The 922,746-nt window shown below is 39.7% G+C and carries 788 protein-coding genes, 16 tRNA genes, 1 other RNA gene and 4 pseudogenes (2 of these 809 running past the window's edge); 391 read left to right on the top strand and 418 right to left on the bottom strand.

The window, feature by feature from the left end:
- The 4 genes in view from ATE92_RS09195 to ATE92_RS09180 are tightly spaced (each overlapping or abutting the next) and all read right to left on the bottom strand, a layout consistent with a single transcriptional unit that may run on beyond the window.
- On the bottom strand, positions 1-627 hold the 5' portion of the coding sequence (locus ATE92_RS09195) for a competence/damage-inducible protein A (protein WP_100803422.1). It extends 621 nt beyond the left edge of the window; the window shows 627 of its 1,248 coding nt (coding positions 1-627); it begins with the start codon at positions 625-627; its stop codon lies off the left edge, out of view.
- A complete protein-coding gene (locus tag ATE92_RS09190) occupies positions 627-968 on the bottom strand; it encodes an Hpt domain-containing protein (RefSeq protein ID WP_100803421.1) in 342 nt (113 codons plus the stop codon). Before ATE92_RS09190 ends, ATE92_RS09195 begins: the two co-directional genes overlap by 1 nt.
- Complete coding sequence (locus ATE92_RS09185) at positions 969-1,580, bottom strand: fumarylacetoacetate hydrolase family protein (RefSeq protein ID WP_100803420.1); 612 nt, start codon at positions 1,578-1,580, stop codon at positions 969-971.
- Positions 1,580-2,356: a 3'-5' exonuclease gene (locus ATE92_RS09180; protein WP_100803419.1), complete on the bottom strand. Its 777-nt coding sequence runs from the start codon at positions 2,354-2,356 to the stop codon at positions 1,580-1,582. Before ATE92_RS09180 ends, ATE92_RS09185 begins: the two co-directional genes overlap by 1 nt.
- A gap of 160 nt (positions 2,357-2,516) precedes the next feature.
- Between ATE92_RS09180 and ATE92_RS09175 the strand changes: the two genes are divergently transcribed.
- On the top strand, positions 2,517-3,134 hold the full coding sequence (locus ATE92_RS09175) for a hypothetical protein (protein ID WP_100803418.1): 618 nt from the start codon (positions 2,517-2,519) through the stop codon (positions 3,132-3,134).
- On the opposite strand, the gene ATE92_RS09170 is transcribed toward ATE92_RS09175, so the two are convergent.
- The 4 genes from ATE92_RS09170 to ATE92_RS09155 form a co-directional block, all read right to left on the bottom strand.
- A complete protein-coding gene (locus ATE92_RS09170) occupies positions 3,131-4,447 on the bottom strand; it encodes a dihydrolipoamide acetyltransferase family protein (RefSeq protein ID WP_100803417.1) in 1,317 nt (438 codons plus the stop codon). The two genes, ATE92_RS09175 and ATE92_RS09170, sit on opposite strands and share 4 nt — an antisense overlap.
- A gap of 77 nt (positions 4,448-4,524) precedes the next feature.
- The gene (locus ATE92_RS09165) at positions 4,525-5,640 is read right to left on the bottom strand and encodes a glycosyltransferase family 2 protein (RefSeq protein ID WP_100803416.1); all 1,116 of its coding nucleotides are present in this window, start codon (positions 5,638-5,640) and stop codon (positions 4,525-4,527) included.
- A 3-nt stretch (positions 5,641-5,643) separates the two neighbouring features.
- Complete coding sequence (recR, locus tag ATE92_RS09160) at positions 5,644-6,264, bottom strand: recombination mediator RecR (RefSeq protein ID WP_100803415.1); 621 nt, start codon at positions 6,262-6,264, stop codon at positions 5,644-5,646.
- An 83-nt stretch (positions 6,265-6,347) separates the two neighbouring features.
- Entirely contained in the window at positions 6,348-8,834 is a 2,487-nt protein-coding gene (locus ATE92_RS09155) for a T9SS type A sorting domain-containing protein (protein WP_100803414.1), read from the bottom strand.
- A gap of 123 nt (positions 8,835-8,957) precedes the next feature.
- Between ATE92_RS09155 and ATE92_RS09150 the strand changes: the two genes are divergently transcribed.
- A complete protein-coding gene (locus tag ATE92_RS09150) occupies positions 8,958-10,403 on the top strand; it encodes a sodium:solute symporter (RefSeq protein WP_100803413.1) in 1,446 nt (481 codons plus the stop codon).
- On the opposite strand, the gene ATE92_RS09145 is transcribed toward ATE92_RS09150, so the two are convergent.
- Positions 10,374-10,733 (bottom strand): CoA-binding protein, encoded by a 360-nt coding sequence (locus ATE92_RS09145; RefSeq protein WP_100803412.1) that lies wholly within the window; start codon positions 10,731-10,733, stop codon positions 10,374-10,376. The two genes, ATE92_RS09150 and ATE92_RS09145, sit on opposite strands and share 30 nt — an antisense overlap.
- A gap of 385 nt (positions 10,734-11,118) precedes the next feature.
- On the opposite strand from ATE92_RS09145, the gene ATE92_RS09140 reads away from it, so the two are divergent.
- Entirely contained in the window at positions 11,119-13,557 is a 2,439-nt protein-coding gene (locus ATE92_RS09140; RefSeq protein ID WP_100803411.1) for a TonB-dependent receptor domain-containing protein, read from the top strand.
- Positions 13,558-13,757: 200 nt separating this feature from the next.
- Here ATE92_RS09140 and ATE92_RS09135 read toward each other — a convergent pair whose 3' ends face one another.
- Complete coding sequence (locus ATE92_RS09135) at positions 13,758-14,765, bottom strand: 3-oxoacyl-ACP synthase III family protein (RefSeq protein WP_100803410.1); 1,008 nt, start codon at positions 14,763-14,765, stop codon at positions 13,758-13,760.
- A 340-nt stretch (positions 14,766-15,105) separates the two neighbouring features.
- On the opposite strand from ATE92_RS09135, the gene htpG reads away from it, so the two are divergent.
- From htpG to ATE92_RS09115, 4 genes are all read left to right on the top strand, one after another.
- Entirely contained in the window at positions 15,106-16,992 is a 1,887-nt protein-coding gene (htpG, locus tag ATE92_RS09130) for a molecular chaperone HtpG (RefSeq protein ID WP_100803409.1), read from the top strand.
- A gap of 283 nt (positions 16,993-17,275) precedes the next feature.
- Positions 17,276-21,292, top strand: coding sequence for a proprotein convertase P-domain-containing protein (locus ATE92_RS09125; RefSeq protein WP_100803408.1), 4,017 nt, complete (start codon positions 17,276-17,278; stop codon positions 21,290-21,292).
- A 99-nt stretch (positions 21,293-21,391) separates the two neighbouring features.
- Entirely contained in the window at positions 21,392-21,742 is a 351-nt protein-coding gene (locus tag ATE92_RS09120; RefSeq protein ID WP_100803407.1) for a MauE/DoxX family redox-associated membrane protein, read from the top strand.
- Between the two features lies 1 nt (position 21,743).
- Positions 21,744-22,355 (top strand): alpha-ketoglutarate-dependent dioxygenase AlkB, encoded by a 612-nt coding sequence (locus ATE92_RS09115; protein WP_100803406.1) that lies wholly within the window; start codon positions 21,744-21,746, stop codon positions 22,353-22,355.
- Positions 22,356-22,398: 43 nt separating this feature from the next.
- On the opposite strand, the gene ATE92_RS09110 is transcribed toward ATE92_RS09115, so the two are convergent.
- On the bottom strand, positions 22,399-23,178 hold the full coding sequence (locus ATE92_RS09110) for a S1/P1 nuclease (RefSeq protein WP_100803405.1): 780 nt from the start codon (positions 23,176-23,178) through the stop codon (positions 22,399-22,401).
- Between the two features lie 79 nt (positions 23,179-23,257).
- Between ATE92_RS09110 and ATE92_RS09105 the strand changes: the two genes are divergently transcribed.
- Genes ATE92_RS09105 through ATE92_RS09095 form a run of 3 tightly spaced genes read left to right on the top strand, consistent with a single transcriptional unit; the run spans position 23,258 to position 26,324 of the window.
- Complete coding sequence (locus ATE92_RS09105) at positions 23,258-24,187, top strand: alpha/beta hydrolase (protein ID WP_100804403.1); 930 nt, start codon at positions 23,258-23,260, stop codon at positions 24,185-24,187.
- A gap of 42 nt (positions 24,188-24,229) precedes the next feature.
- Positions 24,230-25,567, top strand: a complete 1,338-nt coding sequence (locus ATE92_RS09100) for a DUF819 domain-containing protein (RefSeq protein WP_100803404.1) — start codon at positions 24,230-24,232, stop codon at positions 25,565-25,567.
- Between the two features lie 49 nt (positions 25,568-25,616).
- Entirely contained in the window at positions 25,617-26,324 is a 708-nt protein-coding gene (locus ATE92_RS09095; protein WP_100803403.1) for a DUF4369 domain-containing protein, read from the top strand.
- A 1-nt stretch (position 26,325) separates the two neighbouring features.
- Here the strand turns inward: ATE92_RS09095 and ATE92_RS09090 are convergent, their stop codons facing one another.
- The 12 genes from ATE92_RS09090 to ATE92_RS09035 all read right to left on the bottom strand — a co-directional run bounded on the left by ATE92_RS09090 (position 26,326) and on the right by ATE92_RS09035 (position 60,072).
- Positions 26,326-26,592 carry a hypothetical protein gene (locus ATE92_RS09090; RefSeq protein ID WP_100803402.1) on the bottom strand — a complete coding sequence of 89 codons (267 nt, stop codon included), beginning with the start codon at positions 26,590-26,592 and terminating at the stop codon, positions 26,326-26,328.
- Positions 26,593-26,630: 38 nt separating this feature from the next.
- On the bottom strand, positions 26,631-27,608 hold the full coding sequence (locus ATE92_RS09085; protein ID WP_100803401.1) for a type I phosphomannose isomerase catalytic subunit: 978 nt from the start codon (positions 27,606-27,608) through the stop codon (positions 26,631-26,633).
- On the bottom strand, positions 27,598-28,008 hold the full coding sequence (locus ATE92_RS09080) for a 6-carboxytetrahydropterin synthase (RefSeq protein WP_100803400.1): 411 nt from the start codon (positions 28,006-28,008) through the stop codon (positions 27,598-27,600). The genes ATE92_RS09085 and ATE92_RS09080 overlap by 11 nt, the downstream gene beginning before the upstream one ends.
- On the bottom strand, positions 28,005-28,523 hold the full coding sequence (gene idi / locus ATE92_RS09075; RefSeq protein WP_100803399.1) for an isopentenyl-diphosphate Delta-isomerase: 519 nt from the start codon (positions 28,521-28,523) through the stop codon (positions 28,005-28,007). The genes ATE92_RS09080 and idi overlap by 4 nt, the downstream gene beginning before the upstream one ends.
- A gap of 108 nt (positions 28,524-28,631) precedes the next feature.
- On the bottom strand, positions 28,632-30,539 hold the full coding sequence (locus ATE92_RS09070) for an OmpA family protein (protein ID WP_100803396.1): 1,908 nt from the start codon (positions 30,537-30,539) through the stop codon (positions 28,632-28,634).
- A gap of 14 nt (positions 30,540-30,553) precedes the next feature.
- Entirely contained in the window at positions 30,554-31,507 is a 954-nt protein-coding gene (locus ATE92_RS09065) for a type IX secretion system membrane protein PorP/SprF (protein ID WP_100803395.1), read from the bottom strand.
- Between the two features lie 55 nt (positions 31,508-31,562).
- Positions 31,563-43,268, bottom strand: coding sequence for an Ig-like domain-containing protein (locus tag ATE92_RS09060; protein WP_100803398.1), 11,706 nt, complete (start codon positions 43,266-43,268; stop codon positions 31,563-31,565).
- A 5-nt stretch (positions 43,269-43,273) separates the two neighbouring features.
- Entirely contained in the window at positions 43,274-43,588 is a 315-nt protein-coding gene (locus ATE92_RS09055) for a hypothetical protein (protein WP_100803397.1), read from the bottom strand.
- A 462-nt stretch (positions 43,589-44,050) separates the two neighbouring features.
- On the bottom strand, positions 44,051-45,958 hold the full coding sequence (locus ATE92_RS09050; protein WP_100803396.1) for an OmpA family protein: 1,908 nt from the start codon (positions 45,956-45,958) through the stop codon (positions 44,051-44,053).
- A 14-nt stretch (positions 45,959-45,972) separates the two neighbouring features.
- Positions 45,973-46,926, bottom strand: a complete 954-nt coding sequence (locus tag ATE92_RS09045; protein ID WP_100803395.1) for a type IX secretion system membrane protein PorP/SprF — start codon at positions 46,924-46,926, stop codon at positions 45,973-45,975.
- 55 nt (positions 46,927-46,981) lie between these two features.
- Positions 46,982-59,494, bottom strand: coding sequence for a gliding motility-associated C-terminal domain-containing protein (locus tag ATE92_RS09040; RefSeq protein WP_100803394.1), 12,513 nt, complete (start codon positions 59,492-59,494; stop codon positions 46,982-46,984).
- Positions 59,495-59,553: 59 nt separating this feature from the next.
- A complete protein-coding gene (locus ATE92_RS09035) occupies positions 59,554-60,072 on the bottom strand; it encodes a hypothetical protein (RefSeq protein WP_157809601.1) in 519 nt (172 codons plus the stop codon).
- 340 nt (positions 60,073-60,412) lie between these two features.
- On the opposite strand from ATE92_RS09035, the gene ATE92_RS09030 reads away from it, so the two are divergent.
- Positions 60,413-62,011 (top strand): peptide chain release factor 3, encoded by a 1,599-nt coding sequence (locus tag ATE92_RS09030; protein ID WP_100803392.1) that lies wholly within the window; start codon positions 60,413-60,415, stop codon positions 62,009-62,011.
- A 14-nt stretch (positions 62,012-62,025) separates the two neighbouring features.
- On the opposite strand, the gene ATE92_RS09025 is transcribed toward ATE92_RS09030, so the two are convergent.
- On the bottom strand, positions 62,026-62,730 hold the full coding sequence (locus ATE92_RS09025; protein WP_100803391.1) for a hypothetical protein: 705 nt from the start codon (positions 62,728-62,730) through the stop codon (positions 62,026-62,028).
- 43 nt (positions 62,731-62,773) lie between these two features.
- Positions 62,774-63,919, bottom strand: coding sequence for an Ig-like domain-containing protein (locus ATE92_RS09020; RefSeq protein ID WP_157809600.1), 1,146 nt, complete (start codon positions 63,917-63,919; stop codon positions 62,774-62,776).
- A gap of 444 nt (positions 63,920-64,363) precedes the next feature.
- Between ATE92_RS09020 and ATE92_RS09015 the strand changes: the two genes are divergently transcribed.
- Positions 64,364-64,951, top strand: coding sequence for a hypothetical protein (locus ATE92_RS09015; protein WP_100803389.1), 588 nt, complete (start codon positions 64,364-64,366; stop codon positions 64,949-64,951).
- Positions 64,952-65,005: 54 nt separating this feature from the next.
- Here the strand turns inward: ATE92_RS09015 and ATE92_RS09010 are convergent, their stop codons facing one another.
- The 27 genes from ATE92_RS09010 to ATE92_RS08880 all read right to left on the bottom strand — a co-directional run bounded on the left by ATE92_RS09010 (position 65,006) and on the right by ATE92_RS08880 (position 90,464).
- A complete protein-coding gene (locus ATE92_RS09010; protein WP_100803388.1) occupies positions 65,006-65,332 on the bottom strand; it encodes a DUF3467 domain-containing protein in 327 nt (108 codons plus the stop codon).
- A gap of 183 nt (positions 65,333-65,515) precedes the next feature.
- Positions 65,516-69,814 (bottom strand): DNA-directed RNA polymerase subunit beta', encoded by a 4,299-nt coding sequence (gene rpoC / locus ATE92_RS09005; RefSeq protein ID WP_100803387.1) that lies wholly within the window; start codon positions 69,812-69,814, stop codon positions 65,516-65,518.
- A 102-nt stretch (positions 69,815-69,916) separates the two neighbouring features.
- Positions 69,917-73,729, bottom strand: a complete 3,813-nt coding sequence (gene rpoB / locus ATE92_RS09000; protein WP_100803386.1) for a DNA-directed RNA polymerase subunit beta — start codon at positions 73,727-73,729, stop codon at positions 69,917-69,919.
- 135 nt (positions 73,730-73,864) lie between these two features.
- Positions 73,865-74,242 carry a 50S ribosomal protein L7/L12 gene (rplL, locus tag ATE92_RS08995; protein WP_100803385.1) on the bottom strand — a complete coding sequence of 126 codons (378 nt, stop codon included), beginning with the start codon at positions 74,240-74,242 and terminating at the stop codon, positions 73,865-73,867.
- 58 nt (positions 74,243-74,300) lie between these two features.
- The gene (gene rplJ / locus ATE92_RS08990; RefSeq protein ID WP_100803384.1) at positions 74,301-74,822 is read right to left on the bottom strand and encodes a 50S ribosomal protein L10; all 522 of its coding nucleotides are present in this window, start codon (positions 74,820-74,822) and stop codon (positions 74,301-74,303) included.
- A gap of 12 nt (positions 74,823-74,834) precedes the next feature.
- The gene (gene rplA / locus ATE92_RS08985) at positions 74,835-75,530 is read right to left on the bottom strand and encodes a 50S ribosomal protein L1 (protein WP_100803383.1); all 696 of its coding nucleotides are present in this window, start codon (positions 75,528-75,530) and stop codon (positions 74,835-74,837) included.
- A gap of 21 nt (positions 75,531-75,551) precedes the next feature.
- Positions 75,552-75,989 carry a 50S ribosomal protein L11 gene (gene rplK, locus ATE92_RS08980; RefSeq protein ID WP_100803382.1) on the bottom strand — a complete coding sequence of 146 codons (438 nt, stop codon included), beginning with the start codon at positions 75,987-75,989 and terminating at the stop codon, positions 75,552-75,554.
- Positions 75,990-76,060: 71 nt separating this feature from the next.
- Positions 76,061-76,615 carry a transcription termination/antitermination protein NusG gene (gene nusG, locus ATE92_RS08975; protein ID WP_100803381.1) on the bottom strand — a complete coding sequence of 185 codons (555 nt, stop codon included), beginning with the start codon at positions 76,613-76,615 and terminating at the stop codon, positions 76,061-76,063.
- Positions 76,616-76,620: 5 nt separating this feature from the next.
- Positions 76,621-76,809, bottom strand: a complete 189-nt coding sequence (gene secE / locus ATE92_RS08970; RefSeq protein WP_100803380.1) for a preprotein translocase subunit SecE — start codon at positions 76,807-76,809, stop codon at positions 76,621-76,623.
- A 208-nt stretch (positions 76,810-77,017) separates the two neighbouring features.
- Positions 77,018-77,090, bottom strand: a tRNA-Trp gene (locus tag ATE92_RS08965).
- Between the two features lie 136 nt (positions 77,091-77,226).
- Positions 77,227-78,414 (bottom strand): elongation factor Tu, encoded by a 1,188-nt coding sequence (tuf, locus tag ATE92_RS08960; RefSeq protein ID WP_100803379.1) that lies wholly within the window; start codon positions 78,412-78,414, stop codon positions 77,227-77,229.
- 54 nt (positions 78,415-78,468) lie between these two features.
- A tRNA-Thr gene (locus tag ATE92_RS08955) sits at positions 78,469-78,540 on the bottom strand.
- Between the two features lie 72 nt (positions 78,541-78,612).
- Positions 78,613-78,685 (bottom strand) — tRNA-Gly (locus ATE92_RS08950).
- Between the two features lie 254 nt (positions 78,686-78,939).
- A tRNA-Tyr gene (locus ATE92_RS08945) sits at positions 78,940-79,021 on the bottom strand.
- Positions 79,022-79,202: 181 nt separating this feature from the next.
- A tRNA-Thr gene (locus ATE92_RS08940) sits at positions 79,203-79,276 on the bottom strand.
- A gap of 111 nt (positions 79,277-79,387) precedes the next feature.
- Entirely contained in the window at positions 79,388-79,690 is a 303-nt protein-coding gene (gene hpf / locus ATE92_RS08935; protein ID WP_100803378.1) for a ribosome hibernation-promoting factor, HPF/YfiA family, read from the bottom strand.
- A gap of 23 nt (positions 79,691-79,713) precedes the next feature.
- Positions 79,714-80,604: a tyrosine-type recombinase/integrase gene (locus ATE92_RS08930; RefSeq protein WP_100803377.1), complete on the bottom strand. Its 891-nt coding sequence runs from the start codon at positions 80,602-80,604 to the stop codon at positions 79,714-79,716.
- A gap of 112 nt (positions 80,605-80,716) precedes the next feature.
- The gene (gene rpsU / locus ATE92_RS08925; RefSeq protein WP_100803376.1) at positions 80,717-80,911 is read right to left on the bottom strand and encodes a 30S ribosomal protein S21; all 195 of its coding nucleotides are present in this window, start codon (positions 80,909-80,911) and stop codon (positions 80,717-80,719) included.
- A 115-nt stretch (positions 80,912-81,026) separates the two neighbouring features.
- Positions 81,027-82,445: a carboxypeptidase-like regulatory domain-containing protein gene (locus tag ATE92_RS08920; protein ID WP_100803375.1), complete on the bottom strand. Its 1,419-nt coding sequence runs from the start codon at positions 82,443-82,445 to the stop codon at positions 81,027-81,029.
- A 68-nt stretch (positions 82,446-82,513) separates the two neighbouring features.
- The gene (locus ATE92_RS08915; RefSeq protein WP_100804402.1) at positions 82,514-83,680 is read right to left on the bottom strand and encodes an acyl-CoA dehydrogenase family protein; all 1,167 of its coding nucleotides are present in this window, start codon (positions 83,678-83,680) and stop codon (positions 82,514-82,516) included.
- A gap of 42 nt (positions 83,681-83,722) precedes the next feature.
- On the bottom strand, positions 83,723-84,598 hold the full coding sequence (locus tag ATE92_RS08910) for a helix-hairpin-helix domain-containing protein (protein ID WP_100803374.1): 876 nt from the start codon (positions 84,596-84,598) through the stop codon (positions 83,723-83,725).
- A gap of 38 nt (positions 84,599-84,636) precedes the next feature.
- Positions 84,637-86,337: a sodium:alanine symporter family protein gene (locus tag ATE92_RS08905; RefSeq protein ID WP_100803373.1), complete on the bottom strand. Its 1,701-nt coding sequence runs from the start codon at positions 86,335-86,337 to the stop codon at positions 84,637-84,639.
- A 98-nt stretch (positions 86,338-86,435) separates the two neighbouring features.
- Positions 86,436-87,446: a TrkA family potassium uptake protein gene (locus tag ATE92_RS08900; protein ID WP_100803372.1), complete on the bottom strand. Its 1,011-nt coding sequence runs from the start codon at positions 87,444-87,446 to the stop codon at positions 86,436-86,438.
- Positions 87,443-87,673: a PspC family transcriptional regulator gene (locus ATE92_RS08895; protein ID WP_100803371.1), complete on the bottom strand. Its 231-nt coding sequence runs from the start codon at positions 87,671-87,673 to the stop codon at positions 87,443-87,445. The genes ATE92_RS08900 and ATE92_RS08895 overlap by 4 nt, the downstream gene beginning before the upstream one ends.
- 41 nt (positions 87,674-87,714) lie before the next feature.
- Entirely contained in the window at positions 87,715-88,989 is a 1,275-nt protein-coding gene (locus tag ATE92_RS08890) for a DUF2851 family protein (protein ID WP_100803370.1), read from the bottom strand.
- Between the two features lie 50 nt (positions 88,990-89,039).
- Positions 89,040-89,417 carry a DUF202 domain-containing protein gene (locus ATE92_RS08885; RefSeq protein WP_100803369.1) on the bottom strand — a complete coding sequence of 126 codons (378 nt, stop codon included), beginning with the start codon at positions 89,415-89,417 and terminating at the stop codon, positions 89,040-89,042.
- Between the two features lie 66 nt (positions 89,418-89,483).
- Positions 89,484-90,464: a PLP-dependent cysteine synthase family protein gene (locus ATE92_RS08880; RefSeq protein WP_100803368.1), complete on the bottom strand. Its 981-nt coding sequence runs from the start codon at positions 90,462-90,464 to the stop codon at positions 89,484-89,486.
- A gap of 36 nt (positions 90,465-90,500) precedes the next feature.
- Between ATE92_RS08880 and ATE92_RS14030 the strand changes: the two genes are divergently transcribed.
- Positions 90,501-90,665: a hypothetical protein gene (locus ATE92_RS14030; protein ID WP_157809599.1), complete on the top strand. Its 165-nt coding sequence runs from the start codon at positions 90,501-90,503 to the stop codon at positions 90,663-90,665.
- Between the two features lie 58 nt (positions 90,666-90,723).
- Here the strand turns inward: ATE92_RS14030 and ATE92_RS08875 are convergent, their stop codons facing one another.
- Positions 90,724-91,959: an ABC transporter permease gene (locus ATE92_RS08875; RefSeq protein ID WP_100803367.1), complete on the bottom strand. Its 1,236-nt coding sequence runs from the start codon at positions 91,957-91,959 to the stop codon at positions 90,724-90,726.
- 139 nt (positions 91,960-92,098) lie between these two features.
- On the opposite strand from ATE92_RS08875, the gene ATE92_RS08870 reads away from it, so the two are divergent.
- Positions 92,099-93,352 carry an exo-beta-N-acetylmuramidase NamZ domain-containing protein gene (locus tag ATE92_RS08870; protein ID WP_369819735.1) on the top strand — a complete coding sequence of 418 codons (1,254 nt, stop codon included), beginning with the start codon at positions 92,099-92,101 and terminating at the stop codon, positions 93,350-93,352.
- A 1-nt stretch (position 93,353) separates the two neighbouring features.
- Here ATE92_RS08870 and ATE92_RS08865 read toward each other — a convergent pair whose 3' ends face one another.
- Complete coding sequence (locus tag ATE92_RS08865) at positions 93,354-93,848, bottom strand: YkgJ family cysteine cluster protein (RefSeq protein WP_100803366.1); 495 nt, start codon at positions 93,846-93,848, stop codon at positions 93,354-93,356.
- Between the two features lie 121 nt (positions 93,849-93,969).
- Between ATE92_RS08865 and ATE92_RS08860 the strand changes: the two genes are divergently transcribed.
- Entirely contained in the window at positions 93,970-94,674 is a 705-nt protein-coding gene (locus tag ATE92_RS08860; RefSeq protein WP_100803365.1) for a bifunctional 2-polyprenyl-6-hydroxyphenol methylase/3-demethylubiquinol 3-O-methyltransferase UbiG, read from the top strand.
- Here the strand turns inward: ATE92_RS08860 and ATE92_RS08855 are convergent.
- Entirely contained in the window at positions 94,661-95,194 is a 534-nt protein-coding gene (locus ATE92_RS08855) for a DUF2059 domain-containing protein (protein WP_232729141.1), read from the bottom strand. The genes ATE92_RS08860 and ATE92_RS08855 overlap by 14 nt on opposite strands.
- A 76-nt stretch (positions 95,195-95,270) precedes the next feature.
- Between ATE92_RS08855 and ATE92_RS08850 the strand changes: the two genes are divergently transcribed.
- Positions 95,271-96,029, top strand: a complete 759-nt coding sequence (locus ATE92_RS08850; protein WP_232729140.1) for a membrane metalloprotease — start codon at positions 95,271-95,273, stop codon at positions 96,027-96,029.
- A gap of 142 nt (positions 96,030-96,171) precedes the next feature.
- Here ATE92_RS08850 and ATE92_RS08845 read toward each other — a convergent pair whose 3' ends face one another.
- From ATE92_RS08845 to ATE92_RS08835, 3 genes are all read right to left on the bottom strand, one after another.
- Entirely contained in the window at positions 96,172-97,806 is a 1,635-nt protein-coding gene (locus ATE92_RS08845; protein ID WP_100803362.1) for an amidohydrolase, read from the bottom strand.
- Between the two features lie 78 nt (positions 97,807-97,884).
- Positions 97,885-99,618: a TonB-dependent receptor gene (locus tag ATE92_RS08840; protein ID WP_100804400.1), complete on the bottom strand. Its 1,734-nt coding sequence runs from the start codon at positions 99,616-99,618 to the stop codon at positions 97,885-97,887.
- A 31-nt stretch (positions 99,619-99,649) separates the two neighbouring features.
- Entirely contained in the window at positions 99,650-102,670 is a 3,021-nt protein-coding gene (locus ATE92_RS08835) for a tetratricopeptide repeat protein (RefSeq protein WP_100803361.1), read from the bottom strand.
- A 285-nt stretch (positions 102,671-102,955) separates the two neighbouring features.
- On the opposite strand from ATE92_RS08835, the gene ATE92_RS08830 reads away from it, so the two are divergent.
- The 4 genes from ATE92_RS08830 to ATE92_RS08815 are packed head-to-tail and all read left to right on the top strand — an operon-like array spanning position 102,956 to position 106,694.
- The gene (locus ATE92_RS08830; protein WP_157809598.1) at positions 102,956-103,420 is read left to right on the top strand and encodes a tail fiber protein; all 465 of its coding nucleotides are present in this window, start codon (positions 102,956-102,958) and stop codon (positions 103,418-103,420) included.
- 34 nt (positions 103,421-103,454) lie between these two features.
- Positions 103,455-104,138 (top strand): cell division ATP-binding protein FtsE, encoded by a 684-nt coding sequence (locus tag ATE92_RS08825; protein ID WP_100803359.1) that lies wholly within the window; start codon positions 103,455-103,457, stop codon positions 104,136-104,138.
- A gap of 8 nt (positions 104,139-104,146) precedes the next feature.
- A complete protein-coding gene (locus tag ATE92_RS08820; RefSeq protein WP_100803358.1) occupies positions 104,147-105,121 on the top strand; it encodes a glycosyltransferase family 2 protein in 975 nt (324 codons plus the stop codon).
- Complete coding sequence (locus ATE92_RS08815; protein WP_157809597.1) at positions 105,108-106,694, top strand: hypothetical protein; 1,587 nt, start codon at positions 105,108-105,110, stop codon at positions 106,692-106,694. The genes ATE92_RS08820 and ATE92_RS08815 overlap by 14 nt, the downstream gene beginning before the upstream one ends.
- Here the strand turns inward: ATE92_RS08815 and ATE92_RS08810 are convergent, their stop codons facing one another.
- Complete coding sequence (locus ATE92_RS08810) at positions 106,695-108,290, bottom strand: S8/S53 family peptidase (protein WP_157809596.1); 1,596 nt, start codon at positions 108,288-108,290, stop codon at positions 106,695-106,697. It abuts the gene before it with no gap.
- A gap of 127 nt (positions 108,291-108,417) precedes the next feature.
- On the opposite strand from ATE92_RS08810, the gene ATE92_RS08805 reads away from it, so the two are divergent.
- Genes ATE92_RS08805 through ATE92_RS08795 form a run of 3 tightly spaced genes read left to right on the top strand, consistent with a single transcriptional unit; the run spans position 108,418 to position 111,003 of the window.
- On the top strand, positions 108,418-109,149 hold the full coding sequence (locus tag ATE92_RS08805) for a methyltransferase domain-containing protein (protein WP_100803355.1): 732 nt from the start codon (positions 108,418-108,420) through the stop codon (positions 109,147-109,149).
- A gap of 23 nt (positions 109,150-109,172) precedes the next feature.
- Positions 109,173-110,063: a glycosyltransferase gene (locus tag ATE92_RS08800; protein ID WP_157809595.1), complete on the top strand. Its 891-nt coding sequence runs from the start codon at positions 109,173-109,175 to the stop codon at positions 110,061-110,063.
- Positions 110,056-111,003 carry a glycosyltransferase family A protein gene (locus tag ATE92_RS08795; RefSeq protein ID WP_100803353.1) on the top strand — a complete coding sequence of 316 codons (948 nt, stop codon included), beginning with the start codon at positions 110,056-110,058 and terminating at the stop codon, positions 111,001-111,003. Before ATE92_RS08800 ends, ATE92_RS08795 begins: the two co-directional genes overlap by 8 nt.
- Here ATE92_RS08795 and ATE92_RS08790 read toward each other — a convergent pair.
- Both ATE92_RS08790 and ATE92_RS08785 read right to left on the bottom strand, forming a co-directional pair.
- Positions 110,974-111,405, bottom strand: coding sequence for an FdtA/QdtA family cupin domain-containing protein (locus ATE92_RS08790; protein WP_100803352.1), 432 nt, complete (start codon positions 111,403-111,405; stop codon positions 110,974-110,976). The two genes, ATE92_RS08795 and ATE92_RS08790, sit on opposite strands and share 30 nt — an antisense overlap.
- Complete coding sequence (locus tag ATE92_RS08785) at positions 111,392-112,498, bottom strand: glycosyltransferase (RefSeq protein WP_100803351.1); 1,107 nt, start codon at positions 112,496-112,498, stop codon at positions 111,392-111,394. The genes ATE92_RS08790 and ATE92_RS08785 overlap by 14 nt, the downstream gene beginning before the upstream one ends.
- A 36-nt stretch (positions 112,499-112,534) precedes the next feature.
- Here ATE92_RS08785 and ATE92_RS08780 point away from each other — a divergent pair, with 36 nt between their 5' ends.
- Complete coding sequence (locus tag ATE92_RS08780; protein WP_100803350.1) at positions 112,535-113,677, top strand: glycosyltransferase; 1,143 nt, start codon at positions 112,535-112,537, stop codon at positions 113,675-113,677.
- Here ATE92_RS08780 and ATE92_RS08775 read toward each other — a convergent pair.
- The 11 genes from ATE92_RS08775 to typA all read right to left on the bottom strand — a co-directional run bounded on the left by ATE92_RS08775 (position 113,670) and on the right by typA (position 127,318).
- Entirely contained in the window at positions 113,670-114,506 is an 837-nt protein-coding gene (locus ATE92_RS08775) for a phytanoyl-CoA dioxygenase family protein (RefSeq protein WP_100803349.1), read from the bottom strand. The two genes, ATE92_RS08780 and ATE92_RS08775, sit on opposite strands and share 8 nt — an antisense overlap.
- A 31-nt stretch (positions 114,507-114,537) precedes the next feature.
- Positions 114,538-115,836, bottom strand: a complete 1,299-nt coding sequence (locus tag ATE92_RS08770; protein WP_100803348.1) for an O-antigen translocase — start codon at positions 115,834-115,836, stop codon at positions 114,538-114,540.
- Entirely contained in the window at positions 115,837-116,937 is a 1,101-nt protein-coding gene (locus tag ATE92_RS08765) for a DegT/DnrJ/EryC1/StrS aminotransferase family protein (protein ID WP_100803347.1), read from the bottom strand.
- Entirely contained in the window at positions 116,934-117,806 is an 873-nt protein-coding gene (locus ATE92_RS08760) for a GNAT family N-acetyltransferase (protein WP_232729139.1), read from the bottom strand. The genes ATE92_RS08765 and ATE92_RS08760 overlap by 4 nt, the downstream gene beginning before the upstream one ends.
- Before the next feature lie 102 nt (positions 117,807-117,908).
- Entirely contained in the window at positions 117,909-119,381 is a 1,473-nt protein-coding gene (locus tag ATE92_RS08755; RefSeq protein WP_100803345.1) for a sulfatase-like hydrolase/transferase, read from the bottom strand.
- 17 nt (positions 119,382-119,398) lie between these two features.
- The gene (locus tag ATE92_RS08750) at positions 119,399-120,874 is read right to left on the bottom strand and encodes a sulfatase-like hydrolase/transferase (RefSeq protein ID WP_100803344.1); all 1,476 of its coding nucleotides are present in this window, start codon (positions 120,872-120,874) and stop codon (positions 119,399-119,401) included.
- 13 nt (positions 120,875-120,887) lie between these two features.
- Positions 120,888-122,402: a sulfatase-like hydrolase/transferase gene (locus tag ATE92_RS08745; RefSeq protein WP_157809594.1), complete on the bottom strand. Its 1,515-nt coding sequence runs from the start codon at positions 122,400-122,402 to the stop codon at positions 120,888-120,890.
- The gene (locus ATE92_RS08740) at positions 122,359-123,855 is read right to left on the bottom strand and encodes a hypothetical protein (RefSeq protein ID WP_100803342.1); all 1,497 of its coding nucleotides are present in this window, start codon (positions 123,853-123,855) and stop codon (positions 122,359-122,361) included. Before ATE92_RS08740 ends, ATE92_RS08745 begins: the two co-directional genes overlap by 44 nt.
- Position 123,856: 1 nt before the next feature.
- Positions 123,857-125,242, bottom strand: a complete 1,386-nt coding sequence (locus ATE92_RS08735) for a nodulation protein NoeA (RefSeq protein ID WP_100803341.1) — start codon at positions 125,240-125,242, stop codon at positions 123,857-123,859.
- Positions 125,226-125,432 (bottom strand): hypothetical protein, encoded by a 207-nt coding sequence (locus ATE92_RS08730; RefSeq protein WP_100803340.1) that lies wholly within the window; start codon positions 125,430-125,432, stop codon positions 125,226-125,228. Before ATE92_RS08730 ends, ATE92_RS08735 begins: the two co-directional genes overlap by 17 nt.
- Positions 125,433-125,524: 92 nt before the next feature.
- Positions 125,525-127,318: a translational GTPase TypA gene (typA, locus tag ATE92_RS08725; protein ID WP_100803339.1), complete on the bottom strand. Its 1,794-nt coding sequence runs from the start codon at positions 127,316-127,318 to the stop codon at positions 125,525-125,527.
- Between the two features lie 324 nt (positions 127,319-127,642).
- On the opposite strand from typA, the gene ATE92_RS08720 reads away from it, so the two are divergent.
- Entirely contained in the window at positions 127,643-129,040 is a 1,398-nt protein-coding gene (locus ATE92_RS08720; protein ID WP_100803338.1) for a T9SS type A sorting domain-containing protein, read from the top strand.
- Positions 129,041-129,138: 98 nt separating this feature from the next.
- Entirely contained in the window at positions 129,139-129,957 is an 819-nt protein-coding gene (gene kdsA / locus ATE92_RS08715) for a 3-deoxy-8-phosphooctulonate synthase (protein WP_100803337.1), read from the top strand.
- On the opposite strand, the gene ATE92_RS08710 is transcribed toward kdsA, so the two are convergent.
- A complete protein-coding gene (locus tag ATE92_RS08710; protein WP_100804399.1) occupies positions 129,948-130,310 on the bottom strand; it encodes a DUF1801 domain-containing protein in 363 nt (120 codons plus the stop codon). The genes kdsA and ATE92_RS08710 overlap by 10 nt on opposite strands.
- 704 nt (positions 130,311-131,014) lie before the next feature.
- On the opposite strand from ATE92_RS08710, the gene ATE92_RS08705 reads away from it, so the two are divergent.
- The 6 genes from ATE92_RS08705 (at position 131,015) to ATE92_RS08680 (ending at position 138,423) form a co-directional block, all read left to right on the top strand.
- The gene (locus ATE92_RS08705; RefSeq protein ID WP_100803336.1) at positions 131,015-133,285 is read left to right on the top strand and encodes an FG-GAP-like repeat-containing protein; all 2,271 of its coding nucleotides are present in this window, start codon (positions 131,015-131,017) and stop codon (positions 133,283-133,285) included.
- Between the two features lie 82 nt (positions 133,286-133,367).
- The gene (locus ATE92_RS08700; protein ID WP_100803335.1) at positions 133,368-133,979 is read left to right on the top strand and encodes a hypothetical protein; all 612 of its coding nucleotides are present in this window, start codon (positions 133,368-133,370) and stop codon (positions 133,977-133,979) included.
- A complete protein-coding gene (locus ATE92_RS08695) occupies positions 133,980-134,273 on the top strand; it encodes a transcriptional regulator (protein ID WP_100803334.1) in 294 nt (97 codons plus the stop codon).
- 53 nt (positions 134,274-134,326) lie between these two features.
- Entirely contained in the window at positions 134,327-135,676 is a 1,350-nt protein-coding gene (creD, locus tag ATE92_RS08690) for a cell envelope integrity protein CreD (RefSeq protein WP_100803333.1), read from the top strand.
- 10 nt (positions 135,677-135,686) lie between these two features.
- A complete protein-coding gene (locus ATE92_RS08685) occupies positions 135,687-136,073 on the top strand; it encodes a DUF2809 domain-containing protein (RefSeq protein ID WP_100803332.1) in 387 nt (128 codons plus the stop codon).
- Between the two features lie 85 nt (positions 136,074-136,158).
- Complete coding sequence (locus ATE92_RS08680; RefSeq protein ID WP_100803331.1) at positions 136,159-138,423, top strand: ATP-binding protein; 2,265 nt, start codon at positions 136,159-136,161, stop codon at positions 138,421-138,423.
- A 435-nt stretch (positions 138,424-138,858) separates the two neighbouring features.
- Here the strand turns inward: ATE92_RS08680 and ATE92_RS08675 are convergent, their stop codons facing one another.
- Together ATE92_RS08675 and ATE92_RS08670 are read right to left on the bottom strand one after the other, a co-directional pair.
- A complete protein-coding gene (locus ATE92_RS08675; RefSeq protein WP_100803330.1) occupies positions 138,859-139,461 on the bottom strand; it encodes a hypothetical protein in 603 nt (200 codons plus the stop codon).
- Positions 139,462-139,619: 158 nt separating this feature from the next.
- Positions 139,620-140,825, bottom strand: a complete 1,206-nt coding sequence (locus tag ATE92_RS08670) for an NAD(P)-dependent oxidoreductase (RefSeq protein WP_100804398.1) — start codon at positions 140,823-140,825, stop codon at positions 139,620-139,622.
- Positions 140,826-141,173: 348 nt separating this feature from the next.
- Here ATE92_RS08670 and ssrA point away from each other — a divergent pair.
- Positions 141,174-141,574, top strand: a transfer-messenger RNA (tmRNA) gene (gene ssrA, locus ATE92_RS08665).
- Positions 141,575-141,745: 171 nt separating this feature from the next.
- Positions 141,746-142,066 carry a hypothetical protein gene (locus ATE92_RS14025; RefSeq protein WP_157809593.1) on the top strand — a complete coding sequence of 107 codons (321 nt, stop codon included), beginning with the start codon at positions 141,746-141,748 and terminating at the stop codon, positions 142,064-142,066.
- A gap of 81 nt (positions 142,067-142,147) precedes the next feature.
- Here the strand turns inward: ATE92_RS14025 and ATE92_RS08655 are convergent, their stop codons facing one another.
- Both ATE92_RS08655 and ATE92_RS14020 read right to left on the bottom strand, forming a co-directional pair.
- Complete coding sequence (locus ATE92_RS08655; protein WP_100803328.1) at positions 142,148-143,149, bottom strand: hypothetical protein; 1,002 nt, start codon at positions 143,147-143,149, stop codon at positions 142,148-142,150.
- A gap of 179 nt (positions 143,150-143,328) precedes the next feature.
- Positions 143,329-143,499: a hypothetical protein gene (locus ATE92_RS14020; protein ID WP_157809592.1), complete on the bottom strand. Its 171-nt coding sequence runs from the start codon at positions 143,497-143,499 to the stop codon at positions 143,329-143,331.
- A 155-nt stretch (positions 143,500-143,654) separates the two neighbouring features.
- Between ATE92_RS14020 and ATE92_RS08650 the strand changes: the two genes are divergently transcribed.
- Positions 143,655-143,957: a helix-turn-helix domain-containing protein gene (locus tag ATE92_RS08650; RefSeq protein ID WP_100803327.1), complete on the top strand. Its 303-nt coding sequence runs from the start codon at positions 143,655-143,657 to the stop codon at positions 143,955-143,957.
- Positions 143,954-145,405, top strand: a complete 1,452-nt coding sequence (locus ATE92_RS08645; protein ID WP_100803326.1) for a hypothetical protein — start codon at positions 143,954-143,956, stop codon at positions 145,403-145,405. The genes ATE92_RS08650 and ATE92_RS08645 overlap by 4 nt, the downstream gene beginning before the upstream one ends.
- A 69-nt stretch (positions 145,406-145,474) precedes the next feature.
- Here the strand turns inward: ATE92_RS08645 and ATE92_RS08640 are convergent, their stop codons facing one another.
- From ATE92_RS08640 to ATE92_RS08575, 13 genes are all read right to left on the bottom strand, one after another.
- Positions 145,475-146,074, bottom strand: a complete 600-nt coding sequence (locus tag ATE92_RS08640; protein ID WP_100803325.1) for a hypothetical protein — start codon at positions 146,072-146,074, stop codon at positions 145,475-145,477.
- A 56-nt stretch (positions 146,075-146,130) separates the two neighbouring features.
- A complete protein-coding gene (locus ATE92_RS08635; RefSeq protein WP_100803324.1) occupies positions 146,131-146,400 on the bottom strand; it encodes a hypothetical protein in 270 nt (89 codons plus the stop codon).
- Entirely contained in the window at positions 146,397-146,726 is a 330-nt protein-coding gene (locus ATE92_RS08630; protein WP_100803323.1) for a hypothetical protein, read from the bottom strand. The genes ATE92_RS08635 and ATE92_RS08630 overlap by 4 nt, the downstream gene beginning before the upstream one ends.
- 19 nt (positions 146,727-146,745) lie before the next feature.
- Positions 146,746-146,982, bottom strand: a complete 237-nt coding sequence (locus ATE92_RS08625; RefSeq protein WP_100803322.1) for a hypothetical protein — start codon at positions 146,980-146,982, stop codon at positions 146,746-146,748.
- Between the two features lie 25 nt (positions 146,983-147,007).
- The gene (locus ATE92_RS08620) at positions 147,008-147,703 is read right to left on the bottom strand and encodes a hypothetical protein (protein WP_100803321.1); all 696 of its coding nucleotides are present in this window, start codon (positions 147,701-147,703) and stop codon (positions 147,008-147,010) included.
- 4 nt (positions 147,704-147,707) lie between these two features.
- Complete coding sequence (locus ATE92_RS08615) at positions 147,708-148,007, bottom strand: helix-turn-helix domain-containing protein (protein WP_100803320.1); 300 nt, start codon at positions 148,005-148,007, stop codon at positions 147,708-147,710.
- Positions 148,008-148,358: 351 nt separating this feature from the next.
- Positions 148,359-149,618: a tyrosine-type recombinase/integrase gene (locus ATE92_RS08605; protein ID WP_100803318.1), complete on the bottom strand. Its 1,260-nt coding sequence runs from the start codon at positions 149,616-149,618 to the stop codon at positions 148,359-148,361.
- A gap of 573 nt (positions 149,619-150,191) precedes the next feature.
- The gene (locus tag ATE92_RS08600) at positions 150,192-150,371 is read right to left on the bottom strand and encodes a hypothetical protein (protein WP_100803317.1); all 180 of its coding nucleotides are present in this window, start codon (positions 150,369-150,371) and stop codon (positions 150,192-150,194) included.
- Between the two features lie 11 nt (positions 150,372-150,382).
- Complete coding sequence (locus ATE92_RS08595) at positions 150,383-150,766, bottom strand: hypothetical protein (RefSeq protein ID WP_100803316.1); 384 nt, start codon at positions 150,764-150,766, stop codon at positions 150,383-150,385.
- 122 nt (positions 150,767-150,888) lie between these two features.
- A complete protein-coding gene (locus ATE92_RS08590) occupies positions 150,889-151,329 on the bottom strand; it encodes a rhodanese-like domain-containing protein (RefSeq protein ID WP_100803315.1) in 441 nt (146 codons plus the stop codon).
- Positions 151,330-151,338: 9 nt separating this feature from the next.
- Complete coding sequence (locus ATE92_RS08585; protein ID WP_100803314.1) at positions 151,339-151,647, bottom strand: rhodanese-like domain-containing protein; 309 nt, start codon at positions 151,645-151,647, stop codon at positions 151,339-151,341.
- 108 nt (positions 151,648-151,755) lie between these two features.
- A complete protein-coding gene (locus ATE92_RS08580) occupies positions 151,756-152,385 on the bottom strand; it encodes a thioredoxin family protein (RefSeq protein ID WP_100803313.1) in 630 nt (209 codons plus the stop codon).
- Positions 152,386-152,395: 10 nt separating this feature from the next.
- Positions 152,396-152,941, bottom strand: a complete 546-nt coding sequence (locus ATE92_RS08575) for a TlpA disulfide reductase family protein (protein ID WP_100803312.1) — start codon at positions 152,939-152,941, stop codon at positions 152,396-152,398.
- 154 nt (positions 152,942-153,095) lie between these two features.
- Between ATE92_RS08575 and ATE92_RS08570 the strand changes: the two genes are divergently transcribed.
- The 11 genes and pseudogenes from ATE92_RS08570 to ATE92_RS08530 all read left to right on the top strand — a co-directional run bounded on the left by ATE92_RS08570 (position 153,096) and on the right by ATE92_RS08530 (position 161,153).
- Positions 153,096-153,560, top strand: coding sequence for a MarR family winged helix-turn-helix transcriptional regulator (locus ATE92_RS08570; RefSeq protein WP_100803311.1), 465 nt, complete (start codon positions 153,096-153,098; stop codon positions 153,558-153,560).
- Between the two features lie 31 nt (positions 153,561-153,591).
- Entirely contained in the window at positions 153,592-154,161 is a 570-nt protein-coding gene (locus ATE92_RS08565; RefSeq protein ID WP_100803310.1) for a YceI family protein, read from the top strand.
- A gap of 173 nt (positions 154,162-154,334) precedes the next feature.
- Entirely contained in the window at positions 154,335-155,732 is a 1,398-nt protein-coding gene (locus tag ATE92_RS08560) for an anthranilate synthase component I family protein (protein ID WP_100803309.1), read from the top strand.
- A gap of 1 nt (position 155,733) precedes the next feature.
- Complete coding sequence (locus ATE92_RS08555) at positions 155,734-156,300, top strand: aminodeoxychorismate/anthranilate synthase component II (RefSeq protein WP_100803308.1); 567 nt, start codon at positions 155,734-155,736, stop codon at positions 156,298-156,300.
- The gene (trpD, locus tag ATE92_RS08550) at positions 156,301-157,299 is read left to right on the top strand and encodes an anthranilate phosphoribosyltransferase (protein WP_100803307.1); all 999 of its coding nucleotides are present in this window, start codon (positions 156,301-156,303) and stop codon (positions 157,297-157,299) included.
- On the top strand, positions 157,296-158,078 hold the full coding sequence (trpC, locus tag ATE92_RS08545) for an indole-3-glycerol phosphate synthase TrpC (protein WP_100803306.1): 783 nt from the start codon (positions 157,296-157,298) through the stop codon (positions 158,076-158,078). Before trpD ends, trpC begins: the two co-directional genes overlap by 4 nt.
- A pseudogene (locus ATE92_RS14265) lies at positions 158,075-158,683 on the top strand (phosphoribosylanthranilate isomerase); the annotation flags it as partial. The gene trpC and the pseudogene ATE92_RS14265, both read left to right, overlap by 4 nt.
- 42 nt (positions 158,684-158,725) lie before the next feature.
- Positions 158,726-159,913, top strand: a complete 1,188-nt coding sequence (trpB, locus tag ATE92_RS08540) for a tryptophan synthase subunit beta (protein WP_369819734.1) — start codon at positions 158,726-158,728, stop codon at positions 159,911-159,913.
- 138 nt (positions 159,914-160,051) lie between these two features.
- Positions 160,052-160,813, top strand: coding sequence for a tryptophan synthase subunit alpha (gene trpA / locus ATE92_RS08535; RefSeq protein ID WP_100803304.1), 762 nt, complete (start codon positions 160,052-160,054; stop codon positions 160,811-160,813).
- Positions 160,814-160,896: 83 nt separating this feature from the next.
- On the top strand, positions 160,897-161,025 hold the full coding sequence (locus tag ATE92_RS14220; RefSeq protein WP_255396941.1) for a hypothetical protein: 129 nt from the start codon (positions 160,897-160,899) through the stop codon (positions 161,023-161,025).
- Positions 161,025-161,153 carry a 30S ribosomal protein THX gene (locus ATE92_RS08530; RefSeq protein WP_100803303.1) on the top strand — a complete coding sequence of 43 codons (129 nt, stop codon included), beginning with the start codon at positions 161,025-161,027 and terminating at the stop codon, positions 161,151-161,153. Before ATE92_RS14220 ends, ATE92_RS08530 begins: the two co-directional genes overlap by 1 nt.
- An 85-nt stretch (positions 161,154-161,238) precedes the next feature.
- Here ATE92_RS08530 and ATE92_RS08525 read toward each other — a convergent pair whose 3' ends face one another.
- The 3 genes from ATE92_RS08525 to ATE92_RS08515 form a co-directional block, all read right to left on the bottom strand.
- Positions 161,239-165,135, bottom strand: a complete 3,897-nt coding sequence (locus tag ATE92_RS08525) for a proprotein convertase P-domain-containing protein (protein ID WP_100803302.1) — start codon at positions 165,133-165,135, stop codon at positions 161,239-161,241.
- Between the two features lie 221 nt (positions 165,136-165,356).
- Entirely contained in the window at positions 165,357-169,532 is a 4,176-nt protein-coding gene (locus tag ATE92_RS08520; protein WP_198515610.1) for a proprotein convertase P-domain-containing protein, read from the bottom strand.
- Positions 169,533-169,885: 353 nt separating this feature from the next.
- Positions 169,886-174,169 (bottom strand): proprotein convertase P-domain-containing protein, encoded by a 4,284-nt coding sequence (locus tag ATE92_RS08515; protein WP_100803300.1) that lies wholly within the window; start codon positions 174,167-174,169, stop codon positions 169,886-169,888.
- 174 nt (positions 174,170-174,343) lie between these two features.
- Here ATE92_RS08515 and ATE92_RS08510 point away from each other — a divergent pair, with 174 nt between their 5' ends.
- Positions 174,344-177,634, top strand: a complete 3,291-nt coding sequence (locus ATE92_RS08510; RefSeq protein WP_198515609.1) for a VCBS repeat-containing protein — start codon at positions 174,344-174,346, stop codon at positions 177,632-177,634.
- A 5-nt stretch (positions 177,635-177,639) separates the two neighbouring features.
- Here the strand turns inward: ATE92_RS08510 and ATE92_RS08505 are convergent, their stop codons facing one another.
- From ATE92_RS08505 to ATE92_RS08490, 4 genes are all read right to left on the bottom strand, one after another.
- A complete protein-coding gene (locus ATE92_RS08505; RefSeq protein ID WP_100803298.1) occupies positions 177,640-178,299 on the bottom strand; it encodes a uracil-DNA glycosylase family protein in 660 nt (219 codons plus the stop codon).
- Positions 178,299-179,057: a peroxide stress protein YaaA gene (gene yaaA / locus ATE92_RS08500; RefSeq protein ID WP_100803297.1), complete on the bottom strand. Its 759-nt coding sequence runs from the start codon at positions 179,055-179,057 to the stop codon at positions 178,299-178,301. Before yaaA ends, ATE92_RS08505 begins: the two co-directional genes overlap by 1 nt.
- A gap of 87 nt (positions 179,058-179,144) precedes the next feature.
- Positions 179,145-180,191, bottom strand: a complete 1,047-nt coding sequence (locus ATE92_RS08495) for an RluA family pseudouridine synthase (RefSeq protein ID WP_100803296.1) — start codon at positions 180,189-180,191, stop codon at positions 179,145-179,147.
- Complete coding sequence (locus ATE92_RS08490) at positions 180,178-180,819, bottom strand: PASTA domain-containing protein (protein WP_100803295.1); 642 nt, start codon at positions 180,817-180,819, stop codon at positions 180,178-180,180. Before ATE92_RS08490 ends, ATE92_RS08495 begins: the two co-directional genes overlap by 14 nt.
- Positions 180,820-180,916: 97 nt before the next feature.
- On the opposite strand from ATE92_RS08490, the gene ATE92_RS08485 reads away from it, so the two are divergent.
- Positions 180,917-181,900, top strand: coding sequence for a D-alanine--D-alanine ligase (locus ATE92_RS08485; protein WP_100803294.1), 984 nt, complete (start codon positions 180,917-180,919; stop codon positions 181,898-181,900).
- A gap of 99 nt (positions 181,901-181,999) precedes the next feature.
- Positions 182,000-182,461, top strand: coding sequence for a pantetheine-phosphate adenylyltransferase (coaD, locus tag ATE92_RS08480; RefSeq protein WP_100803293.1), 462 nt, complete (start codon positions 182,000-182,002; stop codon positions 182,459-182,461).
- A gap of 77 nt (positions 182,462-182,538) precedes the next feature.
- Here the strand turns inward: coaD and rpsT are convergent, their stop codons facing one another.
- From rpsT to proS, 3 genes are all read right to left on the bottom strand, one after another.
- Positions 182,539-182,790: a 30S ribosomal protein S20 gene (gene rpsT, locus ATE92_RS08475; RefSeq protein WP_100803292.1), complete on the bottom strand. Its 252-nt coding sequence runs from the start codon at positions 182,788-182,790 to the stop codon at positions 182,539-182,541.
- 27 nt (positions 182,791-182,817) lie between these two features.
- Positions 182,818-182,889: transfer RNA gene (locus tag ATE92_RS08470), tRNA-Glu, on the bottom strand.
- A 78-nt stretch (positions 182,890-182,967) separates the two neighbouring features.
- A complete protein-coding gene (gene proS, locus ATE92_RS08465; protein ID WP_100803291.1) occupies positions 182,968-184,443 on the bottom strand; it encodes a proline--tRNA ligase in 1,476 nt (491 codons plus the stop codon).
- Positions 184,444-184,544: 101 nt separating this feature from the next.
- Here proS and ATE92_RS08460 point away from each other — a divergent pair, with 101 nt between their 5' ends.
- Together ATE92_RS08460 and ATE92_RS08455 are read left to right on the top strand one after the other, a co-directional pair.
- Positions 184,545-185,540 carry a hypothetical protein gene (locus ATE92_RS08460; RefSeq protein WP_100803290.1) on the top strand — a complete coding sequence of 332 codons (996 nt, stop codon included), beginning with the start codon at positions 184,545-184,547 and terminating at the stop codon, positions 185,538-185,540.
- A 30-nt stretch (positions 185,541-185,570) separates the two neighbouring features.
- Positions 185,571-187,091 carry an OmpP1/FadL family transporter gene (locus ATE92_RS08455; RefSeq protein ID WP_100803289.1) on the top strand — a complete coding sequence of 507 codons (1,521 nt, stop codon included), beginning with the start codon at positions 185,571-185,573 and terminating at the stop codon, positions 187,089-187,091.
- 75 nt (positions 187,092-187,166) lie between these two features.
- Here the strand turns inward: ATE92_RS08455 and ATE92_RS08450 are convergent, their stop codons facing one another.
- Together ATE92_RS08450 and ATE92_RS08445 are read right to left on the bottom strand one after the other, a co-directional pair.
- Complete coding sequence (locus ATE92_RS08450) at positions 187,167-192,941, bottom strand: T9SS type B sorting domain-containing protein (RefSeq protein WP_100803288.1); 5,775 nt, start codon at positions 192,939-192,941, stop codon at positions 187,167-187,169.
- A 134-nt stretch (positions 192,942-193,075) separates the two neighbouring features.
- On the bottom strand, positions 193,076-199,228 hold the full coding sequence (locus ATE92_RS08445; RefSeq protein WP_100803287.1) for a T9SS type B sorting domain-containing protein: 6,153 nt from the start codon (positions 199,226-199,228) through the stop codon (positions 193,076-193,078).
- 149 nt (positions 199,229-199,377) lie between these two features.
- Between ATE92_RS08445 and folE the strand changes: the two genes are divergently transcribed.
- The 5 genes from folE (at position 199,378) to ATE92_RS08420 (ending at position 203,345) form a co-directional block, all read left to right on the top strand.
- Entirely contained in the window at positions 199,378-200,055 is a 678-nt protein-coding gene (folE, locus tag ATE92_RS08440) for a GTP cyclohydrolase I FolE (protein WP_100803286.1), read from the top strand.
- A 175-nt stretch (positions 200,056-200,230) separates the two neighbouring features.
- Positions 200,231-201,715 carry a cysteine--tRNA ligase gene (gene cysS / locus ATE92_RS08435; protein WP_100803285.1) on the top strand — a complete coding sequence of 495 codons (1,485 nt, stop codon included), beginning with the start codon at positions 200,231-200,233 and terminating at the stop codon, positions 201,713-201,715.
- A gap of 9 nt (positions 201,716-201,724) precedes the next feature.
- A complete protein-coding gene (yidD, locus tag ATE92_RS08430) occupies positions 201,725-201,967 on the top strand; it encodes a membrane protein insertion efficiency factor YidD (RefSeq protein ID WP_100803284.1) in 243 nt (80 codons plus the stop codon).
- Between the two features lie 60 nt (positions 201,968-202,027).
- Positions 202,028-202,873 carry a prolipoprotein diacylglyceryl transferase gene (lgt, locus tag ATE92_RS08425; RefSeq protein ID WP_100803283.1) on the top strand — a complete coding sequence of 282 codons (846 nt, stop codon included), beginning with the start codon at positions 202,028-202,030 and terminating at the stop codon, positions 202,871-202,873.
- Positions 202,854-203,345, top strand: coding sequence for a DUF192 domain-containing protein (locus ATE92_RS08420; protein ID WP_100803282.1), 492 nt, complete (start codon positions 202,854-202,856; stop codon positions 203,343-203,345). Before lgt ends, ATE92_RS08420 begins: the two co-directional genes overlap by 20 nt.
- A 71-nt stretch (positions 203,346-203,416) precedes the next feature.
- Here ATE92_RS08420 and secDF read toward each other — a convergent pair whose 3' ends face one another.
- The 4 genes from secDF to gyrB form a co-directional block, all read right to left on the bottom strand.
- On the bottom strand, positions 203,417-206,431 hold the full coding sequence (secDF, locus tag ATE92_RS08415) for a protein translocase subunit SecDF (protein WP_100803281.1): 3,015 nt from the start codon (positions 206,429-206,431) through the stop codon (positions 203,417-203,419).
- 137 nt (positions 206,432-206,568) lie between these two features.
- Positions 206,569-207,495, bottom strand: a complete 927-nt coding sequence (gene mdh / locus ATE92_RS08410; protein WP_100803280.1) for a malate dehydrogenase — start codon at positions 207,493-207,495, stop codon at positions 206,569-206,571.
- A gap of 155 nt (positions 207,496-207,650) precedes the next feature.
- Complete coding sequence (locus ATE92_RS08405; RefSeq protein ID WP_100803279.1) at positions 207,651-208,673, bottom strand: DUF6588 family protein; 1,023 nt, start codon at positions 208,671-208,673, stop codon at positions 207,651-207,653.
- Positions 208,674-208,750: 77 nt separating this feature from the next.
- On the bottom strand, positions 208,751-210,691 hold the full coding sequence (gene gyrB, locus ATE92_RS08400) for a DNA topoisomerase (ATP-hydrolyzing) subunit B (RefSeq protein ID WP_100803278.1): 1,941 nt from the start codon (positions 210,689-210,691) through the stop codon (positions 208,751-208,753).
- 268 nt (positions 210,692-210,959) lie between these two features.
- Here gyrB and ATE92_RS08395 point away from each other — a divergent pair, with 268 nt between their 5' ends.
- Positions 210,960-211,505 carry a DUF2911 domain-containing protein gene (locus ATE92_RS08395; RefSeq protein ID WP_100803277.1) on the top strand — a complete coding sequence of 182 codons (546 nt, stop codon included), beginning with the start codon at positions 210,960-210,962 and terminating at the stop codon, positions 211,503-211,505.
- A gap of 48 nt (positions 211,506-211,553) precedes the next feature.
- Here the strand turns inward: ATE92_RS08395 and ATE92_RS08390 are convergent, their stop codons facing one another.
- Positions 211,554-212,183, bottom strand: a complete 630-nt coding sequence (locus ATE92_RS08390) for a 7-carboxy-7-deazaguanine synthase QueE (protein WP_100803276.1) — start codon at positions 212,181-212,183, stop codon at positions 211,554-211,556.
- 122 nt (positions 212,184-212,305) lie between these two features.
- On the opposite strand from ATE92_RS08390, the gene ATE92_RS08385 reads away from it, so the two are divergent.
- The 6 genes from ATE92_RS08385 to ATE92_RS08360 all read left to right on the top strand — a co-directional run bounded on the left by ATE92_RS08385 (position 212,306) and on the right by ATE92_RS08360 (position 216,237).
- Positions 212,306-213,838 (top strand): helicase HerA-like domain-containing protein, encoded by a 1,533-nt coding sequence (locus ATE92_RS08385; protein ID WP_100803275.1) that lies wholly within the window; start codon positions 212,306-212,308, stop codon positions 213,836-213,838.
- A gap of 56 nt (positions 213,839-213,894) precedes the next feature.
- Positions 213,895-214,455 (top strand): hypothetical protein, encoded by a 561-nt coding sequence (locus tag ATE92_RS08380; RefSeq protein ID WP_100803274.1) that lies wholly within the window; start codon positions 213,895-213,897, stop codon positions 214,453-214,455.
- 104 nt (positions 214,456-214,559) lie between these two features.
- A complete protein-coding gene (locus ATE92_RS08375; RefSeq protein WP_100803273.1) occupies positions 214,560-214,757 on the top strand; it encodes a hypothetical protein in 198 nt (65 codons plus the stop codon).
- Positions 214,758-214,790: 33 nt separating this feature from the next.
- Entirely contained in the window at positions 214,791-215,030 is a 240-nt protein-coding gene (locus ATE92_RS08370; protein ID WP_100803272.1) for a Rho termination factor N-terminal domain-containing protein, read from the top strand.
- Between the two features lie 53 nt (positions 215,031-215,083).
- The gene (locus ATE92_RS08365; RefSeq protein ID WP_100803271.1) at positions 215,084-215,797 is read left to right on the top strand and encodes a hypothetical protein; all 714 of its coding nucleotides are present in this window, start codon (positions 215,084-215,086) and stop codon (positions 215,795-215,797) included.
- A 20-nt stretch (positions 215,798-215,817) separates the two neighbouring features.
- Positions 215,818-216,237: a VOC family protein gene (locus ATE92_RS08360; RefSeq protein WP_100803270.1), complete on the top strand. Its 420-nt coding sequence runs from the start codon at positions 215,818-215,820 to the stop codon at positions 216,235-216,237.
- Positions 216,238-216,265: 28 nt separating this feature from the next.
- On the opposite strand, the gene ATE92_RS08355 is transcribed toward ATE92_RS08360, so the two are convergent.
- Positions 216,266-216,502 carry a hypothetical protein gene (locus ATE92_RS08355; protein WP_100803269.1) on the bottom strand — a complete coding sequence of 79 codons (237 nt, stop codon included), beginning with the start codon at positions 216,500-216,502 and terminating at the stop codon, positions 216,266-216,268.
- Positions 216,503-216,657: 155 nt separating this feature from the next.
- On the opposite strand from ATE92_RS08355, the gene ATE92_RS08350 reads away from it, so the two are divergent.
- Positions 216,658-217,680, top strand: a complete 1,023-nt coding sequence (locus ATE92_RS08350) for an AI-2E family transporter (protein ID WP_100803268.1) — start codon at positions 216,658-216,660, stop codon at positions 217,678-217,680.
- On the opposite strand, the gene ATE92_RS08345 is transcribed toward ATE92_RS08350, so the two are convergent.
- A complete protein-coding gene (locus ATE92_RS08345) occupies positions 217,677-218,555 on the bottom strand; it encodes a bifunctional 5,10-methylenetetrahydrofolate dehydrogenase/5,10-methenyltetrahydrofolate cyclohydrolase (RefSeq protein ID WP_100803267.1) in 879 nt (292 codons plus the stop codon). The two genes, ATE92_RS08350 and ATE92_RS08345, sit on opposite strands and share 4 nt — an antisense overlap.
- Before the next feature lie 30 nt (positions 218,556-218,585).
- Positions 218,586-219,914 carry a signal recognition particle protein gene (gene ffh, locus ATE92_RS08340; RefSeq protein ID WP_100804397.1) on the bottom strand — a complete coding sequence of 443 codons (1,329 nt, stop codon included), beginning with the start codon at positions 219,912-219,914 and terminating at the stop codon, positions 218,586-218,588.
- Between the two features lie 217 nt (positions 219,915-220,131).
- On the opposite strand from ffh, the gene ATE92_RS08335 reads away from it, so the two are divergent.
- The 6 genes and pseudogenes from ATE92_RS08335 to ATE92_RS08310 all read left to right on the top strand — a co-directional run bounded on the left by ATE92_RS08335 (position 220,132) and on the right by ATE92_RS08310 (position 226,491).
- Positions 220,132-220,485 (top strand): hypothetical protein, encoded by a 354-nt coding sequence (locus ATE92_RS08335; RefSeq protein ID WP_100803266.1) that lies wholly within the window; start codon positions 220,132-220,134, stop codon positions 220,483-220,485.
- Positions 220,482-221,801: a hypothetical protein gene (locus ATE92_RS08330; protein WP_100803265.1), complete on the top strand. Its 1,320-nt coding sequence runs from the start codon at positions 220,482-220,484 to the stop codon at positions 221,799-221,801. Before ATE92_RS08335 ends, ATE92_RS08330 begins: the two co-directional genes overlap by 4 nt.
- A gap of 147 nt (positions 221,802-221,948) precedes the next feature.
- Complete coding sequence (locus ATE92_RS08325) at positions 221,949-223,169, top strand: hypothetical protein (RefSeq protein ID WP_100803264.1); 1,221 nt, start codon at positions 221,949-221,951, stop codon at positions 223,167-223,169.
- An 18-nt stretch (positions 223,170-223,187) separates the two neighbouring features.
- A pseudogene (locus ATE92_RS14080) lies at positions 223,188-224,102 on the top strand (PLP-dependent cysteine synthase family protein).
- Positions 224,103-224,188: 86 nt separating this feature from the next.
- Complete coding sequence (locus ATE92_RS08315) at positions 224,189-225,367, top strand: MFS transporter (protein WP_100803263.1); 1,179 nt, start codon at positions 224,189-224,191, stop codon at positions 225,365-225,367.
- Positions 225,368-225,720: 353 nt separating this feature from the next.
- Positions 225,721-226,491: a hypothetical protein gene (locus ATE92_RS08310; protein WP_100803262.1), complete on the top strand. Its 771-nt coding sequence runs from the start codon at positions 225,721-225,723 to the stop codon at positions 226,489-226,491.
- 5 nt (positions 226,492-226,496) lie between these two features.
- Here ATE92_RS08310 and ATE92_RS08305 read toward each other — a convergent pair whose 3' ends face one another.
- The gene (locus ATE92_RS08305; RefSeq protein ID WP_100803261.1) at positions 226,497-227,777 is read right to left on the bottom strand and encodes a DEAD/DEAH box helicase; all 1,281 of its coding nucleotides are present in this window, start codon (positions 227,775-227,777) and stop codon (positions 226,497-226,499) included.
- Between the two features lie 267 nt (positions 227,778-228,044).
- On the opposite strand from ATE92_RS08305, the gene ATE92_RS08300 reads away from it, so the two are divergent.
- The 4 genes from ATE92_RS08300 (at position 228,045) to ATE92_RS08285 (ending at position 231,391) form a co-directional block, all read left to right on the top strand.
- On the top strand, positions 228,045-228,587 hold the full coding sequence (locus tag ATE92_RS08300; protein ID WP_100803260.1) for a nuclear transport factor 2 family protein: 543 nt from the start codon (positions 228,045-228,047) through the stop codon (positions 228,585-228,587).
- 221 nt (positions 228,588-228,808) lie between these two features.
- Complete coding sequence (locus tag ATE92_RS08295) at positions 228,809-229,435, top strand: carbonic anhydrase (protein WP_100803259.1); 627 nt, start codon at positions 228,809-228,811, stop codon at positions 229,433-229,435.
- 62 nt (positions 229,436-229,497) lie between these two features.
- On the top strand, positions 229,498-230,979 hold the full coding sequence (locus ATE92_RS08290) for a M28 family peptidase (protein ID WP_100803258.1): 1,482 nt from the start codon (positions 229,498-229,500) through the stop codon (positions 230,977-230,979).
- A 1-nt stretch (position 230,980) separates the two neighbouring features.
- Positions 230,981-231,391, top strand: coding sequence for a hypothetical protein (locus tag ATE92_RS08285; RefSeq protein ID WP_157809591.1), 411 nt, complete (start codon positions 230,981-230,983; stop codon positions 231,389-231,391).
- A gap of 12 nt (positions 231,392-231,403) precedes the next feature.
- Here ATE92_RS08285 and ATE92_RS08280 read toward each other — a convergent pair whose 3' ends face one another.
- From ATE92_RS08280 to ATE92_RS08270, 3 genes are all read right to left on the bottom strand, one after another.
- Positions 231,404-231,856: a GNAT family N-acetyltransferase gene (locus ATE92_RS08280; RefSeq protein WP_100803256.1), complete on the bottom strand. Its 453-nt coding sequence runs from the start codon at positions 231,854-231,856 to the stop codon at positions 231,404-231,406.
- Between the two features lie 130 nt (positions 231,857-231,986).
- Positions 231,987-233,762, bottom strand: a complete 1,776-nt coding sequence (locus tag ATE92_RS08275) for a hypothetical protein (protein ID WP_157809590.1) — start codon at positions 233,760-233,762, stop codon at positions 231,987-231,989.
- A gap of 317 nt (positions 233,763-234,079) precedes the next feature.
- On the bottom strand, positions 234,080-234,571 hold the full coding sequence (locus ATE92_RS08270) for a hypothetical protein (RefSeq protein WP_232729137.1): 492 nt from the start codon (positions 234,569-234,571) through the stop codon (positions 234,080-234,082).
- Positions 234,572-234,686: 115 nt separating this feature from the next.
- Between ATE92_RS08270 and ATE92_RS08265 the strand changes: the two genes are divergently transcribed.
- From ATE92_RS08265 to ATE92_RS08240, 6 genes are all read left to right on the top strand, one after another.
- The gene (locus ATE92_RS08265) at positions 234,687-235,196 is read left to right on the top strand and encodes an RNA polymerase sigma factor (RefSeq protein WP_100803253.1); all 510 of its coding nucleotides are present in this window, start codon (positions 234,687-234,689) and stop codon (positions 235,194-235,196) included.
- A 63-nt stretch (positions 235,197-235,259) separates the two neighbouring features.
- A complete protein-coding gene (locus ATE92_RS08260; RefSeq protein WP_100803252.1) occupies positions 235,260-236,168 on the top strand; it encodes a FecR family protein in 909 nt (302 codons plus the stop codon).
- A gap of 64 nt (positions 236,169-236,232) precedes the next feature.
- On the top strand, positions 236,233-238,710 hold the full coding sequence (locus ATE92_RS08255; protein ID WP_198515607.1) for a TonB-dependent receptor domain-containing protein: 2,478 nt from the start codon (positions 236,233-236,235) through the stop codon (positions 238,708-238,710).
- Between the two features lie 289 nt (positions 238,711-238,999).
- Positions 239,000-239,647, top strand: coding sequence for a sensor histidine kinase (locus tag ATE92_RS08250; RefSeq protein ID WP_157809589.1), 648 nt, complete (start codon positions 239,000-239,002; stop codon positions 239,645-239,647).
- Positions 239,644-240,285 carry a response regulator transcription factor gene (locus tag ATE92_RS08245; RefSeq protein ID WP_100803249.1) on the top strand — a complete coding sequence of 214 codons (642 nt, stop codon included), beginning with the start codon at positions 239,644-239,646 and terminating at the stop codon, positions 240,283-240,285. Before ATE92_RS08250 ends, ATE92_RS08245 begins: the two co-directional genes overlap by 4 nt.
- A gap of 12 nt (positions 240,286-240,297) precedes the next feature.
- The gene (locus ATE92_RS08240; RefSeq protein WP_100803248.1) at positions 240,298-240,978 is read left to right on the top strand and encodes a hypothetical protein; all 681 of its coding nucleotides are present in this window, start codon (positions 240,298-240,300) and stop codon (positions 240,976-240,978) included.
- Here the strand turns inward: ATE92_RS08240 and argS are convergent, their stop codons facing one another.
- Positions 240,979-242,769: an arginine--tRNA ligase gene (gene argS, locus ATE92_RS08235; protein WP_100803247.1), complete on the bottom strand. Its 1,791-nt coding sequence runs from the start codon at positions 242,767-242,769 to the stop codon at positions 240,979-240,981.
- A 181-nt stretch (positions 242,770-242,950) separates the two neighbouring features.
- On the opposite strand from argS, the gene ATE92_RS08230 reads away from it, so the two are divergent.
- Positions 242,951-243,586: a MarC family protein gene (locus ATE92_RS08230; protein WP_100803246.1), complete on the top strand. Its 636-nt coding sequence runs from the start codon at positions 242,951-242,953 to the stop codon at positions 243,584-243,586.
- Here ATE92_RS08230 and ATE92_RS08225 read toward each other — a convergent pair.
- Genes ATE92_RS08225 through ctlX form a run of 3 tightly spaced genes read right to left on the bottom strand, consistent with a single transcriptional unit; the run spans position 243,572 to position 245,271 of the window.
- A complete protein-coding gene (locus ATE92_RS08225; protein ID WP_100803245.1) occupies positions 243,572-244,105 on the bottom strand; it encodes a GNAT family N-acetyltransferase in 534 nt (177 codons plus the stop codon). The genes ATE92_RS08230 and ATE92_RS08225 overlap by 15 nt on opposite strands.
- Before the next feature lie 15 nt (positions 244,106-244,120).
- Positions 244,121-244,330 carry a hypothetical protein gene (locus tag ATE92_RS08220; protein WP_100803244.1) on the bottom strand — a complete coding sequence of 70 codons (210 nt, stop codon included), beginning with the start codon at positions 244,328-244,330 and terminating at the stop codon, positions 244,121-244,123.
- Between the two features lie 35 nt (positions 244,331-244,365).
- Complete coding sequence (ctlX, locus tag ATE92_RS08215) at positions 244,366-245,271, bottom strand: citrulline utilization hydrolase CtlX (protein ID WP_100803243.1); 906 nt, start codon at positions 245,269-245,271, stop codon at positions 244,366-244,368.
- A gap of 258 nt (positions 245,272-245,529) precedes the next feature.
- Here ctlX and ATE92_RS08210 point away from each other — a divergent pair, with 258 nt between their 5' ends.
- The 4 genes from ATE92_RS08210 to ATE92_RS08195 are packed head-to-tail and all read left to right on the top strand — an operon-like array spanning position 245,530 to position 248,456.
- Positions 245,530-245,970 carry a thioredoxin family protein gene (locus ATE92_RS08210; RefSeq protein WP_100803242.1) on the top strand — a complete coding sequence of 147 codons (441 nt, stop codon included), beginning with the start codon at positions 245,530-245,532 and terminating at the stop codon, positions 245,968-245,970.
- Positions 245,971-245,973: 3 nt separating this feature from the next.
- On the top strand, positions 245,974-246,987 hold the full coding sequence (locus ATE92_RS08205; RefSeq protein ID WP_369819733.1) for an FAD:protein FMN transferase: 1,014 nt from the start codon (positions 245,974-245,976) through the stop codon (positions 246,985-246,987).
- A gap of 5 nt (positions 246,988-246,992) precedes the next feature.
- The gene (locus tag ATE92_RS08200) at positions 246,993-247,202 is read left to right on the top strand and encodes a DUF4266 domain-containing protein (protein ID WP_100804395.1); all 210 of its coding nucleotides are present in this window, start codon (positions 246,993-246,995) and stop codon (positions 247,200-247,202) included.
- A 9-nt stretch (positions 247,203-247,211) separates the two neighbouring features.
- Positions 247,212-248,456: a DUF3570 domain-containing protein gene (locus tag ATE92_RS08195; protein ID WP_100803241.1), complete on the top strand. Its 1,245-nt coding sequence runs from the start codon at positions 247,212-247,214 to the stop codon at positions 248,454-248,456.
- Between the two features lie 54 nt (positions 248,457-248,510).
- On the opposite strand, the gene ATE92_RS08190 is transcribed toward ATE92_RS08195, so the two are convergent.
- The 36 genes from ATE92_RS08190 to rpsL all read right to left on the bottom strand — a co-directional run bounded on the left by ATE92_RS08190 (position 248,511) and on the right by rpsL (position 270,774).
- Positions 248,511-249,425, bottom strand: coding sequence for a dimethylarginine dimethylaminohydrolase family protein (locus ATE92_RS08190; RefSeq protein ID WP_100803240.1), 915 nt, complete (start codon positions 249,423-249,425; stop codon positions 248,511-248,513).
- Positions 249,426-249,490: 65 nt separating this feature from the next.
- The gene (locus ATE92_RS08185; protein WP_100803239.1) at positions 249,491-250,777 is read right to left on the bottom strand and encodes a citrate synthase; all 1,287 of its coding nucleotides are present in this window, start codon (positions 250,775-250,777) and stop codon (positions 249,491-249,493) included.
- A 192-nt stretch (positions 250,778-250,969) separates the two neighbouring features.
- Positions 250,970-252,256 carry a phosphopyruvate hydratase gene (gene eno, locus ATE92_RS08180; RefSeq protein WP_100803238.1) on the bottom strand — a complete coding sequence of 429 codons (1,287 nt, stop codon included), beginning with the start codon at positions 252,254-252,256 and terminating at the stop codon, positions 250,970-250,972.
- Positions 252,253-253,374 carry a glutamine-hydrolyzing carbamoyl-phosphate synthase small subunit gene (gene carA / locus ATE92_RS08175; protein WP_100803237.1) on the bottom strand — a complete coding sequence of 374 codons (1,122 nt, stop codon included), beginning with the start codon at positions 253,372-253,374 and terminating at the stop codon, positions 252,253-252,255. The genes eno and carA overlap by 4 nt, the downstream gene beginning before the upstream one ends.
- Before the next feature lie 139 nt (positions 253,375-253,513).
- On the bottom strand, positions 253,514-254,005 hold the full coding sequence (gene rplQ, locus ATE92_RS08170; RefSeq protein WP_100803236.1) for a 50S ribosomal protein L17: 492 nt from the start codon (positions 254,003-254,005) through the stop codon (positions 253,514-253,516).
- A gap of 140 nt (positions 254,006-254,145) precedes the next feature.
- The gene (locus tag ATE92_RS08165; protein WP_100803235.1) at positions 254,146-255,138 is read right to left on the bottom strand and encodes a DNA-directed RNA polymerase subunit alpha; all 993 of its coding nucleotides are present in this window, start codon (positions 255,136-255,138) and stop codon (positions 254,146-254,148) included.
- Positions 255,139-255,159: 21 nt separating this feature from the next.
- Positions 255,160-255,765 (bottom strand): 30S ribosomal protein S4, encoded by a 606-nt coding sequence (gene rpsD / locus ATE92_RS08160; RefSeq protein WP_100803234.1) that lies wholly within the window; start codon positions 255,763-255,765, stop codon positions 255,160-255,162.
- 156 nt (positions 255,766-255,921) lie between these two features.
- Entirely contained in the window at positions 255,922-256,314 is a 393-nt protein-coding gene (gene rpsK, locus ATE92_RS08155; RefSeq protein WP_100803233.1) for a 30S ribosomal protein S11, read from the bottom strand.
- An 11-nt stretch (positions 256,315-256,325) separates the two neighbouring features.
- Entirely contained in the window at positions 256,326-256,700 is a 375-nt protein-coding gene (gene rpsM, locus ATE92_RS08150; RefSeq protein ID WP_100803232.1) for a 30S ribosomal protein S13, read from the bottom strand.
- Positions 256,701-256,703: 3 nt separating this feature from the next.
- Positions 256,704-256,820, bottom strand: a complete 117-nt coding sequence (ykgO, locus tag ATE92_RS08145) for a type B 50S ribosomal protein L36 (RefSeq protein WP_100803231.1) — start codon at positions 256,818-256,820, stop codon at positions 256,704-256,706.
- A gap of 3 nt (positions 256,821-256,823) precedes the next feature.
- On the bottom strand, positions 256,824-257,039 hold the full coding sequence (gene infA / locus ATE92_RS08140; RefSeq protein ID WP_100803230.1) for a translation initiation factor IF-1: 216 nt from the start codon (positions 257,037-257,039) through the stop codon (positions 256,824-256,826).
- 1 nt (position 257,040) lies between these two features.
- Positions 257,041-258,384 carry a preprotein translocase subunit SecY gene (gene secY, locus ATE92_RS08135; RefSeq protein WP_100803229.1) on the bottom strand — a complete coding sequence of 448 codons (1,344 nt, stop codon included), beginning with the start codon at positions 258,382-258,384 and terminating at the stop codon, positions 257,041-257,043.
- Between the two features lie 13 nt (positions 258,385-258,397).
- Entirely contained in the window at positions 258,398-258,850 is a 453-nt protein-coding gene (rplO, locus tag ATE92_RS08130; RefSeq protein WP_100803228.1) for a 50S ribosomal protein L15, read from the bottom strand.
- A 10-nt stretch (positions 258,851-258,860) separates the two neighbouring features.
- Positions 258,861-259,040: a 50S ribosomal protein L30 gene (gene rpmD, locus ATE92_RS08125; protein ID WP_100803227.1), complete on the bottom strand. Its 180-nt coding sequence runs from the start codon at positions 259,038-259,040 to the stop codon at positions 258,861-258,863.
- A gap of 13 nt (positions 259,041-259,053) precedes the next feature.
- On the bottom strand, positions 259,054-259,578 hold the full coding sequence (rpsE, locus tag ATE92_RS08120) for a 30S ribosomal protein S5 (RefSeq protein WP_100803226.1): 525 nt from the start codon (positions 259,576-259,578) through the stop codon (positions 259,054-259,056).
- 5 nt (positions 259,579-259,583) lie between these two features.
- A complete protein-coding gene (rplR, locus tag ATE92_RS08115; RefSeq protein ID WP_100803225.1) occupies positions 259,584-259,940 on the bottom strand; it encodes a 50S ribosomal protein L18 in 357 nt (118 codons plus the stop codon).
- An 11-nt stretch (positions 259,941-259,951) separates the two neighbouring features.
- Positions 259,952-260,494 (bottom strand): 50S ribosomal protein L6, encoded by a 543-nt coding sequence (gene rplF, locus ATE92_RS08110; protein WP_100803224.1) that lies wholly within the window; start codon positions 260,492-260,494, stop codon positions 259,952-259,954.
- 17 nt (positions 260,495-260,511) lie between these two features.
- A complete protein-coding gene (gene rpsH / locus ATE92_RS08105; RefSeq protein WP_100803223.1) occupies positions 260,512-260,913 on the bottom strand; it encodes a 30S ribosomal protein S8 in 402 nt (133 codons plus the stop codon).
- A 60-nt stretch (positions 260,914-260,973) separates the two neighbouring features.
- Entirely contained in the window at positions 260,974-261,243 is a 270-nt protein-coding gene (gene rpsN, locus ATE92_RS08100) for a 30S ribosomal protein S14 (RefSeq protein ID WP_100803222.1), read from the bottom strand.
- A 1-nt stretch (position 261,244) separates the two neighbouring features.
- Entirely contained in the window at positions 261,245-261,796 is a 552-nt protein-coding gene (rplE, locus tag ATE92_RS08095; protein WP_100803221.1) for a 50S ribosomal protein L5, read from the bottom strand.
- Positions 261,797-261,798: 2 nt separating this feature from the next.
- On the bottom strand, positions 261,799-262,113 hold the full coding sequence (gene rplX, locus ATE92_RS08090) for a 50S ribosomal protein L24 (RefSeq protein WP_100803220.1): 315 nt from the start codon (positions 262,111-262,113) through the stop codon (positions 261,799-261,801).
- Positions 262,114-262,125: 12 nt separating this feature from the next.
- A complete protein-coding gene (gene rplN, locus ATE92_RS08085) occupies positions 262,126-262,494 on the bottom strand; it encodes a 50S ribosomal protein L14 (RefSeq protein ID WP_034259303.1) in 369 nt (122 codons plus the stop codon).
- A gap of 2 nt (positions 262,495-262,496) precedes the next feature.
- A complete protein-coding gene (gene rpsQ / locus ATE92_RS08080; protein ID WP_093139309.1) occupies positions 262,497-262,757 on the bottom strand; it encodes a 30S ribosomal protein S17 in 261 nt (86 codons plus the stop codon).
- A 17-nt stretch (positions 262,758-262,774) separates the two neighbouring features.
- Positions 262,775-262,966: a 50S ribosomal protein L29 gene (gene rpmC, locus ATE92_RS08075; RefSeq protein WP_100803219.1), complete on the bottom strand. Its 192-nt coding sequence runs from the start codon at positions 262,964-262,966 to the stop codon at positions 262,775-262,777.
- Between the two features lie 11 nt (positions 262,967-262,977).
- Positions 262,978-263,397, bottom strand: coding sequence for a 50S ribosomal protein L16 (gene rplP / locus ATE92_RS08070; RefSeq protein WP_100803218.1), 420 nt, complete (start codon positions 263,395-263,397; stop codon positions 262,978-262,980).
- 18 nt (positions 263,398-263,415) lie between these two features.
- Entirely contained in the window at positions 263,416-264,141 is a 726-nt protein-coding gene (gene rpsC / locus ATE92_RS08065) for a 30S ribosomal protein S3 (protein ID WP_100803217.1), read from the bottom strand.
- A 3-nt stretch (positions 264,142-264,144) separates the two neighbouring features.
- The gene (rplV, locus tag ATE92_RS08060) at positions 264,145-264,555 is read right to left on the bottom strand and encodes a 50S ribosomal protein L22 (RefSeq protein ID WP_100803216.1); all 411 of its coding nucleotides are present in this window, start codon (positions 264,553-264,555) and stop codon (positions 264,145-264,147) included.
- Between the two features lie 6 nt (positions 264,556-264,561).
- Positions 264,562-264,840 (bottom strand): 30S ribosomal protein S19, encoded by a 279-nt coding sequence (gene rpsS / locus ATE92_RS08055; protein WP_100803215.1) that lies wholly within the window; start codon positions 264,838-264,840, stop codon positions 264,562-264,564.
- A 3-nt stretch (positions 264,841-264,843) separates the two neighbouring features.
- Complete coding sequence (gene rplB, locus ATE92_RS08050; protein ID WP_100803214.1) at positions 264,844-265,668, bottom strand: 50S ribosomal protein L2; 825 nt, start codon at positions 265,666-265,668, stop codon at positions 264,844-264,846.
- A gap of 26 nt (positions 265,669-265,694) precedes the next feature.
- Positions 265,695-265,985, bottom strand: coding sequence for a 50S ribosomal protein L23 (gene rplW, locus ATE92_RS08045; protein WP_100803213.1), 291 nt, complete (start codon positions 265,983-265,985; stop codon positions 265,695-265,697).
- A 7-nt stretch (positions 265,986-265,992) separates the two neighbouring features.
- Positions 265,993-266,622: a 50S ribosomal protein L4 gene (gene rplD / locus ATE92_RS08040; RefSeq protein ID WP_100803212.1), complete on the bottom strand. Its 630-nt coding sequence runs from the start codon at positions 266,620-266,622 to the stop codon at positions 265,993-265,995.
- A complete protein-coding gene (gene rplC, locus ATE92_RS08035; protein WP_100803211.1) occupies positions 266,622-267,233 on the bottom strand; it encodes a 50S ribosomal protein L3 in 612 nt (203 codons plus the stop codon). Before rplC ends, rplD begins: the two co-directional genes overlap by 1 nt.
- Before the next feature lie 213 nt (positions 267,234-267,446).
- Entirely contained in the window at positions 267,447-267,752 is a 306-nt protein-coding gene (gene rpsJ / locus ATE92_RS08030) for a 30S ribosomal protein S10 (RefSeq protein WP_010181931.1), read from the bottom strand.
- Positions 267,753-267,762: 10 nt separating this feature from the next.
- Positions 267,763-269,895: an elongation factor G gene (fusA, locus tag ATE92_RS08025; RefSeq protein ID WP_100803210.1), complete on the bottom strand. Its 2,133-nt coding sequence runs from the start codon at positions 269,893-269,895 to the stop codon at positions 267,763-267,765.
- Positions 269,896-269,898: 3 nt separating this feature from the next.
- The gene (gene rpsG, locus ATE92_RS08020; protein ID WP_100803209.1) at positions 269,899-270,375 is read right to left on the bottom strand and encodes a 30S ribosomal protein S7; all 477 of its coding nucleotides are present in this window, start codon (positions 270,373-270,375) and stop codon (positions 269,899-269,901) included.
- Positions 270,376-270,399: 24 nt separating this feature from the next.
- On the bottom strand, positions 270,400-270,774 hold the full coding sequence (gene rpsL, locus ATE92_RS08015) for a 30S ribosomal protein S12 (RefSeq protein ID WP_010230128.1): 375 nt from the start codon (positions 270,772-270,774) through the stop codon (positions 270,400-270,402).
- Positions 270,775-270,958: 184 nt separating this feature from the next.
- Between rpsL and ATE92_RS08010 the strand changes: the two genes are divergently transcribed.
- The 9 genes from ATE92_RS08010 (at position 270,959) to rlmB (ending at position 285,664) form a co-directional block, all read left to right on the top strand.
- Positions 270,959-272,656, top strand: coding sequence for a POTRA domain-containing protein (locus ATE92_RS08010; protein ID WP_100803208.1), 1,698 nt, complete (start codon positions 270,959-270,961; stop codon positions 272,654-272,656).
- Positions 272,657-272,775: 119 nt separating this feature from the next.
- Positions 272,776-275,871 carry a SusC/RagA family TonB-linked outer membrane protein gene (locus ATE92_RS08005; RefSeq protein WP_100803207.1) on the top strand — a complete coding sequence of 1,032 codons (3,096 nt, stop codon included), beginning with the start codon at positions 272,776-272,778 and terminating at the stop codon, positions 275,869-275,871.
- 16 nt (positions 275,872-275,887) lie between these two features.
- Entirely contained in the window at positions 275,888-277,315 is a 1,428-nt protein-coding gene (locus ATE92_RS08000) for a RagB/SusD family nutrient uptake outer membrane protein (protein ID WP_100803206.1), read from the top strand.
- Positions 277,316-277,333: 18 nt separating this feature from the next.
- Positions 277,334-277,762 carry a hypothetical protein gene (locus ATE92_RS07995; RefSeq protein ID WP_100803205.1) on the top strand — a complete coding sequence of 143 codons (429 nt, stop codon included), beginning with the start codon at positions 277,334-277,336 and terminating at the stop codon, positions 277,760-277,762.
- Positions 277,763-278,003: 241 nt separating this feature from the next.
- Positions 278,004-281,267, top strand: coding sequence for a SusC/RagA family TonB-linked outer membrane protein (locus ATE92_RS07990; RefSeq protein ID WP_100803204.1), 3,264 nt, complete (start codon positions 278,004-278,006; stop codon positions 281,265-281,267).
- A gap of 16 nt (positions 281,268-281,283) precedes the next feature.
- Entirely contained in the window at positions 281,284-282,954 is a 1,671-nt protein-coding gene (locus ATE92_RS07985) for a SusD/RagB family nutrient-binding outer membrane lipoprotein (protein WP_198515606.1), read from the top strand.
- A gap of 68 nt (positions 282,955-283,022) precedes the next feature.
- Complete coding sequence (locus tag ATE92_RS07980) at positions 283,023-283,568, top strand: hypothetical protein (RefSeq protein ID WP_157809588.1); 546 nt, start codon at positions 283,023-283,025, stop codon at positions 283,566-283,568.
- Between the two features lie 300 nt (positions 283,569-283,868).
- Positions 283,869-284,819: a T9SS type A sorting domain-containing protein gene (locus ATE92_RS07975; RefSeq protein WP_100803201.1), complete on the top strand. Its 951-nt coding sequence runs from the start codon at positions 283,869-283,871 to the stop codon at positions 284,817-284,819.
- Positions 284,820-284,923: 104 nt separating this feature from the next.
- Complete coding sequence (gene rlmB / locus ATE92_RS07970) at positions 284,924-285,664, top strand: 23S rRNA (guanosine(2251)-2'-O)-methyltransferase RlmB (protein WP_100803200.1); 741 nt, start codon at positions 284,924-284,926, stop codon at positions 285,662-285,664.
- Here rlmB and ATE92_RS07965 read toward each other — a convergent pair.
- Positions 285,659-286,414 carry a rhomboid family intramembrane serine protease gene (locus tag ATE92_RS07965; protein WP_100803199.1) on the bottom strand — a complete coding sequence of 252 codons (756 nt, stop codon included), beginning with the start codon at positions 286,412-286,414 and terminating at the stop codon, positions 285,659-285,661. The genes rlmB and ATE92_RS07965 overlap by 6 nt on opposite strands.
- A 91-nt stretch (positions 286,415-286,505) precedes the next feature.
- On the opposite strand from ATE92_RS07965, the gene ATE92_RS07960 reads away from it, so the two are divergent.
- Positions 286,506-287,783 carry a replication-associated recombination protein A gene (locus ATE92_RS07960; protein WP_100803198.1) on the top strand — a complete coding sequence of 426 codons (1,278 nt, stop codon included), beginning with the start codon at positions 286,506-286,508 and terminating at the stop codon, positions 287,781-287,783.
- Here ATE92_RS07960 and ATE92_RS07955 read toward each other — a convergent pair.
- Genes ATE92_RS07955 through radC form a run of 6 tightly spaced genes read right to left on the bottom strand, consistent with a single transcriptional unit; the run spans position 287,780 to position 293,303 of the window.
- Positions 287,780-288,610 carry a hypothetical protein gene (locus ATE92_RS07955; protein WP_100803197.1) on the bottom strand — a complete coding sequence of 277 codons (831 nt, stop codon included), beginning with the start codon at positions 288,608-288,610 and terminating at the stop codon, positions 287,780-287,782. The genes ATE92_RS07960 and ATE92_RS07955 overlap by 4 nt on opposite strands.
- Complete coding sequence (locus tag ATE92_RS07950; protein WP_100803196.1) at positions 288,607-290,022, bottom strand: DUF5723 family protein; 1,416 nt, start codon at positions 290,020-290,022, stop codon at positions 288,607-288,609. Before ATE92_RS07950 ends, ATE92_RS07955 begins: the two co-directional genes overlap by 4 nt.
- Before the next feature lie 4 nt (positions 290,023-290,026).
- Positions 290,027-290,572: a hypothetical protein gene (locus ATE92_RS07945; protein ID WP_100803195.1), complete on the bottom strand. Its 546-nt coding sequence runs from the start codon at positions 290,570-290,572 to the stop codon at positions 290,027-290,029.
- 51 nt (positions 290,573-290,623) lie between these two features.
- Positions 290,624-291,313, bottom strand: coding sequence for a YjjG family noncanonical pyrimidine nucleotidase (locus tag ATE92_RS07940; protein ID WP_100803194.1), 690 nt, complete (start codon positions 291,311-291,313; stop codon positions 290,624-290,626).
- Positions 291,306-292,598 carry a polysaccharide deacetylase family protein gene (locus tag ATE92_RS07935; protein ID WP_100803193.1) on the bottom strand — a complete coding sequence of 431 codons (1,293 nt, stop codon included), beginning with the start codon at positions 292,596-292,598 and terminating at the stop codon, positions 291,306-291,308. Before ATE92_RS07935 ends, ATE92_RS07940 begins: the two co-directional genes overlap by 8 nt.
- 6 nt (positions 292,599-292,604) lie before the next feature.
- Positions 292,605-293,303 carry a DNA repair protein RadC gene (radC, locus tag ATE92_RS07930; protein WP_100803192.1) on the bottom strand — a complete coding sequence of 233 codons (699 nt, stop codon included), beginning with the start codon at positions 293,301-293,303 and terminating at the stop codon, positions 292,605-292,607.
- 126 nt (positions 293,304-293,429) lie between these two features.
- Here radC and ATE92_RS07925 point away from each other — a divergent pair, with 126 nt between their 5' ends.
- Positions 293,430-293,873: a DUF1569 domain-containing protein gene (locus tag ATE92_RS07925; RefSeq protein WP_100803191.1), complete on the top strand. Its 444-nt coding sequence runs from the start codon at positions 293,430-293,432 to the stop codon at positions 293,871-293,873.
- A gap of 109 nt (positions 293,874-293,982) precedes the next feature.
- Positions 293,983-294,582, top strand: coding sequence for an FMN-binding negative transcriptional regulator (locus tag ATE92_RS07920; protein WP_100803190.1), 600 nt, complete (start codon positions 293,983-293,985; stop codon positions 294,580-294,582).
- A gap of 1 nt (position 294,583) precedes the next feature.
- Here ATE92_RS07920 and murC read toward each other — a convergent pair whose 3' ends face one another.
- The 6 genes and pseudogenes from murC to ATE92_RS07890 all read right to left on the bottom strand — a co-directional run.
- A complete protein-coding gene (murC, locus tag ATE92_RS07915; protein ID WP_100803189.1) occupies positions 294,584-295,939 on the bottom strand; it encodes a UDP-N-acetylmuramate--L-alanine ligase in 1,356 nt (451 codons plus the stop codon).
- Between the two features lie 171 nt (positions 295,940-296,110).
- A complete protein-coding gene (locus tag ATE92_RS07910) occupies positions 296,111-297,067 on the bottom strand; it encodes a lipopolysaccharide assembly protein LapB (RefSeq protein WP_100803188.1) in 957 nt (318 codons plus the stop codon).
- A 33-nt stretch (positions 297,068-297,100) separates the two neighbouring features.
- Positions 297,101-297,625 (bottom strand): DUF4136 domain-containing protein, encoded by a 525-nt coding sequence (locus ATE92_RS07905; RefSeq protein ID WP_100803187.1) that lies wholly within the window; start codon positions 297,623-297,625, stop codon positions 297,101-297,103.
- A 129-nt stretch (positions 297,626-297,754) separates the two neighbouring features.
- Positions 297,755-299,134 carry a T9SS type A sorting domain-containing protein gene (locus ATE92_RS07900; RefSeq protein WP_100803186.1) on the bottom strand — a complete coding sequence of 460 codons (1,380 nt, stop codon included), beginning with the start codon at positions 299,132-299,134 and terminating at the stop codon, positions 297,755-297,757.
- Positions 299,135-299,515: 381 nt separating this feature from the next.
- Entirely contained in the window at positions 299,516-300,529 is a 1,014-nt protein-coding gene (gene obgE, locus ATE92_RS07895) for a GTPase ObgE (RefSeq protein ID WP_100803185.1), read from the bottom strand.
- An 87-nt stretch (positions 300,530-300,616) separates the two neighbouring features.
- A pseudogene (locus ATE92_RS07890) lies at positions 300,617-301,189 on the bottom strand (adenylate kinase); the annotation flags it as partial.
- Positions 301,190-301,284: 95 nt separating this feature from the next.
- On the opposite strand from ATE92_RS07890, the gene ATE92_RS07885 reads away from it, so the two are divergent.
- The 6 genes from ATE92_RS07885 to ATE92_RS07860 all read left to right on the top strand — a co-directional run bounded on the left by ATE92_RS07885 (position 301,285) and on the right by ATE92_RS07860 (position 306,276).
- Positions 301,285-302,442, top strand: a complete 1,158-nt coding sequence (locus ATE92_RS07885) for a 5-(carboxyamino)imidazole ribonucleotide synthase (protein WP_100803183.1) — start codon at positions 301,285-301,287, stop codon at positions 302,440-302,442.
- 6 nt (positions 302,443-302,448) lie between these two features.
- A complete protein-coding gene (gene purE, locus ATE92_RS07880; RefSeq protein ID WP_100803182.1) occupies positions 302,449-302,934 on the top strand; it encodes a 5-(carboxyamino)imidazole ribonucleotide mutase in 486 nt (161 codons plus the stop codon).
- 52 nt (positions 302,935-302,986) lie between these two features.
- On the top strand, positions 302,987-303,340 hold the full coding sequence (locus ATE92_RS07875; RefSeq protein ID WP_100803181.1) for a GIY-YIG nuclease family protein: 354 nt from the start codon (positions 302,987-302,989) through the stop codon (positions 303,338-303,340).
- 33 nt (positions 303,341-303,373) lie between these two features.
- Positions 303,374-305,392 carry a M3 family metallopeptidase gene (locus ATE92_RS07870; protein ID WP_100803180.1) on the top strand — a complete coding sequence of 673 codons (2,019 nt, stop codon included), beginning with the start codon at positions 303,374-303,376 and terminating at the stop codon, positions 305,390-305,392.
- A gap of 89 nt (positions 305,393-305,481) precedes the next feature.
- Positions 305,482-306,033, top strand: a complete 552-nt coding sequence (locus ATE92_RS07865; RefSeq protein WP_100803179.1) for a sigma-70 family RNA polymerase sigma factor — start codon at positions 305,482-305,484, stop codon at positions 306,031-306,033.
- Positions 306,034-306,276, top strand: coding sequence for a hypothetical protein (locus ATE92_RS07860; protein WP_100803178.1), 243 nt, complete (start codon positions 306,034-306,036; stop codon positions 306,274-306,276).
- On the opposite strand, the gene ATE92_RS07855 is transcribed toward ATE92_RS07860, so the two are convergent.
- Positions 306,253-307,077, bottom strand: a complete 825-nt coding sequence (locus ATE92_RS07855; RefSeq protein WP_100803177.1) for a hypothetical protein — start codon at positions 307,075-307,077, stop codon at positions 306,253-306,255. The genes ATE92_RS07860 and ATE92_RS07855 overlap by 24 nt on opposite strands.
- 150 nt (positions 307,078-307,227) lie before the next feature.
- On the opposite strand from ATE92_RS07855, the gene gcvP reads away from it, so the two are divergent.
- From gcvP to ATE92_RS07815, 8 genes are all read left to right on the top strand, one after another.
- Positions 307,228-310,077: an aminomethyl-transferring glycine dehydrogenase gene (gcvP, locus tag ATE92_RS07850; protein WP_100803176.1), complete on the top strand. Its 2,850-nt coding sequence runs from the start codon at positions 307,228-307,230 to the stop codon at positions 310,075-310,077.
- A 171-nt stretch (positions 310,078-310,248) separates the two neighbouring features.
- A complete protein-coding gene (locus ATE92_RS07845) occupies positions 310,249-311,307 on the top strand; it encodes a 3-oxoacyl-ACP synthase III family protein (RefSeq protein ID WP_100803175.1) in 1,059 nt (352 codons plus the stop codon).
- Between the two features lie 3 nt (positions 311,308-311,310).
- Complete coding sequence (locus ATE92_RS07840; protein WP_100803174.1) at positions 311,311-311,832, top strand: methyltransferase; 522 nt, start codon at positions 311,311-311,313, stop codon at positions 311,830-311,832.
- Positions 311,833-312,690 (top strand): glycosyltransferase family 2 protein, encoded by an 858-nt coding sequence (locus ATE92_RS07835; protein WP_100803173.1) that lies wholly within the window; start codon positions 311,833-311,835, stop codon positions 312,688-312,690. It abuts the gene before it with no gap.
- A gap of 59 nt (positions 312,691-312,749) precedes the next feature.
- Complete coding sequence (locus tag ATE92_RS07830; protein WP_100803172.1) at positions 312,750-313,838, top strand: alkaline phosphatase; 1,089 nt, start codon at positions 312,750-312,752, stop codon at positions 313,836-313,838.
- Between the two features lie 73 nt (positions 313,839-313,911).
- Positions 313,912-314,649 carry an ABC transporter permease gene (locus ATE92_RS07825; protein ID WP_100803171.1) on the top strand — a complete coding sequence of 246 codons (738 nt, stop codon included), beginning with the start codon at positions 313,912-313,914 and terminating at the stop codon, positions 314,647-314,649.
- Positions 314,649-315,413: an ABC transporter ATP-binding protein gene (locus ATE92_RS07820; RefSeq protein ID WP_100803170.1), complete on the top strand. Its 765-nt coding sequence runs from the start codon at positions 314,649-314,651 to the stop codon at positions 315,411-315,413. The genes ATE92_RS07825 and ATE92_RS07820 overlap by 1 nt, the downstream gene beginning before the upstream one ends.
- Positions 315,414-315,483: 70 nt before the next feature.
- Positions 315,484-317,097, top strand: a complete 1,614-nt coding sequence (locus ATE92_RS07815; RefSeq protein ID WP_100803169.1) for an FG-GAP-like repeat-containing protein — start codon at positions 315,484-315,486, stop codon at positions 317,095-317,097.
- Between the two features lie 47 nt (positions 317,098-317,144).
- Here the strand turns inward: ATE92_RS07815 and ATE92_RS07810 are convergent, their stop codons facing one another.
- From ATE92_RS07810 to porU, 9 genes are all read right to left on the bottom strand, one after another.
- A complete protein-coding gene (locus ATE92_RS07810; RefSeq protein ID WP_100803168.1) occupies positions 317,145-318,557 on the bottom strand; it encodes a DUF389 domain-containing protein in 1,413 nt (470 codons plus the stop codon).
- Positions 318,558-318,605: 48 nt separating this feature from the next.
- A complete protein-coding gene (locus ATE92_RS07805; RefSeq protein ID WP_100803167.1) occupies positions 318,606-319,685 on the bottom strand; it encodes a mannose-1-phosphate guanylyltransferase in 1,080 nt (359 codons plus the stop codon).
- A gap of 4 nt (positions 319,686-319,689) precedes the next feature.
- On the bottom strand, positions 319,690-320,286 hold the full coding sequence (locus tag ATE92_RS07800) for a SprT-like domain-containing protein (RefSeq protein ID WP_100803166.1): 597 nt from the start codon (positions 320,284-320,286) through the stop codon (positions 319,690-319,692).
- 2 nt (positions 320,287-320,288) lie between these two features.
- Complete coding sequence (locus ATE92_RS07795; RefSeq protein WP_100803165.1) at positions 320,289-320,969, bottom strand: SDR family oxidoreductase; 681 nt, start codon at positions 320,967-320,969, stop codon at positions 320,289-320,291.
- 73 nt (positions 320,970-321,042) lie between these two features.
- Entirely contained in the window at positions 321,043-322,692 is a 1,650-nt protein-coding gene (locus ATE92_RS07790) for a pyruvate dehydrogenase complex dihydrolipoamide acetyltransferase (protein ID WP_100803164.1), read from the bottom strand.
- 2 nt (positions 322,693-322,694) lie between these two features.
- Positions 322,695-323,693 carry a pyruvate dehydrogenase (acetyl-transferring) E1 component subunit alpha gene (pdhA, locus tag ATE92_RS07785; RefSeq protein WP_100803163.1) on the bottom strand — a complete coding sequence of 333 codons (999 nt, stop codon included), beginning with the start codon at positions 323,691-323,693 and terminating at the stop codon, positions 322,695-322,697.
- 103 nt (positions 323,694-323,796) lie between these two features.
- Positions 323,797-324,279, bottom strand: coding sequence for a cytidine deaminase (cdd, locus tag ATE92_RS07780; RefSeq protein ID WP_100803162.1), 483 nt, complete (start codon positions 324,277-324,279; stop codon positions 323,797-323,799).
- 4 nt (positions 324,280-324,283) lie between these two features.
- On the bottom strand, positions 324,284-325,450 hold the full coding sequence (gene porV / locus ATE92_RS07775; protein ID WP_100803161.1) for a type IX secretion system outer membrane channel protein PorV: 1,167 nt from the start codon (positions 325,448-325,450) through the stop codon (positions 324,284-324,286).
- Between the two features lie 34 nt (positions 325,451-325,484).
- A complete protein-coding gene (gene porU / locus ATE92_RS07770) occupies positions 325,485-329,384 on the bottom strand; it encodes a type IX secretion system sortase PorU (protein WP_232729134.1) in 3,900 nt (1,299 codons plus the stop codon).
- 212 nt (positions 329,385-329,596) lie between these two features.
- Here porU and gldJ point away from each other — a divergent pair, with 212 nt between their 5' ends.
- On the top strand, positions 329,597-331,276 hold the full coding sequence (gldJ, locus tag ATE92_RS07765; RefSeq protein WP_100803159.1) for a gliding motility lipoprotein GldJ: 1,680 nt from the start codon (positions 329,597-329,599) through the stop codon (positions 331,274-331,276).
- 74 nt (positions 331,277-331,350) lie between these two features.
- Positions 331,351-332,631 (top strand): UDP-N-acetylmuramoyl-tripeptide--D-alanyl-D-alanine ligase, encoded by a 1,281-nt coding sequence (gene murF, locus ATE92_RS07760; RefSeq protein ID WP_100803158.1) that lies wholly within the window; start codon positions 331,351-331,353, stop codon positions 332,629-332,631.
- A 283-nt stretch (positions 332,632-332,914) separates the two neighbouring features.
- Here murF and ATE92_RS07755 read toward each other — a convergent pair.
- The 10 genes from ATE92_RS07755 to ATE92_RS07710 form a co-directional block, all read right to left on the bottom strand.
- Positions 332,915-332,989: transfer RNA gene (locus tag ATE92_RS07755), tRNA-Val, on the bottom strand.
- Between the two features lie 385 nt (positions 332,990-333,374).
- A tRNA-Val gene (locus tag ATE92_RS07750) sits at positions 333,375-333,449 on the bottom strand.
- 66 nt (positions 333,450-333,515) lie between these two features.
- A complete protein-coding gene (locus tag ATE92_RS07745; protein ID WP_100803157.1) occupies positions 333,516-334,733 on the bottom strand; it encodes a folylpolyglutamate synthase/dihydrofolate synthase family protein in 1,218 nt (405 codons plus the stop codon).
- A gap of 18 nt (positions 334,734-334,751) precedes the next feature.
- Positions 334,752-337,247, bottom strand: a complete 2,496-nt coding sequence (locus ATE92_RS07740; RefSeq protein WP_100803156.1) for a T9SS type A sorting domain-containing protein — start codon at positions 337,245-337,247, stop codon at positions 334,752-334,754.
- Between the two features lie 61 nt (positions 337,248-337,308).
- Positions 337,309-338,130: an energy transducer TonB gene (locus ATE92_RS07735; protein ID WP_100803155.1), complete on the bottom strand. Its 822-nt coding sequence runs from the start codon at positions 338,128-338,130 to the stop codon at positions 337,309-337,311.
- Positions 338,131-338,298: 168 nt separating this feature from the next.
- On the bottom strand, positions 338,299-338,691 hold the full coding sequence (locus ATE92_RS07730; RefSeq protein WP_100803154.1) for a biopolymer transporter ExbD: 393 nt from the start codon (positions 338,689-338,691) through the stop codon (positions 338,299-338,301).
- On the bottom strand, positions 338,691-339,392 hold the full coding sequence (locus ATE92_RS07725; RefSeq protein ID WP_100803153.1) for a MotA/TolQ/ExbB proton channel family protein: 702 nt from the start codon (positions 339,390-339,392) through the stop codon (positions 338,691-338,693). The genes ATE92_RS07730 and ATE92_RS07725 overlap by 1 nt, the downstream gene beginning before the upstream one ends.
- A gap of 48 nt (positions 339,393-339,440) precedes the next feature.
- A complete protein-coding gene (nhaD, locus tag ATE92_RS07720; protein WP_100803152.1) occupies positions 339,441-340,820 on the bottom strand; it encodes a sodium:proton antiporter NhaD in 1,380 nt (459 codons plus the stop codon).
- Positions 340,821-340,848: 28 nt separating this feature from the next.
- Positions 340,849-342,075: a Glu/Leu/Phe/Val dehydrogenase dimerization domain-containing protein gene (locus ATE92_RS07715; protein WP_100804394.1), complete on the bottom strand. Its 1,227-nt coding sequence runs from the start codon at positions 342,073-342,075 to the stop codon at positions 340,849-340,851.
- 96 nt (positions 342,076-342,171) lie between these two features.
- On the bottom strand, positions 342,172-343,236 hold the full coding sequence (locus tag ATE92_RS07710; RefSeq protein WP_100803151.1) for an anhydro-N-acetylmuramic acid kinase: 1,065 nt from the start codon (positions 343,234-343,236) through the stop codon (positions 342,172-342,174).
- Between the two features lie 213 nt (positions 343,237-343,449).
- Between ATE92_RS07710 and ATE92_RS07705 the strand changes: the two genes are divergently transcribed.
- Complete coding sequence (locus tag ATE92_RS07705) at positions 343,450-344,592, top strand: acyl-CoA dehydrogenase family protein (protein ID WP_100803150.1); 1,143 nt, start codon at positions 343,450-343,452, stop codon at positions 344,590-344,592.
- A gap of 88 nt (positions 344,593-344,680) precedes the next feature.
- On the opposite strand, the gene ATE92_RS07700 is transcribed toward ATE92_RS07705, so the two are convergent.
- Genes ATE92_RS07700 through ATE92_RS07680 form a run of 5 tightly spaced genes read right to left on the bottom strand, consistent with a single transcriptional unit; the run spans position 344,681 to position 348,844 of the window.
- Positions 344,681-345,079 (bottom strand): hypothetical protein, encoded by a 399-nt coding sequence (locus ATE92_RS07700; RefSeq protein ID WP_100803149.1) that lies wholly within the window; start codon positions 345,077-345,079, stop codon positions 344,681-344,683.
- Positions 345,063-345,827, bottom strand: a complete 765-nt coding sequence (locus tag ATE92_RS07695) for a methyltransferase domain-containing protein (protein ID WP_100803148.1) — start codon at positions 345,825-345,827, stop codon at positions 345,063-345,065. The genes ATE92_RS07700 and ATE92_RS07695 overlap by 17 nt, the downstream gene beginning before the upstream one ends.
- On the bottom strand, positions 345,815-346,555 hold the full coding sequence (locus ATE92_RS07690; RefSeq protein WP_100803147.1) for a DUF2071 domain-containing protein: 741 nt from the start codon (positions 346,553-346,555) through the stop codon (positions 345,815-345,817). Before ATE92_RS07690 ends, ATE92_RS07695 begins: the two co-directional genes overlap by 13 nt.
- Before the next feature lie 6 nt (positions 346,556-346,561).
- The gene (locus tag ATE92_RS07685; protein WP_100803146.1) at positions 346,562-346,942 is read right to left on the bottom strand and encodes a DoxX-like family protein; all 381 of its coding nucleotides are present in this window, start codon (positions 346,940-346,942) and stop codon (positions 346,562-346,564) included.
- A 15-nt stretch (positions 346,943-346,957) separates the two neighbouring features.
- Positions 346,958-348,844: a putative porin gene (locus ATE92_RS07680; protein ID WP_100803145.1), complete on the bottom strand. Its 1,887-nt coding sequence runs from the start codon at positions 348,842-348,844 to the stop codon at positions 346,958-346,960.
- A gap of 190 nt (positions 348,845-349,034) precedes the next feature.
- On the opposite strand from ATE92_RS07680, the gene ATE92_RS07675 reads away from it, so the two are divergent.
- Positions 349,035-349,634 carry a ribonuclease HII gene (locus tag ATE92_RS07675; protein WP_100803144.1) on the top strand — a complete coding sequence of 200 codons (600 nt, stop codon included), beginning with the start codon at positions 349,035-349,037 and terminating at the stop codon, positions 349,632-349,634.
- Positions 349,635-349,708: 74 nt separating this feature from the next.
- Positions 349,709-352,177 (top strand): hypothetical protein, encoded by a 2,469-nt coding sequence (locus ATE92_RS07670; protein ID WP_100803143.1) that lies wholly within the window; start codon positions 349,709-349,711, stop codon positions 352,175-352,177.
- Positions 352,178-352,311: 134 nt separating this feature from the next.
- Here ATE92_RS07670 and lipB read toward each other — a convergent pair whose 3' ends face one another.
- From lipB to ATE92_RS07655, 3 genes are read right to left on the bottom strand one after another with little or no spacing between them, the layout of a single operon-like run.
- A complete protein-coding gene (gene lipB / locus ATE92_RS07665) occupies positions 352,312-353,034 on the bottom strand; it encodes a lipoyl(octanoyl) transferase LipB (protein WP_100803142.1) in 723 nt (240 codons plus the stop codon).
- A 3-nt stretch (positions 353,035-353,037) separates the two neighbouring features.
- Positions 353,038-353,775: a hypothetical protein gene (locus ATE92_RS07660; RefSeq protein ID WP_100803141.1), complete on the bottom strand. Its 738-nt coding sequence runs from the start codon at positions 353,773-353,775 to the stop codon at positions 353,038-353,040.
- 2 nt (positions 353,776-353,777) lie between these two features.
- On the bottom strand, positions 353,778-353,936 hold the full coding sequence (locus ATE92_RS07655; protein ID WP_100803140.1) for a YqaE/Pmp3 family membrane protein: 159 nt from the start codon (positions 353,934-353,936) through the stop codon (positions 353,778-353,780).
- Between the two features lie 103 nt (positions 353,937-354,039).
- On the opposite strand from ATE92_RS07655, the gene ATE92_RS07650 reads away from it, so the two are divergent.
- The 5 genes from ATE92_RS07650 to ATE92_RS07630 all read left to right on the top strand — a co-directional run bounded on the left by ATE92_RS07650 (position 354,040) and on the right by ATE92_RS07630 (position 359,812).
- Positions 354,040-355,107 (top strand): LuxR C-terminal-related transcriptional regulator, encoded by a 1,068-nt coding sequence (locus ATE92_RS07650; RefSeq protein ID WP_100803139.1) that lies wholly within the window; start codon positions 354,040-354,042, stop codon positions 355,105-355,107.
- Between the two features lie 96 nt (positions 355,108-355,203).
- The gene (locus tag ATE92_RS07645; protein ID WP_100803138.1) at positions 355,204-356,100 is read left to right on the top strand and encodes a thioredoxin domain-containing protein; all 897 of its coding nucleotides are present in this window, start codon (positions 355,204-355,206) and stop codon (positions 356,098-356,100) included.
- Positions 356,101-356,172: 72 nt separating this feature from the next.
- Positions 356,173-357,864, top strand: a complete 1,692-nt coding sequence (lysS, locus tag ATE92_RS07640) for a lysine--tRNA ligase (protein ID WP_100803137.1) — start codon at positions 356,173-356,175, stop codon at positions 357,862-357,864.
- 167 nt (positions 357,865-358,031) lie between these two features.
- On the top strand, positions 358,032-358,481 hold the full coding sequence (locus ATE92_RS07635) for a MarR family winged helix-turn-helix transcriptional regulator (RefSeq protein WP_157809587.1): 450 nt from the start codon (positions 358,032-358,034) through the stop codon (positions 358,479-358,481).
- Entirely contained in the window at positions 358,478-359,812 is a 1,335-nt protein-coding gene (locus tag ATE92_RS07630; protein WP_100803135.1) for a S41 family peptidase, read from the top strand. Before ATE92_RS07635 ends, ATE92_RS07630 begins: the two co-directional genes overlap by 4 nt.
- An 87-nt stretch (positions 359,813-359,899) precedes the next feature.
- On the opposite strand, the gene ATE92_RS07625 is transcribed toward ATE92_RS07630, so the two are convergent.
- Positions 359,900-361,204, bottom strand: a complete 1,305-nt coding sequence (locus tag ATE92_RS07625; RefSeq protein ID WP_100803134.1) for a hypothetical protein — start codon at positions 361,202-361,204, stop codon at positions 359,900-359,902.
- Between the two features lie 180 nt (positions 361,205-361,384).
- Between ATE92_RS07625 and ATE92_RS07620 the strand changes: the two genes are divergently transcribed.
- The 3 genes from ATE92_RS07620 to ATE92_RS07610 all read left to right on the top strand — a co-directional run bounded on the left by ATE92_RS07620 (position 361,385) and on the right by ATE92_RS07610 (position 363,644).
- A complete protein-coding gene (locus tag ATE92_RS07620) occupies positions 361,385-362,647 on the top strand; it encodes a hypothetical protein (RefSeq protein ID WP_100803133.1) in 1,263 nt (420 codons plus the stop codon).
- A 125-nt stretch (positions 362,648-362,772) separates the two neighbouring features.
- Complete coding sequence (locus tag ATE92_RS07615) at positions 362,773-363,210, top strand: hypothetical protein (protein WP_157809586.1); 438 nt, start codon at positions 362,773-362,775, stop codon at positions 363,208-363,210.
- An 83-nt stretch (positions 363,211-363,293) separates the two neighbouring features.
- The gene (locus ATE92_RS07610; protein ID WP_100803131.1) at positions 363,294-363,644 is read left to right on the top strand and encodes a hypothetical protein; all 351 of its coding nucleotides are present in this window, start codon (positions 363,294-363,296) and stop codon (positions 363,642-363,644) included.
- Between the two features lie 47 nt (positions 363,645-363,691).
- On the opposite strand, the gene hemL is transcribed toward ATE92_RS07610, so the two are convergent.
- Genes hemL through ATE92_RS07595 form a run of 3 tightly spaced genes read right to left on the bottom strand, consistent with a single transcriptional unit; the run spans position 363,692 to position 366,774 of the window.
- Complete coding sequence (gene hemL, locus ATE92_RS07605; RefSeq protein WP_100803130.1) at positions 363,692-364,978, bottom strand: glutamate-1-semialdehyde 2,1-aminomutase; 1,287 nt, start codon at positions 364,976-364,978, stop codon at positions 363,692-363,694.
- A 7-nt stretch (positions 364,979-364,985) separates the two neighbouring features.
- Positions 364,986-365,834, bottom strand: a complete 849-nt coding sequence (locus ATE92_RS07600) for a glucosaminidase domain-containing protein (protein WP_100803129.1) — start codon at positions 365,832-365,834, stop codon at positions 364,986-364,988.
- Position 365,835: 1 nt separating this feature from the next.
- A complete protein-coding gene (locus ATE92_RS07595) occupies positions 365,836-366,774 on the bottom strand; it encodes a 1-aminocyclopropane-1-carboxylate deaminase/D-cysteine desulfhydrase (RefSeq protein WP_100803128.1) in 939 nt (312 codons plus the stop codon).
- 268 nt (positions 366,775-367,042) lie between these two features.
- On the opposite strand from ATE92_RS07595, the gene ATE92_RS07590 reads away from it, so the two are divergent.
- From ATE92_RS07590 to ATE92_RS07545, 10 genes are all read left to right on the top strand, one after another.
- Positions 367,043-369,178, top strand: coding sequence for a hypothetical protein (locus tag ATE92_RS07590; protein WP_100803127.1), 2,136 nt, complete (start codon positions 367,043-367,045; stop codon positions 369,176-369,178).
- 198 nt (positions 369,179-369,376) lie between these two features.
- Positions 369,377-370,210, top strand: a complete 834-nt coding sequence (locus tag ATE92_RS07585; RefSeq protein WP_157809585.1) for a hypothetical protein — start codon at positions 369,377-369,379, stop codon at positions 370,208-370,210.
- A gap of 15 nt (positions 370,211-370,225) precedes the next feature.
- Positions 370,226-371,080, top strand: a complete 855-nt coding sequence (locus tag ATE92_RS07580; RefSeq protein WP_157809584.1) for a hypothetical protein — start codon at positions 370,226-370,228, stop codon at positions 371,078-371,080.
- Between the two features lie 27 nt (positions 371,081-371,107).
- A complete protein-coding gene (locus tag ATE92_RS07575; RefSeq protein ID WP_100803124.1) occupies positions 371,108-371,995 on the top strand; it encodes a hypothetical protein in 888 nt (295 codons plus the stop codon).
- 28 nt (positions 371,996-372,023) lie between these two features.
- Positions 372,024-375,242, top strand: coding sequence for a choice-of-anchor B family protein (locus ATE92_RS07570; protein ID WP_100803123.1), 3,219 nt, complete (start codon positions 372,024-372,026; stop codon positions 375,240-375,242).
- Positions 375,243-375,455: 213 nt separating this feature from the next.
- Positions 375,456-376,361 (top strand): hypothetical protein, encoded by a 906-nt coding sequence (locus ATE92_RS07565; protein WP_100803122.1) that lies wholly within the window; start codon positions 375,456-375,458, stop codon positions 376,359-376,361.
- A gap of 10 nt (positions 376,362-376,371) precedes the next feature.
- On the top strand, positions 376,372-376,713 hold the full coding sequence (locus tag ATE92_RS07560) for a hypothetical protein (protein ID WP_100803121.1): 342 nt from the start codon (positions 376,372-376,374) through the stop codon (positions 376,711-376,713).
- A 222-nt stretch (positions 376,714-376,935) separates the two neighbouring features.
- The gene (locus ATE92_RS07555; RefSeq protein WP_157809583.1) at positions 376,936-378,387 is read left to right on the top strand and encodes a hypothetical protein; all 1,452 of its coding nucleotides are present in this window, start codon (positions 376,936-376,938) and stop codon (positions 378,385-378,387) included.
- Between the two features lie 256 nt (positions 378,388-378,643).
- A complete protein-coding gene (locus tag ATE92_RS07550) occupies positions 378,644-379,222 on the top strand; it encodes a hypothetical protein (protein WP_157809582.1) in 579 nt (192 codons plus the stop codon).
- A gap of 9 nt (positions 379,223-379,231) precedes the next feature.
- Positions 379,232-379,597, top strand: a complete 366-nt coding sequence (locus ATE92_RS07545) for a hypothetical protein (protein WP_100803118.1) — start codon at positions 379,232-379,234, stop codon at positions 379,595-379,597.
- On the opposite strand, the gene ATE92_RS07540 is transcribed toward ATE92_RS07545, so the two are convergent.
- A complete protein-coding gene (locus tag ATE92_RS07540) occupies positions 379,598-379,924 on the bottom strand; it encodes a hypothetical protein (RefSeq protein WP_100803117.1) in 327 nt (108 codons plus the stop codon).
- Between the two features lie 307 nt (positions 379,925-380,231).
- On the opposite strand from ATE92_RS07540, the gene ATE92_RS14075 reads away from it, so the two are divergent.
- From ATE92_RS14075 to ATE92_RS07525, 3 genes are all read left to right on the top strand, one after another.
- The gene (locus ATE92_RS14075) at positions 380,232-380,405 is read left to right on the top strand and encodes a DUF5522 domain-containing protein (RefSeq protein ID WP_198515605.1); all 174 of its coding nucleotides are present in this window, start codon (positions 380,232-380,234) and stop codon (positions 380,403-380,405) included.
- Positions 380,406-380,491: 86 nt separating this feature from the next.
- A complete protein-coding gene (locus ATE92_RS07530) occupies positions 380,492-382,507 on the top strand; it encodes a urocanate hydratase (protein WP_100803115.1) in 2,016 nt (671 codons plus the stop codon).
- A gap of 1 nt (position 382,508) precedes the next feature.
- The gene (locus ATE92_RS07525) at positions 382,509-383,045 is read left to right on the top strand and encodes a DUF4136 domain-containing protein (protein ID WP_100804393.1); all 537 of its coding nucleotides are present in this window, start codon (positions 382,509-382,511) and stop codon (positions 383,043-383,045) included.
- A gap of 67 nt (positions 383,046-383,112) precedes the next feature.
- Here ATE92_RS07525 and ATE92_RS07520 read toward each other — a convergent pair whose 3' ends face one another.
- From ATE92_RS07520 to ATE92_RS07435, 18 genes are all read right to left on the bottom strand, one after another.
- The gene (locus tag ATE92_RS07520) at positions 383,113-385,170 is read right to left on the bottom strand and encodes a thiamine pyrophosphate-dependent enzyme (protein WP_100803114.1); all 2,058 of its coding nucleotides are present in this window, start codon (positions 385,168-385,170) and stop codon (positions 383,113-383,115) included.
- A gap of 1 nt (position 385,171) precedes the next feature.
- Positions 385,172-386,446: a dihydrolipoamide acetyltransferase family protein gene (locus ATE92_RS07515; protein WP_232729133.1), complete on the bottom strand. Its 1,275-nt coding sequence runs from the start codon at positions 386,444-386,446 to the stop codon at positions 385,172-385,174.
- 67 nt (positions 386,447-386,513) lie between these two features.
- Positions 386,514-387,119, bottom strand: a complete 606-nt coding sequence (locus ATE92_RS07510) for a transferase hexapeptide repeat family protein (RefSeq protein WP_100803112.1) — start codon at positions 387,117-387,119, stop codon at positions 386,514-386,516.
- Between the two features lie 81 nt (positions 387,120-387,200).
- Complete coding sequence (locus ATE92_RS07505) at positions 387,201-387,953, bottom strand: enoyl-CoA hydratase/isomerase family protein (protein ID WP_100803111.1); 753 nt, start codon at positions 387,951-387,953, stop codon at positions 387,201-387,203.
- 96 nt (positions 387,954-388,049) lie between these two features.
- A complete protein-coding gene (gene paaZ / locus ATE92_RS07500; protein WP_100803110.1) occupies positions 388,050-390,560 on the bottom strand; it encodes a phenylacetic acid degradation bifunctional protein PaaZ in 2,511 nt (836 codons plus the stop codon).
- A 96-nt stretch (positions 390,561-390,656) separates the two neighbouring features.
- The gene (locus tag ATE92_RS07495) at positions 390,657-391,259 is read right to left on the bottom strand and encodes a short chain dehydrogenase (protein WP_100803109.1); all 603 of its coding nucleotides are present in this window, start codon (positions 391,257-391,259) and stop codon (positions 390,657-390,659) included.
- 2 nt (positions 391,260-391,261) lie between these two features.
- Complete coding sequence (locus ATE92_RS07490) at positions 391,262-392,473, bottom strand: acetyl-CoA C-acyltransferase (protein WP_100803108.1); 1,212 nt, start codon at positions 392,471-392,473, stop codon at positions 391,262-391,264.
- A gap of 88 nt (positions 392,474-392,561) precedes the next feature.
- Positions 392,562-392,969 carry a PaaI family thioesterase gene (locus tag ATE92_RS07485; RefSeq protein WP_100803107.1) on the bottom strand — a complete coding sequence of 136 codons (408 nt, stop codon included), beginning with the start codon at positions 392,967-392,969 and terminating at the stop codon, positions 392,562-392,564.
- 58 nt (positions 392,970-393,027) lie between these two features.
- Positions 393,028-394,206: a 3-hydroxyacyl-CoA dehydrogenase NAD-binding domain-containing protein gene (locus tag ATE92_RS07480; RefSeq protein ID WP_100803106.1), complete on the bottom strand. Its 1,179-nt coding sequence runs from the start codon at positions 394,204-394,206 to the stop codon at positions 393,028-393,030.
- Positions 394,207-394,286: 80 nt separating this feature from the next.
- Complete coding sequence (locus ATE92_RS07475) at positions 394,287-395,066, bottom strand: enoyl-CoA hydratase-related protein (RefSeq protein WP_100803105.1); 780 nt, start codon at positions 395,064-395,066, stop codon at positions 394,287-394,289.
- Between the two features lie 6 nt (positions 395,067-395,072).
- Positions 395,073-395,438, bottom strand: coding sequence for a VOC family protein (locus ATE92_RS07470; protein ID WP_232729132.1), 366 nt, complete (start codon positions 395,436-395,438; stop codon positions 395,073-395,075).
- Positions 395,435-395,938 (bottom strand): 1,2-phenylacetyl-CoA epoxidase subunit PaaD, encoded by a 504-nt coding sequence (paaD, locus tag ATE92_RS07465; RefSeq protein WP_100803104.1) that lies wholly within the window; start codon positions 395,936-395,938, stop codon positions 395,435-395,437. Before paaD ends, ATE92_RS07470 begins: the two co-directional genes overlap by 4 nt.
- Positions 395,939-396,688 carry a 1,2-phenylacetyl-CoA epoxidase subunit PaaC gene (paaC, locus tag ATE92_RS07460; RefSeq protein ID WP_100803103.1) on the bottom strand — a complete coding sequence of 250 codons (750 nt, stop codon included), beginning with the start codon at positions 396,686-396,688 and terminating at the stop codon, positions 395,939-395,941.
- Positions 396,689-396,736: 48 nt separating this feature from the next.
- A complete protein-coding gene (locus ATE92_RS07455) occupies positions 396,737-397,081 on the bottom strand; it encodes a four helix bundle protein (RefSeq protein WP_100803102.1) in 345 nt (114 codons plus the stop codon).
- Between the two features lie 32 nt (positions 397,082-397,113).
- Positions 397,114-397,398, bottom strand: coding sequence for a 1,2-phenylacetyl-CoA epoxidase subunit PaaB (gene paaB / locus ATE92_RS07450; RefSeq protein WP_100803101.1), 285 nt, complete (start codon positions 397,396-397,398; stop codon positions 397,114-397,116).
- An 11-nt stretch (positions 397,399-397,409) separates the two neighbouring features.
- Positions 397,410-398,390: a 1,2-phenylacetyl-CoA epoxidase subunit PaaA gene (gene paaA, locus ATE92_RS07445; RefSeq protein WP_198515603.1), complete on the bottom strand. Its 981-nt coding sequence runs from the start codon at positions 398,388-398,390 to the stop codon at positions 397,410-397,412.
- Between the two features lie 40 nt (positions 398,391-398,430).
- Complete coding sequence (locus tag ATE92_RS07440; RefSeq protein WP_100803099.1) at positions 398,431-399,504, bottom strand: 2Fe-2S iron-sulfur cluster-binding protein; 1,074 nt, start codon at positions 399,502-399,504, stop codon at positions 398,431-398,433.
- 50 nt (positions 399,505-399,554) lie between these two features.
- Positions 399,555-400,133 (bottom strand): TetR/AcrR family transcriptional regulator, encoded by a 579-nt coding sequence (locus ATE92_RS07435; RefSeq protein WP_100803098.1) that lies wholly within the window; start codon positions 400,131-400,133, stop codon positions 399,555-399,557.
- A 147-nt stretch (positions 400,134-400,280) separates the two neighbouring features.
- Here ATE92_RS07435 and ATE92_RS07430 point away from each other — a divergent pair, with 147 nt between their 5' ends.
- On the top strand, positions 400,281-402,062 hold the full coding sequence (locus tag ATE92_RS07430; RefSeq protein WP_100803097.1) for an aromatic amino acid hydroxylase: 1,782 nt from the start codon (positions 400,281-400,283) through the stop codon (positions 402,060-402,062).
- A 2-nt stretch (positions 402,063-402,064) separates the two neighbouring features.
- Entirely contained in the window at positions 402,065-402,370 is a 306-nt protein-coding gene (locus ATE92_RS07425; RefSeq protein ID WP_100803096.1) for a rhodanese-like domain-containing protein, read from the top strand.
- A 40-nt stretch (positions 402,371-402,410) separates the two neighbouring features.
- On the opposite strand, the gene ATE92_RS07420 is transcribed toward ATE92_RS07425, so the two are convergent.
- The 4 genes from ATE92_RS07420 to ATE92_RS07405 all read right to left on the bottom strand — a co-directional run bounded on the left by ATE92_RS07420 (position 402,411) and on the right by ATE92_RS07405 (position 407,694).
- A complete protein-coding gene (locus ATE92_RS07420) occupies positions 402,411-403,022 on the bottom strand; it encodes a DUF4230 domain-containing protein (RefSeq protein ID WP_100803095.1) in 612 nt (203 codons plus the stop codon).
- A gap of 30 nt (positions 403,023-403,052) precedes the next feature.
- Positions 403,053-405,791: a carboxypeptidase regulatory-like domain-containing protein gene (locus ATE92_RS07415; RefSeq protein ID WP_100803094.1), complete on the bottom strand. Its 2,739-nt coding sequence runs from the start codon at positions 405,789-405,791 to the stop codon at positions 403,053-403,055.
- An 85-nt stretch (positions 405,792-405,876) separates the two neighbouring features.
- Positions 405,877-406,764 (bottom strand): GLPGLI family protein, encoded by an 888-nt coding sequence (locus tag ATE92_RS07410; RefSeq protein ID WP_100803093.1) that lies wholly within the window; start codon positions 406,762-406,764, stop codon positions 405,877-405,879.
- A gap of 102 nt (positions 406,765-406,866) precedes the next feature.
- A complete protein-coding gene (locus ATE92_RS07405) occupies positions 406,867-407,694 on the bottom strand; it encodes a GLPGLI family protein (RefSeq protein ID WP_100803092.1) in 828 nt (275 codons plus the stop codon).
- Between the two features lie 121 nt (positions 407,695-407,815).
- On the opposite strand from ATE92_RS07405, the gene ATE92_RS07400 reads away from it, so the two are divergent.
- From ATE92_RS07400 to ppk1, 5 genes are read left to right on the top strand one after another with little or no spacing between them, the layout of a single operon-like run.
- Positions 407,816-409,303, top strand: a complete 1,488-nt coding sequence (locus tag ATE92_RS07400; protein ID WP_100803091.1) for a sensor histidine kinase KdpD — start codon at positions 407,816-407,818, stop codon at positions 409,301-409,303.
- A complete protein-coding gene (locus ATE92_RS07395) occupies positions 409,296-409,979 on the top strand; it encodes a response regulator transcription factor (protein ID WP_100803090.1) in 684 nt (227 codons plus the stop codon). Before ATE92_RS07400 ends, ATE92_RS07395 begins: the two co-directional genes overlap by 8 nt.
- Positions 409,980-410,018: 39 nt before the next feature.
- A complete protein-coding gene (locus tag ATE92_RS07390) occupies positions 410,019-410,795 on the top strand; it encodes a hypothetical protein (RefSeq protein ID WP_100803089.1) in 777 nt (258 codons plus the stop codon).
- Positions 410,796-410,800: 5 nt separating this feature from the next.
- Positions 410,801-411,421, top strand: coding sequence for a deoxynucleoside kinase (locus tag ATE92_RS07385; RefSeq protein ID WP_100803088.1), 621 nt, complete (start codon positions 410,801-410,803; stop codon positions 411,419-411,421).
- 51 nt (positions 411,422-411,472) lie between these two features.
- A complete protein-coding gene (gene ppk1, locus ATE92_RS07380) occupies positions 411,473-413,506 on the top strand; it encodes a polyphosphate kinase 1 (protein ID WP_100803087.1) in 2,034 nt (677 codons plus the stop codon).
- Here the strand turns inward: ppk1 and ATE92_RS07375 are convergent.
- From ATE92_RS07375 to ATE92_RS07345, 7 genes are all read right to left on the bottom strand, one after another.
- Complete coding sequence (locus ATE92_RS07375) at positions 413,496-414,500, bottom strand: App1 family protein (RefSeq protein ID WP_100803086.1); 1,005 nt, start codon at positions 414,498-414,500, stop codon at positions 413,496-413,498. The two genes, ppk1 and ATE92_RS07375, sit on opposite strands and share 11 nt — an antisense overlap.
- A 1-nt stretch (position 414,501) precedes the next feature.
- Complete coding sequence (locus tag ATE92_RS07370; RefSeq protein ID WP_100803085.1) at positions 414,502-415,764, bottom strand: MgtC/SapB family protein; 1,263 nt, start codon at positions 415,762-415,764, stop codon at positions 414,502-414,504.
- 85 nt (positions 415,765-415,849) lie between these two features.
- Positions 415,850-418,351: a sodium-translocating pyrophosphatase gene (locus tag ATE92_RS07365; protein ID WP_100803084.1), complete on the bottom strand. Its 2,502-nt coding sequence runs from the start codon at positions 418,349-418,351 to the stop codon at positions 415,850-415,852.
- Positions 418,352-418,461: 110 nt separating this feature from the next.
- Positions 418,462-418,989 (bottom strand): inorganic diphosphatase, encoded by a 528-nt coding sequence (locus tag ATE92_RS07360; RefSeq protein ID WP_100803083.1) that lies wholly within the window; start codon positions 418,987-418,989, stop codon positions 418,462-418,464.
- Between the two features lie 134 nt (positions 418,990-419,123).
- Positions 419,124-419,936 carry a M23 family metallopeptidase gene (locus ATE92_RS14215; RefSeq protein WP_100803082.1) on the bottom strand — a complete coding sequence of 271 codons (813 nt, stop codon included), beginning with the start codon at positions 419,934-419,936 and terminating at the stop codon, positions 419,124-419,126.
- Between the two features lie 74 nt (positions 419,937-420,010).
- Positions 420,011-422,500 carry a DUF5686 and carboxypeptidase-like regulatory domain-containing protein gene (locus tag ATE92_RS07350; protein ID WP_100803081.1) on the bottom strand — a complete coding sequence of 830 codons (2,490 nt, stop codon included), beginning with the start codon at positions 422,498-422,500 and terminating at the stop codon, positions 420,011-420,013.
- 60 nt (positions 422,501-422,560) lie between these two features.
- Positions 422,561-423,541, bottom strand: coding sequence for a pyruvate dehydrogenase complex E1 component subunit beta (locus ATE92_RS07345; RefSeq protein WP_100803080.1), 981 nt, complete (start codon positions 423,539-423,541; stop codon positions 422,561-422,563).
- Between the two features lie 267 nt (positions 423,542-423,808).
- Here ATE92_RS07345 and ATE92_RS07340 point away from each other — a divergent pair, with 267 nt between their 5' ends.
- From ATE92_RS07340 to ATE92_RS07300, 9 genes are all read left to right on the top strand, one after another.
- On the top strand, positions 423,809-424,549 hold the full coding sequence (locus tag ATE92_RS07340; protein ID WP_100803079.1) for an electron transfer flavoprotein subunit beta/FixA family protein: 741 nt from the start codon (positions 423,809-423,811) through the stop codon (positions 424,547-424,549).
- An 87-nt stretch (positions 424,550-424,636) separates the two neighbouring features.
- A complete protein-coding gene (locus ATE92_RS07335; protein WP_100803078.1) occupies positions 424,637-425,605 on the top strand; it encodes an electron transfer flavoprotein subunit alpha/FixB family protein in 969 nt (322 codons plus the stop codon).
- A gap of 84 nt (positions 425,606-425,689) precedes the next feature.
- Complete coding sequence (locus tag ATE92_RS07330) at positions 425,690-426,322, top strand: bifunctional nuclease family protein (protein WP_100803077.1); 633 nt, start codon at positions 425,690-425,692, stop codon at positions 426,320-426,322.
- A gap of 3 nt (positions 426,323-426,325) precedes the next feature.
- Entirely contained in the window at positions 426,326-428,095 is a 1,770-nt protein-coding gene (locus ATE92_RS07325) for a NupC/NupG family nucleoside CNT transporter (protein WP_100803076.1), read from the top strand.
- An 80-nt stretch (positions 428,096-428,175) separates the two neighbouring features.
- Positions 428,176-429,000 carry a thymidylate synthase gene (locus ATE92_RS07320; protein WP_100803075.1) on the top strand — a complete coding sequence of 275 codons (825 nt, stop codon included), beginning with the start codon at positions 428,176-428,178 and terminating at the stop codon, positions 428,998-429,000.
- Between the two features lie 33 nt (positions 429,001-429,033).
- The gene (locus tag ATE92_RS07315; protein ID WP_100803074.1) at positions 429,034-429,468 is read left to right on the top strand and encodes an energy transducer TonB; all 435 of its coding nucleotides are present in this window, start codon (positions 429,034-429,036) and stop codon (positions 429,466-429,468) included.
- 183 nt (positions 429,469-429,651) lie between these two features.
- Positions 429,652-430,815 carry an ergothioneine biosynthesis protein EgtB gene (egtB, locus tag ATE92_RS07310; RefSeq protein ID WP_100803073.1) on the top strand — a complete coding sequence of 388 codons (1,164 nt, stop codon included), beginning with the start codon at positions 429,652-429,654 and terminating at the stop codon, positions 430,813-430,815.
- A gap of 16 nt (positions 430,816-430,831) precedes the next feature.
- Positions 430,832-431,809, top strand: a complete 978-nt coding sequence (locus ATE92_RS07305) for an L-histidine N(alpha)-methyltransferase (protein ID WP_100803072.1) — start codon at positions 430,832-430,834, stop codon at positions 431,807-431,809.
- 24 nt (positions 431,810-431,833) lie between these two features.
- A complete protein-coding gene (locus tag ATE92_RS07300; protein WP_232729131.1) occupies positions 431,834-432,349 on the top strand; it encodes a DUF3124 domain-containing protein in 516 nt (171 codons plus the stop codon).
- Between the two features lie 4 nt (positions 432,350-432,353).
- Here the strand turns inward: ATE92_RS07300 and ATE92_RS07295 are convergent, their stop codons facing one another.
- The gene (locus ATE92_RS07295; RefSeq protein WP_100803070.1) at positions 432,354-433,430 is read right to left on the bottom strand and encodes an aminotransferase class V-fold PLP-dependent enzyme; all 1,077 of its coding nucleotides are present in this window, start codon (positions 433,428-433,430) and stop codon (positions 432,354-432,356) included.
- A 62-nt stretch (positions 433,431-433,492) separates the two neighbouring features.
- On the opposite strand from ATE92_RS07295, the gene ATE92_RS07290 reads away from it, so the two are divergent.
- From ATE92_RS07290 to fabD, 4 genes are read left to right on the top strand one after another with little or no spacing between them, the layout of a single operon-like run.
- Positions 433,493-433,957 (top strand): 2TM domain-containing protein, encoded by a 465-nt coding sequence (locus tag ATE92_RS07290; RefSeq protein ID WP_100803069.1) that lies wholly within the window; start codon positions 433,493-433,495, stop codon positions 433,955-433,957.
- The gene (locus ATE92_RS07285) at positions 433,954-434,436 is read left to right on the top strand and encodes a dihydrofolate reductase (protein ID WP_100803068.1); all 483 of its coding nucleotides are present in this window, start codon (positions 433,954-433,956) and stop codon (positions 434,434-434,436) included. The genes ATE92_RS07290 and ATE92_RS07285 overlap by 4 nt, the downstream gene beginning before the upstream one ends.
- Before the next feature lie 5 nt (positions 434,437-434,441).
- Complete coding sequence (locus ATE92_RS07280) at positions 434,442-435,287, top strand: fructosamine kinase family protein (protein WP_100803067.1); 846 nt, start codon at positions 434,442-434,444, stop codon at positions 435,285-435,287.
- A 36-nt stretch (positions 435,288-435,323) separates the two neighbouring features.
- On the top strand, positions 435,324-436,205 hold the full coding sequence (fabD, locus tag ATE92_RS07275; protein ID WP_100803066.1) for an ACP S-malonyltransferase: 882 nt from the start codon (positions 435,324-435,326) through the stop codon (positions 436,203-436,205).
- Here the strand turns inward: fabD and ATE92_RS07270 are convergent.
- The 4 genes from ATE92_RS07270 to ATE92_RS07255 form a co-directional block, all read right to left on the bottom strand.
- Positions 436,202-436,393, bottom strand: coding sequence for a hypothetical protein (locus tag ATE92_RS07270; RefSeq protein WP_100804391.1), 192 nt, complete (start codon positions 436,391-436,393; stop codon positions 436,202-436,204). The two genes, fabD and ATE92_RS07270, sit on opposite strands and share 4 nt — an antisense overlap.
- An 84-nt stretch (positions 436,394-436,477) precedes the next feature.
- Positions 436,478-437,752, bottom strand: a complete 1,275-nt coding sequence (locus ATE92_RS07265) for an amidohydrolase family protein (RefSeq protein ID WP_100804390.1) — start codon at positions 437,750-437,752, stop codon at positions 436,478-436,480.
- Positions 437,749-438,777, bottom strand: coding sequence for a UDP-glucose 4-epimerase GalE (gene galE / locus ATE92_RS07260; protein ID WP_100803065.1), 1,029 nt, complete (start codon positions 438,775-438,777; stop codon positions 437,749-437,751). The genes ATE92_RS07265 and galE overlap by 4 nt, the downstream gene beginning before the upstream one ends.
- Positions 438,777-439,934 carry a DegT/DnrJ/EryC1/StrS aminotransferase family protein gene (locus ATE92_RS07255; protein WP_100803064.1) on the bottom strand — a complete coding sequence of 386 codons (1,158 nt, stop codon included), beginning with the start codon at positions 439,932-439,934 and terminating at the stop codon, positions 438,777-438,779. Before ATE92_RS07255 ends, galE begins: the two co-directional genes overlap by 1 nt.
- Positions 439,935-440,046: 112 nt before the next feature.
- Between ATE92_RS07255 and ATE92_RS07250 the strand changes: the two genes are divergently transcribed.
- The 4 genes from ATE92_RS07250 (at position 440,047) to ATE92_RS07235 (ending at position 442,124) form a co-directional block, all read left to right on the top strand.
- Positions 440,047-441,300, top strand: coding sequence for a 3-deoxy-D-manno-octulosonic acid transferase (locus tag ATE92_RS07250; protein WP_100803063.1), 1,254 nt, complete (start codon positions 440,047-440,049; stop codon positions 441,298-441,300).
- 103 nt (positions 441,301-441,403) lie between these two features.
- On the top strand, positions 441,404-441,622 hold the full coding sequence (locus tag ATE92_RS07245) for a hypothetical protein (protein WP_100803062.1): 219 nt from the start codon (positions 441,404-441,406) through the stop codon (positions 441,620-441,622).
- A gap of 17 nt (positions 441,623-441,639) precedes the next feature.
- A complete protein-coding gene (locus ATE92_RS07240; RefSeq protein WP_100803061.1) occupies positions 441,640-441,840 on the top strand; it encodes a hypothetical protein in 201 nt (66 codons plus the stop codon).
- Between the two features lie 35 nt (positions 441,841-441,875).
- Positions 441,876-442,124: a hypothetical protein gene (locus tag ATE92_RS07235; protein ID WP_100803060.1), complete on the top strand. Its 249-nt coding sequence runs from the start codon at positions 441,876-441,878 to the stop codon at positions 442,122-442,124.
- A 52-nt stretch (positions 442,125-442,176) separates the two neighbouring features.
- Here the strand turns inward: ATE92_RS07235 and ATE92_RS07230 are convergent, their stop codons facing one another.
- Entirely contained in the window at positions 442,177-442,947 is a 771-nt protein-coding gene (locus ATE92_RS07230) for a LexA family transcriptional regulator (RefSeq protein ID WP_100803059.1), read from the bottom strand.
- 173 nt (positions 442,948-443,120) lie between these two features.
- On the opposite strand from ATE92_RS07230, the gene ATE92_RS07225 reads away from it, so the two are divergent.
- From ATE92_RS07225 to ATE92_RS14015, 5 genes are all read left to right on the top strand, one after another.
- On the top strand, positions 443,121-443,372 hold the full coding sequence (locus ATE92_RS07225; RefSeq protein WP_100803058.1) for a hypothetical protein: 252 nt from the start codon (positions 443,121-443,123) through the stop codon (positions 443,370-443,372).
- Positions 443,373-443,506: 134 nt separating this feature from the next.
- A complete protein-coding gene (locus ATE92_RS07220) occupies positions 443,507-443,944 on the top strand; it encodes a hypothetical protein (protein WP_100803057.1) in 438 nt (145 codons plus the stop codon).
- 140 nt (positions 443,945-444,084) lie between these two features.
- The gene (locus tag ATE92_RS14210) at positions 444,085-444,207 is read left to right on the top strand and encodes a hypothetical protein (protein ID WP_255396934.1); all 123 of its coding nucleotides are present in this window, start codon (positions 444,085-444,087) and stop codon (positions 444,205-444,207) included.
- A 22-nt stretch (positions 444,208-444,229) separates the two neighbouring features.
- Positions 444,230-444,676 carry a hypothetical protein gene (locus ATE92_RS07215; protein ID WP_100803056.1) on the top strand — a complete coding sequence of 149 codons (447 nt, stop codon included), beginning with the start codon at positions 444,230-444,232 and terminating at the stop codon, positions 444,674-444,676.
- A gap of 171 nt (positions 444,677-444,847) precedes the next feature.
- The gene (locus tag ATE92_RS14015; RefSeq protein WP_157809580.1) at positions 444,848-445,291 is read left to right on the top strand and encodes a hypothetical protein; all 444 of its coding nucleotides are present in this window, start codon (positions 444,848-444,850) and stop codon (positions 445,289-445,291) included.
- Here the strand turns inward: ATE92_RS14015 and ATE92_RS07205 are convergent.
- The 3 genes from ATE92_RS07205 to mutS all read right to left on the bottom strand — a co-directional run bounded on the left by ATE92_RS07205 (position 445,273) and on the right by mutS (position 448,225).
- Positions 445,273-445,358 (bottom strand) — tRNA-Leu (locus ATE92_RS07205). The genes ATE92_RS14015 and ATE92_RS07205 overlap by 19 nt on opposite strands.
- Positions 445,359-445,406: 48 nt before the next feature.
- Positions 445,407-445,479: transfer RNA gene (locus ATE92_RS07200), tRNA-Gly, on the bottom strand.
- A 103-nt stretch (positions 445,480-445,582) separates the two neighbouring features.
- Positions 445,583-448,225 carry a DNA mismatch repair protein MutS gene (gene mutS / locus ATE92_RS07195; RefSeq protein ID WP_100803054.1) on the bottom strand — a complete coding sequence of 881 codons (2,643 nt, stop codon included), beginning with the start codon at positions 448,223-448,225 and terminating at the stop codon, positions 445,583-445,585.
- A 160-nt stretch (positions 448,226-448,385) separates the two neighbouring features.
- On the opposite strand from mutS, the gene ATE92_RS07190 reads away from it, so the two are divergent.
- On the top strand, positions 448,386-448,922 hold the full coding sequence (locus ATE92_RS07190; protein WP_100803053.1) for an RNA methyltransferase: 537 nt from the start codon (positions 448,386-448,388) through the stop codon (positions 448,920-448,922).
- A 20-nt stretch (positions 448,923-448,942) separates the two neighbouring features.
- Here ATE92_RS07190 and folK read toward each other — a convergent pair whose 3' ends face one another.
- The gene (folK, locus tag ATE92_RS07185) at positions 448,943-450,061 is read right to left on the bottom strand and encodes a 2-amino-4-hydroxy-6-hydroxymethyldihydropteridine diphosphokinase (protein ID WP_369819698.1); all 1,119 of its coding nucleotides are present in this window, start codon (positions 450,059-450,061) and stop codon (positions 448,943-448,945) included.
- 119 nt (positions 450,062-450,180) lie between these two features.
- Between folK and ATE92_RS07180 the strand changes: the two genes are divergently transcribed.
- A complete protein-coding gene (locus ATE92_RS07180) occupies positions 450,181-450,879 on the top strand; it encodes a queuosine precursor transporter (protein ID WP_100804389.1) in 699 nt (232 codons plus the stop codon).
- A gap of 14 nt (positions 450,880-450,893) precedes the next feature.
- A complete protein-coding gene (locus ATE92_RS07175; RefSeq protein ID WP_100803051.1) occupies positions 450,894-453,515 on the top strand; it encodes an AsmA-like C-terminal region-containing protein in 2,622 nt (873 codons plus the stop codon).
- Between the two features lie 334 nt (positions 453,516-453,849).
- Here ATE92_RS07175 and ATE92_RS07170 read toward each other — a convergent pair whose 3' ends face one another.
- A complete protein-coding gene (locus ATE92_RS07170; protein WP_100803050.1) occupies positions 453,850-454,644 on the bottom strand; it encodes a DUF2797 domain-containing protein in 795 nt (264 codons plus the stop codon).
- Between the two features lie 42 nt (positions 454,645-454,686).
- On the opposite strand from ATE92_RS07170, the gene ATE92_RS07165 reads away from it, so the two are divergent.
- Positions 454,687-456,201 (top strand): GH3 auxin-responsive promoter family protein, encoded by a 1,515-nt coding sequence (locus tag ATE92_RS07165; protein ID WP_100803049.1) that lies wholly within the window; start codon positions 454,687-454,689, stop codon positions 456,199-456,201.
- Positions 456,202-456,326: 125 nt separating this feature from the next.
- Positions 456,327-456,530 carry a hypothetical protein gene (locus ATE92_RS14010; protein ID WP_157809579.1) on the top strand — a complete coding sequence of 68 codons (204 nt, stop codon included), beginning with the start codon at positions 456,327-456,329 and terminating at the stop codon, positions 456,528-456,530.
- Positions 456,531-456,605: 75 nt separating this feature from the next.
- Here the strand turns inward: ATE92_RS14010 and clpX are convergent, their stop codons facing one another.
- The 8 genes from clpX to ATE92_RS07125 form a co-directional block, all read right to left on the bottom strand.
- Positions 456,606-457,838, bottom strand: coding sequence for an ATP-dependent Clp protease ATP-binding subunit ClpX (gene clpX / locus ATE92_RS07160; RefSeq protein ID WP_100803048.1), 1,233 nt, complete (start codon positions 457,836-457,838; stop codon positions 456,606-456,608).
- Positions 457,839-457,868: 30 nt separating this feature from the next.
- Positions 457,869-458,543 (bottom strand): ATP-dependent Clp endopeptidase proteolytic subunit ClpP, encoded by a 675-nt coding sequence (gene clpP / locus ATE92_RS07155; protein ID WP_100803047.1) that lies wholly within the window; start codon positions 458,541-458,543, stop codon positions 457,869-457,871.
- Between the two features lie 83 nt (positions 458,544-458,626).
- Positions 458,627-459,946: a trigger factor gene (tig, locus tag ATE92_RS07150; RefSeq protein WP_100804388.1), complete on the bottom strand. Its 1,320-nt coding sequence runs from the start codon at positions 459,944-459,946 to the stop codon at positions 458,627-458,629.
- A 114-nt stretch (positions 459,947-460,060) separates the two neighbouring features.
- The gene (locus tag ATE92_RS07145) at positions 460,061-460,402 is read right to left on the bottom strand and encodes a phage holin family protein (protein WP_100804387.1); all 342 of its coding nucleotides are present in this window, start codon (positions 460,400-460,402) and stop codon (positions 460,061-460,063) included.
- Between the two features lie 75 nt (positions 460,403-460,477).
- Positions 460,478-461,986 (bottom strand): G-D-S-L family lipolytic protein, encoded by a 1,509-nt coding sequence (locus tag ATE92_RS07140; protein ID WP_100803046.1) that lies wholly within the window; start codon positions 461,984-461,986, stop codon positions 460,478-460,480.
- Between the two features lie 19 nt (positions 461,987-462,005).
- Positions 462,006-463,256 carry an OmpP1/FadL family transporter gene (locus tag ATE92_RS07135; protein WP_100803045.1) on the bottom strand — a complete coding sequence of 417 codons (1,251 nt, stop codon included), beginning with the start codon at positions 463,254-463,256 and terminating at the stop codon, positions 462,006-462,008.
- Positions 463,257-463,367: 111 nt separating this feature from the next.
- Positions 463,368-464,129, bottom strand: coding sequence for an alpha/beta fold hydrolase (locus ATE92_RS07130; protein ID WP_198515602.1), 762 nt, complete (start codon positions 464,127-464,129; stop codon positions 463,368-463,370).
- A complete protein-coding gene (locus ATE92_RS07125) occupies positions 464,130-464,843 on the bottom strand; it encodes a pyridoxine 5'-phosphate synthase (protein ID WP_100803044.1) in 714 nt (237 codons plus the stop codon).
- Between the two features lie 84 nt (positions 464,844-464,927).
- On the opposite strand from ATE92_RS07125, the gene ATE92_RS07120 reads away from it, so the two are divergent.
- From ATE92_RS07120 to murI, 8 genes are all read left to right on the top strand, one after another.
- A complete protein-coding gene (locus ATE92_RS07120) occupies positions 464,928-465,584 on the top strand; it encodes a CBS domain-containing protein (protein WP_100803043.1) in 657 nt (218 codons plus the stop codon).
- A gap of 4 nt (positions 465,585-465,588) precedes the next feature.
- Positions 465,589-466,473, top strand: a complete 885-nt coding sequence (locus tag ATE92_RS07115; RefSeq protein ID WP_100803042.1) for an NAD kinase — start codon at positions 465,589-465,591, stop codon at positions 466,471-466,473.
- 99 nt (positions 466,474-466,572) lie between these two features.
- Positions 466,573-467,265, top strand: coding sequence for a DUF6089 family protein (locus ATE92_RS07110; protein WP_100803041.1), 693 nt, complete (start codon positions 466,573-466,575; stop codon positions 467,263-467,265).
- Between the two features lie 92 nt (positions 467,266-467,357).
- The gene (locus ATE92_RS07105; protein ID WP_100803040.1) at positions 467,358-468,101 is read left to right on the top strand and encodes an isoprenyl transferase; all 744 of its coding nucleotides are present in this window, start codon (positions 467,358-467,360) and stop codon (positions 468,099-468,101) included.
- Between the two features lie 7 nt (positions 468,102-468,108).
- Positions 468,109-470,676: an outer membrane protein assembly factor BamA gene (gene bamA, locus ATE92_RS07100; RefSeq protein ID WP_232729130.1), complete on the top strand. Its 2,568-nt coding sequence runs from the start codon at positions 468,109-468,111 to the stop codon at positions 470,674-470,676.
- Between the two features lie 38 nt (positions 470,677-470,714).
- On the top strand, positions 470,715-471,566 hold the full coding sequence (locus tag ATE92_RS07095) for an OmpH family outer membrane protein (protein WP_100804385.1): 852 nt from the start codon (positions 470,715-470,717) through the stop codon (positions 471,564-471,566).
- Between the two features lie 55 nt (positions 471,567-471,621).
- Positions 471,622-472,131: an OmpH family outer membrane protein gene (locus tag ATE92_RS07090; protein WP_100803038.1), complete on the top strand. Its 510-nt coding sequence runs from the start codon at positions 471,622-471,624 to the stop codon at positions 472,129-472,131.
- A 66-nt stretch (positions 472,132-472,197) separates the two neighbouring features.
- Positions 472,198-472,989 carry a glutamate racemase gene (gene murI, locus ATE92_RS07085; RefSeq protein WP_100803037.1) on the top strand — a complete coding sequence of 264 codons (792 nt, stop codon included), beginning with the start codon at positions 472,198-472,200 and terminating at the stop codon, positions 472,987-472,989.
- A 3-nt stretch (positions 472,990-472,992) separates the two neighbouring features.
- Here the strand turns inward: murI and ATE92_RS07080 are convergent, their stop codons facing one another.
- The 3 genes from ATE92_RS07080 to ATE92_RS07070 are packed head-to-tail and all read right to left on the bottom strand — an operon-like array spanning position 472,993 to position 476,446.
- A complete protein-coding gene (locus ATE92_RS07080; protein WP_100803036.1) occupies positions 472,993-473,505 on the bottom strand; it encodes a gamma carbonic anhydrase family protein in 513 nt (170 codons plus the stop codon).
- 16 nt (positions 473,506-473,521) lie between these two features.
- Positions 473,522-474,253, bottom strand: coding sequence for a LytTR family DNA-binding domain-containing protein (locus ATE92_RS07075; protein ID WP_100803035.1), 732 nt, complete (start codon positions 474,251-474,253; stop codon positions 473,522-473,524).
- Positions 474,254-476,446: a histidine kinase gene (locus tag ATE92_RS07070; protein WP_100803034.1), complete on the bottom strand. Its 2,193-nt coding sequence runs from the start codon at positions 476,444-476,446 to the stop codon at positions 474,254-474,256. It abuts the gene before it with no gap.
- A 209-nt stretch (positions 476,447-476,655) separates the two neighbouring features.
- Between ATE92_RS07070 and ATE92_RS07065 the strand changes: the two genes are divergently transcribed.
- A complete protein-coding gene (locus ATE92_RS07065; RefSeq protein ID WP_232729129.1) occupies positions 476,656-477,813 on the top strand; it encodes a VWA domain-containing protein in 1,158 nt (385 codons plus the stop codon).
- 45 nt (positions 477,814-477,858) lie between these two features.
- On the opposite strand, the gene ATE92_RS07060 is transcribed toward ATE92_RS07065, so the two are convergent.
- On the bottom strand, positions 477,859-478,857 hold the full coding sequence (locus ATE92_RS07060) for a type IX secretion system membrane protein PorP/SprF (protein ID WP_100803033.1): 999 nt from the start codon (positions 478,855-478,857) through the stop codon (positions 477,859-477,861).
- Positions 478,858-478,866: 9 nt separating this feature from the next.
- Positions 478,867-484,278 (bottom strand): T9SS type B sorting domain-containing protein, encoded by a 5,412-nt coding sequence (locus ATE92_RS07055; RefSeq protein WP_100803032.1) that lies wholly within the window; start codon positions 484,276-484,278, stop codon positions 478,867-478,869.
- A gap of 75 nt (positions 484,279-484,353) precedes the next feature.
- Between ATE92_RS07055 and ATE92_RS07050 the strand changes: the two genes are divergently transcribed.
- The 7 genes from ATE92_RS07050 to ATE92_RS07020 all read left to right on the top strand — a co-directional run bounded on the left by ATE92_RS07050 (position 484,354) and on the right by ATE92_RS07020 (position 491,021).
- Positions 484,354-485,268: a NifU family protein gene (locus ATE92_RS07050; protein ID WP_100803031.1), complete on the top strand. Its 915-nt coding sequence runs from the start codon at positions 484,354-484,356 to the stop codon at positions 485,266-485,268.
- A gap of 91 nt (positions 485,269-485,359) precedes the next feature.
- Positions 485,360-485,560 carry a dodecin family protein gene (locus tag ATE92_RS07045; protein WP_100803030.1) on the top strand — a complete coding sequence of 67 codons (201 nt, stop codon included), beginning with the start codon at positions 485,360-485,362 and terminating at the stop codon, positions 485,558-485,560.
- Positions 485,561-485,628: 68 nt separating this feature from the next.
- Positions 485,629-487,746, top strand: coding sequence for a thioredoxin domain-containing protein (locus ATE92_RS07040; RefSeq protein WP_369819697.1), 2,118 nt, complete (start codon positions 485,629-485,631; stop codon positions 487,744-487,746).
- Between the two features lie 8 nt (positions 487,747-487,754).
- Complete coding sequence (locus tag ATE92_RS07035; protein ID WP_100803028.1) at positions 487,755-488,603, top strand: mechanosensitive ion channel family protein; 849 nt, start codon at positions 487,755-487,757, stop codon at positions 488,601-488,603.
- A 46-nt stretch (positions 488,604-488,649) separates the two neighbouring features.
- Positions 488,650-489,354: a hypothetical protein gene (locus ATE92_RS07030; RefSeq protein ID WP_100803027.1), complete on the top strand. Its 705-nt coding sequence runs from the start codon at positions 488,650-488,652 to the stop codon at positions 489,352-489,354.
- An 84-nt stretch (positions 489,355-489,438) separates the two neighbouring features.
- Positions 489,439-490,158, top strand: coding sequence for a hypothetical protein (locus ATE92_RS07025; protein WP_100803026.1), 720 nt, complete (start codon positions 489,439-489,441; stop codon positions 490,156-490,158).
- A 161-nt stretch (positions 490,159-490,319) separates the two neighbouring features.
- Positions 490,320-491,021: a hypothetical protein gene (locus ATE92_RS07020; protein WP_100803025.1), complete on the top strand. Its 702-nt coding sequence runs from the start codon at positions 490,320-490,322 to the stop codon at positions 491,019-491,021.
- Here ATE92_RS07020 and tsaB read toward each other — a convergent pair.
- The 11 genes from tsaB to cyoE form a co-directional block, all read right to left on the bottom strand.
- Complete coding sequence (gene tsaB / locus ATE92_RS07015) at positions 491,018-491,674, bottom strand: tRNA (adenosine(37)-N6)-threonylcarbamoyltransferase complex dimerization subunit type 1 TsaB (protein WP_100803024.1); 657 nt, start codon at positions 491,672-491,674, stop codon at positions 491,018-491,020. The two genes, ATE92_RS07020 and tsaB, sit on opposite strands and share 4 nt — an antisense overlap.
- A 2-nt stretch (positions 491,675-491,676) precedes the next feature.
- Entirely contained in the window at positions 491,677-492,963 is a 1,287-nt protein-coding gene (locus ATE92_RS07010; RefSeq protein WP_100803023.1) for an efflux RND transporter periplasmic adaptor subunit, read from the bottom strand.
- A 2-nt stretch (positions 492,964-492,965) separates the two neighbouring features.
- Positions 492,966-494,291, bottom strand: coding sequence for a TolC family protein (locus ATE92_RS07005; RefSeq protein WP_100803022.1), 1,326 nt, complete (start codon positions 494,289-494,291; stop codon positions 492,966-492,968).
- A 92-nt stretch (positions 494,292-494,383) separates the two neighbouring features.
- On the bottom strand, positions 494,384-494,605 hold the full coding sequence (locus tag ATE92_RS07000; RefSeq protein WP_100803021.1) for a hypothetical protein: 222 nt from the start codon (positions 494,603-494,605) through the stop codon (positions 494,384-494,386).
- A 6-nt stretch (positions 494,606-494,611) separates the two neighbouring features.
- The gene (locus tag ATE92_RS06995) at positions 494,612-495,145 is read right to left on the bottom strand and encodes a DUF420 domain-containing protein (protein WP_100803020.1); all 534 of its coding nucleotides are present in this window, start codon (positions 495,143-495,145) and stop codon (positions 494,612-494,614) included.
- 2 nt (positions 495,146-495,147) lie between these two features.
- Complete coding sequence (locus ATE92_RS06990; RefSeq protein ID WP_100803019.1) at positions 495,148-495,768, bottom strand: SCO family protein; 621 nt, start codon at positions 495,766-495,768, stop codon at positions 495,148-495,150.
- 10 nt (positions 495,769-495,778) lie between these two features.
- Positions 495,779-496,423, bottom strand: coding sequence for a hypothetical protein (locus ATE92_RS06985; protein ID WP_100803018.1), 645 nt, complete (start codon positions 496,421-496,423; stop codon positions 495,779-495,781).
- Positions 496,424-496,560: 137 nt separating this feature from the next.
- Positions 496,561-496,944, bottom strand: a complete 384-nt coding sequence (locus ATE92_RS06980; RefSeq protein ID WP_100803017.1) for a cytochrome C oxidase subunit IV family protein — start codon at positions 496,942-496,944, stop codon at positions 496,561-496,563.
- Positions 496,945-496,963: 19 nt separating this feature from the next.
- Positions 496,964-497,944, bottom strand: a complete 981-nt coding sequence (locus tag ATE92_RS06975) for a cytochrome c oxidase subunit 3 (protein WP_100803016.1) — start codon at positions 497,942-497,944, stop codon at positions 496,964-496,966.
- Between the two features lie 134 nt (positions 497,945-498,078).
- A complete protein-coding gene (locus ATE92_RS06970) occupies positions 498,079-498,660 on the bottom strand; it encodes a cytochrome c oxidase subunit 3 (protein WP_100803015.1) in 582 nt (193 codons plus the stop codon).
- The gene (gene cyoE / locus ATE92_RS06965) at positions 498,660-499,553 is read right to left on the bottom strand and encodes a heme o synthase (RefSeq protein WP_100803014.1); all 894 of its coding nucleotides are present in this window, start codon (positions 499,551-499,553) and stop codon (positions 498,660-498,662) included. The genes ATE92_RS06970 and cyoE overlap by 1 nt, the downstream gene beginning before the upstream one ends.
- Positions 499,554-499,712: 159 nt before the next feature.
- Here cyoE and ATE92_RS06960 point away from each other — a divergent pair, with 159 nt between their 5' ends.
- A complete protein-coding gene (locus ATE92_RS06960; RefSeq protein WP_100803013.1) occupies positions 499,713-500,699 on the top strand; it encodes an MBL fold metallo-hydrolase in 987 nt (328 codons plus the stop codon).
- 9 nt (positions 500,700-500,708) lie between these two features.
- Here ATE92_RS06960 and ATE92_RS06955 read toward each other — a convergent pair whose 3' ends face one another.
- From ATE92_RS06955 to ATE92_RS06865, 19 genes are all read right to left on the bottom strand, one after another.
- A complete protein-coding gene (locus ATE92_RS06955; protein ID WP_100803012.1) occupies positions 500,709-502,814 on the bottom strand; it encodes an energy transducer TonB in 2,106 nt (701 codons plus the stop codon).
- A 105-nt stretch (positions 502,815-502,919) separates the two neighbouring features.
- Complete coding sequence (locus ATE92_RS06950; RefSeq protein ID WP_100803011.1) at positions 502,920-503,729, bottom strand: energy transducer TonB; 810 nt, start codon at positions 503,727-503,729, stop codon at positions 502,920-502,922.
- Between the two features lie 106 nt (positions 503,730-503,835).
- Positions 503,836-504,552, bottom strand: coding sequence for an energy transducer TonB (locus ATE92_RS06945; protein WP_100803010.1), 717 nt, complete (start codon positions 504,550-504,552; stop codon positions 503,836-503,838).
- Positions 504,553-504,619: 67 nt separating this feature from the next.
- A complete protein-coding gene (locus ATE92_RS06940; protein WP_100803009.1) occupies positions 504,620-505,018 on the bottom strand; it encodes a VanZ family protein in 399 nt (132 codons plus the stop codon).
- Entirely contained in the window at positions 504,984-505,364 is a 381-nt protein-coding gene (gene gcvH, locus ATE92_RS06935; protein ID WP_100803008.1) for a glycine cleavage system protein GcvH, read from the bottom strand. The genes ATE92_RS06940 and gcvH overlap by 35 nt, the downstream gene beginning before the upstream one ends.
- A gap of 28 nt (positions 505,365-505,392) precedes the next feature.
- Positions 505,393-512,649, bottom strand: coding sequence for a cell surface protein SprA (sprA, locus tag ATE92_RS06930; RefSeq protein WP_369819696.1), 7,257 nt, complete (start codon positions 512,647-512,649; stop codon positions 505,393-505,395).
- Between the two features lie 3 nt (positions 512,650-512,652).
- Complete coding sequence (gene ruvA, locus ATE92_RS06925) at positions 512,653-513,234, bottom strand: Holliday junction branch migration protein RuvA (RefSeq protein WP_100803007.1); 582 nt, start codon at positions 513,232-513,234, stop codon at positions 512,653-512,655.
- Positions 513,235-513,311: 77 nt separating this feature from the next.
- Positions 513,312-515,612 (bottom strand): NADP-dependent malic enzyme, encoded by a 2,301-nt coding sequence (locus ATE92_RS06920; protein WP_100803006.1) that lies wholly within the window; start codon positions 515,610-515,612, stop codon positions 513,312-513,314.
- 61 nt (positions 515,613-515,673) lie between these two features.
- A complete protein-coding gene (queG, locus tag ATE92_RS06915; RefSeq protein ID WP_100803005.1) occupies positions 515,674-516,597 on the bottom strand; it encodes a tRNA epoxyqueuosine(34) reductase QueG in 924 nt (307 codons plus the stop codon).
- A 180-nt stretch (positions 516,598-516,777) separates the two neighbouring features.
- Entirely contained in the window at positions 516,778-517,800 is a 1,023-nt protein-coding gene (gene ruvB, locus ATE92_RS06910) for a Holliday junction branch migration DNA helicase RuvB (RefSeq protein WP_100803004.1), read from the bottom strand.
- Positions 517,801-518,009: 209 nt separating this feature from the next.
- Entirely contained in the window at positions 518,010-519,407 is a 1,398-nt protein-coding gene (locus ATE92_RS06905; RefSeq protein WP_100803003.1) for an MATE family efflux transporter, read from the bottom strand.
- 84 nt (positions 519,408-519,491) lie between these two features.
- The gene (locus ATE92_RS06900; protein ID WP_100803002.1) at positions 519,492-521,318 is read right to left on the bottom strand and encodes a cbb3-type cytochrome c oxidase subunit I; all 1,827 of its coding nucleotides are present in this window, start codon (positions 521,316-521,318) and stop codon (positions 519,492-519,494) included.
- Between the two features lie 19 nt (positions 521,319-521,337).
- Positions 521,338-522,399 carry a cytochrome c oxidase subunit II gene (locus ATE92_RS06895; RefSeq protein WP_100803001.1) on the bottom strand — a complete coding sequence of 354 codons (1,062 nt, stop codon included), beginning with the start codon at positions 522,397-522,399 and terminating at the stop codon, positions 521,338-521,340.
- Positions 522,400-522,423: 24 nt separating this feature from the next.
- Entirely contained in the window at positions 522,424-523,773 is a 1,350-nt protein-coding gene (locus ATE92_RS06890; protein WP_100803000.1) for a quinol:cytochrome C oxidoreductase, read from the bottom strand.
- A gap of 29 nt (positions 523,774-523,802) precedes the next feature.
- Positions 523,803-524,462: a cytochrome c gene (locus tag ATE92_RS06885; RefSeq protein WP_100802999.1), complete on the bottom strand. Its 660-nt coding sequence runs from the start codon at positions 524,460-524,462 to the stop codon at positions 523,803-523,805.
- Position 524,463: 1 nt separating this feature from the next.
- Positions 524,464-525,000, bottom strand: a complete 537-nt coding sequence (locus ATE92_RS06880) for a DUF3341 domain-containing protein (protein ID WP_100802998.1) — start codon at positions 524,998-525,000, stop codon at positions 524,464-524,466.
- A 4-nt stretch (positions 525,001-525,004) separates the two neighbouring features.
- The gene (gene nrfD, locus ATE92_RS06875; protein ID WP_100802997.1) at positions 525,005-526,723 is read right to left on the bottom strand and encodes an NrfD/PsrC family molybdoenzyme membrane anchor subunit; all 1,719 of its coding nucleotides are present in this window, start codon (positions 526,721-526,723) and stop codon (positions 525,005-525,007) included.
- A 27-nt stretch (positions 526,724-526,750) separates the two neighbouring features.
- A complete protein-coding gene (locus tag ATE92_RS06870; protein ID WP_100802996.1) occupies positions 526,751-529,816 on the bottom strand; it encodes a TAT-variant-translocated molybdopterin oxidoreductase in 3,066 nt (1,021 codons plus the stop codon).
- 162 nt (positions 529,817-529,978) lie between these two features.
- On the bottom strand, positions 529,979-531,307 hold the full coding sequence (locus ATE92_RS06865; protein ID WP_100802995.1) for a c-type cytochrome: 1,329 nt from the start codon (positions 531,305-531,307) through the stop codon (positions 529,979-529,981).
- A 224-nt stretch (positions 531,308-531,531) separates the two neighbouring features.
- Between ATE92_RS06865 and ATE92_RS06860 the strand changes: the two genes are divergently transcribed.
- Positions 531,532-531,927 carry an SPOR domain-containing protein gene (locus ATE92_RS06860; RefSeq protein WP_100802994.1) on the top strand — a complete coding sequence of 132 codons (396 nt, stop codon included), beginning with the start codon at positions 531,532-531,534 and terminating at the stop codon, positions 531,925-531,927.
- Positions 531,928-532,002: 75 nt separating this feature from the next.
- Here the strand turns inward: ATE92_RS06860 and infB are convergent, their stop codons facing one another.
- From infB to rimP, 3 genes are read right to left on the bottom strand one after another with little or no spacing between them, the layout of a single operon-like run.
- Positions 532,003-534,762, bottom strand: coding sequence for a translation initiation factor IF-2 (infB, locus tag ATE92_RS06855; RefSeq protein ID WP_100802993.1), 2,760 nt, complete (start codon positions 534,760-534,762; stop codon positions 532,003-532,005).
- A 58-nt stretch (positions 534,763-534,820) separates the two neighbouring features.
- Positions 534,821-536,053 (bottom strand): transcription termination factor NusA, encoded by a 1,233-nt coding sequence (gene nusA / locus ATE92_RS06850; protein WP_100802992.1) that lies wholly within the window; start codon positions 536,051-536,053, stop codon positions 534,821-534,823.
- Positions 536,054-536,061: 8 nt separating this feature from the next.
- A complete protein-coding gene (rimP, locus tag ATE92_RS06845) occupies positions 536,062-536,529 on the bottom strand; it encodes a ribosome assembly cofactor RimP (protein WP_100802991.1) in 468 nt (155 codons plus the stop codon).
- A gap of 158 nt (positions 536,530-536,687) precedes the next feature.
- Here rimP and ATE92_RS06840 point away from each other — a divergent pair, with 158 nt between their 5' ends.
- Positions 536,688-537,512 carry a universal stress protein gene (locus tag ATE92_RS06840; protein WP_100802990.1) on the top strand — a complete coding sequence of 275 codons (825 nt, stop codon included), beginning with the start codon at positions 536,688-536,690 and terminating at the stop codon, positions 537,510-537,512.
- Positions 537,509-538,108 (top strand): hypothetical protein, encoded by a 600-nt coding sequence (locus tag ATE92_RS06835; protein ID WP_100802989.1) that lies wholly within the window; start codon positions 537,509-537,511, stop codon positions 538,106-538,108. The genes ATE92_RS06840 and ATE92_RS06835 overlap by 4 nt, the downstream gene beginning before the upstream one ends.
- 13 nt (positions 538,109-538,121) lie before the next feature.
- On the opposite strand, the gene ATE92_RS06830 is transcribed toward ATE92_RS06835, so the two are convergent.
- The 18 genes from ATE92_RS06830 to hutH form a co-directional block, all read right to left on the bottom strand.
- On the bottom strand, positions 538,122-539,417 hold the full coding sequence (locus tag ATE92_RS06830) for a phenylacetate--CoA ligase family protein (protein WP_100802988.1): 1,296 nt from the start codon (positions 539,415-539,417) through the stop codon (positions 538,122-538,124).
- Positions 539,414-541,090, bottom strand: coding sequence for a C45 family peptidase (locus tag ATE92_RS06825; RefSeq protein ID WP_100802987.1), 1,677 nt, complete (start codon positions 541,088-541,090; stop codon positions 539,414-539,416). The genes ATE92_RS06830 and ATE92_RS06825 overlap by 4 nt, the downstream gene beginning before the upstream one ends.
- Positions 541,083-541,967, bottom strand: coding sequence for a cupin-like domain-containing protein (locus ATE92_RS06820; RefSeq protein ID WP_100802986.1), 885 nt, complete (start codon positions 541,965-541,967; stop codon positions 541,083-541,085). The genes ATE92_RS06825 and ATE92_RS06820 overlap by 8 nt, the downstream gene beginning before the upstream one ends.
- A complete protein-coding gene (locus tag ATE92_RS06815; protein WP_100802985.1) occupies positions 541,954-544,404 on the bottom strand; it encodes an MMPL family transporter in 2,451 nt (816 codons plus the stop codon). Before ATE92_RS06815 ends, ATE92_RS06820 begins: the two co-directional genes overlap by 14 nt.
- Positions 544,397-545,599 carry a DUF2062 domain-containing protein gene (locus tag ATE92_RS06810; protein ID WP_100802984.1) on the bottom strand — a complete coding sequence of 401 codons (1,203 nt, stop codon included), beginning with the start codon at positions 545,597-545,599 and terminating at the stop codon, positions 544,397-544,399. Before ATE92_RS06810 ends, ATE92_RS06815 begins: the two co-directional genes overlap by 8 nt.
- Positions 545,600-545,621: 22 nt before the next feature.
- Positions 545,622-545,993, bottom strand: coding sequence for a 3-hydroxyacyl-ACP dehydratase (locus ATE92_RS06805; protein ID WP_100802983.1), 372 nt, complete (start codon positions 545,991-545,993; stop codon positions 545,622-545,624).
- Between the two features lie 33 nt (positions 545,994-546,026).
- Entirely contained in the window at positions 546,027-546,662 is a 636-nt protein-coding gene (locus tag ATE92_RS06800) for an outer membrane lipoprotein carrier protein LolA (RefSeq protein WP_100802982.1), read from the bottom strand.
- Positions 546,646-547,272, bottom strand: coding sequence for a polysaccharide deacetylase family protein (locus tag ATE92_RS06795; protein ID WP_157809578.1), 627 nt, complete (start codon positions 547,270-547,272; stop codon positions 546,646-546,648). The genes ATE92_RS06800 and ATE92_RS06795 overlap by 17 nt, the downstream gene beginning before the upstream one ends.
- A gap of 140 nt (positions 547,273-547,412) precedes the next feature.
- Positions 547,413-548,438 (bottom strand): beta-ketoacyl synthase chain length factor, encoded by a 1,026-nt coding sequence (locus ATE92_RS06790; RefSeq protein WP_100802980.1) that lies wholly within the window; start codon positions 548,436-548,438, stop codon positions 547,413-547,415.
- Positions 548,435-549,631 (bottom strand): beta-ketoacyl-[acyl-carrier-protein] synthase family protein, encoded by a 1,197-nt coding sequence (locus ATE92_RS06785; protein ID WP_198515639.1) that lies wholly within the window; start codon positions 549,629-549,631, stop codon positions 548,435-548,437. The genes ATE92_RS06790 and ATE92_RS06785 overlap by 4 nt, the downstream gene beginning before the upstream one ends.
- A gap of 4 nt (positions 549,632-549,635) precedes the next feature.
- Positions 549,636-549,893 carry a phosphopantetheine-binding protein gene (locus tag ATE92_RS06780; protein WP_100802979.1) on the bottom strand — a complete coding sequence of 86 codons (258 nt, stop codon included), beginning with the start codon at positions 549,891-549,893 and terminating at the stop codon, positions 549,636-549,638.
- Positions 549,893-550,516, bottom strand: a complete 624-nt coding sequence (locus ATE92_RS06775; protein WP_100802978.1) for a 3-oxoacyl-ACP synthase — start codon at positions 550,514-550,516, stop codon at positions 549,893-549,895. The genes ATE92_RS06780 and ATE92_RS06775 overlap by 1 nt, the downstream gene beginning before the upstream one ends.
- Positions 550,513-551,580: a methyltransferase gene (locus ATE92_RS06770; RefSeq protein ID WP_100802977.1), complete on the bottom strand. Its 1,068-nt coding sequence runs from the start codon at positions 551,578-551,580 to the stop codon at positions 550,513-550,515. Before ATE92_RS06770 ends, ATE92_RS06775 begins: the two co-directional genes overlap by 4 nt.
- Positions 551,581-551,604: 24 nt before the next feature.
- Positions 551,605-552,753 (bottom strand): beta-ketoacyl synthase, encoded by a 1,149-nt coding sequence (locus tag ATE92_RS06765; protein WP_100802976.1) that lies wholly within the window; start codon positions 552,751-552,753, stop codon positions 551,605-551,607.
- A 4-nt stretch (positions 552,754-552,757) separates the two neighbouring features.
- On the bottom strand, positions 552,758-553,216 hold the full coding sequence (locus ATE92_RS06760; RefSeq protein ID WP_232729128.1) for a hypothetical protein: 459 nt from the start codon (positions 553,214-553,216) through the stop codon (positions 552,758-552,760).
- Positions 553,213-554,094 (bottom strand): lipid A biosynthesis acyltransferase, encoded by an 882-nt coding sequence (locus ATE92_RS06755; RefSeq protein WP_100802975.1) that lies wholly within the window; start codon positions 554,092-554,094, stop codon positions 553,213-553,215. The genes ATE92_RS06760 and ATE92_RS06755 overlap by 4 nt, the downstream gene beginning before the upstream one ends.
- 98 nt (positions 554,095-554,192) lie before the next feature.
- On the bottom strand, positions 554,193-554,933 hold the full coding sequence (gene fabG / locus ATE92_RS06750; protein WP_100802974.1) for a 3-oxoacyl-ACP reductase FabG: 741 nt from the start codon (positions 554,931-554,933) through the stop codon (positions 554,193-554,195).
- A gap of 3 nt (positions 554,934-554,936) precedes the next feature.
- Positions 554,937-556,463, bottom strand: a complete 1,527-nt coding sequence (gene hutH, locus ATE92_RS06745) for a histidine ammonia-lyase (protein ID WP_100802973.1) — start codon at positions 556,461-556,463, stop codon at positions 554,937-554,939.
- Between the two features lie 108 nt (positions 556,464-556,571).
- Between hutH and ATE92_RS06740 the strand changes: the two genes are divergently transcribed.
- Positions 556,572-557,825 carry an NAD(P)/FAD-dependent oxidoreductase gene (locus ATE92_RS06740; protein WP_100802972.1) on the top strand — a complete coding sequence of 418 codons (1,254 nt, stop codon included), beginning with the start codon at positions 556,572-556,574 and terminating at the stop codon, positions 557,823-557,825.
- Positions 557,826-558,007: 182 nt separating this feature from the next.
- Here the strand turns inward: ATE92_RS06740 and ATE92_RS06735 are convergent.
- Positions 558,008-558,080: transfer RNA gene (locus ATE92_RS06735), tRNA-Gln, on the bottom strand.
- A 217-nt stretch (positions 558,081-558,297) separates the two neighbouring features.
- On the opposite strand from ATE92_RS06735, the gene ATE92_RS06730 reads away from it, so the two are divergent.
- Positions 558,298-561,591 (top strand): DUF2723 domain-containing protein, encoded by a 3,294-nt coding sequence (locus tag ATE92_RS06730; protein WP_100802971.1) that lies wholly within the window; start codon positions 558,298-558,300, stop codon positions 561,589-561,591.
- A 4-nt stretch (positions 561,592-561,595) separates the two neighbouring features.
- Positions 561,596-562,240, top strand: coding sequence for a polysaccharide deacetylase family protein (locus ATE92_RS06725; protein ID WP_100802970.1), 645 nt, complete (start codon positions 561,596-561,598; stop codon positions 562,238-562,240).
- Positions 562,241-562,242: 2 nt separating this feature from the next.
- Here the strand turns inward: ATE92_RS06725 and ATE92_RS06720 are convergent, their stop codons facing one another.
- The 3 genes from ATE92_RS06720 to ATE92_RS06710 form a co-directional block, all read right to left on the bottom strand.
- Entirely contained in the window at positions 562,243-563,700 is a 1,458-nt protein-coding gene (locus tag ATE92_RS06720) for a hypothetical protein (protein ID WP_232729127.1), read from the bottom strand.
- 183 nt (positions 563,701-563,883) lie between these two features.
- Positions 563,884-564,180 carry a co-chaperone YbbN gene (locus ATE92_RS06715; RefSeq protein WP_100802969.1) on the bottom strand — a complete coding sequence of 99 codons (297 nt, stop codon included), beginning with the start codon at positions 564,178-564,180 and terminating at the stop codon, positions 563,884-563,886.
- Between the two features lie 54 nt (positions 564,181-564,234).
- On the bottom strand, positions 564,235-565,464 hold the full coding sequence (locus ATE92_RS06710) for a metallophosphoesterase (protein ID WP_100802968.1): 1,230 nt from the start codon (positions 565,462-565,464) through the stop codon (positions 564,235-564,237).
- A gap of 106 nt (positions 565,465-565,570) precedes the next feature.
- On the opposite strand from ATE92_RS06710, the gene ATE92_RS06705 reads away from it, so the two are divergent.
- From ATE92_RS06705 to ATE92_RS06680, 6 genes are all read left to right on the top strand, one after another.
- Complete coding sequence (locus ATE92_RS06705; protein WP_100802967.1) at positions 565,571-568,501, top strand: GH92 family glycosyl hydrolase; 2,931 nt, start codon at positions 565,571-565,573, stop codon at positions 568,499-568,501.
- A gap of 58 nt (positions 568,502-568,559) precedes the next feature.
- Entirely contained in the window at positions 568,560-569,567 is a 1,008-nt protein-coding gene (locus tag ATE92_RS06700) for a N(4)-(beta-N-acetylglucosaminyl)-L-asparaginase (protein WP_100802966.1), read from the top strand.
- A gap of 9 nt (positions 569,568-569,576) precedes the next feature.
- Positions 569,577-570,902, top strand: coding sequence for a sugar MFS transporter (locus ATE92_RS06695; RefSeq protein WP_100802965.1), 1,326 nt, complete (start codon positions 569,577-569,579; stop codon positions 570,900-570,902).
- Between the two features lie 334 nt (positions 570,903-571,236).
- Positions 571,237-572,685, top strand: a complete 1,449-nt coding sequence (locus tag ATE92_RS06690; RefSeq protein ID WP_100802964.1) for a hypothetical protein — start codon at positions 571,237-571,239, stop codon at positions 572,683-572,685.
- Between the two features lie 56 nt (positions 572,686-572,741).
- Positions 572,742-573,116: a hypothetical protein gene (locus ATE92_RS06685; protein WP_100802963.1), complete on the top strand. Its 375-nt coding sequence runs from the start codon at positions 572,742-572,744 to the stop codon at positions 573,114-573,116.
- Positions 573,117-573,188: 72 nt separating this feature from the next.
- Positions 573,189-573,575: a hypothetical protein gene (locus ATE92_RS06680; protein ID WP_100802962.1), complete on the top strand. Its 387-nt coding sequence runs from the start codon at positions 573,189-573,191 to the stop codon at positions 573,573-573,575.
- A 53-nt stretch (positions 573,576-573,628) separates the two neighbouring features.
- Here the strand turns inward: ATE92_RS06680 and cphA are convergent, their stop codons facing one another.
- Complete coding sequence (gene cphA, locus ATE92_RS06675; protein ID WP_100802961.1) at positions 573,629-576,271, bottom strand: cyanophycin synthetase; 2,643 nt, start codon at positions 576,269-576,271, stop codon at positions 573,629-573,631.
- Between the two features lie 94 nt (positions 576,272-576,365).
- On the opposite strand from cphA, the gene ATE92_RS06670 reads away from it, so the two are divergent.
- Positions 576,366-577,238 (top strand): cyanophycinase, encoded by an 873-nt coding sequence (locus tag ATE92_RS06670; RefSeq protein WP_100802960.1) that lies wholly within the window; start codon positions 576,366-576,368, stop codon positions 577,236-577,238.
- Here the strand turns inward: ATE92_RS06670 and ATE92_RS06665 are convergent.
- Positions 577,226-578,158 carry an isoaspartyl peptidase/L-asparaginase family protein gene (locus ATE92_RS06665; RefSeq protein ID WP_100802959.1) on the bottom strand — a complete coding sequence of 311 codons (933 nt, stop codon included), beginning with the start codon at positions 578,156-578,158 and terminating at the stop codon, positions 577,226-577,228. The two genes, ATE92_RS06670 and ATE92_RS06665, sit on opposite strands and share 13 nt — an antisense overlap.
- Positions 578,159-578,257: 99 nt before the next feature.
- Here ATE92_RS06665 and polA point away from each other — a divergent pair, with 99 nt between their 5' ends.
- Positions 578,258-581,116: a DNA polymerase I gene (polA, locus tag ATE92_RS06660; RefSeq protein ID WP_100802958.1), complete on the top strand. Its 2,859-nt coding sequence runs from the start codon at positions 578,258-578,260 to the stop codon at positions 581,114-581,116.
- Between the two features lie 82 nt (positions 581,117-581,198).
- Here polA and ATE92_RS06655 read toward each other — a convergent pair whose 3' ends face one another.
- Positions 581,199-583,847, bottom strand: coding sequence for a DUF5916 domain-containing protein (locus tag ATE92_RS06655; RefSeq protein WP_100802957.1), 2,649 nt, complete (start codon positions 583,845-583,847; stop codon positions 581,199-581,201).
- Between the two features lie 140 nt (positions 583,848-583,987).
- Between ATE92_RS06655 and ATE92_RS06650 the strand changes: the two genes are divergently transcribed.
- The 13 genes from ATE92_RS06650 (at position 583,988) to ATE92_RS06590 (ending at position 600,741) form a co-directional block, all read left to right on the top strand.
- Complete coding sequence (locus tag ATE92_RS06650) at positions 583,988-585,046, top strand: hypothetical protein (RefSeq protein ID WP_100802956.1); 1,059 nt, start codon at positions 583,988-583,990, stop codon at positions 585,044-585,046.
- A gap of 107 nt (positions 585,047-585,153) precedes the next feature.
- Positions 585,154-588,606 (top strand): pyruvate carboxylase, encoded by a 3,453-nt coding sequence (locus tag ATE92_RS06645; protein ID WP_100802955.1) that lies wholly within the window; start codon positions 585,154-585,156, stop codon positions 588,604-588,606.
- Between the two features lie 230 nt (positions 588,607-588,836).
- Complete coding sequence (rplM, locus tag ATE92_RS06640) at positions 588,837-589,292, top strand: 50S ribosomal protein L13 (protein ID WP_100804379.1); 456 nt, start codon at positions 588,837-588,839, stop codon at positions 589,290-589,292.
- On the top strand, positions 589,292-589,678 hold the full coding sequence (gene rpsI, locus ATE92_RS06635; RefSeq protein ID WP_100802954.1) for a 30S ribosomal protein S9: 387 nt from the start codon (positions 589,292-589,294) through the stop codon (positions 589,676-589,678). Before rplM ends, rpsI begins: the two co-directional genes overlap by 1 nt.
- 173 nt (positions 589,679-589,851) lie before the next feature.
- On the top strand, positions 589,852-590,634 hold the full coding sequence (gene rpsB / locus ATE92_RS06630; protein WP_100802953.1) for a 30S ribosomal protein S2: 783 nt from the start codon (positions 589,852-589,854) through the stop codon (positions 590,632-590,634).
- A gap of 103 nt (positions 590,635-590,737) precedes the next feature.
- Positions 590,738-591,703 carry a translation elongation factor Ts gene (gene tsf, locus ATE92_RS06625; RefSeq protein ID WP_100804378.1) on the top strand — a complete coding sequence of 322 codons (966 nt, stop codon included), beginning with the start codon at positions 590,738-590,740 and terminating at the stop codon, positions 591,701-591,703.
- A gap of 110 nt (positions 591,704-591,813) precedes the next feature.
- On the top strand, positions 591,814-592,521 hold the full coding sequence (pyrH, locus tag ATE92_RS06620; RefSeq protein WP_100802952.1) for a UMP kinase: 708 nt from the start codon (positions 591,814-591,816) through the stop codon (positions 592,519-592,521).
- Positions 592,522-592,594: 73 nt separating this feature from the next.
- On the top strand, positions 592,595-593,149 hold the full coding sequence (gene frr / locus ATE92_RS06615; RefSeq protein ID WP_100802951.1) for a ribosome recycling factor: 555 nt from the start codon (positions 592,595-592,597) through the stop codon (positions 593,147-593,149).
- Between the two features lie 85 nt (positions 593,150-593,234).
- A complete protein-coding gene (locus ATE92_RS06610; RefSeq protein ID WP_100802950.1) occupies positions 593,235-594,500 on the top strand; it encodes a DUF5686 family protein in 1,266 nt (421 codons plus the stop codon).
- Between the two features lie 64 nt (positions 594,501-594,564).
- A complete protein-coding gene (locus ATE92_RS06605; RefSeq protein WP_100802949.1) occupies positions 594,565-596,970 on the top strand; it encodes an RND family transporter in 2,406 nt (801 codons plus the stop codon).
- A 112-nt stretch (positions 596,971-597,082) separates the two neighbouring features.
- Positions 597,083-598,525, top strand: a complete 1,443-nt coding sequence (asnS, locus tag ATE92_RS06600; RefSeq protein ID WP_100802948.1) for an asparagine--tRNA ligase — start codon at positions 597,083-597,085, stop codon at positions 598,523-598,525.
- Positions 598,526-598,669: 144 nt separating this feature from the next.
- Positions 598,670-600,136: an RNA polymerase factor sigma-54 gene (gene rpoN, locus ATE92_RS06595; protein ID WP_100802947.1), complete on the top strand. Its 1,467-nt coding sequence runs from the start codon at positions 598,670-598,672 to the stop codon at positions 600,134-600,136.
- Positions 600,136-600,741, top strand: a complete 606-nt coding sequence (locus tag ATE92_RS06590; protein WP_100802946.1) for a hypothetical protein — start codon at positions 600,136-600,138, stop codon at positions 600,739-600,741. The genes rpoN and ATE92_RS06590 overlap by 1 nt, the downstream gene beginning before the upstream one ends.
- Here ATE92_RS06590 and ATE92_RS06585 read toward each other — a convergent pair.
- The 8 genes from ATE92_RS06585 to ATE92_RS06550 form a co-directional block, all read right to left on the bottom strand.
- Entirely contained in the window at positions 600,736-601,437 is a 702-nt protein-coding gene (locus ATE92_RS06585) for a porin family protein (RefSeq protein ID WP_100802945.1), read from the bottom strand. The genes ATE92_RS06590 and ATE92_RS06585 overlap by 6 nt on opposite strands.
- A 90-nt stretch (positions 601,438-601,527) precedes the next feature.
- Positions 601,528-602,001 carry a biopolymer transporter ExbD gene (locus ATE92_RS06580; protein ID WP_100802944.1) on the bottom strand — a complete coding sequence of 158 codons (474 nt, stop codon included), beginning with the start codon at positions 601,999-602,001 and terminating at the stop codon, positions 601,528-601,530.
- A gap of 12 nt (positions 602,002-602,013) precedes the next feature.
- Positions 602,014-602,640 carry a biopolymer transporter ExbD gene (locus ATE92_RS06575; RefSeq protein ID WP_100802943.1) on the bottom strand — a complete coding sequence of 209 codons (627 nt, stop codon included), beginning with the start codon at positions 602,638-602,640 and terminating at the stop codon, positions 602,014-602,016.
- Positions 602,640-603,071 carry a hypothetical protein gene (locus tag ATE92_RS06570; RefSeq protein WP_100802942.1) on the bottom strand — a complete coding sequence of 144 codons (432 nt, stop codon included), beginning with the start codon at positions 603,069-603,071 and terminating at the stop codon, positions 602,640-602,642. Before ATE92_RS06570 ends, ATE92_RS06575 begins: the two co-directional genes overlap by 1 nt.
- An 18-nt stretch (positions 603,072-603,089) precedes the next feature.
- Positions 603,090-603,887, bottom strand: a complete 798-nt coding sequence (locus tag ATE92_RS06565; RefSeq protein WP_100802941.1) for a MotA/TolQ/ExbB proton channel family protein — start codon at positions 603,885-603,887, stop codon at positions 603,090-603,092.
- An 811-nt stretch (positions 603,888-604,698) separates the two neighbouring features.
- Positions 604,699-604,786, bottom strand: a tRNA-Ser gene (locus ATE92_RS06560).
- A gap of 80 nt (positions 604,787-604,866) precedes the next feature.
- Positions 604,867-605,895 carry an asparaginase gene (locus tag ATE92_RS06555; RefSeq protein ID WP_100802940.1) on the bottom strand — a complete coding sequence of 343 codons (1,029 nt, stop codon included), beginning with the start codon at positions 605,893-605,895 and terminating at the stop codon, positions 604,867-604,869.
- Positions 605,896-605,905: 10 nt separating this feature from the next.
- Positions 605,906-606,670 carry a TatD family hydrolase gene (locus ATE92_RS06550; RefSeq protein WP_100802939.1) on the bottom strand — a complete coding sequence of 255 codons (765 nt, stop codon included), beginning with the start codon at positions 606,668-606,670 and terminating at the stop codon, positions 605,906-605,908.
- Between the two features lie 97 nt (positions 606,671-606,767).
- On the opposite strand from ATE92_RS06550, the gene ATE92_RS14150 reads away from it, so the two are divergent.
- From ATE92_RS14150 to ATE92_RS06535, 3 genes are all read left to right on the top strand, one after another.
- Positions 606,768-607,154, top strand: a complete 387-nt coding sequence (locus tag ATE92_RS14150; RefSeq protein ID WP_232729126.1) for a retropepsin-like aspartic protease — start codon at positions 606,768-606,770, stop codon at positions 607,152-607,154.
- 73 nt (positions 607,155-607,227) lie between these two features.
- Complete coding sequence (locus ATE92_RS06540; protein ID WP_100802938.1) at positions 607,228-609,240, top strand: sensor histidine kinase; 2,013 nt, start codon at positions 607,228-607,230, stop codon at positions 609,238-609,240.
- Positions 609,240-609,875, top strand: coding sequence for a response regulator transcription factor (locus ATE92_RS06535; RefSeq protein WP_100802937.1), 636 nt, complete (start codon positions 609,240-609,242; stop codon positions 609,873-609,875). The genes ATE92_RS06540 and ATE92_RS06535 overlap by 1 nt, the downstream gene beginning before the upstream one ends.
- A 305-nt stretch (positions 609,876-610,180) precedes the next feature.
- On the opposite strand, the gene odhB is transcribed toward ATE92_RS06535, so the two are convergent.
- Positions 610,181-611,413, bottom strand: coding sequence for a 2-oxoglutarate dehydrogenase complex dihydrolipoyllysine-residue succinyltransferase (gene odhB / locus ATE92_RS06530; protein WP_100802936.1), 1,233 nt, complete (start codon positions 611,411-611,413; stop codon positions 610,181-610,183).
- 35 nt (positions 611,414-611,448) lie between these two features.
- The gene (locus ATE92_RS06525; RefSeq protein ID WP_100802935.1) at positions 611,449-614,199 is read right to left on the bottom strand and encodes a 2-oxoglutarate dehydrogenase E1 component; all 2,751 of its coding nucleotides are present in this window, start codon (positions 614,197-614,199) and stop codon (positions 611,449-611,451) included.
- Between the two features lie 115 nt (positions 614,200-614,314).
- Between ATE92_RS06525 and ATE92_RS06520 the strand changes: the two genes are divergently transcribed.
- Positions 614,315-614,845 (top strand): alpha-ketoglutarate decarboxylase, encoded by a 531-nt coding sequence (locus tag ATE92_RS06520; RefSeq protein WP_232729125.1) that lies wholly within the window; start codon positions 614,315-614,317, stop codon positions 614,843-614,845.
- Here the strand turns inward: ATE92_RS06520 and ATE92_RS06515 are convergent.
- Positions 614,842-615,816: a polyprenyl synthetase family protein gene (locus tag ATE92_RS06515; RefSeq protein WP_100802933.1), complete on the bottom strand. Its 975-nt coding sequence runs from the start codon at positions 615,814-615,816 to the stop codon at positions 614,842-614,844. The genes ATE92_RS06520 and ATE92_RS06515 overlap by 4 nt on opposite strands.
- Positions 615,817-615,979: 163 nt before the next feature.
- Between ATE92_RS06515 and ATE92_RS06510 the strand changes: the two genes are divergently transcribed.
- The 4 genes from ATE92_RS06510 to ATE92_RS06495 are packed head-to-tail and all read left to right on the top strand — an operon-like array spanning position 615,980 to position 622,811.
- The gene (locus tag ATE92_RS06510) at positions 615,980-616,588 is read left to right on the top strand and encodes a TetR/AcrR family transcriptional regulator (RefSeq protein WP_100802932.1); all 609 of its coding nucleotides are present in this window, start codon (positions 615,980-615,982) and stop codon (positions 616,586-616,588) included.
- Positions 616,585-617,943: a TolC family protein gene (locus ATE92_RS06505; RefSeq protein ID WP_100802931.1), complete on the top strand. Its 1,359-nt coding sequence runs from the start codon at positions 616,585-616,587 to the stop codon at positions 617,941-617,943. Before ATE92_RS06510 ends, ATE92_RS06505 begins: the two co-directional genes overlap by 4 nt.
- Before the next feature lie 22 nt (positions 617,944-617,965).
- Entirely contained in the window at positions 617,966-619,132 is a 1,167-nt protein-coding gene (locus ATE92_RS06500) for an efflux RND transporter periplasmic adaptor subunit (RefSeq protein WP_100802930.1), read from the top strand.
- A 10-nt stretch (positions 619,133-619,142) separates the two neighbouring features.
- Positions 619,143-622,811: an efflux RND transporter permease subunit gene (locus ATE92_RS06495; RefSeq protein WP_100802929.1), complete on the top strand. Its 3,669-nt coding sequence runs from the start codon at positions 619,143-619,145 to the stop codon at positions 622,809-622,811.
- A 54-nt stretch (positions 622,812-622,865) separates the two neighbouring features.
- Here ATE92_RS06495 and ATE92_RS06490 read toward each other — a convergent pair whose 3' ends face one another.
- Together ATE92_RS06490 and ATE92_RS06485 are read right to left on the bottom strand one after the other, a co-directional pair.
- The gene (locus ATE92_RS06490; protein ID WP_232729124.1) at positions 622,866-624,035 is read right to left on the bottom strand and encodes a RagB/SusD family nutrient uptake outer membrane protein; all 1,170 of its coding nucleotides are present in this window, start codon (positions 624,033-624,035) and stop codon (positions 622,866-622,868) included.
- 170 nt (positions 624,036-624,205) lie between these two features.
- Positions 624,206-627,184 carry a SusC/RagA family TonB-linked outer membrane protein gene (locus ATE92_RS06485; RefSeq protein ID WP_100802927.1) on the bottom strand — a complete coding sequence of 993 codons (2,979 nt, stop codon included), beginning with the start codon at positions 627,182-627,184 and terminating at the stop codon, positions 624,206-624,208.
- A 203-nt stretch (positions 627,185-627,387) separates the two neighbouring features.
- Here ATE92_RS06485 and aspS point away from each other — a divergent pair, with 203 nt between their 5' ends.
- The 4 genes and pseudogenes from aspS to ATE92_RS06465 all read left to right on the top strand — a co-directional run bounded on the left by aspS (position 627,388) and on the right by ATE92_RS06465 (position 631,522).
- Entirely contained in the window at positions 627,388-629,142 is a 1,755-nt protein-coding gene (gene aspS, locus ATE92_RS06480; protein WP_100802926.1) for an aspartate--tRNA ligase, read from the top strand.
- Positions 629,143-629,185: 43 nt separating this feature from the next.
- Positions 629,186-630,981: pseudogene (locus ATE92_RS06475) on the top strand (chloride channel protein).
- A gap of 3 nt (positions 630,982-630,984) precedes the next feature.
- Complete coding sequence (locus tag ATE92_RS06470) at positions 630,985-631,230, top strand: hypothetical protein (RefSeq protein ID WP_100802925.1); 246 nt, start codon at positions 630,985-630,987, stop codon at positions 631,228-631,230.
- Between the two features lie 94 nt (positions 631,231-631,324).
- Positions 631,325-631,522 carry a cold-shock protein gene (locus ATE92_RS06465; RefSeq protein ID WP_045078898.1) on the top strand — a complete coding sequence of 66 codons (198 nt, stop codon included), beginning with the start codon at positions 631,325-631,327 and terminating at the stop codon, positions 631,520-631,522.
- A 59-nt stretch (positions 631,523-631,581) separates the two neighbouring features.
- Here ATE92_RS06465 and ATE92_RS06460 read toward each other — a convergent pair whose 3' ends face one another.
- On the bottom strand, positions 631,582-632,037 hold the full coding sequence (locus ATE92_RS06460; protein ID WP_100802924.1) for a nucleoside deaminase: 456 nt from the start codon (positions 632,035-632,037) through the stop codon (positions 631,582-631,584).
- 38 nt (positions 632,038-632,075) lie between these two features.
- Between ATE92_RS06460 and dxs the strand changes: the two genes are divergently transcribed.
- Positions 632,076-633,848: a 1-deoxy-D-xylulose-5-phosphate synthase gene (gene dxs / locus ATE92_RS06455; protein ID WP_100802923.1), complete on the top strand. Its 1,773-nt coding sequence runs from the start codon at positions 632,076-632,078 to the stop codon at positions 633,846-633,848.
- 55 nt (positions 633,849-633,903) lie between these two features.
- On the opposite strand, the gene ATE92_RS06450 is transcribed toward dxs, so the two are convergent.
- Both ATE92_RS06450 and dgt read right to left on the bottom strand, forming a co-directional pair.
- Complete coding sequence (locus tag ATE92_RS06450) at positions 633,904-636,492, bottom strand: T9SS-dependent M36 family metallopeptidase (RefSeq protein ID WP_100802922.1); 2,589 nt, start codon at positions 636,490-636,492, stop codon at positions 633,904-633,906.
- A gap of 147 nt (positions 636,493-636,639) precedes the next feature.
- Positions 636,640-637,977, bottom strand: a complete 1,338-nt coding sequence (gene dgt / locus ATE92_RS06445) for a dGTP triphosphohydrolase (protein WP_100804376.1) — start codon at positions 637,975-637,977, stop codon at positions 636,640-636,642.
- Between the two features lie 171 nt (positions 637,978-638,148).
- Between dgt and ATE92_RS06440 the strand changes: the two genes are divergently transcribed.
- On the top strand, positions 638,149-640,932 hold the full coding sequence (locus ATE92_RS06440; RefSeq protein ID WP_100802921.1) for a TonB-dependent receptor: 2,784 nt from the start codon (positions 638,149-638,151) through the stop codon (positions 640,930-640,932).
- 32 nt (positions 640,933-640,964) lie between these two features.
- Positions 640,965-642,164 (top strand): multidrug transporter, encoded by a 1,200-nt coding sequence (locus ATE92_RS06435; protein WP_100802920.1) that lies wholly within the window; start codon positions 640,965-640,967, stop codon positions 642,162-642,164.
- 121 nt (positions 642,165-642,285) lie between these two features.
- Here ATE92_RS06435 and ATE92_RS06430 read toward each other — a convergent pair whose 3' ends face one another.
- The 3 genes from ATE92_RS06430 to ATE92_RS06420 all read right to left on the bottom strand — a co-directional run bounded on the left by ATE92_RS06430 (position 642,286) and on the right by ATE92_RS06420 (position 645,200).
- On the bottom strand, positions 642,286-642,936 hold the full coding sequence (locus ATE92_RS06430; RefSeq protein WP_100802919.1) for a carbonic anhydrase family protein: 651 nt from the start codon (positions 642,934-642,936) through the stop codon (positions 642,286-642,288).
- A 42-nt stretch (positions 642,937-642,978) separates the two neighbouring features.
- The gene (locus tag ATE92_RS06425; RefSeq protein WP_100802918.1) at positions 642,979-644,820 is read right to left on the bottom strand and encodes a SulP family inorganic anion transporter; all 1,842 of its coding nucleotides are present in this window, start codon (positions 644,818-644,820) and stop codon (positions 642,979-642,981) included.
- Positions 644,821-644,897: 77 nt separating this feature from the next.
- A complete protein-coding gene (locus ATE92_RS06420; protein WP_100802917.1) occupies positions 644,898-645,200 on the bottom strand; it encodes a hypothetical protein in 303 nt (100 codons plus the stop codon).
- Positions 645,201-645,386: 186 nt separating this feature from the next.
- Between ATE92_RS06420 and ATE92_RS06415 the strand changes: the two genes are divergently transcribed.
- The 8 genes from ATE92_RS06415 to ATE92_RS06380 all read left to right on the top strand — a co-directional run bounded on the left by ATE92_RS06415 (position 645,387) and on the right by ATE92_RS06380 (position 654,229).
- Positions 645,387-646,586 (top strand): porin, encoded by a 1,200-nt coding sequence (locus ATE92_RS06415; RefSeq protein WP_100802916.1) that lies wholly within the window; start codon positions 645,387-645,389, stop codon positions 646,584-646,586.
- Positions 646,587-646,808: 222 nt separating this feature from the next.
- Positions 646,809-647,765, top strand: a complete 957-nt coding sequence (locus ATE92_RS06410) for a PstS family phosphate ABC transporter substrate-binding protein (protein ID WP_100802915.1) — start codon at positions 646,809-646,811, stop codon at positions 647,763-647,765.
- Between the two features lie 74 nt (positions 647,766-647,839).
- Positions 647,840-648,718 carry a phosphate ABC transporter permease subunit PstC gene (pstC, locus tag ATE92_RS06405; protein ID WP_100802914.1) on the top strand — a complete coding sequence of 293 codons (879 nt, stop codon included), beginning with the start codon at positions 647,840-647,842 and terminating at the stop codon, positions 648,716-648,718.
- The gene (gene pstA / locus ATE92_RS06400; RefSeq protein ID WP_100802913.1) at positions 648,711-649,565 is read left to right on the top strand and encodes a phosphate ABC transporter permease PstA; all 855 of its coding nucleotides are present in this window, start codon (positions 648,711-648,713) and stop codon (positions 649,563-649,565) included. Before pstC ends, pstA begins: the two co-directional genes overlap by 8 nt.
- A gap of 26 nt (positions 649,566-649,591) precedes the next feature.
- A complete protein-coding gene (pstB, locus tag ATE92_RS06395; protein WP_198515638.1) occupies positions 649,592-650,383 on the top strand; it encodes a phosphate ABC transporter ATP-binding protein PstB in 792 nt (263 codons plus the stop codon).
- 15 nt (positions 650,384-650,398) lie between these two features.
- Positions 650,399-651,064, top strand: coding sequence for a phosphate signaling complex protein PhoU (phoU, locus tag ATE92_RS06390; protein WP_232729123.1), 666 nt, complete (start codon positions 650,399-650,401; stop codon positions 651,062-651,064).
- Positions 651,065-651,192: 128 nt separating this feature from the next.
- A complete protein-coding gene (locus ATE92_RS06385) occupies positions 651,193-653,433 on the top strand; it encodes an inorganic phosphate transporter (RefSeq protein WP_100802912.1) in 2,241 nt (746 codons plus the stop codon).
- Positions 653,434-653,533: 100 nt separating this feature from the next.
- Positions 653,534-654,229 (top strand): DUF6503 family protein, encoded by a 696-nt coding sequence (locus tag ATE92_RS06380; protein WP_100802911.1) that lies wholly within the window; start codon positions 653,534-653,536, stop codon positions 654,227-654,229.
- A gap of 47 nt (positions 654,230-654,276) precedes the next feature.
- Here ATE92_RS06380 and ATE92_RS06375 read toward each other — a convergent pair whose 3' ends face one another.
- From ATE92_RS06375 to ATE92_RS06355, 5 genes are all read right to left on the bottom strand, one after another.
- Positions 654,277-656,703, bottom strand: a complete 2,427-nt coding sequence (locus ATE92_RS06375) for a ribonucleoside-diphosphate reductase subunit alpha (protein WP_100802910.1) — start codon at positions 656,701-656,703, stop codon at positions 654,277-654,279.
- A gap of 124 nt (positions 656,704-656,827) precedes the next feature.
- On the bottom strand, positions 656,828-657,805 hold the full coding sequence (locus ATE92_RS06370) for a ribonucleotide-diphosphate reductase subunit beta (RefSeq protein WP_100802909.1): 978 nt from the start codon (positions 657,803-657,805) through the stop codon (positions 656,828-656,830).
- 436 nt (positions 657,806-658,241) lie between these two features.
- On the bottom strand, positions 658,242-659,978 hold the full coding sequence (locus ATE92_RS06365; protein ID WP_100802908.1) for a T9SS type A sorting domain-containing protein: 1,737 nt from the start codon (positions 659,976-659,978) through the stop codon (positions 658,242-658,244).
- Between the two features lie 388 nt (positions 659,979-660,366).
- The gene (locus ATE92_RS06360; protein ID WP_100802907.1) at positions 660,367-660,966 is read right to left on the bottom strand and encodes a hypothetical protein; all 600 of its coding nucleotides are present in this window, start codon (positions 660,964-660,966) and stop codon (positions 660,367-660,369) included.
- A 201-nt stretch (positions 660,967-661,167) separates the two neighbouring features.
- The gene (locus ATE92_RS06355) at positions 661,168-661,731 is read right to left on the bottom strand and encodes a DUF3109 family protein (protein WP_100802906.1); all 564 of its coding nucleotides are present in this window, start codon (positions 661,729-661,731) and stop codon (positions 661,168-661,170) included.
- Between the two features lie 121 nt (positions 661,732-661,852).
- Between ATE92_RS06355 and ATE92_RS06350 the strand changes: the two genes are divergently transcribed.
- Positions 661,853-662,437, top strand: a complete 585-nt coding sequence (locus ATE92_RS06350) for a MarC family protein (RefSeq protein WP_100802905.1) — start codon at positions 661,853-661,855, stop codon at positions 662,435-662,437.
- A gap of 6 nt (positions 662,438-662,443) precedes the next feature.
- Positions 662,444-662,641, top strand: a complete 198-nt coding sequence (locus ATE92_RS06345; protein ID WP_100802904.1) for a hypothetical protein — start codon at positions 662,444-662,446, stop codon at positions 662,639-662,641.
- Positions 662,642-662,652: 11 nt separating this feature from the next.
- Here ATE92_RS06345 and ATE92_RS06340 read toward each other — a convergent pair whose 3' ends face one another.
- From ATE92_RS06340 to ATE92_RS06330, 3 genes are all read right to left on the bottom strand, one after another.
- A complete protein-coding gene (locus ATE92_RS06340) occupies positions 662,653-664,251 on the bottom strand; it encodes a S41 family peptidase (protein WP_100802903.1) in 1,599 nt (532 codons plus the stop codon).
- Between the two features lie 5 nt (positions 664,252-664,256).
- The gene (locus tag ATE92_RS06335) at positions 664,257-664,685 is read right to left on the bottom strand and encodes a dCMP deaminase family protein (protein WP_100802902.1); all 429 of its coding nucleotides are present in this window, start codon (positions 664,683-664,685) and stop codon (positions 664,257-664,259) included.
- An 85-nt stretch (positions 664,686-664,770) separates the two neighbouring features.
- The gene (locus ATE92_RS06330) at positions 664,771-665,349 is read right to left on the bottom strand and encodes a HupE/UreJ family protein (protein ID WP_100802901.1); all 579 of its coding nucleotides are present in this window, start codon (positions 665,347-665,349) and stop codon (positions 664,771-664,773) included.
- Positions 665,350-665,434: 85 nt separating this feature from the next.
- Here ATE92_RS06330 and ATE92_RS06325 point away from each other — a divergent pair, with 85 nt between their 5' ends.
- From ATE92_RS06325 to ATE92_RS06295, 7 genes are all read left to right on the top strand, one after another.
- On the top strand, positions 665,435-666,136 hold the full coding sequence (locus tag ATE92_RS06325; protein ID WP_157809576.1) for a T9SS type A sorting domain-containing protein: 702 nt from the start codon (positions 665,435-665,437) through the stop codon (positions 666,134-666,136).
- A gap of 208 nt (positions 666,137-666,344) precedes the next feature.
- A complete protein-coding gene (locus tag ATE92_RS06320) occupies positions 666,345-666,794 on the top strand; it encodes an SRPBCC family protein (RefSeq protein WP_100802899.1) in 450 nt (149 codons plus the stop codon).
- Between the two features lie 98 nt (positions 666,795-666,892).
- Complete coding sequence (locus ATE92_RS06315) at positions 666,893-667,489, top strand: TetR/AcrR family transcriptional regulator (protein ID WP_100802898.1); 597 nt, start codon at positions 666,893-666,895, stop codon at positions 667,487-667,489.
- A 102-nt stretch (positions 667,490-667,591) separates the two neighbouring features.
- A complete protein-coding gene (locus tag ATE92_RS06310) occupies positions 667,592-668,077 on the top strand; it encodes a PaaI family thioesterase (RefSeq protein ID WP_100804373.1) in 486 nt (161 codons plus the stop codon).
- Positions 668,078-668,093: 16 nt separating this feature from the next.
- Entirely contained in the window at positions 668,094-668,558 is a 465-nt protein-coding gene (locus ATE92_RS06305) for a RidA family protein (RefSeq protein WP_100802897.1), read from the top strand.
- A 29-nt stretch (positions 668,559-668,587) separates the two neighbouring features.
- Positions 668,588-669,220 (top strand): hypothetical protein, encoded by a 633-nt coding sequence (locus ATE92_RS06300; RefSeq protein WP_100802896.1) that lies wholly within the window; start codon positions 668,588-668,590, stop codon positions 669,218-669,220.
- A 218-nt stretch (positions 669,221-669,438) separates the two neighbouring features.
- Complete coding sequence (locus tag ATE92_RS06295; protein ID WP_100802895.1) at positions 669,439-670,008, top strand: cysteine hydrolase family protein; 570 nt, start codon at positions 669,439-669,441, stop codon at positions 670,006-670,008.
- A 127-nt stretch (positions 670,009-670,135) separates the two neighbouring features.
- Here the strand turns inward: ATE92_RS06295 and ATE92_RS06290 are convergent, their stop codons facing one another.
- On the bottom strand, positions 670,136-670,300 hold the full coding sequence (locus ATE92_RS06290; RefSeq protein ID WP_157809575.1) for a hypothetical protein: 165 nt from the start codon (positions 670,298-670,300) through the stop codon (positions 670,136-670,138).
- Between the two features lie 430 nt (positions 670,301-670,730).
- A tRNA-Leu gene (locus ATE92_RS06285) sits at positions 670,731-670,812 on the bottom strand.
- 119 nt (positions 670,813-670,931) lie between these two features.
- Here ATE92_RS06285 and ATE92_RS06280 point away from each other — a divergent pair.
- From ATE92_RS06280 to ATE92_RS06245, 8 genes are all read left to right on the top strand, one after another.
- Positions 670,932-671,873 (top strand): ribose-phosphate pyrophosphokinase, encoded by a 942-nt coding sequence (locus ATE92_RS06280; protein WP_100802893.1) that lies wholly within the window; start codon positions 670,932-670,934, stop codon positions 671,871-671,873.
- Between the two features lie 259 nt (positions 671,874-672,132).
- Positions 672,133-672,786, top strand: coding sequence for a 50S ribosomal protein L25/general stress protein Ctc (locus ATE92_RS06275; RefSeq protein ID WP_100802892.1), 654 nt, complete (start codon positions 672,133-672,135; stop codon positions 672,784-672,786).
- An 83-nt stretch (positions 672,787-672,869) separates the two neighbouring features.
- Positions 672,870-673,502, top strand: a complete 633-nt coding sequence (gene pth, locus ATE92_RS06270; RefSeq protein WP_100802891.1) for an aminoacyl-tRNA hydrolase — start codon at positions 672,870-672,872, stop codon at positions 673,500-673,502.
- Position 673,503: 1 nt separating this feature from the next.
- The gene (locus tag ATE92_RS06265; RefSeq protein WP_100802890.1) at positions 673,504-674,436 is read left to right on the top strand and encodes a bifunctional riboflavin kinase/FAD synthetase; all 933 of its coding nucleotides are present in this window, start codon (positions 673,504-673,506) and stop codon (positions 674,434-674,436) included.
- Positions 674,429-675,766: an HTTM domain-containing protein gene (locus ATE92_RS06260; RefSeq protein ID WP_100802889.1), complete on the top strand. Its 1,338-nt coding sequence runs from the start codon at positions 674,429-674,431 to the stop codon at positions 675,764-675,766. Before ATE92_RS06265 ends, ATE92_RS06260 begins: the two co-directional genes overlap by 8 nt.
- Positions 675,767-675,883: 117 nt before the next feature.
- Positions 675,884-677,155 carry a serine--tRNA ligase gene (serS, locus tag ATE92_RS06255; protein ID WP_100802888.1) on the top strand — a complete coding sequence of 424 codons (1,272 nt, stop codon included), beginning with the start codon at positions 675,884-675,886 and terminating at the stop codon, positions 677,153-677,155.
- A 66-nt stretch (positions 677,156-677,221) separates the two neighbouring features.
- Positions 677,222-679,009 (top strand): tetratricopeptide repeat protein, encoded by a 1,788-nt coding sequence (locus ATE92_RS06250; protein ID WP_100802887.1) that lies wholly within the window; start codon positions 677,222-677,224, stop codon positions 679,007-679,009.
- 26 nt (positions 679,010-679,035) lie between these two features.
- Positions 679,036-679,344 (top strand): DUF4286 family protein, encoded by a 309-nt coding sequence (locus tag ATE92_RS06245; protein ID WP_100802886.1) that lies wholly within the window; start codon positions 679,036-679,038, stop codon positions 679,342-679,344.
- 13 nt (positions 679,345-679,357) lie between these two features.
- Here ATE92_RS06245 and ATE92_RS06240 read toward each other — a convergent pair whose 3' ends face one another.
- Entirely contained in the window at positions 679,358-679,864 is a 507-nt protein-coding gene (locus tag ATE92_RS06240) for a CAP domain-containing protein (RefSeq protein ID WP_100802885.1), read from the bottom strand.
- 232 nt (positions 679,865-680,096) lie between these two features.
- On the opposite strand from ATE92_RS06240, the gene rsmA reads away from it, so the two are divergent.
- The 31 genes from rsmA to ATE92_RS06090 all read left to right on the top strand — a co-directional run bounded on the left by rsmA (position 680,097) and on the right by ATE92_RS06090 (position 714,845).
- Entirely contained in the window at positions 680,097-680,966 is an 870-nt protein-coding gene (rsmA, locus tag ATE92_RS06235) for a 16S rRNA (adenine(1518)-N(6)/adenine(1519)-N(6))-dimethyltransferase RsmA (RefSeq protein ID WP_369819695.1), read from the top strand.
- The gene (mgtE, locus tag ATE92_RS06230) at positions 680,944-682,296 is read left to right on the top strand and encodes a magnesium transporter (RefSeq protein ID WP_100802884.1); all 1,353 of its coding nucleotides are present in this window, start codon (positions 680,944-680,946) and stop codon (positions 682,294-682,296) included. Before rsmA ends, mgtE begins: the two co-directional genes overlap by 23 nt.
- Positions 682,293-682,688 carry a thioesterase family protein gene (locus ATE92_RS06225; protein ID WP_100802883.1) on the top strand — a complete coding sequence of 132 codons (396 nt, stop codon included), beginning with the start codon at positions 682,293-682,295 and terminating at the stop codon, positions 682,686-682,688. Before mgtE ends, ATE92_RS06225 begins: the two co-directional genes overlap by 4 nt.
- Before the next feature lie 12 nt (positions 682,689-682,700).
- Positions 682,701-683,066 carry a cupin domain-containing protein gene (locus ATE92_RS06220; protein ID WP_100802882.1) on the top strand — a complete coding sequence of 122 codons (366 nt, stop codon included), beginning with the start codon at positions 682,701-682,703 and terminating at the stop codon, positions 683,064-683,066.
- A gap of 3 nt (positions 683,067-683,069) precedes the next feature.
- Positions 683,070-684,017: a 2-hydroxyacid dehydrogenase gene (locus ATE92_RS06215; RefSeq protein ID WP_100802881.1), complete on the top strand. Its 948-nt coding sequence runs from the start codon at positions 683,070-683,072 to the stop codon at positions 684,015-684,017.
- Between the two features lie 10 nt (positions 684,018-684,027).
- Positions 684,028-684,414: a VOC family protein gene (locus ATE92_RS06210; RefSeq protein WP_100802880.1), complete on the top strand. Its 387-nt coding sequence runs from the start codon at positions 684,028-684,030 to the stop codon at positions 684,412-684,414.
- A gap of 96 nt (positions 684,415-684,510) precedes the next feature.
- Positions 684,511-684,912, top strand: a complete 402-nt coding sequence (locus tag ATE92_RS06205; RefSeq protein WP_100802879.1) for a TM2 domain-containing protein — start codon at positions 684,511-684,513, stop codon at positions 684,910-684,912.
- 84 nt (positions 684,913-684,996) lie between these two features.
- Positions 684,997-685,320 carry a helix-turn-helix transcriptional regulator gene (locus ATE92_RS06200; protein WP_100802878.1) on the top strand — a complete coding sequence of 108 codons (324 nt, stop codon included), beginning with the start codon at positions 684,997-684,999 and terminating at the stop codon, positions 685,318-685,320.
- Positions 685,321-685,337: 17 nt separating this feature from the next.
- Entirely contained in the window at positions 685,338-685,829 is a 492-nt protein-coding gene (locus tag ATE92_RS06195) for a DUF6428 family protein (protein ID WP_100804371.1), read from the top strand.
- 43 nt (positions 685,830-685,872) lie between these two features.
- Positions 685,873-686,775, top strand: a complete 903-nt coding sequence (locus tag ATE92_RS14260) for a GNAT family N-acetyltransferase (RefSeq protein ID WP_100802877.1) — start codon at positions 685,873-685,875, stop codon at positions 686,773-686,775.
- 337 nt (positions 686,776-687,112) lie between these two features.
- Positions 687,113-687,448, top strand: a complete 336-nt coding sequence (locus ATE92_RS06185) for a hypothetical protein (RefSeq protein WP_100802876.1) — start codon at positions 687,113-687,115, stop codon at positions 687,446-687,448.
- 87 nt (positions 687,449-687,535) lie between these two features.
- Positions 687,536-688,675, top strand: a complete 1,140-nt coding sequence (locus ATE92_RS06180; protein WP_100802875.1) for an FIST signal transduction protein — start codon at positions 687,536-687,538, stop codon at positions 688,673-688,675.
- 2 nt (positions 688,676-688,677) lie between these two features.
- Positions 688,678-689,820, top strand: a complete 1,143-nt coding sequence (locus tag ATE92_RS06175) for an FIST signal transduction protein (RefSeq protein WP_157809574.1) — start codon at positions 688,678-688,680, stop codon at positions 689,818-689,820.
- 18 nt (positions 689,821-689,838) lie between these two features.
- A complete protein-coding gene (locus ATE92_RS06170; RefSeq protein ID WP_100802873.1) occupies positions 689,839-690,141 on the top strand; it encodes an EthD family reductase in 303 nt (100 codons plus the stop codon).
- Between the two features lie 24 nt (positions 690,142-690,165).
- On the top strand, positions 690,166-691,305 hold the full coding sequence (locus ATE92_RS06165; protein ID WP_100802872.1) for an FIST signal transduction protein: 1,140 nt from the start codon (positions 690,166-690,168) through the stop codon (positions 691,303-691,305).
- 24 nt (positions 691,306-691,329) lie between these two features.
- The gene (locus ATE92_RS06160; protein WP_100802871.1) at positions 691,330-692,364 is read left to right on the top strand and encodes a sensor histidine kinase; all 1,035 of its coding nucleotides are present in this window, start codon (positions 691,330-691,332) and stop codon (positions 692,362-692,364) included.
- Positions 692,361-696,116 (top strand): two-component regulator propeller domain-containing protein, encoded by a 3,756-nt coding sequence (locus tag ATE92_RS06155; protein WP_100802870.1) that lies wholly within the window; start codon positions 692,361-692,363, stop codon positions 696,114-696,116. The genes ATE92_RS06160 and ATE92_RS06155 overlap by 4 nt, the downstream gene beginning before the upstream one ends.
- Positions 696,113-703,072, top strand: a complete 6,960-nt coding sequence (locus tag ATE92_RS06150) for an ATP-binding protein (RefSeq protein ID WP_100802869.1) — start codon at positions 696,113-696,115, stop codon at positions 703,070-703,072. The genes ATE92_RS06155 and ATE92_RS06150 overlap by 4 nt, the downstream gene beginning before the upstream one ends.
- Positions 703,073-703,079: 7 nt before the next feature.
- A complete protein-coding gene (locus ATE92_RS06145; protein WP_100802868.1) occupies positions 703,080-703,454 on the top strand; it encodes a response regulator in 375 nt (124 codons plus the stop codon).
- Complete coding sequence (locus ATE92_RS06140) at positions 703,454-704,494, top strand: adenylate/guanylate cyclase domain-containing response regulator (protein ID WP_198515600.1); 1,041 nt, start codon at positions 703,454-703,456, stop codon at positions 704,492-704,494. Before ATE92_RS06145 ends, ATE92_RS06140 begins: the two co-directional genes overlap by 1 nt.
- Positions 704,495-704,519: 25 nt before the next feature.
- Positions 704,520-705,104 carry a Pycsar system effector family protein gene (locus tag ATE92_RS06135; protein WP_100802866.1) on the top strand — a complete coding sequence of 195 codons (585 nt, stop codon included), beginning with the start codon at positions 704,520-704,522 and terminating at the stop codon, positions 705,102-705,104.
- A gap of 2 nt (positions 705,105-705,106) precedes the next feature.
- Entirely contained in the window at positions 705,107-705,277 is a 171-nt protein-coding gene (locus tag ATE92_RS14005; protein WP_157809573.1) for a hypothetical protein, read from the top strand.
- The gene (locus tag ATE92_RS14070; RefSeq protein ID WP_198515599.1) at positions 705,274-706,161 is read left to right on the top strand and encodes a nuclear transport factor 2 family protein; all 888 of its coding nucleotides are present in this window, start codon (positions 705,274-705,276) and stop codon (positions 706,159-706,161) included. The genes ATE92_RS14005 and ATE92_RS14070 overlap by 4 nt, the downstream gene beginning before the upstream one ends.
- A 110-nt stretch (positions 706,162-706,271) precedes the next feature.
- Positions 706,272-707,312, top strand: coding sequence for a hypothetical protein (locus tag ATE92_RS06125; RefSeq protein ID WP_100802865.1), 1,041 nt, complete (start codon positions 706,272-706,274; stop codon positions 707,310-707,312).
- A gap of 95 nt (positions 707,313-707,407) precedes the next feature.
- A complete protein-coding gene (locus ATE92_RS06120) occupies positions 707,408-708,730 on the top strand; it encodes an MBOAT family protein (RefSeq protein WP_232729122.1) in 1,323 nt (440 codons plus the stop codon).
- A 108-nt stretch (positions 708,731-708,838) separates the two neighbouring features.
- The gene (locus ATE92_RS06115) at positions 708,839-710,353 is read left to right on the top strand and encodes a lipopolysaccharide assembly protein LapB (RefSeq protein WP_100802863.1); all 1,515 of its coding nucleotides are present in this window, start codon (positions 708,839-708,841) and stop codon (positions 710,351-710,353) included.
- A gap of 38 nt (positions 710,354-710,391) precedes the next feature.
- Complete coding sequence (locus tag ATE92_RS06110; RefSeq protein ID WP_100802862.1) at positions 710,392-711,441, top strand: proline iminopeptidase-family hydrolase; 1,050 nt, start codon at positions 710,392-710,394, stop codon at positions 711,439-711,441.
- Between the two features lie 4 nt (positions 711,442-711,445).
- On the top strand, positions 711,446-711,817 hold the full coding sequence (locus ATE92_RS06105) for a cupin domain-containing protein (RefSeq protein ID WP_157809572.1): 372 nt from the start codon (positions 711,446-711,448) through the stop codon (positions 711,815-711,817).
- A 31-nt stretch (positions 711,818-711,848) separates the two neighbouring features.
- Positions 711,849-712,232: a DoxX family protein gene (locus tag ATE92_RS06100; RefSeq protein WP_100802861.1), complete on the top strand. Its 384-nt coding sequence runs from the start codon at positions 711,849-711,851 to the stop codon at positions 712,230-712,232.
- A 121-nt stretch (positions 712,233-712,353) separates the two neighbouring features.
- Complete coding sequence (locus ATE92_RS06095) at positions 712,354-713,844, top strand: S10 family peptidase (RefSeq protein ID WP_100804369.1); 1,491 nt, start codon at positions 712,354-712,356, stop codon at positions 713,842-713,844.
- A gap of 32 nt (positions 713,845-713,876) precedes the next feature.
- Positions 713,877-714,845, top strand: coding sequence for a YitT family protein (locus ATE92_RS06090; RefSeq protein ID WP_100802860.1), 969 nt, complete (start codon positions 713,877-713,879; stop codon positions 714,843-714,845).
- A gap of 8 nt (positions 714,846-714,853) precedes the next feature.
- Here ATE92_RS06090 and ATE92_RS06085 read toward each other — a convergent pair whose 3' ends face one another.
- The 5 genes from ATE92_RS06085 to ATE92_RS06065 form a co-directional block, all read right to left on the bottom strand.
- Positions 714,854-716,029 carry an AraC family transcriptional regulator gene (locus ATE92_RS06085; RefSeq protein WP_100802859.1) on the bottom strand — a complete coding sequence of 392 codons (1,176 nt, stop codon included), beginning with the start codon at positions 716,027-716,029 and terminating at the stop codon, positions 714,854-714,856.
- A gap of 57 nt (positions 716,030-716,086) precedes the next feature.
- Positions 716,087-717,784, bottom strand: coding sequence for a T9SS type A sorting domain-containing protein (locus ATE92_RS06080; RefSeq protein WP_100802858.1), 1,698 nt, complete (start codon positions 717,782-717,784; stop codon positions 716,087-716,089).
- A gap of 179 nt (positions 717,785-717,963) precedes the next feature.
- The gene (locus tag ATE92_RS06075; RefSeq protein WP_100802857.1) at positions 717,964-719,781 is read right to left on the bottom strand and encodes a lysophospholipid acyltransferase family protein; all 1,818 of its coding nucleotides are present in this window, start codon (positions 719,779-719,781) and stop codon (positions 717,964-717,966) included.
- A 50-nt stretch (positions 719,782-719,831) separates the two neighbouring features.
- Positions 719,832-721,088, bottom strand: a complete 1,257-nt coding sequence (locus ATE92_RS06070; protein ID WP_100802856.1) for an aspartate kinase — start codon at positions 721,086-721,088, stop codon at positions 719,832-719,834.
- A gap of 67 nt (positions 721,089-721,155) precedes the next feature.
- Positions 721,156-721,635, bottom strand: coding sequence for a GNAT family N-acetyltransferase (locus tag ATE92_RS06065; RefSeq protein WP_100802855.1), 480 nt, complete (start codon positions 721,633-721,635; stop codon positions 721,156-721,158).
- Positions 721,636-721,722: 87 nt separating this feature from the next.
- Between ATE92_RS06065 and fbp the strand changes: the two genes are divergently transcribed.
- A complete protein-coding gene (gene fbp / locus ATE92_RS06060; RefSeq protein WP_100802854.1) occupies positions 721,723-722,727 on the top strand; it encodes a class 1 fructose-bisphosphatase in 1,005 nt (334 codons plus the stop codon).
- A 29-nt stretch (positions 722,728-722,756) separates the two neighbouring features.
- On the opposite strand, the gene ATE92_RS06055 is transcribed toward fbp, so the two are convergent.
- On the bottom strand, positions 722,757-723,182 hold the full coding sequence (locus ATE92_RS06055; protein ID WP_100802853.1) for a TerB family tellurite resistance protein: 426 nt from the start codon (positions 723,180-723,182) through the stop codon (positions 722,757-722,759).
- 126 nt (positions 723,183-723,308) lie between these two features.
- On the opposite strand from ATE92_RS06055, the gene ATE92_RS06050 reads away from it, so the two are divergent.
- From ATE92_RS06050 to ATE92_RS06040, 3 genes are all read left to right on the top strand, one after another.
- On the top strand, positions 723,309-724,457 hold the full coding sequence (locus ATE92_RS06050) for an aminotransferase class V-fold PLP-dependent enzyme (protein ID WP_100802852.1): 1,149 nt from the start codon (positions 723,309-723,311) through the stop codon (positions 724,455-724,457).
- Between the two features lie 25 nt (positions 724,458-724,482).
- The gene (gene mfd, locus ATE92_RS06045) at positions 724,483-727,818 is read left to right on the top strand and encodes a transcription-repair coupling factor (RefSeq protein WP_100802851.1); all 3,336 of its coding nucleotides are present in this window, start codon (positions 724,483-724,485) and stop codon (positions 727,816-727,818) included.
- A 123-nt stretch (positions 727,819-727,941) separates the two neighbouring features.
- Entirely contained in the window at positions 727,942-728,784 is an 843-nt protein-coding gene (locus ATE92_RS06040; protein ID WP_100802850.1) for a helix-turn-helix domain-containing protein, read from the top strand.
- Here the strand turns inward: ATE92_RS06040 and ATE92_RS06035 are convergent.
- On the bottom strand, positions 728,781-729,140 hold the full coding sequence (locus tag ATE92_RS06035) for a YraN family protein (protein WP_100802849.1): 360 nt from the start codon (positions 729,138-729,140) through the stop codon (positions 728,781-728,783). The genes ATE92_RS06040 and ATE92_RS06035 overlap by 4 nt on opposite strands.
- 21 nt (positions 729,141-729,161) lie before the next feature.
- A complete protein-coding gene (locus tag ATE92_RS06030) occupies positions 729,162-730,094 on the bottom strand; it encodes an LD-carboxypeptidase (RefSeq protein WP_100802848.1) in 933 nt (310 codons plus the stop codon).
- Between the two features lie 95 nt (positions 730,095-730,189).
- On the opposite strand from ATE92_RS06030, the gene metG reads away from it, so the two are divergent.
- The 4 genes from metG (at position 730,190) to ATE92_RS06010 (ending at position 734,097) form a co-directional block, all read left to right on the top strand.
- A complete protein-coding gene (gene metG / locus ATE92_RS06025; protein WP_100802847.1) occupies positions 730,190-732,259 on the top strand; it encodes a methionine--tRNA ligase in 2,070 nt (689 codons plus the stop codon).
- A 242-nt stretch (positions 732,260-732,501) separates the two neighbouring features.
- A complete protein-coding gene (locus ATE92_RS06020; protein ID WP_100804368.1) occupies positions 732,502-733,074 on the top strand; it encodes a DUF4255 domain-containing protein in 573 nt (190 codons plus the stop codon).
- Between the two features lie 103 nt (positions 733,075-733,177).
- Complete coding sequence (locus ATE92_RS06015) at positions 733,178-733,642, top strand: phage tail protein (RefSeq protein ID WP_100802846.1); 465 nt, start codon at positions 733,178-733,180, stop codon at positions 733,640-733,642.
- Complete coding sequence (locus tag ATE92_RS06010; RefSeq protein WP_100802845.1) at positions 733,642-734,097, top strand: phage tail protein; 456 nt, start codon at positions 733,642-733,644, stop codon at positions 734,095-734,097. The genes ATE92_RS06015 and ATE92_RS06010 overlap by 1 nt, the downstream gene beginning before the upstream one ends.
- A gap of 97 nt (positions 734,098-734,194) precedes the next feature.
- On the opposite strand, the gene ATE92_RS06005 is transcribed toward ATE92_RS06010, so the two are convergent.
- Positions 734,195-734,530 (bottom strand): single-stranded DNA-binding protein, encoded by a 336-nt coding sequence (locus ATE92_RS06005; protein ID WP_100802844.1) that lies wholly within the window; start codon positions 734,528-734,530, stop codon positions 734,195-734,197.
- A 445-nt stretch (positions 734,531-734,975) separates the two neighbouring features.
- On the opposite strand from ATE92_RS06005, the gene ATE92_RS05995 reads away from it, so the two are divergent.
- On the top strand, positions 734,976-735,578 hold the full coding sequence (locus tag ATE92_RS05995) for a GNAT family N-acetyltransferase (RefSeq protein ID WP_100802842.1): 603 nt from the start codon (positions 734,976-734,978) through the stop codon (positions 735,576-735,578).
- 98 nt (positions 735,579-735,676) lie between these two features.
- Entirely contained in the window at positions 735,677-737,584 is a 1,908-nt protein-coding gene (gene acs / locus ATE92_RS05990; protein WP_100804367.1) for an acetate--CoA ligase, read from the top strand.
- Between the two features lie 6 nt (positions 737,585-737,590).
- Here acs and ATE92_RS05985 read toward each other — a convergent pair whose 3' ends face one another.
- From ATE92_RS05985 to gdhA, 5 genes are all read right to left on the bottom strand, one after another.
- Entirely contained in the window at positions 737,591-738,562 is a 972-nt protein-coding gene (locus ATE92_RS05985; RefSeq protein ID WP_100802841.1) for a class I SAM-dependent methyltransferase, read from the bottom strand.
- An 82-nt stretch (positions 738,563-738,644) separates the two neighbouring features.
- A complete protein-coding gene (locus ATE92_RS05980; protein WP_100802840.1) occupies positions 738,645-741,053 on the bottom strand; it encodes a TonB-dependent receptor in 2,409 nt (802 codons plus the stop codon).
- 4 nt (positions 741,054-741,057) lie between these two features.
- A complete protein-coding gene (recO, locus tag ATE92_RS05975) occupies positions 741,058-741,774 on the bottom strand; it encodes a DNA repair protein RecO (RefSeq protein ID WP_100802839.1) in 717 nt (238 codons plus the stop codon).
- Positions 741,774-744,077, bottom strand: a complete 2,304-nt coding sequence (locus ATE92_RS05970; protein WP_100802838.1) for a two-component regulator propeller domain-containing protein — start codon at positions 744,075-744,077, stop codon at positions 741,774-741,776. Before ATE92_RS05970 ends, recO begins: the two co-directional genes overlap by 1 nt.
- A 159-nt stretch (positions 744,078-744,236) precedes the next feature.
- A complete protein-coding gene (gene gdhA / locus ATE92_RS05965; RefSeq protein ID WP_100802837.1) occupies positions 744,237-745,580 on the bottom strand; it encodes an NADP-specific glutamate dehydrogenase in 1,344 nt (447 codons plus the stop codon).
- Between the two features lie 248 nt (positions 745,581-745,828).
- On the opposite strand from gdhA, the gene ATE92_RS05960 reads away from it, so the two are divergent.
- A complete protein-coding gene (locus tag ATE92_RS05960) occupies positions 745,829-746,629 on the top strand; it encodes a glutamate dehydrogenase (protein WP_100802836.1) in 801 nt (266 codons plus the stop codon).
- 72 nt (positions 746,630-746,701) lie between these two features.
- Here the strand turns inward: ATE92_RS05960 and ATE92_RS05955 are convergent, their stop codons facing one another.
- On the bottom strand, positions 746,702-747,841 hold the full coding sequence (locus tag ATE92_RS05955) for a cystathionine gamma-synthase (protein WP_100802835.1): 1,140 nt from the start codon (positions 747,839-747,841) through the stop codon (positions 746,702-746,704).
- A 70-nt stretch (positions 747,842-747,911) separates the two neighbouring features.
- On the opposite strand from ATE92_RS05955, the gene ATE92_RS05950 reads away from it, so the two are divergent.
- The 3 genes from ATE92_RS05950 to ATE92_RS05940 are packed head-to-tail and all read left to right on the top strand — an operon-like array spanning position 747,912 to position 749,915.
- Entirely contained in the window at positions 747,912-748,673 is a 762-nt protein-coding gene (locus ATE92_RS05950) for a DUF3298 and DUF4163 domain-containing protein (RefSeq protein ID WP_100802834.1), read from the top strand.
- A 1-nt stretch (position 748,674) separates the two neighbouring features.
- Positions 748,675-749,034: an arsenate reductase family protein gene (locus ATE92_RS05945; RefSeq protein WP_100802833.1), complete on the top strand. Its 360-nt coding sequence runs from the start codon at positions 748,675-748,677 to the stop codon at positions 749,032-749,034.
- Positions 749,031-749,915, top strand: coding sequence for a DMT family transporter (locus ATE92_RS05940; RefSeq protein ID WP_100802832.1), 885 nt, complete (start codon positions 749,031-749,033; stop codon positions 749,913-749,915). The genes ATE92_RS05945 and ATE92_RS05940 overlap by 4 nt, the downstream gene beginning before the upstream one ends.
- A 47-nt stretch (positions 749,916-749,962) precedes the next feature.
- Here the strand turns inward: ATE92_RS05940 and ATE92_RS05935 are convergent, their stop codons facing one another.
- Positions 749,963-750,436: a thioesterase family protein gene (locus tag ATE92_RS05935; protein WP_100802831.1), complete on the bottom strand. Its 474-nt coding sequence runs from the start codon at positions 750,434-750,436 to the stop codon at positions 749,963-749,965.
- An 86-nt stretch (positions 750,437-750,522) separates the two neighbouring features.
- Between ATE92_RS05935 and ATE92_RS05930 the strand changes: the two genes are divergently transcribed.
- Genes ATE92_RS05930 through nadD form a run of 5 tightly spaced genes read left to right on the top strand, consistent with a single transcriptional unit; the run spans position 750,523 to position 753,914 of the window.
- Positions 750,523-751,479 (top strand): YheT family hydrolase, encoded by a 957-nt coding sequence (locus ATE92_RS05930; protein WP_100802830.1) that lies wholly within the window; start codon positions 750,523-750,525, stop codon positions 751,477-751,479.
- On the top strand, positions 751,472-751,825 hold the full coding sequence (locus tag ATE92_RS05925) for an SdpI family protein (protein ID WP_100802829.1): 354 nt from the start codon (positions 751,472-751,474) through the stop codon (positions 751,823-751,825). Before ATE92_RS05930 ends, ATE92_RS05925 begins: the two co-directional genes overlap by 8 nt.
- A 45-nt stretch (positions 751,826-751,870) precedes the next feature.
- The gene (locus tag ATE92_RS05920) at positions 751,871-752,728 is read left to right on the top strand and encodes a YicC/YloC family endoribonuclease (RefSeq protein WP_100802828.1); all 858 of its coding nucleotides are present in this window, start codon (positions 751,871-751,873) and stop codon (positions 752,726-752,728) included.
- Entirely contained in the window at positions 752,728-753,321 is a 594-nt protein-coding gene (gene gmk / locus ATE92_RS05915) for a guanylate kinase (protein ID WP_100802827.1), read from the top strand. Before ATE92_RS05920 ends, gmk begins: the two co-directional genes overlap by 1 nt.
- Before the next feature lie 2 nt (positions 753,322-753,323).
- Positions 753,324-753,914: a nicotinate (nicotinamide) nucleotide adenylyltransferase gene (gene nadD, locus ATE92_RS05910; protein ID WP_100802826.1), complete on the top strand. Its 591-nt coding sequence runs from the start codon at positions 753,324-753,326 to the stop codon at positions 753,912-753,914.
- A 71-nt stretch (positions 753,915-753,985) separates the two neighbouring features.
- Here nadD and ATE92_RS05905 read toward each other — a convergent pair whose 3' ends face one another.
- Entirely contained in the window at positions 753,986-754,903 is a 918-nt protein-coding gene (locus tag ATE92_RS05905; protein ID WP_100802825.1) for a nicotinic acid mononucleotide adenyltransferase, read from the bottom strand.
- A gap of 241 nt (positions 754,904-755,144) precedes the next feature.
- Between ATE92_RS05905 and ATE92_RS05900 the strand changes: the two genes are divergently transcribed.
- Both ATE92_RS05900 and ATE92_RS05895 read left to right on the top strand, forming a co-directional pair.
- Positions 755,145-756,149, top strand: coding sequence for an NAD(P)H-dependent glycerol-3-phosphate dehydrogenase (locus ATE92_RS05900; RefSeq protein WP_100802824.1), 1,005 nt, complete (start codon positions 755,145-755,147; stop codon positions 756,147-756,149).
- A 149-nt stretch (positions 756,150-756,298) separates the two neighbouring features.
- A complete protein-coding gene (locus ATE92_RS05895; protein WP_100802823.1) occupies positions 756,299-762,577 on the top strand; it encodes a M36 family metallopeptidase in 6,279 nt (2,092 codons plus the stop codon).
- A gap of 68 nt (positions 762,578-762,645) precedes the next feature.
- Here ATE92_RS05895 and ATE92_RS05890 read toward each other — a convergent pair whose 3' ends face one another.
- From ATE92_RS05890 to ATE92_RS05880, 3 genes are read right to left on the bottom strand one after another with little or no spacing between them, the layout of a single operon-like run.
- The gene (locus tag ATE92_RS05890; RefSeq protein ID WP_100802822.1) at positions 762,646-763,041 is read right to left on the bottom strand and encodes a hypothetical protein; all 396 of its coding nucleotides are present in this window, start codon (positions 763,039-763,041) and stop codon (positions 762,646-762,648) included.
- A gap of 5 nt (positions 763,042-763,046) precedes the next feature.
- Positions 763,047-764,066 (bottom strand): phenylalanine--tRNA ligase subunit alpha, encoded by a 1,020-nt coding sequence (pheS, locus tag ATE92_RS05885; protein ID WP_100802821.1) that lies wholly within the window; start codon positions 764,064-764,066, stop codon positions 763,047-763,049.
- 38 nt (positions 764,067-764,104) lie between these two features.
- Positions 764,105-764,461 carry a hypothetical protein gene (locus ATE92_RS05880; protein WP_100802820.1) on the bottom strand — a complete coding sequence of 119 codons (357 nt, stop codon included), beginning with the start codon at positions 764,459-764,461 and terminating at the stop codon, positions 764,105-764,107.
- Positions 764,462-764,575: 114 nt separating this feature from the next.
- On the opposite strand from ATE92_RS05880, the gene ATE92_RS05875 reads away from it, so the two are divergent.
- Positions 764,576-765,109, top strand: a complete 534-nt coding sequence (locus tag ATE92_RS05875) for a CvpA family protein (RefSeq protein WP_100802819.1) — start codon at positions 764,576-764,578, stop codon at positions 765,107-765,109.
- A 1-nt stretch (position 765,110) separates the two neighbouring features.
- Here ATE92_RS05875 and ATE92_RS05870 read toward each other — a convergent pair whose 3' ends face one another.
- The 9 genes from ATE92_RS05870 to ATE92_RS05830 all read right to left on the bottom strand — a co-directional run bounded on the left by ATE92_RS05870 (position 765,111) and on the right by ATE92_RS05830 (position 775,147).
- Complete coding sequence (locus tag ATE92_RS05870) at positions 765,111-765,860, bottom strand: SH3 domain-containing protein (RefSeq protein WP_100802818.1); 750 nt, start codon at positions 765,858-765,860, stop codon at positions 765,111-765,113.
- 18 nt (positions 765,861-765,878) lie between these two features.
- The gene (locus tag ATE92_RS05865) at positions 765,879-767,654 is read right to left on the bottom strand and encodes a BatD family protein (RefSeq protein WP_100802817.1); all 1,776 of its coding nucleotides are present in this window, start codon (positions 767,652-767,654) and stop codon (positions 765,879-765,881) included.
- A 2-nt stretch (positions 767,655-767,656) separates the two neighbouring features.
- On the bottom strand, positions 767,657-768,553 hold the full coding sequence (locus tag ATE92_RS05860; protein WP_232729121.1) for a tetratricopeptide repeat protein: 897 nt from the start codon (positions 768,551-768,553) through the stop codon (positions 767,657-767,659).
- A complete protein-coding gene (locus tag ATE92_RS05855; protein ID WP_100802816.1) occupies positions 768,537-769,577 on the bottom strand; it encodes a VWA domain-containing protein in 1,041 nt (346 codons plus the stop codon). The genes ATE92_RS05860 and ATE92_RS05855 overlap by 17 nt, the downstream gene beginning before the upstream one ends.
- Positions 769,578-769,596: 19 nt before the next feature.
- Positions 769,597-770,601, bottom strand: a complete 1,005-nt coding sequence (locus ATE92_RS05850) for a VWA domain-containing protein (protein ID WP_100802815.1) — start codon at positions 770,599-770,601, stop codon at positions 769,597-769,599.
- Positions 770,601-772,271 carry a BatD family protein gene (locus tag ATE92_RS05845; protein ID WP_157809571.1) on the bottom strand — a complete coding sequence of 557 codons (1,671 nt, stop codon included), beginning with the start codon at positions 772,269-772,271 and terminating at the stop codon, positions 770,601-770,603. Before ATE92_RS05845 ends, ATE92_RS05850 begins: the two co-directional genes overlap by 1 nt.
- 6 nt (positions 772,272-772,277) lie before the next feature.
- Complete coding sequence (locus ATE92_RS05840) at positions 772,278-773,141, bottom strand: DUF58 domain-containing protein (protein ID WP_100802813.1); 864 nt, start codon at positions 773,139-773,141, stop codon at positions 772,278-772,280.
- A 71-nt stretch (positions 773,142-773,212) separates the two neighbouring features.
- Positions 773,213-774,217, bottom strand: a complete 1,005-nt coding sequence (locus tag ATE92_RS05835; RefSeq protein ID WP_100802812.1) for a MoxR family ATPase — start codon at positions 774,215-774,217, stop codon at positions 773,213-773,215.
- A gap of 147 nt (positions 774,218-774,364) precedes the next feature.
- Positions 774,365-775,147 carry a DUF4382 domain-containing protein gene (locus ATE92_RS05830; RefSeq protein ID WP_232729120.1) on the bottom strand — a complete coding sequence of 261 codons (783 nt, stop codon included), beginning with the start codon at positions 775,145-775,147 and terminating at the stop codon, positions 774,365-774,367.
- Between the two features lie 147 nt (positions 775,148-775,294).
- On the opposite strand from ATE92_RS05830, the gene ATE92_RS05825 reads away from it, so the two are divergent.
- Together ATE92_RS05825 and ATE92_RS05820 are read left to right on the top strand one after the other, a co-directional pair.
- Positions 775,295-776,050 (top strand): SDR family NAD(P)-dependent oxidoreductase, encoded by a 756-nt coding sequence (locus ATE92_RS05825; RefSeq protein WP_100802811.1) that lies wholly within the window; start codon positions 775,295-775,297, stop codon positions 776,048-776,050.
- Between the two features lie 80 nt (positions 776,051-776,130).
- The gene (locus tag ATE92_RS05820; protein WP_100802810.1) at positions 776,131-777,267 is read left to right on the top strand and encodes an ATP-binding protein; all 1,137 of its coding nucleotides are present in this window, start codon (positions 776,131-776,133) and stop codon (positions 777,265-777,267) included.
- Position 777,268: 1 nt separating this feature from the next.
- Here ATE92_RS05820 and ATE92_RS05815 read toward each other — a convergent pair whose 3' ends face one another.
- The gene (locus ATE92_RS05815; RefSeq protein WP_100802809.1) at positions 777,269-778,198 is read right to left on the bottom strand and encodes a T9SS type A sorting domain-containing protein; all 930 of its coding nucleotides are present in this window, start codon (positions 778,196-778,198) and stop codon (positions 777,269-777,271) included.
- A gap of 233 nt (positions 778,199-778,431) precedes the next feature.
- On the opposite strand from ATE92_RS05815, the gene ATE92_RS05810 reads away from it, so the two are divergent.
- The 3 genes from ATE92_RS05810 to ATE92_RS05800 all read left to right on the top strand — a co-directional run bounded on the left by ATE92_RS05810 (position 778,432) and on the right by ATE92_RS05800 (position 781,494).
- Entirely contained in the window at positions 778,432-779,571 is a 1,140-nt protein-coding gene (locus ATE92_RS05810; RefSeq protein WP_100802808.1) for an SPFH domain-containing protein, read from the top strand.
- A gap of 97 nt (positions 779,572-779,668) precedes the next feature.
- A complete protein-coding gene (locus ATE92_RS05805) occupies positions 779,669-780,769 on the top strand; it encodes a DNA helicase PriA (RefSeq protein ID WP_100802807.1) in 1,101 nt (366 codons plus the stop codon).
- Entirely contained in the window at positions 780,769-781,494 is a 726-nt protein-coding gene (locus ATE92_RS05800; protein WP_100802806.1) for a metallophosphoesterase family protein, read from the top strand. Before ATE92_RS05805 ends, ATE92_RS05800 begins: the two co-directional genes overlap by 1 nt.
- On the opposite strand, the gene ATE92_RS05795 is transcribed toward ATE92_RS05800, so the two are convergent.
- The 4 genes from ATE92_RS05795 to ATE92_RS05780 all read right to left on the bottom strand — a co-directional run bounded on the left by ATE92_RS05795 (position 781,491) and on the right by ATE92_RS05780 (position 784,790).
- Complete coding sequence (locus ATE92_RS05795) at positions 781,491-781,865, bottom strand: hypothetical protein (protein WP_100802805.1); 375 nt, start codon at positions 781,863-781,865, stop codon at positions 781,491-781,493. The two genes, ATE92_RS05800 and ATE92_RS05795, sit on opposite strands and share 4 nt — an antisense overlap.
- Before the next feature lie 151 nt (positions 781,866-782,016).
- The gene (locus ATE92_RS05790; RefSeq protein WP_100802804.1) at positions 782,017-783,570 is read right to left on the bottom strand and encodes an aldehyde dehydrogenase family protein; all 1,554 of its coding nucleotides are present in this window, start codon (positions 783,568-783,570) and stop codon (positions 782,017-782,019) included.
- A 113-nt stretch (positions 783,571-783,683) separates the two neighbouring features.
- A complete protein-coding gene (locus tag ATE92_RS05785; RefSeq protein ID WP_100802803.1) occupies positions 783,684-784,223 on the bottom strand; it encodes a 3-hydroxyanthranilate 3,4-dioxygenase in 540 nt (179 codons plus the stop codon).
- A gap of 63 nt (positions 784,224-784,286) precedes the next feature.
- The gene (locus ATE92_RS05780) at positions 784,287-784,790 is read right to left on the bottom strand and encodes a CAP domain-containing protein (protein WP_100802802.1); all 504 of its coding nucleotides are present in this window, start codon (positions 784,788-784,790) and stop codon (positions 784,287-784,289) included.
- 205 nt (positions 784,791-784,995) lie between these two features.
- On the opposite strand from ATE92_RS05780, the gene ATE92_RS05775 reads away from it, so the two are divergent.
- From ATE92_RS05775 to ATE92_RS05745, 7 genes are all read left to right on the top strand, one after another.
- Positions 784,996-786,072 carry an isoaspartyl peptidase/L-asparaginase family protein gene (locus ATE92_RS05775; protein WP_100804364.1) on the top strand — a complete coding sequence of 359 codons (1,077 nt, stop codon included), beginning with the start codon at positions 784,996-784,998 and terminating at the stop codon, positions 786,070-786,072.
- A 2-nt stretch (positions 786,073-786,074) separates the two neighbouring features.
- On the top strand, positions 786,075-786,380 hold the full coding sequence (locus ATE92_RS05770; RefSeq protein WP_100802801.1) for an antibiotic biosynthesis monooxygenase: 306 nt from the start codon (positions 786,075-786,077) through the stop codon (positions 786,378-786,380).
- 252 nt (positions 786,381-786,632) lie between these two features.
- Complete coding sequence (locus tag ATE92_RS05765) at positions 786,633-792,236, top strand: MG2 domain-containing protein (RefSeq protein ID WP_100802800.1); 5,604 nt, start codon at positions 786,633-786,635, stop codon at positions 792,234-792,236.
- Positions 792,237-792,405: 169 nt separating this feature from the next.
- Complete coding sequence (pbpC, locus tag ATE92_RS05760; protein WP_232729119.1) at positions 792,406-794,712, top strand: penicillin-binding protein 1C; 2,307 nt, start codon at positions 792,406-792,408, stop codon at positions 794,710-794,712.
- A 50-nt stretch (positions 794,713-794,762) separates the two neighbouring features.
- A complete protein-coding gene (locus ATE92_RS05755; protein ID WP_100802798.1) occupies positions 794,763-797,291 on the top strand; it encodes a glycoside hydrolase family 2 protein in 2,529 nt (842 codons plus the stop codon).
- Positions 797,248-799,569 (top strand): beta-N-acetylhexosaminidase, encoded by a 2,322-nt coding sequence (locus tag ATE92_RS05750; protein ID WP_100802797.1) that lies wholly within the window; start codon positions 797,248-797,250, stop codon positions 799,567-799,569. Before ATE92_RS05755 ends, ATE92_RS05750 begins: the two co-directional genes overlap by 44 nt.
- Entirely contained in the window at positions 799,569-800,294 is a 726-nt protein-coding gene (locus ATE92_RS05745) for a copper homeostasis protein CutC (RefSeq protein ID WP_100802796.1), read from the top strand. Before ATE92_RS05750 ends, ATE92_RS05745 begins: the two co-directional genes overlap by 1 nt.
- Here ATE92_RS05745 and ATE92_RS05740 read toward each other — a convergent pair.
- The 3 genes from ATE92_RS05740 to ATE92_RS05730 are packed head-to-tail and all read right to left on the bottom strand — an operon-like array spanning position 800,286 to position 801,924.
- On the bottom strand, positions 800,286-800,807 hold the full coding sequence (locus ATE92_RS05740; RefSeq protein ID WP_369819694.1) for a YciI family protein: 522 nt from the start codon (positions 800,805-800,807) through the stop codon (positions 800,286-800,288). The two genes, ATE92_RS05745 and ATE92_RS05740, sit on opposite strands and share 9 nt — an antisense overlap.
- A complete protein-coding gene (locus tag ATE92_RS05735; protein ID WP_100802794.1) occupies positions 800,804-801,277 on the bottom strand; it encodes a CYTH domain-containing protein in 474 nt (157 codons plus the stop codon). Before ATE92_RS05735 ends, ATE92_RS05740 begins: the two co-directional genes overlap by 4 nt.
- Positions 801,274-801,924, bottom strand: coding sequence for an NAD(P)H-binding protein (locus ATE92_RS05730; RefSeq protein ID WP_100802793.1), 651 nt, complete (start codon positions 801,922-801,924; stop codon positions 801,274-801,276). The genes ATE92_RS05735 and ATE92_RS05730 overlap by 4 nt, the downstream gene beginning before the upstream one ends.
- 157 nt (positions 801,925-802,081) lie before the next feature.
- Between ATE92_RS05730 and dinB the strand changes: the two genes are divergently transcribed.
- Together dinB and ATE92_RS05720 are read left to right on the top strand one after the other, a co-directional pair.
- The gene (dinB, locus tag ATE92_RS05725) at positions 802,082-803,188 is read left to right on the top strand and encodes a DNA polymerase IV (protein WP_100802792.1); all 1,107 of its coding nucleotides are present in this window, start codon (positions 802,082-802,084) and stop codon (positions 803,186-803,188) included.
- Positions 803,189-803,306: 118 nt separating this feature from the next.
- Positions 803,307-804,074, top strand: coding sequence for an SH3 domain-containing protein (locus ATE92_RS05720; protein ID WP_100802791.1), 768 nt, complete (start codon positions 803,307-803,309; stop codon positions 804,072-804,074).
- A 1-nt stretch (position 804,075) separates the two neighbouring features.
- On the opposite strand, the gene pyk is transcribed toward ATE92_RS05720, so the two are convergent.
- From pyk to ATE92_RS05695, 5 genes are read right to left on the bottom strand one after another with little or no spacing between them, the layout of a single operon-like run.
- Positions 804,076-805,506 (bottom strand): pyruvate kinase, encoded by a 1,431-nt coding sequence (gene pyk / locus ATE92_RS05715; protein ID WP_100802790.1) that lies wholly within the window; start codon positions 805,504-805,506, stop codon positions 804,076-804,078.
- Entirely contained in the window at positions 805,506-805,994 is a 489-nt protein-coding gene (locus ATE92_RS05710; protein WP_157809570.1) for an IPExxxVDY family protein, read from the bottom strand. Before ATE92_RS05710 ends, pyk begins: the two co-directional genes overlap by 1 nt.
- Positions 805,995-806,044: 50 nt before the next feature.
- Positions 806,045-806,788 (bottom strand): ribonuclease III, encoded by a 744-nt coding sequence (gene rnc / locus ATE92_RS05705; protein ID WP_100804363.1) that lies wholly within the window; start codon positions 806,786-806,788, stop codon positions 806,045-806,047.
- 7 nt (positions 806,789-806,795) lie between these two features.
- The gene (fabF, locus tag ATE92_RS05700) at positions 806,796-808,049 is read right to left on the bottom strand and encodes a beta-ketoacyl-ACP synthase II (RefSeq protein WP_100802788.1); all 1,254 of its coding nucleotides are present in this window, start codon (positions 808,047-808,049) and stop codon (positions 806,796-806,798) included.
- Positions 808,050-808,060: 11 nt separating this feature from the next.
- The gene (locus ATE92_RS05695; protein WP_034259990.1) at positions 808,061-808,294 is read right to left on the bottom strand and encodes an acyl carrier protein; all 234 of its coding nucleotides are present in this window, start codon (positions 808,292-808,294) and stop codon (positions 808,061-808,063) included.
- 344 nt (positions 808,295-808,638) lie between these two features.
- On the opposite strand from ATE92_RS05695, the gene purN reads away from it, so the two are divergent.
- Positions 808,639-809,241: a phosphoribosylglycinamide formyltransferase gene (gene purN / locus ATE92_RS05690; protein WP_100802787.1), complete on the top strand. Its 603-nt coding sequence runs from the start codon at positions 808,639-808,641 to the stop codon at positions 809,239-809,241.
- Between the two features lie 2 nt (positions 809,242-809,243).
- A complete protein-coding gene (locus tag ATE92_RS05685) occupies positions 809,244-809,882 on the top strand; it encodes a viroplasmin family protein (protein ID WP_100802786.1) in 639 nt (212 codons plus the stop codon).
- Positions 809,883-809,896: 14 nt separating this feature from the next.
- Here ATE92_RS05685 and ATE92_RS05680 read toward each other — a convergent pair whose 3' ends face one another.
- Positions 809,897-812,167, bottom strand: a complete 2,271-nt coding sequence (locus tag ATE92_RS05680; RefSeq protein WP_100802785.1) for a hypothetical protein — start codon at positions 812,165-812,167, stop codon at positions 809,897-809,899.
- A gap of 294 nt (positions 812,168-812,461) precedes the next feature.
- Between ATE92_RS05680 and ATE92_RS05675 the strand changes: the two genes are divergently transcribed.
- On the top strand, positions 812,462-813,385 hold the full coding sequence (locus ATE92_RS05675; RefSeq protein WP_100802784.1) for a PfkB family carbohydrate kinase: 924 nt from the start codon (positions 812,462-812,464) through the stop codon (positions 813,383-813,385).
- Positions 813,386-813,446: 61 nt separating this feature from the next.
- On the top strand, positions 813,447-815,345 hold the full coding sequence (locus ATE92_RS05670) for a hypothetical protein (RefSeq protein WP_100802783.1): 1,899 nt from the start codon (positions 813,447-813,449) through the stop codon (positions 815,343-815,345).
- A gap of 2,017 nt (positions 815,346-817,362) precedes the next feature.
- Here the strand turns inward: ATE92_RS05670 and ATE92_RS05660 are convergent.
- A complete protein-coding gene (locus ATE92_RS05660) occupies positions 817,363-817,971 on the bottom strand; it encodes a superoxide dismutase (RefSeq protein WP_100802781.1) in 609 nt (202 codons plus the stop codon).
- A gap of 165 nt (positions 817,972-818,136) precedes the next feature.
- Between ATE92_RS05660 and ATE92_RS05655 the strand changes: the two genes are divergently transcribed.
- From ATE92_RS05655 to ATE92_RS05635, 5 genes are all read left to right on the top strand, one after another.
- Positions 818,137-821,295 carry an exodeoxyribonuclease V subunit beta gene (locus tag ATE92_RS05655; RefSeq protein WP_100802780.1) on the top strand — a complete coding sequence of 1,053 codons (3,159 nt, stop codon included), beginning with the start codon at positions 818,137-818,139 and terminating at the stop codon, positions 821,293-821,295.
- Between the two features lie 28 nt (positions 821,296-821,323).
- Positions 821,324-822,523, top strand: a complete 1,200-nt coding sequence (kbl, locus tag ATE92_RS05650) for a glycine C-acetyltransferase (RefSeq protein ID WP_100802779.1) — start codon at positions 821,324-821,326, stop codon at positions 822,521-822,523.
- A gap of 122 nt (positions 822,524-822,645) precedes the next feature.
- Positions 822,646-824,034, top strand: a complete 1,389-nt coding sequence (locus ATE92_RS05645; protein WP_100802778.1) for an OmpA family protein — start codon at positions 822,646-822,648, stop codon at positions 824,032-824,034.
- Between the two features lie 64 nt (positions 824,035-824,098).
- On the top strand, positions 824,099-826,828 hold the full coding sequence (locus tag ATE92_RS05640) for a PD-(D/E)XK nuclease family protein (RefSeq protein WP_100802777.1): 2,730 nt from the start codon (positions 824,099-824,101) through the stop codon (positions 826,826-826,828).
- A gap of 1 nt (position 826,829) precedes the next feature.
- A complete protein-coding gene (locus ATE92_RS05635; protein WP_100802776.1) occupies positions 826,830-827,654 on the top strand; it encodes a S9 family peptidase in 825 nt (274 codons plus the stop codon).
- A gap of 199 nt (positions 827,655-827,853) precedes the next feature.
- Here the strand turns inward: ATE92_RS05635 and ATE92_RS05630 are convergent.
- A tRNA-Ala gene (locus tag ATE92_RS05630) sits at positions 827,854-827,927 on the bottom strand.
- 33 nt (positions 827,928-827,960) lie between these two features.
- Positions 827,961-828,755 (bottom strand): universal stress protein, encoded by a 795-nt coding sequence (locus tag ATE92_RS05625; protein ID WP_100802775.1) that lies wholly within the window; start codon positions 828,753-828,755, stop codon positions 827,961-827,963.
- A gap of 74 nt (positions 828,756-828,829) precedes the next feature.
- On the opposite strand from ATE92_RS05625, the gene ATE92_RS05620 reads away from it, so the two are divergent.
- The gene (locus tag ATE92_RS05620) at positions 828,830-829,339 is read left to right on the top strand and encodes a GNAT family N-acetyltransferase (RefSeq protein WP_100802774.1); all 510 of its coding nucleotides are present in this window, start codon (positions 828,830-828,832) and stop codon (positions 829,337-829,339) included.
- A 77-nt stretch (positions 829,340-829,416) separates the two neighbouring features.
- On the top strand, positions 829,417-830,751 hold the full coding sequence (locus tag ATE92_RS05615; protein ID WP_100802773.1) for an MATE family efflux transporter: 1,335 nt from the start codon (positions 829,417-829,419) through the stop codon (positions 830,749-830,751).
- A gap of 122 nt (positions 830,752-830,873) precedes the next feature.
- Here the strand turns inward: ATE92_RS05615 and ATE92_RS05610 are convergent, their stop codons facing one another.
- On the bottom strand, positions 830,874-831,515 hold the full coding sequence (locus ATE92_RS05610; protein WP_100802772.1) for a 2OG-Fe(II) oxygenase: 642 nt from the start codon (positions 831,513-831,515) through the stop codon (positions 830,874-830,876).
- A gap of 99 nt (positions 831,516-831,614) precedes the next feature.
- Here ATE92_RS05610 and ATE92_RS05605 point away from each other — a divergent pair, with 99 nt between their 5' ends.
- Both ATE92_RS05605 and ATE92_RS05600 read left to right on the top strand, forming a co-directional pair.
- On the top strand, positions 831,615-832,064 hold the full coding sequence (locus ATE92_RS05605; RefSeq protein ID WP_100802771.1) for a 6-carboxytetrahydropterin synthase: 450 nt from the start codon (positions 831,615-831,617) through the stop codon (positions 832,062-832,064).
- Between the two features lie 52 nt (positions 832,065-832,116).
- Complete coding sequence (locus ATE92_RS05600; protein ID WP_100802770.1) at positions 832,117-832,875, top strand: UDP-2,3-diacylglucosamine diphosphatase; 759 nt, start codon at positions 832,117-832,119, stop codon at positions 832,873-832,875.
- On the opposite strand, the gene recJ is transcribed toward ATE92_RS05600, so the two are convergent.
- A complete protein-coding gene (gene recJ, locus ATE92_RS05595) occupies positions 832,865-834,556 on the bottom strand; it encodes a single-stranded-DNA-specific exonuclease RecJ (RefSeq protein WP_100802769.1) in 1,692 nt (563 codons plus the stop codon). The two genes, ATE92_RS05600 and recJ, sit on opposite strands and share 11 nt — an antisense overlap.
- Positions 834,557-834,627: 71 nt before the next feature.
- Here recJ and ATE92_RS05590 point away from each other — a divergent pair, with 71 nt between their 5' ends.
- Entirely contained in the window at positions 834,628-836,244 is a 1,617-nt protein-coding gene (locus ATE92_RS05590) for a T9SS type A sorting domain-containing protein (RefSeq protein WP_100802768.1), read from the top strand.
- A gap of 79 nt (positions 836,245-836,323) precedes the next feature.
- Entirely contained in the window at positions 836,324-836,914 is a 591-nt protein-coding gene (locus tag ATE92_RS05585; protein WP_100802767.1) for a carboxymuconolactone decarboxylase family protein, read from the top strand.
- A gap of 344 nt (positions 836,915-837,258) precedes the next feature.
- Here the strand turns inward: ATE92_RS05585 and rsmI are convergent, their stop codons facing one another.
- Both rsmI and ATE92_RS05570 read right to left on the bottom strand, forming a co-directional pair.
- Positions 837,259-837,930 carry a 16S rRNA (cytidine(1402)-2'-O)-methyltransferase gene (gene rsmI / locus ATE92_RS05575; protein ID WP_100802766.1) on the bottom strand — a complete coding sequence of 224 codons (672 nt, stop codon included), beginning with the start codon at positions 837,928-837,930 and terminating at the stop codon, positions 837,259-837,261.
- Positions 837,931-837,934: 4 nt separating this feature from the next.
- Positions 837,935-838,690: a hypothetical protein gene (locus ATE92_RS05570; RefSeq protein ID WP_100802765.1), complete on the bottom strand. Its 756-nt coding sequence runs from the start codon at positions 838,688-838,690 to the stop codon at positions 837,935-837,937.
- 190 nt (positions 838,691-838,880) lie between these two features.
- Here ATE92_RS05570 and ATE92_RS05565 point away from each other — a divergent pair, with 190 nt between their 5' ends.
- The 9 genes from ATE92_RS05565 to ATE92_RS05525 all read left to right on the top strand — a co-directional run bounded on the left by ATE92_RS05565 (position 838,881) and on the right by ATE92_RS05525 (position 847,252).
- Complete coding sequence (locus ATE92_RS05565; RefSeq protein WP_100802764.1) at positions 838,881-839,519, top strand: thymidine kinase; 639 nt, start codon at positions 838,881-838,883, stop codon at positions 839,517-839,519.
- A 2-nt stretch (positions 839,520-839,521) separates the two neighbouring features.
- Entirely contained in the window at positions 839,522-840,631 is a 1,110-nt protein-coding gene (alr, locus tag ATE92_RS05560) for an alanine racemase (protein ID WP_100802763.1), read from the top strand.
- Between the two features lie 81 nt (positions 840,632-840,712).
- Entirely contained in the window at positions 840,713-841,123 is a 411-nt protein-coding gene (gene mscL / locus ATE92_RS05555) for a large conductance mechanosensitive channel protein MscL (protein WP_100802762.1), read from the top strand.
- 136 nt (positions 841,124-841,259) lie between these two features.
- Positions 841,260-842,249: an aspartate-semialdehyde dehydrogenase gene (locus ATE92_RS05550; protein WP_100802761.1), complete on the top strand. Its 990-nt coding sequence runs from the start codon at positions 841,260-841,262 to the stop codon at positions 842,247-842,249.
- 105 nt (positions 842,250-842,354) lie between these two features.
- A complete protein-coding gene (locus ATE92_RS05545) occupies positions 842,355-842,732 on the top strand; it encodes a DoxX family membrane protein (protein ID WP_100802760.1) in 378 nt (125 codons plus the stop codon).
- A 96-nt stretch (positions 842,733-842,828) separates the two neighbouring features.
- Positions 842,829-844,991, top strand: coding sequence for a prolyl oligopeptidase family protein (locus ATE92_RS05540; protein ID WP_100802759.1), 2,163 nt, complete (start codon positions 842,829-842,831; stop codon positions 844,989-844,991).
- 81 nt (positions 844,992-845,072) lie between these two features.
- Positions 845,073-846,014 carry an ABC transporter ATP-binding protein gene (locus ATE92_RS05535; protein ID WP_100802758.1) on the top strand — a complete coding sequence of 314 codons (942 nt, stop codon included), beginning with the start codon at positions 845,073-845,075 and terminating at the stop codon, positions 846,012-846,014.
- Positions 846,011-846,535 carry a hypothetical protein gene (locus tag ATE92_RS05530; protein ID WP_100802757.1) on the top strand — a complete coding sequence of 175 codons (525 nt, stop codon included), beginning with the start codon at positions 846,011-846,013 and terminating at the stop codon, positions 846,533-846,535. The genes ATE92_RS05535 and ATE92_RS05530 overlap by 4 nt, the downstream gene beginning before the upstream one ends.
- Positions 846,536-846,544: 9 nt before the next feature.
- Positions 846,545-847,252: a YqjF family protein gene (locus ATE92_RS05525; RefSeq protein ID WP_100802756.1), complete on the top strand. Its 708-nt coding sequence runs from the start codon at positions 846,545-846,547 to the stop codon at positions 847,250-847,252.
- 34 nt (positions 847,253-847,286) lie between these two features.
- Here the strand turns inward: ATE92_RS05525 and ATE92_RS05520 are convergent, their stop codons facing one another.
- From ATE92_RS05520 to pdxA, 9 genes are all read right to left on the bottom strand, one after another.
- Positions 847,287-847,745, bottom strand: coding sequence for a 3-oxoacyl-ACP synthase (locus ATE92_RS05520; RefSeq protein ID WP_100802755.1), 459 nt, complete (start codon positions 847,743-847,745; stop codon positions 847,287-847,289).
- Entirely contained in the window at positions 847,742-848,428 is a 687-nt protein-coding gene (gene mtgA, locus ATE92_RS05515) for a monofunctional biosynthetic peptidoglycan transglycosylase (RefSeq protein WP_100802754.1), read from the bottom strand. The genes ATE92_RS05520 and mtgA overlap by 4 nt, the downstream gene beginning before the upstream one ends.
- Positions 848,425-849,555, bottom strand: coding sequence for an FAD-binding oxidoreductase (locus tag ATE92_RS05510; protein WP_100802753.1), 1,131 nt, complete (start codon positions 849,553-849,555; stop codon positions 848,425-848,427). The genes mtgA and ATE92_RS05510 overlap by 4 nt, the downstream gene beginning before the upstream one ends.
- Before the next feature lie 98 nt (positions 849,556-849,653).
- Positions 849,654-851,006 carry an acetyl-CoA carboxylase biotin carboxylase subunit gene (accC, locus tag ATE92_RS05505; protein ID WP_100802752.1) on the bottom strand — a complete coding sequence of 451 codons (1,353 nt, stop codon included), beginning with the start codon at positions 851,004-851,006 and terminating at the stop codon, positions 849,654-849,656.
- 76 nt (positions 851,007-851,082) lie between these two features.
- Positions 851,083-851,568: an acetyl-CoA carboxylase biotin carboxyl carrier protein gene (gene accB / locus ATE92_RS05500; RefSeq protein WP_100802751.1), complete on the bottom strand. Its 486-nt coding sequence runs from the start codon at positions 851,566-851,568 to the stop codon at positions 851,083-851,085.
- 34 nt (positions 851,569-851,602) lie between these two features.
- Entirely contained in the window at positions 851,603-852,598 is a 996-nt protein-coding gene (locus ATE92_RS05495; RefSeq protein ID WP_100802750.1) for a beta-ketoacyl-ACP synthase III, read from the bottom strand.
- Between the two features lie 169 nt (positions 852,599-852,767).
- Entirely contained in the window at positions 852,768-852,965 is a 198-nt protein-coding gene (rpmF, locus tag ATE92_RS05490; protein WP_100802749.1) for a 50S ribosomal protein L32, read from the bottom strand.
- A gap of 9 nt (positions 852,966-852,974) precedes the next feature.
- Positions 852,975-853,520 carry a DUF177 domain-containing protein gene (locus ATE92_RS05485; RefSeq protein WP_100802748.1) on the bottom strand — a complete coding sequence of 182 codons (546 nt, stop codon included), beginning with the start codon at positions 853,518-853,520 and terminating at the stop codon, positions 852,975-852,977.
- A gap of 79 nt (positions 853,521-853,599) precedes the next feature.
- Positions 853,600-854,664 carry a 4-hydroxythreonine-4-phosphate dehydrogenase PdxA gene (pdxA, locus tag ATE92_RS05480; RefSeq protein ID WP_100802747.1) on the bottom strand — a complete coding sequence of 355 codons (1,065 nt, stop codon included), beginning with the start codon at positions 854,662-854,664 and terminating at the stop codon, positions 853,600-853,602.
- Positions 854,665-854,724: 60 nt separating this feature from the next.
- Here pdxA and ATE92_RS05475 point away from each other — a divergent pair, with 60 nt between their 5' ends.
- A complete protein-coding gene (locus ATE92_RS05475; RefSeq protein ID WP_100802746.1) occupies positions 854,725-855,312 on the top strand; it encodes a riboflavin synthase in 588 nt (195 codons plus the stop codon).
- A gap of 557 nt (positions 855,313-855,869) precedes the next feature.
- Here the strand turns inward: ATE92_RS05475 and ATE92_RS05470 are convergent.
- Both ATE92_RS05470 and mce read right to left on the bottom strand, forming a co-directional pair.
- Positions 855,870-855,943 (bottom strand) — tRNA-Ile (locus ATE92_RS05470).
- Positions 855,944-856,011: 68 nt separating this feature from the next.
- On the bottom strand, positions 856,012-856,422 hold the full coding sequence (mce, locus tag ATE92_RS05465) for a methylmalonyl-CoA epimerase (RefSeq protein WP_100802745.1): 411 nt from the start codon (positions 856,420-856,422) through the stop codon (positions 856,012-856,014).
- Between the two features lie 64 nt (positions 856,423-856,486).
- Here mce and rbfA point away from each other — a divergent pair, with 64 nt between their 5' ends.
- Entirely contained in the window at positions 856,487-856,879 is a 393-nt protein-coding gene (gene rbfA / locus ATE92_RS05460) for a 30S ribosome-binding factor RbfA (protein WP_100804362.1), read from the top strand.
- Position 856,880: 1 nt separating this feature from the next.
- Positions 856,881-858,086 (top strand): ABC transporter permease, encoded by a 1,206-nt coding sequence (locus ATE92_RS05455; protein ID WP_100802744.1) that lies wholly within the window; start codon positions 856,881-856,883, stop codon positions 858,084-858,086.
- On the opposite strand, the gene dusB is transcribed toward ATE92_RS05455, so the two are convergent.
- Complete coding sequence (gene dusB, locus ATE92_RS05450) at positions 858,083-859,075, bottom strand: tRNA dihydrouridine synthase DusB (protein ID WP_100802743.1); 993 nt, start codon at positions 859,073-859,075, stop codon at positions 858,083-858,085. The genes ATE92_RS05455 and dusB overlap by 4 nt on opposite strands.
- A 53-nt stretch (positions 859,076-859,128) precedes the next feature.
- Entirely contained in the window at positions 859,129-861,549 is a 2,421-nt protein-coding gene (locus ATE92_RS05445; protein ID WP_100802742.1) for a TonB-dependent receptor domain-containing protein, read from the bottom strand.
- A 222-nt stretch (positions 861,550-861,771) separates the two neighbouring features.
- Between ATE92_RS05445 and lepA the strand changes: the two genes are divergently transcribed.
- From lepA to ATE92_RS05430, 3 genes are all read left to right on the top strand, one after another.
- The gene (lepA, locus tag ATE92_RS05440) at positions 861,772-863,568 is read left to right on the top strand and encodes a translation elongation factor 4 (RefSeq protein WP_100802741.1); all 1,797 of its coding nucleotides are present in this window, start codon (positions 861,772-861,774) and stop codon (positions 863,566-863,568) included.
- 71 nt (positions 863,569-863,639) lie between these two features.
- Positions 863,640-865,184 carry a LytTR family transcriptional regulator DNA-binding domain-containing protein gene (locus ATE92_RS05435; RefSeq protein ID WP_100802740.1) on the top strand — a complete coding sequence of 515 codons (1,545 nt, stop codon included), beginning with the start codon at positions 863,640-863,642 and terminating at the stop codon, positions 865,182-865,184.
- A 102-nt stretch (positions 865,185-865,286) separates the two neighbouring features.
- Positions 865,287-866,969: a hypothetical protein gene (locus ATE92_RS05430; protein WP_100802739.1), complete on the top strand. Its 1,683-nt coding sequence runs from the start codon at positions 865,287-865,289 to the stop codon at positions 866,967-866,969.
- A gap of 76 nt (positions 866,970-867,045) precedes the next feature.
- Here the strand turns inward: ATE92_RS05430 and ATE92_RS05425 are convergent, their stop codons facing one another.
- A complete protein-coding gene (locus ATE92_RS05425; protein ID WP_100802738.1) occupies positions 867,046-867,279 on the bottom strand; it encodes a hypothetical protein in 234 nt (77 codons plus the stop codon).
- A 35-nt stretch (positions 867,280-867,314) separates the two neighbouring features.
- A complete protein-coding gene (locus ATE92_RS05420) occupies positions 867,315-869,186 on the bottom strand; it encodes a sodium:proton antiporter (RefSeq protein ID WP_100802737.1) in 1,872 nt (623 codons plus the stop codon).
- A gap of 135 nt (positions 869,187-869,321) precedes the next feature.
- Between ATE92_RS05420 and ATE92_RS05415 the strand changes: the two genes are divergently transcribed.
- The 7 genes from ATE92_RS05415 (at position 869,322) to ATE92_RS05385 (ending at position 877,137) form a co-directional block, all read left to right on the top strand.
- The gene (locus ATE92_RS05415) at positions 869,322-870,182 is read left to right on the top strand and encodes an MBL fold metallo-hydrolase (RefSeq protein ID WP_100802736.1); all 861 of its coding nucleotides are present in this window, start codon (positions 869,322-869,324) and stop codon (positions 870,180-870,182) included.
- 10 nt (positions 870,183-870,192) lie between these two features.
- Positions 870,193-871,863: a S8 family peptidase gene (locus ATE92_RS05410; protein WP_100804361.1), complete on the top strand. Its 1,671-nt coding sequence runs from the start codon at positions 870,193-870,195 to the stop codon at positions 871,861-871,863.
- On the top strand, positions 871,863-873,698 hold the full coding sequence (locus ATE92_RS05405; protein WP_100802735.1) for a M1 family metallopeptidase: 1,836 nt from the start codon (positions 871,863-871,865) through the stop codon (positions 873,696-873,698). The genes ATE92_RS05410 and ATE92_RS05405 overlap by 1 nt, the downstream gene beginning before the upstream one ends.
- Before the next feature lie 74 nt (positions 873,699-873,772).
- Positions 873,773-874,138: a ribonuclease P protein component gene (gene rnpA / locus ATE92_RS05400; protein WP_100802734.1), complete on the top strand. Its 366-nt coding sequence runs from the start codon at positions 873,773-873,775 to the stop codon at positions 874,136-874,138.
- Positions 874,125-874,955, top strand: a complete 831-nt coding sequence (locus tag ATE92_RS05395; RefSeq protein ID WP_100802733.1) for a DUF4349 domain-containing protein — start codon at positions 874,125-874,127, stop codon at positions 874,953-874,955. Before rnpA ends, ATE92_RS05395 begins: the two co-directional genes overlap by 14 nt.
- A gap of 3 nt (positions 874,956-874,958) precedes the next feature.
- Positions 874,959-876,581, top strand: coding sequence for a S41 family peptidase (locus ATE92_RS05390; protein ID WP_100802732.1), 1,623 nt, complete (start codon positions 874,959-874,961; stop codon positions 876,579-876,581).
- Positions 876,582-876,765: 184 nt separating this feature from the next.
- On the top strand, positions 876,766-877,137 hold the full coding sequence (locus tag ATE92_RS05385; RefSeq protein ID WP_100802731.1) for a hypothetical protein: 372 nt from the start codon (positions 876,766-876,768) through the stop codon (positions 877,135-877,137).
- On the opposite strand, the gene ATE92_RS05380 is transcribed toward ATE92_RS05385, so the two are convergent.
- From ATE92_RS05380 to ATE92_RS05365, 4 genes are all read right to left on the bottom strand, one after another.
- Positions 877,127-877,567, bottom strand: coding sequence for a GNAT family N-acetyltransferase (locus tag ATE92_RS05380; protein ID WP_100802730.1), 441 nt, complete (start codon positions 877,565-877,567; stop codon positions 877,127-877,129). The two genes, ATE92_RS05385 and ATE92_RS05380, sit on opposite strands and share 11 nt — an antisense overlap.
- Position 877,568: 1 nt before the next feature.
- Positions 877,569-878,480, bottom strand: a complete 912-nt coding sequence (locus ATE92_RS05375; RefSeq protein WP_100802729.1) for a cation diffusion facilitator family transporter — start codon at positions 878,478-878,480, stop codon at positions 877,569-877,571.
- Between the two features lie 9 nt (positions 878,481-878,489).
- A complete protein-coding gene (gene rpiB, locus ATE92_RS05370) occupies positions 878,490-878,921 on the bottom strand; it encodes a ribose 5-phosphate isomerase B (protein ID WP_100802728.1) in 432 nt (143 codons plus the stop codon).
- A 488-nt stretch (positions 878,922-879,409) separates the two neighbouring features.
- Positions 879,410-879,649 (bottom strand): putative signal transducing protein, encoded by a 240-nt coding sequence (locus ATE92_RS05365; protein WP_100802727.1) that lies wholly within the window; start codon positions 879,647-879,649, stop codon positions 879,410-879,412.
- Positions 879,650-879,748: 99 nt separating this feature from the next.
- Here ATE92_RS05365 and rnr point away from each other — a divergent pair, with 99 nt between their 5' ends.
- Together rnr and ATE92_RS05355 are read left to right on the top strand one after the other, a co-directional pair.
- A complete protein-coding gene (gene rnr, locus ATE92_RS05360; protein ID WP_100802726.1) occupies positions 879,749-881,968 on the top strand; it encodes a ribonuclease R in 2,220 nt (739 codons plus the stop codon).
- Positions 881,969-881,992: 24 nt separating this feature from the next.
- The gene (locus ATE92_RS05355) at positions 881,993-882,697 is read left to right on the top strand and encodes a LysE family translocator (protein WP_100802725.1); all 705 of its coding nucleotides are present in this window, start codon (positions 881,993-881,995) and stop codon (positions 882,695-882,697) included.
- 37 nt (positions 882,698-882,734) lie between these two features.
- Here ATE92_RS05355 and ATE92_RS05350 read toward each other — a convergent pair.
- Together ATE92_RS05350 and folB are read right to left on the bottom strand one after the other, a co-directional pair.
- Positions 882,735-882,805, bottom strand: a tRNA-Cys gene (locus ATE92_RS05350).
- 53 nt (positions 882,806-882,858) lie between these two features.
- Complete coding sequence (gene folB, locus ATE92_RS05345) at positions 882,859-883,218, bottom strand: dihydroneopterin aldolase (protein WP_100802724.1); 360 nt, start codon at positions 883,216-883,218, stop codon at positions 882,859-882,861.
- 86 nt (positions 883,219-883,304) lie between these two features.
- On the opposite strand from folB, the gene ATE92_RS05340 reads away from it, so the two are divergent.
- From ATE92_RS05340 to ATE92_RS05325, 4 genes are all read left to right on the top strand, one after another.
- Positions 883,305-884,981 (top strand): glutamine--tRNA ligase/YqeY domain fusion protein, encoded by a 1,677-nt coding sequence (locus ATE92_RS05340; protein WP_100802723.1) that lies wholly within the window; start codon positions 883,305-883,307, stop codon positions 884,979-884,981.
- A gap of 213 nt (positions 884,982-885,194) precedes the next feature.
- A complete protein-coding gene (locus tag ATE92_RS05335; protein WP_100802722.1) occupies positions 885,195-885,572 on the top strand; it encodes a YtxH domain-containing protein in 378 nt (125 codons plus the stop codon).
- 1 nt (position 885,573) lies between these two features.
- Entirely contained in the window at positions 885,574-885,993 is a 420-nt protein-coding gene (locus ATE92_RS05330; protein ID WP_100802721.1) for a phage holin family protein, read from the top strand.
- The gene (locus ATE92_RS05325; protein WP_100802720.1) at positions 885,990-886,229 is read left to right on the top strand and encodes a DUF6327 family protein; all 240 of its coding nucleotides are present in this window, start codon (positions 885,990-885,992) and stop codon (positions 886,227-886,229) included. The genes ATE92_RS05330 and ATE92_RS05325 overlap by 4 nt, the downstream gene beginning before the upstream one ends.
- A gap of 37 nt (positions 886,230-886,266) precedes the next feature.
- Here the strand turns inward: ATE92_RS05325 and ATE92_RS05320 are convergent, their stop codons facing one another.
- Positions 886,267-887,259, bottom strand: coding sequence for an SPFH domain-containing protein (locus ATE92_RS05320; RefSeq protein ID WP_100802719.1), 993 nt, complete (start codon positions 887,257-887,259; stop codon positions 886,267-886,269).
- Positions 887,260-887,349: 90 nt separating this feature from the next.
- On the opposite strand from ATE92_RS05320, the gene ATE92_RS05315 reads away from it, so the two are divergent.
- Positions 887,350-888,021 carry an outer membrane beta-barrel protein gene (locus ATE92_RS05315; RefSeq protein WP_100802718.1) on the top strand — a complete coding sequence of 224 codons (672 nt, stop codon included), beginning with the start codon at positions 887,350-887,352 and terminating at the stop codon, positions 888,019-888,021.
- Here ATE92_RS05315 and gltX read toward each other — a convergent pair.
- The gene (gene gltX / locus ATE92_RS05310; protein ID WP_100802717.1) at positions 888,018-889,529 is read right to left on the bottom strand and encodes a glutamate--tRNA ligase; all 1,512 of its coding nucleotides are present in this window, start codon (positions 889,527-889,529) and stop codon (positions 888,018-888,020) included. The two genes, ATE92_RS05315 and gltX, sit on opposite strands and share 4 nt — an antisense overlap.
- Positions 889,530-889,602: 73 nt before the next feature.
- A complete protein-coding gene (locus ATE92_RS14000) occupies positions 889,603-889,773 on the bottom strand; it encodes a hypothetical protein (RefSeq protein ID WP_157809569.1) in 171 nt (56 codons plus the stop codon).
- Positions 889,774-889,851: 78 nt separating this feature from the next.
- On the opposite strand from ATE92_RS14000, the gene ATE92_RS13995 reads away from it, so the two are divergent.
- The 4 genes from ATE92_RS13995 (at position 889,852) to ATE92_RS05285 (ending at position 896,547) form a co-directional block, all read left to right on the top strand.
- Complete coding sequence (locus tag ATE92_RS13995) at positions 889,852-893,271, top strand: DUF4175 family protein (RefSeq protein WP_157809568.1); 3,420 nt, start codon at positions 889,852-889,854, stop codon at positions 893,269-893,271.
- A complete protein-coding gene (gene ybeY / locus ATE92_RS05295) occupies positions 893,264-893,680 on the top strand; it encodes an rRNA maturation RNase YbeY (RefSeq protein WP_100802715.1) in 417 nt (138 codons plus the stop codon). The genes ATE92_RS13995 and ybeY overlap by 8 nt, the downstream gene beginning before the upstream one ends.
- 110 nt (positions 893,681-893,790) lie before the next feature.
- Positions 893,791-895,662: a tRNA uridine-5-carboxymethylaminomethyl(34) synthesis enzyme MnmG gene (gene mnmG, locus ATE92_RS05290; protein ID WP_100802714.1), complete on the top strand. Its 1,872-nt coding sequence runs from the start codon at positions 893,791-893,793 to the stop codon at positions 895,660-895,662.
- A gap of 63 nt (positions 895,663-895,725) precedes the next feature.
- On the top strand, positions 895,726-896,547 hold the full coding sequence (locus ATE92_RS05285) for a class I SAM-dependent methyltransferase (protein WP_232729118.1): 822 nt from the start codon (positions 895,726-895,728) through the stop codon (positions 896,545-896,547).
- 144 nt (positions 896,548-896,691) lie between these two features.
- On the opposite strand, the gene ATE92_RS05280 is transcribed toward ATE92_RS05285, so the two are convergent.
- Positions 896,692-897,846 (bottom strand): hypothetical protein, encoded by a 1,155-nt coding sequence (locus ATE92_RS05280; RefSeq protein WP_100802713.1) that lies wholly within the window; start codon positions 897,844-897,846, stop codon positions 896,692-896,694.
- Positions 897,847-897,918: 72 nt separating this feature from the next.
- Between ATE92_RS05280 and pgk the strand changes: the two genes are divergently transcribed.
- The 3 genes from pgk to ATE92_RS05265 all read left to right on the top strand — a co-directional run bounded on the left by pgk (position 897,919) and on the right by ATE92_RS05265 (position 901,761).
- Positions 897,919-899,106 (top strand): phosphoglycerate kinase, encoded by a 1,188-nt coding sequence (gene pgk / locus ATE92_RS05275; RefSeq protein WP_100802712.1) that lies wholly within the window; start codon positions 897,919-897,921, stop codon positions 899,104-899,106.
- Between the two features lie 105 nt (positions 899,107-899,211).
- A complete protein-coding gene (locus ATE92_RS05270) occupies positions 899,212-900,765 on the top strand; it encodes a LysM peptidoglycan-binding domain-containing protein (protein ID WP_100802711.1) in 1,554 nt (517 codons plus the stop codon).
- 21 nt (positions 900,766-900,786) lie between these two features.
- Positions 900,787-901,761 carry a DUF4837 family protein gene (locus tag ATE92_RS05265; protein ID WP_100802710.1) on the top strand — a complete coding sequence of 325 codons (975 nt, stop codon included), beginning with the start codon at positions 900,787-900,789 and terminating at the stop codon, positions 901,759-901,761.
- Between the two features lie 75 nt (positions 901,762-901,836).
- On the opposite strand, the gene ATE92_RS05260 is transcribed toward ATE92_RS05265, so the two are convergent.
- The gene (locus ATE92_RS05260; RefSeq protein ID WP_100802709.1) at positions 901,837-902,025 is read right to left on the bottom strand and encodes a twin-arginine translocase TatA/TatE family subunit; all 189 of its coding nucleotides are present in this window, start codon (positions 902,023-902,025) and stop codon (positions 901,837-901,839) included.
- A gap of 117 nt (positions 902,026-902,142) precedes the next feature.
- On the opposite strand from ATE92_RS05260, the gene ATE92_RS05255 reads away from it, so the two are divergent.
- The 13 genes from ATE92_RS05255 to ATE92_RS05195 are packed head-to-tail and all read left to right on the top strand — an operon-like array spanning position 902,143 to position 916,538.
- Complete coding sequence (locus tag ATE92_RS05255) at positions 902,143-903,009, top strand: M23 family metallopeptidase (RefSeq protein WP_100802708.1); 867 nt, start codon at positions 902,143-902,145, stop codon at positions 903,007-903,009.
- Positions 903,010-903,015: 6 nt separating this feature from the next.
- Positions 903,016-904,518, top strand: a complete 1,503-nt coding sequence (locus ATE92_RS05250; protein WP_100802707.1) for a GH3 auxin-responsive promoter family protein — start codon at positions 903,016-903,018, stop codon at positions 904,516-904,518.
- A gap of 17 nt (positions 904,519-904,535) precedes the next feature.
- Complete coding sequence (locus tag ATE92_RS05245) at positions 904,536-906,200, top strand: hypothetical protein (protein ID WP_100802706.1); 1,665 nt, start codon at positions 904,536-904,538, stop codon at positions 906,198-906,200.
- Positions 906,201-906,205: 5 nt separating this feature from the next.
- Positions 906,206-907,186 (top strand): hypothetical protein, encoded by a 981-nt coding sequence (locus tag ATE92_RS05240; RefSeq protein WP_100802705.1) that lies wholly within the window; start codon positions 906,206-906,208, stop codon positions 907,184-907,186.
- A 29-nt stretch (positions 907,187-907,215) separates the two neighbouring features.
- Positions 907,216-908,232 carry a dTDP-glucose 4,6-dehydratase gene (rfbB, locus tag ATE92_RS05235; protein ID WP_100802704.1) on the top strand — a complete coding sequence of 339 codons (1,017 nt, stop codon included), beginning with the start codon at positions 907,216-907,218 and terminating at the stop codon, positions 908,230-908,232.
- Positions 908,229-909,086 carry a glucose-1-phosphate thymidylyltransferase RfbA gene (gene rfbA, locus ATE92_RS05230; RefSeq protein WP_100802703.1) on the top strand — a complete coding sequence of 286 codons (858 nt, stop codon included), beginning with the start codon at positions 908,229-908,231 and terminating at the stop codon, positions 909,084-909,086. Before rfbB ends, rfbA begins: the two co-directional genes overlap by 4 nt.
- 3 nt (positions 909,087-909,089) lie before the next feature.
- Complete coding sequence (rfbC, locus tag ATE92_RS05225; RefSeq protein ID WP_100802702.1) at positions 909,090-909,635, top strand: dTDP-4-dehydrorhamnose 3,5-epimerase; 546 nt, start codon at positions 909,090-909,092, stop codon at positions 909,633-909,635.
- Entirely contained in the window at positions 909,632-910,483 is an 852-nt protein-coding gene (rfbD, locus tag ATE92_RS05220; protein WP_100802701.1) for a dTDP-4-dehydrorhamnose reductase, read from the top strand. The genes rfbC and rfbD overlap by 4 nt, the downstream gene beginning before the upstream one ends.
- 10 nt (positions 910,484-910,493) lie before the next feature.
- Positions 910,494-911,627 carry a non-hydrolyzing UDP-N-acetylglucosamine 2-epimerase gene (gene wecB / locus ATE92_RS05215; protein ID WP_100802700.1) on the top strand — a complete coding sequence of 378 codons (1,134 nt, stop codon included), beginning with the start codon at positions 910,494-910,496 and terminating at the stop codon, positions 911,625-911,627.
- On the top strand, positions 911,620-912,828 hold the full coding sequence (gene wecC / locus ATE92_RS05210) for a UDP-N-acetyl-D-mannosamine dehydrogenase (protein WP_100802699.1): 1,209 nt from the start codon (positions 911,620-911,622) through the stop codon (positions 912,826-912,828). Before wecB ends, wecC begins: the two co-directional genes overlap by 8 nt.
- 50 nt (positions 912,829-912,878) lie before the next feature.
- Positions 912,879-914,060, top strand: coding sequence for a hypothetical protein (locus ATE92_RS05205; protein ID WP_100802698.1), 1,182 nt, complete (start codon positions 912,879-912,881; stop codon positions 914,058-914,060).
- Positions 914,061-914,099: 39 nt separating this feature from the next.
- Positions 914,100-915,272 carry a hypothetical protein gene (locus tag ATE92_RS05200; protein ID WP_100802697.1) on the top strand — a complete coding sequence of 391 codons (1,173 nt, stop codon included), beginning with the start codon at positions 914,100-914,102 and terminating at the stop codon, positions 915,270-915,272.
- A gap of 3 nt (positions 915,273-915,275) precedes the next feature.
- Complete coding sequence (locus tag ATE92_RS05195) at positions 915,276-916,538, top strand: DUF6369 family protein (RefSeq protein ID WP_100802696.1); 1,263 nt, start codon at positions 915,276-915,278, stop codon at positions 916,536-916,538.
- Here the strand turns inward: ATE92_RS05195 and ATE92_RS05190 are convergent.
- Positions 916,460-917,737, bottom strand: a complete 1,278-nt coding sequence (locus ATE92_RS05190; RefSeq protein ID WP_100802695.1) for an O-antigen ligase — start codon at positions 917,735-917,737, stop codon at positions 916,460-916,462. The genes ATE92_RS05195 and ATE92_RS05190 overlap by 79 nt on opposite strands.
- A 38-nt stretch (positions 917,738-917,775) precedes the next feature.
- Here ATE92_RS05190 and ATE92_RS05185 point away from each other — a divergent pair, with 38 nt between their 5' ends.
- From ATE92_RS05185 to ATE92_RS05170, 4 genes are all read left to right on the top strand, one after another.
- Positions 917,776-919,566, top strand: coding sequence for a heparinase II/III family protein (locus tag ATE92_RS05185; RefSeq protein ID WP_100802694.1), 1,791 nt, complete (start codon positions 917,776-917,778; stop codon positions 919,564-919,566).
- A 9-nt stretch (positions 919,567-919,575) separates the two neighbouring features.
- Positions 919,576-920,787, top strand: coding sequence for a glycosyltransferase family 4 protein (locus ATE92_RS05180; RefSeq protein ID WP_157809565.1), 1,212 nt, complete (start codon positions 919,576-919,578; stop codon positions 920,785-920,787).
- A gap of 235 nt (positions 920,788-921,022) precedes the next feature.
- Positions 921,023-921,772, top strand: coding sequence for a WecB/TagA/CpsF family glycosyltransferase (locus ATE92_RS05175; protein ID WP_232729117.1), 750 nt, complete (start codon positions 921,023-921,025; stop codon positions 921,770-921,772).
- A gap of 124 nt (positions 921,773-921,896) precedes the next feature.
- Positions 921,897-922,746, top strand: partial view of an O-antigen ligase family protein gene (locus ATE92_RS05170; RefSeq protein WP_100802691.1) — the 5' portion only. Its footprint extends 374 nt past the window's final position; 850 of the gene's 1,224 nt are visible here — the first part of the coding sequence; it begins with the start codon at positions 921,897-921,899; the stop codon falls past the right edge of the window.

The raw sequence follows: 922,746 nt of genomic DNA, 5'->3' as shown, positions 1-922,746 counted from the left end.
TCTAATTTCTTTTGGAAGGCTGTTTTCCCAATCTTCAATTCGGTCTGCGATGGCGCTTTCACCTAAACCATAGGTTAGCAAGGTTTTGTGATAGATAAATGGTCGGTCGTATCTCTTAACTACTCGAGGCAATACTTCATTTAGCATGAGGTATTTCATCTCATAGGGTACTCCCGGCATAGACACAAATACCACATTATCCTCCTCAATCCACATGCCCGGTGCAGTACCGTGGGTATTGTTGAGCACTGTTGCTTTGGAAGGAACTTTTGCCTGCAATAAATTTGATGGCAGGGGTTTTCTGTTGAAGTATTTTGAAAAAAGACGATTCACATTGTCGAGAACTTCAGCGCTTTCTACAAGCGTATCGTCGAAAAACTCACAAAGGGTTTCCTTGGTAATATCGTCTTTGGTAGGACCCAAACCTCCTGTAATCAATACTAAATTTACTCGTTGCTTGGCGTCTTTTAATGCCTGAAGAATGTGTTCTTTATCGTCCTGAATGGAAGTAATTTGGTAGACCTGAACCCCAATTTTATTCAACTCCTTGGCAATAAAAGCAGAATTGGTATCTACAATCTGACCAATAAGAATTTCGTCACCTATGGTGATTATTTCGGCAAGCATTATAAATTGAAATCTTCTTTGAGCTCTACAAGCACTTTCTTTACAGAGGAAACAACTTTCTCGAGGTTCTCGGAAACCGTCATTTTATTTTTTGAAGTTCTTGTCCAAGCTTCTATAGCGGTAATATCCTTCCCAACTTCGATGCCAAACATTTCGAGATTAGGCTTCATTTTATGAGCAAATTGATAGGCTAATTCCTTGTTATCATTGTCGATTGCATCCTCCATGGCCTGTAAATCTGGTGGAATTTCCTCTAAAAAGGTTTTTGCAACGATGGCCATAAAATCCTGGTCTCCACCTGCTACCTCACTTAAACTTTCTTTTGAATAATGTCTTGTCATCTATTTAACTTTTATGGAAAAGTTTTCCTTTCCTTCTATATAACCCGTCAAGGTATCGTTTGGATTCACTTTTGAAACACCTGAAGGAGTGCCTGTAAAGATAATATCCCCAATCTTTATGGTGAAATATTTTGAAATATATTCGATTAAAGCATCAATTTTCCATAGCATCAATCCGGTATTTCCTTTTTGAACCTCTTCTCCGTTTTTTTTTAGCGAAAAATTGATATCATTCACATCCTGAAACGTTTTTTTTGATACAAAGTTTCCTACCACTGCTGCCCCATCAAATGCCTTCGCTTTTTCCCAAGGTAAGCCTTTTTCCTTTAGACTTGCTTGCAGGTCTCGCGCCGTAAAATCGATTCCCAGCCCTATCTCATCATAGTATTTGTGTGCAAACTTTCTATCAATATGTTTTCCAATTTTAGTAATCTTTACTAGAATTTCAACTTCATGATGTACATCATCAGAGAAATCGGGGATAAAAAAGGGTTGCTTTTTGAGTAAAATGGCGGTATCCGGTTTTAAGAAAAGAATAGGATGCTCCGGACGTTCGTTGTCCAGTTCTGCAATATGTGCCCCATAATTTCTACCTACGCAGATAATTTTCATTACTCTAATTTATTGTTTAATTTCTGAAGTTTGATTCTTGTCAACACTTTTTTAGTGTACAACGGGAAATCGGCATTAAGCAACCACCCAAAATAACCCGGTTCTTTCTCCATGATATCGGACACCGTTGCTCCTCTGTGTTTTCCAAAGCTGAAAATTTCATCTCCTTCTTTATTATATCCAATATAGCCTGCAAAGTCGGCAAAGTCCTTATGCGAACTAAAGGTGGCTAATGCAGCAACATCGTTTTCTAAATCGGGGTATCGGTCCAACTGTGCCTTAAGCACCTCATAGGTCGCGTTGGTATCGGCTTCTGCACTATGTGCATCTTCGAGTGTTTTATCACAGTAAAATTTATATGCGGCTTCGAGAGTGCGCTTTTCTTTTTTGTGAAAAATGGTTTGCACATCGACCGAAAGAGCTTTTTTCAAATCGAAATCTATTTCGGCTCTCAATAATTCTTCGGCCAGCAATGGAATGTCGAATCTATTGGAATTAAACCCACCCAGGTCACTATCCTTCAATAAGGCGTATACTTTTGGGGCTATTTCACGAAAAGGAGGTTCGTTGGCAACCATTTCATCGGTAATCCCATGAATGGCACTTACAACAGGTGGAATAGGCATTTCGGGGTTTACACGCCAGGTATAACTTTCTTTATTTCCGTTAGGATAGACTTTAAGAACAGATATCTCTACAATTCGGTCGGTGGCTACGTTAACTCCGGTGGTTTCCAGATCGAAAAAGCAGATAGGTTTTTTTAGGTGTAACTCCATGTATTCATTTTATAAGGCAAAGGTACTAATTCATCTGTTTATAATCGTTATTTTTAGCGGTGAAGCCTGCTTGTTTTGACAAGGCTTTTATCCCTATACGAGTAATTTTAAAAAGCAGCTATTTTTTTAAAAGGGCAATGCATACCTTTGTTAGAAACCTATGAAAACTACAATTACATTACTTTTTTTCTCACTGCTTTTTTCTTTTTCAGGAATTTGTCAGGGTTTACAGGTACTCATTTCCGAAGAAAAACAAGGAAAACGTATTGTGCTAATGGCCGAAAACAAAACGAAAGACACCCTCAATGTTTTTTTTATGGTAAATGCTGAAGGTTATCGGAAAAGCGCTTCAAAACCTGTAATTAAAAACCTGCCTCCCTTGTCTAAAACTCCAATGCTCACACTGGTTGAATTAAATGGTGTAGCCTCTCAATACACCTACGATCTTATTATTAATAAGGAAGAGCGCAATCTTAATTTTACCTATGAAAAACAGGCAGTGGATATTGAAAAATTAATTGAAGGGAAACTGGTGCTGTTTGCAACAAGCAAATGTGAAAAATGCGATGCGTTAGCGTCACGATTAAAGGACGATCGAATACAACATCGGGTTTTGGATGTTACCGAAGATGCCATTTTGTACAATCAGTTTATGCGGCTCATTGAGCGCCAACTTACCGAGCAAACAAAAATTCGTTTTCCGGTAATCTGGAATAAAAATCATGTAATTTTCGGTTACGATGATTTGGAAACTATCTTGTTTGAGTTAGTAAACTAAATTTCCCTGTTACTGTCCCAGGCCTCCAGATAATCGGCGACGCGCTTTACAAATTGTCCGCCCAAAGCCCCGTTTACCACACGGTGATCGTAACTGTGTGACAGGAACATTTTATAGCGAATACCAATAAAATCTCCTTCGGGAGTTTCAATAACAGCAGGGACTTTTCGAATGGCTCCCAGTGCTAATATTGCTACTTGCGGCTGATTGATGATTGGGGTTCCCATAATACTTCCAAAAGTACCTACATTGGTTACAGTATAGGTTCCGCCCTGAATTTCGTCGGGTTTTAACTGGTTGTTCCGGGCGCGATTGGCAAGGTCGTTCACCGCCTTACTCATTCCCACCAAATTCAGTTGGTCTGCATTTCTTATTACCGGAACTATCAGATTGCCGTCTGCGAGTGCAGCCGCCATTCCTAAATTGATGTTTTTACGTTTTATAATTCGGTCGCCATCCACCGAAATATTGACCATTGGAAAGTCTTTCAACGCCTTAGCCACCGCCTCCATAAAAATAGGAGTAAACGTTAGCGCTTCCCCTTCTCGCTTGGCAAAGGCATCTTTTACCTTATTACGCCAGTTCCAAATTTTGGTCACATCGGCTTCGATAAAAGATTGTACGTGGGCAGAGGTCTGAACACTTTCCACCATGTGATGTGCAATGAGTTTCCCCATACGGGTCATCTCTATAATTTCGTCCCCTCCGTTTACTGAAACCGGGGTGGCCGATTTTGCTACAGGAGCAGTGGTTTTTACACTTTCTGCAGATTGCGGTGTGGTAGTGCCCTTGGCAGAACGATTTTCAAGATAGGCCATCATATCGTTCTTCGTCACTCTGCCGTCTTTCCCTGTTCCAGAAATAGCATCTAAATCGGATTGGGATATCCCTTCGGCAGCGGCGATATTTTTTACTAGTGGAGAATAGAATCTGTCACCGGTGCTTGCAACAGCAGTTTTCGTTACTTCTTTGGCAGTTTCAATTTGTTTTTCAACTTCAGCTACAGCGGGGCTAGAAGTTGTTTCAGTTTTTGCTTCGGCTTTGGGTGCTGAGGCAACAACCGCTCCATTGGCTTCTGTTTCAATGATGGCAATGGTTTGACCAACCTGCACTACATCGTCCGTATTGAATAATTTTTCAACCAAAACCCCATCCACTTCACTTGGAACCTCACTATCCACCTTATCGGTAGCGATTTCCAGTACTGCTTCATCTGCTTCAATGGTGTCTCCTACTTCTTTAAGCCAGTTAGTTACCGTTGCTTCGGCAACACTTTCGCCCATTTTTGGTAGTTTCAATTCAAATTTTGCCATAATATCCTTGTTGCAAGTAGTTTTGTTTCAACCGTGCAAAATTAGTTAAAATTCAACTATTTCTTGTTTCAATTTTCTTAAAAAACAAGCACACTGCCTTTTTCATCACTTTGATCGCTTCCTACTATAAAGTTAGCCTTGGGAGGATGAATGCGAAACTGATTGTTGTTGCCTTTAAATCGTTTCATTATTGAAAATATCTGAGAGTACTGCATGTATTCGGCATCAAAAATAAGCATGGCGTTTGCGAAATTTTCTTCCTGAAAGATAGCCTTGGAAGAGGATTTTAACGGAATATCCAGCGTTTCTGAAAGTGCTCTCAATAAGTTTAGATTTTCGGTAAACACATAGGCGCGATCCGGTTGCTTGCCTCTGTATTTTCTTCTTTTGGATTTTTTGAAGGCCTTGATGATAAAAACTCCCGTATTTACTGAAATATCGAATAAAGGATTGGTTTTAAAGTGTTTTTTATAGAAGATGCGCATGGCGCCGTAAAATCGGTCGTAATAAGTGCCGTCTTTATGGGTGCTTTCGCCTTTGTAATGTAGGATTTCGGCAGTTCCCAAATAATGATTCCGGTATCCGGCCTGAGTTATTTTATACGAAAAATCGATATCCTCTCCGTACATAAAATAATCTTCATCGAAGCCACCAACTTTGTTGTAGAGACTTCGGGGCAACATCATAAATGCTCCTGCCAGCACATCGGCACTTCCTGAAGCATCCATGGAAAGATGTTTGGCGTAGTAACTTCCACCCAAACCTATAAGTTTTAGCAAGGATGCTTTTGGTGTAGGAATGTTACGCTTACTTTCGGGTAGAAAATTCCCTGTTCCATCCATTAGATACACGCCCAGAGCTCCTAAATTTTCAGTTTCTTCGATATAGTGAAAGCATTTAATAAAGGTATCTTCGGCCACAGCGGTGTCCGGGTTTAAGATACAGACGAATTCACCCTGTGCGATCGCCACTGCCTGATTGTTTGCTTTACTGAAGCCTACATTTTCTTTGTTTTCAATAAGTGTTACGTGAGGAAACAGCTTTTTTACCATGCTACAGCTATCATCCGAAGAATTATTATCAATAATAATAATCTCAGCTTCGAAGGTTGTTATAGCGCGTTGAACACTTCGAATGCATTGCTCTAAAAAATAGCGAACGTTGTAATTGAGGATGATTACGGATAGCTTCAAATTCTATGAGCTTTTTAGTGAAGTTTCAAACGGAATCCTGTTTAAAATACTACGTCCGAGCGTAACCTCATCGGCGTATTCCAATTCGTCTCCCACGGCGATTCCCCGGGCAATGGTTGTGGTTAAAATATTATAGGGTTCAATTTGTTTAAAGATGAAAAAGTTGGTAGTGTCGCCTTCCATGGTTGAACTTAATGCAAAAATGAGTTCTTCCACTTCGCCCGACTTTACTTTTTCCACCAAGGTGGTAATATTTAACTCCCCAGGACCTATACCATCCATAGGAGAAATTTTTCCTCCCAACACATGATAATGACCTCTATACTGACTCGTATTTTCTATGGCCATCACGTCCCGAATATCTTCTACTACACACACCAGCTTCTCGTTGCGATTGCCGTTTGAACAAATTTCACACAGTTGGGTGTCACTAATATTATGACACTTTGCACAAAAATTTATTTCAGTACGCATTTGTTGCAAACTTTGGGATAAACGCCGGGTTTGATCTTCAGGTTGTTTTAACATGTGAAGCACCAGACGCAATGCCGTACGCTTCCCAATGCCGGGAAGTTGAGACATTTCGTTTACAGCATTTTCGAGTAATTTTGAAGAAAATTCCATAAGCAAATATAGCGAGCAATATAAAAAAAATGCTTCAGAAATCAGGTCATTTCCGAAGCATTCTCAACCTGTACAATTATTTGTTATTCTTTGATAAATTTTTTGGTTATGGTTCCTTTTTCAGAATTGATTCTCACAAAATAGGTTCCGCCCTGTAAACCGGAAACATTGATTTCATGTTGATTAACTACAGAAACATCGGCTTGATAGATTAGCAGTTTTCCTGTGATATCGAACACTCTGAAATCGGCTTCCACAGCATATGGAAAACGAAGTGTTATTTCATTTGCAGCCGGATTGGGAAATAATGACACATTTTCCTTACTTAAGAAAGCGTCGGTTGCCAAAATGCCATCCTCAAGTGGAGATACCCAAACACCTCGTCCATAGCTTGCTGCGTACAATAAATTTGTGTTGTTATTTATCTCGAGTTCGTTAATAATAACGTTCGGTAAATTATTGCTGTAAGGTTGCCAATCTGTGAATGTATTGTCAATATACATAATACCATAATCCATCCCTAAATACAATCCATCATTCCCATTATCATCCCAGGCAAGAGCCAGGGCTTCAAAATTTGGAAGGTTCTTCTTGTAATCCTGCCATGTATCACCACCATCGGAAGACACAAACACCATATTGGCACTAGTCGTTGCTACTGCCACTAAACTCGGGTTTGTTGGATGAATGGCAATCGAATTAATAGCACCTCCGGGACTGGCGGTTTGCACCCAATTGGTAGTACCTCCGTCTGTTGTTCTAAAGAAAGTACCGCCATTTGCTACATACATAATCTGATTGTTGGAAGGTGCAATTTTTAAATGCTCAATATTATTTCCAAAACTTTGTGATATTGCTGTCCAGCTAGCTCCTTTGTTAATTGATTTGTAAACAATATTATAGCCAAGATAAATTGTATTGGTAACTGAAGGATCCTGCTCAAAGGGTGTTACCCAGTTTCCTGAACCATTTCCGGGTTCGGGAAGATCGGTAATAGAAATTCCACCGTTATCGGTTCGGTACATTCTACCACTTTGAATTGTACCATACATGGTATTTACGTTATCCTTATCTACGAAACCTTCCATCCCATCGGCTCCCAGCCAGTCTCTCCATCCCTGGGCTAATGAATAAAAGGAAGATCCATTGTCTTGAGACCCCCCCGTAATAACTACATCGGGAGTTTGTGATACTCCAATCTTATAAAACTGACGAATTCCTATTCCATCTGTAAGATCTGTATAATAATTGGCTGTTAGGTTACCTGTATCGGTAGCTTTAAAAATTCCTCCGTCAGTACCTACAAAAAGTGTGGATCCTACAAACTCCATAATATCCACATCGGCATGACAATATCCAATATTTGCAGCAGCTGCATCTCCCGGAATCCAATCGGCCGTACATGTAAAGGAAACTCCGGCATTCATCGATCTCCAAGTAAGGATCCCCGCAATATGCACTTCGTTAACATTTGAAGGGTTCACGGTAATATCCATATCTCTTGGTGCCTGTCCGTTAGTATCCTGGGCTGTTGTGCTATATCCAAAATAGTTGTTTCCGGCATGATTTAGCTCTGTAAATGTGGCACCACTGTTTGTGGAAGAATAAAAACCATCAAATATCCCACTGGCGGCTTGTACAACGTACACCACCGAATTATCATCGGGAGAAACGCCTATCATTTTAGGGCCTCCTCTAAAACCGGCAATTGTTGAAAAGGTAGCACCTCCGTCGGTCGATTTGTGAAAACCATTTCCAGAAGCATACACCACAGAAAGATCACCCGGTTTAAATTCAACATCATATCCTCTGGTATCTGCCACAGGTTGAGTCCAGTTTACACCACCATCGGTAGATCTAAATATACCGGCATTCTGACTGGTAGCAAACATAATATTACTATTTACAGGGTTAATAAGAATCTTATTTACTAAAGAAACACCTAAATTTGCCAATTGATTCCAAGTAGCCCCCGAGTCTGTCGATTTATATATCAATCCACCTTGAGACCCAAAGAAATAGGTGCTCGAATTTTGGGGGTCTATGGCCACCGAATACACATACATATTCGAGAACTGATCACAAAGAGGTGTCCAATTGGCACCTCCATCGGTCGTTCTCCAAACTCCTCCGGTATTAGCACCTATAATTATATGATCATTATTTGTGGCATCCACCGCAATTCCGGTAACACGGCCAACTCCCGGATTCCAACTGGTTGTTGCATTCCAGCTGGTAGGACCTAATTCCGTCCAATTGTCATTAAGGACCTGTCGCGTTTGTGATGTCTCATTTAAGTAGGCATTATATTGCTGTAATATTTCCAATTTCTCAGTGACTGGAGTAAGATATCCGTCTTCATTTACCAATCGGAGGGCATTGTATTCCCATCGCTTAAACTGTTTGTAACCCGAGCCTCTTCCTTTGTCTTTATCGGCAAAATAGGCTTCGGCATTGTCAATAATCTCCTGCACTGTATACGTCTCTGCTTCAATCATTTCAAGATATTCTTGTGATTGTGAACTTGTTACATACAGCAGAAAAACAAAAAATAATAATGAATATTTCATAGCATAAATATTTGGTTAGTAATGAGTTACTGTTCTGCTCACCCCAAAAGTATTAAAAAATAAAATTGCCGCGTCATAAACTTTGTATTTTTACACGAAATCCAATTGTAAGTCTGAACATTTATGCAACCATTACATATCATATTATTAATTGCCGGTTATTTCGGAATTTTATTGTTTGTATCCTTTTTAACCAATAAAGGTGGCAGCAACGCCGATTTTTTTAAGGCAGGCAAACAATCTCCCTGGTATTTAGTTGCTTTCGGGATGATAGGTGCCTCTTTAAGCGGTGTCACATTTATTTCGGTTCCGGGGTGGGTGGAAGCTTCCAAGTTCAGTTATTTTCAGGTTGTACTGGGTTATACCGTGGGTTATGCGGTTATTGGGACCGTTTTACTTCCACTCTACTACCGCTTAAACCTCACCTCAATCTACACCTATTTGGAAGGCCGATTTGGAGTCTATTCCTATAAAACCGGAGCCTCCTTTTTTTTACTATCCCGAATAGTGGGCGCCAGTTTCAGATTGTATCTCGTGGCTATTGTATTGCAAGAACTGGTGTTCAACGCTATGAATATTCCTTTCTGGGTTACGGTTACAATTACCATTCTATTAATATGGCTTTATACCTTTAAAAGTGGTATTAAAACCATCGTTTGGACCGATACGCTACAAACCCTATTTATGCTCATTGCACTAGGTGTTGCTATTCATTATATCTCTGAAGATTTAGGCCTTAGCGGTGGTGCAATTTTCAACTTTATTGCAGATAGCGATCTTTCCCAAGTGTTCTTTTTCGATGACTGGAAAAGCGGCGATCATTTTGTGAAACAGTTTTTAAGTGGTGCATTTATCGCAATTGTAATGACGGGGCTTGATCAAGACATGATGCAAAAGAATCTAACATGTCGCAATTTGAAAGATGCGCAAAAAAATATGTTTTGGTTTACGATTGTCTTAACCATTGTAAATTTTGTTTTTCTGGCCCTTGGATTGTTACTTACTGTTTATGCACAACAGAACGGAATTGACGCGCAACGGGATACGCTATTTCCAACTATTGCAACGCAGTCGGGAATGGGGATTGGTATTGCTGTTTTCTTTATTCTAGGATTGATTGCTGCTGCCTATTCGAGTGCAGATAGTGCTTTAACCGCCCTTACTACTTCATTTAGTATAGATATTTTGGATATTGAAAAAAAATACGACGAACAAAAACAAGTGCGTATTAGAAAGCTAATTCATATCCTTATTTCTATTTTACTAATCCTCGTAATTATTACCTTCAAATATGTAATTGCCGATGCTTCGGTTATTGCCAAGGTATTTACTTTTGCCGGCTACACCTATGGACCCTTATTGGGATTGTACGCCTATGGGATGCTCACAAAATGGAAAGTTCTGGACAAGTACGTACCCTTGGTTGCCATTGCCACACCCTTTGTAGGAGGAGCGATAAGCTATTTTAGCAGTTTGTGGTTTGGGTTCGAATTTGGCTTCTTTATTCTAATATTAAATGGCGCCTTGACGTTTTTTGGGTTAATACTGATTCGTACCCAAAAGCACTAGCGTACACGCCACTTCATAGGAAATAGCATGCGCCTTCAGCAACGCGTACAAATCGGGATTCTCGGTGCCGGGATTAAAAATAACACGTTTAGGTTTCAGGGATAAGATATAGTCGTAGTAGGCTTCTTGCCTCTTTTTATTGAGATATAAGGTAATGGTATGGATGTTTTTAAAAGGTTTTTTTTCGGAAGTGATTTTAACTCCGTTTAGTTCGCCTTCCTGTAATCCAATTGCCTCCACCTCATGCCCGGCTCGCACCAAACGATGTATGGCAAGATTGGAATACCGCGCCGGATTTAAACTTGCTCCTAAAACAAGGGTCGTCTTCATTGTAACTTTTCTTGAAAAATACAATCTACCAGTAGGAAGATTTCACAAAACTTCGTTAAAAAAAGTGAAGCCTGTAACATTTTTATTTTATGCCCGTCTATTGTATAGAAATATTTCTGACTTTACTGTGAAAATTTTACGTTGATGGTTAGTGTTAATAATAGCAGTAAAGATGCAAGCCCGAGGTTCTAGACTTCGGGTTTGTTTTTTTTGTTAAAATTGAAAAATCCTGTAACAAGATTTTATCTTACGCGTCTTATGGTAAATGTCTAATTTTTTATTTGACGTAATCATCAATTAGGTTATACAAGGTAACAAGTTATACATAACATCAATCAATTTACGAACTCCCGTTGCTAACCGGGACTAACTCAATCAACAAACAATGAAACAGTTATTTTTACTAATCACGCTACTCGCAGGTATTTCATCCTTCGGGTTTACAGATCCAACCACCGAAAAACTGGGGAAAATTACAGGGACTGTCATTGACAAGAACTTACAACAACCCATACCCTATGTTACAATTGCAGTTAAAACACTAGAAGGAGCAATTATAACAGGTGGTGTCACCGACGATAGCGGAAATTTTTCAATCGATGAAATTCCGGAGGGCAAAAGCAAAGTCTCTATTCAGTTTATTGGATATATTACGTACGAAACCGATATCGAAATTACACGTGGTAATCGCACCATCGAAATGGGGCAAATTTTGCTACAGGAAGATATTGCTGCTCTGGACGAGGTTACCGTTGTTGCAGAGCGCTCTACCATAGAACAAAGACTGGACAGAAAAGTCATTAATGTAGGGAAGGATTTAACCACTGCAGGACCTACCGCATCGGACATTATGAACAATCTTCCTTCGGTAAGTGTCGACCAGCAAACAGGTGATATTTCTATGCGGGGCAATGAAAACGTACGTGTAATGGTCGATGGGAAACTATCTAATGTGCCTGTTGCGCAATTACTAAAGCAAATTCCTTCCACTTCAATTAAACAAATCGAATTAATTACAAACCCTTCGGCCAAATACAACCCGGAAGGTATGAGTGGAATTATCAATATCATTCTGCACAAAAATGTAAATGTAGGGTTCAACGGAAACGCAAGTGTTGGACTCACCTATGAAGAGAATGCCAAATTCAATGGTTCACTCGATATGAATTACCGCAACGGTAAATTCAACCTTTATGCCAACTACGGGAATAATATTTCAAAGGGGAGAAATCATGGTCATATATTTCGACCCGATGATAATAGTGAGCAGTTTTTTGAATTTCTGGACAGTGGAAAATCCAATCTTTTGAAAACCGGTCTCGATTTTTACTTAAACGACAAAAACACACTTTCGTTTTTTACGAACCAGAATTTTTTTGAAGGTAATACCACAGGTTCCACAGACATATTGTATTATGACAATCCGTCATTAGACCAATTACAAGGCTTTTTAAGTGAAAATGACAACCGATCGTCTCAATACAATTTCGATTACAAACTCGATTTTGCAAAAGAGGGTCATAATATAGAGCTGGAAGCCGATTACAATACGTTTACAAATGATGAATTTTCCGATTTCCGATTTACAGGGGCTTCACTTATACGCGATTATTCAGACTTTGTGGATACGGACCGCGATCGCATTACGGTAAATATCGATTATATTAACCCTCTAACGGAGACGTCAAAACTTGAACTGGGAGCAGAAGCCCTAATTTTTGACACAAATATATTGTACCAATCTAATGGAGAAACTTTTAATAACGATGGAATTCTTGTAGACACTCCGGACACAAAATTCGACTATAAAAGAGATATCTATTCTGCATATGCTACCTATGGAAAAAACTATGAAAAGTGGTCTTATCAAATTGGGGCCCGTGTTGAAAGTGTAGAGGAAAAGGCCGATACCAATGCTGTAAGTTCGTTTAAAAACGATTACATACAAGTATATCCTTCGGCGTACATAACGTATACTCCTACCGAAAAGAATCAATATCAGGTAAGTTACAGCCGTCGAGTGGACAGACCCGGGTTAGAGCAAGTAAATCCGATAAGAGAATGGAGCACACCCCTAATTTCTTCCTTCGGAAATACAAAATTGCAACCGCAGTTCACCAATTCGGTGGAAGCAAACTATACCCGAAATATGGAAGGCGGAAGCATAACCGCCGGCGTCTTTTACAGAGCCATTGAAGACGAGATAAACCGAGCTGTCTTTATAGACAGAACCGATTTGAATAAGGTGATTCTTACCTACGATAACTTCGACTCAACTTCTGCATATGGGGTTGAATTGTCCAGCAACTATCGCCCAACCAAATGGTGGAGCTTTAATGCCAGTTTCGATTTGTACAACCGCACCCAAACAGGTATTGCCGAGCGACTTACAACAACTGAAAATCCAACTGTTGAAGATATTGTTGTGAGCAAATATGAAGTAGATAATATTGCCTATAATTTTAGAATGTTCAACAATTTTAAAGTGACCAAAGATTTATCCCTTTCTGCATTTGGCTTCTACAGAGGAAAATCCAGAACCTTACAGTTTACTGTGGAGCCTATGTATTTTGTAAATCTGGGAGCTCGTTACAGTTTGTGGGAAGGAAGAGGTACTTTTAGTATCAACTACAACGATATTTTCGATACGATGAAATTTGCCTTTGATGGGGAACTGCCGTATGCTCAAACGGGTGAATTTAATTGGGAAAGCCACACGGTTTACGTTGGACTATCCTATCGTTTTGGCGGCGGAAAATACCGGGCTAAGTCGCGAAAAGATCGTGATGACAGAGAAAAAGACGGCAGCGGAGGAATTTTTTAAGCAGGTACTTTAAATGTTAAATAACGTTAAAATTTATATTAGAGTGCAACGTTTGCCCCTGTTTGTTAGTCTATACAATAATACCTAATGTAATATTTGTAATTTATTTGAATTAGCCGTTCTAAAAAATTAACCCTATTAGGTATCAACAAGCCTCCTTAATTTTAGGAGGCTTTTTATTTTTCCTCTACTTAAATATACTACCAGTTTATAATGACACTTCCCCAGGTAAAGCCACTTCCAAAAGCAGCCAACACCACAGTATCGCCGTCCTTAATTTTTCCTTTTTCCCATGCTTCAGTTAAAGCAATCGGGATAGAGGCTGCGGTGGTATTTCCGTATTTCTCAATGTTGTTAAACACCTTGTCATCGGGTAATTTAAATTTGCGCTGAATGAATTGCGAAATCCTCAAATTTGCCTGATGGGGTATTAACATATCAATATCTTCCACCGAAAGATTATTTGCCTTCAACCCTTCTTTTATTACTTCAGAAAACCGCACCACCGCATGTTTAAATACAAAGGTCCCATTCATATATGGGTAGTACGGAATGTCTTCTTGTGGATTCTTTTCGATAATCTCCGGTACCCAATAATTGGTGCTGGGTCCTTGTAAGGACAATTCATCCTTATGTTTTCCTTCACTGTGCAAATGTGTGGATAAAATACCACCTTTTCCGGTTTCGTTTCTGGAAAGAACCGCCGCTCCTGCTCCATCGCCAAAAATTACCGACACACCTCTTCCCCGGGTTGTAAAATCGAGGCCGCCGCTGTGATTTTCACTCCCAATTACCAAAACATGTTTGTACATCCCGGTCTTAATAAATTGGTCGGCCACAGAGACTGCGTATACGAAACCACTACATTGGTTACGAACATCCAGAGCCGGGATTGTTCGCATTCCCATCATCTCCTGAACCTGTACACCTCCTCCGGGAAAATACATATCCGGACTCAGTGTAGCAAAAACAATCATATCGATATCTTTCGGGGATAGTCCTGCTCTTTCCAAAGCAACTTTGGAAGCTTTTACAGCCATAATAGAAGTAGAATTGCCGTCCCCTTTTTTAATATGCCTGCGCTCTTTTATTCCGGTACGTTCCTGAATCCAGGCATCATTGGTATCCATTAATTTTGAAAGGGCATCGTTGGTCACAACATTTTCGGGAACATAGGCTCCCAAACCTGTAATTCTTGAAGTATACATTACAATTTATTTTTCTATCGGGAAAGATAGCCATTCATTTGGAATGACCGAAATATTTAAAATACTTCTGTGCTATCAAAACAGTAAGGGCACGTTTCCGCACCCTTACCTTAACAACCTAACCAATAAAATAATAGTGAAAACTCTACTCTTTCATAGCAATCCTATTATCCCACAAGTTGTTCATTAAAAGTACCCTTTTGTTTAACAATAAACTGTTAATTATAAACAAAACTTTGTTAAAATTTAAATCTAGTGACAAGGTGGCAGTTAGCAAGGGTATGGTATTCTATTTGACTATAATCACTTCAGAAATAAAAATAATTAAACATACTATACAATGAGTAAAGGAAGTATTAATGTAGCGGTAGAGAATATTTTTCCGCTTATTAAAAAGTTTTTATACAGCGATCACGAAATATTTTTACGTGAATTAATTTCAAATGCGACCGATGCGACCCTAAAACTGAAGCACCTTACCAATATTGGGGAAGCCAAGGTTGAATATGGCAATCCGCAGATCGAGGTTAAAATTGACAAGGATAAAAAACAGCTTCACATTATCGACCAGGGAATTGGGATGACGCAGGAAGAGGTTGAAAAATACATCAATGAAATCGCTTTTTCGGGGGCCGAAGAGTTTTTGGAAAAATACAAAGACAAAAACGCCGACGATGCCGGAATTATTGGGCATTTCGGACTTGGATTTTATTCTGCGTTTATGGTAGCCAAGCAGGTGGAAATTATCACCAAGAGCTACAAAGACGAACCGGCAGTTCATTGGACCTGTGATGGTTCTCCGGAATATACGTTGAAGAAGTCTAAAAAGATCAAAAGAGGTACCGAAATTATACTTCACATTGCAGACGATTCCACCGAGTTTCTGAAAGAATCCCGAATTAAGGAACTGTTGGTGAAGTATAACAAGTTTATGCCTATCCCTATTAAATTCGGAACCAAAACCGAAACCTTACCGAAGCCTGAAGGAGCCAAAGAAGAAGACAAAGCACCAACTAAGGAAGTAGACAATATCATCAACAATCCGAGTCCTGCCTGGACAAAACAGCCGGCCGATTTGGAAGAGAAGGATTACAAAAGCTTCTATCGCGAATTGTATCCCATGCAGTTTGAAGAACCTCTATTTAATATTCATCTTAACGTAGATTATCCGTTCAATTTAACCGGGATTTTATACTTCCCGAAAATGACGAACGATATGAGCATTCAGAAGGATAAGATTCAACTGTATCAAAATCAGGTGTTCGTAACCGACAATGTAGAAGGCATAGTTCCCGAATTTTTAACCATGTTACGCGGGGTAATCGACAGTCCGGATATTCCTTTGAACGTTTCCCGAAGTTATTTACAGGCAGATGGAGCCGTTAAAAAGATTTCAAGTTATATCACTCGAAAAGTTGCTGATAAACTGAAAAGTTTGTTCAATAATGACAGAGAAGATTTTGAGGCTAAATGGAATGACATTAAAATTGTGATTGAGTACGGGATGCTTACGGAAGATAAATTCTTCGAAAAGGCACAGGATTTTGCCTTGTATCCAACGGTAGATCAAAAGCACTTCACGCTGGAGGAGTTGAAGGAAAAGATAAAAGATACTCAAACCGATAAGGATGACAACCTGGTGGTATTGTACGCCTCGAATAAAGAAGCGCAACACGCTTACATTGAAGCTGCCAAAGAAAAAGGGTACGAAGTGTTATTATTGGACTCTCCAATTATTTCACATTTGCTTCAAAAATTGGAGTCTTCGAACGAAAAGATGTCGTTTGTGCGTGTAGACAGCGATCATGCAGACAACCTAATTAAAAAGGAAGATGAGGCGATTTCAAAACTTTCAGAAGAAGAAAAAGAAAGCCTTCAAACATTTTTAACCGAAATAATTCCTTCGGAAAAGTTTTCGGTACAGTTGGAAGCAATGGACAGTAAGGCCAATCCGTTTATCATCACCGAACCCGAATTCATGCGCCGTATGAAAGAAATGCAGCAAACCGGTGGCGGAATGTTTGGAATGGGTAAAATGCCCGAAATGTACAATTTGGTTGTCAATACCAATCATGAATTGGTTTCGGAAATTCTACACACCAAAACACAGAAGAAAAAAGAACGCTTGGTGAATCAGGCATTAGATCTTGCCAAATTGAGCAAAAACCTATTAAAAGGTGAAGAGATGACGGCCTTTATCAAACGGAGTTACGAGATGATAAAATAGATTCAGAATTAGGTGTTAAATTCACAAATCGCTGCTAAGAAATTAGCAGCGATTTTTTTTGTATTATATATTACAGCTAGTATTATTTATCTATTACCTTCCGTATATTTTTTTTAATCGTCTTGTATTTTTGCAGATTAACGTTAAAATATACCACTCATAAGGCTTTAATTATTTGTCTGAAAAATAGTTATTTGAAACCAAATATTTTTGAAAAAGGTATACTGAAATAAACTACCTTCACGTGATTTTTACAAACTATTTAATCTAATTTAAAGAATCTATGAAAAAAATTACTCTGTTACTTTTTGCAGTTTTTGCTCTCTGTTCTACATGGCAAACACATGCACAACATGAAACACTAGCAACGGCTTCGAGGTCTGGTGTTTTTTCTAATCCAACAATGGGGCAGTCCCGGGCATTAGATGCCACTATTTATGATACTACCCATGCGTCAAATCAGGGAGTAGAGATTACTACTGCTACTGGTGGCGTTAATCACTCTATGGGAGATGCCATTGTACTTGCGAGCACGGAAAGACAATTGACCAGCATAACGTTGGATCTTTTTAATTTAGCGTCTGCTGCTAACTACAATTTAACTGTTCGTATTTATACGGCTTGTCCATCTAATGGTCTTGCAGGTTCTGCCTGTGGAACAGGACCGGGTGTATTAGTTCCGGGTTCAACACAAACGGTAAATATAACTCCTGGCACACTTGGATTTTTGTATACAAGAACTATCAACTTTCCAACGCCGGTCAATCTTACCAGCGAAGTAGACAATACAATTACTGTAATGTTGACTGCAAGTAGAACGGATGTTTTTTGGGTATTAGGTGAGACGCCGGTTGTAGGTGCAATGCCTGCAGGTGAAGTTGGTAATGGATTTGTCACAAGATGTGGAAGTGCCACCAATAACAATGGATGTTCCAGAAATTTTGGTATCGCCAATAACTTTGCAATGACTTTGGTTGCTTCAGGGCCTCCACCTAACGATTTATGTGCCAATGCCATTTCAATTACAAGTGGTGTGTATCCGGGCTATACTTCTTTTGGAACTATAGATGGTCCTGCTGTTACCTGTGGAACAAGTTCAGGAACCAGTCCTGATGTATGGTATACCTTTACTGATATCTCAGGAACAGGTATGAATGTTGGGCTTACTACTTGTTCGCCCAATACGAACTATGACACTAAAATTTCGGTATTTACCGGAACTTGTGGTGCGCTTGTGTGTGTTGATGGAAATGACGATGATCCGGGGTGTGCGACGGGTGGTGGTTTACAGAGTACTGTGAATTTTGTATCCGATGGTTCTTCTACCTATTATGTACTTGTTCATGGATTTGGTGGACAAACAGGACTATTCGATCTTACTGCAACAGGCATCATTATTGGAGCTCCTCCTATGATTGTTTGTCCGGCTGATATTTCAACAGATACCGATCCGGGTGTTTGTAATGCAGTAGTTAACTTCACAAACGCTATCGCTATAGATCCCGAAGATGGTCCGATTCCAACTACACAAACCGGTGGTCTTCCTAGCGGAAGTATGTTCCCAACAGGAGTTTCTATTGTTGAGTTCTCTGCTACCGATAGTGATGGTAATACTTCTACTTGTTCGTTTACCATTACGGTAATCGATATGGAGGCTCCTGTAGCTGCTTGTCAGGATATCACTGTTGAATTAGATCCTGTAACCGGTTCTGTAACAATTACTCCTGCCGATATTGACAATGGTTCTACAGACAACTGTGGCATTGTTACCTATAGCTTAGATATAGATACTTTTACTTGTGGAAATGAGGGTCCAAATACTGTAAACCTTACAGTGACCGATGCTGAAGGAAATTCTTCTTCATGTTCTGCAACTGTAACTGTTGAAGATAATACTGCTCCGGTAGTTGTTTGTATCGGAGAGCCTGCTACTATAGTTGGTACTGCATCCGCTAATCCTGCCTTAGCAATCCCGGATAACGACCCTGCCGGTATATCTACTACTTTAAATGTAACCGATGATTTTACCATCTCAGATTTAAACGTAGATCTTAATATTTCTCATACATGGGTAGGTGACGTTATTGTAACAATTCAGTCTCCTGGGGGAACTTCTGTAACAATTCTTGATCAACCGGGTGTTCCTGCTTCTACTTTTGGATGTAGCGGAGATAATATCGTAGCTTCTTTAGATGATGAAGCCGGCAGTCCTGTTGAAGATGAGTGTGGTGCAGGTGTGCCAACTATCAGTGGGTCGTTTACTCCTAATAACCCGCTTTCTGCCTTTGACGGTGAAAGTACATTGGGTGTTTGGACGCTAACCGTTTCCGATAATGCCGGTGGTGATACCGGAACTATCAATTCGTGGGGTATTACTTACGAGTACCAAGCAGCTTCTTCGGCTTATGAAGCGGTTCTTGATGCAAATGGCACCGTTACCTTCCCTGCAAGCAACCTATTGATGAGTGTGGATGAAGTATGTGGTTACGTAGTAACTGTTGGTGGTCCTGCAACTACTGTTCCTGTAACAGAATGTGGGAACGCACCCGAATCGATTCCAGCCGGGGCCCCGGGAACAACTTCCGGTCCTATGAACCCGTCTATCGCTACAGTAAGTGAAGCTGGCATCGTTGGCACAGATTATACCTTAGATAGAATTGAAGTAAACCTAATTCATACCTGGGCTTCCGATATCCAAATGACCCTAGAAGCTCCTTCAGGAGCTACAATAAATGTAATGACTGGTCGTGGTGGTAGTAGCGGATTGGATGTTGCCGCAACCCTTGTGTTTACAGATGCGTCTTCAAACGATGTAACCCTTTGGACCAGTAATGCCAACGGACCTCTTGCCGATTATCAGGCTGAAGGTGGATTGTTTAATACCGTGTTTGCAGGAGAATCTGTTGCCGGTGACTGGACACTCCTTATCAATGATAATGCAGGTGGAGATACAGGAACAATGAACAGCTATTGCATTACGTTCAGTCCTATAATAGATACTAATGTAACTTTCGATTGCTCACAATTAGGTGAAAATCAAGTAGAAGTATTTGTAACCGATAACAGTGGAAACTCTACCAGTTGTATTGCAACTGTAAATGTAACCGATGTAACTTCACCAATTTTAGTATGTTGGGATGTCACTATCGAATTAGGTCCTGATGGAACTGCTGAGGTAGATCCTGCCGACCTGTTGGCTGTTACCGAAGGCGTATATGACATCATGGTAATAGGAAGTGATAACTCTTCGGGTACCGAAGGCTTTACCGACTTTACCGTTCCTGTTACAGAGGCAGCAAATATTACCTTTGATTGGGATTACACCTTGAACGATGCTCCCGGCTTTGATAGCTTCGGATACTTGTTAAATGGTGTGTATACCATGCTTACCGATCCGGGATTAGGTAACCAGAGTGGTTCTGCTGCAGTAGCAGTGGCTCCTGGAGATGTATTTGGATTCCGTTCACAGACCGATGATAATATCTTCGGAAACAATGAAACGGTAATTTCTAACTTCGTTCCAGGATTTACAGGACAGTTTGATCCTGCTAACTGGACACTTACCCTTACCAATTCAGACGGAGATGCCTTCTTTGTGGAAGTAATTCCACCGGGACCACTCTCTTATGATGCTTGTGGTATTACTGTCTTGGCCGTAGATGTAACCGAGGTTACTTGTGCCGATATAGGAACACCGGTTACAGCGACTGTATTTGCAAGTGATGCCAGTGGTAACATTGCTTCTTGTCAATCTATCATTACAGTAGTAGATCTGTTAGCACCGGAATTAGTATGTCCTGCAGACCAAACGGTAGATCCGGGAGCAGGTAACTTGTTCTATGAAGTACCGGATTACTTTGGAACGGGAGAAGCTTCGGCTACCGACAACTGTACCGATCCTGTGGTGATTTTATCACAAAGTCCTCCGGCAGGTACCTTGTTACCCGACGGAGTATATCCTGTGACTATCACGGCAGAGGATGAGTATGGAAATGAATCTACTTGTGTCTTTACCTTGACTGTAGAAACCATACTTGGAGTTGACGATAACAACTTAGATGTTGCTATTGTTATGTATCCTAACCCTGCACAGAGTCAGGTAACTATTGCAAATAACTCTACGATCGCTCTTGACAAAGCTGCGATTTACGATATCAATGGAAAATTAGTAATGACTATCGACTTGCAAACCATGCAGGGAGAGAAGGTTATTGATATTTCAAGATTGGCATCGGGAGTATATATGGTTCAAATATCAAGTGATCAGGCTAGTGTTGTAAAACGACTCATAAAAGAGTAAGCCTTTGCAGATAGTTAACCAACCAAAACCAAAAACCCCCTTCATTCGTGAAGGGGGTTTTATTTTAAAAGAGTATTTTTGATTACTTAAAAATAACCTATGTTACCATGGCATCAATATCTTTTGGGAGCTCTCTTAGTAGTTGCCGGATTTAATCATTTCAGAGTTCCGAAAGTATATGAGCGCATTATGCCTTCGTATATTCCGGCGCACAGCACTATGGTTTTACTAAGCGGCATCGCTGAAATGGTACTCGGGCTTATGCTACTGAATCAAAAAACACAAACTTTTGCGGCCTGGGGCATTATAACAATGCTGCTTGTATTTTTAACAGTGCATTTTTATATGCTTCAAAATGAAAAAGCCTCATTGAAACTGCCTAAATGGATCTTAGTTTTGAGGGTCCCTTTACAGTTTGTTCTTATATATTGGGTCTATCAATACGTTTAAAATGAATTTGTTTGCTTCGGAAAAGGATTCGGAATCCATTCGATTAAATCTGATTGATGCAGATGTCACCTACTATCCGAACTTTTTTTCAGAAGAAATTGCTTCAGAATTCTTTGAAATGCTACTTTCAGAAACCAAATGGCAACAGGACAGCATTCAACTTTTCGGAAAAATTCACAAACAACCCAGATTGACAGCACTCTATGGCGTTGAAGGAAAATCCTATTCCTATAGCGGAATTACTATGTTTCCGCAGCCATTTACAAAAACCTTACTTACACTTAAAAATAAGGTTGAAACTGTGACTTCAGAAAAATTTACAACAGTGTTACTCAATCTTTATCGCGATGGAAGTGACAGCAATGGTTGGCATAGTGATGATGAAGCTGAATTGGGGAAACATCCGGTGATAGTATCTCTCAGTTTTGGAGAGGAGAGATTTTTTCATTTCAGGCAGAAAAGCAACAAAAAGAACAGCTTTAAAATACTTCTGGAGCACGGAAGCCTATTGGTAATGAAAGGCAGTACCCAAGAAAACTGGCAACATCAACTCCCTAAATCCAAAAAAATTACCAAACCCCGTATCAATCTCACATTTAGATCGATAATCTAAGTTTGAATTTGAATACAATTATAGAATCATCGGTTTTCGGAAACTACTTAAAAATATCGTTTAATAAAACGGCCAGACGTATTCCTCCTTTTTGAAGCTGCGACCTAACCACATCCACATAATCATACATATACAAATATCCCAGATTGTCTCCGCTTATGGTGGTTTTATAGATTTGTTCACACAGTCCCCTACTTTCATACATCCAGTCTTTCACAGAGCCGTTTTGAATGTTTTGTAGTTCGTTCTTAGAAAGTTTTTTGCTATTTTTTGCCAACTCTGTATACGACATCTGGTAGCTTTCGATAATCTTTTCGTCCCAAACAGAATGTAAATTGGTGCCTTCATCGAACCACTGCACTTGAAATCTATTCCCTCCTCTGTCTTCAGCCATACCAACATGCAGAGGTTGATGTAAATCACCCAAAAAATGCACCAACAACTTAAGATGAAAAGCTTTCTTCTCTTTAGTGGCATTATCGTCTTTTAAAACTTCCATACATTTTTGAATTGCCATATAAAGATCTCCTTTATCGCTTTTCGGATGTATATCGTAATTGCTATCGAAAGGAAAATTTACATAGTGCCATGGTGCATATTCGCGATAGTTATCGTCACTCTTAATCTCGTCGGCAAAAGTAGAAACCAACGCAAGTGATTGTCCGTCCAATAATTTTTCTATTTCTCGCTTAGCCTTTTTACTAAGGTATTTCTGAGCAATTGCTCCCGTAGCGCGATGTCCTGTTTTACCCCAATCTGCTGGTAAACCATAGGAAAGTGAGCTAACTAATAAAAAAAAGAAAGAAAAAATAAGAGTTTTCATGCGTATTGCAAATTTTAACAAAGATAACCCGTTATACAATTTAATAGTACTTTTAGTGTTCAAAAAACAAATCTCACAGATGAAAAAGATTCTCATAGTCGTTTTTCTGCTTTGCTTCGGAATAGGTTACGCACAGGTAGAGAAATTAAAAGGCGAAGACATAAGCATTCCGCCTTTGGTAGAAGGTGTATTACTAGTGTCTAATGTTTCCGAAAAAACACCCTTGGTAATAATCATTGGAGGATCCGGGCCAGTGGATAGAGACGGAAATCAGATGATGGCAAAAAATAACTCCCTGCGTTTTTTGGCCGAAGGATTGTATGATAAAGGGATTTCAACTTTCAGATATGACAAACGCCTTGTAAAAATCATGAAAATGGGTAAAATGGAGGAAAGCAAAATTCGTTTTGACCATTTTATAGACGATGCAATTTCAATCCTTGACTATTTTAAGAAGGATAGTCGTTTTTCAAAAATTTATATTGCAGGGCACAGCCAGGGTTCTCTGGTAGGCATGATTGCCGCTCAGAACAGGGCCGATGGGTTTATTTCAATTGCCGGTGCCGGACAGGAGATTGACGACGTGATTGTAGATCAATTGGAAAAACAAGCTCCGGGTTTAAAAGATAACGCCCGCCAGGCTTTCGACGATTTACGGGTTAACGGAACAGCCAAGAATTACAGTCCGGGTTTGGCATCCATCTTCAGACCTGCCATTCAGCCTTTTATTTTCAATTGGATGCAATACAATCCGGCCGTTGAAATTGCCAAACTTGAAATTCCGGTGCTAATTATTAATGGTGACCAGGATCTTCAGGTACAGGTTTCGGAAGCCGAATTACTTCAAACCGCAAAGCCCGACGCAGCATATGTGATTATTAAAAACATGAATCATATTTTTAAAGAAATACATGGAGACGATCTGGACAACGAAAAATCCTATAACGAATACAACCGCCCTATAGTTCCCGAACTAATTGAAACAATAAGTTCATTTATAATAAAATAGATTTCCACAATAAATTGTATTTTGCAGGCAAAACCATCAAAAATGCAGGATACTACAGCTGAAATACTACAAGACACAACTCCGCTATTTACAAACGACACCATTGTTTTTGGTGTCTTGATGGTTGCCATCGGAATTATTTTCTATACCTCTTCGAAAGAAACGGGTTTTTGGGATAAATTTTACAAAATAGTTCCGGCGCTGTTTATGGCCTATTTTATTCCTGCGCTTTTTACCACCTTCGGAATTATTTCCCCTGAATGGATTTCTGTATCAGATTCCGGTGAAGTTGTCGAGCACAGCTCGAACCTCTATTATATGTCAAGCCGGTATTTATTACCTGCCGCCTTGGTTTTGATGACGTTAAGTATCGATTTGAAGGCTGTTTACAACCTTGGCCCCAAAGCCCTTATCATGTTTCTAACGGGAACAGCCGGGATTATTTTAGGAGGGCCAATTGCCGTATTGATTATTGGAACTATTTCACCTGAAACAGTGGGTGGAGCCGGTGCAGATGCAGTGTGGCGAGGACTCTCAACCCTTGCAGGAAGTTGGATTGGAGGCGGAGCGAACCAGACGGCCATGTTGGAAATTTATGGTTATAATCAGGCCTTATACGGTGGAATGGTTTTCGTAGATATTGTGGTGGCAAATATTTGGATGGCTATTATACTTATTGGAATTGGTAAAGCCGCAAAGATTGACAAATGGCTAAAAGCAGATACTTCTGCCATTGAAAGCTTAAAGGAAAAGGTATCCTCCTATGCCAAAGAAGTTGACAGAAACCCTACGCTAACCGATTTGATGATTCTTGCTGCCATCGCCTTTGGAACCGTTGGTTTTGCGCATCTTGGCGCCAATTATCTCAGCGAGTTCTTTACCGAAATTGTTTCCGGAATACCCAAAGGAATCACACGAAATATTTTTACATTTCTGGATTCCAGTTTCTTTTGGATGATAACAATAACCACCATCATAGGTGTGATTTTATCTTTTACGAAGGCAAAGAGTTACGAAGGTGCCGGCGCCAGTAAGTTCGGCAGTGTATTTATCTATATTCTGGTAGCAAGTATAGGGATGAAAATGGATCTTACTATGATATTCGATAATTTCGGACTTATTTTTATAGGAATTGTTTGGATGATTATACACGCTGCCTTACTAATAATAGTGGCCAAATTAATTCGGGCGCCCTACTTCTTTTTAGCAGTAGGAAGTCAGGCAAATGTAGGAGGTGCAGCCTCTGCCCCTATCGTAGCATCGGCTTTTCATCCGTCATTGGCTACAGTAGGTGTGTTATTAGCGGTATTCGGATATGCTATTGGAACCGTAGGCGCAATTTTATGTACGGTATTAATGCAATTAGCGGCTACCTCATAGGATTTCTTCCAAAAATCACGCATATTTGCAGCCTTAAAATACATCCCGAATGAAATCCCTTTTTACAAGTATCTGTCTATTATTTTTGTTGCTAGGTTGTGCAAAAACGCAACATGAGATGCAGCTTTCAGGAAATATAAAAGGCTTGAAAAAAGGAGTAGTACTACTTCAAAAAGTAGTGGATACAAATTTTGTTACGGTCGATTCGGTTACTATCAATGGAGATTCAAATTTTTCTTTTTCGGATGCTGTTGAAAGTCCGGAGATTTACTTTTTACAACTAAAGATTGAAAACGAGTCCCTTAAAGACAAGAACCTTTCTTTTTTTGCCGAACCGGGAGAAATAACGATCAACACTTCCCTTGAAAATTTTGCAACTGCCGCTGTGGTTTCAGGTTCTAAGAATCAGGAAAAACTTTCAGAATACAAAAAACTAATTCAGCGATATAGCGACAAGAATCTGGACTTAATTGAAGAAGAAATTTCAGCCATACAGCAACAAAACGATTCTTTACTGCAAGCAATTCAGCAAAAACGCAAGAATACTATAAGAGGTAAGTATCTGGCGACCGTAAACTTTGCCATAAATAATAAAGAGTACGAGCTGGCGCCTTATCTTATGCTTAGTGAAGTGTACGATGCAAACATTAAGTATTTGGATACAGTCTATAAATCACTTACTCCAAAAATAAAAGACTCTAAATACGGTAAAGCATTAGAGTCTTATATTGTTGAGCGAAAAAATGAAGGGAACTAGTTTATAGCGCGTTGATTTTGTCAATTAGCTTTCTCCCTCTGTCTTCCAGTTCTTTATTTATTGCTTTGTAGTGTTGCTTTTTGTTTTCTACTTTTTTGTCGTTCATTTTTGCGATCAACTCATCGAAAGTTAAAATAGCATCGTCAATAATTGCCTCGGCTTTTTTGTTGTCTTTTTCAGGATTAGTAAGCTCCCAGATATAAACAGCTTCAATAATATCACCTAGAACGTAATTAATGTCTCTTTTTAGTATGCGTACACTTGCCATAATTATAATTTTTGGCAAAAATACTACTTAACAGTGTATTACGGTATATAAACTTCTAAAAATGTTGCTCCTTTAGTTTCAATGGTAATTTCTTGGATACAGGCAGGAATTAAAATGGATTCGCCTCTTTTTACGATTTCTGAAGCGTTTGATGTGGTAAACAACGCATCGCCGGCCACACACATATAAACCACAAACGAATCGATTGCGCGAAGATTTCTTTGAAAACTATGTGTTAGCAATAGCTTATTGGTTTCAAAATAAGGAATGCTTTTAAGCAATACAGCCGAATTTTTTTTGTCTGAATACGTTATTTTTGAAGTGGTATCTTTAAAATTGATGGCTTTCAAAGCCAAATCGGTATGCAATTCTCTGAAAGAGCCATCTGTATCGGGGCGGTCCCAATCGTAGATACGATACGTAATATCTGAAGTTTGCTGAATTTCAGCCAATAATACACCGGCTCCAATGGCGTGTACAGTTCCGGGAGCTATAAAAAAAGCATCGCCTTCATGTACATTTTCTGAATGGAGAATTTCCGGTAATTTTTTTTCTGAAAGAAATTGAAGATAGGTCGATTCGTCCATAGACCGATTGAAGCCTAAGATGAGTCTTGCCTCTTTTTCAGCCTGCATTACATACCACATTTCGGTCTTTCCGAAGCCCTTGTGCCGTTTTTTTGCCAAAGCATCATCGGGATGCAATTGTACCGAAAGATCTTCCCTAGCGTCAATAAATTTAAATAGTAAGGGAAATGTGGTTCCGAAAGTGCTAAAAACCTTCTTCCCTACCAGCTCAGCCTCGTGCTTTTCTAAAAGAGTGTTTAACGACATATCTTTCAGCGCACCGTTAGCGACAACAGAGATATTCTCGGGTACTCCGGAAAGCTCCCAACTTTCCCCAATATTTCCTTCACCTTCTTTCTGAAATAAATGTGAGAGTTTTTGTCCTCCCCAAACTTTTTCTTTTAATATGGGTTGAAATTTTAATGGATATAAATTGTCATTATTCACCATTATACACTACAAAATTACGGGGTGTTTCATAGAGTTTTACAGAGATTCCATAGCTGGAGTCCATTCGTTTTCTAAGTCTGTTCCATATTTCGATGGCAATATTTTCTACGGTAGGATTTACCTTCTGAAATGCCGCGACTTCCAGATTTAAATTTTTATGATCGAAAGGATCTTCTACTTCTTCTTTAATAATTTCTTTCAGAATTTTCAAGTCTATTAAAAAGCCGGTATCCGGATTAATCTCACCACTCACCCCTACTTCCAACTCGTAGTTATGTCCATGGTATTTTGGATTACTGCATTTTCCAAAGACCTCGAGATTTTTTTCGTCACTCCATCCTTCTTTGAACAAGCGATGGGCTGCATTAAAATGTGCTTTACGGTAGATAGTTAAACTCATACGGCCAGATGTTGGTAAAACTTATCGAATATTATCTTAAACCATTCGGTGTATAGGTGCGGATTTAAAATAATGTCTTCTTTTACTTTTTCGAGGTGCATCCATTTCCAGGCTGCTACTTCTTCTTTATTGATTATCGGGTCCGCATTGTACTCCCCCACCAAAATATGATCAAACTCGTGCTCGGTTAATCCATTGTCAAAGGGAGCTTTATAAATAAAGGACATGGTTTCCCTCAATGGTGTCGAAAAGCCCATTTCTTCCTGTAATCGCCTTTTCCCTGCTACCAACGACGTCTCACCATCTCTCTGATGACTGCAGCAAGTGTTTGTCCAAAGACCCGGCGAATGATATTTATTGAGTGCGCGTTGTTGTAGCATCAACTCGTTTTCATTATTAAATACAAATACCGAAAAGGCACGATGTAGCAATGCTTTTTCGTGTGCTTCCATTTTGGGCATAAGCCCGATCTTCTCATCCCGTTCATTTACAAGAATTACCTTCTCTTCAGTCATAGCAAAAAGCAGTTTTCCTCAAAAGTACGAAATAGCAGTATCTAATAAAAAACAAAAAGCGTTCAATGTAAGAATGAACGCTTTTAAAGGTTGAAAAAATTGGTTAGTCTAATTCTGTATGATAAACATCGAACGACGGTTTAACTGATGTTCCTCTTCGGTACATTCCACGCCATCGTCACACTTGTTGGTCAATTTATATTCGCCATAACCCTTTGCAGTTAGCCTGCTCTTGGCAATGCCCTTGTCTACCAACCATTGTAAGGTGGATTGTGCTCGTTTGTCAGACAACGACTCGTTGTACTTGTCGTTACCGCGTGAGTCGGTATGCGACTCGATATGGATGATAAGCTCAGGATACTGTCGCATAGCGGCCAATATCTTAGCCAATTCAATGGCCGCATCGGGACGAATGTTATAACGATCGAAATCAAAATAGATAGGCTGTAATTTCAGTCGACATCCCAAATCGTTTGGCGGACATGGGTCTACCAGTTTCAACGGAATGGGTATCTCCACCGTGCCACTCTTATCGGGTGTCTGTAAGACCTTCTCATAGGGTGCATACTGAGTCTTGCTACCTCTCACTGAATACTGCTTCTCACAGTCGGCATTAAAGCTATAGGAAGCCGTCTCTCCCACTATTTGGCTGTCTACTATCTTGTTGTTACTATCCAATAGTAATACCTCTGCTCCCGGCAGTAATTCCTTACTGTCCTGGTCGAATACCGTTCCGGTAATCACAATCTCACATTTTTCTTGTACAAGGTAAATCTCATCGTCGATACTGCCCTTGGCGCCTTCTCGGTTGGAAGACATATAACCCATGCGTTTCTCTTCTTTGATAATAAAGCCAAAGTCATCCTGACTGCTATTGGCAGGCTCGCCTAAGTTGGTAATCTTCCCGGGTCTGCCCTGAGGGTTCAACGGGGTACTGAAAATATCGTAACCTCCTAATCCCCCTCTACCATCACTGGAGAAATACAAATTGTTCTTCTCACTGATAAAAGGAAACGACTCTCTGGCTTCGGTATTGATCGATGTTCCCAGGTTAACAGGCTCTCCATAGCTATCATTATCTAAAATATCAACATACCATAAATCACTCATGCCAATGGTACCCGGCATGTCTGATGAAAAATACAAACGCTTCTCATCCAAACTAAGAGCAGGGTGTGCCACAGAGTATTCCTTAGAGTTAAAGGGTAGCTCTACAACATTGGTCCAATAGTTATCACCACTCTTGGTGGCTTTATACAGCTTTAATCGAATGGTCTTGTTCTTATCCTTGCCCTTCTTGCCGTCTATATAATTGTTACGTGTAAAATAAATGGTGTTCCCGTCCTTGGTAAAGGTAGGGGTCGATTCGTGATACGGAGTATTGACATCTCCACTCAATGAACTCGCATTGGAGAGTTTCCCCTCACCGTCCATATCGGCCTCATACAAATCTAAAAAAGGCTGCTCGTTCCACTGAGCGATCTTGCTGCCCTCCGAAGTATTAGAGGAAGAGGCATACACCAGCTTGTCCATATAATAGGCAGGTCCAAAATCGGAATACGCCGTATTGACAGAGACCTTCTCCAACACTACCTCGTATTCCAAAAAGTCCGTAGCCGTAGCGCGTACAATCCCCGGATCACCGCCCTTGGAAATATACATATCCATATATTCCTTGGACTTATCGGCATTGCCCAAACTCTTCTGACTCTGAGCAGCACGGTAATAATAGTTAACCTCGGTTTCCTGTGGAAACTCCGAAATTAACCTGGAATACCATTTGGCAGCATTGTCGTAGTCGCTGTTCCAATAATAGGTATCTCCTAAGTTCTTATAGATCTGGGCAGAGGTATAACCGTCCTCTACTACTTTGAGATAAATATCCCGAGCATCTATATATGCATACTTGTCAAATTCCTTGTTTGCCTTTTCAACTTGCTTTTTCTGAGAAAAAGAGACACTAGTACCTAACAGTACTAGTGCTAAAAGAAATACTTTTTGTAAAAATGTCTTCATGCCCCAAATGTTTTTTAAAAGAATCGTGGTGTTAACACACGTTCCGGTTTCTTGAATAAATCAAAGCGTAACATAATCTCATAAGAACCATCACTATAGGATTCTATGTCGGTAGTCTGATAGTCGTAGCCAAAGCCAATAAAAATCTCATCGGTAGCCTGAAAGCCAACCAAAGCACTCATGGCAGCACTCCATCTGTAGGCAGCTCCCAAGGTCACCTTCTCATACAAAAGAAAGTTGGCAGAAACATCCCACTGTAAGGGAGATCCACTTACAGCCTTTACCAAGGTTGCAGGCTTAAACTTTAAATTCTCACTCACATCAAAGACATAACCCGCTATTAAAAAATAATGCAAACGCTCTGCTGCTGTCACTGATCCATTAAAACCACCATTTTGAATATCCTCCAAGGTAGACTTGTCAAAATGCTTGGTGGTTAAAAAGTTGGGTACCGATAATCCGGCATAAAACTTCTCCGTATTGTAATACACTCCCGCTCCTATCTGAGGCTGAAGCTTATTGTCGATATTGTTCTCGAAAACATCACCCTGATCGGCGATATTAAGCTTGGTGAAATCAACATCCAAAATATCCAACCCCGCCTTCAATCCAAAGGAAACCTTACCCTCATCCGAGGTGTTGATACTATAGGAATAATCAATATTCACATTCGACTCAATCGAAGGACCAATTTCATCCCGTACAATAGACAGACCCAAGCCCATGTTGTCTAAACTCCCGATGGGAGAATTTACCGTGAAGGTACCCGTCTTAGGAGCCCCCTCAAAACCAACCCACTGGGTACGGTACAACAATCCAAAACTTAAAGCCTCCCGAGAACCCGCATACGCAGGGTTAACAACCTGAGTATTGTACATATACTGGGTGTACTGAGGATCCTGCTGAGCATTACTCGAAAAAATACCGAGTAAAATCAAAACTATGAGTGTAAAATAACTGTGTTTCATCGTTACATATTTTATAACCCCGGGAAGTTACCCCTCCCGGGAGTTTTTTGATTTGCTATCTATTTATATATAAGTATCCTGAATAATTAGTCTCACCCGGATTATCACCAGGGTTACCACCAGGGAAGGTCAAAATATAGAAGTACGTACCCGTTGGCAACTCCTTAGACTCTTTAACGGTAGATCTACCACTGGAAACACCTCTAAAGACATTACCATTTACTCCGTAACCATCGGTCTCCCATACAAGTACTCCCCAACGATTGAAGATCTTAACATTGTTGATAGGATAATCCTCTATTCCGTCTATCTGGAAGTAATCATTCAAGCCATCACCATCTGGGGTAACACCATTGAAAATCTCAAAATTAGCAGGTAATACATTCGGTATTACCGTAACTGTAGGATCATCAGGCTCACCATCGCCATCTGGATCAACATTGGTCAAATCATTTGGATCATCGGAGGTATCACTTACCTCGTCGCCGCCTATAGTCTCTCCCGTTCCAATGGCCTGGTTAATTACCTCACCCGCTGCAATATCAGCCTCTGTAATGGCATAGGTAGCAGTAAAGGTACTGTCATCAACCTCACCCGGATCCAATTGTGCAATAGGTCCACCTTCCAGCACAATACCCGGTAACTCATCACTCAGGGTGATGTTATACAAGGTAACATTACCTGTGTTGGTAACCGAAAAGAAATAACTAATGGTCTCTCCCGGTTGTGGGATCTGATCGCCATTGTCGTCGTTGAAAACTCCGGACTTAGTAACAGACATAGATGGATCCTGACATAGAACTGTAATTGTTTGATCATCTTCAAAATTACTATTATCATCAGATAGATCTGTAACAACACTATTGTCTGGCGCTGTCCCTGAAGCAGTAGCCTGGTTGGTCACCTGACCTGCATCCACGTCGGCTTGTGTTACTATGTACACAGCTGAGAATGTTTCAGTATCGGATGCTCCGGCAGCTAACGAAACTGGACCTCCAACTACACTCACCAACGGATCGGTAACTGTAACGTTTGTCAATGCAACATTTCCAAGGTTAGTAACCACAAAGTCATAGACAATTGTTTCACCTAAATCTACACAACCATTTCCGTTTTCATCACCCGGTATGCCTACTTTTATAAGAGCAATCACAGGTTCCTGACAAAGATCTGTTTGTGTTGGATCGTCTTCAAATTCACTGTTATTATCGGACAAGTCTGAAACTTGAGCACCTAATAAGGTGAATCCGGTGGCTATTGCCTGATTTTCAACAAAGCCATTATTTATATCAGCTTGTGTGATTAAATATGTTGCTGTAAACGATGTTCCATCAGATGTTAAAGGAGCTAACGTAATAGGTCCTCCCTGTACATTTACTAATGGATCTGAAATCGTGATATTTGTCAAGGTTACATTTCCGAGATTATAAACCGTAAACGTATAGGTTATAGTCTCTTTTGGATCTGCACACTTGTCTCCATCTTCATCGTTGAATGTTCCAACTTTAACAAGACCAATAAACGGAGACTGACATAAATCAACTACTGTAGGATCGTCTTCGAGAATACTATCGTCATCTGAAAGATCACTAACAGTGGTTCCTCCCGGAGTAGTACCTTCGGCAGTTGCCTGATTTATAACTTCCCCGGCATCAACATCGGCCTGTGTAATCACATAGCTCGCAGTAAATGACACGCCATCTGTAGCGCCTACCGGTAGTGTAATTGGACCCCCAACTACAGCAACCAATGGATCGGTCACTATTACATTGTTAAGTGTAATATTTCCAGTATTTACTACTGTAAACGTGTATTCAATAATATCACCCGGTACCGGACAACCTCCACCACTTGGGTTAGGCGGCAATCCTCCTTCTTTGATTAGCGCAATACTTGCGTTTTGACAAAGTTCTGTCACCGTTGGATCATCTTCAAATACATTATCATCATCGGAAAGATCGGTTACAACTGTTGTATCCGGTGCAGTTCCTTCGGCAGTTGCCTGATTTGTTACATTTCCGGCATCGATATCTGCTTGTGTAATAGTATATGTAGCGGTATAAATCCAAGTTTCAGTAACATCCAACTCATTGTCATTGTCGGTATCTCCTGAATCAGGACCTGGAATTGGTCCACCCAATAGTGGATCGTCTACCACAATATTTGAAAGACTCACGTTGCCTTCATTTTCTACCGTGAAAGTATAGCTAATTGTTTCATCCACATTGGAACATCCATCCTGATCTTCATCATTGAAGATTCCGGTTTTGATAATTGCGATTACCGGTTCCTGGCATAGTGATATCACTGTAGGATCATCTTCCAATACACTATTGTCATCAGATAAATCACTAACAACAGTTGTGTCCGGAGCTGTTCCTTCGGCAGTAGCCTGGTTGATTACCTCACCGGCATCGATATCATCTTGTGTGATGGCATACGTTGCAGTGTAAATCCATGTTTCAGTTACATCCAGTTCACCATCATTATCGGTATCTCCACTATCCGGACCGGCAATTGGGCCACCTAATAGAGGATCGGTAACTACTATTGAAGCTAAACTTACGTTTCCTTCATTAGTTACTGTGAATGTATAGTTTATAGATTCACCCGGATCTGCACATTCATCACCATTATCATCTACAAATATTCCTGTCTTGACAATTGCGATTGCCGGACTTTGACACAGGGTAGTTACTGTAGGATCGTCTTCCAATACACTTGTATCATCAGATAAATCACTTACCACAGTAGTATCCGGTGCAGTACCTTCGGCCGTAGCCTGGTTAGTTACCTGACCCGCATCGATATCATCTTGAGTAATTATATAGCTTCCTGTGTAAATCCACGTTTCAGTTACATCTAATTCACCATCGTTGTCAGTATCTCCTGAATCAGGACCTGCAATAGGACCTCCTAACAATGGATCGGTGACAACTATTGAAGCTAAACTTACGTTTCCTTCATTGGTTACAGTAAATGTATAATCAATAGATTCACCCGGATCGGCACATTGGTCACCGTTACCGTCTACAAATAGACCTGTCTTCACAATTGCAATTACAGGGTTTTGACACAGGGTAATAACTGTTGTATCATCGGTAGTAGTTGTGGTTCCGGATAGATCACTAACGGTTGTACCGTCTTCATCTGTACCTTCGGCTGTTGCCTGATTTATAACTTCACCTGCATCAATATCAATTTGTGTAATAGCATATGAAGCAGTGTAAATCCACGTTTCAGTTATATCTAACCATCCGTCATTATTTGCATCTCCCGAATCTGGACCCGGAATAATACCTCCTAACAGAGGATCGGTAACTGTTACAGAACCTAATGGTACATTTCCGGTATTTGTTACAGTAAATGTATAATCTATAGATTCACCCGGATCGGCACATTGATCGCCATTGCCATCTACAAATATTCCAGATTTTACAATCGCAATTGCGGGTGCAGGAGTTTCTTCAATAAGAATGTATACAGTTGCTTGATCTGTCGCTACAGGTGCTCCGTTATCAAAGATTGCATACACAAATTGATCTGTGCCCGTAAAGCCGGCATTAGGAGTGTAGGTAAAGGTACCATCGGCATTGATACTCAAGGTTCCGTTACTTGGTCCACTCACCGGAGTGAGCGCTGTATCTACCATTTGAGTATCACCTTCAGGATCATTATCGTTATCCAATACATTTCCGTTGATAGGTTGATTAACCTCACTGTAGTAAGAATCATCGTTTGCAACGGTTATGTTATTATTATCCACGATAATATAAATGGTCACCGTGGCCGTATCACAAAGAGCCGGAGTTCCATTATCACAGATAGTATATTCGAAGGTATCTTCTCCTACAAATCCCGGGTTTGGTGTATAAGTGTAGGTTCCGTCAGGATTCACTACAACAGTTCCATTTACAGGGTTTGTATTTGCTGTAACCGTAATTGGGTCACCATCTAAGTCGTAATCATTAACGATTACATTTCCACTTACAGGAGTATCTACTTCCGTTACATTTGTATCGTTGTTTGCGATTGGAGGATCATTTCCAATTACAGGATCGTCAACAATTTCGATTGTAACCGTGGCAGTATCACATGCAATTGGGTTTCCACCGTCACAGATTTGATATTCAAATGAATCTTCACCCACATAATCCAATCCAGGAGTATAGGTATACGTTCCATCAGGGTTGAATACCAACGCACCGTTTGAAGGACCGCTTACCAATGTGAATACCTCGGTACCAGCAGGACCATCTAAATTATCGTCGTTTGTTCCAACATCACCACTCACAGGTAGATTCACGAAAGTATCATTGATATCGTCAATTGCTAAAATAGTATTACCAGGATCTCCAACAGTTAAGTATACAGTAGCTTGATCGGTCGCAACAGGTGCTCCATTATCAAAGATTGCATACACAAACTGATCTGTGCCCGTAAAGCCGGCATTCGGAGTATAGGTAAAAGTACCATCGGCATTGATGGTCAAAGTACCATTACTTGGTCCACTCACAGGAGTGAGCGTAGTATCTACCATTTGAGTATCGCCTTCCGGATCGTTATCGTTATCCAATACGTTTCCACTAATTGGCATATCGATAAAGCCGTTATAGGCATCATCATTGGCAACAGTAATGTTTCCATTATTTGGTATTACCTGAATGGTTACTGTAGCCGTATCACAAAGTGGTGGTGGAATTGGTGCTCCATCATCACAGATAGTATATTCAAAAGTATCTTCTCCTACAAAACCTGGGTTCGGAGTATAGGTATAGCTTCCATCAGGATTTACTACAACAGTTCCATTTACAGGGTTTGTATTTCCGGTTACTGTAATTGGGTCACCATCAGGATCGAAGTCGTTCACCATCACATTACCACTTACAGGAGTATCTACCTCTGTAGTATTGGTATCGGCATTAGCTACCGGCGGTTCATTGTCCGGACTGCCTATTGGCAATACTTCAATATAAACCGTAGCAGTATCACATGCTATTGGGTTTCCACCGTCACAGATCTGATACTCAAAAGTATCTTCACCTGTAAAGTCTAATCCCGGAGTATAGGTATAGGTTCCGTCAGGATTGAATACCAACGCGCCGTTTGAAGGACCACTTACCAGAGTGAATACTTCAGTGCCCGCAGGACCGTCAGCATTCTCATCGTTGGTAGCCACACTTCCACTTACAGGAAGGTTCATATAGGTGTCGTTGATATCGTCAATTGCCAGAATCTTGTTACCTATAATTCCAACCAAGATTGTAACTGTAGCAGAATCGGTTGCGACAGGAGTACCATCATCAAAGATTGAGTATACAAAACTATCGGGTCCAAAATATCCAGGGTTTGGCGTATATGTAAAGGTACCATCGGCATTTAATACAACTGTGCCATTACTTGGTCCGTTAGCCGGACTAATAGCAATGTCTACAGTTTGATTGTCACCTTCAGGATCTGTATCGTTGTCCAATACATTTCCATTTATAACTATACCAACTGTGGTATAATAAGAGTCATCAACCGCAGTCGTAATATTGTCTGTAGTATCTAACACCTGAATCGTAACCGTTGCAGTATCGCAAAGCGCAGGAGTTCCGTTATCACAAATTGTGTATTGGAATATATCTTGGCCAACAAATCCGGGGTTCGGAGTATAGGTATAGCTTCCGTCAGGATTTACTACCACACTACCATTGGCAGGGTTTGTATTTGCTGTTACAACAATTGGGTCACCATCGGGATCGTAATCGTTCGGCAATACATTTCCATCTACAGGTACATCTACCTGAGTGGTGTTTGTATCGGCATTTGCAACCGGAGGATCATTGTCTGAAGTATCTATAGGCTCCACTTCAATATAAACTACCGCACTATCACAAGCTTGAGGGCTTCCGTCGTCACAAATAGTATATTCGAAGCTATCTTCCCCAATATAATCAAGTGGAGGAGTATAGGTATAAGCACCTGTAACAGGGTCAATATTCACAATTACTCCCTGTACTGTAGTTACCGTCGTTGTAGTAACTGTTTGGGTATCCCCTTCCAAATCGAAATCGTTGGTAAGCACATTTCCACTTACAGGAATATTTACAAACGTATCATTGATATCGTCGACCGCAACTGTTGTGTTTACAAACGCACTTACTAATATGGTTACAGTAGCAGAATCGGTTGCCACAGGAGTACCATCGTCAAAGATTGAGTACACAAAACTGTCTGGTCCAAAATATCCAGGATCAGGTGTATACGTAAAGGTACCATCGGCATTTAATACCACTGTACCATTACTTGGCCCATTTGAAGGACTGATAGCAATATCTACAGTTTGATTGTCACCTTCAGGATCTGTATCGTTATCCAATACATTTGCGCTTATAGGTGTATTTCTTTGCGTAAAGTATGAATCATCAACCGCAGTTGTAATATTGTCTGTAGTATCCAAAATTTGGATTGTTACCGTTGCAGTATCACAAAGTGGCGGTGTCCCGTTATCACAAATTGTATATTGGAATGTATCCTGACCCACATAATTCGGATTAGGCGTATATGTATAACTTCCATCAGGATTTATTACTACGCTACCATTGGCAGGGTTTGTATTTGCTGTTACTACAATTGGATCTCCGTCCGGATCGTAATCGTTCGGCAATACATTTCCATCTACCGGTACATTTACCTGAGTTGTATTTGTATCGGCATTTGCAACCGGTGGATCATTGTCTGAGGAATCTGTTGGTTCAACTTCAATATAAACCACTGCGCTATCACAAGCTTGTGGGTTTCCGTCGTCACAAATAGTATATTCAAAAGTATCCTCGCCAATATAGTCAACTGGTGGTGTATAAGTATAAGCTCCCGTAACAGGATCGATATTCACAATTACCCCTTGAACTGTAGTTACAGTTGTAGTAGTTACTGTTTGAGTATCGCCTTCCAAATCGAAGTCGTTTGTAAGAACGTTTCCATCTACAGGGATATTTACGAATGTGTCGTTGATATCATCAACTGCCACTGTACAATTTTTCAGAATTGTAACCTGAACTGAAGCATCACATCCGTTTGCGTCGACAACTACAATACTGTGAATTCCTTGCGACAGATTTGTAAAAGTTCCTGAAGCTTGTGGTGCGCCACCATCTAAAGCATATAGATAAGGAGGTGTTCCTCCTGCGGCTTCAACTGTCACGGAGCTAGGTGCACTACATAATATATCGGTTTGAGAAATAATGTTTAGCGATAATTCTGCTGAAGGCTGCATTACTGTAGCACTATCGGTTTTGGTACAACCATTGGCATCGGTAATTAGGACTGAATACGTTCCGGCCACTAAGTTGAATAAGTCTTCGGTTGTTTCACCACCCGGACTCCATAGGAAGGAATAAGGCGGAGTTCCTCCTGTTACTGTAAGATCTAAGGATCCCGTATTCTCTCCGAAACACGCTACATTCGTAACCGCAATTCCCGAGCTTAATGCTCCCGGTTGATTAACGGTCGTTGTAGAAGAAGCTGTACAAAGCGTTGATTGATCGGTTACTGTAACAGTATATGCTCCTGCTGTTAATCCTGTAATTGTCTGAGTAGTCTGACCACCCGGACTCCATGAATAACTAAATGGTCCTAAACCACCTGTTACTCCAACTGTCGCTGTACCATTATTACCACCATTACATGAAACCGGTGTTGAAGAAGCATTGGCTGCCAAATCTCTACATGATCCAGGGTTTACAATGGTTGAAGCAGTAGCTGTACAACCATTAGCGTCGGTTACAGTTACAGTATATGTTCCGGCACTAAGTCCGGTAATTGTTTGTGTTGTTTGCCCTCCGGGACTCCATACATATGTATACGGTGGTGTCCCTCCTGTTGGATTAGCGGTAGCCGTTCCGTCACCGGTTGTTGGTCCGGTTTCATCGGTCGAGGTAGCTGTCACGTTCAAAGCATTAGAAGGCTGTGTAATTGTTACACTTTGTTGTACCGGTTGACACAAGGTACCGTCTATAGTTACACTTACAGTATACACACCTGCGCCTAATCCTGAAACAGTACTAGAGGTAACACCGGCATCAACTTGTACGGGCACTGTATTCCATGTAAAGGTAAAAGTAGCACCGGGATTTAACACAGAGCTTGCACTAACTGTAGCACTTCCGGTCATATCTCCTGTACAAAGTACGTGAGTAACATTGTCCACATTAATAGTAGCATCGCAGTTTGGAACACAATCTATTACAACTCCTTGCTGAAGCGTACAACCATTGGCATCGGTTACCACAACAGTGTGTGTTCCGGCTGCTAAGTTAATTGCAGTTTGTGTAGTCTGACTTCCGGCACTAGCACTCCACTGATAGGTATAAGGACCTACGCCTCCCGAAGGATTCGCCGTCGCTTGTCCGTTGAGACAACCTCCAGTTGCCGTCGCATTGATTTTAGTAATTTGTATGCTCAATGGTTCCGGCTGTGTAAGCGTAACACTTATAGAATCTGAATTTCCAAGAGTGTCTGTTACGCCAATTGTATATACTCCTGCCGGTAAATTATTAAAGGTAGGAGACGCTTGAGGTGTTCCACCGTTAAGGCTGTACATATAAGGAGGTACGCCTCCTGTAGCCATTACGGTAATAGAACCTGTACTTGCGCCATTACACAATATATTTGTTTTAGACTCCAGAACTAATTCTAATTCTTCGTAACAATCACCATCTACATTAACACCACTTGCAATAACCCAAGACTGACCATTTACAGTTTGTCCGTTTTGATTATTTCGGGTATCCACGGTGATTACAACCTGCGTTGCTGCACCCGGAACTGCATTCAGCGTAAGCGTAGGTATGGCTAGACAGCAAGTACCTCCCGGTAGTGATGCATCAGGTCCATATATGAATACTTGATCGGAAACACCACCCGATTCAGCTTTTAACAACAGATATCTTCCATCAGCTGTTAATTCGGAAATCGGAGCTTCAATAGTTAAATTTCTTGGTCCTGTAAATGCAGGAATGTCAATAGTGATGGTTTGAACATCATTAACCCCGCTTCTACTTGTAAATACACCTGAGCTAGAAGATGCATCCGGCACATTTCTGAAGGCATACACCACCAGAGATTGCAATTGGCATTTACTAGAATTATTGGTATACGTAATTGTGCTTGTATTTCCGGTAAATAGTCCTCTATACACCCAAATATTTGAACTGGTACCAACCGGTACTGATCTATAGAGTGTTTGACTATTGTTTGAAGAATCTGTAAACGTAATACTCTGACCAGGATTTGATCCTTTGTATACAATTTCAACTACGTATTGGTATACGTTGGCCGGGTTAGGTATTGAAGCAACTGTAGTTAAATTACAATTTGCGTTATATCCGTATTCATCGACCACCTTATCGTCACCACACTCAAAGTTCCATCCATCGGGCGTGTCTACTCCATCGACGAAATCATTTCCGCAGGTAGACATTAAATTAATTACACGCGTAATTAAATTATCGTTAGCACCGTCAACATCCGAAATTGATTCGTATCCGGGAAGATCGTTCTCACGAATTTCATAGGTAACATCTACCAATGCTTCAGGAATTGCCGCAACAGCTTTATAGCTACCATTTGCTCCGGTAGTTACGGTTTGAGAGCTTCCGTCTGAACCGGTGACATCTATTTCAACCCCCACTAAAGGATCACCACCTTGGTCGGTCACTTTTCCGCAGATAACAGGATAGGTAATTAAAACCGAATTGGGATCGTTGTAATTCGCATTATCCATATCTAATGAATAATATCGATCATCATTGCCGTCAATCTTCCCTATCTTATAACGTAAGGATGATTTGTTTTCGAAATAATTACTATAGGTCCATCTTGGATCCAGAGAAACATCACCACCAGGAGCGGTTTCTGTATTTCTGGCTTCACCTCTTACATAGGTTGCTCCTCTCGAAATATCGATTTTTGGATTCGAAGCTAAGAAGTAAGCATCAGGCAGACTAATTTCTGCATATTCACGTGTACTGTTTCCATCACCATCAATATCTAAAGGTGTTCCGAAGAATGAGATGACAACTTCATCTCCGTAGTTTCCACCTCCGGTTACAAAGGTGACACTAAACTCAACACTTTGATCATTCCCATTTGTGCTATTGATTCTGGGTTGAAAAGCCTCGTTAAGTCCTGTTCCTGTAACATCGATATCTAATAATGAAGCTCCATTGTTAAAGGCTTCAATTTTTACCAGCGCATCTAGCACATTGCCATGTGGATTACCAGGGAATACATTTGAGAATCTGTAAACTGCTCCTACCTGAAGGTTGGATCCGGCAATTTTCACGGGGTTTACAAAATTCGAATTATTATAAAACGGCGCACAACCGCATTCTCTAGCAATTGGCGTATTTACAATACTAATTTTATAATCTTCAACTTCCCCATCAGGGGCCTCACTATAACTAGCCGCAAGATTGTGTTGAGATGAATATCTGAATCGCGCATAGGTAACACCCATTGCTGCACTACTGGGTACATTTATGTTTAAATTAATGTTATTGCCAGACGGTGCTATATTGTTTGCCACTTTTTCGTTGCTGTCGAAATCACCATCACCATTCCAATCTATCCAGGCACTTAAAACACCGTTACCATTTGTCTTAACAGTTAACGTATATGCAGAACCTGCATTAAGTTGCTTATTGTCGAGTAAGTCACCATTTAATTTCACACCGTCTTCATCGTCTATACCGGTAGCATCATCTCCAAAGCCTCCGTTTACAGTAGTAAAAGGATCTTCAGAATCCGGCGCTACAGTCCCCAGGTAAATAGTAATAGGGTCCGATTGTAATACCGGTAATTGGTGCGCTGCCCAACCGTAAGAGTTAGGAATATCTCCTCCATCATCTCTCACACCTACGTTGCCCATAATTCCTTCAACGTCTGAACTACCACCTAATTTAGCTACTGCGGTTAAGTCACCATTCGATAAATTTACTTCGTAAATACGTCTGTCTCCTCCTGTTAAATTATCTCCTTCGTCTTCAATATATAATTTTCCATCGGCGGCAAAACCAATTCCTTCGCCATCAATTTCGAACTCTGTGCTAAACGCAAAGGTTGTATTACCGTTGGTAACGTTTATAAAATAAAAATCTACTTCATCATCATTTTGAACATAAAAGTCCCCATTTACAGGATTCCATGCAATTCCGTCAGCCTTATTAATGGCTCCCGATAATGTTTTTGGATAACCCGCATAAGACGCCCAATTATTATTTGGGTTATAGGCATACAACTTTGTACCACCAGTGCCATCACCGCTTGGATCAACAATAACGAACATCACTTCAGCTCCCGTGACATTATTCAAGTAAAATTCTACACCCTGAACAACGCCGGTAAACATATTGTCCACCTTTAATGTCGAATTCCCATTCGCAGGGTTCACTTCATATAAATCGTGATCGTTCGCAAATGCATACACCCTTCTGTTACTTGCTCTAAATCCGGAGCCTTCTCCATTAAAGGTTCTATCCGTAGATTGGATAGCCGGAGTTGGCAATGGGTCAGAGGTAGGGTCTGGCGCCACAGAAAAAAGATCATTCCCATTATCGGGTAATGCATACAAAAAAGGCAAACCTCTATTTGTATTTGGAACTATTGTTGGCAATGGATCCTGTCCATAAACTAACATCGAAGAGAATATAAATGTAAGAATACTTACATATTTAAAAAATCTCTTATGCAGGATAGAATAAGTAATGTTTTGCATACGTTCTAAATTTTATTATTTTTTTGACGGAAATCGTGCCCCATTTCTATAATTAAGGAGAATGCAGGAAAATAAATATTCTGCATCGGTGCGGCATTTTCTTTGAAAATGTATGATGCTTCTTTGGCAGGAAGAGGCCCGCAAGCAGGTATTTCCTCGTAACACTCCAGATCAACATCCAATAAAGGATATTTCATATAATTATCGTTAGCACTCTTTGGAGAAAATCCATAAACTAATACGAGTGAAAAGAAAAACGCAAAAACACCGAAGGTGGTTATTATTTTCTGATACGAATAAAGTGAGGTAATATTTCGCATATAACTTAATTTTTAATTATTCAATTAAAAAAATAAACCTAGTGCGCAGTAAACGCATTAGTTCGTTATACGATAGAAATAAGTGGGTAGGTCACTTAAGATTTATGTAGGGCATGAAAAGCAGAAACAGCTTCTCAATATCAAATATACGTAGGAAAAAATGTTAAAGTCTTACAAAAAGTCAACTATTAGTTGAAGCGTAAAATATTCTCGTTGAACAACACAATATTGAAGTTATTAACTATTTTTTTTGTAGGAAATACAACTACGTGTTTATACGTATACTAGCGTCACAATTAGGCTAATAGCAAGGATATTTGTAAGAATGGTTTTTTAAATGTTAAAAAAACTGAATCGACGACAATTTAAGTTCATGACTGAAAAAAAACAAAATAAACAAAAAAAACAAAAAGCGTTCAATGTAAGAATGAACGCTTTTAAAGGTTGAAAAAATTGGTTAGTCTAATTCTGTATGATAAACATCGAACGACGGTTTAACTGATGTTCCTCTTCGGTACATTCCACGCCATCGTCACACTTGTTGGTCAATTTATATTCGCCATAACCCTTTGCAGTTAGCCTGCTCTTGGCAATGCCCTTGTCTACCAACCATTGTAAGGTGGATTGTGCTCGTTTGTCAGACAACGACTCGTTGTACTTGTCGTTACCGCGTGAGTCGGTATGCGACTCGATATGGATGATAAGCTCAGGATACTGTCGCATAGCGGCCAATATCTTAGCCAATTCAATGGCCGCATCGGGACGAATGTTATAACGATCGAAATCAAAATAGATAGGCTGTAATTTCAGTCGACATCCCAAATCGTTTGGCGGACATGGGTCTACCAGTTTCAACGGAATGGGTATCTCCACCGTGCCACTCTTATCGGGTGTCTGTAAGACCTTCTCATAGGGTGCATACTGAGTCTTGCTACCTCTCACTGAATACTGCTTCTCACAGTCGGCATTAAAGCTATAGGAAGCCGTCTCTCCCACTATTTGGCTGTCTACTATCTTGTTGTTACTATCCAATAGTAATACCTCTGCTCCCGGCAGTAATTCCTTACTGTCCTGGTCGAATACCGTTCCGGTAATCACAATCTCACATTTTTCTTGTACAAGGTAAATCTCATCGTCGATACTGCCCTTGGCGCCTTCTCGGTTGGAAGACATATAACCCATGCGTTTCTCTTCTTTGATAATAAAGCCAAAGTCATCCTGACTGCTATTGGCAGGCTCGCCTAAGTTGGTAATCTTCCCGGGTCTGCCCTGAGGGTTCAACGGGGTACTGAAAATATCGTAACCTCCTAATCCCCCTCTACCATCACTGGAGAAATACAAATTGTTCTTCTCACTGATAAAAGGAAACGACTCTCTGGCTTCGGTATTGATCGATGTTCCCAGGTTAACAGGCTCTCCATAGCTATCATTATCTAAAATATCAACATACCATAAATCACTCATGCCAATGGTACCCGGCATGTCTGATGAAAAATACAAACGCTTCTCATCCAAACTAAGAGCAGGGTGTGCCACAGAGTATTCCTTAGAGTTAAAGGGTAGCTCTACAACATTGGTCCAATAGTTATCACCACTCTTGGTGGCTTTATACAGCTTTAATCGAATGGTCTTGTTCTTATCCTTGCCCTTCTTGCCGTCTATATAATTGTTACGTGTAAAATAAATGGTGTTCCCGTCCTTGGTAAAGGTAGGGGTCGATTCGTGATACGGAGTATTGACATCTCCACTCAATGAACTCGCATTGGAGAGTTTCCCCTCACCGTCCATATCGGCCTCATACAAATCTAAAAAAGGCTGCTCGTTCCACTGAGCGATCTTGCTGCCCTCCGAAGTATTAGAGGAAGAGGCATACACCAGCTTGTCCATATAATAGGCAGGTCCAAAATCGGAATACGCCGTATTGACAGAGACCTTCTCCAACACTACCTCGTATTCCAAAAAGTCCGTAGCCGTAGCGCGTACAATCCCCGGATCACCGCCCTTGGAAATATACATATCCATATATTCCTTGGACTTATCGGCATTGCCCAAACTCTTCTGACTCTGAGCAGCACGGTAATAATAGTTAACCTCGGTTTCCTGTGGAAACTCCGAAATTAACCTGGAATACCATTTGGCAGCATTGTCGTAGTCGCTGTTCCAATAATAGGTATCTCCTAAGTTCTTATAGATCTGGGCAGAGGTATAACCGTCCTCTACTACTTTGAGATAAATATCCCGAGCATCTATATATGCATACTTGTCAAATTCCTTGTTTGCCTTTTCAACTTGCTTTTTCTGAGAAAAAGAGACACTAGTACCTAACAGTACTAGTGCTAAAAGAAATACTTTTTGTAAAAATGTCTTCATGCCCCAAATGTTTTTTAAAAGAATCGTGGTGTTAACACACGTTCCGGTTTCTTGAATAAATCAAAGCGTAACATAATCTCATAAGAACCATCACTATAGGATTCTATGTCGGTAGTCTGATAGTCGTAGCCAAAGCCAATAAAAATCTCATCGGTAGCCTGAAAGCCAACCAAAGCACTCATGGCAGCACTCCATCTGTAGGCAGCTCCCAAGGTCACCTTCTCATACAAAAGAAAGTTGGCAGAAACATCCCACTGTAAGGGAGATCCACTTACAGCCTTTACCAAGGTTGCAGGCTTAAACTTTAAATTCTCACTCACATCAAAGACATAACCCGCTATTAAAAAATAATGCAAACGCTCTGCTGCTGTCACTGATCCATTAAAACCACCATTTTGAATATCCTCCAAGGTAGACTTGTCAAAATGCTTGGTGGTTAAAAAGTTGGGTACCGATAATCCGGCATAAAACTTCTCCGTATTGTAATACACTCCCGCTCCTATCTGAGGCTGAAGCTTATTGTCGATATTGTTCTCGAAAACATCACCCTGATCGGCGATATTAAGCTTGGTGAAATCAACATCCAAAATATCCAACCCCGCCTTCAATCCAAAGGAAACCTTACCCTCATCCGAGGTGTTGATACTATAGGAATAATCAATATTCACATTCGACTCAATCGAAGGACCAATTTCATCCCGTACAATAGACAGACCCAAGCCCATGTTGTCTAAACTCCCGATGGGAGAATTTACCGTGAAGGTACCCGTCTTAGGAGCCCCCTCAAAACCAACCCACTGGGTACGGTACAACAATCCAAAACTTAAAGCCTCCCGAGAACCCGCATACGCAGGGTTAACAACCTGAGTATTGTACATATACTGGGTGTACTGAGGATCCTGCTGAGCATTACTCGAAAAAATACCGAGTAAAATCAAAACTATGAGTGTAAAATAACTGTGTTTCATCGTTACATATTTTATAACCCCGGGAGGTTGCCCCTCCCGGGAGTTTTTTGATTTGCTATCTATTTATATATAAGTATCCTGAATAATTAGTCTCACCCGGATTATCACCAGGGTTACCACCAGGGAAGGTCAAAATATAGAAGTACGTACCCGTTGGCAACTCCTTAGACTCTCTAACGGTAGATCTACCACTGGAAACACCTCTAAAGACATTACCATTTACTCCGTAACCATCGGTCTCCCATACAAGTACTCCCCAACGATTGAAGATCTTAACATTGTTGATAGGATAATCCTCTATTCCATCTATCTGGAAGTAATCATTCAAGCCATCACCATCTGGGGTAACACCATTGAAAATCTCAAAATTAGCAGGTAATACATTCGGTATTACCGTAACTGTAGGATCATCAGGCTCACCATCGCCATCTGGATCAACATTGGTCAAATCATTTGGATCATCGGAGGTATCACTTACCTCGTCGCCGCCTATAGTCTCTCCCGTTCCAATGGCCTGGTTGATTACCTCGCCTGCGGCAATATCAGCCTCTGTAATGGCATAGGTAGCAGTGAACGTGCTGTCGTCAACCTCACCCGGATCCAATTGTGCAATAGGACCACCTTCCAGTACAATACCCGGTAACTCATCACTCAGGGTGATGTTATACAAGGTAACATTACCTGTGTTGGTAACCGAAAAGAAATAACTAATGGTCTCTCCCGGTTGTGGTATTTGATCACCATTGTCGTCGTTGAAAACTCCTGACTTAGTAACAGACATTGATGGATCTTGACACAAGTCTGTAATCGTAGGACTATCACCATTAACGCTATTTGGATCTGATAAATCTGTTACAGTGACACCATCGGCAGTACCTGAAGCAGTGGCCTGGTTGGTAACATTTCCATTGTCAATATCTGACTGGCTAATGATATAGGTGCCGGAATAAATCCAAGCTTCGGTTTCTCCTAATTCACCGTTGTTATCGGTATCACCACTATCAGGTCCGGCAATTGGCCCTCCTAGTAATGGATCATCAACTATGATATTAGTCAAACTAACATTTCCTTCGTTTGTCACAGTGAATGTATAGTCAATTGATTCGCCTTCATCCGCACAACCATTTCCGTTTTCGTCATTAAATACTCCAACTTTAATAATTGCAATTACAGGCTCCTGACAAAGATCTGTTTCGGTAGGATCGTCTTCAAATTCACTATCATTATCAGATAGGTCACTTACGGTACTTTGATCCGGTGCTGTACCTGTCGCGGTAGCCTGATTAATCACTTGTCCTGCGTCTATATCGACCTGAGTAATGGCATAACTTGCAGTGTAAATCCACGTTTCAGTTACATCCAATTCTCCGTCATTGTCGGTATCTCCTGAATCAGGACCGGCTATTGGGCCTCCTAATAATGGATCATCCACCACTATATTTGATAGGCTTACGTTTCCGAGGTTAGTTACTGTGAAAGTATAATCGATCATTTCACCTACATCGGCACACTTATCGCCATCTTCATCTATAAATAATCCTGTTTTTATAATAGCAATCACAGGTTCCTGACAAATGTCTGTTACCGTTGGATCGTCTTCAAGAATACTATTGTCATCTGAAAGATCTGAAACTGTCACTCCTAAAGGACTAGCACCTTTTGCCACTGCCTGATTTACAACTTCTCCATTATCAATATCAATCTGAGTGATAGCATAACTTCCCGTGTAAATCCAAGTTTCAGTTACATCCAATTCTCCATCGTTATCTGTATCTCCTGAATCAGGACCCGGTAATTGACCACCTAATAGTGGGTCATTCACTTCGATGCTGGATAAGCTTACATTGCCTTCATTAGTTACTGTAAACGTGTAGTCTATTAATTCCCCTACATCTGCACACTTATCACCGTCTACATCTACAAATAATCCGGTTTTAATAATCGCAATAGCTGGATTCTGACATAGTGTTGTAGTAGTTTCATCATCCGTAGTGGTAGTAGAACCTGAAAGATCACTTACCTGAGACTGATCCGGTGCAATACCTGTAACAGTCGCCTGGTTGATTACCTCTCCATTGTCGATGTCATCCTGAGTGATGGCATAACTTCCTGTGTAAATCCACACCTCGGTTACATCCAATTCTCCGTCATTGTCGGTATCTCCTGAATCGGGACCGGCAACTACGCCACCTAATAATGGATCGGTTACTACAATATTCGATAGACTCACATTACCTTCATTGGTTACTGTGAATGTATAGTTAATCAATTCTCCCGGATCGGAACAATCGCCACCATCGTCATAACTCGCCTCTTTTACAATTGCAATAATTGGTTCCTGACATAGTGTTGTAGTAGTTTCATCATCCGTAGTGGTAGTAGATCCTGAAAGATCACTTACCTGAGACTGATCCGGTGCAATACCTGTAACAGTCGCCTGGTTGATTACCTCTCCATTGTCGATGTCATCCTGAGTGATGGCATAACTTCCTGTGTAAATCCACACCTCAGTTACATCCAATTCTCCGTCATTGTCGGTATCTCCTGAATCGGGACCGGCAACTACGCCACCTAATAATGGATCGGTTACTACAATATTCGATAAACTCACATTACCTTCATTGGTCACTGTGAATGTATAGTTAATCAATTCTCCCGGATCGGAACAATCGCCACCGTCGTCATAGCTCGCCTCTTTTACAATTGCAATAATTGGTTCCTGACATAGTGTTGTAGTGGTTTCATCATCCGTAGTGGTAGTAGATCCTGAAAGATCACTTACCTGAGACTGATCCGGTGCAATACCTGTAACAGTAGCCTGGTTGATTACCTCTCCATTGTCGATGTCATCCTGAGTGATGGCATAACTTCCTGTGTAAATCCACACCTCGGTTACATCCAATTCTCCGTCATTGTCGGTATCTCCTGAATCGGGACCGGCAACTACGCCACCTAATAATGGATCGGTTACTACAATATTCGATAAACTCACATTACCTTCATTGGTCACTGTGAATGTATAGTTAATCAATTCTCCCGGATCGGAACAATCGCCACCGTCGTCATAGCTCGCCTCTTTTACAATTGCAATAATTGGTTCCTGACATAGTGTTGTAGTAGTTTCATCATCCGTAGTGGTAGTAGAACCTGAAAGATCACTTACCTGAGACTGATCCGGTGCAATACCTGTAACAGTCGCCTGGTTGATTACCTCTCCATTGTCGATGTCATCCTGAGTGATGGCATAACTTCCTGTGTAAATCCACACCTCGGTTACATCCAATTCTCCGTCATTGTCGGTATCTCCTGAATCGGGACCGGCAACTACGCCACCTAATAATGGATCGGTTACTACAATATTCGATAGACTCACATTACCTTCATTGGTTACTGTGAATGTATAGTTAATCAATTCTCCCGGATCGGAACAATCGCCACCATCGTCATAACTCGCCTCTTTTACAATTGCAATAATTGGTTCCTGACATAGTGTTGTAGTAGTTTCATCATCCGTAGTGGTAGTAGATCCTGAAAGATCACTTACCTGAGACTGATCCGGTGCAATACCTGTAACAGTCGCCTGGTTGATTACCTCTCCATTGTCGATGTCATCCTGAGTGATGGCATAACTTCCTGTGTAAATCCACACCTCAGTTACATCCAATTCTCCGTCATTGTCGGTATCTCCTGAATCGGGACCGGCAACTACGCCACCTAATAATGGATCGGTTACTACAATATTCGATAAACTCACATTACCTTCATTGGTCACTGTGAATGTATAGTTAATCAATTCTCCCGGATCGGAACAATCGCCACCGTCGTCATAGCTCGCCTCTTTTACAATTGCAATAATTGGTTCCTGACATAGTGTTGTAGTGGTTTCATCATCCGTAGTGGTAGTAGATCCTGAAAGATCACTTACCTGAGACTGATCCGGTGCAATACCTGTAACAGTCGCCTGGTTGATTACCTCTCCATTGTCGATGTCATCCTGAGTGATGGCATAACTTCCTGTGTAAATCCACACCTCGGTTACATCCAATTCTCCGTCATTGTCGGTATCTCCTGAATCGGGACCGGCAACTACGCCACCTAATAATGGATCGGTTACTACAATATTCGATAAACTCACATTACCTTCATTGGTCACTGTGAATGTATAGTTAATCAATTCTCCCGGATCGGAACAATCGCCACCGTCGTCATAGCTCGCCTCTTTTACAATTGCAATAATTGGTTCCTGACATAGTGTTGTAGTGGTTTCATCATCCGTAGTGGTAGTAGATCCTGAAAGATCACTTACCTGAGACTGATCCGGTGCAATACCTGTAACAGTAGCCTGGTTGATTACCTCTCCATTGTCGATGTCATCCTGAGTGATGGCATAACTTCCTGTGTAAATCCACACCTCGGTTACATCCAATTCTCCGTCATTGTCGGTATCTCCTGAATCGGGACCGGCAACTACGCCACCTAATAATGGATCGGTTACTACAATATTCGATAAACTCACATTACCTTCATTGGTTACTGTGAATGTATAGTTAATCAATTCTCCCGGATCGGAACAATCGCCACCATCGTCATAACTCGCCTCTTTTACAATTGCAATAATTGGTTCCTGACATAGTGTTGTAGTGGTTTCATCATCCGTAGCGGTAGTAGATCCTGAAAGATCACTTACCTGAGACTGATCCGGTGCAATACCTGTAACAGTCGCCTGGTTGATTACCTCTCCATTGTCGATGTCATCCTGAGTGATGGCATAACTTCCTGTGTAAATCCACACCTCGGTTACATCCAATTCTCCGTCATTGTCGGTATCTCCTGAATCGGGACCGGCAACTACGCCACCTAATAATGGATCGGTTACTACAATATTCGATAGACTCACATTACCTTCATTGGTTACTGTGAATGTATAGTTAATCAATTCTCCAGGATCGGAACAATCGCCACCATCGTCATAACTCGCCTCTTTTACAATTGCAATAATTGGTTCCTGACATAGTGTTGTAGTGGTTTCATCATCCGTAGTGGTAGTAGATCCTGAAAGATCACTTACCTGAGACTGATCCGGTGCAATACCTGTAACAGTAGCCTGGTTGATTACCTCTCCATTGTCAATGTCATCCTGAGTGATGGCATAACTTCCTGTGTAAATCCACACCTCAGTTACATCCAATTCTCCGTCGTTGTCGGTATCTCCTGAATCGGGACCAGCAACTACGCCACCTAATAATGGATCGGTTACTACAATATTTGATAGACTCACATTACCTTCATTGGTCACTGTGAATGTATAGTTAATCAATTCTCCAGGATCAGAACAATCGCCTCCGTCGTCATAACTCGCCTCTTTTACAATTGCAATTGCAGGGTTCTGACATATTATTATTACCGTAGGATCATCGGTTGTTACCGTGCTTCCAGAAATATCACTCACCGGAGTGTTCGCAGGGTTCATTGCCGTACCGTTAACGGTAGCTTGATTTGTAATACTACCTAAATCTATATCATCCTGAGTAACAGTGTATACCGCATTATATGTCCATATTTCATTTAAATCTAAAACTTGATCATTATCGGCATCTCCTCCAATAAAAGTTATCGCAGATAATCCAGGTAACGGATCGGTTACAACCACATTATCAATCGATAGATTGCCCTCGTTGGTCACTGTGAAAGTATATGATATATCTTGTCCAACACTTAAATCTATACAATTATTACCACCTGTTGGCGTCTGATTATGTGTCTTAACTATTGCGATGTCCGGAGTTTGACAAATTACAATCACCGTTGCATCGTCCGTAGTGGTAGTAGATCCTGATAGATCACTCACCGGAGTGTTCGCAGGATTCATTGCCAGTCCATTGACTGTCGCCTGATTGGTTATCTGACCTGCATCAACATCATCCTGTGTTACCACATAAGTAGCTGTATAGGTCCAAACCTCTGTTAAGCCTAAGATTCCGTCGGCTCCAGTATCACCCGTTGGACCGGCAATAACAGATAGTCCAACCAGTGGATCTGTTACAACCACATTGTCAATGGATAGGTTTCCTTCGTTGGTTACTGTAAAGGTATAAGTCACAGTATCACCCTCTGATAAGTCAACACAGTTGTTTTGACCGGGTATTTGATCGTTTGTTTTTACAATAGCGATGTCCGGAGTTTGACAAATTACAATCACCGTTGCATCGTCCGTAGTGGTAGTAGATCCTGATAGATCACTCACCGGAGTGTCCGCAGGATTCATTGCCAGTCCATTGACTGTCGCCTGATTGGTTATCTGACCTGCATCAACATCATCCTGTGTTACCACATAAGTAGCGGTATAGGTCCAAACCTCTGTTAAGCCTAAGATGCCGTCGGCTCCTGTATCACCCGTTGGACCGGCAATAACAGATAGTCCAACCAGCGGATCTGTTACAACCACATTGTCAATGGATAGGTTTCCTTCGTTGGTTACTGTAAAGGTATAGGTCACAGTATCACCCTCTGACAAGTCAACACAGTTGTTTTGACCGGGTATTTGATCGTTTGTTTTTACAATAGCGATGTCCGGAGTTTGACAAATTACAATCACCGTCGCATCGTCCGTAGTGGTAGTAGATCCTGATAGATCACTCACCGGAGTGTCCGCAGGGTTCATTGCCAGTCCATTGACTGTCGCCTGATTGGTTATCTGACCTGCATCAACATCATCCTGAGTTACCACATAAGTTGCAGTATAAGTCCAAACCTCTGTTAAGCCTAAGATTCCGTCGGCTCCTGTATCACCCGTTGGACCGGCAATAACAGATAGTCCAACCAGTGGATCTGTTACAACCACATTGTCAATGGATAGATTTCCTTCGTTGGTTACTGTAAAGGTATAAGTAACAGTATCACCCTCTGACAAATCAACACAGTTGTTTTGACCGGGTATTTGATCGTTTGTTTTTACAATAGCGATGTCCGGAGTTTGACAAATTACAATCACCGTTGCATCGTCCGTAGTGGTAGTAGATCCTGATAGATCACTCACCGGAGTGTTCGCAGGGTTCATTGCCAGTCCATTGACTGTCGCCTGATTGGTTATCTGACCTGCATCAACATCATCCTGTGTTACCACATAAGTTGCAGTATAGGTCCAAACCTCTGTTAAGCCTAAGATGCCGTCGGCTCCTGTATCACCCGTTGGACCGGCAATAACAGATAGTCCAACCAGTGGATCTGTTACAACCACATTGTCAATGGATAGGTTTCCTTCGTTGGTTACTGTAAAGGTATAGGTCACAGTATCACCCTCTGACAAGTCAACACAGTTGTTTTGACCGGGTATTTGATCGTTTGTTTTTACAATAGCGATGTCCGGAGTTTGACAAATTACAATCACCGTTGCATCGTCCGTAGTGGTAGTAGATCCTGATAGATCACTCACCGGAGTGTTCGCAGGGTTCATTGCCAGTCCATTGACTGTCGCCTGATTGGTTATCTGACCTGCATCAACATCATCCTGTGTTACCACATAAGTAGCGGTATAGGTCCAAACCTCTGTTAAGCCTAAGATGCCGTCGGCTCCTGTATCACCCGTTGGACCGGCAATAACAGATAGTCCAACCAGCGGATCTGTTACAACCACATTGTCAATGGATAGGTTTCCTTCGTTGGTTACTGTAAAGGTATAGGTCACAGTATCACCCTCTGACAAGTCAACACAGTTGTTTTGACCGGGTATTTGATCGTTTGTTTTTACAATAGCGATGTCCGGAGTTTGACAAATTACAATCACCGTCGCATCGTCCGTAGTGGTAGTAGATCCTGATAGATCACTCACCGGAGTGTCCGCAGGGTTCATTGCCAGTCCATTGACTGTCGCCTGATTGGTTATCTGACCTGCATCAACATCATCCTGTGTTACCACATAAGTAGCTGTATAGGTCCAAACCTCTGTTAAGCCTAAGATTCCGTCGGCTCCAGTATCACCCGTTGGACCGGCAATAACAGATAGTCCAACCAGCGGATCTGTTACAACCACATTGTCAATGGATAGGTTTCCTTCGTTGGTTACTGTAAAGGTATAGGTCACAGTATCACCCTCTGACAAGTCAACACAGTTGTTTTGACCGGGTATTTGATCGTTTGTTTTTACAATAGCGATGTCCGGAGTTTGACAAATTACAATCACCGTCGCATCGTCCGTAGTGGTAGTAGATCCTGATAGATCACTCACCGGAGTGTCCGCAGGGTTCATTGCCAGTCCATTGACTGTCGCCTGATTGGTTATCTGACCTGCATCAACATCATCCTGAGTTACCACATAAGTTGCAGTATAAGTCCAAACCTCTGTTAAGCCTAAGATTCCGTCGGCTCCTGTATCACCCGTTGGACCGGCAATAACAGATAGTCCAACCAGTGGATCTGTTACAACCACATTGTCAATGGATAGGTTTCCTTCGTTGGTTACTGTAAAGGTATAGGTCACAGTATCACCCTCTGACAAATCAACACAGTTGTTTTGACCGGGTATTTGATCGTTTGTTTTTACAATAGCGATGTCCGGAGTTTGACAAATTACAATCACCGTCGCATCGTCCGTAGTGGTAGTAGATCCTGATAGATCACTCACCGGAGTGTCCGCAGGGTTCATTGCCAGTCCATTGACTGTCGCCTGATTGGTTATCTGACCTGCATCAACATCATCCTGTGTTACCACATAAGTAGCGGTATAAGTCCAAACCTCTGTTAAGCCTAAGATGCCGTCGGCTCCTGTATCACCCGTTGGACCGGCAATAACAGATAGTCCAACCAGTGGATCTGTTACAACCACATTGTCAATGGATAGGTTTCCTTCGTTGGTTACTGTAAAAGTATAGGTCACAGTATCACCCTCTGACAAATCAACACAGTTGTTTTGACCGGGTATTTGATCGTTTGTTTTTACAATAGCGATGTCCGGAGTTTGACAAATTACAATCACCGTTGCATCGTCCGTAGTGGTAGTAGATCCTGATAGATCACTCACCGGAGTGTTCGCAGGGTTCATTGCCAGTCCATTGACTGTCGCCTGATTGGTTATCTGACCTGCATCAACATCATCCTGTGTTACCACATAAGTAGCGGTATAAGTCCAAACCTCTGTTAAGCCTAAGATGCCGTCGGCTCCTGTATCACCCGTTGGACCGGCAATAACAGATAGTCCAACCAGTGGATCTGTTACAACCACATTGTCAATGGATAGGTTTCCTTCGTTGGTTACTGTAAAGGTATAGGTCACAGTATCACCCTCTGACAAATCAACACAGTTGTTTTGACCGGGTATTTGATCGTTTGTTTTTACAATAGCGATGTCCGGAGTTTGACAAATTACAATCACCGTCGCATCGTCCGTAGTGGTAGTAGATCCTGATAGATCACTCACCGGAGTGTCCGCAGGGTTCATTGCCAGTCCATTGACTGTCGCCTGATTGGTTATCTGACCTGCATCAACATCATCTTGAGTTACCACATAAGTTGCAGTATAAGTCCAAACCTCTGTTAAGCCTAAGATGCCGTCGGCTCCTGTATCACCCGTTGGACCGGCAATAACAGATAGTCCAACCAGTGGATCTGTTACAACCACATTGTCAATGGATAGGTTTCCTTCGTTGGTTACTGTAAAAGTATAGGTCACAGTATCACCCTCTGACAAATCAACACAGTTGTTTTGACCGGGTATTTGATCGTTTGTTTTTACAATAGCGATGTCCGGAGTTTGACAAATTACAATCACCGTCGCATCGTCCGTAGTGGTAGTAGATCCTGATAGATCACTCACCGGAGTGTCCGCAGGGTTCATTGCCAGTCCATTGACTGTCGCCTGATTGGTTATCTGACCTGCATCAACATCATCTTGAGTTACCACATAAGTAGCGGTATAAGTCCAAACCTCTGTTAAGCCTAAGATGCCGTCGGCTCCTGTATCACCCGTTGGACCGGCAATAACAGATAGTCCAACCAGTGGATCTGTTACAACCACATTGTCAATGGATAGGTTTCCTTCGTTGGTTACTGTAAAAGTATAGGTCACAGTATCACCCTCTGACAAATCAACACAGTTGTTTTGACCGGGTATTTGATCGTTTGTTTTTACAATGGCGATGTCCGGAGTTTGACAAATTAATACGGTAACTTGATTACTAGGATCATTTACCGGACCTAAAGCTGTTGTACCATTTACCTCGGAAGTGTTTACAACCGAACCATTATCAATATCCAATTGAGTAACTGAATAATTTGCGGCATAATTCCATACTTCACCAACATTCAGCACTCCATTATTGTTAGTATCACCACTAGCAGGGCCTGCAATAACACCACCCAAAATTGGATCTGTTACTACAACATTTGAAATATCAACATCACCTTCATTGGTTACGACGAATGTGTAACTTATGATATCATTTTCAGTAAAATTGATACAATTACCTGTAGCACTCGTACTTGCTTTCGTTATGGAAATTTCAGCATTTTGACATAAAATCACGGTTTCAGAATCTTCGTCATGAACATTATAAGAGGAAGAAGAACCTGTTACAGTCCCGTCCACATCGGCAGTATTTACTACCTGACCGGTTATAATATCAGATTGCTGTACTATATAAGATGCATTGTAAGTCCAAACTTCATTAAGGTCTAATGCATTATTATTATTGGTATCTCCACTTGCCGGACCGGGAATAGGATTTACCGGATCGATTAATGGGTCATTTACTTCCACATTGGTAATTGCAACGTTTCCAATGTTAGTAACGGTAAATGTATAATTTATGGGTTGTCCCGGAGCAATTGGGTTACAATTTGCAGGGTCGTTAGGACTCGCAGTTTTTTCAATATTAATTGCACAATTATACAGAGTTAATGATACCGGAGTTCTAGATAAACTTGAACATCCACTGGTATTATCAACTGTTTCAGCCCAATATGTAATACTACCTATAGTGTTTAAGGTAGGAGAAACAACATTCCCGCCATTTGCCATATCATACCAGACAACACTTTGGTTTGGCAAAACAGTAGCGACAGCAGTTAATGTTTGAATTGGTGTAGCCGCACAAGCCGTTTGATTTCCGCCACTCACCGGTGCATTAGGTGGTAAATAAATTTGAATATCAGAATCTACAGTCACCGGAGGTAGATTACAATTATTATTATAAGTACCATTATAGGTTAGTTCGGCTCTGAAGTCTCCTTGAAACGGATTAGCTCCCGTATACGTAAAAGCTCCTGAGAGATCTCCTATAGTATTCCCTGAAACAGTACCAACAGAAGTGTTATTAAGGAAGAATTCCCAAACAAATCCTACTGAGAAAGGTGTACAGTCTCCCGGATTAAATGAAGCCGAATAATTTATAGTCTTTGTACAATCTACCTGATCTATAACTGGGTCTGAAATAATCGGACACGGCACACAAATCTGTGGGTTAGGAAATGGTAGTACTTGCGGATTACAGGAAGCATTAATGAATGACATTTGACTCGATCCGGAATTTTGTATTCCACAACCTTGCATTCCAACCGCTGCAATACGATATGTAAGTGTTCGTGTCTCATTAGAAACATCGCCTAGATCCCAGGTAATGGTATTAGTACCGCTATTGTATGATGCATTTACAGGGTCGCTAAGCGTACCGGATACCATTTGGAATCCAGTTCCTAATGCATCTGTTACAATGGCGTCCTTTGCTGCCAGTGCTAATTGTCCTAGAATAGTATTATAAATTCCGGTTAAATCGGCCGCTGCTTCGGTTGTGAAAAGGCCCCCGTTCTGAATTTGATCCAGTGTATAAGTTGCAGCTGCTTGAGCATTTCCGGAGATATCTCCAAAAAGTCCAACCGAGAATATTTTTTGATTATATATTACTGAAGGATTTCCTATGGGGGTAGTTTGTGCTCCTTGCCCTTCACTAATAGCATCATCCATACATGCAGAATTCCCAGCCGGGAATGGTGGCGAAGGGGTTCCGCTACAAGTACTTCCGTTTAATCTTCTGTTAGTAACACCATCGGTTAAAAGCAAAATACTTCTACCTGTAGCGCAATTAAAAACTCCATTGGCTGTCATCTCATTGTCGGCAACATCCATGGCACTTGCAATGTTTGTTCCACCGGAAGCTACCAGACTATTGATTTCAGCTATAATTGCAGCTTGAAATGTTGAGTTTCGCAAACCAATTTCAAGTGTTCCTGAAGTGGAATAAGAGACAATCCCCACTCTATTATTTCCTGTAGGGTTGTTCGCCGGTGCGAATATATTATTGACGAAAGAGACCGCCGCGTTTTTCGCGTGCATAATAGGATCTCCTCCCATACTTCCGGACCGGTCAATTACAAGAATCACATCCTGTGCTAGTGGAGGTGGATTCCCGGTAACCGTCAAGGAAATATCGAATTGATTACAAACATTACTTGCTACCGCAGTCTTGTTTAGTGTTATAGTCTGGGCAAAAAGCGGTGCAGTGTTAAATACAAAAAAAGCAAGTAGTAAAAAAACTGCTTTTATGTAATTATTAATTTTGGAAGGTAGTTGCTTTTTCATAAAATGAGTTTTTAGGTTGAAACCTAGTAAGTCTTATCCTTTTGGACCAAGTCCTAATATTAGTTTTCAGATGGATCCCTGCTCAACACCTTTAAAAGAGATGAAAGAGTCCCTTCGGAGCATTTGCTGTTTTTTGCTTTTAATTCGATGACACCCCACTTATTTATTGGAGTCCCTTCCGGAATTGATACAATTGCGTGAAATGAAACTGTCGAATGTGGAGGTACGCTTATACTGTTCACTACAGAACCATTATAGGAAATGGTTGTATTTAAGTTATTGTTAGCACTTAACCGTGAAGGAGCTTTACCCTCATAGGTAAAAGTCTTCGCCGAATTGACGTACTCCATTGTATATGTTTGTGTAGTCGCTGAATTATTAGTAAGCTCCATTTGAAATTTAGCAGGCTGACTCACTATGGCCGATTGTAAATCTCTATCGTGAGAGACAACCATTTTTGAGTTACAGTTTTGGGCAAAACTTTGCAAGGAGAACATACAAACTAAAAAAGTCATGAGGACCGATGTGAAAAATAGTTTTGACATACCTCGAGAGGAAACAGATTTGGAAACTTTCATATCTATATTTTTTATGTGTATCAATGTAAAAAACGAATGCCCCAACAGCACTGATTTTGTGTATTTCATATCAAATATACGTAGGAAAAAATGTTAAAGTCTTACAAAAATTCAACTATTAGTCCAACTGTAATAAAAAATCGCTGAACTACGTTAAATTTTGCTTTTTATCTAGGTTTTTTGTAGGAAAAGTATATACGTGTTTCTACGTATATGCCTTATTAACAAGGCTTTTACGTTATTTTTTTTGTAAGAATAAATTTAATTTCAACTGTCAATAATTGGGCTTTGATACCCTAAAAACAACCCGTATCTTTGCGTAAAATTATTACAATAATAGATGCAATTGAAACGCGAAATTGACCGCCGAAGAACCTTCGGAATTATCTCTCATCCCGATGCCGGAAAAACCACTTTAACCGAAAAATTATTGCTTTTTGGAGGTGCAATTCAGGAAGCTGGTGCCGTAAAAAGTAATAAAATTAAAAAGGGTGCTACCAGTGATTTTATGGAAATTGAAAGACAAAGAGGTATCTCTGTCGCTACTTCCGTGCTGGCCTTTGAATATGAAGGAATTAAGATAAACATACTCGATACACCGGGACACAAGGACTTTGCTGAAGATACCTTCCGTACACTAACGGCCGTGGATAGTGTTATAGTTGTTATTGATGTAGCAAAGGGGGTTGAAGAGCAAACCGAAAAACTAGTGGAAGTTTGTCGTATGCGGAATATACCCATGATCGTGTTTATTAATAAATTGGATAGAGAAGGTAAAGATGCTTTTGAATTGTTGGATGAAATTGAACAAAAATTGAATCTTCGGGTGACGCCTTTAAGTTTTCCTATAGGAATGGGATACGATTTTAAAGGAATCTACAATATTTGGGAGAAAAATGTAAATCTGTTTAGTGGTGATAGCCGCAAGAATATTGAGGAAACTATTGAAATTGCAGATGTAAATCATCCCGATCTCGAAAAAATTATAAGTCACAAAGCTTCAGAAATCCTTCGGGAGGAGCTGGAATTGGTGTATGAAGTTTATCCCGACTTTAATCGCGACGAATACCTCGAAGGAACGTTACAGCCGGTCTTTTTTGGATCGGCATTGAATAATTTCGGGGTACGGGAGTTATTGGATTGCTTTGTTGAAATCGCCCCTAAACCGCGTCCTAAAGCCAGTGATACCCGCCTGGTAAAACCTGAAGAAAAAGAATTTTCAGGATTTGTATTTAAAATTCATGCAAATATGGATCCCAAGCATCGCGACCGCTTGGCATTTGTAAAAATTGTTTCGGGGACATTCGAAAGAAATACTCCCTACCTCCATGTTCGGCATAACAAAAAACTAAAATTTTCCAGTCCTAATGCCTTCTTTGCTGAAAAAAAACAAATTGTAGATATTTCCTATCCCGGTGACATAGTAGGTTTACACGATACCGGGAACTTTAAAATTGGTGATACTTTAACCGAAGGCGAAGAAATGCACTACAAAGGGGTTCCTAGTTTTTCGCCGGAACACTTTAAATATATCAACAATGCCGATCCTATGAAGAGTAAACAGCTGGAAAAAGGAATTGACCAGTTAATGGACGAAGGGGTAGCACAATTATTTACGCTGGAGCTTAACGGAAGAAAGGTAATTGGAACTGTGGGAGCACTCCAATTTGAAGTAATTCAGTACCGTCTTGAGCATGAATACGGCGCTACCTGTCGCTACGAAAACCTAAACGTGCATAAAGCCTGTTGGGTGGAAGCCATGAATCCAAAGAGTGAGGAATTTGCCGATTTTAAACGAGTCAAGGCAAAATTTTTAGCCGTCGATAAGCGAGGACAATTAGTGTTCTTTGCTGACTCGGCTTTTACACTACAAATGACACAATCTAAATATCCGAATGTAAAATTGCATTTTGTGAGTGAATTCGAAAAGATAAAATAGAACCCTATAAGTCTTTATAGATATATCGCTTCAATATCTAGCCTGTCGAGATCTCCGAAGGTTGCTCTAAAAGCCGCATCAGGGGTTAAATCACCTCCAAATACAGCACCATTAAGGTGTACACTGTAAGTTCCGGGTGCCAATGAAATCGTGGTTGAACGCGAGTTGTATACATATCCTGTTGCCGTATCACAATTAGAATTCGAATAAACCGAGCTGGTCATACCGTAAGCCTTTGATGTATTGGCTGTTGTTCCATTCCCTATATAGAAATAATTGTGCGCTATTTTGGCTCTTCCATCGGCTATGTTGGTGGCACCATCATAGCTTTTAAAATCTACAGATATATAGTAAGTTATAACAACCAATGCCCTTTGTGTTAGTGTAAAACTCTTTGTATACAATTCGGTCGAATTTAATCCGGAACTTGCAGTTGTTTGAATTACAACCGGTGTGGCTACGTTAGATTCTGAAGAAATTTCACCGGATACATTTCCCAATGTCAGATTTCCGGCTGCATCGACCATAACATTATATTGTGATGCTCCTCCCAGGTTTTTATTGTTGTTCTCGCTGTTTAAACCCTCTATACGTATGGTGCTTTCATTTCCGGATACATGTAATGTTTCCTGAGGATTTGTTGTACCAATCCCTACTTGCGCACTAACCGCAAACGCTGTAAAAAGTAAAAGTGTGATAAGTGTAGTTATATTTTTCATAATCGGATATTTAGTATAATTAATATCTTATTCGTATTCTAAATTAATTTTGCAATAGTGGGCCATCAGCATTTCCTGATGAGCAACTACAGTACTCATCAGACCATGGTATATATGATATGGTTGCGGTTGATGTATCGCAGGTAGTAGTATTTGGAAACGGTAAACACACTTGATATTCAAAAACAACATCTCCTAAAAAACCTAATTCGGGTGTATAAGAGTAGCTGCCATTTGCGTTGAATGTAAAAGATTGACCCGCTGGTGTTGGCCCGGAAACCAAAGAAAATGTTGAACCCGCTGGAATATTATTTGTTACCAGAGTCCCTTGAAACTCGGTATCCAGACATGCTTTTTCTAGTATTGGTGTTGCGTATTTTTGAATTATAAATGCCTTTCCATCTCCGTGATCGGCTGTAGAAGCGACCAATTCAAATCTTGTGATTATAGAACCTGTTGGAGCCAGATCATCCAATTTAAATATAGCGATTCCTATGGTTCCGTTATTCTCTAAAACTCTACCCGAATTCCAATAGTCTACTCCTGCAGGGGGTGCATTAAATAAGGGCCCCCATTGAGTAGTATTCGGTCTAACAAAAGTATCGCCTAAGAACTGTTCCGGACCTCCCCCAACAGGCCTTCCATACACCGAAATATAGTAGCAGTTATTTGCATTTCTTTCAGTAATCGCGATCAATCCACCGGCGTTTGAAGGAATTCCCGGTGAATAATAAAGGGATTGAACTTGTGCATCGGTCGTTGCTATTGCACCAAAATTGCCGCAAATATTGCGTCCATTAGAGTCGGAAAGAAAATAATGATTTAAATTTTTCGCGCGAAAAGCAGTAATCGCATCGTTGTTCCAATTGGCATTATTGCTACTATTATTTACGATAGTTCCATTCCTGATTATTCTATTCGCATTATGGCCGTTAGGTCCTACTCTGGTCATAGCATAGGTTGTGGGAGCTGCAAATGCCTGATAAACAATTCCGTCAATTGTGATAGAATTTATAGTAGCCGGTAAATTCGGATTTGGCTGAATATCCGACCATTGAAAGGTAACCCCGGTTTGAACTGAAGGCTTCTGAGTTTGCGCAAAACTCATCTGGATGAAGATCGAGAAAATGAAAATCGAAAACTTCAAAAAAGATGTTTTACACTGAAGTGCAGGAACAGTATTTTTCATAAGTAGGTTTTTGCATTTCTTCACAAGAATTAATTCTAAAAAATTAACGGGGGCACTTGTGATTTGAACCAAAGGTAATTGAGTTGTTGGTTTTTCCTACACGGTTATCTGTTTTTTCGTTATAATCTAATTTTTAATCGTTTAAGTGCACATTTAAATGTTACTACAGCGTTAAAATATTACAATTCAAAGGCTTTTATTTGCGCTTAGTCTTTAATATTACACTACTATTTATCCTTTTTGTAGGAATGTTATAGATGAACAATTATGTTAAAGTTTAATTTTATGCTGCATTTCATCGATATTTCTATTCATCTCAACTAATTTATACATAGATTCCTGTTCTACAGGCCAATACCATCATTTAATAGTGATATTTATTCCTACATTTACCGCGTTCGAAAGAACATATTAATAATAAAGTGAATCCCCAATTTACTACTTATGAAAAAATTATTAGCCCCCGCTTTCATGCTCTTAAGCATTATTGGATTTGGACAGGTTGGAATAGGAACAACAAATCCCCAAGAAACGCTACACATCAATGGCACACTTCGGGTAACAAATACATCTGCGCCTACAGTTACATCTACTAAAATCAGCGGATTTGATTCCAATGGAACGCTTCGGGAAGTATCGCTTGGTTCCCGTTTAGTTTTAACAAATAATGTCCTAGAAACCAAGTCCGGTGTTGATTACAGCTTCGGCGCAGTCACCTTTTCAGTAAAGACTAATCACAATACCGATTTATTAATAGGTGAAGGAGAGGCAAACGAAGGTAAATCGATCATTAGAATCTTTAATACATCGGGCGAAACGGTATTAACAGGCATAAAGGCCGGCTATGACGGACAAAGTATCTGGCTTTATCCTCAAGATGATAAAATAGATCTTAAAACCAACGATTCAGGTTCGTTAGCCATGAATCGCTTTGAGGAAAATAATAACAATAAAGGGAAAGTTTACACAATGATTCAAATTGTATATGATGGTGCCCGCCAAAAGTGGATTATTATGCAAAGTTATAACTAAGCCCCTTTTTAAAGTTTTATAATTAAAAAAGCCTTGCAATTTGCAAGGCTTTTTTTATGCTTCTCCGGTTGGCCCAAAGTTTATGGGAATGGGAGGCTGTTGGTAATCTTTAATTTCACCATGGGCATTCTCAAATCGTTTTACATTATCTCCTAACGCCTTTAAAAATCGCTTGGCATGTTGCGGGGTCAATATAATTCTCGACTTTACCTTACTCTTTGGTACACCGGGCATGATGGTAACATAGTCGATTACAAATTCGGATACAGAATGATTTATAATAGCGAGGTTGCTATAGATCCCTTGCGCTACAGTTTCATCCAATTCTATATTAATCTGCCCCTGTTGAGGCTGCTGTTTTGGTTTTTTTACATCTGCCATTGTAAACGTGTTTACACTTCCGCTAAGGCGGAAGACTTGTTAATACTAATCAATTTAAAAAAAGAATCCCGTTATGTCACGGGATTCTTTTCTTTTATAATTTCAAAGATCCGGCCTTTCGGCAGGATAGTTCGCTGCAACCATTTTTTAAACCTGAAAAGGTTTTAAATCATGGTGCGCTCACTAATTATAGTTAACTTCTTGCTTCTCGCGAGTCATTTGCTCCAACTCTTCTTTAGAACCAACAATGATGGTGTCGTAACGACGCATTCCGGTTCCTGCTGGGATTCTATGACCTACAATTACATTTTCCTTCAGTCCTTCTAAGTCGTCCACCTTACCGCTTACTGCTGCTTCGTTCAATACTTTAGTAGTTTCCTGGAAGGAAGCTGCCGAGATAAACGACTTGGTTTGCAACGAAGCTCTGGTAATTCCTTGTAATATAGGCGTCGCTGTTGCCGTTTCGGCATCACGCGCTTCTATTAAGGCTTTGTCGGCTCTTTTCAGAATTGAATTCTCATCACGCAACTCACGCGGAGTGATGATTTGTCCTTCTTTTATATTCTCTGAATCTCCGGCACTGGTGACCACTTTCATTCCGAAGATTTTATCGTTTTCTTCAATAAAATCATCTTTATGTGCCAGTTGGTTCTCAAGGAAGGTTGTATCTCCGGAATCAACAATCTGTACTTTACGCATCATTTGACGAACAACAACCTCAAAATGCTTGTCGTTAATCTTCACCCCTTGCAGACGATATACTTCCTGAACTTCGTTCACCAAGTATTGTTGTACCGCAGATGGGCCTTTAATTCGTAAAATATCTTCGGGAGTGATAGAACCATCAGACAATGGCATACCTGCTCTCACGTAATCGTTTTCCTGAACAAGAATCTGGTTACTCAACTTCACCAAATACTTCTTGATTTCACCCAGCTTAGACTCGATAATAATCTCACGGTTACCACGCTTAATTTTTCCGAAGGAAACAACACCGTCAATCTCACTTACTACAGCAGGATTGGATGGGTTACGTGCTTCAAATAATTCGGTAACTCGTGGAAGACCTCCGGTAATATCACCGGCTTTAGCCGACTTACGAGGAATCTTCACTAAAATCTTACCAATCTTAATCTTATCGCCATCATCCACCATTAAGTGAGCTCCTACCGGTAGGTTGTACGAACGAATTACTTCATCCTTCTTCCCTAAAATTTGTAAGGTAGGTATCTTCTTCTTGTCTCTTGATTCTGAAATTACTTTTTCCTGGAATCCGGTTTGTTCATCGATTTCAACCTGATAGGTAATACCTTGTTCGATATTTTCGTACTTAATCTTACCTGCAAATTCTGAAATAATAACCCCGTTATATGGATCCCATGCACAAACTACATCACCTCTTTTAAGTGATTGTCCGTCTTTTACATTGATAGTAGATCCGTAAGGTATATTACTGGTACTCAAAACAATTCCGGTTTTCTTATCTACCAGTTTTATTTCTGAAGTACGTGAAATCACAATATCTACCGATTTTCCATCGGAATCTTCACCTTTTACGGTTTTCAATTCTTCGATTTCGGCAACTCCGTCAAATTTAACGGTCAATTTATTTTCTTCCGAAATGTTACCCGCAATACCTCCCACGTGGAATGTACGCAATGTTAACTGAGTTCCCGGCTCTCCAATAGACTGTGCGGCAACTACACCTACAGCTTCACCTCTTTGTACCATTTTATTGGTCGCAAGGTTTCTTCCGTAGCATTGTGCACAAATTCCTTTTTTAGCCTCACAAGTTAATGCAGAACGAACTTCCATACTCTCCACCGGAGAATTTTCGATAGCAGTTGCGACCGCTTCAGAAACATGATCTCCAGTAGCAACAAGCAATTCCTTGGTCAACGGATTGTACACATCATTTAAGGCGGTACGACCCACAATTCGGTCACGAAGTGATTCTACAACCTCTTCGTTTTTCTTTAATGCTGAAACTTCGATACCTCGTAAAGTACCACAGTCTTCAATATTAATAATTACATCCTGTGAAACATCCACCAAACGACGTGTTAGATATCCTGCATCCGCTGTTTTCAAAGCGGTATCGGCAAGACCCTTACGCGCACCATGCGTAGAAATAAAGTATTCCAAAATTGAAAGTCCTTCCTTAAAGTTAGAAAGAATAGGGTTTTCAATAATTTCACCTCCACCCGAGTTCGATTTCTTAGGTTTGGCCATCAATCCACGCATTCCGGTTAACTGTCGAATCTGTTCTTTAGATCCACGAGCTCCGGAGTCAAGCATCATATATACAGAGTTGAAACCTTGTTGGTCTTCGCGAATACGCTTCATAGACAATTCAGTCAACTCGGCATTGGTAGCCGTCCAAATATCAATCACCTGATTGTAACGTTCGTTATTGGTGATTAATCCCATGTTGTAGTTTGCGATAATTCCTTCTACCTGAGTATTTGCATCATCGATCATACTTTGCTTTTCGGCAGGAATAATAATATCTCCCAAACTGAAAGACAATCCTCCTTCGAAGGCAAACTTATATCCTAAGCCTTTAATTTCATCCAAGAAAGCTGCTGTAGTTGGTACGCTGGTCACTTCTAAAATACCACCAATAATATCACGAAGTGATTTCTTGGTCAATACTTCGTTAATATAACCTGCTGCTTCCGGAACCTGCTCGTTAAAAATCACTCTACCTAAAGTAGTAGTGATAATTTGTTTAACAAGCTCCCCATTTTCATTAAAGTCTTTTGTTCTAATCTTTATTTCGGCATTCAATTCTACCTGTTTTTCATTGTATGCAATGATTGCTTCTTCGGCCGAATAAAATGTCAATCCTTCTCCTTTTACCTTATGCTCGGGAGTAGATTTACGAAGTTTGGTCATATAATACAGACCCAATACCATATCTTGAGAAGGTACTGCCACCGGCGAACCGTTTGCAGGGTTTAAGATATTGTGAGAGGCGAGCATTAATAACTGTGATTCCAAAATAGCTTCAGGACCTAACGGAAGGTGAACCGCCATTTGATCTCCATCGAAATCGGCATTAAATGCAGTACACACCAATGGGTGTAACTGAATCGCTTTCCCTTCAATTAATTTAGGCTGAAATGCTTGTATACCCAAACGGTGCAAGGTAGGAGCACGGTTTAATAGTACCGGATGTCCTTTCAATACATTTTCCAGGATGTCCCATACAACGGGTTCTTTTTTATCTATAATCTTCTTGGCCGACTTCACCGTTTTTACAATCCCTCTTTCAATCAGTTTTCTGATTACGAAAGGCTTGTACAATTCGGCAGCCATATCCTTCGGAAGACCACATTCAAATAATTTTAATTCAGGTCCCACAACAATTACCGAACGCGCCGAATAATCCACACGCTTTCCTAATAAGTTCTGACGGAAACGCCCTTGCTTACCTTTCAGGGAATCTGAAAGAGATTTCAACGGACGGTTACTATCAGTTTTTACTGCTGAAGACTTACGCGTATTATCGAACAATGAATCTACCGATTCCTGAAGCATACGTTTTTCGTTACGTAAAATCACTTCCGGAGCCTTAATTTCCATCAATCGCTTTAAACGATTGTTACGGATAATCACACGACGGTATAAATCGTTAAGATCTGAAGTTGCAAAACGACCACCATCCAATGGCACCAACGGACGTAATTCCGGCGGAATAACGGGAATCACCTTCATAATCATCCAAGCCGCTTTGTTTTCACGGTTCTTGTTGGCATCACGAAGTGCTTCTACAACTTGTAGTCGCTTTAATGCTTCCGTTTTACGTTGCTTAGAGGTTTCGTTATTTGCCTTATGACGCAAATTGTACGACAAGGTGTTAAGATCGATTCGGTTTAACAAATCAATTAGACACTCTGCACCCATCTTAGCGATGAATTTATTAGGGTCGTTTTCTTCTAAGTATAAATTTTCCTGCGGAAGGGTATCTAAAATGGTAAGATATTCTTCTTCAGTAAGGAAATCCATTTTCTTTACAGGCTCTCCATCTTCATATTTTGCAATACCCGGTTGGATAACAACATATCTCTCGTAATAGATAATCATATCCAGCTTCTTGGAAGGTAACCCAAGAAGGTATCCAATCTTGTTAGGCAAACTACGGAAGTACCAGATATGTGCCACAGGAACCACCAAATTGATGTGTCCCACACGGTCACGACGTACTTTCTTCTCGGTTACCTCAACACCACAACGGTCACAAACAATACCCTTGTAGCGAATTCTCTTATATTTACCACAGGCACATTCGTAATCCTTTACAGGACCAAAAATACGCTCACAGAAAAGTCCGTCACGCTCCGGCTTGTGCGTACGGTAATTTATCGTTTCAGGCTTTAACACCTCTCCACGTGATTCCGCTAAAATGGATTCGGGAGAAGCTAAACCAATAGAAATCTTATCGAATTTCTGTACTGTGTTTTCTTTATTTCTTGCCATAATGCTGTGTACTATGCTTTGTTTTTGTATTTGTTTTTGGAGTGTTTTTTCACTCCGGTTGAAGTTGAAGAAGTGCCCCTCCTAAAAAGGAGAGGCATTCTGCTATTCTTCTAATCTGATATCCAATCCAAGACCTTTCAATTCGTGCATTAACACGTTGAAAGATTCTGGAAGACCCGGTTCCGGCATGGTTTCACCCTTCACGATCGCCTCATAGGTTTTCGCTCTACCGATAACATCATCAGATTTTACCGTCAATATTTCACGTAGTGTACTCGACGCTCCGTAGGCTTCCAAAGCCCAAACCTCCATCTCACCAAAACGCTGACCTCCAAATTGAGCTTTACCACCCAATGGCTGTTGTGTAATTAATGAGTAAGGTCCTATAGAACGTGCGTGCATCTTATCGTCTACCATGTGACCCAGTTTCAACATATAAATCACCCCAACAGTTGCAGGCTGATCGAAACGTTGTCCTGTTCCACCGTCGTATAAATAAGTATGTCCGAATCTTGGAATTCCGGCCTCGTCAGTAATTTCATTGATTTGATCTAAAGTAGCTCCATCAAAGATTGGTGTTGCATACTTTCTACCTAATTTCTGACCTGCCCAACCTAAAACGGTTTCGTAGATCTGTCCAATGTTCATACGAGAAGGTACCCCAAGTGGGTTCAATACGATATCTACAGGAGTTCCGTCTTCCAGGAACGGCATGTCTTCTTCACGTACAATACGTGCAACAATACCTTTGTTTCCGTGACGTCCCGCCATCTTATCCCCTACTTTCAGTTTACGCTTTTTAGCGATATATACTTTGGCAAGTTTCAAAATTCCGGAAGGAAGTTCATCTCCAACAGAGATGGTAAACTTCTCACGACGTAAGTTTCCTTGAAGATCGTTTTCCTTAATTCTATAGTTGTGCATTAAATCGGCTACCAACACGTTGGTCTCATCATCGGTCGTCCAAACACCTCCTACCAAATGCGTATAGTCATCCACAGCATTCAGCATTTTCAAGGTGTACTTTTTACCTTTCGGGAAAACAACTTCTCCAAGGTCATTCATGACCCCTTGCGCTGTTTTTCCACCAACTATGTTGAAAAGCTTTTCAACCAACACATCTTTCAACGCATCAAATTTCGCGTAGTATTCGGCTTCCAAGGCAGTAATATCCTCTTTGTCCTTCGCTCGTTTGCGTTTATCTTTTATAGCTCGTGCAAATAACTTCTTGTCGATAACCACTCCGCGTAATGATGGAGAAGCTTTTAAAGAAGCATCTTTTACATCACCAGCTTTGTCACCAAAGATGGCACGCAGTAATTTCTCTTCAGGAGTTGGATCACTTTCTCCTTTAGGAGTAATTTTTCCAATTAATATGTCTCCCGGCTTCACTTCGGCACCAATACGAATCATTCCATGCTCGTCAAGGTCTTTTGTAGCCTCTTCGGAAACGTTTGGAATGTCATTGGTCAATTCTTCGTTACCCAATTTGGTGTCACGAACTTCCAATGAATACTCATCGATGTGGATAGAAGTAAAGATATCTTCACGAACTACTTTTTCAGAAATTACGATTGCATCCTCAAAGTTATACCCTTTCCAAGGCATAAAGGCTACTTTCATGTTTCTTCCCAAGGCCAATTCCCCTTTTTCGGTGGCATAACCCTGGCAAAGCACTTGTCCTTTCTGAACTCTGTCACCTTTTCTTACGATTGGCTTCAGGTTGATAGAGGTACTTTGGTTTGTCTTTCTGAATTTTACTAAGTTGTAGGTTTTCGAATCTCCATCAAAACTCACCATACGTTCTGTATCGGTACGGTCGTATTTGATGGTGATCATATTTGCATCTACATATTCTACCACTCCATCACCTTCAGCATTAATCAATACTCGTGAATCTGAAGCAACCTGACGTTCCAGTCCGGTTCCAACAATTGGAGAATCTGCAATTAATAAAGGTACCGCCTGACGCATCATGTTAGATCCCATCAAGGCACGGTTTGCATCATCGTGTTCCAGGAACGGAATCAAAGAAGCCGAAATTGACGAAATCTGGTTGGGTGCAACGTCTGTATAGTGAACCGTTTTCGGATCCACTAACGGGAAGTCACCTTCCATACGGGCAATAACCTTATCTGTATCTATTGTACCATCTTCCGTAATTGGAATGTTGGCCTGTGCAATTAGTTTTTCTTCTTCTTCTTCTGCCGAAAGGTAAATTGGTTCTGTTTTAAGATCTATTTTCCCATCTGTAACTTTGCGGTACGGCGTTTCAATAAATCCTAAGTTGTTCACTTTCGCGTATACCGATAGTGAAGAAATCAAACCAATGTTTGGTCCTTCTGGTGTTTCGATAGGACATAATCTTCCGTAGTGGGTATAGTGAACGTCACGAACCTCAAAACCTGCTCTTTCACGTGAGAGACCTCCCGGTCCTAGAGCTGAAAGACGACGCTTGTGCGTAATCTCCGCCAAAGGATTGGTTTGATCCATAAACTGAGAAAGCTGATTGGTTCCAAAGAAAGAGTTAATCACCGAAGACAATGTCTTGGCATTAATCAAATCGATTGGTGTAAATACTTCGTTATCACGAACATTCATCCTTTCACGGATGGTACGCGCCATACGAGCTAAACCTACACCAAACTGAGAAGACAGTTGCTCACCTACTGTACGAACACGACGGTTCGACAAGTGATCAATATCATCAATCTCTGCTTTAGAGTTAATCAACTCGATTAAGTATTTTACAATGGTAATGATATCTTCTTTGGTAAGAACTTGCTTGTCCATTGGGATATCAAGACCCAGTTTTTTGTTCATACGATAACGACCTACCTCACCAAGATTATAACGTTGGTCACTAAAGAACAACTTATTGATGATTCCGCGAGCGGTTTCTTCATCGGGTGGTTCGGCGTTACGTAATTGTCTGTATATGTGTTCTACCGCTTCTTTTTCGGAGTTGGTAGGATCTTTTTGTAAGGTGTTATGGATAATCGCATAGTCTGCCATGTGATTATCTTCCTTGTGCAACAAAATTGCTTTTGAACCCGAATCCAGAATCTCTTCGATATGTTCTTTTTCAAGAATCGTATCACGATCTAGTACTATTTCGTTTCGTTCAATAGAAACAACCTCGCCTGTATCTTCATCTACGAAATCTTCGTGCCATGTCTTTAAAACACGAGCAGCCAGTTTACGGCCCAGGTATTTTTTAAGACCGGTTTTTGAAGCTTTTACTTCTTCGGCCAGGTCGAAAATTTCAAGGATATCCTTATCTCTTTCGAATCCAATAGCACGGAAAAGTGTAGTTACAGGTAATTTTTTCTTTCTATCGATATAGGCGTACATAACGCTGTTGATATCGGTAGCAAATTCGATCCAGGATCCTTTAAAAGGGATAACTCTGGCCGAATACAATTTTGTTCCATTTGCGTGGAACGATTGTCCAAAGAAAACCCCCGGGGAACGGTGTAACTGTGATACAACAACTCTTTCTGCGCCGTTGATACAAAAAGTACCACTAGGCGTCATATAAGGGATGGTTCCCAAATACACATCTTGCACGATGGTTTCAAAATCTTCGTGCTCTTCGTCTGTACAATATAATTTTAAACGTGCTTTTAGGGGAACGCTGTAGGTTAACCCACGCTCAATACATTCCTGAATGGAATATCGCGGAGGGTCTACAAAGTAATCTAAAAACTCTAAAACAAATTGGTTGCGGGTGTCGGTAATTGGGAAATTCTCCATGAAGGTTTTATAAAGACCTTCGTTACCTCTTTCTTCTGATTTGGTTTCCAGTTGGAAAAAATCCTGAAAGGATTTAATCTGGATGTCCAAAAAGTCCGGATAATCCGGCTTATTTTTAACAGAGGAAAAATTCAATCTTTCAGTTTGCGTTGCTGACATCTATGGACGGAATTTTAATTAAAAAAATGTGAGGTGCGTATACTGGAAATAATTAACCTCTATATACGCAAAATGGTTTAGGTCTTTCCGCTCGATACGGAAGACCTAAACCTTAAGGTTTGGAACGTTGGGAGCTTACTTAAGCTCAACCTCTGCTCCAGCTTCTTCTAGCTGAGCTTTTAAGGCTTCAGCTTCGTCTTTAGACACACCTTCTTTCATTGGTGAAGGAGCGTTATCTACTAAATCTTTAGCTTCTTTAAGACCAAGACCGGTAAGTTCTTTTACAAGTTTTACAACTGCCAATTTAGATGCACCGGCTGCTTTAAGAATTACGTCGAATTCAGACTTTTCTTCAGCGGCTTCTCCACCAGCAGCAGCACCACCAGCGGCAACAGCTACAGCTGCAGCAGCAGGCTCGATACCGTACTCATCTTTTAATATAGTTGCTAATTCGTTAACTTCTTTTACTGTTAAGTTAACTAATTTTTCTGCGAAATCTTTTAAATCTGCCATTTTCTATCGTTTTAATAATTTTGAATTTATATTATAATTTTTATTAGTGCTTAATTTATTAACCTTCTCTTTCAGACAAGGTTTTTACAATACCTGCGATGGTTCCACCTCCAGATTTTAATGCTGAAATAACATTTTTAGCAGGAGACTGAAGTAATCCAATAATATCTCCAATAAGCTCTTCTTTCGACTTGATGTTCACCAAATTATCTAATTGGTCATCTCCTACATAAATCGCTTCTTCTATAAATGCTCCTTTTAGTAAAGGTCTATCAGATTTTTTTCTGAATTCTTTAATAACTTTCGCCGGTGCATTACCTGTTTCAGAAAACATAATAGAAGTATTTCCAGTAAGGATTCCGGTTAATTCACCGAATTCTTTATCGGAAGCTATCATTGCTTTCGAAAGTAATGTGTTCTTAACAACTTCTAGTTTTACCCCTGCCTTAAAACAAGCACGACGTAAATTTGAAGTGTTTCCTGCATCCAATCCTGAAATATCTGCTAAATAGATAATAGGATTTTCAGACAACTGCGCAGTTAAATTTTCAATTACTTGTGATTTTTCTTCTCTTGTCATAATCTCTAAATTTTACTGTTCAGTAAACCTTTTGGTGTCAATCTGCACACTAGGACTCATGGTACTAGACATATAGATACTTTTAATATACACACCTTTAGCTGCCTGAGGCTTCAGTTTCACTAGGGTTGTTAATAATTCTTTTGCGTTTCCTGCAATTTTTTCGGCATCGAAAGATGCTTTTCCAATTGCTGCGTGTACAATACCGGTCTTATCCACTTTAAAATCGATTTTACCAGCTTTTACATCAGAAACAGCCTTAGCAACGTCCATTGTTACAGTACCAGTCTTTGGGTTTGGCATAAGACCACGAGGTCCTAATACACGTCCTAATGGACCTAATTTACCCATCACACTTGGCATTGTTACAATTACGTCAACATCTGTCCAACCTCCTTTAATTTTATCGAGGTACTCGTCTAATCCAACATAATCTGCTCCGGCTTCTTTAGCCTCAGCCTCCTTATCGGGAGTTACTAAAGCCAATACCTTTACATCTTTACCTGTACCATGTGGTAAGGTTACTACACCTCTAACCATTTGGTTTGCTTTCCTTGGGTCTACGTTAAGACGAACCGCAAGGTCTACAGAGGCATCGAAATTTACATTGGAAATTTCCTTTATTAAAGCGGAAGCTTCAGCTACAGTATAGGTTCTAGCCTCTACTTTAGCGTTCGTTTCTTTTTGCTTTTTTGTTAATCTTGCCATTTTATAGATTCTTTTTCTTGATTAAAAAGGTGCAGCACCTTTTATTTTCACTCCCATTGATCTCGCAGTACCTGCTACCATTTTCATGGCAGACTCAATGGTAAATGCATTTAAATCGGGCATTTTGTCTTCTGCGATCGTTTTTACCTGATCCCAAGAGATAGTAGCTACCTTATTAATGTGTGGCTCGCCAGAACCTTTTTTTGCTTTGGCGGCTTCAAGAATCTGTACTGCAGCAGGTGGGGTCTTAATAACAAAGTCGAAAGACTTGTCTTTATACACCGTAATCTGTACTGGAAGTACTTTTCCTTGTTTGTCCTGAGTTCTAGCATTAAATTGCTTACAGAACTCCATAATGTTCACACCGGCAGCACCTAAAGCTGGTCCAACTGGTGGCGACGGGTTAGCGGCACCTCCACGAACTTGCAACTTTACTACTTTACCTACTTCTTTTGCCATTTTCTAATTTTTAATGTGGTTTTTTCTATAGTGGAAGCCAAAGAAATTACCTATTATATAGCGTGTAACAATTAAACTTTTTCAACTTGCATATAGCTTAATTCTAATGGAGTTTTTCTTCCGAAAATTTTCACCATTACCTCAAGCTTACGCTTTTCTTCATTTATTTTTTCGACCGTGCCGTTAAATCCGTTAAACGGACCATCGATTACTTTTACCGTTTCTCCAATTACGAATGGGATGTTTACGTTATCATCTTTTACAGATAACTCATCTACCTTTCCTAACATTCTATTCACCTCAGCCTGACGCAACGGTACAGGGTCTCCGCCTTTGGTTTCACCCAAAAAGCCTATTACCCCGTTAATTGATTTTATAATGTGTGGAATTTCACCCGCCAAACTCGCTTGGATCATAATATATCCCGGAAAGTAAACACGTTCTTTATGAACTTTCTTCCCATTGCGAATTTGAATCACTTTTTCGGTTGGAACCAGGACCTGATCAATGTAATCTTCTAAACTCAATCGTTTGATTTCAGTTTCGATATACGACTTGATCTTGTTTTCCTGCCCACTAACCGAACGGACTACGTACCACTTTTTTGTACTTTTTGTTTCAGTCATTCTATTTACGACTTGATCCATTCAAAATATAAGCTTATCAACTTGCTAAATACGGTATCCACACCCCATACCGCCAAAGCAAGTAGTAAGGAGAATACTGCCACAATAACCGTAAGACGTTGGGCTTCTGCCCAAGGAGTCCATGTTACATGGTTTTTTAGTTCGCTATAAGATTCTTTAATATAATCTACCATTTCTATTAGGTATTAATGCTTTATTTTGCACACTTCGACTACGCTCAGTGTAAACTTGTTGCGAGACTTCCTTCGACTTCCCGCCAGAATGAATCTGTCGGGCTGGCGCTCAGGATAAACCCCGCCTGAACTGTCGGGAAGGTTCTCGTCCTCATGGCTTTTGTTTTTTCAGAAGCACTTTGCTTCAAACAAAACTTTTCATTCTTTGCACGGGTTGCGAGACTCGAACTCACGACACCTGGTTTTGGAGACCAGTGCTCTACCAACTGAGCTAAACCCGTTTACTTTTCCGGATCACCCACAAAACCTATGCTATTCGCTCAGCCCTGCCTGCCGGCAGGCAGGTAAACCCCGTTATAAAAGTCAAGGCGTTCCGAAAAATCGGAACACCTTTACCTTTTTATTAATTGACTTTGTTTAGTCTAAAATTTCAGTTACCTGACCGGCTCCTACTGTTCTACCACCCTCACGGATTGCAAAACGAAGACCCACATTCATTGCGATCTTTTGGATCAATTCAACGTGGATTGTCAAGTTATCACCAGGCATTACCATTTCAACTCCATCAGGAAGACTAATGTTTCCTGTTACGTCGGTTGTACGAACGTAGAACTGCGGACGGTAGTTATTGTGAAATGGAGTGTGACGTCCACCTTCTTCTTTTTTCAAAACGTACACCTCAGCTTTAAACTTAGCGTGTGGAGTTACAGATCCCGGCTTAACAATTACCATACCTCTAGAGATTTGAGTTTTCTCAATACCTCTTAAAAGGATACCTGCGTTATCTCCTGCCTCACCTCTATCAAGGATCTGACGGAACATTTCGATACCGGTAATAGTTGAAGTTAATTTCTCAGCTCCCATTCCAATAATCTCTACAGGATCTCCGGTGTTAGCAACACCAGTCTCAATACGACCTGTTGCTACTGTACCACGTCCAGTAATAGAGAATACATCTTCGATAGGCATCAAGAAAGGCTTGTCGATTTCACGCAAAGGCTCTTCGATCCAAGTATCTACAGCTTCCATTAATTGTAATACTGTATCAACCCATTTTTGCTCACCGTTTAATGCACCAAGTGCAGAACCAGCGATTACAGGACCATTATCACCATCATATTCGTAGAATGAAAGAAGGTCTCTGATTTCCATCTCAACCAATTCCAAAAGCTCCTCATCATCAACCATATCCACTTTGTTCATGAATACAACAATACGAGGAATACCTACCTGGCGTCCAAGAAGGATGTGCTCACGTGTTTGTGGCATAGGACCATCTGTAGCAGCAACCACAAGGATAGCTCCGTCCATCTGTGCAGCACCGGTAACCATGTTCTTTACGTAATCCGCGTGACCTGGACAGTCAACGTGTGCGTAGTGACGATTAGCTGTTTGGTACTCTACGTGTGAAGAGTTAATTGTAATACCTCTTTCTTTTTCTTCAGGAGCGTTGTCAATTTGATCAAAAGATCTTGCTTCTGAATAACCAGCATCTGCCATTACTTTAGTAATCGCAGCAGTTAAAGTTGTTTTCCCGTGATCTACGTGCCCAATTGTACCTACATTTAAGTGAGGTTTAGCCCGATCGTATGTTGCTTTTGCCATTTTGTATTAATTTAATCTTAGTTATATAAAAGTGTTCAATTTTGTACTGTGTTGAGCCAATGATGAGATTTGAACTCATGACCTCTTCCTTACCAAGGAAACGCTCTACCCCTGAGCTACACCGGCGTTTCATTTACGATTGCCGATATTGAGATTTACGATTTGAAAGTCGTACATCGTAGCTCGTAAATTTTTTAGAGCGGGAGACCGGGTTCGAACCGGCGACATTCAGCTTGGAAGGCTGACGCTCTACCAACTGAGCTACTCCCGCTTATCTTTCTGAATAAATCAGAATAGTATTTCAATATTTCAAAGCGAATTACCTCATTAATAGGATAATTCTATTCAGTATTTCTTTCAGGATTACTCACTGTCGTTCGTGATCCTTTCAAGGTAACTTTGCTCAGTGTTTCTTTCAGGATTACTCACTGTCGTTCGTGATCCTTTCAAGGTAACCCTGAACAAACATTTTTTACATAGCCTTTCAAAAGCGAGCTTTTGACGTCCGCTTCTTTAAAATTTATGTGGGGAGAGCAGGATTCGAACCTGCGAAGACGTAGTCAGCAGATTTACAGTCTGCCCTCGTTGGCCGCTTGAGTATCTCCCCTTAACCATTGTTTTTACAAAGAACTTCTCTTTTTCAAAGAGCCGATGGAGGGACTCCCTTCGACTTCCCGCCAGAATGACTCTGTCGGGCTGGCGCTCAGGATAAACTTCTCGTCCCTTTTCAATTAAACAATAACCAATGTTATCATACAATCTTCCTAAGCAATTTCTCTTTTTCAAAGAGCCGATGGAGGGACTCGAACCCACGACCTGCTGATTACAAATCAGCTGCTCTAGCCAGCTGAGCTACATCGGCCTTTTTGGCTTTTTCAGCTAAAAAAATCAGCATAAAAAAGTCCGCTATTTCTAACGGACTGCAAATGTATATAAATTATTTTTTCTAAAAAACTTTTTTTGAAAAATTATCTCAGAAATGAGCTCTTTGTTTTTGTTTGCGTTTTTTAAGCTGTCTTTCCAGAGATTGAACACATTCATCGGTTCCTATTTCGAAGGTTCTAGCCTCCTTTTTCACCATCAATTCGTCTCCCGGAATACTCACCAAAATTTCAACTACTTTATTCTGCTTTTCACTTGTCTTTTGAACTTTCAAAAACACATCGGCAAATACAATTTTATCATAAAACTGCTCCAGTTTATTTAATCTTCTTTCAATGAAACCAATCAATTTATCATCGGCCGCAAAATTCGGGGTTTGCACATTTACTTTCATACGCATTAGATTTACGGTTAAAATTATTTCGTGTTACGTGGATGCGAGTTTTTATAAACCTGTTTTAATTGCGCTATACTATTATGAGTATAGACTTGAGTGGAGGCTAAACTCGAATGCCCCAGCAGTTCCTTAACTGCGTTTAAATCTGCTCCCTCATTTAAAAGGTGAGTCGCAAAAGAATGTCGTAGTATATGCGGACTCTTTTTCACTTTTTCTGAGGCTTTACTAAAATAGGAATTAATAATTCGGTAAACAAGGTTTTCGTATATTTTAATTCCTTTGGCTGAAAGGAATAAATAAGGTGTATCCACTATAATTTTCAACTCATTTCGAAGCTTTAAATAAACTTCAATTGTTTTTACGACCGAAGGTAGTAAAGGGAGAATGCGCTCCTTGTTTCGTTTTCCCAAAACCTTGATGGTATTCTGACTTAAGGAAACATCATTTAACTTCAAATTTACCAACTCGGCGCGACGTATTCCTGTAGAATAAAACAATTCGACTATCAGTTTATTTCGCACTCCTTTAAAATCTTCTGCCTCTTCAAACAAATCCAGCACATTTTCTATTTCTTTTTCTGAAAAAGGCACTTGTAACTTCGTGCTTGTTTTTAATGCCTTGTGCTTCGCCAACGGATTGACTTCAATCTGTTTGGTCTTCAGCAAAAATTTGTAATAGGTTTTTAATGAAGAAATTTTCCGATTAATACTTCGGTTTGTGATTCCCGAATCGACCAGGGAAACTATCCAACTTCTAATCACCGAATAATTAATCTCCTTAATCGATTTGTAATCGTACCCCGCAACAGCAAATTCTAAAAAATTTTCCAAATCTCTCTTATATGCGGTAACAGTGTGTACCGAATAATTTTTTTCTAAAGAAAGATAATCTATGAACTCCTTAAAAAGCATGCAGTAGGCTAAAGGTTAAAAGTTAAAGGTACAAATTTGCGCTAGTTGAACCCATAAAAAAATCCGTTAGAAAAATTTCCAACGGATTTTTATGTTTGAAAGGAACAGAATACTAGATTTCTTCTGCGTCTCTTAGTCCTTGAATATATTGTGCTTTTTGAATTTGCGCTCTGCGTTCTACTGAAGGCTTGCTGAAAGCTTGTCGCTTACGTAACTGGCGCATTGTTCCTGTACGGTCAAATTTACGCTTAAATCTCTTTAGCGCTCTGTCGATATTTTCTCCGTCTTTTACTGGTATTATTAACATAGGGTCATCACCTCCTCTCTTTAGGACGGCAAAGATAATAAGATTTTAGATTTTAGATGTAAGATTTGGAATTTTTTTTAATTGAAAATCGTAAATCGCAATTCGTAAATCCGTTTTACTGTTTAAACAAAGAAGCTCGCTGGCTTAAATCGTGAATTAGTTTCTCTTCCTCTTCACTTTCCAATAACACATTGTACTTTTTCCAGAACTCTTTGTTATAAGGTCTCACCAAGAAAATATCTTCAGACCAGTCCTTTTTTAGTTCCAGATCTATCAGCTCCTGATCGCGGATAATTTCGGTAAACAAAATTTCCTGAACGGTATAATAAAATTGTTGCTCTCTGTCTGAACGAAGTTCACTCTCCTCCTTTTTGTCTTTGTCTGAAGACCTGTCCCCTACATTCACTAACTTGGGAGTTTCGTAATAGAAATAGTTGGGATACATCTTACCGTCGTATTCTATGTAGGTTATGATAAGTTTGTGATTTACCTGAGTATCGAACAATGACTTACTTCTGCTTTTTTGGGCAGGGGAAGCCGCCACCAGCTCATACTCAATTTTCTTAAAAGCGTAATTGTCCCAATAAATATAGAGCCAGCCGTTTGCGTTGTAGCCGTCGTTATAAATGTTTTTAGTGTTAAGACCTATATAATCCTTTCCCTTTGTGATTTTTATCTTATAGAGTTTTCTGCCATCGTCAACGAGTACGGTGTCCAATTCAAATTGGTGTTTCTCCAGTATGTTTTCTCCAAATAGTGCGTTCTTCATATTAGAATTCCGCACCAAATTTAATCTGCCCATAAAAAGATTGTCCAGACCATTTACCCTACCGTCATTCCATTTTATCGCTTCGATTAGAGCATCCTTTTTTACCGTGTTCCTACTTAGATCTCTGGGTTTTATATTTTTACTTTTTAAGTATGCAGAGAACGCAAACAAACTATCTACATCCCGCAAATCGTAACTCTTTCTTGTCTCATCGATATTGAGTTTAAGATTATCTTCTGCTCCCGAAGCAAAACTGGAATCGTATAATGTGAGGGCACTTTCAATAAGCCATTTGTATTCTTTTTTGTTGCGCTCTTTATGTCGTAAAAACCCCTTTTGAAGATAGGGTTGTTCGGGTAAATTTTGTGGTAATTTTTTTAATGCCTTCAGTACAATCTCATTCCCTGTCGTAGGTCTGGGGTCTGAAATAAGGACTACTTCATCTAACGATGCAATATCCTCTTCCAAAAATATTTCCCCTGATGTGTCAAAATCTGATATCGCGGTTACAAAACTTTTATATCCAATAGATGATATAACCAACGTATCCTTCACTCGTTCGTCCGGAATTAACAAAACAAATTTACCGTCTACATTGCTAACAGTACCCACAGTAGTATTTTTAATATAGATACTGGCACTTTCAATGGGCTCATACGTAGCGAAATCGGTAATCTTACCCTTTAACTCTGTTTGAGCAACAGCATTTAAACAACTCAATCCAATAAGTAAACCGAAAAAATATTTTAAAAAAGAATGCTTCATCTATTGTAGTTATATAATGATCGCACACTTCTTATTTGGAAGTTGCGCTTCAGACTTAATGTATCACTCTAGGTAGCCTTTTTATACTTCTTACCGTCAATCACCATCTTCGCAATAATCTCTCGTAATATCTCTGAAGTACCTCCACCTATAGGCCCTAATCTGCTATCACGCAATAATCGCGCCAACGGGTAGTCTTCCATATAACCATAACCGCCCAATAACTGAAGGCAGTCGTACATCACCTCGTCGGCAACCTTGGTCGAAATTAATTTAGACATGGAAGCCTCCTTAACTACATATTCACCATCATTTAATCGCTTGGCGGTAACATAATTGAAGGTTTTACACACTTCTACCTCACTGCTCAACTGCGCAACTCTGTGTCGTAATGCCTGAAATTTTGAGATACTTTTCCCAAAGGCCATTCTGTCTTTCATATATTGAATGGTATAATCGAGTGCGAATTCACTTCGGGCATGGGCATTGATTCCCATAATAAGTCGTTCCAACGCAAAATGCTGCATGATGTATGGAAAACCCTGATTCTCTTCTCCCATCAAATTTCCGGCTGGAATCACAACATTGTCAAATGCAATTTCGCCGGTATCACTGGCCCGCCATCCTAATTTGTCAAGCTTTGTTGAAGAAATACCCGGAGTTTCTCGGTCTATTACAAAAATACTGATTCCTTTATTCCCCAGTTCGGGTGCTGTTTTTGCAGCAACAATTAGATAGTCGCTGTATACACCATTCGTAATAAAGGTCTTTGACCCATTAATTACATAGGTATCTCCTTTCTTTACAGCTGTACTGCGCATCCCTGATACATCACTTCCGCCAAAGGGTTCGGTAACACAAAGACATCCAATTTTTTCACCGTTGATGCTCGGCGTTAGATATTTTTGTTTCTGCTCTTGATTTCCTTCCTTGTTTAAATGCGTCATGGCTAAATACGCATGCGCCCACATAGCCGCAGCAAAACCACCGGAGTTTACTTTTTGTAATTCTTCCAAAAATATCACGGTGTAAAACAAATCGAGTTGCATCCCGCCATAGGCTTCAGGGTAGTTGATTCCGAAGTAGCCCATCTCTCCAAATTTTTTCCAGATAAATCGTTCTATATGACCGGTTTTCTCCCACTTTTCAATATGTGGAACGACCTCTTTCTGCAAAAAATCCTGAAAGCTTTTTCTGAAAAAATCGTGCTCTTCTGTAAAATACATGCTGCTCATAAACATTTATGGAATTAGGGATATTACGAATGAAGTAATTTTTTACTTAATGGACAAATATAATTGAATTAACTCTAATTTATAAGCAGACATTCCTTCAATTTCCCTTAACTCTGAAAAGTTGTTGATGGTTTCACGAAGCGTTCTATATTCCCAGATCTGTTTAGCCAACTCAAAAGAGACTCCCGGGATGGTCGCAATATCTGAAGCCGTTGCCGTATTAAGATCCATCTTCTCAATAGCCTTTGGAGTTTTTACTGTAAATTGTTGTAAACATCGTTGCACTACCGTTCCATTCAGCCCCCAAACTCCGTATAACTGAATATCACTTGTAAATCCGTTTAATGTAGATCGAAAAGCCACAATTCGTTTGCTCAACGTTTCCCCTATCCCCGGGACTTCCTGAAGCTGGGCTTCGGTGGCGAGATTTAGATCGATTTTTTGTGCATAGGATTTTTCTAAAGTATATTTTTTATATGAATTACTTGGCACTCTGGAATTGGTTACCCAATCGGGGAATTTAAAATAGGGTTTAATGGCATTCAGCAAAGAATCGGAAACCTGTGTGACTCGTTTAAAATCGGCAGCCGAATTTATCCATTGGTCCATATCTCTAAATAGCTTCAATCTGTCAAATTCTTCGGGAGACATTCCCAATGTATAGGCCTTGTAGTCTGATATAAAGTTAGGGTTGAAAGAGTATTGTTTTGGCTTCCGGGAAGCAATTTCCGCTGTGCGCAACGAATCGATTTGTTTTTGCACGGCTTGAATTTCGGGAGATGAAATATCCAGTAATTCATCTTCAGAAAAAGGAATGAAAAAATACACTCCCAAGAGCACCAAGATTACCAGCGTTAAAAGCAAAATCCCACCTTGTTGTTGTTTGTTAAACACAAGATGGGATTTAAAATTTTTCATAACTCTCCGTTTAGCCCGGGGAGTTCTTTTGCTGTTTTTTAATTATCGGTAATTGCTTCTCGTTTCAGTTTGATAGCATCCAGATACCTCTTAAGTTGTTTTTTAACTACAGGGAATAAGAAGAACAATCCAACCATGTTAGGGAAGATCATTGCAAAAATCATCGCATCGGAGAAATCCCAAATCGATCTCATATTTGCAGCTGCTCCAATCACAACAAACAATAAAAATAATAGCTTATAGACTAAATCGGCTCTTTTACCCCTTCCGAAGAGATATTTCCATGATTGGAGGCCGTAGTACGACCAGGAAATCATTGTCGACACCGCAAATAAGAATACTGCTACTGTTAAAAATATATTGGAATAGGGTATAAACTCGGCGAAAGCAACAGAGGTAATCCCGGCTCCTTCATAAGACACTCCATCTATAATAGCCACTCCTTGTCCGGTAATATCTCCATATTCAAAAAAGCCTCCGAAGTTAAAAATTATAATTACTAGCGCTGTCATGGTACAAATAACAACAGTATCTATAAAAGGCTCCAATAGAGCAACCAAACCTTCGCTTGCAGAATATTTTGTACGTACCGCAGAGTGAGCAATAGAAGCCGATCCTGCTCCTGCTTCGTTTGAGAAAGCTGCACGTTTAAATCCTACTAACAATACTCCAATAATACCACCCACGCCAATTGCTTTAGGGTTAAAGGCTTCAGTAAAAATAAGGTTAATGGCATCATCAATCAGTCCAAAATTGCTGAAAATAATATACAAACACGCCACTACGTACAAAATTGCCATAAAGGGAACTACCTTTTCGGTTACGGAGGCGATACGCTTGATACCGCCAATAATAATAATACCTACCAAAATAGCAATGACTACTCCAATCCAAAAACCGGCTGCTGCACTTTCTAGGTTAAATAATTCCTTCAAAACGATGGTTGCCTGATTGGATTGTGCTGCATTTCCACCTCCAAAAGAGCCTCCAATACAAAAGATCGCAAATAAAACTGCAGTAATCTTTCCTAAAGTGGCAAATCCTTTTTCCTTCAGACCTTTACTTAGGTAATACATGGGGCCTCCATAAACAGTACCATCGGGTCCAACATCTCTATATTGTACCCCTAAGGTACATTCCACAAATTTTGTTGACATACCTAAAAGACCACAAACAATCATCCAAAAAGTTGCACCCGGTCCTCCCAGGGCAATGGCCAGCGCAACACCGGCGATGTTACCATTTCCTACAGTACCTGAAACAGCAGTTGCCAAGGCTTGAAAGTGACTCACCTCCCCGGCAGAGCTTTCATCCCTAATAGTATCTCGTATGTCGCCATCTATGGCTAATTCGTCCGAAAGGGACTCGACATGTTCGGTAATATCATCTACTTTGTTCAGATCTATACCCTGAGAGATGCCTCCTTCTCCGTAGAGAATTTTAGCACCGTGAGCTTCGATGTCTTCATATTTTCCACGAACCGTCTGAATTGCCCGCCAGAAATATCTAAAATTGGGAAACCCAAAATATATTGTAAAAAACAAGGCACTAACCACCAATAATATTAGTACAAAAGGTGTCCCTCCATACACTTCAAAGAATATAACATTGGAAAAGAAATTGGAAACAGGCGCAAAAGCCTGATTTATTTGTTCATCAATTCCAACTTCTTCTGCTTCTTGAGCAAATGTTAAAAGAGGACTTAATGTAGAAAACAACAGGAGAAGATATTTCTTCATAATTGAGGGTTTAGTGAAACGATTTTTTTTCAGCTAAGCAAGATGCTAAAAAAAACTAGCGAATTCAAATTTTTGAGCTCCTATTTGTTAACGAAAGCTTAAACATTATAGAATTGCTTTAATCGGTCAATCTGATTTGGACGCCCAATGAGTATTAATTTCGAATTCTTTTTAACGACCATCGACGGTTCTGGATTTACAATATACTCTCCTCCCGGTGATTTATACCCAATTATGGAACAACCTGTTTTGTTTCGAACGTCCAGTTGGATAATGGATTGTTCCTCCCCATTGGGACACATTTTCTCGAACGAGATTTGCTCCACATTCATGCTATCCTGCGCTCCTGAAACCGATAAATTATCCAGAAATTCAACCAAATCAGGAATTACTACCAGAGATGCCATGTGGTCGCCTCCTATTCTATCGGGCATAATCACATTGTCTGCACCTGCAAGTTTTAATTTTTTATAACTGGTTTCTTCGGTGGCGCGGCTTATTATTTTTAAATCCCTTTTTATTTGTCTTGCCGAAAGCACAATAAAGAGGTTATCTGCATCGCTTGGTAAGGCGCAAATTAAACTGGAGGCCCTCTCAATACCTGCCTGTTCTAAAACTTCGTCTTCATTGGCATTACCATTAATAAACAGCATTTTTTCATCCGAATACCGTTCCACTACCTCCTCATTTTTTTCAATAATAACAAAGGGCTTTTGGTAGTTTAATAATTTATGAGCGGCTTGTTTACCATTTCTTCCATAACCACATATTATTATATGATTTTGTAAAGCATCTATTTTCTTTTGCACACGTTTAATTTTTAAAGCTTTAAGGTTACTTCTACTTAATATATATTCTGAAATTACCGATATGGCGTATCCAACAATAAAGATACTCGAAAGAATAAAAACAGAAGTCGCCAATTTTTCCATTGGACTTAACGGCCTTACTTCACCATATCCAACTGTAGTGATCGTAATAATCGTCATGTACAAGGCATCAATCCATGTATAACCGGACATGAATTTATATCCACTTACCCCTGCCAAAAAAACAATGATAAGCAGAAACAACGCCCATAAAATTTTAGATTGGAATATTTTATTCATAAGTCAAAAACTGAAGTTCGCTTGGTAAACACCAGGTCTTTTAACTTCAGCAAAAAAGCAAGTGTTAAATAGATGGCAAATCCCACTCCCATTGTGGCAAAAGACACATAAATAAAAAACAATCGTACACTTTTGGCGCGCATTCCCAAACGGTCTGCCAACCGGGAGCTCACATAAAAACCCCGCTTTTCCAGATAGTGTCTTATTTTGTAGATTAATTGAAGCATTGGTGCAAATTAACATTTTTAACCGAATATTATAAATATAACTAAGATCCCTTTAAAATACTGTTCCCCACTGCACACTCTAAACAACGTTTCACATTGCAGTAGTTATTTTTGAGCTGAAGTAGTGCCTGACTTTGCATCGCATTTCCGGATGTAAAACCCAAAGTGCTAAATTTTGAGATTATCGAGTTTTTTTCTGAAGCAATTTCGGATGCCAGTTGCAGTATTGCTTCACAATTATTTTTGCCGAGATAGTTCGCATAGCAAAATTGAAAGGGAATAATGGTGTTAATTACTATCAAATCGATACAACTTTTGGTAAGAACCTTACTGTTTTTTTTTGAAGTCACTCCGAAATTATAATGGGTATCCCAATATGAGGAAGCCGAAATATTGAAAATGGTATAAATAGCGCTCAAATTGTTTGCTGAAATAATTTCTGAAAACAGCTTGCGCCTACTACCATACAGCATAGCCAATTGCGATAACCGAAGCGTAGGAAAATTAGAAGGACGAAGTCTGAAGAATTTGGGAGCGATCACACCCTCATTCGACACCTTGAATTTGTTTTTGAGAAACCTGTATTTTCTCTGAAGCTCACTCGAATATTCATCAGCACAATCTCCCTCCAGCAATCCGGCCTGTCCCAAAAGTAATGCTTCCAGCTCAACCGATTTTGAAGCTACTTTTTGAATAATTGAAAAATCGATGGAGCCTGCCAAACTTAAAAAAGCTTCGCCGTTTACTGAAAGTCCGAAGTTTTTACACAACATCCTGAAGAGCAAAGCCTCCCAATGATTGTGGAGTGATTTCAATTGTGTTTGTATTATTTGAGCCTTCAGCTCTAAACGTTCCACATACAAGCGTTCCAACCAGTTTTGGAGTAAAAAAGTGTCTACTTTCGGGAATTCATTTTCACAATTAATCCATCTCAACTCTTTCGAAAACAGTTTATGATAGGCTGTAAGCGTGCTTTTCTCTACACAATTTTTTAGCTGAAGTGTGGGAATAACGGTGTTGTTTTGTCTAAACACCTCAGCGTCGTGCTCCCAAACCACATGTAGAATCACCGAATCGTATGCAGGATCGCTTTCATGACTGTGCTGATACCAATGGGAAGCGTTGATATGAATTTCAACATTACCATTCCACAACACATCACCAATTGCAATCTGCGCATTAAAAAAATCGGGGCCGGAATTCAAATTGTGCATTCCGGGCTTTAAAACTTTAATAGTTTCACCATGAACAGTGCTTAACTCCCGGGTGTCAAATTTTTGAAACTTCCATACGTAGTGCAGGAAATCTTCTTTCATAACTAAAAAATTAACGGGGAGTTCGTAGGATTAAAAGATTCTTACGCGACTTAATCGGGTTTGGGCGGCTTCCCTTTTTGCGGGGTGTCCGTTTCCGGTTCAACCGATTCGGAAATAGTATCGGAAAACAATATCCGGTTCCATTTGTACAACCTTCTATTCAGTAAGATAAAGCGAAAAATACCAACGGCCAGAAACAAAACACATACTACCAAGGCAACATATCCCAACCAATGAATATTTTGAAAGTCGTTGAGCTGCAAAAGCGCCAATCCACCAAGTAATAGATACAAGGAGGCCCTAATATACGCCAATAAGGTGCGTTCGTTGGCCAATTTGGTCCGCTCCAAAGCCAAAATTTCGTTTGTATTTACGGGAACCGGCTTGGTTCTGAAAAATCTGAAAAGTTGTTTGACGTTGCGTTTCATTTACCTATAAAAATAAAAAATCCTGCTTAGAAAAGCAGGATTTATGTGTATTATATTTTGAGTTCCTTATTCCAGATACCCCATTTTTTTCATCCAGTCGTTGTTAAACATTTTCCCGACATATCTGCTTCCATGATCATGAAATAATACTACCACTACATCGTCTTTGGTAAAATGTTCTTTTAACTGAAGCAGTCCTTTCATCGCCGCGCCTGCCGAATTCCCTAAAAACATCCCTTCTTCCTTAGCTAGCTTTTGAGTGTAAATCGCCGCATCCTTATCGGTTACTTTTGTAAAACCGTCTATAATACTGAAATCTACGTTTTTTGGCAGAATGTCTTCTCCAATCCCTTCGGTGACGTAGGGATAGATTTCCTTTTCATCGAAAATTCCTGTTTCGTGGTATTTTTTAAAGACACTGCCGTAGGTATCGATGCCCCATATTTTTATATTGGGATTCTGTTCCTTTAAGTATTTTCCAACACCACTCACAGTTCCGCCGGTTCCTACTCCTACTACAAAGTGCGTAACCTTCCCGTCGGTTTGTTTCCAGATTTCGGGACCGGTACTTTCGTAATGTGCTTTGGCGTTGCTGGGATTGTCATACTGATTCACATACCAGCTGTTGGGAGTTTCTTCGGCAAGACGTTTGGAGGTAGAATAGTACGAGCGCGGATCGGTTGGTTCTACATCGGTTGGGCAAATAACAACTTCGCTTCCTACAGCACGCAGAATATCCATTTTCTCCTTGCTTTGTTTGTCGCTAATTACGCAAACCATCTTGTAGCCTTTCACAATCGCTGCCAGGGCCAATCCCATACCGGTATTTCCACTGGTGCCTTCAATAATAGTTCCTCCCGGTTTTAGGCGTCCGTCGGCTTCGGCATCTTCGATCATTTTAACCGCCATACGGTCTTTGGTTGAATTTCCGGGGTTAAAAGTCTCGTATTTGGCAAGGACCAAAGCAGGAATTTCTTCGGCGAGTTTGTTGATTTTCACCAAGGGTGTATTCCCGATAGTACCTAATATATTTTCTGCGTATTCCATTTGTAATTTTTAGCGCTGCAAAGGTAGGATTTAGGCTTGTATGCTGCAAGGATTTTTGCGTTAGGGATTGAGGCATTGTTGGAGCTCTCCCGAAGTATTGAGGGAAGCGACTGCCGAAAGCGCGACCGGGGGTTGCGAATGGGTGACTTCGACTTCCTTTCCGGTGTCGCTTCGGCTACGCTCAGCGACCTAATAAAATAATAACTTGGTGGTTGAGCGGAGCTGAAATCACTTTTCAGCAACCCGAGGGAACGCCCTTTTAATCGAAGCGAATGGCTTTGACCGGGGAAATTTTGGCGATGATGTACGATGGAATCAGGAGCATTAGTAAACACAGGAGAAACGTGCCCAGATTTAAGGCGAGAATGTAGCCTATATTGAGATATACCGGGGCTTCTGTGACATAGTAAGTATCCGGATCCAGCGGAAAGAGCTTAAATTGTTGTTGGGCGACCAGTAAACCGATTCCGATAAGATTTCCCCAGAATAGGCCCACGCCAATAAGATACATGGCATTGTAAATAAATACTTTCCGAACGCTCCAATCGCTACTTCCCAGTGCTTTTAAAATCCCAATCATTTGCGTACGCTCCAAAATTAGCACCAGCAAGGCGGTAATCATGTTGATGCCTGCGACCAAAATCATGATGCCAATGATGAGCGCGATATTGAAATCGAACAAGTCCAACCATTCAAAAATAGATCCGTATTTATCACGAATGGTAAGTGTATCCAAGGTGCTGAAGGTTTCGTTATACACAGCATTCCCAATAGGCACCAGCTCGTCAAAATCGGATACAAACAATTCGAAGGCCCCAATTTGGTCTTCTTCCCAATTGTTAAGACGTTGAATATGCCGAATATCGGCAATGAGAAATTGCTCATCGAACTGCTGAAAGCCGCTGTTATAAATTCCTGAAATCGTAAAACCACGGCTTCGCGGAGCTTTCGTACTATCATCGTTTAAAAAGAAGGTAATAATTTTATCGCCTAAGGCGAGTTGCAGTCGGTTGGCGAGAAAGGAAGAAATTAGAATGTTGGAGTTAAGATCTTCGGTATAATCGGGCAAGGTCCCTTCTACCAAAAAATCATTAAAATAGGTCCAGTCGTAGTCGGTGCCTACTCCTTTTACGACCACGCCTTCAAAATCGGTTTCGGTGCGAATTACACCCCCTTTGGAAGCAGTTATCTGTACGTGTTTTATCCCCTCTACATTTTTAAATTCCGGGTAAAAATCCTGATTTTTTGAAATGGGAATCTGCGAATCGTCGGACGCATTGGTGTCGAAATTGGTAATAATGATGTCGCCGTTAAAGGCCGAAACTTTTTCCCGTATCTTTTTCTGAAGCCCAATGCCCGTAGCTATTGAGATAAGCATCATAATAATACCCAACGCGATGGCAGTAATGGCAATTTTTATAATTGGTGCCGAAATACTACTTTTATAATCCTTGGACGCAATGATGCGACGGGCGATGAAAAATTCGAAATTCACGGGTTATAATATGCGATTATCTTTTGTCAAAAATACATTTTTCTTAGTGAAACTGGAGTTTAAAAAACTGAAAGGTTCAGTGAATTTAAAACCCTTGGTTCAACTAACCCCGTTTACTTACGGCGGCTCTACCGGCAAGGTGGTTTTTATAAGAATAATTGCGGTTTTATTTTTTATCGCACCTTGTTTTTCGTGTGGAAGTCAGAATAAAGAAAGTAACAATTATGCTTCGGGTGACATTGTGATAAAGGATACGGTTGCACTTGACAAAGCAGCTATTTCTGAAGAAATTGCACTAGGTGCTTATCAGCCCGATCTCTATCTTCCTTTACTGAAGGGTAAAAAAGTAGGAATTGTCGCCAACCCTACTTCTATGCTCATTAAAAAAGACAAGCGACTTCATTTGGTTGATTTCCTGGTTGTTGAAGGAATTTCGATACAAAAAGTTTTCGCTCCTGAACACGGATTTCGGGGAACGGCCGATGCGGGTGAATTTGTAAAGGACGGAGTAGATACCAAAACCGGGTTGCCAATTATTTCACTCTACGGAAGCAATAAAAAACTTCCAGTTTCTCAACTTGAAGGGATTGAAGTAATGGTGTTCGATATTCAGGATGTGGGCGTCCGTTTTTACACCTATATTTCGACCTTACACTATGTGATGGAGGCCTGTGCGAAGGCTGAAATTCCGCTGATAATCTTGGACAGACCCAATCCCAACGGACACTATATAGACGGCCCCATGATGGAACCCGAGCACACAAGCTTTTTAGGAATGCATCCCGTTCCCTTAGTACATGGGATGACCATTGGGGAATACGCACAAATGATTAACGGGCAGGGCTGGCTAGCCAATAAAATGCAATGTGAACTTAGGGTGATAAAAATGTTGCATTACAACCATCAGACACCATATTCCCTACCCGTTCGGCCTTCACCCAATCTTCCCAACGATGTGTCGATAAATTTGTATCCCAGTCTCGGACTTCTGGAAGGAACCAATCTCAACGCCGGTCGCGGTACCGAAATGCAGTTTCAAATTTTGGGATCACCCTATCTACCGAAGGAAAAATACCCCTATTCGTATGTTCCGGAGCCTAATTTCGGCTCAAAAAGCCCAAAATTCAATGGTGAAACCTGCAACGGAATCGACTTGAGAGAAACCCCAAGGATGAGTAGAATTGACCTCACCTGGATTATCGATGCTTATAACAATTACAAAAAGAAAGAAGACTTTTTCAACACCAAAAATTTTACCACACACGCCGGAACAGCGGTATTGCAGCAACAAATAGAGCAAGGGTTTACTTTTCGGGACATCAGGAAAACCTGGCTTAAAGATTTAAAAGCCTACGATGCCATGCGAGAAAAATATTTGTTATACGAGCGTTAGTCTAAAGCGGTAACCGCTTCTTCATTTCTTCCACAATATTAAAAGCGGCCGGGCAAATTGCCACATTTTTTAAGGTAAGGTTGGAAATTTGCTGAAATTTCTTTCTATCGGTATGTGGAAACTCTCTGCAGGCCTTGGGACGCACCTCGTAGATGCTGCAATAATTATCGGCTCCCAAAAAGGTACAGGGAACCGATTGCAATACATAGTCGTTATCCTCGTCAACTCGTAAATAGGTTTCAATAAATTGTTGTGGTTTTTGCCTGAAATGCTTCGAAATACGTTCTATGTCTTTGTCGGTGAACAATGGACCGGTCGTTTTACAACAGTTGGCACAGCTAAGGCAGTCGGTACGTTGAAACTCTGCTTCATGCAATTCGACCATAAGTGTGTCTAACTGCTTGGGCGGTTTTTTCTTTAGCTTCGCGAAGAACTTTTTGTTCTCGTTATGCGTATCTTTAGCGCGTTGCGGCAGCTGTTTCAGGATGTTTTCCATGGATCAAAATTAATCAAAAGGAATTATCAATCAATACTAAAAGTATACAAACTCACTAATTCGCTAATTCGTTGATTGTTGATTTGTTGAGTCGTTGCTTTGTTTGAAACATATTATTATAATGAAAGATATTTTAGGTAGTGCCTTATTAGACTATTATCAAGGAAACAATGCCGAGGATATAATCACTGAAACCAATATCAGTGAAGAAGACGTGTTGCCCTTATCGTATTTTTTTCGGGGTTTTGCTGAAATGCCTGCGTTGGAACAGAAAGCGTTGGAGCTTAGCTTCGGAAAGGTACTCGATGTAGGTTGTGGTGCAGGAAGTCATTCGCTATATCTTCAGAAAAAGGGTCTGGAGGTATCGTCCATCGATATTTCTGAAGGGGCTGTGGAAGTGTGTAAGCTTCGGGGTGTGAAAAATGTAAAAAAGCAAGCGCTTCTGGAAGTAAAAAACCAAACTTTCGACACCATACTAGTATTGATGAACGGAACGGGCATCTTTCAGAATCTGGAAAACGTTTCGAAATACCTTCAGCATTTAAAGTCGTTATTAGCCGTAAACGGACAGATTTTAATCGATTCGAGCGATTTGCAGTATATGTACGATGAAGGCGAAGACGGCGGAATCTGGATTCCCGGCGATAGCTACTACGGCGAACTGGAATTTAGTATGAAATACAAGGGAGAAAGCAGTGAAGTTTTTGAGTGGTTGTATTTGGATGAGCGAATTTTTGAAGAGGCTTGTCTCTCCAACAGTTTAAATTTTGAAATCGTAGCCCGGGGAGAAAATTTCGATTATCTCGCCAGACTTACTGTTGTGTAGTAAATCCTGCCTTTACCAATAGGCTCATTTTAGCAGCAAAGAGATCTCTGCTCCAATGCTCCGAAATATCGGCTATATCTATAGCTAAAGCCTCTTGTTTTTCTTCTATTTTCTTAGCTATATCGCTTTCAAAAAAAGCAGCTATAGCTTCGCTCTCGTCCGAAGAAAGGGGTGCATCCTTTGAAAGCATTTTTTGAGCTGCTTCGGTGTTGTAAAAAGTTGTCATTTTTGAAATATCTTCTCGCGTAAAATGTTTTCTGTATGCAAATGACAGAAAGGCAATGGCCTCTTCCACACTTTTTTCTTTATCACTTTGCATATCGATCCAAAATGCATCAGGGACGGAGGCCGAATTGAATTGTTTCTTTAAGATAGTAAATATACCGTCATACGCTTCTCTGTATTGATCTGTAGTTCCATTGGATTTGAGATATGTTATAACTTCTTCCTGAAAGGCATCAACTTGGGCCGAAGTTGAAAAACAAAACACTAAAAAAAGCGTTAAAAACAAGAATCTCATTTTCATAATGTTCGATTATAGGTTATGTTTGCTAAAAATACATAATAATAAAATGAAGTGCCCCTATATAAAATCATTGATTATACTACTCGCGATTGTAACGATTGCCGCTTGTAAAAAAGATGATGGAGATAATCCAACGACCGATCCTAAGGCAGAAAACAGAAAAGCATTGGGAACCTCGGCTGAGGATATTTTATCGGAAGATATCTATACGAAACTTACCGTAGAAATAGTATATTCAGGAGGATTTAGACCCACCGACGCCACTATTGTCGGGCTTCAAAACTTTTTAAACCAACGAGTTAATAAGCCGGAAGGAATTAGTATAAATGAAACTTTTATTGATGCTCCCGCAGGAGCGCCCTTTACCATTGAAGAAATTCGCGCCATCGAAGAAGAACACAGGACAATTTACACTGTGGATAATTCAATTGCTATATACATCTTTTTCGCCAATGGCTCTAACGCCGGGGATACCAGCACCACAGTGACTTTGGGCTCTGCCTATCGCAATACCTCCATCGTAGTTTATGAAAAAACTATTAGAGATTTGGCGAATAATAGTGCCAATATTGATCTTACCGAGCTTGAATTAAGCACATTAACACATGAGTTTGGGCATATTTTTGGCTTGGTGAATATTCAAAGTGACGATATTCATACAAGTCATGAAGACACCGCGCATTTAAAACATTGCATGGTAGAAGACTGTTTAATGTATTTTGAAAGCACAAACGGCTTATTATTGGTAGAATTGCTGGAAAACAGAAGACCGGTACCCGGTTTTGATCCATTGTGTATTGCCGATCTACAGGCTAAGGGAGGAAAGTAGGTGAAGGCTATAAGCTGTAAGCAAAAATAAAAAATTCACAACTCACTTTTCACCCTGCACGCTTCACCGTTCACTGCTCACTCTTCACTGGTTGGAATTTGGAATTTAAATAACCAATTCCCTTTTCGCTATTGCCTTTTCACTATTCACTCTTCCCCTCAAACACCTTTTTTCCATTAATAAAGGTTGCGCTTACCTTCAGCTTTGGAATGCTATCTAACGGCATCGTCATAATATCTTGTTCTAAAACCGTGAAATCGGCAAATTTTCCAACTTCAATACTTCCTTTTTCATTTTCTTCAAAATTTGAATAGGCGGCCCAGATGGTCATTCCCTTTAAGGCTTCCTCACGGGTTAGTCCCTCCTCCATACGATAACCATCTTCCGGAAATTGTTGTAAATCCTTTCGGGCTACAGCCGCATAAAAAGTATACATGGGGTTTACCTTTTCAACAGGGAAATCGGTCCCTAATGCTACCATTCCCGATTTCTGAAGGAGTGTTTTAAATGAATACGCCCCTTTAATTCTGTCCGGTCCTACCCTATCTTCGGCCCAGTACATATCGCTGGTAGCATGTGTGGGCTGAATGGAAGGCAGTATTTTTTCTGAAAAATAATCGAAATCGGATGGGGTAACGATCTGCGCATGCTCCACTTTCCAGCGCGGGTCTTTTACATCTTTCAGCACATTGGAATACACTCTTAACACTGAAACATTCGCAGAATCTCCAATGGCATGCGTATTCATTTGGTAGCCGGCAGCGGCAATGGCCCTGGCCAATGAATCCAACTGTGCTTCTGTGGTAATCATGAGTCCGAATTGCCCGGGTTGATCACTGTATTCCTGTCGCATAGCTGCTCCACGTGAACCCAGTGCCCCGTCACTCCATATTTTTACTGAGCGTACATTCAAGCGATCCGTTTTAACGATTCCTTTTTCCAAATAGTAATCTAAATCACCGGATCGCACTCCCACCATGGCATATATTCGAAGTGATAATTCATTTTTTTCGTACAGTTCCTGCATGATCTCAATAGTCTCCCTCGACGTACCTGCTTCATCTATGGTTGTTAGACCTAATTCTAAACAGACTTTTTCTGCATCTTTTAAAGCAGTTACAATGGTTTCCCTATCTATTTTTGGATACGACAGTCTAACTCCGTTCATGGCTGTATCCACTAATAATCCGGTAGGTTGTCCATCTTTTAAAATTACCTCACCTCCGGCAACTTTTGTTTGTGCAGTAATTCCCGCCAATTCCAAGGCTTTGGAGTTCACAATCATTGCATGACCATCGATTCTTGTTAGAGCGACCGGAGTTTCCGGAAATAATGAATCCAATTCCTTTTTTGTGGGAAACTCTTTTACATCCCAATCGTTTTGATCCCAACCCCGACCCATGATAAAGGAAGCATTTTTTTTCTTCTGGAATTCTACAACGCGTTCCAAAACTTCATCGTAGCTTTCGGTATCCACCAAATCTACATTTTGAAGCGCCAAACCTAAATTTAACAAATGGGCATGCGCATCTATAAGTCCCGGGACAATCGTCATTCCTTTGGCATCGTACACACTAGTGAAACTGTATTTTAATTCCAGTTCGGGTTTAATACCAACTTCCAGTATCTTGCCGTCCTTTACTACAAAGGCCTTAGCTGTGCCAAATGCTTCATCGACCAAATAGACATTGGCGTTTTTTACTAATAAGTCGGCAGGAATTTTATCGGGAGCACAGGAAAAAAGGATGCATGCGAAAAGAAAAAATAGATATTTCATTTGGATGGGTTTTCAGTAAAAATAGAAAAAGCATCCCAGACTACGGAATGCTTTTCAGAAATAAAATATTTTGAAATTTTACCAGTCGAACTTATAGGTTGCACCCAACAAACCTTGAATTCCCTGTACCGGATAATTGTACGATTTTTGATAATTATCACTCAATAAGTTGCTTCCCTTGGCAAAAATTGAGAGTCGGTCGTTCACCCGATAGCCCACATGCACATTTACATCTGCGTAGCCGTCCAGTGTAACTTCGGTTGGGAAAGGATCTATATCCGGACTATACGCCACCACCTGATCCATACGCTCGCCTACGTAAAAGAGTGAGACTCCGCCGTACAATTCTTCGGTAATATTAAAGTTTGAAAAGACAGTAGCTTTAAAATCGGGTAAATTCCAGGCATGCGCCTGATCGGTTGTATTGTATGAAAAATACTCCCCGTTAATTCCCAGAGAAAAGACTTCGGAAACTTCCACTTTCAATTCGCCGAAAAAGGAAAGGGTGTTGATGTCGTCATACACTATCTTAAATGAGTTTCCGTATTGATAACTTTCGGAAGGAGATACATCGTTTAAGGGATTAATTTGAAACAAGGCCCTGTTTTCGGCTTTGCCATACGAACCGCGAACATTGTATCCCACCGAATTGGACAGTTTTCCTTTTAATCCACCAAAAGCATTGTACAAATTATTGGTAGGCATAATTTGAAGCGTTGGCGAAACATAGGGATTCTCTTCTTTAAAATCGTAATACGAATTTTGTTCCACCCCGCCTTCAGCACCACCATAAACAATCAATAGTTCGTCTACCAAGCGATACGAGGCATTAATTCGGGGGAAAATGGAGAAGTTGGTTTCCGAATTTTCAGAATCCAAACTTACATAACCGGCAACACCCAACGATAGAGTTAAATCGTTATTGACATAGACCAGCGAAGGCGCCAGGCCCACATTTAAAAAACTGTAGTCGATAGGAATTTCGGCAAAATAATTACGCTCGAAACTTCCCGAAAGATAATCTACATCACCGTCTATCTTCAATGTAAACTCGGTTAGCGGAAAAGAAAACTCCGGTAGTGCTGTAAAATTGAATTCGGATGAGCCATAAGCATCGCTCAAAAATCGGACATTTGCCGCAATTCCTTCAAAAAACGAATCGTCCAACTGCATACTTCCGCCCAGATTTCCACTGAAATAAGTTTGCTGTACGTCTAAACTTTCATTCAATAAAATTAATTCTTCCTCGGCAAATTCGGGCAATCCGTACCAATTGAACAATTGGTGTTTTATCCCTGCGTCTATGCTATACGAAGCATCGCGTTGGCGGGAAGTGTAATTTCCATCCAGACTGGTATCGTAGTATTTGTTTTCCAGTAAGACACCTTCAATATCTCCTTGAGACGAATTATGTCTGAAGAAAAATCCGGCGTTGTCGGTTCTACTAATTTCAAAATTGCTGTACAACTCGGCTAAAATACTGGTGTAATTTCCGAAGCCCAACGTTGCGTAATTGTCGTACAATTTCATGGGCTTTGCCTTTTCTACAGTAGCCGCTTTTCCTTTGGCGGGCGTAAAAGTAGAAGCCACCGGAACCGAGAAAATACTGTAGTTCACTTGCTGCTTTTGTGTCGTGAGCGAGTCGTTTAACACAGGGGTTTCCTTCACCTTAAAGGCATCCGAAATAGTGGGCGTATAAGGTTTTACAATGTTTACAACTTCTGTTCCCAGATCGTCTTCCTGCGCTGTTACTGCGGCAGAAACAAATACTAAAAATAGTGTGGTAAGTGAGGCTAGGCGTTTCTTTGACATATGAATAGGTATGTTTTTTATTGAAAAGGGGTTAATTGCCATCGGTTTCAACCGAAGCATTTGTTTTCGATTCGGCCGATTTGATAACGGCTAGTTCGGCTTTGGCTTCGTCCACTACATCCTGATATTCGGAAAAATTTTTAATTACGCTTTCCAAAATATAAGTCGCTTGATAGGCATCTTTCAGAGCGTAAAAATTCTTAGCCATAAGCACGAGACCTTTGGCACCATAGTATTTATAACCGCTGTAATCCTTTGCCAGTTTCTGAATGGAAGCATTGGACGCTTCGTGATTGCCTTCCTTGTTTTTAAAGTAGGCTTCATAAAATAAGGCTTCCGCAGCTAATTGTCCTGTTGCGATCTTCGAAACCTCTGCATAGGCTGTTTTTGCCTTGCTTTCATTTCCGGTTTTAATGGCAGATCTGGCGATGATTATTTGTGCATCACTCTTAATGCTGTTATCGATTTTTGAATTCTGAAGTACTTTTTCGGCATAGCTAACAGCTTCGGCATATTGTTTTAGCTCGTAACTTGCTTTCATACTATTGGTTTGTGCAAAGATGATATTCTGAGGGAAATCGGCTTCGGTCTCGAGACGTTTCAAATATTGTAAGGCATTGGTGTAGTCTTTCTTTGCCAGATACAATTCGGAAATACGTGCCAGGGCCTGTTCGGTAAATTCACTTCGCTCCTTCCCTACCACAAAGGCATAATGCGGGATGGCTTTATCGGATGCATTTTCGGCAAACAGCAACTGCCCCAAGTAAAAATGTGCTTTTAGTGCGTGTTGCCCGTTGGGGAATTGCTTCAAATAATCTTCAAAACGGGTCATTGCTACTTTGGGTTTGTTCTCTAAATAAGGCTGCTCGGCCGCCAAATAGGTAGCATCGTCTACTTCGGCATCTTCAATTTCAACAAAATCCAGGGTTTTTACCCAATTGGCATATTCGTCCACACGGCCCTGATCGATATAAATAATCTTTGCTGAGGCTACTGCTTGCAACGCCTCCGGTGTAGAAGGAAATTCTTTTGCCACTCGCTTAAAAAGGGTGAGCGCCTCGTTGCTTTTTCCTGTATTATCGAAAATTAGTGCTTTCTTCAAGAGGGTTCTGGAAACATAACTGCTTGTGGGAATATCCCGAATTAACTTATCATAGGTTGCTATGGCCTCATTGGTTTTGTTCTGCGCAACGTAGGTATTTCCCAATTCGTACAAGGCATCGTCGCGATACACCGACTTGGGGTATTTATTCCCGAATTCCTTTAATCCCTCTATTTTGTTATCTGTTTTGTCTACAAAACCATAGCTGATCGCTTTCTGAAACGCGGCATAATCGGCATCGGAAGTACCCAAGTCGATAGCCTTGTTGTAGTTATCCATCGCCGGCCAGTACTGACTGCTTACAAAATAGCTGTCTCCCAATCGCAGATAGGCATCCTTTTTTCGGGCTCCATCGGCAGAAGAAGATTCTACATAAATTTTAAAGTTGTCGATTGCTTCCGAAAAGTTTTTAAGTTTGAAGTGATTGTAGGCAATATTGTATCGGCTGTTCTTTAATTCGGTTGATCCCGCCGAACCCGGTAGCTGCAAAAACTGTTTGTAACCAATAAGCGCTTCGTCAAAATTGTTCAACTGATAATCACTTTCGGCCTTCCAATAGGTAGCACGTGCAGTATATGAAGGTTCTCTTGGTTCTTTTAATGATCTATTGAAAAACTCGATAGCTTCCTTGTAATTCCCTTCGTTATAGACTTCGATACCTCTAAAAAATGCCACTTTTTGATAGGCAAGTTTGTTTTCGAACGATTTATTGTTTTCCAGCAAATCCAAGGCTGCCTTGTAATTTTTGGAAGTGATATACGAATCGATTAACAAATCCTTTAAAGCTTCGTTGTTTTTATTGTTGGGATAGGTTTCAATAAATGAAAGAATAACCTGTGGTGTACTCTTATAACTGTTTCCAATTTCGTAGCTCAGCTTGGCATAGTTCAACCAGGCATCTTCCTGTATTTCGGCCGAAAAATCCATTTCGGAAGCATTTTTAAATGCATTGAGCGCCTGTTGTTTTTGGTTGAGCTTTAAGTAACTTTCAGCAAGGTGATAGTATGCGTTTTGCGCTACCGAGTTGCGTCCGTCGATAATTTTATTGAATTCCCCTATCGCATTTTGATAATCCCCTTGTTTGTAATAGGCGTATCCTAACTGATAGTAATCTGTATTGTTCCATTTGCCGCGTTTCCCTTTGTATTCCTTGAGATACGGAATGGCTTCTTCATATTTTTCAAGATTGAAATAACTCTCACCAATAATTTTTGAAAGCTCACTTTTCTCGACCGGATTGGATTGTTCGTATTGCTCCTTCCCCATATCGATGGCCTTCTGAAAATTCCCCAGTTTAAAATTCATATCGGCCTGGTAGTAGGAAAGACCTTCGGCATAGCGCTCTTCGTCTTTTACCTCTTCAAAAAGTTCATTCGCCTCCTGATAGTCGTCACCTTCATAAGCGATAAACCCCAGATAATATTTTGCCTGTGACCCATATTTTTCGGAAGTATTCACTCTATTGAAATACTTTTTGGCCTCGTTGTAACGCTTACTTTTAAAATAGGCGTAGCCGTTGTTAAAATTGAAACGATCGCGCTCACTGCGGGGAACACTTTCTTCGTCCACCTTGTCGTACCATTTACGGGCAAAGGAATACTTGCCGTTTTCGAAATAATAATTAGCCACATTGATATAGGCGTCGTTGCGTTTGATGCTGGTGGGGTAATCGGTTACAAACTCTTCCATCAGGGCATCGGCATCTTGTTGATTTAAACGTACGGCGCAATTGGCGATGTAGTAGGCACAATCCCCTTGTATCGTTTCATCTTTCGAGGTTTGCTTCACCTTTGCGAACAAACTTTGTGAAGCGAGAAACTGACTGTTATTGTACAATTCGAGCGCTTTGTTATAATCGACCAGCTCGTTGGTAAACACAGCGGTTTGCTGTGAAAAAGTAGTGAATGAAATAAGTAGGAAAAGAGAAAAGATTATGAGGTTCTTTTGCATTTTTTTATCGTTTTTTTTTCGAGTATAAAGATATGGCTTCAGTTAGAGGGCGTTTGTAACATAGCTGAAGTTTTTCACAGTTATATCAACAATAATACCACTACAGGTAACCAATTGACGTATAAAACATTAAAGCTTCAGTCGATGTGCTTTAGCCGATCAACTTTCATAATAACGCAACAATTGAACTATAATTATGTTTTGTTGAAGCAGTTTTGGTCATTAAGTATGCTTCAAAAAAATACTGTACTTTTAAAGCACCACGATTTATTAACAAGAGAGAATATGAAAAAATTAGCACTTTTAGCCTTTATTTTGCTTACAACTTCAGTAATAGCCCAACGAAGCCCATTTAAAAACCTTTCAGAAAAAAACGGAAAAATTGGGATTGGGACCGAACAGCCGGATGAAATGCTCACCGTAAAAGGGAAAATTCACACGCAGGAAGTATTGGTAGACCTCAACGGGGCAGTCGCACCCGATTATGTCTTTGAAACTTATTTTAAAGGTATTTCGGAATTAAAACCGGATTACACTATGCCTAGTTTGGAAGAAGTCGCGGCATTTATTGAAGAGAACCATCACTTGCCCGGGGTTCCTTCAGCAAGCCAATTTGAACAAGAAGGATTTTTACTCAAGGAAATGAATTTACTGCTCCTTCAGAAAATAGAAGAATTGACATTGTACGCTATCGAACAGCAAAAAGAAATCAACGACTTAAAAGAAAAACTGTCAGTTCTGGAAAACTAACTTTATTTAGATATTTTTGTTAAAAAATTATTTGATGTCTCAACCTGTATTATTCCTAAAGGACGCTTCCATTTTTCAAGGGGAGAATCTTATTCTTTCCGATGTTACTGTTACAGTAGAAAAAGGAGAATTTGTGTATTTAATTGGTAAAACCGGAACCGGAAAAAGTAGTTTTATGAAAACGCTATATGGAGATCTGCCCCTTCAGAAAGGAACGGGAGAAATAGTGGGTTACGACCTTCCTACATTGAAAGAAAAAGACATTCCCTTTTTGCGGAGAAAGCTGGGGGTGGTATTTCAGGATTTTAAATTATTGAACGAGCGTACCGTCCATGACAACCTCCTATTTGTGTTAACCGCTACAGGGTGGAAGGACAAAATAGCCATGGAGAATAAAATTAACGCCGTTTTGGACAAGGTTGGGATGAAAACCAAAAGTTTTAAGTATCCGTATCAACTTTCGGGAGGCGAACAACAGCGTGTAGCCATAGCAAGAGCACTTCTCAACGATCCCGAATTAATTTTAGCAGATGAGCCTACCGGAAATCTGGATCCGCAAACAAGTGTAGAGGTGATGGAAGTGCTACAGGAAATCAACAAGAACGGAAATACCATTCTTATGGCAACACACGATTATGCCTTACTTTTAAAATATCCTTCAAAAACTTTGAAATGTGATGAGAGTCAGATTTTTGAAGTGGTACAGAAAACGGTGTAGTTTAAAAAATGATGGAAACAACTCACAATAAATCGCAAATTGATATTTCGGTCATTATCCCTATTTTTAATGAAGAAGGTATCATAGCAGAGCTTTACCAAAGATTGCGTAAAAGTGTGATGAACGTTTCAGAAAATTACGAATTCATTTTCGTAAACGATGGAAGTCGCGATGGTTCCTTAATACAACTTATGAAAATCGCCGAGTCTGATCCTAAAACCTATTATATAAATTTTAGTAGAAACTTCGGCCATCAAATTGCTGTGACTGCCGGGTTAGATTTTTGTAATGGAGACGCTGTGGTGATTATCGATGGAGATCTACAAGATCCCCCAGAACTTATTCCTCAATTATACGATGAATACAAGCAAGGCTTTGAGGTAGTATATGCACAACGTCGAAAAAGAAAGGGAGAAACCTTTTTTAAAAAGATAACAGCAAAATTATTCTATCGTATTTTAAAAAGAATAACGTCCATTAATATTCCTTTAGATACAGGGGATTTCCGGCTTATAGATAAAAAGGTCGTATCCTACCTCAATAAAATGCCGGAGCAGAATAAGTTTCTAAGAGGACAGATTGCCTGGCTGGGATTTAATCAAACTTATGTTCAATATGATAGAGATAGTAGAAAGGAAGGAAAGACGGGTTATACATTAGGAAAAATGCTAAAGTTCGCTCTTGACGGCATCACCGGATTTTCAGATAAACCCTTGCTTTTTGTAAGTAGATTGGGAATATTCATATCCTTTATAGCCTTTATAGTTTTAATGTATGCCATTTACGCCCACTACTTTTTAGGAACAACTATTACCGGTTGGACTTCTCTAATGGTAAGTTTTTTATTTATAGGCGGAATCCAATTAATATCGGTAGGTGTTATTGGTGAATATATTAGTAGAATTAATAAGAATATTTTAAACAGACCTCTTTATATAATCGAGAAGACAAACCTAAAAACTAAGAAAAATGCTGAAAAGTAAAATCAGCGCTGCAATCGTTTTTCAATTTCTATTCTTTTTTATTTGTGCTTTTTACATAGTTTTTTATATGCCCTATGGGTTTGAGGATACAGATACAGGGTATATATTCGGAACCTCGTGGAGTATTTATAATGGAGAAATTCCACATCGGGATTTTATCTATACACGACCGGCCGTCCCTGCCTTTTTTCATACAATATTTCTCTTTATTTCTGAAACCTACGGCTATATCATAGACCGCAGTTTCTTCTATATTCAAATTTTTATATACTCCTATTTGGGCTCAAAGATTTTATGTAACACTTTTTCAATCACTTCAAAAGAAACATTGTATTTTATTGCTATTCTGGGAGCAGTTATCTCTATTCACAATTATCCCCCAATGGCCTGGAATACTGTCGACGGCGTTTTTTTCTGCACAATAGGACTCTATTTACTACTTCACGAAAAAAGTCGACTGCTGTATTTATTTTTGGGCGCTATTTTTATAGTTCTTGGAATGTTCTCAAAACAATCGTTTTACTTTATGCCGCTTTTTATTTGTTTGTATTTCCTTTTACGTAAAGATTATTTCAGATTAAAGTATTTTGCGTTTTTTGGCTTAATTGGGGGATTGATGTATGTTGGGATTAAATATTTAAACGGTTCTCTTGAACCATTTTTAAATCAAACTTTTCAACGAACACCCACTTCGGCATTGGTAGATGCAGGTATAAAATCGTATTATCTGGCGCTGAAGTTTAATATCATTTACGTTACTCTCTTGCTTATAGGGATATGGGTAGCATCCAAATACCTTGGAAAGAAGTATACCTATCTTATACTTAATGTGGGCGTAGTAGTTTTAATTAGTTTTTTATTTATTCGTCATAGTGGAAACTGGAGTACAATAGAGCATCTATTTCAATTATTACTTATAGTTGCGAGTGCATATTCGTTGTATATGCTTCGGAAGGACAAGCGGTTTTTAGTCTTAATTCTGCTGATAACATTGAGCTGGAGTGCCTCTATTAGCAATGGCTACCGAACTCCGATTCATTTTTCATTACCCCTTATTTTTGCTTTGTATATATTTTTCTTTTCTGAAGTTCCAAAACAAATATCCTTCTTGTTTTCAAGTATTATTTTGACTTTGTACCTCGTCACTTTTTACTTAGGATATCAAACTATTTACCGAGACTCTAACAGAGACAAACTTATCTATGAAATGGGCGATGTTTTCCCTCAACTTACTTTTATAAAAAGTGATCACGATACTTTTGAAAAATATAAAGAATTAAAGAAGTTGGCTGCAAAGTATCCTGTTTTTACTGCCATTCCATCGGTCACACATGCCCATTATCTTACAAAAACTATCAATCCCATTGGCATTGATTGGCCTTTGGATGTAGAAATTAATAACCAGTCGAAATCTCTTGTTGATCAATTAGCCGATAAAAACGCATATGTCTTCCTTGAGAAGAAAGAATATTCCCAGTATGAATTGGACAGTTATGAGATTAAGAGCATCATAGAGAAAGATTGGGTGTTGGTCGAAAAGGGAACTCAATTTGATGTATATAGAGCAAGATAGCTAGTCGTTTTGTCTCAATCTCAATTCACACTCTTTATCAATAGTATTGTCTACTTTTAAACGAATTTTTCCGTTAGCACTCGGCTTTAAAACAGTATTTGCACCAAGTACAATCGCATTCTTGGCAACCAAATCCAAAGTGGCATCTTTTGTAAACTCCATATTCTGAATGTGCACCTGTTTCGAGTAAGCCGTTAGCTTAAAATCCCATCTCGAAAACATTTGATTTTCAATTGAAGCAATTTCGTCCTCCGTATGTAATTGATAAAGTAATTCTATGGTATTGCCGGCATTGAGTAACCCGGCTCCATAGGTTCCTTCATATGGCTTATTAGCTTTGATATGATCTATATTCACAGCTGAAATTTTCAGTATACTTTCCACTTCATCCAAAGGCAAACACGGATACAATGAAAACATAAGACCTATTGTCCCCGTCACAAAGGGAGTCGCCCCCGAAGTCGTCGAATAGGGGTGATATTCCAAAGTTCCGTCCAGAATAAATTTTGAAAACATAAATTGACCTGTAGAAGGTGCTAAAATGTCAATTTCAGAATTGAGAGTTGAAGTCCCTGCAGCCCATATATGAGGTTCACTAAGTGTATCATTGTTCTTAAACCCTAATGTTCTGCCAACATATCCTCTAACATTCTCGGCATAATAGTTCCCGTTTTTTTCAATCTTGATGTTATCCATCACATTTTCGTGTCTAAACGTTCCAACTCCAACCGATATCACATGCTTATATGAGGCCGGATAATAAAGCAGCTCTCCTTTTGTTTCACCCCAACTCTTGTTGCCTCCTGCTGCTACTATTAAAGTTCCATTTGAGAACATTTCATCTACTGCAGCCTGAGCGGTTTCGTAATATTGCTTCCCAATCCAGCTACAATTAACCACTTTTGCACCCGCCCGCGAAAGCTCCATTATCATTGCAAGATTTCTAAAATCTCCATAATTGGTGGAATAGATACTACAGTCGTAACAGACACCCGGAATTCCGTAACCATTATCTCCCTGTGCTGCTGCATTGGCTGCGATACTATATCCATGACCCCCTGCCAATGAAGATTTATTAAACACCTTTGTTTTATCCTTAAAGTCGGTGTTCGTAGTATCTACACTTCCGTCGGAAATACCAATAATCACATCGGGAGAACCCGTGGTATAAAACCAGGCTTTTGGCATATCTATATCGTCCAAATAAGACAGATCTGCCTGCAATCCTGTATTTCCACCAATAGTACTAGTGAGGCCATAATCGTTTGGTTCAAATATTTTTTTATCTTCCTCCGAAATGTGCTCACCAAAAACAAATACATGCGAAGCGTTGCGTAAAAGGTCTTCCATCATTTCCTTCTTATTGGCTATTACAAAGAAGGTCTTCTTTAAATTTGGAAGCTTGGCATTTCGAAAGGTCTTTTTAAATTCCGAGATCTCATATTTATTTAAAACCGCGCGTAGACTCCTATCATTTCCACGATAGACCAACTTGTTATTTACTTCTGTAAAATTGGGAATGAATAAAGTATCTTTCGCTCTAAGATAAAACCAAGCGTCTTCTTGTGCCAACAACGGCATCATCCCTATCAACATACCAATACAAATTAGACAACAACGAAGCATATTTATTTTAAGTTATAAGGGCACCTCCCATTATTTTTCTAAGGTACTTATTTTTTAAAAACTATACCAGTTATCCATTATATCGTAATTTAGCGGCATGTATAAAACGGTTAAAAAAACTGCCTTAGCTTTGGTACCTAAGGGCTTTTTAATAAAGAATGAATTGTTTTTCAGGGCGCTTTTTGCGCTACGCTACAAGGGAAAGAATCACAAGTGCCCAATTTGTGACCACTCCTTAAAGAAATTCATTCCTCTGGATGACGGAGATATTTTATGCCCTTTCTGCGGAAGCAGAGCCAGAACCCGCCGACTTTTTTCTCTACTGAAAGAACACGATTTATTACACGGATCTGTTTTGCATTTCTCTCCTTCCCGAAGCTTATATCGTATACTAAGCAAGGACAATTCTATCAATTATGTGAGCACCGATTTCGAAGATGAATTTATTGCGCAATACCATTACGACATTACAAAAATAGACCGTCCCGATAATCATTTTGATGTAATAATTTGTTATCATATCCTGGAACATATAGAGGAAGACCAAAAAGCGATGCAGGAGTTGTTTCGTGTTTTAAAACCCGGTGGATCTTGTTTAATACAAACCCCTTTTAAGGAAGGCAACGATATTTACGAAGATGCATCTATCACTACAGAAGAAAATCGGCTGAAGGCCTTCGGACAAGAAGACCATGTAAGAATCTATTCGATTGCGGGATTGACAGAGAGGTTGAAAAAAAGTGGATTTACTCAGGGTGATGCAAAAACATTTGAAGATGATGTTCATGCGGGATTTCAAGCCGAAACAATTTTGTTCCTTAAAAAATAATGTACCTTCGGGATTCGATAAAGATGCTTTCCATACTCATTCCTACATATAATCACAATGTGTATCAACTGGTTGAAACCCTTCAAAAAGAATTAGGGCAAAAGGCCATTGATTGTGAAATTATAGTCATGGACGATGGTTCTACCATTCCGCTTCCCCACAACGATAAGATTATTGCCTTTCCTAATGTGTCATTCAAAAAGCTGCCAAAAAATATAGGTCGAAGCGCCATTAGAGGGCAATTGGCTTCAGCAGCCAAATTTGAAAATCTGCTGTTCTTAGACGCGGATGTACTCCCTGTTTCAGAAACTTTTCTGGCAAATTATCTCGCTGCAATAGTAAAAAACGATTTCGATGTTATTTTTGGCGGAGTTGCTTATCAAAATGATGCTCCTTCTGAAAAAGAACGCTTGCGATGGAAATACGGGAAAGAAAGGGAAGTGCAAACCGTATCTGAACGCGAAAAACATCCCTACTTTATTATTACCCAAAATCTATTAATTAAAAAGGAGTGTTTTGAAAGCGTCAATAAAGCCTTAGAAAATTTTTACGGAGACGACCTGGTGATTTCACAAGCCCTTAAACGTAAAAAAAGTAAGGTACTTCATATAGATAATCCTGTGTATCATTTAGGTTTGGAATCTTCTGAAAACTATCTGAAAAAAGCGCTTAGCGCAATAAGTTCAATTGTTTCACTTGAAAAAAGCGGGTTGCTGGATGCAGACTTTACCAAATTACAGCAAAGTTATGTTCTACTCAAAAACTGGAAAATGACAACACTTTTCAGTAAACTAATTTCACCATTCAAGAAAAAAATGGAGCGTAATTTTGTTTCGGCCAACCCCAATCTTTTATGGTTTGATTTGTATCGCCTCAATTATTATATTGAATTAAAATCGGAATCGCATGCCTGAATTTTCAATCGTCATACCACTCTACAATAAAGAACGGGACATCGTAAAAACGCTCAACAGTGTCTTTTTACAAACGATAACCGATTTTGAGATCGTGATTGTCAACGACGGCTCGACCGATGATAGCGAAGCAATGGTAAAAACGGTAGAGGACAGTCGCATCTTACTATTCAGCAAGGAAAATGAAGGAGTAGCACGTACCCGAAATTACGGCGTATCAAAGGCAACCTCAGCGCATATTGTTTTTCTGGATGCCGATGATTACTGGCATCCTAATCATCTGGAGAATTTAAAGAACCTTATCGAAAAATTTCCGGAACACAAATGGTATGCAACTGCCTACGAAAAAAAGCACAATCATAAGTTGATTACTTCTATGCTTTCCCCGGTAATGCAACAACCTAAAGGCTGGCTGGGTAGTATCGACAACTATTTTGAGAATAGTTTGATGGACGCACTTGCGTGGACGTCTGCAGTCTGCTTTAAAAAACCTTTTTTTGAAGCATTGGGCGGGTTTGACGCTTCTATCACACATGGCGCCGGAGAAGATACCGATTTGTGGATTCGGGCTGCACTGAAAGCTCCATTGGCTTTTTCGAATACCATCACAGCAAGGCATAATCTGGACGGTAGCAATCGTATTTCGAATACGCCAACCCTTACCCGAAATTACATGAACACCGAAACGTATGTGGCAGCGGCGAAAAAAGATCCTTTCCTAAAAAAATATCTGGATAGGAACAGCTATTCGTTCGCCATTCAGCATAAGATGGCAAATGACATTCCTTCATTTAAAAATTATTTGGAAAACATCGATGTAAACAATCTTACTACCAGACAGCGATTTTTACTGAAGCAACCCCGCTCCGTTTTGAAATTATTGGTAAAAGGCAAGGATTTTGCTGAAAAATTAGGGGTTAGACTTACGGCTTTTAAATAATTTAAATTCTTCGTAGTCTCTAATGTAGTCTTCTTCCTTGTACACATCACTCACCAAGGAAAGACACACCGCACCTGCCGAAAAGTTTTCCAGCTCTCTCCATATTCCGCAAGGAATTAACAAGCCTTTGAAAGGACGATTTAACGTTATTACTCTTCGATTTTTTCCGTCGTCCAAAACCACATCAAAACTTCCGCTCAACGGAATTAAGAATTGTTGTAACTCGATATGTGCATGTCCGCCGCGAGTGGAATCACTGGGCACGTCGTATAAATAATACACCCGTTTTATGTCGAAAGGGATTAGGTCTTTTTCAATTACCGAAAGATTTCCCTTCCCTCTTGGGTGGACAATTTTGGGGATATCCCGTAAGTGTATGTCTTCTAATTTATCGTAGTTCATTGTGTATTAATTGACTCCATTGCTTTGCTATTTCCTCCATGGAAAACTGCTGAACTGACGCCTTGGCGTTGGCTTGGCAATGTTTTTGAAACTGGGTGTCGAAACACATTTTTTGAAGTGCTTCAGCAAATAAAGGTATGCTTCTTTTTGAAATTAGCAAGCCGTTTTCCTGGTGTTTTACAATTTCTGAAGGCCCCGAAACAATGTCTAATGACACAACCGGTGTCCCTAACGAAAGGGATTCGACCAAAATCATGGGAAAACCTTCATATTTGCTGGTTAATGTGACACACTCGGCATTAGCGATGTGTTGAAATGGACTTTCAGTAAAAGGGAGAAATAGAATAAAATCACTTCCGGCTTGTTGTGAAGCGAATTCCTGTAGGTTTTCCTTGTCCTTTCCGTCACCCAAAATCACCAAATACACCTTTTGCTCCCAAATCCGGGAAGCAGAAAAAGACTGTATCAAAAATGTAAAATCTTTTATTTTGTCTTCAATTCGGCCATAGGCGAGAATGTACTTTTTATCTTTTAATTCAGATGGTTTTTCTGAAACCATCTCACTCCAATTTGGATCGTAGGCATTGCGAATGGTCCTGGTTTTTTGTATCCCGTTCTTCACAAGAAGTTCGGTTTCAATATATTTAGAAACCGCAACGTTCATGATATTCTTATTGTAAATTTTCACCAACTTTTTGGTGTTATTGGCAAAGTATTGATCTTTTTTTGAACTGTGTACCACGTAAATTCGGTTAAAACCCTTGTACAAATACCTGTCGTAAAAAACATCTCGTGTCACGTTGTTTTTAGGACAGTGATCGATAATCACATCGAACTTTTGAGCCACAAGGTATTTTCTAAACTTTCTGAAACGCGACAATTGCTTGAGCGCATTATCATGAGTATTTTTTAATGCTCCCAGATTTACTAAAGTGCCGGCATACGGATAATCCACCTCATTATTTAGAATAATAATATGGACTTCAAATCCTTCCGCAACGAGCATTTGCGACAGCATGGCGCACGAGCGTTCTGCCCCTCCTTTTCCGAGAGAAATACTAACAATACAAATTTTTTTATGCTTATTTTGCAAGTGACTTTGTATTTACGTTGAAGTTAAACAAACTGCATGAAAATCCTTTTAATAGGCGAATATAATTCTTCTCACTATACTTTAAAAGAAGGTTTAACTTCTTTGGGTCACGATGTGACCGTCATCGGATTTGGTGACGGTTTTAAAAAGCGAAGGGTGGACGTTAATTTTACAATGAAATACACCACGGGAATCGGTCTTTTTGTAAAACGAACACTTTTTAAACTCTTCAAAACAGATCTTACTTCACTCTCTGTGCGGAAACAATTTTTTGCACAGCAACATCTGTTTAAAAACAATGACATCGTCCAATTGATAAACGAAAATTCCTTCGGAACCGTGCCTTCGGTCGAAAAAGAGTTATTGTCGTTCGTGTTTCAACATAACAAGAATGTGTTTTTATTGTCTTGTGGTACCGATCATACCAGCGTGAAATATGCCATGGAGGGGAAATTTCGATACTCCATCGTGACTCCCTATCTTCAGGAGAAAGGAAACGAAATGAGCTTCCTTCATGTTACACAATACCTCACCAAGCCCTATATTGAATTGCACGACTATATCTTTCGGCATATAAAAGGAGTGCTTGCATCCGATCTCGATTACCATTTACCGCTACTAAACCATGAAAAATATTTGGGGATGGTTCCTAATCCTGTCAATCTGAAAAAGTTTGTTTATATCACACCGGAGATAGAAGATAAAATTATCATCTTCCACGGTATTAATAAAAACAATTATTACAAAAAAGGCAACGATTTGTTTGAAGCAGCTTTGAAAATTATAACCGCAAAGTTTAAAGATAAGATAGAGGTTATTACTGTTAGCAATATTCCTTATGACGAATACATTAGGCTGTTCGACAGAGCACATATCTTATTAGATCAGGTGTACGCCTACGATCAAGGCTTTAACGCATTGGAAGCCATGGCAAAGGGGAAAGTGGTCTTTACGGGCGCTGAACAGGAATGGTTGGAATATTACAACCTCGAGGAGGATACAGTCGCCATCAACGCTTTACCCGACCCCGTTTTAATGGCTGAAAAGTTGGAATGGCTCATTTTACATCCTGAAAAGATCGTGGAAATTTCAAAAAATGCACGAAAGTTTATCGAAGAACGTCACGACCATCTTGCATCTGCAAAGGACTATTTTGAAAAATGGCAAAGCGTTATGTAGTTTTTATCTTCGGAAAACGCAGTTCGATTGAAACCCGGGTAGCAGTACTTCTATTTACGGCAGCTCCATGAATTAAAAACGGAGAAAACAACAGCGCCTCCCCTTGCTTTGGATTTGGCCGAATCATTTCTAAATTGCCGGCCTTGGTTTTAAGCACACAGGGAACATAATAGGTGTTGCCGTTAATGGTGGCACCCTTGCTTTCGGTGCGCAGAATTTCGTTTTCGGGAATTAAATGGCTTCCCGGTAATACAGGAAGCGAAGTATTTTCATTACAACCTTCAATGGGAATCCAAACATTCACTACATCTTCCCAATAGCTCAAATACCCATCGCGATGCGGCGGATTGATATCCAAAGAACTCGGACGGTTTATACGAATTTGAATATGAGATTTTTGCAGTTCTTCCACCCACGATGTAAGCGGATATCCTAAGATTTTTCCGAAGCGTTCGGCCAAGGTGTCAATATTAAAATCGAAGTCTTCGTTAGTCAGGTTTCGGGTAATATCGATTACTTTTAGATGAAGCGCATCACTAGTAACTACCTTGTGATAGTCACCAAGTGTAAATGTTTCTTTGTTATAGGCAATCCCATTCACGTCGAACGCCTTTTCAATATTGGCCTGAATGGATTGCCTGAACGCTTCAAATTCGGTTGCATCAAAGGCAGAAACCACCCCATAGCCCAAATCCCTCCACGGGGTTTTAGAAATTACGCTGTCTTCGGGTTTATAGAGCATTCCTTCGGTACCCCAAAAGAACTCTCCTTCGACATTAAATTCGTACGGGACTCCATCCAACGATAATTGACAAATTTCAGCAGACATATAGGCGCAAATTTACGATACTAATTTTCAATTATAAGTTCCTGGCGGCTTTCTTTTCGTTCTTTTTGAAATAGCGCCACACCAAAAATAACACTACTAAGAAGTAGATGATATAACGTACAAAATGAGCGATTACAACGCCTTCCACGCCATAGATTTCGGTATAATAATAGGAGAGGCCGTAAAATAAGGCCAATGAAAGAATTTCAGAAAAAATAAAATTCCGCACCATCTTCTTAGCTAAAAACTGATGTGCCAAGACCAGAGACCCCAGACGCACAAAATCGCCTAACAACTGCCATTTAAACAAGGGCTCCATACTGTCAAATCCAGGAAAAACAACATCTATCACCACATTTCGCAAGACATAAATCAGGATCATTCCAACAGCGAACAGCGGCAACAAGGTTTTATAAATAGACAGTACTTCAACTTTAAAATCGTTGCGAGTGTAAATTGTAGCAAATTTTGGAATGACATACAATGTAAAAATTGCTCCCGAGAAGACCATATAGTTTTGAGAGAGTGTATTCATGGCAGTCCAGATTCCGGAATCGGCTTCGGTAATCTTACTGGTAATCATATTCCGAATATCAATTTCAACATAACCCAACAAGATTGTGGACACAAAAGACATAATCGCAAAGGCCATCAATTCCTTTGCCATTGGAATTTTAAAGGAAAGTTTCGAAAATTGAACATATTCCCTAAGCACCTTGATAAAGATGAAAAGAAGTACTACAAACTGAATTGCCGGGGTAATGGCAATCGCAATAAGTGCACCGTCTATATTATGTTGGTACAATAAAACTACGGTAACAACAGCACTTAGCAAATAGGCTATCAGCTCGATGGAAGCAAACTTTTTGTATCGTGAAAGTCCGTTTACCACCCCGTTGAAAATCCGCTGAATCCCTATAAGCGGAACCATCAGGGCGAGGATTTTTATAACATAGGCATACTCTGTTGTTTTGAATAAGTAATCACTTATATAATCGGCGCCAAAAAAGAGAATAATTCCCGATGAAACAGATCCAATGGCGACAAAAACAAAGGCTGTAGAAAACAGCTTTTGTAATTGTGTCTCGTCATTCTTGAATTCCGATACATATTTTACCACTCCATTAAAAGTTCCAAGAGAAGTGAGAGAGGTAAGGATTTGTGTTAGACTGCGAAGTTGTCCTGTTTTGGCATATCCGGCTTCACCGAGCAATTCGGCCATGATACGCTGAATAAACAGACCTATTACCAGACGCACCCCTATAACCACTGCATTGAGAGAGGTCATTTTAAGTAACAAATTTCCGCGTATAAAGTCTGGTATCTTCAATTAATACGAATTTAAAGCTGAAATTACAGTACTTACCTCTTCTTCGGTAAGCAACGGACTCATAGGAATGCTCAACACTTCGCGATGTATTTTTTCGGCAACGGGAAACGATAAATGAGAAAATTCCTGCAAAGCCTCTTGTTTATGCGGTGGAATAGGATAATGGATTAAGCTCCCTATTCCTTGTGCTTCAAGATGCGCCTTAAGCGTTTCCCGTTCCTCAACCCTAATTACAAACAAATGAAAAACATGGTCATCGCCTCCTGTCCATACCGGAAGCTTGATCTTTTCATTGTATATTTCTGAAAGGTATCGTTTAGCGATATTACGCCGAAGTGTATTATCTGAATCCAGGGAAGGAATTTTACAACATAAAAATGTTGCCTGAAGTTCGTCCAGTCTCGAGTTGAAACCAAGAAATTCATTTACATATTTTGAAGAAGTCCCGTAATTCCCCAATTTCCGTATTACCGAAGCCAAAGCATCGTCGTTTGTAGTTACAGCACCTCCATCTCCCAAGGCCCCTAGATTTTTAGTTGGATAAAAGCTAAATCCTGCTGCATTCCCTATATTTCCCGCTTTTCTACCATCCGCATTAATAGCTCCATGTGCTTGAGCCGAATCTTCAATTACCAGTAAACTGTGTTTTTTTGCAATTTCAATGATTGCCTCCATGGGTGCCAGTTGTCCGTATAAATGTACAGGCATGATTGCCCTGGTGGTTTTCGAAATTGCTTTTTCTATACTTTCAATATCAAAATTATAGGTTTCAGCTTCGGCTTCTACCAAAACGGGTAGTAAACCTGCCTGTTTAATGGCCAAAATGGTAGCGATAAACGTATTGGATGCTACCAGAACAGAATCACCTTCCTTTACTTTTCCGAGTATTTTATAACCTTCCAATATAAGTCTAAGTGCATCCAACCCATTCCCAACTCCAATGCAGTGTTTGACACCGCAATAGGCTGCAAATTGATTTTCGAAAGTCGTTACCTGACTTCCTAAAATATAATATCCGCTGTTGAGAAATTGCTGAAAACGCTCCTTGAATTGCGATTCAAAACGTTGATTGATTTTACGTAGATCTAAAAATGGTATCATATAAAAACAGCTTCAAGTTTTGAATAATTTAATGTTTTAATCTCGTAGAATTGCTGTGCAATACTTCGCGCCCCAAAACATTCCTTCCAGTATAAAAGTCCGTCATTGATGTTTTTTCCCTGGTTGACATTGGAAATACCAAAGTCGAAATATTTCTTTTGCTTATATCTTTCGGTAATAAGAAAATGGAAAAGATAGTCTAAACTTCCCAATTGCTGTTTTTCGGCATTCGCCGAAATATACTGTACATGCGCAACGGTTTCGGTTTCAAAAATAGTCGCTCCCGCCACGATGGCACCTTCTTTAAAAACATTAAACTGCGTAATATTTTTTGGAAATTTTGCCGCAAGTTGTTCTATTTCGGCAAGGGAATGCACAGGTAATGCATTATGGCGATCTTGTAAGTTGGGAGTGAGTATTTCGTTCCAAAAAGTTTCAAAGTGACTCCCTTCTTTGATGGAAAGATTGTTTTTCTCTGCCTTTTTAACACCTTCGAGTCGGTTGGATTGAATTTTTAAAGGCGTATGTAAGTCGATTGTACTTGAAAGATCTGTCCTGAAACAATCGGCTTCAGTTAAAAAAAGCAAGTAATCTATCTCGTCTGCCGGATGTTTATGGTAAATTTTAGGAATTGTTTTAAGCTGCAGTGTTGCAATGCCTTCAGCATTCAGAAAGCAAAGTAATTCCTTAAAAATTGAAAGTACTTCCTTGAACTTTACCTTTTTTGAAAGTATCAGTCCGCCGTAAGAAAGGCCCTGGTGTGAATAAACCACAGTTTCCTTCCTGTTTGCAGGAAGAAGCGCCACCAGAGTTTTACCATTAAATAGCATGAGAGAATAGTCCTCAAATAGATCGCTATGGTATTCCATAAAATTGCGATGAAATAGGAAGGTGGCATTCTTGGCCGAAGCGATAAAACGATTCCATTCGGCGAAGTAAGACGGATTATATTTTACAATTTCAAAAATAACCTAGTGTTTTTTAAATGTTATGTTCCCCTCACCATCTATATACTGATATACACCCTTTGGAGCGCCTTCTTTAATAATCAAAAAGCTACTGTCGCTCTGAAGCTTATTGAGATAGGTTGCGTCATCCGAAAGATACGATATCAAAATCCGAAATATGTTTACGGATGTTTTTAATTTTTCATCATAATCGGGGGCATTCCCTTCCGGCCAATGGACAGACAAAATTGAACTAAAAATTGAATAAATTAAATCTCTGTCCTGTGTTTTTATTTCAGTTTCTTGCGCATAATCCATACCCACATACCCACCGTGATCTGCCATAATTAAAATTAGAGCATGAGGATCCTTATCTTTAATTAAACTTACCAGCTTCTTTATCGTTTCGTTAGACCTGCCGAGGCTTGCCAGCCACTCCTCTTTTTCTCCTTCTTTACCCAGTGAATTCTTTTTTTGGTTCGAAATATGACCCGGATTAAAAAATTCGACAAAAAAGAACTTTGGTGTTTCCGGATTTAAGTCGATTGAGGCACTCAAAGGCGTGAAAATATCTTCCTTTTGATCAAAACCCGTGTTGATATAGGCAATATCGGCATAGTCAAAATTACTCATATCGAATCCCATTTTAGGTCTGTTAACCAATAAGTAGGGCTTTTCACTAATAAAGTGTGTTTTATACCCATTATTTTTAAACGCACTCAATACACTATTTTCTGATATAATAACGTCACGTGCATTGATGGCTTCGCTAAAATTAGAACCATTATTGTAATGATGGTGTTTCATCATAAAGGTTGCGCTGTTGGAAGACAGTGTGGAGGCATAGTTATTTCTGAAATCGGGATAGTTTTTAAAACCATTTGCTACTAAGAAACTTTCCATTTCGGAAGTATTGATATTGTAATATCCCTTTCTTAATTCCGAAAAATTGACATATCCATCGGGTTGAAGAAAATACACATTGGGCTTGGTTTTAAAGACAGCTGTTTCAATATTATCCGGCTGTTTTAACCACGCTTTGGAATAGGTAAGCTGTGAAATTACAGTTGGCATCAAAGTTAATAGTCCAACCGCGGCCAATAGCAACTGAATAATAATCCACTTTTTAAAATGCTTGTGTAAATAGAAGGCAGCTATAGCTGAGATTATTAAAATACCCAATGCAATCTTCTTTTGGAGTCCAGCGTACAAACAAATTTTTAGTAAAAAAAGAAAGACAAAAAGATTTAAAAAGGGTAATACGTATTTCTGCCATTTTGCAAAAGTCTTAATTTTTGAAATCCGATCAATAGTTACAAAACTCGCAATAGGAATAAGTAAGAAAAACAGCGTGAAGTATCCCAAATGACCCCAGGAATCTACCAGTGTATAATTATTTGTGTAATAAAAAAGTACAGGGTACAATCCCGCAGCAACTCCCGCTAGAATTGGATGGGTGCCGGGACTTTGTAAAAATTTTTGTAACCAATGCTTCATGGTAAAATCTTTCGTAATTACTTCTTGTTTTCTTCTATCACATCAAAGACGACTTTATAATCTTCGGTAATGCATTCGTAATAATTTGCACTCCAACCATCGTATTTTGGTCTGAAGCTTTTATCGGGTTCCAGATTATTCAACAAGCTTTTATCATCACTCAAATACGAAAAAATATTTCTAAACAAATTTACATTCGATTTAAACGATAAGGAATCCGGAACTTCATTATTTGGCCACTTTATGGATAACAAGCTGCTAAATACCGAAATAGTTTCGGTCTCTGTAAGCTCTTTGTTTTCAATTTCCTTAACATAACTCAATCCTACAGAGCCACCGTGGTCTGCAACGATTATAATCATGGCATTATTGTCGTATTTAGAAATCACATCTATTAAATCTATAACCCAGGTATTCGCAGTTTCCAAACGCTCTAAATACGCCAGTCGCTCGCCTTCCACCCCCAAGCTATAAGATTTACTATACGCAATATGACTTGGTATTGTCTTTTCTATAAAATAAAAATTATTAGTAGACGAGGCATCCTGTATCACGGCATTGAGGTCTGGGATGATATCGGCTTCGGCAATGGGACCCGTATCGTAGAGTTTTACGTCCTTCTGATCTATATTGCAATAATCAAAGAGGGTGTTCTTCCTATTAATTATAAAATAAGAATTGTCGGTTATTAGGTAGGTTTTATAATTATTTCTCTTCAAAATTTTAAGCACATTGTTGTAATCCCCTACAATCACTTCCTGCGCTCCAAAAGTCTTTAAATTTCCTTTAAACGTATTTTGGAGATAATGATGTTTCATGGCAAACATCGAAGAGTTGGAAGTTACGGTCGAATTATAATTACTTCGGAAGCCTTCGTAATTCACAAAATTATTTTGTCTCAGCCAGATTTCAAAGCCGGTATCCAAATGGTTATAGGGTGGTTTTCGCAATTCTGAAAAATTGGTATATCCATCGGGTTGAATTACGTAAATATTAGGCGTTTTTACAAAATTCACTTCGGCAAGTGAATTGTCTATTTGGGTCCAGGATGTTGAATAATTTGCCATAAACCAAAGCCGTGGAAGCAAACTAATACTACTTAGGAGTGCCAATAATAGCTGAAGCACTATAATTTTCACGAGATGTTTGTACAATAAAAAACTTAGGAGCGCAGCCAGAAAAATAGTTAATACCAACACTTTTTTATTCGATAAAAACACAAGCAGACTAATCAACCCTGCAAATACTGCAAAATTTATTGCGGCCAGACGGTATTTTTCGAAGCGTCGTAAGAATGAAATTTTAAAAACCAGTGGGGAAATACAAATAAGAATAAGGGGTAAGACAAAAGAAATAGAAAATAAGAAAAGGAATTGCACCCACGAATCGGCCATATCGAAATTACTATTGTAATAGTGCAGAAACGGATACAACCCTGCGGCCAAGGCAACAAGCCACGAGAATCGTTTCGTTTTCGCAAGTCTTTCGAGCATAGAGTTTTTCAAGTTAGTGTTTTTTAAACGTTACAGTTCCATCCTCATCAATCACTTTGTAAATTCCTTTTGGCGCACCCTCTTCAATAAGCGTATAGCTTCCTTCGTCCTGGAGATGCTTCAGATATTTTTCGTTTTCACTCATATAAGAAAACAAAATTCGGAAGACATTAACAGACGAATTAAATTTTGTATCGAAAACAGGTGCCTCGTTATTAGGCCATTTAATGGATAACTGTGTACTAAAAGCCGAATAGAGCAAATCTCTATCCATTGTTTTTTTTCTAATATCCAACATATTGTCATAGCCGGCATAACCGCCATGATCGGCCATTATCATGATTAATCCTTCAGGATCATTTTCTTGAATTAGATTAATAACATTTTTTATTCTTTCGTTAGCAATCTTAAGTTTTTCTTTATACATCTCGAACTCCCTTTCCTTTCCTGTGGTTTTCTGCTCATCAGATTCTACATGGCCCGGTTTAAAGATTTCAATAAAGAAAAACTTAGATGTTACGGTGTCTTCATTGAGAAATTTTCTTACAGGTTTTACAATGTCCTCTTCTCGTTTAAATCCATCAGTAATAAAAGCTATGTCCTTATAATCGAAATTACAGGCATCGTATCCCATTTCAGGGAAATTGTTTAGGAGGTAGGAAATTTCTGCAATATAATGTGTCTTATAATTATTGTTCTTAAAAATGTCTAGAACAGCATTTTTAGAGATAATTACTTCTCGAGCATTGGCAATTTCCGAAAAATTAAATCCGTTATTGTAATAGTGATGCATCATGGAAAAGGTGGCGCTATTAGAAACAAGTGTGGAAGTATAGTTACTTCGAATATCGCGATATAGTTTGAATCCCTTTTCTTTTAAGAATGAATCGTAGTCATCATTATCAATCTTATAATAGCCCGTATTCATTTCTGAAATATTTAAGTAGCCGTCGGGTTGAATGTAATACACATTAGGCCTTTTTTTAAATACCACCTGTTCTATATCGTCGGGTAATAACATCCATTCGCTGGAATAGGAAAGCTGAGTATTAATTGTTGGAATTAACCAGAACAAGCCAACAAATGCCAGTATGAGTTGAAGCGCAACAAGCTTACGAAAAAATTGATATAAGAAAATACTAAATAAAATTGCAAGGCCAAGAATCAACAATGTAAACAACCACTGTAAGGTTGTGTAGAGACAAAGCTGTATAAAAAGAAAGAATGTAAAAATATTTAAAAAAGGTAGCACATGTTTATGCCATTTTATTAGTTTAGGAATTTTAAATAACCAATCAAAAAACACAAAGACAACAATAGGAACTACAAGAAACAATGCTATAAAGAAACCTAAATGCTTCCAGGAATTGATAAGTGAATAGTTGTTGGTATAGTAAAAAATAACAGGATACAATCCTGCCCCCAAGGCAGTGATAATTGCCAAAAATCGAGGCGATTTAGGTTTTGTTGTTCTTACTATATCCTTACTTTCCATTGTATTTTTCAAATTGGATTTCACTGTTCGCATCTATATATTGATAAACACCTTTAGGTGCCCCATTTGTAATTGGAATATAACTGCCATCTTCCTGCAAATTATTTAATAGAGAGGTATTTTGACTCAAATAACTAATTAAAATCCGGAATAAATTTACCGAACTTTTTAAATATTCATCGGCTAAAGGAACTTCTTTTCCCTGCCAGTAGATCGCAAGATTGCTGCTGAAAATAGAATTAATTAAATTGATATCATCCGTTTTTTGATAGGCCTCGTGCATATACTCCATCCCTACAAACCCTCCATGATCTGCCAAAACAATGATTAATGCTTTGGGATCGTGCTTTTTAATATTTGAAATAATTACCTCTTGCTGCATATTCGATTCGTGCATTCTTTCGATCCATTTGTCACGTTCTGCTTCAATCCCTTCCGACTTTTGCTTCGTAACAGCAATATGTCCGGGGGAGAATAATTCAATAAAAAAGAATTTAGGACGCTGTATCGAATCATTTAGATATTCTTCCAGAAAAGGCAGGATGTCCTTTTTTTCTGAAATACCTGTTGTAATATATTCTACCTCGTTTTGCAAATAGTTACTGAAATCGTATCCCAAAACAGGCCTGTTTACCAATAAATAAGGCCTTTCTGCAAGATAATAGGTACTGTAGTCATTATTCTGAAGTATGCTCAATACCGGATTTGAAGCAACAATTACCTCTCGTGCATTCAAGGATTCTGTAAAATTAAAGCTTCGGTGGTAGTAATGATGCTTCATTGCAAACAGCGAACTGTTCGAAGTTAAGGTGGAAGCATAATTACTTCTGAAACCCGGATACAAAGTAAATTTTTCCTGCACCAGAAAAGATTCCAAAGTATTGTCTTCCAATTTGTAATATCCCTTTTTCAGTTCCGAAAAATTGGTGTACCCATCGGGTTGTATCAAATAAATATTAGGTTTTTCAACAAGGACAACTGCTTCAATAGCATCGGGTTGTTCCATCCAGCGGGAAGATTCGGATACTTGTGAGATTACCTTAGGAACCAAATAGAAAAATGCCACAACGGCTAGGAGTAACTGAATTATTATAATCCTTTTATAATATTTGCTGAACAACAATGCCAAAACAACTGCTACGAAAGCGACTAATAACGTTATTCCGTTTTTAAATTCACCAATAAATGCAAGCTTCAGAAAAAACAGAAAAAAGAAAAAGTTCAAGCAAGTAAGCACCTTAGTCTGCCATTTTTTAAGCGCCGAAGTGGCAAAAATTCGGGAGGCGGCGAAAAAAGAAATAGCCGGTACGAGTAAAAATATAAGTGTAAAATAACCTACATGCGACCAGGAATTGACCAGCTCAAAGTTATTTGAAAAGTAAAAAAGATACGGATACAAGCCTGCGCCAACGGCTGCTAAAATAGGGTACGGTCTTGTATTATTCAGAAAGTTTGTAAAAGAATGGCGCCATTTGGATACGACCATTTTACATAGCTTTAAACAAATAGAGGATGCGTTTTGTTCCGGCCACGGCCTCTTTTTTCACAAGCTGGAAGTGCTTTTTATATCCTGCCTCAAATTGAGTTTCATTATAAAAATCGAAATGATTTATAAACTCGCGTTTACGCACCAACAACGATTCCGCCCAGGAATCTTCCCTAGTTGGAAATTCAATAATTAAATGCTTCGAAAATTTTGCAAAGAACTCGGCCGACTTCTCAAAGGGAATGTTCCCCGATAGAGTGATGTGGTGTATCAACGCCAAGGCCATGGTCACATCGGGTGCATATTCCTGGAGGCGTTCAATAAGCGAATTACGCTCCGTATTGTTAAAGCCAATTCCCGGTGCGGGTTGTAAGACATCGCACACAAACGGCAACATATTGGTCTCCTTGTTCTGCTGAATTTGTTTGTAGTTGAAATCTACCGCATTGCTGTCTATATCGGTCACAATTACGTGAGATACTTTGTCCAATACCGTTCTTGCGAAGGTTCCGTCATTCCCGCCAACATCTATTAACGTCTTTGGCTCAAGCGGTTGTACCCAGCTCTTTATAAGCTCCTTTTTGGCTTCAAAAGCCGCATTTTCGTAATTGGTTTTTGTGTAATAATCACCCCATTCGGAGGCTTCCTTGATTTCCAGTTTCTTGATAAAATCGAACAGATTTTCAAGAATATTACTTTGGGCCTTTTTTGAAAGTTTTGCAACCTTGGTTTCGGCTTTATAATCTTCGCTGTGCTTACTTTCCATCTTCGCCAACAGGTGAATATTGGTGTACAATGTAGAACTTAGTTTCGATTTCCCCGGCAGCATGGAAGCAATCAACTTTACAGGAATCCCGTCAATGTGGGTCTGTAGCATTTTAAAAACTTCGGTGCCATGGTATTTTGCCAGGACCAACGGTCCAAAAAAGTGTGTAATAAACTGTTTGTAAGCTCTCCATGGTGTTCCTTCTTCATAAAAATCGAAAGAAAGGGTGTCGATAAAAATAGGTTTCCCTTTGTGAAACGTCACGTTATATGCCGAAGCATCCTTCAGAATAAAACCTTTAGACAAGGCGAATTTTTGAATTTTTAAGGTGTGTAAGGCTGCGTGTTTGAACTGGTCGAAACTCCACTCATACGGATTGGTGATAAACGGAATTTTTTCGGGAGTGATTACAATTTTATCTTCGGCAACTGAGGTTTCTTCATGAGAAATAAGCAACTCATTAGCGATTAATGCCTTGAAAAAACCGCTTTCTTTCAGTTTGTTATACTGCGGAAAATAGATGGGATTTATCACCCTTCTCAGGGTATCTCCATCGTGAAACATATAGCCCGAAGGGTCTCTAAATGAAGCTTGGTGTGTCGAATTATTTTTTCTCGTCATGGATGTCGGTATCTTGCTCATCAATATCTATTGAATCGTAAGTATCATCTTCCTTTTTCAGCAAGCCGAAAAAAGCTTTCACCTTATACATCGCATTTTTTGAAAATAAAATTACCCCTGCTGCCACTGCAACAATGGCCTGCACAATCATAGCTCCTAATCCCGGGTCGAAATACAAAAAATAATTCATACCTATCTTTTATTAAATTGATGATTTCATTACAAAACAGTTACAAATAAACTAAAAAACCAAGAGTTTATTGGAACAATCACCAAGAATATTTACAGTTTATTCCGCTTTCTGTCTACTTCTTTTAGGTATACTTTACGCAGACGTAAATGGTTGGGTGTTACCTCAACATACTCGTCCTTCTGAATGTATTCCAGAGCCTCTTCCAACGAAAACTTGATCGCAGGAATAATTCGTGCCTTATCATCTGCTCCCGAAGAACGTACGTTCGACAATTTCTTGGTTTTGGTAATGTTTACGGTCATATCATCCTGACGTGTATTTTCACCAATAACCTGTCCTTCGTAAATAGCCTCGTTAGGATTCACGAAGAAACGTCCGCGATCCTGTAATTTATCGATAGAATAAGGAATGGCCGCTCCGTTTTCCATAGATACCAAACTTCCGTTTTGACGTTCCGGAATTCCACCCTTTAGCGGTTGATATTCTAAGAAACGATGCGTCATTATAGCTTCCCCGGCAGTTGCGGTAAGCAATTGATTTCGCAATCCAATAATTCCACGAGACGGAATATTGAATTTACAAATCATACGGTCACCTTTGGCTTCCATACTCAACATCTCCCCTTTTCGCAACGTCACCATATCGATGGCTCTTCCACTTACGGTTTCCGGCAAATCGATGGTCATTTCTTCAACCGGCTCACATTTAACCCCGTCAATAACTTTTATAATTACCTGCGGCTGACCAATTTGCAATTCGTATCCTTCACGACGCATGGTTTCAATCAATACTGACAAATGCAGTACGCCACGGCCAAAAACCATAAATTTATCGGCACTGTCTGTAGATTCCATACGCAAGGCAAGGTTCTTTTCCAACTCACGCTCCAATCGCTCTCTAATATGGCGAGAAGTAACAAACTTCCCATCCTTCCCGAAGAATGGAGAATCGTTGATGGTAAACAACATACTCATGGTAGGCTCATCGATGGCGATGGTTTTTAACGCTTCAGGGTTTTCAAGATCGGCAACGGTATCACCAATATCGAATCCTTCCAAACCAACCAACGCACAGATATCTCCCGCACGCACTTCAGTAACCTTTAAACGTCCAAGACCTTCGAAGGTATGTAATTCCTTTATTTTAGATTTTACCTTGCTGCCATCGCGTTTTACAAGCATTATCTGCATATTTTCCTTTAAAACACCACGCTGTAAACGTCCAATTGCAATACGTCCGGTAAACGACGAATAATCCAATGAAGTTATCAACATTTGTACAGTTCCTTCCGAAACTTTAGGTGAGGGAACGTGTTCCAATACCATATCCAACAAAGGCTCGATAGTATCGGTCTCATCTTTCCAATCATCACTCATCCAATTGTGTTTTGCCGAACCGTAAACGGTTGGGAAATCCAATTGCCACTCCTCTGCTCCCAATTCGTACATCAAATCGAAAACAGCCTCGTGCACCTCATCCGGAGTACAATTTTCCTTATCAACTTTATTAATCACCACGCAAGGTTTTAAACCTAAGTCGATCGCCTTCTGCAATACAAAACGAGTTTGTGGCATGGGACCTTCAAAGGCATCTACCAATAATAAAACGCCGTCGGCCATGTTCAATACACGCTCAACTTCACCACCAAAATCGGCGTGACCGGGCGTATCAATGATGTTAATCTTAGTGTTTTTATATACTACCGAAACGTTTTTCGATGTAATGGTAATACCACGTTCGCGCTCCAAATCGTTGTTATCCAGGATAAGATCCCCTGTATGTTCATTTTCGCGGAACAGGCTGCAGTGGTGCATAATTTTATCTACCAATGTAGTTTTTCCGTGATCTACGTGCGCAATAATTGCAATGTTCTTGATATTCATAAGATGCTTCTTTCTTTGGGCAAAACAGTTTCAGTATCAGCATTTTACAGCTGTTTAAACAACCCTTCCTGTTCGCGGGTGCAAAAGTAGTGTTTCTCAGCCGATTAAAGCATAACAAAGCGTTAATTATTTTTTGGGCGTTCCCGCTCTAGGCGGGACAGGCTATCCGCTGTATCCCCAAGTTCTTGGGGGATGCCGCTACTATCCTTAACGCAGTCCGTTCTTGTCAAATTTTACAAAAAAAAGATGCCCTCCCGATGATAGAATGCATAATATTCAAAAAAATGCTATCTTTAACTAACTCCCCTTTAAAAAGATATAGCTATGAAGCTAAAATTACTTCTGGTAGCCAATCTGCTTTGTATTGGAGTTACAATCGCTCAATTTGGACCGCAACAGATTATATCGTCTACAACAGGAAGAGCATATATCGCGTTACCATTTGATATTGACAATGATGGGATTCCCGATGTTTTAAAAACGGGTATTGATGAACCTCGATTATATTGGCACAAAAATCTTGATGGTGAAGGGAATTTTGGCCCCGAAATCCTTATATCGAATGCAACTGCCTATTTTTATTCTATTGATTTTGTCGATTTAGACAGCGATGGCGATAAAGACCTTATTTATTTAAGGAACAACCCTCGAAATGTTGCTTGGCTGGAGAATCTTGATGGCGTAGGCAATTTTGCCCCTGAACAAATAATTTTAGAAACAATCGGAAATCATATCCAAGGGGTAACACCGACCGATATTGACAACGATGGAGACCTTGACCTTTTAGCTACGATTTCAGACACTTTCTCAGTTTGGCTTGTATGGCATGAAAATGTGGATGGTAATACTACTTATGGCGAGGCCCAAATACTAATAGAAAATTTCTTTATTACATCTATAGCTTTGCCGAATATGGTGGATATCGATAATGATGGTCTTTTAGATATGTTAACAGCCTATGAACTTGGTAACGGTCCGGGTAAATTGGTTTGGTATAGAAATCTAGGTGACGGCATGTTCGATTCAGACCAAGAAATTCATCAATTCCTTGTACCGGCTTCCGATTGGATAAGTGTTGGAGGCATTCAATATATCGACATAAATACCGACGGAAAAAAAGATATAGCGGTATCCACTCACCATGATGACTTTGGTAATTTCTATTTTTGGTTTGAAAATATAGATAACCTGGGAAGCTTTGGAGATCGACAGGATCTCTATATAAATGGCAGGTTTGTTGATATTGATAACGATGGAGATAATGACATCCTAGTGGGAGAATATGATTCTGATAGAATATATTGGGTAGAAAATATGGATAGCTTGGGTACATTTGGAAATGAAAGAACCATAACTACAGAAATAGATCATCTAAGGTCTATAAGTATTGCCGATTTTAATGGAGATGGTCTTATTGATGTTGTTTCGGCGTCTATATCTGACGATAAAATAGCCTGGTACGAAAATACCGGTATTCTTGGACTCTCAGAAAACACCCAAAATATATTTGTTGTGTATCCCAATCCTACCAAAGAAGAAATTACATTATTACCTTTCGACCAAATTGCAACTATCGAGCTTTCAAATGATCTTGGACAACGAATGGAAGTACATTTTGAAAACAATACAATCGACCTTTCAAGTTTAGCTTCGGGATTGTATTTATTGAAAATAACAGGAACAGCCGGTGATTCTGAAACCCATAAAATAGTCAAGCAATAAGCTAAGTATTGCAATCTTTCAGCTAAAATATTATCCGCTTTAATTTCGGGAGGTACTTCGTGCTTTTCATTATCTTTGCCTTTCTAAAATACCGCACAATGAACATCGATCTTATTCCGAAGATAAAACATACTAACTCCAACAATTTTTTCTTACTCGCCGGACCTTGTGCTATCGAAGGTGAAGAAATGGCGCTGGTAATAGCCGAGAAAATTGTGGCCATCACCAACCGACTCCAGATTCCATTTGTATTTAAAGGAAGTTTTAAAAAGGCAAATCGCAGCCGAATTGATAGTTTTACAGGGATTGGAGACGAAAAAGCCTTAAAAATTCTCAGAAAAGTTTCTGAAACTTTCGATGTGCCAACCGTAACCGATATTCACGAAGTAGATGACGCAGCCATCGCAGCAGAATATGTAGATGTATTACAAATTCCTGCCTTTTTGGTACGACAAACCGATCTTGTGGTTGCCGCGGCAAAAACCGGCAAAGTAGTCAACCTTAAAAAAGGACAGTTTATGAGTCCCGAAAGCATGCAACACGCTGTAAAAAAAGTAACAGATTCGGGTAATGATCAAGCACTAATTACCGATCGGGGTACCATGTTTGGTTATCAGGATATGATCGTGGATTTCAGAGGAATTCCTACCATGAAACAGTATGCTCCCGTAGTGTTGGATGTGACACACAGTCTGCAACAACCCAATCAGTCGATTGGTGTAACCGGAGGTCGCCCGGATATGATAAGCACCATTGCCCGTGCCGGAATAGCAACAGGAGTTGACGGCCTTTTTATTGAAACGCATTTCGACCCGGCACATGCAAAAAGCGACGGTGCCAATATGCTGGATCTACATCATTTGGAAAAACTACTTACCGACTTGGTGGCGATTCGCAAAACCATCAATCATTTGTAATAATTTTTATCTTTTACCGAATAGGCTTCCTTGAGAAGATCTACTAAAATTTTCTGATTGATATCTTCCAGAGTTTTATAACGGAGTGATTTCAAATGCTTGCGACCCCCTAAGACCAAATGATTGGGGTGCTTAACAAGATGTGTCCCATGCCAAAAGACCAAATCTACGTAGCCGCGGGCACAATTGAGATAACAAAAAGGGAGTTTTCCCCCTATATAATAGAAGGGAAGTTTCCATTTATATAACAATACCGCATTGGGAATGGTGGTTTGGATGGTTACCTGAAGATGTAGTAACATAGAGCGAAACGGCTCAACTTGCGATACTATATATTGTTCGGCAGGTTTCATAAAGGCAAATTTACTTTTAAAATAAAAAGCCCTGTCAAAATTTTGACAGGGCTTTTTCAATTAAATAAACTTGGCTAGTTTCAAATAATATGTCTTGTAATGAAAAAAGGACGGCTCAATTAGAGCTGTCCTTTTTAAATCGCTTTTTTTAACTCCCCAATTAATTAAGCTATACAAAGATGAGGCTTACGCAGGCTCCAAACAAGAGGCATAACCCCTTTTTTAAACAGGGTTTTTCCTGTTTTTCAGAAAACTTATGATGAAAAAAAGTTGCTCAGGACGAGCAACTTTTTATATAATCGTTTTATTAACTCCCCAATTAATTTATAACGATTAGTTACGTTGTCTTATGGCTAGAAATAAATCATCTCTGTAAGACATTCAAATATCCGAATAAAGTTATATGTAATGCAAGGGGGTTTTTCCTGTTTCTCCTCTAGGGTTTTTCCTATTGTGAAGCGTATTTAATTAATTATCAATGCTATTCGTCACAAAATAAAGAAGGTTACCTTTTAACGAGCAACCTCCTATTATTTGCTATTTATTAACTCCTCAATTAATTAAGCTTTACAAAGATGCAACCCTTGTTCAGAAATTATATGGGGGAAATGACTGTATTTGAGAAAGGAAAATCATTGTTTCTTCTTTTTGAATTTTTGAATAATAGTTCTACATTGCCCTATTGCAGGTTTTAACTTTTGTCAATGGTACTCAATTATAAATACTTAGCTATTCTTCTTTTTATTTGGGCATGTAAAGACTCCCCCAAAGAGGTTTCGGGTATAGAAATTACGCCAAAACAAAAGGATTTCAGAAGATCAACCGACCAAATGATAGATAGTATTCAAACTATTATATCCTTAGTTAATTTCAGAAATCATCCCTATGAGAGTGCCGAAAAATTAAAACTCATCGAGCAAGCGGTCACTGCTGCTTCAGCCAACAATCAATTATCGATTCCGCTGTATATAGATTACGGAAAAACATTACTCAATGCCGGAAAGTCTCAGGAAGCCATAGATGTTTTTGAAACACTTCTGGAAAAGTTGCCCGAGAACAAGGTAATTACAAAGAACACTAAGGGACTGCACGAAGCATTAGCTATAAGCTATATGCGCCTGGCAGAGCAAATTAATTGTCGGGACAATCATTCGGCCGAATCCTGCCTTTTTCCTATAAAAGGAAAAGGAATTCACACCAATAAACGAGGTTCGCAAAAAGCTATTGAAATTTATAAAGAAATACTCAAGGTGTTTCCCGATGATCTTCAAAGCAGATGGTTGCTCAACCTTGCCTATATGACATTGGACGAATATCCTCAACAAGTTCCGAAAGCCTATTTAATCCCTCCTTCGGCATTCAAACCCGAATATAACTTGGCAGTATTCCAAAACATCGCGATGAATGTGGGGCTGGATGTAAACGGACTGGCTGGGGGTGTGATTGTGGACGATTTCAATAACGATGATTATATAGATATTATCGTTTCTTCTTGGGGTCTCTTCGGAAATGTTCTTTATTTTGAAAACAATGGTGATGGGTCTTTTACTAACAAAACTGAAGCTTCAGGCCTTTCCGGACTTACCGGTGGACTGAATTTAATTCAGGCAGATTATAACAATGACGGCCATTTAGACTTCTTTATTTGTCGGGGTGCATGGAGCGGATTTAATTGGATGGGGCAATTACCCAATTCGTTACTTAAAAACAATGGTGACGGCACTTTCACCGATGTAACCATAACCTCAGGATTGTATGCAAAAAGACCCACTCAGTCTGCAGTATGGCTAGATTTTAACAACGATGGTTGGCTGGATCTGTACGTTGGAAATGAAACGCATTCGACAAAAGAATTAAATCCAGCACAGTTCTTTCTGAATACAAAAGACGGGGCATTTAAAGATGTTGCGCCCCGGCTTGGATTGAACTTTACAGAATACATAAAAGGAGTGAATAGTGGAGATATCAATAACGACGGATTGCCGGATATTTATATCTCCATTTTAAATGGTCCCAATAAATTACTGCTCAACAAAGGGGGAAGAAATATCGAGGATTGGAAATTCGAAAACATTGCGCCAACCGCCGGTGTCTCTGAACCTATTGAAAGTTTTCCCACCTGGTTCTTTGATTTCGACAACGATGGTTGGGAAGATATCTTTGTTACCTGTTTTGACAGCTATTCCCTATCGCAGCAAGCTGCCGAAACAGCGGCCGATTATTTAGGTCAAAAGAAGATGGCCGATCTTCCAAGACTCTATAGAAATACAGGATCAAATCGATTTGAAAATGTGACAAAAAAACAGCATTTAGATCGTATTTTACCTGCCATGGGTTGTAATTACGGCGATTTGGATAACGACGGATTTTTGGATTTCTATTTGGGCACGGGTGCTCCCGATTATCGGGCTATAGTTCCCAACAGAATGTTTCGTAATAATGCCGGGATAGCATTTCAGGATGTCACCTATGCCGGAAATTTCGGGCATATTCAAAAAGGACACGGCATAGGCTTTGCCGATTTAGACAATGATGGCGATCAGGATATTTATGCGGTAATGGGCGGCTCGGTCTCGGGGGATGTCTTCCAGAATGCATTGTATGAAAATCCGGGAACGTCGAACCAATGGATTACTGTTCAGTTGCAAGGAACCGCTTCGAATAGATCTGCAATAGGGGCTCGAATTAAAATCACTTTGGAAAATCACGATGGATCCACCCGAACAATTTATAATACCGTGAGTTCCGGTGGAAGCTTTGGAGCCAATAGCTTACAAGCGGAAATTGGGCTGGGGAATTGTAAAGCCATCAAAAGCATCGCAGTAAACTGGCCCGATGGTAAGGCGACATATACAGATTACGGTTCTTCAGCTACAGGTGTTACAATTAAGATTATCGAAGGGAACGAAAACCTCATCGAGGTGTCCAGAAAGTCTTTTGAGTTTCCGAAGCAACACACTTCCATGGCCCATTAATTATATTTAATGAAAAATTAACAACTTTCTGCTTTGTTATTGAAAAAGAATAGTGTTACTTTGTTTTTCAAAGTACTTTATTATGAGTGAGCAAGATTATTTAAAGGATATCAGCGAGATTAAGAATTTAATGAATCGATCCTCGCGATTTATTTCGTTAAGCGGTTTGTCGGGAATTCTGGCAGGAGTCTACGCACTAATAGGCGGAGCAGTTGCCTACTGGTTGGTGGCAAACTCGGGAAGGGAATACTTAATTTTGGACGGCTATATTTTCAGGTTAATATTACTGGACCTTTTTTTAATTGCTTTCTTCAGTGTAATTACCGCAATATTTCTAACCACCCGAAAAGCAAAAAAGAGCGGTGTAAAAGTATGGGACGCTTCTTCACGGCGCTTAATTATTAATTTTTTAATTCCCTTGGTCGCCGGCGGGCTATACATTCTTATTATTTTGAATCAGCAAAAATACGGGCAAACCGCAGCGCTGATGCTCATTTTCTACGGACTGGCTTTGGTAAATGCCGCAAAGTACAGTATTGGACATATTCGGTATTTAGGCTATATAGAAATAGCGCTAGGCTTGGTGTGTGCAATTTTACCGGGTTATGGCTTTTGGCTTTGGATTTTAGGTTTTGGAGTGATGCATGTGATATATGGAAGTGTAATGTATCTTCAGGAAAAAAAGCAAAAATAAGTGGGAATTATAGACAACATAAATAAGCTATTTGATCATCGCATACGCCTGGGGATTATGTCTATTTTGGTTGTAAACGAAGAAGCCGATTTCAACAGGTTGAAAGAATTGCTGGAGGTAACCGACGGCAATCTTGCAAGTCATATTAAGGCGCTGGAACAGGCGAAGTACATTTTGGTTCAAAAACAATTTATAGGCCGTAAACCCAACACCAGTTACTCGGCTACAGCGTTGGGCAAAGCCGAATTCGGCAAACACATTAGTGCCCTGGAAAAACTCCTAAAAAAGGAATAACGCTATTTTTTTATTAATTAACTTTGAAATACAAAGTACTTTAAAATTATATTATGGAACAAAAAAGAAGCAAATTTGGAAACTGGATGCGCAACTCTATTACTGCGCGTATGCTCATTGTGGGATTTTTATTATTGGTTTTATTAATTCCGCTGGAATTTGTGAAATCCTTGATAAGTGAGCGAGCCTACAGGCAGGAAGAGGTGGTGCGAGAAATTAATGGGAAATGGGGAAATGAGGTGTTGTTCTCCGGACCCATTCTCAAAATACCCTATAAAACCTACAAGGAAGAGACTATTTTTATTGAAAAAACAAAAACCTACGAAAAAAAGACCGAGGTCATAATTAGAAATGCCTACCTCCTGCCCGACACTCTCGGCATAACTTCCACGGTCGAATCGAAGCCTTTAAAACGCGGAATTTACCAGTCTGTGGTGTATACAGCAGATAATAGTGTAGCAGGAAATTTTCCCGCCATAGATTTCTCGGAAAAAGACATTGCCGATGATGACATTCTTTGGGACAAAATAACGGTGCAGGTACGTACTTCAAATTTGAAGGGAATTAGAAACAGCCTCATAGTGCAGTTGGGCAATGAAAGTCTATCCATGACCCCGAAATACGATCAGGAATACCTAAATACAATTGAAAGTGAGCACATAACAGCTATCACTCCGGAAAATAAAAATCCCCTCCCCTTTTCCTTCAATTTAAAAATAAACGGGAGTGAGAGTATCAAGTTTATTCCTGTTGGTAAAGAAACCAAAGTGACTATGACTTCAAATTGGCATTCGCCCAGTTTTGATGGCAAATACCTGCCGGTGGATGAGAACCGTGAAATTACCAAAGATGGTTTTAGAGCCTCCTGGGAGGTTTTTCAGATAAACAGACAGTTTGAGCAGCAGTTCTTTGGAAGTTTGCCCAATCTGTCCGAGTTCGGGTTTGGAACCAAACTAATCATCCCCGTTGATGAATATCAAAAAAGTGAACGTTCCACCAAATACGGCTTTATGGTTATTGGCTTAACCTTGCTTGTTTTTCTGTTAATACAATTGGTGAGCAAAATTCACATTCATCCTTTTCAATATGTGATGATTGGTTTGGCGTTGGTGATGTTTTACACCTTATTACTGTCAATTTCAGAACACAGTACCTTTCTGAAAGCCTATGCCATTGCGGGAGCTTCGGTTTTAGGGCTGATTACTATTTACTCCCGTGCTATTTTAAAAGGATTTAAATTTCCTCTCTTGGTGTGTACCTCCTTAGCTTCTTTGTACGGATTTATTTATGTAATCATTCAGTTGGAGAATTATGCGCTGTTGGTAGGTAGTATTGGATTGTTTGTTATTTTGGCTCTGGTTATGTTTGCTTCCAGAAAAATAGACTGGGGTAACGAATCTTAAGTAAGATAGGATGTGGGTATTCAGAAAAAAATATGCTGTAATTACAATCATTTTATTACTGGTTGAAATAGCAATTGCTCTGTTTCATTTTCATCCCATAGTGAGAGGGTTTTTGGGAGATGTATTAGTAGTTATCCTATTGTATACATTCCTGAGAACCTTCTTATTAATTTCTCCTGTAAAAATTGCCTTAGGCGCGCTACTCTTTGCTTTTACAATTGAATTTGTGCAAATTTTAAATCCGGTCGAGTTTTTTGAAATTCACTCAAAAATTCTTCAAACTGTGATTGGATCAAGTTTCGATCCCTGGGACTTAGTGGCCTATAGTATAGGCTTTGTATTTATACTTTTATTGGAAAAAATTAGGTGTGATGTCAATAAGGCTAAGAGTAACTAAATATTTCATTTTTAGTATTTTGCTACGTATCAATTCAAGTTTCTTAATTTTTCTATATATTTAAGCTCCCAAAATTCATAGCTGATTGAGACTACTTATACTTTTTGTACTTGCAATAGTCCTATTTCCGAGTATTTCCTACACTCAGGTTTCAGCCGGAACTGAATCCGATTCGACTAAATTGGCCCAGAGGGCCTTAAAAGTTAAAAGAGTTGATTCCCTAAGAAAATTCACACGAAATCAGTTTTATAGAAACAATTACGATCTGGCGATTGAAGTTGGAGAAGAAACCTTAAAACTAGCGAGAGAAATAAACGATTATAAAACTATTTTTTCCATTTCCAGTATAATGGGAAATGCATTTCTCAAAATTGAAGATACTACACAAGCCAAACGAATTTTTACCGAAGCCCTGGTTGAAGCCGAGCAAATACAAGCAAATAGGATAGTTTCAAAAGACGCGTTAGAAGAAGATAGATACAACGATGACAGAAGTATTATAACAGCTCTAATCGATTTAGGAAATTACTACGCCCTTCAGGAAAAAGCAGAACCCGCCATTAAATTGTACAATGAGGCAATCCCCCTTGCTGAAAAACTACATGACACCTCTCACCTGTTTATTCTCAACTTTAATATTGCAGAGCTTAATCTCGATCAGGAAAATATAAAAACGGCCGAGTATTACGTCATGCAAACCAACAATTACATTAGTAATTCTACTGTCGATGCATATAGAGCGGTCGCGAAGTTGAATGTGGGAAAACTACACTATCTGAAAAAAGAACCGGGATTAGCAATAAAAAATCTGCGCGAAAGTATCGAACTCGCCGAAAAATCGGGATTTACAGATCCTTTAATTGAAGGCTACGACTTTTACGCCAAAGCAGAAGCGTTGAATGGTAATTATAGCGCTGCTTATGCACTCATTCAAAAGGCAGATGAATACAGAGCTGAAAAATACAAAACTGATAAAATTGAAGCTATTGAGACCGTTACGGCAAAATTTAAACTCAATCAATTCCAGCAAGAACTAAAAGCTCAAGCACTACAAAATGAAGTAAATACGCAAACCACTAAACGAGAAACTACTATATTATGGGTTAAAATTGCATCCGGCATTCTCTTAATTTTCTCATTGTTTTTATTCGGCTCGTATCGCAAAAGAAAAAAATTACTTATTGATCTAATTCATAAGAATAAACAATACTTAGAGGCGAAAGAAAAAAGTGAAGAGTTATCTAAGGCTAAAACCGTTTTGTTTTCTAACATAACTCACGAGCTAAGAACACCTATGTATGGAATTATCGGGATTTCAAACATTCTTATAAAAGACAAAAAAATAAAGAGTCATGACGAAGATTTGAAATCGTTGAAATTCTCTGCAAATTACCTTTTCTCACTTATTAATAATGTACTCCAACTCACTCAAATTGAGAATACAAAAAAAGAAGAGTTGGAAAAAACAAAGTTTAATCTTGAGAATCTAATTAACAATGTTGTTGAATCCTCGAAGTTTCTCAATGAGGAACATCCTAATAATTATAAAATAATAATTGATAAAAAAATTCCTAAATACCTTTTTGGAGATGAAGTAAATCTCACTCAAGTTTTAATCAACATTGTTGGGAACGCATCAAAATTTACAAATGATGGAACTATAACCATTCAGGTGGATCGTGGAGCCGATAAAGGCAATGAGATTTGCCTTCAATTTTTAGTGAAAGACACTGGAATAGGAATTTCCAAGGAGAAGCAAGAAAACATCTTCGATGAATTTGCACAAACAACCGGTTCAGGAAATCAATATCAGGGCGCAAGACTGGGTCTCCCCATTGTAAAAAAGATACTGGAGCTGCATGGGTCTGAGATTGATCTTAAAAGTGAAGAAGGTAAGGGAACCGAAATCCGATTCGATTTGTATTACACTCCCGGCAGTAAGGCTGAAGCCCAAGTACAAAATACTGTCACGAATGCATTGCCTCTCAAAGGAACTCATATTCTGGTGGTAGACGATAACAAAATTAATCAGTTGGTTACCCAAAAATATATCGAGACCTATGGAGCGACTGCTAAGGTAGCCGGCAGCGGAGCGGATGCAATCCGAATGACCAAAAGTGAAGAATTTGATCTTATCCTGATGGATATTAATATGCCCGAAATGAACGGGTTTGAAGCTACCGAAAGAATTAGAACCTTTAATACAGACATTCCGATTATAGCCCTCACAGCAGTAGAATTGGAAAAAGTAGTGGGGGAACACTCGTTCAACTTAATGAACGACCTTATTATCAAGCCCTATAAGAATGAGGTTTTTATAGAAACACTTCTCAAACATATTTCAAAATAACTACTTAATTACGTTGGGTGAATTAAATTAAGGCTATAGTCTACATGATTGCTTCAACAATTCAGCATAGCATCGCTCCGGTCGTTTCTTGGCACATAAGCCTATCGCTTAAAAGAGCTGAATGGGCACAAGGGAATCATTCCTTAAATGTTTAGCAGCCTTCGCCAATAGCTATTTGTAAGTTGATCTGAACGCACAAATAAAGCTCCTTACAGACCCTTCGTGAAGCTGAAAGACTACTTCACTTAGCGTTCATAGTATAACATGATTACAGCTTACAACAGTATTGTTTAACCAAGACTTTGGATAGGTTGAGGATTAATTTATGGACAGTACAACAGTTACTATATAAAAAATGCTCTGCAGTTTTACACTACAGAGCATTTTACAATTCATTGTTCGGCAAGCAGTTTTACACGCTACTTACTTCAGCTATTAATGATCCATTATAATCCACTTAGATCGGGTAGCGTCGTACATTAATCTAACCATGTTATAACGTTCTATCACCATACTACTACCATTGGATTCGATTCTATTTCCGAAGAGAGACAATATACTGTTAGGAAGTATAGTAAGATCACCAGTGACTGGATATAACCATATTTGTTGACCATCTACTCCACCTATAATACCTGTAATAATCATATTACCTAGTATGCTTCTCATTCTTATTACCGATTTGTCTTCATTGGGTTCACCCGGAAGTATAATAAGGTTGACATCACTTAAAATTGGAATGTTAAATGGACTAACATCACCAATTTTCAGAATCTTATCGTTGGCTTTAATTTTATTGGCTTCCAGAATTAAATTGTCACCAATTTGTACATCAACGAAATTTCCTAAATCATCTACACCAATAATTTTAGTAGCGATTACTGTAACTTCTTCCGAAGATGTAGTGCTTACACCTCTAACTCGAATAGAACCATTAACGTCGAGGGTTGTGGTTGGGTTGGTAGTATTAATACCAACTTGACTGAATGTAGAAAATCCTACGCATAGGAGTAACATAAGGGGGGCTAAGTTTCTCATGAGGCTTTAATTAATAGAACAATTTTAGACTTTAATCCATTATCTACCAAATATTTGTAAGAAAAATCAACAATTTTTCGATGAAATGCAATAAAAATCCTACAAAAGAATTAAACTTTTGTAAAGTGTTCTAAATTTCAGCCCATTAACTACTTAAATCACTGACTTACATAATCCTGTAAATAGGCAAACCTTGGGGTAAGATTTCCTTCAGAAGTCGTCATTTGGGCACGTTGCAGAATACCCATGGCATCATTATTAAAAAATGAAGGAATTACATGCTCTAAAAACATATCGCCAAAACCTTCACTGGCATCTTTTGGCAATTCGCAAGGCAAATTATCCACCGCCATTACAGTGATGGCATCGGGTTTATTAAAACTGGTCTCAGATTCAGTTTTCGGGTCGTAGCCGTAAAAGGGATCGGCAATAGTTGAAGCTCGCAATGTACTGGCCACAGGACCATCTACATCGCATGAAATATCGGCGACCAAATTGATATTAAAGTTAGGCTGCTTTGCGTCATTCCTTGTAAAGAGATAGGGTGCACCATTCCCGTAGAAATGACCGGCAATAAACATATTGCTTTTTTCTGCATATTTCATAAAGTCACTTTCATACTCTGAAGGATCGTCATAAAATTCAAATTTGTCCCCTTCCTTCCCATCCTTGCGTTTGGTATATTCCATAACGTCAATGAGACAATAGACAGGTTCTGAAAATGTTAGTGACAAATAGTCGGTATCCTGCACTTCGCGTATTTTTAAATGATCCAGAATCTCCCTAGCGCCATTCGCTACCTTTCCGGTGCCGGAAAGTATGATTCGCAGATTGTCCGGAAGTGTAATTTTATCCAGTTGTTCTTTTACAGCTTCCAAATCGGCCAATGTCTCTACTTTTGGCAATAGGAATAATCCATCTCTTAGTCCCAAAGCCCGAAATGCATTGTAGGCACCTACCAAGCCGGCGTACCGACCAAAGCCAATAAGTCTGTGTTTGTCTTGAGTAACAATGGTTTCGTGATCAAAAAGTTCAATCCTCTTTTCGAGAACTGCTTGTAGTAACTTCTTGTTATAAGGTTGTTTTTTGATGGTATGGCTGAAAAAAAAGTATTTTTTATTCGGAATAAGTGCATCGATGGGAACTTCTTTTACCCCCAGCATTACATCGGCCTCCGAAATATCCTCCTTAACTTCAAATCCGGCCTTACGATAGGCATCATCGGGAAATATACGCACGTTTGAAGCTTCCACGATAATTTTGGCATCGGGGAATTGTTGTATGACTTCCTGACACTTTTCGGGTGAAAAAACGACACGCCGGTCGGGTGGATTTTTACGTTCTTTTATAATTGCGAAGGTGATAGCCATTTGGAATGCTTTTTGTAGTATTGTTAAGGCGGCTAAGATAGTTATTTCTACTATCTTTGAGGTCTGCTTTTATAGATGAATACAGGTAAATAATTACAAATTCTCCTCACCCTTTTAGGGGGAGGTGCCCGAAGGGCCGAGGGGGTTATTTTGACATAAAACACCTTTTATTACAATTAAAGCAAATGCGTTAGGGATAGCAGTGAAAATCCTGCAAAGCAGATTGAAACGAATAGCCCGACCCTCCGAATCCGCCTTAGGCGAAGAAGGAGGGAACGCCCACTTCACGATACATCCCGAAGGCTTTCGGGACACTCGAAGTGACTGATCTTTGAAAATAATGGGGCCGACTGGTTTTGACAGCGGGTCTAATGGTATTGTAAGCATGTCGAGCGCTGGGATACAGCTCGTAAATCTCATATTTCACACTTTTTAAACGGCGAGAATAACTACGCCCTAGCTGCATAATCCGAATTACAGTAGGATAATGCCTCGTCCCACAAGGTGGGAAAGCAGGAAGTCACTCAAACACCTTGGTTTACGGTTTTTGATTTAGTGACTTCGTAAAAGTAAACCTAGCTTGTGCAGGGCTTTGATGCACTTGCGAAACCCAAATTGAAGCTAAGGGGTGCGTTGGTAGTTTTCGACCGGCAAGCCCACGAAAATCTAAATGAAAACTAAACATGTAGAAAGTAGTATCATTGCTTGTTTGGACGAGGGTTCGACTCCCTCCGGCTCCACTATATAGCCCTGTGTTGTTAATAAACACGGGGCTTTTTATAATTGGTTGACAATACCGTTGACAAAATGCTTAAAATTTATTATTATCAATATCTTTATTTTGCATCTTGAATATTAGATTAAGGATATAAAAGGAGCGAATAAAGACAGTAATGGTAAATAATTGACATATTATGTTCGCATACAAACCAAATTTACAATATAAGCTATTAGTAAATATACTTAAACCCAAAGTAAAAAATGACACTATTAATAAAGTCAAGACCCCATTTCTCAATATAGATATTGCTTTACCATATAGATTTGATGCTAAGAATATTTTAAAAGAATTAGTCTCTTTTTTTTGCTTTTTAGATTTAATTATTGTGGATTTTAACGTAAGTAATATAGTAAGAATTGTAAGAATAAAACCTGAAACAGTGATGCCGATTCCCGCTATATCGTTTGATTCACAATTAAAATCAAGTTTTATAAAATCATTTTCATTTAAATAATAAATTACCCAAACAATAATAGAGACCATAACAACATCATAGACAAGTGGTTTCTTATAATAACGGTCTAATAGGCTTCTCTTAGTCTTTGTCATTAACGTTCATCTTTTCAGCCTTATACAGCATATATTGTTCATTTGCTAAATCAAATAATTTCTCGGTATCTAACTGCCCTTTTTTTCCTTTTTTATATGGACACTTTACATATAAAGTTACTTTTCCTCTTACTAAGCTAAAATCATTGTCATTACCTTCTGAATCCTCATATTCAAGATAAAAATCTTCTATATCTTCCATAACTTTAGTGTCATTAATAACTGCTTGTAGAATCTTTTTTGATGTACTTAGCATCTTGTAATTCTTTTCAGTAATTAATTTTTTTCCTCCGGTTTCTCGAAATGACAAGTCAACTTTCACCGACTTTGGGTCCACAGTGTTTGCCAGTGCTTGCATATTAGAAATAAATGAATCCTGAGTATTTCTAAAAAGAGCAGGTAGGCTTTCCGGTCGAGCTTTAAAACGAAATTTGAATACGTTTTCCATTGAATTTATAACTTGTTCAACAGACTTTTCCATATGTACTTGCGCTTTACAGGCTTTAGAAATATGAAGAAATTTTCTCGATGAAAGTGTCCTAAAATAATATTCAATGTCTGAAATTTTAGGTCCAAGATTATTGTATTCGCAGATGACTGTAGGGTTATTATGTTTTTCTAAATCAACATAAAAGTTGGTAGTTTCAACCAACTCTTTATCCTTTAAGTCAATATCCGAAGAAATAGTCATTTTTTCTCTATCCAAAAACGCAGGAACCTTATCTCTCAATAAATTTATTCTACATTTATACATCCTATCTGAATGTGAATATGTCGCTCTCGACACAAATAACCTTCTTGATTCGGCTTTATCCCTATTCTCGTGACGGTCAATGATTATATATCGTCTATTTTCTGTTCTTGTGTCATTTATTTTTTTTACACAAGACTTGAATATTCCAAAGCTTCCCATTTTTCCAGTTTGCTCTTTGTATGGTTGAAAAATTAACTCAAAAGCATGAAAATTAACATCTAAAAAATCCGCCATAAATTTAGTATAGGTTTATTCTAAAATTTCATCTTAAATATTACTAAATGTATAATTGTAATATGAAGTGAAAATCGATTCGGTAAATTTAAATTATCGGGGAGAGGTTAAATATATCCAAATTTAAATAAAAACGTTCACATAAAAAGACTGTCGGTTGAATTTAATTAAACTAATACTTAATTTAAGGGAAAGTCCGGTAAATCACTACCCATTTCCTGAAATGCTAATTGTGCTGACAAAGCTATATTGATTGCTTCATACATTTTACAACCTTCAGTTTCTTCCATCAGGATATTGTAAAATGCTCCTAATTCTAATTGTCCCGTTGTTATTGTTTGTATTTTCATAATATTTAATTTAATTATTATAGTATTACTTAATTATTACTTCGCAAATATAAATATAACTATAATTAAATGCGAGTAAAACTATAATTTTTTTAGCATTTATTTAGTGTTAGTATAATTATTGTATCTTTAACGCATAACTATAAAGTAAAAGAATGGAGATTTTACGATTGAAGGACATCTTAAAAAGCAAAGGGATAACTGGCAAGGATTTAGCCGAAAAGGTTGATGTCACACCTGCAAGTATCTCGAATATTGTACAAGGAAACAGCTTTCCAAAGCCTGAACTACTTCTGAAAATATCAGATGTGTTAGACGTGGATGTGAGAGAACTATTTTTTCCCACAAAAGATTTCACCCCACTAAATGGATTTATTGAAATTAATAATGAAGTACATAGAGTGAAATCCCTTGATGATTTAAAAAGAATAATTAACATTATTTCACCAACTAAATGACACCCAAAGAACAAGACGCCTTTTTCAAATCTGACAAATCAGATTGGTATTCTGAAACGGACGATGGAGTCAGAATTTGGAATCAGAATATAGTCAAACATTTTTGGGATATGATTTTGATTCATAAAATTAATAATAACGATTTTAACTTTAATGGATTTGTTTTTCCAACCTTTTCTCGAAGTGAAGAAAACAAGTTGCTTCAAGGTGATAGTCATTATGAAAGGATATTTGGGGCTAATGGATTGGCAATAAAAGAAAAGGTTAATTTTAAGAACTGTCGTTTTCTTGGAAATGCATTCTTTTTAGGCAATTTCTTACCAGCTCAACACTTAAAAGTTCACGACATACATTATCTACAAGACCTCATTTTTGATGGCTGTATATTTGAAAATGAATTCAGGTTATCCGCTGTCAAAATTATGGGTAATCTAAGCTTTAATAATTGTGGCTTTTTGGCTGAATTCTCGTCAATGGTTTCTGTTGTAGTGCAAAAAACAAACTATTCTGAATGTACTTTTCATAACAAGTTTGATTATTTTGCCAATACTCATAAAGGAACGACTGATTTCAGTTCAAATATTTTCATTGGAGATGCTACGTTTGCCAAATGCTTTTATGAAGAAAATTACAATTTAAGTGGAAAGGGGTTCACCTCGACCTCTACTTTTTTTGAAAATACTTATATGAAACGAAGTGTTTTCGCTGCATTAACTTTCGAGGACAAAATTAGAATAAGTGATGAGAACTTCAAAAATTGCTTATTTCAAGGGGTTTACTTTCGAGCAAAGCATAATATACTTGAAGGAATTAAGACTGGTGAAGATGGACTTTTCATATTTCAAGATATTATATTCCCTGTGACTACTGTTTTCAGACAATGTGATTGTAGGAATATAAAATTCACAGACTCTGATATTGTAGATGTAAAATTCTCATCTTGTCAATGGAAAAAGACAGATAGGTTGATTTTAAAGGATGAACCTAAAAACCAAGAAACTAATATTTCACAGATTGAGAGCCTAGAAGAATTGTATCGACAGCTAAAAAAGAATTTTGATAATCATAAAAACTGGGAACTTTCAGGAATGGCATATATAAGTGAAATGGAAATGAGGAAAATTGGACTTTGGAAAGAACGGAAGTTGTTTCAATGGTTTATCTATTGGTTTTATGGCTTCTTTGGCGGTTATACACAAGACATTCGGAAGCCAATGTTGAGTTTGGCGGTTTTGTTTTTGGGTTGCTCAATCGCATATTTCTTCATCGATTTTGACATAATCAACGCAATGGAAAGAGGTGTTGAAGGTTCGCTTCCATACCTAGAAATTAAAGAAGATGAGCCTTTTCCAGATTATTGGCTTTTACTCAAAAATGTTCAATTCATTTTAAGCAGTATTTTTCTTTCGTTCTTCGTACTAGCGTTAAGAAAAATATTTAAGCAATAGTGACAAAGAAAAGAGCCGCAACAATCAAGTGCAGCCCCTTTCACCCTAAACTAATTGAAACACTATAATTTAACCGGTAATGCGATTAATCACTTCGTAGTCAGGAACGAAGTCATTTAATCCTCTTGGCTGTGTGATGATTTGAATTGCTCTTTCAAGACCCGGTTTATCTAATTTGCTGATGATATTCGTATTCAGTGCTTCATTCACGCAAGCTGCTAGTCTTTCAGCCAATCTGTAAACTTCATTTTGCCTTTCAGTCTTGGTAAATAAGCAGCTATCTTTTTCAATCAGTTGTCTGCCTTGTTCAGATACTTGAACTATCCCCTGTTTGATTTCATAAGTGTTATAGTCATAAACTCCCGTGCATTGCGCAAAGACATTTTTAGCAGGTATGAGGTTAATCCCTTGTGCCTCGATATTAAATTCGTCTGAAGCATTCTTGAATTGAAATCCAGTTCTTAAATGGGTCATTATTTCATCGAATCCATTGTCAAGAATCTCGATTTTTTCATCGTCGGTCAGTTGTTTGTTCAAAAGCGTTTCGGCTGCTTTTAAGGCACTGTTCCATTGCTTTGCAAGGGATTCAGCATTTTTGATAGTTGATACAATACGGTCTTCGTATTTGTGCATTAAAATTGGCGTGAATTCTGTTTTTTGTTTTTGCATCTTGTTTTTTTTTAATTGTTGAATTGATTCTTGTTGTCAGTTGTTTAGGTTTTTTTTTAGTTTAGGTCTTTGGGTGGTGGTATTAGTCTTATTGGTGGACATAAGCCCGAAAGGTCAACATCTTTAATAAGTTCGTTCCAGTCAGATAATTTCATCCTGTCAGTGTCGTAAAATCTAGCGTGTGGAGCGACTTCTTTGATATAATCAATAAAAGCCTTATTCCAAATCCTTACTTCTGTTCCATCATCGAACCAAATCCTTGCAGCCGGGGGTTGAGGTATACTGTCAATTAGTTCAAGCATTTCTAATTCTTCCTGTTCTGTCATAGTGTTGTAGATTTTTTACGGAGTTGAATAATTCGTTTTTTCCTTTCTTCAGGTGAAAGGGAAATTAAGTCTTCAAGGCTTGTCACGTTCTCAACTTCAGTCCGGTTCAGTTTCGGGATTACAAAATCTGAAAGCTTTGAAATAATATCAAATGCTTTTGCAGGGTCACTTTCGGCAACCTGTTCAAGCCAGTCACCCATCTTGTCAATGTTGTCTTCAATTAGCTTGTTAAATGCATCCCTGATTAATGGCGTTGCCTTGTTCGGTGTGCCTTTCCTACTCGATTTTTGTCCGGCTTTTGATGCCGATTCTTTTGTAAATGCCATAGTGTTAGATTATGTTAGTTTAACGTGTGACTTTTCCGTCCTTAGAAACCATTCGGCATACAGTACCGTTTATGATTTGCAGTTCCGTACCTTCAGATGTTGTGTATTTGCCTGTGTGATTCTTAATTCCATTGATTAGAACTTCATTTCCTATCCTTATGGGTTCACCTAAGACCTTTTCAGGGAATTCCAAGCTATTACCCGTGCATTTCATTTTGAGTGTCCTCAGTAGCTTTCTTTTTGATTTAGTTTTCATTGGTTTTGGGTTTAAATTTGTGGTTTTAGTCATATTTTTTCATTTTATTCCTGATTGCTTCACTATTGCCTATGGTTGACTTTCTATTCTTGGTATTTCCAAAATGGTTGTTCATTTTTATTAGCCAATTTGAAGCAGCAGAATTCCATTTTTCCATTTTGTTTTTACCAACCATCCAACCATTCGATTCATAATAATTCACGAATTTTTCAGATTCAATTTTTGCCAAGCTTGGCTGAATCTTTTTATTAATCATAAATTCATATACTTCTACTTGTGTAGGTGTGGAAAAACGAATGTTTTTAACCCTCTCTTTTGTTTTTGGTTTATTGTTATTAGTTATTTGTTTATCTATACTATCATTGCTTTCATCTTGCTTTGCCTCGTGCGTTATGATTGCTTTGTCAAGTGCTTTGTCACTTCCTTTGTCATTTTTTGATAGGGCAATGATATTGGCTGAATATTGATTTTTACTTCTTTCAATCATTCTAACAAATCCCCATTCAACAATTTCATTTAATGTTCTGATGTATGTGTTGTATGATTTAATACCTGCGGCTTCCATTACCATTGCAGACGGGAACCCGAATTTTTTCTTCCATCCCAATCTATTAGAGAGTTCAACGGCAAAGAAGAAAACAGCTGTGTGGTTTGGTTTTATCTTTTCAGGGTTCTCGAAACAGAAGTCGAACCAAGACCTTGAAAGTTCATATCCATTCATACAACTATCTTTTGTATTTCAATGATTTGACATCGGAAAGTGAGTTTTGAAAGTCTTCTTCTTCAATAAAAATGCGTCTGCCTATCTTCTTGGCTTTTAAGCGTCCTGAAATTATCCAGTTTCTGATAGTTTGTTCACAAACCGGGCTTGCTTTCGCCAGTTCCTGTATTGAAAAACATTTTGGTGTTTCGCTATGCTTTTTTAATTCAGACAACTTTACATCAATCATTTGTCCAATTGACTGCAATAGTTCTTCAGAAGTAATTCCTTGAATCAAAACTGAATTTCCTGTATCACTAAACATTTGTAGTACGTTTAGCTTCTTGAAGGGCTTTAAGATTTAAAACATCTTCTCGATTGAAGTAATACTTACAAAACGGGGTAGAAGCAGGGATTAGTTTTTTGGTAAGTTGTAGTCTTTCTACATTGGTTCGTGTGCATTTCAAAATTGTGGCAGCTTCTTTTGCTGTTACTAAGTTTTGCATTTTTGAATAAGTTATTTTAGAAATTGCTCGCCTTGAATTAATCGAAGGACTTTTGAAGATGCAACACTGATTAAGATTTACTTGTAATCGTGTGGAAAGAAATGTAAGTAAAATTCAATTACTTATTCAATGAAAAAAAAGATTGTTAATACTTTTATTAGAAATTCAGTCTAATCTATCTTTCTAATCAAAGGAATGCCGATGTTAAAGACCTCGTCTACAGCTTCTTTCTTTTCTTCATCTTCGACCTGATAGTATTGATTTAGTGTCTTAATGTCTTTTTGACCTGTAATCTTCATTATCAATTTGTCGCTTTTTCCTTCTCTTTTCATCATAGTGATAAAAGTTCTGCGGGCAGTATGACTCGAAGTGCGCTCATAGAAAGGCATAGTTTCTCTTATCACTTCTTTTCCTCTTGTAGAAGCCTTCTCAACATTTTGAACATAACCGGCTGCCTTGAAAACCTCTTTGATATATTTATTATGTTTCTGTAAAGATATAATTGGAAGTGAGAAATCATACTTACGAAGTAGATACATCGCTATATCGTTGATGGGAATAGTCCGTTGTTCTTTCTCGGAACCCTTTTCTTCCTTTAAGTGAAGTGTATTTTCTATTATGCTATTCCTCGTTATTAACTTGAGTTCTCCAAACCTCATTCCAGTGACACAAGCAAATACAAAAACATCTCTGATGTGTTCCAGTCGACTCGATTCAAACTGTAGTTGCATTATTGCTTCAATATCATTCTTCTTCAGGGCTATTTGATTAGTAATTACCCTTTCCTTTTTCTTGAACTCTTTGAAGTCTTCATTATAGGTGAATCCATTTTTCAATGACCAATGCATAAAAGTTTTTAAAAGTCCAATGTTTCGTGAATAGGTATTGTTTATATGTCCTTTGAAGTTCATACAATAGTCCGTAAACTCTGAATAAAACTTGCCTGTGATGGCACTGAATGTTAGCTTGTAGTTTCTGTCCTTTTCAAAATCAATAAGGATATTCTTGATATTAGTATATCTTTTTACTGTCGAAGCTGTCCATTCCTGATTCATTATTTTATCAGCCATAAAATCATCGTATGCTTCAAAAAATATGTTCTTTCCGGTTGGAGCCTTCTTGAATACCTCATCAAATGCCTTTTTCAGTATCTGTGATGTGAAGTCCTCACGCATTTCGATACAACGTCCTCGAATTGCCTTGAAGCAGTCTTCGTAGCGATTCAATTGTGTTATTATAACACTTGATTCCACTGCCTTGTTTTTACCTCTTAGTTTTGGGCTTTTATGTGATTGCTCCCAATGCAATGGGCGTATATTTTCACCAGTGGAATAAACAAACTTTTTGCCTTCCTTTTTGAAATAACAGGAAAACAAAATGAGGGTTTCGGTTTTACTTTTTGGGTGCTTTAAATAGAAGGTTGAAGTCATAATTGAATGTTAGTTGACAATGCGGTTGACAATTAGTTTTATACTTATTGGTATTTTCTTGTAGAAACAAAGCTATACGGATTACCGAGGTAGCCAAGTTTTACTAGGTTTTTATGTCAACAAATTATAATACGTATCAAAAGATTCAATACCCTCCGGCTCCACGATCACTCACAACTGCGTTGTGGATGAAAACATAAAAAACCCAACAGGTTTACTTGATTGGGTTTTGTTGTTTTTATACACCAATTTTTTAAAAATTGGCAGTTGTATTTGCAGTACTGAAGCCACTAGGGATCACCAAAGGTAATCTTTCCGGCTCCACGATCACTCACAACTGCGTTGTGGATGAAAACATAAAAAACCCAACAGGTTTACTTGATTGGGTTTTGTTGCTTTTATACACCAATTTTTTAAAAATTGGCAGTTGTATTTGCAGTACTGAAGCCACCAGGGAGCACCCTAGGTTACCCCTCCGGGAGTCGAAGGCCAGCGTGATAAGTACCGCCAAAAAAAAACCTGCAAATCGCAGGTTCCTCATTATCTTTTATATTCTTTAAACATTTACAATATTTAAACTTTTAGCTCGCGTTTTTCCGGCAACAATCCCGAAAGTAACGAAAGACCAATAATTCCGTAGAATACCAAAACCACAGGTTTAGACAAGGGATCTAATAAGTAATGTACTGCCAAAACAGACAAAGCTGTCGCCAATAATACAATCCTGAGGGCATAAAAAATTAACTGTTGCATTATAAATAGATTTAGGCACTCTTAGCATTAGTAACAGGTTCTTCGCCGGCTACATGGTTGTAATGAAATAACATGGAGGTATAAAAACGTGTTTCACTTACTCCTCTTTCCAAACAGCCCTTTAAAGTATCTTCCAGGTTTGTATAAGATATTTTAACAGTCACCACATCGTTCATTCCATATAAATTACCGGCAGTCTGCTTTGTTGTGTTCGAAGTCCATAATGAAATGGTTTGAGTGTCGTAATCAATTTGCACATCGGCTGCGTTGAAAAAAAATTTCAACAATGCCTTCTGAAAACTGTAATAATCCGAATTTGCGTCGGGTCGGGAAGCGCAGCTTTTACTTATCAGCTTGCGCATTTCTTCGTGTAATATTTGATCTTTAATTTTCATGACAATCTCATTTTGTATTAAAGATACGTACAGATTGTCAATCCGGTTTTATTAAAAACTCAGTTTGGCTTCAATTTAACTACATGCAAATCAATGTGTTAAAATTTTTAAGAAGTGAATGGCTATTTTACTACCGGTAAGCCGGCAGCTTGCCATGCGGTGATACCGCCTTGAAGATCATAAACTTGTGTGAACCCCAAATCAACTAATAGTTTGGATGCTCTGGCACTACGGCCTCCACTTTTGCAATACACATAGACGGGCCTTTCTTTCACTAGCGATACTGCATTTTTCTGAAAGTCTTCGTCGGTGATACTATAATTTGTGGCGAAACTTAAATGACCATCATTATACTCTTCAACGGTTCGAACATCCACCAATTGAGACAAGGAATCCAGTCCAATCTTCGCTTCAAATTCTTGAGGAGATAGTATTTTTAATATCACTTGCGATTCTGAAGCAACAGAAGCTTCAGAGGCGATTTCGGAAGTGTCTTTTTCGGTTGTTTCTTTACAGCCTTGAAAGGTGACCAAAAGTATAAGGATATAGGTGATTTTTTTCATTGGCAGCAATTAAACGGTGCGTTCGCCTTCCCATTCCGAAAAGCCCCCTAGTAGATTGAAGGTGTTTTTATATCCCAAAGAATTGAGAATAGCACAGGCTTGAGCGCTTCTACCTCCTGAACGGCAGTAGACATAGTAATTTTTTGAAGTATCCATTTGTTGTGCTTTTTCCATAAAAGCACCGGCATTGTAAATGTCTAAGTGCTTCATATTGGGAATGTGTCCTTCGTTTACTTCCTCTTCGGTGCGTACATCCAGAATTACTGCGTTATCGTCGTTGGAAAGTTGCTCTCTCCATTGGGATTGTGATAAGTCCATTTTAAAATTTTTTGGTAAAAATATGAATTTGCTTCGTTGTTTCTTATAAAAGACCGAAAACACTTTAAAAATGCTTCCGGTCTTTATCGAATACGTACGCTGATGATTTTATTGTTTGACTGAACACCCAATTGCCTTGGTTTCTTTTACCGACACTTCTTTTCCTGCCATTAACTCGCCGATGGCATTTGCCAGAAAACGATCTTTAACAGCATCCGCACTTCTTACATTATCGTCTATGGCTCCAATATATTTTACGATATTCTTGCCTTTTTCTTTTTGCAATAAATAGACATGCGGTGTCTTGGTGGCTCCATATTTTGCATATACAGACTGACTTTCATCGTACAAATACGGAAATGTAAAACCTTTGGCTTTTGCTTTTTGCTGCATTAACTCGAAGGTGTCGTCCGGCTGTACATCCGGATTGTTTGGATTAATTGCAATTACAGGATACCCTTTCGGTTTGAATTCTTTATCTAAGGCGATAATTCTATCTTCACTGGCAACAGCATACGGGCAGGTATTGCAGGTAAAAATAATTATATACCCCTTGGCATCTTTATAGTCTGAAAGTGATACCGTTTTCCCGTCAACATTTTTTAAGGAAAAGTCGGTTGCTTCATCCCCTATTCCGTAACCTTTGATTACATCAGAAGCGGGTGTATTAAAACTACTGAAAATTGCTACTCCTATAAGGGCGAAAAATAATACTATACTAATGGATTTTGTTTTCATAATTATATTTTTATAAAACGTTTTTTAGTTCTTTTTCTAGTTCTTCATACGTAAATGAGCGCTCAAAGAAATGTCTGGTGGCGCTATTGTAAATTAATGTTGCAGGAATCGATCCTTCCCAAGTGGAAGAAACCTTCGGAATCCATGTATTGGCATCTGTATCATCCAATAATACAACCTGTGACTTGATATTGTTTTTCTCAATAAATGGAATCACCTGAGTTTCCAGTTTATCAGGAAAATCAAGACTCACAAAAACAACTTTTACTTTGTCTTTTGCATAATCACTATTTAATTTTTCGAAATACGGCATTTCTTTAATACAGGGCTTACACCAGGTTGCCCAAAAATTTACCACATAGGTAGTGTCATTATCTTTTGAAAGTAAAGGCTGTAACTCATTAAAACTATACATTGGAATCTTCCCTTGCTGTTTTGCAGTTTCCTTTGTGTTGTTTGCGTCAGAAGTCACAGTTTCGGTTGCTGTAGTATCGGAATTGTTATTTCCGCAGAAGGTAAGAAGGCAACACGTTACAATTCCTAAAATATATTTCATTTTCTAAAAATATTCAAATAAATGATATTCGGAAAGTATTTAACACTTCATTGATAGTTAAAAAGGCAGTATTAAAACTGGTCTGAATTAAAATTATGTTAAAAGTGAAAATAGAGAACGTATAATTAGTACATTTGTACATACAATTATTGTAATGACAACTAAAACGATAGACGATACAATTAAGTCCATTCATAAAATGGCAATTAGCACTAAAACAGTGGTAAATCTCATGTATACCTCGCGTATTATTGAAGAAGTAATCACCGGAATGCTAAAGCCGTTTGACTTAACCATGCAACAATACAATGTATTGCGCATTTTAAGGGGTCAAAAAGGAAACCCCGCTAACCTTTCGACCATTCAGGAACGAATGATCGATAGAAGCAGTAATACCACACGTTTGGTAGATAAGCTCATACAAAAAGGTTGGGTGAAGAGACAAGTTTGCGAAAATAACCGCCGTAAAGTTGAAATATTTATTACTTCAGAAGGCTTAGATATTCTGAAAGTATTAGACCCTGTTACCGAACAAAATAATAAACAGATGTTACGAAATCTTTCCGAAGACCAACTGGAAACATTGAATCATCTTTTAGATACATTAAGAACAACATAATTAATATTATCAATTTAAATTAATAACAAAAATGAAAAAAGCAGTAAAATCATTAGTAATAATAGCAGCAGTAGTCGTAAGTACCCCAACGGTGTCCAACGCACAAAGCACTAAAAAAGACGTAAAAGAAAGTTCCATCACGTGGAAAGGAAAGAAAATTCTTGGTTCACATACCGGAACAATCGACCTTAAAGAAGGCCATCTTGAAATGGACGGAACAAAACTAACGGGAGGGATATTTGTGGTAAACATGACTACTATTGTGGATACAGATCTTGAAGGTAGTTCAAAAACCAAGCTGGAAAACCATTTACGCAGTGCCGACTTTTTTGATGTAGAAAATCATCCCACTTCTACCCTTACAATTAAAAATGCCACACTAAATGGCAATACCTATGAAGTGAATGCAGATTTAACCATTAAGGGAATCACCAAACCCGTTGTTTTCGATCTCGAAATGGGAGCCAGTGGCGCCAGAGCAAGTGTAAAAGTGGATCGCACCAAATACGACATCCGATTTGGATCCGGAAATTTTGCGGATAGTTTGGCGGACAATACGATCTCGAATAATTTTGAATTAGATGTCATTCTAAAATTTTAAGCTCTTTCACTTGCTGTTTTAAATATCATTTCTATATTTGAAACGAATTATGAATACAATCAAAATAAATACATGGTGGTGGAATAACTTACGTCAAACGTCGTGAGCTAAAGCACTATAGTATTTAACCAAATACAAAGGCTTGTCAATCACGACAAGCCTTTTTTTATTTTATGAAATACACACTTACAACTTACTCTAAAAAATTATTAGCCGATACGCTTACACCCGTTTCCGTATACCTTCGGTTACGCGATAAATTCCCAAACAGCCTCCTTCTGGAAAGCAGCGATTATCACGCCAACGACAATAGTTTCAGTTACATATGCTGCAACCCCATTGCTTCCATTTCTATAGAAAATGAAATCATTACTCAAAATTTTCCGGATGGGACGACTACCCATATCGAAATTACGCCAACAATAGATGTTTCTTCAATTATCGAACAATTTGCCTCATCTTTTATTTCAGAAAAAAATTCATTTAAATTTATTAATAACGGGCTCTTTGGCTATATGGCCTACGATGCAGTGCGCTACTTTGAAAATATCAACATTGCAAAAAAACCAAATAACTTAGGCTTGCCCGATATATATTATGCAGTCTACCAAAATATCATAGCCATCAATCATTTTAACAATGAAGCCTATATTTTTGCGCATTGTTATACTTCCGAAAATAATATTCCGCAAATTGAACAAATCTTAAAATCTAAGAAGTATTCCGAATATCCCTTCCGTAGAAACAGTACCCGCACTACAAATTTGGAAGATGACGATTTTAAAAAATTAGTGCGTACCTGCAAAGAGCATTGTAAGCGTGGTGATGTATTTCAAATTGTACCAAGCAAGCGATTTTCACAAGGATTTACGGGAGACGAATTTAATGTGTATCGCTCATTGCGAAGCATCAATCCATCCCCCTATTTGTTTTATTTCGACTACGGAAAATTCAAAATATTTGGCAGCTCTCCCGAAGCACAACTGGTGGTTAAGGGAGATCTTGCCGAAATTCATCCTATCGCCGGCACTTTTAAACGTACCGGTAACGACGAACAGGATGCTGCTTTGGCAAAGGAACTTTCGGCCGATGAAAAAGAAAACAGTGAACATGTGATGCTGGTGGATCTGGCGCGAAACGATTTAAGTCGACATGGAAAAAATGTCACTGTAGAAACCTACCGTGAAGTTCAATTTTTTTCGCATGTAATTCACCTGGTAAGCAAGGTAACTGCCAAAAAAAATCCTAAAACGCCTACCATGCAAATAGTGGCCGACACCTTCCCTGCAGGAACCTTAAGCGGTGCTCCAAAACACAATGCCATGCAATTGCTGGAAAAATACGAAAACAGAAGTCGGGAATTTTATGGCGGAGCTATTGGTTTTATGGATTTTACCGGGAATTTTAATCATGCAATCATCATTCGTTCCTTTGTAAGCAAAGATCATCAGTTGCATTACCAGGCCGGTGCCGGGATCGTGTCGGGCAGCGATGAAACAAAAGAATTGGAAGAGGTTTATAATAAATTAGGTGCCTTAACAAAGGCGCTGGAACTCGCAGAACAATTATAGTATGAAAATAGTAGTGATTGATAATTACGACAGTTTTGTGTACAATCTGGTACACTACCTTGAAGAGCTGGACTGTGAGGTTACCGTGCTTCGAAACGACAGGTTTTCTTTAGAGGAATTAGCCGCATACGATAAAATTTTACTATCCCCGGGTCCGGGAATCCCCGATGAAGCAGGATTGCTTAAAAAGGTAATTGAGCAATACGCAGCTTCTAAAAGCATATTGGGGGTGTGTTTGGGGCAACAGGCCATTGGTGAAGTTTTTGGCGGAAGTCTTGAAAACCTTAGTGAGGTATTTCACGGTGTGGCTACAAAAGCAACCATCCTGGTAAACGACGAGCCTCTTTTTAAAGACTTGGAAAATGAAATTGAAATAGGTCGCTATCATTCATGGGTGGTTTCCCGAACTAATTTTCCCGATGTTTTGGAAATCACTTCGGTGGATGCTAACGGACAAATTATGTCGCTTCGACATACGATATACGATGTCCGCGGGGTACAATTTCACCCCGAAAGTGTACTTACGCCAAAAGGGAAACAAATTATAAAAAACTGGATCGAAAGCTAAATGAAACATATTTTAAACAGACTCATTAATCAGGAGCAACTTTCAAAAGAAGAGGCACGACATGTACTTGTTGCTATTTCTGAAGGTAAATACAATCAGAGTCAGATTGCCGCCTTTCTTACTGTCTATATGATGCGCAGTGTTTCTTTGGAGGAATTGGCCGGATTTAGAGATGCCATGCTGGATTTGTGTGTCGCAGTCGATGTAAGGGACTACAATACCATCGATTTATGTGGAACGGGAGGCGATGGTAAAAATACGTTCAATATTTCTACCTTAGCTTCCTTTGTAACCGCCGGAGCAGGTGTGCAAGTTACCAAACACGGTAATTACGGCGTATCTTCAGTAAGTGGTAGTAGTAATGTGATGGAATCCCTCGGAATAAAATTCAGCAACGACAAAGACTTTTTAAAGCGTTGTCTGGACGAAGCCGGAATCTGTGTTTTACATGCTCCTCTATTCCATCCTGCCATGAAAAATGTAGCACCCATACGGCTTGAGTTGGGAGTAAAAACCTTTTTCAACATGCTGGGACCTATGGTGAATCCCGCTTTTCCTAAAAATCAATTGGTAGGTGTGTTCGATCTCGAATTGGCAAGAATGTACGGCTATCTATATCAAAATAGCGAGAAAAATTACGCCGTCGTACACGCTATGGACGGATATGACGAGATTTCTTTGACAGGCGCTGCCAAAGTAATTTCAAAAGCTTCAGAAACAATAGTACATCCCAAGGATTTTGGTGTATCTCAAATTAATCAATCGGAAATTTACGGTGGGGAAACTGTAAAAGATTCCGCAGCCATATTTATGAATATCCTGGAAGGAAAGGGTGCCGAAGCACAAAACAATGTGGTCTGTGCCAATGCCGGCCTGGCAATTTCGGTGGCAACAGGATGTAGTATAACTAACGGTTTCGAAAAAGCCTCGCAATCACTCATGTCCGGTGAGGCACTTCAATCATTGCAAAAATTGCAGCAATTAAGTCAAAACATATGACAATCCTCGACAAAATAATAGCTTACAAACACAAGGAAGTTGCGGCAAGAAAAAAGGCCTTTCCTATCGCAACTTTGGAGCATTCTACACTATTTCGCAGAGAGACAACTTCACTGGCCGAAGCGATAAAGAATTCATCCACAGGCATCATTGCCGAACATAAAAGACGTTCTCCCAGCAAATCGGTTATCAACGAGCATGTTTTTATAGACGAAGTTGCAAAAGGATACGAAGACGCGGGTGTTTGCGGCATTTCGGTGTTAACAGATACCAACTTTTTTGGAGGCTCCTTGGACGATTTTCTGGTTGCTCGTTCAGTTGTGAAGTTACCTTTATTGCGGAAAGAATTTATAATCGATCCCTACCAAATTTACGAAGCCAAAGCCTACGGGGCCGACGCTATTCTATTGATCGCTGCTGTGTTAGATCCTCATCAACTAAATACATTTTCCACATTGGCAAAAAATCTCCAACTCGATGTTTTATTGGAAGTTCACAATGTAGAAGAGCTCGAAAAATCCATTTTACCTACTGTAGATATGATAGGTGTTAATAACCGAAATCTAAAAACGTTCGAAGTCTCTTTGGAAAGAAGTAAAGAACTTTCGACGCTCATTCCGTCAAATTTTGTAAAAATTTCTGAATCCGGTATCAGTGCTCCCGAAGCAATCCACGCTCTAAGACAACACGGGTACCAGGGTTTTCTTATGGGTGAAAATTTTATGAAGCATGCCAATCCGGAGCAAAGCGCGGGAGAATTTATCAAATCATTACAATGAGATCTTTACAACTGAAAATATGCGGAATGAAATACAACACAGCCGAAGTTGCCCAACTTCGGCCCGATTATCTCGGTTTTATATTTTACGATAAAAGTCCGCGTAATTTTAGCGAGGCCTCTATTGAAGTCCCTTCCGGAATAAAAAAAGTAGGTGTTTTTGTAAACGCTTCGGTGGAAACAATTTCAAAAAAAATAACATCTCATTCGCTGGATGTACTTCAGCTTCACGGTGATGAATCAGCTGAGTTCTGCAAAAAATTGAAACAGATGTTTGAAATGAATGATTTTTCGGTTGCAATCTGGAAGGTATTCGGAATTAAAGATTCTTTTAATTTCAATCAATTAAAACCCTATGAAACTGTCGTCGATGCCTATCTTTTCGATACCGAAGGCAAGGAAAAAGGAGGCAACGGAATTGTATTCAACTGGGAAATACTAAAGGACTATCCTTCTAAAAAACCCTTTATCCTTAGCGGAGGAATTAGTTTGGAAGAAATCGAAGCTGTAAAAACCTTATATAAAACAAAGCTTCCGTTATTTGCGATCGATGTAAACAGTAAATTCGAAACCGCTCCGGGGAAAAAAGATATCCCCAAACTTAAAAAGCTACTAAAACTCCTAGATTTAAATAACGTTAAAGGAACCATGAATAAATACAACGTAGACGAAAAAGGATATTATGGCGAATTCGGTGGTGCGTACATTCCCGAAATGCTCTATCCCAATGTAGAAGAGTTGCGCCAAAACTATCTTTCTGTAATGCACGAACCTTCCTTTCAAAAGGAATTTGATGCCTTGTTGAAAGAATACGTAGGTAGACCCACTCCGCTCTACTTTGCCAAACGATTTTCAGAAAAATACAACACCAAAGTTTATCTTAAAAGAGAAGACCTGTGCCATACCGGAGCTCATAAGGTGAACAATACCATAGGACAAATCCTAATGGCAAAACGTCTAAACAAAACCAGGATTATTGCCGAAACCGGTGCCGGACAACACGGGGTAGCGACGGCTACAGTTTGCGCACTTATGGGACTGGAATGTATTGTGTATATGGGCGAAATAGATATTAAACGCCAGGCACCCAATGTGGCACGTATGAAGATGTTGGGTGCAACCGTAATTCCTGCGGTTAGCGGCAGTAAAACATTAAAAGACGCTACTAATGAAGCTATTAGAGACTGGATTAACAATCCTATCAACACCCACTATATTATTGGAAGTGTCGTAGGCCCCCATCCCTATCCCGATATGGTGGCCAGATTTCAATCTGTTATTTCCAAAGAAATTAAACAACAGCTCATTGAAAAAGAAGGGAATTCCAATCCCAACTACGTAGTGGCCTGTGTGGGTGGCGGCAGTAATGCTGCAGGCGCGTTTTACGAATATCTGGACATTCCCGAGGTGAAACTTATAGCCGTTGAAGCAGCCGGGAAAGGAATACATAGTGGCGAAAGTGCCGCGACCTCTGTTTTGGGAAAGATGGGAATTATACATGGGAGTAAGACCTTGTTGATGCAAACTCCCGACGGACAAATAACCGAGCCCTATTCCATTTCGGCGGGGTTGGATTATCCGGGTGTAGGGCCCATGCACGCACATTTATATACCAGTGGCAGAGGTGAATTTATCTCGGTAACAGATAATGATGCTATGCAGGCGGGGCTCGAACTTTGTAAACTGGAGGGTATCATTCCTGCCATCGAAAGTAGTCATGCACTGGCCATTTTCGAAACCAAAAAGTTTAAACCGGACGACATTGTCGTAGTAAACCTAAGCGGTCGGGGTGATAAAGACCTGAATACATATATAGATTATTTTAATTTAAAATAGGGCGCTCCCCCGTCCTCGACGGGGGCCGGGCTTTCGGTACTACGCGATAGTTTACCTCAATCCCTCGCCCGAACGCTCGCCTGAACATTTTCGGGCAGGTGCTGTTCGTTACGGGCGGGCCTAACGCAACCACAAATCATGAAAAGAATACAAGAGAAGCTTTCAGAAAACAAAAAACTACTGTCCATCTATTTTACAGCGGGCTATCCTGCATTGACCGATACGGTTGCAATCCTTCAGGAATTGGAAAATTGTGGTGTCGATATGGTTGAAATAGGATTACCTTTTAGCGATCCACTTGCAGACGGCCCAACGATTCAGGCCTCTTCAACAAAAGCTCTGAAAAATGGAATGACTACCCAATTACTCTTTGAACAACTCAAAGACATCCGAAAAACGGTTAGTGTACCATTAATCATCATGGGCTACTTCAATCCTGTATTGCAATACGGAGTGGACGCTTTTTGTGAAAAATGCAATGAAATTGGGATAGACGGTTTAATTCTTCCGGATTTACCCTTAGCTGATTATAAGGAACACTACCAAGCTGTGTTCGAAAAATACGATCTCAGTATTATTTTCCTAATTACGCCTCAAACTTCCGAAGCTAGAATCAGGGAAATCGACAAAGCTTCAAATACCTTTATATATATGGTGAGCAGTGCAAGTACCACGGGAGCCAAACAAGGCTTTCAACCCGAGCAAACTGCGTATTTTAAACGTATCGCCTCTTATAAGCTTATAAATCCACAAATTGTTGGCTTTGGTATTGGAAACGCCGAAACGTATACAGCAGCAACCCAATTTACCAGAGGCGCTATTATAGGCAGCGCATTTATAAAGATGCTCACTGAAGCCGGTGTTACGGGAATTTCAAAATTTGTTAACAGTATTCGCTAGGTTTAACCAAGGTTTAGCATGTTCTTAATACTTTTTATGATTTAGGATAGGTACATTGTCCTAAACAATTAAAAGATATTATCATGGAACGAAAATTTGAAAGAAAGACCGAACAGAAAAACCCCACCAATCCAACGGGAAATATAAATCAGAAGACCAATAAATTCGATATCAACGAAAAAACCATTAAAAAACAACAGAACAAAAAATAATGGGAAAGGGAGATAAAAAAACCAAAAGAGGAAAAATTGTCTTGGGTACTTTTGGTAAACTTCGCCCGAGAAGAGGAAAATTTAAGATTAGACCTAATGCCTTAAAAGGAAAACAGGCTAACGAATAGAACACCAAATAGTTTATAATTAAAAACCCCCTTCACAATCGTGAAGGGGGTTTTTGGTTTTGGTTGGTTAACTATCTGTAAAGGCTTACTCTTTTATGAGTCGTTTTACAACACTAGCCTGATCACTTGATATTTGAACCATATATACTCCCGATGCCAATCTCGAAATATCAATAACCTTCTCTCCCTGCATGGTTTGCAAGTCGATAGTCATTACTAATTTTCCATTGATATCGTAAATCGCAGCTTTGTCAAGAGCGATCGTAGAGTTATTTGCAATAGTTACCTGACTCTGTGCAGGGTTAGGATACATAACAATAGCAACATCTAAGTTGTTATCGTCAACTCCAAGTATGGTTTCTACAGTCAAGGTAAAGACACAAGTAGATTCATTTCCATACTCATCCTCTGCCGTGATAGTCACAGGATATACTCCGTCGGGTAACAAGGTACCTGCCGGAGGACTTTGTGATAAAATCACCACAGGATCGGTACAGTTGTCGGTAGCCGAAGCTTCTCCCGTTCCAAAGTAATCCGGTACTTCATAGAACAAGTTACCTGCTCCCGGATCTACCGTTTGGTCTGCAGGACATACTAATTCCGGTGCTAACAGATCTACTACTGTAATGATCGATTGACAAGAGGCAATGTTACCACTGGCATCACTTGCAAATACAGTCGCTGTAACAGGAGTTCCTATATCGGCACAAGTAACCTCGGTTACATCTACTGCCAATACCGTAATACCACAAGCATCATAAGAGAGTGGTCCCGGTGGAATTAACTCCACAAAGAAAGCATCTCCATCTGAATTGGTAAGGGTAAGTATCCAGTTGGCTTGCGCAAACTGTCCTTCAAATCCCGGAAGGAAGTTAGAAATTACCGTTTCAGTGTTTCCGAAGATATTATCATCGGTCTGTGAACGGAATCCAAATACATCTCCCGGAGCTACTGCTACGGCACCTGTACCACTCTGATTTCCTTGTCCCGGATCGGTAAGTTGGGTATACACACCATTCAACAAGTATCCGAAGCCGTCAAAGCCAGGATCTGGGTCGTTAGAAGTGTAATCCCAATCAAAAGATACATTAGCTGCCTCGGTAATTGGAACGGTAAAGTCTGTGAATCCTTCGATACCCGATTGATTATCACTTCCTATTACCATAACTCCATACAATCCTTCAGTTTCAGCCAACAAGTCGGCAGGATCTACCTCAGCAGTTCCATCAGGACCTAATTCGATAGTGACATCCCAACATACTAAAATTGGTGAAGTTACATCGGTTACATTTACAGTTGCAGTACAGAAGGCAGTGTTACCACTGTCATCGGTTACCATTACTTCAACCATATTCTCACCTAGGTGTGAACAATCGAAGTCGATAGTAGTACTTGCAGCCTCTCCAACAGAATAGTGAAGCTCACCGTTAAAGACACGAGGGTTAAATATAGGTGTAGTAAACGGAACATTCGAAGCCGATCCTAACGCAAGAGACATGTCTGCATTAGAGAAGTTTTGGTTTGTACCATCACCATTTGTATAATAATGTCCGTGAGTTCCGTCAAGTGCTAAAGCCATAGCATATGTTGTATTCGCATTTAATACAACAGGAGCAGCTAGAACCATATTAGTAGGATTATTTACACCTGCACCAGTTCCTGAAGCTGTAGCAACAGGAGCGCCCCAAGGCGCTGGATTTCCTTCATTTCCAACATAAGTACCAACAAAGGCATAAATATCCATCGTAACAGCACCTGGGTCGGCGGTGTTTATATCAATCTCTTCAAGATTGAGATCTTCCGGACCAACTGTCACGTCGAAATAAATAGCACCCCCTGGGGAACCATTATTATTCGTAGCAAATAAAGAAGCCAACGATCCGTTCATAGGCGGTACTCCTACGGTAGTTACTGTATAACCACAAGCTTCATCAACTGTAAGAATTAAATCGGCCATGTTTACGGTAACGTTACCGTTAGCATCTAAAACAGCCTCGTATGGCGGAGACACAATTGGATCGAAATCATAGATTAAACTCCAACTATTAATCGTTCCCGTATCTCCACCAGCGGTGTCCTCAACACTCAAGATCCAAGTACCTGCAGTATCTTCACCGTCGAAAGCAGATAGCGCATTCGATGGAATATAATCAGCTAATGGGAATGCATCCGGACTACCACCATTACAAACCAATGGATTTGAAGACTCATCATCATAAGTGTCTATAATATTATCACCTGAACATCCATCACTACCTCCATCAAAAATCAAGACTTGTGTTCCTGCAGGTGACTCCAAGGTAATTTGAAGATCGCCAACCCATGTGTGGGAAATATCCAAAGCGACATTAAGGTCGGTGATAGTAAAGCTATCGCCAACAACAATAGACGTAGAAACGGTTGTATTATCAAGAATAGCTGTTCCCGGAGAATCACTCACAGTATTTGGTCCAACTACCTGCTCTCCAATACAAACAATCACAGGAGCTGTGTTATCTTCAACCGTAACGGTTGCAGAACATGAAGAAGAATTTCCTTCAGCATCGGTAACTGTAAGGTTTACAGTGTTTGCACCTGTATCACTACAATCAAATGTATCTACATCCAAGCTATAGGTAACAATGCCGCAGTTGTCTGTAGAACCGTTATCAATATCACCGGGTGCAATTGTTACTGTACCTGTTACAGGATCAACTTCAACTGTGATATCCTGACAAACGGCTACGGGAGCCTCCATATCGGTTACTGTAATGGTAAACGAACAAGTAGAGGTATTGCCATCACTATCGGTGGCAGAGAACTCAACGGTGGAAACTCCTGTTGGGAACATACTTCCACTAGGTAATCCCGATGTTTGTGTTGTTGGAATGGGTCCGTCTTCCGGATCCAAAGCAATAGCATCAGAGAAGTTAACTACTGCATTACACTGACCGGGGTCTGTATCAACTGAAATATCACCGGGACAAACAATCACAGGTGGATCACCTAAGTTTGGATTAAAAGTGATACAGTAACTGTTTAATTGTCCAAAATCACCTCCTGCATCATCATTAATTTCTATTGTCCAATTTCCGGTAATAGATTGACCTGCAAATACAGTATTTAGATTGACACCGGGGCCGTCTCCGGCAGCAACAGGGAAGGTATTTCCACCACCCTCAGCACGGTAATTTGCCAAAGGAGCGCCACCATCCCAGCCAGTCACATTGTTTGCAGAGTTATCTCTAAAGACAAGATCTGCAGCTGTATCGAGTCCCGAAAGACTTCCATTATCGGTAGTTAAAGCTACTCGAGTTCCGGCAGGAGAAACAAGAACGATCTCAAGATCATCTGCCCATGTATGATTTATATTAAGGGTAACATTGTCTAATGTATATTCTCCAGGGTTGGATCCAATAACACCAGCGTCTGCCACAACAGCAACAGATGGAGTCATAAGTCCGGAAGAACTACCCGGTGCACCAGCAGGAATTGGCTCGGGTGCATTACCACATTCGGTGATTGGTGGTGGCGGTGGTGCTACGCTGGAGACAGTAACCTTAAAGAATGCTGTCTCTTGTGCGAGTGCATCACTTGCTCCAACATGGACGCCCGCAAAAACGGTATCGATGTTAAGTGTAAGATCAGCCACGTCGCCTGGCTCAAAAGCAGTACCTGTGTTCATAAAGTTGGCTACAAAAACCGCATTAAACTCTGTGATACCAAGGTAGTATTCACCATCGGCGAGAGCGATTGAGATTTCGCTCCACAAGTTCAACGCCGAACCATCATCGTCGGCAGCCAGAAGTGTTCCAGCAGCATCCCAAAGACCCAACTCAGTGTCAGTATTACCTGCTGAGGGTGCGGTATTGAAGGAGTTATCGGTATTAAAGACATAAGTACCCGAAGGACCAATGACTCCAAGATCAATGAACGATGCGGGTTGTGCAAACGCTAAACCGCACGTCATCATCATAATAAAAAATAACGTAATTTTTCTCATAAATTGATAATTTAAATTAATCTGATTTGTTAAAACTATGTGAAGATACTACAATATTTATTTTCTTAAAATTATTTTTCAATGTATTTGTACTCAATTATATCGTCTTTAAAATTTTTCTAATTTACCGCTGCTACCGGAAGTATTTTATTATAATTAAAAACCCCCTTCACGAATGTGAAGGGGGTTTTGGTTTTGGTTGGTTAACTATCTGTAAAGGCTTACTCTTTTATGAGTCGTTTTACAACACTAGCCTGATCACTTGATATTTGAACCATATATACTCCCGATGCCAATCTTGAAATATCAATAACCTTCTCTCCTTGCATGGTTTGCAAGTCGATAGTCATTACTAATTTTCCATTGATATCGTAAATCGCAGCTTTGTCAAGAGCGATCGTAGAGTTATTTGCAATAGTCACTTGACTCTGTGCAGGGTTTGGATACATAACAATAGCAACATCTAAGTTGTTATCGTCAACTCCAAGTATGGTTTCTACAGTCAAAGTAAAGACACAAGTAGATTCATTTCCATACTCATCCTCTGCCGTGATAGTCACAGGATATACTCCGTCGGGTAACAAGGTACCTGCCGGAGGACTTTGTGATAAAATCACCACAGGATCGGTACAGTTGTCGGTAGCCGAAGCTTCTCCCGTTCCAAAGTAATCCGGTACTTCATAGAACAAGTTACCTGCTCCCGGATCTACAGTTTGGTCTGCAGGACATACTAATTCCGGTGCCAACAGATCTACTACTGTAATGATCGATTGACAAGAAGCAATGTTACCACTGGCATCACTTGCAAATACAGTCGCTGTAACCGGTGTTCCTATATCGGCACAAGTAACCTCGGTTACATCTACGGCCAAGACAGTAATACCACAAGCATCATAAGAGAGTGGTCCCGGTGGAATTACTTCCACAAAGAAGGCATCTCCGTCTGAATTGGTAAGGGTAAGTGTCCAGTTAGCAGGATCAAACTGTCCTGTAAATCCTGGAACGAAGTTAGAAATTACCGTTTCATTGTTTCCGAAGATATTATCATCGGTCTGTGAACGGAATCCAAATACATCTCCAGGAGCCACTGCTACTGCAGCAGAACCACTCTGGTTACCTAATCCCGGATCGGTAAGCATGGTATACACACCATTTAACAAGTATCCGAAGCTATCAAAGCCGGGAGCATCGTTCAAGGTGTAATCCCAATCAAAGGTAATATTTGCTGCCTCTGAAACAGGAACGGTAAAGTCGGTAAAGCCTTCGGTACCCGAAGAGTTATCACTTCCTATTACCATGATGTCATATACGCCTTCGGTAACAGCCAACAAGTCGGCAGGATCTACCTCAGCAGTTCCATCAGGACCTAATTCGATAGTGACATCCCAACATACTAAAATTGGTGAAGTTACATCGGTTACATTTACAGTTGCAGTACAGAAGGCAGTGTTACCACTGTCATCGGTTACCATTACTTCAACCATATTCTCACCTAGGTGTGAACAATCGAAGTCGATAGTAGTACTTGCAGCCTCTCCAACAGAATAGTGAATCTCACCATTGAAAATACGTGGTGTAAACGGTGAGCCGTCAAATGGAGCATTCGAAGCCGATCCTAACGAAAGCGCAAGGTCTGCATTAGAATAACTGGTTTGACCGGGAGAAGGATCTGATCCTGTTCCTGAATAGTCATGTCCGTGTGAAGCGTCCATCACCAATGCCATACCATAGGTGGTACCGGAAGCCATTACAATAGGAGTATCAAGGTTTGCACTAGATGCAACATTGAGTCCGTTGGCAGTTCCAGTACCTGTAGCTGAAAGCGTCCAAGCACCCGGATTACCTGTATTTCCAACGTAGGTACCTACCAAGGTATATACTTGTACGCTAAAAGCACCAAATTCTGCAGTGTTTAGGTCAATATCAGTAACGTTGATATCTTCCGGTCCAACTGTTACATCAAAGTAAACAGCACCTCCAAAAGAACCTCCGTTGTTGGCATCGTATAGTGTAGCTAAGGAACCACTCGCAGGTGGAACACCTACGGTAGTTACTGTATAACCACAAGCTTCATCAACTGTAAGAATTAAATCGGCCATGTTTACGGTAACCATACCATTGGCATCTAAAACAGCCTCGTATGGCGGAGACACAATTGGATCGAAATCATAGATTAAACTCCAACTATTAATCGTTCCCGTATCTCCACCAGCGGTGTCCTCAACACTCAAGATCCAAGTACCTGCAGTATCTTCACCGTCGAAAGCAGATAGCGCATTCGATGGAATATAATCAGCCAATGGGAATGCATCCGGACTACCACCATTACAAACCAATGGATTTGAAGACTCATCATCATAAGTGTCTATAATATTATCACCTGAACATCCATCACTACCTCCATCAAAAATCAAGACTTGTGTTCCTGCAGGTGACTCCAAGGTAATTTGAAGATCGCCAACCCATGTGTGGGAAATATCCAAAGCGACATTAAGGTCGGTGATAGTAAAGCTATCGCCAACAACAATAGACGTAGAAACGGTTGTATTATCAAGAATAGCTGTTCCCGGAGAATCACTCACAGTATTTGGTCCAACTACCTGCTCTCCAATACAAACAATCACAGGAGCTGTGTTATCTTCAACCGTAACGGTTGCAGAACATGAAGAAGAATTTCCTTCAGCATCGGTAACTGTAAGGTTTACAGTGTTTGCACCTGTATCACTACAATCAAATGTATCTACATCCAAGCTATAGGTAACAATGCCGCAGTTGTCTGTAGAACCGTTATCAATATCACCGGGTGCAATTGTTACTGTACCTGTTACAGGATCAACTTCAACTGTGATATCCTGACAAACGGCTACGGGAGCCTCCATATCGGTTACTGTAATGGTAAACGAACAAGTAGAGGTATTGCCATCACTATCGGTGGCAGAGAACTCAACGGTGGAAACTCCTGTTGGGAACATACTTCCACTAGGTAATCCCGATGTTTGTGTTGTTGGAATGGGTCCGTCTTCCGGATCCAAAGCAATAGCATCAGAGAAGTTAACTACTGCATTACACTGACCGGGGTCTGTATCAACTGAAATATCACCGGGACAAACAATCACAGGTGGATCACCTAAGTTTGGATTAAAAGTGATACAGTAACTGTTTAATTGTCCAAAATCACCTCCTGCATCATCATTAATTTCTATTGTCCAATTTCCGGTAATAGATTGACCTGCAAATACAGTATTTAGATTGACACCGGGGCCGTCTCCGGCAGCAACAGGGAAGGTATTTCCACCACCCTCAGCACGGTAATTTGCCAAAGGAGCGCCACCATCCCAGCCAGTCACATTGTTTGCAGAGTTATCTCTAAAGACAAGATCTGCAGCTGTATCGAGTCCCGAAAGACTTCCATTATCGGTAGTTAAAGCTACTCGAGTTCCGGCAGGAGAAACAAGAACGATCTCAAGATCATCTGCCCATGTATGATTTATATTAAGGGTAACATTGTCTAATGTATATTCTCCAGGGTTGGATCCAATAACACCAGCGTCTGCCACAACAGCAACAGATGGAGTCATAAGTCCGGAAGAACTACCCGGTGCACCAGCAGGAATTGGCTCGGGTGCATTACCACATTCGGTGATAGGAGAAGGAGCTGCACTTTCGAAAGTAGCACTATAACCGGCATCTAAGCCCGGAAAACCAACAACATCAAATCGTGTTGGTGGCGTAATTCCACAATTCGGAGCGTCTATCCACGTATGTGTACCGGTGGCCGGATTCCCATCACAAGAAGCCGGAGTGTGTACTATTCTTCCAGTGGCTACAAGTATTTCAACCCACATGGTAGCACATGAAGCATCAATAGTAGGGGGTGTAGTAAAGGCTAAACTTACGCAACTTCCATCATTTGCTGCGTTCACAGGAAATGTTTCAGAATGAAAAGGCGCTGCACTTCCGGAGTATGGTGGAGGATTAGCACCCGGAGGTCCACAGAATAGGTTTACAGTAACATTTCCCGGTCCTGTACTCTGTGTATCCTGAACATATTCAATAGAGAGCACGTTCACCATGCCGGTCACACCAGACACGTCTATACCTTGAATAATGCTATTCGGACCTGCACTACAGGCCAACGCAGACCCGGATCCCGGTGTAGTACAGGGATCACACCATGGTCCATCAATACTAAACGGTGCCATTCTGGTTCCGTTAATTTCCCCAATTACAGGGGTAATAAAAGTTTTTGTGACTTTGCTACCCTTTTTGGAAGCACTGCTTACCGTTTTGGAGGCACTACGATCGGTTGGCGTCGCAGTAGTGCTTAAAGTTTGTCCGACCGCAATGGGAATGGACAACAAGAGACATAAAAATGTCAATAAAGTAAATTTTCTCATAATATTAATTTGTTTATAGTTAGTATTTACAAACCTAAAGTTAAAGAAAAGTCGAATAGGATGATTCATAAATTAGATTAAAGTGTTGTAATTCAGTTAAACTGCACAGCACATTTCAAATAATACGTGTTACTACGTACGAAAAAGCTTAAAAATGGCCAAGTTGTGATTTTGGTTTAAAGGAACTTTCTATTCATACAAAGCTTATAATAAATTATCGGCCCGGTTCACAACTTTTGAATGCCTGAAATTAATTGGACCTTCTCAACAATGAGTGAAAAATTAACTAAAACAAAAACCCCTTCACGTCGTGAAGGGGTTTTAAATTTGGTTGGTTAACTATCTGTAAAGGCTTACTCTTTTATGAGTCGTTTTACAACACTAGCCTGATCACTTGATATTTGAACCATATATACTCCCGATGCCAATCTTGAAATATCAATAACCTTCTCTCCCTGCATGGTTTGCAAGTCGATAGTCATTACTAATTTTCCATTGATATCGTAAATCGCAGCTTTGTCAAGAGCGATCGTAGAGTTATTTGCAATAGTTACCTGACTCTGTGCAGGGTTAGGATACATAACAATAGCAACATCTAAGTTGTTATCGTCAACTCCAAGTATGGTTTCTACAGTCAAGGTAAAGACACAAGTAGATTCATTTCCATACTCATCCTCTGCCGTGATAGTCACAGGATATACTCCGTCGGGTAACAAGGTACCTGCCGGAGGACTTTGTGATAAAATCACCACAGGATCGGTACAGTTGTCGGTAGCCGAAGCTTCTCCCGTTCCAAAGTAATCCGGTACTTCATAGAACAAGTTACCTGCTCCCGGATCTACCGTTTGGTCTGCAGGACATACTAATTCCGGTGCTAACAGATCTACTACTGTAATGATAGATTGACAAGAAGCAATGTTACCACTGGCATCACTTGCAAATACAGTCGCTGTAACCGGTGTTCCTATATCGGCACAAGTAACCTCGGTTACATCTACGGCCAATACCGTAATACCACAAGCATCATAAGAGAGTGGTCCCGGTGGAATTACTTCCACAAAGAAGGCATCTCCGTCTGAATTGGTAAGGGTAAGTGTCCAGTTAGCAGGATCAAACTGTCCTGTAAATCCTGGAACGAAGTTAGAAATTACCGTTTCATTGTTTCCGAAGATATTATCATCGGTCTGTGAACGGAATCCAAATACATCTCCAGGAGCCACTGCTACTGCAGCAGAACCACTCTGGTTACCTAATCCCGGATCGGTAAGCATGGTATACACACCATTTAACAAGTATCCGAAGCTATCAAAGCCGGGAGCATCGTTCAAGGTGTAATCCCAATCAAAGGTAATATTTGCTGCCTCTGTAACAGGAACGGTAAAGTCGGTAAAGCCTTCGGTACCCGAAGAGTTATCACTTCCTATTACCATGATGTCATATACGCCTTCGGTAACAGCCAACAGGTCGGCAGGATCTACCTCTGCAGTTCCATCAGGACCTAATTCGATAGTGACATCCCAACATACTAAAATTGGTGAAGTTTCATCGATTACGTTAACGGTTGCAATACAACTTGTAAAGTTACCACCGTCATCGGTTACAAATACTTCTACTTGATTTTCCCCTAATTGTGAGCAATCAAAAGATACGGTAGTATCTATAATTGCGCTAAAGGTGATGCAGTAGCTATTCATCATCCCTGTGTCACCACCTGCATCATCATTGATAAGGAGTGTCCAATCACCGGTGATAGATTCTCCGGCAAAGACAGTATTAAACAATCCACCTTCCGCTTGATAATCGGCCAAAGGTCCGTTGGCATTACTAGTCCAAAGGGTTACATCGTTTGAAGACGCATCTGTAAAGACTAGCGTCGCAGCAACATCCAAGCCGCTACTTCCACCTCGGTCGAACATCACATCGAGTGTAGTTCCCGCGGGTGATTGCAGGGTCATTTCGATATCGGAAGCCCAGGTATGAATTAAGTTCACCTCAATTCTATCAAGGGTATAATCGGTTCCAATAACACCGGCATCGGCCACAGTGGCAATCGATGGGTTCATAGGACCAGACGTTGTGCCAGGAGCACCTGCTGGAATTGCTTCCGGTGCGTTACCGCATTCGGTCACATCCATTGAAGTAGCAGGACCACCTACAGTAGCTGTCCATCCACAAGCCTCATTAACGCTCGCTAAAAGATCACTAGCTTGAATGGTCGCCATTCCATTGGCATCCAAGATTACATCATATGCTGAAACCGGAAGAGAGTATTCTAATAAATAATTATCAACTCCTGCACCCCATGCCCAGTCATCTTCATCATCATATCTAAATCGTACTTGGAAAGCCGAATTAGCATATGGCATCGCATCTATAACTCCTGAAGAGGTAGGAGGGGTATCTACATCAACAAATAATATTTGTTGCCAAGCAGCACCATCCCACACTTCGACGTATAATTCGCCTGATGTTACAAAGACCTGCATCGAATAATCGAACGATAAATTAGCTGAAACAGCACCCGTTAAATCAGTTACAGGTGAATACAATTCAACAGTATTATTTGTTTCACCACTACCTGCCGCGTCATCATCAAAAATAGCAGCATTGCTCGTGAAATCGGCTCCACCAGGCATCAACGGAGAACCAAAGGTCCAATCAAATCCACCACTAACAATCACGGTGGACCATCCAGGGGGTAAACCTGCACCTTCGAAATCTTCCGAAACCACTAAATCACCAGGCTCTCCTACACAGAGGATTACCGGAGCTGTATTATCTTCAACTGTTACAGTAGCGGCGCAAGAAGAAGAATTTCCTTCAGCATCGGTAACGGTAAGGTTTACAGTATTTGCACCTGTATCGGCACAAGTAAACGTATCTACATCCAGACTATAGGTAACAATTCCACAGTTGTCTGTAGAACCACCATCAACATCGGCTGGAACAATCGTTACAGAACCTGTAACCGGATCGAGCTCAACTGTTATGTCCTGACAAACAGCTACGGGAGCCTCCATGTCTATTACCGTAATGGTAAACGAACAGGTAGAGGTATTACCATCGCTATCGGTGGCAGAGAACTCAACAGTAGAAACTCCTACCGGGAACATACTTCCACTAGGTAAGCCCGATGTTTGTGTTGTTGGAATAGGTCCGTCTTCCGGATCCAAAGCAATAGCATCAGAGAAGTTAACTACTGCATTACACTGACCCGGATCGGTATCAGTTGAAATATCAGCAGGACACACAATCAACGGTGGATCGCCTAAGTTTGGATTAAAAGTGATACAGTAACTGTTTAATTGTCCAAAATCACCTCCTGCATCATCATTAATTTCTATTGTCCAATTTCCGGTAATAGATTGACCTGCAAATACAGTATTTAGATTGACACCGGGGCCGTCTCCGGCAGCAACAGGGAAGGTATTTCCACCACCCTCAGCACGGTAATTTGCCAAAGGAGCGCCACCATCCCAGCCAGTCACATTGTTTGCAGAGTTATCTCTAAAGACAAGATCTGCAGCTGTATCGAGTCCCGAAAGACTTCCATTATCGGTAGTTAAAGCTACTCGAGTTCCGGCAGGAGAAACAAGAACGATCTCAAGATCATCTGCCCATGTATGATTTATATTAAGGGTAACATTGTCTAATGTATATTCTCCAGGGTTGGATCCAATAACACCAGCGTCTGCCACAACAGCAACAGATGGAGTCATAAGTCCGGAAGAACTACCCGGTGCACCAGCAGGAATTGGCTCGGGTGCATTACCACATTCGGCAATGGGCCCAGGAGCGGAAGTAGGACATGGCGTCAAATCTGCTACCTCAGCAGGGCTAAGCGCTCTGTTATAGACCCTAAACTCGTCCATAGCAGCTCCCGGTGCTAAACCGGTGCTTCCACTATACCCACCAACCTTAAAGGCCGATCCCGAAATGTTTACAGCGCCTTGTGCTACAGTATTGACCAATACTCCATCCAGATAGGCTCTTATTTCGGAAGCAGCACTATCGTACACAAAAACGCTAGTAGTCCCTGCTACCGCAGCACCACCATTCAAGGGCACGTCGGTTACCGGGCCTCTTAACCACCAGTTGCCTGCACCGGCAACTCCATTTGTAAAACATCTAAAACTAGATGCCGCAGGGTCACCAAAAATATAATACAGTGTACTTGAAGGCGCAATATCCTTTGTCTTGAACGCTATTGTCCAAGAACCCGCACCTAAATTGGAATTCCATCCGGTAGCAACAAAATTTGTTGTTGATGAGCTACCCGTTCCTTGCAATGAACCAACATCACAAATGGCGGGAACTCCTTGAGAGAGGGAACCATTAATAGTAGCTGTAGCCGTTCCTGCCGGAGGGGCTGTAGCCATATTCGTTACCGAAGCACCTGCTTCGTCAAATTTGTAATACAGCAATTCCGGTATCGCGGCAGGGGCCTGAATAGCCGGAGTTGTAGCCGGTGTTCTTGAAACAAACATCGCTGCATTTCTAGCAGTTTGTTTTACTTCAAGTGTTTCGATTTCATCAACCGAAAGGGAACCATTTGAATTAGTCTTCTGTGCCTGTACTGTTGTAAAACCCAACAGCAACAAGAGACTTAAAAAGGTTAAAAGAGTAAATTTTTTCATAAATTAAAAATTTAAATGTGGTTATAAAGTGAATAGTTCTTCAATATACCAATAAATTTTTTTTAAAAAAAGGCAGAAACTATTTAATCCTTGAGAGACCGTATTTTAATAAAGTTTCGATAATATTCAATGAATTGATTTTATATATTTGTTCAACACATTAAAATGAATAGCATGCAACTAAAATTCCTTCCTTTTGTTATTCTCATAAGCTTGTTTTCATGTTCAGAGAATCCTTCAGAAAGAAAACAAAAAACAGGATTCACCAATGGTGAGACAACTCAGTTTACAAAAATATCCTCCGAAATTTCACATATTACATTTCAAAATACCGTACAGGATAATACCGAATACAATTTTCTGAACTACCCCTATATGTATTCGGGAGCCGGTGTGGCAGTTGGAGATATCGACAACGATGGCTTCGATGATATTTTCCTTGTTTCCAATTTCGGTGCAAATAAATTGTACAAAAACAATGGAGATTTTACGTTTCAAGACATTTCTCATTTGTCCAATACAGAAGATAGTCAAGGGTTCTCAACCGGAGTAACCATGCTCGACATTAACAACGATGGCTGGCTGGACATTTATATTTCGAAAGCAGGATCTGTGAGTGATGACAATGCAAGACGAAATAAACTTTTTATTAATAAACAGAATGGCACTTTTGTAGAAGAAGCTGCCAAATGGGGATTGGACGATTCGGGATTTACTACCCAGGTATATCCTATCGATTATGACAAGGATGGAGATCTGGATTTATATGTTGTAAACTATAGATACGATTTTAAAAATAATACAAGAATAAGTGGCGAAATTCAGCGAAACATAGAAGAGGTTACCAGTGATCAACTCTATAGAAACGACGGCACTACTTTTACAAAGGTAACCGGACAGGCGGGGTTGAATAATAAAGCCTGGGGACTTGCAGCAGCGGTAGGTGATTTTAACAACGACGGCTGGGACGACATCTATGTTTCCAACGACTATTTGGAACCCGATACCATGTATATCAATCAGAAAGATGGCACCTTCCAAAACCAAATTAACTCCCGTATAAAGCACATCTCATTTAACAGTATGGGAAGTGATTATGCCGATTTGAATAATGATCTTTTTCCCGATCTCATCACCTTAGATATGCTTGCCGAAAATTACGCTCGTGGTAAGGAAAATATGGCCTCGATGAGCACTTCAAACTTTATGACACTAGTGTCTATTGGGTACCACCACGCCTATATGGCCAATATGCTGCATTACAATATGGGGAACGGGTATTTCAAAGAAACTGCCCAATTTAGCGGGATTGTAAAAACCGACTGGAGTTGGGCACCCCTTATTGCCGACTACAACAACGACGGGCTCAAAGACGTGTTTATTTCGAACGGAATCGCCAAAGATTACACCAACAGAGACTTTATTAACTCAATCCGGGAGTTTAACGCCCAAGGGAAAACGTTTACGCTGGAAGAAGTGTTAGCCATGCTCCCCTCCGAAAAACTGGATAATTATATGTACCAAAATAACGGAGATCTCACCTTTACAAAGGCTACTGAAGACTGGGGGTTAAAGGACCCGAATTTCTCTAACGGTGCTGCTTACGCCGATTTAGACAATGACGGTGATTTAGACCTTATAGTGAATAATATTAATGATGAGATTGGTTTGTACCGCAACAATGCCAACGCGAATTTTGCACAAATAAGTTTGAAGGGTTCCGAAAAAAATATCCTTGGAATAGGCGCAAAAGTATATATAAAGACCGGTTCAACAACGCAATTACAGGAACAGCAACTCACCCGGGGTTACGAATCTTCCGTGAGTCCGAAGCTTACTTTTGGTCTTGGAGCTTATGATGAGATAGACGAAATTATGGTGCTATGGCCGGACGGCAAAGTTTCAAAAATCAGCAATCCGAAGGCCAATAAGCTTATTGCCATCGAGTACGCTTCGGCCAAGAATGACAACATTGCACTCGGCAGCATCACTTCCATGAAACAAACCATAAACCCTAGTCAATTAGGGATTGATTATGTTCACAAAGAAAACGATTTTAACGATTATTCGCTTCAGTTATTAATTCCGCAAAAGCAATCTACAAAGGGCACCGGAATTGTAAAAGCCGATGTAAATAAAGACGGTCTGGACGACTTTTTTGTGGGTAATGCCGCAGGAGCTCCGGCTGCCTTGTATGTGCAAAATTCGAACGGTGCTTTTACCAAGACCAATGAAGCGCTATGGCAGGCTGAAGCAAAATACGAAGATGCCAATGCCTTATTTTTCGATGCCGATGGCGATGGCGATCAGGATTTGTACGTAGTTAGTGCAGGATATGAACTTTCTGCCACCAGTCCCTTGTTGCAAGATAGATTGTATGTAAATGATGGCGCAGGAACTTTCAGTAAATCCAATGCCTTGCCAAAAATGCTTACTTCAGGAAAAAGCGTCGCAGCAGGAGATTTTGACGGAGACGGCGATTTGGATCTATTTGTGGGCGGGAATGTAATTCCCGGGAAATATCCGGTTTCACCCCGCTCCTATTTGCTGAAAAACGAGAATGGAAGTTTTATAGATGTAACGACTGCGAATGGAGTTTTGGCGGAAATAGGAATGGTTTCTGATGCACTATTTACAGACTACGACAACGACAAGGATTTGGATCTGTTGGTAGTTGGGGAGTGGATGGCACCTGTGATTTTTACTAATACGAACGGAAGTTTTCAAAAATTGGAAGCCATTTCGGGGTTTGAACAAAAAGAAGGTTGGTGGTTTAGTGGTATCGCAGGAGATTTTGACGGTGATGGCGATCAGGATTATGTATTGGGCAACATTGGAAAAAACAATAAATTTCAACCCAAAGAAGACAAACCTATTTATATCTACGGAAAGGATTTCGATAATAACGGAACTTTCGACGTCGCACTTAGTAAGATTAATAACGGAAAACTGGTTCCGGTGCGAGGCAAAGAATGCAGCAGCGAACAAAATCCGTTTTTACTGGATAAAATTCAAACATACAAAGAGTTTGCAAGTTTAGAAATGAAGGATATTTATGGGGAAGATCAGCTTCAAAATGCCTATCAATGCACTGCTTATGCCTTCGAAAGTATGTATGCCGAAAATTTGGGGAACGGAAAATTTAAACTTACCAAACTACCCAATGATGCACAAACGGGTCCTACCCTTTCTTTTGTGACCGGAGATTTTAACCGGGACGGAAATTTAGATATCATGGGAATTGGCGCAATTTACGATGCCGAGGTGGAAACCATACGCTACGATGCTAATTTTGGTTATGTATTACTGGGAGATGGAAAAAACGGGTTTACCTATTCTAAATCACATGATCCTTTTATAAACAGTGATGCCAAGGATATTACACAAATTAACATTAAAGGGAAGCCACATTATTTCGTAGTGAGTAATAACGCTCCGTTGGAGATTTTTACCTTTTCACCTTAATATATTTAAAAATACGGTGCATACTGGGCTATTCTGAAATCGATAGTGGTTTTATCGGGAAACTGCTCTTTCATTTTTCGGTAGGCCGGAAGACTTCCAACGGCTCTGTTTGCAGCCCCTGAAGGAGCAGTTAAGGATACAGTTTTTATTTTTCTGACACTATTCGGAAGCAAAAATTCGTGAACTCGAGGCACATCATTAGACACTAATTCCAGATTCGTTTTATATGTTTTTAAATGTCTTCGGAAGAAATATTCGGGGCCATTTTTACTGTTTCCACCTGTAAATAATAAGGTATCTATTTTAGGGTATTGCTGAAGCATTTTTACAACATCACGCAGGTCTATATCTTGCATCCCCAAATCGCTGGCATCTACTTTTTCCCGCTTGGCCGAAGCTACTATGTCACAAATTCCAATGCCTCTTTGGGTTAAAAACTCTTTCCGTTGCGCAATAGCCCCAGGAGTAGTTTCAAAATCTAAATTAAGATTGAAAATTGAATTCAGAATAGGCCAAAGCTGTCCGTCCCTGCTTCCGTAGCAAAAATGCACGTCACCTTCTTTTAAATCTCCGGTGGTGAATCTTGGTGGCGGTAACGTACCAACAATAAGCTTTGTGGCCGTTTTAGGGATAAAGGGTGGGTATGGGTGAATATGATGAAACACTATCTTGTAAAGACTAATTCGGTTTGTGTAGACATTGCCTCACTAAAACCATAGCCTTCGTAATTAAATCCTTTAATATCTTCCTCACTTTTGGCATTTGTATCGATTAAATAACGAGTCATATAACCGCGAGCCAGTTTTGCAAAGGTCATAATGGTTTTGTACTCCCCATTTTTGAAATCTTTAAAGACCGGTGTAATAACCGGTACTTTTAAGGCTTTGGTATCGATGGCTTTAAAATATTCGTTACTGGCCAGATTTACAAATAGTTCGTTGTCTTTCAACTCCTCATTCAATGTCTGTGTAATTTTATTCTTCCAGAAGTCGTACAAGTTTTTATTTTTCCCAATGGTAATTCGGGTACCCATTTCCAGGCGATACGGCTGAATTAGATCCAAAGGTTTTAAAATTCCATAGAGCCCCGAAATAATTCGAAGGTTATTTTGTAAAATTTCAATCTTTTCCTTCGGAAGGGAATACACATCCAGTGCGCGATACACGTCCCCGCTAAAAGCGTACACCCCAGGTCGTGCATTGGAAGTTGTAAAAGGCAATTCCCACTCCTGATTCCGCTCGTAGTTGAGTTCGCCCAAATTTGAAGAAATACTCATGAGCTTGGAAAGGCTTCTGGCCGATTTCTTTTTCAGCAATTTATTCAATCGTTCGGCTTCCTCTAAAAACAGCGCTTCAGAAAATTTTGCAGTGGGTAATTTTGAATCGAAATCCAATGATTTCGCAGGCGAAAGTACAATCTTCATAACAGGAACTTTTTCTCAAATTTACTAAGAATTGACGAAACAAGCACGCTATAAAATTGGGAGTAGTTATTGCTAAATAAACAGAATTTATTCCTCGATACTATGCCTGGCGTAGTTGCGCCATTTTTCCAAACACTGTTCCATATCTTCAGGAATGGGCATCTCAAAACGATGCATTTTTCCGGTTACAGGATGCTCAAAACCAAGTGTTCGGGCATGTAGAGCCTGTCTGGGTAAAAGTTTAAAGCAATTATCCACAAACTGCTTGTATTTACTGAAACTTGTTCCTTTTAAAATCTTTTCACCCCCATAGCGCTCATCGTTGAACAAGGTATGCCCTTTATGTTTCAAATGTACTCGTATCTGATGCGTTCTACCGGTTTCAAGTCTACAAGAGACTAAAGTAACATATCCAAACCGCTCCAATACCTTGTAATGTGTTACAGCCGGTTTTCCCTTTTCGTCGGCATCGTCTCCTTCAAAAACGGTGTTTTGCAAACGGTTTTTGGGATGTCTACCTATATGACCTTCTATGGTTCCGGTATCTTCTTCCATATTTCCCCAAACCAGGGCAACGTATTCTCTTTCGGTAGATTTATTGAAAAACTGTTTCGAAAGATGTGTCATTGCTTCTTCGGTTTTGGCAATCACTAAAAGTCCGCTGGTGTCTTTGTCGATACGATGCACCAAACCGGGTCGGTTGCTACTGTTATTGGGCAGATTTTCAAAATGGAATGTCAACGCATTGATAAGCGTTCCGCTGTAGTTTCCGTGCCCCGGATGCACTACCATTCCGGCAGGTTTATTGACTACTAGCACTTCATCGTCTTCGTAAACAATATCAATGGGAATATCTTCGGGGACTAATAAAAATTCGTAGGGAGGATGTTCAAATAGTACAGTAACGGTGTCATTGCCTTTTACTTTGTGGCTCGATTTTACAGCTACATCGTTTACGTAAATATTTCCGTCTTTGGCTGCTTTTTGAATTTTGTTTCGCGTAGCGTTCTCTACCCTGTTCATAAGGTATTTGTCTACCCGCAATGGTTGTTGGCCTTTGTCGGCTACAAATCGGAAATGTTCGTACAAGTCGTCATTACCGGTCTCATCAATGTCTTCGTTAATTTTCTCCATCGTCGTCTATTTCAGGTAATGCATTTTCATCTTCCAGGGACCCTTCGCCATCGCCTTCTTCTGTACCTTGTCTCAGACTTCCTGAACCATCTCCCAAAATAAGATCAATCACCGAAGTAATTTGAAGGTTGTCACCGGGTTCCAGTTTTTCGCCATTATGTCGTAATTCCAGTACCTCGTCCTTGGCGATGTAGGGGCGGTAACTAACTTTACCAATTTCAAAACCCATAGCCAATAAGGTAGGTTCGGCCTGTCTTCGGGTTCTTCCTACGACTTCGGGAACAATCACCTTTCTATAACCGGAAGGGTTAAGGTATAAATAGATTTTTCGGTCTTCTTTTACAAATTTTCCTGCCTTCGGAATTTGTTCAATCACCGAATACTTTGGGAAATCGGGATTGTAATTTGCCGAATCCAATATTTCAAAACGCAAATCGTTTTCATCTAAAAGGTCCTCAACATCATCTAACGACATTTTTGCCAAATTAGGCACTTCAATTTTTTGATTGTGATTGGTGGTACTTCGCAGCCACCATAAAACTAGAAAGGAAAATATTATTAAGGCCAATATTGCGTAGAGCAACTGCTTTAAAAAAGCCTTGGTAAATAAAAATTTGAAAAATGTCATACGTTGCTAGTTAAGAGGCAAAAATATAAAACCTAAAGTTAGTATCTTTCTATGGATTAGTGATATTTTTGTTAAACGTTGTAAATACTACTTTGTTATGCCTAAAAAAATTGTTGCTGTTGCCATGGGTGGCTATGCGAGCGAGTTTGAAATCTCTTTGTTAAGTGGTGCAGTGGTGTGTGAATCATTGGATACTTCAAAATATGAGGTGTATGCCATTCATATTTTAAAGACCGGGTGGCATTATGTTGCGACCGATGGCACTAAACATGAAGTTAATAAAGCCGATTTCAGTTTCTCCAATGGTCGTGAAACCCTTGTCCCCGATGTTATTTTTAATACCATCCACGGAACTCCGGGAGAGGATGGCTACTTACAAGCCTATTGGAAGCTTTTATCGATTCCGCAGACAAGCAGCGATTTTTATCAGGCAGCATTGAGCTTCAACAAAAGGGATTGTTTGTCGGTGTTGCAACACTTCGGAATAAAATGTGCCAATTCGTATTATGTAAATAAAGGCGGAGAAATTCACCTGGAAGAAATTGTAAAGAAGGTAGGATTACCCTGTTTTGTAAAGCCCAACAGATCGGGTTCCAGTTTTGGTGTGAGCAAGGTTCACGACATGGAAGATTTATTGCCCGCTATTGAAATGGCTTTTACCGAAGACAGTGAAATAATTATAGAAACCGCATTGATAGGCACCGAAGTTTCGGTAGGAGTGTATAAAAATGGGGCTGAAGCCGTAGTGTTACCGGTTACTGAAATTGTTTCGGAAAACGACTTTTTCGATTATGAAGCAAAATACTTAGGGAAATCACAGGAAATTACCCCGGCGCGTATTTCAGAAAAAGAAACCGAATTAGTGCAGGCGGAGGCAAAAAGAATCTATGGCTTACTCAATATGGCCGGTATCACCCGAAGCGAATTTATTATTCAGGAAGGAGAACCCTTTTTTCTTGAAATTAATACCAATCCGGGTTTGTCTAAAGAAAGTATTATCCCAAAGCAAGCTCGGGAAGCAGGTATGACCCTAACACAGTTTTTTGGAATTTTAGTTGATAACGCCTTAACAAAAAACTAACTATCTTTAACCTATGAAATGCCCATCAACCAGTTACAAGTTGGATGAAATAAATAAAACAGGCATTGCATCTTTGTGGTTACCAAATATTTTTTATAGATGAAACGTGCAGTTTTTCCCGGTTCCTTCGACCCCATCACCTTGGGGCACGTAGATATTGTTAAAAGAGCATTGCCGTTGTTCGATGAAATTATTATCGCCATTGGTGTAAATGCAGACAAGAAGTATCTTTTTTCGTTGGAGGAGCGGTTACAATTTATTGAAACCACTTTTGCTTCCGAAAAATCCATCAAAGTAAAAACTTATACAGGACTCACCGCTGTTTTTTGTGAGACAGAAAAAGCACAATTTATACTTCGCGGGCTCCGCAATACAACCGATTTTAATTATGAGCAGGCCATTGCTCAAACAAATTTTGAAATGACAGGTATTGAAACCGTTTTCCTGGTTAGCACTCCGGGCGTATCTAACATTTCTTCCACAATAGTTCGGGACGTACTTAGAAACAAAGGAAATGCTTCGAGTCTTGTTCCGAAAGCAGTAATCACTTCCAAAAAATAGTATTCTTTTAAATGTAGGGCACAAAAAAACTCCTTCAGAAAACTAAAGGAGTTATTATATTGTAAAGATAAAGTCTCTTATAACGCAGCTACGTGCTTCGCCATATTCGATTTTAAGTTAGCTGCTTTATTATCGTGGATAATATTCTTCTTCGCTAACTTGTCGATCATAGAAACAACCTCCGGGAATAACTTTTCAGCTTCCTTCTTATCGGTAAGTTCTTTGAACTTCTTCATAACATTACGCGCCGTTTTATGCTGATAACGGTTACGTAAACGCTTTACGTCGTTGCTTCTAATTCTCTTTAATGCTGACTTATGATTCGCCATTTTGCTATTTTTAATTCTTATCTTTTGTAGTCCGTAGGGGAATCGAACCCCTGTTACCAGGATGAAAACCTGGCGTCCTAACCCCTAGACGAACGGACCATTGGTTTTTTAATGCGGATGCAAAAATACAACTATTTTTTAATGCCGCAAATCCTTATAAACATTTTTGCAAAAAAATTAATACGCCTTCGCAAAAAGTACTTTTCGAGCAGAAGGTTTCCCTGTAACCATACAGCTTCCTGCGACATTGTCCGTATCCAAAGGAATACATCGTATTGTAGCTTTGGTTTGATTTTTTATTTGTTCTTCAGTTTCAGCGGTTCCATCCCAATGTGCCAGTATAAATCCACCTTTTATTTCCAAAACCTCTTTAAATTCGGCGTAAGTCGATACCGAGCTAGTATGTGCTGCCCTATGATCGGTTGCTTTTTTGTACAAATTCTTCTGAATTTCATCCATCAAATCTGAAATATAAGCTACCACTTTGGAGTTTTCAATCAGTTCTTTAGTCAAAGTATCACGTCGTGCCACTTCCACTGTACCGTTTTCAACATCTTTAGGACCAATGGCAATTCGTACCGGAACCCCTTTTAATTCGTATTCGTTAAATTTCCAACCCGGTTTTTGAGTATCTCTGTTATCGAATTTTACCCGCAGCCCCTTGGCTCTAAGTTCTTTCATCAAACCATTGGCAACTTCACTCACCATTTCAAACTGTTCATCATTGCGGTAAATTGGCACAATAACCACCTGATCGGGCGCCAAATTTGGAGGCAATACCAAACCATTATCATCACTGTGGGTCATTACCAACGCCCCCATCAATCTGGTAGATACACCCCAAGAAGTAGCCCAGACATATTCCTGATTCCCTTCCTTGGTGGCAAATTTTACATCGAAAGCCTTCGCGAAATTCTGACCCAGAAAATGAGATGTTCCTGCCTGCAAAGCTTTTCCGTCCTGCATTAACGCTTCAATGCAATAGGTTTCCAAAGCTCCGGCAAAACGTTCGCTTTCAGTTTTTGTTCCTTTTATTACGGGAATTGCCATATAATTTTCGGCAAATTCGGCATAGATATTCATCATCTGCTCTGCTTCTTCAATCGCTTCGGCTTCGGTAGCATGAGCGGTATGCCCCTCCTGCCATAAAAATTCGGCAGTACGCAAAAATAAACGAGTACGCATTTCCCAGCGCACCACATTGGCCCACTGATTAATTAACAAGGGTAAATCGCGATACGACTGAATCCATTTTCTATAGGTGTCCCAGATAATTGTTTCAGAAGTAGGCCTAACAATCAATTCTTCTTCCAGTTTTGCATCCGGATCTACTTCAATACCACTTCCATCCTCTGCGTTTCTAAGTCGGTAGTGCGTAACCACTGCACATTCTTTTGCAAATCCATCCACATGACTCGCCTCTTTACTAAAGTACGATTTAGGGATAAATAGCGGAAAATAAGCATTTTGATGCCCCGTTTCTTTAAACATTCGGTCCAATTCGGCTTGCATTCGCTCCCAAATCGCAAAACCATAAGGTTTAATAACCATACAACCTCTAACACCAGAATTTTCAGCAAGATCTGCTTTGATAACCAGCTCGTTATACCATTTTGAGTAATCCTCGGTTCGTGTCGTTAAATTCTTCGCCATATAAGGTAGTTTGGCACAAATATTGTGTTTTTGTTAAATGTTTGTTAGTTCTCGGCAAAACTAACTATTTTTATAATGTCCAACAATTAAAATACAATGTTATGCAAACCCAACAACTCAATATAAAAAAATGGATTCCTCTTGTTTTTACAGGGATTATAGCTCTTTTGCTTAGTTCGTGTGGTACGCATAATAATGGATATTCAAATACAGACGGAATTTATACTTCTGAAACGGAAACAGAAACCGCTACTTCAGAGGATAGCAATGAAAAAGCAAATTATTACAAACAGTATTTTAAATCTAAGGACAAAGCTTATGAAGACTTGCCCGAAGAAGATTTGATTTTCACCGATATTGAGGCCTATACCACAACCGAAAGCTTAGATGAAGACGGATATGTTGTGGTTGAAGATACCGAAGATGGTTACGGTGCATGGGGAAATAACACCGATGATATTACCATTAACGTATATAATTACGGTGGATACGGACATGGCTACTATAATTCCTTTTGGTACGGAGGATATTGGGGCTCTCCTTATTACTGGCATAGTCCCTACTGGAGTGTTGGTTACTCATGGGGTTATCCATACTACGGTTACTATGGCTGGGGATATCCTTACTATTATTACGGTGGGCACCATGGTTATTACAATAATCATTATTACGGCTATTCAGGCTATAATAACGTAGCCTACAATCGTGGTAGACGAAATTTAGATTATGCATCGGGCAGAACTACTTCCAGAAGCAGATCTGATGTAAACAGCGGTCGAAATTCGTATTCCAGTTCGGAATTATCAAGACGCTCAAGCACAAACGGGATACGCAGAACTACAACTGCGAGAAGAAGTTCAACGCTGTCTAATAATCGCTCAAATTCGAGTAGTACGCTTCAAAATAATAACCGTAGGAGCTCAACCACTATAAGAAACAATAGCGTGCGTCCAACTACAAATACACGGCCAAATACATCCGGGTCTTCTTCTACAATTAGAAACTCCGGATCTTCTATGAGAAGTTCAGGAAACACCTCGCGGTCTTCCGGATCGAGTAGCAGAAGCGGTGGTGGTAGACGAGGTGGCGGACTTTAATAATTCAATTTAATTTATTTACTTTTTGATATGAAAAGAATTACATTCTTACTCATAATGGTCTGCTTTATGGCTGTTGTGAATGCTCAAGACATAACTGACGGTCTCAGGTACTCAATGGACGACACCAATGGAACCGCTCGATTTAACGCGTTAAGTGGTGCTTTTGGAGCTTTGGGAGGGGATTTCTCCGCCATTGCGATCAATCCGGCAGGAAGTGCTGTGTTCTTAACAAATGGCGCTACGGTTTCACTTGGGCTGCATGACCGAGAAAATAATGCTTCCTACTTTAATTCTTCTGCAAAAAGCTTTGATACCGACGTAACTCTAAATCAGGCCGGTATTGTCTTTGTTTTTAATAACGCGACCGAAGACTCGTCATGGAAGAAATTTACCCTCGGACTCAATTTTAACAATGACAAAAATTATGACGATGAATTGTTTATCGCGGGGACGGGAAATACATCTATTGGAGAGTTTTTCCTAGCAAATGCACAAGGAATACCCCTGGAATTACTACAATTACAGGGTGGTGAAACCATATCAGACTTATATGCTTATTTAGGAGAGACTCAGGGTTCAGCCGCTCAAAATGCGTTTTTAGGATATCAGGGATATATTTTTGATCCAATGGATCCAAACGACACTCAGAATACTCAGTATATGTCGAACATTACCGACGGAAGCTTCAATCAAGAATATATCGCACTACAAAGAGGGTTTAGAGGAAAATACACATTGAATTTTGCTGCACAATATACAGAGGATTTTTACTTCGGAATTAATTTGAATTCACATAGTATTGATTTTGATAAGAGCACATATTTATACGAAAGCAATTCCAATGCGGGAAGTTTAGTAAGACAAGTTGGTTTTGAAAATAACTTATCTGTTTTGGGTGCAGGATTTTCGGCTCAATTTGGAGGAATTATGAAGGTTGCGGATAATTTGAGATTCGGACTTACCTACGACACTCCTACCTGGTATGTTATTTCTGAAGAAACCACCCAATATTTAGAAACTGTGCGTGTTGAGGATGGAAGTTCAATTTCGGAAATTATAGATCCTCGTATTATCAATGTATATGAAGACTACAATTTAAGAACCCCGGGTAAGATAGCTGCGAGCGCCGCCTATATTTTTGAAAAACAAGGCTTGCTAAGTTTTGATTATTCATACAAGGATTATTCACAAATTCAATTCAGACCGAGCAACGATCCTTTCTTTGTGATTGAAAACTTAAATATCAATAATGCTTTGAAAGGTGCGTCAAGCTACAAAATAGGTGGAGAATATCGGATAAATGAATTAAGTCTTAGAGGTGGATTTCGCTTTGAGGAAAGCCCTTATAAAAACGGGACAACTGTAGGCGACTTGCAGGGTTTTTCAGCAGGTCTTGGTTACAATTTTGGTAATTATACGTTTGATCTATCCTATGCGAGAGCTGAACAAAGCAGAGAGCGACAATTATATAAGGTTGGGCTAACAGATACTGCCTCCATTAACACTATTACCAGTAATTTCATTTTCACTTTAGGGTTTAACCTTTAACTGTTGAAAGTATATTATAATAAAAAAAGCCTCTCAACTTTTGAGAGGCTTTTTGTTTTACATTATGTTGTCAGACTATCTTTTTAACGTAAAGTGTCCTTTAAATTCTTTTTGCATGTCGTCCTCGGTATATTCTACTCTAAACCAGTAGTCACTCGAGGGTAACGGGTTCCCATTGTAGGTTCCATCCCATCCCGGACCAAGGGGACTGAGTTGTTTGAGTAACTTTCCAAACCTGTCAAATATATAAATTTTTGCCGTAGGGTCACCATTGCCAATACCAATGATATTCCACGTGTCGTGATACCCATCAAAATTAGGAGTGATAAGACGCGGGTAATCGATAATACTCACCTCTACAATCACACTACCACAACCATTTACATCCTTGATCGTTACCGTATGTATACCGGCCGTAACGCCCGTAAATATCGGATCGTCCTGGAAAGGACCATCGTCCAACTGGAACACATAGGTGCCTAGTCCCTCGGCCATCGCCTCAATGACATGACTCGAAGCAAAAGCGCCACTTATCACCTCGGCGCCATAGACCAGCGGGGGAGAAGACTCTATCACCGTAGTGCTAAACTCCTGACTACATCCATTGGCATTCTCCGTGATGGTAACCGTATAGCCGCCACTCTGCAAGGCTACAAGCGATGGACCTACCTCTCCCAACAACACCGAACCGTTAAGAGTCCAGGCAAAGGTATATAAGGTAGGATCCAGACCCGTATCGATGGTAGGAGGTGAAGCAGAACCCTCTTCCTCCGCAATTGGATTGCCATCTGCGTCCAAACACAAACGATACGTCTCATCCAGAACAACAGTAGGCAACTGCTCTACCTTCAAGATGGCAGAGACCGTAGCATAACACTGGGTATCTGCATTGGTAACACGTGCGTAGATAATCTGTGGATTTACAATGTTGGTATACAAAGTTGGTAGCGCCGTAGCTACATCTCCCGCCTCGGCCAATTCCATAGTCTCATAAAAAGTAACATCATAGGGTTGACCTGCTAATATCTCTAAGGCCAGAACACTCAAATCAAACTCGGTAAAGCCATCATTGGGAGCCACCTCGTCACAAAGTACATAAGGACCCGCAGGAGGGAACGCCTCTGCCCCCTCCAACACCTGAAGGTGGAAGGTCAAACTGTACTCCCCACTGCCCACAGGGTCTTCGCTACTTGCAATATAACAGCCCGTTTGCGTATTTAAAATCCCTACATAGATCTCTTGCCCCGGAGGACTCACACTACCGTCACTCTCATAACTGGTGGTGGCTCCTATGGGATTCAACCCCGCCGTAGCATCACCCGGTGTCTCATAGAAACTAACCTGATGGATCAGCGGATCCTGACCGTTTAATATCTCATCTATCTTCTGGGTTAAATCAAAAATAGCAATCCCATCACTGTTAATCTCACACACGATCATGTCTTCAATACTCGCACTGATGTCTGCAAAACCATTGACAATTAACTCCAACTCCACAATCTCAAAACACTCATAGACCGTAGCCAGGTTCGTAACCCGTACATAGATAATCTGTGGATTGCTCGTATTGGGATACGCACCCACATGAATAGGGTCCGATATATCCTCAGAAATCGCATTGACATTGTCAAAGGCATCCTGATAATTCTCAAAATAGGTAATGTCTAAGGCAGGGTTTCCCGTTATCTGTCCCTCTCTCTGGGTTAAATCGAACACCTCTATCTCATCGCCCGGATTATTGTCATCACACAACGCTATAGGATCGGGGGTGTTGACAACAGGATTGTTCAACACGCGAAGCTCAAAGTTGATACTCGTGTTAACACACTGGCTGTTGGTATCAAATACTCTGGCGAAAATCGTCTGTGGATTGCTGATATTGGTATAACTGCTCGAGGGGATAATCCGGTTCTCATCGGCATCGGCGTCGGCCTGACTCACGTAATAGTACACCTCTACTCCTAACACTATACCGATGATCTCCTCATCTTTGAGCGTAAGGTCAAATTCCGTAAAACCATCGTTGGGAAGACCCACATCATCACATACGGTAAAATCTTCAGCCTGGCTAACCAGTGGACCGGCCACTACCTGCAGCTCAAACTCCCTGACCGTATAACAGCCCGTAGCCGTATCGAATACTCGTATAAAAATACTCTGTGGATTACTCACATTGGTATACATCTGGGGAGAACCAATGGCATTGGTGCCCGTATCGGCATCTCCTTGACTCAGATGATAGGTCAATACATAATTTGCAGGAGGTGGAAAGCCTCCAAAGATAACTGCCTCCTGAAGGGTTAAATCAAACTCTCCCACACCATCCCCGTCGTCATCACATACCAACAAAGGCGGTAGGGTAACAGGTACCACAGGGGAAGACAACACAATCAAATCCAACTCCACAACACGGAAACAACCCGTATTGCTCGGTGGGGGATTCGATGGACTGTATTCTGCACGTGCGTAAATGGTCTGCTGATTGGCAACTATATTAAAATAAGGACTTATAAGTGCAGAAGCACCCGTCTGAGCATCCGTCGGGTTCTCATGGTAGGTAACACTCACAAAAGGTTCGCCACCGATAATCTCCGCTGTCTTTAGGGTTAAATCAAACGAGGAAAAACCATCGTTGTCATCGTCACAAACCTCCAAAGGAGTAGGACTCACAGGAGAGGGTACCGGGTTCACTACCAAATCCAGCGTATACCCCTGACTCACAATACAGCCCGTATTGCCATCGCGTACTCGAATGTACACCGTCTGTGGCTGAGGCACCGTATTGACATAAGGACTCACCAAAGCATTATCCCCCGTATCGGCGTCTGCCTGAGTGGCATGGAAGGTAACTACCAAAGTGCTATTGCCTGCTGTGATCTCCCCTATCTTACTGTTTAAATTAAAGGCCTCCATCTCATCGCCCGGATTGTTCACATCACAAAGCTCCAAAGGAGTGGGAGATACAACCGCAGGAGGTAGACTCACAATAAGTTCTACCGTGGTCTGACTCTGACAGCCATTGACAATATCTTCCACAACAATATAAATGGTCTGGGGATTGGTCACATTGGGATAGACCGTGGGGTTAGCAATGGCAACAGCCAATCCCGGATCATCGTAATAGGTCGTGGTGTAATCTGAAGGATCCAAGCCGGCATAAAGCTCAGGCTCTACCAAGGTCAAATTAAAAATAGCCAAACCATCCCCATTGGTATCACAAATAACCAAAGGCGAAGGATCACTTATCTGAGGACTCTCCTCTACAATTAATTCCAAAGTCGTTAGATTGTAACAACCCGTAGCCAAATCAACCAAACGAACATATACAATCTGATTGAAAGGATCCACATTATTATAAGGACTCAACAAGGCATTCACTCCATTTTGTGAGTCGGCAAAGGTGCGGTGGTAACTCACCACCAAACTCCCCGAAGGGTTCCCTCCTACTACATCCTCATCGGCATCACTTAGGGTGAACACACCAAAACCATCATTGTCTACATCGCAGTACACCAAAGGATCGGGCATAAAGATCTCGGGAGCCTCCACAACAATTAAATCCATGGCAAAGGTGCCATAACAGCCCGTATTATTATCCTCAACGCGTACATAAATCGTCTCGGGATTGGTCACATTCGTATAGGGAATAGCCAATGGCATACTCGCCGTATCGGCGTCTCCTTGCGTGGCATAATAACTTACACTCAAATTAAAATTACCACCCGTGATCACATCGTTTTGTGAATTCAAATCAAACTGGGTTACTCCATCGGCTACCGAATCATCACACTGGAAAAACTCAGGAACCTCCGTATAGGAAGGAACCATACCCAATACCAAATTAAAACTGCCCACAGTAAAACACGCCGCATTATTCTCGGCCCGTACCCAAATTACAGCATTGCCGCTGGGATACACATCAGGGGTGCCAATAGGTGCATTGCCCGCAGTAGCATCCGCCTGAGAAATATGATAGGTCAATGTAACATTGACCAAAATATTCAAGATCTCATCCTCCTTCGAAGTTAAATCGAAAACCTCAATCCCATCCCCATCATTGTCGCAAATAAAATAATCGGTAATAGGTGCAGTAATGGCAGGAGAATCGTTCACATATAAATCTAAGGGAACAATATCGAAACATCCAAAATTAGACTCCTCCAAACGTGCAAATACTCTTTGGAAACCCTGTAAGGTATTGGTAAAGGCAGTAGGAGTGGCAATAGGGAAAATATTAGCCTGAGCCGCCGATAAACTCAAAAAGTAGGTCACAAAAGTATCGGGCTGACCATCCTGTATCTGAGCGTCGCGAAGGGTTAGATCAAACTCCCCGAAACCGTCGTTGGGTAATTCGTCGCAAATCAATAAATCATCGGGAACAACGGCGATGGGAGGTGGATTAAAATGAACGTCTATCTCATCTGAAACAAAACAAATTCCTTTAAAAGCTTCAACATAGTAAGTACCATCTTGGGTAACCGGTAAAATAGGATCTGTTGCTCCGGGAAGTATAATACCATCTTTAAACCATTGATACACAAAATCGGGATCTCCAACATCAGCATTTAAAAATACTGTATCCCCTATACAGCTTTCAATATCGGGTCCAAGGTTGAGCCCTTCAAGATTTAAATCGACAACTAACTCGTCTTCGTTATTTATTTCATTTATTTCAGAAACAACACCAACCCCGGTACCATCATCATCTACTACAGCTTTTAAAGTAAAAATAGTGGGCGTCGATCCCGGAGGAAGGAATAATGTAATTACACCGCTCTCCGATCCGTCAATTGGCAATTCGACAGTGGTTTGTGATTGCCCAATTAGCACATTATCTGCATAAAAGGCGATAGGAGTATTAGTAGGAAGGGGAGCCGTACTATTTACATTATAAACAGTGTACTCAATATCTAAGTTGTTATTTGCGCATAATACTCCAATGTTGTCTATTGAAATAGTCGCATCGGGGATTTCAGAATTCACACTCGTCATAATATTATTAACCATCACAAAATCCTGAGAAGAAGTAAGATTGATGGTTATACTCGTATCTCCCGGTTGTATAATATTTTCGAGGTCAAAAAAATCCAAATCCATATTGTACAATACATTTGAATCTGTATAACTATTGGTTCCATTAAATGCATTATCACCCGGATTAAGAGGGGGATTGTCTATAAGAATCCCATTAATTAATAAAGTCTCATTATTGGCGATGGCTGCATCACCTTCCCACGCTAAAAAGCCTATTTTAGAAAAATCATCGGAGCCCACTTCAATATTGGTCAGGATAATTTCCAAGGAAGGATTTCCTCCGGATATATATTCAAGTCCGTCAAAAAGACTAATTTGATTTAATAATAATGCCGGGTCCTCGTATATAACATAGATAGCCCACCCCGCAAAATCGGTTCCCCCGTTACAAGCACCTGTGGCAGGTAAATCAATATTTAAATCTGCAAAGGTGTACGTGCCATTGCCATTCGCTGCTATAATACTGGAAACATCTGCATAGGCCGCAAAATAATTTATCCCTGTTGAAGCCGTTAAACTAAATGTTCTGGACGCTGTTACCGGAATTCCATTAAGTGAAACATCCAAATCACCACCATTTGCTGTGGGCCAAGGTCCCGACCAATACAAATGAGCCGATAAAAAAGTTTCGGTAGGCCCTAAATTCAAATCGGCAGCACTACTTGGTTGAAGAAAACAAGGGTTTGGGCTGGCATTTAAAGTGTTTCCAAAGGCAGTAAAATCGTACCTTCCGTTAAACTGCTGAAATATATCAATAGGCTGAGAAAAAGAAATTATGGGGATAAACAAGATTAAAATTAGTAGAATTTTTTTCACGTTTAATGTTTTTAAGGTTGGTCAATATTTTTTAAAGTTAATACTTTTTATTAGTACTATTTCAATATAAAAATAATCTACAAAAAAGCCTCTCAACTTTTGAGAGGCTTTTTGTTTTACATTATGTTGTCAGACTATCTTTTTAACGTAAAGTGTCCTTTAAATTCTTTTTGCATGTCGTCCTCGGTATATTCTACTCTAAACCAGTAGTCACTCGAGGGTAACGGGTTCCCATTGTAGGTTCCATCCCATCCCGGACCAAGGGGACTGAGTTGTTTGAGTAACTTTCCAAACCTGTCAAATATATAAATTTTTGCCGTAGGGTCACCATTGCCAATACCAATGATATTCCACGTGTCGTGATACCCATCAAAATTAGGAGTGATAAGACGCGGGTAATCGATAATACTCACCTCTACAATCACACTACCACAACCATTTACATCCTTGATCGTTACCGTATGTATACCGGCCGTAACGCCCGTAAATATCGGATCGTCCTGGAAAGGACCATCGTCCAACTGGAACACATAGGTGCCTAGTCCCTCGGCCATCGCCTCAATGACATGACTCGAAGCAAAGGCGCCACTTATCACCTCGGCGTCATAGACCAGCGGAGGAGAAGACTCTATCACCGTAGTGCTAAACTCCTGACTACATCCATTGGCATTCTCCGTGATGGTAACCGTATAGCCGCCACTCTGCAAGGCTACAAGCGATGGACCTACCTCTCCCAACAACACCGAACCGTTAAGAGTCCAGGCAAAGGTATATAAGGTAGGATCCAGACCCGTATCGATGGTAGGAGGTGAAGCAGAACCCTCTTCCTCCGCAATTGGATTGCCATCTGCGTCCAAACACAAACGATACGTCTCATCCAGAACAACAGTAGGCAACTGCTCTACCTTCAAGATGGCAGAGACCGTAGCATAACACTGGGTATCTGCATTGGTAACACGTGCGTAGATAATCTGTGGATTTACAATGTTGGTATACAAAGTTGGTAGCGCCGTAGCTACATCTCCCGCCTCGGCCAATTCCATAGTCTCATAAAAAGTAACATCATAGGGTTGGCCTGCTAATATCTCTAAGGCCAGAACACTCAAATCAAACTCGGTAAAGCCATCATTGGGAGCCACCTCGTCACAAAGTACATAAGGACCCGCAGGAGGGAACGCCTCTGCCCCCTCCAACACCTGAAGGTGGAAGGTCAAACTGTACTCCCCACTGCCCACAGGGTCTTCGCTACTTGCAATATAACAGCCCGTTTGCGTATTTAAAATCCCTACATAGATCTCTTGCCCCGGAGGACTCACACTACCGTCACTCTCATAACTGGTGGTGGCTCCTATGGGATTCAACCCCGCCGTAGCATCACCCGGTGTCTCATAGAAACTAACCTGATGGATCAGCGGATCCTGACCGTTTAATATCTCATCTATCTTCTGGGTTAAATCAAAAATAGCAATCCCATCACTGTTAATCTCACACACGATCATGTCTTCAATACTCGCACTGATGTCTGCAAAACCATTGACAATTAACTCCAACTCCACAATCTCAAAACACTCATAGACCGTAGCCAGGTTCGTAACCCGTACATAGATAATCTGTGGATTGCTCGTATTGGGATACGCACCCACATGAATAGGGTCCGATATATCCTCAGAAATCGCATTGACATTGTCAAAGGCATCCTGATAATTCTCAAAATAGGTAATGTCTAAGGCAGGGTTCCCCGTTATCTGTCCCTCTCTCTGGGTTAAATCGAACACCTCTATCTCATCGCCCGGATCATTGTCATCACACAACGCTATAGGATCGGGGGTGTTGACAACAGGATTGTTCAACACGCGAAGCTCAAAGTTGATACTCGTGTTAACACACTGGCTGTTGGTATCAAATACTCTGGCGAAAATCGTCTGTGGATTGCTGATATTGGTATAACTGCTCGAGGGGATAATCCGATTCTCATCGGCATCGGCGTCGGCCTGACTCACGTAATAGTACACCTCTACTCCTAACACTATACCGATGATCTCCTCATCTTTGAGCGTAAGGTCAAATTCCGTAAAACCATCGTTGGGAAGACCCACATCATCACATACGGTAAAATCTTCAGCCTGGCTAACCAGTGGACCGGCCACTACCTGCAGCTCAAACTCCCTGACCGTATAACAGCCCGTAGCCGTATCGAATACTCGTATAAAAATACTCTGTGGATTACTCACATTGGTATACATCTGGGGAGAACCAATGGCATTGGTGCCCGTATCGGCATCTCCTTGACTCAGATGATAGGTCAATACATAATTTGCAGGAGGTGGAAAGCCTCCAAAGATAACTGTCTCCTGAAGGGTTAAATCAAACTCTCCCACACCATCCCCATCGTCATCACATACCACCAAAGGCGGTAGGGTAACAGGTACCACAGGGGAAGACAACACAATCAAATCCAACTCCACAACACGGAAACAACCCGTATTGCTCGGTGGGGGATTCGATGGACTGTATTCTGCACGTGCGTAAATGGTCTGCTGATTGGCAACTATATTAAAATAAGGACTTATAAGTGCAGAAGCACCCGTCTGAGCATCCGTCGGGTTCTCATGGTAGGTAACACTCACAAAAGGTTCGCCACCGATAATCTCCGCTGTCTTTAGGGTTAAATCAAACGAGGAAAAACCATCGTTGTCATCGTCACAAACCTCCAAAGGAGTAGGACTTACAGGAGAGGGTACCGGGTTCACTACCAAATCCAGCGTATACCCCTGACTCACAATACAGCCCGTATTGCCATCGCGTACTCGAATGTACACCGTCTGTGGCTGAGGCACCGTATTGACATAAGGACTCACCAAAGCATTATCCCCCGTATCGGCGTCTGCCTGAGTGGCATGGAAGGTAACTACCAAAGTGCTATTGCCTGCTGTGATCTCCCCTATCTTACTGTTTAAATTAAAGGCCTCCATCTCATCGCCCGGATTGTTCACATCACAAAGCTCCAAAGGAGTGGGAGATACAACCGCAGGAGGTAGACTCACAATAAGTTCTACCGTGGTCTGACTCTGACAGCCATTGACAATATCTTCCACAACAATATAAATGGTCTGGGGATTGGTCACATTGGGATAGACCGTGGGGTTAGCAATGGCAACAGCCAATCCCGGATCATCGTAATAGGTCGTGGTGTAATCTGAAGGATCCAAGCCGGCATAAAGCTCAGGCTCTACCAAGGTCAAATTAAAAATAGCCAAACCATCCCCATTGGTATCACAAATAACCAAAGGCGAAGGATCACTTATCTGAGGACTCTCCTCTACAATTAATTCCAAAGTCGTTAGATTGTAACAACCCGTAGCCAAATCAACCAAACGAACATATACAATCTGATTGAAAGGATCCACATTATTATAAGGACTCAACAAGGCATTCACTCCATTTTGTGAGTCGGCAAAGGTGCGGTGGTAACTCACCACCAAACTCCCCGAAGGGTTCCCTCCTACTACATCCTCATCGGCATCACTTAGGGTGAACACACCAAAACCATCATTGTCTACATCGCAGTACACCAAAGGATCGGGCATAAAGATCTCGGGAGCCTCCACAACAATTAAATCCATGGCAAAGGTGCCATAACAGCCCGTATTATTATCCTCAACGCGTACATAAATCGTCTCGGGATTGGTCACATTCGTATAGGGAATAGCCAATGGCATACTCGCCGTATCGGCGTCTCCTTGCGTGGCATAATAACTTACACTCAAATTAAAATTACCACCCGTGATCACATCGTTTTGTGAATTCAAATCAAACTGGGTTATTCCATCGGCTACCGAATCATCACACTGGAAAAACTCAGGAACCTCCGTATAGGAAGGAACCATACCCAATACCAAATTAAAACTGCCCACAGTAAAACACGCCGCACTATTCTCGGCCCGTACCCAAATTACAGCATTGCCGCTGGGATACACATCAGGGGTGCCAATAGGTGCATTGCCCGCAGTAGCATCCGCCTGAGAAATATGATAGGTCAATGTAACATTGACCAAAATATTCAAGATCTCATCCTCCTTCGAAGTTAAATCGAAAACCTCAATCCCATCCCCATCATTGTCGCAAATAAAATAATCGGTAATAGGTGCAGTAATGGCAGGAGAATCGTTCACATATAAATCTAAGGGAACAATGTTAAAGCAACTAGAGCTATTAATATGCTCAACACGGGCATACACTCTTTGAAAACCTTGAGAAGTATTTGTATAGGCTGTTGGTGTAGCAATTGGAAAAACATCGGCCTGAGCATTTGCCAGCGTTGTAAAATACGTAACAACTGCGTCAGGATTTCCTCCGGTAATTTCAGCATCCTTACTTGTTAAATCAAATTCAGCAAAGCCATCGTTAGGTAACGCGTCACAAACTTCCAAAGGAGTAGGTGGCGTAGCAGAAGGAGCTACGTAGATAGTAACCAAAAAGTTATCGGTGGCATAGCAGGTGGGGGTGCTATTATTTTCTACACGCACATAAATTGTTTCGGAAGGAGCGGTTGCGGTATAAGGGTTCGGATATGCAGCTGTATTTGCATCGGCATCGGCCTGTGTAGGGTGATACGAAACTGAATAATCTGAAGGTGACTGTCCGTTAAGGGCTTCCGGATTCTTAAGAGCAATCAAATCTAAAGTAACAAATCCATCAGAATCCTGATCACATAAGACCATATCGGTCATAGGACCTGCCGTTGCCGGCAGGAATTCGATGGTAAAAGATTCGGTATCGTGACAGAATTCAGACAAGTCCTCTATTCGCACAAATATGGTCTCAATTGTTCCGGTAATGGGATAAGCAGCCGGCGTTCCTATAGGCGCCACATCATTATCTGCATCTGCCTGGCTGTTATGATAGGTAATATTGAAATCGGCCGGATTTTGCCCGCCCAAAACCAAAGCATCATTTACCGTTAAATCGAAAATTCCTGTGTTGGTACCATCATCGCACTGAAACAAATCCATCGGTTGATTTGCCACAGGTTGCGTATGAAAAGTAATCTCAATGGAATCCCCAATTATACAAGTAGGATCCGCGGTATCGAAAGTTTCCACTGAGTAGGTTCCCGAGTTAGGCGCATTAACAACAAAAGTTGAATTACCTACCGTGGAAGGACCTTGAGAAATTCCATTAATAAACCATTCATACGAAATATTCGGTAATCCCGGATCTGCATCAAGTACAATGGGACTAGCACTACATGTTTCTATGTCGGGACCTAAGTTTATAGTATATGGAGCCACTCTGGTTACTAAAACATCGTCGGTTAAAGTTACAACTTCACCGTTACAGATATTTGTCCAAGTCACTCGAGCAGTAAAGACTTCGGAGGCACCGGTAGGACAAACGTTTATAGTAGGGGTTGTCCCTATTACCGTTCCAGTAGAATCCAACCATTCGAAAACGTATGTTGGTATTCCAACGGGGTTAAAACTCCAGGCTTCGTTATTTGTAGTCCAAGGAGAATCGGACGTATTTCTTCCAGGAGGTACGTATGCTGTAGTTCCGGCATCGTTTTGAATCCCTAAGGTGGCATTCCCACCATTCCAAGTAGGGCAAGATGGTTTGTCCTGAATATAAATCTCTATTACATTGGAAAATTCATAAAATACAGCCATATGGGTGGCTAAGAGTGAATTACATGATGATGAAAACATGGGAACTCTGTAATAGGAAACCACTAAAACCCGATTCGGATAGACGCCAAGTACTTCATATCCAATTTCTTCACTATTGGAAACCGATGGGTCAATATCGTGGCCGGGAGTAAAAACATTTGCTTCGGCCAAGGCTTCCTGTGTATTATTAGGTAAATTCTGAGAAAAACTCCATGCATTCGAACCCGGACCGGTATCGCCGGGATTTACATCAAATCGAAGCACTCCATTTGACCCGACCTGAAACTGAGTTTCCAAATTGCCGAAAAAACAAAAATCGAAAGGCAGGTTTGCTACATTAGACCAAGCATCATCTATATTCGGATTTAACTGATTTGCCAGTCCATTAAAAGAAAATGGGGGAGTATACGGTACAGAATTCACGACATAGGTTTGACCTGATGTATCGAATGTTTCCAAAAAGGTAGCTGTAATGTCCGCACATCCGCCACTGGCACAGTCTGCCAACACATCTGGCCCAGCGTCAACAAACAGGGAACCCGGACCTTGAGAAAACATATAAGCAGGTGAAAATAGCAGTAAAAGTAAAGTAAATAGGTTTATGGGGAATTTCTTTTTCATTGTTCAATAAGTATATTTTGCGAAAATTAAGAAAATTTTATGAAATTGTTCACTTTCAGTTCTTAAAATAGTGACATTTTACCCTTTCATTGCAAATCCCGAATGCTTATCTTTGCAACCTGTATTTTGAAATACGCAATTATTATTTTATGGATTTAGAAAAACAGCTAAAAGCTATCGAAGCGCAGGGTGACAATCACATAGGCTCTTCAACCAATACACCGCTTCGTTCGGATGCTTTTGAGCTAAGCGATATCGAGAAAATTGCGCTTATAAAAAAGGATGTTCAGAACATTATGAATACTCTGGGACTAGACCTTACAGACGATAGTTTGAAAGGTACACCCACACGAGTAGCTAAAATGTTTGTGCAGGAAATATTTGGCGGTTTGCATCCGGATCGAAAACCCAAAGCTTCCACCTTCGAAAACAAGTACAAATACGGTGAGATGTTGGTTGAAAAAAACATCACGCTCTATTCAACTTGTGAGCACCATTTATTGCCTATAGTTGGGAAGGCGCACATTGCTTATATTTCCAGCGGAACCGTGGTAGGGCTTTCAAAAATGAATCGCGTTGTGGACTATTTCGCAAAAAGACCACAAGTTCAGGAACGACTTACCATGCAAATTGTGGAGGAACTTCAGCGAGTTTTAGGAACTGAAGATGTCGCTTGTGTAATCGATGCCAAACACCTGTGTGTGAATTCACGTGGAATTAGAGATATTGACAGCAGTACCGTTACCAGCGAATTTGGAGGAAAATTTAAAGACCTTCAAACGCGAAGAGAATTTTTAGATTATATAAATTTAGACACCGAATTTTAACAGAAGTTGTAACTTGTATTCATAATGCGAATCGGAGAAAATACATTTCAGAAAAGAAATTTACTGAACATTACCTGGAATCATTTCACCTAATGCACTTGATGATTGCTTTCAGAAAAAATATAAACTAAATTAAATAAACGGTCATCGGTCTTCCGTCTACCACCATTACAGAATGAAACGATACAAAAAGCAACACCTTTCCCTATATAATTCCCTTTCAAAGACCAAAGAAGCATTCCAACCCATTCACGAAGGTGCCGTAGGGATGTATGTGTGCGGTCCCACTGTGTATAGCAATGTACACATGGGGAATTGTCGTACGTTTTTGTCCTTCGATTTGGTGTTTCGATATTTGTTGCATCTTGGTTATAAAGTACGTTATGTACGCAATATTACCGACGCAGGTCATTTGGAAAACGACGGTGAAAGCGGCGACGATCCCATCTTGAAAAAAGCGCGTATCGAAAAATTGGAACCTATGGAAGTGGTTCAAAAATATACGGTCGATTTCCATACCATCATGGCCAAATTCAATGCCTTACCGCCAAGTATTGAACCTACGGCGACGGGGCATATTATTGAACAGATTCAGATTGTTGAAAAAATTATTGCTGAAGGCTACGCCTACGAAAAAAACGGGTCGGTGTATTTTGATGTACTAAAATTTAATGAAGACCACGCCTACGGTAAATTAAGTGGAAGACAACTGGAAGACATGATTGCAAACACTCGTGAACTGGCAGCTCAATCTGAAAAAAAGAATCCCCAAGATTTTGCGCTCTGGAAAAAAGCCGAACCTCAACACATAATGAGATGGCCTTCTCCCTGGAGCGATGGTTTCCCGGGCTGGCATCTGGAGTGTACTGCCATGAGTACAAAATATTTGGGAAATCAATTCGATATTCACGGTGGCGGAATGGATTTAAAATTTCCTCACCACGAATGTGAAATTGCCCAAGCCGAAGCTGCAACCAAAATATCGCCTGTAAACTATTGGATGCATACTAATATGCTAACCCTGAATGGCAAGAAAATGGCAAAATCTACCGGAAACAATATTTTACCGACGGAATTGTTTACAGGTGAAAATGAGGTGCTTAGCAAAGCTTTTTCTCCCACGGTAGCCAAATTTTTTATGTTTCAGGCACACTACCGAAGCATTTTGGATTTTTCTAACGATGCTTTGGTTGCTTCCGAAAAAGGTTTTAACCGACTTATGGATGCTTTTCACGGCATTGCATCGCTTTCGGTTAGTGCGTCAAGCAGTTTTGATGTTGCGCAATGGCGTCAGTCTTGTTATGATGCTATGAATGATGATTTTAACAGTCCCATCCTAATTGCACAACTATTTGAAGGCGCTAAGTTTATCAACTCGGTAAAAGATGGAAGCGCAACAATTTCAGAAAAAGACAAGGAATTATTAAACACTACAATGTCCGATTTTATCTTCGATGTATTGGGCTTGGAAGACAGTGCTTCGGAAGGAACCGCAGACGGAAACAAATTGACCGGCGCAGTAGCACTTTTAATCGAATTAAGAAACCAGGCTCGTGCCAACAAAGACTTCGCTACCAGCGATCGAATTCGCGATCAATTATTAGAGGTTGGCATTCAGTTAAACGACGGGAAAGACGGTACTTCCTTTTCGGTAAATTAAAAGTAGAAATTGAAAAAAATACTCACATACCCGTTTATTTTTCTGGTGCGTGTGTATCAAAAAATTATTTCTCCCATATTTCCTTCAACCTGTAGATATCAGCCCACTTGTTCACACTATACGGTTGAAGCCTTACAGAAACACGGATTATTCCACGGGGGATGGTTAGCTATAAAACGAATTGGGAGTTGTAATCCATGGGGAGGTAGCGGCTACGATCCGGTGCCCTCTTCAGAAAAAGAAAACCCTTAATTCATTTCTATATCCCATGCCGTTTTTGTTATCTTTATCGAGCACTTTTAAAAAGACAGTATGCATTATTTAAGTTTTGTTTGGAATCCTAATGAGGGAATTGACCTCGGCTTTTTTATGGTTCGATATTACAGTTTGATGTTTGTAATCGCCTTTACTTTGGGGTGGTTTATTATGAAGCGCATTTACAAAAACGAAGCTGTTTCGTTGGAAAAGTTGGATAGTCTTTTTATTTATATGGTTGTTGCAACACTTATAGGTGCTCGCTTGGGACACGTGATATTCTACGAACCCGAAATATTTGCGGAAGACCCGCTTTCGGTGTTTTTACCTTTTAAAACGGTGCCTGAGTTTGAATTTACCGGCTTTAGAGGTTTGGCAAGTCATGGAGCTGCCATCGCTATCATCATTGCTATGTTTTTGTATAGTAAAAAAGTCTTGCGAAAACCTGTGCTTTGGATTCTCGATAGGATTGTAATTGCAGTGGCCAGTGGGGCCATCTTTGTACGAATTGGAAATTTTATTAATTCTGAAATAATTGGAAAAGCAACCGGAAGCGATTTCGGCGTAGTATTTCAACAACTTGGAGAAGATTTTCCAAGACATCCCGCGCAATTATACGAGGCTTGCGGTTATATTATTGTCTTTCTACTACTTTGGTATATCTATTGGAAAACCAACAAACGTAATTTTCTGGGGTATATCTTCGGAGTATTTTTAGTGCTCCTTTGGACGGTACGATTTTTGGTAGAATTTGTAAAAGAAAGTCAGGGCGGATTCGAAAGCGCTTTGGGACAAACACTTTCTACAGGACAATGGCTAAGTATTCCGTTTATTCTTATCGGAATTTATTTAATGATTCGGTCTTCAAAAAAACAATATACAAATGAAGCAAATTTGGATTAGCGTTGCATTGGTTGGCGCACTATTTCTTGTGAACGGATGCAAGGAAAAAACGGAAACAAAAGTACTTACTAAAGAAGTGGCATTTACTAAAGAAGGTGAGTTACAATTGCTGAAGGCCAAAAACGATTCGGTGGTGGCGCGTTTGGATATTGAAATAGCCGATGATGACTACCAAACCGAAACAGGACTAATGTATCGTAAGTCGATGCCTGCACACCAAGGAATGCTTTTTGTATTTAATGATGAAAGAGTGCGTGCGTTTTATATGAAAAATACCGAATTTCCTTTAGACATACTTTTTATTAATAGCAATAAAGAGATTGTAACCCTTGTTAAAAATGCAAAAGCCTTTGACCAAACTTCGCTGCCTTCAGATGCTCCTTCAACCTATGTGCTGGAAGTAAATGCCGGACTAAGCGATAAGTGGGGTCTGGAAAAAGGAGATAAAATTCTCTGGAACAGAAGTAAATAAAAAAACGGTTATAGAAACAAAAAACCCTTCGCGAAACGAAGGGTTTTTTTATTACTATTCAGATTTAATACTTAGGCTTTGATACCCTTGTTATCTATTTCTACTTCTTTTTTAGTTGAAAGGTCAATCCCTTTCTTTTTCACAGTATCGAACATTACGGGTGTTGCGATAAACAACGAGGAGTAGGTACCTACTACAATACCCACAATAATTGCGAATAACAGTCCTCTAATAGATTCGGCTCCAATAAAGAACATACACAGCAATACAATCAATGTGGTCAACGAGGTGTTTAACGTACGACTTAACGTGCTGTTTAATGCCGCATTAATCACTCGTTTCATTTTCCAGGTAGTATGCTCGTTAAAGTATTCACGAATACGGTCGAATACAACCACGGTATCGTTTAACGAATATCCGATAACTGTTAAGATTGCCGCAATAAAAGATTGGTCAATCTCCATACTGAACGGCATGATTCTATACGTTAATGAGAAAATCCCGAGTACAATTAATACATCGTGGAATACGGCAGCTACTGCTCCCAAACTAAATTGCCATTTTCTAAATCGCAATAAGATATACAAGAATACTACAATAAGAGAGCCTAGTACTGCCCAGAAAGATGACTTCTTGATATCATCGGCAATGGTTGGACTTACTTTATAGTACTCCATTCTACCCACTGTTTTACCTTCGTCATCGGCCGTAAACGACTCGTAAGTCATATCGGCAGGAAGGTGTGACTTAAGTCCGGTGAATAACATTTTCTCAATTTCTTCATCCACTTCCGAACCACTATCATCTACCTTATACTTGGTTGTAATTTTTAACTGATTGTCACCACCATAGGTTTTTGCTTCGGCACTTCCGTACACAGCAATTAATTCATCCTGTATCTTCACGGCATCTACATCCTGTGCAAAACGAACTGTGTAAGTACGTCCTCCCACAAAATCAACACCTTGGTTAAGACCTACGGTAAATAGAGACCCTAAACTTATTAAAATCATAATTCCGGAAATCACATAAGCAATTTTACGCTTTCCAAGGAAATCGATATTTACATTTTTAAACAGGTTCTTTGTAACCGGTGTTGAACAGCTTAGTGGTTTACCGTTCTTGGTATAGGAATCGATAAACAAACGGGTGATAAAGATTGCTGTAAATAAGGAGGTAAGAATACCTATTAATAAAGTTGTTGCAAAACCTTGAATAGGACCTGTTCCGAAAACTAATAAAATTAAACCGGTAAGACCCGTTGTAATGTTAGCATCCAAAATGGAGGACAATGCATTGTTGAAACCATCTTTAATAGCATCTTTCTGGGCCTTCCCTTTGGCAAGTTCTTCACGAATACGCTCGAAGATAAGTACATTCGCATCTACAGACATACCAATGGTTAAGATAATACCCGCGATACCCGGTAATGTGAGTACGGCTCCAAGTCCTGCAAGTATTCCAAAAATAAACAAGATGTTTACTGCCAGGGCAACATCTGCGAATATACCTGCTTTTCCGTAGTAACCAATCATCCAAAGCAGTACAAACGCCAAAGCTAAAGCAAAGGAGATAATTCCGCTGTTAATAGCTTCCTGACCTAAAGTTGGTCCAACAACTTCACCTTGTATAATCTCTGCAGAAGCAGGTAATTTTCCTGCACGTAATACGTTTGCTAAATCCTGACCCTCGGTAATGCTGAAGTCTCCGGTAATAGAGCTACGACCTCCTGAAATAGGGCCACTTGTAACTCCGGGAGCAGAATATACGATGTCATCAAGTACAATTGCAATCTGACTTCCGGCAGAAAATGCTTTGCCGGTCATTTCTTCCCAGATTTTAGCACCACGCCCGTTCATTTGCATGTCTACTGCTACTCTTCCTACCTGATCGTAGGATTGTTGTGCATCTACAACTACGGCTCCTCCAAGTGGAGGCAATCCGTCACGACCAACCTTTAGGGCATATAACGAAGCTACATCCAGTGAAACAACTTCATTAAACTCAGGTTTTCCCCAAACAAATCTTGTAGTACGTTGGTCTGCCGGTAAAAGTGCTTTTACCTGTGGTAAACGCAAATATTCGTTTATTACCGAAATATCTTTTACAGCAAAAGTTCCCAGAATTGGAGATCCCTGAAACCCGGGAGATACCATTCTGGCCTGAATAGGATTATTTTTAAGTGCATCGCCTTCTGTCTCTTCAACTTCGTCACCTTTAAGTAATTCGGAAACAGTTGCGTCTTCGGTGGCAGTTGAATCCTGAACTTCTTCTTCGGGGGTTTCGGCAGCTGCCAAGTCTTTTACTTTTTGTTCGGCTTGAAGCAAGAAACCGGCCATTTCTTCACTTTTATATACTTCCCAGAATTCTAACTGAGCTGTACTCTGCAATAAGTTCTTTGTACGTTCAATGTCTTTTGCACCGGGTAATTCCACCAAAATACGGGCCGAATTCCCCAAACGCTGAATGTTGGGTTGTGTTACCCCAAATTTGTCGATACGCTTTCTCAATACTTCAAAAGCCGAAGTAATGGCTTCGTCGATCTTCTTCTCCAAAACAACCATCACCTCCTTATTGGACATGTCGGCAGTAATCTGGTCTTCCAGATTTTTATTGAAGAAAATATTTTGTGACGCTAATTTATTGTCCCCCGGAAGGGCTTCGAATGCTATTGAAAAGGACTCTAAATAGGTGTCCTGACTGTCTTTCTGAAGCACTTCTGCATCTTTCAACGCCTGGTTGAACGCAGCATCTTTAGAATTGTTTGCCAATCCCTTCAAGATGTCTTTTACAGAAATTTGAAGGATCACATTAATTCCACCTTTTAGATCCAAACCTTTGTTTAGCTCTTTTTCTTTGGCCGTTTTATAATCAATTCCTAAAAAAACAGGCTCTGTCCCTAAAGAGTCTAAATACTGAAGTTCTGCAATGTCTCTTTCTTCAGATTGCTCTGCAGGAAATTTAGTATTCGCATACGCTTTTGCATCATCTTCAACCTTGTTTGCGATATAGGTGAAGGATAGCTGGTACAAACTAACCAATCCAAATAATACCGCAAATACTGTAATAAGTCCTTTATTTTGCATTCTATTGGGTGTTTATATAGTTTTAAAAACGTGCAAATATAGGTTTTCAAAAAAGAAATGACAATAATTTTCTTTTTAATTCTTACATAAAAAAAGGCCGCATGATGCGACCTTCGTTTTAGTAGATAATGTTGATTTTACAATTCCAGCAAATCGTTGGTATTTCTAACACCTTCAGCACTTTCTTGCATATGTGTTTTTTCGGCTTCGTTTAACTCCAGTTGCACAATTTTTTCAATTCCGTTTTTACCAATAATAACCGGTACTCCAATACAGATATCGTTTAAATTGTATTCACCTTCCAACAGGGTTGAACACGGAAACATTTTTTTCTGATCACAAGCAATTGCCTGTACCATAGCCGAAACTGCCGCTCCGGGAGCATACCATGCCGAAGTTCCCAATAATTTTGTCAAGGTAGCGCCTCCTACTTTGGTGTCTTCTTTTACCTGCTCCAATCTTGCTTCTGAAATAAAAGCTGTAACAGGCACGCTGTTTCTGGTAGCCATACGCGTTAAAGGCACCATTCCGGTATCACTGTGTCCTCCAATTACCATTCCGTCAACATCGCTAATGGGTGCATCCAATGCCTCAGCCAAACGATACTTAAATCGGGCGCTATCCAGGGCTCCACCCATACCTATGATTTGGTTTTTTGCAAGTCCGGTGGTTTTATGCGCCAAATAGGTCATGGTATCCATGGGATTACTCACTATGATTAAAATTGTCTCAGGAGAGTGTTTAACCAGGTTTTCAGTTACAGTTTTTACAATTCCGGCGTTGATTCCAATTAGTTCCTCACGAGTCATGCCCGGTTTCCTTGGAATACCACTGGTCACAACACAGATATCGCTGTTGGCAGTTTTAGAATAATCGTTTGTAGATCCCGATATTTTTGTGTCAAATCCGTTTAATGAAGCAGTTTGCATCAAATCCATAGCTTTCCCTTCGGCGTAGCCTTCTTTAATGTCTAATAATACAACTTCGCTTGCAAAATTTTTAATGGCAATGTATTCGGCACAACTTGCGCCTACTGCTCCTGCTCCAACAACTGTTACTTTCATTTAGGTTATTTTTTATTGTTATCGATTGTTTTTATTGTCACTGAATTCTTTTCAGAAAAAGCCATTATTGATTCTAATGACACTGCTAATTTGGCTTTGTGATTAGCAGTTGCAAAAATACTAATATCTCTCGTAAAACGAAGCGGTTGCATAAATTAAATTCCGAAATGGATTCCTGCCGAAATGTTACTGTATTCGGCAATGTTATAATCGGCGTGTACACCAAAGAAACCTAATTGTAGCTTAGCTCCCAATGTCGCTCTCACACCCGAAATCTTATTCTCCACCGAAAAGGGGTCGGTAAATTCATTGGTAGTTTCAAAAAAAGGAATACCTCCTCGTACTCGGTACGTCCCCAAGACGTCGAAATCTGATGTTCCTGAAACGAAACCAATACCTCCATATACATTAAATACCGGAAGTTTTGTGGATGCCTGCACTTGAAACAGCCAACTGTTTTGTGTGACATCGAATTGTTGTCTTTCGCCTTCAATAATGGCGTCATCGGTGAAATCGTAATTTGCGCTTAGGTTGGTATATGCAATAAAACCCGAAATCGCTACCGGAAAAACGTCCTCTGCCGGAAGCCATTGTGTAAATTCGTGCTGCAGTCCCAAGCCAATCAAACCGGTTTTAACATCTTCCCGGTCAATCTTCGGAAAGTAACGAACTTTTATTTCGGTGGCTTTAAATATACCCAGCCGTGCCTGTAAAAAAGCCGTTGGCAACACATTTACATCTACCGAAGCCAATCCTTGTGGCAATAAGAACTCAACCTCTTCGGTAAAGACACCTGTTTCGTCTTTAACTATAGCATACACTACGATATCGGGATTGTTTTCACCAAAGGCTGTTGCAACATCTTTTGACGTACTTCCATCTCTGAAATACAGATTGTTGTAATCTGAAGTGTTCAAGGTAAAACTTTTTTTGTCGTCCTTTATCAAAGTCGCATTCGCAATTAGTGAGATTTCAAATTTCAAAGGCTTTTTGACTTCGGCAGATTGAATCCAGCTATTAGAGGTATTGTACATCATGCCTTCCGCTGCGGGTGAAATATAACCCGCGGTAAAACGCTGTGCATCTTCAATCCCCGCAGCAAGTAAATCTTCAAGGTTTTCCTGAGCTGTCAAAGGAAATACCGCCAACAACAATGTAATTACTATTATACTTTTCATAACATTTTATTTTTTATTTAAAATAAAAAAACCTGCGAGGATTGTCGCAGGTCTTTTAAAAACTTTAACGTATTTATCTAGGCATCAATATTGGCATAGACAGCGTTTTTTTCAATAAATTCTCGTCGTGGCGGTACTTCGTCGCCCATTAGCATAGAAAAGATTCTATCGGCTTCGGTCCCGTTGTCGATGGTTACTTGTCTCAGCGTTCTGAATTCGGGATTCATGGTGGTATCCCATAATTGTTCTGCGTTCATTTCTCCAAGACCTTTGTAACGTTGAATGTTTGCACTGCCGCCAAACTTCTCATTCAACATATCGCGTTCCTTATCGCTCCAGGCATACTCTTTTTTCGCACCCTTCTTCACCAAATACAAAGGAGGAGTAGCGATATATACATAACCGCCTTCCACCAATTCCTTCATATATCGGAAGAAAAAGGTTAAAATTAAAGTCGAAATGTGGCTTCCGTCTACATCGGCATCACACATAATCACTACTTTGTGATAGCGTAATTTATCTAAGTTTAATGCTTTAGTATCCTCTTCGGTTCCAATTGTGACCCCTAAAGCGGTGTATATATTTCTGATTTCTTCGTTTTCGAACACCTTGTGCTGCATGGCCTTTTCAACATTCAAAATCTTTCCACGCAAAGGTAAAATCGCCTGAAAATTACGGTCACGGCCTTGCTTGGCTGTTCCTCCCGCCGAATCTCCCTCTACGAGGAATACTTCGCATTTTGCAGGATCCTGTTCGGAACAATCGGAAAGTTTTCCTGGCAGTCCTCCCCCGCTCATCACGGTTTTTCGTTGCACCATTTCACGTGCCTTACGCGCTGCGTGACGTGCGGTAGCAGCCAAAATCACTTTTTGAACGATGGTTCGTGCGTCGTTTGGATTTTCCTCCAAATAATTTTCGAGCATTTCAGAAACCGCCTGACTCACGGCAGCGGTAACTTCACGATTACCCAATTTGGTTTTGGTTTGCCCTTCAAACTGAGGTTCGGCTACTTTTACTGAAATAATAGCTGTTAATCCTTCTCGAAAGTCATCTCCGGCTATTTCAAATTTTAATTTGTCAAGCATGCCCGAAGCATCGGCGTATTTTTTCAAAGTACGAGTCAAACCTGCACGAAAACCGCTTAAATGCGTTCCTCCTTCGTGAGTATTGATGTTATTTACGTAGCTGTGTAAATTCTCGTTGTACGATGTATTATAAACCATAGCAACCTCAACAGGAATATCATTCTTTTCGCCTTCCATGGAGATCACATCGGCAATAAGTGGCTCGCGGTTTCCGTCCAGAAAACGAATAAATTCTTTTAAACCTTCATCACTGTGAAAGGTTTCAGTTACAATTTCACCATTGTCATCGGGATGACGCTTATCGGTCAAGTGAATGGTAATTCCTTTATTTAAATAAGAAAGTTCCCGTAATCTGCTTGCCAGAGTATCGTAATTATAGTCTAAAGATTGTTGAAATATCTGGCTGTCCGGCTTAAAAGTAACTATGGTACCGCGTTCGGTGGTTTCACCTACAGGTTTTACCGGATACATTGTCTTTCCGCGTTCGTATTCCTGTTCGTAGATTTTTCCGTCGCGATATACTGTTGCTTTTAAATTTTCGGAAAGTGCATTTACTACCGAAACTCCAACTCCGTGTAATCCTCCTGAAACTTTATAAGAATCTTTGTCGAATTTACCCCCGGCACCAATCTTGGTCATAACGACCTCCAATGCCGAAACGCCTTCTTTTTTATGTATGTCGACCGGAATTCCCCGACCGTTATCTTTTACCGTAACTGAGTTGTCTTCATTGATCCACACATCGATGGTATCACAATGACCGCCCATCGCCTCATCGATGGAATTATCCACTACTTCATACACCAAATGGTGCAACCCACGCACCCCAACATCTCCAATATACATGGAAGGTCGCATACGCACATGCTCCATTCCTTCTAATGCCTGAATACTATCGGCTCCGTAACTGCCTTTTTTCTGTTCTTCGCTCATATAAAATTAGGTTGTTTTTCGCTGTTTTTTGATAACGAACAAATATAACAAAACCCCTACTAAAATATAGGGATTCGGCGATTTATAAGCGGTAAGTTATTAACAATTTTTGTGAAAAAAATCCCTTTAAAAAAGTTTCAAAAATTAAATCGGGAAACCAGCGTTAGTATTGGGTACTATGCACGACCAATTTACCGTTATTATTACATTAAAATAATAGAAAATATAACTTACAAGCCTTATATTTATCCTTCAAAAAAAAGATTTTATGAAAACTATCCTTACAAGCATTGTTTTGACAATTGCTTTTATTTTTTCTCCTGAAACAACAACTGCTCAATCCTTTCCAAAAATGGATGCCAGCCCTATGGATTTGGTAATTGCCAGAGCAGACAGAAACGCACCCCCTATAGCGCGCGTTATTTATAGCAGACCTTCCAAAAAAAATCGCGTGGTTTTTGGAGAATTGGTGCCCTACGGAGAAGTATGGCGAACCGGTGCAAACGAAGCGACAGAACTCACTATTTACGTACCCTTGAAATTAGGCACAACCAGACTTGAACCGGGAAATTATACGCTGTATACTATACCGGGAGAAAAAACCTGGACAGTTATTATAAGTAGCGACACTAACGTTTGGGGCGCGTACAGCTATAAAAAAGAAAAAGATGTAGTGAGAATTACTGTTCCTGCCAAAGATGCAGCAGCAACCACCGAATCGCTTTCTATGGTGTTTCGGCCTGATAGTACGGGACCCACTTTAATGATTGGTTGGGACAATACCTATATTGAAATTCCATTTAAAACGCTATAACTCCTTTTGAAATTAAACTAAAAAGCCTGCGAATCGCAGGCTTTTTTTTTATGGAATATTTAAATATTTATGTGTCTGTAAAGATACCTTCCATTTTGGATTTTGCATTACATAATCTACAATCAGGGGTATTACTTTTTCGCGTTTGCTCCACTCCGGCTGCAGATACAAGATGCAGTCATCATTAACCTTGGCAGCCTGTTCTTCGGCGAATCGGAAATCATCGTTATTGTAAACTATTACTTTAAGCTCGTTCGCCACCTTGTAAATTTCGGGGGTAGGTAGTTTTATTTTTTTCGGTGACAAACAAATCCAATCCCAAATTCCGGTAAGTTTATATGCTCCGGAAGTTTCTATATGAATCTGCATTCCTTTCGTCTTAAACTTCGTGGTAAGCGGTTCCATATTCCATGTTAAGGGTTCTCCACCGGTTACAACTACCGTATTAGAATATGCCGAAGCATTTTCAACAATGGCATCGGTATGTGTTGGAGGATGTAAATCTGCATTCCAGCTTTCTTTGACATCACACCAATGACAGCCAACATCGCAACCACCGATACGCACAAAATAAGCCGCTGTACCCTTGTGATACCCTTCCCCCTGAATGGTATAAAACTCCTCCATTAACGGAAGCATTTCACCTGTATTTACTAAGTCCTGAATTTCCACTTGCATAGTTTGCAAAAATACTGCTTTTTAACGTGGTGATAAAACCAATTCTTTCGGAATTCACTTTTTTAGCGATTAATATTTTAGTGACACCTTTACAATTGCTATTTTTATCGAAAATTTAGACGATGGCAGACAAGCAGGCTTTTTTTGATTATATCAATGAAGGAAATACCTTCAAAGGGGATTCCATAACACTGGGTGCAGCAATGCTCGATGGTGAAACCATTACAAATGCCCTGGTGAGAATTCCGTTAAAAACCTTAAACCGCCATGGTCTTATTGCTGGTGCAACCGGTACCGGAAAGACAAAAACGCTTCAAATATTGGCCGAGAATCTTTCCGAACAGGGAATTCCTGTACTGTTGATGGATATGAAAGGGGATTTAAGCGGAATAGCGCAACCCAGTCCCGGACATATAAAGATTGACGAACGTCATGCCAAAATCGGGATTCCGTTTGAAGCCAAAAAATTTCCCGTTGAAATTCTGTCACTTTCTGAACAAAATGGAGTACGCATGCGCGCGACCGTGAGCGAATTCGGCCCGGTGTTGCTTTCCCGCATCATGGATTTAAGCGAAGCCCAATCGGGTATTGTATCTGTGATTTTTAAGTACTGTGATGATAACAAATTACCGCTATTAGACTTGAAGGATTTCAAAAAAATGCTTCAGTATGCAACCGATGAAGGCAAGGATGAATTGGCCAAGGATTACGGCCGAATTTCGTCCGCTTCAACCGGCGCAATTCTTCGGAAAGTAGTAGAACTGGAACAACAGGGTGGCGATTTATTTTTCGGCGAAAAATCCTTCGATACAGACGATCTTTTACGAATTGATGAAAATGGGATGGGCTATATCAATATCCTGCGACTTACAGACATTCAGGATCGCCCTAAGTTGTTTTCAACCTTTATGCTATCGCTTTTGGCTGAAATTTATGCAACCTTCCCGGAACAAGGTGATAGTGGCCGGCCCGAATTGGTAATTTTTATTGACGAAGCGCATCTAATTTTTAACGAAGCCAGTAAAGCGTTACTCAACCAAATTGAAAGTATAGTAAAACTAATACGCTCTAAAGGCGTAGGCTTGTATTTTGTAACACAAAATCCAACCGATGTTCCGGACGCAGTATTGAGTCAGTTGGGACTGAAAGTGCAGCACGCATTAAGAGCGTTTACTGCCAAGGACCGAAAGGCTATTAAACTTACAGCCGAAAATTATCCTATTTCGGAATATTACAAAACCGACGAAGTACTAACTTCTTTAGGAATTGGGGAAGCTTTGGTTTCGGCCTTAAATGAAAAGGGGATTCCCACTCCCTTGGCTGCGACCATGCTTCGTGCGCCTATGAGCCGAATGGATATTTTGGAAGACAGCGAATTAAAAGATTTGACTTCTTCATCAAAATTGGTTAAAAAATATGATGAAACCATAGACCGTGAAAGTGCTTATGAACTTTTAAATAAAAAAATTGAAATAGCCGATAAGGAAGAGGCAAAAGAAAAGGCAAAACAAGAAAGAGAAGCTGCCAGCCGTTCCTCGTCGAGAACATCTTCTTCAAGAAGTTCCCGCACCCGCCAAAGTACCCTGGTAAAAACATTGACCAGTCCAACAGTAATTCGCAGTGTATTGGGAATACTTGGCAAAATGATGCGTTAAAACAAAGCATTTCAATAAAAAATTAAAATAAATAATAAAAAAATAAACAAACCTTTATGAAAAAGACCCTATTCTTTGGTGTGATTGCAGTACTTCTTTTTGTTCAATGTGGTAAAGACAACGATCCGTTTTTAATTAAGCAAGGCGCCATTGGTAACTTGACAAAGGAAATTAGAATGAAACAAATTGATTCTATCTTTGCCCAAGATTCAATTGTAAAATTAAATCCAATCGCAGATGCCCTGGGCACTCAGGGGGAGGTTGAAATTTATGAGAAAGGTGGCAACAAGTTGTTATTGCTTTCCCCCGATAACGAAAGTGATCCGGAGTCGGTTATTACCAACATTCAAATTTTTGACGATCGTTATAAAACCGAAAAGGGACTGTCTAAGAGCAGTAACTTTAAGTTTGTGAAGGACAATTACACCCTTGCAGGTGTAGAAACTACCATCAATGCTGTGGTTATATTTTTAGAAAACAGCGACATTTTTATTACCATAGATAAAAAGCAGCTTCCCGAAAATCTTCGTTACGATCCAACCATTAGCATTGAGGCCAGTCAAATACCCGATGATGCAACTTTTAAGTATTTTATGGCAGGTTGGGATAAGGACTAGAAATAATAATTTTTTCTCAAAATTTCCACAAGGTTCTGTTAATTATGGAACTGCGTTAGACATATTAGATTAACTTTAAATCTTAACTATAAAACCATCAAGCTATGATTAAGATTTTAGGATTTATTTTGACAATAGGAGGAGGAATTTCCTTGGTAATGGGTGTATTAGGCGCCTTCGGTAGTTTTGATTCAGGAATGAGTCCGTGGGCCCTTATTATTTTAGGTGTTGTATTCTTTTTTGCGGGAATCGGCCTTCTCAAGTATCGTAAAGATACCGATCAAATTGAAGCGGAAAAATAGAAACCACTTTAGTTTGTTTTAAAACTTAGCATTATGCCGGATCCGAGAATTAAAAACGAAGACCAATACGAGGCGTTACGCGACAAGGGTTACAGTAAACAAAAGGCTGCAAGAATTGCTAATACGCCTGATGCAGGTAAAAAAGGAGGGAAAGCCAAGCCATATGAGGAATGGACAAAGTCCGACCTATACCATCAAGCGAAAAGAGTAGGCATTAGCGGTCGATCAACAATGAATAAGAAAGAACTAATAAAGGCATTACGTAACAATTAGGGTATCTTAATGTGGCTATCTTTTCCTAGATATTATTTTTATATCTTTCCTATATGAAAAAAATATCCTGTGTTATCGCGTTTCTATTTATTCTTATTTCCTGTAATAATCAGACTAAAGAAAATACTTCCACCGAAGAAGGCAATATAGATTTGGTTGCGTCGAAAGACTGCACCAGAGAAACAACCTTCGGGGATTTAGATATTTGTTTTCCTAAAATTGAAGGTCAAACCGAATGTTATTTGCATGCTAACGTGAATGCTCGTGTGAATCAATTTAACGATCCTGAGAATACCATTCTTGGTTATTATCTAAACAATTCGGTTTACGAAAAAGTTGAGAATTTGGAAGGAATATCGTACGACGATTATTATCAGATATACGCTCCCAATCTTGCCAAAAATTATACCATGTCTGTTGCCGAAATGAACCAGATTATGACCATGATGACAAGTGGGTTTTTAGATAAAACGATGGAGGATGTAAATAAAAGCAACTCTTTTTCGGGGAAAAATCTTTCGATTCAACAACCGATGTTAATCGAAAAATACCCTCTAAATGCAAATTCTTCCACTATGATTGTCCTTATGCGTATCACCAATGACACTGAAGATAAGGTAATGGCATTTTCGATGAATGCTGTGTTGGTTAAAAAGCGAATTGTTTTTGTTGCCTATTACCTTAACTTCGACGGAGAACAGTCCCTTACGAAGCTAAAGAGCAATACAGCGAATTTTGTTGCTAAGTTTATGGAAGCAAACAATTAGTTTTCAAAATAAAATAAATAATGACAAGTCTTTCTCCATTCCACCTGGCCATCCCTGTAACCAATTTACAAGTGTGTAGAACCTTTTACAGAGAAACCTTGGGTTGTAGCGAAGGACGGAGTAGCGACCACTGGGTCGATTTCAATTTTTTCGGACATCAATTGGTATTGCATTATAAAGAAAAAACTTCGGAAGAAGCAATAAACCCTGTGGACGGTAAAGACGTACCCATCCCACATTTTGGAGTGGTACTGGATATGAAGACATTCGAATCCCTTTCAGAAAGACTGAACGAAAAAGGTGTCACTTTTATAATTGAACCGTATATTAGATTTAAAGGGTTGCCCGGAGAACAGGCAACCCTATTTTTTAAAGATCCTTCCGGAAATGCCTTAGAATTTAAAGCTTTTAAGAATTTAGATCAATTGTTTGCAATCTAAATAGGGATCTCAGTGAAATGTGCTTCTTCTAGCAATCGGGATTTGAAGGGTCATTGCATGGATCACACTCCCCAATCGCATCACCATGTGCCAAATGCGCAGGAATTGCATTAACACTCACGACAATGGTGTGTACATTTGCAGGATTTCCCGGAGGAATATGGCAAATTGCAACTTTATCACCTGCGGCTGTCACATTTTCACTTAAACTAAACGATAGACATACCATGAGGAATATGCCTAGAATTAAAGATAACTTTTTCATAATAAAAGGATTAAAATGGTTAATTATAATCTAAATATACTATGATTCTATGAAATATTGAAAGAGAATACCTACAATTTGATTAACAGTAAAATTCTTCGCTGAAAAACAGTATATTTAATTCGTTCAATAAATTTTAAGTCCAAATCTCGCCTATGAAACCAATAAGTTCTCAAGTAGTTCGTCAGATACTCGTTCTTCTTCTAATAGTAATCATGGGCGGACTTATTTTTAGGGAGATGCTTCCCTACCTCTCCGGAGTTCTGGGGGCAATCACCATTTACGTTTTAATGCGACGATGGATGGTGAAGCTTCTTGCAAGAGGCTGGAATCCAGGTTTGGCTGCGGGTTTTCTAATGTTTATCTCTTTTGTGGGAATTTTTCTTCCCGTTGCCGGGATTATAGTTATGCTTACCAATAAAATTGGAAATGCAGTTAATAATTCAGAAAAAGTAGTCGACGCATTTAAAGCACAAATAGGACCGTGGGAAGAAAAATTGGGATATGATTTGAGTTCACAGATAGACGTTCCTGCGGTTTCTTCATGGCTTTCAGATAATTTACAAAATGTAGCCGGCGGCACCTTTGATATGGTAATAGCAGTCGGAATCATGTATTTTATGCTTTACTATATGTTTACGAGTGAACGCATGGTTCGAAAATCTTTGTCGGAAGTGATGCCTTTCAGCAAAAAGAATTCAAAAATTATTGGCAATGAAATTCGGGCGATGGTTCGATCGAACGCACTTGGTATTCCACTAGTTGCTGTTGCACAGGGAATTATTGCTCTTATAGGATTTTTAATATTTGGGATTGAAGATCCCTTCTTTTGGTTTGTGATTGTAACTATCGGCTCCATGATTCCTTTTGTGGGTACCCTGCTAGGGATCCTGCCTGTTTTTATATTAACATTATCCTCGGGAGACTCAATTCAGGCGTGGGGAATCTTGATCTATGGGGTTGTTGTAGTAGGGTCAACCGATAATATCATCCGTCTCTTTGTCTTAAAAAAGCTGGACAATGTGCATCCTTTAATAACACTTATTGGAGTAATTGTAGGGGTCCCGTTATTCGGATTTATTGGTCTTATTTTTGGCCCTTTACTAATTAGCTTGTTTTTGGTGGTGCTGCGTATTTACCAAAATGAATACGGAACTGAAACTACTACTAAGGGTTAACCCTTGCGCTGTTCTCTAGCCAATAAAGTGTTCTTTAATAACATGGCAATGGTCATTGGTCCAACTCCACCCGGAACCGGCGTGATATAAGAAGCTTTTTTACTTACATTCTCAAAATCTACATCGCCGGTAATTATATAACCCTTAGGATTTGTATCGTCGGCGACTCTTGTAATTCCCACATCGATGATAACGACATCATCTTTTACCATTTCAGCTTTTAGAAAATTAGGAACACCCAGCGCAGAAATAATAATATCGGCCTGAGATGTAATTTGAGTAATATTTTTAGTATTGCTATGGGTTAGGGTTACCGTGCTATTGCCCGGCCATCCTTTTCTGCTCATTAAAATACTCATGGGACGTCCCACAATATGACTTCGTCCAATTACAACGGTATGCTTTCCTTTGGTATCTACCTTATAGCGTTCCAGCAATTCTAATATTCCGAAGGGTGTTGCCGGAATAAAAGTTGTCATATCCAGTGCCATCCTTCCGAAGTTTTCGGGATGAAAACCATCTACATCTTTACTGGGGTCGACTGCCATCAATACTTTCTGTGTATTAATTTGCGGAGGTAACGGCAACTGAATGATAAACCCGTCGATATCGTCGTTCTCGTTAAGTTCTTTTATTTTATGTAACAACTCTAGTTCGCTTGTAGTATGGGGCAAACGCACCATGGTAGATTCAAATCCCACACGTTCACACGATCGCACTTTGCTTCCAACGTATGTTAAGCTGGCACCATCATCTCCTACTATTACCGCAGCAAGATGAGGCACTTTTTCGCCATTGTCCTTCATCTTTTGAACCTCAGCTGCTATTTCGTTTTTAATGTCGTTGGAAACTTTTTTCCCGTCTAGAATTGTCATAAAGTGCTTGGTTATTTTAACAATGAAAATTTATTTCATTTTCCCCATCATCTGCATCATTTTACGACCTCCGCCGCCTTGCATCATCTTCATCATTTTACTCATCTGGTCAAATTGTTTCATCAATTGATTCACCTGTGTTACTGAAGTACCACTACCGTTCGCAATTCGCTTTTTCCGACTCCCGTTGATTAATGCAGGTGTGCTTCTTTCGGCCGGGGTCATAGAATGAATAATAGCTTCAATGTGCTTAAAGGCGTCGTCATCAATATCTACATCTTTAAGCGCTTTTCCTGCACCGGGAATCATTCCCACCAAATCCTTCATACTTCCCATCTTTTTTACCTGCTGAATTTGCTTGATAAAATCGTCGAAGCCGAATTGGTTTTTTGCTATTTTTTTCTGAAGCTTTCGCGCTTCTTCCTCATCAAACTGCTCTTGTGCTCTTTCAACAAGTGACACCACATCCCCCATTCCAAGAATACGGTCGGCCATACGAGCCGGATGGAACACATCGATAGCGTCCATTTTTTCACCGGTACCAATAAACTTGATAGGTTTGTCTACCACACTTTTAATGGAAATGGCTGCTCCTCCACGGGTGTCACCATCCAATTTGGTTAAAACAACTCCTTCAAAATTCAATCGATCGTTAAATGCTTTTGCCGTATTCACAGCGTCCTGCCCGGTCATGGCATCGACAACAAACAAAGTTTCCTGCGGATTGATGGCCTTGTGTACATTGGCAATTTCGGTCATCATTTGTTCGTCTACCGCAAGACGACCTGCCGTATCCACAATCACCACATTATGGCCGTTCTTTTTGGCATGCGCAATTGCATTTTGAGCAATTTCCACAGGATTCATATTCCCTTCCTCACTGTAGACCTCCACACCAACTTGATCTCCTACTACATGCAACTGATTGATCGCCGCCGGACGATACACATCACAGGCGACCAACAATGGTTTTTTAGATTTCTTGGTTTTAAGGAAATTAGCCAACTTCCCCGAAAAGGTAGTTTTACCACTTCCCTGCAGTCCGGACATTAAAATAATAGAAGGGGAAGCACTTAGATTGATACCGGCAGTTTCTCCGCCCATCAATTGGGTTAATTCATCTTTAACCAGTTTTACCATCAACTGTCCCGGTTGAAGCGTGGTAAGTACGTTTTGTCCCAATGCCTTTTCCTTTACCGTATTGGTAAATTCCTTGGCAATTTTAAAGTTAACATCGGCATCCAATAGTGCACGTCGTACTTCCTTTAAAGTTTCGGCAACGTTAACTTCGGTTATACTTCCATGCCCTTTAAGAACATGTAATGCTTTATCCAGTTTATCACTTAAATTATCGAACATAGTCTTGACTTTCTTTATTTCAGAACTCCAACCCGTTAGGAACGGATAGCGAGGGTGCAAAGATACTAATTGAAGAGGGAGTTACAAAGAGCCAACTTGGGAAAGATTCACATGCTATGTAAACTTTTTTATATAACTTAGTGTCACATTTTTCTCCCCCCGAAGCAATTATTCCCTATGGTTGCGTATAAGTAGTTACTAATTTAAAACCTTTACCATGCGTAAAACATATCGCTATAGAGATTTATCTTTTCCCGTTTCAGACGCTACTGAAGTTAATTTTACAGTCGAATTTATCTCGGATGTCAATTTGGGAAAAACCAAAATATTTCAACCTCATCTGGGAAACCCCGTTATCGAAAATTCGGGAACCAAATTTATTGGAACCGGTGCGCAACTAAGAGGTAGAATTACGGTCGTGATGACAGAGGTTGTTAATCTGGGTCCTAACGAAGATGAAATTCGCATTGCGTATAAATTAAATGACAAACTATTAGTAGAACACCACAACCCTAAATCGGAAGAGGAAAACCCCACTATTATTCTATTTATAAAATTTCCTGAAGCATGAAGCAGCTACTACTATTGTTTTTTATTGCCCTACCCTTTTTGACCGGGGCCCAGGAGAAATTGAATCCGTTAAAAGCTCCTACCTCCCCTGCATCAAGCATACTGGGACTGGAACCCAAAGTAATTTTGCAGCCTAAATCCTATCAGGCATTAGAAACGGCCTTGTACTCCAACTTCCTGAACAGCAACTACGACGCTGTAATTCCAACCGACTTCGCATTGGAATTTACACCCTATTGGACAAAAAACCACGGCCTTTCCTTGTCTGAATATCTATATCCTGAATCCTTTGCAGATCAATTAGTGCGGAATTCATCTTTTTCTATCGCATCCACCCAAAATTTTGTTTTGGAAGACAGTACGAACAGCAACGGACTTGCATTTGGATATCGCACCACTTTTTATATGCCAAACAAGAAAGACAAAGAGATCACCAAAAATAAGATTGAGGCTATTTTGCAGGATTTCGACTTGAAACTGGATATAAATCTTGCTGCTGAAGTGATGGTAAACTCAGGAGAAGTGACTTCTAAAGAAGAATTTATCGCAAAGATGAAAGATACTATCTCTGCCACTGTAAAACGCTATGGAAAATACAACACACAAGAAGAATACGATGCGATTGTGGAAGCAATTCAAGTTAAAATGACAGCATTACCCACTTTAGACATAAACGAGCCCGACTCTTTTCTGGACACTTTTAAAAATATAATTGACGAGCAGGTAAAAACCTTTGTTCCTATCGCAGCATTTAAGGAGTATTTAAAAGACCGGCAAGGGCTTACTATCGATGTGGCCTTCGCCACTTTGTTGAACTTTCCAACCAACTCTTTCGAATTTTCATATCTCCCAAAAACTTCAGTCTGGGTTACACCCTCCTATCGATTTTCGGACAAAATGGATTTTTTAAAGGTGCTCGGGGTTTTACGTTACGAATGGTATCTGGACGATTATTACAGAAGATATTTTCCGGGGACAGTTACGTTTCAGAATAATTTCGATTACGGGGCTTCGGTGGTATCGGACTTTAAACGATTTTCAATCCAATTTGAATTGGTAGGTCGTAGCAAGAATGCCACAATTCCGGCGGGATTCGATATTGAAGGAAACGAGCTTTTCAGAAAGGAAAAAGACAGCGATGTGCAATATATGGGAACGTTCACCTATAATCTTACTGAAGAAATAGTACTAAGCTACACGCTGGGAAGTAGGTTTGAAACTATTTTAAACCCTTCGGAAACATTGGTCTCCTTATTGTCGTTAAATTTCGGATTTGGAAGTCCGACGACCGCGGACCTAGATCTTACAAAGAAGTAAGCTCTTGATTAAATTTTTACAAAATTACTTGATTTACAGGTAATTATAACCGCAACAAGGACTTGCTGAATAAAATATTTTCAAAAATGGTTACCTTTAAGAATCAAGAAAACCTAACCAAAAAATAATGCTTTTCGTCCCATTACTATGAAAACTGGAATCTACATCGCCGGTCTCGGACAATCGTTCAACAAAGAAACCATCGAAAAATATGCACAAAGATTGCTCAATGAGATTCGATTTAAAACCACCGGTGTTGATTATGATCTTGCCATTGAGAAAATAAACTACACAAAAGATCGGGAAAGTACGGTTGTTACCCTTTTCGAAAAAGGGGCGGAAAATAGAATATTATACAAGCTATACGACTTTAAATACCACGAAATACTTACCGAAAAGTTCAACAACTACTCACTTATCATGCGCAATTTTTGGTTGTTGCTTTTGGTGATTCGTAAGTTCCCTTTTATTCTGAAAAGATTATTCTTCCCGAAAAATTACAGTCGCCCATTTCAAACGCTGTATCTCTTCATGATATTTCTGCTTATTGCCATCACTGTTATCCTTATGCTGCCGGCAACCTTAGGAGTTATCATGACATTTTTTGATGCCGATGTGGTTTCAAATTTTATTAGTAATGTCAAGGATTTCTTCGGAATTTCCAGTGATATTCCGGGGCTTTCCAAATCGTTTTTTAAAGGCGCATCTGCCGTTATTGTTTCGGCTACGGCAGTGTTACTTTTAATTGTTCCAAATGCCAATGTATTAATTGCCAATCTCGCCACCGAATTTGTTTGTGCCAACGATTATCTGGAACACGGTATTCAGAAGCAATTGCTGAAAGGGAATCTGGAATTACTGGTAGAATACGTTACCGAACACGAACCGGATTGTAAAATTCATTTTCACACCTATAGCTTCGGAAGTATTATTGCACTCGATTTTTTACATCCTTTTGGAGGCCGTGTTACACGAAATGTCGAACACTATTGCGAAGCCTTGATTACTATCGGTACACCCTTCAGTTTTATCAACACCTACTACCCCGATTTTTATAAAAACCGAAATATCGATTTCGGAAATAAACTGTGTTGGCTCAATGTCTATTCGGTTACGGATGCCTTGGCGACAAATTTCAGAAAAGATAACAACATTGGGGAAGCCCAATTTGGTCTCACACAAACAACAACAAAACCTGTAAATATCAACTACGAAGTTACAGCCATAAATAAAAAAGGAATCATTAATTTTATCATGTTGTACAGTATCAAAGCCCATGGAATGTATTGGGACCCAAAAGTAGAAGGGCAGAGTTGTCTGGGGCTTGTATGCGATGAGATGGAACGCAACAAACTAATTGAAATTTAATTCAATAATAAAAATAGCATCTACCCTATTGGAAATACTCCCCTTATCCGATTAAACCGAATCTCTGAACCCGGCTGTGCCACCATTTTTGTAAAATACGAAGGTGGCAATCCCACAGGAAGTATGAAAGATCGCATGGCATTATCTATGATTGAAGGTGCCGAAAAAAGAGGTGAATTGCAGTCCGGAGGAACAGTAATTGAGTATACCGGGGGAAGCACCGGAAGTTCATTGGCGATGGTTTGCGCTACCAAAGGATACAAAGTACATTTTGTCTCGTCTGATGCCTTTTCGGAAGAAAAACTGCAAACCATGAGAGCTTTTGGAGCGAAATTGGAATAAATTCCCAGTGAAAACGGTAAAATAGCGGTGGCGCTTATTAATAGTTTGGTTGTACGAGCCCGGGAGTTGAGTTCGATGCCCAATAGTTTTTGGATCAATCAATTTAATAATGTGGATAACAGAAATGCCTACCACAAAATGGCACGGGAAGTTTTAAAGACATTGGATGGCAAAGTTGATGAATTTATCATGGGCGTAGGTACAGGAGGTTGTTTTTCGGGAAATTCGGAAATCTTTAAAAAAGAAGTCCCCAACATTCGATGTATTGCTATTGAACCCTATCACGTTCGCGCGCTTTCAGGAGGAGATATTTCGGGAACGCATCGTTTGGAAGGAATAGGTTCGGGGTTCGTACCGTCAATTTGCCGCCTGGATCTGGCCGATGAAATAATCGCTGTAAAAGATGAGGATGCCTACGCAATGGCCCGAAAGGTGGCAAAGGAAGAATGTATTTTCGGTGGTACCACGTCGGGTGCCAACGTGTGGGCTGCCTTACAACGAGCCAGAATACTTGGGGAAGGAAAAAATATTGTCACCGTTGTGTGCGACTCGGGATTAAAATATCTGCAAGGAGATTTATATCGTTCTTAATAGTACCTAAATCCTTTCCTTTTCCTTAACAGTTAAGTCGATCCCTTTCAGTACTTTTAAGTACATTTTAATTGTGCCTTAGCCCTGTGAAATACATTACGCGAACAGTTTGGATTCTCTCTGTGGTGAGCCTTTTTACCGATATGGCCAGTGAAATGCTGTATCCAATCCTACCTATTTATTTGAAATCCATTGGCTTCTCGGTTGTTTTAATTGGTGTTTTGGAAGGAGTCGCCGAAGCAACTGCCGGATTGAGCAAGGGGTATTTTGGGAAACGATCCGACCTTTCGGGAAAACGGGTTCCCTTTGTACAACTGGGTTATGCCTTTAGCGCTCTATCAAAACCCATGATGGCACTTTTTATCTTTCCTATCTGGATCTTTTTCGCACGAACTTTAGACCGGATTGGAAAAGGGATTCGCACCGGAGCTCGTGACGCCTTGCTTTCGGACGAAGCAACTTCAGCGACCAAGGGTAAAATCTTTGGTTTTCATCGTTCTATGGATACCATGGGAGCTGTACTGGGCCCGGCTTTGGCTTTGTTGTATCTGTATTTTTACCCTGAAGATTACACTACCCTTTTCTTTATAGCATTCGCGCCGGGATTGTTGGCTATTTTGGCAACCTTTTTACTGAAAGACAAAAAAACTAAGGTTGTAACACAAAAGAAACCTCAACACTTCTTTTCTTTTTTGAATTACTGGAAGGAAAGTCCGAAGGCCTACCGAAAACTTGTCATTGGCTTGTTACTTTTTACCCTTTTTAACAGCTCCGATGTGTTTTTATTACTGAAGGCCAAGGAAGCTGGACTAGATGACACTATGGTGGTAGGAGTTTATATTTTCTACAATTTAATTTATGCACTATTCGCGTTTCCTGTTGGAATTCTAGCCGATAAGGTAGGACTGAAAACAATTTTTATCTTAGGATTGATTTTATTCGCAATTGTCTATTTCGGGATGTCGATGAGTACAAATTTGTATATTTTCTTCGGGTTATTTTTTCTGTATGGAGTGTATGCTGCCGCAACCGAAGGTATTTCAAAAGCCTGGATTTCGAACATTTCAGAACGAAAAGATACTGCGACTGCTATTGGAACCTATTCGGGTTTACAAAGTATTTGTACCATGATTGCCAGTACTCTTACCGGATTTATTTGGTTTCAGTTTGGTGCTACTGTTGCATTTGTTACAATTGGAGTTGTAACATTACTTGTGATTGTTTATATGTTGACTGTACCAAAGCCTAAGATTCAGGCAGTATGAGTTCGAATCTCGGTTAGTCTCCGTTTAATTATCCGGCATCTATCTGACTTAGAAAACAGTAGCATTCATTTTAATAGCCCGGGTCGTTCTGTGACCGACTTAAATTATCCTAAAAACTATTGGCCTCCTTTATAATAATAAAAAGTTTATGTATCTTTAAGAGGAAGTTTACCTTACAAATTCAGAAATTTCTTTGGCAGTATAACCTCTAAAGAAGGCACGGGTTGCTCCGGCATTGTAAATGACAGATCGTCAACCAAGTTGTATGGCGAATTAAAAGTGACTTTGGGTTTCGCATATTACATGGTTTCTGTGAAATCCACTTTATGAAACTAACATAAAATCCTTACACTATGAAATTCAAAAGCATCCCCTTCCTAATTTCCATATTACTTATAAGTCCGTTTTTTTTAATAGCACAAGCCGATGCCGATTCACAGGCCTATTGGGTCCATGAGGATCCCGTATATCCCGCCAAAGTAGCCGACTATGAAGGCTATTGTACGACTTTGGCCGACAATTGTACAAAATACAATGTAAAAGAAGCAAAATGGGTTGCCGTATCGACAGACGATTTACGATACTTTCATCTTTCACCAATCGTTAACATGGCCGATTTGGATAAAAGTCGGTTTTCACTGCTTCGCGATAAAATGGGAGAATCGGAATTTAATGAGTTATTCGACAATTTCGATAATTGTTACGATACACACTTCGACTATATTATCCATTTAGATAATAACTTATCCTATATGCCGAAGGACGTTCGATCTACGCAAGTAGGAATGGAATTCCGAAAATTGGAATTTTGGTATGTGACGCCTCAAAATTTTCCAAAAGTTTTGGCGTTGGCAAAAGAGTTCAAAGATTTATACGCCGAAAAGAACTCCAAAGAATATTATCAACTTTTCCGAAGTGGTTTTGGAGCCGTTGGACAATTTATATTAGTTTCTATCCCTGCCAGAAATCCCGAAGATTATGAGCGTGTTCGTAAAGAAAATAAGGAATTATTAGGGGAAGCCAGAACACCGGTGTACGAACAACTGCTAAAACTAATTACTCGAGTCGAAACTCTTAACGGTTATATTCGCGCCGACTTATCCTACGACCCGGAAAAACAATAAAATTATTAGCGTCTGGAACGCCTTTTAAACCCACCACTGTTTGTGTTGGGTTTTTTTGTGTTGGATTTATTGCCGCTCCTATTACTATTTTGCCTGCCACGTTGGTTTTGAGCCTTGTTTTCAGCTTTTTTATCCAACACCTCCGAGAGGGTTTCAGTAGGTTCGAAACCTGGAATGATTTCACTCTGAAGTTTTTCTCCCAACAATTTTTCAATTCCGAGTACGTATTCATTTTCGTCCACACTTACAATGGAAATTGCTTCGCCGCTTGCCCCCGCTCTTCCCGTACGTCCTATTCTATGCACATAGTCTTCAGGAATATTGGGTAATTCATAATTAATCACGTGTGGGAGAAGTGGAATGTCCAAGCCTCTGGCAGCAATGTCGGTCGCTACTAAAACACTTACTTTTCCGCTTTTAAATCCGGAAAGTGCTTTGGTGCGAGCACCCTGACTTTTATTGCCATGAATTGCAGCCGATTTGATATTTGCTTTCTCTAATTTCTGACTCAGTCTATTCGCTCCGTGCTTGGTTCGGGTAAAGATGAGTACCTGTTGCCAGTTCCCTTCCGAAATAAGTTTAATCACCAAATCGGTTTTCTTTGCCTTATCGGTTCTATACACAATCTGATCTACCTTTTCGGCTGTTGTATTTAAAGGTGATGCTTCAACCATGGAAGGATGGTTCAAAAATGTACCTGCCAATTGTTTAATTTCCTTTGAAAACGTAGCTGAGAAAAGTAAATTTTGCCTCTTTGATGGCATCAAAGCCAATATTTTTTTAATATCTCTTAAAAACCCCATGTCCAACATCCTGTCTGCCTCATCCAATACCAGAATTTCTACATTCGACAATGAAACAGCTTTTTGATTTTGTAAATCGAGAAGCCTTCCGGGTGTAGCTACCAAAATATCAACTCCCTGCCGAAGCGTACGTATTTGAGGATTGGCATTTACACCGCCAAAAATAACGGTGGAACGCAATGAGGTAAATTCACCGTATTCTACAAATTCCTCATGCACCTGAGCGGCCAATTCGCGAGTTGGGGTTAACACCAATGTTCTCACAGGACGTTGTCTTAGTGGTTGTGCACCATTTAGAATCTGTAGGATAGGAAGTGCAAAGCCTGCTGTTTTTCCGCTTCCGGTTTGTGCAGAGGCTAGAATATCTTTTCGTTCTAAAACGAGGGGAATTGCTTTTTGCTGAATAGGCGTAGGAGAAGTATATCCTTTTTTGCTGATTGCTTTCAGCAAGGCTTCAGAAAGCCCTAAAGATTTAAATGACATAGAGTGTAATTACAAATAATGATAGATTAGGGGGTATCATTTTTAATGATGTCCAAAGGTACACTTAATTATCTTCATGGAGCTTTTTCCGAAAGCCACTGTGTCTGTAAGAAAAAATTTACAGTACCCCAGATGCATATCTGTAATAATAAATATGTACCTTTAAATTGTTATTTTTCAATACTATATGATAAGTAGTGTCACATATCACTGCATATTATTACACCAAGCAAATTTTAATTTGAATACTAACCAATATAAACTAATATGAAAACAACAAGAATTTTTGGATTACTGGTGATTGCAATTGTAATATTAGCATCTTGTCAGGAGCAAAAGATGCGCTACACACAAGCATCACCCGAAATTGACACTTTTAAAGCAGCCATAGCCGATTACGAAAGTAGTAACTGGGAAGGCTATATGAGCCATTATGCCGACACAGCCAAGATTTATCACAACACCAAAGACAAGCCCCTATCGGCTAAAGAATCGGCCGACTTATTTAAAGAGCAGGAAGGTGATTTCGCTTCCCGTGGATTTATAAAGGATGAGGGAGATATGGAAATGGTAGTCACTGACGACGGTGAAACTTGGGTAAATTTTTGGGGAGAATGGCAAGGGACACTGGCCGCAAATAACAAGGTTATTGACATCCCGGTGCATTTGACAGCTCAATTTATAGATGGTAAAATTGTAAAAGAATACGGGTATTGGGATGGCTCACAAATCATGGCGTCCATGATGGAAATCGCAGCAGCTGCAAAAATGACCGACTCCACTAGTGCAGGAGAAACTATGAATCAATAAAATAGTAAAGTAGATTCTTTTAGAATCTGTTTTAAACCCCTTGTTACCTGCAACAAGGGGTTTTATGTTTTAAATTAGTAATCAAAAAGGATACTCCGGCTCGATATATTTTATGACCAATCCAGTGTAATTTTATTCATTGTATGTTGTATTTGCCACACAAAAGAATAAAGAAACTTTCCCTATCTTTAAAACCAAATTGCAATCACTTCGTGTAAAAGATGGACATCAACATAATATTTAAAAACAACGAGACCTGGGTTTCAGAAAAATTAGGTCTTGATCCCGATTATTTTAAAAAACTGGCTGAAGGACAAAAGCCCGAGGTACTTTATATTGGGTGTAGCGACAGTCGTGTAACCGCCGAAGAAATGATGGGCGCAACGCCGGGTGACGCTTTTGTACATAGAAACATAGCAAATTTGGTATCCAATCTCGACCTCAGCGCCATGTCTGTGATTAACTATGCCGTAGTCTATCTGGAGGTGAACCATATTATTGTGTGTGGTCATTATGGTTGTGGCGGTGTAAAAGCTGCAATGCAGTCTAAAGATCTTGGAATTCTAAATCCGTGGTTGCGAAATATAAGAGACGTATATAGAATTCATAGAAATGAATTAAATGCAATCCCAGATGAAGAGGTCCGTTATAAAAGACTCGTCGAACTAAATGTTCAGGAACAATGCGTGAATGTGATAAAAACTTCCGACGTGCAGCTGGCTTATCGCAAGCGAGGACTTACGGTTCACGGCTGGGTATTCGACGTTCAAACCGGGAAACTAATAGACCTCAAAATTGATTACGACACAATTTTAAAAGGAATACGGGAAATTTACCATTTGGATTAATTTTTCTGAGTGTTCTTTAAGAATAAAATTAACTAACTACGAATCTCAAAACTCACCCAAACATGCGTTTATCACTTTTTTTTGCCTTTCTTTTTATAAGTTTCACTTCGCTTTTTTCGCAAACCGATCAAGAAAAAGTTGAAGCTACCGTTAGCAAAAGTGCTATTGAAGGACATATCTATTTTTTGGCAGATGACCTTTTAAAGGGTCGGGAGACCGGAACCGCTGAAAATAAAATAGCAGCTTCTTATTTGGCAAATACCCTTCGCAGTTACGGAGTACAGCCTATTTCTAAAACAGGTAGCTTTATTCAGGAAGTACCGTTGCAAAAAACGAGTCCGCCCAATAAATTTTTATTAAAAATTGATGGAAACGAATATAAAAAGAAGGTAGTTCTGGAAGCTTCCAAAATGAAGTATTCGGGGAATGCAGTCTATTTAGGCTACGGAATGGAAGCAGATTACAAAGGAAAGGATGTTACCGAGAAGATGATTATTGTAAAAGCCGGAAGCGACAAAGCAAGAGATGCCCGTGCTGCCTTCGGTTTGCGTGAGACAAAAATGGAACTGGCAAAAAACGCCGGTGCATTGGGAATTATTGAATTTATTGATGCAGAAGATAACATCTGGGGTTTTATTGAACACAATTTTATGAGTGATCGCCTCGAATTAGCTTCAAGTACTAAAGAAAACAAAAAAGCCAAAGACTTTGTGTATCTGTGGCTCCAGGACAAAGGATTGAGCTTTGTTAGCGGTATAAGTGACAAAAAATCGGCTACAGTAACTGTGGATATAAGTGATAAAACTACTGAAAATATAACCTCTCAGAACGTAGTAGGCATGATCGAAGGCACCGACGCAACCCTTAAGAACGAATTTATAATTTACTCGGCACATTATGACCATGTGGGCATAGGAACTCCCGATGAAAATGGTGACACAATCTACAATGGAGCTCGCGACAACGCCGTGGGAACTACAACTGTGTTAAGCATGGCCGCAAACTTGGCAAAATATCCTACCAAACGTTCTGCGCTGTTTATATTGTTTACAGGAGAAGAGAAAGGTTTGTTAGGAAGTGAATACTACGTAAACAATCCCTTATTACCACTGGATAAAATGGTCTATTGTTTTAACAGTGACAACGCCGGTTATAACGATACTTCACTTGCGACAATTATTGGTCTTAACCGAACTACTGCAGCTGAGAACATAAAAAAAGCAGCTACGGCCTTCGGATTAAAAGCTACCGATGATCCCGCTCCGGAGCAAGGACTTTTTGACCGAAGTGACAATGTGCATTTTGCTGCCAAAGGAATTCCGGCACCAACTTTCAGTTTAGGATTTACAGCGTTCAACGGCACGGTTACCGAATACTATCACAGACCGGGAGATGAGGCAAATACATTGGATTATAACTATTTGCTGAAATTTTTTCAGTCTTACGTACTGGCCGGAAGATTAATCGCCAACGATCCCGTTACACCCTTTTGGACGGGTGGAGATTCGTATGAAGCGGCAGGGAAAAAATTATACAATCGATAAATTGAAGCGCATACAAGTATATTGTCTATTGCTCGTGGTGCTGTTTACGGTATCACATTGCACAACTACTATGGATAGCACATTGTACTATTACACGGACCAAAACAATAACGTTTATAAAATCTCTGTTTCTGAAGTAAAATACGACCCTATTTCCCCCGAAGAGAGTTCTTCCGGTGTTTATAGCGGTGGTGAAAAAGCCATTGTTCCTATTTCTGAAAAAACATTTAAAGAAATTGCTCTTTTGGCGGAAGCGCTACAAACGGATACGATTTCTCATATAAAACACAGAGAGATGAGAACCTCAATTTTACTCACCGAAAAAGGCGGAAAAGATACTTCCCGGGCAATTTTAAGACCTTCAGAAAAACGAACGGCGCTGGAGAATTTGTTACGTGACTTGGTAGAGTAAATTTAAGCCTTTTCAGCCTAAAACCTTTTCGAAACACACGCTGTTTTCAACTCCGGCATACTGACCGTAATTCGGAATGATGGAATACCCGTTTTTAAGGTATAACGCAATTGCTTCAGGTTGTTTTTTCCCGGTCTCTAGCACACATCTTTTATAGGATAACTCTGCAGCCCATTGTTCCAATTCTTGCAAAATTTTGGTTGCAATTCCTTGGCCACGACTTTCAGGGGCTGTATACATTCGCTTTACTTCCATGGCAGCACCCTCAAAAGGTTTGATAGCGCCGCATGCAATGGGAATTTCATTTTCATACAGCACTACGGCTTGATTTAAGTGATCGATCTTATTAAACTGATGGTAGAAGTCGTGTTCGTCACCGTCCCTTTCGGCCAAATCGGCATCCAAAAATTGCACAAGGGTGATAAAGTCTTTATTTTTTGAATTGGTTCGTATTATTTGCATCATTTCAGGATGAATAGAGAGTTACAAGATTTTCACCTTAAAAATAAAACAAAAACCGACTGAAACAATATCAGCCGGTTTTTTGGGACAAAATTAATTGAGGAGTTCACTAATTTTTCTTTTTCATTTACATTTAGTTCTTCTTAAAGGTTAAGGTATCCTCAATATTTCCACCGCTATCTCGTGTTACAAAAGTGACCGAAGTTTCAGAAAACTGCAGTACTTTATAGTCGGCATCATCTGCACCGTTTAAAGGACTGTCCATATCAAATTCGAAATTAAGACTATCTCCTACGAGGGTGACGATCCAAATTCCATAAACAGATTCAGACCCATTCGACGCCAAAACCGTTTCATTGGCATAAAACCGAAAATCAAATCCGTTATAATCGGCTGTTTCATTATCACCATTGTCTAAAAAGGTGTCTACATACCAGGTTCCGACTTGCATAATATCCCGAAGTTCCTGTGGATCGGGAGTTTCGCCGCCGCCACCGCCACAATCGTATGGATTCCTTCCGAAGCTAAGTAAATCTGTACCCCCACCACTACTTGAATCTTCCAAACGGATTATATCTAAAGTGGCTTCAATTACACTCCAGTCATCGTTTAAATCGCCTAAGGGGGATCCGCTACCTCCGTTGTCAAAATTTAAAACAAGTTCCAGTCCATTGCTGTTTTCCACAGCCCAGAATCCCGTAATAGTCGATGTCTCTGTAGTTGCTGTAGCAGTACCATTAAGGAAATAGGTAAATTCGTAGGCCACATAATCACAGGTTTCGTCTGTGCCATTATCATTGTAAAGATTTACATACCAGATTCCGGTAGTAAGGATTTCAATTAAATTGTTAACTTCTTCATTATTTCCTCCTGTACTTGGAGTACGATTGAAGCTGAGATAATCGACGCTACCATCGCCACTACTAATTTTTCGGAGTCTGATAATTTCGGAGGTGCCTTCAATAATTTCCCAGTTAAAGTCCATTTTATTAAAAGGAGTGGTAGTTCCGAAGTCAAGGTCCAAATACGGTAAAACATTGTTTGTCACATTCCATGAGCCGTCAATAATAGTTGTCCCATTGGAGGCCTGGGCCGAATTATTACCGGCAAAGGTAAATGCGTATCCGCCAAAACTGCTTGTTTCCTCATAGTTATCGAAATAGTAAGAAACATACCAATTCCCACTGGTTAAATTTTCGATAAACTGAATGTCGTAATTAGGGTCGATTTCGTAGCAATCTGCCGAACTGATAATCTCTTGTAATTCCGGATTGTTATTTGCTGTAAAGGTTTCCCCATGAATCACTGCAGAAACGGGATAATCAATACTTATAAAGTCATCAACATCAAGGTTGTTTAGGAACTGATATAATTCAATATCGTTAGACAAGCTTTCTGTTCCAGTTTGCTGCTGATTTGAATTATAGACAAAAAATCTTACAGGGTAATTAAAATCTACGCAGCTGATTCCTTCATAACCACTCGCTTCACATATTGTAATAAACGCATCTAATTCGGATTGATTATTTACCGTCTGTTGAGAATAGTCTTTTAGTTGGATGTCGATGGGAAAGACAATCTCAATAGTATCTTCATCTCCCGGAAACTGATCGAAAATAGCCTGAACAGTTGCAAAATCATCTTCATTTGAAACAACTACTTCTTGCCCGTTAACAATGACTGTAACCGGAAGTACCACTGTGCCGCAGGCGTGGTTATCTATAATATCATCGTAGTCACAGTCGTTTTGGGTACTCAACAAAATAAAATTAGTAAGCACCGAATTGGCTGTGATGGTTTCTTCGGGATTTTCATCGATTAGAATCTGTTCTTCCTTCTGACAAGAAACAAAGAGCATGCTAATTATAAGCATTGCCGTAAGAAGAATCTTAGTGTAAATTTTCATCATTCAAAATTATTTGGGGTAATCTATAGCTACAACAAGCTATTTATAAATTACCCTACCCGAAATTTACTGTTTTTAAATAAATTTTGATTTCATGATTCAATATTATAAAAATAAAGCCATTCTCCTTAGGTATTACTCATTAAAAATGCCATTCGATACATCGAATGGCATTTCAAGGGTTATAATTAATTGGGGACTTAACCTTCACCCGCACAGCTAACACTTATTTTTTAAAAAAAGGCATTCAATATAGATCTCTTCCAAAGCAATTTATCTTCGAATCCTTATCATTGAATGCCTAGGTGCTATCTCTGTTTTTAATTCTTTTCGAACGTTAAGTAATCGGTACCACCATTGCCGCCACTTACATCAATCAATTCAATTTTAGAATCACTAACAGAGATAATATCCCAATCATCGCTCAGATCCTCAAATTTAGGAGGTGCCGAAAAGAAGATATTAAAATCGTCATCGTCATCACTACTGCTTCCATCATCATCACTGGAGTTATTGCTACTATCGGTAACAGACCACGTACCGGTAACCGTAGTGCTTCCATTAACCGCAACTAAGGTTCCGTCTTCATTAAAGCTGAAACTATAGCCACTAAAGTTACCGGTTTCTACATGGTCTGAGTCATAAAAGTAGGTGATCTTCCAGGTGCCACTCTCTGCAACATTTGCAGTCTGCGCAGCGCTTGTACTATTGTTGGGCTGATTGGAATCATCGGAAGGACTACAAGCTACTACTGTAGTCACTAAGGAAATCACCACCATTAGACTTAAAATTTGCTTTTTCAAAGTTTTCATAAGTTGTTTTTAGTTTTAATTAGATTTCTTTGTTACTGAAACAAGCAAATAAAAAATTACCCTACTTTGCACTGTAATATCTTTTTAAATATCTTTGGAAAAGTCCGCTTATAGCATGAAGGAATCCACCAATGTTTGTAATGAAAGTATTTTCAACAAGGTCTACACAGACTTTGGAAAACCGGTGTGGCGTTTTATTTATTTTAAATGCGGAGACAAGGATCAGGCAGACGATTTGGTACAGGAGGCATTTATAAAATTGTGGCAAAATTGTGCCAAGGTTCCTTTAGAAAAGGCAAAATCTTTTTTATACACCGTCGCAAACAATACATTTTTAAATGAAGTGGCTCATAAAAAAGTGGTGCTAAAGCACGCCCGTCTGCAGCCTCATAAAGTAAATGATCAATCCCCTGAATTCTTACTGGAAGAAAAACAGTACCTGAAGAAATTGGAAAATGCATTGGCAAATTTAGGTGAAGCCCAACGAACCGCTTTTCTCCTAAACCGAATTGAAGGAAAAAAATATAGAGAAATTGCAGAGATTTTAGGAATTTCGGTAAAAGCAGTTGAAAAACGTATGAGTCAAGCCCTGGCATCATTGCGTCTGGAAATAGAAAACATATAATTAGAATTAGGTAGGGTAAAATACAATATACTTGTTTCAGCTATAACAATGAAGTAGCATATCATGGATTTAAACTACATATTACATAAATACTTAAACGGTGAAGCGACCAAAGATGAAATTGAAAAATTAAAGACCTCTCCGGAATATGCCTCATATATAAAGATATCTGAAGCAACTTCCGGTTTTGAGGCACCATCTTTCAATGCTGAAACCAATTTTGAAGCTATTTTGTCTAAGCAATCTGCTGTAAGACAAGTTCGGCGTTTGCATCCTGTAAAAACCGTTCTTCAAATTGCAGCTGTTCTCGCTGTAATTTGTGTTGGCTATTTGTATGTAAGCACATTGGATACTTCTGTCACAACACAAATTGCCGAAAAAGAAACTTTTTCACTCCCCGACAACTCGGAAGTAATCTTAAATTCCAATTCTGAAATTAGCTACAATAAAAAGTCCTGGGAAAAAGAGAGAACCCTTTCTCTCACCGGGGAAGCATACTTTAGAGTCACCCAAGGAAGTACTTTCAGTGTAAACACACCACAGGGTGTTGTTACCGTTATAGGAACTCAGTTTAATGTGTTTTCCAGAGATTCTGTTTTCAATATTAATTGTTACGAAGGTTTGGTAAGTGTTGCTTATAAGGATACTATCATTAAATTACCCGCAGGGCATAAACTAAAAATTGAAAAAGGAACGTTAGTATCTAATACACAAAGCGATACGCCAACTCCACAATGGATTGGTAATGAAAGTCATTTTGAAAATACCAAATTAAAAACAGTTTTAGACGAATTACAAAGACAGTATCCGGTGACGATTCTAACACAAAATGTAGATGTAAACAGACGTTTTACAGGAGGTTTTACACATAGCAATCTCGACCTAGCGTTGCAGGCGGTGTGTGATCCTTTGGGGCTAGCTTTTACAATTACAGAGGGGGAAGTGAAAATTTATGCAAAAACCACCAAGTAGTTTTTACTATGTTTTGATTCTTGTAACTTTTCTATTTTGTTATCACGAAACTCGTGCTCAAAATATGAATGAAAAAGTTGCGCTCCAAACCATTGTAGTGGCTCTAGAGACAAAATACAATGTAAGTGTTTCGTATGCAACGACCACTGTCTCGGGCATCTCTTTACTGCCACCACCGGAAGAATTCAGTTTAGACGAAATATTGGCGTACCTAACAAATAACACTCCTTTACTCTTTACCATAATTGATGAACGGTATATTACCGTAACGATTAAAACAGACAACTCTATTCGCTGCGGAAAGATTTACGATGCAGAAACCGGGAGTCTTTTGGCAGGTGCTACAATTCAATCTGAAGATGGAAAGTACGCCACTATCACCAATACTTCAGGTGAATTTTATATTCCGAATACTTCCGAAAGTAACGAACTTACAATTAGTCACATTGGATACGAAACCATCCAAATTTACCTACATGAGCTCTCCGAAAGTTGCGCTTCCATTTTATTAATCCCTGCGGTTACTCAATTGAATTTTGTGACCCTGAACACCTTGTTTACAAAGGGAATCGATAAGGAGCTGGACGGTTCGTATACGATAAATACCACTAACTTCGGCCTATTACCCGGACAGGTGGAAGACGACGTGCTTCAAATAGCACAGGCACTTCCGGGCGTGGAAAGTGTGAATGAAACCATCTCTAACATCAACATTCGTGGGGGGACACATGATGAAAATTTAATACTGTGGGACAATATTAAAATATACCAAAGCGGACATTTTTTCGGACTTATATCTGCCTTTAATCCGGATCTCACTAAAAAAGTTACTGTTCATAAAAATGGGACTCCTGCACGATACGGAGAAGGCGTATCGGGAGTGATTGCCATGTATTCAAAAAACAGTGTTACAACCGATTTTAAAGCAGGGGTTGGATTAAATCTTATCAATGCCAACGCATTTGTAGACCTTCCGGTTTCAAAAAATGCTTCGGTACAGGTTTCTACCAGACATTCTATTAATTGGTTGTTGGAATCTCCGGTTTATAAAAATTTTTCGGAACGAATTTTTCAGGATACAGAAATAACAAACCGGGAAAATCCGCAAAATGCAACTACGATTTCTGCCGATGAAAAGTTTAGCTTTTATGATATAAGCACCAAATTGTTGTGGGATATTTCAGAAAAAGACCAAATTAGACTTAACTTTTTAACCGTTCATAACAAATTAGATTTCACTGAAAACCAATTAACCACTGCAAGTTCTGAAACCAGTGAATTGGCTCAGGAGAGTATCGTAGGGGGAATTTCCTGGGAACGCAAATGGAGCAATAAATTGCAAACTAGTGCTCTTATCTATGGGTCGTATTACTTACTGGATGCCATCAACAAGACTATTTTTACCGCGCAGGAACAACAACAACAAAATGAAGTTCTGGACACCGGAGTAAAGTTAAACGGTACATATCAATTCTCCGAAAAATATGCTGTAGAAGGAGGCTATCATTTTTCAGAAAAAGGTATTGCCAATTCGCAGGACGTAAACTTACCTCGTTTTAGAAGTTATATAAAAAATGTACTACAGTCGCACGTAACATTCGGAAACCTTGCCTATACTCCTAATGGCGATGAAACCATTATAAACGGAGGTGTACGGGTAAATTATTTTGATAAATTTGCTGAGGTAATTGTGGAACCGAGATTGAGTTTACATCAAAAAATTGGCGGTGGTTTTGCCATTGAAGCCCTGGGCGAGTTTAAAAACCAGGCCGTCACCCAACGAATTGATTTTGAAAGTGATTTCCTTGGAATTGAGAAAAGACGCTGGGTTTTGGCAAACGATTCGACCATTCCCATAATAAAAAGTAAACAAGCCTCTCTGGGAATATTATATAAAAAAAGTAACTGGCTCGTAAATATCGAAGGATTTTATAAAAACGTTGCCGGAATAACAACAGCAAATCAGGCGTTTCAAAATCAATTTCAATTTACAAGAGCCAGCGGCGATTATACCGCCAGGGGAATTGAATTTACTGCAAACAAGAAGCTGAAGTCCTTCAGTGCTTGGCTTACCTATCTTTATATGAAAAATGATTACAAATTTGAAACACTTTCTCCTCCCGAATTTCCAAATAATATAGACATAAGACATTCCTTGACTGCCGCAGGGACTTATACTTACAATAAATTGAAAGTGGCAATCGGATTTAATTTTCACAGTGGAAAGCCCAATACCTTTCCGGTGGCAGGAGAAGAGATTATTGTTGAAAATGGGGAGGAAATCATTCAATTTACCAATCCGAATGAGCAACGGCTTCCTAATTATTACAGAACCGATATGTCGGCCGAATACCTTTGGGACATTTCAGATAGTGTAGACGTAAAAATTAATCTGGCCGTCCTTAATATTTTCGATTACAGAAACACACTAAATATTCACTACGCCTTAGATCTCGACGAGAATGGCAACATACGAGTAAATCAAGTAAAGGAAGTATCCTTAGGTATTACACCCAATTTTTCGTTACAAATACTCTTCTAAAAGTTACTTTTCAGTTTCCTACGGAAAACATATATTTTAACACCCTCCCGGAACTCTTTGATAACGAGATAATTAGCTTGATGTAGTTTAGCATCATATTAATTCTTAAACCTCGTATCATGAAAAATCTCTCAACAACAATTCTTGTACTTAGTTGTGCCTTAGTTTCCATTGGAGCATTAGCCTAACCCGGACAGAATCCTGACGGCCAAAAATGGATTGATGTATTAAACGTCGACTGGGGCGTCGCCAAAAAAATGAAGCCCTTCAGAAACAAAAAATTACCGATTTGCAACAAAAAAACAAATTGTTGGCACTTAGCAGCATGATTGAAGGGCAGGAAGCCGAGCGTCTACGTATTGCAAAAGACCTGCACGACAGTCTTGGCGGGTTGTTGAGCACTGTAAAAGCGCATTTTAGTACCATCCGGAAAGACGTGCCGCAATTGGAGCAACTCAGTCTATCGGAAAAGACGAACGGTTTAATTGACGAAGCTTGTTTGGAAGTTAGAAGAATTTCTCATAACATGATGCCTCATTCGCTAAGTATTTCGGGGCTAATAGGCGCTGTAGAAGATTTGGGAGAACATTTAAATGAAGAAGATTATGCAGTAACGGTCGAAATAAAAAGCATACCCGATACCTTGGAAAAGACAAGATCTGTTATGATTTATCGCCTTTTACAGGAAATCATATCAAACATTCGAAAACACGCCAATGCCAAAAACATTCTTATCCAGCTAATTGGACATAACAATACCATACACTTGCTGGTAGAAGATGACGGCAACGGCTTCGATTTTCAAGAGGCGACCAACAACGGTGGCCTTGGCCTTAAGAGCATTAACAGCAGAGTTCAATTTTTGGACGGAACCATTGCCTGGGATACCCATCCGGGAAGAGGAACCTCAATAAACTTAAATATACCTATGATATGATACGAGTATTTATAATTGACGATCATAAGATGGTAATTGGAGGGATGCAATTATTGCTGAAAGATGCACCCGACATTAGTGTGGCAGGGACAGCATTGAGTGGCGAAGAAGGCATCGAAGCCCTTTCAAGAACCGAGGCGGATGTCGTTCTTTTAGACATTAACATGCCGGGAATTAACGGAATAGACACCTGTAAGCAACTGCTGGAAACCCACCCCAACCTTAAAATAATTGCCATCTCCATGCATAAGGAAAGTAGTCTTATAAGGTTGATGTTAAGTAATGGAGCAAAGGGATATGTTCTTAAAAATGCAGGGCAAGACGAGGTGATCGACGCTATTAAAACGGTTCACAACGGGCAGATGTATTTAGACGAAACCGTTAATACTATTGTAGTAAACAGCGTTGCCAGCGGAAACCGTCAAAAAACAGAAAGCCCTTTCCCCACGCTTTCAAAAAGAGAAAAGGAAATTTTATTACTTATTCTGGACGAGCGAACCACTCAGGAAATTGCCGAAAAACTTTTTATAAGCTTTGGCACTGTGGAAACCCATAGGAGAAATATGCTTATTAAAACCGGAGCCAGAAACACTGCCGGACTCGTACGAATTTCTTTGGAATACGAATTACACAAATAAAACGATACCATCATGAAAACAGTAAGCTTTATTATTATCGCACTGCTATTCCTAAGCTGCGCTTCCGAAACCGAACAAAAAAGTATGGACACCGTAGCTGAGCTTTACGGAGCTAAAACTTCCTATTCGAAAGGAATAAGCACCGCGGTTGGGCAAGAAACTATTAAAAAATTTACCATTAAAGTTTCCGATAGTAAAATGCTGGATACTATTGCACCCGCCGCTTCATCGGGAAATATTGCCTTGATGGTGTATGAAGGACTTACCCCTAAAGAAAAAGAAACCTACTCCGGAATTGATGTGGAATTAGTACACACAACAAAGGATACAGCGGCGTTTTACTATCCCAAAGCAGTGCTTCAGAATGTAAGTAAGAAATCGGCTAATTTTAAAATCTTTTCTGAAAGTATTCTCGACAACAAATACGATCGATTAGAAACAATTAAAAACGTTAACGACATCCTTGATCCTATTCGCAATTTAGTAAAAATAGTGATTGATCAATTGGAACTAAAACTGGGCGATTTAGAGAGTTATAAGCCTTTTGGGATAGCCGAAGAAAGAGATGATATAGGCTCCATGTACCAATATCAAGGCTATTTTATTTTTGAAAAGGGCGCCATTCCGTACATCATAAACATCGATGTTTCGGAGGGGAAAGATGAAATTATTGGATATCGTATTTATAATTAATTACATCCGTTCCGGGACACGAATTCCCAATAAAGCAAAGGCTGTTTCAATTACTTCTCCGGTTGCTTTCGACAACCGAATTCTGAATATTTTTTCGGCGTCTGTATCGGCGCCAAAGATGGAAATATTCTGAAAAAATGAATTGTACAACTTTACCAGTTCATAGGTGTAGTTGGCAATAAGCGCCGGACTGTATTGCTCTGCTGCCAGCTGAATAGTTTCCGGAAACTGTTGCAATTGCTTCAATACTTCCTTTTCTTTCTGCTGAAGCGCAATGGTAGTATCCAAATTGGTTGCGAACGCGTTCAATTGTTCATCTTCCTTTGCTTTTCGCAATATAGATTGAATTCGCGCGTAAGTATACTGAATAAAAGGCCCTGTATTCCCTTGAAAGTCTACACTCTCTTCGGGGTTAAAAAGAATTCGTTTCTTAGGATCTACTTTTAGGATATAGTATTTTAAAGCCCCCAGGCCGATGGTGTGATACAATGTTTCCTTTTCGGTTTCCGAAAAATTGTCAATTTTACCTAATTCTTCACTAATCTCACCTGCGGTTCGCGTCATATCGGCAATAAGATCATCGGCATCAACCACAGTTCCTTCTCTACTCTTCATCTTTCCGGAAGGTAAATCCACCATCCCATAACTCAAATGGTACAAATGCTGTGCCCAGGAATAGCCTAGTTTTTTTAGAATTAAGAACAGTACCTTAAAATGATAATCCTGTTCGTTTCCCACCGTGTAAATCATTCCGGTCACATCGGGGTGATCCTTTACCCGCTGGATTGCCGTACCTATGTCCTGAGTCATATAAACCGCAGTACCGTCACTTCGCAAAACAATTTTTTCATCAAGCCCTTCATCGGTTAGGTCGCACCATACAGAGCCATCTTCCTTACGGGTGAATACGTTTTTCTGAAGTCCGATTTCAACAACTTCCTTTCCTAACAGATACGTATTACTTTCGTAATAATAACTGTCGAAATCAACTCCAATAGCCTCATAGGTTTTTTCGAAACCTTTGTACACCCAGCCATTCATCGTACTCCAAAGTGCAACTGTATCGGGTTCGCCCGCTTCCCATTTCCGAAGCATTTCTTGTGCCTCTACTAATAAAGGAGCTTCAGCTTTTGCAGTTTCTTCGCTTTTACCTTGAGCTATTAATTCGGCAATTTCCTTTTTGTATTCCTTATCGAATTTTACGTAGTAGTTTCCAACCAGCTTATCACCTTTCAATCCGGTAGTTTCGGGTGTTGCACCATTGCCAAATTTTTGCCATGCGAGCATGCTTTTACAAATATGTATCCCCCGGTCGTTGATAATCTGAGTTTTGTACACCTTTCTACCGGCTGCTTTTAAAATTTCGGCAACGCTGTAACCTAACAAAACATTCCGAATGTGGCCTAAATGCAAAGGTTTGTTGGTGTTTGGAGAAGCGTATTCAACCATCATGGCATTGTCGCCTTGAGGTACTTTTCCGTAGTTCGAAAAATCGGGAATACTATTAAAGAACTGCAAATAATACGCATCGCTAAGCACCAAATTTAAAAAGCCTTTTACGACATTAAACTTTGTAACAGCTTCTACATTGTCTACCAAAAAAGCGCCTATGGCTTCACCAATTTGTACAGGATTCCCCTTAATAACGCGAAGCATCGGAAAAACCACTACAGTAATGTCGCCTTCAAAATCTTTACGTGTTGCTTGAAATTCGACCGTTTCCAATGAAGCATCAAACAATTGGGCCGCTGCTTTTATAATTTCCTTTTCTAGAGTTTCCTGCAAATTCATGGTAGTAATTTATAAAAAAGAAACACCTAGTTCAAAACTTTGGTGTTCGGGCGCAAAGATACAAGAATTTTTAGGGATGTCTATTTCATTATACACGAATCACGAACAGATAGGATAACCGAAATTTAATGCTTTCATAAACTGAAAATAGTCGTTTCAATCGTTCTTTGACGCAAAAACTATGGACATTTTTTTATATGTATTTGCGGCCTTGTTTTCGGTAATTAATCCGCTGGGAACCGTGCCTGTTTTTGTGGGCTTAACCAATGATGAAACTTCCACAGAGCGCAGTAAAACCTCGCTTCTAACCAGTGTAAATGTGTTAGTGATACTGCTGATTTCTTTTTTCGCTGGCACCTATTTATTGCAATTCTTCGGGATTAGTTTGAATGCATTGCGAATTGCAGGAGGTATGATTATTGTGACGTCGGGATTCGCTTTGTTAACGGGTACATTTTCAAAACATAAAGGAATGAAAAACAAAAGAGTACGAAAGGATCTGGACAATCGTGAAAAGTTTTCACTTACACCACTCTCCATCCCTATGCTTGCGGGTCCGGGTTCCATTTCATTGCTTATAACCTTTCAGCAGCAATACGAAAATACCAAAGACATTCTTCTGGTAGTTCTGGCTGTTTTTACGGTAGCACTCACTACTTTTTTAATTCTGAAAAGCGCTCACCTTATTAGTCGGTTTTTAGGTGCTTCAGGCATCAATGCAATCTCCCGCATTGTTGGATTTATAGTAATTGCGATTGGAATAGAATACATTACTACTGCAGTAGTTTCGGTACTTGGAAATTTAAGCCTCGGGTAATTTAAACTGCATCAAATAATCAAACTGAAGATCTGTGCCCAACCAAAACTCGTGATTTGAAAAGATATGATAACCGTGTCGTTCATAAAAAGCGATGGCGCGTTCGTTCTTTTCCCACACCCCCAGCCAAATAACATCTACTTTTTTAGAAATCGCAAATTGTGTTGTAAAGTGAAGAAGATGTTCTCCAATTTTCAATCCCTGAAATCCTTCAACAACGTAAATTCGTTGAATCTCCAGCGCATTTTTAAATGGAGTTTCTGTTTGGGCCTTACCCAGATTTAATTTGAGATAACCTACTAATTTACCTTTGTATTCGGCAAAGAAAAAGAAGGATTCTGGATTTTTGTACTCTTCCTTCGTTTTGCGTAAAGTAAAAGCCTGCTCCAAATACAGCTCCATGTCGGAAGCTTTATTTAAATGTGCAAAGGCCGTAATATAAGTACTTCTGGATAAACTAAGTAAGGTGCTAATCTCATCATTACGAACTTCTCGAACGATTACATTTTCAGACAACATAATGAGTTTAGTCTTTTAGGCCTTCCTATTTTTAACAAAGACAGCTGCAAGTAATGCCAACACCCCTAAACCAATCATTCCCAAGGTTTGATTATTCAAGCCGTCCTTAGCACTTACCTCAATAGGTCCAATGTCTACAACTTCCTGTGGCACAAATGCATTGTACAATCCCAGAGCGATAAGTACAATTCCTACAACGAGTAAAATAGTTTTTAAAATTTTCATAGAGCGGTTATTTACACAATTAAAGATACTCAAATTTATTCCTTCGGAAGAAAAACTTCTGCCATCATACAACGGGCACTACCTCCCCCACAGGTTTCGATTGTTTCCAAATCGCTGTGCAAAATTTCACAATGTTTTTGAATGGCATCTATTTGTTGGGAAGTGAGGCTGTTATAAGCGGCAGTGCTCATTACCATGTATTTTGAAGCCCCTCCACCTTTTACCTGAAGCATATTTCCGGCAAAATGATGCATTTGAGCTTCGGTAATGGTAATAATTTCCTTACCGTCTTCCTGCAAATGGTGCACTACGTTCTGCTTTTCAGATTTATCATCAATGGTATCCAGACAAATTACCGCGAAATTTTCGGCAAGAGCCATCATCACATTGGTATGGTAAATGGGCATTCTCACGCCATCTACATTCTGATTAGCGGTAAAAATAACAGGGAAATAATCGAAATCTTCACAGAATTCAATCAACAGTTCTTCATCTGCGCGCGGTGATAATGCGCAATAGGCTTTCTTATGGACGCGATCCAACAACAAGCTGCCGGTTCCTTCCAGGAATATACTTTCCTCTTCGGCACTGGTATAGTCCATATAGCCTTGTATCACAAATCCTTCGCTTTCCAAGCGATCCATCACTTCTTCGCGTCGCTCTCTCCTTCGGTTTTCAGCAAACATTGGGTACAATCCTACAATGCCGCTTTCGTGAAAACTCACCCAGTTATTGGGAAAAATAGAATCGGGCGTATCCATTTTCAAATCGTCATGTTCCACTATCACTTGTACCCCAACAGCCCTTAATTTAGCCACAAACGCATCAAACTCTGCTTGCGCTTTGGTATTAATCTCACTATTTTTAAGGTCGATATTTTCCTGAAAATAGTTGTTCACCGCGGTCTCTTCATTCATACGAAAAGCAACCGGACGAATCATTAAAATGGTATTTGTTATTTGCTGCAACAAAGGGTTGGATTTTAGACTACAAATTTAAGTGTTTTTCTTTTTGACTTACTCATTAAATTGCCGGTAACTTCACAATATCTTGATAATAGATCACTGCACTTTAAGAATGTTCTGTGCTATAATCAAAATTCTGTTTTCCAAAAAAGGCTATAGATAAATAAAACCGTATTTTTAAGGTAGGGTTTCTGGCGAGTATATTGTTATAAAGTTATCCATAAGACCGTGATTATGAAAAAACTACTTATCATTTTTACTATTCTCATCGCCGGCACACTCCCAACATATGCCCAGGAATGGGTAACAGACATCACAGTTGCGAAGCAACAAGCTTCGGAAAATAATTATCCTATTGTTCTAGTGTTTCAGGGAAGTGACTGGTGCGCCCCTTGTATAAAATTAGATCGGGAAATTTGGAGTACGCCCGAATTTAAAGAGTATGCCAAAAATCATTTTGTGATGCTGCAGGCTGATTTTCCGAAGAAAAAGAAAAACGTTCTCCCTGAAGCACTTCAGCAAAAAAATAATTCCCTGGCCCAAAAATACAATCCGCAAGGCATATTCCCATTTGTGGTAGTCCTTGATAAAAACGGTAAAAAATTAGGCGAAACCGGTTATATAAAAACATCTCCCAAAGATTATATCAAGAATTTAGTATCCTTTACCAAATAAGCCATTTTGAAGCAATTAATAGTTAGTCTTCTTTTTATTTCATTTTCGGTAAGCTCTTTGGCAAAAGGAGGACCCGAAAACTATTTTCGGGTGCTTACGCTTATGGGCAGCCGATTTGAAATTACGGTGGTGGCGCAAGACTCGGTCGAAGCCAATACCTATATAGACATGGCCATAGCCGAAATAACCCGAATTGAAAAACTCATCTCCTCCTGGGACGCCAATTCAGAAACTTCAGAAATTAATAGAAATGCAGGTGTCCGGGCTGTGAAAGTAGACGAGGAATTGTATACTCTTATAGGTCGCTGTCTGGAGCTATCAAGGCTTACTGAAGGTGCTTTTGACATCAGTTTTGCCTCCATGGACAAAATATGGAGGTTCGACGGGTCGATGACTCAAATGCCTTCGGAAAACGAAATCGCAGCTTCCATTGTCAAGGTGGGTTATAAAAACATTGAGCTGGATCCCGAAAACTTTACCGTTTTTTTAAAGCTTTCGGGGATGAAAATCGGTTTTGGTGCCATTGGCAAAGGATATGCTGCCGATAAGGCCAAAAATTTATTAGAGGAAAATGGAGTTTCGGGAGGTATCATTAACGCCGCCGGAGATATGACCACCTGGGGAAAGCAATTCAACGGAAAAGATTGGCAGGTTGCAATTACTAACCCCATGGATAAAAGTAAAGCCTATGGCTTATTACCCGTTTCCGAGGGGGCGGTGGTAACATCAGGGAATTATGAAAAATATGTTACATTCAATGGAGTTCGCTATACACATATTATAGATCCCCGTACCGGTTATCCTGCTACAGGCATTATTAGCGCCACCGTTTTTGCGCCGAAAGCCGAGCTGGCCGATGCCCTGGCAACGGCAATATTTGTGATGGGCATCGACACCGGATTGGATTTTGTCAATCAGATTCCAAAAATTGAATGTATCTTAATAGATGCAACCGGGAAAATATTTACATCAAAAAACATTGTATTAGAAACTAAATCTACGTCCGAACAGAAATGACAACCATGAAAAAAATGCTCTTGCTCTGCCTAGTTTCATCATTTTTTACCTCCTGTGTGGTTATAAAGGAATATGAAAAAGTAACAATTAACGACCCGGACATGGCATTAAGCGATGAAAGTAGTAAGCGATTTGAAAACTATGCCCATGCATACCGCGAAGCAGCCTCGGGAGCCAATGGAGGCAAAACCGGAGGGGGTTGCGGCTGTAACTAACCAAAAAATATGAGAGAATTTATATCAGTTTTAATCGTACTATTCGCGGCTACAGTATTTGCACAAGACTCGACGCAAACCTATAAAAAACGTGTTCTCGAACGTCCCGAGATCGATTTTTTAACGAGTTATTATTCTCAGGAGGGAGACAATGCTGCTGTTTCAGGCGGAATTGGCTCTGAAGCATTGACCGATTTTACACCTACTATTGTTGTGGCCATTCCTTTAAACGACGATGATGTGTTGACTATCGACGCGGGTATTTCGGCATATACATCGGCTTCTTCCAGTAATGTGGATCCCTTTGACGGACCGGGAGAACCCGATCCGTTTGTGGCATCATCGGGAGCTTCAGGTACCGACATTTATTTTAATGCTTCTGCAAATTACAGTCATAGTAGTGATGACCGAAATAATATCTGGTCTGCGAAAGCCTCATTTGCCTACGAATTTGATTACACATCGGTAGGATTTGGCGGAAGCTATTCTAAATTATTTAATGAAAAGAATACCGAAATAAGTATCAACGCAAATGTGTATCTGGATAGTTGGAGTCTTATTTATCCTATAGAACTGCGACCTATTGAAGATTCAGGCTTAGAGCCATTACCCACAAAAAATAGAAATTCCTATGCTGTGGGTCTAAACATTTCTCAAATTCTTTCAAAAAAATTGCAAGGCTCCATGTCGATAGAATTGGTGCAACAAGAAGGTTTGTTGTCAACCCCGTTTCAACGTATTTATTTTAGCGATAAACCCGATTTCTTTGTGGGGAATAACTTCCAGATAGCCGATGATGTGGAAAGATTGCCCGATATGCGTTTTAAAACTGCACTGGGCGGGCGATTAAATTACTATATCAACGAAATTTTTGTGGTGCGTACTTCGTATCGTTACTATTTTGACGATTGGGGAATCAATTCTCACACGGCCAGTATCGAAGTCCCTATAAAACTTGGGGATAAATTTACGTTGTATCCCTCGTATCGTTATTACAATCAAACTGCAGCAGATTACTTTTTTAAGAATAACGAAGCGCTTTCAACAGACGAATTTTATACGTCAGATTACGATTTATCTGAATTTTCTGCAAATCAGTACGGCTTTGGAATAACCTACACCGATATATTTACGAAGTTTAAATTATGGCGACTGGGACTAAAAAGTGTTGATGTAAAATTCGATCAGTACAAAAGAGATTCGGGTTTAAAATTCTGGCTACTATCGGGTGGATTGAAGTTTGTGATGGAATAACCATTTATAGCCCTTTCTATCCCGTAATTCAATAATAGAAGCCAACTACATCGATCAATCCCTAATCAAAGGCATGGTGGTACAGCGTAATAATCCTTCCTGTTTGGAAATTTCGGCATAGGGCACTTCTTCTACGGTGAATCCTTGCGAACGAAGCCAGGTATTTAATCTGGTAAAATTCTTTTCTGAAATCACTACATCCGGAGCAATAGAGAAGATATTGCTGTTCATCTCATACATTTCATCTTTGGTAATATGAAAACAGTTCTCTTTTCCGAAGAAATTCAGCAACCATTCGTATTCTTCTTCCACCAAAAATCCCTCTTTATGAATAATTGCCTTTCCCAATCCTAAAGGTTGAAAACAACAATCCAAATGCAGGGCATTATCACGGGCTACAGTATTTGATTTACGCAAGTTGAACGATTTCACTTTTTTATGCGGAAATAGCTTCTGAAGGTGTATTACAGCCTTCACGTTGGTACGTGCCGTGATAAAATCCGGATAATCTTCACCGTAATATGTTCCAACAAAAATATAATCTCCCCAAGGCATTACATCGCCACCTTCAATATGTGCATCCTCCGGAAACTCAATAATTTTTGACGGATCCATTTGTGAAATTACATGCTCTATGGCTTCAATTTCCAGGGACCGATCTTCCAGAATATTGGCGATAATAAATTTATCTTCTATGACAAAAGCGATATCTCGGGAAAAAATCTGATTGTAATCTTTTATAGTTTTTGGACGAAATACTTTCACATCGTACTTCCTGAAAACAGCCGCAACAGCTTCCATCTCCACGACCATATCCTCATCTTTCGGGTAGGTTCCTGCTTTAATATGTTCGGCCGACTTAGGGTCGTAAGCATCCTCTAATTTTGGGACAGGGCCATTGCTGTCGGCTCTACCTAGAACGACTGCTCGCAACCTGGAAATTTCATCTTTTATATTCAACTGAATCATATAGCAAATATAAAAAAGCATCCCAATATTGTCAGGATGCTTTTAATATTGTTAAAAATAAGACTTTATCTTTTATTTACCGGCTTAAAATCACGTAGTGTTTCACCAATATAAATTTGCCTTGGTCGGCCAATGGGTTCCTTGCGTAGACGCATTTCTCTCCATTGCGCGATCCATCCGGGTAATCTTCCCAATGCAAACATAGGAGTAAACATTTCGACGGGTATACCCAGTGAACGGTATATAATTCCTGAATAAAAATCTACGTTAGGGTATAATTTTCGGTCTACAAAATAACTGTCTTCCAAAGCTTCCTTTTCGAGACCTTTGGCAATACTCAATACCTCATCTTCAATCCCTAAATCCTCCAGTACGCTATCTGCCGATTTTTTAATAATCTTGGCACGAGGATCAAAATTTTTATACACTCTGTGTCCAAAGCCCATCAAACGAAACGGATCGTTCTTGTCTTTGGCTTTAGCCATAAACTTTTTAGAATCACCACCATCTTCTTTAATAGCTTCGAGCATTTCAATTACAGCTTGGTTGGCACCTCCATGGAGTGGTCCCCAAAGAGCAGCAATTCCCGCAGAGATAGAAACAAAAAGTCCGGCATGTGAAGATCCAACCATTCGCACAGTTGATGTAGAACAGTTTTGTTCGTGATCTGCATGCAAAATTAATAACTTGTCCAATGCATCTACAACTACCTTTTTGGGATTGTAGTCACTGCTAGGCTTCTTAAACATCATTTTAAGGAAATTTTCCACATAACCTAAGGAATCATCTCCATAATCTAAAGGAAGTCCCACTCTTTTTCTGTATGCCCAGGCAGTTAGGACCGGAAACTTTGCCATAATTTTTACAATGGCATTGTACATTTCCTCTTCGCTATCTACATTCACCGAAGAAGGATTAAACGCCACCAAAGCCGAAGTCAATGAAGACAGTACACCCATTGGATGCGCCGATTTTGGAAAGCCGTCAAGTATTTTCTTCACATCCTCATCTACATGAGACTGTGCTTTTATATCTGTATGAAATTTTGTGAGTTGTTCTTTGGTGGGTAATTCCCCAAAAATAAGTAAGTAAGCTACCTCAAGGAAATCTGCCTTTTCGGCCAATTCTTCTATCGCATATCCTCTGTATCGTAAAATGCCCTCTTCCCCATTCAAAAACGTGATAGCACTTTCGCAGGAGCCGGTATTTTTATAACCCGGATCGATTGTGGTAACTCCACCTGTATCACTTCGAAGGTTCTTAATATCAATGGCTACTTCATTCTCGGTACCTTCAACTACAGGAAATTCATATTTTTTACCATCGATTTCGAGGATCGCTGTTTTTGACATATATATAATTTGGTTTTTTGTTTTTAAAAGTACCCGACAGCTATCGGGACGGAACTGCTAATTTACAAAATCTTAGACGATTTATTATCGATTGCTAACGCTTGTTAGGTTAAAAAATCCTTAAATCGGCATTATTTCAGCTCCAAACTACAAACTCTGTAATCTGAAGCTCTTATTCAGAATAGTTTTTTGTTAAATTTTAAATGCCTTTCGTTGCGGATAATAGGCAACCTCGCCTAGTTGTTCTTCAATTCGAAGCAACTGATTGTATTTTGCCATTCGGTCACTACGAGAGGCCGAACCTGTTTTTATTTGCCCACAATTTAATGCGACTGCAAGATCTGCTATGGTATTGTCTTCTGTTTCACCACTGCGATGTGACATTACAGAAGTATAGCCTGCATTGTGTGCCATGTTTACTGCTGCAATTGTTTCGGTCAAGGTACCTATCTGGTTTACCTTGATTAAAATTGAATTTGCTATTTTTTCAGAAATACCTCTTGAAAGTCGTTTTACATTCGTCACAAACAAATCGTCTCCTACAAGTTGCACCTTATCTCCAACTTTTTCGGTTAAATATTTCCAACCTTCCCAATCGTTTTCATCCATCCCATCTTCAATAGAAATAATAGGATATTTACTGCACAATTCGGCCAAATAGTCCGCCTGTTCTTTCGAAGTACGTACTTTTCCCGAATCCCCTTCAAACACTTTATAATCGTATTTTCCTTCCTTATAAAATTCGGCTGCCGCACAATCCAGAGCGATCATAACATCATCGCCCAGCTTATAACCGGCTTTCTCTGTCGCCGTTTTAATGGTATCCAAAGCATCTTCGGTACCTTTGAGGGTTGGTGCAAAACCACCTTCATCGCCCACAGCAGTGCTTAAACCACGGTCGTGTAATACCTTTTTAAGATTGTGAAAAATCTCACTCCCCATTTGCATAGCATGCGTAAAATTTTTCGCCTTTACAGGCATTACCATGAATTCCTGAAAAGCAATAGGCGCATCACTGTGAGAACCACCATTGATGATATTCATCATGGGAACCGGCAGTGTTTTTGCACTCACTCCACCCACATAGCGATATAACGGCATCCCTAACTCGTTGGCCGCTGCCTTTGCTGCAGCCAAAGAAACACCTAAAATGGCGTTAGCACCTAATTTCGATTTATTCGCAGTCCCGTCCAAATCGATCATAATCTGATCGATTAACTCCTGTTCAAATACTGAAACTCCCAGGAGTGTTCCCGCTATTTTACCATTTACTTTTTCAACGGCCTTCAAAACTCCTTTTCCCATATAGGCATCCCCTCCGTCCCGCATTTCAACGGCCTCATGTTCTCCTGTCGAAGCACCTGAAGGTACCGCTGCGCGGCCCAAAAACCCGTTTTCGGTAATAACATCGACCTCGATAGTTGGATTTCCTCTGGAATCAAAAATTTGTCGGGCGTGAATGTCTATGATAATGCTCATGCAGTTTGTAGTTTGTGTTTTTTAATGTTTGCTAAGAAGTCATCGAAAAGATACGATGCATCATGTGGTCCCGGACTTGCTTCCGGATGGTATTGTACCGAAAAGACAGGTTTGTCTTTTATTCTAATCCCTGCTGCTGTATGATCATTTAAATGCACATGTGTAATTTCGATATCGGGATGTGCTTCGGCTTCCTCTCTACTAATAGCAAATCCGTGGTTTTGAGAGGTAATTTCACCTTTTCCGGTTAGCAAATTCATGATAGGATGATTAATTCCTCTATGCCCGTGATGCATTTTATAGGTTGAAATCCCATTGGCCAAGGCAATTATCTGATGCCCTAAGCATATTCCAAACAAAGGAGTTCCGGAAGCAATAATTTTCTTTGTGGCTTCAATTGCATCGTTCAAAGGTTGTGGGTCGCCCGGTCCGTTGGACAAAAAGTAGCCATCGGGTTGAAAGGCTTCCATCTCTTCGAAACTAGCATTGTAGGGAAATACTTTTACATAACAATCTCTGTTTGCGAGGTTGCGTAGAATGTTCTTTTTAATTCCGATGTCTAAGGCTGAAATTTTGTAGGTGGCGTTTTCCTTACCGAAGAAATACGGCTCTTTGGTTGAGACCTTGCTTGCCAATTCCAGACCTTCCATATTGGGGACTTCTGCTAATTGCTTTTTTAGACCTTCGATATTATCCACTTCGGTAGTTATAACGGCATTCATAGCTCCGTTATCACGAATATAGTTTACCAGGGCACGTGTATCTACATCACTAATTGCCAATAATTTGTTGCGATTCATAAAAGATTCCAGCGCTTCGTCTGCTGCCGGTCTCGAATAATGATAGCTGAAATTTCTACAAATTAAACCGGAGATCTTAATTCCTTCCGATTCGATTTCTTCGGCATTGGCACCATAGTTACCGATGTGCGCATTGGTAGTGACCATTAATTGTCCGAAATAAGACGGATCGGTAAAAATTTCCTGATACCCGGTCATTCCGGTGTTAAAACAAACTTCTCCAAAGGCAGAGCCTTCCTTGCCTCCTACTGCTTTTCCGTAGAAAATGGTTCCGTCTGCGAGTAAAATGAGTGCTTTTTTTCTATTCTGATACTTCATACTGCTGAAATGTTTTGCAAAAATACTTTAAATGATGGAAGTGTACAATTAAGGTTTTAGAACTTTTAAACAATTCACTCATAAAAAAAGGGATAAACATTGAATGCTTATCCCTTTATCTTTATAAATGATGTTTCATCTATTCTTCTTCTTTCTTAGCTTCAGTTGCTTTTGCTTTCGCTGCCGGAGCTGCTGCTGCCGATTTTGCTGCTCCTCCACGACGACTACGACGTGTAGTTTTCGTTTTAGTAGCCTTACCTGCGTTGTACAATTCGTTATAGTCAACCAATTCGATCATCGCCATATCGGCGTTATCTCCCAATCGATTCCCCAATTTAATAATTCGGGTATATCCTCCCGGACGATCACCAACCTTTACAGCAACGTCTCTGAATAATTCGGTTACTGCTTCTTTTTGACGCAGTCTCGCCATTACGATACGACGATTGTGCGTAGTATCTTCCTTAGACTTTGTGATCATTGGCTCCACAAATTGCTTTAACGCTTTCGCTTTAGCGACAGTAGTATTGATTCTTTTATGTTCAATTAGGGAACATGCCATATTGGCCAACATCGACTTTCTATGCGCAGTTTTTCTTCCTAAGTGATTTGTCTTTTTTCCGTGTCTCATGACATTTAGTTTTCATCATCTTGCATCTAGATCCATTCTTTGGAGAGCAAACTATGATGGGTTAAAATTATTTTTAGAGTTAGGATTGCTGATGTACAATATTATAATTTTAAAATCGTACATCGTAAATCGTAAATCGTTTAGTCTTTATCTAATTTATATTTTGAAAGATCCATTCCAAAGTTCAGTCCCTTCACATTTACCAATTCTTCTAGTTCGGTAAGTGATTTTTTTCCGAAGTTTCTGAATTTCATCAGATCGTTCTTATTGTAGGATACTAAATCTCCCAAGGTATCTACTTCGGCAGCTTTTAAACAGTTTAGTGCACGAACCGAAAGATCCATATCTACCAACTTGGTTTTAAGCAACTGACGCATATGCAATGATTCCTCATCGTAAGTTTCGGTTTGAGCAATCTCATCGGCTTCCAATGTGATACGCTCATCACTAAACAACATAAAGTGGTGAATCAAGGTTTTTGCAGCTTCAGTTAAAGCATCCTTAGGATGAATAGAACCGTCTGTTACAATTTCGAAAACCAATTTTTCGTAATCGGTTTTTTGCTCTACACGAAAATTTTCAATGCTGTACTTAACATTTTTAATTGGCGTATAGATAGAATCTGTAAAGATAGTACCCAATGGTGCATTTGCCTTTTTATTCTCTTCAGCAGGAACGTAACCTCTTCCTTTTTCGATAGAAATCTCGAAGTTAAGGTTTACTTTAGATTCCATATTACAGATTACCAAATCCGGATTCAATACTTGAAATCCTGAAATGAACTTCTGAAAATCTCCAGCTGTTACCTGGTCTGCTCCATTTACCGAAATCGTTACCGTTTCGTTGTCAATTTCATCGATCTGTCTTTTGAAACGCACTTGTTTCAAATTAAGAATAATTTCTGTAACGTCTTCAACAACACCTGCGATGGTTGAAAACTCGTGGTCAACACCTTCGATACGTACCGAAGTTATTGCGAATCCTTCTAATGAAGAAAGTAATACTCGTCTTAATGCGTTACCAACCGTTAATCCATAACCAGGCTCCAAAGGACGAAATTCGAATTTCCCTTCAAAATCTGTGGAATTAATCATGATAACTTTATCAGGCTTCTGAAAACTAAATACTGCCATAGTGTGACTCGTGTGTTTTGATTATTTTGAATATAATTCGACGATGAACTGCTCGTTGATGTTTTCAGGAATCTGAAGACGTGCCGGTATAGAAACATAAGTTCCTTCCATTTTCTCACCGTTCCAGGTTATCCATTCGTAAACACTACTTGCGTTCCCTAACGAATTTTGAATAGCTTCAAGAGATTTTGACTTCTCTCTAACTGCAATAACATCACCTGCTTTTAATTGATAAGAAGGGATGTTTACTTTTTCACCATTTACGGTGATATGTCTGTGAGAGACTAATTGTCTAGCGGCCTGACGACTGGGAGCAATTCCCATACGATACACCACATTGTCCAATCTGGACTCACATAATTGTAACAATACAGCACCGGTAATCCCCGGAGCAGCAGTTGCTTTTTTAAACATGTTTCTAAACTGACGCTCTAAGATACCGTAGGTATACTTTGCCTTTTGCTTTTCAGCCAATTGGATTGCGTACTCAGATTTCTTCCCACGACGACGGTTGTTACCGTGTTGTCCCGGAGGGTAATTTCTCTTTTCGAAGGATTTGTCTTCTCCGAAGATAGCTTCGCCAAACTTACGAGCTATTTTAGTTTTTGGACCAGTATATCTTGCCATTTTAAATTGATTTTGAAGGGTAAACTAAATTAAGGTCTTACGTTAATCCTCTAGTTCACATTCATCCTTCAGATTGATATTTATTTTAAATTTTGATTATCAAAGCAAGACTCAAGATTGAAAAATCTAAAATCGTACTTCGTAAATCGTACTTCGTTATACTCTTCTTCTTTTTGGAGGTCTACATCCGTTGTGCGGCATTGGAGTTACATCGATGATTTCAGTAACTTCAATTCCTGCGTTGTGAATAGAACGGATAGCAGATTCTCTACCATTACCCGGGCCTTTCACATACACCTTTACTTTACGCAAACCTGCAGCATGTGCCACACCTGATGCATCTTCTGCAGCCAACTGAGCAGCATAAGGAGTGTTTTTCTTAGATCCTCTGAAGCCCATTTTACCGGCAGATGACCAAGAGATAACGTCTCCGTTCTTGTTGGTTAACGAAATGATGATGTTGTTAAAGGAAGCTGTTACGTGTGCTTCACCAACAGACTCAACATTAACCTTGCGTTTCTTTGTACTTTTTGAGCTAGTCTTTGCCATATCTCTAGGTATTATTTAGTTGCTTTCTTCTTGTTAGCAACTGTTTTACGTTTTCCTTTTCTAGTTCTCGAGTTATTCTTAGTGCGTTGTCCTCTTAACGGAAGACCGGCTCTGTGACGAATACCTCTGTAACAACCAATATCCATTAAACGTTTAATGCTTAATTGGATTTCACTACGTAATTCACCTTCGATTTTGAAAGACCCAACAGCCTCACGAATGGCCCCGATTTCATCATCGTTCCACTCGCTTACTTTTTTGTCTTCACTAACTCCGGCTTTGTTCAATATATCTTGCGCTCGGCTTTTACCAATTCCGAAGATATACGTTAACGCGATTACACCCCTTTTTTGCTTTGGGATATCTACACCTGCGATTCTTGCCATAATTTATCCTTGTCTTTGTTTGAACCTAGGGTTCTTTTTATTAATTACATATAATGTACCCTTTCTGCGAACAATCTTGCAGTCGGCACTTCTTTTCTTAACGGATGCTCTAATTTTCATCTCTTAGTATCTATAAGTTATTCGAGCCTTCGATAAATCGTACGGGCTCATTTCCAATTTTACTTTGTCTCCGGGTAACAATTTTATATAGTGCATACGCATCTTTCCCGAAATGTGTGCAGTCACAATATGACCATTTTCAAGTTCCACACGAAACATTGCATTAGACAATGCTTCTATAATGGTTCCATCTTGTTCTATTGCGGTTTGCTTTGCCATATTATGCTACTGCTTTTCTATTTTTACCACTCTTCATTAATCCATCGTAATGACGGTTTAACAAATACGAGTTAACTTGTTGCATTGTATCGATAGCCACACCCACCATAATTAAAAGTGAGGTACCTCCGTAGAACAATGCCCATCCTTGCTGAATTCCCATCAATTTCACAACAAATGCAGGAAATATGGCAATAAGAGCTAAGAAAATCGATCCGGGCAGCGTAATTTGAGACATAATTCTATCTAACAACTCGGCTGTATCTGTTCCCGGTTTAATCCCCGGAATAAATCCTCCGCTTCGTTTTAAATCATCTGCCATTTTATTGGTAGGCACCGTGATTGCAGTATAGAAATATGTAAATACAATAATCAATGCTGCAAAAACTACATTGTACCACAATCCAAATATATCGCTAAACGCAGCCTGTATAGACTGAGCCGTTTCACTTTCTGAAAGACTTGCTACAGCAGAAGGAACAAACATAATTGCCTGAGCAAAGATGATTGGCATTACCCCTGAAGCGTTTAACTTCAAAGGAATAAATTGTCTTGCTCCAAAGATGTTCTTTTCATATCCGCCACTTGCAGTTCTCCGTGCATATTGCACCGGTATTTTTCGTACCGCCATTACCAGCATTACAGAAGCCAGAATGATGATAAACCAGATTACTAATTCGATAAGGATCATGATTAAACCTCCATTAGATTCCAGAACTCTGGAAGCAAATTCCTGAGCAAATGACAACGGCAAGGTTGCAATAATACCTACCATAATTAAGATAGAGATACCATTTCCAATTCCTTTATCGGTAATTTTCTCACCCAACCACATTGCGAATACACAACCGGTTACCAAGATGATTGTCGATGATACAAAGAACATGGTGTCTTTTCCAAGGATAAATGCTTCGGCCGGAACCCCTAAGGCTTCTAAACCGAACAAGTAACTTGGAGCCTGTACCAAACAGATACCTATTGTTAACCAACGAGTAATTTGATTGATCTTTTTTCTTCCGCTTTCTCCTTCTTTCTGTAACTTCTGAAGATAAGGCACCGCAATTTGCATTAATTGTACTACAATAGAAGCAGAGATATAAGGCATAATACCCAACGCAAAAACAGAGGCATTTGCAAACGCCCCTCCTGTAAATGCATTTAATAATCCTCCAATTCCACCGGCATCAAAATTACCGGCAAATTCGGAAAGCTTTGAAGCATCAATACCCGGTAATACTACCTGTGCACCAAAACGATACACCAATAATAGTCCTAAGGTAACCATGATGCGATTTCGCAGCTCCTCTATTTTGAAAACGTTTTTTATAGTATCAATAAATTTCATTGGTGTTCTTGGATTACAATGTTACTACTTCACCACCGGCCGCTTCAATCGCTTTTTGAGCTGAGGCAGTAAACTTGTGTGCAGATACTTTTAATTTCGCCTTTAGCTCTCCTCTTCCTAAAATCTTCACCATCTCACTTTTCCCGGCAAGTCCCAAACCAACTAAGGTTTCGAAGTCTACAGTATCCTTTATCTTTTTGTCGTCCACTAATTGTTGAAGTACATCAAGGTTCACTCCTTGATATTCTTTACGATTAACATTAGTGAAACCAAACTTAGGTACACGACGTTGTAATGGCATTTGTCCACCTTCAAAACCAAGTTTCTTGGAATATCCTGAACGAGACTTAGCCCCTTTATGACCACGTGTTGCAGTTCCACCTTTTCCGGAACCTTGACCGCGACCTACACGCTTCCCTTTGTTACTAACCGAACCTTTTGCAGGTTTTAAGTTATTTAAATCCATTGTGTATATCTTATTTAGTTTCTACCGAAACCAAGTGTTTAACTTTAGTTATCATACCAAGAATATTTGGCGTGTTCTCATGCTCAACCGTTTGACCCATTTTACGAAGGCCAAGTGCTTCAAGCGTTCTCTTCTGGGTCTTTGTGCGATTAATTGCACTCTTTACCTTTGTTACTTTAATTTTTGCCATCTTCTTTTGTAGTTTATCCTTTATATAATTTCTCCAAAGAGATACCACGCTGTTTTGCTACAGTTTGTGCACTTCGCAATTGCAATAAGGCATCAAAGGTCGCTTTTACCACGTTATGTGGATTAGAAGACCCTTGTGACTTAGACAATACATCGTGAACTCCAACTGCTTCCAATACCGCACGTACAGCTCCTCCGGCAATTACTCCGGTACCCGGAGCGGCAGGTAAAAGGTTTACTCTTGCTCCACCATATTTTCCTTTTTGCTCGTGAGGAAGTGTTACTTTGTTTAACGGAATACGAACAAGGTTCTTCTTGGCATCTTCAATAGCTTTTGCAATTGCACTTGCTACATCTTTAGACTTTCCAAGACCGTGTCCTACAACACCATTCTCATCACCTACTACAACAATAGCTGAAAATCCGAAGGCTCTACCCCCTTTAGTTACCTTAGTAACACGTTGAACGCCTACTAAACGATCTTTTAATTCAAGACCTCCTGGTTTTACTAATTCTACGTTTTTATAATCTTGATACATACTACTTAGAATTTAAGGCCGCCTTCGCGTGCTCCTTCAGCTAATGATTTTACTCTTCCGTGATATAGGTAACCACCTCTGTCGAAAGCCACAGCTTCAACACCAGCCTTAACAGCTTTTTCGGCAATTGCTTTTCCTACTAATTTTGCAGCTTCAATTTTATTCACTTTTGAAGCGTCAATGTCTTTATCTCTTGAAGATGCAGCGGTAATTGTCTTCCCGTTTACATCGTCGATAAGCTGCGCATAAATCTCCTTATTACTTCGGAAGATTGCCAAACGCGGACGTTGTTCTGTTCCTGAAATAGTTTTACGTATTCTAAAACGTAGACGATTTCTTCTATCTTGTTTTGATAATGCCATAACTCTATTTGTTATGCAGATTTACCTGCTTTTCTTCTTAATTGTTCACCAACAAACTTGATACCTTTTCCTTTGTAAGGTTCCGGCTTACGGAATCCACGAATTTTCGCAGCTACCTGTCCAACCAATTGTTTGTCGTGAGACGTTAATTTTATTACTGGATTCTTTCCTTTTTCAGCGATAGCCTCAACTTTCACTTCAGGAGCAATTTCCAATACTATGTTGTGAGAATAACCAATGGCCAAATCTAATTTTTGTCCTTGATTTGTCGCTCTGTATCCAACTCCTACTAATTCCAGCTCTTTTGTCCATCCTGTTGACACACCTTTAATCATATTGTTGATTAGCGATCTGTACAAACCGTGTTTTGCTCTGTGATCTTTTGCATCGGAAGGACGCTCAACAAAAGCATTTCCATCTTCTACCTTTATAGCCACATCGGAATATTCCTGAGTTAATTCTCCTAATTTTCCTTTTACAGTAATCACGTTGTCTTTTATTTCAACTGTAACTCCTGTTGGAATTGCTACCGGGTTATTACCTATTCTTGACATTTCTTCTTGTCTTTATATTAGTAAACGTAACACAATACTTCACCACCTACTTTTTGCTCTCTGGCTTGCTTGCCTGTCATTACTCCATGAGAAGTAGAAACAATTGCGATACCCAATCCATTTAAGATACGAGGTAGTTCGGTTGAACTTGCATATTTACGTAAACCTGGTTTACTTATTCTTTGAATCTTCTTAATTACAGGATCTTTGGTAAGCTTGTCATATTTTAAGGCGATTTTGATAGTACCCTGAGGTCCTTTATCGTCTTCAAATTTGTAGCTTAAAACAAAACCCTGTTCAAACAAGATTTTTGTGATCTCTTTTTTAAGATTGGAAGCGGGAATCTCAACTACGCGATGTCCTGCTTTCACTGCATTTCTAATTCTAGTTAGAAAATCTGCTATTGGATCTGTTGTCATTTATTTTAGTTTGCGGTAATGGTTTTCGGCAAATGCTGAACCTGCTACCAGTTTATAATTTTACCAACTTGCTTTTCGAACACCTGGTATTAGACCTTGATTAGCCATTTCACGGAATATTACACGTGAAAGTCCAAAAGTTCTCATATATCCCTTAGGTCTTCCTGTTAGTTTGCAACGGTTGTGCATACGTATTGGTGAAGCATTTTTAGGCAGTTTTTGTAAACCTTCCCAGTCGCCAGCTTCTTTAAGTGCTTTGCGCTTTTCGGCATATTTTGCTACCGTTTTTGCTCTTTTAACCTCACGGGCTTTCATTGATTCTTTAGCCATCTTAGTTCTTTTTAAAAGGTAAACCTAGTTCAGTTAGTAATGCTTTTGCTTCTTTATCGGTTTCGGCTGAAGTAACAAACGTAATGTTCAATCCTTCAATCTTCTTTACCTTGTCGATATCAATTTCAGGGAAGATGATTTGTTCAGTAACACCCAAAGAGTAATTACCTCTACCATCAAATCCTGTTGCTTTAATTCCGTTGAAATCACGTACCCTTGGCAGCGCTGAAGTAACAAGTCTGTCTAAAAACTCGTACATACGCTCACCACGTAACGTAACCATAGCTCCAATTGGCATTCCTTTACGAAGTTTAAAGTTTGCAATATCCTTTTTAGAAATAGTTGCAATTGCTTTTTGACCTGTAATGTTCGTCAATTCGTCTACAGAGTAATCGATAAGTTTTTTGTCTGCAACGGCAGCACCTACTCCACGAGACACAACAATGCGCTCTAGTTTTGGTACCTGCATTACATTTTTGTATCCAAACTCATCTGTAAGAGCATTTATAATTCTGCTCTTGTACTCTCCCTTAAGTCTTGGTGTATATGCCATAACTATAATACTTGATTCGATTTTTTAGAAAATCGTACTTTTTTACCATCTTCCATTCTATATCCAACACGTGTTGCTTCTCCCGATTTAGGATCTACTAGTGAAAGATTAGAAATATGAATAGGAGCCTCTTTTTCGGTAATTCCGCCTTGAGGATTAGCTGCGCTAGGTTTCTCGTGCTTCTTTACTGTATTCACTCCTTCTACTATTGCTTTGTTTTTCTCAAGAATAACTCTTAGTACTTTACCTTCAGAACCTTTGTGTTCTCCTGAGGTAACTACTACAGTATCTCCCGATTTTATTTTAAGCTTTGCCATCTTTGTTTCGTATTAAAGCACCTCAGGCGCCAATGATACTATTTTCATAAATTGTTTATCACGAAGTTCTCTGGCAACCGGTCCAAAAACACGTGTACCTCTCATTTCCCCTTGTGGGTTAAGCAATACACAAGCATTGTCGTCGAAACGGATATACGATCCGTCCGGTCTTCTTACTTCTTTCACGGTACGTACCACTACTGCAGTAGAAACGGCACCTTTTTTAATGTTTCCATTGGGTGTAGCTTCCTTTACAGTAACTACAATCTTATCTCCAATAGAAGCATATCTTTTCTTTGTCCCGCCCAACACTCTAATTGTTAGCACTTCTTTGGCGCCGGTGTTGTCTGCTACTTTAAGTCTTGATTCTTGTTGTATCATGATTACTTCGCTCTTTCAATTATTTCTACTAACCTCCAACTCTTGGTCTTACTTAAAGGTCTTGTTTCCATGATCTTTACAGTATCGCCTTCGTTACAGTCGTTTTTCTCGTCGTGTGCAACGTATTTTTTCGTTTTTAACACGAACTTTCCGTACATAGGGTGCTTTACTTTTTTTACTTCGGCAACAACAATGGATTTTTCCATTTTGTTACTGGTAACTACACCTATACGTTCTTTTCTTAAGTTTCTTTTTTCTTCCATCTTTCAGCTTCGTACCGTTATTGTACTTCTCTTTTAGTTAGTTCTGTCTCAATTCTTGCGATTACTCTTCTGTGTGATCTCAATTGAATTGGATTCTCCAACGGTGATATGGTATGTGCCATTTTTAGGTCTGAATATGCTTTTTTCGATTCAGAAAGTTTTTCCTGAAGCTCCGCTGTTGATGTCTCGTTTATCTGTGATTGTTTCATCTTTAATAAAATTAAGCTTGATAATCTCTAGACATGATAAATTTTGTTTTTACCGGAAGCTTTTGAGCCGCAAGGCGCAAGGCTTCTTTGGCAGTTTCCAAAGTAACTCCGGAAACTTCAAACAACATTCTACCCGGTTTAACAACTGCTGCCCAATATTCTACTGCACCTTTACCTTTACCCATACGAACCTCGAGAGGCTTTTTAGTGATTGGTTTATCAGGAAAAATCATAATCCAGATAGAACCTTCCCTTTTCATATAACGGGTAGCGGCAATACGAGCTGCTTCTATTTGACGCGCTGTCAAGAAATTTGAATCTAAAGACTTAATACCAAAGGTTCCGTAGGCAAGTTGGTTACCGCGACCGGCATTCCCCTTCATACGGCCCTTTTGCATTTTACGGTATTTTGTTCTCTTAGGTTGTAACATTTTCTTCTATTTAAAAAATTACTTTCTACGACGGGCTTTATTATTGCCACCTCGTCCTCCGGAATTAGTATTTTTTCCACCCTTTTTGGTCATTCCAACTAGGGGAGAAAGTTCTCTTTTTCCATATACTTCACCTTTCATAATCCATACTTTAACACCCAATCTACCATAGGTAGTGTGCGCCTCAACTAAAGCATAGTCAATATCGGCTCTAAATGTCGATAAAGGAATACGTCCATCCTTATAGGATTCTGAACGTGCCATTTCAGCACCATTTAATCGACCTGAAATTTGAATTTTAATCCCTTCCGCGTTCATACGCATTGCAGCAGCGATAGCCATTTTAATTGCACGACGGTATGAAATTCTGTTTTCAATTTGTCTTGCAACACTAGCTCCTACTAAGAAAGCATCTAATTCGGGTCTTTTGATCTCATGAATGTTGATCTGAACCTCTTTACCTGTAATTTTTTTAAGCTCTTCTTTTAGCTTGTCTACTTCCTGACCTCCCTTACCGATAATGATACCGGGACGAGCTGTAGTAATAGTAACGGTTACAAGCTTAAGCGTACGCTCAATAATTACTCTGGACACACTGGCTTTACTTAAACGAGCATGAACATATTTTCTAATCTTGTCGTCTTCGGCTAATTTATCACCGTAGTCATTACCTCCGTACCAGTTGGATTCCCATCCTCTAATAATACCTAGGCGATTCCCGATTGGATTTGTCTTCTGTCCCATTTATTAATTGCTTTGTGTGTTATCGTTAGCTCCTAACACGAGTGTTACGTGATTGGAACGTTTTCTAATTCGGTGTGCGCGACCCTGTGGTGCAGGACGAAGTCTTTTCAACATCGTTCCACCATCCACACGGATTTCTTTAACAAAAAGATCTGCGTCTTCTACAGAAGCATCCTCGTTTTTAGCTTGCCAGTTTGCAATTGCAGACAAAACAAGTTTTTCCAAACGACGTGATGATTCCTTAGAACTGAACTTTAAAATATTAAGCGCTTTGTTCACTTTTTCACCTCTAATCAAATCCGCCATTAGACGCATTTTTCTGGGTGATGTTGGGCAATTGTTCAATTTGGCAAAGTACATTGTCTTCTTTGCTTCCTTGATTTGCTCTGCTCTTTCTCTTTTACGAACTCCCATGGCCTATTATTTTTTTCCTTTATTTTTTGCACCAGCGTGACCACGGAATGATCGTGTAGGTGAAAATTCTCCTAGTTTATGTCCTACCATATTTTCAGTTACATATACGGGAACGAATTGACGTCCGTTATGAACCGCGATGGTTTGTCCAACAAAATCGGGAGTAATCATAGAAGCACGTGACCAGGTTTTGATTACTGTCTTCTTATTAGACTCAACATTTTGCTGTACTTTATTCTCTAACTTGTAGTGAACGTAAGGTCCTTTTTTTAATGATCTTGCCATAGCTTATTTCTTTCTACGTTCGATAATGTATTTGTTACTCGATTTCGTTTTAGAACGAGTTCTGTATCCTTTTGCAGGAATACCGTTTCTAGAACGTGGGTGCCCTCCTGAAGATTTACCTTCACCACCACCCATTGGGTGATCAACTGGGTTCATCACTACCGGTCTTGTACGAGGTCTTCTTCCTAACCATCTGGATCTACCCGCTTTACCGGATACTAACAACTGGTGGTCACTGTTAGAAACAGCACCGATAGTTGCCATACAAGTAACTAATACCATACGAGTTTCTCCCGATGGTAATTTTACAGTAGCATATCTACCATCTCTTGCCATTAATTGAGCAAACGCACCAGCACTACGCGCTAAAACAGCACCTTGCCCGGGACGTAACTCTAAACAAGAAATAATTGTACCTAATGGAATAGCAGAAAGTAACATGGCGTTTCCAATTTCAGGAGCAACGCTCTCACCGGAAACAATATTCTGCCCAACTTGAAGTCCGTTTTGTGCAATTACATAGCGCTTTTCACCATCCTGGTAATTAAGCAACGCAATAAAAGCGGTACGGTTTGGATCGTATTCTATAGACGCAACTGTTGCAGGAATTCCCGCTTTGTCACGCTTAAAATCGATAATTCGATATTTTCTCTTATGACCACCACCTATATAGCGCATGGTCATTTTTCCTTGACTGTTTCTACCACCAGATCTTTTATTCGGAGCTAATAAACTTTTCTCCGGCTTATCAGTTGTAATGGCGTCAAATCCATTTACAACTCTAAATCGCTGACCTGGGGTGATAGGTTTTAATTTTCTTACTGACATTTTTGTCTGATTAAATCTAAGCGAGCTTAGATGTTACTGTAAAAATCTATTGTATCACCTTCCGCCACCTGTACAATTGCTTTTTTATAAGCATTTGTTTTACCAGTTTGAACCCCCGTTTTTGTAAAACGAGTCTTTCTATCGGGGCGGACATTCATTGTACGAACTCCGGTAACAGAAACTCCATAAGCAGCCTCAACCGCTTTTTTGATTTCTACCTTGTTCGCCTTTGGGTTTACTACAAAACCAAAAACATTTTTGTCTTCGGCATCTTTAGTAGCTTTTTCCGTAATTATAGGTTTTATTAAGATATTCATCTTGTTTCTATTTACTTAAGTTTGTTTCAATTCCTTCCAAAGAACCTTCAAACAGCACTAGACTGTTTGCATTCATAATTTTGTAAGTGCTTAATTCTGAGTTAGTTACAACTTCAGTGCCTTTCAAATTGCGAGACGACAAATATACATTATTATTTAACTCTCCCAACACAAACAAAGATTTTTTGTTTTCAAGCCCTAAGGTCTTTAAAACATTGGTAAAATTCTTCGTCTTTGGCCCGTCAAAATTAAGGTCTTCCAATACGACGATTGCCTTGTCATTTGCCTTGATACTCAATGCAGAACGACGCGCCAAACGCTTTAAGGTTTTATTCAATTTAAAGGAATAGCTTCTTGGTCTTGGACCAAACATTCTACCACCACCTTTAAATACACCGGACTTGATACTTCCCGCACGGGCAGTACCTGTTCCTTTTTGCTTCTTGATCTTTCTGGTTGAACCGGCAATCTCTGCACGCTCTTTGGCCTTGTGAGTTCCTTGTCTCTGATTGGCAAGGTATTGCTTCACATCTAGGTAAACAGCGTGATTGTTAGGCTCTATTCCAAACACATCCTTAGAAAGCTCAACCTTTCTACCTGTGTCTTTTCCGTTAATATCTAATACAGCTACCTTCATTATTTCTCTATCATTACATAAGCGTTTTTATGGCCGGGAACACATCCTTTAACCACAAGTAAATTCTTTTCAGGAACTACTTTTAAAACTCTTAAATTTTCAACTTTCACTCGTTCGCTTCCCATTTGGCCCGCCATCTTCATTCCTTTGAAAACTCTCGCAGGATATGAGGCTGCACCAATAGAACCCGGAGCTCTTAATCGGTTGTGCTGTCCGTGAGTCGCCTGACCCACACCGCCAAAATTGTGACGCTTTACAACACCTTGAAAACCTTTACCTTTTGAAGTACCCGCGATATCCACGTATTCTCCTTCGATAAAATGTTCTACCGTTATGGTATCTCCTAATTTGTAATCTTCTTCAAATCCTTGGAATTCAACGACTTTTCGTTTTGCAACGGTTCCTGCTTTTTTGGCATGCCCTTCGGCAGCCTTAGTAACAGTCTTCTTGTCATCGAAACCAAGTTGAAGAGCTTCGTACCCGTCAACCTCTTTGGTTCTGACTTGGGTAACAACACAAGGTCCTGCTTCAATAACGGTACAAGGAATATTCTTCCCGTTCTCGTCAAAGATGCTGGTCATCCCTATCTTCTTTCCAATTAACCCAGACATATTTATTTATTATTAGTTATTAATTATTCTCTTTTTATTGTTTCTGAAAAAATTCTTTCAGAAAAAAACAGGGTCAAAATAAATTCAACCCTGAATATTATTTTGTTCCGTTTTTCCTTTGCACGCGGCTCCGGACATGTTTACTTCCCACGCAAGTGGGAAACTCTCTTTAAGCCCCCGAAACAAGTTCGGGATGTCAATAAAAGTTTATACCTAAACTTTTATTTCCACCTCAACACCACTTGGCAACTCTAACTTCATTAGAGCATCAATGGTTTTTGAAGAAGAGCTGTAGATATCCAACAATCTCTTGTAAGAGCTTAATTGGAATTGTTCTCTACTCTTCTTGTTTACGTGTGGTGAACGTAACACTGTAAATATCTTCTTGTGTGTTGGTAACGGGATTGGTCCTGTTACTACTGCACCGGTACTCTTTACGGTCTTTACAATTTTTTCAGCAGATTTGTCCACTAAATTGTGATCGTAAGATTTTAGTTTAATTCTTATTTTTTGACTCATTGCTGAAATATTATACGTTAGCGGTTCCTCTTGCTGCTGCGATTACTTCTTCTGAAATATTAGAAGGAGTTTCAGCATAATGTGAAAATTCCATTGTTGATGTTGCACGTCCTGAAGACAATGTTCTTAATGTTGTAACATAACCGAACATTTCAGAAAGAGGCACTTCAGCCTTAACAACTTTTGCACCTGCTCTGTCACCCATATCATTAACCTGACCACGACGACGGTTTAAGTCACCTACAATATCCCCCATGTTTTCTTCGGGAGTAATTACTTCAAGTTTCATGATGGGTTCCAAAATTACAGCTCCGGCTTTTTTAGCAACGGCTTTAAAGCCCATTTTTGCTGCTAGCTCAAAAGACAATGCATCCGAATCCACAGGGTGGAAAGAACCGTCCTTCAAGGTCACCTTCATACTATCAACTTCAAATCCGGCCAAAGGCCCATTGACCATAGCTTGCTTAAATCCTTTTTCAACAGCAGGGATAAATTCTTTAGGAACGTTACCACCTTTTACTGCGTTAACAAAGTCAAGACCCACTTTTCCATCTTCTGCAGGCTCCAAGGTAAATACGATATCGGCAAACTTACCACGACCACCAGATTGCTTTTTATAGACTTCTCTGTGATCTGCAGATTTGGTTACCGCTTCTTTATATTCTACCTGTGGTTGTCCCTGGTTAACTTCAACTTTAAACTCGCGACGTAAACGGTCTACAATAATATCTAAGTGAAGTTCTCCCATTCCTGAAATGATGGTTTGTCCTGAAGCTTCATCAGTACGAACTGTAAACGTTGGATCTTCTTCTGCAAGCTTAGAAAGTGCCATTCCTAATTTATCAACATCTGCCTTAGTTTTTGGCTCCACTGCGATACCAATTACGGGATCCGGGAAGTTCATACTTTCTAAAACAATAGGATGTTTTTCATCGGACATGGTATCTCCTGTCTTGATGTCTTTAAATCCAACCGCAGCTCCAATATCTCCTGCTTCGATATAATCGATAGCATTTTGCTTGTTAGAGTGCATTTGGTAGATACGTGAAATACGTTCTTTTTTTCCTGAACGATTGTTCAAGATATAAGAACCGGCATCCAAACGACCGGAATACACACGGAAGAAAGCCAAACGACCTACAAAAGGATCGGTAGCAATCTTAAATGCCAATGCTGCAAAAGGAGCAGATACATCCGGCTTACGGATTTCTTCTTTTTCAGTATCCGGATTAACACCAATAATACCTTCCTTATCCACTGGAGAAGGCAGGTATCTACAAACGGCATCCAATAAAAACTGAACTCCTTTGTTTTTAAAAGATGATCCACATACCATTGGAATGATACTCATATCCATTACAGCAGCACGAAGCGCAGCATGCACTTCCTCTTCTGTAATAGAATCTTCATCTTCCATATATTTTTCAAGCAAATTCTCATCATAAGCCGCAACTTCTTCAATAAGTTTACCGCGCAATAATTTTGCCTCTGCCTTAAGTTCTTCAGGAATATCAACAACATCGAAAGTTGCTCCGAAAGATTCATCATGCCAAATTACAGCACGGTTCTTTACCAGATCCACAATTCCTTTAAAGTTGTCCTCATCACCGATATTCAATACGATAGGTACTGCATTAGACTTCAGCATATCTTTCACTTGCTGACAAACTTCCATAAAGTTAGCCCCTTGACGATCCATTTTGTTTACGAATCCAATACGCGGCACTTTGTAGTTGTCGGCAAGCCTCCAGTTAGTCTCAGATTGTGGTTCAACACCATCCACTGCACTAAAAAGGAATACCAATCCATCCAATACTCTCAATGAACGGTTTACCTCTACGGTAAAATCAACGTGACCGGGAGTATCGATAATATTAAAGTGAAAATCTTTTGTGTCCTCCACAGGTTCACCATTTTTCAATGGGAACTTCCATGTACAGGTAGTGGCAGCCGAAGTAATAGTAATACCTCTCTCCTGCTCCTGCTCCATCCAGTCCATAGTTGCCGCACCGTCGTGAACTTCACCAATTTTGTGACTCACCCCGGTATAGAACAAAATACGCTCTGTGGTGGTGGTTTTACCGGCATCGATATGCGCGGCAATCCCTATATTTCTAGTATATTTTAAATCTCTTTGTGCCATTTTTTAGAATCTGAAATGTGAGAATGCTTTATTCGCTTCGGCCATTTTGTGCGTATCTGTACGCTTTTTAACCGCCGCTCCTTCTTCTTTTGCAGCAGCAAGAATTTCTCCTGCCAGTTTTTGCGCCATGGACTTTTCGTTACGCTTTCTAGCGTAACCAATTAACCACTTCATTGCTGTAGCGATCTTTCTGTCCGGACGTATTTGCATAGGAATTTGGAAGGTCGCCCCACCAACTCTACGACTACGAACCTCAACGTGAGGCATTACATTGGAAAGTGCATCTTTCCAAATCTCTAAAGCCGTTTTTTCTTCGTCTGTTTTTTTCTCGTCTACGATATCAATTGCATCGTAAAACACTTTAAAAGCCACCGACTTTTTTCCGTCCCACATCATGTTGTTCACAAAACGTGTCACTAACTGATCATTAAATCTCGGATCCGGTAAAAGTGGTCTTTTTTTGGCCTGTCTTTTTCTCATGTCTTCTCTTTAAAAGTTTTTAGATTACTTTTTAGGGCGTTTTGCACCGTACTTAGATCTACGTTGTGTTCTTCCTTCAACACCTGCGGTGTCTAAAGCTCCACGAACGATATGATATCTAACTCCCGGCAAATCTTTTACCCTTCCACCTCTAACCAATACTATCGAGTGCTCTTGTAGATTATGTCCTTCACCAGGGATGTATGCGTTTACTTCCTTTCCATTGGTCAACCTTACCCTTGCTACTTTACGCATTGCAGAGTTAGGTTTCTTAGGAGTAGTAGTATATACACGCGTACACACACCTCGTCTTTGAGGACACGAATCTAAAGCAGCCGATTTACTCTTCTTGGTTATTTTGGCTCTTCCTTTTCGTACTAATTGTGAAATTGTTGGCATATAAAATATGTATTATACTTATTTAAATATAAAATCCCTCTTTTTAAGGGCTTGCAAAGGTAGAAATAAAATTGAATTAATCAAACGTTCCTAAATTAATTTTACCCACTCTTTTATTATTTTGAAATTGAGATATTAAAAACCGCATTGAAACGTTAGTTTTACAACACAAAAAACATGGCATTTGAAGTTTTTCCTTTACATCTTTTTATACCTTAATATATATATAACTAGTACGCAGCTGCTTTATGCCCAAAATCTAAGACTCACCGTTGAAGCAGAGAATCCCCTTCCCGAAGGCCTCTTAGACATCCTGAACTTTCAAAATACCTTTAACGATTATATATCCTTGAAAAAAGAAGCCGACACCTTGGCTTATAAGCTTCAAAAGATTGGATATATCGATAGCGAATTACAATCCCTTCAGAAAAAAAATGACAGCAGTTATAGGGCAAATTATTTCTTCGGAAAAAGATACCTATATATTAAGGTATTTTACAATGCAAACGATTTCAGCAAAAGCGAACTGCAGCGTGTATCCGAAGAAGTAAACGACACCTATTTTGTTCTTAATTTCTCAACCTTCGAATTGGCACTTACAAAACTAAATGCTATTAAAATTGATAAAGGCAATGCATTTGCCAGAGTACGACTAGACGAAATAGAAAAAGTAAACTCCTCAACTTTAGAAGCAAAACTTGTATTGGAAAACAGAGAATCCAGAACTATCGATTCGATTGTGGTGAAAGGATACGACAAATTTCCAAAATCCTATCTAAAATACTATGCAGGTATAAAAACAGGCAAACCGTTTCGTTTGCAAAAATTAATTGCTCAAAATGAAGTTTTAAATAATCTGGGGTTTGTAAGTACTATTAAGGCTCCCGAGGCATTGTTTCGAAAAGAATCCACAACCGTATATTTTTATCTCAAAAAACAAAACAATAATTTATTTGACGGTATTTTAGGATTTTCAACAAATGAAGAATCCAATAAACTGGAATTTAACGGCTACCTTAATCTGGAGCTCAATAACAATCTCAATTATGGGGAACAGCTGCTCATAAATTACAAATCTGATGGCAATGAACAGCAAAATTTTAGGGTAAAAGTAAACCTTCCATACCTTTTTAAATCTCCTTTTGGCGCCGGTGCTGAACTGAAAATATTTAAAAGGGATAGCTCTTTTGTCACCACCGAGCAACAAATAAGAGTGACGTATCAATTAAACCCCGCTTCCAGCGCCTACTTGGGTTACAAAGGATACGAATCGAGTAATCTATTAGACGTCGCATTTGGCGGAATTGCCATTGAGGACTATACTTCGAGATTTGCAATTTCCGGAATCAATTTCACCAAGCAGCAAAAGAGCCCCCTTTTCCCTATTAAAACTTTTCTTTCGATAGACACCGAAATTGGCACTCGAAAATTGAAAAGTACAAAGGAGGCACAACAGCGGTTTGCAACACTTACAAATCATATTTTAAATTTAAATTATAAAAATGCCATCTTTATACAAAACAGCACCAGTGTACTTTTGAGCGATACCTATATAACAAATGAATTATTCCGTTTTGGTGGTATTAACACTATGCGAGGTTTTGATGAAAACAGTATAGATGCATCGTTCTTTTCGGTTCTTAATACAGAATATCGTTATATCGCCAATCCCACAATATACATTCACAGTATAATTGATTTAGGCTACTTTGAAAATCGCATTTTTAATCAAAAAGAAAAGCTCTATAGCTTCGGAATTGGATTTGGTTTACAAACGAAAGCGGGAATTTTTAAGCTGAATTTAGCAAATGGAAATTCAGACAGTCAGAACTTTACTTTTTCTAACACAAAAATACATCTCAGCCTATCTTCCAGATTCTGAAGAGCCTAGTAAAGCCCGATAATAATACACTTATTAACGCAACTAATTTTAAGAATAAAAACTTGCTAATTTCACATTTAATTGGCACTTTTGACTATCCTTAATTTAATATTAATAATATGAAACAAAAAATACGTGGAATACTAACGATTCTTTTAGCGTTAGTAGTGCAAGTTACTTTTGCACAAGAAAAAACAGTTTCCGGTACAGTATCAGATGATACAGGTTTACCGCTTCCGGGAGCGAACATTATCATAAAAGAAACCAATACTGGAACTCAATCAGACTTTGATGGTAATTACACTATCACAGCCTCGATTGGGCAAACCTTAGTGTTTAGCTACGTTGGCTTTGACACTCAGGAGTTCAAAGTTGGTGCTGCCAACAGCATCAATGTGAATATGGTTGCAGGAAATATGCTTTCTGAAGTTGTGGTAACAGGTTACTCAACAAGAAATCAGACTGTACAGACTTCAGCTGTGGTTTCTATTTCGGCAAGTGAAATTTCCGAATTAAGTCCAACAACAAGTGTGGACAACCTTTTACAAGGTAAAGCCGCTGGGGTTCAGGTTACAGCTGCCAATGGAAAACCGGGACAAGGAGCGTTTGTACGTATCCGTGGTGTTGGTTCTTTGACAGCAGGAGCTTCCTCTCCACTTTATGTAGTTGATGGCGCGGTAATAAGAGAAGAGGATTTAGGTAACATTCCCAACGATGATATCGAGAATATTACCATCCTTAAAGACGCTGCAACTACTGCCCGATACGGGTCCAGAGGTGCAAGTGGAGTTGTGGTAATTACAACAAAAAATGGTAACAGAAATAAAGACGCTATCGTAAAGTACAGTTCGAGATATGGTTTTACATCTAGAATAAAGCCTAATTTTAATATCATGAATGCCGAGCAGAAATTGCAGTATGAAGCTGAACTATATGCATTAGGTGTTACAACCGCGGGGAGCTTGCCAGGAGTTACTACACTACCGGGAAGTCCTGAAAGACAATTTCTTTTAGACAACCAAACCGATTGGCAAGATTTAATGCTGAAGGAAGGAATCGTGCAAAACAACAATGTTTCTTTCTCGGGTGGATCTGAAAAAATGGATTACTATTTTTCTGTAGGTCATGATAGAAATACAGGTATTATAGATCAACTAGACGGTTTTGAAAGATTCAATTCTCGATTGAATTTGAATTTTGACGCCAAAGATTGGTTGTCATTGGGTGTAAATGTTGGTTACTCAAGATCTACCAGCGACGAACCACGTGATCGTAACAATGTACAAAACCCTTTTAGAGCGATGTACGATTACAATCCATATGAAACTGAATTCGTTTTAGACGAAGATGGAAACGTTGTTTTAGATGAAAACGGGAACCCTGTTTATTCTGCAACACATACTACCTTTAATGTAAGAGGCGCCTTGCTTTCTGAGCCTGCTATTCAAATTGAAAATAATTTATTAGCAAGTGTGGATGCTGAGGTTCGTTTTACCAAAGATTTCAGTTATGGAATTAACGTGGCTGCCAATAGTGTAAATCAGCGTAATGAAAGTTATTCAAAACCGGGAGGAATATTAGATGCCATTATTGGAGATCCTAATAATCCTGGTAATAAACTGGATACAGGTATTTACAGATATGACTTTACAATTAGCAACAGATTAAACTATAACCTATCTGCAAACAATCATCATTTAAATGCACTAGGGTTATTTGAGTACAATAAGAATCAGAATAGTGGTTACCGTTTAAGAAGTATTGGTTTTCCATCTGCATTGCTAACCACGCAATCAAATGCAAATGAGCCAACATTAGCTTCTACTACCAGAGATGTAATCACTTTGGTTTCTTATGGAGTATTTGCAGATTACGATTATAAGGAAAAGTACTTGGCTTCTGCTTCTGTTCGATATGACGGTTCATCAAACTTTGGGTCAGACAATCGCTTCGGAGTATTTTACAGTGGAAGTTTGGGATGGAATATCGCCAAGGAAGACTTTTTCCAGGTAGATGCTATTAACGATTTAAAATTAAGAGCAGCTTACGGAACAGTAGGAAACAGAAACGGAATTGCCCGTTATGCTTCTCAGAGTTTAGTTACATTTGGCTCTTATCCAGGTGGTTCAGGTACTCAGGTTGGTAATTTTGGTAACCCCGGTATCAAGTGGGAAACTACCACTACTACTAACGTCGGACTTGAGTTTAACTTATTTAACCGAAGAGTTCGTGGGGTAACCGATTATTTCATTAGAAGAACTGAGGATTTACTTTTCTTAATCCCTACTGCTGACGAAGCCGGTGTTATAGATACTGCAGGTCAGTTAGGTGTAGTTGGTAACTTAGGTATAATTGAGAACAGAGGTTTGGAGGTATCATTGCAAGGTGACATTTTCAAATCTGAAAACTTCAAATGGACCTTAGGAGGAAATATTGTGTTCCTTGATACTGAAATTGTGGAACTTCCCGATAACGATGGTGACGGTGAGGGTGACGATGTTTTCCCTAACACAGCATTCAACATCGCTTATAGAGAAGGTCAAATGATTAACGAGCACTATTTGATTCGTTATGCAGGAGTTGATCCGGCTACCGGAGCACCTTTGTATTACGGAGCCGACGGAAATACCTATCGTGCAGGTGATCTTCCAGATGGTGAGAATAGAGTTTTTCAAGGAAAATCTACAATTGCCGATAAAGAAGGAGGATTCTTCTCTAACATTACCTATAAAGGATTTGGCTTGAGAACAGATTTTGTTTTTAAAGCAGGTAACTGGGTTAATAACTTCGTGAAATCTAATTTAATTTCAGACGGAGCTAATATAGATGACAACCAGGCTTTAGATGCATTTAATTACTGGCAACAACCGGGAGATACAAATGTGTACCCAAGTCCATTAATTTCTCAGGAAGAATTGCAAGCTGTTAATTCAGATCGATTCTTAGAAAAAGGAGATTATGTAAGAATGCGAAATATCACGCTTTCGTACAATTTCTCTCGTTCTATGTTAGCGAACTCACCTCTAAATGCATTTAGAGTTTATGTACAAGGACAAAACTTGCTTACATTCACTAAATTCTTTGGTGATCCTGAAGTAGGACTTTCATCGGGTGAAACAATTTCGTTTGCAAATTCAGTTGCTCCCGGAGAAGCTACCCTTTATAGTTATCCAAATACAAAATCAATCCAAGTTGGAATTGATGTAAGTTTCTAAATTTAAAAAAAAGAACATGAAAAAATATATTTATAAATTAACAATTATTCTTCTTTTTGCAGGTGTTTTAGTCTCCTGTGACAAAGAACTGGACCAAGTTCCTTTTGACGGATTTGCATCAGACAATGCATTCGTGACTGCTCAGGATTTTGAAAATGGAATCCGTGGAGTATACTTAGGATTGATTCGAGGCGGATTTTACGGAAGCAGTGATGCAGGTTCGATGTTGAGTGCGCCGGATGTATTGTCTGACAATACAACTTTGGTGCCTACCAGCCGTAATACAAAACGTTTCTTACACGATTATAACTACAATGCATCCACAACAATGCTTACATTCTATCGTGATGTGTACGTAACGGTTTACCATGCAAATCAGGTGTTATTTTACGCTGAGTCATTTGAAGGAGAAAGCAAGGCAAATATCGTCGCCGAAGCCAAAGCATTAAGAGCCTTAGCGCATTTTAATTTGGTATCGGTTTATGGTAAAATTCCAACACAGTCAAGTGATGCGAATGGAAGTTTAGGTATTGCTTATGTAACTGAAGCAGACCCGAACATTCAACCGGCAAGAATGCCTGTTGGAGAAGTATACGGTATGATAGTTCAAGATCTTCTGGATGCAAGAGCAGGCATAAATCAAACAAATCCAGCAGGACGTATGGGTAAAGACGCTATAAACGTGTTATTATCGCGAGTATACTTATACATGGGTCAATGGCAGAATTCAATTGATGCAGCCAATGCTGTTACTACAGCTGTTGCACCTCGTGATGCAGTTGTAGGCGTATGGGAAGACACAAGTCAAGCCGGACTGGTATTTTACATCCCTAACGAAAGTCCAACCTTGGGTAACGCAATTGGTGTAACCTGGAGTCAGGGAGGTGTAAACAGTTTGATACCTGAATACGTGGCATCTTTACAACTAAATAACTTATATGCAAGTGATGATATTAGAGGTGAAGCCTATATTTTTGATGCATCCAGCGGAGGAATACCTTACAACGGTATCAAAAAATTATTTGCGCGTCCCGGTGGACAGCCAGGAGTTGTAGATTATAAGATCTTAAGAGCAGCCGAAGCATATTTAAACAAAGCGGAAGCCTACTTTAATATCGGTAATGAAACTGCTGCAAGACAAGCTTTGGATCAGGTTAGAACCAGAAGGTATCTTACACCGCCAAGTGGTGAAACGGGAACTGCTCTAAGAGATGCAATTCGTTTGGAAAGAAGACTTGAATTCGCTTTCGAATATCAGCGTTTCTTCGACTTGAAAAGATGGAATTTACCTGTTCAAAGAACAAATGCAGGGTATATTGCAGATGGATCAGGAACGCCATCGGATGTGTTGACATTGGCTGCAGGAAGTAACAAGTTTCAACTTCCAATAGCTCAGGAATCATTAGATGCAAACCCTAGTTTGCAACAAAACCCCGGATACTAATTCTAAAAATTAAGACAGATGAAAAAAATATATATATTATTAACTTTAGTTTTATCCGCCTTAGTGGTAACATCATGTAGTGAATCATACGATGAGTATGAAACTGATCGTGGTGCTACTATCGGATTTACGTTTGGAGAACTTGAATTACCGTTGCCTCCGGGAGCATCGGCTAATATTCCGGTTACTTACTTCGTCACGACAGTGTCTGATGTAGATAGAACCTTTCAGGTGGTTGTTGATTCAGCAAATTCAGATTTAACATCAGATAATTATTCGTTTGATGCCGATGTTGTAATTCCAGCCAATATGCGTAGAGGTACTATGTTTATTACCCTTACAAATAATTCGGCTCCTTCTGATTATGCTACAGCAGTTTTTATTTTTCAGGAAACTGCAGATGTCACTTCCGGAAAGTCGGCGGTTCTAAAATTAAAGACACCGTAATTCAATGAGATAACAATTGTTATTCAATATTTCAACAAAAAGCATCTATACTCTTATAGGTGCTTTTTTTTTGGAATAGCTCCAAGGAATTTTAATGTTCCTCACATTTCTTACATGTTGCACATAACTCTTCACAACGTTAACACATCGTTAAAAAAAAACTAAATTTTAAGTTTAAAAAGTTGTGTATTTAACTTTTTATTGTGATTTTTGGCATTGGCTAATTCAAATAAATTATAAAATGAGAACAAAGTTTAGTGGAATTTTAACGCTATTGCTAGCGTTTGTAGTGCAACTCACGTTCGCACAAGAAAAAACAATCTCTGGATCGGTGACAGATAATACTGGCCTTCCGCTACCTGGAGTGAATATTGTTGTAAAAGGCACAAGCAACGGTACACAAACAGATTTTGACGGTAACTACAGCATTCAAACAGCTATAGGTCAAACTCTTGTGTATAGTTATGTTGGCTTTACGACAATAGAGCGACCTGTTACGGCCGCGACTAATTCTATTAGTGTTCAGCTTCAAGAAGATGCTGCAGTACTGGAAGAAGTTGTTGTAACAGCATCAGGTATTAAAAAGGAAAAGAAAGCTCTTGGGTATGCGGTTTCTTCGGTAAAAGAAGAAGCTATTAAAGATAATCCCGAGACCGACTTAACTCGTATCCTTAGCGGTAAATCTGCAGGTATAGACATTACAACACAAAATGGTCTATCCGGTTCAGCAAACAAAGTTATTATTCGAGGGATGAACTCTTTCTCCGGAGATAACAACGCACTTTACGTTATTGACGGTGTACCTTATAGTAATGATACCAACGCAGCAGGAAGTTTTGTTGACGGTAACATGGGAACCAGTAGATCATTTGATATCGATCCAAGTAATATTGAAAACATTGATATTCTAAAAGGATTAGCTGCTACTACCCTATATGGTACTGAAGGTAGAAATGGTGTAATCCTTATTACTACTAAAACGGGTAGTTCAAAGAACCTTGCCTCTAAGCAAGAAGTTGAGCTTTCATCTTCTTACTTTTTTAACGAAGTGGCGTCTCTGCCCGATTATCAAAATAAATATGGTGGTGGTTTTGACCAAGCATACGGATTATTTTATAGTAACTGGGGACCTGGTTTCTATAAAGACGGCGTAGGTGGCTGGGGTGCATTTGTTGATGACACCAATACTGATGTAAACAAACCTTATAATTCTGACGGTACTTTACCTCACCCTTACTCAACTTCAGCTTATTTAGCATCAAATTTCCCTGACTTTCAAGCTCAATTTGAAGGACTAAGATATAAGTGGGAGCCACAAAACTCGGTTGAGAGATTCTTTAAGACCGGTACTGTAGCTTCATTTGCTGCAAACATTAGAGGAAGAAGTGAAGACAACAAGTACAATTACGGGATGTCTTTCGCTCACGTTAGTGACGAAGGATTTACTCCCGGAAACGAAGTGGATAGAAGCAATTTAACCGTTTCAGGTGGAGCGCAACTATCAAATAAGATAAATGTAAGAGGATCTTTAAACTACACATTAACTAATTTAAAAACCCCTCCTGTTTCTGCCAGTTTTGGTAGTAGTATTTTCGGGTCAGGATCTTCTGTATTCGGTGATTTATTGTATACTCCTAGAAGTATCGATTTCTTTAGCCTTCCTTTCGAAGCACCGGATGGTAGTAGTATCTACTATAGAGATGATAACGCAATTCAGCATCCTTTATGGACTGTAAAAAATTCGAGATTTGCCCAAAAGGTAAATCGTGTTAACGGATTTGGTGCGATAGATTTCAACATTACTGATAACTTAAACCTGTCGTATCAAGCGAGTGTGGATACTTATTCTGAAGATAACATTAACCGTCAAAATAAAGGTGGTGTAACGGGTGTAGCTTTAACCGATAGTGGTTTCTATTCTACATACAACAACGCGAATACCATTTTTGACCATAAAGTTGTTTTAAGCGGAAGTAACTATTCGATGTTAAACGACAATTTAACAATCGATTTCTTAGCCGGGGCAACCTCTAGAAGTACAGATTACAACAGAATTGGTGTTACAAGTTATGGACAACAAGTATTCGACTTCTTTGATCACGGTGGTTTCTCAAGTAGTAACCCAATCGAATTTCACCAAAAAAGAAACATATTAGGTTTATACGGTCAAGTAGGATTCGACATTAAGCGTTTCTTTTACGTGAACTTTGCAGGTCGTAATGACTGGGTGTCAAATGCTGTTAACAATAGTTTATTCTATCCTTCTGCCAGTGTATCGTTTATTCCAACTTCAGCCTTCCCTGGACTTAAGTCGGATGGAGGAATCAACTACTTAAAATTAAGAGCCGGTTACGGGACCTCTGCTAACTTTTCAACAGGATATCCTACAGTTACAAATGTAGTATTGAATGCTCAAAGCTGGTTGGATTCTAATAATAACTTTATTACATCAAATACAACCAACAGTACTATTGGAAATACAAACATTAAGCCTGAACTTTTCTCAGAATTAGAGTTTGGTGTTGAAGCCAATTTATTTCAGAGAGTTCGTTTAGACTTCTCATATTACACCAGAACAACCAACGATTTGATTATTCAAGATCAAAAAATTGCGTTGAGTACAGGTGCTTCAACTACCGATACCAATATTGGTGAAATTAAATCTGACGGTATTGAAGTTGATTTAGGAATCGACATTATAAAAAGTGATGGATTTAACTGGAACTTTAATGTAAACTTTACTAAGAGTGAAAGTGAAGTTACCGATCTTGGTCAGGACACCGAGTTAATTATTTATGAAGGATTTACAAACCTTGGTAATGGTGCCAGAGTTGGATACCCACTAGGTTCTATGTTTGGAGCGCGTATTGCGAGAGACGAAAATGGAAACTTACTTGTAGATGGAGCCGGTAACTATTTATCGGAAGATATTGACGAGGACGGCTTACTTCCTTTTATTGGTGATCCAAACCCGGATTTCATAATGAACTACTCGAATACTTTCTCTTATAAGGGACTTTCGTTAAACGTTGCTGTTGGTCATACTTCAGGAGGAGATATGTATTCAGTAACTATAGCTTCATTAATGGGTCGTGGTTTAACTACCGACACTGAAGATCGTTTATCTACTTACATTCTACCGGGTGTGAATTCAACTACAGGACTACCTAATACTGTCCAAATTAATAACTCAAATTTCTATTTTGACAATGGATTTGCGAGCCCTGCCGATGAGCTGTCAATTTATGACGCATCTGTAGTGAGACTTAGAGAAGTTTCTTTAGGATATTCATTACCATCAAAATTATTAGAAAAGACTCCTTTCGGTAAAATTGTTATCAAAGCAAGTGGATACAACTTATGGTATGACGCTTATAACACTCCAGAAGGGATTAATTTTGATCCAAACGTATCCGGTCTAGGTGCCGGTAACGGACAAGGTTTTGAGTTCTTAACAGGACCTAGTAGTAAAAGATATGGTTTCAGCGTAAATGCTACATTCTAATATAAAAAAAAAGACAATGAAAAAATTAAATAAAATCTCAATATTATTTTTTCTACTTCTTGGAATCACATTTACTTCATGTGAAACCACAGATTTAGATTTACTGGATGATCCAAACCAAATTACCCTGGACAAGGCGGATTTGGAGCGTTATATGGTTGCAATACAGCTTGATTTCAAGGATTTTGCAAGACTTATGGGTAGTAATGGTTCTCAATTAGTACGAATCGATTATATGTTTGGTAGAACCTATGCCAATAACTTCGCCCCGGAAAACACAAATACCGAGTGGGCCATTGCATATCAGGGAATGTTCTCAGATATGAAAAATGCGGAAGCAATTGCTACAGAAATTGAAGCGAATAAGCACATTGGAGTAATGAAAATAATAAAAGCATATACTCTCTTGACTTTGGTAGATTTCTATGGTGATATTCCATTATCGGAAGCAACGCAACCTGCCGAGTTTCCAAATCCACAGGCCGATGACGATGCTGCAGTTTATGCTGCCGCTTTAGCTATGTTGGACGAAGGAATTTCATTCTTAAACCAGGATGGGCTTGGAATGGACATCGACTTTTACTATAACAATGATTTCTCAAAGTGGATTAGATTTGCAAACTCAGTAAAATTAAATGCTTACACGAATACTCGTAAAGTAGATGGGGAAGCAATGAATAAATTCAACGCAATCATCAATAGTGGAAATTACATTTCCTCTACTGCAGATGATTTACAGTTTAGATACGGTACAAACTATCTAACTACTCCGGATACAAGACACCCTGCTTACAGAGCAGATTATAACGTGAGTGGTGCAGGTAATTACAGATCTAACTGGTTAATGGATGTAATGTACGAGAATGATGATCCAAGAAGAAGATACTACTTCTATAGACAACATATTTGTACTCCTAACAGTACCGGTGCAGACGGAGTGCCATGTGCTTCAGATCAACAACGTTTGTTCTGTTCAACGCAAGCCAGACCACCACACTACCCATCATCAATGGTATTCTGTAGTGTAGACGGAGGATACTGGGGTAGAGATCATGGAAATGCTGAAGGAATTCCACCAGACTCATTTAGAAGAACTGCTGTAGGTGTATACCCTGCTGCCGGAAATTTCGATGATAACAGATTTTCTACTGTTGGTCTTGAACAAGGTGGTCAAGGAGCCGGGATTGTACCGATTATGTTAGCATCATGGATAGATTTAATGCGTGCTGAAATGGCCATGGCCAATAACAACTCTTCTGGTGCAAATACTTTGATGCAAAGTGCAATGCAGAAATCGATTGCTAAAGTACAAAGTTTTGGCTCATTGGATCCAGATGCAGATTTAAGTATGGCGCCTAGTGCAGGTGATGTTTCAGCTTACATTGCAGGAGTAGGTGCAGCATTTACTGCAGCAAGTACTGAAGGAAAGTGGAATATTTTAGCGACTCAAAATTTTATCGCTCATTATGGAAACGGTATCGAGTCTTATAACTTCTACAGAAGAACAGGATATCCTACATCCTTACAATTTAACATAGAGCAAAGTCCGGGAAGTTTCGTTAGATCATTCTTTTACCCGGCCGATGAAGCGAATACGAACAGTAGTATTCAGCAAAAGCCGAATGTACAAGTTCAAGTATTTTGGGATAATAACCCTGCGTTTCCTGCATTCCCTGTGGCTAACTAATTTTAAAACTAATAATTATGAAAAATATATTTAAATCATTCTTAATTGGATTAGTACTTCTGGGATCAATGGTATCCTGTGAAGACAGCACCCTTCCAATTGACACATTATATAACGAAGTAGATACTTCTCAAGGAATTATAAGAACTTTAGTTTTTCCTGCAAATCTGGTAGCATTAACTCCTGGTCCTTCAAATAGAAAAACCTCGATTGATATGTTACTTGAGGTTCAGGAAGGTGATGGTTCATCAAATTCATTTATTGAAGTAAGAGTATTTACAGCTCTTTATCAAGATCAGGACTTATTATTACCTACTGAAGATAGTCAAGGTAACCCTATTCCTGAAGTATTGAACAGAACACTTCCTGCTTCCGAGTGGACTCCAAGTGAATTTAATATGTTACCATCGTATCTACTTGAAATGTCTACACAATCGATTGTAGATTTATTTCCTGATGCTCAATTAACCACTCCAACCTTTGTTGCAACTCGCTTGGAGTTAGTGATGGGAGACGGAACCGTTATTACGAATACAGGCGTAGGTGGATCGGTAGCCACAGGAGCTTACCATAATGCTCCATTCTTGTACAAGACTATTTTCCTTCCTAATTAATTAGGAAAAAAATACAAAAGTGCTTACAACCAAAACGGGAATTCTTAATCGAATTCCCGTTTTACTTTTTATATGTTGCAAATGAACGTGCATCTAACAAAAACCAAATAAACGTTATGAAAATGATGGACGGGAAAAACTAAATTCCTAACTTCTAATAATTTACACTAAAGCTCATCAAATGAATGAATAAAAGGTCTGCTAGGTGTAGAAAAAACAAATTTATTTTGAAACTTTACCGAGGATATTCAAAAAATATTTGTAAATTTGATTCTTATTAATATAAAAAAATTATAAATCATGAAAAAAAATTATTTTTTAGCAGCATTGTTCTCTTTCGCTATGATTGGTGCAAATGCTCAGTTTGCAATGGATGACATGGAGTCTTACGGTGGTGGTAACACACCTATTTTACAAGACCATTGGGGTTCATGGGATGGTACTGCCGGTACAGCTATGTTCTCTTCTAATGCACATGCACAAAGTGGATCTTTATCAGGATATGTTGATGGTTCAACTACTATGGATCCTCTTTTATTATTAGGAGACAAGATTTTTGGAAGCTGGGGTGTAAAGTTTTCTATGTACATTCCTTCTGGTAAAGTTGGATATTGGAACCTACAAGGTCAGGAAACTCCTGGTATCCAGTGGGTAGTCGGTAACATTTATTTTGGAAACTCTGGTATTGGTGGAGACACAGAAACAGATGGTAGAATCGACATGAGTACTGGTGACGAAACTGATGATTTCACCTTTACATTTCCTAAGGATCAGTGGTTCACTGTTATCATGAACTTTGATTTTAACGCTGGTGCAGGTGCTTCTACTTGGACATTGTGGGTTGATAATGCAGAGGTTGTTGCTCCTGGTACTCCTTTTGCTGATGGAACCGGTGTTTATGCTCAAGCTTTAGGTGCTATTAACTTATATTCTTTATCAACTGATAACGAAATGTATGTTGATGATGTAGAGTATATCAATGATTTCTATCCAGATCCAAATCTTGGAATTGGTGACTTAAATGCCAAAGGATTCGCTGCATATCCAAACCCTGTAAGTAACGTATTGAATTTGAGAGCTAACGAAGAAATTTCTTCTGTTGCTATCTTCAACGTTCTTGGTCAGCAAGTATACAACGCTAAAGTAAACGCTTTAAACTCTACAATCGATATGTCTAGCTACGCAAGTGGTGCATATTTTGTAAAAGTTAATGTAAGTGGTACTGAAGGTATCGTTAAGATTGTTAAATAAGTAAAACTTATTTAAAATAGTATTAAGAGGCAGTTTTTAACTGCCTCTTTTTTATTTACTACATTTGCCAAAATAAATCGATTCAAGAACAGGATACCTAACTAATGACTAAAAAGGAAGCAACCATTTTCGGAATTTACCCAATTCAAGAAGCCTTGAGCTCCGAAGTAATTATAGATAAACTATATGTTCAAAAGGGAATTGACAATCCAAAAATAGATGCAATTGTAAAGACATTGGAGCATAAAGAAGCTTCTATCTCCTTTGTGCCCATTGAAAAACTTAATAAACTTACCCATGGGAATCACCAGGGAATTGTAGCCGTCACTTCTCCAATAGCTTTCAGTTCTCTTGAAGAAATTGTTGAAAAAGTATTGCTTGCAAAAAAGCAACCGCTTTTTTTAATTTTAGATCAAATTAGCGATGTTCGTAATTTTGGCGCCATTCTTCGTACTGCCGAATGTACCGGCGTGGATGCCGTAATTATTCAGAAAAAAGGAGGAGCTCCTATTACCGGGGATACTGTGAAAACATCGGCAGGAGCCATCTTTAAAATTCCAATTTGTAAAGTAGATCATATTAAGGATGCTCTGTTTTATCTTCAGGGATCGGGAATTAGCATTGTTGCCGCCACCGAAAAAGCAAAAAAAAATGTCTTTGATTTAGATCTAAAGAAACCGCTTGCGTTTATATTGGGCTCTGAAGGAAAAGGTGTATCTACCTCGGTATTAAATCTCGTTGATGAAAAAGCAGCCCTTCCCCTACTTGGTGAAATAAACTCACTGAATGTATCGGTTGCATGTGGTGCTTTTTTGTATGAAGTAGTGCGTCAACAACAGCTATAAGGTATTTTCATCTTCATTTAGTCCCTCTTTCTTATAGGTATAGGTAATTCTAACTTTAGGTATTTCCTCTGTAGTTTCAGTCTCCGGAAGTTTTTCTATAAAATTGCCATCCTCATCAAAATGTTTTAAAAACGGGTCATTATCCGGTTCGTAATCCTCTTGCTCCCATATGTACTTTTTATTTTCAATGGGATTGGACCTAAAAATAAACGCAAATAACAAACCAACTACAAAACCAGATAAATGTCCTTCCCATGAAATTTTCGGATCTATTGGAAAAAGATACCACAACAGACTCCCGTATAAAAACACCACCACAAACGCCAATGCAGTCAATTGGTATTGCTTTGAAAAGATCCCTTTAAAACATAAAAAAGCGGCCAACATATACACTACTCCGCTGGCTCCTATATGCAAGGCAGGTCTGCCTATAAGCCAGGTTAATATTCCTGTAAACAAAAGCCCCAATAACAGCACCTTCCAGCGAATACTTCGGTAAAAGTAAAATAATGCTGTGGTCAATACCAGCATGGGGACCGAATTATTAAAAAGATGCTTTAAACTGGAATGAATAAAGGGCCCCAATACAATCCCCTGAAGACCTTCAATTTTCTGAGGATAAATTCCCAGAAAATTTAAATTCCATCCAAAACGAATTTCGGCCCAAAAAAAGACCCACATGAGCATCACAAACAATAAGGGATACCCAATAACCTCGGTTGAAAAATATAGTGCTTTGTTTTTTGACATACAGGTTCCTATTCAAAAAGTAGTCCCAAAGGTAAATGTATGATAAATTGTCAGTAGACCGAAAGGTTAAAAAGTGTAATTTTATGCTCTTATGAGCGCACCCTTAGCAGAACGTATTCGACCTACCACGATGGCAGACTATTTGAGTCAGCAACATCTGGTTGGGTCTAATGGTGCCTTAACATCCCAACTTACTTCCGGCAGTATTTCTTCCATGATTCTTTGGGGACCTCCGGGAACAGGGAAGACAACTTTGGCCCATATTATCGCTTTGGAGTCCGGAAGGCCTTTTTATACACTTAGCGCTGTTGACAGCGGGGTGGCTGCCGTGCGTGAGGTAATTGAGCGCGCTAAAAAAAGTGACACGCTATTTTCAACAAAAAACCCTATTCTATTTATCGATGAGATTCATAGGTTTAGCAAATCACAGCAAGATTCCTTATTGGGCGCAGTCGAAAAAGGTTGGATTACATTAATAGGTGCTACCACAGAGAATCCCAGTTTTGAGGTGATTCCTGCTTTGCTCTCCCGCTGTCAGGTATATGTTTTGAAAGCCTTTAGTAAAACCGATTTAGAAGCGCTTTTAAGCCGTGCAATTGAAAAAGACGCTGTACTTAGCCGAAAAAAGGTAAACCTCAAGGAAACGGAAGCTATTATACGCCTTTCGGGAGGGGATGCCCGAAAATTATTGAATATTTTGGAGTTGGTAGTGCTTTCTGAAGAAAAGGAGACTATTACAGTTACCAATGCACTAGTGCAGCAAAAAGTACAAAAGAATACCGTCCTGTACGACAAAACCGGAGAACAGCATTACGACATTGTTTCGGCGTTTATAAAATCGATTCGCGGGAGTGATCCTAACGCAGCTGTTTATTGGCTCGCTCGTATGATTGAAGGTGGCGAAGACGTAAAATTTATTGCGCGCAGACTGGTCATATTAGCTTCTGAAGATATTGGGAATGCCAACCCTACTGCTCTAGTATTAGCAAACAACACATTTCAGGCTGTGAATACCATTGGTTATCCTGAAGCACGTATCATTTTAAGTCAGTGTGCCATTTATCTGGCAACTTCTCCAAAAAGCAATGCTTCCTATACTGCCATCAAAGAAGCGCAGCAAATTGTCAGGCAAACGGGCGATTTATCGGTACCGCTCTCTATACGCAACGCACCTACTAAACTGATGAAGGAATTGGGCTATGGAGCAGAATATGAATATGCCCATAATTATGAAGGTAATTTTGTGCCGCACGAATTTCTTCCCGAAGAGATTAAAGGAACCACATTCTACAAACCGGGTAACAACCCCAAAGAAAGTAACCTAAAAAATTACTTGCAGAAACTTTGGAGTGATAAGTATGATTTTTAGCGAACGATAGTATATACTTCCGAGCTTTCTTGTTTCTGAATGGTCAGGTTTTGAGAGGCATCAAAAGACGCTTTATAAATATTTTCTGAAGTGTCTGTGAAAAATACTTTCGATGCATTTTGAATTTCAATTTTTCCCAGGAGTAATAACCCATCCGAAGTGGTAGTAGATTCTTCGTACAGAGAATAGCCTTCAGGAGTTTTACGAAGTAAAAATGATTTTCCTTTAAAGGAATAACTTGAAAATTTGGTTTGAGGCAAATTCGATTTTTGCAAAACTTCAGCATTGACACGACTTTCCTTTTCAACTGTTATGGGGATTTCAGCAGTTTCTATTACTTCTTTCTTTACTGGTGCTATTTTCACGCTCTCTTCTGATGTAGCTTCGGAGTTAAAATATACGATTTCCTTTTGCTGAACACCGAGTGCTTCTATACCCTTAAATGCCTTTCGCACTGCATCCTGATAGGCTTTTTTGAATTCTTTAAACTTACTGACACCTTCCGGGCTTCGGTATATTTCAAGACCGTCACAATCACGCAGCACAATACTGAATTTCGTTTTTAAAAAAGAATTACCTCTGTCTAAATCGGCATACAAACCATCACAACGCTTGGCATCGGGGACTTCACTCATAAAAAACGCATGAAAACCATGTTTATTGAATAAAAATTTTGTGATGGAATTGAGTTGATATTTATCCTTTTCATTTAAAAATTCAAACTGATCCGGCACAACCACGTAGCTGTAATCGTTCAAGCTTTTTTGAGAAAAACCTTCTGTGTATATGCTAAATAAAAGAAAAATTACGATAAATATCTTTTTCATTCTTCGTCAATTTTTATGTTAAGACCCAATTGTAAAGATACACTTTTTGCTTTTGCCAGATTTCCGTAGCGAAGCAAATTATCGGCCGCAACATAAAAATTAAATTTTCCAATATCTGCGGTAACTCCCAACCCTACATTTGAATAGGAATAAGGATCTACCGTGTAGGTGGCTTTCGCTGAAACAAATTCGGTCAAGCGTCTGTAATAAAATAATGTTCCTGCTGTTTGTGGTAATTTTGGTCTGAAAATACTGTACACCTGAAGTCCAACAGACTGGTTACGGTCTACACCCCCGCCTCCGTTTCTACAGTCGCAATCTCCTCCCCGACCTACAGCCTTACCAAATTTATAGGTGAGTCCGCCATTTACTTTTAAAGGACGCATTTGCGTATAGCCGTTGTGTAATGTATCGATTGGGATTTCTCGTTCAATTTCGTCTTCAAGATTATCGTAATACGGAAAAGTGGATTCTCCATCACTTAAGGGAGGGAAAATAAGCTCAATACCATTTAAAGTATAGGTGCCTGTGGCTTGATAGGTTTCTACGTCTTTGGAATGAAAAACAGCTCCTAGATCCAGTAAACTACCGCTTACAGTCCAATTGTTATTAATATCGTAGGTTGCTCCCAGGTCAACTCCTATTCCTAAGTTTCCTCCAAAAAACGCCCTTCCCAATATTTCGCTTGTCACCTGTGAGGCTCCATCTAATTCCCGTAAGGAAGCATAGCCCGAGGTCTCAACGGTCACATTGGCATTTTGAACAGTATGCTCATAAATATTCACTGTACCATCCCCCAATCGCGTGACAAATGTTCCGCTGTTGTTTGTGCTTCGGTAGCTAAACATACTGGAATATAATTTTGCACGAAGTCCTACGGTAAGTTTTTTGGTAATTTGCTTGTTCGCTCCAAAATGATACACTGTCATCAAATCTCCGGTGGTGTTCAATTCTCCAAGATCGAATTCGTAATCCAGATAGTCACGGTTTCCTTCCCATGCTAAGATTGCCAAATCTCTGGGGAAATAGAAAATAAAATCGAATTCCTGATACAATCCTCCCGAGAAATATATTTCATTTTTTGCCCTCCATCCAAAATTAATTAATTCCAGTTGCTGGGTAGCTGTGAAGAAATCGGTGTTCTTCATTTCAAAAATCTTATTCCGAATTCGTGTATTAATATCTACATTGGACTGACCAAAAATATCATAGGCAGAAACGCCTGAAGATCCTATGTTTAAATGCAATTGTGACAGAAAAGGGACACCGAAATGCATTTTTTGAGGGACTTTACTCCCCGGATTGAGCAATAAGGCTTGTGGAATTTCTTCTACCCCGTAAATAAGCTGCTTATTTTGAGCAATAGTTGTCGATCCCCAGAGGGCAAGTATAGTTAATAACAGATTTCGCATGGTATTAAAATTCCAGGTAGTAAGTGGTTTTAGATTGCAGATTCAGGGCTCCCTCGAGTGTTTCATTGGAGGAAGGGATGGTAACAGAAACCACTACTTTTGAGGCTTGGGTAAGCTGTAAAATTTCATCTCCTTCTACATTTTCAACAAATTCGGTGATTACCGGACTTTCAATCGTTCCTTGGTTTACAGCCGTTTGGGTAGTGTAGGTGGTGTCGTTTCCTTCGTTTAAAAACTGAAAATCGACTAAAAAATCTCTGGAAATACTATTGGTAAACTTGAAATAAAACTCGGCCCGCAACAAACTTTCCTGAATTTGTGCATCATCGAGAAAACGAATTTCAGTAGTATCCCGAACGGTGAGTCTTGGAGTATTGCTTATGGTGTCGAAAAAATCGCCTGCGACTACATTAAAGTGAATTAAATCTAATTCTACAACGGGGGTTAGAGCAATATCTTCTGCCTGATCAAAATCGGTATCTTTTATGCAGGAGAGAAACAGTAGGCTTGTAAAAACCACCACAAAGGGCATTGTTAGGTTTTTCTTCATGATTAGGGGATTGTTAGTGTAATTAACGCAGCTTATACGTTAATATTATGATTACAAATGCTTTTTAATATCAGGCAAATTATAAACAACCCTATATTTTGAAGGAACTTCGTCGTTTCGGTAGTTATAAAAAAGTGTGTGCATCCCTACCGCTTCCGCTCCCAAAATATCGGCTTCAAAGGTATCTCCAATCATTAAACTTTGCTTGGGTGTTACAGACGCCTTTTCCATTGCCTTTTTGAATATAACAGGATTAGGCTTCTTTAACCCTACCTCCTCCGAAGTAGTAATTGTCTTAAAATAGTTGGAGATGCCGCTATTCCTGAGTTTTAAATTCTGAACTTCGTGAAATCCGTTGGTAATAATGTGTAATATATATTTTTCAGATAAATATTCTAGAACCTCTATTGTGCCTTCAAAAAGATGATTGTCTATTGGCAACTCATCGATATAGGATTCGGCCAGCAAATCGATTTCATCCAAAGGGAATTCCATCTTAAAATGTGTAAAAGCTTCTATAAGTCTTCCTCTCCGCAACTCTTCCTTTGTCACTCGTTCTTCCCTAAACAATTTCCAGTATGCAAAATTAATAGGTTCGTAGGCCTTGATAAAACCGGTGAGATCCAAATTTATATTGTGCTTCAGAAAAACTCGTTGAAATGCAAGCATGGAGTTTCTGTCGAAATCCCAAAGTGTATGATCTAAATCAAAAAATATATCGGTTATTTTGGCCTTATTCATTTGGGTGTAATTTTTCGGAAAACAAGCTGCGCCAAACATCATTTGCCGGTAAGGGTGAAAAATCTCTGTTAGAAAACAACATTGAAAAAGTGCCGTTTACCTGTTCTACCGCAATCATTAACTGAGCAACGGTTTTGGAGATATCGGAAGCATAACGACTTTTAAACGCAGAAGTTGTCACAACAACCGGATGAATAATTAACGGGGTTTTTATCTCGTAATCCAGGTCGTAAAATAAAAACGGAGTACAGGTTCCGGCTCTAAAGCCCGGCGTATTCTCATAGACCATGGTAAAATCACTCTTTATCTCCAATTCTACAAGATTTCTATAGGTTTCGGGTAAATTAACCAGAAACTGAGAATTAAATGAATGTTTTACATCGCGGTTTATGATATCCTGCATACGCAGTTTTTCCTTTTTCAATGAATCGTATTCCGGTAAGGAACTGTAAGAGAAAATAAGTCCGACATCCTTATAATCGGCTACATATTTCAGCAACAATTTAAATTTTTGTCTGTTGGAATTAATACTTTCGTCGAATACCAATGCGTCTCCCAGCATAAAGAAAACAGATAGTTTATTCCGACTTTTCTTTGTCGCATTGATAATCCATTGAAAGGTATCGAAGGGGTCGGATCTGGTTCCTGAAATCACTGCGGTGCGCTCGACCATTCTTCTAAAGCGGAACTTCGAAAAATCTTTCGAATACCCTACCAAGGAGCGAAGGGCGCCACGTTGTCTAAACGCGTAAGGCTCACCTGCGTTTATCACAGAGTGGATTGTCATTTCTTTTTTTGGAAATAACAAGTGTGGAAAGCTATTGACCAATATAGTTTTAAACTTATAGGCCCAGATATCTATAACCGGCTGATGCAAAAAGTTATGCATAAATCCGAGGCTTTCACTTGCAGGAAAATGGCCGAGTGCATCTTTTACATGAGGAAGGTATTCCTCGTACCTGCTGAGTAAATAAAATCCGGCCGCAAAAATATCGAACGGCAACATACTTTTCTCGGAGGTGGCGAAAAAACATTTTGTTTCTTCCCACTCTTTCACAAGGATGGTTTCGCTTTCAAAACCCTGCTGCGTGAGGAGTCCGTTACTTTGTATAAATAATTCGTTTCCTAAGGGTTGCTTGCCATACGACAGTTTAGGGCCCTCGTATGAAATAAATTCTTCGAGGGTTAAAGTAAAAGTAACTTCTATCCCCAGGATACGCGTACAGACATGCTTAAAAATATAGGTAATCCTAGGCGTTATTTTCTGAGTGTATATTAAAAGCATAAGGAATTAAAGGAGATTTTCGTCTGCAAAGCTAAAATACGCTTTTTCGGTTATTATGAGATGGTCCAATACTTTTATATCGAGGCTTTCTCCTGCAATTTTTAATTTATAGGTAAGATCCTTATCTGCCTGGCTTGGCACCAAAGTTCCCGATGGATGGTTGTGTGCCAATACTATTGCAACGGCTCCTATTTGTAGTGCGCTTTTGAAGGCCAATCTCACATCTACAAGAGTTCCGGTAATCCCTCCCTTACTTAATTGTGTGGTTTGTAATATTTTATTCGAATTATTTAAATAAACAATCCAAAATTCTTCATGGGGAAGTTCTCCAATAATAGGCTGCATCAGCCCAAAAACACAGCTGCTGGAGCTTATTTTCTTTTTATGAGATGCGTCTTCTCCTCTGCGCCTTCTCCCCAATTCCATGGCAGCAGCAATGGTTATGGCTTTTGCTTCTCCTATTCCTTTGAAGGTCATAAAATCGTTGATGCTTTGTTTCCCTAATTCGTGAAGGTTGTTTGCGACGGAGGCCAAAATCCGTTGACTAAGAGAAACGGCACTCTCGTCACAATTTCCCGATCTAATTAGGATGGCTAAAAGTTCTGCATCGCTTAAAGCGATACGCCCTTTTTGAAGTAATTTTTCCCGGGGCCTGTCATCTTCACTCCAATTTTTAATTGAAAATGATGGTGTTGTATTTGTCATCTTTTCGAAATTTTAATGGAGGGAGTTCGACCTTACTCGATCTGAAAACCTGAGGTGTAAGGAATATCTAAAGATAAAAAACTTATTTTTTGTTTGTACCTTAACTGCAAATTAAATCGCCCAATTATGAAATCATTATTCGACGCCGAAGCTTTTTCTGAGATAAAGAATAGAATAGAAAATCTGGCAGAAGCTTCTCCAAGGCAATGGGGAAAAATGACTCATGGGCAAATGCTACATCATTGTCAGGGTCCTTTTAATATCATGCTCGAAAAGGTTGATTACGGCATGAAGCCCAACTGGCTTGCAAAGGTTTTTTTTAAGAAATCGCTCTACAGTGATAAATTGTGGCGGAAGAATTTACCAACGGCGAAATTCTTGAGAGAAAAAGAACATCGAAATTTTAATGATGAGAAGGCTCAATTGATGCGTATTCTGGACGAATTTGAATCGCAAAAAGATCGTACCGAATGGACACCTCATCCCGGTTTCGGCTATTTTACAAGGGACCAATGGGGAAGAATGCAGTACAAACATCTGGATCATCATTTACGACAATTTGGAGTTTGATGGATTGTTAGAAATTATAAATAATTTTTACAACATTTTACTTTCTTCGTTCTTCAATTTACTTTTTACTTTTTACTTTTGCATTTAAATTTTTACATTCTACATTCCCATGTATCCACCGCCCTATCACCAGACTGATGACATCCAAAAAATGATCACCGTAATTCAACATTATCCATTTGGGATGTTGGTTTCGGTATTGAATGGAAAACCATTGGTTACTCATATTCCTATTATTTATAACGAAACCAGTGGGAAGCTGGTAGCGCATATCGACAAATTCAATCCGCAGGTGGAAACTTTAAAGGATGGAGCCGAAGTGACCGTAGTTTTCAAAGGACCCGACGCTTATATTTCTCCCAGTGTTTATGCAACCGCACAACTTCCTACCTGGAATTATATTATCGTTCATATAACAGGAACCATTACACTCATCAATGACCCTGAAGCTGCCAAAGAAACTATGATAGCCATGACCGAGTTTTTAGAGCGCCCGGATCATAAATTCATTTTGGAAAAGGAAAATATAAAAATGCAACACTTTGTAAATTATATCCAGGCCTTTGATATCACCATTACCAATTGGGAGGGTAAATTTAAACTTTCACAAGATAAATACGAGCAGGATCGTAAAAACGCCAAACAACATCTCATAAAAAAATCCGGAGACGCTGCTACCGGATTTATTGAAGCCATGTATAAGGCATAGCTTATTTTATATATTTTTTCACTTCCTGAAAATCCAGTCCTCCGTAATTCCCGCTGCTCATTAATAGCAGAGAGGTATCTTTAAAATCCTGCGTAAAAAGATAAGTTTTAAAGTCGGCCGGATTTGTAAATACAACAAGGTCATCTCGTTTAAATGCTGCTTCTATTTGTTCTGTCTTTATTTCTTCCAGATTTTTTATCATAACGGCATGTGGAGAATAAAAGACTACGGCACTGTCTGCCGCGTCCAAAGCCCCCCGGTATTCTTTTAAAAATTCGGGGTTGAGACTGCTGTAAGTGTGTAATTCTAAACAAGCCACCAATTTTCTATCGGGATACTGTGCTTTAAGTGCTTCGGTAGTGGCTTTTACCTTACTGGGGGAATGTGCGTAATCCTTATATGCAATTGCTGACTCACTTTCGGCAATTTTTTCGAGGCGCTTGCTAGCTCCTTTAAACGTGGCGATGGCTTCGTAGAAATCGTCTGCATCTACACCCATCAACTGGCAAATCCATCGCGCTCCTTCAAGATTGTTGAGATTATGCTTTCCAAAAATTTCTATGGGCATATCCCCTTCCGGTGTTTCCAACAGCGTTACTCCATCTTCTACAACATACAGTGGGGTTTTATAAGGGTATTTTTTAATAAGACTGGTAGATGCTTCTACTACGCGTTTTACCTCAGGGTCTTCTTCGTTGTAAATAATTGCGCCACCGTTGGTAATTTGATTCAGGAAAATTTCGAATTGTTCCACGTATTCCTCATAGGTTGGGAATACATTGATATGATCCCAGGCAATTCCGCTAAGCAAAGCGATATTGGGTTGGTAGAGATGAAATTTGGGTCTTTTATCTATGGGAGACGACAGGTATTCATCGCCTTCCAACACGATAAAATCATTGGTATCGGTCAATTTAACCATTACGTCGAAGCCTTCCAATTGTGCTCCTACCATATAATCCACATCCTTGTTATGATAGTGCATTACGTGTAAAATCATGGACGTAATGGTCGTCTTTCCATGTGAACCTCCAATGACTACGCGGGTTTTATTTTTAGCCTCTTCATATAAAAATTCGGGGTAGCTGTAAATGGTGAGTCCCAGTTCTTTTGCTTTGAGCAATTCGGGGTTGTCTCCCTTGGCGTGCATCCCAAGAATTACAGCATCTATGTCTTTGGTGATCTTTTCGGGGAACCAGCCGTAAGCTTCGGGGAGCAAGCCTCTCGATTCCAGTCTGCTTTTTGAAGGGTTAAACACTTCGTCATCGCTTCCGGTTACTTGATCTCCTTTATCGTGCAGCGCCATGGCCAAATTGTGCATGGCACTTCCGCCGATGGCTATAAAATGTACTCGCATTTAATTTTTGAATTTCGGTGTTATAGGTTTGTTTTGTAAAGATATTATTTTATGTCGCAATAGCGATAGCGGCAAGTAGCTTTTGCGAAGGAGATTTGGACGAAGCAAAACTACAGCCAATAGCGCGACCTTCACGAGGCCATTGGCCGATGGGACGGGATTGCCCTCAACCTACAACGCTAAAATAAGCTCCTTTTCCTTTTTCGCCTCCTTAAATTCGGGGCGATCTGCCAGCGCCTTGTTGATCCATTGCAGCGCCGTTGCCTTCTGACCTTTATTTTTGTAAATCTGTGCCAGGCGATAGTAGGCCCAGTCTTTGGGCACACCGTCTTTTGCTGAATGGTTTTGAATATACGCCTGTAGGCAGTTTATCCCCAATTCGGCGTCGAGATTGTATTGAGCCGATATTTTCCCGATTTGGTAATTTAACTGATTGCGTTTGTGAATTTGCAAGGATTTTGAAGCCACTTGCATGGCTTCTTTGGGCTGATTGGTCTTTTCGTAATGTTCTGCCAGTTTTTCGTAGGTATGCGGTGATCCACCCACCTCGATAGCTTTTTTGTAGAAATTCTCGGCATCTTTGGATCGGTTGCTGTATTCGGCGATGTAGCCATTGGCTAGAAAGCCGTCGACCGGCGAAATTTTACCCAGTTCGTTGGCGTATTTTATGGCTTTGCGTTCGCTGCCGCCAATAATTCCGGGCAGCTGAATGTAAAATTCGACCAGCGCCCAGCGGGCTTCAATGTGTTTGGGGTCGAGTCTGGCAGCCTCTTCGAAGTGGAATTTGATGTCGCCAATATAGGTAACGGCTCGTATTCGACTTATTTCAAGTGCTTTCATCCCCATCACGCCGCCGTATTTAAAATGATAGTTGGCATTGTTTTTATCTTCTTCAACCAAAGGTTCATAATAGTCGATCGCGGTATCCCAATCTTTTTGATAGCCCGCAATATCTCCAAGATATTCTCTTGTTTTCCGATCGGTGGGATGTTCGTTTAAGTAGGCTTCAAAAAGCGGCTTGGCTTTACTGAATTTCTCTTGCTGAAAAAGTTTTTCTGCCTGCTGAAAATTGTTCTGAGACAACAGCAGGGTAGGGAGTAAAATTAGAATGTAAGCGATTTTGGGCATAGAAGACTTTGAAGTAATGATACAATAACGGATTTATTTTTGTTTGGGAGGATACTTTTTAAGTACTTTTTCGATAACTGAAATAAAATAGGCTTCCTTTTGCGTTGGCGTTGCCTTTTCTTTGAGTTCGCCTTCGGCGACCGCCTGCCAGACAAGCGCATCGTTTGAGGTGTCGATGAAATCTACGGTAAGCGTCTGGTTGATTACCTTACCTCCAATTGGAATCCCACCGCTTACGCCTACTCCAACGTTTCCACCACCACTGCCAAGACCAATACCGATGGTATTTCGGGAGTTGGAAAGATATTCATTGGCGAAAAAGTTGATGTATAGCTGTGGGGCTTCATTTTTTTCAAAGCCACGTTGTTGTAATAAACTATCCAGAGCATACATAATACGTTTGTCGTCCAGCTCATTCAGGCCCGATTCGATGTTTGGAAAGTAATTGTAGGATGTGTATTGTGTAAAATCGACTTCTTTGTCGTAATCGGCCACGACTACCGAAGTGCCACAGGCCGTTACTAGTAAAAGAACCAGAATTAGAATACTGTTTTTCATTGCTAATTTTTCATTTGGTCCCGAATTAAATCGGGATTACTTCAACTCATTATTTTGATTACTTTAAAATGGATCAAAATAAAGTTTCAATAAATTTACGCAAAAAGCGGGCCGTGGGTTGCGGATTTGTTATTCTTTAACAATTTTATACACCATTTCACCCTTGTTGGTCGTGATATTTACAAAATAGATTCCTTGTGAAAGGAATGAGACATCGGTCACTTTTTCTGAAGAATTTACTATTTGTTGTCCGAGAACTGAGTAGATTACCGCCTTTTCGAAGGTAATTGCATCAGAAACCGAAATAGTGAGTTTGTCTGAAACCGGATTTGGATAGACTCCTATTGCCAAGGCAAGTTCCGCTTCAGATATCCCAAGAATACAAGATTCTATAACCTCTGCCACCGAATTACATCCCGAAGCATTGTTATTAATAGACTTATTTACGGAAGGCTCATTTATAACTGCACACACAAAATTATTATTGCACACAGAAAGGGAGGTATTATTTAAGATTACCAATTCATTGATCGATACCGGCGATACTCCATTTATGGCTTCAATGGAAGTTAAAAATGGATTATCCATGATCAACATTCGCTCGGTCACCTGATTTAAATTCTCAAGCCCTTGTAACGACTCAAGATTTTCATTTTCATAGATATCTAAATTAGTCACATTGGTAATCGTGTTAAAGGCCGATAGATTGGTAAGACCGGGATTAAACCCTATACGAAGTCTTCCACTTATATTGTCCACGTTTTGCAAGCCGGCAAGGTTAGTTAAATTAGGGCATTCCACCACGTAGAGATCGATTAGTGATGTTATATTGCTGAAGGCAGACACGTCTTCAACAGAGCTATTTGACAACAACAAGGAACCCCCAATGGATTGCAAATTGGACAATTCATTAAAATTGATTACCGATTCGTCCGAAATTGCTACATCTTCAAGTACTGTTTGTAGGTTTTCCAAACCTGCAAGCGAGGAAAGCGAATTACCCCCAAGAGTTAAGGATCTCAAATTTTGAACAAAGCTAAATTGTGAAATATCGCTGAGATTCGAATTTCCAAACAAATTCAATTGTTCTATAGCTTGCAGGTTATCCATTCCATCCATACTTAGTAACCCGCTGTTTACCCAAATTTCCAGTTGGCCCACCGATTGTAATGCGTCAAGACCTGACATGTTTTGTAAACCGGGATTGCCCCAAAGTGCCAAATGTGTTACCGATTCGAGATTGTCCAAGCCAATTAGATTGGTAATTTGGGTAGTTAATATTATAATATCGACCGCATCGGTTATCGGGGCTAATCCGTTTAGATTAATGATGTCACTGTTAACACCATCCACTCTAAGATCATGCGTTAACACAGTACAATTGGGATAGGTAGTTGCGAAATTGTCAATATCGGCTTGGCTGGTTAATACTATATCGGCGCTCGGGCATTGTCCAAAACTAATTTGAACACAAACGAATAGGGTGCTGAGGAGGAGGAGTTTTTTCATGACTTATTCTTTTATTACTTTTTTGGTGATGCTGCCCAGATAGGTAGTGATACTCACAAAGTATATTCAATCAGTAAGATACGAAATATCGATGTTCTTTTCTGAAGTTTCCGACAATCCCTGTCCAAACAGCGAATAAGGTGTCTCCTTTTCGAAGAAAAAAGCATATAGGCATTGTTTAAGACCCATAAGCGACGTAAATAAAAACTAAAAAAATAAGAATTTTATCATAAGCAGGATTTAAAAAATTCATTCTTTAGTAATATAAAAAGGGCCTTAAACACAATACAAATGAGCATTTACTCAAAACAATAAAGCGAAATTATAACAGTAAGGGATATTAACCCACCTATGACCTTATAATAAGCTGATTTTAGAAGTTTAGGAATCCTGCTCTTCATTAAGCATGGCCCAGAGCTTATCTTTCAACTCGGTCAAGCCTTGTTGTGCCACGGAAGAAATAAACAAATAAGGAATTCCTTTAAATTGTTTGTCGAGTTCCTTCTTCATTTCACCTTTTAGCTCTTCGTCCAGCATATCGCTTTTCGAGATGGCCACCAAGCGTTGCTTATCCAGCAGTTCGGGGTTATAGCGACGTAGTTCATCGAGAAGAATTTCGTATTGTTCTTTAATATCCTTTGCGTCTGCCGGAATTAAGAACAACAAGGTAGAGTTTCGTTCAATGTGTCGTAAAAAGTAGTGTCCCAAACCTTTTCCTTCGGCGGCTCCTTCGATAATTCCTGGAATATCGGCCATCACAAAGGATTGAAAATCGCGGTATTTCACAATACCAAGGTTAGGCTTTAAGGTTGTAAACTCGTAATTGGCAATTTTAGGTTTTGCTGAAGTAACAACCGAAAGCAAGGTAGACTTCCCTGCATTTGGAAATCCCACCAGCCCGACATCGGCCAGCACTTTTAGTTCGAGTGTAATATCTGCCTCTTCGCCTTCCAGACCGGGTTGAGCATACCGAGGGGTTTGTCGTGTTGCACTTTTAAAATGATCGTTTCCCAATCCGCCTTTACCACCTTTGGCGATAATGCGCTCTTCTCCGTCTTCGGTTATTTCAAAAAGAATCTCTTGTGTATTGGTATCACGTACGACAGTACCCAAGGGAACTTCGATGTAGACATCGGCTCCATCGGCACCGGTACTGGTTTGCTTACTTCCCGCCGAACCTTGTTCAGCTCTAAAATGGCGTCTGAATTTTATATGGTATAGTGTCCAAAGGTTTTTGTTGGCCTTTAAAATTACATGACCTCCTCGTCCGCCGTCACCACCATCGGGTCCTCCCATGGGGATGTACTTTTCCCGTCGCATGTGCGCGCTTCCCTTACCTCCTTTTCCGGAGCTAACATGAATTTTTACGTAGTCTACAAAATTTCCTTCGGTCATAAAAATGTAAAATAATAAATGTAAAAGGTAAAAGTTTAAAGTTTATTAAGCTAAACTTTTTCAGTTTTACATTTTAAATTTTGCTGTTTATAGAGTATCTATTACAGCACTTAATCTTTGGGTAATATCTTCGATACTTCCCACACCATTCACCCCGTAATAGCGATTCTGCGCCTGATAGTATTCCTTCAGAATGTCTGTTTTACGGTAATATTCGGCGATGCGTTCTCTTATCACAGCTTCGTTGGCATCATCAGGTCGACCACTGGATTTCCCGCGTTCCAGCAAGCGTCCTACCAATATTTCGTCATCAACTTCCAAAGCCACCATGGCATTAATTTGAGAATTTTTTTGCTTCATTAGGTTAGACAATGCTTCTGCCTGTGCGGCAGTACGTGGAAAGCCGTCGAAAATAAATCCGTTGGCCCCGGGATTTTTTTCCACTTCGGCATTGAGCATATCGATGGTTACCTCGTCGGGTACCAAATGACCCTTGTCCATATAGGACTTAGCCAACCTCCCCATTTGGGTTTCATTTTTAATATTATAACGGAACACGTCTCCGGTAGAGATATGTTTAAGTTGGTATTTTTCCTTTAAAACCTCGGCTTGAGTTCCTTTTCCGGCACCCGGAGGCCCAAACAATACAATGTTTTTCATGGGTTTATTTTTCGTCTTGAATAATGATGTTAAAAATCGGCACATAAATAAAGGTGCAAAGATAACAATTGCAAAGAAGATTGTACCTTTGTGCGATGGCTAATTATTTTTCTTCAAATTTCACTTTAGGAATTCTTGGCGGGGGTCAGTTGGGCAAAATGATGCTCTACGAAACACGTAAATTCGACATCAAAACTCATGTATTGGACCCAAGTGCTGAAGCCCCGTGTCGTATAGCTTGCGACTATTTTGAGCAGGGGGATTTAATGAATTTTGACACCGTTTATGCCTTCGGAAAAAAGGTGGATGTACTTACATTCGAAATAGAAAATGTGAATGTTGATGCGCTGAAAAAGCTGGAAGCTGAAGGAAAAAAAGTATATCCTTCTTCCGAAACACTTAAAAACATTCAGAATAAAGGCACACAAAAGCAGTTTTACAAGGAGCATAAAATTCCTACTTCGCCTTTTGTGTTGTTTCAGGATAAAAATAAATTAAACGAAGCGATTGTCCGAAAAGAATTACACTTCCCTTTTGTTTGGAAAAGTTGCACCGGTGGGTACGACGGCAAAGGAGTGAGTATAATTAAAACGGCAGAAGATATTATTCCACTGCCTGCCGGAGAATGTATCGCTGAAAAACTGATTCCTTTTAAAAATGAACTGGCGGTTATTGTGGCTCGTAATGTAAAAGGAGAAGTTGCAACGTATCCGGTGGTAGAAATGGAATTCCATCCCGAAGCCAATCAGGTGGAATATGTAATTTGCCCGGCGCGTATTGATGAAACCGTTGCGAAAAAGGCACAAACCATCGCAACACAAGTCTCGGAAGCCTTTAAACATGTTGGTTTATTGGCGGTGGAACTGTTTCAAACACATGAGGATGAGATTTTGGTAAACGAAGTTGCGCCACGACCGCATAACAGTGGACATCACACTATTGAATCCAGTTATACCAATCAGTTTGAGCAGCATATTCGAGCTATTTTAGACATTCCCTTGGGAAAAACCGATAGTAAGGTAGGTGGAATTATGGTAAATTTAGTGGGTGCCGAAGGCTATACAGGTCCGGTGGTATATAAAAACATTGAAACCATTATGGCTATGGCGGGTGTGACTCCTCATATTTACGGAAAAAAAGAAACCAGACCTTTCAGGAAGATGGGGCATGTTACCATTGTAAATGAAGACATCGCAGAAGCACGAAAAATAGCCGAAGCAGTAAAGAAAACAATACAGGTGATTAGTAAATAAGCAATTATGAGCAAAGTTGGAATTATTATGGGAAGTACAAGCGACCTGCCGGTTATGCAGGAAGCGATAGACATTTTAAAGGGATTCGACATTGAAGTGGAGGTCGATATTGTTTCGGCACACCGCACCCCCGATAAATTGTTCGATTATGGTAAGAATGCACATACTCGTGGCATTTCGGTGATTATTGCCGGAGCCGGTGGAGCAGCGCATTTGCCGGGAATGATCGCCTCACTTTCTCCCTTGCCTGTAATTGGTGTTCCTGTAAAATCCAGTAATTCTATAGACGGTTGGGATTCGGTTTTGTCGATTCTTCAAATGCCGGGTGGTGTTCCCGTAGCCACTGTAGCACTTAACGGAGCCAAAAACGCCGGAATTCTCGCGGCACAAATTATTGGTTCTTCAGACAAATGTGTTCTGGATAAAATATTGGCGTACAAGGAAGGTCTAAAACTTAAAGTGGAAGAAGGTGCAAGGAAAATGAAAAAGTAATGCCGGGTCGAGCGCAGTCGAGACCTCTCCTATAATTGACCTCAGACAAAAAATGAATTCCTATTACATTTATATTTTAAAATGTGCGGATGGATTACTTTATACCGGCTTAACAAATGATATTGCACGGAGGCTTTTAGAGCATCAAAACGGATTAAATAAAACCTCTTTTACTTTTAAACGAAGACCTGTTGAGCTAATTTTTCATCAGGAATTAAATGATATCAGACAAGCTATTTATTTTGAAAAGAAAATTAAACGGTGGAGTGCGAAGAAAAAAATGTCACTGGCTGACCATGACTTTAATATGCTTCAAATTTTAGCAGAATGTAGAAATTTTACACATCATAAATACAGGCCAACAGAAGAAGAGGTCTCGACTGCGCTCGACCGGACAAATAACTAATTTCAACTTTTAACTTTTACATTCTTCATTCCCATGAACAACCCCCTATTACAACCCTTTGATACCGCTCCTTTCTCAAAACTGCTAAACGAGCATTATCTCCCGGCGATACAAAATTTAATACAAGCTACTAAGGCTGAAATTGATGCTATAACTTCAAACCCGGAAGTGCCTACTTTCCAAAATACCGTGGATGCGTTAGAACGTACAGGCTTGCAATTGGACCGGGCTACAAGTATTTTTTTTAATTTAAATAGCGCCGAAACCAACGACGAGCTACAGCAAATTGCTCAGAAGGTGTCCCCTTTGTTATCGGAGTTTGGAAACGATATCCTGCTTAATGAAATATTATTTAAAAGAGTCCGGCAGGTGTATGAAGCAAGGAAAACACTCAAGCTTAGTCCGGAGCAGCAGATGTTGTTGGAAAAACAATACAATGGTTTCGCAAGGAACGGAGCCAATTTAAGGGAAGAAGATAAAAAAACGCTTCGGAAAATCGATGCCGACCTCTCAAAACTAAAACTCACATTTGGGGAAAATGTCCTGGCTGAAACAAATGCTTTTCAAATGCATATTTCCAACGAAGCAGATCTTTCGGGACTTCCGGAGGGCGCCAAAGAGGCCGCTGCACTTGAAGCTTCAGAAAAAGGAAAAGATGGATGGCTTATTACGCTGGATTATCCTAGTTACATCCCTTTTATGATGTATGCCGACAATCGAGATCTTCGGAAAAAATTAGCGCTGGCATTCGGCTCAAAAGGATTTCATAACGACAAATTAGACAATCAGCAAAACGTATTACAAATAGTTAATTTACGGCATCAGCGCGCAAAATTACTGGGTTATGCTTCTCATGCTCATTTTGTATTGGAGGAACGTATGGCCGAAACTCCTCAAAAAGTTCAATCGTTTTTGCAGGAATTACTTGAAAAGGCAAAACCCGCAGCTCAAAAGGAATTTGATGAACTAGCAGCCTTCGCAAAAGAACGTGACGGTATTGAGAAACTTCAAAAATGGGATGGTACCTATTATGCTGAAAAACTGAAACAACAGCGCTTCGATCTGGATGACGAAAAGCTGAAACCTTACTTTGAGCTTAAAAATGTAATAAACGGTGTATTTACGGTTGCTGAAAAATTATACGGACTTCAATTCAACGAAGTTCAGGATATTGAAAAATACCACCCGGATGTAAAAACCTACCGGGTTACTGATACGGAGGATATATTGGTTGCTATTTTTTACGCCGATTTCCATCCTCGTGCGGGAAAACGAGGAGGAGCCTGGATGACATCGTATAAACCTCAGCAAATAAAGAATGGTGTAAATGAGCGACCGCATGTGTCGATAGTCTGCAATTTTACAAAACCCACTGCATCCAAACCTTCCTTACTCACATTTAATGAGGTAACAACACTGTTCCATGAGTTTGGTCATGCGCTTCACGGAATGCTGGCCAACACCACTTATAAAGGCTTATCGGGCACCAATGTCTACTGGGATTTTGTTGAATTACCAAGTCAGATATTAGAAAATTGGTGTTATGAAAAAGAGACGCTGGAATTGTTTGCCATGCATTACGAGACCGGGGAAGTCATTCCGATGGAATTGATCGAAAAAATCAAGGCCTCGGCCACCTTTCATGAAGGAATGCAAACGCTGCGTCAATTGAGCTTCGGAATGCTGGATATGTCGTGGCACGGAAGTGACCCCTCCCATATAAAAAATGTAAAAGCTTTCGAAAAGGCTTCCTTTTCGGGCACGCAATTATATCCCGACACTCCCGAAAACTGTATGAGCACTTCCTTCTCGCATATCTTTCAAGGAGGTTATTCGGCGGGGTATTACAGTTATAAATGGGCTGAAGTCTTGGATGCCGATGCGTTTGCCTATTTTAAAGAGGAGGGAATCTTCAATGAAAAAATTGCAGACAAATTTAAAAGATATGTCTTATCACAAGGCGGCACACAAGATCCTATGGAATTGTATGTGAAATTCCGTGGAAAAAAACCCAATCCCGAAGCGTTGTTAAAAAGAGCCGGATTGCTTTAAAAGGATACGCCAAAAAATCTATTAAGAGAATCTCCGGCTCAAAGGTCGTAAAATTTGCTATTTTTGATATAACCTTCGATTGCATATATATGTCATCAAACCTATTACATCCTGAAACATGGGTAGACCGGTATTCGGACTATCTTTATAACTACACCATTGTTCGTGTAAACGATCACGAGGTGGCTCAGGATTTAATTTCTGAAACTTTTTTGGCCGGGCTCAAATCACAAAAGAATTTCAAGGGTGAGGCGAGTGAACGCACCTGGCTCATTTCGATTTTAAAACGAAAGATTATTGATCACTATCGTAAGTCTAATTCCAAAAAAGGCAAGGCAGAAGTACGCATGACCTATAACGATGATGATGCCGAAGGAGATTGGCTGGAGGAACGCGTAAGTGATCCCTTCGACAAAACTGCCGAAGACACTATGGTTAACGAAGAATTAGGACTGGCCATTTTGAACTGTCTGGAGGGTCTAAATGAAAAACAAGCCATCATTTTTAAGATGAAAACCATAGAAGGTTTCGATACCGAAGCCATTTGTAATGAATTTAATATCACCCCGTCTAACCTCTGGGTTATCATTCATCGCGCGCGAAAAGCGATGGCAGAATGCCTCGAAAAAAACTGGTTTTAAATGAAAGTCCCTATTAGTTGCGAACAAGCTGCCGAAGTATGTGATAAGGCACAATATAAGGAAGCAAGCCTTTGGCAAAAGGTGTTAATGAAAATGCACCATATTGTATGTCGGATTTGCAGGATTCATTCCGAGCGAAACGGCAAACTCACAAAGTCGATCCATACGGCCAATTTACAAACGATTCCGAAGGAGCAAAAGGAAAAGATTAAGGCCAGGCTACGTGAAGAAATGAATACTTAAAAGTAACAGCCCGTACCAAAAAACCGGAACGGCTTCCACCCAAAAAGAAGCAAAGTACTTTGATTGCTTTTCTTCGGAATAGAATAATAGTACTGCAGTTAGCACACATATTGCAAAAAGACTTAAGGTATAAAATTGTAGATTGCTGTCTTTGGCATACTCCAATAAAAAACATATTCCCAGTAATACATTTCCCAACACTTTTACTCTTCTAAAACCAAAGAGCTGTGGTAACGTATGTAATTTTTCAGAATCGAAAGGCAAATCCCGTATTTCAAACGGTAGTGTTAACACGATAATGAATAGGAATCTTTGTAGGAAGGAAATTAAGTGATTGCCTTCAAATTGGGCTTCAGAGGCAACAATCGGCAATAATACGGTTACCCCTGCCCACACCATTGCGACAATAAAAATTTTCAAGCCTCCAAAAGTTCGCAAATTCTTTTGCTTCCGAAAAGGTATAGCATATAACAGCGTAATTAGACCGAGTGACAAGGATGTCAAAATGATGGCTAAGGATTGTTTAAAAGCAAAAAACAGAAAAATTCCGAAGCAAACCAGTGAAAAAATCTGAATGGATTTCAGGGAACTTGTCAGGCTGCGATGGTGCAATCCGGCAACTTCGGCATATTTTACAAAATTATAGCCGGTGATAGTACCAAAAAATACAAATCCGGATAATGCAAAAGAGTGATTAAAACCAAATTCAATTTGAGTGACAAAAATAAGTGATAGTACGGCCAATGCCACATGTATACTACTGTGAATGTAAAAATTGAAAACACCCCATAGAAGCTTCATTTCACAAAAATAGAGAAAGTGTTAGTAACCTTTACTTTTAGTTGAAAAGTTGTAAGCTACAACACGTTAAAAAGATACTTTTTATTGTGAAAATATGTAATTTTGCAGCTGCCTGCCAAAAGAGGGCAGCACTAAATTTAATAGCACATAATGAACACAGATTCTTTTGCATTAAGACATATAGGTCCCAGAAGAAGTGACCTCCCCAAAATGCTTGCGACCGTTGGCGCAGAAAGTCTAGAGCAACTAATTTTTGAAACCATCCCCGATGATATCTTGATCGACACACCCTTGAAGTTGGACGTTGCGTTGAGTGAGAATGAATATATTGAACATATCACCGAATTGGCTTCAAAAAACAAGGTATACAAGACCTATATTGGTTTAGGATACAATCAGTCAATAACACCTCCTGTGATTCAGCGAAACATTTTAGAAAATCCGGGTTGGTATACCGCATATACCCCTTATCAGGCTGAAATTGCACAGGGTAGACTGGAAGCCTTACTTAATTTTCAGACCATGGTGACCGATCTTACGGGAATGGAATTGGCCAATGCTTCTCTCTTGGACGAAGCAACCGCTGCTGCCGAAGCCATGGCATTATTATTTGCCGTAAGAGAACGTGAACAGAAAAAAAACAACGCTGTTAAGTTTTTTGTTTCTGAAGAAATTTTACCGCAAACACTTTCCTTATTACAAACACGCTCTACGCCAATTGGAGTTGAACTCGTTGTTGGCAATCATGAAGAATTCGATTTTTCTTCAGAGTATTTCGGTGCCATTTTACAATATCCCGGCAGAACCGGAAAAGTATACAACTTCAAAGAATTTATCGCCAAAGCCAAGTCTGCACAAATTAAAATTGCAGTAGCTGCCGATATACTAAGCTTGGTAAAACTTGAATCTCCGGGGCATTTTGGAGCCGATGTCGTGGTAGGAACCACGCAACGTTTTGGAATTCCGTTAGGATATGGAGGTCCGCATGCGGCTTATTTTGCTACGAAAGAAGAATACAAACGAAGCATTCCGGGACGTATTATTGGTGTCACAAAAGACACCGATGGCAACCGTGCATTGCGCATGGCGTTGCAAACTCGTGAGCAACATATTAAACGCGATAAAGCGACTTCCAACATTTGTACAGCACAGGTTTTATTAGCGGTTATGGCAGGAATGTATGGCGTATATCACGGCCCAAAAGGTCTGGAATATATTGCCACTAAAGTTCACAATACGGCTGCAACCTTAGCAAATGCCTTGGAAAAACTTGGGTTTACGCAGGCCAATGACACCTATTTTGATACCATCGCCATAAAAACCGATGCCACTAAAATCGAATATTTATCGGAAGGAAAAGAAATCAATTTCTACTATCCAGATGCTGAAACCGTTTCTATTTCAGTAAATGAAACAACTACCCTCAAGGATTTAAATAAAATCATTCAGGTTTTTGCCGAAGCATTCAATAAAGAATCCATTAAAGTAACCGAATTGCTAACAGGAAATAAAATTCCGGCTGAAGCAGCTCGTAAAACCGAATTTCTTCAGAACGAAGTATTCAACAGCTACCATAGCGAAACCGAGTTAATGCGGTATATCAAAAAACTGGAGCGCAAAGATTTATCATTGAATCATTCTATGATTTCTTTGGGAAGTTGCACTATGAAGTTAAATGCCGCTGCCGAAATGCTTCCGTTAAGCGATCCGCAATGGGGCAATATGCATCCTTTTGTTCCTGTTGAACAGGCCGAAGGTTATCAAATCATGCTTAAAAAACTGGAAAATCAACTTACCGAAATTACAGGTTTTGCAGGAACTTCACTTCAGCCCAATTCGGGAGCGCAGGGAGAATACGCAGGCTTGATGGTAATTAGAGCCTATCACGAATCCAGAGGTGAAGCCCATAGAGACATTTGTTTAATTCCGTCCTCGGCACACGGCACCAATCCGGCAAGTGCGGTAATGGCAGGCATGAAAGTAGTAGTGACCAAAGCAACAGAGGAAGGAAACATAGATGTAGACGATTTGCGAGCGAAAGCTATAGAGCACAAAGACAATTTATCCTGTCTTATGGTAACGTATCCTTCTACACACGGAGTATACGAATCGGCCATTCGGGAAATAACGAGTATAATTCACGAAAACGGCGGACAAGTTTATATGGACGGTGCCAATATGAATGCACAGGTCGCCTTGACGAATCCCGGACAAATTGGAGCAGATGTTTGTCACTTGAACCTTCATAAAACTTTTGCCATTCCACACGGAGGTGGCGGTCCCGGAGTTGGCCCTATTTGTGTTGCCAAGCAATTGGTTCCATTTTTACCGAGCAATCCCGTGATTAAAACAGGAGGAGTTAATGCAATTACGGCTATATCGGCTGCCCCGTGGGGAAGCTCATTGGCTTGTTTAATATCCTATGCCTATATCTGTATGTTGGGTGAAAATGGATTGAAAAAATCTACTCAATACGCGATCCTCAATGCAAACTACATAAAAGAACGTCTTAAAGGACATTTCGATGTGTTGTATACAGGTGAAAAAGGCCGTGCAGCTCACGAAATGATTGTGGATTGCCGTCCTTTTAAAGCCAACGGCATTGAAGTTACCGATATCGCAAAGCGTTTGATGGATTATGGATTTCATGCTCCTACGGTTTCATTTCCGGTAGCCGGAACGCTTATGATCGAACCTACCGAAAGTGAAAGTATGCAGGAATTGGATCGTTTTTGTGATGCTATGATTTCTATTCGGAAAGAAATAGAAGCAGCCGATAAGGATAACGATAACAACGTATTAAAAAATGCGCCACATACACAAGCTATGGTTACCGCCGATGTTTGGACATTTCCATACAGCAGGAAGGATGCAGCCTTTCCCTTGGATTCTATTTCAGAAAACAAATTTTGGCCTTCGGTACGCAGAGTAGATGACGCTTATGGTGACAGAAACTTAATTTGTACCTGTGATCCCATCGAGGCGTATATGGAAGCTTAAGGCATTTAAAAAAAAACGAATTGTAAAATCCTCAATATCATTGGCTGTATTTTGAGGATTTTTCAGTTTAAGTAACTTAGGTTGCGAATAATTAAAAATGTTTTGATTTACAACAAAATAAGGATGTTACCTTAGGACTTTTCAGTAATTTTGTCAAAATTTTTAAGTACAATGGGAGTTACAATCATAGGTATAGGCAGTTACATCCCCTGCGGGGTTGCAACAAATGAAGAGTTTGGGAATCATAACTTCTTCAATGAAGACGGGTCAAAGTTTGGATATGAGAACGATGTTATTATTGAAAAATTTAAAGCGATTACCGGCATTGCCGAGCGACGCTATATTAAAGATGATCTAACGACTTCAGACATTGCTTCTCTGGCAGCGCAAAAAGCCATAGATGATGCGAAAATAGACAAAGAAGAACTCGATTACATAATTGTCGCGCATAATTATGGTGATGTGAAACACGGAGCGGTGCAGAGTGATACGGTTCCCAGTATCGCTTCCAGAGTAAAACACATTCTAAAAATAAAGAATCCTTATTGTGTAGCTTACGATATGCTGTTTGGTTGCCCGGGTTGGGTCGAGTCCATGATTCAGGCAAACGCTTTTATCAAATCGGGGATTGCAAAAAAATGCCTGGTAATTGGCGCTGAAGCACTTTCACGTGTAGTAGATCAACACGATAGGGACTCGATGATTTACAGTGATGGAGCAGGGGCTGCTGTTGTTGAACACAAAGAAGGTTCCAGCGGAATACTGGCACATAAAAGTGCAACTTTTACGTATGATGAGGCGCATTTTATATATTTCGGAGAATCGAACAATCAAGAACTCACGGACGCCCGACGCTATATTAAAATGTATGGGCGAAAAATATACGAATTCGCTTTAAATAATGTTCCTTCAGCAATGAAAGACTGTCTTGATAGTAGTGGTATTGCTATTACCGAAGTGAAGAAAATTTTTATTCATCAGGCTAATGAAAAGATGGATGAAGCTATTATGAAGCGTTTCTACAAATTGTATGGGGTAGAGGCTCCCGAGGGTGTGATGCCAATGACCATAGACAAATTAGGGAATTCGAGTGTGGCGACTGTCCCAACTTTATACGATTTGGTGGTTAAAGGTAAACTCGAGAATCAGGAAGTAAATGAAGGAGATATAGTATTGTTTGCCAGCGTGGGAGCGGGTATGAACATCAACGCAATTGTTTATAGAGTGTGATTTATGTATGACGGAAAGATTCCAAAAAAAAGGTACAAACGAACCCTCCAATTTTTAAAAGAAGTTGTCCCTACATCCCAAACTATTCTAGATTTAGGCGTGGTCAATCCTTTTTCTGAAATCATGAAAGAACACGGATATTCGGTTACAAATACCCGGGGTGAAGATTTGGATTTGGATACTTCGGCAGTGCAAACGAACGAATACGACGTAATAACAGCCTTCGAGATATTTGAACACCTTATCTCTCCTTTTAATGTCCTTCAGGATTGTAAGGCGAAAAAATTGGTTGCTTCTGTTCCTCTAAAATTATGGTTTGCCTCTGCTTATCAAAGTAAGACCGATGAACGCGACAGACATTATCACGAATTTGAAGATTGGCAATTTGATTGGTTACTCGAAAAAGCCGGCTGGCATATTAAAAAACGTGAAAAGTTTACCAATCCAATTAAGAAAATTGGCATTCGACCTATCCTGAGACGATTTACGCCCAGATACTATCTGGTATACGCCGAACGTATTTAAATGAATTTTTACGTCATCATACCTGCCCATAACGAAGAAGCATTTCTTGCCCAAACCCTTCAATCGTTGGTGGAACAGACTGTGCTTCCGAAAAAGATAGTAGTAGTCAACGACAATTCTACCGATGGGACACAACAAGTCCTGGATTCATTTACTGAAAAATATGATTTTATTTCAAGTGTTTTCAAATCTTCTGCGGCAAAAAACACTCCCGGAAAAAAGGTAATCGAAGCTTTTAGCAAAGGATTTGAAAGTTTGGATGATGCATTTGATGTAGTTTGCAAATTTGATGCAGATCTTATTTTTCCGAAGCATTATCTTGAATCCATACAGCAAATTTTTGAAGCCAATCCACATTGTGGTATGGCGGGTGGTTTTTGTTATGTTGAAAAGAATGATTCCTGGAAATTGGAAAACCTAACCAATAAAGACCACATAAGAGGAGCTCTAAAAGCATATCGCAAAGAATGTTTTGTGCAAATTAATGGATTGCGCAATGCCATGGGTTGGGACACTGTAGATGAACTTTTAGCAAAATATCACGGGTGGGAAGTCAAAACAGATACTTATTTGCACGTTAAACATTTAAAACCTACGGGCGCCTCCTATTCGAAAGCTTCAAAATACAAACAGGGTGAAGCATTTTATACCATGCGTTATGGCTTTTTGCTAACCGCGATTGCTTCGGCTAAATTAGCCTTCAGAAAAAAAAGTATTTCGTTCTTTTTACATTCTCTTCAAGGGTATAGAAAAGCATTACAACAAAACAAAGAATTTATAGTTTCAGAAGAAGAAGGAAAATTTATAAGAACACTGCGTTGGAACGCCATAAAAAAGAAACTCTTTTTAAAGTCATAACATACTATTAACCTCCACAAAATACTTTCTTTTTATCTTTACCCTACAAATATTGCAACATGTATAATTGTATCCCCAAATTGTTTTTTATTGCCATCTTTTTTACACTAATGGGTTACCCCCAGAATGTATCGGCTCAACAAACTATTATTAATAACAAACCGAAAAACATTATTCTACTCATCGGAGATGGGATGGGCTTGAGTCAGATTTCGGCAGGTTTTTATTTTAATGAAAATCCGTCGAATTTTGAACGATTTTCCGTAATAGGGCTTATTAAAACATCGGCCTCAGATGATGTAGTAACCGATTCGGCCTCGAGTGCTACCGCCTATGCCAGCGGGGTTAAGACATACAACGGAGCCATTGGCGTTACTCAAGATACCCTCACCATAGAAACAATAGCTGAGTATGTTTCAAAAAAAAATGTGGCAACAGGAATTATTGCCACCTCTTCCATCACCCATGCAACGCCCGCCTGTTTCTATTCACATGTAAAATCCAGAGGTATGTATGAAGAAATTGCCGAGTTTTTACCATCGAGCGGGATCGATTTCTTTGCAGGCGGTGGCTTGCAATTTTTCAATAAACGAAAGGACAAAAAAGATCTTGTTGAAGAACTAAAAAAGCAAGGTTTTGAAGTTACCACCGGCTCCCTGCCACAATCATTGACCAAAGACAAACAGGCCATTTTATTGGCTAATAATTCCATGCCAACCATACTGGAAGGTCGGGGAGATTTTCTTCCCAACGTTACAAAAATGGCAATCGAGTCACTTTCTGAAAATCCAAATGGTTTCTTTCTAATGGTGGAAGGGTCGCAAATTGATTGGGGAGGACATGACAACGACGCTGCCTATCTCATCGCAGAACAATTGGATTTTGAAAAAACCATAGGCGTTGCTTTGGATTTTGCCAAAAAAAATGGCGAGACTTTAGTCCTGGTTACGGCAGATCACGAAACGGGAGGTTTTACTCTTGCGACCGACAATGGCGACTACAGCAAAATTAAGCCAACCTTTTCTACCACGGGACATTCCGCTACACTAATACCTCTTTTTGCTGAAGGACCCGGCCGGGAACTCTTTGGAGGAGTTTATGAAAATACTGAAGTATATCATAAAATAAAGGCACTTTTTTCGAGATAACTTCAAAACATCCGCGGAAATATTTCGGAGCACACTCGGCTAATTTTGTTACTTTAGCACAAGCAAATTATCTATGAAATATTTTAAAGATATTGGTTCTTATTTTATAATGCTCAGACGAGTATTTAGCAGCTTCACAAAAAGATCGGTGTTAAAAGAATTAATATTCAAAGAAATTGATGATCTCATCATTGGTTCTATGGGTATTGTGGCATTTATATCCTTCTTTGTGGGAGGTGTAATAGCCATACAAACGGCCCTAAATCTTGACAATCCGCTGCTCCCAAAATCTCTTATTGGTTTCGCAACAAGACAGTCAATTATTCTCGAGTTTGCTCCTACCTTTATGTCTATCATCATGGCAGGGAAAGTAGGTTCATTTATTACTTCCAGTATTGGCTCTATGCGAGTGACCGAGCAGATTGACGCACTAGAGGTCATGGGTATCAACTCACTCAATTACCTGGTATTTCCAAAAATTGTTGCCTTAATGATTTATCCTTTTGTTATTGCAGTATCTATGTTCCTCGGAATTTTAGGGGGATGGATGGCAACAGTCTATGGAGGTTTTGCAAGTTCTAACCAGTTTATATCCGGTTTACAGGAAAATTTTGATTCCTTTCATCTTACCTACGCCTTTATTAAAACTTTCATCTTTGCTTTTATCTTAGCTACAGTCCCCTCATGGCAGGGCTATTTTATGAAAGGTGGCGCACTTGAAGTCGGAAAAGCAAGCACCAACTCCTTTGTTTGGACCAGTGTACTAATTATATTGGCCAATTACATTGTAACACAACTTTTATTAAGCTAATGATTCAGGTAGAAAACATACATAAAAGTTTTGGCGAAGAAGAGATTTTAAAAGGGATCTCCACCACTTTCGAAAAGGGTAAAACGAATCTTATCATTGGGCAAAGTGGTAGTGGAAAAACAGTATTACTGAAATGTCTCATAGGCTTGTTTAAACCCGATGAAGGGCGCATTTTTTATGAAGAAAAAGCAATTCAAGATATGAATGATGACGAACAACGAAGCTTACGGGAAGAGATTGGGATGCTTTTTCAAGGTGGAGCTTTGTTCGATTCTATGACTATCGAAGAGAACGTTATGTTTCCGTTACGAATGTTCACCACTCAGAAGAAAAGTGAAATGTTGGCACGAGTAAACGAAGTGTTAGCACGTGTTAATCTCGAAAACGTCAATAAAAAATATCCCGCAGAAATCTCCGGTGGAATGCAAAAACGAGTTTCTATTGCACGAGCTATTGTAAATAAGCCAAAGTATTTATTCTGTGACGAACCCAATTCGGGTTTAGATCCAAAAACAGCTACCGTAATCGATAACCTAATTCAGGAAATTACTCATGAGTACAATATAACAACCATTGTAGTTACTCACGATATGAATTCGGTAATGGAAATTGGTGAAAATATAGTCCTGTTAAAAGACGGCATCTTAGTTTGGCAAGGCACCAATGAAGATATCTTTAAAACTAGCGACGAAGATGTCACGAACTTTGTTTATTCTTCCGATTTATTCAAAAAAATAAGAGATATACAAATTAAGGAGCAATAATTTTGCCTGCTAACCTTGTGCTAATCAAATATTTTAAGTTATTTTTAAAACTTCTAAAAACATTCATATTATGAAAAACAACTTACTTATTGGCATCGCGTTGTTGTGCGGTGCATCCCTAATTGCCCAGGTCTCCTTTATAAATACCGGCGGGTTATTAGGTAATTATCCCGATTCATCTGAAGTAGCAGTCGATATGAATGGTGATTATCTGGATGATTACGTTCGTGTAACTGACGGTGGAATTGGTATTGATTATCAACAAGCCGACGGAAGCTTCGTTTCAACCTTTATCGCCATGACGATTGAGTATCCTCCCAATTGGAGTGTTGCTGCAGCTGATATAGATAAAAACGGGTACAATGATTTAGTATTGGGTAACGGATCTCGAGTTGCATTTTTATTTGCAAATAATGACGGTACCGATTATATTTTAGATCAACAAAATGAGTACATCTTTAGTCAGCGTTCTACCTTTGCCGACATAGACAATGATGGCGATATTGATGCCTTCGTTTGTCATGATGTTGATGAAAGTCATCCGTACAGAAATGATGGCGGACAAACAATGATTTTAGATCAAAATCTAATTCAAACTTTGGACAGACCCGGAAATTATGCAGCTATTTGGGTAGATTATGATAACGATGGCGATTTGGATATGTATCTTACCAAATGTAGAGGTGGTGCACCTCCGGGAGATGAAAACCGTGATAATGCCATGTATACGAACAATGGTGACGGAACTTATACCGAAAATGCCTTAGACATTAATATGAGAGACAATGCTCAATCCTGGGCTACTGTTTTTGAAGACTTTGACAACGACGGTGATTTCGATGCCTTTATAGTAAATCATGATTTCCAAAACCGATTAATGGAAAATGATGGCACCGGAATGTTTACAGACGTTATTGCAGCTAGCGGAATTGACGCTAACGATCTGGGGGCTTGGGAAAATCAAGCCGGGGATTTTAATAACGATGGATTTGTGGATATTTTTTCTGAACTGTCCAAAGAGTTGTACATCAACAATGGCGATATGACCTTTACCGGCATCAATTTGTCTTTTGACGAAGGTGCTATTGGTGATTTTAACAACGATGGTTTCCTAGATGTTGTTAACGATGGTGATCTTTGGTTAAATCAAGGAAATTCTAACAACTGGGTAAAAGTAGGTTTGGAAGGCGTACAAAGTAACACCAATGGAATTGGTGCTCGTATCGAAATTTATGGAGACTGGGGAATGCAAATTCGTGAAATCCGTTCAGGGCAAGGCTTTAGTCATATGAATTCTCTTTTAGGACATTTTGGAATTGGAAGCAGTACTTCTATCGATCAAATGATTATTCGCTGGCCTTCCGGAATTGTGGATACTTTTAATAATCCAGATCCTAATACCACTCACATTATTGTGGAAGGAAGTGGAACTTTGGCAGTAACCGACTTTGAGAAAAACGGAATCGGCATGTATCCGAATCCTACCCGTGATATGCTAAACTTTTCATTAAAAGGATTGGAAAACACTCCAATTTCAGTTATTGACGTAAACGGAAAAGTAATTCTAAAAACAAAAATATCTGTTCAAAACAATCTGGATGTTTCTTCTCTACAGTCAGGTGTATACTTTATTCAACTTGAAGTTGAAAAACAAACAGTGTCTTATAAGTTTGTGAAGAATTAATTCGCACAAAACTACCTAATAAAAAAGGAGCCGTTCGGCTCCTTTTTTTATGGGTATTCCACGACGCTGAGCGTATCCAGTTTCATTTTAAATTTAAGCCATGCTTCCAATCGCTGCATTTGCTCCTTCTTACTTCTTGTCGATACGTTTCTATTCCATTTAACATTTATAACGGGTAGCGTGTCCGTCTTCTTGAAATTGGTGGTAATCTTGCTGGAGTAACTAAAGGTTTCAATATCCTCATAATTAATCTTCACTTCTTCACTTAAATCCTTAAAAGGAACATTATTTATCTTCAAATTGGCAATTTCGTTTTCTAAAAAAGTAATTCTGGAATCCTTATCCTGCAATAGTTGTTCGTTCTTTACATATAAATCTTCCAAAATTCCGGCCTTTACCTCGTTCGATAATTTTGCAGCCAACTCCCCGCTTTGGTCGGTACCCTGATAAACGCGTAAACGCACCTCTTCTAACTTTTCCGTTTCTTTAAGTTGCGATATCCAGCTAGTAATCTCATCGTTTGGCACCGGTCTTCCAATAAGGTAAATCGCAATCTCTTTCGTTTTGTAATCTTGCGTAAATTTAACTACTTCGGCTCCATCGTACCGAACCACATTTTTAATATAATCTTTGGTTCTGTTTTCAAAAACCTGTTCATCTAAAAGGTTGATAAATAAATAGACACTGGGTACCATTACAACCAATGCAATTAGAGACGCAAACTGAGCAATACGCTTACGGCGTTTGGAATTGGCGTAACGTACCAAGGGGAAACGCAATAGTTTTGACACAATAAATGTGGACAGGGCGATAAAAACCGCATTGATAGAGAAAAGGTAGATTGCTCCTCCGGCATAACTCAGATTTCCTATCGCCAAACCATATCCTACCGTACACAATGGCGGCATAAGAGCGGTCGCGATAGCCACACCAAATATTACACTGGCTATGGTTCCACTTTTGGTTTTAGCCACGATCAAAGCCAATCCACCAAATATGGCTACCAAAACATCTAAAATAGTTGGATAGGTACGTGCTAATAATTCGGGTGTTTCTTCGGTAAGTGGTGATAATTTAAAATATAAAAAAGCAGTTAAAACACTTAGAAAAACCATTACTCCCAAATTGATTAACGATCGTTTTAATGTTTCAACATCGTTAATTGCTACGGCCAAGCCAACGCCAACAATAGGCCCCATTAAGGGTGATATTAACATCGCACCAATAACCACGGCCGTACTACTTACGTTAAGCCCAATGGAGGCGACAAAGATTGAAAATATTAAAATCCAGGCTGTATGCCCTTTAAACGGAATATCTTTCTTTACGGCTTCAATGGTTGCATCCCGGTCTGTGTCAATTCGAATATCGAGCAATTCGGATAGAAATTTTTTAATTCCAATCCAAGTCGTTAACCTCGAATTTTCTATGGGTTGGTCTTGCTTCGTATTTTCAGTCATCTTTTGTTGCTTTTGCACTCAAATAAAATGGCAGCATTGTGTGTTTCCTTACGTATACTCGTTGCCAAATGTATCGGATATTTCCTTTGATAAATTCTTTATGTTTTGTTCCTTTTCCTTCGGATAAATAAGTAATACATTTTCTTTGTCTACAATAATATAATCACTAATTCCTTCAATCACTACAAGCTTTTCCGAAGCTGTATAGATCATATTTCCCATTGCATCTTTAAGATGAGGTGTTGCTCGCACTACAGCATTCTGTGATGCATCAGTGGTCATTTTATCATGGAGTGCTCCCCAGGTTCCCAAATCGTTCCAATCGAAGCTTGCCTGCTTTACCAAGACATTGTCCGATTTTTCCATAATAGCATAGTCTATCGATATATTTTCCGCCTTTTCGTAATGTGTTGCGACAAATTCTTTTTCATTATCCGTATTATAAAACGGAGATCCGTCTGCAAAAAGTGTATACATTGTAGGCGTCTCTTTTTGAAAAGCCGCTGTAATACTTTCTACACTCCATAAAAAAATACCTGCATTCCATAGAAAATTCCCTTCAGCTATAAATTGCCTGGCAGTTTCATAATCGGGTTTTTCCCGAAACTGTTTCACTTTTTTAATTGAATTATCACTGCTTTTATCACTTTCAATATAACCATAACCTGTATTTGGAAAAGTAGGTTGAATTCCCAAGGTCATCAATATATTGTCCTCCTCACATGCTTTAAAACAGGTTTGAACATCTTCAATAAATGCTGCCTCATCTTCTATCCAATGATCGCTGGGGGCAACTAACATAAGTGCATCGGGGTTCTCCTTTTGAATTTTTAAAGCCGACATCAGAATACAGGGTGCGGTGTTGCGCATAGCAGGCTCTAAAACAACTTGTTTTGTTGTAATTTCGGGCAACTGACTCAATGTTAAATCGAGATACCTGTCATTGGTTAGTATATAAATATTTTCGGCAGGAACAATGGCATTTAATCTTGAGAACGTCTTTTGCAACAAAGTTTGACCTGTCCCTAACATATCGTGAAATTGCTTCGGAAATTCTTGTGTGCTTACCGGCCAAAATCGAGAGCCAATTCCCCCGGCCATAATTACGGCGTAATAATTAGTATTCATTCATTTATTTTAAAAATTCCACTTCGGCATTGGGATTAAAAAGGTACAATCGACCTGTTGCAACTTCCAAACATTCATAACGTTTTACTCTCTTATTCCCTCGCTTAAAAACCTTTCCATTGTACAATTTAAACAAGCCATCGTAAGGAATTTCAAAGATATAGTTTTTATCATTGGCAGGATCGTACTGCTTTAACGCGAGCGACAAACGCGCATCGGTATCACTGGTTGCCTTCGGATTTTTAAAATGAAGTGCCAGTAATGGCAATAATTGATTCGGAAATATTTCGGGGCGAATAAAGGGCAACATTAACTGTTGAAACGTCATCTTCCACTCTCTCCCATGAGGCTTAATACTTCTGCCAAACTTTGTAAAGGCCACCAAATGCGCAATCTCATGCACCAATGTAATTAAAAAACGATACGGATTCAAATTGGCATTCACCGTTATTTGGTGTTGTCCGCTAGGCAATTTCCGATAATCTCCGTGACGTGTTACACGCTCATTCACTATTTTTAGGTGGACATTATTCATTTTAATTAGTTCGAACACGGTTTGTACCGAACCTTGAGGGATATATTTCTCTAGAATACTTGTCATGCCTACGGAGTTGAACTTGAAACCTGTAATATTTTCCCGTTATAAAAGTTGTTTCCATTAAGTGAGAAATCGTAGATATAGGCTGCCATTTCTGAAGCTGTAACCGGTGCTTTATAACCGGGAAAGGCTTCCTGCAGCATTTCAGTTTGAACAGCTCCCAAAGCCAACACATTAAAAGCAGGCCCGGTTTCCTTGTATTCTTCGGCCAACAACTCTGTAAGCGCTATTAATGCGCCTTTACTACTGCTGTACGCACTCAGTCCCGGAAATTTTAAACTCCCCTGTATACCGCCCATACTGCTTATATTCACTACGTGTCCGTCTTGTTTCATAAATGGGAGAACCACCTGAATAATAGAAACCACACCAAATACATTCACATTGTAGGATTGTTTAAAATCTTCAAGTTTTATTTCTGAAAAAGATTTATTGACCAGATACCCCGAATTATTAATCAGAATAGCAACTTCATCCCAGTTTGCTTTTATAAATTCTGAAACTTTTGCAATATCATCACTCTTAGTAAGATCACAGGAAATCGCTGTACAATTTTGAAGCTTTAAATCGGTAATTGGTTTTGCATTTCTGGAAAGTGCCAATACATTGTATCCGGCACTCGAGAACAACTTGACCAATTGGAAACCAATGCCTCTGCTGGTCCCTGTGATGATAATATTTTTCATAATCTAAAGATACATAAATCCCGCTATTTTCAGGTTTTCTGAAGATAGCGGGATTGCTTAATTTTTATTAAAATTATACGAACATGGTCACAGGGTTCTCAACATACTGACGCAGTGTCTGTAAAAATTGAGCTCCTGTGGCTCCATCGACCGTACGATGGTCGCATGCCAGTGTCACCGTCATGGTATTTCCAATTGCGATGGCACCATTCTTTACTACGGGTTTTTCTACGATGGCTCCTACAGATAGGATGGCCGAATTAGGGGTGTTAATGATGGAGGTAAACTCTTTAATTCCAAACATCCCTAAATTGGAAACCGTAAAAGTACTTCCTTCCATTTCCTGCGGTGTTATCTTTTTGGTACGTGCTTTTCCGGCCAGTTCTTTCACTTGCGCACCTATTTGCGAAAACGTCATCTGGTCCGTAAACTTCAATACCGGAACCAAAAGACCTTCATCAACTGCAACGGCTACGCCTATATGAATGTGCTTGGCAATTCGGGTTGCGTCGCCGGTCCATTGGCTGTTCACCTGCGGGTGTTTGCGCAATGCCATGGCACACGCTTTTACAATCATGTCGTTAAACGAAATTTTTACGTCCGGATCTGCATTTATCGCATTTCGTGCAGCAATGGCATGATCCATGTCCAACTCAATCGTTAGATAATAATGAGGTGCTGTGAATTTTGATTCACCCAAACGTTTCGCAATGGTTTTACGCATTTGCGAATTTTTTATTTCCTCGAAACTTTCTATTCCTACCGGGATATATGCCTGTCCGCCGGCTGCAGAAGGTTGGAAATTCTCCACATCGCTTTTTACAATACGGCCATTTTCACCACTTCCCTGCACCTGATTGAGCTGTATTCCTTTTTCTTCGGCTATTTTTTTGGCAAGTGGTGAAGCAAATATTCGTTTGCCATCATTAACCGCCTGAGGCTGCGAACTTGAAACAGTATCTTTCGATTCGGCTTTTGGTGTTTCTTTTGTTTCTTCTGAAGACTTTTCAGGTTGTTTTTCTGAAGCCTTTTCTGAAGCCTTTTCTGAAGCTTTTTCGCCACCTGATCCTTTAATTCCTGAAACATCCGTTCCTTTTGGTCCTATGATTGCCAATAACGCATCCACCTTTGCAGTTTCTCCTTCGCCAATACCAATTTTCAACAAAGTTCCCGAATAGAACGATTCGAATTCCATTGTGGCCTTATCGGTTTCAATTTCAGCCAAAATATCACCTTCTTCAACAGTGTCACCTTCCTTTTTTAACCAGCTGGCAACGGTTCCTTCTTCCATGGTATCACTCAAACGAGGCATATTAATCACCTGAACCCCTTTGGGAAGTTCTTCCGCCTTTTTCTCGGAAGCTTCTGAAGTAGCTTCTTCCTTTTCTTCGGATTTAGGAGAAGCTGGCTTTTTTTCTTCTTTTTTTTCTTCTTTCTTTTCAGAAACAGAACCGCCTCCGTTAATCAATTCACTTATATCTTCACCTTTTTTTCCTATAATGGCTAACAGGGTGTCAACCTTTGCAGTTTCACCTTCAGCAATTCCAATATGAAGTAAAGTTCCTTCGTGAAACGATTCGAACTCCATCGTGGCTTTATCGGTTTCAATTTCAGCTAAAATATCACCTTCAGCAACAGTATCACCCACTTTTTTAAGCCAGGTTGCCACAGTTCCTTCTTCCATGGTATCACTCAATCGGGGCATGTTAATTACTTCTGCCATAACTATAATTTGTGAGGTAAAAACGGATAATCTTTTTGTTCATAAACCGTGTCGTACATAACATTCTTTTCGGGATATGGCGATTCTTCAGCAAACTTTTCACATTCGGACACCAAATCTTTTACACGCTTGTCAATTTTCTTAATATCGGCTTCAGTAGCCCATTTGTTTTTATAAATATGGTGCAAAACATACGAAATAGGATCTTCCTCCTGCTTTTTGGCAACCTCTTCTTTGGTTCTGTAATGTTGTGCATCACTCATGGAATGACCCCTATATCGATAGGTACGTATCTCCAGGAAGGTAGGTCCGTCACCGCGTCTGGCTCTTTGAATGGCTTCATCCATCTCCTTCGCGACCACTTCGGGTTTCATTCCGTCTACCGCTTTGCTGGGCATTTCGTACCCTAATCCGAGTTTGTAAATATCGGTATGATTAGCAGTGCGTGCTACCGAAGTTCCCATGGCGTAACCATTGTTTTCAACACAGAAGACAACAGGTAATTTCCACAGCATCGCCAGGTTAAAGGTCTCGTGTAAAGATCCCTGTCGAGTAGCTCCGTCACCCATATAAGTTAGCGTAACCGCATCATTGCCTTTGTATTTATCCCCGAATGCCAGGCCGGCACCCAATGGAATTTGTCCTCCTACAATACCGTGCCCTCCGTAAAAACGGAATTCTTTGGAAAAAATATGCATGGATCCACCCAAACCTTGAGAAGTCCCGGTTCCTTTTCCATACAACTCGGCCATAACACGTTTGGGGTCTACCCCCATCCCAATGGGTTGTACGTGGTTACGATAGGCCGTAATCATTTTATCCTTTGTAAGGTCCATCGCATGCAAAGCACCGGCCAGTACAGCTTCTTGTCCGTTATACAAATGAAGAAATCCGCGCACCTTCTGATTGATATATACCTGTGCTAATTTATCTTCAAACTTCCTCCAAAAGAGCATGTTTTCGTACCAATCTATGTACGTTTGTTTTGTAATTTTTTTCATCTATTACTTCTAATAATTCTTGTGAGAATGGATTGCACGAATAACAAAAATACTATATTCTGAAGGACTACAAAACAGCATTCCTCTAAAATCACCTAAATAATTACAGATAAGAACTATCGAAGATGAGCGGTAATATATCTTTTACCGAATTAGCTCTTACAACCTTTCCCTTTTCGCCCATAAAATAGATTGCAATGGGGCTCTTTTGCTTCACCTCATACTCTGCCAAAGCTTGTCGACAAGCTCCACAAGGAGGTGTTGGCACAGTTACGGTATGATTTAAAGATCTTGCTGTAATTGCCATTGTGGTAATGGTCTCATTGGGAAAATTGGATCCCGCATGAAAGACTGCGACACGTTCTGCACACAAACCGGAAGGAAATGCGGCATTTTCCTGATTGTTTCCTGTGATAATTTCTCCGCCGGCTAACTGAAGCGCAGCACCAACCCTAAAATGTGAATAAGGCGCATAAGCATTTTCACGTGCTTGCTGCGCCTTATTAAGAAGTTTTTGAATTTCTTCAGGCAATTCCGACATAGAGTCGAAAATGTCTAAATGGGCTTCAATGATTATTTTTTTCACACCATTAATATTCGTCGTACTCGTCTCCAAAGTTGAACGTTAAGCCAAATCGAAGGGTTCCTTCCAACGGACTTCTAACTTTCGAAGTGGAAAATAAGTAAGAGATATCTATATTGATGGCAGTATATTTAAATCCTGCTCCAAGAGAAAGGAATTTTCTTGATCCTTTGTCATCGCTTTCATTAAAATATCCTGTACGGAATGCAAAAACATCCTGATACCAATACTCTGCACCTATCGCCCATGTGAATTCTTTCAATTCTTCACTAAACCCGTCGGGAGCATCTCCAAACGATTTAAACATCCCTGAAAAAAAGCTGATACTTTCGTATTCCTGATCGTCTAAAGCATCGATATCACCATCACCATCAAAATCCTGAGGTGTTGGAACTAACAATTTGTTTACTTCAATAGAAGTACCTATTTTATTGTATTCATCTAAAATGAAGTCGAATCCACCACCTAAAGCAAGGTTTGTAGGCAGGTTGTTCTCTTGCCCGCCGCTGTCGTATTTCAATTTTGGCCCAATATTAGAAATATTAAAACCGGCTCTCCAGCGTCCGTCGAAATCATTATAGGCTATTTCCTCACTCTGGTAATATCCTGCTACATCAACAGCAAAGGTACTTGCCGCTCGGGCATCTTCATTTGAAGCTTGTATCTTAAGATCAGATCGTATGTATCTTCCGGCTACAGCCATCGCAATACGATCGCTTAATCGTAACGAATAAGAAAGATCAAAAAGCATCTCATTTGGTTTAACTACCAAGGGTTGTTGATCTGCCGTTTCACGTAATTCGATATCTCCTGTGCTAAAGTATCTTAAACTGGCCCCAACTGCACTACGCTCGCTAATACGGTTATAATACGTTAAATTTCCAAGAAATATATCGTTTACTAAATTACTTAGATATGGGGTATAGGTAACTCCAACTCCTTGTTTTGAAATAGCAAATGCATATTTTGCAGGATTCCATTGTTGTGAAAAAGCATCGGCTGAAGTAGTAACGCCAATATCTCCCATCCCCGCTGAACGTGCGTCTCCGGCAATTAACAAAAATGGAACAGCCGTAGTTATCACTCTCTGTCCGGAAGTAGGATCTACTCCTCCTTGCGAAAAGGCTTTAACTACGCAAAAACAAATGAGAATTGGTATAAGAAATTTCTTCATGAGGTATAAATTTTGACAAATATAATTTTAATTTTTAAAGGATAACCAGTTTTTCAAATTTTTCAACTCGCTGATTGGTTAACGTAGATTTAACTGTAATCTTATATACATACACTCCTTTTCCTATTTTATCGCCGAAATCGTCCAAGCCGTTCCACACAATATCTCTGGATAAGAAACCATCTGTATTGATTATTTGATTTTTGGTCCAAACTACTTTTCCGGTGACGGTAAATACCTGTACCTGGACCTCGAGGGGCTCAAAAGGACGGTTGTGATTGAACCAGAATTCGGTATAATTTACGAAGGGATTCGGATAATTTAAAACTCTATCAATCGCCAAAGTATCATCTCCCGCAACGATAAACTGAATGTCTGCAGTAGAAGAATTATTATACACATCCCAAGCTTTAAACGTAAGTGTGTGCAGACCTACTTCGAGGTCACGAAGTCTATAGGTTGTTTTCCCTTTGGTAAAATCGTCTACTTCGGCCTGATAATATTCATTAACAACAATTGGGTTGGTTTCGTCACCATCCAAAATAGCTATCATATCATGTCCAATTCCACTTGCTGTGTTTATGCCGTTCTCATCCTCCAGTTTTGCGATTAGAATTGGAGAATCGTTTGTAATACCCCCCGAAACAAAACTTTCATCGTTCATAAAAAGTCGTATTAACGGACCTTCGTTATCTTCCGGCGCATTTTCATTGAGCCCTCCCACTTTTATATCTAAATTAACTCCGGTTTGATCTTCAAATTCATTGTCACGTTGAGCGTATAGACTAACTCTTCCGTTATCAACCGGGATTTGGGCATCTCTCGGAACTACAAATTCAAATTCGAATGTACCGTTTGTTACAGTAGCCTGTCCATTAAATAAGCCTTCACCGAGTGTTATAAAATCGAGTATAAGCAAATTTCCGTTTCCATCTCTAATTCCATCGTTACCCAACGTACTTCTTTGAACATTTTTATCGTAGACCTTGGCTTCCAGTACTCCGTTATAATTGGTTAAAACCGCGCCAAATTCATCGACAACCTCTCCTTCCATTGTAACTCTATCCAACGCCTTTATAGGTTCTGTTACTTGAGCTAATGGAACTCCATTTAACGTTGTAATGCGAATATTTTTTTTCGGGAAGGCTAAGTGTAAGGCCGGATCACCAATAAAAAAAATAACTCGACGTGCATCATCGCTTATTAAATTTTTTGAAACCCGAAGGGCTTCGGCAGGCGTCTCCGGAACATTTACTCCAAAGCCAAATAATTCGGATGCCAATGTTTGATTAAAACGCACTCCAAGATCAACGCCAATCGATCTGGTTGTAGTTACCAGGCATATTGCACCTCCTTCTTTGTTCCAAAAGGTTAATTCTCCGGCAGTGATTCGTAATGGGTTGTCAAATTTTGTAAATTCACAGGTAACCGTAACAATACAGGGATAATTGTCTTTATTTCTTAAATCGGTAGCAACTTCTTTGGTATAAATAAATTCCTTGGCCAGGCCATCTTCACCTCCATGACCGAAATAATTAACAATTAAGGCACCTACTTCTATCGCGTTTTTAATGGCCTCCTTCACTTGGGGATAGCGGTTACCACCTGCAGATGTTTCCTGCTGATAGGCATCGGTATGTATTTTTTTTACATTTATAAAGGGTTTTTGAGCAGAAATTTCATCTCCTAAGGCATCTAAATTGCCTTCAAGTTCCGTAAACTCATAAGTTTCGTCCACATCATCGGAGATTAGCACAAAATTAGTTCGCCAATTTCCATAGGATTGCTTGGATAAATAGTTCTTAATTTTATCGACCATTTGATTTGCCAACAATACATTATCGGCTAAAATCCTTCCTACTGCCACATCCAACTTATCGACGTCATTTAAATTATTACCCGTGATAGGATCCGGCACTTCTCCTCCAATTGTACCTTCGTTTATATCTAAATTCCCGTAAAAGTCATCAGACATATAAGATGATAAACTGTGCGTACTTAATAGTCTTTCAAAGACCGGGACTATATTATTGTTGTTTGCAAGTCGATTTTTATAATCGACCGAAGCATCCCCAAAGAGACAAAGGTATTTTACACGTTTATCGGGAGAAGAAGCATTTTCATATACATATCGAACGAAATTGCGAATGGCACTAATATCTTGTTTCCCCGAACTAAACTCTTCATAAATTTTATCGGTGGTGACCACCTTAACATTTAGCCCGTTTAAATCCTTATGAATATTTGCCAGCCGAAGTGCTGGTTGAATTAAAAAAGGAGGTGATATTATTATATAGTCTATATCTTTAAAATTCCCTGATTCATCATTGAAAATAGTTCCTTTTAAATCCTGATTTCCAACAACACTTTGATTACCTCTTATAGGGCTAAAAAAATCATTTGGGTTGACCGCTACGTAGTTTCGAAGCTCTCCCAATGTTGTTTTAAACTTAAAGGTATCGGCATTGGCTTCGTTTTGTTTTGCTGAAATTGATCCGATGTTTGTAACATCCCAAACTTGAGAAAACTGAGTTGCATTAGTTAATTGATACTCTCCTACTCCTGAAAGGTTTTTTGCTTCATTATATCGAAACTGCAATTGCCCGGAAACCCCGGTCAATCGTCTTAATGCTTCCACTCGTATATAGTCCAAATACCCAACACTTGAAGGATTCCCACTATTGTTATAAGTTAAATCGATTGTAACAGTTTCGCCCGAAGCCGGAATTACAACACTACTTGAAGTATTAAATCTAGCAGATGAAAAAAGTTGAGTACCCCCTATCGTGCCAAAAACAAGCGGATTCATGGTAGCACCATTTATAGAAACAGCCATTGACGTACTTGTCTCTGATGCTGAAGCAACTTTTATAACTATATCGAGAGGGGCTCCGCCAACTATATTCGGAAAATCGAACTCGTACGATTGCTCACTTTCTATATCAAAACGATTTCCATACCAGCGTCTGCCAACCTTTCCGGGGCTAATTTCGTTTACCTCGTGGAATTTATAATCATTAAATTGGTCGATAAATACAGTTGCATCTTGTGTTGGTTCATTCAAGGCTTGAACTCTAAGTCCCGGCGACCCGTCTGCAGTTACATAGTAATAAGTCTCATCGGAGTAAGGATTTTCATGAGTGTCATTTTGCGCGTCATATCCCAAAGAGCCAATTCCATAAAAAAGTATATAATCTCCATTATCGAAAGAACCGTCGGCCTCACCAACTACCTGAATGGAATTTTCCGGAAGATCTAAAAAAGTATTCAAACTGTTTAAAAGTGGTAATGACTTCCCACCATGACCATAAATTTTAAGGTTTCTGGGATTTATTCCATTGGTGTTCATGCCTAAATCTTCCAAAAAACCCTTATCTACTTTATAAATACCGGTTTTATCAATTTTAAACTTATACCAATTTCCGGTAGCCAGCACCGAACTATTGATTGCCATTCTAGGACTTGCACCGATGCTGTTATTAAATGTGTAAGAAACGCTAAAGGATAACACTTTTTGAAAACCTGCACCCGTTTTTACAATGGGTGAAATGGTAACAATTGTATATATAACCTCACGGGCTCTGGAACTACCTATGCTATAAGAAAGTGTTTGGGGCACTACACTCTTATCAATTTTGCTAAGTTCTTCAGAAGTTAAAGTACCGTACTTTATATTGGAAATGGTTAGAGAATTTGGATTTGCAAATCCATTATCTTCCCATTGATGGCGATAGCTTATAGAATTTCCGCTAAGGTTTAAATTTATACCGGCCAGATATTTATCCCGATCATTTGAAATACTTTTCTCTTTTTTTATTTGACTTTCACCCTTCTTTTGAACAGCTTCCCAATCAATTGTTATATTCTTAGTTTGCGCCAACATGCTGAATGGCAGCACAATCACACATAATAAAAGTAAAATTCTTCTCATCATAACTAGTAACGCTTCAAATATACACTTAGTATGGTGGTTTTTTTAAAGTTTTGTATAATATTGCACCTGTATAATAATTCTCGAACTAAGACGTTTAGTAGGAGGTCGGAATTATGTACCCGAACCTTACGGTGCATTAATATGTAAAATATTATTGCGCTTTTATCGTTAATTGTTATATTGCGAACCCAATTTTTTCATATTTTGAAACTATGAACTTTAGAAAAAACCTAGCATTACAGCTATTTATTGCAGTAGTTGCAACTTCCTTATTGATTAGTTGTAACAAATCTAGAGACTACAAAAGCAGCTCCAGAGCGACCGGATGGAAAATGAACGCCAAAGAAGGCGGTTTCCAGTACAATCCGAAAGCCAAAGAGCAGGAAACCGGTCCGGGTTTAGTGTTTATTGAAGGCGGAACCTATACCATGGGTAGAGTTCAGGATGACCCGATGCACGACTGGAATAATTCCCCCAATCAACAACACATTCAGTCATTCTATATGGATGAAACCGAAGTGACTAATCTTATGTATATGGAATACTTGGATTGGATAAAGAGTGTTTTTCCTCCGAGTGATGAAAATTTCAGAAGAATTTATGAAGGTGCGGTTCCCGATACATTGGTTTGGAGAAATCGTTTGGGATATAATGAAGTAATGACAAACAACTACCTGCGTCACCCTGCCTACGCCGATTATCCCGTAGTAGGAGTGAGCTGGATTCAGGCTGTAGAATTTAGCAATTGGAGAACAGATCGTGTAAACGAGTTGATTCTTGAGCAAGAAGGTATTACCTCGAGAAATGCACGATATGATGTAGAAGCCGGACAAACATTTAGTACCGAAACTTATTTAAATTCGCCAACACTTACTTATGGCGGAAATGACTCTATTACCCGTGGTGGTAAAAGATCTGAATCATTAGTTAAGAAAAGCAAAGACAGCACCAATTTATACATACAACGAAAGGACGGTTTACTAATGCCGGATTATCGCTTACCAACCGAATCAGAATGGGAATATGCTGCACTCGGACTAGTTGGACTGCGTAGTTACAATGTATACAGAGGTAGAAAGAAATATCCTTGGGATGGGCAATATACCCGTTCAGGTGAAAGAAGATCACGTGGTGATCAATTGGCCAACTTTAAGCAAGGTGATGGAGATTACGGTGGAATAGCAGGTTGGAGTGATGATGGAGCTGATATTACCGCTGAGGTTAAATCTTACGAGCCAAACGATTACGGACTGTATGATATGGCAGGAAATGTTGCCGAATGGGTTGCAGATGTATATCGCCCTATCGTAGATGATGAATTTAACGATTTCAACTACTACCGTGGTAATGTTTATACCAAAAACGCCATCGATAAGGATGGAAAAGTAAAAGTGGTTACAGCAGATTCTATCGTATACGATACATTAAGTAACGGAAAAATTGTCGCAAGAAACTTACCGGGTGAAATTTTACAAGTCCCTGTAGATGAAAAAGAAACTTATTTAAGAACAAACTTCTCAGATAGTGACAACCGTGATTACCGTGATGGAGACAAACGCTCTACACGATATTACCAAAGTTTTGGCGGTGATGACGTCGAGTCTGAAGTTGAAGATACAAAGCGAATGTACAACTCACCAAAACATGCTGTTTATGCAGATAGTCTTGGATCTTTAGATCGTCAGTACGATAAATCATCAAGCAGAACTACTCTCGTGGACAACGAAGTAAGGGTTTACAAAGGAGGTTCTTGGAGAGACAGAGATTACTGGTTGGATCCGGCACAAAGACGCTATTTCCCACAGGATATGGCTACAGATTATATCGGATTTAGATGTGCGATGTCCAGAGTAGGATCAAAATCTAAAAAAGGCAAACGCCCTAGAAATTAAAAAAACATAGTTTCAATAAAAAAGCCCCCTTTGAAGAAGTTTCAAAGGGGCTTTTTTTATTACTTTTATTTTATATGAATATAGAAACGCTGTATCCCTTTTTTACACAAAGTACAGGTATTTGTACAGATACCCGCTCCATTAAAAAAGGTTGCCTGTTCTTCTGTTTGAAAGGCGATAACTTCGACGGGAATAAATTTGCACAAGACGCATTAGATAAAGGAGCGCTGAAGGTAATTGTGGATAGTGAAGAATTTCACAAATCGACAGGAGAAACCATTCTTTGTGACGATTCACTTACCGCTCTACAAGAATTAGCTGTCTATCACCGACAAAAAATTAAAACTCCTATCGTAGCTTTAACCGGAAGCAATGGTAAAACCACTACTAAAGAGCTTATCGCAGCCGTGCTCTCTCAAAAATTCCATACGGTTGCCACCCAAGGAAATCTGAATAACCACATAGGTGTACCACTAACATTGCTCTCTATGGATCCTACTTCCGAAATTGCAGTAGTTGAAATGGGCGCTAACCATTTGAAAGAGATTGAACACCTGTGCAACATCGCCTCACCGGATTACGGCTATATCACCAATTTTGGGAAAGCGCACTTGGAAGGGTTTGGGAGTATGGAAGGCGTCGTTCAAGGAAAGACCGAACTCTACAAGTACCTTGAGAGATACAATAAAATGGTTTTTGTGAATGGTAATGATGAAACACAGCTAAAACATTCAAAGAACATCAAACGCGTTACTTTTGGTGATTCTGAGCAAGATTGCCACATTAGTTTGGAAGATGCTTCAGAAAGGCTGCGTGTACGTTACAAGAGCATTGAAATGCAAAGTAATCTTGTTGGCAAGTACAATTTCAATAATATAGCCGCTGCAATCGCAATTGGGGATTACTTTCAAGTCACTCCCGAAAAAATTAAAATCGCTATCGAAGGTTATATCCCTTCCAATAATCGGTCTCAACTCATTGAAATAGGAGCCCATAAAATTATCTTGGACGCCTACAATGCAAATCCCACCAGCATGATGGCTGCTCTGGAAAATTTTAAACAGGCCGAAGGTGACACTAAAATTCTATTTCTGGGAGACATGTTCGAATTGGGAAATGAAGCCGAAACAGAACATCAAGAAATTGCTTCATTTTTAGCCGAAAATTCGATTGGAAAAACCTTTTTAATTGGAAGCAATTTTTATAAGACGCGGGCAGAATCACCTCACATTCAGAAATTTGAAAACTTTGAGCAGCTCAAGAAATATCTTTCAAATACATCTATAGCGCCATCGCATATACTTATAAAAGCATCCCGGGGTATGGCCTTAGAGCGAATTTTGGAGTTTTTATAATTCGTGATTTATCCTAAAATTCGGATTACCTTCGGTGATCCGGAATAAACCCGCGCCTGCAAATAGAAAATACAACATGCTGCGCATGCTGTTATTTTTTAATTTCCTCTGACCGGATTACCTTCAGTGATCCAGAATAAACCCGCGCCTGCAAATAGAAAATACAACATGCTGCGCATGCTGTTATTTTTTAATTTCCTCTGAACCTCTAAAACTTCGTTTTTCGATTCCTCGAAAATTAAAAAATCCATCAGCCTTGCGCTGATGGATTTTCTGCTTGATGTGGGTCATACTGGATTCGAACCAGTGACTTCCACGTTGTCGACGTGACACTCTGAACCAACTGAGTTAATGACCCTGAAGAGGCAAATATACTATAAAAGCACATTTGGAAAAAAGTATTTTTTTTGCAATTCTACAGGTTATTCGCTCGGGATTTTCGAAATGGTTTTGGATTACTCACGTGATCCCTAACTTGAAACCACTCCTGCAAAAAAAATCCCATGCGCTAATGCGCATAGCGATTTTTGTTTTCTTTAATCCTTCGAGCTCCTCGCTCGGGATTTTCGAAATAGGTTTGGATTACTTACGTGATCCCTAACTTGAAACCACTCCTGCAAAAAAAATCCCATGCACTAATGCGCATAGCGATTTTTGTTTTCTTCAATCCTTCGAGCTCCTCGCTCGGGATTTTCGAAAACAAAAATCCCGATGAGAAATTCTCAACGGGATTGTCCTTGATGTGGGCAATGAGGGATTCGAACCCCCGACCCCCTCGGTGTAAACGAGGTGCTCTGAACCAACTGAGCTAATTGCCCTACTCGTTAGCGGTTGCAAATATAAGTTAGTTTTTAATTCTCACAAACAATTACTTCAAAAAAATGCTATAAAACTTCAGCAACAACAAAGGTGCTTCCTCCAACATAGATTAGATCGTTTATCGTTGCATTTTTCAAGGCCTCCTTATAGGCTAATACCACCGATACATAGACTTCACCATGCAGTTGAAAAAGAGCTGCTTCCTTTTGTAAAATTTCTTCAGGAAGACCTCTCGGCACATTGGGTTTACAAAAATAATAGATCGCTTCCTTTGGAAATAATGAAAGCACGCTTTCTAAGTTTTTATCGTTTACAACACCCATTACAATATGTAATTTATTATAAGATTGTTCCTTTAACTGCGCCAATACAATTTCTAATCCTTCCTTATTATGTGCTGTGTCGCAAATTACTTTAGGCATATCCTTCAATTGCTGCCAACGACCCATGAGACCGGTGTTTGCAATCACGCTCAACAATCCTCTTTTGATGTTTTCTTCAGAAATATTCCAACCCTTCTTTTGTAAAGTACGCAAGGTAGCTAACACTGTTTTCTTATTCTTTTTCTGATAAATCCCTCTAAGGTCAGACTCATACTCCAAATGCGTTTCCTTATCTGCAAATACAATTGGAGCTCCCTTTTCTTCAGCAATTTTTTTAAACACATGCAAAGTTTCAGTTTGTGTTTCACCAATAACAACAGGAATATTCTGTTTAATTATTCCTCCTTTCTCCGAAGCTATTTTAGCCAAATCGTTTCCTAAAAATTGTGTGTGGTCCAATCCAATATTGGTAATTACCGACACTTCGGGAATGATAATATTTGTACTATCCAATCTTCCGCCCATACCAACCTCGACAACTGCAATATCTACTTTTTCTTTTCTGAAATAATCGAAGGCCAGGCCGACCGTCATTTCAAAAAATGACAACTCTCTAGTTTCGAAAAATGCACTGTGTTTCTGCATAAAACCCGAAACGGTTTTCTTAGGTATAGTCTTCCCGTTGATGCGAATGCGTTCTCTAAAATCCTTCAAATGAGGGGATGTATACAATCCCACCTTGTATCCCGCCTCCTGAAGCACCGAAGCGAGCATGTGACTGGTAGATCCTTTTCCATTGGTTCCGGCAACGTGAATACTCTTAAAATGTCGCTCCGGATATTTTAGGTGTGCAGCAAGTTCCCGGGTATTTGTCAAATCGGCTTTATAAGCCTCCTTTCCAATACGCTGGTACATGGGCAACTTGGCAAACAACCATGATATGGTCTCAGAGTAGTTGATGGCTGAAAATATTTGGAATTATTTAATAAGTAACTTTTTTGTTGCTTTTTTGGCTCCTTGTGTGATCTTTAGATAATAAATACCTTCCGAAACACCTGATAATGCTAGATTTATCGTTTTATTTGGTTTTGAAAAATGCTGTGTTTTAACTATTCGACCTAAGGAATCATAAAGTAGTACTGAAGTATTTAAAGCAGCTTGAGGCAGTGTAATATTTACATATTCTGAAGCCGGATTAGGAAACAAAATAACCGACTTCTCGAACGAATTATCATTATTTCCCAGCACAACACTTGAAATATCAATCTTATAACTGGAACGTCCATAGGTTCCTGCATATAAATACTGCGTTCCCTCGTGAATATAAAGATCGGTTACTACAACCGCCGGTAAATTAGAACCCAAAACTTCCCATCCAAAACCCTGACTTCCGGACGCTAAAACGCCAATATCTGTACCTATAAATAAATTTCCGTTCACATCTTGTTCAATATCATTCACCGGGATGTCCGGTAAACTATTTGAGATATTTGTCCAGGATGCTCCGTTGTTGGTGCTACGGTAAATATGTCCGTCATCTTCTCCATAACGATACCCCGAGAAAGTTACGTACACACTATTAATATCATCACGGGAGGCAAGTACCTTTGTTACCCATCTATTGGGTAACGACCCCGAAATATTATTCCAATTAGCACCACCATCCTGAGTAATCCAAACATTCCCATCGTCTGTTCCCACATAAATGGTGTCGGTATGGATGGGTGATACACTGATACTAATAATAGTTCCAAAAGTTAAATTACCTCCAACGGAACCATTGGTTAAATCGGGACTGATTACAGACCAATTATTTGCGCCGTCGGTTGATTTGTACAATCTATTGGCTCCGTAATACATAATTTGCGGGTTAATTGGGTCGAAGGCAATTGGAGTATCCCAATTTTTACGATCTGAATTTGAAATTCCATTGGTCGCACCGAAAAATGACGCTGCATCGTTGGTGGATTTTACCAGGTTTCCGTATTGTGATAAAGCATAAATAACATTGGTATTGGTAGGATCGACCAAAGGTTGAAACCCATCTCCTCCTGTTATGATATCCCAATTATTTAACCCTCCGGTAGTAGTCCGCATCGTACTGTTGTCCTGTGCTCCTCCGTACAGTTTGTTGTCATTTTGAGCATCTACATGAAAACGATAGAATTGGGTAATTGGCAAGGTCACATCTTTTACCGAAGAAGCTCCGTTATTGGTGCTTTTGTACAATCCCCCATCATTTCCAAGGAGCACAACGCCCGGAACCATCGTATTAAATGCCATGGCATGCTGGTCTACGTGAACATCCGGGAAGGCTGTTGCCCAATTGTTTCCGCCATCGGTGGATTTTTCAACAATAAAATCTACGTTGTATAAAGTGTTCTCATCTGTTGGATCGATAAAAATCCCACCAAACCACCAATGAAAACCTATGTTTGTAAGCTGACTCGAATTTACAGTCGTCCAGGAATCACCTCCGTTTGTTGTCTTATAAACGCCCTGTATACTGCCGTTGGCATCGGCATACCTTGCATATAACACACTGGGGTTGGATTGTGAAATATCGATACTAATTCGCCCCTTTTGTGAAGGCGCAGAAGGTAATCCGTTTGTCATTTCGGTCCAGCTATCACCACCGTCCAAAGAACGATACAAGCGAGAGGTTGCTCCTCCGTATTGCCGTCGTTCGGGTCTGCGAATTCGTTCCCAACTTGCGGCGTAGACAATATCTCCATTACTAGGATGTATCGCCATATCGATTACTCCGGTAGAATCACTAACGAAGAGTTTTTGTTCCCAGGTATCTCCCCCATCTGTAGAACGATAGACTCCTCTGTTGGTATCGTTTCTAAATAAAGGACCCATTGCACCTACAAAGATGGTGTTGTCGTCATTGGGATCTAGTAGTATTTTCCCTATACTACCCACATCGGGCAATCCTTTTACCTGCCAGGTAAGTCCGCCATCGGTACTTTTGTAAATTCCATCGCCGTCATACGCCAAAGACCCTCCTCCGGCATTTACTTCGCCTGTTCCTACCCAAACCAGATCGTTATTGTTTTTAGATATTTCGATATCGCCAATAGACAATACTTCCTGCTCATCGAAAATGGGCTGCCAGGTGGCTCCGGCATCGGTTGTTTTAAAGATTCCTCCGGAAGCAGCGCCTACGTAATAGGTTTGTCCCTGAGTAGAAGGAATTTCAATATCACTAATTCTCCCGCCAATATTTTCAGGACCGGAAAATTCCCAAACCAAACCGTTGTTTCGCTGAGCTACATTTCTTTTCCATTGAATTGCATCTGCGTAGGCGTTGGTTTTAATCTCACCGGTTGGATACGCCCGTTGCATAAACATAAAATCGTGTGGGTATTTTTCTTTTTCTGAAGAATTTAAAGAGGATTCATCTCTAGATGTAGTGTTACAACTTATGATTGAAAAAAGTAGAAAAATAAATGTAAGGGTACGCATCATAGCTTCGTATTTTTTGAAGCCTAAAGATACTGAAAAATTACGGCGGAATGGAACAGGTTTACTATTCGGAAAGCTTAAAACGATAGATAATCTTCCCTATTTGTTTTGCAGGGGCTTTGTCGTCACTGTTGAAGCGTGTTGCAAGCGCAGCGCGTTTTGCAGGTTCCAAAAGACATCTCGAATTGTTGGTGGTTCCCCGTACTCCCGCTGTGGCATTGATTACTTTTCCGGAGCGATCTACCTCAATGCTTACCACTACAGTTCCTGCTTCGTTACAATCCTGAACGAACTTCTCTTTGTTAAGGGCTTTTCTTCCTCCTAACAAATAATTGCCATCGCCATCAAGACCTTTGCCCGTACCGTAATAACTGCTTGCATTAGGGTCGCCGTCGGGGCTTCCTTTGTCGCCGGGTTTGTTATCATTACCTTCTCCCCCTTTGGCCGTACCATCGCTTTTGGGTCCGTTAATTAAACTTGATAAGGCATCACTCGTAGACTTATCGGGTTTGGGATCGGGTTTTTTTGGAGGCTCTTTTTTAGGCTCTATTTTCTTGGGAGTCTCTTTTATTTCCTTCTTGGTTTCTTCCTTTTTAATCACAGGAGCGTCCTCATTATCCTGAGTTACCACATCTTCTTTAATTTCAGATTTGGGTTGGGTGACCGGTTCGGGTTCGGCTTGTTTGGGAGCCGATTTTATGGCTTCGGTGGGTTGGATGTTGCCGCTACCCTCCTCGGTGGTCCCGAAGTTAACCGCTATACCGCTTTCTAAAGGAGGATCCAGATAGGTCATCCCCACATAAAACAACAAAATAAGGATGATCACGTGTAAAATTACCGTGATGGTCATACTTTTTCGTTTATGTTCGGTATCTATTAGGCGCAAGATTATGAGGTTTTGGGTTTTAAACTTTATAATTTTTTATAAAACAAAAAGTGTTCCAATTTTAGTTCGTTGGTTGCTATAGATGCGCGTTAGGGATTGAGCCGGGTTACCCTGCCTGTGTTGGCATGTAACGGCGAAAGCCCGGCCGCCATTGGCGGTAACGCCCAATTAATTAGGCCTCACGGCTAAAACCACTTTAAAATTATTTCGGTTGGCGATATCCATTACAAATACGGCATCTTCGATAGGTACTCCTTCTTCGGCGCGTAAAATAATGGTAGGTTCCTCTTGCCCGGTAAGGGCACTCTTTAATTCACTTTCAATGTTGTATTCGGAAACTCGTTCTTTATTGATATAGTAAGCACCATCCTTGGTAATACTTACCGAGGCTTTTTGAACGTTACTGCTCTTCCCTTTTGCCTTTGGCAATATAAGATCTAACGCATCGGGAGTAATTGCAGGTGAGGTTAGCAGGAAAAAGACCAATAACAGAAACACTATGTCTGTCATCGAGCTCATGCTGAAATCTGCACTTACCTTATTTCTTCCTCTCAGATTCATTAGGCTGGTTCGTTTAACATGTCTAAGAAGTCGACCGCATTGGCCTCCATCTGATGCACTACTTTGTCTGTTCTCACCACGATATGGTTATAGCCCATGTAGGCAATGATACCTACTATTAATCCTGCAACCGTTGTTGTCATGGCTGTATAAATACCCTCAGCCAAAAGACCCATTTCGGCCTGTCCGCTGCTGGTTGCCAATTGGTGAAAAGCCAATACCATCCCAATTACGGTCCCGAGGAATCCAATCATTGGTGCGGCTCCCGCAATCGTTGCTAGAATACTTACGTTCTTCTCCAGTTTATAGACTTCGAGACGACCGGCATTTTCGATGGCGGTATTGATATCTTCCAACGGACTTCCAATTCGGGAAATTCCTTTTGCCGTAAGACGGGATACCGGACTGTTTTGCTGGGCGCATAATACTTTGGCAGCTTCAATATTGCCTCGAGCGACATTGTCTCTAATCTGATTCATAAAATTACTGTCCATTTTGGAAGCCGCTTTTATTGCAAAAAGTCGTTCAAAATAAATATAGACTGCAACAAAGAGCAATACAAAAAGTACACCTATGATGATTTGACCGCCAAGGCCACCATTCATAAGTAATTCCATTATGGAAAGTGTTTTTTCGGTTACTTCGGGCTCAAGGTCCTGCAAAGTCGATTCAACTCCATCCTGAATAAAGAAGTTTAGCATAAATTATTTTTGATTTAAATGAATAACGAGTTTCGTACTCAGAAATTGTTAGACATGGTGAAATAACACTCTCTCGATAAAAAGAAATACTGCAGCACCGGCAGCAAACCCGATAAAGGCCAGCCACGCTATTTTTTTAAGGTACCAGATAAAGTCGATTCTTTCCATTCCCATTGCGGCTACACCAGCTGCGGATCCAATGATTAACATACTTCCACCTGTTCCTGCCGAATAGGCGATAAAATGCCAAAGAACAGAATCCATTGGAGAATCGTACATACCAATAGAGGCAGCAACCAAGGGTACATTGTCTATAATTGCTGAAAGTACTCCCAGCAACATAATAACTACATCCTGATTTGGAATGGCGCCTTGTAATACCTCGGCCAGATATCGGAGTGTACCCACTTCTTCGCCGTTGACCACGCCGTAGACCAAACTTTCGAGTCCGGCTACTGCCATTAAAATTCCGAGGAAAAACAGTATACTCGAGATTTCAATACGAGATAAGGCTTTATGCGCCGAATATAAATGGCGTCTTTCTTTGCTGAAGTCTTCTTCGGGGTGAATGTATTCGGAAACCAACCAAACTACACCTAAGGCGAGCATCATTCCCATATAAGGAGGCAAATGTGTAAGGGTTTTAAAAACAGGAACTGAGACAATCATTCCCAGGCCTAAAAAGAGCATGGTTCTACTACTTAATAGCTTTTCTGCTACCTTGTCTTCTTGGGCGTCCACTTGAATATTACCTCTAAATGGCTTCATGTAACTTGCAATAAAGAAGGGCACCACAAAACATACTATAGAAGGTATCACAACAAACTCCATCAATCCTGCAGCACTTACTTTATTTGCAATCCAAAGCATGGTAGTTGTAACATCCCCAATTGGCGACCAGGCACCTCCTGCGTTAGCGGCGATAATTACCATAGCCGCATACCAAATTCTGGTGTCTCTTTCGTGAATTAACTTTCGCAATAAAGTAACAAGCACAATAGTAGCCGTTAGGTTATCGATAATTGCTGAAAGAAAGAATGCCAGAATACCGATTATCCAAAGCAGTCTGCGCTTACTTTTTGTTTTTACAGCACCTTTTAATACTTCGAAACCTCGATGCAGGTCGATAATCTCGACAATTGTCATTGCTCCAATAAGGAAGATAAGAATTTCGGCTGTTTTCCCTAGATGGTGTAACAACGTGCCGTGAAATCCTTCCTGTGCATGTTCGCCGCCTTTTAGAAAATTAAAGGCTTCCTCTTCGGTGTTGATAACATCGAACCACCCACTCTGAAATCCAATCGCCAAAACCGCCCAAATTAAGGCTGCCATGATTAAAGCGGGGACTGTTTTGTCTAATTTTAAGGGATGCTCAAGGGTAATAGAGAGGTATCCAATAACAAAAATTAATATGATGATTGATTCCATATGTTGTGAGATTATCTAGTCGAAGCTTCTAAATTAACTGTTTTAAGGCAATTTCGAAAGCGGTTTTGCTAATGTTTGTTTTTGTACTGTTGTTATCGAAGGTATTTTGAATGGCATTCCTAATGGTTATTGATGTATCGTTAAAGATTGCCTCATCTGTCATCTGAACTTTTCGTTCCATAAAATAGGCAAAGACACGTGCCATCCCACAGTTGCTAATAAAATCGGGTATTAAACTCACCCGCTCATCTGTAAACTCCATGATGGGGCCGAAGAAAATTTCTTTGTCGGCAAAGGGAACGTTCGCTCCACAGCTAATTACTTCCAGGCCTGTATCGATCATAGAAGCAATTTGGTCTTTGGTAATCAATCTGGAGGCAGCACAGGGTGCAAAAATTTCACATTTCAACGTCCAGATTTCTTTATTAATTTCTTCAAACGACATCATTTGCGATGCTTTGAGCGTATTTCCGTCCTTTTGCAGGAACAGTTGTTTTATTTCATCAAATGAAAATCCGTCTTTATTAATGATTCCACCTGCACGATCGATAATCCCAACTACTTTGGCTCCCATTTGTGCCAGATAATAAGCTGCAGCGGCTCCTACATTTCCGAAACCTTGTACTACTGCTCGCTTCCCTACTACACTTCCTCCATAGATCTCGTAATAATGACGTACCGCTTCGGCAACACCATAACCAGTAATCATATCGGCTACTGTGTACTTTCGGGTGACATCGGGAGAGTAATTGATATTTTCCAATACCTTAATCACGCCTTGTCTTAATTGCCCAATACGATTTATTTTATCGGCTTCGGTAGGCGTAAAATGACCATTGAAAACACCTTCCTGAGGATGCCAAACACCGCTTTCTTCGGTAATGGGTATCACTTCGTGAATTTCATCTACGTTTAGATCGCCACCGGTTCCGTAATATGCCTTCAGCAAAGGAGAAACTGCTTTGTACCAACGCTCCAGCACCCCTTTTTTCCTTGGATCCTGGGGGTCGAAATTAATTCCCGATTTGGCACCACCAATCGCCGGCCCTGACACGGTAAACTTCACTTCCATGGTTTTGGCAAGGGATAGAACTTCATTTTGATCCAACCCAACGCGCATTCTGGTTCCTCCTCCCGCAGCACCACCTCGTAAGGAGTTGATGACTGTCCAGCCCTCGGCTTCGGTTTCGGGATCGTTCCAATGAAAAACTATTTCGGGGTCTTTATTTTCGTACTTGGTAAGAAGTTCCTTCATTAAGTTGGTGAGTTTATATTCACTTCCCCTCAGGTTCATGTGAATAGTGGCAAATATAAAAAATTGCAAACGGGTTTGTATTATTTTAAGTATAATTTAGTGAAAGAATATTTTACCGCTCGAATGATCCATTTTGGCTCCGGTGACACTCGCCAGACAATTTATTTCTCCTCTTAATTTTAATACGCCTAGTAGTCCAAAAATAAGTGCTTCTTTGTATTCGATTAAGATGGAAGAAGGAATTACCACGTTTAGTTTTTTGTGATGCATCAATCTTGCTATTAAAAAATCGTTATACACACCTCCACCGGTTATTAGTACTGAGGATTCTTTTTTAAACTGAAGGCTCAGCTGAATGGCAACATGTTCGGTAAAAGTATTGAGTTTGTCTTCTACCGAAGCCTCTGAAGCATCCAGTAAAGGCTGAATATATTGCTGTACCCACTCCAATCCTAAGGATTTTGGTGCCGATTGCCGGTAAAATTCTAATTGGTTTAATTGTTGTAATAAATCTTCATCTAGCCTTCCTCTTTTGGCAATCTCACCTCCGGCATCGTAGGGATGGCTCAACTTTTCAGCCAAAGTATTTAATACAATATTTACCGGACAAATATCGTAGGCGATTCTGGTTCCATCAGTATCAAACGAACAGTTTGCAAATCCGCCGAGATTAAGACAATAATCATATTGCCTAAAGAGTATGCCATCCCCAATGGGAACCAACGGCGCTCCTTGTCCGCCGAAGGCAACATCCTGCACTCTGAAATCGCATACTACTTTTTCTTCTAATAAGGTTGCCAACTGCGGGAGATTTCCAATTTGGAGTGTAACTCCCTTATCGGGTTGGTGTAAAATGGTATGCCCATGACTGCAGACTGCGTCGAGATTAACAATGCTATTCCGAGTTATAAATGCCGAAATGACCTCAGCAAGGTATTTGGTATATTGAAGATTCAAACTGTCCAATTCTCCTTCAGAAAAGGAAATGGCTTGCTGTAATGTAGTTTTCCACGCTTCCGAATAAGGAATTGTTTCGGCATGCGTAATTTCAAATTGCCAGACGGTAGCTTCAGAAATAGTAAAATGAATTTCAGCAACATCCACCCCATCGAGCGAAGTTCCACTCATAACGCCAATCACATGATAGTTTGTTTGTTTCAAAATTCTGTAAAATATGAAAAATTAAAAGTACTATTCAAAATTGAAACTTTCGGAAAAGTGCACCTTAAAATAACGTCTAATTAAAAAGATCTACTTCTAATTTGAAAGCTTCTGCATTTACAAAGGTAAATTGGGAATGGATATTTGAAATTTCTTTTTTTTAAGAGTACCTTTGCTACTCTTTTTTGAACAATATGTAATTAAGACATCACTATGGATTTCAACCTTTCCGAAGAACATTTAATGATTCGCGATGCCGCGAGAGATTTCGCCAGAACCGAACTATTGCCTGGAGTAATTGAACGCGACAACCTTCAAAAGTTCCCCACCGAACAGGTTAAGAAAATGGGCGAGCTTGGATTCTTGGGAATGATGGTCGATCCAAAGTACGGCGGTGGCGGTATGGATACGGTTTCGTACGTGCTTGCCATGGAAGAATTGAGCAAGATTGACGCCTCATCGTCTGTAGTTGTTTCTGTAAACAATTCTCTTGTTTGTTATGGGCTACAAGCCTTTGGCTCTGAAGAACAAAAACAAAAATATCTTACCAAATTAGCAACCGGTCAATCAATTGGAGCTTTCTGTTTAAGTGAACCGGAAGCCGGTAGTGATGCAACTTCGCAACGAACTACGGCCATTGACATGGGCGACCACTACATCCTTAACGGCACCAAAAACTGGATCACCAATGGTGGTACAGCAGATTATTACCTAGTCATTGCTCAAACCGACAAGGAAAAAGGCCACAAAGGCATCAATGCTTTAATTGTTGAAAAAGGTTGGGCCGGATTTGAAATAGGCCCCAAAGAAGACAAATTGGGAATACGTGGGAGCGATACCCACTCACTTATCTTTAACGATGTAAAGGTACCAAAGGAAAACAGAATTGGTGATGATGGCTTCGGATTTAAATTTGCGATGAAAACGTTAAGTGGGGGTCGTATTGGTATTGCGGCACAGGCATTAGGTATTGCAGCCGGTGCTTACGATTTGGCACGTGAATATTCTAAGGTCCGTAAGTCTTTTGGTACCGAAATTTGCAACCACCAGGCCATTGCTTTTAAATTGGCCGATATGCATACCTCTATCACTGCTGCGCGTCATTTGGTAATGAAAGCTGCCTGGGATAAGGATCAGGGTAATAACTACGATATGAGTGGTGCCATGGCAAAATTATACGCTTCACAAGTTGCGATGGATGTAACCGTAGAAGCAGTACAAGTGCACGGCGGAAACGGTTACGTTAAGGAATACCACGTAGAACGTTTAATGCGGGATGCCAAGATCACTCAGATCTACGAAGGCACCAGTGAAATACAGAAAATCGTAATTTCTCGAGGGTTGTTGCGCGATTAGCTTCGGCTTCACTCAGCGACCACTGGTAGGACACTTGCATGATGTAGACACCAAATCAAGTTTGGTGTAACAAGACTAGGGCTCCTACTTACCCTTCAAAAAACACCTTCAGAAATACAATACTAAAATAAACCCATAGCGCTGTAAAAACTACATGCATGGTGGTTTCAAACTTTTTTCCCTTCCACAATTTTGAAGAATACACAAATTGCTGAAACACAAACCGCACACTCCAAAACAAACCCAATCCCAATACAATTTTTCGACCGAGTTCGGTTTCAACCAATTCTTTTGCTGAAGTGACACACAACACCCCCATTAAAAACACGGTCAAGGCAATAAAAAAGGTATGCGTAACCATCATTTGTCGGTTGATGAGCGTTAGACCCGAAAGGTTTTCCTTCCAATTAAAATAGCCCGGAAAGATTACATGAATAAGGGCTAAGACAATTAACAGCCAACCAACAATGTTAAGATGTAGTTCCATTTTTTGTAAGTATAAAGGTTGTGAGAAAAGGAGTGATTTTAAATTCTTCGCGTACTTGAAAGTTTGCTTGAGCTACTATGTTTTTCCAGCTCTTACGTGAAAAAAAGTGAAAAAAACCAATTGTATATGCGGCAAAATTGGCGCTATCCCGCAAGTGTTCCACGAGAACAATATTTCCATTAACTTTTAGGATTCGATGCAGTGCCCGCAAAAAATTCTTTCGTTCATCCCGATTCCTTATTTCGTGTGCCGACAACAGTAAAAAAATGGCGTCAACCGAGTCATTTTCCAATGGGATATGGTCGGTCTGCACAGCTTTAGTTCCCGAATACGGCGGATACGCCTTTCTGGCTCTTTTAATGGAAACTTCGGTATGCTTTTGCGGATCGTAAAAATCAAATTCCTGTAATGTACAGTCAGGATACTTTTGTTGTAACAACAAACTTGTTTCATCGAATCCGGCATGAATATTTATAATTGTAGCATTTTTTGGAAGCTTGATCCCATCCAACCAGGTGAGTTTATATAAATGCGACGCATCGTACACATAGTAAGATATCACCAAGGATATGAGCATTAAAAAAAGTGTCAGACTTAGAATTAAGCCTCCATAGAATAAATATTCAGGAAACAGCCACAAATTTACCGTTAGTGCAACAATGAGTAAACCAAATGCGATTGCGTAAAAATGCCAGTTAAAGCGAATGATATTTACTACTCCCTGAAATGGTTTTCTCACTGTTTCCATGTTTCGCGAACTCCCTTTTTCCAAAAATACGGAACGTTATTAATTACAAAAGCGTTGGCAAGTTGTATGTCCTTAAAACCCAAATTATCTAAAAATGTAAAACTGTACTCCCTTACTTCAACAGGTGCCGGATTCCAATCGCTTCGAACTCCTTGAATAATTAGCACTTCTTTTTTTTCTTCGGAATAGGTAAAGGTAAACGGCAACGGACCCGCAAAACGACGTGCTTCCTTCCAATCTTGAAAAGGAGAACCTTCAGGCAAAGAAATTGCTTCGGAAGATTCCCCGATAATTACTTTAAAGTCCGACTTTTCCGAAGCAACAGTCGTAAGTCCTTCAGTTGAAGACACAGCAATATCGGTTGTTGTATACCTGTAATGCGTGAACATATTTCCGAAGAATTCCATCTTTTTTTTGTTGGTTTCCGATTTCAGAATATAAAGTCCCCGTAATCGTTTTCCGGCATTATTTGTATAGCGCACAAAAACCCGATACCCTATTAAAAAGAAATCGTTTCCCATACTTTGGGGCATTCCTTTCGGACGAAGACTCTGTGTATCTACCATGGCGATTGCAACAAAGGCATGAGTATCGTTATGAGTATCCAGCGAAAGACACTCGGGGATTAGAGGTAGCAATTCTTCTTTCGGTATTGCAAAAGTGAGGACGATGGATTTCTTAAAAAACGCTTCAACGGCAAAGGGATGATTTTTTAAGAATGAAAGCATGGCAGTTTAGGTATTGCGCTTTTTTAGATGAAATTCATTAAAATAAATAAGCAAGGTGAACAAAATGGCAAATACTACATTCAATTTTCCCCACAGTAGTAGATCGGGAACGAAAACGAATTCAATTAGATTCATAAGCATTATCACTACAATCTGTACTATAGCGTTGAGTCTGCTTTTAATGCGACTGAGAATCCACAACGCCATTAACACTTCAGCAAAACCAATTATTTTAGTGATTAGTCCGGCATTATCACCTCCCAACAAATAACCAATTATCTCCTGGTGTCTGGGCACATAATGAAACAGTTTACAATATAGACCGTTGAACAACCAAACCCCGGCGATTAGATAGTTTAGGAGCGCATGGAGGTTGTTACTTTTCATGACAATTAAGTTAGGCTATAAGAAGAAATCCCAGACCAAACCGAATCTAATAACGGCATCACGATACGGATAACCCGGAGCCGAAAAATACTCGCTCTTAGTTGTAAACAGCGAATTAACATGTTCGAATTTGAAATAGATCCGAGTCTGACGTATTTTAGCATTTAAAAAGATATCGACTAGAGGAAAGCCTCCCAATTCCTGCGTATTCTGAACATAAAACTCAGCGAGTACCGGATCGTAGGCATTCATGTTGTATTTCGAGAAATACTTGACATTTATACCGGTTTGAAGGAAAAGTGCTCTTTTAAACAAGTGATCCTGATAATAGAGTGAGCTTCGAGCGACCAGTTGCGGGACATTAAAAACTTCTTCCCCTCCCACTACCTGTTGAAATAAGACCGTGTTCATCAATGCAAACTTATTGTAGCGCAGTTCTTTTTCAACCTTAATTTTTAGATAATCTACGCGATCCCCATATTGATGTGGAGTTGGAGTAGAATCGTTGGGTTTGATGGCGAAATAGGCATAATCATCAATCCCCAGGTAACTCACTGTCGCATCGAGTAATTTTTTCGATTTTAAATCGAATTTCAGTTCTTGCGTCTTTACATTTTCGAAAGAATTCTGCCAGTTGTAATTCACATAATCACTTTGGTAGAGCAGGAAATTAAAGTTAGGGGCTACCGAGTGTACGGTGATGGAGCCTTCGGCTTTGTTATCTGCGTCAAGCGCAAATGAAGCCGCTGCAGTAAGGTAATTGCCGTCAAAATCTCCGGCAACATTAATTGCTCCTTTTCCCGAAAGTTCAAATCCGTGGTATTGCTTTTTATAGGCAGCTCCGGCCATTATCTGATTTCCCTTTAGTCTGTTGGTAATTCTTCCTTCGTCCAAAATCAACACCGAATCGTAGCCGTAGTTGAAATCTGTATACCCTACAAAACCCGTTAGACTTCCGATAATGGAATTGTCAAACCGCGCATAGGCATTCGCCCTAAAATCTTCGAGTTTTACTTTTTTATTTAAATCACTAAACAGATACGAATCCCCAAAGCCCGAATAGGGCGTTGTTTGCTGATAGCGATAAAACTTATCTTCGTAACTCAGGCTGTTACCAATAGTGACCACCGAATAATTGAGACTATCTTTTTTGCTAATGAGTTCGTATTCGTGATCTCCGTAAAACCGAAGCCCTTCCAGTTTATTTTCGGCATCTTCAAAATTTACATCCAGCCGCCCACGATCGCTAAACTCGGGGTCGTCATTGGTGAAAAGAGCAATAGAATTTGGTGTTAACCCTCCATTTTCTTCATTTTTCACATCCTGAGCAGCTACATGTGCTCTTATCTTATAGCGCTTACTCTTTGTGTGATAATTAGATGAGAATCGAAAATTTCCGGTACTGGTCATGATATTCTGATATGATCCCAAAGACCTGACACCCTTATAGGCAATCGAAAAATTAAACTGTTCGGAAGTATTTATTGTAAAAAATGCATCCAGCTGTTGTCCCTGTTCGAAGGCTGTTTTAAAGTAAATTTCGGTTAATGGTGTAGGGACATGAAAATAACTCATGTCTTCGATGTCCAGATAATTAAAATGATGCGATTGAGCGGCAAAGAGCGGCAATAAATTGTGTTTATCGAAGGTGTAGGCAAGCGAATTATAGGTCTGACCTACATTGGCAAAGGGAAGTAATTCGAAATTGTCTTTGCGCAGATAATTGAATTTGTATTCTTTTTGAATGGAAAGCGTTGTATCTATATAGGTGGTATCTCTGCTTGCTGAAATGATTTTATACAAATCGATAGGCGGCTTCTCAACCTTTGGGGTAGGATCGTTTTGTGAAAACACTACTGCCGAAGCACTTAAAAAAAGGAGTAGCAAAAGTGTTTTTTTCATGAGTAGTTCGCTTTCTATACAAAGGTATATTTTTAAACGGAATTGACGATACGCAATGGACGATTTAGGAATTACGATTTGGGATTTGGGATTTAAAAGTTATAAGAAAAACTAAACTATTCCCTTTGCCCTTTTCCCTATTCCCTTCACCGTTCACTGTTCACTAAATAAAATTTGTACCTTTCTTGCCATGCTGAAATTAAAGATCAATACGCACCTTTTCGAATGCGGTACAGACGAAGCGGGACGAGGTTGTCTCGCCGGGCCCGTTACAGCTGCTGCGGTTGTACTACCCGATGATTTCAGTCATCCTTTTTTAACCGATTCGAAGCAGCTTTCAGAAAAAAAAAGAAGGGAACTCAAAACAATTATTGAAGCGGAGGCCATTTCATTTGCGGTGACCCATGTAATGATGGAGGAGATTGATCAGGTGAATATTTTGAACGCCTCCATTCTGGGGATGCATCGCTCGATCGACAAACTTTCAAAAAAACCTGAGTTTATTGCCATTGACGGAAATCGTTTTAAACCCTATTACAAAATCCCATACGAGTGTGTGGTAAAAGGTGATGGTAAGTTTTTGCACATCGCTGCAGCTTCTATTTTGGCCAAAACCTACCGCGATTTGTACATGGAACATTTACACGATGAATTTCCTGTTTACAACTGGAAACAAAACAAGGGATATCCCACCGCCGAACACCGTGAAGCGATTCGAAAATATGGCCCTACTCCCTTTCACCGAAAGAGTTTCAGATTGCTGCCCGAACAATTGAAATTAAAGTTTTGACACTGTTGAAAACACGTCGATAAACTATCAAACCTTCTATCTAAAACCCCATAATTCCTTAGTATTTTTGCTATATGAAGTGTCTAAAGAATATTTGTTGGGGTATAGCAGTGCTGTTTCTGTGGAGTTGTGATAATGCATCCACTTCCAGCGGAAAACTTATAGACTACGTGCCTGAAAATCCGGTGGTAGTTTTTAAAATTTCCAATGCCTCGGGTGGAAAAACAGGCTTCGAAACGCTGCAAAGAGACATCACAACCAACAGTCTGCTGTCTGCATTTAAGAGTACGAATCCCTATTCCTTCCTTTCAGAAAAAACCGCCTTTCTAAAATACATTTCAACTTCACAACCCAGTTTATTTTGTATCAATACCCCAACCGATAGTACCACGGTATTTACATTTTTAACCAAAGACGTTCCCGGCCTTTTTGTGACAGATTCCATCAAAAACAAAACCATAGAGACCCTTCATTACAATAAGCTGGCAATGCAGCGCATCACAATTGATGATCAAATTACATTTGCCGCGGTGAAGGACAGTGTATTTATTGCATCCTCCTCCCAATTTGTTTTGCAGCAAATTTTAGAGGGAAAAACCGAAAAAGATCCGCTGTTTAAAAAAATAGCAGCTATTAAAAACACAAGCGAGTTAACAGCGCTTATTTCAAATAAAAACACACCTATTTCAGACAGCGTACGGGTAAATTTTGCTTCCTGGACGGCTCTAGACTTAGAGCTCTTTCCCGATGCAGTTACAGCCACCGGCGTTGCGATTGCCCGTGATACCGTGCCCCAATTACTTTCAGTTTTTGAAGGGTTGGTGCCGCGGCAAAACGATTTGGCCCAGATAATCCCTACGGAAGCTTCGGGCGCACTGTCGTTTACGTATAACGATGCCTCCCTACTTTTTGACAACCTTCAAAAATTCAGGGGAAAGACCGCTTCAGACAGTATTTTGGATCCTTTGTTCGAATCGGTAAATGAGGTTGGACTTATTCAGCTTGCTGCAGGAAAGGCGATCGCTTTAAAAAGTATCGATCCCATCCTAACTGAAGAGAGCATATTAAAATACGTTTCAGAAAAAAGCAGTTTCCGCGAGGTAGATATTAAAACCTTCAGCGAGCCTACCCTTTTTACCACTACTTTTGCTCCGCTGATTCAAAAAACTACGCCGGCTTTTGTATTTCAGCTGGAAAATTTCTTTGTCTTTACTGAAACCGAATCTGCTGCCGAAACCATCATTACGGCCTTCAAGAACAACAGCTGCTTGTCTAAAATGAATTTCTTTGAAGAAGCCTCAACGCATTTGAGTACTTCCTCTTCCTTGCTTATTTATAAGATGAACAGTACTGTGCCTGAAGTACTTTCGGGGTTTTTTAATGCGACATCGGCATCTCAAATTGACAATATTTCTTTAAAAAATTATCCGTTCGCGGCCATACAGTTTAGTTATGACCGGGACTTTGCGCATGTTAATTTGGTGTGTAAAGAGATAACTACACGTACGCAAAGTCCCGGTGGAATTTCACAGCAATTTAATTTGTTATTGGACAGTAAATTGTTGAGTGAACCTCAGCTTTTCAGCAATCATCGTACTCGCGGACAAGATGTTGTAGTGCAGGACATCACAAATAAGTTGTATTTAATTTCTGAAAGCGGAAAAATACTGTGGACAAAGAACATTCTTAGTCCCATTGTAGGCAGCGTACATGAAATTGATTTACTTCGGAACGGAAAAAAACAGCTTGCCTTTACTACCAAGAACGCATTTCATGTAATAGATCGCAATGGAAAGCCGGTAGGTCCTTTTCCTATAAAATTTAACGATCCCGTCACGCAACCGCTTGCTGTTTTCGATTACGATAACAACCGGAAATACCGTTTTGCCATTACCCAAGGCAAGAATGTTTTGTTATACGATTCGCAAGGCAAAATAGTAAAAGGATTTACCTTTAAGAAAGCTGCTTCGGCACTTGTTTTGCCGCCTGAACATATTCGAATGGGCAATAAAGATTATGTGGTTATTGCCGAAGAGAACGGGACATTGCATATTTTAAACAGAGTGGGTTCCTCGAGGATTGCAATTTCGAAAAAGTTTCAGTTTAGCGATCTTCCCATCGCCGAAGAAGGAAGTGATTTTGTGGTAATCACCAAAGCGAACACCAAGGAAAGTATTTCGCAAAGCGGAAAAATTACCTCTCAAAAATTAAATGTTTCGAACAACTATTATTTTAAGGTAAGTGGTTCTACCAAAGTCACACTGGATGATAATATGTTACGAATAAATGGAGCATTGGCCGAATTACCCTTCGGAATGTATACCCCACCCAAAATTTTCACGGTAAACAGAAATACCTATATCTCGGTTACCGAAATTCAGGAAAACAAGGTCTATATCTATTCCAAGGCCGGAAAATTATTGCAAGGCTTTCCGGTTTACGGCGCGTCGAGTATAGATATGGGAAATACCTCCGGTAGTGGAAACAGCGCCTTTGTTGTAAAAGGAGCCGATAAAGAGGTGATTGTCTACACCCTCCAATAAATTTTCCCGCACATAATTTTAAAGGCTGTGGTTTGAATTGTTAAGTGCCGGGAGCGTATTACTACGTCCATAGCAAAAGCAACCGATAGCGTGTTGTAATCCGCTTTCTGTAAGTAATTTGAATACAACACATCTCAATCCGATTTAGGGACGACTTTTTCCTTCATTTCGGCTTCAAAAAGTTGCGAAAAATGTTTTAGTAATTTTTCTTTTACTTCTTCCATAGAAACCTCGGCCTTCCCCAGTTCCACATGTAGTGAAGTAACCGCCTTTCCTCTAATACCACAGGGAATCATATGATCGAAGTATCCTAAATTGGAATTCACATTTAAGGCGAAACCATGCATGGTGACCCATCTGCTGGCACGAACTCCCATAGCGCATATTTTTCGAGCAAAAGGCGTTCCCACATCCAGCCAGACACCTGTTTCTCCTTTTGAACGATCGGCTTTTAAACCGTATTCAGCCAGGGTGAGAATGACCATTTCTTCCAGAAAACGCAGGTATTTATGAATGTCGGTAAAATAATTTTCCAAATCGATGATAGGATAGCCCACTATCTGTCCGGGACCGTGATAGGTAATATCGCCTCCCCGGTTTATTTTATAAAAGGTCGCATCGATTTCGGCTAGTTTTGCTTCGGAAATGAGAAGATTAGAAACATCACCGCTTTTGCCAAGCGTATACACATGCGGGTGTTCCACCAGCAAAAAATAGTTGGGAGTTTCGAGAGAGGATTCTTCTCTTCGGTTTTTAATTTTAACATCCAGAATTTGCTGAAAAAGCGTTTCCTGGTATTCCCAGGTTTCTTTGTAATCTTTAAATCCTAAATCCTGTATCTCAATTTGCTTATTCACGTCTTATTTTTCAATTTCTACTTCCAGATCGAGTACATCGGGGTTTTTAAAATAGTCTATAAAACTACGTTCCACTTCGATTGTCTTTCCATCCATTGAAAGTTTGGCATCCTTTATAGATGCTTTTTTTATTTTTCGCGGGAAGGTATATTTTAAGGTGTACATCATACTGCCCATAAAGGCTTCAGACCCCTTTAAACTATCTACCTGTTGTTGGTGTTTTTCTTTGTCGATGATAAATGCGTCCCTCTTAAATTTACCTTTTTCAAATTTGTAAGACACCCCCATAATTTCTTCGGAAGATTCGTCTTTGTTAAATTTCATATCACCTCCCATATTTGGCACTATTTGGGACGTTTCGCTGAAATTATTAAAAAAATCATTGGCTTCGGTTACATTCTTAAAAGCCGTAAACATGTCGAAAAGCAACACCCCGGCATCAGAATCCATCGTAGCCCGAATTTTAAAATCCTCCATTTTTTTAAGTCGGTTTTGTTGTTTGTCCGACAACTTAGAAATACTGTCTTGTTTTTCTCTTAAAAAATCCTTCATTGCCACAATGGTATCCATTTTTGTCATCAGAGAATCCGGCATTCCCATGCCAAAGGCCATCATCTCACCCATGTCCATTTTAAGGGAAATTGTACCACTCCCATCTTCCTGTAACACAACTGTTTCGGTAAACTGACAACTAACAAGTACCGTTGCCATAAAAAATAAAATAAATACTCTTTTAGCCATTGTTATTTTTTTGGATTGTTTATAATAATTAAGGCGGCAATCACCCCCGGAACCCATCCGCAAATGGTCAAAATCAAAACAATTAAAATTGAGCCGCAGCCCTTATCGATTACTGCCAGAGGCGGAAATAAAATAGAAAGCAATACCCTCCATATACTCATAAGTACAAAATTACGATTAATAGTTAAGTTATTGGTCTTTGGTTTTTGCTTTTGTTACAACTGTTGGATGGGAGCAACAATGTCGCTATATTAGTGGCTGATTATGAAAAAATACACGCTTTATCTAACCGTCTTGTTTTGCCTTCTTTCCTTTTTTTGTAATGGGCAGTATTCTTTTTCGGGTTATGTAGATACTGAAACATCCGAAGGGGTAGTATATTTATCGGTTGTAGATGACTATCGTAAAATTTCGGGGGTGTATCCCGAACAAATCCTTGCGAAAGCAATTCCCGATTCCACCGGATTCTTTTTGTTTACCGGAAATAATCTCCCTACCGAAAACAAGATGTATCGCATTCATGTGGACACCTGCACCGAAGAGGCTCAAAACATCACACATTTCAACGGCCATTGCCCTAACAGCAGAGAAGTAATTTTTATTGCCAATAACAACGATACACTGTCCCTTCCTTTTTCCTTCGATAATGAAATATTTTGCCGAGTGGTTTCTAAAAATGAAAAGGCCAATGCCTTCCTTAAGATAGATTCCCTAAAACACGATATGCGTTTTGCCTTTGGGACCTACCGAAGCGAAGCTAATAGACAAATAAATTCGAAAAAGTGGTTTAGTATTTTTCAGCAGTATGGTGAACAATTACACGAACCTCTGGCTGAATTGTATAGCTATGCCTTTCTTTCAGATCGCACCAACAGCCTTCATTCGTATTACCTTGAAGATTTGAAAACCAATAATTATTACGACAATTTATTGGAGCGCCTTAGAGTGGCATATCCCAATTCAACCTATGTAGCTCAATATAAGGCTGAGCTCACTTCCGACAAATACCTGGTTTCGGCAGTGTCCGGAACCGAGTCAACATGGTGGTTGTATTTGCTGGGTGCGGTTTGCCTGTTGTCTATTTTCGGGAACGTTTACTTTTTCAGAAAGCTAAAAAAAGTAACCAATTCAGCAATGGAACCCGAAAGCCCGTTGTCGAGTCAGGAGAAAAAAGTATTGGATTTAATTCTGGAAGATAAGACCAATAAAGAAATAGCCAATCAGCTATTTTTAAGCGTAAGTACTGTGAAAACACATATTAACAACCTCTACAAAAAACTACATGTGAACTCCAGAGAGGAGGTTAAACTACTGTTTGCCAGCGAAATATAAAATTCAAACGGGGGACTAGCCCCCATTTCAACCCTGTAATTCTTTCCTTTTCATAGTTGTTTTTGAACCTTGGTGCTTCAATTTAAAACAACTACCATGAAATTTCAATCTCTTACAATTATTATGCTTTTGGCATCCACGCTACTAGTTTCGGCGCAACCTTTTAACGCTGAAATTACCCCGGAAGGAAAAGATCCCTACTTATTAGGGAAGATTAACAAGGACAAACTCACATCGGCACCCTATTCAGATTGGTTTGTAACAAATTACGACGATTATCAGCCCAATACTGCTGTAGTTAATAATTTTAAAGAAACCCTGAAACACTATACAATTACAGCCTTTATTGGGACCTGGTGTGGAGATAGCAAACGTGAAATTCCTCATTTTTATAAGATTTTAGACTTGGCCGAATACCCAATGGAACGTCTCACCCTTGTTGCAGTGAGCAGAGATCGCGATGCCTACAAGCAAAGTCCGGGTGGCGAAGAAGAAGGACTGACCATACACAGGGTTCCTACCTTTATTTTTTATAAAGACGGAAAGGAAATTAATCGCATTGTGGAATCCCCTGTTACTACTTTGGAAGCGGATATTGATGCCATTTTAAAGGGAGCTTACGCTTCAAATTACCAAACAGTCGCTATAGTGAGTCAGCTTTTGGAAGAAGTGCCGTTGGAAAAATTTGACAAAAAGGCAAAAAAATTACTTCCGAAGCTAAAAGAGTTAGCGACCAAAGTTTCAGAATTAAACACCTATTCTAATGTATTATTTCTTTCCGATAGGCAGGAAGAAGCTATTGCAGTGGCACAATTAAATACAAGATTGTTCCCCGAAGAATCTGTAGCATATAGCAGTCTGGCCAACAAATTTTATTTCATTAAAAAGAAGGAGGAAGCACTTCTCTATTATGAAAAAGCATTGGTATTGGATCCAAAAAACCAAGAATTAAAAGTTACAATTACCGGTTTGAAACAAAAAGAAGCACATTAGCCTTGTATTTTTTGAATGTTTTGGGAAATAAATTTAACAAATAGGCTAATTTTGCAGCTTAAATAAAAAAGCATGCAACTTTCTGAACTCGAACTCATCCGAAGAGAAAAACTGAATCAATTACGCAATTTGGGTATTAACCCTTATCCGGCGGCTTTATATCCGGTAGACAGCAATTCGAAAGCGATAAAACAGCAGTTTGAAGAAGGGAAAAAAGTGGTTATTGCCGGAAGATTGATGTCTCGTCGAATTCAGGGGAAAGCTTCCTTTGCCGAGTTGCAGGATGCCGAAGGGCGTATTCAGGTGTATTTTAACCGTGATGAAATATGTACCGGGGAAGACAAAACACACTACAACGAAGTTTATAAAAAGTTACTGGATATAGGCGATTTTATCGGAATTGAAGGCGAATTGTTTACCACCCAAGTAGGTGAAAAAACGGTTTTGGTGAAAAATTTCACCTTGCTTTCAAAAGCGTTGAAACCATTACCACAACCTCGTGTTGACGCCGAAGGAAAAGTACACGATGCTTTTACCGATGCCGAGCAACGTTATCGTCAGCGTTACGCCGATTTAGTTGTAAATCCTCATGTAAAAGAAGTGTTTGTAAAGCGAACCAAGTTGTTTAACGCGATGCGGACCTTTTTTAACGACCGTGATTATTTTGAGGTGGAAACACCTATTTTACAGCCTATTCCGGGTGGAGCTGCTGCACGTCCCTTTGTAACGCATCACAACTCATTGGACATTCCTTTGTATATGCGAATTGCAAACGAACTTTACTTAAAAAGATTGATTGTGGGTGGTTTCGATGGGGTGTACGAATTTTCCAAAAACTTCCGAAATGAAGGGATGGATCGTACCCACAACCCCGAATTTACCGCGATGGAAATATATGTAGCCTATAAAGACTACAACTGGATGATGGATTTCTGCGAAGAATTACTGGAATTTTGTGCCATGGAAGTAAATGGAACTACCAAAGCTACCTTCGGAAAACACGAAATCGATTTTAAAGCCCCCTATCCTCGAATTACAATGGCCGATGCCATTAAAAAATTTACGGGATTTGATATTACAGGAAAAACCGAAGCCGAAATTCGTACTGCCGCTAAAGAATTGGGAGTTCCCGTAGATGAGACCATGGGGATAGGAAAACTCATCGATGAGATCTTTAGTGAAAAGTGTGAAGGACAGTTTATTCAGCCTACGTTTATAACCGATTACCCTAAGGAAATGAGTCCGTTGTGTAAAGAACATCGCGACAATCCCGAATTGACTGAACGTTTTGAGTTGATGGTCTGCGGAAAAGAAATCGCCAATGCTTACAGCGAGTTGAATGATCCTATCGATCAGCGAGAGCGTTTTGAAGCCCAGTTGCAATTGGCCGAAAAAGGAGACGATGAAGCCATGTTTATCGATAACGATTTTATTCGTGCTTTGGAATACGGGATGCCACCAACAAGTGGGATGGGAATTGGAATGGATAGACTTATCATGTTCTTAACCAACAATGCCTCCATACAGGAAGTACTTTTCTTCCCGCAAATGCGCCCGGAAAAGAAAGCCGTTCATGTGGAATTGAATGAAGAAGAAAAGGCTGTTCTTGCCCTTTTAAAAGCGAATGCTCCTATGGACTTAAACGCCTTAAAAGACCAAAGCGGATTGAGCAATAAAAAGTGGGACAAGACTATCAAACATCTTACACATCATAAACTTGCCAAAGTTGTAAAAACGGAGGATGGGTTGTTTGTTGAAATATAAGTTTCGTCGTTTCGTGCTTTCCTAGGAATCTACAAGAACATAACGGAGGCACAAACATCTTTTCCCGAACTGTAAAAATGAGTCACGCCTGTGGCTCTTTTTTTTTTAACATAAATTTTATATTTTTATTTGATATATCAATTATATTTGTATCAAACATATATTATATGCGTATCCCTTTACCCTCCGAAACAGTTTTTCACGATATCGAGCGAAGCATAAAAGAATATCGCAAATTCTCGCAGAGGAATATTTCGGAAGCAATACCGGACATCACTATCGACCAGGGAATGATTCTCTTATTTCTGGATAGGTACCCCGAATTATCTCAAAAGGAAATAGCCGAATTGATATTTCGGGATAATGCATCCATGACCCGTATGATCAATATTATGGTTAAAAACAAATATCTCAATCGATCAATCAACGAACAGGACCGCAGAAGGTTTCATCTTGTTATGACACCTAAAGGTAAAGAAGTCTTAACGAAATTGCCTCCCATTATTGTAAACAATCGAGCCCAATCACTCATGGGAATTTCAGAAGAAGAGCAATTTCAATTAAAGACCATCCTTAAAAAGATTACTCAAAACTGCACTAAATTAAATGCCTTATGACCCATGTAATTACTTATTTCGTTTCAGCATTAGTATACCTATTGCTGCAATCTGCCAATCTAATAGCTCAAAATGAAAGCAAACCATTAACCCTAAAGGAGAAAACTGAAGTTGTGGATTCGGTGAGCAATAAACTCGCTTCAACTTATATCTTTCCGGAGGTCGCAACATCAATGGGAGACAAGATTAAAGGCAATATGGAAAAGGGAGTTTATGCTACACTCAACGACCCATTCGAATTTGCGAACCGGCTTACCGAAGATTTGCAAGCCGTTAGTAAGGATAAACATATTAGAGTTGGCTTTGACCCTCGTGGTATTGCCGAACAAAATCAGGTAGTCTCTGCCGAAGACAGTATTCAATTCCGGAACCGATATATAGCTAATCTGAAGCGTACGAACTTTGGTTTCAAAGAAGTAAAAATGTTGGGTGGTAATGTGGGCTATTTGGACTTACGAAGCTTTTCGGATGTCAACTACGCAGGCGAAACTGCCGTGGCAGCTATGAATTTTTTGAGTAATGCCGATGCCATTATAATTGACCTTAGATTTAATGGTGGAGGAAGCCCTGCTATGATTCAGCTTATTTCAAGCTATTTATTCCAAGAATCTGTTCATTTAAACAATTTTTATTGGCGCGCTGCCAACATCAACACGCAAACCTGGACGCTGCCTCATGTTTCAGGCAAAAAAAGCCCCGATACTCCGGTGTACATACTCACAAGCGGAAGTTCGTTCTCGGCTGCGGAAGAATTCAGTTATAACTTAAAGAATCTGAAACGCGCCACACTTGTAGGTGAGACTACAGGTGGAGGAGCACATCCCGGAGGCACTGTAGTTGCAACCGATCGTTTCACAGTCTGGATTCCTTACGGAAGGGCTATAAATCCTATTACAAATACAAACTGGGAAGGAACCGGAGTGACTCCACACATTGCTGTCCCGGCCAAAGATGCATTAACCGTCGCACATATGGACGCTCTGGAAAAGTTAATAGCCAAACATAAAGACACTGAGCAGGCACATTTTTACAAATGGCCAATTGTCGAGCTCCAAATTGAGAATAGTCCGCTCAAACTCAAAGAAACAACTTTAAAAAAATATGTTGGTGCCTACGGCCCCAGAATCATTACGTTTGAAAATGGTCAGTTATATTATCAAAGAGGAACAGGAATAAAATACACCCTCATTCCCTATGAGGAAGATGAATTTATTCTCGATGGGCTGGATTACTTCAGAATTAAATTTGTATCTAAAAATAGTAAGGTGATTGCCTTGGAAGGCCTTTATGACGATGGTAGAACCGACAAGAATTTTAAGGATAACCAATAATAGTTTGATTTTTTTGGAACAAAAACACCGCCCTCAATTCAACAAAGAATCAAGAACGGTGTGTCCACCAACCTAAAATTTTAAAATCTATTCTCCTACCTTACTCAGGTATTCTATGTCGTTTTCAACAGTAAGCAACAGTAAACTTGTCGCTGTACAAAATACCGGACTGGTGATGCAATGATGTCCGTTCCAGCTTCCATCGCTATTCTGAATTTTTAAAATACGGCCGCTCATATCGTCGTACCATTTTTTCCAGTCCTTGTCTTTGTTCACCACCAACGACTCGCCGGTTTGCAGAAAACTTAAAAATTCTTCTCCCCCATTGTTGCCAAAACCATTGAGTACGTCTTCGCGTTGTGCCGTTTCTTTGGCAGCATTATACACATTATAAGAAGCATTGTATTCAATAGCTTCTTGTTCGGAATATCCTGCCTTTTTTAAATTTTCGACTGTAACGGGAGCATCTCCCTTTAATTTTCCATCTTTTTTTGCCTTATTGACAGCTTCCTCCGCCTTTCGGGCTTCTTTTGCACTGGCACGTACACTACCACTAACGGCATAGAGCATTACGCCCGCTCCGTCTTCGGTTTTAACACCCCCGGTTTTTTCGTCGTAATTGTCTTTTTGATAATTTCTGGAACGATCCAAAACACTTTTATCTACATCGGCTCCTACAGACTGGGCTGCTTCGAGTGCGCTGTTTGCCAATCCGCTTTGCAGTACCCCTGCCCATCCGGCGCCGTTTTGTCTTCCACTGGCATCGGTTCCCTCCTGTATCTTAGACACACAAATGTCCAAACAACGGGCAACACGTTTTTTATCGACCCCGCTTAAATTGCGATCCAGTAAATTGGAGAGAAACTGTGCAGTCAACACCGCATCTATGTTTTGTCCTAACTTAGATTGAATTTGTGTATTGCGCACATCGGTGATGTAAGGGTCATTTTTAGGAGAATTTTCTACTGTCTCTAACAAGTAGTCAATTACATTCTTGAGGTTTTTTGAATAGGCCCCTTGTTTTAAAGTCGTTCCGCTTCGTAGAAAAGCCATCCCCACCATTGCAGTAGTTGCAGGGTCTGCTTGCACGGCATGAGGATCTCGTATATTTTGTGCACTGTGACTTCCGGCACCATACCCTCCGTTGGGCAGCTGGGCTTTCGACAACCATGAAAGTCCGTCGCGAACAGACATCGTATAATTTTCATTGTTCTTAAATACATTAAAATCTTCGGAAGATTGTTCACCCATAACTGTCATAAACACGCAGCCGTCTATGGGTTCGAGCACACGCTTGGTTTCAGGATACATGTTAGGTATGCTTCGGAATACCGAAAAGAACGCACCCGCAATTACAATTGGGAATGCAACTAGTAGCAATTTTGTTTTCATAATAAGAAATTTTTAATTCCTTCCGAAACTACTTCAAACAATTCCGTATAAAAAGTGACGTTTAGTAAGCAGGCATTTTGAGTGAGGGAACACACTCTTACACAGAGGATTTATATTTTAACGAATAGGATGAAAAGGTTTCTTCTATTTTTTTTACTTTAGACCAAAATTTAATCCGCAATGAAGAAATTCAATCTACTTATAGTACTTCTCATGTTAGTAATTCTGAATGCTTGTAAAAGCGATGATGGAGGAAATACTATTGATACTGAAAGTCCGTCTTCCCCATTAAATCTGGTTGTAAGCACCGTAACCAGCGATGCCGTTACCCTTTCCTGGGAAGCGTCGACAGACAATACAGGGGTTACCGGATATCGTTTATTTCAGGATGGAATCATGATTTTGGATAACATAAGTGGCACTAACACGACAGTCTCGGCATTATGCGCAGAAAAGGCATTTGCATATTATGTGATTGCATTGGATGCTGCCGAAAACGAATCGAACCCCAGCAATACCGTCCAAACCACTACTACTGCCGAAACTCCATTAACGTTCAAGACGTTACTTTCGGAAATGGGCGTTTTTCGTGGGGATTTAAAAAATTTAGATCCTGCAACCGATGTTCAGCTATACGAATTAAATAGTGCATTGTTTACAGATTACGCCGCAAAACAGCGACTTATACGCCTCCCCGACTGTGCAATGGAATTTAACAATAGTGACTTATTACCTTCGTTCCCTAACAATACCCTGATTGCAAAGACATTCTATTACAATAATAACGATCAGGATCCGGGCCAAGGCAAACAAATTATTGAAACCCGAATTCTTTTAAAGGTTTCAGGAAACTGGCAGGTAGGAAATTATATTTGGGATGCTGCACAAACCGAGGCTACCCTTCAGGAAACCGGGAGTACTATTCCTATAAGTTATATTGATAACACAGGGACAACTCAGAATATCGATTATATGATTCCGTCAAAACAAGATTGTTTTACCTGTCATAACAATTCAGGAAATACATTTCCTATTGGAATGAAGTTAAGAAGTATGAATTTCGTTCCCAGTTATACCTCCCAAAACCAATTAGATTACTTTACTGAAATTGGTTTTCTAATGGGACTTGAAAATTCGAGCAGTGTTAGCGTGTTACCGGATTGGACCAATAGCACCGATTTTGATATTTTTCAACGCGGAAGGGCTTATATAGATATTAATTGCGCACATTGCCATCAACCCGGAGGAGCAGTTACTAATTTCAATTTAGATTTTAGATTAGAAACACCTTATAGCGAATCGGGCATTTATGCAAACAGAGGGGAAATTGAGGCGCGAACTCAGAGTGTGTTACCTACTTATAGGATGCCACAACTGGGTCGCACCATAGTGCATGATGAGGCTGTAGCCATGTTATTGGAATATTTGGAAGCTATAGACTAGTTTCCATAATTTTATACGATCTGAAAAGCTGCCTCTGTGCAGCTTTTTTTTTATTTTCTTCGGAAGGAATTAAACTTTACCACTATTGCGATGTCCAAAGAATGTTGAATTTAAAAAAAGAAATTATGAAAAATTTGTTAATGATTGCCCTTCTCTTTTTTGGATATAGTGCATTTGCACAGCATCCAGAAGGAGATAAAAAAGAGATGCACACCAAAAGACAGGAGCTAACACCTCAACAGGCAGCTACCTTGCGTACCAAGCAGCTTACATTGCAACTGGATCTCACCGAAGCCCAGCAAAAGGAAATTGAAAAAGTGGAATTGGCGCGGGCTACAAAGCGAAAAGAAATGATGGCATCAAAAAAAGACCGAAAAGAACTCACAACAGACGAAAAGGTAGCTTTAAAATCGAAAATGCTGGATGATCGTATCGAAATGAAAAAGAAAATGAAGTCGATTTTAACGGAAGTTCAATTCGAAAAGTGGGAAAAAAGCGTTCAAAATAAACGCGGACGAAAAGACAGGCACAGAAATAAAGAAGGGTCTCCAAAAAATAAGTAATAAAAAACGTTTTTTGGCTTAGTTCTTGGTTAGTTCATTGTAAAATTGTTACTTTAGTAACCTTAAATCTAATTTTTAGAACAATGAAAAATCTAATAAAATTGACTGTATTTGCCTTTGTATTTTTACTTGGAGTAAATTCTGTAAACGCACAAACTTTATCGCAAGATGCAGATAGACCAGAAGTTGTTGCAAAAGCCAAGGCCGATCAACTTACTCCTGTACTAGATCTTAATGGAGACCAGCAACGGGCTTTATTTAGAGCGTATACTGCAAAAGAAGCAAATTACAAGAAGCACATAAACGGGAAGGACCCTAAAGATGCTACCGTTATAGCGAACAAGCAAAAGTTTGACGAAGCGTTAAAAGAAAGCTTGAAGAAAACACTAACGGATGCCCAATATAAAAAGTGGCTTTCGTTAAAGGATAATTAAACTAGGTACTAGAAAAAAAGCCTTCTCTAATCGAGAAGGCTTTTTTGTTATAGAGCGTTTGCAACTTTTCCAGCCGCCTCAATTGTTTTATCTAAATCTGGATAGCTAATCGCGTCGTTTAAAAACCAGCTTTCGAATGCGCTTGGAGGTAAATACACTCCTTCGGCTAACATTCCATGAAAGAATTGCTTAAAAGTTTCGTTATTTGCCAGTACCGCAGTTTCAAAATTAGTCACAGGAGTTTCCGAAAAATGCACGGAAATCATTGATCCAACACGGTTAATAGTATAAGTGACTTTTGCTTGGGTCAGAACTTTGTCCAGTCCTTGGTGTAAATAGTCGGTTTTCTCGTTTAGGGAGCTAAATATTTCGGGATGATCGTTTAATTGTGTTAGCATGGCAAGACCGGCAGCCATTGCCAACGGATTACCACTCAAGGTTCCCGCCTGATAGACAGGTCCTATCGGTGCCAGGTAATTCATAATCTCTTCCCGTGCTGCAAAAGCCCCCACAGGCAATCCGCCACCAATTACTTTTCCGAAGGTAACTATATCGGCTTTACAATTGTACAATTCCTGTGCTCCGCCTTTTGCCAAACGAAATCCGGTCATCACCTCATCGAAGACAAGCAGAATTCCATTGGCATCGCAAAGATTGCGAAGGCCTTGTAAAAATCCTTCAGCCGGAGGAATACAACCCATATTTCCCGCGACAGGTTCAATGATAATACAGGCTATTTCGTTTTTGTTTTCAGAAATAATTTCAGCTACATTTTCCAAATCGTTATAGCGAGCTAACAATGTATCTTTTGCAGTACCTTGGGTTACTCCGGGACTGTTTGGAGTACCAAACGTAACCGCTCCACTTCCTGCCTGAATTAGAAAGGAATCGCTGTGTCCGTGATAACAACCTGCAAATTTTATTATTTTTTCTCTTCCTGTAAAACCTCTGGCCAAACGCACTGCACTCATACATGCTTCGGTACCACTATTCACAAAACGTATTTTGTCAATAGTAGGAACCATGGAAATAGCCAGCGAAGCGATAGTTGTTTCAATTTCGGTAGGCATCCCGAAAGAAGTTCCTTTTTGTGCCTTTTCAATTACAGCATTCACAACCAAATCGTTTGCATGTCCCAAAATCATTGGGCCCCAGGAGGCGATATAATCGATGAGTTTATTTCCGTCAACATCGTACAAATAGGCGCCTTTGGCTTTTTCGATAAAAATGGGGGTGCCGCCAACAGCATTAAAGGCTCGTACCGGGGAGTTTACACCACCGGGAATTACACGTTGCGCTTCAGTAAATAAAGCGCTACTTCTTTTATAAATCATAAAATAGTTACTGGTTTTTTACAGGATGCAAATATAAGACTTGCCCGATAGAAATGGCGTCCGATTCCAAACCATTATACTCTTTTAAAGTATCGACCGTGATGTTAAAGCGTCGTGCTATACTGTATAAAGTATCTCCTCGCGAGACAGTATGGGTGACAATTTTTGAATTATCCGGACGCATAGGACTGGCTTTGCTTCCTAAAACCTGCTTGTCGAAAGCATCGAGATTGTATCGTTCGATAATGCCTATCAATTTTTCGGGATATTTAGGATCGGTAGCATATCCGGCCTTGCGAAGCCCTTTTGCCCATCCTTTATAATCGTCTTTTTTAAGTTTGAAGAGATCTTGATAGCGACTTCTTTGGGTTAAAAACAGAGAGTGATCTCTGAATGAATATTTGGCATCTTTATATTTTCTGAAACATTCCTGAAGTTCGTCATCGTCGTGGGTGACACTTTCGCCGGTCCATTCCTTATGACATTTAATTCCAAAATGATTGTTTGCCTTACGGGTAAGTTCACCACGTCCGGCCCCGCTCTCCAGGATGCCCTGGGCTAAGGTTATACTTGCGGGAATACCGTATTGCAACATTTCATCCTTTGCAATTTCGCTGTAATTATCGATGTAGATGGAAACGATTTCGGCGTAGGTTGCATTCTTTTTTGGTTCTTCCACCACTGTGACTGCTTTTTCCTCTCCTTTGTTAGACTCAACTGTCTCGATGGGGGTTGTCACTATAACTACTTTTTCGGTTTTTGGTCTCTTTTTAGTTGTTGTAACTCTTTTTTTAGACTTGCAACCGCTTAGTAAAACAGTGGCGATAAAGAGTAAAGTAATAATTCGGTATAGCATATCACACTATAATTTGTGGTAAGTTTTTTTGTTTCAATTTTTCATTCATTCCGGAAATGCCTTGTAAGCCCCCCGTATGAACGGCTAAAATACGGCTATTTTCTTTGAAATAATTCTTTTTTATCAAGTCTATAATGCCAAAAAGCATCTTCCCTGTATAAATTGGATCTAGCTGAATTTTCGTCTCTTTTTTGAATTCATTTATAAAACGAATTAATTTCGAATCTATTTTAGCATAACCCCCGAAACAATAAGTATCGGTAATCTCAAAATTAGTTTTGGTCGTGTACTTTTCTACTTCTGAAATTTGAAAAGTCCCTTTCAATGCCGAAAAACCAAGTACCTGCTGATGGGGTAACGATGCTTGCACCAAACCGGCCAGAGTGCCTCCGGTGCCTACCGAAGCACATATATAGTCATAACCCAACTGGGATTCCTTAAGAATTTCTGTACAACCTTTTACTGCGAGGGCATTGGTTCCACCTTCGGGAATAAGGTAAAATTCACCAAATTGTTGAGTTAGGCCGTCGATAAATTGATCGTCTAATTTTCTAGAGTACGCTGCTCTACTCACAAAATGTAATTGCATCCCGCAATCCTGTGCGTATGAAAGTGTAGGATTTAAATGTATTTTTTCTGAAAGTTCATCCCCTCTAATAATACCTATGGTTTTTAATCCGGTTTCCCATCCGGCACAAGCTACTGCTGCAATGTGATTGGAATATGCACCCCCAAAAGTAAGTAGGGTTGTGTGGTTATGAGCAACAGCTTGGAGAACATTGTATTTTAATTTTCTGAATTTATTTCCTGAAATAGTTGGATGAATACCATCTTCTCTCAATAACGATATAGTGATATCTTTAAAAAATGAACCTTCCAACCTAACTAATTGAGAATCAGATTCTATTTTTTTTGTGAAAAAATTCGTTTTTGGTGACATGTGTTTATTTATTAGGCCTTTTTTTCAGAAAAATTAAAAATACCGTAAAAAGAACTCCCATTATCAAGTTTGAAATGAAAAATAACTAACAATCAAGTAATCAGGCTATTAAATCTTCAATCAAACAACAGTTAAATTTCTAATATTCAAATGTTAATTTTAACAGAAAATTTACAAAATTGTTAAACTTTTATGTATTTCAACGATTTTCTATGTCTTTTGTCGATTTTATATTATAATATTGTAGGGTATTTCTTATTCCCCAATTATGAAAAAAACTCTACTCCCAACAATTTATACATTTATTATAAGTTTCTTTCTTTGTATAAATTTTTCGAACGCCCAGGTCGGTATAGGAACAACTACGCCACAACCTGGATCTATTCTGGACATCAGTACATCAAATAAAGGGGTATTGGTTCCAAGAGTGAACATTGCCAGCCTAAATACGATTGCTCCAATTACTGGAGGAGCAACCGAAGGGTTACTGGTTTACAACACAAACGCTACTACCGGTGCCGGCTTCCATTATTGGAATAATACAGTTTGGGTACCAATTATTAGTAAAGACTGGAAACAAGGAGGAAATACCGGGACAAATCCTGCAACCGATTTTATTGGAACTATAGACAACACCGACTTGCGTTTCAGAACAAATAACGCGAATAGGTTAGAAATAACAAGTGCAGGTCTTTTCCGCGCATTTTCACCGGGAACTGTAACTAATCCTTTATTAGCCTGGGATATCGATTCCGATACCGGGATTTATAGAGGGGCAGATGATCAGCTAAACTTAGCCGCAGGAGGATTAGAGTTTATAAGCCTTCAGGAAACTGCAAACAACACCGTGGTGATCAATGAGACCGGGGTGGATATGAATACACGAATTGAAACCAATAATAATCCTAATACCTTATTTATTGACGGTGCAAATGATAATATTGGAATAGGTACCGGTACTCCAAATAACAGTGCACAACTTGAGATTGCCGATACAGACAAAGGCTTCCTTATTAACAGGGTAGCCCTTACAGCAACCAATTCGGCTACGCCCATTACGGCTCCAGCCACTGGACTTCTGGTCTATAACACCGTAAATTCCAGTAGTGGCAGCACAGAAGTGTTGCCCGGCTTTTACTATTGGGATGGCTCCAGATGGGTGGCCATGGGTGGAACAGGTGGAAAAGACTGGTCCCTGGAAGGAAATGCGGGAACATCTCTGTTCGCAAACTTTTTAGGTACAACAGATGCAATATCCTTAAATTTTAAAACAAATAACCTCCAACGGATGCAAATAGACGTCAACGGTACCGTTGGTATTGGAAATAACCCATTTACAGATACCGCCTTGCGTGTAAACAATGCTGCTCAACCCTATGGAGTAATTGCGCAGACATCGAGTGACGGAGTTTCCTTATATGGAAGTGACACTGGTACAGGATTGGGAGTTTATGGGACATCTACTAACAACCATGGTATTTTTGGAACTACAGACTATACGGGAAGTATATATCTAATTGGTGGAATTATAGGTTGGGGAGGTGGATTTAATGGTGCTAATGGCGTTTTGGCCGTGGCAGATCAAAATGCAACCAGTAATTCCAATATGGGGATAAGAGCTGTAGCCGGAAGTACTACTTCTATTTCCTCGAGTACCGTGATGGATGTAGCAGTAAACGCAAATGCCATCGATCTTGGTCTTTATGTTATGACTGAAAAATCCACTGGTGAAAGAGAAGCAGCTCGCTTTCAAACCAATTATTCGGGCTCTCCCATTGATGCCGATTCACGAGACACAAGAGCCATGTTGGCCGGGTATACAAATAATAGTATGGTTGGGGGTAATAATATGTACTACGGGGGATTCTTTTATAGTGGTGGTGTAAGTAATGGGTCCTATGCCTATGCCGGAGCCCGCTATGGGAATACCAACTATAAGATTATTGGAAACGGAACTGTTTCAACTATCGTAGACGGTATAGACAATTCAAAAAAAGTAATGTTTGCTGCCGAAGCTCCCGAAGTCTTATTTGAAGATTACGGGACTGGAGAACTTGTTAATGGAATGGCCAACATAGCTATCGATCCTATTTTCTCAAACAACATAATTGTTGATGCTTCCCATCCCTTAAAAGTGTTTATTCAATTAGAAGGAGACAGTAATGGTGTTTATGTGACAAACAAGTCTGCTACAGGGTTTGAGGTAAGAGAACTTCAAAGCGGTACCGCGAGTGTGACATTTTCATGGCATATAGTGGCAAACAGGAAAGATGATGTTGGACCCTCCTCAACCGGAGAGTCACAATACAGTAGTTTACGATTCCCGGATGCACCTGGTGCGCTTCAGTCGGAAACAATGACCGCCAAAGTAATCCTAAAGTCGAATCCCTATATTGATGATTAAGAAAAATATATGACTCTATTAAGCAGCTAAAGATTAACCTTTTAGAACAAAAAAGATGAATTTAACGCACAAAAACACTTCTTTTTTGTGCGTATTTTCGTCTAAATGTTAATATTTAATGTATTTTGTCGAATAAAAACAACCTTTATCGGTATTCTTATGTATACTTGTAGTAACCAAATTAGTAAAATTATCGAAATGAAATCTACTTATGCCCCCAAACTAAGTATTTTTATTTGTGGTTTTCTTATATTCTATTCGGGAATTGTTTTCTCCCAAGTGGGTATTAATACTACGACCCCCAATGGAATATTAGACATTAATAGTAGCACGACAGGTTTTGTATTGCCGCGCGTGAGTCTTACTTCCACAATTATTCAAGCTCCGGTTATCAACCCCCAAACAGGGAGTATTCCCATTGGAACTGCCGTGTACAATACAAATACTACATCTACCGGCACCAATGATGTAAGTCCTGGAATGTATGTATGGGATGGTGCGAAGTGGGCTATCGAGTTCACTAGGAAACAAGCTGCCTTATATGAATCTAACCTTGGAATGAGAACAGTTTCATCCGGCTCCTTTGCTAACGTGTCCGGACTTGTAAATCAAAATTTCACCGCACAATATACCGGTTATTATAAAGTTCTGGTCAATGTGAATTTTGGTGGCGGTGGCGCAAAAGTTCCCAAAAAATCGGGAACCGGCCAATCTCAAGGCTACCTTAACATCGCAAGACAATCGGGAACATTCCGTTTAAATTTCGGCGGAACCAATTACGACATACCCGCTCATTCCTATTCTACTGCTTACGAACCTGCCGTTAGTGCAACTAATTATTTTGCAATATGGGAGGAATTTTCTACCATTTTCTATGTGTATTTAAATGCGAATCAGAGCAGATCTTTCACTTTGTCATTTGATCAAGATCCGGCACCGGAATTTATAAGCAATGGTGACAGTGGTACTGGGAGAGGTTACATTTCATACGACATACCATGTACCGTTGAAATCATCTACGTTGGAGACTAATTAAAACCGCTAGCAATGAAAAAAGTACTTATATATAACTATTTAATTGTGTCAGTTTTTCTGTTCTCTGTATCATTTATGATAGGACAGGTAGGAATTAACACAACAACCCCTAACGGCGCCTTAGATGTGAACACTACTGATAGAGGAATTGTTTTTCCGGTAGTTTCTCTTCCGGATTTAACTACACAGACTATTGTCAATCCCAATGGCGGAAGTATAGTTGCCGGTACCACTGTTTTTAACACAAATACAACGGTTAACGGAACAAATAGTGTCTATCCCGGAATCTATTTTTGGAATGGCACTATGTGGGTAGCCCAAAGAGAAAAAAAGGATAATAAGCTATTTTTACAAAACGCAAATTTACGTACAGGATCAGATGATTTTACAAATGGGGTGTTTGGTGATCAAAGCATAAGTTTTACTACAAGTACATTTACCCCAATTTATTCGGGTCTTTATCGTGTTTCAATAACGGTTCATTACGGTGGAGGAAATACCGACTTGCCATCGAGTCCACAGTTCACGAATTTTGCTAAGGAGGGTGGAGTATTTGACTTTACATTTAATGGAATAGAAACATCTTTTGCCGTGAATTCTTACTCCGGAAGCAATGACGATAATTTATTTGATGGTGGATCATTGAAGCGCTATACCAATTCTATGAACCAGACCAACTACGATATTGAAGAAACACTGGTTGCCGGCACCAATTATCCTTTTACGCTAACCTTTAATCAGGCAGATGCTCAAGGATTTGAAGGAAATGGCGATATAAGTATATCTCCCGCAGGAGACGGACGGGGTTATATTACAATTAACGGCAGTGTTAAATGTGCGGTCGAAATTAACTATATAGGAGAATAAGCATTTTTATTTTTTAAATCCCTAACCATGAAAAAAATTACACATACTAATTTAACATACATAGTCGTATTGATGCTATTCTCAATACAAATACATTATGCGCAGGTAGGAATTGGCACTGTAACACCCAGAGGTGCTTTGGATTTAGGGAGTACAACACAGGGAATAATTTACCCGCGAGTAGCTTTGACGGCAAATAATGTACAAGCTCCGGTTACAAATCCCAATGGCGGCAATATCGTGGCAGGGACCATGGTATACAACACTAGTCTTACCACCAATGCTGCGAACAATGTCTATCCTGGAATATACGCCTGGAATGGCAGCATTTGGTCGCCACAATTTATTATGGAGGAGTACAAAAAATATGAACAAACCTCGGTATGTCAGCGAACCACTATTAGGCAAAGTAATTCAAATCCTAATCCCAACGACGATGAGGATATTGCCGGCTTGACAAATCAAACCTTTACACCAAAATACGCAGGCACTTACAAGGTTGAAGTGAGAACGAATTTCGGGGCCGGACAATTAATAGATTTTACCAGTTTAGATGCAATTTCATTAGCAACTTCCGAGGGATCCTTTTTCTTTACAATGTCCGGAACAGGGGTAGATATCAACCCTGCGAGTTCATCGTACGATTATATGGAAGGTTGGTTATATACGCATTCGTACTCAACCCATAATAGTAATGACAGCCCCGCTTTACAAGACAACACTTATTTACACAATGCTTCACTAGTATATTACTTATATCTGGTGGGTGGTACTGCGTATAATTTTAATTTAAGTATTTGCATAACTACCGGACATAGCTATTTTCTAAATAATGGGGATACGGGAGAAGGTAGAGGTCATGTTGGCCATGACCGACCCTGTAGTGTAGAATTTACCTACTTAAGAGACAATTAATTATTTAACCAAATCAATCAGCCCTCGTATGCTTACTAAAAAATTACTTTTCATCAGCCTATTTTTATTGAATATCTCTATAATTATAGCCCAACCGTGTAGTGGTGGTATAATTAATAATCCCGGAACTGCCAATGATTACCCCTGCAGCGGAATTGATTTGGTAAAATATATCTCGGCTTCTACCATGGGTGCCGGGGAAGGTCAAGATTCCTGGGGATGGACCGATACCGATGGAGATGGCGATGAATATGCTATTGTAGCACTAGATAATGGAACAGCCTTTGTGCGAATTACCGATAACGGCGTTACCAATCCTGTTTATTTGGGACGAATGCCTACCTTCACAGGGACGAGCCTATGGCGAGACGTTAAAGTGTATCAAAATTACGCATATATTGTTAGCGACAGTAACGGAAGTCACGGAGTGCAAATTTTCGACCTAACAACTTTACGTACCTTAACGGGAACTCCCACGGTAACCTTCGATAAAAACGGAGCCGGCAGGTATAGCGGAGTAAGTTCGTGTCATAATATAATTATCAATGAAACAACAGGATACGCTTATCTTTTGGGATGCTCCACAACAAACTCCGGTGCGCCGAGGATTCTAAACTTAAATGTAAGTAAAACAAGCCCAACTGTTGCTGGTAATGTTAGCTCTTCATTCGGCTATTGCCATGACGCTCAAGTGATTGTTTACGACGGTCCGGATCCTGACCACCAGGGCAAAGAAATTTTAATTGGAAGCTTTAGCGGATCAGATTATGTAAAGATTCTTGATGTTTCAAACAAAAGCAATATTACCCAAATTAGTCAGGTGGGATATCCTAATAAATATTACACCCATCAGGGCTGGTTTACCGAAGACAAACGGTTTTTTATCGTTGGAGACGAAGTTGACGAAGAAAATATTGGAGGACCCACCAGAACCTTTGTTTTCGATTTACAAGATTTAGATAATCCTGTGTTGTTTTATACATACCAGGGCCAAACAAACGCAATAGATCACAACGGTTATGTAAGGGGAAATCGGTTTTATCAGGCCAACTATGCTGCTGGAATGAGAATTCTAAAAGTAGATGGGCTGTACGATTTAGACTCCTTCGGAAATCCGAATCCGAGTATGACCGAAGTAAATTATTTTGACACCTTTGTTCCTCATAATCTAGCGAGTTTTAACGGTACATGGAATGTCTATCCCTTCTTAAACAGCGGAAACCTGATTGTAACCGGTTTTGGAAATGAAAGTGTATCCGGGGATGGAGGGTTGTTTGTTGTTAAGGATCCTAATTATGACAATGTAGATCCGGTGGCTGTTTGCCAACCTCATACTGCTACTCTGGATGCTTCCACAGGATCGGTGACAATTTCGGCTACAGACCTCGACGGAGGGTCAACCGACAACAAAGGGATTACCAAAAGGACAATAACCAACGGACAAACTACTTTCACCTGTGCTGATGTTGGGAAAACATTTAATGTCACACTTACGGTGGAAGATGATTACGGTAACAAATCTTCCTGTGTTTCGGTAGTTACTGTAGCTGCCGCAACAACCATTTATTTAGGTTCCGGAATTTGGTCTGCAGGAATACCCGATATGGGTTCCAATGCCCGAATTTTTTCAGATTACAATACATCCACAGCAGGAAATGGCAATATAGACGCCTGTACTTGTGAAGTTGATACAGGTATATCGCTTACCGTCGCTGCAGGCGATTATATCAATATAACCCAAGACATTACCGTTAACGGAACTCTAGTTGTGGAACATACCGGAAGTGTGGTTCAAACTGACGCACTTGCCTCTGTTACTAATAACGGTGCTATCAATGTTGAATTAGAGACACCTGTTTTAAAGACAAGAGACTTTATGGTAATGGGTAGTCCTATGGATGCAGAAACCCGAAATGGAGTTTTTAATAGTGCTTTTTTAGTGCTCAGCCATACTCCTGCCAATTTTATACCACATCCCGGTGTACCTGCCGGTGGAACTAACTTTGCCGATAATAACGGTGATTTCTGGAGCTCCTATTCCGGAAACATAACTGTTGGAGAAGGATATATTGTTCGTCCGCAATCCGGCTATACCGATCCGGCAAACCATCCTTACTATATGACCTATACACAAGGAACTTTAAACAATGGAGATGTTTCACGACCCATAATCTTTAATGGTCTTGGAACGAATCCGGATGGAACACCTAATGTATTGGCCAACCCATATGCTTCGGCAATATCGGGATATGACCTTATAGACAATAACGCCCTTATCAACGAGGTGTATTTCTGGGAACATTTAACCCCTCCAAGTACTGCCATTCCCGGTCATAATAGCATCAACTTTAGTATGGGAGATATTTCTATGTACAATTTATCGGGTGGCGTAAAAGCAGCAAATGATCCCGGAAGCAGCACTGTTCCTAATGGTGTAATATCGACCGGTCAAGGATTTGGAATCAAAGCCTTTGGAGCAGGATCTATTCTATTTACGAACTCTATGCGATTAACATCCGGTAATACAACGCTTAGAGGTGCTAATGAAGAAGAAATAGATCGTATCAGGCTTTCTGTAAGTCAGGTTGAATACGGTATCGGAAGTAATACCATGATTGCTTTTAATCCTCTGGCAACACCAGGAATTGACCCGGGTTACGATAGTAACAGACTGGCTACTGCAATCGCATTGTATTCTCATTTAGAGGATGGTTCCAGACAATTGGGTATACAAACAAGAGAAGCATTCAATGGTGATATTAAAATATCTATGGGCTTTGCAAGTCAGGTAGATGCCGAAACATCTTTTGTGATTTCTATTGATAACCTGGAAGGAGAGCAAATATCAAATGCTATAGTGTATTTGGCAGACAATCGGGAAAACATAGTACACAACCTAAGTGCCGGTGATTATGAGTTTAAAAGTCCGATAGGAACCTTTAACCAACGTTTTACGCTACTTTTTGAAGTAGAAGAAGAGGTTATAATATTAGGTCCCGATGAAAGTAAGCTTATGGCTATTTCGGTATATCCTAATCCTTCAAAGAACACTGTGAACATCTATTCTCCCTACGCCCCTATTGAAAATGTTGAAGTATATGATATAAGAGGTAGAAGAGTTGTTGAAATTGTAAACAGAGAAGAACACAATTATCAAATAAATCTTAACTCACTTGAAACTGCTATATATTTTGTAAAAATATTTACAGATGCCGGTTCAATTACCAAAAAGGTGATTAAGGAATAGACTTTTAACCAACTAAATTTTAAAAAGCCTTCAGCATTGCTGAAGGCTTTTTTATTTTATTTAACCAAGTTTAAGTAAAATATTGCAAATTATTTTATTTTTTATCGTTTATTCCTGTATATCATCGATTTTTTAACCTTTTTATTGCATTATTTATATGTTTTTGACTCTTTCATTATATATTTGAAGGTATATTCTCCCTAACCAATAGTTATGAAACGTTCAACCTCACCCTGTTTCAGAGAGTCTTTTATTCTCTTGATTTTCACTATCTTACCTTTATTCATTTGTGCACAGGTTGGAATTGGCACAACAAGCCCAAATAGTCAATTGGATGTAAATGGGGCCTTATCTCTCAGAACCGGCCCAGACTTGATTTTGGCAAATGGAACGAACAATAATATCTCTTTAGGTACTACCCCATACTCCTTTTATAGAATTGTCGGCCCTACAGCTTCTTTTAATATTGGAAGTGTAGTTCCAAACTCCGGATCAGCCTCAGATGGACAATTGGTAACTTTTGAGAATAATACCTCTCAAACAATGAGAATTGTTAATAACGCGGGGGGGACAGCGATAAATAGAATCTTGTGTCCAGGAGGTCAGGATTTGATTTTAAATGGCTTATATGCCACTGTCACTTTAATGTACCAAACTAATCACGCCAGATGGGTTATAACCGGTAATTCTCAAAATACAGCTTCATCAGATTCGGTCTCGCTTGCTACCGACATTCAAATTTCCAGCGCAACATGGGCCAATGTCCCAAGTATGGGTACGCTCACTTTTACAGCAAGAAAACCCTCTGTGTTAATAATGTTGAGTGCATCGGGATTCGCCTACACTAATTCTATGGCTTATGTACAGCTTAGAGTTTTGAACGGAGCAACTAGCATAGGCGGGACGAATACCAAAATGCAGAGTTATGATGACGTTACAGGAACCATTACGGTTTGGAGCTGTAACTTTACAAAAACTCTTACCGGATTAACCGTAGGCACCAACTACACTTTAACCGTACAAGGACAGGTTTCGGGTATTCTTGGAACTTATAATGCTGCTATTTTTCCAATTACTAATCCGGATTCTCACCATTTAACAATATCTGCTATCCATTAAATATAACTTCATGAAATCATTAATAATTCTTTTAATATCAATCTTGAGTTTTAATTTGAATGCACAAGAACTAGCAAATAGTTCGGTAGTATCACAAAACTCAAATCCAACATCTCAAAATATTAAAAATAAGGTGCCTGTACTGAAAGCTTACGACACTATTTCTACAAATAATGCTGAAGTTGAAGTGAAGAAATCAATATTGGAGCCAAATAAGAATGAAAAAAAATTAACCGTTTCCTCAAAAAAAGAGAAAACAAAGAATGAGAGTAAAAACAGCATCAATCTTAAAACAAAAAAAGAACATAAAAAATCCAAAATAAAAATAAGCAAGAATACAAAAGACAATTAATTAACCTCACAAATCCCCATTTAGATGCCCCATTGTTAAACAGAAAGATTTTTTTTAATGTTGAATAGAAGCAATCAACCGTGATAAACATTCTTTATTTACACAAATATTTGTAGCCTTTTTCTTGATTGTGTTAATTTAATTTACCTTTAAGCCACTTTTTCTTCCTTTTATCGATACTTTGTGTATTATTGTGATGTCCAAATCGCTAATAATAATAACATGAAGAATACCTGCTCAGTACCTTCCTATTATTTTACCTGCATCCTATTCCTATTGTTCCTTGGAAAAGTGGCAACAGCACAAGTTGGAATAAACACCGTTTCACCGGATCCATCCAGTGTCTTGGATATCAATAGTTCCAATAAAGGGCTTCTAATTCCCAGAGTAAATATTGCTAATTTAAACGATTTCGCTCCTATTACCGGAGGGATTATCGAAAGTCTACTTGTTTATAATACAAACAGCTCCTTAGGAAAAGGTTTTTATTATTGGACCGGCAGCAATTGGCAATCCATAAGTAACGGATGGAAAACCTCTGGAAACACAGAAACAAATGACACATTTAATTTTATCGGAACCTTAGACAACAACAATCTTGTGTTTAAAACTAATAACTTAGAAGCAATGCGAATTAATGCTTCTAACAGACAAGTAGTAATAGGCCAGCCGGAAATTACTGGTGAAGAAGACTTGTTGAGAGTTTTTGGTGACATTGAACTAGGCGGAGGATCATCCAACTTTGATGCAATTTCAGAAAATATTCAATTAACCGCCCAAACTCAGCAATGGAACATCAATGTAAAAAATGACATCAATTCGGAAACTTCAAATTTCTACATAGGTACAGGAGAAGCCGCAACAGACGCCGGGTTAATGATTGCTCCAAATGGCAATGTAAAAATTGGAAAAAGTGGCGATGTGAGCCCCTTATCCGAATTACATATAGCTAACGATCAGGCCAACAATGCAACTACCATGCGGCTGGACAATACTGTTTCCTATACCAACAGACCGCACACATCGTATGAATTATGGGACGGGAATACATATTTAAAAGGATTTTTTAGACATAATAACTATACCAATGTGCTGGATTTAGGGCATAATCAAGGTAATGGTGTCTTAAACTTTTACTCCGGAAATGGAACAACTAGTGCTAATCCAAGCGCAATAGCAATGACACTCGACAGTCAAGGCGACTTGAACGTGGTAAATAACGTCCATATTGGAGGAAACCTTTCGGTGGACGGTACGATTTCAAAGGCGGGAGGTACGTTTAAAATTGACCATCCCTTAGACCCAACCAATAAATACCTGTATCACAGTTTTGTTGAAAGTCCGGACATGATGAACATTTACAACGGAAATGTCACAACAGATGAAAATGGAGAGGCCGTAGTTATTATGCCCGATTATTTTTCGGCATTGAATATAGACTTCAGGTATCAATTAACTACCATTGGTTCTTTTTCGAAGGTAATGATTGCTGAAGAAATTTCAGGAAACACCTTTGTTATTAAATCAGAAGAACCCAATGTGAAAATAAGTTGGCAGGTTACCGGCGTTCGTAATGATGCCTATGCTCAAAAAAACCGTGTGAAAGTGGAGGTTGAAAAAGAAGACTCACTCAAAGGAACTTATTTGTATCCTGAAGTGTTAGACAAGAAGTAACCTTCAGATAATCTACTCATTAACATGTTTGCCTACCTCGACAAGTAAATGGCTCAACGGCTAAAGGCTAATTGATAAAACTCCCCCACTTGATATAGCACAACAACCAGATTTACTGTCTTTTATCCTAATTTTCTTTGCCAAATTAAGAGTTTTCATACATCTTATATCCCTTTATTTGTCCTTCATCGAAAAAGTAGTTACACCATATTCTTTTTAACTACTATTACTCCGGAAATTAAACTCCCTAATTGCTATGAAGAAAATAACCTCACATTATTTTTCTGCTGTCATCTTAGTTATGGCGCTTTTTATTTTTTCGGTAACCAATGCTCAGGTTGGTATAAATATTACCCCCAGTACGGTCCCAGCGCTTGATGCCACAAAATCGTTGGATGTAAACGGGGATACCAGATTACGAGGAGATACAAGATTGGATGGCGCATTGTTACCCGGCAATGCAGCCGGGGGTGTAGACCAAATGCTACTATCTCAAGGCACCGGAACACCCCCTGTTTGGGGACCGGGGTTTATTAATACGACTGAATTTGATTATATCGGAAAGTTTTATGTCACCCCCTTCAACATTCCTGCTGCCGTTCATGGCTCGATTACTGTTGTAGATGCCGATATGACTCCTACTTCGGTGGTTACATGGCATTTTGTTGGACCCCTTCCTGTGCCTACACCTAATGCCGGAACCTTACAATGGGGAAATAACTTTAGAGTATTCGTTGAGCCACAAGCAGGGCAAGTAGTTTTTCACATAACGAATTTATCGAACAGAGCTATAACCGGACTACAAATCGAATATGTGGCATTTTATAACCAATAAAATTCAATTATGAAAAAAATGCTACCTGCTTTAATGATCTTATTTGGAGTTACAGTATATGCACAAGTTGAGAATGCTGTCATACTCAATACCTTTTATATAACATTAGAAAAACAAACTGTACCAACAAATATTATTGCAACATTGGGCGCTCCTAATAAGAATGATTCGAATGAAACTCCTTTGAAAAGTTTCGCTATCACCACTACTAAAAGCGCTACTCCATTTAATGTAACCACAACAATTTCTATCGAATCAGACGGCAATGAAGAAGACAGCTCTAATACGCTGGATACATTTTCACTCACTCTTGAAAAATCATCGATTCCTTTAAATACAAAGGCTGTAGATGTTGTAATTCATAAAAAACAATAATTATAAAGACCTCACAAACTTCCAAAAAGACCTCTTTTTTAAATAATCGAGGTCTATTTCATTTCCATAAGCTTCCCGCTCAAAACTGATATTTAAATAAGCCTGGTACCTATCGTGGTATTGCAACCATCGTATCAAAAATTCAACACCATACCATATAAAAAAAGGAAGCACCAATAATTCAATTTGCTGTCGCAGATGAATCCGCTCGTGATTTAAAAAAACTGCATCGTCCTTAAAACGCTTTTCCTTTAGAATTATAAACGGCCATAGCGCTATTCCCGAGAACTTTTTTCTAAGTAAATAACGACTTACTAAAACGATCATAGTTGGATTGTTGGATTATTCGATTGTTGGATTATTCGATTTTAGATTTTAGATTTTAGAAATAAGAAATGCTTTTCATTATTCACTACTCACTGCTCACTGCTCACTGCTCACTGCTCACTGCTCACTACTCACTACTCACTACTCACTACTCACTACTCACTACTCACTACTCACTACTCACTACTCACTACTCACTACTCACAACTCACAACTCACAACTCACTGCTCACCGGCTAAAATTACAATTTTCAATCTTACGTAGCACTTTTTCCCTTCTCAAGGCCTAATTTCATACTTTTGTACTATGTTGTTTCCGAAGAAAAAAATAGAACTTGAAGAAGGGGATTATTACCTCACTCCCGAAGGCTATAAATGCTTTACCGAACAATACCATTTAAAACGCGGATATTGCTGCGAGAGCAATTGCCGGCATTGCCCCTATGGTTACAATAAGAAACGGAAGACGGGTGACCAATGACCAATGACCGATGACCGAATACTGAATACTGAATACTGAATACTGAATACTGAATACTGAATACTGAATACTGAATACTAAAAAACATGACGTTCCAAGAAGAAATACAACAAGGAATTCCACATCAATTACCTACTCCAAAACCTTATGATTCTACCATAAATCACGCGCCTAAAAGAAAAGAAATTCTGTCGGCTGAAGAGAAAGAACTTGCCTTACGGAATGCACTTCGTTATATTGACCCTAAACATCATGCCACCCTCCTACTCGAATTTACTTCTGAATTAAATACTTACGGAAGAATTTATATGTATCGTTTTCGTCCGGACCACCCTATCTATGCACGTCCTCTTTCAGAATATCCCGGAAAATCGGAGCAAGCAAAGGCAATCATGCTCATGATTCAGAATAATCTGGATTATGCCGTAGCACAACATCCACATGAACTGATTACCTATGGTGGGAATGGGGCTGTTTTTCAGAATTGGGCGCAATACAGATTGGTGATGAAATACCTTTCTGAAATGACAAATGAACAAACTCTGGTGGTATATTCGGGACACCCTCTAGGTTTATTTCCGTCACATAAAGACGCCCCTAGGGTTGTTGTAACCAATGGAATGATGATCCCAAACTATTCTCAACCGGACGACTGGGAAAAATTCAATGCCTTAGGAGTTACCCAATACGGGCAGATGACAGCAGGAAGCTATATGTATATTGGTCCGCAAGGGATCGTTCACGGAACCACTATTACTGTACTGAATGGTTTCCGAAAAATAAAGAAATCTCCAAAAGGGGGTTTGTTTGTTACATCGGGCTTGGGCGGTATGAGTGGCGCGCAACCCAAGGCCGGAAATATTGCCGGCTGTATTACGGTCTGTGCCGAAGTGAATCAAAAAGCTACGCATACACGTCATTCGCAGGGTTGGGTAGACGAAGTGATTTCCGATTTGAATGAATTAAGCAATCGCGTAAAACGAGCCATTTCAGCACAAGAAACAGTTTCCATAGCCTACGACGGAAATATTGTAGATGTATGGGAACATTTCGATACTGAAAATATTCATATCGATTTAGGAAGTGATCAGACTTCTTTGCACAACCCGTGGGCTGGTGGTTATTATCCTGTAGGATTAACCTATGAAGAATCCAACAACATGATGGCCACAAATCCTGAAGGGTTTAAAAAGGAAGTACAAAAAACATTACGTCGACATACCGTTGCCATAAATAAACACACTGCAAAAGGTACTTATTTCTTCGATTATGGAAACGCCTTTCTTTTGGAGGCATCTCGAGCCGGAGCCGATATCATGGCTAAAAAAGAAGTGTCAGGTCGAGCACAGTCGAGACCTCAATCAGAGTTTCGCTATCCCAGCTATGTACAAGACATCATGGGCCCTATGTGTTTCGACTACGGGTTTGGTCCGTTTCGCTGGGTATGTACTTCGAGAGATCCGCTAGACCTTGCCAAAACCGATGCAATCGCAAGTGATGTTTTAAACGAATTGATGAAAGATGCTCCGGAGGAAATCCAACAACAAATGGCCGATAATATCCAATGGATCCGGGGCGCGCAGGAAAATAAGCTGGTTGTAGGATCACAAGCCCGTATCCTTTACGCAGATAGCGACGGACGCGTTAAGATCGCGTCAGCATTTAATAAGGCTATAGCCGAAGGCAAAATTGGACCGGTAGTATTGGGAAGAGATCACCACGATGTTTCGGGTACCGATTCGCCTTACAGAGAAACCTCAAATATTTATGACGGCAGCCGATTTACAGCCGATATGGCCATCCATAATGTGATAGGTGATAGTTTCCGGGGAGCAACGTGGGTGAGTATTCACAATGGCGGTGGTGTTGGCTGGGGAGAGGTGATAAACGGGGGATTTGGTATGGTTCTTGATGGTAGTAAAGACGCGCAACGCCGCTTAGAATCTATGCTTTTCTGGGATGTAAATAACGGAATCGCACGACGGAGTTGGGCGCGAAATGAGGAAGCTGTTTTCGCTATTAAAAGAGCGATGCATAACAATCCAAACTTGCAGGTAACACTTCCCAATTTTGTAGATGATTCACTTTTTAAAAAAAATTGATATGAAAGCTTTTAAAATTATTTCTCTTTTAGTGCTTTTTGTGCTTGCAGCATGTAGCTCGGTGAGAGTAGCCGCCGATTACGACAAGAATGCCAATTTCGACGCGTATAATTCGTATGCCTTTTACAAACCCGGTATAGACAAGGCAAAAATTTCCGATTTGGATAAGAAAAGGATTCTTCGTTCAATCGACAGCGAACTCTCGATTAAAGGCATGGCTAAATCTGAAAGTCCTACCCTATTAGTAAGTATTTTCACCAAAGAGAAGGAGCGAGTTGATGTATACCAAAGAAACTTTGGCTACGGCTGGGGATGGAATCCATGGTGGTACGGAGGCTATTACGGAAATTCGGTTTCAACAACTACCGAAGGTACATTGTATATAGATTTAATAGATGCTAAAACCAACGAATTGGTATGGCAGGGTATGGGCACTTCCACACTTGTTACTAAAAATATTGAAAAAAAAGAAGAGCGAATTCGTGAAATTGTCAAAGAAATTTTAGCCGAATATCCCCCCGGAGCAATGAAAAAATAAATCAGAAAACCCTCAAAAATTGAGGGTTTTTTTATGCCTTTTCAATAAAATTGAAAACCTATTTTTCTCAGTAATTCAATAATTCCAAAATCTTGGCTTTCACCTTTTCAGTAGAAGGAATCATGGTTTGTTCCAAAACCGAATTCAACGGAATTGCAGGCATATTTTCGGAACCAATTACCATTACAGGAGCATCCAATTGCTGAAAACACTCTTCCTGAATTCTACCTTGCAAGGCTCTTGAAAAACTGTTCTCTGAAGGTTCCTCAGTTACCACCAAACATTTACCGCATTTTTTAACCGATTTGAATACGGTTTCATAATCCAAAGGATGCAACGTTCGTAGATCTACTATTTCTATTTTATCGGTCATTTTTAACTCTCTTGAAGCATTGTATGCCCAATGTACTCCCATTCCGTATGTAATAATAGAAAGTGTCTCTTCTTCCTCTTGCGGCCAAATTTCCTGCAATACCCAGGCCTTTCCAAAGGGTAAAATATAGTCCTCCGAAGGTTCCACCGAAGTCGCACCTTTGGTTCCCGGCACCTTACTCCAATACAATCCCTTGTGTTCAAAAATAACCACCGGATTGGGGTCGTAATAGGCTGCTTTCAGCAAGCCTTTCAAATCGGCCCCATTACTCGGATACGCAATTTTTAAACCTCGTATGTTCGTCACCACACTTTCTACAGATGAGGAATGATAAGGACCCCCACTGCCATAGGCACCAATGGGAACACGAAGTATCATCGATACGGGCCATTTTCCATTGGATAGGTAACAACTTCTACTTACCTCGGTAAATAGTTGATTAAGTCCCGGCCAGATATAATCGGCAAACTGAACCTCAACAATAGGTTTTAAACCCACGGCGCTCATTCCAACCGTAGAACCTACAATAAATGCCTCTTGGATTGGTGTATTAAAAACACGGTTGTCCCCGAACTTTTGAGCAAGGGTCGCGGCTTCTCTAAAAACGCCTCCAAGCCTTCCTCCTACATCCTGACCGTACAATAGACATTCCTTGTGCTTCGCCATTAATTCTTCAATAGCAAAGAGCGCACAATCAACCATCACTACTTTTTCGGCTCCTTTTGGAGCACGAGTTCCGGTTTCTTCGGTGATTGTAGTGGGTGCAAAATCGTGTGTAAATAAATCTTCGGGGCGAGGATCTTCAGCTGCCAGTGCCTGTGTTAATGAATTTTTAATCTGGTCTAAAGCATCGGTTTCTATCGAATTTAATTCCTTCTCAGAAAAACCGCCATCCAACAATAACTTTTTCAGTTTCGGGTAAGGGTCTCTACTTTGTGCTTCTTCCAAATCGTCCCTATACCATTCCATCCGCACTCCTGAAGTATGATGATTCAACAAAGGAACCTTGGCATGCACCAAAAATGGTCTTCTTTCGGTTCTAATCTTGTGAATCACACTTTCGAGCGTTGCATAAGATTCCTCAAAATCGGTTCCATCAATGGAAACAGCCTCCAATCCATGAAATCCCGCAGCATATTCAAAAGCATTTTGAGCCCGTGTTTCGGCTTCATTGGCACTAATATCCCAACCGTTATCCTGCACCAAATACAATATGGGGAGTTGCTTTAGGGCCGCCATTTGGAAAGCTTCGGCAATTTCTCCTTCAGTGACCGATGCATCTCCCAAAGAACACACCACAAAAGGATGTTCTTCTTTAGGATTGTTTAATTTTTCAGACTCTTTATACCACATACCTAAAGCGACCCCGGTAGCCGGAATGGCCTGCATCCCCGTTGCACTACTTTGATGCGGAATCTTGGGCTTATCGTCATCGCGCAAACTGGGGTGCGAATAATAAGTTCTTCCCCCTGAAAAAGGATCATCGCGTTTTGCCAGAATTTGTAACATCAGCTCATAAGGTTTCATACCTATTGCGAGCAACATGGCATCATCGCGATAATACGGAAAGGCATAATCCTGCGGTTGCAAATGCATCCCGATTGCCGTCTGAATTACTTCATGACCCCGGGACGTTGCGTGTACGTATTTTGAAACTACCTTAAAGTTTTCTTCATATACCTCGGTCATTGCCTTAGCAGTAACCAGATTTACAAATGCTTTTTTAAGTATTTCTTTGTTTATTTTGCTCATTCTAAAATTTCCTGTTCAAATCAAACTGTTCCATTTCGTCGGCAATCCTTCGTAAAAAAGAACCTGCCAAATAACCATCCACAATTCGATGGTCGAATGAAAGGGACAGATACATCATTTGTCTTATTTCTATCGTATCGCTATCTTCTCTTTCCATAACTTCTGCTCTTTTCTTTATAATTCCTGTCGCGAGAATAGCAGCTTCCGGCTGATTGATAATGGGGGTGCCCATAAGGCTTCCAAAAGTTCCCACGTTACTAATGGTAAAAGTGCTTCCCTTGGCATCATCGCCTTTTAATTTGTTATCGCGGGCCTTTCCAACCAATTCGTTGGTGGTTGCCGCTAATTCCTTCAGATTTTTTTTATCGGCATTTTTTACTACAGGAACAATTAAGTTTCCACTTGGCAAGGCAGTTGCCATCCCAATGTTAATTTCGTCTTTTACTATAATTGTTGTTCCGTCCAGAGAAGAGTTTATCATAGGAAATGCCTTGATAGCCTTGGCAACACATTCGATGAAAAGTGGGGTAAACGTTAGTTTTTCGCTGTGTTTTTTCTGAAAAGCTACTTTGTTTTTATTGCGCCATTCCACCATATTGGTTAAATCGGCTTCCACATAGGCAGTAACATGAGGAGACGTATGTTTGCTAAAAACCATATGATCTGCAATTAGCTGACGCATACGATCCATCTCTACCATTTTCCCTTTACCCTTGTCAAATTGAAGATCGGGAACCTGAAATCCGGACCCCGGTGCCACAGCTTGTGCAAACTGAAACTGTCTGCCTTCAGCGATATAATTCAACAAATCGCTTTTACGCAATCGGTTGTCCTTTCCTGTTCCGGGAATACGCGCCAGTTCTTCATAACTCACGTGATGCTTGCGTGCGATGCTATCCACCAACGGACTTACAAACACGTTTTCATTTACCTTAAATGAGGTAGATGTAGGTTTGGATTTAGATTTTTTTGAAGTTATTACTTCTGAAGTTTCCTTTTTCTCCTTTTTTTCTGAAGGGATAGATTTTTGGTCTCCTGAAAGTTCTAAAATCGCAATCACTTGGCCCACAGGGACCACATCTTTGGGCCCAAACTTATGCTGAAGCATTTTTCCTGAAGCAGGAGCCGGCACTTCATTATCTACCTTGTCTGTCGCTACTTCACAGAGAATATCTCCTTCCTCAAAGCTATCGCCTTCGTTTACCAACCAGTTGATGATGGTTCCTTCGGTGATGCTCTCCCCCATGCGGGGCATTTTAAATTCTGTTTTAGTCATATTTTAACATTCGATGCTTCGACAACACTTCGACAGGCTCAGTGTGACACTTAATACATTATTGTTATTACTCTTTATGCTCTTTTCTTATCTCCTGAAGCGTCTTATAAAAATCTTCCTGCACAGGTCTCTCCTTCGGAATTTCCCGTAAAGGCTCTACTTCACGAAGTGTTTCATGACAATCCTTCGGTAATTGTTGGTACAACCTCGTTCCTGCTGTTTTCCAGTCGATCATTTCATCTGAAATATCTTTAATCGCCTTCGCCGGATTGCCAACGATTAACTTCCGCTTCGAAAAAACTGTTTCGGCTTTTACAAAACTCATCGCGCCAACAATACATTCATCACCAATCACCGCATCGTCCATGATTACACTATTCATTCCAATAAGGCAATTCCGTCCCAAATTGGCACCATGAATCACGGCTCCATGACCCACATGAGCTCCTTTCTTTAAAACAATCGATTTCCCCGGAAACATATGTACCGTACAGTTTTCCTGCACATTTACACCATCTTCCAAGATTATCTCGCCCCAGTCCCCGCGAATCGCAGCCCCCGGACCTATATAACAATTTTTTCCAATAATCACATTTCCGGTAACTGCTGCCAACGGATGTACAAAGCTGCTTTCATGCACTACGGGAATATGTCCTTTAAAGCTGTAAATCATAAATTTTAAATGATAAAGTAAAAAAGCATTATATGAACAGTTTTAACTTTTACATTTTGCAGTTTTACATTTTGCGGTTTTTTATTTAAATCTTTTCAACGTTTCTTTTGTAAAATCGGAAAGCACTAGTCTGCCGCTTATTGCGGCGCGTTCGGCCAAGAGATTATCCCAGTCTTCGGTGCCCGCCCACATCACTTTTTTCATCTCCTTCATGGCTTCCGGATTATAAGTACATAAATTTTCGGCAAAAGCCTGCACTGCCTCGTCCAGCGCTTCAGTAGAATCATAAACTTCAGCATACAATCCTTTTTGTCTGGCCCATTCGGCATCGTAAAAAGTATCGGCATCGATAGCAATTTGTGACATACCGGTTAGACCCAATTTGCGCTCTACGGCAGGTCCAACCACAAATGGACCAATTCCCACATTTAACTCGCTTAATTTAATTGAGGCAAATTTGGAAGCCATACAATAATCGGTTGCCGAAGCTACTCCCACACCTCCTCCAACGGTCTTTCCTTGAATGCGACCAATAATAAATTTAGGACATTTACGCATCGCATTAATAACGTTTGCAAAGCCACTGAAAAACACTTTCCCTGTCTCCGCATCGTTAATATTGATAAGTTCCTTAAAACTGGCTCCGGCGCAGAAGGTGCGTTCGCCACCGCTTTTAAGGATAATTACCTTTACCTCATCGTTGGCTCCTGCTTCATTAATGGCATCTACCAATTTCGCCAGAATATCACCCGGCAAACTATTGTGAGCGGGATGAAAGAATTCTATGGTTGAGATTCCGTTTTGTATGTCTTGTTTTACGTAGGGCTGGGTCATATTAAAATACTAAATTTTAAATCTAAAATGATAAAGTAAAAAGGTATTTTATTTTGAACTTTTACATTTTTCTGTTTTATATTTTTCTGTTTTAAATTATAACAATCCGAACTGACTAAAATGATGATTCAAATGCTTGCGTTCCATTAAATACCATTCAAATTTGTTTAATTCCCCAAACACAATGTTTTTAAGCTTTGCCTCCGGGTTTTCCTTAAAGTATTGTAAATACTCGTTTCTCGCTTCCAAAAACTTTTGCTTCGCCGTCTCCAGATCGGGGTGCTGCAACGACTCCAGCGTATCCTTTGTAAGTAACGGGAAGTTCGTATTCTTCGGAAACGGTTCATAATTATAGAGCGATTCGTATGTTTTTTCCAGATATTTTTCAGGCGTAGCCACGTCAAAATCCTGGATTTCTCCTGAAGCGATTCGATACGTAACTTCAAGATGTTCGATCATATGTTGTGGTGTCATAATACCCCATTCCGGCTTAGTATCTTCGCTAAGTTTACTTAAAAGTTCTTCTATTTTTTCTGAAGTCATTTCAGTAAAAACAGTCTGCTTTTTCTGAACCATTGTCAGAATTGTAGCAACTGCCACCAAATCCTCCTGATCGTCGGCAGGTTCGGCATCGAAAACCTCAACATACCATTTTACGATCCCACTGGGTAATTCCGCACCTCTTTGGTCGCGATCTATTTTTTGCTTGCAGGTGAGTCGGACATATACCGTATCATTGTGATAAATAGGTCGCAAGAATCTACATTCTTCCAATCCGTAATTAGCCGCCACCGGCCCTTTATTGGGATACACGAACAAACCTGCAGCCGCTGCAAGAATAAAATAACCGTGAGCGGTTCGTTTTTCAAAAATACTTCCGTCTAATGAAGTGATATCTGTATGGGCGTAAAAGTGATCCCAGGTAAGGTTGGCGAAATTTACAATGTCGCCATCGGTAAGGGTACGTTTATGTGTCTTTAATGACATTCCGGGCTCAATATCTTCCCAATGATAGGCAAACGGATGCTTTTCGGCATCTTTATAATCAGCCTTAGGCTGATAGATACCTGTAACTTCAGTAAGCGTAGTTGGCGAACCCTGAATCGCACATCGCTGCAAATAATGCTTGATCCCGCGAATTCCACCCATTTCTTCTCCCCCTCCTGCGCGACCGGGTCCGCCATGCACCAATGTTGGTAACGGAGAGCCGTGTCCTGTACTTTGTTTGGCGCTTTCACGATTCAGAATTAGGATTCTTCCGTGATGTGAAGCAGCATTTACTGTATATTCTTTGGCAATTTTATTGTCATTTGTGATAATGGAACTCACCAATGAGCCTTTTCCCATCTGTGCCAATTGAATGGCTTCGGAAAGATTTTTATAAGGCATTAATGTACTTACCGGTCCAAATGCTTCGGTATCGTGTGCCGCACAATTATCGAAAGGATGATCTGCCCGAAGCAGAATAGGACTCATAAACGCCCCTTTTTTCGAATCGGCTCCAATAACGTCAACCTTGTCTAAATTTCCGTAAACAATCTGCGCTGACTTGGCTATTTCTTTCACCCTGTCGTGCACTTCGGTCACTTGATCCATACTCACCAAGGCGCCCATGCGCACTTCCTTCAATCGTGGATCACCGATGGTAACTTTATCCAATGCTTTTCCAAGTGCAATTTGCACATCTTCCATCAGTTTTTCCGGAACAATGATGCGTCGAATGGCGGTACATTTTTGTCCGCCCTTTACGGTCATTTCATTTCGAACTTCCTTTATAAACAAATCGAATTCGGGTGTTTCCGGTACCGCGTCTTCCCCTAGAACGGAAGCATTTAATGAATCGGCTTCCATGTTAAAAGGTACTGCCTCTTCTATAATTCGCGGATGTGTTTTCAGCATTCTTCCGGTGGTGGCAGAACCCGTAAAGGTTACAACATCCTGAGACTCGACTGTATCCAGAATCGTTCTGGCCGATCCTGAAATAAGTTGTAAAGCACCTTCAGGAAGAATTTTTGAAGCTATAATTTCGCGTACTACTGCTTCTGTAAGAAAAGAGGTATTGGTCGCAGGTTTTACAACCGCCGGAACTCCCGCCATCCAATTAACGGCACATTTTTCCAACATGCCCCAAACCGGGAAGTTATAAGCGTTAATATGAATTGCAACTCCCTTTTTGGGAACCATAATATGATGCGCCATAAAACGTCCACCACGCGATAAATCGATAGGATCGCCTTCTACGTGGTATGACTGATTGGGAAACAATTTCCGAAGCGAAGCATTGGCAAATAAATTTCCAAACCCTCCTTCAATATCTATCCAACTATCAATACGTGTAGCACCGGTACGGTAACTCACTTCGTAGAATTGTTCCTTGCGCTTATTGAGATACAAAGCCAGCTTCTTTAGCATCATCCCCCTTTCCTGAAAGGTCATATTGCGAAGCACTTCGCCTTTTTCTCTTCCGTATTGCAGGATTTCACCAAAGTCAAGACCCTTGGTATCGGACAAGGCAACGATTTCACCTGTAACCGCATCGTGCATAGGCACGCCTTCTCCATTTCCTTCAAGCCATTGACCTGTAACGTAGTTTTGTAGTTTATTCATAATTTTGTTATATAAATAGGATTCTAATCCTTTTAATTATCAAATCACTAATTCACAAGTTTTTAAAGATTTACCTTCAAAAGCTTAATCCTCATCTTATGCTCTAATCCGTATGATTTCTCCATTAATTTTTCCTTCCACACTTTTCACATAGCCATCAACCACCTTTTGCATGGGAACCGGGGTATTTCCGGGGAAATAATCTTTGTATTTTTCATAGGAATCTTCCACCAAATCGGCCGAAACCACGTTCACTCTAATGCCGTTTTCCAGTTCTAAGGCTACTGCCTTTACAAAGCTTTGAATTGCTCCGTTTACCATAGCCGCACTTGTGGTCATGTCTACAGGCTCATCAGCCAAAATTCCCGTGGTCAAAGTGATAGATCCTCCCGGATTTAAAAACGCTCTTCCCAATCGTACCAAATTCACCTGTCCCATCATTTTACTGCGAATACCTATGTAAAAATCTTCTTCGGAAAGGTTATCGAACTTATCCCATTTGGCATCCCCCGCAACATTTACAATGGCATCTACCTGTCCCACTTTCTGAAACATATCAGTGATGGAAGCTGATGAAGCAATATCGACCTCAACATCACCGGAAGTTCTGCCTGCGATTAGCACATCGTGCTTATCATACAATCTTTTGGTGATGGTTTTACCAATAGTTCCGTTTCCTCCGATAATTAAGATTCTCATATTTACAGATTCACATTTTCAATAATCGCAGCATAACCCTGCCCCACACCAACACACATAGTTATTAGTGCGTACCTTTTATGCTGCTCAATCAATTCCAAAGCTGCCGAATAAGCAATTCTCGCACCTGTAACTCCCAGTGGATGTCCAATAGCTATAGAACCTCCATTGGGATTGATTCGCGGATCATCGTCCTTAAGTCCCCATGCCCTAATACAGGCCAATGCCTGTGATGCAAAAGCCTCGTTTAGTTCTATCACGTCCATATCGTTCATAGTAAGACCTGCTTTTTCCAAAGCTTTGTTGCTCGCTTCAACGGGACCAATACCCATGATACTCGGTTCCACACCTATTACAGCCGAGCTAACAATTCGTGCCAAAGGGTTTAAATTGTATTTCTTTACGGCTGCTTCGGAAGCAATGATAGTAGCAGCTGCTCCGTCGTTTAATCCGGAAGAATTCCCGGCAGTAACACTACCATCTTTCTTAAAGGCCGGGCGTAATTTTGCCAGAATCTCTTTGGAAGTGGTTGGTTTAATAAATTCATCGTCCTTGAATATTATGGGATCTTTTTTCCGCTGCGGAATTTCCACAGGCACGATTTCCTTGGCTAATCTGCCGTTTTGTTGGGCCGCCGAAGCCTTCATCTGACTGTTATAAGCAAACGCATCCTGATCTTCGCGGGTGATATTATATTTTTCAACAAGATTTTCGGCTGTATTACCCATCCCGTCTGTTCCGTACAAATCGTGCATCTTCTGGTTCACAAAGCGCCACCCGAAACTGGAGTCGTACATTTTGGCGTCGGTACCGAATCCCGTAGAAGGTTTTGCAATCACATAAGGTCCTCTGGTCATGTTTTCAACACCGCCGGAAATAAATACATCACCGTCGCCCGCTTTAATTGCGCGATTGGCGTGGATAATTGCTGACAGTCCGCTGCTGCACAGTCTATTGACTGTTTCACCGGGAACGGTGAAAGGCAGTCCTGCCAGCAGCAGCGACATACGAGCCACATTTCGGTTATCTTCACCCGCCTGATTGGCACATCCCATAATCACATCATCGAATGCTTCTTTCGGAATGTTGGGATTTCTTTTTACAATTTCAGAAATAACCAAAGCCCCCAAGTCGTCTGTTCGCACAGCACTTAAAATTCCCTGATAACTTCCAATGGGAGTCCGCACTCCGTCAATGATATATGCTTCTTTCAAAGTTAAAATTTTAAATGAAAAATTTAAAAGGCTAAAGTATTGACACTTTTTACATTTTTAATTTTTCGGTTTTACATTTTACATTTCCCTATTCTTCCCAGTCTTTTGAGGTTCTATACACAACGCCTTTAAACAGCGCCACTAATTCGGTTCCTCGCCGAACTTCAACGATATTGAATCCGATTTTAGTTTTCTGAAGATCCAATGTAGCTTCAGCTGTTAATTGATCTCCTTCTTCCAGAGCTTCAATATGATTGATGGACGTTTCAATAGAAACTGCATACTTTCCATGCGTATTAGCTGCAAATCCGAAGGCTGTATCGGCCAAACTGTAGCTAATTCCGCCATGCGCCTTTTTCATGCTGTTCAGCATTTCCTTTCGCACCGTCATTCCAACTTTGCATCGGCCTAATTCACATTCCAAGATCTCTATCCCCAGCCACTGACTAAAGGCATCCTGTGATAACATTTTGTATGGGATCTTATTTGCATCCATAGTTAAACCCTTCGACCCTGCCTGCCGGCTGGCAGGTGCGCTCAGGGGGACATCCTGTTTAATTAAAAAACTTTTTATTTTCCCTAGTCATTTTCCGCAACAAAGGCGAACAACGATATCGGTCTTCATGATATTCATTGTACAACTTGTCCATTTGCTGAACACACCAATCGATTCCTTTTTCGTCTGCCCAGGCCAATAAACCTTTCGGGTAGTTTACTCCCTTGGTCATGGCATTGTCTATATCTTCAGCCGAAGCAACATTCAGAAACAAAGCATCGGCTGCTTCGTTGATGAGCATTACAAGAATTCGGTTGAATATTTGTTGTTGTATTTCATTGTTTTGAGATTCCTTCGTTTCGCTCTGAATGACAATTGCACCATCCTTACTATAATTATAATAACCTTTTCCACTTTTTCTTCCCAGGTAACCGGCTTCAGCAAAACGCTTTTGCGTAAAAGCGGGTTTGTAGCGTGGATCGTAATAAAAGGCCTCAAAAACGGTTTCGGTAACGGTATAGTTCACGTCGTTTCCTATAAAATCCATTAATTCGAATGGTCCCATTCTAAATCCGCCACTGTTTTTCATAGCATGGTCGATCGTAGCAAAATCGGCTATCCCCTCCTCATAGATTCGCAGTGCTTCTCCATAGAACGGACGTGCTACCCGATTAACGATAAAACCCGGAGTATCTTTGGCGATCGCCACTATTTTTTTCCAGTTTTTTATGGTAGTAACCGAAGTATTTAGTGTTTTTTCTGAAGTCTGAATAGCAGGAATTACCTCAACCAATTGCATCAAGGGTGCAGGATTGAAAAAGTGAATTCCCACACAGCGTTCCGGCTGTCGTAATGAAGCCGCAATAGAAGCAATGGACAGTGAGGATGTGTTCGAAGCTATGATACAATCTTCGGCAACATAACTTTCCAATTCCTGAAAAACCTTCTTCTTAATGTCCAGATTTTCTACAATTGCCTCAATGGTCAATTCGGAATCCGACAAATCTTTTAAAGAATTTACATACCGAATATTTCCAAGGATTCTGGTTTTTTCTGAAGCATCAATGCGTGCTTTTTCAACCAGCCGAAGTAGAATTTTTTCAAGAGCTGCTTTTGCATTTTCAAGAGCCTCGGCGCTGGTATCGTAAATTTTCACAGTACAGCCTGCGGTTGCTGCAACTTGTGCAATTCCACTTCCCATGGTTCCTGAACCTATTATTCCAACTTTTTTAATCATAAATTATAAATACAAAATGAAAAAGTATTAAGTGTGACACACTTTTACATTTTAAATTTTTCGGTTTTACATTTTTTTACCTATTTTCCTTTAAAAACGGGTTTTCTTTTTGCCACAAATGCTGCAACTCCTTCGGCATAATCTTCACTTTGAGCCGCTTCAATTTGCAATTTGGATTCAATTCCCAGTTGTGATGATAAATTATTACTCATTGACTGATTCAGCAGGCGTTTTGTCATTCCCAAAGCCTTGGTGGGCATTTGTGCGAGTGTTTCGGCTAATACAGTGACTTCGGCATTTAAATCTTCAGAAGAAAAAACCTTGTAAATCATTCCCAGTTTTTCAGCTTCTTCAGCAGAAACCTTATCTCCCAACATCATTAACGCCGATGCCTTTTGAAAGCCGATTAATCTCGGTAAAAAGAAAGTTCCCCCACTATCCGGTACCAAACCAATCTTACTAAAAGCCTGAATAAAGCTTGCACCTTCTGAAGCTACTACCACATCGCAAGCCAAGGCAATGTTTGCTCCGGCACCTGCTGCTACGCCGTTTACGGCGGCAATAACCGGTTTTTCTATTGCTCTTATTCTTTGAATAATGGGATTATAATGCTCTTCCAGTATTTTTTTAAAGCCCGGATTGAGTTCAGGCGTAGTTACTTCCTTAAGATCCTGCCCGGCACAGAAAGCTCTTCCGCTTCCGGTAATCACGACGGCACGTATCTCTTCGTTCGTTTCGCATACGTCCAGCTTGTCCTGTAACAATAATGCCATTTCTCGATTAAAGCTATTGAACACATCCGGTCTGTTGAGTGTAATCCACCCTATTGTGTTTGCTATTTTAAATTGTATTGAACTCATTGTTTCTTACGCTAATTTAAAGTGAGGATTGTAAATCAATCCTATCACATTGCCCCAAGGATCTTTTACTGAAGCGACCATGAGGTCACCTCCCACATTGGTGGGTATTTCATGTTCTGAAGCGCCTAAGGAAATCATTCGGTCGTATTCTTTCTGAATTTTTTCGACACCCCAATAGGATAGTACATTATCTGCTTTTGCAATGGGCGCACTTTCTTCCGGCAACAATCCCAATTCGTAGCCTTTGATATTAAAACCCACATAAAAAGGTTCATCAAAATAGGGTGATATGCCAAATGCTTTGGTATACCAGGCTTTAGCCTTACCTAAATCACTTACTTTATATATTGTAGTTCGTAATCCCAACATCATTTTAAACATTTAAAATAATCGAACGGTTCCTGGCAATCATTACACTTAAAAAGTGCTTTACATGCTGTCGAGCCAAACTGACTCACCAATCGGGTGTTCGTACTGCCGCAATTGGTACATTTTACAATTTTCGCATTGCCCAATAAAGCATCTTTATCGGCTGTTTCTTCCAATGGTGCTGCGATACCATAAGCTTCCATTTTTCGTTTTCCCGCTTCACTTATCCAATCGGTGGACCAGGCAGGTGCAAGCACCATTTCTATTTCAACCTCCTTTTCAATTTCTGAAAAAGCGCTTCTAAGATCATCCCCAATCACATCCATTGCCGGACAGCCGGAGTAGGTGGGGGTTAATTTTATTTTTATAATTCCGTTTTCTTCAACTGCTTCGCGAATGACTCCTAGATCCAACACTGACAATACAGGAATCTCCGGATCTGAAACGGTTTCAAGAACAGGAATTAAATGTTGATCGATATGTGGTTCTAAAGTAACTGTCATTTACCACGTCATATTCGGAAAGGTTTTCTGCATATACTGTAAATCGGCTAAAAGATATCCCATATGTTCGGAATGAATTCCTTCTTTCCCTCCCTTGGTGAAATAGGTGCTTTCGGGAATTGTTAAGGTTGCTTCGGAAAGAATTCCTGACACTTCCTCATAATACGATTCCTTCATTTTTGAAACATCTACACCAATATTGGCATCAGCCATAGCAACTTCCGCTTCCGTCATTAAAAACAATTCGTTTGTGAATCTCCATAAATCGTCAATGGCCTCCTGCATTTTAGTATGACTCTCTTCGGTACCATCACCCAAACGTTTCACCCAATCTGTTGAAAATCTTAAATGGTAACTCACTTCTTTGATTCCCTTTGTCGCAATTGCCGCTAATTGGCTGTCTTTGCTATTCTGTAATTGTTCCATGAATTTAAGATGATAGACATCGAACAAAAACTGACGTGCCATCACATAACCGAAGTGTGTGTTGGGCTGTTCAACCAACAATACATTTATATATTCGCGCTCTAAACGAAGAAACGCGATATCGTCTTCGGTTTTGTCTTCTCCCGAAACTTTTGCCGCATACTGATAATAACTCCGAGCTTGTCCAATAAGATCCAGCGAAATGTTAGTGAGGGCTATATCGGTTTCCAGATTGGGACCATGACCGCATAATTCTCCAAGGCGCTGTGCCAAAATAAGAGAGTTGTCGGCTATTGTGAGTATGTAGTTATATAAATTTTTCATTTAGAATTTTTAAAATCGAAATCGAAACCCAAATCGAAATCGAAAAAATTAACTATATTTTTTGAGAAGTGAAACGACTATTCTGATAAGTTCGTCATTTTCATTTCTTATTGCTGCAATATTATTAGAATCAATGAGATTCGCTTTAATTTGAATATTAATATTCCTCAGTGACTCTCGCAATTCTTTCAATGCAATTCTTAATTTATTAGCTCTATCTTTATCCGAACCCGCACCTTCAAATTCTCCAAAATTTAATGCAGATGAACAGGCAGATCTTATGAGTTGTTTAGAAAGGTAATCTGCTGCAAAAGATTTTGGCGTCTGCATAAAACTTACAACAATTGATGCAGCAAAATCTTCAAATCGACTATCTAAATTGTAAATTTTCATTTCTCGATTTCATTTTCGATTTCGATTTCATATTACATATGTTTTACTTCGTCGGGTAGATTGTAAAAGGTAGGGTGACGATATACCTTATCCTGAGCCGGCTCGAACAATTCTCCATTATCTGCCGGGTTTGAGGCTGTGATGTGAATACTTTCAACCACCCAAATACTTACTCCTTCATTTCTGCGAGTATAGACGTCACGAGCGTTCTCCATTGCCATTTCGGCATCTGCAGCGTGTAAGCTCCCGAAATGTCTGTGTTCCAATCCGTTTTTACTTCGAACGAATACTTCCCATAAAGGCCAGTTTTTTTTCATATTCTGCGTTTTTAACTTGCTTTCGCTACTTTTTTCTTTTCCTGCTTTTCGGCGTATGCCATGGCTGCATCACGCACCCATTCTCCTTCATTCCATGCGTTTACACGGGCATTCATGCGTTCTTTATTGCAGGGGCCGTGGCCTTTTACTACCTGCCAGAATTCATCCCAGTCTATTTCACCGAAATCGTAATGCCCGGTTTTCTCATTGAATTTTAAATCGGGATCCGGAACTGTAAGACCTAACAAGTCTGCCTGCGGAACGGTTTGATCAATAAATTGCTGTCGTAGTTCGTCGTTAGTTTTTCGTTTCAGTTTCCATTTCATGGATTGTTCGGTGTGGACTGAAGCTGCATCGGTAGGTCCCAACATCATAATACTTGGCCACCACCAACGGTTTAAGGCATCTTGTGCCATCGCTTTTTGTTCGGGAGTACCCTTACAAAGGGTGAGCATAATTTCAAAACCCTGACGTTGGTGAAAACTCTCTTCCTTACACACTCGCACCATGGCTCTTGCATAAGGTCCAAAAGAGGTATTACACAATGGCACCTGGTTAATAATAGCTGCACCATCTACCAACCAGCCAATGGCACCCATATCGGCCCAGGTAACTGTGGGGTAATTAAAAATTGAAGAATATTTTGCTTTGCCCGAATGCAATTGCTCGTATAATTCGTCTCTCGAGATACCTAATGTCTCACAGGCCGAATACAAGTACAAACCGTGTCCTGCTTCATCCTGTACTTTCGCGAGTAAAGCAGCTTTACGCCTTAGCGAAGGAGCTCGGGTAATCCAGTTTCCCTCAGGTAGCATCCCAACAATTTCGGAATGTGCATGCTGAGAAATCTGACGAATATGTGTTTGCCGGTATTTTTCCGGCATCCAGTCTTTGGGTTCTATTTTTTCATCACGCGCAATTCGTGCTTCGAAAATTTCTTCCAGACTTCGGCTTCGCTCAGTCCCGGCGTTCTTAATTTCTTTTTCACTCATAGTAATATGCTTTAAGCTTTAGGCTGTTGGCCGTGAGCTGTTATACATCAAAATCTACTTTTACTTTTTCAGACGTTGGCACCGACTGGCAACTCAACACAAAATTCTGAGCCACCTCTTTATCTTCCAAGGCGTAATTTATTTTCATCTCTACGCTTCCTTCCACCACCTGACATTTACAGGTGCTGCAAACACCGCCCTTACAAGCGAAGGGCAAATCGGCTCCTGCTCCCAAAGCAGCATCGAGAATGTTGTCGTAGTCCTTAGTCATTGTAAACTGAAACTCCTTGCCTCCGTCTACGATGGTTACTTCCACACCTTCCACATTTTGTTGCGCCAAACGTTCAGCTCGTGCTTTGTCTTCTTCCGAAAGTCCGGTGACAAACAATTCGAAATGAATTAATTCTTTCGGAAGTCCGGCTTGCACCAGATAAGAACTCACATAGTTTACCATATCTTCCGGGCCGCACAAGAACACCTCGCTGGTATCGGGGATGTCAATAAAGGTTTTAGTTAGTACCTCCATTTTTTCATCGTCGAAACGTCCGTTAAAGAGTTCGATGTCCCTTCGCTCTTTTGTTAAGAAATAATAGATCTCCAAGCGACCGAAATAGGTATTCCGAAGCTGTTCCAATTCTTCCTTAAAGATAATCGATTTTGCCGTTCTATTCACATAAAACAACTTACAAGTTGCATTGGGCTCGGACGCCAAATGCGCCTTAATCATAGATAAAACGGGAGTAATTCCACTTCCTGCGGCAAAGAAAAGGTAGTTTTTACTTTTTTCAGGTTGTATATCTACTCCAAAAGTCCCGCTGGGCACCATAACTTCCATTAAATCCCCCGTTTTTAAGGTAGAATTTACAAAGGAGGAAAATTTTCCTTCCGGGATTAGTTTTACCGCTACACGCCATTCATTATCCAACGGACTCGAACACAAACTATAGGATCTGCGAATATCTTCCCCGTTAATATCGGCTTTTAAGGTAAGGTGTTGCCCCTGACGAAAGGCAAAGTCTTTCGAAAGCTCTGTGGGCACATCAAAGGTAATGACCGAACAATCGTCGGTTTCCTTATAAATGTCCTTTATTTTTATGGTATGAAACTTCGCCACTTTTTCTGATTTGAAGCACAAAACTAACGATTGTTAGTTACATGTGCAAGTTAATGTTTGTTAACGATTCCGTTGAGGAAAACCGCCACCATATCTTTCTTTAATACATTGACATCCAGCTTTCCCCGTTTTTGATACCAGAGATACAGCGTGCGCAGGGTAGAAAGAATTGAAAATAGAATTACTTCAGGGTGACGCGGTTGAATTTCACCTGCATCAATCCCTTGCTTTATAATTTGTCTGAAATTCTCTTCGTAGTCGGATCGCATTTGGACAAAATCTGCGAGATCTTTATCTTCCAGATGCATCCAATCGTTATTTAATGCCGCCAGCCCTTCGGAATAATTTACCGTAATATCGATATGCATTTCGATGATGGTTTGAATTTTTTGCAACGGCGCATTGTTTTCGGCTACTACAGCTTCCATACCTGTTGTAAATTCTTTGGCAACCTGAAGGATAAGTGTTGCTAATATCTCCTGTTTGCTGCTAATGTGATTGTAGAGCGAGGCAGCCTTCATTCCAACAGCCTGCGCAATGTCCCGCATGGAAACAGCACTATAGCCCTTTTCCTTAAAAAGCAGGGAGGCAACACTAATAATTTCTTCTTTTCGGGTGAGGGTTTTCATCTAGCTGCAAGATAATCATTCTGGGTGATTTTGCGTTAGGGATAAACCCCTCCGTCCACCTTTGGCGGACACCTCCCTTTTTTAAAGGGGAGGATTATTCCCATTTCTTCAAACTATCTGAAGAATACTTTCTATTTTTGACCCCTTATGGAAGCGCAGATTGAAACCAACGAGTTGCTGGACCGGTTACCACCGCATTTACAGCAATATATAAAACCGCAGAATTACGAGCAGTACACACCTGTAAATCAGGCGGTGTGGCGCTATGTGATGCGAAAAAATGTGGATTATCTGAGTAAGGTCGCGCATGAAAGTTACCTGGAAGGGCTGCGTAAAACGGGGATTTCTATCGACGAGATTCCGTCTATGTACGGGATGAACCGTATTCTCAAAGAAATTGGGTGGGCAGCCGTTGCAGTCGACGGATTTATTCCGCCGAATGCGTTTATGGAATTTCAGGCATATAAAGTGCTTGTCATTGCCAGTGATATTCGGCAACTGGAAAATATAGAATACACCCCGGCACCCGATATTATTCACGAAGGAGCGGGGCATGCACCCATCATCGCAAGTCCCGATTACGCTGAATATTTGCGTCGTTTTGGGGAAGTAGGTGCCAAGGCAATTTCGAGCGCCCATGATATTGAAATGTATGAGGCCGTTCGGGAATTGTCTATTCTGAAAGAGGCCGAGGGCACTTCGCAAGAGCGAGTAGATGCTGCGGAAGCGCGTGTACAAATGCTTCAGGAAAAAAAAGTACATCCTTCTGAAATATCATTGATACGAAATTTACATTGGTGGACTGTCGAATACGGTCTGGTAGGAACAGTGAAGCAACCAAAAATTTATGGCGCGGGATTACTTTCTTCCATAGGCGAAAGTGCCTGGTGTATGAAGGAGGGAGTGAAAAAAATACCCTATTCCATCGATGCTGCTTACCAGGATTTTGACATTACAAAACCACAACCTCAGCTATACGTTACCCCCGATTTTGCTTATTTACAGGAAGTTTTGGAAGAGTTTGCCAACACCATGGCAGTTCGGAAAGGCGGGTGGCGCGGATTGAAAAAACTTATTGAATCGAAGCAATTAGGCACTATCGAGTTGAGTACCGGATTGCAGGTTAGCGGTCGATTTACCCGAATGATTCAGAACGAGGACAACGAGGTGGTTTATTTTGAAACTGAAGGGGAAACTGCACTCTCCTATCGTGAAAAAGAGGTGATCGGTCATGGAGTGAGCAGACATGGCAACGGATTTCGTTCGCCATTGGGAAAGCTGAAAGGTATTAATCTGGCGATTGAAAATATGGGTCCACGTGATTTGCAAGCCTATAATTTTTATGACGGAAAACCTATTGGTTTCGAATTTGAAAGCGGAATCACGGTTGAAGGATTAAACGTAACCGGAATGCGAAATCTGGGTGGAAAACTGATGCTAATCCAGTTTACAAACTGTACGGTGACCTACAAAAATGAGGTGTTGTTTAATCCGGAGATGGGCGACTTCGACATGGCCGTAGGGAAAGAAATCGTTTCGGCCTTTGCCGGTGCTGCAGACTATTTGTCGTTCGATTTGGTAAATCATGTGAGTAGTAGTGAGACAGTTCGGGTGGTACTTTCGGAAAAGGAAGGCTCGTTGAATGAGTTGTATAAGGAGGTACGCCAAGTTAGAGAAAAAAGTCCTCTCAGTCCTCCGTTGTTGGACAGCTCCCCCAAATTAGTGGAACAGCTACACTCGCTTTTTAAGAAACTTAGAGAAAATCATCCAGAGGATTGGCTGCTGCCATTAGAGATTTATGAATTGACGCGATTTGATGAGGTTTTAAATTACCTAATTGAACTGAAGGAAAGAAAACCGAAAGTTTCGCATTTAATAAACGACGGAATAGCATTGATAGAGAAACAAACTAAAAATCAGCCACACTAATTATGGGAATATTCGATTTTTTATTCGGAAATAAGAACGATAAGATTCGGGATTTTATGTCACGCGGAGCCGTGATTGTAGATGTTCGCTCAAAAAAAGAATACGACAGCGGAGCGATTCCCGGCTCGAAACACATTCCATTGCCTGAAATATCTTCAAAAATTTCAGAAATTAAAAAGTGGGACAAACCTGTTATTTTATGCTGTGCCAGTGGCGTTCGAAGCGGAAGTGCTTCAGGAATTTTAAAGAGTAACGGGGTCGAAGCGATAAATGGTGGAGGGTGGTTTAATTTGAGTAAGAAGATATAAACTCCCCTTAGTCCTCTCTTGAATTTGGAGGGAAAATAGTTTAAAGTTTAAGTTGTTGCAAATCTGCTTCAGTGCTAATAGTTTCTTCATTGTATTGTAGGGTCCAACCCATAGAATTGGTTAGAATATAAATCTTTTGCAATTCTGAAATGAGTCGGTTTTGAGCGTTGGTAACTAATTCCGACGCTTCAATCTTTGTTCTTAAATCCTTTTCGATCTGCTTCTTTATCTTATTATAGTCTTCTGCTTCAAACTGATTCAAATAATCCTGCTGCATGTCGTAGTATTGAATATTAGGATTAATGGACAATTCAGGCTTCGGAATGTGTGTAATAGTTACTGTTTGTGCAGATTGATCCACTTCAGTTTTTATCTCACTCAAATCGTAAGAAATAGAGGCTTTGGCATTGACGACCACCAAGGCCTTCTTGCGAGCATCCAGAAACCCGAATAATTTATTCGTATCCTTATACGTAAAAACTTGTGTATAGCTTCCTTCGGTAACAATCAATTTACCAACGTTTTCGAGTTGCTCCTGTATTAAAGCTGTATTAGCATCCAGCCGTTCACGCGCCTCCTTTTGGTGTTCACAATAGCGCAAACCAAAGACAATGAAAACAGCAATTACAATCCCGAGAACAATCTTGCGCATACAGTGAAGTTTTCAGAAAGATACAAAAAACTACAGTTCGTACTTCACAATAAACATGACAATTCGCGGTAACACAAAATACTGACTGGTAGTATTAAACTGTTCATTAAAGCTGTCGTTGTTAATAAAACCGGTGTCTAAAATATTGGTCGCCTGCACCTGAAACTCCCACGGGCTCTCACCTTTTTGATAATATAAGTTGGCATTTACAAAGGAATATTTGTTTTCCACCGTTTTGGCATCGTTGTTATAATTGTAATAATCCCAGTCTGCCGTTAGCGTAAAATCCTTTAGAAATCGCATGTCCAAATTCGCATAAGGTCTGTGCGTAAAAAATGTTTGTTGTAATCCGCCGTTATCGTAGTCGTTTACACTTAGGCGATACCCCAATTCAAGATTGGGCCACTCTCTGAAATTACTTCGCACACTTCCTAGATAGCTCTGCGTAAGACTTTTACTTTCCCGAATTTCATCGTTTACTATCGTATTCGATTTGCTTAACGTGGCGTTGGCATTTAAATTGAACTGTAATTTTTTCACTCTTTTACTAAACCGCCCAAAGGCCGAAAATGTTTCATCGGGAAAATTACTGTCCATGTTAAACAGACTGCTAACCTGACTTATTTGAGCAATGTCGGTATTGTTTTTAAATCCGTTGAGACGTCTCGAATAATTTAACGAACCGCTTATATTGGTATAGTTAAACATATTAAAACTGAAATAGGTTAGATTATAAGTATGAGACAACGCATTTTCCAACAAACGGTTTCCTCTAAACAAGGCGTTGTAGTTGTTAAACACATAGGCTTCGGCATAGTTATTAACGTCGGTGTATTCTGAAGAAATAGCGTAATTAAATCGAAGGTTTTCACTTTTTTTCAATTCCAAAATTATATTCACATCGGGTAATACCATCCAGTCGTTTTGAGAGAGGGTAGTTCCCAATTGTTCGTTTTTTACATTGTAATTGTGTAGAGTAAGCCCGGGGGTGAAAATAAACTTTCCGGCCTTTGCTTTGTAATGTAGGCCCAGAAAGGCATCGGTAAAATAAAATAGCACATCGTTGTTGAACTCGTCATCGGTGAAATTGTTTTCACTACCATTATCCAAAATCTGAAAAATCCCCGATTTAAATCTCTGGTCGCTTAAAGTGCTCCCCATCGTAACATTTATGTTGCTCTTGTTATTGATTACGTAGTAATAATCTACCTTGGCATCCAGCTTGTTTGTCTTTACATTTTTATCCTGATTGATATTGTAGCGATTGGCTTGTGTTAACGGGTCGAAGACTTCATTTTGCGGATTTGCCGGGTCGAATGTTGTGAAAATACCCCGAAAAGGAATGGAATCCTGTACCGCGCGATAAAACGGGTCTTCATCCTGATATAAATGCTGCACCTGCGCAGCAAAAATATTATTGTCGTTGGCGGTATAATAAATATTTGCGTTCTGGTTTATTGAAAACGGCTGATTTTCTAGCGTTTCGGAAATGTTATTTGTATTGTTTTCGACGATCGAAATTGTAGTATCGTCTTCGGTTTGTTTCGACATTTTTCCAAGTATGTCGTAATCTAACTGAAAGTTTGAATTGGGTTTATACGTACTGCTTAATTTCAGCATTCCCAACTGACTCCTTTGATCGTTCTCGGCACTCGTATTTTCGGTGGTTCCCGAAACGATAAATTGTCGGATGGAATTGGTAATAATATTGGTTTTATTATCTGAAAGTATCGCAAATCCGCTTAGGTCCAGCTTTGAAGTCGCTGCCCAGCTGAAATTTCCTGCCAAAAACTTAGTGTCGATATCGTTGGCTCTATTGTTTTGTGCTACGGCAAATCCCAAATCGGTATCACTAATATTGAAATTAGTTCCTCCACCGCGGTTAAAGTTTCTGAATCCGCCCGTAAAATTGAAGTAATCCCTAAACGTAAAAGGTACTTCCCCAATATTGTTGAAGTCGGTAATAAGATTGATACTGTATTTTGGGTTGTAGTAGAATAATTTCGGATGCACCAAATACTTGCCGTCTTCATCGGCTATTCCTGCTCCGGCCGTAACTTCTCCAAACCAGAAGTTCTTTTTGCCTTCTTTCAGTTTGATGTTTATGGCAATGTTGTCCTGATCGTTCCCCAGACCTCGCATTTGATCCACCTCGTTGTAATTCCGAAGCACTTCCACTTTGTCTACCGCATCGGCGGGAATATTTTTAGTGGCCAATTTCGAATCGCCATCGAAGAAATCCTTGCCTTCCACCATTACCTTGCTCACAGCCTTTCCTTCAACTTCTATCTCTCCATCGTCGTTTACTTCAACGCCGGGAAGCTTTTTCATTACGTCGCCCAGTTTCCGCTCGTCACCGGTTGTAAAAGAATCGGCGTTATAAATAATGGTATCGCCCTTAACAGTTACGGGCATTTCGTAGATGAGTTCTACCCCTTCCAATTCGTCTGCAAGTGAGTTCAGGGTAAAATCCTGTTGTATATTTTCGGCATCTTCAGAAATTGTCACCACTTGTTCTTTGGTTTCATATCCTAAAAAACTAGCTTTAAGAACGTAGGTATTATTTTTCGGAAGATCCAGTTGGTATCTTCCTTCCGAATTGGTAATTCCGTAAGATTCTATGGCGCCATCTGCCTGAATTGTCGCGATCACATTCGCGAACTCTAAAGGTTCCCCAATACTGTCTTTTATAAATCCTCTCACCTTGATGCTTTGTGCAAAAAGTGTTGCTCCTGAAAGCATTAAAAGTGTAAAAAGTATTTTTTTCATATAAAATAGTTGATTAGCACATCACAATCCTTTCCCGTCTCCCCTCTCGGGAAGGGAGGAATTTTTCAGTAAATTTTAGTTGATTTTACCCTCCAAAGCGTCCTCCGCCTCGTCTGTTGCCGCCTCTGAAATTTTCACGCATCTCATCGGTCTTCTCCTTTACAATCTTGTTGAATTCTTCACGAGACACTTCCTTTCCTTTCTTTAAAGGAGCAATAGATTCGGCTTCTTTGGGGTTCATTACGATTTTTGAACACAAAATAGTGGTACGGTCAATATTAAGTTCTAAAATTAATCCGGGTAATCCGGCGTATTCTCCGGGGCCGTTGGCGACCGGAATTTGCGGTGTAAACCATGCTGTGACCAACACCTCTTTTGGCACTTCAATTTCATCGAAGGGATCGGCTGTTTTTGTGGTGTCCTTTGCTGTTTCCTGTTCTTTCTTTTCGTCACCACCTTCCCTGTTTCTGTCACGACGTCTTCTCACCATACTCATATCGTTTGGATCGATCTTTTTAATGGCAGTTGCTTTAAACGCCACATACTGTCCTATTTGTTTCGATTCTTTTTCAAGCTTCCAATCCAAATTGGAAATGGTATCATTAATTAAGAATTGTTTCCCGAAAAATTCCCGCTCTTCCAATATTTGATTGGCTTCAATGTTTTTGTATTGCGGCCCTGCCGTAAAGCTACCCATCATCATTCTAAAGCCTCCATTGTCTGCACCTGTTTCCAACTTTTCGTCTTCTTTGTAGATCGACTCATTTTTAGTGAATGTTAGAATGTAAGTTTTCTCCAACATACTTTTCATTCGCTCCGCGATTTGTTTTTTCATATCTTCACTCATCTCCCGACCTCCAAAATTGTCCATATCGACTGTGGTTTTAGATTCGTAAAAGGCCTGCCCGCTAATATTCTGAGCGAAGGTTGATATTGAAAAAAGAGAAAGAACTACTAAAAGAATTTGTTTCATAATAATGAGTTTAAAGTCGGTATGTAAGTGCCAAATTACCGCTTTTGTTACATTATTGTTGGACTATTTCCTTAAAGATTGGTTTAACCGGTGTTCTAATAATTATCCTCCAATTTTCATGATAACCGTATTTCCGCCTTTATTGCTGCGGTTGTCTCCCATATTCTCCATCATCTCTTTGTTTTTCTTCTCTCGAATTATATCGTATTCGACTTGAGTAACCGGTTTTCCTTTTGAAGGAACCAAAATCTCGATTTCCTTTTTCGGATTTAGAATTATTTTTGAACAAAGCATGGATTGCTCACCGTCGTTTACTTCCAATATGAGTCCCGGCAGGCCCCAGAAATTTTGAGGCCCGTGACTCAAGGGAATTTGGAGTGTATACCAGGCAGTTGTCGTACGGGTTTTGGTTACTTTTTCGATCTGATTAGAATCAGTACTAAATATTTGCTCAATGATTTCTTCAGAAAAAATCGCTTTAAAACAAGTGTATTCCCCTATGCTTTTCGTTTCCTTTTCCAATTTCCACTCCCGGGGTTTCAAGGTATCTTTTATTAAAAACTGCTTGTCCATAATCTCGGTCTCCTGAACATAAAAGTTATCCTTCAGGTTTCGGTACAGCACGTCGGACATCCCGCCAACTACAATTTTTATTTCTCCCGATACATTAGCGACCGATGGCTTTTCTAAAGATTCTATTTCTTTATATACAGACTCCTTCCCTTTAAAACTGAGTGTATATTCTTTTTGAAATTGCCTTTGAATCTGCCCTTGCAAGTGTTTTTGTGTGTCTGAATTTACCCGGGTACTATCCAATGATAAATTTATCTCCCTATGTGTTTTGTAATAGGCAATACCTTGAAACTCTTGTGCAATTGCTGTTGCCATTGCCAATGTATAAACCAAGGAGTAACTGATGATGAATTTCATAATGTGATTTTTTAATTGAACTGTACAAAAATGGTAATTTGTATTGCATTTTAGAGTTAACTATTGTTAACGAGTGTTAACCAATTTGCTATACTAATTGCTAAGGTTGTAATTTGCAGCTATGCAAGAGCGTCATTATAAAACCATATTGTACTTTATTATCGCGGTGATCCTAGTGACACTTGCCATGCAGGTGTATTGGAATTATAAGAATTACGAGGCAGGGAAGCAACAGCTAATTAACGAAGTGCAAATTAGTCTAGACAATGCTGTAGATGAGTATTATGCAAGTTTGGCCAAGAAAAATGTGCTGAATTTTGCTTTTAATAGAAATGCGGATTCTATTCAACGCGTTACCGGTGACAGTGAAAAGATACAATTTGAATATAGAGGTGATACACTTCCGCCTTTATTACTATCCAAGAAACGACAAAAAAACCATATTTCTATCGTTACTTGTCCAGACAGTATCGAGGAAGATTCCCTATTTAAATTACTCACTGTAGATCAAACTTTTAAAGATGAAAAAAAAGTGTGGCTAAGACGTCAGGATTCTGCAGAGAATGTCTTTAAAATTTTAACTTCCAAAGTGATGTTAGCCATTACGTCGGAAGAAATCGATTTAAAAGCTTTAGACACCCTAGTAGGACAGGAATTACGGCGCAAAAATATAAGGGTGGACTATGGAATGGTGTTTACTTCAGCCGAAGGGTTTACCGAAAGAACCAATGAAGCCTACATCGCCGATAATGCGCTAACCACGGTTTCAAAATCCGGTTTTTTACCCCATGCAAGCTCACTGCAACTTTATTTTACGAATGAAACGCTTACCATTTTACGTAAAAATCTGATGGGAATTCTGCTCTCATTTCTCTTTGCCATCGCCGTGATTGGGTGTTTGCTTTATCTGCTTCAAATTATTAGAAGACAAAAACAACTGGCTGAAATAAAAAATGATCTAATAAGTAATATCACCCACGAGTTTAAAACTCCCATCGCAACTATTGGCGCCGCGATGGAGGGAATTCAACAGTTCAATGATAAAAATGATGCTGAAAAAAATCTTCGCTATGCAAGAATTTCCACAGAACAGGTAGAAAAATTAAATTTGATGGTTGAAAAATTACTGGAAACCGCTACCCTGGACAGTGAGAACCTAGAATTAAATTTTGAGACAATCAATTTGGTCGAGGTACTTAAAAAAGCGGCCGCCAAAGAGATTTTCAGCAACGAAGACAAGGTAATGCGTTTTGAAGCTTCGGAAGAAGAAATTACATACCCTATCGATGCTTTTCATTTTGAAAATGCCATCAACAATATAATCGACAACGCCATAAAGTACGGAGGTGATGAAATTTCAGTAGGAATTCACAAATTGGCAAACGCAATAGAAATTACCATAACCGATTCGGGTGCTTCGCTTTCCGAAGAACACAGAAAACAGATTTTCGATAAATTTTATCGCGTCCCAAAAGGGAATACTCACGATGTAAAAGGTTTCGGAATTGGCTTGTATTACACCAAAAAAATAATCGAAAAGCACAAAGGAACTATTTCCCTAACCGTCAAAAAGCAAACTACTTTTAAAATAAACCTTCCCAATGACTAAGCCTGTTAAGATATTGTTGGCCGAAGATGAAATTTCACTGGGACAAATTGTAAAAGAAAGTCTCGAGACTAGAGGTTTCACTGTACTCCATTGCAAGGATGGCGCTGAGGCATTGGCGAAATACCAGGATGCGAAACCGGATTTACTCGTCCTTGATGTAATGATGCCAAAAAAAGACGGATTTACATTGGCAAAGGAAATACGCATGGAAGACAAGCAAATTCCAATTATCTTTTTAACTGCCAAATCGCAAACCAAAGATGTTGTAGAGGGTTTTGGAATTGGCGGCAACGATTATTTGAAAAAACCCTTCAGTATGGAAGAGCTAATCGTGCGAATTGAAAATCTACTCGACCGAAAAAAACTTCAGGATTCGCAGGACCTCATTGAAATAGGAGACTATACCTTTCAGTTTAAAAAACAAACCCTTCAGTATAAAAATGAAGCATCTCAGCTTTTAACCCATAGGGAGGCACATCTGCTTTTTCATTTGTATAACAATAAAAATGAAGTCTTGGAACGTTCCTTTATTTTGAAAAAATTGTGGGGCAACGACGATTTTTTCAACGCCCGAAGTATGGACGTGTTTATTTCGAAGCTCCGAAAAAAATTGAGTAGCGACGAAGCCATTAAAATTATCAATGTTCGCGGGTTTGGTTATAAACTCACTTTTTAAACATTTCACTGTCTCGGTTTTTTGTATCTTTCCTACTCTATGAAATACTTGAGTTTACTTTTTATTTTGGTCTCTCAACTTTTACCGGGGCAGACTGCTACAAAGGTAACTGCCATCCCGCTGGATGCCGATAGTTTTATAGGCACCGATTCCTATAAAAATTTATATTTCATAAAAGACAAGGTCCTCAAAAAGCAAGGAGAGGAAGGTGTTTTTAGCTTTAACGATTATCAATTGGGCAATATCACTTCAGTTGATATTATTAATCCTTTAAAGATCGTGGTCTTTTATCAGAGTGTCAATACGGTGGTGCTTTTAGACAATAAATTAAACGAAATTGAACGCATCAATTTCAACCATCAGGCAAATTTCATGAATATTAGCACTGCTACAAATGCGGGAAACAACCAGCTTTGGATCTTTAATATGGATACGCAGCAGCTGGAATTATACAACTACCGAACGCAGCGAAAACAATTAGTTTCACAACCCATAACGGGGAAATTGATAGCACAGGCGAGTAATTTCAATTATTGTTTTTTATTAAGTGAGGGGAAATTGAGAGTTTTTAATGTCTACGGAAGTTTATTAAATGAAATGGAATCGTCCGGTTTTCAAAAAATGGCGCAACACAATGAAAATTTAGTTGTGAGCAAGGGAAATGACTTGTTTTTTATTTCTGAAAATTCTATTAATCCGCTGAAAGTTCAACTCACCGAAAACATGGTAAAAGACTTGCACCTTACGCAAGATTTGCTGTATATTTATGACGGAATTAATATCCACACATATTCACTAACTCAACCCAAGCAGTAAGATTTATGCATGTTGCGATTGCAGGAAACATTGGCTCCGGAAAAACCACGTTAACGCGTTTACTGGCAAAACACTACAAATGGAAAGCCCATTTTGAAGACGTCGAAGACAACCCTTATTTGGACGATTTTTACAATCAGATGGAGCGGTGGTCCTTTAACCTTCAGATTTACTTTTTAAACAGTAGATTTCGTCAAATCCTCGACATTCGAAAAAGCGGGAAGGATATTATTCAGGATCGGACCATTTATGAGGATGCCTATATTTTTGCGCCCAACCTTCATGCCATGGGTCTTATGACCAACCGTGACTACGAAAACTATCGCTCCTTGTTCGATTTGATGGAAAGTGTTACCGAAGGTCCCGATTTGCTTATTTATTTGCGAAGTTCCATCCCTAATTTGGTGAATCAAATTCACAAACGCGGACGCGAATACGAAAATTCCATAAGCATTGACTACCTCAGCAGGCTGAACGAACGCTATGAGGCGTGGGTTCATGAATACGATAAGGGCAATCTTATAGTACTCGATGTGGATAGCCTAAACTTTGTAGACCAACCGGAGCATTTGGGAGAGGTTATCAATAAAATTGATGCCGAATTGCACGGGCTTTTCAAAACTTAACATTCTCTTGTAAAAATACCGATAAGATAATGCCGTAATTTGCGGTACATTATGGCATCACTCTACAATTCAAAATACTTTCACCGGGATTTATCATGGCTACGCTTTAATCATCGTGTGCTTCAGGAAGCCGCCGACAAGAGAAATCCGTTATACGAGCGCATAAAATTTCTGGCAATCTTTTCATCGAATCTGGATGAATTTTTCAGGGTTCGGGTGTCGGATATCCGACAAATTAAAAATGTTGAGAAACCGCTTCGGAAAAAACTCATTACCAAACCGAACAAGGTTTTAAAGGAAATTAAAAATCAGGTGGATATTCAGCAAAATGAGTTCGGCCGAATTTTCAAAGAACAAATTCTTCCCGATCTGGAAACAGAAAACATTCATCTTATTCATTGGAAACAATTTTCAGGCACCCATAAAGAAATTGCAAAGCATTACTTCAATGAATCACTGAAGGATAAATTGGTTCAGAAAAAATACACCAAAAACAGTAAAGACGCTCTTTTTCCTGAAAATGAGAGCTTATATCTGGCAGGAGAATTGGACGATAATGAAATTCAATTAATTCAAATTCCGGAAGACGAACCGCGATTCTTCGTTTTTCCGAAGGTAAATGGTAAACATTACATCACATTTATCGATGACATCCTGAAGTATTCTTTGAAACTACATCCGGTGAAAGAAGAAGCTACAAAATATTATTCCTTAAAGATATCCCGTGATGCAGAGCTATATATTGAAGATGAGTTTTCGGGTAATTTGATGGATAAAATTAAAAAATCGTTGCCAAAACGTGCCAAAGGACAGGCTACCCGGGTGCTAATTGATTTGGAAATGCCAAAGTCGCTTCAAACCAGCCTAAAAAACATTCTGGATGCAAACGACACCGACATAATTCTGGGAGGTGCCTACCATAATTTCAAAGATTTTTTCAGCTTCCCTAATCCTACTTCAAAAGATTTGTCCAACCAAGAATTGCCTCCTTTACCACATGCGGTGATGCAAAGTGATTCTATGTTTTCGGCAATTACGCAAAAAGATCAATTATTACATTATCCTTATCAGTCTTTTGAGCCGGTAATTCGCCTATTGGAAGAAGCCGCAATCGATCCCAAGGTGACCAAAATAAAAATTACCATCTATCGTGCAGCTAGTAAGTCTCGTCTAAATGATGCGATTGCGCTTGCCGCAAAAAACGGCAAAGAAGTAACCGTGTTTATTGAAGTAAAAGCCCGTTTCGATGAACAAAACAATTTAAAATGGGGTGCCATCTTCGAGAAAAACGGAGCCAAGGTCATTTACAGTTACCCCGACATTAAAGTACATTCTAAAATTTTGTTCATCGAGCGACTGGAGGAGGAAAAGACGGTAAGATATGCCTATATCGCCACCGGCAATTTCAATGAAAACACCGCCACATTGTACACAGATTTTGGCTTAATGACGGCGCACCCTAAAATCACAAAAGAAATAGACAAGGTCTTTTTGGTCTTAGATCGAACCATTATTGTTCCAAAAACCAAACGAATTTTAGTATCTCCTTTTACGGCAAGAGTAAAATTCACCGAATTGGTGAACAACGAAATTGAATACGCACGTGAAGGAAAAGAGGCCTACATTATCTTAAAAATGAACAGTCTGGAAGACAAGGACATGATTAAGCTGCTTTACCGGGCAAGTGACGCCGGGGTGAAAATAAAATTGCTTATTCGCGGAATCTGTTCGTTGGTACCCGGAATTAAGAATCAAAGTGAGAACATAACCGTAACCTCTATTGTCGATCGATTTTTGGAACATGGGCGCGTGTTTATTTTCGGGAATGCCGGCGATGAATTGGTGTATATTGGTTCGGCAGATTGGATGACACGTAACCTAAATCACCGAATCGAGGTTGTCACGCCCATTTATGATGTGGATCACAAAAAAACCATTCGTGAGCTAATTGATATTCAACTTTCAGATACGATAAAGGCCCGAATTTTGGATGCTGAACAAACTAATAATTATATAGCGGCGTCCGATAAAAAATTACAGTCTCAACCGGAAACTTATACCTATTTTAAGAATCTTACTGAATAAATCCGTGTTCTCTCGCGTGCTCAATGGCTTGTTTACTTTTTTCGACCAATAGCACCGGCACTTTATTATAATCCTGAGTGAGTCCTTCTACACGAATCATTTTCTTTTTGTGCCGCACGCTTCTTAAATAGATGGCGAGAATTCTATCTGGGAATGCCTCAGCAATTTCTATATAAATATCTGGATCGTGCTCACCACTGTCTCCAATTAAGATAAATGGCAATTTTGGGTAGGTATTTAATATATCTATTATTTCAGTTTGTTTTTGTGGTTTTTCAGCCTGAATTTTTTTTCTGAACGGACTCGAAAAATTACGCAACAAAAGAGGCCCTTTGGGGAAGTTGTTTTTCTTCAAAAAATATTCGAGGTAGCGATATAAATTCCAGGGACTATGACTTACATAGTAAACAGGATTGGCATCAATTCCACTTTTACCGCGATGCAACTGATGATAAAATTCTGCGGCACCTTCCAGCGGAGTCCTTTTTTCGGCTCTTTTTAAAAAAGTGTTTTTTAATACCTGCCATTTTAAGGCCGAAGTAAGACCGGTATGCAAAATAGTGTCGTCTATATCACTAATAACCCCAAACATGCCATTTTCTGAAGGAATTGCAACCTCTCCGGGGAATCGGTTATCATTACTTATAACCCGATTGGTTATGAGGGGGTCAAAGGAGAGTTCGACGGCAAGCCAACCTTCATCATTTGTGAGATCCCGGAGTCCCTTGTGTGTTTCTTTTAATTTAAAATAACCTTTATCGTCGGTTTCGGTATAAAATATTGAGCCATCGGACAATTTAATTTTTATCCTGGTATGAGCCAACTCATCGGTCGAAAAACGTTTCCAACTGTTGGTAAGCAAACTAAAAAAACCTTTATCTGCCAGATCAATTTGTTCATCTTCCAAAGCTCTTCCGCGAATGTATAAATGTGAATCTGTACCATAGCTTTGAAAGGCAATAATCTGCAGCGGATCTTTCTTGAAAAAACCCATACTATAATTGCCAGGATTCGGGCCAAAGCCATAACAATAAAAGTCCGGCAATCATAGACAAACCAAACGCAATTGCCGTCCATTTTACAAGTTGTTTTGTCCCTAAAATTGCACTTAAGACTACTTTAAAAGCAAAATTTGAAAGGGTCGCCACCAGGATAAGTCGCCAACCAAAAGAGCTATCCAATCCTCCCTTAACGAGTTGTGACAGCGACAAGGTTATTGCATCCTTATTAGCCAGACCGCCTATAACTGAAACTGTGTACAAGCCGCCGTCTCCTAATTCTTTTTCAGCAAAAGCAACGGTAAGTAATATTACCCCGTATAAGAGTCCGAAAAACAGCGCGCTTTTAAACTGGGCCGGATTTTTCGGTTCGGGCATTGTATCGTTGGTCTCCTCTTTATTTATAAGATAAAACAACCCAATACACACAAGCACCATAAAGATGAAAAATACGATAAGTGGTAGAATTACTTCCGAAGTTTTTCCGCGAAGTACTACCCCAATCTCTATCATTATTCTAACCAACGAAACAGTAGCGGATGCCGTAATTACAAAGGCGGATAGTTTACTTATATTTTTAGTGTCCTTGGTTTTACGCGCATAGCTCACCGTAGTTGCTGTACTACTGATAATTCCGCCTAGGATACCGTTTGAAATCACACCCGCCTTCTTGCCTAAAAACTTATATATAAAATAACCGGCTACGCTGATCCCCACAATTAAAGTAACCATTAACCAGATGTTTTGTGGATTTAAAACATCTAACGGGCCATAGGTTTTATCGGGAAGTATGGGCAATACTACCAGCGAAATTCCGGCAAAGGTCATTATGGCTGCCAAATCTTTATCCTTCAACTTGTCTATTAGGTCATGCAGATGTTCTTTCACATAAAGCAGTACAGCCATTGAGCCTCCCACTATTATGGCAATAACCTGATTGCCCAATACCAAATAACCTCCCAAGGCAAACATGAGCAGGGCGGCTACCTCTGTAGTCTGACCAATATCTGCTTCCTTCTGTTTTTTGAGTTTGATAATATTAGCGGTAATTAAAAAGCCGGCGAGTGCAATTCCCATCATGGGAAAGATGAACGGATTTTCAAAATCTCGGGTAAGAAATCCGGAGATGGTCCCTAATACAGCAATTAGGGTAAATGTGCGGACACCCGCAATTTTATTGTCGGTTTTTTCCCGTTGTAGTCCGATGAGCATTCCCAGCCCGAACGAGATCCCAAGTGTTATTAGATCCGGATAATTCATAAATTGTATTACCAAGATACTTCAAAAACACAAAAAAACCCCGTCTGAGAGACGAGGTTTATAAGATAATTAACGTTTTAAGAAACTATTGCTTTTTAGTGACTTCAATTTCTTTTACCACTTTATTGCCTTTTACATTTACATCTACATCTTTCAAGGCTTCAATTTGAGCCTCTACTTCCGCTTCGGTTCCTGAAAAAGTTTTTGTTTCAGTAGTAGTTTCACCATCTTTGGTAGTTTTTATAGTAACATTGGCTGTAGTAACATCTCCATCTACAGACATTTCAACTTTTACTTCTTTTGAAACTTCAGAAGTATTGGCGACCTGCTTTGCTTCCTTATCGGTTAAAATAGTTTTGTTTCCGTCTTCATCAATAAAAATCATTTCTTCTGAACTATTCAAGTCATCGGCAATCACATGACCTCCCAAGATAGGAGCGATCACCAATCCAATTAAACAAGTAAGCTTAATCAAGATGTTCATAGAAGGTCCTGAAGTATCCTTGAAAGGATCACCAACAGTATCACCCGTTACCGCTGCTTTGTGAGCTTCGGAACCTTTATAGGTCATTTCACCGTTGATCATTACTCCGGCTTCAAACGATTTCTTAGCGTTGTCCCAGGCACCTCCGGCATTATTCTGGAAAATAGCCCAAAGTACACCACTCACAGTCACACCTGCCATATAACCACCTAACATTTCGGCAATAGCCATATTGTCCATTCCAAAGATCATAGGAACAAAGGTGATCACCAATGGAAATCCGATGGTCAATAATCCCGGCAGCATCATTTCCTTTAAAGAAGCTTTGGTAGAAATAGCCACACATTTGTCGTATTGAGGCTTTCCTGTCCCTTCCATAATCCCGGGAATTTCTCTAAATTGTCTTCGTACTTCTTGTACCATTTCCATAGCGGCTTTTCCAACGGCATTCATGGCCAATGCTGAAAATACCACAGGAATCATTCCCCCTACAAATAACATGGCCAATACCGGCGCTTTAAAGATGTTAATACCATCAATACCCGTAAAAGTCACATAAGCTGCAAACAAAGCCAGAGAGGTAAGTGCGGCCGAAGCAATTGCAAATCCTTTTCCGGTTGCTGCTGTTGTATTTCCAACCGAATCCAGAATATCTGTACGCTCACGTACGATTGGATCCTGTTCGCTCATTTCGGCGATTCCACCTGCGTTATCACTAATAGGTCCAAAAGCATCAATTGCCAACTGCATGGCTGTAGTTGCCATCATCGCTGAAGCTGCCAAAGCAACTCCGTAGAAACCTGCGAATGCATAGGACGCCCAGATAGCACCTGCAAATAAAAGTACCGATGGAAAGGTTGAGATCATCCCTGTCGCCAAACCGGCAATGATGTTTGTACCTGCTCCTGTACTTGATTTTTCAACTATTTTTAAGATTGGTTTTTTACCCAACCCTGTGTAGTATTCTGTTACTGAAGAAATCATTCCGCCAACTATAAGACCGATGATGGTTGCTCCAAACACACGAAGTGAAGAAATTTCCACAAGACCTTCCCCAAAGAATTCCATTTGCATGGTTTCGGGAAGCATCCATTTTACTAAAACAAAACATGAGATAGCTACTAAAATAATAGATACCCAGTTTCCGATATTTAAAGCGCCCATAACCTGAGCTTCTTTTGCGTCGTTACTTTTAATTTTTACCAACATGGTTCCAATCACCGAAATAATAATTCCGGCACCGGCTATTGCCATTGGTAATAATACAGGGCCAATGCCTCCAAAGCCATCTGCCAGCGAACCTCCCATGTCCTTAATTACATAGTTTCCAAGTACCATGGCTGCCAACACAGTTGCTACATACGATCCAAACAAATCGGCTCCCATTCCGGCAACATCCCCAACATTATCACCCACGTTATCGGCGATAGTTGCAGGGTTACGTGGATCATCTTCAGGAATACCCGCTTCCACTTTTCCAACTAAATCGGCACCTACATCGGCGGCCTTTGTATAAATTCCACCCCCAACTCTCGCAAACAATGCGATAGATTCGGCCCCTAACGAGAAGCCTGCAAGGGTTTCCAGTACGATGGTCATGTCACCTGTGTTTGTCCAAACTCCTCCCATAAAGAAATGGAAGAAAAAGATAAAAAATGCTGTAAGGCCTAAAACTGCCAATCCGGCAACACCTAATCCCATAACGGTTCCTCCGCCAAATGAGACTTTTAATGCGTTGGGTAGGCTGGTTCTCGCAGCCTGTGTGGTACGCACGTTTGTTTTAGTGGCTATTTTCATCCCCATATTCCCTGCGAGAGCAGAGAAAAACGCCCCAAAAATAAAGGCAATTACAATTAGCCAGTGTGTGGTTGGTACGATGACCGATACCGCTGCCAAGGCAATACTCACAATAAGTACAAAAACGGCAAGTAATCTGTACTCTGCATTTAAAAAGGCAAGGGCGCCTTCGTAGATGTGATCTGAAATTTCTTTCATCTTACCATCACCTGCATCTTGTTTCATTACCCAAGATCTTTTGAAGGCCATATAAAGTAACCCTAACACTGCCATTGCAATTGGCATATAAATCATCATTGATTCCATATTTTTTCGATTTGTTATTTAGCTGGGCAAAAGTAGCAAAATCAACGGGAATTAAAAAACCCATTCAACTTAGATTTGAACGGGTTCTTTTTCCTATTTAAAGTTCTTTATTAAATGGTAAAACTCTTTTGTTTTTTGTGGTCACTATCTTCATACCGTTCCAAACATTTATCGACGATTTCGTAGGCTTCGGAAGCATCTCCCCAGCCGCCGACATCAACACGTTTTTTTTCTAAGTCTTTGTATACTTGGAAAAAGTGCTCAATTTCCTTTACAATATGCGGATTCATATCTGAAAGGTCATTCAAACTATTCCAAATAGGATCGGAAACGGGAACACAGATTACTTTTTCATCCGGTCCTTTTTCATCGGCCATATGGAAAACTCCAATAGGCTTTACTTCCATCACGCACATTGGGAATGTTGGCTCACCACCCAATACCAATACGTCAAGCGGATCTCCGTCCAGTGCCAATGTTTCAGGAATAAAACCGTAATCTGCAGGATACATCATCGAAGAGAATAACATTCTGTCGAAGCGAATTTTTTTTAATTTAAAATCGTATTCATATTTATTTCTACTCCCTTTTGGGATTTCAATTAATACATCGAATGTTTTTCTTTTTGCTGCTGTCATCACCTTAAATTTTGATTGTAAACTATAAATAAACCCCTTGTTTTTTGGGACTGCAAAAGTAGTGAAATAAACGTCCTTAAAATAGAAAAGGCCATCAAATATTGATGGCGCTTTTACTTTAATTTTGTCTGTTTTTAGTAATCTCTCGTGTATTGCATATATTCGGCTAATATGCTATAATCACTACCATCGCCGGTGAGGAAATTCGTTTTTAATCTTTCTTTTTGAAATGGTTTGGGTAGATATACTTCGAAGTGCAAATGAGGCCCATCAGACCATCCCACATTACCGCTGTAACCAATGGCTTGTCCTATTTTAACCATATCGCCCTTTTTAACTAAAGATCCATTGTGTTTGATATGTGAATACTCGGCGAAAGTGCCGTCATTGTGGTATATTAAAATAAAATTATTGTCTTTGGCACACGCTTCTGTCTTACAAGATTTTTCATGGCTTTGTTCAACATTTACCACCATTCCGCCTCTGGCTGCATAAATTTCGGTGCCTTCGGGCATGTCAAAATCGATTGCATAGGTATCGAGATGTGAAAACGCTCCTTCATAGCCTTGTTTCACTTTATAAGCTTCGCCCTTTTTAAAAGGCAAGTAATACTGAAATACTCCATCGTAATCTGAATCTTCAGGATTTCCAAAATTAGTATTCGCAATGTATGTAAAGCTAAAATCTTCTAAAGGGCTAACCACTAATAGGTTTGTAATTTTAAATCGGACACTTTTTGGAGGAATTACAAAATAAGCCTTGGATTTATTTTCCACCCTTAAGTTTCTGAGGGTAAAATCGAATTGAACATACACCGGACAGATTTCATGATTGTCTGCATAGAGTGCAAAACCCAAAGCTTCATACTCCTGATAATAGGTGACGTTGGGTTTCGCATAAAGCGAAATATTCATCAAGCAGAAAAACACAATACAAATCGTTTTCATCTGAAAATACTTTAATTTAAACCAAACTTTAGGTTAAGATGCTTGATGGGAGGAGTTTAAAGATACAAAAAAAACTAAAATGAGAAGCCAAAAACTCCGGTAATCCCAAATTTTCTCGCATCAGGGTTTTGAAGATAATTGCCCCGGAAATTGAAATCGAGACGGAAGATTTTAAAAATGTTCCCCACTCCTACACTGTATTCATAGTAGATATCGCCGGGAGCCTGATAAGCAACTCCTGAGGCATTCAAGGCGATATTCTCATCCGATATTGCGCCATACACCGCTCTGAAACCAATTACTTCCCGTAAATTTAATTTTCGCAATAATGGAATTCGGGAAAAGAATCGTCCGCCAAAATCGTGCTGTAGGTGCAGTGAAGTGTAGGTATCACTCACAAATTCGTAGTAATCCAACTGAGTGAACGAATTGTAAATGCTGAAATACGTTTGATTTCCGGGTATAGGATTCAGTAAACTTAATGGAACCTCACCAAAGGTTTTTCCCACCTCAACGGTAGAATACAAACGACCTAAGCCTCCTATATTCCATGGCTGTGTGTACAGTGCCTGAATTTTTTGGTATTCAAAATCGCCACTCATAATTTCCTTTAAACCATAAGTATAGCCCAAATAAAACGATGCGTAATTTCCATCGTTTATAACGGTTCGTTCCACACCATAGCCCGAGGTTTTCTTCTTGGGTGTGTAGTTAAAGGCCAGCTCGATTTCGGGTTGTGAGATTTCACTTCTCACCTCGCCGGTAAATTCACCATTTTCCTTTACATTGTAATCGATACTAAAGGTTTCGGTAGCCGATCGCAACGTACGATAGGACCCCGTAAGTCGTACCATAAAGTTTTTGGCCGGCTCCATAGAAAATCCTGCTGTGGTTAAATTTATTCGTGTGAGACGATCGTTTGCGCCTACCGAAATTAAAGACGAAGATGCCAAACTTCTTCCCAAAACGTCATTGCTGTTGGTTAAACTGGCTCCGGTTTGTTCTACGTCCTTTCTGTTACCCCCGAATATTGTGAGCCTGGTTTTTCGGTCCAGCAACCATTTTGCTGAAATACCGTATTTAAACTGCTGATCCTTGAACCCATAAGCGCCAAAACCTTCCAGTCGCCACGGATCATTCTGACTGAAGTAGGTACGTCCACCCAAACGAATTCGCATCCCTTCGGCTTCATTAAATCCGAATATCGAAAAGATAGGCCCTACATCAACATTATTGATTTCATAATAACCGCTCACCAAAGTTGCGCCCAAATTGTATAAAGCTTTAAAACGTGGAACAGTTTTTAGCGTATCCAGCATTTTATACACTCCCTTTTCATCTTTACTTAGCTGCTCCATTCGGTTTTGCTCCCAAAACTCATCCGGTCGATTGTATATTTCGTACTGATACGGGTCTACCTGTTCACTGTAGAATTTTTTATCCTTCGGAATATCGAAAGTATATTTATCATAAAGAGTAGTGCGTTTTCCATACATTCCCCTTGCCTTTTCCTTTTTCCGAAAACTGAAATCGCTTAAAAAATAATCACGGGTGATAAGAAATATTGAATCGTTTAGTACGTCGAACTCTTGCTCGATATACACTTCACGAACCCAGTTTAGGTTGGCACTTTTGGATGCCTGAAGATTAATTTCCTTAATTGCCCAGGTAGTATCATTTACCCAAAAATCACCTTTAAAGGTCAGTTCGTTCTTCCGTCTCGGATAATAAACAATGTTATAACACCATTTGTTATCGCGGTAGGCACTGTCCAGTAAAACATAGTTATATACATCTATTCCGGTGCGTGATAACGGACTGGTAAAGGCTTTGTCGAAAAATTTCAGGTAATTGTCGTAGACGTCGTATTCGCTGTACAAATCTTTCACAAAGGCGATAAGCGTTTGGTTATTATCGAATCCAGAATTTTTATTCCCTTCGAGTACTTCTCTTTCTTCCGAAATTATATTATCACCATATACTTTGGAATAGGCTTCATTTATAAAGATTGGCAGATAGGTATTTCCGGTAATATTGGAAGTGTCTATTTGATCGAAGACAAATTCCATTCCTTTAAAAATCTTACTTTTTATAAGTCCGGAATCTATGGTATTCAAATCAAATTCAAGTTTTTCGTATTTATCGTATTGGTATTGTTTGAATTTTTTCACACCATTCTCTCTCCGATTTTCCCAGATTTTCCGAAGAATATCGATGGCAGGATTATTTTTTTTGTCCTGTTTTCCACTTATAAGAACAACTTCATTTAGTGACGACGCTTCCTCTTCCATGACCACCACCATGTTATAATTAATTCGTTGCATAAGTGCTACCTCGGTATTGGCATACCCAATAAACGAAAAAACAACTTCGGTATAGGTATCATCGCTTTCCAGATAAAACCTCCCATCTTCGTTGGAAATAGTCCCCTCGTTCGAATCTTTAAAGATAACATTGGCAAATGCCACAGGTTCGCCCGTAGAGTCGCGAATAACTCCACTAATCTTGGTCTGTGCCCCCAGAATAGAAGTAAAAAGTAAAAAGAAAAGGAGACAATGCTTCATAAGCCGGATAAGCGTCTATAGATGTGGGTAAGTTTTTATTACAATATACTACATTGAGCACTATGCAATGTAAAGTACTTTTTTAACGGCTTTAATTACATCCTTACTGTTGGGAAGCCATTCTTCCAATAAAACAGGTGAATAGGGAGCAGGTGTGTCTGCAGTATTAATTTTAATAATAGGAGCATCCAGATAATCGAACGCCTGACTTTGCACCTGATACGTAATTTCGGTGGCGACATTACCAAACGGCCATGCTTCCTCTAAAATCACCAACCGATTTGTTTTTTTAACCGATTCGAGGATGGTATTGTGATCCATTGGACGAACGGTTCGCAAATCGATAATTTCACATTCGATACCTTCTTCTGCCAATACTTCAGCAGCTTTGTAAGCTTCTTTTATTATTTTTCCGAAGGAAACAATGGTCACATCCTTTCCTTTGCGTTTAATTTCAGCAACTCCCAAAGGGATAAGATATTCTCCCTCGGGAACTTCTCCCTTATCTCCATACATCTGTTCACTCTCCATAAAAATTACAGGATCATCATCTCTAATGGCACTTTTCAACAATCCTTTGGCATCGGCCGGATTACTGGGCACAACCACTTTTAAACCCGGACAATTGGCAAACCAGCTTTCGAAGGCTTGTGAATGCGTGGCAGCAAGCTGACCTGCTGAAGCTGTTGGACCTCTGAAAACAATTGGAATATTAATTTGTCCGCCACTCATTTGCCGCATTTTTGCCGCATTATTGATAATCTGATCAATCCCAACCAATGAAAAATTGAAGGTCATGTATTCTACGATGGGTCTGTTGCCATTCATGGCTGAACCGATGGCAATTCCTGAAAAACCAAGTTCGGAAATAGGGGTGTCAATTACGCGTTTGGCTCCAAATTCATCCAGCATGCCTTTACTTGCCTTATAAGCTCCGTTGTATTCGGCCACTTCTTCACCCATCAAGTATATACTCTCGTCACGGCGCATTTCTTCGCTCATGGCTTCACAAATGGCTTCACGGAATTGTAATGTCTTCATAATTTATTGAATTTATACGGCTGAAAAAATTCAGAAAGACAAAAATAAGACTATTTATCATTTTGCGGCAATTAAATAAACAATTCAAGTTAAATAGAACGTATTTTATATAAAGGTGCTTCGATGAATGATGATTCTTTTATACTATAATACTTTTAAAAAGTAAAAGCAATTTTCATAATTTTCCTATGCATGCATAGGAAAATTATGAAATATATATGTATCTTCGTAGCCCGAAAATATTTCAATTCAAAATAACAACTTACAATGAAAATATTAGTGTGTATAAGTCATGTACCGGACACTACTTCAAAAATTAATTTTACTGAAGGCGATACGAAGTTTGATACCAACGGAGTGCAATTTGTGATTAATCCGAATGACGAATTCGGACTCACCCGTGCCATGTGGTTTAAAGAAAAACAAGGTGCTATAGTGCATGTTGCCAACGTTGGAGGACTCGAAACAGAGCCAACTTTACGTAAAGCATTGGCCATTGGTGCCGATGAAGCCATTCGAGTGAATACCCCGGCCACCGATGGATATTCGGTAGCCAAACAATTAGCGCATGTGGCAAAAGAAGGTGCTTACGACCTAATTATCGGCGGCCGTGAGTCAATCGACTACAACGGAGGAATGGTTCCCGGAATGATCGCCAAATTAATTGGTGCCAATTTTGTGAATACCTGTATCAATCTGGAAGTTGATGGCAATAATGCAACGGCCATTCGCGAAATCGACGGCGGGAAAGAAACACTTTCAACCTCATTGCCGCTGGTTGTAGGTGGACAAAAAGGATTGGTTGAAGAAAGTGATCTTCGCATCCCAAACATGCGCGGTATTATGCAGGCACGTTCCAAACCCTTAACGGTAAAAGATCCCGTGGATACAAATTCCGAAACACAAACAGTTTCTTTCCAAAAGCCGGCTCCCAAAGGTGCTGTAAAACTGGTCGATACTGTGGACGAATTAATAGATCTGTTACATAACGAAGCCAAGGTTATCTAGCGATAACAAATCATAAAAACAAAATCACAAATTTCAATTCTTTTCTTTGGAATTTGGAATTTAAAAAATTTATAATTTCAAAAAAATATGTCAGTAGTAGTATATACAGAATCTGAAGAAGGAAAATTTAAAAAAGTAGCATTTGAAGCGGTATCCTACGCAAAAGGAATCGCCGATACAATGGGAACTTCGGTAACTGCCGTGACGGTTAATGGTGGAAATGCATCCGAACTTGGCACCTATGGGGCAGCAAAAGTATTGGAAGTTTCCAATGATAAATTGCAAAACTTTAACGCCGAAGCCTATGCCGACGTGATTGCTCAAGCCGCCAAAAAGGAAGGAGCTTCCGTAGTTATTTTAACTTCAAGTGTGAACAGCAAATTTATGGCGCCTCTGGTAGCGGTAAATCTGGAAGCCGGTTATGTTCCCAATGTAACCGAATTGCCCTCAAGCACTTCTCCTTTTAGAGTAAAACACAGTGTCTTTACTAATAAGGCTTTTTCTATCACTGAAATCAATACGGCTGTAAAAATAATAGGCCTGGCAAAAAACGCTTACGGATTAAAGGAAAACTCTGCTGCAGGAACTGCCGAAGCATTTGCTCCTAATTTGGATGCTCACGACTTCGATATGAAAATTGTATCTGTAGACAAAGCAACCGACAAAGTTACCATCGCCGATGCAGAAATAGTAGTTTCGGGAGGTCGCGGATTAAAAGGCCCTGAAAACTGGGCAATGATCGAAGAATTAGCCAAAACCTTAGGTGCTGCGACTGCTTGTTCGAAACCTGTAAGTGATATGGGCTGGAGACCGCATAGTGAACACGTTGGGCAAACCGGGAAGCCGGTAGCTTCCAATTTGTACATCGCTATCGGAATTTCAGGAGCGATTCAGCATTTGGCAGGAATTAATTCTTCAAAAGTAAAAGTGGTAATTAACAACGATCCCGAAGCTCCTTTCTTTAAAGCTGCCGATTACGGAATGGTTGGGGATGCCTTTGAAGTGGTTCCGCAACTCAACGAAAAATTAAAAGAGTTTAAAGCTCAAAACGCATAATTTTTTAGTATTTTGTGCCTTGAAAAAAGGGCTGTTTAAGGAAGGAAACGTCCCTATTTAAACAGCTCTTTTTAGTTTTATCCTATGAGTTTAGTACGTCTTAATATAAAGGGAATTTCATACAGTCAAACTCAAAACGGGGCCTATGCCTTAATTCTAAGTGAGGTAGATGGTGATCGAAAACTTCCTATTGTTATTGGTGCTTTTGAAGCCCAATCCATTGCCATTGCCTTGGAAAAGGAAATAAAACCTCCAAGACCCCTTACCCACGATCTATTTAAGAATTTTTCCGATCGTTTCGATATTGTGGTCAAGCAGGTGATTATTCACAAATTGGTGGATGGTGTCTTTTATTCGAGTATTATTTGTGAACGAGATAAAATTGAAGAGATCATCGATGCCCGAACCAGTGACGCCATTGCACTTGCGCTGAGATTTAAAGCACCCATTTTTACCTATAAGAACATTCTCGATAAGGCAGGTATCTTTTTGAAAACCACCCCAAAAAAGAAAAAGGAGGAAGTTTCCCAGGATGAAGAAGCTGTAATTGAAGAATTGATCATGGGCGAAGATCGGGAATCTGTTAAGATCACGGGTGAAGATTATTCAAAATTTACTTCAAAAGAACTACACCAAATGTTGGATGAGGCCGTTACAAATGAAGACTACGAAAAGGCCGCCAGGATCCGGGATGAAATTTCTAAAAGGGAAAAATAACCAATGCGAAACCTTCTACTCCTTGCAGTTTTACTATTTGTATCCATTGTAACTTTTGGACAATCTGTTGAAAAAAACTGGGAGTTTTCGGCAGTAGAAACTCAAAAAGGCGAACTGCTCTTTCCTATTAATGAGGCTACCGATTTTCTGAAATTGGAAAATGGGGCTTTCAAATTTCATCTGGAGGCAAACAACAACCTGAAAGCATCCGGAGATTATATTTTTCAAAATAATTTATTGGTTTTCTTTTACAATCAGCCTTCAGACACCATAAGACGATATCGTGTTTCACAGCTAACCGATTCTACCTTGGTTTTTTCTGAAAATAATGTTTCGTATAAATTCAGGGTTTCAGAAACAGATAGCGCCACAACACTTACCTCCTCTCCAGATGAAGAAAAGTTTGATTCACAAATAATTCCTTCTGAAGGATTCTCCTTCGGAAGTCTTTGGCGGGGTATTTTGGGCATGATCTCACTTATTGTAATTGCCTGGCTCTTCAGCTCCAACAAAAAAGCAATCAATTGGAAAACTGTTGGAATCGGACTCGCATTTCAGTTGGTGATTGCCATTGGAGTATTGAAAGTGCCTTTTGTGAAAGGTATTTTTGAAGCAATTGGAAAAGTATTTATAAGCGTCCTCGATTTTACCCGAGCCGGGAGCCAGTTTTTGTTTGAAGGACTGGTAGTAGATATGGACACTTTCGGATTTATTTTTGCCTTTCAGGTCCTACCAACCATTATCTTCTTTTCAGCGCTTACTTCAGTACTCTTTTACACCGGCATTATTCAACGTGTAGTGAAAGCCATGGGTTGGTTATTGACAAAATTATTAAAGATATCGGGTGCAGAAAGCCTAAGTGTTGCCGGAAACATATTTTTAGGACAAACTGAAGCTCCTCTTTTAATAAAGGCGTATCTCGAAAAGATGAACAAGTCTGAAATGCTTTTGGTGATGATTGGAGGAATGGCAACGGTAGCAGGAGCCGTTTTAGCAGCCTATATTGGCTTTTTGGGAGGTGATGACCCTGTGTTACGATTGGTTTTTGCAAAGCATTTACTGGCAGCATCGGTCATGGCAGCTCCGGGTGCCATCGTGATATCTAAAATTCTGTATCCGCAAACTGAAGCAATTAATACCGACGTACAGGTTTCCACCGAAAAAATCGGATCGAATATACTAGATGCCATTGCCAATGGAACTACCGAAGGATTAAAACTGGCCGTGAATGTCGGAGCCATGTTGTTGGTTTTTGTAGCCTTGATTGCAATGGTAAATGGTATTCTGGGTGGGGCAGCAAGTTTTAATGGTTTTGCCATTGAATCGATGGGAATCGATTGGCATTTTACCTCTTTAAACCAATTTATAGCTAAAAATACGGCTTACGACGGACTCTCGCTGGAATTTCTATTAGGATATCTCTTTGCACCACTTATGTGGTTAACAGGTGTCGCCAAGGACGATATGATGCTTATGGGTCAGTTGTTAGGAATTAAATTGGTAGCTAGCGAATTTGTAGGCTATATCCAATTGGCTGACTTAAAAAATGCTGCAAACGGAATTCATTTGAAATACGAAAAGTCTATTATTATGGCGACTTATATGTTATGTGGCTTTGCAAATTTCGCTTCTATAGGAATTCAAATTGGAGGAATTGGATCTTTAGCTCCCGGACAACGAAAGACCTTGTCTAAATTTGGTATGAAAGCCTTAATTGGCGGAACCATTGCTTCCTTGATCTCTGCAACTATCGCCGGAATGATTATTGGTTAATAACTTATAATAAAAGTCCGCTTTTTAAGTTTTAATCACGCGACACGTTTTTTATTTTTATCGCTCACTATTTACCTCTTATGCAACAATACCACGACCTCTTAAAACATGTACTTACACACGGAAATGCTAAGGAAGACCGTACCGGAACAGGAACCAAAAGTGTCTTTGGTTACCAGATGCGCTTCGATTTAAGCGAAGGTTTCCCAATGGTTACCACAAAAAAATTGCACTTAAAATCGATTGTGTACGAACTGTTGTGGTTTTTAAACGGAGATACCAATATAAAATACCTTCAGGACAATGGCGTTAGAATTTGGAACGAATGGGCCGATGAAAACGGAGATCTGGGGCCTGTTTACGGACATCAGTGGCGAAACTGGAACAGTGAAGAAATCGATCAGATTTCAGAAATAATTCAAACATTAAAACACAATCCCGATAGCCGAAGAATGCTGGTAAGCGCATGGAACCCCAGTGTCCTTCCCGATACCTCTAAACCTTTTTCAGAAAATGTGGCAAATGGAAAGGCCGCTCTCCCACCGTGTCATGCCTTTTTTCAGTTTTATGTGGCCAACGGAAAATTATCTTGTCAATTGTATCAGCGAAGCGCCGATATTTTTCTGGGAGTCCCTTTTAACATTGCATCCTATGCCCTATTTACTATGATGATGGCACAGGTTTGCGGTTACCAGCCGGGGGATTTTGTACATACCTTTGGTGATGCTCATATTTACAGCAATCACATGGAACAAGTTGAGTTACAATTATCACGGGAACCCCGCCCATTGCCAAAAATGTTGCTCAATCCAAATGTAAAAGATATATTTGGCTTCAAATTTGATGACTTTACATTGGAAGATTACAATCCGCATCCTCATATTAAAGGCGCGGTTGCAATTTAATTTTCCGGCAAATAACAAATCTAAGCCTACTTTATGAAAAAAACGTTTCTTATCCTCAGTATTCTATTCTCCACTGTTTTAGTTGCTCAGGAAGACTGGGGTGATGTTCAAAAAAACATAGTTACCTTAAAAGAAATTGCACCTGTTTGGCCGGGTTGTGAAACAGGTAGTGCAACAGCACGCCAAAATTGTTTCAATCAAAAATTATCACAACACATTTCAAAAAATTTTAAATATCCTGCCGAAGAATACAAAAACAATGTTCAAGGAAAAGTAATTGTTGATTTTGTGATCAATGAAAAAGGTCTTGTGGAAGTAAATAGTGTTAGCGGGGGTACAGCCGCTCTACAGGCGGAAGCCAAACGCAATATTCTAGCCATTCCCAAAATGGCAAAACCCGGAATGATGGGTGGAAAACCAAGAGCCATTAAATACACGGTTCCCTTTACTTTTAAAACGGGTAAATAACCGTTATGAAATTCCTTCCTTTTTAATGTAGAAGGACCGGTAGTAACCAAAAAAGAAAAAAAGCCCGACTCAAAAGAGAAAAAAATTCGAAGAACAACTAACAGGGTTTAACATTCTCTAAACATCTTTACATTTTAGTTTTAATATCTTTAAGGAACAGGTATAAAATCCGACTCCTTATCTATGATAGCAACTAAAAATTTGGTGACCTTTTTTCTGGAAACCCGTGAACATACCGAAAACATTTGCAAACCTCTGGAAATTGAAGACTATGTGGTGCAACCCATTGTTGATGTTTCTCCTCCTAAATGGCATTTGGGTCATACTACCTGGTTTTTTGAGGAATTTATTCTGAAACCGTACAAACCAAATTACAAACTATTTCATAATGACTTTGCCTTTGTCTTTAACAGCTATTATGAGAACGTCGGAAAAAGAGTAGTTCGTACCGATCGCGGAAATATGTCTCGTCCCGGCGTTGCGATGGTCTACGATTACCGGCACTACGTTACAAGAGAGTTAACAGATTTTCTCAACGAAACGACGATTCCTGAAGTACAGGAAATCCTGCTTATAGGGATTCATCATGAAAAACAACATCAGGAACTGTTACTTACCGATATCAAATATATTCTTGGGCACAATCCCTTGCTCCCGGTTTATCATAAATCTTTTTCTGAAAACCTTATTGAAACTCAAAGACAGGAATGGATTGCTATGTCTGAAGGAATTTATACCATAGGCCATAACGATTCCCACGCCTTTTGTTATGATAATGAGTTGGGGAAACATTCGGTTTTTATTCACGATTTTGAAATATCCAATCGCTTAATCACCAATCGAGAATACCTGGCGTTTGTGGAAGCCGGAGGCTACAAAGATCACAACCTATGGCATGCCGAAGGCTGGGACTGGAATCAAAAAGAAAATATAAAACAGCCAATGTATTGGCATCTTATTGAAGGAGAATGGTATCAATTTACTCTTGCCGGACCTCAGAAAATTGTAATGGATGCTCCTGTAGCTCATATTTCCTATTTTGAAGCTTTCGCCTTTGCGCAATGGATGGAATGCAGACTCCCAACCGAATTTGAATGGGAGGTAGCTCAGGATAATTTTACCTGGGGTAGCAGATGGGAATGGACCGAAAGTGCATATCTTCCTTATCCCGGCTATCAAAAAGTTCCGGGAGCACTGGGAGAATACAACGGCAAGTTTATGGTAAATCAAAAAGTGTTACGAGGAGCATCGGTAGCGACTCCTGATGCACATTCTAGACCTACTTACCGCAATTTTTTTCAAACCAATTTACGCTGGCAATTTACAGGAATACGTTTGGCGAAATAATTACAGGGAAAAGCATATGACACTAGCAACAGCAATACAACTCGACACCGCATTTAAAAAAGATGTCTATAAAGGATTAACAAGTAGGCCTAAATTTCTGTATTCAAAATACATTTATGACAAGGCCGGAGATAAGCTGTTTCAGGATATTATGGCGATGCCCGAATACTATCTCACCAATTGTGAATTTGAAATTTTATCTGCCCACGTAGCCCAGATAGCAACCCTTTTCGGAAAAAGTTCGGAAGGGTTTGATCTTATCGAATTGGGTGCCGGAGATGGAAAAAAGACAAAGATATTGCTGAAATATCTCTCCAATAAAGACACTCATTTTGTTTATAAACCTATTGATATTAGCGTGAATGCAATTGACGGACTGTCATTGACATTATCGAAAGAACTTCCAAACATTGATGTTGAAGGAGAAACAGGGGAGTATTTTGAAGTATTGGAGCGGCTTCAAAATTACCATTCGCGTAAAAAGGTTATTATGCTTCTCGGTTCCAACATTGGAAATTTACTTCACGAGCGTGCCATCAACTTTTTAACCAGCTTACAGGAAGTCATGAGCCGGGAGGATTTGCTCTTTGTAGGTTTCGACAAAAAGAAGAATCCGCAGACCATTTTGGACGCTTATAATGACCCCACGGGAGTTACAGCTGCTTTTAATAAGAATTTGTTAGTGCGTATCAATAAGGAGCTTGGCGGAAATTTTGACAGTTCTAAATTTAAGCATTGGGAGACTTATAATCCCGAAACCGGTACGGCAAAAAGTTATTTGGTTGCTACCGAAGCTCAAAAAGTGTTGATAAAAGATATCGATCTGGAAGTTCATTTTGAGAAATGGGAAACGATACACACCGAAATTTCTCAAAAATACGATGAGCAAACCGTTGAATGGTTAGCCAATAAAAGTGGTTTGGAAATCGTCACATCTTTTTCGGACGAAAAGGCTTATTACACCAATTATGTTTTTCAGAAAAAAAACCTGTAAATTGTCGCTCATTAAATTAGGCATATGAACTATTTGGTCATACTGATATGTGTTTTAGGGTTTATGGGATGTGAAAATCCTGTGGTGGTGAGGCAACAAATTCCTCCGCCCAATAACTGGGCTGAAAGAGCTGCCGTAACTACAATTCATGACAGTCTTTTGGAAAAAGGAAGTACCTATCTCCCTGTTTATTCCGAAATCTATCAGCGAAATCAAAATTTCACCTTCGATCTCACGGCGACCGTTAGTATTCGAAATATAAGTCTGAAGGACACAGTATATCTGTCGAAAGCAGATTACTACAATACACATGGCGAACTTATTAGATCTTATTTTGACAAACCTGTATTTGTTAAGCCCATGGAAACCATCGAAATTGTCGTGAATGAGGACGATAAAGCAGGTGGAACCGGCGCAAATTTTGTTTTCGATTGGGCTGTAAAAAAGAACAGTCTCATTCCCTTTTTTGAAGCCGTAATGATTTCTACTACGGGGCAACAGGGATTGTCATTTACTACACAGGGCATTCGAAAAAAATAGTATTTCAGGATAGTATTTTGCAAAGCGTTTCAAGATCCGCTTCTGTGTTGTAAAAGTGAAAACTCACTCGAATTCCTTTATCCCTTTCGGAACAAATAATTTTTTGTTCTTTTAATTTCTGAAACAGCGCGGAATCCCCTTTAATATTAAAAATATTTGAGTGTTTGCTTCGTTTTACAACAGCATCTTCCAAGAGTCCCAGTTCGGTAAATCGCAGTTTCGCCTTTTTTGAGAGTGTCGCAATTTTTTCCGAAACATCCTCCATCCCAATCGCCTCCAAGTTTAAAATAGCCTGTTCCAGACTTCCATAATTTAAGGTATCCTGATGCCCCGGTTCAAAATGTTTCATAAATGGAATTTCATCCCGATTACCAAAAACTGCATCAGCTGAATTAAATCCGATGGTGGACGGATGTATCTTTGACTGTGCTTCGGTTTTAATCATAAAAACTCCGTTTCCGTAGCCTGCCAACAACCATTTGTAGCAACTGGCGCCCAACACATCTATGGGGCTTTCAGAAAAATTAAAAACTTCGGTTCCTAAATATTGGGTGCCATCTGCAACAAGCAGCAAATTTGGGTGATATGCCTTCAATTGCTTCAGAAAATCGAAATCCAATTTAATTCCGTTTAAGTATTGTACGATGCTAAACGCAAACACATCGGGTTGATGTTCGGCGACAGCCTGAAGAATATTATTTTCAAGATTTTCGTCAATGTCGGTATAACATAGCTGGAATCCTCTTTGTTCGAAAGGCCAATTAATGGAAGGATAATCCTTATTTAATAATAATACCTTATTACTTTTCGGCAAGCCTTCCAACAGCGTATTCAAACCAAATGAATAGTTGGGAAGCAAGGCAATTTCATTTTCGGCAGCACCAAAAAACCTTCCGGCGGTTCGGCGAATACTTTTTATGTGTTCCTTGTGTAAATCTCTAAAAACACTTGCATCTTTATGTAATGCAATGTCATGCGATTGACGCCAGGAAACTAACGATTTGGAAATTAAACCACTGGAGGCGGTATTGAGGTAGATATACTTAGATAAAACGGGGAATTCTTTTCTTAAATCTTCCATAAGACACAAGAGTAAACAACTAAAATTAGGTATTTTTACAAGAGTGCTAAAAGTAACAAACTATGTTTTCAAAAACTAAAAAAACCGAAAGAATTGACCCAGAACAGCGAGAACAATACGAATATGCGCGTGCAAGAATCAAACAGAAAAAAAGATTGATGCAGCATTTTATTGTATTTCTGGTAGGCTCGGTATTGCTTATCATTATTAATCCTGTTTTGGGCGTAGGAAAGGAATTTTTTATTCAAAACTGGTTTGTCTGGGCCATTTTAATTTGGGTCTTTCTATTCTTGATTCATGTTTTCAATGTGTTTATCACAAACAAATTCATGGGAAAAGAATGGGAAACCAGACAATTGGAGAAGTTAAAAGCACAACAATCAGCTCGAATAACCGAATTAAAAAAGCAAGCAGTGCAAGAAGTGACTGTTGCCGAAGTGAAAGCCGCTCGTCCGGATGAATTTCCTGATACAGATTCCTTAAAAAAAAACAATCCATCAAACCCAACAGCAGAGAACGAACTATGATTACAATGATAGCGGCGGCGGGCGAAAATAACGAATTGGGCAAAGACAACGATTTGGTTTGGCATTTACCCGATGACTTTAAACGCTTTAAGCAACTTACAACGGGGCATTACATTATTATGGGGCGCAAAACCTTCGAATCCTTCCCCAAACCCTTGCCCAACCGAACACACTTAGTGATTACCCGCGATGAAAATTACAGCGCGCAAGGTGCGGTGGTAGTTCATAGTCTGGATGAAGCATTGATTAAAGCTAGTAGTGATGAAAATCCTTTTATAATTGGTGGTGGTGAAATTTATAAAATAGGGATGGACGTGGCCGATAAAATAGAACTCACTCGTGTACATGCTACTTTTACCGTGGACACCTATTTTCCTGAAATTGACCCCGACATCTGGGAGCTGGTTTCTGAAATTCCTCACGGTAAAGACGAGCGTCACAAGTTTGCATTTACCTATCAAACCTGGATTCGTAAATAGTACTTGTGAATAAGCTACTTCAAGAAATAGCATCCCAAAATCATTTACAGCTTTCAGAAACTGTTCGCCTGAGCGGCGGTGACATTAACGATGTTTTTTTACTGAAATGTCCTTCTGAAAGTTATGTAGTAAAATTAAATTGTGCCTCAAAATTTCCCGACTTGTTCGAAGCCGAAGCCAAAGGACTACAACTTCTGACTTCGACCAACAGTTTTAAAATTCCCTCAGTTATTGCTGAAGGTAGCTTCGAAAACAGCTCGTATTTGTTGATGGAATATATTCCTTCAGGAAAAGCATCGGCACATTTTTGGACCATTTTTGCCGAAAAATTAGCCGCATTGCATGGCAATACGCAACAATATTTCGGACTTGATCACAACAATTATATTGGAAACTTACCACAGACTAATAAATTGAAGGAATCGCCTTCCGAATTCTATATTACACAGCGACTGGAACCGCAATTAAGGCTGGCGGAAACCAAAGGCTATTCCTTTTCCAATATGGACGCTTTTTTCAAAAACAGCACAATATTAGTCCCTAACGAGCCTCCTTCCTTAATTCATGGAGATTTATGGAATGGAAACTATATGATAGATGAAACCGGAGCTCCGGTTTTGATAGACCCTGCTGCTGCCTTTGCACCACGAGAAATGGATTTGGCGATGATGCAACTTTTTGGCGGATTTTCGGACGAGGTTTATTTCAAATATCACGAGATTTTTCCCTTGTATGAAGGATTTAAAGAACGTACTTCACTTTGGCAGTTGTATTACCTCCTGGTTCATCTTAATTTATTTGGCAGTAGTTATTTCTCGCAAGTGAAAGCTATAATTAAAAAGTATTCCTAGAAATAATTCTATTTTTGTACAACTAAACTACACACCATGAAAGCATATATATTTCCCGGACAAGGCGCTCAATTTACAGGAATGGGTCTTGATCTTTATGAAGCATCCTCCAAGGCGAAGGATCTATTTACTCAGGCAAATGAAATACTTGGTTTTGATATTACCAAAATTATGTTCGAAGGAACTACGGACCAGCTAAAAGAAACCAAGGTAACCCAGCCTGCCATTTTTTTACACTCGACCATATTAGCCGAGGTGATGGGAGATACATTTCAGCCCGATATGGTGGCAGGGCACTCGTTGGGTGAAATTTCTGCTTTGGTGGCAAACCGTACCCTTGCTTTTAGCGACGGCTTGCAGCTGGTTTACAAGCGTGCTTTGGCAATGCAAAAGGCATGTGAGTTAACTCCGTCTACCATGGCAGCAGTCTTAGGATTGGACGATCATATTGTTGAGGCAATTTGTGCAAATATTCCGGGAATTGTAGTAGCGGCAAATTATAATTGTCCAGGACAATTGGTAATAAGTGGTGACATCGATGCCGTTAATGCGGCATGTGAAGCCTTAAAAGAAGCAGGGGCTCGCAGAGCCTTATTACTTCCGGTTGGAGGTGCGTTTCACAGTCCGTTAATGGAGCCTGCGCGCGAGGAATTGGCAGCAGCGATAGAAGCCACGCAATTTACGGCTCCGGCCTGCCCTATTTATCAGAATGTAAGCACCTTTGCGGTAACCGACCCAAAAGAAATACAAAAGAACCTCGTCTTTCAATTAACCGCGCCAGTAAAGTGGACACAAAGTGTGCAAAATATGATTAAAGATGGTGGAACACGTTTTATTGAAGTAGGTCCGGGTAATGTATTACAGGGCTTGGTAAAGAAAATTAACCCGGAAGTCGAAACCGAAAAGGCTTCGTTTTAAGCACTTAACACACACTCATCACAATCTTTCATCTTACCGTAATAGGTTTCACGATACGCATGGATTGTTTTGAATGGTATGGACAAAAAAGCTTTCTGAATGTATACAACATTTGCTGTTAGCATTCCCATTTTTTCGGTAAAGCGTTTTTCTTTTTTTGTTGTTCTCTTTATTGTTATCAACTTCATAACTCCGTTTTTCATTTGCGGCAAAAGAACAACGAATACTAGCGAGCAGCAACAATAGGCCGTTAAACCTTCGTTAAAGCGTAGTTAATTCTTATAAATGACGCCTTCTTTCATTACAAAGACAACATTTTCCATGGTTTTGATATCCTGGGTGGGATCTGCATCCACCGCAACAATATCGGCTAGAAATCCAACAGCAAGCTGTCCGAGTTCATTTTCCATGTCCAATAATTTTGCATTGGTAAGGGTTGCAGATTGTAAGGTAAACATAGGTGTCATCCCCGATTCGACCATATACCCAAATTCCTTGGCATTCTCCCCGTGAGGAAATACTCCGGCATCTGTCCCAAAAGCGATATTCACCCCTTCTTTATTGACCATAGCAAAGGTTTCCCGCAGCTTGGCGTCGATTTCCAATATCTTCGGAATGATAATATCGGGGTAATAGCCGGGTACTTTTGCCTTTGCGGCCACATACCTTCCGGCAGACATGGTAGGCACCAAATACGTTCCGTATTGTTTCATTAGTAAAGCTGTTTCCCTGTCCATCAACGAACCGTGTTCTATGGTCAAGACTCCGGCCTTGATGGCGCGTTTCATGCCTTCAATTCCATGTGCGTGGGCTGCAACACTCATCCCGTATTCTTTTGCAGTTTTTACAATTTCATTAACCTCTTCCTGTGTAAACTGAGGGTTTTGTCCATTCTTACTTACACTTAATACACCTCCTGTAGCAGTTATTTTAATCCAATCGGCGCCATTTTTATAGCGTTGTCTTACTGCCTTACGGGCATCATCCATACTATTAATTACGCCCTCCTTAGGTCCGGGATCTCCCATTAAATTAGCACGATATCCATTGGTAGGGTCGGCGTGCCCCCCGGTGGTTCCTATTGCTTTTTCGGCGGCAAAAACACGAGGTCCGGGGATTTTCCCTTTCGCAATCGCATTGCGAAGAGCCACATTTACGCCACTACCACCCATATCACGAACGGTTGTAAAACCTGCCAACAATGTTCTGTTTGCGATTTCGGCCGCATTGTAAGCCACATCGGCTTCATTTAGTGTAAAGGTTTCCAGGTATCTGGTGGGGCTTGTTTCTCCTTCAATGTGAACGTGCATATCGATGAGTCCCGGTAAAACTGTTTTGGTTTTTAAATCTATTACTTTGTCACCCTCTTTCGGTGTAGTGAATCCGTCTTCAAGTCGGATTATCTTTTTGCCTGAAACCACAATGGTCTTATTCGTAAGTATTTTGCCGTTTTTTGTATCGACTATCTTTCCGCAATGCAATAAAGTCTCTTGTGCATTGCTTCCGAAGCATACTAACAGACCTAAAATAATAAGTAGTTTTTTCATGATTCTATGTTTCTTATTTTTTTTTCCCACTTCCAGGACGAGGACAAAGCATCTTCCATCGATTTTTCGGCTTTCCAGCCTAAAACGTCATTCGCTTTTTGAGTATCTGCATATACCGAAACCACATCACCGGGACGTCTGCCCACAAATTTATAATTCAATTTTTGTTTTGTCACTTTTTCAAAAGCATGAACTACTTCCATCACCGAGCTTCCTCTGCCGGTTCCTACATTGAAAATTTCCAAATTGGATTCATTTTTGCCGGAAAGTAGGCGTTGCAAGGCGATCACGTGTGCTTTTGCCAGATCCACCACATGAATATAATCGCGAACACAGCTGCCATCGGGGGTGGGATAATCGTTGCCGAAAACCGATAGTTCTTTGCGAATTCCGGCCGCAGTCTGTGTAATAAAAGGCACTAAATTCTGTGGTACTCCAAGCGGAAGTTCTCCTATTTCGGCGGAATGATGTGCGCCTATCGGATTGAAATATCGAAGGGCGATAGCATTCATTTCGGGATGCACAGCACACAAATCGGCTATAATTTCTTCACTGATTTGTTTTGTATTTCCATAAGGAGACATTGCTGCTTTTATCGGGGCATTTTCTGTTATTGGAAGCGAATCTGGCTCTCCATATACCGTACATGAGGAGCTAAAGATAAAATTAGGAATGCTATGCGCCTTGCACTCCTGAAGGAGATAAATAAGGGTATTTACATTATTTTCGTAGTACAACAACGGGTTTTCAACACTTTCACCAACAGCCTTGCTTGCCGCAAAATGTATAATTCCCGAAATGTCCTTATTCCGAAGGAAAAAATCTTCAACTTGTGCCTTTTCTCTTAAGTCTAACCTTTCGAAAGTGGGAGGTTTTTTTGTGATATTGGTGATTCCTTCCAGGACATTAATTGTAGAATTTGAAAGATTATCTATTATAATTACTTCAAATTCCTTCTGAAGTAATTCGACCGCGGTATGCGATCCTATATATCCTAATCCTCCTGTAACCAGTATTTTTTTCATTATTTGGTAACAAAATTTATAACAGTACTTGTAATAAAATCTATTTGTTCATCATCCAGTTCGGTGTGCATGGGCAATGAAACAACCTCTTTAACCAATTGATTGGTTACCTTAAAATTCTCTTCTTTATAGCGTTCATCCAAATAGGCCTTTTGCAGATGCAATGGTATTGGATAATAGACTCCGCATGGAATCTCGTTTTCGTTTAAATGCTTCACCAAAGCATCCCGATCTGTGTTTAAAATACGAAGGGTATATTGATGAAAAACATGGCAATCACATGACGCACAGCCAAAATCTTCTGTGCTACAAAAGCAAGAAGGTGAGATGATGTTTTCAACGCCTGCAAATGCTTCGCTATACTTCTTTGCTGCTTTTCTACGAGCTGCATTATAAGTGTCTAAATGCGGTAACTTTGCTCTTAACACAGCCGCCTGAATGGAATCCAGTCTGGAATTCACTCCCACAACATCGTGATGATATCGAATGTACATTCCGTGATTTACAATTCCTCGAATAATATGCGCCAAATCATCATCATTGGTAAAAATAGCACCGCCATCACCATAACAACCCAGGTTTTTTGAAGGGAAAAAAGAAGTGGAAGCCACATGACCTATCGCTCCTGCTTTCTGTTTTGTTCCGTTTTTACTTGTATAGGTAGCACCTATGGCCTGCGCATTGTCTTCGATTACATACAAGTGATGCTCCGCGGCAATTTCCATAATAGCATCCATATTAGCCACAAGACCAAACAAGTGTACAGGGACTATCGCTCTGGTTTTTGGGGTAATTGCTCTTTTTATTGCTTCAATATCGATATTAAAATTAACCGGATCTACATCTACCAGGACCGGGGTAAGTCCTAACAAGGCGATTACCTCAACAGTTGCCGCAAAGGTGAAATCGGCCGTTATTACCTCATCTCCGGGTTTTAGGCCTAAGCCCATCATGGCAATTTGCAAAGCATCGGTGCCGTTGGCGCAAGGAATCACGTGTTTTACACCCAGATATTCCTCTAATTCTTTTTGAAACGAATGTACTTCGGGGCCATTGATAAAGGCAGTAGATTCGATTACTTCGATTACCGAAGAATTCACTCTGTCTTTAATGTGTTCATACTGACCTTTTAGGTCAACCATCTGAATTTTTTTCATATATACTACTGAAGAAAAGTTAGTACTAACTTGCCGTAAAACTACGAAAATTGAAAACGGCAAGCAATGTAATTAATCAAAGAAGCGTATTTTAGCACTTCAGAATTCATCCATGCGAATTTTATACAATTTTTTAACCCATATAACATACTTCCATCTACGGATTGCGCAACATTTCAGCAAAAAACTGAAACTTTTTGTACAGGGCAGAAAAGGCGTATTTGAAATACTTAAAAATTCGATTCAACCCAATGATAAAACAATCTGGTTTCATTGCGCCTCTTTGGGGGAATTTGAACAAGGTGTTCCCATTATTCAGGCAGTGAAGAAAGAATTTCCAGAGCATAAAATTGTAGTTACTTTTTTTTCCCCTTCAGGATATGAGATTAAGAAAAACACGCCACTGGCCCATGTGGTTGTGTATTTACCGATGGATACTAAGGCTAATTCCAGGAAGTTTGTGAAAATGGTGCACCCTTCACTGGCTCTGTTTGTAAAATATGAGTTCTGGCCCAATTATTTATTAGAATTGAAGGCTAACAACATCCCTACATTGCTTATTTCGGGTGTATTCCGAAAAGATCAACTCTTTTTTAAAGCGCATGGAGGTTTTATGCGAAAGGCACTACATACATTCAATCATATATTTGTACAGAATGCTACTTCTGAAGCTTTGCTACAAGACTTAAACATCACCAATGTCACGGTGAGTGGCGATACCAGGTTCGACCGAGTTTCTCATCAAATTGAACAGGACAATACGCTGGCTTTTGTGGCCGACTTTAAACAAGACTCAATTTGCATCGTATGCGGAAGTACCTGGCCCGAAGATGAAGTTGTCTTGTTGGAATACATAAACAATGCTCCGGAAATGGTAAAGTTTATAATTGCTCCCCACAAAATCGAGCCTTTGAAAATAGAAGCATTCAGGAAAAAAATTGACAAAAAAAGCGTTTTGTATTCAGAAAAGGAGGGTCAAAACCTATCGTCCAATAGCGTTTTGCTAATCGACACGATAGGCCTTCTTACCAAAATTTACAGTTATGCAGACATTGCTTATGTTGGCGGTGCGATGGGGAATACCGGCTTACACAATATTTTGGAACCGGCCACCTTTGGGGTTCCGATTGTAATTGGAAAACATTACGAAAATTTTCCTGAGGCTGAAAGACTACAACAACTTGCAGGATTGTTCTCCATTGAAAATGCTTCAGAATGTACTGCTATACTCATTAAACTTGTGGAAGATTCGGCGTTCCGAAGTAAAACCGGGATGATATGTGAGCATTTTGTAAATAAAAATACCGGTGCTACCCGTAAAACCATGGAATATATTCAGAAACTACATACAGGCGGACTTATTTAGGCACCGACAATAGGTATTTCATAAAAACTTTAATAAAACTTTACCATTGTCCAAATGTTAAAATAGTTAGATTTGGACAATAAATTAACACAAACCTAATAATATGAGAAAATTATTTGCCATATCAGTTCTATTATTTGCAATTTTCATAACAGTTTCTTGTAGAGAAACCAAAACCGAAACCAAGGAAGTGGTCCGTGAAGTGAAGGTAGAAGTAAAAGAAGAAGATCCCGGAATACTGGAAAGAGCAGCAAAAGAAGTAGACAAGGAGATAAACGAGGAAATTGATGAAGAAATCGATAAAATTGGTAACGACGATTAATCAAAAAAAAAAGTCCTATGAAGAAGCTAATTTTAAGTTTGTTTGTACTAGCAATATTTGCAACCACGTTTATTTCTTGTAGAGAAACCGAGAAAAAAGCAGATGATGTTGAAGATGTGATGGATGACGATGCTTCAGATCCGGTTGAAAATACTATTCAGGAAGGTGTAGATGAAGTTCAAGAAAACACCGGCCTTGGCGGAGAGGACGACGCTTAATATAAAATAATACATAACCATTAAAACTTATAACAATGAAAAAAATAGCATTAATTACCCTGACAGCATTATTTATTGGCGCTTCATTTACTTCCTGTAGAGAGCAAAAATCTGAAAAAGAAACCCTTATTGAGGAAATGCAGGAAGATGGAGCCGACATTAAAGTGAAAACAGATGGCGACGAAACCAAAATAAAGATGGAAACCGACGATAAAAGCGTGAAAATAAAAGAAGAGGACGGCGAATCCAAAATGAAAGTAAAAACTGATAATGACGATAACTAATAAATCGTAATTAGTTTAACCATAGAAAACGACTCCTAACCGAGTCGTTTTTTTATGCCTTTAAATTACTAATTTGTCCTTTTAACTCCTCCATGGATTGCTGTAGTTGTCGCAATAAACTGCTATCGTTAGGCTCGTCAATTCCAAAACTCAATTTGCTGTTAACCAACCACAATTCTTGAATATCTCTTACTTCAACATCGATTGGCAAGTATTCCTCATTAAGTGAAATAAGACGCACCTTATCCAGGCTATTTCTTACTTTTTGTAGCTTTTTTACAAGCACCGAATCTTTTAAAACTACAATATATATTTTGCTGTCATTGGCCTCAGTGATACTTGGAACTGCTTTTCCTAACACCCACTCATTGGGACGTATGTTGGGCAACATACTATCTCCTTCTACTTGAAACCCTCTATAAGTGGCATTGCGATACTGAGGTAATGGGATGTTAAATGCCGGAAGCTTTTCATACCAACTTACATCCTGAATATTTTGCGGATACCCTGCAGCAGCTTTCTGATTCACCAATAAAATGGTTTCATTCTCTTCTTTATCAACTGTAATAACTTTCGGACTAACATCACCACCGAGTAAGTTTACATGTTTGGTAAAACTTTCACCAAACAACCAAAGCGGGTTGATTTGAAACAGGCGGAGTAGATCCATTACTACTTTCCCTGTTATTTTAGTCTTTCCGCGTTCTATATCGGCTGTGGTACTGCCAATGTCCAGTAATTCGGCAAAGGATTGCTGTGTATGGTGTAACTCTTCACGAATCTTTTTAAAGCGACTGGCTTCAATTGGGATTACTTTTTCCATACTCAAATATATTCAATTTTGGAATATATCCAATTAAATATTGGACTTATTCCTATTTCAGCTTTTAGAAAATTGGAATAATCGTATTCATTTTTAAAAATTTTGACAAAAAAGTATATCTATAAAAAAAATAACTACTTTTATTGTCTATTAATCACTAATCTAAATCAACAATGAAAAAACTATTTTTATCTTTTGCAGCCTTAAGCTTAGTATTCTCTATTTATTCTTGTAGAGAAACCGAAAAAAAAGCGGACGATGTTGCCGACGACATGGAAGAAGTAATGGATGACGCAGCAGACGACGTAGAAGATGCGATGAACGATGCGGGTGACGCTATTGAAAATGCGGCAGAAGAAACAGGTGATGCTGTTAACGAAGCTGCGAATGACGTAGAAGATGCAATCAAAAATGATGACCAATAGAAGTTGGTCTCTTTGAAAAATAAAAAACCCGGCCTTGCCGGGTTTTTTATTTTATGACTCTTTAATTTGAAAGTAGTCGCCAACCTTTATTGATATATCAGTATTTTTAAGATTACTTCCAATAAACAAACCCGATGCAAAAGACAGCAAAAGTACTTCTTCAAAAATTAAAGACAATAGAACGAAATCGTGTTTATCTTTATATAGTGGTCTATTTACTATGGGGCATCCTTATGAATGCCTTTGGGCATTATACAGAAATTGCAAAATTTACCTATTGGTGGCAAATAATTCCAACCTATATACTCTATATGGTTCCAATATCAATACTTCTACGCGGATATGACTTTTTTACACAATATGCCTATGGGTTGGTCGCAATGGCCTTATTGGAATTTGGGGGATACACCATGGGAACTTCCTATATTTATCCAAATAATTTTTTAGACAAGACATTTGGACCACATGTGTTTGCACTTGCTATGGCACTCTTCTTCGCCCTTTATTTTCCTTTGGGAAATATGCTTGTAAATAAATTATACAAACTGCTATTTGCTAAAAACAAAAAATAGTACATTAGCGAAATTTCTTACTTATATCAACTGCAATCCAGCAATTATTAATAACTTGGTTAATAACTCGTTAGCCGTTTTGTAAGAAAAATCATTATAATAAGTAGTTTGGGGTTTTTAACCTTAAAAACTTATTTATTATGAAAAAACTAATGTTTATTTTAGCCATTCTTGCGCTAGCAGCAAGTTGTACGCCTGAAGCACTTTCAACCGATGAACAACAAATCGATAAAGACAAATACGAAGTTCCACCAAACGGATAGGAGCAGAAGCATTTTATTAGGGGTGTTGTTATCTCTATTCCTGATAGCAACACCTTTTTTATTTTACATTTATAAATATGCCCCGGCTGATGCAACCGAGTGGGATACTTTTTTTGGCGTTGTTAATTCCGGTGGTTTTGGAAGCGTACAAGCCTATATGCACGCACTATTTACCAAAATTACCTTTGTCTCATTAACAGGCATGTGGTTTTTAACATCAACTAATTGGTGGAAATATGCAATTTTGGTTCCCCTTACTATGTTTTTGTTTCAGCTTTCCGGAGTGATAAATTACAAAATACAGTATATAGATGAGTTCGATTTCTGGTATTCACTACCGGCAATTCTACCCATACTGTTCTTCCTTATTTATATCTCTTATCGTATAAGTAATCAAAGTACAACATCCAACGATCTTAAAAAAGATGTGGATGATGAAATTAAAAAGATTTTAAGTGACGATTTATAACGGTTAAAACGAGAGGCGAAGCTTAACTCCTTTCCCGAATCTCCATTAATATTACAAGTATCAGAATTACAGCTATTGTACCAAAAAATAATCCCCCTACTCCCATAGTTTTTGTTTTAGATTGAGAATAAATATAAACAAAAAAAATCCAATTTTCTAAATTTCCAACAGTTGGATATTTTAGTGAAAAAATCGGGAATTGCCTTCGGCGAGTCCCATTTCAACATCTTGATAGAAAAGCCCGCCCCACTTTGTGGTTCTGCTTTTTTGTTTCCCTTCATATCGAAAAAGGAATCATTTTTCCTCATTCATACGGGAATTGCCTCCGGCGAGTCCCATTTCAACATCTTGATAGAAAAGCCCGCCCCACTTTGTGGTTCTGCTTTTTTGTTTCCCTTCATTTCGAAAAAGGAATCATTTTTCCTCATTCATACGGGAATTGCCTTCGGCGAGTCCCATTTCAACATCTTGATAGAAAAGCCCGCCCCACTTTGTGGTTCTGCTTTTTTGTTTCCCTTCATTTCGAAAAAGAGTGCTTTTTCTTCATTACGGAAAACAAAAAAGCCGAATCTTTCGATTCGGCCTTTTCTCATCTGTACTGAAGACGGGACTTGAACCCGTACGGGCATTTCTGCCCACTGGATTTTAAGTCCAGCGTGTCTACCAATTCCACCACTTCAGCTTGGACTGGTACTAATTTATTCGACGGTCGCTGAGCGAAGCCGAAGCGAGCGAAAAACGGGATTCGAACCCGCGACCTCCACCTTGGCAAGGTGGCGCTCTACCAACTGAGCTATTTTCGCGATTTGTATGAACATGGCTTTATTCCTAAAGCGGACGCAAATTTAAAATATTTACAACAAAAGCAAAGCATTATTTGGTAAAAATTGAGAATACTTCACACAGCTACTTTTTAAGCTTCACCTTAGCATTGCGCACCAGCATTCGTTTTATCTCATTTAGCTTCATGAGGGCTTCCACCGGAGTGAGGGTATCTATATCAATATCAAGGATTTCTTCCCGCAATTCTTCCAAAAGCGGGTCGTCCAGTTTAAAGAAACTCAATTGCATTTCCTCCTTCGAAATAGCCTTCATCTCTTCAGTTAATTCTTCCGAAGAATGCGATTTTTCTAGACGCGCCAATATTTTATTCGCCCTATGCAATACCGCCTGTGGCATTCCGGCCATCTTGGCTACGTGAATTCCGAAACTGTGGTGTGAACCTCCCGGAACTAATTTCCGAAGAAATAACACATTGTCCTTTAGCTCCTTCACCGAAACATTGTAATTTTTTATTCTAGAAAAAGTTTCGGTCATTTCATTTAACTCGTGATAATGCGTCGCAAACAGGGTTTTTGCCTTCGACGGATGTTCGTGCAAATATTCGCTAATCGCCCATGCAATTGAGATTCCGTCATAGGTACTGGTCCCCCTTCCAATTTCGTCGAGTAAGACCAGACTGCGATCCGAAATATTATTCAAAATACTCGCCGTCTCATTCATCTCGACCATAAAGGTAGATTCGCCCATCGAAATATTATCACTCGCACCTACTCTGGTGAATATTTTATCCACGCAACCCATTCGAACCGCTTTGGCAGGAACAAAACTTCCCATCTGTGCCAATAAAACAATCAAGGCTGTTTGCCTAAGAATTGCCGACTTCCCACTCATGTTGGGCCCGGTAATCATGATTATTTGCTGATTGTCCCTGTCCAGGAAGACATCGTTGGCAATAAAAGGCGCATCGGGAGGCAGCTGTTTTTCAATCACCGGATGACGTCCTTCTTTGATATCCAGATCGAAGGTATCATCGAACAAAGGTCTCGTATAATTGGCCAGCTTTGCCTGAGTTGCAAACGAACAGAGGCAATCCAGCTGCGCAATTAAAGCCGCATTTTGCTGTACAGAGCCAATAAACTGAAGCATCCACTGTGCCAATTTTCCGTACAATTCCTGCTCCAGCGCCAAAATCTTTTCTTCTGCGCCTAAAATTTTCGACTCGTATTCTTTTAACTCTTCGGTGATATAGCGCTCGGCATTTACCAGGGTCTGTTTCCTGATCCACTCCTCTGGAACCTTGTCTTTATGCGTGTTTCGTACTTCAATATAATACCCGAAAACATTATTGGATGCTATTTTTAAGGAAGTAATTCCCGTACGTTTTGTTTCACGTTCCAACATCTGATCCAGATATTCCTTTCCGCCGGTTGAAATAGCACGCAGTTCATCCAGGGCTTCGTGAAAGCCCGGAGCAATCGTATTTCCCTTTAAAATATTGACGGGTGCATTTTCTGAAATCGTTTCCTTTATCTTTTGGCGCAACAATTCGCAATCCTGTAATTGTTCTCCTATTATTCTAACCGACTCATTTTTAGACTGAAGGGCTTCAGATTTCACCGGAATTACGGCCTCCAACGAATTTTTAAGCTGAATGACTTCCCGCGGATTCACCTTTGCGGTAGCCACCTTTGAAATAAGCCGCTCCAAATCGCCTATCCGTTTTATATGCAACTGAATTTTTTCAAGCACCGTAGCGTGTTCGAGTAAATAACTCACTACCTCATGCCGTTCTACTATTTTATCGGCATTTTTAAGCGGAAGCGCCATCCAACGTTTCAAGAGTCGCCCTCCCATGGGAGAAGTGGTTTTATCGATAACGTCTAACAATGTCACCGCATTTTGATGATGGGAATGGTATAATTCTAAATTCCGAATGGTAAATCGGTCCATCCAAACGTATTCGTCCTCGGCTATACGCGAGATTTTGGTGATATGCTGCAATTTGGTATGCTGCGTTTCGTCCAAATAATGCAAGGCCGCTCCGGCAGCTATAATACCTTCCTCCAGATGATCTATGCCAAAGCCTTTTAAGTTTTGAACATCGAAGTGTTTTTGAAGCGTGTCTACGGCATAATCTTTCTGAAATACCCAATCTTCCAAATGAAATACATGAAAAGTATCGCCAAAGGTTTCAGAAAAAAGCTTTCTTTTCTGTTTGCTGAACAAAACTTCGGAAGGATTGAAATTTTGAAGGAGTTTGTCGATATATTCGGCAGAGCCTTCCGCGGTTAAAAATTCCCCTGTGGAAACATCCAAAAAAGAAACACCTATCCTGGTAGTATCGGAGAGGTTTCCGCCTGAGCCGGAATTGAAATGAACCGCAGCCAGAAAATTATTCAATTTTGAATGTAAAATATCGTCGTTTAAAGCAACTCCGGGTGTCACCAACTCGGTTACCCCGCGTTTTACTATGGTTTTCGTCAACTTTGGGTCTTCCAACTGATCGCAGATAGCAACCCGGCAACCCGCCATCACCAGCTTGGGCAGATACGTATTCAACGAATGATGTGGAAACCCGGCCAACTCTACATCATCACCTCCGTTATTTCGTGCCGTAAGTGTAATGTGGAGGATACCCGCGGCTCGTACTGCATCCTCTCCAAAGGTTTCATAAAAATCGCCTACTCGAAACAAGAGCAAAGCATCGGGATACTTCGCCTTAATGGTGTTGTATTGCTTCATTAAGGGGGTGACTTTCTTTGACATTATCTATTTTCTAGTCTTATTGTTTATTGAACCAATAAATGTAACGAAATTGCCCTTTTTTTTGAAATGAAGTGATAGTGATTTATTCACTTTTATCAACAATGAACCTCGGCCACTAAGTTTGAGTCAAATTTTATGAGAAAAGAGTATTTTTGCGCCAATGAAACACCGAAAGTTAAAAAACAGCGAGTTGGAACGTATCAACCCTGAAGCATTTAAAGCTTCGGAAAAGACTCCGCTCATTATTATTCTCGACAATATTCGCAGTTTAAACAATATCGGATCGGTATTTCGTACCGCTGATGCTTTCCTTATTGAAAAAATTTATCTCTGTGGAATAACTGCCCAACCTCCTCATAAGGATATTCAGAAAACGGCTTTGGGTGCCACCGAAAGTGTTGCATGGGAATACGCTGAAAATACGTTGGATGTCGTTACAAAACTGAAGGAGGAAGGTGTTTTTGTGGCTTCCATCGAACAGGCGGAACAGACTGTTTCGCTATCCGATTTTAAAATTGAAAAGCAACAACGTTACGCTTTAGTCTTCGGAAATGAGGTAAAAGGCGTGCAACAACAAGTGGTTTCTGCTAGCGATGTCGTTATCGAAATTCCGCAATACGGCACCAAGCATTCTTTAAATATTTCGGTGAGTGCAGGAGTAGTGATCTGGGATTTTTTCAGTAAGCTCAACAAATAAAGCACTTTCAAAAACCGCGTCTAGCCAACAATAGCTTTTAAAATTTGAAGATAATCCTTTCGGCTTTTAATAAAATCCATTTCCGAAATATCAATAATTCGCACACTCTCGGAAGGTCTGCTCTTTACAAATTCCAGATATCCCGCATTTAGTTTTTGGAGATAGGCTGCTTCAATACTCTGCTCAAATTTTCGTCCGCGTTTTTTAATGTTTTCCAGCAGTCTGTCCGTATTTTGATATAAATAGACATACACGTCGGGTTTAGGCAATTCCTTGTGCATTAAATGAAACAGTTTTTTATACAAAACAAACTCCTCGGCCTGCAGGGTGACCTTTGCAAAAATTAGCGACTTATAGCCGTCGTAATCGGCCACCACACATTCCTTAAACAAATCGAATTGCTTGATATCTTCCAGCAACTGTTGATAGCGATCTGCCAAAAACGACATCTCCAGAGGGAACGCATAACGCCCCGGTTGCTCGTAAAATTTCGGTAAAAAGGGATTGTCTTTGAATCGCTCCAATATTAATTTTGCATTAAAATCGTTGGCAATCTGCGTCGCAAGACTTGTCTTTCCTGCGCCGATATTCCCTTCTATAGCGATATACTTGAATTTAGAAATATCATACTCTTTTCTGGGATTTACCAACCATTTCGACTGTTTTGTAATAACACTCTTATCCTTGGTTTCGGCCAGTAGCTTGATTACATTTTTACATAGAACAGGATGTTGGAGTTTTGAGTTCACCTCAGCCAACGGCTGCAACACAAACCTTCTGTTTTGAATTTCCCGATGAGGAATTGTAAGTGGTTTGGAGGCAACCACCAAATCGTCTATCAATAAAATATCGATGTCGATAGGCCGAGAACTATATCTTTTTGCATGCCTTCTTTCCCGCCCCATTTGCTTTTCAATCTCTAAAATAGCAGCGAGTATCTTTTTTGGAGAAAGTGTAGATTGGACGACGACTACACAGTTTAAAAACGCATCTCCTTCAAACCCCATAGCCGGAGTTTCGTAGACCGAAGAAATTTTGAGCACACTCCCAATTTCTTCAAAAATAGCCTGTACCGCTTGTTGCAACAGCTCGAAACGGTTTCCCATATTACTCCCCAACGATAGATAGATGTGCTGCAATGGCTTAATGGAATTGAGATTTTAACATTTAAGACGAAATTAAGGAAAAGAATACAACTGACTAGTATCTTTGTGTATAATCAAAATAAATAGTGGCAGCACTCACCCTGGCAGACCGAATGTTGGCGCAACGCATCAACTTGATTTTAGGTGCGTTATTCATCGCTTCTTTGGTGGTTTCCAATCTAATATTTCAGAAATTTTTTTCCTGGGATTTTTTTGGACTGTACACCTTCGAAATTTCGGTGGGAATTCTTCCCTATCCCGTTACGTTTTTAATTACTGACATTATAAGTGAAGTATACGGGAAGAAAAAAGCCAATCAGGTAGTTACTGCCGGTATTTTTGCGTCGTTCTTTTCGTTATTGATTGTATATGTATCAGCCGCCGTGCCTGCAACAGATTGGAGCCCTATAAGCGATGCCTTATTCGACAAAGTATTTGGCGCGACTGCCGTAGCCGTTTTTGCTTCCATGATGGCGTATTTATTAGCGCAGTACATCGATATTTCGATATTCCATTTTTGGAAACGTCTCACCAAAGGGAAACATCTTTGGCTTCGGAATAACTTTTCAACCTTTTTGTCACAGTTTGTGGATACGTTTACGGTTTTAGCCTTGTTGTGTAGCTTCGGAAAGATAGACTGGGCCTTATTTGCACCCTTGCTGCTAAGTGGCTTTCTTTTTAAAGTATTGATTGCCCTGCTGGATACACCGTTTCTATATGCCGCTGTGTTTGCTTTCAGAAAACGATTCGGCTTAAAAATGGGAGAAGAATTAGACGCTGAAGTAGTACTTCTAAAGCAAGAAAAAATATAAAAGAGAAAATACAAATGAAAAAAATACTGAAAATAATAGGAATCTTTTTAGGCATAGTCTTGGTGCTACTGGCACTGTCCCCTTTGTTTTTTGAAAGCACCATGGAAAAACTGGTCAAACGTGCGCTGGAACAAAACATAAATGCCGATGTGACCTGGAATGACTTCGATTTAAGTTTGTTCCGAAGCTTTCCCGACGCTGCATTAACCATTAAGGATTTTAGTGTAATAAACAGAGCCCCTTTTAAAGGTGATACGCTGGCGACCGGAACGCTATTAAAATTGGACATGGGAATTACACAGTTGTTTAAAAGCGGTGACGACCCCATAAAAATTGACGGATTGTTATTAGACGAATCCTATGTAAACATTTTGATAGATTCCACAGGACAAACCAATTACGACCTTGCCGTTAAGAAGGATGCCCCCATGAAAGATGACATTGAAGGGAATTCGGGGTTTACATTCGATTTGAAAAAATATGAAATCAAAAATTCACGAATCAATTATTTCGATAAGAAAACACAAACATTTGTGATACTGAAAGAGGTAAATCACACCGGAAAAGGAGATTTCTCTGTAGCGCAGTCTGAATTGGACACCGAAACCGGTGCGTTGATTTCTCTTCAAATTGAAAAAACCGAATATTTAAAAGACAATTTGTTAGCACTGGATGCGGTTTTTCAGATGGATTTTGAAAATAAAAAGTACACCTTTTTGGAAAACGAAGCCAAAATCAATGAGTTACCCCTCACTTTCAACGGCTTTGTAAAGGTGAATGAAAACAATAACGAGGTAGATCTTACATTTAAAACACCTTCATCCGATTTTAAAAATTTTCTTGCTGTAATTCCGAAGACCTATGTAAAGGAACTGGACGGAGTCACTACGACCGGTGATTTTACGGTAAACGGGATGCTTCAGGGGAGTGTGGATTCCATTCATATTCCAAAAATGGATATTAAAATTGCAAGTAATAACGCATCCTTTAAATATCCCGACCTTCCTAAAACGGTGCGCAATATTTCTATCGATGCGCACCTTAAGAACGACACCGGAATTGCAAAAGATACCTACCTGAATATTGGCGGACTCACTTTTGCGATCGATGAAGAAGTTTTTTCAGCCAATGGTAGTATTCACAACCTCACCGAAAATGCTTTAGTGAATCTGGCACTTAAAGGCACACTCAATTTGGCAAATATTGAAAAGGTGCTTCCGCTGGAAATGGAACAAGAGCTCAGCGGAATATTAAAAGCCGATGTTACGACCAACTTCGATATGCATTCGGTTGAAACCGAACAATATCAGAATATTAAAGCTGCGGGAAACGCAAGTGTTACCGGATTCGTCTATAATGACCCCGATTTTAAAAATCCGTTGAAAATTGCCAATGCCAACGTGACATTTTCTCCCGGAACTATTAAACTGACCGATTTGAATGCTACTTCGGGGCAAACCGATGTGCAGGCTTCGGGGAACATCCAGAACTTAATTCCGTGGCTTATGTCGAAACAAGACCTCAAAGGGCGATTTGCTGTGAAATCAAATACTTTTAATGTAAACGATTTTATGACTGCCGATGCACCTGCTTCAGAAAACACTAAGAATACCCCGACAACTACTTCAGATAAAAAATCGATTAAAATTCCTACCTTTTTGGATGCAACATTAGATTTTAACGCCAACAAGGTAATTTATGACAACATTACGCTTACCGATGTGAAAGGCAGCATGGCAATTCAGAATGAAACGGCAACTCTCACCAATGTCACATCCTCGGCATTTGGCGGAAATATTGCCTTATCGGGAAATGTTTCAACAAAAAATGCAACCCCGACCTTTGCTATGAATCTCGATTTAAAAAAGATTGATATCGCACAATCTTTCCAGCAGTTAGATATGCTAAAATTTTTTGCTCCCATTGCCAAAGCACTGGACGGTGATTTGAATACTACAATCAAATTGCAAGGAGACCTGAATGAAAATCTTACCCCCAAATTAACCACCTTGGCGGGAAACGCCCTGGCTCAAATTATAACGGCCGAAGTAAATTCTCAGGAAACACCATTATTGGCGAAATTAGGAGAACAAATCTCCTTTTTAAATCTGCAGCAACTCAGTCTAAGAGATGTTAGTACGGCTTTCACATTTAACAACGGCAACATTGAAATAAAACCCTTTGATTTTAACGTAAAAGGAATCAAGGTGACCGCAGGAGGAAAACACGGTTTGGATAAAAGAATAGACTACAATCTTACTTTCGATGTGCCTGCAAAATATTTGGGCGGAGATGTCACAAAATTACTGGCGAAGCTGAATCCTGAAGATGCGAACAATATGACGGTCTCGCTGCCTGTTGGTTTAACCGGGTCGTTTACGAGTCCGCAGATAGCTTTAAACACCGAAGCAGCCGTAAAAGCACTGACTCAAAAACTAATCGAAAAACAAAAGCAGGATTTAAAAGATAAAGGAACCGATATCTTAAAAGATATTATTACCGGAAATACTCCCAAGAAAGATTCGACAGAGACCACAAACACCGGCAACACTACCACACAACAAACCACCGATGTCGTTAAGGATATCCTGGGCGGGCTCTTCGGAAATAAAAAGAAGAAGGATAGTATTAATTAGGTGAAGGGATGAGGGATTAGTAATTAGTGATTGGAGATTTAAGCAAAATTAATTTCTCACATCAAACATTAAGTTTTTTCTATTCACGCTTCACGGCTCACGATTTACGATTTACGATTTACGATTTACGAATTAGGAATTAGGAATTAGGAATTAGGAATTAGGAGTAAATATATCATTCCCTTCAATTTTTACCCTTTGTTAACAACTTTCCAATCATCCAACAATCCAACAATCCAACAATCTAACAATCCATCCATTCAACCGCTCCCTGCTCACTGCTCACTGCTCACCGCTCATTGCTCACTGCTCACGATTTGGAATTTGGGATTTATTAGTTTATTACAATTCCCACAACATAGCCTTCACTTCCACGGACATTGAAAACTGTGTTGTCTTCAAATAGAAGGTATTGACCTTTGATTCCTTTTAAAATTCCTTCATAAAAGGGAGTTTTGTCCAAATTAAGACTGTTCAATTTTGTGGGATACTCTAAAACCGGGAATTCCAGATTGGTTTCAGTATTGGATTCAATAAAATAAGGTAAGGCTTCGGTTGGGATAAATTGTTTCAGTTTTGCACGCCACTGTATTAAATCTTCGTCCTTAATTTCATTTTTAAGCATGGTGCGCCAATTGGTTTTGTCGCTTACATGGTCTTTTAACGCAACTTCGGTAATTCCTGCCAGATATCGGTTAGGCACTTCTACTATTTCTATAGCTTCATGTGCACCCTGATCGATCCATCGAGTAGGTATCTGACTCTTTCGGGTCACTCCAACCTTTACATTGCTGCTATTTGCCAGGTACACAACATGTGGTTGCAATTGCACTTTTTTTTCATATTCCAGATCACGATCTTCTTTGTCTAAATGTGCAGTGCTTAATTCGGGTCGCATGATCCAATCTGCCGCCTGTGGAATTTCATAAAAACAGTCGTAACAAAAGCCCTGACGAAAAATCTTCTTTTCCAATGAGCAATTGAGGCACTGGTATCTCAAAAAGCTAATTGACACTTTTTTATCCAGTAACTGATTGACATTTAGGAAGTCGTTCTCGAAAATAAGATAGTACTGTATGGGTGAACCGTTTTCGGTCTGCATTTTTGTTAAAACACCTTCGTAGTTCATTGAAAGAAATTCGCTATTTTTATTGCATAAAGATAGGTAAAAATGCCAATACCCATAGTAAATTCGATTGCCTCATGGTTTCTGAAAAAGCGATTCCATCAAATTGAATTGTTCTTAAAATACCCTATTGATGTACAAGAAGAATTGCTCCATAATTTACTTCAGAAGGCAAAAAATACCGAAATAGGCAAAGAATACGATTTCGACAGTATTAAAAACTACCGTGAGTTTGCCGATAGAGTGCCTGTTACAAATTACGAAATTAATGAACCGAAGATAGAGCGAGCTCGTAGGGGTGAGAGTAATATTTTTTGGCCTACCCCTATTAAGTGGTTCGCAAAATCCAGCGGTACCACCAATGCAAAAAGTAAATTCATTCCCGTGAGCAGCGACTCGCTCGAAGACTGTCATTATGCGGCAAGTAAGGATTTACTGTGTATGTATTTAAACAACAATCCCGATGCTCAATTATTTCTGGGAAAAAGTTTGCGCCTTGGGGGAAGTAAGGAATTATATCAGGAAAACGGGACAATTTTTGGAGATCTTTCAGCAATTTTAATAGACAATATGCCTTTTTGGGCCGAATTTAGTAGTACCCCCAGCAGTGAAATTTCACTTTTGAGCGATTGGGAGACGAAGATGCAGGCCATTGTAGATGAAACTATAAATGAGAATGTAACGAGTTTGGCCGGTGTTCCTTCCTGGATGTTAGTTTTACTGAATAATGTAATCGAAACCACCGGAAAATCCAATCTGTTTGAAGTATGGCCCAATTTGGAAGTATATTTTCACGGAGGCGTAAGTTTCGATCCTTATATTGATCAATACAACAAATTACTGCCAAAAGACAACTTCAGATACTACGAGATTTACAACGCTTCGGAAGGGTTTTTTGCCATACAGGACCGCAACGCCAATAAAGAGCTATTGTTAATGCTCGACTACGGTATTTTCTACGAGTTTATTCCTATGGATACCTACGGTACTGCTGAAGAAAAAATAATTCCGTTAAGCGAAGTAGAAGAAGCGCAAAATTATGCAATTGTAATCACCACCAACGCTGGACTGTGGCGTTATAAGATTGGCGATACGGTTCGGTTTACATCCACAAATCCGTTTAGAATTAAAGTCACCGGCCGAACCAAACACCATATCAATGCCTTTGGTGAAGAACTGATTATTGAGAACGCAGAAGCTGCATTGCGTAAAACCACCAAACTCACCCAAACCGAAATAGTAGACTACACAGCTGCACCCATCTTTATGAAGGGAAAAGAAAAAGGAGCACACGAATGGATTATCGAATTTAAGACCCCTCCCAAGGATTTTACATTTTTCTCGGAGGTGTTAGACAAATCACTTCAGGAGGTAAATAGTGATTATGAGGCGAAGCGTTTTAACAATATGACATTAAATGCCCCAACCATCCACTGTGCCCGGGAACGTCTTTTTTACGATTGGTTAAAGCAAAACGACAAGCTGGGAGGGCAACATAAAGTACCCCGATTATCCAATTCGCGGGAATATTTGGAGGAGCTTTTATCGCTAAATTTTTAATATCATAGCGTTTTACTAGGCTAATTGAGCAGTTTAACGAATTTTATTTCCCTTCAACTAAAAGTTTTGGTAGTACTTTTCTTACGATGTATGTTTGTAGTATAAATCTTTCATAGTTGGGGCTTATGAAAACACTAAGATACTTTATCGTAGCAACTATACTACTAGTTGTATTGTTAGCAGGACTCACATCCTGCGGAACAACAAACTCTTTACATCGTACAAATACCGATACGGAAGTAGCCGGTTATACGTTGAAAAATAAGGCAGAATTGATGCAACAAAAAATTCTGAATATAAAAAAGACCACAGTGATGGTAACACCATAAATCTGGTATTCTTTTTAGAAGAAATTAAAAAGGCCGCGATTGTATCGCGGCCTTTTTAATTTATGTCTATCAGATTTAAGAAACTGCTTTCAATTTCTTAATGGTAGACTTGTTTAATTTGTCCTGAGCATATTCTAAGGTAACATTGAGTGTTTTCTCTTCGGTGCTGGGTAATTCGTACATGGCATCGGTTAAAACGGCTTCACATAAGGATCGTAATCCTCTCGCTCCCAATTTATACTCAATTGCCTGCTCCACGATAAAGTCTAAGGCTTCTTCAGTAATTACAAAATCGATTCCGTCCATTTCGAACAACTTTTTATATTGTTTGATAATGGCATTCTTAGGTTCGGTTAAAATAGCTCTAAGAGTTCCCTTGTCCAGCGGATCCATATACGTAAGTACCGGAAGACGACCAATAATTTCAGGAATTAGGCCGAAATCTTTTAAATCCTTCGGAATGATATACCGCAATAAATTATCTCGCTCCATAGTATCTTCTTTTTTGGAAGCACTAAATCCTACAGCCTGCATATTCAGGCGTTTTGAAATATGACGCTCAATTCCGTCGAAAGCTCCTCCTGCTATAAAAAGGATATTTTCGGTATCTACTTCAATAAATTTCTGATCGGGGTGCTTACGTCCTCCCTTGGGCGGTACATTTACCGTTGTACCCTCAAGCAACTTCAGCAAAGCCTGCTGTACACCTTCACCACTCACATCTCGGGTAATGGAAGGGTTATCACTTTTACGGGCTATCTTATCAATCTCATCGATAAAAACAATTCCGTTTTGCGCCTTTTCTACGTTGTAATCGGCCGCCTGTAATAACCGGGTTAAAATACTCTCTACATCTTCACCCACATAACCTGCCTCGGTTAAAACCGTTGCATCAACAATAGCCAAAGGTACATTGAGCATACGCGCAATGGTTTTGGCAACCAGCGTTTTTCCCGTTCCGGTTTGCCCTACAATAATGATATTACTCTTTTGAATATCGATATCGTCGTCACTCTTAGGCTGCAACAAACGCTTATAATGGTTATAGACTGCAACAGACATCACTTTCTTGGTGTGATCTTGCCCAATAACATAATCGTCCAAAAATTCTTTAATGGACTTAGGCTTTTTAAGCATCAGCTCTTTGCTAAGCTCACTGTTAGATGAATGCAACGCTTCTTCTACCACAATACCATGCGCCTGCTCAATGCATCGGTCACAGATATGGGCATCCAAACCTGCAATAAGCAGATTGGTTTCGGCTTTTTTACGACCACAAAACGAACATTCTAACTCTTCTTTCGACATATAGCTTTTTCTTTTTTTAGACCGAAAAGATTATCCTCTCGATAAAATCTCGTCAATCATTCCATATTCCAAAGCCTTATCGGCTTTCATCCAATAATCACGGTCACTATCGTCATGTACCTTTTCGTACGTCTGACCGCTGTGTTTGGCAATAATTTTATACAACTCTTCTTTTAGGGTAATAATTTCTTTGGCAGTAATTTCAATATCACTAGCCTGCCCTTGAGCTCCACCCATAGGCTGGTGAATCATCACCCGCGAATGTGTTAATCCGCTTCGTTTTCCCTTTTCTCCTGCACACAGCAATACAGCAGCCATAGAGGCTGCCATTCCGGTGCAAATTGTCGCCACATCGGGTTTAATAAATTGCATGGTATCGTAAATGCCCAATCCGGCATAAACACTTCCTCCCGGAGAATTGATATATATCTGAATGTCTTTAGAAGCATCTGTGCTTTCCAAAAACAACAACTGTGCTTGTACAATATTAGCCACCTGATCGTTAATACCCGTACCCAAAAATATAATTCGGTCCATCATCAATCTGGAAAAAACGTCCATCGCTACTGCGTTCATCTGGCGTTCTTCAATAATATTTGGGGTAAGGTTTATTGGATACATACTACTTACAATTTTATCGTAGTACATGCTATTGATCCCTTGATCTTTAATGGCAAAATCCTTAAATTCTTTTCCGTAGTTCATAAATAGTAATCGATTTTTTTGAATGAAAAAAAAGCGTTGAACCCTTGTATTCAACGCCTAAATATAACTATTTTATTGCTGAATTACTCGTACGCTTCTTTAATGAATTTCTCGTAGGTAATTTCCTTTGTCTTCAATTTTGCGTTTTCCTTAAAAAACTGAAGCAGTTTGTTGGTATTCAACTGCTCACTTATTCTTTTTACCTCTTCTTCATTCGAAAGAATTCTTGCCGCAATATTGTCTAACTCTTCTTCGGAAGGATTGGTTTGTCCAAATTGTGCCATTTGGCCTTTGATCATATTCTTGGAATAATCCTTCAACTCATCAAAACTAACCTGTAGCTTGTTTTCGGCTCTTATTTTGCCTTCAATCAATTGATAACGCAATCCTTTTTCGCTACGCTCATATTCTTCTTTGGCAGCGGCTTCGGTCATTGGCTTTTCTCCTGAAACCTGAATCCAACGTTGTAAAAATTCTCCCGGAAGGTCAAATTTTGTGTTTTCAATTAGTGATTCAACAACGTCGTTCAACAATTTTTGGTCACTTTGTTGTTCAAATTGTTTCTCGGCGTCCTCTTTTATTTTTTGCTTTAATTCCTTTTCTGAAGTAACTACGGCTTCCCCAAATAACTTATCGAACAATTCCTGATTCAAAGTTGCCATTTCGCGGGTGTTCACCTCTTCAATTTTTAAAGCAACCTCGATGTCCAAACCATGTGCATCGTCATGAGACACTCCAAAATACTTCTGATTGTCGTGATCATCATCAAACATTCCCTTGGTTTTTAACACCACTGTATCTCCAACCTTTGCTCCAATTAAAGCAGCTACTTGCTTTTTTCCTAAAATGGCAGAAGTTTCAATAGTTGACTTCTTTTCAATTCCCTTTTCTTCATTGGTAAAAGTTCCGGTAATTTCGTCTCCTTTGGCCACGGTATCTTTTGAAATAAGCTTCCCGTATTGCTTGCGAATAGTTTTTACCTGATTGTCCAACATTTTATCGTCAGCGATCACTTTGTACTGAGTGATTGCTTTTTTCTTTACATCCACATCGAATTTTGGGGTAAGTCCCAAATCGAATTCAAATGAAAAATTATCGGCTTTCCAATCGATTTCCAGATCGTTTTTAGGTAATGGATTTCCTAAGACATCCAGTTTTTCTTCTGTCAAATAGTTGTGCAACGCATCCTGAAGCAATTTATTCACCTCTTCTACTAAAATAGCGGTCCCGTATTGCTTTTTCACCATTCCCATGGGGATATGTCCTTTTCTGAAACCCGGTATATTTGCAGTCTTTCGGTAGTTGTTCAATACTTTTTCTACCTTCTCTGAATAATCTTCTTTGGCGATTTCAACAGTCACCACAGCATTCAAGCTATCAATTTCCTTTTTTGTAATATTCATTTTTCTGAAAAATTTTCGATATAATATTCGGGTATTTCCTTTTCCCGAACGCGGGTGCAAAAATACAATTTTTAATGAATTTCAACAAGCTTTTATAGACTGGAATTCAGTAGCTTAATTTTTATCCACCATTGAATAAAGGATGGATTGAAGAAAAGACAATAAAAGGCTAAACAAGAGCGCCCACCAAATGTTTGAAACAGCAAACCCGCCAATAAAATAATCGGCCATCAATATAATACAGGCATTGATTATAAGTAGGAACAATCCCAAGGTAATGATGGTCACCGGCAGGGTGAGTACTACTAAGATCGGTTTTACAATTAAGCGCAGCAATCCTAAAACAACCGCAACAATAATTGCCGAAACAAAGCCGTCGACAGCGACACCCGGTAATATATAGGCTAATATTACTACTGCTATTGCAGTTAACAAGACTCTTAAGATTAATTTCATGGTGTTTTTTTTATAAAGATAAAAAAAAACGTTCGCCATTGGCGAACGTTTTTTAAATTCTTAAAAGTAATATCTCTAATTGTTAGATAGTGTAACAGTTGCGTAATTCCCAATATTTACCAGTGGAATAGTCGCATCGTATTTTCTGTTGATAGCGGTAATCATTAGATTAGCTGTATATGCATATCCACGTGGTGTTGGATGTACTCCGTCTAAGGAGAAGGCACCACCGGTTACGAAAGCAGATGTTAAAACTCCTGCATCAAAAGCTACTCCCGTACTTGCAACCTGAGCAAGTGCTGCTCTCGCATCTACAAATGCCAGGTCGTTTGCATCTGCCAAGGCTTTAATTGTTGCATTGTAAGCAGTTACAGCAGCCGAAACACGACCTTGTTCAACAGCCGTCAAAACGTATTGATCGCCTAAAGGAATAGAAACTCCAATTACCCCTGTTGGATTCGTTGGATCCGGAGTTGTCCCTAGCACAGAAGAAGCCGTTAGTACCACTAAATCGTTGTCATTAGCCTGACGTAACTGCCCTAACAAACCGGCGACGGCAGCGGGTAAATTAAATGGAGGACCTTGTAAAATAGCACTCACATTTGTTAAATCATCATCACTCATAATAGGAAAGTTAACCCCGGCAGAAAAGTTTATCTGTCTTGCGGCAGCCTCCTCAGCGCTTATAATCCCTGCTCCTACCAATCCCGGCAACACCTGAGAATTGTATAAGGCAAATTGAGCATTTATCGCTCCTGCTGTTGCAGCATCCAATGGAATTGACTGTGCAGGCACTGTGGTGAAGTAAGGAATAGAGGTTACATCGGGAATGTTTACCAAAACTCCACCTGTACTGGAAGCCATTAGAGCATCTACTTGCGCACTGTAAGCACCTGCAAATACTAGAGGATCTGTAATATCATTCGAACCATAACTTGTGGGGTCGAAATTACCTGTCTGATCTACCCCAATACCTCCGGAAGTAGCATAACTTAAAATGTCGTTATTTCCAATCCATAAACTAAAGAATGTTGGATTCATAGAAGCCGCATCTCCAATTACGGAAGCACTGCTGCTAGTTTGAAAACGAGCAAACCAAGGGTTGGCTGCACCATATCCGGCTGCATTAAGATGGAAACTTTTCGCTCCGGGCACACCCATATTGTTAAAAGGACCTGTCGCGCTTGTAGTTACTTCGGTGGTTGGAGTTCCAATTAATCTAACCGGGCTTGGATTTCCACTGGCACCAACTGCCAAAACAAATCGGTTTTCAAATACCTGTGTTCCGTTCAATAACAAGCCTCCAATATTATCATTCATTAAGGGTTGTGTAAATTCTCCGCCTCCGGCTTTTGCAAATTGCTGCGCCATAATGTTGGGATAGGAGTTCTCCTGACCTGTTATATATAAAGCTCCGTCTGCATATCCTGCGGTTAATGAATTTCCAACGGCTACATAATTAGTAACATTGGCCGATCCACTTGTATAAAATCCATCGTTTGTAACCGGGTTGTCAAACTCCGGTTCACAACTTACAAACCCTATGGCAAGTAAGCCTAAGCATATTTTTATCGTGTTTTTCATTTTTTCTAATTTTTTTCAATTACATTTTATACGTTACTCCTAATCCAGGCACAAATACACTGTTTTTGTAAGTTCCCCCAAATGGAGCAGCCTGTCCATTTTCAAAATAGTAGTCGTACGAAGCGTCTACTTCTTTGAAATGCAAGTATAGGAAAGAAGCATCTACTTCGAAATGCTCTCCAACATTCACTGTAAATCCGGCAGTATAACCATTGGAGTCGTTTCGTGGTGTTTCGGGTGCGAAGTAACCGTCTTGTACCGGGGATTCATCGAAGTAATATCCTGCTCTTAACGTGAACATTTTTGTCGCATCATATTGCAGTCCGAATCGGTAGGTTGAAGCGTTCTTATAATTTCTTGCGTTTTTTGAATCCGGAATGTTTTCATTGGCAAAATCGATATCCAACGATTCGTATACATCCCAAAAAGTACGGTTTACATCGAATGCAAACAACCACTTTTCACAGAACTGGTAAGAAAGACCTACAGTGATTTCTGCAGGTAGTGGTAATGATGCATCAAAAGTAGTATCCTCAAAAGGCGTTAACGGCGAATTTGGAATATTCTCAAAAGTAGCATCACCATCCTCCACATTCATGTCGATTTTAGAACGATAATTAGCACCTACTGTAAGCTCTTTTGTTGGCGTAAACATAGCGCCAACTGTCCAACCCCACTCGTTAATACCGGTAGCATCGATAGTCACATTGGATCTATTACCTTCTAAATCGGTTAATGTTCTGTTCAGGTTACGGTTAAAATTCACAGATCCCGTAACAAAGATAGGGCCTCCTCCAAAACTCAAATATTCTCCAATTTTAAAAGAAACTGTAGGTTGCACAAAAATAGCAGCCAATTCGATATTGTTCACCAAATGTGATCCAGCCCAGTCATCCTCATACGTTACACTACTTCCATAAGGAGTATAAACGCCAAGACCAAATGCCAACCAATCTGTAGCTTTATATGATGCATACAAATATAGAGGTGTGCTTGTAGAGTTGTCGGTTTCGGCATAAGCACCTGTGGCTTCATTTTGATATGCTACATTAGCGAATACACCACTTACACCGGCAGAGATGTTTAATTTATTTTCTAAATGAACTAACCCGGCAGGGTTAAAAAACACAAGTTCGCTACTATTGATTACAGCAACACCTGTGTGTCCCATTGCTAAGGATTTTTGCCCCTGTAAACTTACACGGTATCCTCCGGCATACATCACTGCAGTTGCTAAAGCAAAAACAGCAAGTACTAGTACTTTCTTCATAATAATTAAGTTAGATTAAATGTTTGTTTTTTGTTGTAATTTTTTCAAAATGCGTACTTAATCGCTATTATTCAATTTATTATGCATACATAATAAAATTACTTTGCAATGTTATAAAAAATCTACCACAATTCGATGAAATTCGGCAGGATTTTCGGCGTGCAACCAATGTCCGGCCTTTGAAACCGTGATAATTTTGGCAGCAGGGAAGTGTTTTTTTATTAGTATTTCATCTGTTTTTTCAATATACCCCGATTTTTCTCCTCTGAGAAACAAAGTTGCTCCGTTAAAAATCGTATTCTCAGGCAATTCTTTTCCCACTTCGTCTATAGTTTCGGAAAGAACCGGCAGGTTCATTCGCAATCCCAATTGTTCTTTATTTTTCCAGTATAAATTTTTCAGTAAAAATTGACGCGTTCCCACGTCCTTAATATATTCTGAAAGTATTGCATCTGCCTCTCCTCTACTTTTTAATACTGAAAAATCCAACATAGAAAGTGCTTTCAGGATATCTTGATGATGCTGCGGATAAGCCTTTGGAGAAATATCGGCTACTATTAATTTTGAAACTAACTTCGGATTTTCTACTGCGAAATTCATTGCGGTTTTCCCACCCATTGAATGTCCCAGCAAAATGATATCCTCCAATTGATGTTCCTTACAATAGTTTTCAATGTCCTCTACCATTAATGAATAAGAAAATGCTTCGCTGTGAAAACTACGCCCGTGATTGCGCTGATCTACCAAATGTACCTCATAACCCGATTCGGCAAATTGAGTTCCCAAGGTTTTCCAGTTATCACCCATTCCCAAAAACCCATGTAAAATCATGAATGGCTTTCCTTCTCCAATTATTTGCGAATGCAATATCATCTAGGCGAGTTTATGCAGGTACGCGTTAATTACTGTTTCCAACCCCTGGTAAATGGATTCGCAAATAAGGGCGTGGCCGATAGAAACCTCCAATAAATTTGGGATGTTGTCTTTAAAAAATTTAATATTTTCCAATGACAAATCATGTCCGGCGTTAATCCCCAATCCGATGTTATTTGCCAGCTTCGCACATTCAGTATAAGGTTGAATGGCTGCCGTATTCCCAAGACTGAATTGTTTTGCAAATTTTTCGGTATACAGTTCTATTCTGTCGGTTCCGGTTTGGGCGGCACCTTCAATCATTCGGAGATTGGGGTCTACAAAAATAGAGGTGCGTATTCCGTTACGTTTGCATTCGGAAATTATTTCAGCTAAAAAACTTTTATGTGTAAGGGTATCCCAACCTGCATTTGAAGTAATGGCATCGACCGCATCGGGGACCAAGGTTACCTGTGTGGGTTTTAAATCCAGCACCATTTTCAAAAACGAATCTACAGGATTTCCTTCAATATTATATTCGGTAACCACAACAGGCTTCAGATCGTAAGCATCTTGATATTTTATATGCCTTTCGTCCGGACGCGGGTGGATTGTTACTCCGTGAGCACCAAACTGTTGTACATCTTTGGCAACCTGTACTACATTCGGTATATTTCCTCCACGTGCATTTCGTAAGGTTGCAATTTTATTAATGTTTACACTTAATTTCGTCATGCTTTCGCTTTAAATCACAAAAATACGAAGTTGAACCGCGGTTTTGCATCTTTATTTTAAGTAATTTGCGTAAAAATTAGGAAAGTGAATACGGCGAATTATATCATAAACGACATCAGTCCCTTCGACATATCTTCACCAATAAAAGACGTGCAAACAGCTTTTAACCAACTCACCTATTCACACATTCCCATTAAAAAAGAAGGTGTTTATATTGGGTGTATTAGCGAGACCGACGCACATTGTTTTGAAAGCAATAAAACCGTTGCAGATTATCAATATGCTTTAGAGACTTTTTATGTGAGAAAATCTACCAACTGGCTCGATATACTTGAAGCCTTTGCCTTAAATAACAGTAATATTATGCCTGTGCTAGGGGCTAATAATAAGTATGTTGGATACTACGAATTGAGTGACATTATGAACTTATTCAACAATACTCCTTTTTTAAACGAATCGGGAGGCATTATTGTAGTTGAAAAGGGCATACGGGATTATTCTTTCAGTGAAATTTGTCAAATCGTGGAAACAAATGATGCCAAAATACTTGGATTATTTATTTCAAACATGGAAGATGAAACTGTTCAGGTTACTATAAAAATTGGACATACCGGAATGAATTCCATTGTACAAACTTTCAGAAGGTATGACTATAATGTTGTATCCAACCATGAAGAAGATAAATTTCTGGAGGATCTTAAAAAACGTTCCAACTATCTGGATAAATATTTAAACATATAGTTTCATGAAAATTGGTATTTACGGACAGTTTTATCATGAAAATTCTGAAACTTATATTCAGTTAATTTTAGATGCGCTTCAGCATAGAGATGTAGAAATAGTGATTGAAGAGAATTTTCTCGACATCATTAACTTACACCAGGACATTACAAAAAACTTCTCGGGGGTTAAAACCTTTTCCGAATTAGACGATTCCTACAACTTATTTTTCAGTATTGGAGGAGACGGGACCATTTTAAAGTCGGTTACTTTTGTTCGTGATTTAGGGATACCCATTGTTGGTATTAATACGGGGCGGTTAGGGTTTTTAGCCACTATTCAGAAAGAAGAAATTACCAAAAGCCTTACGCAAATTCTCAACGGTGAGTACATTCTTTCGGAGCGCAGTGTACTCACTATTGAAACCCAACCACATAATTCTGGAATCGAACCGCTAAATTTTGCATTGAATGAAGTAGCCGTTAACCGAAAGAATACTACATCCATGATTAAAGTGGAAACTTTTGTAAACGACAAATACCTAACATCTTACTGGAGTGATGGTCTTATAGTTGCCACACCAACCGGTTCAACGGGCTACTCCCTTAGTTGTGGGGGACCTGTAATAGACCCCAATACCAATAGCATTGTGATTACTCCAATTGCTCCTCACAATTTAAATGCGCGTCCTTTAATTGTACCGGACAGCAGCACTATTTCTTTAAAGGTTTCCGGAAGGGAAAAATCGTATCTGGTATCACTGGATTCTCGTATCGCCACCCTTGAAAATGAAACTGTTATCATAATTAAAAAGGCGCCTTTCACTATTAATTTGGTGCAATTAAATGATGACAGCTTTATAAAAACCCTTCGGAAAAAACTTTTGTGGGGTGAAGACAAGCGCAATTAAACAATAAAATACCTTAAAATTTGTTAATCAACAGAGACTATTAGTCTTAGAATTCGTTAGAGCGAAGTTTATTATTATATTTGCAAACTTTTAAGGTATATGAAGTATTTCACAGTCCTGATTTTTATACTTACCGCTACGTTTATAGGTCGTTCACAAACCTACGAAATTGGAGGGATGCTTGGAGGTGTCAATTACATTGGTGATGTTGGCAAAACCAGTTATATTAATCCGAATTCGGTAGCTTTTGGAGGAATTTTTAAGTGGAATCGAAGTTCGAGACACTCCTTTAGAGCCTCCGTGCTTGTTGCGAATATAAAGGGTGACGATGCAGACTCTAACGAAAGTCGCAGACAAGAACGAGGCTATTCGTTTGAAAACTCAATTCAGGAACTTTCACTGGGATTGGAATATACATTCTGGGAGTTTAATATGTACAGCGGTCAACCTGTATCGACTCCTTACTTATATACGGGACTAACCTATTTTGGATACAATGCGTTGTACAAGCGCCAAAGTGATGAGATTGTAAAATATGACAAGGCAGGAGCCATTGCGATTCCAATGGTAGTTGGATTTAAAACTACTGTCGGCACAAAAATGGTTTTGGGTTTTGAAATTGGAGCGCGATATACCTTTACCGATGATTTGGACGGAAGCAATCCCGTAAACGAATTGGCCGATGAAGAGGGGTTAAAGTTCGGGAATACAAATAGCGACGATTGGTATGTCTTTACGGGAGTAACGCTTACTTTTACCTTCGGAAGGAAACCTTGTTATTGTAATTTTTAGAACCGTCTAAAATTACCTTAGCTAAAATTACCGGTATTTACTAGGTTGCGCCATATATTTCTGAAGAAAAAAAACGAACGCACATAAATGAAATGAAACTACAAGACCAAATAGATAAAAACAAGTTACCGAAGCACCTTGCCGTGATTATGGACGGCAATGGGCGTTGGGCAAAGCAAAAAGGCTTGTTTCGAACTATGGGTCATGAAAACGGCACCAAAGCGGTTAAGGAAATCGTGGAGGCCTGTGGTGAAATTGGTATCCCTTACTTAACCTTATACGCTTTTTCTACCGAAAACTGGAACCGCCCTAAGATGGAGGTTGAATTATTAATGAAGCTATTGGTTGCTTCTTTGAAAAAGGAGATGAAATCTCTTCAGGATAATGATATAAAGTTAAACGCCATTGGTAATCTTCAAGCACTTCCTAAAAGAGCGCACAAAGAATTACTCGACGTCATAAAAAAAACAGAAAACAATAGCAAAATGACGCTTACCCTTGCCTTGAGCTATGGTTCGCGAGAAGAATTGACAAAAACTATTCAAGAGATTAGTCATAAAGTTAAAAATAACCTAATTTCGCCCGAAAATATTGACGAAACGGTAATAAATAATCATCTTTACACGCAAAATTTACCAGACGTGGATTTACTAATACGAACAAGCGGTGAGCAACGTATTAGTAATTTTTTACTTTGGCAAATAGCATACGCCGAACTGTATTTTACAGAGACGCTTTGGCCGGATTATACAAAAAACCATCTTTTTGAAGCAATATTAAATTATCAAAACCGAGAAAGAAGATTTGGAAAAACCAGTGAACAACTTGAACAATAGTCTACGATTGCATACATACAAAAAGTTTTATTGTATTTTTCTTTTTACAATACTTTCGGTTTTCAATAGTGCCGCACAGCAAAAAGAACTTGATAGCGGTAGAAAATATGCCATTAACAAAATTGAGGTTACCGGGGCGCAAAGTTTTAATGAACAGACAGTTATTGCGTTTACCGGACTTAAAATCGGGGACCGACTTTATATTCCCGGAGAAAAGTTAAGTGCCGTAACCAAAAAATTATGGGAACAAAATCTTTTCAGCGATATTGCTTTTTACGTGACAAATGTAGATGGTGATTTGGTCGATTTAGAACTCTACATTGTAGAATTGCCCAAATTGAATACGGTCAAAGTAGAAGGTCTTAGAAAGGGGAAAACAAAAGAACTTATCAAGGACAACAACCTTAATCCCGGAGTAAAGCTTACCAAAAATTTAATTACCACTACCAAAAATAACATTGCCAACAAGTACCGCAAAGACGGTTATTTTAATACGCAGGTGATTATTAACACAACTCCTCACTTAGATTCTACGGGAGTTGAGGTTTCTAAAGATATGTCTATTACTATAGACAAAGGAGAAAAGATCAAGGTGTCTTCCATTGAATTTGATGGTAACAGTGCCCTTTCCGATAAAAAATTACGAGGCGCAATGAAAAATGTAAAACGCAAAAGGTTTCTGCGTTTTTACAAGCGATCGAAGTACAGTGAAGAAGGTTTTGAAGAAGACAAAGTTTCTATTATTACAAAATACAAATCGAATGGTTATCGCGATGCACGTATTTTAAATGATACACTTATCGTTAAAAATGACAGTAGAATTGCGTTAAATCTTAAAATTGAAGAAGGGAAAAAATACTACTTCGGAGATATTCGCTTTATAGGAAACAGTGTGTATACCGAAAATGTATTACGACAGGTATTAGGTATAAAAAAAGGCGAGGTTTACAACGGTGTACTCCTCCAGGAACGCATCGAAGACAAAGGTGATCCCGAAGCAAACGACCTTACCAATCTATATCAGAACAACGGATATCTTTTCTCAAGAATTAATCCGGTTGAAGTAGCTGTACGAAACGACACCATCGATTTTGAAATTCGGATTATTGAAGGGAAAATTGCTTATTTCGACCATGTGACGGTTATTGGAAATGACAAGACAAACGATCATGTAATTTACAGAGAGTTACGAACTCGTCCCGGTCAAAAATACAGCAAGCGAAACGTAGTACGTACCATCCGTGAATTAGGACAATTGGGGTATTTTGATGCCGAACAAATTTCACCGAATTTCAAAAATGTAGATGCAAACAACGGGACCTTGGATATGGAATATTCAATCGTTGAAAAAGGTGCCAGCCAAATTGAACTACAAGGTGGTTATGGTGGTGGCGGATTTGTAGGTACACTTGGGTTGTCCTTTAACAATTTCTCTCTTCGGAATATTTTTAACGGAGAAGCATACAAGCCACTGCCTATGGGCGATGGACAAAAGCTTTCCTTACGAGCTCAGGCAAGTAGTTTTTATCAAACCTACAGTCTTTCTTTGGTTGAACCATGGCTTGGCGGGAAAAAGCCCATACAGCTAAGTACATCGTTCTCGCATACCATACAGTATTTTTATGATTATGCGGCAAGAGAAGCCGATAAGAGCCGAAGCTTCCTCATAACAGGAGGATCTGTGGGAATTGCCAAACGACTTAAATGGCCGGACGATTATTTTACCCTATCGCAGGCAGTTAGTTTTCAGCACTATAATTTACGAAATTACAATACCGGTTTGTTTACATTCGGGGATGGGTATTCTAATAACCTGGCGTATACTATTGGTATTAGCCGGAATAATACCGCGACAAACCCTATTTATCCAAAATCCGGATCGGAGTTTAGTTTAACTGCAAAACTTACACCTCCTTTTTCGGCCTTTAATGGAACCAATTACAAAGACTTGGCTGACGAAAGAGAAGTTTTGGCCAGTATCGTACAAACAGACGTGGATTATACCGACGCCAGAGAACGAATTGCCGAAATTGATCAGGAACGCTTTAAGTTCTTAGAATACTATAAAATTAAGTTTAAAGGAATTTGGTATACCAAACTTATTGATGACTTGGTGCTGCGAACCAGTACTGAGTTCGGATTTTTAGGAGCCTATAATAATAACAGAGGAGTTCCACCTTTTGAGCGTTTCTTCATTGGAGGGGATGGTCTTGGATCCTTTAGTTTGGATGGAAGAGAAGTGATACAATTACGAGGATATCCCAATCAATCCTTATCAAGTAATGACGGAAATACCATTTATAATAAATTTTCGTTAGAGTTAAGGTATCCAATTACTCTAAAACAATTGGCATCCATATATGTACTGGGATTTGCAGAAGGAGGAGGATCGTATGACGGGTTTAGAAATTACAATCCGTTCAGTATTAGTAGGTCTGCTGGCGTAGGATTACGTATATTTATGCCTGCATTTGGATTATTGGGGATAGATTTTGGATACGGATTTGATCCAATTCTAGGGGGAATCAATAAAAATGGATGGGAAACCCACTTTATTATTGGACAACAATTTTAAACTTGGCACGATATTTTCTTAAACAACAACCAACAATTATGAAAACTACAAAGTTACTTTTTATCGCACTTGTCCTTTTGTGTTTCAGCTTTTCGGTAGAGGCACAAAGAGGCGTTCGTATAGGATATATTGATATGGAATATATTCTTGAAAATGTTCCTGAATATACCGAAGCTTCCACACAACTGGAAGGTAAAGTACAAAGATGGAAACAGGATATTGACAAGAAACAAAAATCAATAGACCAGATGAAGCTTAACTTAAGTAATGAACGTGTATTACTTACCAAAGAACTCATTGAAGAACGCGAAGAAGAAATTAAAATTGAAGAAGACGAAATGTTGCAATACCAGCAGGATCGCTTTGGCCCTAATGGCGATTTAATGATTCAACGCAGACAATTAATACAGCCAATTCAGGATCAGGTGTTTAATATCGTTCAGGAAATAGCTGAAAATAAAAAATACGATTTCATCTTCGACAAATCTGCAGACATTGTAATGCTTTTTGCAGCAGAGCGAAATGATATCAGCGATCAGGTATTGCGAAGCATCAACAGAGCAGCAAAACGTGAAGAAGCTACCAATAAAAAGGAAAAGCGTGAAATCGAAACACGTGACAACCTATCTTTGGAAGAAGATACAGCCGTAACCGAACGTGAAGAAGCCATTGAAGAAAAGAAAGATGAGCGTGAAAAGGCAATGGAAGATCGTAAAAAAACGAGAGATTCCATTCGTGCCGTGAAGAAAGCCGAATTTGACGCGCGTAGACAAAAACTTTTGGATGAACGCCAACAAAGAAAAGACTCCATTTTAAATGCACGTCAGAATAACGGTAGCAACCCTCCTCCCGGTGACGGTGGTGAAGATGGTGACGGCGGCGGAAATTAACATATAATCTAGTTTAACATTTAATAATTATAACACTTAATTTAATACAATTACAATGAAAAAATTCAAATTATTTGCAGTAGCAGTGTTGCTTTTTGTTGGAGCTACAAGTTTTGTAAATGCACAATCTAAGATTGCACATATAGACACTCAAGCTCTGGTAGAGGCAATGCCCGAAATGAAAGCTGCTCAGAGTCAGTTGGACAAACTGAAAACAACTTACGACACCGAAATTAAAGCAATGGCAAAAGAGCTTGATACCAAGATTAAGCAATATGAAGGTGAAGCCGAGTCTAAAACTGATGAAGAAAATGCAAAACGTGTACAAGAAGTACAGGGAATGCAAAACAACATTGGTGCTTACAGAAATCAGGCATTACAGGATCTTGACAAAAAACAGGTTGACATCTTTAAGCCGATTTTAGAAAAAGCCCGTACAGCTATTCAAAAAGTGGCAAGAGCACAAGGTTTCCAATATGTATTGGATTCTACTACAGGAGCCGGCTTACTATTGGCAGAAGGAACGGATTTATTACCCGCCGTTAAAAAGGAATTGGGACTTTAATCACTTTCCCCAAAAAGTTACGTTAAAACTGCTCCCATTTGGTGAGCAGTTTTTTATTTTTATACTATGAACAAAAGCAGTCCTATTGGTATTTTCGACTCCGGAGTAGGAGGCACTTCCATTTGGAAGGAAATCCATCAGTTACTGCCTTTTGAAAATACAATCTATCTGGCAGATAGTAAGAATGCGCCCTACGGATATAAAACTCCCGAAGAAATAACCTCTTTAAGCATTAAAAACACCGAAGCTTTGATTAATGCCGGATCTAAAATTATCGTAGTGGCTTGTAATACAGCAACTACCAATGCTATAGATACTTTACGATCCCGTTTTTCAATTCCGATAATAGGAATTGAGCCTGCTATCAAGCCCGCGGCTCTTAAAACCCATTCAAAAAGCATAGGAATTTTAGCCACCAAGGGTACATTGAGCAGTACTCTGTTCCATAAAACTTCAATGGAGTTTGCTAATGATATTTCAGTAATTGAAATTGTAGGTGAAGGTTTGGTTCCTCTTATTGAAGCCGGTAAACTTCATAGTCTCGAAATGATTGCGCTTTTAAAAAAATATACCCGGCAACTTATAGATGCCAATGTAGACTATCTGGTTTTGGGATGTAGCCATTTCCCGTATATTATTCCGGAACTGAAGAAATTACTTCCGTCACACGTAAAAATTATCGATTCGGGAGAAGCAGTGGCGCGACAGACCAAAAATTTGCTGGAGCAAATGGAAATGATAAATGATACGAACGTGATTCCTTCGCTTCAGTTTTATACCAATGCCAATACCGCTACGCTTCAATTTCTGTTGCAAAGCTATTCTGAAAAAATTTCAGTAGCGAAAAAAGATTTCTAAAGGCTATTCTTTAAACCAACTCGAATATTTCACGTAGTTGTTGGCAATTCTGTCAATTTCTCCTTCTATCAATTCGGCACTTATATCTTTCACTTTTTTGGCGGGAATTCCCGCATAAATACTGCCTGATGCTACCCGTGTATTTTTTGTCACAACTGCTCCTGCAGCAATAATACTATTGCTTTCCACCACACAATCGTCCATAATTATACTTCCCATTCCAATTAATACATTGTCGTGCACAGTACACCCGTGAACGATGGCGTTATGACCAATAGATACATTATTTCCAATCGTGGTAGGAGAAGTAAGATAGGTAGCGTGAATCACTGCTCCGTCCTGTACATTCACCTTATTCCCCATCTTTATAAAATGCACATCTCCTCTAATTACGGCATTAAACCAGACACTGCATTGGTTTCCCATGACCACAGCACCTACAATAGTAGCGTTCTCTGCGATGTAACAATCCTCCGGAATCTGCGGTGCTTTACCATTTACAGCTTTAATTATCATAGGTTTCTTTTGTAGTTTAACTGAAAAATGCCAATAATTCTTTCTTTCGGGAAGGACTCACCATGATTTGTTTCCCATTGCTCAAAACTACGCTTCCGCCCTTTCCCTTCTTGTATTCGGTAATGGCATTTACATTTACCAAATACGATTTGTGCACGCGGGCAAAACCGTTTCCGTTCAAGGTATCTTCAAAATATTTTAATGTTTTACTCACCAGTTTTTTCTTATCCTTCAGAAAAATATTGGTGTAATTATCATCGGCCTGACAATACAAAATATCTTCTATCTGAAGCACTTCAAAACCATTTTGCAACGGAATGGTAATCTTACCCGTTACTTGTGAATTCACAGGGCGCAGAATGGTATTTTGCAGGCTGTTTTCCTTTTGTTTTATTTCCGAAACATAGTCGACAGCCTCTATTAGTTTGTCGATGGAAATTGGCTTCAATAAGTAATACGAAGCATGAGCGTTTAAGGCATCAATGGCGTAATGATTATAGGCTGTGACAAAAACGGTTTCAAATTGTCTATCTCCCACCTTGTCTAAAAGATCGAAGGCGTTTCCGTAAGGCATTTCCACGTCAAGAAAAACGATGTCCAGTTCGTTATTTCTAATTAAAACCAGCGCTTCTTCCACGTTGGAAGCTTCCCCTTCTACCTGAACATTCGGACAGTATTTGGAAAGGTAATTTCGTAAAATTTCTCTGCTTTTTTCTTCGTCTTCAACAATAATAGCGCGTAAATTCATCTAGTCTTTCTTTAAAATAAGTATTACCCGGGTACCTTCTTCATTTTCAAAAATATTGGCGACCGTTACATCTACCTTGTCTTTGTACATTTTGTTTAAAATAGAGATTCGCTTTTGTATGTTGCCCATCCCTTTGGACTTTTGATTTTTCTGATGATCTGTCTTTAATTCCTTCGACTTTTTACGTCCAATACCATTATCTGATATTGTAATTTGCACCGTTTCCGAATCTGTTTGCTGAAAATGAATTTCTAACAATCCTTTTTCCTCTTTGTATCGAAGTCCGTGCCAGACTGCATTTTCAACATACGGCTGAAGCAACATTGGCGGAATTACAAATTCTGATACTTTCAGGTATTCGTCTACGGTAATAGTATAATCAAATTTGTTTTCGAAACGCGAATGTTCCAAACCTACATACAACTCCAATAATTCAATCTCTTTTGCCAACGGAATAAAATCTTCGTCACTATTTTCAAGTACCGAACGCATCAGTTGCGAAAAATCTGTCAAATACTTATTCGCGGCACGTTCGTCATGACTTGATATAAAGCTATTAACCGAATTTAAAGCATTAAAAATAAAATGAGGATTCATTTGAGTACGCAAGGTTTTTAATGCCAGTAAATTGTTGGCAAATTTCTGTTGTTTCACACTTTTGTACTGGGTGTAGGCAATGAGTAATAATAGCAAGGCTATTAGTATCAGCGAGCCGATAATCCATTTTTGAACCCGGTTGTTTTTTTCAATCAATTCCTGGTTTTCGAAGGCCAGTTGATACCTGCTCTCATTGAGTTCTCTTTCACTTTCCAGACTTATAATTCGATTTTGCTTTAATGCAATTTCTCTGCTAAAACGTGAGGCCTGTGAAATTTCCTGTTCCTTTTTTATATACAATTCATCAACCACTTCCACATAACGCTCATAGCTTTCGGCGGCCTTGCCAAATTCACCTATGTCGCGATAAATCTCAGAGAGTTTTCTGGTGGCATCCTTTTGTACGACTAAATCTTCCTTTTTATCGGCTTCACGAATACTCTTTTCCAGGTATGGAATCGCTTCTTTATATTTTTCCTGCCCCACATAGGCATTGGCAATCTTATAATTTTGTCTTTGTGCCGTTAGGGGGCTGTTTATATCTTCTTCTTGTTCGGCATCATCTAACGATTTAATTTCGTCCAAGGCTTCTTCCCTCAATTGAATTTCCTTTTCAAAATCTCTATTCTGATTGTAAAAATCGGCTACCGTGTTCTTTTCAGCTACAGCTCGTTTTTTATTCTCCTTTTTAGCCAGATTCAAGGAATTATCGAAATACTCAGCCGCTTCCTGTTTTGCTCCACTTTGAGCATACACGCCTCCTATAAATGAATTCAAATCGGTTATCTTCGGAATAATCTTGTGCTCATTGGCAATATCCAGGGCCTTCTGATAATTAAAGACACTTTTTACCAAATCATTAATAGCCTTATAGGTATTCCCTAACCCCTCATAGACCTCTATTCGTTGATAGTTGGTAAGCCTCTCTTTTAGCAAGGATTGGTATTCTGAAATACTCTCCTGATAATTCTTGTTAGTTGTAAAAGCCGTAGCCAGCTTTATGCGCGTATTTATTTTGGCACTTGAAACAATACTTCGCTTGTAATTATCGACCGCAAGGTCACTTTGTCCCCAAAATAAATTGATATCTCCCAGAGCTTCAAAAGCAATTGCATTTTGATCGCTGCTTGCATTTTTACGCACCGATTCCAGCGCCTTTGTAACATACTCGATACTTTTTTGAGCATCTTTTTTTAGAAAATACCCTGAGGAATCGATATAGGTTTTAAATAAATCCCGCGATTCGGTTTTGGTCTGTGCTTTAACAGGTGCTGCTGCTACTTCAGCTTTTTGCACTTCCACAGTAATCGACTGTCTGTCTTTTATGGTGTAATAAACAGTTTTAAAATCGTCACTCCTTATGGTAATTTCATCACCAATTTTTGCCGAAATGGCAAACTCGCCTGCATTGTTGGTGGTGGTATAACTTCCACCCAGAATTTCAATATTTACACGTGAAATAGGCGCATAGGTTTCGGCCTCTACCACCTTCCCTTTCAGCGTAAAGGGGGCCTTGGATACTCGGTCGGTCTGCGAAAATAAAGAGCCGGCAACCAATACCATAAAAGAAAAAAGAAGAAACGAAATGCTTTTCATCACAATTTATAAAGTGTAAACATACGCACTTTACAGCACTTAGTAAAATGGCCATTCAGCAAAAAAAGAGGTTTTTAAATACCAAAAGACAGCTTATCTAAATGTAACATCATTTTCCCTAATCAAAAAGCCCCGTTGCCTCATTCTTGCTTTTATAAAAGATAAGTTGCTCCTAGTTTTACAGGGTATAATTCAAAAAAATCTATACTATGAAAATGCTGACACTTTTTACATTATTTGCGACTATGACTACTGTACTTTCTTGCCGGGCCGATGTGTCTAAGCAACTTGCTGAAAATGCCATTGCTGCCGAAAATAATACACCAATTGTAAAGGAACACTTTATAAAGGTTGCCTTGTTGCTAGATACCAGCAACAGTATGGACGGACTTATAGATCAGGCAAAAGCACAACTTTGGGAAATTGTAAATGAATTGTCTTATGCGAAATGCAGAAATGAACGTCCTAATCTTCAAATTGCACTTTACGAATACGGAAATGACAATTTGAAGAACCGCGATGGCTTTATTCGAAAAATTCTCGGTTTTACCGAAGATCTTGACGATGTATCGAAAGAATTGTTCTCACTCACTACCAATGGCGGAAGTGAATATTGCGGAATGGTAATTCAGTCTTCTTTAAATGAATTGGATTGGGGAAATGACGCCGATGATTTAAAAATGATTTTCATTGCCGGCAACGAACCATTTACCCAAGGAACTGTAAACTATAAGGACGCAGCATTACAAGCCAAAGAAAAAGGTGTAGTTGTAAACACCATATTCTGTGGTGACTATAAACATGGTATTTCTTCTTATTGGAAGGATGGAGCACAATTGGCCTATGGCGACTACATGGCTATAAATCATAATGTTGAAACCGTACATATAGCTTCACCTTACGATGATATGATACTTCAACTTAACATACAATTAAATGGCACCTATGTTCCTTATGGAAGTTTAGGACACAAAAAAGTGACCACACAGTACGAGCAAGATTCGAACGCCGCAGAATACAGTAAAGCAAACGCAGTGAGCAGAACAGTTACCAAAGGATCGCATTTGTATAAAAACAGCACCTGGGATTTGGTCGATGCTGAAGAAGAGAAAGATTTCAGCTATGATAACTTAAAAAAGGAAGACCTTCCCGAAAATTTAAAAGGTAAGTCTAAGGCTGAAATTAAGGCGTATGTTTCGGCGAAACGCAAGGAAAGAGAACGCATTCAACAGGAAATTGCAAAATTGAATGAACAACGCCGAAAATATATTTCAGAAAACACAAAGGAAAATAGCAACGGACTTGAAAGTGCAATGATTAAGGCGCTTAAAAAACAAGCGTTGTCCAAGAATTATACCTGGAATTAAATAGTCTATCCATTAAAAAAGCCCTTTGAAAGGGCTTTTTTTGGTTTAATTAATCGCGGGACAATTACAATCGTAAGGTTCGGGTCTTCCTCCTAGGAAGTCGTAACCCAATGTAATTTGATGATATCCTCCGGTGAATCTTACACTTCCTGTTTGATGAGAATAGGTATAGGCAAACAAGAAGTTTTTATAATTTGCCCCAACAACAGGGGTGATATATTGTAATTTCTGGTTTGCAATTTCAGTTCCGTCTAAGAATTCGGCACCGTCGAAGCTTCTTCTATAAGACAATCCTCCCCACAGTTTGCCAAAATCCATTTCGCGATAGGCTTTAAAGTTTATATCTATGGCCTGTTCTCCGGTACGCTCCTGCCATTGAAACAAAAAGGAAGGTTCATAGGTCCAGGTCGATCCGTACTTCCCTATAGCATAGGCCGCTGATATTAGGTATTTTCGCTGATTATTGGGTTCAAATTTTTCAGAATAAATGCTTCTATTCTGAAAAATGATATTCTTGGCCGTAAAATGACCCGAGAAATTCAGAAAGTTATATGAAAGACCGGCATCTACATTAAAATAGGAACTACTTTGAATAATTCCTGCTATAATAGGATCAAAATCGTTCGGATCAAACTGAGTTTCATCCAATTTTGACTGAATCAATCCTGCACTTAATCCGAAGGACAACTGATTTAAATCTGCTTCACTTCGAGAAAACATGAGGTGATGCGCATACGTTAAATACCCTCCTGTTTGTGAATGGTATCCGTTTTGATCGTTAAAAAATATCGCTCCTACACCAGATTTATCTCCTATTCTCGCGTTGAAACTTATAGTTTGAAGATTTGGCGCTTCGTTTTGGTCGAACCATTGCTGGCGTGCCGTTAATCGAAGCTGGTTGTGCGTTGCGGCCCCTGCCATAGACGGATGAAGCAAATAATAGTTATCTGCAAAATAATCGGAATAAATTGGGATACCGTCCTGTGAGTACACAAATGGAGCTGCCAGTAATAGGAGCATCAAGTAGGTTTTTTTTATCTTCATAGTAATAATCTATCTTTTTAACGTAAAGTGTCCTTTAAATTCTTTTTGGATGTCGTCCTCGGTGTATTCTACTCTAAACCAGTAGTCACTCGAGGGTAACGGGTTCCCATTGTAGGTTCCATCCCATCCCGGACCAAGGGGACTGAGTTGTTTGAGTAACTTTCCAAACCTGTCAAATATATAAATTTTTGCCGTAGGGTCACCATTGCCAATACCAATGATATTCCACGTGTCGTGATACCCATCAAAATTAGGAGTGATAAGACGCGGGTAATCGATAATACTCACCTCTACAATCACACTACCACAACCATTTACATCCTTGATCGTTACCGTATGTACTCCGGCCGTAACGCCCGTGAATATCGGATCGTCCTGGAAAGGACCATCGTCCAACTGGAACACATAGGTGCCTAGTCCCTCGGCCATCGCCTCAATGACATGACTCGAAGCAAAAGCGCCACTTATCACCTCGGCGCCATAGACCAGCGGGGGAGAAGACTCTATCACCGTAGTGCTAAACTCCTGACTACATCCATTGGCATTCTCCGTGATGGTAACCGTATAGCCGCCACTCTGCAAGGCTACAAGCGATGGACCTACCTCTCCCAACAACACCGAACCGTTAAGAGTCCAGGCAAAGGTATATAAGGTAGGATCCAGACCCGTATCGATGGTAGGAGGTGAAGCAGAACCCTCTTCCTCCGCAATTGGATTGCCATCTGCGTCCAAACACAAACGATACGTCTCATCCAGAACAACAGTAGGCAACTGCTCTACCTTCAAGATGGCAGAGACCGTAGCATAACACTGGGTATCTGCATTGGTAACACGTGCGTAGATAATCTGTGGATTTACAATGTTGGTATACAAAGTTGGTAGCGCCGTAGCTACATCTCCCGCCTCGGCCAATTCCATAGTCTCATAAAAAGTAACATCATAGGGTTGACCTGCTAATATCTCTAAGGCCAGAACACTCAAATCAAACTCGGTAAAGCCATCATTGGGAGCCACCTCGTCACAAAGTACATAAGGACCTGCAGGAGGGAACGCCTCTGCCCCCTCCAACACCTGAAGGTGGAAGGTCAAACTGTACTCCCCACTGCCCACAGGGTCTTCCCCACTTGCAATATAACAGCCCGTTTGAGTATTTAAAATCCCTACATAGATCTCTTGCCCCGGAGGACTCACACTACCGTCACTCTCATAACTGGTGGTGGCTCCAATGGGATTAAGCCCCGCCGTAGCATCACCCGGTGTCTCATAGAAACTAACCTGATGGATCAGCGGATCCTGACCATTTAATATCTCATCTATCTTCTGGGTTAAATCAAAAATAGCAATCCCATCACTGTTAATCTCACACACGATCATGTCTTCAATACTCGCACTGATGTCTGCAAAACCATTGACAATTAACTCCAACTCCACAATCTCAAAACACTCATAGACCGTAGCCAGGTTTGTAACCCGTACATAGATAATCTGTGGATTGCTCGTATTGGGATACGCACCCACATGAATAGGGTCCGATATATCTTCAGAAATCGCATTGACATTGTCAAAGGCATCCTGATAATTCTCAAAATAGGTAATGTCTAAGGCAGGGTTTCCCGTTATCTGTCCCTCTCTCTGGGTTAAATCGAACACCTCTATCTCATCGCCCGGATTATTGTCATCACACAACTCTATAGGATCGGGGGTGTTGACAACAGGATTGTTCAACACGCGAAGCTCAAAGTTGATACTCGTGTTAACACACTGGCTGTTGGTATCAAATACTCTGGCGAAAATCGTCTGTGGATTGCTGATATTGGTATAACTGCTCGAGGGGATAATCCGGTTCTCATCGGCATCGGCGTCGGCCTGACTCACGTAATAGTACACCTCTACTCCTAACACTATACCGATGATCTCCTCATCTTTGAGCGTAAGGTCAAATTCCGTAAAACCATCGTTGGGAAGACCCACATCATCACATACGGTAAAATCTTCAGCCTGGCTAACCAGTGGACCGGCCACTACCTGCAGCTCAAACTCCCTGACCGTATAACAGCCCGTAGCCGTATCGAATACTCGTATAAAAATACTCTGTGGATTACTCACATTGGTATACATCTGGGGAGAACCAATGGCATTGGTGCCCGTATCGGCATCTCCTTGACTCAGATGATAGGTCAATACATAATTTGCAGGAGGTGGAAAGCCTCCAAAGATAACTGTCTCCTGAAGGGTTAAATCAAACTCTCCCACACCATCCCCATCGTCATCACATACCACCAAAGGCGGTAGGGTAACAGGTACCACAGGGGAAGACAACACAATCAAATCCAACTCCACAACACGGAAACAACCCGTATTGCTCGGTGGGGGATTCGATGGACTGTATTCTGCACGTGCGTAAATGGTCTGCTGATTAGCAACTATATTAAAATAAGGACTTATAAGTGCAGAAGCACCCGTCTGAGCATCCGTCGGGTTTTCATGGTAGGTAACACTCACAAAAGGTTCGCCACCGATAATCTCCGCTGTCTTTAGGGTTAAATCAAACGAGGAAAAACCATCGTTGTCATCGTCACAAACCTCCAAAGGAGTAGGACTCACAGGAGAGGGTACCGGGTTCACTACCAAATCCAGCGTATACCCCTGACTCACAATACAGCCCGTATTGCCATCGCGTACACGGATGTACACCGTCTGTGGCTGAGGCACCGTATTGACATAAGGACTCACCAAAGCATTATCCCCCGTATCGGCGTCTGCCTGAGTGGCATGGAAGGTAACTACCAAAGTGCTATTGCCTGCTGTGATCTCTCCTATCTTACTGTTTAAATTAAAGGCCTCCATCTCATCGCCCGGATTGTTCACATCACAAAGCTCCAAAGGAGTGGGAGATACAACCGCAGGAGGTAGACTCACAATAAGTTCTACCGTGGTCTGACTCTGACAGCCATTGACAATATCTTCCACAACAATATAAATGGTCTGGGGATTGGTCACATTGGGATAGACCGTGGGGTTAGCAATGGCAACAGCCAATCCCGGATCATCGTAATAGGTCGTGGTGTAATCTGAAGGATCCAAGCCGGCATAAAGCTCAGGCTCTACCAAGGTCAAATTAAAAATAGCCAAACCATCCCCATTGGTATCACAAATAACCAAAGGCGAAGGATCACTTATCTGAGGACTCTCCTCTACAATTAATTCCAAAGTCGTTAGATTGTAACAACCCGTAGCCAAATCAACCAAACGAACATATACAATCTGATTGAAAGGATCCACATTATTATAAGGACTCAACAAGGCATTCACTCCATTTTGTGAGTCGGCAAAGGTGCGGTGGTAACTCACCACCAAACTCCCCGAAGGGTTCCCTCCTACTACATCCTCATCGGCATCACTTAGGGTGAACACACCAAAACCATCATTGTCTACATCGCAGTACACCAAAGGATCGGGCATAAAGATCTCGGGAGCCTCCACAACAATTAAATCCATGGCAAAGGTGCCATAACAGCCCGTATTATTATCCTCAACGCGTACATAAATCGTCTCGGGATTGGTCACATTCGTATAGGGAATAGCCAATGGCATACTCGCCGTATCGGCGTCTCCTTGCGTGGCATAATAACTTACACTCAAATTAAAATTACCACCCGTGATCACATCGTTTTGTGAATTCAAATCAAACTGGGTTATTCCATCGGCTACCGAATCATCACACTGGAAAAACTCAGGAACCTCCGTATAGGAAGGAACCATACCCAATACCAAATTAAAACTGCCCACAGTAAAACACGCCGCACTATTCTCGGCCCGTACCCAGATCACAGCATTGCCGCTGGGATACACATCAGGGGTGCCAATAGGTGCATTGCCCGCAGTAGCATCCGCCTGAGAAATATGATAGGTCAATGTAACATTGACCAAAATATTCAAGATCTCATCCTCCTTCGAAGTTAAATCGAAAACCTCAATCCCATCCCCATCATTGTCGCAAATAAAATAATCGGTAATAGGTGCAGTAATGGCAGGAGAATCGTTCACATATAAATCTAAGGGAACAATATCGAAACATCCAAAATTAGACTCCTCCAAACGTGCAAATACTCTTTGGAAACCCTGTAAGGTATTGGTAAAGGCAGTAGGAGTGGCAATAGGGAAAATATTAGCCTGAGCCGCCGATAAACTTAAAAAGTAGGTCACAAAAGTATCGGGCTGACCATCCTGTATCTGAGCGTCGCGAAGGGTTAGATCAAACTCCCCGAAACCGTCGTTGGGTAATTCGTCGCAAATCAATAAATCATCGGGAACAACGGCGACAGGTTGTGGTGCAAATTCAATTACAATTTCGTCTATAGATGAGCAATTGCCGTTTTCGGTTACTTCAATTTGATAGGTGCCGGACTGGGTAATCATGATGGAATTCCCGGTTTCACCAGGTAACAGAATATAAGTCATTGTTACCGGATCATACTTATACCATTGATACGTAGTCTGTCCGGTAGGATCGGGATCTACCGCAATCTCTAAAGGTTGTCCTTCGCAAGGCGCATTTCCCCCGGCGATGGTCATATCGGGAGGTAAACTTACGCCTGTGTTAAATGAACCGGCTTCTAAAAATACCGCAATATCGTACAGAGAATCACCTTGATCTGCTACTACCAGCTTAATTGTGTAGGGATTCCCGGAGATTACGGTTCCCGTAGCAGTTAATTGAGCGGTTTGTCCATTAAAATAAATTGGAGAAGTAGCGGCGGGTATGGATGGCACATCCGGGTTTACCGTGGTAAAGTTGTATTGCCCAAAATACTCTTCATTTATGGCAGGACAAGTACCTAATACTTCAGGATGGATATTTGTCACTTCAATAGGTATTGACGTACCGGGTAATACTGCAAGATTTTGCACGGTGCCCGTCACCTGATCAGTGAGTATAAATGCAAAGGCATCGGAAAAGCTACATTCAAAGAATTCGTTATATTCTTCCGAAGCCATAATAAAATTAAAACTAATCTCGGTGGTAAAAGGAACAAAGTCAAACTGAATAAATGAGGCATTTTCGGTGCCTGTAGCGGTGGTATTTGCTTCAAGGTCTGCATCTCCAAGCCACATGCTCGTTCCGTCACTATTAATAACCGCAGGATTATTGGGTCCAGGCGCATTTACAACAAACCCGGAACTCAAAATTATTCCAGCCGAAAAAGGAAAAGCAGATCCATTTGCATCGAAGGCGCCTATACCATTGCCTTGTCCGTAGTCGGTTCCAGTGCTTAGGATAAAATTAGAAACTTGCGCACAGGTACTGTTAACAAGTATATCTTCAATTAATTCTTGTGTAGTGTAAGTTTCATCAATAGTAATTTGGGAAAATCCACATACCGAAAATAACAACATTAGGGGGAGTAGAATTTTCGTCATAAAGTAGGTGTTAAAGGGTCAAATATATTGAATACATTGATTTTCTTTTGGTATTTTTGCAAAAAATACCATTAAATGCCTCATTTTAACATTCATATACAACCCACGAATAACGAAAATATTGTAAAATTTGTGGCCGATTCCTTTTTAACTCAAGCTACTAGCTACGAATATAAGAACATTGATGAGGCCAAATCCAGCCCTATAGCCCAACAGCTTTTTCACCTTCCGTTCGTAAAGACCGTCTATATTTCTCAAAATTTTATCGCCATTGAAAAATACAATATTGTTAGCTGGAAAGATGTTGAAAATGAGGTAGCTACCGCCATTTCGGAGTATTTAAATGAAGGAAAGCCTGTGCTTATTGAAACAGAAACTACAAAAAAAATACCGGTGACTGTCTATGCCGAAAGTACTCCCAATCCTTCGGTTATGAAATTTGTGGCAAACAAACCTTTGGCGACAGGAACTTTTGAATTTAAGAACATAGATGAAGCTATTCACGCCCCGTTGGCAAAGGAATTATTTACTTTCCCATTTGTGAAGGAAGTGTTTATCAGCGCTAATTATGTGTCGGTGATGAAATATGAGGTTGCCGAATGGCAGGAAATTTCGATGGAAGTTCGAGAATTTATTCGAAAATACATTGAGAACGACAAGCCGATTTTGCTAGATGCTATGCTTCAGAAACAGGAAACCGCAATTAAAGGGAATTCCGAAGTAAAAAATAATGATACTGAATCCTATTCAGAAATCGACAAAGAAATTATTGCCATCCTCGATGAATATGTAAAACCTGCTGTAGCAAGTGACGGCGGACATATTGCGTTCGATTCGTTTGATGAAGAAACCAAGACAGTTCGTGTTATTCTACAGGGAGCGTGTAGCGGCTGTCCTTCCTCAACACTTACCTTAAAAAATGGCATAGAAACTATGCTCGCAGATATGCTTAACGGCCGCGTTACAACTGTAGAAGCCATAAACGGTTAAAATCCCAATACTATAGCAGGTTTTAACGTCGTTTTGAGAACTTTTATTTTTTAAAATTGTAACTTGAAATTCAAATTAAAAAATAAAACACATGTCTGTATTAAAAGTAATTGAAGTTTTGGCAAATTCTAATAAAAGCTGGGAGGATGCTACAAGAAATGCCGTAAAACACGCTGCGAAAAGTGTAAAAAATATTCGGTCTGTTTACGTAAATGAGCAAAGCGCTATGGTCAGTAATAACGACATTACAGAATTTAGAGTGAATGTGAAAATCACATTTGAAGTAAATTAATTAGATTAGTCTTTCCAATTTTACGATTTTACTACTACAAAAGCGTATTTTTACGCCTCTTAGTTTTAATGATGCGATTTTACCTATCTCTTAGCGCAGTATTCCTGCTCCTTTTTTCATGTACTACTTCTAAAAAAGAAATTTTGGAAACCCACGCCTATACCAACGAATTAATAAATGAAACTAGTCCGTATTTATTGCAACACGCGCACAATCCCGTGAATTGGCGTGCTTGGAATGAAGCAACCTTACAAAAGGCAAAGACTGAAAAAAAACTAATGATAGTGAGCATTGGTTATGCCGCGTGTCATTGGTGCCATGTGATGGAACATGAAAGTTTTGAAGATTCTACCGTGGCAGCGGTTATGAATGCAAAATTTGTTTCGGTAAAAGTCGATCGTGAAGAACGTCCGGATGTTGACCAAATCTACATAAATGCGGTCCAATTAATGACGGGTAGCGCCGGTTGGCCCTTAAATGTAATCACCTTACCCGATGGTCGTCCTGTTTGGGGTGGCACTTACTTTAAAAAGGATGAATGGATAAATGCCATTGAACGCATTCAGGAAATTTACGAAACTGAACCCGAAAAATTGGAGGAATACGCCAATAGGTTGGAAGAGGGAATTAAAAGCATGGATTTGATTAGTTTCAACACCAATGCGATGAATTTTAAAACCTATCCTACTGCCGATATTATAAGATCATGGGAAAAAACCTTCGATCATCAATTTGGAGGGTATAAGCGTGCTCCCAAATTTATGATGCCCAACAACTATCATTATTTACTGCGTTATGCGTTTCAGGAAAACGACAAAGAGCTTTTAGATTATGTACAGCTCACCCTCAATAAGATGGCGTATGGCGGAGTATATGACCAAATGGGTGGTGGATTTTCCCGGTACAGTGTCGATGAAAAATGGCATGTGCCACATTTTGAAAAAATGCTCTATGACAATGCACAAATGGTAAGCTTGTACAGCGATGCCTATTTGGCTACACAACAACCGTTGTATCAGGAAATTGTAATGGAAACATTGGACTTTATTGCACGGGAAATGACAAATGCTGAAGGTGCATTTTACTCTTCTTTGGATGCCGACAGCAAAACAGCAACCGGTAAACTGGAAGAAGGTGCTTATTATATTTATACCAAAGAGGAATTACAGCAATTGTTGGGTGAAGATTTCGAGCTTTTCAAAGACTATTATAACGTTAATAGCTTCGGAAAGTGGGAAAACAATCATTATGTGTTGATTCGCGATCAAAGTGATGCCGAATTTATTTCGGAAGCAGAAATTACGTCAGAACTGCTTCAGCAAAAAAAACAGCAATGGAAAAAAGTATTGTTAGCGTACCGAAACAAACGTGACAAACCGCGTCTTGACGATAAAACACTCACCTCGTGGAACGGACTAATGATAAAAGGGTATGTAGATGCGTACAAGGCATTTCAGCAAAAGGAATATTTGGATGCTGCATTAAAAAACGCAAAGTTTATCGCCGGTAAACAATTACAGAACAATGGCGCATTGTTTCACAATTATAAGGATGGAAAGAGCACTATCAACGGTTATTTAGAAGATTATGCCGCTGTAATTGAAGCCTATATTGCGCTTTATGAAGTGACGATGGATGAGCAGTGGATAATCAAAGCTAAAAAGATGACCGATTATACCTTCGATTACTTTTTTGATGAAGAAAAGCACATGTTCTATTTTACTTCTAAAGAGGATGCCAAATTGGTTACCCGAAACTTTGAATACCGTGACAATGTAATTCCGGCTTCCAATTCTATTATGGCTAAAAATCTCTTTAAGTTGTCGCATTTTTTCGACAATCCCCGTTATGGAGAGACAAGCAGGCAGATGCTTACCAATGTGCAGCCTGAAATGGAACAATATCCTTCGGGTTTTTCAAATTGGATGGATTTACTTTCTAATTATCAATCGAAATTTTTTGAAATCGTGGTTGTTGGAGGTAATGCTTCAGAAAAAATCAATGAAATCAATCAATACTATATTCCAAATAAATTAGTTGCGGGAAGCACCAAAGAAAGTGGTGATTATTTACTGGAAGGACGTTATGTTGAAGGAGAGACCTTTATTTATGTGTGTGTAAATAATACATGTAAACTTCCGGTGAAAGAAACGAAACAAGCAATTGAATCTATTAAAAATTTCTAATAACCATTATGGATAAATTTCAAGATATCGATATCTACATAGAAGAATACGGTCAAAAATTAATTGACTTTCTGCCCAACATCCTTGCGGCCATATTGCTGCTGGTTGTAGGAATGTGGATTATAAGAATGATAAATAAACTGGTGACACGCTTTTTTGATAAAAAGGAATTCGATGTTACCTTGGAAAAGTTTATTGCAAATCTTATAAAATGGGGGCTCAGAATTTTACTCTTCGTTTTAGTGATTACTCAATTGGGTGTAGAATCTGCTTCCCTGGTAGCGATTGTGGGTGCTGCAGGTCTTGCGATTGGTTTGGCCTTGCAAGGTTCTCTCGCTAATTTTGCCGGAGGGGTCTTAATTTTGCTCTTAAAACCCTTTAAAGTAGGGGATTTTATAAAAGCACAAGGCGTGGAAGGCAATGTAAAAGAAATAACCATTTTTCATACCCTGCTAACCACTTTTGGTAATCAGATTGCAATTCTTCCTAACGGGAAGCTTTCTAATGACAATATTATTAATTATACCAAGGAAGGAATTCGCCGTGAAGCAATTACATTGGGAATTAGTTATAATTGTGACATAAAACTCGCCAAGGAAATTTTGTTAAATTTAATTATGGAACAGGAACTAGTATTAAAATTGGATGATAAAATGCCGATGGTAGCTGTTTTGGAACTGGCGGATAGTTCGGTGAACCTTACTGTACGATATTGGACAAGAAATGAAGATTTCTGGAGTGTTAAGTTTTACACGCTGGAAGAAGGAAAGAGGCGTTTGGAAGAAGCAGGAATCGTGATTCCTTTCCCCCAAAGAGATGTTCATCATTACAATGTAATTGAAAATCAAAGAGAATAATTCCTAATAGAATTTTTGTAAATTATAGTCTCTAAAACAATTTATTATGAAAAAGACAATTTTAACGCTGGCAATTATCGCGATGAGTTTGCCAAATATCGCACAAACTGGTGGGGCTGCATATCAAATTGGTGTTCGCCAAATCGACTTGGACCAAAATAGAGAGTTTTTAAATCTTTCGGATGCCGAGTATAAAACAACTGAGGGTACTCCTTATGCCAATAAAGAATTTATTTTAGGAAATATTTTTCGCGGCGAAGAACTCGTCCAAAAAAATGTATTGCTTCGGTATAATATTTTTTCGGATGAGATTGAAATAAAAACTTCACCCGATGATGTGCAATACGGGGCTATAATTAAAAGTTCGAACATCATGGTAAAAATATTTAACGATACATACATTATGGTGCCTTTTGAAGGATCTGATGCAAAAGGAGGTTATTTTAAAGTTGTAAGCACCGGAAAGTATTTCGATTTATATAAAAAATCGACGGTAACCTATACGCCCCGAACATTCCCAAAGACAAGTTACGATCGAGAAAGACCTGCATCTTTTACACAAACAGATGCGTATTTCTTGGTTTCAAAGGATGGAAAATTTGTTGAAATGCCGGACAGTAAGTCTAAACTTCTTAAGGTAATGAAGAATAAAGAAGACGAAATTAAAGCCTTTATGAAAACCAATCGCACCAACTTTAAGACCGAAGAAGATTTAATAAAATTGGTAAAGTACTATAATAACTTACTATGAAGCGTTTGTAGGAACAAGCTACTTTTGGTAAATTTGGCTCTGTATAAAGACAACCAAATTAGTAAAACGTAAAAATAGTAAATCATGAAAAAATCTAGTTTAATTTTAGTGTTATTTAGTCTGGTTGGCGGAACTATACTTGCCCAATACAATCATACCCTGAACAGAGCGACCAGGGCGTTAGTAGAAAATGCCGAACGCTATAGCTCAGCTACTAATTATTTGCCGGACGACTATACCGGATCACCGTATACCAATGAAGCTTTTTTGCCGGGAGTAATTTATGAAAACAACGAGCCTATTGTAACAGATTATATGTTGCGCTTTAATGCTTTGGAAAATGAAATTGAAGTAAAGGAAAGTGCCGATGCAGCAGATAACGCTATAAAGGTACTTGCAAAATCTCCCGAGATTTATGTAAAAATTATGAACGATTTGTTTGTATACAATGCAAATGAATCGATCGAGGAACAATCGGGATATTTTCAGGTTTTAGTAGTTGGCAATAAATTTAACCTCTACAAAAAACACTATAAGAAATATTACCCACGCAAGGAGGCTCGAAATTCGTTCGAGAGAGATATTCTGGCTTCCTATAAAGACAGGCCCATCTATTTTATCGTTGACCAAGAAGGTTCTTTTTACGAAGTTTCAGATTCTAAAAATAAACGAGCCGAACTTTTCGACGATAAGAAAACCGAAATAAATAAGTTTATAAATCATAGTAAACTTGATCTTTCCGAAGAAAGTGATTTTATCAAGGTTTTTAAATATTTCGACTCATTTAAGGATGCCAGTCTATAAAATATAAGGCGTTACCATATCAAAAAAAGCGACTTTGTAGAGTCGCTTTTTTTGTTTCCTTAAATTAATCGTTATTGGTACGACTTTTGAAGAATTAAACCATATCCTTATACATGAGATATACTTTTATGTAATCTCGATAAACTTTTAAATTTTTACAAATGAAAAATATCACACTGCTCACATTGCTGCTTTTAACCTTTATAGGCAGTCAAGCTCAATATAACTACTACAATTATAAAACTCAGGAAAATAATGTAGGGGTTCAAATTGATAGGTATCAAGTTGGGACCGATATATTTTTACCGGATAGCACCAACGGAACTCCCTTTTACAACGACACATTTCTTCCCGGACAACTATATGAAAACAACGAAGTAGTTGCATCCAATCTTTTTTTCAGATTTAACGTGATGGAAGACGAAATTGAGGTGACACAAAAATTAACCGATGAAAATACCGCCATTCAAGTTTTAACAAAGGACCCTTCGCTTTACGTTAAAATAGACAAGCATTTAATAATTTATGATGTCGATTCTGAAGGTTACTTCCAGGTACTTGCTCCCGGAAATAATTTCAGTCTCTATAAAAAATTAAATAAAAAATACTATCCGCCAAGATTGCCCAGAAATTCTTTCGAAAAAGAGGTTTTGGCTACTTATAAGGATGATCACATTTACTATTTAGTCTCGAAAGACAATAAATTTGTAGAAATCCCTTCTACTGCCGGGAAAAGAACAAAATTCTTTGGCTCAAAAAAACCGGATATTACCAAGTTTATAAAGAGTAGCGACCTCGATATGAATGAAGAAGAGGATCTTATTAGAGTATTTAGGTATTTCGATTCCCTAAGCGGAAACTAACCTGCAATAAAATCTTTTAAATAATACGGTTCAAAATAAGCGACATTTTCAAAGTCGCTTATTTTGTATTTGTTCTCAGCAATCGCAGCAATTTCATTCGCCGAAGGCATACCATCTTCTATAAAAACTGCATTTTTATGATCACAAAGTGGAATGAACTTTTCGACGCCACTTCCAATAAAGCTAACTGTATTTTTCTCTAAAAATTCTGAAAAAGACGTTTCTAAAAGAATTTCGGCTGCTGTAGTTCTAATTTCTTTTCCCTCTGAAAACACGGCCGAATATACCTCCATCCGTCTGGCATCGATCAAAGGAATAACATAAGTTGTTTTCTCTCTTATCTGAAGCGCCAATAATTCAAGTGTCGGCACAGCTATTAGTGGCACATCTAAGGCAAAACAAAGCCCTTTTGCCGCTGAAACTCCAATACGAAGCCCGGTATAAGAACCCGGACCTTTGCTTACGGCAACAGCGTCGATAGCATCGTAAGAGACTTTTGCCTGCGAGAGTACTTTTTCAATAAAAGGATGCAATTTTTCGGCGTGAGAATAGGTAGTGGACCTATCCTCCTGTATAGCAATAACGCTTCCGTTTACCGAAAGTGCTACCGAACAATTTGTTGTTGCTGTTTCAAGGCATAATATTGTAGCCATGGTTATTCGTCGCTATCGCTTTTTTCTGTTTTAGCCGAAGCTACCTCGATCTTATCACCTGCTTTTAGTGTCTTGGTAACTGTATTATAAGGTCCGGTAATCACTACATCGTCTACAGATAAACCTGAAATGATTTCGATGTTAGCATCGTCCTGTATTCCTGTTTTTATGACCCGCAATTTTGCTTCGTCTCCGTTTTTTACAAAAACACATTCAAATTTCTCTGAAGATGCCATTGTTGTTTCCTTTGTAGTTGGCTTTTTTACGCTGCTGGTATCGGTTTTAATTACAATAGCGCTAATAGGAACTCCTATTACTTTTTCTTTCTTATTTGTGATAACATCTACTGTTGCAGTCATACCCGGACGGAAAGGTGAAAAATACTCCGGCTTTCCTTCCATTAAATCCTTGTATGAACTGGCCAGAATTCTAACCTTCACCTTAAAATTAGTTACCTGATCGACAGATAAAGCCGATTCTGCTGAATTTGCAATTTCGGTAACAACACCTTTAAATTCACGCTTCAAATAGGCATCAACTTCAACAATTGTTGAATCTCCCAAATTTACCTTCACAATATCATTTTCGTTCACATCTACCTCCACTTCCATATTATCCAGGTTGGCAACACGAACAATTTCGGTACCCGCCATTTGTGCGGTTCCAACAACACGCTCCCCCAATTCTACCGAAAGTTTCGAAATAGTTCCGTCCATAGGTGCATAAATAGAGGTGCGTTGTAGGTTATCCTGAGATTGTTTCACGTTGGCCGATGCACTCTGTACGTTGTAATAAACAGACTGCTTGTTGGCTTGCGCCATTTCATAATCGGTTACAGAACGCTCCCAATCCGATTTCGAGATTACTCCCTTTTCAAAAAGTGCCTTGTTTCGGTTATAGTTTAACTCGGCGTTGCGTAAACTTGCCTCCGCCTGTGCCAATTGAGCACGTACATTTTGCAATCCTGCTTGCGACTGACTTAAAGCCGACTGTATAAGATCCGGGTTTATTTTTACCAATAAATCTCCTTTTTTAACCTGTTGTCCTTCCTTTATAGGAAGCTCGATGATTTCTCCGGACACTTCCGAAGATAACATTACTTCCACCTCCGGCTGAATTTTTCCTGTGGCTGCAACTGTTTCAACTATGTCGATGAGTTCAATTTTAGTTATCTCAACTTCTTTATAATTACCGGTCTTTCCAAACCAACCGGCCTTTTTACCAACAAGAAGTAAAATAATAAGCAGTAAAATTAAACCACCAATAATTAAAAGTTTTTTTCTATTCATAACTAAAATTTGAGTTCGGTTGCGGGTACTCCAAAGTACAATTCTAACACCTTGAGTTTAAAAATATAGTCGTATTTCGCTCGATTCACTTCAATTTGAGTGTTGTCGTAACGCAGTTTCGACTGACTGAAATCGAAAGCATTGGTCAAACCAACATCGTAACGATCTTTTGCATACTGATAGGCCAATTCTTGAGATTCTAAGGCGGCTTGCGCTGCTTCATACGATTTGTAAGAACCTTTTACATCCACATAAGCCTGATAGACGTTCGATTCTAAATCTAACTTAGCCTGCTCTAACTGGTATTGATTTCGGAGAAGACCCACTTTACTTCGTTGCACATTGTTTCGCACACTCAGTCCGTTGAGAATTGGTACATTCAAGCTTAATCCGTAATTTATCCCGTCGTTTAAATACAATTGATCTATAAAATCCAATGGATCAGCATCGGCGTATCGTGTATCGTAGCCAAAAAAGGCCGAAAGTGTAGGATAGTACGCTCCACGAGCAAGCTGAACCTCCTTCTCGGCGAGTTCTACATTCTTTTCGGCAATTTTTACTTCAGATCGGTTTTCTTTGGCTTCGGAAATGATTTCTGAAACATTTTTTGATGAAATACCCTCGTCAATAATTGTAAATTCCTCATCGGCGATGTCGAAATTTGCGTAGTCCTGAATCAATAACAATTGTGCCAAGCCTATTTTTGAAATAATAAGGGCGTTTTCGGCAATCGCTATTTGTTGCAATTCACTCGCATTGGAAGCTTTGATTTCCAATAAATCTCCACGTGGTAAAACTCCGGCGTCAACCAATTGATTGGTTCTCTCGATTTGCTCAAGAGTTACTTTATTTTGAGCTGCAATAACTTTCAGATTTTCTTTGTTCAATAGAATTTGAAGATAGCCATTGGCAACAAACAAGGTAATATCGTCCTCCATTTTGGACATTCGATACTGACTAGCCAATTTAGAAATCTCTGCTCTTTGTACCTGTCTGAAATTATTTAAACCGTTAAAAATTGTGTAGCGAGCATTGATTCCACCCGAAACTGAAAAAAGCGTAGTTGTTTCGGCATTTCCCGTAACAGGATTAAAACTCAAACCTGTATTTTTGGAAGTACTTGCATTAGCATTCAAAGTTGGCAGGAAGTTGCCGTTGGCATCGCGCTTATCGATATCGGCCAACTCCATATCCAAAGCACTTTGTTTGATAGATATATTGTTTTCGAGTGCGTGCTGAACGCATTCTTTAAGGGTCCACTTTTTACTTTGAGCAGTGATTGTAAATCCTACAAAAAAGAGAAAAAGCAAAGCTGCTATTTTATTCATACGGTTGGTAATTGCTAATTTGTCTTGAGATTAGCCAATGTGTTACAAAGTTGCTAAAAAAATCTCGTTAAGTACAGCAGAATAGCTTTGTTTTACTTCTTAGACTTTTGCCGATTTCTATAAATTGCATATCCTATCCCGCCAATTAACAGGTATGGGAAAATCATTAAGTACATAATACCGTTATTTATACCCTTGGCTGCCTGTCCGCCTTCTTCACTTTCAAGGACGGCACGACACATGGCGCATTGGGCTTCGACCGGAAGGCAAAGCCACAACAAGGTAATAAGTATAAAAATACTCCTTAGCTTCATGACTAATTAATAATAGGGTGCAATCATTAGATATACCAGCACCCCGGTGATGGCAACATACAGCCAAAGAGGAAACGTAATTCTGGCGATCTTTTTATGTTTGTAAAAATTGCCCGAAATCGCTCTCACATAGGTAACTAACACAAATGGAATAACAACAATAGAGAGCAATATATGTGTTAATAAGATAAAATAATAAACGTATTTGATGATACCCTCCCCTCCAAATTTGGTTGCATCGGAGGTCATGTGGTAGGCGATGTACATGAGCAGAAAAAGGACCGAAAGCACAATACAGGTTTTCATTAATCGTTCGTGCAGAATTCTATTTCCCTTTTTAATCTGAATGACTGCCGCAATCAATAAAATTGCCGTAAGTGCGTTGATAGAGGCGTAAATAGGCGGTAGAAAACCAAGCCGTTCCACTCCGGGAATACGAATGGTAAACAATACCGCTACAGCAACAGGAATTACGATAGAAAGTATCCAAATCCATACAGTATACTTTTTTGTGGAAACTTCTGAATTATTTTCTGACATGATTACAGCAGTTTTTTGATGTCTTCAATAAGCATTTGAATACCTTCGGCTTCCAAACCGTCGTAATAGATTACCGGATTGTCATTCTCGTCGATACGAGATCGAATATTCCCTTCCTGATCTATTAAGGCAAAAAAACCGGAATGTTCAAAGCCACCTTCTGTCTCGGCGGCCTCGCCCACATATAAATTAAAACCTGAGTTTGCCAGCTGGAAGATTTTGTCTTTTTCACCGGTGAGCAAATTCCAATGCGGATTGGTTATCCCGTAACTTTCAGCGTAATCCTTCAACACTTTTGGGGTATCGTGTTCGGGATCGATACTAAAGGAAGCAATTCCAAGCTTAGGATTCCCGTAAAATTCGTTTTGAATTTTGACCATATTTCGGTTCATGATGGGGCAAATGGAAGGACAGGTGGTAAAGAAAAATTCGGCTATATATACCTTTCCTTCATAAGTGGCATTGGTAATTGTCTTTCCATCCTGATTTGTAAAACTGAAATCGGGTACCCTACCAATAGTCACCAGATCGGGTTCAGAAAAATGGTCTACAATTTTTGGGACAGCCCATATCCCGAATAATAGAATGATAAAAGAGATTCCGATGTACGAATAGTTTTTCATCTCCAAAAATTTAAATTTCCCTATCTGCCTTATACTTTTTGAGCTCCAATCGATATTCGGCAAGGATTACTTTAATATCGTCACTCATTTTGTTGTTAATTTCGGCTACATCCCGCGCATCAAAACCGTATAACAGCCCAACATCCTCGTCGTCATCTCGCCCGCGAAGATTTCTGTCTTTGTCTATGATAAACACAAAAGGTGTGCTAAAATCGGTTTCCAAAGCAATATCACTTTGCAACGAATTAAACACCTCCTGAATCGCTTCGGAAGTCCCGAAAACAAACTTCCATTTTGCGGTATCGGTAATATCGTCGAGTGTTTGCTTCAGTTTTACTATTTCGTCTTGTGTTCCGTCTTCCATTAAGAAAACAAACTGGAAATCGGAAAAACCGTGATTCTTTTTATAGATTTTATGTGTAAGATTGAAAGCGTTAGCGTGTTTGGATGCTACTTCATTTCCGAAGAAACCAAGCACTGTAATTTTATCATCCAACAAAACTGTGTTGCCGTTTAAGTCTTTAAACTGATTGAGATTGGAAATGGAATGTGTGAGTATTGGCAGTTTGGCAAAATTATTAACTCCCGAAGCAAAGAAGATATACACCGTAATGGGCAGTAGGAACAATATGCCAAGCACTAAGTATTTCTTCATTTTAATTGTTTTGAACTATTTTGCAAAAGTACATTCTAAAACGGGCTTGAGCAACCTTTGAAGGTTAATTTTAACGGTATAAACAATAAAAAAGCCCCGTTTTCACAGGGCTTATTTTTATAGTATTTAAGAAGTGATTAAAAATCGAATTTTACAAATCCGCTTTTATAGATATCAAAAATATAGTCTCCTTCTATGAGTAAAATCAACACCAAATAACAAATAAGGAAAATCGCCGTCCAGACCACCGATCGTCGTAAGGATTTCTTTTCGTCACGCATGTGCATGAAATCCCAGGTAATGTAATATGCTTTTACCAGTGTAAGAATAATGAATATCCAGTTTAGGTATTTCATTGCCAAAAACCTATTATCGATTAATACCTCCGGCTTTATAATACCCAGGGCTACTTCAATAATGGTAACAATAGAAAGGAATGTAAAAACTCCCCAAATTTTGGCTTCGTTCGACTTAAACTTAATAAGTCCTCTGAAAATTTCTAATTTATGATCGTGTGCCATTTTTTAATTATTATGCAACTTAAACAAGGTAAAAGAAGGTAAATACAAATACCCAAACCAAATCTACAAAGTGCCAGTACAACCCGACTTTTTCAACCATTTCGTAACTTCCTCTTCGCTCATAGGTTCCAATAATTACATTAAAGAAGATGATGATATTAAAAATTACTCCCGAGAATACGTGGAATCCGTGAAATCCTGTAATAAAGAAAAAGAAGTCGGCGAACAAAGGGGTCCCATATTCGTTATGTTTCAGATTAGCACCTTCAACCACGAGCTTTCCATCATTCACTACTTTGTCGATAGACTCGGCTCTGGAAAGCACAGTAGGTTCTCCGTGTTCATCGAGGTATTGTGTGCGCACCAACAAATCTTCGTTGGCTAAAAATCCGGCTTTTACCTCTTCGAATGTATAGGTTGTCTGAGTTTCCTCAGAAAGAAACCAAACACCGTTTCCTTCAACATGCGTTTCGTGTGTAGAGGGTAAATCGATGGCAAAGTCTGCAATGGCAACACGTTTGCCATCAGTATTTAAAAACTGAACGATCTTACCTCCTTTGGTCTCAATAGCACCATAATCTCCTTTGATAAAGGTGGCCCATTCCCAGGCTTGTGAACCCACGAATATTGCACCACCAATAATGGTAAAGAACAGGTAGATGATTACTTTGTTCTTTTGCATTTTGTGACCTGCATCTACAGCAAGTACCATGGTTACAGAAGAGAAAATAAGGATAAAAGTCATGAATGCCACATAGTACATAGGTGCATCTACACCATGTAAAAACGGAAAGTGAGTAAACACTTGATCGGCTATTGGCCAGGCATCAATAAATTTAAATCGTGAAAAGCCATATGAGGCTAAGAATCCCGAAAACGTTAAGGCATCTGAAACGATGAAAAACCACATCATCATTTTCCCGTAGCTGGCGTTTAATGGTTGGTTTCCACCACCCCAGGTTTTTCCTTCGGTACCTGTTTTAGCAACAGTAGCTTCCATACAAAGAATTTGGTTTTAATAAAGCACAAAAATAGGTATTATTTTTATCTAACGAAACATCAAAGTTTAATTTATCGAAATCAGATTAAAATATGCTTTGTTGTTGCAAGTTGTGCTCCCAAAAAAAGGAGCAATTATCTCACAAAATAGAAAAATAAAAACAGATAAATCCACAGAATATCAACGAAATGCCAAAAAGTGGCAGCAAGTTCTATTCCAAGAGTTTTACCTTTAGTATACTTTAGTTTATAATGATTATAAATTACAACTAATAGCGATAGCAACCCCACACTAATATGTGCCAAGTGCATAATTACAACCAGATATATAAAGGAAGTGGTAATAGAACTTTCGCTTCCCGTAAAATAATACCCGTTCGCAATAATTTGTGAAAATCCCAAAAATTGAAGCCATACAAAAATGCCTCCTAAAAGAAAGGTAGCAACGAGCAGTAACATCCCAGTTCGATTTTTCTCCTTTTGCACTGTAATCTTAGCAAAATGCACAGTAATACTACTTAAAACTATTACTGCTAAACTGATATAAAACGCTTGGGGAATTTCAAAATCGGTCAACCAATCGGGGCGCTCCTTACTTACCACGTAAGCACTTGTAAGTCCTGCAAAGCTCATGGACAAACTAATGATACCAAACCACAGCATCATTTTTTTAGCACGGTATATTTTTTCTTCTTCGGGTCTTTCGGTGTCCTTCATTATCTTATAAATTTATCCACTACATAAATCACTTGCAGCAATGTAATGTAACTCACGCTTGCCAACATGAGTTGCTTTGCGATTTTTTCGGTTTTTTCTTTATACAATCGAACAGCATAATAGATAAGTCCAATCCCCAAGATTGCTATTAGTACTGCTGAAACAGGGGTAATATATAGTTTTCCAGTGACTCCCATTGCAGGCATTAAAGAAGCCAAAACCGTCCAAACCGAGTATAAAACCACCTGAATGGCAGTTCCTTTATCTCGCTTTCCATTGGGAAGCATATAAAAACCTCCTTTTTTATAGTCATCGTATAAGAACCATCCAATAGCCCAAAAGTGTGGGAATTGCCAGAAAAATTGAATCATAAACAAGGTGCCTGGCTCTATGCCAAAATCGTTGGTAGCGGCTACCCACCCCAACATAAATGGAATGGCTCCGGGAAAGGCACCAACAAATACCGCAAGGGGAGTCTTTGTTTTTAACGGCGTGTATAAACTCACATACATAAAGATAGAAATTGCCCCAAACATGGCGGTCTGCGGATTTATACTATAAAGTACCGCAATCCCCACAATAGTTAAGACACTGGCAAGAATAAACGCATGAGGTACGCTCATTCTTCCGGCCGGAATAGGTCGGTTTTTGGTACGATCCATCAAGGCATCCAAATCGCGTTCAATAATTTGGTTGTATACATTAGAAGCTCCTACCATGCAATATCCTCCCACGCATAGCAGAAATAATATATAAAAGTCTATAAATTCAGCCCCTAAAAGATATCCGGCAACAGATGAAAACACAACACTTACAGACAAGCGCACTTTTGTAATCTCGGTAAAATTCCTGACAATGGAGTGCGGAATGGATTGCGATTGTGTTACAGACAAACTCTTTTCGTTTTAAGGCAACACCTTCCAAAAAATATTTGGGTGTATGCGGGTGCAAAGATACGGCTCCCTCCCTTTTTTTACAATATATATTATACAATCTTAGCTTTTTATTTCATCTTTTTTCATTATTTTCAACCCTTCTAAAAATATTTAATCATGCACTACAAAATAATAGTATCTCTTATTGCTTTTTTTAGTTTATTTTCTGTTTTAGCACAGAAGACAGACGGAGGAGATAAAGTTCAATTTAAAATGATCAACGTCAACAAAGATATTTATATGCTTCAGGGCAAGGGAGGCAATATTGGTTTAAGCTTCGGACACGATGGTGTTTTTATGATTGACGATCAATTTGCCGATTTAAGTGAGGATATTCTTAAGGAAATAGCCAAAGTGGATAAAAAACCCATTCAGTTTTTAATTAATACCCATATGCATGGAGACCATACCGGTGGAAATGCAAACATGGTAGAAGCAGGAGCAATTATTGTAGCACAGGATAATGTGAGAACCCGATTGCAAGAAACAATAATAAAAGCCGAAGACAAGGCAAGAGGAGATACCAAAATTTTGCCGACCATTACGTTTGCACAAGACATGACCTTCTATTTTAATGGCGAAAAAATCATGATTTTTCATGTTCATGATGCACACACCGATGGAGATGCCGTCGTCTATTTTACCCAAAGTAATGTGATTCACACCGGAGATGTTTTCTTTAAAGATCGTTACCCCTACATCGATTTAAATAATGGGGGAACTGTACAAGGTTACATGGCAGCTCTGGAGAAAATAGCATTACTCGCCGATGATGATACTAAAATTATTCCCGGACATGGAGATATCGGCACGAAGAAGGATTTAGAGGCAATGGCAAGCATGCTGGGTAATATTTACAGACGCGTAACGCATCATTATACCAATCACAAAACGAAAGCAGAGATAATTGCAATGCGCGACTTTACAAAACCTTTCGACGATTTAGGCTTTGGAAATGGATTTATAAGCACCGAAAAGATGTTGGAAATAATGTATGATGATGTGGAAAAAATTAAAGGTAAGATTGACAAACGGAATATGGAGGAGCGCCTTCAGGAGGAATTAATGAAGCAACAGGAGAACAAAGGCGGTAAAGGAGAATAATCCTTTTTATTAAAAATCGTAATACCAGTTAAACAAATCGGTTCTTATACCAAAGTTTACCCAGGTTGTCTGATTTTCAAAGACTGTTTCGGTGTTTAGTGTTGGTTTAAAATCTCTGAAAATTACACTTCCGTATATCTTTAAATTGGTTGCCGGATTTAACAAATATCCTGCCTGCACTTCAGCGTGAAGAAAGTCGGTGGTATTACCCTGAGCCAATTCATTTCCAAGATCTGAAGGACGATCATCTTCGGTTCCATAAATATCTCCCCCGTAAAAGAAGGAATCGGCTGTAGTGTTAAACTCCAGTCCACGCTTGGCAACAACTACTTTAACGTCTCCAAAAATTCTGCCCTGCTGGTAACGAGCAATGGCAATAAATTCTGAAAAATTTGCACCAAGGGTATGAGCCATAGACTGATTATTATGTCCGTAATTTAGCACCACACTGTTGTGCGAATAGGTAAACGGGCGCACCCTGTTGTACTCTCCATGCAGGTAAAGATTCTTTATCCCAAAGGCATCGTAGTATTTTAGCCCTAATTGATAACCTGTCTTGTTTTTGTAGCTGCCATCACCGCCAAGGATATCACTTGAAGAAAATTCGTCGATAATTAGTTGTGCATAGGCATTCACCCTATCCGTAAATTTATACTTGGCGCTTAGTCCGATTAACGCATTTCCCCCTCGTGAGCCGGTAGAAAACTCGATGGCGCGATAAAAAATAACAGGGTTTATATAGTTGAAATCAAATCCTCTGTCATTGTCATTTTCCCACAGTACCGATTCGAACAGACCAATATTTAATCGTTTGGTAACATTGTAGCTTAAATAATGATTTGCCATGTATTTTGTGCGGAAGGAACCATCCAGCGTAACATCGGAACGAACATCACGTAACGACATCCACGTATTGGTATATTTTAATTTCCAAAAGGTCGAATTCACCTTAAAAAAAGGATACGCGCTCGCATTATCACTCATCAATAACGATCGATATCCATCGCCAATAAAGTTCTTCCCATGCCCTAACTGTATGTTAAACCATTTGGAAGGTGTAAATGAAATATGCCCCGTTGCGATTGGATAATCGTACGAATCGGTTTTAAATATTTTTGCAATTCCTCTTCCCGGAATAATTGCCGGGTTTCCCCCATCGGGTTTTATGGATTCGGCATATCGGTTAAAATAGTCTGCAAATCGCCCCTGACTTTCATAAATCACTGCAAAAAAGCTGATGCTTTTTCCAACCCCACCCTGTGTATACACCAAACGCGTATTGTTATAGGTGTCAATTTCGGAATCCAGATCTTTTCCCACCTGCAGATCTACCCCGGGGTCTAAGGTAAACCAATAGCCATCCCCTTTAAAGGTAACCATATGTTCGTTCCACCATTTTCTTCCGAACCAGGAAGTTTTGTTTTTCAACAGTTTTTGGTTTTCGGCTTCAAAGTTGTAATATTTATTCACTTCACTGTAAATAAAAGGCTTTTGCGCCGTATGATTGTTTTGTCCCACTCGGTTTAAAGCGGGATCAAAAAGACTGTAGTTATGATGTGACAGCGGAATATTTATATTGCTGATGTACTCTTCGTTGGCATAGGGAAATTTCTCAATAGCATCGTATTCCTGCTTTAATGTTTCAATAGTCTCGGCTTCTGAAGGGGTAGTTTTTATGATAACTTTTTCAGAAAAAGCTGCATTTGAAATTCCCTGAAGCGGAATTTTTAAAGGCATGGTAAACTGAACGTAGGTAGGATTGCCGTTGTAAGTGGCCGGTGTAATTTTCGGTAAGGACTCAAAGACTCTTTTGGCTTCCTCTTTTAGTTCGTTGTATATTCCGTCCACATATAAAACTTTAAAGGTACCTTCCTTATCTACTTCAAAAAATACCACCACACTTCCGGAATAATTTTCAGTAGCAACAATTTCGGGGGTTTTAAAATTTGAAAGTACAAACTGTTGTAACGTATAATTAAAACAGGCTTCCAGAGCATCAACGGAAACCTTGGCACATTCGCTAAAAACAGGGTATTTTTCAAAACTAGAGGTATTGTTTTGGGAGATACTTGAGCAGAAAACAAATAAAACCAGAAGGTAGGTATATTTCTTCATTGGGCAGTGAACATATTTTGTGATGGAAAGATACGTTTTTTTTGGAATGTCGCTGTCTCAAAAAAGGTACCCGTCTCAAAATTGATTGAGACGGGCTTTTAATTTTTAATTGATAATTACCGTGATAGGTATGGAATACATCACATCAACATTTCTTCCTCCCTGTTTGCCCGGTTGCATTTGAGGTAACCTATCGACCACTCTTTTTGCCTCCTCTGCCAATGAATTGTCCCGAGCTCTTGCTCTAACATCGGTTACATTACCATGAGAGTCAATTTTAAACTGAACGTCAATTCGTTGCGGTTTCCCGGAAGCATTGTCCGAAAATTTATCGGTGTTAAAACGGTTTCCTATAAAGCTACTAATCTTTGAAGACATACATTCGATACGCTCTTTATTGGTAGCCAATTTTTCACAACCCGGAAACACAGGTACAAATTCTACTCCAAGTAACGATCTGGGCTTGTTGTCGTCCGGCAGAGTCGTAGTCGTACTAAGTGTATTGGGGTTGGTGTTCACCGGGGGATTATCATTAGGCGCCACTGGTGTTTCCTGTGTATCATTATCGGGGGTATCGACCATAGGTATAACATTAGTTATTGCGCGTTGCTTCACCTTTGGTGTTTTAGGAATTTGCTTTTCCCGTAGTACCTTAGACTTGGGTGTTTCGTCCATTATCACAATAGTGTGAATTGTGTTAGGCTCGTCGATGGTTATTCGCTTTTTGACAGCATAAGAATCTGCTGTCAGGCCAAAAGTACTTTCCATAACGAAAAATACGGTGAGCAAGCTCACAATAAGCCCCAGTTGAAAAAACAATCTGGAATTCCAGGTGATGTTAATACTCTTTTTATCCTCTCTCTTAGAAAGCAATTTTGGTTGGTTGCTTTTAAAAATGTTCACAGATGGTTTCATAACATTTGTATTTAAGGATTAGTACTACCTTTATAATACAAGACTTATGCCATAAAAAAAGCCTTGAGGTTTTCTCAAGGCTTTTGTACTTAAAAGTTTATTTTTTTTATTCTACTTGGAATCGGATAGGAAGCGAATAAAGTACTCCTACCGGCTTTCCGCGTTGTTTTCCGGGAGTCATTTTTGGAAGACGTTTTACAACTCTTACAGCTTCTTCTTCCAATTTAGGATGTGGTGCACGTGCTTGCACATCTACAACATTTCCGTTCTTGTCAATTTTAAACCGAACAAATATTCTTTGAATTCCTTCCAAGCCTAAATCTCCTGCCAAATCCCCATTGAATTCCTTTTTTACAAATTTGTCGATTTGCTCAGACATACATGCTTTCTTCGCATTGTTTCCTGAAGCACTTTCACAACCGGGATAGATTGGCACGTTTTCAATTACAGCAAAAGGTACATCTGCAATTTCTTCTTCAATAGCCTCTTCAATTTCGGCAATTTCAACAATCTCGGCCTCCTGATTGGTTTCCGTAGATTTTACAATAGTCTCTTCTACTTCCTGTTCATCTTCAACTACTTCAATCACTTCCGGAGCCGGTGGCGGTGGAGGTGGTGGAGGTGGAGGTGTTAGCTGTTGTGTAATGGGAATTTCTTCCTCTAACTCATCACTAACCGCTAAAGTATCTGTATCTAATGATCTGTCGTATGTTTTATATTCGATGGCACGCCAAGCAATAAATAGCATTAAAATCATTCCTAATTGAAAAAAAAGCATGCTTCTCCTGCTGAGATCTACTTTCGGATTTTTCTTGGGTTTCATAATAAAGAGTATTTAAGTAGTTGCTAAAATATAGAAAACTATTGTAATATAAAACGAAAATTGTTTATTAAGTTTTAAACCTCTGTTTTGTTCTCAAAAACAAGAAGATTCCAATAATTGAACCTAATACATTGGCCAAAACATCCATTATATCGGCCTGTCTTGTTACCGTATATTTGTCTTGTAACACCTCAATTATTATGCCATATAGAAGACATGCTACTACTACAATTATAATTAATGGAAATAATCCTTGATGGTTCTTTAACTTATAACCGTAGAATAACCATAGCAAAACCAGGCCCACATGGATACATATATGCACTAATTTGTCTACGGGTATAAAATCAATTCTTGGAAGTCCTCCGGCAGGCAGTAGTAAGGCAATAGTTACCACCACCGTATACAGCGTCGCGAAAATAAGGAGTGTTTTACGCTCCGATAATTTTTTTATAAGCGGCGTCATCCAGTAAATCTTCTACTTCTTCGGGGTTAGAAATTTTAATTTTTATCATCCAACCCTCCCCGTAGGGATCTGAATTTACTTTTTCCGGTTCAGATTCCAGACTTTCATTAAACTCTATAATTTCACCAGAGAGCGGTAAAAAAAGATCAGAAACTGTCTTCACGGCTTCTACTGTTCCAAAGATTGCATGTCTCTCCAGAGTTTCATCGACTGATTCAACTTCAACATATACAATATCCCCAAGTTCTCCTTGAGCAAATTCGGTAATTCCAACCGTGGCAATGTCACCGTCTATTAATACCCATTCGTGGTCTTCTGTATACTTTAAGTTTGAAGGTACACTCATAATAATTTCAATTAATAAGGTTGTTTATTTAGTTTCCAAAATTATATCGAAGTGTTAACCCACTTCTAATTGTTGTTTGCGGAAATGCAGTAGAAATTGCATATTCTGAAAATGTGTGATCGTAGTAAAATAATGCCGTTAGGTTCTTACTTAAGGCATAATCTGCCGAAAACTGAAGCCCATAAATAGTTTGCCCAGCTGTTGTCTGATTATTTTCGATATCCAGATAGCGAATAATAGTTTTGTTATCTCTTCTGGAAACGTCCAATTTAAAGTTTAGGTCACTTTTAAGGATTTGCTTCTTTCCACCAAAATTGGTTCCTATTCTCAGGTCAGCAATACGATACCCCAAACCAACAACTACCTCGTTTCCTTTAATTTCGGTAAGTAAATTATTAGCGAAACTTAAAGATAAGGCTCTGTCTTTTCGCAATTCAGCCAATATCTTTATTGAATTCTTCATTTCAAAATCCACACGAATCAAAGGTGAAAATTGTTCAGTTAGATTCACATTGGTCAGGAATATTCTGCTTTTGAAATTACCCGATTGATCGGTGGCTTCGGGTACAAGAGGATCGTAATCCAAATTGGTTTGAAACTGATTTACTGTATATCCGGCTCTATAACCATGTTGTACAGAAAATCGTTTAAATCGTTTTTTAAACCATTCCAATTTCATCAATCCGGTGTATTTCACATCCCAGTTGGGAAGCGGTACATCTCTGAATATTCCTGTTTTCTCGTTAGAAGCATCACTACCTTTATAGGCTGAAAGAAATGCCGGAAGTAACACATCCTGACTCGATTTCCCGAAACCTACGGGATAGCCATCTTCGTCTCTAGGGAAGGTGGAAGTGCCATAAAACTCTGTAGCCAATCTATCTGCAATTACCAGTCGGTTTGTTCTAAAATCGCTAAACGCTGCCGAACTATTTTCATCGCTGGTGCTAAAAGCTGTCTTAATAAGAACTGTTGAAATATTAAAGTTTCCAAAGGTAGTCGGGGTCAAGGAACGATACAATCCGTCTTCAACTATATAGTTTTCCGCATAATTTTCGGAATAAATTCTGCTTCCGTTAAGATCAATTTTCAAGTCGGGAATCAATTCAATATTTACCTGAGCATCCAATTGCTTGCTTTCAACCTCTGTGTACTGATCGTTAAATTCGGGGTAGAGTGTTAGCCACCCTTTACGAGCTGCTAAATCTCTAATTTCTGCCTGACTTCCGAAGGTAAATCCTGTACTGGGTTTTAAGGTTCCTACAAACCCAACAGACGGAGTATAACCGGGCAAGAAAATACCGTTATTCTCCAGATAATTTAACTGTATTTTCTTAATTGAAGTTAGCAACCCAATTAGGGTATTTACTGCCTTATCTCCTCCACTCAACGACCCTGAATTTGCAGCACCGGCGCCAGCATTGCTTCCTGAAGTCTCGCCAAGGCCGGTAGTGTTTTGCTCCTCTTTGCTCTTTTCTTCTTCTCCACCTTTACCACCGTCTTTTCCGCCTCTACTCCCGGGTCCGCCTTTTAATTCGACACCACCATTATTGTCGCCCGCACCACTTTGATTACCGGCCTTTATTTTTGTCAACCCTACATACTTATAGAAATTATTCATATCTAAACTTGAATTAATTCTATGAGTACTTGCATTTTGAACTGAATTTCCTAAATCGTAGGTCTGAGTAGTTCCATCGTTTAAAGTAATAGGAATACTATTAAACAAGTCACTTCCATCCTGCCATTGGAAATCTCCTGTATATGAATAGGTAGCTCTAATAAATTTCAAGAACGGAAACTTGCTAAATGGTAAATCGTAATTTATCTGCAGTGATTGGAAGTGCTGATTGGGCTCTCCTACATCAAAAAATCCGTCCCAAACGCCAATTGAGTTATCGGCAAATCCCTGCTCATCGATGTAATTAGTTACAATTCGATTGTTGGACGAATTGAAATTGAAACGCAACGATTTAGTAAGATTATGATTAATGGAATATTGCCAATCGAAAAGGAAATTACGTTGGTATAAGGTTGGCAGCCCAATATTCCCCGGAATTAAATCCAACTCTCTAAATTTCTGTTCGTTGTACTGTCTTATAATGTTCGAACTTGAAGTAATGTTAGAGGGCAACAGATTAAAATTCAAATCTTTTAAAAATTGCCAGTACTTTCCATTAAAGATGGAATCGTTCTTTTTGAAAGGTTCAAAATTTGCCGGTGCAAAAGTATAGTTATACGTTCCACCAACCCGTACATTTTGATCCAAGGCTTCGGCAATTTCAAAATCGTGATGATTTACCTGATTGTATGAATACGAAAAGGTAAAGTTTTCGACATCGTAAGGCATTGGTTTTTTAGTGCCGGTTCTATCCTTCCGAACACCAATAAAATTAATACTCTGACGTTTGGTATAATCTACAGATTGTTGTTTAATTTCATCCTTTCTTGTAGGATCTTCCGTATCATCAATACGATCATTCAACTCGATATCATCAAACTCGGGATCGTACTGAGGCGTAATCAATTCTTCTGCACGCCCGTAATTAAAAGGCAATTGGATCCCCCATTTACGCGGAAGCAATTGACCTAAATTTACATTGGTTACTACATCGTATTGTTGTACATCTTCACGACTCCGTTGGTTGGGGCCTTGTTCTATGGAACCAAAACCAACAGTGCTTCTTCCTGCTGTTCCGCTTACTGTAGCAAAATCGGCCACGTTTGCGTCCATATTAACCACTGCAGCCCATCCTCCCTGATTTTTTAAATCTGAAAGGCGCAATTCATTAAACCAAACTTCACCACATAACTCATTTGTAGTTGGATTTTTTAGACCCAACATAATGGTTCGAACGTTTCCGAAACTTGGATTTCCTTTCACACCAATACGCAAATCGTTTTCCGGCCCGGCTGCAGAGTCGGGATCCAAATCTATTTGGTTATAGAATGTAATTTGAGTAGGATCTACATTTATATCTCCTAAAGTTGCTGTTTTTGCTTTCTGAAGTAAGTTCAATGGCAGGTTTAACCTGTTTTCAATGGGCCATACCACTTCGGGGATAAGAGATTCCGCAGAAATATTTAAAGGAATTTCCACCTCGTAAAAGTTCTGATCTAAATCGGTTCCCAGTCGGATAAAGGCCACTAGTTCTCCATCTGAAGGAATGGTTTCATTGTCTAAGCCTTCGGCGTGAATAAACATTTCAAGGTTTTCGTACTGACGCATGTCTACGTTAAAATTCTTATAAACTGCACGCCCGTCCCCACTTTCAAGTCCGCAAACACGCAATACCAGAGATTGCTCATTCTGACGAATAATATTGTTGTTATTGTTGAGTTCCTCTCTAATAACTCCTGGTGGCAATACGTACGAACCACTATTTTCTTCAATGCTAACGGTTTCTACTTCAAAAAGGGTATCGTCATCATCGGGGTCATCGGTAGGCACCTGCAACGATTTGGCAAATCTTCTGTAATCACCGCGAATTAATTCCAATGTCCCAAAACGTAAAACGGTCGGTTCGCTAAATCCGGTCATATACATTCTCATAAAACGAATGGATCGGAAATCGGAAATACCTCCAATTGCTGCATCGGCCTGATCAATTGGCACCTTAAACTGCACCCAGCGAACGTCTACCGTAGAATTATTAGGAAGTGTGATACCATTTAGAATTTTTTCATCGGTAATAAACTCGTTATTCATACTATTCATATCTCTGGAGATAGGAATTCTATATTCGTAATAACTGTTCACCGTGTTCATAGTATTATCACGGTTAATATCTTCCACATCAGGCTGTGCCGTAGAACCACGATTGTCATTACCAACAACCTCCGGTGAGTTACCTTCAGTTCCGTTATAATTTCTATAGCGATCTACAATTCCGCCTTCAGCCTGTAAGAAATACTGGTAATTATCTCCTGCTGGATCGGCCAAACCTCCAAATGCAGGAAACTGTGCCGCTTCGGTAGCATCGTTAATTCCATCGTACCCAATATCCTGATTAATACGTTCCTGGCCCTGTGTATCGAAAGTATACACCAATGATTGATTGGTAGGTACTTTTCCGTAAACTGTTGGAGTAGTATTTAAGGTTCCTCCATCTTTTGGAAGACCATTTTCATATTGCTTTCTTCCGTCTTTTAAAATGTCTTCGGAAATATTTCCCAGGTTAAAGTATAACTCTCCACTATCGTTAAGTGATGGGTCATGGTAATAAGGATCCATTACCCAGAACTGAATGTATTCTACGTTGGAACGCTCAAAATCGGTGGTGGTAAGCTGCCGCATAATACCTCCAAACCTCGTTTCGGGATTCGGCAAGGTATTGCCTCCGTTGGCCAAGGGGTTAAAGTTATAAGGCCCTCTTTCACCCGGATAATAGGCTAAATCGAGTGTAAATAAGGCTTGTGTTTGGCCTTGAATAATATCTTGCTCCGGAAAAATTTCATCTCTGAAAACTCTACGCGTAAACGGATTCGAAATATCATCATCGCTAATCCCGGCCGGACGCTGACTGCTATAAAAAATAGGATCTATGGTATACCAATTTAATTTTGCACGATTGTAGTTGTAGGCGAGATTCGAATTATCGGCATCGTTATCAAATCTATCGGGTGTGCTCGAAAGAAACCATGATAACGGACTTCCAACATCTAATGCTGTTTGGGATGCCTCAAAATCGTCTACATATACGGTAGCCTTTCCGTTAAAATCGGAAACTTTTGGTGCTCCCGGCATCAGGTAAGCAAACTCACCTCGTATGGAGAGGTTCGATTCTACATCGGTATCGATGTTGGGAAGATGATTTACCAATCTGGTTAGGAAAGGTACTTCGGTAGAATAGTTGGCATTAAAACCTAATATGGTATTGTTGATTGGCTCAACATTATAGGAAGATTTCTGCGTCAACGGTCGCTCATTCAGATTTAAATAAGTGGCACCAATCTGAAATTTATTACTAAACTTATGCTCTACATTCAACCCTGTAAAACGCTTGGTTTGCTGTCCAAACAATGCGTTATTTTCGGTTGTGATACTAATTGGCGTATTCGAATTAAGCAACGCGGGATCTAAGATTTGAACCCTTCCTAACTGATAATTTACGGTATAATCCACACCTTCTACCAAGGTTCTACCATTTGCAGTAACAGTAACGGAACCCTGTGGAATATTAAACGCTCCAATAGGAATTCCATCGGCACCGGTCGATTTGTAACTACCCTTTAACTGAAAAAAGTTCTTATCGCTATCCTCCTGTTCTGCCTCCGTTTTAGTTGTAGAATACAGCGATCTGAAAACGTATTTATTTTGATTGGCATTATAGGTTGCCGGATTGTTATAATCTTCGGGGCCTCCATTGGGAGTATTGTCCAATTCCTTAAATAAATATTCTCCAAAAGGTTCGACACTTGTAAAAATAATACGCCCGTTTTGCGTATCGACGGTAACTCCCGGAAGGAAATCGAAAAAGCCATCGCCTCCTTGCTGTGGATCGTTATTAAAATTCAATCGATCCAAATTAAACACCCGTAATAAGGTTGCCTCCGCAATATCCACATCGTTGGGATTGCTAGGATCCGGATCGGGGAAAGGTGTTCCGTCTACCGGAGAAATGTAATTTAATGGCGACGGACTTGTATATAAAATATTTAATCTGAAATCTTCCTGCTCCAGTTGATATGCTCCTAAAGGATAGATGTTTTTCATCATCAAGTCCCAAATAGGTTCGTTAACACTGGTAATATTACTCTTCAATAATTTAACCACCAAGTTCTGAGCAATTCCTTGCAATGGTGGTTCACTTGGATCAGGATTTGGAATTTCACCGCCTGAAGCTTCTACTCCGTCATTGGCAAATTCTCCTACCTGGTAAACCTTTCCGTTTACGGTAAACTGAAATGCTATCGCCAAAACCTCATCATTATTCAAACGCTGATTCAAGGATATATACCCCAATTGAGAGTTTAATTGATACTCGGTTTGCGTTAGTTGTCTGGCATTTTCCAACGTAACGTAATCCAATCCTTCATTTACACCAACACCCGAAAATCCTTGGTTTACCGTTGCAATATCCCGAATGGCACTATTTAAAAGCGACTGTTGACTCCCATCAATTCCGAAGGGATTAAAGTCGTTATTTCTGTTATCGGGATACGAATTACCCGGTTGGTTTATAAAACCTCCCGGAATAACATTCAGACCAATATTTTCTGCCTTGGACTCTCCAATGTCCTGAATCGCAACAATGTTTCTCACATTTTCGGTTCTATTGGAACGATTGGTAATCCAAACTTCTGCTCTGGTAATTTGAACGTTCGAATTAATAAAAGGATATTGTTTTAAAGCTTCGTCGTAACGATCTCTAAAATAATGTGCCAGGAAGAAGTGACGATTCTCGTCGTATTCGGAAGCGTATAATTCGAAGTCGGTAATTGTGGCTCCTCCTTCAGCGGTAACCGATCTGGTTTCCGATTTTTGTTCCGAAAAAACGCCTGTAATGGTTGTCTTACCAAACTGAAGCTGTGTCTTTACTCCAAATAAGCTTTGCGCTCCTTGAATTAAGGAACTGTTGAGTGGCATACTTACGTTTCCAACCTCAATTTTCTGAATGATATCGTCCTCGGTAGGAGTGTATTCTAATTTTATCTGGTTTTGGAAATCGAAGGTAGATTGTGTGTCGTAGTTGGCTGTTACCTGAAGTCGTTCTCCAACTTTACCTAATAAACTTAAACTGATTCGTTGATCGAAATCGAAAGAAAGATTGCTTCGGTTACGAGGCGAAAAGGCCGGGTTATCCTGTTTTGTGTATAAAAGACCCAGGTCCATTTCCACACTACCCTGTGGAATAACTTCGATGGTATTTCCGCCGAAAACCGATTCGAAAAAGTTTGAGTTTACATAAAAGGTTGGGAGTAAGTTTTTCTGTGCTTCTTCAGACCCTTCCTTTCTACCATCGGCTGCATCAATTTTTTCTTTAAAATAGGCCTTCATCTGCTCCTTCATAACCAATTCCCGGTATTCATCGGGAGTAAGTATAATGGGATAGCTAATAGTGAAACCACCTATCGCCTGGGTGTAAATATATCTATCGGTAATAGGATCGTAGGTATAGACGTCCTGTATACTTGGAGGGTTTGGCAAATCCAATCTTCCCATGGAAGAACCTGTAGCGGTAGAGTCCTGTGCAACTACAGAACTGTAACTACCAAAAATGAAACCTATAACTAAGAGAAGCTTACTAAAGCTATTGATGTAATCGTAATTTTTTGCGCCCAATTTTTACAAATTTTTTAAAGCTTGTTTTATAATCATTTCCACCGTAGCATCAGGGTTTTGCTGAACAATCTTGTCGCATACCTTTTCAGCTTGTTTTCGAGCAAAGCCTAATGTCTCCAAAGCAGATAACGCTTCATTTTTATTCGTATTGCTCGAAACGGCAGAAACATCTTCCAAACCGTATACTTTTAAAATTTTATCTTTTAAGTCTAAAATAACGCGCTGCGCTGTTTTCAAACCTATCCCTTTTACAGACTGAATTGTTACTACATCTTCTGAAGCAATTGCTTCGGTTACCTGCTGAGGGGACAATGACGATAACATGGTTCTCGCGGTATTTGCCCCAACCCCCGAAACGGATAGTAACAATCTAAATATCTCACGTTCCGTAACTCCTGAAAACCCGTACAATGTATGAGCATCTTCACGAATCTGCAAATGTGTGTATAGTTTTACATTTTCACCTGCGGGGAGTTTGGAAAATGTATGTAACGAAATATGTATTAAATACCCTACCCCATTACAGTCTATAACAACATCCGTCGGATTTTTCTCTACAAGTCTGCCCTCAATGTGGGTAATCATTCGTTAATAAAAAGTTAATGGCTCAAATATAGTATAATTATTTGTAGTCGCCACGCTTGAAAATATGAAAATCACTACTACTTCTTTGTCTTTGCCAGTTCTCTTTCCCGTTTTTCTTTTTGTTGTGCATCGACAACCGAAACCGCAGCCATATTTACAATTTCTTCTACGCTCGCTCCCAACTGAAGAATATGCACAGGCTTTCTCATACCCAGCATAATAGGACCTATAGACTCCACATTATTGAGCTCTTTCAGTAGTTTATAATTACTGTTTGCCGAATCTAAATTAGGGAATATCAATGCGTTTACCTTTTTGCCCGCCAGTTTCGAAAAAGGAAACTTTTGCTTTAGCATTTCCGGATTCAATGCAAAATCGGTTTGTAATTCTCCGTCTATAATCATATCGGGATTCGATTTGTGCAACAATTCGACTGCTTCCCGCACTTTGGTAGCATGTGGATCCTTGGAAGATCCAAAATTGGCATAGGATATCATCGCAATCACAGGGTCCAAACCAAACATCTTCATGGTGTAGTTGGTCATTTGGGCAATTTTTGCAAGTTCCTTTGCGGTAGGGTCGATATTTATTGAAGTATCTGAAAGGAATAACGGACCACGCTTTGTCAACATTAAATTGGTTGTAGCCACCTTGGTTACCCCTTCAAACCTACCGATAGTTTCCAGAACAGGTCGCACTACCGAAGGATACGAACGGGAATATCCCGAAATCATCGCATCGGCATCTCCTTCATTTACCATCATTGCCGCAAAATAATTACGCTCCCTCATCAGCTTTTGCGCTGCGTATAAGGTAATTCCACTACGTCTTCGGCGTTGCCAAAAACGTTCTGCGTAACCGTTTAAGGTTTCTGTTTGCTCGTCTCCCTTAGTATCTATAATAGTAACATCCGCTTCAAAATCTATTTGTTGCATCAAATCGAGAATGACCTCTTTTCTGCCTAACAAAATAGGAAATCCAATTCCTTCCTCATGTACAATCTGAGCCGCTTTTAAAACATCCAAATGATCTGCTTCGGCAAAAACTATTCGCTTCGGATTTGTCTTTGCGCGACTTACCAACAGGCGGACAATCTTATTGTCACTACCCATACGTTCGTATAGTTCATCCTTGTATTTTTCCCAATCGGTTATGGGTTCGGTAGCCACACCACTCTCCATGGCAGCTTTCGCTACTGCCGGTGGAACCGTGGCAATCAATCTTGGATCGAATGGTTTGGGAATAATATATTCCTTGCCAAAATTCAATTTTGTTTCGCCATAAGCGATATTCACCTGTTCGGGTACAGGTTGTTTTGCCAAATCGGCCAATGCTTTTACCGCGGCCATTTTCATGGCTTCGTTAATTTTGGTAGCACGAACATCTAACGCCCCTCTGAATATAAACGGGAAACCCAGCACATTGTTCACCTGATTAGGATGATCGCTTCGCCCGGTGGCCATTATAATATCCTCACGGGTTTTCACGGCTACATCGTATTCAATTTCGGGATCGGGATTTGCCATCGCAAAGACAATTGGGTTCTTTGCCATACTTTTCAGCATTTGTGGCGTTACTATATTGGCAATGGAAAGCCCTACAAAAACGTCGGCCTTTTTCATCGCCTGTTCCAGGGTGTCAATTTTTCGGGAGGTCGCGAATTCGGTTTTTTCTACGGAAAGATTTTCACGGTCTTTCCGAATCACCCCCGTGCTGTCCAGCATCACAATATTTTCTGCCTTAGCACCAAATGCTTTATACAATCGGGTGCAGGAAACCGCAGCTGCACCCGCACCACTAATCACAATAGAGACATCTTTTATCTTCTTTTTGGTAATTTCCAGTGCGTTTAATAGGGCTGCCGCCGAAATGATAGCCGTACCATGCTGATCGTCGTGCATTACAGGAATATCCAATTCTTCTTTTAAGCGACGTTCTATTTCGAAGGCTTCAGGAGCCTTTATATCTTCTAAGTTTATCCCGCCAAAGGTGGGCGCTATGTTTTTAACAGTCGCAACAAATTCATCGATATCTTCGGTACCCACTTCAATATCGAAAACATCTATATCGGCAAATATTTTAAATAGTAATCCCTTCCCTTCCATCACAGGTTTGGAGGCTTCGGGGCCTATATTTCCCAGCCCCAATACGGCAGTTCCGTTTGAAATAACGGCAACCAGATTTCCTTTTGCCGTGTATTTGTAGACATTCTTCACGTCTTTTTCTATTTCTAGACAAGGTTCTGCTACGCCGGGTGAATATGCCAGTGAAAGATCTCGCTGGGTAGCGTATTTCTTGGTAGGCACCACCTGAATTTTTCCCGGCTTTGGTTTGGCGTGATATAGTAGGGCTTCGCGGCGTTTACTTTGTTTGCTCATAATTTTACTGAATGGTATTTACAAAGGTAAAAGGATAGCTGAAAGTAGGAAATATTAGCAGTTAATCTTTCAGGAAGTTTATGTTTCGCTGCAATCCTGAAAATTTGGTGCGTTGTACTGCACTGTTTTTGAATAATTTCTGAAACACTTCGTCAGTGATTTCTTCCCAATCCTTTTTGGTCATGGAAAGCAACTCGGGATTCGGGTTAAAGAGGGGCTCGTTATGACTTTTACTGAAGCGATTCCAGGGACAAACATCCTGACATACATCGCAGCCGAACACCCAGTCGTCAAATTGTCCGCGAACATTTGAAGGAATTTCATTTTTAAGTTCGATGGTAAAATAACTGATGCATTTGCTGCCATCCACAACATAGGGCGCAATAATGGCTTCGGTGGGACAGGCATCGATACAGGCTGTACATGCCCCGCAGTGATCTGTCACCGGCCTGTCGTACTCCAAATCGAGATCCACAATTAATTCGGCAATAAAATAAAAAGAACCCACCTGCTTGGTCAACAAATTACTGTGTTTTCCCATCCATCCCAGACCACTCTTCGCTGCCCATGCCTTGTCCAAAACCGGGGCTGAATCTACAAAGGCACGTCCATGAACATCACCAATTTCTTCAGAAATAAAGGCTAATAATTGTTTCAGTTTGTCCTTAATCACAAAGTGATAATCGGTTCCGTAGGCGTATTTCGAAATTTTATAGGATGCCTCATCTTGAGTTTCCGAAGGAAAATAATTAAGCAATAATGAAATCACACTTTTAGAATCCGGGACGAGTTTGGTAGGATCGAGTCTTTTGTCGAAATGATTTTCCATATAACTCATTTCCCCCTGCATCCCATTGCGCAACCACTTTTCAAGTCTAGGGGCTTCTTCTTCCAAAAATTCGGCCTTGCTAATACCACATGAAAGAAAACCGAGGCGTTTGGCTTCAGCTTTGATGAGAGCGGTATGTTTTGTTTTCGAGTTCACTTGCTATCTTTCGGTAAAACTAACATTCATATCGACAGGGGGTCTCACTAGTCCACCGAAGTTTGGGTAGGGTAGTCGTATTTTTTTGAATTTGACATTTTTATGTCTGGTCGCGCGCAGGCGATATCGAATTAGTAAGTTGCCAAAAAAAACCCTCGACGGCGCTCGGGGACTCTTTTTTTAAAACAAACCGCCTTGTATTCCACCTTTTACACGCCCCAAATGTTTGTAGGCAGCTTCGGTTACTTCGCGTCCACGAGGGGTTCGCATAATAAATCCTTGCTGAATTAGAAAAGGTTCGTATACCTCTTCAATGGTTTCACTACTTTCAGAAACAGCGGTTGCCAAAGTGGAAATGCCTACTGGGCCCCCTTTAAATTTATCGATAATGGTTTTTAAGATGCGATTGTCCATTTCGTCCAGGCCATGTGCATCCACGTGCAAGGCTTCTAAGCTATACTTGGCTATTTTGATGTCAATATTTCCGGTTCCTTTAATTTGTGCAAAATCACGCACTCTGCGTAAAAGGGCATTAGCAATACGCGGGGTTCCACGGCTTCGTCCTGCAATTTCGATGGCCGCTTCCATGGTAATGGGAACTTTTAGAATTCCTGCGCTGCGCTGTACAATGGTGGTTAATAATTCGGTGGTATAGTACTGTAATCGGGAAGAAATCCCGAAACGTGCCCGCATAGGTGCCGTTAGCAATCCCGAACGGGTAGTAGCTCCAACTAGTGTAAAAGGTGCTAAATTAATTTGAACCGAGCGTGCATTGGGGCCCGACTCGATCATAATATCAATTTTATAGTCTTCCATAGCCGAATAGAGGTATTCTTCCACTATAGGGCTCAAACGGTGGATTTCATCAATAAAGAGTACATCCCTTTCTTCGAGATTGGTAAGTAAGCCGGCTAAATCGCCCGGTTTATCCAGAACGGGTCCGGAAGTCACTTTTATTCCTACCTGTAATTCGTTTGCAAGGATATGCGCCAAGGTTGTTTTTCCCAATCCCGGCGGGCCGTGAAATAAGGTATGATCTAAGGCTTCATCGCGAAGATTTGCCGCCTGAACAAAAATTTGGAGATTCTCCAGTGCCTGATCCTGTCCCGTAAAATCTTCAAAGCTTAAGGGGCGTAATTTCTTCTCAATTTCAAGCTCCTGAGGGCTTAAATCTTCTCCGGCAGGATTCAGGTGTTCGTTCATATCACAAATATACAAATGAATGAGCTACCATTTGTTAGAAATGTAAAGCTCAATTTAAAAAACAAAGCCGCAAATTAAATTGCGGCCTTGATGCCGATATTCTCCCCTGAGGTACCGACATTTTAATCAATATGATTAAAATTAATAATTGACTGATGGCTATGCAATACGTACAATTACGTATTATGAAAATACGAAAAGATAATTAATCATACCTCTACCAATTTCCACTTCCCCTTTTTGAACCAGATAATCCCAATAATGGCGATAAGTATTTCGGCAGTAGTGATGGCGAGTAACACCCCCAATGCTCCCCAATCCAGCATAATTGCCGTGAGGTACGCAAAGGGTAATTGAAACAGCCAAAAACAGAAAAAATTAATGATTGTGGGCGTTTTGGTATCGCCCGCACCGTTAAAAGATTGAATTACTACCATGCCGTATGCATAAAATACATAACCGGCTGCAATGACTCGAAGGCTCAAAGCGCCAAATTCGATGACCGAGCTATCATCACTGAATATTTTTATAATTACTTCGGCAAAAATCAAATAGAACACCGAAACAATTATCATAAATACAGCGATGTATTTTCCTGTTTTCCATACCGAAGTTTCGGCTCTTTCGGGTTGCTTAGCTCCTAAATTCTGACCCACCAGAGTCGCGGCAGCATTGCTCATTCCCCATGCCGGCATCATGGTAAACATAAGAACACGAATGGCAATGGTATATCCGGCCAATGCCTCGCTTCCGAATTCGGCCATAATTCGCATTAAAAAAACCCAGCTGGAAGTTCCTATGATAAACTGACCTATTCCGCCCAAAGAGACCTTGATCAAATTGAGCATGATTTTCGCTTTAAAGACAAAGTATTTTATTCCTATTTTAATTCGGCTCCAGCCAAGGATTAAGATTAACAATTGGATTATCACGCCAATTCCTCTTCCAATAGTTGTTGCAATGGCGGCCCCTGCTACACCAAACGCAGGAACCGGACCCCACCCAAAAATAAAAAGGGGATCTAATACAATGTTGAGCAAATTGGAGACAATTAATACCTTCATAGCTACCGAAGCATCACCGGCACCTCTAAATGCAGCATTAATCAAGAAAAGTAGCATGATGGTTACGTTTCCGCCAAGTAAAATTTGCGTATATCTGTAACCGCTTTCCACCAACTCCGTACTACCACCCATGAGGCTTAAAATTTCTTTTGGGTAGACAATACCTATAGCGCCGACAATTGCGGCGACGGCAATTCCTAAAAAAATGGATTGGACAGTAGCCTGAGAAGCTGCATCAATGTTTCCCTCACCGGTTCGCCTGGCAACAATTGCCGTTACACCCATACTCAATCCAATAGCTATGGCATACACCAGTGTAAGTACAGATTCGGTTAGACCAACTGTCGCGATTGCATCCGGACCCAAACTTGAAACAAAATAAGCATCTACGAGGAAGAAGATGGATTCCATCATCATTTCGAGAATCATAGGAATTGAAAGCATAAATATTGCTTTCCGAATACTCCCTGAAGTAAAGTCTTGTTGTTTTCCGGTTACTGCCGTAGTGAAATGCTTGACTATTTTTTTTATTGTAGCTCCCATACTAAAACAAAGACTGCTAAAATAAAACAAAAACCCTTTCAGAAATGAAAGGGTTTTTGTTTTATTTTTAAAGAATTACATGTTTTAATGCTGCATTTCTTCTTCGTGTTCCTGCAAGGGAATGTGTTGTGGTACAAAATCCTGACCCGGAATTACATAATCGGTTTCGTCTTTGTTCATCTTACTATAATCGTAAGACCATCTGTGAACGTGTGGAATTGGACCATCCCAGTTTCCGTGAATGTGCTTTATTTCGGCAGTCCATTCTAAGGTAGTGGAATTCCAAGGGTTCTTAGGTCCTTTTTTTCCGTAAAACATAGAGTGGATAAAGTTGTATAAGAATACCAGCTGCGCTGCCGCAGTAATAATAGCAAAAATGGTAATTACCACATTCACATCAGCTAAATCATCGAAGTATGGGAAGTTGGTGTTGGTGTAATAACGTCTGGGTAAACCTGCCATACCAATGAAGTGCATTGGGAAGAAAATTCCGTAGGCACCTACCGCTGTTACCCAAAAATGCACGTATCCCAGGTTTTTATTCATCATCCTGCTTTCAAACATTTTAGGGAACCAATGATACACTCCGGCAAACAGCCCATATAAGGCTGAAATACCCATTACCAAGTGGAAGTGAGCTACCACAAAGTAGGTGTCGTGTACGTTAATATCCAAGGCACTATCCCCCAGAATAATTCCTGTTAATCCTCCTGAAATAAACGTAGAAACAAACCCAATAGAAAACAGCATGGCTGTGTTCATTTGGAGATTTCCCTTCCACAAGGTTGTAATCCAGTTAAATGCTTTTACAGCTGAAGGGATTGCAATTAACAAGGTTGTAAAGGTAAAGACTGATCCTAAGAAAGGATTCATCCCTGTTACAAACATATGGTGACCCCATACAATTGTAGATAGGAATGCAATCGCGAGTATGGATGCAACCATCGCCCTATAACCAAAAATAGGTTTTCGGGAGTTGGTGGCCATAATCTCGGAAACAAGACCCATCGCCGGAAGAATTACAATATATACTTCGGGATGTCCAAGGAACCAGAATAAATGTTCAAACAATACCGGAGAACCCCCTTGATTGTGTAACACCTCTCCAGCGATATATATATCGGAGAGGAAGAAGGAAGTCCCAAAACTTCTGTCCATAATCAACATTAAGGCTGCTGAAAGTAAAACAGGGAAGGAAACAACACCAATAATTGCTGTAACAAAGAACGCCCAAATAGTTAAAGGAAGGCGAGTCATAGACATACCCTTGGTACGCAAGTTCAATACGGTTACAATATAATTTAAAGCTCCTAATAAAGAGGAAGCAATAAAGATAGCCATAGAAACCAACCATAACGTCATCCCAGTTCCTGAACCGGGAATAGCTTGTGGCAATGCGCTTAACGGCGGATAGATTGTCCATCCAGCTGACGCAGGTCCTGCCTCAACAAAAAGAGATAGTACCATAAACACACTGGATAAAAAGAACAACCAGTAAGAAATCATATTTAAGAAACCGGACGCCATATCACGGGCTCCAATTTGCAAAGGAATAAGCAGGTTACTAAACGTACCACTCAAACCGGCGGTAAGAACGAAGAATACCATGATGGTTCCGTGAATGGTCACTAATGCCAAATAAACACTAGGATCCATAACTCCGCCTTCTCCCCATTTACCCAACAAAACTTCGTAAATGGTAAATTCGTGCTCGGGCCATGCCAATTGCATTCTAAATAATAGCGACATGGCAATACCAATAATTCCCATAAACAATCCTGTTACAAGGTATTGTTTAGAAATCATTTTATGATCCTGGCTAAAGATGTATTTAGTAACAAACGTCTCTTTATGATGATGCCCGTGATCGTCGTGGTGATCTTCTGCGTGGTCGTGTGCGTGTGCTGACATATCTTTTTAAGCTATTTTATTATTGTTTAAGAGCTTCGGCCAAAGTAGCCTGTTGTGCCATCCAGGCATTGTACTCTTCTTCTGTTTCAACTACAATTTTCATCTGCATATTGTAGTGGTTGGTTCCACAAATCTTATTACACAGCAGCATATAATCAAATTCGTATGGTTCTAATGCCTCTTCTCCTTTAGCGGCCAAATCAATACTTTTCTTTCTTCTTATTTCATTAATCTTTCGCACTTTGGCAACAATAACATCATTCTGCCGCATCTCTTCGGTAGTAATTGTAGGTGTAAAAGCAAATTGAGTAATCATTCCGGGAACACAGTTCATTTGTGCACGGAAGTGTGGCATATAAGCTGAATGTAATACATCCTGCGATCTGATCTTAAATATTATTTTTCTGCCTGCCGGTAAGTGCAATTCATTTACAACCACATCGTCCTGAGCATTAGGATCGGAAGCATCCACACCCAATTGATTAACGCCTTCAATTAATCGAACATTGGCCTCACCCAGCGTGTTATCTTTTCCACTATATCTTGCTCTCCAATCGAATTGATAAGCGTATAATTCGACCACCATAGGATCATCTTCGGTATCGACATTCATAATATCTGTCCAGGTAAACAATCCGTAAATAATAAGACCCGCTAAAACAATTACCGGGATAATGGTCCAGATAAACTCAAGCTTGTCGTTATCGGCAAAAAATAGTGCCTTTCTCGGTCTGTCTCCGCGATATTGAAAAGCGAAATAATGCAATAACCATTGTGTTACAATTCCAACAAAAAAGATCAGAATCATGGAAATAAGCATTAACTGATCGATTTCCAATCCGTGTTCTGAGGCTGCTTCAGGCAATAATACGTCGAACCATTTCCAAAAACATACGGCAAGGATTACATACATAAAAAGTACGAAGCCTAACATTAACCATCCATTAATGTTATTGTCCTTTTCGGAAGCTATTTCGGAAGTATCTGTTTGCTTGGATTTAGACATTTCAAATATCTTACCCATTTGCCAGATTGCAACTCCAAAAAGAATGATTACTAATACAACTAAAAATGCGGTCATCGTTATCTGTCTCTAACTAATTAATTAATAATGATAATTCTTACTTTCCTTAACAAATGGATTGTTTTTAACCAATAATGGTGCTTTTGTAAGTGCCGAAAAGACAACAAACACAAACAATCCAAAGAAAAACAGCAAAGATCCAATTTCGGGTATTCCAATATACCAAGATGTACCAACGGTTCCAGGTGTAACCATTAAATAGACATCAATATAATGTCCGGCGAGTATTACAATTCCTGTTAATATTACAAACCAATTAACACGTTTGTAATCGCTGTTCATTAATAACAACACGGGAAACACAAAGTTCATCGCCAACATCCCGAAGAATGGCAATTTAAAATCTTCTATTCGGGTTACAAAATAGGTTACCTCTTCAGGAATGTTTGCATACCAGATTAGCATGAATTGTGAGAACCATAGGTAGGTCCAGAAAATACTAAAGGCAAACATCCATTTCCCCATATCATGAATATGGCTGTTATTTACAAATTCAAGATATCCTTTCGATTTTAAATATATGGTTATCATGGCAATCACTGTAAATGCGCAAACCATCATCCCAGCAAATACATACCATCCAAACAAGGTACTAAACCAATGCGGATCGAAACTCATAAGCCAATCCCAGGACATGATCGATTCGGTATATATAAAGAATACTAAGAACCCTGCAGAAATTTTAAAGCTTTTCTTAAACCATTTGTTGTCGGTTGTTTCATCACTCTTTCTCGAAAATTTTACTGCGAAATGACGATATAACATCCATCCTCCTAAAAAGATAGCCGCTCTAATAAGTACAGCTGTTCCGTTTAACCAACCTGCTTTTCCTTGTAATAATTTATCATGTGCTACTACATCGGGGTCGGCCCATACGAACAGATGATTTATATGAAATCCGGAAAGTGCCAGTAAAACAAACATGATAATTCCGCCGGGAACCAAATAGGCAGTAATAGCTTCCATAACTCTATACAGTACCGGAGACCAGCCTGCCTGCGAAGCCCACTGAATCGCATAAAATGCGAGTGTTCCTAAGGCAATCATAAAGAAGAAAAAGGCAGCAATATATAAGGCAGACCAGGGTCTGTTTTGCATTTGGTGCAAGGTATGCTTTAAATGCTCTTCTTCACTATCTGCGGCATTTTCGTCGTGACCTCCATTATGCTCTGCATTTACAGCGTGACTTTCATCAGTGTCAACTGCAGCTACAGAATGAGTCTCACCATGACCGTCGCCATGACTTGCCATCATTTCTTTTACTTCGGCAGTAGAGCCGGGTGTGGTTAGAAAACCGGTAAGGATACCAAGGGCCCCAACCACCATAAAAATGATTGCAAACAGTTTTAATTTATTTGGTAGCGTATACATATCTTTAGCTATTCTCTTTTATTCCTTAATTAATGTTGTTCTCCTGAAGTGGTTGACATTTCAGAAGGTATAGTATCGGTAACCATTGTTGGAACCACAGCGATCGAATCGGTTTTCACAGTTAACGCGGGTTCACCCTTTAATGCAGCCTTAAGATTCATAACGTGTTGCGTTATTTGCCAACGCTCTAATTCGTTGGTTTGGGAAGCATAGGATCCCATGGTGTTTAACCCGTACATTTGCACGTGGTAAATACTTCCTTCGGTAATGTTTCTTCCTGCATCGGCATAACTTGGGATTCCAAGAAACTTTTCGCGTTCCACCAAGATTCCCTGTCCGTCTCCTTTATCTCCATGACAAACTGCACAGTAAATAGTATATAATTGTGCTCCGGCTGCAAGATTTGCTTCAGTAACCTCTAAAGAATTTTTCAATTCAGCTCTTGCCAATTCCAATCCAGCTGTTGTATTTTCGTAATCGTAGGGTTGCCATCCACGAGGAATAGAACCTGCAACCGGTAGCATTGCTTCCTGCATGCCCGGGAACACTTCATACTCACCATAGGTTTCATAACCAACAGGTTCGTACATATTAGGCATGTACTGGTAGTTAGGCTTATTATTGTTAAAACAAGAAACCATTAGTACAGATGCAACTAAGGCAATACTTATGTGTATACTGTTTTTCATATTAGTGGTCTTCTTCATTTTCAATTAAACTAATTTCCAATGCTCCTGTATCGTGTAAAAACTTTGAAAGTTTTTCAATATCGTGATTTCCTGTGTCTACAACCATCAAAAAGTGATCATCGGTTGTTCTTACATCGGGGTTTTCAGCCTTTTTGAAAGGCCAAAGCTTGCTTCGCATATAAAAGGTAATTACCATTAAATGCGCCGCAAAGAATACGGTCATTTCGAACATAATGGGCACAAAGGCCGGCATATTTTCAATATAACTGAAACTTGGTTTTCCTCCAATATCCTGAGGCCAATCCTGAATCATTATATAATTCATCATGACTGTGGCAACTGTTAATCCTACCAATCCGTATAAAAAGGACGTAATAGCAATACGTGTATCTGCCAAGCCCATGGCTTTGTCCAACCCATGCACCGGGAAGGGTGTATAGACTTCATCGATATGATAATGCTCGCTGCGCACTTGCTTAACGGCCTGCATCAAGATGTCGTCATCTGTATAAATAGCGTGAATCACTTTAGATGCCATACTACTAGTTGTTTTTAAGTTTAGCTGCCTGTCCTGCCCAATCGTCGCGTTTTGCTCTTCCGGGGAACTCGTCTATAATGCTGTCTAATAAATCGTATTCTCTATCGGTCATTCTACTCACCTGCTCAAAGGTATGAATACCCAATTGGTGTAATTTTTCCTCCATTACAGGACCAACACCACTTATAAGTTTTAAATCGTCCTGAGTTTGCGTTGCAGGGTCGAAAGCTCCAATAGCGCTAAGTAAACTCTTAATTTTTTCTGAGTTATCTCCACTATGCGTTTTTGCTTCCGATTTAACTGAAGACCTTACATCATCGTACAATTTTACATCGTCGCCATGTTGTTCGCGCATCTTTTTGTACTTACTTCCGGAGCCTTTCAGAATAGATTTAACTTCAGCCTGAGCAATTACCGGGAATGTTCTTGCATATAATAAGAACAATACAAAGAAAAATCCAATAGTTCCTATAAAGATTCCTATATCAACAAATGTCGGTGAGAACATAGTCCATGAAGACGGAAGGTAATCACGGTGTAATGAAGTTACAATAATTACGAAACGCTCAAACCACATTCCTATGTTTACCACAATCGAAATAAAGAATGAGAACATTATGCTGGTACGTAATTTCTTAAACCACATAAACTGTGGAGAGAATACGTTACATGTCATCATAGCCCAATACGCCCACCAATAAGGTCCGGTGGCACGATTTAAGAAGGCATACTGTTCGTATTCCACACCTGAATACCAGGCGATAAATAATTCGGTGATATAAGCAACTCCAACAATAGAACCTGTAATCATAATTACAATGTTCATCAATTCGATATGCTGAACGGTTATATAATCTTCCAGATTGGACACCTTACGCATAATTATAAGGAGGGTATTTACCATGGCAAAGCCCGAAAAAATTGCTCCCGCAACAAAGTAAGGCGGGAAAATGGTGGTATGCCATCCCGGTATTACCGAGGTAGCAAAGTCGAAAGATACGATGGTATGCACCGAAAGTACGAGTGGTGTTGCCAAGCCTGCCAATACCAAGGAAACTTCTTCAAATCGTTGCCAGTCTTTTGCACGACCACTCCATCCGAAAGATAAAATGCTATATACTCTTTTTGTAAAAGGTGTAATTGCACGATCACGAATCATTGCAAAATCGGGTAGTAACCCTGTCCACCAGAATACCAAGGAAACCGATAAATACGTTGAAATTGCAAATACATCCCAAAGGAGTGGAGAGTTAAAGTTAACCCATAGCGAACCAAATTGGTTTGGAATGGGTAGTACCCAATACGCTAACCATGGCCGACCCATGTGGATAATTGGAAACAAACCTGCCTGGATTACAGAGAAGATGGTCATAGCCTCTGCCGAACGGTTTACAGCCATTCTCCATTTTTGACGGAATAATAAAAGTACTGCCGAAATCAGGGTTCCTGCGTGACCAATACCTACCCACCAAACAAAGTTAGTAATATCCCAAGCCCAGTTTACGGTTGGATTTAATCCCCAAACCCCAATTCCTGTTGAAATGGTATAGATAATACATCCAATTCCCCATAAAAATGCTACAAGGGCAATGGTGAACACAATCCACCAAGATCTGTTGGCTTTACCTTCAACAGGCGCAGCCACATCCACAGTAACATCGTGGTAGGACTTATCTCCTAAAACTAAGGGTTTTCTAATAGGTGCTTCGTAATGCGACGCCATATCTTTATTTACTATTTCTTAGTTAGTTTAAACTTCTTTCGTATTTCTTACCATTGTCTGGTACACCACGTTGGGCTTTGTACCTACAGCTTCCAGTAAGTGATACATTCTCTTATCGTTTTTCAATGCAAAGATTTCGCTATCATGGTCATTTACATCACCAAATTTAATAGCTCCTTTATCGCAGGCAGAAGAACAGGCGGTATGGAATTCACCATCCTTTATCGCTCTTCCGTCGCGCTTGGCATCTAAAATAGTTTTTTGGGTTATCTGAATACACATAGAACACTTCTCCATTACTCCACGAGATCGAACCACCACATCGGGGTTCAATACCATACGGCCCAAATCGTTATTCATATTGTAATCGAACTCATCGTTTTCGGCGTATAAGAACCAGTTAAAACGACGTACTTTATACGGACAGTTGTTGGCACAGTAACGCGTTCCCACACATCGGTTATACGCCATTTGATTCTGACCCTGACGTCCGTGAGATGTTGCCGCTACAGGACATACTGTCTCACATGGTGCGTGATTACAGTGCTGACACATAAGTGGCTGGAAAGCTACCTGAGGATTTTCTGAAGCCACTTCTAACTCGGCAAATTCTGAAAGAGAACTTCCAAGACCCGAAATACCTTCTTTCTTTTCAAGATCTCCGGTAAACGATTCTTCACTCGAATAATATCTGTCAATACGCAGCCAGTGCATACTTCTACTCTTGCGAATTTCAGTTTTTCCAACAACAGGTACGTTGTTTTCTGCACTACATGCAATTACACAGGCACCGCAACCGGTACATGCGTTTAAGTCTATAGACAAGTTGAAATGATGTCCAACCGAACGATCGAACGATTCCCAAAGATCGGCATCGGGTGAGGTCACAGGAATTTCCTTGTGATCCTTAGATACCATTGGCATCGGATTCCATTCTTTGGCATTCTTAGAATTGAATATTTCAAGGGAAGTTTCACGAATAATATCCCTTCCCATCATGGTATTATGCAATTGCACACATGCAAATTCATGTAGGCCTGCTGCTTTTTCTAACGTTACATTCTGAACTGTAGAAAAATTGTTATACAAGGTATAGGCATTTACACCTGTTTGCATTTCTTTTTGAATACCTTCTGTTTTTCCATATCCAAGAGCCAATCCAACAGATCCTTTTGCCTGTCCCGGCTGAATAATAACAGGTACATTCTTAAGGACCACATCGCCCATTTTTACATTGGCGTAACTTCCGTTTAAGGCTCCGTTAGCAACATGCGTATTTTCAAATCCTTTGGCTTTCGCATCGGTCGCCGAAATGGTTAGATAATTATCCCAGGATGCTCTGGTAAGAGGATCGGGCATTTCCTGCAACCAGGGGTTGTTGGCTTGAGAACCATCACCCATTGCAGTTTTGGTATATAAGGTTAATTCAAATCCGCCTTCTTGTATGTTTGCTGAAAGCGCACCGTTGGAGGTGTTGCTTTCTTCAACGATTGATCCTTCGGCAGCAGGAGTTTCCATAATAACTTCAGCAGCACTTACCAATACACCATCGTGTAAGGCTTTATTCCATGAAGTGGAACCTAATACCGAAGCCCAGGTCTCTTTAATATAATCGTAATAATTTGTTGGGTTCCCGGTCCATTTCAGCAAACAATCCTGAAATTGTCTGGTGTTAAACAACGGACGAATAGTAGGTTGCATCAAACTGAAAGATCCTTTCTTAATTTGTGCATCTCCCCATGATTCCAGATAATGAGGTGTTGCAGCAACCATTTGGGCCATAGAAGCCGTTGCATCTTTTCTCATGGAGAACGCAAGCGACATATCTAATTTTTTATAGGCTTCAACAAAGGCTGCGTTATTTGGGAACGAATAAATAGGATCTACTCCTACTGTAATTAATCCTTTCACAGTCCCCGAAACCACACCGTTCATAACGGCGAGCACCTCGGCGCTGTTTCCCATTCGCGTCATTCTAGGCTTGGCTGTATCGATAACCACACTGCTTTCGTTGTAGTTTAAGGCCATGGTTTGAGCAGCCACATCGGGTATTCCCGTAATGACTACTCCTTTATTTCCTGCAGCAGATAGTTGACTTTTAGCATTGGCTACTGCGGTTTGAATCGCTTCAGAAAGATCTGAAACGCTTCCATTACCGGTTAAAGCTGCCAGTATTTTCTTTTGTTCGGAAGGAGTTGCCGGCACACGTTTGTCTGCTTTTGCTCCCGATAGGGTCATATTTGCTTCAAACTGAATATGACGTGACATTTTTCCGGTTGAAGTAGATGGAACACGACCTTGTGCGTATCCTGCATCATAACCTCCCCCTTGCCAGTCTCCTAAGAAATCGGCTCCCACCGAAACAATAACTTCAGCTTTCGCAAAATCGTAATCGGCTAAACCACGTGTTCCAAATTTAGTTTGAAAAGCATCCAAGGCTTCGCTTGAAGAAACTGTATCGTATACCACATGACGAACATTGGCATATTTTGCGGTAAATTCTTTAATTAATTTTGAAGTAGACGGACTGGCAAAAGTTTGTGTTAGCAAAACGATATCCTGGCCACTCATTTCATTCATTCTACGGGCCATTTCGATATCGAAGGATTCCCAGGAAACTTCTTTCCCTGCCACAAGTGGCGCCTGTAATCTGTTTTTATCGTATAGCGAAAGTACTGAGGCATGTACACGAGCATTAACACCCCCTGTTTTGGAAAGATCGTTACGCTCAATTTTAATAGGACGACCTTCGCGGGTTTTTACCAAAACGTTGGCAAAGTCGAATCCATCTGCCATGGTAGTGGCATAATAATTTGCAACACCAGGAACTATCTCGTCCGGAGCAACAACGTAAGGAATGGATTTAATCACCGGACCTTCGCAGGCAGCCAAAGAAGCAGCAGCAGTGGTAAATCCAACATATTTTAAGAAATCGCGACGTGTTGTTGAAGAAGCTTCCAATGCTTCCTTATCTCCCAAAAACTTATCGGTAGGGATTTGTTCTACAAACTCATTCTGTTGTAGCGTCTCAACAATAGAGCTGTTTTCGTTAAGCTCTTCAACACTTTTCCAGTATTTCTTGTTTGATGCCATATTGATTATTTACGATTTTAGATTTTAGATTTACGATTTTGTCAATTAGTTATTTTGTTTTCCTTCGTAAATCTATAATCGTACTTCTAAAATTATTTTATTATCAATTCTAATTCTTTTCTATCCGTTATGCACTTTTAACGACACACAACATTTTACATGCTAATAGTGACATTTACCACATTCCAATCCACCCATTTGAGCGATTGTTAGCTTGTCAACTCCGTATTTTTTTGAAAGCTCTTCGTGAATTTTTTCGTAGTATTCGTTACCGGCAAGATTTACATTGGTCTCGCGGTGGCAGTTAATACACCATCCCATAGTCAAGGGCGCAAACTGCTCCAACACTTCCATTTCTTCCACTGGCCCGTGACATTTCTGGCATTCAATTCCCGCTACAGTTACGTGCTGGGAGTGATTGAAATAAGCAAAATCGGGTAAGTTGTGAATACGCAACCATTTTACCGGTTTCTCGATACCCGTATAACTTTGTGTTGCTTCATTCCAACCAACAGCGTCGTATAATTTTTTAATTTCTTTATTGTAGTCAACCCCGTATTCGGCACCTTCCGCCTGAGTTGCCTCAGCTACTTCAGAGATATTTTTGTGACAATTCATACACACATTCAAGGATGGAATCCCGGAAGTCTTACTTGTTCTGGCCGAACTATGGCAGTATTTACAATCTATCTGATTGTCACCGGCATGTATTCTGTGAGAATAGTGAATAGGTTGTACCGGCGCATAACCCTGATCGATACCTACCTGCATAAAGTAACCGTACATAAAATAACCTGCCGATAATAAAAGAAAAATTGAAGCTACCAACACTAAAAATTGATTTTCAATAAAAGTTCTCCATATAGGAGTTCTCACTTCTTTTTCGGGATAAGCAACTCCGTTGGCCGTAGCAATTTTCTTGAGTGTTTTTGTCACCAAAAACAACATGATTACCAACATTAGAAACACCAAAATAAGCACTCCTAAGATGATATCGTTAGAAGCACCGCTGCTTTCACCACCTGTACCGGTTGGAACAACTGCAACAGTTGGCTCAGGTTTGGGTTGGCTTGTGTAGGCCAAAATATTATCTATATCGGTATTAGACAATGCCGGAAAGGCGGTCATAACCGAGTTGTTGTTTTCAGCAAATATTTTAACAGCGATAGGGTCACCTGCCTTTACTAAATCCTGACTGTTCTTTATCCATCTGTAAAGCCAGTCAGTTTCATACTTAGACGCAACACCGCGCAATAGAGGACCGGTTGCTTTTTTATCCAATTTATGACAAGCAGCACAATTAGCCTTAAACAAAGCTTCTCCGGCGGCGACGTCACCCACTCCATCGGCAGGAATCACTTCGTTAGGAGCAACTTCGGCGGAAGCAGCACTTTCATCTTGCGCATAAAAATTGGTAGAAAAAGTTAGCAATAATGCCAACAAAAGAAGTGACAATTGAGAGGGTAGATTGTGTAATTTCACCTTTTGCATACTAATGGTTGAATTATTGTCAATAGTTTGGTACGTAATTGGTTACCATTGGACTGGCTACTTACCTATAAAACGCACCATAAATAACGGCACAAAAGTACGCTTTAAAGTCGATTTTAGAAATGCAAATAAAGTGTTAATGATTAATTTATATTTATTCTAAATAATATTTTTGCACTTCCCATAGTTATTATGGTTTACATTTGCAACAAAGACTAAAATTCATGAATTTCATACACAAATATAACTTATTTATTTTCAGTATTTTACTTATTTTTTCCGTGAAAGTCGCTATTGGACAACAGGGCACCGTAACGGTGAATGAGGATAGTAAAATACCACAGTTATTAACTCTTAAAAAGTCACTTGAGAAGGAAAATAAATTGTCTGACGGATATACAATTCAGTTGTATTACGGCGAATTAAGTGAAGCAAATTATGTGATAAAAAAATACCGAGGAGCCTACGGTGCCTGGCCGGCCTCTATTGAATATGAAACCCCCAATTACAAAGTGTGGGCAGGCAGTTTCGGATCGCGAATTGAAGCAGATAGAGCCTTGATAGAAATACAGAGAAATTTTCCTTCGGCTTTTATCTTAAAGCCGGAACGTCGAAAATAAGGACGACATTTCTTCAAAATAGACCAATAAAAAAGCCGCTCAAACGAGCGGCTTTTTTTATTCTTAACAGCAGTATTATTTCAACTTTTTCTTTACGGCTACTTCCTGGAAGGCTTCAATAATATCACCTTCTTTGATGTCGTTGTAGTTTTTTACCTGAATACCACAATCGTATCCTTTGGCTACTTCTTTTACATCGTCTTTAAATCGTTTTAAGGATTCCAATTCTCCGGTAAACACCACAACTCCTTCTCTAATCAATCGAATTCCGGAGCTTCTGAAAATCTTTCCGCTCAATACCATACAACCTGCAATGGTTCCCACCTTAGAGATTTTAAAGGTCTCTCTAATTTCGGCAGTTCCGTTAATTTCTTCTTTCATTTCAGGAGATAGCATCCCTTCCATCGCATCCTTCAGATCGTTGATAGCGTCGTAGATAATAGAATACATACGGATATCGATTTCCTCCTTGTCGGCTATCTGACGTGCATTCCCCATCGGGCGTACATTAAATCCGATAATAATAGCATCGGAAGCAGATGCTAACAATACATCACTTTCGGTAATAGGCCCAACAGCCTTATGGATAATATTTACCTGAATTTCTTCTGTAGACAATTTCTGGAACGAATCGGTTAATGCTTCAACCGAACCATCCACGTCACCCTTCAGAATAATATTCAATTCTTTAAATTCACCTAGCGCAATACGACGTCCAATTTCGTCAAGTGTAATATGACGTTGTGTACGAACAGATTGTTCTCTTTGTAATTGTGTACGTTTGGTTGCCACGGCTTTGGCTTCGCGTTCGTCTTCAAAAACATTGAATTTGTCTCCTGCCTGTGGTGCGCCGTCTAACCCCAAAATAGAAACCGGAGTAGAAGGACCTGCCACTTTTACATTGTTTCCACGCTCATCGTGCATGGCTTTTACCTTCCCGCTGTTTTTACCTGCCAATACATAATCTCCAATATTCAAAGTTCCACCTTGAACCAGAATAGTTGATACATATCCACGTCCTTTGTCCAGGAATGCTTCAACCACAGTACCATAAGCACCACGGTCGGGATTGGCTTTTAATTCTAATATTTCGGCTTCCAGTAATACTTTTTCCAATAATTCGGGGACACCTTCACCTGTTTTCGCAGAAATATCGTGCGACTGGATTTTTCCACCCCAGTCTTCCACCAATAGATTCATTTGTGCCAAACCTTCTTTAATTTTTTCAGGATTTGCGGTAGGCTTGTCTATTTTGTTGATAGCAAATACAATGGGAACCCCGGCCGCTTGAGCGTGACTGATGGCTTCCTTGGTTTGCGGCATGATATCATCATCGGCAGCAACCACAATAATTGCTAAATCGGTTACCTGAGCACCTCTGGCACGCATCGCGGTAAACGCTTCGTGACCCGGTGTATCTAAGAAGGCAATCTTTTGTCCGTTTTCCAATTGTACCCCATAGGCACCAATATGTTGTGTAATTCCTCCGGATTCACCGGCAATTACATTTTCTTTTCTAATATAATCCAGCAGGGATGTTTTTCCGTGATCTACGTGACCCATAACCGTAACAATTGGAGCTCTTGGCACCAAATCTTCGGGTGCATCTTCCTCTTCCTGAACTGCCTCTTCAATGTCGGCTGTTACAAATTCCACTTCAAAGCCAAATTCATCGGCAACAATCGAGAGTGTTTCGGCGTCTAAACGCTGATTCATGGTTACCATCATCCCCAGCGACATACAGGCTGAAATAACCTGTGTTACCGGGACATCCATCATGGTGGCCACTTCACTAACCGTTACGAATTCGGTAAGTTTCAATAATTTGTTATCGGCTTCCTGTTGTGCCAGTTCAACTTCCGATTTCTGACGGTGACTATCTCGTTTTTCTCTACGGTATTTGGCTCCTTTTCCTTTGGACGACTTTCCTTGTAGTTTTTCTAAAGTCTCACGAACCTGCTTTTGTACTTCTTCTTCGCTGGGCTCTTCTTTAGGGACATTGGTACGACTGCCAATTCCTTTACGCGCCGGACCACGATTATCTCTGAAGTTACTTCCGCCACCATTTTTGGGAGCTTCTTTACTGATACGACGTCTACGACCTTTCTTTTCGGCAGCAGATTTATCGTCTTTCTTTTCAATCTTTTTCTTTTCCGGCTTTTTAAACTGTGTAAGGTCGATCTTCTTTCCGGTAAAATTGGGACCGTCTAATTTTTTGTAATTGGTTTCCACCACCTGAGATTCCTTAGGCGCTTCTTCTTCAGCTTTCGGAGCTTCCTTTTTAGCGACTACTTCTTCTTTTTTAGGGGCTTCCTTGGCAGGAGTTTCGGTTTTGGCAACAACTTCAGGCTTTTGAGCAACCTCTGGTTTAGTCTTTGGCTTGTCTTCTACAACCGGAGCCTCTTTTTTAACAGGTTTTTCTTCTTTTACAGGCTTTTCTTCAGCAACAGGTGTTTCAGCTTTTGTTTCTTTTTTAGCGTTTTTGGCCTCTAAATCAATTTTACCAACTTGTTTTGGGCCGTCTAATTTTACTTCCGCTTTTATTACACGGGCTGCATCTTTTTTCTCCTTCTCTTCAATTTCCCGCTCCCTGGCCAAACGCAGCTCTTCTTTCTCTTTACGCTTTTCTTCACCTACCTCTTTGGATTCCATCTTCTTACTCTTGTCGGTCTGGAATTCCTCAAAAAGTATTTCATATTCTTCATTCGAAATCTTCGTTGTAGGACGTGCCTCTATTTCGTGACCTTTGGAACTAAGAAATTCCACGGCACGATCCAACGAGATATTGAATTCGCGTAATACTTTGTTAAGCCTTATCGATTTTACTTCAGCCATAAAAATGCTTTCTCCTGTTATTCTTTTAATATAATGATAAAAGTAATTAAACTTCTAACTACTCTTCAAATTCTTCTCGTAATATGTTAATCACTTCCTGGATGGTTTCTTCTTCAAGATCTGTACGTTTCACCAAATCGTTGATGTCATGTTCCAGTACACTTTTTGCAGTATCCAATCCAATTTTATGGAATTCGGCGATGATCCATTCTTCGATTTCATCGGAGAATTCACGTAATTCTACATCTTCTTCGGCCCCTTCACGCAGTACATCGATTTCGTACCCAGTAAGTTGTCCTGCCAATCTAATATTGTGACCTCCACGGCCAATCGCTTTAGAAACTTCTTCAGGTTTTAAAATCACTTCGGCTCTTTTCTTCACCTCATCGATTTTAATGGAAGTAACTTTCGCAGGACTCAAGGCACGTGTGATGAACAGATTCAGGTTGTTGGTGTAATTAATAACGTCGATATTTTCATTCCCTAATTCGCGAACAATTCCGTGAATTCGAGATCCTTTCATACCTACACAAGCACCTACCGGATCGATACGATCGTCGTAAGAATCTACTGCTACTTTTGCCTTTTCTCCGGGAATACGAACTACCTTTTTTACAGTAATTAATCCGTCGAATACTTCAGGGATTTCCTGCTCGAATAATTTTTCAAGGAACAACGGACTTGCGCGCGACATTAAAATAGTTGGCTTGTTGCCTTTTAACTCAACGCTTTCAATAATTCCGCGAACATTGTCTCCCTTTCTGAAAAAATCGGAAGGTATTTGTTTGTCTTTTGGAAGGATTATTTCATTTCCATCATCATCCAGTAAAATAACCGCACGATGGCGAATATGGTGTACCTCGGCCGTATAAATTTCACCTTCAAGCTCTTTAAACTGCTTGTAAATGTTGGTATTGTCGTGTTCGTGAATTTTTGAAATTAAATTTTGACGCAACGCCAAAATGGAACGACGTCCCAAATGTATTAATTTCACTTCTTCCGATACATCTTCCCCAATTTCAAAATCGGGTTCAATTTTGCGAGCAGCAGACAACGAGATTTCGGCGTTATCGTCTTCTACCTCACCATCGGCAACAACGATACGGTTTCTCCAAATTTCCAAATCCCCCTTGTCCGGGTTAATAATAATATCGAAATTATCATCGCTTCCGTATTTTTTCTTTAAAGCGTTTCTAAAAACGTCTTCCAGTATCGCCATAAGCGTTACTCTGTCTATCAGTTTATCGTCTTTAAATTCAGAAAAAGAATCGATTAACGCTAAATTTTCCATATCATCCTCTAATTAAATGTTATCATCACTTTTGCTTCTACAATATTTGAATACGACAGTACAAGTTCTTTTTGTACTGTTACTTTTCCTTTTCCAACCGGTTTGGGTTCGCGTGCCTTCCACTGAAGTGTAATATTCTCATCGGTTACAGCAGTTAATTGAGCCTCTATTGTTTCGTCTGCCTTTGTTTTTACCTGTAACGTTCTGCCCACATTTTTCTTGTATTGTCTGGGCAAGGTTAAAGGCTCCGATACTCCGGCCGACATCACTTCGAGAGAGAAATCGTATTCCTCTCTGTCTATATTGTGTTCAATTTCTCTGCTAACTGCGATACAATCTTCAACACTAACACCGTTATCACCATCCAATATCACGCGAATATGATTCGCTTCAGAGATACTGAAATCAATTAAAAACAACGATTTATTTTTCGCTAAAGCTTGTTCTAAAAGTGGTGTTACCTGCCCCCGCATCATTTTCAGCTATAAAAAGAGGGGACTTTTTTGTCCCCTCAGCTAGTTACGTATCAAATTCGGTGCAAATATACTATAAATTTTAATATTAAAAAAGCGACGCCCTCCCGTTTTAATTTTGTACTTTAATACTGACAAATCAACCAATAATTAGTAACTATATGAAACGAATTTTAGTCCCTACGGATTTCTCTCCGCAAGCCGAAAATGCATTAAAAGTAGCCGCGCAAATGGCAGTACAGCACGACAGCGAAATTTATTTATTACACTCTCTGGAAATGCCATTACACCTTACTACATCCGGTGGCTCGGGAAGCTTGCCTGAATCTTTGTACTTTATAAAATTAGCTGAAAAAAACTTTGGAGAACTCTTTAAACTTCCCTATTTAAAAGGAATAAAAATTAGAGAGGCAATTGGTCATGCCGAAATTTATGAAGACATTGGAGAGGCTGTTGAAAAAAATAAAATCGATTTAATAATTATGGGATCTCATGGCGCAAGCGGGTTCAAGGAAATGTTTATTGGAAGCAATACCGAAAAAGTTGTGCGTACCTCCAAAATTCCTGTGTTGGTTATTAAAAATAAGCATCCTAACTTTAAAATTGACGACTTCGTGTTTGCGACCGATTTTTCGGAAGAATGTCGCAATAGCTTCCAGGAAGCTCAAAAATTTGCAGAAGCTGTAGGAGCAAGACTTCATATGCTGTACATTAATACTCCATCCGATTTCAGAACAAGTGCTGAATCTAAAGAAATGATGTCGAAATTTGTAAAAGGAGCAATTAATGAAAACCTTACGTTGAATGTTTACAATGATACCTCCGTAGAGAAAGGAGTTCTCAGTTTTGCCAAAGATATTAGTGCTCAACTTATTGGCATGAGTACTCATGGCCGTAAAGGGCTCTCACACTTTTTCAACGGAAGCATTAGTGAAGATTTGGTAAACCATGCCAATATGCCCGTGATTACTTTTAAAATTAGATGATTCGATTTGCAGTAATTGGCTTCCTATTGTGCTGTTACGGATGCGGCTCCGGAACACAAAAACCTAAGGAAAATATTATTGGTCCCAACAATGAAGAAATTATAGAGCCTATACAGGAGGTTGTTATTGCGCCGGTGATTCCTCCGGGTGCAATAACTGCAAATTTTAATGGAGATGATGATCCTTTCTATGCCTATGTAAAAGGGGTGAACATGGAAAAAGGAATCACTCGTATCGCTTTTGAAGAACTACCTAATTTTCAATTGGCAATTCCCGAAACCTACGGAGCTTCCTTACAATCTCTGCAATTCCCAGGTTTCGACAGGGATGTTTTGTTAATATCCGCCAAACTAAAAGACCCTGCGTTTACAAAGTATTTTGTGTATGTTTTCAGAAACAACCAGTGGAAACAGGTGGTAAACGGTTTTGCAATTCATAAAAGTCACCTTAGTGACACTTTGGTTCCAATAAGAGTAGATTCTACAAATAATAACAATGTGTTGCGGTATTATTCGGTTTTCGATTTAGACAATACCAATCACCAGGGTTATGTGTGGAGGCTGCTAACCGAAAGTATTCCCATCCTCAACAGGTAATGTTGAACTCCCTTTATCCTTTAATGCGATGGTCAATAATAAGTTGTGGTTTTCGGCTTAGTTTTGGAAAACGAAGAGTTTCTACTGTATTCGGATTGTGAAATTCTATCAACGGAGTGACACGTAAGTTGGCTCGAAAATGATCTTTGATGTCTTTTAAGAGTTCATCTGACGGATTTAAACTGCCTATCTTCACAAGAATCTCATCGGTGCCTAATTCATTGTTATAAATTTCAAAAACGAAATTCTCAACTTCTTTAAAATTCGAAAGTACATTGAATAGTGCCGGCGGATACAGGGTTGTTCCTTTATATTTAATCATATGTTGCTTTCGGCCAACAACCGGCCCCAAACGCATGGTGTTTCTACCACAGGAACAGGCTTCGGTATGCGACGCGACCATATCTCCTGTTTTAAAACGCAGCAATGGCATCGCTTCAACTCCCAAGGTGGTAATCACCAATTCGCCGGTATCTCCCTCCGGGACAGGATTATTAAATTCATCCAAAATCTCAACTATAATCAACTCGGGATGATGATGTCCTCCCCTTTGGAGTTTACATTCGTTGAATGCAGTACTCATTTCGGTGGAAGCGTAAGTTGCATATAATTTGATGTCCCATTGAGTCACAATGCGTTCGGCAAGGGCATTGTATGAAAAATCCTGTTCACGAATGGGTTCACCAATACAAATAGCCCCTTTTACACCCGACTTATTTAAATCGATTTTGTGCTGTTGGGCATATTCTATTAATTTCAGTAAAAATGAAGGTACCGCGATAAGGTAGGTGGGATTAAATTTTTGAATAGAATCCCATTGCAACTCGGGCACACCGGAGCCTACCCTTATTATTCCCGCTTTCAGTTCTCTGGCACCCAAAAAATAGGCAAGGCCCGCCATAAATCGGCGGTCCATAGTAGTCATCAATTGCAACACATCGTCTTTTGTAATTTCCGAACAAGCCAAACTTATCGCTTCATTATAGGCCAATCTGTCGAGATCCTTATGGGTTAAAACGAAGGTAACCGGATCTCCCATAGTACCAGAAGTAGTGACATAATCGACAATTTCACTTTTTGGCACACATATAAATTCCGTGTTAAACTGTTGTAATTGTTCTTTGGTAGTAACCGGAAGCTTTTGCAAGTCGTTCAGCCCAGAAATCGTTTCGGGCTTTATGGCATGTTGTTTAAAAATTCGCTTGTAATAGGGAGAATTAATCGCAATGTATTGAAGGAGCTCTTTCAGTTTTACTTCCTGAAACGCCTTAATTTCTTCTTGAGATGCTTTTTCTATTTCGGGTATCATTGCTTCAGTTTCCTGCGTAATTTGGCGATATATTTTTCCACTTCTTCTCGATCGGGCTTTGTGGTAATTTCCAAAGAATTGGCCTTTTCAAAAGCCTTTAGGGCGGCTGCCTCATACCCCTGTTGAAGGTAATACTTTCCGCTTAGATAATAGGCTTTCCAATAGTTGGGGTTTTTAGCTTGTAATTCGGTTATTGTTACGGGCAGTATCTTTTCCTTATTCGCTATGGCGCTTTCAACGGCCCTTTCCAAAACCCGATAGGCTTCATAGTCCTTATATGCTACTGAAGAGACAAATGGATCTTCAGCAATAGCAAGTGATGTTTGTGCCAATGATTCTGCCAAAGGGTTTCCGTTTCGGTTTGTAAAAATTGTATTGAGATCATAGGCGACAAATTCTCCTAATTGATACGGATTGGAAGAAACCCAAACTTTTAATTCGGCCGGTTTAAAGACGATGCCGTGATGCGCCAGCAGCTGATTTAAAGCCTTTTCATTTCCGAAGCCGATATCCTTATCATTCAACCCTTCTTTGTTTCTAAGAATTGCAACCGCCTTCTTGGGACTGATTTTGTCGTTTTTGTCCAATAATTCTTTCATACGCTCATAGCGGTATTGGGTATGACTTTCGGCTATCGATTGTAAATTTCTTCGATCATTACTATACACATCGCTTTGGAAATGATTTGAACAAATAAGTTCAGAGGAATTCGCCACGTCATATACCCCAAAATTGTTGGGTGCTACTTCAATTGAAACTGCTCTTTTATCCTTTGCACTTCCCACGAGAATTGCTTCAGAAACAAATACTTCCCTCTTTTTTGCGATGGCAACCGCTTCTTCGATTGTAGATGCGTATTGCAAAATTTCACGGGTTACAATAGAGATTGGTGTTTTGGCAATTAGTGGGATTTTCGACTTTGCCGCATTGATGGTAACCGTAAGACCTTGATTGTTTATCCCCGAAACCACGCCAATCATTCCTCCCCAGGTTACGCTCATAAAGGGATACCCTTCAGAAGGATTTACAAAAGCAATAATTTTTTCTTCAGCAAAAGCATCGCCTGCATAAAAATCGAAATTACGAGCTAAGAGAAGGTTTCCATCTTCCGTTTTATCATCCCAAACTGCAAAAGAGGTGCAACCTACCAATGCCAGATCCTGCAATGCGTGTCCTATGTCATGCGCACTATGCAGATACAGAGCCCGAAGGTAAGGGCTTGCCATATAATCAAACTCGCCGGAAGCGAAACGGGAGACTCCGTAAATTTCGGCTTTGTACTCTTCGGGAACGTGGAGGTACATTTTTCGATTGTACCATGAGAGAAATTTACCCAGGAAATTTTGCCATGACGTGGACGGAAGCATTTCATTTATCTTGTTGAAAAATACAGCTTCCTGCTTGTCCATTAATGCTTTTGTAAGACTTCCCGTGAGCAGACCTCTCTCCAAGGGATCGCCCTCTACATACAATTCCCAAAGACCCTGTTTGTTTTTTGTAAGGAAGCTGTTGCCTGCATGGAAGGTAGAATCGTTAATGGTAATACGCTCCGGTATGGCAGCATTGTATTTTGAAATATCGGGGCGATTGTGCAACCCTTTGTTAACACCACAGGAGGCGACAAGAAATAATAGCAAAAGACATCCAATATGTCTCAAGCGAAATTTAAACATCGGGATGTGTTTTATAATAGCGTTTATTTAATTTTTGAAGCACCCAATTTTCTTTAAAATCGGTCCACTTTTGTCCGAAGAGATACCGCATACCATTTTCAAAATTTCTCATAAAAAGAAGGTTTGACAACAGTTTCAGTAACTTCTTTGGCTTTCTTGGAAAGGCTCTTAGGGTGATAGAAAATCCGCCGTCAAGGTAGGTTATGTAATGCCAATATCCACTTGGCATGTACAAGGCGTCCCCATGCTTCATCTCTACTTTAAACCCCCTTGCTTGTTGCAAAGCCGGGTATTTTTCGAAATCTGGATGATCCATATCAATAGTTTCCAGGTTGTGGACGGTAAAAGGAACTTTATACAAATACTTAGCCTGGTCCGGAGCAAAAAGGGTCACACTCTTGGTTCCGTGAAAATGAAAATGAACCAAATCGGCCAAATCCATGTCGTAATGCGTAAGTACTTTGGATCCTTCGCCTCCAAAAAACATAACGGGTAGCTTTTCGAAAAATTTTAAACCAATATCCGGATATCTGAAATCTTTTGTAAGCTCGGGCATTTTGGTTAGCACGTTGTAAAAAAACATTCTGAGATCGGTAGGGCCCGATTTTAAAATGTCTATATAATCGTACAATTTCATTTTTTTTGCAGGCACGACCGATTTCTTCCTGCCTTTGGTAGGGACATTATTATACAAGGGAACAATTTGATCTCCGGCCAGACTTTGGATGTAGTCTAAATTCCATTTTTCAAAAGCCGGCCAGTCCTTACTTAAATCTTCAATAACCACCGGACGCTGAGGCTTGTAGAATTGTTTCAAAAATTCTTCCTTCGAAATATTCTTCACCCGAGGAATTGATTTTGTTTTAATGACTCCCATTGGTATGCTTCCCTTTTTTTGAATTCGAATAAATAAACTTAAAAAACAAAGGTTGTAACGTAAATGTGATGATCAGGGTAGAGAAAATTCCTATCATGGATACTAAAGAAATGGAATACAATGCCGGATGTTTTGCAAAAACTAAAACCCCAATTCCCATCATTGTGGTGATTACGGAAAGCAAAATAGCCGTTTTATGGGTTATCAATGCCTTCATATCTAATTCCTCTTCCTGAAGCAGACCGTTGGTAGTAAAAATACTGTAGTCTACACCTAAACCAAATATAAAAGTCGAAATTATTACATTAAAAATATTAAACTCTATGTTAAAAAGACCCATTAGGCCAATCGTGATAAACCAGGTTATAATAATTGGTAGTACCGTTATCACCGTGAGTCTAATATTTCGGTAAAACAGAAAGAGCAATAAAACCACTATCCCCAAACAATACATAATTAATTTATTGAAATCGTTTTTAAGGTTACCCAGCAGGGTCTCGTTCATTTCCTGCCTGTCAATTACTAATACATCCGGATTGTCTTTAAATGCATCTTTAACTAAGGGCGCTGAAGTTTCCGGTATTTTTACAAGTGTAGTCACGGTGTAAAAATTATCTTTTGACGCAATGAAATCGTCGATCGCCAACCCATTCCATTGTTTATAGTCTTCAAGGTTTAAGGGGACAAAATCTTTTTGTAAAAGCGCATAAAATTCCTGAAACGTATTCGATTTAAATCCAAATTGTGCCCCGCTTTCTATAAGTTGATTCTGAGTGTTATTTATGGTTTCAACCGTCCAGAATGTATCCCAATTGTTGATTTTCTGAAGCTGTGTTTTACGCGAATTAACCAATCCTCCTATCGAATTAAATCCTGTGATTTCACCCTGCACCTTTCGCTGTTGAAGCGTCTCAAATACAGTATCATTATTCTCTAGTACACTTTCTAAATCATCTCCAAAAGCAATTACATACAAAGATTTCGAAGCGCCACCTGTTAATTTTTCGAGATTATATTGCGCTTTTTTGGTGGAAGGTGACTCGTAGTTTAATTGAGAAAGATCTTTGTTAAAAATTACGCTATTGTAGGTGAATGCGCTGATGATGATAAGCAATACAATCGCCGTTATAAAAATTTTGTTCTTATGAAAAGGATAGGCTGCAAACAAATCCAAAAAGGTATGTCGCTGCGTTGTATTTCCAGCTCCTTTATACACCTGAGGTATAAAAATAAGCGCAAAGACAGAGGCGCTTAGCACACTAACTGCGGCGAAAATCCCCAAATCCTGAAGCGCTTGAGAATCTATAAACAACAGACACAAAAAAGCCATTGCCGTAGTGAGGCTGCTCATTAAAATTGGCTTCGTCACATCAATAAACAAGCGATCCATCGCCTTGTGATTCCTGATATGCGTCAAAATATGTAGGGAGTAATCTAAGGTAACTCCAAGTAAAACAGACCCTATCCCCAACGAAATTGCCGAAATTTCGGGGCGGATGCTCCACAAAATTACGAGTGCTACTAATCCTCCAAAAATGGTAGGAATTAATAGAATAACGGGAATGATTAGTTTTTTATAGAAGTAGATAAAGACAAGCAACAACAACGACAACGCAATTCCCACTGTAAGCAGAATATCGTTCTTTATCTGTTTTGCATTTTCAACAGCAATAATTGCACCTCCAAAGTATTCAACTGTAGCTCTATTAAAAAATTCGCTATTAAGCTCGCCTTTAAGCTCGTCAAGATATGCTGCCAGTTGTTCATTCTTATCGGTTTCTCCGGTATCGTATTTAGGGGTGAGGAACAGCAACAGGTTATTTTCATCTTTGCTTACCAGAAAACCTTCTTTTAAAATAAATCCGTCCTGAAGACCCAGAAGTTTTAGCTTTTGAACACCCATTAAGGAAATACCGAGCGGGTCTTTTACAATGGTTTTCTTAGCTACAATTCCTGAAGGCGAAACAAGCGTTTTATAATTGGCTTCGGTTAGTGCATCAATACTGTCTTTACTTATTTTGTCAGCCAGCACTGAATAATCATGGTCTGAGAGAAAAAGTGGTGCATTTTCGTATACAAAATCCAGCGTTTCAAATATGATTTCCTCCTCTACCTTGCCTTGAATCTCTTGTATGTAATCGTTTGCTTCAGAAATGCTATCGATAAAAGTTTCGGCAAAATTGGTAAGGTCTTCCAATGTACCCTCTGGTTCTCGCCGAATGTTCACTATTATTTTATCTGAAAAATTCGCAGTTTGCAATACTTTTTGCAAGGCTTTATTTTGAGACGTAGTAGGAATTAGTCGCGAAATGTCCTCCTCGAACCGAATCTGAGTTGCTACAGCGATTAGACTCCCAAAAACAAGTAACAAACTCAGGCCAAAGACAAAGGGTCGTTTTTTTAAGTAACTATATATTTGGTACAACCCCTTATGCATCTTGCTTTACAATTTTTTTTCGGTCGAACAGACTGAGAACAATATATCCCAAAAGACTCAAAACAAGAGCCATGGTGATAGAAAGGGTAATGCTTCCCAGCAAATACGACCCTACCTGATCTGCCACATTAAATTCTTCACTCATGGACGTGAGTGTAAAAGTGGATTCTTCTCCAAGAATAAAATTTCCGGTTTGAACACTAAAGTAAAGAACAAACGGAATAAAGGGCGGTAAACTGATATTTGAAAAAGCGAAGGCGATGACCTTGTTCAGTTTTAAAAAAATGGCCAGAAAAATGACGATGATGGTATGAAATCCCCAAAGCGGCGATAACCCTAAAAAGACTCCCAATGCTATGGACAAGGCCTTCTTTTTTGGAGAGTCCTGATTCTGAAGAAAATCTTCAACTAAGAATCGCTTTACTCCTTTTTTTTTTAACCGCCGAAAAAGATTGCGCGGAAGAATATAAAAGAGCTTCACTAGTAAAAACCAAATAATCAATACTACAATACGAGCGATATCCATAAACGGACGAAAATGAGAAACCCGTTCCTTCATATCGTACAACACATTGATGGGCACATGCATGATTTCAATTTCGGCCCAATGTGCTTTTACGATCGCTTCCACCTCAAATTCGAACTTCCTTGTGTTTTTAAAAAAGCGGATATTTTCCATTGCCTTAATAGGATATAATCGAAATCCGGACTGCGAATCCTTAAGCGTTAAACCTGTAACGGCTCTAACCCAATAACTGGAAACCCTATTGCCTTTACTGCTACTTGCCAACACATCGGCTTCGTTCATATTTCTGTCGCCAATAATTAAAATGTCCTTTGTTGTATGTTTTTCGAGCGCTTCAACAAAAACAGGAAGGTCTGTTGGATAATGCTGACCATCACTATCGAGTGTTATGGCATATTCAAAGCCCAATTGTAAGGCGTGTTTAAATCCAACTTTTAAAGCATTTCCTTTGCCTTTGTTTTTTGGTAAATGAAGCTGTTCAATTTGAGGATATTCTTTGAGAATTGTACTAGTTTCCTCCCCGGAGCCATCATTCACCAAGATAACATCCCGGGTATACACCAGAATCCCGTCCAAGACATTTCTCAGTGTTTTTGGATTGTTGTACGTAGGGATTACGACACAAATCTTGTAGTGCTTACATAGGTTTTTAACGGTGTGTACTTCCATGTACCCGGTTTTGTAAATCGGCTTATTTTTCTATAAACACAGCGCTGCATTTGAACACTGTGGTTCCATCTTCAAAAGTAGTATTATTTTTAACGTTAAAGTGCTTATTTTCCTTCTGAAAATTTAAATGAAAGGACAGGGTAGCATTTACATTCGGATCTACAAGCGTCAGAAATTTTACGTTTGAAAGCCGCTCCATATGCAAGCTAGTTTGAATATGGTCTTCTGAAATTTCTTTCAATATCTGAAGCATTCCCACCCCCGGAGTAATAGGAAGTTCAGGAAAATGCCCTTTGAATATGGAATGAAGTTTATTTAGTTTAATAACAACCCTAATCGAATTTTCATCGATTGGTTGTTTATTTAAAATGGTATAGAAATCCTGAAGCAACATATACTAAATACTTATTTCCTGCTTTTAAAAACCTTACAATTTAAACAGCGCCTCCGAGACTTCAACGTTTAGTTTTTTGTTTCTGAAAATTATAACGGTATAATCCTCATTGGGTTCTATCAATTTTATTTGAGAAACCTCGCCATTTTTTTCTGAAAAAATCAATTCAAAAGAGGCAATGAATTTATGCAATCGCTTTTCCTTCGGAATAAATGTAACCAAATAACCCTTGTCACTTGTAAAGTAGGAAATATCAAACTGATTTGTATCGAACATATCTCCTTTGATACTATTCACAATTAAGGAATTTAAGGATTTGAACATCTTATTAGAACTTAAATCGATGTCGCTCTTTTTTGTTCCGTCATCAACATAGAGCCTGTTATTCTTAAAAATTACGACATTTTTATAAGGTGTTTTATACTCCCAACGAATCTTATCGGGCGCATTAAAAACCAGTTTTCCCTTGCTGGTTATATCGTTTTCCAAAACACTTATATGTTTTGTCTGTTCGAAGTCACTTAGAATGCTTCTGGTGGTCAATGCGTTCGCTGTTACTAATTCCTGTAGTGCCTTTTGTTCGGTTAAGGATAATTTTTCCTGTCCAAAAGCCACCTGTATTCCCAGTGTGATGCTAAGAACAATTATAATATTATGAACTTTTATCATTGTGCAATTGAGTTATGGATACCGTTTTGTAACCTTTTTCGCTGAGGAATAGCAATAAATGTTCCAAAACGAACGGGATGTTCTTGTGGGTATCATGAAGCAGGATTATATCTCCGGCATTTATTTTTTTGGTAATGCGTTTTAAAAGAAAATTCGGATTCTTAATTACCGTGTCGAAGGAGCGAACACTCCAGCCAATAACCCTATGTGAACTCTTCTTTATTACATTCGATAAGGGAGGGGTTGTTACTCCGTACGGAGGCCTAAAGAGTGAAGGGCGATGACCTGTATGTTGCTCGATAATGGCATCCGTCTTATTTATTTCTGCTTCCCACGAATTTTGTCCCTTAAAATCGATAAAAGGGCTGTGGGAATAGGAATGATTTCCAATTTCGTGGCCTTTGGCAACTATCGATTTTAGTACTTCCGGATATTCTTCAACCCTATTCCCAATACAAAAGAAGGTAGCCGTTGCATTAAAATCGGAAAGCAGTTTTAAAACCACCGGAGTATACTCAGGATGTGGTCCATCGTCGAAAGTAATGGCAACTACTTTATTTGCCGGGCTCGAATTGTGTGTGTAGGCCGAAAGATGAAAATTCCAGCTCATGGAAAAGGACCCCGCAATTATTCCGAAAAACCAAATAGAGAAAATAAGAAAAACCCAAAAAACACTTATCTCAAAAAATAGAGCGCTGAGCACACATCCTGCTTCAATTACAATACAAATGAGTGTAAATTTTCTGAAATTCAGCATCCTTCCAACAAAATAAAACTATGATTAGCGCCTTTAAATTGATTGTAGAGAACAATATTCTTTAGTCGTTTCCCGTCCGAAAAATTTCTGACAACAGCCTGCGGAATTTCCTGTCGTCTAATAATTTCACAGCCCAGCCATAGCCCAAATGCGGAAGCTGTATGATATTCCCCTGACAACTGTTTGTACTGAATTTGTTTTGTTTCCGAAAAGAAAGATGTGCAAACCGCCTCGTAATATTCGTCAAAACTATCTCCGTTCACTCCCAGAATTACTGCATCCACTTGATTTGCTTCCAACGAGTTTTGCTTCAGAAATGCTTCAAATCGCTCCTTAACTTTTTCAACAGAAGCAGTCGATATACTCTCAATGTCTGTCAAACAAACTGCCTGTGGTTTTCTTTCCGAAGAGACTGCAAAAAAAGTCGCTCCTTCCCCAAAAGGCACTGTAATCCCCTTGTTCTGTTGAGATTCCAACATTTGTACATAATCGACAAATTCATTTCCCAATTCGTCCACCCCTCCTACCAGAACCGTATTCGCCTCTCCACATTCCAGTAAAAGTGAAGCATCCAATAAAGCCGATTCAAACGATAGAGCACCGTGAACATAGGTAGAATTATAGGCTTTGCATTGCAATCCCAGCGCGATTTGAGCGCCCATAGTATTATGCGTTGACTGGATAAAGGCAGTAGGGGTTAAAAATGTTTCATCGTGTTCGATAATACCGTTTAAAAATTTTTCGGTGTCTTCGATGCATCCCATTCCGGTTCCGGTTAAAATCGCATCGGGCTGTTCAATTCCTGCCGTTTGTAGTACCTTAGTTGCAGCAGCAACTCCCATTTTTACACCGGTAGCCATTCTCCTGCTCGCCACAGGGGAAATATAATCTTTATAATTAGGATGTTGTGCAGCAGTCTTAGGCGTTGCAACAGTACTAATTTTATCTAAAAATTCATCTGTATCAAATGTATTTTGAGCAGAAATGGCAGCAGCGCTATGTATATAACATTTTTTCATGCCCTTGTAAAAATTAGAGAGGAGCAATTTCCTCCAAAGCCAAATGAATTAGATAACACATGTTGCAGTTGTTTTTGCTGAAGCTCCACAGAAGGCACCATCCCGGTTTCCGGCATAGGTTCAGAGAAATTTAAATTCGGGAAGACAATTGCATGTTGCAAAGCCAAAATCGAGTATACAGCTTCTACAGCTCCGGCTGCGGCCAGGGTATGGCCCGTAAAGGGTTTTGTACTACTGAAATCGGGCGTTTTTTCTAAAAAAATGCGTTGTAGCGCAATGCTTTCTGAAAGGTCGTTATTCGCGGTAGCCGTTCCGTGAGCGTTGACATAATCAATATCATTTGGTTGAAGTCCGGCCAGTTCTAAAGCACCTTGCATCGACAAAAATGCGCCTTCCCCTGTTGGTGAAGAAGCGGTTTGATGAAACGCATCATTGGCATTCCCATATCCTGAAACATAGGCCCATACTTTTTTTTGTTGCGCCTGAACAATCGCGTCCGATTCGAGTACCAGATATGCCGCTGCCTCACCTAAATTTAGGCCTGTTCTGTTTGCATCAAAAGGTTTGCAATAGGTATCCGATAAAATCATCAAGGTTTTAAAGCCGTTGATTGTAAATTTCGCCAAACTATCTGTTCCTCCAACAATCACCCGATCCAGTTTACCCGCTTTTATCATTCGCGCACCCAGCATGATCGCGTTAGCTGAAGATGAACAAGCAGTGCTTATGGTAGTGACAAAGTCTTTTATTCCTAATTGTTCCGCTATTTTTTGTGTACTGTCCGACGCCTGATGAGCCGATATGTATTTTTGCAATTGCGGCTGTGATACAAACTGTTTTAGGTATTGTTCGGTCAAATCCATCCCTCCAACCGTTGTTGCAGATATCAATCCTGTTTTAACTGAAGTCATTTCTACAATTCCTGCATTGCGAATTGCTTCTTTGGCAGCAATGACACCCAACAAAGCAGTTCTGGAATAATTGTTCAATTCGGGAAGCCCCAGATGTGCTATCATTTGGGCATTCGTAAATGAAACCTCTCCTACTTTTATTTCAGCGGCATGTTTGGTGGCAATATGTGTTATTTCTCCAAGTCCGGAAGTAGAGGAACGTAAAGATTGTAAATTAGATTCCAGCGAATTCCCTATTGCCGAAATTATTCCCATTCCGGTAACGGCTACGCCGGGTGATATGCTGTTATTTTTTTCGATGTTCGGCAATGTATTGTGCTAAAACCTCTACGGATTGAAAAATTTCCTTGCTTTTCCCCGGATCGACTAATTTTATTCCATACTCCTTATCCATCATTACAATAAGTTCCAGGGCGTCAATGGAGTCCAACCCTAACCCATCTCCAAATAGCGGATCATCATCTGCAATATCGGCCGGTGTAAATTCCTCCAAATTAAGGCATTCTATAATATTTTCTTTGAGCTCTTGTTTTAAGGTATCCATTAATTTTTAGTATATAAATTTGTTATCATGGCTTCGGTATGAGGAATAATTCCTTTATCACCTACCCAATATAAAAATGCTTCATAAGCTGTTTCATCGAAATCTACCCATCCGCAAAGCGCGTATTTTGCTTTATTGGTACTTAACATACTCACGGCGTAGTGATGTAAATAGGTCGCGTTAAAGCGGTCAAATATAAAAAAACTATTTTCAGAAAACAGTCGGTGTTTAATACTTATCTCCCCCATCCCGATATTGGGCAGGGTATATACAAAAACCGACGGACTCGGATAATAATGCGCGGCATCGTCGATTGATTTCTGATATTTACGGTCGGTGTCTAAACTGGAGGCGCTGTTTGAAAAAATAAGGGCTATATCTCTATTTGTTTCTGAAGAAATTTTATCGTCTTTCAGCAATACATCGGCTGCCAAAAACGAAAGCTTACTGAGATTGTCCATTTTAAAAGCTTTCGGATAATTGATATTTAAATTTTTATAAGCTGCATTAAAAAATTCGGAAAAATCCAAAGATTCTTCAGCTTGAAAAAGTGCGGAGTCATTTACGAAAATCGTATTATTCTTGATGTGACAATAGTCTTTTATGTACAATTGTTTGTTCAATGGCTGCTTTTTTTACAAATAAATAAGGTGTGGTATTCCCCTAATGAAATATCTCTTTCTATATGCAATCCTGCCTCTTGTATCAGCCTTATAAAAACTTCGGAAGGATACATTTTGCTGTTTCCGTTTGCGAGCGCTGTAAAATAAAGGGAGGTGGCTTCCAGTACGAATTTTGCATTATCGAACTTTTGGCGATCGGTAAATGTTTCAGTGATTAACAACTCCGTATCGGTGTCCATTATCGCGACACAAGCTTTTAAAATATTCAGGATGTCCTTTTCAGAAAAACAATCCAAAAACTGACTCATCCAGATGGTATCGGCTCCTTTTGGAAGTTGTGGATTTGGTGCCAGCCAATCGATTTCAAATCCCGAAACCCGATTGCCAAATCCTTCCTTGTTAGCATTGGCCAAGGCTTTTGAAAGCTGTCCCGGCAAATCGATTATTTTTACATGTACATTCGCGTTGTTGTGACAACAGCGAATCGCGAACTTTCCGGTATTGCCGCCAATATCGAATATCGTTTTCGGGTTACTTTCAAAGACACGTTGCAGCCCTTCATCGAAAATATCGTCCGAATAATGATGATCAAATTCAAACCACGATTTTTGTATTTCGGGAGGTAATTGGGACAATCCGTCATAAATGGTTGGCCAGTTTCCCAGTTCGGGTAGCCCGGCAGGTGTTCCTGTTTTAATGGCTTCAAGTAAATGAAACATGCCTTTATAGCACACGTCATTTGCAAAATTGATGTTCACATTGACGGCCTTGTCGTAGTTTAAAAAGTAACCTGTTTTAGTAAGTTCGTACTTTTGAGCCTCATTGATTGCAACAATACCGGTGCTTTCGGCCAGTTCTAATAATACTCCTATACCGTACTCGCTAACATTTGTCATTTCGGCTATGTCTTCAAGCGAAGCGCCACCCTGCAATCTTCTGTCAAAAATAAAGGTCAAAACCCCTAATTCCCGCAGGGCAACAGTAGTTTGAAAGATAAAAGGAGCAAAAGCAATCCTTTGTGCTTCTTCAAGCGCATCTATGGCTCTTATATTTTTCTTTAACATTTATTCTTTATTGGTTATAAACATTTATAAATTCACTTTTTGAAAAATGACAGCCGTATTACACCCTCCAAATCCTGAAGCAGTTTTCAGAAAAGTTTTAATGGGCTTTGCAGCTACTTCTTCAATTACAGCCAGTGGTTTTGAAACTCCTAATTTGTCAAATCCCAAGGATGTAAATAAGGTATTTTCATGGGCCGAATACATGCCAATGACAGTTTCCAGCAAACCCGAGGCTCCCAACGTATGACCAAAATAGCCCTTTAAACTATTAAGAGGGATATTCGCCATATGCAATCTATTGAATGCGATGGCTTCCATCTCGTCGTTAAATAAGGTTGCGGTGCCATGCGCCGAAATATAGTCAATCATTTCCGGTTGTATCGAAGCCTCTCTTAACGCTCCTTTCACACTGCGAAACAAGCCTTCTCCTGTTCGGGAGGGTCCCGAAATATGATTTGCGTCATTGCAGGATGCTTCTCCCAGTATTGCAACAGCTTCGGGTGCGAGCCCTTCGGGATTGGAAGTGACCAAAACAGAAACTGCCGCCTCTCCCAAAGAAATACCTTTCCTGTTTTCACTGTACGGTTTACAAGGGGCGTCGCTCAAGGCCTGAAAAGAATTGAATCCCGAAACCACAAAGGCCGAAATAATATCGCCGCTAACTATAAACACATGATCGAACAAGCCCGATTGAATTTGCTTTTTCGCAATAGCCACAGCCAAAACACCCGAAACACAGGCATTGGACAAAACAATGGCTTCATTCTTAAATCCGAAATGATTTTTGATAAGCTTTCCCAATTCACTTAAATAGGCTCGCTTTTCAGCAAATCTGCTTGCTCGCTCCAGCACGTCTATGTTGCCTTTTGTGGTGGAAACTATAAGTCCAACTTTGTCATCCAAGGAAATACCGGCTTTTGATATTACCTTGTGTAAGGAAAGCAACAGCATTTTTTCTAATCGGGTGTAGTCACTTGAAAGATTTAAAGCTGCAAAGGCTTCCGATAGTTTTTCAGAAGAAATTAAAGAAGCATGGAACGATGCCGGAGAAAGTTTTGGGTTGGAGACCTCCGAAATTCCGGATTTTTCCTTTAAAACATTTTCCACCACGGTCTTACTGTCGAAACCAAGTGGGGAGATAATGTTGTTGTATGAGAGATATACCTGCTTCATGCGTTCAATTTTCTTTCCCCCTCATTACAGTGGTCATTGTTGCGGTGGCTATTTGAAGTTTGTCTATCCTTGAGGTAATTTGCACTTGCGTCATCGCCAAAGCCTCATATAAAATTTCTGCTTCGGTAGTAATTACTTCTCCAATTTCGGGACAACGGGCAATTGTCATTTCTTTTATTGCACCAATGTAGCCCTCCATGGGTTTTGATTTTTTAGTCAGAGCTTCGTATCCCGCATGTAACGCAACAGTTTGAGCCATGTGTTCTAGTAATCCGGTTTCAGACAACCACCCCTTTTCAACAAAAATACTATCCTCTAAAACTTTCAATTGTGCAACAACCCTCGCCGAATTACAGGTGAGCAAGGTGTCGACCATAATGATAGGTTCCCTATGTGGAATTAAGTCCTTTATCAATTCTGAATTGGTAATTGGTAGTCGATATGATTCTGTGTTTTCCATCATGCTATGTCATCCCAAAAATCATAAAAATTAAACCATTGTAGCGGATATTTATTTAAAACGCGTTCGACATTATTGGTGTATTTTTGAAGCAAATCCTGCGCATCTCTGTTTTTTACTTCTACATTTCTGGCATACAAATGGTAATGTTTTTTGGGTTCCCGCATCACATATACAAATAACACAGGCACCTTTAACCGAGTAGCAATTTGAAAGGGACCCAAAGGAAATTTGGCAGTTTTACCCAGTAACTCTGCTTCCAGACATTTAGAAGTGTTTAAATACCTGTCTCCGGCAATACATATAATACGGTTCTGCATTAGTGCAGCGTTTATCTCAAAGATATGAGAAAGGTCTTCCTTGATAATAATAAATTGGGTACTGTCCTTTTTTAAATACGGGTCTAACAATTCCTTTATTTCACGATGCTCCTGATCTGTGATTACAATACTAATAGAGGCATTGGTTAATCGTCGCGTAAAAAAATACTGTGCCAGTTCGAAATTACCAACGTGGGCACTTATTAAAATTCCGCCCTTCTTAAGCGCTAAGACCTCAGCAATTTTTTCCTCCCCGTCGAACTCATAGGTGTATCGTTTTCTTAATCCTGAAGAGATGGCGATTTTATCCACCAGCGTTTGCCCGAAAACATAATAGGTTTTATAAATACTAATTGAGCTTTTAAACCATGAGTAGCCCTTCCTTCTTCGAAAATAATAATAAAGGCCTCGTACATTTTTTCTGGAAAACATACAGAAATAAGGAATGGGCAGATGCATCAAGGCATACGATGCATTCACGCCAAAATTTTTGATAAAGAAAATAAATATTTTAAATCCTAAAACTGTACCTCTGGATTTTCCGTCCCATTCTGCCGCCATCCGTTTTTAGAAAGGTTTTAATGATTTTTATGAAATATATGTACCAATAACTTTTGGTAAAATTACGCGAATTTTTTAATCTGAAAAGGAAGGATGTTTTAGGAATAAATGCCCCCGTTTATATTAATGACCTCGCCGGTAATATAAGATGCTTTATTTGAAGCTAAAAACGACACCAGATGTGCAACTTCCTCGGCCTCGCCAAAACGATTTGCCGGAATTATTTTTTTGAGCTCCTTTTCGTCCAACTCACTTGTCATATCGGTGTTTATAAACCCCGGGGCGACTGCATTCACAGTGATATTTCGTCTTGCAATTTCCTGAGCCAGCGACTTTGTTGCGGCTATTACAGCTCCCTTGGCAGCCGAATAATTTGTTTGACCGGGAGTTCCTTTTAATCCCGATAAGGAAACTATATTGATGATTCTCCCGTAACGATTCACCAATAATTTTTGAATAAGGTGTCTGGTTACGTTATAGAATCCGTTTAAACTCGTGTTTATGACATTGTTCCAATCTTCGGGCTTCATCCACACAAATAAATCGTCTTTGGTGATTCCGGCATTGTTTACAATTACTTCTATAATCGCTTCCTCATGATGCTCTTGCCAGCTATCTAACGCATCCTTTACCGCTTCCGCATCGCTAACATTAAACGCCAGTAATTCGCCCTTCCCACCGGCACCTTCCACTTCCCGCAAGGTTTCTTTTGCAGCGGCTTCGTTGCTGTTATAATTTATTAAAATAGCATAATCGGTATCCTTGGCCAATTGAATGCAGACCGCTCTTCCAATTCCTCTGGAACCACCTGTTACAAGAGCATATTTTAATAGAGCCATTATTTAGTCTTCCGAATTAATAATATAATCTTTCACCTTATTTACATACGGATACATTACCACATCTTCGGTAAACACGGGTACAATTTCCCGAATTGCATCGTACAATTCCTTTGTCTTGACCGAAACTTTGTCCTGCACTTTCAGATATTCAATGGCTTGAACGATTGTTATTAACTCGATGGCAACTACTTCAAAAGCATTTTCAATTACCTTTTTTGTGATTAACGCCGCATTCGTCCCCATACTCACCACATCCTGATTGTCGTTGTTGTTAGGAATACTGTGCACATACATCGGATTAGAAAGCATCTGGTTTTCGGCTGTGGTTGAAGTAGCCGTAAACTGCACCCCCTGCATCCCGAAATTTAAGCCCAATTGCCCCAAATTTACGAAGGGAGGGAGTATGTCGTTCAGTTTTGAGTTCAGTAAATAATTAAGTTGTCGTTCGGCAAGAATACTCATTTTAGTTACCACAAGTTTTAGCTTGTCCATTTCCAGAGAAACGTAATCTCCATGAAAATTACCGCCGTGATACACTTGTTTTTTGGCAACATCCACAATGGGATTGTCATTGGCCGAATTCACCTCTTCAATTACAATTTTTTCAACATTATTAAGGGTATCTAAAACAGGACCTAAAATTTGCGGTACGCAACGAAGCGAATAGTATTCCTGGACTTTCTCTTCAAAAAAGGTTGCTTCCGAAATCCCATTGTACAAATAATGCTCTCGCTTTCGAGTGAGCGTACTATCCTTAAGATGCTCCCGCATTAATTCGGCAATTTTTCGCTGACCTGAATGTTTTTTAGTGAGATTGAGTTCCAGCGACAAATGATCGTCATAGGCTGCAACAATTTCATTAATCGCCGAGGAACAGGCTATCATATAATTCAGTAATCTGCGTGTGTAAATTGTATTCAAAATACCAATTCCCGTCATCACCGAAGTACCATTCATCAATCCGATTCCTTCACGTAATGCAACAGTGATGGGTTGCAAATTCTCGGCTTTAAAAACATCTTTAGTATTCGTTCTTTTTCCGTTGTAAAAAACTTCTCCTTCCCCTATAAGCACCAATGCCATATGTGCCAACTGCACCAAATCGCCACTGGCTCCTACGCCCCCGTGTTCATAAATAACCGGTGTAATGTTTCTATTAATTAAGGTGGTCATTAAATTGATAACCGAAATGTGTACGCCTGAATTTCCCAGACTTAAAGTATTGAGTCTGGCAAGCATCGCAGCTTTTACATAGGTAGGCGGAATTAAATTCCCGGTCCCCGAAGCATGGCTTCGTATTAAGTTATACTGAAGCTGTACTTGCTGAGCAGCTTCAATTTTGTACTGCGCCATAGGGCCGAAACCTGTATTCACCCCATAGATAATTTTATTTTCTGAAAAATTCTTCAGAAATTCAAAACTATCCTTCACCTTTTGAAGCACTTGTTTATCTAACGAGATAGACTCTTCCTTCAACACTATGCTGAAAAAATCTTCTATCTCTAATTTACCTTTAAGTGTAATCATTTACAACAGCCTCAACTTTTTAAAAAAATCCTATAATAACTGAAAGCAAAGTAGTTATTTTGGTATGCAAATGTATAATAATTATAGTTTTTATAATCTACATAGCCTATGAATGAAAGCAAAGCAGATATATTGATCATAGGAGCGGGTCCTTCCGGTTGTGTTGCAGCCGCTTACCTGCAAAATCAAGGATTAAAAATAAAGGTAGTCGAAAAAAGCAAGTTCCCGAGATTTGTTATTGGAGAAAGTCTGCTTCCCCGTTGCATGGACCATTTTGAGGAGGTTGGACTTCTGGATTCGCTAAACAAAATGGACTTCGAAATTAAGCGGGGCGCTCGCTTTTTAAAAAACGGTGTTGTTTGTAATTTCGATTTCAGCAAAAAGCATACCCCGGGTTGGGATTGGACGTGGCAGGTTCCCAGAGCCGATTTTGACAATGTTTTGGCTAACACGCTTATTGAAAAAGGAGTGGACATCACTTTTGAAGAAGAAGTAGTGGATGTTAGTTTTGATCCTGAAGGAAATTCGAAAACCACCCTTAAAGACAAGAACGGGAATCTCTCTGTTTTAAATGCTTCATTTATTATAGATTCGAGTGGTTACGGCCGTGTGCTTCCACGATTATTGGGCTTAGACAAACCTTCCGAACTTCCCAAACACGCTTCCATTTTCACACACGTAAAAGAACCCAATCGCCCTGAGGGTACCGAAGGTACACTAATTACCTTCGATGTGGTTACGGATGACGTCTGGCTCTGGGTCATTCCGTTTTCTAATGGTGTAACCAGCATCGGCTTTGTGGGACCTATAGAATTGATTGAATCCTATTCGGGTACAACTACCGAAAAACTCAAGGACATGTTAAAAATGTCGCATTACTATTACGACCGGCTAAAAGATCTTGACTTTCTGTTTCCTCCTGTAGAAATTAAAAATTACTCCAAATCGGTTACCCGTTTGTATGGAAAGGGCTATGCATTAACAGGGAACAGTGCCGAATTTCTGGATCCGGTTTTTTCATCGGGAGTCACTTTTGCAACCGAATCTGCTTTAAAGGCTGCCAAATTAATTACTCGGCAAGTGAATAATGAAGCGGTCGATTGGGAAAAGGAATATTCAGAGTATATGCGGGAAGGTGTGGATGTATTCGCGACCTATGTAAAGGAATGGTATACGGGAAATCTTCAGAAAATATTTTTCCATCGCCCTGAGAATCCTGAAATTAAAAAACAAATTTGTGCTGTACTGGCAGGCTATGTTTGGGATAAAAGTAATCCTTTTGTGAAAAATCACAACCGACTTGTAAAAACGCTGGCGAATGTAATTGATATTGAAACAACGAAGCAGCAACCCAAATCGTAGATTGTACCCATTCAAAAGTTTATAAAAACAAAAATCCCAACCTATTTCAAGATTGGGACTTCATATTTTGTTGGCCTACTAGGGCTCCCTTCGGCGTCGCTCAGGATAAACTTCTCGCCCCACAATAAATTCGATAAAAACAAAAATCCCAACCTATTTCAAGATTGGGACTTCATATTTTGTTGGCCTACTAGGGCTCGAACCTAGACTCTTCTGGACCAAAACCAGACGTGTTGCCAGTTACACCATAGGCCAATACATCGGGCTGTGCCCTTTGTCTCTCCACGCAGTTAAGCATAAGAGGGTGCAAATTTAATACAAAGTTTCTCTTGTACAAACATTTTTTGGCAAAAAAAGCATTTTTCAGCCGTCTATTACAAAATAACCTTACCCCTAACACGTTAGTGATATTTCATACCGGACACTAGCTATATTATTAGTAAATTCGTCCCAACAAAATTTAATCACTTTTATGGGTTCCTTTAACTTTACCAAATGGAATAATATTTTAGGATGGTCTGTGTTTGCCATCTCCTTACTAACGTATTGGCTTACGGTAGAGCCTACAGCTAGTTTTTGGGATGCGGGTGAGTATATCACCACAGCGAGCAATCTCGAAGTAGGTCACCCGCCCGGAGCACCGCTATACCAGTTATTGGGAGCCTTTTTTTCCATCTTCGCAATGGAAGCGTCAAGCATTGCATTGACCATTAATTTAATGTCGGTTTTTGCGAGTGCATTTACCATTCTTTTTATGTTTTGGTCACTCACCATCTTATTGCGAAATGTGATTACAAAACAAGAGGAATTAACAAAGTACAGCGCCATGGCAATTCTGGGATCTGCCGCAGTCGGCTCGCTTGCTTTTGCGTTCACCGATAGCTTCTGGTTTAACGCCGTCGAAGCCGAAGTATACGCAGCAGCCACCTGTATCATGTCGGCATTATTCTATTGCGCACTTCGCTGGGAACGGGAAATGAACACGCCCCGAGGCGATCGATGGGTGATTTTAATTGCCTTCCTTATAGGACTATCATTTGGCGTTCACTTTTTGGGGTTATTAACCATCCCCGCCATGGGATTTCTGTATTTCTTCAAAAATTACAAGACCATTACCATAAAAAATTTCATCATTGCCAACATAGTAGTGGTTGCAATTTTGCTGTTTATTTTTAAGCTACTGCTACCCATGACTATGAAGTTCTTCAGCGGTTCGGAGTTATTCTTTGTGAACAGTCTTGGACTTCCTTTCAATTCAGGGACCATCATTGCAGGCCTTGTGTTTATCGCATTATTTTACTTCGGGTTGCGCTACACCAAAAACAAAGGTTATACACAATTTAACACCTTATTGCTTTGTGTACTCTTTATTTTTATCGGTTTTTCAAGTTGGTTAATGCTTCCTATTCGGGCTAACGCAGGAACAGTGATCAATGAAAATAACCCTAATAATGCAAGAGAATTACTGGCGTACTACAACAGGGAGCAATACCCTGAAACACATCTTTTTTACGGTCCGTTATTTACCGAAACCTACGCAGGGCTGGATTCAAAAAACCCCTATAAAGACGACAAGCCTAAGTACGAAAAAGACGAAAAGGCAGGGAAATATGTGATTGTCAATAATTATAAAAATGCGAGTCAGAATACCGACGACGCCCAAAAGGCATATCTACCCAGAATGTGGAGTATTGAGCATGCCAAAAATTACATGGAATTTACCAACGGGTTGAATTTCAGTGTTAAACGAGAATACCGCGGTGAACAACGTTTAATCGACGAGGTAAATGCCTTTAAAGAAGCCAATGCGCAAGGCTTGGTGGACACTGACGATTTCAGTTCGTTTCTACAAGACTTCAGTCCTTTTTTAGATATTGAAAAGCCTTCATTCTGGCAGAATATGAGCTTTATGTTCGAATACCAATTCGGGTATATGTATTGGCGCTATTTTATGTGGAATTTTTCGGGACGCCAGGATGATGTTCAAGGTCAGTATACCGATTTACATGGCAACTGGATTAGTGGAATTAACTTTGTGGATGCTTTACGATTAGGCTCACAGGACAATCTGCCCAGTGATATGAAATACAATAAGGCAAGAAATACCTATTTCTTCCTCCCTTTACTACTGGGGATTTTAGGTTTGGTTTTTCATGCCAAAAACGATAAAAAAAGCTTTTGGGTATTACTTATCTTTTTCCTTTTTACAGGACTGGCACTAAAAGTTTACCTCAACGAAAGACCCTTCGAACCCAGAGAACGAGATTATGCTCTGGTAGGATCCTTTTATGTGTTTGCACTTTGGATTGGATTTGGGGTCTACGCTTTGTTCGAAATGGCAAAAGAATACATTAAACCCAAGTTGGCCGTTCCAATTGTAATAATAGCAACAGCATTGGCCGCTCCTGTTTTATTGGCGACTCAAAATTGGGATGATCATGATCGTTCAGGAAGATACACGGCTCAGTCTATGGGAAAAATGTACTTAGACTCCTGTGATGAAAATGCCATCCTCTTTACCATTGGTGATAACGATACGTTTGCACTGTGGTATGCACAGAATATAGAAGGATATAGACAGGATGTCCGGATTGTAAATACGAGCCTGTTTCAAACAGATTGGTACATTGATGATATGAAAAAGAAGGCGTTTACCAGTGACCCTATTCCTTCACAATTAACACACGACGATTATAAGGTTGGAACCAGAGACTTTCTATTCTTTCAGGAAACCAAACAAGACACCATAGACATTAAAACATGGATGAATTGGGTTGCCAGTAACAGTCAATCTGCCAAGGTTGAACTTCAAAGCGGTCATATGGCGAATACCTTCCCATCCAAAGTTATTCGAATTCCGGTAGACAAGGAAGCGGTGCTGCGTAATGGGATAGTTGCACAAAAAGATGCCGATAAAATTGTTCCGTATATAGACATTGTTTTAAAAGGTGAGGTGCTTTATAAAAACCGTATGATGATGCTCGATGTAGTTGCCAACAACAATTGGGAGCGCCCTATCTATTTTAGTGGTGGTGCCTTTGGAGACGACGATTATTTATGGATGAAGGATTACCTTCAATTAGACGGCGTGGTCTATAAACTAGTGCCTATAAGAACAAAGGTCGATAAGCGAAATCCGTTCGATATGGGTCGAATAGACAGCGAAAAAATGTACGCTAACGTAATGAGTTGGGACTGGGGTAACAGTGGAAGTCCGGATATTTATCACGATACCGAAACACGCCGAAACGGAATTACCTATCGAAGTAATTTGGCACGCTTGGCCGAAACACTTATCAATGAAGGTAAATGGGACAAGGCCGAAAAGATTTTGGATTTGGCAATGGAAAAAATGCCGGTAGATTATTTCGAATATTATTCTTTACTGGAACCTTTCATCTTAGGTTACTACGAAATTGAAAAACCGGAAAAAGCACGTACTGTTTATGAAGCTGTTTCCAAAAAGTATCAGGAAAATTTGCTGTATTTCAGTGGAATGAAAATTAAGAGACAGTACTCTATTGCCGATGAAATAATCAGCAATATGGAACGCTACCGAAGTTTGGTGGACATTTTAATTGTGATGGAAAACGAAGAATTCGCCAAAAAAGAAGCTACCAAATTTAATGGTTATATAAAGTTGTTCAGTCATTTCTATAATGAAAATGAAGGTGTGGATGCAGAGAAAAAAGCTCCTGTTGAAGATTCTTTGCAAAGCGTATTAGATTCGGCGTTACAAGACGCTATGGATTTGAATAGCCAATAAACACATGATTCCCTATATTGTCAAAACGCCCAAGTTTGTTCAATGGATTTTTCCGAAACGAATCTGGGCGTTTTCGAATAAAAATAACGCCATCTATCTCACTTTCGACGATGGCCCCATTCCTGAAGTAACTCCGTGGGTGCTTTCAGAATTAAAAAAACACAAAGCAAAGGCTACTTTCTTCTGTATTGGTGATAATATAAAAAAACACCCGGATATCTTTCAGAAGGTCAAATCGGAAGGGCATACTATTGCAAATCACACTTTTAATCATCTTAATGGCGCCAGGACAAAAACTTCAGATTACATAAAAAATGTACTGGAAGCTGAAGCTCAAATTGAAAGCACTCAATCTTCATTCGCACATCGCAAATCATTATTTCGTCCGCCTTATGGCCGGCTCACACCCGGGCAGGCAAAAAAGCTTAGGAAAGAGGGCTATTCCATTATTATGTGGGATGTATTAAGCGGCGATTTTGACGCGACAATTTCAGAAGAAAAATGCCTTCAGAATGTGCTGAAGAATATACGTCCGGGGAGTATTGTTATCTTTCACGACAGTATAAAAGCAAAAAAAAACCTTCAGTATACACTCCCGAAGGTTTTACAATATTGTATCCAGAAAAATTGGTTGTGTAAGGCTATATAATTCTATTTTATATTCACATTCAATGAAAACACGGTAATGGAGGTGGTTCCGGAACCAACAAGTCTCTGCCCCCAGATTTCGATGTATTCATTGGGTGCCAGCTCTACTGTTCCCGAGATCGAATTACTCGAAATATCGGAAGTATTATTAACTCTCATTAATGTGTTTGTCTCTGTAAGAGTGGTCGTTCCATTCTTCTTTATAAAAAAGGCATAATAGTCGCCGGTCCCACTATTTCCACGTATTGAAAGGGCTGCATCGATTTGAAAAGTTCGAGTTTTCTTCCCAACATAGGTGAGACGATTATTGGTATCTGAGGAAACCCTGAATAAGTTGACAGCGGTAGTTGTATTTGTAACTGTATTACCGGAAAGATTAAATTCACTGCTATTATTAACCGTTTGTACAAATCCGGTAGTAATAGTTCCGTTAAAATAAATATTTCCTGAAGCTACATCATCAGATTCTCTAGGAATACCAGGGCAATTTACAGTCCACGAATTGGTAAAATTATATCCGGGATATGATCCCGACGTATAGCGATTGATAAATTGAGTGCTGGTTCCCGAAAAAGGAGTTCCGAAAAGCACTCCGCTAGCCACTGTGGGATTTGCACTTACATCAAAACCAATATTGCTTCCGTTTACAGAACTGAATCCACTTACTTTCTCTACCAGACTAAAATTACCTGTAAGTTTTTCATAGGTTCCCGAATTACTGGAAAACCATCCCTGATTACTCAATAATAAATTTCCAATATTTGAATAGGTAATTCCGGAAGTGTTATTTACATATTGAACTATGTTCGAAAAATACAACCCCAAATTGGAGATGGTTCCCACACTCGCCATCCCATTTATTATTGTATTCTGAAGCAGCAAGGAACTACCACCGGTTATATTGAAAGCTGTTCCCCCTCCTGCGATAGTAACATTTCGTATACTCCCTCCTGAGGTTCCAACAAACAGGGTGCCGGAAGACAATAAGATATCTTCTCCGGCATCTATTCCCGCCAGATAAGCATCGTTTAAATTAATGGAGTTTGAAAGTGAAATAACCCCATTTATTTCATAATAGGTATTCTCATCAAGGGTAATTACGCCACCTGAAGGGGTGGGAAAATCGGCTTCACTCTTTACAAGTACAAAGTTATCTCTCTTGTCAAGTTCTCCGGAAATTTTCACCCATGACGTAGTAGGTGTATTGTAATAGTAAAACGCGCTAAGGTCTGTATCATACACCAGTAAACTGTTTGCCGGAGTTGTGATGGCGGTTCTTTGTGCGGTTGTCATTCGAGGGGCTAGCAGACCCTTAGTGGTAGAGGATGCATCGAGAATTGATGTAGGATCCGGACTTGTTGTTCCAATTCCAACTTGGGCGTAGGCGATTGGACTCATAAATAGTATCACGGAAAGCATAGCAAAAGCCAATCCGGATAAGCAGGTACTTTTCTTTTTCATAATTTGGGGATAAGAACTTAGCATTGAAACAAAAATAGCATCAAATGGAAAAATAGCTTAGAAATTTATGTTAAAAAGTGAAATTTCTCCGATAACCGGTACACGATAAATTTTAGTATTCTGATTTTCAGAAAATTGAAAAAAAATAAATGTGGAAGAAAAATTTAAGTTTGTGCAGTTTGTCTAAACAAATTCCTTTACCAGTCCAATCAAGGTATTGGCATCCTGTTCCCCGCTTTGGCGCCATTTCATTTCGCCGTTTTTGTAAATCATAAGCGTAGGAAGGCCTTTAACGCGAAGAGCTTCGGCCAGTTCTTTGTTTTTATCGATATCTATTTTTATAACCCGTGCCTTATCACCTAAAGCAGCAGCTACATCACGTAGCACCGGATGCATTCCTTTGCAGGCTTCGTCCCATTCGGCATAAAAGTCTAACAAAACAGGAACCCGAGTTTCAATTAATTCCCCAAATTTTGACATCTATCTAAAGTGTTACTTGAACATTGGTATTACAAATATAGCATTTCCCGTAAATTAAGCATCAATACGGCGTTTTTTAAGTGTGATTACGCTGATTTCGGGCCAAATTCCCACACGTCCGGGATATCCTAGGTAACCAAAACCGCGATTTACGTTAATATAACGTCCAAATTCTTCATAGATTCCCGCCCAGTTTTCATAACGATATTTTACAGGACTCCATTTAATCCAACCCGGGATTTCAATTCCAAATTGCATCCCATGGGTATGACCGCTTAATGTAAGTTGAATGTTGCGCTTGTCTTCCTTAACCTGTTCTTGCCAATGCGAAGGATCGTGGCTCATGAGTATTTTAAAATCTTCTACTGCAATATTCTCACAGGCTTTGTCGAGATCTCCGGCTTTTTTAAAACCGCCGGCGCCCCAGTTTTCAATACCGATGAGCTTTATAGCCTCTCCGTTCCGTTCCAACGTTCTGTTTTCATTTAACAATAAATCCCAACCCATATCGCGTTGTAGTTGCTTCAGTTGAGATAAATTTTCGGTTTTGGCGGCTTCCGATTCCCAATTCACATAATCGCCATAGTCGTGATTTCCCAGCACGGAATATACCCCATCTTTTGCCTTGAGGGTTGAGAATAAATCTTTCCAGTCCTGCATCTCTTCGGCTATATTATTCACCAAATCTCCCGTAAAAAGAATCACATCACTGCCTTGTTCATTTACCAAATCGACGGCATATTTTACCTTTTTTTCATTGTCGAAACTACCGCTGTGAATATCACTAATCTGAGTAAGTGTATAGCCGTCGAAACTTTGCGGTAAATCGTCAAATTCGAGCGTGTATTTTAAAACTTTATAGTTATATCTCCCCTTGTACATTCCGTACAACAACGATGTAAACGGAATGGCAGCGATTCCCAAGGCAACAGCACTTATAAATTTTCTGCGGGATGGAATATAAAATCCTTCATCACTTCCAGCTATTTTTGAAAAAGCACCTACAAACAATCGAATGATATCTTCGCCGAACATCACAATAATTAGCACCAATTTCGGGATTAATATGGCCAAAAAGAAGCCAAAAACATACATCCTCCCGGGTGTCATGGTACGAGTAGACGAACCTTGTGTTAGTTGATAGATAAACAGTAAAAGTATCCCTACCGAAATAATTGCATACAACCACTGGATCCAAGGATTTTTCGTTACCGTTTTTAGGGCTTGAAAGGCATACAAATCGATAAGTATATAAACGACAATAAAAATAATCCAACGCAGCATGTATGGTTTTTTGAGAGTTTTTAAAGATACTACCTTTCAAAAAGTTGAAACCTACATTCACTTTTTTTTAACGGTTTTTAGTATCTTTTCAGCTTATTAAGACTTCATGAAAAAAATCTTTTTTTTTGGCCTGGTTTTTATATTCTTCATTAGTTGCTCCAAACCGACTTCTGTTACACCGGCCAAAAAAGATGCTTCTCTAATTACCTATGTCAATCCTTTTATCGGAACCGGAGGTCATGGTCATACTTACCCCGGAGCAACCATGCCCTTTGGGATGATGCAATTGAGTCCGGATACCCGTCTGGAAGGATGGGACGGTTGCAGCGGCTATCATTACAGCGACAGCTATATCTACGGTTTTTCGCATACACATCTTAGTGGTACCGGAGTAAGCGATTATGGAGATATCTTGCTAATGCCCACAAATATAATTGTCTTTAACAATGGTGCCGATGGCCAAGCGGGTTACCGAGCCCATTTTTCGCATGACAATGAAACTGCTTCCCCCGGTTATTACAGAGTGCTTCTGGATTCAACAAATATTGAAGTGGAACTTACAGTAACGCCACGGGCGGGAATGCATAAATATGTTTACCCTTCGGCTGAAGATCAATTTGTGATTTTAGATTTGATACATCGTGATAAAGTGCTTGATGCCAACATTGAAATTGTTTCAAATACAGAAATTAAAGGTTATCGCTTTTCTGAAGCCTGGGCAAAGGACCAGCGGCTTTATTTTTATATGAGAACTTCTCATCCATTTAACGATATGTTGCAATCGCCTCCCCTTCAAGGTATGACCGGAGGAAGAAAAGCAGCGCTACTATTTATAAACCCCAATAATGAACCCGTCTACATTTCCATTGGAATTTCGGCAGTAGACGAGGAAGGGGCTAAAAAAAATCTCGAAACCGAAATCGGAAGTAAAAGCTTCGACGAAATTAAGTCTGAAGCAGAAGCCACCTGGGAACAACAACTTGAAAAAATTGTTATTGAAAGCTCCAACGAAGATTATAAAACCAACTTCTATACTGCCTTATATCACACCATGATTGCTCCAAATTTGTATCAGGATGTGGACGGTCGTTATCGCGGAATGGATCTGGAAATTCATCAAACAACCAATTTCGATTACTATACGGTTTTCTCGCTGTGGGACACTTACAGAGCGGCGCACCCTTTATACACCATTATCGAGCAGGAGCGCACCAAAGATTTTATCAATACTTTTTTAGCGAAGTACGATGAAGGCGGAATCATGCCCATTTGGGATCTTTCGGCAAATTATACGGGTTGTATGATTGGCTACCACGCTGTCCCTGTTATTGCCGATGCGTATTTAAAAGGGATTGACGGATTTGATGCCGAAAAGGCCTTCGAAGCCATGAAACACAGTTCCATGCAAGATAAATTAGGGTTGGAATCCTATAAAAAAGCGGGCTTTATTCCCGTGGAAGCCGAAAGTGAATCGGTTTCGAAAACCTTGGAATACGCCTACGACGACTGGACCATTGCCCAAATGGCCAAGAAGTTAGGAAAAACCGAGGATTATAAACTGTTTTCGCAGCGGGCTCAATACTACAAAAACGTTTTTAATCCGGAATCCAACTTTATGCAAGGACGATTTCGGAATACCTGGTTTTCTCCTTTCGACCCATTTGAAGTAAATTTTAATTACACCGAAGCCAACGCCTGGCAGTACAGTTTGTATGCTCCTCAGGACATTTCAGGACTGATGAATTTGATGGGTGGAAAGAATACATTGGAAGCACATTTAGACCAATTATTCTCGGCAAAAAGTGAAACTTCGGGACGGGAACAGGCCGATATTACAGGATTGATTGGGCAGTATGCGCATGGCAATGAGCCCAGTCATCACATGGCTTATCTGTATAATTTTGTAAACAAGCCCTACAAAACTCAGGAGATCGTGCATCAAGTACTTACCGGGCTTTACAAAAATGATCCGGATGGCATTAGCGGGAATGAGGACTGCGGACAAATGAGTGCCTGGTATGTCTTAAGTTCTCTGGGCTTCTATCCTGTTACCCCGGGAAGCAATCAGTATATTATTGGAACCCCTTTATTTGACAAGGCCACGATTCATTTAGAGAGTGGGAAACAATTTACCGTGGTTGCTGATGGAGTCTCAGAAACCAACAAATACATTGCTTCGGTTACACTGAATGGCAAGCCGCTACCCAGAAGTTATCTTTTTCATTCCGATATAATAGAAGGCGGAGAGTTGGTTTTTACCATGACGAATGCTCCTTCAGAGTGGGGAACAAATGACGCCGATATCCCTAATACTGAAATTACTGAGCATCTTATTACTCCTGCGCCTTTTATAGCTGAAGGAGATGTGGCATTTAAAAAGGAAACAACAATTCGCCTGGAGGCAGCTTCGGAAGGAAGTGAAATCTTTTACAGTATTAACAATTCCGAAGCCAAAAAATACAACGCGCCTTTTACCATTTCCGAAGAAAGCACCGTTGCCACTTACGCCCAAAAGAATGGGATAAAAAGCAGCACACAAACTACCAAATTCTATAAAATTGACCCCAACCTCAGCATTCAATTGGAAACCGAGTATGCCAATCAGTATAACGGTGGCGGGGACAATGCATTAATTGACGGCATTCGAGGGGCAAGCGATTTTAGAACCGGTGCCTGGCAGGGCTATCAGGATACAGATCTTGTCGCGATTGTCGATTTGGGAAGTGTAAGACCTATTGATTCGATAAGTGTAAATTTTTTACAGGACCAAAGCAGCTGGATTTTTTACCCTACCCAGGTGGAATGCTATGTTTCGGACAGTAAAACTTTTTATAAAAATTTACCTGCTCAAAAAATCTCCGCCGAAATACCTTCGGAAGAAACCGAATTGAAAACCATTCGATTTAGCATGAAGGGATACAGCGCCCGATATGTAAAAATTGTAGCCAAGAATTTTGGAGACCTTCCCAAGTGGCATTTGGGAGCCCCCTTTAATGGAAAGGCGTGGCTTTTTGTGGATGAAATCGAAATTAAATAAGTCATGCCGAAAAATTACTTCTGAAATGAGCAACACAACTAACCAATAATTACGAGTTATGAAACGAAGAAAATTTATTCAGCGAGCAAGCTTAACTAGTATTGGAGTTATTGCCGGTGCGTCAGCAATGAGTTGTAAGGAAGGTTCTTCGGAAATGCCTTCGGAAGCAGTAGCTGCAACGACAGCTTCAACAGCTAATTTTCCTATAGTAATTGCAACCTGGAATGTCCCCGAATCGACCGGAAAAGCATGGGAGGTCATTCAAAACGGAGGTTCGGCTTTGGACGCCATAGAGCAGGGTTGTATGGTAGAAGAAGCCAACGCCGAAGGACAATCGGTTGGAATAGGGGGTTTACCCGACAGAGACGGAAATGTAACGCTGGACGCATGTATTATGAACAAGGAAGGCGATTATGGCGCGGTGCTGTATATGCAGCATATTGTCCATCCAATTTCGGTAGCGCGAAAGGTGATGGAAAAAACTCCCCACGTGATTTTGGCAGGAACCGGAGCCGAACAATTTGCGGTTTCGGAAGGATTTAAACGTGAAAATTTATTAACCGAAGCCTCCAAAAAAGCATGGGTGGAATGGAAAAAGACATCAGAATACAAACCTATCATCAATATTGAAAACCACGATACCATAGGGATGTTGGCCATCGATAAAAATGGCGATATTTCGGGAGGATGCACCACCAGTGGCTTGGCCTATAAAATGGCAGGTCGTGTAGGAGATTCTCCAATTATTGGCTCCGGTCTTTTTATCGATAATGAAGTAGGGGGCGCTACTGCAACCGGCCTGGGAGAAGAGGTTTTAAAAACGGTAGGAAGCTTTTTAATCGTTGAATTAATGCGTCATGGAAAATCACCACAGCAGGCCTGCGAAGAAGCCATTGGACGTATCATTAAAAAAAGTCCGGATTTTAAAGATTTTCAAGTGGGTTATATTGCAGTCAACAAAAAAGGGGAAACCGGTTTTTACAGCATTCATGAAGGCTTCTCTGTTACAAAGTATCATAAGGATAAGAATGAAAACATTCTATCTAATTACCATAACAAAGGCTAAGCTACCAATATGACGACCACCAAAAACTACCGTTCGGCATTTATTATTATTACGATTCTTTTCTTCCTATGGGGGTTTATCACCGTACTTGTTGATAGTCTTATTCCTAGACTTAAGGATGTTTTCGAATTATCTTATTTCCAGGCAGGGTTGGTACAATTTGCCTTTTTTATCGCCTATTTTGTGTTTTCTGTACCTGCAGGGACCTTGTTATCCCGAATTGGGTATCAAAAAGGAATTGTAATTGGATTGGTGACCATGGCATTAGGGTGTTTGTTGTTCTATCCTGCTGCTTCAAACAGATTGTTTTGGGTGTTTTTGGTGGGGTATTTTACGCTGGCGGCGGGAATAACCATACTACAGGTTGCAGCCAATCCCTATGTTTCGGTCTTAGGAAGTGAAAATGGTGCTTCCAGCAGGTTGAATTTGTCTCAGGCGTTTAATTCGTTAGGGACGGCTATAGCTCCGGTGGTAGGCGCTATGTTTTTATTGAGCGATACTATTAAAAATTCGGAAGAAATTTCGGTTTTAACTGAAGTGGAACAAAAGGCGTATTATGTTTCTGAAGCGGGAGCCGTACAAACCCCATTTCTATGGATTGCCGGTTTTATCGCCCTATTGTCACTTTTGTTTGTTTTTATAAAACTTCCGAAAGTGCTTCAGGAAAAAAAAGTGGGGAATGCATTTTCCTTACTTAGAAATAGAATGGTTTTGACGGGAGTAATCGGGATATTCGTCTATGTGGGTGCCGAAGTGGCTATAGGCAGCTATTTGGTAAACTATTTTCTCGATATGAATCTGGCCGAAGCAATTCGGGAAAACGAAACAATGAAGTTTCTTGCCGAACGCATTTTAAACAGCGATTTAAGTCTTAACGACCCAAAAGCCATTGTGGGTGCCTTTGTAGTATTTTATTGGAGCGGTGCCATGGTAGGCCGCTTTATCGGGGCCTATTTAACCAAAATTATAAGTCCGGCAAAAGTGCTGGCTGTTTTTGCCATTTTGGCCATTACAATGCTCTTTCTCTCCATGAATACGGCAGGCCTCGTAGCGCTATGGTCTATACTGGCGGTTGGTTTGTTTAATTCTATCATGTTTCCAACCATTTTTACACTCACCATCGACGGATTGGGAGACTTAAAGCCACGAGCCTCCGGGCTCCTTTGTATGGCCATAGTGGGCGGGGCTGTAATTCCACCCTTGTACGGTTTTTTCACCGATCAAATGGGCTTTAAATTGGCATTACTCTTATTGATATCCTGCTATGGATATATTGTGTTCTTCGCTGTTAATAAGCTGAATAAAAGAGTTTTGCGCAACCAACGTGAATTTTGAACACTCTTATATTTTTCTTAAAATAGAGGTACAATCAATTATTTTTGTAGCTTTGCAGGACATAAGTAGGTTGATAACCTGGGTTATCGATCAAATTTGGGGCGAAAAGTCATCACATCTGTGATGGCTTTTCAATTTTATACCCTTTCCCAGAAACTCCTTTCTCCTTAGTCTTTATCACATAAATAAGTGCTTTTTATGAAATCATAGATTTTTTAAACTCTATGATTTCATAGAGGTTTAAAAATTCTTCCATCCTTATTTTTGAAGTCTCCAATCTACTTTATTGAGTTGAAAACCTACTTGGCTCTGGTATCACTCAAAATACACCGGCATGAAAAAAGCATTTCTATTTATCAGTTTTCTTCTAACTTCGTTCATTGGGTTGTCACAGGTTGGTATAAACAACACAGATCCAAAGGCCAGTTTAGATATTAGCGCAAACAATGTTGCTACTCCTGCAAACACAGATGGCATTTTAATTCCCCGTATCGATAATTTTCCTTTAACGCCTCCCGCAATAGATCAGGATGGTATGATGGTTTTCGCTACAGGGAATGGTACCCCTGCAAAAGGTTTTTATTATTGGGATCAAGGCACAACTTCATGGGTTTCGGTTGGAGGAGGTGTTGATACCCAAAATACACTCGACGAAGCCTATGATGAAGGAGGAGCAGGGAGTGGAAAAAACATAAATGCAACAGACGGTGCCATACGTATTAATGGTGATGACGGATTTTTAGTTACCGGCACTTTTGGAAGCGGGGACCTAATCGATACTGAGATCACAGGTACAGGAACCCGTATGTTTTTCAATCCCAGAAAAGCAGCTTTTAGAGCAGGCTATTCTGAAGATGCGAGATGGGATGATGCTAACATTGGAGATTATTCATTTGCCGTAAACCGAAGAAGTATGGCCTCGGGATTTGCATCGGTTTCACTGGGTTACGACAGTGAAGCTACCGGAGATTATTCGTTCGTAACCGGATACAATAGTGCTGCTGATGGCGATAATTCATTTGCTTTTGGATCATATTCATACACCAATAATTCAGAGTATGCGGTAGTATTTGGAAATCAAACGAATGCCCGCGATGATTATTCCTGGGCTGTTGGTTATGGAGTTAATTCTTATGGGGTGCATAGTTTTGCCAAAGGAGAAGGTGTGACCTCCTATTCGTATGGAGAAACGGTTTTTGGGTTTAATAATACCTCCTATACAGCAAATTCCGCTACCACATTTAATGCAGCAGATAGGCTTTTTGTCTTGGGAAATGGAGTTGGGGCAACACCAAGTAATGCATTAATTGTGTATAAGAATGGCAGCATGAACATTAATGATGCATATACTTTGCCGAACACCGATGACACCGCTGGACAAGTACTAACCACCGATGGTGCAGGAATTGTAACGTTTCAAGATTCAGCTGCAGGAGTAGAACGGATCAATGACCTTATTGACGGGAAAAGTGACATTGACGGTACAAACAACGGTTCCTCTGTGTTTTTAGGAATAAGCGCCGGAGCTGCAGACGATAGCACCGATAATAAAAATGTAGGAATTGGTTGGAATGCTATGCAGAACACATCTACCGGTATTGAAAATATTGCTATTGGAAACAGAGCCTTACAAACTAACACTAGCGGAGGTGGAAATATTGCAATTGGTCATCAATCGCTATTGAATAACACCAACGCCGATTCAAACGTAGCTGTTGGAGGGTATAGTCTAAGAGACAACACAACCGGAGATGAAAATACAGCTATTGGTCCGGTGCATTAATTGATAATGAAACAGGAAATGCAAATGTCGCTTTAGGATACCAAGCCAACTATGAAATGATTTCAAATAATAGTAATACCGGTATTGGCTATCAAGCATTAATGAGAACTCAAGGTAATTTTAATACCGCCTTGGGACGTGAAGCAGGAGAATATGTAGATGGCAATAACAATGTACTATTGGGCTATCAAGCTGGTTCTGCAGCTACCACAATAACTAGATCCGGAAGTGTAATGATTGGCTATCAGGCCGGGTATGGATCTACCGGCAATAACAAAATATTTATTGAAAATTCTTCAGCCGGAGCCAACAATGCCTTAATTTATGGTGAATTTGATAATAACATTTTAAGAACGAATAGTGAATTTCAAATAGGAAACCCATCGGGAACCGGTTATGCCTTTCCCACAACCGACGGTTCCAACGGGTAGGTATTAACCACCGATGGTTCAGGCAATGTAAGTTGGGGTAGTTCAAATAATGGATCGGTGGTTCGAGCTTTAATGAGTGGCACACAAAATCTTCCTGCACTATCATGGACAAAACTTGACTATGATAATGCATTAATTGACACAAATACCGAGTTTAACACAACCAATAACAGATTTGTAGCTACAAATACCGGATACTACCGGGTGCATGCGGGATATTATGAAAATGCGGCAACGACGCTTCTGAATATAGCAGTTTATGTAAATGGCACCCTATATTCCGAAAACTATGTCTATGGAATTAGTTCAAATATAATCGCCACAGCCGATTGCATTGTTAGTTTGAACGCGACAGATTTTGTGGAAATTTTTGTTTACAATCCGTACGGAAGTGTTGTCACCTTAGACCCAACAGGCATAGAACATCGCTTCTATTTTGAAATAGAACAAATTCGATAAGATCCTTTTGAGGAGGAGGAGCTTAGCCCCTGCGTTGCAGGGGTTTTTTTATCCTATAGCGAAAATTCTACTGCTCCGTTTGCTTCTTGCTCCTTGAATCTGGTCACCAAATCTAAGGCATCGGGTATTACATCGCTGCAAAGTACAATGAGCGAGTCCTTTTGGGCATGATTTACCGCAAAGGTAATCGCCTCTCTTTCGGAAGGGATGATCGTTGTCTTTTTCTTTGGGTCTTTCATCTTTATCCCGTCACTCAACATTTTTATGAGTTCATCTTCAGTTTTTCCACGCAAATGTTTGTCTTGTCTAATAATAATTTCATCGAACATTTCGGCAGCCAAACTTCCCATTTCGTTATTGTCCTCCACTCTTCTATCTCCCACCCCGGCGATGATGCCCACTTTTTTGGTGCACTCAATGGTATCGATAAATTGTTTTAGGGCTCTCATCCCGGCAGGATTATGGGCGTAGTCCAATAACACCTTAAAGTTATCAAAATGAAAAAGATTAAGCCGTCCGGGAGTCTGTGATGCCGAGGGAATAAAGGTTTCTAACGAAGCTTTTATATCCTGAATACTTATTCCACGAACATGGGCTGCCAGTACCGCCGCCAATACATTTTTAATCATAAAGGTTGCCTTCCCTCCATAGGTTAATGGAATTTGTTCAACTCTCATAATTCGCATCTTCCAAACACCTCTGCAAATAGTGACAAAACCATCTTCAAATACTGCCGTGATTCCTCCTAAACGCTGTAACGCCTGAATTCTGGGGTTGTTTTCGTCCATCGAGAACAACGCAACATTACAATTTACAGTGCGTCGCATATCGTACACCAAATCGTCATCGGCGTTTAAAATAGCATAGCCTTCGGGTAAAACCGTTTCGGGGATAACCCCTTTCACCTTGGCTAATTGCTCTACAGTATGAATTCCCTTAAGTCCGAGGTGATCTGCTTCTACATTGGTCACGATTCCAACATCACATTTATGAAAGCCTAAACCTGCTCGCAACAATCCGCCCCTAGCGCATTCCAAAACTGCAAAATTCACCGTGGGATCTTTGAGTACAAATTCAGCACTTGCAGGGCCGGTACAATCTCCCCGCATTAATAACCTGTTTTGAATATATACCCCATCACTGGTGGTATAGCCTACTCTGAAGCCGTTCATTTTTGCAATATGTGCTATCAACCTGCTGGTGGTAGTCTTTCCGTTAGTTCCTGTAATTGCGATAATAGGAATTCTACCTGTATCCCCAAGCGTTGGGAATAACTTGTCCACTACCGGTGCCGCTACATTTCTGGGAAGTCCGGAGGTTGGTGCCAAATGCATTCTAAATCCGGGACCGGCATTCACCTCTAATACAGCACCTCCTGTTTCAGAAAGTGGCTTGCTAATATCGGTGGTCATTACATCGATGCCACAAATATCAAGGTCGATAATCCTTGAAATACGCTCCGCCATTTCTACATTCTCGGGATGCATAATATCGGTTACATCTTCGGCAGTTCCTCCGGTACTAAGGTTTGCGGTATCCTTTAAAAGGAGCATTTCATCCTTCGGAATAACCGAATCTAATGTGTAACCTGCGTCTTTTACAATGCTTTTGGTTAAATCGTTTACTGTAATTTGCGTCAATACATTTTCATGTCCATATCCACGACGTGGATCGCTGTTTACTAAATCAATTAATTCCTGAACGGTTGATTTCCCGTCACCAACCACATGAGCAGGAGTGCGTAAGGCAGCAGCAACAAGTTTGTTATTGATAACCAGTAATCGATAATCTCTTCCGGTGATAAATTTTTCGACTATTATCGCACCACTTTTAGAACTTTCTTTGGCATTATGGAAGGCTACAAGGGCCTCTTCATAATTTTGAATATCGACCGTAATTCCTCTTCCGTGATTCCCGTCTACCGGCTTTATCACTAATGGAAATCCCACATATCTGCAGGCCTCTTCAAGGCTGCTTTCTCTTCTTATTATATCCCCTTTTGGCACTTCTACTTCTGCCTGCTCCAGTAGAAATTTGGTGTCTTCCTTGTCGCAAGCCAACTCTACTCCTATGGATGATGTTTCAGAAGTAACGGTAGCCTGAATTCTCTTCTGATTGGCGCCATATCCTAACTGACAGAGCGAATATTTATTTAATCGTATCCACGGAATTCCACGGCTGGCAGCTTCTTCCACTATAGATCCGGTACTGGGGCCCAAACGCTCCGCCTCCCTCAACTCGCGCATGGTCTGAATATCGTCGTCCATCGCATAGGCTTCTCCAGCAATTAGGGATTCACATATACGCACCGCTGCCTCGGCCGCAAACCGACCGACATTTTCTTCCATATACGAGAAAACTACATTATAAACTCCTTTCTCACCGTAGTCACGGGTCCTTCCGAAGCCGGTGTCCATACCTGCCAAGGTCTGAATTTCTAAAGCTATATGCTCTATGATATGCCCCATCCAGGTACCGTCATCCACCCGCTGAAAAAATCCGCCGGGTTCCCCTACCGAACATCGATGAGAAAACATGCTGGGAAACATTTCCTTAAGCCTGTCACTAAACCCCGGAACCTTATTAGATGGAATTTCCTCCATCTCTTCCAAGTCCAGCACCATAACAATTAGCTTATGACGGCGCACCGACCAGTAATTGGGGCCGCGCATTGCATTTATTTCTCTTATTTTCATAGTTGGTGGTTTAGTGTGACAATAGTGAAAGATTATAAATATATAATTTTTTTTAGAACAAAACTCCTATTTTTGCGGTCAATAAAATTAGTCCATGAGCGTAAAAGGAATCTTAATTCCCATAGGTGGAAATGAAGACAAGGGAATAGAAATAAGCGAGATTTATCATCTCGAATTTATACAGGAAGGGATCCTTTCCAGAGTGGTAAAAGAGAGTGGAGGCAAGGATGCTTCCATTGTTATTATTCCTACGGCTTCCAGTATTCCCGAGGAAGTTGGCGAGAACTATTTACATGCCTTTAGGAAATTGGGATGTACCAATTTGCACGTTATGGACATCCGGGAACGTTCTCAATCTGAAGAACCTGAAAACATAAAACGCATCAAAAAAGCAAACTGTGTCATGTTTTCGGGTGGAAATCAATCGAACATTACCCGTGAAATTGGCGGTACTACACTACACAAAATTATGATGGAGCGTTACAAAAAGGAACGTTTCGTAATTGCCGGAACCAGCGCAGGTGCCATGTGTATGTCTCAAGAAATGATCACCGGTGGCGGTATCAAAGAAGCGTTTACCAAAGGCGCCACAGGAATGGGTGAAGGCATGGGATTTATTCCCAACCTAATTATCGACTCACATTTTATTCGTCGCGGACGCTTCGGAAGATTGGCAGAGGCCGTGGCCAAATTTCCAAAATTATTGGGGATAGGGCTTGCTGAAGACACCGGATTAATCATTAAAGATTGCAATAAAGTGGAGGTGATCGGCTCCGGGATGGTAATTCTATTCGACCCCAGAAAACTGAAGCACAACAACCGTAAACGAGTTGATGATGGTTCGCCAATGTCGATAACCAATTTAAAGACACATATTCTGGCTAACGGAGATCATTTCAATATAAAAAAGAATAAGATAAAGGTGTCTCCCTACGGAATAACAGTAACAGACGCTCAGTCTTTATAGATAGCAATTTCTTTTTCCCCTTCAGAAGTTTTAAAAGCACGGTACATGCCTTCGGTATTGAATGGCATGGTAATATTGCCTTTTGCATCCACGGCAATTAAGCCTCCATCTCCCCCTATTTCGATGATTCTTTTATGTATTACTTCCGAAGCTGCCTCCTGCACAGACAACCCTTTGTACTCCATAAGACAGGATACATCGTAAGCGACCACGCCACGTATAAAAAACTCGCCACTGCCGGTACAACTCACTGCGCAGGTTTTGTTATTCGCATAATTTCCGGCACCAATCATTGGGCTGTCCCCTACGCGACCCCATTTCTTATTGGTCATTCCCCCTGTTGAAGTTGCAGCAGCAATGTTTCCATTGATATCACAAGCTACGGCACCAACTGTCCCGAATTTTCCGTCTTTCTTTACGCTGTGATCTAATTGAAAGGTAGTGCTGTCCTTAATTCCTTGCCACTGTTGGTATCGCACCTCATCATAAAAATAATCGGGTGTTAGTATTTCATAATTATTCTTTATTGCGAACTGCATCGCACCTTGGCCCGCCAAAAACACATGATCTGTTTTTTCCATGATATCACGTGCCAGAGAAATTGGGTTTTTAATTCCCGTGATTAATGAAGCTGCACCTGCATCTAAAGTTTTCCCGTCCATAATGGCGGCGTCCATTTCGTGCGTCCCCTGATTGGTAAAAACAGCTCCCTTCCCGGCATTAAATAATGGAGTATCTTCCAATAACTTCACTGAAGTTTCCACAGCATCCAAGGCACTTCCTCCTTTTTCCAAAACAGTATATCCAGCTTCTAAAGCCGTGGCTAAAGCGTCTTTGTATTGTGTTTCCAGCTCAGCGGTCATCAAACCTTTTACAAGTGTTCCGGCGCCTCCGTGGATTGCAATTGAGAAATTTTTCATTGAAAATATTTAAGTGGCGAAAATTACGAATTGCAATTCAATTAATTTCGATTGACGGGAGAAGTTTTGTAGTTTTATACTCTTCAATATATTTTAAACATGTCCAATCAAAAAAGACTCTTTCTAGTAGATGCCTACGCTCTTATTTTCCGTGGGTATTACGCTTTTATAAAAAACCCTCGAATTAACTCTAAAGGAATGGATACCTCTGCTATTTTGGGGTTTACCAATTCTCTAATCGATGTAATCAAACGTGAACGCCCCGATCATTTGGCAGTTTGTTTCGACAAAGGAGGAAGTGATGTGAGAAACGAAATGTACGCCGAATACAAAGCCAACCGCGATGAAACGCCCGAAGCCATAAAAATCGCTGTTCCTTATATCTGTAAAATTCTGGAGGCCATGCATATTCCCATCATGGTAAAAGAAGGGTTTGAAGCCGATGATGTAATTGGAACCTTGGCTAAAAAAGCTGAAAAAGTAGGCTATCAAACCTTTATGGTGACGCCCGATAAAGATTTTGCACAGCTGGTTTCTGAAAATATTTTTATGTACCGCCCGGTTTTTGGAGGCGGTTATGAAACCTGGGGTATTCCTGAAGTTAAAGCAAAATTCGAAGTGGAAGATCCACTACAAGTAATAGACTTGCTGGGTATGATGGGCGATAGCGCAGATAACATCCCCGGACTTCCGGGTGTGGGTGAAAAAACCGCCAAAAAATTTATCAAGGAATACGGAAGCATGGAAAATCTTTTGGCAAATACACACGAGCTAAAAGGAAAAATGAAGGAAAAGGTGGAAGCCTCTAAAGAACTAGGAATGCTCTCCAAGGAACTCGCTAAAATATTATTGGACGTTCCGGTCGAATTTCACGAGGAAAACTTCGAAATGTCCCATCCGGATATTGAAGAGGTAACCAAAATTTTTGAAGAATTGGAATTTAGACGGCTTACCGATAATTTTCTAAAAGCCTTTTCTTTAGAAGCTCCTTCGGAAGGAACCCAAACAGCGGGGCCTACAACTTCAGAAAATAAAACAAGCCCGGCAACTATATCAAAAAGTTCTAAATCGGCAGGAGCGGGACAATTTTCATTATTTGACGGAGATGGAGAAGCGTCCGAGGCTCCCAAGGCCTACAGTTCACGAAAAACCATCAATGACACCGAACATTTCTATCAAACGGTACAAGCAGGGATGGGAACCAAGTTATTTATTCAAAATTTAATGAAGCAAACCAATGTATGCTTCGATACTGAAACTACGGGGTTAAATCCGTTGACAGCCGAACTGGTTGGAATTGCTTTTTCATGGGAAGCCGGAAAAGGATTTTATGTCCCCATGCCCGAAGAGAGAGCAGCAGCACAAGAAATAGTTGAACAACTTCGACCTTTCTTTGAAGCTGAACACATCGAAAAAATTGGTCAAAATTTAAAATACGACATAAAAGTTCTTGCCAAATACAACATTACGGTAAAAGGGAAACTTTTCGATACCATGTTGGCACACTACCTCATTAATCCCGATATGCGTCATAACATGAACGTGCTGGCCGAGACCTATTTAAATTATACCCCTGTATCTATTGAGGAACTCATTGGCAAAAAAGGGAAAAATCAATTGTCCATGCGTGATGTTCCATTGGAAAAGCAAACCGAATACGCTGTGGAAGATGCAGACGTTACGCTTCAGTTAAAAGAGCATTTTCAAAACGAACTGGGTGAAGCCAATACCCAACAACTATTCGATGAAATAGAAGTTCCGTTATTGCGGGTTTTGGCCGATATGGAGTTGGAAGGTATTAATCTGGATGAAGATTTTCTGAAGGGCTTATCGGTTCAATTAGAAAAAGACATTACAACATTGGAAGCATCCATTTACGAATCTGCCGGAGAAGAATTCAACATTGCTTCCCCAAAACAGTTGGGTGAAATATTGTTCGATAAGTTGAAACTAATCGACAAACCTAAAAAGACAAAAACAGGGCAGTATTCCACTTCCGAAGACATCCTCTCCTATTTGGCGAAAGACCATAAAATTATTCGGAATGTTTTGGAATACCGTGGATTAGCAAAGCTGAAAAGTACGTACGTTGATGCACTTCCTGAGCAGGTGGAGCCTTCCACTAATCGGGTGCACACAGATTATATGCAGACTGTTGCAGCAACCGGACGATTGGCAAGTAACAATCCCAACCTCCAAAACATTCCCATAAGAACTGAACGAGGTCGTGAAGTGCGAAAAGCATTTATCCCCAGAGATTCAGATCATGTTTTACTTTCGGCAGATTATTCTCAAATTGAACTCCGAATTATTGCTGCTTTGAGTAAGGAGGAAACCATGATTCAGGCGTTTAAAAACGGAGAAGACATTCACGCTTCAACGGCTGCCAAGGTTTTTAATATCCCATTAAACGAAGTGACCCGCGAACAACGGGGTAATGCCAAAACGGTGAATTTTGGTATTATTTACGGCGTTTCGGCCTTTGGATTGAGCAATCAAACCGATTTATCCCGAAGCGAGGCCAAAGAATTGATTGACACCTACTACAAAACCTATCCCAAACTCCGAAAGTATATGAGCGAGTTGGTGGACTTTGCCAGAGATAACGGCTATGTGCAGACTATTTCGGGCCGACGCAGATATTTAAAGGATATTAATTCCCGAAATGCAGTGGTGCGAGGTGCCGCCGAAAGAAACGCGGTAAATGCTCCTATACAAGGAAGCGCTGCCGATATCATTAAAATTGCCATGATTCAAATTCATAAAAAAATGAATAAAGCCAACTACAAAAGCCGGATGTTGCTTCAGGTACATGATGAATTGGTATTCGACATTTACAAACCCGAGTTGGATGAAATGAAGGCACTTATTAAAACTGAAATGGAAAACGCATATATACTTGCTGTTCCTTTAGATGTTGACATGGGAACAGGTGAAAACTGGTTGGAGGCGCATTAAATAGGGTAAAGGTTAAAGGTTAAAGGTTAAAGGTTAAAGGTTAAAGGTTAAAGGTTAAAGGTTAAAGTGAAATATAAGATTCTTACAATACAAACCGATACGTAGCCTTAATCAAAAAGGTGTTTTGGGGCTGTTGCCCGAAAATTTGCTTATCTGCCAAAGCACTGAACTTATCTTCCGGATTTCCTAAACCGGTAACCCCTTGAGACCACACAAAAAAGATCTCGGAACCGGGAATATACTCCCATCGCACCACCAAATTTGATCTAAACTGCACAAAGGCAAAATCGGGTTTCCCGAAACTGTAATCTACGGCACCATCTCTGTCTTCATCTACAGAATACACACCTTCCGACAACGAAATTTGATCGTTGTCATACCAGGTAACACGATCATTCAGGTCATCTGCAATAGGGTCGTTTACATAGTTAAAGTTCGAATAATTAGCTCGGAAAATAAAGGGTTGCCCGTAATATTGAATTGTTAAATTCGGATTTATGGTATAGTTGACTCTTAGGGTGGCACTCCACGAGTCGTTGTCTATTTCTCCGGTGATATATCTGGGCATTCCGTTATATGAGGCTTGGGTGACATACTGCGTTTTGTTAGGATTTTCTTCATAATTGGTATACAGTGAAATACTCATTGCGTTAATAGGTTGGTAACGGAAACTAATTTCATAACGATCCAATGAAAAATTGTTTTGCGATGCTCTGGATTGAACCGTACCTGCAGTCATACTCAACTTTTTACGTTGATCGGTTCCTGAAAACAAAAACCAATAGTTTTCGTCGTTCCATTTCCATCTTGGGCCTCCTCTAAGAACAGTATTACTGTAGATTCTGGGTTTGTGTGCTGCCCCGAAATCGGACCACCAATTGTTTTTGTAGTTTATATATCCATTCAATTCGTACTGTATACGGTTGTAGTTTCCTTCAAAATCATAAGTAGAATATTGATTTAATCCAATATTTGCTTGTCGGTACCAGGATGTGGGTTTGTTGAAAAGCCGTCTAATATTGGAGTATTGTCGAATTAAATCTGCCTGTCTCAAAAATCCGATATCATTCAGTTCCAATTCCGGTGACCTCCAAGTTCCTCCAATGTTATATCTCCAATCTCCTCCTCCGCCTTTTCCAATTTCAAATTGTCCGCCGGTTCCTGTTAATGAGGTTTTGGTAGGGTCTACATCAACATGATCAGCATCCACCCTCTGAAATAGATGCGTAAGCGATTTTTGTGTTCCTTCAATGGCTTCAGCACTCCCACGGACGGTACTTAAAACCATATCTCCTTCTATATAGTATTTCCGTTCTTTCCAATGATGCTTAAAATCAAATCCCCCCGAATAGGCATGGCTGTGAAGAAAAGAAACATTGGGGTCCATATTTCGGTGCGTGGCAGTAAAAATACCGCCAATCCATGAATTACGTTCGTTAAAATCCTTTTGCGCCCTACCCACAAAATAGTTGGTAAGGGGCTCTACAAGCGTTTTATCTTTTTCATTGTTGGAGTCGATGGTCTTCGCAAATTCTTTGGCGGTAACGCTCTCCAACACTCCTAAGGACCAACCGTTTTTTGTCTTTCCACTAAATTTGGCCGCTCCTAAAATTGTTGAGTTTATAGGCTGATCAACAAAGACGACGTTGGGATCACTCACCCAGCCTTGTGGGCTTCTACCTATACGTCTCGAGAAAAATAGATTATCCTGATCCCCGGCGAAAGGATAATCGAATATGTTCTTGTTTTCAACAAAGAAAGGTCTTCTTTCCTGAAAGAAAATTTCAAACCCATCCAATGAAATAGCTCCGGGATCTGCATCCACCTGTCCAAAATCCGGATTAATTGTAAGGTCCAAAGTAAGGTCGTTTGTGATCCCAATCTTGGCATCAACACCACCGGTTATTGTTCCATCGCTTCCATCTCTAAAAGGATTACCATTTTCTTCGGGGTAGGTATCTAGTTTAGTAAGCATATACGGCTGAATTTCCAGCTGTTTCTGAGGTTTTAAGCCTATCAATCCTCTTAATTCACCAAATTCACTTACCCATCCCGGCGAATTGGGAAGCACAGGTTGCCACAATGAGCGTTCTTCATTTCTAAAATAACGTCGTGTTGATTGTAATCCCCAAATTTGTTCTTCTTCGTTTCCAAAGCGTAACTGACTTAAAGGTATGCGCATTTCGGCAGTCCAGCCTTCAGCATCAACCTGTGTTTTTACATACCATATTGGGTTCCAGCTCGGGTCCCAATTATTACCGTTGTTCGAAATAAATTCATCTCCTTTTACCCCGGCTGCAGTTATAGTAAATGAAAACCCTGTTCGATCGTCATTATAACTATCAATATTAAATTCTACCCAGTCTCCTTCAAAGCCATCGCGTCTGGACAGACGTCTTACGATCTTGTCGGGTTCGGCATCGAAACAACGCACGGCGATATATAAATTATGTTCATCATAGACAATCTTAAACCTGGTCTGTTCGGTAGGTGCCGTTCCATTATCAGGCTGATTTTCAACATAATCTCCGGTCCAATCGACAATTTCCCATGAGGCATCATCCAAGATCCCGTCTATTTTTGGAGCCGTTGTCTGCCCAATAGATTTTGTCGTATAGCTTTTTTTATCGGGCTTAGCTTGATTGCCGGATGTGTTTTCTTCAGTTTGAGAAAAAGAAGAGAAAGTAATGCCGCAAAACACCAAGAGAAGTAAGGAAAGTCGATGGCGCATAGTAGTTGGTTTAAACTAAAAGACTTATTAAACGGAAAAACGTGACACCTTCCACTTGTTTTTAAGATAATTTTAACATATTAAAAAAATAGGTCATCAACTAGTAAATGCGCTATCTTTAGGCTATATTAATAGAGTCAATGAGAAAATTAATTTCAAAAAAGAAACCTGCTTATAAGATTTCCAACCTATTATCTCAATATCTCACACGTCATGGCAGAAATATTAAAATTCCAATCTATTACGATGATTTGCTGCGATTTCAGGGGGCGATATCTATCTTCGATAAGTTTGGGAATGACACTCTTTGGGTTTCCACCTATTATTCTGAATCGGAACGCGATGAAATAGAGCTGAGTCTCAAAAAAATGTACACCATTTTGCATGCAGATGGAAGTGATATGGTGCTACCCTATCTGAATATTGACAGTATTGACTACTGTACCTTCGGAAACACAAAACCTTTCAGAGTGAAGGTGCGAAATATCCTCAACGATAATTACATTTTTTTATACATTAAAAAAGCCGACGCCTCCCGTATTTACGGTCTGGAACTGGAGCATTTACTTTCTCCAAATCACATCAACTTTCTGGTACATGGGAATACTTTAATTGAAGAGCATATTTCCGGTATTCCGGGCGACGATTTTATTGCAAACAATCTGGATAGCTGCTCCGAACAAGCCAAACGTGAAATTGCAAAGGAATTTGTAAAGTTTAACGAACGATGCTTTGGGCGCTTGTTGGGTGACATGAGATCGTATAATTATGTGATGGTCCTCACACATGATTTCGACCGAATTCAATACCGGATTCGTGCCATAGATTTCGACCAGCAAAGTTATGAAGGCAATGCCAAGGTGTACAAACCTCAATTTTTAAAGGAAAACAACAAACTGGTGAAAATGACCTTGGCCCTGCTTCAGGAAGAATCCATAGAGCAATACAAACGCGAAGAACGTTCCTTATTGGCCAAGCGAGCAACAAGCGAAAAAGACCGCCTTAAAGAGTTGATGGATTGTATGACGGTTGACAACATCTCTTCGGAAGCAAAAATCAAGGAACTAAAAAAGGAATTATTTAAAATGACAGGAGATATAAACTTTAAAAAAGCGACGAACATGGGGGAAATTTTAAAGAGTGCGTTGGATTTTATTGTGCGAAACTATAAAAACGAAAACCCTTATATCATTAAATAAGACTTGTTTGTGAATAAATAATTATGCTAAACTTTATTATGCATGCATACTATTTTTTATCTTTAACCAAAATTTTGTAAGTCCTTACAACCCATAATTCTAAATTCATGAAAATACAAAAAGTACTGGTGGCAAATAGAGGTGAAATTGCCATCAGAGTACTTCGCGCCTGTACCGAAATCAATCTGAAAACTGTAGCCATTTATACCTACGAAGACCGCTATTCGCAACATCGCTACAAAGCAGACGAATCGTATCAGATCGGGGAAAACAATCAGCCGCTCAAACCGTATTTGGACAGTGATGGAATCATCACATTGGCAAAACTGAAAGGAGTGGACGCCATTCACCCCGGCTACGGATTTCTCTCTGAAAACTCCGAATTTGCCAGAAAGTGTGCCGCCAGCGGTATTATTTTTATCGGTCCGGACCCCAAAGTTATGGATGCTCTAGGAGATAAGATCACCGCCAAGAAAATTGCCGTAAAATGCAATGTCCCCATAATTGAAAGCAATACTAAAAAACTAACATCTTTAAAAGTTGCCCAGTCTGAAGCGGCCGCAATAGGATATCCGTTGATGCTCAAGGCCGCTTCGGGAGGAGGCGGTAGAGGCATGCGAATTATAAGAAACCCAGAACATCTGGAACTTTATTTCGATTCGGCTCGTAACGAAGCCTTGAATGCCTTTGGTGATAACACCATGTTTTTGGAAAAATATGTGGAAGACCCGAAACATCTCGAGGTTCAAATTGTAGCCGACAATCATGGAAACATCAGACATCTGTTCGAACGCGACTGTTCGGTGCAACGTCGGCATCAAAAGGTTGTGGAAGTTGCGCCCTCTTTTAATGTTTCAGAAAAAGTGAAGCAATCTCTTTATAAATATGCGCTTGCCATTGCCGAAGAAGTACAATACAACAATGTGGGGACGGTCGAATTTTTAGTCGACGCCAAAGAAAATGTCTATTTTATTGAAGTAAATCCGCGTATTCAGGTAGAGCATACGGTGACCGAAATGGTGACGGGGATCGATCTCATTAAAACCCAGATTTTTGTTGCGGGTGGCTATAAATTGAACGACAAACAGATAAAAATTTACGATCAGGATTCGTTGGCGACCTATGGTTTTGCGTTACAATGCCGACTCACCACCGAAGATCCCGAAAACGATTTTACACCGGATTACGGGACCATTACAACCTACCGAAGTGCTTCGGGGATGGGAATACGTCTGGATGCCGGAAGTATTTATCAATCGTATAGTGTGAGTCCGTTTTTCGATTCGATGTTGGTAAAAGTTTCGGCCCACGGAAGAACTCTGGACGGAGCCGTTCGGAAAATGACACGCGCTTTAAAGGAATTCCGCATTAGAGGCGTGAAAACAAATATTCACTTTCTTCAGAATGTAATTCAACATGAAACTTTTAAAGAAGGTAAAGCTTCGGTAAATTTTATTCAGAATACTCCCGCTCTATTTAATATAAAACTTTCACAAGATCGTACTTCAAAAATTACACAGTACTTGGGCGAAGTGATTGTAAACGGAAACCCTGATGTGAAATTTATCGACACTAACAAGGTTTTCAGAAGCCCAAAAATTCCGAAGTACAATCCGTTGGAGGCCTACCCAAAAGGAACAAAAGATTTACTTACCAAATTGGGTCCCGAAAAATTCTGCTCCTGGCTTAAAGCCGAAAAAAAGATTCATTATACCGATACAACTATTCGTGATGCACATCAGTCATTGCTGGCTACGCGAATGCGCACCAAAGATATGTTGCTGGTTGCCGAGAGTTTTGCAAAAAATCATCCCAACACTTTTAGTATCGAGATGTGGGGTGGTGCCACCTTCGATGTATGTTATCGTTTCTTATACGAGAGTCCGTGGACGCGCCTACGCGAGCTGCGTGCTAAAATTCCCAATATCTTGTTTCAAATGTTGCTGCGAGGCTCGAACGGAGTGGGATACAAAGCCTATCCCGACAATTTAATTGAAAAATTTGTGGAGAAATCCTGGGAAAACGGAGTAGATATTTTCAGAATTTTCGATTCATTGAATTGGGTACGAGCCATGGAACCCAGTATCAATTATGTACGCAATAAAACCGGAGGTATTGCCGAAGCTGCCATTAGCTATACCGGTGACATTTTAGATCCGAAGGAGACAAAATACAACCTAAAATATTATACCCAACTTGCCAAAGATTTAGAAAATGCGGGAGCACACATGATAGCTATTAAGGATATGGCCGGCTTGCTAAAACCCTATGCCGCCACCGAATTGGTGGGAGCTTTAAAAGATACCGTGAAAATTCCCTTGCATTTACATACCCATGATACGTCTTCCATACAATCTGCTACCTATTTAAAAGCCATCGAGGCAGGTGTGGATGTGGTAGATGTTGCTTTGGGTGGACTTTCGGGACTTACATCCCAACCCAATTTCAATTCGGTTGTGGAAATGATGAAACAACAGGAACGTGCGCACGAATTTGACATCAATACGCTAAATCAGTTTTCTAATTACTGGGAAGATGTTCGTGAAATGTACTATCCGTTCGAATCGGGTTTAAAGGCTGGTACCGCAGAGGTTTATCAGCATGAGATTCCCGGAGGGCAGTATTCCAACTTACGCCCGCAGGCCGAAGCACTGGGATTGGGAGATCGTTTTGACGAAGTAAAGAAAATGTACGCCCGTGTGAATGCAATGTTCGGAAATCTGGTGAAAGTAACTCCGAGTTCGAAAGTGGTGGGCGATATGGCGATTTTTATGGTGACTAACGATTTGTTCCCCGAAGACGTTATGCAGCGAGGCCATGAAATTTCCTTTCCCGAATCGGTTATCAATTTCTTTAAAGGAGATTTGGGTCAGCCGTTGGGAGGTTTTCCGAAGGAGCTTCAGAAAATAATTCTGAAAAACAACGAAGCCTATACCGACAGGCCCAATGCACACCTTACGCCAATAGATTTTGATACGGAATTTAAGGCATTCCAGAAAAAATTTCAGAAAGGCTTTACCCGACCCATCGAATTTGAAGATTTTCTCTCCTATAGTTTGTATCCAAGGGTCTTTGAACAGGCACATGAAAAGTATAAACTCTACGGGAACGTTGCCATCCTGCCAACTCCCAACTTTTTCTACGGCATGAAGGTAGGCGAAGAAACACTTATTGAACTGGAGCCCGGGAAAACCATTATCGTGAAGTTGCTTTCGATGGGAAATGCCAACGAAGACGGAATTCGCATAGTGTTTTTCAAGGTAAACGGAGAAAACCGGTTTGTAGAGGTTAAAGACACTTCTTTAAACATTAAAAAAGAAGAACATGCCAAGGCCGATACGACAGATGCCAACCAAATAGGTGCTCCCTTACAAGGGTCTTTGTACAAGGTACTTGTGAAGAAAGGGCAGGAAGTTAAGGAAAACGATCACCTGTTTATTATAGAAGCCATGAAGATGGAAACTACGGTTACGGCAACCAAGGCCGGAAAGGTGAAATCGGTGACGCTAAAACCAGGAACTATGGTTTTTAAAGATGATTTGATAGTGACGTTGGAATAGTAGGAATAATCAATGTAAAATTATAAATTATAATGGCCAAAGTGGTGCTGATTTAACTTTTACATTTTAAATTTTACATTTTGCCTTTTTTTCCGGCGTTATTTCAATAAAAATTAATTCCTCCACCTTGTATTTCAAATAAATAATACTACATTTGCACCCCGATTTATCCAAAAGAAGGAATGTTTAACACTGCCTGTAGGTGAAGACAGGTGGTAAAATTAATAAAAGTGGATACACTAAGTTATAAGACAATATCAGCTAATAAAGCGACAGTAACCAAAGAATGGTTGCACGTGGATGCTGAAGGGCAAACTCTTGGACGTTTGGCTAGTGAAGTAGCAAAATTACTTCGCGGGAAGCACAAACCCAATTTTACCCCCCACGTTGATTGCGGTGACAATGTAATTATTACAAATGCCGAAAAAATCAACCTTACAGGAAACAAATGGGATGACAAGACGTACATTCGTCACACAGGTTATCCGGGTGGACAACGTAGTTTGACTGCCACTGAAATGCGCGCCAAACACCCCGAAAGAGTGCTTGAAAAAGCAATTAAAGGGATGTTGCCTAAAAACAAATTAGGAGCAGAGCTTTTCAGAAATTTAAAAGTATATGCCGGTGCATCGCACGATCAAGAGGCACAAAAACCAAGAACCATTAATTTTAATAAAACCAAGTAATGGAAGTTATTCACAAAATAGGTAGAAGAAAAACCGCTGTTGCTCGTGTATACCTTTCAGAAGGAAAAGGAAAAATTACTGTGAACAAGCGCGATATGGAAGTGTACTTCCCTACCGCAACTTTACAATATAAGGTGAAGCAACCTTTGACTATGACCGACAACGAATCAACTTATGACATTTCCGTAAATGTTTTTGGAGGTGGTATCACAGGACAAGCAGAAGCAATCCGTTTGGCTTTATCTCGTGCAATGTGTCACGTAAACGAAGAGCACAGATTGGTTTTAAAGCCGGAAGGTTTATTGACCAGAGACCCGAGAATGGTGGAACGTAAGAAATTCGGACAGAAGAAAGCCCGTAAGAAATTCCAGTTCTCTAAGAGATAGTATTTTAAATTACTTGTTGTACCGCATTTACTGCGGTACAACATTTATTACAAGTTCATATTTTTATTTAACAATCGCCTTTATCCGCCACCGGCGGAAAGTAGTTTAGCATCTAAACCATACGCAGAATGCGCAGGTTGCTATCTATTTACAGGAAAGTAAACTATTACAAAATGGCAAAAACAGAAGTAAAAGACCTGCTCGATGCAGGCGTACATTTTGGTCACCTGACCAGAAAATGGAATCCAAACATGGCTCCTTACATTTATATGGAGCGTAATGGGATTCACATCCTTAATCTTTACAAAACAGCTGCAAAACTGGAAGAAGCTAATGAAGCTCTTAAAAAGATTGCAGCCAGCGGAAGAAAAATTCTTTTCGTAGCTACCAAAAAACAAGCAAAAGACATTGTTGCCGACAAAGCAGGGAACGCAAACATGCCGTACATCACCGAAAGATGGCCCGGCGGAATGCTTACCAACTTCGTAACAATTAGAAAAGCTGTTAAGAAAATGGCGTCTATCGATCGTATGAAACAAGACGGTACGTTTAACACCCTTTCTAAGAAGGAGCGTTTGCAAGTAGATCGTCTTCGTGCGAAGCTGGAAAAGAACTTAGGTTCTATCAGCGATATGAGTCGTCTTCCTGCAGCATTATTTATTGTGGACACAACTCGTGAGCACATTGCTGTGAAGGAAGCTCAAAAGCTGAACATACCAATTTTCGCAATGGTGGACACAAACAGTGACCCACGGGAGATTGACTATGTGATTCCATCTAACGATGATGCATCAAAATCTATCGAAAAAATTATGTCTTCAGTTTCTGAAGCCATTATCGAAGGTTTGGCTGAAAGAAAATCGGGTAAAGATGATGACGATGCTCCGGCAGAAGTAAAAGCGCCTAAGGCAAAAAGAGGAAAAGCGGTTGCAGTTGCATCCAGCGAAGAAGAATAAACAAGAATTCAATTTACATATCAAAGTCGTTTGGTTCTTTTTCTCACTGAAAATAAATTAAACGACTTTTTTATAAATTATAACTTAAAAAAAAATGAGTACAATGGTAAAAGTAACCGCCGCAGAAGTTAATAAGTTAAGACAAGCTACCGGAGCCGGAATGATGGATTGTAAAAATGCATTGGTAGAAGCCGAAGGGGATTTCGACAAGGCAATTGCGATCCTTCGTAAAAAAGGACAAAAAATAGCCGATAAAAGAGCCGATCGTGATTCAAGTGAAGGGGCAGTAATCGCAAAGGTGAATGCAGATGCTACCAAAGGGGTGATCGTTTCTTTGAACTGTGAAACCGACTTCGTTGCGAAAAATGACTCATATATTGAGATGGCTCATAAAATGGCAGATATCGCCTTGAATACCTCTTCAAAAGAAGAATTTTTACAAGCAAAATTCGACAACATTACTGTTGAAGAAAAACTAATTGAACAAACCGGTGTAATTGGTGAAAAAATCGAGATTGGCGGATTTGAAATCCTTGAAGCTCCTTTTGTAGGCGCTTACATTCACGGAAACAAAATTGGTGCTTTAACTGGTTTGTCTAAAAATGTAAACAATGCCGAAGAGTTGGCCAAAGATGTGTCCATGCAAGTGGCTTCTATGGGTGCTACTACTTTGTCTTACAAAGATTTTTCTCCCGAATTCGTTGCTTCTGAAACTGAAGCGAGAATTGCAGTAATTGAAAAAGACAATATCGAATTGGGCAGATTAGGGAAAACATTGAAAAATGTACCTCAGTTTATTTCAAGATCTCAGTTAACTCCCGAAGTTTTAGCCAAAGCTGAAGCCGATGCAAAAGCCGAACTTAAAGCCGAAGGGAAGCCTGAACAAATCTGGGAAAGAATATTGCCGGGCAAGATTGAGCGCTTTATTGCCGATAATACAACGCTGGATCATGAGATGGCGCTATTGGATCAAAACTTCATTAAAGACGACAAAAAGAATGTTGGTGAGTATGTAAAAACATACGGCGATGTAGAAGTTGTTGGCTTTAAAAGAGTTTCTTTAGTATAAGCAACACATTAAAATTGTATAAAAACGCCTCCAAAATTATTTGGAGGCGTTTTTATTTTTAAAAGGTTCATCCAACATTTTTCGTTATTTTTGCCGTAGAAACTACCTCTATGCAATACAAAAGAATCCTCTTAAAATTATCCGGCGAGGCCTTGATGGGAAGCCTTCAATATGGAATTGACCCACTGCGCCTAAAGGAATATGCAGAGGAGATACACAAAATAATACAAAAAGATGTACAGGTTGCTATCGTTATAGGCGGTGGAAATATTTTTAGAGGTGTTGCCGGTGCCAGTCGTGGCATGGAACGCGTTCAGGCGGATAATATGGGTATGTTGGCCACCGTGATTAACGGACTCGCCTTACAGAGTGCGCTCGAAAATGAAGGCGTGCCTACCCGTTTGCAAAGTGCTATTAATATTAATGAAGTGGCCGAACCATTTATAAGACGTAAAGCGATAAGACATCTTGAAAAGGGCAGAGTGGTTATTTTTGGAGGAGGCACAGGAAATCCTTATTTTACAACCGATTCGGCTGCAGTATTGCGTGCCATTGAAATTGGAGCCGATGTTATTTTAAAAGGTACCCGTGTGGATGGTATTTATTCGAGTGATCCCGAAAAAAACACCGATGCTATTAAATTCGATTTTATTAGCTTTGAAGATGTGCTTCGGAAAGGTTTAAAGGTGATGGATACCACGGCTTTTACTCTTAGTCAGGAAAACGAGTTGCCCATCATTGTTTTCGACATGAATACCAAAGGGAATTTGTTTAAAGTCGTTTCCGGAGAAAAAATTGGAACAAAGGTAAATTTATAATTACTGCCACTCGTATTTTTAATACGATTGGAGTATGGCGTAATTTTTGAAAATAGTTTTTAAAAGTTTTACAATGGAAGAAGAAATTCAATTTATTCTAGACAGTACACTTGAAGCCATGACAAAGGCGCTCCTTCATCTTGAAAAAAAATTCGTGAACATTCGGGCAGGAAAGGCATCCCCTTCTATGGTAGGTGGTGTTATGGTCGATTATTACGGAAGCCCAACTCCTTTGCATCAGGTTGCCAATATTAATACTCCTGATGGAATGACAATTACCATACAGCCTTGGGAAAAAGGACTAATTCCTGAAATTGAAAAAGGAATTCATCACGCCAATCTTGGTTTTAATCCTATGAATAATGGGGAAAGCGTAATAATAAATGTACCGCCATTGACCGAAGAACGCCGTAGAGAACTTGCCAGACAAGCCAAGCATGAAGCGGAAGAGGCAAAAATAGGAGTGCGTAATGATCGTAAAAACGCAAACAACGAAATTAAAGGGCTGGACATTTCAGAAGACCTCAAAAGTAATCTGGAAATCGATATTCAGAAAATGACCGATACCCATATTTCAAAAATTGACGACGTCCTTGCGCATAAGGAAAAAGAAATCATGACGGTATAATGTCAACTACGTTAAACATTACACAATAAAAGCGACTATATGTCGCTTTCTTTATAGTTTTACGTTCCAAAGCAAAAAGCCCTTCATGCGCAAAACACTTCTCCTCCTTTTATTATTTTTGGGATTTACTGCTTTTGCCCAAGAACCTATAATACAGGTTGAAAATGACACCATAGTCACTTCAAAAGAAAAAAGGTCCAATCCGTTTAATACCGGCTTCTATCCTATCGGATTCTTCGACATAGACCTTCGTTACATAATAAAATACAATAACTACGAAGGAATTAGATTGGGGTTCGGAGGTATTACCAATGATCGTTTGTCTGAACATTTTAAGGTAGGCGGGTATATAGCACGCGGATTTAAAGATCAGGATTTTAAGTTTGGTGCAGGTGGGAGTCTTAGGCTTAGTAATGAAAAAAATACTTGGGTTAGCCTTTATTACAATGATGACATTAACGAAATAGCCAGCTTTAATTATCTCACCGATGCCAGAGTCTATTCGGTATTTGAACCTCGACTGGTGAATGTGACCCAGTTTTACAAACAAAGAACCTGGCAAACCAATATACAACATGAGTTTACGCCAAAAATCCTTTCTGAAGTTCGTTTATCCCGAAGTAGAATAGACCAGATTGAAAATTATCAATATTTCAGCGACAATCAACTGTATAAAAATTACGAAATAGCCGAAGCCACCGCTTCTGTGAGAATAAGTCCGAAACGAAATTTTTTCACCACCGAAGACGGTCTTGTTGAATACTTCGACGGCTTTCCAAAGATTAGTGCTCAAGTGACTCAAGGTATAAAAGGAATTTCAAAAAGCGATTTTACCTATACAAAATTAGGTCTGAAACTGGACTATTATATAAAAAGAACTGACCTTTCTTCGACCAATATTTTAATGGAAGGAAATATAGCCTTTGGAGATGCTCCCCTCACACATTTATTTCATGCATACCCAAATAGTCCGACCAAGGACGAGATTTTCGAACGCTTTTCGGTTGCCGGAAGACGTAGTTTTGAAACCATGTATTTTGGGGAATTCTTTTCAGACAAACTAACAACTCTTCAGGTAAAACATAGCCTGCGGCGATTTAATTTAGCCAAAAAATGGAAACCGGAACTTGTATTTATTACTAGACATGCGCTGGGGGACCTATCAAATCCCGAAGAACATTTAGGAATCGATTTCAACACCCTTGATCATTTATATTCCGAATCGGGTTTTGAGCTGAATAAGATTCTATTTGGCTTTGGTTTGAGTTTCGCTTACAGATATGGTTATTATCATCTGCCTGAATTTGAAGATAATGTTTCCTTTAAATTTACTTTTTACCTAAAAATATAAGGCTCACCAAACCCTTAAGTGCGTGGGATTTTAATACCTTTGCCCAGCCCAAAAAAGGCAATCATTGGATAAACTATTCAGCATAGGATTTTGGAGTACCGTTGCTCGTTTTATTTTACGAAACCGAACGATCATCCTCATTGTAATAGCTGTTATCACTGTGTTTTTCGCCTTGCAATGGAAGCACATGCGCTTTACTTACACCGAAGCCAACTTACTGCCCGACGATCACGAAATTAATCTTGAATACAGTAAGTTTTTAGCCCAGTTTGGTGAAGAAGGGAATCTTATCGTACTGGGGGTAAAAGATACCGCTCTATTTACTCCTAAAGTCTTTAACGCCTGGAATAAACTATCTAAAGACCTTAGTGGCAGTGACGAGGTAGAACTCACTTTATCTATTGGCGATCTTCAAAAACTGGAAAAACGAGAAGATACCGAAGGATTTCGGTTGATCCCATTTATCAATGACACCCTTCTTACCCAGAATAAATTAGACAGGTATCAATTTGAACTTTTTAACAACCTGCCTTTTTATAACGGATTAATTTACAGCCCTAACAAGCAGTCAATTCGGACCGCTATCTATTTAAAAAAGGATATTGTAAATACTGCTGCGCGAAAGGATTTTATCGACCTGTATCTAATTCCGCATATAAAAAAGTTTGAAGAAGAAACCGGTGTCGAGGTGCATACCTCGGGAATGCCATACATCCGCACCTTGAACTCACAAAACATCATCGACGAAATCGGGATGTTTATTGGAGCCGCTCTCTTAGTCACATCCTTAATTTTCTTCTTCTTTTTCAGATCCTTCAGAGCTACCCTTATCTCCATGGTTACGGTAATTATTGGGGTGATGTGGGCCTTCGGTATTTTGGGATTACTGCATTATGAAATTACTGTACTTACAGCTTTAATTCCGCCCTTAATAATTGTAATTGGAATCCCCAATTGTATCTTTTTAATCAATAAGTACCAACAGGAAATAAAGCAACACGGGAATCAGGCGAAATCATTACAGCGGGTTATTTCAAAGATTGGAAATGCTACCTTAATGACAAATGTGACGACTGCGTCGGGCTTTGCTACCTTCATTTTAACCAACAGCAAGCTTTTAAAAGAGTTCGGGATTGTGGCTTCCATCAACATCATTGCCATCTTTTTACTGAGTCTTCTTATTATTCCTATTGTTTACAGCTATATGGCTGTTCCCAAATACAAACACTTGAAGCACCTCAATAAACAATGGATTAGTAAGTTTGTGAATTGGATGGAACGTATGGTTCGCGAGCATCGAATTGCTATCTATATTTCGGCCATCCTGCTCTTATGTGCCAGTATTATTGGAATCTTTAATATTAAAATTTCGGGAAGTCTTATTGAAGACATGCCTAAAAGTGCAGATTTTTATCAGGATATAAAGTTCTTTGAAACGGAATACGAGGGCATTATGCCTTTAGAAATATTGATAGACACCAAACGCCAAAAAGGGGTGATGAAACTCGCAACCTTACAACGAATGGACGAGTTACAGGAGTATCTGGAAGAAATCCCGGAACTGTCCAAACCTATATCGATTGTAGATTTGGTGAAATATTCGAAACAGGCGTACTACAATAACAACCCCGAATATTATCAATTGCCCAATAGTCAGGAACGTACCTTTTTGCTTTCCTATGCCAAAAACAGTGCAAAAAATACAAATTTGTTATCCAGTTACGTAGACAGCACGGGGCAATACGCTCGTATCACTACCTTTATGAAGGACACCAAAACGGAGCGTTTCGACAGAATTGAAGAGGATATAAGAGCCGAGGTTATCAAAATTTTTCCGCCGGACCGTTATGAAGTTTCCATTACCGGAAAAGCATTGGTTTTTCAGAAAGGAACAAAGTATCTGGTAAACAATCTGGCAATCTCTCTTTCCTTAGCAATTTTTTTAATAGCGCTATTTATGGCCTGGATGTTTAGAAGTTTCCGTATGATATTGGTTTCATTAATTCCAAACCTCCTACCTCTATTAATTACAGCGGGTCTTATGGGCTTTTTAGGAGTACCCATAAAACCATCAACGATTTTGGTTTTTAGTATTGCTTTCGGAATTTCTGTAGACGATACCATTCACTTTTTGGCAAAGTACAGGCAGGAACTTATTGCGAATAATTGGAAGATTAAAAAATCGGTCTATGCGGCTCTTAAGGAAACCGGCGTAAGTATGTTTTATACCTCGATTGTACTGTTTTTCGGATTTTCAGTATTCACTATTTCCAGCTTTGGCGGGACAGTTGCCTTAGGTGCTTTGGTGTCTGCCACTCTTTTATTTGCTATGCTGGCCAACTTATTACTGCTCCCTTCATTATTGCTATCACTGGAAAGAAGTATTGCTAACAAGGAAACCTTGAGACAGCCTTCATTTAAAATAATCCCCGATAACGAAGAGGGGGATGAAAATTCCGATTTCGATTAAATCAATTCAAAAAGTAGCCACTTTATTTATACTAGATTCTTAATCTGAAATAGGAATTTATTTTTTTGAAATTTTATTTAAAAGTATCTTTACCCCCTGAAAAAATTGAACCATGCAGCATACAGAAATTAAGACCTTATTGCAGAGTGAGCCCAGCTTACATGAAGTAACAGTGAAAGGTTGGGTACGTTCCTTCCGAAGCAATCGATTTATTGCAATGAACGACGGATCTACAATTCATAATTTACAATGTGTTGTCGATTTTGAAAAATTTGAAGAAGACGTTCTTAAAAAAATTACGGTTGGCGCGGCCATTGAAGTAAAAGGATTGCTGGTAGAAAGCCAAGGGCAGGGTCAGAATGTTGAAGTGCAGGTTACTACCGTCGAAATTTTAGGCGAAGCAGATCCCGAAGAAGTAAAATTAACCATTTTATCTCCCAAACGTCATACGCTGGAAACCTTGCGGGAACAGGCGCATTTGCGGGTTAGAACCAATACTTTCGGTGCAGTTATGCGCCTGAGATCAAAACTGGCCTTTGGCGTACATGAATATTTTCAGAAAAACGGATTCTTTTATATGCACTCTCCCATAATTACCGGAAGTGATGCCGAAGGTGCCGGGGAGATGTTTCGAGTAAGCGCTTTAGATCCTAAAAATCCGCCAAAGGATAAAGATGGAAATATCAACTATAAGGAAGATTTCTTCGAAAAAGAAACGAACCTTACAGTAAGTGGTCAGCTGGAAGCTGAAACTTATGCGATGGGATTGGGTAAGGTATATACCTTCGGACCTACATTTAGAGCCGAAAACTCCAACACTTCACGTCACCTTGCCGAGTTCTGGATGATTGAACCCGAAATAGCTTTCTGCGATTTGGACGGAAACATGGATCTGGCGGAAGATTTTATCAAATATGTGATAAAATACGCTCTGGACAACTGTGGTGATGATATCGAATTTTTAGAAAACCGTTTGCTGGAAGAAGAAAAGAACAAACCCGAAGCAGAGCGCAGTGAGATGTCGCTACGCAACAAACTGCAGTTTGTACTGGAAAACAACTTTAAAAGAGTAAGCTATACCGAAGCTATTGAAATCTTAAAACGATCCAAACCCAATCAGAAGAAAAAGTTTAAATACATCATCGAGGAGTGGGGTGCCGATTTACAAAGTGAGCACGAACGGTTTTTAGTAGAAAAACACTTTAAATGTCCTGTTATTTTATTCGATTATCCTGCCAACATTAAGTCGTTTTACATGCGCTTAAACGACGATGGGAAGACTGTACGCGCCATGGACGTACTTTTTCCCGGTATTGGAGAAATAGTAGGAGGTTCGCAGCGGGAAGAACGGTATGATGTATTGAAGAAAAAAATGGAGGACATGGGGATTCCTCATGACGAATTGTATTGGTATTTGGATCTAAGGAAGTTTGGCACAGCAGTGCACAGTGGTTTTGGGCTAGGCTTTGAGCGGTTGGTACAATTTGTTACGGGGATGGGAAATATTCGTGATGTAATACCCTATCCTCGAACCCCCGGAAATGCTGAATTCTAAATGGCTTACTGCTGGGTAGTGTTTTGGTTGCAACACAACAAATGACTGCTTTATGTAAATTATCACAAGCTTATATTAAAACTGGCTGCTTTTTCAATAAAATAGCTGGTTTTTTTTAACTTTATAAGTACGTTTCAAAACTCTATGCTAAAGCAACAATTAAACTTTAAGTTATCTCAGAAGTTATCACCTCAACAAATCCAATTGATGAAGTTGATACAATTGCCTACGCAGGCATTTGAGCAACGTATCTCACAGGAAATGGAGGAAAATCCGGCCTTGGAAACCGGCAAGGACGAAGAGGATGCCTTTGATGACGATTTTAGCAATGAAGATTCATACGATGAAGATTATGACGAGGGTTCGGAAGTAATTGAAACCGATATTAATGTGGATGATTATCTGAGTGATGATGAAACCCCCAGTTATAAATTGTCTGCCAATAACTACAGTGCCGACGATGAAGAAAGGCAAACGCCTTATGCTTCCGGTACTTCTTTTAATCAGCATTTAATGCAGCAGTTAAGCACCTATCGTTTGGACGAAGAGGAGGAAGAAATTGCGCTTTTTTTGGTGGGAAGTGTAGATGAAAGCGGTTATATACGAAGAGAGCTTCGGGATATTGTAGACGATTTGGCCTTTACTCAAAATGTGTATACTACCGAAAAAAAGATTGAAAAAGTCTTACAAATTGTACAGGAATTGGATCCGGCCGGAGTAGGTGCGCGAAGTCTTCAGGAGTGTTTATTAATTCAACTGAAACGAAAAGAGGAAACACCTTCGGTGGTTTTGGCTACCAAAATTATTGAAGAAGTTTTTGATCAGTTTTCAAAAAAACATTACAAGAAACTCCTTCAGAAATTCGACATCACCGAAGACCAATTACGGGATGCTATTCATGAAGTCGAAAGCTTAAACCCGAAGCCGGGCGGAACGTATTCGGGAAATACACGCATGGTAGAACATGTGGTCCCGGATTTTGCCATCAAGATAATCGATGGAGAATTGGATCTTACACTAAATGGAAGAAATGCTCCCGAGCTTCATGTTTCGCGAGAATACACCGATATGTTGAAGGGGTATAAAGAATCCAAAGACAAGTCGAAGTCGCAAAAAGATGCTGTCATTTTTATAAAGCAAAAACTGGATGCTGCCAAGTGGTTTATCGATGCCATAAAGCAACGACAGCAAACACTGTTTGTCACTATGAATTCTATTATGCATCACCAGGAAGAATATTTTCTGTCGGGAGATGAGCGAAAGTTGAAACCGATGATTCTTAAGGACATTGCAGATAAAATTGGAATGGATGTATCGACAGTTTCGCGGGTAGCGAACAGTAAATATGTAGATACTCCATACGGAACCAAACTTATTAAAGAGTTTTTCAGTGAGTCGATGAAAAATGATCAGGGGGAGGATGTTTCAACCAAAGAAATAAAAAAGATCCTGGAAATTACAATTGGAGAAGAGAACAAACGAAAGCCATTAACCGACGATAAATTAGCGAAAATATTAAAAGAGAAAGGCTATCCCATTGCTCGACGAACCATCGCTAAATACAGAGAACAGTTGGATTTGCCAGTTGCCAGACTCCGAAAAGAAATTTAATGAATCACTTCCTACGTATCGCCGCCTATTTACTGCATCCTCTTTTGATGCCTCTTTTGGGCACGTTTTTATATTTTATTATTACGCCGCGCTATGTTGAGCCGGAATTGGTAAGAGCCAAGCTGGCAGCCGTTATCATTATCACGCTGCTAATCCCGTTAATTTCATTTTTTCTTCTGAAAAATTTAAACGTTGTCACCTCGATCCATCTTGAGGAGGTTAAGGAGCGTAAAGTGCCGTTAATGATTCAATGTGTGCTGTTATTGCTCATTATAAAAATGGTATTTGATCCTTACGATAGTGTTGAGATGTATTACTTCTTTGTGGGGATTCTGTTTTCGGCTATTACGGCCTTATTACTTGTTTTTTTAAATTTTAAGATTAGTTTACATCAAATGGCCATTGCAGGGGTTACCATGTTTCTAATTGCCCTTAGCGTCCATTTTAAGGTGAATATGTTATTGTGGATTGCCATCTTCTTCTTTTTTAATGGGTGGGTAGCTTCTTCGAGACTTCATACCGAATCTCACAACGGAATTGAATTGGTGGTCGGTTTTTTTGTAGGCTGTATTCCACAACTAATTTTGATAAACTTTTGGTTATAAAATATAGAACATCAATCCAATTTTAACCGTTCTGAAATCAACCGGCTCACCTTCGATAGTAACCGCATCTTTAAAGAAGGGATTGATACTGTAATAGGCATAAAAGTTAAACGTATTATATCCAAAACTTAGCGTTGCTCCAAGTCGGACACGCTCAAATTCGGGAACATTGGTTTGTGAAACATTGTTATTGGATTGTTTAAATGTAGACTTGAACCAATAAGCGTATCCTACTTTAAAACCTGCATAAACTCGCCAAAATTTATAGGCTTGGGGTGTGGAAGTCCTCCATCTGAACTCAACAGGCGCCTCAATGATGGCTGTACTAAAGCGATTGCTATTGTAATCTATCTCATCATCCAGCACAGAAAATATAGTCTGTTCCCCTTCAGTTTCACCAATAAAAAGTGTTTGCCCGTACCTATCGAAAGAAATTCCTGCTCCAATAGCGATTGCCACATTTCGCCTTTGATTAAGAGGCATGTCGCGTAAATACCCAAATTGAAATCCTCCCGAAAGTCCTCGAATACTAACATCGTCCGGGACCGATGTCAATAAATTATAGGTAGCCCCTACATAGAACTGATCTTCTCTGTACAAGGAATCGATCTTTTTTTCGGATATTTCTTGAGAGCGCATAGCACTAGTGCCCATTATCAGAAAATAGAGAAATACAAAATAAAGCCTGTGTGACATAGGTTAAAGATAAATTTATTTCTATTATTTGAAACAAAAAAACGCCTTGATTCGTATCAAGGCGTTTTAAATATTCTCTCAAAAATGAGTCTATTCTTCGGTCTCGTTCCCCGGAGTTGTGATATAAATAATTTTAAGCATATTTAATTCACGTAACTCTTGTTTTATATCTGAAACAAGTCCGGTGTTGGTTTTTTCATCTACTTTTAAAGCAACCATCACCTTATCTTGTAGTTCGGGACGTAATTTTGCACGCAATTCGGTTAATGCAAATTTAATGTTAGTAACGTCTGTATACTTATCACCAATTTGAATTTTTCCTTCTGTTCCGTACTTATCCTGGTATCTTGAACTTGGCTTTCCCGCATAAATATATACGGCACGATCTTTCTCCAGCTTTTCAACTTGATCTGCTTTTGGCAAGGTGTTTTGCACCAGCAAATTGTCTTCTCGCAATACGGTAACTACCATAAAGAAGAATAACAACATAAATACAATATCCGGTAAGGAGGCTGTATTTACGGCCGGCAACTCACTACTTTTTTTCTTTGTGAATTTTGACATATTCTATTCTATTTATTGTCCTTGCTTTTTAGGTTGTGCTTCTGAAAGTTTTAAAGGAAATAACGTCTGAATGTTCTCCATTTTCGGCGTCAAAGCTTCCGCTGCATCACCTTTCACATTACCTTCATCGATCGCTTTTTTCATTTCAGTAAATTTCCAGCCGTATAAACGTTGCGATTCACGGTCTCTTAGGAAATTATAAGCTGCAACCAATTCATTTTGTACAGCGATGTACATCTTATAGGACGTTAGTCTATCATTCTGAACCGAGATTACAGCCTTATCGGGATTGTCTGATGATGCAACATCACGTTTTCCTTTGCAATAGTCACAGTACAACGGACTTCCGGAAGGAGCACCACCATTATCTAAAAAGTCGATAGCAGCTTGCCTCAGGTTTTTAATGTCCATTAACTCTTCTTCAACAAGCAATTGATCACTCTTATTCACATTAACAATGAATAAGTTCTTCTGCTTTATTATAACGTCTTCCTGTTGCTGGTCATCAATTGGTGGCAATTGTCGCGCAATCCCCTTGTCTTTTTCAATGGTAGTTGTTACCAAGAAAAAGATAAGAAGTAGGAATGCGATGTCTGCCATAGACCCTGCATTAACTTCGGGTGTTGCTCTTCTAGCCATTATTTTGTTACTTTTTTAATTCCGCTGAAAACCATAGCCGCCACAGCGAGTACTGCCATAACAGTAAATACGTTTAAACCTGTACTCACCCATTTAGAGCCACTCTCCGAAATTGGAGCCCCGTCTACCAATGGTAAACCAGTGACATCACTTGAAGCCATCACATAAGAAACCACAACGATAGCAAGAAACAATCCAACAGATATAAGTGTTTTTTTGATATTTCCAGCAGCCAGTCCCTTAAGTACAAAGACCAATACGAATAATAGTACTAACGCAAATATGATGTATGCTACATACAGAAATCCATCCACTCCGGCTCCGGTAGCTCTAACAGCATCATCTCCTTTTGAAATAATCATAGCAAGGAAAATGATTCCCGCCACACTAAGGAGTAATGCCACAATTTTTAATATTTTATGTAAACCCATTACGTGGTGTGTTTTAAATTATCTTTTGTTTTTGTAGTCAACCAACATATCTATTAACGTAATAGAAGCATCTTCCATACTGTTAACTATGCTATCAATTTTAGCAATGATGTAGTTATAAAAAATCTGAAGGATAATAGCAACAATCAAACCAAATACTGTTGTTAATAATGCTACTTTAATACCTCCCGCTACTAACGATGGGTTCATGTCTCCGGCAGCTTCAATTTTATCGAATGCCAAAATCATACCTATTACCGTTCCCATGAAACCAAGCATTGGAGCCAAAGCGATGAACAACGATATCCAGGATACATTTTTCTCTAATTGTCCCATTTGCACACCTCCATAAGCAATTACAGCTTTTTCGGCAGCATCGATGCTCTCATCGGCTCGATCTAAACCTTGATAATATATAGAGGCAACCGGTCCTTTCGTATTTCTACAAACTTCCTTGGCTGCTTCAACACCACCGCTTTTTAATGCATCTTCAACATTTTCAGCTAATTTTTGAGTATTAGTTGTTGAAAGATTCAAATAAATAATTCTCTCAATGGCAATTGCTAATCCAAGAATTAGACACAAGAGTACGATTCCCATAAATCCGGGTCCTCCTTCAATGAAACGTTGTTTCAATACCTGATGCCACCCTTGTGGCTCCTCGGTAGAGGCTGCCTCCTCATCTTGAATAATTGTTACTGTAGCTGCAGTTACCAAAGATTGTGCATTGGTAGGCATTGTTTGAGCAGCATTTGCGTTAAAAGATCCCGCAAAAACTAGTGCGGCAATTGCCATAATAGAAAATAATTTTTTCATTGCTATCGACTTAAAGTTTGTTTTTAGTTAAAGGTTTAAAGATATAAAATAATTTAGTTAATCTCCAAGAATAAATTTAGTTGTAAGCCTGTATTTCCAACAATTAAGCGAGTTAGACAAACATTACAAGTTTAAAGGTAATTAAACAGGTTAAACTGTTGTGTTAAAAATAAAAATCATTTTCGCGCTGTATCATTACACAGGTGTCTGTGCAAAAATTTGCTGAAGCAAGCTTCGACAAACTCTACTTTTCCCGGGGAAACCGTTTTCTCACTTCGTTCAGAAATGATGATCCCTGGAGGTTATGCTGGCAATGAACTGAGATGCTCCGCATCTAAAGCTACTCACTCAAAAATTTACTGAAGCAAGCTTCGATAAATGCTGCTTTCCCGGGATTACCATTTTCTCACTTCGTTCAAAAACGATGATCCCCGGAGGCTATGCTGGCAATGAACTGAGATGCTCCGCATCTAAAGCTACTCACTCAAAAATTTACTGAAGCAAGCTTCGATAAATGCTGCTTTCCCGGGATTACCATTTTCTCACTTCGTTCAAAAACGATGATCCCCGGAGGCTATACTGGCAATGAACTGAGATGCTCCGCATCTAAAGCTACTCACTCAAAAATTTACTGAAGCAAGCTTCGATAAATGCTGCTTTCCCGGGATTACCATTTTCTCACTTCGTTCAAAAACGATGATCCCCGGAGGTTATACTGGCAATGAACTGAGATGCTCCGCATCTAAAGCTACTCACTCAAAAATTTACTGAAGCAAGCTTCGATAAATTTTTTCGTTCGTACCTTCATTCGCAGAGAGGAAGGGATTCGAACCCTCGATACGCTTTTGGCGTATACACACTTTCCAGGCGTGCGCCTTCGACCACTCGGCCACCTCTCTAAGTTAGATTTGACGACTGCGTCAAAGGATGGGCAAATAACAAAAAAAAAATTAGGTGATAAAATATTTGAAGGGTTTATTTAAAGCATTTCTCCGCGCAAAGAGGTTTCAAATATGGTTTTGAAGCTATTAGCCGAAACATTTTGTCCCAACAAGTACATTAGTTTTGCCAAAGCTGCTTCGGTAGTGCAGTCTTTCCCCGAAATTACGCCTAAACTCTTAAGTTGAATACTGGTTTCATATAATCCCATGGCGACACTTCCACCTGAGCATTGCGTAACATTAATGACCGGAACTCCTTTTTTAACAAGCCTTTTTAATGCCTCTATAAACCAGATTTCATTTGTAACATTACCACTGCCGTAGGTTTCTAATACCAATCCCTTTACTTCGGGATAAGAGAATAGGTAATTTATTGTTGTTTCATCTATCCCCGGAAACATTTTCACCAACAGTATATTAGATTCCATTTTTTTGTGCACCCGTAGCTTCTTTCTTCGGTTAGGTACATAAAGCGCCTCATTATTTACCACCAAATGCACCCCGCTTTCAACCAATGCCGGATAGTTTAACGATGCAAAAGCTTCAAAATGTTCGGCGTTGATCTTTGTAGTGCGATTGGCACGATACAACTTATATTCAAAATACAGGCACACTTCAGCAATCTTAGATTGTCCTTTTTCGCGTAAAGCAGCAATTTGTATGGAAGTAATTAAGTTTTCCTTGGCATCTGTACGCAAATCACCAATTGGGAGCTGAGACCCTGTAAATACAACGGGCTTACTTAAATTTTCCAGCATAAAACTAAGTGCCGAGGCTGTATACGACATGGTGTCGCTCCCATGCAATACCACAAAGCCGTCAAATTCTTCGTACCGCTCTTCTATAATTGAGGCAATATCAACCCAGTACGACGGGTTCATGTTCGAGCTGTCGATGGGTTTTTTAAAGCTCGTGGTCGCAATATTACAGTCCAATAATTTTAACTCTGGAATGTGTTTAAGCAGGTCCTTGAAATTAAAGTTCCGCAAAGTGCCGGTTTCAAAATCCTTTATCATTCCAATGGTTCCACCGGTGTAGACAAGAAGTATGTTTGCTTTTTTATTCATGGATGCTTGTTTAAATTCCAAAAACAGCCTTCGAGTTTTCGGTAGTGGTTTTTTCTACTTCGCCTTCCGGAATGCCATAAATTTCGGCAACCTTTTTACACACCAGTTTCAAATAACTGCTTTCATTGCGCTTACCTCTATATGGAACAGGAGAAAGATAAGGGGAATCGGTTTCTAAAACAATATGCTTTAAATCGATTTGATCCAGAAACGTATCAATCTTTCCATTCTTAAAGGTAACAACCCCTCCTATTCCCAGTTTCATGTTAAAGGAAATTGCCCTTTGAGCTTGCTCGAACGTTCCCGTAAAACAATGAAATATGCCGAATAAAGCCTCGTCCTTTTCGGTTTCCAAAACCTCAAAAATTTCATCGAAAGCATCACGACAATGTATCACAATTGGCAGCTTGTATTTTTTAGCTAACTGAATTTGCCGTTTAAAAGCTGTTTTCTGAATATCCAACGTAGTTTTATCCCAATATAAATCGATGCCAATCTCCCCTACCGCATAAAAATTTCTTTTTTGAAATTGGTTCTCAACGTATTGCAATTCAGCTTCAAAATTCTCCTTGACAGATGTAGGATGCAGCCCCATCATTAAAAAAACCTGTCCGGGATATTCTTGCTCCAAAGAATACATTGCTTCTGTATATCCACTATCGATGGCCGGTATAAAAAAACGTGTTATTCCGTTGGCAAAGGCTCGTTGCATCATTGCCTCTCTGTCTTCGGCAAAAGCCTCGCTGTATAAATGGGTATGCGTATCGGTTAACATATTTGCAAAGCTAACTATTTTGTTACCTATCTTTACAAAAAAAAGCTTGACACAATTAAGAAGTTTATTGGAAGAAAGGGGGTTTTACAGAATTCCGTTGAAAAAACTTGTTTCCGGCCATTACCGGCTCACTGCAAAAATTAATAATAGAAAAGGCATTTTTATAGTAGATACGGGTGCTTCAACCAGCTGCATTGGTTTTGAGAGTATCGATTATTTTTTTCTGAAAAATGAAAAGAGTGAAGTTACGGCTGCCGGTGCAGGGGCCGTAAATATGAAGACCGAAGTGGCCCGAAAAAATCATATCTCAATTGGCACGTGGCAATCGAAAAACATGGACTTTGTGTTATTTGATCTCTCCCATGTAAATGAAGCCCTCCAACAAGTAGCCGAAGATCCTGTCCATGGAATCATTGGAGCCGATTTCCTCAAAAGTACGCGAGCGGTGATTGACTATGGGCGAAATTGTATGTACGTACTCTAGAAAAGCTAAATATTAACAGAGCACTTAGAAAAAAATTATTACATTTAAGAGTTACCTAACAACCTAACACAAATTGAAAAATCTCCTGGCACTTTTCGTCATATTTTTTGTATTTCCCTATTATGGGTTTTCTCAGGATATTGATTATTATGCATCGGTTTTAGACACTACCAAAAGCACTCAATTAAAATTAACCTTCCTTGACTCCTTAATTTCTAAGACTTTTAGAAAAGATGACGACGCTTTTATAGAGTACAGCATTCAATATATAGACTTGGCTAAGGATGTAGACAGCATCGAAGCCGCTGCTCGAAAGGCCATGAATCTTCAGTTTATCATCACCAGCAGAAAAAATAAACCTGAAAAAGCAGTCTCTATAATTAATGGTGTTTTAGCCCATAAATATAAAATCGACGATAGCTTTTTGTTGGGTGGTCTCTACCTTAAACGAGGTCGAGCCAATTTTAGAATAGACCTTAAAAAAGCAATTGCAGACTATTCGCTGGCACTTGAGAATTTTTCCCCTAGAGATTCGGTATATCTGGCAGATACTTATTTGTTTAAAGGACAGGCCTACTCTAATTTAGGTCAGTTTGTGCCAGCAGGAGAGAATTATCAAAAGGCGTACGATTATTACGAAGCGCTCAAAGATTACACCTATATGGTGCATGCTCAACAAGGGATTACTACCATGTTTAGTATGAATAGCTTTTATGATAAAGCCAAAGAAGAGCGCGGAAAAATAATAGAAAAATTAAAAAACCTAAATCTCAACAACTTTCTAGTAGTAGAGTATTATAATCAAGCACTGGATGATAAAAAAATGGGTAATAAAAAGCTACACCTTGAAAACCTAAACGAGGCAGTTACCATTTTAAACAAGACCCCGGATGAAGATCGAGACTTTTCTCAGTCTATTATGGTGCATTCAAAACTCATAGAATATTACGCAAATGAGAACGATATTGAAAATGCCACAAAGCATATAACGCTGGTAAGTGAGTGGATTAAAAACACAGAAGATATCAATTCAAAATTGAACTACTATGGCGCTATTGCAAAGTTTCATTATGCTTTGGGGGATTATGATACGGCATTAATACATGCCAAAAAGAAATTGGAAGGCTCCAGGTCATATAGTTACACAGATGCCATTCTCGATTCTTACGATTTGCTGGCCGATATTTATGCAAAGAAGGGAGATTATAAACGGAGTCTGGAACACAAACAGGCTTATATAACTTTAAACGACTCTATTTATAATCCAAACAGCTCGAATGTCTTAGCGTATTACCAAACCTTGTATGAAACAGAAAAGAAAGAGAAGGAGTTGGTAGAAAAAAACAGTAATATTCAGCTTTTGGAAAAAGACAACGAAGCATTTAAAAAAGTTGTAGCCTTTTCAAGTGTTGCCTTGATCTTGTTTTTTGGAATGATTCTACTATTCAGAAATCAGCAAAATTTGAAAAACAATAAAATGCTTCAGGAAAAATTTAGTCAAAAATTATTGGTTTCCCAGGAAGAAGAACGCAAGCGAATTTCTAAAGACCTGCACGATGGTCTTGGCCAACAACTTTTACTCATAAAAAACAAAGTAGTTGCAAATGGGGATGAGGCTACAAAAAAAATGGTGGACACGGCAATTGAAGAGGTGAGAACAATTTCCAGGGATCTTCATCCTTTTCAACTTCAGGAGATGGGCATTACAAAGGCTATTCAGCATTCATTAACTCAAATAGACGAGAACACCACCTTATTTATTTCTTCCGAAATAGACAATATAGACAACCTTTTTTCGCCCGAACAGGAGGTCAACATTTACCGAATTGTACAGGAAAGCCTCAATAACATTTTAAAACATGCTAAAGCGGAAGCTAGCAAGGTGTCTGTCAAGAAATTTGCAAACAACATTGTGATTTCCATTAAAGACAATGGCGACGGTTTTGATTTTTCTGAAAAATACCAGGATATAAAATCATTAGGATTAAAAACTTTATTGGAGCGCACAAAATTTTTAAATGGACAAATGAAGGTACAGTCCAAAATAAATAACGGTACCACACTAGAATTTCAATTTCCTGTATAATGGCGAAAAAAGAGACCATCATTACCGCCGACGATCATCCGCTACTCCTGAAGGGACTGAATGATTTTTTACTTGAAAAGAATTTCAACATAATTGGAAGCGGAAATAACGGACGAGAGGCTTACAATCTTATCACAAAATTAAATCCTGATATCGCTATTATCGATATTCAGATGCCGTTTATGTCGGGGCTGGAAATCGCACAAAAGTGTAAAACCAACGGAATAACCACTAAGATTATTCTAATTACCTTACATAAAGAACGGGATTTGTATCAACAGGCACAGGATTTGAACATTTTTGGCTATGTTCTCAAAGAATTTGCCTTAGAAGAAATTGAAACCTGTATAAAAACGGTTTCTTCCGGGAAGCCCTTTTTTAGTCCGGAAATTAAAGATTTGCTCGGCTCCAATAATATGGAAGAAAATTCCTTGAAAAATTTAACCCCTTCCGAAAAAAAGATTTTAAAACTAATTGCAAACGACAAGACCAATAAAGAAATCGCTTCCCTCCTTTTTATTTCGTATCGAACCGTCGAAAAACATCGAAGTAATATTATATCCAAGTTAGATTTGGAACACAAAACTAATAGTCTCCTAATTTGGGCCAAAGAACATCAGGAAAAACTTATTTAACTACCTAAAAACCATATTAATTAAAAATTTACGTGTTAACACGTATTTTAAGAGTGTCAATATTTTCTCACATTTACAACATGAAAAATTCAGTGTTGTTAGAGGAAAATAAACATAGAAATAAAAGAACTAAAAAGATAATTGTAATCGTCTTAATAGTTTCAATTATTACAATTGTGCTTCTCAACGTTCTGAATTATTTTGTTTCATATAAATAAGTTTACGGTTGAAATTTCAACTAACTAGCCAAATAAAAAAACCCGACTGAAAAGTCGGGTTTTTTTTATGTAATGCGAGAAAATTATCTATAATTCTAACGCCTTTTTTATATCGTTGCCCATTAACAATTCGGTTGGGTTTTCCAGAGCTTCTTTGACAGCAACCAGAAATCCTACAGATTCTCTTCCGTCAATAATTCTGTGATCATAAGACAATGCCACAAACATTACAGGGGCAATAGCGATAGCACCATCTCTTACAATAGCTCTTTCTACAATATTGTGCATTCCTAAAATTCCCGATTGTGGTGGATTAATAATGGGGGTGGATAACATACTACCAAAAACACCTCCGTTGGAGATTGTAAACGTACCTCCCGTCATTTCATCTACTGTAATTTGACCATCCCTAGCACGCAACGCCAATCTTTTAACTTCAGCTTCAACCCCTCTGAAGGTTAGGTTTTCGGCATTTCTAATTACCGGCACCATCAATCCTTTTGGGCCTGATACTGCAATTGAAATATCCTTAAAATCGTGACGTATTTGGAAGTCTCCATCAATCATCGAATTCACATCGGGATACAAATCCAAGGCGCGTACCACTGCCAAGGTAAAGAAAGACATAAAGCCTAATCCTACGCCATGTTTTTCTTTAAACTGCTCTTTGTATTCATTTCGCAACTCAAAAATAGGGCTCATATCCACTTCATTAAAAGTGGTAAGCATGGCGGTTTGATTTTTTGCCGCCACCAAACGTTCTGCCACCTTGCGGCGCAGCATTGAAAGTTTTTTGCGTTCGGTTCCTCTACCTCCACTTCCCGGAGTGCCCATGGAAGGTGTTGCGTTATCAGCATCATTCTTGGTAATTCGTCCGTCTCTCCCCGAACCTTTTACTTCTTTGGGTGCCATTCCTTTTTCGTCTAAAATCTTCTTAGCCGCAGGAGAAGGAGTTCCGGAAGCATAACTTTCTTTTTTAGGCGCTTCTTTCGAAGTTTCTTTTTTGGTTTCTTTTACAGGAGCTTCTTTTGCTTCTTTCGCTTCCTCTTCTTTCTTAGAATCACCGGCGCCTTCAGGTTTTTTTGCATCGGTGTCGATTAGGCATACAACATCTCCAACCGCAACAGCGTCACCTTCATCAGCTTTGAGCGTAATAATACCACTGGCTTCGGCAGGAAGCTCCAAGGTTGCTTTATCACTGTCAACTTCGGCAATTGCCTGGTCTTTTTCAACCCAATCACCATCGGCTACCAACCATTGGGCTATTTCTACTTCTGTAATGGATTCTCCCGGAGAAGGGACTTTCATTTCTAATACCATAGTAATTCTGTTATCCTATATAAGGGTTGCTAAATTTATTCTGCTTCACTGTTAAAAACACTTTCAATCACCTTAGCGTGACGCAATTTTGAACGCACACTACTTCCGGAGGCCGGAGCGGCATACATTTTTCGGCTGCATACTCTAAAGTTTTTGGCTTCATCGAAGTGCAATAAGATATGCGCATAAGCTCCCATATTGCGAGGCTCTTCTTGTGCCCAAACAATATCGTCTGCATTTTTGTATTTTTTTATAATCTCTTTTAATTTATTGGTTGGCAATGGAAACAATTGTTCTACACGCACCAAGGCAACATCATTTCTTTGTAGTTCTTCCCGCTTCTCAAGTAAATCGTAGTAGAATTTACCACTAACAAACACCAACGATTTAGTCTTGGCTACTTTAGCTTCAGAATCGTCCATAACCATTTGGAAACTTCCCTTCGCCAACTCCTCTTTTGTGGAAAGTACTTTTGGGTGACGCAATAGGCTCTTAGGCGTAAATACAATCAATGGTTTTCTATAGTTCACCTTCATCTGTCTGCGTAACAAATGATACATATTGGCAGGCGTTGTAACATCGGCCACAAACATATTATCAACTGCACACATTTGAAGATAGCGTTCCATTCTTGCTGAAGAGTGCTCTGCCCCCTGACCTTCATAGCCATGAGGTAATAATAGCACCAAACCGTTTTGCATTTTCCATTTATCTTCCGCTGCCGAAATATACTGGTCAATCATAATTTGGGCTCCATTACTGAAATCCCCAAACTGTGCTTCCCATAGGGTGAGCGTGATAGGACTGGCCATTGCATAACCATAATCGAAACCAACCACCCCATATTCTGATAGCAAGGAGTTGTAAATATAAAAATCCGCCTGCTTTCCTTTTAACTCATTTAGCAGCACTATTTCTTCTTCGGTATCTTCTACTTTTATAACGGCATGACGATGCGAAAAAGTTCCTCTTTCTACATCTTGTCCGCTCATTCGTACATCGTGCCCTTCCTTTAATAGTGTGCCATAGGCAAGTAATTCGCCCATTGCCCAATCCAATTGGTTGTCTTCGAAGTACATTTTATGACGGGCTTCAATAAGTTTGGAAATCTTGCGAAGGAATTTTTTATCTTTTGGAAGTTGGGTAATTACCTCAGCTATTTCAGATAGTCCCTTTAGATCGAAAGTGGTGTCAACATCTTCCATCATTTTATCCTCTTCGGCATAGATATAACCCTGCCATTCGTCTTGCATGAAGGCGGTTATTTCGGTCTTATCCTCTTTTCGGGAATCCTGCAGGTTCTCTTCCAATTTATCCTTGTACTCTTGCTCGAGCTTTTCGGCAAATCCTTTTTCAATTAGACCTTGCTTGATGAGCTTTTCGGCATAGATATCTCTCGGATTACTATGCTTTGATATTGCTTTATATAATTTCGGCTGTGTAAAACTGGGTTCATCCCCTTCGTTATGACCGTATTTTCTGTATCCCAACAGGTCTATAAACACATCGCGACCAAATTCCATTCTAAAATCCAGAGCAAACTTCATCGCGTGCACGACAGCTTCCACATCATCTGCATTTACATGTAAAACCGGAGATAAGGTAACTTTGGCGACATCAGTACAATATGTAGACGAACGTGCGTCCAAATAATTGGTGGTAAAACCAATTTGATTGTTTACAACTATATGTATGGTTCCGCCGGTCTTATAGCCGTCCAGTTGAGCCATCTGAACAATTTCATAGACAATTCCCTGTCCGGCAATAGCCGCATCACCATGAACAATTATTGGGAGTACAGCCTTGGGGTTATCTTTATGATGATCGTCCTGCTTGGCACGAGCAATTCCTTGAACTACTGCGCCAACAGTTTCTAAGTGAGACGGATTGGGAGCAATGTTCAGGTTGATTTCCTTTCCGGAACTACTTTTCCGCTTGGAAGTCCAACCCAAATGATACTTGACATCTCCGTCAAAAATATCCTGAGCGTAATCTTTTCCGTCGAATTCACTAAAAATATCCTTGGAACTTTTCCCGAAGATATTGGTTAACGTACTCAAACGACCCCGGTGTGCCATCCCCAATACAAACTCTTCCACGCCTTGTTCGGCGGCATTTTCAATTAAGGTGTCCAGGGCAGGAATCAAACTTTCTCCTCCTTCCAGAGAAAAACGCTTCTGACCTACATATTTAGTGTGTAGAAATGTTTCGAAGGAAACAGCTTCATTCAGTTTTTTAAGGATTTGCTTCTTTTGTTCGGTCGAAAAATTAGGAAGATTGTCGTTGATATTCAACCTATCCTGTATCCATTGAATTTCTTCCGGCTTTCGGATATACATATACTCGATCCCAATAGACTGACAATAAATATTTTCAAGATGCCGTATAATTTCTTCGAGAGTAGTTTCAGGAATTCCTAAAATATCGGCTGCTTTAAACTTTCTGGAAAGATCGGCTTCGGTCAATCCAAAATTTTCTATGGCGAGCGTAGGTTCGTACTTTCTGCGTTCGCGTACCGGATTTGTTTTTGTAAAAAGATGCCCGCGAGTTCGGTAGCCATCTATTAATTTTATCACCTGGAATTCCTTCAATAAACTTTCAGGAATTTCCTGTCCGTTTTGCTCGATTCCTAAAGCTTCAAGAGACCCGTTTTCAATACCAAAATCGAAGCCCTGAAAAAAGGCTCTCCAACTGGGTTCTATACTGTCGGGATATTGTAAATATTTATCGTAGAGATCGGCAATATAAGCCGGATGCACCGCATTTAAAAAAGAAAATCTATCCATAATAGGAATAAAGAGAACTATTTTTAATAAAACGTTACAAAAATACAATAAATCCACAAACTACGGCTTTGGGATTTTATATATTTATTGAACTGAAACTCATAAATATTTCACAATGAATTCATTCAAATTCAGCCCTATTCTAAAAGTTTTTTGCCCACTGTTTATCGGTTTGATGTTTCAGACCGGTTCGTCCCAAGAACAGGCTCCCAACTTCTGGTCACATGTTCGATTTGGCGGCGGATTAGGATTGAGTTTTGGAAACGAATTTTTCAGTGCCACAGTCGCTCCCAGTGCTATTTACGAGTTCAATGAGCAATTTGCTTTGGGTGTAGGTGCGAATTTTACCTATAACCGACAAAAGAATTTTTACAAAACAACTATTGTAGGGGGAAGTGTTTTAGGACTGTATAATATTATCCCGCAGTTGCAGGTATCTGCCGAATTTGAACAATTAAATGTGACACGTACATTCGAATCGGATTTGATGATTCCCGACGATACGTATTGGTATCCTGCTTTATTTATGGGAGCAGGATTCCGCAACGGTAATTTTACTATTGGAATTAGATATGACGTTTTGTATGACGAAGAAAAAAGCATTTACGCCAATGCCTGGATGCCTTTTGCGAGGATCTATTTTTAAACCGTCCGCTCCATAAGCCAATCACCAAAATGGATTAGTTTTTCTTTCTTTTCTGAAGAGATTTGCACAGCGTCTAAATAATTGTTAGCCTTTTGGGTATAGGATGCAATTTCATTCTGAATGGCTTTTGCAGCACCTGAAGCTTCAAAAATACTTTTTACAGTACTTATTTTATCTGAAGGGTCTTTGGGTGCAATGCTGTATAAATGCTCCAGGGTTTCGGCTTCTTCGGCACTACTACCCTTCAAAGCCGTTAAATACAAAAAGGTTTTTTTATTTGTAATAATATCTCCTCCCACCTGTTTTCCGAAGGTTTCCGGGTTTCCGAAGGCATCCAAATAATCGTCCTGCAGCTGAAATGCAATCCCCAGGTTTCGGCCAAATTGATAAATATTGTTTTTACAACTTTCCGAAGCTTCAGCAACAATGGCACCCATCTTCATTGCAGCGCCTAAAAGCACCGCTGTCTTGCAATCGATCATATGAATGTATTCATCCAAAGTAACGTCGTCCCGGGTTTCGAAGTCTACATCGTATTGTTGTCCTTCACACACTTCCAGCGCAGTTTTACTAAAGAGTTTGGCTAATTCCTGGAATTTATGAGGCTCATAGTTTTCGAACAACTGATAGGCTAGAATTAACATAGCATCTCCCGAGAGGATTCCGGTGTTGATGTCCCATTTTTCATGTACCGTTTCTTCCCCCCGTCGCAATGGCGCCTTGTCCATTATATCATCGTGAATCAAAGAAAAGTTGTGAAACAGTTCGACCGCCAAGGCAGCCGGCATGGCTTTGTTGAAGTCTTCCCCAAAAAAATCACAGCTAAGTAAGGTGAGGATGGGGCGCAAACGTTTTCCTCCCAAAGTGACGATATATTGAATGGGTGCGTATAACTGTGTGGGTTCTTTTACACGAACCGTTTCATTTAAATGCCTCTGCAAAGCATCATTGTATTTCGACAATACTTCCATTCACAAAATTTTCCTGCTAAAATACGAGTTGCTCAGTAAAACGGGGTTAATTATTTAATAAAAAGAAAATAACCCGAAGTTGGAAGGATATGTTAAATAATTGTAAAACTTTGGAAACTATTTTTGTTTTAAAAGTTTCCGTGTTGTACATTTGCGCCCTATTATGAAAGAAAAAATAATTAAAAACGCGGCCGAGCTGTTTATAACCCTTGGTTTTAAGAGTGTTACCATGGACGATATTGCCAATCACATGGGCATTTCAAAAAAGACCATTTATTCACATTTCAGCAACAAAACCGAACTGGTTAAAGAAGCGACATTATGCGTATTCCACGAGATAACTTGTGGTATTAGGTGTATAAGAGAGCTAAATAAAAATCCGATTGAAGAATTGTACGAAATTAAAAAGTTTGCAATGCTTCATTTGAAAAATGAAAAAGTATCTCCCCAATACCAATTGCAAAAATACTATCCTGAGATATTTAACACGCTTAAGGAAAAACAATACGAAAACATGCACGAGTGCACACTTCAAAATCTGGAAAGAGGTGTTGCGCTTGGGTTGTATCGGGACAATCTTGATATCGAATTTGTCTCTCGAATCTATTTTATAGGTGTAAGAGGGATTAAGGATGACACTTTATTTCCCACGCAAAGATTTCCGAAAGCAGAATTAATGGAGGATTATCTGGAGTATCATTTACGGGGTATTGTTACTCCCGAAGGGCTTAAAACACTTAACAAATTCATCAAACAACAATCAAACGAATGAGGAAACAAATTGCTATTTGTAGTATCATGCTGCTATCTGTGGTTGGTAGCGCACAACAAAAAGAAGCGTATAGTTTTACCCTGGAGGAGGCAATTACTTTTGCCATCGATAGTAATTATACCGCAATCAACGCCCGCCGCGATATCGCCAAGGCCTTAAAACAAAAATGGGAGACTACTGCAACCGGGCTCCCGCAGATTAGCGCAGACATCGCCTACCAGAACAACCTAAAACAACCTGTTACACTTTTGCCGGCCGAAATTACCGGAGGGGAGCCCGGAACCTTTGTTCCTGTTACGTTTGGCACCAAGCAAAATGCTTCAGCTACAGCGACTTTAAATCAGTTGATATTCGACGGAAGTTATTTGGTTGGCCTGCAAGCTGCCAAGGCATTTTTGGATTATTCTGAAAACGCTTCCGAAAAAACCAATCTGGAAGTGCGCAAGGGAGTGATTAATGCCTACGGAAGTGTATTACTTTCCGAAGAACTCATCGCCATTTTTGAAAAGAACAAAACCAATCTCGAAAAAAATCTCTTCGAAACCCGGAAAATATATGAAAACGGACTTACAGAAGAGGAAAGTGTGGAACAGTTGGAAATTACACTTTTAGATATAGAAACCCAATTAAACAATGCCCGCAGAACTTCAGCAATTGCAAAACAAATGTTTAATGTCGCCCTTGGAATTGACGTGGACGCTCAGGTTACTTTTGAAGATAATTTAGATTCGTTGGCACAAGAAAACATTCAGCTTGAAATTTTAGACTCTTCGTTGAATATTAAGGAGAATATCGATTACAAAATCGCGTACAATCTCACCGAACAACGTAATCTGGAGTTAAAACTGGAAAAAAGTAGAGCCCTGCCAAGACTTACTGCCTTTCTTAATTATGGAGCCGCCGCGAACAGTGACGACTTTACATTTTTAAATAGTGAACAGATTTGGTATCAATCCTCGGTGTTGGGTGTAAATATGAGTATCCCCATCTTTAGCAGCGGGATGCGAAGTGCCAAGACACAACGTGCCAAGATTGCATTAGAGCAAGCCGAAACACAACTGGAAGAGACGTCTCAAAATGTGCAATTGGCTTTAAACACAGCCAAAAGTAACTACCAGTTTGCGATTGAAAACTACGAGAATTCAAAGAAAAACTTAGCATTGTCCGAACGCATTGAAGGGAAAAATCAGGTGAAATTCGGGGAAGGACTTTCAACAAGCTTTGACCTTCGGCAGGCGCAAACACAGTTATACACTGCACAACAGCAATATTTTCAGGCCATGTTGGAGGTGATTAACACCAAAGCCAATTTGGAAACAGTTTTAAATACTCCTCAGTTAAGAACAAACAACTAATCAATTAGAAAACGCTATACAAATGAAAAAAGTAATTATAATCCTAGTAACAGCTCTTACAATTGCCGCTTGTGGAGGTGATTCTCAGTCCGTTGACGCGGTGATAGAAAGCGGTAATCTGGAAGCCATGAAGGCTAAGAAAGAACAAGTTTTGGCATCTTACGATAGTATCGCAACAGTTTTAGGAAGGCTCGAACTGGCCATTTCAGAAAAAGATACCTTAAAGAAATTGCCATTGGTGACCACCTATGTGCTGAACGATACACTCTTTAACCATTATATCGATATTCAAGGAAATGTAGAAACCAACGAGAATATTCTCATTTACCCCGAATATCAAGGATTGTTGACGAAGGTTTATGTGAAAGAGGGTGATAAGGTTTCCAAAGGTCAGTTACTGGCTCGTATCGATGATGGCGGATTGTCAAGTCAGCTTTCTCAGCTCGAAACACAGTATCAATTAGCAAAAACTACTTTTGAGAGACAAGAGCGTTTGTGGAACCAGAAGATTGGTAGTGAGATTCAGTATTTACAGGCCAAGTCTAATATGGAAGCCTCTCAAAGTTCGGTAAATCAACTGCGTTCTCAATTGGGGAGAACCAGCGTTCGTGCCCCGTTTAGTGGTGAAATTGACGAAATAGTGACCGAACAAGGACAGGTGGTTGCTCCCGGAGGACAGGCTTTAATGCGGATAGTGAACCTGAGGGATATGTATGTAAAGGCTTCAATCCCCGAAAATTATATTGGAAGTATTCAAGAAGGAACCGAGGTAAAAGTTACTTTTCCTGCTCTAAATGAAACGGTAAACGGGAAGGTGAAAAATGTAGGGAATTATATCAACCCGAACAATAGAACCTTTGATATCGAAATTGACGTTCCTAACAAGGGCAAAACTATCAAGCCTAATTTGGTTGCCAAGTTGGAAATTAATAATTACAGTAAGGCCAAAGCCAAGATGATTCCTGCAAACGTGATACAGGAAAATTCCATAGGCGAAAAATTTGTCTATGTAATTTCTGAAGTTGATGGAGATGAAGCGAAAGTGACTCGTAAGAAGATTGAGACCGGAAAAAAATACGAAGGACAAATTGAAGTGCTAAGCGGATTGGAAGACGGGGAAACCATCGTAAAGGACGGCGCCCTAACTTTGAATGACGGAGCAACCGTAAAAATTAAAACTACCAACTAAAAACCTCCAAATGGAACAAAAGAAAAAATATTTCGGGCTCTCCAATTGGGCGATAGATAACCGCATGACTGTGTTTGTGCTAATTGGTATCGTATTGATTGGCGGACTTATGTCGTACATAAATCTTCCTCGGGAATCTTTTCCGGAAGTAATTGAATCTAAAATCTACATCAGTTCGGTGTTCCCCGGAAATGCTGCCGAAGACGTGGAAAAACTAATCACCAAGCCACTGGAAGAGGAAATCAATGATATTTCGGGGGTGACAAAGATTACTTCCAATTCGCTTCAGGATTATTCGATGATTACGGTCGAATTTGAAGAAACTATCACTCCCGATGAAGCCAAGGTGAAAGTAAAAGACAAACTGGATGCCGTAAAAGCACAACAGGATTGGCCTACAATGGATGGTGGTGCAAAGGTAGAGCCCAATGCTTTCGACTTAAATATTTCGGAAATAACACCAATTGCACAAATCAACCTCAAAGGGGATTACCCTTCGACACAACTAAAGGAATTTGCAGAAGAGCTACAAGACAGGATTGAAGATCTTCCGGAAATAAAGGAAGCCACTTTGCTAGGGGTTCAGGACAAGGAAGTGGAAGTTGCCGTGGACGTGTACAAAATGACCGCTGCCAACTTAAGTCTGAATGAAGTAATACAGGCGATTCAAAATGAAAACGTTACCATTTCGGGTGGAAATGTAATTGAAAACGGTCTACGTCGAAACATCCGTGTTATTGGAGAAATTGAACAACCCACCGATCTTGAAAACATAGTTGTAAAAGAAGATGGCGGGGTGGTATTGTTACGTGATGTAGCCGAAATAAATTTCAGAGAAAAAGACAAAACAACCTATGCCAGAGAATATGGCAAACCGGTTGTCATGTTGAGTATTAAGAAGAAGAGTGGCGAAAATATGATTGCGGCTATAGCCGAAATTAAGAAGCTCATTGAAGAAGCCAAAGGCGATTATTTACCTGAAAATCTGGAAATAACTATAACGAGTGATGAGTCTACTAGAACCGAAGCCCAGGTCGCTGAATTAGAGAACAGTATCATTTTCGGAGTATTACTTGTGGTAAGTGTTTTGATGTTCTTTTTAGGGTTCAGGAATGCACTATTTGTGGGTATTGCCATCCCTTTGTCTATTTTATTATCTTTTTTAATACTTCCAATTGTGGGAGATTTTATGGGCATCAATATTACGCTAAACACCATGGTATTGTTTGCAACCGTAATGGGACTGGGAATGCTGGTGGACAATGGAATTGTGGTGGTAGAGAATGTCTATAGGCTAATGGATGAAGGGGTGCCGCGTTTAGAAGCGGCCAAGCAGGGAGTCGGTGAAATTGCATGGCCTATTATTGCCTCTACGGCTACTACGCTAGCGGCCTTTTTACCCTTGGGCTTCTGGCCGGGAATTATGGGGAAATTCATGATATACTTCCCTTTAACCCTATCGACCGTACTGTTTTCATCGCTTTTTGTAGCATTGATTATTAATTCGATGCTTACTTCGGTATTTATGAAAACAGAAGAAGGAGAAATCTCGAAAAAGAATTTATTCCGAATTAGTATTGCGCTATTGATTTTTGGAGGATTGTTGATTATTTCAGGGCTTACTGAAACCCATATTATTTTCCAGATACTTGGAGCAGTAGTTTTAATTTACGCCTTGTATTTATCGTTTAGAGGATGGAAAAACAGATCGAAAACCGTCCTGTTAAAGCGAGGTTTAGGCTTACTTGCCGTAGGCTTACTCTTTACCATTCTGGGCGCTGTTGGGAGTCCGAAAACCTTGACCGGCTTCGGAAACTTATTTGTTTTTGTTGCCTTTTTATTGTGGTTCTTTAAATATGTATTGGCTCCTGGTTCACAGAAGTTTCAGAAAAAATGGCTACCGGCTTTGGAAAGAAGATATCACAAATTTCTGGAATCTGCTTTAAAAGGAAGTAATGCCTACAAGTTTGTATTCGGAACCTTTGGATTGCTGATATTATCCTTTGTGGTCTTTGGAATTGCACAACCTAACGTGTTGTTCTTTCCCGAAAATCAGCCGAACCAGGCCATCGTTTACATCGAATATCCCGAAGGAACCGATATCGAAAAAACGAACGAAATTACGCGTACTATAGAACAGCAGGTTTTCGAGGTGCTGGATCAATACAAATACAACAAGGACGGCGAATCGTACAATTTCATGGCCGAATCTATTATCTCACAAGTGGGAGAAGGTGCCGGAAATCCGCAAACCGACGGCGCTTCACAAAATGAGATGCCTCATAGGGGAAAGGTGACTGTATTGTTCAGGGAATTTAAATACCGTTACAATGAAGAAGGAGATAAGATTAGTAGTGGAGATGTATTAAGTGAGCTGCGAAATGCCGTACAGGGTTATCCTGGCGTTAGTGTGATTGTAGATAAGGATGCAAACGGTCCTCCGGCCGGATATGCCATTAACTTAGAATTGAAGGGAGAAGATTACGACAAATTGTTGGCAGAAGCGCAGAATGTTCAGGAATATATAAACGGACTCTCAATTCCCGGCATTGAAGAATTAAAGCTGGATGTAAATCAGAACAAACCGGAGATGGAGGTATTTGTGGATCGGAAAAAAGCAGGGGAGTTAGGCGTGAGTACAGCTCAGGTGGGTCGTGTATTGCGTAGTGCTATTTATGGATTCGACTCGTCTACTTATAAGGAAGGAGAAGATGATTACGATATTTTTGTTCGCTTCGGAAATGAGAACAGATACAACGAAAGTGCTTTATTTAATCAGAACATAACCTTCAGAGACAACAACGGGAATTTGAAAAACATTCCCATTTCCTCTTTGGTGACTACAAAAAATATAGCCACTTTCAGTTCTATAAAACGAAAAGACTTAAAACGTGTTATTACAGTTTATTCCAATGTTTTAGAAGGTTTTAATCCTACCGAAATTGTTCAAAAAATGGAGACCTCATTGGTAAATTATGATTTGCCCAAGGGTATTAGTTACGATTTCACCGGGGAGCAGGAAGAGCAGGACAAAAACATGGCGTTTCTGTTCAGTGCTTTGATTATGGCGTTGGCGTTAATCCTTTTAATTATTGTGGCGCAATTCAACTCGGTTTCAAAGCCCATTATTATTTTTGTGGCCATTGTTTTGAGTTTTATAGGGGTGTTATTTGGTCTGGTAATATTCCAGATGGATTTTGTGGTAATCATGACGATGATGGGAATTATATCACTTGCCGGAATTGTGGTAAACAACGCGATTGTATTAATAGATTATACTCAATTACTTATTGACCGTAAGAAGCAAGAATTAGGTATAAATAAAGATGAGCTGCTCTCTCGTGAAGACTATCGTGAGGCAATTATTGCAGCAGGTAAAAATCGTTTACGTCCGGTATTGTTAACAGCTATTACTACTATTTTGGGACTCATTCCGTTGGCAATTGGCTTTAACATCAACTTCTTTACGTTATTTACAGAATTTGACCCACAAATATATATTGGAGGAGACAATACCATTTTCTGGGGGCCCATGTCATGGACCATTATCTTCGGATTGAGCTTTGCAACCTTCCTAACTCTGGTAATTGTCCCAACCATGTTTTACTTACTCAACAGAGCTAAGATTAGATTTGCAGACGATTCGAAAGCAAAGAAAGGCTCCCGAGAAACTGCTTAATAAAAAAACCCCTTTCCATTGGAAAGGGGTTTTTATTTTTAAACAAATTGATTCTTATTGATTTTCGGTCAATGGTATTGGGAATTGTGCCCATACATCATCGGCCGGTCTATCCAATGGTAACTCTCCAAGTTTGTTATATCTTCTCATGTCGATCCAACGATGACCTTCCCCGTAAAGAGAGTATCTTCTTTGATTCAACATTTCGTTTACCAATGAAGCAGTATCTACAGCCCCAACATAAGGACCTAAGTTAGCGCTTGCTCTAATAATATTAAGTGCATTGACAGCTTCACCCGGATTTACGGTAATGTTAGCTTCTGCATACAACAATATTAGTTCTTCATTTCGAACAATAGCAATAGGATCGTTGTTAGAATTGTAAAGTAAAACTACGAAATCACCTGTTAAACCATCCAGTGTAATCGGACCGTCCAGTTGTGCAATTTTATTCAGCCTACTATCTCCTGCTTCCGCATCGGTAATAAAATCAGGCTGAACAACTCTTGCCTGAGCAGCAGAAGATCCACCTACCGTAATAAACATAGGGTTTGGAAAATCTGTTTGCTCTTCTGAGAAGGTATAATAAACTCCCTCGTCAAGATTACTGCCGTTTAAGCTAAAGAAAGACTCATTTAATGCAGAAAGTACTGCAGAAGCATTCCCTTGGTACGCAGCTACACGTGCTGCGATAGCTCGGTTAAACTGTCTAAATGAACTTGGTGTATCGAATCCAGAAAAACCGGAAGACAAAATAAATGGAAAAGCACTTCCACCACTTGATAGATCGCTTGCCCCAGAGGATAACATACTGCTAATAGCCGCTAATGCATCATTTTTGGAAACAAATGGTCCTAAATTATTCTCATCGGCCACATCCACACGAATACCATTTTCGTAGGTTAGGTTCAAATTAAGAAGTAATTCATACGCAATAAAGGTTTTTAACAATCCTTTGGTTGCAGCAATTTCAGCGGTCGTAAACTGTCCGGAAAGATCTTGTCCATCCAAGAACTCCAGAATAAGGTTTGCGTTCTTTACTGATCTGTATCGATCGGCCCATGGTCCTGTGATATAAAAGGTATTATTATCAAGAACGGAGTTGTCCCCACCTAATAGATCGGTTGTAAAACGCGGATCGGAACCGGAAAATCTCCAATATTCCCTTCCAATTACACCACAATCATCAAAGTATGTACCTAATCGCGATCGAGTACTATACAATACTCCAGCGACGAGATCTTGTAAATCTCCTCTAGTAAGGTTTTGGTCAAATGCATCTACCTCTGGACTATTCAGGTCAGAGAATTCTTCAACATTACAGGCAACAAAAGTTGACATTGCAATGGCTAAGAAAAGTATTTTATATATGTGTTTTTTCATAATAATTATTTTTAGAAATTAATACCCAGGTGAAACAAAATTCTTTTCGATGAAGGGAATGGTGTTACTTCAACACCTGTAAATATGGTTCCTCCACCAAAGTTAGATACTTCAGGGTCGTAACTGTTATAATCGAATATGTTGATTAAGTTGGTTCCGGACACACCTAGTTTAATTGCGTCTATATTCCCGCCAATAATACCGGACAATAATCTATCCGGAAGGCTGTAGTATAAGCCTAGCTCACGTAAACGTAAATAGGAAGCATCTTCAACAAAAACTTCGGCTGAAGAACCCAACTGACTCAAACGATAGTCACCATTACCCAATACTCCATCGGGATCCAAGGCAACATCATCGTAATCATGAGTTGTTCCATTTAAATCGGACAATAACGTTGTTAAATTAACATTGTCTCCACCTTTTTTCCAGTGCCATAAGAAAGTCAGCTGAAGTGATTTGTAGTTAAGACTGTTGTTAAACGACATTTGGAAATCTGCTTCAGAATCACCAAATTTTTGAAATCCGTTGTCTCCAGGATTAGGTCCAATCCCTACAATTTGTGTAGCACTTGATCCTTCCTCAATTCGGTAAGTCCCAAGGGTAGCCCCAAATGCACCCACATTAAATGGCTCTACATCTAAACGTGTAATTTCAGATCGGTTCTGGAAGAAATTAACTCCAAGATCCCATTGGAAATCATCGGTCATAACCGGTGTAGTATTAAGTGATATTTCAATCCCTTTATTTTGAAGTTCTCCGGCATTCACAAACTCAGTTGTAAATCCTGTTGAAGGCTCAAGGGAAGCACGAAGAATTAAATCATCAATTGTTTTGATGTAATAGGTCCCGGATAGACTTAATCGGTTATTAAAAAACGCGATGTCCGTTCCAAATTCTAATTCTTTCTGTCTTTCAGACTTTAATGTCTTATCTCCACGAATACCAATTAAACTGATTCCTAACAAACCGTCTGTTGTAAAGGCATTATAGGAGGTGAATAGTGCTCCAAATGGAGGGAAGTTCCCTGCTTCACCGTAAGCGGCACGAAGCTTAAACTGATTCCATTTAGATCCATCACTCCAAAATCCGAATTCGTTCAAATTAACAGCTAAAGATCCTTTTGGATAATAGTTTAATTTGTTAGCATCACCATTATTCGAGGACTTATCACCACGCACCCCGAAGGTTGCAATAAATTTGTCCTGGAAATTAATTTCTTCTTGTACAAAAAATCCGGAATCTTCTTGTCTTAAACGAGTTTGATTTACTCCGGTATTTGCTGCCTGATCCACATTTGTTTCAGAGGCAACCAAACCTGTAGCAGAAATTAATTGAGTGTTTTGATCAAAAAATTCGTTTGTCAAACCTGCCTGTGTTCTAAAGGAAATATCACTGGCAGTATTGAAGTTGTGAACTAAGAACGCCGATAAGTTGTAGTTCTTATTTTGTGTTTCACCTTGTACCGAAACTCCGTTTAAACCTCCGTTTGAAAGTTTTTGAAACTGAAGCGCCTTAGGGAATATAGCACGAGATTGTTGACCGTAAAAGTCAACTCCCCCTCTAAGGATTAATTCAAGACTGGAATTATCTGCCTTGTAAATATCCAAATTCGCAGAACCTCCCATAATAATACGGTTCACTGTTTCTCTGTTCGTTACAAGATCTCTTGTCTGTAAAGGGTTTGATGCCCCTGAAGGGTTATCAGGATAAACACCGTTTGCATCGGGGAATAACTGTAACCATGGTGTGGTTCCCGTTAAGGTAACCCCAATGGTTGTTCCCGAGTTATCGTTATTAAAGAAGCCTCTATCCGATCTTGAATAAATATAGTTAGTACTTAACGACAATTTTAAATAATCTGTCGCCTTGTGGTCAAGATTCAATCGCAATGATGTCTTTTCGTATCCGGTTCTATTTACAATACCTTGTTCGTTATTGTGGCTTACACCGGCATAAAACTTAGACTTAACATCACCACCACTCATACTAAAATTGGTGTTGCTTAAAAATCCTTTTTCACCATAGATTTCTTTTTCGTAATCTATCAATCTACCTTCATTTCTTGCAGCAACAAATTGTGCAACTGCTGCTTCCCCAAAGGTGTCACGAACTCTTTGTTCGTTATAGTCTCTGAGACCTAATAAATTAATAGCCTCAGTCCATCCGGTTGACTGATTAAATTTAAACAGAGTTTCTCCGGCCTTACCTCTTTTAGTCGTAATAATAACCACCCCTGCTGCTGCACGAGATCCGTAGATTGCTGCTGCTGAAGCTCCTTTAAGAATTTCAATATTAGCAATATCTTCAGGGTTAATATCCGCAATACGATTGGTAGGGTTATCTTGGTTAGAAGCACTTCCTCCGGCTGCTGCTGCAGACACTAAATTAAGTCCGGGTTGTATAGAAGAGTTATCTACATAAACTCCGTCAATAATATAAAGAGGTGAGGTATTTCCTTGCAGAGATGTCGCTCCACGAAGTTTAATGGAAAGTCCACCTCCGGGTGCTCCGGAGTTAGCATTTACAACAGCTCCGGCAAATTTACCGTATAAAGCACCGTCCAAAGTTGGGGGTGGTGTTGTACCTACAAGTTCCTCGGCTGAAATCGACGCAACGGCATTCGCCGAATTCGATCTCTTAATGGAAGTTGCCAAACCTGTCACTACAACCTCGCTTAAAGCTTCAGCCGATTCGGCCAAAGTTATGTTCATAGGGGATGCATTGTTTGCGGTTTGCTCGATAGTTTCATAACCTAAAGAGGAAAATACCAACGTTGCGGGTAAGCTCGCAACCGAAATCGAAAAATTTCCATCAATATCTGTTGTTGTTCCATTGGTGGTGCCTTTTTCAATTACATTGGCGAAGGGAACTGTAGTCCCGTTGGGATCACTAATTTTTCCTGTAAGTGTTGTCTGTGCAAACACAAAACATGGAAAAAGGAATAGTAAAAGCAGGAGTCTCCTACTATTAGAGTTTTTTTGTTTCATAGTTAATAGTTTTGATTGTTGACCCGAAGGTACTAAAGATTTATCAATATTTTAACCATTACATAAGATTCGCCCATAAATTTTTAACAAAAAGTTCAGTATCACATGACTAAAGTTTAATTTTTTCAATGGTAAACTCGCTAATCTTACTAAATTTGCACCTTCTTGTAGGTGATTACAGGAATTAATATTCTAAGAGAAAAATGTATAGAACGCATTCTAATGGCGAATTAAGAGCCATACATATAAACAAAACCGTGACTCTTTCAGGTTGGGTACAAAAAACAAGGAATAAAGGGTTTATGATTTGGGTCGATTTGAGGGATCGGTATGGAGTTACACAACTCATATTTGACGATGAGAGAACTTCTAAATCTGTCATGGAAATCGCTTCGAAATTAGGCCGGGAATTTGTGATTCAAGTAACAGGAACAGTGATTGAGCGAGAATCTAAAAATCCTAATATGCCTACCGGAGATATTGAGATATTAGTTTCGGAAGTTACCGTCTTAAACGAATCTCTCACCCCTCCATTTACCATCGAAAACGAAACAGACGGAGGTGAAGATTTACGCATGAAATACCGCTATCTCGATATTCGAAGAAAACCGGTTCGCGAGAACTTAATATTTCGCCATAAAGTTACCATGGCGGTTCGTAATTATTTATCTGAAAAAAGTTTCGTGGAAGTGGAAACGCCCTATCTAATTAAGTCAACTCCCGAAGGAGCCCGTGACTTTGTGGTGCCCTCTCGGATGAATGCAGGACAATTTTATGCGCTCCCTCAATCCCCGCAAACCTTTAAGCAATTGCTAATGGTAGGTGGAATGGACAAATACTTTCAAATTGTAAAATGTTTCCGGGATGAAGACTTGCGCGCCGACAGACAGCCCGAATTTACCCAAATAGACTGCGAAATGGCCTTTGTGGAACAGGAAGACATTTTAAATACTTTTGAAGGGCTTACACGCCACTTGTTGCAGGAGATAAACGGAGTTACTTTATCTGCTTTCCCGCGAATGACCTACGATGAAGCGATGAAAAAATACGGGAACGACAAACCCGATATTCGATTTGGAATGGAATTTGGAGAACTTAACGAGGTAGCACAGCACAAAGATTTCAGTGTTTTCAATCAGGCAGAATTGGTGGTTGCAATTTCAGTCCCGGGAGGTAATTCTTTTACCCGTAAGGAAATTGATTCCTTGATAGACTGGGTAAAGCGACCTCAAGTGGGAGCACTCGGTATGGTCTATTGTCGCTGTAATGAAGATGGAACCTATAAATCTTCAGTAGACAAATTCTACGATGCAAATGATTTGGCTAAATGGGCCGAAGTTACCGATGCCAAACCCGGAGACCTAATATGTGTTTTATCCGGTAATGCAAACAAAGTACGTGCACAACTTAGTGCATTGCGTATGGAGTTGGCCGAAAAACTCGGTTTGCGCAATCCCAAAGAATTTGCTCCTTTATGGGTGGTCGATTTCCCTTTGTTGGAATGGGACGAAGAAACCAACCGTTTTCACGCCATGCACCATCCATTTACGTCTCCAAAACCGGGGCAATTGGAGTTGTTGGCTACAAATCCCGGTGCTGTGAAAGCGAATGCCTACGACTTGGTGTTAAACGGTAATGAAATTGGCGGCGGATCTATTCGAATTCACGACAAAGAAACACAAGCCTTGATGTTCGACTATCTAGGATTTACACCTACTGAAGCAAAGGCGCAATTTGGCTTTTTAATGGATGCTTTTCAATATGGGGCGCCTCCGCATGGTGGAATTGCCTTTGGATTGGACAGATTGGTGGCTATTTTGGGCGGACAAGAAACCATACGCGATTTTATTGCCTTCCCCAAAAACAATTCGGGACGCGATGTAATGATCGATGCGCCGGCACCATTAGATAAAACGCAACTCGAGGAATTAAGCTTACAACTCAACTTAAAATCGTAACTTTAAAATCCTGCTTTTTGCGGGATTTTTTATACCCAGCTTAATGCCTGCACCGAAACGTACATTACTTACCAAATTTCTTATCTGGCGATTAAAGCATGTCTCGCACAAACAGTTTATTTTTATAATAAGTATTGTTGTTGGTTTTCTTTCCGGATTGGTCGCCGTTCTTATTAAAAACGGAACTCACTTTATTCAATTGCTACTGGAAGGGAAATTGATTCGGGAATATCACAATGCCTTTTATTTTATTTTCCCGCTAATTGGTTTAACCATTACCTATTTCATTTTAAAATATGTGGTTCGCAATCAGCCAACACAGGGTATTCCTGCTACCCTGTTTGCAATTTCAAAGAGAAAAGGGATAATGAGGCCCTTTCAGATGTTTGGAAGCCTAATCGCTGCGCCAATTACAGTAGGTTTTGGAGGATCTGTAGGACTTGAAGGTCCGACGGTAGCTACCGGAGCCGCCATCAGTTCGAATTTGTCGAGGATGTTGCATATGAATCAGGCAACGAGAACCCTTTTAATAGGTTGTGCGGCAGCCGGAGCCATGTCTTCTATTTTTAAGGCGCCTATTGCTGCTATTATTTTTGCGGTGGAGGTATTTAGTCTCGATCTTACCTTGATATCGCTTATTCCATTGTTATTGGCTTCGGTTTCGGCGCTAATCACTTCCTACTTCTTCTTCGGAGATGATATTTTACTGCCGTTTAGCATTGAAGATGATTTTTTACTGAAAGACATTCCGCTATACATACTTCTTGGTATAGTAGCAGGTTTTGTCTCCATCTATTTTACTGAAACCTACGAACGCTTTCAGAAATTTTTCGAAAAAATCGGCTCCCCGGTCAAACGACTGATAATTGGAGGATTGGGAATTGGAATTCTGGTCTATTTTATTCCGCCTTTATACGGTGAAGGTTTCGACGTAATTAACAACCTGGTACAAGGTAATCCCGAAAAAGCATTGGAAAATAATATCCTGCAAGTAGACCTCAACAATGTTTGGATGCTCATTGCACTTTTGGGAGGTTTGGTCTTGTTTAAAGTAATTGCCAGTGCGCTCACTTTCGGTGCCGGTGGTGTGGGTGGCATCTTTGCACCCACTTTGTTTATGGGAAGCATCATGGGATATTGTTTGGCAAAAATTATTAATAACATAGGAATACTCGCAAATCCTGTTTCGGAAAGTAATTTCACACTGGTGGGAATGACGGGACTCATGGCCGGGGTATTGCATGCACCCTTGACGGCGATCTTTTTAATTGCTGAAGTGACCGGAGGATACGAATTGTTTCTGCCGTTAATGATTACGGCGGCAATTTCATTCTCCATAACCAAATACTTTGTACCACATTCTGTTTATGCCATGGAATTGGGGCGAAAAGGCGAACTAATTACTCATAACAAGGATCATGCAGTGTTAACACTTATGGATATAAAGTCGGTAGTGGAACAAAATTTTATAGTCCTGCATCCCGAAATGACCTTAGGAGAAATAGTTCATGAAGCTGTTGTAAAATCGAATAGAAACATTTTTCCCGTTGTCAACAAAGAAACAGAAGAGCTGGAGGGGATTATTTTATTGGACGACTTGCGCCCTGTAATGTTCGATCAAAGCTTATACAAAGAAGTTATTGCTAGAGATTTAATGCAAAATCCCCTGCAATTATTATTTTAGGGGCAGGTAAAATGACCGAAGTGATGAAAAAATTTCAGGACACGGGAGCCTGGAACCTTCCTGTAACATCCGAAGGCAAATATTTCGGTTTTGTTTCGAAATCGAAGTTGCTAACCGCATACAGACGTAAACTAATTGACTTTTCAGGAAAATAAAAAATGAAATACTTTCTTACTTTATTACTAATTGCCGCCATAATAGGAAGCTGTATTGGATTCTATATTAGAACTGAAGATCCAAAAACGGGTGAGTTCTTAATTGGCATTTCCATAGCGGTAACATTTTTTATTACCATGCCTGTATTTATCTACCATCGTTGGAAAAATCGAAGTGTAAAAGATTATATGCTCACTCGCGAAAATATTGAAAAAATGAAGGACTATAGCAGAGACAAGAAGCTATAAGTCAACCTGCTTTTCAAAAAAAAGTGAACCCTGCCCGTTTTTTGAGGACAGAAATTAAGTACATTTGTTCTTTATTAATTTATTTTTAATTACAATGGAAGGAACAGTAAAGTTTTTTAACGAATCGAAAGGTTTCGGATTTATTACAAATGACGAAACCGGAAAAGACATCTTTGTACACGTAACCGGTCTTAATGGCGAAGCCCTTAACGAAGGTGACAAGGTAGAATATGTTGAAGAGGAAGGACGAAAAGGAATGGTTGCCGCTCAGGTGCGTGTGATCCACGACTAAGATATATATCTTAACTACTGACCACAAAAAACCCGCTGCAATTCGCAGCGGGTTTTTAGTTAATTCAAATTTCGCTTCTCGATAAAAAATTGTTTAATTAACTGCGATGCTTCTTCCTCCATTATACCTCCCGTCATTTTGGTTTTGGGATGTAGTTGTGTTTTCATCGCAATGCATCCCCGCTGATCATCTCTGGCTCCATAAATAATGTTTGAAATCTGACTCCAAAACAAAGCGCCGGCGCACATTTGGCAAGGCTCTAAAGTAACATACAAAGTACAATCAATTAGATATTTTCCCCCTAAATAATTTGCCGCTGCAGTAATGGCTTGCATTTCGGCGTGGGCAGTCACATCGTTTAATGTTTCGGTAAGGTTGTGTGCCCTGGCTATAATTTGATTGTTAACAACAATAACGGCGCCTATTGGCACCTCTCCTTTTTCATAGGCCGCCTCGGCCTCCTGCAAGGCACGTTTCATAAAATAAGTATCGTCGAATGGATTCAATAAACTCATAAACTCAAATATACAAAAGCAAAATGTATCTTTGCAGCGTGTCAAAAAAGATATTAGACAACATAGAATTTCCTGAAGACCTTCGCCAGTTAGAGGCTAGGGAACTTCCTTTATTGGCCAAAGAGTTGCGTGATTTTATCATCAATATTGTTGCAGTAAAAGAAGGACATCTGGGGGCTAGTTTGGGGGTGGTAGAGTTAACCCTTGCCTTGCATTATGTATTTAATACTCCCGAAGATATTGTTGTTTGGGATGTGGGTCATCAAGCCTACGGACATAAAATTCTAACCGGCAGAAAGGATCTTTTTCACACCAATCGAAGACTGGATGGCATCAGTGGTTTTCCAAAAATAACCGAAAGTAAGTACGATGCTTTTGGTACCGGCCATAGCAGTACAGCAATTTCGGCGACGCTGGGAATGGCAATTGCCGCCCAATTATCGGGCATTGATGCCAGACAACACATTGCTGTGGTTGGTGACGCATCCATTGCGAGCGGAATGGCCTTTGAAGCCCTAAATCATGCCGGAGTAACCAACACTAATATTTTGGTGATTTTAAATGACAATGCCATTGGTATTGACCCAAGCGTTGGTGCTCTCAAAGCATATTTTACAAAAGTAAACTTAGACGGAGCGCCCGACACCGACAATATCTTTGAAGCCTTGAATTTTAATTATTCGGGGCCGGTCGATGGTCATAATTTAGAGGAATTAATTTCAGAATTAAATCGTTTAAAACAACTTAATGGTCCAAAACTACTGCATGTAATTACTAAGAAGGGGAAAGGATTACGACAAGCCGAAGAGAATCAGGTAACCTATCACGCTCCGGGAAAATTTGATGCAGAGACAGGTGAGTTGTTACCAAAAAGCAATGGAATATTTCCTCCCAAATTTCAGGATGTGTTTGGAAAAACCATTGTTGAGCTGGCTTTAAAAAATGAAAAAATTGTTGGGATTACTCCCGCCATGCCTACTGGGAGTTCCTTAAAATATTTTATGGATGCCTTCCCCAACCGAGCCTTTGACGTTGGTATCGCCGAACAACACGCAGTTACCTTTGCAGCAGGACTAGCCACACAAGGGCTTTATGTATTCTGTAACATTTACTCAACCTTTTTACAACGGGCTTACGATCAGGTTATACACGATGTATGCCTTCAAAAGCTTCCGGTTATCTTTTGCTTAGATCGAGCGGGTCTTGTGGGTGAAGATGGAGCAACACATCACGGTATTTTTGACATTGCTTATTTACGGTGCATCCCGAATCTCATCATCTTTGCCCCTCGAAATGAAATAGAACTAAGAAATATATTATATACCGCTCAACTAGGACTCCCTTTACCCATTGCAATTCGTTATCCTCGAGGGAGAGGAAATATTATTGACTGGAAACAACCTTTTTCAGAAATTAAAATTGGAGAAGGAACACTTCTTAAAGAAGGCAAATCTATTGCTGTGTTAACTCTAGGTACGATGGCTACAAATACATTGGAAGCGATTGCATTACTTTCAAAAGAGGAAAAAGTGTCTTGTTACGATATGCGTTTCGTAAAGCCGCTTGATGAACGTCTATTGCATACAATTTTTAAAAAATACACAATCATAGTTACTGTTGAAGACGGAGTTGCTTCGGGCGGATTTGGAAGTAGTATTGCCGAATTTTCGGTGAGGCATAAATACACAAATCGGATTGAAATTCTGGGACTTCCCGATGTATTTCCGGAGCATGGAACGGTAAATGAATTACAAGAGTTAGCAGGAATTTCTTCCGAAAAAATAGCCCAACTTCTTCAAAATCTTATATAAAAAAAGGAGGCTTTAGTAAGCCTCCTTTTCTATTAAAATTAAAATTGCTACTGTATTATTCAATAACAATTTTGGCATTGTGAACATAATTCACACCATCAATTTGTACAATGTACATTCCTGTACTAAGGTTTGTAACATTGATTGATACAGTCCCGTTTAAGGCTGTGTTCTGTGAATATACTTTTCTACCGTTCAGATCGAAGATAGAAATTGTTACATCACCTGCATCTATGACAGACTTTATATTAAGGTTACCATTAGAAGGGTTTGGATAGATAACAAAGTTATTGTCCAGCGAATTGTCAGTAACTCCTAATAGACAACCCGGAGATGTAGGAACATCATACGCTTCTACTCCATCTGATGTACTATTGGATGAACCTTGACTTGCACTAAGACCAAGACCTCTTCTTGCAAAAGCATCCCAAATTAAACACTGGTTTGCACCTGCGTTATTGATTATATCTGCTTGAAGAATCGCATCTCTTCCATCGACAAACCCCGGGCTACAAGGCTGTAGTTTCATCCCGTCTGTTACTAATTGCAATGCAATATTGTTTCCTCCGGTTCCATTGTAGATATCAGAATCCCATCCATATACATCGATTAAATCCCAAGTCATTTCCCAAAGCATGGTTGCCCATACAAATCCGACACCATGCGGCACCGAAACGTTTCCGTTAACATCGGCGTACGTATAATCATTAACTCCGAAATCAGTACTGTAAGGAGCTTCTCTAATTCCGTTCGGATTTCCGGAAGCGTAAGAAGCCATTCCGCGAATATCTCCCTCCTGATCTCCGGGTTGCATGGTCATAACTAATCCTATATAGTCACTCCATCCTTCACCCATCTGTTCTGCATTTTGCAAACAGCCTGCAGCTCCCGGACCACCTGTAAGTCTGTTAGAAATACCATGGCCATATTCGTGCACAACTATTTCGTTATCAAGATCTCCGTCAATATTTGGTGGAACAAGTGCTCCATTAATAGTTCCGTTGACCGTATTTAGAGCTAATAATTCGGCAATAATAGCCTCCCCATCAATATTGTTTATCATGAAAACAGGAATTGTAACGGAAGCACCAACGGCACCACCTCCCATAAGGATAGTAGCACCTGCCACATTATTAACAATAATAACGGCTACGGCGCCTGCATTTTGCGCAGCAAGTGATTTAAATCCAAATTCACATTCGCCTCGGCGTATAACAACAATTTTTCCGTTTAAGGCTCCTCCGTTGGTAATATTATCACATCCGTCGTTTGGATCGGTAGAAACTCCTGCATCGTCATCTTCTATAACCACTAAATCTTCTGTTAATGGAGCGGGTAAAAATGGCCCTCCAAATCCTGCTGGATGTCCTTCGTAACTACCCGCCAAAGGCCCGTTATTAATTGTTAACAAACCTGGCACCGCCCCTGTCGATCCTGTCCAAATATACATCTGCATTCTTGGGTTCTGTCCGTCTGGTGGAGTCGCAAAGTTTGCGTTGTTTGTCCCACCGCCGTCCTGAGCGTCGGCATTTACGGAGTCACTTCCAAGACCACCGTTACCATAATTATTCTCTTGAAAATTTCCACTCAGCTCATCGAAACCATACTGATACATTACATCGTGAATGATGTTATTCCAATAAAATAAATTGGTAATAGAACCATCAAGAAATGCCTGTGGAGGTTGCGGCAAACCAAACGGAAAATCGAATACCAAAGGAACTCCTCCGTCGGGAGAATATCCAGTGCCATTATTATTGTTCTGGTCTTCTTGCGCCCAAACATTATTCCCTCTTGTTATGGTGAACTCGGCCCCGGCTGCACCATCGGTATCGTGCCATCCAAAAGGAGAAGCTATAGCATCATCAGGACTATTTTCTAAAGTGTCCGGGCCATTATCCGGATTTCTTAATGGCATCGCAAAAACGCGATACTGAGCTCCTCCGGCCGTAGCTACTTCTCCTGCTGCTTCTTCTCCAAATAAAATACTTTTGGAAGAAGTTTCATGAGAATGCACTACGTCACCAAAATCACAGCTCGACACCCAATCGTTGGTGTCCAATAAGGCTCCGGTTAAAGCATCAATTCGAACACTATAATAATGTGTAGCGTTCAATAAATAAATACTTAAATCCCATGCCAAAATTAATTGGTCGGTTTCTGTATAATGATATACCAATTTTACAGGAATGTTTTCCAGGGAGATTGTTCCATTAGAGAATACATAACTGTTATTCGAGGATTCCAATAATTCAAGATTAGAAGGACTGGATAGACCCAATGCCGTCGTCGCTTTGCTTATGGCATCTAACGCCGAAATACCCGGATTTATAGTATTTACCTTTGTTGAAATACTTGGAATGAAGCCTCGACTGGCATATACTACCTGATTATTTTTAACCGCGAAACTTGCAACCGAATTGAAAATTTCGATTCCTTGGTAGTTTTGCGATACGTATACAGTATGTGCCTGCATGCTCTTCGAAAAACTTTGAGAATTAATTGTAATGTCCTCAAAATCTTGCGGTTGTAATCCTAGCTGAGCGCGATTACTGTTTAAGTAGGAGCTAATCACTCCCGTGAAATCTTGCGCCCCGGCAATCGAAACCGCCAAAAACGCAAACAAGTAAAGAATTTTTTTCATAATTTTTTATTGTAGATTAATAATTTAAAAAGGCCTAGGAAATATGGCTTGAAAGCCGGTAAGCAATTTTAGTTCGAACGTTAAAATTACCTTAAAAAATAATAATTATCTAATTTAAAATCAATTTTTTGGTCAGAAAGTGGCTTTCTAAAGATTACCCTTAATCTTATTAAATATCTGCAATGCATTCCCATCGGTAAGTCCCGAAATAAAACTACAACATTCCATAATATAGCCATAGACTGAAATATCCTTACCGAAAGTGCTTTTGAAATTTTTTACAATTAAGGTGTCGTAGTGGGTTGCCCGGTTGTGATGCTCGTTTTCGAAGGCCGAAGTATACGCCGCTAAGAGGGTAGATAAAATTGTATATCCGGCAATTTCCTTTTCCACAACCTCATCACTGTTGTATACTTTTTCAATACTTATTTTTATGATATCCTTAATTTGAGCCTTGTACTTGCTTTTATCCAACAAGGATTCCTTAAAAGTGCCTTCTAATATTTCACTTTCATATTGAAGAAAAATTGCGGCTGCTTCCGAAATTAAGGTGTTTATTGCAAGAGACCTTAAATAAGCCAACCTGTCTGAAGCTACTTTCAAACTATTATACTTCGTCGTGTTGATGTTGTCTTTCACCAATTTAATTAAATACTCCAGTGCAAACTCTTCATCTATTAATCCCAGATTTATACCATCTTCAAAATCGATTATGGTATAGCAAATATCGTCGGCGGCTTCTACAAGAAAGGCTAAAGGGTGTCTGTGATACCGAAGCTCTTTTTTATTCCCTAGTGATAGTAAGCCTAATTCGATGGCTACTTCCTTAAAAAATGCCGTTTCAGATTGAAACACGCCATATTTTTTATCGGCTATGTGATTGGTGGGTTTTTTGGGCAAAGACTCTTTGGGATACTTCATAAACGCACCCAGCGTAGCATAGGAAAGTCGCAGGCCACCGTCTACTCCGTTTTTAGATTCAGTTAAAATCTTAAAACCGTTGGCATTTCCTTCAAAATCCACCAGATCCTGATATTCCTTCGCAGTCAACTGTTCTTTAAACCGTTTTCCGTCTCCATTTAAAAAATAATCCCCAATTGCCTTCTCTCCACTATGGCCAAAAGGAGGATTTCCAATATCATGTGCCAAACACGCTGCTGCCACAATTGCGCCAAAATCATTGAAATGATGTCCGTGTACTTTTTGTAATTGCGGATGCTTCTCTATAATGGATTTCCCAACAATACGCCCCAAAGAACGACCCACCACCGAAACTTCCAAACTATGGGTTAAACGTGTATGCACAAACGAGGTTTTAGACAAGGGAATTACCTGTGTCTTGTCTTGCAAACTTCTAAACGCCGAAGAAAAAATTACACGGTCGTAGTCTACTTCAAAACCCAAACGTGTTTCATCTTGTTCAATTCGTAATCGCTTATTGGTATCGCCTTGACGGCGTAGCGAGAGGAGCTGTTCCCACTGCATCATAGTATGTAATTTAAAATGCAAGATACTATTTTCAAAAAGTTAATCAATAGAAAACTTAAGGTTAAGAGAATAACATTTAGTTAACCTGAATTTGACAAACCCTTAAACCGAGAGTAACAGAAACTTTACAGTTGCCTCCTTTCTTTGTGCAAGAAATTAAAGTTAAAAATGAAACAGAATATTACCTTATTACTCATAGCGTTTACCACGCTCCTTTCGGCACAAGAAACCGGCTCAATTGTAGGTAAACTTACCGATAAAGACTACAATAACAATCCCCTTCCTTTTGCGAACGTCCTTATTAAAGGAACCACTATAGGCACAACATCCGATGATAACGGACTGTATGCCATCGAAAATCTTGCAGCAGGCGTTTATACTGTAACCTGTAGTTTCGTAGGATATGAAACCGTAGAAATTAACAATGTAAAAGTTGAAAGCGGAAAAGTAACCGAAGTGCATGTGCCGCTTGGTGCCAGCGCAGCTGCATTGGATGAGGTGGTTATAAAAACGACCTCCAAAAGAGAAAGTGTGATAGCCCTTCTTTTAGAGCAAAAAAATGCAGCCATTATAAAGCAAAGTATAGGCGCCGAAGAATTATCACAAAAAGGTGTAAGTGATGCTGCCGGGGCTATAACTAAGATTTCGGGAATTTCACGACAGGAAGGCGGCACAAATGTATATGTGCGTGGTTTGGGAGACCGATACCTCAACACAACCTATAACGGTCTCACGCTTCCGTCAAATAACATAGAAAAGAAGAACATAGATCTACAACTGTTTTCTTCAGATATTATTCAAAATGTTTCTGTGAGTAAGGCTTACGCAACCGAATTCTATGGGGATTTTGCCGCCGGAAATGTAAATATCCTGGCTAAGGATGCTACGTCAAAATCATTTTTAGATGTCAGTATAGGTTCCGGGACCAACTCCCGTGCCGGAGAAAAAGAGTTTGTGAAAGGAGAAGGGATTGGCTACTTCGGATTTTACAATCGGTATAACAACAACCCTTTTGCTGTAATTCTATCACACGGAGTAGATCCGGTAAGTACAGGAGAACCCTTGGCTTTCGAAGGAACTATTTCAGGAAATGCATCTTTAAAACTAAAAGACACTTCAAGATTAAGTTTGTTTTTTACGGCTTCCTTCGAAAATGATTTTGAATATCGCAACGGACAGGCGGTAGATTTTACAACAGTAGAGAAAAAGCGATTTCCTTCAGCCGAAGAATACGAGTATTCTACTACAACAAACGCCATGACAAACCTAAAATATTCCATAAACAACAATCATACATTACGAATTAATTCTTTGTTCATTAACAATGCTTCCAACGAAGTAGGATATTACGGTATTGATGGTAAAGGTTCTAACAGAGATGCCATTCTGGATACCGACAAAGGTTTTTACCAGATGAATGCACAGTTTACGCAGGATATGATTTTTGTAAATCAGTTGACCGGTTTACACAAAATAGACGACCAATTTGAAATAGATTGGGGTATAGGTCACAATTCGGTCTTTTCACGGCAACCGGACAGAAAACGCTTCAGCGTTGAACGATACGACCTTGCCTTAGACAATGATCCGGCAACGCTTCCTTCTTTCTACAACAATATTCCGTATGACAATCAGCGGTACTTTCAGAATATAAAAGACGAGGAACTTAACAGTCGATTCAATGTCGCTTATGACGCCTCTTCAAGCCTGAAATTCAATTTCGGCTACAATGGAAGAACCAAAGAACGCCAATTTAATAATATACGCTATGGGTATGATTTTATTCAGCCGAATACTCCTGTGGTAGACATTAATAACCTCAACGAGATATTTAAAGTTGAAAATCTGGGTGTAGTTTACAATACCGAGGTGTTTAACGCAATTTACCCTGAAGGCGGCATCGACAACACCAACTATCCCGGGCGTTATGAAAATACATATACCGGAAACCTGGATATTCATGCAGGTTACATAAATGCTGAAATTTCAGCAGGAGAAAAATGGTTGTTAGTTCCGGGTTTCAGAATTGAATCCTTCGATCAGGAAATCGTGTACGATGTAATAAATCTGCCATCTTCCGATGCCGGATTTAGAGCGACCAATAAAAATTTCTACTTGCCGAGTTTCAGTGTTACCTATCGTCTTACCGATTCCCAGAATTTAAGGTTTGCTGCGAGTAAAACCGTCTCCTTTCCCGAATTTAAAGAAGTAGCGCCATTTGTTTACGAAGATGTTACACAACGTGTAGGTGGAAATCCGGATTTACTAAACGACCCTTCTTTTTCGGAAATATACAATCTCGATCTTAAATACGAATGGTTCTTCGGAAAGGGAGAGATACTATCGCTGGCCGGATTTGCAAAGCAAATTAACGACCCCATCAACAAGGTAATTGCCAACGATGCAACCGGAACGCAGCGTTATTTCAGAACAGGTGAGAAAGCCGAAGTAGTTGGCGGGGAAATAGAATTGCGTAAAGCCATTCTGGTTGGACAAGACAGTGCGCCTGAATTATCCGTGGGCTTCAACGCAACCTATATGTTTACGCGTCAGGATTTAAAAGATTCCAACGGATTATTTTCGACCACTTTCAACAAAGAGGAAGAAGAATTACAAGGAGCCTCTCCCTTATTACTCAACGCAGACATTAGCTACAGGCCGATTCTTGGAACATACAAACCGATGGTGAATCTGGTATACTCCTATTTCTCGGACCGAATAGACGCCATTGGATCGGGACAGTTGGGAAATATTATTGAAAAACAAGTGTCTTCCCTGGATTTTGTATGGAAGAACAGCCTAAGTGATTCTCTGGAAATTAATGCCAGTGCAAAAAACTTATTAGACCCAAGCATCGAAAGAATACGCGAAAATACTTCTCAAGGGGATGTAATACTCTCTCAATATAAAAGAGGAATAGACCTCGCGGTACAATTGAAATATACTTTTTAAAACGAATCGAAAATTAATTAATACGAAAACAAATGAAAACTAATTACCTATTTTTTAGCCTTACAATTATAGCGATGTTATTCGCTTCTTGTCAAGCAGATGACACAGCAGATATTGTTATAAATGATAACAGTAGCAATACAACCAATAACAATTCGGGTGGAAATGACACCGGATCCAATATTGTGGAAATTGGAGGTACAAAAACAACCGATTTCACATTGGAAACCGATACCGAATACGTGTTGACCGAAGCCTTGATTATGACCGAAGGCACCATACTTACCATTCCTCCGGGAACTGTAATAAAAGCAAACGCAGGAGCCGATGTGTATGTGGCAATCGCTCAAGGGGCAACTATTATTGCTGAAGGAACCTCCAGCAATCCAATTGTTTTTACATCGAATGTTGCTACGCCAAATGCAGGCGACTGGGGTGGTCTTATTTTATTAGGAAGAGCTCCAATTAACTCTGTAGCTGGAGGAGAAGCTACTTCAACCTCTGAAATTGGCGGATTACCTTATGGTGGTAGCCATACAGATGACAACTCGGGGATTCTTCGCTATGTACGTGTTGAATTTTCCGGCGGAAGTGCGGATGCTTCTTCTGAAAATAACGGATTCTCATTCTACGGAGTTGGAAACGGAACTGTAGTTGAATACATTCAGGCATTTGAAGGTAAGGACGACGGAATTGAATTCTTTGGGGGAACAGTAAACGCTAGTTTTATTTCTGTAATTGGTGCGCAGGATGATTCAGTGGATTGGACCGAAGGTTTCTCGGGAACATTGAGTAATGTTTACATAGAACACGGCATTCAGCATGACAAAGGAATTGAAGCAGATGGATTTAATACAGACATAGGGAACAATTCTTCTCCCTTATTCTTTTCGAAACCAACCGTTAACAACGTTGTAATAATAGGAAGAGGCTCTGCCACCGAAAATGAAGCAATTCGCCTTAGAGCAGGAACACAAGGATTGTTTAACAACATTCTTATCGTTGGATTTGAAGAAGGATTCGATTTGGACGGAGATACAGGTGACAGTCCAACAGGCCAAGGAGTATTGGATGGAGATCTTACTGTGAGTGATGTCTCATTTGTTGATGTCATTGTTCCCCTAAAAAACGATACCGGATATAATTTTTCGATAGAGCAGTTCATTTCTGGTGAAGGGAACGGCACCGGAACCGACTATGCCAGCTGGAAAAACGGTTGGACACGCAACTAATTTTATTGAATTGCCAGCACATACTTTATAAATCGTTTAGTTTTTGTCAACTGGATTTAAAAGGTGAGGCTGCCCAATTGGGCAGCCTCTTTATGTATTAGTAAATAATTAATTATAATTTTTAGTCATTGAAGCCGGGTAGTTCATCTTCAAAAACGACACTTCCATTGCCAATATCGTACATGGCACCAACAATCATAATCTCATTATTTTTTTCCATTTCATTCAAAATAGGGCTCTGCTTCCTAATTTGCTCTAAAGCAAAAGCAACATTTTTGGTAGCCACTGCATCTACAAAATCTGAATTTTTTGAGTTTCTGAGACTTTCGTCTTTAGGCTCATGAACGGCATCTACCGCCGGCTCTATTTTACTCAGTAAGGTTGTAAGATTTCCCAAGCGCGCTTTATCACAAGCTCCTTTTACGGCTCCACAGCTTGTGTGTCCCAATACGACGATTAGTTTTGTTCCGGCCAATTTACATGCAAACTCCATGCTTCCCAGTATGTCTTCATTGACAAAATTTCCGGCAATTCGAATACTGAAAATATCTCCTAACCCTTGATTGAAAACCAGCTCTGCCGATACCCGGCTGTCTATACAACTCAATATTGTGGCAAAGGGAAATTGTCCGTCTTCGGTTTCATTAACCTGCTGTAATAAATTTCTATTTGCACTTAGGTTGTTTTGAAATCGGGCATTCCCTTCTTTCAAAAATTGCAACGCCTTTTGTGGGGTCATCGTTGCCTGTGTTTCTCTTGTATGTACTATCATATTTTTGTTTTTTTATCACTCCTATCGGAGCATATCATTTTATTAATATTTATTCTTTACGTTTTCATTAATCCAATTCAAACATTCCCTGAAGTTTTTAAATAATCGTTCATGAGGCACTAAGTCCGGGATAATGTCAATGCGTTCCAACATGTATTTTGGTTGTTCTAATACATTTACCATCAACACCTTTATATTTCGTCTGGACAAATCAATCAGTACATCTTCCATCGCATACAGGCCAGATTGGTCTATATACTGCATTCTACCCATTCGGATAATAACGGCCGATGCTGTTTCGGGAATTTGGGTTGCCAGTTGCTGAAAATCGCTGGTGGAGCCAAAAAACAATGGTCCTTTTATATGTTTGATGAAAACCTCTTCTTTTAAAGCCTGCGGAAAAGCATGTTCATCCTCCCAGGCCTTTTCCTTCAGCAATGATTTTACATCGGAACGTTCGGCTGTAAGGTCTCCCATTTTTTTCATAAACATTAAAGAAGCAATTACCAGTCCTACTCCAACCGCATAGACTAAATTCCAAACAGAGGATAAAACTAAAACCACCAACATTATAACAACCTCCGGTTTGGGCATATAAGGCATAGCCTTTAAGCCTTTGTAATCCATTACTCCTATCCCAACCGTAATAAGAATTCCTGCCAAAACCGCAGCCGGAATTTTAGAAGCTACCGGTCCTAAGGATAATAAAATTACCAGTAATAAAACGCCGGCGAACATTCCTGATAAGCGGGTCTTTCCTCCCGACTTTATATTCACGACTGTTCTAATAGTCGCTCCGGCTCCGGGAATACCTCCGAACATTGCACCAATACTGTTTCCAATACCCTGTCCTATCAGCTCCTTATTTGGCTTGTGTTTGGTTTTTGTCATATTATCGGCTACAACAGAGGTTAGTAACGAATCGATTGCTCCCAACAATGCCAGCGTTAGCGCCGTGAATATATAGGGTGTAATTTCCGCCAAACTAAAGCCGGTTATAATTTCAAAATTTGGAATTGGCAATCCGCTCGGGATTTCTTCAATGGGCTTGTAGTCTAAATTAAATCCGAATGCTATCCCGGACATCACCACCAATGCAACCAAAGTACTTGGAACAGCTTTTGTTATAAATTTAAACCCATAAATAAGGAGAATGGTTCCTAATGCTAAAAGGAGTTCAAGCCAGTTAATATTTTGCAGTGCTTTTGGCATGGTTTTGATTGCCCCAATAACCCCTGATGATTCGGAGGCTGCCAATGTTTGGGATTCCTTTAAAATTTCGGCTTCACTAATACTTTCGGCCCTTTGTATAGTCTCCTTGAAATCTTCAAGCACTAAAATTCCCTCTCCTGCCTCTTCACTCAAGATTGAATTGAGTAGCACCTCTTCCGCCTGTGGCTTGAATTCATTGACATATTCAAGATCTTCCTTGGGATAATACCCTAAGGCAGGAAGTATTTGTGTTATAAGAATGATAATACCGATGGCCGTCATAAAGCCTGAAACTACGGGATACGGAATGTATTTTATATACTTCCCGAAACCCAGAAATCCAATACCAATTTGGAAAATACCGGCAAGCAAAAACACGGTTAATATGATAGGTAATGCCTTATTTAAATCCCCGTCATTAACGGCTAGAATACTTGCAATCAATACCATACTCACCGCCGTCATTGGCGCGGTAGGTCCCGATATTTGTGTGTTTGTGCCTCCAAAAAGAGCTGCAAAAAAGCTTACAAAGATTGCTCCGTAAAGTCCGGCACTTGGACCTAATCCGGAGCTTACACCAAAGGCTAATGCAAGTGGTAGTGCGACAATTCCAGCGGTAATACCTCCAAAAAGATCTCCGCGAAAGTGTGTAAAATCGAATATTTTTTTCATTGAAATTAATTAAAAATGAATTGTCGGCCAATATGTGAATATTGACTGAATTGTAAATTTAAAGCTGTAAATGAGAATTATGAAATAAATTCCGGAGGCGGGAGATGAATCTTTAAAAAGGGATTTGAAAATTCTTCTTTGAAGTATAAATAAAGTTTTGTTCGCCCTTCAAATCTGCCAGGTGCTATTTCAAAAGCTAAACGATTTATAATCTTATGCTCATCTAATTGCTTTTTGGTCTCTCTTTTGTTTTCTTCTTCGGTAATCTCAACAATTGTTACCGAATTTGCATCTATATTCAATAATAGCAAAGCAGAAGGAGCCAAAGTCGCTAAAGACATGGCTAGAGATAAAAAAATAATTGAAACCCCTTTGAGCATTCAGAATTGAATTTTGACAAATATAACGTCTAAATTGAAATTGCTAAGCACTGCACTGTTAAAAAACCTTTAAAATTAAGGCTTTGACCCCTTCAAATAGTATTTCTTAATTTGTTTACCAAGAGTTAACCTTAACTTAACATAGAAGCCTGTTCTTTGCATCGACAAAAACTAAATTCAGTAATAATGAAAATAAAAATGTTGGCCCTTATAATGGTCCTTTCGGCAGTTAGTGTTGGCGCACAAGATGTAGAAGGTCCCAAATTCGGGAAAGGAATTCTCAACATTGTTGGAAAAGACAGTACATGGTCGATGAACTTTTCGGCAAGAATGCAACTACTTTCAACCACTAGTTGGGACTATAGCGACGATACCTACGGAAAAGCATCTTCAAACTTTCTGGTGCGAAGAGCGCGTTTAAAATTTTCAGGCTTTGCCTATAGCCCAAAACTTAAATACAAAATGGAATTAGGACTTTCGAATAGAGATATTTCGGGGGCTTCAGAATTTACAGGTAATTCGCCCAATTATATTCTTGATGCAGTAGTGATGTGGAATTTTTATGAAAACTTCGAATTGTGGGCAGGACAAACAAAGCTTCCCGGAAATAGGGAGCGGGTTATCTCTTCGGCGAATTTACAATTGGTAGATCGTTCACTCCTAAATAGTCGATTCAATATAGACAGAGATATGGGTCTACAACTTAGACATCACATTGATGTTTCTGAAAGCTTTGTAATTAAAGAGATGTTCGCCGTTTCACAGGGAGAAGGCAGAAATGTTACAACCGGAAATTTAGGAGGGCATCAGTACACCGGGCGAGTAGAGATACTTCCATTGGGTGAATTTGAAGGAAAAGGAGACTATAGTGGCGGAGATTTAAAACGAGAAAGTACTCCCAAGTTGGCACTTGGAGCCACGTACGACTTTAACAATAATGCTGTAAAAAATCGAAGTAACCAAGGGTCTTACATGGCCAACGACTTAGGTTTTTATGAAACCAATATTTCTACACTTTTTATCGATGCGATGTTCAATTACAAAGGGCTATCCATCATGGCAGAATACAGTAATAGAGATGCCGAAGATGCAATCGCTAAAAACTCGGATGGTACAGCAACAGGAGATACTGTACAGGTTGGAAATGGTTTTAATGTTCAAAGTGGTTACGTGTTTCCAAGCAATTGGGAAGTAACCGGGAGATATACAACTATCGATTTAGATCAAAACATAACCGGTAAAGATGTTGAGAATCAATACACGCTAGGGCTGTCAAAATACATTGTAGGGCATAAATTAAAAGTTCAAACCGATGTGAGTTATACAACTATTGGGGGTGAAAATGACGGACTCATGTACAGACTTCAGCTTGACGTACATTTTTAAAAATATACCAAGTTATATATACGAATAAGGAAGTAATCTTTAATGAAAGACTTCTTGGAATAGTCAACAAAAGAGAAGGGTAGTACCTTCTCTTTTGCATTTATAAATATGTGTCTAAACGCCTTCCTCATTGTTTAAAGTATAGCATTTTCTTCAACTTCATTTAACATTCGCATAACATTGACTCACTTTCTTTGTACTGCAAAAACTAATGATATATACATGAAAAAAATTGTTTCCATTATCGCAATTGCTCTAATCTTTGGAGCGTGTGGAGAGAAAAAAGAAAATGGAGAAAGCGCGCAAAATGATGCAGCTGCTTTGTCCGGAACCATTAAAGTAGATGGTTCGAGTACCGTATTCCCAATTACTGAGGCAGTTGCCGAAGAATTCAGAGCCGTTCAGCCGGATGTTAAGGTAACCGTAGGTGTTTCAGGTACCGGCGGAGGATTCCAAAAATTCTCACGTGGCGAAACCAATATTTCGAATGCCTCACGCCCAATTAAAGATAAGGAAATTGCAGCCTGTGCCGAAAACAATATAAAATACATTCAATTGGAAGTAGCGTACGACGGACTTGCTGTTTTAGTTAATCCTGAAAACACTTGGGTGGATAGTTTTACAGTTGAAGAATTAAAGAAAATTTGGGAACCGGCTGCACAAGGAAAAATTATGAAATGGAATCAGATTCGTCCCGAATGGCCGAATGAAGAGATTCACTTATTTGGTCCCGGAGTTGCATCGGGTACTTACGATTACTTTACCGAAGCAGTAGTAGGTAAAAGTGGATCCAGTAGAGGTGACTTTACCGCCAGCGAAGACGACCACGTACTGGTGCAAGGGATTGCAGGGGATAAATATTCTCTCGGATTTTTCGGTTTGGCATACTATTCCGAAAATCAGGATAAACTTACCCTAATTGGGGTTCACAACGGGACAGAAGTAGTTAAACCAAGTTTGGAAACAGTTAAAAACGGAAGGTATAGTCCCTTGTCCAGACCATTATTTATCTATGTAAATAGCACGTCGGTTGCTTCTTCGGAAGTAGTAGAATTTGTAAACTTCTACCTGGATAATGCAGGAGATTTAGCTACAGATGTGGGGTACATTCCGCTTCCGGCCGAATTGTACGCCAGTCAGAAAGAAAACTTCAGAACTTTTGTTGAAAGTAACAAATAAACAAAGGTTTGATTAGTGAAGAATCGGGTGTCTTTATTCTTAAGGCACCTGATTTACTTGTATAAATCCCTGCTATGCGAAAAGTAAAAGAGCTCATTATAGAAAAATCGCTGTTTTCCAGTGCGTTGATTACCATTTTGGTAACCTTCGGGATTGTCGCGGTACTTTCGGTTGAAGCAGTTCGGTTTTTTAGTGAAGTCTCCATTATCGACTTTTTTACAGATACACAATGGACCCCTCTATTTACCGAAAAACATTTTGGAATTCTACCCCTGCTATCCGGCACCTTACTCACTTCGGCGATAGCAATTGCGGTAGCACTGCCTATTGGATTGACCATTAGTATATACTTAAGTGAATACGCACCAAAGTCCTTTCGTAAAACTGTTAAACCGTTATTAGAATTGTTGGCGGCAGTACCAACCGTAGTTTACGGATTCTTTGCTTTGATAGTAGTTACACCATTTTTACAGGAAATTATTCCAAATCTTTCAGGTTTTAACTCTCTGTCGGCAGGAATTGTAATGGGAATTATGATCATCCCATACATTTCTTCCATAAGCGAAGATGCCTTACATGCAGTCCCTAATTCTTTGCGGGAAGCCGCCTTTGGCATGGGTGCCACCAAACTACAAACCGCCTTTAAAGTTATTGTACCGGCTGCCTCTTCGGGGATTATCGTTTCCATTATTCTGGCAATTTCCAGAGCCATTGGAGAAACAATGATTGTTGCTATTGCAGCAGGGCAACAGCCCAGATTAACACTAGACCCAACCGTCCCCGTTGAAACTATTACGGCCTATATTGTACAGGTGAGTCTGGGTGATGTACAACACGGTTCGTTGGAATATCGCACCATTTTTGCCGCAGGTATTACCTTGTTTGCATTTACATTTTTATTGAACACCATCAGTTATCGAATCCGGAAAAAATACCAGGAGAAGTATGAATAACGTTCAGAAAAACAGATGGAAAGACAAAGCCTTTATGGTTTGGGGAATTGCTTGTACGTTATTCGGACTGGTAATATTGACCGTGTTTATTGGTGACATTCTCATTGATGGAATTAGTAGAATCGATTGGGCATTTATTACAGACCTTCCTTCCAGAAAAGCTGAAAAATCGGGGATTTATACGGCCTTAATGGGAAGTATCTGGATTTTGCTGCTTACCACGCTTATTTCATTTCCAATTGGAGTGGCCGCCGGAATTTATTTGGAAGAATACGCAAAGAAAAACAAGCTCTCCGGACTTCTGGAAATTAATATTTCGAATCTGGCAGGTGTTCCTTCTATTATTTACGGTTTACTGGGGCTTGAAGTGTTTGTTAGAATCATGAATCTTGGCGCCAGTGTTTTGGCAGGAGCGCTTACACTCTCTTTATTAATTTTACCTATTATCATTGTCGCAACGCGAGAAGCTATTAAAGCAGTTCCGTCCTCTATAAAAGACGCCTCTTTTGCTCTGGGAGCTTCTAAGTGGCAAACCATTTGGCATCAAATTTTACCGGCCTCGGGAGGAGGAATTTTAACGGGTGTAATTCTGGCACTTTCTAGAGCTGTGGGTGAAACCGCCCCCCTAATTGTAGTAGGTGCCTTGGCGTATGTGCCATTTGCTCCTTCAAACCCAATGGACGAATTTTCGGTCCTACCCATTCAAATTTTTAACTGGATATCCAGACCACAACACGGATTTATAGAAAATGCCGCAGCTGCCATCATCATTTTATTGGGTATTACTTTTATTATGAACGGCATCGCAGTGTATTTCAGAAACAAATGGCAGAAAAAATGGAAATAATTGCAGAACAACCAAGACATAAAAAAATGATTTTAGACAGCATAGTTGATCCGTCACTTAAAAAAACACCAAAAATTGAAGTGACCGATGCAAAGGTTTGGTATGGTGATTTTTGTGCTATAAAAGGCATCGACATGACCATTAAAGCAAATACGGTGACAGCCTTTATAGGGCCATCGGGTTGCGGAAAGTCAACTTTTTTAAGACTGTTTAATCGTATGAACGATTATGTAGACGGATTTAAAATGGAAGGGAAAATCAAGGTGGATGGCAACAGTATTTACAAAAAGAAGGTAAATGTTGAAGAATTGCGTAAAGAAATAGGGATGGTGTTTCAAAAACCCAATCCGTTTCCAAAATCCATTTATGAAAATGTAGCCTACGGACTGAGAATTCAAGGAATAAAGGACAAAAAATTTATAAACGAACGAGTTGAAAAAGCCTTACGTCAAGCCGATTTGTGGGATGAAGTAAAGGACGACCTTAAGAAGTCGGGCTTGGCACTTTCCGGCGGGCAACAACAACGATTGTGTATTGCAAGAACGTTGGCAGTAGAGCCTTCCATTATTTTAATGGATGAGCCTACTTCTGCTTTGGACCCTATATCAACTGCAAAGATTGAAGAGCTTATCTTTCAGTTAAAAAAGAAATACACCATTGTAATTGTAACACACAATATGCAGCAAGCAAGTAGAATTAGTGACTATACCGCATTTTTCTATTTGGGTGAATTGATAGAATTCGATAAGACAAAGACAATATTTACAAATCCCGCAAAAACCCAGACCGAGAATTACATTACCGGTCGTTTTGGTTAATTTTATAAAAAAAGTATGGTGGTAAACGCAGAACAACAACGCGAAGTGTTAAATCAGTATGGATTGGAAATGCTTACGTTGTGCAAAAAACAGATACATAAATCCAAAGAAGCTTTTGTAATGCACGATAGCGATTTGGCGGAAGAGGTGATTCATACCGAACTACGCGTAAATGCGTTGGATTTGAAGATTGAAAAAGATTGTGAAAAATTTCTGGCACTTTACAATCCGGTGGCAATCGATTTGCGATTTATCATGGCAATTCGGAAAATAAACTTCGACTTGGAACGAATTGCTGATCATGCAGAAGGCATTTCACGATTTGTGGTTGAACAGGATAATAAAATTTCGGCACATCTTTTAGAAGCTTTAAAATTTGAAGAAATGTTCGAAACCATTACATCGATGTTCGAAAATATTACAGTCGCTTATGAAGAGAAAGATGTAAAAGAAGCCCGAAAAGTCTTCAAAAAAGACAAATTTATTGATAAGGTGAACATAAAATCTTTTAGCATTATAGAAGCTGAAATAAAAAAGGATGTCTCAATTACCGGACAGGCATTAATTCTTTTTTCAGTAATAAGAAAGATGGAGCGCGTTGGTGATCTTATTAAAAATATTGCCGAAGAAATCATTTTTTATATTGATGCTGAGGTGGTAAAACACAAAAAAAAGAAATAGTTTTTCGCTTTGATTAATCTAAGTGTTTGGGAGGTTTTTAACCTCCTTTTTTTATTTGGTAACATTTTCATAACATTACTAATTATTTTTTAGAGTAGGTTTGCAAGGTTACTTTCAACAATTGTGTTATGGATAATATTTATATTCTAATGCTTGTCGCATTAGCAGCGCTCGCAATCGCCGATTTGGTAGTTGGAGTTAGCAACGATGCCGTGAACTTTTTAAATTCTGCAATTGGTTCTAAGGCAATTTCTTTTAGAACTATCATGATTGTCGCAAGTTTGGGTATTGCCTTTGGGGCACTGTCATCAAGCGGAATGATGGAAGTAGCGCGAAAAGGAATTTTTACCCCGGGAGAATTTTACTTTAACGAAATCATGATCATTTTTATGGCGGTCATGATTACCGATATCCTCCTATTAGACTTCTTCAATACACTGGGAATGCCCACTTCTACTACGGTTTCCATTGTATTTGAATTGTTGGGTGCAGCCATTGTTATGTCGTTAATTAAAATTAGTAAATCCGATACCGAAGGTGTTTCAGATTTGCTTACCTATATCAACACGGATAAGGCCACTGAAATTATACTGGGAATCCTGCTCTCTGTGGTCATAGCCTTTACGGTTGGGGCGTTGGTTCAATATGTTTCCAGGCTATTATTGACCTTTAAATTTGAGTCGAAACCTTCCTGGGTTGCGGCATTATTTGGCGGAATAGCAGCTACTTCAATCACCTATTTTATTTTTATAAAGGGACTTAAAGGAACTGCAATTATCCCTGAAGACATTACCGAATTTATTTTTAATAATACAATGATCATCGTTGCGCTTAGTTTTGTTTTCTGGACAGGGCTATCGGCATTATTTACTTCTGTATTCAAAGTAAATGTATACAAATTCATCATTCTAATTGGAACCTTTGCCATAGCTATGGCGTTTGCGGGCAACGATTTGGTAAACTTTATTGGGGTTCCTATTGCAGCATGGCAATCGTATGAAGCGTGGGTTGTTTCGGGAGTTCCGGCAGATCAGTTTAGTATGGTGGCTATGTCGCAAAAAGTACCTACACCCACCCTATTATTATTCTTGGCAGGACTCGTAATGGTGTTAACCCTATGGTTTTCTAAAAAGGCAAAAGATGTACTTAAAACTTCTATCGACCTTTCCAGTCAGGACAATGTTAAGGAACGTTTTCAGCCTAATTTTTTATCCAGAGGGATTGTCCGTTTTGCCAAATTTACCTCAACAGCTTTCTCCACGGTACTTCCTACTTCGGCCAAAAACCGAATTGAAAAGAACTTCGAAAAAAAGGTTGTAAAGCTTGAAAAAGGAAAAGATGCTCCTGCCTTCGATATGGTTCGCGCAGCTGTAAATTTGATGGTAGCCAGTATCCTAATTTCGGTAGCTACTTCTATGAAACTTCCGTTATCAACAACCTATGTAACCTTTATGGTGGCAATGGGTACCTCTTTGGCAGATAGAGCCTGGGGTAGTGAAAGTGCGGTATACCGGGTTGCCGGAGTGTTAAAGGTTATTGGCGGATGGTTTTTTACCGCCTTTATCGCCTTAGTAGCCGCAGGAACTCTGGCCTATTTAATTTATATTGGTAAAGGACCTATGATTGCAGTACTGCTTCTCTTAGCAATCCTTTTATTGGTGCGAAATTATCTTTCACACAAAAAGAAAGGGAAAGAACAGGTAAGCTATAAAGGTCTCAAGAAAGCCGAAAGTAAAACGGTAAGAGGCATCATTGCCGAAAGTGCAGATAATATTTCGAATGTGGTGACACGTACCAAGAAAATTTATTCGGATGTATTGCGCGGACTGGAAAAAGAGGATCTTGGAAAGCTCAAGAAGAGCAAGAAAGGTGTTAATAAATTGGATGCCGAAGTGGAAGATTTACGCGATAATATCTTCTTCTTTATCAAAAATTTAGAAGACACTAGTGTTCGAGGTAGTACCTTCTATATTTCTATTTTGGCGCATTTGACCGATATCACACAATCGCTGGAGTTTATTTCGAAAAAAAGTTACAAACACATACATAACAATCACAAAAAACTTCGATTTAACCAGATTAAGGACCTGCAGGAAATTGATGCCATGTTGGGATCACTTTTAACCGAAATTGAAGATATTTTCAAATCCAGAGACTTCGATCGTATTAGTTTTGTTTTGAATAAAAAACAGGAGATTATCGACATTCTTTCTGAAAAAATCGAAGAGCAAGTAGAGCGCACCAGAACTGAAGAATCTAGTCCGAAGAATACTACTTTGTACTTTAGTCTTTTATCGGAAAGTAAAGATTTGGTTAACGCCCTTATGGACTTAATGCAGGAATACTTCAACAGTTATAAGAAAAAATAATAAAGTCTTATTTTTATAAACTACCCACTAGGAGTCACATGTCTTAGTGGGTTTTTTTATTTCCCGAATTGCTTATCTTTAATTAATAAAGTTCCTTTTTATGAAACAAATCCTTCCTTTAATAGCATTGTTGGTTGCGTTCAATAGTCTCATCGGACAGTCACTCACAGGGTCTCAACTTCTAGAAAAAGCCATTGCATACCACGATCCTAATGGCAAGTGGCCTTCATTCAAGGGCAAATTTCATGTGACCATGGAAACTCCCAACAGCCCGAACAGAGAAAGCGATATTGAAATAAATCTCCCCGACGAGAAATTTTATTTGCGAGCTGTTAAAGAAGGACAAGAAACATCTTACTCTTTAGAAAAGGGGCGTTGTGAAATTTGTGTGAACGGGCCTTCAGATACATCAAATACGTGCGAAAGAGCCAAGATGTACAAAAACTATTATACCTACCTCTACGGCTTGCCAATGAAGCTAAAAGATGCAGGTACACATATTGCCGAAAAGGTCGATCGGAAGAAATTTAAAGGCAAGGAGTATCTGGTGTTAAAAGTGACGTATGACGAAGCCGTTGGCAAAGATGTTTGGTTTTTTTATTTCAATCCGGCAACCTATGCCCTGGAAGTGTACCAATTCTACAAAGGGGATCCTTCCAAGGAGGGAAAGAATACCGGAGAATACATTCTCCTAACCGACGAAACCGTTGTTTACGGCATTAAAATGCCTAAAAATCGAGCCTGGTATTACAACAAAGACGACAAATACCTAGGCACGGATATTCTAAAGAAATAAAAAAGGAAGGCGATTGCCTTCCTTTTATAAATTAAAACACTTAAAATTTAAGACCCGCACATCAAACAATCGTCATCTTCGGGGGTAGTCTTGGATTTAGCAAGTAATTCACGTAATTCCTGAGGTGACATTGGCTTATTCGAGTCGGCCGAAGTTGCTTCCACCTTGGCGATTTCGGCAACGGCTGCAACGGGTTCTTTTTGGGCTTCGCTCTTAAGAGTGAACTTAATAGCATCCACAGCGCTCTTAGTTCGCAAATAGTACATTCCTGTTTTTAGACCACTCTTCCATGCGTAAAAATGCATAGACGTTAATTTTGCAAAATTGGCATTTTCCATAAACAGGTTCAGCGATTGCGATTGATCGATAAAGTAGCCTCTATGGCGTGACATATCGATGATGTCTTTCATACTTAACTCCCAAACGGTTTTGTACAGTTCTTTTAATTCCTGCGGAATATTATCCACATCCTGAACCGATCCGTTGGCACGCATAATTTCTTCTTTCAGATCTTCGTTCCAAAGTCCTAAGGCAACCAGATCTTCCAGCAAATGCTTGTTTACTACAATAAACTCCCCGGAAAGTACTCTTCGGGTATAGATATTAGAAGTATAAGGCTCAAAGGCTTCATTATTTCCTAAAATCTGAGAGGTGGATGCTGTTGGCATAGGCGCAACCAATAAAGAGTTACGTACCCCATGCTTTTTGATATCCTTTCTCAGTTTTCCCCAATCCCAGCGTCCGCTTAGTTCTTCGTCCTTTATTCCCCATAGGTTGTGCTGAAACAATCCTTGTGAGATAGGTGATCCTTTGTAGGTTTGATACGCTCCGTCAACTTTGGCTTCTTCCATAGATGCCGAAACTGCCGCGAAGTATAATGTTTCAAAAATTTCCTGATTTAATTTCTTGGCTTCGTCACACGTAAAAGGAAGGCGCAACATAATAAAGGTATCGGCCAGTCCCTGTACGCCAAGACCTACCGGGCGATGACGGAAGTTAGAGTTTTCGGCTTCCTTCACCGGATAGTAATTTCTATCGATAACTCTGTTCAGGTTTTTGGTCACACGTTTGGTAACTCGGAATAATTCTTTGTGATCGAACTCATTGTTCTTCACGAACATTGGTAAGGCAATGGATGCCAAATTACATACTGCCACTTCATCTTCGGAAGTGTATTCCATAATTTCGGTACAGAGGTTTGAAGAACGAATGGTTCCCAAATTCTTCTGATTGCTCTTTCGATTGGCTGCATCCTTATACAACATATAAGGTGTTCCTGTCTCAATTTGAGATTCCATGATCTTTTCCCAAAGTTCTCTTGCCTTAATTGTTTTTCGGCCTTTGTCTTCTGCTTCGTATTTCTCGTACAAGGTTTCAAACTCATCACCATGGCAATCGAACAAGCCGGGGCATTCGTTAGGACACATAAGCGTCCATTCGCCGTCCTCCTGAACTCGTTTCATAAACAAATCCGGGATCCACATGGCGTAGAACAGGTCGCGGGCGCGCATTTCTTCTTTTCCGGTGTTTTTCTTTAAATCCAGGAAGTCGAAGATATCGGCATGCCATGGTTCTACATAAATTGCAAAGGAACCTTTACGTTTTCCTCCCCCTTGATCTACATAGCGCGCGGTATCATTAAACACACGAAGCATAGGAACAATTCCATTGGATGTTCCATTGGTTCCCGAGATATAGGATCCGGTTGCTCGAATGTTATGGATAGACAATCCAATTCCACCGGCAGATTGTGAGATTTTAGCAGTCTGCTTCAGTGTGTCGTAGATACCGTCAATACTGTCATCCTTCATCGTTAATAAGAAGCATGAGGACATTTGTGGTTTAGGTGTACCACTGTTAAATAAAGTAGGTGTTGCGTGGGTAAAGAATTTTTTCGACATGAGCTCGTAGGTTTCCTTTACGGCTGCCAAATCGTCTAAATGGATTCCTACGGAAACGCGCATGAGCATGTGTTGTGGACGTTCAACAATCTGACCGTTTAGTTTTAGTAAGTAGGAACGTTCTAATGTTTTAAATCCGAAGTAATCGTACCCGAAATCACGGTTGTAAATAATTGTTGAATCCAGGTCGTCTGCATTCTCCTTGATTACCTTGTACACTTCATCGCTTAACAAAGGTGCATCTTTTCCGGTACGCGGATTCACATAGGTATAGAGATCATGCATCACCTCCGAAAAGCTCTTCTTGGTGTTTTTGTGTAAGTTAGAGACCGAAATTCTTGCAGCCAGACGCGCATAGTCGGGATGTGAGGTTGTCATAGTTGCTGCTACTTCGGCGGCGAGGTTATCGAGTTCACTGGTTGTTACCCCATCGTATAACCCTTCAATAACACGCATCGAAATTTTTACAGGATCTACTAATTCGTTTAAACCATAACACAGTTTACGTACTCGTGCGGTGATTTTGTCGAACATTATAGGTTCTTTTCGGCCGTCTCTTTTAATTACATTCATCTATACTTACTTTATGAGGTTATTATTTTTTTCAAAAAAAGGTGCTGGGTGAAGTTTTTAAACTACACGTTATCAGCGATATATAACAAAAAGCCCGCTCCTTGGGGAGAAAGCGGATGCTTTTCTAAAAATCTGCGTCGAAACTAATCTTATTAGACTCTTTGTCCATGTTGGTAACGCCGGCCTTTTGATATTCGGAAACACGTTTCTCGAAGAAATTTGTCTTTCCTTGCAAGGATATCATATCCATAAAGTCGAATGGATTCGTGGCGTTGTATTCTTTTTCGCATTGCAATTCGACCAAAAGACGATCGGTTACAAATTCGAGGTATTGTGTCATCAACTTCGAATTCATACCAATAAGACTTGCAGGAAGTGATTCGGTAATAAATTCTCTTTCAATGTTTAGGGCATCTACTAAAATTTCACGGATACGTTCTTTCGGAACTTTATTAATTAAGTGATGATTGTGTAAATGCACCGCAAAGTCACAATGCACTCCTTCATCGCGAGAAATTAATTCGTTAGAGAAGGTAAGGCCCGGCATCAATCCACGTTTCTTCAACCAGAAAATTGAGCAGAAAGCGCCGCTAAAGAAAATACCTTCAACCGCTGCAAAAGCAATTAATCGCTCTGCAAAGCTCGGACTGTCAATCCACTTTAATGCCCAATCTGCCTTCTTTTTAATAGCGGGAAAGTTTTCAATAGCATTAAAAAGTTGATCTTTTTCTTTGTCGTCCTTTACGTAGGTATCGATTAGTAAGGAATAGGTTTCACTATGAATGTTTTCCATCATAATCTGGAAACCGTAGAAAAACTTGGCCTCACTGTATTGAACTTCATTTACAAAATTCTCGGCCAGGTTTTCGTTCACAATACCATCACTGGCTGCAAAAAATGCGAGGATATGTTTTATAAAATAGCGCTCATCGTCGCTTAACTTTCCGGTCCAGTCTGTAAGATCTTGATGTAAATCAATCTCTTCGGCTGTCCAGAAACTAGCTTCCGATTTTTTATACCACTCCCAAATATCGTGATGCTGAATAGGGAATATTACAAATCTATTATCATTTGGTTGTAAAATTGGCTCCACTGCGCTCATTGTCCTTCGTTTTATATTTTTAAATAATTTGACCTTACTAGGGACTAACAAATATGAAAAAATTTAAAAGTAAATAGCCCAAAAATGAGTTTAGGTTTTCAACAAAGTTTTCAACACGTACTATTTCAAAGTGTTACTATCGTTTTGTTAAAATTTGATGTATTCATTTAATTATCAATATGTTACATGTAATCGTCAAAGTTATGAACAATTTATACCTTGGTCGTTGAAAACCCCTGATAGCTACCTTTTACAGTAGACAGTGAGCCGTTTTCTTCGCCTTTAAAGAACATCAATTTTTAACAATTTGGTTTCACTGAATTTATTTTAAATCTGTATAAAAAGAGTAGAAATTTTATTTTGGGCCTTAAAAAACAAACGAGGCTGCCATCAAAAATGACAGCAACCTCGTTTTTTACAACTTAAACTTTATTTTCTATTCTTTAACTATTTTATACGTGTTTGATTTTCCCTGACTTTCAATCTTTAACACATAAATACCTTGTGAAAGACTAGCCGTTTCCAAAGTAGCTCTTGTGTTGTTGGGTGCTATTTGGAGAACTTGTTGCCCCAAGAGGGTAAACATTGTAATTTGGTCCAGACTTTCATTTGCAGAAACATGCAATTCATTTCCTGCAGGATTTGGATAGTAGCTTAGACCATCTATTTCTTGGTCTTGAATCGCTAATACCCCTGCTTTATTGTCAAAATAGAGATCAAATCCGTATAAGCCTGAGCCGCTTGTCCCGGCAAAAGCCATACAGGGCATATTATCCGCAGTTTCTGCAGTGGCAGAAGGAAATCCGTCGAATACCTGATGGTCGACATCGGCCACACTCTCAAATGTGTCGAAGCCTGTTCCGTTAAAGGTTAGCGATCTGTTGAGGTCAAATTCACTGTCATCAATATTATCCCGCACGTATGAAGTACGAATTATTTCTGTCCCATTGACCTTTCGCACCCATTTATCGGTATGAGCAATGTTCCAGTTCGCTCCACCCGAACCAAAATTGGTAAATTCTACATAGGCTGCTCCACTGTCTCTCAAATAGCCCTTTCCGTTATAATTGTCTGTAGAACCGGCTGCTCTGTCTGATGTCCAGATTATAACTTTATCTGTAGCAAAATCATTTCGAGCGGCAGCAATAACAGGATTTAGAGTTTCCTGTATCGCCCCATCTACAATTGTTTCTCTTGCTTCCCAGGAAGCAGGGTCGTTATAACTAGGATTTGCATTTGCGTATAAGTTTCCGGAAGAGGCGCCTGTATATGTTGCATAACAAGCCCCGTTAAGGCCATAGGTAAATTCTACTTGAGATCCGCAGGTAGCTGCTATGCTTATTGGGTCTATCCAATCGAATCCATAAGATCCGGCGGTACTTCTTGCACTGAAAACTTCGGTGCAACCGGTGGTTTTTTGATAGGCAACAAAACATCTCTGGCTTGCGGTTGTTCCCGGATAATTTCTATCTACTCCAAAATCGGTCACATCGGTATCCACTGTTTGGAAATCCATGGAAGCCGTTGGAAAATCGAATCGTACCGCTTGTAAAAGCCCATTCTCAAAACGAGTAAAAGCTATTAAATACTCATCGCCTGAACCGTCCATCGAAATTAATTGTACCTTTCTAATGGGGGCAACTGTCGCTTGTTCCTTCCACAACGAAAAACTTGCTCCATTGTCTGTAGACTTGTATATATAGATAAAGTCTTCGGTACCCCCAAAATCAATCAGGTTTTCGAAGGCAGCTATATATATGTCTCCGGTTCCGGTCACATCCATATCTACCCCGTCAATAAAACCGGCTCGCACCAATAAATCGGTAGTCCACTCTCTCGTTGGCTCAGGTTCAGAGCGCTCTTTGATTACACCTGGAACATAAGGAGTCCCGTTAAATCCTACCTTATCATAGGTAGGAGCTCCAATGGGTCTATATAGGTTGGAAATTGCCGGATTTACTTCTTGCCAGGCAGCCTTGATTGCCAATCTGTTGGCATTTATTTCGGCCGCTGTTCCCGTCATTTCCAGAATTTTGCTCTGTTGATAAAGCGCTTCTAACTCCGGAGTTTTCTCTGTGTTTAAGGGGACTGTACCCAATAAAGCATCGTCTGTTTGTGCAAACCCTATGGTAAATAACAACAGGCATGCAGCTAATGTAATTTTGTTTTTCATTGTACTAATTTTTAATACCCTACTCTATTTATTTAGGCTTTTCGGGTTACGCCTGTATGTTGTTTCTATTGATTCTCAAAATTAATAGTGCTTAGTTTAAAACAGCTTCATGCTTTCACCCATAGTTTTAGAGTGATTTAACCGTTTTTAAAGGGGAAATTTCCCCTAAAGAAGGTTTTGCGGTATACCCTTCTGAAAAACTTCATCGCTGTAGGAGACCAGTATCCATAGCTGTAACTTTTTGACTATGAAACAGTTCAAAATTAAACTCATGAGTTAAAAAGGCATACCACAGATGTAACAAAGGATGCCAAAAATGTAACTTCAAAAAAAAAGACCGGAAGCAAAATTTTGCTTCCGGTCTTACATCTTAAAAGGTTCTCTTTTTTTACTCCAAATCTTTCGTATTCAGGTCGTCTATTGCATCCCATGTGTCATCGATGTTCATATTGATTCCGGTTGCTTTAATATAAAAGCGGTTGCCTTGCATAAATTCGATGGAGCTGCGGTTGTTATTTTTTTGGTATTCCTCCACGGCTTTAACTCCATTCTTTTTAACCGTTTTCCGAATTTGATTTTCGTCTTCTTCTTCAAAATCCTGAGACATTAACATTCGCATTCCCGCAGTTGCAGCGGCTCCAAACTGACCCGCACCGTCAATGACCTCAACTTTAAACTGTCGCGATTTATCTTCGTTGGCATAGGTTGCCGAGACCGAAGCAATGCTTACAAACGAGGTCTCACCTGCCTTATAGCTTGTTCTTTTCATGCCATCAATACTTTCGGGCAACCAGGCCTTTAATTCTTCATTGGTAAGAGGTTCCTGTTTTTGAAGATCTTCAATGTCGTCCTGCATTTTATTGAGTTCCTTTACAGCCTTCGTCGTGTTAGATACATTTTCTTTGGTTTCTTTAATTTTTTTCGTGACAGGATTTTCACATGAAAGGCAGGCTGCAAAGACAAATGCAGCTATTAGTACTTTTTTCATAATTATAGAATAAAATTGGTTAGGAATTAGTTTTCGTTTACTAGGCTAAGATACTAATTATCAGTAATCTAATTACCACTCCTTTGGGTAATATTTGTATGAAAACTCTTTGATGAAATTAAAACAAGTTGAGAAATTCTAGCTGCAGTAATGTAACAAATGATAGAAGATATGTAACAAAAACCTAAAAAGGTACCTGCGTTAATAATCTTGTGCAACCTTCTCCAATTGAGCATACCAATGTGCTCCAAATTTTCTGATCAAGGCTTCTTTTACAAATTTGTAGACAGGAACTTTCAATTCTTTCCCCAAAGTACATGCATCATTGCAAATGGGCCATTTGTGATAATTAACCGCAGCAAATTCACTGTATTCTTGTACCCGTACCGGGTACAAATGACATGAAATAGGTTTTCTAAAAGACACCACTCCGGCATTGAATGCATCTTCTATACCGCAACTGGCAGTGCCATTCGGTTTAAAGGTAACATAGGCGCATTCCTTCCCGTGTACCAAAGGTGTTTCCAACTCTCCAAGATCACTGGTTGTATGTGTTCCTTGCTCTTTTATCGCTTCGATACCTTCGGGGCGTAGAAAAGGGGCAACCTTCGGGTAAATTTCTTTGAGAATTTCAACCTCTTCCACAGTTACAGGTGCTCCTGCTTCTCCTTCCACACAACAGGCACCTTTGCACGCATGAAGATTGCACACAAAATCCTTTTCGATGATCTCTTCTGAAACTATTGTCTTACCAAGCTGAAACATTCGGCAAAGATAGGGTGTTTTAAGATTTGTTTCTGAAGAATTTTACACTCTAATTTTAAGGAAAGTGGTAGTACTAAGCTGAAGGATTATCCCTAATTTTGCATCCTGAATTTAAATGAACATGCAACTCAATTTTAAAGAAATAGCGACAGCCACAATGGTGCTTTTTGCGGTGATTGATATTATCGGGAATATTCCCATAATCATTTCATTACGTGAAAAATCGGGTCGCATCAATTCCGGAAAAGCCGCCATTATTGCTGCAGTACTCATGATTGTTTTCTTGTTTCTGGGAGAAAGCATTTTAAAATTAATAGGAATTAACGTGAGTGAATTTGCCGTTGCCGGTGCCCTCATCCTGTTTTTTATTGCCTTAGAAATGATTTTGGGCATTACACTTTTTAAAGATTCCGAACACACTAGCCCCGATTTGGCGTCTATCTTCCCGTTGGCTTTTCCGCTTCTGGCGGGGCCCGGAAGCTTAACCACTTTATTGTCACTTCGCGCCGAATACTCTATTCAAAATATAATTGTCGCGATTTTAGTCAATATTATCATTATCTATATTGTGTTAAAAACATCAGCGCGAATTCAGCGTTTTCTGGGAATCAACGGAATCGCCGTCATTAAAAAAATATTCGGGGTAATTTTGCTGGCGATTGCCGTAAAATTATTCACGTCGAATATTCAGGAGTTATTTAATTAAAAACTTATGAAAATATTTCAGTATATCCTTATAGCCTTAGCCGCCGGACTTATTATTTTTAACGCTACGAAGCTGGACTTTGAACACCTTTTTGAAGAAGATAGCGGTACGGCCGTGATTTGTATTCTCGCCGCTGTTTGTGTTATTCTTTTGCTATTAATATTACGTGTGTCACACCGTATAGCCGAAAAGAAAAAACAATAATTTAAGATAGCTTACTTTTTGGTTTTTTCTCTTTGTTCCAATTCGAGTACTTTCGAAAGCATAGGATCTCCTTCATTTAAAATATACTCGTAAGCGTTGTTCCCGAATAATTGTTGTGCGATATTCGCCTTGAGCGCCTTATTAAGATCATTCGCATAATTAGTCATGTCTATTTGAGCTTCACTAAATCGGGAATATTGAATAAATTCATCGGAAAGACTTTTATCTATCGAATAGTTTTCAGCAAATTTCTTAAAAGTCATCCCTTTAAAAACAGCTCTGTTTTTTTCGAGGTATTCAAATATAAAATAGCTCATAAAACCGCTTCTGGATAAATACTGAAGGGTTTCATTTTCAATGCTGGTGTCTTTAGGAACAAATATATCGGGGATAATACCTCCACCACCATAAACCACCTTCCCTTTGGGAGTCACAAAACGCAGGGAATCGGCCACTTTGATGCTGTCCTGACTAATTAATTCGCCATTTCTATAGCGTTTTTCGTAATCCTGGTAATAGGCTTCGTTTCCATTTCCGTAGGGTTTCTGAATAGATCTTCCGCTTGGTGTATAATAACGGGCTATAGTTAATCGCACTGCGCTTCCATCACCCAAGGACATTTCACGTTGCACGAGTCCCTTGCCAAAAGAACGTCTGCCAATAATGATTCCTTTGTCGTTGTCTTGTAAAGCTCCCGCTACAATTTCACTGGCTGAAGCAGAATTTTCATTGATTAACACGTAGAGTTTTCCGTCTTCGAAATCACCGCGCCGTGTAGCGTAGGTTTTATTTTCTTCCCCGCTTTTATTTCGGGTAATTAGAATTAGTTTATCGTCTTCTAAAAACTCATCGATAATTCTTTCGGCAGTAGAAATATAGCCTCCCGGATTATTCCGAAGGTCTAACACCAATTTCGAAATCCCTTGATCTGCTAATTCTTCCAGCGCTTCTTTAAATTCGTTATAGGTAGTTTCAGAAAACCGATTCACCTTAATATAGCCAATATCATCGGTAAGTTTATAAGATGCATCTACACTTACCAAAGGAACTTCCTTCCGCTTCACTCTAAAATTGAGCAGCTTCTTTTCCCCTTCTCTATATACTTTAAGATCGACTTTGGTGTTTTTTTCTCCTTTTAAAAAGGCTGTAATACTGTCTCGAAGTATATTTTCTCCGAAAAGTTTCTTTCCGTCGGCATATAAAATGCGATCTCCGCCTTTTATCCCAACTTTTGCTGCCGGTCCACCTTCGATAGCGCGAATAACCGCAATAGAGTCTTTATAGGTATAAAAGCTAATGCCAATCCCCACAAAATTCCCGCGCATGTCCTCGGCATTGTGTTCGTAATCGGCTTTTGGGATATACACCGAATGCGGATCCAGGTTTTCAAGGATTCCATTTACGGTGACATCCACAATACTGTCGGTATTTACCCGGTCAACATATTCGTAATCTATATAATCGATAAGACGGTTGAGTTTGTCTTTTTTCGAATTGGTGGCGAAGATCTTTTCGGTATTGTCGTTAAAGTTGAGCTTTGATCCAATAAAAATACCGACCGCAATTGCTGCCCCCACGAATAATGGAATGTAATTTTTATCGAATTTCATAATAACTATTCTAAAACTTCTATATGACTAATGTTAACGCCGGCTTTTTCCAAAAATTTCACTCCCGAGTTGTCTTTATATTCGTTTAAATAAACCAGGCGTGTAATTCCGGCCTGATGTATTAGCTTGCTACACTCCTTACACGGTGACAATGTAATGTACAAGGTTGCTCCCTTACACGATTGCGTAGATGAAGCTACTTTAGAGATTGCATTGGCTTCGGCATGTAATACATACCATTTGGTATACCCTGCTTCGTCTTCGCAAAAATTTTCGAAACCGGTGGGCGTTCCGTTGTATCCGTCGCTGATTATCATTTTATCTTTCACAATAAGCGCGCCAACTTGTCTGCGTTTACAATAAGAAAGCTTGCTCCACTCTTGCGCCATACGCAAATAGGCCACGTCGTACTTGTGTTGTTTCTTCGGACTCATACAATTAAATAAGTAGCGAAATTAAGGGGAAGTTACACCCCAACAAAAAATGTGGGTGTTAAATGTTTACAAAAGTTTAACAATTTTAAAAAATCCAGTTGGAGATTAGCATGGGAATGACCATTCCAATTACGATAGAAGAGATTACCAGCACCCAATCGCGTTTATTAAAACGGAACAACATTTGAAAGATAAATGCCAGAATTAAAACAAGTAAAACCACAATAATTTGGGCTGCTTCTACTCCCAAGGCAAATTCCAGTAGCGGTAGTATCTCATTCCCTCCACTTATCATTTTGTAATAGGTTGCAAATCCGAAGCCGTGTATCAATCCGAAAAAAACCGTGATAATGTAAAAAAGTCCCAGTTTTTCGTGTCGCTTTTCCTTGCCGGCGGTAAATAAATTAAATATGGCGGCTAATAAAATAGTTATGGGAATTAAAAACTCAATCCATCGAGTAGAAACACTCACCACATTGTAATTTGCCAGCAGTAGGGAAATGGTATGTCCTACCGTGAATAAGGTGACTAGTAATAACAGACGTTTCCACGAACTAAATGTATAGGCAGCGCATAGCACAATTAAAAAAAGTATGTGGTCGTAGGCTTTCCAGTCAAGAACGTGTTCTAAGCCTAGTTTAAAGTATAACCAGAAGTCGGACATTATAGTTGGCGATGTTAGGTTGCTCAAATATAGTAAAATGTGTAGGAAAAATATATATTTATACGAAATCTATGATTTACAATCCATGAAGTACCCTCTTCTAATTTTTGTCATTCTCTTAAGCCACTTGGGTACTGCTCAAAATCCCGATCTTTTTGGAACCTGGTATCTACAGGGCTATCAACTGAGCGGCGGCGGTTATTTCCCGGTACCCGAAACCAATCCTCAAATAGCTCCTTTTATTCGCTTTATAGATACTGCGAATGCCGAAAATAGTGATGGAGATGGCGGTTGCAACCTGTTTACAGCTAATTTGGTGTACGACCCTCAGGAAAGTTTGTATGAATTTGATGTTTTTACGACCTCGTCTAATTTTTGTGCAGACCCGGTTGGGACCGATTATGAAGATTCAATGTATCTATATTTCTTTCAGGAAGGAAGTATGTATCATTATGCTTTTTATACCGATAATGATGGAAATACCGTTTTGGTAATTCAAAATCAATTTCTCGATTTCGCCGAATTTAAGAATGTCCCGCTCGCAGTTTCAGAAGTTGCAACACTAAACTTTACCGCCTATCCCAATCCGGTGGCAGACAAACTATTTATATTTTCTGAAAGCAATCTTGCTGAAAAACTTTCGGTGTATACAATTTCGGGACAAAAAGTGATTGAAATTTCCCAAAACACAAATTCGATTGATGTTTCGGGGCTTTCTGAAGGCTTGTACTTTTTAGAAATCCACACTTCGGAAGGGATATCGGTTCAGAAATTTATAAAAAAATAAAAGCCGCACTCTTCTTAAAAAGCGACTGTTCTTTTAGAAGAATCATTATTCGGTAAACCTCTTCAAGATTTAGCCTTATGTATTTGTCGCGATCACACCCTAACTTTGCCATTATTCCCCCCTTTAAGTACTAATTGTACTTATTATCTTTGAAATAGGATTTATGTTTTAAAACCTATAATTAGTAGTCAATTAAAATAAAAGCGTCATGTCTAAAAACACAGTAACACTACACAGAGTGCTGGCCACTTCGCCTGAGAAAGTTTTTCGGGCTTTTTCTAACGCAGATGCTCATGCAGCCTGGATTCCCCCATACGGTTTTGTATGTAAGGTGCATCAAATGGATTTTCGTGTAGGAGGAAACTACAAAATGTCCTTTGTCAATTTCTCTACAGGCAATTCTCATTCCTTTGGAGGGGAATATCTGGATATAAAACCCAACGAACTGATAAGAAATACAGATCGGTTTGACGATCCTAACTTACCCGGAGAGATGATAACAACAGTGCGATTCAACAAAGTTTCTTGCGGTACAGAGTTACATATTTTGCAGGAAGGAATACCTGATGCAATTCCGGTTGAAATGTGCTATCTGGGATGGCAGGAATCTCTGGAAAAACTAAAGAAATTGGTTGAGCCCGAAATTCCCGATGCATAGGCAACTGTCTGACCCTATAGGAAGTAATGCAAAAAATAAGTTAAATTTTTTATACCAATCGGTATTTTTGTATATTTGCCTGAATTTAATTTTATAGAATGTCCAAGGCCGAAAAAACGAAACAATTTATTATTGAAAAGTCTTCTGTTCATTTTAACAAAAAGGGGTATTTGGGGACTTCATTGAGCGAAATTACCGATATCACCGGTCTTACCAAGGGGAGTATCTATGGAAACTTCGAAAATAAAGATGATCTAGCGCAGGCGGCATATAAATTTAATGCAAAAAAAATAGGTGCGCGACTTCTTCAAGTATCTGAACAATGTACCGGCGGAGCCGATGAAAAATTGACCGCGATACTGGATTATTACAGAAATAATTGGCGAGAACTTATGCAACATGGGGGTTGTCCCTTGTTGAACGCAGCTGTCGAAGTGGATGACACCTTCCCTAAATTAATCCCCTATGTACGTAAGTCCTTTAATGAGTTTTCAAAAATGCTTGAAAGTATTATCTTTTTGGGTATCACCGAGAAGAGGTTTCGTCCGGAAATCGAATCAGAAAAATTTGCCGCTACCATTATAATGCTTATTGAAGGAGGGATATTGCTTTCACAAACGCTAGACAATAAGGACTATTTAAATATTGCTTTAGACAGAGTGGAATTTATAATCCAAAATGAGATGTTGGTGTAATTTTTTTCAATCATTATATACCGTTTGGTATATAAATGTGATATTTTGACGTGCAATAATTCAGAAATAATTGTGTTTACCATAAATTTTAATTTTTATAAAATGAGCCATTTAAAAGTACTTAAGTCGTTAGTTGGGAAGGAGTTCTCCCAATCACCATCTCCGTTTATGCGGTGGCTAAACCCCACACTTCTTGCTGTAGAAAAGGGTAATTTGATATTTCAATATCGCGTTCGACCCGAATGGCTGAACCCGGTTGGAGGTCTCCACGGGGGTGTGACTGCCGGAATTATTGATGATGCCATTGGGGCAACCATGTATTCTCTGGACGAAACCGATTATTTTTTCACCACCATTAATAATGCGATCGATTATTTTTCATCTGCCAGATCGGGGGAAACTGTAATTGCAGAAACCTCTGTCATAAAACAAGGGAAGCAATTTATGAATGCCCAATGTAATTTATGGAATTGGGACAGAAGCAGGTTGTTGGCAAAAGGGTCCTCAAATCTTTTCAAAACTGAAATAAGAACAACTTTAGGAGCGGAAGGTTCCATCGCTAAACAGAAGCAATTAATTTTAACATAAATGAAGCTAAGCTAAAATGAGTCTATCAATATATAAAGCAGCAGAGAATAAAGGCGTGCTATTACCGGTTCCCCCAATGGCAGGGGGAAATTATAATCCTGTGCAACTCAGGGGAAATATTGGATATGTGGCCATTCAATTTCCAATACAGGAAACTATTTTTACCCATCAAGGGAAGTTGGGCCAAGAGTTCACAACCGAAGACGGATACCAAGCCATGCGTTTATGTGCACTTAATGTGCTGGCGCAGATTAACGAGTATGTCACTATGGACAGATTAGAAGGAATTAACCATATAACTGCATACTATCGAAGTGCCGAAAATTGGGATGAGGCACCAAGTATCGTTAATGGAGCTTCCGATCTATTTAAACAAATACTCGACACGAAAGGTGAGCACAGTAGATCTTTATTAGGGGTACACGCCTTGCCGAAAAATTTTTCGGTAGGATTGACCGTTACTTTTACTTTTCAGAACTAGAAACGACACAAATTAATCCTATTTTAAACATGAATTTTCTCACTAACTTTAAGCCGTTCCCTCTTTTTATAATTTCAATATTAGGGATATCTTTAGTAGGTTGTTCTACAGATGATAATTCGGAGCCCACTCCCATTCCGGAAAAAATCTACTATCAAATAGATGGCCGAAAAGTGTTTGCCGGAGATCCCGCTCCAATAGAGTTAGACCTAAACAGTGATGGTGTCGTGGACTATACAATTTTTGCCGTATTAACTGCAAACTCCAATGGTGATCAACTCTATGTTGGAATTAACCCGATTGGAGCCAATTTGATTAAAAGTGGTCCGCCTAATGACAATCATTTCTTAAATATGGGGTTTTTGGTGCGTCAGAATCCAAATAGCATCATTAACAATGAACTTTCGGGAAATCAGATATGGACATCAGATCACAGCATTTTAGTGTTGCGACAAACATTTAATGATGGTTCAACCGAATATGAGGGAGATTGGCGGGACGAATCAGAAACGATGGTCGCAATTAAGCATATAAAAAATCAACAAAGTTATTATGGTTGGCTCAACCTAAGTTTTGACAAAAAAACTGAATATATAACTCTCGTTGATTATGCCTACAATGAAGAAACAGAAAAATCAATAAAGGCCGGTCAAAAAAAATAATTTGTAACAAAATGTAAAGCATAAGTGTTCCGTTAATCAGGAATGCTACTATATAGTTTATAAATTCCGATAAAGCGTATATAATTGATTCAATACAGGCAAAAAATAGAGCTCAGCCCGGAGGATGATAAAATATTAGCGTTTTAAAACGAAAGAATAAATCTCTCCAGCTTTGAGGAAAATCTGAATAACGATTAATAAACAAAATTCGCACCAATATGAAACTAAAAACAAAAAGACCCGCGCTGATTTTAATAGATATTCAAAAAGCATTTTTAAATGAAGCGTATTGGGGAGGAAACAGAAACAACAAAGATGCAGAATTGAAATCCGGCAATATTTTAAAAGTTTGGCGAGAACAAAATCTACCTGTTTATCATGTTAGGCATCATTCCAAAAATCCGAAATCATTACTAAACAACACAAATGAGGGCTTTGAGTTTAATACAATGGTAACTCCCCTGGAAAGCGAGCCAGTTATCACAAAGCACGTAAACAGCGCCTTTATAGGCACAAATCTAAAAGAGCAACTAGATGCTGAAAATATTAAAAGCCTGGTTGTTGTTGGAATAACGACAAATCACTGTGTTTCGACTACGGTTAGAATGGCAGGAAATTTTGGGTTTGAAACCTATGTAATCTCCGATGCGACAGCAACATTCGATAGAAGCGGAATCAACGGTGAAAAATATGATGCCGAAACTATGCATCAAACTGCCCTTGCCAGCTTGAATGAAGAATTTGCCACTGTTTGGGATTTAGAAAAACTATTGAGTGAAATGGCATAATCGTTCAATCGCATTTTAAAATGTATTGATAGTACTATTGCATTTTTAATAGGGACGGAAGGTTGTAATCACGGTTGAACATTGCCTGTCAACATTATATTGATTTTCCACCATACGAACAGAGGCACTATCCATTGTGAAAATCATAAGAGACTTCTTTTTTTGGGAATTGATGCCGGGTTCCCTTTCTTAACAACCCGGAAATAGAATTTGGCTCTCGTATCCCTGTCATCATAGCGATTTCGGAAAAGTCCAGCTTCTTTTGTAAAGCCATTTCAACAATCCTTTTCATTCTAATATCTTTTATCATTTGGTAAGGTGTAATTCCATCATAAATACAATTCTTATGACTATTGAAAATTACGGAGCGATAAAACATAAAAAGCTCAAAATAAAACCCTTCCCTCAAACCAACTCGCGGGATTCAATCGCTACGCAATTGTTCCCTACCGCGTCGCTTTGAAAACCACAAAAACAAATAGTTCACTCAAACCAACTCGCGGGATTCAATCGCTACGCAATTGTTCCCTACCGCGTCGCTTTGAAAACCACAAAAACAAATAATTCACTCAAACCAACTTGCGGGATTCAATCGCTACGCAATTGTTCCCTACCGCGTCGCTTTGAAAACCACAAAAACAAATAATTCACTTTACTTCAAAAAAAAAGCGAGCTTCCTTTTTGAAGCTCGCTCATATTTAACCGTTTTTGTGGTTTATTCGTACTCGAGGCGGGAATCGAACCCGCACGTCCTAAAACACTGGATTTTGAATCCAGCGCGTCTACCAATTCCGCCACTCGAGCATTGGACGGCAAAAATAAACAAATAATTGTAAATTGTTAGTAATTCTTAATAGCATTTTTTTTGAAACACTTCCTATTCATTTACATTTGCAAACAATCAACCAGTTATCGACCACATCATGCAAATGCAAGCTCCGGAACCTAAAATTTTTGCCTGTAAACAAAGTCAAGTCCTTGCACAAGACATCGCCAATGCCTTTGGTGTCTCGTTAGGAAACGTAATCACCTCTCATTATAGCGACGGAGAATTTCAACCTTCCTTTGAAGAATCGGTAAGAGGGAGTCGGGTTTTTATTATTGGCTCAACCTTCCCTAACAGCGACCATTTAATGGAAATGTTACTCATGCTGGATGCTGCCAAACGCTCGTCGGCACGTCATATTACTGCTGTGTTACCCTATTTCGGATGGGCACGGCAGGACCGCAAAGACAAGCCACGGGTTCCCATCGCAGCAAAATTAGTGGCAAAAATGTTGGAAACAGCAGGAGCCACACGAATTATTACCATGGACCTTCATGCCGATCAAATTCAAGGGTTTTTTGAAAAGCCGGTGGATCACCTGTTTGCTTCTACAATCTTTTTACCATACTTGCGAAAACTAAATCTGGACAATCTAACCATTGCTTCCCCCGATATGGGAGGTTCCAAACGAGCCTATGCCTACTCGAAGGCAATGGAAAGCGATGTGGTAATTTGTTACAAGCAACGTGAAAAGGCGAATATCATCTCTCATATGGAACTGATTGGCGATGTGGAAGGTAAAAACGTTGTTTTAGTAGACGATATGGTCGACACCGCAGGAACACTTACCAAAGCAGCCGATTTAATGATGGAGCGCGGCGCTTTAAGCGTTCGTGCCATTTGTACACACCCTATTCTTTCGGGAAGCGCGTACGATCGGATCGAAAAATCGAAACTGGAAGAACTTATCGTCACCGATTCCATTCCGCTGCGACAAGAAAGTAAAAAAATTCGAGTGCTTACCTGTGCAAAATTATTTGCCGATGTGATGTTAAGCGTACACCACAATCAATCTATAAGCTCAAAGTTTTTAATGTAACCCCGCCGTTTTCTTCTTCGAAGATTCCACCTTCCCTGAAAAGGGAGGGAAATTTGGCTTTTTATAAACCATTTTCATTAATAAAAAAAGAATAATTCTCCCCTTCTAGGGGAGATCCGCTAACAGCGGAGAGGGGTCTTTTCAAGCGATTTATTTTCTCTCTTAAAAAACTCTCACTTTCACTTCTAACTTTCAGAAAAAAACTGCATCTTTGCACCCCTTTTAGAAGGTATTAATCTTAATAAACAATTAATTTACAATGAAATCAATTACAATCAACGGATCCAAAAGAGAAAGCGTAGGCAAGGTATCGACCAAAGCCTTACGTAATGCTGGACAGGTTCCTTGCGTAGTATACGGAGGGGAAACGCCTATTCACTTTTCAGCAGAAGAACTGGCATTTAGACACTTAGTGTACACCCCCGATGTACATACAGTTGTAATTGCCTTAGAAGATGGCACCAAAGTAAATGCCATCCTTCAAGACATTCAATTTCACCCGGTAACAGACCGTATTCTACACATGGATTTCTATCAAATTTACGACGATAAGGAAGTAATGATGGAAATTCCTGTTCGTGTTGTAGGAAATTCAAAAGGTGTTCGTAACGGAGGTGTATTGCGTATTGTAACACGTAAACTTCGAGTAAAAGCATTGCCTGCCAATCTTCCCGATTTTATCGAAGCCGATATTTCGGATATGAAAATTGGTGCAAAAATGTATGTTACCGCCGTAGCTACCGATGCGTACAAAATCTTACATTCTGAAAACACAGTAATTTGTCAGGTGAGAACTTCTAGAACCGCCATCGTCGATGAGGTTGAAGAAGAAGAGGAAGAAGAAGTTGAAGGTGAAGAAGGAGAAACTGCAACTGCCGAAGGAGAAACTGCCGAAGCACCTGCTGAAGAATAAATCTTTACTTCATAATATAAATACAAAGCATCCCGATTTTTCGGGATGTTTTTTTTTATTTTTACCGAAGCTAAAATCTATCTATGTTTGCTTTTCTAAAGAAACTATTTGCTTCAAAAGCAACAACATCAATAGCCGAAGATGACCCCATGAAAAAATTTCTCATTGCCGGATTGGGCAATATTGGTCCGAAATACGAGCATACACGCCACAATGTTGGTTTTAAAATTCTCGATTATATCGCCGAAAAAGAAGGATTAACCTGGGAAACTGCCAAACTGGGAGATATCACGCTTCATAAAAAGAAAGGTCGGAGTTTGCTGTTGCTGAAGCCAAGTACCTATATGAATTTAAGTGGTAAAGCAGTTAAATACTGGTTGGAAAAAGAAAAAATTCCGTTAGAAAACTTATTGGTAATAACCGATGACCTTAACTTAGCCTTCGGAACCTTTCGAATAAAAACCAAAGGTAGTGATGGTGGACATAACGGACTCAAAGACATACAGGCAATGCTGGAAACCGTAAATTACAACCGATTTAGATTCGGGATAAGTGATGAATTTTCCAAAGGACGTCAGGTAGATTATGTGTTGGGCGAATGGAATCCCGAAGAAGAAAAATTACTGAAGGAACGTCTGGAAAAAAGCTCTGAAATCATAAATTCTTTTGCGCTCGCCGGAATCAATATTACAATGAATACCTTTAACGGAAAATAACGTGAACGAATACCTCTCTGCAGCAAACTATAAGAACGACCGACAAAGTGTTGTCACTATTGGCACTTTCGACGGAGTACATATTGGTCATAAGGCCATTCTTCAGCGTGTGGTAAATACGGCAAAAAAAGAGAAACTGGATTCGGTGTTGCTCACCTTCTTCCCGCATCCCCGCCTGGTGCTTCAAACCGACACAAACCTTCAGCTTATCAATACCATGGATGAAAAAAAGGCGCTGCTCGACAAAACAGGACTGAATCATTTAGTGATGCATCCTTTTACGCATGCTTTTTCAAGACTGACAGCCGTAGAATATGTTCGGGATATTTTGGTGAACAAGCTGAAGGCAAAAAAAATTATTATCGGTTACGACCATCGTTTTGGTCGAAACCGCACCGCCAATATCGAAGACTTAAAAGAGTTTGGAAAAACATATCATTTTGAAGTAGAAGAAATTAGCGCCCAAGAACTCGATGAAGTTGCCGTAAGCTCCACCAAAATACGAAAGGCATTGCTGGCCGGCGACATTACAACCGCCAACAATTATTTGGGATACCACTTTATGCTTTCCGGAACCGTGGTAAAAGGAAAAAGCATCGGAAGAACCATGGATTACCCAACTGCCAATTTGCACATCGAAGAACCGTATAAATTGGTTCCGAAAAACGGTGTTTATGTGGTACACGCCACAATCAATTCGGAAAATGTCTTCGGAATTACAAGCATTGGCACCAATCCCACGGTTGGGGGAACAGACAAAACTATAGAAACCTATTTTCTGGATTTTAAGGAAGATTTGTATCAAAAAAATCTTACCATCGAGTTTCTAACTCATATCCGTGACGAAGAAACCTTTAAAGACGTGAAATCCCTAAAGGAGGCAATTACCAAAGACGAAGCCTTTGCCCGTGATTTTTTAAATCTCAATGAATAAGTGGCTTTTTACCCATATTGACAATAGCGGACTTGTTCTTTTCAGAATCGCTTTTGGTTTTCTTATTGCAGTGGAAGCGTTTGGTGCCATTGCGACCGGCTGGGTGCGACGCGCCTTTGTAGAACCCGATTTCACCTTTAATTTTATAGGGTTGGATTTTCTGCAACCACTGCCGGGAAACGGCATGTATTTCTATTTTATCCTTATGGGAATCTGTGGAGTATGTGTACTTCTGGGCTACAAATACAGGCTCAGCATGATTGGGTATGCGATTTTATGGTCGGGAGTGTATTTAATGCAAAAAACTTCCTATAACAACCACTATTATTTATTGATGTTGTTGTGCTGGATTATGGCAATACTCCCGGCACATCGTTGGTTTTCTTTGGATGCTAAAATAAATCCGAAAATAAAATCCCCTTCTATGCCGCGATGGGTATTGTTGATTCTTATTCTTCAGGTTTGGATAGTATACACCTATGCTTCCGTCGCTAAATGGTATCCCGATTGGTTGAATCTAACGGTACCGGCCTTGTTTATGAGCGGAAAAAGTGACTACTGGCTCATTGGCGGATTTTTACAGCTACATTGGGTACACTGGTGTATTGCTTATGTAGGGATTCTTTTCGATTTGCTCATCATTCCGTTGCTTCTTTGGAAGCGTACCCGTCTTCTGGGCTTTTGTATTTCAATATTTTTTCATTTGTTTAATTCGGTTGTGTTTCAAATTGGCATCTTCCCATATATGTCGATTGCGTTTGCATTATTTTTCTTTTCTCCGGAATTACTTCAGAAGCGTTTTTTACCGAAAAAGCAACTGTACACAGCCGGTGAGACAATCCTTCCGAAGTATCGCAATACCTTAATTACTGTTTTTTCAATCTATTTTGTCATTCAAATTGCACTTCCACTTAGGCATTGGTTTTTTAAAGATGATGTCCTATGGACCGAAGAAGGTCATCGTCTTAGCTGGCGTATGATGCTTCGTTCCAAACACGGCAGTTTAACGGTGTGGGTAGAAGACAAAAAAACCGGTGAGCGCTTGCGCTATGATTACACCAAGTTGGTTGGAGAAAAACAGAGTCGTTCTGTTAAAACAAAACCCGATTTGCTATGGCAAATGGCGCAACGAATTAAAGCTTCGGAAGCAGAAGTGGGTAAAGATGTGGCCGTATTTATGGACGCCAGAGTCCAGGTAAACGGCGGAGAGTACTTCCCGCTTATTGACAAAAGCGTAGATCTGGCTTCCGAAAAATGGCATCATTTTAAGCACCACGATTGGATTTTAGCTTCCCCACCCGATTATCATAAAGTGAATCCATTGCCTTAATAAATTCAATTTATGGCATTGTTCAATTCTTTTTTCGGCGATGGAAAAAAGAACAAAACTAAAACACTCGTAAAATTCTCAATTTCCGTAAATTTGCAGCCTTAAAAGCAATCCGCCATGTTACAGGTACAAGAGATACGAGACAACAAAGCACACTATATTACCGCCCTTGCCAAAAGAGGTATTGACGCTAGCGAGGTATTCGAGCAAGTGCTCCAAGCCGATGAAGACCGTAGAACTACCCAATTGCAATTGGACGAAACCCTTGCGCAATCCAATACTTTTTCAAAGGAGATTGGAAAATTGTTTCAGAGCGGAGAAACACAAAAGGCAAATTTACTAAAGGAAAAAACGGGTCAATTAAAGGAGACTTCAAAAGTACTTGGTGACCAATTAAACACCGCTTCCGAAAAATTGCAACAACTGCTGTATACCATTCCTAATATACCCAATACGCTGGTTCCTGCAGGAACCGATGAGAATGACAATGAAGAAGTATTTATAGAAGGTGAAATTCCTGTTTTAGATACCGAAGCCCTGCCTCATTGGGAACTAGCCAAGAAATACGACTTAATCGATTTCGAATTGGGAGTAAAAATTACCGGAGCCGGTTTTCCGGTTTATAAAGGAAAAGGAGCCCGCTTACAACGTGCACTAATTGCCTATTTCCTCGATAAAAACACAGCAGCCGGTTACACAGAATATCAGGTGCCGCATTTGGTAAATGAAGCTTCAGGCTTTGGAACAGGACAATTACCAGACAAAGAAGGGCAGATGTATCATGTGGGGGTTGACGATTTATATTTAATTCCAACAGCCGAAGTTCCCGTTACCAATTTATTCCGTGGAGATTTGTTGGCACATACCGAACTTCCTATTATGTGTACCGGATATACTCCTTGCTTTAGAAGAGAGGCCGGTAGTTACGGAGCACACGTTCGCGGATTGAACAGATTGCACCAATTTGACAAGGTGGAAATTGTACGTATTGAGCATCCGGACAGCAGCTATGCTGCACTTGACGGCATGGTAGAGCATGTTAAGGGGATTTTACGCGATTTAAAACTCCCGTATCGAATTTTGCGTTTGTGTGGAGGAGACTTAGGTTTTACTTCAGCATTAACTTACGATTTTGAAGTGTTTTCTACCGCACAGGATCGGTGGTTAGAGATTTCTTCGGTGTCTAATTTTGAAACATTTCAGGCAAACAGATTGAAACTTCGATTTAAAGACAAGGAAGGAAAAAACAATCTGGTACATACGTTAAACGGTAGTGCTCTTGCACTCCCGCGTGTTTTGGCAGGTATTCTGGAAAACTATCAAACTCCAACGGGAATTAAAATTCCGGAAGTGCTGGTTCCCTATTGCGGCTTCGATACGATCGATTAGCCCTTAACAGCAACAACGGCTTTATTTTTGATATAGTTTCAGAAATCAAATCGTTATATTTACCGTATGCGTAGTTTTTTATCCATAGTGGCCTTCTTTCTCTTCACCTCTATAGTTGTTGCCCAAAGCGAATTGTTGGCAAAAAATTACTTTGACCAGGGTGAATACGAAAAGGCATTGGTGATTTTCAACAAATTGTTGGATCAAAATCCCGGGCGTTCCGATTATTTTTTAATGGTGGTGCAGACGCATCAGCAAATGGAACAGTTTACTGAAGCCGAAAACCTCTTGCTCGAAAAAGTGGAAGGTCGTCGAATCAATCCGCAGTACTATGTGGAATTGGGTTATAACTATGCGCTTCAAAACAACGAAACGCAGGCCAATGTCTATTATAACAAAGCCATACAATTTGCAGAAGTCAATCCCAATTACGCCTATGCAGTTGGTGATGTCTTTATGCGTTACAGTCTCTTAGACCAGGCCGTAATTATTTTTGAAAAGGCTATGGAGACGGACTCTCAAAAGGACTTTAACCTACATCTGGCACGAATTTACGGAGAGCAGGGGAATTTGGAAAAAATGTTCGAAAAGTATATAGACTTGATGCAAAGCAATGTAGGTTACAAAGGAGCTGCGCAGCAAAATTTTAGTCTTTATATTACCGAAGACCCCACGAACGAAGCCAATAGTATATTGCGAAAGATCCTTTTACAAAAGTCGCAACAAAACCAGGATATACTTTACAACCAAATGCTAAGCTGGTTGTTTGTACAACAAAAGGAATTTAAAAAGGCGTTTACCCAGGAAAAAGCAATCTATAAACGAGCGGCAGAAAGTGATTTGGGCGGAATCATAGACGTTGGAATTATTGCCATAGCCGAAAAAGACTATGAAAATGCAAAAGAGATTCTCCAATTTGTTGTAGAAAATTCGGCCACCCCGGAAGCAAAATTACAAGGGCATCAGTTTTTAATGAAAATCGCCTTAGCGACGGCAATGCCCAAAGACTATCCAAAAATTGAACAAGAATTTGAAAGTTTATTTAATGAATTCGGCAGAGCGTCCCGCACCTATTTGCTTCAAATAGACTACAATCATTTTTTAGCATTTCAGAGCGGGAAAGTAGAAGAAGCCATTTCAAATTTAAAGGAATTAATAAAGGAAAATCTAACCCAATATCAGGAAGCAAGGGTAAAAATGGAGTTGGCCGATATTTTAGTGTTCGATGAAAAATTCAATTTGGCATTGATCTATTACTCACAGATTCAGAAAAAAATACAAAGCGATGTCTTGGCGCAGGAGGCCCGATTCAAGGTCGCGCGTACCAGTTATTTTAAAGGAGATTTTGAATGGGCACAGGTTCAATTGGATGTGCTTAAAAAATCGGCGTCCCAACTCATTGCCAACGATGCCATGCAGTTGAGTTTGATGATTCGGGACAATTCGTTGGAAGATTCCACCCAAACCGCAATTAAAAAATACGCAAAAGCCGATTTGATGGCTTTTCAGAATAAAAATAAGGAAGCCATCGCCGCTTTGGACGAAATTATTACCAATCACAAGGGCGAAAAGATTGAAGATGAAGCGCTGCTGAAGCAGGGCGAATTGTATGAAAAAACCGAACAGTTTACCAAGGCCGAAACAAATTATTTGAAACTTATTGAATTCTACAGGGAAGATATTCTGGCGGACGATGCCTACTATCGTTTGGCGAAATTATACGAGACTCAGCTTCAGAATCCCGAAAAAGCAAAGGAGTATTACGAACAGATTATTTTCAATTTTTCAGACAGCATCTACTTTGTGGAAGCCCGTAAAAAATACCGAACGCTGCGCGGAGATGCTATAAACTAATTTTTTAGGACATATAAAAGTATTCAATGTATATCTACAACGTCACCATAAACGTCGAAAATGCGATCCACGATGCCTGGCTGGAGTGGATGAAAACAGAACATATCCCGGCCATGCTCGATACCGGAAAATTCAGTAAGGCACTTATGACAAGAGTTGTGGTTGAAGAAGAGATGGGCGGAATTACCTATTCTATTCAATATCGTACCGATAGCAAAGAAACACTCCAACGCTATTACGCTGAAGATGCCCAAAAACTTCGAGCTCAAAGCAAACCGTTTGAAGGAAAGTTTGTGGCCTTTAGAACCGAATTGCAAGTGATCTGCGAACAGTAATTACAAACAAATTTTATTGCTTGTAAAACAGAAGGGTATAAAAATACTTGCCGGATGCATTCTTAACAATCCCAAAGCCGGTATGAGTATAAGCGCCTTCAAAAATGGCGCGATGTTCCGAACTGTTTATCCAGGCTTCCACCACCGCTTCAGCCGAAGTATAGCCATTCGCGACGTTCTCGCCAACCATTTCGGCTCCCTGTTCCATGAGTGCCGATGACCGTTGCTGAAAATGATCGTGATTAATTGCATCCATCTCTATCATGTACAGACTATGAGAGACTGCGTGGGCTGAAGCGAGCTCGGGATCGCTTTCAATGGGAGTCAACTCATGTGATGTTCTGTAATCATTTATCAAGTTGAGTACTTGATTCGCCATCTGCCAGTCGGTTTGTTGTGCCAGACTGAGGTCAATTGTGTTATTTGATTGTGCGGGTGAAATTTCACTGTCGGGGAAACAGGAAAAGCAAAGACAAATTAATGCCAAAGCAGAAATTCTGCTTACAAATAAGTCATTCATGTAGGGATAGATTTAGGTTTGTTTAAGCGAACTAATTTTAAAAAAGAATTTGGTTTGAGAAATTCCTTTCAATGAGTAACCCTGCAATACTTGAATTAGTATACCCAAGCCATGAAATTTACGAAACAATGCCGGGTAAAGGATCTTTGACCTGAGGTTTTTACCCTATATTTGCTATTCTTATCGAAGTTTTAGCACTTGAAAATTGTATTCCGAAACGACGCATAAAATTTTGAAATCGGACGAACCCTCAACACATATTTTGAAAGAAAAATCTTCAAATAGTAGAAAAAGCACTCCCCGAAAAGAGGATGGATCGGTGCGTGCTAAAAAGCATTTAGGTCAGCATTTTTTGAAAGATGAAGGGATTGCTCAAAAAATTAGTGATACCCTCACGCTGAGAGGCTACAAAAATGTATTGGAAATTGGTCCCGGAATGGGTGTGCTAACCAAATACCTTGTGGAAAAGGACATTAATCTGGCTGCGATGGATCTGGATAGAGAGTCCATAAAATATCTCGCAGAAAATTTTCCGCATCACAATTTAAAAATTCTGGAAGCCGACTTTTTAAAATTTGCTCTTTCAACTTTGTTTGAAGAAGATGAATTTGGCATTACAGGCAATTTTCCATACAATATTTCTACGCAGATAGTCTTTAAAACACTGGAATGGCGTGATCGAATTCCTGAGTTTACAGGGATGTTTCAGAAGGAAGTAGCACTGCGCATCTGTTCTTCGGAAGGAAGCAAGGTGTACGGAATCCTTTCGGTGCTTACACAGGCTTTTTACGATGCCGAATACCTGTTTACGGTACCTCCTTCGGTATTTGATCCCCCGCCAAAGGTAGAAAGTGGTGTGCTTCGGCTTAGAAGAAAAGAAAACAATAGTTTGGCCTGTGACGAGAAGATGTTGTTTAAGGTTGTGAAAACTGCCTTTCAGCAACGCCGTAAAACCCTTCGGAACAGTTTAAAATCCTTCAATATTTCAGATAAATTAAAAGAAGATACTATCTTTGGCCTACGCCCGGAACAACTTTCTGTAGCGCAATTTATTACTCTCACAAAAAAACTGGAGGACGATGCAATTTCAACTCACAGCTGATTTTATCTCGAATATTGAGCATCTCATTGCTCATGAGGAGAATGATGCCCTACGTGAGTTATTGCATGAATTTCACTTTGCCGATATTGCAGAAATACTCGAAGAGCTAGACAGCGACGAGGCCACCTATCTTATTAAATTACTGGAGAGTGAATTGACTTCGGAAGCGCTCATGGAGCTGGACGATGATATTCGTGAAAAAATTCTCGACCGATTATCTCCCAAAGAAATAGCCAAGGAGCTGGAAGAACTCGATACCGATGATGCTGCCGATATTATTGCCGAACTGGATGAAGATATACAGAGAAAGGTAATCGGTAAAATAAAGGATGAAGAGCACAAAGCAGATATTGTTGAGCTTTTAAAGTACGATGAAGACACTGCCGGGGGTTTAATGGCCAAGGAATTGGTGCAGGTAAAAGAGACCTGGACTGTTGCGGGTTGTGTGCGGGAAATGCGCAGGCAAGCCGAAAATGTAACTCGGGTACATTCCATTTATGTAACCGATAAGGCCGGGAAATTAAAAGGGCGGCTCTCCTTAAAAGACCTTTTAACTGCTTCCGAAAAGTCCAAAATAAGTGAGATATATATCCCGAAAGTAGATTATGTTTCTGTTCATACAGAAAATGAAGATGTCGCGCGGATCATGCAAAAATACGATCTGGAGGCCATTCCCGTGGTCGATGACGAAGGGATTCTGGTAGGACGAATTACCATCGATGACATCGTAGATTTTATAAAAGACGAAGCCGAAAAAGATTACCAATTGGCAGCGGGTATTACACAAGATGTCGAAGCCGATGATAGTGTCTGGAAACTTACCAAGGCGAGACTTCCGTGGTTAATGATCGGGATGTTGGGCGGTCTGGGAGCTGCAAGTATCATTTCGGGATTTGAAGCCATTTTTCTTACCTACCCTAATTTGTTGCTTTTTGTCCCCCTAATTCAAGCAACTGCAGGAAACGTGGGTGTACAATCCAGCGCCATTGTTGTACAAGGTCTGGCCAATGATACTTTAAAGGGGAATATTGTGCGAAGGCTCTTAAAAGAGGCTGTTTTGGCACTTATCAATGGAGTTTCTATTGCAATTGTGGTGATTTTTATCAGTCATTTTGCCTTTGGAACCACCATTACTGAATCGATTAGTATTTGCATCGCATTGATAGCGGTAATTATTTTAGCAGCGCTTATCGGCACTTTTATTCCAATTCTTCTGGACAAAAAAGGAATTGATCCTGCTGTTGCTACAGGTCCGTTTATCACCACCAGTAACGATGTTTTTGGCATTCTTACCTATTTCCTTATCGCTAAGTTAATTTTAGGATTTTGAAATCTGAAGTGTTCTCCTATCAATTTATTGTTCCGAATGAAGCCATTGACGAACGTAAACACGTAAACAACCTCACCTATCTGGAATGGTGTATACATGCTGCCGAAGCGCATTGGAAGTCAAAAGCTTCACTTGAAATGCAGAAGAATTTTGTTTGGTATGTGTTGCGCCATCATATTGAATACAAGGCGGCTGCTTTTGAAGATGAAAAGCTTCAGATTGAAACTTGGGTTACTAGCTCGGAAGGAGTGCGAAGCGAGCGGAATTTTAAAATTTTCAGAATAAAAGATCAGAAACTTCTTGTAGAGGCGAGTACCCTTTGGTGTCTACTGGACCAAAAAACAAATCGACCCACAAAAATCCCCGAAGAAATTACTACCTTGTTTCTCTAAACCAACCCGGTAGTGAAAACGATAAATCTTCAACAAAAATTTACTTCCTTCAGCAAACATTGGCATCCGCATCAAATAGCTTTAGTAGACGACATGCAGGTGCTTTTGGCTAAAATTAAGGACGAATTTGTATGGCATACCCACGAGGAGGGAGATGAATTGTTTTTTGTTCAGAAAGGAACTTTGGAGATGCATTTTAGAGATAAGATACAAGTTGTAAAAGCCGGAGAAATTATTGTCGTCCCCAAAGGTGTGGAGCATTGCCCCAAAACGCGAAACGGAGAGGAAGTTCACCTGCTTTTATTCGAAAAGCTATCAACAAAACATACCGGAAACGTTCAGGATGCAAAAACACAAACCCATTATCCTAAAATATAAGCCTTGAAGATTCTTCACCTCGATACCAATCATCCTTTGCTGCTGGAAAAGCTAAAGACCGCCGGGTTTGTAAATGTTGAAGATTACACCTCTTCCGAAGTCGAAATAAAACGAATTATTTATCAATACGAAGGAATTGTTATTAGAAGCAGATTTAAGATAGACGCTGCTTTTTTGGAAGCGGCTACCAATTTAAAGTTTATCGCCCGCGTTGGTGCCGGCTTGGAAAGCATAGACAATGACTATGCACATGCGAAGGGAATACAGCTTATTTCGGCGCCGGAAGGCAACCGAAATGCAGTGGGGGAACACGCCTTGGGCATGCTGCTTTCGTTATTCAATAAACTAAATACGGCAGATCGCGAAATTCGCCAAGGGCAATGGAATAGAGAATCCAATCGCGGTATAGAACTGGACGGCAAAACCGTTGGAATTATCGGCTATGGAAACATGGGCAAAGCCTTTGCAAAAAAACTTAGGGGATTTCAATGTAGGGTAATCTGTTATGACCTGCTTCCTTTGGTTGGTGATAGCTCGGCAACACTGGTTTCTCTCGAACAATTGCAGCAGGAAGCCGATGTTCTTAGTTTGCACACACCTTTGACAGTCCGTACCGATAAAATGGTAAATAGTACTTTTATAGAAAGATTTGCAAAACCGTTTTGGCTGTTAAATACCGCCAGAGGGAGAAGTGTAGTTACAGCCGATTTGGTTTCGGCGTTACGAAATGGAAAGATTTTGGGTGCCGGATTGGATGTTCTTGAATATGAAAAAACTTCGTTCGAATCGCTTTTCGATTCCGAAGAGCTTCCACATGCCTTAAAAGAGCTACTTACATTTGACAATGTAATTTTGAGTCCGCATATAGCCGGCTGGACAATTGAGAGCAAAGAAAAGTTGGCGCAGGTGATTGCCGACAAGATAATTTTAAACTTTAAAACATTCTCTTAAACTTTCAAGTATGAAAAAACGAGTAACAGGAATAGGCGGATTATTCTTTAAGACTAGGGATCCAAAGGCAACCAAGGATTGGTATAAAGAGCATCTGGGGTTTAATACCGATGATTGGGGATGTACCTTTTGGTGGAAGGATGAGCAGGGCAATAAATGCTCTACACAATGGAGTCCGTTTGCCAGAGACACCAAATATTATGACCCTTCTAAAAAAGATTTTATGTTTAATTACAGGGTCGAAAATTTGGAGGAATTACTAAAAGTTCTGAAAGAAGAAGGTGTAAATATTATTGGGGAAATGCAGACTTACGATTACGGAAAGTTTGGTTGGATTATGGACAATGACGGTAACAAAATTGAACTTTGGGAACCGATTGATAGCGCATTTCAGTAATGTCTTAGGTTGAAATGTCTAAATTATAGGAATTCAGGGATATGCACTTGAAATATTTTTTATACATTTAACATTCAACTAAATACCATCAAACTCATGGAAGAAAACAACAACGAAGGATACGACAGCACCAAAGACCGAAAGGATGATGCTGCAGGGACTGCTGGCGAAGAAGCGAAAAGCACCGCCAACGAATTCAAGGAAGGCTGGAATGAGGCCACTAAAAGTACCGGCGAGAACAAAAAGATGCTTGCGGGTATTCTTGGCATTGTATTAGGGGCCTTTGGGGTTCATAAATTTATATTAGGCTATAACAAAGAAGGAATTATTCTGGTAGCATTGACTGTGGTGGGAATTGCTACGTCATGTTTGTTTTTCGGAATTTTCCTCTATATGGCAGCCGGTATTGTTGGACTTATAGAAGGTATTATCTATCTAACCAAAAGCGACGAAGAGTTCTACCAAACCTATCAGGTTGGTAAGAAACCTTGGTTCTAAAAAGTGAAAAGCCTTTGAAAAAAACCTTCAAAGGCTTTTTTACTTCAATCTTTCATCGTAATATTGCAATATAATAATTATACTATGGGCGTTTCTAAAAGACATATTCATTCGGTTGGTGTAAATCAGTTGGCCGATTTGGCAAAAGTACTCTCACATCCTGCTCGGATTTCAATCCTGAATTACATTGGGGATTGTGAAGGATGCTTGTGTAAGGATATAGCAACGACTATTCGTTTGTCGCAGCCTACCACTTCACAGCATTTACAGGTAATTAAAAACTCCGGCCTGCTGAAAAGTCATTTTGAAGGGAAAAGTCAGTATTATACTATTAACAAAGACCGCTTGTCGAAATTAAAAGAGCTGTTTCACGATTTCTTTGAAACGGCCGAACAAAAATGTTGCTAAACAAACATGTTACACTCATGAAAACACAAGAATTATTGCAAGTATTAGAAACTCATAAGGATAAGGCCTTATTGTTTGAATATGCCCCCAATCAACTGGTTGGCGCAAATTATCATATCACCGAAGTGAAACACATCGCCGTGGATTCTGTGGATTGCGGTGCCCGAACCGACTCGTGGAAGGAAACCATTGTTCAACTATGGGAAAGTCCTTCAGAAAAGGACAAAACCGAATTTATGAGCACCTACAAAGCCTTGGGCATTCTTAAAAAAGTAGGGAGTATAAAGCCGTTTGACATGACTTCCGAAGTGAAATTTGAATATGGAAATTCCTTATTTCACACTGCACAACTTTTTGTTAACGATTACGAAATAAAAAACAATCAATTACTTTTTAAATTAGCTGTCGAGAAAACCGATTGCAAGGCTAAAGAAGCTTGTGGTGTTCCTGAAACTGTTGAAAAGACTGAAGAAGTAGCATGTTGCGCCCCGGGTGGCGGTTGTTGTTAAACCCACCCCTAGCCCCTCCCAAAGGGAGGGGAAATTTAACTTTATGGAGATAATTCATTTAGAGAAAAAGCATTACCCATCGGTCACCAAAATCTATTCGGAAGGACTCAAAACGGGTATTGCCTCTTTTGAAACTAAAACTCCATCTTGGCAACAATGGAATGATAAATTTTTACCGACATGCCGATATGTTGCAATTGTAGACAATGTGATCGTAGCTTGGTGTGCCTTAAGCCCGGTTTCGAAACGAGAAGTTTATAAGGGAGTTGCTGAAAATACTATCTATGTATCAAAAGCGTATCAAGGAAAAGGAATCGGTAAAAAACTCCTTGGCCATTTGATTTCGGAAAGTGAAAAGGAAGGCTTTTGGACCTTACAGGCCGGAATTTTTGCTCAGAATGAAGTGAGTATCATACTACATGAACAATATGGTTTCAGAATTGTGGGTGTTCGCGAAAAAATTGCACAACGTGACGGGATCTGGCACGATAATGTACTCATGGAAAGAAGAAGTAAAAAAGTAAATTATATGAAAAACATCCTCGTATTGTGCACCGGCAACAGCTGTAGAAGTCAGATGGCAGAAGGTTACTTAAAGCATTTCGCCAAAAACAAGGCCAACATTTACAGCGCCGGGATAGAAACGCACGGACTCAACCCGGGTGCTGTAGCGATTATGGCGGAAGACGGAATAGATATTACACAACACACTTCAAATCATGTTGAGGAATATCCCGGAATATCATGGGATTACATAATTACAGTCTGCGATCATGCACAGGAAAACTGTCCTTTTATTCCGGCTCCCAATGCGCTGAGACTACATCAAAATTTTTCGGATCCTTCTAAGATTAAGGGTACTGAAGCAGAAATTCACACTGCTTTTGAAAAAACCAGAAATGAAATAAAAAATTATTCCAAAAAATTCGTTTCAGAATATTTGTAAGTTTCTCTGCTTCTTTTAAATACGTAGTAGTACGTAGCCTTTAGTTATCTAAATTTCATATATTTAGAAATAACTAACTAACCTCTCATGATTTCATTCTTCAGGACATTAAGGCTTCGGCTATTGTCTGAATATCCGTGCGAACGCTTTCCATACGATATTCGGCCTGATAGCTATTGGGCCATGGCGAGTACTTTCAGTAAATATTTTCGATATCCTACTACTGAAAATGTTCCGGTTTTAGTCTGGATTTTTATTGCCCTGCGAAGTAACCATCTCAACGAGAACACCAAAACGGAGGACCTTTTGACTCTAAAACTAATTAAATAGTAACACAATGAAAAAACAACCCAACCATTGGTCTAAAGATGAATTAAAAATTTACGTGCTGTTACTCTGTGCAAGGGCAGATTCTCATGAAACCGAGGAAGAGCTCAATCTTATAAAATCCAAAATCGACTCAGAAACATTCAACAGACTGTACGAGGAGTTTTGTGAAGATGAGGAGGATGACTGTCTGGAAAAAATTCAGCATGCGTTGGAACAACACGAATACTCGAACATGGAACTGGGTCAACTCAAGAAAGAGGTGTGGGAGCTATTCCATGCAGACAAAGAATTGGGAAGCAAGGAGCGCAACATTGCCAGAATCCTGGATAACGTATTGTACTAATTCCATTTGTTTAATAAAATAGTGCCCTATTTCAATAACTTCTTGCTGGGCAATAAAGCCTAACTCGATAACACACAAACAGTTGCAATGAAAGCAAAATCAATTAAAGGAAAATCTACAGCAGAAGTAAAAGCTGCGTTAACGCAAAGCATGGCTGACGGTTTTAATCCAACATTAGGTATCTGCTTTATTTCAAAAGCTCAGGACAGAACGGCTATCAGCAATTTGCTTGATGAAGCCGGTATAGCCATTTTTGGCTGCACCACTAATGGAGAGTTCATTGATGAAGAAACTCAAAAAGGTTCAGCAGCAATTCTTTTACTTGACATGAATAAGGATCATTTTCAAATATATTTTGAAGAATATCCCGAAAAAAATTACAGAGAAGTGTCAAGCGGCATTGCTCAAAAAGCAAAGGCAAAATTTACAACACCTGCTTTTTTAATCGGCGCCAGTCATATGGCAGCCGATGGAGAAGAAATACTTCGCGGCATTGAGGACATTGCCGGTAAAGAAGTTAATGCTTATGGAGGGGCAGCAGGCGATGATTATGCTTTTACCTCCACCTTCGTTTTTACAAATGGTAAAGATAGCGGCAATGCTATGGTTTGCATTGCACTGGATGAAACAAAAGTGGAAATAAAAGGTATTGCCACCTGTGGATGGAAAGCGGTTGGAACAGTAAAAACGGTAACAAAAAGTGAAGGCAATCATGTGTACACAGTAGATGATATTCCTGTATTGGATATTACTGCCAAATACGGCGGACTGGAAAATATTACCCCGGAAAATACTAATCTGGCCCTTGAAATCGCAGCCAATTTCCCGCTGCAATTACAGCGGGAAAAAGGAGACCCTGTTATGAGGCCAGGCCTTAAAATAGACTGGACAGATCGTTCTTATTATAGTAGTGGTTCAGTGCCGCAGGGTTCAAAAGTGCGTTTCTCCTTACCACCCGATTTTGACGTAATGGAAAAAGTAGTAAAGGGAGTAGAAAATCTAAAAGCAACCGAAATGCCCGAAGCAGATGCACTCGTTGTTTTCAGTTGTGCAGGCAGAATTCTATCATTGGGGCCTCTAATGAGTCAGGAGCTGGAAGGTGTAAAAAATGTTTGGAATGTACCTATGGCAGGCATGTTTAGCAATGGAGAATTGGGACGGGCTACCGGGGGAAATTTAGAAATGCATAACCTCACAACCTGTTGTGTGGCATTAAAGGAAAAATAATCGTGAAGGCAAAATCAATCATAGGAAAAGCATCCGAAGAAATTAAAACTGCATTGGTAAAATGCATGGCCGATGGTTATAAACCAACCCTTGCCATTGTGTTCATTTCTAATGTAGAAGATATAGAAGCGATTACCCGTATTATGAGCACAGAAGGAATTATAGTTTTCGGTGCTAGTACGGCTCAAAAATTTACGGAAGATGGATTAGATTATGAGGGTAGTATTGTTGTTTTACTATTGGATATGAAGCCGAAACATTTTAGCATCGTATTGAAAGAGTACAAGGAGCTTCCTCCCGTTGAGGCGGCTAAATCTGTTGCCAAATCAGGTTTGGCAACATTCAAAAATCCTGGCTTCATTATTTCAACAATTGATACTATTTTATCGGGAGAAGAATTGATTGACGGGTTTGTTGAAATTGCAGGAAAAGATGTTGCTGTTATGGGAGGTGCAGCAGGTAACCCTGCCGATTTTTCAGGTGTTGTATTTACCAATGCCGTATCCAGTACTAGGGGCATTATTGCACTCATCATTGATCAGGATAAAGTAAAAATGAGTGGACTTGCCGTTTCAGGTTGGAAACCCGTAGGCACAGAGAAAAAAATTACAAAAAGCGACGGACCGTGGATTTTTACAATTGATGGTGAACCGGCGGTAGACCTGATCCAAAAATTTTTAGGTGAAGACATCCTAACTAACAGAAACCACGCAACCGGCCTGCTTCCTTCTGATCTTGGTTATCCATTGCAGTTTGAACGAGAACCGGGAAGTTTTTTAATGCGCCCCCTATTGCTTTGGAACACAACAGATAAATCAGTAATGGTTAGTGGAACTGTAAATGAGGGAGAAAAATTTCGCTTTTCCCTGCCGCCGGATTTTGATGTGATCGATAAAGTAATAGACAGCACCAAAAAGATAAAAGAGAAAGAGATGCCTGATGTAGATGCGCTCCTAACATTTTCTTGTGTAGGAAGATTAGGTTCGTTTGGCCCGATGGTTTCAACAGAAATAGAAGGACTGGCATCTACGTGGAATAAGCCCATGATAGGCTTTTTCTCTCTTGGAGAATTCGGCAAACTAGATAATGGTTCATCTGAATTTCATGGCACCACTGTGAGCTGGGTGGCTTTAAAAGAAAAGTAACTAATTAAAATATAAACTATGTTAAAACTAACAGTACTCTATGGTCACCCGGTAGATGCAACAGCCTTCGAGAAATACTATCGCGAAAAACATATGCCACTAGTCGACACTATGGAGGGTATGGCAAGAATAGAATTAACCAAGGTACTGGGTACGCCCGACGGACAAAAGGCAGCATATTATCGAATAGCCGAATTGTATTTCACATCCCTCGAACAAATGCAGGAAACAATGGCGTCTGCCGAAGGGCAAGCGACAGTAAACGATCTGTCTAATTTCGCAACCGGTGGAGTAACAGTGATGATTGGCACTGTAGAATAATAGTACTAAAATTAGCTAAAGCATATGATTGCAAGAACATTTAAGGGAAAATCAACCGAGGAAATTGCAATTGCCTTTCAGGAAAACATGAAAAGCGGTTTTAAACCTACTTTGGCTATTGTCTTCCTTTCCATTAAGCAGGATATAGATGCCATTTGCGAAATTTTCGATAAGGAAGGAATTGCCGTGTTCGGGGCGACTACATCGGGGGAATTTATTGATGGTGATGTTGAAGAAGGAAGCGTTACGGTAATGCTATTGGATATACACCAAGAATATTTCAAATTAGTTTTCTTGGAGACAGGCGACATGACCACCCTGGAAAATGCAAAACAATTGGGGATTGAAGGAAAAAAGGCCTTTTCAAGACCCGCCTTTATCATCGTATCCGGCTGGTTGAGTAATGAGGGCGAAAATATTATTGAAGGTATTACTGAAGGCTGTGGCAGCGAAGCAACAATATTTGGCGGAATGGCCGGTGACGACCTGTCTTTGGATGGTCCGGTGGCCTTTACCTACGGAAAAAGTAGCGCCAAAGGTCTATTAGGACTTATAATTGACGAAGATAAAATTGAATTAAATGGAATTGCCACCTGTGGCTGGAAAGCCATTGGCACAACGAAAACCATTACCAAAAGTGTGGGTAACGTGGTTTATACAATTGATGATAAACCTGCTTTGGATATGATTATCAAGTATCTTGGAGTGGAGTATGATTTTGATTCGGGAAAAGAAATTGTCACACAAATTGGAGCGTACTATCCGTTGCAGATGGAACGTGAAAATGTGGCGCCGGTTATGCGCACCGCAATGCTTGCAAATCGGGAAGACCGTTCGCTTATTTGCGCAGGGAACGTGCCTCAGGGTTCCAAAATTAAATTTTCACTTCCCCCCGATTTTGATGCTATTGAAATAGTAGTGAAGGAATGCCAGGATATCAAAACCGAAAAACAAGCGGAGGCAGACGCCTTGATAATGTTCTCCTGCGTGAGCAGACATTTGTCTTTTGGAATATTAATACAGGAAGAAATTGAACAGGTAAAAAAAGTTTGGGATGCGCCCATGGTCGGTTTTTTTACCTATGGCGAATTCGGAAAATCTAAAACCGGAAAGCATGAGTTTCATAACAATACCTGTTGTATCGTTGCTTTAAAAGAAAAATAAATCCCCTGTAATGAGCAAAAAAATATGAACCAACACCTTCAAAAGATATTCGATTTTATTCAGCAATCAAATTCCCTTACAGAAGTAGAGAAAACAGATTTGCTTAAGTCTGTTAAGAGCGCCGAAAACGATCTTGCGATCTCCGAATTTAAACTGGAACGCACCGAGAAAGTAAAGCGTACCACAGGAATTTTATTGGAGGAAACCATAGATGAACTGGAACAAAAGAGGAAATCCATAGAGGAAGCCAATGATGCACTTAACAAATCATTAGAAGAGCTCAAGGCGACCCAAACGCAGCTAATTCAGTCTGAAAAAATGGCTTCCTTGGGAGAACTAACTGCCGGAATTGCCCATGAAATACAGAATCCATTGAACTTTGTCAATAATTTTTCGGAAGTAAGCAAAGAGCTATTGGACGAAATGAAAGAGGAATTGGACAATGGTAATTTAGAAGATGTAAAGGAAATTGCAAACGATGTCATTCAGAATTTAGAAAAAATCACCCATCACGGTAAACGAGCCGATGGCATTGTAAAAGGAATGTTGCAGCATAGTCGTACCAGTAGTGGCAAAAAAGAAACAATCGATATCAATATTTTAGTCGATGAATATTTGAGGTTAGCGTATCACGGCTTACGTGCCAAGGACAAATCGTTTAACGCCACTGTGGAAACTAGTTTCGACGATACCTCTACAAAAATTGAAGTCGTACCCCAAGATATTGGCCGCGTGGTTCTCAATTTAATCACCAATGCCTTTTATGCTGTGAATGAAAAGGCTAATAAGAAAATTGATGGGTATAAACCCATGGTTTCTGTGAGCACCATCAAAGATGGCTCCAGTATTTATATAAAAGTAAAAGACAACGGTAATGGCATTCCGAAACAAGTTTTGGAGAAAATATTTCAACCTTTTTTTACTACCAAACCCACCGGGCAGGGAACAGGATTGGGGCTGAGTTTAAGTTATGATATTGTAAAAGCCCATGGAGGAGAATTAAAAGTGGTGACAAAGGAAGGTGAAACTACCGAATTTAAAATTATTTTACCATTATGAAAAAGTATCAGAACTCCGTTAATTCTTTTTTGTGTTTTATAATTTTATTGGCCTTAAGTGCCTGTAATACTTCTCCACGTAATGTTCCCTTTCCACTGCAGGAATCGGAATTTACCACACCAACTACAGAAAAGCTAAGCTTTAGCGAACTTCAAAAATTTGAATGGATTACTGTTGATCAGGATAGTGTTGAACCTGCTAAATCCGAAAAATTTGATCTGGATAAAATTCCTTCCAAACCAATTAATCTGGGGAATCCCATTCCTATGAGCCAACCGATGGTGGAAACCGCATTTGACCTGAAAAGTTTCCCTGATGAGGCTTTTAACCTTGAAACTATGCCTTCTCAAGAATTGAAATTTAAAATCAATGTCCTTGGTCAACCAATGCGGACAAAATCCGGCATTCCGCGCCTAAATGATGGGGCATCGGAAAGCCTGTTGAAATTTGGATTGGACCAGGGTTTATCCGGCTCCGTTTATAGCGACTTTAAACAAGATAAAAACGGCATTATTTGGATTGCAACTGATGACGGTCTAAACCGCTTTGATGGTGAGTATTGCGAAACTTATTCCCTTCCCCAAGGGCTTTTGGCTTCCTGGATTAATCAAATTATTATAGATAAACAGGAACAGCTTTGGATTAGATACAGCGGTAATAGGGGTGTGAGTGTGATCAACAGAAAAACAGGTGTTATAAAACACATTAGCTCGGCAGAAGGACTTAGCGAGGGCAATATTCGTTGGATGGAGGAGGATGAAAAAGGCAGGATATGGATATGCACCAATAACGGATTAAATATTATCGATCAAAGAGCCGGAACAATTAAAAAAATTACAGATGAACAAGGATTAGCTCACAATAATAGCGGCTTGGTATTTCAGGATGGTAAGGGCAGGATATGGCTAAGTATGCAAGGAAGTGGAGTCGACATAATAGATGAAAAGGCAGGAACCATTAAACATATAGACAGATTTCTGGGGGTGGCAGCGAATACCATCATTTCTATTTCAGAAGATAAACAGGGCCGTATATGGTTTGGAACTTGGGCTTCAGGGATTATGATGTTTGATGAAAATGCAGGTGTCATTAAACAAATAAGCAGTGAACAGGGACTTAGCAATAATCGTATCTATGACCTGGCAATTGATGAAAAGGATAGAGTATGGATAGCCACAGATGGAAGCGGGGTTTATGTTTTTGATGAAAAGTCGTTGACCATGCAACAATTTAATACAACCCGCGGCCTAAACAATGACAACGCACTTTCCATCTTTGCAGACAACCAGCATCAAATTTGGATCGGCATGAATGGCGGAGAAGCTAATATTTACAATACTTCCGGCGGGAATATTCACCATTTAACCAGCAGCAGTGGGCTGAGTAATAAAACCTCTTTTTATTATGGTTTTACTCAGGATAACCAAAGCCGTATCTGGGTGAGTTCAATCGGAGGTAGTGGCATGGATATCATTGATGAAAAAAACGGGACTTATAAAACTGTTTCAACAAAGAATGGACTATGGGGTAACAATATTTCCTATTTGTTTACCGATGACCGCAACAGAATCTGGGTAGATGCCAGATTAAAATTTGGAGGAAGATCAAAGGTAGCTATAATTGATCAAAAAGCCGGAATCATATCACATTTAGGCCCAGAACAAGGTATTTCTACATGGAATACGGGTGCTATCTTTCAAGACAGCAAGGAGCAAATGTGGATTAGCCGTAAGGGCATTTATGTAATTAATGAAAAAAATGAAAGTATAAAAAATCTACCTTTCGACAGGGGTCTTAGCGGATATGTACATTCTATTATTGAAGATAATAATGGACTAATTTGGGCAGGAACAATTAATGGAGTGGATGTAATTAATGAGAAAGAAGGAACGATAAAACATCTGCTTATAAAAGGCCTAAAAGAGTTTGAATGTTTAAATTTACAAAAGGACAGTCACGGAAATATCTGGATAGGCACAACTGGTAACGGATTATTTATGGCCAGTCCGGATGCAGGTGCTATTACCAATTTTACCGTTGCAAATGGATTGGCAAACGATCTCATTTATTCTATCAATGAAAGAAACGGAGCTATCTATGTAGCTACCGGAAAAGGCCCAACAGTAATAACACCAACCTCAAATGAAAAGGATAATGAGAGGACAACACCTACGTGGACACTTAAAAGCTATGGTAAACCACAGGGGTTTTTACGGGTGGATCATAATCCCCGTTCGATGCTGGCAAAGGATGGCAAGCTTTGGTATGGTATTGCCGATGTCCTTACGATAATGGATGAGCCACAAAACGACAGTATTGTCCCACCCACTTTTATTTCGGGCTTGGATATCATGGGCAGACCGCAGAATTTTGTAACAAATAAGCACATTCAGTCTGCATTGAATGAAACCGATACGATAAGGTCTGTAGAAAAAGACACCTTTTATTTTAAAAACAGTTTACCGGCCGACTCAGGTTTTCTTATAGAAAACGGTATTAAATGGGACGGTATAACCGGGCCTTACAATCTGCCGGTCAATCTCTTTTTACCGTATGAAATGAACCAAATTAATTTTCATTTTACCGGAATGCACTTGGATAACATGGATAAAACCAAGTATCGCTATATTTTAGAAGGAGCCGATAAATCTTGGAGCGATATTTCAGGAAGGGCATCGGCAGAATACAGGAACCTGTCTCATGGCGACTACACCTTTAAAGTAAGTAGTAGTGGATTTAATGACAAATGGAGTAAGCCTGTTGTGTTTCGTTTCACGATTCAGTCGCCATGGTGGTTGTCGACATGGGCTTACATTATTTATGGTTTGTGTTTGATTGCCTTAATTGCTGCCGTAGATACCATTCAGCGGCGTCGACTTTTGGAAAGAGAACGAGAGAAAACAAAAGAAAAAGAACTGGCACAAGCAAAAGAAATTGAAAAGGCTTATAATGAGTTGAAGACCACCCAAGCTCAGCTCATTCAATCAGAAAAAATGGCAAGTCTTGGTGAACTTACTGCAGGCATTGCCCATGAAATACAAAATCCATTAAACTTTGTCACTAATTTTTCCGAAGTGAATAAAGAATTATTGGGAGAAATGAATGAAGAAATTGCTAATGGGAATTTGGAAGAAGTGAAATCCATTGCAAAAAACATAACTGAAAACGAGGAAAAAATAAATCACCACGGTAAGCGAGCCGATGCGATTGTAAAAGGAATGTTGCAACACAGCCGAAGCAGTAGTGGAATGAAGGAGCTTATGGATATCAATGTGCTGGCAGATGAATACTTGCGATTGGCCTATCACGGTTTGCGTGCAAAAGACAAATCGTTCAATGCTACTCTTGAAACCAATTTTGATGCATCTATAGAGAAATTAGAAATTGTCCCTCAGGATATAGGAAGAGTTGTTCTGAATTTAATCACCAATGCCTTTTATGCCGTCACTGAAAAAAAGAACCTTCCCTTATCTCAAGGTGACAATTATATACCTACGGTTTCAGTTGCTACAAAAAAAATAAAAAATACCGTTGAAATTTCAATTCAGGATAACGGAAACGGTATTCCCAAAAATATAGTAGAGAAAATATTTCAGCCCTTCTTCACTACCAAACCTACCGGACAGGGAACAGGATTAGGGCTGAGTTTAAGTTATGATATTATAAAGGCACACGGCGGAGAATTGAAGGTAGAAACAAAAGAAACTGAAGGCACCACCTTTACCATACTATTACCAAGTAGTCAACTATGAAGCTAACCGAAAAAATAAAAACTGAGGTTCTTAAAGATTATGATATCTGGATTTACAGCTATCTCAATGGTGATGTCGATACCTATGATTCTTTTTTGGATGACGACTATCATTTTATAGGCTCTGCCAAAAATGAAGAGTTTTTAAACAGAAAGGATACCACACAGTTTTTTGCAGACACGGGGGATGAATTTGCAGGAAAAACCCAATTACGAAATGAAACCAAAACCCTTGAACAATTTGGAGAACTTATTTTTATGACTCACCTTTTTGATGGTTGGTTTCTCCATGAAAAGGTTTGGACCTTTTATGCAAGATTCAGATTTTCTAGTGCCCTGCGAAAAAACAAAGACGGCTGGCGATTTGTTTATCAGCATTTTTCAATTCCCGATTCAAAAACCGAAGACGGTGGAACGATTGGTTATGATAAAATAAATGAAGAAAATCAGGAACTACGAGAAGCCATTCAACGCCGAACATTTGAGCTGGAAGCTAAAAACCGTGACTTAGAAATAGAAAGTGCTTTAGAAAGAGTTCGAGCCATCGCCATGTCTATGCACACTTCAGAGGAGCTTATTGATGTTTGTAAGGTGGTATTCACAGAATTACAAAAATTAGGTTTTGACGAGCTTCGAAATACAATGATCCACACCTTTGTAGATGAAAAGCAATACTTTATCAACTACGACTATTCCGATGCTACGGGTAAAAATATAGTGCAGATCCCATACAAAGGGAATCCTGCAGTGGAAAAATTTGTGAAGGCCATTCGAAAATCCAATAATGCTTTCCATCATCTGGCTATTACAGGAAAGGAATTAAATGATTGGAAAAAATTTAGAAAAGACAACAATGAATTTGATGATCCCAGACTGGAAAAAATAGCATCCTTACATTACTATAATTATTCGGTGGGAGCAAGTGGTATTGGCATATCAACCTACAGTGCCATTTCAAAAGAGAAAAAGGAATTATTGCAACGCTTTCGGAATGTGTTCCAATTAGCATACCAACGCTTTACCGATATTTCTTTGGCCGAAGCCCAAGCCCGGGAAGCACAAATTGATTTGGCCTTGGAGCGGATTCGCTCACAAGCAACATCGATGAAGGAATCTTCAGACTTGCTGGATATTGTAGTCACCATGCGTACCGAATTTACCAAACTCGGTCACGAAGCACATTATTTCTGGCATATGATGTGGCTCGAAGATACCTATGAAAAAGCCATGACCTCCGGTGATGGAACCAAAATTGGCTTTGTGATGGAGCTGCCAAGGCATATTCACGGAGATATCCCGTTGTTGGCTAAATGGGAAAAGAGTAAAAAGCCGATTGTCGTGTATGCTATGGATGCAGATGAAGCGATAGATTATGTAGATAAAATGGTTTCGCTGGGTGATTTTAAGAATATAGATCCGCAAGCGCCTAGTAGCAATGATATTCGCCATATTGGCGGACTCACCTTTATTATGGCACGCACCACCCACGGGGAGATAGGCTATAGTTTGCCGGGAGTAGTTAAAAATCCGCCGGAAAAAGATCTTGAGATTTTAGAAAAATTTGCAGGCGCCTTCGACCTCGCCCACCGCAGATTTTTAGACCTTCAAAATGCCGAAAAGCAGGCTCGTGAAGTACGTATAGAATTGGCATTAGAAAAAGTACGTTCCCGAAGTATGGCTATGCAGAGCAGCGAGGAGTTGTTGGAGGCCGGAGCTCTATTGTATCGTGAACTTTCCAATCTGGGAGTGCCGCATCTTACAACAGGATATGTACTTTTTGACGAAAAAGCACATATAGGATATAGCTATGGTGTGAACCCTGCCGATGGGAGTATACGACATCAACCAGTGGAAATGATCCACACAGATACCAAGGTGATGAAATCCATCGTAAAAAGCTGGAAGAAACAGGAACCGCTACTGGTCATGGAACTAAGCCCTTCGGAAACAATAAAACATCAAACTTTTATAGCAGAGAGAAGCAAAAATTTTCCGCTAACTGCAGCTCAATTGTTGGCCATTTCGCCTGAAAGCCTGATAATACATTGTTTCAATTTTAAACAGGGTTACCTTTTAATAGTGGGGGGAATTCGTTTAACAGAGGAACAACAAAACATGGTAGTTCGGTTTGCCAACGTTTTTCAACAAACCTATACCCGCTTTCTTGACCTACAAAAAGCAGAAGCGCAGGCGCGGGAAGGACAAATAGAAACAGCTTTAGAAAAAGTACGTAGCCGAAGTATGGGGATGCAGAAAAGTGATGAAATTGGTGATGTGGCGAAAGTGTTGTTTGAACAGCTTATTAGACTGGGCGGCTCACTTTGGGGTACAGGTTTTGGTTTCTGTGAAAAAAAATCGGATGTAGATGATTTTTGGTTTGTAAATGAAAAGGGAGTTATGCCTCCTTTAAAAATTCCACATACCGAAGACCCGGCACATATTGCAATGTACCATGGCTGGCTTGATAAGTTAGAAATTTTATCGATCACTAAAGATGGCGCCGAATTAGAAGACCATTACAACTACATGCTTACAGTCCCTGATGTGCAACCCATATTTCGAGGAATGTTAGACAGCGGTTTAGCATTCCCAACCTGGCAAAAATGGCATGCTGCCTATTTTAAGTATGGGTATCTGCTTGTAATTACAACAAAACCTTATAAAGAGGAAGCAATTTTTAAACGTTTTGCAAAGGTATTTGAACAATCATACACTCGTTTCTTAGATCTTCAAAAATCGGAAGCACAATCTCGTGAATCTCAAATTGAACTGGCCCTGGAAAGGGTTCGGGCGAGAACCATGGCTATGCAAAAAAGTGAGGAGCTAAAAGATGTGATTCAGGTGGTGTATGATCAATTTGTTAAGCTGAAAATCCATACAGAGCATGCCGGATTTCTTTTAGACTATAAGGAAAGGGACGATATGCATATATGGTTGGCCGACAAAAACGAGATCCAGTCTGAAATATTTCTCCCATATTTCGATTGTGCGCACTGGAATAGTTTTAAAGAAGCCAAGAAAAAAGGTGAGAATTTCTTTGCCAATCAGCTTTCATTAAAAGAAAAAAACAAATTCTATAGAGATCTTTTTAAGTTCATCCCCGATGTTCCAAAGAGCGTGTTGGATACCTATTTAAGTTATCCGGCACTTGCCATTTCTACTGTATTGCTGGATAATGTTGGGCTTTACATTGAGAACTTCGACGGTATACCCTATTCTGAAGAAGAGAATGAGATATTGCTGCGCTTCGGAAAGGTTTTTCAACAAACCTATACCCGCTTCCTAGATCTGCAAAAAGCGGAAGCACAAGCACGAGAAGCGCAAATTGAAGCTTCTTTAGAAAAAGTGCGTTCTGTGGCATTGGGTTTACAGAAATCTGATGACATGCTCGATATTGCCAAAGTATTGTACGAGCAATTGCTCACTCTTGGTTTTTCCGAGATTCGTAATGCCATCATCGACATTCACAATGACGAAACCGAAACCTTTATAGACTACGATTATTCCCACGATATGTCTAGTGCCATAACCCAATTTTCCTTTTATGGTGATCCTGTTATTGAACAACAAATCAAAAAAATTGCTTCGAGTAACGATGCTTTTTTTGAAATTGAGTTAAAGGGGAAAGAACTCGATGAGCTCATTGAAACGCGATTGCGCAACGGCGAGAAAGACGATCCGCGGCTTCGGAATATTGACCATCTTACTTATAACCTCTATTCCTTCGGAAACGGAGCCATTGGAATTTCCAACTTCGGGATCTTAAGTAATGATCAAAAAATAGTTTTAAAACGTTTCCGAAATGTATTCACCTTTGCGTATAAAAGATATACCGATCTGGCCTACGCCGAAGCTCAGGCACGGGAGGCAAAAATAGAAGCGTCACTGGAAAAAGTGCGCTCTACGGCACTGGGAATGCAAAAATCTGATGACATGCTGGATATTGCTCAAGTGTTATACGAGCAATTAGTAGAACTTGGATTTACAGAGATCCGAAATGCAATAATCGACTTACACAATGACGATAATGAAACCTTTTGGGATTACGATTACTCCGACGAAATGTCCGGAACAATTACCCTAATGAGGTATGACGATGATCCCATAATTGAAAAACAACTAAAAGCCATAGTTGCCAGTACAGATGCCTTCTTTGAAATTGTGTTGGAGGGCAAGGAACTGCAGGATCTAATCGATATGCGTTTAAAAAATGGCGAAGATGAAGATCCACGGCTTGACAAAATAGACCAACTCACCTACAATCTGTATTCCTTTGGTAATGGTGCTATTGGCATTTCAAACTTCGGAATTTTAAGCGATGAAAACAAAATAATTCTGAGGCGATTCAGAAACGTATTCACATTTGCTTATAAAAGATATACCGACTTGCATAAAGCCGAATTACAAGCAAGGGAAGCACAGATTGAAGCTGCTCTGGAAAAAGTACGCTCCCGTTCTCTCGCGATGCAAAAACCGGATGAGTTACAAGAAGTGGTTGCAGTAGTTGCAGAAAAATTAAAAGAATTAGGAGTAATTTTCGATGCGGGGGGTGTAATTCTTTGTACCTATTTCCCCGACAATAAAGATGTTGTGCACTGGATTGTCACACCCGACTTTTCTTCTTCGGGAAGATATCTGGTCCCCTACTTTGATAATCAAATTTTTAGTGAAGCCTGGGATTCTAAAATTCGAGGGGATGCCTATTTTTCTAAAGAATACTCTGTAGAAACAAAGAATCACTTCTTTGAACACGCCTTTGAACATAGTGACTATAGACAGATGCCCGAAGATTATAAGAAATTTGTGCTTCAAGCTGAAAACCACAGACTTTCGGCTGCCTGGTCTAAGAATTCGGCGATTTTAATCCCGTCGCTTACGGGGGCTGTGCCTTCTGAAAGCGATGCGGAAATAATGAAACGCTTTGCTAATGTATTTGAGCAAGCCTATATCCGTTTTATGGATTTGCAGAAAGCTGAAGTACGTGCGCGAGAAACACAAATAGATATCGCTTTAGAACGTGTTCGAAGCAGAACTCTTGCTATGCAAACCAGCGAGGAACTTTCAGAAACTGCGGTAGTTGTTTTCAAGCAACTTATCGATTTGGGAATAGAGCCCAACCGATTATATATTGGAATTATCAAGGAAGATAACGGGCTTATTGAAATGTGGGCGACAGATGAAGACGGCAATAAAATAGAAAGCAAAACAATCTTTGACTCCTCTAAAAATAAATCGGTTGCCAAAATCTTCGATGCCTGGAAGAAGAAAAAAAAGTCGCTTAGTCTTGTGATGGAAGGAAAGGAACTTTCCTCCTATTTAAAGTACCTCAACGAAGAATTGCACATTTCAGTAACAAAAAGCAATTCACAGAAAAAACGATATCAATCCATTGGTTTCTTTTCCAAAGGATTTATAGGAATTGCAGCACCCGAAGAACAACCGGAAGAAACCACAAAACTATTAGAACGCTTTGCAGCCGTTTTCAATTTAACCTATACGCGTTTTAACGATTTGCTAATTGCAGAAGCCCAAACCAGGGAAGCCAGAATCGAATCGGCCCTCGAACGAGTAAGAGCCAGAGCTTTGGCGATGCAGACGCCTGAAGAATTAAAAGAAGTAGCCACAACGCTGAGAACCGAAATGGGCCTTTTAGGCGTGGAAGAACTGGAGACCTGCAGTATTTATATTCACGATGAAAATACCAAGAAGACCGAATGTTGGTATGCAATAAACGATATTAGGTCGAAAACAAAAAAGCTGGTCACCGATCATTTTAAACTCAACCTCAACGATACCTGGGTAGGCAGAGAAATGTTAAAACTCTACAACTCTAAGTCTCCATACGCCAGTATTGTGATGACCGGAGACAACCGCATTGAATGGATTCGTTATTGCGAAGTACTTTCCAAACCCTTTAAAGGACATTACGGGGAAGTGATTCCTGACCGTACCTATCATTTGTATAAATTCTCACACGGTGCTATTGGGGTAGCAACGCCTTCAGAAATTTCGGAAGAAAACTGGGGCTTATTGAAACGGGCGGCATCGGTATTTTCGCTTGCTTACTCTAGATTTAAGGATCTTACTCAGGCGCGACTGGATCTTCAGTTATTGAAAGAAGAAAAGAAAAAAGCAGAAGATGCGCTTTCCGAATTACAGCTTACTCAAACACAGCTCATTCAGTCCGAAAAAATGGCATCTTTGGGAGAATTAACAGCCGGAATCGCACATGAAATTCAGAATCCATTGAATTTCGTGAATAACTTTAGTGAAGTAAGTAACGAATTGCTGGACGAGATGCTGGAGGAGATGACTGCAGGAAATATGGAAGATGTGAAAGAACTCATGAACGACATCAAGCAGAATCTGGAAAAGATAAATCATCACGGAAAACGTGCCGATGGCATCGTAAAAGGGATGTTGCAACACAGCCGAAAAAGCACCCTCGAAAAAGAACCCACAGACATCAACAAATTGGCCGATGAATATTTACGGCTTGCCTACCATGGTTTGCGGGCAAAAGATAAATCCTTTAATGCAACTCTGGAAACCGATTTTGATGAAGCCATTGGAAAAGTGAGTGTAATTCCGCAGGATATAGGAAGAGTTATTCTGAATTTGATTACGAATGCTTTTTACGCTTGTAACGAGCGTAAAAAAATGTTTCAGGCTGAGCCTGTCGAAGCCCATAAAGATTACACTCCTACTGTTTCAGTTTCAACAAAAAAAGAGAACGGGCATGTAATCATTTCAGTAAAAGACAACGGAAACGGGATCCCCAAACACGTTATCGATAAAATATACCAACCCTTTTTTACTACAAAACCAACCGGTGAAGGAACCGGGTTGGGGCTTTCTATGAGTTACGATATTGTAACCAAAGGACACGGAGGCGAATTGAAAGTGGAAACCGAGGAAGGGGAAGGAACTTTATTCACTATCGCAATACCTAAATAAAGACACTATGAAAATATTAGTAGTAGACGACGAAAAAGATGTAAAGGATTTGTTCCTGCAACGCTTCCGAAAGGAAATTCGAAATGAAGAAATATCGTTTGTTTTTGCATTCTCAGGGGAAGAGGCATTAGAAGTACTTGATTCCATGGAGCAAGAAGCCATATTAATCCTTTCGGATATCAACATGCCCGGCATGAGCGGCCTGGAGTTGTTGGAAAAGATTAAAAAAGACTATGTAAAACCGCCGCCTGTGGTGATGATGATTACCGCGTATGGGGATGACGAAAATTTCAATACTGCCAAGCGTTTGGGGGCAGATGATTTTTTAACCAAGCCAGTGGATTTTAAAATGTTAAAAGAAAAACTAATAAATACGAAATAATGGCAAAGATACTAGTAGTAGATGATGAAGCAGATCTAGAAACGCTTATCAAACAGAAATTTCGCAAACAAATTAGGGAAAAGGAATTCGAATTCTATTTTGCGGAAAACGGGAGGCACGCGCTCGAACAAATTATCGCCGAGCCGGGGATAGATATTGTCTTGAGCGATATCAATATGCCCGAAATGGACGGGCTAACGCTACTTACAAAGTTGAGTGAAACAAGTCCGTTAATTAAATCGGTAATAGTTTCGGCCTACGGAGATATGGATAACATTCGCACTGCCATGAACAGGGGAGCCTTCGATTTTATTACGAAGCCCATCAATTTTGAAGATTTGAACATCACGGTTTTAAAAACCATAAAACACGCTCAACATATAAAATCAACCTTACAGGCCATAAAGGAAAATAATATTTTAAAAATGTATGTGGATGAAAATGTACTCAACTTTATGGGTAATAAGGAATTTGAATCTACCATCATGGCCAACGAAACCATTGAAGCGACTGTTGTTTTTATTGACATTTGCGGCTTTACCGCCATAAGTGAAACTGCTCCACCCGATACTGTAGTGTCCATGATAAATTCCTATTTTGACGAAATGGTAAAAGAAATTATGGCGCAGCAAGGCTATATCGATAAATTTATTGGTGATGCCATCATGGCTGTTTTTAAAGGCGAGTATCATTTGGACCGTGCCATAGATGCGTCTCTAGCTGTTTGCAATAAAATAAACAAGCTTCCTGCAATGGGAGACAAGCTGCAGTTTAAGCCCAAAGTGTCAATTGGTATTAAAAGCGGCGAAATGATTTCGGGGAATATAGGGTCTCAAAGTTTAAAGCGATTGGATTACACTGTGATTGGAGATACCGTAAATACCGCCGCGCGATTGCAGGATGCCGCAAAGGAAAATCAGATTATTATCTGTGAAACTTGCTATGAACAAGTGAAGGAATCGTTTAAGTGCGAAAAAGTTGGCGTTATCAATTTAAAGAATAAAGCCAATTCAATTACAATTTATGAAGTGAAAGAATAATAGTAATAAATAAATAAAATTTACAATGGAAGAGCAAGAATTACCCCCGGAATCCCCACCAGAAGCGACGCATAGGCCTTATGTAAAAAACGCACATACCGAAGAACTTGTTGATCATTATTGGGGAAGTATAAATTACATAGCCAGCCTTATAAAAGCATCCGAGCTCAAAGCCGGACTTATACTTTCTTTTTACGGTATTTTGTTGAATTTCATTTTCCAAAGCATCGGCACTGTCTTCGATGCGACTTCCAACGACCTTATCCTCTATATACTTATTGGGGCTTGGTTTTTTTGTACCGCTGCTTCCATTTTCTATTGCGTGCGGTGTTTTATTCCTAAAATAGAAGGAAACTACGACAAGAATATATTCTTTTTTGGAGATGTTACATCTAAATTCGGGAGCATCAAGGAATTTGCACAGACCTTTTACAAAGTTAGTGTTGATGAGGAGCAACTTTTTGGACAATTAGGAGAGCAAATTTTTATTATTTCAAAAATTGCAGCATGGAAATTCAGAAATGTAAAAAGAGCCATTAGGTTATTAGCGCTCGGACTTGCTGTCCTATTTATAACCGCAGCTTATTATACTATTTTGATAGTGTTCTGATTATGATAAAATTCTTTCGTCATATCCGTAAAAAACTCATCGCTGAAAACTACTTTTCAAAATCCCTGCTATACGCCATTGGCGAAATCATTCTTGTGATGATTGGTATTTTGATTGTGCTTCAGAAAAATAATAACAATCAATTAATAAAAACCAAAGCTATAACAATATGAAAACAACCATTAAATTACTATTCGTTACAGCACTGTTAATTGTGACTGCCTGTGACAATCCTAACAAACAAGTAGAAGACAATATTGCTAAGTATACCAGTGTTTGGGACGAAATTATTAATGATGGCAACCTGGAGCTTATCAATGACACAAATTTCGATCCTGAAATCACACTTATCTCGAGTCCGGATAATGTGGTGGGTATTGATGCATTTAAAGACTACTACTCAAACTTTACTACAGGCTTTACCAATGCTGACTTCTCAATTGTCGATATTTTTGGACAAGGAGATAAGCTTGTAAAACACTGGAAATTTAAAGGAACCCATAGTGGCGAATTTTTTGGAATCCCTCCCACAAGCAAAATAATAGATGTTGAGGGAACTACAATAGCTGTTATGAAAAATGGTAGAATAACTCAGGAACAGGATTTTATGGACAATCTTTCCTTTATGTCTCAATTAGGGATTGATCCTTTGCTAAATGCCGAGAACCTTTCGGCAGTTTCAGGATTATATGCCAATTTCGGTAAGGGAGATGTCCCTGCTGTTTTAGCAGCATTAGATGAAAAAGTTGTTTGGAATGAAGCCGAAGGAAATGCGCTGGCCGACAAAAACCCTTACATAGGCCCGGATGCCGTTTTAAGCGGTGTTTTTACACGTGTATTGGAGGAATTTCCTAATTTCACTTTAAACGATATTGTGCTTCATAATATGGAAAATAATCAAGTCTTGGCTACACTCCGCTATAAGGGTTCAAATTCAAGTACCGGAAAGGATCTTAATGCACAGGCAGCGCATTTATGGACATTAAAAGACGGTAAAATAATAGGCTTCCAACAGTATGCAGATACTAAACAACTTCATGATGTAGGAAGAAAATAAGATACTTATTTTGAGATAGCCTTTCTATATCCAAAAATAGGAAGGCGATTCGAAAAACTCTAAACAAGATAGCAGGTACCTTTAATAATACTAACTAACCAATTTTCAATATGAACCTTAAACAAAGCTTAATCATTGCGCTAACCTTAAGTATAATTTCTTTGGGTTCTTGGGAACTCTATTGGAGAAGCCAAGGAAAAATTCCGGATCTGGATGATGATAAAAACCTTTGGGCAGTACAACGTGCCAAAGTTGAAAATGCCACAACAAATGATGTGATATTATTGGGCTCTTCAAGAGTGCTTTTTGATATTCAGTTAGACGAATGGGAAGAGGAAACCGGCATTCGACCCATCCAATTGGCATGTGCAGGAAGTTCTCCAATCCCCACTTTTCACGATATTGTAGAAAATACCGAATTTAAAGGAACCGTAGTAGTAGGTATTACTCCCGGCCTTTTCTTTTCTACTACCTTTCCTGAAGCAAGTCCGTGGAAAAGGGCACAAACTCGAGTCGATTATTACGAAGATAGAACCTATGCGCAGCGTATGAATCATTGGCTGTCTTTACCTCTTCAAAAGAATTTTGTTTTTATATCCACGAGTGAGGAAGGGTGGTCTGACGATATTGATTTAAAATCCTTGCTGAATTCAGTAGCTCTTGAGGATAGAACAGGGAAGCCTCAATACCCTCCATTCAACAGCTTTTCATACATAGATGAAGACAGGAATAATCTGATGAGCGAAAAAACAGCAACCGATACTTCTTTTGCAAATGGCATTAAAGAAGCCTGGAAATTTCTTATTATGAACAATAAAAATGCCCCCGAAAAAGAAGCTACGACAAAATATTTCAGTGAAGATGCTGAAAAGTTTATAAAAAGAGGAGGCAATTTAATTTTACTACGATGTCCTTCCAGTGGTTGGTTAAAGGGAGGAGAAGATCAATTTTTGCCGCGCAACACTTTTTGGGACGAATTGGTTACTGCTTCCAAAGGCAAAGGTTATTATTATGAAGACTACGACAACCTTAAAGATCTGGAATGTCCGGAATTGTCACATCTATCGGCCGAAGACGCGAAATATTTTACTAAAGAAATAGTGAAAATAATGAAAAAAGATCAAGCCATTCCAACCTCTAAAACCAACTAGTCATGCTATTCAATTCCTTAAGTTTCGTAGTATTTTTAGTCATTGTTCTGGCTTTATACTATTCAAAATTGTTTAACTGGGTTAACAAAAAACGTATGTTACTTGTTGCCAGTTATGTGTTTTATGGGTTATGGAATCCTCCCTTAGTTATTTTACTTTGGATATCCACTCTTGTTGATTGGTTTGCAGGAAAGAACTTAGCAGTTGAAGAGAATAAGCGAAAACGTAAGTTATGGCTACTGTTAAGTATGGTTGTTAACTTAGGTTTTTTGGGATTCTTTAAGTATCGGGATTTTATGCTGGATAACTTTACTTCGGTCGTTAATAGCTACGGGTATGGCTATCAGGCACAACCCATGGATATTATACTTCCTATGGGAATCTCCTTTTATACTTTTCAAACGATGTCCTACACAATCGATTTGTATTTAAAGCGGACCGAGCGTGCCAAAACATTTTTGGATTTCGCTTTGTATGTCACCTTTTTCCCGCAATTGGTTGCCGGTCCTATTGTAAGAGCTAAAGACCTTATTTCACAGTTTTACGAAGAGAAAAGAGCAACAATCAATCAATTTCTTTGGGGATTGTTTCTACTTACTATTGGGTTATTTCAAAAAGTAGTGTTGGCAGACACCCTATTGTCCGATACTGCCGACACAGTGTTTGGTTCAAAATCAACACTTCACATCTGGGATGCATGGACGGGAACACTCGCTTTTTCCGGTCAGATTTTCTTTGATTTTGCCGGTTACTCTACTTGTGCTATTGGAATAGCCTTAATGATGGGTATAATCTTACCCGATAATTTCAGGTATCCTTATGCGGCCGTTGGTTTTTCAGATTTGTGGCGACGTTGGCATATTTCATTATCAACTTGGTTACGGGATTATTTATACATTCCGTTAGGTGGAAATAAACACGGAGTAGTGAGAATGTATTCAGCCTTAATGATTACGATGCTTTTGGGTGGTTTATGGCATGGAGCGGCATGGACTTTTGTAATTTGGGGGGCTTTGCATGGAATTTATTTGGTTATTGAACGATTGTTAAAAGCCAAAATTAAAATTCGAGTGAATGCCTTTACCGGAATTATTTTTGCCTTCCTCACATTTACCCTTGTAAATTTTACCTGGGTCTTTTTTAGAGCCCGTGAATTTTCGGTGGCAAAGAGCATGATACAATCCATGCTTTTTATGAACCCTGAAGGAGAAAAAATATTACAATCTTTCGATATTATTAAAGTAACCTTAGTAATAGGCGGATTATTTATTTGTCATTGGCTGATGCGAAACACATCTATGAAAGAAGTTTCACTAAAAATACCGTCATGGGTTTTGGGGGTGACATGGGCAATAATGTTCTTCTTAATTGCAATTTCGCAGGGAAGTGGAGAACAATTCATTTATTTTCAATTTTAAACCGAGCGTTGGCACCCTTTAGGGTCGGGAAGAGTGTTGGCATTAGCGAGCCAAAAAAATTACTATCTTTAAGCAACTTGCTAATTCACTTTTATTCAATTGTTTATTATGAAGTATGTATCATTTATTTTTATCATTTTACTTGCAGTAAGTTGTAAGAAACCTGCCGAAAATACCAGCTATCTGGGCGTGGTAAATATTAGTATTACAGGGAAAGAAAAAGCCCTTCCGGCCTTCGAAAAAGGGCTGCTGTTACTCCACTCCTTCGAATACGACGACGCCCGTGAGGCTTTTCTGGAAGCTCAAACCTTAGATTCCAATATGGCAATGGCCTACTGGGGAGAATCAATGACTTACAATCACAGTCTTTGGAACGAACAAGATTACGATGAGGCAGTCTCAGCTCTACATCACCTTGAAAAAATAGATCTTACAACAATCACTCAGCTGGAACAGGATTTAATTGAAGCCGCAAAAATACTATACCAACCCAAAACCGAGAAAAACGCCAGAGATGTCGCTTACTCCGATTTTATGGCAGGCTTAACTAAAAAATACCGCGATAATCACGAAGTGGCCGCCTTTTATGCCTTGTCATTATTAGGGTCGGTCCCCGATGGTAGAGACGATGTATTGTACGGCAAAGGCGCAAAAATTGCGAAAGGGATTTTAGCTGAAAATCCAAACCATCCCGGTGCGCTTCATTATCTTATTCATTCGTACGACGATCCTTCGCATGCTTCCTTGGCGCTTGAAGCCGCCAATACCTATGCAAAAGTGGCTCCCGATGCCAGCCATGCCCTGCACATGCCCTCACACATTTACGTTGCCATGGGGATGTGGGATGAAGTAATTTCTTCGAATATAAACTCATACGATGCAAGCGTTACCCGAATGCGCGAAAAAAATCTCAATAACGACGCCCGGGGATACCATGCCTATCACTGGCTGCAATACGGTTATCTTCAAAAAGGAAATAAGGAGGAAGCAAAAAAAATGGTAGACACCATCACCAAATATGTTACTCAAAGTCCTTCAAAACGAGGTAGAGTACATCAGGTGTTTTTAAAAGGCACCTATTTGGTAGAAACCAACGATTGGGAGGGCGAAGTAGCTAACATCCCAGTATCTATCAGCGATTTAAATATTGCGATTCGATCTCAATATCATTTTCTGGAAGGAATGAAAAATTACAAAAAAGGAAATCTTAAAAAACTGGATAGTATTCTAGAGGTGATGGATAAAGACCATCAGCGGGAAAGTTTCGTGGTTGCCGAAGGCAGTGCGAAACTCTGCTCAAGTGTAACTCGCGACGAAGCCACCGAAAGCGATTTAAAGGAATCTCAAATACGGCAATTACAATTACAGGCCTTGAAAGCCGATCTTCAAAAAAATGTAGTTTTAGCCGAAAAACTGTTTCAAGAATCCATCGCTCTGGATAAGACTTTAAGCTACAATTTTGGTCCGCCATCCATTCAAAAACCCACATATGAATTGTATGCAGACTGGCTTCTGCTTAAAAATAGAAAGGAAGAAGCTGCTGCTGCCTATACCGAAGCTCTTACAACAGGACCGGGCAGATTACATATTCGTACCGGGATTGAAAAAGCACAGCAATTATAACGGCAAAACACTTCCGAAACTCCATTAAAAACCATCTCATGAAAAGTCCGATTTTCTCTTTATTTACCATCATGTTTCTTCTTTTGGGTTGTTCCGAAAAGCAGCACGAACATGCTGCAACCGATTGCAATGATTCCTATTTCGATTATTCGAATAGCGAGGATCAGCTTACCGGCGGAATTAAAATGATTCCTATTACTACCGAAAAAGGCACCTTCGACGTTTGGACCAAAAGAGTGGGAAACAATCCTAAAATGAAAGTGCTGCTGCTACACGGTGGTCCGGGTGGGACACACGAGTTTTTTGAAAGCTTCGATGGTTTTATGCCCAAAGAAGGCATCGAATACATTTATTACGACCAACTGGATTCTTATTACAGCGACCAGCCCAACGATTCTACCTTATGGACTACCAAGCATTTTGTGGAAGAAGTGGAACAGGTACGCAAAGCGCTAGGTCTTGACAACAATAATTTCTACCTGCTAGGGCAATCCTGGGGCGGAATTTTAGCTATGGAATACGCGCTAAAATATCAGGATAATCTGAAGGGACTCATCGTCTCTAACATGATGGCAAGCATACCTGAATATGAAAAATACGCCTCCGAAGTACTGGGGCCACAAATGCCCGCCGAAATTTACGCCGAAATTAAAGCGATGGAAGTTAAAAACGACTTCGGGAATCCAAGATATGCCGAACTGGTAACGCAACATTATTATACCGAGCATTTCTTGCGAATGCCAACAGACAATTGGCCCGAATCGGTAAATCGGGCCATGAAACACCTCAACCCGAATATTTACATCGCCATGCAGGGATACAGTGAATTTGGAATCACCGGAGATGCATCCTTAAAAGGATGGGATGTTTCCGGCAAATTAAATACGCTCAAAGTTCCTACCTTGATGATTGGTGCTACCTACGATACGATGGATCCCAAATACATGGAATGGATGGCTTCGGAAGTGCAAAACGGACGCTTCTTATTGTGTCCTAACGGAAGTCATTTATCTCAATACGACGATCCAAAAAACTACTTTCCGGGCGTTATTCAATTTATAAAAGATGTGGATTCGGGAGCATTTTAAAGCCATGAAATCATTTGTACTATTAGTTACGACTCTCGTTTTTAGTTCTTGTGAGATTCAAGTAAAAGAACCCCTGCCAGACCCATTACAAGCAGGTTGGGAGCAGCAGGCAGTCTGTGAAATTTTACAGGAGAATTCAGAACTAAGGGTGTTACAATGCACCTTCCCTCCCGGCGTAGGTCACGAAAGACATTATCATAATGCACATTTTGGGTATACTCTGGCCGGGAGTAAATTCCGAATTAAAGACACTACAGGTACTAGGGAAGTGAATGTTCCTACCGGATACAATTATTATAACGAACGCATCGAATGGCACGAAGTCTTAAACATTGGCGACAGTACGGCTGTGTTCTTAATTTTTGAACCAAAATAAAGAAATTAGTATCTTTAAATAAAACTTTGTTATGGTAGTAGACGTAATTTTCTTAGCGCCGTATGCCCTTTTATTATTGCGTATCATTATTGCGATCATATTTTTCTCAAGCGGAAAAAGTCATATGCAAAATCCTGAGGAAAGAGGTAAAAGTATCGGGATGTCTCCCGCAGCCACGACTGTTTTGGGTGCAGTCGAATTAATTGCGGCAATTTCTATTGCCTTTGGACTTGCGGCCCAAATTGGAGCTGCAATAATTATGATGGTTATGCTGGGTGCTATGCAGAAAAAAATAATGGTTTGGAAAACCGGTTTTTATGAAGAAAAGGGGTACGGTTGGCACTATGACCTTTTGTTGTTTGCAGGAGCTTTTGTCATTCTGGTTACGGGAGGTGGATTGCTTGTGATATTTTAATTTGAGGTTATTCTAAAATTTTTCGAGCAAATTTTCTATTCTACATTTTAATTCGATTAAAACTGTATGGATTCTTATATCTTTGAGAGGAGAACCCTATTACCCTTTAACCAACGAATCAATGAAAATATCGACCATCACCTTTTTTCTCAGCGCCATTTTTTGTGTAACTCTTTCAGCTCAAAACCGAAGCATCCCAATCGATACTTTGATTGTTACACAACATAATTCAACAATTAACGGAACAAAAATTTCATATACTGCAACTGCAGGAATGCAGCCTGTTTGGGATGAACTCGGAAAGCCTGTCGCCACCCTTCAGTATACCTATTACAAGCGCACCAACGCAGGCAATAACGAAACCCGTCCTTTGCTTATTTCCTTTAACGGAGGTCCGGGATCGGCTTCGGTGTGGATGCATGTTGCCTATACCGGCCCAATGGTTTTAAATATCGATGACGAAGGTTATCCGGTGCAGCCGTATGGAGTGAGCGAGAATCCGTATTCGGTGTTGGATGTTGCCGATATTGTATTTGTGAATCCTGCGAATACCGGATATTCCCGAACTATTCCCGAAAGTGGGAAAGAAGTAGATCGCGATAAATTCTTCGGAATAAATGCCGATATAAAGTATCTGGCTACTTGGGTAAATACCTTTGTGAGTCGGCACAACCGCTGGCGTTCTCCAAAGTATATAATTGGTGAGAGTTACGGAGGCACACGCGTTGCAGGCTTGGCACTGGAGCTTCAGGAATCCCAGTGGATGTACCTCAACGGAGTAATTATGGTTTCCCCGGCCGATTATCAGGTTTTTAACAGCGATGCAGCGGTGGCGTCAGCATTAAATCTGCCTTATTTTACAGCGGCTGCATGGCATCATAAAATGTTGCCTTCGGCATTGCAGCAAAAAGATTTAACTGATGTATTACCCGAAGCCGAAGACTTTGCTATAAACTCCCTAATGCCGGCATTGGCCAAAGGCGGATTTATTGGTGAAACCGAAAAAAATAATGTAGCCGAAAAAATTGCCTACTACTCAGGGCTATCCAAAAAATCGATCCTCCAAAACAATCTCGATGTGCCAACACAGTTTTTTTGGAAAGAATTATTGCGTGACAAAACAGGAAACACTATTGGGCGTTTGGATTCCCGTTATTTAGGATTGGACCGAAGCGAAGCCGGAATTCGCCCCGATTACAGTGCCGAACTTACTTCATGGTTGCATTCCTTTACCCCGGCAATTAATTATTACTTACGGGAACACCTTCATTTTATTACCGATACCAAATACAATATGTTTGGAAATGTACATCCGTGGAATAACGAAAACAATAATGTTCGTGATGATTTGAGACAGGCAATGGCAGAAAACCCATACCTTAACGTTTTGTTTCAAAGTGGTTATTACGACGGGGCTACTACCTATTTTAATGCGAAATATACCATGTGGCAAATTGATCCCAGTGGGAAGATGAAAGATCGTCTGAGTTTTCAAGGTTATCGAAGCGGCCATATGATGTACCTTCGGCGGGAAGACCTGAAAGCAGCCAATGACCACTTACGAGCCTTTATTCAAAATACGGCTGCCAAAGGAAAAGCGGCTAAATATTGATCTAAATTGCTCATCTAAAAAATAATAACCATATGAATTATCTTTTTCAATACATCGTTACGCAGGTTATAAAGAGTAAGCCGCAAGGCAAACATCTTTCGAAAACCAAGCAACAATATGAGAAAGAGCTCAGAGCTGCTAAAGTTGAATTCTCACACTTGATCAAAGACAGTGCTTTGATAGTTTTGGGAGTTATTTCAGCAAGTATAGGGTTAAAGGGTTTTTTGCTTCCCAATGCATTTATCGATGGAGGAGTTACGGGTATATCTCTTATTTTAACCGACATTACAGGGCTTTCATTATCCTTGTTTTTAGTTGCGGTAAACCTTCCGTTTATAATTCTGGGACTTTCTACCGTCGGCAAGAATTTTGCAATTCGTAGTCTTTTAGCCATTGCTATTTTGGCTATTTCAGTGCACTTTATTGAACTTCCCACAATCACCGACGATAAACTATTAATAGCGGTATTTGGAGGGTTCTTTTTGGGAGCAGGAATAGGTCTGGCCATTCGAGGAGGTGCTGTGATAGACGGGACAGAAGTATTGGCAATATATATCAGTAAGAAAACAGCGCTTACAATTGGTGATGTAATTTTGCTCTTTAATGTTCTGATTTTTGGTGTCGCAGCTTACATTTTTTCAACCGAAACAGCGCTCTACGCAATGCTTACTTATTTGGCAGCATCCAAGACTGTCGATTTTGTCGTATCCGGTATTGAAGAATATGTAGGGGTAACGATTATTTCAGATTTTAGTGAAGATATTCGATTAGCCATCATTGAAAAAATGGGAAGGGGATGTACTATCTATAATGGAAAAAGAGGTTTTGGAAAAAGAGGTGACCGTTTAAAAGATTCAGATATAATTTATACCCTCATTACGCGTTTGGAGCTTGCCAAATTGCAGACTGAGATAGATAAAATTGACAAAGATGCCTTTATTGTAATGCATAGTATCAAGGACGCCAAGGGAGGAATGATAAAGAAAAGACCTCTAAAATAATATATTAATTAAGTCGAAGCTACCATTTTTCTATACTTAGATGGTGACATGCCTGTCTTCTGTTTAAATATCCTGTTAAAGCTTGCTTTGGATTGAAAACCACAATCGTAGGCAATCCCTAATAGTGTATATTTTGCGTTTTCGGGGTTTTGTAACCGCTCCTTCACTTCAGCGACACGGTATTCATTAATAAAATTGTAAAAATTTATGTTAAGATGCTGATTCAAAAGTTCCGATAATTTTTTATCCGTAATTTTCAACTCATTTGAAATGTCGGAGAGGCTCAACGATTCATTTAAATAAATCTTATCTCCTTCCAAAAGTGAATATAGCTTTTCCTTTAGCTGATTGATTTCTATTTCTGAAAAAGTATCCAAGTGCCGGATAGGCCGCTGTAATTTCGAGTCGGGTTTAATCTCACTTTCTTTGATATCGACAGTTGAAACATCGACAATTAGAAAATTAGGAAGTAAAATATTGGACTGGAACATCCCTTTGTAGCCCAAAAAACTATACAATCCAACAAATAAAAAGGCGATTACTGTTCCAATATTCCATGAAATTGGGGGGAAAATAAGTTCGTAGACAGAGAAAAAGCTATCTAAAATTATAATCCCCATTAATCCAATAATTAAGTATTCGGCCCATCGCAGATTGTTCTCATCTATAAAGGAATAACTCTCTTCGGATCCTCGATTAATTTGCTTTACCAATTGTAATGCCAGAAAGGCGTATACTATAAAATAGATATTCTCTCCAATATTGATATAATCCCCAACAATCATATAATTGTCATGATAGGATCTGAAAATATTTGCTCCAAGACTCAGTGCAATTGGCAACGATACTAAAAACCAAAATATATAAAACGGCGTCAAATGAAGTAAAAGCGGGCGTACAATCTTTTCCTTTGGAAAAATTAAAGACTTAATGTAAAACAGCAAGACAGGTCCTAGCAAGAATCCGGCACCATTACCGAATAAAATTGCGACGGCGCCTAAAACTTGAGATCTATGCAGATAGGAATAGTAATACAACAAGAAGAAAAAGGAACTGGCAAAAAATAGTATGAGCAGTTTTTTTGAAAAACTTGTGTGCGATTTAAGCAAAAAAATAACGAACAAGCCCAGAAGAGACATGCCCGCTATTAATATAAAATCTACAAACATGATCCACTTTTCCATACCGAAAAGTAGCACATAATTTGTAGATTTACAAAACGTATTTCCTCGTTGGAAAAACTAGTCCTTAATTATTTTAAGACTAGGGTAGTTTCCAATTTTTAAAAAGTAAAGTCCTTTTGTAATTTGATGAAAATCGATGCTTTGATTTTGACTAAGTGTTCCACTTAAAACAAGCTGTCCCATCGTATTAAAAATTCTAAATTCACTTCCCGCTAAACTCTCTTTTCCGGTGACAAAAAGTTGGTTTTGAACCGGATTGGGATAGAACCCTATCGATGCGCCTTGTGCGTCCGGATTATTTAAAATTTCGGTATCCATTTTTATTAGGTAGCTGTCTCTAAAATCGATAGCTGTAATTATTTCAGAATTTCCGGCCTCCGGATTAATATCTACAACAGTTTGAAAATGAGCCGATAGATAAACATTATTTGATCCATCGATGCCCATACAATTAGTATCTATAAGGTCAACACCTCCAAATTGGAATGCCGCGATAAAGTTGCCATCATTTGAAAGTCTTACTAAAAAGGCATCCATTGCATTGGGTGATTCTTTTGTTAACAGGTATTCATTAGTAGTTGATGGGTCGAAATCTACAGTCCCATCAAAATAGCCGGTCGAAAAGACATCTCCATTTGAAGCAACCGCAATATCAAACGCGAAGAACGCATTTTCATCACCTATTTGTCGAGCCCATATCACATCTCCAGAACCATCAATTTTCATTACAAACCCATTATAGGCAACATCGGATGTAAATATATAATCCGGATTTCCTGAGTTTGGAGCAAAGTTTACAATCCCATTAAAATAACCGGTTAAATAAATATTATTCTGCGTATCGGTAGTAATAGCCCTGCTCAGGGTTTCTCCGCCTTCTGTGAATGCGGCTTTTACAAATTCTCCTGAGGCGGTAAGATGTAGCATATATCCGGAAAAATTTCCTACACCGGTTACCAAATGTTCGTTCAAATCATCTGGATCAAAATCGGCTGTCCCTGAAAAAGACCCGGTAATAAATATATCACCCGAATTGCTTATTTGCATCCCAAGCCCTAAATCCATCTCCGGCCCTCCATATCTGTTGGCTGAAATAAAATCTCCGTTCTCATCCAAACGCAAAATAAAACTATCTGCTGCACCTAAAGATGACATCATATATTCTGCGGCTCCGGGGTCAAAATCGACCGGTTCATAAAAATACCCAAGAACAATAACATCTCCATTTGGAGCAATCCCGATAGATGTAGTTTCTTCATAATCTGAGCCTCCAATACTTCTGGCCCATAGAAAGCCTCCATCCTCGTTGAGTTTTAACACAAAAATATCCAAACCTCCTGCAGAAGTAAGCAGAGTTGTACCAATCCCCGGATCAAAATCTACGGTCCCTTCGTACACTCCGGTAACATAAATATTTCCATCGGTATCGGTGGTTATCCCCACGGCATATTCAAAGAATTCTCCTCCAATGTTCGTGGCCCATACCAGATTTCCGCCACTGTCTGTTTTTTGAACAAACACATCAAAAAAACCATTGGAAGTTAGAGGATATTCTATTGCCGGATTTATGTCAAAATCGGCTGTATCTGAAAAATACCCTGTAGTATAGGTAGTACCGTCGTTAGTTACATGCATTGCCCGTACAACATCTTCCCCGATGCCTCCAAAACCTCCACCCCAATCGTACATTTGAGCACTGCCCGATGCGGACAGTAAAAGAATCAAAAATAATTGAACGTAATTAATTAATTTCATAGCTTTTAAATTTTATTAATGAATACTTCGCCGGCGGCGAAACTGAGTACAAAACAACTAAGAAATTGAAACTAAAAAGACCTATTGGAAGCAATGAGACTTATTTTCTGAAGAAAATCACACTATCTGTAGGATCTGTTTTGAGATTAAGCCGGAAAAACTATTAAAAATAACTAGCGCTATTCCTCCTCTCCTTTTTCCCCTTTCTCGAGACGCTTTTCCAGTTCGGCTTGAAATTCTTCCATAACCGGTTTTACAGTACTTTCGGGAAGATCGGCGATTCGAATATACATCAACCCATCCACCGCATTGTTAAACAGAGGGTCTACATTAAACGCAACTACCTTTGCATTTTGTTTGATGTATTTTTTTATTAAAACCGGAAGTCGTAAGCTGCCGGGCTCCACCTCATCGATAATCTTGTCGAATTTATTGAGATCTGCCTCACTTTCATCAAAGATAAAATCCTTATCGGCATCCTTCAGTTTTACCTTAAACTCTTTCTTCGGATTGATATATTGCGCGACATACGGATCGTAATAATTGGATTTCATAAACTCAATCATCAACGATTTGGAGAATTCAGAGAATTTATTGCTAATACTCACCCCACCTATCAAAAATTTGTGTTCAGGATAGCGCAACGTAGTGTGTACAATTCCTTTCCAAAGTAAAAACAGCGGCATCGGGCGAAGCTGATATTCCTTTATAATAAAGGCGCGTCCCATTTCGATGGATTTACTCATCATGGAATACAATTCGGGCTCAAAACGGAACAGGTCCTGTAAATAAAAGCCGTCGATTCCGTATCTGGGAAATATCATGGAACCCAATCCCATTCTATAGGCACCTGCCATTTTTCGGGCGTCGTTATCCCACAAAAACATATGGTGGTAATAACTGTCAAATTTATCGAGGTCGGTTGCCTTATTGGTTCCTTCACCCACTTCCCGAAACGTAATCTCACGCAACCTTCCAATTTCCTGTAAGGTGTTAGGGATAAGGTCTGCCTGGGCCAAAAAGACTTCATAATTCTTGCTTATAAGCAGGCGTTTGTCGGCAACGCGCAATGCTTCCATTTCGGCTTCCATTTTTTCTACCGAAATTGCACCGGCAATTTTCTTGGGAGGCTTCGGTATTTTTAAATTCTTCGGAATGTTATCCAACAATGTTTTCTTCTGAAAAGGATTCGCCAGCACATAAGTTTTCTTTCTAAGAAATTCAGTAAACGCATCCAGGCTTTCGTGTTCTCTTTGGTCTTCTGCCGAAATAGGATTCCCAATACGCACTTTTATTACGCGCTCTTTCTGTGTTAACAATTCGGAAGGCAGTTTCGCAGTGCGCAACGTATCACTCAATTTTGCCAACCTGTAAAAGAATTTACTGTTTTTGGCGTGAAAATAAATTGGAACCACAGGCACTTCAGCCTTCTTTACAAGCTTCATGGCTGCAACTTCCCAGGGTTTGTCTACCACCAACTTGCCATCTCTATAGGTCGAAACTTCGCCGGCCGGGAAAATACCCAAAGGATGACCATCCCTTAAATGTGTAATCGCTGCCTTAAAACCCATCAAACTACTTTTAACGTCTTTTCTGTCTTCAAACGGATTTACCGGCATCACATAGGGTTTTAAAGGTTCGATGCGATGTAACAGGAAATTGGCGATTATCTTAAAATCGGGACGATGTTCAAGCAGTAGTTTCAGAAGTAAAATTCCGTCAATGCCGCCCAGAGGATGATTGGAAATGGTTATAAACGCTCCTGTTTTTGGAAGGCGCTTTAAATCTTCTTCGGGAATTTCAAATTTAATTTCAAATTCATCAAGTAGCGCATTGATAAACTCGAGATTACTAAGGTGCTTGTTTCTATCATAAATTTTATTCATGGTAGAAATATTTAACACCTTCATTAAAATCCATCCCATGGACGTGCCTAAAAAGCCGAATTTATCGACATTAATAGCCTTGGCTACTTCTTTGGCATTCACTAATCCCATGGAGAGTTCTTTGGTTGTTACGAAAGACAAATATAGCGAAACAATCTGTACTATTCTTTTACCACTACCTGTACTGTCTCCCTACTTTCCTGCTTTAAAAGAACTTGTTTATTTTCGGTAAGGGCCTTAATCTCTGATGGTTTTGAATGTCGAACGGTATACAAGGTCACCCCTTCGTTCCATTTTACTTTAAATCGCTCACGCAACTTTGCCAATAAAGGCTCCAAAGTATCGTATTTGTTGTCTACGCAAACCGAAAAGCTAATGGCCGAATTCTGAATTAATTCCACCTTCATTTTAAATTCATGCAGCCAGCGAAACACATCGCCAATATGATTTTCCATCATAAAGCTGAAATCCAAAGAAGACAAGGAAATAAGCACCTGATTTTTCTTTAGAATAAAACAGGAAATAAGCGGATTTAATAACACACCCTTTCCAACACAGGTTCCCGGGTTTAAGGGCTCCAAAAAGGATTTTACAAACAAGGGAATTTCCTTGCGCTGCAAGGGTTGTAGAGTTTTCGGGTGAATTACTGAAGCGCCGTAAAACGCCAATTCAATCGCTTCACGGTATGAAATATGATTCAACAAGGTGGTTTTACTGAAATACCTCGGGTCGGCATTCAACACACCGGGTACATCTTTCCAAATCGTTACACTGTCTGCATTGAGACAATACGCAAAAATCGCAGCCGTGTAATCACTACCCTCACGTCCCAGCGTAGTTGTGAAATTATTGGTGCTTTCGGACCCTAAAAATCCTTGAGTAACCGTAATCCCTTTTTTACCAACCTTCTCTTGAATGGCTTGCTGCGTCGATTCCCAGTTTACATTGGCATCGCGATAGTTGGCATCGGTATGAATACAGCTGCGAACGTCTAAAAAGATATTTTTGATTCCGTGATCCTGAAGATATTCTGAAACAATGGTTGTTGAAATAAGTTCTCCAAAAGAAACCACCTGATCGTAGATAAAGGCGTGGTTTCTGGATTTCGATCTTTTTAAAAACCCTTTTAATTCTTTAATAAGGACATTAATTTTTCCATATACCGGGTGAGATGTTGTGGCAAACAGTCCGGAAAGAATCTTCATGTGATAATCGTAAACATCGCTTACCGAAGCTTCCAAAGCGCTTTCATCTTTAAAAAAATTGGAAACCACCACTTCCAAAGCATTGGTCATTTTCCCCATGGCGGAGATGACCACTACAAGATTTTGCTCCCGGGTCGCTTCCAAAACAGCGACCACATTTTTAACGCCTTCGGCATCTTTTACAGAAGCCCCACCAAACTTAAAAACCTTCATTTATAACATTGTCTTTTAAAAACCCGATTTCTCTAAGCGTAATTACGCTTAGCTCAAAACCGAAAAACTATAACTTTTCTAAATAATTTTGCATTCCTTTTTCGTCCATATGCACCACATGCCAGTCCCGTAAAACATTAGCCCCGCTACGCTCATAAAACTTGATAGCGCCTTCATTCCATCCCAGAACCTCCCATTGCACCCGCTTCACACCTTTTTCATGACCAAATTTTAAAACCTGAGTATACAAGGCCTCTCCCACGCCTTTTCCGCGCATACGTTCCTTTACCACTAAATCTTCTAAATGCAGGGTGCGGCCCTTCCAAGTTGAAAATCGGAAATAGACCAAAGCCATACCTACAATCGTTGCTTCAAACTCGGCGACAAAGCAGGAAAACTTTGGATCTGACCCAAATCCTGCCTCTTGTAGATCTTCAACAGTAACTTCGACTGCATCGGGTTCTTTTTCAAAAACAGCGAGTTCAACAATAAGATCGCGAACACTGGACATGTCTTCTTTTGTAGCTTTTCGAATCTTTATTTCCATGACATGGGTTTTGCGTGACAAATATCGGGTTCATTTTCCTAAAAATCACGATATTTGCGCCAAATTCACATTACCTTATCCTTCACAATGGCAAAACAGAATCAGACCTTAGGCGAATTCATTATTGAAAATCAAAGTGAGTTTAAATATTCTTCCGGGGAATTATCCCGACTTATAAACTCTATTCGTCTGGCGGCAAAAGTGGTAAACCACGAGGTGAACAAAGCGGGATTGGTAGATATTTTGGGTGCGGCAGGGGATACCAACATTCAAGGAGAAGACCAACAAAAACTAGATGTCTACGCCAACGAAGCCTTTATTAAAACATTGACCAACAGAGAGATTGTCTGCGGAATTGCCAGTGAAGAAGAAGACGATTTTATTACAATACAGGGAAGAAACAAAAAGAACGACAACAAATATGTAGTGCTTATTGACCCTTTGGACGGTTCTTCAAACATCGATGTTAACGTTTCGGTGGGGACAATTTTTTCGATTTACCGAAGAATTACACCCGAAGGAATTCCCGTTACTTTAGATGATTTTCTACAACCGGGTAACCGCCAGGTAGCCGCGGGATATATAGTGTACGGAACCTCAACCATGATAGTCTATACAACGGGTCACGGGGTGAACGGTTTTACCTTAAATCCGGCAATTGGCACCTATTATTTGTCACATCCCAATATGAGATACCCCGAAAAAGGAAGTATATATTCTGTGAACGAAGGTAATTATGTTCACTTTCCGCAGGGGGTGAAAGATTATATAAAGTATTGTCAGAAGGAAGAAGAAGATCGCCCTTATACTTCACGCTATATAGGCTCTTTGGTATCCGATTTTCACAGAAATATGATAAAAGGAGGAATCTACATTTATCCCAATACTTCTAAAGACCCTGAAGGTAAATTACGCCTGCTTTATGAATGTAACCCTATGGCCTATATAGCAGAACAAGCCGGAGGGAAAGCGAGCAACGGTTTTCAACGTATTCTCGATATTCAACCTACAAAATTACACCAGCGTGTGCCCTTTTTCTGCGGAAGTAAATTGATGGTGGAAAAGGCCGAAGAATTTATGAAAAAACAATAAAAACTGTTAGACGCAATGCAAGCAGAAGCTTATTTCTTGTTCAATAAGTATCTGTAATCTTCCAAATCGAGTCCCCCACTATAAATTTGGATAGAACGTTTGATTAGTTTTTGAGCCAACTCCACAGAATATCCCAAACCAATGGCATATCTTTCAATTAGAAATCGCTCGTGATCGTCAATTTCGTGATCGGCAAAGATCATTTCAAATAAATCGTGCATCCGCTCCAAACGTTTTTCGGAGGTATTGGGTGGATTGATAGGGTATTTTGTAGGATTTTTTAATACTTGCGTATATTCAGATTCGCTAATATCCAATTTTCTCGCAAACCGTTTCAACATCTTTTCCTCTTCAGGATTTATGTCTCCGTCCACTGCTGCAATACTGGCAATGGAGGCAAAGTGTCCAAGGTTTCGGGAATGTTCTCCACTTTCAAATAAATCTGTAAATGACATAGTTCAATTTTATAGTACAAATATAAAACTAGTATTTTACTTTTTGGGAAAACACCACGTAAAAAACACCTATCCAAAACTTTTTGAAGCAAGGAAAATTTCACTTTTAAGTAGTATCTTCCCTCTATGCTAGCAAATCAGAAACATCGCTTTAATTTATCGGAAGAGGCCATCTATCTCAACGGTGCTTATATGGCGCCGCAGCTGCGTTCGGTAGAACAAATTGGCATTGAAAGTCTTCGGAAAAAAGCTTCCCCTTTTTTTATTTCTGAAAGTGATTTCTTTTCTGAAAAAATAGTGCTAAAACAACGTTTTGCGCAACTCATAGAAGCCCCGGATCCCGAATGTATCGCTATAATTCCCTCGGTATCCTACGGAATTGCAACCGTAATTAAGAATATTGAGTTCAAAAAAGGTGACGAAGTTGTAGTCCTTGAAGAACAATTTCCCAGTAATTATTACGCCTGGAAACAGTTGGAAACCGAAAAAGAAGTTGTGCTCAAAATAATAAAAGCTCCCAAACTCGAAGTGGGACGTGCCGAACGTTGGAATGAAGCTTTGCTGGAAGCAATTTCATCGAAAACCAAAGTTGTTGCCATCCCGAATATTCACTGGGCCGATGGCACACTTTTCAACCTAAAACTTATAAGAAAACGCACTGTCGAGGAAGGTGCCTATTTAATTATTGACGGAACACAAAGCGTTGGCGCCTTGCCCTTTTCTATCGCCGAAATACAACCCGATGCGCTAATATGTGGCGGATACAAATGGTTGTTGGGAGCCTATGGTTTGGGACTTGCCTATTACGGCGAAAAATTCCATCATGGGAATCCGTTGGAAAACAACTGGATGAATCACGAAGGGAGCGAAAACTTTTCGAATCTGGTAAATTACAACGAAAACTTTAAACCAAAAGCCACGCGCTTCGACGTGGGAGAATCCAGTAATTTTATTCTTACCCCCATGCTTTCGGAAGCTATTCGGCAATTGTTGGAATGGACTCCGGCTGCCATTCAGGAATATTGCAAAAACCTTACGCAAGATTTTTTAAAACAGCTTCCAAAAAACGAGTATTACGTTGAAGATCCAAAATTTAGAGCCCATCATTTATTCGGAATTTACAGCACGCAGGGAAAAACAATTGCTGCACTGAAAGAAGAGATTTCAGCTAAGAAAATAGTGGTTTCCTATCGTGGTAATGCCATTAGAGTATCTCCTAATGTCTATAATTCTCCCGAAGAAGTAGAAAAACTAATTTCTTGTTTCATATCATAAATCCCCGTACTATCTTTGCCCTTTTATGAGTAAAGCCCTTGTTTCTACGCTTTTTGCACAGTCTTCGTCCACCCGAAAACTAGGGAAAGCTATTTCCAATTCTGAAACCAATATCTCAATCTCCGGACTCGTTGGCTCGGCAACCGCTTTAGTAATTGCCGAAGTATTTAAAAAAGCTGAACTTCCCTTTCTAGTGATTTTAAACGACAAGGAAGAAGCGGCCTATACCCTCAACGATCTTGAAAATTTATTGGGCGATCAAAATGTCCTGTTTTATCCGGGAAGTTACCGCAGACCCTATCAAATTGAAGAAACAGATAATGCCAATGTGCTGTTGCGGTCTGAAGTATTAAATAGAATAAACTCCCGAAAAAAACCCGCACTAATTGTTACCTACCCTGAAGCCTTATTCGAAAAGGTGGTGACCCGAAAGGAACTGGAACGCAACACCTTAAAGATTGCAGTGAATGACAATCTTTCCATCGATTTTGTTAATGAAGTGCTCTTTGCCTACAATTTTAAACGGACTGATTTTGTTACCGAACCGGGCGAATTTTCGGTGCGTGGTGGTATTCTGGATGTATTTTCATTCAGCAACGACGAACCGTATCGTATCGAATTTTTTGGAGATGATGTGGACAGTATCCGAACCTTCGATGTAGAAACACAGCTCTCTTTGGAACAGGTGAAAAAAGTTTCCGTTATCCCGAATGTGGAGAATAAAATGATGGACGAACAACGGGAAAGTTTTCTGAAATACATCGCTTCAAAAACGGTTGTTTTTTTAAAAAATGAGGAGCTCCTAAGCAGTAACATCGACAAACTCTTCAAAAAGGCCTCCGAAGCATTTCAGCAAACAAAAGGGGAAATGAAAATGAGCGAACCCGAGGAACTATTCACCACCTCCGCTCTACTGAAAAAACAGCTTTCAGAATTTACAACGGTTACCATCAACGCGAAAACTGCCGGCGACAATGCGATTGCATTTCATACCAATCCGCAGCCTTCGTTTAACAAACAATTCAATTTATTGATAGAAAACCTGAATGCCAATGCGGCCGATGGTTATAAAAACTATATTTTCTGCAGCAGCGAGCAACAGGCAAAACGCTTTCACGATATTTTTGAAGATGCAGACCAGAAGGTGGATCAGTTCGAAACGGTGGTATTTCCGTTGTATCAGGGCTTTATAGATCTGGACAACAGAAACATTTGCTATACCGACCATCAAATTTTTGAACGCTATCACAAGTTTCAGCTTAAGAATGGATATGCCAAAAAGCAGGCGATAACACTAAAGGAACTAACCAATTTGGAAGTGGGAGATTATGTAACCCATATAGATCACGGGATTGGGAAGTTTGGCGGACTCCAAAAAATAGACGTGGAAGGCAAGATGCAGGAAGCCATAAAATTAATTTATGGTGAACGCGATATTCTCTACCTCAGCATACATTCTTTACACAAAATTTCGAAATACAACGGGAAGGACGGGACCACCCCAAAGATTTACAAACTGGGAAGTGCCGCCTGGAAAAAACTGAAGCAGAAGACCAAAACACGAGTCAAGGAAATTGCCTTTAATTTAATTGAATTGTACGCCAAACGACGACTACAAAAAGGATTTGCCTTCGATCCCGATTCGTATTTACAACTTGAGTTGGAATCCTCCTTTATTTATGAAGATACTCCCGACCAGATTACTTCCACCGAAGATGTAAAACGCGATATGGAAAATGAACGCCCTATGGACCGACTTGTTTGTGGAGACGTTGGCTTCGGAAAGACAGAGGTGGCAGTACGTGCTGCTTTTAAGGCGGTAGACAACGGCAAACAGGTTGCCATTTTAGTGCCTACCACCATTTTGGCGTTTCAGCATTACAGAACCTTTTCGGAACGTTTATCCGAAATGCCCGTAAATGTTGATTATTTAAACAGATTTAGAACCGCCAGGGAACGCCGTACTGTTCTGGACGATCTAAAAAGCGGTAAGCTCGATATCGTGATTGGGACCCACCAGTTAGTAAACAAATCGGTTGAATTTAAAGACCTCGGCTTGCTCATAATTGACGAAGAACAAAAATTTGGTGTCGCTGTAAAAGACAAGCTGAAAACAATTAAAGAGAATGTAGACACACTTACATTAACCGCAACACCTATTCCAAGAACGCTTCAGTTTAGTTTGATGGCTGCACGGGATTTGTCGGTAATTACTACCCCACCTCCTAACAGATATCCGGTAGAGACGCATGTAATTCGTTTTTCGGAAGAGACCATTAGAGATGCCATTCGATATGAAATATCGCGCGGCGGACAAGTTTTCTTCGTGCACAACCGTATTGAAAACATTAAGGAAGTAGCCGGGATGATTCAACGTCTGGTTCCCGATGCCAAAATTGGTATTGGCCACGGACAGATGGAAGGAAAAAAACTGGAAACACTCATGCTGGCTTTTATGAACAATGAGTTTGATGTGCTGGTTTCTACCACGATCATTGAAAGTGGGTTGGATGTTCCTAACTCCAATACCATTTTTATTAACAACGCCAATAATTTCGGGCTATCCGATTTACACCAGATGCGCGGACGTGTGGGCCGAAGCAATAAAAAAGCATTCTGTTATTTTATCACCCCTCCATTTTCAGCCATGACCGACGATGCCAGAAAACGTATCACGGCTTTGGAGCAATTCAGTGATTTGGGAAGCGGTTTGAATATAGCTATGAAGGATTTGGAAATACGCGGTGCCGGCGATTTGTTGGGCGGCGAGCAAAGCGGATTCATCAATGAAATAGGATTTGAAACCTATCAAAAGATTTTGGCGGAAGCCATCGATGAACTCAAGGAGAAAGAATTTAAAGACCTATATGCGGGTTCTGAACATGAGAAAAAGGATTTTGTAAAGGAAATGGTAATCGATACCGATTTCGAATTGCTCTTCCCCGATGATTATGTAAACAATATCACCGAACGTCTCAATCTGTATACAAAACTGAACGAATTAAAGACAGAAGCAGAGCTTCAGAAGTTTGAAAAGGAATTGATTGACCGATTTGGTGCCTTGCCCAAACAGGCCCGGGATTTACTAAACAGTGTACGTATAAAGTGGATTGCAATCGCCATGGGTTTAGAGCGTGTGGTAATGAAAAAGGGCAAGTTGGTAGGCTATTTTGTGAGCGACCAGCAAAGTGCTTTTTATCAGAGTACCGCGTTTACGAAAGTGCTTCAGTATGTGCAAAACAATTCAAATTCGGTAAAAATGAAGGAGAAGGAAACCCGTACGGGCTTGCGATTGTTACTTACCATCGAAGGTGTAAAAACGGTAAACAATGCCCTGCATGTGTTACGGTCTTTTCAGTAATAAAATTATCTTTTTAGATACTCTTATTTATAAATGTCGGGTAAATGTCGGGTGAAATTCCGGTAAAATACTTGCGTTGTTCCCATCCTGATTGTAGTATTGCCTAACAATTACAATATATCCATGAGACAACCTGAATTGGGGAAAAAAATTACCGAGCTGCGTAAGATAAAAGGATTGACGCAGGAGGAATTGGTAGCGCAGTGCAATATCAATGTGCGCACCATTCAGCGTATAGAAGCCGGAGAGGTTACTCCCAGAAGCTATACAGTGAGAACAATTTTTGAGGTGTTGGGATACGATTTGGAAGAACTTGAAGGGGAAACATCCAAAACCAACTCTGAATTTGACCGATTAATTCTGCCTACTTTATCGAGCACTAAAGAAAAACGATTTCTTATTTCTAATCTGAAAATAGCGTGTATTGGGGGTATTATTTACTTCCTTACAGGTTTTATTGAATTTGCCTTAGACTATGCCCGATTTTATGAAAACGAACTTATTTGGGGTGAAGCCGGTTACATTAGCCTAAAGTTTATTGTCCTGGGGAGTTTTATTTATTTTATACGTGGCTTTTTTCTCCTTGGAAAAGTATACAGAAACTACCTGCTTAAAATAGGAGCCTTTTTACTTATTACGATAAACATCCTCTTTTATGCGTACGATATGGTTTCGCTCTACCTCGATTTATTTTACATAGAATATGTGTTGGTAGTTCAAATGCTTTTTTACGGAATGGGTGGTTTCGTTTTAGGATTTGCAACCTTAAAATTGGCTCCTTTTGCCGGCACACTAGCCTCGGTTGCCGGAGGTTTAAAAATTGCGTGTTCTGTATTTTTTTTAACTGTTATTCTGGGATGGTTAGGCTATATGCTGCTTATTCCTACCGTTTTTGTTCAAATCGTGTTACTCTATAAGATTAGCGAGTTTATTAAAGATAAAACAGCGAATCCCCGGGAGGATTAAAAATGATAAAAAGCATTTTCGAAATGTTCAATTTTCTCAATGTTTTTATTTTTTAGTACTGAAATAATATCGAATCGGACTTCCATGTCTAAATCGTTTCTTACTACATATTCATTAGCGGCTTTCACCAGAAGCTTAATTTTACCCTTGGATACAAAGTCCTGCGGATCCCCAAAATAATCACTGTTGCGCGTTTTAACCTCAACAACAACCAGGAAGTCGTCTTTCTGTGCGACAATATCTATTTCGGCCTTGTCGAACACAAAATTACGTTCCAAAATAGCAAATCCGTTTCGTAACAGGTAGTCTGCTGCCAGTTGCTCTCCTATGTTTCCAAGTTCATTGTGATAAGCCATTTTTGATATACGATTGTAGATTTACGATTTACGATTTGGGATTTGGGATTTGGGATTTGAAAATTTGAGCTTTACGATCTTGGGTTCAACTTTCAAATCGACCATTCTTCCTAGAATTAACGCTCGATTATCCTGAATATGTCCGGCCGGAAGGTGAAAGCACAGCGGAAATGTATATTCCGAAACAGTTTCCGAAATAATTTCCTCGGCACTTTTTCCGAAGGGTTTAGTATTATCGCGCATATCACTCATTCCGCCTACAATTAACCCTTTGAGGTTTTCAAAATATCCGTTTCGCTTCAAATTTTGCATCATTCGATCGATATGGTACAGATATTCATCCAGGTCTTCAATAAAAAGAATTTTCCCGGCTGTGTTTATGGCTGAACTACTTCCGCAAAGCGAATACAAAAGTGATAAATTGCCTCCTACCAGCATTCCTGAAGTCGTTCCGTTTCTATTTAGTTTCCCTTCCGAAGCATACTCAATGGAAAAGTCTTTTCCGAAAAGAGCATCTCTAACCGAAGTACGTGTAGCCTCCGTTTTACTATCTATTTCCATCGCCATATTGGCGTGTACTGATTCAATATTGAAATTGTGCACATGCGAATGCAACACTGTCACATCACTATACCCGACGATCCATTTGGGATTTTTTTTAAATTCTGAAAAGTTTAGCCTATCGATGATCCGTACCGTCCCGTAGCCGCCTCTAGCACACCAGATCGCTTTTACCGAAGCATCGTCCATCATATTCTGAAAGTCTTTGGCGCGTAAGGTATCATCTCCGGCAAATTGATGGGCTTCGGCTTCTATGGAGATGCCCAACTTGGCCTGTAATCCCCAGGATTCTAACAATTGTAAAAAAGGCTGTAGTTCCTCTTTGGAAATTTTGCGGGCTGTGGATACAATTCCAACTGTATCGCCTTTTTGAAGGAATGGAGGTGTAGTCATTTATAAGAAATCTAAAAAAGTAAAGCACCCAAATTAGCACATTTATATGTAATTTTGTGCCTGCTTATCCCTAAAGGTAGGCTTTTCCGAAAAAAATGAGTCTAGATATTAAAAGATACACCATCACCGCAGCCTTACCCTATACCAACGGTCCTGTACATATAGGTCATTTAGCAGGGGTATATGTTCCGGCCGATATTTATGCGCGATTCCAGCGTATACAAGGTAAAGATGTCGCCTTTGTCTGTGGAAGTGACGAACACGGTGTGCCAATTACCATCAAAGCAAAAAAGGAAGGAATTACACCGCAAGAGGTGGTCGATAAATACCATGCAATTATTAAAAAATCGTTTGAAGACTTCGGAATTTCATTCGATAATTATTCCCGCACCTCAGCAAAAATACACCACGAAACAGCGTCTCATTTCTTTAAAAAATTATACGAAGACGGAAAGTTTAGTGAAGAAGTAACCGAACAATTATACGATGCTGAAGCCGGACAGTTTCTGGCAGATCGTTTTATAATTGGTACCTGTCCCAAATGCGGATTTGAAGAAAGTTACGGTGACCAGTGTGAAAATTGCGGTACCTCACACAATGCCACCGATCTTATTAATCCGAAAAGCGCAATTACCGGGGCAGTACCTACCTTAAAAGAAACAAAACACTGGTTTTTGCCCTTAGATCAATATGAAGATTGGTTGAAAGAGTGGATTCTGGAAGATCATAAAAAAGATTGGAAAACCAATGTGTACGGACAATGTAAGTCGTGGATTGATGACGGACTTCGACCCAGAGCAGTTACTCGTGATTTGGACTGGGGAATTCCGGTGCCAATAGACGGAGCCGACGGTAAGGTCTTGTATGTATGGTTTGATGCACCTATTGGATACATTTCGGCAACCAAGGAATGGGCTACACGGGAAGGAAAGGACTGGGAACCGTATTGGAAGGACGAAGGCTCCAAATTATTACACTTTATAGGAAAGGACAACATTGTATTTCACTGTATCATTTTCCCAAGTATGCTGAAGGCCGAAGGCAGTTATATTGTCCCGGATAATGTTCCGGCAAACGAATTCCTGAATCTGGAAGGCAATAAAATTTCTACCAGTAAGAACTGGGCAGTGTGGTTGCATGAATATTTGGAAGAGTTTCCAAATCAGCAGGACGTTTTGCGCTATGTTTTAACAGCCAATGCTCCCGAAACCAAGGACAACGATTTTACATGGAGTGACTTTCAGGCGCGCAACAATAACGAATTGGTGGCGGTATTCGGGAATTTTATAAATCGTGTTGTTGTGCTTACCAATAAGTATTACGACGGGTTGGTGCCGGCGCCTTCCGTTTTTTCAGAAATAGACACACAAACACTCGATGAATTAAAAGCCTATCCTGCTGTAATTGCCAGTTCTATAGAACGCTATCGTTTCCGCGAAGCGCAGATGGAATTGATGAATGTCGCGCGATTAGGAAACAAATATCTGGCCGACGAAGAGCCGTGGAAAACCATAAAAACAGACGAAGAGCGCACCAAAACAGTGTTGTATGTCGCCTTGCAAATTGCTTCGGCATTGGCAGTTTTAAGTGAGCCGTTTTTACCATTCACCTCTAAAAAATTAAAATCCATGCTCTGTCATGCTGAGCTTGTCGAAGCATCTACATGGAATGACGTTTCTTCAAAATCCGAACTCCTTCCTACAGGACATACTATTGGGGAAGGCGAATTACTTTTCAGCAAAATAGAAGACGAACAAATTCAGACACAATTAGAAAAATTACAAGCCAGTAAAAAGGAAAACCAAGCCATGAATGCAACTGTAACCCCACAGAAAGAAACCATACAATTTGACGATTTTACGAAACTCGACATGCGGGTGGGTACTATTTTGGAAGCTGAAAAAATGCCCAAGGCAAAAAAATTACTGGTATTGAAAGTAGATACGGGTATCGATGTACGAACCATTGTTTCGGGGATTGCCGAAAGTTTTACTCCTGAAGAGATCATTGGTAAAAAAGTAACCGTACTTGTAAATTTAGCTCCCAGAGCCTTACGCGGTGTAGACAGTGAAGGGATGATCCTTATGACTGAAACACCCGACGGAAAGCTGGTATTCGTAAATCCGGGAGAAGAGGGTGTGCAAAATGGAGCAACCATAAACTAACAAAAACTGTTATTATTTCTTTGAGTTGTAAACCAACTCAATTTTATCCTCTACATTGCTGTTAATTATTATTTTAGAAGCAGTATATTACTGAGGTTAAAGTATCCTTCGAACGATTTCGTTCAAGAAATTTTTGCTTATCCCCGCCCTATATTTTAAGTACAATACGCAACTGTGATGCTAGAGAGTGATTTGCATTCTCTATAAAAATATTGGATAAAAGAACTCAAACCAAAAATAGTATGATTTCAAAAGCACTTGCTTTTTTAACCAATTTCCTCAATCAAGAGCTACGCCTAAACTCCGGGGTGGATGAAGATTTGGTCATTGCCGGCAGTCTCATCAATCCGGATGGAAGCATTGCCGAAAACGTTGAAAACAAAATTGTGGTTTCGGTACTTAACATTGAGCATGAAACCTTTATGAAATCCCCAAGTGCCCATAAAACCGATGGAGGAAATCCCTTAGGAAAACTAACTCCCCCCATCAACTTAAATCTTTATTTAATGGTTTCGACGAACTTTAACAGCTATTTGAATGGCCTTAAAATACTTTCGTCGGTATTAACTTCCTTACAAGCAAATCCCTATTTCACAAAACAGGAGCATCCTACAATGCAACAGCCTCTAACGAAACTATCGCTTGAGATTTACAATATGCCTTTTACTGAATTAATTCATATTTGGAGCGGCATAGGTGCAAAGTATGTACCTTCAATTGTTTACAAAATGCGAATGATGACTATTCAAGAAGAAAAAATTAAGAAAGAAATTCCGGCGATTACAGGTTTGGGGAATAAGACCAATCTAAAATAACAAACTATGAGTATACACTATCACAAATGGTTGGAACTTAATGTAGCATACAATCATAATTTACATTTAACTTAAAAAAGATGCTAATTTAAATTTTAAAATCATGGCAGACGACGGCTCACAACAAGGACCCTCCTGGCCCCTACCAAAGTTTTACTTTACGGTAAGTCTAGGTTCACCGGACAATATTGTTTCGTTTCAGGAAGTATCCGGCTTGGAAACAGAAACACAACCCATTGAGTACAGGCACGGGGACAGCAAACTATTTTCAACCATTAAAATGCCGGGGATAGCCAAAACAGGAAATGTGACTCTTAAAAAGGGAATTTTTGTTAACGATAATAATTTCTGGCAATGGTACAATGCTATTGAAATGAATACCATAAAAAGGGGAACTGTAATTATAAAGTTAATGGATGAATCGGGTACACCAACCATGACCTGGACGCTGTCTAATGCTTGGCCTACCAAGATCACAGGAACCGATATGAAATCGGATGCAAACGAAGTTGCAGTCGAAACATTAGAACTCTCTCACGAAGGACTCACTATTGCAAACGGAGGTTAATGGAAGAAGCACATCCATCTGTTTCCTTTAATTTTCGGTTAAGTCTTAGTGGATTAGCGGGGCTTTCGGATGCATCGTTTACAGAAGTATCCGGTATTTCAATGGAAATGAACACTGAAGAAATAGCAGATGGCGGGAACAACAGCTTTAAGCATCGGGTTCCTACTTCTGCAAAATTTTCAAATCTTATTTTAAAAAGAGGCTTAATTTCGAAGAATTCTGAAATAGCGAACTGGTGTCTGGAGACATTTAGTGAAGGTTTATCCGGCAATATTTCTACAAAGACAGTTGTAGTTACATTGTTAAATGAAAACGGTCTGCCTCTAAAAGCTTGGAAGTTTGTAAATGCCAGGCCGATAAAGTGGTCGGCGTCTGGTCTCAATTTAATGAACAACGAGATACTTATTGAAACTTTGGAATTTGCGTACAGCTATTGTGAAGAGGTTGGCGTATAAATCAGTAATAAATTCTAAATTATGATCCTAAAAAACACATAATACTCTTAAACAAAAAAGGCGGGAAGTTCCCGCCTTTTTTAGTTTGGTTGTCAATTTACTTGCCTCCCAAAAGTAACAACTCGTTGCACACAACTTCTGTGGCATAGCGCTTTTGACCTTCCTTGTCTTCGTAAGAACGATGGGTGAGTTTCCCTTCTACGGCTACCTCTTTTCCTTTGGTAACGTAGTTCTCAATAATTTCGGCAGTTTTCCCCCAGGCCACTACATTGTGCCATTGGGTGTCGGTAACGCGTTCCCCTTGCTGATTTTTATACGATTCGTTTGTGGCGATACTAAATTTTGCCAATTTCTTTCCCGAGTCCATTGTGATAATTTCCGGGTCATTTCCTAAGTTTCCAATCAACTGTACTTTGTTTCTAAGCGTGTTCATAATACTAATTTTTAATGTTAAACAGTTAAGACAGTTGAACCACGATGATTCAACACTGCAAATATGAAACAGCTTCCAAATAATATTCGGTTGTTACCCACTTACTATCATTTATAGTTGTTTGTAAACGTTTGTTTCGCTTTACAGCGCCGAAAACATCAAAAACTATTCAATATCTACATCTTAACAGGATTAAATTATTGAATTAGAAAAAGCAAGCAGTCGATAAAAAAGAAAAAAAGAAAAAGTCGTGGTCGGGATTCAAGAAATGTGACCTTACCAAATTTTAAAGGGAAACCGCCGCAACCTTTTAGTAAAACATACATTTGTAAGTTTCGCTGTCTTTCTTTATTAGTTACCCCGAAAATAATAGATTTACCCATTATCTTTTTCTCGTTATCTTTGATTTAAATACTATGAATTTTCTCTAATTCCCTTAAACTATATGTCAAATTTCAATCCCAACGAAGACTATATTCTCGAAAATGAGCATCTCTTACTTCGTCCATTAACTATGGACGATATGGAACATTTGTCGGTTTTTTCATTGTACGAACCTCAACTTTGGACCTACTCCCTTATTCCTGCCAACGGACTCGAAAACCTGAAAAATTATATGGAATTCGCTCTAAAAGGAAGGACAGAAAAAACCAGTTATCCCTTTATTGTTTTCGACAAGCGTCATCAAAAATATGCCGGAAGCACTCGCTTTTACGATATTCAGGAAGGGCATAATACAGCCCAGTTGGGATATACCTGGTACGGAAGTGAATTTCAGGGAACCGGCTTAAACAAAAACTGCAAATACCTGTTGTTGGAATTTGCCTTCGAAAAAATAGGCTGGGATCGGGTCGAATTTCGTGCCGATGCCAATAATGCCCGGAGTATTGCCGCAATGAAAAGTATTGGCTGTGTCGAAGAGGGTATTTTGCGAAGTAATTGCAAAAGTGCAACGGGAAGGCGTGATAGTATTGTATTGAGTATCCTTCAGAAGGAATGGTACGACAGTGTGAAAAACAATCTTTTCAATAAAACACAAAGAAGTTAATTGCAACTTTTCCCCTGTGGTTCCCGTTCGGGAAGAACAAGCTTTGATTCAAAATATGGTATCTTAGTATTCATAAAATGACTTTTCTTAATAAGGCTATGAGCGATTATCATATTACTTCTTTCGACGACTATAAAAAAGTTTATACTAAATCTATTTCCAATCCCGAATCCTTTTGGGAAACTCTTGCGGAAGAAAATTTTTTGTGGCGTAAAAAATGGAACAAGGTGGTCTCCTGGGATTTTTCAAAGCCGGAAATTAAGTGGTTTGAAGGGGCACAACTCAATATCACCGAAAATTGCCTCGACAGACATTTAGAACAACGTGGCAACAAAACCGCACTAATTTTTGAGCCCAATAATCCCGATGAACCGGCTAAGCATATTTCATATCGAGAATTGCACGAGCAGGTGTGTCGTTTTGCGAATGTCCTAAAAAGTAGAGGCATAAAAAAAGGAGATCGGGTGTGTATCTATGTTCCCATGATTCCCGAATTGGCTGTTTCGGTATTGGCATGCGCCCGTATTGGAGCTGTCCATTCGGTCGTTTTTGCAGGCTTTTCGGCGAATGCGCTAGCGATGCGCATAAACGACTGCGATTGCTCAATGGTGATTACTTGCGACGGATCTTTCCGCGGAAATAAAACAATAGATCTAAAAGGAATTGTTGACGAGGCTTTACAAAATTGTCCGGGAGTGACTTCCGTTTTGGTAGCAAAGCGAATCAATTCCGACATCAAATTAAAAGAAGGTAGGGACGAATGGTTGCAACCGTTACTGGACAAAGCTGCTCCCGTCTGTCCAGCCGAAACCATGGAGGCAGAAGATCCGTTATTCATATTATACACTTCAGGATCGACGGGAAAACCAAAGGGGATGGTGCACACCACTGCAGGCTATATGGTCTATACCGCTTACACCTTTAAAAACGTATTTCAGTACAGTGAAAACGATGTGTATTGGTGCACAGCAGACATTGGCTGGATTACCGGGCACAGTTATATTGTATACGGCCCTTTGGCAAATGGCGCGACGACGGTGCTATTCGAAGGTGTCCCTTCCTATCCCGATTTCAGTCGGTTTTGGCAAATTGTTGCCAAACATAAGGTGAATCAGTTCTATACGGCGCCCACGGCAATTAGAGCCTTGGCGAAACAAGGAGTAGCCTTTGTGGAAGGGCATGATGTATCTTCTCTAAAAGTTTTGGGGACGGTGGGAGAACCCATCAATGATGAAGCCTGGCATTGGTATGATGAAACCGTTGGAAAGAAGAAATGTCCCATTGTAGATACCTGGTGGCAGACCGAAACCGGCGGAATTATGATTACATCCCTGCCGGGAATTATCCCATCAAAACCAACTTTTGCGACCTTAGCATTCCCGGGAATACAGGCTTGTTTGGTCAACGAAGAAGGAGAGGAAATAAAAGGAAATAATGTCGACGGAAGACTTTGTATAAAATTTCCATGGCCCGGAATGGCGCGCACCATTTGGGGAGATCATCAACGTTTTAAAGACACCTATTTTACTGCTTTTAATGACAAATACTTTACAGGAGACGGAGCTTTAAGGGATGCGATAGGAAATTATCGCATTACAGGAAGAGTGGACGATGTAATTATAGTTTCGGGTCACAATTTGGGAACAGCACCCATTGAAGACGCCATTAACGAGCATCTCAATGTTGCTGAAAGTGCCATTGTGGCATTTCCACACGATATAAAGGGCAATGCGTTATACGGATTTGTGACTTTGAAAGAAAGTGCTGAAATCGAAGATTTTGAAGCAATACGCGGGGAGATAAATCAGCTTATTTCTAAACAAATTGGTGCTATCGCCAAACTGGATAAAATTCAGTTTACAAGTGAGCTGCCAAAGACCCGTTCCGGAAAGATTATGAGGCGTATTTTGCGGAAAATCGCCTGTGGTGAAACCGAGAATCTGGGTGACACTTCTACTTTACTGAATCCCGAAGTTGTTGAGGAAATAATTCAGCAAAGATTATAAATGGCATTACGCCTTTTCGTAGACACCGAAGACAAAATCACTACTGTGCTCCTTCAGATAATTATCTTCAAAAGCAAAAAGTGTTTCAAGAATTTCTACCCCACGCTTATCGGGATTTACAAAATGATGTGAAATATCTTTTAAGACACTCATTAGGATGCTTCCACCATAGGGTTTTTCTTCCAGCGTTTTAAAGTGTTTATGAATAGCAGGCATAATGGCATGCGAATCTACACATTCACTGGGATCGGCCATAATCATGCGCCAAACTCCGCTTCCGTAATAATGATTTTTAACTGAATTTGTTTTATATCTTTTTCTGAAGGGAGGGTCGATAAGCTGCAGTGCCTCATTGATGGCTCGTAATTGGTTTTTGGGATACTGAAGCCGATTAGGGCCTACAAATTCATTGATTACTAACAACCCGCCCGAAGCCAAGGTCGTTTTAATAGGATTGGCCAATAATTGTTCAACATTTTCAAAATGATGCAGTGATGCATTAAATAAAACAACGTTAAAATAGTTGGCTGGAAACTCATACGCTTCCAAATCTGTACACAAAAAGTGGATGTTGGTGAGACCTTGCTTTTTTGCCTTTTCACGTGCTTCATCAAGTCTGTTTTCGGCCAAATCGATACAAAGAATTTCGTCAAATTGAGAATAAGTTGCCAATTCCAGTTCGTGTGAGCAATCGCCGGATCCTAAAGAGAGCAGTTTAATTCCGCTTCTGTCCTTAAAATAGGCCTCGATTAAATGCTCTTTGTAGTTGGTTTTTGGATTACCTGTAATTAGTGAATTCCAGCGTTCCAGAACCTTCGGAATAATCCACCAATTTGCTGCTTCTTCGGCACTTTCATTAAAGGCGCTACGCGTTCGAGCCTTTTTATTTAAGGAAAACTTTGAAAAGAAAAAATCAATTCCTCTCTGTCTTATTTTGAAATATCCATCTATAAAATCATCGAGTGTGATCCACCTCATGCGCCGTAATTACAATTTTTTAGTAGTGGCAAAGATACTCAAATACAGCGAGTCTATAGATAGGTATTCGGTGTCTTCAGCATTAAAAAGTATAGGTGGCCGCAACGATTAAATTAGTTCCGGGAGCGCTTATTCCGCTACTGTATTGTCGATACCGCTGATTGGTAATGTTTTCCAGAGTTGCGTTCAGTAGAATTGCTTCCGTCACGCTATATTGAGCTCCAAAATTTACGGTATACCATCGTGGTGAATAAGGGTTTCCGTCTCCATCCAAGGCATAGAGGTAATCGTTTGCCGCCTGACTTGGAGCAAGATCTTTAAAATCGAATTGTCCGTTGTATTCAGTAAAAGCATCTAACCTCCATTTGTTGGTTTTAAAACGAAGGTGCGTATTCCCAAACTGAGGTGCCGCATGCCGTAGTGGGTTTTTAATACCATCATCATCCTCTTCATAGCCATCGGTTATGGTATAATGTGAGGAAAGCTGTACTTCTTTACAAAAATTCACTTCCACTCCCGCTTCAAAACCATAGACTTCGGCTTTTGCCGCATTTTGAATGGCCTGTATAGTACTCAATTCACCCTGGTATTCAATTTCGGTTTGTCCGTTCAAATTAAAGTCCCGGCGAACCAAGGCATCACTTAACACTGTGTAAAAACCTGCAACCTCCAATTTTACAACCTTACCAAAATCGAACGAAGCTCCTAATTCTCCATTTGTAGCATATTCGGGTTTTAGATTGGGATTGGGTACGACCACGCTTCCGGGTTCGCTGTCGAATATTTTTCCAACATCATCCACATTGGGAGCCCTGAATGCAGTCGAAAAATTTGCCTTCAGCCCTAAAATTTCGCTTGCTTGAAGCGCCAATCCGGCACTTCCGGTAAGAGCCCCGGTGTCTATATTGGCATCCGAAAACGGAAAATCGTAAAAAGTATCATCGAAGGTGGCATTTAAAAGAATATGGTTGTAACGCAACCCTCCCTGGAAAGCGAGATTTTCGGTTAGTTTATACAACAAACTTCCATACGCAGCCATACTTTGCCATGTGGATCCATCGGGATATCGGGAAGCATCAGGTTGAGAATCGCCGGTAGTAATATCGGTTTGAGATCCCACACTGCCTACCTTGTTGTAAACATATTCAATTCCGTAGTGCAACTTTCCGCGAGTGAGGTCCTTTTCAAAATCGAACGCGCCGCTATAAGCGTCGACTGTTTCCTCTGATTCAAAAAGAGTCGTTTCCCCAAAATCACGATCGTGTCTGCTTTCCCTGTTGCGCTGATAAGATAGCGTAACAATTGCCTCATCGTAAATTCCGTCGTTATACGCTTTATTTTTCGCTTGCAAGTTTCCGGCCATCCATTCTTGTGGCCCATAATACCATTCGGCCGAGCGCAAGTTCCCGTTTCTTCTTCGTGTTAATCTGTCATAACGCGAATAATCTCCTGTTGTAGTATAAAATAGCCCTAAGTCGAAATCCCATTCCTTCGACGGCATAAAACGCACCTTTTGCATGGCGTTAATTTGATGATAACCGGTGGGGACTTGCACCATAGGGTCGGGGTTGGTGACCATTACATCTTCTCCGTTTTGAATTTCAACATAATCGGGACGCAGATAATCGTCCGGTCCGTGTTTTCCCATTTTTAAATCTGAAAAATCACTGTAGGTAACACTTGTAAGAAAGGCCCATTCTTTTGCGCCTAAATTGATATCGAAATGACCCGTTTTTTCTTCGTTTGCAGTACTATAGCGAGCTGTTGCACTTCCACCAACTTTCAATCCATCCTGAAAAGAAAACTTTGGTCTTTTGGTATAGAAATTCATGACTCCTCCAATGGCATCACTTCCGTAGATCACGCTCCCCGGACCTAAAATAACTTCAGTGGTTTCAATAGAAAAAGGGTCGATAGCAATCACATTTTGTACATTTCCACTTCTGTAAATCGCAGTATTAAAACGAACGCCGTCCAAAGTGATTAACAATCGGTTTGTGGAGAATCCGCGTATCATGGGGCTTCCTCCGCCCAACTGACTCTTTTGCACAAACACCTGGCCACTGCTTTCGAGTAGATCTGCTGATGTCTGGGGATTGGCAAACTGAATGTCTCCGGCATTAATACTAACAATTTGCTGGGGGACTTCCTTTTTTTGCTGCCCAAATTTAGCCACAGAAAGTACTACCTCATCCAAAGTACTCGCATCAATCGCCATGATTACAGTATTATTTGACGCAACAATATCCCGTTTCACAAATGAGGTCGCCACATGTGAGATATGCTGAAAATAAATCCGCTCGTTTTCTGTAAAATGAGAAATATCTACAAATCCGTCGAAATCGGTTACTCCGCTTTTCGATTTGTCATCGTTATAAATTGCAGCTCCCACGATTGGTTCTTGAGAAACATCATCTACAACCTGAATTTTTTGTGCCCATAACAAATTGCACAACAGCACACCGAATGTGAGTAGTAGTAGTTTTTTCATACTTTTAATATAGTTGATTTAGCACCAAAAGAGACTTTGGCCTTTTATAACTTTGAATGTGTAATTGATAATACCTCAGCATTAAATCCAGAGTTTCGAGTCGTACTTTTTTGGTTAATTTAATTTGCGGAAGGGCATCAAAATCTATGCCGAAGAAGCCCTTTAACGCCTCAACTTTCAGGCCTTCCTCGCAGTAAGTCCCGAACGGACTTTCCTGAAAATTACCTTCCGATAAATTAAAGTACTGAGATTCAATATTTGAAGCATCCGGATAAAATCCGAGGTAAGCGCTCAATTTCAGTAAAAACAATATATGAAAGTTAGCGATAGCATCATGTTCATCCAGCCAAAGAAGTGCGTTTTCAATATATTGAAACAACTCACGATTTTTTTCCTCTTCCTGTATGGAGTTCTTCAACATTTCAGCCAAAAACAAAACCATCCCGGATTTAGAGACGTTTGCGTGTAATGATTTAAAAGGGTGTGCGACCTTCGCCTCTTTAATTCGCTCTAACGTTCCCTTATTTTTATGAATAGCTACGAGCTCCAAAAGCATTAAGGGTTGAAAAAGCGACATTTTTAACTTACCCTTACGCGCGGTAAGAATTCTTCTAAGTAAATAGCTTTTAAGTCCGTCCGATTCGGTAAAACAATGAACAATTAGATCGGCTTCACCATATTTGATGGTTGAAAAAACTATTCCTTTCGTTGTTACTTCCATTAACGGATAATCATAATCTTAGAGACCTTTGTTTCCAAAGCATCGTCTGTGGTAATTAACACCAAATAGACACCCGACCTAACCCGATACTTTCCAAAGGCCGTAGTATCCCATAGGATGCTTCCCCCTTCACTGGTCTCTTCGAAAACCAGATTGCCTTCTATATCGGTAATCTTTACATTTGCTCTGGCCGTAAGACCGTCTATAGTTACATTGCCGTTAAATCCGGGGCGAACCGGATTAGGAAATACGTAGACTCCCTCTAGGTTATCTCTTGGTGCCGTTGCGGTTCCGTTGTATGCAACAAGCCCATTGACTGTGGCAAAATAAACTACACCAGAAGCTGCATCTATGGCAATGTCCTGTACATTGTTAGACGGAAGTGGAGAATTTTCTTTTGTAAATCGCAGTAATGTTTCCTGTCCGTTTGAAGAAAGGTAGAAAACCCCTGAGGTTGCGGTAGCAATCCACTTATTATTCGACCCATCTACTTCAATGTCTGTAATCGATTGTTCAAACAAAAGCTCCTGTGCTACATCCCCGTCTAAAATAATGATAGGTTGAGCATCTGTATTAGCCCCTTCTTCGAAGAAACCGCCAACATTAAACAAAACCCGCAATCCTGTTAAGGTTCCTATCCACAATCTGTTTTGATTGTCGAATGCCAAGGCTCTAATGTTGTTGGTAGGTAAATTTCCACTGCCAATTTCTGTACTTATTATATTAAATTGATTGCTGTTTGGGTTATAACCTACGAGACCACTTTGGGTGGCTCCAAAGAATACAAATCCTTCCCGACTCACTTTAAGGTCGCTCAATGCCAATTCATTTTCTCCATCGACTACCACCGAAATATCGACAATTTGAAATTGACCTTGCGGCGAACGTCGTATTAGGGCATCGTTAGTAAATGATTGTACCGTCCATAGATTCCCGTCGCGGTCAAAATCGGATCCATATAGTCGGATTCCAACCCCGGCTGGATCCGGGTTATTTTGAGGGATTTGTATGGGACTATTGGTTTCATTATACAAAATAGTGGGTGTAAGTTCATTTATTTTGAGCAAGCCTTTGTGAAATGAACTCATATAGGTTTCATCGGGATCATTCGGATTGATACTAATCTCTACTAAATCGGTTACTGCTGTTCCTACGGCCGCTTCAAGATCCTCATACTCAATATTGGTCCAGACACTCTCTTTTAGATTGCTAATCCCTCTGGCACTTAATGGAAAGGGATTGAAATTAACGTCCACATCTCCAAAATTTACCCATAGCTGTCCCGGAGAAGCCGCAATGGCAAACGGTTGATTTAATAAAGGTCCATCGGGCAGAATTTCCATCGCCGTATTCGATCCAAAGGGCACTATGAGCATTCCAAGCTCTGTAGTCCCCATATAAAATGTGCTATTAAACGCAAGACCGGATTGTAATTTGTATTCAAAATTAGCTGTAGAATTGGTCGAGGCCTGCAATACAAATCCTTCTGAATATGATCGAATAGCATTGGGGGTAGTAATGGTTAAAAGATCGTCGAATGCCATAAAATCAACCACTGCGGCATTAAAGCTTTGCACGGTGTTAGACGCTCCCTGGGGAGTAAACCGAACAACATTATTATTAACACTCACCGCATACAATTCGGTGTTTAGCGTTTGCACGCCATTCCATCCTCCAGTGAGTACGGTAGTCCAGTTTTGAAAGTCGATAAGGTTATCATCCTCCACCAAGGCTCTTTTAATTCCTTGAGTAGTAGATGCGGCAAAAATATAAGGCTCCTGAACCGTGGTTTGCGAAATTTCTATTTGCTCTCCAATATCTCCAATAAAATAAGTGTCTCCAAACTCTAGAGCCGCCAAATCGTACACCGAGATTCCGTATTGAGTCGATATATATAAATTGCCATTGTACTCGTTAAAATGATTAATCCGTTTCCTATCCGGTGGAATAGTTGGTTTATCTAATATATCCACAACAGTTAAAATATCCTCATCACCGTCAATTACTATATCCATCAGTCCGTTTTCATACCCTATAATCAACAGTTTGAAATTTTCGCTATAATAAATACTGGAAATTCTCTCTCCCGACAAACCATTTATGGTGGATATGGTATTAATTTCCAAAGTACTTAGGTCATATGTAAATACTGCGTTCTCGGCAGCGGTGTACACTCGGTCATTTCCTTGGGATATACTTTTGACAGAACGATATGAAAAATGTCCTGTCCATTGACTTTCAAAATTTTGAGCTTGGATAGAAATTGTAACAAATAATAAAATAATGGATCCCAGTTGCTTCATATAATGAGCTGATTTTTCATGTAGTATAACAGGCTAAAATACTATTTATTGCAGTATTGAAACGAAAAAAGGCTGCCTTTTTAGGACAACCTTTCTCTCTGTAAAATATCAATTTTTACTTTTTTCAGATTGTAAACTTCCCGAGTGTATAAAATTATATTATACCACTCCTTGTGCGAGCATTGCCTCGGCAACTTTCACAAAACCGGCAATATTGGCACCTTTTACATAATCAACATACCCATCACCATCTTTTCCGTATTTCACACATGCAGCATGAATATCGTTCATAATGTTGTGTAATTTTTCGTCAACCTCCTTGGCAGTCCAGCTTAAACGCAATGAGTTTTGCGACATCTCCAGACCTGAGGTTGCAACACCTCCGGCATTTGATGCTTTCCCCGGAGAAAATAAAATTTTTGCATTTTGGAAAACGGTAACAGCTTCAGGCGTACATGGCATATTGGCGCCTTCGCCAACACACATACAACCATTTTTTACCAATTCTTCAGCCTCCTCGGCGTCCAATTCGTTTTGGGTTGCACACGGTAACGCAATGTCACAGGCTACACCCCAGGGACGTTGTCCTTCAACATATTTGGCAGAGGGATATTTAGCTACATATTCTTTAATACGTCCTCTTTTTTCGTTTTTAAGTTCCATTACAAAGGCCAATTTCTCGGCATTGATTCCTTCTTCATCCAAAATATATCCTCCAGAATCTGAAAAAGTAAGCACCTTTCCTCCAAATTCCATTGCTTTTTCGGCTGCGTATTGAGCCACATTTCCTGATCCGGATATAACAACGGTTTTCCCTTTGAAGCTTTCTCCTTTGGTTTCAAGCATATTCTTTGCAAAATATACGTTTCCGTATCCTGTTGCTTCCGGACGAATTAACGATCCTCCGTATGAACGACCTTTCCCGGTAAATACTCCGGTAAATTCGTTTCGCAGACGTTTGTATTGTCCAAACATATAACCGATTTCTCTTCCACCTACACCAATATCACCCGCAGGCACGTCGGTATTAGGGCCAATATGTCTTGACAATTCGGTCATAAAACTCTGGCAAAAACGCATTACTTCGGCATCACTCTTCCCCTTTGGGTCGAAATCGGAACCTCCTTTTCCACCTCCCATGGGAAGTGTGGTTAAACTATTTTTAAATGTTTGTTCAAAACCTAAAAACTTTAAAATACTCAAGTTTACGGAAGGATGAAATCTCAATCCACCTTTATAGGGCCCGATAGCCGAGTTAAACTCTACACGATATCCTCTGTTTACCTCTATTTCACCCTTGTCTGTCGTCCACGGCACCCGAAATATCAAGGTGCGTTCCGGCTCTACCATACGCTCAAGCAACTTTTTGCCTTGGTATTTTTCATTTTGCTCAATAAATGGGATCACAGTTTCAGCTACTTCTGTAACCGCTTGCATAAATTCAGGCTCATTTGGGTTGGACTTTTCAACATAAGAAATGAAGTCTTTAATGCTTTGTTTCATCTTTGTATTAGTGTTATTATTTAAACAATTGGGTCAAAAATTATTGGCACTTAATTAATGGGTCGTAATCGATTTAAACTTAAGAATATACTTAATTTGGGTCGAATTCGTTATTTAGGGAACAAATATAGTTTATATGGCAAAAAAGAGCGCTATTTTTTTAGGAATACACTAAAAAACAATAGAATATTTCGCTGTTAGATATGTTTTTATATATTTGTTACGTCTCAATCTAAACCTAAAAAACAATGAATACCAGAATTTTGCTATTGGTATTTTTCTTTCTGATTTTTGTAAAACAGGAAGTTTACAGCCAATTTGGCTTCTCCCATGAGGTAGGACTTATTACCGGTCCTGTCGCCTTTTATTCAGATTTTGGAGTTCGAAACGATTTCGAAACTAACTCAGGAAACGTAGGTTTTGGGGTTGGATTGATTCATTATATCAACTTTTCGTACCGAGCCGACTGTAATTGTTATACGAGGGATACCTTTTTTAACGATCACTTTAAAATAAGAAACGAAATAGATTACCATAAAACCAATCTGGAGCATTTAGGAAAGTGGGTAGATCCTGATAAGACAAGTGTCACAGCCGATCAATTGCGAGCTATGAAAGGTTCTACAACAGTTTTTGACATTGGATCTCAGCTTGAATATTTTCCTTTGAGTATTCGGGATTTTGCGGCCGGCGGATATAAAATTGCACCGTTTATAAGTTTTGGAGTCCATTGGGTAAATTATGACCCTGAAATATATAGCGAAATAGGTCCATTAAATACTCCCTTAACAACCCCTCCAAAATACATTAACTCCTTTCAACAAGAAGGAGATTCTACCTGGTCTGTGGTTGGAAGTATAGGCGTGCGCTACAAATTAACCCCTTTAAGCGATTTAATGCTGGATAGCCGTTGGCAATACTATTTTTCAAACTGGGTGGATGGCTTAAATCCCTCGCTTGAAAATAACGGAACTGTTCCTGTTCCCGAAAACAAAGCAAACGACTGGATTTATTGGTTGAATATCGGGTACATTTACTATTTGGATTAAAACATTTATAGAGATAATAAAAAAGCCTTCAGAGTTTCTGAAGGCTTTTTTATTGCATTATAATTTGATCTTTTACCCTATAGCCTGTTTTAAATCGGCAATAAGATCGTCTGCGTCTTCAATTCCAACACTCAATCTAATAAGTGAATCTACCACGCCGGTTTTTTCACGCTCTTCCTTTGGAATACTGGCATGGGTCATACTTGCGGGATGACCCGACAAACTCTCCACACCTCCCAAACTTTCAGCCAACGTAAAAATCTTAAGATTTTCTACAATTCTAATGGCTTCTTTGTAGTTATTCCCCTTGGTTACAAATGAAATCATTCCACCAAAATCATCCATCTGTGCTTTGGCAATCTCATGATTTGGATGCGATATAAAGCCCGGCCAGTACACTTTTTCTATCTTAGGATGTTTTTCCAGATATTCGGCTACTTTTTTTCCGTTTTCACAGTGACGTTGCATTCTTACATGCAGCGTTTTTATTCCCCGAAGCATTAAAAAACTATCCTGTGGGCCACAAATAGCACCGCTTGCATTTTGTATAAAATACAATCTATCTGCAAGGTCTTTATCTTTTACCACCAATGCTCCCATCACTACATCACTATGTCCTCCAAGATATTTTGTTGCACTGTGCATCACAATATCGGCTCCTAAATCCAGAGGTCGCTGCAAATACGGGGTTGCAAAAGTATTGTCTACCGCCAATAAAACCTTATGCTTTTTAGCTATAGCGGCAGCAGCCTTTATGTCGATGATATTCATCATAGGATTGGTAGGAGTCTCTACCCAAATAAGCTTCGTTTTTGAAGTGACATAGTCCTCAATTTTTGCTGCATTTTGCATTCCTATAAAATGAAACTTCACTCCAAAATCCGCGTATATTTTTGTGAACAATCTATAGCTTCCGCCGTACAAATCGTTGGTTGAAATTACCTCATCGCCGGGTTTCAACAACTTAATCACCGCATCGATTGCTGCTAATCCGCTTCCAAATGCCAGGCCGTAATCCCCGTTTTCCAGGCTCGCAAAGGATCGCTCCAAAGCAGCTCGGGTTGGATTATGGGTGCGAGAATATTCAAAACCTTTATGCCCGCCCGGAGTGGACTGTGCATAGGTTGTTGTTTGGTAAATAGGAGGCATCACGGCGCCATACGCTTTATCGTGTTCCTGCCCGCCATGTATTGTTTTGGTGTTAAATTTCATACAGTTCGAAGTTTCAAAACAAATGTAACTGTTTCCTTCATTATAATTAAATCTGTAGTATTTTTAACGAATGATTAAAAACCTCTTTTTCGCAGTGCTTTTTGTGGTAATAAGCGTTAGTTGCAGCAAGGAAGTTCCTCTGCAGTTTGCTTCTGAAACTATTACTGAAAGTGAATTGGAAATCTGTAAAGAAGTGTCCTGTCCCGAAGTGACAGTTTCCTATGTTGAAAGCGTGGGGGATCCCGTTATTTCTGAAAAAATCAATTCAAAAATAAACGATTTCATTATTTCCTCCTTGTACATTGGAGACGAAGAAACACCCCCCAAAGCCGGTACAATTTCAGAAGCCATTGCAGCATTTATTAAAATGTACAGAACCCACAGTGCGGAGTTCCCCGATATGGCAACCGAATATTTTGCTGAGGTCACCATTACAGAAAATTATATGAGTGATGATTTAATTTCACTGGAAATGCGCAACTATCTCTTTACCGGAGGAGCTCATGGTTATGGAAGCACACATTTTATGAATATCGACCCAAAAACGGGAGAAGAAATCTCAACCGAAGCCTTGTTTAAAGACTTACAGGGATTTACCCGTTTTGCTGAAGAAAAGTTTCGGGAAGCTCATGAACTTGCTACAAATGAAACCATAAATACCTCGGGGTTTTGGTTCGATAACGATACTTTTACGCTCCCTGAAACAATAGGTTTTACCAAAGAAACTGTTATTTTATTATACAACCAATACGATATTGCAAGTTACGCATCAGGACCCATTGAATTGGAAATTTCAAGAGAAGAGGCCAAACCTTTTCTAAAAGTTAAGTAAAATGAAGAAAATATACCATCTCTCCACCTGCGACACATGCAAACGTATTCTAAAAGAGCTGAATCTTCCGGCTTCCTTCGAAAGACAGGATATAAAACATTCCGAAATAACCGTGGCGCAAATTGAAGAATTGGCAGCACTTGCCGGCAGTTATGAAGCCTTGTTCAGCAAAAGGGCCAAATTATATAAGGAAAGAGGTTTAAAGGATGAAGGTTTAAAAGAGCGTGATTTCAAAAGATTGTTGCTTGAACACTATACATTTTTACAGCGCCCTGTCATTGTAAATAACAATCAGATTTTTATTGGTAACAGCAAAAAAACCATCGCCGCTGCAAGGGAATCACTACATGTAAGCGAATGAATAAAAGACTACTCGCCTTATTAGCAGCAACAGGAGCCGCTGCTATTTACGGTGCCAATCATACCATTGCAAAAGGCTTGATGCCTAACGTTATTGAACCTTACGGATTTATTCTATTGCGTGTTTCGGGGGCAGCGGTTATTTTTTGGCTTATTAGTTTGTTTTATCCTTCCGAAAAAGTAGAGAGTCGGGACTGGCTGCGCATTTTAGCCTGCGCCTTTTTCGGGATGGTGCTCAACATGCTTATGTTTTTTAAAGGTCTTAGCCTTTCAACTCCCATTAACAGTTCGGTAGTCATTACCATTGCCCCCGTTCTTTTACTTATTCTTTCTGCCATTTTTCTGAAAGAAAAAATTACGTGGCTAAAATCTATTGGAATTGGTTTAGGGCTTTCGGGTGCTTTAGTGTTGGTCCTTTTTGGAGTAAAAACACAACTCAATGCTCCCAATATTCCTCTGGGTAACCTGCTTTTTATTGTAAATGCCGCCTCGTACTCGGTCTATCTTATTCTTGTAAAACCTATGGTGGGGAAATACAAGTCCATAACCTTAATGAAGTTTTTATTCCTTTTTGCTTTAATAATGAACCTGCCCATAGGTATCTGGGAATTCTCTGAGGTTGCCTGGACTCAATTGCCCTTTGATGCAATTTGGAAACTAACCTTTGTAGTGGTAGCAACAACAGTTCTTACTTATTTATTCAATATTTACGCCTTAAAGCAACTTAGTCCTGCTACCATTGGGGCCTTTATGTATTTACAGCCGGTATTGGCTGTATTTATTGCTGTAATGGTAGGTGCCGATACACTTACTCCTTTGCGAATAGGGGCTGCGATTCTTATATTTACAGGTGTGTTTTTATCTTCCCGAAAGAAAAAATAATCCTAACTTTCCATGGCATAACCATAGAAAAAACTATAAGATTGAAATTATAAATTCTTTGGAATCTGACCGAATTTTCGGGTATCTTCCTTGGTGAGAATTTTAAAATCTACGGTTTTATCCATACCTTCTAAATAGGCGAACAAATCGGCAGGGAGATTGGTTAATTTACGCGTTTGCAAATCGATCCAGGCACCTAACATCTCACATCGCGCGACATTTTTACCCTCCGAATCGTAGAAATTATGTAAAAATTCGAAAAACTTGCCATTTTCAGAAATTCCCTTTAATTGCAAGGATACTTTTACAGGATTCCCGGGAAAGATTTCTTTGAAATAATACATATGTTCATAAAGTGCAACCGGTCCCAGATTCATAGATGCCAGGCGTCTTTGACCAAATCCGTTTTCCATAAAAAAGCTCATCCGCGTATGACTCATAAAGTCGATATAGGCACTGTTTCTCACATGGCGGTTGGCATCTACGTCACTCCATCTTATTTCGAATTCTTTTGTGTACATCGTTAAACTTTTTGACAAATTTAAGCTACTTTCGCTATGCAAGCATAGCAACTATGTTTAGTTTCTGTTAAAATTTACAATCGTCTATGCCCATAGTCCCAAGCAGCTACAAACCTTCTTCTCTTTTCAAAAATGGTCACTTTTCAACCATTTATTCGGCAAAACTGCGTCCGTCACCCAAATTACAGCAGGAAAGGGAGCGACTACATTTGCCCGACAAGGATTTTTTAGACATCGATTGGTCATTTTCCAAAGCGCCTAGTCAAAAAGTTGCCATTTTATTGCACGGACTCGAAGGCAGTGCACAACGCACCTATATTAAGGGTCAAGGCCGAATCCTTCAGCAAAACTCCTGGGATGTCGCTGCCGTAAATTACAGAGGCTGTAGTGGCGAGGTCAACACCTCTTATGCTTCGTACAATGCCGGAAGCACAGGGGATTTGGTCGCAGTAATGCAACATATCATTGAAAAAGATCGCTATTCCCAAATCGTACTCATAGGCTTCAGTTTGGGGGGTAATGTGTTGCTGAAATATCTGGGGGAACGCGACACCCTTCCGAAGCAATTAAAAAAAGGAATCGCCATATCTTCTCCCCTAAGTTTACAGGGCTCTTTAAACGCGCTTGAAAAAAGAAATAACTGGGTATACCGAACCTCATTTTTGTACAATATGCGGCAAAAATACAAGGAAAAAATGCTTCAATTTCCGGAACAGATGAGTGCTTCCGACTTAAAAAAAATAAAGTCCATTTTCGATTTTGATACCATCTATACCGCACCCGCACACGGTTTCGACGATGCTTTCGACTATTACAATAAAAACAGCTGCCTTCAATTTCTTCCAAATATAAAAACGCCGATACTAATTTTAAACGCAAAAAACGACACCTTTTTGTCTCCCGATTGTTATCCTGAAACCCTCGCTTCGGAGCGAAAGAATATCTATCTTGAATCTCCAAAGTATGGCGGACATGTTGGATTTCACATAAACAACAGTGTTTACTACAGTGAGCAAAGATCTTTACAGTTTATAAATGAATAACGAAGAACAACTTATTGCCAGCATTTTGTATTGTACCCTGATATTTGTGATGTCAGTCATTTTTAAAAAATTTCCTCCAAAGGAAATTAATTCGCTTTACGGCTATCGCACCCGGCGTTCGATGTCAAATAAAGTAATTTGGAAATCCGCAAATGTCTATGCAACACTTTATATGCTCCATATTTCACTTTGGAGCTTTGTAATTCCGTGTTTGGTATATTTTATCTTTCCGGAACAGAATTTTATGATAACAGTTTTCGGGAATACGCTTCTTATCTTCTCGGTGATGTGGTCTACTGAAAAGTATCTCAACAAACACTTTGACAAAAACGGCAATCCCAAGTAAACTGCCCTAATTTTACTACCTTTGCCTCAATTTTAAGCAAATTATATGATCCAATCCATGACAGGTTACGGGAAGGCAGTAATACAGTTACCTTCCAAAAAAATTACGGTAGAAATTAAGTCGCTTAACAGCAAAAATCTCGACCTAAATGCCAGGGTTCCTTCTTCGTACCGCGAAAAAGAACTGGAGATGCGCAATCTGTTAGCCAAGTCGTTGGAACGCGGGAAAGTAGATTTTAATTTATTTGTTGAAATTACAGGAGAAGCCACCAATACCGAAGTGAATGAAACCGTGGTGAGACAATATATAAAACAACTCTCTCAAGTTGTGGACGGCGATCCGATAGAATTGTTGAAAATGGCGGTGCGCATGCCCGATGCTTTAAAAACCGAGCGAGACGAAATAGACGAAGAAGAATACAAGGCAATTTTAAATGCCATCGATGAGGCTTTGGTGGCCATTAATAATTATCGTAACGATGAAGGCAAGGCTTTGGAAATAGATTTTGTCCAACGTATCCAAAATATCGACGCCTTATTAATAGAGGTGATCGCCATGGACGGAGAGCGAATTGAAATTGTACGGGAACGTTTACGTAAGGCCGTGAGTGATCTACGGGAAAGTGTAGATGAAAACCGTTTTGAACAGGAACTAATCTACTATCTCGAAAAATACGATATCACCGAAGAAAAAGTAAGACTTAAAAATCACCTGGATTATTTCAAGGAAGCCATACATTCTAAAGATTCGAACGGAAAGAAACTGGGTTTTATCACTCAGGAAATAGGTAGGGAAATCAACACCATAGGTTCTAAAGCCAATTTTGCACCTATGCAGCAATTGGTGGTACAGATGAAGGACGAGCTGGAAAAAATTAAAGAACAAGCTTTAAACGTTTTGTAATGAAAGATGGAGGAAAATTAATCGTTTTTTCGGCACCTTCGGGAAGTGGGAAGACCACCATTGTACAATACCTGCTCAAACAGGAGGATCTCAATTTGGGCTTTTCTATTTCGGCTACTTCCAGAGGCCCGCGAGGTGATGAAGAGCACGGAGAAGATTACTATTTTATTTCCCTGAAAGAATTTAAACAACACATAAAAAACGAAGATTTTTTAGAGTGGGAAGAGGTGTATCGCGATAATTTCTACGGAACTTTAAAAAGTGAAGTGGAACGTATCTGGGCTTCAGGAAAAAATGTGATTTTCGATATAGACGTTGCAGGTGGTCTCCGAATTAAAAAGAAGTTTCCCGAAAAAACACTGGCTGTTTTCGTAAAACCTCCCAGTATCGACGAACTAAAAATTCGATTGAAAAAACGCAAAACCGAAAGCGACGAACGTATCAATATGCGTATTGCAAAGGCTTCGGTTGAATTGGCTACTGCACCCCAATTCGATTTTATAATTGAAAACAAGAATTTGGAGACAGCGCTCCAGGAATCCCACGATTTGGTGGCGTCCTTTATTCAGAAAAAAGAAGTTTCAGAAAAATAATAATGGCGACTCAAAAACGTATCGGACTCTATTTCGGCACCTTTAACCCAATCCATGTTGGGCATTTAATTATTGCCAATTATATGGCTGAAATGACCAACCTCGATGAAGTCTGGATGGTGGTCACTCCTCATAATCCATTAAAAAAGAAAAAAACACTACTCGACGATATTCACAGGCTTACCATGGTACGTATTGCAGTGGAAGACTACCCGAAACTGAAAGCCAGCAATGTGGAATTCGATTTGCCCCAACCCAATTATACGGTGCATACTTTGGCGTATTTGGAAGAAAAATATCCTGATTATGCCTTTTGCCTTATAATGGGAGAAGACAATCTGAAAAGTCTTCAGAAGTGGAAAAATTACCAGGTGATTTTAGATCGATATGCCATTTATATCTATCCGAGAATTTCGGAAGGTGAGACTGAAACCGAATTCGATAACCATCCCAAGATTACTAAAATTGATGCCCCGGTAATGGAATTGTCTTCAACTTTTATACGAAAGAACATCAAAAAGGGAAAAAACATCCGTCCCATGGTACCCTACGAGGTTTGGAAGTATCTGGATGAGATGAATTTTTATAAATAAAGCCGCCCCGACTAATAAGAAACTAGTGGGGCGGCCTCAACTAAATAACCAACCAAAAAATTATAAATATCTTAGAAATTGCTAATCTTTTTCATCTGTTTGGCGATAGTAGCCTTAGATTCTCGCAATTTGCCTTCTTTGTTTTTATACTGAATATATCCTCGTCCCGTAAACCGGTATAATGTGCCCGATGCATCGTGGAACAATTCTATATTGTTGTCATTAATAACGCTCAAATCGAAGTATTCATTGCCCAAATAATCATAATCTAACGTTAAATATTTCTGATATTGATTTCCCGGTACGTCATCCACATTATAGATCCCTGTATAGTCCCAATACAATTCATTTATGGGAGTCCCGTTGGCATCCTGTGAACTTCTGAAGTTTCCATCACCTCCGCCCGGTAAGAACTGTACAAAATTTTCGTTATCAAATTCGTTTAACGCTCCATACTCACTGGTGAACGTCTTTTCCCAGGTTACATATTCCTGAAGGAAATAATGAATATTGTCGTAGAACAATTTGTCGTAGTCAAAGTTGCTGCGCTGGTATCCAACCAAAATATAGGAAAGATCCTGTTGTGGAAAGTACAACTCCACTTCGTTATTGTTTCGTTGAATCACATCGAACGAATAAAATCCGTCGAGATCATGCGAAATATCCAAAATATAATCGAAGGTATCGTAATAGCCCACCGATATTCCGAAGCCATTGCCCTGATTCCCTATTCCCACCAAATTGTTATTTGCAAATAATGTTCCGCTTCTAAAAGAAACCGTAAAGGCTTTTTGAAGGAAAGGAATATAGCCGCTACCCGAAGTTCTATCTATATCTACATACCACAATTCGTATGAAGCCATTAGTTCTCCCAACGTAAGGTTAGGAACTTCTTCATGGTATGGATCTTCCACGATTGTTTCGGTATAACACGAAGTAAATAGTGTGATAATTACTGCAAATGCCAAAAATACTTTTCCCTTTTTCATAATCTTGAGTTTTCAAATTCTATAGGTGGAATTCCAAAAGCTATGCCAAAAATGTAAACTATTGATTTAGCGCGATTTATCTGTATTTTTTTATTTCTTGAAACGACTACTATATCTGAACGAAGTACGCTTTGATGTCTATGCGGGAAATTGAAATCTATTTAATTCTGAAATTTGCAATCAAATCTTTGCCCTTTTTCCCCACTTAATTCTGTATTTTTGATTTTCTGAAGAAATTTTTATGTCGAATACACCAAAATTTGCCGTTTTTGGCGGAGGAAGCTGGGCTACTGCTATTGTAAAAATGCTCTGCGAAAACCTGAAAGAAGTGGGTTGGTATATGCGCAGTACGTACGCATTGGAACACATAAAAAAGCAACAACACAATCCGAATTATTTGAGTTCGGTCGAATTTAAAGTATCACAATTAAAATTGAGCAACGACATTAATGAAATGGTTACGTATGCAGACTATCTCATTTTTGTAATCCCTTCGGCCTTTCTACATTCCGAATTAGAGAAGCTCACCGCTTCATTAGACAATAAAATTATTTTTTCAGCCATAAAGGGAATTGTTCCCGAAAGCAGTTTAATAGTTGGAGATCATTTCAACACCCATCTCGATGTCCCTTTTAATAATATAGGTGTGATTACGGGACCTTGTCACGCTGAAGAGGTAGCTTTGGAGCGATTGTCCTATCTCACTATCGCTTCTGCAGATGAAGAAAAAGCCAAAGTTGTAGCGCATTACCTTAGCAGCGATTACATAAAATGTTCTATCAGCGACGATGTAATTGGCACAGAGTATGCCGCCATGCTGAAAAACATTTATGCGATTGCCGCCGGAATTGCCCACGGATTGGGGTATGGTGATAATTTTCAAAGTGTTTTAATGAGTAATGCAATTCGAGAGATGAAGCGCTATGTAAAAAAAGTACATAAGATGAAGCGGGACATTAACGACTCGGCCTATCTGGGAGATTTACTGGTAACAGGCTATTCGGTCTTCAGTAGAAATAGAATGTTTGGGAATATGATTGGCAAGGGATACACCGTAAAGAGTGCTCAGATGGAGATGAGTATGATTGCGGAAGGATACTACGCAACTAAAAGCGCTTACAATCTCAATCTTCAAAAAGGAAAGAAAAAAGCAAAAACGCCTATTATCAATGCCGTCTATGAAATTTTGTACGAAAACAAAAATCCAAAGACAATCTTTCAGAGCCTAACCGAAAAACTCGATTAAATTCTTCTATAAAAACATACAATTGGGGTGTGATAAAATCACTTACAGTGCCAATTGTTAATATATTGGACAATATTTCTACTTTTCTTCGCTGTTTTAAGAATATTTTAACATATCTTAGATTAACTAACTAATTGTATTTCAATATTATGAAACTAACCAAACTCCTATGGTTGTTTTTCTGCCTGTTTAGTATTTCTCTTTCGGCACAGAAAACAACAAAAGGCGAAGCAAATGCTGTCGAGCCTTCAACGATTTCATTAGAAAAACTAATCCAACAAAAAAGTCCCGACTATGTGATTACCAAAGAACATGTAAGTCGGATTAGTGGCATCCGACATGTTTATCTTAGACAGGCCATTAATGGCTTGGAGGTTTATGGGACCGAGTCCAGTGTCCATTTAGATAAAACCGGAAAGTCTGTAATGTCTCACAACAAATTCCTAAACAATGTTCAGGCAACTGTAAAAGGCGCTGCACAGGGGATAAATGCAAGTCAGGCTATTACTTCTGTTGCATCACAGATGGGATACAAAATATCTAATCTTCAACAGTTACAAAAAACAAGCGGTTTAAATAAGCAAGCTGTTTTCAACAAAGCCGGAATTTCTTCGGAAGACATTCCCGTTAAATTGATGTATTACTATCGTGAAGGAAAAGGCACCCATCTGGTTTGGGAACTTTCAATAGCCGAATTAGATTCGGACGATTGGTGGAATTTCCGTGTTGATGCCTCTTCAGGAAAAATAATAGATAAGGACAATTGGACCTTGTATTGTAATATCATGGGTGATCATAGTGATCATAACCACAGTACAACCAATTTGGATACTCCTGTCTTATTTGGTCCTCTGACGGAAGCTGAAGCAATCGCAAAAACAAATGTTGTTGTCAATGCGACAGAAGCAACTGCCTTAGTAGGAAATTATCGTGTATACGCAATGCCCACAGAGTCGCCCGATCACGGCCCGAGAACTTTGGTGGCAAACCCCGATGATGCTACAGCGTCTCCGTTTGGATGGCATGATACTAATGGCGCGCCCGGAGCCGAATCAACCTTAACCACAGGGAATAATGTCGACGCACATAAAGGTGCAAGTCGTCCTGATGGGACGGCCGCATTGAATTTCGATTTCACTATTAATTTAGCTCAAGATCCCACATTAAACACCCCGCCTTATATCACTAATCTTTTTTATTGGAATAATATTATCCATGATGTCTTATACCATTATGGGTTTGATGAAGTGAGTGGGAATTTTCAGGAAAACAACTACGGTAATGGCGGTGTCGGTTCGGATGGTGTGAATGCGAATGCACAAGCTCCTGGTAACTGTAATGCCAATTTTGGAACTCCGGTTGACGGAGGTAATCCTACCATGAATATGTTTTTGTGTAATAACTCTACGCCCTCTCATGATGGTGATCTTGATAATATGGTAATTGTTCATGAATATGGACATGGTATATCCAATAGATTAACAGGTGGCGCAGGAAACTCCAGCTGTCTTAATAATCAAGAGCAAATGGGAGAAGGTTGGAGCGATTATTATGGCCTGATGCTCACAATGGAAACAGGAGATGTCAATACAGATGGCAGAGGTGTAGGCACTTATTTATTTGGCCAACCCATTACAGGTCCTGGCATACGGACTTTTCGATACAGCACTGATTTTGCAATCAATCCGCATACCTATGACGATATCAAAACAGAAGTAGCGCCTCACGGCGTAGGTTCTGTTTGGGCTATGATGTTATGGGAAATGACCTGGGAAATCATAGCTGTTGAAGGTTTTGATACAAATTTTTATTCAGGTACCGGCGGAAATAATATTGCTATAGCTTTGGTCACTGAAGGATTAAAACTTCAGCCTTGTAGCCCGGGGTTTGTAGATGGCCGTGATGCTATTTTAGCCGCAGATCAGGCCTTATATGGAGGTGCATACCAATGCCAAATTTGGGATGCCTTCGCCCGAAGAGGACTCGGCTTTAGTGCCATTCAAGGATCGTCGGGAAGTAAAACTGATGGTACCGAAGCTTTTGATCTTCCTCCTACCTTTTCAAGTTTGAATGCTGTGGATGAGGTTTGCTTGGCTGATGGTGTGCAAACAGGGCTTTCAGGAGGAAACCCAACTGGCGGAGTATATAGCGGTCCCGGTGTAACCGACAATGGAAATGGAACCACGTTTACCTTCGATCCTGCTGTCGGTGGTCCAGGCCTTGTAACAATAACCTATACCGTTAACGATTTCTGTACTGGAGTACCAACAGCATTAAATGACGATATTGACGTAACCGATGATCCGCCTGTAATAATTTGTAGAGGATCCGGAACAATTCCAATGAACGGTTCTGCATCAATTAGTCCGGGCACGACTATCGTAGATAATGCTACTGTTACAAGTGTCTTAAATGTGCCTCAAAATGTATCTATAACAGATCTTGATGTTGCATTGAATATTTCTCATACATGGGTAGGAGATTTGATAATAACGTTACAATCGCCAATGGGGACAACTGTCACTATACTTGATCCGCCAAATTCGTGTCAGGCAGACAATGTAATGACAACCTTGGATGATGAAGCGGCCACTACCTCTACCTTCTGTAACGGATCAGGAACAACACCGGCTTACCCGAATCCTAGTTATCAGCCCTTCTCTCCACTATCGGCATTTGACGGCCAGAATACAGTGGGAAATTGGACGCTATCGATAACCGATATAGCTGCAGGAGATCCCGGAATACTGAACAGCTGGACACTTAACTACTCATATGAAGTTGTTTCCGATCCGTTGGATGTCTTTTTGGACGGTACGGGAAATGCAACAATTCCTGCCGCCGATTTACTCTTTAGTTCTTCCGTTGCCTGTGGTGGTATGCTGGTAGAAGGAGGAACTCCTTTTGCTACTACGGTTTCATTTACAACTGCAGATATTGGTTTAACCAATGTCCCCATGCGGGTAACAAGTGACACCGGTCAAATTTCAACATGTACGGCTGTTGCCAATGTAATTGCCGCGGCCTGTGATCTTTCTATTTCCAATGCAACCTCAACCGATGAAACAGCTCCCGGAGCAAATGATGGAACGATAACAGTTACGGCTGCTTGTACAACTTGTACAAGTATCAGCTATTCGGTAACACCAACAGCACCTCCCGGTCCTGCCATTACACAGGTTGGGAACGGCTCATTTACAGGTTTAGCGCCAAATTCATACAACGTAACCACCGAAGATACCGGAGATCCAACCTGTACTGCAAGTTGGGCGGCTAATCCCGTTGTAGTAGCTCCTGCTGCCGTTTCTAATGATTTATGCGCCGATGCAATTGCTATTACCTATGGAAGTACCACTTCTGGAACTACCACCGGAATGACTCTGGATAATGTTGGCTTTTGCGGAACTTCGAATACAGCACCTGGTGTTTGGTATTCCTTTGTAGGTCAAGATGGTATATCAACGCTTAGCACTTGTAATCAAGCCAATTTTGACACCAAAATATCAGTTTTTACCGGGACGTGTGCCGGTCTTGTTTGTGTAACAGGTCTTGACGATACGGCTGGATGCGGAGGATTTACAACCAGTCTGGATGTATGTACAACCTCAGGAGTGAACTATCTGGTCCTTATACATGGTTTTGGCAGTGCAACAGGGAATTTCGATTTAACACTAACCAACACACCCGCCGTTCCTGTAATAACATGTCCGGCCAATGCAACAGTTGAGTGCGGTGGAGATACTTCTCCCGCAGGCACAGGAACAGCAACAGCGACAGATCCTTGTGATCCTGCTCCGGTTGTTACATTCAGTGATTCTTCCGTTGCCGGTTGTGGTTCAACAGAAGTAATCACAAGAACCTGGACAGCAACAAATGCCAACGGAGCAATGACATCTTGTGTTCAAACAATTACAGTGGTGGATACAACACCTCCTGTAATAACTTGCCCTGCCGATGCCACAGTTGAATGTGGAACCGCCGGGGGAATCGTAACCGGAACAGCCACGGCTTCCTATACCGGAGCTCCTATTTCATGGACGGATGCAACCACCGGCTTAGTGGCCGCACCCACAACTACTATTTCCGGAATTCCGGCAACCGCCACAATTACTAATGTGAATGTCACCTTAGGTATTGATCATAGCTGGGTAGGGGATTTAGACATACAACTTGTTGCCCCTAACGGTTCCTCAGTATTTATGTTAACAGATATCTGTGAAACGGTTGCTAACAATGACAATATCAACGCAACATTTGGCGCCGGAGGCGCTCCTTTGGTTTGTGGAGCAACAGCTTCTAATCCAACTTCAGAAACCTGTAATGGCAACTATACTGTGCAAGCGGCCATAAGTGGCTTCCGTGCTCCCGAACTACCATTTAGTACGCTCAATGGCGGATTGGCTTCAGGGCTATGGACCTTAAATATTACAGATGATGCCGGCGGAGATGGAGGTTGTTTCCAAGCCTTCTCAGTAACTGTTGATTGGACGGCAACTGTTCCGGCAACAGATCCATCTAGCACCGGAACGGCAACTGCGACCGATGGCTGTGGAACAACAACTGTTACGTATGCAGACACCTCGGCACCGGGTTGTGGTAATACCGAAGTGATAACAAGAGTTTGGACTGCAACCGATGAATGTGGAAACACATCGAGTTGCACACAACTCATAAATGTGGTGGATACAACTCCGCCTACAGCAAGTTGTCCCGGAAATATCACAGTAAATAACGATCCCGGAATTTGTGGAGCGGTAGTTACTTATCCTGCTGTCACCGGAAGTGATACCTGTGGTGGTGTAACTATTACACAAACCAGTGGTTTGGCTTCAGGAGATACCTATCCGGTTGGAACCACAACCAATTCATTCAACATAGTTGATGATTGTGGCAACACCTCAACTTGTTCGTTTACGGTAACAGTAGTCGACAATGAAGATCCTGTAATTGCATGTCCCGCTGACGTTTCAACAAATACCAATCCGGGACAATGCTACGCTATTGTTACCTTTCCCGATGCCATTGCATTTGATAACTGTGGTATCGCTACCATTGTACAAACAATGGGTGATCCAAGTGGAAGTCAGTTCCCTGTGGGAGTTTCTACCATTGAGTATACTGCCACCGATGTAAATGGTAATACTGCTACGTGTAGCTTTACCATCACGGTAACCGATAACGAGCCTGCCATGGCTGTGTGTATGGACATCACCATTCAGTTAGATGAATTTGGAGATGCAACAATTACTCCTGCCGATGTGGACGGTGGTTCTACCGATAATTGCGGTATTGCTTCGATGAGTATCGACGTAGATACCTTCGATTGTAGCGATGTGGGAGACAATCCTGTAGTACTTACCGTAACCGATGTTAACGGAAATGTATCCTCTTGTACTGCTATTGTAACAGTAGAAGACGTAACAGATCCTGTGGCTGTTTGTATGGATATTACTGTGCAACTAGACCCAACAGGAACAGTTACTATCTTAGGTAGTGATATAGGCGGTGCATCTACCGATGCCTGTGGTATTGCTTCTTACGATTTAGATATCGACACCTTTACCTGTGCCGATGTTGGAGACAATCCGGTTGTACTTACGGTAACCGATGTAAACGGAAATGTATCTACCTGTACCGCTATTGTTACGGTAGAAGACAACACCGCTCCGGACCTTGTGTGTATGGACATCACCCTAGAACTGGGAGCATCTGGAAATGCTACTATTGTTCCTGAAGATGTGATCGCCACCAACGACGATGCCTGTGGTGTTTTAACGACTGCTGTAGATATCTTCGAATTCGATTGTAGTGATATAGGGACTCCGGTTACCGTTCAGGTGTTTAGCCAGGACGTAAACGGAAACCTAAGTACTTGTACCGCAGTTGTAACGGTGGTAGACCTGTTAGCTCCTGTGCTTACTTGTCCGGCCGATCAGACTGTAGATCCGGGAGCAGGAAACTTGTTCTATGAAGTACCCGATTACTTCGCCATTGGTGAAGCAACGGCTACCGATAACTGTACAGATCCTGTGGTGATTACCTCACAAGATCCTGCAGCAGGAACATTACTACCTGATGGAACCTACACAGTAACTATCACTGCCGAAGATGAATATGGCAATGTAGCCACCTGTACGTTCGAGCTAACGGTAGAAACCACTTTAGGAATTGGAGATAATGTTGATATCTCAAGTATTGTATTGTATCCTAACCCGGCAACGGACTATGTGATGCTAAGCAATCCGAACAGTGTGGAGCTGAAAGATGTGGCTATCTACGACCTTACCGGTAGATTGATTAAAACAATCAACCTGGTAGGTATGGGAGCAGAAAAAGCCATCGATGTTTCCGAATTAGCCAGTGCACCTTATATGTTCATCATAAATGGAACACAAGGCAAATTGGTGAAACAGATAATTAAGGAGTAATATTAATTTGATTTGTAAAAATGAAACCTCCCTTGATTTCTCAAGGGAGGTTTTTTTATTGATAAAAATTATTTTGCCCGAATTCCTTCCGTTTCAAGAAGAGGAATTTCAATCGCATTTTCTTCAGAAATAGTATGGGCTTCGAATACAAATGAGCGTTCAAATAGTTTCCCTTCAGCAAAAAAAGTAACCAAATACTCGTTGGTAAAACCCAACACCTCATCGGTAATTAATTCTACTTTTTTGAAAGTTTTGGAAGGTAAATCCCCCAGTCCGTGACGCAGCGTAGACGTTTTTTTGTCCTCACTGTTTCCACGGGATAGTACCAGAACTGTTTCAATGGTATCTTCCCGATTGTTAATGAGATAAACATTCCAGTTTTGCGCTAAAAAGTCTTTGTCCCATTCTTTGACAGCAACAATCTGAACTTTTTCAGCAATGTGAAAGTCAATATCTTTTTTCATGAAAATTAATCGACGCTTTTAAACTGATTTAAAAAGCGAATATCGTTTTCACTAAACATTCTGATATCCGGAATTTGATGCAGAAGGAGTGCAATTCGATCAATTCCCATTCCAAATGCAAAGCCGGAATACTCTGTAGAATCAATTCCGCAGTTCTCTAATACATTGGGGTCTACCATTCCGCATCCCATGATTTCAAGCCAACCGGTTCCCTTGGTCATTTTGTAGTCGGTTTCGGTCTCTAAACCCCAATACACGTCTACTTCTGCGCTGGGCTCGGTAAACGGAAAATAGGAAGGACGCAATCTTATTTTTGACTTTCCGAACATTTCGGTAGTGAAATACTGAAGGGTTTGTTTTAAATCGGCAAAGCTTACTCCTTTATCCACATACAAACCTTCCACCTGATGGAAAAAGCAATGTGAACGTGCCGAAATGGCTTCATTTCTATACACACGTCCCGGAGAGATAGTTCTAATGGGTGGTTTGTTGTTTTCCATATAACGTACCTGTACGGAAGAGGTATGCGTACGAAGTAAAACGTCAGGGTTTGTTTGAATAAAAAAAGTATCCTGCATGTCCCGTGCCGGGTGATATTCCGGTAAGTTTAACGCTGTAAAATTATGCCAGTCGTCTTCAATTTCGGGACCCTCAGAAACGTTAAACCCGATTCTTGAAAAGGTTGAAATAATTTTATTTTTTACAATTGAAATTGGATGGCGAGAGCCGAGAGCAATTGGTTCCCCGGGACGAGTAAGATCGCCATAAGCTCCTTTGGATTCTTCGGAAGCATCCAACACTGCTTTTAATGAGTTTACTTTCTCCTGCGCAGCATTTTTAAGTGTATTCACCACCTGGCCGAATTCCTTCTTCTGTTCATTAGGAACATTTTTAAATTCGGTAAAGAAATCGTTCAGCAATCCCTTTTTTCCCAAATACTTAATTCGGAAGGATTCTATTTCCTCTTTCTTGTTGGAAGCGAATGCTTCCACTTCGGCAATGTGCTTTTTTATTTTGTCTATCATATCAAAAAAATACTTCGGCTGGCAAAACTACATATTTTCTACTCAATCACTTCCTTTTCCAGGAAATACTGTACAATCGCTTCTTTCATCAAAACGCTTTGCTCACCTGCCTTCAAAGGTGGTAATTGTTCCAAAATTTTATAATGTGGCCATCCTTGTTCGTCGAAATATTCGAACTCATAATATCCGAAAGGCTCCAACAATCTGCAAATGGCAATATGCATTAAATTAATCTTCTCGTCCTTTTTAAACTTTCGGTGTAACTGTCCCAACTCCTGAACTCCAACCAAATAGATAACTGCATCCAGGTCCAAGGCTTCCCCATCGGCAAAACGATTGCTTAACATAGAAACTACTGCTTCCCATCTTAGTTTTAATTGTTCATCTCTGGCCATAATTATTCTTATTTGGCAAAGGTAAAAGTATATTCTGTATCTGATTTCCTTTTTCTTCCGAAATTGAGATTTTCAGTTTTATAAGATTTGGTATATTTAGAACAAATAAACAATATGAACACAGTAGACATTGCTTTGGGAATTATTTTATTGATAGGATTTTACGCAGGATTCAAAAACGGGCTGTTTGTATCACTCGCCTCGCTTATAGGTTTGATAGCCGGTGCTTACGGCGCATTGTATTTTTCGAGCTATGCAGGAGGCTTTATTTCAAAATGGTTCGATTGGAGTGCTCAAACATCGCAATTAGTTGGTTTTGCCGTAACCTTTGTAATTATATTATTTCTTATTTCAATGGCGGGAAAATTACTTACCCGAATAGCAGATTTTGCCATGCTGGGCATTATCAATAAATTGCTGGGGGGTGTTTTTAATGCAATCACCTACGCGTTTATTATTAGTGTGGTTTTTATGTTCGTGAATGCGTCTTCCACTTTGAGCGGATATGTTATTTCTGAAGAAAAGAAAGCCGAATCCTACCTATATGCCCCGGTTGCTTCGTTGGCACCCATTGTACTCCCACATATTCTAAAAGAAGTCGATCGAATCGAAACTGAAAAAGACGAGGCGGAAGAAATCCCGGAATAATTTACAGTTCTTTTAATTCGGTTGCGGGAAGCCACCCATCTTTCCCGTCGGCCAGTTCTATTCGGTACCATTGATCGTCTTGCTCGAGAATCTGAACCTTAGTTCCCTCGTGCAAAACGAAGGCAACTTCACTTCCCAGCGTAGGTTCACTTTTTACTTCGGTTCTTTCAGAAAAAATTATAGCAGAGCGGTTTTTTATAAAGTCATCGTAGGTCTTAAATGCCATCACCAATGAAAATAACAATACACAAATGCTTACAATAGAACTTGTAAACAGCAGTCGCTTTTTCTGTTCCGAAGCAGAGAAATAATACAATAAAAAGAGGATAACAAAGAGAATGGAGCAAACAGTTGTGGCAATCGCCCACCCATCGTAGGTGAGCACCCCCGATATTCCTTTATACCACCGGGTAAAAATGGTTTGGGGTAAAGGCTCTATGGTATCTATTCGGGCATTTTCGGCAAAGGCCAGATTGTTTTGAATGTCGGAATCGTTGGGTGCCAATTGCAATGCCTTTTCATAATAATAAATACTGGGTCCTATCTGATTTAGCTTATAATGTGCATTTCCCAGATTAAAATACAAGGCTGCCGAGTGTTCCTTACTGTTGAGGATTTTCATCCAGCTGGCAAGTGCTTCGTTGTATTTTTCGCTTTTATATAATTCTTTTCCCTGCTCGAAAAGCGCGTCGTTTTGAGCAAACCCTGAAAGAGCACTTAGAAATGTCAATAAAAAAACAATTTTTTTCATTTTTCTTTTCTGAAAAGATTACTGAATTTGTTTGTCAATTGCCGCAATGGTCTCCACTGCTTTATTGTAATCCTGTTGAATAGTCACATTGGAAGCCGGTGTATAGCGGGCAAATTCGCAGCTTTTCAACAAATTTGTAAATTGTTGGATATTGGCTCCCGAAACTTCCCGCTCCTCTAACAGCACAGCTATTCGGTCTTTGGCCATTTCGGAGGTTTCTATGTTTAATTTGGCTTTTAAATAGTTGTGTAAAGCCCGTTCTAAAGCCTCATAAAAAGTGGCTTTGTTCGCCATGTTCTTCTTGGCTTCACTTAAATATTTCTTCGCCATTCTATCGGCTTTCCGAAGTCGGTTTCCTTCATAATCGGCCAACCGCTTATCTCGCTTTTTCCCGACTATAATAAATATTGGAATTAGCAACAACGGTCCGCCCAACAAACTCCAGAACAAAACCGATTTAAAAAAGGGCTCGTGCGATTTTGATTGCAGTTCGGCGTTTAGCTTGATATATTTAAATTGTTCTTTGGAAAGTACAACCGCTTTTTTTGAATCGGAATTATTGGAAGTTGTGCTATTTTCCGATGTAACAGGTCCATTTACAACATTGAGAATAATTTCGTTCGAAGAAATGGTATTGTATTTTTCGGTTTTGGGATCGAAGTACGAAAAAGGGATAGGTCGAATGGGATAATTCCCTTTAAACTGCGGAACAATGGTATATTTTTCGGTGATGTCACCCGCCATTCCGGTACGATTGGTTCGTACATTTTCGCTGCGTTCCGGCTCGTACATTTCCAAAGAGGAAGGCAATTTTACCGTGGGTAAATCGAAGAGTTTTATATTTCCTTCTCCCGATACCTTGATCGCCATTTCTAAGGCCTCACCCGCATCCAAAGTAGTTTTATTGGTCGTCACATTAAACTGAAATGATCCAACTGCACCGTTAAAATTATCGGGGCGACCTTCGGTAGGTAGCGGTTTTACCGTAATGGTTCGGTTTCCGGCCGAAATAGTCTTATTTACCCTAGTCATTAATCTTCGCCCAAAAATATCTCTTTTGTTTCCCTGTACGTCGATAGGCACATCCAAAGTAAGGGGTTCAATGTTTAACTCCCCCGTTTTTTGGGGATACAAGACCGTGGTGCGTAAAATTACATACCTGTAATTTTCGCCCTTAAACTCGCCTTCATAAATCTTAAAATTTCCTTGATTGTCGATATTCTGACTCCAGAAATCGGCGTATTTTGGTGTATCTATTTCTCGCCAGCTACTGGTAATACTCACATCATGCGAGACATACATTTTATAAACTACTGTTATAGCCTCGTTTAAATAAGGATTCGAATTGGATACTTCGGCAACAAGATGTACGTTTTCACTTGCAACATATTCGGCATTGTTTTCGTCCTTGGGTTGTTCAACAGCGGCAGTAATCTCTACTTCAATAGGATTGGTCTTGTACGTCTGACCTTCAATTTCAATAGTTGCCTGCCCAATGGTGAATTTTCCGCGAGATTGCGGTGACAGAAAGTAGGAATAAGTTTTAGAATAGCTTCTTCTTCCGTTGATATACGAATTGCTAATTGCCTGATTGGGCCCACCCACAACCCGGAATCCCCGAAAATCGGGCGGATTAAAATTATCCCCGTCCTGATTCATTTCAAAATCTACCCGTAAGCGTTCGTTAATGCCCAGACGCTTTTTGCTCAGTTTGGCTTCAAACTGAATCTGCGCCTGCATTGCTCCGCAGCTTGCAATAAAAAACAGGACATATATGAAATGCTTCAACTTCATTGTTACCAGTCTTTATTCGATTTTACTTTTGCGCCTTTTTGTTTTGTGGCATTCACTTTATCCTGCACTTTTTTCTCTTCGTTGTTCATAGCTTCCAGCAAATTCTGAATCTGCTGAGGAGATAATTGTCCCGGAACGGGTTGCTGCTGCTGCGGCTTTTCTTTCTCACTTTCTCCATCCTTTTTCTCTTCAGGCTTTCCTTTGTCCTCCTTATTGTCGCCTTCTTTATTCTCGTCCTTCTGGTCGCCCTTGTCTTCGTTTTCCTTATCCTTACCCTCGTCGCTCTCCTTGTCTTTCCCTTTATCGTCCTTATTTTCCTTGTCTTCCTGATCCTTATTGTCTTTGTTCTCCTCCTTATTGTCGTCGTCGCCTCCACCGTTCTTTTGCTGTTCTTCGAGCATTTTTTTGGCAAGGGCTAAATTGTAACGAGTTTCATCGTCTGCAGGATTGTTGCGCAAGGCATTCTTATACGCCTCTACCGCTTCCTGATATTGCTTGGAATTCATATAGGTGTTTCCCAAATTATGAAATGCCTTGTGTTTTTCGGGTTTGGTAGTTGCAACCGAAGCTGCCTGTTGAAAGCGACGCATCGCTTCGGCATTTAATGCCTTGTTGTAATAGGCGTTCCCCAGATTGTATTTTCCGGTCTCATCTACGGGATTTCTGTCGATGGCCTTTCTGTAATCGGCTTCGGCAATAGGGAAATTATTTTCCTGAAGATTTTCTGAAGCATCACTTAGATATTCCATCGATTCTTTCAGTAATTTCTTTTGTTCCTTGTCATTCTGAGCCACCGCTCCCACCGAAGCCAATAGTATTACAAGCAAGGCAATACGCTTCGTAACCATTTCAGAAACAAAAACTAAGCTTCTCAATACCATTTTATTCTGTGCGTTCATTAAATAAGTTTAATTTTTTCAACCAACCGGTCTTTCGTTCCAACAGGAATACATCCAGCACCAGCAAAAATAATGCCCCGGCCAAAAACCACTGAAATTGATCCTTAAAATCTGTAAACTGCTTGGCTTCAAATTCCTTTTTATCCATGCCGTTTAGAATGGCAGTCACGGTTTCCACAACCTCTTTTGTATTGCCTCCGTTTATATATTCGCCATCGGCTTCGGCAGCAATTTCCTTTAAAGTAGCTTCTCCCAAGCGCGTAATTACCTGTTCGTTATTTTCGTCTCTTTTGTAATACTGAAGAGTTCCATTTCGCTTTATGGGAATAGGGCCACCTTCAACAGTTCCCACTCCAATGGTAAAAATTTTAATGCCTTTGGAAGCGGCTTCCTCGGCAATGCCGCTAATATTTCCTTCGTGATCTTCTCCGTCGCTGATGATAAATAAAACTCTATTGGTTTGCTCTTCGTCGTTATAATAGGTCTCGGCCATTTGTATGGCTTCATTGATGGCAGTTCCCTGCGAAGACACCATATCGGTATTCATATTCGCCAAAAAGAGTTTGGCGGAAGAAAAATCGGTAGTAATGGGAACCTGCGGAAAAGCACTGCCTGCGTACCCTATGATGCCAATTCGATCTCCGGCAAGACTGTTTATAATTTGAGTGATTAACTGCTTCGATTTCTCAAGACGGTTTGGTGCAATGTCTTCAGCAAGCATACTTTTGGACACATCCAAGGCAAAAACTACATCTACTCCTTCTCGTTTTACCGTTTCCAATTTGGTGCCAATTTTAGGGTTTACCAATGCAAAACTCAGCCCCGCAATTGCCAAACAAATTACCAAAAGCTTTAAAAGAGGTTTAAAAACCGACTTGTTCGGACTTAGCTTTTTAAGCAATTCCGAATCGGCAAAACGTTTCTGTGCGGTTCGCTTCCAAAGCACCACTAAGAAGAACAGCAAGACCACCACCGGGATGGCTGCAAGTAGATAAAAATATATGGGTTCTTCTAATTGATACACTGTTACTTTTTTACATTCATTAAATAAAACTTCTGAAAAGCGTATACTTTACCAACAATTCAATTCCTAATAATACAAGTGCCAGCAGCACCAGGGGTCTGAATTTTTCGTCGTAATTACGATACTTAAACTCTTCTATATCTGTTTTTTCCAATTTGTTTATCTCTTCGTAAATTTCCACCAACTTGGAAGTGCTTGTGGCTCTAAAATATTCGCCTCCTGTTGTTTTGGCAATCTCCTTCAGCAAGGCTTCGTCTATTTCTACCTGTACACTGCCGTACTGAAAACTTCCATCCTGTCTAATCCCAATGGGTGACTGCGCCATACCGTTGGTTCCTAAGCCTATTGTGTAGACTTTAATTCCAAATTCCACAGCCAGCTCACTCGCGATCTTCGGATCTATAAATCCGCTGTTATTCACCCCGTCGGTTAGCAGAATAATAATCTTGCTCTTGGCGCGACTGTCTTTCAGTCTATTTACAGCTGTAGCGAGTCCCATTCCAATGGCGGTTCCTCCTTCAATAACGGTATTATACTGAATACTATTTAAAGACGAAAGCACTATGCTTTTGTCACTGGTTAATGGTGTTTTTGTATAACTTTCTCCGGCGTATTCAACAAGGCCAATACGGTCGTTAGGGCGGTCGTTTATAAAGCGGGCCGCAACAGTTTTTAACGCCTCTAACCTATTCGGTTTTAAATCGCGTGCCAACATACTTGCCGAAACGTCGATTGCGATAACTATGTCAATCCCTTTTGTGGTTTTAATTCGAGTAGACTCGTCTACCGTTCTGGGGCGCGCCATGGCCGTGATGATTAAAGCCAATGCCAACAATCTGAAAATAAACAACAACGGTCGTAATCCCGCCAGCCAATTCTTTTTGGTTTTAAAGCCTTTGGTACTCGAAATTTTTAATGCCGCTGTTTGCTGTTTCCGCTTCCATAAATACCATAGCACCAGCACCGGAAGTGTTAAAAACAACCAGAAGAACTGCGGATTTACAAATTCAAAATTCTCAAACATTAGCCTTTCTTACTTTCTGAAACTTCTATTTCAACCGAATTAATTACTCTTTCTTTTACCTTAGCCGCATAGGCATCGTCTTTTCTGAAATATATTCCCACCACCTGAAGCGATTGTCCCTTTTTAAACAATAATATTTCATAGTCCATTCTTTCACTATTTCCATTCTCTGAAGGCTTCGCGAAATCGAATTCTCCGTATATTTTTTCTCCCTCCACTCCTTTGTCTGTTGAAAAGGATTCCTTTTTAACAATTATATTGGTGGCGCCTTCCTGCTCTAGTGATTTTAAAATCCCTTCCGAAATCACATCAAAATCCAATTCGACTCCTTCCTGATATGTCGCAACATTTAAGAGAATGTAAAATTTGTCCAACAGACTTCCATACTGAAACAAATCGTTTGAAAGTGTTATTTGCTGCCCTTCTTCCGAGATATTCATAGGTGTACGCACCAGCACTTTTGGAGTTTCTACAATAATCGCAGGAACGCCGTACTCGCTTCGCACCCATGTGCCTTCTAAAAGATCTTTAGTAGGATGGCCAATAAGGTTGTCTTTTACATAGGACCAGCCTCGGGTTGCAGTGAAAATTCCTCCCACAAGTAAAATAACCAGCACTCCCGAAACAACTCCAAGGAGTATGCGCTTGTTACGCTTTTTAAGACGTTGTGTTCTCAGGTATTCTTCGTTCAACAACAGTTCTTCTTCCGAAGGTTCCGGAATCACTTCATGTGTTTCAGTGATAATTTCTTCAATGGTTTTTCTGTCGGCCTCCGCCTGCCCGGCGTCTTGCTGCATCTTGGCAAATTTTACCAAATCGGCGCGTTTTAGAATCTGATCTAAATGACGAATCGTTTCAGTATCGAAATCAAAATGTCCGGCGTCCTTATGTAATTGTAAGCGAGCGATGAGTTCATCACTGGTACTTTCTAAAGCAGCGTCGTCTACCTCTCTGTCTAAATATCGTTTTACAATTTCGGTTAGCTGAGAATAGTATTCTTTCGATTTGTGATGTTTCAGCAGGTCTGAACTGTCCAGCTTTTTTAAAGCAACAATCGCTTCTTCGTAAGGTGGCAGTTGTTTTTCTTCGGCTTCTTTTCTTTTTTTTCTGCGGAATAAAACATATCCCAAAATTCCCAGTAACAGTAAAATCGGCAACAACCAGTACAACAATTTCAGAAAATCGAAGGGCGGACTTTCAACCTCAATCGCCGGTTTTATATTGAACATTTTCTGTTTGGTGGTGTCTACGGCAACGTCACGCACCTCAACTTTAATAGAATCGGTTGCAAACTGTTTTTCATTAATAAAAACACGTTGTGGTGGAATGGTATACGCTCCCGAATCGAACTGCGTCAATCCATATCTTTTAATAAGACGGTACTTGGCTTGCTCGTAAGTGGTATCTATTTTATAGGATTCGATAACTTCCAGAGGCAAAAAAGTTTGTCCTTCGGGAAAGACCACAAGATCTGTGGTATCAGCCTGCACCTGAATGGTGTATTTAAGTTCTTCTCCAATTTTAATCTGCGTGGAATCTATGGAGGAACTTACTTGGGAAAGAGAGAGAAAAGAGGAAAGACAAAAGATAAAAGACAGGAGATATTTGAAAAAAGAGCGGCGCGCTATTTCCAAATAAACATCTTTATATTGTACATCATACATCCTCATTCCTACTTATCTTCGTTTAAAATAACCCAACAATTTCTTTACATAACTTTCATCAACCCTACAACTTAAGGCACCTGCTCCGCTCTTTAAAAAAGCATCTTCAAAATAGTCAACGCGCTCCCGATAGTATGCGTAATACTCGTTTCTTACTCCTTTAGAGGCTGTATTCACCAAAAGCAATTCGCCGGTTTCTTCATCCTGCATTTGCACCATCCCTAGATTTGGAATGGTCTCTTCGTGTTTGTCGTAGATACGAATCCCCGTCACATCGTGTTTCCTGGAAATAATTTTCAGGGTGTCCTTATAGTCGTCTGTAATAAAGTCGGAAAGCACAAAAACGATGGCTTTTTTCTTCATCACATTGGTTAGGTACTTTAGTGCCTGAGCGATGTCTGTTTTCTTACTTTGTGGTTTGTGTTCCAGTAATTCCCGAATAATTCGAAGTACATGCGATTTTCCTTTTTTCGGCGGAATAAAAAGCTCTATTTCATCTGAAAAAAGTATAAGTCCGATTTTATCATTGTTCTGCATTGCCGAAAATGCAAGAGTTGCGGCAATTTCGGTAACGATTTCACTTTTAAACTGTGTATCTGTTCCGAAGAATTCGGACCCGCTAATATCGGCCATGAGCATCATGGTGAGTTCGCGTTCTTCTTCAAAAACCTTAATAAACGGTTCATGGTAACGCGCCGTTACATTCCAATCGATATTACGCACGTCATCCCCAAACTGATACTGACGCACCTCGCTAAAGGTCATTCCGCGTCCCTTAAACGTACTGTGATACTCGCCACCAAACACGTGATCGCTCAAACGACGTGTTTTAATCTCGATTTTACGTACTTTTTTAAGAAGTTCTTTTGTATCCATTTAAACGGTTCAAATGTTTTAAGAAATAAGGTTCAGAATGCAAGCAACTTTGAACTTGAAACTTTGAACTATTAGGGTACTTCTATCTCGTTAACGATTTTGTTAATGATGTCTTCGGAAGTAATGTTTTCGGCTTCAGCCTCATAAGAAATCCCTATACGATGACGAAGTACATCGTGCACTACGGCGCGAACGTCTTCAGGAATTACATACCCTCTTCGTTTGATGAAGGCGTAGCATTTTGAAGCCATTGCCAGATTGATACTTCCACGAGGGGACGCACCAAAACTAATAAGTGGTTTTAGATCAGCCAAACGATAATTCTCGGGAGTACGAGTGGCGAAAACAATGTCGAGGATGTATTTTTCAATTTTTTCATCCATATACACTTCGCGAACTGCGGCCTGTGCTCTTTTTATCTGATCCAGAGTAACGACCGGATTAATTTTTTCGTAGCCTTCTTTTAAATTCTGACGAATAATAAGCTGTTCTTCTGCAATTTGAGGGTATTTAATCACCGTTTTTAGCATAAAACGGTCTACCTGTGCTTCGGGCAGCGGATAAGTTCCTTCCTGCTCAATTGGGTTTTGTGTTGCCATTACCAGAAAAGGTCTGTCCAATTGGAATGTAGTATCTCCAATGGTAACCTGTTTCTCCTGCATGGCCTCCAGAAGTGCCGATTGTACTTTGGCAGGAGCACGGTTAATTTCATCTGCAAGAACGAAATTGGCGAAAATAGGTCCTTTTTTAATGCTGAAATCGTTCAGCTTCATGTTGTAAATAAGTGTTCCCACCACATCGGCTGGAAGCAAATCGGGGGTAAATTGTATCCGACTAAAACTTCCGTGTACTGCTTTTGATAGGGAGTTAATCGCTAATGTTTTTGCTAATCCCGGGACCCCTTCCAACAAGATGTGTCCTTGTCCCAGTAAGCCTATGAGCAGGCGTTCCACCATGTGTTTCTGCCCTATAATTACTTTATTAATCTCTAAAGAGAGGATGTCAACAAACGCACTTTCCTTTTCAATTTTTTCATTTAATGCGCCAATATCCAAGGCGGTTTTTACTTCTTCCATGTTAAGATTATTTTCAAATAACGGTATTCGTATTAAGGACACGCAAATTGGAAATTTATTACTTAAAATCCTGTTAATAATTGGTTAAAAATAAAAAGGGTAAACGCTTCACGTTTACCCTTTTCAATTGCATTATTTTACTTCAATTTACAACTCCAAATCAATAGTGCCAAGTGTTGTAATCTCACCGTTTACCACTACCACATCCTCTATTACAATTGAAGGCAATCCTGCAGATGCTTCAGTTTCCACAGTTACAGTGTAAGTTCCATTTGGAACTCCACTTAATACAAAGGCACCCTGAGCATTGGTGTAACTTGAAATTTCAAGCAACCCACTTTTTGCAGTTACCAAGGACTGTAGACCAATAGGCAATACAGTACCCGAGATGGATCCACTTTCGGCAACTGTACTCGCTCTAATAACCGGTTTTAAACTATAGTTTCCATTTCCTTGAACTACAATAGACTCTTCAACATCGAAGTCGAGAATAAATTCATAAAAAATCCCGGCTTGCAATGTCTCGTTTACCTGAATTTTTAAACCTGATTGTTGTGCACTGGGCGTTGCAAGGGGATACGTTTGCCCGTCGATAACTACTGTGTTGTTATCTCCTAACACCAATCTAATCTGACTTACTGTTCCGGCAGGAATTTCATCGTCTACCAATAATACAGAAGCACCACCTGTAAGTTCAAGTAGATTGTACACTCCTGCGTTTACCTGTCCTATGGAAGTTTCGGTTTCACTGCCGTTAGTTTTAATAACAACATCTCGAACATCCACATACACGGCATCATAATCTCCCGGAGCATCGGTAAGTTTCACCGACATTCTCGCATTTCCTTCTGTAGGTTTATCATCATCGCTACAAGAAGCAAATCCTACAAACATTAACACAACTAGACTTAATTTTAATAAATTTTTCATTTTTCAAAAATTTTGGGTTTGTTTAAGGCAAACATAATCGAGCTTCGCAACAAAATTTTTCAAGTTAACATTGATTAACACCATATTTAACCCGCTATTAACTTTATAAAATGTTAAAGAAGTTATACTTTTAGAGAAAGAATTTGAATGAAAAATAAAACAGCACTTATCACAGGAGCGACATCGGGGATAGGCAAGGCAACTGCCTTCCTGTTTGCAAAAAACGGCGTCAAACTAGTACTTTGTGGACGCCGAGAGGAGCGCTTAACTGAAATAGCTTCCCAATTACAAAAATACACACAGCTGCATACCCTTAGCTTCGATGTGAGAGAAAAGGAAACCGTTTTTACAAAACTTCAGAACCTCCCTGAAAACTTTTCAGAAATAGATATTTTAATCAACAACGCCGGAAATGCACACGGCTTAGACACAATGCAGGAAGGAAGTACAGACGATTGGGATGCCATGCTGGACATTAATGTAAAAGGACTTTTATACGTTAGCAAAGCCGTCCTCCCGCAAATGTTGTCTAGAAAGTCAGGCCATATCATTAATATTGGTTCGACAGCGGGCAAGGAAGTCTATCCTAAAGGCAATGTGTATTGCGCCAGTAAACATGCAGTTGATGCCATTAATCAAGGAATGCGATTGGACCTCAACGGAACCGGTATTAAGGTAGGAGCTATCAACCCCGGAATGGTGGAAACCGAATTTAGCGAGGTGCGGTTTAAAGGAGATAGTGAGCGAGCCGGCAAAGTATATCAAGGGTTTACTCCCTTACAACCCGAGGATATTGCAGACATTATTTGGTTTGCCGTCACGCGTCCACCACACGTTAATATAGCCGATTTAACCGTAATGTCTTTGGATCAGGCTTCTTCTACGATTGTCAATAAAATTTAAATGTCTCCTCGAGCGCAGTCGAGAGGTTTTAGAAAAATAAATGTTAGGTCTCGACTGCGCTCGACCGGACAACCAGAACAATGATCAACAAACGCCTTTTAATTAAAAACCTTTTAGCTCACAACGATGAGAGTAGTTTCTATGACAAAAAGCGAAGTATCGATCTGGGAACCAAGGAAGGCAAGGCCAAGTTTTTAAAACATATCTGTGCCCTGAGCAACAGCAACCCAAAGAACAATTCGTTTATAGTAGTTGGTGTAGAAGACGAGACCAATGAGATTCGCGGCGTCGATTTTTTTGATGACAGTAAAATTCAGAATCTAATAAACGCCTATCTTACTAATGCGCCTTTAATTATTTATGAGAATGTGGCTTTTCCGCATTTGCCGGAAGACAAGGTTGTGGGGCTGGTGACCATTAGGCCCAACGGGAAGATTACCTCCTTGCGGAAAAACATTTGGAAATACTGGGGCGGTTCCATTTTTCTACGAGACGGGAGCATTTCAATGCCCAAGGATTTTGACATTGTGATCGAAGACGTTAATTCGGCTATTGTTCACGCCATAGAAAAAAATGCAAAAAATAACATTGAGCTTACGCTCGATGGGGTGATCGATTTTATCAACCATCGTCACAGCGATTTGGAATCGAATTATAAGGTGTTCAAAGAATTATTCGTGGTATGTTGGGCCGGAATTACCAAACACGTAAAAGGAGAAACCTATTATTCCAGGGTTGACATCGAACTGATTAATGAACAGGTTCGGCTCTTTTATTCGGCCTTGGACGAAATAAGTATTGCCTATAATGAAGAAGAATTTAGAATCACCGAATACGTTCATTTGGGATTGAACAACCAGTATAAATACTATCCGTTGGAAGAGGTGACCATCACTTTTGGTGATAATGGCTCACATCATATCGATTCGAAATTAATTTTCGAACCGCCTCGTTTCAATAAAAAAACATTGCATCATATTTACAACTCGAACAATGCGTTAATTGAAAAACTGAAAAAGAATATTCCCTTAATTCCTTCCGAAGAAAAAGATTTGGTGCATCTTCCTGCCACCTATCTTATCTGTTATTTGAATGATTTTACGGACGCGATGGAAAAACTATACGAAGCCAAGGGATTGCTGAAGCAAACCAATGGCAAGGTATACCAGGCGTTTAAAGAATCGGTCAGAATACTTCGGAAAGTGAAGTACAATTAACCTATTTCTTCACGATCTTTTGTGTTATTACCCCGAATTCTGTCTTTATTCTTAGAAAAAAAACACCGCTGTCCAATAGTGCAACATCGATAACTTCAAATTCATCAGTTTTTACGATAACCCTTCTCCCTTGCACATCAATTAGTTCAATTTGCTCTATTGCCAACTGATTCTTGTTAGCAATAAAAAGTTTGGTGTCCATAGGATTTGGATACAATTGAAACCCATGGTTGTGATACTCCTCGACACCAAGGAAGCAATTTTGGGGCAAACCCTCAGAATTATAACAAAAATCGTCCAAGTAATACAAATTGTCCGTGCTAATAGATTTAAAATTAATTCCCCCCAAACTGGTGGGACGATCTCCTGTAGCATTTGCAAAATCTGTTCCGGGCGGCAACACCTCTTCTTTATTGATGTACACTTGCCAAGTCGCTGCCCCCATTCCGGCATTAATATCGAAAAGCAAATGAACACTGAACCAAGTATCATGGGGAAAGCTGAAGCTATACGGGCCACCACTTACATCCTCTATACTTCCCATCCCGGGGCTGTTATTATCCCGGTTAAAGTAAAAGAAGCCCACATCGGTCGATGTCCCCACAGGCACCTCTCCTTTGATAATCCATGTGGCTTCTTGCGTTAGTGGAACATACATCGAGAACTGAATCGCCCAGGTGCCAAATATTTTATTCCCAAGATTCAAAATCGCATCAGTCGTTCCGTCATCGGGAATTACTCCAGACATAGAGCCGCTGCGTGATATGTGGGATGTAGAAATAATGGCACAACCCGCACCTCCTCCGCAATCAGCATCGGTCCAATGGTCTTGAGAAATGGGTTGCCCATCGGTATAACTTTCCATATCGTCCATAAACTGACCAAAACAACCGGCACTTACAAATACTAAGAGAGTAACTATCTTTTTCATAAGAATATTATTTGGTTAATACTTTATATAGAAATGAATTGCATATTTATAAGCTATAGCCTGTCAAATTGAGCTTTTAGTAACAAAAAAGAATAAAAACAGACTAACAGTTTTCATAAGACATTCTTTAAAAAAACCGGGGAGAAACTTAAAGATAGGAATTATAAATTACTCCTTTTTAAAAAATGAAAATTTACTACCTTTAAACTTCAACTTTTTAAAATTTACATCGCATGGGCATTTTCGATAAGATCAAAGAAAAACTAAGTCACGAATTTATAGACATTATTGAATGGCTGGATTATACAGACGATACCATCTGCCACCGTTTTGAACGCTACCAAAATGAAATTAAGAACAACGCCAAGCTCATCGTCCGGGAAGGACAAGCAGCGGTGTTCATTAATGAAGGTCAGTTAGCAGATGTCTTTAAACCGGGAACGTATACTCTAAATACTCAAAACCTGCCCATTTTAACCACTTTAAAAGGATGGAAGTACGGATTTGACAGTCCGTTTAAAGCCGAAGTGTATTTTGTAAATACCCACCTTTTCACCGATGAAAAATGGGGCACCAAAAACCCGATTACCTTAAACGATGAACGTTTCGGATTGGTTGAGATACGCGCCTTTGGAACCTATGCCTACAAAATTAATGATCCCGGAAAATTTCTCATCGATATAGTAGGAACCGATAATAATTTTACCAATTTCGAAATCAACGAGCACCTAAAAAGCCTCATTGCTACGCGTTTTACAGATACAGTAGGTGAAGCCAATCTTCCCATCGAATTGTATGCGGCAAACACCACCGAGCTTTCGCAAACCTGTAAAGAAGTGATGCAGCCCGAATTTAACAGCGTGGGAATTTCGTTGGAAAAATTCTTTATTGAAAATGTCTCTATGCCCGAAGATCTTAAAAAAGAAATCTTCGAATACAGCCGTATCGACAAACTGGATTTGGACAAATTAACCAAGTTTAAAACTGCAAAAGCCATTGAAGCTGCTGCTTCCAATGAAGGCGGAACTGCCGGCGCCGGAATGGGAATGGGTATGGGCTTTGTGCTAGCCCAGCAAATGGGCGGGATGATGGCTCCTCAAATGGGCGGTCAACAACAAGTCCCAATGCAACAACACGGTGGCGCTATGCCGCCTCCTATGCCGGTCGCGGTACAGTATTTTTATGCGGCCAACGGACAACAAGCAGGGCCTGCAACCATTGAGCAGCTAAGTGCTTTGTTTGCCAATAGAACCATTAACAAAGATACTCTTGTTTGGAAGCAAGGAATGCAAAATTGGATGGCCCTAAACGAGGTGGACGAACTAAAAGCATTTTTAGGTGGAAATACCCCACCACCGCTTCCGGGACAATAATTTTTTGTCATTCCGAAGAAGGACCGACTGAGAAATCTCTTTCAGAAAAAAGATTCCTCGCCTTGCTCGGAATGACATATCGTTCGTTTCTAAAACAATGGAGGAAACCAATCCACAAAAATCTGAGCTTAAAAAATCCTGTGTCAACTGCGGGGCCGAATTGCTCTATGCACCCGGTACCACCGAGCTCAAATGTGAATACTGCGGGCATACCCAGGAAATTGCACCTTCAGAAAATGGTTTTAAGGAATTAGAATTACAGCCCTTTCTCGACGAATTGGGAACCCAATCGCACAGTGAAAAAATCACCATGCTGGATTGTAAAAACTGTGGTGCGCATCAGCATGTGGAAGAAAATTACAAATCACTTCACTGCGTATACTGCGGGATGCCACTGATAGTAGAAGATATGTACAGGGAGGATTGGATTCTCCCCGGAGCCGTACTTCCCTTTCAGATGGACCAGAAAAAGGCACATCAACTATTTAAAAAATGGGTGGATAGCCTGTGGTTTGCTCCCAACGACTTAAAGAAAGCTGCGATCGATCCGCAAAATACCAAAGGATTGTATTCCCCATATTGGACTTTCGACGCACAACTATCGGCCACTTATACCGGGCAGCGTGGCGATTATTATTATGTAACCGTTCCCTATACCACCACAGTCAATGGGAAATCTGTTTCCCGAACCCGACAGGAACGGCGAACACGTTGGACTTATGCTTCAGGTAGTATTAGCGGCTTTGTGGATGATACTTTAATAAAAGCTTCACAGCAAAAGACAGGAACTATTCCACCAAAGGTGGCGCGTTGGGATCTGAAACAATTACAGCCCTTCGACAGTAGTTTTTTGGCAGGATTTGTCACCGAAAAATATACCATTCCGTTAAAAGAAGGTCATTTGGAATCGAACAAGGAAGCTCAAAAGATTGCCGATCGCTGGGTAAGAAGAGACATTGGGGGTGATACCCAACAGGTAAGCAGCATCAATATGAAATTGAGTGAAGAAACCTTTAAACATATTCTACTTCCGGTATATGTAAGCGCGTATCGCTTTAAAGGAAAACGCTATAACTTTTTCGTAAACGGACAAAACGGAGCGCTCTCGGGACAGCGTCCCTATTCATTCTGGAAAATTTTCTTCTTTGTAATGGCAATTCTCGCAGTGCTTGCCGTGATTGTAATCTTTATGAAATAATGAGAACACTGGTAGTTGGTGACATACACGGCGGATTAAGAGCTTTACAGCAGGTTTTGGGACGGGTAAATTACACCCGGGAAGATACCTTTATCTTCGTAGGTGATTATGTAGATGGTTGGGGTGAATCTTCGGAAACCATTTCGTTTTTGATAAATTTTTCTGAAAAATACCACTGCATCTTTCTACGTGGAAATCATGAGGAATTATTGTATCCCTTTCTGAAGGAAAAGATTAACAATCCAATGTGGCTTGCTCATGGTGGCGCAGCAACCAAGGAGAGCTATGCAACTCTTTCTGAAGCAGCAATCGAAAAACACATACAGTTTCTGGAAGGACTTGAAAATTATTATATCGATTCCGAAAACCGATTGTTTGTGCACGCCGGGTTTACCAATATGCACGGACCTCAGCACGAATACTTTCCCAATCTGGTGTATTGGGACCGGACACTTTGGGAAATGGTGTGTTCAATGGACAGCGATCTTTCATACAATGAGGAAACCTATCCACAGCGTTTAAAGCTTTTTCATGAAATAGTTATAGGGCATACTCCGGTTACCAGAATTGGAAAAACCACGCCCGCTAATTTTGCAAACGTTTGGAATGTAGATACCGGAGCTGCGTTTAAAGGACCCCTCACCATTATGGATGTGGACACCAAAGAATTTTGGCAAAGCGATCCGGTTTGGAAATTATACCCCGAAGAGCAGGGAAGAAATTAATTGGGTTGCACCGTAAAGGCCAAAACTTCAGTAATTACATGACAATCGTCTTCTGTACGTGAAACCGTAACTGTATTGCTGTTAAAAGTTTGATAGTTGCTTCCGGAAATAGTAATTATATAGTTTCCTGCACGTTCTCCGGCTCCCAAAAAAACGGTGTCGAAAAATTCTAATGTTTCCGAATAGTTTCCATCGGTTACGGTTACGGTAACTTCCCCGGCTGTCAATACAGCCGAAGTATTGGCATCCCGAACGGTTACCTGGAGTCCGTATACAAATTCTTCGGTACAAAAAATAGCACCGTCGTCATTGTTGTTTTTATTGCAGGAGCATATCACTGCCAGAATTAATAGAAAACTTAGCTGTCGCATCTTTTTTATTGATAAAACGTATTTCTGAATAAAAACGTATTTAAAAAAAAACCGCTTCGGTTGAAGCGGTTTTTATACAATTAACACTCGGGCATTTCGTCCCTGCCTAACGGTAGGCAGGCTCCGCTCAATGCCCAAAAATATTTAATGTCTACAAATCAAACTTGATTCCTTGTGCCAAAGGCAACTCGGTCGTATAGTTTATTGTATTTGTTTGTCTTCTCATATATACTTTCCAGGCATCACTTCCGCTTTCGCGTCCGCCGCCGGTTTCTTTTTCTCCTCCAAAAGCGCCTCCAATTTCGGCACCTGAAGTTCCAATATTTACGTTTGCGATTCCACAGTCGCTTCCCGCAACCGATAAGAATCGTTCGGCTTCGCGTAGATTATTCGTCATAATTGCAGAAGATAAACCTTGATTTACCCCGTTTTGAAGTTCCAAGGCGTCTTCAACCGTTCCGCTGTATTTCAGCAAATAAAGCACCGGGGCAAAGGTTTCGTGTTGTACAATTTCGAAGCTGTTTTTTGCTTCAGCAATCGCAGGTTTCACATAACATCCGCTTTCATAACCTTCACCGCTCAACACACCGCCTTCAACGACGATATTTCCGCCTTCGGCAACCACTTTTTCCAAGGCACTTTCATACATACGTACCGCATCCTTATCGATAAGCGGTCCAACGTGATTGTTTTCGTCTAAGGGATTCCCAATTCGCAACTGACCATAGGCTGAAACAACCGCTTCCTTTACCTTATCGTAAATACTTTCGTGAATAATCAATCGACGAGTTGAGGTACAACGCTGTCCGGCAGTTCCCACCGCTCCAAAAACAGCGCCAATAACGGTCATTTTTATATCGGCATCGGGAGTTACAATGATGGCATTGTTTCCACCCAATTCCAATAAGGATTTCCCCAAACGTTCTCCTACAGTTCTTCCCACAATCTTACCCATACGAGTAGATCCTGTTGCTGAAATTAAGGGAACACGCTTGTCGGTAGTCATATATTCTCCTACCTTATAATCACCGTTTACCAAACAGGAAATACCTTCGGGGAGATTGTTGTCTGCAAATACTTTGGCAGCAATTTTCTGACAAGCAACTCCGCATAATGGAGCTTTCTCAGAAGGCTTCCAAACACATACATCGCCACAAATCCAGGCCAAGGCAGTATTCCATGCCCAAACGGCTACCGGAAAATTAAACGCCGAAATAATTCCAACCACTCCTAAAGGGTGATATTGTTCATACATTCTATGGCCGGGACGCTCTGAGTGCATGGTCAAACCGTGCAATTGTCTGGAAAGACCCACTGCAAAATCACAGATATCGATCATTTCCTGAACTTCTCCCAGGCCTTCCTGGTAACTTTTTCCCATTTCGTAAGAAACCAATTTTCCAAGAGGTTCTTTTAATCTTCTTAATTCATCTCCGAATTGACGCACTACTTCCCCGCGAAGTGGGGCTGGTGTTACTCTCCAGCTCTTAAAAGCGGAAGTTGCCTTCTGCATTACTTTTTCGTAATCTTCTTTTGAAGTGGTGGTTACTTTTCCTATTAATTTTCCATCTACGGGAGAATAGGAAGCGATTTCGGGACCGTTGGAAAACCAATCGTTTCCGGTGGAAGTTCCTTGATTAAGGTCTTTGATTCCCAGTTGTTGAAGTGCTTCTTCGATCCCAAAGGATGTTGCTACAGTTGACATAAATATAGAGTGTTTTTATTCGCGAATTATTGAGCTGCGAAGGTACGTAATACTGAGAAGAATTTGAAATGAATCCGAATGTCTTTCGGAAATGTGTTTGTTATCCGGGAAAATTATGAGTCGGCCGTAAACCGCGGATCAGCTTCCATTACAGTGCCGCACTTATTGCAAGTACGATGCTCTTTGCTTCCGTAGAAAATTTTGAAATGTTTCAGGAAATCCCTTTCGATGTCTTCCAGTGGAAAATACACCTCGTACAATTTGTTGTTGCAATTGTCGCAAAACCACAGGAGACCGTCTTTGGCTCCCGAAGCAGCACGCTTCAATTCGACAACCAATCCTATTGAATTGTCCTTACGCACCGGCGAATGCGGAACTTTTGCAGGATGTAAATACATGTCGCCCGGACCCAATTTTATGGTTCGTTTTTTCCCTTCGTCTTGTACGTGAACTTCTATTTCACCTTCCAATTGGTAGAATAATTCTTCGGTTTCGTTGTAGTGATAATCCTTTCGGGCGTTAGGACCGGCCACGATCATCACAATATAATCACCTGCATCTTTATACAGATTTTTATTTCCCACCGGAGGTTTTAACAAGTCGCGATTTTGTTCTACCCACTTGTTTAAGTTGAAAGGTTCCTGAATAGCCATTGCCGTATTTTTAGGTTTATAAAAATACGGCAAAAGCTTTAAAAGAAAAAGTCTTGTGTAGTATTACTTTCTATAGAATAGTTGCGTAAAGTAATAAGTACCCTCGGGGCTTTTCATAATTCCAAAGCCTGAATGCGTATAATTACCTTCTATAATTCCTTTATGGCCATCACTATGTAACCAAGCAGTAACAACCGCTTCGGCTGTAGCATAACCAAATGCGACATTTTCGGCAACTACTTCGGCTCCTCTTTGCTTTAAAGCTTGAGAACGAATTCCAAAATTGTCATGACTTATTTTTTTAAGATCAATCATATACTGTGTGTGATCTACTGCGTATGCTGAAGCATATTGTTGATCTTTTGCGATTGCTGAAAGCCCTATTGAAGCTCTGTGCTCATTGACAAGCACCAGAATTTCATTGGCCATTTGCCAATCGGTTTCCTGAGCAAGATTAAGATCAATTGTGTAATTTGCTGTTTCCGGAGCAACTCCTTCGTCTTTTTGACAGGAGGTAACGAGGCTCATCAAGGCCATGGCCAATAGGCCGGTTCTAAGTAGGTTCATAATTACGGGGGCATCAAATTTGGGGCATGATGCAGGTTCAAATATATAAAAAATTCTTACATATTTTGCATTTCATCGAATATTTAATGCATTTAATCGATTTTAAGAATACTTTTTGCTTAAATTTCCTACAGCGATTCGTTGATAAACCTTCGGAAAATAAGGGATTTTAAGTTATCTTCGTTTGGAAGAAAAAAAATTACAAATGACTAAAATTTTAACACTTTTTGCCCTGATCTCGTTGGTTTTGGGGTGTGAAAATCCACAAAAAACCTCCGAAAAAACTTCAAAATCGGACCAATCTGAAATAAAAAATGCAGAAAATGCAGAAAATTTCGGAATTGTAATTCACGGGGGTGCCGGAACAATTCTGAAAGAAAATATGAGCGATTCGCTTGAAGCTGCTTATAAAGCCAAGCTGGAAGAAGCAATAAGAGTAGGGCACGAAATATTGAAAAATGGAGGTACTGCTATGGAAGCAGTTACAAAAACCATCAATGTGATGGAGGATTCCCCGTTGTTCAACGCAGGAAAAGGAGCGGTCTTTACACACGAAGGCACCAACGAACTGGACGCTTCGGTCATGGATGGTGCTACCTTAAATGCCGGTGCGGTTGCAGGAGTTACTCGGATTAAGAACCCAATTGATCTCGCTCTTTCTGTAATGAACGATTCACCTCATGTGATGCTAAGCGGTAAGGGCGCCGAAACATTTGCTATAGAAAAAGGTTTCCAATTGGTAGATCCCTCCTATTTCTTTACTGAAAGCAGATTTCAATCGCTACAACGCATTCTGGAAAAAGAAAAAACGGAAGCCGTAAAAGACAATAAGTCGGCTTTTGCCGATCCGTTTATAAAAGATTCAAAATTCGGAACCGTGGGATGTGCTGCCTTGGACAAGAACGGCAATCTGGCGGCCGGAACATCTACCGGTGGGATGACCAACAAACGATGGAATCGTATTGGCGACGCGCCCATTATAGGCGCCGGCACCTATGCAAACAATGCAACTTGTGCAGTATCTTCGACAGGCTGGGGAGAATTTTTCATCCGAGCCATGGTGGCGCACGATATTTCAGCATTGATGGAATACAAAGGACTTAGCTTGCAGGAGGCTGCAAAAGAAGTGATTCAGAAAAAAGTACCTGCCTTGGGTGGCGATGGCGGAATTGTTTCTATAGATAAAGATGGTAATGTCGCAATGGAATTCAATACGGCCGGAATGTACCGGGCCCATATGAACTCCGATGGCGAATTGATAATTGGGATTTATAAAGACTGAATATGAATACCCCTTATTACGCAGTAATTTTCACCTCCCTTCAAACTCCGGATACCGCCGGATATTCGGCAATGGCAGAAGCAATGGAAAAACTGGCTGAAAAGCAACCTGGTTATTTAGGACTTGAACACGCCCGAAGCGAATTGGGTATCACCATCAGTTATTGGGAAAATTTGGAGGCTATTTCAAATTGGAAGGCTAACCTAGACCACCTGGAGGCTCAAAAATTGGGAAAGACTAAATGGTACCAATGGTATAAAATAAGAATCTGCAAAGTCGAGCGGGAATATGAATTTGAGAAATTCTAGCAATTATTTTTCCCTTATATAATCACTCGTTTTGTTAAACTCTTCATAAATCTTAAAGTGCTCTATACGATGACGCCTTATATCTGCGTTCAAAAAGCCACCACCTTTCCTAATACTTTAGTAATTTTTAATAAGATTGAGCATTTTCGCATATGCGACCTTGGTCTTAACCTCTGCCGTTTTCATTATTGAAAAACGGAGTAGAAATTACGCATCCCTTTTTGTAACTTTAATTCGTTAAATCCATCGTTTATGAAAAACCTGCACCGTTTTCTCGCCATCACGCTTATCCTCCTTATTTCTTCATGTAGTGACAAAAATGAACCTTCAAAAACCGACAACTTATTTAAATTTAAAGAATATATTAGTTACAATACCTACGGAAATCAGTCGATCGCAACTCCTATTCGTATTGAACTATCCAAACCTCTGGAGCAGTTCGAAATCACTCAGGAAATTCCTTCAGAATACATAAAAATTTCGCCCAGGACCGAAGGGAAATTAACCATAGAGAATGGTCGCACCCTTATTTTTCAGCCTTCAGAATACCTGAAGCCCGACACCGAATATACCGTGACAGTAAAACTCGAAAAGCTCTACGAAGACATCGAAAAAGAATTCAAAAACTACACCTTCAGCTTTAAAACCATCACCCCGAATTTTAAGTTCGATCTGGGAAATTTGCAATCTTATAGCAAAAAATGGCAATACGTAGACGGCGTTTTGGAAACTGCCGATTTAATTCCACTGGAAAAGGCGAAACAACTTATGGAAGTGGTTCAGAATAAAAAGAAAGTAGCTGTAAAATGGACATCCGATAAAGGCTATGCAAAATTTTTCAACTTTACCATAGACAGTATTCAGCGTGCTATCGACGATTCCGAGATTGAAATTCGCTGGGATGGAAAACCCATCAAAAGCAAAACAAAAGGAACTAACAATTTTAAAATTCCGGGGCAAAATAACTTCTCGATCGTAAATTTAAAAAGCACCTTATCGCCGCAGGCATCGTTGTCCATCAACTTTTCGGACCCCCTTAAAGAAGATCAGAATTTTGCCGGATTAGTCTCCATTGAAAACACCACCGATCTTCGTTTTGAGGTCGATGGCAATGTGCTGCATGTGTATCCTCCAAACAGAGTGATTGGAAACGTTCGGGTAACCGTTTTCGACGGAATTAAAAATACCGAAGGCTTTGGATTAAAGAAGGAATTTTCGGAATTGGTCTCTTTTGAACAATTAAAACCTGCCATCCGACTTATTTCCAGCGGAACAATTTTACCTGAAGCTGCCTCGACTCCCATCTATTTTGAAGCCGTAAATCTTACTGCTGTCGATGTGCGTGTGATTAAGATTTTCGAAAATAACATACTTCAGTTTTTGCAGGATGCCGATTTTAACGATCCCAATTATTACGACATCCGAAAAGTAGGGCGTCGTATCGCAAAAAAAACAATCAATTTACAGGAAAATGCCATAGGCGATAACGGCCTGTGGAAAGCCTATGCCATTAATTTATCCGAATTTTTCAAGGCAGATTCCGGAGCTCTTTACCGAATTGAACTCAGTTTTAAACAAGAATACAGCACTTACGATTGTGCTTCGGCCGGCACTACTTCAAACAATAATGAAGAGGAGGAATACGAAGAAGATTATTATTATGAAGAAGATTACAGTAGTCAAGCCACCGGTGACGAAGACGAACGAGAAGAACGCTACTGGGACAACGAAATTTACAGATGGCGAAATTACACTTACAACTGGCGGCAACAAGACAATCCTTGCCATGAAGCCTATTACGGTGAAGATCGTGTGGTAAGCACCAACGTTTTGGGGAGTGATTTAGGACTCATTGTTAAAAAAGGAACCAATCGCACTTACCATTTTGCAGCGACAAATTTATTGACCACCAAGCCGGAAAGCGGTGTGAAAATAAAACTCTTTAACTATCAGCAACAACTTGTGGGCTCTGCCACCACCGAAATCGACGGACTAACATTTATTGACAGTGACAAAACCGCCGCCTTTGCCATTGCGCAACGGGGAAAGAATTACGCCTATGTAAAATTAGCCGATGGGAATGCTCTTTCATTGAGCAATTTCGATATTTCAGGGCAACAATTGCAAAGAGGTTTAAAAGGATTTATATATACCGAAAGAGGCGTACATCGCCCGGGAGATAGTATTCACCTTACCTTCGTCCTAGACGATGTCGACAACCCGATTCCTAAAAACCATCCCGTAAAACTGGAAGTCACAGATGCGAGAGGAAAACTTGTACAACGTACCATTCTAAATACAACCAATACCACTCCACCAAACACGCAAGGTATCGCCAAGGCAGGTGGTGGCTTCTATTATTTTCCTATCAAAACAGAAGCTTCGGCACCTACAGGGAATTGGAATGCAACTATTAGTGTAGGAGGCGCCTCCTTCAGTAAAAATTTAAAAGTGGCGACTATAAAGCCCAACCGACTTAAAATTAAGCTGGATTTTGAAGACGAGATTCTGGATGCAAGTAAGCCTGTAAAAGGGACTGCGACAGGCTCTTGGTTGCATGGAGCGCCGGCTCGCAATTTAAAGATTGAAATGACCGCAACGTTGCGCACCACCAATACGGCCTTCGATAAATTTAAAAATTACAATTTTAATGACCCTATAAGAACCTTCGATGAGGTTGAAATACCAGTGGTAAATACAACTCTTTCTGCGGAAGGAATTGCATCTTTTTCTGAAAATTTTGAAATAAGCAAGAAGGCTCCCGGAATGCTGAAAGCTACTTTTTTAACCAAGGTATTTGAAGGTGGTGGCGATTTTTCCATAGATGTATTTTCAAAAAATGTTGCGCCTTACAGTCACTTTGTGGGGTTACGCTCGCCCGAAGCACATCGATACGGTTCCTATTTCACCGATGAGAATACGGTTTTTGATGTCGCAACCGTCGATACACAAGGAAATGCCAGCGGAAATCGGGAAGTGGAAGTAAAAGTGTTTCGCATTGAGTGGCGCTGGTGGTGGAATAGAAGTTACGACAACCTTTCCCGCTATGAAAGCTCCACCGTTCATCGTCCTGTAAAGGAATTTAATCTCACCACAAACGCTTCAGGGAAAGCAAATTTCACAGTCAATATTCCTGAAGGCGATGGAGGAAGATACTTGATTCGGGTAATCGACAAACAATCCGGACATGCAACCGGGCGTATTGCCTATTTCTACAAAAACTGGTGGAAGGCTCCAATGGACGGCGATGCTGAAAGTGCTAAAATGCTGGTCTTTTCGGCTGACAAAGAAAAGTATAACGTTGGCGATGAAGCCGTCATTAGCTTCCCGTCAGGAAGTGAGGGACGTGCGCTGCTGAGTGTTGAAAACGGAACGGAAGTGCTCATGACAAAATGGTTGGAAACCAAAAAGGGAGAAACAAAAGCTACGCTGAAAATAACGAAGGAGATGACACCCAATGTGTATGTAAACATTTCATTATTGCAACCCCATGAGCAGACAAAGAACGACCTTCCTATTCGTTTGTATGGTGTAATTCCCATGCTGGTTGAAGATCCAAGTACAGTTCTACACCCCAAGTTGGAAATGCCTTCTGTCTTGAAACCGGAAGAAAAATTTACTGTAAAAGTTTCCGAAGCAAATAACAAAGTGATGACCTATACCATTGCGGTGGTCGATGAAGGGCTTTTAGATCTCACTCGTTTTGAAACCCCAAAAATTCATGAGGCATTTTATACCCGGGAAGCCCTGGGAGTAAAAACCTTCGATGTGTTTGACTATGTAATCGGAGCCTATTCGGGAAGTGTTAATAATATCTACGCTATTGGAGGAGGTGATGAAGCCGCCGGCGCTAAAAATAGAAAAGCAGATCGTTTCAAGCCTGTTGTTAAGTATTTAGGGCCATTCGAGTTAAAAGCAGGAAGTAAAGCATCGCACCAAATTACCATGCCTAATTATGTGGGGTCGGTACGTACCATGCTGATCACAGGAACTACTTCAAAAAGCGCCTATGGAAAAACCGAACAAACCACTCCGGTGCGTAAGCCCTTGATGGTATTGGCATCACTGCCTCGAAAACTATCTCCTGGCGAAAAAGTGACATTGCCGGTTACCGTTTTTGCCATGGAGAAAAAGGTGAAAAACGCTACTGTTTCGGTAAAGGTTGGAGATGGCTTGCGCCCCGTAAACGGAGTTTCAAAAAGTATTTCTTTTACCGAACCGGGAGAGCAGATCGTGAATTTCGAATTTGAAGTGCTTCCCTCATCCAGCATTCAAACCGTGGAGGTAAAAGCCTCGGGCAATGGTGAAACTGCTTCCTATAAAGTAGAAATCGACGTTGAAAATCCGAATCCGATAACCCAAAGAACGGTTCAGTATACGCTTTCAGAAAATGGCAATGAGACCATCAATTTTGAAACTTTCGGCGTAGCGGGAAGTAATGGAGCCTTATTAGAATTTTCTACGCTACCACCTATGGATTTCGGAAAACGCATGGAATATCTTATTCAGTATCCGCATGGCTGTGTTGAACAAACAACTTCGGCGGCATTTCCACAGTTATTCCTGGCGGAAGTATTCGACATTACCTTTGACAAGAAAAAAGAAATACAAACAAACGTTGAGGCTGCTATCCGAAAATTAGGGACTTTTCAAAACACTGCCGGCGGCATGAGTTATTGGCCGGGCGAAGGGGAGTCCGATCCATGGAGCACCAATTACGTGGGACATTTTATGCTGGAAGCCAAACAGAAGGGATATGCCCTCCCAATTACTTTCCTTAGCAATTGGTTACGCTACCAGCAAAATACAGCACGACAATGGCAAAACAACGATACCAGATATAATTCGAGCTTAGAACAGGCATACCGATTGTATACGCTCGCCTTAGCCGGACAGCCTGAACTGGCAGCCATGAACAGATTGCGGGAATCGAAAAACGTTAGCAATGACGCCAAATGGCGTTTAGCAGCGGCCTATGCTTTGGCAGGGAAAAAGAATGTGGCAGCGCAAATTGCACAAACTGCAAACATAGATTTTAAACCCCAACGCTATGATTATTACACCTATGGTTCTCCTTTTAGAAACAGGGCCATGGCCTTAGAAACCATGGTGCTCTTGGAAGATTCGAAACAGCGAGAAACCGCAGTTTCACTGGCAAAATCACTGTCATCACAACAATGGTACAGCACTCAGGAAACTTCATACGCCCTGCTTGCCATGGCTAAAATGATTACTAAAAATGGCGGGAAAGATATGGAGCTTTCATTTACGCAAAATGGCAAATCAACAACCGTTAAAACAGATAGAGCAGTCGCTCAACGGGATATTGCCATCGCGATGGGAGAAAATTCGGTCACAGTTTCTAATAAAAAAGGAAATGTGGTGTACGTTACACTGGTACAAAAAGGGAAATTACCACTGGGTGATGAGTTGGCGGAACAGCGAAACCTCAGCATAAAAGCTGAATATCTGGACGGTGACGGAAAGGCGATGGATGTCTCCAAACTTCGGCAAGGAACCGAAATAATTGCCAAGGTTTTGGTTACCAATACCTCGAATGATTATATAGACAATGTTGCACTCACAAAAATTTTCCCGAGCGGCTGGGAAATTGTAAACACAAGTTTTACCGAATTAGGAGGCGGAGCAGATGGCAGTGCTCGCTATACCGACATTAGAGATGACCGCGTCAATTTCTATTTCGATGTACAGGCGAAAAAATCTAAAACCTTTACGGTAAAATTGAACGCGTCCTATTTGGGAACCTATTATTTACCCGGAACTCAGGTAGAAGCCATGTACGACAATACCTATTACGCCCGAAACAAAGGAATCTGGGTGGTTGTAGAAAAATAATTAGACTGATCTGGTCACTTCGGCTACGCTCAGTGACCGAAGTGTAATTGTGTTAAGTTGTCATGCTGAGCCTGTCGAAGCATCGAATGAGTAATTAAGAAAGATCATTTTGAAATCGGAATCAAAAATCCTGCAATACCTTAAAAGGCACAAAGTCAAACTGACTTTAGTGTTCGCGGGCTTTGGCTTTTGGCTTTTTTGCCTTCCTGCTCCGCTTTTTGATGTGTCATCTGCAACGGTTGTCGAAAGTAGCGAAGGAACTATGCTGGGAGCCCGTATTGCGGATGATGGTCAATGGCGTTTTCCAAAAATGGACTCAGTTCCCTACCGATTTGAACAGAGCGTTATTTACTTTGAAGATGAATACTTTTACCAACATCCGGGGTTTAATCCGGTCTCGATGTCTAAGGCTCTCTGGAATAATCTCACGACCGATTCCCGTCGTGGGGGAAGTACCTTAACGCAACAGGTAATACGACTGTCCCGCGAAAATAAACAGCGAAGTTATGCCGAAAAATTAATTGAAATAGTCCAGTCCACACGACTGGAAGCCGGAAAATCGAAAAAGGAGATTCTAAATTTATATGCTTCCTATGCGCCTTTCGGCGGAAATGTGGTGGGTTTGGAAACTGCTTCTTGGCGTTACTTCGGAATTCCTGCCACGGAGCTTAGTTGGGGACAATCGGCTGCCTTGGCAGTGTTGCCCAATGCGCCCTCGTTGATATTTCCGGGAAAGAATGAAGCCATCTTTTTAGAAAAACGAAACCGACTGCTATTGAAATTGTTCCAGAAAGAAATCATCGACAAGACAACTTACGAATTGGCTGTTGCCGAAAATTTACCCGGAAAACCCTATCCACTGCCAGAAATTGCGCCACATTTTACCGAAAAACTCAGGCGAGAACATTCCGGAAAACGAATTCAAACAACACTATCCTATGCGCTTCAGCAAAAAATAAATACGATCACCAAAGAGCATCATTATGTTTTGGCCCAAAATCAGATTCACAATCTAGCTGTACTAATTCTAGATGTCAACACCCGTGAAGTATTGGCCTATGTGGGGAATGCGCCAACAACTCGCGAAAACAATAACTTTGTAGATATCATCGACAAATCCCGTAGTACCGGAAGCATCCTAAAACCCTTCCTCTTTGCAGCAATGCTGGATAGTGGCGAACTGCTCCCAAATACTCTTGTTGCCGATATTCCCACCACCGTAAATGGATACAGTCCCGAAAATTTCGACAAGCAATTTAACGGAGCGGTCCCGGCGAGTCTCGCCTTGTCACGTTCTCTAAACGTTCCTGCAGTTAGAATGCTTCGTGAATACGGCTTAGACCGATTTTATAAACGCTTACAGGAACTAAATTTTAAGGGAATTACGAAGCCGGCCGATTATTACGGTTTGTCTCTAATTTTAGGAGGTGCCGAAAGTTCTTTATGGGACATCACCAACGCCTATGCAGGAATGGCATCAACACTTCAATATTTTAATGGGTCTTCAAGCGAATATCGCACTCAAGAATTTTCAAATCCTGTTTATATAAAAGGTGCGCAAGCCAAATTTGGGGAAATTCAGTCGAAACCTCCGGTTTTTAATGCAGGGTCCATTTTTGAAACCTTAAACTCCCTCCAAGAAGTAAATCGCCCCGAGGGAGAAGTAAACTGGAACTTTTTCAGTAATTCCCAACCCCTTGCGTGGAAAACAGGAACGAGTTTTGGCTTTAAAGATGCCTGGGCCGTGGGTGTAACTTCAGAATATGCCATAGGGGTTTGGGTTGGAAATGCCGATGGCGAGGGGCGTCCCGGACTTACCGGCATTCAGGCTGCAGCCCCGGTGCTCTTCGATGTGTTGGATGTGCTCCCTCGAAACGATTGGTTTGCCATACCATATGATGAATTGATCGAAACTGAAATCTGTGCGAAAAGCGGACATTTAGCCGGAGTGTATTGTGATAAAACTTTGTTGGAATGGATTCCGAAGGTCGGTTCCAGAACCACTCCCTGTTCGTACCACCAAAGAGTCTTTTTAACCTCTTCTGAAATGTATCAGGTAAATTCGAGTTGTTATCCCCTAGCCCAAATGCAGCAAAAAAACTGGTTTACGCTTCCGCCTATCATGGAGTATTATTACGCATCACTACATCCCGAATACAAAGTTTTACCTCCTTATGCCGAAGGTTGTTTACAAGCAGGAGAGCGAAAAATGGATTTTATCTTTCCGAAGAAAAACGAAGCAATTCTCTTGCCCAAAAACTTCGATGAAAATGTAAACGAGGTTATTTTTAAACTAGCGCATAGAAGTCCGGAGACAATTGTCTATTGGTATTTAGACACCCAATTTATTGGTAGTACTCAAACCTTTCATGAACTAGCTTTGGCTCCAAAACCCGGCAAGTACCTGCTTTCTGCAACCGATCAGGAAGGGAATGAGGTAAGTCAGAAGATAGAAATCACAGCAGCATCCATGTAAATTTTGAAGAGGCAATAACTCCCTTCCAACTTATTCGCTATTTTAGTGGCATGAGAAAACCGGGAGTGCTGTATTTACTAATTCTTATAGGCTTAGCAGCCTGTGAGGCTCCAAAAAATGAACTGCAATCGCTTACCGGTGACTGGCAATTTTCTCAGGAAAACGATTCCATTTGGTATCCTTCAAAAGTTCCCGGAACCGTGCAAACCGATTTGCTGGCGTTGGATAAAATTCCCGATCCTTTTCTTCTAAATAACGAGGATTCAATTCAGTGGGTTTCAGAAAAAAACTGGCGCTATAAAAGGCAATTTTCAGTGAGCGAAGCAACACTACAAAAGACAAAGCATTTTTTAAAATTTGACGGCTTAGACACCTACGCTGAAGTCTATTTGAACGATATTTTAATCCTTTCAGCAAATAATGCGTTCAGAAGCTGGGAGGTGGATATAAGTGATGCTATTTTGTCGGAGAATAGGTTGGAAATACTTTTTAAAAGCCCCGATTCTATTGAAAAAGCTGAAGCATCCAAACTAGAGTATGAACTTCCCGAAACTCCCAGAGTATTTACCCGAAAGCCGCAGTTTCAATACGGATGGGATTGGGGGCCTACCATAAAAACCATGGGGATCTGGCGCGATATTTCACTTGTATCTTACGAAACTGTTCGCCTTAAAGAGGCGTTTCTTCAAACAACGTCACTTACAGATACTTTGGCCGAAATTACCGCTCATCTTAGCCTGGAAGCTCTGGAATACGAAGAAATTTCAGTGGAAATAACTAACAATAATACAGGTGAAGTATTCAAATCTTCTTTTGAAGTTTCAGCAGCGCAAACAGAATACACAGTTCCGCTATCCATTACTAATCCGAAGCTGTGGTGGACACACAATCTGGGAACTCCCTATTTATACGACTTTACAATTCAGCTTAAAAAAGGACAGACCTTTATTGAATCGATTTCAAAAAAAATCGGACTTAGAACTATCGAGCTCATTACTGAAAAAGATACACTTGGTGAAAGTTTCTATTTTAAACTGAACGGCAAACCGGTCTATATGAAGGGTGCCAATTACATCCCACAGGATATATTTCTTCCAAATGTCACTTTGGAAGCGCGCACAAAATTACTCGATGACGTAGCAAGATCGAATATGAATACGCTTCGTGTTTGGGGTGGCGGAGTCTACGAAGACAATGCTTTTTACGATCTCTGTGACGAAAAAGGGATTCTGGTTTGGCAGGATTTTATGTTTGCCTGCGCCATGTATCCGGGCGATGCGGCGTTTTTGGAGAACGTAAAACAGGAAGCTATTGACAATGTAAAGCGCCTGCGGCAACACCCCAGTATTGCTTTGTGGTGTGGTAACAACGAAAACAGTGAAGGTTGGCACCGCTGGGGATGGAAAGATGGTAAAACCGAAGCGCAACATCAGGAAATATGGAATGGATATTACGCGGTTTTCAATCATATTTTACCGCGGGTGGTAGACAGTTTACATCCTTCGGTTTCGTATTGGGAAAGTTCTCCAAAGTACGGTCGGGGCGACGAGCGCTATCAGTTTGAAGGCGATGCCCACGACTGGTGGGTTTGGCACGATGGCTATCCGTTTGAGCATTTTGAGGCGCAGATCCCAAGGTTTATGAGTGAATTCGGATTTCAATCTTTTCCAAGTCACGAGGCCATTCGGTATTTTACAGAACAGGATAGTATTGACCTGAATCATCCCGCTTTTGCGTCACATCAAAAACATGCGAGAGGTTTTCAGCTTATTCGCGAATATATGGAACGTGACTTTCCGGTCCCTGAAAACGATTCAGATTATGTATATGTGAGTCAGTTGCTGCAGGCCTTCGGAATTGAAAAGGCAATTCATGCACATCGTAGGGCAAAACCGTATAATATGGGAACGCTGTTTTGGCAATTAAACGACTGCTGGCCGGTGGTTTCCTGGTCGAGTATTGATGGTTTGGGAAACTGGAAAGCGCTTCAGTATAAAGCAAAAATGGCTTTTGAAAATGTTTTAATTTCTGCGGAACAAAAAAATGATTCGGTTGCGATTTATGTTGTGAATGATACGTTTGAAAGTCTTGCTGAAACTACAACGTTTACACTTTTAGACTTTTACGGAAATGTACTTTATGAAAATGAATTTGAAGCTGAATGTCTTCCGAATAGCAGTGCGATTATTTACACTTTGGCTTTGAAAGAGCTATCTATTGATCCAACGTTTACGGTATTAAAAATTGCGTTTGGAAAACATGTTTACCTCCACTATTTTGTGAAACCGAAAGATTTAAAATTACCCCGACAGGAATTTCATTCTAAGATCGAAAGAAATGATTCCGGATTTTTGATTACCTTCAAGGTAGCAGCATTGCGAAAGAATGTGTTTCTTTCGGTTACTGAAAAAGGCTTTTGGAGCGACAATTATTTCGATATGCTACCGGGAGAGTCAAAAACGGTTCAATTTTATACAGAAAGTGATACAATTACAAATCTCAACATAAAGAGTCTTGCCGACTTTTATACAAATTATGAAGCAATTCCGCCTATCGATTATAACCCTTGCAATATTTAGTAGCCTTCTGCTGAACGGATGTGATGCTGAAAAGATTGTTGTAACGCGGGAAGAAATTGCGATTATCCCAAAACCCCAATCATTTCAGTTAAATGACGGCAGTTTTTTATTGGATAAAAACACAACACTTTACAGTGAACCGGAGTTTGCCGTTGCTGAAGATTTTCTACGAGCCTATCTTACGTATGGCGCCGGAATTTCTTTGCCAAGTGCATCACATATAGAAGCCGATATTTTGATAAGCTTAGATACAACCTTACCTGCCGAAGGTTACACGTTGGAAATTTCGGGCGATAAAATACTTTTAAAAGCTTCGGATGCCGGCGGCGCATTTTATGGAGTGCAAATACTTCGGCAGTTGCTTCCGGTGCAATTGGAAAAGCAAACGGCAAAAATTCAACGGGCGATTCAAATTCCGCAACTGAATATTACGGATGCACCAAAATTTGCCTATCGTGGGATGCATTTTGATGTGAGTCGGCATTTTTTTCCGAAGGAATTCATCAAAAAATACATTGAAAGTCTGGCGTTATTAAAAATGAATTATTTTCATTGGCATCTCACCGACGATCAAGGGTGGCGCATCGAAATTAAAAAGTACCCGAAGTTAACTTCGCATGCAGCTTTTAGAGAAGAAACTCTTATTGGGCATTACAATGCCACACCTCAAGAATTTGACGAAAAACGCTACGGCGGATTCTACAAGCAGGAGGAAATTGCAGAAATAGTGGCTTTTGCTTCAAAATACAATGTTACCATCATCCCTGAAATTGAAATGCCGGGCCACGCTCAGGCAGCAATTAGTGCCTATCCGGAGTTGGGCTGCACAGGGGAATCTGTTCCCGTAGCAACCAAATGGGGTGTTTTCGAAGAGATATTTTGTCCGAAAGAGGAAACTTTTACTTTTTTAAAAGATGTTTTAACTGAAGTAATGGTGCTGTTTCCGGGCGAGTACATTCACATTGGAGGCGACGAAGCCCCCAAAACACGATGGGAAAATTGTGAGCATTGTCAAAAACTCATAAAGGACAACAATTTAAAGGACGAGCAGGGTTTGCAAAGTTATTTTATCAAGGAAATCGAAGCGTTTGTAAACAGCAAGGGTAAAAAGATAATTGGATGGGACGAGATTTTGGAAGGGGGCTTAGCGCCCAATGCAACGGTAATGTCCTGGCGCGGACTTGATGGAGGAATTGCGGCAGCCAAAGAAAAGCACAAGGTCATTATGACGCCCACTTCACATGCCTATTTCGATTATTATCAGGCCGATAACGCTGATGAACCGTTGGCGATTGGTGGTTTTTTACCTTTAAAAAAAGTATATGGCTTTAATCCTATTCCGAAGGAATTAAGTGAAGAAGAGGCGCAATTTATTTGGGGTGCTCAGGGAAATATTTGGACCGAATACATACAAACTGAAGAACAGGTTGATTATATGGCCTTTCCAAGAATGCTTGCTATGAGTGAAGTTGTTTGGAGTGGTACTTCCGAAAATCTGGAAAAAGCCTATCCCGAATTTTTATCCAGAGTAGAACCGTTTTTGGAACGATTGAAGGCTATGAAGGTCAATTATGCCAATCATTTGTACGAAATTGATGGAAGGGTACGAAAAGAAAAGGGTGCTATTTATTTTAATTTGTCAACCCCTACCGAGGGAAAAGAAATAAAATATTCGATAAACCATTCGGAGATACAAACCTACAACGGGGCATTCGCCATAACTATTGATAGTGAAATTACTGCCAATGTCTATAAAAATGGCGAAAAAGTAGGTCGAGATTTTAGAGAAGAAATTAAATTTCACAAGGGGCTTTCGGCAACTATTATATTGAATGTTCCGCCACATCCGGCCTATAGTTCGGGTGGGAAAGAAGCATTGTTGAACGGAATTTCCGGAAGTGATTCGCGTTATGGCGACAAGGAATGGTTGGGATTTTGGGGTGACGATCTTGAAATTACAATCGATTTTGAAAAAGAAACTGAAATCAATTCGGTTTCCTTACGATTTTACAATGCCAACGGACAATGGATTTATGCCCCTGAAAAAATAGATTTGCTGGTGATTCAGGTTGAGGGACACTTGTTGCCATCGACGGCTTTGTTTCAGAAAACTGACAATTCCAATATTGTGGATGTAATCTTCGAACTCTCTGAGAAGGAAAAAATTTTCAGCAAACAAATTAAATTAACAATCCCGAGCTTCGGCACTATTCCCGAAGGAAAGCAAGGTGCCGGGAATAAGGCCTGGACATTTATAGACGAGATAATTATTGAATAATGCTTGTAGAAATTTGTGCCAATAGTTTTGAAAGTGCCAAAGCTGCTCAGGATGGCGGAGCAGACCGTATCGAATTGTGTACAGAGCTTTCGGTGGGCGGACTTACCCCCAGTCATGGTCTTATTGAAAAAGTAATGGCCGAGTTGACCATTCCGGTGCATGTGTTAATTAGACCCCGAAGCGGGAATTTCACCTACTCCCAATCTGAAGTTGAGGTTATGCTGAAGGACATTGCCTATTGTAAAAAACTATGGTGTTCTGGGGTTGTTTGTGGTGCGCTCACTACCGATTCTACTATTGATGTAGAAATAACCCAACACCTGCTGTACGCTTCACAAGGTCTCGAATTTACTTTTCACCGCGCGTTCGACTGGTGTAAAGACCCCATGAGTGAAATAAAATCACTGGGGAGAATGGGTGTGGATCGTATTCTTAGTTCCGGTCAGCAGGCCAAAGCAATTGATGGGATTGATGTATTAAAAGACTTGAAAAATTCTACAAAAGGACTCATCGAAATCATGCCCGGCGGTGGGGTAAATTCAGAAAATGTGATGGATTTTAAAAAGGCAGGGTTCGAAAGTGTACATCTTTCTGCTACTGTCAAAAAGCAACTTTTAAAACAAACCCCAAAAGTGTCAATGCACAGTGCTGCTTTCTTTGAAGAAGGAATTGTAGCAACTTCCAATGTAGAAACCATTAAAGAGATTATTGCGCTTTTAGCGTAAAGGAAATCCTTTTGCCGCCCACCATGGGTGCATTTCAATTACCAGTCTTCCTGCTTTTACCATAGGATCCATATTCGCAAGACTATCGGCCATTTGCAAAGTGGGAACATTGTAAATAGTGATGCCGCGAATATCACCGTCATCCCCAAACGGTCCCGAAATATCTGCATACCCTTCTTCATACATCCGACCTAAATGTGCCAAATGTGCCGCTTGTAGGCTGTCTGATTCTGCCTTTGATTGTGATCTGTTGGGTCCCTTTTTCAAAAAAGCCATAAAATATTGTTGCATCAGGATGGTATCTCCTGTTTTAGTATCGACATAGTCGAAAATTTCATAGCCTTCAGTGACCAAATTTTTCTTCAACGTGGCAATAGATTCTTTCGCAGTATCTTTTTCAATATCCTCAACAAAGATGTTATGATCGTTGTCGTCGTGCAAATGATCGGGTTCATTCTTACAGGCTGAAAAACTTAGTGCAATTAGTACGAATAGTAGCGTGCTATATTTCATGATTTCCATAGTTTAAAAGGTAGGTTGCTTAACTGCGAATTGTAATATTTTGTTTGTCCGGTGACTTCCTTTCCCAGCCAATTGGGTTTGTTAAAACTCTCACTTTCGGTTGTGAGTTCAATTTCTGCCATAATTAATCCTTCATTCTCACCCAAAAATTCGTCTACTTCAAAGATATGGTTTTCACTTTTTATCTCGTAGCGCATTTTTTCAATTACCGTGGGCTCACACAAGGCTAATAGTGCTTCGGCATCCGTGAGTAAAATTTCAGTTTCCCACTCCATTCTACTAGTTCCCGCAGCATTCGATTTGCCTTTTACGGTTAAAAAGCCTTTGTCTCCTTTAATTCGCACTCGTACGGTTCGTTCGGGGTGGGTATTTAAGAATCCCTGAACGATTCGGGTCGATTGAAAAGCTTCGTCTTTAAAAGCTTCCGATTTCACTAAAAATTTACGTTCTATTTCAATCATTTTGAAGCGATTTTTTTAATAGCTGCTGAAGTAATTCTTTTTTCTGAATAGCCTCCTGCAGCCAAAACCTGCATGGCTTTTGCAATGGTTTCCGGCTGAATGATTTTGTAATTCTTCGGAAGTAGAAATCCGAATATTCCCATAAATATCTGTGCCATTCGTTCTCCTGTTCTTTTTTCCGAGCGATTGCCTCCAATCAGTGACGGTTGCAAAATAAATGTGTTCTTTATGTTTTGCTGCAGCACATCGCGCTCCATTTCACCTTTGGTCTTGTTGTAAAAAACACGACTGTCCACATCAGCCCCCAGCGCCGAAATCACGACAAAGCTTTCAATACCATTTTCTTTGGCAAGTTTTGCCGCAGTCACCGGAATTCCATAATCGATCTTACGATAGGTTTCCTTGTTTGGCGTCTTGGCCAGCGTGGTTCCGATACAGCAAATAACAACATCTGCTTTAAAGTCTTCTTCGTATTGCTCTAATTGAAACAGATCGATAAGATGTTCTTCAATTTTAGGATTTGCTATTCCTACCGAGCTACGTGAAAACAGCTTGACGGTTTTAAAAGTCGAGTCCGTTAACAGATTTTCCAGTAAAATCGTTCCGGTGAGTCCGGTTGCGCCTAGTATAATTGCCGTTTTTGGCATAGAGCAATGTTAAAGTTTTGGACTTTGACTTTGCTTAAGTGCTTTGTCAAAGCTCCGAAAATTGGTAGCTAGCCAATACAAAAATATCATTTCTAAACATTCATCCGGTTAAACTAAGTATTAACTTTGACGAAGACTTAAAACTTTGTCAAAGTCAATGGAAGGAAAGCTGCCCATCCGAAAAATCATCCATGTAGATATGGACGCCTTTTACGCCAGTGTGGAGCAATTGGACAATCCCGATTTACGTGGAAAACCCATTGCCGTTGGGGGAAGTTCCAAACGTGACGTAGTGAGTGCCGCGAGTTACGAAGCTCGTAAATTCGGAGTGCGAAGTGCCATGAGTGGAATGTTGGCCAAAAAGCTCTGTCCGCAGCTTATTTTTGTGCGCACCAACTTTGAGCGCTACCATGAGGTTTCAAAAAAAATTCGAAAGATCTTTTACGAATACACCGATCTGGTAGAACCGCTTTCTCTGGACGAAGCTTACCTGGACGTTACCGAAAACAAAAAAGGAAACCCCAGTGCCACACTGATAGCACAAGAAATTCGGCAAAAAATAAAGGAAAAAACGGGTTTGAATGCTTCGGCAGGAATTTCCATAAATAAATTTATCGCCAAGGTGGCGAGTGATATCAACAAACCCAACGGACAAAAAACCGTTCCCCCCGAAGAGGTCATTGAGTTTATTGAAAAGCTGGATGTAAAAAAATTCTACGGCGTGGGAAAGGTGACCAAGGAAAAAATGTATCGCTTGGGCATTTTTACCGGAAAGGATCTAAAAAGCAAATCGCAGGAGTTTTTGGAAGAACATTTCGGGAAAAGCGGTTCGTATTATTATAAAGTCTCACGAGGCATTCACAACAGCAAGGTAACGCCGGACCATACCCGAAAGTCATTGGCAGCCGAACGTACCTTTTATGAAAATATTTCTTCAGAATTATACATGATGGAACGCCTGGAAGAGATAGCCAAAGAAGTTGAAAAGCGGTTGCTAAAGAGCAAAGTGGCCGGAAAAACCATCACTCTTAAAATTAAATACAGTGATTTTACGTTACAAACTAGAAGCAGGACCTTGCCATTGTACGTATCCAGTAAGTCCCTGATACTGGAGACTGTTAAAGATTTGTTATTTCAGGAAAAAATGAAAGATTCGGTACGTTTGTTGGGCATCTCAATATCGAACCTCAACAACGAGGATAAAAAGGAAACTAAGCCGCCTTCAGATGAAACCATTGATGTGCAGCTTAAATTGGAGTTTTAAGAACCCTGACCCCTCTGTCAGCAAAAGCTGATATCTCCCCTAAAAGGGGAGAAAATATAAATGAAAACAATATGAGAATAACTACTTGATTGAATTATTAACTAAAACCCGATTTGTTATGAAAAAAGTAGTTTTTTCCCTTCTTGCGGTTGCCTTTGTCACCGTATTTGTTTCGTGTAAGAACGAGACCAAAGATCCTTCCACTGAAATTCCGGCCGATGATCTTGCCATTGCCGATACCACAGAACCCACCTCCGAATTTTTGTATGTAACTGCTAACAGCGGTTTGAGTTTACGCGAGTTTAATAATTTGAACAGCGAAAAACTGGCCGTGATGCCCTATGGCACCAAGGTAAAGATCGTCAAGGCCGAAGCACAACCCACTATGACGGTTGGCGGCATTAAGGGCGCCATGGATGAAGTAGAGTTCAACCACAAAAAAGGATTTGCCTTTAACGGTTATTTGTCGAAATTTTTTCCTCCCGAGCAGGATATTTCGGCGAAATCCTATGCCGAAGAATTACAAAAGACGTTTCCAAAAGTTTCTTTTTCTGAAACTACCGGCGGTACTGCCAGCAAGCCTTCAAATACCGAAATCCTGTTACTCCCTACCACCCAGTGGCACGAAGCTTTCTTTGTGGCCCAGCAGTTGTTCGATTTCCCGAAAGAGTTTGCCTTTCCGGAACCCAAGGGAAAGGATGAACAGATCATTAAGGATTCAAAACCAAAAAAAGATGTTTGGGAAAGTGAATTGCACGTAAATCGAAAGGACGATGTATTACAAAAAATTGCCTACGTCTACAAGACAAAGACTTTTAGCAACACCATTACCATCACCAAAGATGGTGAAGCAATGAAAATAGAACGGACTGAGGTGGTGGAGTAACCTATTTCACCTGCGACACTCGTAAAGTATTTACCATCCCTTTGTCTACAATGGGCATGGCAGCCAGATTAATAAGGTAATCGCCTTTGGACACAAATCCACGTTCGAAGGCGATTCTGTTTACATCGTCTACCGTTTCGTCTGTACTCACATATTTGTCGTAGAAAAAAGCCTTTACCCCCCACAACAAATTCAAGCGGGAAAGAATACGTTGGTTCGAGGTAAACACCAAAATATGCGCCGCCGGTCTCCATGCCGAGATCTGAAAGGCCGTGTAACCACTATTGGTAAGTGTACAAATAGCGTGTGCTTCTATCTCATTGGCCATATGCGCAGCGTGGTAACAAATAGATTTGGTAATATACCTGTTGGTTCTAATCGTTGGCGGTTCTTGGGGCACCCTTATTAAAGCCGAATTCTCTACACTTTTTAAAATTTTTGTCATGGTTTTAATCACGTCCACCGGATATTTCCCGATAGACGTTTCACCGCTTAACATCACCGCATCGGCGCCATCCATGACCGAATTGGCCACATCGTTTACCTCTGCTCTGGTAGGCGTAAGCGAGGTAATCATGGTTTCCATCATTTGTGTGGCAATAATCACGGGAATCCGAGCGCGTTTGGCCGTAAGAACCAATTCCTTTTGGATTAGTGGAACTTCTTCGGCAGGGACTTCGACACCCAGGTCACCACGAGCAACCATCAATCCGTCGCAATAAGCCACAATTTTATCGATATTGGCAACCGCTTCGGGTTTTTCGATCTTGGCGATAATAGGTATTTTATACTCACAGTGGGCTTCAATAAGCGCCTGTAATTCTTTTAAATCTTCAGCATTTCGCACAAAAGACAGGGCAATCCAATCCACTTCCTGAGAAATAGCAAAAATCGCATCTTTCTTATCTTTTACCGTAAGAGCAGGAAGTGAAACCTTGGTATTGGGAAGATTTACACCTTTTTTTGATTGTAATGGCCCTCCTTGAATAACTTTCGCTTTTACGGTATCCTTTTTATTTGTCTCGAGTACTTCAAAAATAAGTTTCCCATCATCCAATAAAACACGTTCTCCGGGATTCACATCTTTTGGGAAATCGTTATAATTCATATAAACTCTGGTACGCGTCCCTTCAAACTCTTTGCCGGTGCAAAACGAGATTTCATCGCCCCGCTCAACCACTACCTCTTCTTTCATTGTACCCACTCTAAGCTTCGGTCCTTGTAAATCGGCAAGAATAGCTGTTGAAGTTCCTAATTCTTTCCCAACCTTGCGAATCATGGCAATGGTCTTTTTTACATTGTCGTAATCGGCATGCGAAAAATTAACCCGAAACACATCGGCTCCTTCCAAAATCATTTGTTTAATAATTTCTTTGGAAGCGGTGGCGGGGCCCAGGGTGGCAACTATTTTGGTCTTTTTCTCTTTAGGCATCAGTCAAAAATTAGATTTCTTTTAGATTTTATCTCTTCGGGGTCTACACTATATGCCGAAATTACTTGTTTTATTTCATTTATATCGGAAATGAGCTTCCGAAGGGGGATTATTTCAAAGTCGGAATAAATTTTCAGAAAATAATCAGCTTTTTTTAATTCCGGAAGCAGATGTGTTGTTATGGTTTCTGAAGCCACGTCCTTAAACAAGCCACTCGAACTCTGAATATTGGCCGATAATGACTTGCTTTTATTGGCAACCAGATTAAAAGTTGTGTATTGCATTTCATTTTCATAGTCAAACAGCGGAAAGGTCACTTCCAATCCGTTGTTGGAGTATTCCAGATCGACCGTGCGGCGATGTAATTTCAAACCCACAAATTTATTTAATAAATAGGCCATTTTATAGGCTTCTTCGCTACAATGAATTGCCACTAAGGAATACGTATCCGTATCGTCGTCTTCCAAAAGTAATTTGTGGTGTGCCATGGCCATATTTAGCCATAAATGTAAGTTTTCCTTTTCGGAATCTAAAAAGATTATGACCTTTCGGCGTCTATTTTTTTCTGAAGCTTAAAATAGGCGCGTTTGGCAGCACGCTCTTCTGCCTTCTTTTTGGAAGTGGCCCTTGCCTTCGCAACAGTAACATCTTCCAACTGAAGCTTTACGGCAAAATGTTTGAGTGTATCGTTTCCGGTATCTTCATAGACCGCAAATTTGAAGCGTTTTTTATTTTTCTGACACCATTCAATAAACAAACTTTTATAGCTAATTACCTTCCCTTCCAGCTTTTGAATATCTACATAGGGCTTTATAACCCGTTTGTAAATAAACTTTTCGCAGTAGGGAAAACCTCGGTCCAGGTAGATGGCACCCACCAGCGCTTCAAAAACATTTCCGTGAATATTGCCTCCAAATTGTTCGGTAGGAATGGTGGTTTTTACATACTTAATGAGGTTTAGGTCTCTCCCTAATTCATTGAGATGCTCCCGGCTCACTACTTTCGAGCGCATTTTAGTAAGATAACCCTCATTGCCGCCCGGAACCTTTTTAAACAAATGGGATGCGATTACCGCGCTGAGCATTGCATCTCCCAAAAATTCGAGACGCTCGTAGTTCTGTGAATGCCCATCACTGTTCTTTTCGTTAGTGGAGCGGTGTGTAAATGCAATTTCATAAATGGAAATGTCTTTGGGTTTAAATCCCAAGATACGCTTCATTTCATAAAAAAAATTCCCGTCCTTTTCAGCACGGGAATTAAATATGTTTTTTATGGATGCCATTAAAGGGTTAAGCTTCCCATTTTTTAAACAGGACGCAAGCATTGTGACCTCCAAAACCGAATGTATTGCTCATAGCTACTTTAATCTCCCTTGGCTGAGCTTTATTCAAGGTAAGATTTAAAGCGGGATCAATAGATTCGTCCACAGTGGTGTGGTTTATTGTAGGCGGCACAAGGCTGTTTTTCATCGCCAGAATAGAGGCAATGGCTTCAATTGCTCCGGCGGCACCTAACAAATGTCCTGTCATGGACTTGGTAGAGTTGATACTGATGTCTTTGGCGTGTTCCCCGAATACTTTTCCGATGGCAATCAATTCGGCAACATCTCCCAGAGGAGTTGAAGTTCCGTGTGTATTGATGGTATCGACATCTTCGGGTTTCATACCGGCATCATTCAGACAGTTAATCATAACGCGCTCCACCCCAATTCCATCTGGATGAGGAGCCGTCATATGATAGGCATCGCTGGACATTCCGCCACCGACAACCTCTGCATAAATTTTAGCGCCACGTTTTTTTGCATGTTCGTATTCTTCCAGGATTAGAGCACCTGCTCCCTCACCTAAAACGAAACCATCTCTGGTCGCGTCGAAAGGTCTTGAAGCGGTTTCGGGACTTTCATTTCGGGTAGAAAGGGCATGCATGGCATTAAAACCACCCATTCCTGCCTTGGTTACTGCAGCTTCACTTCCACCGGTTACAATAATATCACAATGCCCCAAACGAATGTAATTTAAAGCATCGATCATAGCATTGGCGGAAGAGGCACAGGCAGAAACCGTTGTATAATTTGGCCCCATAAATCCGTGTTTGATAGAAATATTCCCGGGGGCAATATCTGCAATCATTTTTGGAATAAAGAAGGGGTTGAAACGCGGCGTTCCATCCCCTTCTGCAAAATTTATTACTTCGTCCTGAAAAGTTTCCAATCCACCTATCCCGGCTCCCCAAATTACACCCACTCTAAATTTATCAACCTTTTCGAGGTTGATACCGGCATCTATGATGGCTTCATCACTAGATACCAAGGCGTATTGGGCAAAACGATCCAGTTTTCTGGCTTCTTTCCTGTCGAAGTGTGTTAATGGGTCGAAATTTTTAATTTCACAAGCGAATTTCGTTTTGAACTTTTCAGTATCAAAATAAGTTATTGGCGCACACCCACTCTTCCCACTTTTTAAACCGTTCCAATACTCTTCAATATTGTTACCAATGGGGGTAAGGGCTCCAAGGCCTGTAACTACTACTCGCTTTAATTCCATAAAAGAAGTTTTTATTTAGCTTCTTCGATGTATGAAATTGCTTGACCTACTGTGGCAATGTTTTCAGCTTGATCGTCCGGAATCTGAATATCAAATTCTTTTTCAAATTCCATTATAAGCTCAACCGTATCTAGCGAGTCTGCTCCCAAATCGTTGGTGAAACTTGCTTCGTTGACTACTTCGTTTTCGTCAACTCCTAATTTGTCTACGATTATCGCTTTTACTCTTGATGCAATGTCTGACATAATTCTTGATTTTTAAATTTAAGTATAAGTGGCAAAAATAAAATATTTTAATTTAAAACAACATTTAAAGTGCAAAATGTGGTAGCAAATTAAACAATTTTGAGCGAAGTAAAACTCTATTGCCATACTTTTGTTATTATTATTTTAATTACTTCTGTAAACGCCCAAAGAAACCCTTTAGCTCGCTTCCGGTATTTCTATTTCCTGCGAATTTCACATTTTCACGGCTGTCTTCGATAAATTCTGAAACCGTAGACTTCTGCTATGCTTTAAAAATTTAACTTTGCCATAGCATAAAAGCCGAATCTCTCGGATACAAACAAAAAACGGAAACAAATTCAAAAATGAAGAAGCGTATCGTGATTTTTGCTTCAGGTAGTGGTACCAATACTCAAAACTTAATTCAATACTTTCAGCAAGGGGAAATTGCCGAGGTTGTTCTCGTGCTTTCAAACAAGAAGGATGCCAAAGTGTTAAGCAAAGCTAAAAATCTGAATGTAAAATCGTTACATTTTGAGAAGGCTGAACTAAACTCAGAAACAGGTGTGCTGCAGCTTTTAAAAAATACCCAACCGGACCTTATTGTACTCGCAGGATTTTTACTGAAATTTCCCGATTGTATCCTGAAAGCGTTTCCCAATAAAGTTATCAATATTCATCCGGCACTTCTGCCTAAATACGGTGGAAAGGGCATGTATGGAAGTTATGTACACGAGGCAGTTGTTGCCAATAAAGATAATGAAACCGGAATCACCATTCATTATGTGAATGAAAACTATGACGAAGGCGCGATTATTTTTCAGAAAAGTGTGAAGCTTTCAGAAAAAGACACCGCAATTGATGTTGCGAAAAAGGTGCATGAATTGGAATACAACTTTTTTCCGAAGGTGATTGAGGGGATTTTAAATAAGAATTCGAGAATGGATTCCGACATACGCGAGAAATAAATATGACTAAAAAACAAAAATTCTATGTGGTTTGGTATGGCAATCCCACCGGTATCTTCGGGAGTTGGGAAGAATGTCAACGCTCCATAAAAGGCGTAAAAGGGGCGCAGTATATGGCTTTCGAATCGTTTGCCGAAGCCAAGAAAGCATACAATAAAGAATATACAGATTATAAAGGGAAGGGTGGAAAGAAGAAAAGAACACTTTCGGCCGAAGAATTAAAGAAAATAGGAGATCCCAATTTGTATTCCATCACGGTAGACGCAGCCTCGAGTGGCAATCCCGGACTTATGGAATATCGCGGGGTTGATACGCAAACGCACAAACAGCTTTTTCACCAGGGACCGTTTCAGCAAGGAACCAATAATGTGGGAGAGTTTTTAGCGCTGGTTCACGGACTGGCATTTTTACAACAACAAAAAAGCAACCGAATTTTGTATACCGATTCCCGTATTGCCATGGGTTGGATTAAAAGGAAAAAGTGCAATACAAAATTGAAAGCTACTTCCAAAAACAAACCCTTATTCGAATTAATTTCCAGAGCCGAGACTTGGCTGAAAAACAATACCTACACTACCAAAATTGTAAAATGGGAGACCAAGGCCTGGGGTGAAATTCCTGCCGATTTTGGTAGAAAATAATCGATCGATTTACGTTACTCCAAATTTACCTTTACTATGCTAATGTCTTTTAGATACTCCAGTTTTCGCAGTTCATTTCGCTTTATATAGGCGTAAGACGGCGTGTCGCTAAAGTAAACATACACATAGGTTTTCCCATTCGCCGGATTTATATAAGAAAGGGGTTCGTGTCCTTTGTCTATTAAATTTTCAGTCCAAATTTTTTCCTCATTTGCATCCGAAAATTCTTTGGTCACCAAATAGTATCCCTTCTTTAAAGAGGGAATGGTCGCCACGTCTTTAGCGGTTGCATTATCGGTGACAATGTTTTTTGACTCTCTAAAGATAAATCCTTCCTCGGCAGGAGTTTCTTCAATCTTATTTGAAGCTTCCGCGACGGCAACATCTGCCTCTTTCACAACATCTTCTTCTACTTTTTTCGCAACCACTTCTGGCTCCTTCTTTGTTATCGTTTCAGCTTCCTTTTTTACCGGAGTTTTTACAGTTTCCACAGCTATTTCAGTAATGGGAGCTTTTTTAGCAACCTCAACTTTCGCCTCCTTCTCCACTTCAACCTTCTCTTCCTTGGCAACAACAGGTTTTTCTTTTTTGGTTTCCACAACTATCTCAGTTGCAGGAGACTTTTTAGCAACCTCAATTTTCTCATTTTTTTCCAATATAACTTTCTCTTCCTTGGCGACAACAGACTCTTCTTTTTTGGTTTTCAAAGGGTTGCTCTCTGCGGCAACCTCTGTTGTTTTTGTATTGACAACTCCCTCCGGTTTGTCCGTAATTTCCTTTTCGGAAGTTGTAATTTGGACGATATTTATCATATTATCTTCTTCCGCAATTGCATTTTTATTTGCTTCTGAAGAAGTGTTATTCTTGGAGGTTTGGACAACTGCATCGGAAACAATAGGCTCTTTTTCTTCAACCATTTCAGTGGAGATTTCCTCGGTTACTTCAGGCTCGGTCTTTTCTGTTTTTGTAATTGCAGCTTTCTCTTCTTTTATAGGTTTTTCTAGTACCTCAGCTCCTTTGGGAGTAACTTTCTTCTTTACAGGTTCACTTTTTTCAACTACAGCTACAGCCTTTTTAGTAGCTGTTGCAACCTCCTTTTTTGTTTCTGAAACAACAACTGCATCTGCTCCGGGAGTTGTATCTTCTTTAACTTGGTTTGTTGCTATAGCTCCTGTTTTATCGAAATAGAAATTAGAATTGATTTCAGTTTCAAAAGCCGTAAAAAAGACATAGAATTTATCTTTATCTGTTTGAAACCGAACCGAAGCTTTGGTGGTCTCGTTATCGATTACCTCATTATCCGTATTGGGAATAGGTATTTTTACCACATCAAATCCGAGTGTGTTGCTGCTATTTGGGGTTCTTTCAGTAAACAAATCGGGGCCGGTAGAAATGCTACTCGTAAAGAAGTTGTTGTCTTGTCGCACCGAATTCCCGATATTTTGATAGGTCCTTGTTTTTGAGGTACGAATCGCGACTTCATCGGTCTTTAATTTTGAATCTCCATCCAGGGCTCCAATTGCCAGGGCCGCATTCACAATACCTGTCTCCTTTGCTTTAAATCCGTCGAAAACCACTTCCATAGCCTGTTTGTCAACACCTACCAGCCCATTAAAGGTTGTAAAATACTTTGGGGTGTCCAGTTCGTCTTCATAAACAACATATAACAACCAGCCTCCCGAACTTCCGCCAGGAATGTATCCTTCGGCAGCCTTAATATCACCTACACTGTAAGTGCCATTACGATTTGATGACTTTCTGAGTAATGATGTAACGTTTGCGTAACAGGCATAAGGGATATTGTCTTCAAAAACACCGCTTTTAAAGCTGTCAAAAATAATTTCCCCTTGAATCATTTTATAGTCCGCTCCGGGGGTTTTGAATAAAACCAAATCTATTTTTTGATCACGGTATCCTTGCCCTTTGTATTCTCTGGCATCTCCTCCACTTTTCAACACCCCGAATTCGTACGGATAAAAGGCGCTCCAATAAAGGCCTGCATATGCAATCTTTGAGGCCCCGGCCGGAAGATTTAAAGTCGCCTGACTCGAATTATAGGTTCTTCTATCTTTATCTACGTCGACAAATTTCATAGTAACTTCTTCGTTTGAAAGATCTACGTCGTTCATGGGTTTTGTTGCGTGAGTACCCAGTATGGTATTTCCTATAAGCTTAGAATTCCCCTGAACATAAAGATTCACATTTGAAGTGAAAGACTTCCCTTCTTGAGCAACTCCGGCTTGAAATAAGAACAATGCGTAAAATGCAAGAATAATTTTTTTCATAACGATGATGGAATAAGAGTATGAATTTAACATATTTTATCGAATTAAGAATGGTTTTTTGGAAGAGTAAGCTGAATAAGTAATTCATTTATAGCCTTTTCGCTAAACATTTGTTTCTGTAAAAATGCTTTAAGAAGATAGGATTTTCAGATTCTAAGTGTAATAAAAGCAATACAATTCATCCCAATTCTAAGGTGCTTTATAATAAAATTTGCTGCTAGTATTTGTCTGTGCAATATCGTATCTTTGCACCCTCTTAAAACAAAAAGTTACCCGACTTTTCGGGCCTTAAAGATGAGTAAACTTGTAATTGTAGGAACAGTCGCATTTGACGCTATTGAAACGCCCTTTGGAAAGACCGATAAAATATTAGGTGGTGCAGCGACCTATATCGGACTCGCAGCCTCTCAGTTTAATGTAGAAGGAGCCATTGTTTCGGTTGTTGGAGGAGATTTTCCAAAAGAATACATACAAATGCTCGAATCGAAAGGGATGGATGTTTCTGAATTGGAAATTGTTGCAGACGGAAAAACATTCTTTTGGAGCGGAAAATACCACAACGATATGAATTCTCGCGACACCTTGGCAACCGAGCTGAATGTGTTGGCAGATTTTAGTCCAAAAGTACCTTCAGCCTATAAAAGTGCCGAAGTTGTAATGTTGGGGAATTTACATCCGTTAGTTCAGCTTAGTGTTATCGACCAAATGGAAAATCCGAAGCTCATTGTATTAGATACCATGAATTTTTGGATGGATAATACGCTGGATGAATTGATGCAGGTGATAGCCAAAGTGGATGTGATAACAATAAACGATGAGGAGGCGCGACAATTATCGGGAGAATATTCCCTGGTAAATGCTTCTAAAAAAATTATGAGAATGGGACCCAAGTATGTGGTCATAAAAAAAGGAGAGCATGGGGCGCTTTTATTTCACGGTGATGAAATGTTTTATGCGCCGGCTTTACCTTTGGCCGAAGTATTTGACCCAACCGGTGCTGGTGACACATTTGCCGGAGGATTTTCCGGTTTTTTGGCTAAAACGGAAGATTACAGTTTTGCAAACATGAAAAACGCAATTATATACGGTGCTGCGTTGGCTTCGTTTTGCGTAGAAAAATTTGGAACAGAGCGAATGCTTCAGCTTTCAAAAAAAGAAGTGCATCAGCGCTTACAGCAGTTTAAGAGTTTAACACAATTTGATATAGAACTAACATAAAACACGCCCTGATAATTCGGGGCGTTTTTTGTAGATTTAATAGATAATTTTTTCAGAAAAAATGAGCGACGCTTTAAAACACGAATGTGGAATCGCAGTAGTTAGATTACTGAAGCCTCTGGAGTATTACAAAGAAAAGTACGGAACGGCTTTCTACGGTGTCAATAAAATGTATTTGATGATGGAAAAGCAGCACAATCGCGGACAGGATGGTGCGGGCTTTGCCAGTATTAAGCTGGATGTAAATCCGGGAGAGCGTTATATAAGTCGGGTACGTTCTAATGCTGCTCAACCCATTCAGGATATTTTTGCCCAGATAAATGAACGCATTAACGAAGAATTTGAAGCTCACCCCGAGTACAAGGAGGATGTCAAGGCACAAAAGAAAAACATTCCCTATATAGGTGAATTGTTTTTAGGACATGTGCGCTACGGAACTTTTGGTATTAACAGTGTGGAAAATGTACATCCTTTCTTACGCCAGAATAACTGGATGCACCGAAACCTTATCATTGCCGGTAATTTTAATATGACCAATACAACCGAGTTGTTTGACAATCTTATAAAATTGGGAATGCATCCTAAGGAAAAGGCGGATACGGTAACGGTGATGGAAAAAATTGGTCATTTTCTGGATGATGCGGTGCGGAAATTATACAAAAAGGCAAAGGATAGAGGAATGACAAAAATAGAAGCCTCACCTTATATTGCCGAAAACCTGAATCTGGCAAAAATTCTTCGGAAATCTGCCAAGAACTGGGATGGAGGATATGCCATGGCGGGTCTTTTAGGTCATGGAGATGCCTTTATACTGCGAGATCCTGCAGGAATAAGACCGGCCTATTATTATAAAGATGACGAGGTTATTGTTGTCGCTTCGGAACGTCCGGCCATACAAACTGTTTTTAATGTCCCTTTTGAGGACATTTTTGAAATCGAGCCCGGGAATGCCCTAATTATTAAAAAGGATGGCAGTTTGAGTGCCAAAGAAATATTAGCGCCTTTGGAGCGTAAGTCTTGTTCTTTTGAGCGTATCTATTTTTCTCGCGGAAGTGATGCCGAAATCTATCAGGAGCGGAAAGAACTAGGACGTTTGGTAATGCCAAAAGTGTTGAAAGCTATAGATTACGATACAGAAAATTCGGTGTTCTCTTTTATTCCCAATACGGCCGAAACATCTTTCTACGGAATGCTGGATGCTGCTCAGAACGAATTAAACAAACAAAAAAACGAAGCCATTCTTAGAGAAGAAGGCAGCCTTACCAACGCAAGGCTTGAGGAAATACAAGCGCATAAAATTCGCACCGAGAAGATTGCCATCAAAGATGTAAAATTACGCACCTTTATCACCGATGACAGCAGTAGGGACGATTTGGTGGCGCACGTATATGATGTTACCTATGGGGTTGTAAAAACTACCGACAATTTGGTGATTATTGACGACAGTATTGTAAGAGGGACTACTTTACAAAAGAGTATTCTAAAAATGCTGGATCGCCTAAAACCGAAACAGATAGTTGTGGTCTCATCTGCTCCACAAATTCGTTACCCCGATTGCTATGGAATTGACATGGCGCGCTTGGAACATTTGGTTGCTTTTAACGCAGCCTTGGAATTACACAAAGATCGTGGTACCTACGATATTGTTGAAGAAATTTACCATAAGTGCAAAAAACAACTAGACCTTGTAGACAATGAAGTAATTAATCATGTAAAGGAGTTGTATGCACCATTTAGCGATGAAGAGATTTCCGACAAAATTGCCCATATTATTAGCAATAATAATATCAATGCAAAGGTGAAATTGATTTTCCAGTCGGTTGAAGATTTACACAAGGCATGTCCAAAAAATTTAGGGGATTGGTATTTTACAGGAGATTACCCAACTTCGGGGGGAAATCGCGTTGTTAATAAAGCCTACGTAAATTTCTACGAAGGCAACCCGGAACGTGCCTACTAAAAATCCGAAAAAGGAGCCAAATACTGCTTTTAATCGAATATCTATTCCCTTTATCCAAAAGTAGGAAAAATCTGTATTTGAAAGAATTTTTTGACATATATTTGACACATACCATAGCATAAGTAGGTTAAGTTAATGGTAAGATTTGGGGCAAAAAGGTAAACGCAAGTTTACCTTTTTTTTTGGCCCAAATTCTGGGGTGGCGAGCAACTAAATCTTTCAAATTATGCCCTTTTCTTAATGCGAGCCGCTTTATCACTTTAGAAACTATCAAGTTTACCTTTTTTTTTGGCCCAAATTCTGGGGTGGCGAGCAACTAAATCTTTCAAATTATGCCCTTTTCTTAATGCGAGCCGCTTTATCACTTTAGAAACTATCAAGTTTACCTTTTTTTTTGGCCCAAATTCTGGGGTGGCGAGCAACTAAATCTTTCAAATTATGCCCTTTTCTTAATGCGAGCCGCTTTATCACTTTAGAAACTATCAAGTTTACCTTTTTTTTTGGCCCAAATTCTGGGGTGGCGAGCAATTGAATCCTTCTCATCTCCACTTATCTCAATGCGAGCCGTTTTATATCTTCATGAACTTCTGTTTAGCTTTTTTACGCTTTGGAGTTCGAATTGAAGGGGGCGGGTACAATCTCATTCGTTTAAGCTGCTGAAACGTTAAACTTAAAGCCGGTCTAAGAAAAATCTGCCAACTATTATATAATAAAGAATGGAATTTATATTCTGGAAGAATAAAGGCTATTTGTTCCCGATAAGGCTACCTTTTCTTCTAATTTTGTTATTATCCTAGTGCCTTAATAGACGTTTACTACAAAATAGGTGCTTTTTAACGAGAAAAACAGTTATTGGTCTAAAAGTTTATTTTCAAAAATAAATTATAGCATATATTTGAATATACCATAGCATAAGTAGGTTAAGTTCATGGTAGATTTGGGGCAAAAAAAGGTAAACTCTTGTTTACCTTTTTTTATGCACCAAATCCAATGGGGTGGCGAGTAATTGTTTCTTCTTATATACCATAAACCACTCAACGAGCCGTTTACTACTTTCCTGCAACTTCTGTTAACCTTTTTTACACTTTGGAGTTCCAATTGAAGGGAGCTGGTACAATCTAATTCGCGTATGCCGCTTTCGCGGGTACCTTCAACAAATGTCCACAGGACATTCGATTTTGTTTTCCATTTCGTCCATGCTCAATGCCAAGCAAAATTTCTTTGCGGTAAGGTGGCGAGTAATTGTTTCTTCTTATATACCATAAACCACTCAACGAGCCGTTTACTACTTTCCTGCAACTTCTGTTAACCTTTTTTACACTTTGGAGTTCCAATTGAAGGGAGCTGGTACAATCTAATTCGCGTATGCCGCTTTCGCGGGTACCTTCAACAAATGTCCACAGGACATTCGATTTTGTTTTCCATTTCGTCCATGCTCAATGCCAAGCAAAATTTCTTTGCGGTAAGGTGGCGAGTAATTGTTTCTTCTTATATACCATAAACCACTCAACGAGCCGTTTACTACTTTCCTGCAACTTCTGTTAACCTTTTTTACACTTTGGAGTTCCAATTGAAGGGAGCTGGTACAATCTAATTCGCGTATGCCGCTTTCGCGGGTACCTTCAACAAATGTCCACAGGACATTCGATTTTGTTTTCCATTTCGTCCATGCTCAATGCCAAGCAAAATTTCTTTGCGGTAAGGTGGCGAGTAATTGTTTCTTCTTATATACCATAAACCACTCAACGAGCCGTTCACTACTTTCCTGCAACTTCTGTTTACCTTTTTTACACTTTGGAGTTCCAATTGAAGGGAGCTGGTACAATCTAATTCGCGTATGCCGCTTTCGCGGGTACCTTCAACAAATGTCCACCGGACATTCAAATCTATGCTCAGCTTAATGCGAGCTAGCCTGCGGGAAGCAGGATGTTTTCTTTTTACCCAACTAAAAATCTTTCACATAAAAAAAGACGCCCCTAGTATCTAAGAACGTCCATTAATTTATAATAGTTATATTCTATTTGTTTTGCTGGTATCTCGCCGAAACTTCTTCCCAATTAATTACATTAAAAAAAGCACTTACATAATCGGGTCTTCTATTCTGATAATTCAGGTAATAGGCGTGCTCCCAAACATCCAATCCCAAGATTGGAGTACCTCCACAGCCTACACCCGGCATCACCGGGTTGTCTTGGTTGGGTGTTGAACATACATCAACTTTTCCTCCCTTATGAACACATAACCAGGCCCATCCCGATCCAAACTGTGTTTTTGCGGCATTCGAAAATTCTTCCTTAAAGGCATCAAAACTCCCAAAGGCCGTGTTAATTGCTTCCGCCAACTCTCCTGTTGGTTTTCCACCACCATCGGGAGACATTACCTCCCAAAATAATCTGTGATTGTAAAAACCGCCGCCATTATTTCTTACGGCTTTGTTATTCATATCAAGGTTTATCAAAATATTTTCTATGGTTTTACCTTCCATATTTGTGCCCTCAATGGCCTTATTTAAATTGTCTGTATATCCTTGATGGTGCTTACCATGGTGAATTTGCATGGTTTTGGCATCAATATGTGGTTCTAATGCATCGTGTGCATAGTTTAATTTTGGTAATTCAAAAGACATGATTTTAAAGTTTTTTGTGTGAATACTTTCGTTAACTACTTCAAAAATACATATTAATGGAGTGATATAGTGTTATAGAATTTATAAGATTTCTATAGTATCATAGATTAAGTTGATAAATACTATTTTAGCCTTGTCTTTTTAATATCTTAGTAAAAAAGTCTCTTGCAACAATCAACCGCCTTTAATATTTATAACGCCTCTGCCGGGAGCGGGAAAACTTTTACCCTTGTAAAAGAATATCTCAAGCGGATATTAGTATCCAAAAATGAAGGATTCTACAAAAATTTACTAGCGATTACCTTTACCAATAAGGCCGTTGCCGAAATGAAACAGCGCATTATTACCAATCTTGTTTTATTTTCAAATCCTGAAGCACTTTCACAACCTCCCGAAATGTTGCTTCAAATATCCAAAGAAACTGCTCTCTCTATCGAATACATTCATCAGCAATCGCAAAAAATACTAAAACATTTATTGCATCATTATGCCGGTTTCAATGTTGAAACCATAGATCGTTTTAACCATCAGCTTATCCGCACCTTTGCCCGCGATTTAAAACTGCCTCAAAACTTCGAAGTGAGTCTGGACATAGGTGCTTTAATTGCCGAAGCCGTAGACCAACTTGTTAACAAGGCAGGAGAAGATCCGGAAATCACAAAGGTGCTGTTGGATTTTGCCATGGAAAAGACAGATGATGATAAATCCTGGGATATCACCAAAGATATAGCTCTGGCTGCGCAAATTCTGGCGAACGAAAACGATGCGCCTCATGTCGCAAAACTAAGAGATAGAACCCTCAAAGATTTTGTGGTCTTTAAAAAACGATTGTTGCTACAGAAAAATGAAATTGCTGCTAAAATTCAGCAAAAAGCTTCTGAAACCATACAACTGATAGAAGAAAGCGGACTGCAATTTGACGATTTCAGCAGCTCCTACCTTCCAAAACATTTTGCAAATCTAGCCTCAGGTGCCTTCTATTTGAACTTTAGTGCTAAATGGCAGGAGACTATGGGTGAAAAACCACTCTATCCGGGTAGAGTCGCTAAAGATACTCCCGAAATAATTCCGGTTATTGAAACCTTGACACCAAACTTTATTGAAAATTTTGAAATCACCAAACAATGGGTGTACGAGCTGTCTCTCATCGAAGCCGTACTAAAAAATATAACGCCCCTATCGGTTATAAATCTGGTGCAGCAGGAATTGCAAATCATTAAAGAAGAGCAGGCAATATTGCCCATTTCCGAATTTAACTCTCTAATTAACAACGAAATTAAAAATCAGCCGGCGCCCTTTATCTACGAGCGGTTGGGAGAAAAGTACCGACATTTTTTTATCGATGAGTTTCAGGACACCTCCTTTATGCAATGGCAAAATTTAATTCCGCTAATCGACAATGCATTGTCGCAACAAACCTTCGATGAGGAACAAGGTAGTCTCCTTCTGGTAGGTGACGCCAAGCAGTCCATTTATCGTTGGCGCGGTGGTCTTCCCGAACAGTTTATTGCCCTTTGTAATGAGGAAAATCCTTTTCATTCCGAAAAAACAGTCTTAAATCTGGAAACTAATTTCCGAAGTTGTAAAAACATCATTGACTTCAACAATGCCTTCTTTAGTTTAATAGCACCGTATTTTGACAATGTGATACATGCCAATTTGTATGAAATCGGGAATCGCCAATTTTCTACTCAGAAGCATGGCGGATATGTAAAATTTGAATTTGTTGATCCAGAAAACAAAGCCGAAGCCGATGTTCTTTATGGTGAATTAGTGCACAATACCCTTCAAAAAATCTGTGACAGCGAATTCACCCTGCAGGACGTTTGTATTCTAACCCGTACAAAAAAAGAAGGGATTGCCATTGGCGCCTATTTGATGGAAAAAAATATTCTTATTATTTCTTCTGAAACGCTTCTACTCCAGTCTTCCCCGGTAGTTCAATGTCTGGTAGACGCCTTGACACTGGCGCTTTATCCCGAAAATGAAGAGGTGAAAATTAATTTGTTAGGGTTTTTACACCATCATTTTCAGATTGCTGAAGCACAACACACTTTTTTCAGTCAATTTTTAAATCGTTCTATTGAAGAATTTGAAGAAAATTTGAAGTCGTATGGGATAGATTTCAAGATTTCGGCAATGCAATCGGTTTCTTTATACGAAAGCTGTGAATATTGCTGCAATCAATTTCAGCTTTATAAAAAATCGGATGGCTATTTATACGGCTTTATGGACTTTGTCTTCGATTTCCAACAGCGTCCGCTGGCAGGAAAATTGGCCTTTTTAGACCATTGGGAGTCCAAAAAAGAATCTGCCAGTATTCCCGCTGCCATCACTTCGGAAGCTGTCCGAATTATGACAATTCACAAAGCGAAAGGCCTTGAGTTTCCGGTCGTAATTTTTCCCTTCGCCGATGTTGAAATATATAATGAAAGAAGCGCAAAAACTTGGTTTCCGTGGGAAAATGATGCCGATATTTTTGATGAGGTGTATATAAACTACAAAAATGACGTGGCCAATTACGGTGCCGTCGGGGAACAAGTTTACAGGGAACGCCGAGAAACACTAGAGCTGGACAATTTGAACCTGTTATATGTGGCACTAACACGCTCTATCGAGCAATTATATGTTTTTGCTACACTTCCGAAGGAAATCAAAGCTGAAAAACCTATGAGTTTTAATCAGTTTTTTGCAGAATTTCTGAAAAAGGAAGGAAAATGGGATGAAAATTCGAGTACTGCCGAATTTGGGACTTCGAAAAGATCCTTACAGCCGGAGATCCCTGAAAGTTTCAAACAGGTGGCGCCCCTTTACATTTCATCATTACCAAAAGAGCATAATTTAAAAATAGTTTCGGCCGAAGCACTTCTTTGGGATACCGCTGTTGAAGCCTCCATTACTGCCGGAAATTTGCTACATGACACCATGGCAAAGATTAAAACTACAGAAGATATTACTTCTGTTTTTGAAGACCTAATATTACAATCTGTAGTTTCAGCCGAAGAATTATTCAAATTAAAGGATGCAGTGAGCCAAATTACAAGTCATCCCATGTTGGCGCATTTGTTTGACATTTCAGCAACTAATGTTGTGAACGAGCGCGATATCATTACCTCGAAAGGCGATTTGCTGCGCCCCGACCGATTGAATTTCCATGAAAATGCTTCGGTTACAGTAGTCGATTACAAGACCGGCAACCCTTCAGAAACACATAAAAGCCAAATTAATCGCTATGCTTCGGCGCTGGAAGAAATGGATTTCAGAATTTCAGAAAAAATATTGGTTTATGCTTCCGAAGAAAAAATTATGGTAAATAAAGTATAAATTTGAAGTCTCAAAAAAACAGGATACCATGTACGGAAAAATAAAACAACACCTACAAAACGAACTTCAGGACATAAAAGACAACGGACTTTATAAAAAAGAACGCATTATAACCTCGCCTCAGGATGCAGAAATCACCATTTCGACGGGAGAAACCGTTATCAATTTTTGTGCAAACAACTATTTAGGGCTTTCCTCAAATAAAGAAGTGATACAGGCAGCCAAGGATGCCATGGACACACATGGATTTGGAATGTCGTCGGTACGCTTTATCTGCGGAACACAGGATATTCACAAGGAATTGGAGCAAAAAATTGCCGATTACTACCGCACGGAAGATACCATATTGTACGCTGCAGCCTTCGATGCCAACGGTGGCGTTTTCGAACCTTTGTTGGGCCCGGAAGATGCTATTATTTCAGATTCATTAAATCATGCATCAATAATTGATGGGGTTCGTTTGTGTAAGGCCGCCCGTTACCGCTATGAAAACAGTAACATGGAAGATTTGGAAAAGCAGCTAATGGCAGCCAATAAGGCCGGAACCCGTTTTAAAATTATAGTAACAGACGGCGTTTTCTCAATGGATGGCTTGGTAGCTCCGTTAGATAAAATATGTGACCTGGCCGACAAATATGACGCCCTGGTTATGATAGACGAATGCCATGCAGCAGGTTTTATTGGGGAAACAGGGCGCGGAACCCTTGAAGAAAAAGGCGTCATGGGTCGAATCGACATCATAACGGGAACCTTAGGAAAGGCTTTGGGAGGTGCTATGGGAGGTTATACAACCGGGAAAAAAGAAATAATCGAGATGCTACGTCAGCGGTCCCGACCTTATTTGTTTTCAAATTCGTTGGCGCCGGCCATTGTTGGGGCATCTATTAAGGTTTTCGAGATGCTATCCAAGGACACCTCATTAAGAGATCGTTTGGAAAACAACACAAATTACTTTAAAAAAGGAATGAAAGCGGCCGGTTTCGATATAATTGATGGGGATTCGGCTATTGTTCCTGTAATGCTGTACGATGCACAGCTCTCTCAAAATATGGCCGACATGCTATTGGAAGAAGGGATTTATGTTATTGGCTTCTTTTATCCCGTGGTGCCAAAGGGCAAAGCGCGAATAAGAGTTCAATTGTCGGCAGCACATAGCAAAGAACATCTCGATAAAGCCATCAATGCATTTAAAAAAGTAGGTGCCAAACTCGAAATAATAAAGGCCTAACTTGTTTTATTTATATATTATTCTCTTTAATTTTATCAAAATTTTAATAGATTTGCTTTTGTTTATAAGTTTTAACAACTTACTTTTGCTCTAATTAACACTTAAAAATTAAACAATCGAATATGAAACATCTTAACACTTTTTTAGTTGCTACACTTTTACTTTTAGGAGTTGGAGTAGCTAACGCACAAGACGAAAACAATCCTTGGGCAATCGAGGTTGGTGTAAACGCTGTTGACACCTTCCCTGTAGGTCTAAGAGATGGCCAAACAGAGTCTGACGCTCTTAATGGAGACCTTTTTGAAGAATTTTATAATGTAAATGACCACTGGAATATTGTTCCATCTGTGTCCAAAGTATCTATTGGTAGATACATAGGAAGTGGTTTCTCGTTTGCTGCTGTTGGAACTATCAACAAGATTGAAAAAATGGGTGATGTATCAGTTGATGATTTATCATACATTGCTGCCGATGGAGAAATTAAGTACAGCTTTAGAGACCTTATTAATGGTCCAGGAGGTTGGTTTGACCCATCTATTGGTGTAGGTGGTGGTTACACTTGGGTTGATGATATTGGGTTTGGTACCGCTAACGGTCTTGCTTCAGTTCGTATTTGGATTGGTGAGAATTTAGGTGTAAACTTCCAAACTGCTTATAAGCATGCTTTTGAAGATGCTTACGGTGTAAAACACTTCCAGCATTCTGCAGGAGTTGTGTTTAAATTCGGTGGAAAAGATACCGACGGTGATGGAATCTTCGACAAAGATGACGAATGTCCTGAAACTCCTGGTTTACCAGAATTCAACGGATGTCCTGACACAGACGGTGATGGAATCGAAGACAGAAACGATGCTTGTCCTAATACTCCTGGTTTAGCTGAATTCAACGGATGTCCTGATACAGACGGTGATGGTATTCCAGATCCACAAGATGCTTGTCCTACTGTTTTTGGTCTAGCTGCACTTAACGGATGTCCTGATGCTGACGGTGATGGAATCACTGATGCTGAAGATGCTTGTCCAAACGAAGCTGGTCCTAAGGCTAACAATGGTTGTCCTTACCAAGACAGAGACGGTGACGGTGTATTAGACAAAGATGATCAGTGTCCAGATGTACCTGGTACTGTTGCAAACAAAGGTTGTCCAGAAGTAACTGTTGAGATTATCCAACAATTGAACGAGTACTCTAAAACTATCTTGTTCGACTACGACAAAGCAACTATTCGTCAAGAGTCTTACTCTGCATTGCAAAGTATCGCTAACATCATGAAGGAATATCCTAACACTACTTTCCATATTGAAGGTCATACAGACAGTAGAGGTAGTGATGCTTACAACATGAAGCTTTCTAAAGAAAGAGCTGCTTCTGTAATGAATTACCTAACCACTATTGGAATGACTTCTAACAGATTGACTTCTGAAGGTTACGGTGAAGCTCGTCCGGTTGCAACTAATAATACTGCAGCAGGAAGACAACAAAACAGACGTGTTGAAATTTCTCTACAGAAATAAGAAACACCTTAATAAATAATTGAGAAACGCCTCCTTTTACGGAGGCGTTTTTTATTTTAGCGGTATGCAAACATTCCTCGAAGAGACTTTACATACCCTTAAAAATAAACACGGGAATCTTGCCGAACTAATCCTTGTACTTCCCAGTAAAAGAGCCGGTGGTTTCTTAAAAAATTACCTTCGGAATTCTGCAGTCAAAACTGAATTTGCTCCCACAATTATTAGTATTGAAGAGTTTATCGAAACACTCTCCGATCTGCGAATTATCAGTAGTACCGAGCTTCTCTTTAAAAGTTATGACGCCTACCTCAAGACTGAAGGCATTTCAGAAAAGGAAAGCTTCGAAACATATACTTCCTGGGCAACAACCCTCCTAAATGACTTTAACGAAATTGACAGATATCTGGTAGAGCCTAAGGCATTCTTCAGTTATTTGGGCAGTATAAAAACCCTGGAGAAATGGAACGTACAGGACGAAAAAACACCTCTCATTGAAGGTTACCTGCATTTCTGGAGTCAATTGCCTCTTTTTTATGAAACATTAAAAGAACTTTTGCTTCACGAAGATTCCGGGTATCAAGGATTGGTCTATCGAAAAGCTTCCGAGGATATTGAACATTACATACATCAACACGGCGCTAAAAGGCATGTTTTCATTGGTTTTAACGCGCTAAATAATGCCGAACAGCATATTATTCAGGAATTGCTGGAAACCGGTAATACCGAAGTGTTTTGGGACACAGACACCCGCTTCTACAAAGACATTAAACACAGTGCCTCCTTATTTCTAAGACAGTATCAAAAGGAGTGGAAATCCTTCGAACATACCTCCTTTCAGCAAAACGCAAACAATTTTAAAACCGAAAAGAAATTTACCTTTGTAGAGGTTCAAAAAAATATGGGGCAGGTCAAATATTTGGCCAACCTACTATCAGGATATACTCCGGAACAATTAAACAAAACCGCTGTTGTACTAGCTGATGAGGCCTTATTACTGCCTGTAATTAATTCTTTGCCCAAAACTGTTTCCCAGGCCAATATTACTATGGGAATACCTTTAAAATCCTTCCCAACCGCTGTTTTTTTTGAAACTCTACTGCATTTTCACTTAAAAGAGGTTGAGGCAATCTATTACAAAGATGTCCTAACACTGTTAAATCATCCTGTGGCTTCCCATTTGCTGGAGTACCCTCAGGAAATAATCGCAAAGATCACCCAACAGAATACTGCTTATACTTCTTTGGAACAGCTTCAGTCGTGGGGCGGAGTAAAAAATGAAGCCATTATTGCCTTACTTTTTTCGACCTGGAATAACGAGAGTGCTAAAGCATTACAGTCTTGTATTCAGTTAATATTAACAGCCAAAAATCAATTTCAGGAACAAGCATTGGATAGAGTTGTGCTATATAAACTATTTACGGTCTTCGAAGAAATTGAAGCCTTAAACGCCAATTTTCCCCATAGCAAGACAATAAAAACGGTTCATAGTTTATTTGTAGAGTTAATCGCAACAACCTCCCTCGACTTTGAAGGAGATGCCTATGAGGGACTTCAAATAATGGGTGTTCTGGAAACAAGGGTATTGGATTTCGAAAATATCATCATGCTTTCTGTAAATGAAGGCATATTACCTTCAGGAAAATCGAATGCCTCTTTTATTACGTACGATCTAAAACAACAATTCGGACTTCCCTCCTACACCGAAAAAGATGCGATTTACACCTATCATTTTTATCGCTTGCTGCATCGAACATCCCAGGCGACATTTATGTATAATTCGCATGCCGATGGTTTAAATTCGGGTGAAAAAAGCAGGTTTCTCCTGCAACTTGAAGTCGAAAAGCAAACGAATCATATTATCGAAAAAGTTGTTGTAAATCCGCCGGTATACCTCGAACCAAAAACACCTAGGAGTATTGCAAAAACTCCTGCTGTTATGGAGCGATTACAAGAGATTGCTCAAAAAGGGTTTTCTCCCTCGGCGCTTACGAGTTACATTCGAAATCCGATTGATTTTTACTATCAAAAGATTTTGAAGATTAATGAATTTCAGGAGGTGGAAGAGACTGTAGCATACAATACGTTGGGAACCATTGTACATGATTCGCTCCAGGAATTGTATGAACCCTGGGAAAGAAGTTTTTTAAATGTTGAAATGCTTCAGAAAGCCAAGTCTCAAATAGACACAGTAGTTACAAAACAGTTCAAAAGGACCTTTAAAGAGGGCAACTTTTCGAGAGGGAAAAATCTGATCATTTTTGAAGTGGCCAAGCGCTATATTTCAAATTTTATCAATCTTGAAATTTCAGAAATTTCCGCCGGAAATACAATTAAAATCATACAGATTGAAACCGATCTAAAAGTAGAAATTCCTATTGAAGGCCTCTCCTTTCCTGTTGCTATTGGAGGAAAAGTAGACAGAGTAGACGAGTACAATGGGGTGCTTCGCATTGTCGACTACAAAACCGGCATGGTGCAACAGGGTGAGCTGGAAATTGTAGACTGGAATCTTATTGCCGAAGAGTATAAATACAGCAAGGCGTTTCAGGTTTTAGCCTATGCCCTGATGATGAACGGTTCAGTACCCATAGTTTCGGCAGAGGCCGGAATCATTTCTTTTAAAAACCTCAACAACGGATTCTTAAAATTCGGCACAAAAGAGAAGCCGGGGAGCAGGACCAAAGACCAGCTGGTGACACAAGCAACCTTAGATTCTTTTACGGAAGAGCTTAAAAAACTGTTGCTCGAAATTTGTAATCCTACCATTCCCTTTACCGAAAAAGAAATCGAATAATATGATTGTGCAACAAAATAATATCTTGCAACAAGACGGTGCAAAACCCGTTGTTTATGATTTTTATTACAATGACACCCCTGAAGCGAAACCGGTGGTGATATTTTGTCATGGCTACAAAGGCTTTAAAGATTGGGGTGCCTGGCATTTGGTTGCAAAGGCCTTTGCAGAAGCAGGTTTCTATTTTTTAAAATTCAACTTTTCTCATAACGGAGGTACGGTAGATCAGCCCATAGATTTCCCAGATTTGGAAGCCTTTGCACAGAATAATTATTCGAAAGAGATGTCCGATCTGGATAAGGTGCTGAATTTTATAGTTTCTGAAATAAAGCCACCTTCGGTTTATGTAATAGGACATAGTCGTGGTGGCGCAATTGCCTTACTGAAAGCTGCGGAAGATGCTCGCATTAATAAGGTTGTTACCTGGGCGGGAGTAAGTGATTTTAAAGTGCGGTTTCAGGAAGGATCCGAAGCTTTTAAGTTGTGGAAACAAACGGGTAGGACCTATGTAGAAAACAGTAGAACGCACCAACAGCTGCCACACGATTGGCAATTCTATGAAGATTTTATGGCGAATGAAGAACGGCTAACCATTAAGCGTGCTGCTCAAAACCTCACAAAACCATTGTTGCTCGTTCATGGCGGCGAGGATGGGACCGTGCCGGTAAAAGAAGCTGAATTGTTACACAGTTGGAATCCACATAGCAAACTGGAAATTATTGAAGGTGCAGACCACGTTTTTGGTGCATCACATCCGTGGGAAACACATGTTATGCCTCCCTTGCTTAAAAAAGCAGTTGATTCCACTGTTGATTTCCTGAAATAAAAAAAGCAATGCTTTCGCATTGCCTTCTCCTGTGGAGAATATCGGAGTAGCTGCGCTCGTCCGAAAAATAGCGCCCTGCTGCAAATAGGAAATCGATCTTGCAGAGCCGATTTTTCTTATTTCATTCGAAACTCAAAGCAAGCTTCGGTTTCTCTGAAATAAAAAAATCCGTACTTCAGTACGGATTTCCTGCTTGATGTGGAGAATATCGGAGTCGAACCGATGACCTCTACGCTGCCAGCGTAGCGCTCTAGCCAGCTGAGCTAATCCCCCTTTTGGCATTGAAGTTGCGAATATAATAAAAATTTATTCTTGTACAGGTAAAACCAACAAAGGTTTACTTGTGTGAAATTCTCTTTTCATAATCTCGTTTTTCTCCCACAGCTTTTTAAAGAATCCGCGTTTTCTTCGCACTACACATAACATATCAGGGTGAAAATGCTGAAAGTGTTCTAAAACTCCTTGAAATGTAGTTGCATTTCTGGCAATTGTATAGGAAGATTGAATCTCTTTTAAATTGTCGGTAACCTGCATCAGCTCATCTGTACTTTCCGGTGTTTCCACGTGCAATACATGTACCTCGGTCTTAAACATTCTTACAAATTTCCTTATCGGTTCCAAGATAAAGTCCTTTTCAAAATTTCCGTTCTTAAACGCCATCAACATTGTCTTGGGCTTTGTGAATTTGGCGCCTTCGGGAACGATTAGTATAGGAATATTGGTGTGTTTCAATAACTTCCCGGAAGTTTTCCCTAAAAATACTTCTTCTTTAATCGAATTACTCCGTGGTGCAAGCACCATAAGGTCTATAGGAATCTGTCTATTTACACGGTTAATTCCTTCCAGTATTTCCCCCTTTATAGGATGTGCAATTACCGAAACTCCTTTCTTGTCTACTTTTGTAACAATCTCTTCTAAAAGATGTTCGGTGTCTTCCTTTAAAATAGTATTCACCTTTGAAAGCCCGGCTACCTTCGATAATTCCTGAAATACCGAAACTACATATACATTCGCATCAATAGCCTTGGCTAGGTCGATGGCGTATTGCAGATTACTGGCCGAGTTCTCTGAAGATCCTATGGGAACCAATATATTTTTCATCGTTATTTCTATTCTTTTATATTAAATTCGTCTTGCTGTTATCCGCAATCCAGTGCAAAATTAATTCATTATATATGATTAGGCATGCGAAACCCTCAGAAATTGAGAAAATTATAACAATTACCCGCGCCTGTGCCGCTAAAATGGTTTCTGAAAATATTTTTCAATGGAACGAATTCTATCCCAACAAGGAAGCATTTCAAAAAGATATGGTCCGAAACGAATTGTATGTCCTTCTCCATGCTGAAGAAATTGTAGGCTGCATTGTAATTTCTTCTGTAAAAGATGCGGAATACGACGATATTACATGGCTCACCAAAGATAGCGCTCATTATTACATTCACAGACTGGCGGTGAATCCACAATTTCAGGGACGTGGCTGCGCCAGACTCCTGATGGATTTTGCCGAAAAACTTGGTAGAGAAAATAATAAAGCCTCTATTAGATTGGACACTTTCAGTCAAAATCTGCGCAATCAAAAATTTTATGAAGCAAGAGGCTATCAGCGTTTAGGAAATATTTTCTTTCCGAAGCAAAGTCAACATCCATTTTATTGTTACGAGTTGGTTTTGTCGCATCAATAGTTCTTACCGGAACATCACTAAAACCAATAGATTTCTTCCCAATGACCCATTCGTTTTTTCTACTTTTGTAACGCCCAATGGAAAAAACCAACATCTCCTTTAAGCGTATTCAACAACTCGCAATTCCTGCAATTTTATCGGGTATTGCCGAGCCTGTTCTTTCCAGTACCGATGCCGCAATTGTAGGAAACATCCCTGAATTTGGCACTGAGGCATTGGCCGCTGTTGGAATTGTAGGCTCTTTTCTCTCCATGCTAATCTGGATTTTGGCGCAAAGTCGCAGTGCCATTTCGGCCATTGTTTCACAAAATCTGGGTGCAGGAAAAATCAGTGAGTTGCAAAATTTCCCGGCGCAAGCCATTTATTTCAATATCCTACTTAGCTTTATCGTTCTCTTTTCCACCTACTTTTTTGTGGAAGAAATCTTCTCGTTTTTAAATGCCGACGGACTTATCCTTTCCTATAGCATAGACTATTATAACATTCGCGTATGGGGTTTTCCGTTAACCTTATTCACCTTTGCTGTTTTTGGATTATTCAGAGGGCTGCAAAACACCTTTTGGCCCATGATTATTGCAGCCTCAGGAGCCCTGGTAAACATAGGTCTTGACATTGCATTTGTCTACGGAATTGAAGATTACATTCCTGCCATGGGAATTAAAGGTGCTGCATGGGCGAGTTTAATTTCGCAGGCACTAATGGCTTTATTGGCATTAATTTTCCTCTTGAAAAAAACTCAGGTTTCTCTGCGATTACGCTTCCCAATACATCCCGAAATTCACCGCCTCGTTTCTATGAGTTTCAACCTGTTTGTCCGCTCTCTAGCCTTAAATATTGCCTTGTTATTGGCTGTAAGACAAGCCACAGGTTTAGGGAAAGAATATATTGCCGCGCACGCCATTGCGATAAACATCTGGCTGTTCACTGCCTTTTTTATAGACGGGTACGGAGCCGCCGGAAATATACTTGGCGGAAAACTTTTGGGCGCCAAAGATTACACTTCTCTTTATAAACTTACCAAACGCGTAAATCTCTATAATTTGGGAGTCGCCGGTTTGCTGGTACTTGCAGGTATTATTTTTTATAAACCTCTGGGATTGTTATTCAACAAAGACATGGAGGTACTCACTATTTTCTACGGCATGTTCTTTATGGTATTAATAAGTCAGCCCATAAACGCGCTGGCCTTTACATTCGATGCCTTGTTTAAAGGGTTGGGAGAAATGGCCTATTTGCGAAATGTACTGCTGGGCGCGACTCTCATAGGCTTTATTCCTGTCTTGTATCTCGCTCATTATATGGATTGGGGACTCATCGGGATCTGGCTTGCTATATTGGTGTGGATAAGCTATCGGGCCATTGCTTTACTTATCAAATTCAAAAGGAAATACATCCCCTTAATGGAAAAATAAATACATTTACAATAAAAATTACAATGGATATTCTACGTTTTTTAGGCGGAACAGGTCTCTTTCTGGTCTTGGGAATTCTACTTATTATTGTGGTGATCTACAAAAAAATAAAGAAACGCTAATTAGCGGGTTTTTAACCATCCCGTAATACTCAATCGCTCCGAAGCTTTTACCGGTTTCACCTCGTGCTCGATCACCTGACTTTCAAAAATAACCATTCTCCCTGGTAAGGGAAGAAGGTCTAAGGTTTCGTTGGGAAGATAAAGTGTAAGCTCTCCCCCATTCTCTTTGGGCCAGTTGGCTTCATTCAAATAACAAACGATGGACAATTTCCGCCGATCGTCGTTGGCGAAGGTGTCAAGATGTCGCTTGTAAAAAGTGCCGGTAGGATACAAGGCATAATGGAATTCCTTCTGAAAAATTCCCATAAAACAGGTTTTATTCAGGTAGGTAACGAGCGAATTTATCTTCTTGAAAAACAATTCTTCGGCCAATGTTATTTTGCTTTCATCTATCCAGGAAATAAAATCTCCCCGAATGCTTTTGTCGATTTCCTCATTTGTCCAATTCCCTACAGCCGATTTTTTAAATCCGATGGTTCGGTGGCGCTCCAGCAAAGCATTGCGCAAGGCAACAACTTCTGCTTCGTCATAAAAATGATCGATAACAGCAAACTTTTGTTCCAATAAATTGGTAATAATCGTTTCAAATAAAGGATTTTCAGCAAAATCCAGTTGTTCAAAAAGTTCCTGTTCGATTATCATACTATTTAAAAAAGTCAGCAAATATACTTCAGAAAACTATTGGTTGTTATAAAATATGATTTTTCTAAATACCGTATCTTTACCTATCAATTTAAACGTATGAGCAACATTCGTATCACAAAGCAATTCTCTTTTGAAACCGGCCATGCCCTCTATGGCTACGACGGAAAATGCCGCAACGTCCACGGTCACAGCTACAAACTCTCGGTGACAGTGGTTGGCAATCCTATTAGTGATACCTCTCATGTGAAATTTGGGATGGTCATCGATTTTGGGGACTTAAAGAAAATTGTAAAGGAAGAAATTGTCGATGTGTTTGACCATGCGACTGTTTTCAATAAAAACACCCCTCATGTTGAATTGGCGAAAGAATTATCGGATAGAGGTCATAGTGTGTTATTGGTGAACTATCAGCCTACGAGTGAGATGATGGTAATCGATTTTGCCGGAAAAATTAAAGCCCGTTTGCCCAAGAATATCCAACTGCATTCGTTAAAGCTTCAGGAAACTGCTACAAGCTATGCCGAATGGTTTGCTTCCGAAAATTAATTCGAAGTGTCATATGCATCCGTTAAAGGGTCTTTTTCTATATATTTGAAACATGCAAATCCCGCAAGGAAAAAAAGTTTACTTCTCCAGCGATAATCATCTTGGCGCACCCTCTCCCGCCGAAAGTCTGCCGCGTGAAAAGAAATTTGTCGCATGGCTCGATATCGTAAAACAGGATGCCGCCGCCATTTTTCTATTGGGAGATTTGTTCGATTTCTGGTTCGAATATAAAACCGTTGTCCCAAAAGGTTTTGTGCGCGTGCTCGGTAAGCTAGCTGAAATTAGTGACAGCGGCATTCCCATCTATTTTTTTGTGGGAAATCACGATCTGTGGATGCGGGATTATTTTGAAAAGGAACTAAACATCCCCACCTTTCGGGAACCCAAAGAATTTACCTTTAACAACAAGACATTCTTTATAGGACATGGCGACGGGAAAGGTCCCGGCGACAAGGGTTATAAGCGTATGAAAAAGGTCTTTACCAATCCGTTTTTTAAATGGTGCTTCCGATGGTTTCATCCCGAACATGGGATGCGGTTGGCGCACTATCTTTCAGTAAAAAACAAATTAATTTCGGGAGATGAGGATCGAAAATTTTTGGGAGAAGAAAACGAGTGGCTCGCACAATACGCCAAGCGAAAGCTGGAAACGCAGCATTACGATTATTTTATATTCGGGCACAGACACTTTCCCATGGAAATTCAGGTGGGCGAGAAATCGACTTACTTCAATTTAGGCGATTGGATTCATCATTATACCTATGGTGTCTTCGACGGTGAGAAATTTGAATTGAAAGAATTTACTCCTTAAGATCTTTAATTTTTAGCTGAAGGCTCACATTTCCCTGCCATTCATTCTCCTCGATGGCGTACACAACTTTAAATGGCGCCTTGTTACAAGCAATGTCTTGTTTGTTTCCCAATCCGAAGCCGATACCCACAAATTGTCCCGAATTTCCCTGCTGCATGGTCAATCGTAAATGCGACTTGTCTTCACCCACACATTTCCCCCAGCCCGTGTCTTTCACATTCTGAGACAAAAACACCGGAGCCAAATTTCCCGGCCCAAAGGGTGCAAATTGCTTCAAAATTCGGTAAAGTTTCGGCGTGATATCACTGAAATTGATTTCGGCATCGATTCTTAATTCGGGTGTTAGCAGCTTCGGATCTATGGTTTCTGAAACCACCTTTTCAAATTCGGCTTTAAATTTTTCAAAATCCTTTTCAAACAAGGTAAGTCCGGCGGCGTACTTATGCCCTCCAAACTGTTCAATATGTTCGGCACAGGCTTCCAATGCATTGTACACATCAAAATCCTTTACCGATCGTGCCGAAGCAGCCAGTTTTTCTCCGCTTTTGGTAAAAACCAAGGTAGGGCGATAATAGGTTTCAGTAAGACGGGATGCGACAATTCCGATCACACCCTTATGCCAATTTGCGTCATAAACAACCGTTGTCATACGTTGCTCTTCCCCATTTTCTATTATTTTCTGAAGGGCTTCTTCGGTAATTTGTTGATCGGCTTCTTTTCTGTCTGAGTTGTACTGCTCAATTTCTGCAGCCCAGGCAATGGCTTCATCTGCATCGGTTTCAGTAAGTAATGAAACAGCATGATTGCCATGCTTCATTCTCCCCGCAGCATTAATACGTGGCGCTATGATAAAAACCACATCGGTAATGGTGAGGGTTTCTTTTTTTACTTGTTTCAGAATCGCTTTAATTCCAATACGTGGATTCGAATTAATTACTTTGAGGCCGTAGTGTGCCAATATCCTGTTTTCGCCTGTAATAGGAACGATGTCGGCCCCAATTGCGGTCGCCACCAGATCTAAATACAATAATAAATCGTTCATCCCCAAACCTCTTTTTTCTGAAAGCGCCTGCACCAATTTAAATCCGACGCCACACCCGCACAATTCTTTATAGGGATAATTGCAATCTTCGCGTTTCGGGTCTAAAACAGCAACGGCTTTTGGTAGTTCGGGTCCCGGCCTGTGGTGATCACAAATAATAAAGTCGATCCCCTTTTCGGAAGCATAACTTACCTTATCAATAGCTTTAATTCCACAATCGAGTGCAATAATCAGTGAAAAATCGTTGTCGGCTGCAAAGTCTATTCCTTTATAAGAAATGCCGTATCCTTCATCGTATCGATCGGGAATATAGGTTGCCACATTCGGGTAATAGGATTTTAAATAAGAAGAAAGCAGCGCAACACTGGTGGTGCCGTCTACATCGTAATCGCCGTAAATTAAGATGTTTTCTTCGGAAGCGATCGCAGTTTCAATTCGGGCAACGGCTTTGTCCATGTCCTGCATCAAAAACGGACTGTGAAGATTGTCCAGACTTGGACGAAAGAATTCTTTGGCTTCTTCAAAAGTTTCGATGCCCCGCTGAAGCAACAAAGAAGCGATAATAGGTTCAACTCCAAGGGCATTCGATAACTGCTCAATTTTTTGAGGAGCCGGTTTGGGTTTTAGTATCCAACGCATGTATAATAGAAAGGATTAATTGGGGAGCTGACTATAAAAATACGATTATTTTAGAATTATTACTGCTCCATATGAGCATTCTAAAAAAGATTATTTCGTATTTTAGCTGCTACTCCCCTTTTGAAGATGCTAAAGGAATGCCCTTTAGAAGCTCTGTGTCACCTAATCTGGATGTTATGATCTATAAATTTACAGTCTTATTAATTTTGTTGGGAGTCATACCATTTCTCGGGTTTTCTCAAGATGGAACTTTGGATACTACTTATGGAGATAACGGTATTGTAGTCACTAATTTTAATGCTGAGTCCGACCTTGGATATGCTGTAGTTGAGCAGGATGATGGCAAATTGGTGGTTGTGGGAGCTTCCGCTCATCCCGTATCGGAGATAGAGCCCTTAGTGATTCGTTTCTTGTCCAACGGAGATATCGACACTACTTTTGGTGTCGATGGAATGGTTTTTACAGATTACGGTGATGGTTATAATCGTTATAGTGGAGTGGCACTTCAAAATGATGGAAAAATTATCGCCAGCGGGATAGTTGGAATTTCCCCCAACCGCAATTTTATAGTGGTTCGTTATCTTGCTTCAGGAGATCTTGACACAACCTTTGCAACAAATGGTGTGCTGTCCATAAATTATCAAGACTGGGTTGTAAATGAAATGCTAATATTGGATGACGATGCAATACTACTTGTTGGTTTGACCAATAGTGACACCTCCATAACATTTGCACGTTACCATCCCGATGGGACTTTGGACCTCTCTTTTGGCGACAATGGTTATGCAATTTCCAATAACCCTGATGGCTTTTTTTACCTTAGGGAAGTAAAGGTACTTGATAATAACGAGCTAATGGTCCTTGGGTCCAGAGATCTTGAAGATTTTACTCAAACTATATTACTAAAATTCTTAGCAACCGGTTATTTAGACACGAATTTCGGCAACAATGGCTTTGCAATTCAAAATTTTGAAATGGTAAGCGATGATGATTATATGAGTGCAGGATTTGATATAACCGCAGATGGCAAAATTGTAATTGGCGGAAGTATTGGTGCTTGTGAGGCGGGTTCAAACCCAACTTTTCAAGCGTTTTTATCGCGTTTTTCGAATAACGGTATACAGGATACTACTTTTGGAAATAACGGGACAGTTTGGCTCTCAGCCGTAAATTACACAATCAAAAAAATATTTCATCAGGAAAATGGCAGATTACTGGTTCAAGGTGTCTTCCCCGATTGTTTTGAGGGTTCTGTTTATAAGTTGCATCGCTATTTTTCAGATGGTTTTTTGGATACTTCGTTTGATGATAGTAATATTTTGGAGTTCTATGATTTAGACACCATTATTCAGGAAGATGGTAAAATTCTGGGGGTGGGTGCTACATGGTGGTATACCGGCTTCGAGGACATTTTTTTGGTTCGCTATAACAACAATGTACTGGATGTAAATGAATTTTCTTTTGAAGGCTTTAAAGTGCACCCAAATCCTTCGGAAGGGATTTTCAACCTTATGTACACATTAACCGAAGTTGATACTATTCCCTTTCAGGTAAGTGATATTTCAGGAAAAATTATTCAGCACGGAACTTTGGAAGGACAGCAGACCTTAATTGATATTTCAACTGCACAAAGCGGAATGTATTTTCTGAAAGCTTCAAACTTCATTACACGGCTCATAAAAAATTGACCTGCTTTTACCAAGCATTTACTGGTTTTTGATTTTCTGAAGTTGTATTTTCGAGAGTTCAGAATAAAATTGAATCCCTATGCCATTAGTTACTCCTTTATCAGCCGATCACGACCCCGAAACCCAACAATTAGCCGAATTTTTCAACGAAACCCTTGGCTTTTGTCCTAACAGCGTGCTCACCATGCAGCGACGCCCCGCTATTAGCAAGGCATTTATAAATTTGAACAAGGCGGTGATGGCTAATGAAGGCAGAGTGACTTCAGCCTTAAAACGAATGATTGCGTGGGTAAGTAGCAATGCCACTGGCTGCAGATACTGTCAGGCACACGCCATTCGCGCAGCCGAACGCTACGGTGCCGAACAGGAACAACTGGACAATATCTGGGAATACCGAACACACTCCGCTTTTAGTGATGCAGAACGCGCAGCCCTGGACTTTTCTCTCGCTGCTTCGATGGTTCCCAATGCTGTAGATGAAAACATCAAAACAGCATTGTATAAACATTGGAACGAAGGCGAAATTGTTGAAATGTTGGGGGTAATTTCACTCTTTGGCTACCTCAACCGCTGGAACGACTCAATGGGAACTTCTATTGAAGAAGGAGCCGAGGAGAGTGGCAATCAATATTTGGGGAAGCACGGTTGGGAGAAGGGAAAACATATTTAGATTATTGGATCGTTGGATTTTTAGATACAGAACGTTCCCATTGATAATGGTGGTTGTTTTAGAAAATTAACACCTTTTTCTGTTTTAATTTTCTAAAACTTTCCGTTAATATTTGTGCATGAGGGTGCTGTAGAAAGTGGAAACCAATATTTGGGGAAGCACGGTTGGGAGAAGGGAAAACATATTTAGACTATTAGATTCTTAGACCCGCCCGAACGTACCGTTCGGTACGGGCGGGTTGTTAGATTTTTAGAGGTATAAATACATGAAGTTCCCATTGACAATGGTGGTTGTTTTAGAAAATTAATACCTTTTTTCTGTTTTAATTTTCTAAAACTTTCCGTTTATTTTTTTCCGCCAACAACTATCACGATTTCACCTTTTGGGGGTTTGGACTCAAAACGTTGTAACACTTCGGCGACAGTTCCTCTAACGGTTTCTTCATGCAACTTGCTAATTTCTCTTGAAACAGAAATACTTCGGTCCGCTCCAAAAAATTCAACAAATTGTGCCAATGTCTTTAGCAATTTGTGAGGCGATTCATAAAAAATAATTGTTCGACTCTCTTCCGACAATAATTGAAGTCGGGTTTGTCTGCCCTTCTTTACAGGTAAAAAGCCTTCAAAAACAAATTTATCATTAGGTAAGCCGCTGTTCACCAAAGCCGGTACAAAGGCAGTTGCCCCCGGGAGGCAATCTACTTCGACTCCTGCGTCCACACAGGCTCTTGTCAACAAAAATCCCGGATCACTAATGGCTGGAGTTCCTGCATCACTTATGAGTGCAATATTCTCTCCGGAGAAAATTCTTTTTACAAGTGAATCGGTAGTTTTATGCTCATTGTGCATGTGGTGGGAATTCATTTGAGTAGTAATCCCATAATGCTTCAGCAATTTTCCGCTGGTGCGCGTGTCTTCAGCGAGAATAAGATCCACCTCTTGCAATATTTCCACCGCCCGAAAAGTCATATCTTTTAGGTTTCCAATGGGTGTTGGAACGAGATATAATTTCCCCATACGCCTAATTAAAACTTTTTTCGATCAGTGTCAAAAAACGTTCGGAATATTCTTCTTTATTCAACCAGTAATTATAGTCGGGTTTTACTTTGCCTTTAATAAAGGTTGCGGCAGCATCGTACGAATTCATGGTGCTAATTTGTGATAAAACCCGTGTGTAGTCTTCAGATTTACCATCGAACAAATGCTTTATAAAAGCCAGTCGATCGTTCAGTCCAATGTTTAGCCCTTGCGGAACTGCATCGTTCAAGGATTTAGGTTTGTCCGTTGGTGCTCCTATGTCAACTACCAGGTTATGTGTCTTTCGAGGAATTTCACCTCCTTTACTAGGCTCCTTTCGCTCGAAAGTAGGCGTTTGCTGATAGGATGCCGCAAATTCTTCCAAATCGTTTTTGATATATTTTTGCTTCGGAATTACCTCTTCCAGCAAAGCGTCAACACGCTCCGATTCTTTCGGCATTTGCGCTACAATGTCTTTTATTTTTTCAATAAGCGGTTCAATTAATTCTTCCTTGTTCTCCGGTTGTGGGACCGGTTCGGGCTCCTTGAACCAATTTTCTTCTCTAAAACTTTTCGAATCGAGGGCTTCTTCTTCCAAAATGTCTTCGGAATTGTCAAGTTGAGATTCAAGATATTCCAAGGTGATTAGTTGCTCGTACAATTCTCTCGCATTTTGCTTCATGTTTGCCGTATCGGGATTGTCTTCCGAAAGAATTTGAGTTGCCAGGGCTCTTATTTGTGAGCGGAGTTTCTTTTTCATAATTTTTGAAATTATTCGCGGTTTGCTCTATTTTGTTTTTATAAATTTACGCAACCTTTATGTAAAACGTCAATTAATTCTGTTTTCTTGTGTTATATAGCAGGATTTACTGAAACAGTGTAGCTTTTATTGAGCACGTTGTTACCTAAGGCTGAAAAATAAAGCAGCAAGTTACGTATAAATACATCCTATGTTTCTCGAAAATACCGTAAATCAAAAAGAACAATTTGGCTGGATAGAAGTTATCTGCGGTTCTATGTTTTCGGGAAAAACCGAAGAGCTTATTAGGCGTTTAAAGCGTGCCAAGTTTGCACGCCAACGCGTCGAAATCTTTAAGCCCAACGTAGATGTTCGCTACGATGAGGACAAAGTGGTTTCTCATGACAGCAACGAAATTAGATCGACCCCAGTTCCCGCAGCAGCCAATATTCCTATTCTGGCCGATAATTGTGATGTGGTGGGTATTGATGAAGCTCAGTTTTTTGACGATGAAATTGTAAAGGTGTGTAACGATCTCGCTAACCGGGGTGTTAGAGTAATTGTTGCGGGCCTCGATATGGACTTTAAAGGAAATCCTTTTGGACCCATGCCTGCTTTGATGGCCACTGCCGAATATGTAACTAAAGTTCATGCGGTTTGCACCCGAACAGGAAATCTTGCCAATTACAGCTACCGTAAGGCAAAAAGCGATGACCTTGTCCTTCTGGGTGAAACCGACGAATACGAACCTTTGAGCAGAGCAGCTTATTTTAAGGCCATGCTTCGGGAAAAGGTGAATAAAATAGAGGTAAAAGACCCCGAAGAAATTCAGCCAAAAAAGCAAGTCTGAGCATGCCAAAAGCCACAGAAACCCTTTTAGAGATAGATCTTAACGCGCTTCGGCACAACTACAACTATCTTTCTTCCAAAGTTGATAAGAATACCAAAATGCTGGCTGTCGTTAAGGCATTTGGCTATGGTAGCGAATCAGTCGCTATCGCTAATGAATTGGCAACTCTTGGTGTAGCCTATTTTGGTGTTGCCTATGCCGGTGAAGGTGAAACGTTGAGAAATGCGGGAATTGAAACCCCGATCTTAGTTCTGCATCCACTACCTGTAAATTTCGATTTGATTGTAAATCGTTGTATGGAACCCAGTGTCTATTCGCATAAAATTCTGAAAGATTTTATCAATTATGCCGAATCCCAAAAGCAACATAATTATCCCATTCATTTAAAATTTAATACCGGATTGAATCGGTTGGGCTTCAGAAAGGAGGATATTCCCAAAATAATTGAAACACTTTCAAGAACCGAAAGTGTCTCGGTGAAGTCGGTGTTTTCACATCTCGCAGCAAGTGAAGATGAGGCTGAAAGAAATTTTACGATAGCACAAATTGATGAATTCCGAAATATTTCAGAGGCGATAATTCGGCAGCTTGGTTACAAGCCCTTGTTGCATACGGTAAACACATCAGGGATATTAAACTATCCCGAAGCACAATTCGATATGGTGCGTACCGGAATAGGATTGTATGGTTTCGGGAACAACCCTTCAGAAAACATAAATCTAAAGCCGGTTGCCACGCTTAAAACGGTAATTTCGCAAATTCACACCATTAAAGAAGGCGAAAATGTGGGCTACAACATGGGTTTTAAGGCTCGCGAAACTACGAGAACAGCTACCCTGCCTATTGGACATGCAGATGGTATAAGTCGTGCCTTTGGGAAAGGGGTTGGCTGGGTACTAATTAACGGGGCCAAAGCACCCATTGTTGGAAACGTTTGTATGGATATGATCATGGTGGATATTACACATATTAGCTGTGAAGAAGGAGATGAAGCTATTGTTTTTGGCGAAACTAGTACTGCTGAAACCCTTTCAGAAGCTATAAATTCTATCCCCTACGAATTACTTACGGCGATTTCTCAACGAGTAAAGCGGGTTGTTTGTCGAAAATAATGCTATGCGCGCATTCTAATTGGACGAAAACAACTCTTTTTACTTAAATTGCTGTCAATTAACTATTAAACCCATCAAAACATGTTAAAAGAATTTAAGAATTTTATTATGACCGGCAACGTTATCGATTTAGCGGTTGCTGTTATTCTTGCCGGAGCAGTAGGTGCTGTTGTCGCAGGATTTACTAACGATATCATGATGCCGATTGTGGGTCATTTTACCGGAGGAGTTGACTTTTCCGACTTAAAAGTGGTACTTGCAGAAGCAGTTGTAGCTGCCGATGGATCTGTTGAAAAACCGGAGAACGCCATCATGTGGGGAAAATGGGTAAATGCTATCATTAATTTAGTGATTGTTGGATTTGTATTATTCATGATTGTGAAAGCTTACAATAAAACCAAAAAGCCGGTTGAAGAGGCTCCAGCAGCACCTGCCGGACCAACTACCGAAGAATTATTGGTTGAAATTCGTGACGAATTGAGAAAAAAATAAAAGCATCGTAGCGACCGCTGCACTACTTATTTTAACTAAACCCTCGCTTGTAATTACAAGTGAGGGTCTTTTTTTGCTTTTTATTCTGAAAATTTAACTTGCGAAATCCTATTTTTGTGCCCTAATTGAATTTCTAATGAAAATAGCTGTTATAGGTGCAACCGGAATGGTGGGCACTGTCATGTTAAAATTGCTGGAAGAACGGAACTTCCCTGTGTCTCAATTAATCCCTGTTGCTTCTGAAAAATCGGTTGGCAAAGAGCTTTCCTTTAAAGGCCAAGCATACAAAATTGTGAGCTTAGAAGACGCTGTTGCTGCTAGACCTGACATTGCCATTTTCTCTGCCGGAGGGGCAACTTCCCTGGAGTGGGCTCCTAAATTTGCTGAAGCCGGCACAACAGTAATAGACAATTCATCGGCCTGGCGGATGGACCCTTCCAAAAAATTAGTTGTCCCAGAAATAAACGCAGCTGCTTTAACCAAGCAGGATAAAATTATTGCCAACCCGAACTGCTCAACTATACAAATGGTAATGGCTTTGGCGCCGCTTCATAAAAAATACAAAATGAAACGTGTGGTAGTTTCAACCTATCAATCGGTATCCGGTACAGGTGTGAAAGCAGTGCAACAGCTGGAAAATGAAATAAAAGGCATTAAAGGAGAAATGGCCTATCCGTATCCTATTCATAAAAACGCATTACCCCATTGCGATGTTTTTGAAGCCAATGGCTATACCAAAGAAGAGATGAAATTAGCCAGAGAACCACAAAAAATATTGGACGATCGTACTTTTTCGGTAACTGCAACTGCGGTTCGTATTCCCACTGCCGGCGGACATAGCGAAGCTGTTAATGTTGAATTTTTGAACGATTTCGATTTAAGTGAGGTGCGTAGACTTTTACAATCGGTTCCCGGGATTACGCTACAAGACAACCCCGATACCAACACTTATCCCATGCCCATGTATGCCCATGATAAGGACGATGTCTTTGTAGGACGTATTCGCAGGGACGAAACCCAGCCCAACACTTTAAATATGTGGATAGTTAGTGATAATTTACGCAAAGGGGCGGCTACCAATGCCATTCAGATAGCCGAATACCTTGTTGCCACAGGATTGGTTTAAAAAAGTAAACTTTAAGAATCTTATACCGAAACTCAGCTGCAAACTAATGTGGCTGGGTTTTTTATTTTCATTATATTTAGTTGTTTAACACTAATCAACCTCTCTATGAATTCAACTTTTACTAAAATCCTTCGAATTATCCTCGGACTTATTCTCTTGCTTTTTGGCTTGAATAAGTTCTTCGATTTTATGCTCTTGTTTGAAATGTCTCCCGCCGGCGCCAATTTTATTGAAACCTTAAAAGCTTCAGGGTATATTTTTTATACGGTTGCCGTTTTTGAAATATGTGTAGCTCTGCTGCTTATCTTCAGAAAATGGGTGCCATTTGCACTTATTGTTTTGGCTCCACTCTCATTAAATATACTGTTGTTTCACCTTTTTTTAGATGTTTCAGATGTATGGGTGGCCATCGTGATCGCTGTGCTAAACGGTATTTTAATTTTCAAGTACTGGAAAGCATACCGTTCTCTTTTTCAGTATTGAGATATCAAATACTACTTTCTTGCCGTTCTAGTAACAGTATAACCCGTTGAGAAAGTAGATTTTACTACATTTGCGGCTCCTAATCAATTCAGAAAAATGAAAAAACTTATCATTCCATTCTTTATTGCATTCACACTTATGGCTTGTAAAGAAGAATTAAAAAAAGAACCTATTGCTGTGACCTATCCTAAAACGCAGAAAGTAGATACCGTAGACAATTATTTTGGGGTCGATGTTCAAGATCCGTACCGCTGGTTAGAAGACGATAGAAGTGCCGAAACCGAGTCGTGGGTAAAGTCTCAAAATGAAGTTACCTTTGGCTATCTTGATAAAATCCCTTTTCGGGACGAGTTAAAAGAACGCTTATCATCTCTTTGGAATTACGAAAAAGTAGGACCTCCCTTTAAGGAAGGAGATTACACTTATTTTTATAAAAACGACGGCTTGCAAAATCAATTTGCGGTATATCGCTATAAAACAGGGGAAGATCCTGCCACTGCCGAAATCTTTTTAGACCCTAATACTTTTAAGGAAGACGGAACTATCTCTATGGATGGGTTAAGTTTTTCTGAAGACGGAAAACTTGCAGCATATAGCATATCGGACGGCGGAAGCGATTGGAGAAAAGTATTGGTGATGAACACCGAAACCAAAAAAATAATTGAAGATACAATCGTCGATGTGAAATTTAGCGGACTTTCATGGAAAGCTAATGAAGGATTCTATTATTCCAGCTACGACAAGCCCAAGGGAAGCGAACTTTCTGCGAAAACCGATCAGCATAAACTGTACTATCACAAATTAGGTACAAAGCAGAAGGAAGATGCACTGATTTTTGGTGGAATTCCAGCCGAAAAACATCGCTATGTTGGGGGTTATGTTACCGATGATAACTCATATTTGGTGGTAACAGCCAGTGTTTCTACTTCCGGGAATAAATTATTTATAAAAGACCTTACCAAGCCCAACAGCAAGTTTGTCACGGTTTTAAATCATAACGACAGCGATACTAATATAATAGACAATGTTGGTTCTAAACTGTATTTGGTGACCAACCTCAATGCGCCTAACAAAAAGATTGTCACTGTGGATGCTGCAAATCCTACCCCCGAAAACTGGGTTGATCTTATTCCTGAAACTGAAAATGTTCTTAGTGCCAATAAAGCCGGTGGCAATTTCTTTACTGAATATATGGTCGATGCCGTTTCAAAAGTATTGCAATACGATTATAACGGAAAGTTGATTCGAGAGGTACAACTTCCCGGAATTGGTAGTGCGGGCGGATTTGGAGCCAAAAAAGAGGAAAAAGAATTGTACTATTCCTTTTCAAATTATGTAACTCCGGGTACAATCTATAAATACAACATTGCCTCAGGGAAATCGGAATTATTCAGAAAGTCAACTATCGATTTTAATCCGGAAGAATATGAAAGCAAGCAGGTTTTTTATAATTCTAAAGACGGAACTAAAATTCCAATGATTATCACACATAAAAAAGGACTCAAGTTGGACGGCAAAAATCCGACGATTCTATACGGTTACGGCGGATTCAACATCAGTTTAACACCGAGCTTTAGTATTACCAATGCCGTTTGGATGGAACAAGGCGGAATTTACGCAGTCCCAAATCTTCGCGGAGGAGGAGAATATGGCAAGAAATGGCATGATTCCGGTACCAAAATGCAGAAACAGAACGTATTTGACGATTTTATTGCTGCTGCCGAATATTTAATTGAAAACAAATACACCTCAAGCGATTATCTTGCAGTGCGTGGAGGTTCCAATGGAGGATTATTAGTGGGTGCCGCTATGACGCAGCGACCAGATTTAATGAAAGTTGCCTTGCCCGCTGTTGGAGTTATGGACATGTTGCGATATCACACCTTTACTGCGGGAGCAGGATGGGCCTATGATTATGGTACTGCGGAAGACAATAAGGAAATGTTCGAATATCTTAAAGGATATTCCCCCGTACACAATGTAAAAGCAGGCGTGGCTTATCCGGCAACTCTGATAACCACCGGAGATCATGACGATCGCGTAGTACCGGCACATAGTTTTAAGTACGCTGCCGAACTTCAGGAAAAACAATCGGGTCCAAATCCGGTGCTTATTCGTGTTGAAGTAGATGCAGGTCACGGCGCAGGAACTCCCGTAACCAAAAGTATCGAACAATATGCCGATATTTTCGGGTTTACTCTTTACAATATGGGGTACGAAGTACTGCCTGAAAAAATTAACAAAGGCGTCAAAGAATAACTAAAAACTAAAAATCTGCGAAAAAGGTTGTCGGGAATCAATTCAATTGAATGAAACCTGACAGCCTTCTTTGTTTTTACTATGCTTTCAGTCTCAATACAATCGTTTGCGTATTCGGAAAAGGAAATCCTAAAAGACATTTCTTTTCAACTTGAAAAAGGAGAACATTTGGCGGTCCTGGGTGAAAGTGGCTGCGGAAAATCTAGCTTACTTCATATTATTTACGGACTCTTACATTTGGAACACGGAATTCTTTCCTGGAAAGATAAGAAGCTTTTGGGTCCTACTCATAACCTCATCCCGGGTGAGTCTTTTATAAAATTGGTGGCGCAGGAATATAATGTAATGCCCTATACCACGGTTTCTGAAAACATTGGAACACATCTTTCGCGGTTCGATATGGAAAAGGATTCAGCGCGTATTTCTGAATTGCTGAAGGTGGTAGATTTACAGGAATTTGCCGAAACCAAGGTGAAAAACCTCAGCGGCGGGCAGAAACAACGTGTGGCATTGGCAAAGGCCCTGGCGAACAAGCCGGAGTTGCTGTTGCTGGATGAGCCCTTTAGTAATATCGATACTTTTCGAAAGAACAAATTGCGACGAAATTTGTACAATTATTTAAAGGAGAATGAAATTAGCTGTATAACGGCAACTCACGACAGTGATGAGGCACTTGCGTTTTCAGATTACCTTCTAATTCTGAAAGATGGAACTGTCGATGCGTTCGGTACGCCGGAGTATGTCTATAAAAATGTCTCCACTCCCTATCAGGCCGGATTTTTTGATGAAATAACCGTGTTGCCGGCTCGATTGTTAAATGTAGAATCTTCCAAAGAATTACTATTATTTCCTCATCAATTGAAAGTTTCGATTGCCAAAACAAAACTTCAGATTACCGTGAAAAATTCGTATTTTAAGGGTTCGTATTTTTTAATTGAAGGAAGGTATAATGAAACTTCAGTCTTTTTTGAACATCATGAGCATTTACTACGGGGAAGTGTAATTCAACTACAGAAAAAATGAAAAAAATAATTTTACTTGTTGCACTGTTGTGTATAATTCAATTGCCGGCACAAAACACTTCAGAAGACTATTCAGACAAGGTAGAGACCTTGGACAGCACATTAGCTACTCTTTACGATGTAATTTCGGGCGAGAAAGGGGAAGCGCGAAATTGGGAGCTTTTTAGGTATCTGTTTAAGCCTGACGCCAAGTTAATTCCCACGGGAAAGGCTGCAGATGGTTCGTATGGAGTGCGCTATATGTCTCCCGATGACTATATAAAAAGTAGTGGTACCTGGCTTATAGAAAATGGTTTTTTTGAAAAGGAAATTCACCGGAATACACATACATTCGGAAATATCACTCAAGTTTTCAGCACCTACGAAGCGTTTCACACTGAAAAGGACGCGCAACCCTTTATGCGCGGCATTAACAGCATTCAGCTTTTATACGACGGCAACCGATGGTGGGTCATCAATATTTACTGGAAACAGGAAACCAAGGAGGATCCTATTCCTTCTGTTTATCTTCCCAAACACTAGCCACAAAGGATGTCTTTTCTAAATGCAGAATGGCGAAAACTAATCTTAGTTAATTACGAAGTCAATCCTTCCGTTTTAAAGGAATATGTGCCATTCGGCACCGAACTTGACCTATGGAATGAAAAGTGTTATGTGAGCGTGGTGGGTTTTATGTTTGTGAACACAAAAATATTGGGAGTTAAAATTCCCTACCATACTACCTTTGAAGAAGTAAACCTTCGATTTTATGTAAAACGAAAAGTTGGGGATTCCTGGCGGCGTGGAGTAGTTTTCATCAAAGAAATAGTTCCCAAACCGGCGATTACTTTTATCGCCAATTTAATCTACAAAGAGAATTATCGAACGCTTCCCATGAAACATGAATGGAAGGAGCTTCCAACAGCGTTGGAAATTGCGTATAGATGGCGATTGGACGGAGGATGGCAATTTATAAGGGTTGCTACTGAAAAAGACCCTCTCGAAATTCACGAAAACACGGAGGCAGAATTTATCACAGAGCATTATTGGGGCTATGCGAAAGTTTCCGAAAATAAAACAAACGAATACGAAGTGACGCATCCGCGCTGGTTACATTACAAGGTGATGGATTTCTCTTCACATATCGACTTTACTGCCAATTATGGAATCGCGTTTGAATTTTTAAGTAAGCATCAACCTGTTTCAATTTATCTTGCAGAAGGCTCTCCAATTACAGTAGAACCCAAAAATACCTTTTAATTATGTCCAGGCGGCTCACAGGTATTTTTTAAGATTAAGATACCTGAGTTACAGTGTACTCCAAATTGTTAAATAAAAATACATCCCCTTTTTTCTTTCCCGACAATTGATTTCCTATGGGCGAGTGTAAAGCAACACACATATAAGTCGTTTTTCCTATAGCAACGGCACCTATGGATATCCCAATAAAATAGGCGCCTTGATTGGTGTATATTAAACTTCCAAGGCGTGCATAATCTGAAGTGGCTCGAATATCGATTTTCTTTACAAGAGCCTGTAAATTTTCGACCTCAAGCAATTGTCTCCCTGCATTTTCCCGATCAATTTGAAGCATCGCTCGTCCTGTTTCGTGTTTGTCTCCGGCGCTGCTTGAGGTCTCTTCAAGTAGCGATTCTTCTATATCGGAAATCGTTTGCTTTATTTTTTGATGTCGCTTCTCCACTACTTGGAAGCATTGCTCGAACAAGGCGGTTTTCAACTCTTTAACAATCATTCTGATCTCTTTTCATCCAAAGTAAATGTACCATAATTTTGCATTTGCCTCACAATCCAGTTTTTTCTGTTTTCAATATAGTTAGTACGAGGTTGTGCTCTGTATTTACGAGGACTGGGTAAAATAGCGGCCAGTGCCGCAGCATTATCTCTGGAAATATTCTTAGCCGATTTATGAAACCAATATTGCGATGCAGCTTCGGCACCAAAGACCCCATTCCCCATTTCAATACTATTGAGGTATACCTCCATAATTCGTTCTTTACTCCAGAAAGTTTCGATTAAAAATGTAAACCAGGTTTCCAATCCTTTACGAAGCCAATTTCGGTCCGGCCACAAAAAAACATTTTTAGCTACCTGTTGAGAAATAGAACTCCCTCCCTTCGTTTTTTTGCCTTTTTTGTTGTTTTCGTAAGCTTTTTCGATCGATTTTACATCAAAACCTCTGTGTTTTGTAAAATTTTGGTCTTCCGCGCAAATTACTGCCAATTGCAAATAGGGCGATATTTCTTCTATAGAAACCCAATCGTGCTTATGCTCATAGTTCTCTTCCGAAGAAAAATAACGAATCGCCATCAAGGGAGTATAGGGAACAGGAACCCATTTATAAAACAATACCCATGTCAGACTTATTATGATAAACCATAGGATACTCTTTAGAGTAAATTTGAAAAATCGTTTCATTCTGTTGCAAATTTTGCCAATTGCTGCCCAACCGAACTTCCTATCGCCACTCCCATTCCTCCAAGACGTACACCACAATACACATTGGGAGCAACTTTCTTGACAATGGGCTTCTTTTGTCTGCCAACACCCATTATACCGGACCATCGCGTTTCTATTTCGAAAGGTTGATTCGGTAAGATTGTAGTGGCAAGTATAGCTTCCAATCTATTTTGAACTAGTTCAGTAAGGCCTAATTGTGTAGTTTCTTCCGTTTTAAAATCGAGGTTTCTCCCACCGCCAAATAGGACCCTGTCGCCAATATTTCTGAAATAATAATAGCCTTTGTCCAAATGGAATGTTCCTTTTAAATGTAATCCTTTTATGGGCTTTGTTACTAAAACCTGAGCTCTTGCGGGAGTTACATCTTCGTCTTTCATAAACTGTTTAGCGAAGCCATTGGTAGCAATAAAAACCTTTTTTGCTGAAAATTCTTCGGAATTATTCATTTTTAACCAAATTTGCTCATTTTCGGGCCTAAATGAAGTGATTTCAGCACTATTTAGCACTAAAATGTCTTCTTTTGATGCTTTTTTAATAAGCCCTAACATCATCTGACCCGTATCAAGCTGCCCCTCAAACCGATTAAAAATGAGCTGTTTTTGAACATTTTTGAAGCCAAATGAATCATTTTTGATCGAAAACACGTCTTTTTTGTCTAAAAACACCGGTTTTAACAAATTATTGATGTACGAAATATTTTCGATGCAATTCTCATATAAATGGGCATCACTTTGCGAAAATAGCTCATAGCCGCCATGTTGAAAATAATGCAGTTGTTGCTCTCCAAGTGTTTTCTTTAGCAGTTCTAATCCTGCCACTCGTTTTTTTACCAATTCAACTACTTCCGCTTCGGAATGACTTTTAAGATCCTCCAAAATTTCTGAAACACTTCCAAAACAAGCAAAACCTGCATTTTTTGTACTGGCTCCGCTGGGAAGCATTCCCTTTTCAAAAACCACAATTTTACTTTTCGGAAACTCCTTCCGAAGTGACAAAGCACAGCTTAGCCCCACTATTCCACTTCCAATCACGGCATAGTCAATATTGTGAAGCCAGGTGTTATGTTCCCAATAGGAAAGGTTCATGATTAGGTGTTAGGTGTTACGTAAAAGTCACAAAAAAACACCGAACTTCAAAAATATCTTGATGATGTCTGGTGTTTATTTGGTATTTCCAAGAAAAACTATTCGTCTTCCGGGGGGGTCATTTTAAAAGTATTCATAAACGCCGTGGTATAATTCCCGGCGACATAGTCCGGATGATCCATCAACTGGCGGTGGAATGGAATGGTAGTCTTTACGCCTTCAATAACGAATTCATCCAAAGCCCTCTTCATTTTATTGATCGCTTCGTCACGCGTTTGGGCCGTTGTAATGAGCTTTGCGATCATCGAGTCGTAATACGGCGGAATTACATATCCGGCGTACACATGGGTGTCTAAGCGCACACCATGACCTCCGGGAGCGTGTAAAACAGTGATTTTTCCCGGACAAGGCCTGAAGTCGTTATAAGGGTCTTCGGCATTGATTCTACATTCTATGGAGTGAAGGTTAGGTGTGTAGTGCTTTCCCGAAATAGGTACTCCCGCTGCCACCAATATTTGCTCACGAATTAAGTCGAAATCGATCACCTGCTCGGTAATAGGGTGCTCCACCTGGATACGCGTATTCATTTCCATAAAAAAGAAGTTACGGTGCTTGTCCACGAGAAATTCTACCGTCCCTGCGCCTTCGTATTTTATATATTCAGCTGCTTTTACAGCCGCCATTCCCATGTCGTTTCTGAGTTTTTTCGTCATAAACGGACTAGGGGTTTCCTCGGTAAGTTTTTGGTGACGTCGTTGAATAGAACAATCCCGTTCACTTAAATGACAAGCTTTTCCGGTGCTGTCTCCAACTACCTGAATTTCGATATGTCGTGGTTCCTCGATGAGTTTTTCCATGTACATATCGTCATTTCCAAATGCAGCCTTACTTTCCTGACGGGCAGATTCCCATGCGTCCTGCAATTTTTCCTCTTTCCAAACGGCACGCATTCCCTTTCCTCCACCTCCAGCGCTTGCTTTAAGCATAACAGGGTAGCCGGTTTCTTTGGCGAGTTTTTTACAGGTTTCAAAATCGGGAATAATCCCTTCACTTCCGGGCACACATGGAACTCCCGCTGCGATCATGGTCGATTTGGCCGAGGCCTTATCCCCCATTCTATCAATCATTTCGGGAGATGCGCCAATAAATTTAATATTGTGTTCCTCACATATTTTTGAAAACTTGGCATTTTCAGCCAAAAAACCATATCCGGGATGTATCGCATCTGCGTTGGTAATTTCGGCAGCTGCAATAATATTTGAAATTTTTAAATAGCTTTCACTACTGGGCGGAGGACCTATACACACCGCTTCATCTGCGAAACGAACATGAAGACTTTCTTCGTCTGCTTTCGAATAAACAGCAACGGTCTTTATACCCATTTCTTTGCACGTTCGGATAATTCGAAGTGCAATTTCTCCCCTATTGGCTATTAGTATCTTTTTAAACATATTTTTCTGAAATATCAATCGTTAAACACCAAATTCCAATAAGTTGGAATTTGAGCTTTGGGATTTGTTATTTTAATTAAGATGGGTCTACCAAAAATAATGGTTGGTCAAATTCAACGGGTGAAGCGTCATCAACCAGAATTTTTACAATTTTTCCGGAAATTTCACTTTCAATTTCGTTGAAGAGTTTCATCGCTTCGATAACACAAAGGACATCCCCCACATTGACATTACTTCCAACCTCAACAAACATTGGTTTGTCCGGAGCCGGTTTTCTATAAAATGTTCCAATAATGGGTGATTTTATGGTAATGTATTTCGAATCGGCTGAAGGAGCAGGCGCGGCCGCTTCCTGCGATGCAGGTGCGCTTTGTTGTTGCTGTGGCATTCCATGCTGCTGTGGGTTCGCCATAGTAGGGATTTGCTGAATATAGGTGGTCTCACTTCGCTCATCACCTCCGGTTCTAATCGTAATTTTTACGTCTTCGGTTTCCAGTTTTACTTCACTGGCTCCGGATTTCGCCACAAATTTTATTAAATTCTGAATATCTTTTAAATCCATAATTTTGATTTTTTGTTTTCGATTTGTTAGTTATTTATGAATTGTAAGCCCATTTTAAATAAACGGCGCCCCAGGTAAAGCCTCCTCCAAATGAGGCAAATACTAAATTATCTCCTTTTTTAAGCTGTTTTTCGTAATCCTGAAGGCAAAGCGGAAGTGTTGCAGATGTTGTATTTCCATATTTATGAATATTCATCATCACTTTTTCTTCTGGTAAATTCATTCTTTTTGCTGTAGCGTCTATAATTCTTTTATTCGCCTGGTGCGGAACCAGCCATTGTACATCCTCTCCTGAAAGACCGTTGCGATTCATTATTTTTTCGCTCACATCGGCCATGTTGGATACGGCAAATTTAAAAACTGTTTTTCCGTCCTGAAAAACATAGTGCTGTTTATTGGCTACAGTTTCGGCTGAAGCTGGAAGTATGGAACCTCCTGCATCTATTTTCAGGTGAGGTCTTCCTATTCCGTCGGTACGCAAGATTTCATCCTTAACACCAAGACCTTCCGTGTTGGGTTCAAAAAGTACGGCACCTGCTCCATCACCAAAGATGATACAAGTAGCCCGATCTTCATAATCGATAATGGAAGACATTTTATCGGCGCCAATTAGAAGTACTTTCTTATATCTACCCGATTCTATATATTTTGCTGCTGTTGACATTCCAAAAAGAAAACTGGAACAGGCCGCAACAAGGTCATATGAAAACGCATTTACAGCACCTATTTCGGTAGCGACATAAACACCTGTTACGGCAACGGGCATATCGGGCGTGGCTGTCGCCATAATCACCATATCGATATCTTCGGGATTTGTATTGCTTTTATTAAGAAGGTCTTTGGCTGCCTGAATGGCAAGGTAAGAAGTGCCTTTGTTTTTATCTTTTAATATCCTGCGTTCCTTAATTCCGGTACGCGTTGTTATCCATTCGTCATTAGTGTCCACCATTGTCTCCAATATTTGGTTGGTGAGAACGTAGTCCGGTACATAGCCCCCTACAGCGGTAATTGCTGCTGTGATTGTACTCATATAGTTGAATTAGATTCGATAAAGGTAAAATTCCTTTAAAAGGAGTGAAAATTACTAAATTTTAATCAAAAATTGCTCTAAAATTGCTTGTTTTTGCTATTTCAGCTATAAAAAACAAAAAAACTCTCACATTGATGTGAGAGTCTTAATTTTTTTATAAGAACCTATATTATGCTTCTACCTCTTCGGTTGCATCAATTACAATTTGACCTCTATAGTACAATTTACCTTCGTGCCAATGAGCTCTATGGTATAAATGCGCCTCTCCGGTAGTTGGATCGGTTGCAATTTGAGGAGCAGTTGCTTTGTAATGTGTTCTTCTTTTATCTCTTCTGGTTTTTGAGATTTTTCTTTTAGGATGTGCCATTACTCTATATTATTTATCCGTTAATAGTTTTTTTAATGAGTCCCAACGTGGGTCTGTTGTATCACCTTTCTCCGGTGAAATATCTTCTTCTTCCTTAAGGCTTAATTCTTCAAGTTTTGTAAGTATGTCGCTTTTTAATGTCCCGTCTATTACTCCCGGATGAATTCGCTTGGCGGGTATTGCCAGCACAATCGACTCGTACACATATTGCTGAATATTCACCTCATAACTTCCGTGTGGAAGTATTAAAAGTTCTTCGTTTTCGTCGTTGAATTCATCTCCAAATTGAACCACAAAGTAAAAATTTCCCGAAATCTCCTGATTATAGGGTTCGTTGGTGATATCACAATTTACATTTACGGACCCTTCAAAAGAAAGTGTAAATTCAAGTAAGGTTGTTTTTTTCAACAGCAATACATCGAGTTTAATGTTTGCATCATTAAATTCGTCATACTCAAAATGCTCAAAGAACGTTTTCCCAATGGTAAAATCAAATCGATGTTCTCCTAATTTCAATCCAACGAACGGAATGGTAAATTCTTTCAGTTCCTTCATAATCACATCAATTTTAAGCGTCCACCTTTAGGAATAAGGCGGGTGCAAAGATAAAAAATTATTTTAATAGCAAATTATATTATTGCTTCTTTTTTGAAAGCACTTTTCGGCGGGTTGTTGAGAGCGGATTTTTTGAAATCTCCAAGTATTCTTTTCGGGTTTTAAATATTTCAATTGCACTGAAGACCGCTTCTTTAAACGAATCGGCGTTGGCAACATTTTTTCCTGCAACATCGAAAGCTGTTCCATGATCGGGAGATGTTCTAATTTTATTAAGGCCGGCGGTGTAATTAACACCTGTGCCAAAGGCAATTGTTTTAAAAGGAACCAGACCTTGATCGTGATATGCGGCAATAATTGCATCGAAATTTTTATAATTCCCAGAACCAAAAAAACTATCGGCTGCATAAGGCCCGTAGACAATTTTGCCGTTCTTTCGCAAGTTGTCCAACGTGGGAATTAAAACTGTATCGTCTTCATCGCCAATAACACCGTTATCTCCAACATGCGGATTAATACTGAGTACTGCAATTTTAGGTCTTTCAATTCCGAAATCCTGAATTAGCGTCTTATGAATAGTAATTATTTTTTTTTCAATAAGCTCTCTGGTAATTGTTTTTGAAACGTCTTTAACCGGCACGTGATCTGTAAGTAATCCCACCCGAAGCTTTTCAGAGATCATTAACATCATACTTTCTCCTTCCAACTCCCGGGCCAGATAATCTGTGTGTCCCGGAAACTTAAAAGTTTCAGATTGTATGTTCGCCTTATGTATGGGTGCCGTTACAAGTACATCTATCTTGTTTGACTTTAATGCGCTAACAGCCGCTTGTAGTGATTTGATGGCATAGGCTCCACTTGCCTTATCCTCTTTTCCAAAATTAATTTCAACAGGCTCCTTCCAAACATTCAAGACATTCACCTTCTTGGGAAGCACATCATTAATATTTTCTATTCCGTGGAAATTTATATCGGTCTCATATGTTTTTTTGTAGAAGGACATCAATTTAACGGAAGCAAAAATAACGGGAGTACAAAAATCCAGGATGCGATTGTCCTCAAATGTTTTTAAAATGATTTCACTGCCAATCCCGTTTAAGTCGCCAATCGAAATTCCCAAAACTATTTTATCTTGTTGATTCATTCTATCAGTTAAGCCCTAATTATTGTTACTTTTGTGCTACAAATGTAACCAAATGTAACCATGTTTACAGGAATTATTGAAGCAATTGGAGAAATAACTTCCCTTCATAAAGAAGGCGAAAACCTTTCCATTCAAATTAAAAGTGAGTTAAGCGCTGAGCTCAAAATTGACCAAAGTGTTTCACACGATGGAGTGTGTTTAACAGTTGTAGATATAACTCCCGGGCATTATACAGTTACGGCAATTAGAGAAACACTGGAGAAAACAAACCTTGGAGCTTTACATGCTGGAAGTCGTATAAATTTAGAGCGTGCAATGAAACTGGGAGATCGTCTCGACGGGCATTTGGTACAAGGACATATTGACCAAACCGGTATTTGTAAAGAGATTGTTGAAGCCGATGGCAGCTGGTATTTTGTGTTTAACTACGACGCTTCGAAGGGAAATATTACCATTGAGAAAGGTTCAATAACTGTTAACGGAGTAAGTCTTACGGTAGTGGATTCAAAAAAAGACTCGTTTAGGGTTGCAATTATTCCCTATACATATTGGAATACGACCTTTCAAAATATAAAAGTTGAATCTAAAGTAAATCTTGAATTTGATGTTGTAGGAAAGTACCTAAAAAGGCTTATCCCGGCTTTTTGATGTTGCGCAATTTTTTATTTGCTACATAACATCCATACACAAAACCGATAAAAAGTAAAATTAAAATACCACTATCTAGTGGTAATTCAGGTGGTGGCGTTGTAGGCGGGGGTGGGCTTGAGCCACCGCCGGGAGACTGTGCAAGCATAGATGTACTCGTAAATATACAAAGTACCGAGGCTAATATTCTTACGATTTGGGGTCGCATATACAGGGGCTAATGTAATAATTTTTTTTAAACAACGAATAAAAAATTAATTTATCCAAAACTTATAAACTCAATTTTTTATATTTAATTGTGCCTTACACAATAAAAAAATGATCCTAATAGGCTCATTAATAAAGTGCAAGATTGTCCTTTTATACCAAATAATCTAGGAGACACACCAATTTTATAATTCCAAATAAAGTTTCAAACTAAAAAGTGGTCCCACATGGGCTCACATCGACGGTGCTCAGTATAAACCCCGCCTGAACAGTCGGGCAGGTTTTCGCCCAAAATTATTCCGGTGAAAAGCAAATTTTATAATTCCAAATAAAGTTTCAAACTAAAAAAGTGGTCCCACATGGGCTCGAACCATGGACCCCCTGATTATGAGTCAGGTGCTCTAACCAGCTGAGCTATGGGACCAAAAACCGGTTGCAAATGTAAAACACTTTATAGTGACTGCAAAACTATTTAGGGTTAATATTGGGTTATCAATGATCTTCTGTAATTTCCTGGCACAATTCTATAAGCACTCCGTGAGCCGATTTCGGGTGTAAAAAAGCAACCCATTTATTATCAGCTCCTCTTTTTGGCTTTTCACTTAGAACTGTAAATCCTTCGTTTTTTAATCGTGCCATTTCAGCGACTATATCATCTACGTAAAAAGCAATATGATGGATCCCTTCTCCTCGTTTCTCAATAAATTTGGCCACCGGGCTTTCGGGGCTTGTAGCCTCCAAAAGTTCAATTTTACTTTCTCCACAAGTAAAAAAAGAGGTCATAACTCCATCACTTTCAACCGCTTCTGTCTTATAATGCTCAAAACCCAACAGACTTTTATAAGTCTTATTTGCTTCTTCGAGATTTCGAACAGCTATGCCTATATGCTCAATTTTTTTCATAAATGTAAATGTATTGTTATTTAAAAAAATAACAAATCTTTAAATGTGCTACTTTTGCAGTATGATAGAAAGTAACAGACAAAAGAAAATTGCAGGAGTTTTACAAGCCGATTTGGCAAATGTACTGCAAGGAATGCTCCGCGAAGCCGGGCAACTAGGGATAATTATTTCCGTTTCAAAAGTAAAAGTAACGACCGATCTTTCCATTGCAAAGGTATACGCCAGTGTATTTCCTGCAGAAAAAGCTAATACCGTTACGGCCGAATTAAACGAACTGAAATCTAAAATCAAGCATCAAATCGCCCAGCTCACAAAACATCAGCTTCGTAAAATGCCCGATTTACACTTTTACAACGACGATTCTCTCGAGTATATAGAAAACATCGAAAAGGCTGTAAAAGGACAAGAAAATCCCATACAAAACCCGGATATTCTACCCAAGCGTAAAAAAACATAAGTTGAGATTCCCTTTGTACATTGCCAAAAGGTATCTGTTTTCCAAAAGCAGTAATAATGCTATAAACGTTATTACAGGAATAGCGGCAGTTGGTGTTGTCGTGGGAGCCATGTCTTTATTTATAGTGCTTTCGGGGTTCTCGGGATTAAAAGATTTTAGTCTCCAATTCACCAATGTCTTCGATAGCGATTTAAAAATATATCCCGAAAGCGGAAAAACAATTTCCTTTACTGAAACGCAGGCGCTACAATTGCAAAATGTTGAAGGCGTGAAGGCCTTTTCAAAAATTATTGAGGAGCGTATCTTTCTTCAGTATAAAGGGAAAAATCATATCGCTTATATTAAGGGAATTGACGAAAACTATAAGCGGGTAAATCAGTTAGACAGTATACTGTATTTTGGCAGCTGGCTCGTGCCTGATGAAAGTGAGGTAGTAATTGGATTGGGCACCGCCGCAAAACTATCTGTTGGGGTACAGGACTATATGGATTTGCTGGAAATTTATGTTCCCAAACCGGGAACCGGACAAATAAACCCGCTGGATCCTTCACAGGCATTTACAAAAGAAAATGCCGTTGCCTCAGGGGTTTATCAGGTTAATGAAGATCTGGACAGTAAATATGTATTTTCAGACATCGATTTTGCACGTTCTCTATTACAAATGGATAGCTCGAAGGTTTCTTCGGTCGAAATAAAATTGTTTCCAGGTTACGACGAGGCGAATGTTCGCTCTAAAATTATTCCAATTTTTTCCGAAGGAATTATTCTAAAAAACAGAATTCAGCAAAACGATGCGCTCTATAAGATGCTGAACACCGAAAACATTGCGGTCTACCTCATCTTTACGTTGGTTCTCATTATTGCGCTTTTCAACGTAATCGGTTCTATTATAATGATGATTCTCGACAAGCGAAAAAATATCAAAACACTCTATAATATGGGGGCTACGCTGAAAGATATCCGAAAGATTTTCTTTTTTCAAGGTACTTTGCTAACCACACTAGGTGGAATTGTAGGGATATTATTAGGAGTGTTGGCGGTTGCGGCTCAGTTAAAGTTTGAATTTATCAATATCACGGCATCACTCCCTTATCCGGTTAAGTTGAAGCCCATAAATATTCTGATTGTTTTTGCAACTATTTCAATTTTAGGCTTGCTGGCCTCAAAAATTGCATCGGGAAGAGTGCGGGAAAAACTATTGTCTTAAGCAAATTGGTAGTCTCCAAATAGCTCCAAAACCTCATCAAAAGCTTCAAATACCGAAGCCGAATCGTCACTGGTGACCATTTTCATTCTATATTCCTTAAAATCGGGAATTCCTTTAAAATAATTCGTGTAATGGCGTCTGGTTTCAAAAACTCCTAGTTTTTCACCTTTCCAATCGATTGCCATCTGTAAGTGACGCTTCGCAGCATCCACTCGTTCCGTCATCGTAGGTGGGGGACAGTGTTCTCCGGTTTTAAAATAATGCTTTACTTCTTTAAAAAACCAGGGATAACCAATACTTGCCCGACCAATCATCGCGCCGTCAAGTCCAAACTTGTCGCGCATTTCCATCGCTTTTTCGGGAGTGTCTACATCTCCGTTTCCGAAAATGGGAATATGCATCCGCTGATTGTTTTTCACTTCTGAAATAGGTCTCCAATCTGCTTCCCCTTTGTACATTTGAGCCCGTGTACGGCCGTGAATTGAAATAGCCTGACAACCCACATCCTGAAGACGTTCTGCAACTTCAACAATTTTAATGGAATCATGATCCCAGCCCAATCTGGTTTTAACGGTAATAGGAAGTTTGGTGTGTTTTACCATGGCTTCGGTCAAGGAAACCATCAAGTCGATATCTTTTAAGATTCCTGCTCCGGCGCCTTTACAAACCACTTTCTTTACCGGACAGCCAAAGTTAATATCAATAATATCGGGGCCGCTGGCTTCCACAATTTCAACACTCTGCAACATAGAATCCAATACTGCTCCAAAAATCTGAATCCCTACCGGTCGCTCCTTTTCATAAATATCCAGCTTCATAACACTCTTGGCGGCATCACGAATTAATCCTTCCGAAGAAATAAACTCGGTGTACACCACATCGGCGCCTTGTTCTTTACAAAGTGCTCTAAAAGGTGGATCACTCACATCCTCCATAGGAGCGAGGAGTAACGGGAATTCTCCCACATTTATGTTGCCTATCATTGCCATTCAGGCTGCAAAAATAATGAAATTAGTATGTATTTACTACTATTAGCTTGAAACTAGGGGTCTTTCTTCTCCAAACGTTCGGTTTCAACCGGCTTATTATCGCGATTATTGTCGCGTAGGCTGGCGTTTCCGAAGGTATATTTAAAGCTTACCCGGTAGAGTCTGGATTCGGGTTGGGCGAAATAACTGTTATTCTGATTGTAGTATTTTGAAACCACAGGGACGTTATAAGTATCCAGTACATCATTTATCCCCGCAGTAATACTGGCGGTGTTATTCCAAAATGATTTCCGAATAGAAAAAGACAGCGAAAACTGATTGCCGTAATCGTGAGAAGCATAGATAAAATCGGAAAGATACGTTGCGGTAATGTCTCCGGACCAACTTCTGTCTTTGGTTATTGTAAGTCCGTTATAAATCTGCCCATACACCCCATACGTACTGTTAACATAGGTTTCTTCAACGCTTTCCATGGCGTAGAATTCGTTTTCAAAATAAAATCCGGAGGTATACAAACTCATATACCACCAGGAAGTTAGGGAGGAGACGTGTACTATATCCAGACTGTATTGAAATTCCTTAATTAAATTGGCGTCTTCGGTACGTAGTATTTGCGCCTCATTATCCTGAAAGCGCAACAAGCTTAATGCGTCCTTTGTTTGCTGATAATACAGATCGAAAAACCATTTGCTTTTATGACTGTAGCTTAATGTAATCTTTTCGTCGATGGCCGGCACCAGATTCGGATTCCCTCCATTGAAATTGTTTTCATTTAAAAAATACTTAAACGGATTTAAACTCTGGTATCTCGGGCGCTGAATATGTCTCGCATAACTCAATCCTATGGAATTAAAGTCGTTGATATGATATTGCAGTGAACCCGCCGGAAACCAATCGAGATATTCCTGGGTGTTTACAATCCCTAGAGATTGTGAGTCTCCATTTACCTTGGTAAATTCTGTTCGTAGTCCCAATGTGAATTGCCACTTAGTCCATTCTTTCGAAAAGTTGAAATAGGCAGCATAAATCGATTCTTCATAGTCAAAAGAATCGGATAAAGCGGGATTGAATTGCATGCTGTTATTCACCGTGTTAAAATAATCGAGCCCGCTTTGGGTGTCGATATTCGAATATTTAACCCCTGCGTCAATAGTTGAAGATTCTAAGGGTATGTTTAAATCCAATCCTGTGGTAAGTATGTTGCTTTGCTGCAAGGATTTTGTAAAAAAGCTGCTTTCTCTAATAAAATCTCCGTTGGGTAAAAAATAGTTGGTAATTACATCTTGATTTTGGTCTTCGTCGTACAAAATGTAATTGGCAGTTGCGGCTAGACTGGAACCTTTTTCATCGAGAATGGTTTTATACTCTCCTGTAAAAGCGAGGTTGTACTGATTGTTTTTCAAATCGCTGTTGGTCAAGAACGTGGAATCCAATTGTTGTTGTGCATTGGCAATTTCGGCAGCAACCGTATTTGTAAATTGTTTGTTAGGCGAGACAAATATGTTTGATGAGAAGCTTAACGTATTCTTTTCATTAATTGAAAAGTCGGCTATAAGATTTCCCTGATGCACATACGATTTTGTAGTTCTGGTAAAATCGGTATTCCAAATAGATTTTATATCTCCGCTTGGCTCATAAAAGACGATTTCATCGAATTGGTCTTTGTATTCTTTCTTCGGATTAAAACTATACCCTGTATAAAAGTTAACCCAATCATTCTTGTAGAAATGCGATGTCCCAATGGAATATTTTGGATAGACTGCCTGTTCGTAACGTCCGTTGATAACTCCTTTATACCCAACCGAAATGGCTCTTGAAGTAATAATATTAAGAACAGCACCTGCTTCGGCGTCGTAATTTGCTGAAGGATTGCTTATTACTTCAACCGATTTAATAATTGAAGCATCCACATTTTTTAAAAGTGAAGCCGCTTCGGTAGCCGACAGATAGACTCTTTTTCCGTTAATAAATATAAGTGTGGGTTTGCTTTTAATGGTCACCTGATCCTGAATTACAATAACACCGGGTGTTTTTGTGAGTAAGTCGAAGGTGTTTCCGGTAGATAAAGAGGTGTTTTCAACATTAAAAATTAGTTTTCCCGGCTCTTTCTGAATAGTTGGTCTTCTAACTTCCACGACCGTTTCGCCCAATGCCTCGGGTGCTTCAGCAAGTGTGATGATGCCCAGGTCAAGTGTTTCAGAAATAAGGACACTATTGGTAATAGATTGATAACCAATATAGCTGAACTCAAGAGTATAGTTTCCGGCAACCAGATTATTCAGTAAAAATAATCCGTCATCATCTGTGGAAGTTCCTGCTGAAGGCTGTCCGGACCCTTCTGTATAAAGTAAGACTGTCACAAGTGGCAGAGGATTGTTTTTATCGTCTACAACCTTCCCCTTAACCGAAGCGGTTTGAGCCAAGATGGGTGTTGCGCAAAACAACAGCAGTATCAGGGTTAGAAAGGTTTTCATCTCAGACAGCAGCTTTGTTTAAGGTTTGTTAGTTTTCAATTAGTGCTCTTCCCGGGGAGCTAAAAGAAGAGTTATCAGTAAGCTGCCTATACAAAGATGTCAATTATTTTTTTAATAGGAATTGTCCTATATTCATTTTTTTAGTGTCTCAGGTGCAGTTAATTAAATAATGCTGGCTTTTTAAGCTATATTTGCAGCCTTAAATGCATCGAGGACGCTGTTATGAAGAATATTAGAAATTTTTGCATCATTGCACACATAGATCACGGGAAGAGTACCTTAGCCGATCGTTTGTTGGATGCCACCGGATCAGTAACTAGTCGGGAGAAACAAGATCAGTTGCTGGACAATATGGATTTGGAGCGTGAACGCGGTATTACCATTAAAAGTCATGCCATTCAGATGGATTATGTTTATGAAGGAGAGCACTATATACTAAACCTAATTGATACTCCCGGACACGTAGATTTTTCATACGAAGTTTCCAGGTCGATTGCCGCCTGTGAAGGGGCATTATTGGTTGTCGATGCTGCTCAGAGTATTCAGGCGCAAACTATTTCGAATTTATACTTGGCCCTGGAAAATGATTTGGAAATCATTCCTGTACTTAATAAAGTAGATCTTCCTTCGGCAAGCCCGGAAGAGGTAACCGATGACATTGTAGATTTATTGGGTTGTAAGCATGAAGATGTAATCCCTGCGAGTGCCAAAACGGGAATTGGGATTGAAGAAATATTAAAAGCAATTATCGAACGAGTTCCTCCACCTAAAGGAAATCCCGAGGAATCTTTGCAAGCCTTGATTTTCGATTCGGTTTACAATCCGTTTCGAGGTGTTGAAACCTATTTTAGGGTTCTCAATGGAGAAATTAGAAAAGGACAACACATAAAATTTATGGCAACCGGCAAATCCTATTTTGCCGATGAAGTAGGCACGCTCAAACTCAAGCAACAGCCCAAAGATGTTATAAGAACCGGAGACGTGGGTTACCTCATCACCGGAATTAAAGAAGCGAAAGAAGTAAAGGTAGGAGACACTATTACCGATTCAAAACGTCCTACCACCAATATGATTGAAGGTTTTGAGGATGTAAAGCCTATGGTTTTTGCAGGAATCTATCCCGTAGATACCGAAGATTACGAAGAACTTCGTTCCTCCATGGAAAAATTGCAACTTAACGATGCTTCGTTGGTTTTTATTCCCGAAAGTTCCATGGCGCTAGGGTTTGGTTTCCGATGTGGTTTCTTAGGAATGTTGCATCTGGAAATTATTCAGGAGCGATTGGAGAGGGAATTCGATATGACGGTAATTACCACCGTTCCCAACGTATCGTATCATGCATATACCAACCGGGAACCAAATACTATAGTTTTAGTCAATAATCCATCCGATTTGCCCGAGCCTTCTTCGTTAAATCGAGTGGAAGAGCCTTATATAAAAGCTACCATCATTACGAAATCCGATTTTGTAGGTTCAGTGATGTCCCTTTGTATTGAAAAAAGAGGAGAAATTACAAATCAGACATACTTAACGACAGAACGTGTTGAGCTTTCATTTGATATGCCATTGGCTGAAATTGTGTTCGATTTCTATGACCGATTAAAAACGGTTTCGAAAGGCTATGCTTCTTTTGATTATTCGCCTATTGGAATGCGCACATCACAACTTGTAAAAGTTGATGTGTTGTTAAACGGAAATATTGTCGATGCGCTTTCTGCCTTATTGCACAAGGACAATGCCTATGATATAGGAAAGAAAATGTGCGAAAAGCTTCGGCAGCTTATTCCGAGGCAACAGTTCGATATTCCAATACAAGCAGCTATTGGCGCAAAAATTATTTCGAGAGAAACCGTAAAGGCACTTCGAAAGGATGTAACTGCAAAATGTTACGGTGGTGATATTTCACGAAAACGAAAGCTATTGGAAAAGCAGAAAAAAGGAAAGAAGAGAATGAGACAGGTTGGTAACGTTGAAATTCCACAGGAAGCTTTTATGGCAGTACTTAAGTTGAACGACTAATTACCCTTATTCAAACTAATTATATAAATCCGAAGCACAAGAGCTTCGGATTTTTTTGTATCTTTTTCTAAATGAAATCGTGCATTTTTTCCATCGCTTTAACGCTCACATCCACTTGCTTTTCTCAAAACACTTCTTCCGTTGAGATAGACTCCTTGCTTTTCAGGGCACAACAGTTTTACAAAACCCATCAGGACAGTGCTTTATATTATTCCAACATTGCTTTTGTAAAAGCTAAAGAGCTTAACAACGTAAAACTCATTGGGAAAACCGTGGCGCAAAAGACCACTTATCTCATCAGTAAAAAAAAGTATACAGAAGCCGAAAGATTATTAAATATTAACATCGAAAATGCTTCAAAAATATCACCGTTCGACCTCGGTGTTACCTACGCAAATATGGGGGCCATAAATTCGCTTAAAGAACACAGAGATACGGCACTCGAGAATTATTTAAGCGCAATTAATATTTTTGAAGAAATAAGTGAATATCCCTATCTCGCCAGAACCTATTTAAACATTGGAGTAATTTATGAAAACGAAGGTGAGATAGCGCAGGCAGACTTTTTTTATGACAAATCACTATACTATTCCGGTCTCGATAAGAACAATGGTATGTCTGTAACGCATGACAACATTAAAAGAGGAGGAGAAGATGACTTTGAAACTAAACTGAAAATAAGCAACGACGCATTAAAAAGCATCGAAAATCCTTCGCAATCAAGATTAGCGGCTGTTATTTATCACGATTTAAGCAAAAATTATATCGACCATTCAAAGTATGAGGAAGCAATTGAAAGTGCCAAAAAAGCGATTGAAATAAAAAACAATATTGGGTATCTGGAAAATATAGACTTCTCTTATTTCATCTTAGGGAAATCACAGGTTCGGCTCAATAGAAATGAAGAAGGCATCAGGAATCTTGAAAGGGCCATTGCTCTTACTGAAAAAAGGTCACTTACCGCTTTAATGTATGAGATGATTGTTATTGGATACAGGAACAAATCCGATTTTAAAAATGCGTTCAATTATTCCGAACAACTTTCAAAAATAAAAGATTCCATTGCTTCCTTTCAGGAAAACGAACGTATTGCCGAAATAACCGGAAAGTACAATGTCGAAAAACAGACCAATGAAATTCTAAGGCTGGAAAAGGCCAATCAGGAAAACGAACTTTTGCTGTCCCGACAGAGAAGCAATAGGTGGCAGTGGGCAACACTCTCCATTTTATTTCTAATTAGTTCTCTCTTTCTTGGCAGAAAACTCAGTACATATATAAAAAGAGTAAAAACAATAGAGATTGAAAAAGCTGCCATTGTGAAAAAGGTCGAGGCAAAATATATTGCCTTAAATAATAAGGTGAAAGTGTATGTAAAAGAATTGGACTATATAAAATCTGACGGGAATTATCTCGAGTTCTATTCGGGAAACAAAAAAGTGATTGACAGAAATAAACTGAAAGAAATTGCCGATCACTTACCTCCTAATTTTGTTCAAATACATCGCTCATTTATCATTAATAAAAATTCCGTTCAGTCCTTAAGTGCTACCTCCGTGAAACTTAAAACAGGTGTTGAAATACCTGTTTCAAGAACATTCAAACACAATCTTTCTTAATGGTTCTGTAGTTTATGTTGTTTTTCCTGTCATTCATCACATTCTCATTAGAGGAGTACTATTCGCTGTTACATTTGGAGAAAATCATAAAAATTTAAAACTATGAAAATCTCAAAATTTATCTTGTTCCTATGCTCTTTAATAGTAACAATATCATGCAGCAAAGAAGACACACCAGAAGGAACGACGAATCCTTCTTCTTTTAATTTATTGTTGGTTTCTAATAACGCAACCGAAGTGAGTTTTACACCTACGTTTACATGGCAAGAGAGTTCAGGTCCTAATGGGGAAACTATCACTTACGATCTCTATATTCAAAAAGCCAACGAAGTTCCGGACGGCTCTTTACCAACGCAATTGTATAGTGGAAATTTAACAACCAACACGCACACTTTAACAACTCCTCTTTTGGCGAGTACTGCCTACAAGTGGTACGTGAAATCTAAAAACAGTTCAGGGGGGAGTACAAACAGCAGCAGCGTTTTCTCATTTGTTACCGCAGAAGTTGACAATTTACCTCCCGAAGAGTTTTTCCTCCTACTGCCATTGGACAACGAAATTGATATTCCTTCCAGTACTGTATTAACTTGGGAGGCATCCTCAGATCCCGAAGGTAGACCTATTAGTTACCGTGTGTTTTTGGGTATTAACATTCCAGATACACAAATTGGTAATAATTTACCGGATACCTCATTGCCTGTAGGATCTTTACTCCCAAATACGGTATATGCCTGGTATGTACAGGCGCTTGACGACGCCGGTAACATTCGAAATTCGAGCATTTTCCAATTTACAACAGCAGATTCTTCCTCGTCTGGAAATTACATTCTTGTTTCTTCGAATTCTATCCCCGGACAGCAGGGTCGATTTGGTCACCAAATGGTCGATTACAACGGAAAGCTTTATATTATTGGAGGAAGTGTATTAAATGACGACAACACCGGAGGAGAATACAACGATGTTTGGAGTAGCGATGACGAGGGTGACACATGGACATTGGTAAAAGGCAATACCCCTGAAATTGGTTTTGTGAGAAGTGATGAACATCAAGCCGTCGTCTTCAACAACGAAATTTGGGTGCTAAATGGCAATAGAAATACAGCACACAAAAGTTCCGACGGTGTTACCTGGGAAAATATGCAGTTTACAGGGAATGTGAGTATGGGGACTCATTATGACCCTCGCCACCAACACCAAGCTGTGGTTTTTAACGGCAGATTGTATATCATTGGAGGGAGTGCCGGAGGAATCCTGCGAAATGACGTGTGGAGTACCGATGGTGTCCCTGATAATGACGGCAAAATTACTTGGATTAAAGAAACCGATGATGCAGGTTTTGAGCCTAGAGTTGGACATCAGGTCGTGATTTTTAATAACAAATTTTATCTAACAGGCGGATACATTCAAGGAGGGCAAAGAATGAATGACGTATGGTCATCTACAGACGGGATAAACTGGACTTTGGTAACAGCAGCGGCTCCTTATACCGAAAGAACCGAACATGTTCTGGTGGTCCAAAAGGACGGACAAGCAATGTGGTTAATTGGAGGAGATGGAATCGATCCTAATACGGGAACTACGGTAGATTCATTAAACGATTCATGGAAAACCACAAACGGCACCGATTGGGTAGAGGAGAGTCATCATGTTACAGACGATACTCCGTCAAATGTCTTTAAGGGTAGAAAAGAATTTGATGCTGTTGGCGGCAATGGCCACATTATTATTACTATGGGTAAAAATGGGACTCAGTTGTTAAACGATACATGGAAACGGCCTAACTAACCAATTTTTAGCCAGAAAGACGCCCGGTCTTATTTATAGAAATAAGGCTGGGCTTCTTATTTATAATATTTTACGTTTAACCTCCTCCGCAGTTAGCGCCGGCTGCTTCCAATCCCGCCACATACACCTCGAAGGATGTTCCGGTATTCTCACCGTTAACGGTAGCGTTACCGTTACCGTCGTCACAAACTTCAAAGGTTGCTGTTTGGGGTGAGCTGCACGAAATACAGGTTTGAGTGTCGTCCTTTTTACAGGAAAAACACACTATATAAAGAATAAGAAAGGTAAGAATTCGTTCCTGCTGCCGCATTAGATTGATTTGTGAAGTTATAACGAGATCGCGTCTTAATTATTTTTCGTGATGGGCTTATTTCCCTCACGGGTTGCATTTACCACATCTTCAAAATCCATTGGCTTGCCCAGATACACCAAATGACAGTCTTTAGTAACCTCAATCTCATTGGGATTACCAATTATATCTAAAAATCCATCCGGTCGTTTCAAAAATAACGCAGCGGCATTGTCATCGCCTTCAATTATATTTATAAGCTTTAAAAATTGCTTCTGAGAATCTACCGGAAATTCCTGAATCGATGGAAAATTATTCGCCACCTGTGTAAGTTGCAAATAATTATGTGTTGTTAAAAACAGCTCTTTCGAATCTAAATTTGTCTGATTGATAGCTTCTTCCGAATTCATCAATCTAAAAATTCCCGTTTCCCCAAACTCTTTTCCGAAGCGATTAATTGCGTGTTTGTTAATTTCATCGTTCCCGGTCATTGCCAGTAAATAACCCACGTCGCTCAGCTCAATATTATCGGCTAATTCACTGGAATAAATATTTGCATTTATGGCTTCCAGCCCCAGTTCTTTGGCCATACTAATGCTTTGACGGTTGGAATCAACCAGCACTACATGCCGGTTGTTTTTCTGAAGATACGTTGCTATAAGTCGCGACGCCTTTGAGGCGCCCACAATAAGAATTCCTTCCGAAGTCTTTAAAAATACTCCAACAACTTTTGCAAAAAATCGAGCTGTAGTTGCGTTTAGCAACACTGTTGTTAACACCACCGCAAAAACCAAAGGGGTAATATATTCTGCTCCGGGCTCGCCGCTTATTACTAGTTTGGTTCCAAATAAGGAAGCAATCCCAGCCGCTACGATACCTCTGGGACCGACCCAGCTAATAAAGACTTTCTCGTTCGTTTTTAAGGTCGAGCCATGTGTGCTCACAAAGACACTCAACGGCCTGAGCACAAATATTACAATGGCCAACAAAATCGCTGTTTTCCAGTTATACACCAGCAACAAATCATCCAGACTTATATTGGCCGCTAACAGAATAAACAATATAGAAATTAACAATACGCTTAAAGATTCCTTGAAATAAAGTAATTCCTTTAAGCTAGGAAGATCACTGTTGCCAAGGTACATTCCCATAACCACAACGGCAAGCAAGCCCGACTCATGGGCAAACAAATCGCTCAAGACAAAGACCATTAAGACAATAGACAGCGACACTACATTTAAAAGGTAATGGGGAATGATTTTACGTTTTACGGCTTGATATAAAGCAAATCCTCCTGTAATTCCAAAGGAAAATCCAATTAGCAATATCTTTCCGAATTCCAGCAATGCCTGTTTGGAATATCCTACATTTCCACCAATAGTTATAAATTCGAAAATTAAAACCGCTACCAAGGCACCAATAGGATCGATTAAAATTCCTTCCCATTTTAATACTGCCGAAACATCCTTTTTTAAAGGAATATTTCGAAGAATAGGGGTAATAACGGTTGGCCCTGTTACTATAATTAATGCCGCAAACAAAAAGGATATCCTCCAGTTGAGTCCGAAAACAAAATGAGCGGCTAATCCGGCACCGATAAAGGTTATGGTGGCGCCTAAACTGATTAGTTTTCCAATTACCGGGCCCACCTTCGATATTTCTCCGCGCTTCAGTGTAAGGCTTCCTTCAAATAGTATAATCCCAATAGCCAAAGACACAAAATAAAATAAATTCTCTCCCGGAAATAATCCACTTTCATTATTCCAAATAGGCCGAATCCATTGTGAGCCGTCCTCGGTTATCAAAGTTGAAATAGGACCCACCAAAAGACCTATAAGAATTAAGGGGAGAATTGCCGGAATTTTAAACTTCCAGGCAACCCATTGTGCCAAAATTCCTAAAATTATTATTCCTGCGAGTTCGAGCATATGTGTTAGTTCCTCTAAATATTAGCCTGCAATTTAGGATAAAAGTCAGGTTTTTGTTAAAAATAGTATAATTAATTAACTCCAACTTTACCAGAGTGTAACGCTTTTAGTATTTTGCATCACTTTTGTATTTCTATGAGGTTATACCCTATTGAGGCCGGAAATTTTAAATTGGATGGTGGTGCCATGTTTGGTGTTGTTCCTAAATCGTTGTGGTCTAGAACCAATCCTGCCGATAGCAATAATATGATTGATATAGCGGCACGCTGTTTGCTTATTGAAAACGGCGACCGATTAACACTTGTCGACACGGGAATGGGGAATAAACAGAGTGATAAATTTTACGGCTACTACTATCCCTGGGGAGATTTTACCTTAGATAATTCTTTGAAAAAACTAGGATTTCACCGGGATGATATCACCGACGTTTTTATGACTCATTTGCATTTTGACCATTGCGGCGGAAGTGTTCAATGGAACAAAGATAAAACCGGATATGAACCTGCCTTTAAAAACGCAACGTTCTGGAGCAATGAACGCCATTGGAAATGGGCCACACAGCCTAACCGTCGCGAAAAAGCTTCGTTTTTGGAAGAAAATATTCTTCCCATGCAAGATAGCGGCCAACTTAAGTTTGTCGCGAACCCGATTACAGATTTTAGTGAGGCAAAGGAGTTGGATTTCGGGATATTTTTTGCCGATGGACATACCGAAAAGCAAATGATTCCCCATATCGAATACGAAGGAAAAACAATTGTCTTTATGGCCGATTTGCTGCCTACTGCAGGTCATTTGCCCATTCCTTTTGTAATGGGTTACGACACCCGACCTTTGCTCACACTTCCTGAAAAAGAAAAATTTTTAACTGCGGCGGCAGACCATAACTATTACCTATTTTTAGAGCACGATGCTCACAACCAGATTATAACCGTAAAACATACCGAGAAAGGCATTCGTCTAGATTCGGTTTTTACTTTTAATGAACTTTTTAATTAATTATACTTCGATGAAAATTTTAAAAACGACCCTCCTTGCTGCTGTATCGGCCGCAATGCTCACCGGCTGCGGGAGCAGCGTGGCACCAATGGTTTCTACCCCAATTGAAAATGTGGATACCCTTCCGCTCAAAACGACCGATCTTACCGAAGTTCAATATAAAGAATGGAGCGCCTTAGACTTGTTGACGGATACAATTCCCGGGATGAGTGTAAATAAGGCCTATTCACAAATTGTCGCCAACAGAAAAGGTCAAAAAGTAATTGTGGGTGTGATTGATAGCGGTATCGATATTGAACATGAGGACTTGAAAAATGTAATATGGGTAAATAAGGGAGAGATTGCCGGTAACGGGAAAGATGATGATAATAACGGCTATGTGGACGATGTACACGGATGGAATTTTCTGGGAGATATTGTTGCTGAAAACATGGAATACGTTCGCTATTTGAAAAAATTGGCTCCTAAATTTGAAGGAAAGAATGATGCTTCAGTAAGCGCAGCAGACCGTGCCGAATTTGCTTTGTACCAAAAAGCAAAGGCCGAATATGAAAAAGAGTATCAAGAAGCTTTGGGCTCTAAAGCACAGTATGAGCAAATATTGTCTCAGGTAAAACCGGCTCACGCTTCAATTTCAAAAAAATTAGGAAAAGAAAAATATACCAAGCAAGAACTTGCAGCGATTCAAAATCCTACTTCCGAAGAACAACAACACATTGGAATGCTCACCCAAATGCTCAATTTTGGCGACACTGTTCCTGAAGTAATAAAACAACTTACGGAAGGCATCGAATATTTCGGTGGAAGACTGGATACGCATTTTAACCTTCAGAAAGATTTCAGAACGGTCTTGGGTGATAATCCCGACGATATCAACGATAAATTCTATGGCAACGGAGATGTTGACGGTCCGGACCCTAAAAAAGCAGATGCTCGACACGGTACTCACGTGGCGGGAATTATCGCTGCAGAACGTAACAATGGAATAGGAATGAACGGTGTTGCAAACAATGTAGAAATTATGGTGGTTCGTGCTGTCCCTGATGGTGACGAATACGACAAAGATATCGCCTTGGCCATTCGCTATGCGGTTGACAACGGTGCAAAAGTGATCAACACTAGCTTCGGAAAGTACTATTCTCCGCATCCGCAGTGGGTATGGGATGCTATTAAGTACGCTTCAGAGAAGGACGTTTTAATTGTAAATGCAGCCGGAAATGAAGGTTTCAATCTGGACACCATTCAGGTTTATCCAAACGACCAAGAAGGCGTTGAGGCCGAAATGGGAGACACCTTTATTACCATTGGAGCGCTTAACTACAAATACGGCGGGGAGATGGTTGCAGATTTTTCAAATTACGGAAAATCGAACGTGGATGTTTTCGGACCCGGTGTAAAAATCTGGTCGACTACCCCTTTAAATACCTACGAATACCTTCAGGGGACTTCGATGGCTGCTCCTGCGGTGGCCGGTGTGGCTGCGATGATTAGATCGTATTACCCTTCTCTTTCAGCAAAACAAGTAAAACAAATTTTAATGGATAGCGGGTTATCTTCAAAAACACCTGTAGTCTTAGGAGGAGATCCTTCGAACACCGATAATTTTACTGCAGTTTCAAAAAGCGGAAAAATGGTGAATTTATATAACGCCTTGATTATGGCCGATAAAATTTCCAAATAATGAATAGAGTTCTAGCAAGCATATTCACACTACTACTGGTTGCCACTGCAGTGGGACAAAATACAACCGGTTACTGGCAACAAAAGGTCGATTACAAAATGGAAATCGACATGGATGTTAAAACCTATCAATATAAAGGAAAACAGGATTTGGTGTATACCAATAATTCTCCCGATACCTTAAACAGGGTATTTTATCATCTGCATTTTAATGCCTTTCAGCCCGGAAGTGAAATGGATGTGCGATCACAGACTATTTCTGATGCCGACGATAGAGTGGCAGACAAAATTTCAAAGTTAACACCGTCAGAAATAGGCTATATAAAACCCACCTTGTTAACTCAGGATGGGAAGCCCGTAAAATATGAAGTGGTTGGAACCATCCTTGAAGTTACCTTGAATACATCAATCTTGCCCGGAAAAAGCACCTCGTTTCATATGGATTGGGACGCACAGGTTCCTTTACAAGTTAGAAGAAGCGGGCGCAATAACGAAGAGGGCATCGCTCTTTCAATGACGCAATGGTACCCGAAACTGGCAGAATATGATTTTGAAGGATGGCATGCCGATCCGTATATCGCGAGAGAATTTCACGGAGTTTGGGGAGATTACGATGTAAGAATTACAATTAATTCGGATTATACAATTGGTGGTTCCGGCTACCTTCAAAATCCGGCAGAAATTGGTCACGGGTATCAGGAACCCGGTCAAAAAACCATGAAGCCTGTAAAAGGAAAATACACATGGCACTTTGTAGCGCCCAATGTACACGATTTTACCTGGGCTGCAGACAACAACTATATTCACGATGTTTACAAAGGACCAAACGGAGTAGACTTACACTTTTTCTATAAAAACAAGCCTGAAATTATTGAAAACTGGAAGAATTTACAGCCAAAAACGGCCGAGTTGATGGAATATTTCAACAAGCATCTTGGGCCTTACCCTTACAAACAATATTCGGTGATTCAAGGGGGTGACGGCGGTATGGAATATGCAATGTGTACCCTTATTACAGGAGAGCGTAAGTTCGAAAGTCTGGTAGGAGTTACCGCACACGAATTGGCACATACCTGGTTTCAGTTTTTGTTGGCGACCAATGAGAGCAAACACGAATGGATGGATGAAGGGTTTACCTCTTATATTTCAGGAGAAGCCATGAATGTGGTGATGAAAGAAAACGATCCCAATCCGCATGCCGGTTCTTATCGGGGTTATACATTTTTAGCTAAAAGCGGCAAAGAGCAGCCGCAAAGCACGCACGCCGACCGATACGACAGCAATCGTGGCTATGGTATCTCTGCTTATAGCAAAGGAGCCGTTTTTCTGGCGCAGTTGGGTTATGTAATTGGGGAAGAAAATTTACAGAAAACATTGAAGCGTTACTTTAGCGAGTGGAAATTTAAACATCCTACTCCCAACGATTTTATTCGGGTAGCCGAAAAAGTTTCGGGCTTCGAGCTCGATTGGTATCTAACAGATTGGACGCTAACAACTAATACGATCGATTACGGAATTAAAAGTGTGTCTGACACAGATGGAAAAACAACCGTTACACTGGAGCGAGTTGGTTTGATGCCTATGCCTATCGATTTGTATGTACAATACGAAGACGGAACTCAGGAGTCGTTTTACATTCCGTTGCAAATGGCACGTGCCGAAAAACCAAATCCTTTTCCGGACTGGAAGCGCACTGTCTTGAAAGATTGGGCCTGGGCATATCCCACCTATTCTTTTGAAATTCCTTCAGGAAAAAAGGTAAAAACCATGATGATAGACGCGACAATGCGTATGGCGGATATCAATCCGGAGAATAACGGCTACGGATTAAACTAATTGCATTTCTAATGCTGAAGAACCCGCTGCTACCAGGCGGGTTTTTTTATGAAGTATTATTGTACTTTTATACTATGAATTTCCGGTTACCGAAACACGAAAAATTAAAAAGCCGCAAAACAATCGAAGCCTTGTTTTTGGAGGGTAAATCGTTGACCAAATTTCCAGTAAAAGTGTTTTATCTTCCGCTTGAAAATCTGGAAACTTTCCAGGCTGCTTTTGCAGTTCCAAAGCGAAATTTTAAAAGTGCCGTGACTAGAAATCGTATAAAAAGGCAGCTTCGGGAAACGTATCGCCTTCAAAAAGAGGTGTTGCGCGCTAATAACGGCCCAAAATTTGCGTTGTTATTTTTATATATTAGTAAGGACAAACCGCAGTACGTCACTTTGGAGGCTTCCATGCGATTTCTGCTTAAACTTTTAGCAAATGAAACTATTTAGCAGTATACTTTTTTTGTTTTTTTTAGCCTGTGGCGGACCTGCATCCGATAATGGAGTAATGGTGGCCGATGAAGAAATGGCCGGTTATAAGTTGGAGCCTGAAATGGCTAGTATGGATGGGGTTTTACAATCGATAGATGGCTCGGAAAGCACTGAAATTCAGGAGCAAAAAATCATTAAGACAGCTAATTTGGTTTTTGAAACACAAAAGCCCGAAGAAACACACCAAAAAATTCTTCAACTGGCGCAGCAATACAAAGGGACTGTACAAAACGACAACAGCGGAAAGGGCTATAACCGCTTATTCCGAAATCTTACAGTGCGAGTTCCTACCGAAAGCTTTCATAATTTTATTGCCGGCGTTTCCGAAGGAGTTGATTACTTCGATCAGCGTGAAATCTCACAACAAGACGTCTCCGAAGAGTTTGTAGACCTGGAAGCCCGGCTCAAAGCCAAACGAGAACTTGAAAAACGCTATCTCGAGCTGTTAAGTCAGGCGAAAAGCGTGAAAGACATGCTCGAAATTGAGCGGGAATTGTCAAATATTCGGGAAGAAATTGAAGCTAAGCAAGGTAGGCTTCAGTTTTTACAGAATCGCGTCTCGATGAGCACCGTGACCATCGAATTTTATAAAATTACTTCAGAAACAGGTATTACACAGTCCTACGGACAAAAAATGAAAAATGCTTTCCAAGGCGGTTGGGATGGAATTTCGGTATTTTTCCTTGGCTTATTATATCTGTGGCCGTTGTTTTTACTTATAGGAATCGCCATTTTAGTAATACGTTGGATTATAAGAAGACGTAAAAAGAAATAGATTATGAAAAAGAAAATTATCGTTCCCTTAATCGCACTCGGAATTTTATTCTCCGCGGCGAGTTTTAAAAGTGATTTCTTTGAAATTGCCAAGCAAATAGAAATATTTACAACGCTCTTCAAGGAGCTGAACATGAATTATGTAGATGAAGTGACTCCGGCAATTTTAATGGACAAGGCCATCAAGGGAATGCTTGAAGATCTGGATCCCTATACCGTGTATTGGAACGAACAGGCAGTAGAAGATGCGTATATCAATAATTCGGGAGCATATACCGGAATTGGCGCTACGGCTCGATCTGAAAAAGATAAAATAATCATTGTTGAACCTTATAAAGATTATCCCGCAGACAAGGCCGGACTCAAGGCAGGGGATGAGATTATTAAAATTGGAACGGTCAATATTTCCGATGTTGAAGACGATGCAGGAGAATTGTTAAAAGGCGCTCCCAACTCACAAGTTGAAGTTACTTATTTGCGTCAGGGGAAATCGAATACCACAACCATCACGCGTTCTGCGGTCGATGTTAAGGCGGTGCCCTATTTCAAATTACTAAATAACGACATTGGCTACATTGTGCTTTCTTCCTTTAACAGAAAAACAACTATGGAAACCAAAGGGGCGTTAGAAGATTTAAAATCACAAGGGGCTAAGAAAATCATCCTCGATTTACGAGGAAATCCCGGCGGATTGCTGACTGAAGCGATTAATATTGTTAATCTTTTTGTTCCGAAAGGAGAGGTGATTACCACCACCAAATCGGTGATTGAGAAGTACAACAAAACCTATAAAACCACCAAAGATCCGGTTGATACGGAAATTCCGTTGGTGGTATTGGTAAACGGCCGAAGCGCCTCAGCAAGTGAAATTGTTTCGGGTGGATTACAAGATCTGGATCGTGCCGTAATTGTTGGCGCGCGAAGTTTCGGGAAGGGGTTGGTGCAACGTCCTAAAAAGTTAACTTATGGAACTCAGTTAAAAGTTACTATTTCCCGTTATTATACTCCCAGCGGACGATGTATACAGGCGTTGGATTACTGGAATAGAGACGAAAACGGTGATCCAATTCGTGTAGATGCAAAAAAATACAATCAGTTTAAAACCAAAGGTGGCCGAACAGTTTATGACGGAGGAGGAATTTTACCCGATATTGAAGTGGAAACAGCTGTCTTTAGCCCAATTACAACGGCCTTATTAAAAGACAACGTGATATTTAACTATGCCACGCAGTATTATTACAGCCATCAAATGACCGATTCGAAGAATTTTAGCTTTTCTGAAACCGATTTTCAGGACTTTTTACGCTTTCTGAAGCAGAATAACTTCAACTACGAAACAGAAACAGAAAAGGAATTTGCCAAAGCTTTGCGCCGTGCCGAAGATGATGATCTTCAGACTGAAATTGGTTCGAGTTACAACCAATTAATGGCAGCCATAGACGTGGCAAAAGACAAGGCGGTTGTGGCAAAAAAGGCCGAAATTAAATCGTTATTGAGTGACGAAATTTTGAAGCGCTACTTCTACCGAGAAGGTTTATACGACTATCAGGTAACTCACAATCCTGAAATTTTAGAAGCCGTCTCATTGTTAAACGATACCAACAAATACAACCGAATTCTTAGGTAGTCTTGGATTCTATTTTTAAACTACCTTGATTGGAAATCCAATATGGCTTAGACATTTGCGATCCTATTAATGACGAAAATATTACGTCACAATTACGAATTCCTTTCAATAAAAGCGTACGCTCTACACAGACTTAACGCCTCATTAACACATATTTGCATTTAAATTTCGTATTTTACCGGTTATGGTACAAGTAGATAAAGCAGAAAGTACAGAAGCGATTAAAGATTCTGTCACGTATTTAGAGCACAAGGGATTTGAAAACATCAAAGCCGATATTGAGGGGTATGAAACCCCTAAGTCGTATCGAAAAAAAGGCACCGATATTTTGATAACTCCTGATATTGTAGCCGAACGGGCCGGTGTCAAACATTATTTTGAAATCAGTCTCAAGTCGCAAACTCCCACTTTGCTGAAATCGAAATGGCGCTTTTTAGACGTCCTGTCCCGTATGCGAAATGAGCGTTTTAGAATTATTACGCGCCGTGGGCATTATAAATTTACCAATGAAATGTTGGCCGATTTAAACCTTCAGAAAAACCTGATTAAGTTGTAATCATTGCAATATGCGGAATACCATCTTCAAGGTATTCTTCGCCAATGATTGAAAATCCGTGTGATTCGTAAAAACGTTTCAAATAAGTTTGCGCCGAAAGTTTTATGCTATTGGTTCCGAAATGATTTTCTATAGCTTCTATCGAAGCCTTCATAATGTCGTGACCAAAACCGTATTTTCTGTGGTTCACCTCTACAACTACACGTCCTATTGAAGCAGCTTCAAAATATACTCCGGGCGGAAAACAGCGTGTATAAGCCACAATTTTTCCGTCGTGCCATCCTAAAACATGTAATGCTTTTGCATCCTTTCCATCCAAATCCTGATACACACAATCCTGTTCTACCACAAAGATTTCACTGCGTAATTGCAATATATCGTACAATTCGTAGATGGTAAGTGCATCAAATTTTTTTACTGCTATTTCCATATTAGTCCTGGATAATGATGTCTTTAGGATCGTCCTTTTGATATTCGGGTTGTAAATTCACGTGATTGATACCAAAGTCGTGATGTAATAATTCCTCTATTTTTTCTGAAATGTCATCGAACTGCGACAACGAAATATCTTCATGGAACTCGATATGTGCTTCCAAATGTATTTCTTTTTCATTGAGTTGCCAGGCGTGCATATGATGTATGTTTTTTACTTCCGAAAAGTTAGAGATTGCTTTGCTTATCTTTTCAAGTTTAATATCGTCAGGGGTGAAAAGCATCAATACTTTAAAAGAGCTTTTCAGTAAATCATAGCCCATAAAAATTAAATATACTGCAATTAATACAGTAAGTACGCTGTCTACCCAAAACCATCCGTAGTATTTCATTAACAGACCTCCGACCAACACTGCCACCGAAGCAGACATATCGGTAAAAAGATGCAAATAGGCCGATCGCATATTCATGTTTTCCTTAGAATCTTTCCGAAGCAATAAAACACTGGCGCCATTTGCGACAATCCCTAAAAGTGCCAACCAGATTACAATGCCGCTTTCTATGGTTGTAGGATTTAAAAACCGAAGGATTGCCTCATAAATAAGATAAGCCGCTACAATTAAAAGCGACAATGCGTTGACAAAGGCTGCAATGATTTCGGCGCGTTTATATCCGAAGGTCTTATCGACAGAAGCAGCCTTTTTAGAAAATTTGTCGGCTATATAGCTTACGACCAAAGAAATTACATCGCTAAAATTATGCAGCGCATCACTTAAAAGTGACAAGCTACCTGAAATTAAACCTCCTATAACTTGAGCAACAGTTATAAGAATATTTAGAACGATGGAAATAAGCAGATTCCTCCCCTTTACATCGTTGTGAGTGTGATGGTGAGAGTGATTGTGTGCCATTTTAAGGGGTTATGAACAAGCTATTTTCTCTACCCTTTTCTGATGGCGGCCGCCTTCAAATTCGGTTTTCAAAAATGTTTTAACCATTTCCACAGCTTGTGGCTCGCTTGTAAATCTGGCAGGAATACTCAAAATATTAGCATCGTTGTGCTGTCTTGCCAGTTCTGTTATTTCTTTGGTCCAGCAGAGTGCAGAACGCACTTTCTGGTGTTTATTTGCGGTCATATTAGCACCGTTTCCACTTCCGCAGATTATAATGCCGAAATCGGCTTTGTTGTTTTCAACAGCATCTGCTACGGGATGTACAAAATCCGGGTAATCTACACTTTCGTTGGTATCGGTTCCGTAATTTGTGACTTGATAGCCTTCCTTTTTTAAGTAGGTTACAACAGCATTTTTATAATCGGTTCCGGCGTGATCGTTTCCTATTGCTATTTTCATGATTCAGTATTTTTACAAAGATATTGCAAATGTGTGAGTTTACTATTTATTAATGTTTAGGTAATTATAAAGTTAACAACACTGTTGATATTTGTTGATAGAAATTCTATAAAAAAAGTTGTGTTATCCAATTGATTTTACAATACAATCTTAAATGTATACAAGACGATTTTATTTCTGTTTACTTGTTGCAATCTTATGAGGCGAAAAGTGAATTTTTCGAACATAAAATTCCATAAAACTTATAAAAAGATTAGGGTTAGTTTCACTTGTTGACAACTGTTAATGAAAAGTAATATTTCGTTGTATTTCAGAACAAAAAACTACTTATAACATGTTGATAAGCTATCAAAAAATAGCGATAACTTGAATTCAAAAGAAAATGTTAAAAAGTTATGCTACCTATTAACACCCTATAATAAGCATCATTTAATTTTTAAATTTTAAAAGAAAAAATGATTTATATGAAATAGATGTTGATAACAAGATTAAACGATTCTCATATTGGAAGTTCCATCCAGTTCCTGAATAATTTTTTTAGCTGCCTCAATATCGTTTTGATGTACCTGAAGTCTAATTCCTCCAAACGCATTGGAGTGAAAAGGTAATACACTAAGCATTGTCTCATTTAAAAAAACATGTCGAATTTCCGCCTGTTCTAATAAAAGCCGTAGTACTGCGTATTCGCTCTGATAGGTAAAAATGGCTATGGTTTTAAAATTTTCCATGAGTTGCCTTCTGAAGTCTTACCAAGGTACTAAATCTTTATTAATAAGAGAAGGCTATTGACTTAGAAACCGTACTTTTACATTCATTAAAAAATAAATATGCCTCAGAATAAAAAGAAAAGAAGAAAGCAAAAAATTGAAGGACTTACCGAAAGTATTTTAGGCATTCTAAGAAAAGATCATTCCAATCCTATTAATTACAAACAAATTGCCGCCAAGCTTGGTGTTGACGATGCTAGCAGCAGGAATCAAATTATTAAAAAACTAAAAGATTTACAGGGTAACGGAACGATTCAGGAAGTAGAAAGAGGTAAATATATTATTACTCCTTCACAAAACTATTATACAGGAAGAGTAGATATTGCCGGAAGAGGGCAGGGCTATATTATTGTAGAAGATATGGAAGATGATATCCTGGTAAAAAACAAGAACCTTAATAAAGCTTTACAGGGTGACATCGTTGAAGTTTATGTTTTTAAGCGCAAACGCGGCGGAAAGATCGAAGGAGAGATCACCAAAATTATACAACGTAAACGAACGGAATTTGTAGGGACTATCCAGGTATTGGAAAACTTCGCCTTTGTGGAAGTAACCGATTATAAAATGTACACCGATATTTTTGTGCCGAAGGCAAATATTGGAAATGCTAAAAACGGTGAGAAAGTATTGGTCGCTATGGAAGATTGGCCGGAAAAAGCCGATTCTCCCTACGGAAGAGTGCTGAAAGTGCTGGGAATGCCCGGGGAACACAACACCGAAATTCATTCCATTTTAGCTCAGTACGGATTGCCATACGAATTTCCACCTGAAGTTGAAGCTTTTGCCAATCAGTTGGATACAAAAATTCACCCTGAAGAAATTAAAAAGCGCCGCGATATGCGGAAGGATCTCACTTTTACTATCGATCCTAAAGATGCTAAGGATTTTGATGACGCCTTGTCTTTTACAAAATTGGAAAACGGAAATTACGAAATAGGGATTCATATTGCCGATGTATCACATTATTTACAAACAGGAACTGTCCTGGACGACGAAGCTTACGAACGTGCAACTTCTGTGTATTTGGTAGATAGAGTAGTGCCAATGCTTCCTGAAATTCTTTCAAACGGAGCGTGTTCCTTACGCCCCAATGAAGAAAAATATACCTTTTCTGCAGTTTTTGAAATGAATTCGAAAGCTGAAGTGCTTAAAAAATGGTTTGGGAGAACGGTAACCTATAGCGATGCTCGTTTTGCTTATGAAGAAGCACAACATGTGATTGAAAATCCTAAAGACGCAACGCATCAAATTCCTTCAGAAATTTCTATAACAGGAAAAAGCTATTCAGTAAAAAAAGAAATAGCAGATGCTATTTTGGAAATGGACCGTCTCGCGAAAATTCTTCGGACAAACAGAATGCGACAAGGGGCTATTTCTTTCGATAAGGTAGAAGTGAAATTTATACTGGACGAGAAGAACAATCCTGAAGGCGTCTATTTCAAAGAAAGCAAGGATGCGAATAAACTTATTGAAGAGTTTATGCTTCTGGCAAACAGAAGTGTGGCCGAATTTATAGGAAAGCAAAATCCGAAGAAAACCTTTGTCTACAGAGTACACGACGAACCGGATGATGAAAAAATTGCAGCACTCGAAAACATCATTAAACGTTTCGGTTATAAACTAAACACCAAAGACAAGAACTCTACAGCTGCTTCTTTGAACAAATTGTTGAGTGATGTTCAGGGAAAGAAAGAGCAAAATTTAGTAGACACACTAGCCATTCGCTCCATGAGTAAGGCAGTATATACCACCAATAATATTGGTCACTACGGTTTGGCTTTCGACTATTATACGCACTTTACTTCACCTATTAGACGATATCCCGATGTAATGGTTCACAGACTGTTGCAACGCTATTTGGACGGAAAGGATTCGGCTAAAGCAGAAAAATACGAAGAGAATTGCAGTCATTCCAGTGATATGGAAAACCTTGCCGCCAATGCCGAGCGCGACAGCATCAAGTATATGCAGGTAAAGTACATGCAGGACCATCAGGATCAGGAGTTTCTTGGAGTAATTTCAGGAGTAACCGATTGGGGTGTGTATGTTGAAATAATTTCCAACAAATGTGAAGGAATGGTACGTCTCCAAGATTTAAGAGATGATCATTATATCTTCGACAAGGAGGAATATGCAGCTGTGGGGCAGCGCACAAAGAATGCCTATCAGCTTGGCGACGAAGTATATGTGAAAGTAAAAAACGCCGATTTAGTAAAGAAGCATTTAGATTTTACCATGCTGGGGCATGGAAATGAATACCAACCGAAGCGCAAAGGCTAAAATTATTTGTACTTTTACCTCACTATGTTTGACGGTTTATGGTACGCTGCATTTTATGGGTTTCTGCTGGCATTTGCGGTAGGACCTGTTTTTTTTACACTTATTGAAACCAGTATTACCAAAGGATTAAAGGCGGCCATCTTCTTCGATTTAGGCGCTATTTTTGCAGATATTCTCTTTATTCTATTAGCATTTTTCAGTACCAGTAAAATTTTGGAAAAAGTAAAAGACGACCCCGGACTTCTTATTTTCGGAGGAGCGGTTTTAATCGCCTACGGAATAATTTCCTATATACGAACCGCAAAATCTTTTATTAAAATTGCCCGAGAACACTATGCTGTTAAGGTGAAAAAGAATTTAAGCGGGCTGTTTTTAAAAGGGTTTCTCCTCAATTTTGTCAATTTTGGAGTACTGGCAGGGTGGATTGGCACCATTATCATGGCGAACGCCTTGACAACTTCAGACAATGGTGTTTTTCTTTTTCTGAGTACGGTGTTAATCACCTTCTTTTTAACCGATCTACTTAAAATTTCATTGGCTAAAAAACTGAAGAGCAAGATGACTCCTCGTTTTATTTTTAAAACAAAAAAATGGGTTAGTATTTTAATTATTGGCTTCGGTGTGTTGTTACTGTTACAGGGGGTTTTCCCCAGTGAGGTGCAAGCAGGTCTGGAGCGAATACCGGGTCAGGGAAGTACTATTGAAGATGTGATTCCTCCTCCATACTAAATAAAAAAATCCTCCAATTTTCACTGAAGGATTTTTGAGGCATCAAGCGGATTCGAACCGCTGTAGAAGGTTTTGCAGACCTCTGCCTAGCCACTCGGCCATGATGCCTTAATTACGAGGGCAAATGTAAATAAATTTAAATAAAAACTCGTATAAAATTATTATTCACGAGAGGATTTCATCGTCACACTCACTTCGGCTACATCGCCACCAATAGGCGGATTTACTTTAGCCACGGTTACTTTTGCTTTATTTACCAATGCAATTTGCTCAAAAATAGTGTCGATTATTCGCTGGCCAACATGCTCCAGTAATTTGGAGCGTACTGCCATTTCCTGCTTTACAATTTTTTGAAGATGTACATAATCAACGGTATCACTCAGATGATCGGAGGAAGCAGCTTTAGAAAGATCGGCATGCACGGTAAGATTTACAAGATATTCCGAACCAATTTTTCCTTCCTCTACCAAACAACCGTGGAAGGCGTATATTTTAATATTTTTTAACCGTATTGTACTCATTTCAACTATTTTTGCAAAGATACTTTTAATCCCGCATACAGTGCGGGATCTTAGAAATTTAGTTTTAATTGCTTCAGAATAAAAAGATGTCAGAAGAAAAGGAATCCCTCAATTTTATTGAGCATATTATAGAAGACGATTTAAAAAACGGCATGAATCCGGATGCATTACGCTTTCGTTTTCCTCCCGAACCCAATGGCTATCTTCATATAGGACACACCAAGGCAATAGGCATTAGTTTCGGTCTGGGTGAAAAATACAATGCCCCGGTTAATTTGCGCTTCGATGATACCAATCCCGCAAAAGAAGAGCAGGAATATGTAGATGCCATAAAAGAAGATATTACCTGGCTTGGCTACCAATGGGAGAACGAATTGTATTCTTCAGATTACTTTCAGCAATTATACGACTGGGCTGTTGCACTTATTAAAGAAGGGAAAGCCTATGTAGATTCACAATCCAGTGAAGCAATGGCGCAACAAAAAGGAACACCCACACAACCCGGCATTGATGGACCTTACAGAAACAGAAGTGTTGAAGAAAATTTAGACTTGTTCAAACGCATGAAAGATGGTGAGTTTGAGGAAGGCAGTCATGTGCTTCGTGCCAAGATAGACATGAAGCATCCCAATATGTTGATGCGCGATCCTTTGATGTATCGCATTCTTAAAAAATCTCACCACCGAACCTCCAATGATTGGTGTATTTACCCAATGTACGACTGGACACATGGTGAAAGTGATTATATAGAGCAGGTTTCTCATTCGTTGTGCTCGCTCGAATTTAAGCCCCACAGAGAGCTGTACGATTGGTTTTTGGATCAAGTGATAGACACAAAGAAGTTACGACCTAAGCAACGCGAATTTGCGCGCTTGAACCTTAGCTATACCATTATGAGTAAACGCAAGTTGCTAAAATTGGTGGAAGAAGGTGTTGTAACTGGGTGGGACGATCCGCGTATGCCAACTATTTCGGGTTTACGGCGAAGAGGATACACTCCAAACGCCATTAAAAAGTTTGTTGAAACTGTTGGAGTGGCCAAACGGGACAATGTAATTGATGTAGCGCTATTAGAGTTTTGTATTCGTGAAGATCTAAATCAAATCGCACCTCGTGTGATGACAGTTCTGGATCCTGTAAAATTGGTGATCACTAATTATCCCGAAGGAGAAACCGAATGGCTCGAAGCCGAAAACAATCAGGAGGACGAAAGTGCAGGCAGCAGAAAGGTCCCTTTTTCACGCGAATTGTATATTGAAAGAGAGGATTTTCAGGAAGAAGCAAACAGGAAGTTTTTCAGACTAACATTAGACAAGGAAGTTCGGCTAAAGAACGCTTATATTATTAAAGGAGAAAGTGTTGTAAAGGATGCTGCCGGAAATATCACTGAAATACATTGTACTTACGATCCCGATAGCCGAAGCGGAAGTGGTTCTGAAGCTTCTCTTCGGAAAGTGAAAGGGACGCTACATTGGGTTTCTGTTCCACACGCTATTCCTGTTGAAGTGCGTTTGTACGACAGATTGTTTACCGATCCTGAGCCCGACGCTCATAAAGACAAGGATTTTATGGAGTTCTTAAATCCAACTTCTTTGGATGTGATTACCGCCTATGCCGAACCGAGTCTGAAGGATACAAATCCCGGTGATAGATTTCAATTCCAGCGTCTGGGCTATTTTGTAACAGACCGAGACAGCAGCGCAGATAAAATTGTGTTTAATCGCACGGTTCCGCTTCGTGATTCCTGGGCGAAATTGAATTGACAACCGTAATTGATAAAAGTTTAAAGGGAGCCCGATGCGGCTCCTTTTTTTGTTTTGTACACATGGTTTTATGATATTTTAATACAATTTAACTCGTTTTAAGAGAATATTATGCTTTGGAAATCAACTATTAACCGCTTATTAACAACGATTGATAGCGATTAAACATACATTTGTTAGAGAACATTTTAATAACTAATAAATACAACAATCATGGCATCTAATACAGGACAAACCCTAATCGCATTATTAACAGGAGCAGCTATTGGAGCTGGAATAGGAATTTTATATGCACCCGATAAAGGCTCAAAGACTAGAGAAAAGATTGGGAAAGAAGCTAAAAAGACTCAAAAGAGACTTCAGAAACAAATAAAAGAAACCGGAAGTCAATTGAGCGCCAAGGCACAACAAGCTCGCTTATCTTTTAACGAAAAGCTGGAAGACACCTTGTCTTCAGCTAGCTACAAGGCCGATGATATATTGTTGGCAATGGAAGATAAGTTAGAAGCTCTAAGAAAACAAAACGCAAAATTGCAACGAGACAACACCTTGAATAAGGCTAAAACGATAGCCAAAAAAGCTACAGTCTAAAATGGCTTTCAAGGCGCTTTCCGAAAACCTTGAAAAATCGGGGGTTAAGGCACAAGAATATTTAAAGAACACTACAGAGTATTACAAGCTCCGTATATTTAAAACAGTTACCAAAGGAGCAATTTCTTTGGTTAACTTTTTAATTATAGGAATTGTATTATTACTTGTGCTCTTGTTTTTTTCTATGGGAGCCGCGCTCTGGATTGGGGATGTATTGGAAAGTAAATATGCGGGCTACTTCATTGTGGGAGGTTTTTATATTCTGATTATCATTGGATTTATAATTTTTGCAAAAAAACCACTTCAGAAGATTTTATTACTGAAGTTTTCCGATATGTTTTTCGATAACGACGATGATCCCGAACCGGATGTTTCCACTCGAATTGCGAACAGAGAATTACCTAAAACCGAAGAAGAATGAGAAGATACGATACTTTTGAAGCGGTAAATCACGATTTGAAACTGCTTAAAATTCAATCTCAGATAGACACGGAAGAGTTAAAACTATGCCTTAATGAGACGAAGGAGAGTCTATCTCCCGGAAATCTGGTAACCGGTTTATTAGGAGGGTTCGCCACAAGTGCAGTAATATTTAAATTACTCAATCCTTTAATTGGATTTGGAATTTCCCGACTGATAAAGAAATTCACCAAATAAAACAAAAAGCCCCGCAATTTTGCGGGGCTTTTTTCATTTAATAATTCAGGTCTTCACCCTCTTTGGCTCTTGGCGGTGGAGGGGTTCTTTTTTGTTTTGTAATCCCTTTGGCTATATTTTCCTTTTTCATCTGCTCTCCAATTTGGTTACTTGCAACAAAAGAAGCAATCATATCATTTAACATATTACTACCCGCCTGAGGCGAATTTGGTAAGAGGATAAGATTGGTGTTGGTTGCCTCTCCAATAGACTGAAGTGTATCGTAATGTTGTGTAACAACAATCAAAGCCGAAGCCTCCTGAGAGTTGATACCCACATTGTTTAATACATCTACACTTTCTTCCAATCCTCGTGCAATCTCGCGACGCTGATCGGCAATACCCTGTCCTTGTAATCGCTTGCTTTCGGCTTCGGCACGTGCTTTTGCAACAATCTTAATTCGTTCTGCTTCTGCTTCGTATTCGGCAGCTACTTTTTCACGCTCTGCGGCGTTAATTCGGTTCATGGCGGCCTTTACCTGTACATCGGGATCGATGTCGGTTACCAAGGTTTTAATGATGTCATAGCCGTAGTTGATCATTGCTTCGTTTAATTCAGTTTTCACCGCAATGGCAATATCATCTTTACGCTCAAACACATCATCAAGTTTCATTTTTGGAACTTCGGCTCTTACCACATCAAATACATAAGAAGTGATTTGATCGTGCGGACTCTCCAACTTATAAAAGGCATCGTACACCTTTTCTTTGATCACTTGAAATTGTACCGAAATTTTTAGACGTACAAATACATCGTCTTTGGTTTTGGTCTCTACCAAAACATCCAGCTGTTGTATTTTTAGATTTACACGACCTGCAATCCGTTGTATCACCGGAATTTTAAACTGCAGCCCGGAGTTTCGGATGCTGTTGAATTTACCAAAATTCTCCACCAAAGCAGCGGTTTGCTGTTTGACAGTAAAGAAGGAAGACAACAAGAGAAAAAATAAAATGATACCTACCGGAATCAAAAGAACTATAAAACCACCCATACAAATTGAAATATTAAGTTAATATCTACGTTGAAGATACAAAAATAAAGCTATTTTTACCCGCCTTACTTTTAACAATCCAAGCACTTTATGAGTCTAAGAAACATTCTCTTCGTTACTATTTCTATTGTTTTTATTCAACAAACTTTTTCGCAACGTAATTATGAATCTTACAACCGACTGGGAATCAATGCCGGATTAACACTTTTCGATATTACCACATCACATTTCAACACAAAACAAAGTGAAGGCTTTATGGCCGGGTTTACAACTAGAGGCTCTTTTAGAAACAATTTCGATTTAATTTATGGGATAAATTATTCCGGTTCCGAGGTCGGTATTTTTGCAAGAGATCTGGGAGGTATTTCAGGAGTTTTCGATGAGCAATATGTGCCTTATTCAATTCAAGCAGCACAAATTAACTTCCTGGCCAGTTACAATATCGTCAAGCATCATTTAAGTTTGGAATTTGGACCCATTCTCAATGTAAATGGCAAAATGAAGCTGAAGAATGACAAATACGAAAACTACATTGTAGACGGGTATACTACGCTTCGATCGGGAGATATTCAGGATATATCAAAGATCAACTTTCACGTAATGGGCGGCCTTACCGCCGGATTAGAGAACTTTCGTCTTAGCGCGCAATATCAGTATGGTGTTACCAATATGCTGAAAAACCTGAATGATAAAAACCTGGAGAAAGACGATTTTGACGGTCATAGTTCGACCATCGTTATTGCCGCGGTTATTTACTTTTAGGATAGGGAATCAATAGCCTTTTGAACGCGTTTAACTGTTTCTTCCTTCCCTAATAAGGAAGCGATCTCAAATACATCGGGACCTTTCATTTCACCCACCAATGCCAATCGCAACGGCATCATTACCTTTCCGAAGCCTATATCTTTAGACGTAATCCAACCTTTAATTTTTTCTGAAAGGGTTGCTTCTGAAAAATCTGCCGTCTCATCAAGCAATGTGAGCACGCCCTGTAATAATTCCGCAGTATCGGACTTAAATGCCTTGGCTGAAGCTTTTTCGTCGTAAGAAGTTGGAGTTTCAAAAAAGAAACTTCCCTGCTCCCAAATATCCTGTACAAATGTGGCTCTTTCCTTGAGTAAGGAAACAATTTTTGAAAGATCCAATGTTGTGGCGATATTCTTTTCCTTGAGTAATGTTGAAAATTGAGTCGTTAATACAGTTTCGTCCATTTCCTGAAGGTAATGATGCTGAAACCATTTAGTTTTTTCGGGATCGAATTTGGCTCCTGCCTTGTGCACCCGTTCCAGTTCGAACGCAGTACATAATTCTTCGAGATTGAATATTTCCTGTTCCGTTCCGGGATTCCAACCCAAAAATGCGAGCATATTTACAACTGCTTCAGGAAGATAGTCATCTTCTCTATATCCTGAAAATACATCTCCTTCGCCCGTTTTCCATTCCAGGGGAAATACCGGGAAGCCCATTTTATCACCATCCCGTTTACTGAGCTTGCCCTTTCCTTCAGGTTTCATAATTAATGGTAAATGCGCAAACTGAGGCGCATTCCATCCAAAAGCACGGTATAAAAGAACGTGTAAAGCCAAAGAGGGTAACCATTCTTCTCCCCGAATCACATGGGTTATCTCCATTAAATGGTCATCTACAATGTTTGCCAAATGGTAAGTAGGCATGCCATCACTTTTAAATAAGACCTTGTCGTCCAATACATTGGTATCAATTACCACTTCTCCGCGGATTATATCGAATAACTTTAATTCTTCGTTTTCGGGCGATTTAAATCTTATAACATATTCTTCACCGGCAGCTAATTTTTTTTGAACTTCTTCCGAAGAAAGCGCCAGTGAGTTTTTCAGTTTTAATCGGTTATGCCAGTTGTAGATAAAAGTTTTTCCCTTGGCTTCGTGGTCTTTTCGATGAAAATCCAATTCTTCCGAAGTATCAAAGGCATAGTACGCATTGCCTTCATCAATAAGTCTGTCGGCATATTGTTTGTACAAATTTTTACGTTCACTTTGTCGGTATGGTCCGCAAGCTTTTTCTTTTCCGGGACCTTCATCAAAGGGGATGTTTAGCCAGTTAAGGGCTTCAATGATGTATTCTTCAGCACCTTCAACATATCGATTCTGATCTGTATCTTCAATACGAAGCACAAAGTCGCCTCCGTGTTTTTTGGCAAACAAATAGTTGAATAGCGCGGTTCTAACTCCGCCAATATGTAGAGGCCCGGTTGGGCTGGGCGCAAAACGCACACGAACTTTTTGAGACATATTTATTTCCCGCCTTGGCGGGAATCTTATTAAATGATTGAACTAAACTATTTAAAAGGGCAAAGATACAATCCTAGGGCCGCATTGCAATAGGAATTCGATTATTCATCATTGAAAACCACCCCGGCGACAACAGAATAATGACAAAAATGGGAGTAATAAACACCCGACACCCTCTTAATAACAAACCAATTAAAGCGCCTACGGGAATTGAAAACGCAGCCAGGTATTTTATATCCTTCATTGTAAGCGGTTTTGGAGTAGTTTTTGATACGAAATATTATTGTAATTTAGGAGTTCTGTTTTTAAGTAAGATCGTTACATGAGCACATTTAGTATCATTCAGCAAAAGCTGGAACAATTTATCAAAAAATACTACACCAATGAGTTGATCAAGGGGGTGATTCTCTTTTTTGCCATTGGGCTACTGTATTTTTTGGTCACGTTGCTCGTAGAATATTTTTTATGGTTGAATCCTACCGGACGCGCTTTTTTGTTTTGGACATTTGTTGCGGTGGAAGCGGGGTTATTTATACGGTTTATTGCCATTCCGCTAGCCAGGTTGTTTAAGCTTCAGTCCGGAATCACACACGAAGAAGCTTCAAAGATTATTGGAAATCATTTTCCGCAGGTGAGTGATAAACTACTGAATGTAATTCAGCTAAATCAGAATCAACGAGAAAGCGAATTACTGGCAGCAAGCATCGATCAGAAAGCAGGCGAATTACAACCCATTCAGTTTAAAAGCGCTGTAAACTTTAAAAAGAACGCCAAATACCTTAAATATGCTGCAATTCCGGTGGTAATTTTTGTTTTGTTCAGTGTTTTAGGCGATAAGGACATATTTTCAAGCAGCTATACCCGTGTTGTAAACTACGATACGGCCTATGAACCTCCTGCTCCGTTTTCTTTTCATGTGTTGAATGAGAATCTAAATGCCATCGAGAACAAAAACTTTACTTTAAAGGTGCGCACGGAAGGAGAAGTGGTTCCCGAAAATGCGAGTATTAGTTACAACAACGAAACCTACTATTTACAACAAACTGCTCCGGGACTTTTTGAGTATACCTTTTTACAACCTGTAGATAAAATTGAGTTTCAATTAAAGGGGAATAAGGTTACTTCGAAAGCTTATACCATAGATGTGGTGAAAACACCGTCCCTGGTGACTTTCGAAATGTTGCTTAACTATCCAAACCACACCGGCAAGCGGGATGAAATTTTAAAAAGCACAGGTAATGCGACAATTCCCGAAGGGACACGGGTTTCCTGGAGAGTGAATACCAAAAACACCGAAGCCGTTCATTTAAAAACAAAGGATACTGCCTATGCTTTCGCCTCGAAGGCGCAGCAATTTTCTTTGGATAAAAGCGTGTACTCCAAACTGGATTATGCCATTACTACTTCAAATAAAAATTTGCAGGAATACGAAAACCTTTCGTTTACATTAGGCGTAGTGAAAGACGAATATCCCGAGATCGATGTACAATCAAAACAAGATAGCACAGACAGTCAGCGGGTGTTCTTTTTAGGACGCGTGAGTGATGATTATGGCCTGACAAAACTGCGCTTGGTGTATTATCCTGAAGGGGAGGACGCCCAAAAGCAGACAGAGACCTTACCACTTACCAAAACCAACTTCGACCAGTTTGTATATACCTTTCCGGGGAGGCTTCAGCTAACCGATGGAGTAGCCTACGAGTACTATTTTGAAGTATTTGACAACGATGCGATCCATAAATTTAAATCCAGCAAATCGGGGATGTATTCCTTCAGAAAATTAACTCAGGATGAAAAGGAAAACGAACAGTTAAAGAATCAGGAGAATTCTATCAAAGGCTTAGACAAGTCGTTGGAGAATTTGAAGGATCAGGAGAAAACGCTGGAAGAGCTTTCAAAGACACAAAAGGAAAAGAACGAGCTGAACTGGAATGATAAAAAGAAGCTGGAGAATTTTATACAAAGACAAAAGCAGCAGGAAGAGATGATGAAGAATTTTTCAAAGGAGCTGAAGGAGAATTTGGAAAATTTTCAGCCAGAAAATGAAGAGAATGATACGTTCAAAGAACAACTTAAAGATCGTTTAGAAGAAAATGAAGAGCGATTGAAAGAAAATGAAAAGCTGTTGGATGAACTCGAAAAACTACAGGAAAAGATTAAGAAGGAAGATCTTACCGAAAAGCTAGAGAATCTTGCCAAACAGAATAAGAATCAGGAGAAGAACTTGGAGCAACTGCTTGAGTTAACAAAGAGGTACTATGTTGCCAAAAAAGCTGAAAAACTGGCCGAGGAAATATTTAAACTTGGTGATGAGCAGGAAAAATTGGCAGACGCTCCCGAAGATCAAAATACCAAAGAAAAACAGGAGGAATTAAACGAGAAGTTTGAGGAATACCAAAAGGAACTTGAGGAACTTAAAAAGGAAAATGACGGCTTGAAAGAACCAATGGATATCCCACAGGACAAGTCGGGCGAGAAGGAAGTGGAAGAGGAGCAGCAAAAGGCAACGGACAAGTTGGAGCAGAAAAATACCCCGGGGGCCTCTCAAAACCAGAAAAAGGCAGGAAAAAAGATGAAGCAAATGGGGCAGCAGATGCAGATGCAAATGCAGGCCGGGCAAATGGATAGTATTGAAGAAGATGTCGAAATGCTGCGGCAGATCTTGGATAATTTGGTGGTTTTTTCTTTTGAACAGGAAAATTTAATGGAAGAATTTAAAAAGACCGAATATGGCAATCCTGTTTTTGGAAAGAAGCTCAACATTCAAAACGATTTAAAACAAAATTTTCAGCATATAGACGATAGTTTGTTTGCTTTGTCGCTCCGACAACCTATGATAAGCACGCCTATAAACGAATCACTTACCGAAGTGCAATACAACATAGACAAGTCTCTGGAACGCCTTGCCGAAAATCAGATGCGACAAGGAATTTCCAATCAGCAATACACAGTTACCGGCGCTAACGAACTGGCAATTTTATTGAGTGATTTACTTCAAAACATGCAAAATGCCATGCAATTGTCCGGTGCAGGGTCGGGATCCGGGAAAGGTAAGGGTCAGGGTGAAGGACAAGGGCAAGGAAAGGGTTTTCAGCTTCCCGACATCATAAAAAAGCAAGAAAGTCTGGGAGAGAAAATGAAGAAGGGAATGGAAAAGGGGAAGCAAGGCCAGGGGGAGGGCGAAGGAGAAGGTGAAGGAGACGGCGAGGGCCAGGGTGAAGGAAAAGGACAGGGCGAAGGCAGTGGTGAAGGAAAGGGTGATGGCAAAGACGGAAAAGACGGAAATAACGGCAATAAGGATGATGAAAATGGAGAGGGCGACAATGAGAATATGAATGGTGAGTTGTATGAAATTTACAAACAACAGCAAATGCTCAGACAGCAACTTCAGGACAGATTAAGCAAAGAAGGACTTCAGGGAAAAGGCGGGGATTTGCTTCGAAAAATGGAGGATATTGAACAACAGTTGCTGGACAAAGGATTTAATCAGCGTACACTGCAAAAGATGCTTAATTTAAAGTATGAATTGTTGAAACTGGACAAGGCAGATTTCGAGCAAGGACAGGAAACCAGAAGAGAATCTCGCACCAACCGAATGAATTATGAAAACACCCTTCGGTTGTCCCCCGATGAGGTAAAAAAGTATTTTAATACTACCGAAATTTTGAACAGAGAAGCTTTGCCTTTACGGCAGGAATACAAGGAAAAAGTACAGACTTATTTTAAAAAGAAGGATGATTGATTTTTTTTCTGAAACAGATTTTGATCTGAAAAACACCTCTGAAATTTCCAAATGGATTTCCGGAGTTATTACGGCTGAAGATTTTGAGGAAGGGGATATATCAGTTGTGTTTTGTGATGATGCATTTTTACACAAGCTGAATGTTGAATATCTAAAGCACGATACACTTACCGACATTATTAGTTTCGATTACAGTTTGGGAAAACAGATTCACGGTGAAATATACATCTCTGTTGAAAGAGTTCGCGAGAATGCTTTAACATATTCGGTTTCTTTTGAAGAAGAGTTACATCGCGTAATTATTCACGGAATCCTGCATTATTGCGGGTATAAGGATAAATCTGACAATGATTCTTCTCTAATGAGAACTAAGGAAAACGAAGCGCTCGCTAAGCTTTCTACCGCTTAGTTAATTGATAATCAGATTATTATACTTTTAACTAACTGATTTTAAGGAATTTACTGTATCTTTGCGGCCCTAATAAAATAGTCAATGTTCCACGTGGAACAATTTAAGATATGTTTCAAAAAGAATACGATGTAATAGTAGTTGGCGCGGGCCATGCGGGGTCTGAAGCTGCGGCTGCAGCTGCGAATATGGGATCAAAAACCCTGCTCATTACCATGAACCTTCAGAATATTGGTCAGATGTCCTGCAACCCTGCTATGGGTGGTATTGCCAAGGGGCAGATTGTACGTGAGATTGATGCTATTGGTGGATATAGTGGGATTATTTCAGATAAAACAGCAATACAATTTAAAATGCTTAATAAATCTAAAGGACCCGCAATGTGGAGTCCTAGGGTGCAAAGCGATCGTATGCGTTTTTCTGAAACCTGGCGCTTGATGTTGGAACAAACAAAAAATCTCGATTTTTATCAGGAGATGGTTGCCGGAATTCTCGTTGAAGGAGATCGTATTGTAGGAGTTAGAACTTCATTGGGATTAGAAGTTCGTGCAAAAAGTGTTGTTTTAACCAATGGGACTTTCTTAAACGGACTCATTCATATAGGAGAAAAGCAGTTCGGCGGAGGACGCGCGGGAGAACAAGCTGCTACAGGAATTACCAAAGATTTGGTCAATTTGGGATTCGATTCCGGAAGAATGAAAACGGGAACACCTCCAAGAGTTGATGGAAGATCTTTGGATTTTTCAAAAATGGTAATTCAACCGGGAGATGAAAATCCCGAAAAGTTTTCTTATTTGGACAGCACCCAGCCCTTGAAAGAACAAAGAGCTTGTCATATGACGTATACGAGCCCAACAGTTCATAATTTGTTGAAAGAAGGTTTTGATCGATCTCCTATGTTCAATGGTGCGATAAAAAGTATTGGCCCCAGGTATTGCCCATCTATTGAAGATAAAATTAACCGTTTTGCCGACAAGGACAGACATCAATTGTTTGTAGAGCCTGAAGGATGGGACACCGTAGAATACTACGTAAACGGATTTTCAACTTCGTTGCCGGAAGATGTTCAGGCGAAAGCGTTACGACAGGTTGAAGGATTTGAAAACGTAAAATTCTTTCGTCCTGGATATGCAATTGAATACGATTACTTTCCGCCCACGCAATTAAAGCATACTTTGGAAACCAAATTGGTTTCCGGATTGTACTTTGCGGGACAGATTAATGGCACAACCGGGTATGAAGAAGCGGCCTCTCAAGGATTGATGGCAGGGATCAACGCCCACTTAAAAGTACACGAAAAAGATCCGTTTACCTTAACACGTAGTGAGGCATATATAGGGGTGCTAATAGACGATCTTATTACAAAAGGAACCGAGGAGCCTTATAGAATGTTTACATCACGCGCCGAATACCGCACCTTATTGCGACAGGATAACGCAGATTTTCGATTAACTCCAAAATCGTTCAAAATTGGCTTGGCAGGAGAGGAGCGCATGCGAAAAATGGAAGAAAAGAAAACTAAATCTAAGGCGTTTATTAAGTTTTTTAAAGAAACCAGCGTTTCTCCGGAACTTATAAATCCCATATTAGAATCTAGAGAATCGGCTACAATTAAACAAAGCGATAAAATGTTTAAGTTGTTTTCGCGGCCTAATATTGTTATGGACGATATGCGAAAAATTGAGGTAGTTGAGAATTTCGTAACTGAAAACAAGCTCGATGCCGAAGTCCTTCAGCAAACCGAAATTCAGGTAAAATATGCGGGGTATATTGAAAAGGAAAAGAACAATGCCGATAAATTGAATCGTTTGGAGGGAATCAAAATTCCTGCAAATTTTGACTATTCAAAACTTAAATCACTTTCCTTTGAGGCAAGAGAAAAATTAAATAATATTAAACCTGCTACGGTTTCACAGGCGTCACGAATTAGTGGTGTTTCACCAAATGATATTTCGGTGATGCTAGTGTATATGGGGCGTTAGTCACATTGTTTCACGTGGAACATTCCAATTTCTATTTTGACGAACAATAATAAAAGCCATTATTTGAAAACTAAAGATTTCCTTGTTTCAGGGGAATCTTTCGATTTGGTGTTCGATGCTGAGCAAGAAATGCTTGTAACTTTTCCTACTCCCAAAAGCGAAGATCTTTCCAAGTATTACGAAAGTGACGCCTATATTTCACATACAGATTCAGATAGTGGAATGCTGGCTAGCATATATCAATGGGTAAAGAAATATTCGCTTTCAAAAAAACTGAAACTCATTACTTCTTTGCAAAAAGGCGCCGGCAGTTTGTTGGATATTGGTGCCGGTACCGGAGACTTTTTGAAATTGGCCAAAGTGCATAATTGGGAAGTTAGTGGAGTAGAGCCCAATCCTGGAGCACGTGCTTTGGCAAAGGAAAAAAGGATTGAATTGGAATGGTCCATTGATGATTGTTCCGGAAAACAATTTGATGTGGTTACGCTTTGGCATGTGTTGGAGCATATGCCAGATTTGGAAACCACTTTAAAAAAAATTGAAGCACTTGTAAAACCCGGGGGACATTTAATAATTGCAGTTCCAAATTACAATTCGTTCGATGCAAAATATTATAAGGAGTTTTGGGCTGCTTTTGATGTGCCCAGACATTTATGGCATTTTTCAAGAAACTCGATGAAACAATTATTTTCGGAACAATTTCATCTTAGAAAAACAAAGCCTATGATTTTCGATTCGTTTTATGTGAGTCTGCTTTCAGAAAAATATAAAACAAGATCCACGTTTTCAATTAGAGCTTTTTTTATCGGTTTGTGGTCCAACATCAAAGCAATGGGTACAAAAGAGTATTCTTCACTAATTTACTGCTTCAAAAAGGAGATTTAGGCATATTCAGGGCTTTTTGCAGCCCTTCTTTAAAGAATCGGCGCAAAGGGTTGCGGGAATGATAAAACGCTCTCAGAGCGGCCTATTTTGCGTTCAATTTTAATAAAGAGAGTTTATTACTAAATATTTAATAATAAATATAATCTATACCAGTTCCGCCTTGTGAATCAGTCGCGTTAATTGGATAGACAAATCGGTGAAGATAATTTTTGCATTCCCGTTTCGCTCAATATGATAAGTGGCATCCTCTAGAGCTTCGGTAATTTCATAAATATTATTCTGATGCACAAATGGGGCAAATTTTTCAATTGAGAATCCGCTGTCCTCCGCTTCAAAAAACAAAAGACTGTCTGCCTTATAATTTTTCAGAAGCGCTTGGCGAAACAATTCAATACAGAACAGCAGGAACTTTTTTTGAGTTTCCCGCCCTTCTCCGGCAAGATTATCACTCCATTCCAACAAACTGTTGATGGCTTTTTTGTTTCCCTTTGCCTTAAATGCGGTGCGCACCCATGTTACAAACCATTTTTCGAAAATAATATCATCACCATCGTTTCGCATTAAATGCAGCGCCTTATTGTAGTCTCCGTTCGCCTGTCTGCTAATCTTTTTAGCAAGATTTTCGGAAAGATTGTGTTTTGAAGACAATGTTGCCGCGATTTCCTCCTCAGGCAACAAGGGAAAGCTCAATTTTTGACAACGCGAATAGATTGTGGTTAAAATTTGCTCTTCATTTTCGGTTAGTAGCAGTAGCACTGTTTTTTCGGGTGGTTCTTCAACTATTTTCAGGATTTTATTGGCACATTCGGTGTTCATCTTGTCGGCCATCCAGATAATCATAATCTTATAACCCCCTTCGTATGCCTTTAACGACAAGCGTTTCGCAATTTCTTCAGCTTCTTTTACATTGATATTTCCCTGTTTATTTTCAATACCCAGGTGTTGAAACCAGTCGAAGAGTGAGGCATACGAATTTTCTAAAGTAAACGCTCTCCACTCTTCAGAAAAAAGAGAAGAAACGGGATTCTTTTTTATGTCATCATTTGTATTGACCGGGTAGACAAAATGAAGATCGGGATGTGTGAGTTTTGCAACTTTTTTTGCGCAAATTTCAAATTCCGGACTGTTTTTTTCATAACGGTCACACAATAAATGACCCGCATAAGCAATGGCCATAGGTAAAAGGCCGCTTCCGCTTGGACCTACAAACAACTGAGCGTGCGGTATACGTCCGTTTTCAATAGTTTTAAGCAAATGTGCTTTTAAGTGTTTTTGGCCAATTATTTCTGAAAAATCCATACACAAAACTACACATTTTTTACGTCGAAAAAGAAGTGTAATCGTGTATCTTTGCCTCTCAATAAAAAGTATATGAAAACGGTAAATGACTTTAATTTTAAGGATAAAAAAGCGCTCATTCGGGTTGATTTTAACGTCCCGTTGAACGAAGACTATGAAGTAACGGACGCGACACGTATTGAAGCAGCGAAACCAACGATTATAAAAATATTGGAGGACGGTGGTAGCTGTGTTTTGATGTCGCACTTGGGTAGACCAAAGAATAAAGAAGTCGAATTCTCTCTGAAACACATTGTTAACAACGCAAGTGAGGTTTTTGGAGTCACTGTGAAATTTGTGAATGATTGTATTGGCGCTGTCACCCAGGATGCGGTTTCAACACTAAAACCGGGTGAGATTTTATTGTTGGAAAACCTGCGATATTATGAGGAAGAAACAAAAGGCGATCGCAAGTTTGCCGAGAAACTGTCCAAACTGGGAGATATCTATGTAAATGATGCCTTTGGCGCGGCGCACAGAGCCCATGCTTCCACGGCTATTATTGCTAAATTTTTTCCTAAGAATAAATGCTTCGGATTGCTACTCGCTTCCGAAATTGAAAATGTAAATAAGGTTCTTGCAAATAGTCAAAAGCCCGTAACCGCAATAATTGGAGGAGCCAAGGTATCATCAAAAATTACAATTATTGAGAATATTTTAGACAAAATAAATCATTTAATAATAGGTGGCGGAATGGCGTTTACCTTTGTAAAAGCCAAAGGAGGCGCGATAGGAAGCTCGTTAGTTGAGGAAGACAAGCAAGAAATGGCACTGGATATCTTGAAAATGGCTAAGAAAAAAGGAGTGCAGGTTCACCTTCCGTCCGATGCCGTGGTGGCAGATAGTTTTTCGGAATTCGCCAATACTGAAATTGACGGAGTAGACTCTATTCCGGACGGCTGGATGGGATTGGATACAGGACCTAATACCAACATACAATTTGCAGAAGTAATTGCAAATTCAAAGACAATTCTTTGGAATGGACCGGTAGGAGTTTTTGAAATGGAGCCTTTCGCAGAAGGAACAATTTCTTTAGGAAATGCCATCGCTGAAGCTACCAAGAACGGAGCATTTTCATTAGTTGGCGGAGGAGATTCGGTGGCGGCGGTTAAAAAGTTTAATTTCACCGAAAAGGTGAGTTACGTGTCTACAGGAGGCGGTGCCATGCTGGAGATGCTTGAAGGTAAAACTTTGCCCGGAATTCAGGCAATTTTAGACTAGTAAAAGGCGTTATAACTGGCGGCAAATGTGTTAAAAGTTTGTCTATTCGCGTCATTTAATTAATTTTAGCAAAATTTAGCTCCCCTAACCTACGTTTAGTTAAGTATGAAAAAAACACTCTTTTCGTTACTATTGCTTTTTAGCTGCATGTTGTTACATGCACAAAAAACCAAACCGGCACCGGATTCGCTTAAGACGAAACACGTAAAAATTGTTGATTCCATCACAATTAGACAGGTTTCCGGCGATTTACCAAAGACGGTGGTTGCTACAAAGCTCAAAGACACGGTAATTTTCGATTTGGAAGACATGGCCATGGCAAGAAAAAAAGATAGCCTGTGGTTGCAACAATTGTATAAATCTGAAATGTTTGAAGAAGTTTACGGAACTATAAGCAGTCAGGAATACGAACCGGTTGATTACGAAGAATTACCCACCGAACTACTCAAACAACGCCTTGCCGAATTAAACGCAAGGACGCCTTTTAATGTAGAATACAACCCTTCGTTGGAGAGCGTAATTAAGCATTACCTTAAAAACAGAAGAAGAACCATGGGAAGGCTTATGGCGTTAAGCGATTATTATTTCCCAATGTTTGAAGAGGCGCTGGACAAGCACAACATCCCGCTAGAATTAAAATATTTGGCCATTGTAGAATCAGCGCTTAATCCGCGTGCAAAATCCAGAGTCGGTGCCACCGGATTGTGGCAATTTATGTTCAATACCGGAAAGATGTACGGTCTCGATGTAACTTCTTATGTAGATGAGCGCTCGGACCCTCTTTTGGCAACAGAAGCAGCCTGTGAATACTTAAAAAGCCTCTACAAAAGTTTAGGAGATTGGGATTTAGCACTTGCGGCATATAATTCGGGTCCCGGAAATGTATCGAAAGCTCTGCGTCGCGCAGGAGGTTATACCAATTACTGGAACATTCGTCACCACCTTCCACGTGAAACAGCAGGATATTTGCCCGCTTTTTTGGCAACCATGTATATTTTTGAATTTGCTGAAGAACACGGATTTGTGAGTGACGGACCAACAATTCCTTATGTTGCAACAGACACCATACATGTAAAAAGAATGATTACACTGGAGCAGGTAGCGAAGGTGACCAATGTAGATATGGAGGAACTTCAATTTTTAAACCCTTCATACAAACTGGATATTATTCCGAATATTAAGGATGAAAAATATGTCTTGCGATTGCCGATACGTGCTGTAGGAAAATTTGTTGCCAACGAAGAAGCTGTATATGCCTTTGCCGAAAAAGAATTTAATGACAGGGAAAAGCCCTTACCACAGATGTTTGAGGAGGCCGGAAAGATACGGTATAAGGTGCGAAGCGGTGACTATTTGGGTAAGATAGCCGATAAATATGGCGTGTCGGTAAGTCAGATAAAACGCTGGAACGGCTTGCGCAGTAACACCCTTAAGGTAGGACAGCGACTTACAATTCACCCCGGGAATTCGGCAGCAAGCACCAAAGCGGCTGTTTCGGAAAGCGGGAATGCAAAAATCTATACCGTTAAAAACGGAGACTCTCTGTGGAGTATTTCTCAGAAATTTCCAGGCGTTACCGTTCAGAATATAAAAAAATGGAACGATATTAGTGGTACCAATTTAAAACCGGGAATGAAGCTTAAGATTTCGAAAGGATAGTTCCCAATAAATTCCATTTTCATGAAATCAATTTCTCTAGTCCTTCTCACCTTTATTTTGTTTACTTCTTGTTCAGAATCGGGTAAAAAGGACAGGTCGTATTTGCCAACATCCAATGGAAATATAAACGCACTTCAGGTAATTATTGACAATGACATATGGAATGGAGCTGTTGGAGAAACTATCCGGGAATACTTAGCCGCTCCGGCCGACGGACTTCCACAGGAAGAGCCGCTTTATTCTATCAATCAGATGCCGCCCTCTACCTATACGGGCTTTGCAAGAAAATATCGCCTTTTTTTACATGTAACTATAGCTGAAAAGGAAGGATTTGTTATCGATGAAGATCCTTATGCTAAACCTCAAACAGGTGTTTTTGTATCGGCGCCTTCTGAAGCTCGCCTGGTCGAATTGATATCTGAAAATCATCAGAAAATTTTAGAGGCATTTAAGGCATCGGAAATTATTGAAAAGCAAAGGCGAATAAAAATTTCACTAAAAGAATTAGACTCTTTGAAAGAACGTTTGGGGGTAACTTTAAATGTTCCTTCGGCCTATAGAATATCACTGGCTACCGAAAACTTTTACTGGCTGCGAAAGGATTTAAAATCCGGCAGCACTAATATCATCATTTATGAAGTCCCCATGAGCATGATTGGAAAAGATTCGGCTATTGTGGGAGACATTATTAAAATACGGGACTCTATTGGTGCGGGTTATATGCCCGTTGAGGACGAAGGGGAGTTTATTACAGAGGAAGCCTATGCACCGTATTTGTTTTCTAGTGAGATAGACGGGAAATTTGCCTATGAAACCAAGGGAACTTGGGAAGTAAAAGATAAATATATGGCCGGACCCTTTTTAAACTATGCGGTGAAGGACGAGGCTAACAACAGGTATATAATTTTAGAGGGCTTCACCTATGCCCCTTCGGTAGCGAAGCGGGACTTACAATTTGAACTGGAAGCAATCTTGAAATCGGCCAAAATAGACTGATATCCTAGCTATCTATATAAAAAGCCTGTTACGAGTTTCGCAGCAGGCTTTTTTATGTACATTGAAAAGAACTAATTATTTCTTTTCGTCAATTTTTTTATCGTTCGGATCTTCTTTCGAAGCATCCTTAAATTCTTTAATACCGGAGCCTAAACCTCGCATTAATTCCGGAATTTTTCTTCCTCCAAATAACAATAAAACAATCACTACGATTAATGCAATTTGCCAAGGACCAATAGCTAGGGGTATAAGTAATGCATTCATTTTTCAATAATTTATCAAACAAAGGTAACAAGAAATACTTAGATAGAACGTTTTCCAATTAACTTTAGCGTGTAACCGGTTGAGTTTATTTTATATTTGTACCACTAAGTATTCGCAATGGCAGAAAAAGAGAAACGATCCCGAAAGATAAGAAAGAAGTTATTGCACAAATATCGTTTGGTCGTACTGAACGAAGACACCTTTGAAGAGCGGTTTTCATTTAAGCTGAATAGGCTTAACGTGTTTGTTTTCAGTATGGTTTTTGCGATGTTTTTAGTTACCATTACTACCGTCATTATTGCTTTTACACCCCTTCGGGAATACATCCCCGGATATTCATCAGCCTCTTTAAAACAAAAAGCCACCGACCTCACCTTCAAAACAGACTCACTACAGCAGGTTATTAATGTAAATGAGCAATACCTTGCTTCAATACGAAAAGTGCTCACAGGAGACGTTAAAACGGTTAATTTTAATAAGGATTCTATTATTGAAGCAGCCAAAATAGACATGTCTCAAATTAACCTGAATGCCTCCAGGCAAGATTCTCTGCTTCGAGAAAAAGTCTTTCAGGAAGATAAATACAACCCGTTAAAAGGAGCTTCCGAAGTGAGTTTTGTACTATTTGCGCCTGTAAAAGGAACAATTTCAGATGGATATAACCCCAAGGAAAAGCATTTTGCAGTCGATATAGTCACGGCAAAAGATGCGCCTGTAAAGGCAACAGCAGACGGAACTGTTATTTTTGCAGAATGGACCGCAGATACCGGCTATGTGATCATTATTGAACACGCCAATAATCTGTTATCTGCCTATAAACACAATGCTTCACTGAACAAAGTGCAAGGAGAATTTGTAAAGGCAGGGGAGGTAATAGCTATTTCAGGGAATACAGGGGATCTTTCTACGGGACCACATCTTCACTTTGAGTTGTGGAGCGATGGATATCCCATCAATCCTACTAACTTTATTAAATTTGATTAGACCGGCATGCCTATAAAGTCCATAGCTGCTAAAATCCTTGCAAGAAGAGAGGTTCGCCGTATCCATAAGTGGTCGGAAGCGCCCGAAAAAACACAAGAACGGGTATTTAAACAGTTGATTAAAAATGCAAAGGATACAGTTTTCGGAAAAGATCACTATTTTCATACAATCACCTCGCCAAAACAATTTGCCGCTCAGGTGCCAATTAGAGATTACGAGGCATTAAAATCGTATGTCGATAGAGTGGTACAGGGAGAAGAAAATGTCCTATGGCCCGGGAAACCACTTTATTTCGCCAAAACCTCGGGCACAACCAGTGGTGCCAAATACATCCCTCTTACTAAGGCTTCCTTGCCCTTCCATTTGAAAGCAGCACGGAATGCAATTCTTTGTTATATAGAAGAAACAGGAAAATCGGATTTTGTAAATGGGAAAATGATTTTTTTACAGGGGAGCCCGCGTTTGGAGAAAAAAAACGGAGTTAAATTTGGCAGGCTGTCGGGCATAGTCGCTCATTATGTCCCGAAGTATCTTCAAATGAACCGATTGCCCAGTATGAAAACCAATTGTATAGAAGACTGGGAAACCAAGGTGGATGCTATCGTCGCCGAGACTATTAATGAGAATATGACCGTAATTAGCGGCATTCCTTCTTGGGTACAGATGTATTTTGAACGCCTCCAAGCTAAGTCGGGCAAGAAAATAGGCGACCTTTTTAAAAACTTTGAACTGTTTATCTATGGAGGGGTAAATTATGAGCCGTACCGCGCAAAATTTGAAGCGTTAATTGGCAGAAAAGTGCCGAGTATCGAATTATTTCCCGCCAGCGAAGGATTTTTTGCTTATCAGGACAGTCAGAAAAAAGATGGCATGCTGCTGCTTTTGAATTCCGGAATTTTTTACGAATTCGTTGAAGAAAAGCGATTTTTTGAAGATAATGCTCCAAGACTTACCATTGGGGAAGTGAAAACGGGCGTAAATTATGTAATGATAATTTCTACCAATGCCGGGCTGTGGGCTTATAATTTAGGAGATACTATTCAGTTTATTGCTACAAAACCTTATCGCATTATGGTATCCGGCCGCATAGCGCATTATATTTCGGCCTTTGGGGAACATGTGATTGGGAAGGAAGTGGAGCAAGCAATGAAAGAGGCTATTGAAGATTTTCAGTTTTCAATTTCTGAGTTTACGGTTGCACCCCAAACCGCACCCAATAAGGGAGATCTGCCGTATCATGAATGGTTGATAGAGTTTGAAAAAGTTCCGATGAACCTTCAGCAGGTAGCGGAAGCATTGGACGCTTCGATGCAGCGGCAAAATTCGTACTATTTCGATTTAATAAAAGGAAAGGTTCTTCAGCCGTTAAAAATAAGGGTTTTAGGAAAAGACAGTTTTAATAGTTATATGAAGTCTCAAGGAAAATTAGGGGGACAAAACAAAACACCGCGTTTGGCAAACGACCGCGAGATTGCCGACGAACTGATTAACTTGCAAGCCTTAAATTAGTTTATCTTTGCACAGGAATGAATAAAATGAAATCACATATTCGAACTCGCGCGCAGGAGAGTTCCGGCGCCATAGAACGAATTTACATCACCATGAGGCACCTCTTTAACAGAGGTTTTTACAAACCCATGGGGGTTTCAGGGGAGACGTTGCGTGAGGCTCTTTTTATTTTACGTCCCGAAATTTACGGCTCGATCGCCGAGGAAAAGATCGAATTACAGGGTCTTTTGTACGTAATTGACCGACTCCCTTACGGAATTGAGGAATGCAGATTTGTAAACCTCACCAGTGATGAAGGCTATAAAAATTCACACTTTAAGGTCATTATTCCCGAAAAACGCCGCCGAAATTGCTATCGCATTGATGCAGAGCAGATGAATATTGAAATTACCAGAGGACGCTCCGAAATTTACGACATCCTTACCCACCTTACCTTTCTGTATATTGAATCTCATAAGATCATGAAGCAGGTTTTAATTGATGAAAAGGGAACAGTAATTCGAGATTGGCAAAAACTGGAGGCGGCAGTTTTAAAAAAGGGCGAATTAACGCAAAACGACAAGGAAACAGCGCTTACACATACCGCCAATTTTTTAGGCCGCACTTTTGAAGAGGTAAATGAAATCTACAGTCAGTTTGCCAGCCCAGAAGATGAAAACCGATTTTTAAGTCTTATCTATTTCTTAGGGAAGTATGCCATGGAAGAAGTCCTTGACGACAATAAGCGAATTATTACGTTTAGCCCGGTATTACGTGAACGATTAGGGCATCATATTTACGGAGAGCGATGGGCACTGAAGATTAAGCAGACACTGGAAGAAAAAGGCTTTTTAGAGCGACCGCTGCATATTATTAGTGCCAATATGCACAGTGTTATGAATAGTTTGTATGCCCCCGCTGCTTTAGCTTCCGAATTCAAACAAAAGAAGCCGTTAGAAGTATTTGAAGCTTTAAGTAAGCATGTCAATGTGAAATTACGGGATAAGATTCAAAAATTTGCCGGAGACAATGGCATGACCTACGTTGAAGACACAAGCGGGACTAATACCAATGTCCAGATATTTGACACATCAAAACTTCCTGGACGCTTGGAAACGGGGGACAAAAGCCCGGTGATTATCGTTATGGACTATGCCTTTGGTGAGCAAGCTTATGAAAGCATGGACGAATTGTTAAAGCCCTATGAGACTAAAGAAAAGCGGCATTTTTTAAATGTTATATCTATCTCAATTATGGGAAAGGCCGGTATTTTGGAAGGGGGAAAGGGGGATATTATGATTCCGTCTGCGCACGTATTTGAAGGAACAGCCGATAATTATCCGTTTAAAAACAAATTAAAGAAATCACATTTCGCGGAGGACGACGTTAAGGTATGCACCGGCGCGATGATAACCGTATTGGGAACATCATTACAAAACCGGGATATTTTAAAGTTTTTTCACAATTCCACCTGGAATGTAATTGGTCTAGAAATGGAAGGAGCCCACTATCAGAAGGCGATTCAGGCGGCATCGAAGATTCGCGGAAGCATCAGCGGCAAGGTGGAGGTGCGGTATGCATATTATGCTTCAGACAACCCGCTGGAAACAGGAAGTACCCTCGCTTCGGGAGGACTTGGCACAACAGGCGTAAAGCCCACTTATTTGATTACCGAAAAGATATTAAAACAGATTTTAAACTAACAATTATGAATACGACGAATAACAATGAAGACATCGATTTAATCTTCCTTTTTAAGAAACTCAATGATTCTTTTAAGAGGATTTTAATTGCAGCCTATAAGTTTATTTTATTTCTAATTAGGAATTGGATAATTGTACTATCCTTAGTGCTCATTGGAATTTTATGGGGGTATTTATCACAAAAGGATGTTAAAAATTCTAAATCCACTAATGCTGTTGTTCGAATTAACTTTGGACTAGGAAGTTATGTTTACAATTCGATTGACATTTTAAACACCAAGATTAATAATCGAGATTCAGTTTTTCTATCAAATCATAATTTATGGAATGGACAACCATTGATAAAAAACGTTGAAATTAAGCCAATTATTAGTTTTAACGAATTATTGGAGAATTATGGAAATAACAACAAAACCTTCGAAATTCTTTTAGATAAATATGAATACGACGGGGATGATTCTGCAAGTAAGGTTTTTACTTTTGAGTATAAATTTCATAAACTAAAGGTGAAATTATCAAATAACGCAACGTCAAAAACACTAGACAACTTAATAAATTATTTTAATGGTAATGAGTTACTTGCTAGCTACAAGGAGGAAGCCATAAAAACAGACATGGAACTTCTTTTATCCAACAAAAAAACTATCGAATTAATCGACAAGGTATTTCAGAACTATGTAGAAGAACAAGAGCCGGATTTTTCAACCTACCAAATAGTATTAGATAAGGATTTGACAGGGTTGGTTGAAAAAAAGAATCATTTGCTCGACCTAAATAAAGACTTACAAAGAGATATAGAATTGTCTAAAGATATAACGGTATTGCTTAATAAATCTGATTTAGTTGAACAACAACCTGGTATTTTAGGTAATAAAATTATAGTTTATCCATTTTTCCTTTTGTTTATGTTTTTTGTTTTTGCCCTATTTAGGAAGGGATATTCTGTTGCAAAGGAGATGACGCTTGAAGAAAGAAAAAATGCATAAAAAAAATTAGCCAAGACTAAAATATTATTTTGAAGAACAATAAAGTCTTAATTACAGGGGGCGCAGGATTTATAGGATCCAATTTTGTTGCGTATTATATGGAGCAATCAAAAGATGAGATTATAGTCCTGGACAAGCTTACTTATGCCGGAAACCTGACTAATTTAGAAGCAGTTTCAGCACGAAAGAACTATACTTTTATTGAAGGAGATATTTGCGATGCCTCTCTGGTTGAAAATCTGTTCGAAACACATAAATTTTCAAAAATTGTACATTTTGCCGCCGAATCGCATGTAGATAATTCAATTACCGGGCCTGCTGAGTTTATCCAAACCAATATAGTTGGGACATTTAATTTGTTGCAAAGCGCCTATAAAAATTGGATGGACGGACCTAACCGGTTTAAGGAGGGATTTAGGACAGCTCGCTTCTTACATGTTTCCACCGATGAGGTTTACGGAACCCTTGGGGAAACGGGACTTTTTACCGAAACGACGCCATATGCTCCTAACAGTCCCTACAGTGCGTCCAAGGCTTCATCTGATTTTATAGTAAGAAGTTATTTTCATACCTACGGATTGCCGGTAGTTACCACCAACTGTTCCAACAACTACGGTCCGAATCAGCATAAAGAAAAATTAATACCCACCATTATTCGGAAGGCTCTTTCCGGGCAACCTATTCCTATTTACGGAGATGGAAAAAACGTACGAGATTGGTTGTATGTAAAGGACCATTGCACCGGAATACAACTTGCAATAGATAAAGGAAAAACCGGTGAAACCTACAATATTGGAGGCAATAACGAGCGAAATAATCTTTACATTGCGCATACTATTTGTGAACTATTGGACGAATTACAACCTAAAAGCAGTTCTTATAAAGAGCTAATCTCCTTTGTAGCAGACAGACCGGGGCATGATTTCAGATATGCAATTGATGCCTCTAAAATTGAAAATGAGTTAGGTTGGAAGGCTGAAGAAAATTTTGAGACAGGAATTAAGAAAACGGTAACTTGGTACCTTAACAACAGAGACAGATTATGAAGGGAATTATTTTAGCCGGGGGCTCGGGAACGAGATTACACCCAATAACCCTTGCGATAAGCAAACAACTGATGCCGGTGTATGATAAACCCATGATTTATTATCCGCTTTCAACCCTTATGTATGCAGGGATACGAGAAATATTAATAATTTCAACTCCCCAGGATTTACCATTGTTTAAAGAACTTTTGGGAGATGGAAAAAAGCTGGGCTGCGAATTTAGCTATGCAGAACAGGAGCATCCAAACGGCCTGGCGGAAGCATTTATAATTGGTAAGGAGTTTATTGGTAAAGAAAAAGTAGCCCTCATATTAGGCGACAATATCTTTTACGGTTCCGGTTTAAAGGAATTATTGCAGTCCAACAACAATCCTGATGGGGGTATTATTTATGCCTATCACGTTTTGGATCCTGAACGCTATGGAGTAGTCCAGTTTGATTCTAATGGAAAAGCGTTGTCGATTGAAGAAAAACCAAAGCATCCTAAATCCAATTATGCGGTCCCGGGGATCTATTTTTACGATAACAGTGTTGTAGAAGTTGCTGCGTCCATAGCCCCCAGTGCCCGTGGCGAACTAGAGATTACTGATGTAAATAACATGTATTTGCAACAGGGAAAGCTGCGCGTAAGTATTCTCGATAAAGGAACAGCCTGGCTGGACACAGGAACGTTTGCTTCTCTTATGCAGGCTGCGCAGTTTGTTGAGGTTATTGAAGAGCGTCAAGGATTAAAGATAGGATCTATTGAAGAAGCGGCGTACGATATGGGATATATTACCAAGGATCAACTTATCGCATTGGCCCAACCCTTGTTAAAAAGCGGCTACGGTAAACATTTATTACAATTAGACTAAGTATTGGAGCTACAAAAAACACCCTTACAGGATTGCATTATTTTAAAACCCGGCGTATTTAAGGACGCACGAGGATTATTTAGTGAAACCTATAACAAAAAATCCTTTGTCGAGATTACCGGAATGGAAATCGAATTTGTACAAGACAATCAGTCTATTTCCGGGTACGGAGTGCTTAGGGGGCTGCATTTTCAGAAAGGAGCAATGGCACAGGCCAAACTGGTGAGGGTAATTAAAGGGCGGGTGTTGGATATTGTGGTGGATCTCCGTAAAAACTCTGCAACTTTCGGGAAGCACTTTTCCTATATCCTGGATGAAAAGGAGGGAGAGCAGCTTTTTGTGCCAAGAGGTTTTGCACATGGTTTTGTATCCCTTTCGGAAGAATCTATTTTTGTCTATAAATGTGATAATTATTACGATAAAGCTTCAGAAGGCGGAATTATCTATAATGACGCAACCTTAGCGCTGGATTGGCATCTTCCGAAGGAAGATTTAATCATTTCAGAAAAAGATTTACAGCTTCCAACTTTTCGGGAGGTAATTTCATGAAAAAAGTACTGGTTACAGGAGCAAATGGGCAATTAGGAAGATGCATTAAAGATAATGCTTCAGAATTTCCCGACCTCTCTTTTGTCTTTACTTCAAAAAGGGAATTGGATATTGAAAATCACGCTCAAGTGAGAGATTTTTTTCAGAATAATAAAATCGATTATTGCATAAATACTGCGGCTTATACCAATGTGGAAAAGGCTGAAAGCGAGCAGGGAAAAGCATTCAGCCTTAATACGGAAGCAGTAAAAAATCTGGCACTATGTTGCAAACAACACAATGTGATCTTGCTACATATTTCGACCGATTATGTGTTTGACGGCAAAAAGAGAACGCCCTACACCGAAGAAGATGTTCCAAATCCGATAAATGTTTACGGAGCATCAAAACTTAAAGGTGAACAATACATTCAGGAGATTTGCGAAATGCATTATATTGTTAGATCATCATGGTTGTATTCTCAATACGGGCATAACTTTTTCAAAACCATATTAAAATATGCTGAAGAAGGTAAATCGCTATCGATTACAACCGAGCAAACAGGAACACCAACTAATGCGAATGATTTGGCGCAGTTCTTATTGGGAATTATTGATGCTGAAGAAAAAGCGTATGGTTTATATCACTTTAGTAATGAGGGTGAGACGACGTGGCACGGTTTTGCGGAAGCTGTTTTTAAGTGTAACCCGCAATTTGATGCCTCAAAGCTTGTTAAAACAGGACATTATCCTACTTTTGCACAACGTCCAAAATATAGTGTGCTTAACTGTTATAAAGCGCAAAAAATTATTTCTTTTAAAACTAGAAACTGGAAGGACAGCTTTATTGCGCTTTTGAAAATAACATGAAGAAGATTACATGAAAAAAATAAATTTAATAGTTTTTGGCACACGACCGGAGGCTATCAAAATGGCACCTTTAGTTAGAGGATTCCTTCAGAATAAGAACTTTATAACCAAAGTTTGTGTTACAGCCCAGCATAGAGAAATGCTGGATCAAGTTTTGGACTTTTTTGAGATTGTACCAGATTATGATCTCGACCTCATGAAGCCCAACCAGAATTTGCACAGCCTTACAGCCACTATTATTGAGAGCATGAAACCTGTGTTGGAAGAGGTAAAACCCGATTTTGTCTATGTTCACGGAGATACAACCACTTCAATGGCGGTTGGAATTGCAGCCTTTTATAATGGAGCGAAGGTGTGCCATGTGGAAGCCGGATTGCGAACATTTAATCGAAAATATCCTTTTCCTGAAGAATTTAATCGGCAGCTTACAGGGAAAATAGCCGATTATCATTTTGCTCCCACTAAGCTTTCACTTGCTAATCTTTTATCCGAAAACACGAAGGAAGAGAACATCTTGGTTACAGGAAATACTGTTATTGACGCCCTAGTATATGGCATTGATAGAGTAAATTCTTACAACTTTAGGGATTCTGAAATAGAGTCGCTCAAACAAATCTTAGATTTTAAAAATAAGATCATTCTTGTAACAGGGCATAGACGAGAAAATCATGGTGAAGGACTTCTCAATATATGTACTGCCTTGAAGGCGATAGCCCAAAATAATAAGGATGTTCAAATTATTTATCCGGTACATTTAAATCCTAATGTTGAAAAGCCTGTCTACAATCTCCTTTCGGGAGTATCGAATATTATTCTAGTTAAGCCATTGGCCTATGCAGCATTTATATGGTTGATGGAAAAAGCTTATTTAATTATAACCGATAGTGGTGGAATTCAAGAGGAAGCTCCCAGCCTAGGAAAGCCAGTTTTGGTAACACGTAACACTACCGAACGCCCTGAGGCAGTAGAGGAAGGGACGGTAGTATTAGTTGGAACGAATATTGAAAAAATCATAGAAGAAACTCAGAATCTAATAAAGGATTCTAAATATTATAATTCCATGAGCTCGCTCCATAATCCTTACGGAGATGGCAATGCGACAGGTAGAATAATAAATTTTATTAAGAATTTAAAAGATGAATAATAAACCAACTGTAGTAATGATGGGCCTTGGCTATATTGGGCTTCCAACAGCAGCATTAATAGCAAGCAGAGGATTAATTGTAACGGGAGTTGATATTCGCGAGCAAGTAGTTGAGACCATTAATAAAGGAAAAATACATATAGTCGAACCCGATTTGGATGGATTGGTGCATCATGTAGTTAAAGAGAAATTTTTGAAAGCAACTACATCCCCAATTGAAGCAGACGTATATTTAATTGCTGTACCTACTCCCTTTAAAGGAGATCATATTCCTGACCTGTCCTATGTTGGAGCAGCAGTTAGAAGCATAATACCTACACTTAAAAAAGGAGCATTGGTAATTCTTGAGTCTACAAGCCCTGTAGGGACGACACAGAAAATGCAGAAACTTATTTTTGAAGAACGGCCTGATCTTGTAGGGCATATCTATATTGCATATTGCCCCGAGAGAGTATTACCGGGCAACATTTTACATGAACTAAAACACAATGATAGAGCAATTGGCGGAATTGATGATACTTCAACTAAAAAAGCAATAGATTTTTACAAGTATTTTGTGGTGGGAGAACTACATGCTACCAATGCAAAAACGGCCGAAATGGTAAAGTTGGTTGAAAACGCCTCAAGAGATAATCAAATAGCGTTTGCAAACGAACTTTCAATTATTTGTGATAAAGCGAATATCAATGTTTGGGAAATGATTGCACTCGCAAATAAGCATCCACGAGTAAACATTTTAAGCCCTGGGACAGGTGTTGGAGGACATTGCATTGCGGTGGATCCATGGTTTATTGTGTCTGAGTTTCCTAAAGAGAGTCAGCTTATAAAAAAATCAAGAGAAGCGAATAATTATAAAACAGAATGGGTTCTAGAAAAAATAAAAAGTAGAGCATTAGGTTTTCAAAATGAACTTCATAAAGAACCTACAATTGCATGTATGGGATTGGCATTTAAACCGGATATAGATGACTTACGAGAATCTCCTGCTCTCTATGTAGCAGACACGTTAAATAAAGAAGGGTATCATACATTAAATGTAGAGCCAAATCTCAAGGAAGATGGAGAAATTAGCTTAACTCCAACAGATAAGGCCATTAGAGCGTCGGATATTATAGTATTTTTAGTAGCTCATTCCGTATTTAAAGATTTGACCTTGCCTAAAGATAAAATCGTTTTAGATTTTTGCGGGGTTACTTCTTAGCGCTTAATAATTTCATATTATGAATAGAAATTCCATTGTTCTTCATTTGTATGTTTAGAAAAGCAGAAAATTATATTAGATCTAACTTCTCACTATTGTTAATAGTGTTAGGCGCCGGAAGCAATTTCTTACTAATTCTGTTTTTTAAAAAATACATCCCGGATGGGTTTAATACGTTTTCACTTTATTTAACTTATCTAGGAATAGTGGGCTCATTTGGCTTGATTGGATTTGACCAAATTTTTCTACGTTTATCCATTATTACAGAAGACAAAATATTAATTGGCAGGGATGTATATATCTTTTTACTACTGTCTTTATTTATTTCTCCAACAGGATTTTCTCTATATTTTAGTGCGAGATACCTGGATTTATATTTTTTACCCTTATTGATTTCGGGAATAAGTATAAATGGAATCATTGTTGCTTACAATTTGTTCCGGTTACAAAAAAGCTTTGTTATTTCACAATTGTATAAAAGCGGTCACAAAGTAGTTTTTTTTGTGTTTATAGTTTTTTTTAGTTTTATATATACAAAACTTGAAATTTCGGATATTATTAACGCAACTACAGGGATTTTAAGTTTGTTTGGAAGCTTTGCAGTTTTTTATTTTTTAAAAAAAATTAACACTAGAAGGACTCGTACCCCTTCATTATTTAATTTTTTCTTATCCTTTTCTATAAATCTTGCAGTTATCACGTCAATCGGATTCGGAGAACGTATTTTAATCGCAAATGAATTAGGAGAAGATATTTTTGGAAAATACTTTTACTACTCAACGGTATTTTTATTTCCACTCACCTTGGTACAACAATACATTGGGTTTAAGGAGTTAATATATTTTAAAGAAAGAATCGATAAAAGAAAAATTATTCAAAAATTGAAGCGAATTACTCTTATCGGGTTTCTAATAATCCTTTTCATTTTTATGTTTGTAATTCTTGACAATGGGTTTTTATTAGAAATTGACATTGAATCTGATATAGCTCTAATTGGCTTACTTTCGATTTTAGGGCTTGTTAAAATTATTTATGGTTTATTTTCTGCCATTTTAGGAGCAAAAGGTAAATTTAAAGACATTTACATTATAAACATTTGCTCAGTTGCGCTGATAACGATTTTACTTTTTAGTTTAAATTATCTCCATTATTCTCTAAATTACATCGTGTCTGGCCTAATAATAGTTTTTTTATTTAGAACCTTTTTCATTTATTATAGATATGCTAAATAAAAAGGGACATTTTGAAAAGAATAATTAATTTAACTGAAAATGTTACTTAAAACGATAAAAGATTTTGTGTCGAAGAATAATTATCTTCCTCTACTTGTCATATTGTTTTATTTGTCAGAGGCTTGTACTAAGGTGTTAAAAAAACTCCATTTCCCTTTTTATAATGTAAGCGGAGCTATAAAGGCAAGTTTTATTGTTCTTGCAATCATTTTCTGTCTATATGCCTTTTCAGCATATCGGAAAAGTATTTTAAAATTCCTTATCATTCTTGGATTGATTTTTATAGTTGGGCAATTGTCATTTAATCAATGGAATTTTGACGCTTCATATCTTTTTTCCAATTCCATTTTTTTTGGGAGATATATCTTGATTTTTGTTATAGCAGCTTATATAGGAGGTATTTATGAAATAAATTATAACCACAATAATTATAGGGTATTTGAGGCTGTAATTGTGGTTAACTCTTTGGCAGTTTTCTTTGGGTTTATTTTTCAAATTTCTCTTTTCAAAACGTACTCCAGTGCCCGCTTTGGTTATAGCGGACTATTTATTGTATCAAGTATAGCCACCTATTTTTATGCACTTTCCATTTCGTATTACTTAGTCAAAATTATAAGAGAGCATAAAGGATATATTGCGTTTTCACTTGTTATTATTGCTTCGGTATTGGTAGGTACGAAAGCCTTATTATTATTTATTGGGTTTAGCGTTATTAATCTTATCTGGCATTTCAAGTTATACCAAAAGAAATTTTTTTTATTAATCTTAGCCGGTGGAGTTATGATTATTTATCTTATCAAAGATTGGTTAGTTTCATTTTTAAAATTGAACACCGTTCTGTCGAATGTTTATGAAGAGCACGGACTTTTAACCATGCTTACGTCCTATAGGGATATTAATTTTATCTCAGTTGTCAATGAAGTGATTTTGCAGCAATGGGGAATTTTGAATTTTTTGATAGGAGGCACTAATTTTACTGAATACAGAATTGAGTTTGACTTTTTAGATATTGTACTCTTTTTTGGAATCTGCGGATCTTTAATATATTTATATACATATTTTAGAAAAATTATTCGTTTCACTTTTTTTCAGGGATTTCAAAGGAATCAAATAATTTTTTTGCTAATTATAGGTTTCTTATCTGGCACTTTTTTTAATAGTGGCCCTTTGGCCCTATATCTTATTTTAGTTTTAAACCGTCTTAAATCTTAAAAATTGGAATCATTAGTCTATATTACTCTTGCTTCGTTTTATTTTTTTATAGGCGTTCTGGTTTTTTTTAAAAATTTACGACTATTACTTCTAAAAGTATTTATTATTGTCTGTATCACATTACCTATTGTAAATTTTACGCAGCCCTATCATTTTAAGTATCAGATTTCAGTTTATAATTTTTTTTTCATAGGGATATATGCGTACTATTTTTTGAAAATCCTGATCTCATTTAGATTGAGCAGAAGAATAATTGCAGGAGTAATTTTAACATTATCGTTGTTATTCATTTATATACTTCATTATATATTCTTAGTTAATGAGAGTAGAGAATTAACTGATATTCTGAAAGATATTAAACCATTTATTACCATTGCAACAGCATACCTTTTTGCAGATTTTTTTAAAAGAGAGTTACGGCTCATATTCAGCGAGAGACTCATTTCTGGACTCTTATTAATTAACTTTATAAGTAGTTCTTTTCTATACTATTTTATGTTTAAATACGATTTAAACATTTCACTATCAGGAGACGCCTATTATAAATATAATGAATTAAGATATTTATCTCTCGGGACTTACTTTTGCATTTTTTATCTTATTTCAAGAATTATATCAGGAAATTTCCCTTCTATTAAAAATCTTCTTTTGTCTATAATTCCCTTGTTATACACAGGAAACAGAACTCTCATTGTCACTTTATTTGTAACAGTATCGATTTACTATTTATTAAGACTTTCTTTAAAGCGAATAATTATTTTTTTTTCCGGAATACTTGTAATTGGTTTAGGGTTTATAGAAATGGTAAAGCGGGCTGAAGAAAATTCGGCATTATTTCGTTTTAAAGAGCTGACAGACATAGGATATGTGATGGATGCTTTGTCCAATAGAATTTCGCCTTTTACAAACGAGTTACACACTATTTCTTTTACTGAAGGTATATTTGGGAAGGGACTTGGATTTTCTTTCTACATCCCATGGTTTGAATATAGGGTTAACATTGAAAATTACAATATTTACTTAGACAACCTATACCTTACTTTGTTAGCAAAATTTGGAATTTTCTCTATCCTTTTATTTGTTATCATAAATGATTATATTCGGAATTATTGTAGTGGAAATCAGAAAATATTTTACATTCTTTTTTTCTTACTTTTATCATTTACGAATGCCGTTTTCTATCAATTCTACTTTCTTTGGTTTTTGATTATGCTCGTATTTCCTTTCCTTTCTACTTCCAAAGAAGGTGAATTAAATGAAGCATAATTTGCTGCTAAACACAAGAAAAAAACAACCAATACAATACCGTTGTGTCTAACAAGATAAGATTCTGTCAAGAAAAGAAGAGAAATAAGCAAAACGAATGTAAAACCTGCATGAAATCGGCGTCTTTTAAATAGAATTAAATAGTAACCCAAAATAAACAATAAAAGAGACTCGCCCACAATCCCCATTTCAACAAAGGTTTGTAAGTATTGATTGTGTGCGTTATATTTTTTGTTAGCAAATGAATCCAGACCATGAGCCCGATAGGAGGAAAAAATATCTTGATTTGCATTGGTAATCCCGTTACCGACAAAGAAATTGCTATTGGCGTCATAAACCGCTTCAAATTGTTTTATTTTGTTTAGTCCATCTTCATGATGAACTCCGTTGCTAAATGTGAACCCAAATATTTGTTGAAATCTATAACGCGTTGCGCGGACATTATATAATAAAAATGAAATTATCAACATGGAAAGTAAAAGGTATGAAATAGCCGAAATAATGTTTCTTTTTTTTATAAAATAATAGAAGATGTAGCCTAAGATAAGTAAAACGAGTGCCAAAATATTTAATCGAGACGATAGGTGAACTATAAAAAAGGAAAAATAAAATGTTATGATAATATATAAATAGGTGTGCTTTCTCGGTTGTGAAAATAAAATTTTATTCAGTAAAATAATTATACAGAAAAGTAAGAAGAATGAATAGTAAGTAGGATGCAAACCAATAGTATTGCTTAACTCAATATATGAATAATCTTTTCTGAATAAAACATTTAAATTGTCGCCATTTTCAAAAAGACGATTTAACATTACACTATGCGAATAAAATGTGCACAAGACCATCCAAAAGATAAAAACTAATGTTGCTTTATTATATGTTTTTGTTGAAATAATAATAAATGAAAAACAAAAAGGAAATACTAAAAAAGGCAAGCTTCTCAAAAGAACCTTTTGAACATTGTCTATTTCTCTGGTGAGAAAAAGACTCAAGCAGATACATCCAAAGTAAAGCAGAAAAGAGACGTAAGTATTGAGTTTTAACCTTCCATTATGGCGATGAAAAAAGCAAACAATTGTGAAAATAATAATCGCGATGCTATTAATACTTTCCTTTACAGTAAGAGAAATTAAAACAAAAGAAATAGCTATTGCTAGTGCATTTTTTTTTAATATGTTTAAAGTTCTAATAAACGGCATATTAACTTAATTAAGTTTTCAATTATAAAAGTATATATATGAAATATTTTTTGATGCTTTTTTGCATAATATTATTAATTGGATGTGAAAAAGCAATTGATCATAATTTGTTAAACAAAAGAGTATTGTTTGATCGGGAAACAGCTCTGACAAAGGCCGATCTTATTATGAATAATAAAATTTATGTATGGGATTTATGGGAACCAATAGATTACAAAGATAGAATACAATGGAATATAAACCCTTACAATAGTGATTCATGGGTACTTTACTTTCATAGTCTTAGAATGGTTGGAATTCTTGCCCGAGCTTATGAATATAATCAGGAAGACAAATATATAGAAAAGGCAATGGTAATTTTGCGATCTTGGGTAGAGTATAACAAGACCAATCTTGACAATATTTACCAAGATCATATGGTCGCAAATAGGGTTCTTAATATTTCGCATTTGTACTTTGTAGCTCCAAATATTTTAAAAACTGACGACAAAAAATTAATTGAAAGTATAATTTTAGAACATGGAGAATGGTTATACAATGATCAAAATTATACAAAGGGGAATCATGCCATCATGCAGGATCGAGCCTTGATGCAGGCATCCCTTACTTTTTCAACATTTAAAGATGATGAATGGTATAATAAATCTCTAGAAAGAGTGACGAAAACATTTGATGCGGAAATAACCAGTGAAGGGGTATGTGTAGAAAATTCCCCTGGATATCACCCATATGTTATGGATTTATTGCAAAACTTTATTGTTATGGGGGAAAATTTTAATAGACCCTTCCCAGAAAAATATAAGATGGAATATGAGAAAATGGTGGGGTTCTTGACCTATATTATTAAGCCCAATAATAAATTTCCAACATTTGGGGATACCTATTTTACAAATAGCACATTACATTTTTCAAATTTATACAAATCTCAAGAACTCCTTTTTGTAGACACTAAGGGATTAAAAGGGATAAAACCTGCATTCACAGACAAAGTATATCAAGAATCCGGATACGCTATTTTTAGAGAAGGCTGGAAAAAGGGAGAGGAATTTAGTAAACAAACACAGCTTAGCTTCATCAACACCAATCAGTCATTTGTTCATAAACATTCAGATTATTTGTCGTTTGAGCTGTATTCCAATAACGAGGATTTGATCGTAGATGCGGGACATATAGGTTACAATAAAGATTCAATTACAGCGTATTTAAAATCTACAATTGCCCACAATACAATTACTATTGACAATAGGAATATTAATTACTATAAGGTACCTCTTTATGAGGGAGCTAGAATAACCAACTTTAATAGTAACGATACGAGCGCCCATCTAAAAGCTTTTGTAAAACCTGATACGAATACAACTTTTAAGAGAGATATTATCTATGTGAAACCAAACGCCTTCATTCTTATAGATAGGTATGAATTGACTAAAATTCAGGATGAAAAAATGTTTCAACAGGCATTTAACTTGGGGGGGAAGCTACTCGATATTGAAAAAAACGGAAGTGATCGACTTATCGCAAAATATCCCAATAACAACCTTCATTTTATTCAGAAAACAAAGACGGAAAAGGTCAATATCTTTAAAGCAGAGAAAAATTTAAGAGGAACTGTGGCCGACGGGCCTTTAAAATTCAGAAAAGGAACGCAAATTGTTTTCGAAAAGGATATTCGCAGGAAGAATGAGCCTTTCATTACATTATTATTAATTGAAAATGATAAAAATGGGAATATCCCAGCCGAAGACATAGATATTTACTTTGATAACCCTTTACTAATTGTGAGTTGGAATAATGGAAGTCAAAAACTAGTAATAAACATAAATGACTAAAACATAGAAGTGAAAGTACTTCATATTCTTTATCAATCTTTGCCTCAAATTTCAGGATCTAGTATTCGTAGTAGAGATATTCTAATGTCTCAAAAAGAAATAGGGATTGAGGTAGTAGCTATCACTTCTCCATTTCAAGCAAGACTTTCAAATAATGGAGAAGATTGGATCGATGGAATTCGATATTTACGTACTTCAAAGAGACAAGAAAACGCCATATCCGACTTAAAAAGTAGATTTTTTGCAAGATTGTGGAAATTTTTTTCTATCATCACGTTTACACAGAAATTATATATCACAGTTAAAAAAGAAAACCCGGATATTTTGCATGCGCATGCGATGTTCTTTTGTGGACTTCCTGCTATTTTTGTTGGCAAAATCACTAAAACACCGGTGGTGTATGAGTTTAGATCCCTATGGATGTTTCAAAAAGCAAATAAAAGAAAAAGAAGAATTGACAAAATAATTGAAAATTTGCTTCTCAAAATTGAGCTCATAACCTTGCAAAATGCAAATCACGCCGTTTTGCTCAACGAAAATTTAAAGGAATTTTTGGCAGATAAGACTAAAACCTCAGTTAAAAGTACAGTTATTAATAATGCAATAAACACTACTTTAATCGACAAATTAAAGCGGAATCAGCAATCTTACAGACAAAAGTTGGTTTTTGGATATATAGGCACCATTACTTCTTATGAAGGAATTGAGTTTCTAGTTGAGACATTTCAAGAATTACATGATGAAGGATTTTCGAACGAATTGTTGTTATTTGGTAAAGGAGTTAATGTAGAGAGTGTGAAAAGCAAGATACTGCAAAGGTCAAATATTAACACGATTCACTTTTTAGGACCAGTGGCTCCTGAAGACATCAATTCTGCTTTTGACCAAGTAGATGTTATTATCAATCCTAGATTAAGCACGCCACTTACCAATTCGGTGACTCCTTTAAAACCACTTGAGGCTATGGCGTTTGAAAAACTTTTTATAGGAAGTGATGTAGGCGGCATAAAAGAATTAATAACACATAATAATGGATTCTTATTTAAGTCAGAAGATAAAGAAGACCTCAAAAAAGTTATAAAAATGACAATTGGTTTGTCCTTAAAAGAGCGAAGGCAACATATTGAAAGCGCCTTCATCTTCGTTAAAGCAAATAAGAGTTGGTTGGTAAACGCCGAAAACTATAGTCAGATTTATAAGAGTTTGATTAAGGAATCTTGAGCCTTCAATTATTATAGTCACTTCTCCGAAGCTTTTTATAAATATAGTTTCTCGGTAAAAAATACCGTCTAGATTCTTCGTTCTCTTGACAATTCTACACGTTCAGAGTTATATCATAAATAGGCCTATAAAGATATTTTTGTGCAATACGAAATTCATTTTTTGAAAATAAAATTGGAAACTAATTAAGATGTTGATTAGTTGTATCTTTGCCACAATTTTTTATAAAAAAACATTGGCCACACAACGAATATCCATACTTAATACAACTATAGACAATCTTTCCATGCGAGAAACTGTAGAGTTAATCCGAAAGAAGATTGAGGCGCGTGAACAAATCCATCATGTTGCAGTAAATGCAGGTAAGATTGTGCAAATGCAGAAGAATTTGCAATTGCGACAAAGCGTGAATAGTTGCGATATAATCAATGCAGACGGACAAGCTGTAATATGGGCATCCAAGGTTTTAAACAAACCCCTTGAGGAGCGAGTTGCAGGAATTGATTTGATGGAAAATCTCGCCGAATTGGCACATCAAAATAATTATAAAATATTTCTTTTTGGGGCAAAAGAAGAGGTCGTAGCAGATGTAAAAAACATTTATTCCAATAAATACAACAATGGAATTATTGCGGGGTATAGAAATGGGTATTTTTCTAAAAAAGATGAAGCGCAAATAGCGCAACAAATATCAGACAGTGGAGCTCATATTCTTTTTGTTGCAATTACCTCTCCTATCAAAGAAAACTTTTTATACACCTATCGTGAGCAATTAAAAAATGTAAATCTTATTATGGGTGTTGGAGGTAGTTTTGACGTTGTTGCTGGTAAAACAAAACGCGCTCCAAATTGGATGCAAAAAATAGGAATGGAGTGGTTTTATCGATTTTTACAAGAACCCAAACGAATGTGGAAAAGATATCTGGTGGGCAATACAAAATTCATAGCTTTGGTTCTTAGGGAAAAACTAAGAGGTGGCGCATAAATGTTATTGGTAATTAAAGAAAGATAACGACTCCTTTACATCGCGTTAAATTTACACTCTCGCTTAAAGGATATTTCCCGATAGTTTTTTTACCTTTCCGTATTCAAATTTGTAATTAAAGTAGATGAAAATTATACTCGCATCAGTATATCCATATGCCTTCATGCTGCTCTATCTTATTATTCCGTTCGATGATTATATGAGGGTTTTACCCAATATTTTATTAGGAATTTTAGCGGTTACTTTCCCTTTTATTGTTACAAAACAAGATTTTAAAAAGTTAAGCCGAATACCATTTCTTCTTTTTGCTTTCTTGTTTGTATACTTACTCATAAATACACTGTTTACAGACAGATGGGACGAAGATTTTAAAATAATTAAGAAAGTATTTGTGGTGATTAGCCTTGTGCTGCTTTATATTCCCATTCAGGATTTTCAGAAGATTCATAAAGCAATTATCTTTTCTTCTCTTGCGGCCATCCTCTTTTCCCTTACAAACCTTATTATTTTATCCATAACGTCCGGAAATTTTGAATTGGGAAATTCCCCCATGGTGATTGAGGCTTTGCTAGTTGACCGTTTGTATTTAGGTTTGTTGGCTGTTGCGAGTATTCTTGTTTCCGGGCAGTCTATTCCAAGGAAATATCACCCGCATAATAATTACAATCTGGCCAATATCATTGTAAACATTCTATTTATACTAATTATTGGTTCAAAATTAGCCATTGCACTGCTTATCTTACTTGCTATTGTCAGGCAGTTTTACGGGAAAAGAAGAGTTGTTAAAGTGATAGCTGCGATGTCGCTGTCAATACTAGTCGCATTGTTTGTTTTTTCATTAGAAAAAAAGCACGAGGGTTCGAATATACAGAATTTTTCGGCCCTGCATAAATTTGTTAACAGCACCATGACCTGGGAATTGCGTTCTGAGGCATGGCACTGTAGCCATCAAATTATTGAAGCCGAGGGTTTAA

Origin of the sequence: Ulvibacter sp. MAR_2010_11 (assembly GCF_002813135.1) — a bacterium.
GTDB lineage: Bacteria > Bacteroidota > Bacteroidia > Flavobacteriales > Flavobacteriaceae > Altibacter.
The sequence above is the reverse complement of the archived record's forward strand: the minus strand, read 5'-3'. Positions and strand labels throughout refer to the sequence as shown.

Coding starts and splice junctions, on each gene's coding strand:
- ATE92_RS09190 (WP_100803421.1), bottom strand. CDS start 968: ATGACAAGACATTATTCAAAAGAAAGTTTAAGTGAGGTAGCAGGTGGA.
- ATE92_RS09185 (WP_100803420.1), bottom strand. CDS start 1,580: ATGAAAATTATCTGCGTAGGTAGAAATTATGGGGCACATATTGCAGAA.
- ATE92_RS09180 (WP_100803419.1), bottom strand. CDS start 2,356: ATGGAGTTACACCTAAAAAAACCTATCTGCTTTTTCGATCTGGAAACC.
- ATE92_RS09175 (WP_100803418.1), top strand. CDS start 2,517: ATGAAAACTACAATTACATTACTTTTTTTCTCACTGCTTTTTTCTTTT.
- ATE92_RS09170 (WP_100803417.1), bottom strand. CDS start 4,447: ATGGCAAAATTTGAATTGAAACTACCAAAAATGGGCGAAAGTGTTGCC.
- recR (WP_100803415.1), bottom strand. CDS start 6,264: ATGGAATTTTCTTCAAAATTACTCGAAAATGCTGTAAACGAAATGTCT.
- ATE92_RS09155 (WP_100803414.1), bottom strand. CDS start 8,834: ATGAAATATTCATTATTATTTTTTGTTTTTCTGCTGTATGTAACAAGT.
- ATE92_RS09150 (WP_100803413.1), top strand. CDS start 8,958: ATGCAACCATTACATATCATATTATTAATTGCCGGTTATTTCGGAATT.
- ATE92_RS09145 (WP_100803412.1), bottom strand. CDS start 10,733: ATGAAGACGACCCTTGTTTTAGGAGCAAGTTTAAATCCGGCGCGGTAT.
- ATE92_RS09140 (WP_100803411.1), top strand. CDS start 11,119: ATGAAACAGTTATTTTTACTAATCACGCTACTCGCAGGTATTTCATCC.
- ATE92_RS09135 (WP_100803410.1), bottom strand. CDS start 14,765: ATGTATACTTCAAGAATTACAGGTTTGGGAGCCTATGTTCCCGAAAAT.
- htpG (WP_100803409.1), top strand. CDS start 15,106: ATGAGTAAAGGAAGTATTAATGTAGCGGTAGAGAATATTTTTCCGCTT.
- ATE92_RS09125 (WP_100803408.1), top strand. CDS start 17,276: ATGAAAAAAATTACTCTGTTACTTTTTGCAGTTTTTGCTCTCTGTTCT.
- ATE92_RS09120 (WP_100803407.1), top strand. CDS start 21,392: ATGTTACCATGGCATCAATATCTTTTGGGAGCTCTCTTAGTAGTTGCC.
- ATE92_RS09115 (WP_100803406.1), top strand. CDS start 21,744: ATGAATTTGTTTGCTTCGGAAAAGGATTCGGAATCCATTCGATTAAAT.
- ATE92_RS09110 (WP_100803405.1), bottom strand. CDS start 23,178: ATGAAAACTCTTATTTTTTCTTTCTTTTTTTTATTAGTTAGCTCACTT.
- ATE92_RS09105 (WP_100804403.1), top strand. CDS start 23,258: ATGAAAAAGATTCTCATAGTCGTTTTTCTGCTTTGCTTCGGAATAGGT.
- ATE92_RS09100 (WP_100803404.1), top strand. CDS start 24,230: ATGCAGGATACTACAGCTGAAATACTACAAGACACAACTCCGCTATTT.
- ATE92_RS09095 (WP_100803403.1), top strand. CDS start 25,617: ATGAAATCCCTTTTTACAAGTATCTGTCTATTATTTTTGTTGCTAGGT.
- ATE92_RS09090 (WP_100803402.1), bottom strand. CDS start 26,592: ATGGCAAGTGTACGCATACTAAAAAGAGACATTAATTACGTTCTAGGT.
- ATE92_RS09085 (WP_100803401.1), bottom strand. CDS start 27,608: ATGGTGAATAATGACAATTTATATCCATTAAAATTTCAACCCATATTA.
- ATE92_RS09080 (WP_100803400.1), bottom strand. CDS start 28,008: ATGAGTTTAACTATCTACCGTAAAGCACATTTTAATGCAGCCCATCGC.
- idi (WP_100803399.1), bottom strand. CDS start 28,523: ATGACTGAAGAGAAGGTAATTCTTGTAAATGAACGGGATGAGAAGATC.
- ATE92_RS09070 (WP_100803396.1), bottom strand. CDS start 30,539: ATGAAGACATTTTTACAAAAAGTATTTCTTTTAGCACTAGTACTGTTA.
- ATE92_RS09065 (WP_100803395.1), bottom strand. CDS start 31,507: ATGAAACACAGTTATTTTACACTCATAGTTTTGATTTTACTCGGTATT.
- ATE92_RS09060 (WP_100803398.1), bottom strand. CDS start 43,268: ATGCAAAACATTACTTATTCTATCCTGCATAAGAGATTTTTTAAATAT.
- ATE92_RS09055 (WP_100803397.1), bottom strand. CDS start 43,588: ATGCGAAATATTACCTCACTTTATTCGTATCAGAAAATAATAACCACC.
- ATE92_RS09050 (WP_100803396.1), bottom strand. CDS start 45,958: ATGAAGACATTTTTACAAAAAGTATTTCTTTTAGCACTAGTACTGTTA.
- ATE92_RS09045 (WP_100803395.1), bottom strand. CDS start 46,926: ATGAAACACAGTTATTTTACACTCATAGTTTTGATTTTACTCGGTATT.
- ATE92_RS09040 (WP_100803394.1), bottom strand. CDS start 59,494: ATGAAAAAGCAACTACCTTCCAAAATTAATAATTACATAAAAGCAGTT.
- ATE92_RS09035 (WP_157809601.1), bottom strand. CDS start 60,072: ATGAAAGTTTCCAAATCTGTTTCCTCTCGAGGTATGTCAAAACTATTT.
- ATE92_RS09030 (WP_100803392.1), top strand. CDS start 60,413: ATGCAATTGAAACGCGAAATTGACCGCCGAAGAACCTTCGGAATTATC.
- ATE92_RS09025 (WP_100803391.1), bottom strand. CDS start 62,730: ATGAAAAATATAACTACACTTATCACACTTTTACTTTTTACAGCGTTT.
- ATE92_RS09020 (WP_157809600.1), bottom strand. CDS start 63,919: ATGAAAAATACTGTTCCTGCACTTCAGTGTAAAACATCTTTTTTGAAG.
- ATE92_RS09015 (WP_100803389.1), top strand. CDS start 64,364: ATGAAAAAATTATTAGCCCCCGCTTTCATGCTCTTAAGCATTATTGGA.
- ATE92_RS09010 (WP_100803388.1), bottom strand. CDS start 65,332: ATGGCAGATGTAAAAAAACCAAAACAGCAGCCTCAACAGGGGCAGATT.
- rpoC (WP_100803387.1), bottom strand. CDS start 69,814: ATGGCAAGAAATAAAGAAAACACAGTACAGAAATTCGATAAGATTTCT.
- rpoB (WP_100803386.1), bottom strand. CDS start 73,729: ATGTCAGCAACGCAAACTGAAAGATTGAATTTTTCCTCTGTTAAAAAT.
- rplL (WP_100803385.1), bottom strand. CDS start 74,242: ATGGCAGATTTAAAAGATTTCGCAGAAAAATTAGTTAACTTAACAGTA.
- rplJ (WP_100803384.1), bottom strand. CDS start 74,822: ATGACAAGAGAAGAAAAATCACAAGTAATTGAAAATTTAACTGCGCAG.
- rplA (WP_100803383.1), bottom strand. CDS start 75,530: ATGGCAAGATTAACAAAAAAGCAAAAAGAAACGAACGCTAAAGTAGAG.
- rplK (WP_100803382.1), bottom strand. CDS start 75,989: ATGGCAAAAGAAGTAGGTAAAGTAGTAAAGTTGCAAGTTCGTGGAGGT.
- nusG (WP_100803381.1), bottom strand. CDS start 76,615: ATGACTGAAACAAAAAGTACAAAAAAGTGGTACGTAGTCCGTTCGGTT.
- secE (WP_100803380.1), bottom strand. CDS start 76,809: ATGGTAGATTATATTAAAGAATCTTATAGCGAACTAAAAAACCATGTA.
- tuf (WP_100803379.1), bottom strand. CDS start 78,414: ATGGCAAAAGCAACATACGATCGGGCTAAACCTCACTTAAATGTAGGT.
- hpf (WP_100803378.1), bottom strand. CDS start 79,690: ATGAAAGTAAATGTGCAAACCCCGAATTTTGCGGCCGATGATAAATTG.
- ATE92_RS08930 (WP_100803377.1), bottom strand. CDS start 80,604: ATGCTTTTTAAGGAGTTCATAGATTATCTTTCTTTAGAAAAAAATTAT.
- rpsU (WP_100803376.1), bottom strand. CDS start 80,911: ATGTTAATAATACCAGTAAAAGACGGAGAAAATATCGACAGAGCGCTA.
- ATE92_RS08920 (WP_100803375.1), bottom strand. CDS start 82,445: ATGAAGCATTCTTTTTTAAAATATTTTTTCGGTTTACTTATTGGATTG.
- ATE92_RS08915 (WP_100804402.1), bottom strand. CDS start 83,680: ATGAGCAGCATGTATTTTACAGAAGAGCACGATTTTTTCAGAAAAAGC.
- ATE92_RS08910 (WP_100803374.1), bottom strand. CDS start 84,598: ATGAAAAATTTTAAATCCCATCTTGTGTTTAACAAACAACAACAAGGT.
- ATE92_RS08905 (WP_100803373.1), bottom strand. CDS start 86,337: ATGAAGAAATATCTTCTCCTGTTGTTTTCTACATTAAGTCCTCTTTTA.
- ATE92_RS08900 (WP_100803372.1), bottom strand. CDS start 87,446: ATGAATAAAATATTCCAATCTAAAATTTTATGGGCGTTGTTTCTGCTT.
- ATE92_RS08895 (WP_100803371.1), bottom strand. CDS start 87,673: ATGCTTCAATTAATCTACAAAATAAGACACTATCTGGAAAAGCGGGGT.
- ATE92_RS08890 (WP_100803370.1), bottom strand. CDS start 88,989: ATGAAAGAAGATTTCCTGCACTACGTATGGAAGTTTCAAAAATTTGAC.
- ATE92_RS08885 (WP_100803369.1), bottom strand. CDS start 89,417: ATGAAACGCAACGTCAAACAACTTTTCAGATTTTTCAGAACCAAGCCG.
- ATE92_RS08880 (WP_100803368.1), bottom strand. CDS start 90,464: ATGGAATACGCAGAAAATATATTAGGTACTATCGGGAATACACCCTTG.
- ATE92_RS08865 (WP_100803366.1), bottom strand. CDS start 93,848: ATGGAAAACATCCTGAAACAGCTGCCGCAACGCGCTAAAGATACGCAT.
- ATE92_RS08860 (WP_100803365.1), top strand. CDS start 93,970: ATGAAAGATATTTTAGGTAGTGCCTTATTAGACTATTATCAAGGAAAC.
- ATE92_RS08855 (WP_232729141.1), bottom strand. CDS start 95,194: ATGAGATTCTTGTTTTTAACGCTTTTTTTAGTGTTTTGTTTTTCAACT.
- ATE92_RS08845 (WP_100803362.1), bottom strand. CDS start 97,806: ATGAAATATCTATTTTTTCTTTTCGCATGCATCCTTTTTTCCTGTGCT.
- ATE92_RS08840 (WP_100804400.1), bottom strand. CDS start 99,618: ATGTCAAAGAAACGCCTAGCCTCACTTACCACACTATTTTTAGTATTT.
- ATE92_RS08835 (WP_100803361.1), bottom strand. CDS start 102,670: ATGCAAAAGAACCTCATAATCTTTTCTCTTTTCCTACTTATTTCATTC.
- ATE92_RS08830 (WP_157809598.1), top strand. CDS start 102,956: ATGAAAAAATTAGCACTTTTAGCCTTTATTTTGCTTACAACTTCAGTA.
- ATE92_RS08825 (WP_100803359.1), top strand. CDS start 103,455: ATGTCTCAACCTGTATTATTCCTAAAGGACGCTTCCATTTTTCAAGGG.
- ATE92_RS08820 (WP_100803358.1), top strand. CDS start 104,147: ATGATGGAAACAACTCACAATAAATCGCAAATTGATATTTCGGTCATT.
- ATE92_RS08815 (WP_157809597.1), top strand. CDS start 105,108: ATGCTGAAAAGTAAAATCAGCGCTGCAATCGTTTTTCAATTTCTATTC.
- ATE92_RS08810 (WP_157809596.1), bottom strand. CDS start 108,290: ATGTTGATAGGGATGATGCCGTTGTTGGCACAAGAAGACGCTTGGTTT.
- ATE92_RS08805 (WP_100803355.1), top strand. CDS start 108,418: ATGTATAAAACGGTTAAAAAAACTGCCTTAGCTTTGGTACCTAAGGGC.
- ATE92_RS08800 (WP_157809595.1), top strand. CDS start 109,173: ATGCTTTCCATACTCATTCCTACATATAATCACAATGTGTATCAACTG.
- ATE92_RS08795 (WP_100803353.1), top strand. CDS start 110,056: ATGCCTGAATTTTCAATCGTCATACCACTCTACAATAAAGAACGGGAC.
- ATE92_RS08790 (WP_100803352.1), bottom strand. CDS start 111,405: ATGAACTACGATAAATTAGAAGACATACACTTACGGGATATCCCCAAA.
- ATE92_RS08780 (WP_100803350.1), top strand. CDS start 112,535: ATGAAAATCCTTTTAATAGGCGAATATAATTCTTCTCACTATACTTTA.
- ATE92_RS08775 (WP_100803349.1), bottom strand. CDS start 114,506: ATGTCTGCTGAAATTTGTCAATTATCGTTGGATGGAGTCCCGTACGAA.
- ATE92_RS08765 (WP_100803347.1), bottom strand. CDS start 116,937: ATGATACCATTTTTAGATCTACGTAAAATCAATCAACGTTTTGAATCG.
- ATE92_RS08760 (WP_232729139.1), bottom strand. CDS start 117,806: ATGGAATACCATAGCGATCTATTTGAGGACTATTCTCTCATGCTATTT.
- ATE92_RS08755 (WP_100803345.1), bottom strand. CDS start 119,381: ATGAAGCATTGGTTACAAAAATTTTTACAAAGTCCCGGCACCCATCCA.
- ATE92_RS08750 (WP_100803344.1), bottom strand. CDS start 120,874: ATGCTCGAAAGACTTGCGAAAACGAAACGATTCTCGTGGCTTGTTGCC.
- ATE92_RS08745 (WP_157809594.1), bottom strand. CDS start 122,402: ATGCGAACAGTGAAATCCAATTTGAAAAATACAATGGAAAGTAAGGAT.
- ATE92_RS08740 (WP_100803342.1), bottom strand. CDS start 123,855: ATGGTCGTATCCAAATGGCGCCATTCTTTTACAAACTTTCTGAATAAT.
- ATE92_RS08735 (WP_100803341.1), bottom strand. CDS start 125,242: ATGACGAGAAAAAATAATTCGACACACCAAGCTTCATTTAGAGACCCT.
- ATE92_RS08730 (WP_100803340.1), bottom strand. CDS start 125,432: ATGAATTATTTTTTGTATTTCGACCCGGGATTAGGAGCTATGATTGTG.
- typA (WP_100803339.1), bottom strand. CDS start 127,318: ATGAATATCAAGAACATTGCAATTATTGCGCACGTAGATCACGGAAAA.
- ATE92_RS08720 (WP_100803338.1), top strand. CDS start 127,643: ATGAAGCTAAAATTACTTCTGGTAGCCAATCTGCTTTGTATTGGAGTT.
- kdsA (WP_100803337.1), top strand. CDS start 129,139: ATGAACATCGATCTTATTCCGAAGATAAAACATACTAACTCCAACAAT.
- ATE92_RS08710 (WP_100804399.1), bottom strand. CDS start 130,310: ATGAAACCTGCCGAACAATATATAGTATCGCAAGTTGAGCCGTTTCGC.
- ATE92_RS08705 (WP_100803336.1), top strand. CDS start 131,015: ATGGTACTCAATTATAAATACTTAGCTATTCTTCTTTTTATTTGGGCA.
- ATE92_RS08700 (WP_100803335.1), top strand. CDS start 133,368: ATGAGTGAGCAAGATTATTTAAAGGATATCAGCGAGATTAAGAATTTA.
- creD (WP_100803333.1), top strand. CDS start 134,327: ATGGAACAAAAAAGAAGCAAATTTGGAAACTGGATGCGCAACTCTATT.
- ATE92_RS08685 (WP_100803332.1), top strand. CDS start 135,687: ATGTGGGTATTCAGAAAAAAATATGCTGTAATTACAATCATTTTATTA.
- ATE92_RS08675 (WP_100803330.1), bottom strand. CDS start 139,461: ATGAGAAACTTAGCCCCCCTTATGTTACTCCTATGCGTAGGATTTTCT.
- ATE92_RS14025 (WP_157809593.1), top strand. CDS start 141,746: ATGTTCGCATACAAACCAAATTTACAATATAAGCTATTAGTAAATATA.
- ATE92_RS08655 (WP_100803328.1), bottom strand. CDS start 143,149: ATGGCGGATTTTTTAGATGTTAATTTTCATGCTTTTGAGTTAATTTTT.
- ATE92_RS14020 (WP_157809592.1), bottom strand. CDS start 143,499: ATGAAAATACAAACAATAACAACGGGACAATTAGAATTAGGAGCATTT.
- ATE92_RS08650 (WP_100803327.1), top strand. CDS start 143,655: ATGGAGATTTTACGATTGAAGGACATCTTAAAAAGCAAAGGGATAACT.
- ATE92_RS08645 (WP_100803326.1), top strand. CDS start 143,954: ATGACACCCAAAGAACAAGACGCCTTTTTCAAATCTGACAAATCAGAT.
- ATE92_RS08640 (WP_100803325.1), bottom strand. CDS start 146,074: ATGCAAAAACAAAAAACAGAATTCACGCCAATTTTAATGCACAAATAC.
- ATE92_RS08635 (WP_100803324.1), bottom strand. CDS start 146,400: ATGACAGAACAGGAAGAATTAGAAATGCTTGAACTAATTGACAGTATA.
- ATE92_RS08630 (WP_100803323.1), bottom strand. CDS start 146,726: ATGGCATTTACAAAAGAATCGGCATCAAAAGCCGGACAAAAATCGAGT.
- ATE92_RS08625 (WP_100803322.1), bottom strand. CDS start 146,982: ATGAAAACTAAATCAAAAAGAAAGCTACTGAGGACACTCAAAATGAAA.
- ATE92_RS08620 (WP_100803321.1), bottom strand. CDS start 147,703: ATGAATGGATATGAACTTTCAAGGTCTTGGTTCGACTTCTGTTTCGAG.
- ATE92_RS08615 (WP_100803320.1), bottom strand. CDS start 148,007: ATGTTTAGTGATACAGGAAATTCAGTTTTGATTCAAGGAATTACTTCT.
- ATE92_RS08605 (WP_100803318.1), bottom strand. CDS start 149,618: ATGACTTCAACCTTCTATTTAAAGCACCCAAAAAGTAAAACCGAAACC.
- ATE92_RS08600 (WP_100803317.1), bottom strand. CDS start 150,371: ATGCAACAGTTAATTTTTTATGCCCTCAGGATTGTATTATTGGCGACA.
- ATE92_RS08595 (WP_100803316.1), bottom strand. CDS start 150,766: ATGAAAATTAAAGATCAAATATTACACGAAGAAATGCGCAAGCTGATA.
- ATE92_RS08590 (WP_100803315.1), bottom strand. CDS start 151,329: ATGAAAAAAATCACCTATATCCTTATACTTTTGGTCACCTTTCAAGGC.
- ATE92_RS08585 (WP_100803314.1), bottom strand. CDS start 151,647: ATGGACTTATCACAATCCCAATGGAGAGAGCAACTTTCCAACGACGAT.
- ATE92_RS08580 (WP_100803313.1), bottom strand. CDS start 152,385: ATGAAAACAAAATCCATTAGTATAGTATTATTTTTCGCCCTTATAGGA.
- ATE92_RS08575 (WP_100803312.1), bottom strand. CDS start 152,941: ATGAAATATATTTTAGGAATTGTAACGTGTTGCCTTCTTACCTTCTGC.
- ATE92_RS08570 (WP_100803311.1), top strand. CDS start 153,096: ATGACAACTAAAACGATAGACGATACAATTAAGTCCATTCATAAAATG.
- ATE92_RS08565 (WP_100803310.1), top strand. CDS start 153,592: ATGAAAAAAGCAGTAAAATCATTAGTAATAATAGCAGCAGTAGTCGTA.
- ATE92_RS08560 (WP_100803309.1), top strand. CDS start 154,335: ATGAAATACACACTTACAACTTACTCTAAAAAATTATTAGCCGATACG.
- ATE92_RS08555 (WP_100803308.1), top strand. CDS start 155,734: ATGAAAATAGTAGTGATTGATAATTACGACAGTTTTGTGTACAATCTG.
- trpD (WP_100803307.1), top strand. CDS start 156,301: ATGAAACATATTTTAAACAGACTCATTAATCAGGAGCAACTTTCAAAA.
- trpC (WP_100803306.1), top strand. CDS start 157,296: ATGACAATCCTCGACAAAATAATAGCTTACAAACACAAGGAAGTTGCG.
- trpB (WP_369819734.1), top strand. CDS start 158,726: ATGAATAAATACAACGTAGACGAAAAAGGATATTATGGCGAATTCGGT.
- trpA (WP_100803304.1), top strand. CDS start 160,052: ATGAAAAGAATACAAGAGAAGCTTTCAGAAAACAAAAAACTACTGTCC.
- ATE92_RS14220 (WP_255396941.1), top strand. CDS start 160,897: ATGGAACGAAAATTTGAAAGAAAGACCGAACAGAAAAACCCCACCAAT.
- ATE92_RS08530 (WP_100803303.1), top strand. CDS start 161,025: ATGGGAAAGGGAGATAAAAAAACCAAAAGAGGAAAAATTGTCTTGGGT.
- ATE92_RS08525 (WP_100803302.1), bottom strand. CDS start 165,135: ATGAGAAAAATTACGTTATTTTTTATTATGATGATGACGTGCGGTTTA.
- ATE92_RS08520 (WP_198515610.1), bottom strand. CDS start 169,532: ATGAGAAAATTTACTTTATTGACATTTTTATGTCTCTTGTTGTCCATT.
- ATE92_RS08515 (WP_100803300.1), bottom strand. CDS start 174,169: ATGAAAAAATTTACTCTTTTAACCTTTTTAAGTCTCTTGTTGCTGTTG.
- ATE92_RS08510 (WP_198515609.1), top strand. CDS start 174,344: ATGCAACTAAAATTCCTTCCTTTTGTTATTCTCATAAGCTTGTTTTCA.
- yaaA (WP_100803297.1), bottom strand. CDS start 179,057: ATGAAGATTGTACTTTCGCCTGCGAAATCATTGGATTTCGATTCAAAA.
- ATE92_RS08495 (WP_100803296.1), bottom strand. CDS start 180,191: ATGGAGAAAATTAACGAAGACATTGATGAGACCGGTAATGACGACTTG.
- ATE92_RS08490 (WP_100803295.1), bottom strand. CDS start 180,819: ATGACATTTTTCAAATTTTTATTTACCAAGGCTTTTTTAAAGCAGTTG.
- ATE92_RS08485 (WP_100803294.1), top strand. CDS start 180,917: ATGCCTAAAAAAATTGTTGCTGTTGCCATGGGTGGCTATGCGAGCGAG.
- coaD (WP_100803293.1), top strand. CDS start 182,000: ATGAAACGTGCAGTTTTTCCCGGTTCCTTCGACCCCATCACCTTGGGG.
- rpsT (WP_100803292.1), bottom strand. CDS start 182,790: ATGGCGAATCATAAGTCAGCATTAAAGAGAATTAGAAGCAACGACGTA.
- proS (WP_100803291.1), bottom strand. CDS start 184,443: ATGGCGAAGAATTTAACGACACGAACCGAGGATTACTCAAAATGGTAT.
- ATE92_RS08460 (WP_100803290.1), top strand. CDS start 184,545: ATGCAAACCCAACAACTCAATATAAAAAAATGGATTCCTCTTGTTTTT.
- ATE92_RS08455 (WP_100803289.1), top strand. CDS start 185,571: ATGAAAAGAATTACATTCTTACTCATAATGGTCTGCTTTATGGCTGTT.
- ATE92_RS08445 (WP_100803287.1), bottom strand. CDS start 199,228: ATGAAAAAGAAATTCCCCATAAACCTATTTACTTTACTTTTACTGCTA.
- folE (WP_100803286.1), top strand. CDS start 199,378: ATGGATTTAGAAAAACAGCTAAAAGCTATCGAAGCGCAGGGTGACAAT.
- cysS (WP_100803285.1), top strand. CDS start 200,231: ATGAAACGATACAAAAAGCAACACCTTTCCCTATATAATTCCCTTTCA.
- lgt (WP_100803283.1), top strand. CDS start 202,028: ATGCATTATTTAAGTTTTGTTTGGAATCCTAATGAGGGAATTGACCTC.
- ATE92_RS08420 (WP_100803282.1), top strand. CDS start 202,854: ATGAAGCAAATTTGGATTAGCGTTGCATTGGTTGGCGCACTATTTCTT.
- secDF (WP_100803281.1), bottom strand. CDS start 206,431: ATGCAAAATAAAGGACTTATTACAGTATTTGCGGTATTATTTGGATTG.
- mdh (WP_100803280.1), bottom strand. CDS start 207,495: ATGAAAGTAACAGTTGTTGGAGCAGGAGCAGTAGGCGCAAGTTGTGCC.
- ATE92_RS08405 (WP_100803279.1), bottom strand. CDS start 208,673: ATGAAAAGTATAATAGTAATTACATTGTTGTTGGCGGTATTTCCTTTG.
- gyrB (WP_100803278.1), bottom strand. CDS start 210,691: ATGAGCGAAGAACAGAAAAAAGGCAGTTACGGAGCCGATAGTATTCAG.
- ATE92_RS08395 (WP_100803277.1), top strand. CDS start 210,960: ATGAAAACTATCCTTACAAGCATTGTTTTGACAATTGCTTTTATTTTT.
- ATE92_RS08390 (WP_100803276.1), bottom strand. CDS start 212,183: ATGCAAGTGGAAATTCAGGACTTAGTAAATACAGGTGAAATGCTTCCG.
- ATE92_RS08385 (WP_100803275.1), top strand. CDS start 212,306: ATGGCAGACAAGCAGGCTTTTTTTGATTATATCAATGAAGGAAATACC.
- ATE92_RS08380 (WP_100803274.1), top strand. CDS start 213,895: ATGAAAAAGACCCTATTCTTTGGTGTGATTGCAGTACTTCTTTTTGTT.
- ATE92_RS08375 (WP_100803273.1), top strand. CDS start 214,560: ATGATTAAGATTTTAGGATTTATTTTGACAATAGGAGGAGGAATTTCC.
- ATE92_RS08370 (WP_100803272.1), top strand. CDS start 214,791: ATGCCGGATCCGAGAATTAAAAACGAAGACCAATACGAGGCGTTACGC.
- ATE92_RS08365 (WP_100803271.1), top strand. CDS start 215,084: ATGAAAAAAATATCCTGTGTTATCGCGTTTCTATTTATTCTTATTTCC.
- ATE92_RS08360 (WP_100803270.1), top strand. CDS start 215,818: ATGACAAGTCTTTCTCCATTCCACCTGGCCATCCCTGTAACCAATTTA.
- ATE92_RS08355 (WP_100803269.1), bottom strand. CDS start 216,502: ATGAAAAAGTTATCTTTAATTCTAGGCATATTCCTCATGGTATGTCTA.
- ATE92_RS08350 (WP_100803268.1), top strand. CDS start 216,658: ATGAAACCAATAAGTTCTCAAGTAGTTCGTCAGATACTCGTTCTTCTT.
- ATE92_RS08345 (WP_100803267.1), bottom strand. CDS start 218,555: ATGACAATTCTAGACGGGAAAAAAGTTTCCAACGACATTAAAAACGAA.
- ffh (WP_100804397.1), bottom strand. CDS start 219,914: ATGTTCGATAATTTAAGTGATAAACTGGATAAAGCATTACATGTTCTT.
- ATE92_RS08335 (WP_100803266.1), top strand. CDS start 220,132: ATGCGTAAAACATATCGCTATAGAGATTTATCTTTTCCCGTTTCAGAC.
- ATE92_RS08330 (WP_100803265.1), top strand. CDS start 220,482: ATGAAGCAGCTACTACTATTGTTTTTTATTGCCCTACCCTTTTTGACC.
- ATE92_RS08325 (WP_100803264.1), top strand. CDS start 221,949: ATGAAAACTGGAATCTACATCGCCGGTCTCGGACAATCGTTCAACAAA.
- ATE92_RS08310 (WP_100803262.1), top strand. CDS start 225,721: ATGAAATTCAAAAGCATCCCCTTCCTAATTTCCATATTACTTATAAGT.
- ATE92_RS08305 (WP_100803261.1), bottom strand. CDS start 227,777: ATGTCATTTAAATCTTTAGGGCTTTCTGAAGCCTTGCTGAAAGCAATC.
- ATE92_RS08300 (WP_100803260.1), top strand. CDS start 228,045: ATGAAAACAACAAGAATTTTTGGATTACTGGTGATTGCAATTGTAATA.
- ATE92_RS08295 (WP_100803259.1), top strand. CDS start 228,809: ATGGACATCAACATAATATTTAAAAACAACGAGACCTGGGTTTCAGAA.
- ATE92_RS08290 (WP_100803258.1), top strand. CDS start 229,498: ATGCGTTTATCACTTTTTTTTGCCTTTCTTTTTATAAGTTTCACTTCG.
- ATE92_RS08280 (WP_100803256.1), bottom strand. CDS start 231,856: ATGATGCAAATAATACGAACCAATTCAAAAAATAAAGACTTTATCACC.
- ATE92_RS08275 (WP_157809590.1), bottom strand. CDS start 233,762: ATGATGAAAATTTACACTAAGATTCTTCTTACGGCAATGCTTATAATT.
- ATE92_RS08270 (WP_232729137.1), bottom strand. CDS start 234,571: ATGAAAACTTTGAAAAAGCAAATTTTAAGTCTAATGGTGGTGATTTCC.
- ATE92_RS08265 (WP_100803253.1), top strand. CDS start 234,687: ATGAAGGAATCCACCAATGTTTGTAATGAAAGTATTTTCAACAAGGTC.
- ATE92_RS08260 (WP_100803252.1), top strand. CDS start 235,260: ATGGATTTAAACTACATATTACATAAATACTTAAACGGTGAAGCGACC.
- ATE92_RS08255 (WP_198515607.1), top strand. CDS start 236,233: ATGAATGAAAAAGTTGCGCTCCAAACCATTGTAGTGGCTCTAGAGACA.
- ATE92_RS08245 (WP_100803249.1), top strand. CDS start 239,644: ATGATACGAGTATTTATAATTGACGATCATAAGATGGTAATTGGAGGG.
- ATE92_RS08240 (WP_100803248.1), top strand. CDS start 240,298: ATGAAAACAGTAAGCTTTATTATTATCGCACTGCTATTCCTAAGCTGC.
- argS (WP_100803247.1), bottom strand. CDS start 242,769: ATGAATTTGCAGGAAACTCTAGAAAAGGAAATTATAAAAGCAGCGGCC.
- ATE92_RS08230 (WP_100803246.1), top strand. CDS start 242,951: ATGGACATTTTTTTATATGTATTTGCGGCCTTGTTTTCGGTAATTAAT.
- ATE92_RS08225 (WP_100803245.1), bottom strand. CDS start 244,105: ATGTTGTCTGAAAATGTAATCGTTCGAGAAGTTCGTAATGATGAGATT.
- ATE92_RS08220 (WP_100803244.1), bottom strand. CDS start 244,330: ATGAAAATTTTAAAAACTATTTTACTCGTTGTAGGAATTGTACTTATC.
- ctlX (WP_100803243.1), bottom strand. CDS start 245,271: ATGATTCGTCCGGTTGCTTTTCGTATGAATGAAGAGACCGCGGTGAAC.
- ATE92_RS08210 (WP_100803242.1), top strand. CDS start 245,530: ATGAAAAAACTACTTATCATTTTTACTATTCTCATCGCCGGCACACTC.
- ATE92_RS08200 (WP_100804395.1), top strand. CDS start 246,993: ATGAAAAAAATGCTCTTGCTCTGCCTAGTTTCATCATTTTTTACCTCC.
- ATE92_RS08195 (WP_100803241.1), top strand. CDS start 247,212: ATGAGAGAATTTATATCAGTTTTAATCGTACTATTCGCGGCTACAGTA.
- ATE92_RS08190 (WP_100803240.1), bottom strand. CDS start 249,425: ATGATTCAGTTGAATATAAAAGATGAAATTTCCAGGTTGCGAGCAGTC.
- ATE92_RS08185 (WP_100803239.1), bottom strand. CDS start 250,777: ATGTCAAAAACAGCGATCCTCGAAATCGATGGTAAAAAATATGAATTT.
- eno (WP_100803238.1), bottom strand. CDS start 252,256: ATGAGCATTATCATAGACATTCACGCCCGACAAATTTTTGATTCCAGA.
- carA (WP_100803237.1), bottom strand. CDS start 253,374: ATGAAGTATCAGAATAGAAAAAAAGCACTCATTTTACTCGCAGACGGA.
- rplQ (WP_100803236.1), bottom strand. CDS start 254,005: ATGAGACACGGAAAAAAGACAAATCACTTAGGAAGAAAAACTGCGCAT.
- ATE92_RS08165 (WP_100803235.1), bottom strand. CDS start 255,138: ATGGCAGTATTTAGTTTTCAGAAGCCTGATAAAGTTATCATGATTAAT.
- rpsD (WP_100803234.1), bottom strand. CDS start 255,765: ATGGCAAGATATACTGGTCCAAAAACTAAAATAGCTCGTAAGTTTGGC.
- rpsK (WP_100803233.1), bottom strand. CDS start 256,314: ATGGCAAAGACTAGCTCAAAAAGTACAAAGAAACGCAAGGTTAATGTT.
- rpsM (WP_100803232.1), bottom strand. CDS start 256,700: ATGGCAAGAATCGCAGGTGTAGATATCCCAAAGCAAAAAAGGGGTGTA.
- ykgO (WP_100803231.1), bottom strand. CDS start 256,820: ATGAAAATTAGAGCATCCGTTAAGAAAAGAAGTGCCGACTGCAAGATT.
- infA (WP_100803230.1), bottom strand. CDS start 257,039: ATGGCAAAGCAAACCGCAATAGAACAAGATGGAACCATTATAGAAGCA.
- secY (WP_100803229.1), bottom strand. CDS start 258,384: ATGAAATTTATTGATACTATAAAAAACGTTTTCAAAATAGAGGAGCTG.
- rplO (WP_100803228.1), bottom strand. CDS start 258,850: ATGGATTTAAATAACTTAAAACCTGCAAAAGGTTCGGTTAGTAACAAA.
- rpmD (WP_100803227.1), bottom strand. CDS start 259,040: ATGGCAAAAATTAAAGTAACAAAGGTAAAGAGTGCAATTAATCGCACA.
- rpsE (WP_100803226.1), bottom strand. CDS start 259,578: ATGTATCAAGATTATAAAAACGTAGAATTAGTAAAACCAGGAGGTCTT.
- rplR (WP_100803225.1), bottom strand. CDS start 259,940: ATGGCATTATCAAAACAAGATAGAAGAAATCGTCTACGTTTTAGAATA.
- rplF (WP_100803224.1), bottom strand. CDS start 260,494: ATGTCAAGAATAGGTAATAACCCGGTAGCAATTCCAACAGGAGTTACA.
- rpsH (WP_100803223.1), bottom strand. CDS start 260,913: ATGACAACAGATCCAATAGCAGATTTTCTAACTAGAATTAGAAATGCA.
- rpsN (WP_100803222.1), bottom strand. CDS start 261,243: ATGGCTAAAGAATCAATGAAAGCCCGTGAGGTTAAAAGAGCAAAAACG.
- rplE (WP_100803221.1), bottom strand. CDS start 261,796: ATGGCATATACACCAAGACTTAAGGGAGAGTACAAGAGCAGAATTATA.
- rplX (WP_100803220.1), bottom strand. CDS start 262,113: ATGGCAAAGCTTAAAATAAAATCGGGAGATACTGTAGTAGTTACCTCA.
- rplN (WP_034259303.1), bottom strand. CDS start 262,494: ATGATACAACAAGAATCAAGACTTAAAGTAGCAGACAACACCGGCGCC.
- rpsQ (WP_093139309.1), bottom strand. CDS start 262,757: ATGGAAGAAAAAAGAAACTTAAGAAAAGAACGTATAGGTGTAGTTACC.
- rpmC (WP_100803219.1), bottom strand. CDS start 262,966: ATGAAACAATCACAGATAAACGAGACATCAACAGCGGAGCTTCAGGAA.
- rplP (WP_100803218.1), bottom strand. CDS start 263,397: ATGTTACAACCTAAGAGAACAAAATACCGTAAAATGCAAAAGGGCCGT.
- rpsC (WP_100803217.1), bottom strand. CDS start 264,141: ATGGGACAGAAGACAAATCCAATCGGGAATCGCCTAGGTATTATTAGA.
- rplV (WP_100803216.1), bottom strand. CDS start 264,555: ATGGGAGTTCGTAAAAGAGAAAGAGCAGAGCAAATCAAGGAAGCAAAG.
- rpsS (WP_100803215.1), bottom strand. CDS start 264,840: ATGGCAAGATCATTAAAAAAAGGACCTTACGTTCACTACAAGTTAGAG.
- rplB (WP_100803214.1), bottom strand. CDS start 265,668: ATGTCAGTAAGAAAATTAAAACCTATCACCCCAGGTCAGCGATTTAGA.
- rplW (WP_100803213.1), bottom strand. CDS start 265,985: ATGAATATCTTAATAAAACCTATAATTACGGAAAAAGCTACTAAAGAT.
- rplD (WP_100803212.1), bottom strand. CDS start 266,622: ATGAAGGTAGCTGTATTAGATATTAACGGAAAAGACACAGGTAGAAAG.
- rplC (WP_100803211.1), bottom strand. CDS start 267,233: ATGTCTGGGTTAATTGGAAAGAAGATAGGGATGACCAGCATCTTTGAC.
- rpsJ (WP_010181931.1), bottom strand. CDS start 267,752: ATGAGTCAAAAAATAAGAATTAAACTAAAATCTTACGATCACAATTTA.
- fusA (WP_100803210.1), bottom strand. CDS start 269,895: ATGGCACAAAGAGATTTAAAATATACTAGAAATATAGGGATTGCCGCG.
- rpsG (WP_100803209.1), bottom strand. CDS start 270,375: ATGAGAAAAAGACAGGCCAAAAAAAGACCACTTTTACCGGATCCGAGA.
- rpsL (WP_010230128.1), bottom strand. CDS start 270,774: ATGCCAACAATTTCACAATTAGTACGAAAAGGAAGAGCCAAAATAACC.
- ATE92_RS08005 (WP_100803207.1), top strand. CDS start 272,776: ATGAAACAAAAAATACGTGGAATACTAACGATTCTTTTAGCGTTAGTA.
- ATE92_RS08000 (WP_100803206.1), top strand. CDS start 275,888: ATGAAAAAATATATTTATAAATTAACAATTATTCTTCTTTTTGCAGGT.
- ATE92_RS07995 (WP_100803205.1), top strand. CDS start 277,334: ATGAAAAAAATATATATATTATTAACTTTAGTTTTATCCGCCTTAGTG.
- ATE92_RS07990 (WP_100803204.1), top strand. CDS start 278,004: ATGAGAACAAAGTTTAGTGGAATTTTAACGCTATTGCTAGCGTTTGTA.
- ATE92_RS07985 (WP_198515606.1), top strand. CDS start 281,284: ATGAAAAAATTAAATAAAATCTCAATATTATTTTTTCTACTTCTTGGA.
- ATE92_RS07980 (WP_157809588.1), top strand. CDS start 283,023: ATGGTATCCTGTGAAGACAGCACCCTTCCAATTGACACATTATATAAC.
- ATE92_RS07975 (WP_100803201.1), top strand. CDS start 283,869: ATGAAAAAAAATTATTTTTTAGCAGCATTGTTCTCTTTCGCTATGATT.
- rlmB (WP_100803200.1), top strand. CDS start 284,924: ATGACTAAAAAGGAAGCAACCATTTTCGGAATTTACCCAATTCAAGAA.
- ATE92_RS07965 (WP_100803199.1), bottom strand. CDS start 286,414: ATGTCAAAAAACAAAGCACTATATTTTTCAACCGAGGTTATTGGGTAT.
- ATE92_RS07960 (WP_100803198.1), top strand. CDS start 286,506: ATGAGCGCACCCTTAGCAGAACGTATTCGACCTACCACGATGGCAGAC.
- ATE92_RS07955 (WP_100803197.1), bottom strand. CDS start 288,610: ATGAAAAAGATATTTATCGTAATTTTTCTTTTATTTAGCATATACACA.
- ATE92_RS07950 (WP_100803196.1), bottom strand. CDS start 290,022: ATGCGAAATCTGTTATTAACTATACTTGCCCTCTGGGGATCGACAACT.
- ATE92_RS07945 (WP_100803195.1), bottom strand. CDS start 290,572: ATGAAGAAAAACCTAACAATGCCCTTTGTGGTGGTTTTTACAAGCCTA.
- ATE92_RS07940 (WP_100803194.1), bottom strand. CDS start 291,313: ATGAATAAGGCCAAAATAACCGATATATTTTTTGATTTAGATCATACA.
- ATE92_RS07935 (WP_100803193.1), bottom strand. CDS start 292,598: ATGCTTTTAATATACACTCAGAAAATAACGCCTAGGATTACCTATATT.
- radC (WP_100803192.1), bottom strand. CDS start 293,303: ATGACAAATACAACACCATCATTTTCAATTAAAAATTGGAGTGAAGAT.
- ATE92_RS07925 (WP_100803191.1), top strand. CDS start 293,430: ATGAAATCATTATTCGACGCCGAAGCTTTTTCTGAGATAAAGAATAGA.
- ATE92_RS07920 (WP_100803190.1), top strand. CDS start 293,983: ATGTATCCACCGCCCTATCACCAGACTGATGACATCCAAAAAATGATC.
- murC (WP_100803189.1), bottom strand. CDS start 295,939: ATGCGAGTACATTTTATAGCCATCGGCGGAAGTGCCATGCACAATTTG.
- ATE92_RS07910 (WP_100803188.1), bottom strand. CDS start 297,067: ATGCCCAAAATCGCTTACATTCTAATTTTACTCCCTACCCTGCTGTTG.
- ATE92_RS07905 (WP_100803187.1), bottom strand. CDS start 297,625: ATGAAAAACAGTATTCTAATTCTGGTTCTTTTACTAGTAACGGCCTGT.
- ATE92_RS07900 (WP_100803186.1), bottom strand. CDS start 299,134: ATGAAAAAACTCCTCCTCCTCAGCACCCTATTCGTTTGTGTTCAAATT.
- obgE (WP_100803185.1), bottom strand. CDS start 300,529: ATGACCGAAGGAAATTTTGTAGACTACGTAAAAATTCATGTTAGCTCC.
- ATE92_RS07885 (WP_100803183.1), top strand. CDS start 301,285: ATGGCTAATTATTTTTCTTCAAATTTCACTTTAGGAATTCTTGGCGGG.
- purE (WP_100803182.1), top strand. CDS start 302,449: ATGAGCAAAGTTGGAATTATTATGGGAAGTACAAGCGACCTGCCGGTT.
- ATE92_RS07875 (WP_100803181.1), top strand. CDS start 302,987: ATGAATTCCTATTACATTTATATTTTAAAATGTGCGGATGGATTACTT.
- ATE92_RS07870 (WP_100803180.1), top strand. CDS start 303,374: ATGAACAACCCCCTATTACAACCCTTTGATACCGCTCCTTTCTCAAAA.
- ATE92_RS07865 (WP_100803179.1), top strand. CDS start 305,482: ATGTCATCAAACCTATTACATCCTGAAACATGGGTAGACCGGTATTCG.
- ATE92_RS07860 (WP_100803178.1), top strand. CDS start 306,034: ATGAAAGTCCCTATTAGTTGCGAACAAGCTGCCGAAGTATGTGATAAG.
- ATE92_RS07855 (WP_100803177.1), bottom strand. CDS start 307,077: ATGAAGCTTCTATGGGGTGTTTTCAATTTTTACATTCACAGTAGTATA.
- gcvP (WP_100803176.1), top strand. CDS start 307,228: ATGAACACAGATTCTTTTGCATTAAGACATATAGGTCCCAGAAGAAGT.
- ATE92_RS07845 (WP_100803175.1), top strand. CDS start 310,249: ATGGGAGTTACAATCATAGGTATAGGCAGTTACATCCCCTGCGGGGTT.
- ATE92_RS07840 (WP_100803174.1), top strand. CDS start 311,311: ATGTATGACGGAAAGATTCCAAAAAAAAGGTACAAACGAACCCTCCAA.
- ATE92_RS07835 (WP_100803173.1), top strand. CDS start 311,833: ATGAATTTTTACGTCATCATACCTGCCCATAACGAAGAAGCATTTCTT.
- ATE92_RS07830 (WP_100803172.1), top strand. CDS start 312,750: ATGTATAATTGTATCCCCAAATTGTTTTTTATTGCCATCTTTTTTACA.
- ATE92_RS07825 (WP_100803171.1), top strand. CDS start 313,912: ATGAAATATTTTAAAGATATTGGTTCTTATTTTATAATGCTCAGACGA.
- ATE92_RS07820 (WP_100803170.1), top strand. CDS start 314,649: ATGATTCAGGTAGAAAACATACATAAAAGTTTTGGCGAAGAAGAGATT.
- ATE92_RS07815 (WP_100803169.1), top strand. CDS start 315,484: ATGAAAAACAACTTACTTATTGGCATCGCGTTGTTGTGCGGTGCATCC.
- ATE92_RS07810 (WP_100803168.1), bottom strand. CDS start 318,557: ATGACTGAAAATACGAAGCAAGACCAACCCATAGAAAATTCGAGGTTA.
- ATE92_RS07805 (WP_100803167.1), bottom strand. CDS start 319,685: ATGAATACTAATTATTACGCCGTAATTATGGCCGGGGGAATTGGCTCT.
- ATE92_RS07800 (WP_100803166.1), bottom strand. CDS start 320,286: ATGACAAGTATTCTAGAGAAATATATCCCTCAAGGTTCGGTACAAACC.
- ATE92_RS07795 (WP_100803165.1), bottom strand. CDS start 320,969: ATGAAAAATATTATCATCACAGGGACCAGCAGAGGCATTGGTTTCCAA.
- ATE92_RS07790 (WP_100803164.1), bottom strand. CDS start 322,692: ATGGCAGAAGTAATTAACATGCCCCGATTGAGTGATACCATGGAAGAA.
- pdhA (WP_100803163.1), bottom strand. CDS start 323,693: ATGAAAAAAATTACAAAACAAACGTACATAGATTGGTACGAAAACATG.
- porV (WP_100803161.1), bottom strand. CDS start 325,450: ATGAAGAAATTTCTTATACCAATTCTCATTTGTTTTTGCGTAGTTAAA.
- porU (WP_232729134.1), bottom strand. CDS start 329,384: ATGATGAGAAGAATTTTACTTTTATTATGTGTGATTGTGCTGCCATTC.
- gldJ (WP_100803159.1), top strand. CDS start 329,597: ATGAACTTTAGAAAAAACCTAGCATTACAGCTATTTATTGCAGTAGTT.
- murF (WP_100803158.1), top strand. CDS start 331,351: ATGAATATAGAAACGCTGTATCCCTTTTTTACACAAAGTACAGGTATT.
- ATE92_RS07740 (WP_100803156.1), bottom strand. CDS start 337,247: ATGATGCGTACCCTTACATTTATTTTTCTACTTTTTTCAATCATAAGT.
- ATE92_RS07730 (WP_100803154.1), bottom strand. CDS start 338,691: ATGAATCTGAGAGGAAGAAATAAGGTAAGTGCAGATTTCAGCATGAGC.
- ATE92_RS07725 (WP_100803153.1), bottom strand. CDS start 339,392: ATGCTAAACTTCTTTATTCAGGATGGAGTTGAATCGACTTTGCAGGAC.
- nhaD (WP_100803152.1), bottom strand. CDS start 340,820: ATGGAATCAATCATCATATTAATTTTTGTTATTGGATACCTCTCTATT.
- ATE92_RS07715 (WP_100804394.1), bottom strand. CDS start 342,075: ATGAAGGAACTTCTTACCAAGTACGAAAATAAAGACCCCGAAATAGTT.
- ATE92_RS07705 (WP_100803150.1), top strand. CDS start 343,450: ATGGATTTCAACCTTTCCGAAGAACATTTAATGATTCGCGATGCCGCG.
- ATE92_RS07700 (WP_100803149.1), bottom strand. CDS start 345,079: ATGGAACTACATCTTAACATTGTTGGTTGGCTGTTAATTGTCTTAGCC.
- ATE92_RS07695 (WP_100803148.1), bottom strand. CDS start 345,827: ATGGAAACAGTGAGAAAACCATTTCAGGGAGTAGTAAATATCATTCGC.
- ATE92_RS07690 (WP_100803147.1), bottom strand. CDS start 346,555: ATGCTTTCATTCTTAAAAAATCATCCCTTTGCCGTTGAAGCGTTTTTT.
- ATE92_RS07685 (WP_100803146.1), bottom strand. CDS start 346,942: ATGAAAAGTAACAACCTCCATGCGCTCCTAAACTATCTAATCGCCGGG.
- ATE92_RS07680 (WP_100803145.1), bottom strand. CDS start 348,844: ATGAAAAAAACACTTTTGCTACTCCTTTTTTTAAGTGCTTCGGCAGTA.
- ATE92_RS07675 (WP_100803144.1), top strand. CDS start 349,035: ATGCTGAAATTAAAGATCAATACGCACCTTTTCGAATGCGGTACAGAC.
- ATE92_RS07670 (WP_100803143.1), top strand. CDS start 349,709: ATGAAGTGTCTAAAGAATATTTGTTGGGGTATAGCAGTGCTGTTTCTG.
- ATE92_RS07660 (WP_100803141.1), bottom strand. CDS start 353,775: ATGGCTAAAAGAGTATTTATTTTATTTTTTATGGCAACGGTACTTGTT.
- ATE92_RS07655 (WP_100803140.1), bottom strand. CDS start 353,936: ATGAGTATATGGAGGGTATTGCTTTCTATTTTATTTCCGCCTCTGGCA.
- ATE92_RS07650 (WP_100803139.1), top strand. CDS start 354,040: ATGAAAAAATACACGCTTTATCTAACCGTCTTGTTTTGCCTTCTTTCC.
- ATE92_RS07645 (WP_100803138.1), top strand. CDS start 355,204: ATGAAATTTCAATCTCTTACAATTATTATGCTTTTGGCATCCACGCTA.
- lysS (WP_100803137.1), top strand. CDS start 356,173: ATGCAACTTTCTGAACTCGAACTCATCCGAAGAGAAAAACTGAATCAA.
- ATE92_RS07635 (WP_157809587.1), top strand. CDS start 358,032: ATGCGTATCCCTTTACCCTCCGAAACAGTTTTTCACGATATCGAGCGA.
- ATE92_RS07630 (WP_100803135.1), top strand. CDS start 358,478: ATGACCCATGTAATTACTTATTTCGTTTCAGCATTAGTATACCTATTG.
- ATE92_RS07625 (WP_100803134.1), bottom strand. CDS start 361,204: ATGAAAACAAAATTGCTACTAGTTGCATTCCCAATTGTAATTGCGGGT.
- ATE92_RS07620 (WP_100803133.1), top strand. CDS start 361,385: ATGAAGAAATTCAATCTACTTATAGTACTTCTCATGTTAGTAATTCTG.
- ATE92_RS07615 (WP_157809586.1), top strand. CDS start 362,773: ATGAAAAATTTGTTAATGATTGCCCTTCTCTTTTTTGGATATAGTGCA.
- ATE92_RS07610 (WP_100803131.1), top strand. CDS start 363,294: ATGAAAAATCTAATAAAATTGACTGTATTTGCCTTTGTATTTTTACTT.
- hemL (WP_100803130.1), bottom strand. CDS start 364,978: ATGATTTATAAAAGAAGTAGCGCTTTATTTACTGAAGCGCAACGTGTA.
- ATE92_RS07600 (WP_100803129.1), bottom strand. CDS start 365,834: ATGCTATACCGAATTATTACTTTACTCTTTATCGCCACTGTTTTACTA.
- ATE92_RS07595 (WP_100803128.1), bottom strand. CDS start 366,774: ATGTCACCAAAAACGAATTTTTTCACAAAAAAAATAGAATCTGATTCT.
- ATE92_RS07590 (WP_100803127.1), top strand. CDS start 367,043: ATGAAAAAAACTCTACTCCCAACAATTTATACATTTATTATAAGTTTC.
- ATE92_RS07585 (WP_157809585.1), top strand. CDS start 369,377: ATGAAATCTACTTATGCCCCCAAACTAAGTATTTTTATTTGTGGTTTT.
- ATE92_RS07580 (WP_157809584.1), top strand. CDS start 370,226: ATGAAAAAAGTACTTATATATAACTATTTAATTGTGTCAGTTTTTCTG.
- ATE92_RS07575 (WP_100803124.1), top strand. CDS start 371,108: ATGAAAAAAATTACACATACTAATTTAACATACATAGTCGTATTGATG.
- ATE92_RS07570 (WP_100803123.1), top strand. CDS start 372,024: ATGCTTACTAAAAAATTACTTTTCATCAGCCTATTTTTATTGAATATC.
- ATE92_RS07565 (WP_100803122.1), top strand. CDS start 375,456: ATGAAACGTTCAACCTCACCCTGTTTCAGAGAGTCTTTTATTCTCTTG.
- ATE92_RS07560 (WP_100803121.1), top strand. CDS start 376,372: ATGAAATCATTAATAATTCTTTTAATATCAATCTTGAGTTTTAATTTG.
- ATE92_RS07555 (WP_157809583.1), top strand. CDS start 376,936: ATGAAGAATACCTGCTCAGTACCTTCCTATTATTTTACCTGCATCCTA.
- ATE92_RS07550 (WP_157809582.1), top strand. CDS start 378,644: ATGAAGAAAATAACCTCACATTATTTTTCTGCTGTCATCTTAGTTATG.
- ATE92_RS07545 (WP_100803118.1), top strand. CDS start 379,232: ATGAAAAAAATGCTACCTGCTTTAATGATCTTATTTGGAGTTACAGTA.
- ATE92_RS07540 (WP_100803117.1), bottom strand. CDS start 379,924: ATGATCGTTTTAGTAAGTCGTTATTTACTTAGAAAAAAGTTCTCGGGA.
- ATE92_RS14075 (WP_198515605.1), top strand. CDS start 380,232: ATGTTGTTTCCGAAGAAAAAAATAGAACTTGAAGAAGGGGATTATTAC.
- ATE92_RS07530 (WP_100803115.1), top strand. CDS start 380,492: ATGACGTTCCAAGAAGAAATACAACAAGGAATTCCACATCAATTACCT.
- ATE92_RS07525 (WP_100804393.1), top strand. CDS start 382,509: ATGAAAGCTTTTAAAATTATTTCTCTTTTAGTGCTTTTTGTGCTTGCA.
- ATE92_RS07520 (WP_100803114.1), bottom strand. CDS start 385,170: ATGAGCAAAATAAACAAAGAAATACTTAAAAAAGCATTTGTAAATCTG.
- ATE92_RS07515 (WP_232729133.1), bottom strand. CDS start 386,446: ATGACTAAAACAGAATTTAAAATGCCCCGCATGGGGGAGAGCATCACC.
- ATE92_RS07510 (WP_100803112.1), bottom strand. CDS start 387,119: ATGATTTACAGCTTTAAAGGACATATTCCCGTAGTGCATGAAAGCAGC.
- ATE92_RS07505 (WP_100803111.1), bottom strand. CDS start 387,953: ATGACCCAGCCCTACGTAAAACAAGACATACAAAACGGAATCTCAACC.
- paaZ (WP_100803110.1), bottom strand. CDS start 390,560: ATGAATAAACTACAAAACTACGTTACAGGTCAATGGCTTGAAGGAAAT.
- ATE92_RS07495 (WP_100803109.1), bottom strand. CDS start 391,259: ATGAGAATCTTAATTATCGGAGGAAACGGAACTATTGGTAAAACCATC.
- ATE92_RS07485 (WP_100803107.1), bottom strand. CDS start 392,969: ATGGATGCAAATAAGATCCCATACAAAATGTTATCACAGGATGCCTTT.
- ATE92_RS07480 (WP_100803106.1), bottom strand. CDS start 394,206: ATGATTAAAAAAGTTGGAATAATAGGTTCAGGAACCATGGGAAGTGGA.
- ATE92_RS07475 (WP_100803105.1), bottom strand. CDS start 395,066: ATGAGTTCAATACAATTTAAAATAGCAAACACAATAGGGTGGATTACA.
- ATE92_RS07470 (WP_232729132.1), bottom strand. CDS start 395,438: ATGATGTTGGGATTACGAACTACAATATATAAAGTAAGTGATTTAGGT.
- paaD (WP_100803104.1), bottom strand. CDS start 395,938: ATGACAGTTACTTTAGAACCACATATCGATCAACATTTAATTCCTGTT.
- paaC (WP_100803103.1), bottom strand. CDS start 396,688: ATGAAAAATTTATATAACTACATACTCACAATAGCCGACAACTCTCTT.
- ATE92_RS07455 (WP_100803102.1), bottom strand. CDS start 397,081: ATGAAAATTTACAATTTAGATAGTCGATTTGAAGATTTTGCTGCATCA.
- paaB (WP_100803101.1), bottom strand. CDS start 397,398: ATGAAAAAAAACTGGCCTTTATGGGAAGTATTCGTTCGAAGTAAAAAC.
- paaA (WP_198515603.1), bottom strand. CDS start 398,390: ATGAGTGAAAAAGAAATTAAGAACGCCGGGACTGAGCGAAGCCGAAGT.
- ATE92_RS07435 (WP_100803098.1), bottom strand. CDS start 400,133: ATGAAAACCCTCACCCGAAAAGAAGAAATTATTAGTGTTGCCTCCCTG.
- ATE92_RS07430 (WP_100803097.1), top strand. CDS start 400,281: ATGGAAGCGCAGATTGAAACCAACGAGTTGCTGGACCGGTTACCACCG.
- ATE92_RS07425 (WP_100803096.1), top strand. CDS start 402,065: ATGGGAATATTCGATTTTTTATTCGGAAATAAGAACGATAAGATTCGG.
- ATE92_RS07420 (WP_100803095.1), bottom strand. CDS start 403,022: ATGCGCAAGATTGTTCTCGGGATTGTAATTGCTGTTTTCATTGTCTTT.
- ATE92_RS07415 (WP_100803094.1), bottom strand. CDS start 405,791: ATGAAAAAAATACTTTTTACACTTTTAATGCTTTCAGGAGCAACACTT.
- ATE92_RS07410 (WP_100803093.1), bottom strand. CDS start 406,764: ATGAAACAAATTCTTTTAGTAGTTCTTTCTCTTTTTTCAATATCAACC.
- ATE92_RS07405 (WP_100803092.1), bottom strand. CDS start 407,694: ATGAAATTCATCATCAGTTACTCCTTGGTTTATACATTGGCAATGGCA.
- ATE92_RS07400 (WP_100803091.1), top strand. CDS start 407,816: ATGCAAGAGCGTCATTATAAAACCATATTGTACTTTATTATCGCGGTG.
- ATE92_RS07395 (WP_100803090.1), top strand. CDS start 409,296: ATGACTAAGCCTGTTAAGATATTGTTGGCCGAAGATGAAATTTCACTG.
- ATE92_RS07390 (WP_100803089.1), top strand. CDS start 410,019: ATGAAATACTTGAGTTTACTTTTTATTTTGGTCTCTCAACTTTTACCG.
- ATE92_RS07385 (WP_100803088.1), top strand. CDS start 410,801: ATGCATGTTGCGATTGCAGGAAACATTGGCTCCGGAAAAACCACGTTA.
- ppk1 (WP_100803087.1), top strand. CDS start 411,473: ATGGCATCACTCTACAATTCAAAATACTTTCACCGGGATTTATCATGG.
- ATE92_RS07375 (WP_100803086.1), bottom strand. CDS start 414,500: ATGGGTTTTTTCAAGAAAGATCCGCTGCAGATTATTGCCTTTCAAAGC.
- ATE92_RS07370 (WP_100803085.1), bottom strand. CDS start 415,764: ATGAATTATCCGGATCTAATAACACTTGGGATCTCGTTCGGGCTGGGA.
- ATE92_RS07365 (WP_100803084.1), bottom strand. CDS start 418,351: ATGGAATCAATGATGATTTATATGCCAATTGCAATGGCAGTGTTAGGG.
- ATE92_RS07360 (WP_100803083.1), bottom strand. CDS start 418,989: ATGACAGCAGCAAAAAGAAAAACATTCGATGTATTAATTGAAATCCCA.
- ATE92_RS14215 (WP_100803082.1), bottom strand. CDS start 419,936: ATGAAAACGATTTGTATTGTGTTTTTCTGCTTGATGAATATTTCGCTT.
- ATE92_RS07350 (WP_100803081.1), bottom strand. CDS start 422,500: ATGAAGCATTGTCTCCTTTTCTTTTTACTTTTTACTTCTATTCTGGGG.
- ATE92_RS07345 (WP_100803080.1), bottom strand. CDS start 423,541: ATGAAGACATTACAATTCCGTGAAGCCATTTGTGAAGCCATGAGCGAA.
- ATE92_RS07340 (WP_100803079.1), top strand. CDS start 423,809: ATGAAAATATTAGTGTGTATAAGTCATGTACCGGACACTACTTCAAAA.
- ATE92_RS07335 (WP_100803078.1), top strand. CDS start 424,637: ATGTCAGTAGTAGTATATACAGAATCTGAAGAAGGAAAATTTAAAAAA.
- ATE92_RS07330 (WP_100803077.1), top strand. CDS start 425,690: ATGAGTTTAGTACGTCTTAATATAAAGGGAATTTCATACAGTCAAACT.
- ATE92_RS07325 (WP_100803076.1), top strand. CDS start 426,326: ATGCGAAACCTTCTACTCCTTGCAGTTTTACTATTTGTATCCATTGTA.
- ATE92_RS07320 (WP_100803075.1), top strand. CDS start 428,176: ATGCAACAATACCACGACCTCTTAAAACATGTACTTACACACGGAAAT.
- ATE92_RS07315 (WP_100803074.1), top strand. CDS start 429,034: ATGAAAAAAACGTTTCTTATCCTCAGTATTCTATTCTCCACTGTTTTA.
- egtB (WP_100803073.1), top strand. CDS start 429,652: ATGATAGCAACTAAAAATTTGGTGACCTTTTTTCTGGAAACCCGTGAA.
- ATE92_RS07305 (WP_100803072.1), top strand. CDS start 430,832: ATGACACTAGCAACAGCAATACAACTCGACACCGCATTTAAAAAAGAT.
- ATE92_RS07300 (WP_232729131.1), top strand. CDS start 431,834: ATGAACTATTTGGTCATACTGATATGTGTTTTAGGGTTTATGGGATGT.
- ATE92_RS07295 (WP_100803070.1), bottom strand. CDS start 433,430: ATGGAAGATTTAAGAAAAGAATTCCCCGTTTTATCTAAGTATATCTAC.
- ATE92_RS07290 (WP_100803069.1), top strand. CDS start 433,493: ATGTTTTCAAAAACTAAAAAAACCGAAAGAATTGACCCAGAACAGCGA.
- ATE92_RS07285 (WP_100803068.1), top strand. CDS start 433,954: ATGATTACAATGATAGCGGCGGCGGGCGAAAATAACGAATTGGGCAAA.
- fabD (WP_100803066.1), top strand. CDS start 435,324: ATGAAAGCATATATATTTCCCGGACAAGGCGCTCAATTTACAGGAATG.
- ATE92_RS07270 (WP_100804391.1), bottom strand. CDS start 436,393: ATGAAGTTGATAACAATAAAGAGAACAACAAAAAAAGAAAAACGCTTT.
- ATE92_RS07265 (WP_100804390.1), bottom strand. CDS start 437,752: ATGAAAAAACTACTTATTATTTTAGGTCTGTTAGTATGCTTCGGAAGC.
- galE (WP_100803065.1), bottom strand. CDS start 438,777: ATGAAAAAAATACTGGTTACAGGAGGATTAGGATATATAGGATCGCAT.
- ATE92_RS07255 (WP_100803064.1), bottom strand. CDS start 439,934: ATGAAAAAAATTCAGATGGTTGACCTAAAAGGTCAGTATGAACACATT.
- ATE92_RS07250 (WP_100803063.1), top strand. CDS start 440,047: ATGCGAATTTTATACAATTTTTTAACCCATATAACATACTTCCATCTA.
- ATE92_RS07245 (WP_100803062.1), top strand. CDS start 441,404: ATGAGAAAATTATTTGCCATATCAGTTCTATTATTTGCAATTTTCATA.
- ATE92_RS07240 (WP_100803061.1), top strand. CDS start 441,640: ATGAAGAAGCTAATTTTAAGTTTGTTTGTACTAGCAATATTTGCAACC.
- ATE92_RS07235 (WP_100803060.1), top strand. CDS start 441,876: ATGAAAAAAATAGCATTAATTACCCTGACAGCATTATTTATTGGCGCT.
- ATE92_RS07230 (WP_100803059.1), bottom strand. CDS start 442,947: ATGGAAAAAGTAATCCCAATTGAAGCCAGTCGCTTTAAAAAGATTCGT.
- ATE92_RS07225 (WP_100803058.1), top strand. CDS start 443,121: ATGAAAAAACTATTTTTATCTTTTGCAGCCTTAAGCTTAGTATTCTCT.
- ATE92_RS07220 (WP_100803057.1), top strand. CDS start 443,507: ATGCAAAAGACAGCAAAAGTACTTCTTCAAAAATTAAAGACAATAGAA.
- ATE92_RS14210 (WP_255396934.1), top strand. CDS start 444,085: ATGAAAAAACTAATGTTTATTTTAGCCATTCTTGCGCTAGCAGCAAGT.
- mutS (WP_100803054.1), bottom strand. CDS start 448,225: ATGTCAAAGAAAGTCACCCCCTTAATGAAGCAATACAACACCATTAAG.
- ATE92_RS07190 (WP_100803053.1), top strand. CDS start 448,386: ATGAAACACCGAAAGTTAAAAAACAGCGAGTTGGAACGTATCAACCCT.
- ATE92_RS07180 (WP_100804389.1), top strand. CDS start 450,181: ATGTTGGCGCAACGCATCAACTTGATTTTAGGTGCGTTATTCATCGCT.
- ATE92_RS07175 (WP_100803051.1), top strand. CDS start 450,894: ATGAAAAAAATACTGAAAATAATAGGAATCTTTTTAGGCATAGTCTTG.
- ATE92_RS07170 (WP_100803050.1), bottom strand. CDS start 454,644: ATGAACTACGAAGGTGTTTTAACAAAAATGCAGACCGAAAACGGTTCA.
- ATE92_RS07165 (WP_100803049.1), top strand. CDS start 454,687: ATGCCAATACCCATAGTAAATTCGATTGCCTCATGGTTTCTGAAAAAG.
- ATE92_RS14010 (WP_157809579.1), top strand. CDS start 456,327: ATGAAAACACTAAGATACTTTATCGTAGCAACTATACTACTAGTTGTA.
- clpX (WP_100803048.1), bottom strand. CDS start 457,838: ATGTCGAAAGAAGAGTTAGAATGTTCGTTTTGTGGTCGTAAAAAAGCC.
- clpP (WP_100803047.1), bottom strand. CDS start 458,543: ATGAACTACGGAAAAGAATTTAAGGATTTTGCCATTAAAGATCAAGGG.
- tig (WP_100804388.1), bottom strand. CDS start 459,946: ATGAATATTACAAAAAAGGAAATTGATAGCTTGAATGCTGTGGTGACT.
- ATE92_RS07145 (WP_100804387.1), bottom strand. CDS start 460,402: ATGAAATTAATCTTAAGAGTCTTGTTAACTGCAATAGCAGTAGTAATA.
- ATE92_RS07140 (WP_100803046.1), bottom strand. CDS start 461,986: ATGAAAAACACGATAAAAATATGCTTAGGCTTACTTGCCATAGGGTTT.
- ATE92_RS07135 (WP_100803045.1), bottom strand. CDS start 463,256: ATGAAGAAAGTACTAGTACTTGCTGTTTTTGCTTTAGCAACTGCAGTG.
- ATE92_RS07130 (WP_198515602.1), bottom strand. CDS start 464,129: ATGATATTGCATTCGCAAATAATTGGAGAAGGAAAGCCATTCATGATT.
- ATE92_RS07125 (WP_100803044.1), bottom strand. CDS start 464,843: ATGACGAAATTAAGTGTAAACATTAATAAAATTGCAACCTTACGAAAT.
- ATE92_RS07115 (WP_100803042.1), top strand. CDS start 465,589: ATGAAAATTGGTATTTACGGACAGTTTTATCATGAAAATTCTGAAACT.
- ATE92_RS07110 (WP_100803041.1), top strand. CDS start 466,573: ATGAAGTATTTCACAGTCCTGATTTTTATACTTACCGCTACGTTTATA.
- ATE92_RS07105 (WP_100803040.1), top strand. CDS start 467,358: ATGAAACTACAAGACCAAATAGATAAAAACAAGTTACCGAAGCACCTT.
- ATE92_RS07095 (WP_100804385.1), top strand. CDS start 470,715: ATGAAAACTACAAAGTTACTTTTTATCGCACTTGTCCTTTTGTGTTTC.
- ATE92_RS07090 (WP_100803038.1), top strand. CDS start 471,622: ATGAAAAAATTCAAATTATTTGCAGTAGCAGTGTTGCTTTTTGTTGGA.
- murI (WP_100803037.1), top strand. CDS start 472,198: ATGAACAAAAGCAGTCCTATTGGTATTTTCGACTCCGGAGTAGGAGGC.
- ATE92_RS07080 (WP_100803036.1), bottom strand. CDS start 473,505: ATGATAATTAAAGCTGTAAATGGTAAAGCACCGCAGATTCCGGAGGAT.
- ATE92_RS07075 (WP_100803035.1), bottom strand. CDS start 474,253: ATGAATTTACGCGCTATTATTGTTGAAGACGAAGAAAAAAGCAGAGAA.
- ATE92_RS07070 (WP_100803034.1), bottom strand. CDS start 476,446: ATGAAAAGCATTTCGTTTCTTCTTTTTTCTTTTATGGTATTGGTTGCC.
- ATE92_RS07065 (WP_232729129.1), top strand. CDS start 476,656: ATGAAAATGCTGACACTTTTTACATTATTTGCGACTATGACTACTGTA.
- ATE92_RS07060 (WP_100803033.1), bottom strand. CDS start 478,857: ATGAAGATAAAAAAAACCTACTTGATGCTCCTATTACTGGCAGCTCCA.
- ATE92_RS07055 (WP_100803032.1), bottom strand. CDS start 484,278: ATGACGAAAATTCTACTCCCCCTAATGTTGTTATTTTCGGTATGTGGA.
- ATE92_RS07050 (WP_100803031.1), top strand. CDS start 484,354: ATGCCTCATTTTAACATTCATATACAACCCACGAATAACGAAAATATT.
- ATE92_RS07045 (WP_100803030.1), top strand. CDS start 485,360: ATGTCTGTATTAAAAGTAATTGAAGTTTTGGCAAATTCTAATAAAAGC.
- ATE92_RS07040 (WP_369819697.1), top strand. CDS start 485,629: ATGATGCGATTTTACCTATCTCTTAGCGCAGTATTCCTGCTCCTTTTT.
- ATE92_RS07035 (WP_100803028.1), top strand. CDS start 487,755: ATGGATAAATTTCAAGATATCGATATCTACATAGAAGAATACGGTCAA.
- ATE92_RS07030 (WP_100803027.1), top strand. CDS start 488,650: ATGAAAAAGACAATTTTAACGCTGGCAATTATCGCGATGAGTTTGCCA.
- ATE92_RS07025 (WP_100803026.1), top strand. CDS start 489,439: ATGAAAAAATCTAGTTTAATTTTAGTGTTATTTAGTCTGGTTGGCGGA.
- ATE92_RS07020 (WP_100803025.1), top strand. CDS start 490,320: ATGAAAAATATCACACTGCTCACATTGCTGCTTTTAACCTTTATAGGC.
- tsaB (WP_100803024.1), bottom strand. CDS start 491,674: ATGGCTACAATATTATGCCTTGAAACAGCAACAACAAATTGTTCGGTA.
- ATE92_RS07010 (WP_100803023.1), bottom strand. CDS start 492,963: ATGAATAGAAAAAAACTTTTAATTATTGGTGGTTTAATTTTACTGCTT.
- ATE92_RS07005 (WP_100803022.1), bottom strand. CDS start 494,291: ATGAATAAAATAGCAGCTTTGCTTTTTCTCTTTTTTGTAGGATTTACA.
- ATE92_RS07000 (WP_100803021.1), bottom strand. CDS start 494,605: ATGAAGCTAAGGAGTATTTTTATACTTATTACCTTGTTGTGGCTTTGC.
- ATE92_RS06995 (WP_100803020.1), bottom strand. CDS start 495,145: ATGTCAGAAAATAATTCAGAAGTTTCCACAAAAAAGTATACTGTATGG.
- ATE92_RS06990 (WP_100803019.1), bottom strand. CDS start 495,768: ATGAAAAACTATTCGTACATCGGAATCTCTTTTATCATTCTATTATTC.
- ATE92_RS06985 (WP_100803018.1), bottom strand. CDS start 496,423: ATGAAGAAATACTTAGTGCTTGGCATATTGTTCCTACTGCCCATTACG.
- ATE92_RS06980 (WP_100803017.1), bottom strand. CDS start 496,944: ATGGCACACGATCATAAATTAGAAATTTTCAGAGGACTTATTAAGTTT.
- ATE92_RS06975 (WP_100803016.1), bottom strand. CDS start 497,944: ATGGAAGCTACTGTTGCTAAAACAGGTACCGAAGGAAAAACCTGGGGT.
- ATE92_RS06970 (WP_100803015.1), bottom strand. CDS start 498,660: ATGAAGGACACCGAAAGACCCGAAGAAGAAAAAATATACCGTGCTAAA.
- ATE92_RS06960 (WP_100803013.1), top strand. CDS start 499,713: ATGCACTACAAAATAATAGTATCTCTTATTGCTTTTTTTAGTTTATTT.
- ATE92_RS06955 (WP_100803012.1), bottom strand. CDS start 502,814: ATGAAGAAATATACCTACCTTCTGGTTTTATTTGTTTTCTGCTCAAGT.
- ATE92_RS06950 (WP_100803011.1), bottom strand. CDS start 503,729: ATGAAACCATCTGTGAACATTTTTAAAAGCAACCAACCAAAATTGCTT.
- ATE92_RS06945 (WP_100803010.1), bottom strand. CDS start 504,552: ATGAAACCCAAGAAAAATCCGAAAGTAGATCTCAGCAGGAGAAGCATG.
- ATE92_RS06940 (WP_100803009.1), bottom strand. CDS start 505,018: ATGACGCCGCTTATAAAAAAATTATCGGAGCGTAAAACACTCCTTATT.
- gcvH (WP_100803008.1), bottom strand. CDS start 505,364: ATGAGTGTACCTTCAAACTTAAAGTATACAGAAGACCACGAATGGGTA.
- ruvA (WP_100803007.1), bottom strand. CDS start 513,234: ATGATTACCCACATTGAGGGCAGACTTGTAGAGAAAAATCCGACGGAT.
- ATE92_RS06920 (WP_100803006.1), bottom strand. CDS start 515,612: ATGAGCAAACAAAGTAAACGCCGCGAAGCCCTACTATATCACGCCAAA.
- ruvB (WP_100803004.1), bottom strand. CDS start 517,800: ATGAACGAACACCTGAATCCTGCCGGAGAAGATTTAAGCCCTCAGGAG.
- ATE92_RS06905 (WP_100803003.1), bottom strand. CDS start 519,407: ATGGGAGCTACAATAAAAAAAATAGTCAAGCATTTCACTACGGCAGTA.
- ATE92_RS06900 (WP_100803002.1), bottom strand. CDS start 521,318: ATGTCAGCACACGCACACGACCACGCAGAAGATCACCACGACGATCAC.
- ATE92_RS06895 (WP_100803001.1), bottom strand. CDS start 522,399: ATGACCGCATTTTTAGTTGTATTAGTAATCATTCTTTTTGGAGTTGCA.
- ATE92_RS06890 (WP_100803000.1), bottom strand. CDS start 523,773: ATGTATACGCTACCAAATAAATTAAAACTGTTTGCAATCATTTTTATG.
- ATE92_RS06885 (WP_100802999.1), bottom strand. CDS start 524,462: ATGAAAAACAGTATACACATAAGTATTGCCTTAGTTGCATCTGTACTA.
- ATE92_RS06880 (WP_100802998.1), bottom strand. CDS start 525,000: ATGGCATCTAAAGTGATTCACGCTATTTATACAGATGACGACATCTTG.
- nrfD (WP_100802997.1), bottom strand. CDS start 526,723: ATGGCGTCGCATTACGAAGCACCTATTAGAAAACCCTTAGTTTTAGGA.
- ATE92_RS06870 (WP_100802996.1), bottom strand. CDS start 529,816: ATGGCATCAAACAAGAAATACTGGAAAAGTGTTGAAGAGCTTAACGAA.
- ATE92_RS06865 (WP_100802995.1), bottom strand. CDS start 531,307: ATGCAAAAGGTGAAATTACACAATCTACCCTCTCAATTGTCACTTCTT.
- ATE92_RS06860 (WP_100802994.1), top strand. CDS start 531,532: ATGAATTTCATACACAAATATAACTTATTTATTTTCAGTATTTTACTT.
- infB (WP_100802993.1), bottom strand. CDS start 534,762: ATGGCTGAAGTAAAATCGATAAGGCTTAACAAAGTATTACGCGAATTC.
- nusA (WP_100802992.1), bottom strand. CDS start 536,053: ATGGAAAATTTAGCGTTAATCGATTCTTTTTCTGAATTTAAAGACGAT.
- rimP (WP_100802991.1), bottom strand. CDS start 536,529: ATGATGCGGGGGCAGGTAACACCACTTTTAGAACAAGCTTTAGCGAAA.
- ATE92_RS06840 (WP_100802990.1), top strand. CDS start 536,688: ATGAAACGAATTTTAGTCCCTACGGATTTCTCTCCGCAAGCCGAAAAT.
- ATE92_RS06835 (WP_100802989.1), top strand. CDS start 537,509: ATGATTCGATTTGCAGTAATTGGCTTCCTATTGTGCTGTTACGGATGC.
- ATE92_RS06830 (WP_100802988.1), bottom strand. CDS start 539,417: ATGATACCCGAAATAGAAAAAGCATCTCAAGAAGAAATTAAGGCGTTT.
- ATE92_RS06825 (WP_100802987.1), bottom strand. CDS start 541,090: ATGTTTAAATTTCGCTTGAGACATATTGGATGTCTTTTGCTATTATTT.
- ATE92_RS06820 (WP_100802986.1), bottom strand. CDS start 541,967: ATGGGAGTCATTAAAACAAAATCAATTCCTCGGGTGAAGAATATTTCG.
- ATE92_RS06815 (WP_100802985.1), bottom strand. CDS start 544,404: ATGCATAAGGGGTTGTACCAAATATATAGTTACTTAAAAAAACGACCC.
- ATE92_RS06810 (WP_100802984.1), bottom strand. CDS start 545,599: ATGGAAGTACACACCGTTAAAAACCTATGTAAGCACTACAAGATTTGT.
- ATE92_RS06805 (WP_100802983.1), bottom strand. CDS start 545,993: ATGTTGCTTCAGGATTTCTATACCATTTTAAATAAACAACCAATCGAT.
- ATE92_RS06800 (WP_100802982.1), bottom strand. CDS start 546,662: ATGATAAAAGTTCATAATATTATAATTGTTCTTAGCATCACACTGGGA.
- ATE92_RS06795 (WP_157809578.1), bottom strand. CDS start 547,272: ATGAGCTGGAATTTTCATCTTTCGGCCTACACACACAATTCGAGCCCG.
- ATE92_RS06790 (WP_100802980.1), bottom strand. CDS start 548,438: ATGAAAAAATGTTATATACATAGCGCTGCTGCCATTTCTGCTCAAAAT.
- ATE92_RS06780 (WP_100802979.1), bottom strand. CDS start 549,893: ATGGATACCTTAAAACAAGAGCTCAAAGAAAATATTATAGAATGCCTT.
- ATE92_RS06770 (WP_100802977.1), bottom strand. CDS start 551,580: ATGTTAAAGAAAAATATAAGAGCCATAGATGCGCTTGAAGAAGCACAA.
- ATE92_RS06765 (WP_100802976.1), bottom strand. CDS start 552,753: ATGAAGCAGGTATATCTCTCATACAACAACATTATCTCCCCACTTGGT.
- ATE92_RS06760 (WP_232729128.1), bottom strand. CDS start 553,216: ATGATGGAAAACACAGAATCATATCGACTACCAATTACCAATTCAGAA.
- ATE92_RS06755 (WP_100802975.1), bottom strand. CDS start 554,094: ATGGCGGCAGAATGGGACGGAAAATCCAGAGGTACAGTTTTAGGATTT.
- fabG (WP_100802974.1), bottom strand. CDS start 554,933: ATGGCTCTATTAAAATATGCTCTTGTAACAGGTGGTTCCAGAGGAATT.
- hutH (WP_100802973.1), bottom strand. CDS start 556,463: ATGATTACACTTAAAGGTAAATTAGAGATAGAAGATTTTTTCAGCATA.
- ATE92_RS06740 (WP_100802972.1), top strand. CDS start 556,572: ATGAATGAAAGCAAAGCAGATATATTGATCATAGGAGCGGGTCCTTCC.
- ATE92_RS06730 (WP_100802971.1), top strand. CDS start 558,298: ATGGGTTCCTTTAACTTTACCAAATGGAATAATATTTTAGGATGGTCT.
- ATE92_RS06725 (WP_100802970.1), top strand. CDS start 561,596: ATGATTCCCTATATTGTCAAAACGCCCAAGTTTGTTCAATGGATTTTT.
- ATE92_RS06720 (WP_232729127.1), bottom strand. CDS start 563,700: ATGAAAAAGAAAAGTACCTGCTTATCCGGATTGGCTTTTGCTATGCTT.
- ATE92_RS06715 (WP_100802969.1), bottom strand. CDS start 564,180: ATGTCAAAATTTGGGGAATTAATTGAAACTCGGGTTCCTGTTTTGTTA.
- ATE92_RS06710 (WP_100802968.1), bottom strand. CDS start 565,464: ATGCTGCGTTGGATTATTTTTATTGTCGTTTATATACTTATCGATTTG.
- ATE92_RS06705 (WP_100802967.1), top strand. CDS start 565,571: ATGAAAAAAATCTTTTTTTTTGGCCTGGTTTTTATATTCTTCATTAGT.
- ATE92_RS06700 (WP_100802966.1), top strand. CDS start 568,560: ATGAAACGAAGAAAATTTATTCAGCGAGCAAGCTTAACTAGTATTGGA.
- ATE92_RS06695 (WP_100802965.1), top strand. CDS start 569,577: ATGACGACCACCAAAAACTACCGTTCGGCATTTATTATTATTACGATT.
- ATE92_RS06690 (WP_100802964.1), top strand. CDS start 571,237: ATGAAAAAAGCATTTCTATTTATCAGTTTTCTTCTAACTTCGTTCATT.
- ATE92_RS06685 (WP_100802963.1), top strand. CDS start 572,742: ATGATTTCAAATAATAGTAATACCGGTATTGGCTATCAAGCATTAATG.
- ATE92_RS06680 (WP_100802962.1), top strand. CDS start 573,189: ATGAGTGGCACACAAAATCTTCCTGCACTATCATGGACAAAACTTGAC.
- cphA (WP_100802961.1), bottom strand. CDS start 576,271: ATGAAAATAAGAGAAATAAATGCAATGCGCGGCCCCAATTACTGGTCG.
- ATE92_RS06670 (WP_100802960.1), top strand. CDS start 576,366: ATGAGCGTAAAAGGAATCTTAATTCCCATAGGTGGAAATGAAGACAAG.
- ATE92_RS06665 (WP_100802959.1), bottom strand. CDS start 578,158: ATGAAAAATTTCTCAATTGCAATCCACGGAGGCGCCGGAACACTTGTA.
- polA (WP_100802958.1), top strand. CDS start 578,258: ATGTCCAATCAAAAAAGACTCTTTCTAGTAGATGCCTACGCTCTTATT.
- ATE92_RS06655 (WP_100802957.1), bottom strand. CDS start 583,847: ATGCGCCATCGACTTTCCTTACTTCTCTTGGTGTTTTGCGGCATTACT.
- ATE92_RS06650 (WP_100802956.1), top strand. CDS start 583,988: ATGAGAAAATTAATTTCAAAAAAGAAACCTGCTTATAAGATTTCCAAC.
- ATE92_RS06645 (WP_100802955.1), top strand. CDS start 585,154: ATGAAAATACAAAAAGTACTGGTGGCAAATAGAGGTGAAATTGCCATC.
- rpsI (WP_100802954.1), top strand. CDS start 589,292: ATGGAAGTTATTCACAAAATAGGTAGAAGAAAAACCGCTGTTGCTCGT.
- rpsB (WP_100802953.1), top strand. CDS start 589,852: ATGGCAAAAACAGAAGTAAAAGACCTGCTCGATGCAGGCGTACATTTT.
- tsf (WP_100804378.1), top strand. CDS start 590,738: ATGGTAAAAGTAACCGCCGCAGAAGTTAATAAGTTAAGACAAGCTACC.
- pyrH (WP_100802952.1), top strand. CDS start 591,814: ATGCAATACAAAAGAATCCTCTTAAAATTATCCGGCGAGGCCTTGATG.
- frr (WP_100802951.1), top strand. CDS start 592,595: ATGGAAGAAGAAATTCAATTTATTCTAGACAGTACACTTGAAGCCATG.
- ATE92_RS06610 (WP_100802950.1), top strand. CDS start 593,235: ATGCGCAAAACACTTCTCCTCCTTTTATTATTTTTGGGATTTACTGCT.
- asnS (WP_100802948.1), top strand. CDS start 597,083: ATGCAGCATACAGAAATTAAGACCTTATTGCAGAGTGAGCCCAGCTTA.
- rpoN (WP_100802947.1), top strand. CDS start 598,670: ATGCTAAAGCAACAATTAAACTTTAAGTTATCTCAGAAGTTATCACCT.
- ATE92_RS06590 (WP_100802946.1), top strand. CDS start 600,136: ATGAATCACTTCCTACGTATCGCCGCCTATTTACTGCATCCTCTTTTG.
- ATE92_RS06585 (WP_100802945.1), bottom strand. CDS start 601,437: ATGTCACACAGGCTTTATTTTGTATTTCTCTATTTTCTGATAATGGGC.
- ATE92_RS06580 (WP_100802944.1), bottom strand. CDS start 602,001: ATGTCAAAATTCACAAAGAAAAAAAGTAGTGAGTTGCCGGCCGTAAAT.
- ATE92_RS06575 (WP_100802943.1), bottom strand. CDS start 602,640: ATGGCTAGAAGAGCAACACCCGAAGTTAATGCAGGGTCTATGGCAGAC.
- ATE92_RS06570 (WP_100802942.1), bottom strand. CDS start 603,071: ATGGGTTTACATAAAATATTAAAAATTGTGGCATTACTCCTTAGTGTG.
- ATE92_RS06565 (WP_100802941.1), bottom strand. CDS start 603,887: ATGAAAAAATTATTTTCTATTATGGCAATTGCCGCACTAGTTTTTGCG.
- ATE92_RS06555 (WP_100802940.1), bottom strand. CDS start 605,895: ATGAATAAAAAAGCAAACATACTTCTTGTCTACACCGGTGGAACCATT.
- ATE92_RS06550 (WP_100802939.1), bottom strand. CDS start 606,670: ATGTTAACCGATACGCATACCCATTTATACAGCGAGGCTTTTGCCGAA.
- ATE92_RS06535 (WP_100802937.1), top strand. CDS start 609,240: ATGGCGAAAAAAGAGACCATCATTACCGCCGACGATCATCCGCTACTC.
- odhB (WP_100802936.1), bottom strand. CDS start 611,413: ATGGTATTAGAAATGAAAGTCCCTTCTCCGGGAGAATCCATTACAGAA.
- ATE92_RS06525 (WP_100802935.1), bottom strand. CDS start 614,199: ATGGATAGATTTTCTTTTTTAAATGCGGTGCATCCGGCTTATATTGCC.
- ATE92_RS06520 (WP_232729125.1), top strand. CDS start 614,315: ATGAATTCATTCAAATTCAGCCCTATTCTAAAAGTTTTTTGCCCACTG.
- ATE92_RS06515 (WP_100802933.1), bottom strand. CDS start 615,816: ATGGAAGTATTGTCGAAATACAATGATGCTTTGCAGAGGCATTTAAAT.
- ATE92_RS06510 (WP_100802932.1), top strand. CDS start 615,980: ATGAAAGAAAAAATAATTAAAAACGCGGCCGAGCTGTTTATAACCCTT.
- ATE92_RS06505 (WP_100802931.1), top strand. CDS start 616,585: ATGAGGAAACAAATTGCTATTTGTAGTATCATGCTGCTATCTGTGGTT.
- ATE92_RS06500 (WP_100802930.1), top strand. CDS start 617,966: ATGAAAAAAGTAATTATAATCCTAGTAACAGCTCTTACAATTGCCGCT.
- ATE92_RS06495 (WP_100802929.1), top strand. CDS start 619,143: ATGGAACAAAAGAAAAAATATTTCGGGCTCTCCAATTGGGCGATAGAT.
- ATE92_RS06485 (WP_100802927.1), bottom strand. CDS start 627,184: ATGAAACAAAAAAACTCTAATAGTAGGAGACTCCTGCTTTTACTATTC.
- aspS (WP_100802926.1), top strand. CDS start 627,388: ATGTATAGAACGCATTCTAATGGCGAATTAAGAGCCATACATATAAAC.
- ATE92_RS06470 (WP_100802925.1), top strand. CDS start 630,985: ATGAAATACTTTCTTACTTTATTACTAATTGCCGCCATAATAGGAAGC.
- ATE92_RS06465 (WP_045078898.1), top strand. CDS start 631,325: ATGGAAGGAACAGTAAAGTTTTTTAACGAATCGAAAGGTTTCGGATTT.
- ATE92_RS06460 (WP_100802924.1), bottom strand. CDS start 632,037: ATGAGTTTATTGAATCCATTCGACGATACTTATTTTATGAAACGTGCC.
- ATE92_RS06450 (WP_100802922.1), bottom strand. CDS start 636,492: ATGAAAAAAATTCTTTACTTGTTTGCGTTTTTGGCGGTTTCGATTGCC.
- dgt (WP_100804376.1), bottom strand. CDS start 637,977: ATGCAGTGGGAACAGCTCCTCTCGCTACGCCGTCAAGGCGATACCAAT.
- ATE92_RS06440 (WP_100802921.1), top strand. CDS start 638,149: ATGAAACAGAATATTACCTTATTACTCATAGCGTTTACCACGCTCCTT.
- ATE92_RS06435 (WP_100802920.1), top strand. CDS start 640,965: ATGAAAACTAATTACCTATTTTTTAGCCTTACAATTATAGCGATGTTA.
- ATE92_RS06430 (WP_100802919.1), bottom strand. CDS start 642,936: ATGATAGTACATACAAGAGAAACACAGGCAACGATGACCCCACAAAAG.
- ATE92_RS06425 (WP_100802918.1), bottom strand. CDS start 644,820: ATGAAAAAAATATTCGATTTTACACACTTTCGCGGAGATCTTTTTGGA.
- ATE92_RS06420 (WP_100802917.1), bottom strand. CDS start 645,200: ATGCTCAAAGGGGTTTCAATTATTTTTTTATCTCTAGCCATGTCTTTA.
- ATE92_RS06415 (WP_100802916.1), top strand. CDS start 645,387: ATGAAAATAAAAATGTTGGCCCTTATAATGGTCCTTTCGGCAGTTAGT.
- ATE92_RS06410 (WP_100802915.1), top strand. CDS start 646,809: ATGAAAAAAATTGTTTCCATTATCGCAATTGCTCTAATCTTTGGAGCG.
- pstC (WP_100802914.1), top strand. CDS start 647,840: ATGCGAAAAGTAAAAGAGCTCATTATAGAAAAATCGCTGTTTTCCAGT.
- pstA (WP_100802913.1), top strand. CDS start 648,711: ATGAATAACGTTCAGAAAAACAGATGGAAAGACAAAGCCTTTATGGTT.
- pstB (WP_198515638.1), top strand. CDS start 649,592: ATGATTTTAGACAGCATAGTTGATCCGTCACTTAAAAAAACACCAAAA.
- phoU (WP_232729123.1), top strand. CDS start 650,399: ATGGTGGTAAACGCAGAACAACAACGCGAAGTGTTAAATCAGTATGGA.
- ATE92_RS06385 (WP_100802912.1), top strand. CDS start 651,193: ATGGATAATATTTATATTCTAATGCTTGTCGCATTAGCAGCGCTCGCA.
- ATE92_RS06380 (WP_100802911.1), top strand. CDS start 653,534: ATGAAACAAATCCTTCCTTTAATAGCATTGTTGGTTGCGTTCAATAGT.
- ATE92_RS06375 (WP_100802910.1), bottom strand. CDS start 656,703: ATGAATGTAATTAAAAGAGACGGCCGAAAAGAACCTATAATGTTCGAC.
- ATE92_RS06370 (WP_100802909.1), bottom strand. CDS start 657,805: ATGAGCGCAGTGGAGCCAATTTTACAACCAAATGATAATAGATTTGTA.
- ATE92_RS06365 (WP_100802908.1), bottom strand. CDS start 659,978: ATGAAAAACAAAATTACATTAGCTGCATGCCTGTTGTTATTTACCATA.
- ATE92_RS06360 (WP_100802907.1), bottom strand. CDS start 660,966: ATGAAAAAAGTACTAATAGCTGCATTTGTCTTTGCAGCCTGCCTTTCA.
- ATE92_RS06355 (WP_100802906.1), bottom strand. CDS start 661,731: ATGTTTCAGCTTGGTAAGACAATAGTTTCAGAAGAGATCATCGAAAAG.
- ATE92_RS06350 (WP_100802905.1), top strand. CDS start 661,853: ATGCAACTCAATTTTAAAGAAATAGCGACAGCCACAATGGTGCTTTTT.
- ATE92_RS06345 (WP_100802904.1), top strand. CDS start 662,444: ATGAAAATATTTCAGTATATCCTTATAGCCTTAGCCGCCGGACTTATT.
- ATE92_RS06340 (WP_100802903.1), bottom strand. CDS start 664,251: ATGAAATTCGATAAAAATTACATTCCATTATTCGTGGGGGCAGCAATT.
- ATE92_RS06335 (WP_100802902.1), bottom strand. CDS start 664,685: ATGAGTCCGAAGAAACAACACAAGTACGACGTGGCCTATTTGCGTATG.
- ATE92_RS06330 (WP_100802901.1), bottom strand. CDS start 665,349: ATGTCCGACTTCTGGTTATACTTTAAACTAGGCTTAGAACACGTTCTT.
- ATE92_RS06325 (WP_157809576.1), top strand. CDS start 665,435: ATGAAGTACCCTCTTCTAATTTTTGTCATTCTCTTAAGCCACTTGGGT.
- ATE92_RS06320 (WP_100802899.1), top strand. CDS start 666,345: ATGTCTAAAAACACAGTAACACTACACAGAGTGCTGGCCACTTCGCCT.
- ATE92_RS06315 (WP_100802898.1), top strand. CDS start 666,893: ATGTCCAAGGCCGAAAAAACGAAACAATTTATTATTGAAAAGTCTTCT.
- ATE92_RS06310 (WP_100804373.1), top strand. CDS start 667,592: ATGAGCCATTTAAAAGTACTTAAGTCGTTAGTTGGGAAGGAGTTCTCC.
- ATE92_RS06305 (WP_100802897.1), top strand. CDS start 668,094: ATGAGTCTATCAATATATAAAGCAGCAGAGAATAAAGGCGTGCTATTA.
- ATE92_RS06300 (WP_100802896.1), top strand. CDS start 668,588: ATGAATTTTCTCACTAACTTTAAGCCGTTCCCTCTTTTTATAATTTCA.
- ATE92_RS06295 (WP_100802895.1), top strand. CDS start 669,439: ATGAAACTAAAAACAAAAAGACCCGCGCTGATTTTAATAGATATTCAA.
- ATE92_RS06290 (WP_157809575.1), bottom strand. CDS start 670,300: ATGAAAAGGATTGTTGAAATGGCTTTACAAAAGAAGCTGGACTTTTCC.
- ATE92_RS06280 (WP_100802893.1), top strand. CDS start 670,932: ATGCAAATGCAAGCTCCGGAACCTAAAATTTTTGCCTGTAAACAAAGT.
- ATE92_RS06275 (WP_100802892.1), top strand. CDS start 672,133: ATGAAATCAATTACAATCAACGGATCCAAAAGAGAAAGCGTAGGCAAG.
- pth (WP_100802891.1), top strand. CDS start 672,870: ATGTTTGCTTTTCTAAAGAAACTATTTGCTTCAAAAGCAACAACATCA.
- ATE92_RS06260 (WP_100802889.1), top strand. CDS start 674,429: ATGAATAAGTGGCTTTTTACCCATATTGACAATAGCGGACTTGTTCTT.
- serS (WP_100802888.1), top strand. CDS start 675,884: ATGTTACAGGTACAAGAGATACGAGACAACAAAGCACACTATATTACC.
- ATE92_RS06250 (WP_100802887.1), top strand. CDS start 677,222: ATGCGTAGTTTTTTATCCATAGTGGCCTTCTTTCTCTTCACCTCTATA.
- ATE92_RS06245 (WP_100802886.1), top strand. CDS start 679,036: ATGTATATCTACAACGTCACCATAAACGTCGAAAATGCGATCCACGAT.
- ATE92_RS06240 (WP_100802885.1), bottom strand. CDS start 679,864: ATGAATGACTTATTTGTAAGCAGAATTTCTGCTTTGGCATTAATTTGT.
- mgtE (WP_100802884.1), top strand. CDS start 680,944: ATGCAATTTCAACTCACAGCTGATTTTATCTCGAATATTGAGCATCTC.
- ATE92_RS06210 (WP_100802880.1), top strand. CDS start 684,028: ATGAAAAAACGAGTAACAGGAATAGGCGGATTATTCTTTAAGACTAGG.
- ATE92_RS06205 (WP_100802879.1), top strand. CDS start 684,511: ATGGAAGAAAACAACAACGAAGGATACGACAGCACCAAAGACCGAAAG.
- ATE92_RS06200 (WP_100802878.1), top strand. CDS start 684,997: ATGGGCGTTTCTAAAAGACATATTCATTCGGTTGGTGTAAATCAGTTG.
- ATE92_RS06195 (WP_100804371.1), top strand. CDS start 685,338: ATGAAAACACAAGAATTATTGCAAGTATTAGAAACTCATAAGGATAAG.
- ATE92_RS14260 (WP_100802877.1), top strand. CDS start 685,873: ATGGAGATAATTCATTTAGAGAAAAAGCATTACCCATCGGTCACCAAA.
- ATE92_RS06185 (WP_100802876.1), top strand. CDS start 687,113: ATGAAAAAACAACCCAACCATTGGTCTAAAGATGAATTAAAAATTTAC.
- ATE92_RS06180 (WP_100802875.1), top strand. CDS start 687,536: ATGAAAGCAAAATCAATTAAAGGAAAATCTACAGCAGAAGTAAAAGCT.
- ATE92_RS06170 (WP_100802873.1), top strand. CDS start 689,839: ATGTTAAAACTAACAGTACTCTATGGTCACCCGGTAGATGCAACAGCC.
- ATE92_RS06165 (WP_100802872.1), top strand. CDS start 690,166: ATGATTGCAAGAACATTTAAGGGAAAATCAACCGAGGAAATTGCAATT.
- ATE92_RS06160 (WP_100802871.1), top strand. CDS start 691,330: ATGAACCAACACCTTCAAAAGATATTCGATTTTATTCAGCAATCAAAT.
- ATE92_RS06155 (WP_100802870.1), top strand. CDS start 692,361: ATGAAAAAGTATCAGAACTCCGTTAATTCTTTTTTGTGTTTTATAATT.
- ATE92_RS06150 (WP_100802869.1), top strand. CDS start 696,113: ATGAAGCTAACCGAAAAAATAAAAACTGAGGTTCTTAAAGATTATGAT.
- ATE92_RS06145 (WP_100802868.1), top strand. CDS start 703,080: ATGAAAATATTAGTAGTAGACGACGAAAAAGATGTAAAGGATTTGTTC.
- ATE92_RS06140 (WP_198515600.1), top strand. CDS start 703,454: ATGGCAAAGATACTAGTAGTAGATGATGAAGCAGATCTAGAAACGCTT.
- ATE92_RS06135 (WP_100802866.1), top strand. CDS start 704,520: ATGGAAGAGCAAGAATTACCCCCGGAATCCCCACCAGAAGCGACGCAT.
- ATE92_RS14005 (WP_157809573.1), top strand. CDS start 705,107: ATGATAAAATTCTTTCGTCATATCCGTAAAAAACTCATCGCTGAAAAC.
- ATE92_RS14070 (WP_198515599.1), top strand. CDS start 705,274: ATGAAAACAACCATTAAATTACTATTCGTTACAGCACTGTTAATTGTG.
- ATE92_RS06125 (WP_100802865.1), top strand. CDS start 706,272: ATGAACCTTAAACAAAGCTTAATCATTGCGCTAACCTTAAGTATAATT.
- ATE92_RS06120 (WP_232729122.1), top strand. CDS start 707,408: ATGTTACTTGTTGCCAGTTATGTGTTTTATGGGTTATGGAATCCTCCC.
- ATE92_RS06115 (WP_100802863.1), top strand. CDS start 708,839: ATGAAGTATGTATCATTTATTTTTATCATTTTACTTGCAGTAAGTTGT.
- ATE92_RS06110 (WP_100802862.1), top strand. CDS start 710,392: ATGAAAAGTCCGATTTTCTCTTTATTTACCATCATGTTTCTTCTTTTG.
- ATE92_RS06105 (WP_157809572.1), top strand. CDS start 711,446: ATGAAATCATTTGTACTATTAGTTACGACTCTCGTTTTTAGTTCTTGT.
- ATE92_RS06100 (WP_100802861.1), top strand. CDS start 711,849: ATGGTAGTAGACGTAATTTTCTTAGCGCCGTATGCCCTTTTATTATTG.
- ATE92_RS06095 (WP_100804369.1), top strand. CDS start 712,354: ATGAAAATATCGACCATCACCTTTTTTCTCAGCGCCATTTTTTGTGTA.
- ATE92_RS06090 (WP_100802860.1), top strand. CDS start 713,877: ATGAATTATCTTTTTCAATACATCGTTACGCAGGTTATAAAGAGTAAG.
- ATE92_RS06085 (WP_100802859.1), bottom strand. CDS start 716,029: ATGGAAAAGTGGATCATGTTTGTAGATTTTATATTAATAGCGGGCATG.
- ATE92_RS06080 (WP_100802858.1), bottom strand. CDS start 717,784: ATGAAATTAATTAATTACGTTCAATTATTTTTGATTCTTTTACTGTCC.
- ATE92_RS06075 (WP_100802857.1), bottom strand. CDS start 719,781: ATGGGATTAGTGAATGCCAAAGAAGTAGCCAAGGCTATTAATGTCGAT.
- ATE92_RS06070 (WP_100802856.1), bottom strand. CDS start 721,088: ATGAAGGTTTTTAAGTTTGGTGGGGCTTCTGTAAAAGATGCCGAAGGC.
- ATE92_RS06065 (WP_100802855.1), bottom strand. CDS start 721,635: ATGGAAATAAAGATTCGAAAAGCTACAAAAGAAGACATGTCCAGTGTT.
- fbp (WP_100802854.1), top strand. CDS start 721,723: ATGGCAAAACAGAATCAGACCTTAGGCGAATTCATTATTGAAAATCAA.
- ATE92_RS06055 (WP_100802853.1), bottom strand. CDS start 723,182: ATGTCATTTACAGATTTATTTGAAAGTGGAGAACATTCCCGAAACCTT.
- ATE92_RS06050 (WP_100802852.1), top strand. CDS start 723,309: ATGCTAGCAAATCAGAAACATCGCTTTAATTTATCGGAAGAGGCCATC.
- mfd (WP_100802851.1), top strand. CDS start 724,483: ATGAGTAAAGCCCTTGTTTCTACGCTTTTTGCACAGTCTTCGTCCACC.
- ATE92_RS06040 (WP_100802850.1), top strand. CDS start 727,942: ATGAGACAACCTGAATTGGGGAAAAAAATTACCGAGCTGCGTAAGATA.
- ATE92_RS06035 (WP_100802849.1), bottom strand. CDS start 729,140: ATGGCTTATCACAATGAACTTGGAAACATAGGAGAGCAACTGGCAGCA.
- ATE92_RS06030 (WP_100802848.1), bottom strand. CDS start 730,094: ATGACTACACCTCCATTCCTTCAAAAAGGCGATACAGTTGGAATTGTA.
- metG (WP_100802847.1), top strand. CDS start 730,190: ATGAGTCTAGATATTAAAAGATACACCATCACCGCAGCCTTACCCTAT.
- ATE92_RS06020 (WP_100804368.1), top strand. CDS start 732,502: ATGATTTCAAAAGCACTTGCTTTTTTAACCAATTTCCTCAATCAAGAG.
- ATE92_RS06015 (WP_100802846.1), top strand. CDS start 733,178: ATGGCAGACGACGGCTCACAACAAGGACCCTCCTGGCCCCTACCAAAG.
- ATE92_RS06010 (WP_100802845.1), top strand. CDS start 733,642: ATGGAAGAAGCACATCCATCTGTTTCCTTTAATTTTCGGTTAAGTCTT.
- ATE92_RS06005 (WP_100802844.1), bottom strand. CDS start 734,530: ATGAACACGCTTAGAAACAAAGTACAGTTGATTGGAAACTTAGGAAAT.
- ATE92_RS05995 (WP_100802842.1), top strand. CDS start 734,976: ATGTCAAATTTCAATCCCAACGAAGACTATATTCTCGAAAATGAGCAT.
- acs (WP_100804367.1), top strand. CDS start 735,677: ATGAGCGATTATCATATTACTTCTTTCGACGACTATAAAAAAGTTTAT.
- ATE92_RS05985 (WP_100802841.1), bottom strand. CDS start 738,562: ATGAGGTGGATCACACTCGATGATTTTATAGATGGATATTTCAAAATA.
- ATE92_RS05980 (WP_100802840.1), bottom strand. CDS start 741,053: ATGAAAAAACTACTACTACTCACATTCGGTGTGCTGTTGTGCAATTTG.
- recO (WP_100802839.1), bottom strand. CDS start 741,774: ATGGAAGTAACAACGAAAGGAATAGTTTTTTCAACCATCAAATATGGT.
- ATE92_RS05970 (WP_100802838.1), bottom strand. CDS start 744,077: ATGAAGCAACTGGGATCCATTATTTTATTATTTGTTACAATTTCTATC.
- gdhA (WP_100802837.1), bottom strand. CDS start 745,580: ATGAAACAAAGCATTAAAGACTTCATTTCTTATGTTGAAAAGTCCAAC.
- ATE92_RS05960 (WP_100802836.1), top strand. CDS start 745,829: ATGAATACCAGAATTTTGCTATTGGTATTTTTCTTTCTGATTTTTGTA.
- ATE92_RS05955 (WP_100802835.1), bottom strand. CDS start 747,841: ATGAAATTTAACACCAAAACAATACATGGCGGGCAGGAACACGATAAA.
- ATE92_RS05950 (WP_100802834.1), top strand. CDS start 747,912: ATGATTAAAAACCTCTTTTTCGCAGTGCTTTTTGTGGTAATAAGCGTT.
- ATE92_RS05945 (WP_100802833.1), top strand. CDS start 748,675: ATGAAGAAAATATACCATCTCTCCACCTGCGACACATGCAAACGTATT.
- ATE92_RS05940 (WP_100802832.1), top strand. CDS start 749,031: ATGAATAAAAGACTACTCGCCTTATTAGCAGCAACAGGAGCCGCTGCT.
- ATE92_RS05935 (WP_100802831.1), bottom strand. CDS start 750,436: ATGTACACAAAAGAATTCGAAATAAGATGGAGTGACGTAGATGCCAAC.
- ATE92_RS05930 (WP_100802830.1), top strand. CDS start 750,523: ATGCCCATAGTCCCAAGCAGCTACAAACCTTCTTCTCTTTTCAAAAAT.
- ATE92_RS05925 (WP_100802829.1), top strand. CDS start 751,472: ATGAATAACGAAGAACAACTTATTGCCAGCATTTTGTATTGTACCCTG.
- ATE92_RS05920 (WP_100802828.1), top strand. CDS start 751,871: ATGATCCAATCCATGACAGGTTACGGGAAGGCAGTAATACAGTTACCT.
- gmk (WP_100802827.1), top strand. CDS start 752,728: ATGAAAGATGGAGGAAAATTAATCGTTTTTTCGGCACCTTCGGGAAGT.
- nadD (WP_100802826.1), top strand. CDS start 753,324: ATGGCGACTCAAAAACGTATCGGACTCTATTTCGGCACCTTTAACCCA.
- ATE92_RS05905 (WP_100802825.1), bottom strand. CDS start 754,903: ATGAAAAAGGGAAAAGTATTTTTGGCATTTGCAGTAATTATCACACTA.
- ATE92_RS05900 (WP_100802824.1), top strand. CDS start 755,145: ATGTCGAATACACCAAAATTTGCCGTTTTTGGCGGAGGAAGCTGGGCT.
- ATE92_RS05895 (WP_100802823.1), top strand. CDS start 756,299: ATGAAACTAACCAAACTCCTATGGTTGTTTTTCTGCCTGTTTAGTATT.
- ATE92_RS05890 (WP_100802822.1), bottom strand. CDS start 763,041: ATGAAAAAAGATATTGACTTTCACATTGCTGAAAAAGTTCAGATTGTT.
- pheS (WP_100802821.1), bottom strand. CDS start 764,066: ATGATAGACAAAATAAAAAAGCACATTGCCGAAGTGGAAGCATTCGCT.
- ATE92_RS05880 (WP_100802820.1), bottom strand. CDS start 764,461: ATGGCCAGAGATGAACAATTAAAACTAAGATGGGAAGCAGTAGTTTCT.
- ATE92_RS05875 (WP_100802819.1), top strand. CDS start 764,576: ATGAACACAGTAGACATTGCTTTGGGAATTATTTTATTGATAGGATTT.
- ATE92_RS05870 (WP_100802818.1), bottom strand. CDS start 765,860: ATGAAAAAAATTGTTTTTTTATTGACATTTCTAAGTGCTCTTTCAGGG.
- ATE92_RS05865 (WP_100802817.1), bottom strand. CDS start 767,654: ATGAAGTTGAAGCATTTCATATATGTCCTGTTTTTTATTGCAAGCTGC.
- ATE92_RS05860 (WP_232729121.1), bottom strand. CDS start 768,553: ATGAACGCACAGAATAAAATGGTATTGAGAAGCTTAGTTTTTGTTTCT.
- ATE92_RS05850 (WP_100802815.1), bottom strand. CDS start 770,601: ATGTTTGAGAATTTTGAATTTGTAAATCCGCAGTTCTTCTGGTTGTTT.
- ATE92_RS05845 (WP_157809571.1), bottom strand. CDS start 772,271: ATGAGGATGTATGATGTACAATATAAAGATGTTTATTTGGAAATAGCG.
- ATE92_RS05840 (WP_100802813.1), bottom strand. CDS start 773,141: ATGGATACAAAAGAACTTCTTAAAAAAGTACGTAAAATCGAGATTAAA.
- ATE92_RS05835 (WP_100802812.1), bottom strand. CDS start 774,217: ATGGAAGAAGTAAAAACCGCCTTGGATATTGGCGCATTAAATGAAAAA.
- ATE92_RS05830 (WP_232729120.1), bottom strand. CDS start 775,147: ATGAAAAATTTATTAAAATTAAGTCTAGTTGTGTTAATGTTTGTAGGA.
- ATE92_RS05825 (WP_100802811.1), top strand. CDS start 775,295: ATGAAAAATAAAACAGCACTTATCACAGGAGCGACATCGGGGATAGGC.
- ATE92_RS05820 (WP_100802810.1), top strand. CDS start 776,131: ATGATCAACAAACGCCTTTTAATTAAAAACCTTTTAGCTCACAACGAT.
- ATE92_RS05815 (WP_100802809.1), bottom strand. CDS start 778,198: ATGAAAAAGATAGTTACTCTCTTAGTATTTGTAAGTGCCGGTTGTTTT.
- ATE92_RS05810 (WP_100802808.1), top strand. CDS start 778,432: ATGGGCATTTTCGATAAGATCAAAGAAAAACTAAGTCACGAATTTATA.
- ATE92_RS05805 (WP_100802807.1), top strand. CDS start 779,669: ATGGAGGAAACCAATCCACAAAAATCTGAGCTTAAAAAATCCTGTGTC.
- ATE92_RS05800 (WP_100802806.1), top strand. CDS start 780,769: ATGAGAACACTGGTAGTTGGTGACATACACGGCGGATTAAGAGCTTTA.
- ATE92_RS05795 (WP_100802805.1), bottom strand. CDS start 781,865: ATGCGACAGCTAAGTTTTCTATTAATTCTGGCAGTGATATGCTCCTGC.
- ATE92_RS05790 (WP_100802804.1), bottom strand. CDS start 783,570: ATGTCAACTGTAGCAACATCCTTTGGGATCGAAGAAGCACTTCAACAA.
- ATE92_RS05785 (WP_100802803.1), bottom strand. CDS start 784,223: ATGGCTATTCAGGAACCTTTCAACTTAAACAAGTGGGTAGAACAAAAT.
- ATE92_RS05780 (WP_100802802.1), bottom strand. CDS start 784,790: ATGAACCTACTTAGAACCGGCCTATTGGCCATGGCCTTGATGAGCCTC.
- ATE92_RS05775 (WP_100804364.1), top strand. CDS start 784,996: ATGACTAAAATTTTAACACTTTTTGCCCTGATCTCGTTGGTTTTGGGG.
- ATE92_RS05770 (WP_100802801.1), top strand. CDS start 786,075: ATGAATACCCCTTATTACGCAGTAATTTTCACCTCCCTTCAAACTCCG.
- ATE92_RS05765 (WP_100802800.1), top strand. CDS start 786,633: ATGAAAAACCTGCACCGTTTTCTCGCCATCACGCTTATCCTCCTTATT.
- ATE92_RS05755 (WP_100802798.1), top strand. CDS start 794,763: ATGAGAAAACCGGGAGTGCTGTATTTACTAATTCTTATAGGCTTAGCA.
- ATE92_RS05750 (WP_100802797.1), top strand. CDS start 797,248: ATGAAGCAATTCCGCCTATCGATTATAACCCTTGCAATATTTAGTAGC.
- ATE92_RS05745 (WP_100802796.1), top strand. CDS start 799,569: ATGCTTGTAGAAATTTGTGCCAATAGTTTTGAAAGTGCCAAAGCTGCT.
- ATE92_RS05740 (WP_369819694.1), bottom strand. CDS start 800,807: ATGAAATATAGCACGCTACTATTCGTACTAATTGCACTAAGTTTTTCA.
- ATE92_RS05735 (WP_100802794.1), bottom strand. CDS start 801,277: ATGATTGAAATAGAACGTAAATTTTTAGTGAAATCGGAAGCTTTTAAA.
- ATE92_RS05730 (WP_100802793.1), bottom strand. CDS start 801,924: ATGCCAAAAACGGCAATTATACTAGGCGCAACCGGACTCACCGGAACG.
- dinB (WP_100802792.1), top strand. CDS start 802,082: ATGGAAGGAAAGCTGCCCATCCGAAAAATCATCCATGTAGATATGGAC.
- ATE92_RS05720 (WP_100802791.1), top strand. CDS start 803,307: ATGAAAAAAGTAGTTTTTTCCCTTCTTGCGGTTGCCTTTGTCACCGTA.
- pyk (WP_100802790.1), bottom strand. CDS start 805,506: ATGCCTAAAGAGAAAAAGACCAAAATAGTTGCCACCCTGGGCCCCGCC.
- ATE92_RS05710 (WP_157809570.1), bottom strand. CDS start 805,994: ATGGCACACCACAAATTACTTTTGGAAGACGACGATACGGATACGTAT.
- rnc (WP_100804363.1), bottom strand. CDS start 806,788: ATGGCATCCATAAAAAACATATTTAATTCCCGTGCTGAAAAGGACGGG.
- fabF (WP_100802788.1), bottom strand. CDS start 808,049: ATGGAATTAAAGCGAGTAGTAGTTACAGGCCTTGGAGCCCTTACCCCC.
- ATE92_RS05695 (WP_034259990.1), bottom strand. CDS start 808,294: ATGTCAGACATTGCATCAAGAGTAAAAGCGATAATCGTAGACAAATTA.
- purN (WP_100802787.1), top strand. CDS start 808,639: ATGAAGAAGCGTATCGTGATTTTTGCTTCAGGTAGTGGTACCAATACT.
- ATE92_RS05685 (WP_100802786.1), top strand. CDS start 809,244: ATGACTAAAAAACAAAAATTCTATGTGGTTTGGTATGGCAATCCCACC.
- ATE92_RS05680 (WP_100802785.1), bottom strand. CDS start 812,167: ATGAAAAAAATTATTCTTGCATTTTACGCATTGTTCTTATTTCAAGCC.
- ATE92_RS05675 (WP_100802784.1), top strand. CDS start 812,462: ATGAGTAAACTTGTAATTGTAGGAACAGTCGCATTTGACGCTATTGAA.
- ATE92_RS05670 (WP_100802783.1), top strand. CDS start 813,447: ATGAGCGACGCTTTAAAACACGAATGTGGAATCGCAGTAGTTAGATTA.
- ATE92_RS05660 (WP_100802781.1), bottom strand. CDS start 817,971: ATGTCTTTTGAATTACCAAAATTAAACTATGCACACGATGCATTAGAA.
- kbl (WP_100802779.1), top strand. CDS start 821,324: ATGTACGGAAAAATAAAACAACACCTACAAAACGAACTTCAGGACATA.
- ATE92_RS05645 (WP_100802778.1), top strand. CDS start 822,646: ATGAAACATCTTAACACTTTTTTAGTTGCTACACTTTTACTTTTAGGA.
- ATE92_RS05640 (WP_100802777.1), top strand. CDS start 824,099: ATGCAAACATTCCTCGAAGAGACTTTACATACCCTTAAAAATAAACAC.
- ATE92_RS05635 (WP_100802776.1), top strand. CDS start 826,830: ATGATTGTGCAACAAAATAATATCTTGCAACAAGACGGTGCAAAACCC.
- ATE92_RS05625 (WP_100802775.1), bottom strand. CDS start 828,755: ATGAAAAATATATTGGTTCCCATAGGATCTTCAGAGAACTCGGCCAGT.
- ATE92_RS05620 (WP_100802774.1), top strand. CDS start 828,830: ATGATTAGGCATGCGAAACCCTCAGAAATTGAGAAAATTATAACAATT.
- ATE92_RS05615 (WP_100802773.1), top strand. CDS start 829,417: ATGGAAAAAACCAACATCTCCTTTAAGCGTATTCAACAACTCGCAATT.
- ATE92_RS05610 (WP_100802772.1), bottom strand. CDS start 831,515: ATGATAATCGAACAGGAACTTTTTGAACAACTGGATTTTGCTGAAAAT.
- ATE92_RS05605 (WP_100802771.1), top strand. CDS start 831,615: ATGAGCAACATTCGTATCACAAAGCAATTCTCTTTTGAAACCGGCCAT.
- ATE92_RS05600 (WP_100802770.1), top strand. CDS start 832,117: ATGCAAATCCCGCAAGGAAAAAAAGTTTACTTCTCCAGCGATAATCAT.
- recJ (WP_100802769.1), bottom strand. CDS start 834,556: ATGCGTTGGATACTAAAACCCAAACCGGCTCCTCAAAAAATTGAGCAG.
- ATE92_RS05590 (WP_100802768.1), top strand. CDS start 834,628: ATGAGCATTCTAAAAAAGATTATTTCGTATTTTAGCTGCTACTCCCCT.
- ATE92_RS05585 (WP_100802767.1), top strand. CDS start 836,324: ATGCCATTAGTTACTCCTTTATCAGCCGATCACGACCCCGAAACCCAA.
- rsmI (WP_100802766.1), bottom strand. CDS start 837,930: ATGGGGAAATTATATCTCGTTCCAACACCCATTGGAAACCTAAAAGAT.
- ATE92_RS05570 (WP_100802765.1), bottom strand. CDS start 838,690: ATGAAAAAGAAACTCCGCTCACAAATAAGAGCCCTGGCAACTCAAATT.
- ATE92_RS05565 (WP_100802764.1), top strand. CDS start 838,881: ATGTTTCTCGAAAATACCGTAAATCAAAAAGAACAATTTGGCTGGATA.
- alr (WP_100802763.1), top strand. CDS start 839,522: ATGCCAAAAGCCACAGAAACCCTTTTAGAGATAGATCTTAACGCGCTT.
- mscL (WP_100802762.1), top strand. CDS start 840,713: ATGTTAAAAGAATTTAAGAATTTTATTATGACCGGCAACGTTATCGAT.
- ATE92_RS05550 (WP_100802761.1), top strand. CDS start 841,260: ATGAAAATAGCTGTTATAGGTGCAACCGGAATGGTGGGCACTGTCATG.
- ATE92_RS05545 (WP_100802760.1), top strand. CDS start 842,355: ATGAATTCAACTTTTACTAAAATCCTTCGAATTATCCTCGGACTTATT.
- ATE92_RS05540 (WP_100802759.1), top strand. CDS start 842,829: ATGAAAAAACTTATCATTCCATTCTTTATTGCATTCACACTTATGGCT.
- ATE92_RS05535 (WP_100802758.1), top strand. CDS start 845,073: ATGCTTTCAGTCTCAATACAATCGTTTGCGTATTCGGAAAAGGAAATC.
- ATE92_RS05530 (WP_100802757.1), top strand. CDS start 846,011: ATGAAAAAAATAATTTTACTTGTTGCACTGTTGTGTATAATTCAATTG.
- ATE92_RS05525 (WP_100802756.1), top strand. CDS start 846,545: ATGTCTTTTCTAAATGCAGAATGGCGAAAACTAATCTTAGTTAATTAC.
- ATE92_RS05520 (WP_100802755.1), bottom strand. CDS start 847,745: ATGATTGTTAAAGAGTTGAAAACCGCCTTGTTCGAGCAATGCTTCCAA.
- mtgA (WP_100802754.1), bottom strand. CDS start 848,428: ATGAAACGATTTTTCAAATTTACTCTAAAGAGTATCCTATGGTTTATC.
- ATE92_RS05510 (WP_100802753.1), bottom strand. CDS start 849,555: ATGAACCTTTCCTATTGGGAACATAACACCTGGCTTCACAATATTGAC.
- accC (WP_100802752.1), bottom strand. CDS start 851,006: ATGTTTAAAAAGATACTAATAGCCAATAGGGGAGAAATTGCACTTCGA.
- accB (WP_100802751.1), bottom strand. CDS start 851,568: ATGGATTTAAAAGATATTCAGAATTTAATAAAATTTGTGGCGAAATCC.
- ATE92_RS05495 (WP_100802750.1), bottom strand. CDS start 852,598: ATGAGTACAATCACAGCAGCAATTACCGCTGTAGGGGGCTATGTACCG.
- rpmF (WP_100802749.1), bottom strand. CDS start 852,965: ATGGCACATCCTAAAAGAAAAATCTCAAAAACCAGAAGAGATAAAAGA.
- ATE92_RS05485 (WP_100802748.1), bottom strand. CDS start 853,520: ATGAAGGAACTGAAAGAATTTACCATTCCGTTCGTTGGATTGAAATTA.
- pdxA (WP_100802747.1), bottom strand. CDS start 854,664: ATGAATCAACAAGATAAAATAGTTTTGGGAATTTCGATTGGCGACTTA.
- ATE92_RS05475 (WP_100802746.1), top strand. CDS start 854,725: ATGTTTACAGGAATTATTGAAGCAATTGGAGAAATAACTTCCCTTCAT.
- mce (WP_100802745.1), bottom strand. CDS start 856,422: ATGAAAAAAATTGAGCATATAGGCATAGCTGTTCGAAATCTCGAAGAA.
- dusB (WP_100802743.1), bottom strand. CDS start 859,075: ATGGCAATGATAGGCAACATAAATGTGGGAGAATTCCCGTTACTCCTC.
- ATE92_RS05445 (WP_100802742.1), bottom strand. CDS start 861,549: ATGAAAACCTTTCTAACCCTGATACTGCTGTTGTTTTGCGCAACACCC.
- lepA (WP_100802741.1), top strand. CDS start 861,772: ATGAAGAATATTAGAAATTTTTGCATCATTGCACACATAGATCACGGG.
- ATE92_RS05435 (WP_100802740.1), top strand. CDS start 863,640: ATGAAATCGTGCATTTTTTCCATCGCTTTAACGCTCACATCCACTTGC.
- ATE92_RS05430 (WP_100802739.1), top strand. CDS start 865,287: ATGAAAATCTCAAAATTTATCTTGTTCCTATGCTCTTTAATAGTAACA.
- ATE92_RS05425 (WP_100802738.1), bottom strand. CDS start 867,279: ATGCGGCAGCAGGAACGAATTCTTACCTTTCTTATTCTTTATATAGTG.
- ATE92_RS05420 (WP_100802737.1), bottom strand. CDS start 869,186: ATGCTCGAACTCGCAGGAATAATAATTTTAGGAATTTTGGCACAATGG.
- ATE92_RS05415 (WP_100802736.1), top strand. CDS start 869,322: ATGAGGTTATACCCTATTGAGGCCGGAAATTTTAAATTGGATGGTGGT.
- ATE92_RS05410 (WP_100804361.1), top strand. CDS start 870,193: ATGAAAATTTTAAAAACGACCCTCCTTGCTGCTGTATCGGCCGCAATG.
- ATE92_RS05405 (WP_100802735.1), top strand. CDS start 871,863: ATGAATAGAGTTCTAGCAAGCATATTCACACTACTACTGGTTGCCACT.
- rnpA (WP_100802734.1), top strand. CDS start 873,773: ATGAATTTCCGGTTACCGAAACACGAAAAATTAAAAAGCCGCAAAACA.
- ATE92_RS05395 (WP_100802733.1), top strand. CDS start 874,125: ATGAAACTATTTAGCAGTATACTTTTTTTGTTTTTTTTAGCCTGTGGC.
- ATE92_RS05390 (WP_100802732.1), top strand. CDS start 874,959: ATGAAAAAGAAAATTATCGTTCCCTTAATCGCACTCGGAATTTTATTC.
- ATE92_RS05385 (WP_100802731.1), top strand. CDS start 876,766: ATGGTACAAGTAGATAAAGCAGAAAGTACAGAAGCGATTAAAGATTCT.
- ATE92_RS05380 (WP_100802730.1), bottom strand. CDS start 877,567: ATGGAAATAGCAGTAAAAAAATTTGATGCACTTACCATCTACGAATTG.
- ATE92_RS05375 (WP_100802729.1), bottom strand. CDS start 878,480: ATGGCACACAATCACTCTCACCATCACACTCACAACGATGTAAAGGGG.
- rpiB (WP_100802728.1), bottom strand. CDS start 878,921: ATGAAAATAGCAATAGGAAACGATCACGCCGGAACCGATTATAAAAAT.
- ATE92_RS05365 (WP_100802727.1), bottom strand. CDS start 879,649: ATGGAAAATTTTAAAACCATAGCCATTTTTACCTATCAGAGCGAATAC.
- rnr (WP_100802726.1), top strand. CDS start 879,749: ATGCCTCAGAATAAAAAGAAAAGAAGAAAGCAAAAAATTGAAGGACTT.
- ATE92_RS05355 (WP_100802725.1), top strand. CDS start 881,993: ATGTTTGACGGTTTATGGTACGCTGCATTTTATGGGTTTCTGCTGGCA.
- folB (WP_100802724.1), bottom strand. CDS start 883,218: ATGAGTACAATACGGTTAAAAAATATTAAAATATACGCCTTCCACGGT.
- ATE92_RS05340 (WP_100802723.1), top strand. CDS start 883,305: ATGTCAGAAGAAAAGGAATCCCTCAATTTTATTGAGCATATTATAGAA.
- ATE92_RS05335 (WP_100802722.1), top strand. CDS start 885,195: ATGGCATCTAATACAGGACAAACCCTAATCGCATTATTAACAGGAGCA.
- ATE92_RS05330 (WP_100802721.1), top strand. CDS start 885,574: ATGGCTTTCAAGGCGCTTTCCGAAAACCTTGAAAAATCGGGGGTTAAG.
- ATE92_RS05325 (WP_100802720.1), top strand. CDS start 885,990: ATGAGAAGATACGATACTTTTGAAGCGGTAAATCACGATTTGAAACTG.
- ATE92_RS05320 (WP_100802719.1), bottom strand. CDS start 887,259: ATGGGTGGTTTTATAGTTCTTTTGATTCCGGTAGGTATCATTTTATTT.
- ATE92_RS05315 (WP_100802718.1), top strand. CDS start 887,350: ATGAGTCTAAGAAACATTCTCTTCGTTACTATTTCTATTGTTTTTATT.
- gltX (WP_100802717.1), bottom strand. CDS start 889,529: ATGTCTCAAAAAGTTCGTGTGCGTTTTGCGCCCAGCCCAACCGGGCCT.
- ATE92_RS14000 (WP_157809569.1), bottom strand. CDS start 889,773: ATGAAGGATATAAAATACCTGGCTGCGTTTTCAATTCCCGTAGGCGCT.
- ATE92_RS13995 (WP_157809568.1), top strand. CDS start 889,852: ATGAGCACATTTAGTATCATTCAGCAAAAGCTGGAACAATTTATCAAA.
- ybeY (WP_100802715.1), top strand. CDS start 893,264: ATGATTGATTTTTTTTCTGAAACAGATTTTGATCTGAAAAACACCTCT.
- mnmG (WP_100802714.1), top strand. CDS start 893,791: ATGTTTCAAAAAGAATACGATGTAATAGTAGTTGGCGCGGGCCATGCG.
- ATE92_RS05280 (WP_100802713.1), bottom strand. CDS start 897,846: ATGGATTTTTCAGAAATAATTGGCCAAAAACACTTAAAAGCACATTTG.
- pgk (WP_100802712.1), top strand. CDS start 897,919: ATGAAAACGGTAAATGACTTTAATTTTAAGGATAAAAAAGCGCTCATT.
- ATE92_RS05270 (WP_100802711.1), top strand. CDS start 899,212: ATGAAAAAAACACTCTTTTCGTTACTATTGCTTTTTAGCTGCATGTTG.
- ATE92_RS05265 (WP_100802710.1), top strand. CDS start 900,787: ATGAAATCAATTTCTCTAGTCCTTCTCACCTTTATTTTGTTTACTTCT.
- ATE92_RS05260 (WP_100802709.1), bottom strand. CDS start 902,025: ATGAATGCATTACTTATACCCCTAGCTATTGGTCCTTGGCAAATTGCA.
- ATE92_RS05255 (WP_100802708.1), top strand. CDS start 902,143: ATGGCAGAAAAAGAGAAACGATCCCGAAAGATAAGAAAGAAGTTATTG.
- ATE92_RS05250 (WP_100802707.1), top strand. CDS start 903,016: ATGCCTATAAAGTCCATAGCTGCTAAAATCCTTGCAAGAAGAGAGGTT.
- ATE92_RS05245 (WP_100802706.1), top strand. CDS start 904,536: ATGAATAAAATGAAATCACATATTCGAACTCGCGCGCAGGAGAGTTCC.
- ATE92_RS05240 (WP_100802705.1), top strand. CDS start 906,206: ATGAATACGACGAATAACAATGAAGACATCGATTTAATCTTCCTTTTT.
- rfbA (WP_100802703.1), top strand. CDS start 908,229: ATGAAGGGAATTATTTTAGCCGGGGGCTCGGGAACGAGATTACACCCA.
- rfbD (WP_100802701.1), top strand. CDS start 909,632: ATGAAAAAAGTACTGGTTACAGGAGCAAATGGGCAATTAGGAAGATGC.
- wecB (WP_100802700.1), top strand. CDS start 910,494: ATGAAAAAAATAAATTTAATAGTTTTTGGCACACGACCGGAGGCTATC.
- wecC (WP_100802699.1), top strand. CDS start 911,620: ATGAATAATAAACCAACTGTAGTAATGATGGGCCTTGGCTATATTGGG.
- ATE92_RS05205 (WP_100802698.1), top strand. CDS start 912,879: ATGTTTAGAAAAGCAGAAAATTATATTAGATCTAACTTCTCACTATTG.
- ATE92_RS05200 (WP_100802697.1), top strand. CDS start 914,100: ATGTTACTTAAAACGATAAAAGATTTTGTGTCGAAGAATAATTATCTT.
- ATE92_RS05190 (WP_100802695.1), bottom strand. CDS start 917,737: ATGCCGTTTATTAGAACTTTAAACATATTAAAAAAAAATGCACTAGCA.
- ATE92_RS05185 (WP_100802694.1), top strand. CDS start 917,776: ATGAAATATTTTTTGATGCTTTTTTGCATAATATTATTAATTGGATGT.